Annotated in this window: 677 protein-coding genes, 7 tRNA genes and 3 pseudogenes (1 of these 687 cut by a window edge); 306 read left to right on the top strand and 381 right to left on the bottom strand. The window is 44.2% G+C overall.

What is annotated here, in order from left to right:
* The 9 genes from KHS38_RS13345 to KHS38_RS13305 form a co-directional block, all read right to left on the bottom strand.
* The coding region (locus KHS38_RS13345; RefSeq protein WP_249665396.1) for a DUF6443 domain-containing protein at positions 1 to 2,306 on the bottom strand (2,306 nt) is incomplete at its 3' end.
* Positions 2,307 to 2,338: 32 nt separating this feature from the next.
* Positions 2,339 to 5,989 carry an RHS repeat protein gene (locus KHS38_RS13340; protein WP_213489036.1) on the bottom strand — a complete coding sequence of 1,217 codons (3,651 nt, stop codon included), beginning with the start codon at positions 5,987 to 5,989 and terminating at the stop codon, positions 2,339 to 2,341.
* 167 nt (positions 5,990 to 6,156) lie between these two features.
* Entirely contained in the window at positions 6,157 to 7,101 is a 945-nt protein-coding gene (locus KHS38_RS13335) for a hypothetical protein (RefSeq protein WP_213489035.1), read from the bottom strand.
* A 125-nt stretch (positions 7,102 to 7,226) separates the two neighbouring features.
* Positions 7,227 to 7,757, bottom strand: coding sequence for a hypothetical protein (locus KHS38_RS13330; RefSeq protein WP_213489034.1), 531 nt, complete (start codon positions 7,755 to 7,757; stop codon positions 7,227 to 7,229).
* A gap of 1 nt (position 7,758) precedes the next feature.
* Positions 7,759 to 8,976, bottom strand: a complete 1,218-nt coding sequence (locus KHS38_RS13325) for a PilN family protein (protein ID WP_213489033.1) — start codon at positions 8,974 to 8,976, stop codon at positions 7,759 to 7,761.
* A gap of 12 nt (positions 8,977 to 8,988) precedes the next feature.
* On the bottom strand, positions 8,989 to 10,923 hold the full coding sequence (locus tag KHS38_RS13320) for a type II secretion system protein GspD (RefSeq protein WP_213489032.1): 1,935 nt from the start codon (positions 10,921 to 10,923) through the stop codon (positions 8,989 to 8,991).
* A 10-nt stretch (positions 10,924 to 10,933) separates the two neighbouring features.
* Positions 10,934 to 12,367: a GspE/PulE family protein gene (locus KHS38_RS13315; protein ID WP_213489031.1), complete on the bottom strand. Its 1,434-nt coding sequence runs from the start codon at positions 12,365 to 12,367 to the stop codon at positions 10,934 to 10,936.
* Positions 12,364 to 12,858 carry a hypothetical protein gene (locus tag KHS38_RS13310; RefSeq protein ID WP_213489030.1) on the bottom strand — a complete coding sequence of 165 codons (495 nt, stop codon included), beginning with the start codon at positions 12,856 to 12,858 and terminating at the stop codon, positions 12,364 to 12,366. Before KHS38_RS13310 ends, KHS38_RS13315 begins: the two co-directional genes overlap by 4 nt.
* A 32-nt stretch (positions 12,859 to 12,890) precedes the next feature.
* Positions 12,891 to 13,316: a type IV pilin protein gene (locus KHS38_RS13305; protein WP_213489029.1), complete on the bottom strand. Its 426-nt coding sequence runs from the start codon at positions 13,314 to 13,316 to the stop codon at positions 12,891 to 12,893.
* A 1,746-nt stretch (positions 13,317 to 15,062) separates the two neighbouring features.
* Between KHS38_RS13305 and KHS38_RS13300 the strand changes: the two genes are divergently transcribed.
* Positions 15,063 to 15,995: a bifunctional helix-turn-helix transcriptional regulator/GNAT family N-acetyltransferase gene (locus KHS38_RS13300; RefSeq protein WP_213489028.1), complete on the top strand. Its 933-nt coding sequence runs from the start codon at positions 15,063 to 15,065 to the stop codon at positions 15,993 to 15,995.
* Positions 15,996 to 16,150: 155 nt separating this feature from the next.
* Complete coding sequence (locus tag KHS38_RS22460) at positions 16,151 to 16,945, top strand: ketopantoate reductase family protein (protein WP_349627931.1); 795 nt, start codon at positions 16,151 to 16,153, stop codon at positions 16,943 to 16,945.
* A gap of 66 nt (positions 16,946 to 17,011) precedes the next feature.
* On the opposite strand, the gene KHS38_RS13290 is transcribed toward KHS38_RS22460, so the two are convergent.
* Positions 17,012 to 17,536 (bottom strand): 2,4'-dihydroxyacetophenone dioxygenase family protein, encoded by a 525-nt coding sequence (locus tag KHS38_RS13290; RefSeq protein ID WP_213489026.1) that lies wholly within the window; start codon positions 17,534 to 17,536, stop codon positions 17,012 to 17,014.
* 18 nt (positions 17,537 to 17,554) lie between these two features.
* A complete protein-coding gene (locus KHS38_RS13285) occupies positions 17,555 to 18,229 on the bottom strand; it encodes a peroxiredoxin family protein (RefSeq protein WP_213489025.1) in 675 nt (224 codons plus the stop codon).
* Positions 18,230 to 18,349: 120 nt separating this feature from the next.
* Between KHS38_RS13285 and KHS38_RS22455 the strand changes: the two genes are divergently transcribed.
* The 6 genes from KHS38_RS22455 to KHS38_RS13255 all read left to right on the top strand — a co-directional run bounded on the left by KHS38_RS22455 (position 18,350) and on the right by KHS38_RS13255 (position 23,865).
* Positions 18,350 to 19,696: a sensor histidine kinase gene (locus KHS38_RS22455; RefSeq protein ID WP_213489024.1), complete on the top strand. Its 1,347-nt coding sequence runs from the start codon at positions 18,350 to 18,352 to the stop codon at positions 19,694 to 19,696.
* Positions 19,693 to 20,388 carry a response regulator transcription factor gene (locus KHS38_RS13275; protein ID WP_213489023.1) on the top strand — a complete coding sequence of 232 codons (696 nt, stop codon included), beginning with the start codon at positions 19,693 to 19,695 and terminating at the stop codon, positions 20,386 to 20,388. The genes KHS38_RS22455 and KHS38_RS13275 overlap by 4 nt, the downstream gene beginning before the upstream one ends.
* Positions 20,389 to 20,659: 271 nt before the next feature.
* On the top strand, positions 20,660 to 21,589 hold the full coding sequence (locus tag KHS38_RS13270; RefSeq protein WP_213489022.1) for a heme-binding domain-containing protein: 930 nt from the start codon (positions 20,660 to 20,662) through the stop codon (positions 21,587 to 21,589).
* A gap of 2 nt (positions 21,590 to 21,591) precedes the next feature.
* Positions 21,592 to 22,071 (top strand): hypothetical protein, encoded by a 480-nt coding sequence (locus KHS38_RS13265; RefSeq protein ID WP_213489021.1) that lies wholly within the window; start codon positions 21,592 to 21,594, stop codon positions 22,069 to 22,071.
* Positions 22,068 to 23,111 (top strand): sensor histidine kinase, encoded by a 1,044-nt coding sequence (locus KHS38_RS13260; RefSeq protein WP_213489020.1) that lies wholly within the window; start codon positions 22,068 to 22,070, stop codon positions 23,109 to 23,111. The genes KHS38_RS13265 and KHS38_RS13260 overlap by 4 nt, the downstream gene beginning before the upstream one ends.
* Positions 23,092 to 23,865 (top strand): LytR/AlgR family response regulator transcription factor, encoded by a 774-nt coding sequence (locus tag KHS38_RS13255; protein WP_213489019.1) that lies wholly within the window; start codon positions 23,092 to 23,094, stop codon positions 23,863 to 23,865. The genes KHS38_RS13260 and KHS38_RS13255 overlap by 20 nt, the downstream gene beginning before the upstream one ends.
* Positions 23,866 to 24,463: 598 nt before the next feature.
* Here the strand turns inward: KHS38_RS13255 and KHS38_RS13250 are convergent.
* The 5 genes from KHS38_RS13250 to KHS38_RS13230 all read right to left on the bottom strand — a co-directional run bounded on the left by KHS38_RS13250 (position 24,464) and on the right by KHS38_RS13230 (position 31,168).
* Positions 24,464 to 25,546, bottom strand: a complete 1,083-nt coding sequence (locus KHS38_RS13250; RefSeq protein ID WP_213489018.1) for an efflux RND transporter periplasmic adaptor subunit — start codon at positions 25,544 to 25,546, stop codon at positions 24,464 to 24,466.
* 5 nt (positions 25,547 to 25,551) lie between these two features.
* Positions 25,552 to 28,791 (bottom strand): efflux RND transporter permease subunit, encoded by a 3,240-nt coding sequence (locus tag KHS38_RS13245; protein WP_349627928.1) that lies wholly within the window; start codon positions 28,789 to 28,791, stop codon positions 25,552 to 25,554.
* Between the two features lie 13 nt (positions 28,792 to 28,804).
* On the bottom strand, positions 28,805 to 30,196 hold the full coding sequence (locus KHS38_RS13240; RefSeq protein ID WP_213489016.1) for a TolC family protein: 1,392 nt from the start codon (positions 30,194 to 30,196) through the stop codon (positions 28,805 to 28,807).
* Between the two features lie 106 nt (positions 30,197 to 30,302).
* Positions 30,303 to 30,674, bottom strand: coding sequence for a hypothetical protein (locus KHS38_RS13235; protein WP_213489015.1), 372 nt, complete (start codon positions 30,672 to 30,674; stop codon positions 30,303 to 30,305).
* A gap of 104 nt (positions 30,675 to 30,778) precedes the next feature.
* Positions 30,779 to 31,168 carry a YidH family protein gene (locus KHS38_RS13230; protein ID WP_213489014.1) on the bottom strand — a complete coding sequence of 130 codons (390 nt, stop codon included), beginning with the start codon at positions 31,166 to 31,168 and terminating at the stop codon, positions 30,779 to 30,781.
* Positions 31,169 to 31,382: 214 nt separating this feature from the next.
* Here KHS38_RS13230 and KHS38_RS13225 point away from each other — a divergent pair, with 214 nt between their 5' ends.
* A complete protein-coding gene (locus tag KHS38_RS13225) occupies positions 31,383 to 32,279 on the top strand; it encodes a LysR family transcriptional regulator (protein ID WP_213489013.1) in 897 nt (298 codons plus the stop codon).
* 76 nt (positions 32,280 to 32,355) lie between these two features.
* Complete coding sequence (locus tag KHS38_RS13220) at positions 32,356 to 33,336, top strand: YeiH family protein (protein ID WP_213489012.1); 981 nt, start codon at positions 32,356 to 32,358, stop codon at positions 33,334 to 33,336.
* A gap of 668 nt (positions 33,337 to 34,004) precedes the next feature.
* On the opposite strand, the gene KHS38_RS13215 is transcribed toward KHS38_RS13220, so the two are convergent.
* Complete coding sequence (locus tag KHS38_RS13215; RefSeq protein WP_213489011.1) at positions 34,005 to 34,733, bottom strand: hypothetical protein; 729 nt, start codon at positions 34,731 to 34,733, stop codon at positions 34,005 to 34,007.
* Between the two features lie 209 nt (positions 34,734 to 34,942).
* On the bottom strand, positions 34,943 to 35,575 hold the full coding sequence (locus tag KHS38_RS13210; protein ID WP_213489010.1) for a TetR/AcrR family transcriptional regulator: 633 nt from the start codon (positions 35,573 to 35,575) through the stop codon (positions 34,943 to 34,945).
* Between the two features lie 104 nt (positions 35,576 to 35,679).
* Here KHS38_RS13210 and KHS38_RS13205 point away from each other — a divergent pair, with 104 nt between their 5' ends.
* The 4 genes from KHS38_RS13205 to KHS38_RS13190 all read left to right on the top strand — a co-directional run bounded on the left by KHS38_RS13205 (position 35,680) and on the right by KHS38_RS13190 (position 38,323).
* Complete coding sequence (locus tag KHS38_RS13205) at positions 35,680 to 36,384, top strand: hypothetical protein (RefSeq protein WP_213489009.1); 705 nt, start codon at positions 35,680 to 35,682, stop codon at positions 36,382 to 36,384.
* 115 nt (positions 36,385 to 36,499) lie between these two features.
* The gene (locus KHS38_RS13200) at positions 36,500 to 37,306 is read left to right on the top strand and encodes an XAC2610-related protein (protein WP_213489008.1); all 807 of its coding nucleotides are present in this window, start codon (positions 36,500 to 36,502) and stop codon (positions 37,304 to 37,306) included.
* 296 nt (positions 37,307 to 37,602) lie between these two features.
* The gene (locus KHS38_RS13195; protein ID WP_249665395.1) at positions 37,603 to 37,740 is read left to right on the top strand and encodes a helix-turn-helix domain-containing protein; all 138 of its coding nucleotides are present in this window, start codon (positions 37,603 to 37,605) and stop codon (positions 37,738 to 37,740) included.
* Between the two features lie 184 nt (positions 37,741 to 37,924).
* A complete protein-coding gene (locus KHS38_RS13190) occupies positions 37,925 to 38,323 on the top strand; it encodes a hypothetical protein (RefSeq protein ID WP_249665394.1) in 399 nt (132 codons plus the stop codon).
* A gap of 273 nt (positions 38,324 to 38,596) precedes the next feature.
* Here the strand turns inward: KHS38_RS13190 and KHS38_RS13185 are convergent, their stop codons facing one another.
* Positions 38,597 to 39,505: a helix-turn-helix domain-containing protein gene (locus KHS38_RS13185; RefSeq protein ID WP_213489007.1), complete on the bottom strand. Its 909-nt coding sequence runs from the start codon at positions 39,503 to 39,505 to the stop codon at positions 38,597 to 38,599.
* A 10-nt stretch (positions 39,506 to 39,515) separates the two neighbouring features.
* Positions 39,516 to 40,556 (bottom strand): NAD(P)-dependent alcohol dehydrogenase, encoded by a 1,041-nt coding sequence (locus KHS38_RS13180; protein ID WP_213489006.1) that lies wholly within the window; start codon positions 40,554 to 40,556, stop codon positions 39,516 to 39,518.
* Positions 40,557 to 41,327: 771 nt separating this feature from the next.
* On the opposite strand from KHS38_RS13180, the gene KHS38_RS22530 reads away from it, so the two are divergent.
* Together KHS38_RS22530 and KHS38_RS13170 are read left to right on the top strand one after the other, a co-directional pair.
* On the top strand, positions 41,328 to 41,597 hold the full coding sequence (locus KHS38_RS22530) for an acyltransferase family protein (RefSeq protein WP_213489005.1): 270 nt from the start codon (positions 41,328 to 41,330) through the stop codon (positions 41,595 to 41,597).
* A gap of 191 nt (positions 41,598 to 41,788) precedes the next feature.
* A complete protein-coding gene (locus KHS38_RS13170; RefSeq protein ID WP_213489004.1) occupies positions 41,789 to 42,427 on the top strand; it encodes a hypothetical protein in 639 nt (212 codons plus the stop codon).
* A gap of 408 nt (positions 42,428 to 42,835) precedes the next feature.
* Here KHS38_RS13170 and KHS38_RS13165 read toward each other — a convergent pair whose 3' ends face one another.
* The gene (locus tag KHS38_RS13165) at positions 42,836 to 43,186 is read right to left on the bottom strand and encodes a winged helix-turn-helix transcriptional regulator (RefSeq protein ID WP_213489003.1); all 351 of its coding nucleotides are present in this window, start codon (positions 43,184 to 43,186) and stop codon (positions 42,836 to 42,838) included.
* Positions 43,187 to 43,285: 99 nt separating this feature from the next.
* Here KHS38_RS13165 and KHS38_RS13160 point away from each other — a divergent pair, with 99 nt between their 5' ends.
* Complete coding sequence (locus KHS38_RS13160) at positions 43,286 to 43,624, top strand: EthD domain-containing protein (RefSeq protein WP_213489002.1); 339 nt, start codon at positions 43,286 to 43,288, stop codon at positions 43,622 to 43,624.
* 342 nt (positions 43,625 to 43,966) lie between these two features.
* Here the strand turns inward: KHS38_RS13160 and KHS38_RS13155 are convergent, their stop codons facing one another.
* From KHS38_RS13155 to KHS38_RS13095, 13 genes are all read right to left on the bottom strand, one after another.
* Positions 43,967 to 44,554, bottom strand: coding sequence for a phage integrase SAM-like domain-containing protein (locus tag KHS38_RS13155; protein WP_213489001.1), 588 nt, complete (start codon positions 44,552 to 44,554; stop codon positions 43,967 to 43,969).
* A gap of 660 nt (positions 44,555 to 45,214) precedes the next feature.
* The gene (locus tag KHS38_RS13150) at positions 45,215 to 45,397 is read right to left on the bottom strand and encodes a hypothetical protein (protein ID WP_213489000.1); all 183 of its coding nucleotides are present in this window, start codon (positions 45,395 to 45,397) and stop codon (positions 45,215 to 45,217) included.
* Between the two features lie 29 nt (positions 45,398 to 45,426).
* Positions 45,427 to 45,714: a hypothetical protein gene (locus KHS38_RS13145; protein WP_213488999.1), complete on the bottom strand. Its 288-nt coding sequence runs from the start codon at positions 45,712 to 45,714 to the stop codon at positions 45,427 to 45,429.
* Positions 45,715 to 45,780: 66 nt separating this feature from the next.
* Positions 45,781 to 46,833, bottom strand: coding sequence for an NAD(P)-dependent alcohol dehydrogenase (locus KHS38_RS13140; protein ID WP_213488998.1), 1,053 nt, complete (start codon positions 46,831 to 46,833; stop codon positions 45,781 to 45,783).
* A 19-nt stretch (positions 46,834 to 46,852) separates the two neighbouring features.
* Entirely contained in the window at positions 46,853 to 47,428 is a 576-nt protein-coding gene (locus tag KHS38_RS13135; protein WP_213488997.1) for an NAD(P)H-binding protein, read from the bottom strand.
* A gap of 22 nt (positions 47,429 to 47,450) precedes the next feature.
* Complete coding sequence (locus KHS38_RS13130; protein WP_213488996.1) at positions 47,451 to 48,038, bottom strand: flavodoxin family protein; 588 nt, start codon at positions 48,036 to 48,038, stop codon at positions 47,451 to 47,453.
* Between the two features lie 13 nt (positions 48,039 to 48,051).
* Entirely contained in the window at positions 48,052 to 48,420 is a 369-nt protein-coding gene (locus KHS38_RS13125) for a nuclear transport factor 2 family protein (protein WP_213488995.1), read from the bottom strand.
* Positions 48,421 to 48,422: 2 nt separating this feature from the next.
* The gene (locus KHS38_RS13120) at positions 48,423 to 49,553 is read right to left on the bottom strand and encodes an aldo/keto reductase (protein WP_249665393.1); all 1,131 of its coding nucleotides are present in this window, start codon (positions 49,551 to 49,553) and stop codon (positions 48,423 to 48,425) included.
* Between the two features lie 10 nt (positions 49,554 to 49,563).
* Positions 49,564 to 50,415: an aldo/keto reductase gene (locus KHS38_RS13115; RefSeq protein WP_213488994.1), complete on the bottom strand. Its 852-nt coding sequence runs from the start codon at positions 50,413 to 50,415 to the stop codon at positions 49,564 to 49,566.
* A 15-nt stretch (positions 50,416 to 50,430) separates the two neighbouring features.
* Positions 50,431 to 50,889, bottom strand: coding sequence for a nuclear transport factor 2 family protein (locus KHS38_RS13110; RefSeq protein WP_213488993.1), 459 nt, complete (start codon positions 50,887 to 50,889; stop codon positions 50,431 to 50,433).
* A 26-nt stretch (positions 50,890 to 50,915) separates the two neighbouring features.
* Positions 50,916 to 51,905 carry an aldo/keto reductase gene (locus KHS38_RS13105; RefSeq protein ID WP_213488992.1) on the bottom strand — a complete coding sequence of 330 codons (990 nt, stop codon included), beginning with the start codon at positions 51,903 to 51,905 and terminating at the stop codon, positions 50,916 to 50,918.
* Between the two features lie 40 nt (positions 51,906 to 51,945).
* On the bottom strand, positions 51,946 to 52,788 hold the full coding sequence (locus KHS38_RS13100; protein WP_213488991.1) for an SDR family oxidoreductase: 843 nt from the start codon (positions 52,786 to 52,788) through the stop codon (positions 51,946 to 51,948).
* A 2-nt stretch (positions 52,789 to 52,790) separates the two neighbouring features.
* A complete protein-coding gene (locus KHS38_RS13095; RefSeq protein ID WP_213488990.1) occupies positions 52,791 to 53,774 on the bottom strand; it encodes an aldo/keto reductase in 984 nt (327 codons plus the stop codon).
* Between the two features lie 172 nt (positions 53,775 to 53,946).
* On the opposite strand from KHS38_RS13095, the gene KHS38_RS13090 reads away from it, so the two are divergent.
* Positions 53,947 to 54,843 carry a helix-turn-helix domain-containing protein gene (locus KHS38_RS13090; RefSeq protein WP_213488989.1) on the top strand — a complete coding sequence of 299 codons (897 nt, stop codon included), beginning with the start codon at positions 53,947 to 53,949 and terminating at the stop codon, positions 54,841 to 54,843.
* A 232-nt stretch (positions 54,844 to 55,075) separates the two neighbouring features.
* Here KHS38_RS13090 and KHS38_RS13085 read toward each other — a convergent pair whose 3' ends face one another.
* The 7 genes from KHS38_RS13085 to KHS38_RS13060 form a co-directional block, all read right to left on the bottom strand.
* Positions 55,076 to 55,546, bottom strand: coding sequence for a DUF5677 domain-containing protein (locus KHS38_RS13085; protein ID WP_349627930.1), 471 nt, complete (start codon positions 55,544 to 55,546; stop codon positions 55,076 to 55,078).
* Positions 55,547 to 56,084: 538 nt separating this feature from the next.
* Positions 56,085 to 57,134, bottom strand: a complete 1,050-nt coding sequence (locus tag KHS38_RS13080) for a restriction endonuclease (protein WP_213488987.1) — start codon at positions 57,132 to 57,134, stop codon at positions 56,085 to 56,087.
* A 196-nt stretch (positions 57,135 to 57,330) separates the two neighbouring features.
* Positions 57,331 to 58,386 carry a DUF932 domain-containing protein gene (locus KHS38_RS13075; protein ID WP_249665392.1) on the bottom strand — a complete coding sequence of 352 codons (1,056 nt, stop codon included), beginning with the start codon at positions 58,384 to 58,386 and terminating at the stop codon, positions 57,331 to 57,333.
* 4 nt (positions 58,387 to 58,390) lie between these two features.
* Entirely contained in the window at positions 58,391 to 58,564 is a 174-nt protein-coding gene (locus KHS38_RS13070; protein ID WP_213488986.1) for a hypothetical protein, read from the bottom strand.
* Between the two features lie 4 nt (positions 58,565 to 58,568).
* Positions 58,569 to 58,697, bottom strand: coding sequence for a hypothetical protein (locus KHS38_RS22370; RefSeq protein ID WP_283770004.1), 129 nt, complete (start codon positions 58,695 to 58,697; stop codon positions 58,569 to 58,571).
* 63 nt (positions 58,698 to 58,760) lie between these two features.
* Complete coding sequence (locus tag KHS38_RS13065; protein WP_213488985.1) at positions 58,761 to 59,378, bottom strand: hypothetical protein; 618 nt, start codon at positions 59,376 to 59,378, stop codon at positions 58,761 to 58,763.
* A 266-nt stretch (positions 59,379 to 59,644) separates the two neighbouring features.
* Complete coding sequence (locus tag KHS38_RS13060; RefSeq protein ID WP_213488984.1) at positions 59,645 to 59,791, bottom strand: hypothetical protein; 147 nt, start codon at positions 59,789 to 59,791, stop codon at positions 59,645 to 59,647.
* Between the two features lie 181 nt (positions 59,792 to 59,972).
* Between KHS38_RS13060 and KHS38_RS13055 the strand changes: the two genes are divergently transcribed.
* The 3 genes from KHS38_RS13055 to KHS38_RS13045 all read left to right on the top strand — a co-directional run bounded on the left by KHS38_RS13055 (position 59,973) and on the right by KHS38_RS13045 (position 61,861).
* Positions 59,973 to 61,076: a hypothetical protein gene (locus tag KHS38_RS13055; RefSeq protein ID WP_213488983.1), complete on the top strand. Its 1,104-nt coding sequence runs from the start codon at positions 59,973 to 59,975 to the stop codon at positions 61,074 to 61,076.
* 50 nt (positions 61,077 to 61,126) lie between these two features.
* The gene (locus KHS38_RS13050; protein WP_213488982.1) at positions 61,127 to 61,420 is read left to right on the top strand and encodes a type II toxin-antitoxin system HigB family toxin; all 294 of its coding nucleotides are present in this window, start codon (positions 61,127 to 61,129) and stop codon (positions 61,418 to 61,420) included.
* A gap of 75 nt (positions 61,421 to 61,495) precedes the next feature.
* Positions 61,496 to 61,861: a helix-turn-helix domain-containing protein gene (locus KHS38_RS13045; RefSeq protein WP_213488981.1), complete on the top strand. Its 366-nt coding sequence runs from the start codon at positions 61,496 to 61,498 to the stop codon at positions 61,859 to 61,861.
* A gap of 48 nt (positions 61,862 to 61,909) precedes the next feature.
* Here the strand turns inward: KHS38_RS13045 and KHS38_RS13040 are convergent, their stop codons facing one another.
* Positions 61,910 to 63,427, bottom strand: a complete 1,518-nt coding sequence (locus KHS38_RS13040) for a HEPN domain-containing protein (RefSeq protein ID WP_213488980.1) — start codon at positions 63,425 to 63,427, stop codon at positions 61,910 to 61,912.
* Between the two features lie 161 nt (positions 63,428 to 63,588).
* Here KHS38_RS13040 and KHS38_RS13035 point away from each other — a divergent pair, with 161 nt between their 5' ends.
* Positions 63,589 to 64,017 (top strand): helix-turn-helix transcriptional regulator, encoded by a 429-nt coding sequence (locus tag KHS38_RS13035; RefSeq protein WP_213488979.1) that lies wholly within the window; start codon positions 63,589 to 63,591, stop codon positions 64,015 to 64,017.
* A gap of 557 nt (positions 64,018 to 64,574) precedes the next feature.
* Here the strand turns inward: KHS38_RS13035 and KHS38_RS13030 are convergent.
* The 3 genes from KHS38_RS13030 to KHS38_RS13020 form a co-directional block, all read right to left on the bottom strand.
* Entirely contained in the window at positions 64,575 to 64,796 is a 222-nt protein-coding gene (locus KHS38_RS13030) for a hypothetical protein (RefSeq protein ID WP_213488978.1), read from the bottom strand.
* 95 nt (positions 64,797 to 64,891) lie between these two features.
* Entirely contained in the window at positions 64,892 to 65,221 is a 330-nt protein-coding gene (locus KHS38_RS13025; protein ID WP_213488977.1) for a helix-turn-helix domain-containing protein, read from the bottom strand.
* Between the two features lie 585 nt (positions 65,222 to 65,806).
* Positions 65,807 to 66,148 carry a hypothetical protein gene (locus tag KHS38_RS13020; RefSeq protein ID WP_213488976.1) on the bottom strand — a complete coding sequence of 114 codons (342 nt, stop codon included), beginning with the start codon at positions 66,146 to 66,148 and terminating at the stop codon, positions 65,807 to 65,809.
* A 119-nt stretch (positions 66,149 to 66,267) separates the two neighbouring features.
* On the opposite strand from KHS38_RS13020, the gene KHS38_RS13015 reads away from it, so the two are divergent.
* Both KHS38_RS13015 and KHS38_RS13010 read left to right on the top strand, forming a co-directional pair.
* Complete coding sequence (locus KHS38_RS13015) at positions 66,268 to 66,807, top strand: CHC2 zinc finger domain-containing protein (protein ID WP_349627927.1); 540 nt, start codon at positions 66,268 to 66,270, stop codon at positions 66,805 to 66,807.
* A gap of 43 nt (positions 66,808 to 66,850) precedes the next feature.
* A complete protein-coding gene (locus KHS38_RS13010; protein ID WP_213488974.1) occupies positions 66,851 to 67,726 on the top strand; it encodes a nucleotidyltransferase family protein in 876 nt (291 codons plus the stop codon).
* Here the strand turns inward: KHS38_RS13010 and KHS38_RS13005 are convergent.
* From KHS38_RS13005 to KHS38_RS12995, 3 genes are read right to left on the bottom strand one after another with little or no spacing between them, the layout of a single operon-like run.
* Positions 67,720 to 68,640 carry an S-4TM family putative pore-forming effector gene (locus KHS38_RS13005; protein ID WP_213488973.1) on the bottom strand — a complete coding sequence of 307 codons (921 nt, stop codon included), beginning with the start codon at positions 68,638 to 68,640 and terminating at the stop codon, positions 67,720 to 67,722. The genes KHS38_RS13010 and KHS38_RS13005 overlap by 7 nt on opposite strands.
* A 22-nt stretch (positions 68,641 to 68,662) precedes the next feature.
* Positions 68,663 to 69,082 carry a type II CBASS E2 protein gene (locus tag KHS38_RS13000; protein ID WP_213488972.1) on the bottom strand — a complete coding sequence of 140 codons (420 nt, stop codon included), beginning with the start codon at positions 69,080 to 69,082 and terminating at the stop codon, positions 68,663 to 68,665.
* Positions 69,060 to 70,034, bottom strand: coding sequence for a nucleotidyltransferase domain-containing protein (locus KHS38_RS12995; protein ID WP_213488971.1), 975 nt, complete (start codon positions 70,032 to 70,034; stop codon positions 69,060 to 69,062). The genes KHS38_RS13000 and KHS38_RS12995 overlap by 23 nt, the downstream gene beginning before the upstream one ends.
* Positions 70,035 to 70,148: 114 nt before the next feature.
* On the opposite strand from KHS38_RS12995, the gene KHS38_RS12990 reads away from it, so the two are divergent.
* From KHS38_RS12990 to KHS38_RS12975, 4 genes are read left to right on the top strand one after another with little or no spacing between them, the layout of a single operon-like run.
* Entirely contained in the window at positions 70,149 to 70,811 is a 663-nt protein-coding gene (locus KHS38_RS12990) for a sigma-70 RNA polymerase sigma factor region 4 domain-containing protein (RefSeq protein WP_213488970.1), read from the top strand.
* 13 nt (positions 70,812 to 70,824) lie between these two features.
* Complete coding sequence (locus tag KHS38_RS12985; protein ID WP_213488969.1) at positions 70,825 to 71,151, top strand: hypothetical protein; 327 nt, start codon at positions 70,825 to 70,827, stop codon at positions 71,149 to 71,151.
* A complete protein-coding gene (locus tag KHS38_RS12980; RefSeq protein WP_213488968.1) occupies positions 71,102 to 71,926 on the top strand; it encodes an ImmA/IrrE family metallo-endopeptidase in 825 nt (274 codons plus the stop codon). The genes KHS38_RS12985 and KHS38_RS12980 overlap by 50 nt, the downstream gene beginning before the upstream one ends.
* Positions 71,926 to 72,906, top strand: a complete 981-nt coding sequence (locus KHS38_RS12975) for a hypothetical protein (protein ID WP_213488967.1) — start codon at positions 71,926 to 71,928, stop codon at positions 72,904 to 72,906. Before KHS38_RS12980 ends, KHS38_RS12975 begins: the two co-directional genes overlap by 1 nt.
* Here the strand turns inward: KHS38_RS12975 and KHS38_RS12970 are convergent.
* The 4 genes from KHS38_RS12970 to KHS38_RS12955 are packed head-to-tail and all read right to left on the bottom strand — an operon-like array spanning position 72,903 to position 77,257.
* The gene (locus KHS38_RS12970) at positions 72,903 to 75,461 is read right to left on the bottom strand and encodes a hypothetical protein (RefSeq protein ID WP_213488966.1); all 2,559 of its coding nucleotides are present in this window, start codon (positions 75,459 to 75,461) and stop codon (positions 72,903 to 72,905) included. The two genes, KHS38_RS12975 and KHS38_RS12970, sit on opposite strands and share 4 nt — an antisense overlap.
* Entirely contained in the window at positions 75,458 to 76,660 is a 1,203-nt protein-coding gene (locus tag KHS38_RS12965; protein WP_213488965.1) for a hypothetical protein, read from the bottom strand. The genes KHS38_RS12970 and KHS38_RS12965 overlap by 4 nt, the downstream gene beginning before the upstream one ends.
* A gap of 7 nt (positions 76,661 to 76,667) precedes the next feature.
* Positions 76,668 to 77,060 carry a hypothetical protein gene (locus tag KHS38_RS12960; RefSeq protein ID WP_213488964.1) on the bottom strand — a complete coding sequence of 131 codons (393 nt, stop codon included), beginning with the start codon at positions 77,058 to 77,060 and terminating at the stop codon, positions 76,668 to 76,670.
* The gene (locus KHS38_RS12955; RefSeq protein WP_213488963.1) at positions 77,057 to 77,257 is read right to left on the bottom strand and encodes a hypothetical protein; all 201 of its coding nucleotides are present in this window, start codon (positions 77,255 to 77,257) and stop codon (positions 77,057 to 77,059) included. Before KHS38_RS12955 ends, KHS38_RS12960 begins: the two co-directional genes overlap by 4 nt.
* Positions 77,258 to 77,403: 146 nt before the next feature.
* On the opposite strand from KHS38_RS12955, the gene KHS38_RS12950 reads away from it, so the two are divergent.
* Complete coding sequence (locus KHS38_RS12950) at positions 77,404 to 78,543, top strand: restriction endonuclease (protein WP_213488962.1); 1,140 nt, start codon at positions 77,404 to 77,406, stop codon at positions 78,541 to 78,543.
* Position 78,544: 1 nt separating this feature from the next.
* Here the strand turns inward: KHS38_RS12950 and KHS38_RS12945 are convergent, their stop codons facing one another.
* Positions 78,545 to 78,898, bottom strand: a complete 354-nt coding sequence (locus KHS38_RS12945; RefSeq protein ID WP_213488961.1) for a hypothetical protein — start codon at positions 78,896 to 78,898, stop codon at positions 78,545 to 78,547.
* Positions 78,899 to 78,958: 60 nt separating this feature from the next.
* On the opposite strand from KHS38_RS12945, the gene KHS38_RS12940 reads away from it, so the two are divergent.
* Entirely contained in the window at positions 78,959 to 79,135 is a 177-nt protein-coding gene (locus tag KHS38_RS12940; RefSeq protein WP_213488960.1) for a hypothetical protein, read from the top strand.
* On the opposite strand, the gene KHS38_RS12935 is transcribed toward KHS38_RS12940, so the two are convergent.
* Positions 79,129 to 79,923, bottom strand: coding sequence for a DUF2971 domain-containing protein (locus KHS38_RS12935; protein ID WP_213488959.1), 795 nt, complete (start codon positions 79,921 to 79,923; stop codon positions 79,129 to 79,131). The genes KHS38_RS12940 and KHS38_RS12935 overlap by 7 nt on opposite strands.
* A 58-nt stretch (positions 79,924 to 79,981) precedes the next feature.
* Between KHS38_RS12935 and KHS38_RS12930 the strand changes: the two genes are divergently transcribed.
* Genes KHS38_RS12930 through KHS38_RS12920 form a run of 3 tightly spaced genes read left to right on the top strand, consistent with a single transcriptional unit; the run spans position 79,982 to position 82,568 of the window.
* Positions 79,982 to 80,917 (top strand): hypothetical protein, encoded by a 936-nt coding sequence (locus tag KHS38_RS12930; RefSeq protein ID WP_213488958.1) that lies wholly within the window; start codon positions 79,982 to 79,984, stop codon positions 80,915 to 80,917.
* 34 nt (positions 80,918 to 80,951) lie between these two features.
* Positions 80,952 to 81,920: a hypothetical protein gene (locus KHS38_RS12925; RefSeq protein ID WP_213488957.1), complete on the top strand. Its 969-nt coding sequence runs from the start codon at positions 80,952 to 80,954 to the stop codon at positions 81,918 to 81,920.
* A gap of 21 nt (positions 81,921 to 81,941) precedes the next feature.
* Positions 81,942 to 82,568 carry a hypothetical protein gene (locus tag KHS38_RS12920; protein WP_213488956.1) on the top strand — a complete coding sequence of 209 codons (627 nt, stop codon included), beginning with the start codon at positions 81,942 to 81,944 and terminating at the stop codon, positions 82,566 to 82,568.
* A 291-nt stretch (positions 82,569 to 82,859) separates the two neighbouring features.
* Here KHS38_RS12920 and KHS38_RS12915 read toward each other — a convergent pair whose 3' ends face one another.
* Positions 82,860 to 84,362 (bottom strand): ATP-binding protein, encoded by a 1,503-nt coding sequence (locus tag KHS38_RS12915; RefSeq protein WP_213488955.1) that lies wholly within the window; start codon positions 84,360 to 84,362, stop codon positions 82,860 to 82,862.
* Between the two features lie 153 nt (positions 84,363 to 84,515).
* On the opposite strand from KHS38_RS12915, the gene KHS38_RS12910 reads away from it, so the two are divergent.
* Positions 84,516 to 84,788: a hypothetical protein gene (locus KHS38_RS12910; RefSeq protein WP_213488954.1), complete on the top strand. Its 273-nt coding sequence runs from the start codon at positions 84,516 to 84,518 to the stop codon at positions 84,786 to 84,788.
* A gap of 208 nt (positions 84,789 to 84,996) precedes the next feature.
* On the opposite strand, the gene KHS38_RS12905 is transcribed toward KHS38_RS12910, so the two are convergent.
* Positions 84,997 to 86,220 (bottom strand): site-specific integrase, encoded by a 1,224-nt coding sequence (locus KHS38_RS12905; protein ID WP_213488953.1) that lies wholly within the window; start codon positions 86,218 to 86,220, stop codon positions 84,997 to 84,999.
* A 295-nt stretch (positions 86,221 to 86,515) separates the two neighbouring features.
* A tRNA-Ile gene (locus KHS38_RS12900) sits at positions 86,516 to 86,589 on the bottom strand.
* Positions 86,590 to 86,658: 69 nt separating this feature from the next.
* On the opposite strand from KHS38_RS12900, the gene KHS38_RS12895 reads away from it, so the two are divergent.
* Positions 86,659 to 87,291, top strand: a complete 633-nt coding sequence (locus KHS38_RS12895) for an HAD family hydrolase (RefSeq protein ID WP_213488952.1) — start codon at positions 86,659 to 86,661, stop codon at positions 87,289 to 87,291.
* Positions 87,292 to 87,363: 72 nt separating this feature from the next.
* On the opposite strand, the gene KHS38_RS12890 is transcribed toward KHS38_RS12895, so the two are convergent.
* Together KHS38_RS12890 and KHS38_RS12885 are read right to left on the bottom strand one after the other, a co-directional pair.
* Positions 87,364 to 88,476 (bottom strand): SGNH/GDSL hydrolase family protein, encoded by a 1,113-nt coding sequence (locus KHS38_RS12890; protein ID WP_213488951.1) that lies wholly within the window; start codon positions 88,474 to 88,476, stop codon positions 87,364 to 87,366.
* Positions 88,477 to 88,636: 160 nt separating this feature from the next.
* Entirely contained in the window at positions 88,637 to 89,842 is a 1,206-nt protein-coding gene (locus KHS38_RS12885; protein ID WP_213488950.1) for a proline dehydrogenase family protein, read from the bottom strand.
* Between the two features lie 68 nt (positions 89,843 to 89,910).
* Here KHS38_RS12885 and KHS38_RS12880 point away from each other — a divergent pair, with 68 nt between their 5' ends.
* The 6 genes from KHS38_RS12880 to aroA all read left to right on the top strand — a co-directional run bounded on the left by KHS38_RS12880 (position 89,911) and on the right by aroA (position 95,703).
* Positions 89,911 to 90,117 (top strand): RNA-binding S4 domain-containing protein, encoded by a 207-nt coding sequence (locus KHS38_RS12880; RefSeq protein WP_213488949.1) that lies wholly within the window; start codon positions 89,911 to 89,913, stop codon positions 90,115 to 90,117.
* Between the two features lie 2 nt (positions 90,118 to 90,119).
* Positions 90,120 to 91,187, top strand: coding sequence for a 3-dehydroquinate synthase (aroB, locus tag KHS38_RS12875; protein ID WP_213488948.1), 1,068 nt, complete (start codon positions 90,120 to 90,122; stop codon positions 91,185 to 91,187).
* A 62-nt stretch (positions 91,188 to 91,249) separates the two neighbouring features.
* The gene (locus KHS38_RS12870; RefSeq protein WP_213488947.1) at positions 91,250 to 92,104 is read left to right on the top strand and encodes a PH domain-containing protein; all 855 of its coding nucleotides are present in this window, start codon (positions 91,250 to 91,252) and stop codon (positions 92,102 to 92,104) included.
* Between the two features lie 215 nt (positions 92,105 to 92,319).
* A complete protein-coding gene (locus KHS38_RS12865; RefSeq protein ID WP_213488946.1) occupies positions 92,320 to 93,156 on the top strand; it encodes a prephenate dehydratase in 837 nt (278 codons plus the stop codon).
* Positions 93,157 to 93,261: 105 nt separating this feature from the next.
* Entirely contained in the window at positions 93,262 to 94,392 is a 1,131-nt protein-coding gene (locus KHS38_RS12860; protein ID WP_213488945.1) for a chorismate mutase, read from the top strand.
* Between the two features lie 6 nt (positions 94,393 to 94,398).
* Entirely contained in the window at positions 94,399 to 95,703 is a 1,305-nt protein-coding gene (gene aroA / locus KHS38_RS12855) for a 3-phosphoshikimate 1-carboxyvinyltransferase (RefSeq protein ID WP_213488944.1), read from the top strand.
* Between the two features lie 59 nt (positions 95,704 to 95,762).
* Here aroA and KHS38_RS12850 read toward each other — a convergent pair whose 3' ends face one another.
* Both KHS38_RS12850 and KHS38_RS12845 read right to left on the bottom strand, forming a co-directional pair.
* Entirely contained in the window at positions 95,763 to 96,236 is a 474-nt protein-coding gene (locus tag KHS38_RS12850; protein ID WP_213488943.1) for an SRPBCC family protein, read from the bottom strand.
* A 14-nt stretch (positions 96,237 to 96,250) separates the two neighbouring features.
* Entirely contained in the window at positions 96,251 to 97,804 is a 1,554-nt protein-coding gene (locus KHS38_RS12845) for an ArnT family glycosyltransferase (RefSeq protein ID WP_213488942.1), read from the bottom strand.
* Positions 97,805 to 97,853: 49 nt separating this feature from the next.
* Here KHS38_RS12845 and KHS38_RS12840 point away from each other — a divergent pair, with 49 nt between their 5' ends.
* A complete protein-coding gene (locus KHS38_RS12840; protein ID WP_213488941.1) occupies positions 97,854 to 98,414 on the top strand; it encodes a helix-turn-helix domain-containing protein in 561 nt (186 codons plus the stop codon).
* An 80-nt stretch (positions 98,415 to 98,494) separates the two neighbouring features.
* Positions 98,495 to 99,241, top strand: a complete 747-nt coding sequence (locus KHS38_RS12835; RefSeq protein WP_213488940.1) for a heavy-metal-associated domain-containing protein — start codon at positions 98,495 to 98,497, stop codon at positions 99,239 to 99,241.
* A 112-nt stretch (positions 99,242 to 99,353) separates the two neighbouring features.
* On the opposite strand, the gene aroC is transcribed toward KHS38_RS12835, so the two are convergent.
* From aroC to tig, 6 genes are all read right to left on the bottom strand, one after another.
* Positions 99,354 to 100,457: a chorismate synthase gene (aroC, locus tag KHS38_RS12830; protein ID WP_213488939.1), complete on the bottom strand. Its 1,104-nt coding sequence runs from the start codon at positions 100,455 to 100,457 to the stop codon at positions 99,354 to 99,356.
* Between the two features lie 130 nt (positions 100,458 to 100,587).
* Positions 100,588 to 101,949 (bottom strand): pyridoxal-phosphate dependent enzyme, encoded by a 1,362-nt coding sequence (locus KHS38_RS12825; RefSeq protein ID WP_213488938.1) that lies wholly within the window; start codon positions 101,947 to 101,949, stop codon positions 100,588 to 100,590.
* 88 nt (positions 101,950 to 102,037) lie between these two features.
* A complete protein-coding gene (locus tag KHS38_RS12820; RefSeq protein ID WP_213488937.1) occupies positions 102,038 to 102,901 on the bottom strand; it encodes an AMP nucleosidase in 864 nt (287 codons plus the stop codon).
* Between the two features lie 225 nt (positions 102,902 to 103,126).
* Positions 103,127 to 104,365, bottom strand: coding sequence for an ATP-dependent Clp protease ATP-binding subunit ClpX (clpX, locus tag KHS38_RS12815; RefSeq protein ID WP_213488936.1), 1,239 nt, complete (start codon positions 104,363 to 104,365; stop codon positions 103,127 to 103,129).
* Between the two features lie 97 nt (positions 104,366 to 104,462).
* Positions 104,463 to 105,182, bottom strand: coding sequence for an ATP-dependent Clp endopeptidase proteolytic subunit ClpP (gene clpP, locus KHS38_RS12810; RefSeq protein ID WP_249665390.1), 720 nt, complete (start codon positions 105,180 to 105,182; stop codon positions 104,463 to 104,465).
* Positions 105,183 to 105,430: 248 nt separating this feature from the next.
* Positions 105,431 to 106,783 (bottom strand): trigger factor, encoded by a 1,353-nt coding sequence (tig, locus tag KHS38_RS12805; RefSeq protein WP_213488935.1) that lies wholly within the window; start codon positions 106,781 to 106,783, stop codon positions 105,431 to 105,433.
* Between the two features lie 377 nt (positions 106,784 to 107,160).
* Here tig and KHS38_RS12800 point away from each other — a divergent pair, with 377 nt between their 5' ends.
* Positions 107,161 to 107,403 (top strand): hypothetical protein, encoded by a 243-nt coding sequence (locus tag KHS38_RS12800; RefSeq protein WP_213488934.1) that lies wholly within the window; start codon positions 107,161 to 107,163, stop codon positions 107,401 to 107,403.
* 8 nt (positions 107,404 to 107,411) lie between these two features.
* Here the strand turns inward: KHS38_RS12800 and KHS38_RS12795 are convergent, their stop codons facing one another.
* The 4 genes from KHS38_RS12795 to tyrS all read right to left on the bottom strand — a co-directional run bounded on the left by KHS38_RS12795 (position 107,412) and on the right by tyrS (position 110,496).
* On the bottom strand, positions 107,412 to 108,137 hold the full coding sequence (locus KHS38_RS12795) for a head GIN domain-containing protein (RefSeq protein WP_213488933.1): 726 nt from the start codon (positions 108,135 to 108,137) through the stop codon (positions 107,412 to 107,414).
* Between the two features lie 85 nt (positions 108,138 to 108,222).
* Positions 108,223 to 108,675, bottom strand: a complete 453-nt coding sequence (locus KHS38_RS12790; RefSeq protein WP_213488932.1) for an RES family NAD+ phosphorylase — start codon at positions 108,673 to 108,675, stop codon at positions 108,223 to 108,225.
* Positions 108,675 to 109,121 carry an Xre family toxin-antitoxin system antitoxin gene (locus tag KHS38_RS12785; RefSeq protein ID WP_249665389.1) on the bottom strand — a complete coding sequence of 149 codons (447 nt, stop codon included), beginning with the start codon at positions 109,119 to 109,121 and terminating at the stop codon, positions 108,675 to 108,677. Before KHS38_RS12785 ends, KHS38_RS12790 begins: the two co-directional genes overlap by 1 nt.
* An 88-nt stretch (positions 109,122 to 109,209) precedes the next feature.
* Positions 109,210 to 110,496 carry a tyrosine--tRNA ligase gene (gene tyrS / locus KHS38_RS12780; RefSeq protein WP_213488930.1) on the bottom strand — a complete coding sequence of 429 codons (1,287 nt, stop codon included), beginning with the start codon at positions 110,494 to 110,496 and terminating at the stop codon, positions 109,210 to 109,212.
* A gap of 129 nt (positions 110,497 to 110,625) precedes the next feature.
* On the opposite strand from tyrS, the gene KHS38_RS12775 reads away from it, so the two are divergent.
* From KHS38_RS12775 to KHS38_RS12760, 4 genes are all read left to right on the top strand, one after another.
* Complete coding sequence (locus tag KHS38_RS12775) at positions 110,626 to 111,297, top strand: hypothetical protein (protein WP_213488929.1); 672 nt, start codon at positions 110,626 to 110,628, stop codon at positions 111,295 to 111,297.
* Between the two features lie 98 nt (positions 111,298 to 111,395).
* Positions 111,396 to 112,418, top strand: a complete 1,023-nt coding sequence (gene ruvB / locus KHS38_RS12770) for a Holliday junction branch migration DNA helicase RuvB (protein WP_213488928.1) — start codon at positions 111,396 to 111,398, stop codon at positions 112,416 to 112,418.
* A 132-nt stretch (positions 112,419 to 112,550) separates the two neighbouring features.
* A complete protein-coding gene (locus KHS38_RS12765; RefSeq protein ID WP_213488927.1) occupies positions 112,551 to 113,030 on the top strand; it encodes a CinA family protein in 480 nt (159 codons plus the stop codon).
* A gap of 89 nt (positions 113,031 to 113,119) precedes the next feature.
* Complete coding sequence (locus KHS38_RS12760; RefSeq protein ID WP_249665388.1) at positions 113,120 to 113,992, top strand: polysaccharide deacetylase family protein; 873 nt, start codon at positions 113,120 to 113,122, stop codon at positions 113,990 to 113,992.
* Between the two features lie 39 nt (positions 113,993 to 114,031).
* On the opposite strand, the gene KHS38_RS12755 is transcribed toward KHS38_RS12760, so the two are convergent.
* Both KHS38_RS12755 and KHS38_RS12750 read right to left on the bottom strand, forming a co-directional pair.
* On the bottom strand, positions 114,032 to 114,295 hold the full coding sequence (locus KHS38_RS12755) for a hypothetical protein (protein WP_213488926.1): 264 nt from the start codon (positions 114,293 to 114,295) through the stop codon (positions 114,032 to 114,034).
* Positions 114,296 to 114,322: 27 nt separating this feature from the next.
* Positions 114,323 to 114,694: a SpoIIAA family protein gene (locus KHS38_RS12750; RefSeq protein ID WP_213488925.1), complete on the bottom strand. Its 372-nt coding sequence runs from the start codon at positions 114,692 to 114,694 to the stop codon at positions 114,323 to 114,325.
* 141 nt (positions 114,695 to 114,835) lie between these two features.
* Between KHS38_RS12750 and queG the strand changes: the two genes are divergently transcribed.
* Positions 114,836 to 115,762: a tRNA epoxyqueuosine(34) reductase QueG gene (gene queG / locus KHS38_RS12745; RefSeq protein ID WP_213488924.1), complete on the top strand. Its 927-nt coding sequence runs from the start codon at positions 114,836 to 114,838 to the stop codon at positions 115,760 to 115,762.
* A gap of 27 nt (positions 115,763 to 115,789) precedes the next feature.
* Here queG and KHS38_RS12740 read toward each other — a convergent pair whose 3' ends face one another.
* Positions 115,790 to 116,818: a 3'-5' exonuclease gene (locus KHS38_RS12740; protein WP_213488923.1), complete on the bottom strand. Its 1,029-nt coding sequence runs from the start codon at positions 116,816 to 116,818 to the stop codon at positions 115,790 to 115,792.
* On the opposite strand from KHS38_RS12740, the gene KHS38_RS12735 reads away from it, so the two are divergent.
* Together KHS38_RS12735 and KHS38_RS12730 are read left to right on the top strand one after the other, a co-directional pair.
* Positions 116,817 to 118,892 (top strand): DUF3858 domain-containing protein, encoded by a 2,076-nt coding sequence (locus KHS38_RS12735; RefSeq protein ID WP_249665387.1) that lies wholly within the window; start codon positions 116,817 to 116,819, stop codon positions 118,890 to 118,892. The two genes, KHS38_RS12740 and KHS38_RS12735, sit on opposite strands and share 2 nt — an antisense overlap.
* Complete coding sequence (locus tag KHS38_RS12730; RefSeq protein WP_213488922.1) at positions 118,892 to 120,802, top strand: DUF3857 domain-containing protein; 1,911 nt, start codon at positions 118,892 to 118,894, stop codon at positions 120,800 to 120,802. Before KHS38_RS12735 ends, KHS38_RS12730 begins: the two co-directional genes overlap by 1 nt.
* On the opposite strand, the gene KHS38_RS22365 is transcribed toward KHS38_RS12730, so the two are convergent.
* From KHS38_RS22365 to KHS38_RS12710, 5 genes are all read right to left on the bottom strand, one after another.
* On the bottom strand, positions 120,795 to 120,917 hold the full coding sequence (locus KHS38_RS22365; RefSeq protein WP_283770003.1) for a hypothetical protein: 123 nt from the start codon (positions 120,915 to 120,917) through the stop codon (positions 120,795 to 120,797). The two genes, KHS38_RS12730 and KHS38_RS22365, sit on opposite strands and share 8 nt — an antisense overlap.
* A gap of 85 nt (positions 120,918 to 121,002) precedes the next feature.
* On the bottom strand, positions 121,003 to 121,575 hold the full coding sequence (locus KHS38_RS12725) for a C40 family peptidase (RefSeq protein WP_249665386.1): 573 nt from the start codon (positions 121,573 to 121,575) through the stop codon (positions 121,003 to 121,005).
* Positions 121,576 to 121,625: 50 nt separating this feature from the next.
* Positions 121,626 to 121,904: a hypothetical protein gene (locus KHS38_RS12720; RefSeq protein WP_213488921.1), complete on the bottom strand. Its 279-nt coding sequence runs from the start codon at positions 121,902 to 121,904 to the stop codon at positions 121,626 to 121,628.
* A 12-nt stretch (positions 121,905 to 121,916) separates the two neighbouring features.
* Positions 121,917 to 122,699 (bottom strand): oxygenase MpaB family protein, encoded by a 783-nt coding sequence (locus tag KHS38_RS12715; RefSeq protein ID WP_213488920.1) that lies wholly within the window; start codon positions 122,697 to 122,699, stop codon positions 121,917 to 121,919.
* Between the two features lie 79 nt (positions 122,700 to 122,778).
* A complete protein-coding gene (locus KHS38_RS12710; protein WP_213488919.1) occupies positions 122,779 to 123,204 on the bottom strand; it encodes a hypothetical protein in 426 nt (141 codons plus the stop codon).
* A gap of 203 nt (positions 123,205 to 123,407) precedes the next feature.
* Here KHS38_RS12710 and KHS38_RS12705 point away from each other — a divergent pair, with 203 nt between their 5' ends.
* The gene (locus KHS38_RS12705) at positions 123,408 to 124,061 is read left to right on the top strand and encodes an OmpA family protein (protein WP_213488918.1); all 654 of its coding nucleotides are present in this window, start codon (positions 123,408 to 123,410) and stop codon (positions 124,059 to 124,061) included.
* Between the two features lie 37 nt (positions 124,062 to 124,098).
* Positions 124,099 to 124,674: a PRC-barrel domain-containing protein gene (locus KHS38_RS12700; RefSeq protein WP_213488917.1), complete on the top strand. Its 576-nt coding sequence runs from the start codon at positions 124,099 to 124,101 to the stop codon at positions 124,672 to 124,674.
* Positions 124,675 to 124,730: 56 nt separating this feature from the next.
* On the opposite strand, the gene KHS38_RS12695 is transcribed toward KHS38_RS12700, so the two are convergent.
* Entirely contained in the window at positions 124,731 to 127,031 is a 2,301-nt protein-coding gene (locus KHS38_RS12695; protein ID WP_213488916.1) for a TonB-dependent receptor, read from the bottom strand.
* Positions 127,032 to 127,101: 70 nt separating this feature from the next.
* A complete protein-coding gene (locus KHS38_RS12690) occupies positions 127,102 to 127,431 on the bottom strand; it encodes a hypothetical protein (RefSeq protein WP_213488915.1) in 330 nt (109 codons plus the stop codon).
* A gap of 232 nt (positions 127,432 to 127,663) precedes the next feature.
* On the opposite strand from KHS38_RS12690, the gene KHS38_RS12685 reads away from it, so the two are divergent.
* From KHS38_RS12685 to KHS38_RS12675, 3 genes are all read left to right on the top strand, one after another.
* Positions 127,664 to 128,611, top strand: a complete 948-nt coding sequence (locus tag KHS38_RS12685) for an MBL fold metallo-hydrolase (protein ID WP_213488914.1) — start codon at positions 127,664 to 127,666, stop codon at positions 128,609 to 128,611.
* A 20-nt stretch (positions 128,612 to 128,631) separates the two neighbouring features.
* On the top strand, positions 128,632 to 129,162 hold the full coding sequence (locus tag KHS38_RS12680) for a hypothetical protein (protein WP_213488913.1): 531 nt from the start codon (positions 128,632 to 128,634) through the stop codon (positions 129,160 to 129,162).
* A 67-nt stretch (positions 129,163 to 129,229) separates the two neighbouring features.
* Positions 129,230 to 130,468, top strand: a complete 1,239-nt coding sequence (locus KHS38_RS12675) for a dicarboxylate/amino acid:cation symporter (RefSeq protein ID WP_213488912.1) — start codon at positions 129,230 to 129,232, stop codon at positions 130,466 to 130,468.
* 5 nt (positions 130,469 to 130,473) lie between these two features.
* Here the strand turns inward: KHS38_RS12675 and KHS38_RS12670 are convergent, their stop codons facing one another.
* Complete coding sequence (locus KHS38_RS12670) at positions 130,474 to 131,001, bottom strand: 2'-5' RNA ligase family protein (protein WP_213488911.1); 528 nt, start codon at positions 130,999 to 131,001, stop codon at positions 130,474 to 130,476.
* 548 nt (positions 131,002 to 131,549) lie between these two features.
* On the opposite strand from KHS38_RS12670, the gene KHS38_RS12665 reads away from it, so the two are divergent.
* The 6 genes from KHS38_RS12665 to KHS38_RS12640 all read left to right on the top strand — a co-directional run bounded on the left by KHS38_RS12665 (position 131,550) and on the right by KHS38_RS12640 (position 137,346).
* Positions 131,550 to 132,227: a GNAT family N-acetyltransferase gene (locus KHS38_RS12665; protein ID WP_213488910.1), complete on the top strand. Its 678-nt coding sequence runs from the start codon at positions 131,550 to 131,552 to the stop codon at positions 132,225 to 132,227.
* Between the two features lie 9 nt (positions 132,228 to 132,236).
* Positions 132,237 to 133,424: an argininosuccinate synthase gene (argG, locus tag KHS38_RS12660; RefSeq protein WP_213488909.1), complete on the top strand. Its 1,188-nt coding sequence runs from the start codon at positions 132,237 to 132,239 to the stop codon at positions 133,422 to 133,424.
* A 79-nt stretch (positions 133,425 to 133,503) separates the two neighbouring features.
* The gene (argC, locus tag KHS38_RS12655) at positions 133,504 to 134,547 is read left to right on the top strand and encodes an N-acetyl-gamma-glutamyl-phosphate reductase (protein WP_349627926.1); all 1,044 of its coding nucleotides are present in this window, start codon (positions 133,504 to 133,506) and stop codon (positions 134,545 to 134,547) included.
* 37 nt (positions 134,548 to 134,584) lie between these two features.
* Positions 134,585 to 135,730, top strand: coding sequence for an aspartate aminotransferase family protein (locus KHS38_RS12650; protein WP_213488908.1), 1,146 nt, complete (start codon positions 134,585 to 134,587; stop codon positions 135,728 to 135,730).
* 53 nt (positions 135,731 to 135,783) lie between these two features.
* Entirely contained in the window at positions 135,784 to 136,731 is a 948-nt protein-coding gene (locus KHS38_RS12645; RefSeq protein WP_213488907.1) for an N-acetylornithine carbamoyltransferase, read from the top strand.
* A gap of 9 nt (positions 136,732 to 136,740) precedes the next feature.
* Positions 136,741 to 137,346 (top strand): FMN-binding negative transcriptional regulator, encoded by a 606-nt coding sequence (locus KHS38_RS12640; protein WP_213488906.1) that lies wholly within the window; start codon positions 136,741 to 136,743, stop codon positions 137,344 to 137,346.
* A gap of 59 nt (positions 137,347 to 137,405) precedes the next feature.
* Here the strand turns inward: KHS38_RS12640 and KHS38_RS12635 are convergent, their stop codons facing one another.
* Together KHS38_RS12635 and KHS38_RS12630 are read right to left on the bottom strand one after the other, a co-directional pair.
* Positions 137,406 to 137,645, bottom strand: coding sequence for a hypothetical protein (locus KHS38_RS12635; RefSeq protein WP_213488905.1), 240 nt, complete (start codon positions 137,643 to 137,645; stop codon positions 137,406 to 137,408).
* Positions 137,646 to 137,790: 145 nt separating this feature from the next.
* Positions 137,791 to 139,092: an NAD(P)/FAD-dependent oxidoreductase gene (locus KHS38_RS12630; protein WP_213488904.1), complete on the bottom strand. Its 1,302-nt coding sequence runs from the start codon at positions 139,090 to 139,092 to the stop codon at positions 137,791 to 137,793.
* A gap of 135 nt (positions 139,093 to 139,227) precedes the next feature.
* On the opposite strand from KHS38_RS12630, the gene KHS38_RS12625 reads away from it, so the two are divergent.
* From KHS38_RS12625 to KHS38_RS12605, 5 genes are all read left to right on the top strand, one after another.
* Positions 139,228 to 140,187, top strand: a complete 960-nt coding sequence (locus tag KHS38_RS12625) for an alpha/beta fold hydrolase (RefSeq protein ID WP_213488903.1) — start codon at positions 139,228 to 139,230, stop codon at positions 140,185 to 140,187.
* 10 nt (positions 140,188 to 140,197) lie between these two features.
* Positions 140,198 to 140,998, top strand: a complete 801-nt coding sequence (gene argB / locus KHS38_RS12620; protein WP_213488902.1) for an acetylglutamate kinase — start codon at positions 140,198 to 140,200, stop codon at positions 140,996 to 140,998.
* Positions 140,999 to 141,002: 4 nt separating this feature from the next.
* On the top strand, positions 141,003 to 141,818 hold the full coding sequence (gene proC / locus KHS38_RS12615) for a pyrroline-5-carboxylate reductase (protein ID WP_213488901.1): 816 nt from the start codon (positions 141,003 to 141,005) through the stop codon (positions 141,816 to 141,818).
* 95 nt (positions 141,819 to 141,913) lie between these two features.
* Positions 141,914 to 143,293 (top strand): aspartate kinase, encoded by a 1,380-nt coding sequence (locus KHS38_RS12610; protein ID WP_213488900.1) that lies wholly within the window; start codon positions 141,914 to 141,916, stop codon positions 143,291 to 143,293.
* A 183-nt stretch (positions 143,294 to 143,476) separates the two neighbouring features.
* Positions 143,477 to 146,329, top strand: a complete 2,853-nt coding sequence (locus tag KHS38_RS12605) for a S9 family peptidase (RefSeq protein WP_213488899.1) — start codon at positions 143,477 to 143,479, stop codon at positions 146,327 to 146,329.
* 84 nt (positions 146,330 to 146,413) lie between these two features.
* Here KHS38_RS12605 and gpmA read toward each other — a convergent pair whose 3' ends face one another.
* Positions 146,414 to 147,103, bottom strand: coding sequence for a 2,3-diphosphoglycerate-dependent phosphoglycerate mutase (gene gpmA, locus KHS38_RS12600; RefSeq protein ID WP_213488898.1), 690 nt, complete (start codon positions 147,101 to 147,103; stop codon positions 146,414 to 146,416).
* 101 nt (positions 147,104 to 147,204) lie between these two features.
* Here gpmA and KHS38_RS12595 point away from each other — a divergent pair, with 101 nt between their 5' ends.
* Both KHS38_RS12595 and KHS38_RS12590 read left to right on the top strand, forming a co-directional pair.
* Positions 147,205 to 147,804 (top strand): acetate uptake transporter, encoded by a 600-nt coding sequence (locus tag KHS38_RS12595; RefSeq protein ID WP_213488897.1) that lies wholly within the window; start codon positions 147,205 to 147,207, stop codon positions 147,802 to 147,804.
* A gap of 25 nt (positions 147,805 to 147,829) precedes the next feature.
* The gene (locus KHS38_RS12590; RefSeq protein ID WP_213488896.1) at positions 147,830 to 148,213 is read left to right on the top strand and encodes an SRPBCC domain-containing protein; all 384 of its coding nucleotides are present in this window, start codon (positions 147,830 to 147,832) and stop codon (positions 148,211 to 148,213) included.
* An 86-nt stretch (positions 148,214 to 148,299) separates the two neighbouring features.
* Here KHS38_RS12590 and KHS38_RS12585 read toward each other — a convergent pair whose 3' ends face one another.
* The 3 genes from KHS38_RS12585 to KHS38_RS12575 form a co-directional block, all read right to left on the bottom strand.
* The gene (locus tag KHS38_RS12585; protein ID WP_213488895.1) at positions 148,300 to 149,649 is read right to left on the bottom strand and encodes an OmpA family protein; all 1,350 of its coding nucleotides are present in this window, start codon (positions 149,647 to 149,649) and stop codon (positions 148,300 to 148,302) included.
* 367 nt (positions 149,650 to 150,016) lie between these two features.
* A complete protein-coding gene (locus KHS38_RS12580) occupies positions 150,017 to 151,198 on the bottom strand; it encodes a trans-sulfuration enzyme family protein (protein ID WP_213488894.1) in 1,182 nt (393 codons plus the stop codon).
* Between the two features lie 9 nt (positions 151,199 to 151,207).
* A complete protein-coding gene (locus tag KHS38_RS12575; RefSeq protein ID WP_213488893.1) occupies positions 151,208 to 151,642 on the bottom strand; it encodes an OsmC family protein in 435 nt (144 codons plus the stop codon).
* 81 nt (positions 151,643 to 151,723) lie between these two features.
* Here KHS38_RS12575 and KHS38_RS12570 point away from each other — a divergent pair, with 81 nt between their 5' ends.
* From KHS38_RS12570 to KHS38_RS12545, 6 genes are all read left to right on the top strand, one after another.
* Positions 151,724 to 152,197, top strand: coding sequence for a hypothetical protein (locus KHS38_RS12570; protein ID WP_213488892.1), 474 nt, complete (start codon positions 151,724 to 151,726; stop codon positions 152,195 to 152,197).
* A 29-nt stretch (positions 152,198 to 152,226) separates the two neighbouring features.
* The gene (locus tag KHS38_RS12565) at positions 152,227 to 153,471 is read left to right on the top strand and encodes a spore maturation protein (RefSeq protein WP_213488891.1); all 1,245 of its coding nucleotides are present in this window, start codon (positions 152,227 to 152,229) and stop codon (positions 153,469 to 153,471) included.
* A 178-nt stretch (positions 153,472 to 153,649) separates the two neighbouring features.
* Positions 153,650 to 158,980 (top strand): PKD-like domain-containing protein, encoded by a 5,331-nt coding sequence (locus KHS38_RS12560; protein ID WP_213488890.1) that lies wholly within the window; start codon positions 153,650 to 153,652, stop codon positions 158,978 to 158,980.
* Positions 158,981 to 158,986: 6 nt separating this feature from the next.
* Positions 158,987 to 160,018, top strand: a complete 1,032-nt coding sequence (locus KHS38_RS12555; RefSeq protein WP_213488889.1) for a PorP/SprF family type IX secretion system membrane protein — start codon at positions 158,987 to 158,989, stop codon at positions 160,016 to 160,018.
* 88 nt (positions 160,019 to 160,106) lie between these two features.
* Positions 160,107 to 160,514, top strand: coding sequence for an OsmC family protein (locus KHS38_RS12550; RefSeq protein WP_213488888.1), 408 nt, complete (start codon positions 160,107 to 160,109; stop codon positions 160,512 to 160,514).
* 370 nt (positions 160,515 to 160,884) lie between these two features.
* Complete coding sequence (locus KHS38_RS12545; protein WP_213488887.1) at positions 160,885 to 162,000, top strand: mechanosensitive ion channel family protein; 1,116 nt, start codon at positions 160,885 to 160,887, stop codon at positions 161,998 to 162,000.
* Here the strand turns inward: KHS38_RS12545 and KHS38_RS12540 are convergent.
* A complete protein-coding gene (locus KHS38_RS12540; RefSeq protein WP_213488886.1) occupies positions 161,997 to 162,482 on the bottom strand; it encodes a DUF4126 family protein in 486 nt (161 codons plus the stop codon). The two genes, KHS38_RS12545 and KHS38_RS12540, sit on opposite strands and share 4 nt — an antisense overlap.
* Positions 162,483 to 162,594: 112 nt before the next feature.
* On the opposite strand from KHS38_RS12540, the gene KHS38_RS12535 reads away from it, so the two are divergent.
* The 3 genes from KHS38_RS12535 to KHS38_RS12525 all read left to right on the top strand — a co-directional run bounded on the left by KHS38_RS12535 (position 162,595) and on the right by KHS38_RS12525 (position 165,257).
* Positions 162,595 to 163,140: a hypothetical protein gene (locus KHS38_RS12535; RefSeq protein WP_213488885.1), complete on the top strand. Its 546-nt coding sequence runs from the start codon at positions 162,595 to 162,597 to the stop codon at positions 163,138 to 163,140.
* A 137-nt stretch (positions 163,141 to 163,277) separates the two neighbouring features.
* Positions 163,278 to 164,621 carry an adenylosuccinate lyase gene (gene purB, locus KHS38_RS12530; RefSeq protein WP_213488884.1) on the top strand — a complete coding sequence of 448 codons (1,344 nt, stop codon included), beginning with the start codon at positions 163,278 to 163,280 and terminating at the stop codon, positions 164,619 to 164,621.
* 84 nt (positions 164,622 to 164,705) lie between these two features.
* Positions 164,706 to 165,257: a NifU family protein gene (locus KHS38_RS12525; protein WP_213488883.1), complete on the top strand. Its 552-nt coding sequence runs from the start codon at positions 164,706 to 164,708 to the stop codon at positions 165,255 to 165,257.
* A gap of 82 nt (positions 165,258 to 165,339) precedes the next feature.
* Here the strand turns inward: KHS38_RS12525 and KHS38_RS12520 are convergent, their stop codons facing one another.
* From KHS38_RS12520 to mtaB, 4 genes are read right to left on the bottom strand one after another with little or no spacing between them, the layout of a single operon-like run.
* Entirely contained in the window at positions 165,340 to 166,128 is a 789-nt protein-coding gene (locus tag KHS38_RS12520) for an inositol monophosphatase family protein (RefSeq protein WP_249665385.1), read from the bottom strand.
* Positions 166,109 to 166,579: a GtrA family protein gene (locus KHS38_RS12515; RefSeq protein WP_213488882.1), complete on the bottom strand. Its 471-nt coding sequence runs from the start codon at positions 166,577 to 166,579 to the stop codon at positions 166,109 to 166,111. The genes KHS38_RS12520 and KHS38_RS12515 overlap by 20 nt, the downstream gene beginning before the upstream one ends.
* Complete coding sequence (locus tag KHS38_RS12510) at positions 166,572 to 167,738, bottom strand: prolipoprotein diacylglyceryl transferase (protein ID WP_213488881.1); 1,167 nt, start codon at positions 167,736 to 167,738, stop codon at positions 166,572 to 166,574. The genes KHS38_RS12515 and KHS38_RS12510 overlap by 8 nt, the downstream gene beginning before the upstream one ends.
* 28 nt (positions 167,739 to 167,766) lie before the next feature.
* Positions 167,767 to 169,086 carry a tRNA (N(6)-L-threonylcarbamoyladenosine(37)-C(2))-methylthiotransferase MtaB gene (gene mtaB / locus KHS38_RS12505; RefSeq protein WP_213488880.1) on the bottom strand — a complete coding sequence of 440 codons (1,320 nt, stop codon included), beginning with the start codon at positions 169,084 to 169,086 and terminating at the stop codon, positions 167,767 to 167,769.
* 161 nt (positions 169,087 to 169,247) lie between these two features.
* On the opposite strand from mtaB, the gene lepB reads away from it, so the two are divergent.
* Complete coding sequence (gene lepB, locus KHS38_RS12500) at positions 169,248 to 170,366, top strand: signal peptidase I (RefSeq protein WP_213488879.1); 1,119 nt, start codon at positions 169,248 to 169,250, stop codon at positions 170,364 to 170,366.
* 64 nt (positions 170,367 to 170,430) lie between these two features.
* Here lepB and KHS38_RS12495 read toward each other — a convergent pair whose 3' ends face one another.
* From KHS38_RS12495 to ppk1, 3 genes are all read right to left on the bottom strand, one after another.
* Complete coding sequence (locus KHS38_RS12495) at positions 170,431 to 170,994, bottom strand: UbiX family flavin prenyltransferase (RefSeq protein ID WP_213488878.1); 564 nt, start codon at positions 170,992 to 170,994, stop codon at positions 170,431 to 170,433.
* Positions 170,995 to 171,155: 161 nt separating this feature from the next.
* Positions 171,156 to 172,037, bottom strand: coding sequence for a Ppx/GppA phosphatase family protein (locus tag KHS38_RS12490; protein WP_213488877.1), 882 nt, complete (start codon positions 172,035 to 172,037; stop codon positions 171,156 to 171,158).
* A 5-nt stretch (positions 172,038 to 172,042) separates the two neighbouring features.
* Entirely contained in the window at positions 172,043 to 174,091 is a 2,049-nt protein-coding gene (gene ppk1 / locus KHS38_RS12485) for a polyphosphate kinase 1 (RefSeq protein ID WP_213488876.1), read from the bottom strand.
* Positions 174,092 to 174,245: 154 nt separating this feature from the next.
* Between ppk1 and KHS38_RS12480 the strand changes: the two genes are divergently transcribed.
* Positions 174,246 to 174,737, top strand: a complete 492-nt coding sequence (locus tag KHS38_RS12480; protein WP_213488875.1) for a YajQ family cyclic di-GMP-binding protein — start codon at positions 174,246 to 174,248, stop codon at positions 174,735 to 174,737.
* Positions 174,738 to 174,833: 96 nt separating this feature from the next.
* On the opposite strand, the gene KHS38_RS12475 is transcribed toward KHS38_RS12480, so the two are convergent.
* Complete coding sequence (locus tag KHS38_RS12475) at positions 174,834 to 175,277, bottom strand: Hsp20/alpha crystallin family protein (protein ID WP_213488874.1); 444 nt, start codon at positions 175,275 to 175,277, stop codon at positions 174,834 to 174,836.
* 134 nt (positions 175,278 to 175,411) lie between these two features.
* Between KHS38_RS12475 and KHS38_RS12470 the strand changes: the two genes are divergently transcribed.
* Complete coding sequence (locus KHS38_RS12470) at positions 175,412 to 175,858, top strand: acyl-CoA thioesterase (RefSeq protein WP_213488873.1); 447 nt, start codon at positions 175,412 to 175,414, stop codon at positions 175,856 to 175,858.
* Here KHS38_RS12470 and folB read toward each other — a convergent pair.
* The 4 genes from folB to KHS38_RS12450 form a co-directional block, all read right to left on the bottom strand.
* Complete coding sequence (folB, locus tag KHS38_RS12465; RefSeq protein ID WP_249665384.1) at positions 175,855 to 176,232, bottom strand: dihydroneopterin aldolase; 378 nt, start codon at positions 176,230 to 176,232, stop codon at positions 175,855 to 175,857. The genes KHS38_RS12470 and folB overlap by 4 nt on opposite strands.
* Positions 176,233 to 176,319: 87 nt before the next feature.
* On the bottom strand, positions 176,320 to 177,675 hold the full coding sequence (locus KHS38_RS12460; protein WP_213488872.1) for a GH1 family beta-glucosidase: 1,356 nt from the start codon (positions 177,673 to 177,675) through the stop codon (positions 176,320 to 176,322).
* A gap of 238 nt (positions 177,676 to 177,913) precedes the next feature.
* Complete coding sequence (gene lysA, locus KHS38_RS12455) at positions 177,914 to 179,065, bottom strand: diaminopimelate decarboxylase (protein WP_213488871.1); 1,152 nt, start codon at positions 179,063 to 179,065, stop codon at positions 177,914 to 177,916.
* Positions 179,066 to 179,193: 128 nt separating this feature from the next.
* Entirely contained in the window at positions 179,194 to 179,685 is a 492-nt protein-coding gene (locus KHS38_RS12450) for an FUSC family protein (protein ID WP_213488870.1), read from the bottom strand.
* A 31-nt stretch (positions 179,686 to 179,716) separates the two neighbouring features.
* On the opposite strand from KHS38_RS12450, the gene KHS38_RS12445 reads away from it, so the two are divergent.
* From KHS38_RS12445 to KHS38_RS12430, 4 genes are read left to right on the top strand one after another with little or no spacing between them, the layout of a single operon-like run.
* Entirely contained in the window at positions 179,717 to 180,181 is a 465-nt protein-coding gene (locus KHS38_RS12445; protein ID WP_213488869.1) for a DinB family protein, read from the top strand.
* Positions 180,178 to 180,585: a hypothetical protein gene (locus KHS38_RS12440; protein ID WP_213488868.1), complete on the top strand. Its 408-nt coding sequence runs from the start codon at positions 180,178 to 180,180 to the stop codon at positions 180,583 to 180,585. Before KHS38_RS12445 ends, KHS38_RS12440 begins: the two co-directional genes overlap by 4 nt.
* Positions 180,582 to 181,238: an SCO family protein gene (locus KHS38_RS12435; RefSeq protein WP_213488867.1), complete on the top strand. Its 657-nt coding sequence runs from the start codon at positions 180,582 to 180,584 to the stop codon at positions 181,236 to 181,238. The genes KHS38_RS12440 and KHS38_RS12435 overlap by 4 nt, the downstream gene beginning before the upstream one ends.
* On the top strand, positions 181,238 to 181,654 hold the full coding sequence (locus KHS38_RS12430; protein WP_213488866.1) for a c-type cytochrome: 417 nt from the start codon (positions 181,238 to 181,240) through the stop codon (positions 181,652 to 181,654). Before KHS38_RS12435 ends, KHS38_RS12430 begins: the two co-directional genes overlap by 1 nt.
* Positions 181,655 to 181,752: 98 nt before the next feature.
* Here KHS38_RS12430 and KHS38_RS12425 read toward each other — a convergent pair whose 3' ends face one another.
* Both KHS38_RS12425 and KHS38_RS12420 read right to left on the bottom strand, forming a co-directional pair.
* Positions 181,753 to 182,625, bottom strand: coding sequence for a universal stress protein (locus KHS38_RS12425; protein ID WP_213488865.1), 873 nt, complete (start codon positions 182,623 to 182,625; stop codon positions 181,753 to 181,755).
* Between the two features lie 29 nt (positions 182,626 to 182,654).
* A complete protein-coding gene (locus KHS38_RS12420) occupies positions 182,655 to 184,136 on the bottom strand; it encodes a L,D-transpeptidase scaffold domain-containing protein (RefSeq protein ID WP_213488864.1) in 1,482 nt (493 codons plus the stop codon).
* Positions 184,137 to 184,417: 281 nt separating this feature from the next.
* On the opposite strand from KHS38_RS12420, the gene KHS38_RS12415 reads away from it, so the two are divergent.
* Positions 184,418 to 185,005 carry a CDP-alcohol phosphatidyltransferase family protein gene (locus KHS38_RS12415; RefSeq protein ID WP_283770001.1) on the top strand — a complete coding sequence of 196 codons (588 nt, stop codon included), beginning with the start codon at positions 184,418 to 184,420 and terminating at the stop codon, positions 185,003 to 185,005.
* 64 nt (positions 185,006 to 185,069) lie between these two features.
* Here KHS38_RS12415 and KHS38_RS12410 read toward each other — a convergent pair whose 3' ends face one another.
* A complete protein-coding gene (locus KHS38_RS12410) occupies positions 185,070 to 185,615 on the bottom strand; it encodes a DUF2892 domain-containing protein (RefSeq protein ID WP_213488863.1) in 546 nt (181 codons plus the stop codon).
* Positions 185,616 to 185,688: 73 nt separating this feature from the next.
* Between KHS38_RS12410 and ung the strand changes: the two genes are divergently transcribed.
* Positions 185,689 to 186,366 (top strand): uracil-DNA glycosylase, encoded by a 678-nt coding sequence (ung, locus tag KHS38_RS12405; RefSeq protein WP_213488862.1) that lies wholly within the window; start codon positions 185,689 to 185,691, stop codon positions 186,364 to 186,366.
* 84 nt (positions 186,367 to 186,450) lie between these two features.
* Here ung and KHS38_RS12400 read toward each other — a convergent pair whose 3' ends face one another.
* Entirely contained in the window at positions 186,451 to 186,921 is a 471-nt protein-coding gene (locus tag KHS38_RS12400) for an Lrp/AsnC family transcriptional regulator (protein ID WP_213488861.1), read from the bottom strand.
* A 121-nt stretch (positions 186,922 to 187,042) separates the two neighbouring features.
* Here KHS38_RS12400 and KHS38_RS12395 point away from each other — a divergent pair, with 121 nt between their 5' ends.
* Genes KHS38_RS12395 through smpB form a run of 3 tightly spaced genes read left to right on the top strand, consistent with a single transcriptional unit; the run spans position 187,043 to position 190,052 of the window.
* Complete coding sequence (locus tag KHS38_RS12395; RefSeq protein WP_213488860.1) at positions 187,043 to 187,693, top strand: metal-dependent transcriptional regulator; 651 nt, start codon at positions 187,043 to 187,045, stop codon at positions 187,691 to 187,693.
* Entirely contained in the window at positions 187,690 to 189,576 is a 1,887-nt protein-coding gene (locus KHS38_RS12390) for an Nramp family divalent metal transporter (protein WP_213488859.1), read from the top strand. Before KHS38_RS12395 ends, KHS38_RS12390 begins: the two co-directional genes overlap by 4 nt.
* A 26-nt stretch (positions 189,577 to 189,602) precedes the next feature.
* The gene (gene smpB, locus KHS38_RS12385) at positions 189,603 to 190,052 is read left to right on the top strand and encodes an SsrA-binding protein SmpB (protein WP_213488858.1); all 450 of its coding nucleotides are present in this window, start codon (positions 189,603 to 189,605) and stop codon (positions 190,050 to 190,052) included.
* An 88-nt stretch (positions 190,053 to 190,140) separates the two neighbouring features.
* On the opposite strand, the gene KHS38_RS12380 is transcribed toward smpB, so the two are convergent.
* The gene (locus tag KHS38_RS12380) at positions 190,141 to 190,797 is read right to left on the bottom strand and encodes a protein-L-isoaspartate(D-aspartate) O-methyltransferase (protein WP_213488857.1); all 657 of its coding nucleotides are present in this window, start codon (positions 190,795 to 190,797) and stop codon (positions 190,141 to 190,143) included.
* 208 nt (positions 190,798 to 191,005) lie between these two features.
* Here KHS38_RS12380 and KHS38_RS12375 point away from each other — a divergent pair, with 208 nt between their 5' ends.
* The gene (locus KHS38_RS12375; RefSeq protein WP_213488856.1) at positions 191,006 to 191,335 is read left to right on the top strand and encodes a hypothetical protein; all 330 of its coding nucleotides are present in this window, start codon (positions 191,006 to 191,008) and stop codon (positions 191,333 to 191,335) included.
* Positions 191,336 to 191,337: 2 nt separating this feature from the next.
* Here KHS38_RS12375 and priA read toward each other — a convergent pair whose 3' ends face one another.
* Together priA and KHS38_RS12365 are read right to left on the bottom strand one after the other, a co-directional pair.
* Complete coding sequence (gene priA, locus KHS38_RS12370; RefSeq protein WP_213488855.1) at positions 191,338 to 193,827, bottom strand: replication restart helicase PriA; 2,490 nt, start codon at positions 193,825 to 193,827, stop codon at positions 191,338 to 191,340.
* A 4-nt stretch (positions 193,828 to 193,831) separates the two neighbouring features.
* A complete protein-coding gene (locus KHS38_RS12365; protein ID WP_213488854.1) occupies positions 193,832 to 194,218 on the bottom strand; it encodes a DUF423 domain-containing protein in 387 nt (128 codons plus the stop codon).
* A gap of 93 nt (positions 194,219 to 194,311) precedes the next feature.
* Between KHS38_RS12365 and KHS38_RS12360 the strand changes: the two genes are divergently transcribed.
* Together KHS38_RS12360 and KHS38_RS12355 are read left to right on the top strand one after the other, a co-directional pair.
* Positions 194,312 to 195,886: a hypothetical protein gene (locus KHS38_RS12360; protein ID WP_213488853.1), complete on the top strand. Its 1,575-nt coding sequence runs from the start codon at positions 194,312 to 194,314 to the stop codon at positions 195,884 to 195,886.
* Positions 195,887 to 195,965: 79 nt separating this feature from the next.
* On the top strand, positions 195,966 to 197,393 hold the full coding sequence (locus KHS38_RS12355) for a DUF5723 family protein (protein ID WP_213488852.1): 1,428 nt from the start codon (positions 195,966 to 195,968) through the stop codon (positions 197,391 to 197,393).
* A 22-nt stretch (positions 197,394 to 197,415) separates the two neighbouring features.
* Here KHS38_RS12355 and tsaB read toward each other — a convergent pair whose 3' ends face one another.
* The 4 genes from tsaB to rpmH form a co-directional block, all read right to left on the bottom strand.
* The gene (gene tsaB, locus KHS38_RS12350) at positions 197,416 to 198,102 is read right to left on the bottom strand and encodes a tRNA (adenosine(37)-N6)-threonylcarbamoyltransferase complex dimerization subunit type 1 TsaB (RefSeq protein ID WP_213488851.1); all 687 of its coding nucleotides are present in this window, start codon (positions 198,100 to 198,102) and stop codon (positions 197,416 to 197,418) included.
* A 6-nt stretch (positions 198,103 to 198,108) separates the two neighbouring features.
* A complete protein-coding gene (gene yidD, locus KHS38_RS12345; protein ID WP_213488850.1) occupies positions 198,109 to 198,351 on the bottom strand; it encodes a membrane protein insertion efficiency factor YidD in 243 nt (80 codons plus the stop codon).
* On the bottom strand, positions 198,326 to 198,727 hold the full coding sequence (gene rnpA / locus KHS38_RS12340; protein WP_213488849.1) for a ribonuclease P protein component: 402 nt from the start codon (positions 198,725 to 198,727) through the stop codon (positions 198,326 to 198,328). The genes yidD and rnpA overlap by 26 nt, the downstream gene beginning before the upstream one ends.
* A gap of 80 nt (positions 198,728 to 198,807) precedes the next feature.
* Positions 198,808 to 198,966 (bottom strand): 50S ribosomal protein L34, encoded by a 159-nt coding sequence (gene rpmH / locus KHS38_RS12335; RefSeq protein WP_118193172.1) that lies wholly within the window; start codon positions 198,964 to 198,966, stop codon positions 198,808 to 198,810.
* A 136-nt stretch (positions 198,967 to 199,102) separates the two neighbouring features.
* Here rpmH and KHS38_RS12330 point away from each other — a divergent pair, with 136 nt between their 5' ends.
* A complete protein-coding gene (locus KHS38_RS12330; RefSeq protein WP_213488848.1) occupies positions 199,103 to 199,966 on the top strand; it encodes a ChaN family lipoprotein in 864 nt (287 codons plus the stop codon).
* Here the strand turns inward: KHS38_RS12330 and mscL are convergent.
* On the bottom strand, positions 199,963 to 200,358 hold the full coding sequence (gene mscL / locus KHS38_RS12325) for a large-conductance mechanosensitive channel protein MscL (RefSeq protein WP_213488847.1): 396 nt from the start codon (positions 200,356 to 200,358) through the stop codon (positions 199,963 to 199,965). The two genes, KHS38_RS12330 and mscL, sit on opposite strands and share 4 nt — an antisense overlap.
* A gap of 166 nt (positions 200,359 to 200,524) precedes the next feature.
* Between mscL and rpoN the strand changes: the two genes are divergently transcribed.
* The gene (gene rpoN, locus KHS38_RS12320; RefSeq protein ID WP_213488846.1) at positions 200,525 to 202,000 is read left to right on the top strand and encodes an RNA polymerase factor sigma-54; all 1,476 of its coding nucleotides are present in this window, start codon (positions 200,525 to 200,527) and stop codon (positions 201,998 to 202,000) included.
* A 77-nt stretch (positions 202,001 to 202,077) separates the two neighbouring features.
* On the opposite strand, the gene KHS38_RS12315 is transcribed toward rpoN, so the two are convergent.
* A complete protein-coding gene (locus KHS38_RS12315; RefSeq protein ID WP_213488845.1) occupies positions 202,078 to 202,386 on the bottom strand; it encodes a hypothetical protein in 309 nt (102 codons plus the stop codon).
* Between the two features lie 120 nt (positions 202,387 to 202,506).
* Between KHS38_RS12315 and KHS38_RS12310 the strand changes: the two genes are divergently transcribed.
* Both KHS38_RS12310 and KHS38_RS12305 read left to right on the top strand, forming a co-directional pair.
* Positions 202,507 to 203,013 (top strand): DUF892 family protein, encoded by a 507-nt coding sequence (locus KHS38_RS12310; protein ID WP_213488844.1) that lies wholly within the window; start codon positions 202,507 to 202,509, stop codon positions 203,011 to 203,013.
* Positions 203,014 to 203,036: 23 nt separating this feature from the next.
* The gene (locus tag KHS38_RS12305) at positions 203,037 to 204,914 is read left to right on the top strand and encodes a M1 family metallopeptidase (protein ID WP_213488843.1); all 1,878 of its coding nucleotides are present in this window, start codon (positions 203,037 to 203,039) and stop codon (positions 204,912 to 204,914) included.
* A gap of 87 nt (positions 204,915 to 205,001) precedes the next feature.
* Here the strand turns inward: KHS38_RS12305 and KHS38_RS12300 are convergent, their stop codons facing one another.
* From KHS38_RS12300 to KHS38_RS12290, 3 genes are all read right to left on the bottom strand, one after another.
* Positions 205,002 to 205,355 (bottom strand): YtxH domain-containing protein, encoded by a 354-nt coding sequence (locus KHS38_RS12300; protein ID WP_213488842.1) that lies wholly within the window; start codon positions 205,353 to 205,355, stop codon positions 205,002 to 205,004.
* A 92-nt stretch (positions 205,356 to 205,447) separates the two neighbouring features.
* Entirely contained in the window at positions 205,448 to 207,271 is a 1,824-nt protein-coding gene (locus tag KHS38_RS12295; RefSeq protein ID WP_213488841.1) for a hypothetical protein, read from the bottom strand.
* Positions 207,272 to 207,421: 150 nt separating this feature from the next.
* Entirely contained in the window at positions 207,422 to 209,293 is a 1,872-nt protein-coding gene (locus tag KHS38_RS12290) for a PAS domain-containing sensor histidine kinase (RefSeq protein WP_213488840.1), read from the bottom strand.
* A gap of 195 nt (positions 209,294 to 209,488) precedes the next feature.
* Between KHS38_RS12290 and KHS38_RS12285 the strand changes: the two genes are divergently transcribed.
* Complete coding sequence (locus KHS38_RS12285; protein ID WP_213488839.1) at positions 209,489 to 209,806, top strand: hypothetical protein; 318 nt, start codon at positions 209,489 to 209,491, stop codon at positions 209,804 to 209,806.
* Between the two features lies 1 nt (position 209,807).
* Here KHS38_RS12285 and KHS38_RS12280 read toward each other — a convergent pair whose 3' ends face one another.
* Positions 209,808 to 210,257, bottom strand: coding sequence for a hypothetical protein (locus KHS38_RS12280; protein WP_213488838.1), 450 nt, complete (start codon positions 210,255 to 210,257; stop codon positions 209,808 to 209,810).
* Between the two features lie 155 nt (positions 210,258 to 210,412).
* Here KHS38_RS12280 and KHS38_RS12275 point away from each other — a divergent pair, with 155 nt between their 5' ends.
* Positions 210,413 to 211,465 carry a spore photoproduct lyase family protein gene (locus KHS38_RS12275; RefSeq protein ID WP_213488837.1) on the top strand — a complete coding sequence of 351 codons (1,053 nt, stop codon included), beginning with the start codon at positions 210,413 to 210,415 and terminating at the stop codon, positions 211,463 to 211,465.
* On the opposite strand, the gene KHS38_RS12270 is transcribed toward KHS38_RS12275, so the two are convergent.
* From KHS38_RS12270 to KHS38_RS12260, 3 genes are all read right to left on the bottom strand, one after another.
* A complete protein-coding gene (locus tag KHS38_RS12270; protein WP_213488836.1) occupies positions 211,462 to 212,598 on the bottom strand; it encodes a GAF domain-containing protein in 1,137 nt (378 codons plus the stop codon). The two genes, KHS38_RS12275 and KHS38_RS12270, sit on opposite strands and share 4 nt — an antisense overlap.
* A gap of 159 nt (positions 212,599 to 212,757) precedes the next feature.
* Positions 212,758 to 212,988 carry a hypothetical protein gene (locus KHS38_RS12265; protein ID WP_213488835.1) on the bottom strand — a complete coding sequence of 77 codons (231 nt, stop codon included), beginning with the start codon at positions 212,986 to 212,988 and terminating at the stop codon, positions 212,758 to 212,760.
* 66 nt (positions 212,989 to 213,054) lie between these two features.
* Positions 213,055 to 213,891 (bottom strand): MOSC domain-containing protein, encoded by an 837-nt coding sequence (locus KHS38_RS12260; protein WP_213488834.1) that lies wholly within the window; start codon positions 213,889 to 213,891, stop codon positions 213,055 to 213,057.
* 124 nt (positions 213,892 to 214,015) lie between these two features.
* Here KHS38_RS12260 and KHS38_RS12255 point away from each other — a divergent pair.
* Positions 214,016 to 214,554, top strand: a pseudogene (locus KHS38_RS12255) (DUF4269 domain-containing protein).
* Positions 214,555 to 214,609: 55 nt separating this feature from the next.
* Here the strand turns inward: KHS38_RS12255 and KHS38_RS12250 are convergent.
* The 5 genes from KHS38_RS12250 to KHS38_RS12230 all read right to left on the bottom strand — a co-directional run bounded on the left by KHS38_RS12250 (position 214,610) and on the right by KHS38_RS12230 (position 224,209).
* The gene (locus KHS38_RS12250) at positions 214,610 to 217,150 is read right to left on the bottom strand and encodes a zinc-dependent metalloprotease (protein WP_213488833.1); all 2,541 of its coding nucleotides are present in this window, start codon (positions 217,148 to 217,150) and stop codon (positions 214,610 to 214,612) included.
* 9 nt (positions 217,151 to 217,159) lie between these two features.
* A complete protein-coding gene (locus tag KHS38_RS12245; RefSeq protein WP_213488832.1) occupies positions 217,160 to 218,521 on the bottom strand; it encodes a RagB/SusD family nutrient uptake outer membrane protein in 1,362 nt (453 codons plus the stop codon).
* A 13-nt stretch (positions 218,522 to 218,534) separates the two neighbouring features.
* On the bottom strand, positions 218,535 to 222,044 hold the full coding sequence (locus tag KHS38_RS12240) for a SusC/RagA family TonB-linked outer membrane protein (RefSeq protein ID WP_249665380.1): 3,510 nt from the start codon (positions 222,042 to 222,044) through the stop codon (positions 218,535 to 218,537).
* A 209-nt stretch (positions 222,045 to 222,253) separates the two neighbouring features.
* Positions 222,254 to 223,459: a FecR family protein gene (locus KHS38_RS12235; protein WP_249665379.1), complete on the bottom strand. Its 1,206-nt coding sequence runs from the start codon at positions 223,457 to 223,459 to the stop codon at positions 222,254 to 222,256.
* A gap of 111 nt (positions 223,460 to 223,570) precedes the next feature.
* Entirely contained in the window at positions 223,571 to 224,209 is a 639-nt protein-coding gene (locus KHS38_RS12230; protein WP_213488830.1) for an RNA polymerase sigma-70 factor, read from the bottom strand.
* 500 nt (positions 224,210 to 224,709) lie between these two features.
* On the opposite strand from KHS38_RS12230, the gene KHS38_RS12225 reads away from it, so the two are divergent.
* Together KHS38_RS12225 and KHS38_RS12220 are read left to right on the top strand one after the other, a co-directional pair.
* Positions 224,710 to 224,783: transfer RNA gene (locus KHS38_RS12225), tRNA-Arg, on the top strand.
* Between the two features lie 131 nt (positions 224,784 to 224,914).
* Positions 224,915 to 226,141 carry a site-specific integrase gene (locus tag KHS38_RS12220; RefSeq protein WP_213488829.1) on the top strand — a complete coding sequence of 409 codons (1,227 nt, stop codon included), beginning with the start codon at positions 224,915 to 224,917 and terminating at the stop codon, positions 226,139 to 226,141.
* A gap of 4 nt (positions 226,142 to 226,145) precedes the next feature.
* On the opposite strand, the gene KHS38_RS12215 is transcribed toward KHS38_RS12220, so the two are convergent.
* The 39 genes from KHS38_RS12215 to KHS38_RS12025 form a co-directional block, all read right to left on the bottom strand.
* Positions 226,146 to 229,655, bottom strand: coding sequence for a hypothetical protein (locus tag KHS38_RS12215; protein ID WP_213488828.1), 3,510 nt, complete (start codon positions 229,653 to 229,655; stop codon positions 226,146 to 226,148).
* Position 229,656: 1 nt separating this feature from the next.
* The gene (locus tag KHS38_RS12210; RefSeq protein ID WP_213488827.1) at positions 229,657 to 230,109 is read right to left on the bottom strand and encodes a hypothetical protein; all 453 of its coding nucleotides are present in this window, start codon (positions 230,107 to 230,109) and stop codon (positions 229,657 to 229,659) included.
* Positions 230,109 to 232,178 (bottom strand): hypothetical protein, encoded by a 2,070-nt coding sequence (locus tag KHS38_RS12205; protein ID WP_213488826.1) that lies wholly within the window; start codon positions 232,176 to 232,178, stop codon positions 230,109 to 230,111. Before KHS38_RS12205 ends, KHS38_RS12210 begins: the two co-directional genes overlap by 1 nt.
* A 1,126-nt stretch (positions 232,179 to 233,304) precedes the next feature.
* Positions 233,305 to 233,490 carry a hypothetical protein gene (locus tag KHS38_RS12200; protein WP_213488825.1) on the bottom strand — a complete coding sequence of 62 codons (186 nt, stop codon included), beginning with the start codon at positions 233,488 to 233,490 and terminating at the stop codon, positions 233,305 to 233,307.
* Positions 233,483 to 234,856: a hypothetical protein gene (locus KHS38_RS12195; RefSeq protein ID WP_213488824.1), complete on the bottom strand. Its 1,374-nt coding sequence runs from the start codon at positions 234,854 to 234,856 to the stop codon at positions 233,483 to 233,485. The genes KHS38_RS12200 and KHS38_RS12195 overlap by 8 nt, the downstream gene beginning before the upstream one ends.
* Complete coding sequence (locus KHS38_RS12190; protein ID WP_213488823.1) at positions 234,849 to 235,133, bottom strand: hypothetical protein; 285 nt, start codon at positions 235,131 to 235,133, stop codon at positions 234,849 to 234,851. Before KHS38_RS12190 ends, KHS38_RS12195 begins: the two co-directional genes overlap by 8 nt.
* Positions 235,134 to 235,135: 2 nt before the next feature.
* On the bottom strand, positions 235,136 to 235,990 hold the full coding sequence (locus KHS38_RS12185; RefSeq protein ID WP_213488822.1) for a hypothetical protein: 855 nt from the start codon (positions 235,988 to 235,990) through the stop codon (positions 235,136 to 235,138).
* Between the two features lie 2 nt (positions 235,991 to 235,992).
* Entirely contained in the window at positions 235,993 to 238,710 is a 2,718-nt protein-coding gene (locus KHS38_RS12180) for a hypothetical protein (RefSeq protein WP_213488821.1), read from the bottom strand.
* Complete coding sequence (locus tag KHS38_RS12175; protein ID WP_213488820.1) at positions 238,710 to 239,225, bottom strand: hypothetical protein; 516 nt, start codon at positions 239,223 to 239,225, stop codon at positions 238,710 to 238,712. The genes KHS38_RS12180 and KHS38_RS12175 overlap by 1 nt, the downstream gene beginning before the upstream one ends.
* Positions 239,222 to 239,974 carry a hypothetical protein gene (locus KHS38_RS12170; RefSeq protein WP_213488819.1) on the bottom strand — a complete coding sequence of 251 codons (753 nt, stop codon included), beginning with the start codon at positions 239,972 to 239,974 and terminating at the stop codon, positions 239,222 to 239,224. The genes KHS38_RS12175 and KHS38_RS12170 overlap by 4 nt, the downstream gene beginning before the upstream one ends.
* A gap of 653 nt (positions 239,975 to 240,627) precedes the next feature.
* Positions 240,628 to 241,167, bottom strand: a complete 540-nt coding sequence (locus KHS38_RS12165) for a hypothetical protein (protein WP_213488818.1) — start codon at positions 241,165 to 241,167, stop codon at positions 240,628 to 240,630.
* The gene (locus KHS38_RS12160) at positions 241,164 to 241,694 is read right to left on the bottom strand and encodes a peptidoglycan-binding protein (protein ID WP_249665378.1); all 531 of its coding nucleotides are present in this window, start codon (positions 241,692 to 241,694) and stop codon (positions 241,164 to 241,166) included. Before KHS38_RS12160 ends, KHS38_RS12165 begins: the two co-directional genes overlap by 4 nt.
* Positions 241,616 to 241,978, bottom strand: a complete 363-nt coding sequence (locus KHS38_RS12155) for a hypothetical protein (protein ID WP_213488817.1) — start codon at positions 241,976 to 241,978, stop codon at positions 241,616 to 241,618. The genes KHS38_RS12160 and KHS38_RS12155 overlap by 79 nt, the downstream gene beginning before the upstream one ends.
* 4 nt (positions 241,979 to 241,982) lie before the next feature.
* Positions 241,983 to 242,309, bottom strand: a complete 327-nt coding sequence (locus KHS38_RS12150; protein ID WP_213488816.1) for a hypothetical protein — start codon at positions 242,307 to 242,309, stop codon at positions 241,983 to 241,985.
* 9 nt (positions 242,310 to 242,318) lie between these two features.
* Positions 242,319 to 243,278, bottom strand: a complete 960-nt coding sequence (locus tag KHS38_RS12145) for a DUF6712 family protein (RefSeq protein ID WP_213488815.1) — start codon at positions 243,276 to 243,278, stop codon at positions 242,319 to 242,321.
* Positions 243,271 to 244,491 carry a hypothetical protein gene (locus tag KHS38_RS12140; protein WP_213488814.1) on the bottom strand — a complete coding sequence of 407 codons (1,221 nt, stop codon included), beginning with the start codon at positions 244,489 to 244,491 and terminating at the stop codon, positions 243,271 to 243,273. Before KHS38_RS12140 ends, KHS38_RS12145 begins: the two co-directional genes overlap by 8 nt.
* Positions 244,492 to 244,624: 133 nt before the next feature.
* A complete protein-coding gene (locus KHS38_RS12135; RefSeq protein ID WP_213488813.1) occupies positions 244,625 to 244,909 on the bottom strand; it encodes a hypothetical protein in 285 nt (94 codons plus the stop codon).
* A gap of 132 nt (positions 244,910 to 245,041) precedes the next feature.
* Complete coding sequence (locus KHS38_RS12130; RefSeq protein WP_213488812.1) at positions 245,042 to 245,242, bottom strand: hypothetical protein; 201 nt, start codon at positions 245,240 to 245,242, stop codon at positions 245,042 to 245,044.
* Positions 245,243 to 245,576: 334 nt separating this feature from the next.
* Complete coding sequence (locus KHS38_RS12125) at positions 245,577 to 245,852, bottom strand: hypothetical protein (RefSeq protein ID WP_213488811.1); 276 nt, start codon at positions 245,850 to 245,852, stop codon at positions 245,577 to 245,579.
* A gap of 162 nt (positions 245,853 to 246,014) precedes the next feature.
* A complete protein-coding gene (locus KHS38_RS12120; RefSeq protein WP_213488810.1) occupies positions 246,015 to 246,287 on the bottom strand; it encodes a hypothetical protein in 273 nt (90 codons plus the stop codon).
* A gap of 573 nt (positions 246,288 to 246,860) precedes the next feature.
* Positions 246,861 to 248,591: a hypothetical protein gene (locus KHS38_RS12115; RefSeq protein WP_213488809.1), complete on the bottom strand. Its 1,731-nt coding sequence runs from the start codon at positions 248,589 to 248,591 to the stop codon at positions 246,861 to 246,863.
* Positions 248,584 to 249,234 carry a hypothetical protein gene (locus KHS38_RS12110; RefSeq protein ID WP_213488808.1) on the bottom strand — a complete coding sequence of 217 codons (651 nt, stop codon included), beginning with the start codon at positions 249,232 to 249,234 and terminating at the stop codon, positions 248,584 to 248,586. The genes KHS38_RS12115 and KHS38_RS12110 overlap by 8 nt, the downstream gene beginning before the upstream one ends.
* Entirely contained in the window at positions 249,227 to 249,913 is a 687-nt protein-coding gene (locus KHS38_RS12105; RefSeq protein ID WP_213488807.1) for a hypothetical protein, read from the bottom strand. The genes KHS38_RS12110 and KHS38_RS12105 overlap by 8 nt, the downstream gene beginning before the upstream one ends.
* A 92-nt stretch (positions 249,914 to 250,005) precedes the next feature.
* Positions 250,006 to 250,347, bottom strand: coding sequence for a hypothetical protein (locus KHS38_RS12100; protein ID WP_213488806.1), 342 nt, complete (start codon positions 250,345 to 250,347; stop codon positions 250,006 to 250,008).
* A 272-nt stretch (positions 250,348 to 250,619) separates the two neighbouring features.
* A complete protein-coding gene (locus KHS38_RS12095) occupies positions 250,620 to 250,811 on the bottom strand; it encodes a hypothetical protein (protein ID WP_213488805.1) in 192 nt (63 codons plus the stop codon).
* Between the two features lies 1 nt (position 250,812).
* Positions 250,813 to 251,367 carry a hypothetical protein gene (locus KHS38_RS12090; RefSeq protein ID WP_213488804.1) on the bottom strand — a complete coding sequence of 185 codons (555 nt, stop codon included), beginning with the start codon at positions 251,365 to 251,367 and terminating at the stop codon, positions 250,813 to 250,815.
* 12 nt (positions 251,368 to 251,379) lie between these two features.
* Complete coding sequence (locus KHS38_RS12085) at positions 251,380 to 251,823, bottom strand: hypothetical protein (protein ID WP_213488803.1); 444 nt, start codon at positions 251,821 to 251,823, stop codon at positions 251,380 to 251,382.
* 5 nt (positions 251,824 to 251,828) lie between these two features.
* The gene (locus tag KHS38_RS12080; RefSeq protein ID WP_213488802.1) at positions 251,829 to 252,797 is read right to left on the bottom strand and encodes a hypothetical protein; all 969 of its coding nucleotides are present in this window, start codon (positions 252,795 to 252,797) and stop codon (positions 251,829 to 251,831) included.
* Positions 252,797 to 254,251, bottom strand: a complete 1,455-nt coding sequence (locus KHS38_RS12075) for a S49 family peptidase (protein ID WP_213488801.1) — start codon at positions 254,249 to 254,251, stop codon at positions 252,797 to 252,799. Before KHS38_RS12075 ends, KHS38_RS12080 begins: the two co-directional genes overlap by 1 nt.
* A 91-nt stretch (positions 254,252 to 254,342) precedes the next feature.
* Complete coding sequence (locus KHS38_RS12070) at positions 254,343 to 254,819, bottom strand: hypothetical protein (protein ID WP_213488800.1); 477 nt, start codon at positions 254,817 to 254,819, stop codon at positions 254,343 to 254,345.
* Positions 254,820 to 254,986: 167 nt separating this feature from the next.
* On the bottom strand, positions 254,987 to 255,523 hold the full coding sequence (locus KHS38_RS12065; RefSeq protein ID WP_213488799.1) for a hypothetical protein: 537 nt from the start codon (positions 255,521 to 255,523) through the stop codon (positions 254,987 to 254,989).
* Positions 255,524 to 256,190: 667 nt separating this feature from the next.
* Complete coding sequence (locus KHS38_RS12060) at positions 256,191 to 256,514, bottom strand: hypothetical protein (RefSeq protein WP_213488798.1); 324 nt, start codon at positions 256,512 to 256,514, stop codon at positions 256,191 to 256,193.
* Between the two features lie 68 nt (positions 256,515 to 256,582).
* Complete coding sequence (locus KHS38_RS12055) at positions 256,583 to 256,861, bottom strand: hypothetical protein (RefSeq protein ID WP_213488797.1); 279 nt, start codon at positions 256,859 to 256,861, stop codon at positions 256,583 to 256,585.
* A gap of 11 nt (positions 256,862 to 256,872) precedes the next feature.
* The gene (locus KHS38_RS12050) at positions 256,873 to 259,836 is read right to left on the bottom strand and encodes a primase-helicase family protein (RefSeq protein WP_213488796.1); all 2,964 of its coding nucleotides are present in this window, start codon (positions 259,834 to 259,836) and stop codon (positions 256,873 to 256,875) included.
* 38 nt (positions 259,837 to 259,874) lie between these two features.
* Positions 259,875 to 260,021: a hypothetical protein gene (locus KHS38_RS12045; RefSeq protein ID WP_213488795.1), complete on the bottom strand. Its 147-nt coding sequence runs from the start codon at positions 260,019 to 260,021 to the stop codon at positions 259,875 to 259,877.
* A gap of 13 nt (positions 260,022 to 260,034) precedes the next feature.
* Entirely contained in the window at positions 260,035 to 260,298 is a 264-nt protein-coding gene (locus KHS38_RS12040) for a hypothetical protein (RefSeq protein WP_213488794.1), read from the bottom strand.
* 133 nt (positions 260,299 to 260,431) lie between these two features.
* Positions 260,432 to 260,833 (bottom strand): hypothetical protein, encoded by a 402-nt coding sequence (locus KHS38_RS12035; RefSeq protein WP_213488793.1) that lies wholly within the window; start codon positions 260,831 to 260,833, stop codon positions 260,432 to 260,434.
* On the bottom strand, positions 260,830 to 261,387 hold the full coding sequence (locus tag KHS38_RS12030) for a response regulator transcription factor (protein ID WP_213488792.1): 558 nt from the start codon (positions 261,385 to 261,387) through the stop codon (positions 260,830 to 260,832). The genes KHS38_RS12035 and KHS38_RS12030 overlap by 4 nt, the downstream gene beginning before the upstream one ends.
* Positions 261,384 to 261,620, bottom strand: a complete 237-nt coding sequence (locus tag KHS38_RS12025; RefSeq protein ID WP_213488791.1) for a hypothetical protein — start codon at positions 261,618 to 261,620, stop codon at positions 261,384 to 261,386. The genes KHS38_RS12030 and KHS38_RS12025 overlap by 4 nt, the downstream gene beginning before the upstream one ends.
* 160 nt (positions 261,621 to 261,780) lie before the next feature.
* On the opposite strand from KHS38_RS12025, the gene KHS38_RS12020 reads away from it, so the two are divergent.
* The 4 genes from KHS38_RS12020 (at position 261,781) to KHS38_RS12005 (ending at position 264,705) form a co-directional block, all read left to right on the top strand.
* Complete coding sequence (locus tag KHS38_RS12020) at positions 261,781 to 262,143, top strand: helix-turn-helix domain-containing protein (protein WP_213488790.1); 363 nt, start codon at positions 261,781 to 261,783, stop codon at positions 262,141 to 262,143.
* Positions 262,144 to 262,145: 2 nt separating this feature from the next.
* Positions 262,146 to 262,355: a hypothetical protein gene (locus KHS38_RS12015; protein WP_213488789.1), complete on the top strand. Its 210-nt coding sequence runs from the start codon at positions 262,146 to 262,148 to the stop codon at positions 262,353 to 262,355.
* A 25-nt stretch (positions 262,356 to 262,380) separates the two neighbouring features.
* A complete protein-coding gene (locus tag KHS38_RS12010) occupies positions 262,381 to 263,526 on the top strand; it encodes a DUF8426 domain-containing protein (RefSeq protein WP_213488788.1) in 1,146 nt (381 codons plus the stop codon).
* Positions 263,527 to 263,922: 396 nt separating this feature from the next.
* A complete protein-coding gene (locus KHS38_RS12005; protein ID WP_213488787.1) occupies positions 263,923 to 264,705 on the top strand; it encodes a hypothetical protein in 783 nt (260 codons plus the stop codon).
* A 580-nt stretch (positions 264,706 to 265,285) separates the two neighbouring features.
* On the opposite strand, the gene KHS38_RS12000 is transcribed toward KHS38_RS12005, so the two are convergent.
* Both KHS38_RS12000 and KHS38_RS11995 read right to left on the bottom strand, forming a co-directional pair.
* Positions 265,286 to 265,399, bottom strand: coding sequence for an ATP-binding protein (locus KHS38_RS12000; protein WP_502887933.1), 114 nt, complete (start codon positions 265,397 to 265,399; stop codon positions 265,286 to 265,288).
* A 359-nt stretch (positions 265,400 to 265,758) separates the two neighbouring features.
* Complete coding sequence (locus KHS38_RS11995) at positions 265,759 to 265,977, bottom strand: hypothetical protein (protein WP_213488786.1); 219 nt, start codon at positions 265,975 to 265,977, stop codon at positions 265,759 to 265,761.
* 280 nt (positions 265,978 to 266,257) lie between these two features.
* Between KHS38_RS11995 and KHS38_RS11990 the strand changes: the two genes are divergently transcribed.
* Complete coding sequence (locus tag KHS38_RS11990) at positions 266,258 to 266,776, top strand: hypothetical protein (protein WP_213488785.1); 519 nt, start codon at positions 266,258 to 266,260, stop codon at positions 266,774 to 266,776.
* A 36-nt stretch (positions 266,777 to 266,812) separates the two neighbouring features.
* On the opposite strand, the gene KHS38_RS22525 is transcribed toward KHS38_RS11990, so the two are convergent.
* From KHS38_RS22525 to KHS38_RS11975, 3 genes are all read right to left on the bottom strand, one after another.
* Positions 266,813 to 266,986 carry a hypothetical protein gene (locus KHS38_RS22525; protein WP_502887932.1) on the bottom strand — a complete coding sequence of 58 codons (174 nt, stop codon included), beginning with the start codon at positions 266,984 to 266,986 and terminating at the stop codon, positions 266,813 to 266,815.
* Between the two features lie 26 nt (positions 266,987 to 267,012).
* Entirely contained in the window at positions 267,013 to 268,044 is a 1,032-nt protein-coding gene (locus KHS38_RS11980) for a phage integrase SAM-like domain-containing protein (protein WP_213488784.1), read from the bottom strand.
* A gap of 197 nt (positions 268,045 to 268,241) precedes the next feature.
* Complete coding sequence (locus tag KHS38_RS11975; RefSeq protein ID WP_213488783.1) at positions 268,242 to 268,607, bottom strand: hypothetical protein; 366 nt, start codon at positions 268,605 to 268,607, stop codon at positions 268,242 to 268,244.
* A gap of 130 nt (positions 268,608 to 268,737) precedes the next feature.
* On the opposite strand from KHS38_RS11975, the gene KHS38_RS11970 reads away from it, so the two are divergent.
* The 14 genes from KHS38_RS11970 to KHS38_RS11905 all read left to right on the top strand — a co-directional run bounded on the left by KHS38_RS11970 (position 268,738) and on the right by KHS38_RS11905 (position 276,278).
* The gene (locus tag KHS38_RS11970; protein ID WP_213488782.1) at positions 268,738 to 268,977 is read left to right on the top strand and encodes a hypothetical protein; all 240 of its coding nucleotides are present in this window, start codon (positions 268,738 to 268,740) and stop codon (positions 268,975 to 268,977) included.
* A complete protein-coding gene (locus tag KHS38_RS22520; protein WP_502887931.1) occupies positions 268,974 to 269,516 on the top strand; it encodes a helix-turn-helix transcriptional regulator in 543 nt (180 codons plus the stop codon). The genes KHS38_RS11970 and KHS38_RS22520 overlap by 4 nt, the downstream gene beginning before the upstream one ends.
* Entirely contained in the window at positions 269,513 to 269,938 is a 426-nt protein-coding gene (locus tag KHS38_RS11960) for a hypothetical protein (protein WP_213488780.1), read from the top strand. The genes KHS38_RS22520 and KHS38_RS11960 overlap by 4 nt, the downstream gene beginning before the upstream one ends.
* A 244-nt stretch (positions 269,939 to 270,182) precedes the next feature.
* Positions 270,183 to 270,458: a hypothetical protein gene (locus KHS38_RS11955; protein WP_213488779.1), complete on the top strand. Its 276-nt coding sequence runs from the start codon at positions 270,183 to 270,185 to the stop codon at positions 270,456 to 270,458.
* A gap of 234 nt (positions 270,459 to 270,692) precedes the next feature.
* Positions 270,693 to 271,346, top strand: coding sequence for a hypothetical protein (locus KHS38_RS11950; protein WP_213488778.1), 654 nt, complete (start codon positions 270,693 to 270,695; stop codon positions 271,344 to 271,346).
* Positions 271,347 to 271,367: 21 nt separating this feature from the next.
* On the top strand, positions 271,368 to 273,704 hold the full coding sequence (locus tag KHS38_RS11945; protein WP_213488777.1) for a primase-helicase family protein: 2,337 nt from the start codon (positions 271,368 to 271,370) through the stop codon (positions 273,702 to 273,704).
* Between the two features lie 7 nt (positions 273,705 to 273,711).
* Positions 273,712 to 273,993, top strand: coding sequence for a hypothetical protein (locus tag KHS38_RS11940; RefSeq protein ID WP_213488776.1), 282 nt, complete (start codon positions 273,712 to 273,714; stop codon positions 273,991 to 273,993).
* A gap of 1 nt (position 273,994) precedes the next feature.
* Positions 273,995 to 274,234: a hypothetical protein gene (locus KHS38_RS11935; RefSeq protein WP_213488775.1), complete on the top strand. Its 240-nt coding sequence runs from the start codon at positions 273,995 to 273,997 to the stop codon at positions 274,232 to 274,234.
* A gap of 34 nt (positions 274,235 to 274,268) precedes the next feature.
* Positions 274,269 to 274,451, top strand: a complete 183-nt coding sequence (locus tag KHS38_RS11930) for a hypothetical protein (protein WP_213488774.1) — start codon at positions 274,269 to 274,271, stop codon at positions 274,449 to 274,451.
* Positions 274,448 to 274,792 carry a hypothetical protein gene (locus KHS38_RS11925; protein ID WP_213488773.1) on the top strand — a complete coding sequence of 115 codons (345 nt, stop codon included), beginning with the start codon at positions 274,448 to 274,450 and terminating at the stop codon, positions 274,790 to 274,792. The genes KHS38_RS11930 and KHS38_RS11925 overlap by 4 nt, the downstream gene beginning before the upstream one ends.
* Positions 274,785 to 275,021 (top strand): hypothetical protein, encoded by a 237-nt coding sequence (locus KHS38_RS11920; protein ID WP_213488772.1) that lies wholly within the window; start codon positions 274,785 to 274,787, stop codon positions 275,019 to 275,021. The genes KHS38_RS11925 and KHS38_RS11920 overlap by 8 nt, the downstream gene beginning before the upstream one ends.
* Complete coding sequence (locus KHS38_RS11915) at positions 275,018 to 275,431, top strand: hypothetical protein (protein ID WP_213488771.1); 414 nt, start codon at positions 275,018 to 275,020, stop codon at positions 275,429 to 275,431. The genes KHS38_RS11920 and KHS38_RS11915 overlap by 4 nt, the downstream gene beginning before the upstream one ends.
* Positions 275,428 to 275,679, top strand: a complete 252-nt coding sequence (locus tag KHS38_RS11910; protein ID WP_213488770.1) for a hypothetical protein — start codon at positions 275,428 to 275,430, stop codon at positions 275,677 to 275,679. Before KHS38_RS11915 ends, KHS38_RS11910 begins: the two co-directional genes overlap by 4 nt.
* A 104-nt stretch (positions 275,680 to 275,783) precedes the next feature.
* Positions 275,784 to 276,278 carry a J domain-containing protein gene (locus KHS38_RS11905; RefSeq protein ID WP_213488769.1) on the top strand — a complete coding sequence of 165 codons (495 nt, stop codon included), beginning with the start codon at positions 275,784 to 275,786 and terminating at the stop codon, positions 276,276 to 276,278.
* A gap of 48 nt (positions 276,279 to 276,326) precedes the next feature.
* On the opposite strand, the gene KHS38_RS11900 is transcribed toward KHS38_RS11905, so the two are convergent.
* Genes KHS38_RS11900 through KHS38_RS11885 form a run of 4 tightly spaced genes read right to left on the bottom strand, consistent with a single transcriptional unit; the run spans position 276,327 to position 277,916 of the window.
* A complete protein-coding gene (locus KHS38_RS11900; RefSeq protein WP_213488768.1) occupies positions 276,327 to 276,731 on the bottom strand; it encodes a hypothetical protein in 405 nt (134 codons plus the stop codon).
* A 6-nt stretch (positions 276,732 to 276,737) separates the two neighbouring features.
* Positions 276,738 to 276,884: a hypothetical protein gene (locus tag KHS38_RS11895; RefSeq protein ID WP_213488767.1), complete on the bottom strand. Its 147-nt coding sequence runs from the start codon at positions 276,882 to 276,884 to the stop codon at positions 276,738 to 276,740.
* A 55-nt stretch (positions 276,885 to 276,939) separates the two neighbouring features.
* On the bottom strand, positions 276,940 to 277,665 hold the full coding sequence (locus KHS38_RS11890) for an SOS response-associated peptidase (RefSeq protein ID WP_213488766.1): 726 nt from the start codon (positions 277,663 to 277,665) through the stop codon (positions 276,940 to 276,942).
* A 2-nt stretch (positions 277,666 to 277,667) separates the two neighbouring features.
* Positions 277,668 to 277,916 (bottom strand): hypothetical protein, encoded by a 249-nt coding sequence (locus KHS38_RS11885; protein ID WP_213488765.1) that lies wholly within the window; start codon positions 277,914 to 277,916, stop codon positions 277,668 to 277,670.
* A 608-nt stretch (positions 277,917 to 278,524) separates the two neighbouring features.
* On the opposite strand from KHS38_RS11885, the gene KHS38_RS11880 reads away from it, so the two are divergent.
* The 8 genes from KHS38_RS11880 (at position 278,525) to KHS38_RS11845 (ending at position 283,917) form a co-directional block, all read left to right on the top strand.
* On the top strand, positions 278,525 to 278,824 hold the full coding sequence (locus KHS38_RS11880) for a hypothetical protein (protein ID WP_213488764.1): 300 nt from the start codon (positions 278,525 to 278,527) through the stop codon (positions 278,822 to 278,824).
* 89 nt (positions 278,825 to 278,913) lie between these two features.
* Positions 278,914 to 279,375, top strand: coding sequence for a hypothetical protein (locus KHS38_RS11875; protein ID WP_213488763.1), 462 nt, complete (start codon positions 278,914 to 278,916; stop codon positions 279,373 to 279,375).
* Positions 279,376 to 279,530: 155 nt separating this feature from the next.
* Positions 279,531 to 280,010: a hypothetical protein gene (locus tag KHS38_RS11870; protein WP_213488762.1), complete on the top strand. Its 480-nt coding sequence runs from the start codon at positions 279,531 to 279,533 to the stop codon at positions 280,008 to 280,010.
* 46 nt (positions 280,011 to 280,056) lie between these two features.
* Positions 280,057 to 281,379, top strand: a complete 1,323-nt coding sequence (locus tag KHS38_RS11865; RefSeq protein ID WP_213488761.1) for a S49 family peptidase — start codon at positions 280,057 to 280,059, stop codon at positions 281,377 to 281,379.
* A 2-nt stretch (positions 281,380 to 281,381) separates the two neighbouring features.
* Positions 281,382 to 282,353 (top strand): hypothetical protein, encoded by a 972-nt coding sequence (locus tag KHS38_RS11860; RefSeq protein ID WP_213488760.1) that lies wholly within the window; start codon positions 281,382 to 281,384, stop codon positions 282,351 to 282,353.
* Between the two features lie 77 nt (positions 282,354 to 282,430).
* Positions 282,431 to 282,850, top strand: a complete 420-nt coding sequence (locus KHS38_RS11855; RefSeq protein ID WP_213488759.1) for a hypothetical protein — start codon at positions 282,431 to 282,433, stop codon at positions 282,848 to 282,850.
* A 62-nt stretch (positions 282,851 to 282,912) separates the two neighbouring features.
* Positions 282,913 to 283,680 carry a hypothetical protein gene (locus KHS38_RS11850; protein ID WP_213488758.1) on the top strand — a complete coding sequence of 256 codons (768 nt, stop codon included), beginning with the start codon at positions 282,913 to 282,915 and terminating at the stop codon, positions 283,678 to 283,680.
* Between the two features lie 27 nt (positions 283,681 to 283,707).
* Positions 283,708 to 283,917, top strand: a complete 210-nt coding sequence (locus KHS38_RS11845) for a hypothetical protein (RefSeq protein WP_213488757.1) — start codon at positions 283,708 to 283,710, stop codon at positions 283,915 to 283,917.
* 43 nt (positions 283,918 to 283,960) lie between these two features.
* Here the strand turns inward: KHS38_RS11845 and KHS38_RS11840 are convergent, their stop codons facing one another.
* A complete protein-coding gene (locus KHS38_RS11840; RefSeq protein ID WP_213488756.1) occupies positions 283,961 to 284,947 on the bottom strand; it encodes a hypothetical protein in 987 nt (328 codons plus the stop codon).
* 368 nt (positions 284,948 to 285,315) lie between these two features.
* Here KHS38_RS11840 and KHS38_RS11835 point away from each other — a divergent pair, with 368 nt between their 5' ends.
* The 10 genes from KHS38_RS11835 to KHS38_RS22360 all read left to right on the top strand — a co-directional run bounded on the left by KHS38_RS11835 (position 285,316) and on the right by KHS38_RS22360 (position 292,290).
* A complete protein-coding gene (locus KHS38_RS11835; RefSeq protein WP_213488755.1) occupies positions 285,316 to 286,881 on the top strand; it encodes a P-loop NTPase fold protein in 1,566 nt (521 codons plus the stop codon).
* Positions 286,882 to 287,056: 175 nt separating this feature from the next.
* Positions 287,057 to 287,311 carry a hypothetical protein gene (locus KHS38_RS11830; RefSeq protein WP_213488754.1) on the top strand — a complete coding sequence of 85 codons (255 nt, stop codon included), beginning with the start codon at positions 287,057 to 287,059 and terminating at the stop codon, positions 287,309 to 287,311.
* Between the two features lie 40 nt (positions 287,312 to 287,351).
* On the top strand, positions 287,352 to 288,062 hold the full coding sequence (locus KHS38_RS11825) for a hypothetical protein (RefSeq protein ID WP_213488753.1): 711 nt from the start codon (positions 287,352 to 287,354) through the stop codon (positions 288,060 to 288,062).
* Positions 288,055 to 288,240, top strand: coding sequence for a hypothetical protein (locus KHS38_RS11820; RefSeq protein ID WP_213488752.1), 186 nt, complete (start codon positions 288,055 to 288,057; stop codon positions 288,238 to 288,240). The genes KHS38_RS11825 and KHS38_RS11820 overlap by 8 nt, the downstream gene beginning before the upstream one ends.
* On the top strand, positions 288,237 to 288,830 hold the full coding sequence (locus KHS38_RS11815) for a phospholipase D-like domain-containing protein (RefSeq protein ID WP_213488751.1): 594 nt from the start codon (positions 288,237 to 288,239) through the stop codon (positions 288,828 to 288,830). Before KHS38_RS11820 ends, KHS38_RS11815 begins: the two co-directional genes overlap by 4 nt.
* Complete coding sequence (locus KHS38_RS11810) at positions 288,817 to 289,101, top strand: hypothetical protein (RefSeq protein ID WP_213488750.1); 285 nt, start codon at positions 288,817 to 288,819, stop codon at positions 289,099 to 289,101. Before KHS38_RS11815 ends, KHS38_RS11810 begins: the two co-directional genes overlap by 14 nt.
* Positions 289,098 to 289,682 carry a hypothetical protein gene (locus tag KHS38_RS11805; RefSeq protein WP_213488749.1) on the top strand — a complete coding sequence of 195 codons (585 nt, stop codon included), beginning with the start codon at positions 289,098 to 289,100 and terminating at the stop codon, positions 289,680 to 289,682. The genes KHS38_RS11810 and KHS38_RS11805 overlap by 4 nt, the downstream gene beginning before the upstream one ends.
* Positions 289,669 to 291,189: a hypothetical protein gene (locus tag KHS38_RS11800; protein WP_213488748.1), complete on the top strand. Its 1,521-nt coding sequence runs from the start codon at positions 289,669 to 289,671 to the stop codon at positions 291,187 to 291,189. Before KHS38_RS11805 ends, KHS38_RS11800 begins: the two co-directional genes overlap by 14 nt.
* Before the next feature lie 460 nt (positions 291,190 to 291,649).
* Positions 291,650 to 292,084: a hypothetical protein gene (locus tag KHS38_RS11795; RefSeq protein ID WP_213488747.1), complete on the top strand. Its 435-nt coding sequence runs from the start codon at positions 291,650 to 291,652 to the stop codon at positions 292,082 to 292,084.
* 71 nt (positions 292,085 to 292,155) lie between these two features.
* Positions 292,156 to 292,290: a hypothetical protein gene (locus tag KHS38_RS22360; RefSeq protein ID WP_283770000.1), complete on the top strand. Its 135-nt coding sequence runs from the start codon at positions 292,156 to 292,158 to the stop codon at positions 292,288 to 292,290.
* Between the two features lie 190 nt (positions 292,291 to 292,480).
* On the opposite strand, the gene KHS38_RS11790 is transcribed toward KHS38_RS22360, so the two are convergent.
* The 3 genes from KHS38_RS11790 to KHS38_RS11780 are packed head-to-tail and all read right to left on the bottom strand — an operon-like array spanning position 292,481 to position 294,644.
* Positions 292,481 to 293,299 (bottom strand): HEPN domain-containing protein, encoded by an 819-nt coding sequence (locus KHS38_RS11790; RefSeq protein WP_213488746.1) that lies wholly within the window; start codon positions 293,297 to 293,299, stop codon positions 292,481 to 292,483.
* On the bottom strand, positions 293,296 to 294,417 hold the full coding sequence (locus KHS38_RS11785) for a DUF262 domain-containing protein (protein WP_213488745.1): 1,122 nt from the start codon (positions 294,415 to 294,417) through the stop codon (positions 293,296 to 293,298). The genes KHS38_RS11790 and KHS38_RS11785 overlap by 4 nt, the downstream gene beginning before the upstream one ends.
* Before the next feature lie 23 nt (positions 294,418 to 294,440).
* Complete coding sequence (locus KHS38_RS11780; protein WP_213488744.1) at positions 294,441 to 294,644, bottom strand: hypothetical protein; 204 nt, start codon at positions 294,642 to 294,644, stop codon at positions 294,441 to 294,443.
* A 98-nt stretch (positions 294,645 to 294,742) separates the two neighbouring features.
* On the opposite strand from KHS38_RS11780, the gene KHS38_RS11775 reads away from it, so the two are divergent.
* The 18 genes from KHS38_RS11775 (at position 294,743) to KHS38_RS11690 (ending at position 313,376) form a co-directional block, all read left to right on the top strand.
* Positions 294,743 to 295,015, top strand: coding sequence for a hypothetical protein (locus tag KHS38_RS11775; protein WP_213488743.1), 273 nt, complete (start codon positions 294,743 to 294,745; stop codon positions 295,013 to 295,015).
* Positions 295,012 to 296,370: a hypothetical protein gene (locus KHS38_RS11770; RefSeq protein ID WP_213488742.1), complete on the top strand. Its 1,359-nt coding sequence runs from the start codon at positions 295,012 to 295,014 to the stop codon at positions 296,368 to 296,370. The genes KHS38_RS11775 and KHS38_RS11770 overlap by 4 nt, the downstream gene beginning before the upstream one ends.
* Positions 296,370 to 297,350 (top strand): DUF6712 family protein, encoded by a 981-nt coding sequence (locus tag KHS38_RS11765; protein WP_213488741.1) that lies wholly within the window; start codon positions 296,370 to 296,372, stop codon positions 297,348 to 297,350. The genes KHS38_RS11770 and KHS38_RS11765 overlap by 1 nt, the downstream gene beginning before the upstream one ends.
* Positions 297,347 to 297,799 carry a CHAP domain-containing protein gene (locus KHS38_RS11760; protein WP_213488740.1) on the top strand — a complete coding sequence of 151 codons (453 nt, stop codon included), beginning with the start codon at positions 297,347 to 297,349 and terminating at the stop codon, positions 297,797 to 297,799. The genes KHS38_RS11765 and KHS38_RS11760 overlap by 4 nt, the downstream gene beginning before the upstream one ends.
* Before the next feature lie 2 nt (positions 297,800 to 297,801).
* On the top strand, positions 297,802 to 298,083 hold the full coding sequence (locus KHS38_RS11755; protein WP_213488739.1) for a hypothetical protein: 282 nt from the start codon (positions 297,802 to 297,804) through the stop codon (positions 298,081 to 298,083).
* A complete protein-coding gene (locus KHS38_RS11750; RefSeq protein WP_213488738.1) occupies positions 298,080 to 298,268 on the top strand; it encodes a hypothetical protein in 189 nt (62 codons plus the stop codon). The genes KHS38_RS11755 and KHS38_RS11750 overlap by 4 nt, the downstream gene beginning before the upstream one ends.
* Positions 298,269 to 298,270: 2 nt before the next feature.
* On the top strand, positions 298,271 to 298,801 hold the full coding sequence (locus tag KHS38_RS11745; protein ID WP_213488737.1) for a hypothetical protein: 531 nt from the start codon (positions 298,271 to 298,273) through the stop codon (positions 298,799 to 298,801).
* Positions 298,798 to 299,622 (top strand): hypothetical protein, encoded by an 825-nt coding sequence (locus tag KHS38_RS11740; RefSeq protein ID WP_213488736.1) that lies wholly within the window; start codon positions 298,798 to 298,800, stop codon positions 299,620 to 299,622. The genes KHS38_RS11745 and KHS38_RS11740 overlap by 4 nt, the downstream gene beginning before the upstream one ends.
* Positions 299,619 to 300,113 carry a hypothetical protein gene (locus KHS38_RS11735; RefSeq protein WP_213488735.1) on the top strand — a complete coding sequence of 165 codons (495 nt, stop codon included), beginning with the start codon at positions 299,619 to 299,621 and terminating at the stop codon, positions 300,111 to 300,113. Before KHS38_RS11740 ends, KHS38_RS11735 begins: the two co-directional genes overlap by 4 nt.
* Positions 300,114 to 300,158: 45 nt before the next feature.
* A complete protein-coding gene (locus KHS38_RS11730; protein ID WP_213488734.1) occupies positions 300,159 to 302,882 on the top strand; it encodes a hypothetical protein in 2,724 nt (907 codons plus the stop codon).
* Between the two features lie 2 nt (positions 302,883 to 302,884).
* A complete protein-coding gene (locus tag KHS38_RS11725; protein ID WP_213488733.1) occupies positions 302,885 to 304,171 on the top strand; it encodes a hypothetical protein in 1,287 nt (428 codons plus the stop codon).
* Positions 304,171 to 304,455, top strand: a complete 285-nt coding sequence (locus KHS38_RS11720) for a hypothetical protein (protein ID WP_213488732.1) — start codon at positions 304,171 to 304,173, stop codon at positions 304,453 to 304,455. The genes KHS38_RS11725 and KHS38_RS11720 overlap by 1 nt, the downstream gene beginning before the upstream one ends.
* Positions 304,448 to 305,821 (top strand): hypothetical protein, encoded by a 1,374-nt coding sequence (locus KHS38_RS11715; protein ID WP_213488731.1) that lies wholly within the window; start codon positions 304,448 to 304,450, stop codon positions 305,819 to 305,821. Before KHS38_RS11720 ends, KHS38_RS11715 begins: the two co-directional genes overlap by 8 nt.
* Positions 305,814 to 305,999 (top strand): hypothetical protein, encoded by a 186-nt coding sequence (locus KHS38_RS11710; protein WP_213488730.1) that lies wholly within the window; start codon positions 305,814 to 305,816, stop codon positions 305,997 to 305,999. The genes KHS38_RS11715 and KHS38_RS11710 overlap by 8 nt, the downstream gene beginning before the upstream one ends.
* A gap of 287 nt (positions 306,000 to 306,286) precedes the next feature.
* Positions 306,287 to 308,353: a hypothetical protein gene (locus KHS38_RS11705; RefSeq protein ID WP_213488729.1), complete on the top strand. Its 2,067-nt coding sequence runs from the start codon at positions 306,287 to 306,289 to the stop codon at positions 308,351 to 308,353.
* A 48-nt stretch (positions 308,354 to 308,401) separates the two neighbouring features.
* Positions 308,402 to 312,268: a phage tail tape measure protein gene (locus KHS38_RS11700; RefSeq protein ID WP_213488728.1), complete on the top strand. Its 3,867-nt coding sequence runs from the start codon at positions 308,402 to 308,404 to the stop codon at positions 312,266 to 312,268.
* Positions 312,255 to 312,695: a hypothetical protein gene (locus KHS38_RS11695; protein ID WP_213488727.1), complete on the top strand. Its 441-nt coding sequence runs from the start codon at positions 312,255 to 312,257 to the stop codon at positions 312,693 to 312,695. Before KHS38_RS11700 ends, KHS38_RS11695 begins: the two co-directional genes overlap by 14 nt.
* Positions 312,696 to 312,830: 135 nt before the next feature.
* Complete coding sequence (locus KHS38_RS11690) at positions 312,831 to 313,376, top strand: hypothetical protein (RefSeq protein ID WP_213488726.1); 546 nt, start codon at positions 312,831 to 312,833, stop codon at positions 313,374 to 313,376.
* A 155-nt stretch (positions 313,377 to 313,531) separates the two neighbouring features.
* Here KHS38_RS11690 and KHS38_RS11685 read toward each other — a convergent pair whose 3' ends face one another.
* The 3 genes from KHS38_RS11685 to hscB all read right to left on the bottom strand — a co-directional run bounded on the left by KHS38_RS11685 (position 313,532) and on the right by hscB (position 315,486).
* Positions 313,532 to 314,716, bottom strand: coding sequence for a site-specific integrase (locus tag KHS38_RS11685; protein WP_249665408.1), 1,185 nt, complete (start codon positions 314,714 to 314,716; stop codon positions 313,532 to 313,534).
* Positions 314,717 to 314,855: 139 nt separating this feature from the next.
* Positions 314,856 to 314,939 (bottom strand) — tRNA-Leu (locus KHS38_RS11680).
* Between the two features lie 19 nt (positions 314,940 to 314,958).
* Positions 314,959 to 315,486: a Fe-S protein assembly co-chaperone HscB gene (gene hscB, locus KHS38_RS11675; RefSeq protein WP_213488724.1), complete on the bottom strand. Its 528-nt coding sequence runs from the start codon at positions 315,484 to 315,486 to the stop codon at positions 314,959 to 314,961.
* 187 nt (positions 315,487 to 315,673) lie between these two features.
* Here hscB and kdsA point away from each other — a divergent pair, with 187 nt between their 5' ends.
* The 7 genes from kdsA (at position 315,674) to KHS38_RS11640 (ending at position 323,935) form a co-directional block, all read left to right on the top strand.
* Positions 315,674 to 316,450: a 3-deoxy-8-phosphooctulonate synthase gene (gene kdsA / locus KHS38_RS11670; RefSeq protein ID WP_213488723.1), complete on the top strand. Its 777-nt coding sequence runs from the start codon at positions 315,674 to 315,676 to the stop codon at positions 316,448 to 316,450.
* A 127-nt stretch (positions 316,451 to 316,577) separates the two neighbouring features.
* On the top strand, positions 316,578 to 317,513 hold the full coding sequence (locus KHS38_RS11665; RefSeq protein WP_213488722.1) for a KpsF/GutQ family sugar-phosphate isomerase: 936 nt from the start codon (positions 316,578 to 316,580) through the stop codon (positions 317,511 to 317,513).
* Positions 317,514 to 317,582: 69 nt separating this feature from the next.
* Positions 317,583 to 317,936 carry a DUF3140 domain-containing protein gene (locus tag KHS38_RS11660; RefSeq protein WP_213488721.1) on the top strand — a complete coding sequence of 118 codons (354 nt, stop codon included), beginning with the start codon at positions 317,583 to 317,585 and terminating at the stop codon, positions 317,934 to 317,936.
* 401 nt (positions 317,937 to 318,337) lie between these two features.
* Complete coding sequence (locus tag KHS38_RS11655; protein ID WP_213488720.1) at positions 318,338 to 319,705, top strand: NAD-dependent succinate-semialdehyde dehydrogenase; 1,368 nt, start codon at positions 318,338 to 318,340, stop codon at positions 319,703 to 319,705.
* Positions 319,706 to 319,884: 179 nt separating this feature from the next.
* Positions 319,885 to 320,973 carry a tRNA 2-thiouridine(34) synthase MnmA gene (gene mnmA / locus KHS38_RS11650; protein WP_213488719.1) on the top strand — a complete coding sequence of 363 codons (1,089 nt, stop codon included), beginning with the start codon at positions 319,885 to 319,887 and terminating at the stop codon, positions 320,971 to 320,973.
* Positions 320,974 to 321,105: 132 nt separating this feature from the next.
* Positions 321,106 to 323,487, top strand: coding sequence for a type I DNA topoisomerase (topA, locus tag KHS38_RS11645; protein ID WP_213488718.1), 2,382 nt, complete (start codon positions 321,106 to 321,108; stop codon positions 323,485 to 323,487).
* 43 nt (positions 323,488 to 323,530) lie between these two features.
* Complete coding sequence (locus KHS38_RS11640; protein ID WP_213488717.1) at positions 323,531 to 323,935, top strand: hypothetical protein; 405 nt, start codon at positions 323,531 to 323,533, stop codon at positions 323,933 to 323,935.
* A 119-nt stretch (positions 323,936 to 324,054) separates the two neighbouring features.
* Here the strand turns inward: KHS38_RS11640 and KHS38_RS11635 are convergent, their stop codons facing one another.
* A complete protein-coding gene (locus KHS38_RS11635) occupies positions 324,055 to 324,780 on the bottom strand; it encodes a glycosyltransferase family 2 protein (protein WP_249665377.1) in 726 nt (241 codons plus the stop codon).
* 232 nt (positions 324,781 to 325,012) lie between these two features.
* On the opposite strand from KHS38_RS11635, the gene KHS38_RS11630 reads away from it, so the two are divergent.
* The 3 genes from KHS38_RS11630 to KHS38_RS11620 all read left to right on the top strand — a co-directional run bounded on the left by KHS38_RS11630 (position 325,013) and on the right by KHS38_RS11620 (position 329,021).
* Positions 325,013 to 325,720, top strand: coding sequence for a 3'-5' exonuclease (locus KHS38_RS11630; protein ID WP_213488716.1), 708 nt, complete (start codon positions 325,013 to 325,015; stop codon positions 325,718 to 325,720).
* A gap of 160 nt (positions 325,721 to 325,880) precedes the next feature.
* The gene (gene rnr, locus KHS38_RS11625; RefSeq protein WP_213488715.1) at positions 325,881 to 328,019 is read left to right on the top strand and encodes a ribonuclease R; all 2,139 of its coding nucleotides are present in this window, start codon (positions 325,881 to 325,883) and stop codon (positions 328,017 to 328,019) included.
* Positions 328,020 to 328,046: 27 nt separating this feature from the next.
* Positions 328,047 to 329,021, top strand: a complete 975-nt coding sequence (locus tag KHS38_RS11620) for a polyprenyl synthetase family protein (RefSeq protein WP_213488714.1) — start codon at positions 328,047 to 328,049, stop codon at positions 329,019 to 329,021.
* A gap of 131 nt (positions 329,022 to 329,152) precedes the next feature.
* Here the strand turns inward: KHS38_RS11620 and rpmA are convergent, their stop codons facing one another.
* The 4 genes from rpmA to KHS38_RS11600 form a co-directional block, all read right to left on the bottom strand.
* A complete protein-coding gene (gene rpmA / locus KHS38_RS11615) occupies positions 329,153 to 329,551 on the bottom strand; it encodes a 50S ribosomal protein L27 (protein WP_213488713.1) in 399 nt (132 codons plus the stop codon).
* A gap of 51 nt (positions 329,552 to 329,602) precedes the next feature.
* On the bottom strand, positions 329,603 to 329,911 hold the full coding sequence (gene rplU, locus KHS38_RS11610) for a 50S ribosomal protein L21 (RefSeq protein WP_213488712.1): 309 nt from the start codon (positions 329,909 to 329,911) through the stop codon (positions 329,603 to 329,605).
* Between the two features lie 125 nt (positions 329,912 to 330,036).
* Positions 330,037 to 330,549, bottom strand: a complete 513-nt coding sequence (locus tag KHS38_RS11605) for a hypothetical protein (RefSeq protein WP_213488711.1) — start codon at positions 330,547 to 330,549, stop codon at positions 330,037 to 330,039.
* Positions 330,550 to 330,642: 93 nt separating this feature from the next.
* Positions 330,643 to 332,016 (bottom strand): dicarboxylate/amino acid:cation symporter, encoded by a 1,374-nt coding sequence (locus KHS38_RS11600; RefSeq protein WP_213488710.1) that lies wholly within the window; start codon positions 332,014 to 332,016, stop codon positions 330,643 to 330,645.
* A gap of 62 nt (positions 332,017 to 332,078) precedes the next feature.
* On the opposite strand from KHS38_RS11600, the gene KHS38_RS11595 reads away from it, so the two are divergent.
* Genes KHS38_RS11595 through KHS38_RS11585 form a run of 3 tightly spaced genes read left to right on the top strand, consistent with a single transcriptional unit; the run spans position 332,079 to position 333,722 of the window.
* The gene (locus KHS38_RS11595) at positions 332,079 to 332,603 is read left to right on the top strand and encodes a hypothetical protein (protein ID WP_213488709.1); all 525 of its coding nucleotides are present in this window, start codon (positions 332,079 to 332,081) and stop codon (positions 332,601 to 332,603) included.
* A gap of 44 nt (positions 332,604 to 332,647) precedes the next feature.
* Positions 332,648 to 333,145, top strand: a complete 498-nt coding sequence (locus tag KHS38_RS11590; protein WP_213488708.1) for an RNA polymerase sigma factor — start codon at positions 332,648 to 332,650, stop codon at positions 333,143 to 333,145.
* Positions 333,132 to 333,722, top strand: coding sequence for a hypothetical protein (locus KHS38_RS11585; RefSeq protein WP_213488707.1), 591 nt, complete (start codon positions 333,132 to 333,134; stop codon positions 333,720 to 333,722). The genes KHS38_RS11590 and KHS38_RS11585 overlap by 14 nt, the downstream gene beginning before the upstream one ends.
* Positions 333,723 to 333,770: 48 nt before the next feature.
* Here KHS38_RS11585 and KHS38_RS11580 read toward each other — a convergent pair whose 3' ends face one another.
* The 7 genes from KHS38_RS11580 to KHS38_RS11550 all read right to left on the bottom strand — a co-directional run bounded on the left by KHS38_RS11580 (position 333,771) and on the right by KHS38_RS11550 (position 339,977).
* Entirely contained in the window at positions 333,771 to 334,472 is a 702-nt protein-coding gene (locus tag KHS38_RS11580) for a DUF1345 domain-containing protein (protein WP_213488706.1), read from the bottom strand.
* Positions 334,473 to 334,487: 15 nt separating this feature from the next.
* A complete protein-coding gene (locus KHS38_RS11575) occupies positions 334,488 to 334,694 on the bottom strand; it encodes a YwbE family protein (RefSeq protein WP_213488705.1) in 207 nt (68 codons plus the stop codon).
* Positions 334,695 to 334,710: 16 nt separating this feature from the next.
* Complete coding sequence (argH, locus tag KHS38_RS11570; RefSeq protein WP_213488704.1) at positions 334,711 to 336,048, bottom strand: argininosuccinate lyase; 1,338 nt, start codon at positions 336,046 to 336,048, stop codon at positions 334,711 to 334,713.
* A gap of 122 nt (positions 336,049 to 336,170) precedes the next feature.
* A complete protein-coding gene (locus KHS38_RS11565) occupies positions 336,171 to 336,935 on the bottom strand; it encodes an SDR family oxidoreductase (RefSeq protein WP_213488703.1) in 765 nt (254 codons plus the stop codon).
* 68 nt (positions 336,936 to 337,003) lie between these two features.
* On the bottom strand, positions 337,004 to 337,429 hold the full coding sequence (locus KHS38_RS11560) for a helix-turn-helix domain-containing protein (RefSeq protein ID WP_213488702.1): 426 nt from the start codon (positions 337,427 to 337,429) through the stop codon (positions 337,004 to 337,006).
* 53 nt (positions 337,430 to 337,482) lie between these two features.
* The gene (locus KHS38_RS11555) at positions 337,483 to 338,787 is read right to left on the bottom strand and encodes an MFS transporter (RefSeq protein ID WP_213488701.1); all 1,305 of its coding nucleotides are present in this window, start codon (positions 338,785 to 338,787) and stop codon (positions 337,483 to 337,485) included.
* Between the two features lie 65 nt (positions 338,788 to 338,852).
* Entirely contained in the window at positions 338,853 to 339,977 is a 1,125-nt protein-coding gene (locus KHS38_RS11550) for a GAF domain-containing protein (protein ID WP_213488700.1), read from the bottom strand.
* Positions 339,978 to 340,258: 281 nt separating this feature from the next.
* Here KHS38_RS11550 and KHS38_RS11545 point away from each other — a divergent pair, with 281 nt between their 5' ends.
* A complete protein-coding gene (locus KHS38_RS11545; RefSeq protein WP_213488699.1) occupies positions 340,259 to 341,545 on the top strand; it encodes a DUF2851 family protein in 1,287 nt (428 codons plus the stop codon).
* A 1-nt stretch (position 341,546) separates the two neighbouring features.
* Positions 341,547 to 341,768: a PspC domain-containing protein gene (locus tag KHS38_RS11540; protein WP_213488698.1), complete on the top strand. Its 222-nt coding sequence runs from the start codon at positions 341,547 to 341,549 to the stop codon at positions 341,766 to 341,768.
* Positions 341,769 to 341,788: 20 nt separating this feature from the next.
* On the opposite strand, the gene KHS38_RS11535 is transcribed toward KHS38_RS11540, so the two are convergent.
* Entirely contained in the window at positions 341,789 to 342,139 is a 351-nt protein-coding gene (locus KHS38_RS11535) for a response regulator (protein WP_213488697.1), read from the bottom strand.
* Between the two features lie 118 nt (positions 342,140 to 342,257).
* Complete coding sequence (locus KHS38_RS11530) at positions 342,258 to 342,407, bottom strand: hypothetical protein (protein WP_213488696.1); 150 nt, start codon at positions 342,405 to 342,407, stop codon at positions 342,258 to 342,260.
* A gap of 424 nt (positions 342,408 to 342,831) precedes the next feature.
* Between KHS38_RS11530 and KHS38_RS11525 the strand changes: the two genes are divergently transcribed.
* From KHS38_RS11525 to KHS38_RS11510, 4 genes are all read left to right on the top strand, one after another.
* Positions 342,832 to 343,488: a response regulator transcription factor gene (locus tag KHS38_RS11525; protein WP_213488695.1), complete on the top strand. Its 657-nt coding sequence runs from the start codon at positions 342,832 to 342,834 to the stop codon at positions 343,486 to 343,488.
* 292 nt (positions 343,489 to 343,780) lie between these two features.
* Positions 343,781 to 344,164, top strand: a complete 384-nt coding sequence (locus KHS38_RS11520; protein ID WP_213488694.1) for a response regulator — start codon at positions 343,781 to 343,783, stop codon at positions 344,162 to 344,164.
* Between the two features lie 154 nt (positions 344,165 to 344,318).
* Positions 344,319 to 344,693 (top strand): single-stranded DNA-binding protein, encoded by a 375-nt coding sequence (locus tag KHS38_RS11515; protein WP_213488693.1) that lies wholly within the window; start codon positions 344,319 to 344,321, stop codon positions 344,691 to 344,693.
* Positions 344,694 to 344,870: 177 nt separating this feature from the next.
* Positions 344,871 to 345,569 (top strand): pseudouridine synthase, encoded by a 699-nt coding sequence (locus tag KHS38_RS11510; RefSeq protein WP_213488692.1) that lies wholly within the window; start codon positions 344,871 to 344,873, stop codon positions 345,567 to 345,569.
* Position 345,570: 1 nt separating this feature from the next.
* Here KHS38_RS11510 and KHS38_RS11505 read toward each other — a convergent pair whose 3' ends face one another.
* The 3 genes from KHS38_RS11505 to KHS38_RS11495 are packed head-to-tail and all read right to left on the bottom strand — an operon-like array spanning position 345,571 to position 347,283.
* Positions 345,571 to 346,140 (bottom strand): NUDIX hydrolase, encoded by a 570-nt coding sequence (locus KHS38_RS11505; RefSeq protein ID WP_213488691.1) that lies wholly within the window; start codon positions 346,138 to 346,140, stop codon positions 345,571 to 345,573.
* 20 nt (positions 346,141 to 346,160) lie between these two features.
* Positions 346,161 to 346,661, bottom strand: coding sequence for a DinB family protein (locus KHS38_RS11500; RefSeq protein WP_213488690.1), 501 nt, complete (start codon positions 346,659 to 346,661; stop codon positions 346,161 to 346,163).
* A 58-nt stretch (positions 346,662 to 346,719) separates the two neighbouring features.
* A complete protein-coding gene (locus tag KHS38_RS11495) occupies positions 346,720 to 347,283 on the bottom strand; it encodes an acyl-CoA thioesterase (RefSeq protein WP_213488689.1) in 564 nt (187 codons plus the stop codon).
* A gap of 206 nt (positions 347,284 to 347,489) precedes the next feature.
* Between KHS38_RS11495 and epsC the strand changes: the two genes are divergently transcribed.
* The 3 genes from epsC to KHS38_RS11480 all read left to right on the top strand — a co-directional run bounded on the left by epsC (position 347,490) and on the right by KHS38_RS11480 (position 351,408).
* A complete protein-coding gene (gene epsC / locus KHS38_RS11490; protein ID WP_213488688.1) occupies positions 347,490 to 348,302 on the top strand; it encodes a serine O-acetyltransferase EpsC in 813 nt (270 codons plus the stop codon).
* 7 nt (positions 348,303 to 348,309) lie between these two features.
* Positions 348,310 to 349,182 carry a cysteine synthase CysM gene (gene cysM / locus KHS38_RS11485; RefSeq protein WP_213488687.1) on the top strand — a complete coding sequence of 291 codons (873 nt, stop codon included), beginning with the start codon at positions 348,310 to 348,312 and terminating at the stop codon, positions 349,180 to 349,182.
* A gap of 132 nt (positions 349,183 to 349,314) precedes the next feature.
* Positions 349,315 to 351,408: a PAS domain-containing sensor histidine kinase gene (locus tag KHS38_RS11480; protein WP_213488686.1), complete on the top strand. Its 2,094-nt coding sequence runs from the start codon at positions 349,315 to 349,317 to the stop codon at positions 351,406 to 351,408.
* On the opposite strand, the gene KHS38_RS11475 is transcribed toward KHS38_RS11480, so the two are convergent.
* From KHS38_RS11475 to KHS38_RS11465, 3 genes are all read right to left on the bottom strand, one after another.
* Positions 351,409 to 351,816: a group III truncated hemoglobin gene (locus KHS38_RS11475; protein ID WP_213488685.1), complete on the bottom strand. Its 408-nt coding sequence runs from the start codon at positions 351,814 to 351,816 to the stop codon at positions 351,409 to 351,411.
* Positions 351,817 to 351,891: 75 nt separating this feature from the next.
* Positions 351,892 to 352,584: an SIR2 family NAD-dependent protein deacylase gene (locus KHS38_RS11470; RefSeq protein WP_213488684.1), complete on the bottom strand. Its 693-nt coding sequence runs from the start codon at positions 352,582 to 352,584 to the stop codon at positions 351,892 to 351,894.
* Between the two features lie 12 nt (positions 352,585 to 352,596).
* A complete protein-coding gene (locus KHS38_RS11465) occupies positions 352,597 to 353,025 on the bottom strand; it encodes a VOC family protein (protein WP_213488683.1) in 429 nt (142 codons plus the stop codon).
* Positions 353,026 to 353,159: 134 nt separating this feature from the next.
* Here KHS38_RS11465 and KHS38_RS11460 point away from each other — a divergent pair, with 134 nt between their 5' ends.
* The 3 genes from KHS38_RS11460 to KHS38_RS11450 all read left to right on the top strand — a co-directional run bounded on the left by KHS38_RS11460 (position 353,160) and on the right by KHS38_RS11450 (position 355,349).
* The gene (locus tag KHS38_RS11460) at positions 353,160 to 354,071 is read left to right on the top strand and encodes a glycoside hydrolase family 25 protein (RefSeq protein ID WP_349627925.1); all 912 of its coding nucleotides are present in this window, start codon (positions 353,160 to 353,162) and stop codon (positions 354,069 to 354,071) included.
* A 191-nt stretch (positions 354,072 to 354,262) separates the two neighbouring features.
* Positions 354,263 to 354,703 carry an Hsp20/alpha crystallin family protein gene (locus KHS38_RS11455; protein WP_213488682.1) on the top strand — a complete coding sequence of 147 codons (441 nt, stop codon included), beginning with the start codon at positions 354,263 to 354,265 and terminating at the stop codon, positions 354,701 to 354,703.
* A gap of 262 nt (positions 354,704 to 354,965) precedes the next feature.
* Positions 354,966 to 355,349: a response regulator gene (locus KHS38_RS11450; protein WP_213488681.1), complete on the top strand. Its 384-nt coding sequence runs from the start codon at positions 354,966 to 354,968 to the stop codon at positions 355,347 to 355,349.
* A gap of 54 nt (positions 355,350 to 355,403) precedes the next feature.
* Here the strand turns inward: KHS38_RS11450 and KHS38_RS11445 are convergent, their stop codons facing one another.
* Positions 355,404 to 355,520, bottom strand: coding sequence for a 30S ribosomal protein THX (locus KHS38_RS11445; protein WP_213488680.1), 117 nt, complete (start codon positions 355,518 to 355,520; stop codon positions 355,404 to 355,406).
* Between the two features lie 119 nt (positions 355,521 to 355,639).
* Positions 355,640 to 356,461: an SDR family oxidoreductase gene (locus tag KHS38_RS11440; RefSeq protein ID WP_213488679.1), complete on the bottom strand. Its 822-nt coding sequence runs from the start codon at positions 356,459 to 356,461 to the stop codon at positions 355,640 to 355,642.
* 473 nt (positions 356,462 to 356,934) lie between these two features.
* Between KHS38_RS11440 and KHS38_RS11435 the strand changes: the two genes are divergently transcribed.
* Both KHS38_RS11435 and KHS38_RS11430 read left to right on the top strand, forming a co-directional pair.
* Positions 356,935 to 357,837 (top strand): polysaccharide lyase, encoded by a 903-nt coding sequence (locus tag KHS38_RS11435; RefSeq protein ID WP_213488678.1) that lies wholly within the window; start codon positions 356,935 to 356,937, stop codon positions 357,835 to 357,837.
* 89 nt (positions 357,838 to 357,926) lie between these two features.
* Positions 357,927 to 358,442: a 5' nucleotidase, NT5C type gene (locus tag KHS38_RS11430; protein WP_213488677.1), complete on the top strand. Its 516-nt coding sequence runs from the start codon at positions 357,927 to 357,929 to the stop codon at positions 358,440 to 358,442.
* 89 nt (positions 358,443 to 358,531) lie between these two features.
* On the opposite strand, the gene KHS38_RS11425 is transcribed toward KHS38_RS11430, so the two are convergent.
* Positions 358,532 to 359,206: a hypothetical protein gene (locus KHS38_RS11425; protein WP_213488676.1), complete on the bottom strand. Its 675-nt coding sequence runs from the start codon at positions 359,204 to 359,206 to the stop codon at positions 358,532 to 358,534.
* Between the two features lie 246 nt (positions 359,207 to 359,452).
* Between KHS38_RS11425 and KHS38_RS11420 the strand changes: the two genes are divergently transcribed.
* Positions 359,453 to 361,171 (top strand): carbamoyltransferase family protein, encoded by a 1,719-nt coding sequence (locus KHS38_RS11420; protein ID WP_213488675.1) that lies wholly within the window; start codon positions 359,453 to 359,455, stop codon positions 361,169 to 361,171.
* Entirely contained in the window at positions 361,171 to 362,136 is a 966-nt protein-coding gene (locus KHS38_RS11415; RefSeq protein WP_213488674.1) for a glycosyltransferase family 2 protein, read from the top strand. Before KHS38_RS11420 ends, KHS38_RS11415 begins: the two co-directional genes overlap by 1 nt.
* 146 nt (positions 362,137 to 362,282) lie before the next feature.
* Here KHS38_RS11415 and KHS38_RS11410 read toward each other — a convergent pair whose 3' ends face one another.
* The 3 genes from KHS38_RS11410 to KHS38_RS11400 form a co-directional block, all read right to left on the bottom strand.
* The gene (locus KHS38_RS11410) at positions 362,283 to 363,008 is read right to left on the bottom strand and encodes a hypothetical protein (RefSeq protein WP_213488673.1); all 726 of its coding nucleotides are present in this window, start codon (positions 363,006 to 363,008) and stop codon (positions 362,283 to 362,285) included.
* Positions 363,009 to 363,198: 190 nt separating this feature from the next.
* Complete coding sequence (locus tag KHS38_RS11405) at positions 363,199 to 363,396, bottom strand: hypothetical protein (protein ID WP_213488672.1); 198 nt, start codon at positions 363,394 to 363,396, stop codon at positions 363,199 to 363,201.
* A gap of 66 nt (positions 363,397 to 363,462) precedes the next feature.
* Positions 363,463 to 364,017 (bottom strand): DUF1003 domain-containing protein, encoded by a 555-nt coding sequence (locus KHS38_RS11400; protein ID WP_213488671.1) that lies wholly within the window; start codon positions 364,015 to 364,017, stop codon positions 363,463 to 363,465.
* 198 nt (positions 364,018 to 364,215) lie between these two features.
* Here KHS38_RS11400 and KHS38_RS11395 point away from each other — a divergent pair, with 198 nt between their 5' ends.
* On the top strand, positions 364,216 to 364,704 hold the full coding sequence (locus KHS38_RS11395; RefSeq protein WP_213488670.1) for an ankyrin repeat domain-containing protein: 489 nt from the start codon (positions 364,216 to 364,218) through the stop codon (positions 364,702 to 364,704).
* A 60-nt stretch (positions 364,705 to 364,764) separates the two neighbouring features.
* Here KHS38_RS11395 and KHS38_RS11390 read toward each other — a convergent pair whose 3' ends face one another.
* Positions 364,765 to 366,027 (bottom strand): cation:proton antiporter, encoded by a 1,263-nt coding sequence (locus tag KHS38_RS11390; RefSeq protein ID WP_213488669.1) that lies wholly within the window; start codon positions 366,025 to 366,027, stop codon positions 364,765 to 364,767.
* A 149-nt stretch (positions 366,028 to 366,176) separates the two neighbouring features.
* On the opposite strand from KHS38_RS11390, the gene KHS38_RS11385 reads away from it, so the two are divergent.
* Complete coding sequence (locus KHS38_RS11385) at positions 366,177 to 366,416, top strand: hypothetical protein (protein WP_213488668.1); 240 nt, start codon at positions 366,177 to 366,179, stop codon at positions 366,414 to 366,416.
* On the opposite strand, the gene map is transcribed toward KHS38_RS11385, so the two are convergent.
* Together map and KHS38_RS11375 are read right to left on the bottom strand one after the other, a co-directional pair.
* A complete protein-coding gene (gene map, locus KHS38_RS11380; protein WP_213488667.1) occupies positions 366,413 to 367,177 on the bottom strand; it encodes a type I methionyl aminopeptidase in 765 nt (254 codons plus the stop codon). The two genes, KHS38_RS11385 and map, sit on opposite strands and share 4 nt — an antisense overlap.
* 115 nt (positions 367,178 to 367,292) lie before the next feature.
* The gene (locus KHS38_RS11375) at positions 367,293 to 368,399 is read right to left on the bottom strand and encodes a glycosyltransferase family 9 protein (protein ID WP_213488666.1); all 1,107 of its coding nucleotides are present in this window, start codon (positions 368,397 to 368,399) and stop codon (positions 367,293 to 367,295) included.
* A 327-nt stretch (positions 368,400 to 368,726) separates the two neighbouring features.
* On the opposite strand from KHS38_RS11375, the gene hisG reads away from it, so the two are divergent.
* The 9 genes from hisG to KHS38_RS11330 all read left to right on the top strand — a co-directional run bounded on the left by hisG (position 368,727) and on the right by KHS38_RS11330 (position 377,187).
* Positions 368,727 to 369,578 (top strand): ATP phosphoribosyltransferase, encoded by an 852-nt coding sequence (gene hisG / locus KHS38_RS11370; RefSeq protein ID WP_213488665.1) that lies wholly within the window; start codon positions 368,727 to 368,729, stop codon positions 369,576 to 369,578.
* Positions 369,579 to 369,629: 51 nt separating this feature from the next.
* Positions 369,630 to 370,922 carry a histidinol dehydrogenase gene (gene hisD / locus KHS38_RS11365; RefSeq protein WP_213488664.1) on the top strand — a complete coding sequence of 431 codons (1,293 nt, stop codon included), beginning with the start codon at positions 369,630 to 369,632 and terminating at the stop codon, positions 370,920 to 370,922.
* Between the two features lie 114 nt (positions 370,923 to 371,036).
* Positions 371,037 to 372,080 carry a histidinol-phosphate transaminase gene (hisC, locus tag KHS38_RS11360; protein WP_213488663.1) on the top strand — a complete coding sequence of 348 codons (1,044 nt, stop codon included), beginning with the start codon at positions 371,037 to 371,039 and terminating at the stop codon, positions 372,078 to 372,080.
* The gene (gene hisB / locus KHS38_RS11355) at positions 372,081 to 373,229 is read left to right on the top strand and encodes a bifunctional histidinol-phosphatase/imidazoleglycerol-phosphate dehydratase HisB (RefSeq protein ID WP_213488662.1); all 1,149 of its coding nucleotides are present in this window, start codon (positions 372,081 to 372,083) and stop codon (positions 373,227 to 373,229) included.
* Between the two features lie 24 nt (positions 373,230 to 373,253).
* Complete coding sequence (hisH, locus tag KHS38_RS11350; RefSeq protein ID WP_213488661.1) at positions 373,254 to 373,907, top strand: imidazole glycerol phosphate synthase subunit HisH; 654 nt, start codon at positions 373,254 to 373,256, stop codon at positions 373,905 to 373,907.
* A 4-nt stretch (positions 373,908 to 373,911) separates the two neighbouring features.
* Entirely contained in the window at positions 373,912 to 374,661 is a 750-nt protein-coding gene (locus KHS38_RS11345; RefSeq protein ID WP_213488660.1) for a 1-(5-phosphoribosyl)-5-[(5-phosphoribosylamino)methylideneamino]imidazole-4-carboxamide isomerase, read from the top strand.
* A gap of 140 nt (positions 374,662 to 374,801) precedes the next feature.
* On the top strand, positions 374,802 to 375,578 hold the full coding sequence (hisF, locus tag KHS38_RS11340; RefSeq protein WP_213488659.1) for an imidazole glycerol phosphate synthase subunit HisF: 777 nt from the start codon (positions 374,802 to 374,804) through the stop codon (positions 375,576 to 375,578).
* 7 nt (positions 375,579 to 375,585) lie between these two features.
* Positions 375,586 to 376,200 carry a bifunctional phosphoribosyl-AMP cyclohydrolase/phosphoribosyl-ATP diphosphatase HisIE gene (hisIE, locus tag KHS38_RS11335; RefSeq protein ID WP_213488658.1) on the top strand — a complete coding sequence of 205 codons (615 nt, stop codon included), beginning with the start codon at positions 375,586 to 375,588 and terminating at the stop codon, positions 376,198 to 376,200.
* Between the two features lie 81 nt (positions 376,201 to 376,281).
* The gene (locus tag KHS38_RS11330; RefSeq protein ID WP_213488657.1) at positions 376,282 to 377,187 is read left to right on the top strand and encodes a WD40 repeat domain-containing protein; all 906 of its coding nucleotides are present in this window, start codon (positions 376,282 to 376,284) and stop codon (positions 377,185 to 377,187) included.
* A gap of 102 nt (positions 377,188 to 377,289) precedes the next feature.
* Here the strand turns inward: KHS38_RS11330 and KHS38_RS11325 are convergent, their stop codons facing one another.
* Both KHS38_RS11325 and KHS38_RS11320 read right to left on the bottom strand, forming a co-directional pair.
* On the bottom strand, positions 377,290 to 378,087 hold the full coding sequence (locus tag KHS38_RS11325; RefSeq protein ID WP_213488656.1) for a C40 family peptidase: 798 nt from the start codon (positions 378,085 to 378,087) through the stop codon (positions 377,290 to 377,292).
* Positions 378,088 to 378,169: 82 nt separating this feature from the next.
* Positions 378,170 to 378,523 (bottom strand): 4Fe-4S dicluster domain-containing protein, encoded by a 354-nt coding sequence (locus KHS38_RS11320; protein WP_213488655.1) that lies wholly within the window; start codon positions 378,521 to 378,523, stop codon positions 378,170 to 378,172.
* A gap of 101 nt (positions 378,524 to 378,624) precedes the next feature.
* Here KHS38_RS11320 and KHS38_RS11315 point away from each other — a divergent pair, with 101 nt between their 5' ends.
* The 13 genes from KHS38_RS11315 to yidC all read left to right on the top strand — a co-directional run bounded on the left by KHS38_RS11315 (position 378,625) and on the right by yidC (position 390,899).
* Positions 378,625 to 379,647, top strand: coding sequence for an acyl-CoA reductase (locus KHS38_RS11315; protein WP_213488654.1), 1,023 nt, complete (start codon positions 378,625 to 378,627; stop codon positions 379,645 to 379,647).
* Positions 379,648 to 379,669: 22 nt separating this feature from the next.
* Positions 379,670 to 379,873 (top strand): fructose-6-phosphate aldolase, encoded by a 204-nt coding sequence (locus KHS38_RS11310; RefSeq protein ID WP_213488653.1) that lies wholly within the window; start codon positions 379,670 to 379,672, stop codon positions 379,871 to 379,873.
* A gap of 6 nt (positions 379,874 to 379,879) precedes the next feature.
* Entirely contained in the window at positions 379,880 to 380,563 is a 684-nt protein-coding gene (locus tag KHS38_RS11305; RefSeq protein WP_213488652.1) for a cell division ATP-binding protein FtsE, read from the top strand.
* A gap of 217 nt (positions 380,564 to 380,780) precedes the next feature.
* Complete coding sequence (locus KHS38_RS11300; protein ID WP_502887930.1) at positions 380,781 to 381,395, top strand: nucleotide exchange factor GrpE; 615 nt, start codon at positions 380,781 to 380,783, stop codon at positions 381,393 to 381,395.
* A gap of 105 nt (positions 381,396 to 381,500) precedes the next feature.
* Positions 381,501 to 382,667, top strand: coding sequence for a molecular chaperone DnaJ (gene dnaJ, locus KHS38_RS11295; protein ID WP_213488651.1), 1,167 nt, complete (start codon positions 381,501 to 381,503; stop codon positions 382,665 to 382,667).
* A 98-nt stretch (positions 382,668 to 382,765) separates the two neighbouring features.
* Entirely contained in the window at positions 382,766 to 383,371 is a 606-nt protein-coding gene (locus tag KHS38_RS11290; protein WP_213488650.1) for a hypothetical protein, read from the top strand.
* Between the two features lie 67 nt (positions 383,372 to 383,438).
* Positions 383,439 to 384,344 carry an ABC transporter ATP-binding protein gene (locus KHS38_RS11285; RefSeq protein WP_213488649.1) on the top strand — a complete coding sequence of 302 codons (906 nt, stop codon included), beginning with the start codon at positions 383,439 to 383,441 and terminating at the stop codon, positions 384,342 to 384,344.
* Positions 384,345 to 384,348: 4 nt separating this feature from the next.
* Entirely contained in the window at positions 384,349 to 385,599 is a 1,251-nt protein-coding gene (locus tag KHS38_RS11280; RefSeq protein WP_213488648.1) for an ABC transporter permease, read from the top strand.
* 78 nt (positions 385,600 to 385,677) lie between these two features.
* Complete coding sequence (locus KHS38_RS11275) at positions 385,678 to 386,613, top strand: Ppx/GppA phosphatase family protein (RefSeq protein WP_213488647.1); 936 nt, start codon at positions 385,678 to 385,680, stop codon at positions 386,611 to 386,613.
* A gap of 69 nt (positions 386,614 to 386,682) precedes the next feature.
* Positions 386,683 to 386,892 carry a hypothetical protein gene (locus KHS38_RS11270; protein WP_213488646.1) on the top strand — a complete coding sequence of 70 codons (210 nt, stop codon included), beginning with the start codon at positions 386,683 to 386,685 and terminating at the stop codon, positions 386,890 to 386,892.
* A gap of 99 nt (positions 386,893 to 386,991) precedes the next feature.
* Positions 386,992 to 387,177: a hypothetical protein gene (locus tag KHS38_RS11265; RefSeq protein WP_213488645.1), complete on the top strand. Its 186-nt coding sequence runs from the start codon at positions 386,992 to 386,994 to the stop codon at positions 387,175 to 387,177.
* Positions 387,178 to 387,440: 263 nt separating this feature from the next.
* Positions 387,441 to 389,051 carry a CTP synthase gene (gene pyrG, locus KHS38_RS11260; protein WP_213488644.1) on the top strand — a complete coding sequence of 537 codons (1,611 nt, stop codon included), beginning with the start codon at positions 387,441 to 387,443 and terminating at the stop codon, positions 389,049 to 389,051.
* Positions 389,052 to 389,072: 21 nt separating this feature from the next.
* A complete protein-coding gene (gene yidC, locus KHS38_RS11255; RefSeq protein ID WP_213488643.1) occupies positions 389,073 to 390,899 on the top strand; it encodes a membrane protein insertase YidC in 1,827 nt (608 codons plus the stop codon).
* A gap of 427 nt (positions 390,900 to 391,326) precedes the next feature.
* Here yidC and KHS38_RS11250 read toward each other — a convergent pair whose 3' ends face one another.
* The 9 genes from KHS38_RS11250 to KHS38_RS11210 form a co-directional block, all read right to left on the bottom strand.
* On the bottom strand, positions 391,327 to 392,136 hold the full coding sequence (locus tag KHS38_RS11250) for a TerC family protein (protein WP_213488642.1): 810 nt from the start codon (positions 392,134 to 392,136) through the stop codon (positions 391,327 to 391,329).
* 33 nt (positions 392,137 to 392,169) lie between these two features.
* Positions 392,170 to 393,132 carry a hypothetical protein gene (locus KHS38_RS11245; protein WP_213488641.1) on the bottom strand — a complete coding sequence of 321 codons (963 nt, stop codon included), beginning with the start codon at positions 393,130 to 393,132 and terminating at the stop codon, positions 392,170 to 392,172.
* Between the two features lie 9 nt (positions 393,133 to 393,141).
* On the bottom strand, positions 393,142 to 394,245 hold the full coding sequence (locus KHS38_RS11240) for a toxic anion resistance protein (protein WP_249665376.1): 1,104 nt from the start codon (positions 394,243 to 394,245) through the stop codon (positions 393,142 to 393,144).
* Between the two features lie 146 nt (positions 394,246 to 394,391).
* Entirely contained in the window at positions 394,392 to 395,006 is a 615-nt protein-coding gene (locus KHS38_RS11235) for a TerD family protein (RefSeq protein ID WP_213488640.1), read from the bottom strand.
* A 6-nt stretch (positions 395,007 to 395,012) separates the two neighbouring features.
* A complete protein-coding gene (locus tag KHS38_RS11230; protein ID WP_213488639.1) occupies positions 395,013 to 395,567 on the bottom strand; it encodes a TerD family protein in 555 nt (184 codons plus the stop codon).
* Positions 395,557 to 396,402 (bottom strand): phosphoribosyltransferase family protein, encoded by an 846-nt coding sequence (locus tag KHS38_RS11225; protein WP_213488638.1) that lies wholly within the window; start codon positions 396,400 to 396,402, stop codon positions 395,557 to 395,559. Before KHS38_RS11225 ends, KHS38_RS11230 begins: the two co-directional genes overlap by 11 nt.
* The gene (locus tag KHS38_RS11220; RefSeq protein WP_213488637.1) at positions 396,399 to 397,094 is read right to left on the bottom strand and encodes an HAD family hydrolase; all 696 of its coding nucleotides are present in this window, start codon (positions 397,092 to 397,094) and stop codon (positions 396,399 to 396,401) included. Before KHS38_RS11220 ends, KHS38_RS11225 begins: the two co-directional genes overlap by 4 nt.
* A 249-nt stretch (positions 397,095 to 397,343) precedes the next feature.
* Positions 397,344 to 397,793 carry a DUF1569 domain-containing protein gene (locus tag KHS38_RS11215; RefSeq protein ID WP_213488636.1) on the bottom strand — a complete coding sequence of 150 codons (450 nt, stop codon included), beginning with the start codon at positions 397,791 to 397,793 and terminating at the stop codon, positions 397,344 to 397,346.
* Between the two features lie 24 nt (positions 397,794 to 397,817).
* Entirely contained in the window at positions 397,818 to 398,324 is a 507-nt protein-coding gene (locus KHS38_RS11210; protein ID WP_213488635.1) for a DinB family protein, read from the bottom strand.
* A gap of 186 nt (positions 398,325 to 398,510) precedes the next feature.
* Here KHS38_RS11210 and KHS38_RS11205 point away from each other — a divergent pair, with 186 nt between their 5' ends.
* The gene (locus KHS38_RS11205; protein ID WP_213488634.1) at positions 398,511 to 398,861 is read left to right on the top strand and encodes a nuclear transport factor 2 family protein; all 351 of its coding nucleotides are present in this window, start codon (positions 398,511 to 398,513) and stop codon (positions 398,859 to 398,861) included.
* Positions 398,862 to 398,946: 85 nt separating this feature from the next.
* Here KHS38_RS11205 and KHS38_RS11200 read toward each other — a convergent pair whose 3' ends face one another.
* The gene (locus KHS38_RS11200) at positions 398,947 to 399,690 is read right to left on the bottom strand and encodes an SDR family oxidoreductase (RefSeq protein ID WP_213488633.1); all 744 of its coding nucleotides are present in this window, start codon (positions 399,688 to 399,690) and stop codon (positions 398,947 to 398,949) included.
* Between the two features lie 104 nt (positions 399,691 to 399,794).
* On the opposite strand from KHS38_RS11200, the gene KHS38_RS11195 reads away from it, so the two are divergent.
* Positions 399,795 to 400,145, top strand: coding sequence for a winged helix-turn-helix transcriptional regulator (locus KHS38_RS11195; RefSeq protein ID WP_213488632.1), 351 nt, complete (start codon positions 399,795 to 399,797; stop codon positions 400,143 to 400,145).
* Positions 400,146 to 400,219: 74 nt separating this feature from the next.
* On the opposite strand, the gene KHS38_RS11190 is transcribed toward KHS38_RS11195, so the two are convergent.
* Complete coding sequence (locus KHS38_RS11190) at positions 400,220 to 401,161, bottom strand: helix-turn-helix transcriptional regulator (RefSeq protein WP_213488631.1); 942 nt, start codon at positions 401,159 to 401,161, stop codon at positions 400,220 to 400,222.
* Between the two features lie 109 nt (positions 401,162 to 401,270).
* Here KHS38_RS11190 and KHS38_RS11185 point away from each other — a divergent pair, with 109 nt between their 5' ends.
* The 3 genes from KHS38_RS11185 (at position 401,271) to KHS38_RS11175 (ending at position 403,882) form a co-directional block, all read left to right on the top strand.
* Positions 401,271 to 402,050, top strand: a complete 780-nt coding sequence (locus tag KHS38_RS11185; protein WP_213488630.1) for a Rieske (2Fe-2S) protein — start codon at positions 401,271 to 401,273, stop codon at positions 402,048 to 402,050.
* 229 nt (positions 402,051 to 402,279) lie between these two features.
* Entirely contained in the window at positions 402,280 to 403,119 is an 840-nt protein-coding gene (locus KHS38_RS11180) for a universal stress protein (protein WP_213488629.1), read from the top strand.
* A 43-nt stretch (positions 403,120 to 403,162) separates the two neighbouring features.
* Positions 403,163 to 403,882 (top strand): DUF72 domain-containing protein, encoded by a 720-nt coding sequence (locus KHS38_RS11175; protein ID WP_213488628.1) that lies wholly within the window; start codon positions 403,163 to 403,165, stop codon positions 403,880 to 403,882.
* 8 nt (positions 403,883 to 403,890) lie between these two features.
* On the opposite strand, the gene KHS38_RS11170 is transcribed toward KHS38_RS11175, so the two are convergent.
* From KHS38_RS11170 to KHS38_RS11130, 9 genes are all read right to left on the bottom strand, one after another.
* Positions 403,891 to 404,298 (bottom strand): VOC family protein, encoded by a 408-nt coding sequence (locus tag KHS38_RS11170; protein ID WP_213488627.1) that lies wholly within the window; start codon positions 404,296 to 404,298, stop codon positions 403,891 to 403,893.
* Between the two features lie 115 nt (positions 404,299 to 404,413).
* Complete coding sequence (locus tag KHS38_RS11165; protein WP_213488626.1) at positions 404,414 to 405,142, bottom strand: FRG domain-containing protein; 729 nt, start codon at positions 405,140 to 405,142, stop codon at positions 404,414 to 404,416.
* 46 nt (positions 405,143 to 405,188) lie between these two features.
* A complete protein-coding gene (gene pncB, locus KHS38_RS11160) occupies positions 405,189 to 406,379 on the bottom strand; it encodes a nicotinate phosphoribosyltransferase (protein ID WP_213488625.1) in 1,191 nt (396 codons plus the stop codon).
* A gap of 421 nt (positions 406,380 to 406,800) precedes the next feature.
* Positions 406,801 to 408,261: a serine/threonine protein kinase gene (locus KHS38_RS11155; RefSeq protein ID WP_213488624.1), complete on the bottom strand. Its 1,461-nt coding sequence runs from the start codon at positions 408,259 to 408,261 to the stop codon at positions 406,801 to 406,803.
* A 7-nt stretch (positions 408,262 to 408,268) separates the two neighbouring features.
* Positions 408,269 to 409,057 (bottom strand): FHA domain-containing protein, encoded by a 789-nt coding sequence (locus KHS38_RS11150; RefSeq protein ID WP_249665375.1) that lies wholly within the window; start codon positions 409,055 to 409,057, stop codon positions 408,269 to 408,271.
* A gap of 100 nt (positions 409,058 to 409,157) precedes the next feature.
* Entirely contained in the window at positions 409,158 to 413,237 is a 4,080-nt protein-coding gene (locus KHS38_RS11145) for an FtsW/RodA/SpoVE family cell cycle protein (RefSeq protein ID WP_213488623.1), read from the bottom strand.
* Positions 413,224 to 414,759, bottom strand: a complete 1,536-nt coding sequence (locus KHS38_RS11140) for a PP2C family protein-serine/threonine phosphatase (protein WP_213488622.1) — start codon at positions 414,757 to 414,759, stop codon at positions 413,224 to 413,226. Before KHS38_RS11140 ends, KHS38_RS11145 begins: the two co-directional genes overlap by 14 nt.
* Positions 414,760 to 414,862: 103 nt before the next feature.
* A complete protein-coding gene (locus KHS38_RS11135) occupies positions 414,863 to 415,828 on the bottom strand; it encodes a hypothetical protein (RefSeq protein ID WP_213488621.1) in 966 nt (321 codons plus the stop codon).
* Positions 415,829 to 415,962: 134 nt separating this feature from the next.
* A complete protein-coding gene (locus KHS38_RS11130) occupies positions 415,963 to 417,348 on the bottom strand; it encodes a serine/threonine protein kinase (protein ID WP_213488620.1) in 1,386 nt (461 codons plus the stop codon).
* Between the two features lie 302 nt (positions 417,349 to 417,650).
* On the opposite strand from KHS38_RS11130, the gene KHS38_RS11125 reads away from it, so the two are divergent.
* Entirely contained in the window at positions 417,651 to 418,631 is a 981-nt protein-coding gene (locus tag KHS38_RS11125) for an aldo/keto reductase (RefSeq protein WP_213488619.1), read from the top strand.
* Positions 418,632 to 418,723: 92 nt separating this feature from the next.
* Here KHS38_RS11125 and KHS38_RS11120 read toward each other — a convergent pair whose 3' ends face one another.
* Positions 418,724 to 422,320, bottom strand: coding sequence for a BamA/TamA family outer membrane protein (locus tag KHS38_RS11120; RefSeq protein WP_213488618.1), 3,597 nt, complete (start codon positions 422,318 to 422,320; stop codon positions 418,724 to 418,726).
* Positions 422,321 to 422,605: 285 nt separating this feature from the next.
* Between KHS38_RS11120 and KHS38_RS11115 the strand changes: the two genes are divergently transcribed.
* Together KHS38_RS11115 and KHS38_RS11110 are read left to right on the top strand one after the other, a co-directional pair.
* The gene (locus tag KHS38_RS11115; protein WP_213488617.1) at positions 422,606 to 423,463 is read left to right on the top strand and encodes an OmpA/MotB family protein; all 858 of its coding nucleotides are present in this window, start codon (positions 422,606 to 422,608) and stop codon (positions 423,461 to 423,463) included.
* Between the two features lie 145 nt (positions 423,464 to 423,608).
* A complete protein-coding gene (locus tag KHS38_RS11110) occupies positions 423,609 to 424,652 on the top strand; it encodes an NAD(P)-dependent alcohol dehydrogenase (RefSeq protein ID WP_213488616.1) in 1,044 nt (347 codons plus the stop codon).
* Positions 424,653 to 424,731: 79 nt separating this feature from the next.
* Here the strand turns inward: KHS38_RS11110 and KHS38_RS11105 are convergent, their stop codons facing one another.
* The 13 genes from KHS38_RS11105 to KHS38_RS11045 form a co-directional block, all read right to left on the bottom strand.
* Positions 424,732 to 426,012: a BamA/TamA family outer membrane protein gene (locus tag KHS38_RS11105; RefSeq protein WP_213488615.1), complete on the bottom strand. Its 1,281-nt coding sequence runs from the start codon at positions 426,010 to 426,012 to the stop codon at positions 424,732 to 424,734.
* 199 nt (positions 426,013 to 426,211) lie between these two features.
* The gene (locus KHS38_RS11100; protein WP_249665374.1) at positions 426,212 to 427,321 is read right to left on the bottom strand and encodes a phytase; all 1,110 of its coding nucleotides are present in this window, start codon (positions 427,319 to 427,321) and stop codon (positions 426,212 to 426,214) included.
* A 66-nt stretch (positions 427,322 to 427,387) separates the two neighbouring features.
* Positions 427,388 to 428,644, bottom strand: a complete 1,257-nt coding sequence (locus KHS38_RS11095) for a beta-helix domain-containing protein (RefSeq protein ID WP_249665373.1) — start codon at positions 428,642 to 428,644, stop codon at positions 427,388 to 427,390.
* A gap of 35 nt (positions 428,645 to 428,679) precedes the next feature.
* Positions 428,680 to 431,460 (bottom strand): TonB-dependent receptor, encoded by a 2,781-nt coding sequence (locus KHS38_RS11090; protein ID WP_213488614.1) that lies wholly within the window; start codon positions 431,458 to 431,460, stop codon positions 428,680 to 428,682.
* A 240-nt stretch (positions 431,461 to 431,700) separates the two neighbouring features.
* Entirely contained in the window at positions 431,701 to 433,182 is a 1,482-nt protein-coding gene (locus KHS38_RS11085; RefSeq protein WP_249665372.1) for a tetratricopeptide repeat protein, read from the bottom strand.
* A 304-nt stretch (positions 433,183 to 433,486) separates the two neighbouring features.
* A complete protein-coding gene (locus KHS38_RS11080) occupies positions 433,487 to 435,460 on the bottom strand; it encodes a PAS domain S-box protein (RefSeq protein ID WP_213488613.1) in 1,974 nt (657 codons plus the stop codon).
* A gap of 162 nt (positions 435,461 to 435,622) precedes the next feature.
* Positions 435,623 to 435,695: transfer RNA gene (locus KHS38_RS11075), tRNA-Gly, on the bottom strand.
* A gap of 208 nt (positions 435,696 to 435,903) precedes the next feature.
* Positions 435,904 to 436,356, bottom strand: a complete 453-nt coding sequence (locus KHS38_RS11070; protein WP_213488612.1) for a MarR family winged helix-turn-helix transcriptional regulator — start codon at positions 436,354 to 436,356, stop codon at positions 435,904 to 435,906.
* A 97-nt stretch (positions 436,357 to 436,453) separates the two neighbouring features.
* The gene (locus tag KHS38_RS11065; protein WP_213488611.1) at positions 436,454 to 439,018 is read right to left on the bottom strand and encodes a DUF5686 and carboxypeptidase-like regulatory domain-containing protein; all 2,565 of its coding nucleotides are present in this window, start codon (positions 439,016 to 439,018) and stop codon (positions 436,454 to 436,456) included.
* A gap of 14 nt (positions 439,019 to 439,032) precedes the next feature.
* Positions 439,033 to 439,371 carry a hypothetical protein gene (locus KHS38_RS11060; RefSeq protein ID WP_213488610.1) on the bottom strand — a complete coding sequence of 113 codons (339 nt, stop codon included), beginning with the start codon at positions 439,369 to 439,371 and terminating at the stop codon, positions 439,033 to 439,035.
* 319 nt (positions 439,372 to 439,690) lie between these two features.
* Positions 439,691 to 440,581, bottom strand: a complete 891-nt coding sequence (locus tag KHS38_RS11055) for a glycerophosphodiester phosphodiesterase family protein (protein ID WP_213488609.1) — start codon at positions 440,579 to 440,581, stop codon at positions 439,691 to 439,693.
* Between the two features lie 55 nt (positions 440,582 to 440,636).
* Positions 440,637 to 441,773: an alpha/beta hydrolase-fold protein gene (locus tag KHS38_RS11050; protein ID WP_213488608.1), complete on the bottom strand. Its 1,137-nt coding sequence runs from the start codon at positions 441,771 to 441,773 to the stop codon at positions 440,637 to 440,639.
* Between the two features lie 21 nt (positions 441,774 to 441,794).
* The gene (locus KHS38_RS11045) at positions 441,795 to 444,980 is read right to left on the bottom strand and encodes a TonB-dependent receptor (protein WP_213488607.1); all 3,186 of its coding nucleotides are present in this window, start codon (positions 444,978 to 444,980) and stop codon (positions 441,795 to 441,797) included.
* Positions 444,981 to 445,310: 330 nt separating this feature from the next.
* On the opposite strand from KHS38_RS11045, the gene KHS38_RS11040 reads away from it, so the two are divergent.
* Positions 445,311 to 446,600, top strand: coding sequence for an esterase-like activity of phytase family protein (locus KHS38_RS11040; protein ID WP_213488606.1), 1,290 nt, complete (start codon positions 445,311 to 445,313; stop codon positions 446,598 to 446,600).
* Positions 446,601 to 446,712: 112 nt separating this feature from the next.
* On the opposite strand, the gene KHS38_RS11035 is transcribed toward KHS38_RS11040, so the two are convergent.
* From KHS38_RS11035 to KHS38_RS11025, 3 genes are all read right to left on the bottom strand, one after another.
* Positions 446,713 to 446,798 (bottom strand) — tRNA-Leu (locus KHS38_RS11035).
* A 55-nt stretch (positions 446,799 to 446,853) separates the two neighbouring features.
* Positions 446,854 to 446,926, bottom strand: a tRNA-Gly gene (locus KHS38_RS11030).
* Between the two features lie 220 nt (positions 446,927 to 447,146).
* Positions 447,147 to 447,791: a DUF47 domain-containing protein gene (locus tag KHS38_RS11025; protein WP_213488605.1), complete on the bottom strand. Its 645-nt coding sequence runs from the start codon at positions 447,789 to 447,791 to the stop codon at positions 447,147 to 447,149.
* A gap of 171 nt (positions 447,792 to 447,962) precedes the next feature.
* Here KHS38_RS11025 and KHS38_RS11020 point away from each other — a divergent pair, with 171 nt between their 5' ends.
* Positions 447,963 to 448,190 (top strand): hypothetical protein, encoded by a 228-nt coding sequence (locus KHS38_RS11020; protein ID WP_213488604.1) that lies wholly within the window; start codon positions 447,963 to 447,965, stop codon positions 448,188 to 448,190.
* Between the two features lie 81 nt (positions 448,191 to 448,271).
* Here the strand turns inward: KHS38_RS11020 and KHS38_RS11015 are convergent, their stop codons facing one another.
* The 16 genes from KHS38_RS11015 to KHS38_RS10935 form a co-directional block, all read right to left on the bottom strand.
* Entirely contained in the window at positions 448,272 to 449,396 is a 1,125-nt protein-coding gene (locus KHS38_RS11015; protein WP_213488603.1) for a metallophosphoesterase family protein, read from the bottom strand.
* Between the two features lie 164 nt (positions 449,397 to 449,560).
* Positions 449,561 to 450,487 (bottom strand): sterol desaturase family protein, encoded by a 927-nt coding sequence (locus KHS38_RS11010; protein ID WP_213488602.1) that lies wholly within the window; start codon positions 450,485 to 450,487, stop codon positions 449,561 to 449,563.
* 8 nt (positions 450,488 to 450,495) lie between these two features.
* A complete protein-coding gene (locus KHS38_RS22250) occupies positions 450,496 to 451,932 on the bottom strand; it encodes an N-acetylneuraminate synthase family protein (protein ID WP_249665371.1) in 1,437 nt (478 codons plus the stop codon).
* An 11-nt stretch (positions 451,933 to 451,943) separates the two neighbouring features.
* Positions 451,944 to 452,753, bottom strand: a complete 810-nt coding sequence (locus tag KHS38_RS10995) for an SDR family oxidoreductase (protein ID WP_213488601.1) — start codon at positions 452,751 to 452,753, stop codon at positions 451,944 to 451,946.
* Positions 452,750 to 454,099, bottom strand: coding sequence for an aminotransferase class III-fold pyridoxal phosphate-dependent enzyme (locus tag KHS38_RS10990; protein WP_213488600.1), 1,350 nt, complete (start codon positions 454,097 to 454,099; stop codon positions 452,750 to 452,752). The genes KHS38_RS10995 and KHS38_RS10990 overlap by 4 nt, the downstream gene beginning before the upstream one ends.
* Before the next feature lie 13 nt (positions 454,100 to 454,112).
* A complete protein-coding gene (locus tag KHS38_RS10985; RefSeq protein ID WP_213488599.1) occupies positions 454,113 to 455,051 on the bottom strand; it encodes a transketolase family protein in 939 nt (312 codons plus the stop codon).
* A 1-nt stretch (position 455,052) separates the two neighbouring features.
* The gene (locus KHS38_RS10980) at positions 455,053 to 455,904 is read right to left on the bottom strand and encodes a transketolase (RefSeq protein ID WP_213488598.1); all 852 of its coding nucleotides are present in this window, start codon (positions 455,902 to 455,904) and stop codon (positions 455,053 to 455,055) included.
* Between the two features lie 16 nt (positions 455,905 to 455,920).
* On the bottom strand, positions 455,921 to 456,760 hold the full coding sequence (locus KHS38_RS10975) for a cytidylyltransferase domain-containing protein (protein WP_213488597.1): 840 nt from the start codon (positions 456,758 to 456,760) through the stop codon (positions 455,921 to 455,923).
* 11 nt (positions 456,761 to 456,771) lie between these two features.
* Positions 456,772 to 457,812, bottom strand: a complete 1,041-nt coding sequence (locus KHS38_RS10970) for a hypothetical protein (RefSeq protein ID WP_213488596.1) — start codon at positions 457,810 to 457,812, stop codon at positions 456,772 to 456,774.
* Positions 457,813 to 458,138: 326 nt separating this feature from the next.
* The gene (locus KHS38_RS10965) at positions 458,139 to 458,927 is read right to left on the bottom strand and encodes a phosphatidylinositol-specific phospholipase C/glycerophosphodiester phosphodiesterase family protein (RefSeq protein ID WP_249665370.1); all 789 of its coding nucleotides are present in this window, start codon (positions 458,925 to 458,927) and stop codon (positions 458,139 to 458,141) included.
* A 239-nt stretch (positions 458,928 to 459,166) separates the two neighbouring features.
* Complete coding sequence (locus tag KHS38_RS10960) at positions 459,167 to 459,931, bottom strand: SDR family NAD(P)-dependent oxidoreductase (protein ID WP_213488594.1); 765 nt, start codon at positions 459,929 to 459,931, stop codon at positions 459,167 to 459,169.
* 91 nt (positions 459,932 to 460,022) lie between these two features.
* On the bottom strand, positions 460,023 to 461,606 hold the full coding sequence (locus KHS38_RS10955; RefSeq protein ID WP_213488593.1) for a sodium:solute symporter family protein: 1,584 nt from the start codon (positions 461,604 to 461,606) through the stop codon (positions 460,023 to 460,025).
* 31 nt (positions 461,607 to 461,637) lie between these two features.
* Positions 461,638 to 462,792 carry a four-carbon acid sugar kinase family protein gene (locus KHS38_RS10950; protein ID WP_213488592.1) on the bottom strand — a complete coding sequence of 385 codons (1,155 nt, stop codon included), beginning with the start codon at positions 462,790 to 462,792 and terminating at the stop codon, positions 461,638 to 461,640.
* Positions 462,789 to 463,832, bottom strand: a complete 1,044-nt coding sequence (pdxA, locus tag KHS38_RS10945) for a 4-hydroxythreonine-4-phosphate dehydrogenase PdxA (RefSeq protein ID WP_213488591.1) — start codon at positions 463,830 to 463,832, stop codon at positions 462,789 to 462,791. The genes KHS38_RS10950 and pdxA overlap by 4 nt, the downstream gene beginning before the upstream one ends.
* On the bottom strand, positions 463,825 to 464,763 hold the full coding sequence (locus tag KHS38_RS10940) for a dihydrodipicolinate synthase family protein (protein WP_213488590.1): 939 nt from the start codon (positions 464,761 to 464,763) through the stop codon (positions 463,825 to 463,827). The genes pdxA and KHS38_RS10940 overlap by 8 nt, the downstream gene beginning before the upstream one ends.
* Positions 464,764 to 464,795: 32 nt before the next feature.
* Positions 464,796 to 465,950 (bottom strand): iron-containing alcohol dehydrogenase, encoded by a 1,155-nt coding sequence (locus KHS38_RS10935; RefSeq protein WP_213488589.1) that lies wholly within the window; start codon positions 465,948 to 465,950, stop codon positions 464,796 to 464,798.
* 272 nt (positions 465,951 to 466,222) lie between these two features.
* Here KHS38_RS10935 and KHS38_RS10930 point away from each other — a divergent pair, with 272 nt between their 5' ends.
* From KHS38_RS10930 to KHS38_RS10915, 4 genes are all read left to right on the top strand, one after another.
* Positions 466,223 to 467,095, top strand: a complete 873-nt coding sequence (locus KHS38_RS10930; protein WP_213488588.1) for an AraC family transcriptional regulator — start codon at positions 466,223 to 466,225, stop codon at positions 467,093 to 467,095.
* Positions 467,096 to 467,401: 306 nt separating this feature from the next.
* Positions 467,402 to 468,451, top strand: coding sequence for a class 1 fructose-bisphosphatase (gene fbp, locus KHS38_RS10925; RefSeq protein ID WP_213488587.1), 1,050 nt, complete (start codon positions 467,402 to 467,404; stop codon positions 468,449 to 468,451).
* Positions 468,452 to 468,482: 31 nt separating this feature from the next.
* Positions 468,483 to 469,919, top strand: coding sequence for a sialate O-acetylesterase (locus KHS38_RS10920; RefSeq protein ID WP_213488586.1), 1,437 nt, complete (start codon positions 468,483 to 468,485; stop codon positions 469,917 to 469,919).
* Between the two features lie 13 nt (positions 469,920 to 469,932).
* Positions 469,933 to 472,245 (top strand): DUF5703 domain-containing protein, encoded by a 2,313-nt coding sequence (locus tag KHS38_RS10915; RefSeq protein ID WP_213488585.1) that lies wholly within the window; start codon positions 469,933 to 469,935, stop codon positions 472,243 to 472,245.
* Positions 472,246 to 472,335: 90 nt separating this feature from the next.
* Here the strand turns inward: KHS38_RS10915 and KHS38_RS10910 are convergent, their stop codons facing one another.
* The 35 genes from KHS38_RS10910 to KHS38_RS10740 form a co-directional block, all read right to left on the bottom strand.
* A complete protein-coding gene (locus KHS38_RS10910; RefSeq protein ID WP_249665369.1) occupies positions 472,336 to 474,381 on the bottom strand; it encodes an aceric acid hydrolase in 2,046 nt (681 codons plus the stop codon).
* Positions 474,382 to 474,399: 18 nt separating this feature from the next.
* A complete protein-coding gene (locus KHS38_RS10905) occupies positions 474,400 to 477,759 on the bottom strand; it encodes a glycosyl hydrolase (RefSeq protein ID WP_213488584.1) in 3,360 nt (1,119 codons plus the stop codon).
* 3 nt (positions 477,760 to 477,762) lie between these two features.
* The gene (locus KHS38_RS10900; RefSeq protein WP_249665368.1) at positions 477,763 to 481,026 is read right to left on the bottom strand and encodes a glycoside hydrolase family 2 TIM barrel-domain containing protein; all 3,264 of its coding nucleotides are present in this window, start codon (positions 481,024 to 481,026) and stop codon (positions 477,763 to 477,765) included.
* Positions 481,027 to 481,068: 42 nt separating this feature from the next.
* On the bottom strand, positions 481,069 to 483,261 hold the full coding sequence (locus KHS38_RS10895; protein ID WP_213488582.1) for an alpha-L-rhamnosidase-related protein: 2,193 nt from the start codon (positions 483,259 to 483,261) through the stop codon (positions 481,069 to 481,071).
* A 3-nt stretch (positions 483,262 to 483,264) separates the two neighbouring features.
* Positions 483,265 to 484,854, bottom strand: a complete 1,590-nt coding sequence (locus tag KHS38_RS10890) for a sodium:solute symporter family transporter (RefSeq protein ID WP_213488581.1) — start codon at positions 484,852 to 484,854, stop codon at positions 483,265 to 483,267.
* A gap of 8 nt (positions 484,855 to 484,862) precedes the next feature.
* Positions 484,863 to 485,945 carry a Gfo/Idh/MocA family protein gene (locus KHS38_RS10885; RefSeq protein WP_213488580.1) on the bottom strand — a complete coding sequence of 361 codons (1,083 nt, stop codon included), beginning with the start codon at positions 485,943 to 485,945 and terminating at the stop codon, positions 484,863 to 484,865.
* Between the two features lie 26 nt (positions 485,946 to 485,971).
* Positions 485,972 to 488,530, bottom strand: coding sequence for an L-rhamnose mutarotase (locus KHS38_RS10880; protein WP_213488579.1), 2,559 nt, complete (start codon positions 488,528 to 488,530; stop codon positions 485,972 to 485,974).
* A 15-nt stretch (positions 488,531 to 488,545) separates the two neighbouring features.
* A complete protein-coding gene (locus tag KHS38_RS10875; protein WP_213488578.1) occupies positions 488,546 to 489,478 on the bottom strand; it encodes a sugar phosphate isomerase/epimerase family protein in 933 nt (310 codons plus the stop codon).
* Positions 489,479 to 489,489: 11 nt separating this feature from the next.
* Positions 489,490 to 490,911: an alpha/beta hydrolase family protein gene (locus tag KHS38_RS10870; RefSeq protein ID WP_213488577.1), complete on the bottom strand. Its 1,422-nt coding sequence runs from the start codon at positions 490,909 to 490,911 to the stop codon at positions 489,490 to 489,492.
* 1 nt (position 490,912) lies between these two features.
* A complete protein-coding gene (locus KHS38_RS10865; protein ID WP_213488576.1) occupies positions 490,913 to 492,055 on the bottom strand; it encodes a sialidase family protein in 1,143 nt (380 codons plus the stop codon).
* A gap of 21 nt (positions 492,056 to 492,076) precedes the next feature.
* Complete coding sequence (locus KHS38_RS10860) at positions 492,077 to 492,811, bottom strand: DUF3826 domain-containing protein (protein WP_249665367.1); 735 nt, start codon at positions 492,809 to 492,811, stop codon at positions 492,077 to 492,079.
* 17 nt (positions 492,812 to 492,828) lie between these two features.
* Positions 492,829 to 495,597: an alpha-L-rhamnosidase gene (locus tag KHS38_RS10855; protein ID WP_213488575.1), complete on the bottom strand. Its 2,769-nt coding sequence runs from the start codon at positions 495,595 to 495,597 to the stop codon at positions 492,829 to 492,831.
* Position 495,598: 1 nt separating this feature from the next.
* Positions 495,599 to 498,391 (bottom strand): glycoside hydrolase family 2 protein, encoded by a 2,793-nt coding sequence (locus tag KHS38_RS10850; protein ID WP_213488574.1) that lies wholly within the window; start codon positions 498,389 to 498,391, stop codon positions 495,599 to 495,601.
* Between the two features lie 8 nt (positions 498,392 to 498,399).
* Positions 498,400 to 499,857, bottom strand: coding sequence for a sialate O-acetylesterase (locus tag KHS38_RS10845; protein WP_249665366.1), 1,458 nt, complete (start codon positions 499,855 to 499,857; stop codon positions 498,400 to 498,402).
* Positions 499,858 to 499,861: 4 nt separating this feature from the next.
* Entirely contained in the window at positions 499,862 to 501,709 is a 1,848-nt protein-coding gene (locus KHS38_RS10840) for an exo-alpha-sialidase (protein WP_213488573.1), read from the bottom strand.
* A 4-nt stretch (positions 501,710 to 501,713) separates the two neighbouring features.
* On the bottom strand, positions 501,714 to 502,670 hold the full coding sequence (locus KHS38_RS10835) for a glycoside hydrolase family 43 protein (protein WP_213488572.1): 957 nt from the start codon (positions 502,668 to 502,670) through the stop codon (positions 501,714 to 501,716).
* Positions 502,671 to 502,679: 9 nt separating this feature from the next.
* Positions 502,680 to 504,080, bottom strand: coding sequence for a glycoside hydrolase family 140 protein (locus tag KHS38_RS10830; protein WP_249665365.1), 1,401 nt, complete (start codon positions 504,078 to 504,080; stop codon positions 502,680 to 502,682).
* Between the two features lies 1 nt (position 504,081).
* Positions 504,082 to 507,180: a DUF6298 domain-containing protein gene (locus tag KHS38_RS10825; RefSeq protein ID WP_249665364.1), complete on the bottom strand. Its 3,099-nt coding sequence runs from the start codon at positions 507,178 to 507,180 to the stop codon at positions 504,082 to 504,084.
* A gap of 75 nt (positions 507,181 to 507,255) precedes the next feature.
* Positions 507,256 to 508,917, bottom strand: a complete 1,662-nt coding sequence (locus KHS38_RS10820; protein ID WP_213488571.1) for a pectate lyase family protein — start codon at positions 508,915 to 508,917, stop codon at positions 507,256 to 507,258.
* Between the two features lie 395 nt (positions 508,918 to 509,312).
* Positions 509,313 to 511,118, bottom strand: coding sequence for a RagB/SusD family nutrient uptake outer membrane protein (locus KHS38_RS10815; RefSeq protein WP_213488570.1), 1,806 nt, complete (start codon positions 511,116 to 511,118; stop codon positions 509,313 to 509,315).
* An 11-nt stretch (positions 511,119 to 511,129) separates the two neighbouring features.
* Positions 511,130 to 514,351 carry a SusC/RagA family TonB-linked outer membrane protein gene (locus KHS38_RS10810; protein WP_213488569.1) on the bottom strand — a complete coding sequence of 1,074 codons (3,222 nt, stop codon included), beginning with the start codon at positions 514,349 to 514,351 and terminating at the stop codon, positions 511,130 to 511,132.
* A gap of 177 nt (positions 514,352 to 514,528) precedes the next feature.
* The gene (locus KHS38_RS10805; RefSeq protein WP_249665363.1) at positions 514,529 to 515,203 is read right to left on the bottom strand and encodes a DUF3826 domain-containing protein; all 675 of its coding nucleotides are present in this window, start codon (positions 515,201 to 515,203) and stop codon (positions 514,529 to 514,531) included.
* Positions 515,187 to 516,860 carry a fucose isomerase gene (locus KHS38_RS10800; protein ID WP_213488568.1) on the bottom strand — a complete coding sequence of 558 codons (1,674 nt, stop codon included), beginning with the start codon at positions 516,858 to 516,860 and terminating at the stop codon, positions 515,187 to 515,189. The genes KHS38_RS10805 and KHS38_RS10800 overlap by 17 nt, the downstream gene beginning before the upstream one ends.
* Before the next feature lie 475 nt (positions 516,861 to 517,335).
* Positions 517,336 to 518,280 carry a dihydrodipicolinate synthase family protein gene (locus tag KHS38_RS10795; protein WP_249665362.1) on the bottom strand — a complete coding sequence of 315 codons (945 nt, stop codon included), beginning with the start codon at positions 518,278 to 518,280 and terminating at the stop codon, positions 517,336 to 517,338.
* Positions 518,281 to 518,308: 28 nt separating this feature from the next.
* Positions 518,309 to 519,895, bottom strand: a complete 1,587-nt coding sequence (locus KHS38_RS10790; RefSeq protein WP_213488567.1) for a sodium:solute symporter family protein — start codon at positions 519,893 to 519,895, stop codon at positions 518,309 to 518,311.
* 193 nt (positions 519,896 to 520,088) lie between these two features.
* Positions 520,089 to 522,497 carry a beta-galactosidase GalB gene (gene galB, locus KHS38_RS10785; protein WP_213488566.1) on the bottom strand — a complete coding sequence of 803 codons (2,409 nt, stop codon included), beginning with the start codon at positions 522,495 to 522,497 and terminating at the stop codon, positions 520,089 to 520,091.
* 55 nt (positions 522,498 to 522,552) lie between these two features.
* Complete coding sequence (locus KHS38_RS10780; protein WP_213488565.1) at positions 522,553 to 523,677, bottom strand: glycoside hydrolase family protein; 1,125 nt, start codon at positions 523,675 to 523,677, stop codon at positions 522,553 to 522,555.
* Between the two features lie 8 nt (positions 523,678 to 523,685).
* Positions 523,686 to 526,457, bottom strand: coding sequence for a family 78 glycoside hydrolase catalytic domain (locus tag KHS38_RS10775; protein WP_213488564.1), 2,772 nt, complete (start codon positions 526,455 to 526,457; stop codon positions 523,686 to 523,688).
* A gap of 25 nt (positions 526,458 to 526,482) precedes the next feature.
* Complete coding sequence (locus tag KHS38_RS10770) at positions 526,483 to 530,016, bottom strand: malectin domain-containing carbohydrate-binding protein (protein WP_213488563.1); 3,534 nt, start codon at positions 530,014 to 530,016, stop codon at positions 526,483 to 526,485.
* Positions 530,016 to 532,781, bottom strand: coding sequence for a glycoside hydrolase family 95 protein (locus tag KHS38_RS10765; RefSeq protein WP_249665361.1), 2,766 nt, complete (start codon positions 532,779 to 532,781; stop codon positions 530,016 to 530,018). Before KHS38_RS10765 ends, KHS38_RS10770 begins: the two co-directional genes overlap by 1 nt.
* Positions 532,782 to 532,884: 103 nt before the next feature.
* Positions 532,885 to 535,650: an alpha-d-galacturonidase gene (locus KHS38_RS10760; RefSeq protein WP_213488561.1), complete on the bottom strand. Its 2,766-nt coding sequence runs from the start codon at positions 535,648 to 535,650 to the stop codon at positions 532,885 to 532,887.
* 204 nt (positions 535,651 to 535,854) lie between these two features.
* Positions 535,855 to 537,432, bottom strand: coding sequence for an MGH1-like glycoside hydrolase domain-containing protein (locus tag KHS38_RS10755; RefSeq protein ID WP_249665360.1), 1,578 nt, complete (start codon positions 537,430 to 537,432; stop codon positions 535,855 to 535,857).
* Positions 537,422 to 538,441, bottom strand: coding sequence for a zinc-binding alcohol dehydrogenase family protein (locus KHS38_RS10750; protein WP_213488560.1), 1,020 nt, complete (start codon positions 538,439 to 538,441; stop codon positions 537,422 to 537,424). The genes KHS38_RS10755 and KHS38_RS10750 overlap by 11 nt, the downstream gene beginning before the upstream one ends.
* 3 nt (positions 538,442 to 538,444) lie before the next feature.
* On the bottom strand, positions 538,445 to 539,284 hold the full coding sequence (locus tag KHS38_RS10745) for an amidohydrolase family protein (RefSeq protein WP_213488559.1): 840 nt from the start codon (positions 539,282 to 539,284) through the stop codon (positions 538,445 to 538,447).
* Positions 539,284 to 540,303 carry an aldo/keto reductase gene (locus KHS38_RS10740; protein WP_213488558.1) on the bottom strand — a complete coding sequence of 340 codons (1,020 nt, stop codon included), beginning with the start codon at positions 540,301 to 540,303 and terminating at the stop codon, positions 539,284 to 539,286. The genes KHS38_RS10745 and KHS38_RS10740 overlap by 1 nt, the downstream gene beginning before the upstream one ends.
* A gap of 294 nt (positions 540,304 to 540,597) precedes the next feature.
* Here KHS38_RS10740 and KHS38_RS10735 point away from each other — a divergent pair, with 294 nt between their 5' ends.
* Entirely contained in the window at positions 540,598 to 541,620 is a 1,023-nt protein-coding gene (locus tag KHS38_RS10735; RefSeq protein ID WP_213488557.1) for a serine hydrolase domain-containing protein, read from the top strand.
* Positions 541,621 to 541,654: 34 nt separating this feature from the next.
* Here the strand turns inward: KHS38_RS10735 and KHS38_RS10730 are convergent, their stop codons facing one another.
* On the bottom strand, positions 541,655 to 542,452 hold the full coding sequence (locus KHS38_RS10730; protein ID WP_213488556.1) for a DnaJ domain-containing protein: 798 nt from the start codon (positions 542,450 to 542,452) through the stop codon (positions 541,655 to 541,657).
* Between the two features lie 99 nt (positions 542,453 to 542,551).
* Positions 542,552 to 543,229, bottom strand: a complete 678-nt coding sequence (locus tag KHS38_RS10725) for a hypothetical protein (RefSeq protein WP_213488555.1) — start codon at positions 543,227 to 543,229, stop codon at positions 542,552 to 542,554.
* Between the two features lie 83 nt (positions 543,230 to 543,312).
* Between KHS38_RS10725 and KHS38_RS10720 the strand changes: the two genes are divergently transcribed.
* Both KHS38_RS10720 and KHS38_RS10715 read left to right on the top strand, forming a co-directional pair.
* A complete protein-coding gene (locus tag KHS38_RS10720) occupies positions 543,313 to 543,945 on the top strand; it encodes a TetR/AcrR family transcriptional regulator (RefSeq protein WP_213488554.1) in 633 nt (210 codons plus the stop codon).
* A gap of 32 nt (positions 543,946 to 543,977) precedes the next feature.
* The gene (locus KHS38_RS10715) at positions 543,978 to 544,883 is read left to right on the top strand and encodes an NAD(P)/FAD-dependent oxidoreductase (protein ID WP_213488553.1); all 906 of its coding nucleotides are present in this window, start codon (positions 543,978 to 543,980) and stop codon (positions 544,881 to 544,883) included.
* Positions 544,884 to 544,967: 84 nt separating this feature from the next.
* Here the strand turns inward: KHS38_RS10715 and KHS38_RS10710 are convergent, their stop codons facing one another.
* The 13 genes from KHS38_RS10710 to KHS38_RS10650 all read right to left on the bottom strand — a co-directional run bounded on the left by KHS38_RS10710 (position 544,968) and on the right by KHS38_RS10650 (position 568,464).
* Positions 544,968 to 547,547 carry a family 20 glycosylhydrolase gene (locus KHS38_RS10710; RefSeq protein WP_249665359.1) on the bottom strand — a complete coding sequence of 860 codons (2,580 nt, stop codon included), beginning with the start codon at positions 547,545 to 547,547 and terminating at the stop codon, positions 544,968 to 544,970.
* Positions 547,548 to 547,584: 37 nt separating this feature from the next.
* Positions 547,585 to 549,876 carry a GH92 family glycosyl hydrolase gene (locus KHS38_RS10705; protein WP_249665358.1) on the bottom strand — a complete coding sequence of 764 codons (2,292 nt, stop codon included), beginning with the start codon at positions 549,874 to 549,876 and terminating at the stop codon, positions 547,585 to 547,587.
* A 34-nt stretch (positions 549,877 to 549,910) separates the two neighbouring features.
* Positions 549,911 to 551,044 carry an exo-alpha-sialidase gene (locus tag KHS38_RS10700; protein ID WP_213488552.1) on the bottom strand — a complete coding sequence of 378 codons (1,134 nt, stop codon included), beginning with the start codon at positions 551,042 to 551,044 and terminating at the stop codon, positions 549,911 to 549,913.
* A gap of 1 nt (position 551,045) precedes the next feature.
* Positions 551,046 to 552,134 carry a family 10 glycosylhydrolase gene (locus tag KHS38_RS10695; protein WP_213488551.1) on the bottom strand — a complete coding sequence of 363 codons (1,089 nt, stop codon included), beginning with the start codon at positions 552,132 to 552,134 and terminating at the stop codon, positions 551,046 to 551,048.
* Positions 552,131 to 553,240 carry a carbohydrate-binding family 9-like protein gene (locus tag KHS38_RS10690; RefSeq protein WP_213488550.1) on the bottom strand — a complete coding sequence of 370 codons (1,110 nt, stop codon included), beginning with the start codon at positions 553,238 to 553,240 and terminating at the stop codon, positions 552,131 to 552,133. Before KHS38_RS10690 ends, KHS38_RS10695 begins: the two co-directional genes overlap by 4 nt.
* 38 nt (positions 553,241 to 553,278) lie before the next feature.
* The gene (locus KHS38_RS10685) at positions 553,279 to 555,408 is read right to left on the bottom strand and encodes a discoidin domain-containing protein (protein ID WP_249665357.1); all 2,130 of its coding nucleotides are present in this window, start codon (positions 555,406 to 555,408) and stop codon (positions 553,279 to 553,281) included.
* Positions 555,401 to 557,713 carry a family 20 glycosylhydrolase gene (locus KHS38_RS10680; protein ID WP_213488549.1) on the bottom strand — a complete coding sequence of 771 codons (2,313 nt, stop codon included), beginning with the start codon at positions 557,711 to 557,713 and terminating at the stop codon, positions 555,401 to 555,403. The genes KHS38_RS10685 and KHS38_RS10680 overlap by 8 nt, the downstream gene beginning before the upstream one ends.
* A gap of 14 nt (positions 557,714 to 557,727) precedes the next feature.
* Positions 557,728 to 559,569, bottom strand: a complete 1,842-nt coding sequence (locus KHS38_RS10675) for a glycoside hydrolase family 35 protein (RefSeq protein WP_349627924.1) — start codon at positions 559,567 to 559,569, stop codon at positions 557,728 to 557,730.
* A gap of 9 nt (positions 559,570 to 559,578) precedes the next feature.
* On the bottom strand, positions 559,579 to 561,000 hold the full coding sequence (locus KHS38_RS10670) for a glycoside hydrolase family 125 protein (protein ID WP_213488548.1): 1,422 nt from the start codon (positions 560,998 to 561,000) through the stop codon (positions 559,579 to 559,581).
* Between the two features lie 95 nt (positions 561,001 to 561,095).
* Positions 561,096 to 563,015, bottom strand: a complete 1,920-nt coding sequence (gene nagB, locus KHS38_RS10665) for a glucosamine-6-phosphate deaminase (protein ID WP_213488547.1) — start codon at positions 563,013 to 563,015, stop codon at positions 561,096 to 561,098.
* Between the two features lie 31 nt (positions 563,016 to 563,046).
* Complete coding sequence (locus KHS38_RS10660; RefSeq protein WP_213488546.1) at positions 563,047 to 565,701, bottom strand: glycoside hydrolase family 2 protein; 2,655 nt, start codon at positions 565,699 to 565,701, stop codon at positions 563,047 to 563,049.
* 78 nt (positions 565,702 to 565,779) lie between these two features.
* Entirely contained in the window at positions 565,780 to 567,243 is a 1,464-nt protein-coding gene (locus tag KHS38_RS10655) for an alpha-L-fucosidase (protein WP_213488545.1), read from the bottom strand.
* Between the two features lie 12 nt (positions 567,244 to 567,255).
* Positions 567,256 to 568,464 carry an ROK family protein gene (locus KHS38_RS10650; protein WP_213488544.1) on the bottom strand — a complete coding sequence of 403 codons (1,209 nt, stop codon included), beginning with the start codon at positions 568,462 to 568,464 and terminating at the stop codon, positions 567,256 to 567,258.
* Between the two features lie 472 nt (positions 568,465 to 568,936).
* Here KHS38_RS10650 and KHS38_RS10645 point away from each other — a divergent pair, with 472 nt between their 5' ends.
* The 3 genes from KHS38_RS10645 (at position 568,937) to KHS38_RS10635 (ending at position 576,322) form a co-directional block, all read left to right on the top strand.
* Entirely contained in the window at positions 568,937 to 572,332 is a 3,396-nt protein-coding gene (locus tag KHS38_RS10645) for a SusC/RagA family TonB-linked outer membrane protein (protein WP_249665356.1), read from the top strand.
* Between the two features lie 26 nt (positions 572,333 to 572,358).
* Positions 572,359 to 573,954, top strand: a complete 1,596-nt coding sequence (locus tag KHS38_RS10640) for a SusD/RagB family nutrient-binding outer membrane lipoprotein (RefSeq protein WP_213488543.1) — start codon at positions 572,359 to 572,361, stop codon at positions 573,952 to 573,954.
* 178 nt (positions 573,955 to 574,132) lie between these two features.
* The gene (locus KHS38_RS10635; protein WP_213488542.1) at positions 574,133 to 576,322 is read left to right on the top strand and encodes a glycoside hydrolase family 3 N-terminal domain-containing protein; all 2,190 of its coding nucleotides are present in this window, start codon (positions 574,133 to 574,135) and stop codon (positions 576,320 to 576,322) included.
* A gap of 65 nt (positions 576,323 to 576,387) precedes the next feature.
* Here KHS38_RS10635 and KHS38_RS10630 read toward each other — a convergent pair whose 3' ends face one another.
* The 8 genes from KHS38_RS10630 to KHS38_RS10595 form a co-directional block, all read right to left on the bottom strand.
* Entirely contained in the window at positions 576,388 to 577,122 is a 735-nt protein-coding gene (locus tag KHS38_RS10630; RefSeq protein ID WP_213488541.1) for a copper homeostasis protein CutC, read from the bottom strand.
* Between the two features lie 8 nt (positions 577,123 to 577,130).
* Entirely contained in the window at positions 577,131 to 578,159 is a 1,029-nt protein-coding gene (locus KHS38_RS10625) for a glycosylasparaginase (protein ID WP_213488540.1), read from the bottom strand.
* Positions 578,160 to 578,323: 164 nt separating this feature from the next.
* On the bottom strand, positions 578,324 to 579,664 hold the full coding sequence (locus KHS38_RS10620; protein ID WP_213488539.1) for a TolC family protein: 1,341 nt from the start codon (positions 579,662 to 579,664) through the stop codon (positions 578,324 to 578,326).
* Positions 579,665 to 579,682: 18 nt separating this feature from the next.
* A complete protein-coding gene (locus KHS38_RS10615) occupies positions 579,683 to 582,826 on the bottom strand; it encodes an efflux RND transporter permease subunit (protein ID WP_213488538.1) in 3,144 nt (1,047 codons plus the stop codon).
* Positions 582,827 to 582,858: 32 nt separating this feature from the next.
* Positions 582,859 to 583,896: an efflux RND transporter periplasmic adaptor subunit gene (locus tag KHS38_RS10610; protein WP_213488537.1), complete on the bottom strand. Its 1,038-nt coding sequence runs from the start codon at positions 583,894 to 583,896 to the stop codon at positions 582,859 to 582,861.
* Positions 583,880 to 584,494 carry a TetR/AcrR family transcriptional regulator gene (locus KHS38_RS10605; RefSeq protein ID WP_213488536.1) on the bottom strand — a complete coding sequence of 205 codons (615 nt, stop codon included), beginning with the start codon at positions 584,492 to 584,494 and terminating at the stop codon, positions 583,880 to 583,882. The genes KHS38_RS10610 and KHS38_RS10605 overlap by 17 nt, the downstream gene beginning before the upstream one ends.
* Positions 584,495 to 584,644: 150 nt before the next feature.
* Positions 584,645 to 585,901: a PQQ-dependent sugar dehydrogenase gene (locus KHS38_RS10600; protein WP_213488535.1), complete on the bottom strand. Its 1,257-nt coding sequence runs from the start codon at positions 585,899 to 585,901 to the stop codon at positions 584,645 to 584,647.
* 95 nt (positions 585,902 to 585,996) lie between these two features.
* The gene (locus KHS38_RS10595) at positions 585,997 to 586,410 is read right to left on the bottom strand and encodes a DUF1810 domain-containing protein (protein WP_213488534.1); all 414 of its coding nucleotides are present in this window, start codon (positions 586,408 to 586,410) and stop codon (positions 585,997 to 585,999) included.
* 137 nt (positions 586,411 to 586,547) lie between these two features.
* Between KHS38_RS10595 and KHS38_RS10590 the strand changes: the two genes are divergently transcribed.
* Positions 586,548 to 587,999 (top strand): cation:proton antiporter, encoded by a 1,452-nt coding sequence (locus KHS38_RS10590; RefSeq protein WP_213488533.1) that lies wholly within the window; start codon positions 586,548 to 586,550, stop codon positions 587,997 to 587,999.
* Positions 588,000 to 588,005: 6 nt separating this feature from the next.
* On the opposite strand, the gene KHS38_RS10585 is transcribed toward KHS38_RS10590, so the two are convergent.
* The gene (locus KHS38_RS10585; RefSeq protein ID WP_213488532.1) at positions 588,006 to 588,245 is read right to left on the bottom strand and encodes a hypothetical protein; all 240 of its coding nucleotides are present in this window, start codon (positions 588,243 to 588,245) and stop codon (positions 588,006 to 588,008) included.
* Between the two features lie 146 nt (positions 588,246 to 588,391).
* Positions 588,392 to 589,846, bottom strand: a complete 1,455-nt coding sequence (locus KHS38_RS10580; protein ID WP_213488531.1) for an amino acid permease — start codon at positions 589,844 to 589,846, stop codon at positions 588,392 to 588,394.
* Between the two features lie 321 nt (positions 589,847 to 590,167).
* On the opposite strand from KHS38_RS10580, the gene KHS38_RS10575 reads away from it, so the two are divergent.
* The 4 genes from KHS38_RS10575 (at position 590,168) to KHS38_RS10560 (ending at position 594,568) form a co-directional block, all read left to right on the top strand.
* Positions 590,168 to 590,368 (top strand): hypothetical protein, encoded by a 201-nt coding sequence (locus KHS38_RS10575; RefSeq protein WP_213488530.1) that lies wholly within the window; start codon positions 590,168 to 590,170, stop codon positions 590,366 to 590,368.
* Positions 590,369 to 590,533: 165 nt separating this feature from the next.
* On the top strand, positions 590,534 to 592,870 hold the full coding sequence (locus KHS38_RS10570; RefSeq protein ID WP_213488529.1) for a TonB-dependent receptor: 2,337 nt from the start codon (positions 590,534 to 590,536) through the stop codon (positions 592,868 to 592,870).
* Positions 592,871 to 592,874: 4 nt separating this feature from the next.
* Positions 592,875 to 594,350, top strand: a complete 1,476-nt coding sequence (locus KHS38_RS10565; RefSeq protein ID WP_213488528.1) for a PepSY domain-containing protein — start codon at positions 592,875 to 592,877, stop codon at positions 594,348 to 594,350.
* Between the two features lie 2 nt (positions 594,351 to 594,352).
* The gene (locus KHS38_RS10560; protein ID WP_213488527.1) at positions 594,353 to 594,568 is read left to right on the top strand and encodes a heavy metal-binding domain-containing protein; all 216 of its coding nucleotides are present in this window, start codon (positions 594,353 to 594,355) and stop codon (positions 594,566 to 594,568) included.
* Positions 594,569 to 594,725: 157 nt separating this feature from the next.
* On the opposite strand, the gene KHS38_RS10555 is transcribed toward KHS38_RS10560, so the two are convergent.
* From KHS38_RS10555 to KHS38_RS10545, 3 genes are all read right to left on the bottom strand, one after another.
* Positions 594,726 to 595,118 carry a DoxX family protein gene (locus KHS38_RS10555; protein WP_213488526.1) on the bottom strand — a complete coding sequence of 131 codons (393 nt, stop codon included), beginning with the start codon at positions 595,116 to 595,118 and terminating at the stop codon, positions 594,726 to 594,728.
* A gap of 132 nt (positions 595,119 to 595,250) precedes the next feature.
* Positions 595,251 to 595,454 carry a hypothetical protein gene (locus KHS38_RS10550; RefSeq protein WP_213488525.1) on the bottom strand — a complete coding sequence of 68 codons (204 nt, stop codon included), beginning with the start codon at positions 595,452 to 595,454 and terminating at the stop codon, positions 595,251 to 595,253.
* 59 nt (positions 595,455 to 595,513) lie between these two features.
* On the bottom strand, positions 595,514 to 597,046 hold the full coding sequence (locus tag KHS38_RS10545) for a PAS domain-containing sensor histidine kinase (protein ID WP_213488524.1): 1,533 nt from the start codon (positions 597,044 to 597,046) through the stop codon (positions 595,514 to 595,516).
* Between the two features lie 243 nt (positions 597,047 to 597,289).
* Here KHS38_RS10545 and KHS38_RS10540 point away from each other — a divergent pair, with 243 nt between their 5' ends.
* The 8 genes from KHS38_RS10540 (at position 597,290) to KHS38_RS10505 (ending at position 608,295) form a co-directional block, all read left to right on the top strand.
* Complete coding sequence (locus KHS38_RS10540) at positions 597,290 to 599,521, top strand: ATP-binding protein (protein ID WP_213488523.1); 2,232 nt, start codon at positions 597,290 to 597,292, stop codon at positions 599,519 to 599,521.
* A gap of 388 nt (positions 599,522 to 599,909) precedes the next feature.
* Positions 599,910 to 599,983: transfer RNA gene (locus tag KHS38_RS10535), tRNA-Pro, on the top strand.
* Positions 599,984 to 600,102: 119 nt separating this feature from the next.
* Positions 600,103 to 601,053 (top strand): hypothetical protein, encoded by a 951-nt coding sequence (locus tag KHS38_RS10530; RefSeq protein ID WP_213488522.1) that lies wholly within the window; start codon positions 600,103 to 600,105, stop codon positions 601,051 to 601,053.
* A 21-nt stretch (positions 601,054 to 601,074) separates the two neighbouring features.
* Entirely contained in the window at positions 601,075 to 602,064 is a 990-nt protein-coding gene (locus tag KHS38_RS10525) for a glycosyltransferase family 2 protein (protein ID WP_283769999.1), read from the top strand.
* Between the two features lie 872 nt (positions 602,065 to 602,936).
* The gene (locus tag KHS38_RS10520) at positions 602,937 to 603,560 is read left to right on the top strand and encodes a chloramphenicol acetyltransferase (RefSeq protein ID WP_213488520.1); all 624 of its coding nucleotides are present in this window, start codon (positions 602,937 to 602,939) and stop codon (positions 603,558 to 603,560) included.
* Between the two features lie 117 nt (positions 603,561 to 603,677).
* Complete coding sequence (locus tag KHS38_RS10515; RefSeq protein ID WP_213488519.1) at positions 603,678 to 604,403, top strand: DUF4397 domain-containing protein; 726 nt, start codon at positions 603,678 to 603,680, stop codon at positions 604,401 to 604,403.
* A gap of 174 nt (positions 604,404 to 604,577) precedes the next feature.
* The gene (locus tag KHS38_RS10510; protein WP_213488518.1) at positions 604,578 to 605,642 is read left to right on the top strand and encodes a hypothetical protein; all 1,065 of its coding nucleotides are present in this window, start codon (positions 604,578 to 604,580) and stop codon (positions 605,640 to 605,642) included.
* On the top strand, positions 605,605 to 608,295 hold the full coding sequence (locus tag KHS38_RS10505) for a flagellar basal body-associated FliL family protein (protein WP_213488517.1): 2,691 nt from the start codon (positions 605,605 to 605,607) through the stop codon (positions 608,293 to 608,295). Before KHS38_RS10510 ends, KHS38_RS10505 begins: the two co-directional genes overlap by 38 nt.
* 92 nt (positions 608,296 to 608,387) lie before the next feature.
* Here KHS38_RS10505 and KHS38_RS10500 read toward each other — a convergent pair whose 3' ends face one another.
* Complete coding sequence (locus tag KHS38_RS10500; RefSeq protein WP_213488516.1) at positions 608,388 to 609,590, bottom strand: GAF domain-containing sensor histidine kinase; 1,203 nt, start codon at positions 609,588 to 609,590, stop codon at positions 608,388 to 608,390.
* 483 nt (positions 609,591 to 610,073) lie between these two features.
* On the opposite strand from KHS38_RS10500, the gene KHS38_RS10495 reads away from it, so the two are divergent.
* From KHS38_RS10495 to KHS38_RS10460, 8 genes are all read left to right on the top strand, one after another.
* Positions 610,074 to 611,999, top strand: coding sequence for a 7TM diverse intracellular signaling domain-containing protein (locus tag KHS38_RS10495; RefSeq protein ID WP_213488515.1), 1,926 nt, complete (start codon positions 610,074 to 610,076; stop codon positions 611,997 to 611,999).
* Between the two features lie 741 nt (positions 612,000 to 612,740).
* Complete coding sequence (locus KHS38_RS10490) at positions 612,741 to 615,914, top strand: SusC/RagA family TonB-linked outer membrane protein (RefSeq protein ID WP_213488514.1); 3,174 nt, start codon at positions 612,741 to 612,743, stop codon at positions 615,912 to 615,914.
* 23 nt (positions 615,915 to 615,937) lie between these two features.
* Positions 615,938 to 617,818: a RagB/SusD family nutrient uptake outer membrane protein gene (locus KHS38_RS10485; RefSeq protein WP_213488513.1), complete on the top strand. Its 1,881-nt coding sequence runs from the start codon at positions 615,938 to 615,940 to the stop codon at positions 617,816 to 617,818.
* A 142-nt stretch (positions 617,819 to 617,960) separates the two neighbouring features.
* Positions 617,961 to 620,681 carry a glycoside hydrolase family 2 TIM barrel-domain containing protein gene (locus KHS38_RS10480; RefSeq protein WP_213488512.1) on the top strand — a complete coding sequence of 907 codons (2,721 nt, stop codon included), beginning with the start codon at positions 617,961 to 617,963 and terminating at the stop codon, positions 620,679 to 620,681.
* Between the two features lie 10 nt (positions 620,682 to 620,691).
* On the top strand, positions 620,692 to 623,157 hold the full coding sequence (locus tag KHS38_RS10475; RefSeq protein ID WP_213488511.1) for a glycoside hydrolase family 2 TIM barrel-domain containing protein: 2,466 nt from the start codon (positions 620,692 to 620,694) through the stop codon (positions 623,155 to 623,157).
* Between the two features lie 4 nt (positions 623,158 to 623,161).
* Positions 623,162 to 624,328: an alginate lyase family protein gene (locus KHS38_RS10470; protein WP_213488510.1), complete on the top strand. Its 1,167-nt coding sequence runs from the start codon at positions 623,162 to 623,164 to the stop codon at positions 624,326 to 624,328.
* Between the two features lie 10 nt (positions 624,329 to 624,338).
* Complete coding sequence (locus tag KHS38_RS10465; protein ID WP_213488509.1) at positions 624,339 to 625,511, top strand: glycoside hydrolase family 88 protein; 1,173 nt, start codon at positions 624,339 to 624,341, stop codon at positions 625,509 to 625,511.
* 71 nt (positions 625,512 to 625,582) lie between these two features.
* Positions 625,583 to 625,972 (top strand): DoxX family protein, encoded by a 390-nt coding sequence (locus KHS38_RS10460; protein ID WP_213488508.1) that lies wholly within the window; start codon positions 625,583 to 625,585, stop codon positions 625,970 to 625,972.
* An 83-nt stretch (positions 625,973 to 626,055) separates the two neighbouring features.
* Here the strand turns inward: KHS38_RS10460 and KHS38_RS10455 are convergent, their stop codons facing one another.
* The 3 genes from KHS38_RS10455 to KHS38_RS10445 all read right to left on the bottom strand — a co-directional run bounded on the left by KHS38_RS10455 (position 626,056) and on the right by KHS38_RS10445 (position 631,851).
* A complete protein-coding gene (locus tag KHS38_RS10455; RefSeq protein WP_213488507.1) occupies positions 626,056 to 629,622 on the bottom strand; it encodes a PAS domain-containing protein in 3,567 nt (1,188 codons plus the stop codon).
* 199 nt (positions 629,623 to 629,821) lie between these two features.
* Positions 629,822 to 630,535 carry a basic secretory protein-like protein gene (locus KHS38_RS10450; RefSeq protein ID WP_213488506.1) on the bottom strand — a complete coding sequence of 238 codons (714 nt, stop codon included), beginning with the start codon at positions 630,533 to 630,535 and terminating at the stop codon, positions 629,822 to 629,824.
* A 287-nt stretch (positions 630,536 to 630,822) separates the two neighbouring features.
* Entirely contained in the window at positions 630,823 to 631,851 is a 1,029-nt protein-coding gene (locus tag KHS38_RS10445) for a LacI family DNA-binding transcriptional regulator (RefSeq protein WP_249665355.1), read from the bottom strand.
* Positions 631,852 to 632,140: 289 nt separating this feature from the next.
* On the opposite strand from KHS38_RS10445, the gene KHS38_RS10440 reads away from it, so the two are divergent.
* Entirely contained in the window at positions 632,141 to 633,466 is a 1,326-nt protein-coding gene (locus KHS38_RS10440; RefSeq protein ID WP_213488505.1) for an APC family permease, read from the top strand.
* A gap of 12 nt (positions 633,467 to 633,478) precedes the next feature.
* Complete coding sequence (locus KHS38_RS10435) at positions 633,479 to 634,645, top strand: trans-sulfuration enzyme family protein (RefSeq protein WP_213488504.1); 1,167 nt, start codon at positions 633,479 to 633,481, stop codon at positions 634,643 to 634,645.
* Positions 634,646 to 634,650: 5 nt separating this feature from the next.
* On the opposite strand, the gene KHS38_RS10430 is transcribed toward KHS38_RS10435, so the two are convergent.
* Both KHS38_RS10430 and KHS38_RS10425 read right to left on the bottom strand, forming a co-directional pair.
* Positions 634,651 to 635,109 carry a BLUF domain-containing protein gene (locus tag KHS38_RS10430; RefSeq protein WP_283769998.1) on the bottom strand — a complete coding sequence of 153 codons (459 nt, stop codon included), beginning with the start codon at positions 635,107 to 635,109 and terminating at the stop codon, positions 634,651 to 634,653.
* A gap of 310 nt (positions 635,110 to 635,419) precedes the next feature.
* Positions 635,420 to 636,658 carry a cation:proton antiporter gene (locus KHS38_RS10425; RefSeq protein ID WP_213488502.1) on the bottom strand — a complete coding sequence of 413 codons (1,239 nt, stop codon included), beginning with the start codon at positions 636,656 to 636,658 and terminating at the stop codon, positions 635,420 to 635,422.
* A 284-nt stretch (positions 636,659 to 636,942) separates the two neighbouring features.
* Here KHS38_RS10425 and KHS38_RS10420 point away from each other — a divergent pair, with 284 nt between their 5' ends.
* The 7 genes from KHS38_RS10420 (at position 636,943) to KHS38_RS10390 (ending at position 648,175) form a co-directional block, all read left to right on the top strand.
* Positions 636,943 to 638,280, top strand: coding sequence for a TolC family protein (locus KHS38_RS10420; RefSeq protein WP_213488501.1), 1,338 nt, complete (start codon positions 636,943 to 636,945; stop codon positions 638,278 to 638,280).
* Between the two features lie 8 nt (positions 638,281 to 638,288).
* Complete coding sequence (locus KHS38_RS10415) at positions 638,289 to 639,347, top strand: efflux RND transporter periplasmic adaptor subunit (protein ID WP_213488500.1); 1,059 nt, start codon at positions 638,289 to 638,291, stop codon at positions 639,345 to 639,347.
* Between the two features lie 13 nt (positions 639,348 to 639,360).
* Positions 639,361 to 642,477, top strand: a complete 3,117-nt coding sequence (locus tag KHS38_RS10410) for an efflux RND transporter permease subunit (protein ID WP_213488499.1) — start codon at positions 639,361 to 639,363, stop codon at positions 642,475 to 642,477.
* Positions 642,478 to 642,614: 137 nt separating this feature from the next.
* On the top strand, positions 642,615 to 643,628 hold the full coding sequence (locus KHS38_RS10405; RefSeq protein WP_213488498.1) for a hypothetical protein: 1,014 nt from the start codon (positions 642,615 to 642,617) through the stop codon (positions 643,626 to 643,628).
* Positions 643,629 to 643,719: 91 nt separating this feature from the next.
* Positions 643,720 to 644,748: a sensor histidine kinase gene (locus tag KHS38_RS10400; RefSeq protein ID WP_213488497.1), complete on the top strand. Its 1,029-nt coding sequence runs from the start codon at positions 643,720 to 643,722 to the stop codon at positions 644,746 to 644,748.
* Positions 644,729 to 645,487, top strand: a complete 759-nt coding sequence (locus KHS38_RS10395) for a LytR/AlgR family response regulator transcription factor (RefSeq protein WP_213488496.1) — start codon at positions 644,729 to 644,731, stop codon at positions 645,485 to 645,487. The genes KHS38_RS10400 and KHS38_RS10395 overlap by 20 nt, the downstream gene beginning before the upstream one ends.
* 309 nt (positions 645,488 to 645,796) lie before the next feature.
* Positions 645,797 to 648,175 (top strand): ABC transporter permease, encoded by a 2,379-nt coding sequence (locus KHS38_RS10390; RefSeq protein ID WP_213488495.1) that lies wholly within the window; start codon positions 645,797 to 645,799, stop codon positions 648,173 to 648,175.
* 403 nt (positions 648,176 to 648,578) lie between these two features.
* On the opposite strand, the pseudogene KHS38_RS10385 reads toward KHS38_RS10390, so the two are convergent.
* Both KHS38_RS10385 and KHS38_RS10375 read right to left on the bottom strand, forming a co-directional pair.
* Positions 648,579 to 648,818 (bottom strand): annotated as a pseudogene (locus KHS38_RS10385) (hexameric tyrosine-coordinated heme protein).
* Between the two features lie 36 nt (positions 648,819 to 648,854).
* Positions 648,855 to 649,121: pseudogene (locus KHS38_RS10375) on the bottom strand (NAD(P)/FAD-dependent oxidoreductase); the annotation flags it as partial.
* 337 nt (positions 649,122 to 649,458) lie between these two features.
* Here KHS38_RS10375 and KHS38_RS10370 point away from each other — a divergent pair.
* On the top strand, positions 649,459 to 649,758 hold the full coding sequence (locus KHS38_RS10370) for a hypothetical protein (protein ID WP_213488493.1): 300 nt from the start codon (positions 649,459 to 649,461) through the stop codon (positions 649,756 to 649,758).
* Positions 649,759 to 650,147: 389 nt separating this feature from the next.
* Here the strand turns inward: KHS38_RS10370 and KHS38_RS10365 are convergent, their stop codons facing one another.
* Positions 650,148 to 650,966 (bottom strand): SDR family oxidoreductase, encoded by an 819-nt coding sequence (locus tag KHS38_RS10365; protein ID WP_213489048.1) that lies wholly within the window; start codon positions 650,964 to 650,966, stop codon positions 650,148 to 650,150.
* Between the two features lie 154 nt (positions 650,967 to 651,120).
* Between KHS38_RS10365 and KHS38_RS10360 the strand changes: the two genes are divergently transcribed.
* Complete coding sequence (locus KHS38_RS10360) at positions 651,121 to 651,450, top strand: winged helix-turn-helix transcriptional regulator (RefSeq protein ID WP_213488492.1); 330 nt, start codon at positions 651,121 to 651,123, stop codon at positions 651,448 to 651,450.
* A gap of 123 nt (positions 651,451 to 651,573) precedes the next feature.
* Here KHS38_RS10360 and KHS38_RS10355 read toward each other — a convergent pair whose 3' ends face one another.
* From KHS38_RS10355 to KHS38_RS10335, 5 genes are all read right to left on the bottom strand, one after another.
* Positions 651,574 to 652,317: a LytR/AlgR family response regulator transcription factor gene (locus KHS38_RS10355; protein WP_213488491.1), complete on the bottom strand. Its 744-nt coding sequence runs from the start codon at positions 652,315 to 652,317 to the stop codon at positions 651,574 to 651,576.
* 69 nt (positions 652,318 to 652,386) lie between these two features.
* Positions 652,387 to 653,712 carry a RagB/SusD family nutrient uptake outer membrane protein gene (locus KHS38_RS10350; protein ID WP_213488490.1) on the bottom strand — a complete coding sequence of 442 codons (1,326 nt, stop codon included), beginning with the start codon at positions 653,710 to 653,712 and terminating at the stop codon, positions 652,387 to 652,389.
* A gap of 11 nt (positions 653,713 to 653,723) precedes the next feature.
* Positions 653,724 to 657,074, bottom strand: a complete 3,351-nt coding sequence (locus KHS38_RS10345; RefSeq protein WP_213488489.1) for a SusC/RagA family TonB-linked outer membrane protein — start codon at positions 657,072 to 657,074, stop codon at positions 653,724 to 653,726.
* A 30-nt stretch (positions 657,075 to 657,104) separates the two neighbouring features.
* A complete protein-coding gene (locus tag KHS38_RS10340) occupies positions 657,105 to 659,642 on the bottom strand; it encodes a zinc-dependent metalloprotease (RefSeq protein WP_249665354.1) in 2,538 nt (845 codons plus the stop codon).
* Between the two features lie 149 nt (positions 659,643 to 659,791).
* A complete protein-coding gene (locus KHS38_RS10335) occupies positions 659,792 to 661,354 on the bottom strand; it encodes a histidine kinase (RefSeq protein WP_213488487.1) in 1,563 nt (520 codons plus the stop codon).
* A gap of 865 nt (positions 661,355 to 662,219) precedes the next feature.
* Between KHS38_RS10335 and KHS38_RS10330 the strand changes: the two genes are divergently transcribed.
* From KHS38_RS10330 to KHS38_RS10315, 4 genes are all read left to right on the top strand, one after another.
* On the top strand, positions 662,220 to 665,444 hold the full coding sequence (locus tag KHS38_RS10330; RefSeq protein ID WP_213488486.1) for a SusC/RagA family TonB-linked outer membrane protein: 3,225 nt from the start codon (positions 662,220 to 662,222) through the stop codon (positions 665,442 to 665,444).
* A 13-nt stretch (positions 665,445 to 665,457) separates the two neighbouring features.
* Positions 665,458 to 667,203, top strand: coding sequence for a RagB/SusD family nutrient uptake outer membrane protein (locus tag KHS38_RS10325; RefSeq protein WP_213488485.1), 1,746 nt, complete (start codon positions 665,458 to 665,460; stop codon positions 667,201 to 667,203).
* A 264-nt stretch (positions 667,204 to 667,467) separates the two neighbouring features.
* Complete coding sequence (locus tag KHS38_RS10320; protein WP_213488484.1) at positions 667,468 to 670,644, top strand: glycoside hydrolase family 2 TIM barrel-domain containing protein; 3,177 nt, start codon at positions 667,468 to 667,470, stop codon at positions 670,642 to 670,644.
* Positions 670,645 to 670,741: 97 nt separating this feature from the next.
* On the top strand, positions 670,742 to 672,865 hold the full coding sequence (locus tag KHS38_RS10315; protein ID WP_213488483.1) for a GH92 family glycosyl hydrolase: 2,124 nt from the start codon (positions 670,742 to 670,744) through the stop codon (positions 672,863 to 672,865).
* 100 nt (positions 672,866 to 672,965) lie between these two features.
* On the opposite strand, the gene KHS38_RS10310 is transcribed toward KHS38_RS10315, so the two are convergent.
* A complete protein-coding gene (locus tag KHS38_RS10310; protein WP_213488482.1) occupies positions 672,966 to 674,558 on the bottom strand; it encodes a glycoside hydrolase family 76 protein in 1,593 nt (530 codons plus the stop codon).
* 382 nt (positions 674,559 to 674,940) lie between these two features.
* Positions 674,941 to 679,104 carry a hybrid sensor histidine kinase/response regulator transcription factor gene (locus tag KHS38_RS10305; RefSeq protein ID WP_213488481.1) on the bottom strand — a complete coding sequence of 1,388 codons (4,164 nt, stop codon included), beginning with the start codon at positions 679,102 to 679,104 and terminating at the stop codon, positions 674,941 to 674,943.
* Between the two features lie 455 nt (positions 679,105 to 679,559).
* Here KHS38_RS10305 and KHS38_RS10300 point away from each other — a divergent pair, with 455 nt between their 5' ends.
* The 4 genes from KHS38_RS10300 (at position 679,560) to KHS38_RS10285 (ending at position 683,351) form a co-directional block, all read left to right on the top strand.
* A complete protein-coding gene (locus tag KHS38_RS10300; RefSeq protein WP_213488480.1) occupies positions 679,560 to 680,297 on the top strand; it encodes a helix-turn-helix domain-containing protein in 738 nt (245 codons plus the stop codon).
* A 278-nt stretch (positions 680,298 to 680,575) separates the two neighbouring features.
* Entirely contained in the window at positions 680,576 to 681,520 is a 945-nt protein-coding gene (locus KHS38_RS10295) for an NAD(P)-dependent alcohol dehydrogenase (RefSeq protein WP_213488479.1), read from the top strand.
* 75 nt (positions 681,521 to 681,595) lie between these two features.
* The gene (locus tag KHS38_RS10290; protein WP_213488478.1) at positions 681,596 to 682,348 is read left to right on the top strand and encodes a pirin family protein; all 753 of its coding nucleotides are present in this window, start codon (positions 681,596 to 681,598) and stop codon (positions 682,346 to 682,348) included.
* A gap of 106 nt (positions 682,349 to 682,454) precedes the next feature.
* Positions 682,455 to 683,351 carry an NmrA family NAD(P)-binding protein gene (locus KHS38_RS10285; protein ID WP_213488477.1) on the top strand — a complete coding sequence of 299 codons (897 nt, stop codon included), beginning with the start codon at positions 682,455 to 682,457 and terminating at the stop codon, positions 683,349 to 683,351.
* A 223-nt stretch (positions 683,352 to 683,574) separates the two neighbouring features.
* On the opposite strand, the gene KHS38_RS10280 is transcribed toward KHS38_RS10285, so the two are convergent.
* From KHS38_RS10280 to KHS38_RS10270, 3 genes are all read right to left on the bottom strand, one after another.
* Complete coding sequence (locus KHS38_RS10280; RefSeq protein ID WP_213488476.1) at positions 683,575 to 683,925, bottom strand: DUF1330 domain-containing protein; 351 nt, start codon at positions 683,923 to 683,925, stop codon at positions 683,575 to 683,577.
* Between the two features lie 10 nt (positions 683,926 to 683,935).
* Positions 683,936 to 684,331 (bottom strand): isomerase, encoded by a 396-nt coding sequence (locus tag KHS38_RS10275; protein WP_213488475.1) that lies wholly within the window; start codon positions 684,329 to 684,331, stop codon positions 683,936 to 683,938.
* Between the two features lie 62 nt (positions 684,332 to 684,393).
* Positions 684,394 to 685,491, bottom strand: a complete 1,098-nt coding sequence (locus KHS38_RS10270; protein ID WP_349627923.1) for an FAD-dependent monooxygenase — start codon at positions 685,489 to 685,491, stop codon at positions 684,394 to 684,396.
* 113 nt (positions 685,492 to 685,604) lie between these two features.
* Between KHS38_RS10270 and KHS38_RS10265 the strand changes: the two genes are divergently transcribed.
* Positions 685,605 to 686,594, top strand: coding sequence for a helix-turn-helix transcriptional regulator (locus KHS38_RS10265; RefSeq protein ID WP_213488473.1), 990 nt, complete (start codon positions 685,605 to 685,607; stop codon positions 686,592 to 686,594).
* 765 nt (positions 686,595 to 687,359) lie between these two features.
* Here the strand turns inward: KHS38_RS10265 and KHS38_RS10260 are convergent.
* From KHS38_RS10260 to KHS38_RS10240, 5 genes are all read right to left on the bottom strand, one after another.
* Positions 687,360 to 687,746 (bottom strand): DUF4260 domain-containing protein, encoded by a 387-nt coding sequence (locus KHS38_RS10260; protein ID WP_213488472.1) that lies wholly within the window; start codon positions 687,744 to 687,746, stop codon positions 687,360 to 687,362.
* A gap of 62 nt (positions 687,747 to 687,808) precedes the next feature.
* The gene (locus KHS38_RS10255; protein ID WP_213488471.1) at positions 687,809 to 688,378 is read right to left on the bottom strand and encodes a Crp/Fnr family transcriptional regulator; all 570 of its coding nucleotides are present in this window, start codon (positions 688,376 to 688,378) and stop codon (positions 687,809 to 687,811) included.
* A 123-nt stretch (positions 688,379 to 688,501) separates the two neighbouring features.
* On the bottom strand, positions 688,502 to 689,416 hold the full coding sequence (locus KHS38_RS10250; RefSeq protein ID WP_213488470.1) for a helix-turn-helix domain-containing protein: 915 nt from the start codon (positions 689,414 to 689,416) through the stop codon (positions 688,502 to 688,504).
* Positions 689,417 to 689,427: 11 nt separating this feature from the next.
* Entirely contained in the window at positions 689,428 to 689,826 is a 399-nt protein-coding gene (locus tag KHS38_RS10245; RefSeq protein WP_283770007.1) for a zinc-binding dehydrogenase, read from the bottom strand.
* A gap of 9 nt (positions 689,827 to 689,835) precedes the next feature.
* Complete coding sequence (locus KHS38_RS10240; RefSeq protein ID WP_213488468.1) at positions 689,836 to 690,387, bottom strand: NADP-dependent oxidoreductase; 552 nt, start codon at positions 690,385 to 690,387, stop codon at positions 689,836 to 689,838.
* 275 nt (positions 690,388 to 690,662) lie between these two features.
* On the opposite strand from KHS38_RS10240, the gene KHS38_RS10235 reads away from it, so the two are divergent.
* Both KHS38_RS10235 and KHS38_RS10230 read left to right on the top strand, forming a co-directional pair.
* Positions 690,663 to 691,472 (top strand): SDR family NAD(P)-dependent oxidoreductase, encoded by an 810-nt coding sequence (locus KHS38_RS10235; RefSeq protein ID WP_213488467.1) that lies wholly within the window; start codon positions 690,663 to 690,665, stop codon positions 691,470 to 691,472.
* A gap of 8 nt (positions 691,473 to 691,480) precedes the next feature.
* The gene (locus KHS38_RS10230) at positions 691,481 to 692,389 is read left to right on the top strand and encodes a helix-turn-helix domain-containing protein (RefSeq protein WP_213488466.1); all 909 of its coding nucleotides are present in this window, start codon (positions 691,481 to 691,483) and stop codon (positions 692,387 to 692,389) included.
* Here the strand turns inward: KHS38_RS10230 and KHS38_RS10225 are convergent.
* Together KHS38_RS10225 and KHS38_RS10220 are read right to left on the bottom strand one after the other, a co-directional pair.
* Entirely contained in the window at positions 692,386 to 694,020 is a 1,635-nt protein-coding gene (locus KHS38_RS10225; RefSeq protein ID WP_213488465.1) for an ABC-F family ATP-binding cassette domain-containing protein, read from the bottom strand. The genes KHS38_RS10230 and KHS38_RS10225 overlap by 4 nt on opposite strands.
* Before the next feature lie 568 nt (positions 694,021 to 694,588).
* Positions 694,589 to 695,494 (bottom strand): helix-turn-helix domain-containing protein, encoded by a 906-nt coding sequence (locus KHS38_RS10220; RefSeq protein WP_213488464.1) that lies wholly within the window; start codon positions 695,492 to 695,494, stop codon positions 694,589 to 694,591.
* Between the two features lie 140 nt (positions 695,495 to 695,634).
* On the opposite strand from KHS38_RS10220, the gene KHS38_RS10215 reads away from it, so the two are divergent.
* The 3 genes from KHS38_RS10215 to KHS38_RS10205 all read left to right on the top strand — a co-directional run bounded on the left by KHS38_RS10215 (position 695,635) and on the right by KHS38_RS10205 (position 698,954).
* Positions 695,635 to 697,194 carry a DHA2 family efflux MFS transporter permease subunit gene (locus KHS38_RS10215; protein ID WP_213488463.1) on the top strand — a complete coding sequence of 520 codons (1,560 nt, stop codon included), beginning with the start codon at positions 695,635 to 695,637 and terminating at the stop codon, positions 697,192 to 697,194.
* Between the two features lie 204 nt (positions 697,195 to 697,398).
* A complete protein-coding gene (locus KHS38_RS10210; protein WP_213488462.1) occupies positions 697,399 to 698,301 on the top strand; it encodes a helix-turn-helix domain-containing protein in 903 nt (300 codons plus the stop codon).
* A gap of 194 nt (positions 698,302 to 698,495) precedes the next feature.
* A complete protein-coding gene (locus KHS38_RS10205; protein WP_213488461.1) occupies positions 698,496 to 698,954 on the top strand; it encodes an ester cyclase in 459 nt (152 codons plus the stop codon).
* A gap of 1,016 nt (positions 698,955 to 699,970) precedes the next feature.
* On the opposite strand, the gene KHS38_RS10200 is transcribed toward KHS38_RS10205, so the two are convergent.
* The 4 genes from KHS38_RS10200 to KHS38_RS10185 all read right to left on the bottom strand — a co-directional run bounded on the left by KHS38_RS10200 (position 699,971) and on the right by KHS38_RS10185 (position 702,978).
* Positions 699,971 to 700,666 carry a response regulator transcription factor gene (locus tag KHS38_RS10200; protein WP_213488460.1) on the bottom strand — a complete coding sequence of 232 codons (696 nt, stop codon included), beginning with the start codon at positions 700,664 to 700,666 and terminating at the stop codon, positions 699,971 to 699,973.
* Positions 700,644 to 701,450, bottom strand: coding sequence for a sensor histidine kinase (locus KHS38_RS10195; protein WP_213488459.1), 807 nt, complete (start codon positions 701,448 to 701,450; stop codon positions 700,644 to 700,646). The genes KHS38_RS10200 and KHS38_RS10195 overlap by 23 nt, the downstream gene beginning before the upstream one ends.
* Complete coding sequence (locus tag KHS38_RS10190; RefSeq protein ID WP_213488458.1) at positions 701,414 to 702,070, bottom strand: hypothetical protein; 657 nt, start codon at positions 702,068 to 702,070, stop codon at positions 701,414 to 701,416. The genes KHS38_RS10195 and KHS38_RS10190 overlap by 37 nt, the downstream gene beginning before the upstream one ends.
* 101 nt (positions 702,071 to 702,171) lie before the next feature.
* Entirely contained in the window at positions 702,172 to 702,978 is an 807-nt protein-coding gene (locus KHS38_RS10185) for a hypothetical protein (RefSeq protein ID WP_213488457.1), read from the bottom strand.
* A 352-nt stretch (positions 702,979 to 703,330) separates the two neighbouring features.
* On the opposite strand from KHS38_RS10185, the gene KHS38_RS10180 reads away from it, so the two are divergent.
* From KHS38_RS10180 to KHS38_RS10090, 19 genes are all read left to right on the top strand, one after another.
* Positions 703,331 to 704,200 (top strand): helix-turn-helix domain-containing protein, encoded by an 870-nt coding sequence (locus KHS38_RS10180; RefSeq protein ID WP_213488456.1) that lies wholly within the window; start codon positions 703,331 to 703,333, stop codon positions 704,198 to 704,200.
* A 62-nt stretch (positions 704,201 to 704,262) separates the two neighbouring features.
* Complete coding sequence (locus KHS38_RS22515) at positions 704,263 to 704,418, top strand: RebB family R body protein (RefSeq protein WP_213488455.1); 156 nt, start codon at positions 704,263 to 704,265, stop codon at positions 704,416 to 704,418.
* Positions 704,419 to 704,492: 74 nt separating this feature from the next.
* Positions 704,493 to 704,819: a RebB family R body protein gene (locus KHS38_RS10170; protein WP_213488454.1), complete on the top strand. Its 327-nt coding sequence runs from the start codon at positions 704,493 to 704,495 to the stop codon at positions 704,817 to 704,819.
* Positions 704,820 to 704,849: 30 nt separating this feature from the next.
* Complete coding sequence (locus tag KHS38_RS10165) at positions 704,850 to 705,875, top strand: hypothetical protein (protein WP_213488453.1); 1,026 nt, start codon at positions 704,850 to 704,852, stop codon at positions 705,873 to 705,875.
* Between the two features lie 12 nt (positions 705,876 to 705,887).
* Positions 705,888 to 706,307, top strand: a complete 420-nt coding sequence (locus tag KHS38_RS10160; RefSeq protein WP_213488452.1) for a RebB family R body protein — start codon at positions 705,888 to 705,890, stop codon at positions 706,305 to 706,307.
* A gap of 30 nt (positions 706,308 to 706,337) precedes the next feature.
* Positions 706,338 to 706,562 carry a RebB family R body protein gene (locus KHS38_RS10155; RefSeq protein ID WP_213488451.1) on the top strand — a complete coding sequence of 75 codons (225 nt, stop codon included), beginning with the start codon at positions 706,338 to 706,340 and terminating at the stop codon, positions 706,560 to 706,562.
* A gap of 26 nt (positions 706,563 to 706,588) precedes the next feature.
* Positions 706,589 to 706,855: a RebB family R body protein gene (locus tag KHS38_RS10150; RefSeq protein ID WP_213488450.1), complete on the top strand. Its 267-nt coding sequence runs from the start codon at positions 706,589 to 706,591 to the stop codon at positions 706,853 to 706,855.
* Positions 706,856 to 706,893: 38 nt separating this feature from the next.
* Complete coding sequence (locus KHS38_RS10145) at positions 706,894 to 707,160, top strand: RebB family R body protein (protein WP_213488449.1); 267 nt, start codon at positions 706,894 to 706,896, stop codon at positions 707,158 to 707,160.
* Between the two features lie 37 nt (positions 707,161 to 707,197).
* Positions 707,198 to 707,464, top strand: a complete 267-nt coding sequence (locus KHS38_RS10140) for a RebB family R body protein (RefSeq protein ID WP_213488448.1) — start codon at positions 707,198 to 707,200, stop codon at positions 707,462 to 707,464.
* A 27-nt stretch (positions 707,465 to 707,491) separates the two neighbouring features.
* Entirely contained in the window at positions 707,492 to 707,779 is a 288-nt protein-coding gene (locus KHS38_RS10135; RefSeq protein WP_213488447.1) for a RebB family R body protein, read from the top strand.
* 36 nt (positions 707,780 to 707,815) lie between these two features.
* Positions 707,816 to 708,085: a RebB family R body protein gene (locus KHS38_RS10130; RefSeq protein WP_213488446.1), complete on the top strand. Its 270-nt coding sequence runs from the start codon at positions 707,816 to 707,818 to the stop codon at positions 708,083 to 708,085.
* A 95-nt stretch (positions 708,086 to 708,180) separates the two neighbouring features.
* On the top strand, positions 708,181 to 708,594 hold the full coding sequence (locus KHS38_RS10125) for a hypothetical protein (RefSeq protein WP_213488445.1): 414 nt from the start codon (positions 708,181 to 708,183) through the stop codon (positions 708,592 to 708,594).
* A 30-nt stretch (positions 708,595 to 708,624) separates the two neighbouring features.
* The gene (locus KHS38_RS10120) at positions 708,625 to 708,852 is read left to right on the top strand and encodes a YodC family protein (protein ID WP_213488444.1); all 228 of its coding nucleotides are present in this window, start codon (positions 708,625 to 708,627) and stop codon (positions 708,850 to 708,852) included.
* An 8-nt stretch (positions 708,853 to 708,860) separates the two neighbouring features.
* A complete protein-coding gene (locus tag KHS38_RS10115) occupies positions 708,861 to 709,532 on the top strand; it encodes a hypothetical protein (RefSeq protein ID WP_213488443.1) in 672 nt (223 codons plus the stop codon).
* Between the two features lie 128 nt (positions 709,533 to 709,660).
* Positions 709,661 to 710,368 carry a hypothetical protein gene (locus KHS38_RS10110; RefSeq protein ID WP_213488442.1) on the top strand — a complete coding sequence of 236 codons (708 nt, stop codon included), beginning with the start codon at positions 709,661 to 709,663 and terminating at the stop codon, positions 710,366 to 710,368.
* Positions 710,369 to 710,459: 91 nt separating this feature from the next.
* Positions 710,460 to 711,413, top strand: coding sequence for a hypothetical protein (locus KHS38_RS10105; RefSeq protein WP_213488441.1), 954 nt, complete (start codon positions 710,460 to 710,462; stop codon positions 711,411 to 711,413).
* 45 nt (positions 711,414 to 711,458) lie between these two features.
* Positions 711,459 to 712,310 carry a GH25 family lysozyme gene (locus tag KHS38_RS10100; RefSeq protein WP_213488440.1) on the top strand — a complete coding sequence of 284 codons (852 nt, stop codon included), beginning with the start codon at positions 711,459 to 711,461 and terminating at the stop codon, positions 712,308 to 712,310.
* A gap of 56 nt (positions 712,311 to 712,366) precedes the next feature.
* Positions 712,367 to 712,807: a hypothetical protein gene (locus tag KHS38_RS10095; RefSeq protein WP_213488439.1), complete on the top strand. Its 441-nt coding sequence runs from the start codon at positions 712,367 to 712,369 to the stop codon at positions 712,805 to 712,807.
* Between the two features lie 12 nt (positions 712,808 to 712,819).
* The gene (locus KHS38_RS10090; RefSeq protein WP_213488438.1) at positions 712,820 to 713,152 is read left to right on the top strand and encodes a hypothetical protein; all 333 of its coding nucleotides are present in this window, start codon (positions 712,820 to 712,822) and stop codon (positions 713,150 to 713,152) included.
* 357 nt (positions 713,153 to 713,509) lie between these two features.
* Here KHS38_RS10090 and KHS38_RS10085 read toward each other — a convergent pair whose 3' ends face one another.
* The gene (locus tag KHS38_RS10085) at positions 713,510 to 714,490 is read right to left on the bottom strand and encodes an alpha/beta hydrolase family protein (RefSeq protein ID WP_213488437.1); all 981 of its coding nucleotides are present in this window, start codon (positions 714,488 to 714,490) and stop codon (positions 713,510 to 713,512) included.
* A gap of 98 nt (positions 714,491 to 714,588) precedes the next feature.
* Between KHS38_RS10085 and KHS38_RS10080 the strand changes: the two genes are divergently transcribed.
* Entirely contained in the window at positions 714,589 to 714,957 is a 369-nt protein-coding gene (locus KHS38_RS10080; RefSeq protein WP_213488436.1) for a winged helix-turn-helix transcriptional regulator, read from the top strand.
* Positions 714,958 to 715,289: 332 nt separating this feature from the next.
* On the opposite strand, the gene KHS38_RS10075 is transcribed toward KHS38_RS10080, so the two are convergent.
* Positions 715,290 to 715,619: a winged helix-turn-helix transcriptional regulator gene (locus tag KHS38_RS10075; protein WP_213488435.1), complete on the bottom strand. Its 330-nt coding sequence runs from the start codon at positions 715,617 to 715,619 to the stop codon at positions 715,290 to 715,292.
* A 111-nt stretch (positions 715,620 to 715,730) separates the two neighbouring features.
* On the opposite strand from KHS38_RS10075, the gene KHS38_RS10070 reads away from it, so the two are divergent.
* The 4 genes from KHS38_RS10070 to KHS38_RS10055 all read left to right on the top strand — a co-directional run bounded on the left by KHS38_RS10070 (position 715,731) and on the right by KHS38_RS10055 (position 718,691).
* Positions 715,731 to 716,162 (top strand): ester cyclase, encoded by a 432-nt coding sequence (locus KHS38_RS10070; RefSeq protein WP_213488434.1) that lies wholly within the window; start codon positions 715,731 to 715,733, stop codon positions 716,160 to 716,162.
* 211 nt (positions 716,163 to 716,373) lie between these two features.
* On the top strand, positions 716,374 to 717,315 hold the full coding sequence (locus tag KHS38_RS10065; RefSeq protein ID WP_213488433.1) for an AraC family transcriptional regulator: 942 nt from the start codon (positions 716,374 to 716,376) through the stop codon (positions 717,313 to 717,315).
* 80 nt (positions 717,316 to 717,395) lie between these two features.
* The gene (locus KHS38_RS10060) at positions 717,396 to 718,238 is read left to right on the top strand and encodes an oxidoreductase (protein WP_213488432.1); all 843 of its coding nucleotides are present in this window, start codon (positions 717,396 to 717,398) and stop codon (positions 718,236 to 718,238) included.
* 18 nt (positions 718,239 to 718,256) lie between these two features.
* Positions 718,257 to 718,691, top strand: coding sequence for a tautomerase family protein (locus KHS38_RS10055; protein ID WP_213488431.1), 435 nt, complete (start codon positions 718,257 to 718,259; stop codon positions 718,689 to 718,691).
* 123 nt (positions 718,692 to 718,814) lie between these two features.
* On the opposite strand, the gene KHS38_RS10050 is transcribed toward KHS38_RS10055, so the two are convergent.
* Positions 718,815 to 719,162 (bottom strand): winged helix-turn-helix transcriptional regulator, encoded by a 348-nt coding sequence (locus KHS38_RS10050; RefSeq protein WP_213488430.1) that lies wholly within the window; start codon positions 719,160 to 719,162, stop codon positions 718,815 to 718,817.
* Between the two features lie 118 nt (positions 719,163 to 719,280).
* Here KHS38_RS10050 and KHS38_RS10045 point away from each other — a divergent pair, with 118 nt between their 5' ends.
* From KHS38_RS10045 to KHS38_RS10035, 3 genes are all read left to right on the top strand, one after another.
* A complete protein-coding gene (locus KHS38_RS10045; protein ID WP_213488429.1) occupies positions 719,281 to 719,940 on the top strand; it encodes an NAD(P)-dependent oxidoreductase in 660 nt (219 codons plus the stop codon).
* A 96-nt stretch (positions 719,941 to 720,036) separates the two neighbouring features.
* On the top strand, positions 720,037 to 720,201 hold the full coding sequence (locus KHS38_RS10040) for an SDR family oxidoreductase (RefSeq protein ID WP_213488428.1): 165 nt from the start codon (positions 720,037 to 720,039) through the stop codon (positions 720,199 to 720,201).
* Positions 720,202 to 720,245: 44 nt separating this feature from the next.
* Positions 720,246 to 720,407, top strand: a complete 162-nt coding sequence (locus KHS38_RS10035; RefSeq protein ID WP_213488427.1) for a hypothetical protein — start codon at positions 720,246 to 720,248, stop codon at positions 720,405 to 720,407.
* Between the two features lie 78 nt (positions 720,408 to 720,485).
* On the opposite strand, the gene KHS38_RS10030 is transcribed toward KHS38_RS10035, so the two are convergent.
* The 13 genes from KHS38_RS10030 to KHS38_RS09970 form a co-directional block, all read right to left on the bottom strand.
* Entirely contained in the window at positions 720,486 to 721,295 is an 810-nt protein-coding gene (locus KHS38_RS10030; protein ID WP_213488426.1) for a class I SAM-dependent methyltransferase, read from the bottom strand.
* Between the two features lie 531 nt (positions 721,296 to 721,826).
* Complete coding sequence (locus tag KHS38_RS10025; RefSeq protein WP_213488425.1) at positions 721,827 to 722,942, bottom strand: LacI family DNA-binding transcriptional regulator; 1,116 nt, start codon at positions 722,940 to 722,942, stop codon at positions 721,827 to 721,829.
* A gap of 160 nt (positions 722,943 to 723,102) precedes the next feature.
* Positions 723,103 to 724,308, bottom strand: a complete 1,206-nt coding sequence (locus tag KHS38_RS10020) for a DUF5005 domain-containing protein (protein ID WP_213488424.1) — start codon at positions 724,306 to 724,308, stop codon at positions 723,103 to 723,105.
* A 24-nt stretch (positions 724,309 to 724,332) separates the two neighbouring features.
* Positions 724,333 to 725,505 carry a prolipoprotein diacylglyceryl transferase gene (locus KHS38_RS10015; RefSeq protein WP_213488423.1) on the bottom strand — a complete coding sequence of 391 codons (1,173 nt, stop codon included), beginning with the start codon at positions 725,503 to 725,505 and terminating at the stop codon, positions 724,333 to 724,335.
* 101 nt (positions 725,506 to 725,606) lie between these two features.
* On the bottom strand, positions 725,607 to 728,726 hold the full coding sequence (locus KHS38_RS10010) for a SusC/RagA family TonB-linked outer membrane protein (protein WP_213488422.1): 3,120 nt from the start codon (positions 728,724 to 728,726) through the stop codon (positions 725,607 to 725,609).
* A 37-nt stretch (positions 728,727 to 728,763) separates the two neighbouring features.
* Positions 728,764 to 730,473, bottom strand: coding sequence for a RagB/SusD family nutrient uptake outer membrane protein (locus KHS38_RS10005; RefSeq protein ID WP_213488421.1), 1,710 nt, complete (start codon positions 730,471 to 730,473; stop codon positions 728,764 to 728,766).
* Positions 730,474 to 730,502: 29 nt separating this feature from the next.
* A complete protein-coding gene (locus KHS38_RS10000) occupies positions 730,503 to 733,532 on the bottom strand; it encodes a SusC/RagA family TonB-linked outer membrane protein (protein WP_213488420.1) in 3,030 nt (1,009 codons plus the stop codon).
* 157 nt (positions 733,533 to 733,689) lie between these two features.
* Positions 733,690 to 734,694, bottom strand: coding sequence for a DUF4961 domain-containing protein (locus KHS38_RS09995; protein ID WP_213488419.1), 1,005 nt, complete (start codon positions 734,692 to 734,694; stop codon positions 733,690 to 733,692).
* Between the two features lie 22 nt (positions 734,695 to 734,716).
* Complete coding sequence (locus KHS38_RS09990) at positions 734,717 to 735,166, bottom strand: DUF5004 domain-containing protein (protein WP_249665353.1); 450 nt, start codon at positions 735,164 to 735,166, stop codon at positions 734,717 to 734,719.
* Positions 735,167 to 735,183: 17 nt separating this feature from the next.
* Positions 735,184 to 736,920, bottom strand: coding sequence for a RagB/SusD family nutrient uptake outer membrane protein (locus tag KHS38_RS09985; RefSeq protein WP_213488418.1), 1,737 nt, complete (start codon positions 736,918 to 736,920; stop codon positions 735,184 to 735,186).
* Between the two features lie 265 nt (positions 736,921 to 737,185).
* Positions 737,186 to 738,019 carry an alpha/beta hydrolase gene (locus KHS38_RS09980; RefSeq protein ID WP_213488417.1) on the bottom strand — a complete coding sequence of 278 codons (834 nt, stop codon included), beginning with the start codon at positions 738,017 to 738,019 and terminating at the stop codon, positions 737,186 to 737,188.
* A 44-nt stretch (positions 738,020 to 738,063) separates the two neighbouring features.
* Positions 738,064 to 740,388 carry a GH92 family glycosyl hydrolase gene (locus KHS38_RS09975; protein ID WP_213488416.1) on the bottom strand — a complete coding sequence of 775 codons (2,325 nt, stop codon included), beginning with the start codon at positions 740,386 to 740,388 and terminating at the stop codon, positions 738,064 to 738,066.
* A 173-nt stretch (positions 740,389 to 740,561) separates the two neighbouring features.
* On the bottom strand, positions 740,562 to 743,231 hold the full coding sequence (locus KHS38_RS09970) for a glycoside hydrolase family 2 protein (protein ID WP_213488415.1): 2,670 nt from the start codon (positions 743,229 to 743,231) through the stop codon (positions 740,562 to 740,564).
* Between the two features lie 310 nt (positions 743,232 to 743,541).
* Here KHS38_RS09970 and KHS38_RS09965 point away from each other — a divergent pair, with 310 nt between their 5' ends.
* A complete protein-coding gene (locus tag KHS38_RS09965) occupies positions 743,542 to 744,681 on the top strand; it encodes a DUF5005 domain-containing protein (RefSeq protein ID WP_213488414.1) in 1,140 nt (379 codons plus the stop codon).
* Between the two features lie 193 nt (positions 744,682 to 744,874).
* On the opposite strand, the gene KHS38_RS09960 is transcribed toward KHS38_RS09965, so the two are convergent.
* The 6 genes from KHS38_RS09960 to KHS38_RS09935 all read right to left on the bottom strand — a co-directional run bounded on the left by KHS38_RS09960 (position 744,875) and on the right by KHS38_RS09935 (position 754,853).
* A complete protein-coding gene (locus KHS38_RS09960; RefSeq protein WP_213488413.1) occupies positions 744,875 to 746,272 on the bottom strand; it encodes an SGNH/GDSL hydrolase family protein in 1,398 nt (465 codons plus the stop codon).
* A gap of 290 nt (positions 746,273 to 746,562) precedes the next feature.
* Positions 746,563 to 747,924, bottom strand: a complete 1,362-nt coding sequence (gene fucP, locus KHS38_RS09955; RefSeq protein ID WP_349627922.1) for an L-fucose:H+ symporter permease — start codon at positions 747,922 to 747,924, stop codon at positions 746,563 to 746,565.
* A gap of 20 nt (positions 747,925 to 747,944) precedes the next feature.
* Positions 747,945 to 749,084, bottom strand: a complete 1,140-nt coding sequence (locus KHS38_RS09950) for a beta-1,2-mannosidase (protein WP_249665351.1) — start codon at positions 749,082 to 749,084, stop codon at positions 747,945 to 747,947.
* Between the two features lies 1 nt (position 749,085).
* Complete coding sequence (locus KHS38_RS09945) at positions 749,086 to 751,281, bottom strand: GH92 family glycosyl hydrolase (RefSeq protein ID WP_213488412.1); 2,196 nt, start codon at positions 751,279 to 751,281, stop codon at positions 749,086 to 749,088.
* A 429-nt stretch (positions 751,282 to 751,710) separates the two neighbouring features.
* Positions 751,711 to 754,068 carry an alpha-L-rhamnosidase-related protein gene (locus tag KHS38_RS09940; RefSeq protein WP_213488411.1) on the bottom strand — a complete coding sequence of 786 codons (2,358 nt, stop codon included), beginning with the start codon at positions 754,066 to 754,068 and terminating at the stop codon, positions 751,711 to 751,713.
* A 359-nt stretch (positions 754,069 to 754,427) separates the two neighbouring features.
* Entirely contained in the window at positions 754,428 to 754,853 is a 426-nt protein-coding gene (locus KHS38_RS09935; protein WP_213488410.1) for a winged helix-turn-helix transcriptional regulator, read from the bottom strand.
* Positions 754,854 to 754,873: 20 nt separating this feature from the next.
* On the opposite strand from KHS38_RS09935, the gene KHS38_RS09930 reads away from it, so the two are divergent.
* Together KHS38_RS09930 and KHS38_RS09925 are read left to right on the top strand one after the other, a co-directional pair.
* Positions 754,874 to 755,881: an SDR family oxidoreductase gene (locus KHS38_RS09930; RefSeq protein WP_213488409.1), complete on the top strand. Its 1,008-nt coding sequence runs from the start codon at positions 754,874 to 754,876 to the stop codon at positions 755,879 to 755,881.
* 191 nt (positions 755,882 to 756,072) lie between these two features.
* Positions 756,073 to 757,068 (top strand): zinc-binding alcohol dehydrogenase family protein, encoded by a 996-nt coding sequence (locus KHS38_RS09925; RefSeq protein ID WP_213488408.1) that lies wholly within the window; start codon positions 756,073 to 756,075, stop codon positions 757,066 to 757,068.
* Between the two features lie 239 nt (positions 757,069 to 757,307).
* On the opposite strand, the gene KHS38_RS09920 is transcribed toward KHS38_RS09925, so the two are convergent.
* Positions 757,308 to 758,522, bottom strand: partial view of a GH92 family glycosyl hydrolase gene (locus KHS38_RS09920; RefSeq protein WP_213488407.1) — the 3' portion only. 1,113 nt of this gene lie beyond the right edge of the window; only the last 1,215 of its 2,328 coding nucleotides appear in the window; the start codon falls outside the window, past its right edge; it ends in the stop codon at positions 757,308 to 757,310.

The following is a 758,522-nucleotide window of genomic DNA, read 5'->3' as shown; positions in this document are numbered from 1 at the left end:
TGGTTACCGCTGTAGGTATAATCCAGCATGCCCTGACTCGTGCCGATGCCACCTCTGGTAAGCTTGGTGATATTGCCCATTACGTCGTAGCTGATTGCCTCATCCAAAGCGTTAGCTGTCGATACGGCATTAGTCAGCCGGTTCACCTTGTCATACGTATAGGCAAAGCTCTTCGTGCCCGGCGCACTGACTTTCGTGGTGAGGTAGTTCATCTGCGCAATATTCCCGTTCCACTGTGCGTTTGCCAATACATCCGGCGTGTTGTACCTCAGGTCCAGCGAGAACAGGTTGCCGCTCGTTGTCATCGTGCGCATCCAGCCCCGCTCGTTGTAGCCGTAGCTCAGTGTCTGCAGCCCATCACCCAGCGCCTTGTCCTTCAGTTGCCCCACTTCATTGTACGTCAGTTTCGATAATGACGTTGGTGCTGCATCATTGATGCTTTCCGTAGTTTCTACCTTTCTGCCCATATGGTCGTAGCTGTAGTTCATGGCAATCGTTGTGGTCGTACCATTCGCAATATGCGTACGCTTGCTACTCAGCAGCTCATCGGTAAAGCTGTAGGTGTTGTCTACCTGATCCGTGCCTAAAAGATGGTTCTCGCTCTTGCTTTGCACTACTCTTCCTTCCTCGTCATAGTAGTTCACCGTCAGCAGCATCTTCGTTGTGCCCAATACGTTCACTTTCGTGCCGGTGAGTAACCCTGTTACATTCTCAGACTGGCCCAGATCCTTATTGGGCGCTGCCATGCCCGAAGCCCCTGACCCCGGAAAGGCATAACTACCATAATAATTCATCGTCAAATACTGGCCAACACTTCCCTGCGGAATCGCATTGTTGCTGTAACCTGTGGTGGTATTATTCGCATCGGCGGTCTCCCACTGCCCAGGGGCTGAATAGGCTCTGCCTTGGAAGTCTTGCCGGTAATTATCATAAGCTAGATTACTGTGCAGATTATCATTATACACACCTGTCAATATAACCCTGCCCAAAGCATCATACTTGGTAAACGTCCACTGCTGCGGTGACCTGCTGCGCTGCACGGCATCCTGGCTCATCACCAGCTGGTCCAGTCTGTTATATACCATCAGTTCCCAGCCTTTACCCGGCACTTTCTTCTCGATCAGCCGATTCCGCTCATCATAACGGTACTGGTAACAAAACGCCGTCTGTTTGGTCGCATCCGGCAGCCCCCCGTCCGCACCAGCTCCCGGCGGCAATACAAACGAGAGGTTGCCCAGATCGTCATATACATAGTAGGTGCTCAACTTTTCAATGGTGGTTGTGCCGTTCACCACTTTGCGGTTGAACGTGCGCTTCAGCACTACGTGCCCTTCCTTATCCTTGTACTCGTGCACCTGGCCGGCTAAGCCGTCCGCTTCCACGTAGTTCTCGTCTTTCAGCACCGTCAGGTACAGCTCCCCTGCCGCATAGTAAGGCGTCTGGGAGGTGAGGTGATTGGGGTTGGCAAGCGAACGCTCGTATTCCTTGCCCGCTACGGTGCTGGCAACTGCCGTGTACAGCCGCACCGAGTAATCGCCCGTTACCTGATTGGTGCCGTATTCCGTTTTTACCGTATGCCCGGTCGTAGCGCCGGCAACCGGCTGCCAGGGCTCGCCGGGTGCACCCTGCTCCATGATCCGGTTAAGCGGCGAGGGCTCGAACACCGTCTGGGCAAAGGGCTTGGTAGTACCTGTCACCCCCGGCGCATTCCAGGCAGTGCCCGTAGGTGCAGCATAGAACGAAAGCTGATCGGCTATCGCCGCAGCCTTGTAGCTGCCGTCGCTCGCGGCTGAGGGCTGCACGGCATAAGGCTGGTATTTAAGCGTCTCCCTGCCAAACTCATCATAGGCTACGGGCTGCACCACATCGCGCTGCGTGGGGCTACCTTTGACCTGCACCGTCTGCAAGGGCCTCCCCAGACCATCAAAGTACTGGATATTCGCCATCAAACTGCGGCTTGTGGTGGTGTCTGCAATCAGCTGCGCCGAGGTAGCGAAGCCTGCTATGCGGGGCGTATAGGTGACAATGTAGTTCTGGTCTGCGCCCGGGCGCGCCTTTAAAGGAACGCCGGGGATCACTGACTGCAAGGGTACATACACCCGAAGGCTTCTGCCCGCAGCTGCCGTGAAGCTGAAAGGTGCCTTTAAAGTAATGCCCGAGCTATTGTAGTACTCGCCCGATGCAGGCGTACCCGTCAGCTGGCCCGTGGTCACCTGCGTCTGAGCCCTGGAGAGCAAGGCCGTGGACAGTAGCAGCGCGGTGAAACCTGCCGCTGCTTTATAAGATTTGCAAAGTGCTTGCAACATAAGATTTGAGGTTAAATGGTAAGTGATTAAGGTTACTGGTTCTGGTAGTGGTAGTCCATCTGCTTAATGATCTGCCCCTTGCTGTCGCGGACTGCCTTTAGCCGCTGGAACTCATCGTACTCGTACGTCGTCGTCTCGCCTCGCGCATTCGTCTGTGAGGTCATGCCCACTAACGGATCGTAGGTATAAGTCGTCATTTCCGCATCTTTGGGATACAAGCGCAACTCGTCGATCCGGCCTTTACCACTTACTTCGGCAGCACTTTGGCCGCTCAGCACGTGCTCATAGTACGTCCACCCGTTAACAGTAGCCCCTTTCGTGTAGGCACTGCCGTTAACCGTGTAAGCACCTCCCTGACTCCAATACGATATAATATAAGTTTTAGCCGGTGTTAGTCCGGATGCTTTAACGGATGACCAGCTCAGGTCAAATGTAGCAGTACCTGTTTTAGCAGTGATTCCAAACGAGCCGTTACCCACATAACTCCAACCTCGGTTGTCGTTATATTCAAAGCTCGTATAAGCTACATCTTCCACCCTGGCGTTTTTGATCTGCGCAATCAGATAACTATTCGTTTCATCCCACAGCAACACATTGGGCAATAAACCTTTCAAGCTCACCTGTGTAAGGGTCATATTAGGACCATAATGATCAAAGGTAGCTTCACGGGATAAGGACTGCTGGTTATTTGACTGATCTATCGCAGTGCGCACCAACTGGTTGTCTACTATACCATAAGAAATCTTGGTTAATGATGTTTCTTTATTGTTATTTAAGCTCCGCTGCTCCAGCAAATGATTATAAAAACTCAAATTAACAAGAGATTGTTCTATAGCCGTACGTGAGGCTTTATCATAAGGATATATATACTTGCTTCCCAGATTTTCGCCTTTACTATTGAGCATTGCATTTTCGGCAAGTTGACCAAGATCATTATAGGCATATGTGGTGGTAGTTTTAACCGGGCTGGCCGTGCGATAATCTGTCGTTATGCTGCTTTTTAACCTGTACCACTTTGAGTTGATTGGGTACTCTTGTATTAGATAAGTATTCGATGGGTACTGGTAAAGTTTTAGAGGAGGCAAACATTCAAAATTTACTATAATGTTTTTGGTTGCTTTGAAGCCCATTATTGTACTATCCCTTAAGCTGATGTATTCATTAAACACATCTTTAAGCTTGTTGCCCGAACGGTCGTAAAATTCTTCGCTCCGGACCATACCGTTAAGCAGATTAGGGTTATCAGGAACACTAACGCCAACTGAACTCTCCTGGTTATGATATATATATACATGCCTTCCATTCGTTTCTCCATTACCGGCTAGCTCCAGTTCTTCCACCCGGGAGTACCCCACCAGGTTACCACCTGCCGCATTAGAGAAGGGAGTGAAGCTTTCCGAACTTACGAACCAAACCTCTTTGTCACCCCGCGAAATCTCATTATAGCGTATATTTGCTGGATCATCTGGCGGAAGACCGGGATCCGGTGGTAGACCGATAAGTCTTAACACTTCGGCATGCAGGTTATGACGCGTCACATACTGAACAGGCGACATCAGTTTGCCACTGGAGGTCTGATCCTCGTTTCTATAAATAAGCTTTTTATGGCTGATAAGGTTACCAGATACGCCAAAAAGTTTGATAGCAGCAACCCGAACACCGGCACCAAAGCTTAAATTAGAGGTACTTACCGGGATATCATAATAAGTAAACCAAGCGCCCACAGATCCCTGCCGATTATAAGCACTTTGATCTCCTAGGCGATCGGGAAGGTCCACTTGTAATTTAAATTGCGCACCGGATTTTACCTGCGCACTCGAAAACTCGTAAGTTGGGGTATATGTTACCGCTCCGCTTTGTTCATAAGCTGTACGATCGGCAATATTCAGTACCCAAGTCTTCAATACGGTCTCCGTTCCGTTAGCAACTTGATATAAGTTAATTCTTGCATCCAGCATATCAGTAAATGATATCGGCGCACCTCCCGGTCCAGGATAGCCCCGGTTGAACGTCAATGTAAACTTAACGGTTGCCTGAAGAGGGATCTTGAAAGATGCAGACGTTACCGAATTAGTGGTATTTTTGTCATCTAAGTTGATGTTCCGTTGATTGGACTGAACCTTATCTACATCCGGCAAATTGAAGTTACTGAAGTCGTTCGACTCATAACTGAACTGCGCAAATCCACCCGAAGGGTACTTCACCTGCGTGAGCATACCCACCGTCATCTTACTTTTGTCTGGGGAGCGGTTTGCACCTTTCACCCAATCTATGATCCAGTAAGGCATACTGGCAGCTTCTAAGCCAGAGTAGTAAAAGTAATTTAAATCAGGGATGAGCTTTTTATTATTTTTACCATTATAATAACCCCAAAAATCGCGAGCGTAGGAAGTTTTAAGCGGTAAGGCCTCGCTTTCCTCATAGTTAAACTCATAAGCTGGATTTACTTTTGCATCACCAGCGACAGTATAACCTGTTTCCTGAACGGACACCAGTTTCAGCCGTTTTTTTAAATTATCCGGCCTCGGGCTGGTGTCGACCATCGGGTCATAGTTTGGATTGGTGAAGTCTCCTCCCAAAACCGACCCATTAAAATAGTCATAATTGAATTTGACTGTTTTCAAAACCTTCCCGCTCCGTTTACTGGAAATATTGACTAAACCAACGCGCTTAAGCGAAATATCGTCCCTGCTTTCTAATTTGAAGTCAACAACAACGTCTCCACAGGTTATCTTGTTAAGTTGCATAACATGATGTTCAGTTGGCGAGATGTTTACCTTTACCCAGTAATCCGTTGATCCGGGCAATGGCCCTGCAGTTTCCGAACCTTTTTCTTCAAGAGGATATTCACTATGAAAGTTTTCGTTATAACTTTGAGACCAGTACGTCCCTTTTTCATACTCGAAATTTATCGTCTTGTTGTTATTAAGAACAAGTTTAGTAAGTTTCCATGTCTCACTAGTTTGCCAAAAATCGCCGCCGGGTATCACCTCTTCCGCTGTTTCAAAATAATACCGGTGGCCGTCTATCGTCGTAGCCATCCAGCCATTTTGAGTTGCCTGAAACCAAATTTGATCCTTTTTGTCAATTAAAATAATTTGGTGGCTTTCCGGATCAATATAGAATTTACCAGAGTACCCGCCAGGAAAGTTATAAATGTAAATATCCGGTTGTCCATAACCTTGTACTAAACTTTCCATTGAATTATAAGAGTCGCCCTCGCTAGGGGTTGAACAAAGAAAAGAGTTCCTCCCATTTTGCGTACGGGACTGAATTACCCCCTGAACTGCTACATGGCTCTTTAAATAGGCGTAATCTGACGAAGAAGTTACGGCAAAATTATCTTTCCTGTCAGGCAGGCCGTTAACAACGTGTATAATTGCCCCTCCCGGTTCAAGCAGCCAGCCCAAACCTACTGTACTAGCTTCATCTTCAACTCTGATACCGGAGCTATGATATTGTAATTGTATTGGCAGTTCCAGCCCGGCCTCTTTAATTGTATAAATAGGTACTGAGATATTTGCCGTACCTGTATAATATCCGATCGGGATATCACCGAAACGGCCCAGCAAGGCAGCCTCCGGAGAGGTAGGCACCATCTGCTTCAAGTTGAAAAAACTTTGCGGATTAGCATTCTGCGCCTGTACTAAGCTGCTTCCTGCCAGCAGTATCGCCAACATCATTAGGCAGGAAAAAAAGATGGTAGATAAGAATTTCGTCGGTATCACTCTAAACGATATTTTATTTAAATGGTAATTTGAACTTTGCTTGATATGGTTGATTTCTGTGAGTATTCAGAAAAGCACTGTTCACCGCTTAATATAAGCGCTGAAAGTATTGGAGCTTCAGGCTATTTCTTTATTGATTGAGACCTTGCCAGGGACCCTATTACCCTGCGGATTTTCATGTTCTGTTTTTGTAAATCTTCGATTCGCTTATTCTGCTCTATCATATATAGCGTCATCTCCTCCATCTTCTTCACCAACAACTTATTCATCTCACCCAAGCTAATACCTTCTTTAGCCACTTCTTGCTCTGACGGCATATCCGGCAGGTGTTTGTTTTTATCAATGTATTCTTTGACCTCTGCGAGGGAAGGCAGTTTATAGGTAGGCTTAAACACATAATCCGGCCATGGTAACGCCTCTACTTTGATTTCAGTTGCGCGGATATTGCCGGCGACGGCCAGCTTATAGCCTTTCGCATCTGTGGTGCCAATGCTCAAGTTACCATTCATAAAGGCAGAGTTACCATTTATTGCAATACCGCCGGAACCAACTTTAACGGCATAAGTTGTACCCGCGGCTGGATCGGCATAGGTTCCGGATGAAAAGCGAGATTCGGCTCCTGAAGCGAATATGCCGCCAGCTACCTCTAATTTGGCTTTTGGATCAGTGGTCCCTATACCAATATTGCCAGATAACCCTTGTATAAACAAACGGGTGTTTAATCCGGCTGTTGTACTGTTGCCTTTTGTATCAAAAAAGAAGTTGCCTCCCCAGGCATCATTGTCACCTACCTTTATTCTGGCTGAGGGGTTATTTGTACCGCGGGCATAAGTTGTAAAAAATATTTCTGAAGTGGCACCTGGATTGCCTAACCCATTGGTTAGCTCCAAAACCGGCCCCTGCCCCCCCTGTACATCTTTTCTGATTTCTAGGCTTGTCTTGGGGCTCGGGGTACCGATTCCAACTTTGTCTGATGTATAGGTCGTTCCTGTAACCTCGTTTTTGAACTGTGCATAAGAAGCGCTGCTGGCTGATATACCGGCTAATAAGATAATAAGATTTTTCATTGTTAAATTGTGATACTTTGATGAATAGATTTGATATATGTATATAATTGAAATTGTAAGCAAATTATCCTGCAGATGATATCATACCTTGTAACATCATAACAGGAATACGCAGACCTACTTCGCTATCTGATTATTTCCAGATAAACCAGCAGTGTAAGTCTTTTTTCAGCACCGGATGCTTTGGCGACGGTAGCCGAGCGATAAACTGCGGACCGAACCCTGCCTATTCCCATCTGGTGCTCTGCATTATGCAAGAAGCGGGTCAAAGCGAAGAAGCTTCCTTCGAGCGTTAAGTTTTGTATATGATAAGGTAAAGCATCTACTGCTTCCGTTTCTTTTCCCTGTGGTACGTCAATGATTTTAACGCTTTCAGTCTCAGCTATCGCCGATAATTTCTCTAAAATAATGCTACGGTAATTTGCCGTGTCTCCCCTGAACAGGTTCAATGTCTGATCCAGGTTGTGGTTTTTCCGTTCCAGAAAAGCTGGTTGATAGCTTACGTCTGAGGATTTCGTTAACTGAACCGAAAGCTGCCGGTTAATCTGCCAAGCCTCGAAGGTTCGCCAGAAAGCGAAACGTATACTCAACAGAAGCAATACAACAACAAGCGCGGCTAATAAATAACTTCTGCGGATTGGTTTAGGTAAATTCATATTAAAAATCAATGGTCACTGTGAATTGCCCGGTATCCTGTTCATTTTTATAATTATACCCCTCAAGCTGTACATTTTTAACCCATTTTAAGCTTCTCACCCTGCCAATCCATTCATTTACCAACACAATGCGTTGTGTCTGGCCTTTAATCTTAATTTTTCTGCTTTCAAAACGCATACGCTTACTTTCACCTCCAACGGTTTGCACCTGCGGATCTATCGCGACTTCTTCCCAAGTAACTTCTGGTGGCAGCATCTGTGCTATTGCGTCAATCAATAAGCTTTTCTTTATACCGTCTTCCCAACCTAAAGAGTCCAGCCGGGCTTCCTTCACTTTTATCTGCGCATTCAAATCTTCAACATCAGTTATGCTGCGGCTGCTTCTGCCCACCTGTTCGGCCAACTGGTTATTCTGTGTGTTATAGTTAGAGAATATCAAGAAATTTGCAAGCAATAAAATGAACATTATACCCAAGGCCGCAAAACTGAACACTTGAATCTTCCGGTCTTTAAGTGCATTATTCAGGCTTATTTCCAGTACAGGAACTTCCGCCTTAATTACCGGTAATCCGGCGGCCAACACAAGCTGAAACGCCGCAGCATAGGGAAGTATCAGTCTTTCATCCAGCTTTTCGGCTTCCAGCTTAACCGGAAAAGGTGCCAGCCCATCAGCAACATAACGATAGCTTACCCAGTCCTTCTTTTCGTTTCGGGTGGCATGGTGGCCATCAAATAGCACTTCCTCACCATAAAAGTTCAGTTGAGGCAATACCTGTTCTGCTACAAAGGGGCCCAAGCTCACCGTTAATACAGAAAGGCCCAGTGCTGCAATCTTTTCCAGCCATTGATCCGCTTCTGTACGGCGAATAAGTGCTACAAATGATTGATCACCGGATATAAAATTCTGCAGATAAAAGTCCTCGGGATTACCATTAGGTAATACCCTGGCGAAGTTTCCAGCATCAATGTCATCCAAACGCCCAACCTTTTTAATGAGTATGCCTTTACCGGAAAGGTTTATTGCAACAGGTACTTTGACATCGCAATGCTTGGCAAGCTCCTGCAAAGACGATGCGCCGGTTACTTTTTTGGTTATCTCCAGCTTATTACCCGTAGCTTTTACATTACATAAGCTGATATGCAGTTCACCATTGTTTCCAGCATGAATATGAACACCTGTTGTTTCTGATATCCTGAAATAAGGTTCTAATAGTCGCACAGTAATCTCGGGTTAACGGATGATGGTGGGCTTGATGAATACGACGGTGACCACCTTGCCACGGGTCTTGGTGCGGCTGCTAAACAGCCACTTCAGTACCGGGATACGCGACAGCAATGGTACGCCTGATGCGTTCTCGCTATTTTCGGTACGTTCGATGCCACCCAGCACAATCATGTCTTCATTATGCGCCCGTAGTATCGACTCAAACTTGCTGTTCGATGTGGGCGGTGGTGCATTGTCTGGCGGAATACCGATAAAGTCGGATATATCCACTTTTATATTAAGTGTCACCTGATCATCACCGGAAACCATAGGGCGGATGGTGATAGCCAGGTTAGCATCCACCTTGTTGAACTGGCTTGTAAAAATACTGGTTGGAGATGAAAGCGAGGGAATAACATTCTGGGTTTTGATCTCATAATACCGTGTGGTACCAATGCTTAATGTTGCCGGATGACCGTTTAACGTAGATAATTTAGGCACAGATCTGACCTCTACATTGTTGCTAGCCTCCAAAGCCGAAATGGTAGCATAAAAATTTGGCGTCACATGCCCGAGGTTTACTGAAGTGATTTTGCCGACTTTATTCAGGAAATCATTGATAGAGCGTGAACCAAAAGTATAATCAATTCCCGGCAAAACCTTTCCACCTGTTTTGATGCTGTCACTGATGCCTGCGGTTATACCGGTACTTACGGTACGGTTTTTACGGATATCTAACAAGGTAACCTCAATCAGTACCATGGGTACGAGCAGGTCTATCTGCTTAACAAGCGACTCAATCTCGGCAATCTGTGGCTTAGAGCCGGACAGTAATAAGGTATTTTGCTCCCGGAATTCTTTAATTTCCACTCCCCTTTTCCATTCGTTCGGAATCATGGCGAGAACGGTATCGATGGCCCGGTTCTGCAACTGAATGACTTTGTTGGTACGCAGCCCTTCCAATTTACGGTCGCCAATCATATAGATACCGTTTTCCTGGGTAAAGGTATAGTCAGTACCTTGAAATAGCGCTGAAAGGAAATGCTCGTAAGTAACGCCTGCCACATGCAGCGTGATGTTTCCCCTGATTTCGGAATATAAAAAGTAACTCTTATTGGTTTCAAAGGAGGCTGACTTTACCAAATCAAGAATCGACGCATTCGTGGCGTCTGCAGAGATAAGCTTCTGCCCGGCAACCGTCGTTACATACAATCCAGTCTGGCTGCCTGCATTGCTGCCAGCTGGTTTAAATGCCTTTCGTACCGCAGTGTTTTTATCGCTATTTACGTAAAGCTGCTCGCCATCCTCCAGACCTTGGAATAAGTAAAAATTATCACTGGTGCGGGTCAGCTTCAGATCGTTGGCATATGCCAGTTTTTCCAATGCTGTTTCAAACGGTGCATTACTGATAAAAGAGGTTACCAAACGATTCTGTAAAGCGATAGGAACTACTACATTCTTATTAGACAGCTGGGTAATACGTTTAGCAACAGAAGAGAGTGTATCATTATTCAGCTCCAGGCTTAAAGTGTTCTCTAACTGATTATAACGGGCATTTACCTGATGCACAGGCGGCGGTACATTTGCTGCCGGGTCCTGATACTGGGTGATATAAAGAATTGAGCCAATGGGCGTAATGTCAAGATTGTATTGCTTAGCCAGAAATATCAGAATATTAATGGCCGTGACGTTGTTAAAGTTGTTATAAACTTTAAACGTAAGTTTGGGGTCTACACTCAAACTAAGCCCGTTAGATTTACTTAAGGCATTCAAAAAGTCGGGCAAAGATACGCCGGTAACCGCCAACTGAACGCCATCATTCAGGCCGGGCACGGTAACCGCCAGCTTCTCCAGCTTTTGTTGCAAGGCCTGTATCCGGTCCTGCTGCTGCGCGTGCAGCCGGTCGGGAAGCAATCCTATAAACACCCATATCCATAAAAGCACTAAAAATCGTCTCACCATAGGTTTTTTATCAATAATTAAATAATAAGGGGAAAATTTCTTCAAGCGAGGTTTTACCTTCACTGAAAAGACCGAAAGCATTCTCGGCCAGGGTTTGTATATTTCTTTCTTTCAGGAAATCCTGAACGTACATGTTCTCGTTCTTGATCTCTACAGCCAGATCCTGATCAATCGGTATCACTTCATAAACGGCTTTCCGCCCTTTATAGCCGGTATAATAACACTGCTCGCATCCGTTCGGTATGTAATGCTCCTCAACAACATGGTAGGGTTTAAACTGCCGGGGATATAAAGCAGCGGTAAATGGCTCCACTTTTTTACAATGCGGGCAAAGCAAGCGCACCAGGCGCTGGGCCACTGTTGTATTCAAGGTACTGGCCACCAAAAACGGCGGAATCTTCATGTCAATCAACCTGGATACCGTTCCCCATGCAGAGTTAGTGTGAATAGTTGATAAAACTAAGTGTCCTGTTAAGGCAGCCCTAATAGCCATATTAGCTGTTTCCGTATCCCGGATCTCTCCTACCATGATAACGTCCGGGTCCTGGCGTAAGAAGGTGCGCAGCGCAGAAGCGAAACCCAAACCGATTGATTCTTTTAGCTGTACCTGGTTAATGCCTTCTAGCGTGTACTCAATAGGATCTTCAATGGTCAGGATATTGCGGGTTTCCTTATTGAGCAGTTTAAGCGTTGCATACAACGTAGTCGTTTTTCCGGAGCCTGTAGGGCCGCTGATGAGCAGAATTCCGTTAGGGCGTTTTACACCCTGCAAGTAATTAGAAAGATCGAATTCTGAAAAGCCAAGTTTATTCAGATCTATGTCTGTTGCGTCATTATTCAGTAAACGCAAAACGACCTTCTCACCGTGCAAAGTCGGGAGCACAGACACACGGATATCAAATTGGTGGTCCTGGTGTTTGAAGTTGATTCGGCCGTCTTGAGGCAGGCGCTTTTCTGCAATATCTAGATTAGAAAGGATTTTGATCTTATTGATAAGTGCCGGATATTCATCCCGTTTGAGGAGATAACGCTCCACCATCATACCATCTATCCGGATACGAACCCGGCATTTGCTTTCATAAACCTCGATATGAATATCACTGCTTTTCAGGCTTTTTGCTTCGCTGATAAGCGTCGACAGAAAATCGTCGGCACCGGAATGCCCCTGCAGTTGCATGGCTCCCTGTGCGGCATTATCTTTAAGGTAATACCGGGAAAGTAAACGGGCTACAGCTTCTGCTGGCAACGGCTCCAAACGAATAGTTAAACCGGTTAAAATCTCCAGTTCTGATGCCAGCTCCGTTTCGTTCACGGAATGATCATAATACAACTCCAACGAATCACCAGATTTGGTTTTAGGCAAGATACGATAATGCCAGGCCTGCTCTTTCGTTAGCCAATGCACCTGATCGGGAGTTAAGACGATATCTTCTGTCAGATTCATAACATTAACAGGTGAATAAGTGCCTCATCATTTGTAAGATCACAGGCCGGTAGCAGCCAACTGCATATAAGCAGTAATGCAAATAAAATTGCTTGCCCTCCAGCGAGCGGTATAGCCAACTGCTTTTTACCAGAAATCTGCATATAAATAAAGCTGGCCAATAGCACGATTATTAAGCTAATTATATAGAAAGCCATATAATGGAGGATGGGCATATAAAATGCAACAGAAAGGAGAAAAAGGATATCCCCCCAGCCCAGCATACCATTGGCAATATTAACCAACTGCCTGTGCTTTACCGAAAAGTAGGCAGTTACGAGTAGTAGTTGTACGGCCAAAAACGAGAAAGTTATAGCTAGCGAACTTCCAATTTCTTTAATTGATTGCCCTTGTTGACCCCGTAAAGCAGCAAGGCCAATGGCTAGTGCCGGGAACCAAAACCAGTGAACGGACCTGCTACGCATATCCTCGATCGTAATCATCAAAAGCACACATATACATGACAGCTTTAATAACAGTAGCATTAGTCTGGCGTTACCTCATGTAAGGTTTTGTCCTGATTTATTTCCCAAACGTTAAATGTCCCGTTGCCATTAAAATCTACTACAGACGTGGCTTTAGCTGTAAAGCCCGTAAGCGTAGCACTGGTAATTTCGATGCGGTAATTGGCCCTGCCATCTTTACCATCAGTTGTTAACTTTTCTTGTATAAAGCCCAACTCCTTCAAATCTGTTGAATACTTAGAGTATTCATAGAAGTAATTTTTCTCCAGCATTTGCACATGTGCCAGTTGTTCTTTGGCCTCCATGCTTTTGGCTTTGGTAATAAGCGGTAAAAGGTTGGGTAAGGCGAGTAAAATGATAATCCCAATGATGACCAACACAACCAAAATCTCCGTAAGAGTGTAGGCTGCCAGGCGTTTTTTTAATAAGGTTTTCGGCGGTTGCATCTTCAACTAAACAATGCACTAAAATACGGAAAAATCCAGTGCTATCAAGATAAAGTTTTAACTATCATTCAAAACAGTGATAGCAACCGAAAAGCACTAAGCAAAGTTGACTAATAAAAGACTCCCTTAGCGAGCCCTAAAGTTAATATACTAGCATTTAGGTCGGCACTCAGTTTACTTTCGAACGGCATGCTTAGTAAGCCGTCGCTGTATCGTTGAGGTTAACTACTAATCAACAATTTCGTCTCAGTACTTTGCTTGAGAATGCTTTCAATCGTAAAAGTAGGAAATGCCATTATAAGAAAGCGCATTTCCTTCACGCATCCTAATCATAACTCGGGAAAAATGAACTAAAAACCCTATCTGTCTTATGCTAAGTAACCGCTAAGTATCGTTTTGCCAGTATAGATTATAGGTATGCTTTTGATTGCTATATACTACTGTTTAGATAAATAATAGTTTTAAGCAACTAAGCTGACAGCTCTTTTAATAAACCCACCAAGTAAATATCACAGACTTAGAAGACGATGAATAGCTGGACAGTTATGCCTTTAACCGCTCTATAGCTGCCACCAGTCGATAACAAATACAAAAAGATACTTATGATAGCCAACACCATCATACATGAATTTAAGGCAATAGTGGATAAAACATTTCACCTTAGATCTAAAAGTGGCACTATCATTCGTCAAAGTTACTCACGGAGGCCGGTACAATCTTTAAGTCTCATTTCCGCTATCTCGGATTTACGCTTGAATGCAACGGCCGGATGCTTCTGCATATACCTGATCAATTCTGCTGCAGCTTTAACCATCTACGGCGTGCCGCTTACACGGTCATTAAAGGTTACGGAGAGCATTCTGCACCAAGTTGCTGCCTCTGGATAAAGCTGATCGAACTCCATCTTTGCCTGCGTAATATACTGATTGAAAAAAAATTCCTTGATTCAATCATGCCCAAGTCATTATTACATATGATGTATGGCACTACCACAAAATCTTTTTCATTAACTTTAATAATGAACGACTCGAAACGGCTCTGACCATCAATTTGATAAATGCCCCGAGCTCCTTTAATATTTTCGGTTTATTTTCACTACAGCGCAAAGGTTGGCTTTGTATGTTTACGCGTGAACATTTAAATGATTTTTGCTTTAGGCGATATGCTTATAAGTCGAGTTACGGCGACTTTCTTACTTCTGATGAAAAGATCGCTACTAATATTCTTGCCGACCTGCTTAAGTTGCTCGAGGCAAACGGGTCTATGAAGTCTACGCTATCGCCGGAAAAAAATAAGTTTATTTATGGTATTAAGGAAAAGGTATTGACTTGGTTTCTATAATTGTTGAGCTGATGATCTACGGTTCCAAATACGGCTCTTCTGACGCGAAAGATGTGATTCAAAAATTGGAGAAAATATAGAAGCCACTATACGAAAGCCCAAGGAGCAACTACTACAGCGCCTTACAGATAAAGCTGAAGTTAATGGATAGACTATCGTGAACCTACAGGGACACTGTTATCCAAGCATTGGCTACAAACTGTTCGATACCTATTTTAAGGGATATGAGTTCTATAAAATCTAGACTACAATTTACCTTATCTCTTTTCATCCCGTAATCATATTAAATATTGGCTATTAAAAAATCAAATCCCCGAAAATTTGACTAACTATACTTAAAATTAAAGTTGACTATTATCAACATTTTATCGTTGACAATAATCAACTAAATATTATATTTGCCCTATGAGAAGAGAAACAGAGCAGATCAGAAGTTTTAACAGGTTCTACACCAATCATCTCGGATTGCTGAACGAACATATTTTAAATGGCCCTTATTCATTAGCTGAGGCTCGCATATTATACGAAATTGGTTTGCGCCAACCGGTAACAGCCCAGAAGCTGGCAGCCTTACTTGACCTTGATAAAGGATATCTTAGTAAGATCATCAAGATGTTTGTAAACGATGGTGTAATTGAGCGTACATCTTCTGAGAAAGATTCCAGAGTATATCAAATTAGTCTTACCTCTCAAGGTTCAAATGTATTGAGTGAGCTTCAAGGCAAATCTGGTGAGCAGATAGAGGGATTTCTAAATAGACTTTCTAAAGATGAAGCAGACATGTTGGTAAGCTCCATGAGAACAGTGGAGAGTTTGTTGTCTACAGATTACAATAATCAAGTGCTGTCCCGTCAAGTGGTATATCAGGAAGGATTGCGGCCAGGCGATATAGGTTATCTGATCTATCTACATGGCGTGCTCTATGCGCGCGAATCGGGATATTCTCAAGAGTTTGAAGGCTACGTGGTGAAAACCTTCTATGAGTTTTTAGAACACTACGACATAGGTAAGGACAAGATCTGGCTGGCAAGTTATAACCAGCAGATCATAGGCTGCATCGCAATACTTTCGAAACCAAATAACGAAGCCCAACTCCGATGGTTTCTCGTTCATCCCGTATTCCGCGGCACAGGCGTGGGCAAACATTTGTTAACAACTGCGCTGGAGCACTGCCGCGAACAACAGTTCAGGAATGTCTACCTGCTAACTACGGACGTACAACAAAAGGCTATCGCTATGTACAAAAAAGCAGGTTTCCAGCCTACAGCATCGATAGAGATGGAACAGTGGGGTAAAACACTTCATGAGGAACGCTACGATCTTAGTTTAATAAACTGAGATAATTTATCATTATGAAATATTTGGTGATTGGCGCTGGTGGAGTCGGTGGCCTTATAGGTGGCTATTTAGTCAAAAACCAACTTTGATGTAAACTTTATAGCGTGTGGAAAGCACCTGGAGGCTATCCAAACTAAGGGGCTTATTATTAAAACATATGGAGAGGAGCCGGTTTATATATAACTAACATAAAAGCGCTTTCGGAGCATGAAGTCGGAGATCAGACGTATGATGTAATATTTCTTTGTGTAAAAGCTTATCACCTGAGCAGTATTTTGCCTATCTTAAAAAGTGCAGCTAACAATCAAACCCTAGTTGTTCCAATACTTAATTCGCTTTGCGCAGGTCATTACCTCCGCAAGCAGCTGCCTCACCTCAACATTTATGACGGTTGTATTTATATCACAGGTTTTCTTTCAGGTCATGGTGAAGTGAGTCAATACAATCAAATCTTTAGAATTTTCTATGGGCTGGATGAGGGTGAGTCCAGATATGATCCACATAGGACAAGAATTGAACGAGAGGTGTTGGAAAGCAAAATTGACATTCACTACAGTTCAAGTATCACCAATGAAATATTCAGAAAATCAACATTTACCTCTGCTTTTGCATCAGGTGCGGCCTACTATAATAAACAAGCGTCCGATCTTCAATCAGACGCACCTTACCGACAGTTATTCATCAGTTTACTTAAGGAGTTAAAGCAAATTTCAGTTTTTGCTAATTTAGGATTGAAAGAAAGCTTTTTTGAAGGAAATTTGCGAATACTTGATAGCCTTTCAGCTGACTTCACCGCTTCTTTACAAAAAGACTTGCTGCAACAAAAGCCAGACGAAAGAAATGAGCTTGTTTATGATATTGTCCGCCTTGCCGAAAAGCATCAGGTGCATATTCCCTGCCATACCCTTGTAGCAAATCATTTTGGGTATTCACAACCTTTGGATTTGTAAAAAATGATGGAGTACTACGCTAGGTAGTAACACCTTGACAATTTATATATCAAGGTGTTGCTATAACTATCGGATCATGGCATCTAGTAAGGCGGGGTCCAATCCTACCGTTTGGTAATGCTTACGCGCAATTTCCAGTATAGTAAAACCGTCATCATACGCCAGCATATTGCCATCAATTATCTTGTCGATATAAATAAAGCCGCCCCTCACTACAAAAAGAATCATTGCTGGCTCCGGTTCACTGGCTTCTACCACAAGCGTGTGCGCCTCGCCGGCAGGTTCATAAATAAAGGTACCGGGCTTGGCCTTCCAGTCATGTTCAAGATACCGCCAGTTTCCCCTGAGGGTGTGGCCGATAACAGAAGTTGAATGAAAGTGCGGCGCCATTTGAGCTCCTGGCTGGGCGCGCAGTATCACAATGAATCCCCCGCCGCTGAGATTGAACTGGCAAGGCTGAAAAGCAACACCTGGTCCGAACGGAATCCATAGGCGCTCGTCATCTAAATTGGTGTCAACGGTATAGTCCGCTGTTTGACGCTGACCGGGCATTAAACCATCTGTAAAAAAATTAAACTGTTGAACTGGCATAAATGATTTTATTAAATGTTAATTGTTGCTGATTTGACTAATAGCGTTGGAGACCTGCTGGCGGATGTTTTGCCTCCCTACCTGAATGAATCGAATAACCCCTTTTGGGTCGATCACGATTGAGGTCGGATACGAGTTCACCCGGTAAAGTTTACCGGCCGTATCAGCGTTCTGGAGAACTGTGTAATTAAAGGGATGTTTTTTTAAAAAGCGTTTGATAACTGCAGCGTCATCAAGGCCTAGCCCTAAAAATATGACCCGACTACCCTGGTGATTTTTCGTTAGTTCATTTAGTTGAGGCACTTCTTGTATACATGCCGGACAGGTGGTGAACCAAAAGTTAAGAACGACAGTCTTGCCTTTCAGTGCAGACAGGTTCCATTTTTTACCTGTAAGATCCGTCAACGTAAAATCAGGTGCGGGCTGGTTGAGCAAGGCATTCAAATTCGCCTTGTCTTCAGCTTGCTTTCTTAAAAATTCATCTGTCATAGGGGAAATAATTGTTACGCCCGAGTCTGACTCATCATGTTTCATTAGATAGCCACGTCCTCCCCATGCTTTGTTAATGCTGTCCAGCTGGTCAAAACGAACAATCTTGCCATCAGGCAGTTTATATTTAGGTTGCTCTGTCTGCTGAGCATATGCAGATATCGGAATGACTATTAACAGCACTCCGCTTAAAGAATTTTTCATACTATTTTTATGACAAAACTATCGGGTGTTGATTGAACAAGTGTTAAAGACACCGGGCTTAGTGTTAACAAGTGTTAACTGAATGATGGATGCTTTCAATAAACTTTATCTTTGTTTATAGTGAAGCAAAGACTACAACTTACTTTTATAATCGCTACCATTACAGTGAGCGGTATAGTACTGTTCCAGCTTTACTGGTTGTATTATAATTTTAGTAATGCACAAAAAAGCTTCCATATAACGGCGGTACGTGCGCTGGAAAAAAGTATAGATCAGTATCAATCACAACAAGTTGAACTTCCGACCTCACTCAATTATAGAAGTCCTTCGCTAACCGTATTCATGCGTACCAAGCCCAGTGTGCAAGCCTTTGACCTGGATACGCCCAAACGTAAAAAAGTATTTAAAGCGGAGTTTAACACAGTTGCAATTGATAAGCAGCATGAGCCATACGTCAGAGCCCTCATCGCAAGATTGATGATACAGCAGATGCATAAGCCGCTTGATCTGAAAACGTTGACAGGCGTTTACAAAAAAGAGCTGGCTAAGGATGGTATCGTTATGCCGGTGATCTTAGCATTGCGGAAAAAGCCATTAAGTATATCACCAGATGAAGTAGCTTCGGTAATTGCTTTTTACAAATCGCCGGTAGTAGTAACAGCAAAACTAAATAGCAGCGGATGGATGCTTCGGCATAATTTGTTACCGGCTATTGTTTCATTCGCATTGATCCTTCTTTCAGCCGGGAGTTTATGGTACATGGGCGTCATCATCCGCAGGCAATTAAAACTTGACCGGTTAAAAAACGACTTCATCAGTAATATTACCCACGAACTAAGAACGCCATTAACTATCCTTCGTTCAACGAATGAGGCTATTGCCAGATTTAATGTGGCGACTGATCCTGAAAAGCTGGCCCGCTATACTGGCATTAACGCAGACATTATCAATAAACTGGATGGTCATGTTGAACGCATTATGGATATAAGCATGATTGACCGTGACCTGAATACCAAGGAAACCCAAGCGGTGGATTTAAATACGCTGCTTGAAAATTTATTCAGGCACTTTCAAGCTATTGAAAACAACCAAATTACGCTGAATTTTAGAGGCCCTAAACAGCTGGTTAACACAGACCCTTATAAACTTGAAACGATTTTAAGTAATCTGCTTGATAACGCATTAAAGTATGCCGGTCCTGAAGCAAGTATTTTTCTTGAAGCCGTAATCGGGCACCGTAGCTGGCAACTCATCGTAAGCGACACTGGCGTTGGCATTAGCGCCGAGGATCTTCCTTATATTTTCGATAGATTTTTTCGGGTAAACAACGGTGACCTGCATGATGTAAAGGGCTACGGCTTGGGGTTGAGCCAGGTAAAAAGCATGGTAGAAGCTTTAAACGGAAACATAAAAGCGAACAGCAAAATTGGACGGGGCACCACTTTTATAATCACATTTCCTTTATGACCAGTAAACCTCAGATATTATTGGTTGAAGATGAGCCGGTACTGGCATCTATCATCAAAGAATCGTTGGAAAGCCGGGGTTTTGGGGTGGCTTTGGCCGCTAACGGAGTGGAGGGTTGGAGTTCATTCAATTCATTAAAACCTCAACTATGCGTGGTGGATGTTATGTTGCCCAAAAAAGACGGGTTCACTTTAGTGAGAGACATACGCACGGTGGATAAACGGATACCGCTTATCTTTCTGACCGCAAGAACACAAACGGAAGACGTATTGAAAGGGCTTGAATTAGGTGCTGACGACTACATGAAAAAGCCATTTAGCATCGAGGAGTTGATACTGCGTATTAAGGCACTGTTTCGACGAAACGAAGATCAGGAGGCTAATGAGGCGCAAACATCGGTCTATCAACTGGGACAATTACAATTTAACCACCAGCGGATGCTGATTACCGGCCCAACGGATAATGCATATTTATCGCAGCGAGAAGCTGATCTATTACTGCTGTTATTACAAAGCAAAAATAAATTATTAGACCGTAAATCTGCTTTATTACAACTTTGGGGAGAGGACAATCGTTTCAATGCCCGAAGCATGGATGTCTACATTACCCGCCTACGCAAGTTCCTTAAGCCCGAACCCTCATTTGTTATTCAAAGCATCAGGGGGCAAGGCTATAAATTAGCTGAAATTTGAATGAAGCCAAGCGTACAAAAACGGGCTGAATTAAAACCATTAACTTGGCCAATCTTTCGCTCTGCTGCCTTACCTCTTAAATGGAAATCACGCCTCAATTACAAGCAGAGCTTGAAGGACTTCGGTAAGCTACGCAAGTATTGAAAAATTGCAGGATACGAATTAGCCTCATTTTTGTCGGCTTCACCTCCCAATATGCCGCTTACACGGTTTTTCATTTGTCTTTACTCCAGTTAGCCAGGTACTTTGCAACAGAAGATTAAATCACCACATGAAAAAGTATTTTTTAATTCCAGCGCTGGCAGTAACCATTATCCTGATTTGCTTACAGTTCATCAGGCCCAAGGTTGATAATCCACCCGTAACCGGAGATTTGCAGGCGCCTGAACAGGTAAAAGCGATATTAGTAAGAGCCTGTTATGACTGCCACTCAAACCAAACTAATCTGCGCTGGTACGATAAAATACAACCCGTTTACTGGCAGGTGGCCAATCATGTTCGTGAGGGACGCAAGGGATTGAATTTTTCTAACTGGGACAAGTTAGCACCGGCAGACAGAAAAGGTAAACTGTGGGAGGCCATCAATCAGCTAGAAGAAGGGGCCATGCCTATAAAAAGCTATACGTTTGTGCATTCAAATGCCAAGGTATCCAAACAGGACCTGGCTGTTCTAAAAAACTATCTTGCCGGAATGGTACATGACATGCCTAACGATACTTCAAAGATCCATGCACTTGATAAACAATTGCAGGCAAAGGCGGCTCAAGAACGACAAAAGTTGCCCGAAAGCCCAAACGGAATCACGTACCTGCCGGATTACAAAAGCTGGCAAGTGATCAGCACTTCAGATAGGTTTGATAATGAAACCATGCGGGTAATTTATGGTAATGAAATTGCGGTGAAGGCAGTAAAAGAGCATCACATAAATCCATGGCCAAACGGTACCATCTTAGCAAAATCGGCCTGGGATAAAATAGAAGACACTAATGGTAACGTAACCACCGGTGCCTTCAAACAGGTAGAGTTTATGATTAAAGACAACGAAAAATATAAATCGACCAAAGGCTGGGGCTTTGCCAGGTTTAAAACGCCAAAGTTGACGCCTTACGGCAAAGATGCAATGTTCACTACCGAGTGTATCAACTGCCACAAACCCATGCACGAAAACGATTTTGTATTCACCTTCCCAATCAAAAATTGATCATGAAACGCATATCCACATTCATTATAAGCGCCTTTGCTATTTTCATTAGTTGTAAACAGGCTAGTAATCCAGATCAATTGATCAACCAGAAAGCATCATTGCCGGATCACTTTAAACTTTCAGAACTGCATCAAAAGGTCATCACTTCTTTTATCAGCAAAAAAGACAGTACCATGAGCATCCTTTATGGTAACCACGAGGCATACAACGCCTTAGACTCAAACGTACCGTCAAGTTTATCCGGTGTATCTGCTACCTTAGTTACCTGGCGGCAGCAGGATGACCCGCACTGGTTTGGCGCCCGCATACCCGGCGATTTGCTTGCAGTAGAAACCATTAAGGCAGCCGGAACTGGAAAAAACACCGTGCTGAATTACCAAAGGTATACCGGCAAACAATTAGTTAAATTAGCCGACACTACCGGCCGGGCCGGCCGGATTAAATTTATTATGTCGCAGCAAGCATCTATTCTTCCATGATTTTCGAAAAATACATACATGCCGGCAATACCCGTGTCTTTTCGATTTCTCCGAGAATTGTTTGGGTATCTGCTGCTTTTATGGGCGTTTTGGCATCCATTCCAAAAATACTGCAACTGCAGATGAGCGCAATTGAGGTAACAGCAGATTGTATGATTGCCTTTATGTATTCCCTGTATGTATGGTTTTACAACTTGTACACATTGCCCAAATTTTCCAGTCAGGCCATTACAACCAGCTTTTTTGGAGCAAGGCTCGTCAGGAGTTTGCTGTTAGGCGTTGTGGTTATGGGCATATTGGTTGTTCTTAATCAACTTGCTTTTCAGGACCGTTTGATTGGTTCTATGATATTGATGTACCAGTTCAGAGGCGTCCTGATTAATTTAACCATCTATATGTTTTTGTATCTGCTTTACCAAAGCTACATTAACCGGGTGATTGCCATTGAGTTGGAACGAACAAAGGCAGACCATTTGAAGGCTCAGTACGAACTGTTGAAACAGCAGGTAAATCCGCATTTTCTGTTTAACAGTTTGAACACACTAAAGTCGATGGTAGAAATAGGCGATGAGCATTCGGCAGATTTTATTGTAAAGCTTTCCGACTTTTACCGGTATTCTTTAGAAAGCCGCCAAAAAGATGCGGTGCCGATGCCGGAAGAATTGAAAATGCTCCGGGCATACTTTTTCCTGATTCAGGCCAGGTTTGAGGACGGTGTCTCATTGGACATTAATCTTTCACTCGACCATCAAAAAGTAACGGTGCCTTCTTTCACGCTTCAGTTATTGGTAGAAAACGCTGTGAAACATAATATCATTTCTATCGATCAGCCATTACATATCAGGATAATATCATCGGGAGACTGGATAACTGTTCAGAACAATTTGCAGCCAAAAAACATCCCGGAACCGTCTACAAAAATTGGCTTGGAAAACATTAATCAACGTTATTTGCACCTAAAGGGTCAAGGCATAAATGTTATAACAGATCATGACTTTTATATCGTAAAACTTCCGGCTCATGAATATACTGGTCATTGAAGATGAATTAAAGACGGCAAGGGCGCTCATCAAGCTGATTACCGCAATCCGTCCGGATAGCAGCGTTGCCGGCCCTTTGCAGCGGGTATCAGCCACAGTTGAATACCTTCTATCCCATCCTCCACCGGATTTGATTTTTATGGATATCCAACTGGCTGACGGGTTATCTTTTGAAATTTTTGAACAAACCAAAGTAGAGGCACCGGTAGTTTTTTGTACGGCTTTTGATGAGTATGCGCTCGAGGCCTTTAAGGCCAATGGGGTTGATTATATTTTAAAACCGTTTTCGGAAGAGTCTTTAAAAGCGACGTTTGGCAAGCTTGACCGGATCTCAAACACATTTAAAAAAGAGAACGCCGCTTTACCTGCGGACCTGATTACCCAACTGCTTCAGTTTAACCGGCAAAAGCCAGGAAAGCAAAGTTTTTTGGTGTACAAAAATGGAAAATATACAACCGTACCCACCCGTGATATTGCCTATTTTTTTGTCCGCAATGAACAGACTACCCTGGTCACTTATGCAAATGAAATGTTTGCGATTGACCAGTCACTGGACGAAACAACCAGCCAGTTAGCGGAAAAGGACTTCTTCAAACTGAACAGACAGTACCTTATCGCCTTTGAAGCCATCAAAGAGGTGGAGCATTACTTTGCCCGCAAATTATTAATACGCCTTTCCCAACCAACTGAGGAAAAGCTGCTGGTAGGAAAAGACAAGACAACACAGTTTCTTAAGTGGTTAGAGGAAAGATAACAAATTAAATTGGGGATCTTCATTTAGTTGCTTAAGTATCAAATCAACAACTCCTATAACCATAAGAATAGAAAACCACCTGCTGTTTTAGCATAAACAAACCTGCCAGAAGGCATACTTCTGGCAGGTTTTGAATATCTTATACAATCAAAAGATGAAGATGAAGCACCGTTTGTCTCTTTCGATAAGGCATCAAAGTTTATGAGTAGCCGTTTGTATAATCTTATTTATCTTAATTAATCTGGTCTACAACTGGAATAGCCGGTGTTCAATGACAGTACAACAGGCTACCAGAGCTTAATCAGCTGAATTTTTATTGTGCTTATTATGTTTCTTTTCCTTAACCTAACCTTTCTGTTAACATTTAAAAAAGCAGTATAGTCAACTCACCTGCTTTAAGATATTTTACCAAATCAGTTTGCGTAACTACTCCCCTTCATGCTAATTAATACGAACAGCAGCTGGTAATATTGAGCTGGTTCTGCCTTATTTAAAAACTGGCTAAAAAGGTGGTGTAATGACCGGTGGATCATCATCAATTGCAGAATCAGATCCCCTGCAAACTCCGTGTTTGTTCTTTAGCTGACATCATAAAAACTTATTGTAGAACCTGTCCCTCTTTGATCTCATCACCGGCATGTAACACAATGCGGTCACCCGACTTTAAATTGCCGAACACCTCGGTCGCTTCTTCACCGGTGACTCCTTCTTTGATGTCTGCAAAAACCGCTTTGCCATCTACCACTTTGATCACATATTCCCTTTCGGTAGACCGGACGATAGCATTGTTAGGCACGGAAAGTGATTTGGCACCTAAAATCAGTGGAATCTTCACTTCACCATACATTCCGGGTTTAAGTCTTTGATCCTTGTTGATCACATCTACCTCAATGGCTTCTGACCGCTGCATGCCTAAAGCGTTAGCCGAACGGCTGATAAAAGCCCTATTTTCTTTTCCGGGCAGCGCATTGAAAACAAACGAAACCTGCTTTTTGAGATCCACCTTGTCTACATAATTTTCCGGAATCATCACTTCTAAACGCAGTTTCCGGGTATCCTGTAGCACCAGCATCGGCTGATCTGCAGATTTGCCCGGACCGACAAGTGCACCGGCAGAGACATTACGCTGTACGATCATGCCGTCAAAAGGTGCGCGTATGTTCAGGTAACTTTGAATGTCTTTAACCGATGCCGCATTTGACCGTTCAGATAGCACTACGGCCTCATCGGCTTTCATTTTAGAAAGTGCATTATCCAGGTCAAGCGGTGATACAGCACCTTCTTCTTTGGCCGCTTCTTTCAATCTGCGGTATTTTTCGCGGCTGGCACTGGCCGATTCCTGGGCCTGTAAAAAACGTGCATTGGCCGATTGTACCTGTGATACCATTTCCGGCGCTTCAAGTACGGCCAATAGCTGACCTTTGTGCACCACCGAGCCACGGTCAACATAGATCTGCTTTACAAAGCTGTTTATCTTGGCAAAGATGTTCACTTCATTAAAGGGCTTCAATTGCCCGGGCAACCGCACATAGCTGGATAACGCTTGCTCTGAAACCGTACCGGTCTCTAATTTATTTCCGGCTGTCTTTTTTTCTGCAGTCATATCTACCGGTTTTTCGGGACCGGAGCAACTATATAAGGAAGCAGCCAGGGCTGCGGCAATAACTATTTTAAGTTTCATAATCCTTATTGATGATTTAAGATAAGGTCTTCTTCTGTTGTTTTTTCGGGCATGAGGGATGGTGAGTTATAGGTGGTTTTGCCTTGTACCCAGGCAAACACCAATGGCAAAATAAATAGTGCGGCAATGGTGGATGCGAATAAGCCGCCGATAACCGCACGGCCCAGTGGTGCCGATTGCTCACCAGCCTCGCCCATGCCTGATGCCATAGGGATCATTCCGGCAATCATGGCCAAACTGGTCATTAATATCGGGCGCAAACGAATGGAAGCGCTCATTACGGCTGCCTTGGTCGCATTCTTGTGTTCGAGCCGCAAGCCTTCGGCATTGGTAACAATCAGGATGGCATTGGCTACGGATACACCTACCGACATGATCATGCCCATGTAGCTTTGCAGGTTCAGTGTTGAACCAGTTAGCAACAAAGCTGCTATTGATCCCAGTACAACCGCCGGAACGGTTGAAAGCACCGTGAGCGATAGTTTAACGGATTGGTAATTTGCGGCCAATAGCAAGAAAATCACGAGGATGGCGAAAATCAAGCCGTTTTGAAGGCTGGATAGCGTGTCGGTGAGTAAGCTCGACATACCCTGTACCTGGGTTACAATGCCCTTAGGCGGTGTGCCCAACGAGTTTACGGCAGCCTGAACAGCGGTAGTGGCTGTACCCAGATCTTTGTGGTGAATATTGGCGCTCACCGTCAGGTAACGTCTCGGGCCCATGCGATCATATTCGCCGGGTACATATACGGTTTTAAATTCGGCTACATCACCCAGTACCGGGCTGCTTTGCCCTTTTACCAACGGTATTTCCCGTATCTCGTCCATATTATTCATCACATATTCGGGTATCTGCACCTGTACCTGGTAGGTGTTGGATGCCTTTTCATCCAGCCATTGGTTTTTTTCGGAGAAACGGCTTGATGAGGTGCTGGCGGTTACGGAGCGTGATATTTCGCTTACGCTTAAACCCATCTGCGCCAGTTTGAGGCGATCGAGTGTGATCTTGACCACCGGGAATTTCAACGGTTGGTTGATCTGTATATCGCGCAGATAATCCACCTGTTTAAGTTTAGCAACCAGTTTGTTGCTGTACGCTTCGATCTGCGCCATGTCCTTACCGGCAACAGTCACCTCGATAGGGGTAGCTGCACCCTGGCTCATGATCTTTTCGGTCATGTCTATCGGCTCAAAAGTTACGCGCAGCTCGGGTATCGCGTAAGCAATGTTCTTCCGTAGGGCCTCCTTAAAGTCATCCATATTCACATGATAATCTGCATCCAGGTTTACCTGTAAGATAGCCTCATGGGTACCGATGTTAAACACATACAGGTTACTTACCCCGTAACTGCTTGGGATTAGCCCGACATAGCCTGAACTGATAGCCACATGATGGTTGGAGGTGCTGTCAACAATCTTTAATACCTGCTTCAGCTTATCTTCCGTTCTTTCCAGTCGGGTACCGTCCGGCTCTTTGATCCTGATTTGGAACTGCCCGTTGTTGAGTTTAGGCATCATATCTTTCCCGATGATAAGAAAGCCGCCCAGAGCCAGTGCCAATACAACCAGTAGATATACCGGTACGATCAGGCGCTTCCCTGGCATCCAGCGTTGAATGATATTCATGAAGCGAAGCTTTATCCGCTCAAACAGGTCGTTATTTTCAGGGTGATCTTGTTCTGCCCGAAGGTGATTGTTTACCTGTTTTTCCTCCCGTTCGTCCAATGCTTCGCCGGCATGTGCATGCAGCTGGCCATGATGCCCATGCTGGTATTGCTCGGCCCTGATCATCCAGTTACTTAATATCGGCACCAATGTTTGCGCAATGATATAAGAAACAATCATCGTTAAACCAATAGCCAGTGACAAGGGCAGGAACATGGCCTTGGGGACGCCCGACATCATAAAAGATGGCGCAAACACGGCCAGTATACACAGCAATATCAGCAGCAATGGAAAAGAAATCTCCTGGCAGGCATCGTAAATGGCCTGCTTTTTGGATTTTCCCATCTCCAGATGCTGGTGAATGTTTTCGATGGTCACCGTGGCTTGATCGACGAGGATACCGATAGCCAGGGCTAATCCGCTTAGTGTCATGATATTAATAGTCTGACCAAAGAACCCTAACAGCATTACACCAATAATGATCGATACAGGAATGGTAATAACCACAATTAAACTGCTCCGCCAGTCGCGCAGAAAAAGCAGTACCATCAAACCGGTTAACAAAGCACCCAGTCCGCCTTCGGTCAATAAACTTTCTACAGCATTGATCACGAAAACGGACTGATCAAATTCATAAGATACCTTTACATCATCCGGCAATAAGCTCTGGATGTCCGGCAGTTTGCTTTTCAAGGCTTGTACCACCGCCCAGGTCGAGGCATCAGCCGTTTTTACAGCCGGGATATAGACGGAACGCTTACCGTTAATAAGCGCATAGCTCACGGTCACATCGGCGCCGTCTGCTACTTTCGCAATATCCCTCACAAATACCGGGTTCCCGTTTTTACTGACTACCGGAATGTTACCGAAGTCTTCAACCTGCCCAATCAGCGAGTTCATGGTCGTCACATACATTGTATTATCCATACGCAGGTTACCCGATGGCGACATGACGTTGTATTTGGCCAGCGCACCAACTACTTCATCGGGCGTAAGGCTGTAGCTGCGCATTTTGTTCGGGTCAACATTGATGATAACCGACCGGGAATTCGCGCCAAAAGGTGGTGGTGCCGAAAGCCCGGCTACTGAGGAGAACATCGGCCGCACCCGTGTGGTGGCCAAATCATAAATATCTTTCAGGCTTTGCGTTTTAGATGACATCACCAGCTGGCCTACGGGCAAAGATGAGGCATCAAAACGAAGTACCTGCGGCGGCAAGGCTCCCGGAGGGAAAAATTTCATGGCCCGGTTTACCTGCAGGGCTACCTGGGCCGAAGCCTCGCCCATATCCGTGCCTTCATAAAAGCTAAGCTTTAACAAGGTAAGACCTTGTATATTTTTACTGGTGATGCTTTTAATGCCGTTTACATACAGGAACTGATCCTGTAAACGGGTAGAAAAGAAACCCTCCATTTGCTGTGGGGACATACCGCCGTAGGACTCAATTACATACATGGTGGGCATGTTGAGCTGCGGAAAGATATCGATCGGGATTTTAATGGCACTGAGCACGGCAAAGATCAACAGGCTGATCGTAATGATCACCGTTGTAACCGGCCGTTTCAGGGCTGAAGTAACCATAGACATAGCTTAATTAGTTTAGAAGGTTAATCACTGTATTGACTTGATTTTCGGTTACCGCCTTCTGAAAGAGCGCCTGGGTATAACTAAACTTCGCCGATATGAAGTCTATTTCAGCCCGGTATAGCAGGGCTAAAGCGGCATTAAGTTCAATGATATCGGTTAGGCCGCTTTTGTATAAAGAGAACTTTTGCCGGTAAGCCGCATTGGCCGCTTTGAGCTGTTTCGGTATTTCCTGTAAACGTTCCATAGCAGTGGACACATTGGCATCAGCCTGTGTGGCACTTGCCGCCAGCAGAACTTTCTGCTCATTCAGCTTCGTTCGTGTGTATTGCGAGGTGATCTTTTGCGTATTCAGTTTAAGCTGCCTGCGCTTCAGGTCGAACAGGTTGTATGTGATGCCCAAGCCGACCAGGTAATTTTCGCGCTGAAAGCCCCAGCCATTACGAAGGCTGGTGAAATTGTTATTGGCATCCAAACTGGCCGCCCGGCCCCAGGCAGCAGCCTGTAAGGATATTTTTGGATTGTAACTCTTTTTAACCAGTTCTTCGCGTTGCAAGCTGTTTTCGTATAACGACTGATAGTAGCGGATAACCGGATGATTGGTGGTATCGGCATAGAACAGCCGGCTCTCTGCTGATTGATTGAATAGCTTATTTTCTGCTGCGGTATCTGCAATGATAGCCTGGCTGGGCATGCCGCTGATCGCCGAGAGTTTGAGCCGGATCTGCTCAGCCTGGTTTTTCAGTTCAATATAATTGAGCCGGGATTTAGAGAGTTCAGCCTCGGCTATACTGGTATCCACACCTGCCCGGATACCGCTTTTTGCCAGGGCTCTGATAGAGCGCCTGATTTCCTGGTTGCGCTCAATATTACGCATTTGAACGGTAAGGTATTCCTGCAGGCGCATTAGCTGCAAGTAGTTGTCAATAGTGTAAGCTTGCAGGTTGTATTTGGAAGTCTCAAACTGTCTTTGCTGAACGGCAACCTCAGCATCGGCCACCTTGTTTTGCGCCTTGTAGGCGCCAAAATTATAAATTTCCATATCAAAGGCAGCTATACCCAAATTGGCCAGTACGGCAGTGGTATTGCTTTCGTCACGTACGCCCCGGTTATTTGAGGGTACCATACCAAAACCGAAGTAGGGGCCGCCCACGTTGTTGTTGGTTCCCAGGTTAACCTGGTAGTTCAGCTTTAGGTTAGGAAGCCAGTTATAACCGGTTTCGCGCGCCTGAGCTTCCCTGATCAGGACGGCCGAGGAATCAGAAAGCAGGGTTGGCGCATTTTGAGAAACCTGTTTTAAAAGGTCTTTAAGGGTAATGCTTTTATCGGGTGTTTGCGCGTAAAGCGAGCCGGTTGCCAGTAGCAATATTGCCAGGCACCAGCTATGTTTAAAACGTAGCATTGAAATTAAAAAACTAAATGATGTGAAATAATAGCAGGATCACAGCACTGGGCTGTAATGAACTGATGACGTTAAGCTATCCGCGGAGAACGGACAAACGACAAGATCAAATAGTAAGGGTGCGGGTGAGCAGATAAATGGAATCGATACGATGCAGCGGCGGGCAACCGGGATCACACTTCCTGCGACGAGTTAATACAAAAAATGCCGATAACGGAAATAACGCAATTAACAGGGCATTGATTGTAAGAATGAATTGATGACCTTTTTCTTTAATCAATGCTTGGAAAGCTATGTTTTGGGTTATAGCTTCTTCCAAAAATTCAGGTTTGCGCTGAGTAAAGATTTTGACAATCAGGCTGTTTTCCTGACTGTTATTCTGCAACTGCTCATACAAATTAAAACCCAGGAATGGCTTGGCGATGAAGATCATCGCTGCTATACACAAGATTAATTTATACGTTTGCATCCGTTTCATGGTGATCAGTACCAGATAAACGTTTAAAGTTGGGAACTTTTTACTTTTATTACGCTTTGTAACATCAATATTGCAATTATATATATACAACAATAGCCGACTTGCTACAAACCAGGTAACAAATAAACAATCAGGAGCGCGCTGATCACAACAATGGTGATAGTGACCAGCAGCGTAAGCATATAGGAAGGCGCGTAGGTTTTGTCAGCCAGCTGGCGTTCGGTAATTCTGTATCTGATATAGGAGAACAGTGCGATGAGTGCACCCAGGGCAACCAACAGAACCCCGATCACGGAGGAATATCCTTTACCGGGCAGAATAATTTTATCCGTTAAGGCCAGCGATAATTGCTTAATAAACAAAGTAAACTTAACCACCACAAATCCGAAACCCATCATGGCAATGCTCGTTCTGATCCAGGCTAAGAAAGTTCGTTCATTGGCTAAATGATCACCCGGGGCGGCTTTGGGATTTTTTGGCTCATCGATTTCCATTATCATTAAAGGTAAGCTTGTCTTAAATTGTTTTTGATGTATGAAGTGCTATAGTTGAAGTACAACGCCGTTTCGATAAACCTTACATTTTTCCAATTCTTAAATTTATTAAAAGGCTATACTCCCCAATAGAAATGGAATGACCAGCAGATCGTGATTATTTGACACCAGCACGTCAGATGCTTATTTGACAAAATAAACATAGCTTTACGCCATGCTTGATTTCCGGTTAAAGGTTTTTTATACCGTTGCTAAAAGGTTGAACTTTACGAAAGCATCCCAGGAGCTTTTTATCAGCCAACCGGCAGTCACCAAACACATTCGCGAACTGGAAGCTTATTTTAAAACAACACTGCTGCAACGAAGCGGGAACAGCAAAGTCAGACTTACATCTGCAGGTGAAAGATTATTACAGTACACGGAGAAGATGAACGCGATGTACACCGACCTGGAATTTGATATGAACATGCTGGTTAACCAGCACACTGGGATGCTTCGCATCGGTGGCAGCAATACAGTCTCTCAGTATGTTATACCGGCAATTTTGGCTCAATTTCATGAACGGTTTAAAGATGTTAAGGTAAAACTGATTACCGGCAATACAGAACAAATTGAACAAGCTGTCATAAACAGCGAAATTGAACTGGGCATTGTTGAAGGTGTAAGGCGGAATGCTGAATTAAAGTATGAGGAGTTCTTAAAAGACGAACTGGTTCTGGTTTGTGCTGCACGAAACCGGTTGGTAAAAAAGGAAACTATCCTGCCATCGGAATTAAAAGGCCTGCCTTTTCTGCTCAGGGAGCCTGGATCAGGTACACTGGATGTCATCACGCATGCGCTTGAACCGGTGGGCATGGTTATCTCTGATCTTAAAGTCGAAATGCAGCTAAGCGGTGCCGAGAGTATTAAGGCTTACCTTTTAAACAGTAACTGTTTCGCTTTTTTGTCCGTACAATCCATTTTAAATGAGCTCAAATCAGGCTCGCTCAAAATTATTGACGTGAAAGGTTTGGCCATTGAACGGACTTTCTATTTTATTCAACCTCATGGACATCTTCCTGGCTTAGCCCAGTTATTCAGGCGCTTCAGCGAAAGTTACCTCGATATATAGCTTTCAATAACCCAGGGTTATTAATCATTACTTTTTTCGATGAAAACTGCCTGAAACTTTAATTGACTTTTGCTGCATGAATACGCAAGCAAGTCAAATAAAAACTAATAAGAAACAAACTGCTCTACACTTAAGTGATCCGGTACGAAAAGCTATTTTTATACTAACACTGGCTTTATGTCTTACTCCTGTAATAAGTCCGGCTACGGCTTTAATAATCGGCCTCTTCACCGCGCAGGTCATCGGTCATCCTTATTTACATCTTAATCAAAAAGCGACGCACCGGCTCTTGCAGATTTCTGTGGTCGGACTTGGATTTGGCATGAATGTTCATCAGGCTTTACAAGCGGGAAGAGAAGGGCTTATCTTTACCATAGCGTCTATCAGCGGCACCTTGATACTGGGGTATTTTACAGGTAAATGGTTCAAAATTGAAGGGAAAGTTTCCTATCTTATTTCCTGCGGCACGGCCATCTGTGGGGGGAGTGCAATTGCTGCTATTTCACCGGTTATTAAAGCCGAAGAAAGGCAGATATCCGTTGCGCTCGGTTGTATATTTATCCTTAACTCGGTTGCCTTGTTTATTTTTCCTAAAATAGGTCATTATTACCATCTTTCGCAAACGCAGTTTGGCTTGTGGTGTGCACTTGCTATACATGATACCAGTTCAGTAGTTGGCGCAGCCAGTAAATACGGTGCTCAGGCACTGGAGATTGCAACAACCGTAAAGCTGGCCAGGGCGCTGTGGATTATTCCGATGGCTTTCCTGTCTACGTTTATCTTTAAAACTGAAACCCGTAAGATCAGTATACCCTATTTTATCGGGTTATTTATCTTGGCCATGGTAGCAAACACTTATATACCAGCTGTCAGAACGGTAAGTACATCCCTTATTACAGTAGCAAAAGCCGGGCTTACCCTGACCTTGTTTCTAATAGGTGCTGGATTATCACGAAATGTACTTGCATCTGTGGGCATTAAGCCGCTGCTGCAGGGAGTCGTACTTTGGGTGCTAATTTCAACTACAGCATTGTATGCCATTATGCACTGGGCCTGAACAGGCAGAACTAGTGAGGCAGCATTTGTGTAATATCATTATGATGACTCCCGATTTCACCTCATTTTACCTTCGATATGCTGCTTAAATCGTTTTGCTGTTGCCAGTCCTTAAATGGGCGGGCGATTGCCACCGTCTGATTGTTCTGCCTAGAAGTGTTTATTCTGTTTATCGTAGCTGTTCCTAAACCTTAGAGACAAGATCGTTGTGCTACAGACATATAGTATTAAAAAGATCAAAAGCCTTGTCATGACACTACCGTTATATAGGTACCGGTCTGTCAATAAACTGATGATAAGAAAAACTATCAATAGTATTGGTGCGCCAGAGAAGCTAAGCCATGAAAGGAGGTAATTATCCCTTATCTTCCTTACCAAATTCAAAAAAACGGTAAACGAGCAAAGCAGCGCAGCGGTAAGGTAAAGCAATGAAAATCCTAGGTTTAAAATGATGTCAAGAATATATAAAACAGTTGCCGCTAAACCATCGCCTTTAACAGTCGTATCCAAAATGGTAATTCTGTAAGCAACATATAGAACTACATCTAGCAGTAAATTAATTATCCAGTATTTAAAAATGATATTTTTCATTGTTAACCAGTTGTTTCAGGCTGAGTAATTGTAGGCACCTTATGATATAACAATCCGGCTTGCGTAAGAAATGCTGTATTACTGAAACAGTACCAGTTTATCCTCCGGAAGATCATACTCATATATATGATCATCCTCCTCGCCAACGTAAAGCCATTGAACAATTTGACTACCATTTGGCCCTACCGGCGCAATACCAATTACTTTGTAGCTGTGATTATTCCGCTCTCTTGACTCGATTGAATAAGTCAACTCATCACGATTTTTAATGGCAGCCTGCAATAAGGGATTTTTTGTTTTAGTCAGATAATATTCGGCTATTAAATAAACTTTGTCGAGATAAGACGATGTAAATTCCTCATCGGGAGACCAGGTATATTTCAGCTTTTTACCATACGTTCTTCTAAACATAGATACGGAACCGTCGCCGGTTTTCTTAACAGCAAGTAGTAACTGCGCTGGCATTTCGGCATCATTATCGCCAGGAATGGTGATCGTCCCATCCTTCCAGGTAACTTGTACCCTATCTCCGCGATTTAAGTTCCTGCTGGTGTCGGTTTCATTGATAAAACTAAACGTGCTGTCACCTTTACGTGCTAACAGTTGAAAATAATCACCATCATCAAGATACTTTACAAAGGTCATCTGGGCAACATACTCATGCTGCTCATTTTTATTTTGCTTAACAACTGGTAGTTTCGGAGCAGCGTTTGGCTTTGCCACCTTCTGTTCCTCAGTTGTTTTTAATCGGCAGGCCGACATCACGCACAACGTTAAAATTATGATCTTATTTATTAGTCTTTTCATTCAACATACTCTTTTTCAAACGATGGCAACTATATAATAACTTCGATCTTTGTAAGGCCTTCCATGTTTAAAAGATCAGCACAATGATGAACTTTATTCAACCAGATAAAGCTTTTCATCATTATTACTAAACAAAGCATACTACAGTTGCTGGTTGGTCTAATCGTCACAATTGGGTATTTTATAATAACATGATCAAGGTAATACTGTTATTGATAGATCTTATTGAGCAACTGCCTGAGCGCTTTTTTGATCTCCTCCTGCCCTTCTGGTTGTTGAATGTCAATACCGCAGAAAGTATTTTCCTGCATTTTGGCATGTAACGTTAAATAATAAACGCCCCCCATCATTAAGGCATACATCGCCCTAAACTCTTTATCAGTTTGCACGAAATGCTTATCGAATACTTCTCGCAGTACCAATTCGCCTATGTTCTCGCGCTTCAGATCAAGTTCTTTTAAGATCGGCGACTTTTCGCTAAGTCCCCAGGTAATGATCCGGCGCATCTCTTCATTGCTTATTAAACTATCGAACTGATCTTCCAGTACGCCATAAGCAAGTGCTTTTCCTGCATCTTCACTGGCGCTTCGTATAATTTCCTCAACATCGTCTGACTGTATCTTCCAGTAGTCTTTATTATTCAGGTATTCCTTTACGAGACCTTCAAGGCCGCCAAAGTAATCATAGCTCAGCCGCCTGTCTACCTTGGCTTCTTCGGCAACGCTTCTGGTCCTGAGCCCCGTAAAATCATTCTTTTTTAGTACTTTTCCGAGTGCTGTTATCAGGTTCGCCTTCGTTCGCTCCTTGTTCCTAACCGGACCATCGGTGATTTTCCTTGCCATTTAACTCAACTTTAGTGCAGGTACTGCATTCACTAAACCTTTTTCTCAGAGAAACGTTTTACATATATCACAATATCGTGATATAAATTTAATAGCGATTAAAAATGCGCGACACTTTCTTTTCTTGGAATATATCATTTAATAGGAACCACCGAGTAACGTTACTGGTAGTACTGTTTTCATTTTATATAATCCTTTGTACGCTGTTATCCTCATGTGGCAGCCGCACCGATCCATCTTCAAAAGCGGCGGTACCGACACGCGTTAAATCAAAAGAGATCAAAAATGAAAACTCCACAAGCCAAACAGAAGCAGATACAGCCATAGAAGTGATGGACGAAAAGGAAATTCGCTTTAACGGGCAGCTAAAGCGTTACTTTTCTTTTAAGGAATTCCAGTTGGTACTTGGCAAGCCCGATAGCACTAAGTTATTGAGCGAAATAGAACCCTGCACTACCATTTTTCAGGAAGCCGATGGTTCGGTAGATCCCGAAGCCAGGTATTTATACAAAAATGGCTCGCGCTTTGAATGTTCCCGAGGTAAAGTAGCTATTGATCAGGTAAGATTTAGCGATGGCGATTTCCTAATTTTTCATCATCAATCCCTTAACAAGAACACGACTGTATCCGCTTTAAAGAAACTTTTTCCAAATGCGGCTAAGTACATAGCTGATATAGATGTAGCTGATGAAGGAAAACTGCAAGTAATGCTACTTAGAGAAGATAAGGACAACGTTTCTGACGGGCATATTAAAATTTTCATCAAGAACGGAAAGCTTTATTCTATGCACTGGTGGTTTCCCTGTTAGGAACATAATAGAACGGCAACAAAGTGCTGAACTTATTAAAGTAGAAAATAACGTTACCTAAAAAAAAAGCCTTGTAATGAACAGAATATTTGCTAACCTTCTATTATGCTTTACTATGCTCGCTGCAACAGTGAGCGCCAAAACGTACCAGCTAAGCTTTGCAGGTCAGGCTATGGCTTTCAGCCTACGCATTTACTGTAACACTGAAGGAAAAGGTGCGTTTGTGCGATACAATGGCCAAAAAGATTTTATGGCGCTCCGGCTAAGAAAGTTTACTACCAGCGTTCTAACCAATACGAATAAGCAGCCCGAAGGTTATTATTACGAATGGAATGAACTTTTGAACGGAAAAGTTTCGGGCCGTTATGCGGTTGTTGAACAGTCGGGCAAAGTAACTGATGCCTGGTATGTTCGCAATAAAGATGGCCGGCGGTTTAATTTTACAGGCGTTGTTAATGATGCCTCGATTGATGATGTGCAAAAATACCTGCTACATGGCGTGCTCATCACGTTTGCATGGAACAGCTTAGAAGACCAGTTTATGTTTACTTATCCGGATGGAAAAGTTACCACCCCAAACTTCATATCATTAGATGCACCTGACAAAACAAGATCATGCTATATCAAAGATTACAATTTTGACGGCTACGATGACCTGGGCTTTTCGCTTCCGGATGCGGGTATGGGTGTTTATCAGACTTTCAATATTTGGTTGTATAACCCAGCCACCAAACGGTTTCAGCGATTACAGGAAAGCCAGGACACGCACGCTAAATGCTCCTGCCTTTGCGACGTTACTGTGAACGCAAAACGGAAGCTGCTCTATACGGCTTGCCGGGGCGGCGCACACTGGTGGCAGGACGTTTACCGTATAGACAAAAACAACCGGCTGGTTTGGTTGCGATCCGCAGAAAGAGAATAAGGCATATCTGATCAAAATTTTTTAATAACTACAAATATAAATAGGCAATTGAAAATAAATGATTTGGAAAACAGATTTCTTGTGCTGATAGTGACCTCGTTTATGAATCTCAGTTGCACGCAGGGGCATGACAGAAAAAAGGATGACACAATCAGAGTTATAACAAAAAGCGAGACGGCATCATGAATAACCGCAACAGTGGACTCATCTGTAACCAGAACTTGTGACAGCGCAGATTTCGCGCAATGGTAACAGCGGATGCCGGTTAAAGTACCGGTAAATGATGTTGATGTGGCTTGATTGAAAAAAACAACCACAGTTTAACAGAGATCGGTTACCTGGCAGGCTTTTCTGATCAAAGCCACTTCAACCGGGTATTTAAAAAGTTCACAGGTGAAAGTCCATCAACTTATAAGAAGTCGCTCAAAAAGTAAAATTCAGACCAATAGTTAAAAGGATACAATTTGCCGCTAAAATCTTAAATTACCTTGCATTATTAAATACAAGGTTTTATGAAATTTTTTTACTCTTAGTATTCTCGTATTAATCTCATTAAGCGGCTATGCACAAACTGCCCCGGCACAGCCCTATCTAAAAGTTGCTGGTTATGTTGGTATCTTGCACCCCATTGTCACTTTTAGCAGCACAGGTACCGATAAGAACTTTGGTGACCATTATGTAGTGAGCATACCGGTCGGCATCAATATCTGGAAAAGTCAAAAAATTGGCTTTTCAGCCGAATTCCAACCTTCCATCCGGGCGGAGAATGGTACCAGCAAAATGGCAAACTTCACCTTTCATCCCGGCGTACTCGTTGCTTTAGGTAAGGGCTGGACATTTGCCGGGCGTGCGGCATTTGAAACTTCGGGCCGCTATGGTGTCACGCCGGCATTGAACAAAACGGTGATCAGAGGCAAAAACAGCAGTCTGTTTGCTGTCATACCGCTGCCAGTTCGCTTTGGCAGTGATAAACCTACTTCGTTTACCATCGGTTTTCAATTTGGTATCGCATTCTGATTGGTTTACTATTCTTTGGGGAGCATTGCTATCGCGAAGATAGCGAAGAACACCAGTATCAAGGCTTTTACAGATGGCATCACCGCAGCGGTGGCAGGCGCGTTGGCAGGTTCGGTGATCATTATTGCCAGGCGTTCCATCATCGATCAGCCAACAGTCCTTACAGCAGTGACCGCCGGACTGGCACTGATCTACCCAAAGAAGCTACAGGAATCGCATGTTATAGCAGCAGCAGTGATCATCGACATCTCATCAAAAGCATTTGACGTAGCTTTAATTAAAGCTGGAACGAAATTCCGAAGGAGACATTTGGGTTTTGTTCTTAAACAGTTTGTTGAACGATTGCGGATACTCAAATCCAAGGTAATAAGCAACCTCGCTTACCTGCATTGTAGTGGTCGTTAACAGTTCTTTTGCTTTATCGATCAACCTGGCATGAATATGCTGCTGTGCCGTCTGGTCGGTAATGGCGCGCAGCATATCGCTCAGGTAATCAGGCGATACATTTAGTTCTGCAGCAATGAATTGAACGGTAGGTAAGCCATTTTTTAGCAATTCCTGATCGTTGAAATACAGGTTTAACAAGTTTTCCAGGCGGATCAGTATCTCATCATTAGCAACTTTACGAGTGATGAATTGCCTGGCGTAAAAACGATTGCTATATTGCAGCAAAAGTTCGATTTGAGCGATCAGTACCTCCTGGCTGAACTTGTCGATATTATGTTGATACTCATGCTCGATATTGGCGAATAAGGCCTCAATGACCGCTTCCTCATCTGCCGATAAATGCAACGCTTCATAAAGCTCGTAGGAGAAAAAATGACAGCTCTTGATCTTAGCTGCGAGTGGCGTATTTGCAATAAAATCGGGATGAAACATGAGCGTCATGCCACCGGGCGGTTTGGAACCGGAGTCCAGTTTCATCAGTAATTGATTAGGTGAGATAAAAGCCATCATACCTTCATCAAAATCGTAATGCCGCTGGCCATACTTCAGTTTACCATCATAATCTTTTTTGAGGGAGATACAATAAAAATTCAATGTAAAATGTCTCAGTTCTACCAGGTTCTCATAATTGGTATGCTCATGACGGAAAATACTGATCAATGGATGCTTAGGCTTGGGCAAACCGAGCAACCGATGCTGCTCGGATATAGAATTGATAACATGCGGCGGTTTCACAATCTTAAAATTACAAGGTTTTCATATCAATGACAAACCTGTACTTGACATCTCCTTTTTGCATGCGGTCATAAGCAACATGGATGTCCTTGATGTCAATCAGTTCAATGTCCGATACGATGTTATGTTCGGCACAAAAATCCAGCATCTCCTGGGTTTCCGGTAAGCCACCTGCACCTGAACCTGCAATAGTTTTATTACCAACAGCCAGCGAAAATGAAGTCACTTCCCATGGCTTTGATGGCAGGCCCACATTAATGTAAACACCATTTGTCTTCAACGTATTGAGGTAAGGATTAATGTCAGTGTTACTCGCTACTGTGTCCAGTATAAAGTCAAAGCTCTTAAACGCTGCTTTCATTTGTTCTTCATCCTTGGAGATGATAAAATGCTGCGCACCAAGTTCTTTTGCCGCCGCTTTCTTATTGGGTGATGTACTGATCACGGTAACATCAGCACCGAACGCACAACCAAATTTTACGGCCATGTGCCCTAAGCCGCCCAGGCCCACAATGGCCAGTTTATGCCCTTTTCCAACATTCCACTTCCTTAGTGGTGAATAAGTGGTGATGCCGGCACATAATAAAGGCGCTACTGCCGCCAGGTTCAACTTTTCTGATATATGATGCACAAAGTCCTCATTCACCACAATGGCATCAGAGTAACCGCCATAGGCCGGCAACCCGTCGTGGCCCATGTTATTATAGGTTTGTACTGGCGCTACGGTACAAAATTGTTCATGCCCATTACGGCAGTCGTCGCATTCACGGCAGGAATCAACCATTACGCCAACGCCACCCAGATCGCCCAAACCGAACTTCTTTACGTAGGCGCCGACTGCGCTGATCCGCCCGACAATTTCATGACCGGGTACCATCGGAAAAATACCAGGAAACCATTCGTTACGGGTCAAATGAATATCGGTGTGGCAAACACCACAGTACAGGATCTCGATCTGTACATCGTATGCGCCTAATTCACGCCTCTCAAATTGCCACGGCGCTAACGGGCTTTCGGCCGTTTGTGCTGCATATCCTTTTACTGGTATCATATCTGCCTTGTTGTTAGTAATCCAAAAATAGGCAGCTGCTATAATTGGCGCTTATCCAAAACCGGGAAAGGTGTATCCAGTATTCCTCATCATTCTTTTTGCTTTCCGCCTGCCCTTCTGCCCATTAGGCGCCTCTAGTCGGAAACCAAAATTGAACAAGGTCTAAACATTATGCAATAACGCTATTCGATTATCTGATCAAAAGCATTTATAATTCCAATGGATGACGTTTCGGAAAGACGCGCAGAAGTTTCATAGAATCAACTGCTAAGTTTGGTATAATCATCTATAGTGAAGATATCATTGATCTTCGCTATGGTACCCAACGTCATTTACAGCATTAAACAACCAATCATGCGCTCACATTCCGCAGTTTTACGGTAGATGTTAGTGGATTGCGGCTATCGTACACTATTACTGATCTTCGCGTTAATAATACATACATCAGTATGTATTATTAACGCGAACTCTATTTCAATTCGATAATTTATTTGTGCGTATATAAGCGAACTATTGCTTAATTTCACCGCCCAATCACATATGCAACCTTTACCTAACGCCACTCAACAGGAAACATTCTTTTCTCATTTGCAAGAAGCCGAGTCTTTAAAGTTGAAATCACTTCTGCTACCAACTCCTATGCTATTTATTATTCGGCTTATAGTCCTACTTCTGTCCCTTCTAAGTGCGATTAAATAAATCGCAAAAATTCTCGCAATACCGCACATACATGCCTATTTACTAAATATTTGATTCAAAAATTAGCTTATTATGAACGAAATAAATGCTAACGAGCAAGGTTTCCATCAAAAAGAACTAAGTAAAACCAGGGATTACTTATTTGACAATATTAAATTCTTTCTGATAACATTGGTTGTGTTCGGCCATTTCATTGAAAGTTATATTACTCAGAATATCTACCAAAAAGTAATTTTTATATGTATCTATAGCTTTCACATTCCATTATTTGTATTCCTGTCCGGCTATTTCTCGAAGTCTGCCAACAGTTTAAGCATCAGAAATAATATAAAAACTTATTAATACCCTATTTTATATTTACAATACTCTGGCGAGTGATACAAAGCCGCCATAGTCATGAATTTAGTTTTAGCCTGCTTATCCCGCCGTTTCATTTATGGTATCTGTTCGGCCTTTTTTGGTGGAGATCCCTTCTACCAATTGTTAAAAACTTCAAATATCCCTTGATAATTTGTATAATTTCATCCCTAACAGTGGGCTTTGATTCCACTGTGCATGATTACTTGTCATTATCCAGAATCATCAGCCTGTTTCCGTTCTTTTTATTAGGTACGATGTGTACGGACGGAATGTTTCGCTCAATCTACAATAAAAAACTATTGATTTTACCAGGTGCATTTACGCTCGGCACACTGATATGGTTTATTTTAAGATACGACCCCGCTAAATGGAATATTTTATTTTGGAATTCTCCTTATTTGGAAATGGGACCTGATCTATTAACCTCTCTGATGACGAGAGCTTTGTTAATGATTACTTCTGTGGCCATTTCAATTGCATTTATTGTTTATATTCCAGAACGAAAAATGTTGATTTCAAAACCAGGCGCCAGAACCATGTGTGTATTTCTGCTTCATGCATTCTTTCTAGGAGCCTTTAAAAAGTTGTTTCCCACGTGGCACATATCTGTATTCAGAGATATACTTATTTTAACATTCCCTATTGCTTTAGTGATCATATTATCTTTGCCGTTTGTTCAAAAAATTTATGATAAAACTTTGAATTTGATCTCTTCAATCTTATTAGTGAAAGTAAAGCCGATAGATTTTAACGAAAGACAACCTGAAATAGAATACTCGCCGTCTAAGAAAAAGGCATTAAACATTACATAAGTCGTTCAATGGCACTGTCCGTTATACCATGATATCCATATATCTGGACAATCCGGATTACTGCCTCTAGATGCCCTGTAGTTTCGTAAAATTTCAACAGCGTATTGGAGGGATTTATCAGGCAGAAATTTTGTTGTTTAGTAAAGCTGTTAACACTGCCGAGGTGTGATACCTTACATATTTTATAAAGTATATTCAATTCGGTGATTATTTATAAAGCCGAATACTTGGAGTCTTCCCCGGAAAGATGCCGATCTCAAATAGATGTTATCGAACCACTTCGTGAATGATTGGAGATTAGCAGCCTTAACTATTGCTTGACATAAAAAACAGCTAAGAGTTGAGTACAGTTTGAAAATGAAAAATGCCAACGCAGATTATGGCAACCTTTTCGTTAAAGGTTTTAACTCACACCGGAAGAGCTTTTTCCAGCACGTCCCTGTTGCTTTCACCCCATGCTTCTAAATTTAAAATGACAGGAAGTAAACTTTTCCCTAAATCTGTGAGTTCGTACTCTACTTTAGGAACTTTAGTATCGTAAATGACTTTACTGACAAAACCGTGCAATACCAATTCACTCAGCTGATTGGCCAAAACACGCCTATCCGCGGTACCAATTTTTCGTTGTAATTCCCCCGGTCTTTTAAGTCCTGTTGATATATAGTAAATCAACATGAGCTTCCATTTTCCGTTCAATAATTCTTTAAATAAATGAAGCCCGCAGTCTTTCCGAAGCGGAATTTTCTTCTCATATGTCATATTCGATAGATATAGTACCTCAACCCTTATAGGGATTAATTTATGCGTACTTGCCCTAAGGCATGATTTGAAATAGTTTTGATGCAAATAAATAAAGATATGATTAAGTTTTCATTTTTAATTAAAAGACTTCCTGAGTTGAGCTTTGAACAATTTGTGGATTATCACAAAAATAAACATGCTCCTTTATTCGCTTCCATACCCGAGACGGAGCAGTACGTACGCAGGTACGTTGTAAGTCATCCGGTAGAAGCACCGGGTTTTCCCGCACCTATATATGATGCTATAACAGATATATATTTCGATTCATTTGAAGATTATCAACAATTCTTTTCAAGCGAAAACTTTTTGAACAAAGTAAACCCCGACCATATAAACTTTTTTGATACGGACAATATTGTAACAATGGTAACTAATGAGACGATAATTAAAGCCTAAAAAACGGAACTACAAATTGTTAAGGCAACAAATTCAAACGTTAAAGCCTCTAAGGAGGCCTTTAACGTTCTTTGTTTTCTAACCTACTATTTAAGAATCTTATCGGAATACCTATTTTGACAACGAAGATTCACTAAACTTTACTTTATCCTTTTTTCATTGAACGGTGGATATAAAGATTCATCCAGCGGGCTGCGGGTTCTTAATACAGCTATATCGAGATAATATCAGGAATTTTCTCCTTCCTTATTTGCTACTGTATCGACCTCATAGACAAAAAGCAAGCCATTAAACTTATCACGTTCTACCATAGTATTGAAAGTCTCCACGCCATGTTTTGGCTCATAAAAACAACCAAACAGTTACCTGCAAACTTATCCCAAAACGTTCAAAATCAATTATGAATTTATAATTGATCTCTTGCAGGAGAATAGAGCGCTTACGCAGCTTCGCTTCAATAAATTTTTGGAGATAGCGCTGAGTAACATAATAATGCTTTAAGGTGCTCCATGCTGAAGTTTGCGTAGCTTGCTCGTTATGATATTCAAAAAGTCGGCTAAGCGTGTTAGGCACATCCCCATCGTTGCTAAAAAACGCGTCTTTAACGGCACTGGCTGTAACTTGCTTACCCTTCAGCAAAATCTGCCGGTAACAGCTCCCAAGGCTGAGCCTGATTTGATCTAAGCCACCATTAATAATTTTAACATCATCCTTATTGCCTTTTCCAGCACCTTTACGTTGATCCCAATACTTCGGATCGATCCACTGCTTAACCGCAAAGTGAATAATCTCTCCATTTATGGTAATACGCGCATAAATCGGCGCTTTTTCGTTTTTTGATTTGTCCATTCGCAGGATAATCTGGACGCCGAATGTGTTCATCGCTTTCATAACCTTCATTTTTTCTGCTTTTTTGGGTGTAATTTTCATTCAAAAACAACAGCTTTTTTGGTATGAAAATGGCTCAAAATCACGCATTTTAACATCAATTTTATGATAGTTAAATACTGATATACAGATTTTTAAACCACTTTTCTGTACCTCAAAGCTAAAAAATCAAACAGGTTACGGAATAGGTATTGAGAACCTTGCGTTTCTTTGAGATAAAATGGGGGCTTTAAAAGCAAAAAACCCCGTAAATCATTAAATTTACAGGGTTTTATACCTTTTTAAGGTAAGATTAGTGCGCCCACCTGGGCTCGAACCTATTTCTTAAATTCGCTGATTATCAGCTGCTTGTAATGACTTTCTCGTTTAAGGTAGTTACATGGGTAACGCGCCCTATTGACTAATTCAAAGATAGAAAAATTGGTTATAAATCAGCGTAATTTCTCGACAACATCAAATACGTCTTCTGTATAGAATTTAATATCAAGGTATTTATATTCACCATAAACGAGTCTTAGTAATGTAGCTCACTAGTCAAGCACCCATCGTTACTTTGATTAATTAACGGGATTTCGTTACTCTCATTTACAGCTAAATTTAGGACTTAGTTATAAGATCTTAAGGAGTAACAAAAAAGAACGTTTTCGTTACTTTTTAAATTATAAATGACACGCCTGAAAAGGTTCTTGCTTTTGGTGAGGGTCAGCTTGAGGCTTGATAAAAAGGCTTTCTTGCCCGCACACTCATCTGGTGTTCGAGCCGTTCTGCCAGCCACTGGAAATATTCGGCCAGATAGGGGTCTTCTGTTTTTGTTCTCATATCCAACATTGCCGGTTTGTACTTTTTCCAGGTGGTGGTAACAAATGATCCCAGGGTTTTATCCACAAGATCGATATCTATCAGCCTTTCTGCTACTAAAGGCCCAGCGATTCCATTTCCTGAGAAAGCTGAATAAAGCGAACTTGATCGCTGTCCGACCGTTGCTGCCATGCACCATAATCTGCCGGAAAGTCTAGTGTATGCATAAAATGAAGCGTTTCAGCAAACTCACGTGTCTGGAAATGCTTCAATGTTTCTACCGTCAGTCTTTCCTTCCGGTCCTTACTTGAAGCTTTGACTTGTGCAATTCCAAAGATTACCGCTACAATTACCGATAAGGTCAGCGCTATATTGGCAATCAGGCTTACTAATTCGCTATTCATGGTACGGGGAAATTTAATAAAAAAAGCAGCTTCCTTTTGTCAAAGAAGCTGCTCTTAGTGGAGAAATTAATTTTTAAGGCTCGCCATGTCGATCACAAAGCGATAATGCACGTCACCTTTGAGCAACCGATCATAGGCTTCATTGATCTCCTGAATATTGATCATCTCGATATCAGCCGTAATGTTATGCTGCGCGCAAAAGTCAAGCATTTCCTGTGTTTCGCCGATGCCGCCGATATTAGACCCGGAAAAGCTACGTCTTCCCTTAACCACATTAAAAGGATTAATCGGCAGGTTTTCCGGCGGCAGACCTACCAATACAACGCTGCCATCCGCCCGAAGCAGATTAAGGTAGACATTGATGTCATGTTTGGCAGAGACCGTATCTAAAATAAGATCAAGCGTATCAGTGTGTTGCTTCATTTGTTCCGGGTCTGTTGACAGCACCGCTTCATCAGCGCCTAAGCGCTGTGTATCGGCCACTTTAGCATCAGAAGTCGTAAATACCACTACATAGGCGCCAAAAGCTTTGGCGATCTTGATGGCCACGTGACCTAAGCCGCCAATGCCTAAGATACCCACCTTTTTTCCGGGACCGATGTTCCAGTGCTTGAAAGGGGAATACACGGTAATACCCGCACAAAGCAAGGGTGCGGTTGCAGCCAGGTCTACGTTTTCGGAGATACGCAGCACGTAATTTTCATCGCATACATACGTTTCGGAATAACCGCCATAGTTGGAGCCGCCCAGGTATTTGTCAGGCGAGTTGAAGGACAACACTTCACCCTTGCAGAACATCTGTTCATCCTGCTTACAGTATTCACATTCCCGGCAGCTGTCGATGATACATCCAACGCCGACCAAATCACCAACTTTAAATTTGGTTACATGGGTACCAATGGCGGTAACGCGGCCTACCATTTCGTGCCCCGGCACCATCGGGAAGTTGGAACCACCGAAGTCGTTATGAGCCTGGTGAAGATCAGAGTGGCAAATGCCGCAGTACAGGATTTCAAACTCCACGTCGTGAGGCATTAAGCCCCGGCGCTGAATGGTCATCTCTTTTAAAGGTTCGCTTGCACCGGTGGTTCCGAATGCTTTGATATTTTTTGTTTCCATTTTTATTGTTGTAAATAGATTAATCCGGCTTACTGATGCCTAAGTTCTCCCTGTTATGCAGTTCGGGGCTTTCAATAAGTGTGGCCACGAATGCGGCAATGCTTCTCCTGGAAATGGCCGTGCCGGTTTTCGGCTCGCCCTTTACGGTCAAAATGTAGTCCACCTCGTTGCCGCTGGTGAACCAATCCGGTCTGAGAATAGTGTAGTCCAAACCTGAACCTTCGATGATATCCGCTAATTTCCGGTAAGGGATGAGGATAGAACGCAGCGGCTTTTCATAGATGCCGATGGAACTGATCGCAATGATCCTTTTGACACCGGTTTCCTGCATCGCCTTCACGATGTTGCCAGTCATCACCTCCAGGTTGCCCGCAAGGTTTACGTAAACAACATCCTGACCTGCAACGGCCACTTTTACCGCAGGATAATTGGTGGCATCGCCTTCAATTACGTGGTGCTTAGCTGCAGCATTTTCCGGCAAACGTTTTTTGCTCCGGGCAAATAGGGTAAGTTCCACGTCTTTTACTTGCTCGATGGCGTTGATAACGTATGGGGCAAGGCTTCCGCTGGCCCCGATGATAATTACTTTTTTCATTTGAACGTCTTTTAGTTGATAATTACAGCATCCTAATCTTTCGGAGCCAATTAGTTACTTCGGCTTCGGCCTGCTGCGCTTTTTCGCCCTTCATGACGAAGAGAACACCGTCCCGTTCAATTCCTCCCCGGATGGAGAAGCCTTCCAGCACTTTGCTTTTCGGGCATAAGGCTTTCACCGTTTCAAAGCTGCTGCCCACACCGTAGCCTGCGTTCGTATTAAAAGGAATAACGATTTTACCGCTTAGGTTATGCTGCTTTAAAAAGCTTTTCATGGGTGGCGGTAACTGCATTCCCCAAGTCGGAAAGCCTAAAAAGATGGCATCGTATTTCTCAAGGTCTGCAATGCTGGTTTTCAGCGGTGGCAGGTAACCGGATTCGCTTTCTTTTTGCACCTGCGCTACCGTCGTTTGGTAATCAGCCGGATAAGGCTTTTCCAGTTCCAGGGCAACCAAGGTTCCGCCTACTTTTTGCTGAATCATTTGTGCGACCGCCTTCGTGTTGTTGGTACGCGAGAGGTAAACGATCAAAATCTTCTTATCCGCTGGTTGCGCACTACACTTTGAAGAAATAAGGCCGATGCTAAGCATGATCAATAAGATTTTTTTCATTTCTTAGGCTGTGTTAAAATGTAGTTGCTACAGATCTCAGGATTACCCACTCGCCGTTGCGTTTCTCCAATTCCATCGTTTGTTGCAGACGCCAGGTGTTCCGGGTACCCCAAATCCGGGCATCCAACATTTGCCGGCCAACGAACGTAGCTTTATCTCGGTCAATTGTCACTGAAGTTTTTACTTCCTTTGCCGAATAATATTTCATTCGCTCCGTTACGATCTCGTTGAACCATTCATTTTTCGCCTGTACATACCCTGTGATATGTGTTAGCGTGAAGTCTGCCGCTAAAAGCTTGTTCATTTTTGCGGTATCCCTTTCAATCATCAGTTGTGTCAACTGATGTGTTGTAGCAATGATTTGCGCTTGATCAGTTTCCATGTTCATTTTTTTAGTGGCGCTTCTACTCCGGAATAAGCCAGGACTTCTGGCGGTAACCTTTGTCCTGAAATTTTGATGGCATCCAGTTGTTTGTTAAGCGAATGGAATTCCTCAGCGGTAAATTTAATTGGGGCTGCGCCGATGTTTTCGAGCAAGTGCGACATCTGGGTGGTGCCTGGAATAGGAACGATCCAAAGCTTCTGGTGAAGCAGCCATGCCAGCGAGATTTGCGCAGGCGTTGCTTCCTTCTTTTCGCTCCAGTTTTTTAATAGATCCACCAATGCGAGATTACCAGGTAAATTCTCCGGTGAAAACCGGGATTCGATGGCCCGGATATCACCAGGTGCAAAACGAGTTTTTGCATCAATGGCGCCCGTTAAAAAGCCAACGCCAAGCGGGCTCCATGGAACAAAGCCTATCCCGAGTTCCTCACAAAGCGGGATAATTGTCTGCTCGGGGCCGCGCCATAACATGGAGTATTCGTTTTGAATAGCCGTAACCGGATGAATCTGATGTGCTCGCCTAACGGTTTGCACACCCGGTTCGGAAAGTCCGTAATGCAAAACTTTCCCAGCTTTGATCAGGTCTTTAATGGTTCCGACAACATCTTCTATCGGAACGTTTGGGTCAACCCGATGCTGGTACAACAGATCGATGTGGTCCGTCCGCAGCCGTTTGAGCATTCCGTCAACAACTACTTTAATGTGTTCCGGACGGCTGTTCAAACCGGGATTGCGTTTACCGGTTTCCTGATCGATGTTCCACCCGAATTTCGTTTCAATAACAACCTTATCCCGGAAAGGAAAAATGGCTTCCCCTAGGATACGTTCTACTTCAAAAGGTCCGTACGCTTCCGCGGCATCAAATAAAGTTACCCCATGGTCGAAAGCACTACGGATGATCCTTAACATTTCTGGGCGTGAAGGAACAGTAGTTTGGTACGTCCTGCTCATATTCTGGACGCCTAAACCAATGCTGGAAACTTCAAGTGTATTGCCCAACATTCTTTTGCCGGAAAGCACCTGGCTTTCAGGTACGGGACTTTTAGTTTGTGCAAAATTGACCGAAGGCAATATTGCAGTTCCCGCCATAGCAAGTCCGGCGGTTTTGATCAGGCTTCTGCGGTTCATCATGTAGTATCAATTAAAGATCGATCTTTCTTTCACCCAGCCACTTCACCATTGCTGGGTCGCGGTGGTCAAAAAATAAGCTTTTGCTGGTGTCCAGGTTGGCTATCGCTGACATATCCTCATCGCTCAGTTCGAAATCGAATACGTCAATATTTTCTGCCATCCGTTCTTTTTTTACCGATTTAGGTATAACCACCACATCCCTTTGAACCAACCAGCGCAAAGTAACCTGGGCAACAGATTTTCCATATTGGTCACCGATCCGCTGGAGTACTTCATTGGTGAACAAGTTATTTTTTCCTTCGGCAAAAGGTCCCCAGGATTCGATTTGCACCTTATTCTCGATCATGAACTTTTGGGCCTCGAGTTGTTGGTGGAAGGGGTGCGTTTCTACCTGGTTCACCGCAGGGACTATGTCGTTGTGGATCACGAAATCCACCAGTCGGTCGGGCGCAAAATTGCTGACCCCAATGGCCTTGATCTGACCGTCCCTGTATAATTCCCCCATGGCACGCCATGCACCGTAAACGTCGCCGAACGGTTGGTGGATCAGGTACAGGTCCAGGTAATCCAGTTGCAGTTTTTTCAACGATTTTTGAAAGGCTGGTTTTGCTTTTTCATAGCTGGCATCCTGAACCCATAATTTCGTCGTAATAAATAATTCATCCCGGCGGATACCGCTCTTCCTGATCGCCTGGCCAACGGCTTCTTCATTACCGTAAGCAGCCGCGGTATCGATTAACCGGTAGCCGGCTTCGAGGGCATCTAACACACTACGTTCGCATTCTCCTGCATCGGATATTTGATAAACGCCGAAACCTAAGATGGGCATTTCGACGCCGTTATTTAATGTTACGTTTTTCATAAGTTGATGTAATTTTTAATGATTGATTTCTTGTCTTTCTTCCCACGCAACAGTGGCGATCCTTTTGCCAATCAGCCACCGGTCATCTTCTTTGACATACTCATCCTGATAATTGGCCCAGATCGTTCTGATGTAGGACCGACCGTCTTCCTTTCCGATCAGCGTCGCGAGGCAATAGGAATACCCAGTTGCAAAATGACCATTCACGGTGGTGAGCAGTTGTCCATTGTGATGATAAACGGTTTCCAGCGGCTCTAAAATGGCAGCGAATCCCTCTTCTATTCCTTTTCTTCCCTGGAATGTTGTGGTGGTTTCGCCCATGATTGAGATCAATGTTCCATTTTCCGTAAAAAATGAGGCCTGCGCCACATTATCTTTCCGGTCTGAAACCAGCGAAAAGGTGTCTACCAGTTCTTTCAGTGCCATCTTGTCTTCGAGCATCTGTACACGGTCAGCTAAGCTGTTTTCTTGCATGATATGATATCTTGTCTGTTAATCGGTTATTCCTCTGACATGCTCAGTAATCCGGCGTCGAGACGGTCACCCTGAATGTTGATCTTTGATAACTGTTCATCGATTTCTTTCAGATCTTCTGCTGTCAGTTCCAAATCAACTGATTTGATGTTATCATCGATGTAAGCGATTTTATCCATGCCAGGAATTGGCACCACCCACGGCTTTTGAGCCAATAGCCAGCCTAAAGCAATCTGTACAGGGTTGGTATTTTTCTTAGCAGCAAATGCACGAAGCATTTCCACCACCGGCATGTTGGCTCTGATGTTTTCCTGACTAAAGCGCGGGAAGTTGGCCCTTAAATCTGTACCTTCGTCGAATTTCGAATTGGTGTCAATTGTACCAGTCAGAAAGCCTGTTCCCAGCGGTCCCCAAGGCACAAAGCCGATGCCTAATTCCTCACAGGTGGGCAGCACTTCTGCTTCGGGCTCCCGGGTCCAGATAGAATACTGGTTTTGCACGGCGGCTACCGGATGCACGGCATGCGCTTTACGAATGGTATTAGCGCCGGCTTCTGACAAACCATAGTGCCTGATCTTACCTTCCTGTATCAGGTCTTTTAAAGCTCCGGCCACATCTTCTATCGGCACATTCGGATCAACACGGTGCTGGTAGAACAGGTCGATATAGTCTGTCCTTAATCTTTTTAAAGAAGCTTCGGCAACAGCCCTGATATTCTCCGGGCGGCTGTCTACGCCGGTAATCTGGTTGTTTTCCAGTTTAAAGCCAAATTTGGTGGCAATCACGACATCCTTTCGGAAGGGCTCCAGCGCTTCACCTACCAGTTTTTCGTTGGTATAAGGGCCATAGCCTTCTGCGGTATCAAAGAAGGTAATACCTCTTTCTACCGCCGCGCGGATCGTAGCCACGCCATCATTAATATCGGCAGCCGGTCCGGTACCGAAACTTAAGTTCATACAACCCATACCCAAGGCTGATACTTCCAGCCCGCTGTTTCCTAATTTTCTCGTTTTCATAATTTTAGTTTGCGCAAAGGCGCTTTAAATCCAATATATTTTATTCAGTTGCCGGTTGAAGCGGACCATAGAAGTAGGATGCAGTTGCACCGCCATCGATCAGAAAGTCGGAGCCTGTTATAAAAGCCCCTGCGTGGGACAACAGCAATTCGGCGACATTGGCAACCTCGTCTGCAATTCCGGGGCGTCCTGCCGGGCTTTTAGCAAACATATTCTTATAAAAATCACCTCTCGGCCCGTTGATCTCATCAAGTGCAAGCGGGGTAATAATTATACCAGGTGATATTGCATTGATCCGTGCACCACGTTCGCCCCATTTCACCGCTTCTGCCATCACGCGCTTACCATTGGCTCGTTTTGCCATTTGATATGCATGAAGGGTATCCTTGATATTTTCCGTCTTTAGTAGTTCCAATTGCAGGAGTTCTTCTGTCGGCGTGGTGGCAAGCAACCTATCCTCCTCAGCAGTTAAAGCAGGCATTCGGAAGCCGGATTGGCTGGAAATCACAACACCTGTACCACCAGGTTTAATTACCTTGCCGAACTCTTCCAGCAAAATCGAAGTTCCGTATAGGTCAACCTTTAATATTTGCTCAATGGAAGCCTGACTTGGCGAAACACCTGCCGCATTAATGAACATGGCGATCTCACCTTCTTGTTGCGCTGCGTTAATCAGCTTAAGGACTGATTCTCTTGATGAAATGTCTACTTCATGCTGAATTACGTCGAAACCTGCTTCTGTCAGCGTTTTAGAGATCGCCTGTGCATTTTCTATTTTCCAGTCAGCTACAATTGTTTTATTGCCATAACCCATTCGTCGGACAATGGCCATACCCAATTGACCGGCTCCGGTCAGTACGATTACATTGCTTGCCGTTTTCATAATTAACGTCCGTGGTTATAAGCCAAATGTTGCGGGTACCGTTCGCCGACAACCTCAATATTGCCCAATGCTGTTTGTATATCTGTCAGGTCCTGGTCGCTTAACTTCACGTTTACAGCTGACATATTTTCTTCGAGTCTGTTGATCTTCGTAGTCCCGGGGATCGGTACGATGTAAGGTTTTTGTGCAAGCAGCCAGGCGATAGCCACCTGTGCGTTTGTCACACCTTTTTCCTTTGCGATTTGCGTTAGCGCATCGACCAAGCCCTGGTTAGCCTGACGGTTCTCTTCAGAGAAACGTGGCACCACGTTACGAAAATCGGTTTTATCAAAACTGGTCTTGTCGTTGATGGCTCCGGTTAGGAAACCTTTACCCAGGGGACTAAACGGCACAAACCCGATATTCAGTTCTTCCAATAACGGGAGAATCTCTTTTTCCGGTTCGCGCCACCATAAAGAGTACTCGCTTTGAAGTGCGGTTACGGATAAAACGGCGTGCGCTTTGCGGATGCTCGCTACACCAGCTTCCGACATGCCGAAATGCTTCACCTTGCCTTCTTCGATCAATTCTTTTACGGTTCCGGCAACATCTTCCATCGGTACATTCGGATCAACTCGGTGCTGATATAGCAAATCTATTCGGTCAGTTCTTAGGCGCTTTAAGGCAGCTTCCGTATGTGCACGGATATTTTCCGGACGGCTATCAACGCCGTCACTGGTCTTGCCGTTCTTGAAGCCGAACTTGGTGGCGATCACGACTTCATTGCGGAATGGCGCTAATGCTTCGCCCACCACTTCCTCGTTCAGATAAGGTCCGTAAGCTTCGGCCGTGTCAAAAAAGGTAACACCCACCTCAAAGGCATGACGGATCAGTTTAATCGCTTCGCCTTTTTCTGTTGCAGGACCATAGCCGTAGCTCAGGCCCATGCAACCCAGCCCCAATGCTGATACTTCTAAACCACTGTTTCCTAATGTTCGCTTTTCCATAGTGATGATTTCTAATTTTTATTGTTATCAGAATGAATGATACAAAGGTCAGCTCTGCCGATGACTAAAAAGTTATACGGATTACGGTAATGCATACCATTTTTACTGATGCGCCTGGGCGGCTGCTTTAAACCCAAATGGAAGCGATAACTTTGAGGAAAGAATAATGGTTATGGAAGAGATAGTCAGGTTTGATACCGTAGGTCAGTACTCGGCTTACAACAACAATGAAACGCGGCACCCCCTGGTGAACATAGTGGATTTGTCCAAAGCGCCGCGCCGGTTTCACAAGCGTATGCATATGGGCGTCTATACCATACTGCTAAAAGAAGTAAAATGCGGTGATCTGCGTTATGGCTGCAACTACTATGATTATGAAGAAGGCACGCTGGTGTTTTTAGCGCCGGGACAGGTGATCGGCGTAGAAAATGATGGCGAGCTTTACCAGCCGCAGGGCACAGCGCTGGTCTTTCATCCCGACTTTATTCATGGCACGACTTTGGGCCGCCATATTCAGGAATACTCGTTTTTCTCGTATGAGGTACATGAGGCCCTGCACTTATCGGAAGCAGAACGAAAAGTAATCCTGGACTGCATTGATAAAATTCGGACGGAATTGCAGCATGCCATTGATAAGCATACCCGCAAGCTGATTGTCGCGAATATTGAACTTTTGCTTGGCTATTGTACCCGGTTTTACGACCGGCAGTTTATTACCCGCGAGATGGTTAATAAGGGAATTTTGGAACGCTTTGAAAGCCTTCTCAATGAATACTTTCAGTCCGATAAACCGCAGACAGTCGGTTTGCCCTCGGTTGCTTATTGTGCCGAACAACTGAACCTCTCGGCCAATTACTTTGGTGACCTGATTAAAAAGGATACCGGTAAATCAGCACAGGATTATATCCATACTAAAATTATGAACCTGGCTAAAGAACGGATTTTTGATCCGAATAAATCAGTACGCGAGATTGCTTATGAGCTGGGGTTTAAATATCCGCAGCACTTTACCCGTTTGTTCAAACAACAGGTCGGCCTATCACCAAACGAGTATCGGACACTGAATTGATATTAGCTACGCTTGTACTTTACATAAAGTACTTTATTGGGTGGCTTGGCTTAAAAAGTAATGCAAATCAACAATTTCGTAACTTTTTGCCATGTTAAGGTAACTAACCTTCATTTTTGTTTTTAAGGGCAAATCATAAGCCTTCTTTTTCTCTTTTTTCTTTTGAAAATGCCAATTCAACTAATATAATTCTGTTAAACCTTTTTGATGTTTGGCTCCTTAGCTTCATCATTTAGGGATTAAGCTTTAATAATTCTTTTAAGAAATTCATAAAAAGGTCGCTTGGCCGCTTTATATTCAATTCTTCGAATGTGACCAGTTCAGGGTAAAATGCGTCATTGAGCAATAATTTTTTAATCTCTTTAAACTCTTTCAAGATGTCATTTTCAAAACCCATCTGCTTTTTGAATGAGTTACAGAATTCTAATAGCAAATAAGTACTATAGAACTTATTGAACTGATCGTAGTATTTGTAGAAGTTTTGTGTAGAAAAAACTGTCGGCCCTGCCTTTTTATACCAACCCATTCTAAGAAGTATGTTTGGACTAAAATGAACCATTCGTGACGTTGCATGATATAGGAAGTCATAAAGGTGTTTGAGTTGTGCATCAATGGCCATATGCTCTACACTTGGGAACAGTCGATCTTTATTTAAGCCGTTATTTTTCATCAAATCTTTCAACTCGGCCTCGCGAGTTGTAATTAATGCGTCCAGATTTTTGAATAGAGGAAACTACCGAAAAGGAACCGTCTTCTGCAAAAAAGATTTTTGAGCAAGCATTGAGTGAAGTAGTAGGTAAAACATGTAGCTTTCGATTAGTTGCTCTTTATCATTTGAGAAATGTTTACCAATAAATTTTAGGGTAATCAGGTCTTCACATAAACCACGAAGGAATGGTGAGTGAAAGAAACTATTCTTAGGTGATCGATTCTTATATAAAAATAAATTGAATTCTAATGCCTTTGCAAAAGAAGCAATGAGCACAGACTGGTAAACGTTGGTCTTCAAATCAAGAGAAGGAACCGAATTATAGTTTTGAAAATGCTTTTGAATAATCAGCAGATGATTCTTTATAGACGTATTATCAATCATAATTTAATGATTTAAGGTTTTATAAAAAATAATAAAAGTCCCTTTGCACTCGCTGCAAGGGACTTTTAACCTAAACCTTATCACAATAGTCAGACGTTCGCCTGACTGTAGGGGGCAAATTAATATTTTTATTTATTTGGACAGCGAATTATTTGAAGACGGTTCTTTTGGATTTGTCACAATCCCAGTCAAAGCGGCCTATCGCTTTTCCATGCGATTTAAAGTATATTTCCTCATACGGCATGCCGTCGTAATCAAAACGGCAAATAATATGAGGCTCGGTGTACCGGTTGTCTCCTTCAGGTTTTAATTCAATAATGTCTTTGTAGGCGATTCTTCCAATTTGCTTTGCTTGTATCACTGTGAAGTTCGGGTCGCTCAGTCGTTCATCCCTGCTGTTTAAAATAGGTTCCCAAAAACCATCCTTGTCCATGATCACATCCGCGCCTAATGCTGCGCCAAGCCAGAACTCTATGCCAGTCTCATAAAGGTCATAGAAGTATGTGCGGTAGTAAGGGTTGAACTGTCCTGGAAGTAATTCTGGAATGTTAGGGTAACTGGTGTCATCAATAGAACGGATTAATACCCTATCAGAAATGAACTTTGACGAAGGATCGTTCATCAGTTGCTCACGATTTTGCGGATCTTTAATGAATTCCAGGTCAAGAAGCTCCTTTTTAACCCGCTTTTCCATTTTTAGCCCAGCTTTGAGATTTTTGATATTAAATTGTCGCTGAACATGGATGCCCTGACCAAAATAAATCAGTAACAAGTCCTGGTACTTCTCATATAGTTTCGCTTCCAGCGTTTGTCCTGTCCAGAGTTCTACACTGCTAATACCTTTTGAAATTGCGTAAGATTTAAGATACTCAAAATTAGTGCGACTGATATCACAGGCTATGATCACCCAGAGCACATCAGGCTTTGTTGCATTAGCTGCCACTTTATCGACAAGTAGGGTAATATCTCGTTTCACAATAGTAGCATAGCGTTTACATTGAATGTAATAAGTGATCAATTGATCATTATCTTTTCTTACTCCAATGATGTCTACTCCGCCATCCGTTCCTTTTCTTCCAACAGGAACTAATTCTTTCCACGAGTAATGTCTTGAAATGATATTTAAGCACAGGTCCTCAAACCGCAACGGATCGAGGTCATTGAAATGTAGTCTATTGGTCGTATGTGAAGGGTTCATCAAATTGTTTAAATCGGGTTCAAACAAATTTAAACAACGTGATGGAAATAATAAGTCTTCATCCGCCCCCTGTTTTCACCAAAAATCATCAGCAATCAGGGAAACAGGGGGCGTCTTCAAAAGGGCGGGCTGTCGCCCGCCGTCCGGCAATTTTAAAAAAGGGGGATTCTTCCCCCTTGAAAACTTTAATTATAATTCAGCGCTTCACCACCTTGCACCGCAAAATCCCGGCAAAGGTTAAAGGCGGTCTGTGCGCGTTGTTTGACTGTACCGTCCATAATCGATTTAAATTTCGCTTCCTCACTTTTGAAGCTACGCACATTTTGGAATAGCCTGTTACGGCGTTGTAGGCACCAAACACCGTTCCTGCGGTGGTTTCAATTTGCTGCGTCGGACTTCCTAAAGCGTATTCATAAACGCTGTCTACCATGTTGGTGTAATGCGTAGATAACTGGTCCAATTTGCCTTCGGCTAAGTTGTCCAATACTTCCTTGTTCGGTGCCATCGCAATTTGTATCAGTTTTTTCACCTCGGTATCCCTAATACGCACCTTCGCCCACTGGTTAAACAAGCCTTCCATTTCGTGGCCTAAATCCCTGCTGATGCCCATGAGCGTGTGCGCCTGTTTCAGCCGTTCGGCTGCGGAGGCGGTATGGCGTATTTTAATCGCGCCTGAGTGGTTACGCATGGCAGCGTTAAGCGTATTGTTGCAAACGATCCTGATCGGCGTAAATGCTGCGGTAATACTGCCTAATCCAGCGTGCGAGGTGGTCAAAAACAGATACTGCTCTATCCAGTCCTTAACACCAACCCGGATATAATCGGGCAACTTAGCAGTGATAAAAACCCGTTCGCCGTTGCCTAATGCGCCTGCGGTCTCATATTGGATGCCATCGCCACCGCCAACAATGGCATCAAAGAAGGAAAAAGCATCACGGTTTTGTACTACTTCATAGTCATTGCCAACAACCCCTAAAACCTGGTCGGTGTCTGCCCTGACGGTGGCAAAGAAATTAGGTACTGATATTTCATGTATGATAATATCGTCGCTGCCCTCGCCTAAATGGTTAGCCGTATCATAAGTGAACAAGAGGCGTTTCTCTACAATGTAATCCAAACCCGCGTGTTGTATTGCTTCGCTGCTGGTGGGGTAACGGTCAATAATCTGCCCTAAACCGTGCCAGGCCTTTTCCTTAACGCTCATAAAGCTGTGTTTGCCTGTCTTCTGATTGAAATTGATCTGATGTGCCATGATGTTAATTTTTAGTAGTTTTTGTATTGAGTGGAATGATCTCGGTACGCAGCACCTGTACATTTTCGGTGCTGGTAATTTTTACGTCGCTGTTTTGCAGTTCTGCAATAGCGTCATATATGATAGGGTGCGTGGTCTCGATGGTAACCTTGACCAGTAAAAAAATCCTGTCTTCCATTGCCTTAGTTTTGATAGGTGTTCAAAAAATCGCTGAGTTCCATTTGAAACTGTGCGGGGTTCTCCTGTGCCAGTTGTTCGGCATAACCTTCCCAGAATATCTGGTCGGTCAGTTCTATAAATTGCTCGTACATGGGAATTGCTGTTTTAATGAAACTTGGAAAACACCCCCGACTTAAGCCGGGGGTGTTTATTGGTCAGGCATTTGGGAAAACGATGTTCGCCTCAATATTCGCCAGTTTTTCATGGCAGGCATCAAAGATAAATTGGGCTACCATGCGGATCAGGTTAGGCGTATTGGTTACGAACTCCCGGCGTTTATCGTCCTGAATGATCAGTTTACAGCCTTGGTAGGGGTTACTTTCCAGTTCGTCGTTTTCTTCCTGTAACTGTACTTCAAAATCCTCTAAGGTCTTGATACGGGCAATCAGCGCTAACCGCTGGATAGACAGGCGGTGCAAGTCGTTCACCGATTTTAAAGTCTGCTCTAAATTGAGCGCGAACTTTTTAGGCTCAAATTTTACTTCTTCGGTTTTTGCTGGCTCCGCTGCCTGCCCTGCTTTTACTTCTTCGGCGGCGGTTGTATTTGCAGCGTTAACGGGTTGGTGATCCACTGTAGCGCGGCTATCGGTCTTAGCCTGGGCAGGCGCAGTTTCCGCGGCTTCTGCTGTTTGGGCGGGCTTTTCATCTGTAGTGTTTCCATCTTGTTTAGCTTCTTTGCCGGTTAAACTCGGGCGGTTCTGTGTTCTGTTCGCTTCGTTCGCTTTTGCTGCTGTACCTTGTACACCGTTTACATTTTTTTCTGCAGTTTTCATCTTAAATGAATTTCTAAAGGGTTAAAAAACTTTTGTTTAGCTTCCCTCTTTTCCCGAAGACTTCCTTAAAAAGCTATTTTTCGAAAGAAAAAACGGTAAAAAAGAAAGTCAAAAGAGCGGTCGTGAGCCAGAGCGGGAGAACTATAAGTCCCGGAGGGTGGCCGAAGCAAAGCGCAGGACATTATGCGTTCGTACGTGAAGGCTGACCGAGATTGACGCCGCTTTTGTCCGTTTTCGTTGGAAAATAGCACCTTAAAAGTCGAACCTTAACTCATCAGCAAATGCAGGAATGCAGGCAAGGGAAGGTTTTCCCGGCGGAGGGTAACGGAGCGGGTAAACGAAGCGAAGTCCGGCATGATGCGTTTGCAGCATTTTCCTGAATCATCTTTGGTCAGCGGATGCTTTTGCAGCATAGCAAAAATGCAGGAGCCTTATGTTCCAAACTCAAAACCTGTCAGTGATCGCAATGGCATCCTTTGAAAAAGATATAATGAAGAGCCCGTCCGAAGGGACAGCCAAATCAACCAACATAAAAATTGATGCTATATGCACTTTTGATTATTTTTAATCAGATAATCAAAAAACCCGATGCGAATGGCTGCAATGAGTAATAAACAGGAGCTTTATTTATCGTATTTGCTTAAGACCATTGGCTTCCAGTCAAACGATGATATAAGAGAATATATAAAACTCCTGATCAATCATTATGTCAGAAGAGATTATCATCTATCTGGCAAACCGTTTTGGAACTACTCGGATTGCATAAGCATAGTCAAACAAGAGGTCGACATCAAAAGATTTAAGTCTATCAATGAGAAAAAGCTAACAAATGCATTAACTGCCAGTGATCTTTCCGCTTTTGGTTTTTGTCCGGTATCATATGTGCTCAACCGAAGTTTCGAAATTGAACATCCGACAAATCAGAATGAACTTGAACTTGGTACAGAATTTCACGGACGGCTAATAACTGCCAAAAGGAAATATGTCAGGGACACGGATAATGAAGATCTTTCTTCAGTGGAAACCTACAATAAGCGCATTCTTACTGTGATCAGTTCCAGCACCCTTATCTATGCAGGCCACAAGGAGAAGAAGCCTTTCTATAACCTTCAGGAGAACTTTTGGGGCGATCCGGATTATATTTTTATGGATAAGACCGGTACCAGGTTCGTTGTTGAAGAGAAATTCTCCTATAAACATGACCCTGCCAGGCTTTCGGAGGATGAAAAGAGCTATGACCGGTATCATCAGAACGACCGCGATCATGAAGCGGACAAAAAACGAATGGACTGGAAATATAAGAAAGTGCATTTTTATGAAAATCACATTCTTCAAATCTATTCTTATATTCGAAATCACCCCGATGGTGTGAGGTATGGTTATCTCATCTATTGGTACTATGATTTTGACGAGTCGGGGCCTTATATACATAAATACGACGTCAAAGATATCTTACCAACTGACAGTTACGAACAAAAATATCAGGAGGTAAAATCGGGTATTGAAGCTCTGAGCGAAACTAAAGCTTGTCGTATAGAGGCGTTAGCTATAAATCATAAAAAATGTGTGAGGTGTTCCGTAAACAAGTATTGTGGTCACAAAAGCAAACGATACAATGATCTCACGTTTCCTTATCATCGTGGTTTCTTAAGGTTATACTTAGCTGATTTCCCAGCCGAATTAGTTAGTCGAAGTTAATTTTTAGAATTTCTAAATTTTTTTTAGATTTGTGAAACAAGAAAAGGTCTATGGTTGTCATCAGCTACGGTACTTTACGGGACTTCTTTGAAATTCACGCGGATGCTAAAGACGCTTTGAATAACTGGTACCGATTGGTGAGCCAGGCGGATTGGGCTAATTACCATGAAGTGAAGTCCATGTTTAACACAGTGGATGCCGTAGGTAATGACCGCTTTGTATTTGATATCCGGGGAAATCATTATCGCATCGTGGCAATGATATTTTTCGATATCAGAACGGTTTACATCCGGTTTGTGGGAACCCACAAGGAGTATGACCGGATCGATTGCTCGACGATCTGAGAGAACGGGCACCATAAACCGCCTATGGAGAAAGGCGGCAGAACATTCAACGAATCTTTTTGATCAAAGGGACTGATGAAAGAGATAAAAAACGAAGCCGATTACAAAGCTGTAATGGCGAAAATCGACGGCCTGATGGCCAAGGGAAGCGATAAGGTTTCCAAAGAAGAACTTACAGAGATCCGTTCGCTGGCGCAAGCTGCACAAGGCTACGAGCAAGCAAAGTATGTGATCGAAGCACCTACCACTATTGTAGGCATGATCGAAATGCGCATGTTTGAAATGAAGCTCAAACAACGCGAGCTGGCTCAAAAACTGGACGTCAGCGATGCGAAGCTTTCCCTGATCATGAACGGCAAACAAAAGCCTGACGTTCCTTTTTTAAAAGCAGTTCACACTCAACTGAATATTGACGCCAACTTTTTATTAGAGCATGCTTGATCATCGAATGCAATCACTTAATAGCAGCCAGCAAGGCGGCGTGGAAATTCACCGCCGCCTGCTGTCGCTGCCTGCTGGCGGTACCTCGGGAACAATTTTATTTTTGATGAACTGGTGATACACTTGTTCGATCTTGTTGATCAGCTGTTGAACCTTATCTTTCAATAACTTCACCGACTCTTCATCGAGATTGAATTCAGGTTGGTAGCGGGCTTCAGAATAGCCCCTCTGTAAAAGATTGAATAACTGCACACCTTCCGTAGTGTTGAGTTCCAGTGCGCGTTTGATCTCGTCCGTAAACAATAAAGTAAGTTTGATCATTCTAGGAAGGTTATGACCAGATGTTCGGTAGCCCAAGATGGCATGAATGATACCGATTAGGCTGCTCTCAGCAGCCTGATGCAATGAGAAAAGCGCCAAGGCATAATGATGCTCACCTAAATATTGGATTGCGCCTTTCATAAACGCTTTGCCTTGTGCCCCCCACCTGTTCCAATCTTTCTCCGCTTCCGCTGCCCACACCTGGTCATCAACAGCCTGTGTGCTTAACAAAGCGGTTTCCGGCGCGCTGAACACGGTCAAACTATTCGAAAGAATAATATGCAAGAAGCGATCGCCTTGCTTTATAGCCTCAGTGGCAGCACCCAATTTTTGGACGAAAGCGAATATCCTTCCCAAAAACCTGCAGTGATCCTCGATCTTATTAGCTATTTCATGCTCAGGCAGTTTTACGCTATCATCCATAATGACGAACAAGAAATATATGGAAGGCTTTTCGCTTTTTCCGACCAGGTAGATCAGGCTCACGCCGGGTAAACGCTTAACAATTAGACTCCTTATTTTCTGCATTGCCATCTTGTGCCCACCTTTTAATTGCGGCATGTTAACTTTCAAGGACGCCAGCAGCTCATCATCAATGTTAGGCGTCAATTGCTCGGTCTTTCCACCACCGCCCCACGATTGATGGGTAAAGGTGCGATCCGTTTCCCGCTGATGGATGAGCCATGTGGCGGAATATAGCTTACGGATATTATGATAAACATTGATAATTTCAGCTGCCCGGATCGTTTCGTCAGCGGCATGCTTATCCAGTGCTGCCTCCAGCCAATATTTTAAGTGGTCACGGTATACCTGCGGACTAATCTTCTTGAAGCATTTTTTAATTGCGCTATAAGGGTTGGCCAGTTCCTTTGCGGTCAAATTCTCTGGGAAATAGACCCAATCTTTCTTTTCCAATACAATCTGCTCCTCTCCTGCCTTCTCTAATGGCGGCCACTTATCTTGATGATGAAGCAATAAGAGATAGGCCGCTTCTGTGAGCCGCACATGCTGTTCATAGATGAATAGTAAATTACTAGGACCTTGACGGTGCTTGTAACATTTAGCGTTCATGACATAGTGCCGCCATTCTTTCAAATCCTGCCTATGATCATTCGGCCATCCAGAACCAAAGAAAACCCTGATGACAAGTAATGGATCCATAATCTCATTAAAGCGCAAATGTTTGGGATAGTGGTCCCACGGTGTGATATTGCCTGCATATATACTCATGGTGTCGTGCCGCATGGTTGCCAACAAGACAAAGGACGGAACAAGCCAGCTTCTAACCTATTCCTGTAGTTTCTAAGCAAGAACTAAAGGAGGATAAATTATGCCTGTAACAGCCTGTAAAATTAGATACCCTCAAACTTAAAATTTTATACATTTGCTTAATCAACCATTTTGTCATGAGCACCGCTACCGATACACCAAAAAACATACATCAGGGCCGTAACGTCAAACGCTTTCGCGAAATGCTGGGGTTAAAGCAAGAAGCGCTGGCTGTCGCTTTAGGTGGCGACTGGAGCCAGAAGCGGGTGTCTTTGCTGGAAGGAAAAGAGACCATTGAAGAAGATATTCTAGCTCAAGTGGCGGCTATACTAAAGGTACCTGTTGAAGCGATCAAGAATTTGGATGAGGACAAAGCAGTAAACATCATCGCCAATACTTTTACTGACTTCAAGGACAACGCGTCCGCAATAAACAATAATTGTTCGCTTAATTTCAATCCGATTGACAAGGTATTGGAGCTCTTTGAAGAAAACAAGAAACTGTATGAGCAACTTCTCTCCAGCGAGCGAGAAAAAGTTGCAATACTGAAGAGAAAAAGGGAATAAAATTCTTATTAAGAGATCGTCACCTAGTTATTAGTTCGCTAATGTAGTCTTGACTTTGAGATCATAAACTGATAGCTGTACAAATTAATAATCCTCCCTTACTTGAGGTAGATTTTAAAATGGTAGCCTGAAACGTCAACTCAATCTCCTAACTCTACAACCAAAAAAAGTAATCGCATAGATTACAATTTTGGCCCCATTCTAACATGCTATAGAAGGACAAGTCACGTAACTTTACCTTGATCAAATTGACCACGTAGGCCCACATGAATACCCTTTCAATTTTCTTGCGCGTGCCTGAAGCGCCGGTTGATGACTGAATGGTCGCAAGGTTCAGACCGCAAGCGGCTCTATTCCTTATAATTTGACTTGCATCTATCAAAGCCATTTCTGAAAAAAATTCGACTTCGGAGGATTTCTTTTTATCCCCCCGGGCTGACCTCAGAAGGAAGGGCAAGATTCCGTTGTCGGACAACGGTTTATCTTGCTGATTGCTCAAAAATGCAATCTCGTCCTTTTGCAAAGTCCTCGATTCGGATCTGTTTAACATCAATGACTTAAAACGACTCGCTGTAAAATGGGGACTGCCTCAACCTACGTTTCAGTTCTTGTCGATGATTATAGATCCATTCAGCTGCACATACTTTCCAGTTGTAAATTTTGCCGCCGGTTGGGGTCTTCCACCCGCGGGCATTCTGCTCATTGAAGAACCTCTCAGCCGATTCGCCTTCGCCTTTTTGATCAAAATAGATCGCCAAAACCTCCTTATTAGGCGGCATGGTAGTTCCCAAGCCGTCATGGACAGATGCAGGATTTCTACCGCTTTTCCTGACATCTCTTGGCAGCTTGGGAACCGTGCGTTTAGCCTTGCGTTTCATGCCATCTTCATCTGATCGTTCAACTTACCGGAAGCCATCAGCTTTTCAATTTCTTCCGAATTGTAGTAGGTGATACCTCCTAATTTTGTGAAAGGAATCAGTCCCTTATCCCGCAGATATTGCAGTTTACTTTCGGACAGCCGAAGCATCTTTTTGATCTCAAAAGCTTTCAGCCACTGGTGGCCCGGCTGGCCGGATTGTTCTTTGAGCAGCTTTTTAATGTCAATGATAAGCTGCTGTTTAAAGTCGAGCAAGTCTTGAACTGTGATGAGCTGATCACGGTTTACTTTAGGAAAGTCATGCCCCTTTTCATTTTTATTTGCCATAGCTTAAAATTTAGCAACAGCAAATGTGAAGAAGTCAAAAATAAATTTATCACACCTCATGTACGAGGTAGGATGTTTTATAGCTGAAATACAGGATGGAATTCAATGGTGAAAGCTAGATAATGTTCAGTTATCCTGTGTTGACCAAACCAAATCATGTTTAATATTAAGAATAAGCATTCCGTACGTCGCCAAACGATTAGTCAGGCACTAAACGATATCAACAATGGCACCGAATGACAGATACATACATTTCCAAAGATTGCGGATTGTTGATGAAGTGCAGGAGCATGTTGTCGAAGTATTACGGAAAACTTCGCTAAAACGGTGCAAATAGAGACCGATCCTCTTAAACAGCGAGGGGAAATGAAACTGGTGCATGCATAGCTTCATGACACTCCAATTCAAAACGAAACGGGGTGTATATAATTCAAGTTTTATTTATTTCGTTCTTGATAATAATGGCAGGTGCAACTGTTATAGCCATTACATCGCACTCAAATAAAATGAGCACCAAAAATTCGTTGACAGTTTAGATATCAGCGATCACTTATCTTCGAAACAAATCTCGAAATCATAACTATTTTAATTTTTAATAAAATCTAATAAGCCTGTTTCCTCAGCGATATCGTGTTGGAGTTTAGCCAGCGGGCGGCGATGAAAATCTTCGACGTCCATATAATTTCCGACAAAATGCCGGTAAAGCTGCTCTTTAGTGTCAAACAGTTTACTTCCATGAGTAGATTCCACTTTTGCCCTTCGAAGATACTTTTTTGAGTTGTTGGTCATTTTTTTGAAAATCTCCCGCGCGGTCTCCGAATCTATTTGATAATTTTGGGCCACTTTGAAAACCTTCATCGTTTCTTCGGCGCGAGTAAGTTGTTGCGAGGGTTTACCGACGACTTTCATGTCTACCGGTATGTCCATGTTGAAATCTTTTAAGAAATCCCTCAAATCGATTCCGGTCCTGAAACGGATTAGGTCATGATAACCTCCTAAGTAAGGATGAATATGCTCTGTGAGATTAAGTACTTTTTGCCCTTTCAATGAGGAATTATAGACCTTACAGCTGGGTACCAGATTGTAAAATGAAAGTGCGAGGTAAGGATATCGCCCGCAAACATTTAGTAATGAAAGATAGTCTATGCAGATGCCCTTTTCACAAAGGCCCGAAACCTACAATGACATTAAATCCCGAAAAAGGCACCTATAAATGCAGCGTCTGCGGAGAATGCGGCGATACGTTCAGCCTGACCATGAAACTGGAAAGCTGGACCTATTTCGAAGCCTATCAAAAACTCGCCGGTCGGCTGCGCCACGTCGAAAAAGGCATTGTGTATGTCTTAGAACTGGCAGATGATTGCTATTACATCGGATACACCCTCGACCTGCCCAACCGCCTCAACCTGCATTTTAACGGCAAAGGCGCGTATTGGACCAAACTACACCCGCCTGTAAAACTGGTGGATGTGTACTACGACGTCACCATGGCCGAAGAAGACCAGGTCACCGAACAATACTTTGAATGGTTCGGCCGCGAAAAAGTCCGCGGCGGGTGGTATGTGGGTGCGGATATGGATAGTTAACTTTTAATAAAAAGACATTAAATTGCATGACTAAACAATCACGATGCCTAAAACCGTAGCCCAGGCGTTTCAGCTGTTTCTTTCGACCTTGCATCCGACAAGCGGTGAGCATTTAAAGGGAATTTCGCATCGTGGTTCAGTTACGAAGTGTCTGGAGAATAATTGGGCACGAACAAAGCTTTTTGAAACAGGTTCGTTTGGTAATGGTACGGGTGTAAGACATTTTAGTGATACGGATTATTTTGCTATTTGCCCTGAAGAAGCTTTTTATGATAATTCAGCGACTACTTTGCGTTATATGAAGGAGACGCTGCAGCGCACTTTTACACAAACGGTGATTGAAGTCCGGACATCGGGGGTGAGGATTTCTTTTGGAAGGCATGCATCTGAAATTTTGGAAATTACACCGGCTTGTTATGATCGATTAGTGTCTACGCGGGATGTAAAGAGGAGAAGTTATTTTATACCGGATTATGAGGGTGGCTGGATGGTGTCTTGCCCGTCTGCCCACAATGCTTATGTAGAAAAGCAGAATAAGCGCTTAGGGGGTAAATTAAAGCCACTAATCAGGTTAGTTAAAGCCTGGAAGTTTTATAACAATGTACCGATTACTTCTTTTTATTTGGAGTTGAGGGTGACAAAGTATGCGGAGAAAAGATCGGCGATTGTTTATGATATTGATATACGCAACATATTTAAATTGCTTTGTGAGCAAGAACTGCCGAGGTTACAGGATCCAATGGGATTTTCAGGATATGTGTGGCCATGTAAAACAGATCCGAAGTGGCAAAGCGCTTATTCAAAATTAACGACCGGTTTTAGCCGCGCCATTCATGCTTGCCAATATAGGACGTCCAGGCCGGATGTTGCTATTGCTTATTGGCAAAAGTTCTTTAATGGTGATTTTCCTGCTTATTGATTTCTGTTAGCAATCGCTTCGTTGTATTCGTCAACTAATTTTTGTGCAGCTTCGTTCATCGTGAGTTCGTTGTCGGTGCGGGATTTTTTGTAAAAGAAATCAAAAATCAGTGGTGATAATGTGCGGTTATCGTAGATGCCGTCCTGGATACGACGGGATTCGCTTTTAAGTTCAGGGTCGGCCACGGTGCCGTTAAGGATGTCGCGCCAGACCTGTTCGATATAATTAGATAGCTGCTGCAGGCGGCAGTTCATGTCAATGTTATCGTTGTACTGTTTAATGGCGAACTGGAAAAAGGGTACTAAGGCGCTAAGAATTAATATGAGGTGAACAGTTTCAGTTTTGGCAAAGAAGCAGCCTGATAAAATGAGCACAAAGATGCCCATGATGATATATTTTATGCGCTGGCAGTATTCCTCGCGGAGCTTTTTATCCCACCAGCAGCTGGAACGCTGGCAGATGATGCGGGCGATAGGCAGGCCGACTTCGCTTATGGCCGAGGGATACCAGTCTTTTATTTTTTCAATATTAGTGGCAATTTTTTCATGTGCTTTGTAGTACCGAAGCACGGTTTCCACAGTGATCTCACTTACAGTTTTTAATTCAGAGTAACTTAATTGCAGTACGCCGCAATCAAACATTTCCTGGATTTTAGCGGCTTTTGTCTTTAGTTTTTTGATTTGTGGATCGATCGCCAGCAAGTCTATGGCAAAAATAATAAAACCGTACCAGGCGATATAAGGTGCCCAGCTTTCAAAGGCAATAGCAAAACAGGCTAAAACGACCGGCAATATAACTGTCAGTAATGCCTGCCAGGCAAAAATGCCTTTAGCTGCGCTGTATAGTTCGCGCTGCGCGGCCAGGCGTTGTAAGGCGTCTGGTTTGTTTTGCCGGGTTAGAATATCATTTTTCATTGCGAGGCTTAAAGTTAAGTAATTATTGCAGCATTGGACCGTGGGGTACTTCCGGGCCGATCCAGACGTGGCCGTTTTGCAGCCAGTATTCATAAAAATAGATCCAGCCGGCCGTCCAGCCCATGATATCATGGGCAATAAGTTTACTTTCGGTCCATTTAAAATTGTCGCTGTGGTATAAACATAACGAGCCGCTACCTGGAAAAATATGCGGTGCGCCTTCGACCGGTAAAGGGTCAAGGATAAATATTCGCGGCCGGTTATCGCCGCGGTAAACCACTTGTACGGTATACACCGGCAGTTCAGGTTTGACCTGTAACTGACCGGTGAATACAATGTCGCCCTCTTTATTTTTCTTTGCGGTAAACTGGGGATACCTGGCACGCATGGCCTGAACCTGAATGGCCGGATTGTAGGGTTTAATCTTCTGATAGGCCGCCATGGTATCCTTTTGATGCGCCGATGGCAAAACCGGCAGTTGTTGATAACGCACCCGAGCCAGCAACTTTAAGTGTACCCTCGCTAATTGAGCGAGCAAAGTTTTTTGCTTCCTCTGGGTCTATGGTCGGAAACTCCTTGCCAAAAATGTCTTTCCACAGTAGTAAAGCGTCGGTCTCTTTGTTATCTGCACATTTTGCCGAAGCTTCGTCTAATTTTTTTATTACGGCTTTGATGTGGTCAATAGCGCTGAGGTAATCATTATTAGATTTCAATTTGGTTGATAGCAGGTAGTATTCTGCATTTTTGAACCAAAGCTCAATGCCTTCACGGTAGTTTTTAAAGTCGTTCAATATAAAAATATTGATGGCCACTTCTTCGATATGGTAAGAAGGAATGAGTTTATCCAGCCCACGGTTCCAGTGTTTAACAGCTTTAATGATTTGCTTGACTTTGTAATTGCGCTGTTTATGCACGGCTTCGAGATTATCATACAATTGCTCGGGATACGTATAGGTCCAGCCACTCAGGTCAAAATTGGGTATTAGATAACCACCACCCAATTGCTCAAAGCTGGGCATGATATCAAAGTTCTTATCGGATAACCTGATGGTCACACAGGGCCTGTCCTGTTTCACTTTGCTCTCGTAAATGCTAATACCATCGAGGTATTTTTTGAATTTGCTTAGTACGGCCTGCGGCTTTGGTAATTGTTGATATTCATCCTCCCAATCAGCGCGTTTGAGCACGCTAAAAATATCAATATCGTCCAGTGGACGAATGATGGTGTCGCGGTCGTAGGAGCCATTGGTAAAGTTGCGTTCCACAAAAAGACCGCTTTCCTTATCCATGAGGTAACCATACATATTATCTAACGAGGTTTTAATACCTTCCTCTTGGCGGTCAGTCACGCAGATATTTTCAACGAACTGATTAATAGCTTGTAATAATGTCATGAGCTGAATATTTTTTGTATGTTTAAATATTATTGCGCAGGATCAACCGCCCTGCATAATGACTAGCAAAAGCATTACCAATGGTTTTTGGTATGTCATTATGACTGCCTTATTATGAGCTGGAAAGAATTGGAGCATGAATCGACGGCCGACCTGATTGAGTATATCAGGTGGTATAACGACCCGGAGTTAAAAGAGACTGCCGAGGACGCTTTCCGTGCATTTTGTTTTCGGTTTCAGTTAGACTTGGCTAAAAAATGCGAAGTTATTTGTACCAATCTGGGATTCGGGAAGGATATCGCCCATGATCTTGCTTATCGGACTTTCGAACGTTTTCTTAAATACCCCAGATTTGATTTTGCAAAGTCCCGGTCAAAAGATTTTGATACGGGAGTGCGGATATATCTTTATGGTATCGCGCAACGGCTGTTACTTAACCTGGCCAAAGAGCAGGATCAATTTTCGCCGTATAGCGGTGATGAAGGTATTATCTATGAATTAATTCCTGTAGAAGATCTGCCGGTTAAAGCAGAACAGCGAAAAGAAGTGACGGCGCGCTATGAGCTGATCAAAAAAGCGCTGGACCGACTGGGTCCGAAACATAAAATCATTTATCTGACCTATCAGCGTTATCAGGAGAAGGGCTTTAAATTACCACGGCATTTGACCGAAAAGCTCCGAACGGAATTGGGTTTAACCCAAGCCACGATTCAATTCTACAAAAAGGAAGCTTACGATAAAATTCAAGAATATTTAGAAATATATGCCTCAAAATAAAACACATATGACCATGGAATTGATGTCGGAGTGGCTGGCCTCGACCGGTTTTCTGTTCCCGACGAATGAGTTGGAACTTGCTCGTTTTGAAAAGCTCTATGGGGATGAAGCATCTGTTATGAGCAACTTTGAGGTGGATTGTGATCGGATATTCGGAAAAACGCTGACCGCAAAGGTTGTTAGCTTTGAACCGGAAGCTAAACCGGAAGACATTGTACCATTAAAAATGGTCGCCCGTAAAGGCAGTAACCTGCCTAAACATATCCAAGACAAGATCAAAAAGAACCAGGATGAGCGGAACAGTGGCGCTAACAGCGGTCCGGAAAAAGGAGCTGAATAAATTGGCGGATTTTGTATCGGGAATGTTTTCAAAAGGCAATGTGACGCTGCTAAAGGAAATCACCGAATATGAAGCGCTAAATGTATATGTCGACCATTATGAGGATTGCTTTGATGGCATGCTGGTGTATGATGAAGATCAGTTTCATATTCACCTGAATGTTGACCGACGAAATGATTGGGATACGAATCGGGGACGCTATAGCCTGAGCCATGAGCTTGGCCATTATTATATTAATGAACATCGGATAGGATTACAGACCGGTGTATTGGAACCCCATACCTCATTTGCTGAAGCGGATAAAAATGATCTGATCGAACTGGAGGCCGATTATTTTGCGGGCTGCCTGCTCATGCCTTTCTCAAAAATCTATTATTTTGATGGTGTCCGGAAGTTCAGTCTGGATAAGATCAAATCCACAGCGGCGAGTTTCCAGGTTAGTTTGCTGGCCGCGGCTATTCGTTATTGTGAAGTTTGTCCGCATGAATTGATGATCGTCGTTTCAGAAAACAACCGGGTGAAATGGTATGAGCGCAATGAACACTTCCCGCAATGGCCTTTTCGTTTTAAAGTGCATGGTAATTTGCCGCCAACTACTGTGGCTGGGGAATATTTCACCAAAGCCAATAGCCGCTTTGAAAGTATCGAAACTGTTAAACCCGATGATTGGTTCTATCCTTTTACGGGTGATTACCGTGCCAATCGAGAAATGAATGAACAATGTTTTTATTCAGATGGCTTCGGCTATGTGATCAGTTTATTATGGTTTAAATAATGCAGGTCGTTAGAATCATTTATCAGGGTTTTAATAAAACCACCAATCAATACGCTAATTGCTTCATGTTGGTACGGCGCGAAGATTTTTCGGTCAGCTATGTCTATGAAATATCGGTTGCGGAATGCTATCCGATCTGCTCTGATATGCATCTGGATATTCTGATCGAACAGGCTTGCCGCCAGGAAGGAGGAGAATTTTGGGCAGCTTATCAGAAAGCGGTTCATGAAGGCTATTCGCTGACTTATTTTGCACATCCTTCAGGTAATAGGATGCCAGCCATGATGCCACGCTTTTCCGAGGCTGACTTTAACACATTGCTGGAAAAGATTCCTGAATGCAACATAGAAACACCAGACTTCAGAATGGGCAGTGTAATTATGGAATTAAAGGATTTGCAGCACGAATCGCTGAAAAATAAGGACAGGCAAGCGAATATTGCAGCCCTTTTCAAACCACTTTCCAAAAATTGTATCAATTTAGATCCGCTTGCTGATTATGGTGAGCTGACTAATGCCTATCATCGACTTATTCAAAACTCTATTCACAACCACCTGAAAAAAGCGTCCTCACAAATTAAAACCTATCGGAAAACAGAAACGATCACGGCTGGTGGTATGATCTTTTTAAATACCGGGATGTTCAGCCTGCCTCACGAGTTATTCAAAACGCTCACGATTGACCTCTTAAACCGGCGAACCAAAACTATAGAATTTGCGTTTGTCTTTTCGCAAATCATGCAAGGCAACGGCTTCGACCAATATGCAATTTTTCAAGGCGAATTTGTCGGAAATGTCCCAGAATCCGTCAAAAGTCTCCAGCAAAAAATCAACGCCCTCATTAACGAGAAAATGACCCAAATGATGTTCGACCCTGGCCAATCGCTGACGCTCGCCGAACAGCAACCGATCTCATTCGAAGAAAATGGCCAGATCTTTTACTGGAATCCTGGACCAGTGCCTGATTCGCGATTTCACTAAAACTCATCCTGTCTGTCGCGCTTATTCATAAAATCAATCCAGTGTTGTTTCGACAGGGCAATGTCGTTGATGATTCTAGCGGTCACCGGGTATTTTGAGCCTAGGTTTTGAGACAAAGCTTTTAAATGAACAACCTCACTGGAATCACTGTCATAAGAAGCAGTAGCGGGTCGTATTCTTACTTCGCCAGCATGACGATTATAGTATCCTGAAAAGAAACCCTCGTTCAAATCTGGATAATCATAAGACTCGATAATCTCGCAAATTTCTGGATGTGGCCAATCACTGCCCGGCACTTCAGCACGACCAAGTAACTTACCGATTTCACGCGTACCATGCTTTTTCCTTTTTAAAATGGAACATTGCTCAAGTGCATCAGTAATGTATTGCTTTAGTACTTCAAAATCTGCAGTGCCGTCTTTGGTCAAACCAGGTAATTCAATCCAACCATTCAGCACCGCATCGGCATTTTGAGCGCGGCCTTGTACATTTTCAGCCGACATCCCTTTTATTTCTTCTTCAGGCGTACCCTCTTCTGGTATGTAAAGAAATTGCACCAAACGCGCGAAAAAGTCCGGATGTTTGTTTAAGTTATCATAGAGATAAGTTATCAAACTTTTCTCATGGCCGTCTTTTTTAAGCAATTTGAAATAATACCATTCCATTAAATGCATTTGATCTGGATCATAATCTGCAGCCAGGAGGTATTTGTATAGCTTACGAATTTGATATTCTTGTGATCTTAGGGGCTTATCGGTTTCTGTATTATCGGCCACATAACCAATTAATGTGGCTGCAACGGTTTCCGGTTTGAGCCGTTTCTCATCATAAATGCAATTCAAACTTGTCGAATATCGTTTATAACTATTCAAGTGCTGAATGACCGCATCGTTGTTCTCTGCCGAAAACCAAGGATGATAGAAGCCGGTAAAAATGACCTGCCAATAAAGATCATATAGTGCCGTATTTTGTTTTTTAACGGATTCCCAAATCACAGGACAGGCTTCTGTCGCCAAATAAAAAGCAATTAAATGCTGATCAGCTAATTTACCAGTGAAATGTTTAACCTGTTTTTCAATCCAAGTAGTGCCATGTTCTTCGGCAAAGCCAGATATATAGCCGATGACCGCTCTTTGAAAGTTCTCTCCATCCTCAATTTTTAGTATAACGTCAGTGTTCAATTTCTTATGGACTTTTGATAAGGCACGACCCAGCCAAAACGGATATTTCACCTTAGGAATCATCTCATATACGCTTTCCAGCCCACCATCTTTAATGATCAATCCTATTGCTTCAGTCCTTTTTTTTGCTGTTAATTTTTGCTGCTTTTCCCAATCATCGCCAGTAGACCTGCTTTCAATATACTCGGCATTGAAATAACTGATGTATCGATCAGCGGCGGACCGATTTATTTTGTCATAAACTTGCTTTAGTGCTGCTTGGTGTTCGCTACTCAAACGCCAGCTACTATCTTTTTTTGTAGCAGCGGCGTGAGAACGCATGAGCGTGTATAATCTTTCTCGTAAATTATCACTTTTGGCGGTGTCGAAGTCAATAGTAAGGATCTTTTCAATGATTTTGTCCCGCAAAAAGCCTTGATGATCGTCAGCCAGTTCTATGACCCGAACCCATTTTTGCGGGTCGCTGCCAGCCAACTCCAGTAGCTTATCGCAATTGAAAGTTAAGCCCTCTATATATTCTGCCTGAGATACCTTGATTTGATAGCGCTCTCGCATACGCCAAACAGGTTTATGGGTATCCATGGCTACTTCGCTTAATTGAGGTGTGAGGCTGATGATTAAAGACAACGCCACGTCGGGAAAACGTTTAGCCAAAGTGTTGAGCAATTCCTTACGATCTTGGTAAGTGGCAAAGGTTTGCGGGTACCACCAACGGAAAATACTACTGAGCGTATGGGCGGGGCGATTGGCATAGGCAGTACCTTTGTCCAAACGTATTATTTTTGCAAGTAAAAAAGTCACCCGGGGCAGTAATGATGCATCCCATGCTAATACTTCCAAGGCCCACAAAATATGTGTATGATAAGGATGGCTCCATAACCCCGACTCCTGGTCATTAAAAAGTTCGGCGATCAATTCGGGGTGTTTTTGCACCAAATCCTCCATCTTGCCAAGAAAGGCCTGCGGAGCCGCTTCGGCAAGAATATCAATTTTACTTTCTATGGTCTGCCAGAAGCGCAATTCTTGAGCATTCAGTAATTTTCGTACGATTTGATTGATCCAGGCATGAAGGTCGATAGAAGTGTTAATGCCACTGTCCTCGCCAAAAATGCTGAGCAGCGCTAGTGTTTGCGATATTCCGGTCTTGAGCCATTTCGAATACTGATCTTCTTTTTTATACAAACTGGCGGCTACTCGTAAATGTGGCTCTAGATCTAAGGTCGGGTCATGAGCTGACATGACGGTCAGGAACAAAGATTCAAACAGTCGCAAATCTTCTTCTGTGATATATTTACCGACAATATACAAAAGGTCATAAGGTGATACCGCTTCCCATTTATTAGCGATTTGAGTTACTGGAGAACCGGTAATCAAGGTCCATTTTTTAATTTGGATTTGTAAGCGGAATAATCATTTCCTGAAAGCGCAGTAATCGCATCATGGTCACCTTTTTTCTCGTCATCAAATTTCTGGACAAAAAATAAAGGAATTAGCTCATTCTCGTCGAAGCCGGCCGGCCAAATTACCCTGCCGGCCTGATCGGATAGCAACCGACGGAGCACATCATAACTTCGGCCGCAGATTTTTGACAAATTATAAGCTTCCGGATGTGGGACGCCAATGGCGATCAATCCTTGTGAAAAATAGCCACTATCTGGAATTTGCAAAATGATATCACGTGACCTGACTTTCGCCCGGTTACTGACGATGGATATAATGTGATTAGCAATATCGCCGAGCATTGTAATGGTTTCATCATTTACCGGCATATAAATGATGACTAAGCCTTCCTGTAAATCATTAAGTTGCTTCAGTACCGAAGGCTCACTAACGATCACGCATTTACTGTATACAAGTATTTCTTTGTCAGCGTTTGCCGAAAGCAGGGCAGCCAAAACGAATGCTGCACCCTCTTCCTTCGATGCAGCTTTTAATTCCAGCGCATCGAAATCATCGGTCAAAAAACCAGCCAAACGTTCCGCGTTTCCGGTTCTTCCACCCAAGACAAATTCGGGTGTGAACACGTATTCTGCATGTCGCGTATAACTTTTCCAAAATTCTTCCGCCCCGATGACTTGTTCGGTCATTATCTGTAATTCGAGGCATAGCCATCGCGCTACAGCCGGAGAATGTTCAAGCCACATTTCCAGGTCATCCGCATCATAGATCAAGATGCCTTTCCAATGAGATGATGACTGACATTCCTTAATAATGCTTTCACGATCCCCTGACCATCGACGAGGTGTCACAAATACAAAAATCTCATTTAACTGCTTTTCCCGAGGCGTTTCTAACGTCCGTTTGGTAAAGTCTTTTTTAAATTTCTTTTTGTAATCACTATTTCTGCCCCATTCCCAGCGCGATACGCCAGCAGGGAGCAAACGATTTTTTTCAGTTGAATGGCATACTCCATCCCAGCCCGGTTTAAAAATACTGTCACCCGCCGCTATATAAAGGTCGGGCCATTGTTTGACCGAGGCAACGATTAATTTACGGATCAATAAAGGCAAATCACCTTCAGCGGTCCTGGTATCGGCCCATCGTTCTAAGTGTGTCGCAGTAATCCAACGCATCCGATAATTATAGATTTGTCGGATCGAAGCGAACCCTGATGGTTCCATTCCAAATCTCATTAGCGCTGCAACCGCCAGCTTTGATGGTCCGGGCATGTTCTTCGGTGAGGCGACGAACGGTTTCCAGTGATAGATGCCTCACGCTAAAATCAAAATAAGAATCCGGGGCAGCCGTATCAAGCTTTTCTTTAAAGGAGCGCATCTCCGCTTCGCCGGCAGGCCAGCCAACTGATAACTCTACTGAATCACTACCGGAAATAGGCTTCAGATAAACAGTGTAGCCGTTATCTAAGGTGAAACCACAAATGATTAACGGATCGTTTTCACGCCACACATCTGTTTCCAACAGGTCTTCAATCTTGACGTTTTTCAATAATTGTAATATTTCGGTTCTGGTCATATAGCTGCATCGTAAATTTTAGTAATCACATATTTTTTGTCAGGTTTCATATTATCTGCAAGCCAGGCTTTTGCCGACTGCTTGTCTGGATGCGATGGCCCGTAAGGTACAATGCTTTGCAAAGGAAAATTTCCCGATTCCTTTTTTACCTCGTCCAATTCAAGCTCAAAAATTTTATACCAGGTATTCAACTTCATCTGTTAAATTTAGAAAATATTAAACCATCACATGAAAAAAATAATCTCGGTATTACTTCATAAACAAAAGAATGATTCCTGGTTGGTCTATATGACTCACCAACCACAATTCGATAAATTTCTGGACGAATAATTAATCAGTAATCATGGCGCCGGACATTATTAACAGTACAGAATTTAAAGAACTGATCAAAATTTCCCGTTCGCGGGAGCTTCATGAGTTGTCTCAGCAGCGCTTTTACGGGCATGTGATCGTTTATGGCGATCCTGGTATCGGCAAGACGGCTTTATTGGAAGCTTTTAAGGAAACAAACCCGGTGGGCTATCTCTCGATAACGATGTTGCGGGGTTATGAAATCGAAGGAGACGAATCATTATTGTCGCCGTGGTTATTATCGCAATTAAGGAGACCTAACATCAATGCTTTTCCAGAGCTACTCATTATTGATGATTTTGATCAGATCCTTTCAAAATCCATTCGGGAGAAAGTCGCAACGCTGCTTAAGGAAGGTCGCAAATGGGGTTTTCGAGTGATTCTATCCGCGAGAAAGCAGATCAATGAAAAAGTATTTGAAGCGAACGCGCACAGGCTACGGCTGCGTGGTTTGAATGAAACGGACGTTCGCCGACTGGCCGACTTTTTTGGGGAACGGTCCGACAAACATCCGGACTTGATCATGACCGTACGGGATATGCTGAGTGAACATCAAGGTAACCCAGCTTTGATCATATCCCATTTAATGATGCTGGTTACTCCGGATGAATTTGCCTATCGTAACCCGCAAATCATCGAAGAATTGGAGCGTCCGAAACTTACAGTTGAGGAAACGCCACAAATCATTACAGATTTAAGGTTTGTTAACCGACGCATATTGGACCACATCGGGCGCAGAGCAACAGAAGTTTACAACCTAACTCCGCGACAGTTTGAAGAATTGGTTGCTGAACTATTTGATGAACGGGGTTACAAAGTGCAGATCACCCAACAGACCCGCGATGGCGGAAAAGAATTAATAATACTCGATCACCGTGAAGTTGGCAATTTTATGATCTATGCCGAATGTAAACGCTATGCACCGGACCGGCCTGTTGGCGTTAGTGTTGTCAGTGATCTGATCGGCCGCATGAATGCTGATCGTGCAACTGCTGGCATGGTCGTAACTAGTTCGTATTTTTCACCGGATGCCCAGGTATTTCAATCTAAATTCGAACACCAAATGAGCCTGATCGACTTTGTAAAATTAAGCACCATGATCGAGACAGCACCCCCGAAAATCATCACTTAGACTAATACACCTTTTTGATGACTGACATTGCTTTGTCGTGTGCGGCTTTAACTGTTTCAAATTCCTCGTTGAAGAAGTAGAACAAAGCGATTGGGTATTGGGGTAATTCAAGAAAGATGAAGTCGTCTAAAGTGTGAAAGAAATGAAAGCCTTTGTTTGTCGTTTTGAATACGACCAATGAGTTCAGGTGCTGGTATTTCTTCGCTATTGATAAACGACGAAGAGAACGTCTGATCGCTGATAGAACTTGAAATGGAGAGTAATCTTTGTTGGGTAGTAACATATATAGCGGAAAGTAGATATCGAAACCAGCCGTGTCGACATTAAAGCGCTGACCCATGACGGCGACTGGCATTACTTTGAGATTAAAACGGCCAGTCCGAAACGCAATATCCGCGACGCACTCGGGCAAGTCATGGAATACGCCTACTACCCCGGAAAGGAAAGAGCCAAACAACTCATCATCGTCGGTGACCGCCAACCCGAACCCGATGCCTTAACCTATCTGGCCTACCTGCGTGACCGCTTCGACATCCCGGTTACTTACCGCTATTTTGATTGGGATACCTTAGAACTTTCCGAAGATCAATAAGATATTTTAGTGTACGGATAAATGTTCAATTCGAATCTTTCGAGGCTAGTATGGGCGGTTAAGATTTTCGCACCCGGCGCATGCTTTTCAACCGCATCGCAAATTGCGGCTTGCTGATCTACCGGCATATTGCAACCGATAATCACTTCTTTGATTGCCTCTTTGGGTATCGTCCAGGCCTTATTGGCCGAATTGGCTTTCGTTAACCGATACTCATCTTCATAGCCCCAATGCTTAGACTTCGTGTTCATATGACGTATAAGCGCAGGGACATCGCCTTCAAAAAGCGGAATAAAAGGGAAAACATCATCGTAAATCACCGGCCCAAGCGTACCACCAATAGCCTGATATAACATTTCAGTATCCAGCCCAATGCAAAAGCCTTTGTGGCAATTCGCATAATGTGCCCACATTAATAAATTATCCCGTTTCGTGGTTAAAGACAAAATACCGAAGGTAGTGTGTAAATTCTTCTTAGTTTCTTCATGTACCTCTTTCCAATAATCGCCGCTGGCAAACACACCCGAGGATTGACGTTGAAAGGCCATTTGATGCAATTCAGTATCCGTCTTATCCGGGTATTCTCGTTTACCAACTTCCATCATTTTCAAAAAGATGTTGTCTTCTGTTAATTCTGCCGGGTCATAGCGAAAAGGCAAGGATGCATCGAACGGATCATTCAAATTAGCAGGCGAAGCTAAAAACACCTGTTGCTCGGTGATTATTTTTTGGTGATAAGGCTCAGACCATATCCGGTACTTATAGAGCGTGGCAGGCATTTCAGACATGTCGATAAAGTTTAGACAAAAATACATTGAAGTCATCTAATTTTACGGAATGAATTTAATGAGCTGGAAACAAACCTATCACCCCGTTTATACTGAAGCCAACTGGAAAGAGCAATTGCGCCCATTGACCATTTTTTCACATATTGCCCATATCCATACCGCCATCCGCATCTTGCAAGATGGCAAATGCAAAGCCGGGTTGGTGTTTGATGACGAAAGCCGGTTATACAGCAGCCGCACACTCGTGAATTGGCTTTCACCCAATCGCTGGCATAATGGCTCCCGCTATGGCAATGTTGTCTTTGAAGTTTCTTTTGAAAAAATAAGCAATGTTCAATATTACTATTGGGTTGAAACCCGCGACTACAATGCGGTCGCGCACCGCTTTTTGCTGACAGATCTGGAACATCCCGAATTAAAGCTTTATGACCCGGCGGTCGATAATGGCCCCTGGCGCTATGATGCAATGACAAAAACTCATTATTGGGATAGTCAGACTACAGTAGAATTTATGCTGGAAGCGGATATCCCCGTAGCGACATTTGACCGCATCGATACCTGCCATCATCATAAAGATCAATGCTGCATAGATACGGCCAATTGTGACGACAAAAACACCGATAGCCAGGATGCTGCCGCGCAATTCATTGCCAAGGTCATCGCATCTGATGCACCGATACTCAGCAGGCATTTCACCACCCAGTTGGCTGAAGGCCAATATCCGGCTAATATATTAGTCAGTGCTACGGGTAGATTTAAGGCGGTGATTGATTGTGCGCCCCCGGCGGCATTTGCTTGGCTGTCCGGTTTAGATGATAGGGCGCACTGGTATGTCAAAGCGGCATTGCACGCTTTGGAACCTTATAAATCTGACGGGTTTAACACATTTTCGCAGGCGTTTAATACCCCGGCCGATGCCATTAATGCTTTTGCTTTGACCATGGCTAAGAAATTTGAGTTAACTGATGCCAGATCGCTTGGCTATAAAGATTAACATTTCCTTAAGAATTTAGGTTATTTTTAAATTTATGAAAAGCTATTTCGGTGCCGGTAAAGTTTGCTTGTATATTGATCAGTTCGCGGCCAGTAATTTATTTGACGAACAACCGAATGCATTATGGGCGGAAATAGCGACGCTAATTGAAGCCCGGTTTGCCGAAGGTAAGCTTATTTGCCCGGTGCCGACCGAACACTTTTTAGAATCCGCAAATAAGACCCAGGAACGCGCGGCTAAAGTAGATCGTAAGCTGCATGAACTCGGCCAGGGCCTGGCTTTCCTGCCGGAAGCAGCCATTACTGCTAATTACATGATCGCGCTATTGCGCCATCAGCCAATCAACCAGGATACCTTTTGTATACCATTGAAACATCAAGCAACGATCAGCCGCGATGGGGCTTTCGCGGGCTTCAAAGCGCAGCATCAAGACCTGAATGCTAAAGTGACCGAAGCCGCTGCCGGCGCCAATGACCTGCGGACGATCCTCGCCGAAAAGCGCTTTCCCCGGTCGGTAATGGAACCGATGTATCTGGCCAGTCGCTGGATGCAGGTATTGCCTTTCAAAGACCGATTGACTGAATTATTGACCGTAGGCCACCTCATCAGCCGTGGCGTTGAATTTGAAAGCGGACCTGTGATCGATTGGGTGGACCTGGTTTTTCAACTCTTGCTCTGGCAGCATAAAATGAACACGGCCGAAGCCGTGGAGCTTTTAAAGATCGTTACGGAAACCGGGTTTGATCAGATACCGCCCTTGGATATCCGCATCAGCCTAACTGCCAACCTGGCCATCGAGCATAAAAAAGAAACGATCAACGACCAGATCGATATTATGCGCCTGGCGACTGGCTTACCTGCCGCTGACTTGGTATTTACAGATAAACAGCGAAAATTCGAACTTGAACAAACGGGTTTAGCAAAGAAATATCAAGCCGAAATATTTTCCGGTACGACGGTTGATCTTCAATTACTTATAGAACGTTTACGTACTTTTTCTTAAAGATTTAGGTTATTTTTGCATATGGGCAGAAGCGGTACCGGCGCGGCGACTACCAAAGGCAGTCACCGCATCGAATTAACTTATTTATTGAAGCAAGGGCTGATCCAAAAAGGCAAGCAGATCAATGGCTCCTTGAGTTGGGAAAGCCGCGGAGAAAAAACCGGTGAGATACGAATAGACAGCGACTACCGGCCCGGTGAAGGCGGGCATTTGCGCCTGCGCTATCGCCTGACTACTGGTGGCCAGGATTATGATTATGACTACAGTATTGAATTAGTAGAACAAGCCAGCAACTTAGGTAAGGGCGCCGTGCTCTATATGGTTTGCCCGGAAAGCGGCAAACGTTGCCGCATCCTTTACCGCGCTTATAGCAGCCACCGCTGGAAAGCCCGCGACGCCTATCAGAACCGTATTTATTATCCTATCCAACTCAGTTCCAAAATGAACCGCTATAATGATCGCTATTGGGAACTGGAAAAGCAACTGGAAGCCGAATACAGCAAAAGACTCAACAGCGGTTATAAAGGCAAACCCACCAAACGTATGATCCGGCGCGGCGAACTGGAAGACCGGCAACAATTGATGGACCTTTTGCGCTGGGGGCCGATGGCCATGCCGCTTAATCTGCGCCGCGCGGTGTTCAAATAAAAGTAATTGTTCATGAAACATGAACAGCGCAATTACTTGAACACTCGGTTCGCGACACGTTGTCGCGAATCCTGTCGCGAATGCCGATTTTTTTGCGCGCGCGATGCGCATTCGCGACAAAAACCGATGCGCGTTGTCGCGAATAGCATTTTTTTTATTATTTGCGCGCGCATTCGCGACAAGCTGTCGCGAATCTTGTCGCGAATGGTATTTTTTCAATGATTTGCGCGCTCATTCGCGACACGCTGTCGCGAATGTTTCTTATTGAAATGCGCCAAAACTCGCGAACTTTTACTTTTGTTCGTCAGATTTAATCGGAACTGCTTTGTAAACCGTATTCTTACTACCACCTTCTTTAACGATAAGACTCAAGTCTACTAATCGTTTTATTTGTCGTTCAGCCGACTTGCGCAGAAGTCCAAATTCTTTTTCGTAATCTGAACGGCTCACACTACCCGAAGCTTTTATAAATTCATAGCCCTTAATTTCTTCCTCAGTTAATGACTTAATACCCGGCGCTGCAGAAACCGATTTAACAGCCTCCATATTACGTGGGAAGGTTAACGTCAAAAAAGGATCATTGTAAGTATATTCTGGTAACGGAAGATCGTAGGTGCTGTTTAAAGATTTCAGCGACTGCATACCAAAACCTTTTTCTTCGACATAATCCATTTTACCAAAAACATAAGTAATAATTGGGTTTCGGGAAATAGATGGTGCGCTAAATGTATTGAGTTGATCCAACGTAATCACCGGCAGAGGGCCACCAGGGCTTTTCACTACAATTTTTTCAGAATCAATTTCCAAATAAGCTTTAGCACCTTCTATATTATAATCACGATGCACGATAGCATTGATCACCGCTTCACGCAATACCTCAATCGGAAAATCCATAATATCGGCACGCTTAAAGCTGCTGGTGTCTTTATAAACCGGTAACACTTTTTTCAACCAGGCTTCTATTTGCTCGGGGATCAAAACTAATGGGCCATCGAAGTCGGTTTGTTCTACTCGGCCATCTGGGTATTTGATATGAGCGTGTAGGGAAGCTTGCTTATATAATAAGCGCGGTTCGAAACCAAAAAGCAAGATACCTGCCATGGTCGCACGCGGCTCATCTGTACCAGAGTCTTTAACTAATGCGCCTAAATCTATCAGATATTGCTGAAAAGACTGATCTTCAATTCGATAGTTTAATCTGGCATCGATAATAAATCGCTGCAACGCTTCCGCCGATAAATCACCGAAACCCTTATTGGCACTTTGCTCCATAGGGCGGCTTTTTTCAGCTGGCGCCGGCGCCGATTTGCGTTCAACAGCCTGATCAAGAAATTCTTTATTGGCTTCACGGATCTGTTTTTGAAGGTCACTGTCAAACATAACTACAGTTGCGCCGCTCTCAATTAAATGTTCGATACCTTTGCCATCAACTGTAGGATCTGGGTCTTCTATTCCAACGTAAACAGTTTTGATTCGTGCCTTCGAAGTGCGTTTGCAACAGGCTACTTTTGGATTACTTCGTTTTACACATGGTTCCAGCGTCGTAAATAAAATGCCCTCATCGAGCTTCATGTGTGCTAATTTTCGTTCTAGCAAAGTGTATTCTGCATGGTCGCCGTCACGAAGTTCTCCACGATAAGCGCGATGGACATCACCATTAGGCATGACCAAAATTGCCCCCACTTGTGGTGGAACCTTACCGTCATCACGGGGTTCATTTTGAGATTTACGCATTTCTTCAATGGCCAGTTCCATGTACGGGCGGGGATTAAATTCTGCTAATGTCTTTGCCATGGTGATGAGTCGTATGGTTTAAAGAATGCAAATGTCGCAAATTTTGGCACAAAAAGCATTAGGCTGTATCAAAGCAGTTTAAAGCAGCGCCCCCTTATACACACAACCAATTTAAAACCGCAGCCTACAATATTTGAATTTGAGAATACTATTATGCACAAAACTTCAAAGATTAGTGCCGATGCTGGAGATATTTTGATGGCAAGAGTTGGTAAAGGTTGTGTTGGGCGAATAGGTCGTGTAAATAAAGGCTCCATTCTATTAACTGATTGCGTATATCGTATAAGAGTGGCTAATGATTATCAAGATATTGTTTGGAATTCACTCAAATCCGAAGATGGGCAGAAATGGCTTGATGCGAATATTCATGGGGTTTGTTCAAAAGTTATCAGATGTCATGCCCAAAGGGTTATCAGCGACAAGTAGAACCGCTATTATAGCGTCCAAGCTGCTAATAATTAATCCTTCGTTCGGCAGCGGTCGAGTTAATTGCTGTTGAAGCACAACTATAATATAAAAATGGCTAACAATTGATAACTATTTATTATCTACATACTTTTACTTGTATAAAAAGGCTTTGCAAACCCAAAGCCTTTTTAGAACTGATTGACAGATGGAATTGTTGTATCTCTGATTATTGTAATAATTTGCTTTGAAGCATTTTCATATCTTCTTTCAACTTTCGTTCGACCACCTTAGCGTAGATTTGCGTAGTTGTAATTTTGGTATGCCCCAAAATCTTGCTTACCGTTTCGATAGGTACACCGTTAGATAAGGTGACAGTAGTTGCAAAAGTATGCCTTGCTATATGAAAGGTTACATTCTTTATAATGTCACACCGGTCGGCTATCTCTTTAAGATAGCTATTTACTTTTTGATTAGATATTCTGGGGAATACTCGGCCGTCATATAAAGCGCGCTCATTGTCTTTGTATTTATCTAAAATGGCTAAAGCTTTTGGCAGCAATGGTACTATTACGGGTATCAGTGTCTTTTCCCTGCATGTCCTGATCCATCGGTCACCATCAGCGCCGGTCACTATATGTTCTGGTTCGAGGTTGCTGACATCAACATAGGAAAGACCTGTATAGCAGCAAAAGACAAACATATCCCTAACCATATCCAAACGCTCAATACCAAACTTTTTTTCCTCAATAGCTTTGAGTTCCAGTTCCGATAGTTGCTCGCGGTTCACCTTTTGAATCTTCAATTTGTAAGTAGCAAAGGGATCATTATTGATCCACTGTAAATTGAGCGCAAGATTTACCATTTTCTTCAGGCGGATGATGTGCTTCATTACGCCATTATTATTAAGCGGCTTTTGGTGATCTTTCGGTTTATGATTACGCAGGAAAACTTCGAAATCTTTGACAAATTTATAGTCCAGTTGATGCAGGTAAATATCACTGGCGTTATACTGTTGCTTCAGAAACTTTATTAGGTAACGCTGAGTCACATAATAATGCTTTAAGGTGCTCCACTTTAGATCAGTGGTAGATGATTCATTATGGTAAGCAAAAAGGTGGCTCATAGTGTAGACTTCCTGTTCTGCTCCGAGGTATAGATCTTTAACCGCCTTTGCGGAAAGCATTTTCCTTTTTAACTGTAACTCCTTATAGCTGCTACCGATGGCCAGGCGAACTTCCTCCAGGTAATTATTAATGGATTTAATTTCATCCTTATTCCCCTTTGCAGCCCCTTTGCCGCTGTCCCAATTTTTGGGATCAACATTTTGTTTCAAGGCGATGTAGGCACGCTGACGGTTTACAGTAACGCATGCGTAGATAGGTTCTTTTCCGTCTTTGGCTTTATCCGGACGGGTGGTAAAATGGATACCGAACGACTGTGATGTTTGCATAAAATTTAACTTTTGAGTTTTAATGTTTCATACTTCATCCTATTTTTTGAGGTAACACACAGGTAACACAAACACCATTAAAAACAACTGGCTTGAACAACTTTTTTTACTGTAACTAAATGACATTCAACCGCTTGAAGCGGTTTGTGTTACCTAAGTTAAAAACAAAAAACAGGTAGTCGGATAGGTAACGAGAAAGGCGGTTTTACAAAGGGCTACAAAGGGGATAATTAATGAAAAAACCCCTTAAACCAGCGGTTTAAGGGGTTCTGGCAGTTGTTACTACCTTGATTTGTGCGCCCACCTGGGCTCGAACCAGGGACCAAAAGATTATGAGTCTTCTACTCTAACCGACTGAGCTATAGGCGCAGCTCTGTGTTTGTGGATTTGCTTTCCGTGTGCAAATTTAGATATTTGCCGCAAATAGGCAAATACAATATGCAAAATATTAAAAATATCATCTTCGATTATGGCAATGTGATTTTCCAAATCGATTTTGAACGTGTGCAGCAGTCATTTAAACAATTGGGCATCAGCAATGTGGAGAAATTCTTCGGGCATCGTCAGCAAGATCCGGTTTTTGATGCTTTTGACCGCGGGCAGATTAGTTCTGCTGAATTCAGGGACAAGATTCGCGAAAAAGCCGGTAATCCTGCACTTACTGATGACCAGATTGACCATGCGTGGAATAGTATCCTGGTAGGTATTGCGGAAGGCACGCATGAGCTGTTATTGCAACTCAAGCATAAATACCGGACTTTCTTACTCAGCAACATTAACGATATCCATTATAATTTTATCCTGAAGTATCTAAAATCCGAATTCGGTTTTGATAACAATGATCATCTGTTTGAAAAGCTTTATTACTCACATTTAACTGGCAAACGCAAGCCAGAGATTGCCATATTTGAGCAAGTGCTGAATGAAAATAAACTAAATGCCTCAGAAACACTGTTTATTGATGACAGTCCGCAACATTTGGCGGCAGCCCAAAGTTTAGGTATACAGACTTTTTTGATGAAGACACCTGATACTATTCAGACCTTTGTAGAACGTGAAGGCTTGTTGTAAAATAATTTATCAATAGAAAAGCTATGTTCCTTAATCACAAACATGGCTTTCTTAAACTCAAATCAGGCTTGACTATTTTGTAAGTAACTTTCTAAAAAATGGTTTAAGCTGCTGTGCAAGTATCTCATGGTCTTCAACACTGGGATGCCCAGCACAGCCATGTGGTTCCATCGGCTCAAAAAAGAAGGTAGCAACCGGATGGGCTAACGGATATTGCGCTTCTACCCTACGCTTAATGGAAATAAGGCAGTCCTGCAGTAACGTGCGATCATGTCCTTTCACCATAGGGCTGCTTAACAACGCAATGCGCGCATTAGGGTATTTAGCTTTTATTTGCTGAATAAATTTCACATAGCTATTAATAAACATCGTGGAATCAAAAGGCTTGCGAGGATTTTTTCCATCACCCGTGCTAAGGTCATTAGTCCCCAAGGCTATGCTAACTACTTTTGGGGTAAACGTTTTGAAATCCCATAGCCTTGTGCCTTTGTTCTGAAAGTCTGTTTTTTCATATACCTGCGGCATCGATGGCCCGTCCAGGTTCCAGGTGCGGTAAACACCAATGCCACTTACACTGCTCAGCACGTAGTTGGCACCAAGCAAACGGGCCACCCGTGGGCCGTAAGCCATATAGGCATTGTGATGGTCCTGATAGTCGCCCTGACCGCAAGGTATCTCGGAGTCATCCGCCGCAGCTCCGCAGGTAATGCTGTTACCTATAAATTCTATCAGCGGTGCTTTACTAACTGGTATAGCTTTTAAATTATGCCCTTTGATACTTGCGATATAAATCGGGCCTGTATGTGCCTCGGTGGCCTTATATACCCAAACCTTATGGTTTTCTGCCGAAGCCCCTTCAATCACTATTGGCACCGTGGCTTTATTGTCTATCTTGACACGTTTCTGGTAAACACCATCCAGCTCATATTGTAAATAACCATGGCTATATGATGCAGGTACAGATGCCATTACGGTACAGCTTTTTTCGGTAAACTTAAACCCAAAATGCGCTGCCGAACTGATAAGTTCCAGTTCTTTCTTGTCATTTAATGCATACCGGCCGAGCGGCTTAAGTTCGGCTCCCGTTAGCTTGCCATCCGCTGATTTTCTACTATGCTGGCAAACGCCAACCGATGAAATTCCGATTAGTAACCACGAAAAGTAAAATTTAAGTTTGGTATTCATAATTGGTAATAGAATCATCAAACATAGTAAACAATAAACCACCAAGTTTAAAGGGTTGAATATTCAGTATACTTTGCAAAAAAAGTATCATAGTTTAGAAAAGCCCGTGTAATAAAACAAAAAATCCCCGGCTTTACAGCCGGGGATCAAACAACATCTTTTATATCTTCCTTCTCTTCTTTTCTTTTAAAATCAAGCTCAGCTCGCGGCTCATTTGCCCTGCTATTGCGGTATTTTCTTGCGCCCTGCGGAACAGGTACGGAAGCACTGCTTTTACCGGACCATAAGGCACATACTTAACCACATTATAACCAGCATTAGCCAGGTTGAAGCTCAGGTTATCGCTCATGCCCAACAACTGCGAAAAATAAACATGGGGGTGGTTATGTGGTATATTCAGCTGGTTCAATAAATCAGCTAATAGCTGGCAGCTATTTTCGTTGTGTGTACCAGCCACCAGCGCAATACGTTCAGTATGCTGAACGCAAAAGCGCAAACCTTCGTTATAATCTCGATCGCTCGATTGCTTATCGGGTTGTATTGGCGACGGATAACCCATTTCCTGCGCACGCTTGCGTTCTTTTTCCATGTAGGCACCGCGTACCAGTTTAGCGCCTAAAATAAAGCCCTTAGCTGTAGCTACTTCAAAGTCCTGCTTTAAATCGGCCAGCTTGTCATGGCGGTATATCTGGTACGTGTTATATACAATACCTTTGTATTGATTAAAACGTTCCATCATATCCAGCGCCAGCTTATCCAAAGTTTTCTGTATCCAGCTTTCTTCCGCATCAATCATTACCGGTACACCTACCTGGTAGGCTTTCTGGCAAATATCAAGCACACGGGCTTGTACTTTCTGCCACTCCTGCTCTTCAGCTGCGGTTAAGGGCATGCCTGCATCCAGCTTTTCGAGCAGACCGAAACGGCCAACGCCCGTTACTTTAAACACCGTGATCGGCACTGCAGCATCCCCGGTGGCACGCTCAATGGTGCGGATGATTTCATCGCGGGTATCATCAAACACTTTTTCGTCTTCTTCGCCTTCTACCGAATAGTCCAGAATAGTACCTACGCCGGCCGACGCCAGGTTTTTGATAGTAGCATCGCACTCGGCAATACTTTCACCACCGCAAAACTGTTTAAAAATGGTGGCTTTAATTATGCCTTTAATAGGCAGGCCTATATTCATGGCAAAGTTGGTCATACCCGGACCTATCTTTACCAGAAAATTATTGTTGATAGCTTTAAATAACCAGTAAGCACGCTGCAAATCGGCGTTGGATGCATGACGAAATGCTACTTCGGTATTTTCAAATGATAGTACTCCCCTTTCGGGAGCAGGAGCAGAATTCTCGTTGGATAACATACTGCAAATTTAGAAAATGCAATCTATATACCCCATTTTTAATACAATAGTTTATTTTTGCCAGCACCATGATTGAATTTAAACTCGAAGGCGAATATATTCCGCTTATACAGCTGCTTAAAGCTACCAACCTGGTACAAACTGGAGGCGAGGCACAGATCGTTGTATCTGAAGGCGACGTGAAGTATAACGGCCAGGTTGACTACCGCAAACGCCTTAAAGTAAAAAAAGGTGATGTAGTAGAGTTTAACAACCAGAAGATTGTGGTGATATGAATATGGATACTTTACATTGCATCGATTACCCTGTATACTTTAACGACACGCTTACCGAATTAGTTAACTTCATTGAGCAGGGTAAATATTCGCGTTTCTTTATATTAACGGATGAGCATACCAGCGAGCATTGCTTGCCGCTGCTGCAAAGCCGGTTACAGCATTTAGACGGCAAATACGACATCATTGAAGTAAACGCCGGTGAAGAAAGCAAAAATATTGATTTTTGCTGCGGCATCTGGAAGATGCTGATCGACTTTTCGGCCGACCGCCACAGTTTACTTATTAACCTTGGTGGCGGCGTTATTGGCGATATGGGCGGCTTTGCTGCCTCTACCTTTAAACGCGGTATTGATTTTGTACAGGTACCCACTACCCTGTTATCACAAGTAGATGCGTCTGTAGGTGGTAAAACAGGTATCGATTTTGATAACCTGAAAAATATCATAGGTACCTTTACCTCACCGAAAGCGGTATTTATTGAGCACGGATTTTTAACTACACTTCCTGAAAGGCAGATACTCTCAGGCTATGCAGAAATGCTGAAACATGGCCTTATTGCAGATGCTGAGTACTGGAATGCTTTAAAAGCTCAGGGAAGCCATTTAACTTTGCCTTCAGCCGAACTGATTTACCGTTCGGTAGCCATTAAAAATAAAGTGGTGCTGGCCGATCCGTTTGAGAAAGGCTACCGCAAATGCCTGAACTTTGGCCACACTATTGGACATGCCGTAGAAACCTACTCCCTTCAAAATGATGAAAACCATTTGACACACGGCGAGGCCGTGGCCATAGGTATGATTTGCGAGGCTTGGTTATCACACAAAAAATCGGGCTTGAGTGCCGAAGAATTGGATGAGATTGCTACCGTATTAAATAATCTTTACCCTAAATACCACCTGGACGACTCGTGCCACACCGTACTGCACAGCCTTATGAAGGCCGACAAGAAAAATAATGGCAGCGACATTAACTGTACCCTGCTTCACAAAATAGGCGAATGCAGCATTGACCACATTTGCACCGAAGAAGAGTTGTGCGATAGTTTAAGCTATTACAGTAAGTTATAATGCGCTTAGGCCTTCTATGCTCCCTTTAGCATAGAAGGCCATACTAAAAGCACCATGTTGCGATGAAGAAACTGATAACCAAACTGCAATACAAAAACTTTGAACGCGGAGAATTTATCAGTGAACAGTACCGTACACTTGAGGAGACACACGAGCTGATTAAGCAATACCCTTGGGATACGCAGAGGCATTTTACGGATATCGAACCGACCGGGCCATCGGTAACCATTGATCGTGGCCGTGGTGAATACTTGAAAATTGGACTTTACTTCAACCAAAAATTTTGTTTATATCTGTTTAACAGGCATAATAGCTTGTATGAATACCACACTGCTTCCCAACAGGAAGTGTACGACATAGTAACAAAGTTTTTTAGTGATGCTAACCTCGAACCCTCGTTCGAGAAACACTTGATTAGTATTGGCAGTGAAAGCCACTTTAAGAATAAAAACTTTTTATACAGCCTTAATACCGGTCAAATAATAGCCAAGTATATATTACTTTTACTACTTACAGCTTGCATATTATGCTCATTGACGATTGCTACGATTATATTTTTCCCGGCTGGTACTTTACTTTTATTAGCAGGTTATGGTCTCTTTAAGTTCCATAGTCTTTACCTTTCCCATTACCAAAAATCAAAAAATGTAGGTTTGAAATTATCCAGGGGAATTAATGAGTTTACTTATAGTAAGAACGGCGTATCAAAAACGTACAATAAGACTGATATTAAACAGATTGACGTATTCTCGTCAGCAAGTAACACCAAAAATTCAGACTTAATATTCTACCAAATCATTTTCAACGATAGTACTGAGATACGAATATCGGGCCAAGTAATAGCACAGCAAGTGTTTGTACAAAAATTTCCGGGAATGTTATTTCATTATCGTGATAATCTGTTTAAGAAATTTTAACAAAATAACAATTTTTCATTTTTCCTCTTGACAAATTAATTTTAACTCGTAGATTTACCACCGAAGATAAACAATGAAACATAACAGCACTTTTGGTTTTGGTTTTTACTACTTTTACTTTAACAGTAAGAGCCGGGACTGATATGCTTAAACAAGACATATAAACAACAAAAAGTCCCGGCCCAACAGCCGGGACTTTTTTCTTTAACAGGGTTATGGAAAACAAAAAGCCAAGAGTTGCCATACAGGGCATACGCGCCTCTTTTCATGAAGAGGCCGCCTTTAAGTATTTCGGTACAGATATAGAAACCGTTGAGTGCAACTCATTTAAGCAAACTTTTGAGGCCTTGAAAAACAAGCAGGCTGATTATGTGGTAATGGCTATCGAAAATAGTATTGCCGGTAGCATCCTGCCTAATTACTCGCTGCTCATGAGCTACAACTTCCCGATTGTAGGCGAGGTATACCTGCCCATTCAGCTTCATTTCTTAACCCTGCCGGGCGTAAAGTTTGAGGATATTAAATATGTTATCTCCCACCCTATCGCATTGCGCCAGTGTGTGGATTTTATTGATGAGTATCCACAGCTTAAAGTGGTTGAAAGCAACGATACCGCCGCCTGTGCCAAACGTATCCGCGAAGAGCAATTGACCGATACCGCGGCCATAGCCAACTCACTGGCTGCCAAGCTATATGAATTAGATGTTATGGAACGCCGCATCGAATCGAACAAAAAGAATTTTACCCGTTTTCTGATCTTCACTCATCATGAAAACGCTAAAAATCAGCAAAGCAACAAAGCCTCGCTTTGCTTCCAGGTTACTAACGAGGTAGGCTCGTTGGCTAAAGTGCTCAACATATTGGCTGAACAGGAAGTGAATATGAGTAAAATACAGTCAATGCCGGTACTGGGCAAGCGCAACGAGTATAACTTTTATGTTGACATAGAATGGAATAAAGCAGAGCAATATGACAAAGCCATTCGCCAGATACTCAACTATACGCAAAACTTCAACATTTTGGGCGAATATCAACGCAATATTGAAGATTGATTAGTAAGCATTGAATCAATCACAACAATCACCAAACAGCAACTAACTAACAAAAAATAAATATTAACGGGATGTTTAACACCATCCAAACTAACTAAAAACGCTATGAAACTGGATCTTAAAATACAACCGCTGAGCTCTTGGATTACCGCTAAAAAAGAGCCCTTATTAATTGCCGGCCCTTGCAGTGCCGAAACTGAAGAACAACTGGTAGCTACCGCACACCTGCTGGCTAATACCGGCCGCGTAACCGCCCTGCGTGCAGGTATCTGGAAACCGCGTACCCGTCCGGGTGAGTTTGAAGGTATTGGCAGCATTGGCCTTGAATGGTTAAAACGCGCTAAAGCCGAAACAGGCTTACCAACCGCAGTTGAGGTTGCTACCGGCAAACACGTAGAGGAAGCTTTGAAAGCTGGTGTTGATATTTTTTGGGTTGGTGCCCGCTCAACCGTTAACCCTTTTACCGTACAGGAAATTGCCGATGCTTTGCAAGGTGTTGATATTCCGGTGATGGTAAAAAACCCGGTTAACCCTGATTTATCATTATGGATTGGTGCTTTAGAGCGCATTAACCGTGCCGGTATCACCAAACTGGCAGCTATTCATCGTGGTTTCTCTTCATTCGAAAAAACGGCATTCCGTAATGAACCAATGTGGGATCTGGCCATTAACCTGAAAACTCATGCGCCTGAATTACCGATTATTTGCGACCCAAGCCACATTTCGGGTAACCGCGAACTAATTCCTTACGTATCGCAAAAAGCGATGGATTTGGATATGCAAGGCTTAATGATCGAATCGCACATCGATCCGTCAGTTGCTTGGACAGATGCCAAACAACAACTAACCCCTGCCGCATTAAGCGATTTGATTGACCGCTTAACCCTGCGCAAACCGGAAGTTGTAAACAATGAGGTAAAAGATAAACTGGCCGACCTGCGCAGCAATATTGACAAAATTGATGACCTGGTTATCCAAAAGATGGCAGAGCGCATGAAGATTGTTGAGCAGATTGGCAACTACAAAAAAGACAATGGCATCACCATTTTACAGGTAAACCGTTGGGACGAGATTTTGCAAAAACGTACCGATTATGCAAAGGCTTTGAATTTGAGTCCGGAGTTTACCGAAAAACTTTTAGAGCTTATTCACAGCGAATCTATCCGTAAACAAACCGAGATTATGAACCAAGGGCAAGGTGGCGCGCCAGTACAGGAAAAACTGACTCACGCTTAATTGCTCATGTCCGATAATTTAATAATAAGCAGAGCCGGTAAAACTGTTAACGCCACCATACAGCTAACCGGCTCAAAAAGCGAGTGCAACCGGGCGTTGGTTATCGAGGCCCTGAGCCAAGGTAAGGTGCAGGTACAGAATGTGTCCGATGCGGCTGATGCGGTAACATTAGCTGGTATTTTGCGCCATTCATCTGTTGATGAGGTGCAAAATGCCAGCACACTGTCTGCCATAACCAATTCACCTTTTATGGTGACGTCAAACACTGACCGGGAAGTAAATATCGGCCCTGCAGGTACGGCCATGCGTTTCCTGACAGCGTATTTTACGTTACAGCCAGGCGAAGTAATACTAACAGGTACCGAACGCATGAAACAGCGGCCCATAGGCACCCTGGTTGATGCACTGCGCCAGCTTGGCGCCAACATTGGCTACGTAGAAAACGACGGATACCCGCCTCTACTTATCAAAGGCGGCTTTGAACAAGCTACTGATACCATCAACATTAAGGGCGATATCAGCAGCCAATACATAACTGCACTATTGTTGATAGCCGCACGTTTGCCGCAAGGCTTGAACTTGCAAATTGAAGGTGATCTCACTTCGAGACCTTATGTAGAGATGACCTTGAGCATGCTACAGCAGGCCGGTATACAACACACCTGGACGGACAATACTATCAGTATTGCGCCGCAAGAGTTTCGGGAAACCAGTATATGGGTGGAACCTGATTGGAGTGCAGCATCTTACTGGTACGCCGTGGCAGCTTTGGCTGATGAAGCTGAGCTGTTTTTACCGGGACTTACCTCCTACAGTTTGCAGGGCGACAGTGTGATTACCGAGATTATGGCCAATTTTGGCATCACCTCGCAATTTCGCGATGGCGGCGTTTACCTGAAAAAAGAGGTTAAGCCCGTGATCCGCAAAATATTCGATTTGAAATCGTGCCCGGATTTAGCGCAAACCGTCATTGTAGTGTGTGCAGCATTGGGTCATGAAGCTACGTTTACCGGACTTGAAACTTTAAAAATTAAAGAAACAGACCGTATCAAAGCGCTGCAAAATGAACTGGCAAAAATGGGCGTAAAGCTGATTGAAAAAGGACAGGTATACAAAGTAGATTGCAGCGAGCGGTTTATCCCTGAGCGAATCACGATCGCCACTTACGAGGATCACCGCATGGCGATGGCCTTTGCACCACTGGCCTTGCTTATACCCGAGGTAGAGATTGAAGAAGCTCGCGTGGTCGACAAATCATACCCTGCATTTTGGGAAGATTTTAAGAAAGCCGGCTTTGAAGTGAAGGCATAAGCAGAATTAAGAATAGCAACAACTTTTGTCATTGCGGGTTAACCCCTGCAATGACATTTTTATTTAAGCACCAACCGCCACTTATCCGATTCGGCATAAGCCTTAATTACCTCGTTCCGCTCAATCAAGAGCTTTTGCATATAACGTTGTAAAAACAACGCATCTGCAAGTCTGCCAAGCCAGCCCAAAGGCGAGGTATAAGTAAATATATCGGTCATCACAGTTACACCATTCTCCACATCAAACCGGTGCTGATGTTCAAAAGATTTGAAGGCGCCTTTTACCATCTCATCCACAAAATGGCTGGACGCTTCCAGGGCGGTAATTTTCACGGTTAGCTTTTGCCATATACCAAAATGCCTTGCCCGCCACGTTACCGTTTCGCCAAGCTGTATTAAACCGCTGGTACGCCCGGCAATAGCTTTTTCACCTGTGCTTTGAGTTGATATGGTATGCAGGTCAATACTTCTTGCCAAGTCAAAGCAACGCGCGGCAGGCGCTTGTATAAATGTTTGTATCTTAATTACTGGCATAGCTGGCAATATAACTATTCGCCCAGGGCTTCTTTTAAATGTTGTTGATATATACCACCCAGCACTTTTGACGGATGCTGAACTAAATAAATACCAGTACCCTGTTCGCGAGCCAACATATTTTCAACTCCACCTGTACGTTTATAACTTGCTACTACAGGTTTTAAATCGCTTACATCGTCATCATCGCTTACATAAATAATATAATCTGCTTCCAGATTTGCAGGAGCCCACAGGGCAAAACTGCTGTTTAAACAAACTACATCAGGTAAATTATATTGGTGCCTGTATACATGAATGGCACCGGCCTCACCATAATTGTCGGTAAATATCACCGTGCGCTTTTGCTGCTCGGGTGATAGCTTATGATAAGTAGCGGATACCTTTGCTACCAGCTCTTCCCAGCCCAGCATGTCGGCATAATCTTGTGTAATGGGATGCTTTTTCTGATCTTCCCAAGTTATGGCAAAGTTTAACGCCAGTAGGTGCCTGGTGGTGTATTTAAAAAACTGCTGCACCTGGTGGATTGTCAGCACAGGCATCAATACAGGTACCAATAGTAAATTCGGTACAATAAGAAGAATTGTACTTATTAATCTGGCTGTAGCGTTTTTGATGATGAAAGCCCAGGCACAGCCACCGGCAGCTAATAACATGGGATAAGCAGCCAACAAATAATAGGCTTTACCATTCATTACCAACAAAAAAGTAAACACAAAGAGATAAGCCAGCCCAACAAAGCGGTAGCGTCTCATACTTTTATGAAACAGTAAGAAAAGCAGACCAGCCAACCATACCAATACTGTTGTTGCATGCAACATAAACTGCGCGGCTACAAAATCAGTTGGCTTTACATAATTCAGCTGTTCTACTTTCAGTTTTTGCATATGGGTAAGCAAGGGCCAGTGGTGATGGTATTGCCAAAGTATATTGGGGAGAAAAATGATGATAGCCAGTAAAACCGCAATGCCAGTTTCTTTACGCCATAGCCATTTGCGGCTAGGAGTAAGCAACAGGCCCAAAAGCAACGCACCTGTAAAAAAAGCCATTGTATACTTGGTAAGTAACCCTACTCCCACCACCACGCCCAGCCAGTAAAGATAAGGTGCCTGTTGCTTGTTAGCGTATTTAACCAGCAGCCATGCAGCAATAAGCCACCACAACTGATCGAACACAACGGGCTGGAAAAGGTAGCTGCTTGCAGCCATCCCCGGCGAAAAGATGAGACTTAGACATGCTAATGAAATAGCAAACCGCTTTCCGCCAAATTCTGTAACGAGCAAACCGGTAAACCAAACCATCAGGGCACTGGCAATAGCTGTAAAAACACGCAGGCCGGCAACCGATGTTGGACCGAATAGAAGCAGCGATATTTTAGACAGCAGTGCAATAAACGGCGGTACTTCCATGTACCCCCAAGCCAGGTGATCGCCCATGGTAAGATACAGCATTTCGTCACGATGGAAGCCGTAATTGTCCCCAACCAATAGGTTAAGAAGCAGCTTTATGACTACAAACACTAAAATAAAAGAGTGATAACTGGCCGTGATACTTTGTGACTTAGGCATAGTATGCTTTTGTTGACGATTTGACTAACTTACCGCCTGTAAGTTACACATGAAAATTCACATCAAAAATATGGTATGCCACCGCTGTAAGCTGGCGGTTGAGGCCGAACTGAAAAGCAGCGGTTACCATCCAACCCATGTGGAACTGGGCGAAGTAACCGTTAGCGAGGAGCTGTCGCACCAGCAATTGGCGGAACTGAATACCAAACTAAAACACCTGGGTTTCGAATTGATTGACGACCGCAAAAGCCGGACGGTAGAGAAGATCAAGAACTTAGTTATCAAATTAGTACATCATACTGATACTACGTTAGCCATTAACCTATCCGAGTACCTTGCTGAACACCTGCACTATGAATACAAGTACCTGAGCAACCTCTTTTCAGAGACAGAAGGTACTACCATTGAAAAGTATTACATCAGCCAAAAAATAGAAAAAGTAAAGGAACTGCTGATTTATGACGAGCTGACTTTGAGCCAGATTGCCTACCGCATGGGCTACAGCAGCGTAGCTTACTTATCGAACCAGTTTAAAAAAGAAACAGGCCTTACTCCTACCCACTTTAAAACCATAAAAGATAATAAGCGACGTAACATCGAGGAACTGTAAATTTTATAACGTTAAACGTAAATAGTATAAAGGTTTGGAGCACGCCAACCGTAACTTTGTATTATTTAGATTTAAACGTTATGAAACACACCTATTCCGTAACCGGCATGACATGCGACGGTTGTCGATATAAAGTAGAACATTTGCTCTCCGAAATAGACCACGTTAAAGCGGCTACTGTTGATTTGGACAAGGGCCAGGTAAATGTTGAGATGGATGAGCATATACCTACATCCACCCTACAAAATGCGCTAAAGAGCTATCCCAAATATCAGCTAACTGATGCTGCCCCGGTTGCCAGTGCAATAAGCGGTGATTATGTAGCCGAAACGATAGAAGCGCCACGCAGCTGGTTTGAAACCTACAAGCCAATTGTATTGATATTTGCTTACATCCTTACGGTATCAGTCATTGCCGGATCAACCGTGATTGGCTTTGACGAATTACTGGCCATGCGCGTATTTATGGCAGGGTTCTTTTTGGTATTCTCCTTTTTTAAGATGCTGAACCTGGACGGCTTTGCTGATAGCTATGCGATGTACGATGTGGTTGCCCGCCGCTTCAAAAGCTGGGGTTACCTATATGCCTTGCTGGAACTGGCTTTAGGGATTGCTTACGCCACAAACTTTAACCCGGTACTTACTAATATCGTAACTTTGGTTGTAATGTCTGTAAGCATATTAGGCGTACTGCAAACCGTACTTAACAAAAAGGTGATTCAATGTGCTTGCCTGGGCGCGGTATTTAACCTGCCCATGAGTACCGTTACCATTGTTGAAGATGGTTTGATGATAATTATGAGTGCCCTTATGCTGGCAGCAATGTAAGCCCTGGCCCCTAAAGGGGAATATTTAAAGTGTATATTCTGAAAATGGTTTATAAACAAAAGAGCCGGACTAAGTGTCCGGCTCTTTTGTTTATATGTGTAATCCTCCACCTTTAGTGAGCTGAGGGACTTATAACCGTCATATTCCGTAATACATGGTCGGCCAGTACTAAAGCAGCCATAGCCTCAACAATAGGCACCGCCCTTGGTACTACACATGGATCATGGCGGCCTTTGCCTTGTATCTGGGCTGTGTTACCTTCGGCATCAACCGTGTTTTGATTTTGCATAATGGTAGCTACCGGCTTAAAAGCAACCTTAAATTCAATTGGCATACCATTACTGATACCACCTTGTATACCGCCCGAAAAATTAGTGAGGGTTTTTACTTTCCCATCGTCGGTCTTTATAAAAATATCGTTATGCTCGGAACCCAGCATTTCGCTGCCGGTAAAGCCCGAGCCATATTCAAAGCCATGTACGGCGTTGATGCTCAGCATAGCCTTACCTAAATCGGCGTGCAGTTTGTCAAAAACCGGCTCGCCTAAACCCACCGGGCAGTTGATAATGGTACAGCTGATTTTACCACCAATGGTATCACCTTGCTTGCGTATCTCGTCAATCCGGGCAATCATCTCTTCGGCTGTTGCCGGATCGGCACAGCGTACTATGTTGGCTTCGCGGGTCTCAATAAATTCGCTGGCACTCGTAATGCTAATGTTCGGTGCATTGATGATGCCCACGCTGCTAACGTGCGCTAACACCTCAATACCATAAGCTTTAAGCAATAGTTTGGCCAGTGCACCTGCTGCAACACGTGCGGCAGTTTCCCGGGCTGATGAACGGCCGCCACCACGATGATCGCGTATACCATACTTGGTAAAGTAAGTATAATCGGCATGGGACGGGCGAAACACATCTGTATTATGGCTATAATCTTTAGAACGCTGATCCTCATTCGGTATCAGCATAGCAATCGGCGTGCCGGTAGTCTTTCCCTCAAATACGCCGGATAGAATTTTTACGGTATCGCTTTCTTTACGTTGGGTGGTGATCTTGGACTGGCCCGGTTTCCGTCTATCCAGCTCCAATTGAATGAACTCCAGATCAACAGGTACCTGTGACGGGCAACCATCTATGATAACGCCAATAGCTTCGCCATGCGATTCACCAAAAGTTGTGATTCTGAAAAGCTGCCCAAACGAATTTCCCGCCATAATTTTATATTAAAAAGTAAAAAGTATACAGATTGGCAAATATGTGATTTTTTGCATGAATACCTAACATAAAGGGCCGGTAAATACTTACCAGCCCTTTCATTTTAAAGTATTTTATTGGCTATTTTACCTATGCAGAGATAGCATTAATAATATCGTATTGAGTTATAATCTCAATCTTTCCCTGTTCGTCTTCTACCAACACAGCTATATTCTCTTTATTAATCATCGACGAGATTTTATCAATTGAAGTATTCAGATCAACAAATGGGAATGGTGCTGTAGTAATTGCCTGCAGCGGTTGTGATTTGAGTGATGGGTTTTCGAGCAAAGCATCCAGAATATTACTTTCAGTTACTTTGCCAATCACCATGCCTTTTTGGGTAACCGGTATCTGCGATATATTTAGTGACTTGATGGTATTGATAGCCTCCAAAACAGTCTGCTCACTGTCGATCATTATTAGCTCCGGGTTATCTTTTTTACGAATGATGTCGCGTGCAGTCAGTTTCTCATCTTTCAGGAAACCACGTTCGCGCAGCCAATCTTCGTTATACATTTTGCCCAGGTAGCGTGTACCATGATCCGGGAAGATAATGACTACAACATCGCCTTCTTTAAAACGGTCCTTCATTTGCAAGGTACCAGCCACGGCTGAGCCGGTTGAGTTGCCTGCGAAAATGCCTTCTTTCAAGGCAATTTCGCGGGTCATCAAGGCTGCATCTTTATCAGTTACTTTCTCGAAATGGTCGATGAGAGTAAAATCGACATTCTGCGGCAGGAAGTCTTCGCCGATACCTTCGGTGATGTAGGGATAAATTTCATTCTTGTCAAAAATGCCAGTTTCCTTATACTTCTTAAATACAGAACCGTAAGTGTCTATACCCAACACCTGTATGTCAGGATTCTTTTCTTTCAGGTAACGGGCAGTACCGGATATAGTTCCGCCGGTGCCTACGCCCACTACCAGGTGCGTAATCTTACCCTCGGTTTGCTCCCAAATTTCAGGGCCCGTTTGCTCATAATGAGCCTGTGAGTTCGACAGGTTATCATATTGGTTTGGTTTCCAGGAATTGGGCACTTCGCGCTCCAAACGAGATGAAACCGAGTAGTACGACCGTGGATCCTCCGGCTCAACGTTAGTTGGGCACACAATTACCTCCGCACCAAACGCACGCAGCGCATCAAACTTTTCTTTGGACTGTTTATCGGTACTGGTGAAAATACATTTGTAACCCTTTATAACAGCAGCTATAGCCAAACCCATACCAGTGTTACCAGATGTACCTTCAATAATGGTACCGCCAGGTTTTAACCGGCCATCGCGCTCGGCATCTTCTATCATTTTAAGCGCCATACGGTCTTTAATAGAATTACCGGGATTGGTGGTTTCTATTTTGGCCAGCACTGTCGCTTTAATATCTTTAGTTACTTTGTTTAATTTAACCAATGGCGTATCGCCAATGGTTTCGAGTATATTATTGTACCACATAACTGGAGGCAAATTTGAGCATTATAAATAAAAAATCCACTATATCTGTAGATAATAGTGGATTATGCTTTTAAGTTTTGATGTCGTATTAAAACTTAAGATGTTTAACAGTTAAACCATTATTAATTAACTGCTTTAATGATTCGATCCCTACTTTCAAATGTGTTTCCACGTATTGCTCGGTAACTTTGGAATCGCTTTCGGCAGTCTTAACCCCCTCCGGTACCATAGGCTGATCGGATACCAGCAATAATGCACCTGTAGGAATTTTATTGGCGAAACCAGTAGTGAAAATAGTGGCAGTTTCCATGTCTACGGCCATAGCACGCAGTGTTTTCAAATATTTCTTAAACTCCTTATCGTGTTCCCAAACACGGCGGTTGGTAGTATAGCAGGTTCCTGTCCAGTAATCGCGCGAAAAGTCCCGAATGGTGGTTGATATTGCCTTTTGCAAAGCAAATGATGGCAGTGCCGGCACTTCAGGCGGCAGGTAATCGTTGGATGTACCTTCTCCTCTAATAGCGGCAATAGGCAAAATCAAATCGCCTACATTATTCTTCTTTTTCAGGCCACCACATTTACCTAAAAATATTACGGCTTTTGGCTGAATGGCAGTCAGCAGGTCCATTACGGTAGCAGCAACCGAACTGCCCATACCAAAGTTAATCATCGTAATACCACCTGCAGTTACGCTTTGCATAGGTTTGTCCAACCCCATAATTGGTGCATCATCATTCCATTGCGAAAACAGTTGCAGGTATTTTGAAAAGTTGGTAAGGATAATATAGCTACCAAAAGCATCTAACGGTCTGCCTGTGTAGCGCGGCAGCCAATTTGCAACAATGGCTTCTTTCGTTTTTAAACCGTTTTTGATGGGCGATTGTACTTCTTTTACTTGTTTGGCATTTTCCACTATGCCGGCATCTTTCTTAATTTCTTTTTCTTCGTTCATATATACGCCTCCTACTCCCTCTCGCCGGAGAGGGCAATCTTATTTTTTGATCTACAGACCAACCAACCTAATTAAGTAATGTATCCAGGGTTCTGACCATACCTAATTTGAGTATAGATGGCCGTTTATATATACAACAAACCCCGGTATAAAACCAGGGTTTGCTTTCGTTGTATAACAAATATAAGCAATTAAGTGCTTACTTTCATTAAAATAGCTTTAAATTTAAGCTACTTTCAATTTCTTAAGGTCCGATTTTTCGAACTTTTCGCGGGCATAATCCAACGTTACTGTCAGGCGTTTCACATCCTTTTTGGACGGGAACTCAAACATGGCATCAATCATGATAGCCTCACAAATTGAACGTAAACCACGTGCGCCTAATTTAAACTCCATGGCTTTATCCACAATGAAGTCAAGCACATCATCATCAAACTCCAATTTTACACCCTCATAATCAAACAGCTTTTTATACTGCTTCAACAATGAGTTTTTAGGCTCAACCAGGATATTGTATAAGGCCTCCCTGTCTAACGGGTTTAAGTGCGTTAATACAGGCAAACGGCCAATCAATTCCGGAATTAAACCAAATGATTTCAAATCCTGCGGTGTAATATATTTGTACAGATTTTTTAGATCTATCTCGCCTTCATCGCGGTTTAGTTTATAACCTACGGTTTGGGTGCGCAAGCGGCTGGCAATCTTTCTGTCAATACCGTCAAAGGCGCCACCGCAAATAAACAGGATGTTGCTGGTGTTTACACTGATCATTTTCTGATCCGGGTGTTTACGACCTCCCTGCGGTGGTACGTTTACCATAGTACCTTCCAGTATTTTAAGTAAAGCTTGCTGTACACCTTCGCCTGACACATCGCGAGTGATGGACGCATTATCGCTTTTACGCGCAATTTTATCCACCTCGTCAATGTACACAATACCTTTTTCGGCAGCAGCTACGTCATAATCGGCAGCCTGCAGCAAACGAGTTAAAATACTTTCCACATCCTCCCCCACATAACCGGCCTCGGTAAGTACCGTAGCATCGGATATACAGAAAGGAACATTTAATATTTTGGCAATAGTTTTAGCTAAAAGTGTTTTACCGGTACCGGTTTCGCCCACCATCATGATATTGGATTTTTCAATCTCAACTTCATCCTTGTCAACACGCTGGTTTAAGCGCTTGTAGTGGTTATAAACGGCTACGGCTAAAACTTTCTTGGCATCATCCTGACCTATTACGTACTGATCGAGGTGACCCTTGATTTCAGACGGTTTAAGTACAGTAGGTGCAGAAGGTGATGTTTTTACTTTTCTAACCTTCAGTTCTTCTGCCAGTATCTCGTTAGCCTGGTTAACGCACTTATCACAAATATGTGCGTCTAATCCTGCAATCAGCATCAGGGAATCCTGTTTTCCGGCTCCACAAAACGAACACCTGATTTCCTTGCTGTTCTTGTTCATCTGTTAAAGATTTAATATCTTAGAAATAAGAGTTAATCACCGATTTGGTTTTTGAAAATCGCAAAAATCAAATCGGTGATTTTTATACGGCTACGAATTACTTTTCGTTGCTGCCGCGTAATACTTCATCAACCATGCCAAACTCTTTTGCTTCTTCAGCAATCATCCAGTGGTCACGGTCTGATGCTTCCCATACTTTCTCGTACGGCGTGCCGCTGTGTTTTGAAATGATTTCGTAAAGCTCTTTTTTCAGCTTCATGATTTCACGCGCGGTGATCTCAATATCTGAAGCCTGGCCTTGCGCACCACCCAGCGGTTGGTGAATCATTACGCGTGAATGTGGTAATGCAGCACGTTTGCCTTCAGCACCTGCACACAGTAATACAGCAGCCATTGAAGCGGCCATACCTGTACAAATAGTAGCTACATCATTACTTACAAACTGCATGGTGTCATAAATGCCTAAACCAGCATATACCGAACCACCCGGTGAGTTGATATAAATCTGGATGTCGCGTTTAGCATCGGCTGATTGTAAGAACAACAGCTGCGCCTGAATGATATTAGCAATGTTTTCATAAATAGCATCACCCAAAAAGATGATACGATCCATCATCAAACGTGAAAACACGTCCATCTGTGCTACATTAAGCTGGCGCTCTTCAATGATGTAAGGCGTCATACCCACAGGGTAAGCAATACCCGAAGGCATCATTTTATGCTCAACGCTTGATATAAATTTATCTACATGAAGACTGTTAATGCGGTGATGCTTAACAGCATATTTTCTGAACTCGTTTTTATCTATGTTATTCATTTTGTATTAAGATTTCTAAAGTGAATGCGGCTGGCTGCCGGGGGTAAATATAGTTTTTAGTTGCATTTATTAGTAGCGAAGTAAAAAATTATGACATCGGCTTAAAGCTTAACTAATCAACTACCAATTACTGCCAGCTTTTCAAATCGAATAGCTAACAAATATCAGTGAGCTTGGTTTTTATAAAACAGAAAAAGCAACCCGATTAATGGGTTGCTTTTACAAGAGTGTTATATATTTATTTAAAATTAGGCTTGCACTAATTTGCTGAACTCATCGAAGGTAATTTCCTGCTCGTTCAGCGTAACGATACCTTTTAGGTAATCGAACACTTTTTCTGATTTTGCTTCCTCAAAAATGCGGTTGGCGTTTTCTTTGTCCTGTAAAAACTGAACAGCGTACTGGTTTAATTGATCCTCGCTGATTGATTGCGGGCTATACATGCGGAACTGAGCATCAATACGTTGTTTTGCCAAATCAAGCACGTCTTCGTATTTAACTTCCAGCTCGTTTTCTTTAACCACTTTATTACCAATAAGGGTCCATTTTAAGTTTTTAGCAAACTCATCATAGCCACCGTTCAATTCTTCATCGCTCAGCTTTTCGTTAGTAGCTTTTAACCAACGTTTCAGGAATTCGTCCGGTAATTCAAAATTAATTTTCTCCAAAGCCAGCGTATACATATCAGCCTGCAGTTTACGATCTGCATCCTGCTCCATCATACCTTCCAGCTCTTCAGTAATTTTAGCTTTGAATTCTTCTTCGGTAGTTACAGTACCTTCGCCTAAAATTTTATCAAAGAACGCCTGGTCCAGATCGCTTTCCTCTAAACGGTTAATATTTTTAACAGTAAAGCGGAATTTAGATTGAAGATCAGCTGCTGCTGCCTCTTCAATCTTTAACACTGCAGCTACACGGGCAGCCTCATTGTTAAATGCTTTCTGGATATCCAGTTCAATTACATCGTCTTTTTTCAAACCAATCAATGATGCTTTGATAGCCTCATCCTGAACTTGATCTAAACGAATAGTAGATGTATTGGTAATACCACCTTCAAAAACAGAACCATCTTCCGAAAGCTGTACTAATTCACCAAATAACACGTCATCATCTGCCGATACGTCAGGGTTTGTCATCTTTCCGTAGCTGCGACGCAGGTTTTTGATGCGTGATGCTAACGTTTCGTCATCAACTTTGATTTTATATTTGGTCAGTGTATCTTCTGCAGAGAAGTTCACAGCAAACTCAGGAGCTAAACCAACTTCGTAGTTAAACTCAAAGTTGTCATTAAAATCCCAGTTGTATTCTTTAGTCTCATCTACTTTAGGTAGCGGCTGGCCTAATACTTCCAGTTGCTGCTCATTCAGGTAGTTGTTCAGGGTATCAGATAACAGATTGTTGATCTCGTCAACCAAAATGCTTTTGCCATACATTTTCTTGATGTGGCCTGCTGGAACCATACCTTTACGGAAACCCGGTAATTGTGCTTTTTTAGCCTGGTCCTTAATAGCCTTATCAACACGTGCCTGATAGTCCTGGGCATCAATGTTTATCTTGATAACGGCATTCAGATTATCTGTTTTTTCCTGTGATATATTCATCGTTTATACCTTATTATAATCGTTAACCTAAACAAAACGAGCTAATACATTGTACAGCATCATTTGTTTTTAGAGGCGCAAAAGTAAGTAATTATTTTTTTATTTTAACTATTCATGAACAGGAGTTTTATAATGCCCTCCTGTCGCAATCTTAAAAAAGAACTGTTGATAACACAGCTTCCGGTATAAAAGACTTACTGTTCATTATATATATGCAGTACTTATAAAGCAGTAAAATGAATAGTACGATACGGGTGGTTTGTTATAAAAACCTGTAGCCATAAAAAAATATAGGCAACAACAATTGTTATTGCCTATATTAACTACCGCAGCTTAAACTAATACATTGTTTAAGCGTTATGTACTTAAATTTATTTATGAAAAGTTCCGTTGTAAGATTAGCTATCGCCGCTTTTAGCTTAAGTATAATAGTAGCCTGCAGTTCACAAAAGCCATCAGGTTCAAAGCAAAACCGCAGCAAAAGCATGCCTGTACCAGCCAGAACAACCAACTACGATTCTACCGGCACTACGCCAACCCCTAAGCTTACGCCAACACCGGTACCTAACGTACGTCCCGAACCACGCCCCTCGCCTATGCCGCCTAACCCGCCTATGTAAAATAGGGCTTAATTTGCTTTATTAATTGAGGATGCCCCCGATTTGTGATTGCTCACGTTGGATGGATTACCTTTATAGCTAACCTCGGACGCGCCACGGCTATCTACCGCCAAATTTTTAAGCACGTTAATTTCGCAATGTGTTGCACCGGCTGTATTGATTTTATAATCGCCTACTACAAAATCGTAAGCAAATAATTTACCAGCACCTGTCAGTTTTACTTTGTGTGATGCAGCCTGACCAGACATATAAATTTCGGTAGCGCCGCGTGCCTCAGTACTTACATCTGCCGCACTTAAGTCAAGTTTTACTTTGCTGGCACCCGATATGTTAAGGCTAAAGTTAGTGGTATTTATGCGACCAAGGCCTTCAATATCAACCGCGCCAGATACTTTGACCTCATTAAGGCTTTTTACACCAATAACCAATACCATCGGCTTTACACTCGATAAGCTCCGTTTACTGAAAATATGCAATTTGCCGCCAGACACATTTGTACGAATATGTTTCATCAGGTTATCATCTGCAGTAACAGATATGGATAGGGTGCTATCCTGCTTTAACTTTACCTCGTAAGCACCCGAAACCTCTATACGGTCAAAGCTTTCCACCTTACGGTTCTCGGTGATTTGATGCCCGGAACCTTTTACTTTACCAAAGCGGCAGGATGATAAACTTGCTAAACCTATAAAGGCGAATAATACGAAGAAATACTTGCGGGTAATGTTGCTCATTGTACTTTTTTATGGTAAGACCGCTTACATGGGGTCTTGGTTACACCAAATATAGAAAAAGCCGCCATATATAATAAGACAGCTTCTATTCAAGTAGTCTTTTATCAAAACTAAAAGGCTCTTTCTTTTTAATTTTTACTTTCAGAAAGCGGGTATGCGCCGGGTTGAGCAGGTAATTAAATTCTTCTTTAACAACTGCCGACGGCACCTTGCACAACAGATGTTTATTATCAAGCAGAAACTGATCGCCTATAGTTTTTAGAATACTTGGTTCAGGATATTCCTGCCAGTTGGGCGGCAGTACATTCAAATCAATCTGCTGCGCATCGTCTGGCACTTCCAGTGTTACGATACAATAGTTGGACGGGATTAAAGTGGGTGGTAAATGCACCAGTACCTCTAATACAACTAATGCGCGCGACGACGCCAGGTATACCACCGGCTTGCCTATATTATTCCAGCGGCCGCCATACAGGCGTGCACCGGTACCGCTTAAATCGTCGGCATACATGCATTTGGCTATCCGGTATAGTAGCATCAGGCAAATATACCATGTTCTATACGGCCCAGCTCGCGTAACACTAAATCAAAACCCACCGAGGTATCCAGCAAAGAAACAGGCATTTCGCTTTGAAAAACATGAGAGGGGGTTTTCATCCACTGTTTAAACTTATCCATTGAGCCGAATACTTCCTGCCCGCGGGTGTATAAACGAGCCAGCTCGATGGCCTTTTCTGCATATTCTGTTTTTACAACCGTATCATCTTCGTAGCGCTGCAAGGTACGCTCCGAGATATGCATAATGCCGGCAAGTTCCTGCAATGTGAGTGATATTTTGCCGGCTAAAGACAACAATACTTTTTTAGGCAAGCCCTGACGGGTAAGTTTGATCACATCATAGTCTGATGCATATTTTACAGTACTTACCCCGCTGAGTAAACCAAAAAACGAAGTTAATGAATCTGTGGTAACATAAGCTGCCATAGGTTCATTAACCTCGTTTTCAGTATTGTGTTTCTTCTTATACGACATTTATCCAAAAATATGCACAAAATGTCGCAAAAGCAAATCCTTATTCTGCGATAATCAGGAAGTAATTTTTCTTGCCTTTCTGCGCTACTAAAAACTTACCGTTAATCAGCGCATCTGCTGTGTATACTTCTTCTGCAGATGCGATCTTACTTTTGTTAATAGCCGCACCACCGCCTTGTATCATCTTTTTCGCCTCGCCCTTTGATGGGAACACCGCGGTTTTTGCGGCCAGCAGATCCAGTACGGCAATGCCTTCTTTCAATTCATCTTTGCTGATGGTGTAGTTTGGTACGCCTTCAAATATGCCAACAACCTCAGCATCATTCAATTCGTTTAAAAACTCGATACCTGTGTTGCCAAACAAAAACTCGGATGATTTGATGGCTTTCTCATAAGCTGCTTCGCCATGTACGCGGATGGTAATATCCTTAGCTAAGGCTTTTTGCAGCGCACGTTGATGCGGCGCGGCATTATGCTCAACCTCTAAGGCTTCGATCGTTTCACGATCAAGCAGGGTAAATATGCGAATGAATTTTTTCACATCCTCGTCGCTGGCATTCAACCAAAACTGGTAGAATTGGTAAGGCGACGTGCGGGCCGGATCAAGCCATACTGCACCACTCTCGGTTTTACCAAACTTGGTACCGTCGGCTTTTTTAATAAGCTGGGTAGTTAGGGCAAATGCCTCGCCGGCATCTTTACGGCGTATCAGCTCAGTACCGGTAACAATGTTACCCCACTGATCCGAACCCCCCATTTGCAAAGCACAGTTATGGTTTTTCCATAGGTAGTAAAAGTCATATCCCTGCACCAGTTGGTAAGTAAATTCGGTAAACGACATACCAGTTTCGCCGCTCAAACGATTTTTAACCGAATCTTTGGCCATCATATAATTAACGGTAATGTGCTTACCCACGTCCCGAATAAAGTTCAAGAAAGTGAACTCCTTAAACCAATCGTAATTATTTACCATTTGGGCGCTATTGGCAGCGCCACTGTTAAAATCTAAAAACCGTTGCAGCTGTGCCTGTATGCTCTGTAAATTATGCTGCAAAGCATCTTCTGAGAGGAGATTACGCTCCTGCGATTTTCCGGATGGATCGCCCACCATACCGGTAGCACCGCCAACCAGCGCATACGGCTTATGCCCCGCCTTTTGGAAATGAATCAGGGTCATGATCTGAGTTAGGTGACCAACGTGTAATGAATCGGCTGTAGGGTCAAAACCGATATAGCCGGAAGTGATGCCTTTATTAAGCAGTTCTTCGGTTCCGGGCATTATATCGTGCAGCATGCCCCGCCAGCGTAATTCTTCAACAAAATTCATCAGTAAAAATATTTATAGCTGGCAAAGATAATAGATTACTGCAAAATCCATTTCCACACGTGTGCATAATCAACCGCCCCTTGAATTTTAAGGTTCGGGATTAAATCCGTATTTTGCAGTACATCTATTATGAATTTTTTATCTCATTATTATTTTGACCAGCATACTACCGATTGTTACCATGTATTAGGCACCGTATTACCCGACTTGCTTAAAAACGCGGACAAAAGCATTGTGCTGCACCCCGAAAAGCTTCCGCCGCATACCGACCCAGCCATCAATTCGATGATTGAAGGCTGGAAGAAACACCTGGAGGTTGACCGGTATTTTCACAGCTCAGATTTTTTCACCACCCATTCACATGAGCTAAAATTACAAATGCGGCCAGTAATTGAAGGCTCGCCGGTAAAGCCATTTTTTTTGGGCCATATCGCTTTGGAACTAATCCTGGACAATCTGCTGCTTACCACGGAAAAAGTTTTGGCTGATGATTTTTATGACCATCTGCAAAGCTGCGAAGACCGCTTGATACGCGAATTTTTAGTCATGAACGGTATGGAAGATCCCGAGGTATTTATCCGCTTTCATGACGACTTTAAGAAAAGCCGGTACCTGCATACCTACGCTCAAACGCAACAAGTAGCTTATGCACTTAAGCGCATTTGTATGCGAATATGGAACAACCCTTTTACGCAACAGCAGGAAGCCGGTTTAACCGAAGTTATAACCTCCTACAGATTGCTACTGGAAAATCAATTTATGAGCATTTTTAATAATATTGAAAACAAACTCACAGCATAAAAACATCGTCGCTCCTAACCTAAATCACCTACTATTGATATTAAGTTTACGAACTTTTCATTTCCACAATTCAGCAAAAATTGCTAAATTCGTTGGCAATGAACGAGAATTTAGATCCTAACCGGGAACGTTTAACCAGCACCGAGCGCGATATAGAAAAAGTGTTGCGCCCGCAGGCTTTTGAAGACTTTACCGGTCAGCATAAAATACTGGCTAACTTAAGAATATTTGTACAAGCGGCCCGTCAGCGTGGCGAGTCGCTGGATCATGTGTTGCTGCACGGCCCGCCGGGACTGGGCAAAACCACCCTCTCCAACATTATCGCAAATGAGATGGGTGTAGGCATCAAAATTACTTCTGGCCCGGTATTAGATAAGCCCGGCGATTTGGCCGGTCTGTTAACTAATTTGGAGCCTGGCGATATTTTATTTATTGACGAGATACACCGTCTGAGTCCACTGGTTGAGGAATATTTGTACTCGGCCATGGAAGATTTCAAGATCGATATAATGCTCGAAAGCGGCCCAAATGCCCGATCCGTGCAAATCTCATTGAATCCGTTTACCCTAGTAGGTGCTACTACCCGCTCAGGTTTGTTAACTGCACCTTTACGTGCGCGTTTTGGTATCAATGCACGATTGGAGTACTACGATGCCAAACTGCTTACCACCATTATTCTGCGCTCGGCATCGATATTAAGTACACCAATATCAGACGAGGGCGCCTATGAAATTGCCCGCCGCAGCCGGGGCACCCCACGTATTGCCAATGCGCTGTTGCGCCGTACGCGCGACTTTGCCCAGATTAAAGGCAACGGCAGCATCGATACCGAAATTGCCAAGTATGCATTGAACGCATTAAACGTGGATGAACATGGCCTGGATGAGATGGACAACAAGATATTGCACACCATTATTGAAAAGTTTAAAGGCGGCCCTGTAGGTGTAAAAACAATCGCTACCGCTGTTGGCGAAGATGAAGGCACGATAGAGGAAGTATACGAACCCTTCCTGATACAAGAAGGTTACTTAATGCGCACCTCACGCGGGCGCGAGGCTACAGATAACGCTTATCGCCACCTGGGTATTATGCGCCCCGGTCAGGCCCAAACGTTGTTTTAGCAATTAAATAAAAAACGAAAACGCCAGCTTGCAAGCGGGCGTTTTCGTTTAATCCCAACCTGGAATTTAAGGGCAAACAGTTAAGCCGGATAAGCGTTGCTTTAAAAGCAAACCAATTATACAAAAGAATTTATGCCATCTGATATTGTTATAAACTGCAGCCATGCACTAAAAGATAAAGATCTTACCATCTCTTTTGCCGAAAGTGTAACTGCCGGAAAAGTAATTTCGGAATTTGCTTTGATACCTAATTGCGGATCGGTACTAAAGGGAAGCATAGTATGTTACGATGTAAGCGTTAAAACTTCGCTGCTGGGTGTACCACAGGAAATGTTGGATGAATTTACGCCCGAATCGGCAGAGGTAACCGAAAAGCTGGCTGAAGGATTGAAAAAGCTTATTCCGGCTGACATTATTGTTGCCGTAACCGGCCTTGCCGCACCCGGGGGCAGCGAGTCTGACGAAAAGCCGGTAGGTACCATGTTTGTAAACGGCCTTATTAAAGATGTACCATTTGGATTAAGGCTATACTTCGATGCCGAGCCCGAACAGGTAATGCTTAAAACTATTGATGCGATAGCCGACTATCTGCTAAAGCATCTGCCGCAATAAAAAAGAAAAAGCCGAACCCGTAAGTTAATTTAGGTTCGGCTTTTTCTTTTTATTTATACTATTTTCGCTGCAGCTACTTTATATTAAACATGACTAACTTTTTTACTGCTGCTGTTTTATCTGCATGTACATTGGGTATGGTTGCCTGCAACCAGGGAAAGGCTAACAAGGTTACCTCCACAACCGATTCATCCAGTACTACTACCGTAACCACAACTACTACAACAAGTGCCGAGCCGGCAAAAGCCACTGGCAAAATGGCATCAAATGCCGAGATAATGGCCCGCAAACAGGTGCCTGTTCTGTGTTATCACCAAATACGCGACTGGCGCGCCAGCGACTCTAAAAGCGCTAAGGATTACATAGTACAAATAGCTGCATTTAAAGAGCATATGAAAATGCTGGCCGATAGTGGTTATCATACCATACTGCCCGATCAGTTATATAATTACCTAACTACCGGTGCAGCGTTACCCGCCAAACCTATCATGCTTACTTTTGATGATACCGATTTGGATCAGTTCACAATTGCGAACCCGGAATTAAAAAAATATGGTTTCAAAGGCGTATATTTTGTAATGACTGTCTCTATCGGTCGCCCGCATTACATGAACAAAGAGCAGATCAAGCAACTAGCTGACGAGGGTAATGTGATTGGCAGCCATACCTGGGATCACCACAATTTCAAAAAGTTCCAGGGCAAGGATTGGGAAACCCAAATTGATAAACCAACCAAGAAGCTGGAAGAAATTAACGGCAAAAAGATCGAATACTTCGCCTACCCTTTTGGCTTATGGAACGAGCAAGGATTACCTGAGCTGCACAAACGCGGTTTTAAAGCTGCTTTCCAACTGGCTGAAAAACGCGATGCAAACGATCCATTGATGACAATCCGCCGTATTTTGGATAGCGGTTACTGGAGCGCAAAAACACTGAGCAACAGTATCAGAAATAGCTTTTAATAAGAAAGGCCCTTCAAATTTGAAGGGCCTTTCTTATTGTTACAAATTTTCGTTAGCCGGACCGCCATCACTCGGTTTGTTCGAGGTTTCGTCGGTTGACGGGCCCGGAGTTCCGCTATCGTTGTCTGGCGTAACGGTATCTACACGAGTATCATCAGGCTTGTTTTGTACATTAGGTGTATTGCCTTTTGACAGCTCGCTGTCGCCTGCATTCTCACCTATATCATCATTACCTGGATTATCTGTTTGCGCTCTTGTTTGTTCCTCATTCGGGTCTTGCGCATTATTGTTTTCTGCTGACATAGTTATAGATGTTTGGGTTAAAAAATATTATTCGCTTGCTGCAACCCACTGAACGGCCTCATCCAGCTTGTCCAGTGAAAAACCTTTTGATGTTCCCGGAATCATAAACCGGAATATATTGCTGGTAAACCACTCTACGCTGTGCTGGTCGGTTACTATAGCTATCTTTTTCCATTTTGTGAAATGCTTAAGGCCGGCTTTCAGGTCGTTAAACCAAGCACCCATGGTAAAATTTTGCACATCGGTTTCGAGCACCAGCAGGTAGTTAATTTCACCCTGGCGCTGGGCTAGCTCGTCCAGTCGGGGTGTTAATACATTATCTACATCCTCTTTAGTTACCTCGCCTATAGCATGTATACCTACTACATTTTCGGGTAAATCATTTATGAATTGAAGCATATTACGTTTTACTATTTAATTAATAGTTATACAACACCATTTGGGTTGATGTGTTTGATAGCTACACCAGTTTTGCAATCAGAAACCAGAAATGACATTGAGAAAAAATGAAAACGGGCGGTGTTATGTATCTTTGTAACAATGAAAAACCTGCAACTATACAGCGATCAAATTAAAGCCGAGGCCAAACGCCTGGGGTTTATGTTTTGTGGTATAGCCAAAGCAATTTTTTTAGAAGCAGAAGCGCCAAGGCTTGAAAAATGGTTAAAAGATGGGCACCACGGCGAAATGCAGTACATGGAAAACTACTTTGACAAACGCCTGGACCCGCGGTTGTTGGTAGATGATGCCAAATCGGTTATCTCCCTGGCATTAAACTATTACACTGACAAACAGCAAACAGACCCATTAGCGCCCAAAATATCCAAATATGCCTACGGCATGGATTACCATGATGTGATCAAAGGCAAGCTTAGGGAACTGCTTCATTTTATCCAGGAAAACATTGGCGATGTGGGCGGCCGTGCGTTCGTTGATTCAGCACCGGTACTTGACCGGGCTTGGGCCCAACGGGCCGGCATAGGCTGGATTGGCAAGAACGCCAACCTGATCAACAAAAAAGGAGGTTCGTTCTTTTTTCTGGCCGAGCTGATTGTGGATATGGAACTGGCTTATGACATAGCCCCTACCACCGACCATTGCGGAACCTGCACCCGGTGCATTGATGCCTGCCCTACGGATGCCATCATCGCACCTTATGTAGTGGATGGCAGCCGCTGTATTTCCTATCTCACCATCGAACTTAAGAATAATATACCCGAAGAATTTAAGGGTAAAACAGACGACTGGATGTTTGGCTGCGACGTGTGCCAGAATGTATGCCCGTGGAATCGCTTCTCGGTGACACACCAGGAGACAGCATTTGAACCCCATCCCGATTTACTGGGCATGACACGGCAAGACTGGCAGGACATAACCCAGGAAACCTTCCAGCAGGTATTTAAAAAATCAGCCGTTAAACGTACTAAGTTTAACGGCTTGAAAAGAAATATCGAATTTTTAGGATGAAGATTTAGGCAGTAAAACCTATACTACTTATCCTTTCTTGAACTTATTAGCCAGCATTTGCAGCATATCTTCATTTACCGGAGCGGCCGGCTCTTCTTTCTTTTTGAAAGGTTTGTTGTGTTGCGGCTGCTGGTTATGCGGCCTGAAGTTTTGCTTTTGAAAATCTTTCTTTGGCTTGTTGAATTCGGGCTTTGGCTTTTGCTGGTCATTCTGCGTAGCGCCATCAGCAGGCTTGGCCGGTTTTGCCGGACGGTTTTGCTGCCAGCGTCTGTATATTTCCTCTGCCTTACGTTTGGTGTATAATGGAAAGTCTCCATTCATAATCCAGGCAAAGTAGCTTGGCTCCGCGTCATATACATCCTCAACCCGCTTACCTTTATGTTTACCAAAGTTAAACACCTCGTGCCCTTCATCATTGTAAACCATGCGGCCTACAAAATCAACCGCACGATGCAAGTTAGTAAACTCGTGAAGTGCAGCAACATCATTCACTACCGGAATTGATTTGTTCCCTTTTTTATCTTCCCATTCTGTATTCGCATACCGCTCAACCTGTGCAAGCAACACCTCCATCGTAGCACGGGTATCCGCTTCGGCCGTGTGGGCGTTTATAATATCTTTATCGCAGTAAAAGCGATAGGCCGCCTTTAATGTACGTTGCTCCATCTGGTGAAAAATATTCTGTACATCCACAAAATGCCTTCCGTCCATATCAAAAGCTACTCCGGCTCTTAAAAACTCTTCCATAAGCATCGGTATGTCGAACTTATTAGAATTATATCCGGCCAAATCTGCATCTATTATAAACGCAGCGATCTCATCAGCTACATCCTTAAATACAGGCGCATCTTTAACATCATCGTCGTAAAAGCCGTGTATCAGTGAAGTTTCCAGCGGAATTGGCATTTGTGGGTTAATTAACCAGGTTTTGCTTTCTTCCGTGCCGTCCGGCAGTAACTTGATAAAAGCTATCTCGATCACACGATCGGTACCTATACTGGTGCCAGTAGTTTCAAGATCAAAAAAAGCAAGCGGACGTTTTAAGTTTAATTTCATGCGCAACGTTTTGGCAAAGGTCGTAAAAAGTTTTCACCATGCCTTTATTATTATCAAACATTTGCTCAACTTTGCGCTGCCTAAACGTTACACGATGGTAAAAAAACTATTTATATTAGCCCTTTCTGCGCTTACTATGACCGGCATCTGCAAAGCCGGCGATTTTCCTTACGGACAGTTTACCCACGAGGAACTGGGAATGAAATCATACGCCAAGGATGCTTCGGCACATGCTGTTGTATTGCAGGAGTTCGGCAAAAGCTGGATCAGTACTGCTGGTGATGAAATTAACCTGATACATGAATACCATGTAAAGATCAAAATTTTTGACAGCAAAGGCTTCGACGAAGGTAACATACAGATTCCGTTGTATAAGATTGACGGGAACCGCTTTGAAACCATTACCAACCTAGAAGGAGTTACTTACTATACAGCTGAAGGCGGTAATGTACAGAAAGCCGAGCTGGACCCGAAACAAGTATTTATTGAGAACACAAACAAGTACTGGAGCCAGAAAAAGTTTGCGATGCCCAACCTGCGCCCGGGCTGCGTAATTGAGTTTAAGTACACGTTGCAATCGCCACGCCTGTTCAATTTCAAATCATGGAATTTTCAGTCAGACATTCCGAAAATAGCCACTGAATACGAGGCGCACATACCAGCCGTTTACAATTATAACGCTACGCTCAGAGGCTTTTACAAATTAGCCAACAACAAAGCGGAGCTGGAACGCGATTGCTTTTCCATTGGCGGCAATAGATGTGATTGTTCCAAAATCGTTTATGCAATGACCGATGTGCCTGCCTTCGTTGAAGAAAAGTACATGACCGCACGTAAGAACTACCTGTCGGCCGTTTACTTTGAACTAAACGACTATGTAAGCTTATTTAATGGCTCAAAAGTAAAGGTGACACAAGATTGGGCTACCATCGACCGTGACTTAAAGCAAGACGAGGATTTTGGGTCGCAAATGCGCAAAACCAACTTATTCAAAGATCGGTTACCAGCAGTTATTGCCGGTAAGACAACCGAGCTGGATAAGGCGAAAGCGATATATGCTTATATTCAAAAAAATATTAAGCCAAACCAGTTTTATGGTTTCAGCTGTGATAACGGCATCCGGAAAGCTTTAGATACACATAGCGGTAATGTTGCCGATGTTAACCTGGCGCTCATCGCTGCCCTCAATGCGGCCGGCTTAAATGCAGAGGCCGTATTACTCTCCACCCGCGACCACGGTTTAGTGAATAAATTATACCCCGTGGTTAGTGAATTCAATTACGTGATTGCCAAAGTAAACATAGGCGAGAAGTCGTATTTGCTGGATGCTACGGACAATATGCTGCCTTTTGGCCTGTTACCAATGCACTGTATTAACGATCAGGGCCGTGTAGTAAGTTTAAGCAAGCCATCATACTGGATAGATCTGAAAGCATCACAAAAGAAAACCAGCACCTTTATATTGGAGTTAACTTTACAGGATAATGGCAAGCTAAAAGGTACCTTATCGCGCTATGCAAGCGGCTACGAAGCTTACGAACACCGGAAAGAGATCAAAAAATTCAACACGGTAAACGAATATGTTGAAAACCTGGATGAAAAGCTGCCTAAGATAAAAATCCTGAATTCGGACATTCAAAACTTAGACAGCCTGGAAACACCATTAGCTGAGGTTTATGATGTACAGATTGATGCGTACGATAACACCGACCACCAGAAGCTTTCGTTTAACCCCTATATATTAAGCCGCATTACCGAAAATCCGTTCAAGCTATCTGAAAGAGATTACCCGGTTGACTGGGGCGCTCCTACCGAGACCCGTTTTATGCTGACCCTACATATGCCAAACCAGTACACGGTTGAAACGCCGTTACAGCCTACCGGCTTATCATTACCCAATAAAGGCGGCATGTTTGTAACCAATTTTACTGCGCAGGATAATGTATACACATTTTCGAATGTATTGCAGCTCAACAACTCCATTTATACTGCAGAGGAGTATCCATATTTAAAAGAACTGTTCAGTAAAATTATCCAGACGGAACAGACCGATATTATTTTTAAGAAGAAGTAATGAAATTAATCTTATCGCTTTTATTACTGGCAGCGCTGATAACGCCGGCTGCTGCACAGAATAATTACGAAATAGCTGCCATTCCAAAAGACTTGTTGCCTTATGCCAGTGCGGTAGTGCGTAAAATGGATGAGCGTACGGAAGTAAAATCTTTAGATAATACCGTATACCATCTTAAAGTAGCCATTACAATCCTTAATGACAACGGAGACGATCACGCGGAAATTGTAGTGCCTTATGATAAGAGTAACCGCATCCGTTATATAAAAGGCGTGGTTTATGATGAGTTTGGCAAGCCGGTAACTAAATTTACAGACCGCAATTTCAGCGATGAAAGTTATGCCGACGGCTTCTCACTGTTTACTGATAACCGGCTGAAACATTTCCGCGCCACCAGCATCAGTTATCCCTTTACTATTGAGTACGAAGTTGAAACCACTTCGAAACAGTCTCTCAATCTGGGTAACTGGCACCCAAATCCATACACCGGTACGGCAGTTCAAAGCAGCACCTGCCAGTTTGTATGCAAGCCCGATTTTAACCTGCACTACAAGGAATTGAACTATCCGGGTAAAGTAGCTATCAGCACAGATGCGTCCGGAATGAAGGTATATACGTGGTCGGTAAGTAACCTAAAGGCCATACGTAGCGAACCGTACAGTCCAGACTATGAAAGGTATAAAACACTGGTGAAATTTGCTCCCGAGAAATTCTATTATGAAGGATATAACGGATCCTATACCAATTGGAACGAGTTGGGAAAATGGCAATATGAAAACTTGCTGCGTTCCAGAATGGCACTGCCTACGGAAACTGAAGCGTACATCAAACGCCTTACCGACACCATCAAAACCCCTAAAGACAAGGCTAAGGCTATTTATGAATACATGCAGCACAAAACCCGCTACATCAGTGTACAGGTTGGCATAGGAGGCTTTCAGCCGTTTTTAGCTGCCGATGTAGACCGCCTGAGCTACGGCGATTGCAAGGCCTTGGTTAATTATACGCAAGCTTTACTCAAAGTGGCCAACATTGAGTCCTATTACTGCATAGTACAGGCCGGTAGCCACAAGAAAAGTTTATTGACAGATTTCGCCAGTATGGAACAGGGTAATCACATTATTTTGTGCCTGCCCTTTAAAAGTGATACCACCTGGCTTGAGTGCACCAGCCAGCGTATACCGTTTGGCTTTTTGGGCGACTTTACGGACGACCGTTGGGTGCTGGCTTGCACACCAAGCGGCGGTAAGCTGATGCACACCCCGCGTTATACAGCCGAACAAAACAGGCAAGTATGCATTGCAAATTTAACGCTCAAAGAAACCGGTGAAATTGATGGCAGCATGAATACAACTTTTGAAGGCACACAATACGAAAACCGTAACGACGATGATCGCGATGATACCGAACGTGTCAAAAAGCTGAAAGAGATTTATGCCATCAATAACCTGGAAATCGAAACTTTAAATTACAAGCGCGATAAAAAAACAGAACCGGTAAACCAGGAAAATATCCGCCTTAATGCACGCGACTATGCCAGTTTATCATCAGGCAAGTACTTTGTTACGGTGAACCTGGCCAACCGGATGCGCAGACCACCACGCGAGGTGCGAAACCGAACTACCGACGTATATATTAACCGGGGATATACCGACATTGATGAGATTACTTATAATGTACCTGCCGGCTTAAAAATGGAAAGCAGACCACTGCTGGTAAGTATTACCAAACCTTTCGGTAAGTTTACAGCCACGGCAGTATTGAACGAAAAAAATCAGCTTGTTTACAAACGCAAACTGCAGATGATTGACGGCCACTACCCTAAAGAAAGCTACCAGGAACTGGTTGACTTTTTCCAAGCTGTGGTTGATGCTGACGACTACAGCGCTATTTTAGCGAAAGCTAACTAAATATAATTATGCCCAGAATGATGCCGATAACCATCACCACGTAAAGCAAAATTTCGTTACCGGCAAAGCGCTTGTATTTAGTCCAAAATGAATAATCTTCTTTCTCTTTATTCATAGCACAAAAGTACACAATCCATAACAGAAAAGCCTGCGTTCATTCATTAACGCAGGCTTTCTTATTTAAGAAATCTTTATCCAAGTTACTCGTCATTCATCGCCACATCTGCGGTGCCGACAATCGATCCCGCTCTTGAAAAGTACCGGTACATAGCCGGATCGCGCAGGCGCACTACCATTACGCCTTTGCGGGTGCTTGCGTGTACAATGTAACCGTTTTGCAGGTACACGCCAACGTGGCTGAACTTTTTGCCGTCGAAATCAAAAAACACTAAATCGCCTTCCTGCAGTTGCTCTTCGTACTTACGCTTAATACTATTTATCTGCTGGCCGGTCATGCGTGGCAAGCTAACGCCATACACCTCTTGTTCCAGTAATTGTACCAGGCCCGAACAATCTACGCCATCCCTGTTTTGTCCGCCAAACTTATAGGGCGTACCGTACCACATGTCAATAAAGTTATATAAGCGGCCGTTGCTAATGTCCGTACTGTTCACATTCATTAAAGCTGCATATTTATCGGCAATAAAAGCCTGCGGCTTCACCACCTCTCCTGGCGATCCCTTCAACACAGCTTTCTTTGATTTACATGAGGTAAGCAACAAACCTAACATCAGGCACATTAAAAACGCACGGGTACAATAGCTCAAATTCATTGCCTAAATATAGGCACAAAATGAGGTGGTTAACCAAAGGAAAATAAAATTTACGCAGCCTCAAGAATGGAGGCTCCGTTGTGTTTCTTGTAATCAGCAAATTGCGATTGATATGCACGCGTCACCACAGGTATATACTGCATAGCCTGCCAGGTACCCACAATTTTGAGTAAACTGATCATAGCGGTTGGCAGGCTTCCGGCAGGCAAACCTAATAAATCAGCCACATCATCGCCCAGCAAATAACGCATCAGCTGAACGGTTTCTGAGCCTGTAAATGGTCCGTCTGTGTTTGCAGTACTTAAGAAACTGGTAAGTGCTTGTGTCAAAGCCCTACCCTGTTAAGATGCACTAAATTGGCGTTGCCTGATAACCTGCTCCAGATCAAAAGCCTGCTTACCATTTTGCGGAAGTAAATCGGGCGCAATGCCCGACAAGTATCCGATCACATTCCAAATGTGCATAAAAGCCTGCTGCTCCTGATAGCTTATCGCTATGCCCAACTTACGCAGCCCACGTATTACTATAAGTGAAAATGAAAGATTTGTGCCGGCCATATCGTCCTGGTTTACAGGTAAACCCCAGGTTTTATCCCATTTACCGCTTTGCAGAGTGTAATACCTTACAGCGGCATGCATCAACCGTACTTTTAGCAGTGTTACCAACCCTTTGCCATCAGGCTCAAAAGCATCAGGTGCCATTACGTTCCACACAAAGTCGCCCGTTTCCTGCAAACGCCTGGCGGTATCAGTTCGCATTCGTTCAGATAGATATAAAACACGCGCACCATCTGCCGCTGCGTAACAATAGGGTAAGGATAGCAAACCCAGCATGTTCATAATGAGTGAAGCATAACGGGCAAAAAATGCGGTTCCTTCCTGTATCAGCTTTCTGTCGGCCCATACCGGTAATTGCTGAATACTTGCAAATAGCGGCTCATCAGCATAATCAGCTGGCAGGCTATTGAGTTGATGGTTGAAGGTAAGATCAGACAGCAAAGTCTGCAAGCTTTGTTTACCCTGGCTGCCGGCGAATATGTGGGCGATAAAGCGGTCGGCCAAATCATCGCCAACGCCTCTTTTTGCGGAAAGAACATCGAAGGAGTAATTATATCTAACCGGCATCACACATAAAGTTTAAAGTAAAATACAAAAGGCAAGCCATTGTAACGACTTGCCTTTTCTACAATTTGCTTATTATTCGTTAAAATAAGTTTCCTAAAGCTCCGCCAAGGCCCTTACCTCCGGTTATTGATCCGAGTATGCTATCGGGCGTTAAGCTCGAATCATTAGGATCATTGGTTTTGTGGGCAAACTTTTGCAGTATACCCGGTATCGCAGCGGCGATAGCACCGGTAGCTGCCGGTGGTAAACCAAGTTTGCTGGTTAAAGTACCTACCAAACCACCGGTAATAGCACTTGAAATAGGACTACCAGAACCGGCCCCTGCCAATGAAGACAATAAGCCGCCGATACCACCTTCGCTGGTTGCCTGGCTTTTAACGCCATTCTCAATTGAACTTGCCACTTCGTGATGCACTGCATCAGCTTTATCTGCCGGGATTGCGGACGCTACCTGCGGATCATTCCCTAAATGATCCTTAACCATGTTTAATATCTGATCGAACATAACTTTAAAAATATATTTAATAAAATGATTAGTTGACGAATAAGTTTTAACCAATAGTATAAACCAAACAACTTATAGTAATAATGGATATTGACTTTCGAAAAACTTTTATTTATCCGTGCGGGTTATAATACCGGTTAAAATAATTTTCAACCGAGTAAATATTTTAAGGAAAACTAAATCACTCTAAACAAATTTCGATTATGGCCGAATTAGATGTAAAACCCAAAAGCAGAACACCATGGTGGCTTTGGCTACTGTTGTTATTAATTGTGTTGGGCGTATTGTTCTATTTTTTAAGAATGCGTAACGACAGCGCTAAACAGGTAAGCACTACTACAGTTGTTGATTCAACTACAACCGTTGATAGTTCAAGCACAGCACAGGTAGCAACCACAACTGCCAGCTTTGACAATGTTGATTTCAACTCGCCTACTACCCGTTACGATGAAATATCGGATACAACAATTACGGTTCAGGGCGGCGACAAATATGCCATTTACAGCCTTGGCGGGAATGTGCTTTTTGCTAAAGGCCAAAGCACTTTACAAGGCACTGCTGCAGAGCACCTGAAACAGGTTGCGGCATCCTTACAAAAAAGGTTTAGCAATGCAGTTATCGGTGTGTATGGCCACACAGATGCATCGGGCGATGCTGCTCAGAATAAAGAATTAGGCGCCAAGCGGGCACAGGCAGTATGCGACTGGCTAGTGAGCAACGGGAACTTAAGTGCAGACCGTATTGCTGTAAGATCTTACGGCGAATCTGAACCATTGGCCAGCAATGCTACCAACAAGGGACAGCAGTTGAACCGCAGCGTAGAGATTGTTGCCATACCAGACAGCCTGGCTCATTAAACATAAGAACTAGTTACACTAAATTAAAGATCAAAAAATGGCTTTAGAAGATAACACCACTGATTATAACCACCTGGAAAAATTAGGTGGCAGTGACTATGAAATAGTTGACGGACAGCCTAACATCAAAGGCTGGGATGTGAAAGACGAACGCGGCATGCAGTTTGGCGATGTAGAAGAATTGCTGTTCAATCCGGCAAGCCGCAAAGTGCGCTATATTGTATTGGATACGGATGCTAATGATTTTCGGCTGAATGCCCGTAAAGTTTTAGTACCCATAGGTATTGCTGAGTTACATGAAAATGATGATGATGTAATACTGCCACATGTAACGGCCTCACAGCTGGAAGCCCTGCCCGACTATGATGGATATGGCCTGACACTGGAAACAGAAAACCGCATCCGTACAGTTTTTACCCCATTGCCTACTACTACGGTAGTAACTGAAACCGTAGTACCGACTACACAAGATGAGGCTTATTACAGCCACGAACAGTTTAATCAGAACAAGTTGTACAACCGGCGTAAGCTGCTGCCAGAGCACGAGCAAAAGCGAATCACCGAACGCAGTACCAAATATTCGGATAACGATCCAAACACTGACTTACCATAAGCTATGATTCACTGTTAAAACAAAAAGCGCCGGTTAATAAACCGGCGCTTTTTGTTTTACTTAATATTTAGTGGCAGCAAAAAGCCGAAGCTGATATTACGTCCGAGATCGTAAATGCCCAGTGTTGGATTGGTCTGATCCAGTCGGCCCGGTTTTAAACGGCTCAATGCGCTGTAGTAGCGTTTGTTGGTTAGGTTGGTAGCAGCAATATATACTTTCAGTTGTTGTTTTTTGCCAATTTTGAAAGTAGTACCGGCACCTGCATTAATTAGCGTATACGAATCAGTTGGTGTTTCAAACGTTTCGTCTACACGGCCTTGTTTAAAGAAATTATCCAAGCCGGCATATACATACAAGCTATTCAAACCTTTAACCTTAGGTTCAAACCGCAAGGTATTGTGTAAAGTACCAGCAGGAATGAATGGCAGCGCCCTATCGAACGAACGGTTTTGCGCGTGCGTATAATTGAACGTATTTTCGAAATGGATAAATGTTACCGGGTGCAGGGTAATATTGGCCTCAGCACCATATAGGTTGGCATTTACCTGTCCGTAACGGTATATAGGATAAGTATTGGCCGAACCATCTTCTTCTGTTACATCAGTAGTTTCGCCATTACGGTTTGAAGCATAGATGTAATTGTGAATATAGTTTTCGTAGATACCCAAACTACCTGTTAATATGTTCGCACCAAACTCCAATGTGGCATCGGCCTGATAGCTACGCTCGGCTTTCAGATCAGGATTCCCAACTTCGTAACGGTACGTTCCTTCATGAACACCGTTTGAACCCAGTTCGGCGGGGTTTGGTGCACGGAAAGCAGCACCTGCATTAGCTTTAAAGTTCAGGTTTTCGTTAAACACGTGAGTATACCCCAAGGCACCGCTCAGGCTGTTGAACGTATTTTTGAAGCCCGAAAATTGCTCCTCCTCTTCAATAAATAACTGCTTACCTACGTTGTAAATATAATCGTAGCGTAAACCTGCGCTATAAGTATCCTTGTTTACGGTCTTCTTTAAAAAGCCAAACACACCGGTAGAATAGCTGTCATAATTTGGGATGAGGTATTCTTCGGTCGCCTTATTTACACTATGGCTCCAGGCGCCGCTTAAACCAATAACAGGCTCCCAACCGTTGCTAGTTGGCAGATAATACTTAGCATCTAATGAGTAAGTATTCAAATCAAAAAACAGCGATGGATCGGTACCATCTTCCAGCTCACGACGCTGGTTTTTCTGATAACCTAAATCCAGTTTTAATGAACCTTCGCCTATCACGAAGTTATTGTTTAACGCTATTTTGTAATGGCGAATATCCTGTCTCGGAAAATCAAGCGTTCTGCTTTTCTCAGTTGTATACAACTCGTCAGCCGATTCGGGATCATAAAACCCTATGTTGTTTTTATAATAAGAAAAATTCAGGTGCGAGTAGCCCCACTGCTTATTTAAGCCCAGCATACCACTAAAGTTAGTATTGTTATAACCGCTGTTAGGGAAATAACCATCGGGTGTTTTAAATGAGTAAGCATTTTGGTAGGAACCGCGTGCGCGCCATACAAACCCATTCTCGTTACCGGTTAACATAGCCGACGTTCCGGTTAAGCCGTTGTTGGTAGCATAGTTAGACAGCAATTCGCCTTTGATTTGGCCAGATGTTGGTGTGGCTGGCTCCAAAATATTGATTACACCGCCAATGGCATCCGAGCCATATAGTAATGATGCAGCCCCGCGCAACACCTCCACGCGGTCGGCCTGGTACTGGTCAATCTCAATACCGTGCTCATCGCCCCATTGCTGGCCCTGTTGTTTAACACCATCTGTAAGTGTAACCACACGGTTGTAACTTAAGCCACGAATAACCGGCTTAGAAATAGCCGGACCGGTACTGATCTGGCTTACGCCAGGCACAGACCTGGCCAAGGCATCAATCAGGTTGGTTGATGCGTTTAGCAGCTGCTCTTTTTGCACTACTGTAGCCGATGTACTGTTGTACCGGCTATTGGCCGTAACGGCAGTACCGGTAATTACCACCTCGTTGGTTTCGGTAATGCTTGGTTGCAAAGCAAAATCAAAAGAAGACTGGGCGGTTAAATCAACCGTACGTACTATTGATCGATAACCGATAAACCTTACCTCTATCACAAACTTACCTTTGGGCGGCAGGGAGTGAAGGGTATACTGACCATTAACATCTGTAATGGTATTGATACGTAATTGAGGCACGCTAACGATAGCGCCTGCTATGGGCTGATTGCTTTTACCATCGAGTACTTTACCGGTAATATCGCTTAAAGGCAGAGCAAAGATATAAGCAGGCAGAATAAGCAGCATGAAGCTGAATATGAACTTTAATTTCATGATTATTTTTTTGACAAGGGGACATAAAAGAAGTTTACGTAGGCTTTTAAAAAATCTACGTTTAAATTAACTAAGCAAATAAATGCTCAGCAGGTGGCCCCCTGTTGCCAGATAACAGCAGTTCAATACTCTGGTAAATTTCCGTGTAGGTTACATACTGATGAGTGATGCTTGCCGTAAAGAAAAACAGCTGCTGGGTTTGCAGCATCATCTGCACGTGACTGCTTTGCGCACAAATCTGACATTTGGTATCAACCGCATTTGATTTGTGCTTGTTTATCGTATAATGTATATACGATGTTTCAGATTGGTGGTTATGCGCAAAAACAATTACCTGGCCTGTTACAAATATCAGTAACAGCCAAATTGATGATAATATGTTTTTACTACGCTTTTTCAAATCTGAACAGCAGCAAAAATAGGCATAATATGTTGCCACACTACCAAACCATTATGAATATATCTTAAATATTACATTTTTACGAATACCTAATACATATCTGTATTATTCACTCAATAGTTATTAAACTAAGTTAATCTGTTGCCCGAAGTAGAAAGATCAAGTAGTAATATTTAAAACTCTAACCTACACAAAGCTGTTGCTATAAACATAGCCAATTGAAAATGCAACTATGAAAAAGAGAAACGAGGTAACCACCACTTACGAAGATTATTTTGATGTTGCCCCCGGCGTATGGGGTATGCGCATTGTGTTTGCCAACATATATATGATTGCCACCCAGAATAAGGAATGGGTTTTGGTTGATGCCGGCCTGAATGGCTTTGCCGGCCGTATTGAAAGAATGGCTGCTGACTTGTTTGGCGAAAACAACCCGCCCGCTGCCATTATACTTACCCATGGCCACTTCGACCATGTGGGCGCGTTGAAAAAACTACTTGAAAAATGGGACGTGCCGGTGTATGCGCACCCGCTTGAAATACCTTACCTAATTGGCCAATCAGCCTATCCACCGCCCGACCCTACCGTCGGGGGCGGCATGATGAGTACGCTTTCAGTATTATACCCTAAAAAACCGATTGACATTGGTGATAAGGCTTTTATTTTAAACGAAAACGGCAGCCTGCCTCACCTACCCGAGTGGAATTATATTCATACGCCGGGGCATGCCCCGGGACATATCTCCTTGTTTCGCAATCGTGACAAAGTTTTGATAGCAGGTGATGCATTTGTAACCACCCAGCAGGAATCGGCATTTTCGGTTGCCAAGCAAAAAAAACTGGTATCCGGTCCCCCAAAGTATTTCACTGTGGATTGGAAAGCAGCGGCGGAGTCGGTTAAAAAGCTGCGCGACCTGCACCCTGCCATTGCAGCTACCGGACACGGCAAGCCTATGTCGGGCCAAGAATTACGTGACGGACTGGATTACCTGGTGAGCCACTTTAAAGAGGTTGCCGTGCCCGAACAAGGCCGCTATGTGAAAGAGTCGGCTAAAACTAATCGCCGTGGTGTACTTTATGTTCCGCCACGTCCGTTTAGCCCGGTGCTGGCAGCCTCAGCAGCAGGCTTAGTTGCCCTGGGCTTATATACATTGGTAAAAAGTTATCAGAAAAAGAAGTAGCTAACCAAATAACCATCACTATGCAACAGCGCAAAATTGCTTTAGCTAACATTGCCGGCACCACCTTAATGACCGCTTTTAGTCACCTGATGTCATCTGTCAGGAATAAAAATTTCAGTGAACCCGTTTTGCTGAGCAAATTCTTAGAGAAAGCACCTGTAAATGTTGATTCCAAATATGCAAAGCCAGCCGGCTGGGTAGGCCACTACCTGGTCGGGCACGCTTTTGCCGGCGTTTACCAATTAATTTTAGATAAGCAAAATGCTAAACCATCCTTTAAAAAAGGTTTGGCTATGGGTATACTAAGCGGCGTGGCAGGCATAGGCATATGGAAAGCGGCCTTTAAGCTTCATCCCAACCCGCCTAAAACGCCGGCCAAAGAATTCTTTACCCAGTTACTACTGGCGCATGTGGTTTTTGGCTTAGTTACAGATGGTGTATTACAACTTTTGGAAAAAGCAAAAGAAACGACTGTTGATGTAAAAATAGATCAGGCAGACGATACTTATTACCCGCTGCAAGATGAACAAGCCATTGTATCACCATCCTGATATTTACAAATGACTGATTGTTCATATAACCAATATAAATGTATTTTTAGCCGGTAAAATTCACTTAATGGGAAACTGGTTTAAAAATTACAGCGGCATAATCTGGCTGTTACTGGGCATTATTGCAGGCAGTATAGGCGGCCTTATTTTCGGCAAACAGGTGGAGGTGTTGAAGCCGGTTGGCGACATCTTTTTAAACCTGTTGTTTACCGCCGTAATACCACTGGTTTTCTTTGCCATATCTTCGGCTATTGCCAACTTAGGTACCGGCGGCAAAATAAGCCGCATTATGGGTGTAATGTGCATGGTGTTTTTAGTTACGGTATTGATATCAGCATGCCTCACCATTGTTGCCGTTTGGATATTCCCTGTACATGAGCAACTCACAGCCGCCCGCCTTACCGAAACTATTGTGAAAAAGCCGTTTGGCGACCAGCTCACCCAACTTTTTACCACCAGCGAATTCTATGAATTGCTATCTCGCAAGAGCATGCTGGCTATGATTATTTTTTCGATACTCATTGGCTTTGCAGCTTTACGCTCGGGCGAAAAGGGTGCAGCCTTTGGTCGTTTTCTATTGGCCGGGAATGAGATATTTAAGCAGGTGTTTATCCTCATCATGAAGTTGGCCCCCATCGGGCTGGGCGCTTACTTTGCCTACCAGGTGGGCGTGTTCGGTCCGCAACTGTTTGGTGCCTATGCGCGTTCATTAGGCATATACTATGGCGTAGGTGCGTTTTATTACGTGGCCGGTTTTAGCTTATACGCTTTCATAGCCGGCGGCGTTAAAGGATTTAAAAAGTACTGGAAAAACAACCTCATACCGTCGGCAACGGCAGTAGGCACTTGCAGCAGTATAGCTACAATCCCTGCTAATATGGATGCAGCAAAAAAGATTGGCATACCTGATGTAATTGCCAACGTAACTATTCCGCTGGGTGGCACATTGCATAAAGATGGATCTAGTATATCCTCCATCATTAAAATGGCCGTGGTATTTGCCCTGTTTGGCAAAGGCTTTAACAGTGCGGATGTAATTGTATTAGCGCTTGCCATGACGGTATTGGTTAGCCTGGTTGAGGGCGGCATACCCAATGGCGGTTATGTTGGCGAACTGCTTTTCATATCTGCCTACGGCTTTCCGCCCGAAGCATTACCGCCTGCCATGATTATCGGCACATTGGTTGACCCGATGGCTACCCTGCTCAACTCAACCGGCGATACGGCGGCCGCGATGCTGGTAGCTCGCTTTACCGAAGGCCGTAATTGGATGGAAACTGAGCCGCAGGCTACTGATAGTATTTAAGTAAATTACTGATTAGTCCCACCTCCATTTCCTGTAAACTCAAAATACTTTACAAACTCCCAGGGCCCTCCCTTATATGCCCAAAGGCTTAAACCAAAACCCTGTGCAACGAAAGGCACAAACTCTTGCTTAATTTGTGCCTGCAAACTTTTGGCTTGGTCGGGCGACACCTTGTTTTGAATGGTTATATGTGGCCAAAGCTTTTGCCTATCTTGTGGAATAAGCCATTGTTGCCATTGCTGTTGCAAGCGTTTATGCCGGGTCATTAAAGGCATGTTTTCCAGTTTGTAAGCTACGCCATTACCAATACTCACTACATCGGTTACTTGCAACGCTAACGGAGCAGTTTGTTTACCGCATTCTTTTATATCGTTTATAATTTGCTGCTCATGAGCCGGCAAGTGATGGAAGAGCGTTAAGTGTGCATCTAAATAGTTGCGTTCTGGCGGAAAGTATTGCTTTCGCAGCGCATTGAAAAAACTTTGCGATTCCTTATCTAAAACTAAGGTAAGTATCAATGGAGCATCAGTCATAGCATGTAAACGATGTCACCTCAAATAATGTTTATAGGCGGTATTTAGATATTGAAATTCTACTTATATCAACGCCAGTTTTCTTTTACCAGGCAAACCTCCGTTTGCGTTCAAAAACTGGCAATATTTATGTCGTTTCTGGAGTTTTACTCTAAAACAATTTCCAGTAAGTGATTTATCAATATTAATACCCTTATAACCCTCTGAATGTTAAGTTTATATCATAATGAAATTTTTACTTGCATAAATAAAAATTATTGCGATACTTTGCACAAAATTTAAAAGCAAAAGCAACGTCAAAAAACAATGAAGATTCAAAGCATATACAGGTCTAAAACTGCAGCAGTAATTGCTCGGTTTACCATGGCTTTGACTACTACTGTTTTTGCAGCTCCTTCCCTGCGACGACGATTGTATATTCCACGGGTTTAATTGACAGGTCAAGTCAATTCCGCTATCAATTTGAAGTTTTATTAAACTTCATCCCCCAAAAACCATTTAATTACTTAAGGCGCAAGCCATTAATTTAACGGTATTCTTATATACTAATGACCATAAGAGATTTTAATATACAGGAAGCATCTGCACAGTATGTTGATTATGCACAACAAATTTGTGATGAAATGGCTTCATCAGCAAAGGCACGCGGTACCGGTATAGCTCAGCGCTCGCCCGAATATGTGGCCAACAAAATGCTGGAAGGCAAAGCCGTGATAGCTTTGCACAAAGATGGTACCTGGGCCGGCTTTTGTTATATTGAAACCTGGAGCCACGGCGAGTTTGTGGCTAACTCAGGCTTAATTGTAAACCCCGAGTTCCGGAAAGTTGGTTTAGCAAAAGCGATTAAAGAGGCGGTCTTCAATCTTTCGCGAAAAAAATATCCCGATGCTAAGATATTCGGCTTAACCACAGGTTTGGCGGTAATGAAAATCAATTCTGAACTAGGCTACGAACCGGTTACCTACTCTGAACTTACCCAGGATGAGGACTTTTGGAAAGGTTGCCGCAGCTGCGTAAATTATGATATTTTAACTGCTAAGGGTCGTAAAAATTGCCTGTGCACCGCCATGCTGTGGGACCCTGTAGATAAGCAAAAGCAGGAAGAAGAACGCATGAAAAAAATTACGCATAAAGCTACACTGCTTGAGCGTATTGAGAACGCATTAAAAGGAACAGTAAAAGTATTTGCACTGGCTATTACCAGTTTAATAACATTGATAGGCTAACACATAAACATGAAGAAAAAAGTAGTACTGGCATACAGCGGTGGTTTAGATACCTCTTTTTGCTGTATTTATTTAACTCAGGATTTAGGTTTAGAAGTACATTCGGTAATTGTAAATACCGGTGGCTTTAGCGACGAAGAACTTAAACAGGTGGAAGAGCGTGCCTATAAAATGGGCGTTACTTCACACCATGTGGTTGATGAAACCGAGAACTTCTATAATACCTGCGTTCGCTTTTTAACTTATGGTAATGTGTTAAAAAATAACACCTATCCGCTTTCGGTAAGCGCCGAGCGGGTTAGCCAGGCTACTGCTATTGCCAACTATGCCAATGAAATCGGTGCCGAATACGTAGCTCACGGCAGCACCGGTGCCGGGAATGATCAGGTTCGTTTCGATATGATCTTTAACATCCTGGTACCAAACGTACAGATACTTACTCCTATCCGCGACTTAAAACTAAGCCGCGAAGAAGAGATTGAATACCTGAAAAAGCACGGTGTAGAGATGAACTTCGAAAAGGCCAAATACTCGATTAATAAAGGTATTTGGGGCACATCCGTTGGTGGTAAAGAAACTTTAACCTCTAACCTGGGCTTACCGGAGGATGCATGGCCAACTCAGGTTACATCAACCGAGCAACGTAACCTGGAGCTGGAGTTTGAAAAAGGCGAGCTTGTAGCGATTGACGGCACCCGATACGAACATCCAACCAAAGCTATTCAGTCTTTACAGGCTATTGCACAACCTTACGGCATTGGCCGCGATATCCATGTGGGTGACACGATCATCGGTATTAAAGGCCGTGTAGGTTTTGAGGCAGCTGCGCCAATGGTAATCATCAAAGCGCACCATACGCTGGAAAAACACGTGTTAACCAAATGGCAGCTTTCATGGAAAGATCAGTTATCATCTTTTTATGGCAACTGGCTGCATGAAGGCCAGTTCCATGACCCGATCATGCGCAACATTGAGGCTTTCCTGACGGATACACAGCAAAATGTAAGCGGTAAAGTATTTGTGGAATTACACCCTTACCGTTTCCAGGTTACCGGTATCGAATCGGCTCACGATTTAATGTCGAACAAATTTGGCAGCTACGGCGAAATGAACAACGCATGGAGCGGCGAAGACGTTAAAGGCTTCTCTAAAATTTTCGGTAACCAGGTAATGATTTATCACAAAGTAAATCAATAAGCTTTTCGTTAGCATCAGGTGCAGTTAATATCGCACCTGATATTTGTTTTTTTCCATTTATAAAGCAACAGGATCAATTGTGAATAGCGTTCCAACAATATTAGTTCCCATTTCGGGCGGTTCAAAAATCAAGGCAGGCATTGTAGGCGGTGCAGGTTATACCGGTGGCGAGCTGCTGCGTATATTGATCAATCACCCTGAGGTGGAGATCGAGTTCATACACAGTAACAGCAATGCCGGTAACTTTGTATATGAGGTACATACCGACCTGTTTGGGGATACGGAACTGAAATTCACCAACGACCTATCCAACCATATTGACGTACTGTTTTTGTGCGTTGGGCACGGTGATGCACGCAAGTTTTTACAGGCCAACCCTTTTCCTGAAAAAGTTAAGGTAATTGATTTGAGTCAGGATTTTAGATTGACGGATAAATCAGGCATCGAATACGAAACTACCGACCATGCCGGTCGCGCCTTCGTTTATGGCTTACCTGAATTAAACCGTGATGCCATCAAGCAGGCCAGCAATATTGCCAACCCGGGTTGCTTTGCTACCTGCCTGCAGTTGGGCTTATTGCCTTTGGCTGCCAGCAACAACCTGAATGCCGAGGTACACATTACAGCCACAACCGGCTCAACCGGGGCGGGACAAAGTTTATCAGCTACATCGCACTTTACCTGGCGCAATGATAACCTTTCTGTATACAAAGCTTTTGAGCATCAGCATTTGAAAGAAATTAGTCAGTCGTTAAAACAACTTCAAGGTAGTTTTGATAAACCAATCAATTTCATCCCCTACCGTGGCGATTTTACCCGTGGCATTATTGCATCCATGTATTTAGATAGTGATTTGACTGAAGACGAAGCCCTGAAGTTATATGCTGACTTTTACAGTGCGCATCCTTTTACTCACGTTACTACCCGCAATATTGATTTAAAGCAGATTGTAAACACGAACAAGTGCTTTATACAAGTACAGAAAAAAGGCAATAAATTATTCATCATCAGCATTATGGACAACTTGCTGAAAGGCGCTTCAGGTCAGGCTGTACAAAACATGAATTTATTATTTGGCCTGGACGAAAAGTTGGGCTTGAACTTAAAAGCAACAGCTTTTTAATTAATTATATTTTTAACATTTAAACTTTAGTTGCAAAATGAAACTATTTGATGTTTACCCGATTAATCCGATCGAGATCGTAAAGGGTGTTGGTAGTTTGGTTTATGATGCTCAAGGCACTGAGTATCTGGATCTGTATGGCGGCCATGCCGTAATTTCTATTGGTCATACCAACCCCCGATACGTTAAACGATTGGAAGATCAATTGCATCAAATTGGTTTCTACTCCAACTCAATTGAAATACCCCTGCAAAAACAGCTGGCCGAAAAGCTGGGTAAAGTTTCAGGGAAGGAAGATTATCAACTGTTTTTGTGCAACTCCGGTGCCGAAGCTAATGAGAACGCGCTTAAACTGGCGTCATTCTATAACGGTAAAAAGAAAGTGATTGCTTTCCGCAAAGCTTTCCACGGCCGTACCTCGCTGGCTGTTGCCGCTACGGATAATCCAAAGATTGTAGCGCCGGTAAACGAAACGGACAATGTGATCTTTTTGCCTTGGTGTGATGAAGCCGCTTTAGAAAAGGCATTTGCAGAAAACGAAATTTCCTCAGTAATTATTGAGGGCATACAAGGCGTAGGTGGTATACAAGTAGCTACCGAAAGCTTTTTACAAAAAATAAGAACGCTTTGCGACCAGTACAACGCCGTATTTATTGCCGATTCGGTGCAATGTGGCTACGGACGTACCGGTAAATTCTTTTCTCATGATTTTGCCGGTGTAAATGCCGACATCTACAGCATGGCTAAGGGCATGGGTAACGGTTTCCCAATTGGCGGTATCATTATCTCTCCAAAAATTCAACCATCTTACGGTATGCTGGGTACCACCTTTGGTGGCAACCACCTGGCCTGTGCAGCTGCATTAGCCGTACTGGAAGAAATGGCAGAAAACAACCTGATGCATAACGCTGCTGAAGTTGGTGCTTACCTGATGGAAGAGCTGAAAAAGTTTGAGCAGGTAAAAGAAGTAAGAGGCCGCGGCCTGATGATTGGCATTGAATTACCCGAAGAACTGGCGCACGTACGCAAAGAACTTCTGTACAAACACCACATTTTTACCGGCGAAGCCAAGCCAAACGTAGTAAGGCTGTTACCGGCACTAAACTTGTCCAAAGCACATGCCAACCGCTTTTTACAAGCGTTTGCCCAGGTGCTCGAATCATCAAAAGAAACTGTAGCTTAATCTTTCATCTCATATAAAAATGCCTCCGTTTAAACAGAGGCCGTGAAGAATTCATGAAACAATTCACTTCCGTACACGACGTTACTGACATTAACGCTTTAGTTAGCGAGGCATTACAGCATAAAGAAAATCCTTATGCTCACCAGCACCTGGGTAAAAATAAAACCATCGGACTGGTGTTTTTAAACCCAAGTCTGCGTACCCGCATGAGCACTCAAAAAGCGGCCTTGAACCTGGGTATGAATGTAATGGTGCTCAATATTGATAAGGAAGGCTGGGCGCTTGAATTGCAAGACGGCGCTGTAATGAATGGCACCACGGTAGAGCATGTTCGCGAAGCTGCGGCAGTATTAGGTCAGTATGTTGATATCATCGGTGTACGCTCGTTCCCCGGACTTCAAGATCGTGAGGAGGATTACAGCGAACAAGTGTTCAACAAGTTTGTGGAGCATTGCGGCGTACCCATCGTAAGTTTAGAATCGGCAACCCGGCACCCGCTGCAAAGCCTGGCCGATTTAATTACGATTGAGGAACTTAAAACCAAGGCCCGCCCGAAAGTTGTACTTAGCTGGGCACCGCACATTAAACCATTGCCACAAGCCGTACCTAACTCGTTTGCCGAGTGGATGTGTAAAGCTGATGTGGAATTTGTGATCACCCACCCCGAGGGTTACGAGCTGAATACCAATTACACCCTAGGCGCTACCATCATCCATAACCAGGACAAAGCGTTACAAGGTGCCGATTTTATTTATGTTAAAAACTGGTCAGCCTATGAGCCTTACGGAAAAGTTATTAAAGGTTTTGATGATTGGATGCTAACCAACGAAAAACTGCAGGTAACAGACAATGCCAAGGTAATGCACTGCTTGCCAGTACGCCGTAACCTGGAGCTATCTGATGAAATTTTGGACGGACCAAATTCTGTTGTAATACATGAGGCGGGTAACCGTGTTTGGGCTGCACAAGCTGTATTGAAACAACTGCTGGAAAGCCTGTAATAGCTTGCCATGTATACGCCTAAACATTTTCAGATAACGGATACCAGCGAAGCTGTAGCATTTATGCAGCGCTACAGCTTCGCTACCTTGATCTCCATAAATGATAACCTGCCGATCGCAGCACACCTCCCTTTTGTTGTAAAAGAACAGGAAGGCAAAGTTATCTTATCATCACATCTCGCAAAACCCAATCCGCAATCAGATGATCTGACGCACGGCACAGCGTTAGTAATTTTTGCGGAACCACATGCCTATATAGCACCCAAGCATTACGAAAAAGAGCTTAATGTGCCTACCTGGAATTATCTGGCGGTACACGCTTATGGAAAACCGGTAAGTGTTAACGATGAGCACCAGCAGTTAAAAGCGCTGGAAGAAATGATAAGCTATTATGATGCCGACTACCTGCAACAATGGGCTGGACTGCCAATTGAATATAAGTTGAAGCTTTGCAAGGGAATTACTGTTTTTGAAATGGAGGTTACCGATTTGCAAGGCAAGAAAAAGTTAAGCCAAAACAGATCTGCTATAGATAAGCAAAGTATTACTACAGCATTAAGCAACAGCAGCAACGATAATGAAAAAATAATTGCCGAATATATGCGAAAGGAATAAAAAAATAAGCCGATGGTTAACTCAACCATCGGCTTATTTATCTTTAGCAAGTGCTATAATTATTCACTGCCTTCTAATTTCACTAATTTGTTATACAAGCCCAGCAATAAGAATGGTGCTGGCCACTGACCTACAAATAAAGCCAGTTTGTCTTTTTGCATAAGTTTAAGCGTTAATGATACGCCGATTGCGCCTACAGCAGCCCACAGAAATAAATCGGATGGTAACTTAGCTGTTTGCTGCTCGATAGCTTTAGCCACTGGGCCTTCGCTATGTTCAGGATTGAAGTTTGTTGCCATAATGGTAGTTGTTAAATAATTCTCTTTATTTAGTAACACCATTTTTTACTTATTGTTAAGTTTTTTATTAAAAAACTTTATTTACATACACAACAAGCAAATACATTAACTATCACAACAGCAAAATCTAATCAAACAGTACCTGCTATTTAGCAATAGGGTCTGTTTTCATTGTTTCCGTATCAAAGTAGTGTATCACCATACGGTTATCCGTGTTTTTACTAAAATAGTTAACAACCCAGCTAAAAAACACGATAAGCTTGTTACTGAAACCAGCCAGCGTCATGATGTGTACAAACAACCACAATATCCAGGCAAAAAAGCCCTGAAAACGTAGCTTACCTAAATCGGCCACAGCTTTATTACGACCTATGGTTGCCAGCGTACCCTTATCACGATACTTGAACGGAACGGTTGCTTCACCCTTAATTAAACGTATCAGGTTTTTACCCAACTGATCACCCTGTTGTATGGCTACAGGTGCTACGCCCGGATGGCCGTTAGGCGTTTCGTCGGTTACAATTGCTGCTACATCACCTATAGCGAATATATTTTCGGATCCCTTAACCCGGTTAATTACATCTGTTTGTATACGGGATCCTCTGACAACCAGCTCCGGCGGAATACCATCAAGCACCTCTCCCCTTACACCCGCTGCCCAAAATACGGCGCGCGTTTGTACATGCACACCGTTATCAATTTGCAGATCGATACCGTTGTAACTTTGCACATGTACACCGTTGTAAATAATCACGCCCATATCGGTCAGGAAATCCTTGGCTTTGGTTGATGCCGGTTCAGACATGGCAGCTATCAGCCTCGGTTTACCCTCAACCAGATAAACTTTCATTTCTTCTTCCTTTAGGGAAGGGTAATCTTTAGTAAGCATGTGTAACCGCATTTCGGCCAATGCACCCGACATTTCAACACCGGTTGGTCCGCCGCCAACTACCACGAATGTAAGCAGTGCTGCCCGTTCAACCGGATCAGTGGTCAGCACCGCTTTTTCCAGGTTTTGCACCATAAGGCTACGAAAGTTCAGCGCTTCCGGAATGTTTTTCATGGGCATGGTAAAGTGTTCCATCTCCTTGTTACCAAAGTAATTGGTATTGGAGCCGGTAGCTATTACCAGATAATCATACCAGATATCGCCAACTGTTGTAGTAACCGTATTACTTTCAGGGTTTATCTTTTGAACCTCGGTAAGATGAAAGGTAAAGTTTTTTTGACCTGCAAAAATTCGGCGGAGTGGGAAGCCAATAGCATCACCCTCAATGGCGCCAATGGCAATTTGATAGAGCAGCGGCTGAAATGTGTGGTAATTGTGCTTATCAAGCATTATAATTTCAACATCCTGGCTTCTTAATGTTCTGCCTAAATTAATGCCGGCAAAGCCCCCGCCTATAATAACAATACGCGGCTTACCGGTAGTACGGTTTACATTCATAGAAAATTCTGATAAGCTGATCAGCTTGTATAAGTCTAAATTTTAAACCCCATTATAAGGTTTATGTTTCGGCAACACCAAATTCGCTTCCTTATTTGACACATAAATAACTATTTTAGGCCATTTAACAGCAAAATGAAGCATATATATCTTGTCTTATTAATTATATTTTGTATCAGACCGGCAATTGGTCAGGTTAAACCTGTTGACAGCTGGACAGACGGTAAGTACGTTAATGTAAATGGCGCCAAACTATACGTGGTAACCGTTGGCGAAGGCGATCCCATTATTTTTATATCGGGCGGCCCAGGCGGGGCGCACGTTGGTTTACGCAGCTTTGACGCACTTGCGCAAAACCATCATCAATTAATTTATTTTGATGCCTTCGGTCGCGGTAAATCAGACACCGCTAAGGTAGTCAGTGAATATACCTTAGCCCGCGACATTGAAGATATTGAAGGCTTGCGCAAGGCTTTAAAACTGGATAAAGTTACATTATTAGGCCACTCGTATGGCGGCCTGGTAGCACAAGGCTACGCTTTAAAGTATGCTTCGCATTTAAGTCATCTAATACTCGCTAATACTTTCCACAGCTATGTAATGTGGCAGGAAAACGATGACAATTCCAACCACGAAATTAAAACCAACTACCCCGAAGTTTGGGCAGATTTAATGAAAATAAGGGAGCAGGGTGCCGTGTCAAGTGATGCCAATCATCAAGATATTTATGGTAAGGTTCCTTATGGGTTTTTATATGCCTATAACCCGTCCAAATTTGAAGGCAGTGGCCGCAAACTCTACCCTAACGCTATGAATACCAAATTGTATTATCAAATGGTGGGCCGCGATGGCGATTTTTATGTAGGCAGCGATATCGGCACGTTCGATTTCCGCAAACAACTCAAAAATTTAAAAATGCCGGTGCTCATTATTGGTGGCCGTTATGATCGTGTTGCGGTGCCGTCGATGATGGTAAAGTATAAAGAATACTGCCCGCAAGCACAGTTTGTAATGTTCGAAAAGTCGGGCCACAACCCGCAGGTGGAAGAACCCGAAAAAGAGTTTGCCATAATTAATGAATTTTTAGCCAAATAAGCATATTCAGATGGACGCAAAAAAGCCTTTATATATTATAAAAATTGGTGGTAACGTAATTGATAACTCCGAGAACCTATACCACTTTTTAAAAGATTTTACGGCCATTGACGGTTACAAGATACTGGTGCACGGTGGCGGCAAAGTAGCAACTCAGCTATCCGAAAAAATGGGCGTGCAAGCGCAGATGGTTGACGGCCGCCGCATTACTGATATTGAAACGCTCCGCGTGGTTACTATGGTTTATGCAGGGCTAATCAACAAAAATATCGTAGCTCAACTACAGCGCTTTGGTACCAACGCCATTGGCTTAACCGGTGCCGACGGTAACTTTATCCGCGCTAAAAAGCGTCCGGTAAAAACGATAGACTATGGTTTTGTGGGCGACCTGGACGAAGCTTCTGTAAACGCGCAGAACATCAGCAACCTGATAGCGGCCGGTTTTACACCAGCTTTTTGCGCCCTGACGCATGACGGCGACGGCCAGATGCTGAATACTAATGCCGATACCATCGCTTCGGCTTTAGCAGTTGCACTATCTGAATTGTATGAAACCACGCTGATCTATTGTTTTGAAAAGAAGGGTGTGCTGCAAAATATTGACGATGAAGATTCATTAATCCGTGATATTGACCCCGTCCGCTACGAAGAATTAAAGAAGCAACAAATTATACACAGCGGTATGTTGCCTAAGCTGGATAACGCTTTTGCAGCGATAGGAAACGGCGTAAAAGCGGTTATCATCGGCAAGTCTGACGACTTGAAACAGTTTAGCAAGAATGAGTCTTTCGGTACACGTTTAAGTAAATAAAGCCATGAGTACACAACAAATTGCCATATTGGGCAGCGGCAATATCGGATTATCATTAGCCAAAGGACTGGCAAAAGCCGGCCGGTACCAGCCGCAGCAAATCACGTTAACCCGCCGTAATGTAGCAGCCCTCTCCCCTTTGGCGGCAGAAGGCTATCAAACTACTGCAAACAATCTCGAAGCAGTAAGCAATGCGCAGATAGTGGTGCTTGCTGTTTTGCCGCAACAACTCAATAAGTTGCTGGATGAAATAAAACCGGCGTTGCAGCCCGATAAGCAATTGTTTATCTCCGTAATCTCAGGCGTATTTTGCCAGGACATACGCCAGCATACAGGCTTGGATTTGCAGGTGGTTAGAGCTATGCCCAATACGGCTATTGCCATTGGCCACTCCATGACCTGTTTAGCTACGGATAAAGCCAATGCCGAAAATATGGAGCTGGTTAAGTCACTGTTTGATACCGTAGGTATCAGCATACAAATCAATGAAGAGCTCATGACATCGGCAACAGCTTTGTGTGCCTGTGGCATTGCCTTCTTCTTACGGTCTATCAGGGCAGCATCACAAGGTGGTACCGAAATTGGGTTTCATGCACATGATGCTTTGAAAATGGCGGCTCAAACGGCCAAAGGCGCTGCCGATTTACTGCTGCAACTGGCTTCGCATCCCGAACAGGAAATAGATAAGGTAACTTCGCCAAAGGGCTGTACCATTGCCGGACTAAACGAGATGGAGCATCATGGCTTCAGCTCGGCTATGATTAAAGGCATTCGCATGTCGGCCGATAAAGCTGGGGTACTTTACAAAAAGGAAGACTAAACCGCCTGAACGCAAATTATTTAATATTGCAATAATCTTTTGTTTACTTAGCCAATCCCGCGTACATTCGCAGGTTTTAATAGAAGAATACACCCATGTTAACAGTCGAAAAAATCGGCGGCACTTCAATGAGTGCTTTGTCTGATGTGATAAAAAACATAATCCTATACAAACGTACCGGCAACGAACTTTACAACCGCATCTTTGTCGTTTCAGCATTCTCGGGCGTAACCAACATTTTGCTGGAAAACAAGAAAACCGGCGAGCCCGGTGTTTACCACCTGATTGCCAAGCAGCAGGAATTTGAAGGCCCGCTAAACAGCTTGATCGCTCAGCTTAAAGAAATCAATAAAAAGTATGTACCGCTTGGTCTTGACTTAACTGTTGCCGACAAATTTATTGAAGACCATGTGCGCCATGCAGAAGGTTTTTTGAAACACCTTACTGGCATTCTGGCTTCCGGATACGTAAGTAACGAAGGTATTTTGCAGGCCGCTCGCGAAATATTGGCTTCTATTGGCGAAACCCATTCGGCTTTTGTATTTACCAACATCCTGCAAAATATGGGTGTCAATGCCACCCTGGTTGACCTGAGCGGCTTTTATGATCATGAGCCTTATACTATTGATCAGCGTATCCGCCAGGCATTTAAGGATATTGATTTTGCCAGCACTATCTGTATCGCTACTGGTTACACCAAAGGCACCGAGGGTATTATGCGCGAATTCGACCGTGGCTACTCTGAAGTTACTTTCAGTAAAATTGCCGTGGCGGTAAACCCTGTTGAAGCTATTATTCACAAAGAATATCACCTTTGCTCGGCCGACCCGGTTCTGGTTGGGCAAGACCAGTGCATACCTGTTGGGTTTACCAACTATGATGTGGCCGATCAACTGGCCGACGTTGGTATGGAAGCCATCCACCCGAAGGCATCCAAGCCGCTGGAAATAAACAACATCAACCTGCGCATTAAAAATACCTTTGAGCCGGAGCATCCGGGCACTTTAATTACCCGCGAGTATATATCGCCAGAAAGAAAAGTTGAAGTGATTACCGGTACCAACAAGCTGGTGATGATTGATATTTACGATCCGCTGATGGTAGGCAACGTTGGTACCGACTTGCAGATTATGCAAATTTTTGCCAACCACGGTGTGAGTTATAACTTTAAAGCCACCAGCGCCAACAGCATATCAATCGTTATCTGGCAAAAAGATTTTAAGCAGGCACTAACCGACGAGCTGGAAAGCACATTTGAAAAGATAACAGTAGAAAAAGTAGCTATGGTATGCCTCATCGGCTCAAACATGGATAAGCTAGGTTTACTGGCACAATCATCAAAAGCCCTAGCCGAAGCTGATATTAATATTGTGAGTGCAGGTTTTGCGCTACGTAAAGTGAACATTCAATTTATTGTAGCCCGGGAAGACTTTGACAATGCCGTAATTGCTTTAAATAAAGAGATGGGTAAATAATTTAAGATCCCCTTAAAGCCTTCCAGTTATGGAAGGCTTTTTTTATGCCTGTATAATTTCAGGATAATGAAATTTGTTCATTGCACCTGTATCAGAACGCCACCTCTGTAACTTTTCCATCACCAACTTTAATCCTACTTGTTTTTTATGCATTTTAGTTTGATTAAACTAAACCATTCTTTAATGCGTAAATTTTTACTTCTGGGTTTATTTTCAACCGCTTGGATAAGCATATATGCGCAGAAAGCAGCTAAAAAACCAATCGATCATTCTGTTTACGATGGCTGGCAAAGCGTAGCTAATGAAAGTATCAGCAATGATGGCAAATGGGTTTCATATGTAGTAAAGCCCCAACAGGGCGATGCTATGATGGTAATTACCAGTGCAAAAAACACCGGTAAGCTGCAAATACCCCGCGCAGATACTTCGCGTTTTACCAACGATTCCAAATATGCGATATTTTTAATCAGGCCTTTTTATGCGGCAACCCGGATGGCGCGTATCAAAAAGAAAAAGCCCGATGAGTTTCCTAAAGACACTTTAGGACTGGTAGTTTTGGGCAATCCGGCTATTACCAAAATACCGGGTGTACGTTCATTTAAGGTTGCTGATAAAGCAGCGGTGATAGCCTACCTTGCGCCAGCAGATACGTTGAAGAAACCGGCAGCCAATGATACTTCGCGCCGGGCTGTTGCTGCAACAATTGCTCCTGCTACCCGTGAAGGCGCCGATCTTACCATTAAGCAATTAGCCAACGCCAAACAGCGTACGTTTAAATATGTAACTGATTATCAGCTCAGCAAAAATGGTAAAGTTGTTGCTTTTGCGGTAACCGCGCCACGTAAAAGTCAAGATGTAAAATCAGGTTTGTACTGGTATGACATTAGCAAAGACGAAGTTAAACTGATTAGTACCGGAAGGGGCACTTACAAAAACTTATCATTTGATGAATCGGGCAACCAGATAGCCTTTACGGCAGAAAAGAACCCTGAAAAGGCACAGGTTAAACCTTACAAACTTTATTACTACACAGCTACTAAAGACAGTGCACAGGTAATAGCCGGTGCAGGCACAACTGGCATGATGCCGCAATGGGCAGTAAGCGGTGATGGCAAAGTTTTGTTCAGCAAAAGCGGTAACAAAATCTTTTTCGGCACTGCGCCTATTCCTAAACCTATTGATACCACGCTGGTTGATTTCGAAACAGCCCGTTTGGATATATGGAATTACAAAGATGATTACCTGCAACCACAACAGCTTAAAAATCTGCAACGCGAATTACGCCGCAGTTACCTGGCTGTTATCAATCTTAATGAGGGCAATAAGGTGGTGCAGTTAGCCGATAAAGGCATTCAGGATGTATCGTTACCCACTGTAAATAATGATAACCGTTACCTGTTAGGCGTTACAGACACCGGCGCACGTGTACAAGCCAGTTGGGGCAGCCAGTTACAGGAAGCTTATCTGATTGATACCCGTAACGGCCAGCGCCGCCGTATCAATGCCCGTGCAAAAGCGCGGTACATGCTTTCGCCCGGTGGTAACTACGTTGTTTGGTTCGATGCCGGTAATCAAAACTGGTACAGCTATGCCATAGCAACCGGTAAAACTCTAAATCTTACAAAGCAGGCTGGCGTTAAATTTGGTGATGAAGATAATGATGTACCGGACGATCCGAATGCATATGGCGTTGCCGGCTGGACCAGCGGCGACAAGCACCTGCTGGTGTATGATCGTTACGATATATGGAGCCTTAACCCGGCTACCGGCGACGCTGTAAATATTACGCAAGGCTACGGACGCAAAAACAAACTGATATTCCGTTACCCGCAACCAGGCGGCCGTTCTGCAACAATGGTAACAGCTTCATCAGGAGATGACGATGATAAATATATTCAAACGCAGAAACCATTATTGCTATTCACGCAAAATGATATAAATAAGCAATGGGGTTATTATAAAATAAACTTTGGCAGCGCTAAAGCACCTGAAAAAATGGCTATGGGCCCATACAGCTTCGCCAATTTCCAAAAAGCAAAACAAGCCGATGTGTATGTATACACCAAGCAAAGCTATGTACAATCGCCCGACCTGTATGTAACTACCGATCTGAAAAGAGAAATAAAGTTAAGTGCCATCAATCCGCAGCAATCCCAATACAACTGGGGTACCGCCGAGCTGGTGTCATGGACCACGCCTAAAGGCTACGCATCTAAAGGCATTTTATACAAACCCGAAGATTTTGACCCAACCAAGAAGTATCCTATGTTGGTTTACTTTTATGAAAAGCTGAGCGAAGGTTTCTATGGTTACATACCGCCCGCCCCAACGCCATCACGCCTGCCCATCTCCTACTTTGTGAGCAACGGCTACCTCGTGTTTGCACCTGATATTAGTTATGAACGTGGCCAACCAGGTGCATCAGCTGTTGAATTTATTAATTCGGGAGTTGAAGCCTTGAAGAAAAACGCTTGGGTGGATGGCCAGCATATTGGTATTCAAGGCCAGAGCTGGGGCGGTTACCAGGTGGCTTACCTCATTACTCAAACCAACATGTATGCCGCAGCCTGGGCAGGTGCGCCGGTTGCCAACATGACCTCAGCTTACGGCGGTATCCGTTGGGAAAGCGGCATTACTCGTGAGGGCCAGTATGAGCATGGGCAAAGCCGCATTGGTGATAACCTGTGGGATAATACCAACCTATATATCCAAAACTCACCGTTGTTTCAATTTCCGAAAGTACAAACGCCGGTGGTTATCATGTCTAACGATGCAGATGGTGCCGTGCCATGGTACCAGGGCATTGAAATGTTTACGGCTTTACGCCGTTTGGGAAAACCTGTTTGGCTGCTGCAGTATAATGACGAAGCCCATAACCTGGTTCAACGTAAAAACCGCAAAGACATCAGCATCCGCGAAGCGCAGTTTTTTGACCATTACCTGAAAGGTGCACCTATGCCGGTATGGATGGCCAAAGGTGTACCAGCTGTTGACAAAGGCCGCGACTGGGGCTTAGCTCTTACGGATGAAAAATAATAAATCAGCATAATCGCTACCTTAAAACAAAAGCCCTTGCGTATTACTTATGCAAGGGCTTTTATTTTGGGTTTAGATATAATCTTACTCAAGATAGTAGTGACGTATCTGATTCAATCTTTCGTCCAGTTCATAAACCCACGGCGTGGCAGTTGGTATGTCTAGCTGACTTACCTCTTCGTCCGATAAGTTATCAATATATTGTACTAATGCCCTGATGCTGTTACCGTGTGCACAGATAATCACTTTCTGATTTTGACGCAAGGCAGGTATAATACTTTCGTGCCAGAACGGCAAAGCACGGTTCATCGTTTCGCTTAAATTTTCGGTAAGCGGAATTTCGCGGTAAGTTAAATCGTTGTAGCGCAGATAATGCCCTGGAAAGCGCTCATCATCTTCGGTAATAGCTGGCGGGTGCTCATGCGGGTCACGTCGCCATTTGTGTACCTGCTCTTCACCATATTTTTCAATGGTTTCCTGCTTATTTAATCCCTGCAGTGCACCGTAAAAACGTTCATTGAGTCGCCATGACTTTTGTACGGGTATCCACAGCATATCCATTTCGTCCAGTACGATGTGCAGGGTTTTGATAGATCGTTTAAGTACGGAGGTAAAGGCCATATCAAAAGTATAACCATGCTTTTTGAGCAAAGCACCGGCCCTTTGTGCCTGATTGCGGCCTTCTTCTGATAAATCGACGTCAGTCCAGCCGGTAAAGCGGTTTTCCTGGTTCCATATACTTTCGCCGTGGCGTAATAATACTAACTTTTGCATATACAAATCAATAACCTGATTTTACTAAATGGGTTTCCTAATTAATTGTGTATTGCAAATGAATGACTTATATTGTGATAACCAATAACAATCCTAAATTTATGACGATTCCAGAAACAACCACAACAGTGGTGGTTAAAGACGGCCATGCTAACCCGGCACCTCTTGGGTTATGCGCGTTTGGGCTAACTACTGTTTTATTAAACATTCACAATGCCGGCATTACCGAAATGAGTTCCATGATATTAGCCATGGGAATATTTTACGGCGGGCTGGCCCAAGTAGTTGCAGGAATAATTGAAGCTCGCAAAAACAACACTTTCGGTTTAACCGCTTTCACATCCTACGGCTTTTTCTGGCTTACATTAGTTTGTTTAATTGTAATGCCTAAACTCGGATGGGCCCCGGCTGCAAGTAACGAATCAATGACCGCTTATTTGAGCATTTGGGGTGTATTTACCTTATTTTTATTTTTTGGCACGCTTCGTTTAAGCCGTGCACTGCAGTTTATATTTGCATCGCTTGCGCTACTTTTTTTCTTGTTGGCTATAAGCCATGCAACACAAAACGAATACATTGAACATATTGCCGGTTATGAAGGTATCATATGCGGAGCCTCTGCCATATATACCGGGATGGCTGGTGTGTTAAATGAAGTTTATGGCAAAACAGTACTACCCGTTGGTATTGTAAAAACCTGATAACTTTATTTCGTAGCTTTGTATTGTGAAAGATTACAAAAAGTATTACATCATTCCGGCAACGCCAGAGGAGATTTACCCGGCGCTAACCAACCCGTTTACTATTGAGCTGTGGACAGGCGAACCTGCGGAGATGTCGACCATACCCGATACGGAGTTCAGCATGTGGGACGGCAGTATTGTGGGCAAAAACCTGGAATTTGAAGAGAACAAGAAAGTTGTACAGCAATGGTACTTTGACGGACAGGCCGAGCCATCCATTGTTACGATCAAATTACATGCTGATAAAAAACACACCTCGGTAGAGTTACGCCACACCAACATACCAGATGAAGCTTATGAAGATATGGTTGATGGATGGAACAGCGCTTATATGGGTGGGTTAATGGAATTTTTCGAGAGCATATAATTCATTCCTAAACGAATAGAAAATAAAAAAAGCCGCTTATATAAAGCGGCTTTTTTACTTATTAAAAGATTCTAATTATTTATAGACTAGAATAAAGTAAACTCAACACGACGGTTCTTCTGACGACCGGCATCGGTTTTGTTTGATGCAATTGGTTGTGTTTTACCATAACCTACAGCTTCGATACGTGATGGGTTAGCACCTTTGCTTACTAAGTAAGCTTTAACAGATTCAGCACGATCTTTTGATAATTTCAGGTTAGCATCAGCAGAACCTACGTTATCAGTATGGCCTGCTAATTTCAAGCTAAAGTTTTTGTTAACCAAAATATCAGCAACACGGTCTAAGCTTGATAATGAACGCTCTTTGATATCGGCTTTACCAAATTCAAATTCCAGGTTTTTGATCGCTTCTCTAACCACGCGGCGGTCTTCTTCAGTTACGATAACTTTGGTAACCGGAGTTGGAAGCGGACAGCCTGAACCGTCTACTTTAGTACCAGAAGGTGTATTTGGACATTTATCGTTTAAGTCGAATACACCATCACCGTCGCTATCAGTAGTTAAACGGGCTAAGTTCGAGTTAGTAGTATTTAAATCATTACGTAATTGTTCGTTTTGTGCTTTTTGCTGATCTAATTGGATCTGCAGTGCACGTTCAGACATTAAGTATTCGGTACGCATTGATGATACCGGGTTGTGACGGGCCAACTGTGGTTTTGAACGTTTGCCTAAAGCAAATTCTAAACCAGCGTGTGCATAAGCAAACTTATCGTTAGTGCTGCCATAGTTGTAGCCATCTAGGTTATCACCTTGTACAAAGTTAACTTGGTAACCTAAGTCTAAATTGATACCAGGAGCTAAACCTACTTTTACACCAGCACCCAGTGGGATATAAAACTGGTGGAAATCATCAGTACGTGCAGTGTAATTTTCGGCACCGTTAGCATATAAAGAAGTGCTATAAGCCATTGAACCACCACCTACAGAAACGTATGGTGAAATTACGCTACGGTTTTTTAACCAGTTGATGTTGGCAATAGTGATGTTGGCACTGATGTCAACAGCATACTTGATTTTGCTTTCAAAACGTTGGTAAGGGTAAGATGCATCAGCAGGGTTAGTACCTTGTACGTGACCTCTGAAGAAATTAGCTTGTAAGCCTAATGAATGCCAGATTTGCTTTTTAACGTAAGCACCGTATCCCCATCTTTCGTTAGGTGTTCTGTAATCGTTTTCTTTACCACGGAAAATAGTGTAAGGAGTCATCATACCACCATGCACACCGATTGACCAGGTACGGAAATTATTCGCACCGGAAAATGGTTGAACATAATCTTTAGACATTGCAGTAGTATCAGGAGTTTGTGCAAAAAGTTTGCTGCTCATTACTACTCCTGTCAGTAAAAGGCCAGCTTTTTTAAAATTGTGTTTCATATAGTTCAATGTTAAAATATGAGCCCAGATGCGAGTAATTGTATCGATGGGCATGCACTCCCAAAGTCAAGTATAATGCCATTGAACAGTTAACGCCCTTACAGTACTACTAATAAATCCAACCTATTGTAACAAGAATGATACATTAAAAGCACGTTAACACACTGTAAACAAAGGTTATGCACAAGCACTTATTAGAAATATATTATAGATAAAGTAAATTTTCTTTCAAACACACACAACTTAAAGCTATAAAAAACACTGTAGCCAATACTGTACACCTTTACTAATCCATAAACAAAAACGCCCTGAACAAGGGCCAACATTAATACTCTCGTTCAGGGCGTTTTTGTTTTATAAAGTAGCTTTAAACTGTGCTCTTGTTTAAAGCCTGAGTAATATCAGCAATTATATCATCAATTTTTTCCAAGCCGCACGATATACGGATTAATCCCGGCGTAATACCTACGGCGGCGCGTTGCTCATCGGTAAGTTTGGAGTGTGTGGTGCTGGCCGGGTGCGATGCAATACTACGGCTATCGCCCAGGTTGGCTGTTACCGACAGCATTTGCAAATTATCCAGGAATTTGCGACCGGCTTCTAATCCACCTTTTATTTCAAAACAAATAATACCCCCCCCGGCAGTCATCTGCTTTTTAGCGATTTCATACTGCGGGTGGGTAGCTAAAAACGGATATTTTACCCAAGCTACATTAGCATTGGTTTGTAACGTTTCGGCGAGTTGTAAGGCATTTTTGCAATGGCGCTCCAAACGTACATCCAGTGTTTCCAAACTTTTGCTTAACACCCAGGCATTAAACGGAGACAATGCCGGACCTGTATTGCGGCAGAACATATAAATCTCTTTCACTAAATCCTCGCGGCCTACAATTATACCGCCCATTACCCTGCCCTGTCCGTCAATCCACTTGGTTGCTGAATGTACTACGATATGTGCACCATAATCAATAGGGCGCTGCAGTAATGGCGTTGCAAAACAGTTATCTACGTTCAGAATCAGATTATGCTTTTTGGCAAATTCACCTGCCCACTCTAAATCGATCACCTCAAGCTGCGGGTTGGTTGGCGTTTCCAGGTATACCATTTTGGTGTTAGGCTGCACCGCTGCGTCCCATGCTTCCGCATCATTAGCTGGTACTAAAGTGCAGGTAATGCCGTAACGTGGTAGAAATTTGTTTACCACAGTGAAAGTACTTCCAAAAACTGAACTACAGCATAATAAATGATCGCCTTGCTGAAGCAGCGCCATCATAGACGAAAATACTGCACTCATGCCGGTTGATGTGGCAAATCCTGCATCGGCATTTTCCAGCATGCACATTTTACCTATCAACTCATCTACGTTAGGATTACTGAAACGGCTATAAATATTATCATCCGTTTCATCAGCAAAAGCAGCACGCATGGCTTCGGCCTCATCAAAGGTAAAGCTGCTGGTTAAATACAGCGGCGTTGAATGCTCGTTTTGGTGAGTTTTTGGCATCCGCAAGCGGATGGCCTGGGTTATAGGATCCAGTTTTTCTGACATTATAAGTAATTATTTAGCTTCGGAAGGATGCACAAACACCTCCGATTTAATGGCAGCACCCGCTTTTTCAAGCGTGGCCGATACGGAACAATATTTATTTAAGGATAATTCAACAGCGCGTTTGGCTTTATCAGGGTCAACGTTGCCGTAAAGGTGAAACTCAATCGTTACATCTTTCCATAAGGAAGGTTCTACACCGGCTTCACGGTCGCCCCTGATCTGCATACGGTAATCCGTCACCTCCTGACGCTGCTTTTTCAATATACTTAGCACGTCAATGGCCGAGCAGCCGCCCAGGCCCATCAGTAACATTTGCATTGGGCGCACGCCAAAATTTTGGCCGCCACTTTCCGGACTGCTATCCATTTTTATGGTGTGTCCGTTTTCATCTCTGGCCTCAAAGCCATAGTCGCCGCTTACACGTTCAAGTTCTATAACAGGCATATGATCTTATTAATGTGGCTAAAATAGAATTTTAGCCCATATATTTTGTAGGGATTGCGTAAAATGATAGCTTTAAACTTCATGAAGATCTCTATCATTGCCATACTTCTAATTATCACAAGCGCATGTACGGCACAACAGCTTCTATCATACGATGATTTTACTTTTATCCTCACGAATAACCTGCAAAGAGACGACGCTTTTATACAATCAAAAGGTTATGTGCCCATAGTAACTAAAAAGCAACGCGAGGGCCACAAAAAGTACACTCTACAACTGCCGAATGGGTATAGCTCCGAAGTAGAGATACGGGCAGACGGTAAACGATTAAATATTAATATTTTTACCGACTATCCCGATCAATACAATCTTGTAACAAATTCTATAGCACCATACGTTTTGAGCAAAGAAAGCAACGAAGATATTTTGAGCTACCGGGTAAAAGACCTGGGGAATATTTATGTAGTGGTGACAGACAAAGCGCCATACAATCCGCTAAGAAAAGATTATGCTATTCGCATCGTGGCCGACAAGGATATAACGGCCAACAATTAATACTTAAACTTATAACACGCACTACCTGAATGGCACTTAATTATATCTGGATCGCCTTTTTTTTAATCGCTTTTTTTATTGCCCTCGTCAAGTTAGTTTTATTAGGTGATGTAACCGCCTTTGAAACGCTGGTGCAAGGCCTGTTCGATTCTACCAAATCATCCGTAGTTGATATAGCGCTTCCATTTATTGGGACGATCGCTTTCTGGTTGGGCATCATGAATATCGGCGAAAAGGCTGGGGCCATTCGCTTTTTATCGCGCATTGTTGGTCCTTTCTTCAACAGGCTTTTTCCGGAAGTACCTAAAGATCATCCCGCTACGGGCCAGATGATGATGAATTTTTCGGCTAATTTACTCGGGCTGGATAATGCTGCAACACCACTGGGCCTTAAAGCCATGGCAAGTTTACAGGATTTAAATCCTGATAAAGAGACGGCATCAAACGCGCAGATTATGTTCTTGGTGCTGCATACCTCCGGCTTAACGCTGCTGCCTATAAGTATTATTGCCCAACGCGCCATCATGAAAGCGCATGATCCTACTGATATTTTCATTCCGTGTATTATTGGCACTTATGTAGCTACGGTGGTAGGCCTGTTAGCGGTAGCAGTGAGGCAGCGCATCAACCTGCTGGACCGGGTTGTTTTATTGTGGCTTGGTGGACTGACGACATTTATAGCCCTGCTGGTGTGGTGCTTCTCCGCTTATTTAAACCACGATCAGATTAGCATCGTGTCAAAAGTGGCAAGCAATTTACTGCTGTATCTGATACCTGTATTGTTTATATGCGGTGGTCTGTATAAAAAAGTTAATGTTTTCGAGGCCTTCGTTGAAGGTGCTAAAGGCGGGTTTGACACCGCTGTACGCATTATCCCCTATTTGGTGGCTATGCTGGCGGCCATCAGTGTGTTCCGAAACTCCGGCGCATTGGGTTATATAGTTGATTGCTTTAAGTGGCTTTTTGGTTTATTTAACGTTGATACCCGCTTTACCGATGCCCTACCAGTAGCTTTTATGAAGCCCCTAAGTGGTTCGGGTGCCCGTGCGATGATGCTGGATATCATGAAACCCGAAAACTTTGGCCCGGACAGCTTTGTGGGCAGGCTTGCTTGTATATTCAATGGTTCGGCCGATACTACGTTTTACATAGTGGCGCTTTACTTTGGCTCGGTAGGTATCAAGAAAACGCGGTATGCAATACCCGCCGGTTTAATTGCCGATTTAGCCGGGGTTATAGCCGCAATATTTATTGCTTACTTGTTCTTCGGCTAATGCAATGCAAAAATTTTTAACGATAAAAAAATGGATTGCTGGAGTCAACATCTGAAAGATAAAAATCTTTTACCAAAGATTAATTTTTTTAAGAAACACTAACCTTATATGCTATAGGTCGTATAAGTGACTGTTGATCAATTCGTGGTTAACAGTCACTTATACGATTAAGTAGCTGATGGATAGAGCATTTACCCGTTTTTTTTCGAAGATATTTACGTTACTTTTATTTCTGGTTTGTGCATCGGCCGCCTACGCACAAACGATCGGCATCCGCCACGTGGATCCGGGGCCGTATGGGCAGGGCTCCAGTATCTCAGCTGAGATTGCAGTTGATGACAACAGTGGTTGCATCAGCATCAACAACACCTATAACCTTTACCTGTCTGATGCGAATGGTAATTTCACTTCGACAACACCTATAGGCAGCTTTGACGGCTTTTTTACAGGCTTTGTGAATGGTATAATCCCTGCCAATACGCCTGCGGGTACCGGCTATCGCTTGCGGGTACAAAGCACTAATCCGGCTAAAACGAGTGATCCATCGCAACCTTTTACGATTAACGCTACGCCGGGTATAACTGCAGCTTTAACCTCATCAAGCACATTAGCTACCTCAAATGAGGTATTTGGTTCATGCCAGGGAGCGAGTGGTAGCTATACATTCACGAGCCCTAATGGTAACAATAACACTGTCACTGCGAATTTTTATAATGAAAATGCGCAACAGCAGGAAATTACCAATCAGACCATTATGCCGAGCTATCGATTTGGAACGCCAAAAGCTGCAACCTATACGATAACTGTTAAAACGGCGACCTCTGATAATATCATCGGCACGAAATCGTACCTGCTCATCAACAACCAAAGCATCAGCGGGCTTAACTCAGTTGACCCCGGACCAAAGTGTTTGGGATCAGGTGGTGCAGACGTATCAGTTAGCACTAAATACCGCACCCCCGACGGTGGCATAGAGCTCAATTATCCGGGAACCGTTTACAACGTAGATTGGGGTGATGGCAGAACCGATAAATACACCTTCTGTCAGCTTAAAGCTACCGGAGGTAGATTTAAGCATAATTTTATCAATTCATCTTGCGGCGCAAGAGATCCCCAAGGGAATGTGACCAATCAATTTTCAATTAGATTATCATTAATAAATCGATGGTGTCCGACACCCGCAGGTAGCACCCCGCCTTATTTCTCATCTACTCAGGCAGTTTTTTTACCTCCTACAAACAACATCAATGGCCCTGATCGCGGTTGTGTTAATACGGATATTATATTTAATAATGCATCAGATCCGGGTGAAAGCAGCAATAGTGTTGGCGATTGTAAGTTTTCGGACGCACGATACTCTTGGTATGTAGACAATGACCCGAATCCTAAAGCTACTAATTATACAGCTACACAACCTTTTAAATGGAAGTTTACAACTCCGGGCCAGCATACCGTGAGATTACAGATGGAGAATAACCAAACCTCCTGCCCGCCTAATGATGCTATCTTCCCAATTTGTATTGAAAATCCATCAAAAGCAGATTTCACCATACCGGCAACCTACTGTATAACTCAGGGCTCTCTTATTCCGGTAGATAAGTCGGATGTTTACAGGGGATGTAATACCGCCACATTTAAATACGTTTGGAAAGTTACGCCATCAGCAGGTGTTAGCTTCGCCAATAATACAACAGCCAACAGCGTACAGCCACAGTTTGTATTTGCTAATCCGGGCAAGTATCAGGTTGACCTGACGATTGACGGACCAGCTTGCGGACCGGCAGTTGCCGCGCCTAAAACAATAATTGTAAACGGAGCACCTACGGCCACACTCTCGGCCGATTTTTCAATGTGCGGAAAAGACCACACGCTTACTTTTAACAATGCAAACGGCAGCCAAACAAAAACTACATTAATCGGCACCGTAGAGCCAGATGGTAACACCTACCTTTGGTCGGTAAGGCCGCTTGACGGACAGGCAGCTGCAACTTTTGCAAACAACACATCGGCCAGCAGCCAGTATCCGCAAATCAACTTCCCGGCATTTGGACGTTACGAGGTGAGCGTTAAGCATAGCAATGCATGTGGCACTGCTGCAACTGATAAACAGATCATTACCTTTTTAGAGGCAGCTACTGTAAATGCCGGCGCAGACCAAACCGTTTGCCCCAGTGATGTAATTGCTCTTACCGGTACTATATCTCAAACCTATCCGGTTAGGTGGACTGGCGGCGCAGGTACTTTCTCAAACCCTACATCGCTTACAACTACTTACACCCCCACCGCTGCCGAAAGAACATCAGGGCAGGTATTATTGAAACTAACAGCTACTACCAATTTACCCGGCGACTGTGCGAATATATCTGACGAAGTAATAATTACCATAAACCCGGCTAATCCCGTAACCAGTGCAGCAAGCAAAGCAATTTGTACAGGCACAGCGGTTGAGTATACACCAACATCAACTGTTGCCGGTAGTACTTTTACCTGGACTGCCACCGGCTCTGCAGGTGCAGGCGGTTTTTCCGCAACCGGTACCGGAACTATTGATGATGTATTAACCAACTCATCGGGCACGGCAAATGCTACGGTAACTTACGTAATTACGCCGCGTGCCAATAACTGCGCAGGCACACCATTTACCCTGACCGTTACGGTTAAACCAAAGCCGCAAATTACACCTACTGGTCCTGCTAATAATACGATATGTAGTGGCAGCCCGGCAGGTATTACTCTGCAAACAAACGTTGCAGGTACTCAGTTTACCTGGACAGTTGCTACAACCGGAACAGTAAACGGGGCTACTGCCCAAAACACACCGGTAACAGCTACCGCCATTAACCAGGTATTAACTAATACCGGTACCGCCGCAGCAACGGTAACTTACACCATTATCCCGGTAAGTTCTGGCACTGCCGAAGAATGTGCTGGTCAGCCGAAACAAATTACGATAACCGTACAACCGGCTACACCGCAAGCCACTGCCGGGGCAGACAAAACCTTGTGTAACCAATCTACCTACCAATTGGAGGGTAACAACCCCGCTCCTTTTACCGGTGTATGGACATCGAACCAGCCGGGCGTTACCTTCAGTAACCCCAACCAGTATAATGCTACGGTGAGCGGCTTGCAACCAGGCAAAACCTACATTTTTACCTGGACTATTAATGGCCAATCACCTTGTGGCATTAAATCGGATCAGGTAACTATTATTAACAATGCACCTGTTACCAACTTTGATATTGTTGCACCGGTACCAACCTTAACCTGTTCGGGCAATACGATCAGCATTGTGGGTAAAGCTGCTTTGGGCGGAGATAACAACCCCAAATACCAGTGGGAAAGCAGTGTTGACGGTGGCGCTAACTGGGCTGCAATAGGTAGCCAGACGGGCCGCGATTTACAAAATTTCCAGGTATTTGATAATATCCGCTTCCGCCGTGTGGTTACGGCCGGCGCCTGCTCCGAAACAAGTAATGTAGTAAGCATTACTGTACAACCACCGCTTACCAACAACACCATTACCGTTGCCAATACAAAAATTTGCACCGGTACGGTCGCCCAGCTTACCGGATCAGTTCCGCAAGGCGCCGATGGTAATGCCAGCAATTATACTTACCAATGGCAAACCCGTGCCAACGGCAGCGCTACCTGGCAAAATATACCCGGCGCTACAAGCCAAAACTACACAACACCAGCCTTAACTGCCGGCGCGCAGTACCGCCGCCTGGTAGGCTCTACTTATTGCCAAATGAGCGAGAGTGCACCGGTTACGTTAACAATAGTACAAAACCCTATCGCCAAAATATTATTTAATACAGATGTTGACTGTGTACCTTTTGATATTCAGGCCAGCAACAACATACGCGCCGAGCAACATCCTGACCGTAACCTGGAATACCGCTGGTATATTGATGGTAATTTGGTGGGTACAGGGGTAAACTTCCCGGTAAGTTATGCCATTACGGCGCCGGGCCAATCAGTAACAGTACGTTTGGTAACCACCAGCCTTAACCAGTGCCAGCCCGACGGCGTAGATGAGAAAACATTCAGAGCTAACGATCAGTTTACACTTGATTTTACGGCCAACTACCCTATCGTAAACAATACTATTACAGTTTGTGGTAGTACTGCCATTACATTCACCAACAAATCAACGCCGATAGGCAGTGCAACCTATTTATGGAATTTCGGCGGTGCATCGCCAGGCACATCAACTGTTGCGCAGCCAGGAGCAATTACCTTTGCTGCCAATGCGCCAGGCGCGGGCGACAGAGTATATACAGTAACCCTGAATGGCACGCCTAATTGCGGTGTTGCCGTGCCCAAAACTATCCGTGTTGTGGTAACATCTGGCTCGCCGCTTCCGGTTCTGGAGGTTACGCCGGCATCACAATGTGGTGTGTTGAATGCGCAGGTGTTTAACAGAACCAGCGGAACCAACCAGGATTACCAGGTTTACGTTGAGGACGCCAACACAGGTCAGCGTGTTTTAACCCTGCCGGTAGTAACCGACACCCGCATCCAAAACATCATGCTTGACAGAGAAGGCGACTTTAACGTTTTCTTAAAAGTTACCTCACTTTGCGGAACACCGGTTACCAGTGCCGGTTATCCGGTAAAGGTATTGCCTAATAACCTTAACTCCGTTTTAGCTGTAGCCAGCGGACAACAAACGCAGGACTGCGTACCTTTTACCGTAACTTTTGAAAACCGCAGCGCTAATGCAACCACTTACTGGTACGATTGGGGTGATGGATCGCGCTCACAGGTTTATACCACAAATGGTGGCTCCATACCTAACATTGAGCATGAGTATAAAACAGCAGGCACCTACTTCCCGGTTTTACATACCGGTAATGATTGCCGGCCCGACCTGCCATCAACTAACGTTATCAAAATTGTAGGCATTGGCCGTCCGGAACCCGATTTTGCATCGAGCAATACGGAATCGCCATCGTGCTATACCTGTACACTGGTGCGTTTTACCAACAACACGCCTGATCCGGATAATAACATCACCTACACCTGGGACTTTGGCGATGGCAGTACATCAAACGATAAGAGCCCGAGCCACACGTATGATTTCAATAAAGGCTCATCTTACGTGGTGAAGCTTACAGCAGTGAATGTAAATGGCTGTGATGCCTACATCAGGCACAATGTTACCATCATTGAACCGAGCACTGCTTTGTTTTTGCCAAATGCCTTTATGCCAACCGGCAACAATCTGGAGCTACGTACCTTCATCGCCAAAGGTTCGGGCATGAGTGCATGGCACATGCGCATATTTAACAACTATGGTCAGCTGATTTGGGAAACCGACAAGCTGGACAGCAGAGGCGCGCCAACCGAAGGCTGGGACGGCTCTTTCAGAGGCACACCAGCACCACAAGGCGTATACATCTGGCAAATTGACGCCACATTTTTTAACGGCCAGCAATGGAAAGGTATGAGCTACAACAACTCTACCCCATCCAGAACCGGCGCTATACACTTAATCAGATAATTTATAATGAAGCAGATCAGAATATATTTTTTTAGTGTGGCCATGTTACTGTGTACAATGAGTGCCTGGGCTCAGGATCATATGTACTCGCAATTCTTCAATTCCCCGGTATACCTTAACCCGGCACTGAACGGCCAGTTCGAGGGCGATTTCAGGATGAACATGATCTATCGCAATCAGTGGGCTTCTGTACCGGGTTCGTTATCTTACATCACCGCATCTGCCGACTATAATATACCCAAGTTTGGTGCCGGTGTGGGCGTAATGTTCACCCGCAGTAATGAAGGTACAGCTTACTTTTTACGAAATAACTTAGCCGGTATATATTCATATAGTGTTGGTTCTGATGACTTTGTACTATCATTTGGCTTACAGGCCGGTATAGGCAACCGTACAATCGACCGGAGCAAACTGGTATTCGGCGACCAGATAGATCCTCAGTATGGTTACATTCCCGGCTCACAATCGGCTGCCGACTTAGGATCGCTTACCAATAAGTTTTACTTTGACGCCGGTGCAGGTGTAAACCTGGTTGTGGGTGAATTCATGGTCGGATCGGCCTTGCAACACATCAACCGGCCCGACCAATCGTTTACCGGTGCGCCAGCAAAACTACCTATGCGGGCTACGGCTCACGTTAGTTACCGTTGGGACCTGAATCCTTATGATAATATAGATGAGGATGAAAAATCATATGTCATCCCTTCGGTTGTACTTTATAAACAGGCAGCATCATCGTCACTGAATGTTGGTTTGCAGTATAAGCGCCGTAGCGTTAACGCCGGTGTTTGGTACCGCAGTGGCGGCAACACCGGTCCGAGTGCCTTTGTGGTTTCCTTCATCTTCGACCTCTTTATCAATCGCGAAGGTGGCGAGAAACTGCGTTTCGGTCTTAGTCATGATGCGCCAACATCCAAGTTGAATTATAGTGCAACAAGCGGTACTACTGAGGGTAGCATTGGTTACGAAACCACCATACCGTCGCGCAACAGTTATCATAAGTTTGAAGGCTCGCGCCGGTGTTACGACTTTTATTAATCGTTTAAATTGTTTTAGCATTAAAACACGATGCAATATTTATAAGTTAGCTGCTTAAGCGAAGCTGTTAAAGCCGATACAACAACTTATGGATTTGCACAAAAAAAGCGTAGCGCGGGCCTATGCACACATTGCCCGCACACAATATCAAACTATAGCCGGCAGCGGCAAGCATGCTATTGTAGTTGATGAGCCCGAGAGCTATAACGGAACTGATACGGCCATGTCGCCTTTCCCGCTCCTGCTTTCCAGCTTAGGCAGCTGCACTATTATTACGCTACGCATGTATGCCGACCGTAAAATGTGGGTAGTTGACGAGATAAGAGTAGACCTGGAACTTTTTGCCGTTGACGGCGGCCACCTCATTGAACGCAACCTGAGCATTAAAGGCGCACTTACAGACGAACAATTAAAACGGCTGGAAGAAATTGCCGACGCCTGCCCTGTACACAAAATGCTAACCGGCAACATTATGATTGAAACTAACCTGGTATAAAAAAAAGCAGGACGGAAAATTTCCCCGTCCTGCTTCAATCACTCTAAAACAATCACCTCTAACTTTAAGAAGTATTTTTAAATAGAACCGGGCTAATCACCTACCCGATCTTATTAATATTCAAATTTATTAATTTATTGTTAATTTACATCAACACCATCACTGGTTTTACCTGTTGATGACAGTTGCTATTTAACGTATTATGATTTGATTTATTGGTTATTACCTTAAACCGAATTCGCCGTACTTTATTGTACGATAATTTAAATTTTAACCAAAAAATCACATTGCTGTAAGTGTGGAAAGATGCTGCCAAACAATTTATATGAAAACATGCTTTTAACGCGAGAAACTTGTTACAAGACAATTCATGAAAACTGTTAGCTCATTACCACCTGATATATTAGAAGTAGCCCAGCAATTACCACCTTTTATCTGGAATATTATTGTTGCTGTTATTGCCATACTCATAGGCTTAATAATCAAAGTTATCATCACCCGGTTACTCAAGCATTACTCCAAAAAAGAAGAGTCTTATTCTTTTTTCCGGTCAATGATTGTGCGGGTAGGCTTGCCTATCACTTACTTTATTCAATTGTTCTTATTAGGTCTTTCCCTTCCATATATGCGGATGGATCTGCACTACCAGCACCCCCTTAGGCATACCGTTGCTATTTTAGTAACCATTGCTTTTGCCAGCTTGCTCATCAGTGCCATACGGGTGCTGGAAGATTATGTGTATTACAAATACGACCTTACTAAAACCGACAATTTAAAAGAACGGAAAATACGCACACAACTACAATTTTTGCGTAAGCTGATTATTGTTCTCATCGTTTTTGTAACGGTTGCACTTATTTTATTGAGCTTTGAAAGCTTGCGAAAAATAGGCACGGGTTTATTAACAGGCGTAGGTATAGGCGGCATTATTGTGGGCTTTGCCGCTCAAAATTCGTTAGGTAACCTGTTAGCTGGGTTCCAGATTGCTTTTACCCAACCGATGCGTATTGATGACGTATTGATTGTGGAGAATGAATGGGGCCGGGTTGAAGATATAACACTTACTTATGTAGTGATGCGACTATGGGACCAGCGCCGTTTGATTTTACCGATCAACTATTTTATTCAGAAACCCTTCCAAAACTGGACGCGCATTTCGGCCGAGATAGTGGGATCAGTGTTTATTTATATGGACTACTCGATACCAATGAACGCCTTGCGTACCGAATATGAACGGTTGGTTACCAACTCTCCTTTTTGGGATGGCCGTGTAAAAGCCTTGCAAATGACGGATGCCAAGGAACGTACGGTTGAGATACGCATGCTGGTGAGTGCAAAAAATTCATCAGATGCATTTGATCTGCGTTGCTACATTCGTGAAAACATGGTTACTTACATTCAAACCAATTATCCGGATAGTTTGCCTAAGGTACGTGCCGAATTTAGCAGTGACGCTAAGCAAACTATGCCGGAGTTTATCAATTAAGCTGCTTTAGCCAAACCATAACCGCTGCCTATTACCAGCGCATCTTCTATTGAACCGATAATAGGGTCAACTAAATGCGTGCTTTTAACAGTGGCTTTACGCAGGTAAAAAGCGCCGAATGACGATAAGATTGCTGCACTGCCGCCCAGCAAGGCACCCAGATAGGCATTACCGCCATGGGCCTTATAAATACTGGCACCCGCCAATGCGCCGGACAAACAGCGAGTTGTTAAAACCGGTGCCTTGATGCGATTAGGCGTACTGGGTAACTTATCAGCTACCAATTCGGTTAGTGCCAACAACGTTAATGCATGTGCCACTTTTTGGGACTGAATAAAGTTAAGCGGCGAATTTTCCAATTCTTTTGAGTGATGATTGCTCAGTATCTGGCTGGTAACAGCCGGTGCCGACATAGATCTTAGTCCGGCGAGGGTACCCAGACCCAGTGCCTGCCAAAATGGTTTTGTTATTTTAAGTGCCATATTATTTCTTTATTTAATGGTATTATTTCTACACACGAAAATGCTTAGTGTTTGATTGTATAAATTTAAATCAATATGATGGCAATGATGTTATGCTATTAAATGCCTGACAATGAATATTAAACAAGAAAATACATGGGGTGAACTGGGCAGTGCATTAGGCAAAGGCCTTTTAGCGGGTTTAGCCGGCACAGCAGCTATTACCCTATCGCAGATGATAGAAATGAGCATTACCAAACGCAAGCCAAGTGATGCACCTGCAAAAGTTGCTTCCGAGATTACAGACGTACAACCTACCAGTGAAGAAACCAAAGCTAAAGTAAACCAGGAAATACATTGGGCCTACGGTACATCATGGGGTGTAGCGCGTGGCCTGATTGGCCTTACCGGCCTTAAAGGGCTACCGGCTAGCCTGCTGCACTTTGGCGCTATTTGGGGCACAGCACTGGTTATGCTGCCAAAGTATGATGCAGCACCACCCGTTACCGAAGAGCCGCCCAAAACCGTAGCAATTGATGCTTTACACCATGCCGTTTATGCACTGGCTGCTGGTTTAGTTTATGATGCTTTGGATGCGGGCAATAAACATCAGCGCAAATTTGATCACTTAATTGAGCAACTACACCTTAAAGGCATTTTATCGAAACTTAAACCTTAATTTCTGTTATACTTTAGTTTTGTAACCGCTGCCCTTTGTTAAGCAAAAGGCAGCGGTTTCTGTTTAATAGCAAGAGGTGCATGCCGCATAGGCACAATTTGGCTGAGTTTGTTAACTTTGCCAAAACTTTTCCTTGTATGACACTTACCCCGCTTTCGGCCATTTCGCCTATTGATGGCAGATATAGAAATGTAACCGCATCACTGGCCGCATACTTTTCGGAATTTGCACTGATCAAATACCGTGTTTATGTCGAGGTTGAATATTTCATTGCCTTATGCGAGCATCCGCTACCACAGTTACAGCAATTCAATAGTGCATTGTTCCCTGATCTGCGCCGCGTTTACCAAAACTTTACTGAGGCTGATGCGGAAAGCATCAAGACCATAGAAAAAACAACTAACCATGATGTTAAAGCGGTGGAGTACTTTATCAAGCAAAAGTTTGATGATTTAGGCTTACAGGAATATAAAGAGTTTATCCACTTCGGTTTAACCTCACAGGATATCAACAACACAGCTATTCCATACTCTTTCAAACTGGCTTTACAGGAAGTTTACTACCCTGCACTTACCGAACTGGTTGATACACTGAAAGGCTATGCACAAGATTGGAAATCGGTACCTCTATTAGCACATACGCATGGCCAGCCTGCTTCGCCAACACGTTTGGGCAAAGAGATAGAGGTATTTATTGAACGCATTGAGAACCAGTTGCAGCTACTGCAAACAGTGCCTTACTCAGCAAAGTTTGGCGGTGCTACCGGCAACTTCAATGCACATAATGTAGCCTACCCTACAATTGACTGGACAAGCTTTGGCAACAACTTTGTAAACAATATACTGGGTTTAACCCGTTCGCAACGCACTACGCAGATTGAGCACTATGATAACTTCGCGGCTCATTGCGATGCGCTGAAACGCATTAACAATATCATCATGGATCTGGACCGCGATATGTGGTCGTACATTTCCATGAATTATTTTAAGCAAAAAATAAAAGCCGGTGAGGTCGGATCATCTGCCATGCCGCACAAAGTGAACCCTATTGATTTTGAAAATTCAGAAGGCAACGTGGGCTTGGCTAATGCATTATTTGAACACTTGGCAGCCAAACTTCCAATATCACGCTTACAGCGCGACTTGACTGACTCAACGGTGTTACGCAATATTGGCGTGCCGGTTGCGCATACGCTTATTGCGATTAAATCAACCATCAAGGGTCTGAATAAATTACTGCTGAACGAAGCCGCCATACAGCAGGATCTTGAAGATAACTGGGCCGTAGTTGCCGAAGCAATTCAAACTGTTCTGCGTCGCGAAAACTATCCTAACCCTTACGAGGCATTAAAGGATTTAACCCGTACCAACCAGCAGATTAATGCACAAACAATGGCAAACTTTATCGACACCCTGCAAGTAAGTAATGAAGTTAAGGTGGAGTTGAAGCAAATAACACCATCATCATACACCGGTGTATAAGTCATGTTGAGGTCAAAACTATTTTAGCCGCGCTAATAAATCAAATTGCTGCTTAAATTTGTTTATACACAAAAACGCATATCCATGAATATCAACGTATATACCGAATCAACACCGAACCCTGCAACCATGAAGTTTATTGTAAATAAACTGCTGATTAACGGAAGTGTAGATTACCCAACTAAAGAAAGCGCCGAGAAATCGCCTTTTGCCAATGAGCTTTTTAAGTTCTCGTTTGTAAACGGTGTGTTTTTTGCGAGCAACTTTGTTACCGTTACCAAAACCGAAGGTGCAGAGTGGGATGATATTGAAGCCATTTTAAAAGACTTTGTAAAAGGCGCTGTTGAATCGGATTTGAAAGTGCAGGACGATGTGCAGGAAGAGGCGGCTGCCTTTGAAGGCACCGAAGCAGAGATTAAAATTCAGCAAATATTACACGATTATGTACGCCCTGCTGTTGAGCAAGATGGTGGCGCTATCAGCTACAAATCATTTAATGAAGGTGTGGTTACCGTTGAATTGCGCGGATCATGCAGTGGTTGCCCATCATCAACAATTACGTTAAAAGCAGGTATCGAAAACTTATTGAAACGCATGGTTCCTGAAGTACAGGAAGTAGTTTCAGAAGCTTTATAATTCCTTTGATTTAATACAACATAAAAAGGGCTTACATATCACTATGTAAGCCCTTTTCGCTTAAAGATTATTTAAAAATTTACTATTTAAAATACTTTTGAATCACCTGCAGCATCTCTTCAGTAAGCTTACCATTGGTAGCCAGCAGTTCGCGGGTATTCAGGCACTCATCGCCACCGCTAAAGTTTACTGCATGTCCGCCAGCCTGGCGCAAAATCACAATACCACCCGCCACATCCCAAGGGTTCAGGTTATATTCATAATAAGCATCAAAGCGGCCACAGGCAGTGTAAACTAAATCTACCGCGGCTGATCCTAACCGGCGTAAACCGTGGCAGCTACGCATCAACTCGCTAAACAAGCCAATATATTGCGATTGCTTTTCAAAGTTGTAATACGGAAAACCGGTTGCCAGTAAACTATCGCCAATAGTTGGCGCTTTACTAACTTTTATTTCTTTACCGTTTAAATAAGCAGGGGTATCGGCGCAGGCATAAAAGCACTCATCCTGATTCACCTCGTAAACCACGCCGGCAACCAGTTTATCATCTTCCTGCAAACCAATGCTCACTGAAAATACCGGCAAACCGTGAATAAAATTGGTAGTGCCATCCAACGGGTCAATAATCCAGTTGTAACGCTCCCCCACCTTTGTAGTTGTTTTTTCTTCGGTGATGAAACCTGCTTCGGGCAAAATTTTTTGCAGAGAAGCTACGATTTGCTGCTCGGCCGTTTTATCAACATACGATACCAAATCATTCAGACCCTTGTATTCGATACGGTCCGGGTCAAAGTTTTGACGTTCCTGCCGGATAAAGCTACCCGCCTCCCGGGCTACTTCGGTTACCTGATTAGTGATTTCTTGAAGCATTATTTTTTAGCGATAGATTGAATGAAAAAAACTTATGAATAAAAAAGCTGGCAAAGAACAAGCTCAGCGCAGCTGTGATACGTGCAACCGGCGGTGCCAGATGCACATATTTAATAAACAGTTTTAACACCTCAAGGTTGGCGAAGTAACCCACAAAAGCAACCAGGCCAAAACGCATAAACTGCTGCATAAACGGTAAACGTGATTCGGAAAATACCAGGTAGCGGGTAATCAAAAAATTGACCAGTACACCCAGAAAGAAAGACACACTCAACGCCAAGGCATGATTACCGGTTGAATGGCCAAGAATCATGTAGCTTTGTTCGGTGAACATGAAGCGGTCTAATATATAAAAGGCACTAATATCAACCACAAAGCCTGATCCTGCTGAAAACAAGAACCGAACGAACTTATTTTGCAGCAACTGGTTGCCTGCGCCATTGTTAGCCATGGGCAACAGGAGTTTGACTCGGCCTGCGTTGCACAGCAACTATTATGGCTATACCCGATAATACCATAATTGATGAGATCAGTTCAGCTTGAGTAAAAGAAATGCCAGCCACGTGATATTTCGTATTTACACGGATCAGCTCCACAAAGAAACGCTCAACACCGTTCAAGATCAAGTAAATGCCAAACATGATACCCGGCGTTTTGATGCGGTCGCGTATACTCCATAAAAAGGCAAAAAGAATCAGGCATACTATAGTTTCGTAAAAAGGCGTTGGATAAACCGGCAAGCGAAGCTCATAGCAATATTTACCTACACAGCCCGGAATAGGCGTATCAACCATATTTACGTTATGAGGGTATTTGAAAGACCACATCCAATCAGGTGCCCAGCTCAGCCAGCTTGGTTTAGATGCCAGGTTCGGAATGCCCCAATCGCCATCGCCAGCCATCTGGCAGCCAATACGGCCTACAGCGTAGGCAAGCATCATGCCCGGTGCGCCTATATCCAGCATATTCCAAGGCTTAATACCATGGTTGTTGGCAATGTAAAGCACTGCTGCACCTCCGCAAATCAGTCCGCCGTAAAATGTTAAGCCACTAAACCCGATCAGCATTCCAACCGGATCATTCATAAAATCATTCCAGTTCTCCAGCGCATTAAAAAGCTTTGCACCTGCAAAGCCCCATATAGCGGCCCATATCAAAATACTGCCCATCAGCTCATGGGTATGCACAGTAACTTGTTTGGTAACCGGCTCGGCCAGTTGCTGTTTCTTTTTCTCGTAATAAGCCCAGTAGGCAATAGCAGCTGCACCAATGATGCCGCCTATCCAACTGCCGCGGGTAGACAAAATAAAATCTTGCGGACTGTTTACCAATTCCTGATAATGCAAAGCAGCATCTACCAGTTTATAACCTAATATAAAGCCAAAGATGGCATTACTGGCCAACTCTACAACGGTTATCCGTTCGCCAATGGTAACTGTTTGCTGGAATGGATGAATATATCCTAATTGCTCTTTCCGTTTAAACTCTTGTGCAAATGCCCAGTAGGCGGCCATAAAGGCCAAAGCCACAAAAAAGCCGAAGGTTTGTATAGGCAATGGAATGTTTATTCCGAAAAGATAGTTCAGAAGGTCGGATATGCTTGGAAACATCAGGTCGTATTTTGAAGCGAATATAATATTAATGTACTAATATCTCTTCGCCTTCGGTAATTTCAACATCGCCATCGGCACCTATGGCAGTTAGCTTAACTGCTTTCAGCTCATTCACCAACACCGGGTCAAACTTGGCTTTCACCTTTACGTAATTGCGTGTAAAGCCGTGCATAAAGCCTTCTTTGTTGTCGCCTTCAAACAAAACTTCATCCGTTTTACCTATCTGCGATTCATAAAAAGCACGACGCTTTTTGTCAGATAAGATGTGTAGCATCTTGCTCCTGTCGGCACGCGTTGAGCCGGGTACCGAACCGGCCATTTCGGCCGCAGGGGTGTTTTCACGCTCCGAGTAGGTGAATACGTGCAGGTAGGAAATATCCAGATCGTTCAGGAAATTGTAAGTATCGATAAAATCTTCGCGGGTTTCGCCTGGAAAGCCTACTATCACATCCACACCTATGCAACAATCAGGCATAAGCTGCTTAATTTTTGCCACCCTGTCGGCATATAGTTCCCGGCGGTAGCGACGACGCATTAAAGATAAGATTTTGTTGCAGCCAGACTGCAGCGGGATGTGGAAATGCGGCACAAAGCGTTTGGATGTGGCTACAAATTCAATGATATCATCAGTAAGCAGGTTAGGTTCAATAGATGAAATGCGGAACCGGTCAATACCTTCTACCTCATCCAACGCCTTAACCAAATCAAAAAAGCGATCCTCTCGCTGCCCGTTGCGAATGCCGAAATCGCCCAGGTTTACACCAGTGAGCACTATCTCTTTTACACCGGACGCGGCAATTTCGCGGGCTTGTGCCACAGCGCTTTCAATGGTATCGCTACGGCTGGCACCACGCGCCAACGGAATGGTACAGAAAGAGCAAGAATAATCGCAGCCGTCCTGCACTTTCAGAAAAGTGCGGGTACGATCGCCAAACGAATAGGAAGACACAAACTGATTTGCTTCGGATACGGGCTGGTTATAAACCAGCGTTTTCGGCTGCTTGGTTAAATCGGTAATAAAATCAACCAGCTGGAATTTCTCAGCTGCGCCCAGCACCATATCAACCCCAGGTATTTCGGCAATTTCCTGCGGCTTTAATTGCGCATAGCAACCCACAATGGTTACATAGGCGTTAGGTGATATTTTAAGCGCTTCTTTAACAATCTTTTTACATTTCTTATCAGCATTTTCGGTTACCGAGCAGGTGTTAATAACATATACATCAGGATTATCGGTAAACTCAACCGTTTGATATCCGGCATTGGTAAACATGCGGCCAATAGCCGAGGTTTCTGAATAATTCAGTTTGCAACCCAGTGTGTAAAAAGCGACTTTCTTGTTCATTATCAATCTGCAAAGATAAAAATTTTACTGTATTGGCAGGGCAACTAACAACTTCTGCTCTGGATATGATATTAGCATGATTTTATGGCTTTAAATTATTTCTAATTAAATTGTAACATTCTACTCTATTCATAATCAAACTCATAACCAATCTTTGTATCATGAACTGGAAATTAAAGAGAGAGCTATCACCAAATAACGAAGCTACGCCAAAGGCAAAAAAATCAACTGCGAGAGAATGGTTTGATGCCTTGTTATTTGCCCTGGTGGTATCCACGCTTGTTAAAGGTTTGTTATTTTCTGCCTACGCCATACCGTCAGGGTCAATGGAAGGCACTTTATTAACCGGCGATTATCTATTTGTAAGCAAAATCAGTTATGGCGCACGTATGCCTTTTACGCCGATACAGGTTCCGTTTATGGAGCCAACAATTGCAGAGGGAAGTGTTAAAACATACTGGGACGGCATCAAGCTCCCCTACTTTCGGCTCCCCGGCGTGTCTGAGCTCAAGAAAGGCGATATTGTAGTGTTTAACAAACCCGAAGAAGCTGACCCCGCCTACAACCGCCCTGTAGACATGCGCACTGCTTTGATTAAGCGCTGCCAAGCCGCACCCGGCGATTTATTAGAAATAATTAATGGCCAGGTTTACATCAATCGCGAAGCAGCCGCTACTGCACCCAAAGCACAAACATCCTACAAGGTAATAACCGATGGTAATGGAATAAACCCACAAGTACTGAAAGATTTACAGATTGAGGTTTTGCAGCAGCCAGACGACCATACTTTTGAGATGATTATCCCCAATGATAAGCTTGCAACATTTAAGAGCTATTCCAATATCAAAAGTGTTACACCTGTGGTGGAGCCGGCCGGCGTATACGATGCCAGCATTTTTCCGCATCAGGAAAAATTTAAATGGAATCTGGATAACTATGGGCCATTGGTAATGCCCAAAACAGGGATGACAATTACGCTTAACGATTCGACACTTACCTTATATCGCAGAGCTATTGAGTTATATGAACACAATCAGCTCAAAACAGAAGGTAGTGATGTTTATATTAACGGCAAGAAAGCCAACACCTACACCTTTAAAATGAATTATTACTGGATGATGGGCGACAACCGTCACAACTCGCTCGATTCCCGCTTTTGGGGCTATGTACCCGAAGATCATATTGTAGGTAAAGCGATGATTACTTTTATGAGTACAGATTCAAGCGGTACTTTTTTAGATAAGATCAGGTGGAATCGAATTTTAAAGCCTATTAAATAAACCCGTAAAGCGAAAGCCCACCTGTGCAGGTGGGCTTTCGCTTTATATGATGTGCTTAATTGTGCTAATCTTCATTCCAGCGGTAGCTTTCATGCTCTAACCCTATCAAGTCAACAACGCGGCTAACTACGGTCATGGCTACATCTTCAATGGTTTGTGGCAAGCTATAGAACGATGGTACAGCCGGACATATAATGCCACCGGCTTCGGTAACCGTTTGCATGTTGCGGATGTGTATCAGGTTCAACGGCGTATCGCGAGCTACCAAAATCAGTTTGCGCCGCTCTTTTAAAATCACATCGGCAGCACGGGTTACTAAATCGTCAGATACGCCACCGGCAATACGACCAAGCGTTCCCATTGAACAGGGAATAACTACCATGGTATCGTAACGTGCAGAACCGGATGCAAAGGGCGCATTAAAATCATGCTTATCATAGTAAGCGAACGGAAAATCCTGATAATCCTGGTTTCCTAGCTCATACTCCCAAACCTGCATAGCGTTTTTTGACATAACAATCCCAACTTCGGCTATTTGGCTATGGAGCTTTTGCAGCTGCGATAATAACAGGCGGGCATAAATGGCGCCACTGGCCCCGGTAATGGCAACTACAATTTTCTTTTTCATAACGTTTGCGATTTAACAACGCAAAGCTAAAAAAGTTACGGGCACAAAAAAGGGTCGAATAACTCGTACTCGACCCTACATCTACCTATGAAAAACATGCCCTTTGAGAGGGCATTACAAATGTAGAAAAGATATTTTAATTATTAAAATAATTTTAAATTTTATTTCAACAAATTTTTCTCGATGAGTGTTTGTATGATTCCATCCACCATACCCACGCTCGGAACATAGATTTGTTTGATGTTTGCCCACTTCATTACCGTAGTATAAATTTCGCAGGCAGGTATAATCACATCGGCCCGGTCCTGGTTCAGTTTCAATACATTAATGCGATCTTTAAGCGAATATGAGCCCAGGTAATTGTACAATGATTTCAGCTTATTGTAGCTCAACGGCTCGCCGTTCTTCTCTTCCGACATTTTGAAAAGCTTGTTGATATTACCGCCGGTACCCACGCCATACAGTGTTTTAAAACTTTTGGTGTGCTTGCGTACAAACTCGTTCATTTCTTTCCAGGTTTCATCCTTGTCCTGGTTATCCAAAATACGAATGGTACCGATATTGAATGATTGAGATGCAACAAGCTCCCCTTCCGAAAATATGGACAACTCAGTACTACCGCCACCTACATCAATATACAGGTAGTTTTTATCTTCATCCAGTTCAATACCTACGTGGCTGGCATATATAATGCTGGCTTCGCGCTCGCCGTGAATAATTTCTAGATCAAGGTTGGCTTCCTTTTTTATACGGGCTACAATTTCCTGTCCGTTATCTGCCTCGCGCATGGCCGAGGTAGCACAGGCCATATAGTCGGTCACCTTGTATACATCCATCAAATTTTTGAAGGCCTGCATGGTTTTCACCATATCATCCCCTTTTTTATCGGATATATGCTGGTTTAGAAACGCATCATCGCCCAAACGCAGCGGTACGCGTATCAATGTATTTTTCTTGAAGGTAACCGAACCATCGTTTTCAATTATGTCGGCTATCAGCAGCCTTACTGCATTCGAGCCTGTATCAATTGCGCCGTATCTCAATGTAATTATGTTTTAAATTGTTTCAGGTAATCGTATATCTCTATTTGTGCCCGGTGCGCTACACCGGTTTTAGTTCTATGGTATTTATTGCTGTTGGTATTGTTAATTACTCGGGCTTTTGTGTTATCCTGTAATTGTATATTAACTATATCACGTATCTGCTGTTTTAATTCTTCATCATAAATCGGAAAACCGGCCTCTACTCTGTTATCGATATTACGGGTCATAAAATCAGCCGAAGTTAAATAAATCAATTCTTTGCCGCCGTTACAAAATATTTGCACACGGGCATGTTCCAGGTATTTATCAACGATACTAATTACCTTGATGTTTTTGCTGTAATCTTTCAGTCCCGGAATCAGGCAGCACATCCCGCGTATAATCAGTTGAATTTTAACACCGGCATTGCTCGCTTCGTATAATTTAGCAATCAGGCTCTCATCGGCCAGGCTATTCATCTTCAAAATCATGTAGGCCGACTTGCCTGCTTTAGCGTTTCTGATCTCGTTATCAATCATTTTGTAAATAGCCGGACGCGAGTCAACCGGCGAGATAATGAGATGTTTGAGCCCTTTAGGCAGCGTGTTTTTATGAAGCGATCTAAACACCTCCACCAAGTCGCCGGTAATTTTTTTATTGGCGGTAAGCAGTGTATGATCGGCATAAATCTGCGCCGTTTTTTCGTTATAGTTACCGGTTGATAAACAGGCATAGTAAGCCGGCTTGCCTTTTTCCATGCGGGTTACCAAGCATATTTTGGCATGCACCTTATACCCCGGGATACCATATAGCACGTTAATGCCTTCCTCTTCCAGCTTACGGCTCCATTGTATATTGTTTTGCTCATCAAAGCGGGCACGCAATTCAATCAGGCAATTTACTTTTTTACCGTTTTTGGCGGCGTTGATTAAGGCATGCATCACCCTCGAATTTTCGGCCAAGCGATAAATGGCTATGCTGATTTCCTGTACCCTTGGGTCTATAGCCGCCTCACGCAAAAAATGAAGAATGTAATCGAAAGACTGGTAAGGGGTGCTTACCAGATAATCTTTGGTGGCAATCAGGCTGATCAGGCTTTTACCGAACGACAGTCCCTCTACCTTTAAGCTTGGTGAACGTGGGTACTCCAGCTCCGGTCCGCCTACGTTAGGGAAACCAATAAAATCCTTGAAGTTTTGGTATCGGCTGCCGGGTATCAGGCTCTCTGTGCCTATGCCAATTTTGGTAGTCAAGTAATTTACCATATCGGCTGGCATATCGGCATCATACAATAAACGCATAGGTTTACCCTTTTTGCGCTTTTGTAAACTTTTGGCTACGGCATCTATAAACTTCTCGCTCACTCCTCTATCCAGATCCAACTCCGCATCGCGGGTTAGCTGGAACGAGTAAGCCTCAATGCTGTCATGTTCAAAAATAAAGAAGATATCTTCAAGGCTGTAACGAATAATATCATCAAGCAGAATGATAAACTTTAACTGATTAGTTTCGGGCAGAACCAAAAACCGAGACACAGTACGCGGCAATTCAATTAAAGCAAAGCGGTTTCTGCGACCTTTAGTCAGCTTTACAAAAAAATAAATGGCCCTGTCGCGCAGCTCAGGGAATGGCCCCTGCTGATCAAGCATTACCGGCACCAGTGTAGATAACACCTTTTCGCGAAAGTATTGTTTTACGAAAGTACCACGGCTTACGTTCAATTGCCGCTCATTCAAAATGAATATCTTATTTTCAGCTAATTGCTTAACAATAATATTTTCATACAGGTTGTTAAACTTCTTATCCAGCTTAACCACCAGCTGCTTAATTTGCGCCAGCACTTTTTTAGGATTGTAACCTAAAACCGCCTTGGCTTTATCATTTAAGTTAGCCAAACGGTTCAAGGTAGCCACCCTTACCCGGTAAAACTCATCAAGGTTAGATGAATATATGGCCAAAAACTTAATACGGTCAATTAACGGCACGGTCGGGTCGGCCGCTTCCTGCAACACACGATCGTTGAAGTATAACCAGCTTATCTCTCTGTTAATTAACGGTATCTTTTTCGGGGTCATATATATAATTTCAGTACAAGGCGATGATAGTGGCAAAACTGCCTATTTTCGTGTTAATATAATATTAACTTAAATATTTTAGGTGTGTTTTACTAATTGTGTGCAGCAACGTATACCTTTGCACGGGACACTTAATTTTTAAATACACTTACCTATGCCATCTTTTGATATTGTTAGTAAGATTGACGGCCAGACATTAGATAATGCCATCAATAACGCCAAAAAAGAAATTTTAAACCGCTACGATTTTAACGACTCAAAAAGTGCGGTTGAACTGGATAAGAAAACCAACCAGATTACTATTGTAACCGAGAATGATATGCGCCTGAAAGCCATTCAGGATTCGATCATCAGCCGCATGCTGAAGCAACAACTTGACCCCAAAGCGCTTGACTTTGGCGATGAGCATTACGCCTCGGGCAACATGATACGCAAGGAAATCAGCATTAAAGAAGGCGTTGATAAAGAGGTAGCCAAAAAGATCGTAAAAAAGATTAAAGACAGCGGCCTGAAAGTACAGGCATCCATTATGGATGATCAGGTACGTGTACAAGGCAAAAAGCTTGACGATCTGCAAGCCGTAATAAGCCTGTGCCGCGGTGAGGATTTTGGCCAACCGCTACAGTACATCAACATGAGAAACTAACGGGCTGCCCGGTATAGCAAAAAAAAGGCCGCTCCGGTTACGGAACGGCCTTAATCAAACTAAACCAACAACCTATTATGAAGACAAATCTTTATCTTATTTAACTGCGATTTCGCGGGTTTGCACTTTGGCTTCTTCTTTTTTAGCCAAGGTCAGGGTCAGGATGCCATCAACGTAGGCAGCTTCAATATTGGCCTGATCTACGATTTCAGGTAAGGTGAAAGAACGGGTGAATGAAGCGTAGCTGAATTCTTTTTTGTTGTATTTTTTAGTTTCAGCAGTTTCGTCTTTCTTCACATCAGCGGCAACGCTCAACACGTTTTTATCCAGGCTGATTTTGAAGTCTTCTTTTTTCATACCAGGTACTGCAAGTTCAATTGAGAAGCTGTTTTCAGTTTCTGCAATGTTTACAGCTGGTACTTTAGTTAACTGAGGTGTGTTTTTGATGAAAGAATCGTTAAAGATTGAATCAAATACATCGTTAAAGCGTGGAGCTACTACCTGATTTCTTTGGCCGTTATTAAATTTTACTAATGTCATTTTTATATCCTCCTAAAAAGTTTCTTTTTATATTTTCGTTGTTAGTTATACAACTGTTGTACCAACGGTTATTTTGAGGCTTTTACAGACATTGTGTCGTAAAAATATTTTTTCACAAGACAAAACGTCATAAAATGACTGAAGATTTATCCAATTACAAGTTCAAAACGGTAGTTCCTATCCGTTTTTCAGATATAGACGCTTATGGTAACGTAAGCAACACCATCTATTTAACCTTTTTTGAAATTGCCCGCTTAAAGTATTGGCGCGAAATTGTGGAATGGGACTATGAGCGTACCGGCGTAATATTAGGCCGTTCGGAAGTGAATTATCTGAAACCAATTACCATAGACGATCAGATAGCTTGCTACCTGCGCACATCGCGCATAGGCAACAGCAGCTTTGATGTAATTTATGTGGTGGTTAAAATTACGCCCGAAGGCGAAGAGATATGCACCACAGGTAAATCGGTATGCATAAGTTATGACTATAAAGCTAACAAATCCATTCCGATTCCTGAACGCGAGCGCCAGCGCATGATTGAGTATGATGAACCGGGGCTAATTACCAATACTAATTAACTTTTATTATCCTGATTGATCAGGATCGTAACGGCGGTAGCAGCAACCATTCCTTTTAGCGGTGGATTTACTTTTTTAACACTTACCTTAAGGTGTAACACATAAGGAAATTGCTGCATAATTTGGTCGGCTATATTTTGAGCAACCGTTTCCAGCAATTGCCGGGGATGTTTCATCTCCTCTTCGGCAATGAGGTTTAGCTGCTCATAATTGAGGGTGTTATTTATTTGGTCATCGCCTAAATTGGCGAATGGCGCAAACTGTGCATCTATGTCAACCAGAAAGCGATTTCCTAAAATCTGTTCTTCGGGGTAATAGCCATGTCGTGCAAAAAAATCAGCGCCTATTAAACTTACTTGTATCAGCTGTGGCATAGCAGGTATTTGTTTATGCCGCAAAGCTAATGATAAGCCAGTTTAACACAACATTTGTAAAGAATTAAGCCTGGTAACCTTACAATCTTACGATAAGAAATCTTTATACCAATGGCCCGACTGCTTAACAATACGCTGCTGGGTTTCAAAATCAATTCGGATTAACCCGAAACGTGGCCGGTAACCTTCGGCCCATTCAAAGTTATCGGTAAGGGTCCACACGAAGTAACCGTTCACATTCACGCCCTCCTGCTTTGCCTTCAGCACTTGCTCTAAATTAGCTTGCAGGTAGGCTATGCGTTTTTCATCGTGCACATGGCCATTTACTACTTCATCTTTAAAGGCAGCTCCGTTTTCGGTAATCATCAAATTCTTGATCTGCGGATAAGCTCCATACTTTTTCAAAATATGATACATGGACTGTGGGTAAACCTCCCACCCCATTTCCGTGAGCGGCACCTTACGCTTTTTAGCCTCAATGAGCTTGGCGCTGATGTAAGGTGTAAAGAACGAGTAGGCAACAATTTCACGGGTATAGTTTTGCAGACCAATAAAGTCAAAGTCGAAAGCCAGCTTGTCTTCATCTCCCGGATAAAAGTACCGTTCCAGCTTACGCAAAACGGGCAGATCGGCCATTGGGTAGCCTAAACCTAAAACCGGCTCAATAAACAGGCGGTTAATTAACGCATCGGCACGCTTGGCAGCGCCCATATCACTGGGCTTATTACTTACAGGTTCAATGTGGGAGCAAGAATAAGTGGTTCCGATAACAGCATTAGGCAGCAACTTACGCAATACTTTAGCACCGGCAGCTATACTCAAACTAACGTGGTGCACAGCAGGCAAAAAATTATTCAATCCACGCCTGCCCGGAGCATGCAAACCCAAAAAGTACCCAGCTCCGGTAAATACAGATGGCTCGTTCATTACCATCCAGTGCTTAACACGGTCGCCGAAGTTTTTGGCGCATATTTCAACAAAACGCGTAAACCACTCGATGATGTTACGGTTGGTCCACCCACCATGCAATTCGAGCGCCTGAGGCAAATCCCAATGGTAAACGGTAACCCAGGGTTCAACGCCTTGCTGTAAACAATAATTGATTACGCGATTATAAAAATCGATACCTGCCTGGTTAATTTGCCCGTTACCATCAGGAATAATACGGGTCCAGGCTATGGAGAAACGAAAGTTGGGTATACCGAGGCTTTTAACAAGCTCTATATCTTCCTGATAGCGGTTGTAAAAATCGCAGGCTACACGTGCATGCTGGTTGTTATGCACTTTGCCCTTTTTTTGGGTAAAAGTATCCCAAACTGATTCGCCTTTGCCATCATCGGCCCAGGCCCCTTCGGTTTGAAAAGCAGCGGCAGATACGCCCCAGGAAAAATTATCGCCAAAAAGATGCTTATTAAAAGCAGAGTTACCGCTGTTATTATTCATATGTAAGCAGACCTATATCCGGCCGAAATTGTTTAGACTAAAATCGGATATAGCGAGAATAGTATGTTAAAATCGTGCCTAGTGTATAAAAGACGATTTTATGCTTCTTAACATGATCCATTCCCGGATGTTATTTAAGAACTGGGCTAAATTCATCAGCGTTTTCATACTTAACAGCGTTTACCGCTAAAGTAGTACCTCTGTATTAGCCCAGTATTAAGCCTTAATGATATTTAAGTTACTCAGCGTAAACGCTTTGTACCCTATCACGCAGATTATAGCCGGATGCCATTACCTCACCGTACGCACCAGCTGTGCGGATGGCAATTAAATCGCCCCGCTGCGATTCGGGCAGTTGCACATCTGTTCTGAAACAGTCGGTGCTTTCACATATCGGCCCAACCACATCGTACGTTGCGGTTAGCTGTTCGCCTTTACTCAGGTTTTGTATGTGATGATAAGCTTGGTATAGCATAGGCCGTATCAACTCGGTCATACCTGCATCCAGTATCAGGAAGTTCTTTTTTTGCCCATTTTTCACATACAACACGCGCGATACTAATGTAGCACACTGCGCCACAAGCGCCCGGCCCAGTTCAAAATGCACCTCCTGCCCTTGTTTAACTTTCAGAAAGTCTCTGAATATTTTGAAATAAGTTTTGAAGTCGCAAACCGCGTTCGTATCCGGGTGATAATAATCAACCCCCAAACCGCCGCCAACATTCAGCACTTTGATGGCAAATCCATGCTCTTCAAACCAATCCTGCAATTCGTTTACACGCAAGCACAGGTTTTTAAATACATCCATGTTTAAAATTTGGGAACCTACATGGAAGTGTACGCCTATGAACTCCAAGTTGTTGCTGCCCTTTAAAGTTTCGAGCACATCTTCTAACTGCCAGGTATTGATACCAAACTTATTTTCTTCCAGTCCAGTAGTGATGTAGTGATGCGTATGCGCATCCACATTGGGGTTGATACGAATGGCTACACGCGCCGTTTTACCTTTTGCGACAGCCAATTCGTTAATAACCTGCAGCTCCTGTACCGACTCGCAGTTGAAACAAAAGATGTCCGCATCAAGCGCAGCATTGATTTCCTTGTCCGATTTGCCTACACCGGCAAAAACAACTTTGCTATTGGCGAAACCATGTGCAATAGCAGCTTTCACTTCGTTGCCGCTCACACAATCGGCACCAAAGCCAACCTTTTGCATGGCCTCCAGCACCTTAGTGTTAAAATTGGCCTTCAGCGCATAATGAACATGGTAATTATACTGTACAGCCGCCTCATAACACTCGTTAAGCGTTTGCTGCAGCAGGTTTAAATCATAAAAATAAAATGGGGTTTCCAGTTGTTGAAACCTATCAACTTGAGTTTGGGTAAACATGCTGTATTTGTATGATTGCGTTAGTGGCCCTGATCCAAGGCCAAGCGCATATGTTGAGGGTTAAAGGTAATACTTATACCATGATAAAGCCAAAAAGTGGCATAAATAAAGTGTAACGTGTTGTTTACCTAAAACCTTGAACGATGTATTGTTTTTTTGGACTTTACAACCAGTAAATGAAATACATAAGTAATAATTACGCCAATTACACATCCGCTCACTACACCGCCGGCTCGTTCTAAAGCTATATCCCATAAATACTTACCGGGCTCGTGCATGGTAATGATAATCACCGACACAGCGGCAGTACGAGCGGCTACCTGTATTTTAAGCAGCTCGCAAATAGCGATAGCCAATGCTATACCCAGGCAAATCATAAATAAATTTATGGGGTGAATGTAAAATAATGTTAATCCTACTACCGATCCTACCAGATTGGCTTTTATACGATTAACAGCCAGCCCCATCGCATCCTTACGATCGGGAGCCAGCACCAGGATGATGGAAATTAAACTCCAGCTACCTAATGTTGGTTGCAAACGATACAGAAAGAAGCCTATCACTGTACCTATCAAACACTTTATAATATATAATAAAAAATCGGCTTGTTTACTTTTCACGTGTTATCAATTAGTTCAATACCTTTGCAGCATGAATGATTATTTCATCAGGTTGTTCGATTATGATCGTTTTGCAAATCTGCAAATTTTAGAAACGATTGTTGCTGCAAATCATCCCGAAAAACCACTTCAATTATTATCACACATGCTGGGTGCCCAGCAAATATGGCTCAAGCGCTGCAAACAAGTCCAAGCTCCCGGCGGGCCGGTATGGCCTAACTGGTCGGCCGAAGAGATACGCGCTACGATTGAAGAAAACTATGAAGCCTGCATAACGTTCGTGAACGAACAAACCGATGAGAGCTGGCAGCAAATAATCAGTTACACTAATACTTCCGGGCAATCATTCCACAATAAACTGGTTGATATCATCACCCATGTAATTAACCACGGCACACACCATCGTGCACAGGCCGGCATTTATATGAAACAGATAGGCATAGAAAAACTGCCTGCCACAGATTATATTCTTTACATACGCGAACACTCTTTATGAAAAATAAAATTATCGCTTTGGCAATTACTGGCATGGCCTTTAGCGCCTGCTCGGATAACAAGAAACAGGAAAAAGACCTGCTGAATCAGGTTATTAAACTACACGACGAGGTAATGGCTAAGGATGAGCAGGCTGTTAAAAACAAAATGCAGCTGGATAGCCTTATCAAAACCAACCGGGTAACCAATAAGGATTCGGCCACGGTTATTGTAAACAATTTAAGCAATGCAGATAAGGCCATGGAAGACTGGATGCACCAGTTTACCGTCGATAATTCAGGTAAGCCGCACGATGAAGTAATGCGTTATCTTAACAACCAGAAAAAGAAATTAACCACGGTTGACAGCCAGGTGAATCAAGCAGTTAATCAGTCCAATACCTATATCTCAACTCTAAAAAAATGAGAATCATTATACCTGCGTTTGCAGCAATGCTATTGTGGAGCGCCTGCTCATTTAACAAAAACGATCAGAAACGCTTACCTATTTATGGCAACCGAGAGGCTGTTACCAAAACCTTAAACGGCAAAACGGTTACTGATACGGTTTACCAAACCATACCTAAGTTTGAGTATGTAAACCAGTACGGTAAAACCATCACTAACAAATCATTAGATGGCAGCATTTACGTAGCCGATTTCTTTTTCACCAGCTGTCCTTCTATTTGCCCTATTATGCACCGCAACATGCTTAACGTGTACAATGAGTTTAAAAACGGTGGCAATGTAAAAATCCTTTCTTACAGTATTGACCCTTCACATGACAGCGTTGCGGTATTAAAAACCTATGCCGATAAACTGGGCATAGCCGGAGATACATGGTGGTTGCTGCAAGGCAAAAAAGAGGAAACCTACAAACTTGCCGAAAGCTATCTGGTGGCTGTAAAAGAAGATAAGGGTGCAGAAGGCGGCTATGTGCACTCAGGCTATTTTGTTTTGATTGATAAGCAAAAGCGCATACGGGGTACTTATAATGGTACCGACGAAAAAGAGGTGAGCAAACTCATTACCGATATTAAAACCCTGCAGGCCGATCCAGAGCAAAGCATCGTACAATAATGAGATACTTTGTTGTAATTGCGCTACTCCTTACAGGCCTATGCGCTTTATACGCCTGCCAGAATGAGCAGGAAATTGAATTTAAACGCTACTTTTCGGCCGGGCAGCTGGTTTACCAAACCCGTTGCCAAAACTGCCACGGCAACGAGGGCCAGGGACTGGCGGCACTTATACCGCCGCTTAATGATGCCGAGTTTTTAAGAAACAACCATTCGCAGTTGGTCTGTTACTTGCAAAACGGACTGAAAGGTGATATTATAATTCATAACAGCACTTACAATGGGCACATGCCGGCAAGCGGCCTTTCACCTATTGAAACGGCGCAGGTAATTACCTATGTGCAAAACTCGTTTGGCAACCAAATAGGTTTATACGACCTGAAACAAGCCGAAGCCGACCTCAAAAAATGTAAATAAACTTTAAGCGCCAACAGTCAAACAAAAAGCTCCCTTTACCAAATATGGTTGGGAGCTTTTCTGATTTTAAACAATATAAGGTATAGGTTGTGAAGCGCTTAAAAATATGACGTTTTGTTTACCGGATATACCAGTAAAGGCAAAGTTGTGTGTCGCACCAGCTTAAAGGTATGGCTGCCATTAATTAGCCTTTCTATAAAATCGTGCTGGCGGTGAACCATAGCCAGCATATCAATTTGCCCGTTTTCAATAATCCAGGCCAGCCCTTCATCAACATTGGCGCTATGCAGGTGCCTGTAATAAATATGCGGATAATTGGCTTTGTTAGTAACATCCGCCATGAGCGTTTTTATCTTTTGCTGCTCATTTAGATCGTCATTATCGACCACGTGCACTAATAACAGTTCGGCATCAAAGTGCCTTGCCAAGCTGGCCAGCGAATGCACTACATGAACATCACTCTCGCTCATATCGGTAGCGAAAGCAATACGTTGCAATCCGCTGAACGTAGCAGAACCAGGTACCAGTAATACCGGGAAAGCTGCCCGATGAATCAGATCCCGACTACTGCTGCCCAAAAAGAACCTGTTGACTGCGCCGGCTCCTGACATACCTGTTACAACAAGTGGTGCTTTATTCTGTGCCACAAAATCAGACACAACCTCGGTTACATTGCCCACCTGGCAGCAAAATTCAATAGCCGGATGATATGAGTTAACGCTGCTTGTAGCCTCTTCTTCCAAACGCAGCTGGTCGGCCAAGCGGCCCAGACTGGCGGTGGTATCATCCATTGCCGTATCATAATCAAGCAACGGCCACGCAACCTGCGCTGCCATAATTGTATCTGCAGGTATCTTAACAACGTTGCACAACTTTACATTGCCTTTAATACCTTTGGCTAATTGTACTGCATAACGGGCTGCATTGTCAGCCTGTGCAGAAAAATCGGTGGGTACTAAAATAGTTTTCATGATTACTGGTATTTGAGGTGATTTGATAACTATTGGTTGCTCATAGTAAACTGCTTATCGGTACCATACAAAGCCATTTCGAGCTGATTGTCCAGCTTATAAATGTCATTGTATTTGATCAGTTCGCCGTTCTTTACCTCACAGGTAAGGTAAGTGATAATAACAGGTACCGGCTTTTTCAAAGTAAACGTTTGTGTTTGGTATGCTGCAAAGGCCTTTTGCAACGCAGGTATGCGGCTGGCGGTGCCATCACGGCTAAGTAACAGTTCGGCCAGCTTACCGGCATGTTCCACACGGACGCAACCATGACTAAATGCCCGTTCAGTCCGGCTAAACAACTGTTGCTGGGGCGTGTCATGCAGGTAAACGTTGTAAACATTCGGGAAACGGAAAACAATCTTCCCCAATGCATTATCACATCCGGATGACTGCCTGGCCACGTAGTTGTTCGGATTTTGCTTTACCCTAGCCAAGCCGGCTGCATCAGTCACAACATATTGATTACTTTTAGTATATATGGCTAAATGATTACTTTCCAGGTAATCTGCATTTTTTAACGCTTTAGGTAAAATCTCTTTCTGGAATATACGGGCCGGTACATGCCACTCCGGTGCGGTGGTAAAGTACTGCACCTTACTTTGTAAAGTCGGCGTGCGATGGTCTGGTTTACCAACAATAACATTGAACAGATAGGTGGTATCGGGCTGGTAAAACCTCAGTGCATAAGCTGGGATATTTACCTGAAGATAGGCCACACCATTATTACCAGCCCAACGCAGGCGCTCCATATTGATGGCTACTTTACGGGCGGTACTTTCGGGTATTTCATAACAATCACCGGTATACTGGTTGGTTATCAACCGCAATTGGTCTTGCAAAAGGCAGTACTGTGGTGTGGTTGGTTGTACAGAGATAATAGCACTTGCAAAATCATTGCTCTTTAGCGCCTGTTCCAATACCTCATCAGCACGTAAATCACCTCCTCGAGCAGCATCCACTCTACTTGACGAAAAATCCGGATTCAACTTCCCGTAGTGCACGTTATTAATAAATGCGATCAATGCATCCGTTAGCATAATTTCAAAACGCACCTTTTCTGCATTACTAATTCCAGCCGGTTTATCCAACAACTGCTGTGATTGAGCCTTGGCTATTTCCTTAGGGTGATAGTCTGCATAACTGAGCCCGTATTGGCGTACGCAATTAAGCAGTAATATAGCATCCCACGTTTTACGGTTGTCAGCCACTTGTTTTGTCCATACGGGCTCATTATTTATTTTAGCATAAAACCTTTTTACGGTGAGCGGAAAAATAAGCTCCGCCGTTAGCATGGGATCATTAAGCTGCTGATTAAGCTGGCTTCTAACGGAGGTATCTTTTTGTAAATAGCTTGATTGGCCTGCTGCAACAGAAACTTTTCCTGTAAATGAAATTACAATTATGGCAAGCGTAATGCACAATTGTTTAACATTTGCACCGTGAATTAATACAGGTAACGAATTGGATTTCATGTTGCTTATTTTCACAATGCTAAGGTGAGTATAAAAGCTGTAGTGAATAGTGACGCCAATCACACAAAAGGCTGATTAATAACAAAGCGTTAACACAGATATCAGTAAGGCGTCTTTGAAACGTTTTAGATAATAGAAGTAGCACATTGTAAACAACAAGCATATATTTACTGCGGACTAACAACTGATTACAGTAAAATTTGTTAATAAGCTACTACCGCTATTGGAAAGCTGTTTTACCTAAATCAGCCAATGATTGATTGACGATACATTCAATACCTATGCGCAAACGATATTATTATATAGTAAACTTTATAACGTTTTACCGGATGCTAATGGCGCCGGTACTGCTGTACCTCATATTCAATCATCAGCCCGAACCGTTTAAATGGCTGTTAGCCGTTAGTTTCTTCACCGATTCAATTGATGGTTATCTGGCTCGTAAATACAAAGTAGTAAGCGCAATGGGATCCACCATCGATTCCATCGCCGACGACTTGACCGTGCTGGCTGCCATTGTTGGTATTTATGTTTTTAAACCTGAGTTTATTAAGCAAGAAGCTATTTTGGCAGGTTCGCTAGTGGTGCTTTATCTGGTGCAAAATGCTTATGCCTGGTTAAAGTATGGCAAAATGAGCTCGTTCCATACCTACACAGCCAAAATAGCTGCTGTATTACAGGGCATATTCCTTATACTGTTCCACTTTTTTACCAGCCCTATCGATCTGCTGTTTTACGCAGCGGCCATCGCTACGTTAGTTGATTTGATTGAGGAGATTGTATTAATTTACCTGTTACCCGTTTGGAAAACAGATGTAAAAGGCCTGTATTGGGTAATTAAAAACAAAGTATACAGACAGCTAAAGTAGGAAGGAAACAATAAAGGGGCTTAAGTAAAACTTAAGCCCCTTTATTGTTATATATATTAAATGATTAATAGTTACGGAAACCGCGTTGCACTTGCTTATCCATTTGCGACATCTGCCCTTTCATCATCTTAATCTGTTCGGCCAGCAGTTTGTTCTTATCATCCTTAGCTGCCTCCTGTAAATATCGTTGCGCTTCAAGCTTGTTACGCTTAGCCATGGCAATACCAGCCAGGCTTAATTTAGCCAGGGCGGTGTTGTGTGACATGGACATGCCTAATGATAATGCCTTCTTAAAATACTTTTCGGATTTTAAAGGTGTTTTGCGCGATTCAATTAAGCCTAATAACAGGTTATAATAGCCGTGCTGACCTTTATACAACTGCTTTTCGTAATCGGTAATTTTGGCAAGCCATTTTTCCGACTCGTCTGTATTTTCTTTGCGCAGGTAGTACTGGGCCACCAGCATGTTCTCGTTAAAGAAATAAGTAAGCAACACTAAGCCGCCTATCAGGAATACTAAAATTCCCCAGCCCCAAAAACCAAAACCTGCTAATGTAACGCCCGCACCTAAAATTACACAGGCTATAATTAACCGAACAATATTTGACATCGTTTGTACTTTTGTAATAAAGTGCAAATATCCGTTTATTTATACGTTTAATCAATTACCTGCACAAATATTTATGGCTATCGATTTAGAACCCTCCTGGCTGCAAGTTTTGCATAACGAGTTTGAGAAAGATTACATGCTTAAACTTAAAGCATTTTTAAAATCTGAAAAAGACGCCGGCGAAACCGTATACCCAAAAAGCAGCAACATTTTCAATGCTTTTAAGCACACGCCTTTTGATAAATTAAAAGTGGTTATCCTGGGGCAAGACCCTTACCACGGCGCTAACCAAGCTTTCGGCTTATCGTTCGCCGTGCAAAAAGGCATTACTGTACCACCATCACTCAAAAACATTTATAAGGAGTTGCAATCTGATATTCCCGGCTTTACTATACCCGGCCATGGCGATTTGACCGAATGGGCCGACCAGGGGATACTGCTACTCAATGCTACGCTCACCGTGCGCGCAGGCAAACCGGGCTCGCACCAGAAAAAAGGCTGGGAAATTTTTACCGATACCGTTATCCGCACGATATCTGAGCAAAAGGAAGGTGTTGTATTTTTGTTGTGGGGCAAGTTTGCACAAGCCAAAGCAGAACTGATAGATAAGCAAAAGCATCACATCCTGACAGCGGCACACCCCTCGCCCTACTCGGCCGACAGTGGCTTTTTTGGCTGCCACCATTTCTCGAAGACTAATGCTATTTTGCAACAAGAAGGCAAAGACCCGATTGACTGGCAAATACGGTAAGCGAAAGAGCCAGGAAACAACAGCTAAGACGTAATCAGACAATGCCACGCTCTTGTTTCATGGCTCTTAGCCTTATGCTATAAATTAATATTCCAGCGGCAAAGTCGCTTCGTGTTTACTGGTAGACATGATCATCATGGTCTGGAAAGTTTTAACCACCGGTATGCGGCTGATTTTTTCCATAATCAGCTGCTCATATAACTTAATGTTGCGCACATAAACCTTCAGCAAAAAATCGCACTGACCGGTTACGTGATGACATTCCGTTACTTCTTTTATCTGTTTGATAGCCTCCAGAAAAACGTCAACGGTGTTGCTTTTATGAAAATCGAGCGATACCTGTATAAACGTTTTAATTCCTAAGCCCAGCTTCTCTTCGTCTACAACGGCATGGTAGCTTTTAATATACTCCGCATTTTCCAGCTTACGTACACGTTCTAACGTTGGTGCTGGCGATAAACCAATTTCTGTAGACAGTTGCAGATTGGTAATCCTTCCGTTTTCCTGTAAAATTTTGAGTATCTGTAAATCGATCTTATCTAAATCAGCGGCCATAGCGCAAATATAGTAGCCGCATTTACAAAATAAAATTTTTGATTGAATAAGGTAAACAAAACCTAATTCTATGAGTTTGTAAATTTTAGATTAGTCTAAAAATTTTATTAGGTTTGGTAAAATGCATACTTATACCGAAGAGAACTACCTAAAAAGCATATATCACCTGCTGGAGCAAAATGAGCAGGCCAGCACAAATGATATTGCTGCATCCCTGAAAACCCGGGCTGCTTCGGTGACTGATATGCTGAAAAAGCTGGCGGAGAAAAAGCTGATCAACTATGCACGTTACCAGGGTGTAAGCCTTACGCCTGCCGGTCAGAAAGTAGCTTTGGGCATTATACGCAAGCACCGTTTATGGGAGCACTTTCTGGTTGATAAGCTAAAGTTTAAATGGGATGAGGTGCATGATATGGCTGAGGAACTTGAGCATATATCATCGGTAGAATTAATAAACCGGCTGGAACAATTTATGGACTATCCTCAATTTGATCCGCATGGTGATCCAATACCCAACAGCAATGGCGAAATTAAAGCGCAGCTACTTCAACCGGCTTTGGCATTAACACAACACCAAACGGGTGTCATAGCAGCGGTGAGTGATCACTCCGCTTCATTTTTACAGTATCTTGAAAAAATACAGCTTACCATAGGTAAAGAAATAAAGGTTACGGAGATAACCGACTATGACCTTTGCCTGGAGGTAACTACAGATAATAAAGTATTAAACATCAGCCGCGAAGTGGCAAAAAACTTATTAATCGCACTATGAATTTCAGTAACGGCGAATCGCTGGGCAACGCACATGGCTCCGTACAAACGGAAAGCAAAACGGGCTGGCGCAAAATATGGGCTTTTATCGGGCCGGCGTATCTGATTAGCGTTGGCTATATGGATCCGGGCAACTGGGCAACCGACCTGCAGGCTGGCAGCCAGTTTGGTTACCGGCTTATTTGGGTGCTGCTGCTTTCAAATTTGATAGCCTTGCTGTTACAGTCCCTCAGTGCGCGCTTAGGTATCGTACGCGGACTCGACATTGCTCAGGCATCAAAAAACGCTTACCCGCGCTTCATAAACTTTTGCTTATACATCCTGGCCCAAATTGCCATTATAGCCTGTGATTTAGCGGAGGTGATTGGTATGGCCATCGGCTTGCAATTGTTATTTAAGCTTCCGCTGATATGGGGTGTATCTATCACCTTGCTTGATACTTTACTTCTCTTATTTCTGCTTAACAAAGGAATGCGCAAACTGGAAGGATTTATTGTATCGCTTATATTTATTGTAGGGCTTTCCTTTTTGATACAAATGGTGATTGTTAAACCCGATGTGCCGGAAATTATGAAAGGCTTCGTGCCATCGGCATTAAATCACAGCTCGCTGTACATTGCAATTGGCATCATTGGCGCAACGGTAATGCCGCACAACTTATATCTCCATTCATCTTTAGTGCAAACCCGCAAAATTGACCGTAGCGATGAAGGTATTCGTAACGCTATAAAGTTCAATTTTATTGATACGACGGTTGCTTTAAACTTAGCTTTTTTTGTGAATGCCGCTATTTTGATATTAGCCGCAAGCGCTTTTTTTAAAAACGGCTACCATGAAGTTGCCGAGATTGAGGATGCACATAAATTGCTTAACAATATTTTTGGATCGATGGCTCCGGCACTGTTTGCCATAGCATTAATTGCCTCCGGCCAAAGTTCAACCATCACCGGCACACTGGCAGGGCAAATAGTAATGGAGGGCCACCTCAACTTGCGTATAGCCCCCTGGCTCAGACGGCTGATTACGCGCCTTCTGGCTATTGTACCAGCATTTTTAACTGTATTATACGCCGGCAGCGAGGGATTGAGCCGCTTGCTGGTGTTAAGCCAGGTAGTACTGAGTTTGCAGTTGGGTTTTGCCGTTATACCGCTTATTCATTTTACTTCGGATAAGAAGCTGATGGGCAAATTTGCCATCCCAATGTGGATGAAAGTAATGGCATGGATATTTACCGTACTTATAGTTGCACTGAATGGTAAATTAGTGGTTGAAGAGATTGGCAACTGGGCTAATGCTAACCCAACTACTGCACCGATAATTCACTATGTAGTTATACCAATTGCCATCGCTATAGCGGCACTTATGCTGTATATCCTTGTTAAACCATTTATCCACCACTCCGACCATAAGCCTGCCGCCATACCGCATGGCATAGCAAAAGCCATTCAGGATTTAAAAACCATACAGTATAAGCACATAGGCATAACCATCGATTTTTCAGATAACGATCAGGACACCATCAGTCATGCTCTGATGCAGGGCGGTAAGGATGCCAATTATACACTGATACATGTGGTTGAAACAGCCGGAGCACGCTACCACGGCACACAGGTTAATGATTATGAAACGCAAAGCGACCAAAGCAACCTGCAACAGTATGTAACCGCGCTGAACAATCTTGGGTACACCTCACAGGCGCATATTGGCTATGGTCACCGCGCACAAGCTATTGCCAAAACAGTTAAAGAAGGAAAAATCGAGTTTCTGGTAATGGGCTCGCATGGCCACAAAGCGCTCAAAGATTTGATTTATGGCACTACAGTTGATACGGTAAGGCACCTGGTAAATGTACCTGTACTGGTAGTAAAGCCACAGAATAAATAATTTACCTACTTTTGCACGCTCAAACGATGAACGATCTATTATACATTAAAAATAAAAAGGCCTACTTTGAGTACCATATACTGGATGAATACACAGCCGGTATAAAACTTTTAGGCACCGAAATAAAATCAATACGTGAAGGTAAAGCCAACCTGAACGATGCTTTTTGCACATTTATAAGCGAGCAGTTATATGTTCGTAACCTGCATATTTCCGAATATTCGCATGGCTCCTTTTATAACCATGAAGCCAAGCGCGACCGCGTTTTACTGCTAAATAAAAAAGAACTGAAAAAGCTGAAAACCCGCGGCGAAGAAAAAGGATTTACGATAGTTCCGCTAGCTATGTTTATCAGTGAGCGTGGATTTGCAAAGTTAAAGATTGGTTTAGCACAAGGTAAAAAGGCATTCGACAAGCGCGAAACCATGAAAGAGCGTGATGTTAAAATAGAACTAAGCCGGGTAATGAAACGGTAAATCACCATTCTAAATTCAATAAACAAAAAAGGCAAGGTTATTACAACCTTGCCTTTTTTGTATTTGCCGATGCTGACCGCCGGTGCAGTCACCAGGCCTTATCGCCTACCAGCGGCACAAATCTGAATGTATCCAACACAACTTTCTCATAATCATTTTCCGCTACTTTAAGGATGGTAACCATTTTCTGTTCCTGCTCATTACCTACCGGTATCACCAATAAGCCGCCAATTTTAAGTTGACGTAATAAAACATCGGGTACGGTGGGGGCGCCGGCTGTTACGATGATCTTATCATACGGTGCATGATTTTCTATTCCTCTTGAACCATCGCCTAAGTAAAAGTTAGGCTTGTAACCCATGTAGGGTAAAACCTGAACGGTACGTTCAAAAAGTTTTTCCTGCCTTTCAATAGTGTATACTTCGGCGCCAAGTTCCAGCAGCACACAGGTCTGATAACCAGAACCGGTACCAATTTCAAGCACCTTATCGCCTTTACGTATATGTAATAGTTGAGTTTGGTATGCAACGGTATACGGTTGGGAAATGGTTTGACCTTCGCCTATAGGAAATGCGATATCCTTATATGCCTGGCTCCAGAACGTTTCATCAAAAAAGTAATGACGTGGCACCTTTCCCATGGCCAGGAGTACATGTTCGTCTTCAATTCCCTTTTTTTGAAGTAAATCAACCAATCTTTTTCGCGCACCTTTTTCGCGGTAATTATCAACAAACTTGTAAGCCATCCGATCACAAATTTAGTCAAAAAAAGACCTCTTTCAGTGGTATCATTCATCCACCTGTTAAGATTAGGTTTAAGATATTGATAGTTAGGTTATATAATTTTATGACCAGTCCTCACACCTCTATTGAGATAATTTAACGAATTCTTAACAATACATTCTGTATCACCGGTTATTCGAATTGCGTAATGAAACTAAAATAAAACGTATTATGAAACGCAAAACCTTATTACCATTACTATGCTTTACATTGGTTTTATCATTGGTTGCTTACTCCTGTAAGAAAGATAATTGCGAAGAAAAACACAAGTATGACAATGCCGAAACTACGGCCACTATTATAGATACCGGTTCACCTGCTTTAGACGGCTGTGGTTGGTTAATTAAGATTGGAGATACTACGTATGCGCCCGACAACCTTCCCGAAAACTTTCAGTTAGACAATATTCAGGTTAAAATCACATATAAAGAATCTGATGCAACGTTTAGGTGCGGTGCAGGCGCTATCAAATACATTCACCTGTATGACATTCGCCGATAACATCAATACGGATCAACATCGGGCTGCACAATGCAGCCCTTACTAAGCTTCGTGGTTTGAAACTGTAAAATCACCTCACGAATAACCGTTTTAACCTTGGCTATGGATATGGTATCGCGCTCAAACTTGAGCATGATAGATTTGATATAGAAATTGCGGATACGGTTTATAAGTGGAAATTCCGGTCCTATTACCCTATCGCCAAAGTGCCTGCGCAGTTCATTAGCCAAATGCTCTGCCTGATAATAAAGCTGCTCGGCATCCTTGTGTTTAACATCCATTTGAATGATCCGGTAAAAAGGCGGGTATTTAAAGCTTTTGCGCTCTTCAATCTCGGTAATGTATAAGTCTTTATAATCATTTTTGATTACCTGATCAATCACGCGGTGATGCGGATTGTAAGTTTGTATCACTACCTTACCCTGCTTGCCCCTGCGCCCTGCACGGCCGCTTACCTGGGCCAGCATCTGGAAACTGCGCTCGTTAGCACGATAGTCTGGATATTTGAGCAAGCTATCGGCATTGATGATACCAATTACCGTTACATCCGAAAAGTCGAGGCCTTTGGCCACCATTTGGGTACCCACTAAAATATCAATACGCTTTTCTTCCAGATCATTTAATAAAGTTTGGTAAGCGTTTTTGGCCCGTGTAGTATCCAAATCCATACGGGCTATGCGGGCTTCGGGCAATAGCACACTCAATTCGTCTTCAATCTTTTCGGTACCAAAGCCTTTATATTCCAAATGCGTTGACCCACAAGCCGGACAAATAGTTAGGGTTTCTTCTTTATAACCACAATAATGGCAGTGCAAATTGCTGCTACTTTTATGGTAGGTCAGGCTCACATCACAGTTAATGCAACGCGGCGTGAACGCACACACCCTGCATATCAGTACCGGTGCATACCCCCTACGGTTTTGAAACAATATAACCTGCTCCTTATTGGCAAGTGCCTGCTCCATATCACGCATTAATACGCTGGTAAAGTGCGACTGCATGGTTTTGCGCTTTGTTTCCTCAGTGATGCTCACTACTTCAATTTCAGGTAAGCTTACGCCACCAAACCGTTCGGTAAGTTCGGCAAAACCATACTTGCCTGTACGGGCGTTAAAATAAGACTCAAAAGATGGCGTGGCCGAGCCCAGCAGCACCTTGGCATGATAACGACTGGCTAAGAAAATAGCTGCGTCGCGCGCATTGTAGCGCGGTGCCGGGTCGAATTGCTTGTAAGAGGTTTCGTGTTCTTCATCAATGATTACCAGGCCGAGATTGTCGAATGGCAAAAACACTGACGAGCGTGCGCCTAACACTACCTTATATTCGTGCTTTAAAACCTTTTGCCATACCTCTACCCTCTCATTATCGTTGAAGCGGGAATGATACACGCCAATATCATTACCAAAATATTTGCGCAAACGCTCAATTACATGCGTAGTTAGGGCTATTTCTGGCAGCAGGTAAAGCACCTGCTTGCCGGCTTGTATCGCTTCTTCAACTAATCGAATGTATATCTGCGTTTTGCCCGATGAGGTGACCCCGTGCAAAAGTGCTACATCCTTTTCCTTGAACTGTTGCTGTAATTGCTCCAAAGCCTGCTGCTGTGCAGGGTTCAATGTAAAGCTGGCGGCCGACTCAAAAGAGTCATAAAACAAGCGGCTAACATTCTTATCTTCTGCAACTAATATCTGTTTTTCTATCAGTGATTTAACAATGCTTGATGTGGCGCCGCTGGCTTCCATCAAATCATTTTTAGATACCAACGGTTGCTCACGCGATAGTTTTATGTAAGCCAGCACAGCATCGGCCTGCTTAGGCGCACGGCGCTCCAGCTGGGTAAAAAGTGCCCTCAGGTTATCCTGATCCTGGTAAAATTCATGCAGTTTAATATAAGTACGTTTTCGGGGCTTGTAGCGCTCGCTTACTTCTTCAGATATGAAGATAATGTTTTTATCAAACATCGATTTAAGCACCGGCATCACCACTTTCTGCCCCAGCAGCTTTACAATATCGCTTACCGTAAGTACGGGTTGCAGGTCAAGGGCATCAACTATCAGAAACTCCTTATCGTGCAGTATTGACCGGTCAACCGCTTCATCCGGATTAAGCATAATGCGGGTTTCACTGGCCAGCTTGAAAGCTGCGGGTAGCGCCGCATTCATTACATCGCCGGTATTACACAGATAGTACTCAGCCATCCAGTGCCAAAACTGTAGTTGTTGTTCAGTAACAACCGCATTATCATCCAGCACTTCCATTAGGTACTTGGCTTCGTACTTTTCAGGGGCCTGCTCGGTGATACTATGAATAATGGCCGTATACAGCTTGCTTTTACCGAACTGCACCACCACCCTTTTGCCTACTGCCACTACCTCGTTCATTTCAAATGGCACACGGTAAGTGTAGTTTTTGGCTATAGCCAATGGCAATATAACCTCAACAAACAGGGTTTTGCGGTTAGCACTATAACGGGATTCAGCAAACTCTAACATGTATTTATTTATTTCTGATAGCAGCCAACGCCAGGGTAATCCAGCCGGAGATAAACAATAATCCGCCTACCGGTGTAATTGGCCCCAAGATATGTAGCCAGTTCCAATGCAACACGCCACTGAACGAAAGCAGATATAGCGAGCCTGAAAAGAATAAGATACCCAGCAAAAACAGCCAATAGCTGGCAAATACCAGGTTGTTTTTATCGCGCGCAAAGGTTGACAAAAACAGTAACGCAAAAACATGATAAAAATGATATTGTACTGCCGTACCCCAAATTTGTATTTGCTGCGGAGATAAAATTGCCTTCAAAGCGTGTGCGCCAAAAGCGCCTGCTATTACGGCTACAGCGCCTAATATAGCAGCTGTTATAATGATTGTTCTGTTCATGCGTATGGTTGGCAAACAGCTAAATTAGCCAATTGTAATAATTACTTTATGGCCGCAAAGTAAAAAATATAACTTTGCTTTACACTCGTGCTTATGAAAAGACTGATTATCATTACCATGCTCCTACTAGCGGCTACCGCTGTGATAACAGTTACTTATTTCAAAAACCTGAGCTTGCCAGGCTTACGTGGTAGCCAGGTAATCAATACCATACCCTCTACCGCTGCCCTGATTTTTGAGTTTAATAATGATGACAGCTTTTACGATATATACGACAGCAGTGCATTATTCTCATCCATAACCGGCCGTTCAAAGCAACAGGAACTTGCTGTATTACATAACACTGTATTGAATAATGTGGTTATAAAACCGGCGCTTAATGGTCAAAACCTCTACATATCACTACATCCGCAAAGTGATCATAGCACCGAACTTTTGTATACCATAGCCACTAATACCGGCGGTTTAAAGGTGCAGGATTTGTTAGCCATACGCGATACCGGCTTTTCCATAAAACAAGAGCAGCTTGCGAATAAACCGGGCTTTGCCATTCACTTCAACGTTATCAATAAAGACTTTTATATAAGCCAGCTTATCAACAACGTGTACGCCGGAAGTTTTTCCAGAAACCTGGTAGAGCAATGTATTCAGTATAAAGCACCATCCGTCTCCAATTTCAAAGTACTATCCGATCAGCAAGCCAGTAATACCTTAGGCACGTTGTATATCAACACACAACAACTTACGCCCTTGTTCAGCCAGTTGTTCAGGCAAGCCAATACCGATATTTTGCAACCGTTACGCATCACAACTGCCACGTCAACGCTTAGCTTGAACTACAAAACAGATGCACTGATGTTTAACGGATATACCAGTATCAACGCCCACAAAGCAAGTTACCTTTCACTCTTCAGCCACTTTAAGCCTGTTGATACGCACTTAAAAGATGTATTTCCAATCACAACAGCTTACAGCTGTAGCTTTGCAGTAAATGATATAGGCCGTTTTGTAAAGCTTCTTGACAAGTGGCAACAAAAAGCAGGCTTAAAGAAAGAAAAAAACGCACTACTAAGTAAAATAAAAGCAGAAACAGGTATTGCTTTACAAAATGAATTAAACAAACTGCTAAGCAACGAATTTGCAATCGTGACTACGCGTTTCGACGAAAAGCTCGCTATTATCCAGGTAAAAAATGGCTCAGCACTCCGTCCATTCATGAATAATATCAGCACAATGCTTGATGAAGAGACCGGGCAGCTGAATTATAACCGTATACCTTATCTTCTATTAGGGGATGCTTTTACGGAATTTCGCAGACCCTACTTTATAATTTTGGATAACTATCTGGTACTGGCCAATACACCAAGGGAACTTAACAATTACAAGGAAAATTACTTAAACAGCAGTTTTTTAAATAAAACGGAAAACTTTGCCGCATTTGAAAATCTGCAAGCCAAACAATGTAACGTAGCTTTTTACGTTAACTTTAAAAACCTTAGTCCGGTGCTAAAACGTAACTTGAAAGCGGACAGCTATAAGATTTACCAACAAGAGCCGGGTCTAAAAAACTTTTATGGAGCATCCTATCAGCTAAGTGCAGCTGATAATGAATTTTATACTAACTTTTGCCTGCAAAGCACCAAACAAGACAGCGTTGCAGTTAAATAAAATCACAAGTTGACAGTTAGTAAAGTACTTTTTTATAATCCCTAAGCCACAAACGTTTAATAGCATCTTATATAATTTGATGAATAAGTTTTTTCTTTGTTTGTTGCTTACAGCCTGCAGTATAACAGCATTTGCTCAAAAGTTTTCCCAATACAACACGGGAACGTTATACGAATCTTTTGAAAACCCGTCGCAAGCGGTTTTTAAACAAGATACTACACGCACTATTGCATTTAACTTTTTTGTACCCAACGTTAATACCTTCGTATATCTGAAAGGGAATGCCCAAACCACGCTCAAATCCCGACTTTTTTTAAGCGGATATGACACTCAAAATTTGCAGATAGGGCAAACACAACCCAACCACATTTTAGCAAACGCTAATATTTATCTTTTTATGTTCAAGTTTTTGAGTAACCAGAACGGCGATCAGGAACTGGGAGCATCGATGCAGATTAAGGGCAATGGCCGTGGTAATTTCACAGACGAAACATTTGCACTTTTTAACGGCTCTGAAGCATTTGAAACAGATAGACCTTATAACAATATATTCAATAGCAACGGCTATTATGAGAGCTATATGCAACTAAGCTTAACCTATCGTGAAAAGGTAACCAAAGACCTATCCTTAGGCTTTAAATTAAGCGGACTTATGGGCATTGCATACGATAGGATCAGCGTGAATGAATCCAGTATACAATTCGACCCGTCGGGTAACAATGCGGACTGGTATATGCGGGGAAGTTATTCCAGCTCGTACGAACTGGGACAGTTTAACCGGCGTCTTATTTCCAATGCATATAAAAACCCCGGAGCTGCAATAAGTATCGGCGCTAACTACACTGCGCCGGGTAATATTCAAATTCAAGCTAACCTTAAAGATTTTGGATTTATACACTGGAGCAACCAGTTCAGAACATACCGGTTTGGTACCTTTGGAAACAGTACGCTGCTTACCGGCCTCCTAACTAATAGCAGAGAGAGTAATGTATTTACCGGCTTAGCCAACCTGGTTCAGGAAATGCCTGAGCAGCATGCCCGCACACTCCCTATTGAAGGCCGTGCAGAGTTGGCCGTGAGCCGAAAGTTTGCCGGCGAAAAGTTAAGTTATACACCCACTGCTATCATTTCAAAAAATGTGTACCATCCTGGTGCTACAGCGGCATTGGTAAATCATATACAGTTTGGCCCGATGGTATTAACCGCTACCGGCGCTATGGATAATTATGTTACCAGCATTGGCGGACAACTGATGTATCAGGCACCAAATGTTGAGTTTTATATAGGTAGCGAGCAGCTAACCCAAACTGGTAACCTATACCGGTCTAACAATGGGAACGCAGCAGCCGTTGAAAAAAACATGCCTTACTCGGGCGGAAGTATATTTGTAGGATTTTCGGTTAAGTTTGGTAAGCGTTTTGAAAGATGGCGCAACAGCAGCTATACCCCTACCGGCGGTGGTTCCGGCCCGTTAGGGCGCTTATGGACAAAAATGTTTGCTAATTAAACTAACTCTCGCGAACCCAGAATTACTGCGCAGCTTTTTTGCCGGCTATAAAGTCTTTCAGGTAAAAGGGTTCAAAATAAGCTACATCTTCAAACTCCGCATTAGCAAATTTTTCAGATGCTCTCTTGGTAAGATATTGTGCCGAATTGATAAAGTCGGCGGCAAAGCGGGCGTTGGTATTACCTTCAAATGTTGAGCGGCATTTATCGGCACCATCACCAAAAAACAGAATTGGCTGCTGTTGTAGCAGGTCGTTAAAACTGTTGGCGTCTATAATTTCGGCTGACGTAGGCCGGATGCGATTAGCCTGATGGTCGAAAATCGCGGTATAAACCTCCATACGGCGCGCGTCTATCATGGGGCATAACAACACATTACTATCAGTTGGATTGGCCAACATTCCATCAGCCATAGCCTGTAAAGTTTCTACAGCGATCAAAGGCTTGTCCATCGCAAAGCATAACCCTTTGGCTGTTGATACACCAATACGCAAACCTGTATATGACCCTGGCCCACTACTTACAGCTACGGCATCCAGTTCAGCATAGCTTTTACCGGCAGCGGCCATTACTTCTTCAATAAAAACGGTAATTACCTCTGCATGTATATTACGCTCATTGCGTTCTTTCAATGCCAGTATTTTACCATCTTGTGCTAAAGCAACAGAACAAGCGGTGGTAGCAGTTTCTATCTGTAAAATAAGTGCCATATCTTTTTAAGGTACAGGATCGGGGCCATGCCCGCCCCAAGGGTGGCACCGGCCAATGCGTTTTAAGGTTAACCAGCCTCCTTTAAAAGGCCCATGTTTTTTTATAGCCTCAATACCGTAGCGCGAACAGGTAGGCGTAAACCGGCACGAAGCGCCCAGTATAGGTGATAACACGATTTGATAAACGCGTATCAGCGCGATGAAAACCGCGGCAATGGCAGCCTTAAGCCGTTGTAACAACATCTGCATTTACTAACTCGTTAAGCTGCTGCAAAAGTTTCTGCATTTTTTTTTCCATAAACTTATAATCGGTAATTTCTTTACCAACATAGCCTACCGATAAAATGATTTGCTTTTGCTGCTGTTGCAAATATTGATACAGGCACTCCTGCTTATGCAAACGATAAGCCTCGCGTATACGCCGTTTAACCAGATTACGGTCAACCGCATGCTTGTAGCGCTTTTTGGCTACTGCAAACAATACCTGTACGGGTACATTTTGAGGCAAAACAGCCGGCTGCCAGGATACGCGAAACGGATAACACAAAAAGGAAGACCCGCTACGAAAAAGCCCTTCAATAAGCTTTTTATTACATAGCCGTTCTTCCTTTTTAAAAGTGTACATTGATTGCTTTATATTGGTAAACCGAATTAGTGATCAAACGGCTCCAATCCTCAACTTAATAATGAGGAAAGCAACCGGTATTATGCTTTGTGACGACGCTCGTCAGAAACTGATAATCTTTTTCTTCCTTTAGCTCTTCTTGCAGCTAATACTCGTCTGCCGTTAGCTGTTGACATGCGCTCACGGAAACCATGCTTGTTTCTTCTTTTACGTTGAGACGGCTGAAACGTTCTTTTCATGATTGTATGATATTATATTCTTTATTCTTAAAAAAGGGAGTGCAAATGTAGCAATTATACTTTAGTAATCAAATATAATTATTACAATTTGCCGATGTTGTTTTTTGCCTGTATTTTGCCGCTATAGCAATACCGTATGAAACGTCTGATTTTTATCTTAATAGCCTTACCGCTACTGGCATCGGCTCAAAGTTATAAAATATATAGTACGAGCAAGCAAAAACAGGTAACCATTAATCATATAATTGATGATATGGCTAAGGCTGATGTATTATTTTTTGGTGAAGAGCATAATGATTCCGTTGGCCACTCGCTCGAACTGTTGCTATTTCAGCAACTTGCCGAAAAGTACCCGCAGAAAGCAGCACTATCTTTAGAGATGTTCGAGACAGATACGCAGCCCATATTGAATGAATACCTTGGTGGCCTGATCCGCGAAAAAAATTTCGTAACCGAAGCCCGCGCATGGCCTAACTATAAGGATTACCGCCCGCTAATAGAACTGGCTAAAGAGAAGCACCTGCCGGTTATAGCGGCTAACGCACCGGCGCGTTATACTAACCGTGTTACGCGGCTTGGCTTAAGCAGTCTGCAACAGTTGGATGTGAATGCCAAAAGCTGGTTACCTCCCCTGCCTGTTGATACCGCATCAGGCGCTTATCATGAAAAGTTTGCTGCCATAATGGGTGGGCATGGCAGTATGCCGGGCATGCAATTATATCAGTCGCAATCTTTATGGGATGCTACCATGGCCTGGTCTGTTGCCCGCTTTCTGAAAACACATCCCGGTTACAAAGTATTACAGATCAATGGCGGCTTTCACAGTGAGGACAAACTGGGTGCCCCTGCACAGCTTAAAAACTATGCACCCAACACACGCATACTCAACATCGCGGCTTTTGCCACCGATAATTTTGAGCAAATTGACTGGAGCAAATACAATTCGGCCAACGACTACGTAATTGTAACCGATGGCCGCCTCATTAAGGCTGATAATTAAATATCTTTTTTAGCAGCCAAAAGGTCGCGTATTTCGGTAAGCAGCTGTTCTTCTTTGGATGGTGCAGGCGCTACAGTTGGTGCAACGGCCTCTTTCTTTTTGAACCGGTTGATCGCTTTAATGAAAAGGAACAATGCAAAAGCTACTATCACGAAAGAGATAATCTGCGACAAAAAATTCCCGTACTTGATAGCCGTACCGGGCACTACAAGCTGGCTCAAATTGCTCAGATTGGCGGCCTTTAATGCAGGTGTAAGTATAGCTGGCGTAATAATATCCTCCACCAGCGAACTAACAATTTTACCAAATGCTGCACCTATTACCACAGCTACAGCTAAATCTAAAACGTTACCTTTAATGGCAAATTCCTTAAATTCTTTAATGATCGACATAAGCGATTAGTTTACTTTCAGGCTAATCTAACGTTAAAAACATAACTGTGAAAAATTTTGTTACAGCAAACAAAAAAACACCATAATACATTTTACATTAGAGTCAATCCGCTTTACATTTTGATTAATACGGCAGATTAGTGTATTTTTGGCACAGTCTATATTTATGTTAAAACAGAATCTTCAACAAAAACTTTTACAAAAGCTTTCGCCGCAGCAAATACAATTTATTAAGCTGTTACAAGTTCCTACGGTATCGTTAGATGCACGTATAAAAGAGGAGCTGGAAGAAAACCCTGCGCTTGAAGATTTGAGTTTAACCAACATGAGCGAGCCGGAGGAGCAGTATCCTGACCGCGACCCGGATGAGGACACCTATAACGGCGATGATGACAATGGCGAGCATGACGAGTTTAATATAGACGATTACCTGCAAGACGATAACTTAAACGATTACGGCTCACGCTACGACCAGAACGGCGATGACGAGGAAGACCGTAAGGAAATGCCTATCGCTATTCAAAGTTCTTTCTTTGAAAACCTTCAGGCCCAGCTGGATCTGGTTCCGCTATCGGATAAAGACTTTCGTATCGGACAGCAAATTATCGGCAGTTTGGATGATGACGGTTATTTGCGCCGTCCTATCATGTCACTAACAGACGACCTGGCCTTTTCACAAAACGTTATGGCCGAGGATGAGGAAGTGGAGGAAATGCTGAAAGTAATTCAAAGCTTCGATCCACCCGGTGTTGGTGCACGTAGCTTGCAGGAATGTTTACTGATTCAACTGCGCCGCAAAGACGTAAACGACCCGATTATAAAGAAAGCCATTTTGGTGGTTGAAAATTACCTGGAAGAGTTTACCCGCAAGCATTACGATAAACTAGAAAAATCTTTGAACATGAATTCCAACGAGCTTCGCGCCGTTGTGAACGAGATTTTGAAGCTGAATCCGAAACCAGGTGATTCGAATGAGGTAAATACCAAGCAGCAGCAGGTTATTCCCGATTTCCATATCACTAACAATGATGGCACACTGATATTAACGCTGAATGCCAAAAACGCGCCCGAACTGCGGGTAAGCCGCTCCTACCAGGAAATGTTTGAGCATTACGATAAGGCATCGCAACGTGATAAAAAGCTGAAAGAAGCGGTACAGTTTGTAAAGCAAAAGCTCGATTCGGCTAAGTGGTTCATTGATGCTATTAAACAGCGCCAGCAAACGTTGCTTAAAACCATGAATGCCATTATGCAATATCAGTATGAGTTTTTCCTGACAGGTGATGAAAGGAACCTGCGCCCGATGATCCTGAAAGATATAGCCGACCGTATAGGTATGGATATTTCTACCGTATCGCGTGTGGCTAACTCTAAATATGTACAAACGGAGTATGGTACTTTCTTACTTAAATCTTTCTTCTCTGAAGCTATCCAGACAGAAAGCGGCGAAGAGGTATCTAACAAAGAGGTAAAAAAGATTCTGGAAGACTGCATCGGTAATGAAGACAAACGTCATCCCCTAGCTGATGAGAAGCTTACCGAGATATTAAAAGAGCGAGGTTACAACATTGCCCGCCGTACGGTAGCCAAATACCGTGAGCAAATGAATATTCCGGTAGCACGGCTACGTAAGGAACTTTAACAGGTAAAGAGAGCGGAGTGCGAAGAAGTTAACTCTTTCCACTTCGCACTCCGCTCTCCTTACATTATACCGCACTTTTAATCCTCACTTCCCGTCTCTTCGTTATAAAAATCTTCCGGGCGTGCGCCTTGTATGGCTACGCCAAGCTTTTCTACCAATTCTTCGTCTAAAGTACCATCCTGTTGTTCCCAGCATTCAATTTCTTTGCAGGTACGCACCAGTGTACATAAATGCTCATCGTTTGATACTACGATATAGGTATCATTGCATGGCACAACCAACATGCGGCTTAAATCGCCGGTATCATAAAAGTCTACCTCAATATGAAACGATTCTTCGTTTTGCTGATGGCCAAAATCCAGATCATCAAAATTTTCTTCTTGCATAGTTAATTTACAATTGGCAGATGATATGGTTTGTAAAACCTTAGTATGCCAACCAAACATATAACCGGATATTTATTTAAATTCCTTATTTTGCAGAACACCATAATATCACTTTAACCTATGGAAGCCCAAACAACACTTGTTACAGATCCGGCTGCACTTCAGCAGCACTTTGTACACCATTTAAACAGGATATATTATGGTAAAAGCTACCTGCAACAGCACTTTCCCTCTTTAATAGCGCTCTGTTCACTAAAAAAACTGAAGCAAGGCATACAGGAATTAGTTGAAGATGTAAGCAGACAGGTGGAAAGGCTACATGAAATCTATCGTTTGATAGATATGCAGCCCGCTACTGAGCAGAACATACCTATCATTGCAGTTTTCAAAGATGCTTTTGAACCTAAGGACGATGTGGTAAGCAACCCACTGCTTACCGATATAGACATTTTGCTTTATCTGCAGCTAATTGAGCATATTAACGTTACCTCCTATCGTATGCTTAAAGTGCTGGCGGCAAAACTTGGCTATAAAGAAGTGGAGCAGCTATTGCTCGAAAGCTTTGACGAAGCATCGGACGATTATAAGTTACTTTCGGTTATTGCCGATGAGTATATTAGCAAATAATGATACAATCCCCTATTAATAAAATGAATAAACTATTTGCTGCTGCCTTACTTTGTGTAAGCGCACTATCAGTAAAGGCCCAGAACCCAAGCCTGTACATGCCCCGCGATATACAAAAAGCATTCGCTAAAGGCACCCGCTCTGCCGATGGACGGCCGGGTAAAAACTACTGGCAAAACCATGCCCGGTATAATATTACGGTTACTACCATGCCGCCCGACCGTAATGTAAAAGGCACGGAGCAGATTACTTACATCAACAACAGCCCGGATACCTTGCGCAGGTTGAACATGAAACTGATCATGAACATACACCGGCCGGGCGCTGCACGTATGGGCGCCGCAAGTCCCGATTACTTAACACCGGGTATGCAGATTGATACATTTACGGTGGATGGCCGGCAAGTTAAATGGAACAACGAAGCTGCTTTGGGAACTAATCAACTGGTAAGCCTTACCAAGCCCTTACTACCGCACGATTCAGTTAAATTAAATATCAACTGGCACTACCAGCTTTCGCTGCAAAGCGGCCGCGAGGGTGTTATTGACGAAACCACCTTCTACCTGGCTTACTTTTATCCGCGTATCTCTGTTTATGATGATTACAACGGCTGGGACCGCCTTACTTTTACCGACGCACAGGAGTTTTACAACGATTTTAACGACTATACCCTACATGTTAAAGTACCTAAGAACTACATTGTATGGGCTACCGGAACGCTGCAAAACCCTACCGAGGTTTTACAGCCTACCTTTGCCAAGCGTCTGCAACAATCATTCACCAGCGATTCAACCATTCACGTAGCCACTGCTGCAGATTTGGCTAAAAAAAATATAACAGCACAAAAGGACCTGAACACCTGGACCTGGACTGCCGATAACATCAGCGATATGGCCGTTGGCATCAGCAATCATTACGTATGGGATGCGGCAAGCGTTGTTGTAGATGATGCTACAAAGCGCAGAGCAAGCATGCAGGCAGCATTCAGCGATTCTGCTGCCGATTTCCATCATTCGGTGCAGTTTGGCCGCAACTCATTAGGTTGGTTGTCGCACAACTGGCCGGGCGTACCCTACCCCTTCCCAAAGATGACGGCATTTCAGGGCTTTGCCGATATGGAATACCCTATGATGGTGAACGACAGTCGCCAGGACGATTTGCACTTTGCCCAGTTTGTGCAGGATCATGAAATTGCCCATACCTATTTCCCTTTTTACATGGGTATAAATGAAACACGCTACGCTTTTATGGACGAAGGCTGGGCTACCACCTTTGAGCTGCTGATTGGCACCGCAGAAGTGGGCAAAGAGAAGGCAGAAGAACTATACAAAATGTTCCGTGTAAACCGTTGGATCAACGATCCATCCACGACCGAAGACTTACCCGTTATTACCCCAACGAGCGAACTCAGCAGCGGATACGGCAATAATGCCTATGGCAAACCATCGCTGAGCTATCTGGCGCTGAAAGATATGCTGGGTGACGTGCTATTTAAAAAATGCCTGCATGAGTATATGAACCGCTGGCATGGCAAACACCCTATTCCATGGGATTATTTTAACTCCATGAGCAGTGCATCCGGCCAAAACCTTAACTGGTTTTTTAACAACTGGTTTTTCAGTAACTATTATATCGACCTTGCTTTGAACCTGAATAAGGCCGCGGGCGGCTATACAGCTCAGGTGAAAAATATAGGAGGCTTTGCGGTGCCTTTTGATATAAAACTTACCTATACCGATGGCAGCACACAAACACTGCATCAAACACCCGCTGTTTGGGCCGCAAATCAGCGACAAGCATCGGTAAGTATCAAAACAGGCAAAACCATTAAATCGGCCGTGATAGATGGCGGTATTTTTATGGATGCCAACGTAAAAGACAATAGTTGGATAGCGAAGTAAAAGGACGGCAATTCATTCTATAAAAAGAAAGCCCTGCTTAATTAAGCAGGGCTTTCTTTTTAATATGTATAGTATAACTGTTTATGCTTATGCATTTTGAACTGAAGAGTTCACATCATTAGCAGTGCTTTTAACACTTGCTTTAGCACTGTCAACAGCGTCAGATGCTGCAGCTTCTGCTTCGTTTTTGTAATCGCTAACTGCACCTACAACGCCATTTAATTTAGTTTTTGCTCTGTCAACTAAAGTATTGCCATATTCTTTGATGTCATCGGCAGTAATTTGCGCTTTGTCTTTAGTTTTTTCAAGCAAATCGTTTACGTAATCGGCAATGTCTTCTCTCAGTTCAGAGCCGCTTTCTGGTGCTAATAATAATCCTACAGCTGCACCGGCAGCAGCGCCCACCAACAGGGCTGCAATAATTTTAGTTTGATCTTTCATGTTTAATCCTTTTTAGTAGATGATTCTATTGCTTAACAGTTTATGATGTGTTAGTGTTTTACGAAAATTTGCAAAAATCTTCACAACTGCCTTTATTGCTTACGCTTTTTATCCTGATTAACGCCATTTTTCACATTATCTGCTTTCCGGCCTGGGCCGGATATCATTTTGCCTACCTTAAGAATAATATTATGATCGGCTTTTTTGCCGTTTTGGTACATCCCCATCATAGCCGATGACATACCATCAGCCATACCCTTCCATAAAAACCCAAAGAAAGAATCATGTGGATCGCGAACTACGTTGATAGGCCCTTTCTTAAAGTTGCCGTTTTTGCGCGGATTATCATTTGGTGTTACCATATTGGTTACGAATGACAGGAAGCCCCGGCGTTTTAAAGTATCTGTATCATCATCCCTTTTTAATAGTGACACCTTTACGCCGGTGTAATACATATCAGTGTTACCGGTTGCCCGGTATTCGTTTACACGCATAAAAGTTTCGGAATGATTGATACGGCCTTCTTTAACTTCCATCATACCCAACGGACGCGAAAGCTCATTAAATGCACGGGCATCCATTGAGCCTATAGTGGAAGATACGGTGTAACCGCCCGCCTTATCAGTCAAATTAAAAACATAACGTGTTTTCATTAAGCCGGCATTCATCAGCAACGTTTTGCTAACAACTGTAAGGTATGGATTACGCTTTTTTTGGAGCGTGTTGTTGGTGATATTATACAATGTAGTTTTAGAATCGGTTAAAGCCAGTGTAGCTACTTTATCCGATTTGCCGGCGAGTATTTTGAAGTACACATCACCGTGTAATATATCCATTTGCTTGATGGTGATATCAAATGCCAGTGTTTGTAATTGCCTATGAAAATAAGTATTACGCCGTAGTTCCTTTTTGAGCGGGTAGTTGTAATTGGTGTACACTTCCACCCACGAATTGGCCACGGTATAGTTGCTTACATATATCTGCTGCTTACGCATAAAACGTTCAATATCAATTCCAGAAAGTGAAATTTTATCATACTCTAAATGGATCCTGTCGCGTGCAAAGCCATAGGTTTTGTGAAACGTCGCCTTGCTTTGCCGTGGCAATAATGACATATGAGCCATGCTTAACTGATGCTTGGCGGGTAACAACTTTATATTTTTACAATCCAGATAATAGGTACTATCGGGCGTAGCCAGCCTGAATTTAGCCACACCGACATCAGTCCAGCTTTTACCACTATCAGCTTCAGCAGCCGGACTTGTGGTAAAGTCAGTAATGTCTATATTCAAGTTATGCAGGCGATCATATTTTTCGACTGCTTCATTTCTGTTTACATAAACAATATCGGCATTTTTGACGGATGTATGCTGCACATGCATACGCTTAAAAAAGCTCATGAACGTTTTATACAACAGCGACTCCTTATCTTGATTGGCCTGACTACCCTCCTGCCGCTTATTGCTGATCCAAACTTTTGGGCGAACAACTACCGCCCGCTCAATGCCAAAGCGATTGCCCTCGGGTGTATCCATAAAGCCAAACTTATTCAGCCTTACATCGGCAGCGCTCATGCGCATCAGATTATCTGGTGCTTTATGGGCAGCAACCAGCCGGTTGTAAACAGCAGAGTCGGGTATCAATTTAAAATCGGAGATGATTGCGTAGCCCGAGTCAACGTTCAAATCAAATTTAGAAAAGGTGATATGATAAAGGCTGTCGCTGGCGGCAATTACCATGTCTTTAAGCTTATTCTCTATCAACGGTTTTAATACAGACCCTTTGCCATTGCCCTTATTGGGTTTAGATAGATCACGCTTGATGAAATACCACCCACCTGCTAAAACAACGCCAATTACTGCAATTACAATCAGCACCCTGCTTAATATCTTTGTACCCTTATTTTGCTCTGCCATACCTATTTTACGTAAAGCTGTTTTAAGGGAACTAATTGTAAGTAAAATATATAGTACGGCTAATATGTGCTTTACCTAAACATAATTTAACTTATAGTAAATTGTTTAGATAAAAGGAAACTTTTGATTGCTAAGTAGTTGTGCTTACGATCAAGCGACTGTTGAATGCACAGGTAAAGAGAAGTAAAAAACAGAGCCGGTACCGGGATGGCTTTCCACCCAGGTATTTCCGTTGTGCCTTTTAATGATTTCGGCAGCTACGTACAGGCCAATTCCAAAGCCCGAAAAAGTTTGCTCATTACGCCCCTCAACGCGGTAAAAGCGGTTAAATATCTTATTCTGCTCTTCGGCGCTGATGCCTATACCATAATCTTTTACGGCAATGATGGCTTCATTTTGCTTGCAGGTAACGTTAACATCTACCCTATCAGCCTCGGGTGAGTATTTAATGGCATTCGTAAGAAAATTTATCAGCACCTGTGCAATGCGGTCGCGGTCGGCCAGTACGGTAATGGTGTCCGAACAGGCTGTGTAAACAATATCATGATGCGCGGCCGTATGCTGTACTTCCTCTATAGTTTCTTTCAGCACATCGTTCAAAACAAACGGTTCACTGTTCAGGCTTAAACGGCCGCTTTCCATTTTAGAAACATCCAGCAAATCGGATATCAGACGGGTAAGCTTGTTGATTTGTTTATTAACCGTGGTGAGTGATTTTTTAAGAAACTCATCGTCGGCATCTTTATAAATCGAAAGCAACAGCTGTACATAAGCTTTGATAGATGTAATGGGCGTTTTCAGTTCATGGCTGGCCATACCAATAAAGTCGTTCTTTACCTGCTCATGCTCTTTCATTTCGGTAATATCCATACCCGAGCCTATGTAGCCAACTAAAGTACCATCATTAGCCAGCCGGGGTACGCCTTTCATACCGATCCAGCGATAGTTGCCGTCATTGCGCAGCATACGGTACTCGAGGTAAAATTCACGTTGACGATCAAACGCCCGACGGTATTGCTCCACCACCATCTCAACGTCCGACTTATGAATCAAGTCACTTTGCATAAGGCCCTTATCAGACAACAAGCTCGACTCGTCTGCAAATTGGGTCCAGCTTTTATTTAAGAATGTCGTCTTCTTGTTAGGTCCGGACATCCAGATGAGTACAGGTGCCGAATCGGCAATAGTTCTGAAGCGTTGCTCGCTATCCAGTAGTATCTGTTCCCACTTCTTACGTTCGGTAATATCCATGCAAGAACCCACATAGCCCGCGAATTCACCATCGGGCAGGTAGCGCGGCTTGCCGGTAGCGGCCACCCATTGTATTTTACCATCGCCCCGCAATATCCTGAAATCAACATGGTATTGCCACTTGCGGGTTACTTCACGTATATAGCTGCTGATAACACGCTCCCTGTCTTCGTGCGCTACAAAGTCAACCCAGCCACGCCCCAGCAGGGCTTCTTTGGGATGCCCTGTCCAATCGGCCCAGGTTTGGTTTACAAAGGTTATATTACCATGTTTATCCACCATCCAAAGCGCCGTTGCCGCAGCATCAGTAATATCTTTGAAAAGCAGTTGCTGCTCGGCCAGTTGTTTGCGTGCCTGTACCCGGGCAGTTACATCCATACCAAATATCATTACACCATCAATCACCCCTTCCTGATTGCGGTATGGTGAGTAAACAAAATCAAAAAAAGCTTCTGCTGTTTTACCGGTATGATGCCAATCGGCACGGGCAGGATATTCATAGCCATATTCTGCATTGCCGGTATCAAATACCCGTTCTACAATTTCGAAAAATCCCTGCCCATCTAATTCAGGCCATGCTTGGCGCATTGGCTTATTTAACACATCACGATTACCCCAAACTTTACTGAATAGCTCATTAAATAGCTCACATACGCCTTCCCGCCGTCGTAAAATGGCTATGAGGCCTGGTGCCTGCATAAAAAGGTGCCGGTACTGGCTATCGGCATCATGAAGACTTGCGTCCGGTTGGCCGGTGGGGTTTTCTGGCATAAAAGAGATGTTATAAACTAATCTCTAAATTATTATAGAGAATAGCAAACATTCACCGTAATAATTCACAACCAAGAGAACTATAATTAAATAAAAATCAGGCATTTTGGCCTGATTTATCACTATATTAGACAATAAAGACCGTGCGTTATGATTAAACAAATTCCTGTTCTTGCTTTTCTTTTATCAGTTTCGATGAGCGCATTTAGCCAAAAAGTAGTTCCAGCTAAAGAAGCAGCTAATCACAAGAATGAAACCGTTATGATTACCGATACCGTTGCAGGTGGCAAATACCTGGCCGGGTCAAATATTACGCTTTTAGATGTTGGAGCCCCGCATCCCAAAGAAGTTTTAACGTTACTGATTAAAGGTGACGATCGCAAAAAGTTTACGACAGCGCCCGAGGCATTATATAAAGGTAAAAAGGTAACCATTACCGGTACCGTAATTGATTATAAAGGCAAACCGGAAATTATTATTACCGAGCCGGAGCAAATCAAAATTGTAGAATAAGCTACAAAAGCTGATGATCGTACATGATCAGAAATATCCAAACCGCCAGGAACAGCAAGGCTGTTACAACAGGCGATATGCGCTGCATAACCCTATCCATGATATTGCCATGAAGTAAGGGAAAATTAAGTTCCTGTTCATGGTTGCTATTGGCATTTTTGTAATTACGTGTCAGCTTATTCATTTGAATAATGCTGGTAATAATATCAAACAAGGTAACTAAGGTTGTTGCAAATCCGAGGAAAGGAATTGCCATAGCCAGCATCAGTTCTTTGCCAGCCAAGAATGGCGTTGGGGCCTTCATGATTGTGCAAACAGAGTAAACACCAAACATAAACGCCTGACTGTTATTGAGCCAGATAAGCCGCAAGCCGATAGACATATCGTAATGCTCGATCTGCATCCGGCTTACACTGTATAGTTCTGAAACGGGTTTATTTTCGGTCGGCATGCTGCTGATTGCTTTGTTATACAACACTACTTTACAGATAATAGTTTTCTTTTTTCAGAGCTTAAAGCTCTGCTTTTATCTAACATATTAGTACTGACAAAACAGCCGTTTGGCATAGTTATTAAGCTTAAATAGCAACCAAGAGCTTCTAAATTATGCCGGATTTTAAACCCAATAAGATATTATATACACCAGATGCGCTAAACCCAAATGGCCTGCGTATTGCAGACCAGTACCCGGATGCCGGCCGTACGCCAATAAAACAGCATAACCGCTTACCGGAAGTTGACCTGCCGCATTACAAGGCCAAGTCGGACCTACTGGTGCTGGGCCGTTTAAAATCCAAGGAGATTAAATACAGCGGCCGAAGCTCTGATTTTATTGCGCCCAGTTTAGCCAATGGTTGTTTTGGCGGTTGTGCCTACTGTTATGTTGACCGGCACAAGAAACTGAACCCAATAACTGTGTTTACCAATACAGACGAAATTATGGCCGCGGTTGATAAGCACGTGATGGCCTTACCCTGGCCACGAACGCCGAACCAGACGGATCCGATATACTATACTTATGACATTGGTTGCAATTCGGATATTGCGGTTGACTACGCAATATCTCCGGGCATACATGATGTGTTTCAGTTCTATAAAGATCATGAACGAGCCAAAGCAACTTTTGCTACCAAGTTTATAAACTCCGAAATGCTGGAGTTTGATCCCGCACGCAAAATCAGGATCCGTTTCAGCTTAATGCCTGCAGAAATCAGCCGGCTGGTTGATGTACGTACCGATAGTATAGAAAAGCGCCTGCAAGCGATCAATGATTTTTACGCGGCTGGTTACGAGGTGCATGTCAACTTCTCGCCGGTAATTGTTTATGATCGTGTGCGTGGTATTGAACGGGATTGGGAGGAAGATTATCGCGAGCTTTTTCAACAGTTAAACGCAGCTGTAAGCCCAGAAGTAAAGAAACAAATGCAATGTGAAGTAATATTTTTGACACACAACGAGTGGCAGCACGTAGCTAACCTTCAAATCAATCCCAAGGCCGAGGAGTTACTGTGGCTGCCGGCCATACAAGAAACTAAGCGCAGCAGTTATGGAGGTATTAATATCAGGTACCAGCATCAGCTTAAGGCGCAGATGATCAATACGTTCATCAACTTGCTTACAGAAGAAATTCCTTGGTGCGGTATCAGGTATATTTTTTAATTTTCTTTACCATCAGTACCGATGGTGATTTCAGATTCTTTGACAATTTCGCGTATCTTACTATCCAGTTCATGAACGGTAGATTGCAGCATTTCAAAATAATCCGTTATCTTAAAATTATCCAGTCTGATCACTTCAATCAGTCCCATAAGTGAGGCCACTGGTCTTCGTAGCTCGTGTGATTGAATGATGGCTATACGCTGCAACGCCGCATTTTGCAATGCAATATACTCCTCATTAAGCTTTTGCAGGGTAATGTCGGCCGAATTGAAAGCTACGCCTATTTTGTTACCCAGGTTATCAATTACCGGTGTAAATGACACCTCGAACCAGCCGGCTGTTACTTGCCCCGGGCGCACCAGCCATACGGCCTTAACAGGCTCGCCACTCAAAGCGATGTTAAAGTATTGATTAAACCGCTCGTGCATCCGTATATCAACGATATTTAACAGGTAATCACCTATCCGCAACGAATGGGCATAGTTGGTTTGAATATAATTGGCGGCTTCTTTATTAAATGCCAGAACCTGCTTATGACGGCTCAGTAAAAAATGCAAGTCTTTAGAGCTATCGAAAACCGCTCTTAATTTCAGCTCAGAATCTTCTATCCTTCTTTTTTGCTGCTCGGTATGTTCCTGCTGGTTGGCCAGCGTTTGCAGGCTCCAATTTAGCTCAATGAGATTAAGCACCTGTTTACCCAGCACCTTAAGCGTATTTTTCTGCTGATCGTCCAGTTCGCGGGTTTGTACGTCCAATATACACAGCGTACCTATAGCATAACCATCATAGGTAATGAGCGGCACTCCCGCGTAAAAACGGATATTGGGCGAGTTAATAACAATGGGTAACGATGCGGTGCGCTGGTCCAGTGTAACATCAGGTATGATCAGTAAATCATCCTGCATAATGGTAAACTGGCAAAAAGAATGCTCGCGCTGATTGCAATCCATATCGCCCGTCCCTACACTGGCTTTAAACCATTGCATATTGGCATCAATGAGGCTTACCAGCGCTACAGGTACATTGCAAACCTGCGCCACCAGCTTTACCAGGTCATCCAGATCTTTGTGAATACCGGCGTCCAGCTGTTTAAATCTGTCAACCGCATCCAGACGATCCAATTCGTTACGCATAAAATGTACTTAAATCAATAATTGTTATACTAAAACCAGGGCTGTTTTGTGGTTTTAAATATAAGCTTAATATTTAATTTAAAAATCAAAAATATTACAAGAATATGCGCAATTATTGGCTCAGGCTAACGAATGCAAAGCAGCGAGCACAACGAATTATTAATGCTTATCTATTTCCTGACCAAGATGCTGTAATTGTTCAGCATTTAAAAGCAAGGCCGCATGGGCATGTGGTTCGTAGATCCAAACGCTGTGTTCATTTTTAAAAAAGCAGCCGCACAATTCGTCGCAATAAAACAAATCGTAACTATTGCTCTCGCTGCGGGGTTTAACCATAATCACCATTGGGTGATCTTTCATCGGGATATCAATTTCAAATGTATTTTCCATAATATAGTTATCTCATTAACCTTACAAACCCGCACTTGGTTCTTGTACTTAATATGTTTTTATTTCTTAAACGCTGGCAATTGGGTTAAACGACTGATCTTCAGCCCAAACCTCAACACTTAACTTATCCCCTATTTGCAGGGGACCGCTGCCCTGATATACCAGATTTTGCCCAAAGTATATCTTATTGTTACGCTTTCGGTAAGTAGCTAAGGTTTTCAGTGGCTCGGTACCGGTTGCTGCGTTATCCTGATTTACACCGATCATTACACAGCGGGCGCAAAGTTTAACGCCTTGAAAGCGGATGCTGTTGATAGTAAACTCTTTCAGCCTGTCTTCCATATAAGCGTCGCCTCCGGTAAAAACAATATTTGGCCTGAACCGGTTCATTGGTAACTTTTCGGTAAGGCGGCTGTTCAAATCATCTAACGATTCCTGACTCACTATGAGAATAGGATATGCATCCGAAAATGAAGTAACTTGCCCTGGTGCTGCATACCTTAAATCCACCTGCCTATGCGTATCATCGGGCATATAAACCAAACGACAGTCGATCCCTGTACACGCAGTAAACCACTCGTCGGCATCAGCGCTTGCAAACTGCGCTGTACAAACATCATCCCATATGTGTACCTGTGCATATTCACTGGTTTGCGGCTGGAATGGAATAATGAATCGCTGCTTATTTTGTTGGTGATGTACTTCAATACCATCTGGTAACAAGGCCAACTTAAAATGCGCCAGTTGCGGTACGCTGCGCTGCGATAAAAATTTGTTATCTGCATCCACCAGCATCCAGCGCCTGTCATGCTCAAGCCCCCGGCTGGTTACCCAGGCTTGGTTTACGGCTATGCCACCTAAAGATTTTACTGGATAAATGAAAAGCTGACTGATGTTAAGCATAAGAAGGAACTATTAACTCAACAAATATAAATGCCACCAATTAAAATATAAAACTGCGATTACGTTTCAATTAAATATAAGGTCATCTTTACCCCAATACCACAAAATAACTTATGCTTACCACATGTTTTTAAAAATAGATTACTTAACCAATGGTACACTCAGGCAACAACAAGCTTATCAAACACTCAGCACCTATAAAATTCTTGAAGGGCTTAGCTATTACTCCCCTATTTTAACGGGTACAATCCCGTTAAATATTGATATAGAGAGCAGCGATCTGGACATTATTTGTTGCTACGATGATGCAGAACAATTCATGCAAACACTAAGGCAACTCTTTTCAGGTTATTCTTCTTTTAAAACAGAACAAACTACAATTAACGGAGAAAATACAGTAACTGCCATTTTGTACTGGATAGTTTTGAGATTGAAGTATTTGGGCAACAGTTGCCCTCGCAGCAGCAAAGCGCATACAGGCATTTACTTATTGAACATTACCTGTTACAGCTTCACGGCGAATCTTTACGAAAACAAGTTATCAGCCTGAAGAATCAGGGTTACAAAACGGAACCAGCATTTGCCATGGCTTTGAATTTAGAGGGCGACCCTTACCTGGCCTTACTCCAACTTGCTGATGAACTGTTGAAGCCCAAAGCTTAAAACACGAAAGCCTGATCTCTATGATCAGGCTTTCGTGTTTTATATATAAAAATTTTTACCTGTCTAACAGGCCACTTTTATCGGCTAAAAACTTACGGGTAATCATGTTGTCCATTTCCTCGAAGTGCATGCGGGTCAGCTTATTGAGCGACGCGTTCTTTGCACCTGTCCTGAACATCGCCTGCAGGTTTCGTAATTCACTTTTAAGGATGGTGTTCAGATCGGTAATGGTAAAATGATAGGTATTGCCCATAAAGATGTTACTCATCTCGTTAGGTAAAAACGCCTGCTGCGTTAAGCGGTAAATGTACAGCTTTTGCAGGGTACGACGGTATACATCCACGTTGCCTTTGGCATACAACTCGGTGAAAATACCATGGTTCATGTCACTAAACAGCTCATTAACGCTGTAGGCTTTTTGCTTGTGGTTAATCTGGTCGGTGTACATGTGGCTTAACCGAGTGCGTGTAATAACACCGTTGATGACCATTTCCTGTAACTGACTTAGCTCTAACGGAAAACTTACGGCAAGCTTCGATTCCAGATCAGATGTATTTAACCACATCGGCGTTTTAAACACTTGTTCGTTCAGGAAAGCTACAGCTTGTTTTTGGTGCTGGTAAGGCACCAGTTCATAAACCGGCTTGTTTTCGCTATTTACCCTCACGGTATGGTAAGTACCACCAATGTTTTTAATAACGTGGCCGATGTACAACGATAATTGATCCCAAAGGCCGGTATAACCAGTCAGGATTCTTTCCTGCCCATCATCAGGTTTGCTTAGCCATTTACCCAGTTGCGGCGCTATGCGTTTCAGGTTTTTGATACCGTACTGGCTGGCCAGTACCGAGTTATTACCCAAATCCTCGTTTTGCGAACGCGGATCGAATTGTTCCATTTCAGAGCCAAACCATAAACGGTTATTACGACGGATTGAATCGGTAACCATTTTCACCAAAGCTTTTTGCTCTTCTTCAGCCGATTTAAATTCAGGATGCCATTTGTAGCCCCAGATAACTGCCCATTTATCGTAATCATTAATACGTGGGAACAAACCAGCTTCCGAGATATGATCTTCGGGCTGCGCTACATAGTTAAAGCGGGCATAATCCATAATGGATGGTGTATGACCATGCGCCTCTACCCAAGCTTTATCACGTAGTTTCTCAACCGGAACTGTTGAGCTGGAACCGAAGTTGTGCAGCAGGCCCAGGGTATGCCCAACCTCGTGCGATGACACGAAACGGATCAGGCTTCCCATTAATTCATCATCAAACTCCGGCTTGCGGGCACGTGCATCAACAGCGCCGGTTTGCAGCATGTACCAGCGTTGCAGTACCGACATTACATTGTGATACCAAAAAATATGGCTTTCAATAATTTCGCCGCTTCGCGGGTCGGATATACTTGGGCCCATTGCGTTTGCTATAGCAGATGGGCGGTATATAATGGCCGAATGGTTGGCATCATCAATACTCCAGGTACTATCCTGTTCCTTGGTTGGAGCCTCCTTGGCCATTACGGCATTTTTAAAACCGGCTGCTTCGAAAGCTTTTTGCCAATCGTTTACACCCTGCATCAGGTAAGGCACCCATTTTTTGGGTGTAACCGGGTCAATATAAAACACAATCGGCTTTTCGGGCTCTACGAGTTCGCCGCGTTTGTATTTTTCTACATCCTCGGGCTTAGGGTTAAGTCGCCAGCGCTTTACATAAACGGTAGTACCTACCCCTTGCGGATTTACGTCAAAATCGCGGAATGAAGTGGTAAAGTACCCCACACGCTCATCGGCCAGCCGCGGGCGCATTGGTTTAAGCGGCAGTAACACCAGTGAGGCATTGAGCTCTACGGTATAGCTGCTGTTGGTTGGGTTCATGCCGGCACTGTAGGTTTTTACCGCATGTATTTCCACATTAGTGGGGTAAGTATGGATGTAGTCGATATAACTTTTATCGTTTTGCTGGCCGCCCATACCAGCCCTGTCTTTAAATACTTTTTTCTGGAAGTAAATCACATCGTTATCGCTGTTCAAAAACTCGGTGGCATCCACTACCATAGCCGTTGAATCGGGCTTGTAAGCTATTACCGGAAACGAGCTTACAATTGTGCTAACGTTGTTTTTTACCACGCTTGCAAACATGGTGGAGGTACTATCCTTTGCATATTCGCCGAAAGATATTCGGCGAATAAACAGTTTATTGTCCGGCCCTTTTTCGAAGTTATAGATCGATTCACCTATTTGATCGCCAGCATAGCCCTGGCTTCCGTTCCGCATATCAGACGATGCTTTAGAAACACGGCTTACTGCCAGTATATCGCGCAGCAAAATATTTTTAGGCACTTCGAAATAGTACTTTTCTCCCACCTTATGCACAGTAAAGAAGCCGCGCTGTGTTTTAGCATCCTTTGTGATTACAGAAGCATAAGGTTTTAAGCCCGATGCTTTCTTCAAACTATCGGCCCGGCGCTGAGCCGGATCAACCACCGCAGCATGCGGTGGTTGTGTTTTCTTTTTGTGCAGTAACGAACAGGCTGGTGCCAGCGCTACCATGCCCATAGAAAGGTTCAAGAGAAATCTCTTTTTGTTCAGAATCATTGTAGTGTATTATCTGGGGTTTTGTTTTATTTCCGGATTTTGAATTATGTACTTATCGGCTATCGGGAAAACGTAACGGTTATCGCCGGGTTTCAGCGTATAGGTCTGGCCCTTGAAGGTGCGGGTAACAGTGCCGATTAAGCCTTCGTCTTTTGCTAGGCGCCGCTGATCGAACCAGCGGAAACCACGGCCAATAAATTCCCGGCTACGTTCATCAATCACGGTGCGTAGCGCATCGTTAGCAGTAGCGGCAGTCAGGTCATAATAATCAGCTTGGGTGAAGCGCTTTTTGCGCAGTAAGTTTACTTGGCTTAAAGCGGCAGTTACATTTCCTGCACGTGCTTCGCATTCAGCTTTAATCAGCATCATCTCAGGTACGTTAGGGCCAATGTAAATACCGTCAGATATTATATTCTGCCGGTTATAACCTCTGCCGGTAAAGTTTGAATATGAAATTTTGGTACCGTCAGTGGTATAAATAGCATACCGCAGGTCTTTCTGGTCATACAAGCTCAGTACCTTTGCCGTAAGTGGTATCGAGCTAGCAAATTGAGAAGCTTTTTTGAAAAATATTTCCTCGGGGTTACGCAGCTTTAACGGCATAGTATTCGGCGCGGCGATGTAAGCGTTTAAATCAAGCAGCGTATTTTGCAAGCTAAGCGCCAGATCTGCATACCGCTCAGCATCGGCAAAATGTCGCATCTGTAAATGCGTGCGGGCCAGCAACGCATAAGCAGCCACCTTTGATGGATTTGTATTAAAATCCGGAAGGTCGGTTAAATCGGGCAGGGCCTGGTTCAAATCAGCTAAAATCTGGTCATAAACTTTTTGCACGCTGGCACGGGTCAAATCGGCAAACAGGTAGGTTGTTACCAGTAGCGGCACGCCGGGGTCGGTAGCTGCCGTGGCGGCATCATACTGCTTAGCATATATGTTTACCAACGTATAGTAGGCAAAGGCCCGGTGCACCAGCGCCGATGCTAATGCACTTCGCTTCTGCAAATCTGTACCCTCCTCACTACCCATTACACCGGTTACAACTGTATTGCATATATAAATTTGCTTATAAAGTGACGACCAATCGTTATCTTCCTGAGTGCTGGTGAAAAAACTTTCTGACCACGTGTATACATTGGCATTGGTAAGAAATAAGTTGTTTTGCCAGGTAGCCTGATCTGAGCCAACTTCATCAGCCGCATATATCGGGTAAAAATAACCCGGCTCAATGTTAGTTGTAGAATAGAGCAGCGACTGATAATCGGACGTGCGTTTTAACACCCGCTCCTGCTGCGACGGAATTTCCACATATTTTCGGCAGGCCGATGCCAGCAGCACCAGGCAACCTGCCAGTATAATTTTTACTTTATGCATTACAGTTTGCGAATTAAAGTGAGATATTCATATTGAAAAGAAAAGTGCGCGAAGGCGGCAGGTTATTGAAAGAGTTGGTCATTTGATAATCGGGATCAACACCTTCTTTGTTGGATACCCACAACAGGCCCAAGTTAGTGGCCGTAACACCGAAATTTACCCCCTTCACAAATGATAATGCCCTCAAAGCCGAAGCAGGCAGCGCGTAATTAAGTGTAAGCTGCTGCAAACGTATATTGCCGGCATTGCGTATATTAATGTCCGACCCGCTATACCAATCGATACTATTGAAATTTATACCAGACAGACCAGGCACGTTAGTTATGGCCTCATCGCCCGGATTGCGCCAACGCTGGGCTAACACCTGGCTGTTACTGATATAGCCAGAAAAACTACCGCCGCTTGGATAGGTGGACTGGTCTATTTGCCGCAGCCTGAACTTATGCCCCAGTGCATAACTGGCCCTTGCTATTAAGCTCAGGTTACGGTATCTTACGGTATTCGTCCAGCCACCAAAGTAAGGCGGTGTGCTTCGGCCCATGTAAACCAAGTCTTCAGGTTTTACCTGTGGAAAGCTTTGCGAAGTTAAAATAGTACCGTTAGCCGAATAAATTTGTGATTGACCCGTAGCATCCAAACCTGCCCAGCGGTAAGCTAACACATTATCAACCGGGTATCCCTTAACCAAAATGGATGTAAATGGAGAACTATTGGTGTTTACAAAACGACTTTCTGTGATTTCATTCTTATTATAAGCCCCGTTGAATGCGGAGATAAAGCCCCAGTTTTTGCCGCGAACAATTTGACCGCTAATACTAAGCTCCGCTCCCCTACCTTTCATGCTTCCGCCGTTGAATGTTAAGATATTCCAGCCATAAGTTGAATTATAGGGCAGGTTTACCAGTAAACCGGTTGTCTTTTTCTGATAGACATCCAAACTAATGGTTAAGCGGCTGTTAAACAGGTCAGCATCCAAACCTTCGTTAATAGTACGGGTAGTTTCCCAGCCTAATTCCGTATTGCCCGGCGTTCCGATTGTAGCAGTAGGCAATAATGTGTAAGAATCAAACAACCCGGTGTTTATAACAGTGTATGGGCGACCCTGTGTTGGGATGTTACCACCAGTACCCAACGTAGTTCTAATATTCAGGCTGCCTATCCAACCTACTTTTTCCAGGAAAGATTCGCGCTTAATATTCCAGCGTAAACCAGCCGAATACAAAGGTACGGCCCTGTTACGGCGGTCAACACCCTGCATTGTGTAATCATCTAACCTAACGCTACCACTTACAAAGTACTTGTCGCGGTAAGCATAAGAGGCGTTGTTGTAATAAGATAAATAGCGTTTGGTATCATTAAACACTTTACCGTCGCTAAAGCCCAGTGTTGTAGAATAACCGAATATAGTACGATAAGGCGTGGTTGGATTTACCACTGCGCCTAAGCCTAACTCTTCATCATAGCCATAAAGTGTTTGTGTACTACCGTTAAACTTAATTTGGCGTATTTCGGTACCGGCTATTGCATCAAAGTGATGGTCGCCGATGGTTTTGTCAACATTGAACTGGCCGCGCATAGCATATTCATCGCTACCGGTACTGCTGGTTTTGTAAACGCCGCCTACAGGTACGCCATAAATAGCAGTACGGCCGGAAAAGGTGGTTCCGATATTGATCAGGTTGCGGGAATCATAACTGTTTTTGTTTTGCAAAAACGTTTGCTTTCCGATTAGCTTTTGCAACTGGCCCGATAAAGTTAAGTTTAACCACGAGGTAATGGTTCCTTTAATGGCCGTATTGATGCGGATATTGTTTTTGTTTAAAACAGTGTTGTTGTAGTTCAGCTCATCAAGCGGGTTGTAGGTCCAGGGCATGTAGCCTATGCGCTGCAAACTGTCAGACACGCGCTGCGTAAATGCAATAGGTTTGCTAATGCCATTGCCATTCTGGTCAACCAGCATTTCGTAGGGCCGGTAACCAAATGCGCCAAAGCCCAGTGATTGCAGGGATGTATTATTCACCTGGCTTTTTGAATAAGTGTAATTGATACCGGTAGCTACCGAAATACGCTTGTTCAGAAAATCATTGTTGAGGTTTGAGGTAAGCGAGTAAGTTTCACCATAGTTACTTTTAAATACCGGCACATCCTTGCTATAATTGGCAGCAATGTAATAGGTGTTATTTTCGCCACCGCCTGATAATGATAAGTTGTGCTGCTGGGTAGTAGCCCGTTGAAGCAGGTATTTGCGCAACTGACTCTGATTAGAGCGGCCAGCTAATGTATTAAGGGCCGAATCGCGCTGGGCCGCAGTGGCTGTTCTGCGGTTTACCCTAAACATCCACTCCTGAGCCTCGCTGATAGGCCCGTAACGATAGCTGCCAATCGGGTCGGTTAGGAAACCTTTATCAAACATCTCCTGCTCCAGGTCAATATACTCACGGCTGCTCATAGAGGTGAGGTTTGATAAACTGGCCGGTGATGACACGCTGAAAGTGGTGTTGTAGTTGATACTTGCGTTGCCCTTTCTGCCACGCTTAGTGGTGATTACAATCACACCGTTAGCCGCTTTAGCGCCCCAAATGGCAGATGCAGCAGCGTCTTTCAAGAAAGTGATGCTCTCAATATCATTCGGGTTAATAGTACTCAGCACCGCATTACCTGATGTAGCCGGCTGGTTCAGATTATTGGGATTGCCATCAATAGTACGGGTGGTAACGGTAGTTAGGTTTTGGTTGATAGCCGGAAAGCCATCTATAACGATAAGTGGCGGCGTATTGCCATTTAAACCATTAGCGCTGCGAATTTGTATGGTATTGTTGCGCACATCAAAATATACACCGGGAACTTTAGCGGCTGTGCGTTCCATCAAGTTTAAAGTGGGCGTTCTTTCAATTTCCTTTGCGTCAATAACAGAATACGCTCCGGTTGCACTGCTCTTTTTAAGTTGCTGGTAACCGGTTGATATCACCACCTCATCCAACTTTTGCATACCCAGCGTCAGCTTTACAATCATGCTTTCAAGCGCGGTAGCTTCTTGCGTATTGTAACCTACGTAAGAGAAAACCAATACCCCATTATCCGGAACGTCGGCAAAGGTGAATGTACCGTTTTCATTAGTAAAAACACGCCGGCTGCTACCTTTCAAAGTTACAGTGGCATTGGGTATAGGCTTTCCACTTTCGGCATCCAATACCTTACCCACAATGGTTACATTCATAAACAGGCTGGTTACTTTTTCAACCAGGCTCTTTTCTTTTTTCTTTACCACCACTGTGTGGTTTACTATGGCATAAGTTAAGGCCTGTGGACTAAGCACCTCGTTTAAAACGTCTTCAAGCGCTTCATTTCTGAAATTAGCTTCAAACTTTAGCTTGTCATTAACCTTGGCATCCTGCCAAAAAACATTGTACCCGGTTTGTTTTCTAATTTCAGAAAACAATTGCCTTAATGAAGCGTTATGCTGTACATACGTGACCTTTTGAGCTAATCCGCGGGCGCTAACCTGGATTAAAAAGGCGGTCATTAAAAAAACAGTGAGTTTCACGATACGAAAAACTGATTTGTTATTGCAGGCGGAATGCCCAGATCCGATCAGATCCTGAAATTTCATTACATTTGTTGTTAGTGATTTAGTTGAATGTGTGAATACGTCTCGGCTAAACACTGCATTATAGCCGGGGATGTTGCCGCATTCCCGGTTCTTTTTAAGTGCTTATTAAAGGTAGGGTAAGTTTATTTCATAGCTGTAACTCTCCTCCCTTCAATTTTAAAGTGTACTGATCCGGTAGTTTCTAATACCTCGAGTAATTCAGATATATTTTTAAATCGCGATAAAGAACCGCTAAAAACCTGGTTTTTCAGATCATCATCTTCATATACAACATCTACATCGTACCATCTCGACACCTGCTTCATGATAATATCAAGAGTTTGATTGTTGTACAGGAATAGCCCGTTTTTCCAAGCCAGCACTTCTTCCGTATCCGCCGGGCGGACAGACAGGCGGATATTATTTGAAACCGCCTGCTGGCCCGGTTTTATGATGAGGCTTTGGTTTGATTTCACGTTTGCATTTCCGGCCAACAATGACACCTTAACAGATCCCTCAATTAAGGTTGTATTTATGTTTTGCTCATCGGTATAGCCATGTATATTGAAGTGAGTGCCCAGCACTTCTACCACCTGCCGGTTATCAACCACACGGAATGGCCTCCGCACATCTTTAGCCACTTCAAAATAAGCCTCGCCGGCTAACTGAACGCGGCGTTCATGAGCATTAAACTTTACCGGAAATTTAAGAGAGGATGCTGTATTTAACCATACCTTACTACCATCGGGCAGTATAACCTGGTACTGTCCACCTTTTGGAGTAGTGATGGTATTGACTATAGATGCATTAGTTGGGCTATCGGCATTGCCTTTAAATTCATAGACTAACTGCCCGGTATGTGTTTTTATAATATGGATGCCGCTTTGTTCAGCCAGATCACCATTTGTAATATTAGTCAGGTTAATACTCCGACCGTCTGCCAGAGTAAGGGTTGCTTTATCAGTTCCCGGGCGCACATCATTTTCATAGCGGATAGCTATAGAAGCTGGCTGTTTGGACGCTATATAAAAATACGCCCCGATACCAATACCTATAAGCGCCACCGCTGCTGCTACCGCTTTGTACCAAGGTTTAAGCGGACGTATATTTGATGGTTCTTTATGAAAAAGATCCTTAGCAAGCAGCTTTTGATAAGCTTCATTTACAGCAGAAGAATCAACATTCGCATTGGTATAATTAATACTATCCCATACCTTATCCATTCCAGGCATGATATCTTTATCATTTCCGGGTAGCTTTAAGTAAGCCATCAGCTCTTGGAAATCATCCTTGCTGATTGTGTTATCCGCAAGTTGCTGGATTAAACTGGATAAGCGGTTGTTCGTCATGTATGTAATACCCCTTAATACAGGGTTAATAATTACATTACACATCAAACCACACAAGAGTACTAATTGAAATTAAAAAAATGTTACTTTTTATCGAAGATTAGCGATCAATCATTGAAGATTAAGCGGATTTATTTCACTACGCAGCGTTTTTAGCGCCAATGCCATATGATTTCTAACCGTATTTTTAGAAATGTTTAGCTTTTCCGCTATTTGTTCATAATTTAAACCTTCATTCCTGCTTAATCTAAAGATTTGCTGTTGCTGTGGAGGCAAAACACTTATTTTACTATCAGCAAATTTCTGCAAATCCTTCAAAAACACTAAGTCTTCCGTTTCATTACTTTGTTGCTCAATAGTTTTCCAAAGGTCATCAATGGCTTTTTGTGAATTAGCTATTTGCCTAAGTACATTTAAAGCCAACCGCTTGGTTACGGTATACAAATACGGGGCAATAGGTAATTGTGGATCAATCTTTTCCCTGTTGATCCAGACATTAAGAAAGGCATCATTTACCACTTCTTCCGCTTGCTCTTTATTCTTCAAAAATTTAAAGGAAAAGATATACAGTTTTTTGAAGTTTTCTTCGTAAACAATTCTAAAAGCCGTTTCATCACCAGCTATGAAGGCAGCAAGTACATCTGCATTAACTGCAGGCCGATAAACACTGGTTTTACGAATAACCGGCCAATTAAACTTGTTACTGACTAAGTTTAAAATGTTCCACCATGATGCCCCTGTAATAACCATACAACTCGTAAAATAATCAAATAAAATATATTCCTTATGGAATTGTATCTAATAGGCAGTGTAGGAATGGCTAAATATAGCAATTTCTTAAAATTTTGTACAATACTTAGATACACTGTTAATATTTACATTCGTTAAATGTTTTTTTTTGAAAGCCTTCTCCTATTCAATAATTACATAATAGATTTAATATAAGCACATACTTAAACGTATATAATACCTTAGTAAATATAAAAAGATTAGCATGGCAACATAGGCGAAGACTTTCCAACATCGCAATTAATGCAATATGCATTATAATTACACGTTTAAAAGCCGTAAGCATCTCGCTTACTATTGTGATAAGGTTTAGGTTGAAGCCCCCAAACAGCAAGTGTAAGGGGGCTTTTTATTTATAAATGACTAATTTTAAGGTTCTTCGAATAAATTGCAAACTAACGCCATTAATACTTGGCATATTAAATTAAAAACCGCATATTTGCACCGCAAAACACTTGCGGGGTTCCGTAGCTCAGCTGGATAGAGCAACTGCCTTCTAAGCAGTAGGTCTTTGGTTCGAATCCAAACGGAATCACTTTTTAACTCCCCAAAACAGTTCAAATTACTCACAAAGTGCCCATACACAACGTACGGGCACTTTCTTGATTTCGATTTTGGTATGCATTTCGGGCATTTGTTCCAACATTGCTACAACATAAAAAAATCATGTCAGGAAAATTAATCAAGAGTCATATGAACTCCTGCACTGTTCAGCTGTGGTGGAATAAGCAGCGAATTAAGAAATCTGGCAACGTTTCATTGTACATTCAACTGGTATCAAAGCGACAAAGCGTACAGATCCCATTAAAAATTGAATGGCCACTGGATAAGATTGATCCTAAGAAAAAAGAAATTACGAAAAGAATGGCGGACGATCCGGATCTGCTGAGCTTTCAAAGTATCATTGAACGTGAAAAAGCGAAATACTGGAACATCATCAGGCGATTCCTGATCAACAATACCGATTTTAAATTAACGGACGTGATTCGGGAGGCCAGGCTATACCAGGGCGGGACCATGCTTATCGAATTTATGGAAAATGCGATTCGCTCCAGGCAAAAGGCCCCAAAGATGAAAGATCGTATTAAGGCTTCAACGGCCGAAGTGCACCGGGCATCGCTAAACTGGGTGAAAAAATATTTAAACGACATAGATGTGCCCATACAGCAGGTTGATGGCGATTGGCTGGAGCAATTTGCAGATTACTTACGCGACTCTATGGGTGAGCCAGGCGTTTGGGTGAAGATTAAGGACGTCAAAGCCTATCTGGGATATGCATTCAGCAAGCGCGTTCAGGTCAATCTGGATTACAAGCGCTATAAGGTTACTTTGCCTGAACCTGATACCATTGCGCTCGACGAAAGCCAGGTGGCAACTTTATTGGAGCTATATGATAATGTAGAGCGCATCGGAGCCCTACGCCCCTACTTAAGAGGGTTTTTGTTTGCTTGTTTAACTGGCCTGCGTATATCTGACCTGCAGCGCTGGCACAAAAGCTGGCTGAGGGACGGTGGGTTTGAATTCGTTCCGCATAAACGTAGGCTCAGTAAGATCCAGCCGAAGCCGTTGTTCATTCCACTAATTCCTATGGCGCAAAAGTTCATCAGAAATCTGCCTGATGAAAAATTAGGACTGCCGAGCGATCAGGAATTCAACCGGGGATTGAAGGCCATTGCCGCTATGGCTGGTATTAATGTAAAGCTAACATCGCACGTAGCAAGGCACACCTTCGGAACCAGTCTGGCCATTAAAGGTGTGCCTATTGCCGTAATTGCCAAATTGATGGGGCACAAAAACCTGGAAACAACCATGCGTTACATTAATGTTGCTGAACAAACGAAGTTCAAAGCAATGATGCAATTACAGAACTACTTTGAAACTGCTGAAAAATGAGACGTTAGGCAGTTGCATCAAATCTAATCTTATCAATTTTCTTTTTTCGCTCCTCAAAAAGCCGATAAGAAAGAACCACCTTTTGGTTACCGATTGCGCTGGCCATTACTTGCATTTGTGACATCATCAATGCCATGTTAGTGGCCAGCTCGTTGTAGCCACCTGGTTGCCCGGCGCTTGCCGGCTCGTGTTCCTCTCGAACATTGCCTGCCGGCATCACTACCCCACCCAAACCGAAACGACTATAACTAATACCGGAGCTGATGCCGCTCAGGTCAACTGCCGCACCGTTCCGGTACATACTATTAAACAGCAACTGATTGATCAGCGCCCCGTTATTTTTTCGGGTTTCCTTACTGAGTACCATCCAAGGCTCATCACCTTCCACATTAACTACCGTTTCACCGGTACGCGGATCTACAACGTCCAAGCCGCCATTATCATGAGACGGTCCCTGGAAGTAGCCGCCTTTCGCTGCTTTGGAAGTCGAGCCGCCCTTTCCGCCCACGCCATCAACCGTTTGCTTCGCGATCATAGCCAGAGACAGTCCCTCGCTTATCCGTGCCATAATTTTATAAGCAGTTAACAAGCCAACGCCAGTAGGCCCCATTGGAGCAACTGCTAAGGCAAAAGCCGCAATGGACGCTTCTGTATTGAGTACAATCCTAGCAGCAGCAACTGCTTTTTCAACGATGAACGCAGCTTTGTAAGCAACGGTATTTTTACCGAGTATTTCCTGCAAAAACTTCGCACCCTGCTCGAGCGTGTCTAATTCCAGTTCCTGAAGCTGCTTTTTGGCCTCTTTATACTTCTTATCTTCAGCCAGCTTTTTAGTTGCTGCACGCTCATTTTCTTTAATGGAATTGTCAGCTATCTTTTTTTCCAGTGCGCCAGTGTCTTTTCCATAGGTTTGGTTTAGTTCAATGAGCGACTGCAGGTGCTGCTGCTCCAACTCATAAGTCTTTTGTGCATAAAGTTCTTTAATGGCCAGGCGTTGCGCTTCGATAGCAGCCGGATCCCCGGACATATCGATATTGTTCAAGTCTTCATTTTGCTGGTCCTGAAGCTGACCACCGAACTGCGCGTAAACGTCGTCGATCCTACCGGTGCCTGCCTTCAGCTCGTCATCCGACTGCTTTTCGTCGGCCGCTTGCTGCTTCTGACTGTACTCATCCGTCTTTTGCGCCTTAGCCTGGTCCTTTAAACCACCTTTCCTGGTGATGTTATTGATGTCTTTTTTAAGCTCATCAGTTATGCCGAGCTTTTTGGCATTGGGATCATTTGCCAGCTTCTGCAATTTTCTGACAATGCCTTCGTATTTGCTGTTGATGACCTGGAGCTGCGCGTCCAGATCCTCAACCGTACCCTTTTTAGCAGCTTCCGCAATGCTCAGGTAGTCGGCTCTTACCTGCTCAAGTTGCCCGTTGTAAGACTCGAGCTCTTTGCGTGCCTTTTCTGCAGCCGATTCCCTGGCTTTTATAGTTGCCTTGGACGGACCGGTCTGCGGTTTTAGCAGCTCATCAATCTTTTCCAGTTCTGCCGGTATGTTTTTCACCAGCGCCGGCGTTTTCGTACTATCGGCAACCAATTTATTCGCCTCGGCTATGGTTTGCGCCATATCCTTATAGTTCTTTGCCGTTTTAGGTGTATCCCTCATCACGTTACTAAGAATCTTGATCCGGGCGATCAGCGTGTTGATCTGCTCAGGCGCCTCCACTTTCTCGGCATAACCGCTGGTGTTTTTAAAGTTGGTCAGGTCCTTTTCAAGATGTTTGCGCTCTTTACGATTTTCGTTCAGTTTTTCGGTGGATGCAGCAATGGCATTGCCGTAAACGTTTAACCCGGACACCAGGTAATCATATTTGTTCGAGGCCAGTACCTGGTTGAGGTCAGTATTGGACTTCGCCTGCTTTTGTATCTCAGCTAGTAAGTTCTTATAAACATAAGTTGCCTTTTCCTGCTCATTACGGCCCTTAATCGTAAAGTTGATCACATCTTCGCCGAGCTGCTCCTGGATCTTGGCCAGCTGCAGCATCAGGCTTTGACGATTGGTGTACACCTCGTTGATGGCTTTAGCCTCATTTTTTACTGCTTTATCCAAGCCTTCAGCACGCTGCTGGTAAGCAATACGCAAAATGAAGGCTTCGTTGATCTTATCCAAAATAGGCAGTAATTCGCTGTTTTTAACCTTGTCCTCGTTCACCTGGTTCAGGTAAGCTGGGTATTGTTCCTTTAGTTGCTTGATAATCTCTTTGCGCCGCTCGGCCGACGTATTGTTGCTATCCAGTTCGATTTGCAGCGCTTGCAGGCTCAATTTATCCTGTTCCAAAGCTTCCGAGAGCGGCCGGCTGGTCACTTCGTCTATCCATTCAATAAATGGACTGAGTACCTGCGCTGATAGTGCCTTGCCATTCACGAGCCACGCACCGATACGGTCCTGAATATCATCGATGCTCAGCTGATATTTTTTGTTGGCGCCTACCGCCGTATCGCCTACTGCCTTGGCAACACCGCCGAATTCTTTCTGCAGCTCATCCAATACGATCGCCTGGGCATCCATCAGCCGGTTACTCTCTACCAGGTCCTTGATCTGCTCCTTTTGCTCTTCGCTGAAGACAACGCCGGCTTTTGACAAAGCAGTAATACCCTTGATCGGATCATTCAGCGCTTTACCGAACAACGTGGCCGCTCCCTGCATACTTTCCATGGTTACATTGCCCTGGTTCAAGGCGGCAGCATAGTCCACGATCGCCGGGATGGCCCGGTCATAGATGTGGCCACGAATATTGGTAAACGTCAAAAGGATGGATTCACCTTTTCCAATGAATTCATCATCGACACCGGTATTTTCACGGATCTGCATGGCCAGGTCGTTCAGCGCCTCCTTAGTTTCGCCGGCAACGCCACCGGTGCTTTGTATCGCCTGAGCGAGCTGGGCCTGATTTTGCACCGATTCCATATAACCCTCTTCAGATCCGGAGACAAATTCCTGCAGCTTTGATAAGGCGTTACTGAATAAGTTGCCGAGAAAGCTGCCGGCTGCGAAAGCCTTGACCTTACTGAAAAACCCATCCTGCTTTTCCGTAACCTCTTCGATTTTATTGCCCAGCTCGTCGTATCCTTCCCTGCCGATATTACCCAGGCGGGTGATCTGTGCCTGGGTTTCCTGAATCTTTTTGTTGTACTTTTCCAACAATGCCGGATCCGTGGCGTTGCGCATCACATCGTTGTAACGCGCGATCTTTTGCTGCAGGTCAGTGATGCTGCCGGCATGTACCGTATTGGTCCTGGTACTATTGACCAGCTCGTTGCGCATTGAGCGCTGCGCGTCATTAAGGCGCTGTAGTTGCCTGACCCGCTGCTCGTATAACACCGGATCATCGGCCCGGTGCATTCGTGACACCTCCGACCGGAGCGCGTTGTAAGCGCCGGTTACTTCCCTTAATGATGTTTGTGCCTGCTGGCCGTTGATGACCAGGTTGACAACGGCCTGTTCTGCTTGTCCGAATGCCATGTTATGTAGTTAAAGTGATTGAATCTGTTAATCCGCTTTCGAGTAGGCCGGCGATCTGCTGACCATACTGCCTTTGGTACAGGTCCCGGAACTTGGCAACCTCCCTGTAAAAGGTTTTGGTGTACCAGGGCTTTTTTCGCCGGGCCTGCCGGCCAGCCGTCCGGCCGTTCATATCGGTGTACCGGTCAAATCTACGGTTGAGTACCCTGCCATTAAGGGACATGCCACGGCCGACACCCATGTCCGGAAAGCGGCCATATTTGTAAAACCTAAAAATGACCTTATCCACGTCGCCACCGGCTTTGTGCAGTTCTTTTAGAAAAGAGCGCTGCAGCTCGCCGGTGGCGCCGATCCTTTGTTTCTGGAGTGCCTGCATCCAGCGGTCAACCACGATCTCAGCCCACTTCTGAGCGAGTTCTTCGTTACTTAAATTGAGTGTAGTTTCTTCAGCCATTATTTGACGATATAATCAGGTCCACCGGCAGGATCCAAGTCATAGCCTTTTGCCCAATAGTCACTGCTGCTTTTGTAGTAAATAGTTTGAGAGATACCGATATCCTGCACGATCTTATGCGATGAGCCGTTTGCTATTACTGTAAATGGAGCGTACACGTAGTTGCGCGGGTTCTTACCCCTATAGCTGTACCGCATATTTACCGGCAGGTTTGCCACCGTTTTTGGCTTGGTGCAGGCTTCATCACTAAAAAAGTCGAGGTAGCCGCTTTGATACCGGCTAAGCAATATTTTGTAGGGCTTATCAGGGTATTTATACTCCTCACTGTCGGTAACCATCCGGAACTTGACATAGATCTTGCCTGGATTTTCGATTTCACCAGGCTGCACCCTGGTAAATTCTTTGACATCAACCGCGGCCTGGTTATAGATCGGGTATACTTGGATCCTAGCCGATATCCTTTCCGGATCGTAGCTGGATTGCTCGAACTCGACCTGGTGGATAAGCGCCGGCATGAGGGCCCTGGTAGGCGTTCGCCAAACGATTTTCTTCAGTGGCGAAAGCTGCAGCAGCAGGTTGGCCGGCAGATGAGCGGTCAGCTCAACCTGCTCGGTACGGAGGTAATAAAGCAACCAGGGCTTAATGAACCGGTTGATCAGGCCATCGGTGCCACCGAGCCAGCAGGATAAAGCGCCAGGCTCCTCCTGGCCATTGATCTCCAGACCATCCGACGAGGCGTAATAGAATAACCGGTAATTGGAATCCATGCGCCGGCCACGGTAGTTCAGAATCCGGAACTCGAACTCATTTTTTGTGTAGCCCTGTTCATTATAAGCTTCGGTACCCTTAGCGGCCGGGCAATACAGGTTACCGGTTTGCCGCTTCCGGGGTACCCGCCAAACGCCACCATCGACCGGCCTGGGCTCGTTCACATCGGTCATGAACGTGGTACCGACAAAGCTGCTCAGCGGCTGCGGATCGGTCATGTCACCGATAAAGTAGTTTTTTACATATTCAAAGGTTTTGAATAACGCGTCATCGTTATCCGCTTTTTGCTCCAGGGTGTAACCGGTCGGAACATAGCTTTGGATAGTGAGCCCTTTTTCCGTATAGCCGGAAATATCAACCGCATCCGGTGAGGCCACGATGGCCGGTGCGTAATTAAAATAGGCTTTCCGCTCGTTGCCATCAAAGTACATGGCCAGTTTAAAGCTACTGCGAATAATTTTAAAGAAATCAGCGATTTTGATGTTTGGGAGGTGCCTTGCCGGCGCTATGTTACCACCACCCCTTGAAAAAAGCGTATCTCCGTCGATCATACCAGTGTTATCAATCACCAATGATAGCGTAGCGTCATCGGTAAAGAAATCACCGGTGGCCTCAAAGCCCAGGAACCGGCATACCTGACGGATAACCCATCGTAAATAATAGCTGGGATTGAAAAACAGCGAACGGCGCCCGGACGGCGTAAGAACCGCTGACAGGTAATCCGCCTCGTTATTGTACACATTGATGCGGTAATTCTTATCGTATGGCAGGCTGTTGTCATCACCATCAAAGCTGCCGAATAGGGCATCGTTCTTTTGCGAAAAGAACACACAACTGCCTTTACCCGGATTGGATGCCCGGTCAAGCATGTTGGCTAGCACATCCAGGCTCCCCTCGCCTAACCGGTCATACACAAAATCACTAAGCGTACCATTATCATTCAGCAAAAACACTTGTGGCAGTGTTTTTTCCTTAATCAGCTTGGCAAACTCAGCGTTATCGATCAGGCAGTCCATTTCATAACCGTCCGGCGTCACATCAAAGTTTAGCTGTGCCTGCTTCCAGGTGCTACCGAAGACTTCAATGTAAACCGTCGTGGCGTACCTGGAGGAACGGTTCTCAATAAGCTGCGCATTTTTAAGCAGCATGTTGTTTCTTGGAGTGAACGGTGCCATGACCGGCTTAGAGATGCTTCCTTTAATTTCGGAATCATCATTAAAAACCGTGGATACCCATTCAATAGGCAGTACCTCGCCTGGTTCGATGTCAAAATACTGCCCGTCTTTTTTTAGTTTAATCATAATTTATCTACGCCTTTTAAGAATATTAACCTAATTTTATAGTAACCCGCTTCTTAACAGCTCAGATAGAGCTTATAGTAGTTTTTTGAACCAACCCGGAACATTCAGCAAGTGAAGGTTCCGGGTTACTTTCACCAGACTACTCCTCTCTCAAAACTTATTGAAGTAATCCGTGTTTAATGATTAACCTTTTTCTCTGGAGATAAGAAGACACTTCAGATAGAATTTCAAAGCGACAAAAAACCTGCAGCGAGTGCGGGTTTTTGTTTTTTATACCGATCCATTTTATTTGAATACATCTTTCGGGAAACCTAATCAAGTACTTGGTGTTAATAATATGAGAGTACCAAATGGTGGCTTATATATAAGCCGTTAGTTAGTTTTATGAGCCGATCCAACCCCCGCAGCCACTGCGGGGATTTTTTATTATTTACTATCTTCTTATAAAGATGATTCAATCATACACTCACATTAGACGACTTATAACTCATTCAAGCTGTTTATGAGAATATTATTTAAATCTTTAGAAAAGATTTTTATACCTTTAGTTTATTCAATAGTGATCGGCTTATTCAGAGCCTGGTAGAAAACTTAAAACTATCTAAAAGCCCGCAGCGAGTGTGGGCTTTTGATTTTAATCATCAGCTGATGGCTTACTACTAATGATTAACTCTAAAACTTTTTTAAATAACTGACGTTATCATTTTGTAAAACATAATTAGTAAAGTGGCTTTTATAGGAGCCGTTCGAGTTAATTTGATTAAGATGGAACCCGCAAGAAATTGCGGGTTTTTTTAATGACTGTAACTTCCCTTTTGAACAACATCCAATCGTCAGCTCACTTTTAAAATAAAAAACTTGACCATATTATAAATCTCAAAACTTATAAGAATATTTAATGTTATTGACATATGCTCTCTTATATAGTGGCTCCTATAGAGCCCATCGTTATTTTAGAAGACTAATGTTGAAGGCTGGCAGCGAGTGCCAGCCTTTATTTTGCCAAAACAACTGCAATCAACGTTTATCCTTGATATCGACATTAGCCGTCACTTGGCGGTTAAGTAAATGCCGATCCAATGTTTTAGCCGATAGAAAGCCCGCATAGTCTGCGGGCTTTTATGTTTTAGCGATAATGCACAATTTTGATAGCGCTGCCGGTTTGTACCGATGGCAGTGCCACACTGATTCCTTTGAAGCCGATCAGCGGCTCCATCGTCTGCTTTTTATTGGTTGTTATGGTGATGCCCTTAAAACCCTTCAGCGACTCAAGGACCTGTGCGGGTTTGGCTACAACGGTTATACTAAACATAGTTGTTCGTTAAGGTTACCCGAATTTGGATCCAAACGGCCGATACCGGAGAAGGGCTGGCATTCTTGTTGAACGATGCACTGCCGTTTCCAAAGCCCATCGTATCGAACAGCGGCTGCGTGTTCCACTCAAAACGAAGGAAACTACCTGGTGCTACAATGGGCGTTACCGTCCAATCTACATCCGAACCCGGCATAGTATCATTATCCGTCCAGCGCATTTCGTAAGATAAACGGTCCGGGTTACCGCCGCCATTGGCAGCGCTGCCGGCATACACATTTGCATCAGGCACGTTGTTATTGGTGGCCGAACCGCCTGCCTGACTTTTATTGAATCCCAAAAAGCCGTTGTACTGCATCTGCTGAATTGCTACCGGGTTTAATGAAATACGCATCGGTGCCGAAGTAATAGCACCGACCTGCTTACCGGGTGCCAATATCAAATCAGTACCGCTCATCACCAGGTCAGGGTTTTGGCCATCGCTACGACTGATCACCGCGTTCGGCTCTAACCATTGCGGAGCCACACCGGCTACATAAGGCACCCCGTAACTCGTACCGCCTATATTGAACGTTCCGTCACTATTGCCTGCACCGATGTGCGGACTATCTGCTTGCAGGGTGAAATCATACTTCGCCGGGTTATTGAACTTTGGCGGCAAGTTGATGCAATTCAGGAAGTAGCCGGGATAATCCGCTTTAAAATCAGCGAGGGACTTGTAGTTGCCGGTCGTACCGTTTCGCAGCATACCCATAATGTTATTGTAGTCCACGTTTCCCACACTGGTCACGGTTTCCATAGCCATCGTTATGGTACAGTTCCCGTTGAAGTACGAAGACTTAAAATTGTTTAACCCACCTGGGAAACTACAATCAAGAAAAACTGAGTTTATCAAGGTCGGCCTGCCGGCAATGGCTGCGCCGATAATCTGGCAACTATCAATGCTTGCTCCTACAATGCCAGGAGAGACATTCGGGCAATTCCGGATCAAACAATTTGTTAACGAGTTCCTAAACCCGGCAGTAGCATAGTTTTCAATGATGAATCCAACTACCCCACAACCAGGCGAAGCGCCTAAAGAGATGGTGTTCGTTCCATTACCGCGAAGCACTACCTGTCCGTCTGCTACCATCTGTGAACCAATTCCCAACTTGCTACCGGAGGAAATGGCCTCCTCATACACACCGGCACCTACAATTATATGAACTTTGGTAGTTGCCGCCAAAGCAGCAATGGCTGCCATGACGCCCGAAATAGTTGCTTTAGGTGTATCAGGTGTCAGCCCGTCATTGCTGTCGCTGCCTGCCTTGCTTACGTAATAGGCTGTAGAGCCAGCCGGTACAATTACTCTGAATGTATTAGCCATTGATCGTTGTTGTTAGAGTGTATAAGACGTTTTCAAGCCCGGCCCATTCTTTTGAAGTGGGTAGCTCATTGTACAAATACTGTACATTTAAAAAGTAATTGCCCATAGCATACACCTGGGTTAACGTACGGTGGTAGCCGTTAAGCGTTGGTTCGGTAGTTTCGTTAATTGGATTTTTCCACATGGCCGTGTAGGCCAGTTCCTGCGCTTCGGGCTGTTGTGCGTAAAGTGGTTGTTCGGTATCCCAAATGATACCTTCTGCTAATTCGTAAATCATGATTATTGTAATTTGATATAAGCTGACACTCTGGCCATGTTTGGCGCGTAAGTAATAAGCCACCTGACCCATGTGCCTGCCTTTATCGTGATAGGCTGGCTTAAAGGCAAAGTTGGCGTAATGAAACTGGTACCGTCATCAATACTATATTGTATTTTTGTTGCACCTTTAAGTAAAATACTGGTGATTACCCCCTGAGTTTCAAAAAAGTCGTCCCAGTCTGCTTTTGGGTAACCGAAAGACAAGGTATACCCCTTCACACCGCTGTTGATATCCGAAAGGTTCCGTAAAGTACCGGTACCGTCAAAGAACTGTGCACTGGTACCAGTACCCACCGGCACCGTTTTGCCACGGTGCTGCAAACCGTTCTGCATGATTTTAAAAATGTCCTGATAGCGCCCGTTGTCATTTTTACGGAACAGCCAGCTGGTACCGTCGTTCAGGTCGTTCAGCCACTCAAAAACGTACTGCCCATCTTCCTCACCAGTACCAGTAGCGAACTGATCATGCCGGTCTCCGGTGTTCGGATCTGCTGACCATTTGGGTGTAGTGTTGGTACCATTGTTCAAATAAACCTGGCCGCGAATGGTACCACCAGACGAACTGATCACATCGAACTTCTTAGTTAAACCGGAATCGCTCAAATCGGAAGGGTGCCAGATGTACTCGACGATTTTGTTATTTTCAAGTATTCCAAGTGTTTGACCTGAGCGCCTCCAGAGCGGCACACCGGCAATGGCCGAGGCTTTGTCGATCCAGGCGATATCGCCACCGCCATAATACCAGTCAATGTTACCGGCTACTGTTCTTTTATATGCGCCAGCGTTCTGTACCGCTGCTGCTGCGTTATCTGCCATTGTTAATTATTGTTAAGGGTAAATACATGATCGTGTGAGCTGTCATAGGTACCGGACTGCGACTTTACGTAAAGCTTGTAGCCAAATACCAGGTTGCCACCGGCATCATTGACGCTGAAGTTGCTGTCGAGCAGCTGGTACTCGGTCGTGATGTCGTTGTTGGTGGTCGTGTCCATCACTTTGGCTACTTTCTTACCTGGTGCGATGAGGACCGCCCATCGGGTGAGCGTAATGCCGGTGGACACGGTAAAGGTGTTAGCGGTACTCCAGGCAGAGTTACCGAGGCGACCTTCGGCAGCTGTAGCCGGGTTAACTGCGACCGCTGACCAGAAATGTTTATAAAGGCCGGTAAACGAGGTGCTGACTTTATCAGAAATACCTGCCGGCATGGCTCCACCGAAGTTATTGCCCTTGCTGTCTTTCGGCTGCGGCCCTGCATTGTAGATCACGTCCGCTTTAAAGCTGTTAGCCCCCGGCAGTGCCACATAGTTTTGCTTTTGATAAGTATTGCCGCCAACGAGCTGGAAGCCGGATTCGTCGGCATTCCAGAAACGGTAACCGGTGGCCTCGCCAACGATCGGCATATCTACGCCGCCCGGCCACGTGGCCTGGATCTTACCGCGATCGAAATTGAACACCAGGTCAACCGTCAGGACGGTACCCACTTCGATCTGCGCCGGTTCCTGATGGGATAGCGAAAACTTCGGTAAATTCAGAATCGGATAGTAAACCTTGAAGGCGATTGCTTTGATCACCTCCGTTAAATTTGTCCCTTTAGTAAGCGTCACGCCCTGGTTGACGGCACCGACCTGTATGTCGAAGGTGATGTCTTCAGCCAGAGCGCTGCCGTTGTCGATCACATCCTGCATTTGAATGATTAGGTCCTGCAGATCTGCTTTGAGAATATACCGCTCATCATGATCGTGAAGAGTATCGGCCTTACCCTGCAGCTTGAGCAGTAGATCCTGAATATCCTTCGCCTCTTTAATACCAAGCGTATCCAGGCTGTCTCTTACCGCTTTAATCAGATCATTGATCTGGCCGGTGGTCAGCGTCTCGCTCTTCAGGTAATACCGGTAATCCAGGCTGCCATCCGGAAGGGGCGCTGCCGGTCCTGATTGAACCATACGCAACGGCAAGAAAAGCGGCGTGTCCTGATCATCGCGGTCATCCAGCGTGAAAAGCTCCTCGTCATACCGGAAGCCGATCTCGAAGCTGATGGCATGCATGTTTTCGCCATCTTTAAATTCTTTTACAGATTTGGAAGCGAATGCAACCGCATAGGTCCGTTTCTTCCGGTACAATAATATGTCACGGCTCAGGGCAATATCTTTAAATATCCGAATCTGTGCTTTTTCCATATAGCCGGATGCTATGGTTTCTTTATTATTCAGGCTGGTTGCGTAGTTGATCCTCTCACCTTCAGCCAGCACAAAGCCGCGATCGGTATTGATCTCGGCAGTATTGTTCAGGATATCATACTGGCTGCTCCCCTTTCCGTAGCTTACCAGCGTATCATAGGTACCCCAACTGCTCAGGTAAACAAACATCCGGGCATACGGCAAAAAAGAATAATCTATCCAGTAAGTTTTCGTCTCGCTCACCTCATCACCGGCGCCATTGACCAGCACTACATCGTACTTGATCACGGCATGATCAGCCTTTACCAGGTTAAGCGCATTTTGTACAAAACCCACCGGATAGGTAAGCTTAGTGAATTGCCCCTGGGTGCCCATGGCATACTTGTAGATGGTGGCCGTACTGTCGTCGTCAAAGTGAACAGTGAATTTTAGCTGTAGGCCCTGGTGGTCACCATTAAAAAGCACTACGCTTAAAAATTCCGGCTGCTCGGGCAGCAAATACTTTTCGAGCGGTTCTTGCTTCAGGAAACGGAGCTTATCGCCGGCAATGAAGCTGCCCGGAAAATTGAACTCAGCAAGCTTTTCTTTGCTTATACCGCCTAACAGGGCAAAGAAAGTACCGGTCGTGCTGATCCGTCTCACTACCTGACTGTCGCCATACACCTCGGCATAGCGCAAAAAGTAGCGGACGACCGTCTGCAGGTTGACTAGAGCTATCGGATCGGTAAACACCGGCCGCTCGTAGCCATCCGCTAACATCACATCGGTCAACTGGCCGCTGATATCCAATGTTGCCACGCCATCATCATCCACTTCCAGGAAGGGATCACTCACTTTGTAAGGCTCGGAAGTGGCCGTTTTTTGAATCCACAACTCGCATAAGAGCTTGAAGTTAGGGTTCAATACCGGCGCTGTGCCATACCTGGATGTTTGCAGGCCGATGTAAGCTGAATTCGATACCGAAAGATTATAGATGGTCCCGGCTTTCCTGGCCGACACCGATATCCAGTAGTTGGCGCCATCGCCTGCCGGCTCGAAAACAAAGTCGCCGCTTAAATAAAAGTTGCCGTTCAATGCGTCGGCCAATTCCTGCGTATAGTCGGCTAAGGTGTCACCATTCCAGTAAGATGGCAGCTGCAAACCACTATCATCAGGCGATTGGGTAACAGTAAAGTTTTGCGAAATATCCCCATAGGACAGCGTAAAGCCGTAACTCTCCGGGGCGTTGTAATCGAAAGTAAGCCGACCGATATACGTAAAACCCCGCACCGCATACCGGGCGTCGGTTTTAAACTGAAAAACGATCGAGTTCCGGCTGAATGAGATCAGGCCGGGCTGTTGTAAAGTCTGAATTGCCATTAGAGCCAGTCGTTAGGGTTATACTCCATGCTTTCGATGGAGCTCAGGTTTATGTATAGGCTTTTGCCGAACCAATTTTCATCAGCTTCCATATCATCATACTTGCCGGCATTGTCAAAAAGAATATTAGCCACCCGGAGCGGACCGTCCTGCCCATCGTCACGCAAACCGGCTTCCTCCCTGTCATATCGCATACGGGTGAGTATAGATTTCAAAAGAGCCTTTGCCCGGTCACGGGCAGCTTCCTGATTTTCGAAAAGCTCATCGGTTTTGATTAAAAGATGCAGGCCGACCTGAGCGGAATCTTTTGGACTGTCCCAGCTACCAAAGCCACCAGAGCCCAGCTCCAGGAGCAGGCAGATATCGCTGGTCATGTTCCGGAGCGAGGTATCAAACTCGGTCAGGTCATACCGGTTGCGGATCCGGCAGAACGCTACCTTTTCATCTGAGTGACCGATATGGCGGTTACACCTGGCTAAGCTTTCGAAGTAAGTTTTTAAGAATTGTTCCGTCATTTGCGAGCGGCCTCCAGTTCCGCGATTTTTTTTGCGTTCTTATCGAGATCCTTAATGAGCAGCCACACGTTGTATTTTAAAGTGTGGTTAAACTCACCGAACCTTCCGCTCTCAGCCAGGTCAAGAAAAATATCCGTCCAGCTGGTGATGGCGAGCGCCTGATCATCAGCTGCAGGCGCTGACTTTTTCCAGACGTGCGGGTGCAGGTCGATCATCACATTCCGACAACCGGCATAATTGAGCGCTATAGCTTCATGGTACCAGCTCGGCAACGTTTGCAGGCGATTCAGGCGGTCAGCTATTTCATCCGGATCAAAATCAACCTTTCGATTTCGGTAAAGTATGGCAGTAAGTTTATGCAGGTGGCTGATGTTTCCATCAAACAGCCACTTTTGATAACTCAGCTCGGCATAAATAAACTCGTTACCAGTAAGGTCGGACAGGTGATCGGCTGGTCCGTCATATGAACGGCGGCGGCACTTGAGTGTTGGAATCAGCCACCTCGCCAGGTTATTCCGCTCAAACTGCCAGTCCAGGCAATCGGTCAGCTGAATCAGTTGGTAACCCTTCAATTTGATGGCAATAGATGAAGGAATATTGAAAAGCTGGAGCACCAGCATTTTTGCGGTATCTGCCTGGTCATGAAAAAGGCTCCGGATCCTGGTGATGTGGAGCAACTGCGCGGCAGTTAGCTCGTTCCAGGATGACGGAGCCTTGAATATTTCGTTGTCTATGCTGATTTGATGCATAGACCAAAGTTGCCGGGCGGCAGCATGGTAATAAAGGACAGTGTTTGAGCGATTTCACCAATCGCTCAAACTTATAATTTTTATAAAACCTGATCTAATGATTTACTAAGCGGGCGATTAATCGACGATTTTAATGATCATCCATGAGCCGTCCTAGATGAGAAATGTTGATATCAATCTGAACACTTAACAACTTACCCTGAAGTTCAATCAGCGTTTTCAATAATGAAAGGCGATCTAGGGAATCTTTTGGCAACGCTACTATTTTACCACTAGTGGTTGCAATATCATCATTCAGTAGCTTTTTTCGCTCTTCCAACTATTTCATCTGTACCTTCTTACATCAAACGCTCAAAGATAAATATTGACAAGTAATTGTTCAATAATCCAGATCATTCCAACCGCCTAGCTTTTCAATAATTTGGATCAATCGGGACTGTAAGGGAATAAGAGTTCTAATAATTTCGACTCGCTCTTCTGAGTCTTCTGGCAAGACATACGCTTGTTTTCGGATTTCATCGACCTGCTGCTGTAGCTGATCACGTTCAAGTTAATACTTCATGATAATGTTAGGGGATCAATGAGTAAACTTTGAAAGATGCGGAAAAGTTTGCAGATCGCCACGTCGATGAATCGTTAGTCAAAAAAACGGCTTACAATCTTCGAAATACGAAAATCAACAATGCTATGCAAACGATCCCGATTCCAATAGTAATCCCAGGATCAATGCCCTTACGCTCGGTTTCCTTATCCTTCCGCTTTTCAGTCGAATGCTTACTCACATCGACCTTAGCTTTGTTGCTGCTTACCTCTGTGATTCCCTTTTTAGTTTCGAGGCTATTTGTGGATCCAGCTTGCTTCTTGTGTCGCCGTTTCGTTTTGGCGCTGTCAGCCTTGCCTGTGTAACTTCCATCAGGGCCAAACTGGATAGCAGTGCCAGGTGTGAAGTACCATGTAGTTTGATCTTCGATGTCTTCATTTGAGAATTGAGTAGTTAAGGACACCTGCTTTGAGGTGTCCTGATGATTAAAATTTGATTTTAACTTTGCGCTGGAGTCCGATTCGGACGCCTTGCTTTCGATTCGAACAGCTGCTTTGCGGCCGCTGCATCCCGAATTCAGCAGCAGGTTTGCCACCAAGCCAGCCAGGATGATCACCATGGCGATCACTCCTGCAGGAACGAGGCCTTTCATGGTATGTACCGGCTTACGGCATAAATCTGCCTGGTTAAACGCTTCTTTCGATAGACGCCATCACCTTCACGACTGCCGGCATCATTCGTGTTACCTTCAACGGTGATCGTGACCGAGGGTCCCCACTCATCAACAAAGCCGACGTGGGCAATGCGGCCTTTCTCCGGAAAGTACAGACCAAACACGTCGCCGGTGAGCGGTTCCTGGTTGCCCTTGGCGTTTCGTTTCCATACGACATGCTTTTTTCCGAACAGGTCCGGGCAATATCCGCTCCTCGGATTGGTTATCTGGTTCTGACCGAGCGCCCAGCAAACGAACGCGGCACACCAGGGATTACCTTTTTTCAGGTGCACGTAAGCCAGGAAGGCCTCCACTTGCTTACCGTCGTTGTTCCCGGTAAGCTCCCGGACACCGATCTGTGAGCTGTACGTTTGCTGAACCTTTGATTTTAGATTGCCCTGCTGAGAATAACCAGGGAGAACATTAAAAAGAAGTACACAAATAAGGATACACACATTTTTTGCCATGGTGATAGATTTTTGAAGTGGTTAGCAAATTCGTTTTCGAAATAATCCCGGAGCGGAAGCCAGTTGACCTTCAAGGCCATCCAGACCACGGCCTGCACAATGCAGAAATAGATCACGGCCAGCAACTCGACCTGCAGTACGCCCACGTCATAAGTGCCGGCAGTTGGATCCAACATCCGGAGCGCGTAGGGTGAGAAGTAAAACAGCAGTACCGCGATCAGGAGCGGCAGGTATTCATTGTGCTTCTTAAGCCAATGAATAAGGGTTGTTTTGAATTTAAACATATGATTATAGGGTTTTTTCTTGCTTAATGCGGACCTGCTGCCGGAGGTCGGCGACATCCATTTGCAGGTGCACAAATTCGGTCCGGTCACTATTGCGCCGTTCATCCTGCACATCGTTGCGCTTGATCTGCTCGGCATTGTTCACCAGGATAGTTTTCTCGAGGTCGTTGATCCTGGTCATAAAGGTGATGACGATCGTTGCCGCCGTCAGAACCAGGCCGGCAATGAACTGCAGCATGTTTAAGGTGATCGGCTGTGCTAAAAAGTTGCCTGTGTTATCCGGAGCCGGCGGGTAACGTTCAGAGGGTGTCGTGGGTGTTGTTGGTAACATGGTAAAATCTTAAAAGATGAAAAGTCCGCTGTCTTTTGAGTTAACCTCCACGTCCGGAGCAGCGGTAAACTGAAAGTCCGGATATGCAGTTGCATTATCTATCAGATGTGTGCGAAGCTCGTTCAGCTTCCGCATTCCTTTATCGCGCAAATCATCCAGCTGATACTGGATCCGCGCCTGGTCGGCCGGATCGCGCTGCTCGAAATCCATGCTGCTATTCAGCCGGCTTACGAAAATGCCATCGGCCGTGAACTGGAGCGGCAAGTCACCGGATCCTGCAATGGTGAGGAAAGCGACCGCCTTGCGGATCATAGGCAGCAGCACCTTTTCGGGCTGGCTCAGGTCGTCATCCAGGAAGCGCTCTTTATACACCGGGTAATAAGCGCCCATGGCAACCGGCAGATAATGGTCCTCGACATCCAGCATGGTTTCGCGCATGGCCAGGAAGGTTACCCGGCTGTTACGAATGTTCTTTTGAGCGGAAAATTCAATGGCCGTCCGGATAAAGTTTTTCATTTGTTCCTGGCGAACACCCGAATCGGCATAAGATGGAAACAAGACGAGGTTGCGTTCCATCAGGTCGATGGCCTTATCTAAAAAGTTGTAGCCGGCTGTTTCGCAATGGCTGCGAAAATCTCTTAACTTTTTGTCGGAGATGACAACGCCGTCGTTGCCTTTGGAGATATACAGCGCCTGATCCGTAATCCGGAAGGTACTCGTCTGGCTCCAGTTCAAAACGGTCAGATAAGCGGCGCTACGCTGAAGCAGCTCGAGCGCCTGAAGCTTCACGCCGTCCAATGTACCGGCATTACCGGTCAACACGTCAATGGTGTCCTGGCCTATAGCCGGTTCAATCACATCACGCTCGGCATCCTCTTCAAAACTTTTGAATGAGGGCCACTTGATATTGCCATCAACCGTGGCAAAATGCGCTTTAAGTTCTTCGGTTGAGTTTAATAGTCTATTCATTTTTAGGGGAAGGGGCTGTATTTGAGGTGGAATGGTTAACGTCAAGTGTGTCGAGTACAAATTGCTCGACCTGGAAACGGAAGCCCGGCATACGCGCACGCCATCCATTGTATTCAGCTATGAAGTTTAGCGGCTCCAGTAAGCGCTCACGCCTTGAGGTTAACCGGTTATTGAAAATATTCTCGTGAACACGGGCATCAGAGCCGGATCCGCCGCCCATGTCGCCCGATGAGATCGGACCGATCAACGGCACCGGGATGCCGAAACCACGTATGAAGTGGCCACCGGCTTCTTTACCGTCTTCGATCCATTTACCATCCTTGATCTTGTCATCCAGTGCGGTCACGGTGACACCTGGAATCTTAACTCCCTTTTGCACATCAAAGCCAAACGTGGTCACGAACGATTTGCCGGCATTGTCAGCACCGGTGAGGAAGTCGTTCATTTCCTTGTTCACCTCCCGCTTGAGTGATTTCTTTTCGCCAGGCAGCATGTCGCTCCATTTCTTGCCGCGATCTTCCGCCTGACGCTCCCAGAACTGTTGCGGTACCTCAATGACGTATTTGATCGTCATCGTGAATTGCATCAGCGCTTTTTTCAGGATCGGGATCAGCCTGGATATATCGAACCAGCCGGATGGAAAGATTGAATGCCACATGGCATCCTGGTAAAGTACCTTGCCGGGTGTTGGGAAGTTTATCGGGTAAATAAACTTACTGTCTTTCAAGCTGGAGACAAATTGTACCTGGTACAAATTGTAGGGATCCACGGCCGTTACTGGTATGGTAAGCGGATCATCAGCCGTGGCGTTCGGCCAGTTGGCATTGATATAGATCTTGTCGCTATAACCTTGCTTATTTTGAAAGCCAAACCGGCAAAAAGACGCTTCCTGTGCGGTGATTTGTGCAATCTTATCGCCGCGCTTGTTTTTGATCAGCTCCGGAAACGAATGATAGAACCAGGCGAAGTCAATAACGCTTTCCAGGAAGTAAGTATTCAATTTATTGAAGGCGATCCAGTCTTCAACTTCCGGATCGAAGCCACGCTTCCAAGTGTGTTTACCCTTGCTATCTAGGCCGTCATACACCTCATAATACAATCCTTTGCCGTAAAGCGAAGTATGATAAAAATCTATGAGTGCAAGTATCTCCGGCGATTGATTGGCCAGTGATATGATCTGCTGCGGGTTCGCATTGCTAGGTCCCCACTTCATCACGCCGGCGCTACCGCCACCGGCCGTCGTTTTTAACAGTGGCGTTGATGAAGGACCGGCAGGCTCGTCGGTTGATACTAATAAAATCTTCGCACCTGGTAGGAAGTCGGCGCTGCCGTCTACCTCGACTACATCAGAGGGTGATTGTTTTGCCATTTACTTTCTTGATTAGGATGGGATGGATAGAACGGACCTCCTTATTGCCGACTGCGCGAATGTTGATCACGCCGTTATATTGCCGGTACTGCCGTCTGGAGCCTGGGTTAGTTAATACGGCTTTTTCATAGATGAGCCTTGTGCCTCCACGCTTCCGGTTCAGGTCACAAGTCGGCACTTCAATACTGAACGGGACCGGTTTACCTTTACGGTCAACCTGGTTCATCATGGCCAGCGCCTCGTCAAGTGTGATACTATCCATTGATCCAAAGTTGCCGTGGATCGGGACCGTATTAAAGGACAGGAAAATTAAAGAAAAGAATGCGCGAAAGGTTAATCGAAATGAACCAAATGGTCTAGCTCAAAATTTAAAGTTGTAAAGATAAATCTAGCCTTAAATTTTGTGATGTATATATTGCTCTAAGTAGCGTTTGTTAAGGTCTTTCTGTACCTGGATGAGTTCACCTTGTAATTTTACAAGGCTTTGGATATGTTCCATGCGATGTGGTGATGAGAAAGGGATGTCTTGAATCTGTTTTCTAACACCGGATATTTGATTCATTATAACCGCAGCCTGCTTTTCAAGTTGTTTCATTGCAATTTTAAACTTCTATGTGTCGTTTAACCTTGATACTTAATAATGCAAATACAACTTTTTAGAGTAAAGAGTTTTAAAAACTTTAACTTCCAATTAATCCAAAAGGCAACTTTTACCTGCGAAGCTTCATTTTTGAGCTCGCGATCCGTTTTCGGTTATTTACTTATTTTCCAGCAATTTAATGCCTAAAAATTCTTGAGTTTGAACCGATGACAAAGAGTTGACCCCGTGACGCACTGTCGGCAACGGCAACTTTTAGGTGTAAAAAAAGGGATATATGAAAAAAGGCCGGGTGGATGCCCGGCCTTTAAAAATTGCAAAATTATGTTTCTTAACCTTCACCCTCGTAGATTACCCTCAAACCATTCGTGAACAAGACGTGATTAACATAACGAGAAGAGGCTTCTTCAGCCAGGTAACGAGCTGTCAACTTCATGTCTATTCGATAAGATTCTTCGGCAGTTGCCATCCAGCGTTCTTTCGAAAATTTTCTACAAATATTTATTGCGGTAGCAATGATGTTAACACTGTGCCCATCATTACTTCTGACTTTCGGGTGCAAGTGTTCGGACGCAATGTGCCACGCTTCTTCAACTGCTTTATTCATTTTGATAGATTTTTTTTACAATGCAAAAGGTGCAGTCGTCTAAGCTACATAATTGAAACGATATTTATCCTGTAGCTATTCTAAATGTTATCAAACTAACTATCTGTAAATGAACACTCAAATACCAATGTGCCGTAATTAATCCAGAAGCGGTTCTAACAATCAATCAATAATGTAGATAACACGGATGCCTCGTGTGTTCAGTATAAAGTTGATGTATATTGACGATGTCTCCTCTGCCAGGTTCCTAACTGAGTCCCATTCCTGGCTATTGATAAGTCCGATGGCAATGTACCTCCAGGTGACCTCATCGAGCCGTTGCGATATTTGTTGCGCTGTTTTTAGAATATCATTCACAAACCTGGTTTCACTTATTATCTGCGGCCGCACATTTATTTTAGTGATGCGCCATGCCTCATTCAGCAATTCATCCATTATTACTCTCTTTAATAGTCTGAATAAGCATATAGTCACCACGGCACTATATCAATATAAAGACAAGTTAACGCCAAGCAGAATCGATATAAACATTCTTAAACGTCTGCAACGCTATTTCGACCCGTACCATACTCGTATACCACGGGTAGACAATATTTTGTTTACGTACTTAGACGTTGCGTCTTCTGCAAGCACCCTTGGAATGTAGGTTGGATTCAGAAGAATCAAACTGTCAGCATATTCAAACCACTTTGATTTAGAAAGACGGCTTATTATGTTATACGCGGTTGCAATTACATCAGGGGTATGATCTTCTAAACCCGTCACTTTTGGACGTTTTTGCTTAGTTACGAAAGCCCAAGCTTTTTCGATTGTAACATTCATGTATTTAGAAACTTTAAGGAAATCGAAATATTATACAGGATGTAAAATTGAATGAATGATGGAAATTCTAGCAAGATCTACCAAATTGAATGCCAAGTTCGAACCGCTTAAAAGCAATCCCATTAATTTAATCCCTCTCCACTTAATCATACAAGTTGCATAGCATCCTACACAATATAGGAATAATCAAGTAACGAAGTCTGGTTCATAAATGGAATTGCCGGACATCTCGTACATGACGCCACCAATCAGGGTATCGAAAGCATCCGTGAAGTGAGGAGCATGCTGCGGTGGCACCGACTTTCGATTCTCCGGTCGCTTATCTTTCTCGGCGCCAAGCTTACCCGATTTGGTACCGCAACCTTTTAGGGCGGTGATCATGTCCGGGCAGTTCATCCGGTTGATCCTGACAATGGGCGTGTTCGGATCATCTTCTGCAAACACCCGACGAAAGAACTTCTCTCTAAGGTCGTGCCGGTCAGTCTGGCCAATGTACACCTCGTCTACCCGCCAGCCGAGAGCGCTCAGCTCGTCGCGCATTTCATCCGCATAGGACTTTTCCATTAGCGCATTTTGCCCGGTTGCGGTATGATCATAGAAATGCGTAACACGCTTATTCGGATAGGTAGCATAGTAATCATTAAATGCCTTGGCAACATGCTTGATCCGGAGCGGATCCAGAACGTGAAAGCTATTCAGTACTTTGACCGCGTGACTGAATGGCTGACCAACCACCATCGATGTGATCTTCTTATTCCAGTCACAACCAATGGCCAGTCCCCTCTTCGTATCGATATCGCCATCCTTCTTCCAGGGTTCATCTGCATCCTGGTAGTTCTTAAACATATCCAGGTAGTTGTATTCGATATCATCATACGTATGTCGGTCCTCATCAAACGTTGAATAGAACATCTCCTCAGCAGAATCATCTTCCAGGTTAAGGATAGAGGTATTGAACTGCTTAGGGGTAAGCACCCGGCTCATTTGACGGATATACCGCTCGGTTACCACATCGATATTATCCAGGGTTGATGCATATAACGTATAGACGCACTCCCGTCGTAACTCGAACAGTGCATTGTCCAGCCTGGCCAGCTCGGTACGAAAGCGTTTATTCAGCGCCTCGGTAAGTTGCCCTTTGAGAACCAGGTCGCGCATTGTTTCCAGCAGCTTATCCCGGTCATATTTGATCTGGATAGAAACGCCGTTATGATCACGCAGTAAGTGATCAGCCATGTCTTTTATCAGCTCACGGTGTGCCTGGTCATAAGACACGATCAGGTCGATCTGTTCCTGGTCGTGAAACTGTTTAAAGTTAAGTATCCATTTGCCTTCCGCGTTGGTAGGCTGATCCGAAGTAATCAGGATCCCATGGTGGTAGTGTAATTTAGCGAAATGCGGCAGGTCCTCGTTGCCACGGTTAGTGGGTACGACACGTGACTTATAATCCGCTTCTTTAACAAACCGTGCCTCATTGAGCAGCACGTAATCATTCGACTGACCGTTGGCTGAATCTTTACGATCCAGGCCGATGAGCCGGTTTATATGGCCATTGGTCCAGAATATAGAATATTGCGGATCCCTGGGACACTCAAAAGGCTTTACGCTTTTGACTTTTTTAGGGATAAATTGCCCGATCCAATAATCTACCTCTTCATAAAACCCGAACTTTTCCAGCGCCTTAGTTAGCGATGGCAACAGGTCACCCTTAATCTTCACATAGGTAGGTCCGATAAAACCGGTAGCGCCGCGCGGCATTTCTTTCGCATTACGCAAAGTAATTGGCGTAACGATGCCATGATCCTTACCGGTACCACGGCCCAAAATTGCTATGGTCGTGTTGGCGTTAACGATCCAGGCCCGTTGCTGCGGGTAGTTGAAGTGGGTTATCTTTTGTTGGATATCCTCATCATTCATACTTAGCCTCCTCCGCATCTTTATTCATGGCATCCGATATTGAAGCCTTCTTTTTCATCCAGCGAGCAAATACCTCGTCCTTGTTTTCAATGGTTTTAAGGCCGACCGCTTCAGGATTGTATTCGATTATAAATTGCAGCGCCTGCAGCTTTTCATTGTCCTCCTCTTCTGGCTGCTCGGTAAACAGGCCACGCAGGTTAGCAGCAAGCTCCAGGTACTTGTACGCTGCTTTATGATCGCCACTGGCAGCGGCCTCTTCCGCGCGTTGCTCAGCCTGCTCAATGTAGACGGCCCGGTGGTACTCCCGGTCATCTGCTCGTGAACTAAATAGCTTTTGTGTATTACGGATGTCACGCTCGGCGGTATCCCATGATACATTATAGGTGCTTATGATCAGGTTGCGTATAAACCGTTGGTTGGGTATCAGCTGCAGGCCGAGCTTTCCATCACCGCCTATGCCCTGATATCGCCTGCTCCTGATCCAGTCATCCACCTGCTTCCAGCGCTCGAGCTGCCGGAACTCCGGCTCAGTCAGTTCGTTCATCCGGTTATTGATCATGGCAAACCGAATACGGTCAACCGCCCCGATATCGTTGGCAGGATCATATGCCGGCATCGTTCTTTTTGCTGGGCGTTTATACATGCCTTAGAGATTGAAGGTGTTGAACTTTTTTATTGAACTCATCGAAGCGCCCCTGATGGTAGTTGCGCTCGGCAACCGGCAGCGGCCGGTTCAGCTCACGTGCAGCCTTGCTACGATTGGACATAGCGTTTTTAATTTCACGGTGCAGCTGGTCAGGACCTTTGGGATCAAAAGTTGCAGGCCCGTTGCCACGGACTTCATCAAACCACACGCCCTTAGTTTCGAAATAATGCAGCTGGTCATAAAGGTCCTTTCGCTTGAGGTCCTTGAGTAGCAGATCCCTGGCACATTCATATAATTGATCACCTTCCGGCAGGACAGAAAGCTGACCATGCAAATGGCATATCTCCTTCCATAGTTGCTTGATCTGCTTATCCACCTGCAGCTTTTTTTCAAGATTATGAGCATCCTTACTCTGTTGGTCGGGAGGTGAAGGAATAACCGGCTTTTGCACTTCCAGCAGTGGCACCTGAGCAGACGCTGCCGTTTCCAATTCTGTATTAGAGAGCTTTGATCTTAGCTTCTCAAGCTCAGCAAGTAGTTTCGGGGTATTGAATGCATCCGGACCAGACTTAAGGATGTTGATCAACAGGCCGGAGGCGCCACCAGCTTTGAGTAGCTCGTAGCCGGCCTCATAATCTCGCTCACTATTTAACCAGGTATCAATCTTTTCGATCATACCCAAAGTTGCCATAGCAACCGATGGCAATAAAGGACAAGAACGATTGAAAGATCAAAACAGCATAATCTTTTCATACAGTCGAAGACTGTTTATTCATCCCTTAAGTAGGGATTCTTCGGAAACGGATACCCTAATACAGCGAAGGTGGCAGTATACTTCTGCTCTAACTCTTCATATTTTTCTCTAAGTAAAGTAGGCGAATCTATATGCTGATGTAATTCATAAAACATCACGTAGGTCAGATAATCTCGAGCCTCAGTTTTCTTATTCGCTGTTAGATTGACGAAATAATTTGCCCATGCATCCTTAATTCTTTGCTCATCCAAGGTTTTACGGATCTTACTTACATTGGCCGCCTGTTTAAGATAAACGTATAAGAATAAGAGACCAAGGGCGATCTCACATAGGTCCAAAAAAGAAAAATCATTCATTGTAATAGAATTTTGGTGGTCCAATATATAAAAATCCCCAAGCATCGCGCCCAGGGATTTTAACCTAAACCTTATCACAATATTTAAGCCGCAAATATATTTAAAATCCCTGACTGTAGGGCCAAGGATTTCAAGATTAAACTTATCTAAGTTTTGAAAGGTCGTATATTAAAAAATCCCCAGCCTCGCGCTAGGGACCTTCTTCTAACCAAACATTGTTTACTTCATGCTAAAATTACAACAAAACATAAAGGTTGTATAATTAAATACTTTTAAATTAATGTACGTGGTTGCTTTTTAGCTATCAGATAAGGGAAGCCCTGTTTCACCAAGCTCGTCGCCTGGTCTAGGGTAATGGTCTGCAGGTCTACCCGGTGTCCGCTCCAGTGGTACTCGCCAACACCATGGCCGGCAAGCATCTTATACTTGCCGGCCACATCAGCCGGTAATTTTGGAGCTGCCATGTTATACTACAGCTGCAGGTGTAAAGTTTAAACCCGGTGTATAGATCACGGCCTGACCGTATGCGGTAATCTCCAGCTTATACCCACGGTACCCTTCATTGTTACCGGTATCGTAGGTTACTTTTACGCTGGCTGGAAACTCAGGTGATCCGTACTGACGAACTATACTGTCCGCTTCTTTGATGAACACCAGGCCGTTCCATGAGCTGAACACTTTGGCCAGGCCATCGGCCACCGGCTTTGATCCAGGGTGTGACAGCTCAGCGCTGGCCTTGTATCCCATCGAATCTTTCTCGCCTACCGGCGCGTAACCGCCTTTACCTTTATTTTCGGTGCCGTAAAGCTTAGACATACATTTACCTACGTTGAAAACGTGCGCCTCTGTAATCGTTGCAATGTTCTCTAACGAGGCACCAACATCCCCCGGATTTTTGGGAGTTTTTACGGTTTTGATGTCTTCTAAGTTTGCGTAGCCATGTAAGGTGGCCAGGCCTGAAGGATTGTTTGATCCGTTCGCATGAAGCAGATCTACTATTGAAATGATTGGTTCTGCCATTGAAAGCCCTCCTTATAATTTGGTTAATGCCTGCTGCCCCTTAATCTTCAGGATCGCTTTTGCGATGCCTGGATCAGCCGCAATTTCTTTAGCTGAATAAGGGTGAGCGCCATGGTTAACAACGAATTTCTGGCCATCGACCGTAACGACCCGTTTACTGCTGCTTTGCTCTTTGATGGTCAACGCATCATTAAGCTGCAACTTCAGCTCAGCAATGGTCGGTTCAGCCACTTCCTTGTACTCATCAAACTCTTCCTGCAGGTCAGCAAAGTTGCTTTTCCAGGTCTCAAGTTCAGCAGTTAAATCAACCGTTGCCGGCTGATCTAAGAATTCTTTCAACTGGCCTTCAAATTCGACCAGCTGCACGTGCACTTCCGAACCTTCCGTTTTGGCCAGGATTGCAGCCAGCGCTCCCACCAGGGAGTCGCCGACTATTACTACTTTTTTTCCGCTCACTTTGATTATAACTGGTCATTTACGGCCAGCGCGTTTTTATGAATTTCATTAAAGTTAACGCCTGCTTTGAAGTCAATCAGCAGGTTAAGGGCACGCTTGTCGCGCTGCACCTCGATGTTTGCATCGTCACCGGTTGAATCCACGCCGTAAGACATGTTTTCTTTCTGACAGGTGATCACGCGCTGAGAGGTACCTAAACCCGTTTCGCGAACCAGCGTACAGTTGGTACCAGGTAAAGCCATGAAGTTTACCTTTTTAGCTTGGCCGTTTGCCAAATCCTGGGTAGCTACCAGTGTGTTGTTGATCAACGGATTAGTTTTACGGTACACCCAGTCAAAGATGGTAGAGTTCACTTTTTGCTGAACGCCTTCCTCTTTGTATTCTTCGCCTAAAGCATCGTAAACGCTGATCAGCGCATCAACACAATTAGCCTGGGTAATAGCGCCGGTTACTACCGGTACGATATTATCGGCAGCGATCTCATCCGCGATCAGCTTCAGGTAACCATCCATTGTGGTAGCAGTGGTAGAACCAGCCGCATTGTAGACGCCGCGATACAGCGCTTTGTTAAGCATAGCCCGGCGAGCTTTCAGGATAATCACCTGGAAAATGAATTGCTCAAAAGGAATGTCCTGGCCACGGCTGCCTTGCTTTTTATATTTACCTAACCAAACCTTCTCAAAGTCAGCCGGGAATATCTGCAAATCAACTTTACAATCACGCACCTTTAAAATACGCGCATCAAATTCGATGGCATTTTCAACCGGTTCGAATTTGCGGTCGTTACCTGGTTTCACCAGCTCATCGCTAACGGTCAGGAATGGCAACGGATATTCATCCTTAATGTCATCCAGAACGGCAAAACGTTGATCCAGTTTAGGATCCATTACCAGTTCGCTGATCAGTACATCCGTATTTTCACGGCAAAAGTCGCCCAGCGTGGCGCTTAGCTTATCTAATTTAATAGAACTCATTATTCGTCGTCCTCCACTTTAAAGTTCATTTTGGCTTTCTTATCGTTGATGAGCTTACGCTGATGCGCTTTTTTCTCCAGCTCATTCATATCCGCGTACTTTTTGGCTTTAGCGTCGCCACCTTCAGATTCCGCCTTAGTTTTGGGTTTCGAAGGTTTATTGCCTGGCTGATCGCCATACTCTTCAGCGATCGCCTTTTCTGCATCACGGTCAGCGATCAGGGCATCAATGGCTTCCGCGATTGATGTGTGTTCAGCGCCGTCCAGAGCTGCATTGATTGCGCTCAAGCCTTCGCTCACCGCATCCGCGTTTGCATTGGCCTCTTGCACGTGCGCGGCCGAGATAATTGAAATATTATCAATTCCCTCGGCGGTTAATTCTTCGTTAACGGCAACGATTTCAGCATCAGTGATATCGGCCGCTTTTTTGCCCTTCAGGGCATTCAGCTTTTTAAATTTGTTTCCGAATAAAGACATATCTTGATTATTAGAATGTGCGAATAATTGATCGTTCGGCACCCTGGATCGGATGCTGGTAAAGACCGTTTCCATCGTTCCGATGTTGTCGATCAAACCGATCTCCATAGCTTTTTTTGCCAGGTACATTTTACCGGTGAGCGGCTCCTGCCCCTTAACACCTTCAGCCGACTCGACATCGGTCAGCTTCAGTTTATCGCCACGAGCGGCTTTAACGGCGGCATGGAACACTTCATTAGTAGGATTGAGAATGGCATCTTTGATCGGCTTGAAGTTGCCGGCAATCGCCTGGATGGTATCCTGATTCTTATCGAAGGACGGATCCGCATTGATGTAGATCTGCTTGATACCCTGATTGGCGTAATATTGTGAATAGTCAGTAAAGCGAACAGCTGTGCCTATACTTCCGACCTCCACGGTCTCGGAGCTTGCTGTAATCGTTAAACCGCAACCAATCCAGTAAGCAGCGGAAGCGATCATTCCATCAACATAAACTTCCAGGTCAACTTCTTTTGCTACTTCTAAAATAAGCGAAGCGAATTCAGCGGTACCCTCAACGGATCCGCCACCGGAGTTGATGTGTATTACACCACCGATGATATTGCCCAGGTTACGCTTCGCATCACGAGCGTCAATTAACCAGGAAGACAGCGTATCCGTACCCGGAGCGCCGCAATTATCATCCTTCATGATGGTACCCTGAACCGGCAAAACGAAAATGGATCCCTCCGGAGCATCTTCGAAAATATTCGCCCTGGTACCAGACTGATCAGCTTTGATCCGGCCGCGTGCGCCTTCAGGTGAAATGATGTAAGTATCCAGGTACTTCTCTTTCGCCGAATCTTCGCTGGCATCAAACCAGCTGACCTTCTCGCCCTGGACATAGCGGTCAGCCAGCTGGAGTAATCCAGCTGCCTGCCGCGGTTCAAGCAAAAAGCTGCCACGCAAAATGGCGGATGCTAACCTGTCTAATCTCATGTTTAGTTCATAGCCTTTCTTTCCGTTAAGTATTGGCCCTTGTTATAGTGACACAATATTCGGTCGAGGCCAGACCGTACAAAAGGACAGGCTAGGCCTGGTAGATCAGCGCCCGGCCGGCAGAAGTAGCTGCAAACACCAGGGAAGTGCCGAGCTGGCCGGCATAGGTGTTAGAAGTAGCGGACTTCAGGTCAAAGTCCAATGGGTATCGGGGTGAGCCGACTATCTTGACAGTTCCGTTGGCCTGGGTGATCCGGACCACATAACGCAACCGGCTCATATCAGCAAGCGGATCCTCAATCGCCTGCTCGTCGCCTGGTATGTACCCGACCACCTGGTGCGCCCAGCTTTCGCCATTGTCATTTGCTGACATATCCTGCTGGTGCCCCATCGTATCCTGGCTGCAGTTGATCGCCTCCCATCCATATCCCGGCCGGAAGTCAATGCCGGTACTTTTGATTGTAGTAATGGAAGTGGGAATGAACCTGATGAAGGCAAATGTAGGTGCGTACTCAATTTTGATAATTGAGCCGACATTCTGTTTTTTGAAACGTGGTATCCTGGCCATAAATCAAAGATCCTGCGAGCGGCCGTGGTATTAAAGGACAGCCCGGATCCAACGAACCGAATCGGCTGCTTTGCAAATAAAAAAGGCCTCCATTGGAGGCCTAAAAAGTTGCAATTTCTTGGTATTAGGGGACAAATCTGTTACAAATCGTATAACCTCCATCATTATCAATTACTTAACATCGGCAACTTTAACCGGCGAAGCTGTTTTTTGATATTTTCATAGGGATAATCATCCTCGGTGATGTCATACTGCTTAAAAATATCGTGAATGATCTCCTTGGTTTCGAAGTACTGCTTTACATCCGGATTGATGATCGCCCGGGTTCTGGATCTGCCATAGGCCGAAGTTTGATTTATGTAAAGCTCATCATACTTTTTAATGCCGACATGGTTTTGGAGGCGATTCGCATAAAGCGCGATCTCTTCGATCAGCTCCTGTTGGATCTGTTCATTGAATTCCATGATCGACCGGTTACTGATATACACCCCCTTGTTTTGGGCGTATTGATAAATAATTCGGACCGGCAGCTGGGCGCCCAGCTCCGGCGGCGGTTGCAAAGGTCCCCTCGGGACACGCTCCAGCATATTAAACATGATCTTACCTATACGGTCCTTTCTATCGATCTGCCAAACGTTTTGGCGATAACGCGCATAGATGTACTTTGCCACGAAGGGTTTAACGGGTATAGTTATCTGATACATAAATTATTAGGGTAGTGCTAATTTACTTATTTAATTAATGTTTTACAATGTATTAACTAAGAAGATTAGCACAGAGGACAGGGTAAATAGCAAGCAGAAAACTCGACTTATTAGACCTTACTATTATATCTCCCAAATTTATGACGCCCGCAACCGTCCAGATTTTTTTAACTTTTTAACAAAGGCCTTTCGGACTATAACCGCCTGATTATCAATATCTATTTTTCTTAACAGATCCAATTTTATTTTTTAACAAGCCAAGCCAGTTTTTTTAACACGTAAAATTGTTAAAGAATTTTTTTAACAATTAGAATTAGTTAAGAAATTAATTTTAACTCTTTAACAGCACTTTTCGTTGATTTTGAACGGTTTAAAGTCGAATTTCTCAATTCTGTTAAGAAGTTAAAAAAAACTATACCTAGATAAACTATAAAGGGAACGGGGAAATCAAGGCGCTCCGCGCAATGCTGACGATAAGGTGTTCGCCGGCAAAGCCGACTCACGAATTATACAGTACCACATTACGCCGGCGCCACTAAGATCATTCAGCTTAGAAGCATGATGACTAAGCATAAAAAAAGGCTTAACCTGGTATGGTTGAGCCTCGCTAAAATTTATATCGCTTAACTAATCCTTAAGCTTGATTTGAATCCGTCTTTGCAATGAGTTAATTTATGATACGACCACTTGATTCCTTGCGTGGATCGATCAATGTAAGCTGCATATGCGGCCAAAGTTTTCGGTCGGCATACCAGTGCAGCGCCGGAGAAATTAAATGTTCCTGATGCTCTTGTACGCCCCAGGTCTCGAAGGCATACCAAAGCGTAAAAAGCTGGCCATAAAAGTGCAGTTCGTCAGGATTAGGCTCAAATCGGTAGATTATAAGCGGATAAATCATGATTCTAAGGCCACTTTCCTTGTGGTAAATGTATTCCAGAGAAGCAAGGTGCGTACGTGGCAATGGAACGAGTTGAAATTGTGTTGAGGCCATGTACAAAAATATAAAAGCCGGCTTACAACCGGCTTTTATATTTCGTTATTGCAGACACAAATGCTGCTTCAATTAATTTTCACCATCTCCCCCGTCACCACCAGCTGCACAAACTTCGTCCAAAGTTCAGTGAGCGGCTCGGTCTTGCCAACCTCCAGAATAACCACATGCGTCGGCAAGGTGGAGGTTTTACAGGCCTCGTCCGGAAAGTCGTGCCGGATCCGGACGATGACGAACTTACGAGCGCCCGTTCTACTGGTCCACCAACTGTACTCCGTAATATAGGCCTGGTAATTAATTGGCTCAAGTCCCTCCCCTTTTTGCCCTGTCAAAGTTTGTGTGCTCATGGGTACCATATTTAGAATGGCAGATTATCTTTCTCTTCCGGCCAGCCTATTCGCGGATCTGCCGGCAGCGTTGGGCGGGTTTGAATAAAGATGACTTCCTTGGAATCATTACTAGAGCCAGGAACAACCTCCCAGGTGTTGTTTTTGAATACCCTTGTTTCCATCCTTTGAACAATATTGCATTGTTTGTTTTGGTACTCTTTTGGATTAAAGATGTAGCTGTAGAATTTACAGAAAGCTATCAATTTCTTCTTAAATAGCTGTGCAGATACGTCCGACTTGTTGGCCCGGTTAAACATATGATGAGCCTCTTCTTTTACAATAAACTTATCCAGACGGCCGCTATCCTGGTTAAAGTAGGCTTTGGCCCACTCGTGGAAGTTTTCGCCCATGGTGTTAAGCAGGTTCCTTCTGTTCACATTATCCATGGCCGGCTTAACGATATCTTCAGTGCTTAAGAAAAAGCGTAGCGCCTGGAGCATAGTGTTGTAGAAAAGGTTCCATTGCTCCTGGTCGAAGTCGGTGAATAGCGATAAGCCGAGGTCCGTTTTTGGCGTGCGCTTCTCCAGGTAATCATCCGACTCCCCTTTGTTATGGTAATAATCACTCACTACGTAGTACAGGATACGGCGCTCGGTAGATGGACTCAGATCACGCGGCATAAAGTTGCTGGTAAAGGCAAACTTAGGCGCCTGGGCAAAGGGGATATTAAACTTAGTTTTGCCCTTTGGGTTCACCTCCACATCACCGGTGGTGTCCACGTAAAACATTTCCACTTTAAAGTATTCATGACAATCATCAAACAGAACGTACCTGGTGTGCTCATTCATACCATCGTACTTGAACTCGCTCTCCACGTTTTTAGGGTTACGTGCATTGATGAAAAGGTTTTGCGGCAGCATGTGGCGAAGCGCCCGGTCAAACAACAGCGACTTACCCGAACCACCATGGCTCCGACCGTCCTCGCTCATTTTACCGTCCATACCCCAGGAAAACCAGCCTTTAGTTGGATCCTTATAGCGGTGCAGGTGCCAGCCAATCACAAACAGCTTATTGAGCAAGTGTTGTTTCTGCTCCGCAATCTCCTCGGCGGTCAAGTTAGGGCCATCAATGCAGCAATGGTACTTGATCTTATACTCGTCACGCTGTATAGGTGTAAGCGCGTTTAAACGCTCACCCTCCAGCTCTTTACGCCAATGGATGCGGCTGGTCTGGATCAGGTATTTGAAAAACGGGCAGGTGGTATCTTTAATCTCGATATCAAAAACACCAAGATCATCTTTGGTGATGATGAACGGCGGTTCGTCTAACTTATAGATCCCATGCTTGTGAACATCACGCTCCCATACACAACGGTCAACTGCATTGGGCTGGTGATACTTAATTTCTGTAGGCGTCACCTCAACCGTCTTATTTTTAAAGAATATAAACTGGGTATTGGTAGTGTAATCACTAAAGTCTATATCAACCATTTTAAGGCGCGACAAGGAGGTTTCGTTTAGCTTGCTGGTACCGAGCATGGCCTCACGCAGCTCGATATCATGATACCCTTTTTCCAGAAACTCGTGCAGGTAATCCTGGATCATGCCGGCATCCACCTGGCGAACGATGTTATCTTTCCGGTGCACATAGATCCAGTCGCTCTCCTTGTTACCGATCTTCAAGCGGCCGAAGCCATTCTTTTGCAAAAAGTTGTTGGCCTGCAGCGTACGATAAATGTACTTCCAGCCAACAAATACCTGTTTATCACCACGGCCTTCGTAGTTTGGTTTACGCTCCCAAAACCGGTATGGCAGGGCCGATTTTACTACCCTTTCAAAATCGGCTGCCGTATAATGGTTCAAATAATCACGTACATCCTTACATGGGTTACGGCGACTGTCTCGTTTTTCTTTAAGCTCTTCCGGAAGCTCAATGGTATACACGTCCAGATATTCCAGTGCCAGCTTATGCGCTGCCGCTTTGCCGGTGGCATCAATATCCTGCAGCTGGTAGATCTTGTCAACCTTGGAGGCCAGGCCCTTTTCGCCACGGTATTGCCAAGGCTGTAATATCTCTGTTTCACTGTTGAGCCATAGTACCTGGTAGCCGAGCAAGGCCACGTTGATGGCGTCCGAGCCACCGCTGCAGATGATCACCTCCTCCAGTTTCGGGTCCTTCTTTTTCTTATCGGTATCATCCGAATCGTAATCTTCATCAAAATCCTGGTTTTCCTTACGCTCGTTGTATAGTTTCTCCAGCTGCTGCAGGCCATGTATAAAATGCTTAGGCTTCTCGCCCAGGTACATGAAGCGCTTGCTTTTATCCGGGTGTTTGGGCTGATAAAGCTTCTGGTGACTACCCTCGTTAATTAAATAAATGGGATACTCGTCAGTTGCGGCAAATGTCATTTTCTTACCGTTCTTAACCAATGAGTAGCTGAGCAGTGAATGCCACCGGTAGTAGCGAAATTTGCCGGCGATGGATGTATAAGCCTCTTTGGCCTCCTCTTCAATGGCGCTTTTCCAGCGCTTGGATTTGAGAACATGTTTACTGACGATGGTCTCGATCTCAAAGTCGGTAAAGCTGCCGCGCGTTTCCCAGGTCCATTTATTTTCTTCAGCATCCGGATCAGCCGGCTGCTCGGAGTATTCTGCCCTGATCTTTTCTTCCTGCTTTTCCTGACCAAGAATACCGAACCTGGCAGCTATCTCGCGCATGGCCGTAACATAGTCAACGCTACGCTCCAGTTGCCAGCATAAAATACCATTGCGTGGCTGTGAATCACCGCCAAAATCCGTCACCAGCCAAACGCCGTCTTCTTTAGTTTGGTAAAGATTTGCCGAAGCGGATTTCTCTTCGCGAAGCTTGAACTTCTTTTTGCGCTCGAGCACGCTGGCCTGTGCTTGAGGGTACAGGTACAATATAATGTCCAGGCCTCCATTGGTTGCCTCCAGAACGTCCTTAGCTTCGATATAATTAGTATTAGTTTGCACTTATGTGGTTTAGTATAAAAGTTGAATAATGATGCGGATTAAGGTTTGATCGTTTTGTTACGCTGGCGGTTGTAGTCGCGGAACCGCTGCTGATCACGGCGCCGGTCTGATACGCGCCGGCGCCGGTTTAAAAAGGAAAGTGCGCATAGCGCTATCAGAATTAATATTACAATATCTGGTCTCATGGCACTTGAAGGTTTAGCGCTGCATGCTTGGAAACAGCATATCGAATACCACCTTATCCAGATTATCGGTACTGCCAATACTTACATGGCATTCAGCCAGGCGTCGCAATTCCTGCAGCTCGTAGGCCTGGGTAACGTCCAGCTCGTCAAATTCTACCAGGATGCCATCGGCACCGGTGTTCGGCTCGTAGTTGCTTACCACTACGTTAGGTTCCGGAAATTGTCTTTTAGCCCAATTAAGGATCATGGCCACATTGGGCGGCGAAATCTTGCTCATATAATTAATGATTTGTTGGTTGTTGTGAAGCCGATACGCTCGGCTAAGCGATAATGCCGGCAGGGCTGGCCGGTCCCAAAACAGTTGCTGTTTTTGTGCTGTGAAGCAATAAAGAACGAACGCCCAATCTCTTCTATTCGACCTCTGCACAGAACTGCAGGATCGGTTTTATGACTTTGTTGTAGTAGTTGTAATGCATACCGCTATCCGGCGCAATGGCCTCTATCAGGTGTCGATGCTCTTTGATTTTGATGCAAACCTGGCGGAGTGAATTTTCCCGGTAATAGCTCAACAGTACCTGCAGCTGTGCAACCGTAAGCACTTTCGATTTATCGGGCGATAGCTTAACCGCCTTTTTGCGCTGGTTGAGCCAGCTGTTCAGCTTGTCGGTAATGTATTTGCGGTTATGGTAGTAAAGCAGGCGCTCCGCCTCTCCTAACCCACCCGGAACGTTCACGAACTGAGTACCATGCGGATAATTAATCTGTAAGGCTGTATAGCCATTATGCTCAGTGTAATTGGCGGTAATGATCATATCAGGTTTTTTTGGTAAGCGAGTTTGATAAGTTCCTTTTTGTTATCGAGGCCGGATTTTTGGCGGATGCGGCGCAAGTGGATCTTGACCGTTTCTTCACTGATCTTGAGTTCGTCAGCAATCTCTTTATCCAGCATGGCCACACGTTGAAACACTTCCGTTTCACGGGTTGAAAGCGTGCCGTAGGCCAGTACGAGCGGACTACATAATACGCCTGCAGCCGGGCAGGATCCACGCTTAGGGCATGGCCAGTATTCGGTATGGTGCAGCACACCATCCGTAGCATCAGCTTCGCCGTCAAAGGCACCAAAGCAACAGCTCACATACTTCTCCATTTGCTGCTCCAGGCTGCTATAACCCAGATTATACAGCGCCAGTACTTTACCAGGATGCTTGTCCATGTCGCGCTGTATAATAGTTCGTACTCTGGCCGATGCATCGCGCACACGGGTTACTTTGCCCTCGGTAAGGCAGTAGGACACTTCGAGGTTGACCGGATCGTTAAAAAACTCGATCCGATTGTCGATAAGGCCGGCTGGAAGGGTGCGTATCATAATGATTTGATAGCCTCCTTACTTTCCAATATGTTGTTCTTGTGGCTTTTAGCCAATTCAACGGCCGACAGTACCACATCATCATTTTTGGAGGTACCGTAGATGATGTTTTCAATTGTACCGGTAGACAGTTCATGTTTATCGGCAAGGGTTTCCTTCCAGTTGGAAGGCAGTGATTTGCGGAGCTTGGTCAGCTCACTTTTCGACCAGTTGCTGTTTTTGCTTTTTGCCATAACACTAAAAGGGTATTGTTTAAGTGGTATATAAATGGAAGTTTTGTTTACCAAAAATGGAAACTAATTTCATTTACTTCAAATTATTTTCCATTTAACTTCATACTTATTACATAAAGCTTTGATTATCAACCCGTAAATTTTTTCCAGTTTTGTAGAAATGAACTTCCAAATAGGTCAAATAATTAGAGAAAAACTGGAACAGAAGGATATTACCTTCCGGAAATTTGCCGACCATATGGGAATGAGCGAACGGAACCTTCAAAATTTTTTCAAGCGAAAGGATATTTCCGCATTGCAATTGCAACGCGCATCGGAGTATTTAAAAGAAGACCTAACTACCTATTACAAGCCAAAAAACTTAATGAGTATAGCTCAAGATGTTAATGAAACATTAACGGATAGTAAGCTAATTAAGGTCAATATTGAGATTGCTGGAGAACTTGAGGCGATGAAGAATTTTCATGAGCTTTTAAAGGAGTTCAAGACCTCTGCAAAGAAACTAGGCTTTCAACTAACATAGATATGAGTGAACCAATAGATCCAAGGGAAAAGTACGGCTTTTCGGATGATGACATTAAAGCAATATTTGAAAATTCTGGAATTGATCCAGAAAAGCACACAATTCAACTAAAATTCAAATATCCAGCTGACCAGGCGCTGCCTATAAATTATAAAAAATTCATACAAGCTATTATTCCCATTGCCAAGGATTTAGGCTTCGAAAAATTATAAAATTTACTTATCGCAATACAACAAAATGGACTTTTCAGTAGAGAAAGTACTAGATAATGTTCGAGTAATAGATGTAGACCGAAAATACCGGTTCATCCGAAGTTATTCGGGACAGCTGTACAATGATTATTATGAGAGAAATTACATTGGGTTGGGCCTTAACAAAGTGCCTTATTCTATCATAAAACAAGCATCAAAGACAGATGAACCTACTTTTAATCAGTTAAGATTATCAATTAAAAGCATTTATGATTTTAAAGAAGGAACAGTAACGGGATGGGCTAATCAACTAATAAACTTTGAGCATATTTTGAAACCGGGTGACATGGTAATAATGCCTAATCAAAATTCCTCTGAGTATGCATTCGGAATTGTTGAAAGTGAAACTTATCTAGCTAAAGAAGACAAGACTTTCTTATTCGAGGGTAAATATGAGGTTGTCCCGGAAAAACGCAAAAAGGTTAAGTGGTTAAAACAAATTGCCAAAGATGATTTGAATGGAGATCTGCGCGGATTAAGTGCTACCCATGCTGCAATTACAGCTGCCGATGATTATAGCGATGCTATTGAAGGACATTTATCCTCTCTATTTATCAGAGACAACAGAATTTTCTTCACTATAAAGATCAATCAGGACGAAGACATAAATGCCTTTGCATTCAATGACTTCCTTTCTGGTTTGACATACTTTTATAAGGAATATTGCGAGGTGCATGGTTTTGCAGATAACGAGCAACTTTATCTCAAGATAAAAATGCAGTCAAGAGGCAAAATGGCACTTACAGCCCTGATCGCTGGTGGTGTTGTTTTTGTTGCAACCCTATTCGCTTTATCTGACAATCCGGAATTGAAAGCAGAACTTGGACCATACAAGTTCGATTTCAAGGCGGATGGATTCTTAAAGACATTATCGCATCACAAAAATGAGGATGCAGATAAGGAACTTGAACGAAGAATTAAGTACGAAAAATTTCGTGACAGTATTGATAGATTAAAAGCCAATTCAATACATAATCCAGTTAAGGCTAGCGACGAAAAAGAAATTCACCGGGAAATTAAACGTATACACATTCAAAAAAACACAGTGAATAACATCCAAGTAATCGAAGACAAGTCTACAGATAAGGATTCAACAGCTAATGACTCGGACCCTAAAATTAAAGAGGACTAATACGCTAATCTATAGTAGAGACCAGCAGCTAAAGGGAACAATAACAGAGATACAATGAATGACGTTACCAATAAAATTACCATCAATCTTGTATCTCCAATTTTCTTGTCAATCTTAAAAACAGCATAGCATAGGTAATAGAGTGGGCTATAGATAGCCAGCATCTCTATACCAATAATGCAGATGCAGAAGATTAAGAATATCAGTGACATTTCAATTCAAATATAAATAAAACCAATAGAACGGCGAAAAGTTGAGCGCAACAGCAATGTAAATATTTAAAGAGCCGCTATGGCAGTCATTTACAATAATTCTTTAAAACGAATTAATCGCCTAATTATGATAATTAGGGCAGCATCCAAAGAGCCCGATTAAAAACCAATTATATCAAACCTTATGAAAGTATTTTTAAGCTGGTCTAAACCACGCAGTCAAAAAGTTGCTGCCTTATTAAATGCTTGGATACCATGTGTAATCCAATCTGTTGAGACCTGGTTCTCTCCTCAAAATATTGAAGACGGAGAACTATGGTTTAACTCTATTCAAAGCCAGGTTTCCGAAATCATTAACGGTATTATCTGCCTAACCCGAGAAAACAAAGATCAGCCTTGGATTTTGTTTGAAGCTGGCGGCTTAGCTAGAGGATTGGAAAAAAATCGAGTTTATGTTTTAATGATAGATCTGACCGGTGACGAAATTATACTAAGCCCCTTATCAGCATTCAATCACACCAAGCCTACTGAAGATGGAATTAGAAAATTAATGCACGTCATAAATGGGCGTACTTTGAAACCAGTTAATCCTGTGGTATTGGACCAAGTGTTTGATAAATTTTGGCCCGACTTCGAAGAAAAGTTCAAGAAAATTTTAGAAGATACAGAGGCCGAAAGTAGCAGTACTATAACGAAACTTAGTGAGAACAATGACAGTGAATCTAACCAATCTGTGGCACTATTAAGGGAGGCAATAAAAGGAATTAGGAATCTCGAGAAAGCTGTAAATAAGTTTCAATCTAAATCTGCAACAACAAATGAAGAGGTTTTGACTGCTATAAACAGAAAAATGCATACAGGAAAAGATGTATCACAAGCAATTACGGAAATATCCTTATTTGATTACTACGATTTAGTGGTTAAAAACAAAGAGAACCTTTCAGAAAAAGGGCTTGGGCTATTCTAAGATCACCTATAACATAACTTACAGCAATAGTGTAGTTTTTCAACACTTGCTATAACATTTCAAATTAACTATTTGAGCAACAAAGCCAAATGTTCACCAAACGGAATCACTTGTAAAAGCCTTCTCATGATGATTGAGAGGGCTTTTTTGGTTGAGAAAAGCGTTTAGTAATACCTGCAAAGTCTCATATCTGATAGTACACTGTCAGCACATCAACTAGCCATAACCAACAGATTTATGGTTTACTTTAAAAATCCTTCTTAACCTCAAACGCACAAAAGCAGATAACATTTATCCGGTAGCAGTTAGAGAACTAATTCGCTCTTTGGCCATTACGTCACGTTTTATTCTAACGATAGGTGTATAACCTCTAAGTATATTTATTTTTATAATTTCTCTATTTTCATCAAAATATTCTTCGAACTCTTCTATAAGCACAAAAAGTGTAAGGAAACCGTTTTCACATCTAATTGTATATTCCGGAGGAGTTAACTAGGTGATTCCGTGTCAAAGTAACGCCTATTTATCTGGCAAGAGTGCTAAAGCGTGTATGCGGTAGCTGGTATTGAAAGTAATGATTTTAAATGTATTTTTTGATAGTTGGTTCCGACTTTCGTTTCTTTCTCATCGAGTCGCATTTGGGTTCAATGCGGTGCACATTGTGAACGATCCGGTCTGGAATAGCATCAGCGATTGTTTTCTCACCAAGAACTTCATGCCACTTACTGACCGGAAGCTGTGAGGTGATGATCAGTGGGTTTTACCATGCCGGTCTTCGATGATTTTCATCAGGGCAACCCTGCTTTGCATATCAATAGGCTGAATGCCAAGTTATCCAGAATAAGCGATTGTTGCCTTTCTATTTTGGCTATTTCCTTGACATAAGAACCATCAGCGCCTATTCCCCAACCGGTTGACCTGACGCCACTGCTCGACAAAATGCGTCTGAACCGTCAGGCAATGGCCAACATGAAGCTGACGTTCAGCAACCGGATATTCAAAAAGAATGACGAAACAGTGCAGGAGATTTCAGAAAATGTCAACGCCTGATAATTAACAGCCCAAAACGAGGCGGTCAAAGGATGGTTTGGAACCACCTACCGCAAAATCAAAAGCCGGTACATGCGCCTTGTCACCAGTCCGAACAGAAGTAGTGACAGCCTTGACCGGCTGAAATATAAAACCAAATCCAAATATGGCGAAGTTGACCAGGGCGGTTTCATCTTTTATCGTCACCTGGTGTTCGTGCACAAGGGTGCCGGCAAGGGTCATGGCGGAACCAAGGGCTCCAGCTGGATTGGCCCAGATGGCCAGCGTAAGCGAACTAACCCGGTTTCCTTTGGCAAAATGAATACCGGTGAACGGCAGGCTGAGGAATGGTTGAACCCGGTACTGAGGCAGAGGTGCCTAAGCTGGCCGATATCGTGGCCGGCTTCAAGGCTAATGCAGCGGTAAAGCAGGTGCAGATCAAATAACTACAAGGTAAATTGGATAAAACTCTTCTGTGTTGGTGGTTAATTATTACCTTTCTGTTGTAAACTCAATTAACTACATGAAGCGATATTTATTCTTTGCTGTCTGGCTACTCCCGTTTGCGGGGATTGGCCAAACGAAGCCTGGGCGGCTTATTCAACTTATGAGCAAACAAAATACACCAATCAGTAAAAAGTATGATTCTTTGGGCAGCCTTGATGGCAAAGTCAAACTGGACATAATTAGAGCGACAGATATGACAACTGACAGCATCTGGGGGGGACTGCAGTTTCAAGTAGAACGTGGTGACCAGGCAATAATAAATATAATCGATAAGGCAGAAATTCAGTTGTTTATCAAAACCCTTCTGAAACTGAAGGATGATACTGAAATAAGGCAACACGGCAAAGTCCGAATTACTTCTTCCAACCGATTTCAATTTAACGTCACCGAAAACAACCTGTTGCACTTATGGAACTACCAAATCGTCATCGATACTTTCTACCCAGATTCCGACTTTAACTTCGGAAAAGAGGGTCTGGTTGAAATACTTGACAAATTGGACAAGGCGTCAAAAGCACTCACAAGTACTAATTAAATAGAAAGCTACCGGCAGATACCCGGTAGCTTTTTATCATCTAAGCCGTGCATTGCTGGTCACTTGGAAATTCTTCAGAAAGTGATTCTGCAAAATCTTAACCGATTCTAATTTATAGTCATCATCCAAATGTGCATATCGTTCAGTCGTCTGGACCTTGCTGTGACCTAATATTTCTTTTAAACCTTGTATGTTGCCGATTGATGTCATGTATAAGTAACCAAACGTGTGCCGGCCTACGTGGCTGGTAAGGTAAGGCGCTTACCAATATTAACCTTCTCAGCAATTTCTTTTAGCGTACGGTTGTACTCCTGTTCCGACGGGAGGTTAAAATACATTCCTTGACTATCTATTACAAATTGGTTGGCCATCGGCATAATCGGTACAATCAACCGCTTCTTTTTCTTCTCATTCTTTTTCGGAATGAAGTCAATATAATTTTCATCAACCCGCCAGTCGGAGTTTATCCTGTATACATCCGATATACGAAGGGAAGTGAAGCAGGTAAATAAAAAGGCTCTTAGTACCTGGTTCCAGTGAGAACTCATGTACTCTTCGGCGTAAAACTTCACAAGGCGTCCAAGTTCATCCCTGTTCAGGTAGGTGGTACGCCATTTGGGTTGAGGATTCGGAAACTTCAAAACATCCGGTTCTATAAAGATCATTGGCTCTTTAGCGGCTATGGTGAGGTGAGCCTTTACATCTCTGATCTTAGTCCATACCTGGCCAGGTTCATAGTCTTGCTCCATCAGGTACCGTTTAAACTTAGCAACGAATTTTTGGTTCAAAGTGTCATAACGCCAACTGGGATCGAACTTGGCCATCAGGGTAATGGTGCTTTTGATGTTACGGAAAGTTTTATGCTCAATGACCTTATCTCTGTACCGCGCTTTGTTTTCAGTAATCATAAAACCTAAAAAGCTTTCGCGGTTATCAAAAGTCTGTACCTCCCTGCGAAATATATCCAGATCAATATAAGCTTTCTTAAGTCGGTAGCTACGCAGGATCTCGGTGTGCTTGCCCTGCTCGGTGGCGATGAGGAGATTATAGTCGTCAACATCCGGGTCACGCTTTCGCTTTGGCAAAAGTTCACCCTTGACCACATCAACCTTGTCGGCAGGCCATCTTAATTTTAGAGGAATTTCTGTGTGAGCGCCATTTATTACGACTTGTAAATAAATGGATACTTCACCGGTTTTAGACACACGTCTTTTGTTAAACCACAGGTTTGAACTGAAGCTGTACATTTCTTCTGCTGTTTTTTTCATGTCGGAGCAATGTCGGAGCACGAAATACTTTAGCTTACCGGATAAAGCCATAGAAACGCCTTTTACAGCGTTTAAAAGCAATAACCGCTACATTTTATTGTAGCGGTTATCTGCTTGAGTACCCAGAGCCGAAGTTCTTTCAGCATTTTAATTATTTATAAATTAATTAGTTAAAAAAATCATCGGAGCAGAATCGGTTAAACAGTTGATTTCTGTCTATCAAATCCCCTCACTTCATTGAGCAATTGTATATGCGCCTCCTGCAACGAAATATATTTTCTCTGGAGGTCCAAAAGCTCATTCTTTAATTCTGATTTATTGAAAGTGTCGTAATGAACTTCTTCTTCCTGGAAGACATACTTATTCATTTCCGGCAACTGATCAGTAAAATCATGCCTTATAGACTTCCCAATTTTAAGCACATAGTCAAGTTCCATGTACTCTTCGTCCAAGATGTTGTTTAAGAGCGTACGACTACGGCCGATGTCCTTCGCGATCTGAGTTTTGTTTTTCCCAGATCGGGTCACCTCATTTTTTACAATATCGCCAACCCAAACTTTCATAGTTGACAAAATTCTTTACACAACTGGCAATATTTATTTACAATATCTCTTGCATATATGTACATATACTTTCATATTTGTACACAAAGTTTACACATTCGTACACTTTATTCAATCACACATTAGTGCTATGGATAAAAAAGAAATTAAAAAAAGCTTGCTAGGTCATTTACCTAGAGGCTTTTCTTCTGTAATCGCAAAAAAGATTTATGAGAAGACTGGCAAAAAGCCGAGCGCTTCTTACATCTCTCGGGTTGTCAATTCCGAAACTGAATTTTGGAACGATGACATAATTGAAGAGGCACTGGGCATTGCGGCAGAACAGAAGAAAAAAACACAGACGTTCACAACAAAAGCGGCTGCATTATGATACCGGCTGGACTTCAATTAGGGGAAACGGAATTCGGTAGAATTGGAGCGGAGCTCGTGGCAATCCACGAAGGACATAAAACTACTCTGGAGCACTTGCCTAAACATCTACTTGTCGTAATAGACAATTCTATGAATCAAATACATCATGAAGCGCTCAATGAACTGAAGATTTCAGATCCAATGCACAGACGACACAAATTTTTAATGTGCAATAACAGCAATTTTGACCTTACTGCAGATATAAAAGCAGGGCGTGAAACATTGCAGATGGAGTACGTCACATGTGAACATAGGGGTAAGTGTTTTGTCGAAGGTCGCCTTTGTCAGAGCCTAATTATCAACGAACACAAAATCCGGCTTTCTGAACTGCGGGTCATTTCCCAGATAAGAAAAGGCTTCTCGGACAAAGAGATCTGCTCTAATCTGAATATAGCACTCGACACGCTTCGCTCACACAAGAAGAGCATTCAACTAAAACTCAACGCGCCTAGAAAGGCCGATATCGCAATGCAATCTATTAAATACGGAATATCATGATTACAGCACAGGCAAGACATTACCCAACTTTTATGACACTGGAAATTATTTTCCCAGATCGAAAAGAACGTGAATTTGCAAAAGCGGACAACGCTATTGAGGCTCAAAAGCTTCTGAATTACAAAAACCAACAGTACATTGTTAAGAAGCTGAAGTCATGGCTAAACCAACGTCAGATCGCAATTAGATATGGCATGACACCCAAAGACCCAACAACGTCCGCCAGGCTATACGTACTACTTGGTTTTTATGAGCGACAGAGAGCTTTCCACGGACTCTGTTCTTTCATAGCCGAGCACAAGTCTTTTTTCGTGGATATCGCGCCGCCCGAGACATCCAATCAATTCAACTACTATAACACCATCATCAGGCCAATCCTGACATTTTGCGAGGAAATGTGCAACACAAATATTAAAAAGTGAGCGATCGTTCTTAAATCTTTCGGATTGCCTTGGAAACGAAACACCCAGCATCCGGATAAAGCCATAGTTTATGAGAGTAGCCGGTTATTCACTTCCGGAAGTATTGGGCATGAGTTCTTTATACAGTAGTTAAAATCATCAATGTTGAGTTTTACACCGGCCAGCCCTGCCGGCATTTGCTGAGGATACCCCCAGCCGCCCCGCCGAGCGTATCGGCTTTCACAAAAACCAATCCATCAAGTATATGAGCAAAGCACTTTCCCCCGAACAAGTGGACATTATTCAAGCCTGGGCAAATTCACAAATTCCCAAGCCGACATTAACACTAACTGATTTTGAACCTGCTTCCGGCGCAAATGGCGTTTTGGTTGAGTTCAATGAACTGACCATTGACCAAGCACAGCAGCTTCACGAGCTGCGCAGGAAGATCCATTGCCACGTAAGTATTGGCAATAGCAAAAACCTAGATCATGTTGTTTTTGACAAACTGTTCCTGGCCGATAAACCAATGAGTTATTGAACGCCATGATCTTCTATATCATACTTCTTGTAATCGTCCTGTTCATTATTGCTAATGCATGAAAAGACAATGAAATGCCTATAGGATATGTCATACTCGGACTGATAGTGCTATGCGCATTGTCTTTCCTTAACCGGCGCCGGCGAACTAACCACCGGCGCCGCGATCAGCAGAGTTTCCGGGAATACAACCGGCAGCGAAATAAAATGGTCAAACATTAACCAATTAAAATTCATGGAGAATAAACACCTATGGCCTACTATTGAGGCCTTCCTACAACACACTTTTAAATCATCTAACGCCAATGAGTCTGGCCCGAGCCGTTATGAGCTCTTCTTAGATTGCTTAACCATTAAGCTTAGAAACCCGATACAGAAACTTCCAATATTGTGCTTGGTAAGTAACGGCCGCCCCACCGGTAAATCTACTTTGTTATGGATGATCGATACGCTTTTTGAGCTTGATTGTATCAATGCTGACAGCGAAATGCTAGCCCACAGAGGCAACGGATGGGCTGAAAGTGGGGTGGTATGTATTGATGGCGGTTTCTTATCCCCTAGTATGATTAGAGTTATGGTGACGAACCTAACAAGCCAAGTTATAAGGGTACGTAATCCCTACGAACATGCTCGTTATATTAAAAGCAGAACATGGTTTATCTGCGCGACAAACGAGCAAGACCGTGTTTACGATGACTACACGGAGGGCCGGTTCTGGATCCAGCATTTGCACCCAGTGGTTAAGGACGATCATTTCCTTTACCAAAAGCTTTGCGTAGAACTACCGGAGTTTAAATCATTTTTAAAAGGCCGGCAGCCGGTAAATCCGCCCGATTTCATGTATGGGTTTAACCCGGACTTGTACTCACCGAAAACAACAACTGTCTAACCTTTCCTAACTATATACTACATGGCTCCACGTCAACATAAACAAACTACCACGATTAATCCAGAACACCAGGAAACGTACTTCGAAAAACGCATGTACGAGATTGGCATAACTAACACCGCTGATCACTTTTTCAAGGTAGATGTTGAGTTTCCGGGTACCAGCTACAAACAGCCGATCTTTGCGCCAACTGAGAACGGCGACATCAAGATACACTACCCTTGCCTGTATGGTGGCGCTGAACCCATTGCTGATTCTGAAAACGCCTTTTGGCGGATACGTATTCACCCGGACAATCAGCATGATCCAAGGCACAAGTATTTCCAGCAGCCTAATTCGGGCGTTCATATTTTCCACCCGCCAAGCATCCTGAAAAAATTCAAGGATAAAGCTGAGATCAAAACCCTTTACGTTGTAGAGGGTGAGTTTAAAGCTTTCGCCGGCTCTCTCGCCGGACTTGACATTGTAGGCCTGGGCGGTAAAGATTTGTTTAAAGATCCGGAAGGTGGTCTGCATGGCGATATACAAGCGCTCATCAAGGCTTGTAAGGTTGAAAACCTCGTTTTGTTACTTGATGGCGACCTGTTCGAATTGAACTGGAACATCGTTGATGAACCGCAGAAAGACCTGGCTAAACGCCTTAATTCTTTTTACAGCTCAGTGAAAAACTTCAGAGAGCTGGCGAAAGAAAAAGTGAAAGATGTTTACTTCTCCCATGTAAAACAGGCCTATATCCGAGAAGCGAAAGGCCTTGACGATCTTTTATTCTTATTACGCGGCCAAGAAGACAAGATCCTGACCGATATCGCAAAGCTAGCCGACTCCAGGGTTTATTTTAAAACACTCAATCTGAAGACGGAAAGCGTCAACAAGATTAAGTCCTATTTTCTGCTTACCTACAATAAAAACCTGCCGGCATTATTTTATGCCTGGCATGAAGATACAATCAAAGAGCAGGTATTCAATTTCAATGGAGCTTTATTCCAGTTCAGCAAAGACATCGGCTTGGAGATGGTTAAGCACGAGGACAGCGCGCAGTATATCCGCGTGGCCTGTGATTACTTTAAAGAGATCAAAGTACCTAACTCAAAAGGTGTGCTGGAAAAACGCCGCATTCCCTGGAGTAAGGGTGAGATCACCATGGACTATGTAAAAAAAGGATTCGAAAATTTCTTCGATCAGATTCCGAAGTACGATGCATTCTGCAACGTACCCAATAACACTAAAGAATACGAGCAGGTCATCAACAAATGCTACAATATGTACTACCAGCTGGATCATGACCCCGAAGCTGGTGACTGGAGCTCAATCAGAAGTTACTTAACGCACGTTTTCGGTGAGCATCCGATCGGTGACGGCAGCACAACAAGTTTAGACCTTGGTTTGGACTGTATACAACTTAAATACCTCAGACCAACGCAAAAGCTACCAATCCTTTGCCTGGTTAACCGCGAGCGTAATACCGGTAAATCAACTTTCTTATGGTTGATGCGTGAAATATTTGGCGAAAACGCAACGGTAATTGGCAACCAGGAGATCAATGACCAGTACAATGATGACTGGGCATCCAAAGCTATCATCGGCATTGATGAGGGCTTTATTGATAAAAAGATCGTACTGGAGAAAATTAAGTCTCAGTCTACTAATGACAAGATCAAGCTGAGGGGCATGTATGCCGGGCGTCAGGATGTAAGCTTCTTTGGCTGGTTCATTCTGACCTCTAACGATGAAGAAAACTTTATCGTGATCGATAAAGAAGAGATTCGCTTTTGGGTAGTGAAGGTGCCTGTATACAAGAAAGAAGATCCGCACTTACTGGAGAAAATGATCGAAGAACTCCCCTACTTTTTGCATTACCTGCAGAACAGAAAGATCGTTCACCCGGAGAGCGGCCGCTTCTGGTTTCATAAAGACCTGCTGGAGACCGATGCCCTTCGCAAGATCAAGGAAAAATCAAAAGGTTGGTTTGTCCAGGAACTGAACGAGGCTTTAAAAGAGCACTTCTTCGATTACCGGTACCATACCCTTTACTATAGCCTTAAAGAAATTTATGATTTACTGAACGGGCCAAGTTCCGGCGTTCGGTTTAGAAAGGGTGATATTAAAGAGCAGCTCCAGGCAAAGCTGGGCCTTACCCCACGTATGGGCCGCTACCAATTCCCTAACGATCCGTACGGCAATAAAAATACGCGCACGGATGATAAAGTTGGCAGGTGCTACGAATTCCGAATTGAAGACTTCCTGAGCGAAGACGAGATCCGCAATGAACTGGGCGATTATATGGACTACGACCAGGTTCTGGAAATGCGGAAGACCGGTAAGCTAATAGACGACGAAGACAATATCAAATTTAACTAACCGCGTTATGGCCGCAGAAAACAAACCCCTGACACCCATCAACTACGTGCCTTACATCACCGAGTACAGCTGGTGGCGAAGTAAAAGCGGCCAGCGCATTTTTGTAATCGTCCGCATCGTGCACGAGTTTGCGGATGAGGCCTGCAAAGAGCCGCCAATACCAACGCTCCTGCATGTGCTGGAACGATTTACACAAGACCCGGAGATAACAACCTGGGAAACATTCGTCCGACATATTGAAGCTGGTGAAATGATCAAACTCAAATCCGAAACTAATCAATCTACATAAAATGGAAAATCAATTTGCAAAATTATTTGAATTCGAAACGGGTCAGCTCCTGGTTATTATGGACTATGATGCTCAGGAAGACAGAGACCAGATTTGTGTGAGAACCTTCAGAAATGGAATTACCATGGAAACGAAGGTCAGTTTTCCGGAAGGAGAATCCTGTCAGAAAGACTTCGATGCCTTCGATGCCTTAAAGGCGCGAGAGTCTTTTGATGGAATGCAAAGAATGTTACGCAAATAATTCTATGTGTCCAATGAGAAAAAAAGAAGACTGGATGCGATACGGAGCTGAGGTTTTAGCATTAGGCAAGCCAGGTAAGATCACATTCTTTCAAGTTAGCTCCGTCAGCGGAATGGAGTACGTCTATTACATCCATGTTAAATTGGATGGAGAAAAGAAAAGCGAAGTGTACCACCCGTCTGATGTAGAGCAACACCCATTACAGCCAGCATCATGAAAATAGAGTTTAGAAAATTTGGTAACGAATGGGAAAGAAACCTTTTCCTTACCGAAGTGGAAGGTGTCAGCCGTTTCCTGGCCAAAATAACTTTCACCTACGAAGATCACCAGTACTGGCTTGTGGTAACCACCCCCGATCTGATTATCGACCAACCAAATATTTTCGTTGATGGCTATGGCCCAAGCTGCGCAGCCCTAAGCTGGATACTGAGAAAAAAGTACTGGCAAAAGATCAAGGAGGCATTCAGCTTCTATCAGCAACAAATAGATTTTTTAGAAACCGGTCAAAGGCCCATCGACTTTGATGGCCTGGAGACACAAACTTTTCCAAGTGAATAACCAAACAGACCTGCAAAAATTCGTCCGCCTGTTCCAGGAGGATAAATACAAAATTTTTACCGGTAAAATAGAATACCGCGTATCAAACCTTGACACCGGTATAGCTGAAGCTAAACGGCTTATCTCGGTTCACAAATTAAAACTGGCCGTTAGATCAAGCGGCCAGCTTGCAACTTATAAAGCATTTGAAGTTCACGAGTCGGCTGATCAGGAGGCAGCAGCTGCATGACGCTAATTAAAAAGCAATTGGCCGGCCCTGTGGAAGCTGCACAGTTGAAAGCGTTGGGCTGTCTTCAGATCGGTACCTGGTTCTATGAGAACGACCAAGATAAACCCTATCAGTGGCATCCTAAAATTACGCCAATCACTGAAGGTAGAGCGATAGCTTACACTGCTACTGAGCTTGGCATCATGCTACCACTCGCCTTTTACACCGGTAGGTTTATGACGAAAGCTGTCGCTGGAAATGAACCCCACGAGATTTGGGTGTGCTACTCATACAATACACCCGCGGGAAGTATAGAAGTTGCGGCTCACTCAGAAGCTGCAGCTCGTGCCGGAGTCATCGTCCTAATGCTAAGTCACAACATTATTAACGTTAACGAAGTAAATATCCGGCTGGAGGCGGCTTTCGTATGAATACAGATTTAACCCAGCGTACTGCCTTGGCGCACGAATTTGCCAAAATCTGCCCAATGATCTTTCCGGAAGTGTTTGTTAAAACTACGCTTACGGTCGAGCGTGCGCAGTACCTGGTTGACTATTATGGTGCAATTAAACGCAAAGATTTTGCTACAGCGTATGCGATCGGACTGGAATCCCCACGCGATCTGGAAACACTTGAAATAGAAAAAAAAGCAGCTGAGCAGGAGGCGGCAGTAGCATGATTGAGGCATTTCCACTACAATGGCCAGTTGGGTACGCCCGGACGAGATCACATAAAAGATCCCCTTTTAAAGTAGCTTCTCTTGACCTGGTTCGTAAGGCTGTAATGAACGAGATCAAATTGCTCGGCGGTACCCGGCCAGTTATTTCTACGAATATACCTGTACGGCTGGATGGCCAGTTATATGCTACGCTGCGCCCAGTAAATAAGGATCACGGTGTGGCGGTATATTTCATCTGGAACAATAAGCAAAGGGTGATTGCATGCGATAGCTATCCAAAAATTGAAGACAATTTACGCGCGATTGAGCTGACTATTGAGGGGATCCGCCGTCCCGAACGCTACGGCATTGCGGACGCAATCAACAGCGCTTTTGAGCGTTTTAAATTGATTGGCTCTGGAGATCACACTCCGGCACCGGTTGAAACTTGGTGGAGAACACTTGAAGTGAGCCCCGATGCAAGCCTGGAGACAATAACAAAAGCGTTTCATGCGCTTGCCAAGTTATATCACCCGGACATGCGGCCATTAGGCAATAAGGAGAAATTTCAGAGGATTAAAGCTGCTTATGACGAAGCTATCAAAAGTAAATTGAATTAAGAGCCGGCGTAAAGCCGGCTTTGATTGTTCATGGCCATTGACTTAAACTCAAAATGGTTTTTGAAATGGGTTGTACATCGGATCGTCCTGATGAGAATTGCCATATTTGTAGAAGTAATCTGTAGTTAATTCAATGGCCTGCAAATAATAAGATGGATGGTTAAGCATCCTTCGTCTAAGTTCCCGGTGAATCACGATATTGTCCCTAAAGTCTAAACCGCTTTCAGGCCAATTATTAGCCTCGAAGATGATATCCAGCAAAATTTGAATATCATCAAGTGTTAGATGTTCGCCTATATAACGCCAACCAAAAGCTGTGGTCGGAACTAATGAACCGAGTTTTTTGCCCATGCAAGCAATTGCATAGCCCCCACCGCCAAATTCGTTGGAATTTAGTGTTACAGGAAAGCGCTTATCGCCAAGGGCATAAACGCTATTGATAAACGTAACCACGAATGATTAGTTTATTTTGTTTTCCCGTAGCTTATGCTCCTGGTCAATCCGTTTGGCTTCATCAACGTCTACTTTACCATTAAGAAGTAGAAGAGTGCCCGGCATACAGTTAGTTTCATCTAATTCGTCAAACATTATTTCTTTGCTGTCCATATCTTTGTTTTTAACAAAGATATACTAAATTTATTAGCAATGTCAAGTACTAATATTATCCCCATAGTGCCAACTCTGGGTACTCTACAACACACTGAATATCCGGCACATCGGTAATAGCCTTTTTGCTTGAGAATGCTTTGGTGATCGTATGCGCTTCCATTAACTCGTCATCATAGGGCAGCATCAGGTCGTTAATCTCTTCTTTAAGTAGCGTTTGATCTAGCCACTTTCTTTCCAGCTCCGGGCGGAGGATCACCGGCATGCGCTGTTTCGTGTTGTGAATCTTTGACATCAGCTTATTGGCCGCCGTAGTGATGATCGAATAGGTTTTGATCACCTCACCCGTTTGCTCATCCTTCCAGTGCGAGTAAATGCCGGCAAAGGCGAACGGCTTACGCTCCTTCAGGTAAACGAAGTGCGGATACGTTTCTTTACCCGCGTGCATCCATTCATACAACCCATCTGCTAGCACCAGGCAACGCTTTTTGGTAATGTATTGCTTATAAGATGGCTTCTGGTGTATCTCTTCACCAATAGCATTCAACGTTAGGTTACTTATCTTGATAGCATCCTCACGCGTTTTCATGAAGTGCGGGATTAATCCCCACCGGTAGAGCTGTATGGTTTTCGGCTCATCAGCCGTGATCACCGGCATGGCGCGGTGCTGAAAGCCGTTATTATGGTATACCGGCTCAATTTTAGTTCCTTCTTCCAGTTCAGCTTTAAAACGCTCTTTTAGCGCTTGCTTGCTGCGGGTCTGTGAGTAATGGTAACACATAGCTATTCGAAGTGATCATTAATTTTTAAGCCGATGCTGTAAACTGTATCTTCATCCAGGGTACCGGAATTTTGTTCCCACTCGTTAGATTCGTTCATAGCCAATTCTGCAACTAACCGGCCATCAAACTTTACGCCATAGCCGCTTTCACCAGGTTCAATCCGGCAGCTTACCATATTGCCCTCGTAGTAAAGCGGGTACTCGAATGAAAGATCATCCCACTCGCCATTAAACTTTTTTCTTGACTCCATATTTAAGCTTCAATAATTAATGAACCTGTATTACCCATGCGCGTTCGTGACTTTGCGAAGCATAGGAACAACGCACACAATTCAGCTGATCACATCAGCTGAATACCTTTATCTTCTTCCCACCACCGCAAAATCCGCTTTTTCACATTTTTACGAGAGAGAGGGGTACTTCGAAAATTTTTTGAGCGAGCAACAAAATTATATTCTGTAAAAATACATTTTTTAAATTTCCCTAAAAAAGCGTTACAACTGTTACAACACTATAACTTTTCTTTATGTAGAAAAAATAATAAACCTGAAAGTGAGGAGAATAGAAGAAAACAAAAAAGTGTAACAATTTGTAACAACAGGATTTTAAACGTTACAATGTGTTACAAAGTGTTACAGCTGTTACAACAACGTTACAAACTCAAAAAGCTAACAATCAATAGGTTACATAGACATGTAACACTGTAACAGTTGTAACAGTTAAAATGACTTTTATTTCAGTTTTTGAATTTGATACAATTTAAGCACGTGATGCCTCCAGAGAAACGACAACACAAAATACTACCTGCGGACTACCATCGTTATTTACTTGTCGGCGTTTTAGCGCTATCTTTGTAAATATGTCAGCTGCTTTTTACCTGGTACACCACGAAACTGAAACGCTAATCGCAAGCCCAGCCCTGGGCATCCGGATTCGGGTTTATGACTTGGCTTCAGAAGACTATCAGCCAACTCCGGGAAAGATGGATTTCTACGGTAAGAGCGAAAATGCATCGTTTGCATTTGAAACACAGTATAGTGATGGGTACCAACTGGAATCGATCACCGAGGCTCTGCAATGGTACGCTGCATACAGGCAATGCATCGACATGACATTCTCGTTAATGGATCCGCGCAAAAATTTACCGTTAAGTGTTTAACCACCTGTTAAGAAGTTCTGTCGTATAGCGCTCGGTACCAGTTGTCTATCTTCGGGGAAATAAGTAATTTTATACACCCCTAATTGATTATGATTCTGGAGATTAAGATACCTGTCCTGCCGGTGGTCAAAGCCTATTTACGTCATAAATATCCGGTGGAGCCGTTTGAGCTTTATCGTAACAATAAATACGGTATCTTCTTATTTAACTCACTTACGTTACTTCGACCAGTGGTTGGCAAGGTAGAATTTCATGAAAAGTATTCTGAAACGCTCCGTTTGCAGATTACTGAAAGGATATGGGGGCGCCAGGGCCTGCACATCCACCCAAAGAAAGTTATCGACTTCAACAATTTGGTGCTTTATACCCTGGATGAAGATTTTTGCAACTGGATGGATGTGTGCAGCACTATGGTTGGCGGCAAAATTCAGGATCATTACTTTGCCTTCCGCGAAAACTATGGACTGCATGAAGACTTGTTTACCTTAAAATGTATGGAGAAGAAGTACGAGCGTTACCGCAAGCGGGTAAAAATGGCGCTATCAGCATGATTTAAAAAAAAGTTCTGACTTTTCAGTCGGAAACTTTTTAGCCTGATTTTAAAAAAACTTTTGACTTTTCGGTCGGAAATTTTTCAGCCCCATTTTTACGGGCTAATACGCCCATTTTCATTTTAAACTTTCGCGCCTCATCTCAGCTTTACAACATGATTACCGACTTTCCATCCATTGAACGCGCTTACCTGCCCGGCCTGGTTAGCTTTGCTTTTATTCCCTCACAATATATCCAGACGCTGCCACCGGTTAGCCAGGGCACCATCACCCAGTTGGTAAAGCTCCGGAGCGCTGACCGCTTTTTAAACGGCCTTTCGGTTATCAGGAAGCTAAGTTTCGACGAAGAAGGCGCAACGGATGATAACGGTACCATCTACAATTGGAAGGTCACCGGCTTCTACCCTGGCGATGATCCGGCAGCGGCTGCGCTGTTTGCCGAGATGGAAGCTGATCACATTCGGCACCTGGTGATAGCAAAAGATCATGCTGGCCGTCGCCGGCTTATTGGCTACAATGCTCCGCTCACTTTCACTGCTGTTTTCAACTCCGGTATCGAACCAGGTGATGCCATTGGCTACACTTTCACATTTACAGGTCGCGGAAAACAGCGCGCACCGCTGTACAAGGCCTGATTTCTGTCGTTTCCGGGGCTAATGCGCTGCTGTATCATTGCAGCAAATGAATAGTGAGTTTCACTTAATATCCGCCATTCTTCGTAACGCCTGGTTGCTTGATGCACAGTGGGCAAAGGACAATATTTCCATCTGGGCGAATGTACTGGAAGGAAAATCTGTCAATTTCGGGCAGGCTCCAAAGCCATCCCCCGATTACCGTGTCAGTGTGATCACTGCCGGTACGCTCTTCGCTCCTTCTTATTTTTCCGGTTTCGAAAAAGCGCCCAAGGGCAGTTTTGCTAAGATCGATCTGATCGGCCCGCTAATGAAATATGGCTATTGTAGCTCCGGATCATACGAGCTAACGCAACTTGTTCAGGAGGCGAAAGCGAATGACAACATTCGCGGTCTTTTTATCGAAATGGATTGCCCTGGTGGTCAGGTATCCGGTACCTCTTCCCTGGCCGACGCCATAAATGATTTCGGTAAACCCTCATTGGCTTTTGTAAATGACGGCCTGATGTGCAGCGGTGGTGTTTGGACCGGCTTGGCAGCTGACGAGGTATATGCTTCACATGAGCTGAATACGATCGGTGGTATTGGTGTATATCAAACCATTCAGGATCACTCCGAGCGCCTGAAAGCAATGGGCATCAAAGTCATTGACCGTTACGCACCGGAAAGCACCGAGAAAAATAAAACTTATCGTGATGCTATGAAAGGCAATTACGACTTGCTTGATGAGAGCCTGAGCGCTGTTGCCCAAACATTTATCCAAAAAGTAACCGACTACCGTGGCGACCGGCTCCAGGGAAAACCGTCCGCATGGAACAAAGGGCAGGACGGTTCGGCCAGCTGGGCGCAAGAGATAGGCCTCATTGACGGTATTCTCTCCTACAGCGCAGCCTTTGCGCGACTGGAGGAAATGGCTGATGGCGCCGACAGCAAACGCAAATCATCTTCTTCATCATTTTCCGCACATAACCCTGATTTAAATATAAACATGAAATTTCCAAAACTATTTGCCCTGGCTGGCAAGACTGCAGCGAGCCAGGATGAGTTAGCAGCTGTTAACGCAGAGCTGACAGAGGCAGGCATCACGGCATTTGGCGTGCATCCGGAATCAGTTGTAACCGATGCAGCCGAAGCTACACAGGCTAACGCTAAATTAACAACTGACCTTGCTACAGCTAACAGCACCATCGGCACATTGACAGCAGAAAATACTGCTTTAAAAGCTAAGGTCGCTGAAGCGCCGGCAGCGGCAGCGCCGGTGGTACCTCCTGCCGATCCAAAGGTTGAAAAGACCGAGGCGGAGAAAGAGCAGGCTACCATTGCCGGCTTTGCGCATAACCAATTCATTAATTCATTTTTCGGAGGACGATAAAAATGGCATATCCTAAAATAAATATTGACCAAATTATTGCTGAGTTCGGCGCCCAATACCGTCAGGGCGGCATCGGCCAGCAGAACCTGCAAACTGCTATCTTCCAGCCGGAAGAAACCCGCAGCCTATTTACACCGTGGCCTACAGAGGATACGATAGTTTACAAAGCAACCGCAAGCATCAAGCGTGTGTTACAAGCTTTCCAGAAAAGCTTCACGCCAATTGGTGATGTGAAGTTCGAACTGGAGTCAATCGCTCTCGACCGCGTGAAAATTGACGAATACATCGAACCCGATGATATCATGCCAACCTTCCTGGGCTTTTTGGCCGGCATGGGGCCGGTTGACCGTACCCAGTGGGGCATCGTGCGTTACATGATCGAAGAGCTGATCGTGAAGCAGTACAAACAAGATCTCGAAATTTCCGAAATCTTCAAGGGTGTTAAAGGTCCGATAATAGAAGGTACGCCTAACCTGGAAGGTACCTCGATTAACGGTGTCCGTAAAAAATTACGTGATGGCCATACTGCCGGCAAGACCAACATGATCACAATGGGTACGCCTCCAGTTGATCCGGTTGAATTTGTGGAGTACGTGGAAGACTTCATAAAGCAAATTCCTGAGCTGTATCGCTTCCGGATGGACGGCTTGACCATGAATAAAACGTTGCGTGCACGCTTCAAGGAAGGTATGCGTTTGAAATACAACGTCAACTATGCCCAGGTATCATCCCTGTTGACCGTATTGGATGCTGAAAACATTGCCATCAATGGCGTTGCTTCAATGGCCGGCAGCAACATGATGTACGCCACATTCAAGGCCAACACCGCTGCGCCTGAGAAATGGGGTGCTAACCAGCAAACGTTTGATATGCAAAAGTTTGATCGTGGTGTTAAGCTGCTTAGCGACTGGTGGGTAGGTATCGGCTTCTGGTACCTTGGCTGGGTATGGCATAACGATCAGGACTTAGTTTAATCGTAATCCTTCACAACAATCTACAATTCATAAATATCAATCGTCCCGGGAGACCGGGACATTTCTAATATCAAAAAATGGCAACTGAAGAAACTTTAGAACAAAAAATAGCGCGACTGGAGCAAGAGAAACAGGCGCTTACTACGACCAACGCTACCTTAAAGAACCAGGTAACTAACCTTAGCAGCGACAAAGTCGCCTTACAAGCCGAAAATTCGGTTTTAAAAACAAAGTTCGATGACCTGATGACATCCTCCCAGGAAGAAATAGGAAACCTAAGCATTGAACTGAGCAAGGCAAAAACCATTGCTGATAAAGCCGAGCCGACTATCACCGTTGATAAAAAAGAATATGCGGTGATCGGTCAAAAGTTCATCTATCGCCGCAAAGGTGAAGTTGAATCCAAAGAAATCACCGTAGCGGAGCTGTTAAAAGACAAACCGCTGCAGGCCGAGCTGGTCAAAGCCGGTGTTGGCTTCCTGATACCGAAAAAGTAAATGACCCCTATCCCCTAATTAAATAACTAACCGAGTTTTTAAAAGCATTGATTAACACTCACATGAAATTTCAAAGCATTCTATTTTTTCTGGCCAGTGTAGCACTGGCACTATTTGCGGGTGCATTCGTCGGCAACATATGCTTAAACGTAATGGCGCTTTCGCAGATCACTACCAACGCCGTAACCGCCCTGGTGATGTTCGTTGTATTTATCTCTGGCTATGCAAGTGATAACTTGCCACAAGGCCTTTTCTTCATGGCGCTTTCGGCAAAGAATATCAAGCGGAACGCTAACCCAAAAAACTTAGGCGGCCTCGCACAGGAGCATTACTACGCGTTTGTTGAAGATATCAAAACTTGGCCTGCAGGTTTGAATCCGGACTTTCTTACTGCCGAAAGCTTTGCCGATCTCGTTACCATTGCAGCTGACGATCTATTCGTGATGCAGCCCGGAAAATTCTTTCACACTTTCCCTTGTTTATTGGAAGGTGGTCAGGTTAAGTCAACCCGTGTCGGCCCGATCGGCTCGGCAGGATACGAGCAAGGCGCTACCTTTTCCAATCCGGATAATGAAGACGACTTGAAAGGGCACATCGTTTACATTGGCAACAAACCTGTAATCATCATTGCTCGTGAACTGAAAGGTACGCTTAAGGTAATTGGCAACAAAGAATGCCCGGCTTATGTTGAAATGCACGAGATCCAAAACGGCGAGAAAGTAGCAGACGGTAACAGCCAGAAGCACGGGTTCAAAGCTTATGGCAGCATTCCATCACCAACTTATTTGGGTGCTATACCGGTAGAGCCGCCGCCAGCGGCTGGTGCTTAACTGATGGTTTTACCTTAACTGTTTAACATGGCTAACACACCCGATCAGCAACTGCCTAAAGCGGTTGCTGATAAATATGACCTGAAGATACTGAGCGTTGGCACCTATGATCTGCCGGGTATCGGCGTGGTTGACCTGAGCAAGGTTGATCTCAAGACTGCCGGCAAGATTGCTAAAAAGACCCCTTACTTGGTGGCTAAACCTGCCCCCATTAAAAGCAAGACAACCGCAGCATAATTCGTATCTTAGCTGTATAATTCTAAAAAACTTGTGATAAGGTTTAAGTTGAAATAAATCCCTGGCGCAAGGCCGGGGATTTTTGTTTAACAGAATCGACACGAGTTTTGGGTTTCGGAAGCACTTTGCGTTTCACTTTTGCTGTGTCAACCTTTTTAATTATGTTTTCGATCTTGAATTTATTCTCAAAATATTCAAGCTTTTCCTCCTTCAAGATTACGGGTTTTGTTAACGAGAATTTATAAATGGCTAGTGTCGAATCTAACGTATGGTTCACGGTATCGACTCTCTTACAGATCATAAAATCTCCATAAACCCTTATTAAAGCATATTTCACAGAATCTTTAAAAACTGGAAAGGTCGTCTTTTTTGCAGCTTCTCCATCACCTAATACAATGCAAAATACAACAGGTAAAATAAATACGAATCCAAGGAATAAATAATCGTCTATTGTGAGACGTGAATTAGTGTCTTTTGGGGCTTCTGCTTGTACATTTTTGTCACGTTCACCTGTTTGTTGGTTTTCAAGTCCCCCAGAGCCTAATTCTTCCACAACTTGACCATCGTCTTTAATATTGTTGTTTTCAATTGTTCGGATATTCAGCCTTTTGCTTTTCTTTTTTACAACAATTAAAACGATCAAGATAACTATCGTGAGCACAATAACTGCGTAGGTAATTATTCTTGCAATAAAGTTGGGTACTGGAAAGGTTGTGTACGACAGCGCTGCAACTACCCAAAAAGCTGCAATCAAATAAGTAAGATAATTGGTTACTGGAGATATTTTCGTCCACCTTCTAAGCGCAATTCGAATATATTTGAATAGAAAAATTGAAATCACCAAAACACCCAACGTTCTTGAACTATCTGTAATGACCGTGTTCAAATCAATCTTTATAAATTCCGTTGGCACATCGAGCGTCTTTAGATAAGCGGCTTCATACTCATACGTACCGATATATACGTAAGCAGAAAATATTGCCAGCAAGAGCGAAGTATGATCTTTAATAAAATTCAGTATTCTATTCATGCTTAAAAATAATGATATTAGACCATTCAGTATAACAAACTTGGCCTTTTGTTCTAAGAAAAATACTTTCTATCTTTCATCTCCAAAACAATTCAACTTATAATGAAAGCCCTTATCGCAATGGTGGCCTTGGCTGCTACCACCTTTATTTCGCATGGCCCGGAGCGGCCAGCTAGTAAGCTCATGTTTGCTACCTGTAGCGGTACTAAAAGCTGCAAAGCCTGTAAAAATTGTAAATACTGTAAGAACTGCACCAAGAATGGCGGTACTTGTGGCGTTTGTAAAAAATAAACGCAAACAGCATGCTTCTTCCTAAAGCCATCCTATTCGATAAATTATATCTAACTTCCTAAGCACACAATTTATATATGGAAAATAGTCCATGGATTGATAATAATTCAATCATAATTAGCTTCTACAACCACCTTAAGAATCCTTTAAATAATCGCATTCTATTTTCGGCCCCTTTTGGCAGTGGAAAGTCAACTTTCCTTGACGAATTTTTTAACCACCAATCTAACACCTTTCTGGTACTTAAATTGAATCCAGTAAATTATTCAGTCGCCACAAATGAAGACATATTCGAGCTAATCAAATTCGATATTATAACACAAATTTTGGAGCAATGGGGCAATGAGCTTGATTTGCGGAGGAATGATTTCTCAGCATTATGGGTCATAAAAAGTTTTGCAACATCGAAGTTGGACTACCTTAGAATTGCTAAGGCCGCCTTAAAAGCAATAGTACCAAACGGAGAAAATCTAGTAGACTTTTTTGAAACACTCGAAGCAACCGGTGATGACTTTTTAAAGTTTAAGAAGGAAATCAACGATACAGACGCATCCAAGTTCAAAGAGTATCTAAAATCGTTTCAAAACAACCAAGGATCTATCTATGAACGTGATGAGTTCACAATCTTAATAAATAAATTTGTCGCTGAATTAAAAGAGCAACATCCAACTAAGCAATTTGTACTCGTGGTGGATGATTTAGATAGACTAGATCCTGAGCATCTCTTCCGTCTTTTTAACATTTTCTCCTCGCACTACAATAACGACTATAGCCAAAATAAATTTGGCTTAGATAAGGTTGTTTTTGTATGCGACATCAATAATATACATAACATTTTCCATAATCGCTATGGACAAAACGTTGAATTTTCAGGCTATATAGATAAATTTTACTCAACAGAGATCTATCACTTTGATAACAAATTGTTTCTTCAGAACCTCCTATACGGTTTTGTGAAAGAAAAGTACAGAGGTATGCCAAGGCCATATCATAAAGAATATGCGCTTGCATCAAGGTCTGAATTTTATCTAGCTTTTGAATTTTTTATTGTTAATTTAATTGATCTTGGCCTCATAAAAGTCCGAAGCTTTAACCATCTCTTGTTTTATGGTTTACCGAACTACACATTCACAGTTGCGGAACGAAAACTCCATCATGCTGGTGACTATGAATTTCTGGTCTTAATATACTTATTAAAACAGCTATTCGGCAGCCTGATTCTTTTAGAGAGTGCTTTAAAAGTCATTCAAGAAAGATTTGACCATCGGAGAACTATCGACTATTACCAATCTAGAGGACAAGAAGAATTTACTGAAAGGTATATTTTGTCAATCTCTCTACCTTTCGTCGTAGAAGAATCTCGAATTTCAGACACCCGAGGCGTCACCTTAGAGCAACAGAATTTTCCATATGAATCGCTTAATGGACGGAGCCTCGAACTCAAATATTTCATTGACCGACCAAAAATGAACAGTGAAATTTTGAAGTTTCACTTCGAAGATGCCTATGGTGGCGCACCACCTTACAAAAAGACCAGAGTGAATCCTTTTGAGATTTTCTATATTGGGTATCTTCGATGCAAACGTCTTAATTATTTAAGAGAATCTGCCTCTCCTTTCCCGGAGGAACATTTGATTGAATAGTTTTTGAATTCCAAAAACTTTTAGGACCTTCGCATCGCTCACATCCTTTTTTACCTTACCCGCGCTGGCTCAGCTATGACTCAACTCATGGCAAGGGGCTGGCGGAAATATATTGAATACTGCCAACCAGCGCGGGTAAAACTGTGATGTGAGCAATCCCTTGCTTAATTATACAATGGAAGAGTCACTCACCCCGGAGCAAATCAAACTGATAAACATTTTCGAGAAATTCTACCAAAAGCCGGTAAGCACTGAAACGGAGCTACTTTATACAACCGCACAGATATTTACGCGCCTACAATCACTATATGCATCCGACAAATACACGACTGAAGATGTGTACCAGGTATTAACTTACCTCAAATACGAATGGATAGATTCTGTTACACATCAGTGCATCATTTGGTGCATTCAGGAACGGCAAATTTAGTGTCGTTTTTCTAGCAATTGCCATGCGTCATTTTTGACCTATGGCAATTGCAACTATTACCCAATGGTTAGCCGCCCCGGTCAAAAATTATACAATTGGCCTGGCGCTCTACAACCAACATGGGGACAATCCCCTACTTAAAACCGTACTCCAGCACGGTGATTCTGAATATCACCTCAACCGCCTCACCGAGGCGCTCGAACAGCTTAACCATAAGCTGCAGCCTGAACCGGTTGAACAACCGGAGGCCAGAGCAGCAGCCGTATTTATCCCGGCACTGGAAACCATACCGGTACCTCCTCAGCGCCATGCCCTGGCTGATTCCGAATTTTCCAGATCACCCGAACCCATAAAGCAACTGTACACCCAAAACAGCCGTCTAAAAACCCGTGCCGACTTTTTGTACCTGCAGGTGCGCAGCGCCCCCACGCCTGCCGCTCGGTTGGAGCTTGCCCTAGCTCAGCTCGATGACCGGTCACAGATCAACGAGAACTGGAAGGAGATCAAAGAGTATCACGTTACCGGTAAGATTAAGGATGACATCAAGGAAGAGCAAGAAAAGCAAGTAAGCGATCTATCGGTCACGGAACTGATTGCACTCAATAAGAACCTGCCTACCTACATCACCAAGGATAAAAAAAAGCTGACCGCGCTTAAATCCGGTACCACGAAGTACGATAAGACTTTCATGCGCCTCCAGGAAAACACCATCAAACTCAAATTAGTAAAAGAAAGGTTAGCCCATGTCTAAGCGAAATTCACGCCCGGTTAAAATACCGGCAAGCTGGTTCAATGATTATAAGCGAATGAAAAGCCAGCTCGATTATGAACGGGAATACATGCAAGTCCCGATAGCTGAAGAACAAATCGTCTACATTGACCCGGCTACCAACGAAATGACCATCTTTCGGAAAGGGGGTAAACCGTGAAGGCTTTATTTTCCACAGCCGATCTAATCACACCGCAAAAGGCCGAGCAGCTGCAACCGAAAAAGGAAGCAGAGGCAATTGCCTTTTCTACTGAGCCGGTATTTGAGAGAGGCCCTGATCTGGAGGCGATCCGCGCCACCATTGGCGAGCTGCAGCCCGGCCAGTCCGTCTGCTTTAAAACCGATGGGGCATGGAGCAACTATTATTTACTTGAGTATATCCTGCAACTCACCGGGCCTGCCGAGGTCTGCTTCACCACCTGGGCAATCAGTGAAATTGCGATAACTAAGTTTTTGTCGTGGCAGGCCTCCGGACTCATTACCGAGCTGCATGCGGTAATTGACGTGGGCCTGCGCAATAAAAAGCCGGCAATATATCACCGTGCAGCGGCTACGTTTACCAATCTCAAGTTTGCCCATTGCCATGCCAAGGCAACCGTCATTACCAACGGGAGCCACCACATTACGCTGATCGGGTCGGCCAACTACACCAAGAACCCGCGTAAAGAGGTGGGCGTGATCATCTGGGATAAAAACATTGCCCTGGCTAACCAGCGCTGGATAAAGGAGGTAACCAATGGAGCAGCCTAACCTGTCGGCTGAGCAGCTGGCCGAGATTGAGAATTTCGCCTACCTGTATATGTCCAAAAGAGAAATTGCCCTGGTGATTGGCCTGTCCGATCCTACGGTATTAGGCGATGATGATCATGAAGCCGGCATTGCATTCTTAAAGGGGCGCATCAGGCGCAAGGCCCAGTACCACCGCAACATCACTTCCCTATCCGATCAGCTCTCCTCACCGGCACAGGCCATTGAAGCTAAGCTGGCGGAACAAACCTTTTTAAATGATTCCAAATCATGAACCTGATTGAAAAAGACACCAACAAAGACGCGATCATCGCTTATCTACGCACGGAAGATGAGGATATGGACGCGCTTACAACAAAGCAGAAATCACTGCTGAAATACTACATGCGGGCGTATGATCTTATCCGCTCCTACAACTCCACGCCTGACGTAATTAAGATCCTGGTTAAACTTTCCGTTGAACTGGAGGAGCCGATCAGCAAATCTACAGCCAGGCGCTACGTAAATGACGCGCAGGATGTATTCGGCTTCATTTCCAAAACTAAAGCCGAGGCTATTACGCATTACTGCTCCGAGGTACTGAAAGATGCCATCGGCATGGCCTGGCGCCAGAACAATCCGGACAGCATGACCAAAGCAGCCAAAGAGCTGCATGCTATTGCCGGTAAGGACGTAGAGCAGCCGTTCAATGCCGAGATGATTGAACAGCACATCATCGAAATGAACCTGGATGATACGGCTCAAAATGCGGTGAAGCAGCTGGCCGCGCATGGCAATATTGATCTGGATGCGATCACCGGCAACCTCATGAACGCAATGGCTGAAGACGCACAAATAGTACATGATGAAGAATAGAGCCAGCCTGCCAAGAAAGAAAATTACCCGAAACCTGATGCAGTACCTAGTACGGACTGCGAAGCAACCTGTTAAAGTTGTAGAGGGAGGCCGTGGTGTTGGAAAGTCTACCGTTTTGGCTGATGAGATTGTAGATGTGGTGCATGATATGCCACAGTCTACCAACTTCTTACAAGGTGCCACCTTCCAACAAATATTAACCCGTACCCTGCCGTCAACTATCGAATCCCTGCGCACGTTGGGGTACGAAAAAGACATCCATTACAAGGTGTGCTGCAAGCCGGATAAGAAGCTGAGATGGAAAGAAGCTTTCGAGCCGCCGCTGGATTATGGCCGGGCTATTCCCTTTTACAATGGCTCCGTTTACCTGCTATTGAGCCAGGATACCAACTCCCGCGGTTTGAACACCTGCTCCGGTATTGCCGATGAGTTTGCCCTGCTCGACCCGGTACAGTTCCAGGCGGAAACGCTGGCCACCATCCGAGGCCAGAAGCATCGGTTTGAAAAATGTCGCCGGTACCGGAACCAAACCTACACCTCATCCATCCCGCGCACACAGCTGGGCAAGTTCATGTACAAGTACCAGGAAGAAGCGCAGGTCAGCCCGGAGAAAGTGTTCTACGTCCGTGCCAGCTCCCATATAAACAAGGCTAATCTGCCGGCAGGCTGGTTCGAGGACCAGAAGCGGATCATGACCAAGTATGAGTACGATATCGAGATCAACAACATACGGCCTAAAGCTTTGGGTGGTGGTTTCTATCCGCTGTTCAACGAACAGATGCATACCTATACGGCCTACAACAATGATTACCTGGCAGGCCTGTTGGATAATGACGGTACCTACAACGTCAACACCTTCAATAACCTCGATTGCAGGCAGGATAAAGACTGGTACCCGAATGCACCACTGGACATCGCGCTGGACTACGGTAAGTTCAATTGTATCGTGACCGGGCAGGAAACAATGAACATCTTCAGATTTATTTCTGCCTTTTCGGTCGAAAGCCCAAAGCTTACGGAAGACCTGGTTAATCAGTGGTGTGATTACTATGAATTCCACGTGGATAAGACGGTTACCTACTGGTATGATCAGACCGCTGTTGGCCGTGATGGCCGTACCCCGAAGACTTATGCCGAGATCGTGGTGGAGACACTGGATAAGCGGGGATGGACGGTGTATGAGGAGTACTATGGTGCAGCACCAACGCACGTGGATAAGTACAACTTTTGGAACATCGCACTGCGTAACAATGATCCATCGCTGCCACACTTTGCATGGAACAAGAACAATGCGAAGTACCTGATCGAATCCATCAACAACGCCGCCGCTAAGGATGGCCTGAAGGGTATCGAAAAGGTGAAGACGGACGAGAAGAACCCGCACCTCGATCAGCGCTACACCACCCACTTCTCCGATGCCGGTGACATGCTGGCTTACTTCAAATACGCACACAATCTCTCCAGCTCCGGCCTCTGGCTACCCAGCCATTTACTCAAATCCAAATAAGCAATTGCCTCTTTTCACGAAGGGGCATTTTCATTTGCAAGGGCACCACCTTAGCATGAGGGGCACACCTGCAACCCATTAGAAGCGTTTTAAGCCCCTATAAGCGACCCTGCTCTATACCTATCGCCCAACCCCTCCGCGCGGAGATCGCCTTGCCTGCGTCGGCTTTGCCTCGTCAGGCGCCCCCTCCGGCCCCGTCGCTGTCATATTCCGGCGCCCCGAAAAACGGCAAATGCCCTTTTTTGACAGGGCACGGCGGGGTCTCAAGAGACATATTTGGAACATTTTGAAAAACGATTATGCATTAAACTGCTGTTTTCCAAAGCGTTCCAAAGTTTGCACGGTTATTTTTTGGAACATATTTTATTAAAAAAAAGTGCATATAAACATCTAAAAACGTTGTATATATACAACGTTTTTATTATTTTTAAGTATTGAAAGAAACAAAAACAGTTACAAAATGGATTTCCAAAACAACGAAAACAGCTCATTGCAAGGCAATGAAGGCGCTAAGCAAGAATCTAAACCTGTGCAGGCAGTAGTTAAGGCACTTGAAACACCTAAGAAAAAAAAGATTGATGTAAAGCCAGCTTTGAATCTGGACGAGACAATTAAAATTGTTGAGGAACTGCATCGCAAGAAAGAGAAGCGAAACCTATTAGCCAACACTCTTTTAAAGTTGGACAACTTCGTTATTAATTATGAGCGCGAAGATGATTTAGAAGATACTAATAGTAATTACTTTACCGGGTGCATCCTGACTATCAAAGACGAGAACCGAAAAGAGTTTGCAACGAAAAACCCCGTGTTAATAGCGGAGATTGTTGATTTCTTAAAGGAAAAGACGCTTGCAAAAATCACGGAGGTAGAAGCAGAAATTGTAATCAACCTTTAAGTAAAAAAGCCCGGTTAAGGCTGCCACCTTGCCGGGCTTGCATGAATGAAACTTATTCCAATCATTACAAAATGGACGCAATTATAACCCTATTTATAGAACTCACCAATCAAATATTTTGGGAAGGTTATGCCGAGCAATTATCAGCCAGCGACCCAAAGAAGTTTAAACGTGAATTAGCTGATTTCACCGATAGCATACAATAGTTAATAATATCCCTTTATACTGAATTTTGAAGGGGTGCTTTTGAGAATGGTTTAGGGATTAAACAAAACCCCTGAAAACGCACCAGCGCAGCCACCGCTTAATCAAGTGAGTGGCCTTCGCATGGCCGCTTTACTTTTCTTTTTCGTCAAGCGCCCGAAAGAAAAGTAACAAAAGAAAAACGGCTCAACACTACTGGGCCTCTGCTAAAAAGAACATAGGACTAGCTGAAGAACAAAGGTTGATAATAAAGGCATAGATTAATATCTCCATTTTTATCTTTGACTTTTGAAGTGATTCATTATCGTTTGGATTGCTTAAAGTATTTCCATGAATAATATTATGACGTTCAAGTAAAAAATTATTTAGGAAATCTTCCCAAAGTGTATTACTTTTTTTGTCGGTTATCTTATCTGTCGGATGATAGAAACTAGTATCTACGGTATAAGGGTAACTATAAGTCCCACGATTTACATAGTTTTTTAATCTGTCCCGAAGCCTCCTTATCATCGTTTTTTGATTTTCAAAAACTAAATCTAAGTCAGAGCCCTCTAGAGATTTAAAAAAGTTTTTTGTACCGAATTTACCCAATAAAGTTTCGATTATGTTAGGAGCAGGGTTTTTATTATCAACCCATAGAAAAGGTTCAGCTTTAAGTTTTGACGGATAGTCCTTGAATGCTTCGTATAATTTTATTCTAATATTATTTGCCTCTTTGCTGTTAAGGTTTAACTCCGTCCCATTCAAAAAGTAGTTACAATGTGTATTAAAAATATTTCTTTTTACTTGATGAAAGTTTATATTTCGATTAATATCGTCAATCACATCTTTAACTATCTCCTTATAAAGACCTTCAAAGTGACTTACAAGAAGAACATGAGCTGACCGGCATAGAGCTTGATACAGATCAGAATCATGGCGACTTTTTACTGCAAAATCTAATAATACTTGGATTTCGTTGAATCGTTTATCTATTTGCTCAAACCGAAGGTTTAGGTAAGATTGGGTCATTGCAATACTACTTTTGCTTGTTCAATCCTATACTTGAGTTTACTGGTATCAAGGTAACTGCCGGATATTGATTCATAAAAATCTGCATTTCTGAAAAGATCTTGAAAAGCTAAAGCTTTGTCATAAAAGTGATCAATATTTTCATGAAATATCAAATCGTGGCAACTGATTGCGAGTGAATCAAATACTGCAACATTAAATGTCGATTGCAATTTCAAATCACCAGTTTCTAGGAGTTTATATTTCGCAAACGCATTAGGACCAAAGTCTCTTAGTATTATTGCCATCGATTGATTGAACTCAAATTCCATTATTTCCAATTGCAAGGAGCCTACATCTTCATAGGCTTCCATGGTATCTGAAAGAAAGTCTATAAAGCCTTTATCCTTTGTTTTCTTATAATTCGCATACTTGCCATCAATCAAACTAAAGAACCTCAACACTATCTCTACATCCTCCATCTTTCTTACCCTATTACTTTTTTCAGGAAGATCGTTATCGATTTGTAATAATGTCCGATAATTAGAATTGGTACTCAACTTCTTACATAAAGTATTGAATTTTCCACCGTAAACAGCGTTTCTTAACTCTTGCGCTTCTAACTTGATAGATCCTGAATTCAAGCGTTCGAAAATGTCAATTTTTACCTGCGCATCCAAAGTTGAGTCAATACGCAAGCACTTGACTGTTCTTTCTTCGAGTCTTCTAATTAAAAACGGTGGAAGATCTCGATGAAAACAACCATTCAACTCCTCCAGTGTGTCTAAACCTGCTAAAGGATATTTGTCCTTTAAGAAGTTGTAAATTGAAGTCAGCCTTTGCTGTCCGTCAATAACTGAATACCTGTATTCCTCATCATGTGTTTCTGCATCGACATCGATATCTTGCGATATATATATCGTAGGTATTGGTATATTTAATATTAAACTTTCAATTAGTCTAGAAGAGGTCTTATCATCCCACCGATGCCTTCTTTGATATTCAGGATCAAGCTTTATTATATTTTTTTCAATCTTTTTGACCAATGTTTCAAGATCATACTCAATACTTTGAGTTTTGACTGTTCTTTCCTTCGCTTTTTCTTGTAGCGAAGTGAGATTATATTTTAAACTACTCATATGTACTATAATTATTGCTTTTATTAATTACCCCAAAGTTTTTCCTGTATCACATTAAACCCAGCTTTTAGAAGTATTTCTTCCATCCGATCAATAGTAATTTTTCCGTCATTAAAGTATTTTCTTAAAGAACGGCCGGTCGACTCGGATAAGCCTGGTATCTTTTTATGGAAGCCTCTTTCGTCAATTAACTTTTTGAAAGCTTCCTTCGTGGTTAGTCCATCCATATTCAAATATAGTATAAACGTTGTATTTACACAACGGTAAAAACACCTGAATTGCCTGTCGTTTTTATCCACTCTCTCCTGCTGCAATTTCGCAGTAAATGACAACCATCTTTTATAGTGACCTGCTCAAACTGATCGATGCTGCAGACCATAAGGGCGGCGCTGTGATCGGCTCGCTCGTCTACCTCAAGTGTAACCGCACCAAAAAAACCGGTGGTGAATGGGTAAAGCTGGAGAACGTGCAAAAGTGTGGCCTGCCCTTCCATTGCAAGGACCACGAGATGCGCGGCTTTAAAGATGCGACCGGCAAGGTGACACCGGTACACCTGCGCCTGATCTACGAGATCAATAACATGCAAGTAACCCCATGAGTACCCTAATTAAATACAATAACGAAGGCCTGCCGGTATCTGGTTATATCAAAGGCAGTCCGCTCGTGATGAGCGCCTCCAGCTTCGGTGCGCCAGCTGATCAGCCGAAACAACCTGCAGGCCATGTGGCGCCCAATGTGGTTGAAGCCAGAGCGGCGACCCGTTGGGTGCCGTGGGGCCCGACAAACAACTACCCGGTAGAAGCTGCTGCTGATTTCCGTTTGAACGGTATCGCATCCCGAGGCCTGAAGCTCAAAGGTGACATGCTTTATGGCAAACGTGTCGTAGCTTGCAAGGTCAAAGGCTTTGATGATGGTGCCCAGAAGGAAGTGGTCGAGATTGTCAGTGATCCGGAAATCAACCAGTTTTTAACACGTAGTAACATCAACGCTTTCCGTAGCCGGGCGATTACCGATTTCGTGTGGCTCAGCATGATCTTCCCGATATTCCTGCTTAATCCGGACCGCAGCAAGATCTCAATGGTGGTACATGACAAGGCCTCCAAATTCCGCTTTGCGCCTTTCGATGAACAAAAAGGCCGCATTGATAAGGTTTTCCGTTCCGCCAACTGGCCGAATCCGAGCGAAGGGCAATATGAAGAGCTGGCGGCCATTGACAGCTACCTGTATGCGCTGGAGGTTGACCGCATCCGCTACGACAACCAGTACAAATACGTTTACCCCATCCAGAGCTATGATATCCTGAACGATTACTATGCGGTAACCATACAGGAGGCATTACGCAAAAACGGTACCCTCGCGAACTCCAACAGCATACCGGCCATCGTAAAATCGATGATCAAAAATGTGATGTCCATCAAATATCACATCCGTATTCCGCTGAGCTACTGGGAAACTTTGTATCCGAATTTTAAAAAGCTTTCAGATAAAGAACGGGATAAGATCGTAGGAGATAAGCTGCAAGAAATCAACGATTTCCTTAGCGGTCAGGATAACCAGATGAAAGCATTCATCAGCCATTATACCGTTGACCGCATAACCGGCAAGGAGACCGGCTGGGAGATCGTTCCGCTGGATGACAAAATGAAGTACGATTCCTGGACAGGCGTTGATACGGCTGCTGCTGCCCAGATCCTTTTTGCCATCGGCATCAACCCGGCCATCTTCGGCCTGGACTCTCCGAGCGGCGGCATGGGTAACAATGGCGGCTCCAATATCCGCGAAGCCTGGCTAACGCTGATCGCTTCTTCCCAGGGTGAACGGGACACCATTTACAGCTGGTGGCCATTCGTGCGCGAATACAACGGGTACGACCCGGATATCGAGCTGCGCACCATCGACCAGGTACTCACCACACTGGATCAGGGCAAAGGAACATCTAAAACCGTAAGCTAATGAAGATCATCCGTAATACCGCTGACCTCGCCAAATACATCGAGATTAACCCGACCGCGAAATTCAGTTACTTCTCTCCTTCTATCCGTACAGCAGAACGCCGGTACCTCCTGGCCGTTTTAGGCGGTGCGCAATACGCCCGGCTTGCAGCTGCAATTGCTGACCCGTCGCAAATGACGGAAGACCTGCAGGCGCTGGCTGATATTACGCAGGAAGCGCTGGCCAATCTGGCTATGTCGATGGCCGTAACACGTACCGCGCTAACTATTGATGAAAATGGCGCCCGCAGGAACGAAACGGAAAAGATCAAGTCGGCTTTCCAGTACCAGGAGATTGCTTTAAAGGATAGCTATGTACGTGCCGGCTTTGATGCGCTGGATGACCTGCTCGCCCTGATGGAAAGTAAGCCGGAAGCTTACCCGGAATGGTACGGCAGCACCGCCTACCAAACTTACAAGAAGTACTTTATCAGCTCCGGCGTCGAGTTTTCGCAGTATTTCAACATCCGTAATTCCAGGTACACTTTCCTGTCTGTGCTGTATATCCTGCAGCGCGTGGAGCGCTTTGACCTGAAGCCGGCACTTGGCGTTGACCTGTTCCGGAAGATCAAAGCGCAGCTGCTTACCGGTAACGTGGACGAAAACTACCAGGTGTTGCTGGATGAATATATCCGGCCAGCGCTGGCGCTCCTGACCATTTCCTACGCCGTGATAGAAAAAGCAGTTGACGTGAGTGACTTCGGCGTCACCGTCAACGCCATCCAGGATAACAGTAACAGTCAGCAAAAACAGGCCGCGCCACTCGACAAGCTCCGCGAAGTAGCCCAGCAATTACGGGAGCAGGGCTCCAAGTACCTGAAGGAGCTGGCCGACGAGCTGGCACGCAACCCAACTGAATATCCGGACTTCCAGGCGCCGGATACCGACTCGCCCCTATTCAAAATCCAAAATAGTCAAGACAAATCATTTGTAGCAGTATGAGTAAATTAAGTATGGCAACTATTGCAGTTGCTTTAACCCAATTGGGTGTCCATGAGAAAACCGGTAACAATGACGGGCCGGAGGTTGAAAAATACCTGAAAGCCGTAGGCCTGAACAAAGGTAACCCCTGGTGCATGGCCTTCGTGGTTTGGTGCGTGAACACTGCCGGCACGCAGCTGGGTGTACGCAATCCGCTTTTAAAAACCGGTGGCGTGCTGAAGCAGTGGAACGGAACCTTATGTAAACGCACGAAAACGCCCGCACCGGGTTCCATCTTTATCATGGATTTCGGCAAAGGCACCGGCCATACCGGTTTTGTGGAGCGCGTGGAAGGTAACATCATCCACACCATCGAAGGTAACACCAACGATGACGGCAGCCGCGAAGGGATCAAGGTTTGCCGCAGAACACGGAAGGCCGGAACCATTTTAGGCTACATCGAAGTTTAATTATGGCAGCATCACCCAATGAAAAAGAGCTGGCCACCTTCGGTTTCGTGACCGCAAGGATGCGTTCCGGGTTGATTACCGCCATTTTGGGTATGCTGATCATTTCCAACATCTACTTATTAAGAAAGGTATTTGAACTGGAGGATGAAAAGCAGTCGCTGCAACGCGAGCTGTACGACAAGCTGATCAATTACCTGAAGCCGCCCGTAGACCACCTTAACCAGGTCGCAACCAAAGTGGACTCCGTGGCCACTACCATTCAACAGAAAGGAACCCAACCATGAAGAAGTTTTGTATTGCCGCTTTGCTGCTTGTTGCAGCAAGCGGCTCAGGTACTACCCGTAAACACAAGGAATCAACGCAGGATGCCATTTTCCGCAACTCCGTTGCCGAGCTGGCCAGCGCTGCCGATCGTTTGAACCGTAGCGCTGATTCATTGGGAAAAGCTATCACCCATAAAACCCGATAACTATGCAGTTCAGAATAGCGTTGATATTGATTGTTGTACTTTCCAGCTGCAGCCTGTTCAGGAACAAGGTCAAAACAAAGGAGAAAGTAAAAACAGATTCCATAAGTGAAACCCGGTCCGCGTTTCACCTGGTGGATACCGGTTACACACTTACGCGCGAAATGGCCGACAGTGTGCTGCACCAGCCCGAGCAGGTGGTAGAGCGGCTCATGCAAATGGACCAATACCGCCCCTTTTCGGTAGTGGTTGATTCCGGCCGTGTGCGCCTGGAGCTGGATTACAACCCGGCCACCAAAACGCTCCGGGCAAAAGCGACGGCCAAAGCCACTGAGCAGCATCTGAAGGTCGATAAAACCGTACTGGAGAAAAAAGGCCTGACCGTCACCGGTAGCAAGGAAGCCAAAACGGAACTGAAGAAAACAGCAATTAATACCACCACAGATACGAAGCCGAACAGCGGTTTCCTATGGATCGTAGCCGTTATTAGCTGTCTAATAATCGGCAGACTCCTTTTTCTACATTTGAGGAAATGAAGAACCTGGTTATCAAATTAGAGATCAACGGTAAGCTGGAGATTGCCGACATCCACCTGCCTGAAAGCTGGAACGAAGTGCCGGCAGCCGATTATCCGCATTTAGCGAGCCTGTACATGGCCACGGATAAAAAAATGTCCGAACATGATAAGTTTGTCCGGGCGTTCGTGCTTTTGACCTGGCATCACTGGCGCGTGATCGAGCAGCTGCTTCCGGAGGAAATGTACGAGCTGGTGAAACTGGTCGAGTGGGTGTTCAATCAGCTTGATCTGACGGTTAACCATCAACCGGAAATCAAGATTGGTAAACAGGTGCTGATCGGCCCTGCTGATGGTATGGAAAACCTGCGTTTTGCAGAATGGTGTACGGCAAATACCTATGCGCAAAACGTACCGGAAGATGAAACCCTCGAAAGTATGCGCGGTTTAGCCGCCTGTTTGTACCGGCCTGCAGGTGAAGGTAACGAGTATAAGCCCGGTCATGCCACTTACCGCGGCGACCGGCGCGAAAAATTTAACGAGCAGCTGGTAGATAGCCGCATGGCCATGCTGGAAAAGTTGGACGCACCAACGCTCCAGGGCATTTATGTCTGGTTCTGCTCCTGCCGGTATCAGCTGTTCGCGCCTTACGAAAAGCTAAAGCAGCCGGCTGATGGTGGCGAGGCGAACGGCAGCTGGCTGGATGTGTACGATGATCTGCGCGGTGATCCCAAATTCGGAGGCCCGGAGAAACTGGAAGATGACTGGCTGACCTACATTCTATTTTCGCTGGACCGCAACAAAGACAAAATGGACCAGCTCAAATCCCAATACGACATATGACGCTGTTTGAAATTTTTACCTATTTCGAAAATTACGCTATCCGCCATCACGAGCTGCAGCACGTTCCGGATGATGACAGTCAATCCTGTTTTACCGCTGCTAACACCGAAGAAGACAGCGCCGAGAACCTCATCAAGGCCTGCGAGCGTGAACTGGTGATGGTGCTGCTGCCTTACGAGAAAACCATGCTGCCGGTGAAGCAGGAAAGCTTTATCTGGGGTAAAACCATCGTATTCCTGGTATTGAAAAAAGTTAGCCGGTCATCACCAAAGGAAGTAATCCAAGGACAAAGCCAGTGCGAAGAAATCGCAAATGATTTTATTAGCCAGGTCATTGCCGACCGGATGACGAAGCTTTGCATGGTTGATCTCGACAGTTTCCATATGGCGCCGGTCGGCCCCATTGCGGATGACCGTTACGGCTACATCTGTATGTTCAACCTGCAGGATTACTTTGAACACTGGGTAAAACCGGAGCGCTGGAGCGCATAAATCGCTGTCGTTTTTTTGTTGCGGCTATCGCTGCAATTTCGTGCTATGGCAATACGGTTAATCAGCACGCCCAAGGAAATTTCCTTTTCCCGCAATCCAAACATATTTCGCTTTAAAAGCGATGCCCAGCGCTCCTATAATGGCGCTGTTTGCCTCGCTTATTTATACCTGAACATCACCGATGATCAGGATATTCCCTTTACGCTTACCTACGGCAATCAGAAGCTGCCGATGCGCGTCACTACCGTTCCGGATGACAGCGGTTACCAGATCACCAAGATATCAGGCAACGAAAACCATGACGCGCTGATCATCCAGGCCGCTAAGGACCTCAACGCTAACTTTTACCTGAACCGCGATTTTGATATTACCACAGATACGGTGGGCGGTGGTACCCGTTACGTAAAGTTTACGGCCAAGTCGCCCGGTACCGCGTTCAACCTCCAGTCCGACCGGTCTGATTATAACTGTTATGTTTATACAATGCAGTCCGGCGCTGATGAGGTGCTGAATAAAAACTTCCGGCTGTATTATGAGCTATGGGTAGAGAACGCAACCGGTAGCGGTTACGACAAGAAGTCCGAGGCCTACCTGGAGCCGGGCATAACAGGTGAAGCAGCTATCGACCTGAGCCTGCACCTAACCGGCGCTTTACTGGCCGATGGCTATGACCGGCCAAGCTTGAAAAACGCCATCGCGAAGCGTGACATACTTTCCCTCCGGAAATACTACCTGCAGTATGCCGAGGTGTATGGCGATACGCAGGTGATCCGTAAGCTTAACAAAACGGAAACTTTCTATTCCCTGTTGGGCGGTATCAGCAACGAGCTGCTGGAAGAGTTCGCTTTTCCGGAATCATTCACTTCCCAGGGCAAACTCCGTTTCTTAAAGCAGGAACCGCAGGAAAAATACATTCGCCCGGAGCAGCCGGAATTCCTATCGGTGGTTACCTTCAGCCAGGGCTACGCCCAGCTGCAGCTGGCCACCAAAATGTATTTCACTGATGATAGTACGCTGAACCTGCCGGGCGCTGCCTTTCCTGCCGTACCGAAATACACCAAGCTGACCTTTCCGGTAGGTTACGCGCAGAATAACCTGAACCTGGTTGCCGGCGATAAGCAGTTGTACAAATATGAAGTCTACCTGGTGGACGAGCAGGGCGCGACGGTATCGGAAATTAAAACTTACTGGCTGGATGGCGACTATAAGCCCTACACCCGGTATTACCTGTACCTGAGCAGCTGGGGCACTTACGATACGCAAATAACGTATGGCAAAGCCAGCGCTGCCTATGAACTGGTGAAGCAGCAGGCCAACGTGACCCGTGTAGGCGCGTTTCAGCTCATGAACGGTGAGCAGGTCGATTATTCCAACTCGCTGACCAACACGGAAACCATTACCACAGGCTATCGTACCAAACGCGATATCCGACAGTTTAAGGATCTGTTTTTGAGCCGCGACAAGTTCCTGATCCGCAAGGGCCGGGCCTACCCCGTTACCCTGGCATCCAAAGAGATCAGCGAGTTCAAGGATGGTGATGATCTGACCGCGCTCACTTTTGAAATGGGATTTCTGTTCAAAGAGCAGATGTACACCTTCGATGATAAGGACGATGCACCGGCAGCGCTGTACTTCCCGATCATAGTAGGTGGCGGGCCGCCTGCCGATGATGAGCCGGCTGATAAATACGATAGCCGGTATTACCGCAAAACGGAAACCTACAACATCACGCAGGTTGATGATTTCATTGCCCTGATCAATTCCCAGCTGAGCGCCATGAGTATCCAGGAGCGCGAAGATATTCAGGAAGTCATTTTGCAGCTCAAGCAGAAAGCTGATGTAAATCATAACCATGATGACCGGTATATGCCCATTGCAGAAATGCAGGATTTGCTCATCCAGTTGCAGCAGGCGATTGATACCGGTGGCGTTCTGGCCGAAGACATCACCTTTGATATACAGGTCGGTGCCGTAACACAAGGTGCAACGCTGGCCAAGGGCACCAACTTCACACAGGCCATGAAAGCTTTCGCCTACAAGGTTTATTACCCGATTTTGAATTTGCCTAAGTTTTCGCTATCCCATCAGGAACCGGCACAGATTGAAGTGGGCACCGTACTAACCGTTGACCTGGTATTCAATTTCGACCGTGGAAAAATACAGGCCACATGGCCGGGCGGCGTAGATATGCCGATAGTTGGTGAGGCCACCGGCTACCGTTTCTGGAATGCAGATGAATCCGGCTTCCAGATTGTTGGCGGAACTAACTATCAAAAGCAAAACTATATGGTACTGCCGGGCGCTAACAGCTTTAAGGCCGATGTGATTTACAATGCCGGGCCGCAGCCGAAAGACAGCAAGGGCAATAATTTCGGTGGCGCTATGCAGGCCGGTATCTCGGATAAGGTCAGCGCATCGTTTACCGGTCTGTATAAACATTTCTGGTCAGCGGTCGGCGCTAACCCGGCAACCGCAGCCGAAGGTCGCCTCGGTAACTCGGCCTGGAGTACCGCTAACACCTTTACCGTAGCTACCGGCATCACGCTCACCCGATGGGCGGTAATTATCGCACCAGGTAAAAAGGTTGCCAAAGTGATGGACACCACCACCAATAACGATATCACGACCGAGTACCAGCTGCTCGATAGCAATTTCAGCGTCAATGATGCCGGTGGTAGCCCGGTATTCGGCTTTAAACTTTATGTGAAGTCACAATCCGGTACTTATGACAGCTCACACGATCATGTATTTACCCTTACGAATAATTAACAATGGCAGATAACGCAGCAGCAGTACAAAACGCTGGCGCATATAAAAGAACAGTAGCCGGTAACATTGACTGGTATTATGGCGGTGGCGATATCGCCTGGATCGACAAAGCCTCGGCCATTGCCGGTGTGCCGCTCTGGAGGCGCTCAGGCCAAACAATCGGAATACTCGAAAACAATAAAGTAGTTGAATACATTTGGCACCCTTCTGATCTAAGCGACAGTGCACTTACCAAAAAGTTCGATGTGATCAGCTCGTCTGGTGGTACCATTCGAGGCCAGGTATATCTGAACAACGGTACCAATACTACGCCCAAATGGTCAGCTGACCCAAACACCGGTGACCGGCATGATCAGTTTGCGCAAGGTACCAATGAAGAAGACAATCTTTACATCTTTGAGTGGCTCAATGATCTGAACGACGGTAACGGCTGGCTATTTCGCAAAAACGATAACGGCCGTTATCAGGATATCTTCAAGATCTTGCAGAATGGTTTGCAGCATAAAGGCAAAACCGTACCCATCGGTACCGGAACTAACCTGCAGTTTATTGATGGTACCGGAACTATCCGTAACCTTACTGATCTGAGTAACTATGTGGTGTTAACCTATAACGCCACGACGAACGTCTATTCCGGTACGCTTACGCCCGCCATAACCGGTTACACGGTTGGCCAACCTGTTATTGTCCGTGTGCAAAACGCTAATAACGCCGTTAACACGCAGATCACATTGAACGGCCTGGCATCGGTTCAGATTTACAAGAATAACGGCACAAGCCTATCAGCCGGTGATTTGCAGCCCGGCATATATACGTTGGTGTATGGCCCGAATGCCGCCTTCTACCTGCAAGGTGCGGCCGCTCAGTCTTCAACCTTTGCCCAGGTAACTGGCCAGCCTGCCGATAACCCGGCGCTGAAAACAGCATTTGACGATGCGAAGAACCGGGCAAACCATACCGGTACGCAGGCAGCCAGTACCATCAGTGACTTCAAACAAGCGGTTCAGCAATCATTAAACAAGAGTTATACTATAGGATATAGTTTCCCGAATAAAGAATGGCCGGAACTTTATGAAGAGCAAGGCATTATCAGCGCAATTAACCTGTTCAATGTCTCTTCATTTCAATATAGCATAGATAATGGTACCAGTTACATCACGCCAACCTTGCCATTGCCTGTTGATGGATCAAAAAATATTAAAATACCGGCTGGTACCTGGGTGCGCTGGCGTATTACTTATGCGCCGAATATGGCCCTTGCAGGTGTTAACATCAAACTTTTACCCTAATGATTTACGAATTAGCAAAAGGTATCATCTGGGATACCGACTTACCGCTTTACGCACAACAACCCGAAGCGCAGGAACTGGCTTACACGGCCATGTGGGAAAATCCCATTAACGAAAGTACTGAACCAACGCTCAACGGCTATCACCGTACATTGACGCAGGTGTATGCTATGGGCAATTACTTTTTAAATGTGCAGTATGTGTACAATGAGCTGCCCACTTCTAAAGAATGGGCCGGGCTTGACAATATCTTTTACACTTTAACAACAACTATCGATGGCTAATACTTTCAGAGCAATTGTACCGGCTGGCCTCTTAGCCTATTACGTAAGTAAAGCAGGCAGTGACAGCAATGATGGCTTAACACCTGATACACCCAAAGCAACTATCTCCGGCGTTATGGCTGCTATTGCCGCTTTATCAGCAGCTACAGCTGTATATATTATTATTGGTGCCGGTGTTTATGAAGAAGCGGTAAATTCCAGTAATAAAATGGCACAGGGTTCACAAATGGTTGCTGACGGGCAGGTAACCTTTCGCGGTAACGGTGTTAACACTTTTTCTTTGAGCGTTTCTCCCGGCTGTACGGTCTACGGCTGCAACTTTGAAAATTATGCTGCCATTGCATTTAGAAACGGGATAAATAACTGTATAATCCGAAATTGCCCTAATGTTTCGCCTGGCATCGTTGGTGCAAGCATTAGTAATTGCCTGATAATTGGCGCAACGATTGCCAGCAGGCCGACCTCAATAAGCTCAATTTTTCTTGATTGCAGTTTTCCGGGTGGGTTAAACAACTTCAAAGCTACCTACTTCAATGGGAACTGTACAATAACGATGGCAATGGAAACCGTGACCAGCGTGGGAAACGTGGACTACAACAACATTATGGGTATGCTGCGAAACGGTACGAACGGCACTTACAAGTCCCTCGCTGATTTCAAAGCTGATTATCCAGGCTACTTCCTGAATTGCATTAACCTGCCGCCAAAGTTCAATAACCCGGCTAAATATGATTTTACCCTGCAAGCTGATAGTCCGCACATAGGTGCCGGCAATAGTGACGGAACGCTCAATATAGGCGGCACGAGTTACGGTGTGCCCTTCGTGGCCGGGGTTGCGCCGCAATGGCTGGAGCCAAACGCCGTGATCAGCCGGAGTGATGGACAGAACCCCGACCTAGTGATGAGCGGTACAGATTTGGTTTTAGCACAGGGAAAGGCATCCGGCACTATAACTTCCGCACCGATGCGTATTTCATTAAACCCCGCAGCCATTCAGCTGATGCAGTACAACGGCTTTTTAGGGTTTAATAAAAGCCAGCCAGGCGGTTCGGCCACCAATAACAACGTACCTGATGCGAATATCTATGCCGGCAGCGCTGCCAATGGCGGCGGCAATCCCGACCGGTTATCATATGAAATGCGCTGGACTGATAATGATACGATGCCTGGTTCAGATGTTGACTGGACAGTAACGCCGATTGTAGCACCGGGTAGTTTCCTTCGTTTTGAATGGAACACGCAGCCGCTGTTTGATACGATGGGCTTTGGTAACGGCAGCGCATCATTCAACAAGAATGCCAGCCTTTCACCGGTATCAGCCGTTTGGATCCAAATTCGGGTAACCTTAACTAACAACTATGTTTAGTATAACCGTCGTAGCCAAACCCGCACAGTTCCTTGAGCCGCTGAAGGGTTTTAAGGGACTTACCATAACCACCAATAAGAAGCAAACGATGGAGCCGCTGATCGGCTTCAAAGGAATAAGTGTGGCGCTGCCATCAATTCAAACAGGCAGCGCCATCAAAATTGTGCATTACCGCTAAACAAAAAAAACCCGCAGACTATGCGGGTTTTGTATCGGCTAAAATAAACTTGAACGGCTCTTACATAATGTCCATTTGTTAAACTACTCGTAGTAATCAACCTGTTAAGGCACATTAAGTTTAGATTATTTTCTGTAAAAAATAATAGTGATAACATAACATGCAAAAGCCCGCGCTCGCCGCAGGCTTTTGTGAGGTTCAAAAAATACTATGACGAAAGCCCTATTTGAGCTTATAAGTGGGATTAAATGAAGTTAAAAAATATTCTTATAAGTTTTATATCATAAATGATAAAATTAATAAAAGACGGCCAGTACCTGGAGTTGGAAAACGGTGAAGCCATCACCATTGAATACATTTCAACTATCTTTAACGATGAAGCCGAATTCAACGGCTCGTACTCCTACCCTGTCCGGGCACCATTTAGCGAGAAAAACAACGACCTCTTAAAAAATGCGTGCCTGGTAGAGAACCGCTCGGCCAGAGGTGAGTCGATGGTTACTATCGAGATATTCGGCCAGCCCTGGAAGCAGGCCAAACTTTCCTTTGACGTAACGCCGGAAGGTTATAGTTTTTACTGCAAGATCGACAACGCGGAATTCGCCAAGATCATCAAAGAAAAGTTGCTGACCGATATTTTTATTAATACGAATGCCGGCAGCTTTGTGGATCACGTGTATGACCTGCTCGGCAGCAGCCGCCTGGAGGTACTGAACACCCTGAACGACCGGGCGCAAAATCCGGGAAAAGGCAGCTGCGTGTTTTTTCCTTTTAAAAATGACCTGATGCTGGGCGGTACTTCGCCCGATTCGGGTAGCCTGGACTATGACTCCAGTGTTGACCTGTTCAACTATCACACGCCTGACCGTGGCTTTGCGCCTATGGCCTACGATGGTGCGAACGCCCGGACACACTTTTATGTGCCGTTCTACTACCTGCACTGGGTGATTAAAAAACTTTGCCTTTACCTGGGCTTTGAGCCCACCGGTGATTTCTTTCTTGATCCTCGTACCGCTAACCTCGTTATCTTCAATACCGGCTTTATCGGAATGAACGACATTTTTGCCACCGATGGCTGCAAGCTGGCACCTGCCCGGCACCTGCCAAGCATCAAGATTGCGGATTTCATCAAGAAACTGCGCTCCACTTTTAAGCTGGGTATATATTTTGATGGCAAGGAGCGCAAAGCAATCTTTACCTATTCGCCCCGTATTGCCGCTTCGCCTGAAGCCGTGGATATAACCGGTTACACGGAACCAGGTTATACCATCAAACAATATGTGGCCACCGGTTACGAGCTCGTGCAGCCGATCGATGAAAAGGATGACCTATTCAGCGCCTTCAGCTATGTGAACAGCTACTTCATCGGAGACAATACCGAACCGCAGAAACTCGAAAGTTTTATCGGTACCACCTTTATGTCCAGCACACAGGAACCGAGGCGGGAAACCAACAATACCTGGCGCATCCCGCGCGTGCGCATGCTCGGTAACGGCTTCACTGCGCAAGCCGCCTCCAGCGAGGCCTACAATGAGCAGGGCTATTATAAAAATGCGTTTGACCTCCGCTTACTGGCCTACCACGGTATGCAGTACGATTCGGCCTACCAGCAATACCCCTATGCCTCCAGCGACAACCTGAACAGTTTCGGACAGGAAACGGAAAACCAGATTTCCCTTTGGCTGGGTACCCGGCGCGGCATGATCAACGAGTTTTTAAAAGAATGGATCTTGTTCTACCTGCGCACGGAGCAGGTGGAGCTGACCGCCTTTTTGCCTCCGGAGCTGCTGTTCAAGCTTTCGCCATTGCGCAAACTAACCTGGACAACGCCTACACAGGCGCTCATGCCGGCCATGCTCAGTCAGATCAGCTTCGAGACGGTTGACCTTTATGATGACCGCATTGGCGCCAAGCTGCTGGTGTACCCGATCTACAACCAGGCGGCATCTGATGTAAAACAGTTTGTTGAGTTCCAGCCGGGCGAGATTGAGAACCCGGGCGAAATCTATGTGAAGCTTCGCATGGACGTGTACAAGGAAGAGAAGATCCGGGTCATTAACCAGATCATCATACTGTCCAGGTACGTGAACGGTTACCTTGACTTTTTCAGTGACCCGGAATGCACCAAGCCCCGCAACGTCAGCAACCTGCCCATCAATATGTTTTATAAATACCGTGGCGCTAATTCGCGGAACTACGTGGATAAGCCGTTTACGGTGTACGCCAGCGGCACCAGTCACCAGGTGATGGAAGACTTAGGCATTGACCAAACTGTATACTACAAAAGCTCCAAAGACTACTGGAACAAGTATTACGAACTGCATCCGGGTCCTGATTACCACGTGATTTCCTGAAAGTACCTGTCGTTTTTTTCGGCCTGATCCGGTGGCAATTTCGGGTCAATGGCATCAAGAGAAGAAGTAAGGCGAGTCTCCATTTTCATCAATGGCAGTGAGGCCGACATGACCTTAAAGAACCTGGAAGCAGGTTCGCGAAAACTACGTAACCAGCTGGCCCAACTCATTCCGGGCACCGAAGAGTTTAAGCGGAAAATGATGGAACTCCGGCAGGTCAACCGCGTGCTGCAGGACGTTCAGAACGATATACGCGGCGTTGGCGGCGCCTTTGGCTGGCTGAAAACCGAGATCGGTAAACTGGGTGTACTGGCTACCGGCTTTCTCGGCTTTCAGTTCGTTACCGACCAGTTCCGCAACATCATCAGCCAGAATGCAAAGCTGGCCGATAGCATTGCCGATATCCAGAAAACCACCGGCATGAGCGAAGCAGCTGTCAAAAGGCTGCAATCTTCATTTAAACAGATCGACACCCGCTCGTCCCGGGCGGAACTCAGCAGTTTGGCCGAAGTGGCCGGTAAACTCGGTATTACCGGTGAGGAAAACGTCCTGGGATTTGTTAAAGCAGCTGACCAGATCAACGTTGCCCTGGGCAAAGATTTGGGCAATGCCGAAGGCGCTATCAATGACCTGGGTAAACTGACAGAAATCTTTAAGATCAAAGATGCCTACGGACTGGAGCAGGCCCTGCTTAAAACCGGTTCGGCCATCAATGACCTGGGCGCAGCCGGTACGGCCAATGAGGGTTACATAGTAGAATTTACCAAACGGCTCGGTGGTATCGCACCGCAGGCCAAAATCAGCATTCAGGATATTCTCGGTTTAGCGGCGACCATGGACGAGCTGGGCCAACCGGCTGAAGCCGCGTCCACCGCCATCAGCCAGTTCGTAATGGGGCTGGGTAAGGATATTCCGAAGTTTGCCAAGGTTGCGGGTTTGAGTGTTGCTGAGTTCAGCAAGCTACTGGCCACGGATGGCAACCAGGCGCTGATCGCGGTACTGAAGAATTTAAAATCATCCGGTGAAGGTATCGGCGCTATGGCCGAAAGCATGGGCATGATCGGTGAAGAGGGTGCCAGGGCGACGGCAGCGCTGGGCCTTTTGACTAATAACCTGGAGCTTTTGCAGGAACGGCAAAAGATGGCTAAAAGCTCGTTTGATGAGGGTATCTCACTGACGAACGAATACAACGTTAAGAACAACAACTTTGCGGCTACGCTGGAAAAGCTCGGTAAGAAGTTCAACGCGCTTACTTCAAACTCCAATCTGACCACCTTCCTGATCGCCCTGGTTAAAGCTACTTCCGCCTTTATTGACGGACTGAACAAAGCTATGGGCTTTATTTCGGCCGTTACTAAACTGGTCATCGTGGGTGCCGTGGCGTATGGCGCTTACAATGCCGTACTCGGTATCACGATACTGCTGCAAAAAGACTGGATCGCCACGCTCAAGGCAACCGAGGCCTATACAAAATTGGTCACGCTGGCCACGGCTGCGCAGAAAGTAGTAGTCGCCCTGATGCGTGGTGAATGGGCACTGGCCAAAACCGAGATGGCCGCGTTCAACGTGGTAGCCGGCGCCAACCCGATCGGGTTAATTGTGGCCAGTATTGCCGCTGTGATCACTGCCCTGGTATTGTTTAAATCCGAGGTCAACAATGCAGTCAAGGTTCAGGAAATGATGAACAAGGTTCACCAGGAAGGAGCCGATAAGATCATCGATGAAAAGACCAAAGTTGAGCAGTTGCAGGCTATCCTCAAAAGTGAAACAGCAACAAGGTATGAAAAGCTTCAGGCAGTGGCAAGGCTTCGGGAGATAATGCCGGAACATTTAAAATCCTATTCAGATGAACAGGTGCTTGCCTTAAAAGCAACGGACGCTATCGCAGGATATATACGCCAGTTGGAACGACGGGCCAACGCGGAAGCAGCCTTTGAGCAGATGAAGGAACTTCAGAAGCAACGCCAAACCGTCATGCGGGAGGGTAAAGACCTGAATGTTGCACAATGGGTAGGTGTAATAGCCAGGGATATTACTTTTCAGGATGGCCAGGGATATTTGGATAGAACTAAAAATTTCAATAAGGAAGAAGCGCTCCAATTGATAGACCAGCAGATGGAGGCGCTCAAGGCCAACTTTGGTGAAGACATCAAAAAGAATTTAATCACAGATACCGAAAATGGTGGTAGTGCCGGCTTCGATCTGAAGAATTCAACCAAAGATCAGCTGGAAGAGCAGCTAGCCAAAGACACGAAAGCCATCGCTCAGTTAAAGCGTGGTACCGAGGAATATAACAAGGTAGCTACTGAGATGGTGGCTATCCGCAAACGCTTAAAGGAGATTAGTATCGATACCGGTATAGGTGGCGGTGGTAAAGAAGAAGATCCTGTTAAAAAAGCGAAACGGCAGTTTAACCAGCTTCAGAAAGAAGTAAAGGAGCTGTATGGTAAATCGAGCGAAGAGGCGATGGCCGCTAATTCCCGTGAGATCAAGGCCGCTTCTGATAAGTACCAAAAGCTGATTGATAAGGAAAAAGCGTTCCTGCTGCAAAAAGGTGTTAGCAAGGCACAGGCTGCAACGACTAATGAGAACATTGAAAAGCTGGAAGCCGATCAGGCGCAGGCCGTTAACAACATCATTTTTCGGCAGGAAAAAGAGCTGACCGATAAAGTGCTGGCGCTTCGCCGGTCGCTGGCTAACGCCCACGAAACCGAACTACAGAAAGAAAGCGTCCGCATCAATGCCTTTTATGATGAACAGCAGGAAAACGCCCTCGACTTGGAGGAGTGGATGTACTTGGAAGAAAACCGCGCAAAAGAAATTGCCGACGCGAAGATTCGGGAAGAAAAACGCCTGCAGGATACGATTGAAGAGCTGAAGCAGCAAGGGGTGGTGTCCGCCTCCGACAAGGATAAGATTGAGCTTGCCCGGATCAATAAAAAGTATGATGATCAGATTGACGCTCTTAAGAGGAACTTTGAAAAGCGGAAAGACTTAGAGGAAAAGTTTCAAGAGGCTCTTGGCGTAATAGAAAAGAACCGAAAAAATGAAACGGCACAATATGAAAAGGAAAAGGACAAGGAAGTAAAACAGGCTATCGAACAGGCAGCTTATGAAACGACCCGTGCTATATCAGATGCTTTCTTTGAAGTTGGAGCGAATAACCGCCGAGCCGAAACAGATGCACAGCTCGCCTCGCTCGACAAGCGTAAAGAAAAAGAACTGCAAAATAAAAACCTGACCGAAGCGCAAAAGCAGGCCATTGAAGATAAGTACGATAAGCAGGCCGCCCAGATCAAGCTCAAAGCCTGGAAAGCGGATCAGGCGGCAAAGCGTACACAGGCTATTATCAACGGAGCGCTAGCCGTTACTATGGCACTGGCCTCTTCGCCCTGGCCGTTCAACCTCATAAATGCCGCTGCCGTTGCAGCAGCTACCGCTGTTCAGGTGGTAAAGATTGGCAAAGAGAAACCGCCGCAGTATGAGGACGGTGGTTATTCGTCCGTTGATTATAAGAAGCCACAAGGCTGGGTGCGCAGCCCTACCCTGTTTAAAAACAGCGCGAGCGGCCGTGAGTATACTGCAGGTGAGAAATTCAAAACCGAATACATTGTGAGCAGTGAGCAGCTGAAGGACCCGGTGATCTCCGATTTCGTTGGGGCAATGGAAGCTAACCGCGGTGTGCGCCGCTTCGAAGCCGGTGGCTTTAGCAATGCGGTAAAAAAGGTTCAACAGCCGGTAACCGTTCAAACGCCGGCAGCGCCAGCTCCTCCACCCGTTGACCTCTCGCCATTAGTTGACGAGATGCGCATGACCCGCCATGCAGTGGCCAACATGAAGCTGACGTTCAGCAACAGGATATTCAAAAAGAACGAAGAAAAAATGCAGGAGATTTTAGATAATGTCAACGCCTGATAACTTAAACGCCCAGAACAATGCGGTCAAGGGGTGGTTTGGAACCACCTACCGTAAAATTAAAGGCCGGTATATGCGCCTTGTCACCAGTGCCAACCGAAGTGGTGACAGCCTTGACCGGCTGAAGTATAAAACTAAATCCAAATACGGTGAGGTTGACCAGGGCGGTTTCATCTTTGACCGCCACTTGGTATTCGTGCACAAAGGTGCGGGTAAAGGACATGGCGGTACGAAAGGCTCCAGCTGGATCGGGCCCAACGGTGAGCGTAAACGAACCAATCCCAACTCATTCGGCAAAATGAATACTGGTGAGCGGCAAGCCGAAGAGTGGCTGAACCCGGTACTGGAGGAAGAGGTACCAAAGCTGGCGGATATTGTTGCCGGCTTTAAAGCTGATGCTGCTGTAAAGCAAATACAGATTAAGTAGATGGATAATGCTGGCTAAGTTGATATAAGCGCTTGGATAATATTTATTAACAATCAGTGATTTAACCCGATTTGATTGGCTATTATCCATTATCCATCCACTTATTTTACCTTTATAACCTAATTAATATTCTATATGAAGAAAACCTTACTAATTGGTCTACTTTTGGCCAGCGCTACACTTACTTATGCACAGGTTAAAAAAGCAACGCCTGAAGCAGCAAAATCTAACATCGAAACTATCTCTGAGCAGGCTGGAACATTTTCTAAAAAAGACTTCGTCGAGATTGGCAAGGCCAAGGAGGTAACAGTAGAGGTAATCAAAATCACTGATCTGTTATCTAACAAAATCGTTTCCGGGATCAAATTAAGTGCGAATTATCACGCGAGTTATGGTTCCGATACTAAGAGCGCTATGCTAGATGCCGATGAAATTGACGCTTTTTTGAAAGTTATTGATTATATAAACAATAAAGTTTTTACGTCAGAAGTCCCTGAAAATAGTGTCGAGTACAATTTTCACTCAAGGGGGGGGTTCTCTGGAGGCGCTTATAACTACAGTAAGAAATGGAAAGGTTATGTGAAACTCGAAAAGTATGATAGCAATTCTTACTTCTTTTTAGATCAAGAAGCCTTCAAGGCACTAGGGGCCTTAGTTTCTGAAGCTAAAACGAAGCTCTAACAAGTCACGTCTAAAACATTAAGTGTGCGCTACTACGCGAACATTTCTGTGTTTATGATTATATAAGACCAATGGTAAAAAGAAAACCCCGAAGCATCGCGCTCGGGGTTTTTCAACCTAAACCTTATCACATAAGTCGCGAATATAGTTATTTCCTACAATCTGAGGTTATCGAAGCCCTCCTGCATTCGCATAACAGATAAATATTTGTACTCATCATCAAGATGAGCATACCGCTCTGTGGTTTTTGAATTGGTGTGACCGAGAATTTCTTGCAAGGCTTTCATATTGCCTACCGTAGTCATAAAAAGATAACCGAAGGTATGACGACCAACGTGACTGGTTAGTCTTTTCTTTATCCCAGCCTTGCTGGCCATTAGCTTCAAGGTTCTGTTATACTCCTGCTCGGTTGGCAGGTCAAAGTATTGGCCTGCTTCATTCTGGATAAACATAGTCGCCATACCCATTATTGGCACTTTTAGCCGCTTACGCTTCTTTTGATTTTTCTTGGGGATGAAGTCAATAAAGTTTTCGTCTATTCGCCAGTCTGCATTCACACGATATACATCAGAGATTCGTAATGAGGTGAAACAGGTGAAAAGAAACGCGCGCAAGACATTTCTGTCCATAGCCTTTAACTCCTCTTCGCGATATACCTTGATTAACAAATTTACCTCCTCACGGTTGAGGTAAGTAGTGCGCCACTGTGGTTGGGGATTTGAAAATGCAATCACCTCCGGATCGACGTGTATCAATGGTTCAGTGGATGCCATTTTCAGATGAGATTTCACATCCCTTATTTTTGACCATATATGACCGGGTTCATAATCCTTACCCTGCAGGTAAATTTTAAACTGCTTCAAAAATTTTACGGTTAACATCTCATAGCGCCAACTTAGATTGAAATCCATCATCAGCATTATTGTGGACCGAACATTTTTATATGTACGGTTTTCAATTTCTTTACTATCATACCGGCGCCGGTTATGTCCCAGCATAAAAGCGATAAAGCTGTCTTTGTTGTCAAATGTATTCAGTTCACGTATGAACTTCTGCATGTCGATAGGCGCACGCCTGATACGGTAACTCCGTAAAATTTCGATATGCTTCGCCTGCTCACTAAGTAGCAAGAGATTGTAATCGTCGACGTCTTTATCGCCGCGCTGGCGAGGCAATAGCAATCCTTTGGCTAAATCAATCTTGTGGACTGGCCATTTAAGTTTTAGCGGAAATTCTTTGTGAGACCTATTTATGACTACCTGAAGGTAGATAGATGCTTCACCGGTTTTAAAGGCAATAGCCCTCTTATTAAACCACAGTTTTGAACTGAAGCTGTACATTTCTGATGTATTATTCATACTCGGAGCAAACTCGGAGCAGAAAGCACAACAGCTATCCGGATAAAGCCATAGAAAACGCCTTATAAAGCGTTTAAAAGCAATAACCGCTACGTTTTACTGTAGCGGTTATTTGCTTTAGTACCCAGAGCCGGGGTCGAACCGGCACGGCCTTGCAGCCACAGGTGTTTGAGACCAGCGCGTCTACCGATTCCGCCATCTGGGCCTGTCCTCACTTCTTTCCTTCAGAAGCGGGATGCAAATGTATTTAAACTCTCTCTAATTCGCAACAAATATTTTTGTCTGTAGTAAATATTTGCGATCGAAATCAACCTTTCTTCTCTCGCCGTATCATTTAATTGCTCATAATCAGCAGTTAAGGCTGCTATCTCATCTTGTAAATTATTTTCAACGGCCAGCACTTCTGCGGTAATATCAGCCAGTTGTTCGGCATCATCTACCTCCATTAAGCGCTCGTTGATATCCATCATCTCCATTAAAAAGTCGGCAGGTAGCTGTGGCTTCGCCCCTTCTGATACCAATTCATGCTGACGTAAAATATACTCCAACCGCTTAGCCGGATCAGATAAAGTTTGAAAGGCTTTATTGTTCAGCGTTGATATTTCCAAAATCTCCTGCTGGCGCTCATCACCTTCATTGGCAAAAAAATCGGGGTGGTATTCCTTACTCAGTGCATAAAACTTCTTTTTCAAAGCTGCCTGATCAAGGTTAAACGACTCTGGTATGCCGTAAAATTCAAAATAGTTTATCATGTAATATGATGGTTTCTTTGTTTACAAATGCAAATATAGTTTTGCGACCGAGCTTCGTATCACACCAATGTTAAGATAAAACCTAGGGGCTTTGTTTTACCTCTGTCATCACCCGGCCATCATTAAACAGGTGCTACCGGCAATTTAAAAAAGTTCTACCTTTGCATGCATAAATACTCCAGCCAATATGTCGCTTTTTGAACAAATGCAAAGCAAGCCCTTTTTTATTTTGGGCCCGTGTGTAATGGAAAATCAGGAATTGTTGTACCAGGTGGCCGAACAGGTGGCCCGCGTTGGTCAGCAATACCAGGTGCCGGTAGTTTTCAAATCCTCTTTCGACAAAGCTAACCGCACCTCCATCCACTCCTACCGCGGACCTGGCTTAGAAAAAGGCTTAGAGATGCTGCAAAAAGTAAAAGAGCGCTTCGACCTGCCGGTAACTACAGATATACACGAGAGCTACCAGGCGGCTATTGCCGGCGAGGTGGTTGATATTTTACAGATACCGGCCTTTTTATGCCGCCAAACCGATTTACTGGTTGCTGCAGCCAAAACAGGTAAAATTGTAAATGTTAAAAAAGCGCAGTTTTTGTCGGGACAGGATATGTTTTATCCTGCACAAAAAGTAATTGAAGCTGGCAACAACCAGGTAATATTAACCGAGCGCGGCAACATGTACGGCTATAATAACTTGGCGGTTGATTTCAGAAACATTCATGATATGAAAGCATTCGGTCATCCGGTTTGTATGGATTGTACGCACTCGGTACAACGCCCCGGCGGAGCTGGCGGCAAAACCGGTGGCGACCGCACCTTCGTTCCCATGATGGCTTTAGCCGCTAAAGCCTTCGGTGCCAATGGCTACTTCATGGAAATCCATCCTGACCCGGACAACGCTTTGAGCGACGGCCCTAACATGGTTAAGCTACAAGATCTGGATAAAGTGATACAACCGCTTATTTAATTCTTCAAATAGTAGCCCGCTGGCATTCTTTGGTTGTTGATGTATAGCAATTTTGCTTAGCTAACAAGTTTCGCAACTATAAGCGTTCAACAATCATTTTAAGGTTACTAACCGGCACCTGATAAAAATGCAAGAAATAGCTAAAAGAGTTTTTAAAGACGAGATAGATTCGTTACAGGAAGTTTGCAATCTTATTGACGAACAGTTTACCCAATGCGTTCAAGCAATATTGCAATGCCGGGGTAAGCTGGTTATATCCGGCGCAGGCAAATCTGGGCTTATCGGTAAAAAAATTGCAGCTACCTTATCCAGTACCGGTACTTCGAGCTTTTTTATGCACCCGGGCGAAGCCTTCCATGGCGACTTAGGCATGATTGGCCCGGGTGATCTGGTTGTACTTATCTCCTACTCAGGCGAAACTGATGAACTTTTAAAAATCATTCCGTTCCTGAAATGGAATAAGAACGTAGTTATAAGCATTACAGGCAATCCGCAGTCAACCATTGCTAAAAACACCGATTATCATTTAAACGTACATATAACCCACGAGGCATGTCCGCTTAAACTGGCACCAACATCGTCTACCACAGCAACCCTGGTAATGGGCGATGCATTGGCTGTTGCCTTGATGGAGGCGCGTGAATTCCAGTCGGAAGACTTTGCCCGTTTTCACCCTGGCGGAAGCCTGGGCCGCAAACTGCTGGTTAAGGTGAAGGATCTGATGCGTACCGATGGCCTGCCCTTTATTAGTGAAGATGCCTCTTTTACGGAGCTATTACTTTGTATGTCCGAAGGTCGGTTAGGTATGGTCATCATCGGCGAACCATCCAACATCAAGGGAATTATTACAGATGGCGACCTGCGCCGGGCACTTATACGCAATCCCGACCCTATATCACTTAAGCCTTTAGACATGATGACTGCGGACCCAATTATTATTGCCGAAGACGAATACATAAGCAATGCGGAACAATTAATGATTGACCGTAAAATTGCCACTATACTGGTTGGTTCTCCGGAACACCGGAGCGTGACGGGCACTTACCAAATATACAATCGCTAAACATACTGGTTGTTAGTTACCTTTAACAAACTTGGGGCAACGATGTTAATGTAACTAAACATCATTGCTATGGCTGCACATAAAAACTTTGACTCAGACGAACAGAAGAGTATTTACCAGGAATTTAAAGAGCTGGTGAACATGACACCTTCGGTACTTGAAAAGTGGCTGAAAACGGACGAGTCAAAGGCAGTTGGTTGGGATAGTGGCGATGGTGAGTCCGTCGGTCATAAATCGGGCAAAAAAATAATCGGCATCCTTAGCAAAAACAAAAGTGATTTACATGATGCCGATTATCAACATATGCAAAAAGTTGTTGGCTATATTAAACGCCACCTGGCTCAAAAGCCGCACGGCGATATTTCAGATACCAACTGGAACTATTCGCTCAAAAACTGGGGACACGACTATTCAAAGAAATAGCCTTCGCCCTATAAAGCTTAATTACAGTACGTAATTAATTGCTGCTACACAGCATATAATAAGCAGTATAACGCCTTGCAGCTTCTGTTCTAAGGTTAAATTCTTTACGCTCATTTTAATTAGGGATTACTATAACAAAAATAGCAGGCCCTAAAAATCGTGCAATACCTCAAATCACTTTTGCAAAATAATTATTGAATGCTCGTTTACACTAATTAATCTGCATTAACCAAATATTTTTATTGTTAAAATAACGTAATCATCACAGTTTTTTAACTCCTTTTTCAAAATTAATTGTTAGCATTTTATTCGATAAAGCTCTGCGAAAGCTGCTTTAAATGCGCATAAATGCCAATTAAGCATTGCCTTTCGGTGAGAGTAGGATTTTTAAAACTATTTATATGAGCATTACATCTGTTAATCCGGCTAATGGCCAAAGCATCAAAAATTATACGACACATACCAGCGCCCAGGTAAGCGAAAAAATAAATCAAACACACCAAGCTTGGCTACAATGGAAACTTACCAGCGCTAACGAAAGGTCGGCATTACTGAACCGCATGGCCGCAATACTACGCGAACGCCAGGATGAACTTGCCGAACTGATGGCACTTGAAATGGGCAAGCCAGTAAACCAGGGCGTAAGCGAGGTGGAAAAATGCGCCGCTGTTTGTGAATACTACGCCGCAAATGCAGCCGGCTTTTTAAAGGAGCAGATAATTGATAGCGATGCGCGGAAAAGTTACGTAACTTTCCTGCCCATTGGTGTTGTGCTGGCCATTATGCCCTGGAACTTTCCTTTTTGGCAGGTATTCCGTTTTTTGGCACCAGCGTTGGCAGCAGGCAATTGCGGCGTACTTAAGCACGCATCTAATGTTCCGGGTTGTGCATTAGCAATTGAAGATATAGTAAAGCAGGCAGGCTTTCCCGATTATGTTTTTCAGACACTTTTAGTTGGCAGTAGCGAGGTAGATGGCATTATTGAAAATCCACTCATCAGGGCGGTTACATTAACAGGTAGTACCCAGGCAGGCCAAAAAGTAGCAGCCAAAGCCGGATCATTAATCAAAAAAACCGTTTTGGAACTAGGTGGCAGTGATGCTTATCTGATTTTGGAAGATGCCGATTTGGAACATGCCTCACGCACCTGTGTAGACAGCCGCTTAATAAACAGTGGCCAAAGCTGCATTGCCGCCAAACGTTTTGTAGTAGTTAAAGAAGTAGCAGAACAGTTCACAGAATTGATGCTGGAAAAGATGCGAGGTAAGCGGATGGGCGACCCGCTCAGCAAAGATACAGAAGTAGGCCCGCAGGCCCGGCCTGATCTACGAGACGGCTTGCACGAGCAGGTACAAAAGTCAATAGATGCCGGTGCGCAATGCCTGTTGGGTGGTAAGATACCCGAAGGTAATCATGCCTTTTATCCGCCTACTCTTCTTACGCAGGTAAAAAAAGGCATGCCTGCGTTTGATGAAGAGTTGTTTGGTCCGGTTGCTTCCATCATCATTGCCAAAGATGAAGCCGAAGCTTTGGCGATTGCCAATGACAGCCAATTTGGTTTAGGAGGTGCTGTGTTTACACAAGATTTAGAACGCGGCGAACGCATTGCGGCAACCCAACTTGAAGCAGGTTCATGCTTCGTAAACTCACTTGTAAAATCAGATCCGCGCCTACCTTTCGGCGGCATCAAGGAGTCGGGCTACGGGCGGGAACTGGGCATGTTTGGCATTCATGAATTTGTAAATATCAAGACAGTCTACATCAAATAACATTTTCTATAGCCGCCTCCTTATCTAAATAGATAAAAGAGGTGACTAACACAAGTAACTGATTAACAATAGAAGTTAACCTATAATTAATACCGAAACCAACATACTAAGTATCTTTTACCTAAGTCTGACTGTACATTTTTTTACAGCCGCAGGCAAAAGCTTATCTTTGCATTACAATGAGTAAGCACGGTAGAATATTAGTAGCCATGAGTGGTGGTGTAGACAGTTCGGTAGCAGCAATTATGTTGCATGAGCAGGGCTATGAAGTAATCGGCCTTACTATGAAAACCTGGGACTATGCCTCATCGGGCGGAAGCTCGAAAGAGACCGGCTGTTGCAGCCTGGATAGCATCAATGATGCACGGGCGTTGGCAGTAGGTTATGGTTTCCCCCACTACATTCTGGACATCCGCAATGAGTTCGGCAATTTTGTGATCGATAACTTTGTTGATGAGTACTTGGCTGGCCGCACGCCTAATCCTTGCGTATTGTGCAACACCCATATCAAGTGGGAGGCGCTGCTAAAACGTGCAGATAAATTGGATTGTGAGTTTATAGCTACCGGCCATTACGCTAACATTCGCTTGCAGGATAATGGTCGTTATGTAGTTTCCAAAGGTAGGGACGAGAACAAAGATCAATCTTATGTACTTTGGGGCGTATCGCAGCAAAACCTTGCACGTACCAAATTCCCTTTAGGCAGCTTTACAAAAGCCGAAATAAGGCAAATGGCGCTTGAAATGGGCCAAGCCGAACTTGCTGGCAAAAGCGAAAGCTATGAGATATGCTTTGTGCCGGATAATGATTACCGCTCTTTCCTGCGCCATAAGGTAGAGGATTTGGACCAGCGTGTTGGTCCGGGTAATTTTGTGCTTACTAATGGCACCGTGGTGGGCAAACACCAAGGCTATCCTTTTTATACTATTGGCCAGCGTAAAGGCTTGGGCATTGCATTGGGGCACCCAATGTTTGTAACCCGTATAGATGCCGCTACCAACACCGTGGTGCTGGGCACTGCCGATGAACTGGAACAAAAAGAGGCTTGGGTACGCAACCTCAACCTGGTTAAATACGAAAACATAAACGAACCTATACAAGCCGTAACCAAAATCCGTTATAAAGATGCGGGTGCTGAAAGTACCATTGTGCAAATGGGCGAACACATGAAAGTAGATTTTGATCACCATGTATCAGGCATTGCACCGGGCCAGTCGGCCGTGTTTTATGAAGGCAGTGATTTGCTGGGCGGTGGCTTCCTGATGTAATCCGGTTATCTGCTACCCCGCTTCCTAGGGTGAACAATTCCTGAATTTTGGTGTTGAAAAGATAAAAAATATAAAGGGTGTGAATTTGTGATTCACATTCTTTGTGTTTTATTTGCAAAAAATTGAGCGTTAATGGCTAAAAATTTACTCATAGTAGAGTCACCGGCGAAAGCCAAAACCATCGAGGGATACTTAGGAAAAGACTTCACGGTAAAGTCAAGTTACGGCCATATCCGCGATTTGGTTAAATCTGAAGATGCTATAGATTTGGCAAATAACTTTGCACAAAAATATGAGGTACCTTCAGATAAGAAACAGATAGTAAGCGAGTTAAAGAAGTTAGCTAAAGAAGCAGAAACCGTATGGCTCGCCTCCGATGAGGACCGGGAGGGTGAAGCGATCTCCTGGCACCTGTTTGATACTTTAGGACTAAAAGAAGATAAAACCAAGCGCATCGTTTTTCATGAGATTACGAAACCGGCTATTATGCGGGCCATCGAAAATCCAAGAAAGATCGATTATAATCTGGTAAACGCACAGCAAGCCCGCCGGGTGCTGGACAGGCTGGTAGGCTTTGAGCTTTCTCCAGTACTCTGGAAAAAAGTAAAACCATCCTTATCTGCCGGCCGTGTGCAATCCGTTGCTGTACGCCTTATTGTGGAGCGCGAGCGTGAAATAAATAAATTCAAGGCCGAAGCTGCTTTTCGTATCGTAGCCATTTTCGGCAAAGGACGTGAAGCTTTCAAAGCGGAACTACCCGAACGCTTTACCAAGCAGGAAGATGCTGAAAAGTTTCTGCAAGACTGCATTGCTGCAGCGTTCACCGTAAGGTCATTAGAAACACGCCCTACCAAACGCTCGCCGGCGGCACCATTTACCACCTCCACCCTGCAGCAGGAAGCCAGCCGTAAGCTTGGTTTCTCGGTATCGCGCACCATGTCGGTTGCGCAGAAGCTGTATGAGTCCGGTAAAATAACCTATATGCGTACCGATAGTGTTAATTTATCTGAAGTTGCTTTACAAGCTGCCGCTCAGGAAATTATGTCGGCTTACGGCGAGCAATATCATCAGCATCGTAAATACAAAACCAAGTCGGCCAATGCACAGGAGGCGCATGAGGCTATTCGTCCAACCTATTTTGACCAGCATACGGTTGATGGTGACAATGCAGAGAGACGTTTGTATGAGCTGATCTGGAAACGCGCCATTGCATCGCAAATGAGTGAAGCCCGGTTTGAAAAAACCACGGCTAAAATAGATATTTCAACCCGCCAGGAAGACTTGGTAGCCAACGGCGAGGTAATGAAATTTGACGGCTTTTTGAAGGTTTACCTCGAATCGAATGATGACGAGGACGAGAATACGCAAGATGGTGACAATGCCATACTGCCGCCTTTAGCCAAAGGGCAGCAGCTTGTATTGCAGGAAATGACCGCCACCGAACGTTACTCCCGCCCCCCTGCCCGTTATACCGAGGCTAGCTTAGTTAAAAAGCTGGAAGAGTTAGGTATCGGCCGCCCGTCTACCTACGCCCCTACTATCTCCACTGTGCAAAACCGTGGATATGTTGTTAAAGAAGATCGGGAAGGCAAAAGCCGCAACTTTCAGGTGCTAACGCTAAAAAGCGGCGAAATCAAGCAAGAGCAAAAGTCTGAAAACACCGGTGCCGAACGGGGTAAGTTATTCCCTACTGATATTGGCGCTGTAGTGAACGACTTTTTAGTTCAGCACTTTGAGGGTATTGTAGACTACCATTTTACCGCTAACGTAGAAAAGGAGTTTGACGAGATAGCACAAGGCATGAAGGAGTGGACGCAAATGATTCGCAGCTTTTACCAGCCATTCCATGAAGGTGTTGAAAGCACCATTCAAACTGCAGACAAAGCTCGTGGCGAACGCGAACTGGGTGCACATCCCGAAACCGGAAAGAAAATATCTGTTAGAATTGGGCGGTTTGGCCCTTTTGTACAAATTGGCGACGCTGAAGGCGAAGAGAAGCCCTTGTATGCCAGTTTACGTGCAGGACAAATGATAGAGACCATTTCACTTGAAGAAGCCTTAGAACTCTTCAAACTGCCTAAAAAAGTAGGTATGTATGAGGATAAGGATATGACGGTTGCCATTGGTAAGTTCGGCCCTTATATTCGCCACAACAGCAGTTTCTATTCCTTACCTAAAGGTGTTGACCCAATGAGTGTGACGGAAGAGCAGTGTGTCGAAATCATTGAGGAGAAGCGCAAAAAAGATGCGGAGAAGTTGATTAAGAGTTTTGACCAAGATCCGGAAGTTAAAATTTTAAACGGACGCTGGGGACCGTATATTGAATTTGGCAAACAGAACGTTAAAATACCTAAAGATGTTGCCGATCCCACAACCCTTACTTACGACCAGTGCAAGGCTTTAGCTGATGCCGCACCGAAAGACACCAAAAAAGGTTTTGGGCGAGGTGCAAAATCGGCACCAGCTGCAAAGGCAGCTAAGCCAGCTGCTAAGAAAGCAACCAAAAAGAAATAACACGATAACGCGCCTGCACATGCAGGCGCTTTTGATTTACGCCATGAAAAAAGATTTGCCTGATAATATTGTTGAAGATATTGCCATCGCCGTTGCCCTCGAGAATGAAACAGTGGAAACCAAGCTGTGGTATGTTTATGTGATAAACTTAAAAGACCACCCTATTGAAAATGTGCTGATCACGTCAAAAGGTTATGGTGAAAAAGAGGGCAAACAGGTTAAAACTTCTACCTTGCGCCATATGATTCCATTGCTTGAAGGTAAAGCATCAGCACTGATTGAGCCTATTGATGAACAAACCTTCGGCCTTAATAATGAATACTGGCTGAGCTACTACATTGGTCGTGATATTTATGATAAGAAGTTCATCTTTTTGCCCGAAAGCATTATTGATTCCAACTTCATTCATATACCGATAGTGAACAAGCCAGGCGTAATGATTCGTTAATCATAATTTATAGCACCGGAGGTTTAATCGGAAAATATCTATAAAAGAAAAGATCCATTGTCTGATAAACAATGGATCTTTTCTTTTATAGAAGAACTACTTATAGTATTTTTATAAACTTATTTTGCCTTAAACAACCCGTATTTCAAAATGCAAAAAATTGCCCGGAAGCCGTCTTTCCAGCCTATTTTTTTGCCTTCTTCATAGGTACGCCCGTAGTAAGATATACCTACTTCATATATTCTTATACGAGGTATGCGCGCCACTTTTTGTGTAACCTCCGGCTCAAAGCCAAAGCGCTTTTCAGTTAGATGTATCCCTTGAATCATCCGGGTATTGAAAAGCTTATAACAGGTTTCCATATCGGTTAAGTTGAGATTGGAAAACATATTGGATGCGAAGGTAAGCCAGCGGTTACCGATAGTATGCCAAAAGAAAAGTATACGGTGAGGGTTGCTGCCCATAAAACGCGATCCATAAACCACATCAGCAAACCCGTCTACAACCGGCTTCAGCAAGTCATTGTACTCCTGTGGATCATATTCTAAGTCAGCATCCTGAATAATGAGATACTCGCCGGTTGCTTTCGAAATGCCGGTATGTAGTGCAGCACCTTTACCTTTGTTTACCTCGTGCTTATAATACTGAAGATTTATATCCGGATTGGCCAACTGATAGCGGGTAACCGCCTCTTCTGTATCATCTTTTGAGCAGTCGTTTACAATAATGATCTCTTTTTGAATATCATTAATCAGATTCACTGCCTTTACTTTGTCTAAAATCAGGTGGATGGTTCTTCCCTCATTATAAGCCGGGATAACAACGGATAGCTTAGTAATAATCATTTAAACAACAGGTATCTTACTTAATAATTTGCGAAGGTAACGTTTATTGTAAATTATCACTAGCTACCTTCAACAAAACCACACCCTTCTATAACGCTTATAAAGCCATTTGCTTATAACAAGCAGTGTATTGGGGTAAAAAAAGCATACTAATAGTCTTAATTACGTTGTAGCGCTACGTTGCATGAGGTAAAATTTGTTACTTTGCAGATTAATATACTTAAACAGGCTAATGCTGGAGACCCTTGATTTACATAACGTAATGGTGATTGATATAGAAACTGTACCACAGTACAGCAGCTACGATCAGTTGCCCGGGCATATGCAAAAGCTATGGGCCGACAAAACCAAACGCCAGCGCGGGGTTGATGAAACGCCCGAAGAGTTTTATAAGTGCGCAGGCATCCTGGCTGAGTTTGGTAAAATTATCTGTATATCGGCCGGTATATTTACTAATGGTAAAGGTTTCAGAGTAAAATCATTCGCATCTCATGATGAGGCCGCTTTGCTTGGCAAGTTTGCCGACCTGTTGAACGGCATGTCCGAGAAATTGATATTATGCGGCCATAATGCTAAAGAGTTCGATTTTCCGTACATCTGCCGCCGCATGCTCATCAACCGCATTAAGCTGCCTAAACAACTGGATATTTCCTGTAAAAAGCCCTGGGAAATTTGCCATCTGGATACCATGGAAATGTGGAAATTCGGTGATTTTAAAAACTTCACCTCACTTAACCTGCTAGCTGCCATATTTGGCATCCCTACCCCTAAGGATGATATTGACGGCAGCATGGTAGCCGATGTTTACTGGATAGATAACGAGCTGGACCGTATTTGCACTTACTGCCAAAAAGATGTGGTTACAACAGCACAGCTACTTAAACGCTTCAGGGGGGATGACCTGATTGCCGACGGAGATATTGCCATCGTAAGCGAATAAACTGCGAACATATCTCCGTTGGAACTTCACTTCACAAAAGCTGACAACTTTATAATATTTAAAATAATATTGACTTTTAGTTGTTATGCCATTACACCATCGCTGATATCCCAGCCTGATTTACACGGGTTGTGTATATTAGCATAATCACGATTACTTTATGTCTAAAAAGAACAACACGCCACCTTCAATAAAACATGTACTTACACAACTTGTACTCAATGTTTTTGAAAAAAATGGCAAGGAAATATTAAATTATAAGCAGGTTTCAGGAAGGCTGAATATAGATGATACTGAATCGCGCAGAACCATACTGGAAATTCTGAAGGAAGAAGCCCAGAAGGAAACGCTGAAAGAAGTAGCGCCTGGCAAATTCCAGTTATTGGAACTGAAAACATTTGTTGAGGGCCGCGTGGATATGACCACTGATGGCTCTGCATTTATCGTAACCGACGATGAGTTTGAGAACGACATTTATGTAGCGCCGCGAAAACTGCGCACAGCCCTGCACGGCGACCGTGTAAGGATTTACGTTTACGCCAAGAGCAAAGGCAAGCGCAAAGAGGGCGAGGTGATAGAAATATTACAACGGGCCAAAATGGAGTTTACCGGTATTGTGAAACTTTCTGAACGTTTTGCATTCCTGGTACCCGACGACCGCAAGATGTTGCAGGATATTTTTATTCCGCTAAGTGACCTGAATGATGCCAAGAATGGCATGAAAGCCGTTGCCGAAATCACTGAATGGCCGGCCGGGGCGAAAAACCCTGTAGGTCGTATCAAGAGCGTGTTAGGTGTACAGGGCGAGAACAACACCGAAATGAACGCCATCCTGGCCGAGTATGGCTTCCCGCTATCCTTCCCGGATGAGGTGGAACGCGAATCGGAAGAAATACCAGAGGAAATTACTCAGGAGGAAATTGCCAAACGCCGGGATTTCAGAGAGGTGCTTACCTTTACCATTGACCCGGTTGATGCCAAAGACTTTGATGATGCTATATCTTTCAAATCATTGGAAGATGGCAACTATGAAATTGGTGTGCACATTGCTGATGTGGCTCATTACATCATTCCGGATTCGGCCTTGGATAAAGAAGCTTACGAGCGCGGCACCTCCGTTTACCTGGTTGACCGTGTAATACCGATGCTGCCAGAGCGATTGTCGAACGGGTTGTGTTCTCTACGCCCGCATGAGGACAAATTGTGCTTCTCCGCCGTATTTGAAATGGATGCCGAAGGCCGGGTACTGAGCGAATGGTTTGGTAAAACCATCATCCACTCCGATCGCCGCTTTGCCTATGAAGATGTGCAGCAGATCATTGAAACCGGCGAAGGTGATTACGCACAGGAAATTAAGCAGCTAAATGAAATAGCCTATAAGCTGCGGGAGCAGAAGTTTAAACATGGCGCTATCAGCTTTGAAACCACCGAGGTTAAATTTAAGCTGGACGAACAGGGCAAACCTGTTGGTGTATACGTAAAAGAACGTAAAGATGCACATAAACTGATTGAAGATTTTATGCTGCTGGCCAACCGAAAAGTGGCTGAATTTGTAAGCAAAAAAGGCAAGGGTAAAAAGAAATACACCTTTGTATACCGGGCGCACGATGCACCTAACCCCGAAACGCTAGGCAATTTCGCGCAGTTTGCCGCTCGCTTCGGCTATCGCATCAACATGAAATCGGACAGAGAGATTGCGAAATCACTGAACCACCTGATGCACGATGTGGAAGGCAAAAAGGAGCAGAACGTTTTAACACAGCTGGCTATACGTTCTATGGCTAAAGCTATTTATACAACCAAAAGCAGCAGCCACTATGGCCTGGCATTTGATCATTATACGCACTTCACCTCCCCTATACGCCGGTACCCGGATGTGATGGTACACCGCTTATTGCTGCATTACCTGGAAGGCGGTCAATCGGCCAATGCAGACCACTATGAGGTACTGTGCAAGCACAGTTCGGAAATGGAGAAAAAAGCGGCAGATGCCGAACGTGCTTCGGTTAAATACAAACAGGCTGAATATCTGCAGGATAATATCGGCTCCGTATATAACGGCGTTATATCAGGCGTGACCGAATGGGGTATGTATGTTCAGATCATTGAAAATAACTGTGAAGGTATGATACGCCTGCGTGATATATCAGACGACTTTTATACCTTAGACGAGAAAAACTATGCCATTATAGGCCAACGCAAAAAGAAGGCTTACCAGTTGGGTGATGAAGTCCAAATCAAAGTAAAAAACGTAGATCTGGTTAAAAAACAGATTGACTTTTCGCTGATACTGGACTAACCTTCTGCAGCGCACGCGCTAATATTTATGAATACACTGAAAGACTTGCAGCTACTGATCGAGAAAGGCGTAACTGACCTCTCGTTTCCTTTACGTCCCATCGAACTTTACGAGCCGATAACTTATATACTGGCATTAGGCGGTAAGCGCCTGCGCCCCGCACTGCTGCTGATGGCCTGCGACATGTTTGGCGGTGACGCCAGAGCCGCAGTGCCACCGGCATTGGCCATTGAGGTGTTCCACAACTTTACACTGGTACACGACGATATTATGGACAACGCCCCACTGCGCCGTGGCAAAGCTACCGTGCACGAAAAGTGGAATCCAAACGTGGCCATACTTTCGGGCGATGTAATGCTGGTAGAAGCTTACAAGCTGATTATGCAGGTTGATGACCGCATATTACGTTCTGTGCTCGAAATTTTTAACAATACAGCTGTAGGCGTTTGCGAAGGCCAGCAGTATGACATGAATTTTGAACAGCAACAACGGGTTGAAATTGCCGATTACTTGGAGATGATACGCCTGAAAACTGCAGTGTTATTAGGTGGAGCGCTTAAAATTGGGGCATTAATAGGCGGTGCCAGTAATCAAGATGCTGACCTGCTTTGCCAGTTTGGCGAACAGCTGGGTATCGCTTTTCAACTGCAGGATGATATTTTGGATGTATACGGCGACCCCGATAAATTTGGTAAACAGGTAGGTGGCGACATCATATCCAACAAAAAAACTTTTTTATTGATCAAGGCGCTTGAACTTGCGGCAGACGAACAAGCTGCTGAACTACAACGCTGGCTTGATGCTACATCATTTGACCCTGCAGAGAAAGTTGCTGCCGTTACAGCCATCTATGACCGTTTAGAAGTACGCAAACATGCCGAACGTGCTATGCACACCTACACAAAACAAGCGTTTGAAGCCTTGGCACAGGTTAGCCTAACAGACGACCGAAAACAATATCTTCGCGATTTTGCTGATGGATTAATGGTGCGGGAAAAGTAATAGATCTTGAAAGGTAAAAAGGGTATTATCAATGGACAATACCCTTTTTACCTTTATTAGTTACTATAAAGCCAAACAAAAAGGCCCGAATCAAATGATTCGGGCCTTTTTGTTATATATCTTAAAAAAGATTACTCAGCTACAACTTCGTCGCTTTCTGAAGCAGTTTCAGCTTGAGGTGCTTTTTTAGCTTTACCGTTAGTTGGTGCAGCAACTGCAGCAGCTTCGGTGTTTACGTTTACTACCGGTTTGGTTTCAGCAGCAACTTCAGCAGTTTCGAAAGGTAATACTGATACGTATGAACGGTTATCAGCTTTCTTTTTAAATACTACCTGACCATCGATCAAAGCAAATAAAGTATGATCACGGCCAATACCTACGTTTTGACCTGGGTTGTGTCTGGTACCACGCTGACGAACGATGATATTACCAGCAATAGCAGGCTGACCACCGAAAATTTTGATACCTAAACGTTTACTATGCGATTCGCGGCCGTTTTTGGAACTACCCGCTCCTTTTTTATGTGCCATGTTTTTTATTGTTATGAAGCTGCAAAAACAGCCTCGGCGTTAAACCTTAAATTATAATGTGATACCAGTAATTGCTATCTTGGTGAATTGCTGACGGTGACCGTTTTTCTTTTTGTAACCTTTTCTTCTTTTCTTTTTGAAAACAAGAACTTTTTCACCTTTAACATGAGACACGATTGTGGCCGATACTTTGGCACCTTGCAGTGCACTGCCTAAGGTGAATTTACCTTCGTTTTCAGCTAACAATACTTTGTCAAATTCAATACTAGCGCCCTCATCTCCTTGTAGGCGGTGTACAAAGAGCTGCTGGTCTTTAGCAACTTTAAATTGCTGTCCGGCTATATCTACTATTGCGTACATTGTTTATTATTTAATTGTTTAAAAATTCGAGGTGCAAATATAGAAAGAGTTATTTATAAAAACAACGGGCTGCCTCAATATTTTATGAAGCAGCCCGTTGTTTTTTATAAATTTTAAAGGCTATGCTATTGCGATCTTTTAGTACGCAGCTCAGCCTGATTCAACACTTTTTGTATTTCTTTAATCAGGCGCTCGTTGGCATCTTTCAATGAACGGTCGCCATCATAAGCGGCATCAAACAGTACCTTTTTGGTTTTATTCTTGTAAACATATTCCATCATAAAGTGCGGTGTTTTTTGGCCGCTTTCTTTTAACGATGTATTTTCTTCAACCGCCGGAAAATTCCAAAAACCCAAGTCGGCGGCTTTACGGTGCAGGTAAAGCAGCTCATCTTTGTTAAGTTTTACATTGGTAACTTTTAATTCGTTACGCTTGGTTACAAACTGGTAAGCACCGGTTTTAGAATTATACTTATTGATCAGGCTATCGCCCTCACCATACTCAAAACGGATATACTGTAAGTCGGAAAAGCGGTATGGTGCATTTTTAATCATTACGCCATAGTAGTACACACAATACAATAAGAGTGGCACCACTACACTGGCAATCAGGAACATCTTTTTAGTTTTATCAGACATGAAGTTTGATTGAATAGGATTTAAGCTGCAAATATAAAATTGTAAAACGAGCCTTGAGAGCCGCAAGCACGATTAATTGTCAACCCGAAGTAATTAGCTGTCCAGCTCCCCTTCCCATTTACTTACTACAGCTGTAGCCATTGCGTTACCTAATACGTTGGTTGCAGAGCGGCCCATGTCCAGTAGCGGGTCAATGCCGATAAGCAGAGCCAAACCAGCCTCCGGTATATTGAACATGGCAATGGTACCGGCAATAACCACTAACGATGCACGCGGCACACCGGCTACACCTTTACTGGTAAGCATAAGCACCAGCAACATAGAAATTTGTTGTTGAAATGATAAATGCACACCGTATGACTGCGCCAGGAACAACGAGGCAAAGGTCATGTACATCATAGAACCATCCAGGTTAAACGAATAGCCCAACGGCAATACAAAACTTACAATTTTATTGTTGCAGCCAAAACGTTCCAACTCCATTAATATGCGTGGATAGGCGGCCTCGCTGGTTGAGGTACTGAACGCAATGAGCATGGCATCTTTAATACGGCTTATCAGCGTAAATGCCCGGCGGCCCAATACGGTAAAAGCCGCAAACAAGATAACCAGCCACAACACTACCAATGAGAAATAGAACTCGCCAATGAATACGGCATAGGTCGACAAAATACCTAATCCCTGCTTGGCAACCACTGCAGTAATGGCGCCAAATACAGCAAGCGGTGCCAGCTGCATTACATAGCCTGTAATTTTTAATATTACATGCGCTATAGCATCCATAGCCTTGATTACAATTTCGCCCTTTTCGCCAATGGCAGCTGTGGCTACGCCAAAAAACATGGCAAATACCACGATCTGCAATATCTCGTTGTTAGCCATTGATTCAATAAAGCTCTTCGGTACAACATGGCTTATAAAATCGCGAAGAGATAAAGCTGTTTTTTGGATACCAGTACTTAAATGACTATCAGGCAACGGGATATGCATATTTTCACCCGGCTTAAAGAAATTGACCAGCACCATACCCAACAGCAAGGAAACGAGTGTTGCACTTAAAAACCACAACATCGTTTTACCGCCAATACGGCCAACCGCTTTGATATCGCCTACTTTGGCCACACCTACCACCAGCGTGGTAAATACCAGCGGAGCTACAATCATTTTAATGAGCCGTAAAAAAATATCACTCAGCACACTAAACCCAACCAGTTTATCTTCCCGAATGGTATCACTTTCTTTACGCGATTTGGATAATGTATTGCGTTCTGTTTTTAACGACTGATAAGAAACTGATGTAGTGTCCTGTATCTTTACCAATTGATTATCGATAGTTTTGATGCGGGCATCGGCAGTGGCTATGGTATTATTGTAAACATTAATAACCTGTTGGTTGTAGATATAGCCGGCCACAACACCTAAAATCAGCGCAATAAATATATAAAGCGTAAGTTTGTTTTTCTTCATGTAACAGTTTGGAAAGGCTAAAACTACAACTATTTACTATTTTGATAAAATTTTAATAACGTATGGGTATTAATACCTACAATTTACAATCTATTAAAAAAGAACTGCAACACCTGAGCGCAACGCAGATTAGTGACCTGTGCCTGCGCCTGGCTAAGTATAAAAAAGAGAATAAGGAGTTGCTGGCCTACCTGCTGTTTGAGGCCGATGATGATAATGCCTATACAGGGAATGTAAAACAGGAAATAGACGATATGTTTGCTGCCCTGCTAAGCCATAGCTACTACGCCGCAAAAGGTCTACGCAAAATATTGAAGGTGATTGGCAAGCATGTAAAGTTCATGGCTTCCAAGCCTGCTGAGATAGAGCTTTTGCTGCATTATTGCGAGAATTATCTTGCCCATATTGACCGCCGAACCGGCTACAAACCACTACGGCAGTTGCTGCTTAAGCCGCTCGAAAAAACAAGTAAGCTGATTGGCAGCTTGCATGAAGACCTGCAGTTTGACTACCAACAGGATTATGAGCATTTACTGCAACAGGCTGATGAAAAACTAAGCTGGCTAAATAAGCGCGATTTCATGTAACAATTATTAGCTGCATACATCTAACAATAAAACTTAATCACAAAGTGGCGGCTAAGGATGATGCCTTCAGGCAGATTTTTGAATCAAATTCTAAAAAGATATACCGTTTATGCTACGGTTATACCGGAGACGAAGACTCGGCTAACGACCTGTTGCAGGAAACTTTCGTAAAGGTTTGGCAAAACCTCGACAAGTTCAGGAACAACGCCATGATCTCGACCTGGATTTATCGTATTGCAGTAAATACGTGTTTAACTTACCTGCGGTCCGAAAAGCGGCAGGCTAAGGAAGAGTTGACCCCGCAACTGGCCGAAACGCGCCGCGAAGAATTATCAGAAAAAAACGAACAGGTAGCTTTGCTTTACAAATGTATAGCCAAGCTCGAAGAATCAGAAAGAATCATTATTACCATGGTGCTGGATGAGTTGCCCTATCCGGAGATTGCCGATATATCGGGTATATCAGAAGGTAACCTTCGGGTTAAGATTCATCGTATAAAACAAAAGCTAACCGATCTATATAACCAGTATGAAAAACTTTGATGATTTGCTATCGGTTTGGCAGGCACAACCCAAGCCCGATAAGTTAGAGGTAGATAATGTATTAAAGCAGGTAAAAAAAGGTATTAGCGGCTTAAGCCGTAAACTGATGTGGAATATTGTTAGCATGGCAGCAGCTACCGCATGGGTATTTGCGGTTTTGCTTTTCTTTGCTTTTAAATATTGGACTACCTACGCCGGCATTTTCATGGTATTATTAATTATGGCAATTTATACGATGGTGCTGGTACGGGACTACCGTTTACTAAATAAACGAGATGCTACTATAAGCCCCAACGAATATTTGCAAAGCTTAAAAGAATACCAACGCAGACGGGCAAACATGTTTGGTTGGATGTATTACACTTATGTGCTTTTGCTGAGTGCAGGCTTATGTTTATACATGTTTGAAGTAGCCAGCATATTCTCAACCAGTATTAGATTTTTGGTATATGGTATTAATGTTGCATGGCTCCTATTCATAACTTTTTACCTGAAAGACCGTATTTTTAAACGAGAGCAGGAAAAACTTAATTTGATGATAGACCGGTTAGAACGTTTACAAAGCCAGTTTGAATAGCAAGCTTAAAAAACTAAAAGCCCTTCACAAAATGAGGGGCTTTTAGTTTTAGTGTTGAGATACCAAACCTGAAATAATATTGATACTTAACGCTACAATGGCCGTATTGAATGCAAAGGAAATTAACCCGTGTACCCAGGCCAGCCGGCGCATTTTGCGCGAGGCTATCTCAACGTCGGATACTTGGAACGTCATCCCGATGACAAAAGAAAAATATACGAAATCCAAATAATCCGGTTCCGGCTCATCCGGGAACTGGAGTCCGCCTGCTGGTTTGGTACCGCCATCATCGGTAGTGGTGTCATAATATAAATGAGCATACCTTAGGGTAAAAACGGTATGCACCAGCCACCAGGACGTAATTACCGATCCGGTGGTAATAATCACATGCCTTGTAATATCATCGGCCGAAGCATCCTTACCCGATTTAAGTAAAAAGACGATAGCCAGCAAGCTGATTAGCGATGCTGCGACAACAAACAGAAAAATGAATGTCCGGCTTGAATCTTCCAGCCCGGCTAGGTGCCGCATATCCCGCGGGTGCGAGCTGAGTATAACAATCCATTGCAGCACAATAAGGCTGAATGCAAAGCACATCCAGGTTATCAGCACTACCTCGGTAACTGGTAGCCGGTTTTGAGCAACCAAAAAACCGATAATACTGATGATAAATGACACAACCAGCCGATGGTGTGCATCCAAATAAGTAACTAAATTTTTGAAGCTCCTGCGGCTGGTTGTATCTGGCATTTTATGATTACTTAACTAATCCTCTTCTTCGCCCACAATGTAAGCAACCCGGCCAATTTGGCCATCTTCCAAACGCACTTTAATACCTCGTGAGTGATAAGTGGCACTGGTAAGTAAATTTTTAACGATGCCGCGGGTAAGCGTGCCAGAGCGCTGATCTTTTTTCAGAATGATATCAACTTCCAGGCCCGGGTATATATCTTTTCGGTTTTGTCCGTTCATAAGTATTTCTCTTTGCTTATTCAGCAACCAAACTGCTAATAGCAGCTTCTGTTTTACTGAAATTGAATTGTTGCAATACACTGTTCATCCCCACCACAATCTGTGGATTACACAAGTTGCCAATGCTACCCTCGTGCGTATGACGCACCTCTTTAGCCGGGTTAAAATCACCCTGTTCAATAGCCATACCTACCTGCTTATATGCATCGCGAAACGGCACGCCGTTCAGTACTTGTTTGTTTACCTCTTCAACACTAAACAGGTAAGCGTATTTAGGATCATCCAGTATATTGGTTTTTACCTCAATGTGCTGCAACATAAAGTGAGCCATGTGCAGGCAGCTTTTCAGTTCGGTAAAGGCAGGGAACAGCAATTCTTTAAGCAATTGCATTTCACGGTGATAGCCCGATGGCAAATTAGTGGTCATAATCGCAACGTCATTGGGCAACGCCTGCAGGCGGTTACACTTGCCACGCATAATTTCCCAAACATCGGGGTTCTTTTTATGCGGCATAATGCTACTGCCGGTAGTCAGATTTTCCGGATAGCTCACAAAAGCGAAATTTTGGCTTAGGTACAGGCACTGATCCATAGCCATTCTACTCAAGGTAGCCGCAATTGATGATAAAGCCTGAGCTATGATGCGCTCTGTTTTACCACGTCCCATTTGCGCATAAACCACATTGTAGTTCAAATTTTCGAAACCAAGCAGCTGCGTAGTTAAAGTACGGTTTAACGGGAACGATGAGCCGTAACCCGCTGCCGAACCTAATGGGTTTTTGTTGGTGATTTTATAAGCCGCCAACAGCAACTCCAGGTCATCGGTCAGGCTTTCGGCATAAGCGCCGAACCATAACCCGAACGATGAAGGCATGGCCACCTGTAAGTGCGTGTAACCGGGCAGTAAAACGTTCTTATGTTTTTCGCTCAACTCAATAAGCAAATTAAACAGTTGCTGAACCTCTTCCACAACCTGTTGCAGCTCGTGCCGAAAAAACAGTTTTAGATCAACCAAAACCTGGTCGTTACGTGAACGGCCACTGTGAATTTTTTTACCAGCCTCGCCAATGCGGCGGGTAAGCAGCACCTCCACCTGCGAATGCACATCCTCTACCCCTTCTTCAATCTCAAAATTATCACTTTCAATTTCGCGATATAGGATTTTTAGTTCGCGCTGTACCAGTTGCAAATCTTCCTTACTTAACAAACCTATGGTTTGCAGCATTTGTGTATGCGCCAGCGATCCCAGCACATCAAATGCCGCCATTTGGCGATCCAGTTCGCGGTCGCGCCCTACGGTAAAGCTTTCAACCAGTTCGTTAACATTCGTAGTTTTTTGCCACAATTTGCTCATGGCTGCAAAAGTGAGAAAAAATGTATAAAATATACAGTTATATACGACGATTAGTTGGCATAGGCACTAAACAAACAATGCCGGTATTTGCCCGGCATTGTTTGTTTCATTGAATGAAAAAACTATAAGAACATACCACCTGATGCTTCTATGCGCTGTGCATTGATCCATCGGGCTTCTTCGGTACATAAAAAGGCTACTACACCGCCAATATCGTCGGGCAAGCCTACACGGCCCAGTGCAGTTTGGGAAGCAATACCTTTGTTTACGGCCTCGTTATCACGTACTACACCGCCGCCAAAATCAGTTTCGATAGCGCCTGGTGCAACTACATTAACTGCAATGCCACGTGCACCCAGTTCTTTTGCCTGGTATTTGGTCAGGGTTTCGATAGCGCCTTTCATGCTGGCATAGGCTGCATAGCCCGGTGTGCTGAAACGAGCCAGGCCGGTCGAAATATTAATAATTCGTCCGCCATCAGCAATTACCGGTAAAGCTTTTTGCGTTAAAAAGAAGGTTCCCTTAAAGTGGATATTCATCAAGGTATCAAACTGCTCCTCGGTTGTTTCGGCAAACGATGCGTGAATGCCAACACCTGCATTATTGATCAGGAAATGGAAATGCCCGGTATTGAAAGTATTTTTAAGCACCTCGGTTAAAGAAGCAACAAAGACATCAAATCCTTTAACATCACCTGTATTTAACTGCAGGGATGCTGCTTTTTGGCCAAGCTGCTCAATTTCGGCTACCACAGCATCGGCCTCGTCTTTTTGGCTGTTATAGGTAATGATAACATCAATGCCTTTTTTGGCAATGCTTAGGGCCATGTTTTTACCCAATCCGCGGCTGCCGCCGGTAACGAGGGCTATTTTGTTTGTTGTACTCATACGCTTGTTTATTAATATGATACAAATTTATGGCTACCCTGTTCCGGATTTATGGTGAGAGCTTCAGTTTAAATGGTGACAGTTTCAGTTTTTGCAGGTAGCAAGCTTGCAGACAATACCTGTTCACGATACTGTTTGGGTGTAATGCCCTGAAAACGCTTAAAGAACCTAACAAAGTTAGACGGATCATAAGTGAGTTTTGTTGCAATGGCCGTTATTGGCAAATCGGTTTCTGTTAATTGCTGCCGGGCAATGTTCATAATCTTTTCTTCGAAAAAGAAACAGGGTGCTTTACCGGTTACCAGCTTAATGGTGTTACTCAGATGACGGGCATCAATATGCATCTGGTCTGCAAAATCTCTTATCTCCAGCATATCCGAAACCTTACCGTTTACCACATCTTCCAAATGCTTATCAAGCGCCAGCAGGTAATCGGCCGTAATTTCGCGCTGGCGTAACATTATTTTTTTGGGTAGTTTGATTTCGGTATTCATAACGATGCTGGTTGATCAAATATAGCGCTAATTATAATTAAGTTGCCGACGGCTCAATCCTCAATTTTAGAGTGCTTATGCGTATCGTTCATAAACACATAAATAATGAGAGAAATAAAAATACAGCCGGTTACATACCAATTGAACCAAGCAGCATGACCAGCCTGCTTAAACCAAAGCGCAATGTATTCGGCCGTACCACCAAAAATGGAAACCGCGATAGCATATGGAAAGCCAACGCCCAAAGCACGCACCTCGGCCGGGAAAAGCTCGGCTTTAACCACAGCGTTAATAGAAGTATAACCGCTTACTACAATCAAGGCAGCAAATATGAGGGCAATAGCCGTCCATAAATCATGATTGTTGCTCAAAGCGCTCATGATAGGGATGGTTGTTAAGGTACCCAGTATGCCAAAGCCAATAAGCAATGGCCGACGCCCTATCTTATCTGACAGTAACCCAAACAATGGCTGCAACAACATAAAAGCGACGGAAGTAATGGTAGATATGGTTGTGGCATCTGTTTTGGAAAAGCCTGCCGTGTTTACCAAAAACTTTTGCATATAGGTGGTGTAGGTATAAAATGCTACCGTGCCTCCTACCGTTAAACCAATTACGGTTAGTACCGCTTTTGGATGCCGGGCCAGTTCGCGCAGTGTGCCGCGCTCGGGGTGATCTTCCTTTTTCAGGATCGTGGCCGACTCATGCAGGCTACGCCGCAGGTACATTACCGAGATGGCCAGCACTGCCCCAATTACGAATGGAATACGCCAGCCCCAGCTGTGCAACTGCTGTTCGGTTAAAAACAAGCGTTGCAATAACACCAAAACGCCCAATGCAACCAATTGCCCCATAATCAAGGTCACATACTGAAAGCTTGAGTAAAAGCCACGATGCTTACGGGCCGCCATCTCGCTCAGGTAAGTAGCACTGGTACCGTATTCGCCACCCACACTTAACCCCTGAATGATGCGTGCCAGCACCAGCAAAATGGGTGCAGCAATACCTATTTGCTTGTAGCCGGGCACAAAGGCAATAAGAAGTGAGCCCAGGCTCATGAGCAGTATTGACATGGTGAGCGCTTTTTTCCGGCCATGCCTGTCTGCATAGGTACCCATTAGCCAACCGCCCACAGGACGCATTAAAAAACCAATAGCAAATATGCCTGCCGTGTTGAGCAGTTGCGCTGTAGCATTATCGGATGGGAAAAAGTACCCGGCGAAGTACAATGAAAAGGCCGAATAGATATACCAATCGTACCATTCAACCAAATTACCCAGCGAGCCGCCTATGATTGATCTGACACGCTCGGCTACATTGGGCTGGTAGCCGGTGTTATTGTTGTTATCGTTCGTCATTAACTAAAGCTTATTGTGACTTAACAAATATAGGTCGCAATGCTTTTAATTTTTAACGGTTTCAATTAATCGTTTAGAGTGGGAAAAATTGCCTCATTTATTGATAACGGAATGGTATTGTTTACAATGCGATGTATCACATCATCCAACTCCTGCACCGCCTCTTCCATCATCGTCAAAGCTTCCTGGTTATGGCCGTAACCATCCAGCTTTACCACATTCATTAAGCCTAATATGGATGCTACCGGCTTACGCAGCTCGTGCGACTGGAAATATGCAATCCTACGGAGCGCTTTGTTTTGCTCTATTATCTGCTGCTCATTTCGCTTTAGCTCCGTTATGTTATTTACATTGAATGATATGCCAACAATATCGCCATCCCGATCAAAAGCCGGATCATAACAGAACTGGCACCACAACGTTTTTTTGCTACCAAACTCCAATAGCCGCTCCGTTTTAACACTTTGGCCGGTAAGAGCATGATTGAAGTTTGCTATGAAATCGGGTATATACATTTGCTCTATATAGTCGGTTGCTTTCATGCGCAGTTCAACTTCTATACCATACATAGCATGAATAAACTGGCTGAATGCTTTATTAAAGGCCAGTACCTGCATATCACGGTCAATAAGTACATGACAGGATTGCGTACTTTCAAAAAATGAGCGAAGGGTAATTTCAGCTTGTTTGGCTTCTATAAATTGTTGTTTTAAAATATTGATGCTCAGCTCAAACTCCAGCAAATGAATTACCTGCCTTGACAGCACAGACAACATTTGCTTTTGATGCTTACTCAAGCATTTCGGTTGCCGATCGAGCACGCAGATTGTTCCGATATTAACACCATCGTGCCGGGTAAGGGGCGCCCCGGCGTAAAACCGTATGGCATCGTCACCAATAACCGCAGCATGCTTGTTAAACTGTTCATCAAGTATAGCATCGGTTATTTCCAGAATATCATTTAGCTTAACAGCATACTGGCAAAATACAGGATCGGGATAGCTCAGCTCCACCCCTGTTTTGTAAAGCAGGTGCGCCAGCTCTTCATCCAAAAATGTGATACGGGCTGCCGGGGTTCCGCAAATATCGGCAGCCAGTTCTACTATTTTTTCCAGCTCATTTTCCTGGCCAACTTCGAGTGTCAAAAAGCGATTGATAGCCTGTAAGCGGCTGAGTTCCTTTAAAGGCATTATTTATAATGATAAATAAACAACTTGCTGATCAAATCCTTTATGAAACCCAGCAAGTGAAGAGTCAGGTGGAAGGTTAATGCGTAACCGGATACAAATTTAAGCTAACAGCGGCCCCGTTAAGTGTGTTAATATGCTTATTGACACACCAGACACATTTGTAAATTTTTAATTAATTTATTACAGGTTCTCTTAACAGATTAAAGGCTCAATTAAGAATTACTCATCCCCGTCATCAATAAGAATTCGCAAAATCTGGCAGCTTATTTTTATCTTGCACCATGCTTTTCACAGAGGATTTTTTGCACTACATCTGGAAGTTCAGATTATTTGAACATGCCGGATTGCAAACAACCGATGGAGAACCGTTACAAATATTATTGCCGGGGTTACACAACACGCACTCAGGTCCCGATTTTTCAAATGCCCGTATCAAAATTGGTGACACCGTTTGGGCAGGCAATGTGGAGATTCATATCACATCGGCCGATTGGCATAAGCATCAGCACACCAATGATGGCGCTTACAACAACGTGATACTCCATGTAACCTACCGTAACGACGAATCTATTATACTGCCCGACGGTCGCAAGCTACCAACCTTGCTGCTTGACGGGCGCATAGGCACCGACCTGCACAGCCGCTATCATCAGCTAATATATGGCAAGCAGCAATTTATACCCTGCGAGGGCAGCATTAAAGCCATTAATAGCTTGAGCTTGCATAACTGGCTCACACGTACGCTGGTTCAAAGGCTGGAGAAAAAATCGGAAGCGGTACTTGCAAGCTTAGCATATAACCGGGGCGATTGGGAAGAAACATTTTACCAGCACCTGGCAGCAAACTTTGGGTTCAAGGTTAATGCGCTGCCTTTTGAGCTACTGGCCAAATCGTTGCCGCAGCAGATACTGGGTAAACATAAAAACAACACCTTGCAAATTGAAGCCCTAATATTTGGACAAGCCGGCTTTTTGGAAGATGAATTTACGGATGAGTATCCAAACAGGTTGAGAACTGAATACCAGTTTTTACGCAAAAAATTTCAGCTTACCCCTATCGAGAAGCATTTATGGAAATTTATGCGGCTAAGGCCACAAAACTTTCCAACAATAAGGTTAGCACAGTTTGCAGCCTTGATTGCACAGACAAGCCATCTTTTTTCTAAAATTTTAGAAGCCACAGAAATTAATGAGCTCCGAAAACTTCTTAGCGACATTTACGTTAACGAGTATTGGGATAATCATTACCGGTTCGATGCTGAGTCGAAACCAGCTAAAAAAAGATTTGGTCAAACGTCGGTAGACTTGCTTTTGTTAAATACCGTTGCAGTATTCTTGTTCAGTTACGGCAGCAGGCAAAAGCAGCAGCACTACATAGACCGAAGTTTACAATTGCTGGATGATTTACCGGTTGAAGACAACCACATTGTGGCCGATTTTGATACGATAGGAATAAAAACAAAAACCGCCTTTGAATCACAGGCATTACTGGAACTGAAAAACAGTTACTGCAACCATAAACGTTGCCTGGAATGCGGGGTGGGTAACCAGATATTAAACTTAACCTGATATGCTACAGCGAATTCTGACTTTCTTTGAGCGGTACTCTTTTGGCGTATGCACTTATCTGGGCGAGCGCTTTAATATTTCAATAGCCAAAATACGGCTGTTTTTCATTTATTCTTCTTTCCTGGCAGTAGGCTTTCCGTTGGTGTTTTACTTTTTTGCAGGCATTGTGCTGGATATCAGGCATTACGTAAAACGCATGCGCACACGTATGCTTGACTGGTAAGTATAGCTCGCCCTTCACCGTCAGGCAGCTAACTGATGCTCTATCTCGTTCACAAGCGCATCAATATCGGGCACTGCACTACTTCTCCCTATTATGGTATTAACGTTAGTATAAGACCTGCCAGAAATAACCATTACCGGTATATTACTTACTGTATCTATAGCCTTTAACGCACGGCTCAGCACACCGCTATCAATGGTCTTTAACCCTTTATCCAATAAGATCAGATCCGGGTGGCATTTCGGAATTTCATTAAACAGCTTATCGCTGCGTGACAAGGTGCATACTTCGTACCCCTTACAGGTAAGCAGTTGCGAAAGCATATTAAGCTCTATCAAGTCTTCTTCAACTAATAATATCCGCTTGCTCATAGGCTTAAGAAATTAGTGATAATTATGGTTGGATCGGGTTAAATACTTTTGAACAAAAAAGAGTTTTCGCAGTGCAAAAACTCTTTATTTTCATAGGGTAGATAAATGTATATGATAGTTAGGCAGCCTGTTTACCAGTGCCTTGGTCAATGCCTTTTTTCTTTAACTGTGCTACATAGTAAGCCTGTAACTCCCTTTGCAACAATGCCTTCAATTCAAAATCAATTGCTTTAAGCAGTACTTTGGTTGATGTATTTAAAGTTTCCATAGGTCTGTTCTATTTAGTTGTATAAGCTATTACCAATAGCGTGCCATTTTACTTTTATGGCAAGAAAAATTTGGCATGGCTAGCAAATAGTAGCGGGTTTTATGCAAATACAGGCAATAGTCTGTATGCTTAAATATACAAACCCGCATCAGCGAACTAAACAACTGCTCATTCAATGCAACAATTTTCCTGTAGCAGGTAATGATAGCAGAGTTAGGCGCCTTGAGGCACTGTAATCTACACCAAACACTATAGCATAACCGCTGTTCCAATAAAACGAACTAAACAGAATACTTAGCCCACAGTTAAAAGAATAAAGCATTTTATGTTAATTTGCCTTATAAAAACTGTTGTTGTTGTAAGACTGTTTTTTCAATCGACAACTATTTAGTAATAGTAACACTACCTGTATTAAAGCGTAATAATGATTAAAATCATACTCACCGAAGATCACAATATTGTACGCAACGGTATCAAATCACTACTGGAACGTGAAGACGATATCCAGGTTATTGCCGAAGCAACCAATGGTTTGCAGGTTATTGACCTGCTCAAGACCAGTGAGGTGATGCCTGACATTGTATTAACCGATATTAACATGCCCGAGATGAATGGCATGGAATTGATTGAACGCATAAAAACGGAATATCCCAACATTAAAGTTATTGTGCTATCGATGCTCGATCATGAGCGCTATATGATTCAGGCGTTTAAATATGGCGCATGGGGCTACGTGTTGAAAAACGTAAGCGCGATGGAACTCCTGTTTTCCATCAGGCACATTTGCCAAACCAATGAGCGCTATGTATGTAATGAGCTTGCTTTACGCATGCTGGACCGCGCCATTAACATGCCCGAACCTCAAATGCCCGACCATTTGCCGGAGATAGACCTGTCTAAGCGTGAAATTGAGGTTTTGGCCTTGATTGCCGAAGGTTTTACCAACAGCGAAATTGCCGAGAAGCTGTTCACCAGCCGGCGCACTATTGAGGGGCATCGTCAAAACTTAATTGATAAAACCGGCGCGCGTAATACCGCTGCATTGATTCGCTTCGCTATACAGAATAATATTATTAGTTAAATTGTAGAGCTTACAGCGTATCATTTACTCCAATATTTATGGCCGGATTCTCCGGCCTTTTTCATTGCCCACCTATCTTATCCAGATACATAATTACCTAAAAGTAAAAACAGGTATTATTTATTAATTAATTCGGGTATTTATACCCGGATGTTAAAAATTGCTCGCCTTACCTTTGAGTATTCATTTCAGCGGAAGTATACTGGTTTGCTTAACTAAGTACTCCCGTATAATTGAATGCCTAACTATAAACCTCAACCATCATGGTTACCTATTGTAACACTAAAATAATATGAGTAAGCGAATACTGATTTTAGAAAACGATCCGGATATTTTAGATATCATGCAAGAGATATTAAACTATGAAGGATTTGATGTGAAGCCGATGAGTGAAAATGATGACGTTTTCAAACGGATAGAAGAATATGATCCCGACCTGGTGATGATAGACTATCTGCTGAACGGTATTAACGGTGGGGAGATTTGCGCACAGATAAAAAAGCACCCGTCAACCAGCGAGTTGCCTGTCGTGCTAATTTCAGCTTACTCACGTGTGCTGCTATCATTAGGCACCTATGGATGCGATGACTTTATAGCCAAGCCATTTGAGCTTTCCGACTTGATAAATCGTATCCGTACACTTGTTGAAAAGCCCCAAATTTGCACAGTTAACTAACCAATACACAAAACAGGTATTTACCACACGTAAAACGCAAGTATTTATACGGAACGTGAATTTTGCAAATCACTATAATTGCCTAACGAGGCTTATTAAATAATTTACACAACGATATCCTCATTTATCATCACACCTATTTAAAACGAAATTTATGTTTAATAACGCTGGAATTAACAAGGTTTTTTTAGTTGGCCATGTAGGCAAAACGCCGCGCATGCACAGCCAACCCGATGGTCAGAGCTTTTTCTGTTTCCCACTGGTAACTACTGAATTTATTAAGAAAGACGGGCAGAACACCGAACACATTGAGTGGCATCAAATAAAAGTGCCAACCAATTTTGATGCGGTGGAATCACTTGACAAAGGCCAGTTGATTTACCTGGAAGGCAAAATCAAAACACGTTCTTTTGTAGACGAGGCAGGCATTAAACGCTATAAAGCCGAAATTGTAGTGCTAAGTTTCAAAGTATTGAGTGCACAAGCTACTACCATTCCGGTTTATCAGCCATTGGGCCAGGCAGTATAACGCCCGTTTGGTAAAACGATACAACATAAAGACTGTTAAAAACAATCGCACATTTTATAATTGCCATTAATACCGTAAAGTATTAATGGCAATTGCTTTTAATGCCAAGTTGTAACGCCCTTTACAACTCGCTGCGGGTACTTTAGCGAAACCGCCAATTAACCGTATCTTTGCGCAATGCTGGAAATATTGTTTGCTGATGAGTATTTAGTTGCTATTAATAAACCTCACGGATTGCTGGTACATCGCTCATCGATAGCTGCGGATGCTGAGGAATTTGCTTTGCAATTATTGCGCGACCAGCTTAACCGGCATGTTTACCCAACCCACCGGCTCGACCGCAAAACCGGCGGCGTATTGCTTTTTGCGCTGGATAAAAATGCTGAAACGGCCATGCAGCAACAGTTCATGAACAACCAGGTAAGCAAGAGTTACCTGGCCGTAGTACGCGGCTACACACCAGATAGCGGCGAAATTGATTATCCATTAAAAAAAGAGAACGGCACCTTGCAGGAGGCGTTTACAGCTTATACCACGTTGGCCCGGGCAGAACTACCCGTTGCCTTCGGCAAACATGCTACCTCCCGCTATTCGCTTATTGAGGCCCGGCCGGCTACCGGACGCATGCACCAGCTGCGCAGGCATTTCAGCCACATCTTTCACCCTATCATCGGCGACCGCACACATGGCTGCAACAAGCAAAACAAGCTATTTGCCGAGCAATGGCAAATGAACACCATGCTGCTCCATGCGTCGCAATTAAGTTTTATGCACCCTATAACGCAACAGCCTATTAGCATCAAAGCTTCCATTCAGCCGGAGTTTAGCAGGGTAATGCAATTGATGGGCTGGCAGGAAAGTGTTGCAGATGTTTAGATTACAAATCAAAAATCTGCGGATACTGCAATGCCGCTTTTAGTATAAAGTTTACCGAATCGGTTACCCAAATATCGCCCTGCTTAACCATTTGCAGCACCTTGGGTGCCGGCATGGTTGTCACTTCAATATTTTCAGTTACATCGGGCTTTTGCACCGAATTAAATTGGGCGTCAAATAAAATAAAGCCGTAGGTAATTTGCCGGGTTTTGGTGGGATTGTTAGCTATCTTACCTAATGATATAAGCTGATCTGCTTCGGCCTTAATACCAGCTTCCTCTTCCAGTTCGTTCAGGGCCGATTGAATGATGCTTTTATCTTTCTGCTGCATACCGCCGGGGAGTTCCAGCAGTATTTCGCCTAATGCATGTTTGTATTGCCTTACCAGTACCACTTCATATTCGGGCGTTAGCGCCAGCACCATCACTACATCACCCAAAGGCGAAAAATAATAATCATCAACCACGTGCCCGTTAGCCAACTGCACAGTATGTTGCAACAACGGAAACCAAGGACTTGGCGATACGTCCTGCTCGTTTAAAACGGTCCACTTCTTAATTTTATCGGCCATTGAAATCTGTTTTACTTAGATTATTCCATTGCAGGTAAACCCATTTGTTCCCATTCTTCTTTAGATGGACCAAATATACCGGGAACAGGCAAATCAACCATGCGCATAATAACCGTCATCTGGCTGCGATGATGCGACTCATGGCCTATCAGAACAGATAATACAGTTCCTTTGCTCCACTCCTCTCCGTACATATTCACCTTTTCGTTCAACGCTGCATCATTCCAACGGGTTTGAACTGCTGTGATCAACCTGTCACTGTTAGCCTTGTAAACGGCGGCAATATCGGCCATGGTTGCAGGTACTAGCTGGTGCTCGGTTTCGTCGGCATCAAACAAACCGGCACGGGTGCCCATTTCTGTAATTGTTTGGGTAATGTGCCACGCCAGTCGCTCCAAAGTGCGAACGTTTTCATGTATCTTGATTTGCTTGGTATCTTCTGTAATTAATTCAAATACCCGTACTGTGTAACCGGTCAGGGCTTGCCAGTCTTCAATAAAATGTGCGATGTGATGATACATAAGGATGAGATTTGATGCTGCTAATATGTAAACTTTATGGCAATTAACCGAACCTTAATTAACGCAATTCTGGTAATTCTATCCGGCATCGTTCGTTACGTATCACTTCAATAGATTCGGCAATTTCTGTTGGTGTTTTGATCCGGTCGGCTTCCTGCTTGTAATACCGGTTAAGCTCCTTACGATGGTAAGCCTGGTAAAAACGCTGCACCTCAAGATGTGATTGTAAGATCAAGCCGGGTACAGAGGCCGGCTTATGATCATCGCCTATGGCCACCATAGTAAAGTAGCTGGAGTTGGTGTGCTTAATGTGTTGCGTTTTTACGTTTTCGGACTGTACCCGTATACCCACCACCATAGATGACTTACCCACATAATTAACAGAAGCCAATAAAGACACCAGTTCGCCCACCTCTACGGGTGCAACAAAGTTTACCGTATCAATAGATACCGTTACGCAATAGTTACCGGCGTGCTTGGCAGCACAGGCATAAGCCACTTTATCCATCAATCCTAAAATAATACCGCCGTGAATTTTACCACCAAAATTAGAGTACGAAGGGATCATCAATTCGGTAAGGGTTGTTTGCGAACTGGCTACGGTTTTATAAAGTTCTGTCATGAGTTTAAGCTAAATTGTGGGAAAGATAATGGTATTGCATTAATTTCAAATCACTTTATTGCACCACATTTTCTATAAAAAAGGTAGGATAAGTCATGTTGCACTCATCTTATTAAACTTATTTCTCGTTCTTTAAAAAAAAGCAGGTTACTTTGCAGTAAATACGCCTTTGAGTAACACGGGCGGTATAACGAGCGACTGCGCTTATGGACAATAACTTTTACGAGCAACTATTTCAGAAACAACAATATACAGAGGCTATTCCGCCCAATACGGTTATTGCTAACTGGGCGCTACAGGTAATTTACCTGCTTTTCCCCGAGCAATCACACCAAACCCATGCATCGGTTGAAGCTTTGAAGCAAGAAGCAGCGCAACTACAGCTGGAACTATCTAAAATCATCAGCGTAAGCAGCAATTGCCGTAACTGCGACTGCAACAAACTGGCCGAACAGTTTTTTGCCGAACTACCCGAACTTTACCGCCTGCTAAACACCGACATACAAGCCATTTTTAAAGGCGACCCGGCTGCGCAAACCGAGTTTGAGGTTATACGTACCTACCCCGGCTTTTATGCTATTTCATTTTATCGCATTGCTCATTTGCTGTACGCCTATGGTGTTCCACTGTTGCCGCGTATTTTAACAGAGCATGCACACTCTACCACCGGCATTGATATACACCCCGCAGCACAAATTGGCGAGTATTTTCATATAGACCACGGTACGGGCATTGTAATTGGTGAAACCAGCGTAATAGGTAACTATGTTAAGTTATATCAAGGCGTAACCTTAGGTGCTTTAAGCGTAAGCAAAAACATGGCCGGTAGCAAGCGCCACCCTACCGTGCAAGACAGGGTAGTAATCTACTCGGGTGCTACGGTGCTTGGCGGCGAAACCATTATAGGGCATGATAGCGTTATTGGGGGCAACGTATGGCTGATTCATAGTGTTGATCCCTACTCAACCGTTTATCACACCCCGATGATTACTGTAAACAAGCTGAAAGAAAAATTGTAATTTGAACATGGCAGGTATTATAGATTTGATAGGCAACACGCCCCTGGTTGAAATAACCAAACTGAATCCCAACCCAAACGTGAAAATTTTCGCGAAGCTGGAGGGCAACAATCCCGGCGGCAGTGTAAAAGACCGCGCATCACTGAATATGATACGCAGCGCTGTTGAACGCGGCGAAATAAAACCTGGCATTACGCTTATTGAGGCAACCAGCGGCAATACAGGTATAGCCCTGGCCATGATTGCGCGCTTGTTTAACCTGGAGATTGAACTGGTAATGCCGGCTAACTCCACCCGTGAACGCACGCTTACCATGGAGGCTTTTGGTGCCAAAGTGACGCTGCTGGAAAGTATTGAAGCCTGCCGGGACTATGCCGAGGAAAAAGCAAAATCAGCCGATTACTACCTGCTGAACCAGTTTGCCAACAGCGACAACTATATGGCGCATTATAAAACAACCGGCCCTGAGATATGGCGCGACACCAACGGCCAGATTACGCACTTTGTGAGTGCCATGGGCACCACCGGTACTATCATGGGCACCTCGCGCTTTTTAAAAGAGCAAAACGCCAATGTGCAAATTGTAGGCTGTCAGCCCTCTGAAGGTTCATCCATTCCGGGCATACGCCGCTGGCCCGAGGCCTACCTGCCCAAAATATTTGACCCCAGCCGGGTTGACCGCACCATGGATGTAAGTGAAGCCGATGCTACTGAAATGTCGCGCCAGTTGGCTAAAGTTGAAGGCATATTTGCTGGTATGAGTACCGGCGGGGCTTGTACTGCTGCCATCCGCCTGGCGAGTGAACTGCAGCAAGGCACCATCGTGTTCATTGCATGTGACCGGGGCGACCGCTATTTGAGCAGCGAATTGTTTGGCTAATGACCAACAATTTCTGTTATACATTAGATAGTCTAATTTCGGTGCTTGTAATAAGATACGGAACTTTTGTTTTACTTTGCAGGCTGGTCAGCACTAAATAACTATAGCTGAATCTACCTTGAATATACCTGAATGACTAAACAGTTGTCGTACGGCCAGAGCTTAATGGCCGGAAAAATACTTTCACATAATTGGTCGGATACGCCTGTGGGCGATATTACCCAATGGCCGCCTAACCTGCATACGGCCGTAAGCATTATGCTGGAAGCTAAAATTCCGATGTACATTGCCTGGGGTAACTCGTTTACGCAATTCTACAACGATGCCTACCGTCCTATTTTAGGTGTGAAAATGGAGCCCGAACCGCTTGGCAAAAGCACATTTGAAACCTGGGACGAGATTTGGCCGGTGATAGGCCCCATGTTTAAGCAGGTATTAGACGGCGAAACTTTTGGATTTCCGGGCTTTAACTTATTTTTGGAGCGTAAGGGTTACCTCGAAGAAGCTTATTTTGACTTTTCTTATAGCCCCATTCGTAACGAAGACGGCAGCGTAGGCGGCGTATTTTTAAGCTGTATCGAAACCACAGACCGGGTATTAAACGAGCGCCGTATGGAAACACTGGCTAACTTAGCCGGCCATGTGGTGGATTCGAAAGAAGATGTACTGCTGGTTCATCATCAAAAACTGGCTGCCAACAGTAAAGACATCCCCTTTTCCTTTCTCTATTTGTTTGATAAAGAAAGCAATACGTACAAGCTACACTCGCATTTTGGCATTGGTAACACGGATTTGATACCGCAAGAGCTATCGTGCCTGAACGAAGAAAAGCTGGAAGAACTCATCAGCAAAAAAAGCATGGTGGTTAAAACTACCGACTTTTTTGCCCAAGTACCCACGTTTATCAACAAAAGCTGGGAAGAAGACCCGCACCAGATGTGCCTTTTTCCGCTGAGTTTGGCAGGCAGCCGCAAGCCTGACTTGATTATTATTTATGGTATAAGCCCACGGCTGCTGCTTGATGAAAGTTATACCCGTTTCCATACCTTATGTGGCAACTACCTGCTTAACAGTTATTCTATGCAAAAAACGCTCGATAATGAACGTATGCGCATCGGCTACATGCAGGAGTTACTTACGCAGAAAGATGAGTTTATAAGCGTAGCAAGTCATGAACTAAAAACACCGCTCACCAGCCTTAAAGCTTATATGCAGGTGCTTGAGCGCAGCCTCGATCCACAAAACAAAGCATCGCAATTTATTCAGAAAGCATCGTTACAGTTCAACAAACTGCAGGGATTGATATCTGATTTGCTGGACGTGTCTAAAATTAACGCGGGAAAGTTAGTTTACAACTTCTCTGAATTCAATTTTGCAGATGTAGTGAACGAAAGCTGGGATGTGGTTGCGCTGATATCCGACAAGCATGCCATACTGATTGAACGAAATGATCCGGCGGTAATTAAAGGCGACAAATTCCGTTTGGAGCAGGTTATGACCAATTTCCTGACTAATGCTATTAAATACTCGGATGGTTCCAAGCCCATCATCATCCGTTCGGAAGTGGAACAGGATAACATAGTTGTATCCGTACAGGACTTTGGCATTGGTATAGCTTTGGAAAACATAGCCAGGCTGTTTGACCGGTTTTACCGGGTTGATAATACCTCGATGCAGTACCAAGGCTTGGGATTAGGATTGTACATAGCTTCAAGTATTATTAAAGCACATAATGGTAGCTTTTGGGTGGAGAGTGAACCGGGCAAGGGCTCAACATTTTCATTCCTGCTGCCTATAAACGGCACACGCGAATTTCGGGATATCGAAACTGATAACCAAACTTACTATATCGGCAACTTTATCACCATACGCTACAACGCCGAAAAGCACTGGATGGAAGCCGACTGGCAGGGCTACCAAAATCTGGAATCGGTACAAAAAGGCTGCATGATTTTGCTTGATCTGATGAAAAAGAATAACTGCAGTAAAGTATTAAACGACAACAGTTATGTAAAAGGCAACTGGTCCGAAGCATCGGACTGGGGTTCGGAGTTCTGGTTCCCGGCCATGCAAGATAGTGGATTGAAAGAATTTGCGTGGATTTATTCGCCCAGTACCTTTAGCAGGCTTGCTGCACATAAAAGCGTGGACATATTTTTTGACCGGATCAAAACCCAATTCTTTACAAGTAAGGATGAGGCTATTGAATGGCTGTCCAATACCTAATTAATGAATATTTAACGGGTTACTACGCAGATAGGCTATTTTGTGCATAAACATCTGGGCCATTTTGCCTGCCCGCCATTTGGCTTCGGTTGCTTTGTCGCCGATAAAAAGTTCGTCAATGGCCTGCGTAAACAAAGCCAGCCACTCATTGAAATGCTCGGCATCAACCGGTAGTTGAGCATGAGGCGGAAACGGCCGGCCAAAGTAAGTATACTCTTCCAACAGCACGGTTTGCCAAAAGGTATACATCTTTTCGAGATGCGGCTGCCAGTTATCGCCAATACGTGCTTTAAACACCGGGCCTAAAAGCTCATTATGAGCTACCCTGCTGTAAAAGGTATCTACCAGCATTTTAATATCTTCCAGCGTTAGTATATCGTGGTTATTTTCTGCGCTGTCGTCATTCATTATAAAACAAAGTTAGGATTAATAACTTCAAGGCCGACCACTTGATGGTTTCTTTACACTCAAGCTACGTACCGGCTAATCGGGCTGATTCATTAGCTCGCTAACCACCTGCGGCACCCCTGTTGTAGCTTTTTGTTCTATTTTAATTACTGAGTTGGCACCACGAACGTAAGGTATATTCGGATCGATGATGTATTTGGGCACGCCATCCGGAATAAAATCAACCAAACCCGCAGCCGGATAAACAGCCAGCGAAGTACCAATTAATATAAAAACGTCGGCAGTAGCACAAATAGCTGCAGCTTTTTCAATCATGGGTACCGGTTCGCCAAACCAAACCACATGAGGCCTTAAGGGAGAGCCTAATTCGCACACCTCGTTCATACCCAGTTCCCAGCCCTCCATCGGGTAAGTAAGCTCGGGGTTTAAACTTGATTGTGAGCGGGTAATGATACCGTGTAAATGCACCACATTAGTGGAACCGGCACGTTCATGCAGGTCGTCAATATTTTGGGTGATGATGGTAACATCAAATTTATCCTGCAATTGCGCCAAAGCATAATGGGCTGCATTAGGTTGCGCCTCTATTACCGACTTGCGCCGCATGTTGTAAAATTCCTGCACCAGGGCCGGGTTACGCTGCCATGCTTGCGGTGTGGCTACTTCTTCAATATCGTAACCTTCCCAAAGCCCATCGCTATCGCGAAATGTTTTTAAACCACTTTCAGCACTAATGCCTGCGCCTGTTAATACAACTACTCGTTTCATACTTGCAGATAATTATTTGGCAAATAACTGCCCCATGTCCTTAAACGCTTTAAACTCCAACGCATTGCCCGATGGGTCAAGGAAAAACAAGGTAGCCTGTTCGCCGGGCTGCCCAACAAACCGAATTCCTGGTTCAACAATAAATTTGACCTGGTGTTGCTTTAAACGATCAACCAATGCATGCCATTCTTCCCACTCCAGCACCACGCCATAATGCGGTATGGGCACATCATGACCATCAACCGGATTGTAATGCGGCTGCTCTTGCATTTGCGGGCGGGGCTTATAATGTATCACAACCTGATGGCCATACAGGTTAAAATCAGTCCATATATCACTACTGCGACCTTCGCTGCAGCCAAGCACTTCGCGGTAAAAGCGGCGGGCTTCTTCCAGATCATATACCGGAACTGCAACATGGAACGGGGTTAACTTACTCATTGTTGGTATTGCCTGTTTAAAACGCTAATTTAAATAGTTGAATGATAAAAAGTGTGTCTTCAGTAATTGGTTCGAACAAAATGGTTTTTAAATTTCGCTGTTACTTATAGCTAACGGCTTTGTATTTTTGCAGCGTGAGTGCCGAAACCCCTAAAATCCCCAAGTTAACCACCACCCCCAAAAAGCCACAGCCGGCCCGCAAGCCCGCTGTGCGGAAGAAAGCGCCTGCCAAAAAGAAAAAAGCAGCGAACAATAGCTGGCCCATGAGTTTAAAAATAGCTATTGCCGGCCTGTTACTTGTTTTACTTTCGCCCTTTTACTATGGGTATGTGGTTAAGCTGTTTGCCTCTACCTGGCGCTGGGTACGGGATATCGGTACGGATCCAAATTACCGCACTTACAAAAGCTTTGCTATTGATATTCCGCGTAAGTATAACATACATGGTATTGATGTATCCTACGCGCAGGGTAAAATTGATTGGCACAAGGTGAAATCCATGCAGGAAGACAGCGTTCATATTACTTTCGCTTTTATAAAAGCAACCGAAGGTTTGTTAACGGTAGATCCATACTTCAAACGTAACTGGCGCGAAGCTGCTAAAACCGGCATTACCTGTGGCGCTTATCACTATTTCAGACCTTATAAAAGCGGTTTATGGCAAGCACGCTTCTTTTTACAAAATGTAGACGTGGAGCAAGGCGACTTACCCCTGGTGGTGGATATTGAACAATTGGATAACACCCAACCAGCCAAAATGCGACAGGAGCTGCAAACGTTTTTGAATCACATACAGAAAAAAACGCATGTGAAGCCCATTATTTACTCGGGCCTGAGCTTTTACCGCGATTACTTGCAAGGGTATTTTGACGAGTATCCGCTTTGGATTGCACATTATTACAAAGAAGAACTTAAAGCAGGAAAGAACACCAACTGGTGGTTTTGGCAACACTCGGACAAGGCCCACGTAAACGGCATTAATCATGCTGTTGATTTTAATGCCTTTAAAGGCGATAGCCTCACTTTTAGAGGTATGCTGATTCCGTAAACTGCTGTACATTTTGGCATTACAACTGAAAATTTTTCATTTTAAGACCATAAGAGAAATGAAAATTTGTCCGCGATTGCCAAGGTAAATCATTTGGCATTGAGCTTGTTATTGTACACATGAACACGTGTTCATAGAATTCTAATCAATTGTAGTCAATTCATTTTTAAAACTTTTAAGGAGAAAAAACTATGAGCTTGGTTAAATGGAATAATGAGAAAAAGAACCATGGCCTGATGCCTGAATTTACTGACATTTTTGAATCATTCTTCAACGATTCGTTTATGGCCGACCGCCTGATTACACGCGTTCCGGCGGTTAACATCAGTGAAACTCCGGAAGAATATCATGTAGAGCTGGCCGCCCCCGGCTTAAACAAACAGGATTTTAAAATATCAACCGAACGCAATATGCTAACCGTAGCTGTAGAGCAGCGTTCAGAAAATGCCGAAAGCAGCAAGAAATACAATAAACGCGAGTTTAGTTACAGCTCTTTCGTGCGCTCCTTCACCCTGCCTGAAAGTGCCGATGACAGTCGTATTGAAGCTACTTATACCGATGGTGTGCTACAACTAAGTATTCCCAAAAAAGAAGAAGCTAAAAGCATAAGCCGCCAAATTGAAATTAAATAAGTTGTTTTATATCTTTTTTTATAAAAGGGGCTTGCTATGGCAAGCCCCTCTTTATTTTGTAAACATAACACCAATAACTGGCTATCAGCCAATTACTAAATCTCAAAACAATAACCCGGCAATGCAGTTATGATCCTAAACTACAAAATTGAACAAAGAAAAATCTTTATATCTGGTTAACAATAAGTTATCTTTTAAAGGCAATCTTTGCCAAACTAATGCAAAATCAACTTGTTATAAAAGGTACCAATTATAAGTTTTCATGTTACATAAAATATTAATCCTGGATGATAATCAGGACATCCTTACTGTATTGGAGGAGGCCTTGACTGGGGAAGGTTATGAGGTAGTTACGCTGAATTATTGCGAGGATATAATAAAAAGCGTACAACAACACCAACCCGATTTAGTAATGCTCGACTTTTTACTGGCCGGCATTAACGGCGGCGAATTATGCCACCAAGTAAAAACCAATCCCCTTACCTCGGGTATACCGGTAGTTATCTTATCGGCCTACCCGCGTGTATTGGAATCGTTAGGCGATTACGGCTCAGACGCATTTGTGCAGAAACCATTTGATCTGGACAAGCTATTCTCGACCGTAAAACATTGCCTGGACGAAAAAGAGCACTTACAACTGCACTAACTTTTTAGTGCGCCTAAAAGAAAAAGCCACATGCTTAACATGTGGCTTTTTCTTTTAGGCGCTGGCTTGTTGCTCGGCCTGTTTCTTTTGCACGGTTTTGTGCGGACGGGTTTTACCAAACGACTTTTTGGTGATTTTCCCTTTTCTGGTCTTTCTATCTCCTTTTCCCATGTTAACTTTACTATAATTGAAATGATTAATACAGTTTGTTATATAACAGACAAGTTATAATCAGATAATGTTTAGTTTATGTGAAAAGCTTTTATATAGGCCTATATATCAATACTTTCCTATGCACTAAGCCATTCATCCCAATTATCAATTTGATAGTTGTAGTTAAGCACCTGGGTGGCCTTTATACTGGCAACGGTTTTCCACTGCTTTAATTCATCAATAAATTGCGGCATAGCCAAACCGGCTTTTTGAGCTGCAAGGGTATAAAAATGTGCCTTGCCAGGGTGATGCGGTGCTGAGGCATTGTAAGTTTGCCCGAAGGCTTGCTGCTTTATGATGGCAATGCTTAGTCCGATACAATCATGCAAATGAATGAGGTTTACAGGTGCCTGCCCGTTTGGGATATCCTTTTTGCCTGCAAAAAAGCGCCCCGGCTCCCGTCCCGGTCCTGCCAAGCCGGCAAAGCGAATAATCGTCGACGTAAAATCAGTTTGTTCCTGTAAATAGCTTTCAACACTTAACAGCACCCGGCCCGATTCTGTATCCGGTAATGGCGTATCTGCTTCGGTTACTTCGGAATTAACATCACCATAAACACCCGTTGAACTTATAAATACCACTTGCTTTACCTGGTATTGAACCGCAGCCTGAATAATACGCTTTATTTTCTCGTGATAACTGCCAGACTCGCCCTGCCTGCTGCGCGGCGGTATACTGATCCATAACACATCACAATCAAAAAATGCAGCATCATAGCCGGCAGCTTCGGATGTTACATCAATCAGGTAGGGCTGTATACCTGCTTTGTTAATCACAGGCAGTTTATCTTTGGTGGTTGTTGATCCTTTTACCTGATACCCTGCGGCCACAAGCGCCTCACCCAAAGGCAACCCATACCACCCGCACCCCAAAATACTGATTTTATTAATTGAAGTCATCAGAAACAAAGGTACACAACCTTTAATAGGCTTAACTGAATAACTAAAGAAAGAAGTCAGCTGCTTTCCGAAAACCTTTTCGCATTTTTTCATAAAGCGTATTGGCAAAAAAAGCATTTTAAACTATCAATGCCTCTGCATTAACCAGCTAACTTCCCTTAACACAATAATCGTTCATTAAGCGTATTAAATTGGTAAGTGACAACCGTTATACGCTAATTTCTCGCTTGTTTTTACCTGCGAAAGTGCTTTAACTTTACTGACATAAACCAATTATAATATCCCTATAGCTTATTATTTTCCAGCTAATTACCAGACGCTTAATATGCCGAGCTGGTTTGCCGATCCTATAGCATAATGTGTGGTCAGCCAGCATTGGTGCATTTTACTTTCAATTGAGTTTTCTTTCCATCTTATAGCTGCAGCAACGATGAGGATCACTATACCAATTATTAACCTTAAAAAATTAAAAGATGACGCTTTTTAAAACTACCGGTTTACTGGTATGCCTGCTTAGTGCGGCAAGTATTTCCTGCAAAAAGGAAAATCTGGTTACCGTTGCAGCTAATACAGATGAGGCAACCACTACACCAAAGTACAATACATCGGCCATTAATAGCAGCTGGACGGTTAACTGGAACAATCGTGCTAATGGTGCCACTTACACCACAGCGCAGGCCCAGGCCGATTTTGGCAATGTTACGGGCTGGAACGAATCGCGCGCTTACACCACTAATGGCAAGGATGGCAGCGTGGGCAGCCGTGTTACTTTATTACCCAACCAGCTATCCGGTGCGGGAGGTTTGGTAGCCAACGTAGATATATCAGATGGCTCAGCTTATGAAATGGATTATGATATTAAATTTCACAGCCAGTTTAACTGGGGCCGCGGCGGCAAGGTAGGCTTCGGCTTTTCGGTAGGCGAAGGCAATACCGGTGGCGATGCGGCCTGGGATGGCAACGGCGGTAGCTTACGCCTCATGTGGTACTCCCCTAACTCCAATCCCGACCGGGTGTACTTTCAGCCTTATTTGTACTACAAAGACATGAACGGCGGACCATCATCGGGCAACAATTATGGCGATAGTTTTGGAAGAAGTTACCCGTCATCGGGCGCGTTGGTTAAAGGTCAGTGGTATCATGTACACCTGTATATTAAAAGCAATACCGGCAGCAATACCGACGGCCACGTTCAAATTGTGATCAACGGAACGGTGGTGCTGGACCAGGATATCCGGTGGACAACCAATGATAGCCAGCGATTAATCAGAGGGCTAACCTTCCACACATTCCGCGGCGGTAGCCAGGATTACTGGAAAACATCAACCACCGATTATATTTATTATGACAACCTGGTGGTGCATAAAATAAGTTAAGCCACACAAATCGGAAAAGAAAACACCCGCTGCAATTTGCCAGCGGGTGTTTCTTTTTGTAGACTTGCTTTTTAACACTACAATAAACTATGAAAAAAATAGCGGTTGACATGGACGGCGTACTGGCCAACGTGTATGAATTATATCACCAGTTTCACGAACGTGATTTTGGTAAGCGCAAGCTACCCGAAGAAATAATGGGCATACCGGAAGGCGAGGCATTCCCTACCATACGGCAATTTATATATGAAACCGGCTTTTTCTTAAATGTTCCGGTAATAGAAGGCAGCCAGGAGGTGATGCGCAAGTTAAACCAGCAATATGAGCTATACATCGTATCGGCAGCTACTGAGTTTCCGAAAAGCTTACCGGAAAAACAAACCTGGCTGGGGCAGCATTTTCCGTTTATTAGCTGGCAGCAAATGGTATTTTGCGGAAGCAAAAAGGTAATCAAGGCAGACATTATGATTGATGATCATTTTAAGAATCTTGATTATTTTGAGGGCCAAACCTTACTATTCACCCAGCCGCACAACTGCCGTAATAACGATCATCAACATACCCGTGTGGATTCTTGGAGTGCGATTGAAAAGCTGTTGTTGTAAGCCATACAACCGGACTAAGGCATGCAGGCTCATATATAAAAACAGGGCTGATGGAACATAAGAACCAACAGCCCTATTTACTAACAAATTTATTTACCTAATGCATAAACCAATGAGAGGGTTATGCCATTGGTGAAAAAATTCAACCCTACTCCATCATTCTTGTCTACAATAGTAGCTTGCTCTCTTTTACTTGAGTTATACACCAATGACCCCATAGATGCTGTTAATCCAAGCTTTGAAGTTGGGAAATATACAAAATCAAGGCCTAAACCTGCGTAGAAGTTCTTCATCTTGAAGTCGTTATATAAACCATTTCCATTATAAGTTTTTCCTCGTTGCTTCTGATATTGCACAAATGGACCAGTACGAAATCCGACTTTGTTGTTATACAAAAGATATTTTCTTAAGTATAATCCTCCTGAAAAAGCAGTATACTTACTTTTATCAGCCGATGAATAATAACTGTCATTAGGTGCGAGATCATTGTATGAGTCTTTTTGCCAAGAATAAGCGCCATTAATTCCCAAATCTAAATTATCACTGATGAAATAGCTATAAGCCGGACCAATACCAAACGTAGTTGTTTTCACTGTGTACTTGTAGTAATTTTCATCTCCAATAGTTCCCTGACTAGTGGTTCTTTTGTTGTAATTGGCATTTAAACCACCGCCTAACAAGTGGTTACCTTTTTGTGTTTGTGCTTTAACGGTTAATGTAAAAGCTGCCAGAACAGGCAGCAGTACGAAAAGTTTTTTGTTCATAAATGATTTAAGTTGAATAATCCATTAACCGGCTATTCGACCTTTTAGTATGTACAAATGATTAAATATTTCTTGACCGGTTGATTTCAATGCAGGATAAGCTCATATTGAAGCAAATATTCACCTCCGCGATTATAAGTTAACCACCGGTTAAACTTGGCTACAATCTACAATCTTTGCAAACCTTTCGGCAATTTCTGCCTTTTTATGGTGCAAAACATTTAACTATAAAAACATCTACACTCCATGTACACCTTAGGCATCAACGCTGTTTTTCATGACTCGGCAGCGTGCATTATTAAAGACGGCCAGCTGCTTGCCGCTACAGAAGAAGAACGTTTTACCCACATTAAGCATGGCAAACGCCCAGTACCTTTCAGTACCTGGGAACTGCCTTTTCATGCAATTGACTACTGCCTGAAAATAGCCGGCATCCACATCAATGACGTGGACCATATTGCTTATTCTTTTGATCCTTATCAGCTCATCAGCGAGCAACACAAAGGCAAAGGCACTATCGATATTCCGTTCGAGCCATCAATTGATCCGGTTAATCAGGATTGGCTGAACGTTTGGGATCCGCTGTTTCTGTCGTCTATCATCAACGCTGTAGGACAGCTGAATGATGGCTGGCCGCACCATTTGCAAAAACGATTTGTTGGCGCTAACGTTCCGCGCGAAAAATGGCACTTTGTTGATCACCACGTAGCTCACGCTGCCAGCGCTTTCAACTGTTCACCATTTGAGCGTGCTGCCGTTATGACGGTTGACGGTCGCGGCGAAAACGCTACCACTACCTATAGCGTTGGTAACGGCCATGACCTGAAACGTATTGGCCAGGTTAACTTCCCTAACTCATTGGGTTTATTGTATGAAGAAGTAACCACCCACCTGGGTTTCTTGCATTCGTCAGACGAGTACAAAGTAATGGCCTTGGCCAGCTACGGAAAACCGGAGTTTGTAAAAGATTTTCGTGAGATTATCAAAGTTGGGCCTAACGGACAGTACACTATCGAAAATAAAAACTTTGTAGAGCGCTTTGGCCCTATGCGCCTGCGCCATGAAGAGTTCACCGCACACCATTTCAATATTGCGCATTCACTGCAACTGGTGCTGGAAGAAACGTTACTCGAAATTACCGACTGGCTGCAAAAAGAAACCGGCGAACAAAACCTGTGTATGGCTGGCGGTGTGGCGCTTAACTGCGTTGCCAATGCCCGCATACGCGATAAAGGTGCATTCCAGAACATTTGGGTACAGCCTGCATCTGGCGACGATGGTACCGCTTTAGGCGCAGCCCTTTGGGTTGATGCACAGCAGCGCAAAGCCACCAAGCGCGATTTCGTTATGGAGCATTGCTACTGGGGCCCTGAATATACCGACGAAGAGATTGAGAAATTCATGAAATGGTGCAAAGTGCCATACCGTAAACTAAATAACATCGCCGAAGAAACTGCTGATATATTGGCACAAGATAAAATCATCGGCTGGTATCAGGGTCGTATGGAGTTTGGTCCGCGGGCATTGGGCAGCCGTTCAATACTGGCATCGCCCATTAGTCCGGCTATGCAGCAACGCTTAAATGAGGTGAAAGACCGCGAAGATTTTCGCCCGGTTGCACCTGTAGTATTGGAGGAAGAAGCTGGTAACTGGTTCGAGAACGCCAGCTACTCGCCTTTTATGCTGTTTATTTATGATGTGAAGCCAGAAAAGGCTGATCAGATTCCGGCTGTACGCCATACTGACGGTACCGCCCGTATACAAACTGTGAATGAACGCCAGCACAAGAACTATTACGATTTGCTGAAAGCATTTCAACGTAAAACCGGCGTACCGGTATTGGTGAACACCTCATTCAATACCCTGGGTAAGCCAATTGTATGTACCCCACGCGATGCCATTGAGTGCTTCTGGTCATCCCCTTTTGACGCTTTGGTTATCGGTTCATTTGTGATTGAAAAATAATGCTTCGCATTTCTGTTGTTATTCCAACTTATCGTCGCCCCGATTTGCTTTTAAAATGCATCGGGGCGCTTGGTAATCAGGATATACCTGCTTCTGACTTTGAAATTATTGTGGTGAGCGATGGGCCTGATGATGCTACTGCCGCCGCTTTAGCCAACTTGCCTTACCAACCGGCCAACCTGCGCTTTTTGCCTATGCCCAAAAAAGGCGGGCCGGCTGCTGCGCGCAATTACGGTTGGCAACATGCCCAGGCAGCTTTGATTGCCTTTACAGATGATGATACCATACCATCGCCCCTGTGGCTTTCCGGTTATTTGCAGGCTTGGGATGGGTCGGCATTGGCTGCATTTACAGGTAAGGTAGTGGTACCGCTCCCCCCTCACCCAACCGACTTTGCACAAAACACCGCCGGATTGGAAACGGCCGACTTTGTAACGGCTAACTGCGCCTGCACCAAACAAGCGCTTTTAAAGGTAGGCGGTTTTGACGAACGCTTTGCCATGGCCTGGCGCGAAGACAGCGACCTACACTTTAAATTACTGCAAGCCAACATACCGCTACGCAAAATAGAGGAAGCTATGATTGTGCACCCCGTTCGCGAGGCGCCTTGGGGAGTAAGCATCAAAGAGCAAAAGAAGACGCTGTTTAATGCCCTGCTTTACAAAAAGTTTCCGGAATTATATCAGCAGCAAATACAGGCCAGGCCGCCGGTAACTTATTATGTGATGGTAGTTAGCTTTTTTGCAGCAATAATTACTTTGCTTGCCGGGCATACTATTACTGCACTGATATTATTTACCATATGGCTGATGTTTACACTTCAATTTACATTGAAACGTTTAGCGCATACCTCGCATTCAGCCCCCCATATTTATGAGATGCTCTACACCTCGGCCGTGATACCATTTGCATCGGTTTACTGGCATTTTTATGGATGCTGGAAGTATGGCGTTTGGTTCGGGTAAAAGATATATAGCTAAAATTGATTTGATTAAAAATTGTTCAAGGTTCGTTTATATAAAATAAACGAACCTTTTTTGCAAAGAGCCTGCCGATTAACGTTTTCGTCATATTCCAATGCGGGCACAAAAGATGCACCAAGAAGGCTAATCTATCTATTTCTAAAATAGGTTGTTTTAGTGTACGATGAATGGACAGTTCTTCCCCCTTCTCCTTTCTCTCCTTTTAGCCAGCTTATAAACCAAGTTACTAATCCAGCTAATAACACAAGCCCCAACAGGCAAAATATAAATAAATGCCGGTGCCACCAGTCTTTCCAATATTCACTGCTGGCACTATCTTTCTCTTGAGGCGTGCTGGTAATGGAGGTTACATAATAGTTATTAAAATAAGACTTTCCTATTTTTACTTTAATGAGGCGCTTGTTTCTAATTAAAAAATATGTTTCGCGTCCTGTTTTAAGATCTAAAGGCATATTATTCAAATAAGCTTCGGCTCTGCCGCCTGTAAACTTGCTTTTACTTGTGCGTGTCTTTTCAACACTTTCTAATCTTAAAAAATCTTCGTGTGTCCCTTTAAATACTGCGCTTAATAACATGTCAGCATCCGTACACGCCATTAGTAGAATCGCAAAAGAAAGGGCTGTTCCTAATGTTAGATTAAAAGCAAAATGGTACCATTTGTAATCGCTATTTGTAACCATTAATCGAATACAAATGTACAGGGCAACCAAAAAACAACCTATGCCAATTATCCATTTGAGCAACGCCGGTATGGTAACCTCAGTATACATATGCAACACAAACCCCGATAATGTAAATACGGTAACAAGAATGCCTACCAAAATCATCGACAGCATTAACTCTAAACGTTTCATTTAATAAAGTAAAGGTGTATACTCCATTGAATAAATAATAGAGCAATTTGTTTAGATCAAACTGAAAGTCATTCACTTACTATACTTTATTAGGTTTCTTTAGAAGCGATGGAAGTTAAAAGGCCCTTAGCAATTCGCGTTAAAATCAAAATGGCCTCTGTTTTACAACAGAGGCCATTTTGTTATTTAGTTAAATACTATTTTGCTGCTTTTTCGTCGTGTTCTTTTTCGATCCGCCGCCCGATTCATCTTTTAGATGCTTGCCGGCTGTTTTGTTGCTTACGCTTGGTGCACCTTTCTGGTGACTTTGCTGGCTTTCTCCTTTGTGTTTGGTTTTTGTACCATCAATGCCCTGGTCACTGATGTTGGTGTTGTTCTTGGTACTCATAGTTAGATAGTTTTAATTTAATTATTAATTAATAAATATCATGCCATACCTATTATTGCAGATCAATTACTTGCTTGATTTAGTATTATCAGCCTGCTCTTTATGTTTATCCATCACATCCATCACGTTTTCGGGCTTAATATCTTGAGCCAGTTCATTTAGTTCGGGGTGATGCGCATCATCGATGTCCATTTTTTTAGCTATGGCTGTAACCAACGAAACGATACGGGTTATCTCATGTTCGGCCAGCAAGCTCACTTGCAAGTCAAGATCAGCCCGACGGTCAGCCTGGGCGTTGGCCCTGTTCTGACTGATCAAAACAAACGTCGAAAGAAATATAGCTTCAACCGAAGCGAACATTGCTAATACCACGAAGGAAGGATCAAACGGTTTTAACCCAATCCATCCCAAATTCCAGATTACCCACAGCCCAAACAAGGTTAAATGTATATAAACAAACAGCATACTACCGGCAAAGCCCGTTATGCCATCGGCCAATTTCTGCTCTTTCGTGTTCTTTGATTCCTCCGCTTTACGGCGTTCCAGTAACGCCGTAATATTACGTTCCACAATTTGCGCCATGCCCGGCATTTGTGCACCTGTATTTTGATTTGCTTCCATAATAATTGGTGCATACTTTAATATGCCATTCAGTTAATACACTATAACATTAATAGATAGTGGCTACCATTGGTTTTAGATATATCACATTCATTATCAATATTTATCACCCATCAATTATTTAGATAACATTTCATTTAAATTTCGAAAACTGCTACTTTGCTCAAACATTCTACACCCGATAACTTTTTATTGAATATGACTACACAACCTGCAGATATATTTGAGCTGGCCCGTTTAAACAAGGCGGATGAGCTTAAACAAGCCCTGACCGATGCAGATGTAAATGCTACTGACGGCCGCGGATCCACAGCATTAATTATTGCCGCTTACCATAACAATGCCGAAGCGGTGGAAGCACTGCTGCAAGCCGGCGCTAACCCCGACCTGCAGGATGCCATGGGCAATTCGGCACTGATGGGCGTTTGCTTTAAAGGGTACACCGAAATTGGCCAACAGCTGCTGCAACATAATGCCACTGTAGATTTACCGAATGGCAACGGCGCAACGGCGCTTACCTTCGCCGCTACTTTTGGCCATATTGGTTTAATTGAACTTTTACTGAAACACGGCGCTGACAGGCACTTGCGCGACCGGTTTGGTAAAAGCCCGGTTGACTATGCACGTGTACAGGAAAACATTCCGGCACTGGAAATACTGGCCCCTGAACTGCTGGAAGACGAATAGGCTTTGCTGTTTAGGTATAAATACAAAAGCCCTGCTTATTAATATGAGCAGGGCTTTTTGTTAAGCGTTATGGTATTCACCTTTTTTAATTTCATGTGCAAAGCGCTCCTCCATGCGCCTCATTACCCGTGTGGCAGTAAGGCCATGCACTACAATAGATAATAGGATGGTGAAAGTCACGGTTGCCCAAAGCTCATCCGCGTACGGAAATTTGGCCTCCTTAAAAGCATAGCACAGGTAGTAAATTGACCCCATACCACGTATACCATAAAAGCTGATTACCCACTTTTCGCGACTATGGATCTCGCAGGGCATCAAACTCAGGTAACTGGTTAAGGGTCTTATAAAGAATACAAACAGAATAGAAAACATCACCATTTTCCAACTCAATACATCCAATACACCGCTAAATAAGCTACCCCCAAACAATAGCAGCACAATAGCCAGCATAATGCGCTCGGTTTGATCGGTAAAGGCATGCAAACGACTGTGATAGTGATGGCCGCTTTCGTAATTACGCAAGGTAATTGCCGATATAAACACGGCCACAAAGCCATAACCATGCAACAGTTCGGTTACGCCGTAAACCAGTAAGGTAAGCGATAACCCCACAAAGCCATCGCGTGTTTCAAGCATTTTATGCTGGTCTGAAACACGGAACACAATATAACCTAATAAGCGCCCTATCAAATGGCCAATGAGCAAGCCTATGCCCATGCGCAGCAAAAAATCATAACCCAACCAATGCCAAAGGTTGCCCGGGCCTGGATCAGCAATTTTATCTAAAGCAACAGCAAGCAATACAAAGGGAAGAGCCAGCCCATCGTTCATACCGGCCTCGGCCGTAAGAGCAAATTTGGTTTCAAAGCGCATCTTTTCATTAGGCGGGCCCACCTGCACATCCGATGCCAGTACCGGATCTGTTGGCGCCAGTGCGGCCGCCAGCAGCAGTGCCGATGCCAAACTGGGGCTAAGTAAGGCATAACCCAATACACCGGCTATGCCAATGCAGGCTACCATACCAATGGTTACCAGGCGCAACGGGCTTTGCCATTTTTTGAATGATAAAGGCCTGTCTATCTTAATGCCGGTGCCCATAAGCGATATAATAATCACCAGTTCGGACAGGTGCATGGCATAAGTAGAATTTTTACGGGGATCGGGAACAGGCAGGTCGTCTTTAAATATCGCATATACCAATGCCCCTAACAGCATGTATATTAAGGCATAGGATATGCCGGTCTTTTTTGTAAATGCAGGCATCCAGGCCATTCCCAGCGCAGCTATCCCTATAACAGCAATTATAACTTTGTAGTGATCCATAAAATATAGTTAGCCACGCTAAACACTATAGGTTACAAACAACTGTGGAAAAAGTTGACCATCAGGCTACCGCATTGTAAGCCGCATATCATACATTTGTAAATCAGCAGAAGGCCGTTTTAAGGATTGATGTTGGCAAATAGCTATCTATGGAAAGAAAAAAATCATTGGCGGGTACAGCAGCCAGTTTACGCAGACGCTTTCGGGAGCGTGTAACGGATTTCAAAAACGAACCCAGCGCTGAAGAAAAGCCAACGCTGGGCAAGTTTTTGCTATTTATTCTGCTGTTTTTAATATTAGGACTATTAGGCTTTTACATGATTGGCATTGATAATCTGTTCCAATTCCCTACCAACATGAGTTTAAGCCCGCAGGGGCCCTCTAATTAATTCCAGATCTGGTTATCACGCGTCAGTATCACCGGTTCTTTATCGGTTACCAGTATGGTATGCTCATGTTGTGCTACAAAGCTGCCATCTTTGGTAATATACGTCCAGCCATCGCCTTTATCGTGCGTGTAGGTGGCTTTGGTGGATATGAATGTTTCGATTGCCACTACCGAATTTTTGCGGAAGCGCGAAAGGTTAAGCCTGTCGTGATAGTTGGCAATGTAATGCGGCGCTTCGTGCAAGCTACGGCCCACACCGTGCCCGCATAGGTTTTTGATAACCGTAAAGCCACGTTTTTTAGCTTCCGTTTCAATCAGCCTTCCTATCTCGTTGATCTTTACGCCGCCTTTGATCTGATAAATGGCTTTATATAAAATATCTTTCGAAGCCTCAACCAGCGGACTCAAATTTTGCGTGTCCTCACCTAATATAAATGAGCCGCCATTGTCGGCATAATAACCATCCAATTCTGCAGAAACATCAATATTAATTAAGTCGCCTTCCTTTAAGATAGTTTGTTTGGATGGGATACCATGCGCTACCTCGGTATTTACGCTGATACAGGCACAGCCCGGAAAGTTGTAAACTAATTGCGGCGCAGGGCGCGCACCAAACTGCTGTAGTATAGCAGCACCATATAGATCCAATTCATAGGTATTCATGCCTGGTTTAGCATACTCACGCATGGCTCTTAATGTTTGTGCCACCGCCTCACTAACCCGGCTCATCCCCAAAAGGTCATTTTCTGATTCTATAGACATAGACTTTTACTTTTGTTCAAAGTTAGCAAAAGTAACGTGATAAGCCTTATTGCAAGTAATCGGCCTTGCTTTTACGGGGCACAAGTTACGCTGCCATTATGAAATGTGTGATTCTTTACAAACCAACTAATTCTTCGTTAAGCTCCATTGGATTGTTGAGCAAATTTCTAATAGCTGCAACAATATCATTGGCGCTTGGCATAGCAGTAGATTGCTGATTAAAAAGCTTGTTTACATGCACAATAACTTCATTTTTACTCTGCGCCTCAGCCGGAATACTAAAGGGCAACACTTTGCAGGCCACCCGCCACGGCGTATGCTGCGGATTGGTAAGCGCATATAGTACTACAGTAGGCGTACCTGTAGCCGCAGCTATGTGGATTGTACCGGTATTCACCGAAACCAGCATAGGTGCCTGCTTAATGAGAGCAGCAAACTCGTCCAGTTTGAATTGACCTGCAACGCTATATACACCTTGCCCAGCCATGTGCTGTATATTTTGCGCAAGCGCCTGCTCTGAGGCTGCACCGGTTAACAGCACCTGGTATCCTAATTCGTCAACCACCTGCCGGGCAGCCTTTGCCCACTTGTCCGCCGGATACTCGCGCTTAGGTTCACTTACGCCTGGGTGCATCAACAGCCAAGGTTTGTGCGTATCAACTTCTAAGGCCTGTAGTTTTTGCGCTACCTGCGGCCAAACACCAGGTACATCAAGGCTCAAACGCTCACTATTGGTAACGGCCCCCACGGCGGTTACCAGGTCCAGATCCCGGCGCACCTGATGGCGAATTAGATCGTAAGGCTCCTTATCGGGAACCCAGTTGGTAAGCAGTTGGTAAGGGTTTTCGCGGCAATAAGCCAACCGTAAAGGAATACCAGCCAGATAGGCCAGCATTACCGTAGGCATCGGGTTTTGACTATAAACGGTAAATATAACAGCGGCATCAAACGCTTTTTCCTTCAATTGTGCCACAACATCCAGTACGGCCGCTTCGCCGTTCACTTGCGTGGTTTTTATCCACGGAACATCGAATGTAATTACATCGTCTATCTCGGGAATCTGGCGGGCTATACCGGCCGCCATGGCCGAGGTAAGCACCGTGATTTTTGCATCGAAGGTTTCTTTAAGGGCTCGAATAGCAGGCGTGGTCATCAGCAAATCGCCCATATTATCGGGACGTATCACCAGGATATTCTTACAGGCCGACCAGTTATTTATCATGTATAAAGCAGGAGTTGATTGCTAACGGTTAAGCAGAAACAAGGCTTTTTTGTTTGCGAAAATATTGCTGCGTTATGCAATAACAACCGCATGGTGTAACAAAATACTGTTCAAAATTCAAACACAGGCACTTAAATTTTGTATTGTTAAATAAGTATTTATATTTGCAACGCTCATCCACAAGATAGCTATAAAAATGAACGGTTACACTTTACATCATCTTCATCTGCACCATCGCCCCCTGTGGCGATAATTGATGATGTATGTTTCTACGTGAAATAACAACCCCCGTTTCTTATATTTTTTATAGCACCAAATTCCCAATACGTGAAAACACTTAAAATAGCTATCCAGAAATCTGGAAGGCTCAACGAAAAATCTGTAGAGCTGCTTAAAAACTGTGGCCTTAACTTTGAAAATTACAAAAGCTCGTTAATATCGCCGGTATCTAATTTTCCGCTCGAAATTCTGTTTCTGCGCGATGATGATATTCCTGAATACGTACAGGATGGCATTGCCGATTTAGGCATTGTTGGCGAAAACGTTATACAGGAAACCGAAGTGGATGTAGCCTACCTGCAACGCTTAGGCTTTGGCAGATGCTCGCTCAAAATTGCGGTGCAAAATACCAGTAATATGGAGAGTATCTCCGAACTGGATGGTAAATCAATTGCTACCTCCTACCCTAACATTCTAAGCAAATACTTACAGCAAAATAACGTACAGGCCGATATCCGCACTATTTCCGGTTCTGTTGAAATATCGCCGGGCTTGGGCTTGGCCGATGCCATTTGCGATTTGGTATCAACCGGTGGTACGTTAAAAAGCAACGGACTGAAACCTTTTGCCGATGTGATGTCATCCGAAGCGGTGCTGATTGGCCGCAAGGGCAGCGAAAATGAGGATCTGATACAGGAACTGATTGCCCGAGTGCAGTCGGTACTACGCGCTAAAGAAACCAAATATGTGGTACTTAATGTGGAGCGCAAAAATTTAGAAGCCGTTGTTAAACTGCTGCCAGGCGTAAAAAGCCCGTCGGTAGTGCCGTTGGCCGAGGCCGAATGGGTTGCGGTGCACACGGTAATTCCTGAACGCGATTTCTGGGATCGGATTAGCCAACTGAAACAGGCCGGCGCACAAGGCATTGTAGTAATGCCAATCGAGAAAATCATTCTGTAAATCAAGCTCAGGCCCCATAACATAGGGGCATGAACTTAAATAGCTATATAAATGCTTAAAGTTTATAATTACGCCAATTTAAGTAAGTCTGAAGTACATGAGCTGGTGCAACGCAACGTTGACCCGGCCAATGAGATACGCAGTGTAGTAGAACAGATTATTGACACGGTGCATCAGCAAGGTGACCGTGCCTTATTTGATTACGCTTTACGTTTTGACAAGGTAACACTCAGTAAGCTGTATTTGGATAAAGATGAGCTGGCCGAAATTGCTTCGGCCCTATTGCCTGAGCAAAAATCGGCACTTGAAGTGGCTTATCAGAACATCTATAAATTTCACGAAAGCCAGCTGAAAGTTGAGGACAAGATAGAAACCATGCCGGGGGTAACTTGCTGGCGTGAATTACGGCCTATTGAAAAAGTAGGTTTGTACATTCCGGGCGGTACAGCTGTTTTACCGAGCACTTTCCTAATGCTGGGCATACCGGCCCGCATAGCTGGCTGCCACGAAATTGTGGTTTGTTCGCCGCCGCAAAATCACGGTAAGGTGAATGCTTTTATTGCTTACGTTGCTCAGTTGTTAAATATTGACCGCATTTACCTGATTGGTGGTGCGCAGGCTATTGCCGCAATGGCCTATGGTACGGAGAGCGTAACCAAGGTGGATAAGATATTTGGCCCCGGCAACCAGTTTGTCACCAAGGCAAAAACCATTATCCAGTCTACCACCGTTACCGCTATTGATATGCCCGCGGGCCCGTCAGAAGTGTTGGTGATTGCGGATGAAACATCTAATCCGGCATACATAGCGGCCGATCTGCTGGCTCAGGCCGAGCATGGTGTGGATAGCCAAAGCATTTTGGTAGCTACATCGGCTGATATTATACAGGCTACCATTGCGGAGCTTGAAAAGCAATTACCTGTGCTGCCCCGGGCCGAAATAGCCGGGCAAGCCATAGCCAATTCATACGCTGTTATTGTAAACAGCCTGGATGAGGCCATGCAATTTAGCAATCAGTACGCACCAGAGCATTTAATTTTAGCTACCGATAACTGGCAGCAAATTACAAGTAAAATCATCAACGCCGGTTCCGTATTTTTAGGTAACCAAACGCCCGAAAGCGTGGGCGATTATGCCTCGGGCACTAATCATACCCTGCCTACCAGCGCTTATGCCAAGGCCTATTCGGGTGTGTCGGTCGATTCGTTTGTGAAGAAAATTACTTTCCAGCATTTAACGCCGGAAGGCATACAAAACATTGGTCCGCATGTAGAGATACTGGCTGATTTGGAGGGATTGCATGCGCACCGCAATGCGGTAAGTGTAAGAACTCATCAGCAGTAATCAAACACTTATATATTGTGAGCGATAGCAGGGCAATCTTATCATTAAGACTATAGAAGTGACAGAATTGCTTTGCTTTCGCAATGACATTCCATCATTTAAACCTTACAATTAATGTTCGATATCAACAATATCCTTCGGGAAAATATAAAGAACCTAAAGCCCTACTCATCTGCACGGGATGAGTTTCAGGGCGAAGCCAGCGTGTATCTGGATGCCAATGAGAATGCATTTGGCTCGCCGCTTGAACAGGCCTACAACCGCTACCCCGACCCGCTGCAAATGCAGGTCAAAAAACGCCTGAGCGAAATTAAAAGCATTGCTCCGCAGAACATTTTCTTGGGCAACGGCAGCGATGAGGCCATAGACATCTTGTTCCGCAGCTTCTGCAACCCCGGTGCCAACAATGTGATATTGGTACCGCCCACCTATGGCATGTACGAGGTATCGGCCAATATCAATGATGTACAAACTAAAAAAGTAAACCTTACGCCTGATTATCAATTAAATGTAGCAGGCATATTGGCAGCAGTTGATAAGTATACTAAAATCATCTTTGTATGCTCGCCTAATAACCCCACCGGCAACGCAATAAACCGCAAGGATATTGAAACCCTTTTAACCGGCTTTAATGGCTTAGTGGTGGTTGACGAAGCTTATATCGACTTTAGCAGTGAACCAAGCTTTGTACAGGAGCTGGAAAAATATTCTAACCTTGTGATATTGCAAACCCTATCCAAAGCGTGGGGACTGGCGGGTTTACGTATGGGTATGGCCTTTGCCGGTGTGGATGTAATTAATGTGATGAACAAGGTAAAACCACCTTACAACATCAACGAAGCATCGCAACAGCTGGTTTTGCAGGCTTTGCAAAATACAGACCAGGTAAATGCCTGGGTACAGCAAACCCTTAGCGAACGCGAAAAGCTGGTGCAGGAGCTGAAAGAATTTGCTTTTGTGCAGCACATATACCCCTCGGATGCTAACTTTATTTTGGCAAAAACAACTGATGCAAAAGGCATTTATAACTACCTTGTTCAGCATGGCATCATCGTTCGCGATCGATCTAAGGTTGAACTTTGTGAAGGTGCACTGCGCATCACCATTGGTACGCCGCAAGAAAATGCAACCTTGGTTGAAAGGTTAAAGAATTTTTAAATGAGTACACCTAAAAAGATATTATTCATCGACCGCGATGGTACCCTGATTAAAGAACCGGCCGACCAGCAGATCGATTCGTTTCATAAGCTGGAGTTTTATCCGCATGCCTTGCAATACCTGCCCCGCATAGCTAAGGAGCTGGATTATGAACTGATTATGGTGAGCAACCAGGACGGCCTGGGCACCGTATCGCACCCCGATGAGAACTTTTGGCCGGTGCATAACCTCATCGTGCAAACCTTTGCCGGCGAGGGCGCCGTATTTGCCGAAACCTATATTGACCGTACTTTTGCAGCTGATAACGCCCCTACCCGTAAACCGGGAACCGGTATGCTGACTGCTTTTTTTGATACAGATAAGTATGATCTGGCCAACTCATTCGTAATAGGCGACCGCATGAACGATGTATTGCTGGCAAAAAACTTAGGCGCTAAAGCCATCTGGCTCAATAACCATTCTGGCTTGGGTATCCAGGAGTTTACCGAATCCGAAACGGCTGCTATTCAAAATACGGTAGCGCTCGAAACCACCGAGTGGCAAAAGGTGTACGAGTTTTTGAAAGTAGGCGAACGCGTAGTTGAACACCGCCGCACCACTAAAGAAACTGATATATACATTAACATCAACTTGGATGGTACAGGTGAGGCCAAAGTACAAACCGGCCTGCATTTTTTTGACCACATGTTGGATCAAATTGCCCGTCACGGCAGCATCGACCTGGAAATTATAGCCAAAGGCGATTTGCATATTGACGAACACCATACCATTGAGGATACCGGTATTGCCTTGGGCGAAGCCTTTGCCACTGCTTTAGGCAACAAACGCGGCATTGAACGCTATGGCTTTTGCCTGCCCATGGATGATTGCCTGGCCCAGGCGGCTATTGATTTCGGCGGCCGTAACTGGATTGTTTGGGAGGCCGAATTTAACCGCGAAAAAGTGGGTGACATGCCAACGGAGATGTTCTACCATTTCTTTAAATCGTTTACCGATGCGGCCAGGTGCAACCTCAACATCAAAGCAGAAGGCCACAACGAGCATCATAAAATTGAGGCTATCTTTAAAGCCTTTGCTAAAGCCATTAAAATGGCCGTTCGCCGTGATGTAAACAATATGGTTTTACCAAGTACTAAAGGAGTACTGTAAGTCACCCCGGAGGGGAAAAGAAACATGGAAATAAATGAACGCCCGGATTCAGAAATAGTATCCTCCTCTCCCTTTAGGGAGCCGGGGGGCATCGGCATTGTACGCTACGGTGCTGGTAATATCTTTTCGCTCACCTCTGCACTTGATCGCTTGGGACTGAGTTATGGCATGATACATACCAAGGCCGACTTTGATCAGTACGACCGGTATATTATTCCCGGTGTCGGTCACGCTGGTACGGCTATGAATAAGTTACAGCAAACCGGACTGGTACCTGCTATTAAAGCCTTGCAAAAACCTACCTTAGGCATTTGTGTGGGCATGCAACTGATGACGGCTTACTCAGAAGAAGGGGACGCGGATCTGCTGAACATTTTCCCGAATAAAACCCTGAAGTTTAAAGATAGCGACACCTACAAAGTACCGCACACAGGATGGAACCAGGTGTTTCAGGAAACCGAAAACCCGCTGTTTGCAGATATACCTACAGGCGCACACTTTTATTATGTGCATTCTTACTATATTGAGTACAACGATTTATACACTTTAGCATCAACTGATTATAGCCTAAAGTATTCGGCATCAATTTGGCATAACAATTTTTACGGCGTACAATTTCACCCCGAAAAATCGGGCGTGTACGGCGAAACCTTATTAAAAAACTTTTCAAACCTATAACGTCATGTATATTATCCCGGCCATCGACATTCTGAACAAAAAAGTAGTACGCCTGCGCGAGGGCGATTACCAGCAGGTAACGCAGTATGACGTAAGTTTAGAAGAAATGATTGAGCGTTACCAATCCAACGGTACTGAGCTCATTCACATTATCGACCTGAACGGTGCTAAGAGCGATTTTAGCAACCAGCAGTACTTGTTTGATGTGATCAAGAAAACGGACATGAAAATACAGTACGGCGGAGGTATACGCAGCATTGATAAAGTAAAAGAACTGACCGATGCTGGTATTTTCCGGGTAATTGTTGGCACCCAGGCTATCACCAATCCTACTTTTTTAGATGAGCTGAGCAAAACCATGTGCGGCGCTAACAAATGTTCTGACCAGATTGTGGTAGCCATTGATGTGCTCGACGAAGTGATCAAATACTCCGGCTGGATGGAAAGCTCCCCTATCAAATTAATGGATTATGTAGACAGGTGCCTGCAACTGGGCTTTTACCGCTTTTTGTGTACGGATATTAATAAAGATGGAAAAATGGGCGGCGCAGGTATCGACCTGTATAAAAAGCTGCTTGAGCATTCGCCATTCATCAAACTTATTGCCTCAGGTGGTGTAAGCTCTATGCAAGACATCGAGCAGTTAAGCAAAATTAAGGTAGAAAGCTGCGTAGTAGGTAAAGCCATATACGAAAACCGCATCACCATTGAAGATGTGAAGAACTGGAACTTGAACGCATTGACTACAATGTAAAAACTTGACAGTTGTCATTTCGAGTGCTAACGAGAAATCTTATACATGATACCTGCAATCAGCTAGGATCTCTCACTATCGTTCGAGATGACAATGATAATTGAATATTCGCTTTGCAAGAACAATTACAACATACAGATATGAATTTCCTCGCACGCGGGGGCCTTGCCAAACGCATTGTTCCGTGCCTGGACGTTAAAGACGGGCGCACGGTTAAAGGCGTTAACTTTGTGGACCTGCGCGATGCCGGCGACCCGGTTGAACTGGCCTGGAACTACTCGCAACAAGGTGCAGACGAACTGGTTTTCCTGGATATTACAGCCACGCATGAACGTCGTAAAACCATGGTGGAGCTGGTAAAATCGGTAGCCCGGCAAATCAACATACCATTCACCATTGGCGGCGGCATTAATGAAATTGCCGATGCCGATGCCTTGCTTAACGCCGGTGCTGACAAGATATCCATCAACTCCGCAGCCGTACGCAACCCCGCGCTGATTGATGAGCTGGCCAAAGCGTTCGGCGTTCAGTTTGTAATTGTAGCAGTTGATACCCGACAGGTAAATAACACCAATATTGTACACCTGAATGGTGGCCGTATTGCAACCGATAAAGAAACACTAAGCTGGATCAAAGAAGCTGAAAGCAGAGGAGCCGGCGAAATTTTGCTAACCTCGATGGATCATGACGGTACCAAAGCTGGCTTTGATAACCGCTTGTTAAAAACCGTGAATGATGCCGTACATATCCCTGTCATTGCATCGGGAGGTGCGGGCAACAGGCAACACTTTGTGGATGTATTTGAGCAAACCAATGTGGATGCTGCCCTGGCAGCTTCGGTATTCCACTACGGCGAAATACTGATACCGGATTTAAAAAGAACGTTGAAAGAGAACCACATAGAAGTGAGAATATAAAATTTAAATGGAAATAGATTTCACCAAATCGCCGGACGGACTTGTTCCGGTTGTGATACAGGACGAACAGACCCTGGAAGTTTTGATGCTGGGTTACATGAACCAGGAGGCATTTGATAAAACTATACAGGATAATATAGTTACCTTTTACTCGCGCTCCAAGAACCGCTTGTGGACCAAAGGCGAAACCAGCAACAACTTTTTGCATGTAAAAAGCATACATATAGATTGTGATAAGGATACCATTCTGATTAAAGCCAAGGCCGACGGCCCTACCTGTCACACCGGCGCGCGCAGCTGTTTTGAAACTACCTACAATCAGAACTTTATTTTAGAGCTGGAGAACGTTATTCAGGATCGATTTGATAATCCGCAAGAAGGATCTTACATCAATAAGCTTCGCCAGAAGGGTTTAAATAAGATTGCGCAAAAGGTTGGCGAAGAAGGCGTGGAAACCGTTATTGCTGCCCTTGCCGAAACAGAAACTGATCTCATCAATGAGGCTTCCGATCTGGTTTTTCACTTACTGGTATTATTACGCGCTAAAGGATTGAGCTTAGAAACTATTGCTAAAAATCTGGAGGGAAGACATGCCCCCCAGCCCCCTAAAGAGGGAGCTTAAAAAAGCAAGCCGTCTGTATGATGAATATCGTATATATTAAATTAACGAATAACACTCCCCCTTTAGGGGGCCGGGGGGCCTATGATTGTTGATAAAGCTTATGAACTAACCGGCCACGGCAACCCCATATTTTCGCTCGAGCTTTCTCAAAAGCCGGGCATCCTGTTTAGTGGTGGTAATGATAAAGGTTTGGTAGAATGGAGCCTTACCGAGCAGGCTTTTATTAAGGTGATGTTTCCGGTAAATACATCCATTTATGCAATACATTGCCCGGCCGGTTTTCCGCTAATGTTTGCAGGGCTGCGTAGCGGCGCCGTGCTGGTATATGATTTTATTCAGCAAAAGGTGATCAAAACGCTCGCGCATCACCGCAAGCCGATATTTGATATCAAGTCTGTTTCGGGTAAGCAAGAACTGCTGGTAGCAGCGGAAGACGGCACAGTAAGTATCTGGGGCCTGAACAGTTTAGAATTATTGCATAGCATCCATGTATCTTCTGATACGATCCGCAGTATCGGCATATCCCCTGATGAAAAGCAGGTTGCTTTTGGCTGCCGGGATAATAGTGTAAAGATTTACAGCCTGGAAGACTACTTGTTTATTCAGACACTGAGCGGACATACCATGGCAGTATTTACGGTGCAATATTCGCCCGATGGCAGCTACCTCGTATCAGGTGCCCGTGATGCACAGATAAAAGTATGGAATGCACATACACACGAACTAATACACCAGATACCGGCGCACATGTTTGCCGTTAATCATATCCTATTCCACCCTACCCTGCCTTACTTTGCATCGGCTAGTATGGATAAAAGCATTAAAATATGGGGAGCCGACGATTTTAAACTCTACAAGATTATCAGCAGAGAGAAAGGATATGCCAGTCACCAGCTGTCGGTTAATAAACTGGCATGGAATGGCAATCAGCTGCTTTCAACAGGTGATGATAAACGGATAATTGCCTGGGATATCAGCCCCGTCTAAACCTCTCCTGGTTTACGAGATTTTGAATTTCGTTTTACATAAGAAAAGCAGACTACTAAAAGCCTGCTTTTCTTATGCTTTCGCTCCTCGTCACAACAACATTTATTCGAAAGCCCTCCCTTCCGGGGAGGGTTGGGTGGGGCTTAAACGTTTAATAATCCGCAATTTATGTGTATGCTTCTTCATCTCCTCCGAGTAGATACCCTGATCGTCTATCCTGTCAATTTTCACGCGGCCAGATGCATGGATAATTTCCTCGTTGCTCAGCATAATGCCCACATGCACAATACAGCCTTCATCATTATCAAAAAAAGCTAAATCGCCAGGCTGCGCTGCGGTTAAAAAATCAACTGTTTTACCCTGCTCGGCCTGCATGCTGGCATCGCGCTTTAAAAACTGCCCATGCAGTTTAAACACCGCCTGGGTAAAGCCAGAACAATCAATACCAAAATGCGTACGCCCACCCCACAGGTATGGGCTGTTCAAATAACTACGGGCTGTTGTTATTAAATCATCTATAGTTTCTAAAGTATTGGTAAGCTGGTACGTTTCGCCGTTTATCTGGGCTTCATTTCCCTCCAGAAACGGCAACGTACTGCTCGCTGGCAAATACAACAAGCTTCCATCCGACTTTTTGATTACAGGAGTAGCAAACCAGCTAGCTAAGCTAACAGCCGATTGCTGCAGGGCAAGGTAGTCTTCATAATTCAACACGCTAACCTGCACGCGGCTTATCCAGCCTTCATAAGCATCATAAACAGTGATTACTTTTACCCATTTTTCCTGCCATTCAGTAATCTCATACGTTTCACCGAACAACAATTGTGATACCTGCTCGCTACGTTCGCTGGGTTCGGCCCGCATTGGGATAATAGCTAACTGACTGATACCGTAATTCATGTTGCTAAGTTATATTTTGTTTGGCTTAAACAAAAAAGGGATACAGCAGCTGTATCCCTTTTCAATATTATTTAACAGAAGCTTAACCTTCCATGTGCAGCCATTCTTTTTTGGCTATCAATTCTTCTTTACTTTCACGGATATCCTCATCGTCCACACAGCAGTCAACCGGACATACTGCAGCACACTGTGGCTCATCATGGAAACCTACACACTCTGTACACTTATCAGGTACAATGTAATATATATCGTCAGACAGGGCAGCTTGTGCTTCCTCAGCGTTCAGCGTGTTGCCATCGCCAAAATCAATAACACCTTTCAGCTCCGTACCATCCGAAAAACGCCATGAAGCGCCGGCATCGTAAATGGCATTGTTTGGGCATTCAGGTTCACAAGCTCCGCAGTTTATACATTCATCGGTGATTTTAATCGCCATAGCTCAATATCTTATATTCTGATTAACTTTGTCTTTTAATAATAAGGACTGCAAAGATAACAAAAAAATGCTTTGCAGGTTTATAATTACTTATACATACAATGTCAGTTCAAAGTAAATCATCTATAATAAATACGCTGGTACAGTTAGGCCATCAACTAACATCGCCCGATGAAACCCTGGCACGGCTTATCCAGACCGAAAGCCACCACAATGCCTGGTTTACGCCCGAAAGCGTTGAGCAAGCCGTAACAGCCGCCGGTGCAGCGCTAAATGAAAATACGCTGACCCAGTGGCTGGACAAATACCACTTTACAGATTCAGAACCTAAAAAAATTGGTTTGATACTTGCGGGCAACATTCCATTAGTAGGCTTTCATGACGTTTTGTGTGTGCTGATATCGGGCAATATAGCGCTCATCAAAGCATCATCACAAGATGCCCGCCTTATTAAATATGTGCTGCAGTTGTTGGTTAATTTAGATGGCAGTTTTGCCGACAAATTCCAATTTGTAGAACGGCTGCAGGGCTTTGATGCCGTAATAGCAACCGGCAGCAATAATACTTCCCGGTATTTCGAGTACTATTTTGGCAAAGTACCCCACATTATCCGTAAAAACCGCAATAGCATTGCCCTGCTTACGGGTAACGAAACCACTGAGCAGCTGCACGAATTGGGTAAAGATATTTTTGCTTATTACGGCTTGGGCTGCCGTAATGTGTCCAAAGCATTTGTACCCAAAGGATACAATTTTGTATCGCTGTTTGAAGCAATTGAAAGCTACAATGAAGTGGCCAACCACCATAAGTACCATAACAATTACGATTATAACAAGTCAATTTACCTGGTAAACAGCGACAAGCATTATGACAACGGCTTTTTATTGGTAAAACAGGACGAGCGGCTGGCCTCGCCACTGGCCGTGTTGTTTTACGAGGAATATGACAACCTGCAGGCCGTACAGGCCAAACTGACAGAGCAAAGCGACCAGATACAATGTATTGTGAGCGCGGCCGATTTGAAGGTGCCTAACCAGGTAGTAAGCTTTGGCCAAAGCCAACAGCCTGCCCTGTGGGATTATGCCGACGGTGTAGATACGATGCAATTTTTGTCAAATCTTTAAATTAACGCTACTTTTGAACGGCATGTATATTATCAAAGTAAAAGGCGTTGCCAAAATACCCGACTACGTACAGCTGCGCGATGATAAATTCACGCTGCTGGCTTATTTCAGGGTTGATCGTCCGGATAAATCACTGGATAAAGTTGGCCTGGGCGACAAAGCCGATTACATTATGGGATTGGTTAAAGACCTGCCCTTCGGACAAATATTAAAACTTGAACTGTAAACTGAAATGATCGGAAACTCCATTATAAAACTGCAAAGCGTTGATATTTTTCAGCAAAAGCACCTGGTACTGTCGGATGTTAATCTGCATATCGATAAGGGCGATTTTGTGTGGCTCATCGGCCAAACCGGATCGGGCAAGAGTAGCTTGCTGAAAGTGATTTATGGAGATTTAAATATTACAACGGGTGAGGGCCATGCAGGCGGCTATGATTTAAAAAAATTGGCCACCAAAGATATCCCTTACCTACGCAGAAAACTCGGCATTGTATTTCAGGATTTTCAGTTGCTTACCGATCGCACCATTGAACAAAACCTACTGTTTGTAATGCGGGCCACCGGCTGGAAAGACAAAAAGCTGATGGACGAAAAGGTGCGTGATGTGCTCGAAAAAGTAGGTTTACGCTCTAAAATCAAAAAAATGCCGCATGAAATATCCGGTGGTGAGCAGCAACGTGTGGTTATAGCCCGTGCCTTGATCAACGACCCGGAAATTATCCTGGCCGATGAACCAACCGGTAACCTTGATCCTGACACTTCGGAAGAGATTGTGATGCTGCTGAAACAGATCAGCCTATCGGGCACGGCGGTAGTTGTGGCTACACACGATTATCATATAATCCGTGCATTCCCTTCGCGTATCATCAAATGCGAATCGGGCAAGGTATTGGAAGATGTGCAGATAGGATAATGAGTTGTGTGTTGTCAGTTGTATGTTGTTGGTATTGTGATGATACAATTTAAACTAAACAAATCACAGCAACTGACAATCCTTGTAAAGCCTTCTTTTCTGACAACTGACAACACATAACTGACAACTCAAAGACAAATCTACCAGTTTTATTAGAACTCACTGACAGCCTGACTGCTTTGCAGCCGTGGCAAGGAACTTGATTTGCACTATTATCATGAACTTTAAAGACATGTTTAACAATAAGAAGAAACAAGACGCGCAATCATCAGAAGATTTGAACGACGTGAATACAGAAAATACAAACAACGCTCCTGAGCAGGAAGAAAACCCATTGGCCGACGAGCTGAACGCCAATGAGCCGGTTGAATCAGCAGAACTATCAACCGAAAGCAAATTAAAAGAAGATTTAGCGCAGGCTAATGATAAATATTTGCGCTTATACGCTGAGTTTGATAACTTTAAGCGTCGTACCACCAAAGAGCGTGTTGAATTACTGCAAACTGCAGGTAAAGAAGTAATTGTATCCTTGTTGCCGGTTCTGGACGATTTTGAGCGTGCCATTAAAGCCATGGAAAACGCCGCTGATGTTACTGCTGTGAAAGAAGGTGTTACGCTGGTGCAAAATAAACTGAAAGGCATCCTGAAACAAAAAGGCTTAAAGGAAATGGAATCTAAAGGAACTACCTTTGATGCCGATATTCATGAAGCGATTACCAACATACCCGCTCCGACCGATGATTTGAAAGGAAAAGTGGTAGATGAACTGGAAAAAGGTTATTACCTGAATGACAAAGTAGTACGCTTTGCTAAGGTGGTAGTAGGCGCGTAAGTTAGAGAATAAGTAATTAGGTTATTTAGTTATCGGTGTTTGATTGACAGCAGAATGTGCTTCCTTATTAACCTGATAGCTCAATAATATAATAACCAAAATATTATGGCAAAAAGAGATTATTACGATATACTGGGTGTGTCGCGCGGCGCCAGTGAAGATGAGATAAAGAAGGCATACCGTAAAATGGCCATCAAATATCACCCGGATAAAAACCCAGGCGATAAGGCTGCTGAGGAGTCTTTCAAAGAAGCAGCCGAAGCTTACGAGGTATTAAGCAAGCCCGACAAGCGCCAACGGTATGACCAGTTTGGTCATGCGGCCAACGCGCAATCGGCCAACGGTGGCGGCTATGGCGGCGGCGGCATGAATATGGACGACATATTCAGCCAGTTTGGCGATATATTTGGCGGCGGCGGCAGTCCGTTCGAAAGCTTTTTTGGCGGCGGTGGTGGCCGTCAGCAAGGTGGCCGCAGGGTGGCACGCGGCAGCAACCTGCGTATCAAAGTGCGCTTAACGTTAGAGGAGATTGCCAACGGCGTTGAGAAAAAAATAAAAGTAAACAAACAGGTACTATGTAAAACCTGCGATGGTACCGGTGCAAAAGATCAATCATCTTTCTCTACCTGTAAAACCTGTGGTGGCTCGGGTGCAGTGCGCCGGGTAACCAATACCATTTTGGGCCAGATGCAAACTACCAGCACCTGCCCTACCTGTAACGGCGAAGGCTCAACCATTACCTCAAAATGTAATGTGTGCCATGGCGATGGCGTAGTGCGTGGCGAAGAGACCATCAGCATCAACATCCCTGCCGGTGTAAGCGAAGGCATGCAACTGAGCATGAGCGGTAAAGGTAATGCAGCCCCACGTGGCGGCGTACCGGGCGATCTGATTATTCTGATTGAGGAAGTACCGCACGAAACGCTGAAACGCGATGGCAACAACGTGATTTACGATCTGCATATCAACTTTGTGGATGCAGCTTTAGGTACCAGCATCGAAGTGCCTACTATTGATGGCAAGGCTAAAATTAAAATTGAGCCGGGCACCCAAGGTGGTAAAGTATTGCGCTTAAAAGGCAAAGGTGTGCCCGAGGTGAACTCCTACCACCGTGGCGACCAATTGGTGCACATCAACATCTGGACACCAAAGGCACTGAGCCGCGAGGAACGCGAAACACTAGAGAAATTACAAAACTCGCCTAACTTTAAACCCAACCCGGGCAAAAATGAAAAAAGCTTTTTTGAACGGATGAAGGAGTATTTTGAGTAAGCGTTTTTGAATCTATTTAAAGCCCGAAGTTATTACCTTCGGGCTTTTTCATTTTTATATTAGTACATTCACGCTTATAACCACAAACCTATTTACTTATGAAATCATGGTCCGTAGCAGCACTGATTTTTTTGATACTAACCTGCATTCATGCACTATCTATAGTTGTTGTTAGTGCCTGGAGTATTCTGCATTTAAATTATTTTGATGAGTTAGAAAACTTTGGTTTTAATCTCATTGCGCCGATTACATATATTACAAGCACCCTATTTATAGCAGCAGTTCTTTACCACATAAAAGAAAGTATCTGGCGTGTAGTTGCTTTTGTAATGCCGGCATTATTATTAATACTGTATCTGGCTATAACAAAAGCTGGCATAACTGATTATACCATATGGAACGTTGTGGGCTATATTAACTTAGTAACCGTTATTTATTTAACTATACAAAGCTTTTTGATCAAGAATCAGCAACTATCTGCAGGCTTCCGGCTGTTTGCTATTTTAACATTGGCAGAAAGTTTTGTTAACATGATTATCCCTTATGTAACGGCCAAACTCGCATTACCAATAGAATATGTGAGATATATGGTGCTCATCTCTTTATTTCCGATTGCAGCTGAAATTTACTTACTAACGCTCATTTATCAGTACTTCGAGCGGAACTCTTATCAGGAAAAATTTAATTACAAAGAGCCACTGTAACATTATACCATAATCTGTATCTATTACACATAACTTATTTTAACCGTATCTATTCAGCAAATACCACATGTTAAGCATACGCAATATCGTAAAGCAATACGCCGGGCATACGGCGCTGAGCGGCGTGAGTTTGGAAATTGCCGACGGGCAAATATTTGGCCTATTAGGACCAAACGGCGCCGGTAAAACCTCCCTCATCCGCATCATCAACCAAATTACCGCACCCGATTCAGGCGAAATCTATTTCGCTGGCGAAAAATTAAACCAATCGCACATAGAGCGTATTGGTTACATGCCCGAAGAACGTGGTTTGTACAAAAAGATGGAAATCGGCGAGCAGATCGTTTACCTGGCGCGCCTTAAGGGCCTGAGCCATGCCGAAGCTACACGCCGTATTAAATACTGGTTCGAAAAATTACAGATCGAAAACTGGTGGAACAAAAAGGTAGAGGAACTATCAAAAGGTATGCAGCAAAAGGCCCAATTCATAGCTACCGTATTACACGAGCCAGACTTAATTATTTTAGATGAGCCATTCAGTGGCTTTGACCCGGTAAATGCCGACTTGATTAAGAACGAAATACTGGAGTTGAACAGCAAGGGGGCTACCATACTGTTTTCAACCCACCGTATGGAATCGGTTGAGGAACTGTGCGATTCAATTGCGCTGATCAACAAATCCAAGAAAATATTAGATGGCCGCATACGCGATATACGCAATTCCTACCGCAGCAATACTTATCTAATTGAGTACACCGGCCAAAAAATTGACTTTACCGGGCAGCAACCTTTTACCCTGCTCGATGAAATTGCCACCGAGAACAGCTATACCATTCGCATTAAACTTAATGAAGGCATCACCTCAAACGATGTGCTGCAATACCTGATTCCGCAAGTACATATCAATTTGCTGCAAGAGGTTATCCCGAGTGTTAATGAAATTTTTATTCAGAAAGTAAACCAAATCAGCTAATACTATGAACAAAGTTTTCCTCATCATACAACGAGAGTATATTTCGCGCGTTCGCAAAAAAGCTTTTTTGGTAACGGTATTTTTGGTACCCGCCCTGGTGTTGGCAATGTACGCCGTAATGTACCTCATCTACAAAAACACCAGCGACCTAAATACGGCCCGCACCGTAAAGGTAATTGACGAAACAGGTAGCTTTATCCAAAAGTTTAAGGATAAAAAGGATATCAAGTTCCAAAATATTAAACAACCATTGGCCGCAGCCAGGAAGGATTTAAAACAACACCCGGACGATCTGATACTTTACATCCCTGCCAATTATGGCGCTAAGGATACTGTTCAGGTATTATCAACCAAAAAGCCGAGCATGCGGGTAAACATCGAGATTGAGCGGCAGATGAACGATATTGCTACCAACAACAACATGATAGCAAAAGGCATAGATACAGCCACCTTACGCAACATTCAAAGCGATATCAGCATTAACGCCAAAGAAGTGACAGACAAGGGCGACAAGGATTCGGACATTACCACACTTTATTATGTAGGCGTGGCAGGTGCTATACTCATTTACCTTTCACTTATTATTTATGGCGGCCAGGTAATGCGCGGCGTTGCCGAAGAGAAGAGCAACCGCATTATTGAGGTAATTGTATCGTCGGTAAAACCGTTTCAACTAATGCTGGGCAAAATTATTGGGGTAGCGCTGGTAAGCTTAACACAGTTTATTCTGTGGATTATCCTTTCCATCGCTGTAAGCTTTATTGCCAATAAATATTTCAATGCGCCGCAAAGCCCCATGTTGGGTTTCCTGAGCACTATGAAAACTATTCCGTTGGGGCAAATTGTGGGCTACTTCCTGTTCTACTTCCTAAGCGGCTTTTTGCTGTATAGTGCCCTGTTTGCAGCTGTAGGCTCGGCAGTGGATAGTGAAACTGAAACGCAGCAATTTATGTTCCCGATTACTTTGCCCCTGCTGTTTACCTACCTTATATCGGTAACCTTTTTGGCTCAAAACCCGGATAGTAGTTTGGCTTTCTGGCTGTCGGTTATACCATTCACTGCACCGGTAGCCATGATGGTGCGTATGCCGTTCGATCCGCCGGGATGGCAATTGGCCATATCCATGAGCATGATGGTGATCGGCTTTATATTCACCACCTGGATTGCAGCACGCATTTACCGTGTTGGTATTTTAATGTATGGCAAAAAAGCAAGTTTTGGTGAGCTGGTTAAATGGTTCTTTTATAAAGAGTAAGCAGATTCACGTCTACACATAACAACATAATCGTTGCAGATGCACCAAACATTTGCAACGATTTTTTATTTTAGAGGCATGAATAACCCTGTTGCCGTTATGGACCTCGGCACCAATACATTTCATTTACTGATTGCCCAACCCAATGCTCAAAACTTTTTCACGGAGGTTTTGCACGATTATGTGGCTGTAAAGCTGGGCGAAGGCGGTATTCAGGAAGGTGTTATTAAACCCGAAGCTTACCAGCGCGGGTTGGATGCCATGCAACGGTTTCATATACAAATGCAACAGCATGGCGTAACTAGTATGCGTGCCATTGCTACATCCGCCATGCGCAATGCCGCCAACGGACCACAGTTTATGGAAGATGTTGCCTCCCGAACAGGTATCCATATCGAAACGATAACTGGTGATACCGAGGCCGGCTACATTTATCAGGGGGTTAAATCCTCGGGCTGTATGCCTGCTGATGATACCAGCTTAATAATGGATATAGGCGGCGGTAGCGTAGAATTTATCTTAGGCAATCAGCAACAGGTTATCTGGAAGCAAAGCTTTGAAATTGGTGCGGCGCGTTTAATGCACCGCTTTCATCAAACAGATCCGATGCCGCAAAGCGCCGTTCAGGAATTGTACGATTACCTGGATAGTGCTTTGCGTGATCTTTTTATAGCAGTGGCGGCGTACCCCACCACCTGCCTTATCGGCTCGTCGGGTGCGTTCGAAACCTTTGCCTGTTTAGTTGAATTGCAAAAGGGTAATCCATTCGATTTGAAAGCTTTTCAATCCTACCGGTTTAATAGCACCGAGCTACTTACCATTACGCAACAACTCATTCAATCTTCACATGCTGAACGTGCGGCTATGCCGGGCATAATTCCGGTGCGGGTAGATATGATTGTGGTAGCATCTGTTATCACCCAGTTTATTATTGATAGATTGAATATTAAGAATGTGGTAATGAGCACTTACGCGCTAAAAGAAGGCGTGCTGGCCGAGCTGTTTAAACAATAGCAGCGGCAATTAAATAGCAGTATTTATTATTGGTAACAACCTTTTGCCAGCAAAGCTTGTTACCATTACATGAACACATTCATTGAAGTTACTGACAGAAACGGCCGTCCGGCTTTGATCAATCCGCGCAATATTACATCGGTAGTAATTTATACCGAGCCCGAGGAGGAAGTACATATCTACGTTATCGGCGACCGTGACTCGTTTGTAAGGGTAAAGGAAACTTACGAAGAAGTAAAACGCAAAATTGCTGCAGTTACCGGCGGCATGATAGGCTGATATACTATAATTACAAAGTGCTTGTCATGTTAAGTGATAGCGGGGGAAACTTGTGCGAACGACAGATTGGGCGTATAATATATCCCGCTATCGTTCGAGATGAAAAGACCTGCCGGGTGTACCACTTTTAAAGTGGTACAAAGCGGAACAAACCGGTACACGCCGGTACAGGTGGTACACTTTGGTACACCCAAAATACCTCTTGCAGCACGCAGAGGCCGTTCAAAAAAAGTGGTACACCTTGGAACACCCGGAACACTTTGGTACAGGTATTTATACTCGTGAGACAATCTTGTCAGTACCAGTAACAGGTTTTAAATACTGTACTTCAACTATTTAAAAACAGTCGTACAACCCTTACTTCCTTCCCCCATCTCACCGCTCTCTACTTCTTATCATCGCTCCTCACACCTCATTCCCGCTCTCCTTCTCAAAATCACATTTTATAAACAAATCCGTCGTGGGCCGATTTTTTTCTTATTTTTGCATCCCGTACACATACAATTGGTTTCGGCATATTTAGCCGCGACCGGATGCAGCAAAATCATATGACTAAGTATATATTTGTTACGGGCGGCGTTACCTCGTCGTTAGGGAAAGGTATTATTTCAGCCTCACTGGCTAAACTTCTTCAGGCTCGCGGTTACCGCGTTACCATCCAAAAGTTCGACCCTTATATCAACATCGATCCGGGAACCCTGAATCCATACGAACATGGCGAATGCTATGTTACCGAGGATGGTGCCGAAACCGATTTGGATTTGGGCCACTACGAGCGTTTCCTGAACACACCCACATCGCAGGCTAATAACATCACTACCGGCCGTGTGTACCAAAACGTAATTAACAAAGAGCGCGAAGGTGCATTTTTGGGCAAAACCGTACAGGTAGTACCGCATATTACCGACGAGATTAAACACAATTTCAAAATTTTGGGCGAGAGCGGCAATTACGACATCGTAATCACCGAAATTGGCGGTACTGTAGGCGATATCGAATCATTACCGTTTGTGGAAGCTGTAAGGCAGTTCCGTTGGGAAGTGGGTTCAAACAACTCGCTGGTTATTCACTTAACTTTGGTTCCGTTCCTGGCTGCAGCCGGCGAATTAAAAACCAAGCCAACCCAACACTCGGTGAAAATGTTGCTGGAATACGGTATACAGCCTGATATTCTGGTTTGCCGCACTGAGCACCACTTAAGCCAGGAAATCCGCAAAAAGGTAGCACAATTCTGTAACGTAAATATCAATGCCGTTATTGAATCAATTGATGCCCCTACCATTTATGATGTACCCCTGCTGATGCTGAAAGAGCAGCTGGATAAAACCGTGCTGACCAAGCTAAAGCTGCCAAACAAAAATGAACCGGATCTGGAAAGCTGGAAAGACTTTTTAGGCCGTTTAAAAAACCCTACTGCCGAAGTGCGCATTGGCCTGGTAGGTAAATATGTAGAGCTACCGGATGCTTATAAATCCATCACCGAAGCCTTTATACATGCCGGTGCTAAAAACGAGTGTAAAGTACGTGTAGAGTACATTCACTCCGAGCAGTTAACGCCCGAAAATGCAATTGACCGCCTGCGCGGCTTACATGGCGTACTGGTAGCACCAGGCTTTGGCCAGCGTGGCTTTGAGGGTAAAATTGAAGCCATCCGCTACGTTCGCGAAAATAATATTCCATTCTTCGGCATCTGTTTAGGCATGCAATGTGCCGTGGTTGAATATGGCCGTCATGTACTGCACCTTGATGCAGCCAATAGCGTGGAGATGGATGGCCATACCACCTACCCGGTAATCAGCATGATGGAAGAGCAGAAAAACATTACTACCAAGGGCGGTACAATGCGCCTGGGTGCTTATCCGTGCGATTTGAAAAAAGGCAGCAAAGCTTTTTCTATTTATGGTAAAACCCACATCACCGAGCGCCACCGCCACCGCTATGAGTTTAACAACGAGTACTTAAAGCAATATGAAGAGGCCGGCATGATTCCATCGGGCATCAACCCCGAGAATGGTTTGGTTGAGATTGTAGAGCTAAAGAATCACCCGTTCTTTGTCGGTTCGCAATTCCACCCCGAATTAAAATCAACAGTTGATAATCCGCATCCACTTTTTGTTAACTTTGTTGCTGCTTCGCTGGCGTATGCCCGCAAAAACTAATTTTTGTACGATAAATAAATAATGGATAAGAACACATTCACGGGGTTATTCCTGATTTTGGTGATTCTGGTTGGCTCATTCTTTTTGATGAAACCATCGGCCGATGAGTTGAAGAAAGAGCAGCAAAAACAACATCAGGATTCCCTGAAAAGAGCAGGCATTAAGCCTGCCCCTGCTGCCGCCAAGGCAGACACTGTAAACAAAGCACCTGTTGTAGATTCGGCTGCATTGAAAGGGCCGTTCGGCGCTGCAACCACAGGCAGCGAAAACCTGGTTACACTTGAAAACAAAGATATCCGCGTAAAGCTGAGCTCTCGTGGCGGCCGTGTATATTCGGTAGAACTGAAAGAGTTTAAAACTTTCGACAAAAAGCCGCTGCTGTTGTTTGACGGTACCAACAACCACTTTGGCTTTAAATTTAACGTTGGCAACAAACCATTTGATACCAACAACCTGTACTTTACCCAGGCAACGCCCGATGTAAAAGTAACTGGTACCGACTCAAGCGCAGTAACTTTGCGCCTGAGCTACAGCCCTACCCAATACATCGATTATACCTATACCTTAGGTGCTGCCGGTTACAAACTGGGCTTTACCGTTAAAACAACCGGTTTGGATAATGTTATCGGTACAGGTAATGCAATCAACATCAACTGGGCTGCTACCCTGCGTAAACAGGAAAAAGATATGGCTCAGGAACGTCAGTATTCATCGGTATACTACAAAAACCTGGATGATGATGTAGACAACCTGAATGCAACCAAAGATGACAGCAAGCAAATTGCCGATCAAAAGCTGCAATGGGTATCATTCAAGCAGCACTTTTTCTCGAACGTACTGATTGCTAAACAGGGTTTTGAAAAAGCAAGCATGGCTGTAAGCACTGATGTGAATTCACAAACAGACATTAAGCAAATGCGTGCCGACCTTACCCTGCTACGCGATGCAAACGGCACTTACCCAATGGAGTTTTACTTTGGTCCGAACCGTTTCAGCACACTGAAGAAACAAGGTTACAGCTTAGAAAAACAAATTGATTTGGGCTGGGGTCCGTTAAAGTTCATTAACCGTTTTGCAGTAATTCCGGTATTCAACTTTTTACAGCAATTTGGCTGGAACATGGGTTTAATTATCCTGGTGCTTACTATTTTGCTTAAACTGGTATTATCTCCGCTTACCTACAAATCATACCTCAGCATGGCTAAAATGCGGGTACTGAAGCCGGAGATGGATGAGATTAAGACAAAAGTAGGCGAAGAGAATCCTACCCTGCTGCAACAGGAATACATGAAATTGTATCGCCAGGCTGGTGTGAATCCGTTAGGCGGTTGTTTGCCATTATTGCTGCAAATGCCTATCGTAATTGCCTTCCTGCGCTTTTTCCCAAGCTTGTTTGAGCTGCGTGGCCAAAGCTTTTTGTGGATGAAGGATTTATCGACTTACGATGCCTTTATCAATTTTGGCTTTACGTTGCCTTTCCTGGGCGATCACCTGAGCTTAATGTGTGTACTGATGACTATTTCAACCATCATTTACACTTATTTTAACAACCAGGTTTCGGGTGCTACTGGCCAAATGAAATATATCGGTTATATTACACCGATCATGTTCCTGGGTTATCTGAACAGCTACCCTGCCGGTTTGAACTATTATTACTTTTTGGCCAACATGTTAACCTTTGCCCAGCAGTTCCTGATCCGTCAGCTGGTGGACGACTCGAAGATACATGCCAAAATACAAGAGAATAAAAAGAAACCTGAAGATCCTAAAAAGAAAAAATCAGGTTTCCAGGCTAAGCTTGAAGAAATGATGCGCCAGCAACAAGTGCAGCAACAAAAGAAAAAGTAAGCCTCAATATTTTACAAAAAAGCCTCTTTGCATATCTATGCAAAGAGGCTTTTTTGTTTAGAAGCAATTTTAGTACCCGAACACATTGTCTTTTTGGGCGGTAGCGAAGCAATCATTCCATGCGATGAGATTGCCACGTCGCTATTGCTCCTTGCAAGGACATGTACATCCATATATTAAACTTGTTGTTATTGCGAGCGGCAGCGAAGCAATCTCCTCGGTATACTTAGATTCGATGCGGTTGCCACGTCGCTGTCGATCCTCACAATGACAAACGTTTGTATTGTAATCCCATTATTCAGTTAGGGGCATTGCACATCTAATCAACACTCCCAACAGAGGCATAAACCACGGCGCATAAAAAAGTGCAATGTTGTATCAACCTAAAGTCGCTACAATATTGCACTTCAAATATAATCAGAACCGATTAAAGAACGTCGTCTGCTCTCTTAGCAACTTCCGGTTCAGCAATGTGCTTTTTAGGGAAGTTGAAAAGTAAGGAGCTTAATACCGGTAACACAAATATGGCTACGGTGAATATGGATACGAACAGGTCTGTTTTCTCCCCTTCTATTGCTTCAGCAATGGGTGTACCCGGATAAAAATGCGTATAAAGTGATGAGGCCAGCTTGATACCTAACACGCCGATCACAATAAATGCGATGCTTTCCAGAAATGTAAATTTCTCCATTAGCTTTACAAAGCCCTGCGCTACGAAACGCATAGCCAGGATACCGATAAAAACGCCGGTATAGATCAGAAAAACGTGATCGGTAAAGGCAACAGCTGCAAATACGTTATCGATAGAGAAAGCCAGGTCCATTACTTCAACCAAAGCCACGGTGGCCCAAAAGTTACCAATTAAGCCAACGGTTGATTTGTAGAACCAACTTTGGCTTTTATCAACGCTTTCTTCTTCCTCTTCTTTGTCCGACGATTTCTTTTTGAGGAAATAGCTTGCCGCTAAGTAAATCAGGTATAAGCCGCCCAGTGGTTTTAACCACCAAACTTTTACCAGCCATGAGGCCAGGAACAAACAAATACCTCTGAATACATAAGCGCCGATGATACCATAACGCAGCGCCTTGTTGCGTTGCTCTTTAGGTAGATCCAAAACCATGGTTGCCAGTACGGCAGCATTATCAACCGATAGCAAACTTTCGATGACAATCAAGTTAAGGATAATGAGCAGGCCGGCCTGAATGTCGTCGCCTAATAAGGTGTGTAAAAAATCCATTGTGTAATAAAGTTACTTTGGTTGTGAAATTACTTAAATGATGTCGGTGTTCAACATCGTTTTTAAAATATTGGTTTGCGCGTCAAAAGCGCTTAGGTTCTGTAAGAAGTTAATGTCTGATATCTTTTTGTAGTGTTCGCCAAGTAACACCCTGATATCATTGGGCATACTGGTTTTGATGGCTTGTATGCTGGCCTGTAAATGGTCGTTCTTATTTTGCAGCTCTTCTACAATGGTTTGGTCGCCCGTTTCGGGCCGGGCCTCGCCAATGGCCTGCACCTCTGCTTCATCACACAACAAAAACAAACTGCGCGATGGGTAGTAGATAAAATAGCGGTCGGTGTCCAAAAACTTATAAATTTCAATTACAACGGTACCGCTTTTCAAACCACAATAAAACGCAGTTTTAAATTCATGCTTACAAAGCAGCCCCATCAGCTTGCGCTGAATAACCGCATGCGCATGGCTATAAACCTCGCTAACCACATACTGTGTTAAACGTGCCAGCAGATCGGCATCTATGTTCAAGAAAAAATCGGCCGCAAAACGTGCGCTAAAAAAATTGATATTTTTGGAAAAAGGATAATCGGAAGTACCATCGCTCAGGGTTTGGTACAGGTGCCTTAATGAATTGTTTATCTTTAACGACTGCTTTTGCTTACCCAGCTCAAAAGCCTCGCGGGTAAGGTGTACATCTTTAATTTGGGCAATTAACTGGTTATTGAGCTCAATTTCTTCATAAAGCAAGGTCACGTTCCGCTCGTTACCTTTTTTGATTTTTTGCAGCAGCTCAATCATGGTAGCTGTAAACTGCAAATGGAAAAGCTCCAGCTTGTTGATGTCCAGATCCTCGCTTTTTTCAAAAAGCTGATGGATGACTTGTGTACGCAGGTAAATACGGTATATAATATCCTCGCCAAAATAAGCAGAAAGCAACTGCAGCTTGCTGATTATTCTGTTTGATTCTTGTAATATGCCTGCCCTATTCTCATCCATCAGTTTGTATTAGCGCGTGTTGGTCACGTTCTTTTTCAGCTCTGTTTCCAGGTTTTGCAGCTCGGTGTTCAGCACCTTGCGGTTTTGTGTGCCTTGCTCGTGAATTTGCTTTACCTCATTTAACGTTTCAATAAGCGATTGTGTTGTACGCTTCAGCGTATCGATTGATACCACTGTTTTTTCGTTTTCGCGTGCTACGTCGATACTGTTCTGTTTCAGCAACTCGGCATTTTTTTGCAGTATGGTATTGGTGGTATCCGATACCTTTTTCTGCATTTCCACATTCTCTTTCTGGCGGTGCAAAGCTACGGCCAAAGTTAACTGGTTTTTCCAAACCGGAATGGTCGTAGTTACAATCGACTGTGCTTTTTCGGCTATCGACGTGTTGTTGTTTTGCACCACTCTGATCTGCGCCAGCGATTGCAGCATGATAAAGCGAACCACCTTCATATCGGCAAGGCGCTTATCCAAACGGTTCACAAAATCGCGCAGGTCGGCAATTTCGTAATCCTGGTAGGCAGCGGGGTTGGCATCCATTTGGGCCAGTTTATCATTCAGCTCATTGTATTTTACCTGGCCGGCGATAATCAGCTCTTCCATTTGTTTGATGTAATTCACATTATTATCAAACATAGTTTGCAGGGCTGCATTATCTTTAATAGAATTTACCCGGCCGGCTTTAATTTTATTGGTAATTTTATCAATATTGTTTACCACCGTATCGTATTTCTGAAAAAGCTTTTTGGCATCAAATACCATTTTTTTCAAGAACGGGATACCGGCAATAAAGCGGCTTAAAGCATTCTGGTTTAGCTCGTCAACATCGATATAATTCAGCTCGGTAAGCAGGTCGTTAATCAGCAGGCCTACCTCGCCCGAATTGTAAGTACGCACCGATGCTAGGAACTGGTTGCTGTACTTCTCCATCGAGTTTTGCACATCAACGCCGTAATTAAGGATGGAATTCACATCAGCCGGATTCAGATCCTTATTAATGGCTTCATATTTTTTTACATCTTCGGGCGTTACCTTTGATATATCTACGTTACCTTCTTTATCAATTTTTCCGCCCGGCGCATTCATATCGGGCATGCTTGGCACAATGGTATCCATGTGATCTCTGTTTTTAGGTTAGATTACAGCATCCGGCTTGTTGTTACAAAGCCATATGCCGTATTACAAAGTATTTAAGCTTTGAATGGGCATTGCATAATATACATTCCCATTCAAAGCTTAAAAGTTTTTTATTTAATTTTTGCTTACAGGTAACGCTGCATTACAGTGTTAACAGTTTCCTGCAACTTTTTATCTTTAGTAGGCTCGCCAATGGCATTGAACTTCCACTCGCCGTTGCGTTTGTAGAACACGCCCATTACCATAGATACGTGGCCGGCAAAGCCAGGGCCGTTGGCAATATCATACTTGGCAAAAACCTCGTTTACGCGCTTTGTTGTACCTTCATAAATACGGATCGACGCAAAAGGAATGGTGCCAAAGTCATGCCCGCGGAAACTGTTAAGCACAAATGCCGCATAAGTGGTAGTTGGCGGCAGTTGGGCCAGGTCAAGCGTAATTACTTCGTTATCCAAGCCGTCATCGCCACCCATATCGCCGGTCAGGTCGTCACCACTATGACGTACGGCGCCGTTTTTCGATTTCAGATTACCAAAATATACAACCTCCTGCAACTGCTTGTTTTCATCAAACAAAGCACAGCTGCCATCCAAATCTACAGCCTCTTTTGAACCACCAAAGCCAAAAAGGCCCTTCTTTTCAATAGCGCCCCAGTTAATACCTACGCAAACATTCTGCAGCTTGGCACCATTGCTTTTTTCGAGGTTGATGCGCTGACCTTTTTCCAGATTTATTGCCATAATGGTTTAGTTGTATTTGTTTAAGTAATCCTGTAATCCGCCTTTCATACCTGCGCCAACGGCTTCAAACTTCCACTCGTTGTTACGCTTGTAAATACGGCCGAACTCTACAGCTGTCTCAATCGAAAAATCCTCTTCCAGCTCGTATTTCAGCAGTTCGGTATTGTTTGATGCATCAACAATGCGAACAAATGAGTTACGGATCTGGCCAAAGTTCTGGCGGCGGCTTTCAGCCTCGTGGATGGTTACCACAACGCAAATCTCGCTCACGCGCGAATCGATTTTTGACAGGTCAACAATGATCTGCTCATCGTCGCCATCGCCATCGCCGGTCAGGTTATCGCCAGTGTGCTCAACGGCACCATCAGGCGATACGAGGTTATTATAAAATACAAAAAAATCGTCGGCAACCAGTTTACGGTTTTCGCCCATAATAAAGATAGAGGCGTCCATATCAAAGGCGGTTCCGGTTGATGAGCTGTTGGTATCCCAGCCCAGGCCAATCACAAACTTAGGTGCATTGATAGCCTGACGCTGTCCTTTTTGCAAGTTAATTGCCATATTGTGCTAATAGTTTATTATTCGTAAATAGTTGATCCTTAATATATTTCAAGTTTGGGCGATAGCTATCCATGGTGTGGTAACCATTACCCAAAGCCATATTGTACAAGTTTAATATAAATTGACGGCTTTGTGCTTGTATAAACACACAAAACGCCTCGTAGTTGTAGTTTAACAGATATTTTACCAAGCGGGTATTGATACAGAAGCTGCCGCTCTTTACAATATCATCCAGATCAAAAATATTGCTCACCTGGTGATAATTCAGGTAATTCTCGATGTTTGGATGTATGCTATCGTTCACCAGTTCGGCAAAGTAGAGCATATAAATGGTATTGTGCAAATCGTAATCGCGCACCATTTTCATGATCATGCGCTCATGGCTGCCGGTAATTTTTATATCATCTAAAAACAGCAATGTTTTGCCGGCAATAAATGCCTTATCTATATGGAAAGAATCGTTACCAATTAAGCGCATGCGCTCCTCGGCGTTCAGTTCGCCGTAATCTTCCTTGTAAGTTATGGTACGGTGTACTTTTGCTTCCTGCACTACGGGCAAATCATTCTCGGCCAGCCAATGGTTTATGCGAAAGAGAAAATAGTTTTTCATGGCATAGGTGGCAGTGGGTATGAACGAGTACGGGCTTGAGATTACCACCATTTGCCCGCTGATGTGACCTTGCTCAAGGTGCGCTTTAATAAACCCGTCGGCCAGAGCCGTGCCGAATGCCTCGGCTACGGTATCGTCACCAAACTTAAAACGGCTATACTGCGCGGGCGAAAAGCCAAAGTTTTCGGTATCGCTTATTTTGTGTAAGGACCAGGTAGTGTTCATGAGTTGATAAGGCTGTATATAGATACGTTGTTGGAATTTATAAGTAAGCTTTGAATACCTACCGACTGTGCCCCGCCTACATCGGCGCGCGGATTATCGCCGATGTGAATTACACGGTTGGGCACTATACCGCCGCCGGTAAGCGGAATATTGATGAGCATGAGCTTGAAAAACTCTTTGTTGGGTTTTGACATGCCCGTTTCATCCGAGTAAAGCTGGAAATCAAAATAGGTATCCAAGTGAAGTTGCTGCAATATGCCGCGCAATGTTTGGCCTTTAATAAAGCCTGTATTGCTTAAAATGCTGATGGTGCTGCCACCGTTTTGCTTGATGTGCTCCAGCACTTTAGGCGTTTTATCACAATAAACCACCGGCAAGTGTTTACTGAGCAGGTGTGTCATTTCATCATAAAGGCCATCGGTATCGAAATCGTGCAGCTGCACATGACCATCGTTCATCATGCTGATCACCATCAGGTACATCTCGTCGGCATCAATATTTTTGCCGGTAACTTCGTTGATGGTATTGCACATCACATCCACCTGCCTGAAAACGGCCGTAACTTCCTCAAGCGATTTATTGCGGTAATTAAAGTTTTGATGGAAAAAGCGTGCACGCTCCTGCTTAAACGCCGGATTGGAACGGATAAGGGTAAGCCACAGATCAAACGAGTAATGCTGGTACTTATTCATGGGCAAACGGCTATTCTCTGTTCCTCATGCCGGGTTAACAGCAGCGTTAACTTGACTTAACATGAGGCAGAACTGCTAATTATTTTAAGGTTTTAGTTGTTGAAGGTAACAGATTTTTTTGTGAATACAATAATTGCGCAGCAACAATATTTACCGGTAGTTAGGTTAATTTAGGCAAGCCTATAAAAAGCAAACCTCCTGAATATTGATATTCAGGAGGTTTCGCTACGGCTGTAGTGGCGTTGCGCTTTACAAGCCGAATTGCCTTAAATGATGATCGAGATGTTTATACATACCCGTACCCCATTCGGCTGGCGTAACACTGCCAAAAAACGGGTGCGGATGCGAGGTACACCTGGTTTCGCCACCTTCATGAAACTGGGTGATAACCTGTAACAGTTTTTTCTTTTCCATTTCAAAACTACGCTGGTCGTTAACTAGAAAGCTTTTATCGGTAGCTGTATTTTTGAAAAATGGCTTCTCGTTCGAGAATATGGGCCGCAAAAACGGTCCCAATATATACCCTACAAACATGCGGGGCGGAAACTTATGTGCGGTAGCCACCTGCAGTGCTGCCGTACAGTGCGCCATCATTTGGGCTGCATTCATTTTACCCCACTGGCGCTGGCTATCAGGCCGCAGGCTTTGCAGTCGCTGGCTTATTTCCTGTAAGGTTGCGGGTTGGTACAAGCTTTTCATCAGAAAAAATTATCAATAATAAATTTAGAAAGCCATCTCCAACTCGTCGGCGCTTGGGCCGTAACTGCCGGGGATAGGAATATTAAGCAAGCGCAAGTAAACGCCCAACTGCGCACGGTGATGAACAATTTGGCTAAAGGTAATGCGTATCATCTCGCCCTTGGTAACCGCAAGGTGAATCTGATCACCGGTGCGCATGGTCCAGATGGGTTGCAGTTGTTCGTCGGTAGCTGCAGCCAGTGTGTTGCGGCCCTCCGCCAGTGATTTTTCAAAATACGCTAACAGTTCGGCGGTGTTGTTTACCGAAGCTGGCTGGTACGGTGCAGAGGCAAAATCAAGCTCGTCCGTAAACAAAGTCATGCCTATCCAGGTGGGCAGTTCGGCAATGTGTACGGCCAACTGGCGAATCGTCATGCTTTTAGCGTGCGGTTTCCAGTCATAACTATCATCCGGAATACGGGATAGCATTTTGCGGGTGGTGTTGGCTTCGTTGTCAAACTCTTTCAGTAATGTTTCAATCATGGTGTTCATCGTTCTATCGGTTTTGTTTATGCTGCAAAGCAACAACCCGGTAGTGACAACCCTATGTCAGCAGTATTAAAGTAACTTGAAAATAATTTGAGCGATGCCAGAAAAGGAAGAGACAATCATATACGCATCATCTAAGCTCCGATAAGTCAGCCAAACCAATTTATTTTGAAATTTGTTATTAGCTGTATGGATAACAAAGCTGTACTTTTAAACGCCAATGATTTGATTACGCAGGGCGATAATGAAGGATTTTTATCCTTTTGCACCGAAGATACCGAGTGGGAGTTTGTGGGCGATAAAACCTTGAAAGGTAAACAAGCCGTTCGTGAGTATATGGAAACCGCTTACCTCGAACCACCAAAATTTGATGTGGAAAAATTAATTGCCGGAGAAGACTTTGTTACTGCAATTGGCAAAATCAGTTTGAAGAATGAGAGCGGAAAAGTAGTTGATTACGCCTATTGTGATGTATGGCAATTTCGCGATGGGAAGCTGGACAAGCTAAAGGCTTTTGTTGTGGAGACGGGATCAAGGTAATTTGTGATTAAAGCCGAATGCCTCAGCATCAAAGCATAAAAGCGGCTTGATGCCGCTTTTATGTCGGATAAGGTTTCTTTCAATCTTACTTCAATCCATAAGTAATATAGCCGCCATCCACCAGTAGCTCGGTGCCTGTAATGAAACTTGCGGAATCAGAAGCCAGAAACAATACTGTTTTGGCAATTTCGTCGGGATCGCCCAATCTTTGCATGGCTGTAGCAGCGGCCAAATGAGGCTTCGCTTCTGCAGGCACAGCATTTTCTAATCCGGGTGTTTGCACCGGGCCCGGACTAACAATATTGACGCGAATTTTTCTGTCGGCCAGTTCATTTGCCGCAATCTGGGCTATTTTGTTTAGCGCGCCTTTAGTTGCAGAGTACACACTGGTTCCCAAATTTGAAGCAGTAGCTACTGTTGATGAGGTAAACACCACGGCTGCCCCTTCTGCCAAATGCGGAATCAGTTTTTGCAGGGTAAAATAGTGCCCTTTCACATTGGTGTTAAACTGAGCATCAAAATCAGCTTCTGTAGCTTGCTCAATTGGGGTAAATACCGCTATACCTGCATTCAGAAAGAGCACATCCAGCTTATTCCCGCTTTCGGCAACGGCATTTTCCAGGATGGTGATATCTGCAAGTTTAGAAGTATCCGAAACTACGGTTCTCAACTTCGGGCTATTGACTTCTGCGGCTGCTTTTTGCAGATTGTCGGCATTTCTGCCTGTAATCCAAACGTTTGCCCCCTCATTGATAAATGCTTTCGCAGTGGCTAAGCCAATTCCTGTTGTCCCGCCGGTTATAACTACATTTTTGTTTGTAAAATTCATGACTTAATTTTTTAAAGTTGACGATGCAAACTTAGGGCAGATAAATTTATTTTAGTTACTTTGTAACGAAAAGTAACAGTAACGTTTGAGTAACCAAGTAACTTATGGCTGACTATGTATGTGTGCCAGGGCACAAAAAAGAAATTATGGCCGTACATGATGCGATGGACGTGCTGAACGGCAAATGGAAAATATCTATAATCTCCTCGATATGCTATTACAGCGAAAGGAGATTTTCGGATATACTGAACGATGTGCCGGGCATATCAAACAAAATGCTGAGCAAGGAATTAAAGGAGCTGGAGCTAAATAAACTGATATCCCGAACTGTATTAGACACACAACCCATCACCGTTCAATATAAACTAACGGAGTATGGAAAAACACTTCAAACCATCATCAATAATCTTGCTGACTGGGGCATGGAACACCGAAAAATGATTACAGGAAAATAATAGTAAATGGAGACAGCTTTAATAATTAAATGGTTATAATAAGGAAAGCATTAAAGGCGGTTGTATAACCTAAGTTAACTCAAGTTGATGTTTTCGATGATGCTTTTAACCTGTTCTTTGAGCGCAATGGGCTTAATGATAGAAGCACAATCGGCAAACATGAGGTACCAGCGGGCAAAGCCCATGAGCGACATGGTCATGAATGACATTTCCACCTCATCGCCTTTATCCACCTCATCAATATAACCGTGATAGTATTTTTGCTCACCCAAACGTAGCGCAGCCTTTTTGTTGACGCGCAGCACTACCGATTCCAGCTTGCGATCTACATAGACCTGATCGAGGTACTCCTTCAGCGTGGGATGGTGGCTGTCAAAGCAATCCTGCGTAATGGCAAGGTCCGTCATGCGGTCGAACCGAAAATCGCGGTAGTCTTGCCGGGTGCGGCAATAGGCAATGAAGTGCCAAAAATTATCCAGGTAAAAAGTGCCAACCGGTTCTACATGGCGCTCAGTATGCTGCTGCCGGTAGTAGGTAAAATACTTCAGCTTCAAAACTTTTCTTTCGGCAATAGCCGTAAGTATAATTTGCATCGGGTTCACCTCGGGTTCAGCGTGTTTGTTGGAGCGGGACTTTAAAACGCTGATGCGATCATCAACACTGGCCAGATAATCTTTTTCGGCATTGCGCAGTACCGATTTAATTTTGAACATAGCCGATTGGTAATGCGTGCCGTTTACCTTATCCGTAAGGCTTTCCACCAGCTTTTCGGCCGTTACAAAGGCCATAGCCTCCTCGCGCGTGAACATTACCGGCGGCAGGCGGTAGCCATCAGCTAATGAATAACCCGCACCAGCTTCGCCTATAACCGGTATACCCGCCTCTTCAAGCGCTTTCACATCACGGTAAACGGTGCGCAAACTGATAGCAAACCGATCGGCAATATCCTGCGCCTTCACAACCCGGCGCGATTGTAACTGGATAAGGATAGCTGAAAGTCGGTCAATACGGTTCATGGCTTAATAGTATGCAGCGCAGCTAAGGTACAAAAGCTACCCGGCATAGCCTTAATCCATTCAAACATTACATTAAACGCCCTGTTAATCCATGCAAATACAACGTGTTATGAAAAGCAGAGCTAACCTGAAAGGCCATCCAATCCACCCCTTATTAATTCCGTTCCCGATAGCCTTTTTTATAGGCACCCTGTTTTTTGATGTATTATCTGCTATTTATAACAACCCCGGCTTTTGGCAAACCGGCAAATACCTAAACATTGCCGGGATAGTGACCGCATTGGCAGCTGCTATACCGGGCATTATCGATTATATTTATACCGTGCCACCACAAAGCTCGGCTAAAAAGCGCGGCGCTACACATGGCATTTTAAATACAGTGGTGGTAGTGTTATACGCTGTAGCTTATTATCTGAAAGAGGATCATAGTACCATCCTGATCTTAGCAATCGAGGCAATTGGCTCTGTTCTGCTTTTTATTTCCGGCTGGCTGGGCGGTACCCTATCCTACCGCAACCAAATAGGTGTTGACCCGCGTTATGCTGACGCCGGTAAATGGAAAGAGGCTTACCTGGATGAAACAAATGGCATCATTGAGGTAGCTGCAACCGACGAGTTAAAAACCGACCAGATGAAGTTATTGCACGTAGCCGGCAAGCGCATTGTGCTGGGTAAAACAGAAGACGGATATGTGGCTTTTGATGACCGCTGCTCGCATAAAGGCGGATCATTGGCGGGCGGCATGATGATTTGCGGCACTGTGCAATGCCCCTGGCACGGATCGCAGTTTGACTGCAAAACCGGGGCGGTAAAAGCCGGCCCCGCAAAGGAGAAGATAGCCGTTTATACAGTGTCCGAAAAAAGCGGCATAGTGTATTTACAACTATAGTTTTTAAGACACTTGCACTGCCGCGTGTACGCCTTTTTAAACAACTTTTAACAGATGTTTAAACGCCTATATAGTCAATTGTCATATTCATATCTGAAAGTGCATCTTGTTAAGGATATTTTAACTTTAACGAACAGTTGGCACACTTGTTGGTCACATAATAGCATAATCCATCCGGCGTATTCAAATCTTTCTCAGAATCAGTAAGCCGGATACCCATTATCTATTTATGAATAACATCTTAATCATCAATGATTACTCCGCCGGAGTTAAAAACGCTATCGCGTACGGTATATCTTTGGCAAAAAAAATGCAATCGAAACTGCTGATCTGGAATATTGCCAGAACTGCAGATACAAAAGTAAAGGTGTTGGCCAACTCAAAAGCCGGTGCTGTAAATGAAACCGAGACCCAAACTACATTATCGGACAGCCAGTTGTTGGACGAGACTTTATTAAAGCATTTTCAAAATGCAGATATGCCGGTTGTAAATGTAATTGAAGAAAATTACATCACTAAACAAGGCATTTTGAATGTGATCGGCCAACACAACATTCAACTGGTGGTTAAAGGCGTGGCTACCGAGCAGCCTATACACCAGGTTGTTGATGCGCAAATGAACACGGTATTGAGCAAAACTAACTGCCCGGTTGTACTGGTGCCCCAGCATTTTGATTCTGCCGAAATTCAGAACATGGTTTACATGGCCGACCAGCGCTTTAGCCAGGTTAAAATTATGTGGCAATTAAAGCATTTGGCTGATGCCTATGGCGCCGATTTGACACTGGCCAACTTAGCAGCTGATGGTATTCCGCAAATGGAAGAGACTTATGCTAACGAATTTTTCAACGATGTTATCCAGGGCCATGTTCCTTTTGACCGCATGTCATTGAACCACATTCGCGAACGTGATGTTAAAAAAGTAACTGACGTTATGGTGAATGTGCTTAAAACAGATTTGCTGGTGATGTCATACCGCAGATACCATTTTGCTGAGCTAACTAACAAAAACAAAGCTGCTCAGGATCCGGCTTACCTGCAAGTTCCTTTATTACTGTTCCCTTACTAAAAGATATTCGCCTACACGCTAACTTCAGGTTTTAACACCAAAAATGATTTGGCACATTGGCTGCTCCGGCTTTTACTACCGCCACTGGAAAGAAGTATTTTATCCGGTTGGCGTGCCGCAGCGCAAATGGTTTGATTTTTACTGCCAGCATTTCAATACCGTTGAACTGAACGGAACTTTTTACAAATCACCAACCGTCACTGGTTTAAAAAAGTGGTACGATGATAGTCCGCAGGGCTTTACCTTTGCTGTTAAAGCCCCGCGACTTATCACCCATTACCGGCAGTTCAATAACACTGCCGATCTCATTAACGAATTTTATGATACGATAACTAATGGCTTGCAGCACAAGTTGGGTACCGTATTGTTCCAAATGCCGCCCCGGTTTGCCTATACCGAGGAGCGCTTACATAAACTACTCAACAGCTTACAGCCACCTTTCAACAATGTAATTGAGCTACGCCACAGCAGCTGGTGGCAGCAGCCAGTTTACGATCAACTAAGCCGCCACAACATTACCTTTTGCGGCATGAGCCACCCCACCCTGCCCGATACAGTAATACAAAATACAGATGTGCTATACTACCGTTTTCACGGTGTGGAGCAACTATATGCATCGCTTTACACTACACAAGAATTGATAACCTTTGCGGAGCAGGTTAAAAGCACATCAGCCCAACAGGCATATATTTACTTTAATAACGATATCGGAGCCTCGGCCATTAGAAACGCAAAAGAGCTGATAGAAATTGTTGGTTTGTAAGCGGGTAACTATGCGGGCTGCACATGAGTTGGATCCATATAGAAGTATTCCCACAGATGCCCGTCCAGGTCTTTAAAGCCATGCCCGTACATAAAGCCATGATCTTGCGGCGCATTGGGCGTGGTAGCACCCGCTTCAACAGCTTTTCTTACCATATCATCAACAGCTTCGCGGTTTTCTACTGATAACGAGATTATAGATTCGTTATAACTTGTAGTATCACAAATTTCAGTTTTGGTAAAGCTTTTAAAATACGGTTCTACCAGGAGCATTACATAAATACTGTCACTGATAATCATGGAGGTGGCGTTCTCGTTGGTAAACTGTGCATTGAACGTATAGCCCAGCTTGGTGAAGAACTCTACCGACCGGTTCAAATCTTTAACCGGTATATTCACAAAAATTTGGTTTGCCATAATGGTTTGTGGTTTAATTGTTTACTACAAACATACAGGCATTCCTTGAAAGTTTTACTGGCTGATAGCGACAATAACGGGGGCAATTACGACACTACAATTTACTGGCAATCTTTTACTCAAAATAACGCCATTGCAAATAAGTGCACAAGCCCTCTAATTCCGGGAAGATCGTGAAAGCGTTAACGCCCAAAACATTCAGATCATCGCGTATATCGGCCCACTTGCTGCAGGGTATTTTCACTTTGATGAGCTTTTGGTTAAAGCTATCGGTATCTTGCAGGGAACGCTTGTCCAGCAAATCCTGCGATGAGGTTACACTGAACACGCCCGACTGATTATTGATTCGCTGCTTGATAATACGCGGACGAATGATCCTGGTTTCCGGGACTTCAAACGGATGCGTAGCTTCCAGGTTCAGGTCAAAATCCTTACTGGTAGGCATCAATATCCATATTACCGAGTAAGCGCTGGCAGGCTCCCGTTCGGGAGCAATATTGCCGGTGGCAAACCACAAGGCTGTTAATGCATTGTTCGACCAATCCAGCAAACGTGTAGGCAAGCCAAAGTGCTGGCCCAGGGTAAGGTAGTCCCAATCATCCATCGGGCGGTGCTGCTCAATAAGCAATGGGTTGGTGCGTTTAAACTCTTGCAGTAAAAGCCGCTCTACTTCCAGCAGTTCTCCCCTGGCTTTCAGGCGGCCCAGTTTCGGTATAAGCGGACTATCAACCGTTTGTCCGCGAAACAGAAAGTCACTATCATTTACATCGCCCGAACGTTCGGCCTTGCTTTCTTTTATCAGGTTTAGATATTCTTCGATCGTGCTTATTTCAAGCTCTCTCATGCTGGTTCTTCTCTTGTCAATTATGGGTATGATACGGAACTGCTACTCATTTAATTTCCAGAATGGTTTTAGCCAGGTTAATCATCTGCTCGCTGCCGGTATATTTGCCGTGCTCGTCTGATAGTTTAACCACTTCAGTCCATTCGCCATCCTGCGGGTGCGCCTCGGTCATTTTAATTACAATATTCATTGCCTTCGGCCCTGCATCATTGGTAAAGTTGGTGCCGATGCCAAACGACATACCAATACGGTTGTGGCAATGCGCTGCTATGCGTGCCACACGATCATAGTTCAGGGCGTCCGAAAAAATGATAGTCTTACTCATCGGGTCGATGCCTAAACGCTGGTAATGTGCAATCACCTTATCAGCAAACTGCAGCGGGTCGCCACTATCATGCCTAACGCCGTCAAACAGCTTGGAAAACATTTTATCAAACTGCTTAAAAAACACATCGGTTGTGTAGGTGTCCGACAAAGCTATACCTAAATCGCCACGATAAACGCGAACCCAGTTTTCGAGGCCCATAGCATTTGACATTTTAAAACCGTAGCGCGCTGCATGAAACATAAACCACTCATGGGCATGCGTACCAATCGGCTTGGTTTGATTTACCATAGCCATGTGTACATTGCTTGTACCTACAAATGAACCTGTACCGTACTGACGCAAAGCCTGTACCACCAGGCGGTGTACCTGGTACGAGTAGCGCCTGCGTGTACCAAACTCGGCTATGTTTACACCTAAGCTATGGTACTTCTCAATTTTTTCGCGTGTATTATCTACCACCTCATCGTTACTGATGCGATGCTCGTGCTGCATCACATAAAACAACTCGCAAATAAGCGACATGAGTGGTACTTCCCACAAAATAGTACGATACCACAAACCATCAATATGCACCTGCAACTGATCGCCGTGCTGCTCAATATGTACCTCTTCGGGATTATACCGGTAGCCTTCCAAAAAATCTAGGTAAACCGGATCCAGATAAGGGCAGGTAACCTGTAAGTATCTTTTTTCTTCGCGGGTAAGCTGTAGCTGGGCCATGGCATCAACCGACTGACGCAAAGCCTGCCCAAACCCGGGCGGAAAACTGTGCTTACCACGATTAATAAACTGGTAACGCGCCCTGGCCCCCTGAAAAAGCCTGACAACGCCCTGCTGCATGGTAAACTTATAAAAGTCGTTATCCAGCATGGAGGGTAACGTTACGATAGATTGTTGAAACATGTTCATGTATATTTACAAACACACTTTTTAGGGAGATGGTTTAGGTACAGGCGATATTGTTCGGCGCCGAGTTGCCTTTGTGCTTGGGTGTGTACCTGGCCTATGTGCTCTAATTATGTTGATACTTTGGAACTTTCGTCGTCTGCTCAACGCCGCAGGATTTTTTTCATAGACACAAAAGGGCCAAGCTTTCGCAATTCTTGCCAAAGCTGCAATATCATACGTCCGCTTAGATGCAAGAGCACCCATTACTCCCTTACCGGAGCAATGTTTAAGGTGCGAAGGGATGTACCTATTTACCGAATACAACTCTAATGGCTCTTCACCCTAATCCATATCATAAAGAAAAAGTAATTAGCCCCGGTTGCAATGAACAAGCTAAAAAGATTCAATATCCATTGTAGCAGGTTAAAATCTGAACAGCGTACTAAAAGAAAATACTAAACCACCCTTTATTCTTTTTAGGCTTTGGCGGCACGGGTTGGTAATAATACCGCCTATGCCTTCTGGCGTCGGCTGCGTGGCGTAACGCCTCCAGCCGGGCTTCATATTCTTCCAAATCTGCGCTTACGCTATCACGCGTGTAGGGCTTTGGAGTTACGGCTTTAGCTACTGGTGACGTAACCGGTAAACTGATGTACGGCGTATAGGTTTTGTACTCATTATTGCTGCCATCACCATCACTTTTATTCAGGAATGAAAATATGAACAGCAGCAAAAAAATCGCAGCCACGGAGATCAAGCCATAAAACATCCGCCTCGAAATATGAACGGTTGATTTGGTGAGTTCAACCATGCCTTTTTGGGCATTGAAAGTACCGCCGGCTTGTAAAAGCATGGTTTGCAGAGCATCAATCTTTTTATCCTTCTCCGTATCGGCCTGCTGGTATTGGAAAAGCATTTTTTCCAGACGCTGGTTCTCGTCCTGCAATTCGGTAATTTGCTGCACGGCCTGATGCTCGTTACCCTGCATGGTAGCCGACACCATACCCGTAGTAATTGCCTGGTGCAGTTCCACGCCAGTTAGGTAACGCTCATGCGGCTTTTTTTGCAGGCATTTATCTATCACATCCAGCAACCATTGCGGCACCTGCATTTCCAACTGCTGCTTATCGGCCGTCCAGCTACCCGGCAAATTTTTACTGCGCACTATCCGTAAATCGGGCACGGGCGATTCCATGTGCGATACCAGCACAGCGTTACGGGCCGTTTCGCCACTATCCTGTAGCGGGAAAGGCACCTGCCCGGCCAGCAATTCATATAACACCACGCCATAGCTGTATACATCTGTTTGCGGTAGCATAACGCCTTCATGCTGCTCGGGCGCCATAAACTCAATGGCACCTGCATGCCGCACACTGCTTCTGCGCTGCTCGTCTGACATTACGGCCAAACCAAAGTCCAGCAGCACATAGTTACCCGTGTGCACGTTGTACTTTACGTTATTACTCTTGATATCGCCATGCTTTACCCCTACCCCATGGCAATGCGCTAATGCGGAGGCCAGCTGATCGGCTACCTTAATGGTTTCTTTGATGGTGAATACCTTTTCGCCTTTAGGCGGATCCAGTAATTCGCATAAGTCGGGGCCTTCAATGTGTTCCATTTCGATGAACGGAAAAGAGCCGCTTTCGGTAAGGCCCGAACTCAGGATTTTTACCACATGCGGACTCGGCTGCTCGTTTACCTTGCGCAGCTTATCCACCTCGTTCTGGAAACGGCGGTAGTTGGCATCGTCCTGGCTTTCGTGATGGATGGGTGTAGGCAGCAGTTTTACGGCCGTTAATATCGTACCCGTTCTTCTGCCTTTATATACCGAGCCCTGCCCACCTGTGCGCATGGCACCCAGGTTTTCCAAGCCCTCTACTATAGTAAATACTCTGCTCATCCGTTACTTACCCCTCCGCTTTAAAGCTAAATTCAATAACGGCCGATTCGCCCAAAACAATCTGGTCTCCTTCTTTTAAATGATGGCCTATGTGTGTAGAATGCAATTTGATCGGGTCTTCGCTGTTTTCAGATCTGATTTTGATCTTGTTACGCGGAGGCACGCCACCTTCATCGGCAAATAATACGAAGCAACCGGCATCGTTGTTCCACTCCACGTGAGCGTGCTGCCTGCTGATATACTTATTTGCATCATTAGCTGAATCGGATGGAAAAGCGATGTGATTGGTACGGAAAAAACCATCATTGGCCTGCGCCTTACGGTCGCGCCCTATGTTAAGCTTGCCACTTTCGGAGCTGATGTTATATTCCTGCTTTTCGGCCTCGCCATTTAAAACCCTGATGTACGCAGATGCTGTTTGACGGATGGTATGCTTACTGGTTTTTATGAACAAAGCGGCATCCAAGGTAGGCGATTTTACCGCCTCGGGCGGGTACTGCTCGTCAAAAATAAACTCCAGCGTCCATGCATCCGGCAAGCCTATGGCGTAGTCATCAGCAATACGTTGTATCTCTTCTTTAAAACGGTCCTCTTCATCAACATATACTGCCGCCTCATACACATGTTTCTCTTCCTCGTTGCAAGCCATAAAAAGACACAGGCCTTTAATGTTAGCGCCCTCGCCACCTTCCGACTTTTGCAGTACATCCTTTATAAAACGCAGCAAAGCCTGACGTATGCCTTTCACATCGTCAGGACGCTCTTCCGTATCACTCTTGAATAAATTAAATATCATCCCTGATTCTTATCTTTTACTGTATTGTACACCACCTACAATAATATTATACCTTTTGGGTGATTATAGCAGACGCTAAAAAGACCCGATAGTTTAAACCTTACTGTTGGGCGGTTGTTTGCCCATCTAAACTTTTGATATAACCTTTTTTGAGCAGGTAAGGCACCACATGCTGCCCGGCCAGTTTTACGGCATCAGATGATCCTTTAGTAGCCTCGATGCGTACACAAACCACCATATTACCGCTGCCATCAGCCTTTGGGGCAAAAAACGTATACCAGCCATCATTAATTTGCTGGCGTTTCCAGATACGCTCGGGCGTACCGGTTTTACCGCCAACAGCTATGCCCAAAGTGTATTTTTTAGGTGCGCTTTGCTCAATCATATAACGCTGTATAAGCTGGGCATACTGCGCATTGTTGGCTAAAGTAATACTGCCTTTGGTAGATAACGTAGAATCACTGATTTTTAATACATAGCGATTGCTCATTAGCTTTCCATTGTTTGCTACGCCCGATACCAGCCGGGCAACGGCTGCCGGTGTGGCAATCAACTCGCCCTGCCCCCAGGCCATACCCGATATCCCTTTGGCACGTGTACGGCGAATATTGTTCGGATCGTACTTTGGCCGGGTATTAAATTCGGTTTTGCGCCACAGGCTACGCCACTTTTCTTCCTGCGCGGCATTTTCAGTTTGGCGACCGTAATAGTAACCACCTACACCATGCAAAAACATACCTGTTTTCATGTAAAGCGTAGCCATATCATCCTGCAAATGCTCCTGGTTGGCCAGCTTAATAAAATATACGTTGTTGGATTTCACAATAGCACGCTCCATGCTGATCATACCGGTTTCGTCGGGTTCCAGCCCTTTGGTACGGATACGCTCGGCTGCACTAACCGGGAAGCGCTTATCAGCAGCGGCCATACCCAGTTTATTGAACGCAGCGAGCGAGGTAAGCACTTTTGCTGTTGACCCTGGCTGTGTAGCGTAGGTAAACCCTAAATCCTGCGTGGTCATCCACCCGGACAGCTGGTTCTGTTCGGCATAGCTCATGGTAAGCTGCTCCCAGTTGTGTACTGGCGGCAGCGGGTACATGGCCGAAGTAAGTACATCCCCTTTGGCTGCATCCATAATCACTATAGATACGCGATTATCATGTAAAGCCGTATCACCAGCAATTGACTTTTGTATGGTAGCCTGTAAACCGGCATCGATGGTTAACTGCACATCGCGGTTGCGCTTTTTAAAAGCTTCTACCTGCTGGCTGTTGATACCGGCTAATAACAACGGTGCTAAAGCGCTGTAATCTTTTTTCACCACCGTCATTTCCTTTACTCCCTTGGGTAAAAATCGGTCTTCGCGGAAACGGGTGGCCGTTACGTTGAAGTTGGTGGTTGGCATCTGGAAGCCCCGCAACTCGGCAGCATGCTCATATTCGGCAAAGTAACCGTTGCTACTGCCATTGAATACGCCTGTATTGGCATCGCCAATCCAGAAGAATGTTTGCTCCTCGAAAGGATAATAACGATCAAGACGCTTATGCATGGCCGAATCCAGATCATAACCCGACATACCGGCGCCTGCCAGTTTAGCCCGCTGCTTTTTAATCAGTTCAGGTTTGCTTGTGGCCAGGATGATACCATTACGATCATACAGTGAACCAGCCTGCAAACGATTCATTAATATAGCAATACGCGGATTGTAGCTAAACATGCGCGCGCCGCTCTTATCGGCCACCAAAGCCGGTTGTACCACCCATTTTTTGTTACTGAACAGGTAGCGGGAAACGTTAACGGTTAAAAGCAGCAAACCCACACAGGCAGCCAGCAACGCAGGCACCAGGTTTTTATCCTGCTGTTTGGTTATATAACCCATTTGCAAAGCGGTACCCCGCACCAAAGATGCGGACAAAAGGAAACCCGATGCCAGCAAATTGGCCACCAGCGAAGAGCCGCCATAACTTTGAAACGGCAGTGATACGCCCGATAAAGGCAACGCCCCTGTTGAACCACCCGCAATGAGCAAGAACTGCACAAAAGTAGATATGCCTATACCAGCACACAAGTAAAACAAAAATGGCGTACCCGTTTGCCGGCCAATAAGTATGGCCCGGTGCAGGTACAGCAAAAACATCACAAAAATACACACAATGCCTGTCCACCCGAACTCCTCGCCCATGGAAGGCAGTATCATATCGGTATGCGCCTCGGGTATAGTTTTGGCAAAGCCCTCGCCTATGCCTTGCCCCGAAACACCACCACTGGCCATGGCCCATAGACCGTTGGCTACCTGGTCGCCGCCATACACCTCGTTGTTCCAGGCATCCAGCCAAATGGCTTTACGGTCAACTAAACGCTGTACCGGGCCGGGGATGAGTTTATCAAGGTAAGGGATCTTATCGATAGTTAAAAAGCCGGCCATGATAACCAGCACCATCACAGCCGATTCACTCAATTGCTTGCGTTTTAGCAGCATCACCAAGCCCACGGTTGCAGCGGTAACCAGTATAGACAACCATACGTTTTTCAATATCCATGATGCCAGCACGTAAACTACTACCGAGCCGGCCATGAACATAAAATCGCCACGCGAAAATGAGAACAACGCTATAAAGGTAAAACACACCACCATAGCCGGCCCCAAATCGCCCAGCAACAAGAATAGCAGCAGGGTTGCTACAATACCTACCAGTGCAATGTAAAAAAACGACCAGCGCTTGGTCCAGCTGGTATACTCGCTGATAAGCGTTTCGTTTGCGGCAAAAAAGCCGGCCAAAAACAGGATGATGAGATATTTTACAAACTCGCTCGGCTGAAAGCCGAACAGGTTCACCTTTACCCCGCTTCCTTCGGGCCCGGTACCAAATAAGATGGTTAATGATAATAAACCTATGGCAATAACCACCCATGGCCAGCCATTAGATGCGTTACGATTATTTTTAAATACAAACAGCCTGTACAATCCCGAATCGGCAGTAAAACGGCGAACATTGAAGAACAGCAATACGCACATGCCCAGCAAACCAATACCCAGGTAAATCAACGTATCTTTTGCCAGAAAGCGGTCGCGCAATGGGTCTTGCAAACTTAGCAGCGTAAGGAACGACATGCCCACCAGGATCATTACCAACGGCAGCAGCAGCTGATCGGCCGTACGGAAGCGCCATGACAGCAACAGGTGCACGATCAGAAAACCGCCGAAAAAGCAGCCCACAATGATCCAGTACCAGTGGTTAAATTCCTGTGGTGTGCGCACAATGAGCGACTTTTCCTTTTTCAGGATATTGAAATCGCGGGTGGATAAAAGTCTGATGGTGTGCGGCGATTGCACAAAGCTTACCTGCTCATCATCATCCAGATTTTGCACCCCCTGCGAGGTTCCAAATTGATAACCCGGCTGCAAAGGCAGCACCCGGAATGCCTTGCCATCGGGCAGGTGGGTAAAAGCAAAGCTACCCTGCGCATCGGTGCGGGCATAGGCCGTTAGGGTTTGTAGGCGGTGTTTACCTGCGCTGTCAGGCAAAAATTCTTTTTTAAACCCTGTACCATTTTCAGTGATGACCTTTAAGTCATCAACTTCTTCATCATTAAAAATACTATCCTGTGGCAGCACCATTTGTAATCTTACCAGCACGCCGCCTACCGCTTGTTGTTCTTTGTTTTGTATACGGCCCGATAAACCATACTTTCCCATACCAACATCTGTAGCTGATGGCAACTGCGGCGGTGCGGTACGTTCTTGTGCAAAGCGCAACGAATCCTCTCCCGTATAACCCAGCAACGAGCGGGAGGCAATTACCCGTCTTTTAAACGATTCGCCGCCTTTGGTAAAAGCCTCGTCAGCATCAATAAAGTATTTGCGCTTATTCAGTTCACCTATATTATCGGTTTGCTGTGCGGCGGTTGACTTATCGGCCACAGTAGCTTCAATTAAGGCTACATCGCGCTTATCTTCAAAATAGTAGCCTTTTTGCAGCATGGTACGGATATGGCTGGCCGGATCTTTATCGTTCAGGTTTACCATAGTGCCATCCTGCAAACGGCGGCTCACATCCTCAAAACGGTGTTGCAGTACGCTATGTAACTGATAAAATAACAGGCCAAGCACAATGGCAGTCAATAATAAAAAAATACGCTCCTTGCCCCTCCCGGCAGGCTTTATATTATCTGGTTGCATGTTGTTGCGCAGTAGATGATTGTGCTAAAGAATCGGATGTGAAGTTACCGGATGGTGATTTACCGCTGATGGGCTTGCCTGCCGGTAACAGATAACCTACCTGTACAGACACCTGGCAGTTAGTAAATTGCACGCTTTTTAAAAAAAGCGCATTATGGTAAGCAATTACGCCTGTTTTAAACCCGTTTAAATGCAGGTTATCCAACACTACGTGCCTGCAGCTCGGTGCCAACTGTATGGCCGGGCCGGTATAAGCAGAATCACTTTTGAACTCAATATTCCCCTGCGCTTTCAGGTAAAGATTATCGCGCTGTACTTTAATGGTATCGGTAATTAAAATGGCTTGCTTAAATGCAGTATCTGACAGTACTACGGTATCACCTTTGGTTTGATTGATAAGTTGCTGCAGCTTTAACTCATCCGCATTTTTATTTTTGTTAACAGGTTTTACCGCTTGCACAACCGGTTGTTGCTGCTTTTGGCTTTGCAAATAAAACCATACGGCAGCTCCAAGAAATGCAAGGCACAGAACAGCGAGCAAAATGGTGAGGCCATTGCCCGGCTTCTTTTCGTCGCGAGCAGTAGGTGTGCGCTCATAAATTACCGGCTTACTTTCCGGCTGTTTTGGTTGGATCGGCGGCACTTGTTGCTTTTGAACCGGCGGCTGCTGTTGAACCAGCGGTTGCTGCTCCACCGGCTTTGCCTCTGGTTTTACCTCATCGCTTTTTTTGGCAACCGATGCCGGTTTGGTGGCTTCCTGTACCTGAGGTGTTTTAGGATTTTGTACCAAAACCACGGTTACGTTATCACGCCCACCATTTTGATTGGCAGCATCAATGAGGTTAGCTGCCTTTTGCTCTATAGATTGGTTAGGCGCTGTAATAATATGAGTAATGGTTTCTTTATCAACCATGTCAGTTAATCCGTCACTGCAAAGCAGCAGCATATCGCCCGGCAAAAATGGTGAATGGCCGGTTTCAATATAATCGCCCTGGGTATCTATCGGGCTGGCAAAACCCAGCGCTTTGTTGATTTCATTACGTTTGGGATGCTTCATGGCAGCCTCTTCCGTTAACCGGCCCGAGTCTTCCAAAAAGCCCACAAAAGAGTGATCTTTGGTGATTTTAACCAATGAGGTATCGCGCAGCAGATACAAGCGGGTATCACCCAGGTGGGCATAATAAAACTGATTGTTTTCCACATCAACCAGCGCCAGGGTAGCCACACAGGCCATGCTGTCCATCTCTTTTACGCGCTGGCGTTCCGTATATATGTTCTCGTTGGCCTGTTTAAAGGCTTCTAACATACTGGTTTTAACATTAATGGGCGTTACGGCAAACTGGTATAATATCTGTTCGCGCGCAATCTCGGCCGCAACCTCGCCCCCATGATAACCACCAACACCATCTATTACACAAGCCAGTAAATACCTGCTACTGAGCACAGGTTGTGCAATAAAATTATCCTCGTTATTATCCCGAACCCGTCCGGTATCGGTTATTCCGTATATGTGATCAGCCATTGCGTTTACCCGATTGTTTAATGTCTATAAAATGCGTTGCCAGCAGCAGCGCGCCAATTGCCAGCAGGCTCATTGATAATATCTGCGACATCAATTTATTGGTTTATGATTTAAAAATATTAACTCCTATAATGCCGTTAAGCAGCATGCGCGAATTAACGGGTACCTCCACCCACTTGGGCGCAGCAACAGTGCTGCGTTCAACCGGTGTTTCATTCAATGAAGTAATTTCGCCAAACGAGGCCAGGTAAAATTTATCCTCAGCCTTATCATATCTGATCTGTAAATGCGGCGCATCTACCCAATCAGTAGGTATACGGAATATGTTACTTTCCTTTCTTGTCTCGTCATTACCCGAAACTTCGATGACTTCATCCTTCATTAAAAACTCCACTTTTTTACCGGCAAACTGCTGGTTCGGAAAGATAGTTTCCAGGCGGGCCAGCACGGCATCTGTCTTGGTTTTACCACCGCTGGTTTGCGCTGTTTCGGGTTCCAAACCTTCATCGTAGGGTATTTCGTAATAGCCCTCGCTGTAGTAAGTAAAGCCTTTAAGCACATCCTGATTCACGTCAAAAGTCTGGGCAATACCGGTTTGGCGGGGTATAAAGGTAACGCGCAGGTTCTCTTCTTTTTGCGGACTATCACTATCAGGTAGCAGCTTACCAATAAAGCCCTTGTCGCCGCGCGCATACTCGGGGTGCGATACCAGCCTGAACACCCACTTAGATGCGGATGGAGCCACCGTTTTACCTTGTGCACGGTACTCTTTCAGTATTTCGTAAAACTGGTTTACCGACTCATGCACAATGATGCCGAAAATGCCTTTCTTGTTTTGCATAAACTCATGGTAATCATCAGGATTAAAGCTGATGATGAATTCATGATAAAACACCACCCGGTGTGCAAAAGAAAGTTCGGCAATCGAATCCTTGAATTTTTCGATAATGTATTTATAAACGCTATCGGGCGTAAGGGCCTGGGGCTGTGCTGCCTGCTGGCTTTGCTGCTCGGTCAAAAACCAGTCTTGTATACCAATGCGTTGCCAAAAGTTAGGTTTAGATTCCATAAGCGGATAATCTCCTCAAAATATTAGAGCGGCAGGTTACCCTGCCGTTGTGCTATAAATGTTTATTGTATGCGTAACTGAACAGCAAAACACCTGCTGATGTTTGCCGGCAGGCTTTCCATTCGTAAACCGGTTTAAAACTGTTCAACGTCCGTACTATCTGTTTTAGGCGTTTCTGTACTGTCCTGTGCCGGCTTTGGCTTTTTAACAGGCGGCTGTTGCACTACAGGTGTGTCAACCTGTGGTGTAGTCGTCGGCTGCGTATTTACCGGTGTTTGTGGTTCTGGCTGGAAGCTGCCTGCTGTATCCGCCCGCATAGGTTCGTTGTTGCTAACGCTATCCTGATACTGTGAATTTGCAGCGTTGTAAGGCGACGACTTTTTGAAGAACAGCGTATACATGGAAAACGCCATTGACGAGACCAGTATAAATAGAATAGCTGCAAATAACGGTTTTGATATGGATACGTTAGATCCATCATTTTCCTTCACGGGGCTACCGGCATCAGCCTGCTGGTATTGTAATAGCAGGTCTTCCAACCGCTTATTTTCACTTTGCAATGCCGTGATGCGGGCTACGGCTGTGCCTTCATTACCGCTACTTACACTGGCCGATAAGGTACCCTGCACTACTGCCTGGTGCAACTCCACCCCACTGGCATAACGCTGTTCGGGCTTTTTGCTCAGGCAATTCATAATCAGGCTTATCAGCCATTCGGGCACCTGCATTTCCTGCAGTTGTTTTTCGTAGGTCCAGGTTGATGGCAGGTTCTTGCTGCGCAGCTCCATCAGGTTAGGAATGGGCGATTCCATGTGCGATACCAGCACCGTATTGCGCGATGTTTCGCCGCTATCGTGCAATGGGAAAGGCACCTGCCCCGCCAGCAGTTCATACAACACCACGCCATAACTGTATACATCCGTTTGCGGCAGCATTACGCCTTCGTGCTGCTCGGGCGCCATAAACTCGATGGCGCCTGCATGCCGCACACTGCTTCTGCGCTGCTCGTCTGACATTACGGCCAAGCCAAAATCCAGCAGCACATAGTTACCCGTGTGCACGTTGTACTTTACGTTGTTACTCTTGATATCGCCATGCTTTACCCCTACCCCATGGCAATGCGCTAATGCGGAGGCTAACTGCTCGGCTACCTTGATAGTTTCTTTTATGGTAAATACCTTTTCACCTTTGGGCGGTTCCAAAAGGTCTCCCAAATCAGGCCCTTCTATAAATTCCATTTCGATGAATGGGAAGGAACCGCTTTCGGTAAGGCCCGAACTCAGGATTTTAACCACATGCGGGCTCGGCTGCTCGTTTACCTTGCGCAGCTTATCCACCTCGTTCTGGAAACGGCGGTAGTTGGCATCGTCCTGGCTTTCATGATGGATGGGTGTAGGCAGCAGTTTTACGGCCGTTAATATCGTGCCCGTTCTTCTGCCTTTGTATACCGAGCCCTGGCCACCTGTGCGCATGGCACCCAGGTTTTCCAAGCCCTCTACTATAGTAAATACTCTGCTCATCAGCTACTATTTATGTAATGTGTGATTTTGACACTAAAAAAGTGCCAGTGTTACTGTATAACCGAACATTAAAAGCAATAAGCTACTACAATGTTTGCAATTTGCTGTTAGGCTGCTTTTTACCAATAATAAGAATTTTCGGCTATCAATTATCCATCCACCCGGCATTTTCAATGCCGTTGTCGAGAATACATGACAAACACCGTTTGCCCTGTTAAGTTTTGCCATTCATTTGTAACTGTTGCATTACAGGCAAACTTAACCGTGATGACATTTGTAACTTTTAGTTAAAATGAATAATTATGGATTATGTGAGATTTGGAAATACGGGCATGAAGGTATCGCGCATTTGCCTGGGTACCATGACCTACGGCCGCCCTACCGAGCGCTGGCCCTGGGCATTGGATGAAGAGCAAAGCCGTCCTTTTATACAAAAAGCACTGGAATTGGGCATTAACTTTTTTGATACGGCCGACGTGTATTCGGCAGGTGCCAGTGAAGAAGTAGTGGGCCGCGCCCTTAAAGATTTTGCGAGGCGCGATGATGTAGTACTGGCTACCAAGGTATTTAACCCTATGGGGCCGGGACCAAACGATAAGGGTTTATCACGCAAGCATATCATGAGCGCTATTGACGCCAGCTTGAAACGCCTGGGTACCGATTATGTGGATTTATACCAGATACACCGATGGGATTACGAAACCCCGATTGAAGAAACCATGGAAGCTTTGCACGATGTGGTAAAAGCCGGTAAAGCACGTTACATCGGCGCATCATCCATGTACAGCTGGCAATTTGCCCAGGCGCAGTTTGCAGCCGAGCGTAACGGGTGGACTAAATTTGTTTCCATGCAACCGCATTACAACCTGATTTACCGGGAAGAGGAGCGTGAAATGATACCGTTTTGTACAGACCAGAAAATTGCTGTTATACCATGGTCGCCGCTGGCGCGCGGACTGCTAACCGGCCGCCGCAGTAAAGAACGTACCGAAACAGAACGTGCAAAAACAGATGCCTTCGGCAAATCCCTATACAGCCAGGATGCCGATTTTGAAATCGTGAACCTGGTATCAGAACTGGCGGAGCAAAAGGGTGTGCCCAACGCACAAATAGCGCTGGCCTGGATGTTAAGCAAACCCTACATCACCGCTCCTATTGTAGGGGCCAGCAAACCGGGCCATCTGGAAGATGCCGTTGCTGCCTTACAGGTTAAACTGCCGGATGAAGAGATTAAGCGGTTGGAAGAACTGTATGTACCGCACCCGGTACTGGGTTTTCAGTAAGCCTCTCCCAAACCGTCCCCGGTAGGGAGGGCTTTTAATAATAATCCTTGTAGAAGTCTCCCCCCTTCCGGGGGAGATTTAGAGGGGGCCTCCTAAAAACTTAGCGTAAACGATACGAACGGGTACCAGCCTTCGTGCGAATAAGCCGCCTGCACTTTAAGCAAAGCCAGATCGGCCGGTGAGAAGTACATGCCTCCACCTACACTGTTGTGCCATGTGCTCGAACTCATTTTGTTTTCCCATACGCGGCCTATGCCGTGAAAGGCGGTGATGCCATACTGCCCCGGCAGTATATAGGTAGCCATGCGATTTAGTCTTATACGCGCTTCGAGGTTATTGTAAACCATTTGTTGCCCGGCAAAACGGTATTGACGATAGCCGGGTAAATTATCCGGCCCGCCTAAAAAGAGTGATTGATAATAAGCGGCTTTACCCAACGTAATACCACCACCCAATTTGTCAATAATCACAAAACTAGAATTTGTAGTTACACTTCGGTAAAACTCAACAGCAGGCGTAACCTGTACATAAGTGCCTGAGTATTGATTAAGCCCCGCCATAGCCTGCAGCTTTACACCAAAATAAATACCCCATGATGGCAGAACCGCGTTGTTGCGCTTATCATTAATATAAGTAACGGATAAGCCGGCATGGGCTTTATCCTGCACAACCGTTGCGCTGTCATAACTATGTATCAGGTTTGAATTATAGATGAGCCTGTTTTTATCATCCTGTAAAAAATGATAGTATTGGAAAGCCGGACCGATGCGCACGCTGGTTACCCCGCTTGCGTTCTGCCAGCGTAATGCAGCATTCACCTCGTATAGGTTAAAACGGGCACGGTAGTAAGATTTAAAATCATCAACCTTATTGAACCCGGTGTTATTACCGCGACCGAAAAAATTGATCACATTTGGCAAGCTTACTTTCCCTTGTAATATAATATCGGCTTTGTCTATAGCATCGGTCCACTCGCCTTGGTAAGTTAGCTTATTAGCCTTATTGTCAAACCCATGCTGCACGGTAAATTCCTGCACATTGCCAGGCATTTTGCGGAAGCCTTGCGTAATAAAACGGATACCTGCACTGAGCCATACGCCGTCATCCGGATTATAACCGGCCATCAGAACCGGTGCCCGTACATTATACAAATTAGTGGGAATGAAGCCCACATTTACAGAATCCTTACTGATATGTTTATCCAAACCACTTTGTACCTTGCCTATAAACGAGGCATTGCTGCCTTTTTCATAAACGTTGATTTCTTTATCTATCTGTTGTGCATTGTAAGTTTTATTACCGGCACCGCCCACAAGCCTAAGTTTAACAGATGACCGTTTAATATTCACCACAATGCTGTCATCACCTTTAGCAGCATACACCCTAAGCTCACGTGTAATAGCCGGATCATATATACGACTAAACAAAACTTGCTTTTCGGCACCGTTCCGCACCTTTTTACGGATGGTTACGTACAGGTTGCCATTCAATGTATCTTGTATGGTAATTAATTCGTGTTTGTCGGTTGCCCTAATATCCACAATACGGTTAAAAAAGCGGTAGTAGTTTTCGGAAGCTATCATGAGTTGATTGCGCCGTTGCTGCATTTGTTTAAACAGCAACTGGTGCCTTATGCGGTAGGCTTCTGCCGGTAGCTTGCGCAGTGCGGCTTGTAATACCGAATCGGTAAGGCTGGCAGCAACATATTGGGTAAGCCGCATCCAGTTATCATGATCCAGCCCGGCTAAGTACCGGCTGTTGAGTGTACGCCCACTGAAATAAAAGAAGTTTACGTCATCAGCCCCCGATGCATAGCCTTTCAAATAAGGCGCAACCCACATGCGCGAATTGATCTTGGGTATAATGCCCTCATTCACATAAAAAGCCTGATCGCGGTTGCGGGGTACGGCAAAGTAATATTTATGACCGTCCGCACTGCGGTTTTGCCAGCGCCATTGGTCGGCCTGCTGGTCCCAATCGCCCATAAACCAATCCAGTAAACGGGCTTTAAAAAACTCAGCCGTATCTACCAGGTTATCATTATCCCGGTCAAGCTGTTTCAGCATATTACCAGTATTTACTGAGCGGTTGCCGGGGTTATACTCTTCCAATATGCAAATCTTGCCTGCAAATATCTTTTCATAATAGCCCAGTTTGCCATCGGGCGATACCCAGCCAATAACAGGATTGGTATGCGGCACTTTAACCGCATTGGCTAGTACCGGCGCCATTAGCGTAGCATACGGGTGCTGGGCCGACATGGCATCGCGCAACCACGACTTAGCCAGTGTTTCGCGCTGCGACTGCGTTAAAATCACTTCGGGATATTTTTCAATACTACTCAATACCCACTGCTTGCCCTGGCTATCTTTCAATATCAAGGATTTGGTTTGATGAATGCCGCCCAACTGCACCGGCGTTAGTCCACCCTTTGCTTCACTAATGCGAATTACCGGCAGCTTTACAGGTGCAGCCCATTCCTTGCGGTAATTTTCACCGTATAGCTTACGGTGTATTTTGCTCACCTGATCAAATTCCGGGCGTGCCTTTACCACCACACTATCCTGCATAACCGGTGTGCCCGCTGGTTGCAGTGCTATATTAACCGGATCATAGGGTTTGGTATAAGTGAACACCTGCCGAATTACACTATCGCTGCTGGCATAGTAAGTAAAGCGGATGCTTTTATTGGTGAGCAAATCTGCCGTAACATAGCCGCCTGTTGATGCTGCATAAAGCGCGTTTTTCCCTTTCTTAACAAAGGCCTGCTTAGCACCCGATCCGCTTACTACCTGCATTTGCCGCCCTTTAATAAACTGCAGACCATGCTCATGGCCTGATACATGCACCACATTGGGAAAGCCATCAAACACGGCATCTATTTTTTGCACCATACGCCGGTAAAGCGGGTGCCCCTGATCTTCGGCTGTGGCAAAGTTGGCCCGCAAAAACGGATACAAAGCACCTAAGCCTGGCAAGGGGATATAAAGGGACCGCTTTACAGAGGTCAGCGGAAAAAAGTAATCCAAAATATCATAAGCCCCGCCATGATGCCCGTAAGATTGGAACGGATGGTGATCGCTCAGCAAAATAACTTTATTACGATTTTTATAAAGCAGTTCTTTTAAACGGTCTATAACCTCATCCTGCGTTTTACAGTCGCAATCCGCATTCGGATTATCTTTACTAAAAAGGTAAAGCCACCATTCGGAGTCAAAAGCGATGATGGTAAGATCTTTGTTAATACTGATTTCATACGGGCCGGGGCAGCCATCCTCGGGCACAACCTTTAATAGCGAATCTTTCTGCTCGCTGATATATTCCCACTGCCGCTTTACCTTGGCCATGCCTTTTGGGCCCATGCGGTCCCAATCGTGGTTTCCGGGGATGAAATAGACCGGTGCACCTTTTTGTCGCATAGGCTGGTATTGTGATTGGAGTATCTTTTTTGTTCCCTCCTCCTCACGGCTACCGGGCAACCCCATGCCGGTGGGATAAATATTATCACCTAAGTAAACTACCGAGGTTTTACCCGAAATGATATTATTGGCCGCATGGGTAAGCACGCCGCTTTGCTGCGGGTCCAGCTCGCCGGCATCCCCAATGTAAACAATACGATAAACAACAGAATCCTGCGCCAGCAGCGCCAAAGGAAAGCTTAATAAAAGGCAGAGCAGAATTTTCTTCATTCAGGCAGATAAGATTATAGTTTGAAGACCTTGTATTAACAAGTAAGGCAAAATATCGAAAAAGTATCCGAAACAACAAGCCAACATTTTTACGGAAGTGAATGTTTGACAATCGCATTACGCGATGCAGCATAATAAACTTTTTATTTGCCTGCAAGTCTTATCTCATACTTGTAAAGTTTGTTAGCAACGCGGCTGAAGCGTTTTGCTGTGTAAAACAAACTTTATAGGCGCAAATGAGTTAAAATAATGTTGTAATTTTTTTTCAACCCTTAAATATTCGCTATGAAAATTCAACTATTAATACCAGTTATGCTCGTTGTAGCAGCCGTGACTGCAACAAGTTGTGTTAGTACAAAAAAATACCAGGCCCTGCAAACCAGCTACAACACGCTGGACAGCAATCACCGCGAACTGCGCACTCGCTTTTTGACCGATGAACGTAACTTGGCAGTTTTAAACGGACGTGTAAAAAGCCTGGATGAGCAGATCGCTGCAGAACGCTCCAACAACAAAACACTGCAAAACGCGCTTGATAAATGTTTAAGCTCCAGCAGCCAGGGCAACGTGAACATCTCTAAACTGGTTGACGAGATCAACAGTTCTAACAGATACATTCAGCAACTGGTGAATGCTAAAAACAAAAGCGACTCGCTTAACATGGTACTTACCAATAACCTGACCCGCTCACTGAGCCAGCAGGAAATGAAAGATGTTGACGTACAGGTACTGAAAGGTGTAGTTTACATTTCGCTTGCCGATAATATGCTGTACAAATCGGGCAGCTTTGAAATTTCAGACCGTGCAAATGAAACACTGAGCAAAATATCCAAAATCATTAAGGATTACAATAATTACGATGTACTGATTGAGGGTAACACCGATAATGTGCCTATCGCACAGAAAAGCATCCGCAACAACTGGGACCTGAGTGCCCTGCGGGCATCATCAGTAGTATTGGCGCTGCAAACCAATTACGGGGTTGACCCAAAACGCCTGACTGCTGGCGGCCGTGGCGAGTATAACCCGATAGCCGATAACAGCACGGAGGCCGGGCGGGCCAAAAACCGCCGCACGCAAATTATCATAACGCCAAAACTGGATCAGTTTATGGATCTGATTGGTAAAGCACCAGAAAAATAAAATTTAAAAGGCTGCCTGATTGTCAGGCAGCCTTTTTTGTATGCTACTTATCAATGCTTTAGCTGCTCCTTTAGTCAAAATTGCTTTTGGCTAACAAAACATTAGTAATCACTAACCATCTTTGTAACAAAACAAACAACTACAAATGACTTCAGTAAAAGCTTATGCTGCACAAGCTGCAGACAAACCTTTAGCTCCGTTTAGCATTGACCGCCGTGAACCGGGACCGGACGATGTGGAGATCAAAATTTTATATTGCGGCGTTTGCCACTCAGATATTCATACCGCGCGTGGTGAATGGGGCGGTACAGTGTACCCTGCGGTACCCGGACATGAAATTGTGGGTAAAGTAACCCGCGTTGGCGAAAATGTAACCCGCTTTAAAGAAGGCGATACCGTAGGTGTAGGCTGCTTTGTTGACTCCTGCATGCACTGCGTTAACTGCGAGGCTGATTTAGAGCAATACTGCCTTAACGGACACACCCAAACGTACAACTCTTTAACGCAGGATAAGCAATCGATCACCTTAGGCGGTTACTCCAGCCATATTGTGGTTACCCAGCACTTTGTACTGTCGGTATCAGACAAATTACCGCTTGAGAAAGTTGCACCATTGCTGTGTGCCGGTATCACTACCTACTCGCCGCTGCGCCACTGGAATGTAAAAGCAGGTGATAAACTGGCTGTTGTTGGTTTAGGCGGGCTGGGCCACATGGCTGTAAAACTGGCTGCATCAATGGGTGCAGAGGTGACCATGCTGAGCCGCTCAAAAAGCAAAGAAAAAGATGCTTCTGAACTGGGCGCTCACCACTTTAAATTAACTACAGACAAAGATACCATGGCCGAACTGGCTGGCAGCTTTGACATCATCATCAATACCGTTTCGGCACAACATGATTATAATGAGTATTTGAATCTGTTAAAAACCGATGGTGTGATGGTATTATTAGGCGCGCCACCACAGCCAACTCCAGTTGGTGCTTTCCCATTAATTATGGGTCGACGCACATTGGCCGGATCCTTAGTAGGCGGCATTAAAGAAACACAGGAAATGCTTGATTACTGTGCCGAGCACAACATTACCTCGGATGTAGAAGTAATCAGTATTGATAAAATCAACGAAGCCTATGAGCGCACTTTAGCCGGTGATGTGCATTACCGCTTTGTGATTGATATGGCTACTTTGTAAGCAATTAGCCAAAATAGTCTCGCAAAAACAGGCATCAGTAATTGATGCCTGTTTTAGTTTATAATAGATTAATTTTTATTTAGAAAACTTCGCCTACATCAATAAACAATCCTTTTGAGCCTTGGCGGCCAAAGCCGTAATCAATGGCAATATTGGTGCGCGATTTTTTGTTCAGCTTAAGGCGCAAACCCGGGCCAAAAGCCGGTTGTACCCGCTGCATGGCGGTACCCGGTTCGGCCGATAAACTTTGTGCGTTGGCAAACAACACCCCACCTACTAACCCGTTGCGGGTAATTTTGAAACGGTATTCGCTCTCCAGATACACCATTTGTGCGCCACGGAACCTGCCCTGAATGTATCCCCTACCCGTAGCTGAGTTAGGATCCCACGAGCTGCTGGGCAAACTTAAATAAGGCGGCCTGCCATGTAAGGTAAGCCAGTTGTATGACCAGAAAGCCAGTACGTTTTGCGAGGATGCCGGGAAAGGCACATATTTACGTAAATCAATAATTACCGATTGCCAGCTGGTGGTGCTGCCCATCCAGGTTGGGTTGGTACGATACTGCACGCTGCCAAACCAACCTTTGTACGGGTTGATGGAATTATCGCGCGAATCCTGAATAACTTCAAAGTTTACGCCTGATGCCAGTGAGTGTGGAGTGGTTCCATAATTTTCAAAATCAGATATGGCGCCGTTTTTTGGGCCATCGTGCGATATGTTCCAGTAGGCATCTACAGCATAGCCCAATCCCGCATACCAGTTGCCGCTGATATGCCTGAGCGCTGTTTCATAAAAACGGGCAAATGCAAATTTCATTGGGTCCTCGTTTTTGATATTGGAGCTGCTACCCAAGCCGTAGGTGTTTTGCGGATAATTATAAAAGCGGTAATCGCCCACAAACTCATACTCGTTGTTGCGGGTCCATATATTAGACAACACAGGCATCAGGAACTGCTTGTTTTGCGTATAGGATGCGCTGGCCACAATGGTTGATATGCGCGACTTGGGCCCTGTACGGAACGCCGCATTGCCCGATAGCACAATGGCCAGCCTTGATACCAGGGTATACCCGATAGCAGGCACAACAGAAAATTCCGGCTTGGAAGTTACCGAATCGTTCTCGAGTGCGCTACGTACATGAAATATGCTTTTGATCACATCCGGCAAATCTTTTTGGCGCGTAGTATCGGCGGCTAACCGCACGGTATCGGCAACGCCTTTTTTACCGGATACCAGCTGTGGTATAGATACGCTTTTATCGGTTTGCGCATATGCACTTTGGGCTTCAATCAATAGCCAGAAAATGATCGATACTATGGTAAACGAAAATCTGCTGATATAAAAGCGCTGTAGTATCATGTAAGGATTATAAGGCAATTAGTACGATGACACAATTCATTATGTCATTAGTAGTAGTTTAATTAATCACAAATGTAATCACTAAGTTACAATGTTCTCTTACATCTTCCTATGCCAAAATTCATTGCAGCAAAAAAGCTGCCTTGAGCAAGGCAGCTTTTTTGGTTTCTATTATTAGAACAGCAACTGGGCAAGGATGCTACCTGCCTTCTTTCAATTGCAAATCTTTTCCGGCAATATCTTCCCAACGGTAATAGTGAAAAGTTTTGTTGTTACTCATCACCACAAAAAGACCATGTTTAAAAGTGTTATTTAGTGGTACAGCCACAACATCAGAACCGTCACTTTCATGGGCATCAACGTTGGCTATCTTGAGCAGGCGATGTTCAAACGGATTTGTTTTTGTACCCTCCCGGCTAAATATCTGAAAACGGTTAGCACCCTGGTCTGACACGAGTATGTACCCCGTAGTATCGCTTAGCTTGTAAATGGAAATACCTTCATGATCTACAGCAAAACCGCTCGTACCGAAAATGGCCAGTTGCTTATCCCCTTTTTCGGGATCGGCATAGTACTGCCGAACGCCGGTTTGCTCGTCCGAATAATATACATACCCCAGCTCATTATCAACCGCAATGGATTCGATCTCTTTTTTACCGCTATACTCGCCAAATTTACGTACCAGCTCGGCTTTTACATGGCCGACACCGTCATCGCTAAGCAGGTATTGCCATAAATACCCGCCGTTTTGCGGGCCACTTTTACGGCCTACAATGGCGTACATTTTACCGCTTTTGGTAGTGTAAACAGCAATACCCATCAAATCGCGATACTCCATACCGGTTTCGCCCACAAATACATCAATGCCATCATTATCAATAGGCTGCATATCGGGTAATGAAAAGATACGCAGCTTGTGCGTCATGCGCTCAGTGGTGATAGCTATGTCTGTTGGTTTACCATTCAGATTCAGGCCATAGGCTATATCCACATTGTTAGGACGCTTTAAGCCTTTCACTACTTTACCCGGCACAATTTTGCCATTCAAATCAAACACATACAACCCACCTTCGGCATTTTTATCAGTGCCTATAACCAGGCTTTGCGCCGGGTTTTGCGGGTTAACCCAAATTGCCGGATCATCGCTATCAAACTGTACGGGTTCGGTTACAATCACCGGCTTAATAGCCGGCGCAGCAAAACCGGCTACCTTCATCAGTTTTGGGTCCTTAACAGCGGTTTGCCCACATGCCGACTGCATGGTGGCTACCGCAAATAAGCCCGGAATTATTAATTTATAATTACGCATTTATCAACTACAATACAGCGCAGCAGGTAAATACTGCTGCGCGTTTAAAAAACCAAATAACAATAATTAACGTGTACCGAACGCACCAACGTAGGTTGATGGTGCCGGCGATTGGTAAGTTATACCGTTTGCCATAATACCAGCCGCATAATGACGGGTAAAGTTGGTAATACCTTTGCCTAATGCAGGCGAATTGCCTTGTAAATGAAAATCCCATGAGGTATTAAATACAGCGTTATCAACAGGCGTATTTAAAGGATAATTAACCAGCATCGGATTGTTTTCGCCAGCGGTTTTACCAATTACATCGTTAGTGCCGCCAACAACATCGGACGTGGGCTGAAACTGGTTTACCGTAGTTTGATCATAACCACAATACCAGTTGTTGGTGTATACCGAGCGGCTATCTTCCGGCTTTTTAGTATCGCGCTTAATACCGAAGCGGGTATTGACGAACAAATTGTTATGCAGCTCGGCCCGCACAGTGCTTTCTACCCAAACGGAGCCGCCTTTGGCGGTTGGCCTGCGCCAGCCGGTATTAACCATGGTATTGTTATAAGCTACAATATAAGCTTGTGGCGTGCGGTCGCCAGAGTTGGAAAGTTTCAGTGCATTGGTATTGGTGCTATAAACCAGATTGTAGGCTACGTCTGCCACGCAACCTGATTTGAAATTCATAGCTTCGCCACCAGTTACGCCGGTAGTGTAAAAGGTATTGTTGGCGAAAATAATTTTACCGCCATCAATATAAGTACAATCTTCCTGAAAGTTACGGAAGGTACTGTTTACAACTACTAACTTTCCGTTCACGTTAGAGAACCACAGCGCAGGCAGATTTTCCCCTGCTTTTGCTTTATATAAGCCTTGCTTAACCGAGGTAGAAGCATCAGAAGTAGTTGAACCACCATACTCGAGTATGGTATGATCCAGTACCAGTTCGGCACACGTTGGCCCAGCCAGTATACCACCCCACATTTTACCGAATTTTTTGGCATCGGTTTTATAAAAGTCATTCACGGTAAATTTCACGGGGTTTTGCGCGGTACCTAAGGCGTACAAGTTCCCCTTCACAATAATTTCGGGTTTGGCAACAGTATCCATTAACACCGTAACTCCTTCTTCAATAGTAAGCGTTTTACCTTCGGGGATAACAACGTCGCCTTTAATGATTTGCGTACTGCCTTTTGGCCAAACACCGGATACCTCGCCTGTTGCTGCTCCATCAATCGGGGAGGTATCTACATCTTTGTTTGCTTTTTCACAAGCGGTAAACAGGATGCATGAAAGGGCTAATCCTGTAAAAATTCGTTTTAAGTTCATCATGTGCTGATTTAAAAAATCTATTGTATTTAACTTACTTACATTTTATAGCGGATACCAATCAGGTAGCTTTGCTTGTAGTAATCACTACGGAACAAAGTTTGGCCGTTTGAAACCACGTTTTCTTTAATCAGGTCATTAACCGGGTTAGTGCCTTTGATAAATAGCTTGGCGGGTGTGTTAAGCAGGTTGCCGGCTTTAACAAATAACGAGATATGATGCTTAAAGCGTTTTTCGGCCGAGGCATCCATCTGGATAAAAGCTTTTTGCCAAAAATCATTGTTTACAAACTGTGATATGGTATTGATACGCTCGCCGGTGTAAGATGCTGCTACCTGCGCATCCCATCCTCTTTTTGCATCTCTATACAATAAAGACAGGTTACCCACATGAGCGGCCTGACCATACAGCGGGCGGCTTTGCTCTACCGATATCGTTTCAATATCACCGGTGGTGCTGTTGATAATGCGCGAAGATTTTGGAGTTTTGATGCGGGAGTGTGTATAGGTATAGTTAGCCTTGATACCAAACTTGTTGAAATACTTGATATAATCAACCTCGGCACCATAATTATGCGCCGTACCAAAATTGCCCGGGCTATAATATATGTCCTGTCCGCGTGTAGCATCGGCTTGGAAAGTGTATTCTATCGGATCTTTTATCTTTTTATAAAAGCCGCCTACCAATAATTGCTCGGATGCATTCGGAGCAAACTCATAACGTAAATCGTAGTTATCGGCCAGGGCGCGTTTCACATTGGGGTTACCCCGGTCCTGGTAATCTTCATTCACTACCTTGCTGGGTACAATCTCATAGAATCCCGGCCGGTTTAACGCCTTATAATAAACTGCATGCAGCTGGTTACCTTCGGCCAGTTTGTATTTTAAGGTTAAGCTGGGCAATACATCTGTATAAATCTGGCTGCCTTTCGGGTTAGATTCGCCTGCAGGAAACAACAAGTTATAGCCTTGATTAGTGTGCTCTACACGTACCCCTCCTATTGCTTCCAAACGGTTAACTATCAGCTTAAACATACCATAACCTGCACTCGTTTTTTCAGATGCATCATAAGTCAGCGAATTGCTTACTGCACCGCCAGGGTTAGCTACGCTTAAAGGGATATCAGCATAGTTATTAAAATCTACACCATATGCAGCTTGTGGAGTGGTGGTAAACAGATTATAATTATTATAAAAGCCGCTGCGCTGCTTATCGCGATATAAACCGCCGGCGCTGATATCCACTTTTCCGCCAAAAACGGGTAAAGTGTAGGTCAGGTCCAGGTACCCGGCTTTGTCTTCGTCGGTATTACGTTCCCAGCGATGCGTAACAGGGTTGGTGTTGACCAGTACCGTAGGTTTTTCAACGAAATTCTGGCGAATACCATTCAGGCTGATAGTGGTATTATCAGGCACGTCATTCATGGCTGATGAGTATACGCCTGCCCAATGAATCTTGAACTTATCACTAAAAAGCTTATGATCGCCCTGCAGCGTTGTATTATATATTTGCTGCTGAGTAAAGCGGCTACGGGTGCTGTATACCAGTTCGGCATTGCCAGCATCCGGATTGTAAACACCGTTGTAGGTGGTTGTCAGCTCGTCCCGTACCTGTATATTATCCAGTTTTAAATAAACATTATACAGGCTGATTTTATTGCGGCTGTTAAAAGCATAATCAGCTTTCAAATTTACGCCGTAGCGCTTTTGCTGGTCAGAATTGGTCCGGTCGTTTTTAGCTGTAATGGTAGCATAGGCATTGGTGCCGCTAACGGCCCAATCATACAAGGTGCTGTTGCTGCCGCGATAGGTGTTTTGATAACTGCCCGCTACTAAAATGCCCAGCTTATTATTCAAAAAACGCTGACTGATGGCTAAGCTACCTACCACGTTGGGTGCAGGGTGCTGGTTTTTATATGTTAAGGTGCTTTTTGGAAAATCGTTAGCGGTGGCCTGGTAACTGCGGCCATTAATTTCGTAAGGCGATTTATGGTTCACGGAACCATAATCGTAACTGGTAAACTTACGATCAAAAAACAGCTGGTTGTAGCCGGTAGAAATATTGCCGGAAATCAAAAGCCGATTTGGCGCCTCGCGCATTACGATGTTGGTTACGCCGCCTATCGCGTCGCCTTCCATATTGGGTGTAAGCGATTTAGAAACTTCAAGCCGGTCTAAAAGATCAGCCGGAAAAATATCTAACGGAACATAACGGTACTGGTTATCCGGACTTGGGATTTTTACGCCGTTTACCAAGGTATAATTATAACGCTTATCCATACCGCGGATAATAGCAAACTGCGCATCGCCGTTGCTGTTACGCTCAACCGATACACCCGACACACGCTGGATTACGTTGGCTACGGTTAGGTCTGGCGATATTTCAATGGCACGGCCAGAAACTACGTTCATGATCTGCGGCGATTGCAATTCCAGGCGGCGGGCCTCCCGCTCGGTATTGCCGTCTTTTTTGGCTATCACCGCTACTTCCTGCAAATCTTTACCGGCCTGCTCCAGATAAATTTTGATGTGGTGATGGTCTTCATCATCCTTTTCTTTAGTAACATCCAGTTCCTTAACGGTTGTTTTGTACATTACATAACTGATGCGCAAAGTGTAAGTTCCGGCCTGCACCTCTTTTATCTGGAAAGATCCATCCAAACCGGTTACTGCAGATTTTGTTGTTTTTTCTAATACAATCGTCGCCCCGGCAAGAGGCTCACCGGTTTTTTGATCGTATACATGTCCTTTGATGGTTGCTGCCTGTACAGAGATTACGCTCAGCAGCACGAACAGAAAGGTTTGTAATAGTTTATTCATGTTAGGGAAGTTTGATGCTTTTAGATTTGCATGTAATTTTTTGACGGTGCAAATGTGTGAATGCATCAAATGGAAAGGAAACTTTAGGTGTTACAAAAAGGAAACTCCGTTACAAAGGCCGTTAACAGGAAGGCAACGGTTACATATAACTAACTTAAATACAGCAATTTAAGAATAACACAAACCTCCATTACCATTACATTAGCGTTACATTAAGCCAATATTAAGCCTATTAAGATATTATAACGCTTGTATAAAAGCCGACAGGTTATCACCCTGATCAATATTGAGCTTGCGTCTTAAACGGTGACGGGCAACGCGTAAGCTATCCATAGAAATGCCCAATAAGGTGGCAATATCTTTTGAATCCAGGTTGATCTTCATGAGCGTTACCAAACGTACATCGGCAGAGGTGAGATCACTACTGTATGTTTTTAAATTATCAAAAAAGCTTTGATGCACTTGTGCAAAAGCAGTAGTAAATTCTTTCCAATGCTGCTCGTGATTAAAACTTTGGTTGATCTGTTGAATCAGTTGCTGCATTTGTCTTTTCTGGTCGCGCTTATCATCCTTGACCATCTCCTGCAGCGTATTGCGCATATCTTCCAGCAATTGGTTGTTTTTAATAAGGTTTAGGGTATGGTTTGATAATTCTTTGCTTTTAAGCTCCAACTGCTGTTTCAAGCCTACTTCCTGTAGCTGTTTATTCTGCAGTTCGAGTTGCATTAGGTCATGCTCAGCTTTAACCCTGGCATCTCTTTGGGCCGCCAATATTTTTTGATCCTGAATTTTTAGTCGTTGCCGGCTAAATATAACTACGCCCAAAACAACGAGAAGGATAATTACCGTACCTATGGCAACACCAATAATGCGGTTGGTTTTGCGTATGCTGTTGAGGTGCGCAATCTCGTCACTCTTTTTGTTCATATCGTACAACACCTGTAAAAAAGCTGTTTGGCTTACCCCATCTTTAGAATACACATCCAAAGAGTACTTGCGGCTAAGCTCCAGATATTGATAGGCACTATCCAACTGATGCAATAACTGGTAAGCCTTACCCAAATCCCGGCAGGATGATGCCAATTGATAGGTATTGTCGGCCTGCAAGGCCATGTTATAAGCATTTTTGGAATGCGCTATACTCTCCTTATAGTGGCCGGTTTTACGGTAAATATCACCAATATTATTAATCACTTCGATGCTGGCAGTTGTGTTGCCACTTAATTTATATAGCTGTAAAGATTGATTGAAATAATAACGGGCCGAATCATACCGGGCCAGATCCTCGTGGATGCTCCCTAAATTTTCATAAATTTTGGCTTCGCCTGCCCGGTCGTTTATTTTACTGTATTGTGCCAACGCCAAACGCTGGTAAAAAAAGGCGCTATCATACTGTTTGTGCTTTTCATACAGGTGCCCAACGTTACCTAAAACCTCCGCCTGCCCTTTTATATTACCGTCCTGCTTATAAATAGTTAACGCCTTGTTGTATAGCGAGCGGGATTTATCAAGTTGCTTATTGTAATAACACAGCACCCCCATATCGTTCATGTTAGCTGCTAAGTATGATTTGTTGCCCACCGCATCAAACAACTTGTCGGCATGCAGATAGAAATCGAGCGCCTGGGCATAGTGGCCCTGGTTAAAGCAAATCTGTCCCATTTGCTGCAGGCATTGACCTTCGGCCAATGCATTATTTTTATCAGCTGCTTCGGCATGCATTCTTTTAAGGATAATCAGTGCAGAATCGGGATGTTTTTGACCGAGCTTGCGAACGTGATCAAACCGGCTTTGCTGGCCGGAGGCTGGAAAAGAGAACCACGAAAGGAAGGCAAACACACCAAAGAACCAGCAGGTGACTTTACAAGTCAGGATAAATCTTTTACAACAATGCATCATTATAGAGCTAACACAACCTATAGTGTAATCACAAGGCAAACCCAGTGCGATAATTACATCAAAGTAATTAAATCAATGTTAGCTCAATGTTAAGCGACCGCGAAAAGTTATGCGATTTTACTGGCAGTTAATTTAACGACTGGGCATAGATACTACTTAGCTTCGTAATTCTTTTGATAATATCATCCAGATCGTTGCATGATATTTCCATATAAGACAATATCTCTTCCCGGTCCGCATCATTTTTTGCGCATTTAAGTATAGACGATAAAGACATGATACGAGCCAGCGGCGCTCTTACCAAGTGCGACTGCGTCCAGGATATTTCGGCCAGAGACTTGTTTTGAGCCTCGATAGTTTGAATGTAATTTTTAAGCACTGTAACATCCCTTCCGGATATACTAACGCCTGCCACAACACCATCTTCAAAAACCGGCGACAGGGTGTAATGTATCCAATTGGTTAATCCATCAGAACGGGTATAATCTTTATCATACTCCATCACCTGTCCTTTTTTCACAAGTTTCAGCAGCTCACTGAAAACCTCGTACCGTTCGGCTTCCACGTAGTTAAAAATACTGCGACCAACCTCACAAGGCAGGTGATCATTGTCCAGTTTCAAAAATTCGATTGATTGCCTGTTAAAAGCTTTAATAATACCTTCAGTGTTTACCAACACAAAGCCCTCAACCGAACTTTCCAGAATAGCACGCAGGTTAAGTGCCGATTCTCTTATCTTAAGTTCTGAGAGCTTCCGCTCAGTAACATCTTGTATAATACCTTCTATGTTGACAAGCTCACCCTTTGCATTATAATGATAGAGCGTAGATTGCTTAATATAATGAACAGCCTGATCAAGGCAAACTACACGATATTCAATTTCGCTGGTTGCAGTATGGGTAGTATCGGGCGATAATACAGAGAAGAACACCTTCCAATCATCCGGATGTATATACTGGTAGAACCCGCTTAAAGAAATAATAGAATCACTTTTTTCCAATCCAAAAAGGCTGTAGATCTCATCAGACCAAAAAAGAGCCCTTGTTATGCAATCATACTTCCAGTAACCAATTTTGCCCATGCGCTGTGCGGTTTGCAACCTGTTATTGGTTTCGAGTATCTCCTGTTCCGATTTAATCTGCGCAGTAACATCTGCAGCCAGGGTTAAGCCGGCCCTTTTACCATTATAATCAATCAGGTTACACTCAACATGCACATCTATCGGCTCTTCTTCTATTTTTTTGTGCCGCATTAAGCCAGAAAAATGAGTACTATTATGGAGCATACTGTGAACCGCACTTTCCACAAGCGGTATACCTTCAGCTGGTCTGATATCCCGAATGTTCATCGTCAAAAACTCGTTCCTATTATAGCCATAATGATTTATAGCAGCTTTGTTCACATCCAGAAACTGCAATGTTTCCGCATCGAACAGCCACATGGGCAAGGGGCTTAGCTCAAATACATTTTTATAATTTTGCTGATGCTGCTCTTTTTTAGCTATAACCGATTTTAGTCCGTTAAAAATAAGCCCGATCAGGCTTACCATTAAAACATCTATAAACACCAGGTTGGCACATTTGGTTAACCATAACAAAACGGTATAATGAACAATAAGCGGGCTGGAAAACGCTTTAAACTCAATGACTCCCGCAAAAGCAAATATGATCAGAACATTAACTACTATACACCAGCCAGCAAAAGATAGCGGCAAAATCAAAGCCGCCAAAATGGGGATAACAAACAGATAAAACTCCCCGGTACCACCATAGCCTAAAGAAGCGGTAAGGTATATGGCCAGCACATACCCAACGAGCAAAATAAGTATCTTTTTTACTTTGCCCGATAGCTTACCCGAAAAAGCTGTAAAGGTGATAAAAAACAGGGCAAGAAAATCAACTATGGCTAAGGACCAAATCCTGTTTTTTATAGTGAAGATGATAGCGGGTATTAACGCAATTAAGCTTGCCGGTAAGCAATATTTAATAAAATTAATAAACAACCGGTCCTTCCAGTCGTCAATATCACGCTGCTCGTCGGATGGTGATGAGCAGGTTTTATCTTCTATCAAGCGCACGTACATCGCCCACAAGTTCCTCATAACTAAATTGATGTATTATTACAGCCTTTGATAGACGGGCCTGAGGCGTTGTACGGAAAAAGCTTAAAATAGATTTATGAAAGCACTAACTTTTCTAATTATAACGACAAACAACTATTAGCTAATGATTGAAAGAAAAAAGAAGAGATTGAAATTTAAGAGAGCGAAAGACGAGATTCGAACTCGCGACCCCGACCTTGGCAAGGTCGTGCTCTACCAACTGAGCTACTTTCGCTTTTGATTGACTGCTTATTTAGCCGTCTTAACTTTTGGGAGTGCAAATATAGCAAGCACTTCTACTTTTTCAAATTAAAAATTACATTTCCGTCTTAGCAATTGATTGTCAAAGTCTTATTTTGAAAAACAAGCTAATTAATAGGTTTAAAAGCAAAAATGCACATCTTTCAGATGTGCATTTTTGCTTTAATTATTCTATAAAAAAGTTAGTTGCTGCATTTTTGCTGCTCGTGAAATTCAATAAGCTTCAGCATGGTATCAATAGTAGTTTCGTAATTCTTAGCGCCTACTACCTTTTTATATTGTTCTTCCAGATCTAAAACCTGCGATTTGATATGCTCTGATAACTCCCGGCCTTGTTGCGTAAGGTATATTTTAACCGCCCGGGCATCGTTGTTATCTTTTTCACTTTTAACCAGGTTAATCGATTCCAGCGCTTTAATGGTTTTGCTGCTGGCCTGTTTGGAGATATTCAGCTTCTCGGCCAGTTCATTATTGGTAATGCCTTGCTCATCAATACTCATTAGCAAAGGTAAGTGCGCATTGTTAAACTCATGGTGACAACCACAATTCAGCATTTTACTCACCCACTCATCGGTGTAGCGTTTTAACAGGTATATCAGTTTTGCTGTAATTCTGGTGTATTTTAAGTCTTTCATGTTTTGACTATGCTTAGCATTTACGCTCCTACCCTTTCACAAGGCGTTACTAACTCTGTTAACCAATATGCGGTACGCTAAGTTTACGAACATAGCATTAAAAATCGAATTTAACCATGGTTCTTATACCCCATTTCGGCGCATCCGGGTGGTCCAGATAGCTAAAGCGGCGTACCATATCTACGCGTAGCAGTTTAAAGATGTTACCGATACCAAAGCTGCCTTCCATATAAGGGCCGCTGTTAAGTGTATAGGTAGTAGCCACGCCCTGGCTATTTACCGGGAACCGCAGCAGCGAGTTGTTGTACATTGGGTTATTTTCATTACGTACGCCACCCCACAATGCTTTAAAATCTACTATCTCACGCCATTTCAGCTTTTTGAATAATGGTATTTTGTTAAACAGAAAACCGTTGAAATTATGATCGATATTAATGCTGGCATAATGGTCGCTCACAAATTCCAGGAAGTTCATCATGTTGTATGATTGCAACTGAAATGCATAGCTCTGGTTAGCACGGTGTATATCCAATAATGGGAACGGTGCCTGACCAAAGATGTAATTACCCTCGGCCGTAACGTCGGTATAACCTAACTGTGATAGGTAAAAGCGCTTGTTGATATTACCGGTAAGGCTTTGATAGTTGTAATCGCCGCCAAACAGTCCTTTTATACCCTGATTGTAACGCAGGGTAAAAATCGGATAACGGTCAATGATGGGCGTACGATACAGTTTGCCCTGGTAAAAACGTTCGTGTGGTGCATAACGCAGTTCCATTGATACTTCGGAGGTGTGCAGCTTGTTTACGCTATTCAACTGGTTATCTACAATGTTGTTAAACAACAGCGCACCTGCCGGGCTTTGGTTCCACTTTTTGTATCCCACTTTATAAGAGAAGTGGTTGGTGTACTCATGCACATAATCTAACCGGAAAATGTCATTGTACAACCAAGTATCATTTTCGCCACGTTTGAAGGACAGCAGGAAGTTATCCTCCTGCACAAACTGTAACTCCTGTCCCGGAATTTTGGTATCGTGCTGATAACTGGCCCGTACATAATGCTGCGGGAAAGAGTAAATCGACTTGTTGTTGATTGAATAAGTGGTGCTTAAAAAATATTTAAACTCCTTATCTTTTGTACCGTAAGCACCATAGGTTTCAAAATAGTAACGCTTGCTAAAGGTAGGCGTACTACGACCGCCTAAACGGCCTCTGAAACCTTCAACCGGGTTAAAGCTGTAAAAAGTATTTACCGGGCCAACCTCAAACGGTCCCAGGTTCTTGTAACCGGCTACCAATAAAGTAACCAGATCGGCAGTGCGTTTGAATGAAGGAATAGTTTGCAAACTGTCAATATGCTTATAAACACTCGCCTGAGCCTGACTTAAAGTGTCCGGACGGCTCATGGTCCAATAATTATCATCCTTTTTATCAGAATTTAAAGCAATCACCTGCGCCGGGCCATCATAGGTTTGTTTAGGCCGAGGTGTGTTGATGGTAAAGTTGGTGAGGATTACCTTACGTTCGCCATAAATACCGCCGCCTTTATTTTTGTTGATACCAAACTCCATTTTCAGGTCGCTTTGACTCAGGTGATACTTGCCATCGGCATTTTTATCAAATGCCAGCAGTATCTGCGTTTGGCGCACAAAGTTCAGGTTAATGTTTTTGTTGGTAGTTAACTCTGCACCTTGCACAGCGTAGTTACCATCCATCGTAACATACAGCTTACCTTCAAATAATAAATCGGTGGTGTTGCGCGGTGTAAAGCTCAGCTCAATCAGTTGCGGCGACTGGTCTTTCAGCGTATCGGTAATAAAGAATTTATAAAAGTCTGGAGAATGGTCGGCAATAGGGCTTAACAACTGGTTGGTTACCAACGATACGTTATTGTCATAAATATTGATATCCTGATAAAGGCGGTTAAAGTAAGCAGCCAAACCTTGATTATCAATAAAGTTCTCGTCGTATTTTACCTGTTTGTTACCCTCAATAATTTGCTTTTTAGCATAAGGTGCCTTACGGAAATAATTCTCTGACAGCTTTTCTTCCATGTAAATGGGCAGCATATTCTTACCGCCAATAGCAGTCGAGTCCTGCTCCTGGAACATGAACTGGTAGTTTTTGAAAATGCGCTTGTTTTTGAACTTTTCTGAAAGGTTGCTCAGGTAGAAATTCATGCGCTCATATTGCTTGTACTCGGCATAGTCATAGCTTTCTAACCGGTTTTGATTTTTGTGCTCGATAACTTTACGAATCAGTTCAACAGCCGGGTTACCTTTATTACGGTATTTAGCTTTTTTGTTTGATTTTACCACCACGGCGTTCAGTACGTGGCTATCCTCACTCATTACAATATTTACGGTTTGCTCTTTACCCGGCTCAATAGTTTTAACAGCTGTTCGGTAACCTACAAACGAAGCTTTGATTTGCGTATAGCTATCCGGAGCTGATAAGGTAAACTTACCCTGCTCGTTAGAACTTACACCGCGGGTGCTGCCAGCAAACACAACCGTTACGTACGGCAATGGCTGTTTGGTTTTGGCATCGGTAATAATACCCCTCACAATGGTGCTTTGCGCCTGAGCATCAACAGTAAATGCCAGTGTTAAAAGCAGTATGATGGTTTGAAAAATTCGACTCGATAATAACTTTTTCATTACAATTATGATAATTAGCTCAGACAAGGCTGGATTGATGATTTGTGCCGGAATGCAGACACCCTTGCTTTGAATGGGCACAGCCATTGGTCTGCACGCTGAACTATGCGTTTAACTATCGCTGTATTGATGAGCATGTAAATGCGCAGCATCAACACCAGATATTCCATGTTGATGTCTGACCCAAGAAAGTTTTGCTTAAAGCCCTCGCTTAAGGCGCCTACCAGATAACTACGATAAGTATTCAGCTTCTGTGCGGATAACTCCTGAGGATGAAATGCAATGCGTTTTGAAAAGCCAAAAAGGCTTTTGAAAGTGGGTGCTGTAACATTGATCCTGTGAAAAGTTTGCATGACTTTGAATTCCGACAGGACAAAGGTAAACCAAGTTGACTATTTTAGTCAACCCAGTTTACCATTATTGCATAAACATGACAGAAAAGCACCTTTTGTTAGAGCTATGTAAAAAGCTTAAAATCAGAGTTATCCATTAGGAAAAGCAACTTTTTAATTAAAGTTAAAAAGCAACCGATTACATAAATAGAAAAGAAAAAACATTACCTATTTATTAAATAAAAAGATTCCATGCATGTATTTCCCTTATGCGCCATAAAAACAAAAGGCATTCAGCTTTAGCAGCTGAATGCCTTTTTACCTATAGAAAGCGCTGGGCTTACTTTTGGTAAGAACCAAATAATTTGATCAATCTATCCGGATAGTCCGAAATAATTCCGTCTACCTGCAGTTCAGCCATCTTTTTCATCGATGGTTCATCATTCACTGTCCAGGGTAGTACTTTTACATGATGATCGTGTGCATCTTTAACCAAAGTCGGGGTAACGTTGCTAAAGTACGGGCTGATGATTTGAGGCTCAAAACCCAGCTTCGCTATACTGGCTTCAAAACTATCCTGGTTGAAGGTTAGCAGCGAAAGTGTTTGTTTCGTATACTTTTTATGCAAAATTTGCAGCGGCCTGATATCGAACGATTGTATACATACCCGCTTAGCAACTTTCTTGTCATTAAGCACAGCCATTACCGATCCAACAAAGCTCTCCGACTCCGGATGAGCCACGTTATCGCCAGTCGGTGAACTTTTAATTTCGAGGTTATAATAAACCGGTTTTAAGTGTTTGGCTTTTATATAATGCTCCACACTATCAATCAAATCGGCAAGCAAAGGCTTATAAGTTTTTACTTTTTTCTGGTCAGGAAACTGAGCATGCGGCTTAGTGCCACCATCATATTGCCTGATGCTATCATAAGGCATTTTGTAAAGCAACAGCTGCTTTTCTTCGCCTTTAGTAATTTCGCTGCCATCCGGCTTACGCATAAAATCGGCCGACATATATACATCGTGCGAAACCACCACTTTACCGTCTTGCGATATAACACAGTCGAGCTCCAGTGTTTTTACGCCCAGATCAACAGCGTGCAACATGGCAGGTATAGAATTTTCAGGCATTAGTCCGCGGCCACCACGATGGCCCTGCACATCCAGCTTTTGCTGGGCAGAAACCTTAAATACAGACAGACATAAGCCTAAGCCAAAAAGATATTTCATATTCATTACTATTTCAATTTAATAAAGCAGCAGTTATTTAGCCACTTGAATTCTGTTATTTATCTTTAAAAAGCAAAGGTGCAAATTCGGTTAAATACCTGCGCCATACATTGTAGCTGTGCACACCTTCGGTTTCCTTGTAAAAAAACTTAATGTTTTTCGATTCCAACCAGGCCTTGTATTTCCTGTTCGATTCAATTAAAAAGTCATCTTTACCGATGGCTATCCAAATCAGTTTCAATTTTTTATTGATAGATTCATCGAGCTGAGGAAAAGCTTTGGTATAATCGGGATTTAGCAATATAACAGCCGAACTGAAACCGCCCACGTAATCGAACAAATCAGGATTATTCAAGCCGGCATCTAATGACTGCCCCCCTCCCATGGATAATCCTGCTACTGCACGGTACTTTTTAGTTTTACCCGTATTGTAAAGTTTATCAACCATCGGTATTACCTCCTGTATGAACGAAGAAACGAACAGTTCTTCATTCTTTTTTAGCAGCTCTTTAGTCGTTCCGCCCGAACCGGGATCAAACATTTCGGGAGCGCCATACCCCAGCGTGTTCACAATAATCATGGGCTTGGCTTTGCCCTGTGCAATCAGGTTATCTAATATGATGTTTTCGCGGCCGGCGGTAACCCAGGCACTGGTTTCATCAGTAATGCCATGAAACAGGTACAATACCGGGTAAGGCTCCTTACGATTGGGATTGTAACCCGGTGGCGTGTACACCCTGATGTCGCGCTGATCGCCAACAATGCCGGATTTATAAAAATGCTGGCGCAATTCGCCATGCGGCACATCGTTCAATTCCCAACTCAAGGTTTTTGGCCCCGGTACATGAGCCAGGCTTTGCCCCAAAGCACGTTTAAACAAAGGTTTGATGTATGGATTATTAGGATCGGGCAGTACATTACCATCTACCGAAAAGGTGTAACGGTACACATCGGGTGATAATGTCTCGGTAAAGCTCCACACGCCTGCCGTATCTTTTTGCATTGACCTTGGCTTGGCATCATCCATAATGAGCATTACCTTTTTTGCGTTAGGCGCCAAAAAGCGAAAGGTGGTCTGGCCATCGGCCTTTACCTCGGGCGATTGCTGGTACTTTTGCGCAGGTTTAGGTAAACTTTGTGCAGTTGCCCCATACAGGGCAACGCACAATGCTACAGTTAGTATTACTTTCATAGTCTGTTATTACTACTTCAATTAAAAACCATAACGCAAACCAAACTGGAACTGGTAAGGATTACCGGTTGGGTTAACTACTCCAGCGTTGGCATTTACATTATATACATAGTTGGTAGTAGCAGGGTTGAATGAAGTGATGGTATACAGGTTTTGGTTGCCCAGGTTTTTGATTACACCTTTGTTTTTGTTGAACAAGTTAACTACGTTAAACAAATCGGCCGAAAACTCAACGTATTGTTTATTGAAGGTTTTGAAACGCTTGGCTATACGAACATCCCACTGACCGTAAAAGCCGTTTACGCCACCATTTCTTTCAGCTACTTTACCTATGCTTTTGCGTACATAGTCTTTCAGGCTTTCACTTGCATTTGGGTTGTCAAGTATGGCTTGCACACCGGTACGCAGGTTAGCTGCCACGTTAGCATCATTAGGATTGTAAACGTAAGCCAGATCGTTTGATGACACAAAATCGCCGTTTACGTTTCCGTTCACAACTAATGAGTAGCGTGTACCGCCAATACCTGAATAACGCAAACCTACAACAAAGCCATAAAAACTTGGTGATGTACCGTAAACCACAATCTTGTTTCTGAACTGGTTATCAGAATAGCTCATTTTGCTTAAGTCGCGCGGATCGTCTTTTACCGGTAATGACAGCGTTGCTGTATTAGCCACGTTACCATTGTATGAGGTGTTATCTTTGGTATCGTTCCAGGTATAGCTTGCAGTTACCTCACCATCTCTGAAGTATTTGTAAGTACCGTCAACCACGAAAGCATATTGGTTGATTTTACCATCACTGTTCAGTGCCAGTACACGGCCTACACGATTAGTTTTACGGCCCAAAGTCCAGTCGGCAGCGCCGGTAGTAGTACTGATGGTATTAGCGGGTACATACACGCCGCGGTTATCCTCAGCAGCAATTCTGAAATAAGGCTGATCTACGATATTGGCGTCAGTGTACATATAGTTGTTACGTGTCCAGCTTGCAAATACGCTCACACCCAAACGCAGACGATCGGTAACAAAACGGTTGTAAGATGCATTGGCTTTATATACTACCGGGATGCGTACATCTTCGCGGTTTAAGTTGATAGTAGATAAACGCGCAACACCGGGTACATTAAACAGTTCAACACCCGGAGCTGTTGCCGGATTAGCGCGGTAAGCCGGGAAGTTTGGCGTTGGCACCAGGTTAGGGCCAGTATTTGAACGCAAAATATCAACCGAAGCCAGTTTGGTACCATCAAACACCATGTTATTAATCATGGTATAGTTCAGGATATCGGTACCGAACATACCACCGCCAAAACGAATAATGTCACGCTGACGCTCGCCAATATCCCAGGTAAACTGCACACGCGGCTGTAACTGGAAAGTAGTTAACGAATGATCTGTTTTTAAACCCAAATCTTCATAAACCGCCTGGTTAAAGGTTGGCTTGTTGAAATAATTAGTGTAATCGGCACGTATACCCGCCATCATTTCTAAACCAGGTGCAAGTTTGGTTTGCATTTGCGCATACACACCGGTGTTGATATAATTCTGATTTACGCTCGGATCATCAACCAATGGAATTTCACGGGCATAGCGGTATGGGTTCAGGTTGTTAAAGTCGTCCATGTTTCTGAAGTAAAAACGACCGTTCACCTCACTGCCATAGCGTGATCGCATGTGTGTATACATCAGATCTGCACCGAAGGTGTAGTTGATTTTATCTGTATTGTAATACAAGTTATCGATCAGTTGTGCTACGTTGCTGAAAAAATATTCAGGCGCGTAACGCTGACCACCTAACTGGATCGAGGTAAAAACGTCTTTACCGCCAACACTTGATTGCGCGCGGTCAACAATAGCGCGCGGAATGTTGCTGGCAGGTACCTGGCTGCTGGTAATACTTTCAACCGATGCCGACTGGTGCTGCACTTTCAATTCATTCGTCATGCGTGGGCTCAGGTTTGAACGCAGCATGGCCATGGTGTTGTTGCTCTTGTTACGGCTGGTGCCATAAACCTCGTATAAGTTTATAGCACTGTTATCGCCAATGTTTTGATTATTGAGGTCATAGATATAATTGTTGCTCAAGGTAAGCAAGTTTTTATCGTTGATCTGAAAATCGATACGGCCAAAAATGGCGTCCGTGTTCTGTTTTTTATCGAACGAACCAAACTGCGGGCTGTTAGCCACACCATATTTGCTGCGTGCAATATTCAAGTAAGTATTCAACGTTGACTGCGTTACGTTATAACGAACCTCGTCGGCAGGACCTTGTATATCGGCAATTTGCAACGGGCGGGCATCACGCTGATGATCCCAGGTAACAAAGAAATGAGCTTTGTCTTTAATAATTGGGCCACCTAACGAGAAACCATATTGATAAGTTGAAAAGGGCGCATTACGTCTGTTACCGCGGGTATCGTATTTTGACGATAACCAATCGGCACGCATAAACCCGAATGCACTACCGCTTAAAGTATTAGTACCCGATTTGGTAGCTGTATTGATGGTACCACCGCCGCTACGGCCGTAGGTTACGTCGTACTGGTTGGTTACTACTTTAAATTCGCGTACTGCTTCCATTGATATAGAATATGGCGAGCCTGTACTTGCCGTACCACCAAAGGTTGGGTTTTTGGCAGTCATACCATCAACGGTAAAGTTGGTTGAGGTGGCAAGCTGTCCGGCAATGTTGGTACCCCGGCTTAAAGGCGACAAATCAGTTAATGAAATGTAGTTACGACCGTTTACGGGTAAGCGGGCAATATCCTTAGCCGTTACCGAAGTGGCAGCACCTAAATTAGGAATAATTGATTTAGAGTTGGTGCCCTTAATTTCTACCGCGTTTAACGCAACCGATGATGATTGCATAAGTACGTTGATCTTAACTATATCGCCTAAGTTAAGCATTAAGCCTGTACGGGTTGGCGCTGTATAACCCATATAAGTTGCGGTAAGCGTATAAGGGCCGCCAAGCGGAAGCTGCCTGAAGGTATACTCGCCACTTACACCGGTTGTGGTACTGGAGGTAAAACCGGTAGACTCGTTGCGTATCCGCACGGTGGCTCCCGGAACTGGTAATTTTTTATCGTCAACAATGGTACCTGTGATACCGGCCTGCGACGTTTGTGCAAAAAGAGATTCCTGTTTCAAGAAAGCCAACAGGAATAATAAGAGAACTGATAGCTTACGTAAAGATTGTAGCATAAATAGTGGATTGAATTTTGGGCGAAGCTATACCGCCCGTATTAAATCAAACCGCTATGTTTATTACCAATTTGATAATATAACAGGAAAATAACTAAGCATTATTAACGATATTTTTAAATTGAATAACATTTTATCAATCAATCAACTTTATATAAGTACTTACAGTCCCGGTGCCACGCTGTTAATTTTGAAGCTGAAATTATTCGTTACCAGTAACATAGTATCCAAAACAACCCCGTAAATAGGCCTCTTGGGAATGTTATTCTTATTTTAACAATTACTTTACAGCCCTCTCCTTGCTTTGCACCCGAGCTAAACACCCAACACATGAAAAAACAATTATTGGTTACCCTTGCAGTTGCTGCAGTATCTGTTACCGCTTGTAAAAAGAACAACCCTGATACCAGTTTTAACTACCCTGATATGGCCGAAGCATCAGACCCGGCTGTGTTATACACCACCGCTAATGGTGTAAAAGTTTACAATGGAGGCTTCGGCTCCTCTGTAGTGCCCGATCCTCAATCGCCCGATGTATTTTATATGCTAACGGACCGGGGGCCCAATGTGACCGGGCAAGCCAGCAATTCTATTATTATTGGCCGTCCTGACTTTACGCCGCAGATCGGAAAATTCCGGTTAAAAGATGGCAAACTGGTTTTAGAGCAAATCATTGAATTGAAAAATGCAACCGGCCAAAAGTTGAACGGCTTGCCCAACCCTGCCGGCATGGGCGCTTCCGGCGAAACAGCTTACGGCCTGAACGGCCAGGTGATAGCTCCAAGCGCCGATGGTATCGATTCTGAAGGCTTGGCTATGGCTGCTGATGGTTCTTTCTGGATCAGTGACGAGTACGGCCCACATATTGTACACGTTGATGCAACAGGCCGCACCATTGAACGCATTAATCCGTTTGGTGCTGGTACCGGCGGCCGTAAAATTCCGGCGGTGTTTGCAACCCGCCGTGCCAACCGTGGCATGGAAGGTTTGGCTATAACACCTGATGGTAAAACACTGGTAGGCATTATGCAATCGCCAATGTACAACCCATCAAAAGCTGCAGTAAACAATTCAACCATATTGCGCATACTTACTTTTGATATAGCATCGGGCAGTACCAAACAGTATGCATATGTGATGGACAATGCATCATTAACCGGCGTGAGTGAAATTACAGCTGTTAACAGCACTACCTTTTTAACAATTGAGCGCGATGGCAATTACGGCGGTGCGGCAAGCAACCCGGCTACCTTCAAAAAAGTATTTAAGATTGATCTGGCCGGCGCAACCGATATATCCGACCCGGCAAACGGCACGAACGGTAAGCTCTATGATGGCAAAACGGTAGAACAATTACTGAATACCGACGGACTAAAATCGGCCGGCATTGCGCCTGTAAGCAAGGTACAGGTACTTGACCTGTTAAAAGATTTACCATCCGTTTACCCGCATGATAAAGCCGAGGGCATTGCCCTGCTACCGGGCAACATCCTGGTTATATCAAACGATGATGATTTTGGCGTGGTTGATAACGGCAACAACAATTTTGCCGCAAAGATTTTACCGGCTACCAATTCGGTTGACCACAACCGCTTGTACTTTGTAAAGCTAAAACTGTAATTATGCAGGCTGAAAATAGACGAAGAGCCAGCTATAAGATGGCTTTTCGTCTGTCTTTTTGCTTAAACCCTATAAAACAACAAAGCCCTCCTGATTTTTCAGGAGGGCTTTGTACTCGGGGCGGGAATCGAACCCGCACGATCTTTAAGGATCACAGGATTTTAAGTCCTGCGTGTCTACCAGTTCCACCACCCGAGCAGGTGATTCACCTTTTCAAAAACAAATCCCTCCTGATATTTCGGAAGGGATTGGGAGCGAAAGACGAGATTCGAACTCGCGACCCCGACCTTGGCAAGGTCGTGCTCTACCAACTGAGCTACTTTCGCATTTTAACGTTCAGGATACTTTAACATACCCCTTTCGTTTTGGTGACGCAAATATAGTAACTTCTGTTGGTTTTTAAAAAATTCTGGTAAAATATTTAACATTCATAATGTGCTGATCCATATAAATAATTTAACGCATCTTGATAAATATTAAGAATCAAGCAATTACAAGTGAAATGTTAGAGACAAACTAAATCAACACACAAAGAGATTAAGTGACTTACTTATTTTTAACGATAATACTTTCTATCACCGGAATCGCATCTTCGCACTTATCAGTAGCGGTTTCAAGCGCTGCCAATATTTCTGTGTATTTGATCATCTCGATGGATTGCGTTTCTTGCGGCCACTTGCCGGTGAGCGCCTTATCGTAAACCTGATCGGCATAGCGTTCAAGCTGCTTTATTTTGTTGCAGCACGCGGATATATCATCAACGTTATCTAAATCTTCCAGATACTTGACGCAGTTACTCAGCTCCATACTGGTTTCAATAATCAGGCCGGCCAGCTCTTTTACGGCCGGAGCCAGATCATTCAGTTTATACAGATTGACGCGCCTTGCCGAAACATGGATACTATCGCACACCTCATTAATGGCAGATGCCAAAGCGTACATATCGTCACGCTCAAATGGAGTGATCAGTGATTTTGAAGATACAGCATATACCTGATGCTTTAAATCATTTCCCTTCATCTTCAACCGGTTAATATGATTAAACTGCAAAGCTATTTCCTGATCCGAGTCACTGCTTACGGCCTTATATAGCAGTTTGGCCATCTCAACATTGTTGGCTGCCGATTGGTTAAAAAGGCCGAAGAAAACATTATTTTTTGACCGGAAGAATTTAAGCAACGATACGGACATAGCTAAGTATTTAAGGGAGCAAAGCTATGCAGGCTCTGTTAAGTACTTGTAATGATACTTTTAAATATTTCGCTTTATGACCTGTGGGCGATTAAATATTTCATAACACAAATTTTTCATCATTTTATTATAATGTGCGTATCTTGAAACAAAACAAATACACTTATGGAAATGATGACCAACACCTTAAACGAGTTGCAAGATGTACTGTATTTTGCAGCTGACGATGATGCTTTTCCGGGCGAAGAGTATGCTGCCGATGATGAAGATTTAGACGACACGGAAGATTTTGATGACGAAGACTTAGATAATGATGATTTTGACGATGAAGATGACTTAGACACCGAAGACTTTGATGATGAAGATGAAGACGACGGACTAACAGACGATCGTTTGTAATTATACCTTACAAACATACCAACACTAAACAAACAAGCCGGATATTGATACCCGGCTTGTTTGTTTAGTATAAAATGCTGCTTATATAATGTTAATAGTAAACCTGTCGGCCAAAACGGCCTCTTCCGTTTCGTTCCCTTCGGGCAGTTCATGTGGCAGGGTATAATATTCGCCGGTTAGCGTAAGCTCGGTATTTTCCTTTTCGATTGTTATCTTCAAAAAGCCATGCCGGTTGTCTACGTATTGTTCCAGCTTCACGTCGTTCAATAGTGGACTATCGTTGGTAAAACGTTCATCATCTGTAGCAGCTATGGCATGCAGTTCATCATAGCCACCTCCTCCTGCTACAATAAATGGAACGCTTACCCCATCAGCATAGGTTTTGCATAGCCGCTGGTAATTATGTACATGGCCGCTTAAAACCAGGTTCGGCCTTACACCGGCTTCTTCAAAGGCATCTTCCAGGAATGAGATCATGGGCTGACTTGAGCCATGATTTATATCAGCTGTGTAAGGCGCATGGTGCAGGCACACTAATAACGCTTTGTCAGGGCGCTCCGCATCGGCAGCTTTCAATTCATTGATGAACCATTCGCGCTGTTCGGAGGTAATTATACCGTACTTAGGCACATTACTGCATAAGCCGATGATATTGGCCAGGGATGTTTGCAGCGTCCAGTAAACGTTTGGCTGAACTATGCTTAACCGGTTACTGTTGTTACTAAATGGTACCTGACGCCGCTGCGTATCGCAAAACACAGTCTTAAAAGCCTCTAAACTGTGGTATGGCACTTGGCTTTCGGGGTTTACATCGCTATCATGGTTGCCGGGTATGGCAAATATCTCGCCCGGATAAGTTTGATAGGGCGTAAAAAACTGATCGTCATACCGGATGGCCTCACCATGGTTATATACCACATCGCCCAAATGGTACAGAAACTGCGGCTTGTTCTCTACCCCATCAGCCTCGGTATATTGCAGCCGCATGGCATTGGCCACCAGTCGCTGATAGTCGGGATTGCGTATGCTCCCGGTGTCGCCTACCATATGAAAAACCAGCTTTTGTTCGCTTATGCCCGGCATTACCTCTTGTATTGGCAAACGGAATGGATATTGCCCGGTAGGCTTAGGTAAGGGTTGAAATTTATAGGAATCATCCGGCTGATCTTTTTTAAAAACCGGGGTAGTATATTTGGAAGAAGCCATACGTATAGAATAGATACGCGCCAAATATACCCATCGCCTTATTAAATCAACATTAAAACGGGGCTTATTTAAGGTTATTACCCTTGCTCAACATTTACCACATTATGCTTGAGCATAATAATACCTATCAAAATCTAACGGCAGGGCATTGATAGCTTTGAAGCTTACCACACGGTTTCTTCTTGCTGTTTTAACACAGATGCCTTAGGCTTAGAACCCATCTTATGGGTAATACCTGAAAGCTTTTTAATTATGGCCGGACGTAAGTGATAATATTGAGTAAACAGCTTGTACCGGAGTAACTTCTGCTCATCAAAGCGTTTAAATGAGAAAGCATGCTGCAGAAAATAATCTTTTGGAAAGGCATAGCCCAGGCCCCAGTTTTCGGGCTGGTTGCCGGGCGCATGGCCGGGGTCATAAGCCGTTCCGAACAGGTAATCCCAAAAAGAGAATTTGGTTGAAAAATTGGCATGAAACACTTCCTGATAGTTGGCATGGTGCCACAAGTGCAGTTCGGGTGTGTTGATGAAGTATTTGAGCCTGCCTAAATTAACGCGGATGTTGGCATGGATAAACATCCCGAACATAGCATCAACCAGCGCCTTGATGGGAATCACGGCCGGATCGGCACCTAACAGGATGATAGGCGCAAACTCGATGGTTTGGTTAATCACAATCTCGAGCACATGCGAGCGTGAGCCGGCCAAAAAATCAACCTGCTTGCCTGAATGATGTGCCTCGTGTATGCGCCAAAAATATTTGTTACTGTGCTGAAAGCGATGAAACAGATAAATGTATAAATCATGCGTCAGCACAAAAAACAGCACCTGTACAGCCAATGGCCAGCTTTGCAGCAGGTGCCAGTCAGCCCAATGTACGTGTTGCCGTACAGGTGCTATGATATAATCAAAGATGAGTATCTTTAAAAAATAGCTCTGAATCAGTGTATACCATACCAAATCCACCCAAAAACCTTCCCTAAAAAATGGCAGGCCCTTGCGGTAAGGGGCAATCCGTTCCCAGGCAATAATGATAATAACCCAGCAAACCAGTATGCCGGTAGTTATGGTAAGCAGCTGATTTTGTGCCATAGTTTGGATTACATCACCGGTTTTTCTTTATACTCATCGCTAATGTTTACACGTAGCCTTTTCATGGGTGCCAGTTCCGAATCGTACACTTTTTTGATACCATCACCGGCTGCGGTCTCGGCATCGCGAATATCACGCACCAGGCGCTGTAAGCCCTGTGGTTCTACAGATGCGGCATGATCAGATCCCCACATGGCCCTATCCAGCGTAAAGTGGCGCTCCACAAAAGTTGCACCCATAGCTACGGCAGCTACAGTGGTTGCCAGCCCTGTTTCATGACCGGAGTACCCCACCGGAATACCGGGATATTTAGCCCCTAAAGTCTGAATCATTTTCAGGTTCAGCTCCTGTGGCGGACAAGGGTACGCTGAAGTAGAATGCGCGATACACAACGGATAATTCTCATCATAATCGCGTATGTAAACCATGGTACGCTCAATTTCAGCAATGGTTGACATACCGGTAGACAGCATTAACGGCTTACCTGTTTCGAGTATGCGTTGTATCAGGGCAAAGTCGGTGAGCGATGCTGAAGCCAGTTTATAAATAACGGTATCAAACTGCTCCATAAAATCAACCGCATTGGTATCCCACGGCGATACAAACCAATCGATGCCCAGCTTTTTGCAATACTGGTCAATAGCAGCGTACTCGACTATACCGAACTCTGTTTTGCGCTTGTACTCGATGTAAGATATACGGCCCCAGGGCGTATCGCGCATAATGTCCCACTGGTCTTTCGGTACGCATATTTCGGGCGTACGTTTCTGAAATTTCACCGCATCTGCTTTCGCTGCCACCGCTTCGTCGATCAGCTTTTTGGCAATCTCGAGCGAACCGTTGTGGTTAATACCAATTTCGGCTATGATGTATGCGGGCTGTTCCTTGCCTATCTTGCGGCCGTTAGACAAGGTGATATATCCCTGCCCTAACGGGCTCATCAATGCTTCATTTTTAGCTTCTATAATCCACTCCGCTAACTCGCGGAAACATCCTGCACCGCCGGGAAGTTCGCAAACAAAATCTACCATCTTTTTTACCTGCGGCAAGGCATCGGCCGGGCATGCACTTATGCCCACCATCTGCATTATGTCCAGGTCATTATAATCATCACCAATGTAGGCAACCTCATGCGGCTGCAAGCCCAGGCGGTTAATAATTTCGGTAAAAGCGGCAGCTTTGTTTTTCACCCCCAAATGCAGTTCGGTGATCTGCAGCTTTTCGGCCCGCATAGCAACCGATGGCGAGCGTTCGCCGGTGATGATGCCGGTTTGTATACCTGCATACTTGCGCAGACGCTCCACCCCCATACCATCACGCAAACTAAATTTTTTCAAATGCTCGCCCTGCTCGCCGTAATACACGCCGGCATCGGTTAAAACCCCATCACAATCGGTAAGTAAAAGCTGAATTAAAGTTGCTTTTTGTTTCAATATCTCGTTCATAATTTAAGGATTTAGATTGCTGTCCAGCCGCCGTCAACCACCAGATTAGCGCCCGTCATGTAAGCGGATGCATCACTGGCCAGAAAGATTAGCGCTCCCTGATAGTCGGTAGCCTGAGCCATACGGCCTAAAAGTGTTTTGGCTGCGTAGTTTTGTATGAATATTTCATTTTGATTATTTTCCACCCCTCCCGGCGAAAGGGTGTTTACCCGTATGCCTTTTTCGCCCCAGTAAGCGGCCAAAAAGCGGGTAAAGTTGATAACTGCACCTTTAGTAACCGGGTAAGCAGCCGATTTATAAAAAGTCTGCTCCCCTTCTTCATTACGGTAAATACTTTGATCGGGGCCAACCATACCGTAAGTGGATGCTATGTTGATGATACTGCCGCTGCCCTGCCCGGCCATTACAGAGCCAAACACCTGCGCGCATAGAAACACGCCGGTAATGTTCACATCAAGCGATTGCCGAAAGGCATCAAGCGGATAGTTTTCAAACGCCGATAATTCCTTCGCCATGGCGGGGTTCTCGAACATATCGTTAATGGCCGCATTGTTTACCAATATATCTATAGTGGCATAATGCGTAAGGATGGTATCACGAACAGTTATAACCGAGGCCTTATTAGTTACATCAATAGCCAACCCTAAATGTGGACCGCCAGGCAATTGTTGAGCAAACGCTTTGGCCAGCATCTCATCCCTGTCGGCCACCACTACATGCGCACCGGCCGCAGCCAGTGCTTCACAATGCTTTTTACCAATAAGGCCAAGCGCACCGGTTACGATTGCAGTTTTACCCTGCAATGAAAACAAATCTGTCATGACAAGGCAACTGCTGTTTTGGGCTTGATGTTGTAGTTGCTCACCTTGCGGAATACCGCTTCCAGCACCTCGCCTTTCAGGTAGCTTTTAATATCGCCACTTTCGATGGCTTCTTTTACGATTGATAACACATCGCGGTATGCTTGCAGTGTATAATCCACCTCCTCATCAGTGTGGCTGTAGCTCAGATTGTGAAAACCGGCCCATAATATACCGCGCTTGATCATTTCCTGCTGCATGAGGGTTTTTACCTCCAGGCCATTACCGGCTTGGGGTGTAAAGGTTACCATGGTACGGCAGTTAAAACCTATGCAACGAGTGTATTGGTCCATACCCAGTTCAATAGCCAATTGATTGTAGCCGTCTTTTAACCGGCCACCCAACTGGTCAAGATATTTCGGCACGTTTTTACTAATCAACTCCTGTATAGTTGCTATACATGCTGCAAGTGAAAGCGCTTCTCCGCCGAATGTTGTATAGCTAAACACTTCGGAATTGAAGAGCTCCATAACATCGGCACGGCCGGTTAGTAACGCTATGGGCATCCCGTTGGCACAGGCTTTTGAATATACTGCCAGGTCTGGCTTCACCCCGAAATACTCTTGGGCTCCGCCGATAGCTATTCTGAAACCGGTCCACATTTCATCAAAAATCAGTAACGTACCATTTTCTTTACAAGCTTCGGCCAATTGTTGCAGGAAACCCGGTGCCGGTGCTTCAAAAATAAAGGGCTCCAGTATAATAGCTGCTACGGTATCATCCAAAGCGGCTTTGATGGATTCAATATCATTATACTCGAAAGTATAGGTCATATCCTGAATGGCTTCCGGAATGCCCGCGTTACGACTGGTAATACCGATGTACCAATCGTGCCAGCCATGATACCCGCAGCAAAAAACTTTATCGCGACCGGTAAATGCACGGGCCACACGTATAGCTGCCGAACACACATCAGCGCCGGTTTTGGCTATCTTAACCGCTTCCGCATTTGGAATAATTTCTTGTATCAGTTCCGATAGCTCCACCTCAAGCGGGTGCATCAGCGAAAAGGTAATCCCGTCTTCGAGCTGCCGCTTAATGGCTTCATCTACCGCGGGGTAGGCATACCCTAATGACAACGGACCGATAGCTGCATTAAAATCAATATACTCGTTGCCATCCGCATCCCACACATGCGAACCTTTACCTTTAACCAGGTACTTGGGCGCTATGCTTTTAGTGAATTGCCCAGGGCCTTTGGCCAGGGTTTGCGTAATTGGCTTTTGCACTTTAAGCGCCCGGTCATACAATTTGTCTGATTCGGTAATGTCGGGGTAGTTGGTATTAAATCCTATGTTATTAGGCATATACATTAAGTATTTATTCTGCGAATTGAGGTTTCAGGATATCGGGTTGTTGATATTGGGTTTGGTAACCCAGTATTGTTTCGGCTATTTGTTTGCCAGTGAAACCTTCGTACTGCAATACATCGGGCAACAGGGCCGGCTTAAACCAACGCTCATTTAATGCCATTGGCAATACGCGGGCTGTGGTTTGATGCTTGAGCAGCACTTCGGCTACAATGGAGTACAAGCCGCCGGTTAGAAAATGATCTTCGACGGTTACCAGCAGTTCGCTACCGGCGGCAGCCTGCAAAATGGCTTGTTCATCTACCGGTTTAAGGCTACGCATATTAATCAGCCCAACGGATAAGCCTTCTCTTTGCAGCATGTGCATGGCAATCAGCGCCTGCTCAAAAAGCAAACCGTAGGTAAGCAGCGTTACATCGTGGCCAGAGCTAATCACCTCGGCTTTGCCAAGCTCAAACGGTGCATGGCTGTAACCGCTTTTACGGGTATTGATACGCACATAAGCTGGCTGCGGGCTTTCCCATATTTGCTGCAGCATTTGAATCAGATCATCTTCATCAGCCGGGGCAAATACGGTCATGTTGGGGATGTCGCGCATAATGGCTACATCCTCAATGGCCTGATGGGTTGGCCCGTTAGCATCCGATAAAAAGCCGGGAATGAATCCGCTCAATTTTACAGGCAGCGCCGGGATGCCTACATCAGTACGTACAAACTCGAACGCACGCATGGTTAAAAAAGCTGCCAGTGCATGCACAATGGGCCTTCGGCCTCGCAACGCCAAACCGGCTGCTGCGCCTATCATGGTTTGCTCGGTAATACCGGTATCAATAAAACGCTTGCCCAGCAATGGCGGCAGGTTGCGAACCAAAGCGCGGTTCTCGGCTGTCATTACAATGACCTGCTCGTTGGTGAGCGCTATATTAGTCAGTAATTCTTCGTAGGTCATGTTATCTTACTATAAGCGTTTCAGATGTTAATTCAGTAGGATGCTGGCCATGCAGCTCAAGCAGAAGCTGCTCAACCTCATCAGCCGAAAAGTTGCAGAACCACCGGTCTGCCCGTTCCTGAATGCTGGGCAAACCTTTACCACGCATGGTATCGGCTATGACCACGTTCACTTTACCCTCCTGGAAAGGATAAGTCGCAAACGCTTCTTCCAACGCTGTGTAGCTGTGTCCGTTAATTCGTTTAACTGCCGCCCCGAAGGCTTCGAACTTATCTGCAAGCGGCTCAAGCGGTATCAGTTCTTCGGTGCGTACATTGGCCTGGAAATGGTTGCGGTCTATTACAAAAATCAGGTTATCCAGATGATAAGCATTGGCAACCAGCAGGGCTTCCCAGCAGGTACCTTCGTTCAGTTCGCCATCGCCCAGTATGCAAACCACCTTATTGCTGCCACCGGATATTTTGATATCCATAGCTACCCCAACGGCAACCGAGGGCAAATGCCCTAATGAGCCTGAATGAAATTCAATACCGGGAACGCGGGTGTTGGGATGCCAGTAAATATGATCGTTTACAGACAGGTGATTTTGTAAACGCTCTTTTTCCAGTATGCCCAGTTCGGCCAGCGTACCGTACAAGGCAGGCACATCATGTCCTTTTGAAAGAAAAAGGTAATCACGGTCCGGATGATCCAGATTATTTGGCGATATGTTCAGAAAGCTGGTATACAGGTAAACAATTATATCCACTGCCGATAAGGATGCGCCTGTAAAGCAACCCCCATCGGTTGACATGCGCACAATATGCTCACGAACGTTTAAGGCAATGTGCTGCAATTGTTGTTCTTTATTCATGTAGGGTGAAGTAAGTTTAATATCGGTAAGTATGTTGCTGAACCTTCGGCGCAGGTACCTCCCGGGTTTGCGTTGCCCGAATGGTTCTTAACTCGTGCAAATGGTTACGGTACCAGTTAACCCCGGCGTACTGCGCATTGATCTCATAAATATCAGGGCGCTGTTCCAGAAGGCTAAGGATATCGGTACAGGAAAAATTGGGGTTTTGCGGATACAATGCCTCATATACCTGTTTGATAAATTCATAATCTTTCTGATAATCGATAGTGAACCGGTGCGACATGGAATAGTCCAAACCCGTTTCCCATTTCACATTGCCGATACGAAACAGGTGCGGATTTTCCCAGATGAATGGGGTTGTATGCTCCATCTCCATAGGGCGCATGGCTTCCTTCCAGGCTAATTTGAGGCAAGGCACCGTCATAATCTCCACATCGTTACCATCGGGATAGGTTGCCGGGTGCAGGTTGCTCACGTAATCATACTTGCCCTCGTTTAGGAAAAAGAAGTGCAGCATATGGTCAATAATACGAGGATCAATCAGCGGACAATCAGACGGTATTTTTAACACCACATCGGCATCGTAAAGGCGGGCAGCTTGGTAATGCCGATCGAGCAAATTGTTCTGGCTACCACGGTAGCAGGGTATATTTAGCGCCTCTGCTTCTTGTGCTATCACGTCATCTTCGGCATTAACCGATGTAGCTATCACTATTGTAACCGGATGTGTTAACGCAGCCAAACGTTCTGCCATCAGCGCCAGCAAACTTTTACCTAATACCGGCAGCATTACCTTGCCCGGTAAGCGGGTGGATGCCATGCGTGCCTGAACTACAATAACTACTTTGCTTGTCATAAGATTTAGGGTTATACATATACATCTTCCGCAACAGGCGCTTTTTGCCATACTACCTGCTGTGGGTTAAAATCATTTTTAGCACCGCTATGCTGTGCATAGGCCCGGCACAACTGCGCAATATTACCTGCAGATGCACCGCCGTTTTGTATAGGGGAAAGCTTTTTCAACTCATCCACATCAAACCAGGAATGCACTTTTTTACCCAGTGCTATACCGGTGTATACTACGGTTGAATATTGCGTGATGAGCTCACAGCAATTGGCTATCATGTGGTTGGTGTTACCGCTATCATATATCAAGGTGCCCGCCGGTGCAAAACGCATGATCTCGGCCGTGGCGCGGGTAACATCTTCATTCGGGTGGAGCTTAAATAGCAACTGCCTGCCGTTGGCTATCTCAACAGCCTTTGTAATAAAGGCCGGCCGGTTTTCGTAACGATAGGTTTCCCGCATATCCGTTGTAGCTACCATCACATAGCCCTGGTACAGGAAATCATTATCCAGATGCTGTTCCAAATTATCATAGTTGGGCATACCGGTAACCACAATTTTGCCAGCATACGTTCCTTTTGAAGTTAAGTATGTTTTATAGCCCTCTGATGCAACACAATATACATCACAGTTATTTGAAGAGCCGTTTAAAGAGGTATCGCCACACCAATACGGGGGCAAATTCAGTTTTTTTACAATCTGGCTTTTAACCGTGTATTTGTCAATCATCCCCTCCTGTACCCAAATACTTTTGCAATGGCGCAGACTTTCGGGCATAATCATGTCCGAGCAGTACACAACCAAATCATATTGGTTTAACCGGGCTTTGTAGTCGATTTGTAAGCCATGGTTGGTTAGATATTCTTCGGACGCAAGCCGGAAGCGGTGGGCTAAAATGGTGGCATTTAGAAAAGACGAACGGTCTAACAGGTTATTCAGCAGTTTTGAATCCGAAAACAGCTGGCTAAACCAGCAATCAAAATCAGGCAAGTGGCTGGCAATGCCCTGCATTTGTATAGTTTGGTTCATTGAACCGGTCATGAATAGTATTTTCTGCATACTTACTCCGGCAAAATGTAGCTGTTATTATGGCTTTTTTTCGATAAGACCTTAGTGATGCGAGCGGCAAACCGCTGATTAATGACATTGCTTATCAACCGCCGTTGTGCAAATTGCGACTGGTTACAAGCAACGCCTGGCGCAAGGTTATACCTTAATGATGAATTGAAAATTTCGTATTGACTCAGCACCACATCATTATAAGTCATAATCATGACTTAAAAGTAGAGCGGCAATCTTTACACAAGGCTAAAAAGAGGTTATGTTATAATTAAAGAGATATGAAACAAAGTTTAAGTTAATGTTTAAAAATCAGGCAATTACACTTAGTTAACATTAGCAGATAAGATACCGGGCCTGGATAAGAAATTTTTAAGCTCGAGTAGTTTATCTGTGTTAATTAAATCTACACCGCATTGCAGCAAGGCATTCCAAACAGCCGGGTTTTCGGGTGATGACCACAACCTTACTTTTTTACCGAACCGGTGGGCCATACTTACATACTGGCACAAACGCTGCTTTTCTATTTCAGGAAAGCTACCCTGCCCTTTCCATCTAATTAATGAAGAATATTTACAACTGGCCGTCTGGTAAAAGTTCTTTGCTGTGGTATCCTGATCTACTTTTTTCAAATCTTCGTCTATAAATGCAAAACGGGTTGACTGAGATTTTAATAACTGGAAAGGCTTATGCCCGCTGATAACTATGGTAACCTGCCGCTGCGTGTAATGCCCCTGCTCCACTGAAGATAATATAGCCTTGTATTTTTGCAATAATATATCCAGTTCACGGTACGTCTTTTCCGCATCTGATTTAATGTCAATCAGCAACGTTAATGGATAGCTGGGACAATCAGCTCGCTTGCCGGTACCGTCAATACATTCCTGTAAGGGTTTTAAATATAGCTTTTCAAGCGTGCGCTTCTTTTTTAATACAGGAAGTATGTGTGCTACAATGATATTATTCCCTCTCAGGTAAACATCGGCCTCTATGTGTACATACCCATTATCCAGGGCATCATACAAGGGGCGTTTATGCCAGTAATCATTATGGGCGAAGGCATTGGCTAAGGGGAGCGACTGAGAAAAGCCAAGCGACTGCTTGATGAAGAACATTAGGAATAGCAACAATCTGCCTGATCTTAAACTAAAGATAGTTCGCATCAACAATTAGTTTTTGTTGATGCGAAACTATACTATGCAGATTGGCAAATCATTAGCCGCAGGTAAAGCTTTGGGAACCTTTTTGTTAAGTAAATATTGTCATAGTACGGTCATACACAAGAGATACTTAATACTTTGCAGATTTGAAAGACAGAAATCCTTTTAAGTAATTTCAAGGGCTTTAACCTGTATTAATTGTTTAATTTGATAAAGCCGCCGTCAATAGGGTAATCGCAACCGGTTATAAAGCCTGCCTCATCCGAACAAAGATACAGGGCCAGTGCAGCTACTTCTTCAGGTTTGGCCATTCGTCCAATAGGCTGACTTTGTGATAATCTATCAAAAACTTCGGCTTCCTGCCCCGGATAATTTTTGGCGATAAACCCGTCTACAAACGGCGTATGTACACGGGCCGGCGATATACTGTTACAGCGAATGCCATGATGCAGGTAATCGCGCGCTATGGATAGCGACATGGCGTAGATTGCCCCCTTGCTCATGGAGTAAGCAAACCTGTCGGTAATACCCACATGCGAAGCAATGGATGCCATGTTAAGAATTACGCCACTGCCAGCGGCTTTCATTAAAGGTATGGCTGCAAACAGGCAGTTATAAGCCCCCTTTACATTTACATTGTACACACGCTCAAAATCAGCTTCGCTGGTATTCTCTACATTGCCTACATGGGCTATGCCGGCGTTGTTAACCAAAATATGTATCCGCCCAATTGCATTGAAAGCCTCGACAATGCTTTGCTGGCTGCTCACATTAACCGCATGTGCCTGCCCTTGCCCACCATCGGCTTCAATTTCCTGAACTACCTGAGTAGCTGCATCAGCGTTTAATTCCAGTATATGCACAGTGGCTCCCTGCCTGGCAAATAATTTAGAAATAGCTTTACCGATGCCGCTACCACCACCTGTAATTACGGCTGCTTTATTTTGTAAGCTAAACATAGTTTATATTTAGTGCTGGTTTATAATTACAAAGATTGTTGACCGCAAATTATAATTCTACCGGTAACAATCATTATTAAAAGGATGGTAGTTATGAATTAACCATCTGTTTAACCTCTTGCCGCTCTTCCCTTACAGATTGTCGCCAGCCGCTGTACAGTAAGCGTTTGTCAAGCACCGGTTTCGGGAAAAACAAGCTGGCTACATACCCTACACCTATCACTACCAAATGACTGTATACGCCTAACATCAGCTTGTTATGCGTAAAGTTGTAGTTACCCATATCCAGCAAGAGTGCTTTGCTTTCACCAAGGCCTATAGGGGTTGATGTCAAAAAGGCATAAGAGGTAAACAGGATGCACACAATGATGGCGATATTAACCCCCTGCCTATTGGCACGAGCACTAAAAACGCCCAACAGGAAGATACCAACTATACCTCCCGAAAATATAGCATATAAGGTGAAAATTATACCTAAAATACCCTCGTTACCTATCAAAGTATAGATACCGCCAATACTGATGGCTATTAACCCTGAGGCTACAATAAGCCATTTGCCTGCTTTCAAATATTCTTTGTCTGACCGGTTGGGCCGTAATTTTTTGTAATAATCTTCTACACCTACCGCAGCTAATGAATTCAGGTCGGCACTCAAGCTACAGATAGCGGCCGATATCATGGCAGCGAGGATGAACCCAATTACGCCGGTTGGCAGTTGGGTCATGATAAAATATGGAAATACCGCATTGGCATTGGTACCCGCAGGTAATGGATGCTGTTTATAATAAACAAACAAGCAGGTACCAATAAACATAAACAGTGCCCATACTGGTACAGTAAGCGATATTCCCAATAGGGATGCGCGTATGGCGGCTTTATCGGTTTTAGCAGTCAGGTAGCGTTGCACTACGGTTTGATCGGTTCCGTACTTTTGAATGGCATAAAACATACCGTTTATGGCCATTACAATAAAAGTTAATTGGGTGAAGTTGATATCATAAGGTCCAAAACCCGTCCGGCTGTTGGCCGATGCTACTTTCCAAACCTCAGCCGGGCCACCATCAACCGAAAACAGCAGCACACCAAGGCAAACTATGCCGCTTGCAAACAGCATAAAGCCCTGAAAAACATCCAGCCAGATTACAGCTTCGATCCCTCCCATAAGGTTAACGGCAATAATAATAGCTCCTACAATAATAATAATGGCAAATGTATTGCCGCCAATCATGTTGGTTAGCGCTACGGCCAGCAGAAAGAACACGGTTCCCATGCCCGAAAACTGCCTGAGCACAAATGCTATAGAACTATAATAACGTGCAAACAGGCCAAAGCGCTTTTCAAAGTACTCGTAAGTACTTAAACCGATCACTTTGCGAAACAGCGGCACAATAAACCAAATAGCACCCATGAGTACAATGGGAACCATAAGCCCCTGTACCAGCAATATCCAGTTGGATGAGTAACCCTCGCCGGGATAGCCTAAAAAAGTAACACTGCTAATTAACGTAGCCAGCAACGACATGCCAATAGCCCATGCCGGCACCCTGCCCTTTGCTGCAAAGTATGATTGGGTTGTACTTTGGTTTCGGGCATATCTCAACCCGAAGTATATGGTTGTTAACAGTACTGCAATGATAATGAGGTAATCGATTACACTCAATACAGGTTTAGTCATCGGTTTATTGGTTAGTAAACACTAATGGCAGCTAAAAATTCCAGATCTTCTCACTCCAGGTATAGCTGCCCGGCTTTAAAGTAACATATAAATTTTGAGGATGCAGCACCGCATTTCGAATTACGCCGGCGGCCAGTTCCTGTACCGGTAACAACGTATCCAGCGCCAGCGATTTAAGAATGCTGGCAGCAGTTGAACCGCCTTCAATCACCAGTTCTTTAACGGCAACCTGGTCAAACACATGTTTAACGACGGCGGCCATCAGGTTTCTTAAATGTACGGCTTGCGCAACTCCGCCCTGCGGCAGTTGCTGATTGATTGCTATTACCGCTTTGCCGGTTAATTGGAGCAGATTGCTTATCTCACTACTCCATTTGGTGATAAGCTCATTATCATTGACACTACTTTCCAGCAATGCCGAAGGCATGTAGCTTACCGGGCCGCCTGAGTTATAGAGGTCTTTAATTAAGCCGGCATTTTTTTGAAAGGTGGTTCCGCTTACATATAGCGCCGGTTTACCCACAGGCGGGGACGCTGCTACCGGTTGTGCATTCCTAACATTCAGCACATTTAACAATGCGTTGAAAAAACCGGATGCGCCTACCATGTATTTTTTGCGGGCCGCTTTTTGTGCCCAATGTTGTAAATCGTCCACGCTTGCTACCTCGCCTATTACCATACCCTTATCAGTAAATACTTCATGATGCTTTTTAAAAGTGCAAGCCCTGCGCGTTGCTTTAAGCATATGCAATACATTGGCGCTGGTTACCGGAAATTCTGGATCGGCAGCGAAGGAGGTTTCATGTACCGGTACGCCGTGCACCCAATAGGTACCACTCACCAGCGTGCGACCAAGCGCCGGGTTGGCTGGTAAAATATAGGTACCGGCCAGTTCAAGCACTTTCAGTTCCGCTTCTACTTCGGCCAGCACATGCCCGCGCAATACAGAATCTACTTTTTTGTAGATAAGTATAGGGTTTAGCTGCTTTATGTCTTCGCAGGCTTTTGTAACCACTGCAACGGCTTCTTCTTCGTTCCTGGAACGCGAGTCGGTGTTGATGATAAGCAGATCGGCTGTAGTTGCCGGATTCACCTGCGTGCAGATCTCAACAGACAGATTATACTGCAATCCAATCCCGCCAATTTCGGCTGCACCTGTTAAATCATCTGCAATTACGGCTATCATGCTTTAGCAACGGTTCTGTTTTTAGACAATTGTATAGCTGATTCGATAGCTAAAACCATTGCATCGGCGCTGGCTATACCTTTCCCGGCTATTTCAAATGCGGTTCCATGATCAACCGAGGTACGGATAATGGGCAAGCCCATCGTGATGTTCACACCTTTTACGCTATCCATCTGTTTCTTTTCCGGGTTCCATTTAAAGCCCGATAATTTGAACGGGATATGACCTTGATCATGGTACATGGCAACAACACCGCCGTAATAACCGGTAGCTGCTTTTGAGAACATGGTATCAGCCGGTACAGGGCCTTCCACATCGTAACCTAAGCTTCGGGCAGCTTCAACTGCAGGTAAAATCTCTTCGTCATCTTCCGTACCAAACAAACCAGAATCGCCGGCATGCGGGTTTAAACCGGCTATCCCTATTTTCAGATTGGTTTCACCTAAACTGATCAAACCATTGTGCAACAGCTCAACTACTTCTACAATACGATCTTTCTTTACCAGATCGCAAGCTTGGCGAAGTGATACGTGGGTAGATACGTGAATCACTTTCATGTGATCTTCTACCAGTAGCATAGCATACTTTTTGGTACCGGTATAGTGCGCATATATTTCGGTATGCCCGGCAAAGTGGTGCCCGGCCTCGTTCATTGACTTTTTATTGAGCGGACCGGTAACGGTTGCGTCTATCTGCCCGGCCATGGCCAGTTCAATCACCTTTACTACCGATTCAAACGCGGCATTACCAGCCATTGCCGATACTACGCCAAACTCAAGTGCATTCAGGTCGACGTTTTTCAGGTCGAACACATCTATATTGCCATACACAAACTGCGCCTGGCTTACCTCTGTGATTGCGTTTACGGTGGCTTGCAGACCCAGCTTTGCAATGATATGCTCAAAAACACCGGCATCGCCTACCAGTAAGGGACGGCAATGCGTATAAATGTGCTGATCCAGCAATGCTTTTATGGCAATTTCGGAACCGATGCTGGCCGGATCGCCCATGGTGATGCCTAAGATCGGTTTTTCAGACATGGTTATAATTTTTGAATTTAATTCCTTCTTCGTTTACTAACTGGTGGAATGCCTGTTGCAGGCTTTGCTTTTCGCTGCCGGATAGCTCTTGCAGTGGCGACATCATTACCGATTGGCACAGGCCATTCTCTTGCATCAGCACCTTAAGCGCCGCTAATGATTCGCCCAGCAGGCGGTCGGCCTGATACAGGTTACCTAATATGTCAGACTGACGCTGGTGAAAATAAGCACGCTCCTCATCGCCGTTCAGTACAGCGTCTTCCATTTCACAATACACCTCGGGTGCCAGGTTGCCGGTACTTGGTACCAAACCATCCGTATAGTTAAACAGTGCATAGGCCGACTGTGCCGCCCATCCTAAAAAGTGGCTAAAATCGGGGCGTGCAGCCCACAACGACAATGATTCGTCTAAACGCTCCTTGCTACGTTCAGAATCTTTGGTACCTACTATATGCTCATGATGGCTCAACTCATCAAGCAGCGCCAGCGGGATAGACATGTGTGTAGTTGCAGGTATATTATACGCGATGAGCGGCCCGCCAACCTGATCGGCCAGGTCAATAAAGTATCGCTTCATCTGGTCGGGCGTGAGGTTGTAATAGGTTGGCAAAGTTGCCACTACCACATCAGCACCCACATCAAAGCTGCGCTTGGCCATCTCAACCGAATCCTCCAGGCAATTGCCTGATATACCGGCATATAACATGGTGCCCGGTTTTTTTAACCGGCCGGCTACCTGCAGGTAGTTGATTTTTATTTCGGCCGATAGCGAGGCACACTCACCCGTGGTACCCAGTATAAATGGCAGCGCCTTGTTTTGATATAGATTGGTAAATATCTTTTCTACCGCATTTGTATCTAACCGGTATTGCGGGGTAAGCGGCGTGATAACCGGTATCACATTACCCTGAAACTTTTTGTTAATTTTCATTCAAACTTCAATCTCAAAATGATTAACTGTTTTTAATAGGCTGCCTTAAATATGGCTATGGCATCGTCCAGCGTAACCGGTCGGGGGTTATTGTTCAGTAATCGGGTAATTTTCATGGCATCTTCGGCCATTTGTGGTATAGCATCCTCGGGGATACCTACATCGCGCAAACGGGCAGGCACACCGCATTCCTGCATAAACTGTTTAATCTTTTCAATACCTTTCAGGGCGGTATCCCAATCATCAATCTGCCTTTCGCAACCCAATGCTATGGCAACACTGGCATATCGTTCCGGTGCCGCTTCCATATTGAACTGCATTACGTGAGGCAGCAACAAAGCATTGGATAAACCATGTGCCAAATGGAACATGCTACCCAACGGATAGGCAAGCGCATGTACTGCAGCAGTATTCACGGGGCCTAAGCAAAATCCGCCCAGTAAACTACCCATAGCTACCTGTGTGCGGGCTTCTTCATCGTTGCCTTGTTTAACCGCCTTTACCAGATTAGCAGCAATTAACCGCATGCCTTCATAGGCATACATATCTATAAATGGCTGGGCAAATTTGTTGGTATAAGCCTCCAAACAGTGCGTAAGTGCATCAAGCCCGGTTGCAGCGGTCATGGATGGCGGCACACTCATGGTAAGCAGCGGATCAACATATACCGCATCGGGAACTAAAAACGGACTAATGATGCCTTTTTTCTGGTTGTCAGCGTCATCTACCAAAATAGCATTAGGCGACACCTCGCTGCCTGTACCTGCGGTTGCTGGGGCACAAATAAGTTTAATATTGCGTTGTTTTAAATTCCCGATACCAACTATCTCGGCCAACGTTTGGGTATTATCCAGTTGTGCAGCTACCAGCTTGGCCACATCCAGCACACTGCCGCCGCCTATCCCCAGTACCAGATCAATGTTGTTGGATCCCAGTTTTTGCAACAGGGCATTAAAATCGGCAAAGGTAGGCTCGCGCACTATACTGGTATCAATGCTTACGCGGATGCTGGCTTGTTCTAACTGCGCTATTAAACTTTGTAACTGTGCTAACAGCGGCTCAATGGTCACAATCAAAACATCCTGGCATTGTAATGCCTGTATTTCGCCGGTTAAATTTTGCAGGCATCCGTTACCGAATATGAGCTTACCTGGAAAAATGATTTTAAAGTGTTGCGCTAAAGCCATAAAATGCCATGTCAGTACTGTACCCGTGCAATAAAGCTTACAAAGCAAGCTTCACGGCAAAGCCAATACATCCTTAGTAATTATTTAATTGGGTGATTACTGGTTTATTTAATACAAACATAGCCAAGGTTATAAGCCATTTTTTGTATCATTTTTTCCATAAATAATAGCATCTTATCATTAAGTGAGGTATGTCGGCACATTTGTGTGGATAGATGATATACAATTACGCATCTTTTTGCTACCTTGAACAACCAATTATAAAACACGTTATGAAGCCCCTTTATCGTAAGCTGTCCGGCGAAGCGGAAAGCTCGTTTACTATCCGGCATGACATTAAGCCCAATTTCGGCAATATATGGCACTATCATCCGGAGCTTGAGCTGCATTATAATGTAAAAGGTGAAGGCGTGCGTTTTATAGGCGATAACATTGGTAACTTCTCGTCGGACGAACTTATTCTGCTTGGCCCCAACCTGCCCCACGCCTGGCGCTGCCGCGAGGAGTATTACCAGCCAAACAGTAACCTGAACATTGAGGCTATCGTTTTTCAGTTTTTACCAACTTGCCTGGGCCGCGACATCTTGTCCTTACCGGAAGCTTACCTGATTAATAAACTTTACGAACGCTCTAAAAGCGGCATGATCATCACCGGCGAAACTAAGGAGAAGGTGATAACCCTGATGCAAAGCGGCGTAGAGGCCGGCAGCCTTGACCGCTTGATTATTATGCTGAGCATCCTGAAACACCTGGCCGAAACGCGCGACTACAAGCCTATTGTAAGCAACATCAACGCCTTTCAACAACCTGGTGAAATGGACGATGCACGTTTGAGCCAGATTTACACTTATACACTGTCTAATTATAAAAGAGACATTACACTGAATGAGATTTCGGCCCTAAGTAATTTGAGCGTTACTTCTTTTTGCAGGTATTTTAAGCTGATGACCAATAAAACATATTACGACTTTTTGATTGAAATACGCATAAGTCACGCCTGCCGACTGCTGGTCGAAAACAAACTGATTACGGAAGTAATTTGCTTTGAATGCGGCTTTAATAACGTATCTAACTTTTACCGGCACTTCAAAAAGGTAAAAGGAGTTACCCCTGCCGAATACAAAAAGCGCTATCTTAAAAATTAACTATAAAACCCTGCTTATATACTAAGCAGGGTTTTCTTTTTATAGTTATCAGCGCTTTATTTTTATCTCTACTATAGCCTTTTCACTCAACCGTACTTCCTACCCTTAATTCTTGGCAATATTGTACACTGATTTGTTAAAATCAGCAATAGCCTGCTTTTGCATACCTGTACTTTTGTATGTAACCCGCTTATAAATCAATTACATAATTATTAATAGCCCAAGCCAAACCGGCTTTGCTGATGACCGGCCAGCTATTGAATACGAGTTATTGTAATATCAAAGTATTTTAAATCTACATCATCTATGAAAGCAGTAAAAACATTAGGACAGTTCATCATCGAGAAACAGGCTGATTTCCCATACGCCAAGGGCGAGCTATCGAGATTATTGCGTGATATTGGCATAGCTGCAAAAGTGGTGAACCGTGAAGTAAACAAAGCTGGCCTGGCCGACATTATTGGCGATGCGGGATCGGTAAACGTGCAGGGCGAAGGTCAGAAAAAGCTGGATGTATATGCCAACGAGCAGTTTATTTCGGCCCTTAAAAGCGGGGGCGAATGCTGCATCGTCGTATCCGAAGAAAACGATGAATGTATTTTTATTGATTCGGAAATAGCAAAGAATGCCAAATACATCATAGCGATGGATCCTTTGGACGGATCATCCAACATTGATGTTAATGTTGCTGTAGGTACTATTTTTTCTATCTATCGCCGTAAAAGTATCGAAGGAAAAGCAACGCTGGAAGATGCGCTGCAAAAAGGCACCGAACAGGTGGCCGCAGGATATGTAATTTACGGCTCATCAACCATGCTGGTGTATACCACGGGCAAAGGTGTAAACGGGTTTACACTCGACCCATCCATCGGTGAGTTCTGCCTTTCGCACCCCGATATGCAGATACCTAAGGATGGCTATATATACTCTATTAATGAAGGTTACTATAGCCATTTTCCGGATGGCATCAAAAAATACATTAAGTACTGCCAGGTGGAGGATGAAAAAACACGCCGCCCGTATACTTCGCGCTATACCGGGTCAATGGTGGCCGATTTGCACCGCAGTTTAATTAAGGGCGGTGTGTTTATTTACCCGATGACCGCCCAGGCACCTAAAGGCAAACTACGGTTGGTATATGAATGTAACCCAATGGCCTTTATAGTAGAACAAGCAGGCGGCCTGGCCAGCAATGGATACAGCCGCATATTAGAACTGGAGGTGAACGACTTACACCAGCGCACAGCTATTGTAATTGGTTCAGAAAATATGGTGGGCAAAGTGGAAGAAATGCTGGCTTGCTTTTCGCCACAGATAACAAAAAGAACTTTTGAAGGGCTGGTGCAGATACAATAACTTAGCACCACATTTTGCATCACAACTATTAATGAAACTACACTTATTCAAAGCTGGTATTATGCTTACGCTTTGCAACTTTTCGGTTAACGTTTCGGCTCAGGTAAAACTGGCCTCAATATTTACCGATGATATGGTTTTGCAACAGCAATCGCAAGTACCTGTATGGGGATGGGACGCTGCCGGGAAGAGCATTAACGTGCGTACTTCCTGGAACAACAAACAATATAAAACCAAGGCCGATGCCAGTGGCCGTTGGAAGGTAAAGGTAGCTACGCCAACCGCAGGCGGGCCGTACATGCTAACTATTGATGACGGTAAAACCATCAAGCTGAACAATGTCATGATTGGCGAAGTATGGCTGTGCACCGGTCAATCGAACATGGAAATGCCCATGAAAGGTTTTAAAGGGCAACCCATTGCCGGATCAACTGAGGCTATACTGCACTCACAAAATAACAATATCCGCATCTATACCGTTCCACGATCATCTAAAACGGAGCAGCAGGATAACAGTAAGCCTTCGGTATGGCATGTGGCCAGTCCGGAGTATGTGAGCAACTTTAGTGCTACAGGTTATTATTTTGGCCGCCAGCTTAACCAGGTGCTGAATGTACCGGTGGGATTGATTAACGTTAGTTATGGCGGATCGACCATCGAAGCATGGATGGACCCGGATGTGCTGAAAGCATTTCCTGAAATTAAAATCCCGGCTAAGACTGATTCTATCAAAGTAGTAAACCGTACGCCTACTACGCTATATAACGGCATGCTAAACCCGGTAATTGGTTATGGCATAAAAGGCTGCATCTGGTACCAGGGCGAATCCAATTACGACCGGCCCGACCAGTACGAAAAGCTGTTCCCTGCCATGGTTAATCGCTGGCGCGAACTATGGGGCGAAGGCGAGTTCCCGTTTTACTACGCCCAAATCGCACCGTATGATTATGCGCAGCTACCGCCATACAGATCGGGAGGCAAATACAATTCCGCTTATATTCGTGAAGCACAACGCAAATCGTTAAATGTAATACCCAACAGCGGCATGGCCGTTTTAATGGATATAGGCGAACAGGCTACCATCCACCCATCGCATAAAGAAGCTGGAGGCACACGCCTGGCTTTACTGGCGCTGGGTAAAACTTACGGCATCAAAGGCGGCTTCGGCTTTGCCAGTCCGCAGTACGAATCAATCACTATTAACGGAAATATCGCGGTCATCAAATTCCAAAATGCACCTAATGGCCTTACTACTTTTGGCAAAGAATTAAACAATTTCGAAATTGCCGGTAAAGACCAAGTCTTTCATCAGGCAAAGGCGGTTATTTCCGGTAGTTCTGTGTCGGTATCCGCATCAGATGTGAAAGAGCCGGTTGCCGTGCGCTATGCGTTTCGCGATTTTATTGTGGGTGAGTTGTTCGGTACCGACGGCTTACCGGTATCTTCGTTCCGTACCGATTCATGGTAAGTAAATCATCTAAATGAAAGCTTTTGTACTTGCCCTGCTCTTATTCATAACCGGTGGTGCTACCTTGCTTGCCCAGCCTGCGGAGTTGCAGCAAAGCCATGTGGTATGGACCAGCCAAAGCAAAAATGCAGGCGAATCGATGCCCTGCGGTGGTGGCGATATTGGTTTGAATGTTTGGGTGGAAAATGGCGAGCTGCTATTCTATATATCGCGTAGCGGCACTTTTGATGAGAACAACAGCTTTTTAAAACTGGGGCGCGTACGGTTAAAGATGATGCCTAACCCTTTTGCGGGGCAAAACTTCCGACAAGAGCTTTCATTAAAGAATGGGGATATAATTATTGAAGGCAAAAGTGGCAACCTGAATGCGAAGTTGAATATTTGGGTGGACGTTCACCGCCCGGTGATTCATATTGAACTACAAAGTAACAAACCGGTTATTGCCGAAGCCGGTTACGAAAACTGGCGTTTTGCAGACCGTCCTCTTAAGGTAAAAGAAAGCAACCAAAGCTCCTGGAAGTGGGCACCCAGGCCCGACACCAAAACCTATCATGACGAGGTGGCTTTCCAGGATAATGGCGTACAGTTTTATCATCGCAATCGCGATACCACGGTGTTTGATGCTACCGTTAGGCACGAGGGAATGGAAAGTGTAAAGACACAGCTTTTTAATCCTTTAAAAAATCTCACTTTCGGCGGCTATATGGTAGCTGCCGGAATGAAAGCAGCCGGTAACTACTCGGGGCGCTATTTAAGCACCGATTTTAAGGGCTGGCGCTTGCAGAACACCCAGCCTGTTAAAAAGCAAAACATCGAAATTTATTTACATACCGGGCAGGCACCATCTTTAGCAGTGTGGCAAAACGGCTTAAAAAATATTATTACCGAAGCTTTAAAAAACAAGCAACAGGCCAGGCAAAACACATACAATTGGTGGAAACAGTACTGGAACCAGAGCTTTGTTTTTATTAACACCAATCAGCCTAACACAACCGAGTGGCAGGTTGGCCGCAATTACCAGCTGTTTCGCTATATGCTGGGGTGTAATGCATACGGGCAATATCCTACTAAATTTAACGGCGGCTTGTTTACGTACGATTCACAACTCACGGATTCGACACTTAAATTTACACCTGATTTCCGGAATTGGGGCGGCGGCTTAATGACGGCGCAGAACCAGCGGCTGGTGTACTTCCCAATGCTTAAGAACGGCGATTGGGATATGATGAAACCGCAGTTTGATTTTTACCTGCGCTCACTGCACAATGCCGAGCTGCGCTCAAAAATATACTGGAACCATAAGGGAGCCAGTTTTACCGAGCAACTGGAAAACTTTGGCTTACCCAACATTGCCGAATATGGCCTAAAACGCCCACCTGCTTATGATAAAGGGATGGAATACAATGCCTGGCTGGAGTATGAATGGGATACCGTACTGGAGTTTTGCCTGATGATGCTGGAGACGGAACGATATACCGGTAAAGATATATCCGAATACCTGCCCTTTATTGAAAGCTGCCTTACCTTTTTCAACGAACATTACCAGTACCTGGCCCGCAACCGGGGCAGCAAAGCTTTTGATGCTGCTGGTCATCTAATTTTATATCCCGGTTCGGGAGGTGAAACCTACAAAATGGCTTACAACGCCAGCTCTACCATTGCCGCTTTACAAACGGTGCTTACCCGCCTGTTGCAATTACCGGGTACTTATCTAAGTACAGAACAACGCAACAACTGGGAAGCTATGCTTAAGCGTATCCCACCAATTAGCTTTCGCGATTTTAACGGGCATAAAACTATCGCCCCAGCTATAACTTGGGAACGGGTTAATAACACGGAAAGTACGCAATTATACCCGGTTTACCCGTGGGGAATTTATGGCATAGGTAAGCCGGATCGAGATGTTGCGGTAAACACCTGGAAATATGATACGCTGGCTGTCAAATTCAGGAGCGGCGTGGGCTGGAAACAGGATAACCTTTTTGCAGCACGACTGGGTTTAACCGATGAAGCAGCCAGGCTGACCACTTTTAAACTAAAAGATTCCGGCCGCCGCTTCCCTGCTTTTTGGGGTCCGGGGTTTGATTGGACGCCCGACCATAACTGGGGCGGCTCGGGCATGATAGGCCTGCAGGAAATGCTGCTGCAAACCGACGGCAAAAAGATATACCTTTTCCCTGCCTGGCCTAAAGCATGGGATGTGCACTTTAAACTGCACGCCCCTTACAATACAACGGTTGAAGCTACGGTTAAGAATGGAAAGATTGAACAGTTAAAAGTACTTCCCGAATCGCGCCGGCAGGATGTGGTTAATATGCTTAATTAATTATACCGTCATTTCGAACAATAGCGAAATACGCACGCGGCATACCATACCTATCGCTTATTGTTCGAAATTGCAGTGTAAGAGCTTGAATTACCGGTTTAGCGGCAACCAGGTTTCCATATCCACATGGCCGCGGTTGCCCCAGGCAAAATATGGAATCAAACGAATGTTTACCTGTTTCTTGTCGGCATTGGATACTTCGCGGTAAAGCGTATTGTTCCAGTTTGTTTTGTTGTTCACATCAGCTTTAGCTGTTAAACTCATTATCTCAGTATTTTCAATGCGGATGGATTCAGTAGTGAAATTAGCCTGCGCTGGTATAGCAATATTGAATATCTTTTGATTCTGTGGCAAATCAGCTGATTCGATACAGTAAACAACCGGTCCGCGTTTTACAGCCACCTGGTTGCGAATCTCTTCAACCAGCGGATTAGCCTCCATAAGCTTTACGGGCATGGGCAAGTTCAGTTCTACGCGGTCACCGGTTTTCCATTTGCGGTTTACCTCTGCATAACTTCCTGCAGCAAGCGTAACGCTCATTGGCTTACCATTCACCAGCAAGGTTGCCCCTGCGCACCAGCCTGGAATGCGCAGGAATAATGAATAGCTTTTCGCCGGAGCTTTTTCAAAACGGATGCTTACCCTGCCATCCCAGGGATACGCTGTTTCCTGAGCTAACTTTAGTGTTGAGCCATCTTCTAATGTTGTATTTAGTACATTACCGCCATACAAATTGAAGTACAGACCCTGGTCGGACACGCTGTAGGCATAATCGCTTACCTCGGCTATGGTGCGTACCACATTAGGCGGACAACAGTTGGATAGCTTGATGTACCCTACCCTATCCTTTGACCACCGCTGCTGAAAAGGCAGCTCGTCCGAAAAACTTAGTGGGTTTGTATACAAAAAGTTCTTGCCATTTAAACTGATGCCCGAAAGCACGCTGTTGTATAAGGCCAGCTCCATTACGTCGGCATACTTGGCATCGGCAGTGGCCTGCAACATGCGCCAGTTCCAAAGCACATTGCCAATATTGGCGCAAGTTTCGTTATGCGCAGTAAAGTTGGGCAACTGGTAATCGCGCCCGTATGCCTGGTGAACTTTCTGCACTTCATTCGGATCATACGAAGTACCGTCTGGCGATACACCATCGTATAAGGCACCGCAACCACCAGTAATGTACATTTTACGGTTTACCACGTCATTCCACATCAGGTTCAGCGTATGCAGCAGTGTAGTATCGCCGGTTTCGGCATATACATCGGCTGCTCCGGCAAACAAATAGTTAGCCCTAACGGCATGCCCCATTGCTTTTGTTTGTTTACGGAACGGTATACGGTCCTGGTTATCGTCCGTCCCATTCTGCATTAGTCCGCGTATATCAATTAAGTTTTTGGAAAGCTCCAGGTACTTAGGATTCCGTGTGGTGCGATACATCTCCACCACGCCCATATAGTGCGAAGGGCAAATGGCATTTCGAGCCAATTCGGGCGATGCAGTTTTGTAAAAGTTATACAGATAATCGGTAGCCCGGATGGCGATGTTGAGCAATGTTCTTTTACCTGTGGCACGATAATGAACGCAGCCGGCCGTCATCAAATGGCCCAGGTTATAGGTTTCAAAATTCAGTCGGTCGGCAAAGGCTTTAGCCTTTTTGGGATCCTGGCGCTCGGCAATAATGGTAGGTGTATGGATGTAACCATCAGCCCGCTGCGCTTTGGCAATAACAGCGATGGTACGACCCATTAAGGCATCCAGTTTAGGATCATGGTTGATGCTGTACATACTGGCCACTGCCTCAAACAACTTATAAAAGTCACCATCATGAAACGGCGGACCAGCATGCGAACCGGTGTCCAAGCCGGCTGCAATTTCAAAGTTTTTGTAGGAATGGCTCACGTTGGCATCGGTGTAAACCTTCCATAAGTTGGGTATCATGGAATCGCGGCAAACCTGAAACCTGTCGGCCCAAAAACCTTCGGTCCAGGTTACGTTGCCCATATCTATGCTGCTTAGCTTAGCATAAGGGCTGGCAGATGTATTTACCAATGCCTTGTTCTGGGCAATAGCCTGCCCGCAAAGACCTGCGATAGTAAGCATTATACCGAGTCCGGTTTGCATCACATTTTTCATCATATCTTTACTTAATTACGTTCACCATTTGAGCTGCTCTATCACGACAGGTCCAATTAAGCCAGCCGGTAGCAGTGATTTCCCATCCAAACGATAAGGAGCATTTGTCCAGGTTACCTGCTTTTCAATTGGCAAGCCATGGTCTCCCATCAGGCGGTTAGCCCATGTATTGGTCACTTCAATCCTGATCGTATTTGTTCCCAGCTTTAAAGCTTTGCTAATGTTGACCCGGTAAGGGGCTGTCCACGCCACACCACACGGGATGTTGTTTACATATACCTCTGCAAGGTTATATACAGTGCCTACATTTAACCAAACATCTCCCTTCACTGTATTTTTCCAACTAAACTGTTGCCGGTAAATAGCCGTACCCGAGTAATATTTGATGGCAGAATCAGTCGCGGTGCTCCAATCATGCAAGGAGGTGAACTTTACCGGGGCTTTTGGCCCGCCCATTTTAGCATCAAAGGTTACGTCCCAATTCGGTTTAGGCGTCAACAGCGTTTGTACAGCAGGGACATTGTTTGTCTGCAGTGATTGGTTTTTGAGAGTTTGAACAAGCCTTTTAAACACAATAAAAACTGACCCGTTCTCGGATAATTGTACGGGCACTATTGTTCGTCCGTTTACCTGTTGCCAGCTTTTGGCCTGCCTGGTTAACCCGGTAACGGGATCAAACAATTCGGGTATACGGCCGGTGGTACGTAGCGATAAATTAACGGCACGCTGCTTATCTGCCTGATTTGATATAAAGTAGATATCAAAGCTACCTGATGTATGGTGCGACCAGGCTATGCCTTCAGCAATGGTGCCTGAACTACCTTTACAGATCACATCCGGAGCTAAGCCAACCTCATCAAACGTTGCAGGTTGATAAGGCACATTTAGCACCCTGCCTTTACCCGACTGCTTTACTTGCATCTCATTACCTATAACGATAGTTGCCCCGGCATTAACCAACTCCTGTAGGCGCTGCGTTACCTGTGCAGACAATACATTACCGTTAGGCGACATGCGCGTTGCACCGGGCACTACCAGCACCTTGTAGCTGGCGCCGCCCGGCAGTTCAATTCGGCCATTACTTACCTTGGCTAAGCGCATCAATGCGTCCATGTTAAAAGAATCATAAGCATACCCATGTAAAGGGTTAACCCATTGCCCGGCATCCGTCATGTTGGCGCTGCTGGTTACGCCGATGGGCATAGTACGTAACGGAACGCCGGCATTGGCCAGGCGCACTTGTTCGGCCTGTACCCTTTCTTTACCGAACAACCCCGGCAATACAGGTACCAGCCTATCGGGTAGTACAGCCCGGCGCGGTATATCCTCGCCTGTAAACACAGCGATATCTACCACCGGGCGGCCTTGCTGCAACAGGGCCTGGCAGCGTTGCATGTATTCAATCCAAGCCCTGCCAGGTTTCCACCAGGTTTGATCACGCTGCATAAACAAACCAATGCCATCCAGCGTAAAACCAGGTTTCCTATCCATCCAGGGGTTGTGGGTGTTTACGTGAAATACAAAACGGTTTACACCCAAGGCCAGGTTGCGGTCGGCCGCGGCCTTAAGCATAGCGGGGTGCTCGTCCCACATGGTGCGTAATTCTGTAAAAGATTCAGCTCCAATGATTTTTTTACCATAAATATGGCCACCTGATATAGCATCCAGCATATCATTCGGTTTATCGTGCGTGGGGCTGCGCAGCCAGAATTCGCCCATGGGCAAATCAACCTGGCTATAGTGCAACATACCATCACTCGTCATGGTTGGGGCCACGCTTTCACCGCTGAAGGTACAGCCCTGCTCATGAGCCAATTTAGCCATAGTACCATAAAAATTATCAACCAGTAGCTCCGCTATGGTTTGCCTCACATCGCTCAAAACTTTTTCTGATTGCTCGGCACTCTCAACCGGTATACCGGCCATTACCGGCAAGTACGGCAACAAATCATACCCACGGCGTTTTTGAAACTCCTGTCTGAATACCGGCGACCAGTTTTGGCTGCCGCATTCCCAGCTATCCACATGAAATATTTTGAGTATGCGTTTGGCCATATCCGGGCCAACTTGTTTAATGGCCTCGCCAAACCAGTTTTTAAATTGTATACGGGCCGCTTCGGGGTTAAATTTATCGCACTCCAATCCCATGCCGCCGCCGGCTGTTGCATTGGTGTGCCCTGTTGAGGTGTGCCCCATACGCAGAATAGTCCAGTTACCGGCAGGTGCCTGCCAGTGTAAATGGCCTTGTGCATCCAGCTTATCGGTGAGGTTAACGATTTGATTTTGTGGGATACACAGGTCGTTGCATAATTGCAGTGATGTGGTATGTTTGCTGATGCGCCAAACGGCACCGCTTTTACCCTCAAATTGATGAATTCTGGGTTCGGCAGACAATTCGATGCCGGTTAGTTTGAGCGAGGGTTTCCATTTGGCAAAATCCAAATCATCTGCGCCTGGCTCGGAGCCTTCTTTATTATATACAAATCTGAAATAGCGTGCGGTGGTTGGTGTAATGCTATGGGTAATTTCCGCATCGCCATCCTGCCAACCGTGGCGTGGCGGCTCTAAGCGGCCCAATGAGCGGAAAACTTTGCCATCATCGCTCACCTCAAGCAACAAACGCTCTGCCTGATAGTTGCTGGAATTGGTATGGATAACCAACGACCGGCAGGTGAACGGCTTATCAAATGCCAGTTGTATCCAGCACGAATCGGCAGTACTGAAATTCTTTTTATTACCCGGCACGGCCAAGTATTGTGCATCGACGCCCGGCAAGCTGGTTGTTATTTTAGGGATGACAGTATTTGTAGATACGCCTGCTCCCTGTACCGATGGATAAGCCATCACAGCAATGTCCTTATAATATCCTTTGTAGTTTTCGGGCCGTTGCAGAGTGTCATTAAACAATTTGCCGCCTGTAATCTGTGTTTTAGTCCAAACTACTTTTTGCATGGACAATTCCGGCGTAATCCAGGGGCCGCCGGCCAGCGCAAAGCCGTCGCAATCGTGCAGGGCCAGCTTCAGCCCCAGTCGGTCGGCCTCGCGAAAAGTATAGCGTATCATATCCCACCACTCCGGTGTTAGTTGTACTATGGGCGGATTGATGAAAGGCGGATTAGCCGCGCCTTTGATAGGCATCAGGTACGCACCGCCTAAACCGGCCTGCTTCATCGCTTCCAGATCGGCAGTAATGCCCACTTTGCTTACACTCGCCTGCATCCAGTACCAAAATACCCAGGGCTTTGCCGACTCGGGCGGATGCTTAAATAACCGGGCAAGATCATCCTTAGCAGGAGCTTTGCCCCGAAACTGAGCAAAGCCCTGCATAGCTGCCAGGGTGCAGCTTAAGTAAACCGATACTATAAGGATGTTTTTCTTCATTCGTTATAAAGTACTTTTAATCTTTTTATACAATGTGCTAATACCCGCTGAATTGGCGTTGCAAGGCAGCAGGTAAAAACTATATTGATAAGGCCTGGCCGGAATCATATACTGGCTCAACGGTGCCGCCACTTCCGACCAGCTATCATTACCACCTACGCCCATCTGTATCAGATCAATATTTAGGGTAAGATAACCGGCATCTTTTAACTTATTTGTATGACGGGCATTTTCTATATTTTGCTCGGTGTATGGCCAGGCGCTCATACTCAGCAAGCTGTCGGCAACAACCAGTAATCCATTCGCAGATTTATCGGCCAGAAACATCCAGCGCACATCCGTACGATTTCCATTCTCCTGTGGCACTACATAGGGCTCCATAAATTCATTTATGTGCTGAATATAAATTCCTACCGGAAATGCTGTTTGCCGGTCAATATAATTTTCAAGCAATCCACGGCCATACCAGCTCACTTGCTCGTAATTGCGTTTGATACCACCCTGCATACCTACTTTAGGCAAATCCGGCAAGCCTGCTTTAGGCAACAAACTGTAATCTACCCTAATTGCACCATTGCCGCTCACGGTATAAACCACTTTAACGTTGGCACTATCATTAACTAGGCTGTAGTTGCTGGTTACGGCAACCTGCCCCCTGCCCAACTGCCGGGCTGAAACATTTTGCAACCTAAGATCAGCATTATACCAGGACTTTAACTTTTTATTTGATTTCCATCCCCGGCGGTCATTATCAGTAAGCGGACGGGTAAAGTGCGGCAAGAAAGGCGCAAATACCTGCTCCTGCCCATTTTTGATGTAAGAGCTTAAAGCGCCGTTATTTTTGCTGATGGTGACTTTAAAGCCCTCCCCGCTGATTTCAACCCCGTTTTGGTTTTGCAGAAAATTAACCTGCGCAAACTTCCCATCCACCTTTTTGAATGCCGGTAAGCTCGTCAGCACAAACTGATCCGAAGCAATTTCAAAACCTTTACCGGCCCATGCCTCATCCTGCGAAAGCAGAAAATGAATATCGGCCAGGTATTCACTGCCGGGTTTTATCTGGGGCAGATAAGACTTGATGCTGATGGTGGTATCATGCCCGGCAGGCAGATCAATGCGCGGTAACAATTTACTGCTAATCAACCGGCCATCCTCCCGCACTTGCAACATCACAGTGTACTTGCCCAATGATTCGGCAGCATGGCGGTTTTGAATGCGGATGAGGCATTTGCGGGCATCCACCAGTTCACTTGCTACTGGTTGAAACACATGCTTGCACTCATAAATGGCAGCTTTAGGCCGGCCATCGGATGCGACAACGCCTTTAATCGTAAAATCATCAAAATATTTTTCGCCATAATCACCGCCGTAGGCATAAAACGGCGTGCCTGATGAATCTCTTTTGAGCAGGCCTTGATCTTTAAACTCCCAGATACAGCCACCTATTACCCGCTTGGTTGTCCGCCACTGGTCCCAAAAATCTTTTAAATTGCCTACCGAATTACCCATGGCGTGTGCGTACTCCACAAAAAAGATGGGCCGGTTGTCGCCGTTTTGCTGATTGGCCAGCATAGGCGCCGTATACAGCGCCGGGTACATGCGGCTCACAATATCCACATAAGGCTGATCAATTGGGTTCTGCAAACGGTGCGAGTGGTCGTTAGGTTTCAGGTAGCGTGCATCGGTTACATCAATGTAGCCATCAGCCTGCGGGGTACCTTGTGCGGGTTCATAATGCACGGGGCGTGTGATGTCAAAATCGTGTATCCACTCGGCCATGGCAGCATGATTGGGGCCGCGGCCAGCCTCGTTACCCAAGCTCCAGATAATTATGCTGGGATGATTTTTATCGCGCATCACCATGCGGTTACTGCGCTCCAGATAGGCGGCGCTCCAGGTGGGGTCGTTGCTTAATTTTGAACCCAGGCCATGTGTTTCGAGGTTAGCTTCATCAATCACCAAAATGCCGTACTCGTCGCACAAATCATACAGGAAGGGATCCATCGGGTAATGGCTGGTGCGAATGCAGTTAAAGTTGAACTGCTTAATGGTTCGCACATCGTTCAAAATATCTTCACGCGACAGGGCCTTACCTTTTATTGGATGATGGTCGGGCCGGTTAATACCATACAGATAGGTAACCTTACCGTTGATAAGCAGTTTGCTATCAACTTTTGAAAACTCGATGCTGCGAAAACCCACCTTACAGCTTTTCACTTCCAGCACATGCCCGGTACTATCTTCGAGTGAAAGTGCAAGCGTGTATAAGTTCGGCGATTCATCGCTCCATTTAAGCGGGTTTTTAACGATGGTTTCCAGCAGGCCAAATTTAACGTTGTCCAGCCTGGGATATATTTCGTTGATAATACTTTCGGCACTGCACGTTAAAGGTTGGTCCAATACCTCGCGGTTTTGCTTATCAAACAGCCGGGCTTTTAACTGGTAGCCCGAAAGCTGCTTACCTGTAAGGTTTTCTATACGCGGACGAATGCTGAAAACTGCATCTTTATACTGCTTATCCAGCTTACACTGCCACTGAAAATCGGCAATGCGCAGCTTAGGCTCGGCCAGCAACATTACCTCCCGGTGTATACCGCTTAAACGCCACTGATCCTGATCTTCCAGAAAAGCGCCATCGCTCCAGCGAATTACCTGAACCGACAACACGTTTTCGCCGGTTTGCAGATACGGCGTAATATTGAACTCCGAAGGTAAAAAGCTATCCTCGCCATAACCCAAAAACTTACCGTTTAGCCATACTTTAAAACCTGAACTTACGCCGCCAAAGTGCAGGGTAATATTCATATCCTGCCAGTTGGCTGGTAGCGTAAACGTACGCTGATAACTGCCCACACCGTTATAATCAAGCGGTACGTGCGGCGGGTTTACCGGACGAAACGGGTAAACTGCACTTTTATAGATAGGCAGGCCATAACCTTGCATTTCCATACTGGATGGTACGGGTATCTTTTTCCAGTTGGTTACCTTAGCCTTATAAAAATCTTTCGACGCATCAGCAGGCTTTTCGGCAAATTGAAAATCCCATTGCCCATTGAGTGACAGCATTCGGCCGGACTTTTCCCGGTTGTTAGCTAATGCATCTTTAATACTGCTATAAGAGTAAGTCGTTGCACGGGCTGGCTCACGGTTAATGCCGCTTACCGTTTGATCCTCCCAAGGCTCAGCCTGGTAAACTTCGGGCGCATTAGGTATTGCAGCTGGCGTTTTATCTACCAGTTGTGCATACGCACCTGTGCTCAGCAACAAGCCTGTGCAAGTATATATTAGGTTTTTGGTCAACATCAATCTTTACAGCGCACTATAGTTTACCGTATAGTTTTTGCCCGGTTGCACTGTCATTTCATAATACCCGTTAGCAAAGTTGAAGGTAGCACCTTTACATACCGGCTTCGCTTTGCTTTTAAAGCGCAACGTACCCATACCATTGGCTGCATTTACTTTAATTTGTTTACGATTGCAGTATACCTGAATATCGCCGGCTGGCGTAGGCACGGCACCCTGCACCCATTGCAGGCCGCCCAATTGCGGTTCAATAAGATAGTGCGCATAGCCCGGCGCTGTTGGTTTTACGCCCAGGTAATACTTGCCTAACAAATAAATAGGACTGGCGCCCCAGGCATGGCACAAGCTTTTACCAAACGGCCGGCCATACATGGCATAATGCTCCGCTCCTTTTTTATCCGGATTATACTCTTCCCAAAATGACGTAGCACCCAAGTTGAGCATGCCGCCCCAGTAGTCTTTCATCTGCTGCAGCACATAATTTTGCTCACCCATGGCACAAAGGGCTTCCAGCTCGTAGAATCGCATATAGGGGGTAGTAATTTTGGGGATGCTGTTATTCAATAGCACATACTTTTTCACATCCTGCTTCTGCACCTTTGTAAAGTAGTTGAAAAAGATAGAGAACATGTTGGCATAACGGGTTACGTTATCTGTAGGCTTACCATTGATGCGGCTGTGTACCAATGCATGCTTTTGCGGGTTCCAGTAGTAGGCAAACAGCTTCGCCTTTAAATCTTTCGCAGCAGCATTATACAGTATTGCACCTTTACCGTCGTGCATAATATTGGCGCATAAAGCCATAGTTTCGAGGCTACGAGCCAACAGCAACTGTTCAAAGCTTACTTCGCCCTGCTTGCTCAGGCCGTCAGCCCAGTCAATAAACACCCAGTCGCCGGTAAGGCCTTCCATCATGCCATCTTTATTGCGGCGCGACAGGCAGTAGTTCATCAAGCTTTGCATGCGCGGATAAAACTGCTGGATGAAAGTTTTATCGCCGGTATACTGGTAATAATCGTAAATACCGATAAACCAGTAAAAGGTATAATCCATAATGGTATTCACGTGACTCGTAACCGGATCTTTGCCACGTAATGCCGCCAGCGTGCGGGTTACCGTTGGCGAATCAAAATACAGATAGTAATTCATCAGGTAACTCTGGTAAGCATCACCCGACCATACCCAGCGATCGCGCTTAATACCATCTATAAAAAATTCGCGGGTGTTGAGCTGCATGGTATAAGCTGATACCTGCCATATCTTATTGATTTGATCATCGGAACAGCTAAAACTGCCACGTTGCTGAACAGGTGCATACTCATACAGCATCGATACTTTGTCGATGTCTACCGCGTCATCATATTGCACATTCACATAACGAAATGCACGTGATCCATCCAGCGTAATATCACCGATTTGTGGCTGGTCAACATCTATCCTATCCAGCAGTTCGCCGCCTTGGGTATCCAGCGCTTCTTCTTTCGATTCGCCGTAGTAAAGCGTAACTCTACCTTTACCCTTAACGCCTTGCAGCTTAATGTAACCGAACGTTTCCTTACCAAAATCTACCAAAATGAAATGCTTTTGCTTATCCTGGCTAACCGCTTGTTGCGCCACCGTAGGCAGGCGAAAGGTGGATGGCTGCGCCGATGCCTCGTTAAAGTTCCAGGCACCGGCCGACAAATACTGCGTGGCCGATATATCGGATGTTTTACCCGAGGCATCAATCCACTCTTTATCCTCGAAGGTTACCCGCCAGGAGGTATCAGATACCAAATGCGCACTCTTAACAAATACGGCCGGTACACTGCCCTGGTTGTATACCTTTAAACTAATGCGGTGCTTACCTGCCGGTAAAGTTATTTGTTTTGGATAACCGGATATAGCCTTACCATCCAGCTTTAAGTTATACTGTCCCTCAACCGCTATCTCCGCCTCTTCGGGCGCTGCCAATTCAAAATCTTTATGAAAATCAATGAGCACATAATGGCTGTCCAGCTTCCAGAATGGCGGAAAGAATGAGCCGCGTTCGGTACGGCGGTTTTGCATTTTGTTGCTCAGCCATATCTCATAATCGCCTGGGTACCATATCCAGGTGGCTTTGCTTTGGGCCTGTGCCACATCAGCACCAAAGGCCAGCCACAGTGTAACCAAGGCAATTAAATATTTTTTTAATGATATAGGTAGCTTCACAGTCATAAATCAATGTCTGCTAAAAAAGATATAAAGGCCAATCATAACCACCGTTAATAGCGTCCAAGCTAATTTTACGAGTGCTGTGGGTTTAGCAAAATGTTGCACCTCATCCACCTGCGGCTGGTATATTTCGGGTGATGGATCAAACACCGATATTAATGCGGCAACAATCATCAGGAAAGAAAAAATCAAGAATGATAGCATGAGATAGTGCGGCCAGAAATGATATTTATCGGGCGGCAAAACCCACAGATAAACAACGCCCGTAAGTAAACTAAACGCAGACCCGGCAGACAATATCGTATTCACCGCTTTGCGGGTGGTTCTTTTCCAAAACACGGTCAGCAAAAAAACAACAGCTAAAGGCGGTGCAATAAACCCTAATACCGACTGAAATACATCAAACAAGTTCAGCCCTTTAATACTATCAATAGCCAACGCCATGATAACGGCAAACACACAACCGGCAGCTACCGTTAAACGGCCTGTGCGGATAATATCCTGATTAGTAGCCGCGGGGTTAATTTTCTTTACATATACATCCATGGTAAATACGGTGCTCAGCGAATTGAGTGATGAGCCGATGGTACCCACCAGCACAGCAATAAGTACTACGATAACCAAACCGTTCATACCTGGCGGAAACAAATTGGTAACCATTGTCATGTACGCTTCGGCAGGGTCTTTCAGATTAGGGAACAGGATGTAGCAAAGTATACCGGTAAGAATAAACAAGGGCAGCGACAGGATTTTTAGCCAGCCAATAAAGTTGACACCCAATTGCCCCTGCTCCAGGTTTTTTGCGCCCAATACCGACTGTACCATAGCCTGGTCAGTACAGAAAAACGCGATGGCCGATACCGGGTAGCCCAGCAGTATCGCATACCAGGGGTACTTTACATCGCTGGCCGGATGAATTAAATTCCAGTATCCGGCAGGCGCACGGTGATATAGCTCAGATAAGCCACCTGCTTTGTTTATACCTAAGATGGTTAAGGTAAGCGATACGCCAATAAGCAAAATCATCTGGAAAACGTTCACCCTGGCAATAGCTTTCAGGCCGCCGGCAAAGGTGAACAACCCGGCAAATGATACCAGCGCTATGACAGATTGCCACATAGGTATACCCAGTATTTGCCGTACCAAAAAGCCGCCGGCAAACAAGCCCAGCGATAACCAGGAAATAAGAATTTTGATGAGTGCATACCAGGCCAGTATGTTTTGTGTAGAACTGCCATAACGCTTACCCATAAACTCGGGCATGGTAGTAACGCCCGATGCCAGGTAACGTGGTGCAAATACCAGCGCCAGCAGCATCAAAAAAACAAAGGCATACCAATCGAAGTTAACGGCCACAATACCTGTGCTGTACCCTATGCTGGCAAATGCCAGCAGCATCGATGGCCCCACATTGGTACCCCACATATTGAAACCGATACTGGCCCAGCCCAGGCTTTTACTGGCTAAGAACAAGCTTTCGTCGGGCTTTTTACGGCTGGCAAAGCTTGCCCGGTAGCCAATAAAAATGAGTATGGCCAGGTAAGCAGCTACAATTGCGTAGTCTAAAGTGGTAAGTCGTTCTACAATGTTTCCCATTAATTCGGTCAGGCTTTCAGCGCCTCGCGGGTTAAGTTATATTCACTCAAAATATCGTCAACCTTTACCGGAGCGCCGGTTTGCAGTGAGCGGTCCATGGCCTGTAATAAAGCAATTGTGCCTACCCCCTCTTTTACGTTAGGGTAAGCAGTCTGCCCACTTTCCAAGCAATCGGCAAAGTACTCCAGATAATTCTGGTACTCGCCGGCGTGGTGGCTTTTGCCCTCAAAACGGAAATAATGTTTCAGTTTATGCTCCCAGGTGATGATTTGCTCTTCTCCGGTATTGGTTGTTATGGCGTAGCGCAGGTCCATGTAATCGCCCTGACTACAGCCTTCGGTACCCCGCAATATACAGCTCATTTCACTATCGCGCGTCACGGGCTGTACTGGTCCGGTGTAGGCGCCGCTTACGCGGGCAATACGTCCGTCTTTAGCCTTAAATATGAAGTGCATGGTATCTGCATTCTTCAAACCGCCTTTAGCACCGTTGGCGCTCAGCATGCCGTAGCCCATCACCTCTTCAATATCGGGCATGTACCAGCGTATAAAATCGGTGGGGTGGCTTAACCCGCCATACAGCCATTTAAACGCCTGTTGTAACGACCAGGGTTTATCCAGAAACCAGCGATGATCAGCGTGGTAGTACGCTTCGATAGTGATCAGTTCGCCAATTAAACCCGCCTCGTAATCTTTACGCTGGCGTTTCATGGGTTCAAAAAAACGGGAGCTTTGGCCTATAAATACTTTTTTGCCGGTGCTTTCAGATAGCTCAATTAGCTCCTGTGCTTTGCTCAAATCATCAATAAAGGGTTTGGTACATACCACATGCTTACCCGCCTGCAACGCCTCTTTCACATGCCCGGCGTGCAGATGGTCGGGCGTGTAAATGGCAATTGCATCAATCTCGGCATTATTCAGCATGTCCTGGTACTCGGTCGTGTACTGATGAAAATCGAATTCCTTGGCACGCTGCTTACATAGGTCGATATTACGGTCGCACACCATTTTAAGCTCCCATTTGGGGCTTTGCAAGGCTGCCGACATGGTACTGCGGCCTTCTCCTAATCCTAAAATTCCTAATCTGAGCATAATATATTCGGTTTGTTGGGGTTGTTTTAGTTAACAGGCAGCGGTTTAAAGAACACCCACACCTCGCCCGGCTTGGTACCCGGCACGCCTTCCTGATAATTTTTCATGATGTTGTTCCACTCCACCACGCGCGGGTTGTTCAAGGTAGTTTTGGGGTTCAATTCGTCCAGGTTGCTGCCTTTGGGTATGCTGATGACCAGCATCAGCTGGCGGCCTTGCCGGTAAACCAGCAGTTGCTGAAAGTCAGCATTACAAAATCCCTGCGCTACTTCGGGCCATTTTTGAAACTGGGTTTGATGATAGTTTAAATACTCCTGCTGCAACCCAGGGTTGGAAACAAGGTTAGCAGTAAGGATAATGTTATCCCATTCCACAGCAGGTGCTTTACCGGCACAATGCATTTGATTGCTGAAGGTGTAGAATGGCTTATTGTAACCTTTTATCTGTGTGGTTGGATAAGCCTCTTTCAGCACCTTTTGAATATGATCCGGTGTTGGGATATAACCAAAAATCACCAGCCGGTTTTGCCACTTGTAAACAGACGATACAGGGATGCCATTACGCATGCAAATAGCCTTTACTTTATCGGCATCAAGCGCCTGGCCAAGGGTATCCACTAACTCTATCACCTGCGGTTTATCAGCAGTAACATCAAAGCTTACATGGTTTATAGCTGCATGCGAAGGTTTAATAGATTGATAATTCAACAGGTGGCGATATTCGGGCTGCAAGCCGGCGCGCTGTTTTATTGCCGGGGCTACCTGTGGGCCGTTATTGATCCAGGTGTTATTGGGTCCATTGGCATTTTGTAGGAATTTATCGGCCGGGCACCAGTTATCCTTCACCGTAAACCCGGATGACCCTTCATCGCAATACAAGTAAAACCAGTGATGCACATCATGTGCATAAGGTGCCTTATACAAGCTATCTACATAGTTTTCGGTGATAATGGAATTTGGCTGTGCTGATAAGGTATAGATGCCGGACACATCATACAAATGCTTACCATAATGATGGATTTTATTACCCGCTATCCTGTTGCCCGACATAGCGTTGGGCAGTTTGGTCCACCCCCAGCCCAGACTAATGCCGCTGTAGGAAATTTCGGAAATATCATTGTGTTCAATGACGATGTTTTTCACATAGCCTGCCCCTATGCCCACACAGTCCCAATCCTCATTGGTAACGTCGGTAATCAAGTTATTTTCAACGCACTCGTTTGTACATACCTCGCGCGGGTCGGAAGGGTTGTAAGGCAAATGTACCTCCTGTGCTTCATCAGAAAACACGCCCAGCAACAAGCCTGTACCACCAATGTCTTTAAAAAAATTACCTTTCACCACATCATTAGCTGTGCCACGCTGGAAGTCCAGCCCGGTTGAGGCTAAGTGTTCGAAACGGCAGTCTTCAATAACGGTATGGTTAGTATAAGCCAACTCAACCGCCGCTGCCGGGCGGCCTACCCAAGCCTGGTTTTCCAGCCCCTTTTTTTCGGGCGTACCGGGTACTTTAAGTTTATAAGCATCTACCATGTACATACCCGCCTGGTGCGGCACGTGCCCTTGCTGCGAGGGCCGCATCCAGGTAGTATACTGAAAGCTGATGCCTTTGAAGTGCAGATTAAGTACGGGCTTATCAACAGTCCCCACCACCTGCACCAGCTTTTCTAACGCAGGTACTACCACTTTGGCATTTAACAAGTTTTCGCCTTGCCTTGGCCAGTAGTACAACTTGCCCGCTTTAAAATCGGCATACCACTCGCCATGGCTATCTAAAAAGGCAATATGATTCACCAGATAAAAAGCGGAATTGCCGTTCATTTTATGCTCTTTATCAATCACGGCTGCCGGCCAGGGGTGTTCAAACTGAATGCGGCTTTCGGGTTGATGAAAGGTAAGCTTCAGCTTATCGCCCTCGGGCGTTACCGTTTTTACACGCAGGTTGGCAATGGCCCACATTTGGTGTATCACCATTTCCAGCTGACCAACATTTTGTGGCACCTTCATGGCCGAAGCCGGAATCCACATTTCCTGCTTTTGCTTGTCTATAGCCAGTATGCGCTGCATTTGGTTATCATCATCAACCTTGCGTGCACGGTTAGCTTTTTGGCCATTTACCCAAAGCTGCCTGAATTGCAATGACATGCCGTTGAACGACGGAATATCTGTCACCCAAATTTTGCCCTTAGCCTGTAACGGCAAGCCAGAAACATTTGTCTGCAGCTTTTTCCACCCGGTAACATTTACGCCGCCACTAATAATAGGCTGCGCCTGCGGAGCGGCCTCGATAAAGGTTGGCGATGTTTCGGTTCCAGAATCTTCGGGCCGAATAAATACCGGTTCGGTAAGCTGATATTCGCCTCCTATTAAAATAATATGGATACCGCCCTGCACCGATGCATCATTAAGCCGGCGCAACTCGCGTGCCTGGCGCAAGGCTGCAGCCAGGGTAGCTTTTGGGCTGGCCTTTGTACCAGGATTACTGTCTGCCCCGAACGGCGACACCCAGATGTTGGCAGCCTGTACACGCACGCTCAGGCACACAGCCAGTAATATCCATACTATCTTCAACGTAATTTTGGTCATAAGCGGCTATAGCATTCAGGATTGAAAGATTGATTTCAAATAAGCCGCATTAGCGCCAAAATTCCACTTCACATTACGCGGGTCCTTGGCATCGCGCGAGCGCCCGATCACCAGCCAACCGCTCCATTTCATTTTATCGAGCGTCTTTTTTATTTTCTTCAAATCTACTTTAGGGTCGTTTTGCAACCAAACCCCGTCGGTATTGGTACAATGTATCTGGCAGATTCGTTTTTTGCCAAGTATCTTCAACTCTTCGCATATATCGCGGCCATTATCCCAGGCGTTCGCAAAGTTGAAATAGCTTTGTATAGCCGGCGAGCCAACTTCATTCAACAGCTTTGCTTCGTCGGTTGCACTTAAAGATGTTTCGATACCGATGATTACGTCCGCAGCTTCTGCCTTTGGTCCAATCAGTTTTAATCGCTCCACAACGGCAGGACACAGTTCGGGATTCTTGGTCAAGTCGCTGTTTACGCCTAAAGGCAAAAAGGCCACTTTTACGTTCATGGCTTTCATGGTATCAATGCAATCCTGCACCATACGGTCAACTCCATCACGCTTGGCAAACGACTGGGCAAAGAAGCCCGTCATGGCCAATGAGCAGATCTCCAGGTTCAGTTCTTTTGCTTTGTCCAAAAACTGCTGCCTAATTTCGGGCTGCGCCAGCTGGTTATCGAACGTAACGCGGTTACCTAAGCCGCCCATATCTACTTCAACACCATCGGCGCCAATATCTTTGGTTAATTGAAATGCCCCTAACTTTTGCCGTTTCAAAATCATCAAATCTACCACCGCTACTTTATACTGCTGGCCTTTAGCTAATTCAGTAAATGCAGCAGCCCAGCTTTGCTGCTTTGCTAAAAGCAAACCGCCGGTTAGTATAGCACTACTACCTAAAAACTTGCGGCGCGTGTAGTTGATATTTGATGAGGTTTTGACAGTTTTCATAAGCCGGTTAATTAATGGGTTGATGCTGTGTTGTTTTGGGCAGCTGCGGCAAATATTTTCTCCAATTGCTCGAAGCCATGAATGGCGTTGGATGGTAAACGCTCACCTTTTTCGCCAAACACATACATAGCCGGATACTTTTCAATAGTCACTTTGGATTCATCCACCTTGCCATCTGTACCTTTCACCGTATTGATGTTTAAGTTCAGGTGTTGAGCCATGAAATCATACATCGCCATCCGCTTGGACTTGCCGTAGTCGTGCCCTTCGGTCGGAAAATGGGCGTTTTGCACTAATTCTGTTTTGCCATAATAACCATATATATTTTTCAGGTAAGGCAAATCAGTATCCGGTACATTGGCCGACCAGTCTTTACCATCTGATATAACCAGTTGCGGCCTGGGTGCAGCCATGGCGGCCAGTTCATCATTATTGGTACCACCGCCGCAAAGGTGTACCGGCATACCGCTTTCACAAGGGCAGCCGCCCGAAAAATAGCTGGACAGCATCACCACCGGTACGCTTACTTTGATGCGATCATCCAATGCCGTCATCAGCATGGTATGGCTGCCACCGCCGGAGGCACCGGTTATAGCTACCCGTTTAGAATCGGCATTTTTCAAGGTCAATAAGTAGTCGAGAATACGGAAGCTATTCAGCGCCTGTATGGTCATGGCCAAACTGCGCCGATGGTCTTCATCTTTAAATTGCAGCAACGACTCCCCCCAGGCAAACAGATCATAGCTGATGGCCATTGCCCCCATGCGAGCCAGCGTGGCGCAACGGTACTGCTCATCGGCACGATAACGGCCGTCGCCAAAGTGCCCGTCGGGGCATAGCACAACGGGTATCTTTCCTTTTGCTTTTAAGGGCTGATACAGCGATCCGCATATATACAGCCCCGGCAGGGTTTCAATTGCAATGTTTTCAATAGTGTAACCATCCATCACCCGTTTATTGGTGATAATCGGTTTAGAAGCAGGTTTGGCAGGCATAGGCGATAACTTCAACGCCTCATACATACAAGGCTTCAATTCGGCCTTACGCTTTTCCCACCCTGCCAAGTCATGATACTGCGATGCCAGGTAGGCCAGTTTTTCTCGGCCCTCTTCGGGTGTAATGCGCGAATATTCAAAATACTTAAGCTTAAATGCATTGGGGCCTTCCTCGTTCACCTTCATATCCAACGGCGCCAAAACCGCAGCCAGCGTTTTAGCGGCCGTGGGCTTGTAACGCCAGTCGGCATAAGGCACCCAGCGGTCTTTCACCATGTCTTCCGAGTACTTAACCCGCACATGGAAACGATCCTGAATCTCGGTAAGCACTTGTTTCAGGGGCTTTTTGTATTCATGATCCGAATCATTGTACTGGGCCAAAGCAACTCCGCTTAACAACAAGCCTAATAATGTTGAACTTATTTTTTTGAACCGCATCTTATAAATCTTTTGTTTCGCCTTTTACTTCGGGCAGGGTGTAACCTTCTACTTTAGGCCATTCCCCGTTCTTAATCTCAACCAGCTTAAGCTTTTTGGGATTGACTACTACATGCTTGATCCGCTCGCGCCGCCAGGTGTACACGAAATGCACTAAGCCATCATCGGTCTGTATAACGGCGGGGTACGAATACTGGCTGATGGGCGAATCTTCCAGAATGAGCGCGGCATACCACTTGATACCATCCTTAGAAACTGCCACGTTAAGGGGTGTACGAGCCCCCTTGGCCAGTTTGCCGGGAGGCAGCACGTGATTGTATACCAGCAACTGGCGGCCATCTTTTAAAGTCACTGCATCGGTTCCCGAATTATTGTTTGGCAGGTTGGTCTTTTCGAGCGGCGACCAGGTTTTGCCATTGTCGGCCGACCAGGTTTGCAGTATGGTCCTGTTCTGGCTGCGGCACAGCGCCTGCAAGCGGCCATCTTTATGGAACAGAATGCTGGGCTGAATTGCTTTCAAGGTTTTGTCTCCTTCGGGAACATGGGTCATCGTCCAGGTTTTGCCAAAATCAGCACTCATTTCAAAATGTACACGCCAGCCGCCCTCACCTTCGGTACTTGTAGGGCTAATCAGTGTTCCATTTTTAAGCAACACAGGCTTGTTCTTGATAGGTCCCAAATAGCCTTCGGGCAAAGCCTCTTGTGCCGACCAGGTAACGCCACCATCTTTAGATGTTTTGTAATAACCCTTCCAATTAGATGGCTTAGGACCTATTTTGTAAAACAGTATCAATTCACCCTTAGGCACCTGGTACAGTACGGGATTCCAGCAAGGGTAACGCAGGCTATCATTTTGGATGCCGTTGGCCACATTAACGCCTTCCGTCCACTTACCGTTCTCATACCGGCTTACCCAAATACATACGTCCGGGTTGCGCTCCTTGGTACCGCCAAACCATGATGCTACCAAGCCGGCAGGCGTTTGTGCAATAGTTGCCGCATGGCATTCTTTGTAAGGTGCTTTTTCGTAAATAAATTCATCGGTGATGATGCCTTTACGCCACGGGGTGGCACTTTGTGCATAGATACTGCCCATACCCAACGTGCACGAGAGCACCAAGACAGCTATATATTTTTTCAACATGTTAAATGCTTTGATTGATACTTATTGCGCCGATTTTTCAGCTTGCTTAGCCGCTGCTTTTTTAGCTTTCACCGCATCGGTATAAGCCTTAAACATCTGGTGCCAGTTGCGGCCATGTGTATTGAGGTACTGTTCGTTTTTGGTTTTGTAGATCTCAAAAATGGCCGAGATCTGCTTCATGCTCTTAAAATCCACCGCCTGCTCGCGCGCCTGTTTCAGGTTATCAGTAATCACTTTTTCTTCTTCTGGTTTAAGGTTGGGCACAATGGACTTGTATCCGTTCAGGGTAAAAGCTACTTTACCGATAGTATACTTATCCAATACTGCTTCTACCTGGCTTTCAGTTAAGTTTTGGCGCAAACCTGTCATCAAACTTTCGTGAACGGATTTGGGCATGGCCGAAACGGCAATGATCTGCCTGTCAAGCGTAGTTAATGGGGTGCCCGTAGCAGGGTTAATACCTGCCGGTACGGTGGTATAGGGGTGCTCATTGTTCCAATCGCGTATGGTTTTCAGGTGGGTAGCAATGATGGAGGTTAAAGCCTGCTCCTTTTTGCTGTCATTCAAACTCAATGATGCCACCCACTCGACAGCCCGCTTATCAGCGTCTTCGTCAGACTTTGCTTTGGCTTCGGCATTCATAGCCGGTGCTGCCTCGGCTGTGTTGGTTGTTGCCTGCTGTGCATATCCAGCAGAAGCTGTCGCTAACAGCAATGCCGTAAATAACATACCCGGTAATTTTTTCATCCTTCTCATATCGCTAATCAGTTGGTTCAATTGGTTTTTGGGGCAGCAAAGCTGTAGTTGCCCGACCCGGCTTCAAACACAGCCATACCCTTATCCATTTTCAAAAATTTTACGCCGTTGGCCTGGGCCGCTTTTTTACCGCCTTCCGTCACCACATCGGCAGATGATGCCGGGATGGAGATCAAAGCCGTGCAGTTGGCAGGAATAGTAACCTGCCAGTTAAAATTTTTCTCCTTATGCCATTCGCTTTTTACCTGCCCATAAGGCGTTCGGTAAGATGCCTTTACATAAGTAAGCCCTTCTGGGATGTTGGGTTTCATAATTACCTGTTTAAAGCCCGGATTATTAACACCCACTTTTATACCCGCTAAGTTTTGATAATACCAGGTAATCAAATCGCCCAGCAACATAATGTGGTTACCGGAGTTCATGCTCGGGTTGGCGGTATCGCCGTTCCAAAGCTCCCAAATGGTGGTGGCACCATGCTTGGCCATGTACCCCCAGCTGGGGTAATCGGTATTGGTAGCGATGCGGTAAGCCAAATCGGACCGGCCATTTTCAGTCAGGCCACGCATTAGCCATTGCGTACCGATAACGCCTGTACCAATGTGACCGTTATCGGTAGTGAGCACCCGGTTTACTATGTTTTCAAATACGGCTTCCTTATCTGCATCCTGCCTAATATCAAAGTACAACGGCAATAAGTTTGCGGTTACCGTTCCGTTATCATACTGGTGGGTTTGTTGAATAAAAAATCTGGTATTAAAGGCTTCTCTTATTTTGGCAGACAGCGCCGAAAACTCTTGCGCATCCTGCTGCTTGCCCAACATTTTGGCAAAGCGCTTCATCAAAAACAGCATACGGAAATGATAGGCCGTAGCAATAAGCTGCCCGTTGGTATTGCGTGATGAATCGCGCGAGTGGATCAACTCCGGCGACTCGGGCGGCACGCACCAGTCGCCATATTTATCCTTCGTCATGATATAATCCTTCATGTATTTGGCTTGCATATAGCTCAACCATTTCTTCATGGACGGATAATGTTTTTCGACAGGCCGAATATCGCCATATTGCTTGTATAGCATGTCGGCAATCAGCAGGTAGGTGCCGGGCCAGGTCATGTTATCACTATAGTAATTCCAGTAAGCCGGGGCTACATCAGGTATGGCGCCTTCAGGCGTTTGGGCATCCTCAATATCGTCCAGCCATTTGGCGTACAGCTTATGGTTATCAAACACAAAGCTTTCGCCCAAACATCCTGTAGCACGATCACCCAGCCAGGGCATACGCTCATTACGTTGCGGACAATCAACCGGCATACCTTTGTAGTTGCTTAGTATACCCCAGTAAGCATTTCTACAAATTTGGTTGATGATGGGGTTGGATGTCTCAAACTGGCCGGTGTTGGCTAAAGCATCATAAACCACGTGCCCTTCAAAATCGCTCTTATCGGGCTTGCGATAGCCCGTAATTTCTACATAACGGAAACCATGGTACACAAACACGGGATGCCAGATTTCGGTTGCCCCTCCTTTCAGTGTATAAACATCGGTTACTTTCGCATCGCGCAGATTAGCCGTGTATAACTCGCCATTCGTCTGCAATGTTTCAGCAAAGCGGAGCGTTACTTTGTCGCCGCGCTTGCCTTTCACTTTCATTTGCACCCAGCCCGAAAAGTTCTGGCCCATATCCATAATACAGGTACCGGGTTTGAGCTCAGTAAGGCTCACCGGCTTAATAATTTGCATCACTTTGATATGCTCACTCATCTGGGCGGCAAGCCGTCCGGCTGGTGCAGGTACTATTTCTGGTTTCAACCATTTGCTATCATTATAGCCAACATGGGTCCAGCCGGTAAGCTCTTTGGTGGCATCGTATTCTTCACCGTCATATTCGTTATTACTGCGAATAGGGCCATCGGCGGTCATCTTCCAGCTACCATCACTCACTACCAGTTTTTTTGTACCGTCGGTGTACTCAACTTCCAGTTGCAGCAGCATTTTCGGGAAACCAAACTCCTTGATCTTTTTCGGCTTATACTTGGGTCGCATAGTAAAGTAGCGCCCGTTGCCCAGCACCGCGGCAATGGCATTGCTGCCTTTTTTGAGCAGCGGTGTTACATCAAACGTATTGTATAAAACAGATTTATTATAGTCGGTAGGCATTTGTGCCAGCACTTGGTCGCCAACTTTATTGCCGTTTATATACAGTTCATAATGCCCTAACCCAACCACATAAACCATAGCCCGTTTAACGGCTGCTGCCGAGCGGAACTCCTTGCGGAAATATCTTGCTGACAACCGCGAGAACTTTGAAACACTATCCCAAGCAAAGCCGTGTTCGGCACCTACCCAGCATGCTTTCCAGTCGGCGGGTTTAAGCAGCCCCGTGCTCCAGTTGGCGGGTTTGCTCCAGTTGCTTTCGCCAGTGGAGGTCCATACCTTTACCTTCCAGTAGCAGGGCATGCGGCTACCCAGCGCCTTGCCAGCGTAAGGAACCATAATCGACTCTTCGGAACTAACCTTATGCGAATCCCATAAATCGCCCTGATTGGCAGCGAGCCTTTGTGGCGATGAAGCTACCAGTATATGGTAAGCAGTTTGCATTACGCCACGCTCCTCGCTCAATATCTGCCAGCTCAGGCGGGGCTGTGCCGCATCAATTCCCTGCGGGTTAACCAACATTTCGCAACGCAGGTTTTGCAATTGGATATTAGCAGCACGGGCCAACTTTGCCGCAAACAGCAGGCATATCAGCAATGCAAAGGCGGTATGTTTTATTATTCGCTTTATCATGTTATCTACCCGAAAAATCAAAATATAAATTTAGTTCTTTAGCGCGCCAACGGTCTTTGTCGTAGTCATAATAACCGTGTTTCATACCCATTGGCCCGGTGGTTTCTGCCCGCTGGGTCTTGGTACCAATGGCGGCTATGCCCTGCATAAATGATATATCGCCAGAAGGGAACTTAAGCATATAATTATGCCAGGCATCATCCTTAAACGCCGGGGTAAACAGTCGCAAAAAGGTATCCTCATCTTCGGCAACTACGGTAAAGGGCTGGCCTTGGGTATGAAACTTACACCAGTACAGGTTGGCATAATAGCCCTTGAATTCGGGGTACACCCAGGCCTCACCTGTTTCAGTATTGTTGTAATTCTTTTTCCATACACCCAGGCGGGTTCCTTTCATACGGTTTTTCCAAACCCGGTAAGGGCCGCTACCCATATACTCCACCGATTTCATCTGGCTTTCGGGAAACGAGAAGTTAACACCTACAAACTCCGTGAAATAATCACCCGGAAAATAGCGTACCTGCATTTTTACCCAGCCAGATGGATAAATGGTCCACTGCAGGGTATTGTAGCTGCTCTTTTTATCGTAAGTAGATTCGATAATTAGGTTTTTGCCTTCCATGCGCTGAATAAAACCTGCAAAGTTATTTACGCCCTGCTGCATAATAGGCCCATTTGTAAAAGGTATAGCGCCTTTTGCATTCTCGACACGTTGCAGTAAACCTGTATTTTTGTTGATAGCGAGCTTAATGCCATTAGCAGAAACCAGGTACAAAGAATCGACTATAGTAACATTCACCGTGCTTTGCGCATCTTTAACCACCAACGTGCGGGCGGCCCGTTCGGGACGGGTAATGGGCCAGCTCCAGGTAAACAGTTCGCGGTGGTAGAGGTCGGTTACCGTGATATACAAAAAGTCATAGCTTTTCCAGTTATTGGGCAGACTTAGTTGCAGATCGCCTTTCTCAAACGGCTGAATGTTGGGCGATACGATGGCAAAGCTTTGCTCGGCTGCTTTATTTTTTCCGTAAGTATCAGCCGCACGCACCAGCTTACCGCTAAAAGTACATTGGTTGAGATTGGTAAAATTATATCGGTTTTCGAGATGAAATACACCATCGAACGAAGAGGTCAGCTCGCGACGCTCAAAGTATACCGGCGACCATACTTCTTTAATTGTAAAAAAGCTGCCTTCCTTTTCGCGGTAAGGGCCCACAATACCATCGGAACCATGATCGCCATCAGTATCAATTTTGCCGTTTTTGTCGGTACGCACTACGCCCTGGTCGGCGAAATCCCACAGAAAGCCTCCGGCCGATAGCGGATTGCGCCACATGGCTTCCCAGTAATCCTGCAGACCGGCACCATGACCGCCATCATACAAACCATGTAAAAACTCTGTGGGCATAACAATGCTGTGGCCGTTATCATAGTTACCTATACCGTAATTATAGTCGCGGTAATGTTGGGTATCAAATCCGCCGAAATCCTGCCAGGCATGCAGCAACGGCCGCTTTTGTATATCGCCCTGGCGTAGCACCGGGTCCAGCTCTGGATTGGAGCCGCCCTCGTTACCGTTCACCCAAAAAACGATTGATGGATGATTTTCATCATGGGCCAGCATTTCATTAGCCAGTTTGGTACCGGTAACTTTATCGTAATTGCCGTGCCAACCGGCCAGTTCATCAAGCACAAACAGCCCTAGCGAATCGCATACGTCCAAAAAATGATCATCGGGCGGGTAATGCGACATACGCACGGCATTCATATTCATATCCTTAATCAGGTTCACATCGGCAATGCTAATTTCCTTATTTAAAGCTCTACCTGTAGACGGCCAGAACGAATGGCGGTTTACACCCTTGAATTTCATTTTGGTGCCGTTCACATAAACGCCATCGCGCGATTTTACTTCGATGGTACGAAATCCGAAATGCTGTTTTACCGTATGCACCGCTTTACCATTTTGCGATAAGGTTAATACCGCCTGATAAAGGTTAGGAAACTCGGACGACCATAGTTTAGGCGAAGCTAATTTAGTTTGCAGATTAACGATAGTATCACCTGCTTTAACAGAAGTCCTTACTGCCTCGCCTGCTTTACTACCATCTGCGTTATACAGCTGTGCAGATAAAGTTCCATCAGCTTGAATTGAATTAAGGTGAACGTTACTTTTAAATACGCCGCTGGCCTGTGCATCTAAAGAAATTCGGCTTATGTGCTGAACCGGCAAGGCTTCCAAGTAAACCGGCCGGAATATGCCGCCAAAAATCCAGAAATCGCCTTTGCGTTCGGCTGCATTAACCGATTCATTGGCGGAGTGCTTGGCTACCTTAACCTCAAGCAGGTTGCTGCCGTTTGGGTTCAGCAATTGGGTAACATCGTATTTAAAAGCATAATAAGCGCCCTGGTGTACAGGGCCGGCCAGTTTGCCGTTCACTTTCACCTCCGCATCGGTCATTACCCCTTCAAAAACCAGGTTAATGGTTTGCCCCTTAAAGTTGGCGGGTGTTTTAAATTTGTACCGATACAAGCCTACTTCCTTACCGCGTGAACTATCCTTGTTAAAACCATAATTGTACTTGCCAAACCCTTGTAGTTCCCAGTTGGAGGGCACCGGTATGGTGGTCCACTTACCTGAATTGTGGCCGGCGGTACAGAAAAACTGCCATTTTACGGTCTGATTACTACCCGTGCCTGATAAGTACAGCCGTTGCGTTTGCTGTGCAAAGGCGGTTACCACGCAAGTGGTAAACCAAAACAAGACGAGTACTTTCAGGCAAGCGGCTTTCATGCAAAATGTTACGGTTGATAAGTATAATGTAATGGGTTATCGGTACGGAAAGGAGCCGCAGGCATGCCATCTTTGTTATAAAAATTGGGCTGTGCATCTTCTACCCATCCAAACCGTACGTTGGTAGGATTGGAAACAGAAGATGAGGAAACAATAACTTTGTTACCTTTAATTATCGCATCGGCAGCTACGAATTTGCCATCAGCACCGGCAAGGGTGAAATAAGTCAGTGGCTTACCATCATGGCTTGCCAAGCCGCTACCAATGTGATCAAACTCCAGTTCCACCAGGTTGCCTTTTGTTTTCATACGCTTAAACGTTGGACCTGAGTAAACCAGCTTTTTGTAACCGTAGGTTTTGGCTAAGGCCAGCAAAGCCAATCTGCGGCCAACCTCCCATTTAAAAGGCGGATGCAGGTTGTTGACGTCATCATTCAAGTCGGTGGTGATGATCATACCAGTATGCGGTATCTGCAAAGCCGCGGTTTGCGCTTCGCGGAATTCGGGTAGTGTTTGCGGTGTATAGGTTACCTGCCCCTTACTCTTGGAGTAATAGAACGGCGCTATTTGCACGTAATAAAATGGCAGTTTATCATTTTGCCACAGTTTGCGCCAACTGTTAACCAAAGCCTGCATTTTGTAAGTGTAGCTGATGGTTTCACCCAAAAAACAGTTGCTCTCGCCCTGGTACCAAAGCCATCCCTTAATGGCAAACGGAGCCAGCGGGGCAATCATTTTTTGATAGAACTTTCCCGGATCGCCTTCTGCCTTTGTGCTTTTTAAATAAGGTTCTTGTGTAAAAGCATCTGCGGGTATCCAAGGCTCTATGCGGCTACCACTTACTGAAGAGCAGATTACCCCCACGGGCACCTGTAACCGGGCCTGCAAGTTTTTAGCAAAGAAATAACCTGCGGCTGAGAATGCACGCAGAGCCGAATCTTGCGCTATGCTCCAGCCCTGGTGGGTAGTATCTGGTTTCAACAAATTCTTTTGCGTGGCCATGAAGATACGGATGGCAGGGTTATGCGCGCGCTCCAGTTCATCAACCGGCGAATTCACGGTGCTGGTGTCGGACTTGTGTACCTTGCTGTTTTTACGCATTTCATACTGCATGTTCGACTGGCCCGAACACAGCCAAACCTCACCCACCAGAATATCGTTTAGCCGGATGGTATTAGTGCCGGAAATAAGTAGCGTTTGGCCCTGTGGTGATGCTGGCATGGCGTTTAACCATACCTTCCAATTACCGGCCGCATCAGTTGTAGTTTTTTTGAGCTGGCTGCCAAATTGCACAGTAACAACCTCGCCCGCAGCAGCCTTTCCCCAAACGGGTACCGGCTGGTTACGCTGTAACACCATGCTGTGACCCAGAATTTTAGGCAGCACCACCTCTGCCCTTCCGCTCAGGGAAACGAGCAGTAGCGCCAGCAGTAAACAAACCAAAATCCGAACCTTTAAGCAATGCATGAAATTAGTATTTACCGGTTTTAAATGAATGAATATAAAAGGCTGCCACTTTAACTGGCTCTCCGGCATTTTTCAGATCAAAATCCTGGTCGGTAGGCGTATCGGCATCTGGAAAATGCTTCATATCACCAGTACGGAACATCACCCGGTTAATGCTGGTTACCGGCGCAAAAAACAGCGAGGGCGACATATCCTTGCCATTAATGTTCATGGTATAAAAACGGGTATCCGCATTCAGCCGCATTTTAATGGTGTACGTTGTATTCGCCTCATACTTCATCAGCGTTTTGTTGCGATAACCAGCTTTGGTTCTGAACACTCCTGCTGAATCAAAAGTAAGACGGATGCAGGGCTGCCCCTTGGCATCCTGAAACTCGATATCCAGTTGCCCGTTGCTCATTTGTGCCGGGGTTATAGTAAAATCAACCGCAAGCTTTTTCGATTGCGGCACTACCCGCTCCGCTTTGGCATAATCAAAACGATCCCAATCTTTTAAAGCCAGAGCTCTGCTGCCATCGGGCGCTTTATCGATACCTACTGGTGCCCATTGCAGGCTATAGGTATTCCATTGGTCCAGCTCCTTACCCGAAGGCATTTTGGCAAAATCCTCGTCGGCATGGGTGGCAACCATATCAGTAACAGGCACCGGGATGGATGACACCCAAATGTCTTCCTTGTTCATGCTATAAGTAACCCACAGCTTACCGTCGGGCGGTGTACCGTTCCCTTCTTCGATACCCCTTACATACTGCGGCCCATAAGATTTGTAGTTGCCGCCGTAGCGCATGGTCGATATTTCGCCGTTTACCAGCAGCAAGTTGGTATAATTTAATCCATCCTTACTTACCGACAACGCCAGCGGCCACCTGAATTCCGAAGGGTTGTACACCGTGGCATATTGGCCATCGCTGGTACGCTGGCCCCATATTTTAGCATTGCTATTTACAAAGCGCGGCGCACGTACGGCATTGGCCGGCCAGGTTTTACCATTATCGGAACTGATGGCGGTAAGCGCGCTTTTCCAAAGCCCCACCACACGGCCATCCGGCAGGTGATAAAAACTGAAAGCCTTGTATTGCTTTTTTAAGGGTATCAACGGGTCTTTACGGTCGGTTTCCTCTACCCACTGCATCATCATCAGCGGGTTGGACATCAGCTCATCGCAAGCCTGCACAAAAGCTTTCTTTTTGCTTTTTTTATAGAAAGGATAAGACGTGTTGCTTTCGTTCCACTTGGGGTTATAATGGATAAAATAAATAGGTCCATATTTTCCATTTGGCAGTACTTCGCGCACCACTCGGCCAATGCCCTGACCATCGTTCGGATCGTCATGTGCGTCCAAGCAAATGCCGTAAAAGCCCAACACCAGCAACTTGTTTGATTTTGACCGGTAAAAGCCCATGCGCTGGTGCATCACCGAATACAAATCCTTAGCTACGCCCGCCACGCCTTCCTTGGTAGTACCATCCGGTACTTTGTACTGCGGGAATACTACTACCGGCTTTGTCCAGGTCTCACCATCTTTAGAGGTCATGACCAGCGTTTGCCCTGGTGGGACGCTCTCGCCAATCTTATCGCTCAGATATTCTACATAAAACGTATTGTTCCAGTAAGCCAGCATGGGAGCATGATTATAGGTAAAACCAAAGCCCTCGGCCTGATCGGGATGCTCTCTGTTGGCTCTGAAAATCTGTTTGCTGTGCACGCCCAACACCGGAGCCAGCCGGCCATCGTGATAATCAACATTTACCACGGTGTTACCTGTGTAGCGCACCGTATCCTGTGCGTACACTGCAAAGTGGCATCCTATACTGGCTGTGAGAGATAGCAATATGGCTTTTAAATTCAGCATATATTTATTTAGATAAAGCAGCTGCCTGCTTTTGCCCTATTTCCTTTTTAATGTTGTTCAGCGTTTGTTTTGATACTTTGAATATCGTACCGTGCTTATGACCTTCAGGTACACTTACCTGATTTGATACGTCGGTAAACGTTTTAAAATTAGTTGTACTCATGGCGCCGTACCTTTTCAACCGGTATGAATCATAATAAATTAACCACTTATTGCCTGCCTTGGTAGCATTTGGCCCTTCAGAAAACAGCTCGGTGAAGCGCTTGCTGTAATTGCTGTACGGCCCTAAAGGATTAGTGGCCGATGCAACCAGTATATTTCTGTTGGGACGGGTGTTATCCTTCATTACCAACACATAGTTCTTTTTAGCCACTTTCACTATCTGGGCATCTATCACACTGAAACCCGGATCCAGAAAAAGCTTGGCCGGTGTAAAAGCCACAAAATCTTTGGTAGTGGTATAATATAACCGGTGATTGTTATTCTCATCTTCCTGCCCTTTCGGAAACCTGAATGGAATAGTTGAGGCCCAGACAATGATGAACTGCTTTTGCTCATCATCATAAAATATTTCCGGCGCCCACACATTCACGGTGGTCGGCTCATTAGCCATAATACGGATATGCTGTTGCGGCGACCAGTGGATCAGATCTTTTGAACTGGAATAGCCAAAGCCCTTATCGTTTTTCCAGCCGGTTGTCCACACCAAATGATAGGTACCATCCGGCCCCCGGGCAATAGACGGGTCGCGCATAATTTTGGCATCGCCTGCTTCGGGTTTTAAAAAGGTATAGTTTAAGTCGGTCCAATGGTAGGCATCATAGCTATAAAGCAGGCGCAAGCCTTCGGATGCAGGTTCATGAAAGGAAGTGAACATGTATACCTCCTTTTTAGCTGCACATGATGCCAGCACCACCGCCATAAACAAGCCCATAAACCATTTTTTACCCTCCGCCATCATTGCTTTATATTAAACGGCATCCAGTACCAGCACCCAATCGTTGCCATTGGCAACTTCTCCGGGCGGGTCAAAATTCATTATGCTGGTCTTGGTGCGTACGGTGGTGGCTGTGTAAGTGCCTGTACGCGGGTTAAACCAGCTGACTTTTATTTTTGAGCCCGGCAACGTAGCTGTGCTGATGCTCATATTGCGGCCGTTATAAGTATACACAAAGGCATACTTTTCACCCCGGGTAGCAACCAGATAGTTATACCGCTTACCTTGCCCACCCGCAATCAGCGACTGGTCGGGCACGCGATCAAAGTATGAGCGCGATAACATCAGTTTTTTAATGTGCTTCATTTGCAGCGCGCCGGGATCATTAATAGATTTATACCAATAGTTTTTAGAGCCGTAAGCGCTTTTCTTGTCGGTAGGTTTATGCATTTGCATCACATCATTGTTGCCGTAAGTGTAGCCGCAACCTCCTGCAAAAACAGACCAGTAGGCATAACGGCGTACATCAGCAGCTGTCCACCGGGGTTGCTTAATGTCGTGTAAACCGTGCGGAATTCTTTCATAAGATGGCTCCACATCCAGCGTTGGCTTGATAGGCTGCTTGTTATAATCATCCTGCACATAACGCCAGTTATCTTCACCATACTTTAAATCTTTGGCTGAAGTATCCTGCTTATAAGTGCGATGGCCTGATTGGAAACAATTAAAATCCAGCCAGTCTTCGTTATGAAACCACTTGGATGATTGTGTACGGCCACGCGGATGATAGGTGATAAGATGGTTACCGTCTTCGGCACGCAGTACATTGCCAATGGTTTTCCATACCTGCATAGAATCACTGCCTGCTATATCGCCACCATTCATCCAAATTATGTTCGATCTGTTTTTATATCGGTTCACCAGAAAACTGGCGTATGCCTTTGCTTTTTCAGAGGTAACTCCCGCTTTAGATTTTACTACCGATCCCCACACGGGCACCAGTGCCATGTACAATCCTTTTGCTGCTGCACGGTCAACAATCCAATCCACGTGATCCCAATAATCATACTGTGCGGCATTGGCAGCATCGCTCCCTTCGGTTACTTTAGGGCGGGAGATGTCAACATTGGTAAGAGCGGAATCGCCATAAGCATTGGTTTCTTTAATATCGTGGATTACCATTACCTGTATCACATTGAAGCCCTGCTGGCGGCGTATCTCGAGGTATTTTTCGGCATCCTCACGATTAAGTTTGGAAAGCAACAACCAGCCGGTATCGCCCAGCCAAAAGAAAGGCTTCTGATCAGCAGTTACGAAATAGCGGTGATTTGCCGATATCGATAACTTCTCTACCCCGGCATGGCGCATCCATCCAAAAGCGAAGCATATAGCAGCCGCTGCAACGATGATATAATTAAGCTTTTTTAGCATCATTTTAAATACGTTTTAACCATAATACCGCCGGGCCGCTTTTGGGGCTGGTGAGGTTACTTATACTGTTACCTTTTACCGAGCTGCCTTTGGTCAGATACTTTCCTGTTTCCGGATCTATCCAGCGGGCAGTGTATCGGGCAGCAGGGTCTGTTTTTAACTCAACGGTGTTACCTGTATTAGTGTAGACAATGAAACCTTTTGCCGGATCACCTAATGCCCATTGACCTTGTACTGATAACTCAATTGGTTTCATACCGGCAGCTGCCGATAAAAGCTGCGCGTCTGTACCGGCCGGCAAATTAGGTAACGAGCCACCTGCTATAAAGGCTGCCCAACCATAACGGTCGTACCCATCGCTGGAGTAGATTACCGCCTTATCGGGGTATTGGGTACGATACTCGTGCACCGCACGGTATACCTGCTCAAAAGAGGTGGCTTTTGGCTTAAACTGACGAGCCTGCTGACGGGGTGCCAAATTTTGGCCGCCTGCCGGTGCATAGGCTTTGCCATCGGCCTGGTAATGCCAGTATCGAATATCAATTACGCTGATGGCTACGGCACGGGCCGGATCGGCCAGCACAGCATCCTGCACATCTTTAGTGGTACTTAACCCAATGAGTTCCTTTTTGCCCTTCTCCTGCTCCCACTGTTGTATGGTTTCAATCCAGAATTGTACAAAGTGCAGCGGACCGGTAAACTCGGCTCCTATAAATTGTATCACGCCATTGTTGGCAGCAAAATTATCGAGGCACTGGCGTATATAAGCCTGGTGAAGTTTACGGCGTACCGGGTGGGTAACATCATAAAACTGCTCGGCCATAAAAATCCGCTTATCACCGGCGTAAGGCGGCGGTTCGGGGAAGCCAGTGTTGTTGATATTGTTAGCCGGTCGCCACGGAAAATCGGCGTAATGTGCGCCCGCTTCTATAATATTATGCTGAAAATAATTTTGGTGGATGAGTACCAAACCTTTCTGGTCGGCCAAATCGGCAAACTGTTTTAGGCGGTTCCAGTACCAGTAATTGTACTTGGTCAGGTCATATTTACTTAAGCCATCATAAGCAGTGCCTTGCCCGCTTCGGGCAAACGGCAGTTCGTAAAACGGCGGCCATACATCGCCATCCAGACGGCGGATGCGCTCGTGATCATCGCGACGGCGCTCATACCATAGTCCATAGTTATGTTCTAATGCAACGATATGTTTGTCGAGCATCCAGTTACTTACTGAATTTATATCATCCGTAAGCCCGGTACCTACCCTGCCGGGTACCCAACGGGTGATATGAGGTTTAGCAGTTTTTTGAAGATAATTCGGATCGACAGAACCGTTCCACCAAGGCACTTCATGGCGCATGCCGGTTAAAACGGTGTTACCACGCACCAGCCAGCCGTTAGTTACCTGCATGGCCGGGGCCCTAACCGGTTGTACAGGTTGCGGTGTTTTGATCTGATCGATAGTTTTTATAGCAGTGGCATTTGCTGCAATTGGATTGCGAGAAGCTGCCTGGTTTACCCAATCCAAAATCGTGACTGCCGGCTTAACAGAATTAGCAGTTAACAGTGCGGCCTGTTGTACCGTCGGGCTACTGGATGCCTCGGTTTCAACCGGCAAAATCTGCGCTTGCTGGGCCACATCAGTATTTAAGCGGGCGGCCAGTTGCGCGTAGTATAAGCTGCGCGGGTTGATGCTGTTGTTGGATTCGCCCCAGTAGCCGTTACCGGCAAATTGCGCCCAGGTACCAAAGGCCCAGTTTTGCGCTGTTGGCGGCTGATAGCAATCTACCCGTGCGGCACTGCAATTCCAGAAAACGCTATTGGCAGCACTCCAGCCTGCACCCTGCCCGTCCTGTCCACGATTCATGTAGCTTAGCGCTTGCCCGTCAATGTTAATTACATCAAACAAAACGCCTGATGCCCAGCTATCAATAGCGCCGCTAAAGCTATGCGGCTGCCACGACTGGCACTGTACGAATACATTCGGACCCGGAGCCATGTAACCTACAGCAAAATCATGGAAACCGTTTTCAGCATACAACCGCTGAAACAAAGTTTGCTGACCCATGGTCCAAAATGTATTACGACGTTGTCCACCAATTTCTGATACCGGGGCCAACGATTTACAATCTTCTACCGTTACACGTTTGGCGGTTTCTAGCACAAACACTGCCGAACCTGCAAAGTGCTCAAAAGTTACCTGGCGCACCCATACATCAGCTGCGTTGGCAATGGTAATGGCCATCCAGCGATGGGCTTCGTCTTTGAGGTTTTGGATATCATAAGCCGATTGCAAACGCAGGTTCTCAATACCGGATTGCCGGATGCGTCCGTTCCACTGGTACGTGCTGATTGTACCGCCGCCAAAAGCCGAGTCGAGCGCGGTGGTTAGAGGTGCATCAAGCGTAAGGTTGGTACCATTAACAGCAACCACTTTACGATCCCAGTAAATGTCCTGCTGACCGGGTTTCCAACCCAAACTGGTAAGGCCACCGCCGAAATGCTCGGTACCTAACTGATTGATCCAGGCTTGCGTGCTTGGGCGATGAATGATAACCTGATCGCCCACTTTATATTTACCTTGTACTACCTGTGCTGTGGTGGCATTTACCGGCACATAAGCATCGGCAATTTTTACCGGCTCGGTTACCTGTTTATCGTTTTTACCTTCAATGCGAATAAAAGTTTCGCGGTCTTTACCGGCGGCAATCAATGTGGTACCGTCCTCTCCCATTCCATTACCACGCAGTATTACGCCCGATGCATTGAGCTTAAGACTCCCCTGTACCTCATAAATTCCTTTTTGCAGCAATACCGCACCTTTAATGCCATTTTTATCTGCAGGCAGGCCAGCTACATAATTGATAGCAGCCTGTATACGCCAGGTTGCATCGCCCGGTTTAACAGGCACTACAACACGCACCGGCACATTAGGTATGGCCTGCTCAGAAGCCATGTAACCGCAGTAAGAAAAATCGGGCACACGGTTGCCTTTGGCATCAGTAGTATAAACTAATTTACCACTCTTATCCTGCGCAATGGGCGGCTGGGGCTTGGGCGCATTCTTTTTACCCTGGCTCAATGCAACGGGTGCATGCAGCAGCATACACCCGGCAATAACACCAACATGAAGAAGAACTTTAATATTTGAAATTCGAATCGTCACTATAATAAAATAGCATTATTTAACTCCTGCTACAGGTTTCTCACCTTTCGTGGCTAACGTGTTCAGGTATACTTCTATGTTGCTATAACCACCACCATTTTTAGCTAACTGTGCTGAGTCTTTCCCGTTTTTAGGATTCAGACCATGTTTCGTTTCATAATCATCTGGCAAGCCGTCATTGTCGCTGTCTTTGTATTGCGCACCTGCATAGTTAGGGTACCCACCTACCTGGCTTATATCGGTAATGATGCCAATTTTATAAGAATCTATTGGTAAACGACGATGTTTAAATTGCGTTTCGGGAAGCTTAACGCCTTCCTTATAATCAATTTTACCGGTAGCCACCTGCTTAATGATACGTGTATCCACCTCATCCCTAAGCGGCAAGGTTGCACCAACGTTAGCAATTACAAAAGTTTTGGCCTGTTGTGCCGGTAATATCCTAACCGAAGGCATTGGAAAAGGCTTATTCCATTTCATGTAATCTTTATACTGACCAGCATCGGCCATTTCTTTACCGCCTTCACCCTCTACCTGCACACCGCCATCCCAGTTATCGGCAGTAACTTTTGTGTTGCCTTCCATGATGTTGCCATTCACGTAAGCCATACCGAATACTTTTTCTTTTAGCTTGCTCCTGCCAGATTCGGGCTTCAGTATACGGTGACCAACCGGCTCATTGGTTGGTGTGGCCGGACCTGGTTTGAAGTAGTTGTTGATGATGTTGAATTTCGCTGTATAATCGCCGCCATCCATAGAGCGATGCACCCAGTTAAATACAACGTTGTTAACAAAGTTGTAGATACCATTCCAGCCGATTGATGGGTTACGACCTGTATTATCAGCCCAAAGGTTGCGTACCAGCATGCAGTTTTCGCCGCCTGTGGTACTGCCAAAAGCGTGGTTCCAGGTATCTAAGCTTTCTGAATAAATACAGTTGGATATCGTAACGTTAACAGTACCGTGCTTTTCTTCCTTATTGCCATCGCCCGGATCGAACATATGGCGGTAGATGGACATATTTTCGTCTAATCCCCAACTGGTTGAACAATGGTCGATAATGATATTACCTACCGGATTACCTCCTAATGCATCGTCGCGACGACCAACGTTGGTTTCGCCTCTGCGGAAACGCATGTAGCGGATTACCACATCGTGCGTATTGATCCAAACTGATTCACCAGCTACACACACACCGCTGCCCGGTGCTGATTGACCTTGGATGGTAACATACGGTGCACGGATAATCAGCGGTGTTTTCAGACGGATAATGCCCGCTACGTTGAACACGATAATACGCGCCCCGCCTTGCTCACAGGCATAACGAAGCGTACCCGGACCGCTATCTTCCAAACTGGTAACCACAAATACTTTGCCGCCCTGGCCACCAAATGAATGCGCGCCTCCGCCTTCCGCTCCGGGGAAAGCCAACCGTTCCGATTGGGGAAGATCATTCGGACGGGCAGCCCATGGAATATAGGGTTTGCCGTGTCTCATATCGTAATCAACCACAGGAAAGGCCACTTTCCAGGCCGAGTCTGACTTGCGTTGATTTTCGGCCATCATGGCCTCGGTTTGCGCTTTGATATCAGCCGGTATTTGTGGGTATTGAGCCATCGCCGGTTTTACGGCAAAAGCTACCATGCATAACGACAGCAAGGAGAATGTTCTTTTCATTATCAGCGATTTACAATTACGTTTAGCTCATATAAACCAATACCACATGAGGCAAAACGACCATGCAGGTATATGGTTTATAAATTGGTTACTGAGAAACTTAGGTAATAATAGGTTTTCTAATTCTATTAAGCCAAATATGCAATGCCTTTAGTGCTCATTTATGTATAATCTTAACATAGTGTTGTAAAATATTACCAAAGGGCTCTTAATCGTAGTTAATACCAGCACTATAGCAAACATGTTACAAAGACGCTTAGGGCATCGTTTGAACAGTATTAATCTATGATACAAATGCTAATAGCTTTTTAATATGCAATAGTGAGCATTGTTAAAATCATACAATAAAAAAAGGGAGACCACAGCCTCCCTTCTTTATTGTATGATTAACTGCTTTATTTAAATGGGTCAAATGTTCCGCCCCATGTGTTGGTTTGCACAATAGCAGGATCACTATTAATCGTAGCTGTTGGTATACCAAAAAAATAAATTCCGGGCTGATAACCTATTTTATATTTTGTGTCTAAAGGCACAACTGTAATTGTGAAATAGGTATACGCTGCGTCTGCACTCAATGCATCGCGGCCCGGAAAGCCTGATGCTGTGAGATTGGTTGGCGCATCAGCTGTTGCTGATATTTTTATACCGGATCGTTGCTTTCCATTTAATGCAGTCAACAGTCTTCTTCTCCTTAAATCCCAAAAACGTTTACCCTCAAAGGCAAACTCGATCTGCCTTTCCAACATGATGGCATTAATCATCTGCAGGCGGTCACCTTTTATAACCTCATCCAAACCATAATTTCCGTCGCCAGGCTCAATACCAGCCCTTTGTCTAATTGTTTTTAGCTTTTCAAAAGCTTCGTCCATTCGTCCTGTTTCCGCGGCACACTCCGCTAAGTTAAGTACAACTTCTGCAAACCTGATTTCAATCCAATCAGCACCTGCGTATGGTACATTATTTAAAGCAAGTGTCGGATCAATAGCTTTACGTAAATAAAAGCCTGTGGTGGTTGCCCCAACAGGCTCTACTGACTTTGTACCAATAATATAAGTCCACAGCCTATAATTAGGATTGTTATTAATGGACCAAGTACTTCCGTTATAAGCAATAGTTTTATCAAACCGGGGATCTCTGTTTTTATAAAAGTTCTGCACTGAATACGTATATTTAGATGACGGGCTACCCGGAGCTTTGCCATCCTTCATTGGGTAGGACTGAACAAGATCCCACGTTGGCTGATTTGAGCTACTGCTGTTACCAGAACTTAAATAAGCTGGCCTGGTTGATGATTCGTAACCATTATTGTTACTGGTTTGCTGGCCCTGTGATGTATTAAATCCCGTAATCATTACCGCTTCAGGATTAGCATAGCCCTCCGTAAACCACAAGCCATCATATGAAGAATTAAGGCCGTAGCCGGCACTAATTAAATAATTATAGGCTAATGTATTGGCTTCATAGGCGGTTTGCCAACGGGATTGGTCAGTTGCGGTATTATCTCCGCTTAAAAACTGCGGACTCGCATATGTTAACAGGACTCTGCCTTTGAATGCCATTGCACCACCTGCTGTTATACGCCCATAATCTGCTGTAAGCCATTTTTTGGGTAAATATTTTATAGCTGTATCTAAATCGGCAACGATTTGTTTTATGCATTCCGACGTTGAATTTCGAGGCAGCTTGGCGGCATCCTTTGCGTCAGGCCCTACGCCTTCCAACGGAGTAAGTATTAACGGTACACCACCGTACAATCGTACTAAATCAAAATAACGGAAAGCACGAAAAAAAATGGCTTGTGCAGCGAAGCGCTTTTTTTGATCATTAGGCAATGGACTAGTCTTTAAGCCATCTATAAATGTATTGATGATGCGGAGCTTGTTGTAGTTGCCCGAAGTATTTGTGCTGCCGATATCAACAACATCATTAATAGTTAATGAGCCCTGCACATACTTGTTGTCGCTATAACCGTCGTCTGCCAAGCCATTTGTTGAGCCTAAACTTCCGCCGGTATTTCCAAACCAAGTAGGTAAATTTTGATTATAGATATAATCAAGCTGCTGCTTTACCAATATAGAATCACTAAATACAAGCTCTGGCGAGGCTTTATTCAAATCCTGCTTATCTAATACTTTTTTGCAACTTGATAATATTATAGTCCCAAACAACACAAATAACAAACTGATATATATATTTTTCATTATTTTCTTATTTAAAATCCGACATTCAATCCAAACGAGTAGGTTTTTAACGCAGGATACAGGTTGTACGCAGTCGTATTATCGCGGTATTCACTGAAAGGGTTAGAAAAATTAAACAAGTTTGTACCATTAAAGTAGGCCCTAATGCTACCAACACCTAATTTATTAGCAATTTTAGATGGTACAGCATAAGATAAGTTCAAATTAGATACTCTAAAGGTGAACGAACTTCTAAACCAAAACTCCGAACTTACATTGTTCACCATACTATAATATGGATTTGGATATTTTGCATCCGGATTGGTTGGTGTCCAGTGATCAGACCAGAAAGCGGGACGATTGGAGGTTGCTGTTGCTGTGGACATAGCGTCACTTTCAACAGTTGCAATACCACCAAAAGACATTCCCATAATAACATTGAGACTTAATGATTTGTAAGAACCTCCAAAATTTAATCCTAAGTTATAGTGGTTACTTGCTTTATGGGTAAGATAATCCTGATCTTCATCATTGATCTTACCGTCTGGAGCTGCGTACTGTCCGTTTGCATCTCTGGGCCCACGAACGTCTTGATAGTACAGCATACCCGGAGCTGGTATTTGACCCAGTATACGTACATCCTCAGGCTTAATACCTGCAGCTGCAGCCATTGAATTTTTTATTGCGTCAGCCTGCTCCGTTGTGCGGATCATACCCAGATAATGGTACCCAAGCTTTCCGGGGTCATCAGACCTACCATTGAGGTCCAAATAAGTTCCATTTAAACCCAGCGGCTGGTCAATAATAATGTTTTTAGCGTCCGACCAAGAGAAGAACGGATTAAAGTTATAGGTAAAATCTTTACCAATTTTATCCTTCCAACCCAATGATATCTCATAACCGAAAGTATTGATAGAAAGATAGTTCTCGGTTGGCAACCTTGCTCCAATTAAAAAAGGAACAGATCCACTTAAACTAGTCAAAAGATTATATCTGTGCTCAAAATACCCATCAATAGTTGCTGACAGACGATTGTTCAAGAACTGAAAATCAAAACCAAGGTTAGTTTTCAAGTTATTATCCCAGCGTGCCTTTTCATTCGCAAGCAAAATATTGGGTTCTACGGTTGTTCCTCTGTCGCCAGTTGGTTGACCAAAAACAGCCGCATGCCCTATAGCAAAACTATAATTCCTTTGATACTGGAATGGAGAGGTATTGTCATTACCTAACAGACCAACTGAGCCTCTTACTTTGAAGTAATCAATAAACTTTACACCTCGCTTAAAAAAACTTTCCTCAGAAACTATCCAGCCCAATGAGCCAGATGGAAAATATCCCCATTCTTTTCCGGGCGCAAAATTAGTATTGGCATCTGCTCTAAAAGCAAACTCAAGTAAATACTTATTAGCGTAGTTATAATTAATTCTGGTAGCATAAGCTAAACGGCCATATTCCCTTAGTAAACCGACCTGATTTACTTCCTTGTTGCCATAAGCAAAGTTGAAGTTATCTAACCCGCCTACATAAATATTATCTTGTAATGCAGATAAACCTTCTGAATAAGACTCAGACTGTTCATATAAAGCGAGTATAGACAATTCATGTTTACCAAACTTTCGATTGTAATTGATAATACCATCTAATTGGTAATTATTAGCAAAAGTTGGATTGAGCCGGATGCGGTCACCATTGGATATTCTTTGAACATTTACTAAATCACCGCCCGGAATATGCCTGTTGGTTCCTTGCCCGCTGTATTGATAAAAGTTAAAATAAGTACCAAATTGCTTCCCAAAAAAGTTATTGTAATTTTTATTATAAGTACCTGTCAAACTTAAGCCCTTGATAAACGGCACATCATATTTGACATTAGCATTTATATTTAAAACATATGTTCTGGAAAGGTTATAGTTATTTGATTTCTGAATTTCGAAAAAGTTGATATTATCCTTAGCTGCAGAAAATGTTGGCGTTAATAATACGGGATTACCGTTGATATAAAACTGTTGCCACTGTGGTACTTTTGATAACGTATTAACATCATCATCTGCGCTTTCACCACTTTGTTTGAAAAAATACTTAGTGTTCTCATTAACTGCACCGCTTACCGATAATCCAACCTTTAAACCATTTGCAACTCGAGCATCTGTACTTGCCCGAAAAGTCCACCTGTCCGCGTCAACACCTTCAAAGTTTGAATTTTGCTTCACATAGCTGGCTCCGGCAAAATAAGTAGCCTTATCTGAGCCACCGCTTACATCTACAGCATGTCTTTGAACTGTTGAAACCTGCCACGCCTTTCTTAGCCAATTTGTGTTGTTATTAGGATCTGCAAAATAAGCTAATTCATCAGGTGTATAATAATTTGGAATTTTTGCACCTGTGACTTTATTTATACCAAACTCATCTAATTGATAATTATTCTGAGCTTGATATAGATCATTCAGGTAAGTAGCTTGCTGTATACCCGTCATCATATTAGGTAACATGGTAGCATCAGAGAAACCTATGGAACCTGAGTAGTTAACTTTTGGTGTGCCTGCTTTACCTCTTTTGGTTTTTACAATAATTACACCATTTGCTCCCTGAATACCATAGATTGCTGCTGCCGCATCTTTTAAAACAGAAATACTTTCAACTTCAGTTTGATCTAAAAGATTAAAATCAGCAGCGGTACGGAATGCATCGTCTATAATATACAAAGGCTGAGTAGATGATGTTACGCCCGTACCAAATTTTGGATTTCTTATACTTATGGATGCATCATCACCTGGCCTGCCTTGTCCACCGCTAACTGTAACGTTTGGCAATTGCCCTCTTAATGCAGATGACAGATTGGTTGTCGGAATATCTTGTAGCGTTTGCAAATTAACCGTTGCTACAGCACCGGTAAGGTGAGCCTTCTTTTGAGTGCCATACCCTACAACTACCACATCACTCAAGTTGCTTTCATTGCTGGGCTGCATTTTAATATTCAATGTGGTTTCGCCCGGTTTAAGCGAGTGTTCCTGGAAAGCAAAACCTACGTAACGGATACTCAGTACCACGTTTTGTAAGTTGGTTACCTTGATAGAGAACTTTCCGTTCACGTCGGTTTGGGTACCTACGCTACTGCCTTTTACCTGAACGGTTACCCCAATCAGCGGCTCGTTTTTATCAGCGCTGGTTACGGTACCGGTTATGGTTCTATTTTGCGCGAATGCCGAGTAGGTTAAAAACGGCAACAGCAAAATAAGAAAGTAAATTTTCTTCATCTCTTAATTTTATTGGTTCAATAATTGGTCTTTGTATTGGTTTAATCGGAGGTTTGGGCTTTCTTTAATCCATAGCGTAAGGTGGTTTGAGTAAATGTGGGTTTAATCAGCAGTTATAAAACAGGAATAAGAGCCAACAGCGGTCTATGACATTACCATTGGCTCTTAAATAGAAATTTACTTGTTTTTTTCAGCCTTGATACGCTCCATCCAGCCGGCTTCTTCCTTCTTCATGTCATAACCTGCGGCAGACAGGTAGTTGTTGATGCGACCTTTGTACTTACCAAACCAGGCATGTTTCTTTTGCGATGATTCAGCATCCATAGATTGCTCGCGGGCCTCGGTAAGCCATGTTAAAATTTGCGCTTTTTGCTCTTGGGTTAGTGTGGGTATCATGCTGTTGTAAGCAGTGTATGTAACGTTACGCACATTGTAAGTCATGCCGTCTTTCACTTTATCTACCTGCTCGGCGGTAAGATATTGTGATAAGCTGGCTAAGTACTGTGTATGCAATGGCTGTAGTTTGGAGGTTGCTTCCATCTCAGTAGCTTTTATAGCTGCTGCCAAATCTTCTTTATTATCTGCATTGCGCTCTTTGATTTCTTTTATCTTATTATCCCGAGCGGTGTATACCTCGTTTAGGTCTTGATATTGTCTGGCAATAATCTCTGTTACTTTCGATGCTTTACCAGCATCCGTCAGGCCCAAAGTTGCGGTAATTTTAGCAGCACGTTCGGTTACTACTTTTACATATTCTGCTTTTTTATCGGCCGTTTGTACATCCTGGGCAAATGCAGGTATAGTACAGGCAAACAATAATAATGCGGCACAATACTTAAATAACATTTTCATACGCTTTCTCCTCTTTTAATTCACTTTCACTATTTGCTGTTAAATTCACTTCTCCACAAAAATGCACCTGGATGCCCAATTCTGCCAAAGCAGCTGCCTTGATACGGCAAGCTTGCATAGCCTTGGCAGCATCGGTAGCATATACCACCTGGATGTGATTTGCCTTATGGCGGGCCATCATTTGATTTTGGTTTACGCCTTTTAAGCTGGCGTGCATAATTGGCCATTGCGGCGTGGTAAGTTCCCAGCGGCGTTGAGTTTCAGCTTCCGGTAAATACACAGCCTCGCCTACTCCTAAATCGCAATGCAACTCATTATTCATTACGTAAACACGGCTCCATACAATATGGCCGGGTTTACTTACGCCTTTTAAACTACCGCCACCCAATCTGAAATACATTGCAGGCTGCCGTTCACTTACAGCGCCGGCATAACCATTAATAAAGTGCTCAGGCGGTGCAGCTCCCGAAATCAGGAAAAGCCAAACAAAATCGTCAATTCCTTCACCTTTGAAATGCTGCCCCCAGCGTAAATCATGCAGCGTGGTTTCGCCCTGCATGCCGAGTTCTTTCCATAAATGATAGGTAACCAAGGCATCAATACCGGCACATTCATCAACCTCATTAAAGTGAGGCAACGCCTGACCGGCATACAGTTCTTCGCCGGTTTCTGAATACACCGGCGGGCGGTCCTGATTATTTAGCAAACCTTCAACCAGATCACTTGCCGGAACAAGGTCTTTTAACCCCTGCTGGTATTGTATACCGATGGTGTCGCACCCAAAATCATGTGCTATACGAACAGCGGCAATGTACATTTTACATTGCAGCAGCGTTTGGTTACGGGTAAGCTCGGTAGCCTCGTCGGTTCCCCAGTTAAAACGCATACCTTTTTCTAAAAGCCAGGTTAATACTTTTTCAGCTTCTTCATCCTGTACGTTCAACATAGCTGCATATAGCGACGACTGGCTTAATCTTTCTTTAAAAATACCGGTTGTGTGTAAAAGCTCATCAGGTACAATGGCGTTATACATACCCATGCAGCCTTCATCAAACACCCCCATAATGGCTTTATTTTGCTTCAAGCGGCGGCCAAAATCCCGTCCGGTCAATTCATCTTCGAGCGGAATATTTACTAAATCGAAGCTTTTTACATGACTTTGATCGTGCCTGATCTTGCCTGTCTGCAGCCACTCATTAAGCTTTTGCGTAAAAAATTCGTCGCTAAAATCTTCGCTCCACAAGGTGCTGTAGTTTACGCCGGCTTTTGTCAGCGAGCCATTTAGGTTAAGCATACCTACCAGGCCAGGCCAGGTTCCATCCCAGTTGGCAACGGTAAGTATCGGTCCTTTATGGGTGGTTAACCCAGGAAGTACGTGATGGGTATATTGCCAAACGCTTTCGGCAACGATGAGCGGTTGCTTCGGATCAATAATTTTAAATACTTCGATACCCATTTTTTGGGAATCTATAAATCCATGTTGTTTAACCGTGTTGTAAGCATGGGCGCGTTTTAATGTATGGCCTGCTTTTTCAATGGCAGCTGTTAACTTAGCTTCCATGGTTTGCTGTACCTCCCAGCAGGTTTGATTGGCCGAGAGACGCAAATCACCACTGGCCACTAATAATACTTGCTGAGTACCTTGGTTCTTTAACATCGTTTTGCAAAATGTAAGAGCATAAATGTGTATCGATGCCCGGTTTATAATCAGCTTACAGCCTTTTATCTAATTGGTTAAATATCTATGCAAACAAGAGCACATGGAACGCCTTATAAAAAGCTGCTTTGAAAGTATGGATATTAATTATTTATAATTTGGTTTAATCCTGACAAACAGGTTAGTATCACAAATATCATGTAACGTCCAGGTCATTTTTTGCAGCTTTTTATCCTTTTATTATAGGATATTAGCATAACGACGGCAACAATAGGCATCTTTTTCGTTACAAGCAAATTAAGTTAGCAATAGAAAATCAAAGTGATGCGATTTTAATAAGCCCTTAGTTTAAGGTTTCCAGGGCGGCAGATCCATATCTATCACCAATAAACAAGATATTTGTGATTACTTATTGCACTTCACAAAGTGATGGGTAAGGTGATAAGATTTTAAAATGTTTTAAAATCATCGTAAATTATCCGATCACCGTACCTATTTCATATTGGTGTTGCAAACGGGTATAAGCGTCGTATAATTTATCCACATCCTGACGTATTGCGGAAGTAAACGCACCTACGTTACGGCGCGTAAAGGTGGAAATATCAACTCCTCTTTTTTGCAGAAAATACTTCGATACTACCGGATACACATTGTGCATTACCTCCATGTTTTCAATCAAGAATTGCTGTACATGGTTAACTTGTTCGGTTAGTGATGAATTATTATAATTTTCGCACAACCATACAATCAATTCTGGAAAGTAATTGCCTTGTATGCATGATAAACCTGCCGAACCGGCTTTTAATGATTCAACCGCATGCCCCATATAAGCATCGTACAAGCCAAAATTTGCATTTTGTGTTCCTGCAAGTTTAGCTTTAATCTGCTCAATATCAATGCAGGTATCTTTATGGTAAATAATACGGCCGGTTGCTACAAACCCGGCTAACTGCTGTGGGGATAATAATCTTTTGTAAGGCACCGGACATTCATAAAATCCCAGCGGCACTCCAGGCGTTAAATCAAGCAGCTGTGCCGTACGGTCATTGAACACCTCGTCCGTCTCCGGCTGTTCGGCCAGCAGGCCGGTAATAACGATTACCGCCTGTACGCCTTCATAGTATACCTGCTTTACAAACTCCGCTTGGGTGGCAACAGGCCCGCCAAAGGTACCCGTGGCCACAACCGGAACAGTACCGCGGGCAACATTTACAACGTGTTTGATGATTTGCAACCGTTCGGCATCACTCAGTTCAAACATCTCGCTCGACAAGCAATTGGCAAACAAACCTGCGGCACCTGCATTTAGGTAAAACTCGGTAAGGCGGGTTAGCTGGTCATAGTCAATCTGCCCGTTATCTTTAAAAGGCGTAAGCATTACAGGAATAAAACCTTTTTTAGATGGGTTGATGCTGGTCATAGATATTTGATTTTATTGGCCGTTAAGGTTAGACAGTTTTTGAAGTTAGTTGCACTTCTGATTTATTTTTTTGCCTGAGTTTAGTGAGAATGACCCCGGCAAGGAATATGGTAAGCGTACCTACCACAATAATCATATTTTGATGTAGCGGATTGCGCAACATAGCATACTCCTGGGGTAGCAAGTCAGACAGTGTCATCCATAAGATGACCAGTATACCAATTACCACAGCCAGTATGGCTTCCCGGTTACGTGTTTGCCGGCTAATCATGCCCAGCAAAAACAAACCTAGCATACCTCCGGCAAATATGCCCGATAGCTGCCACCACATATCCAAAACACTTTTCACACCAATCATGGCGATGCCAGCAATTAGTCCGGCTATACCGGCCACTACAGTTGCCGTATGTAAAAGCCATAAAGTTTGCTTGTCGTTCATATCAGGTTTAAAGTAGCGCTTATAAATATCCACTGAAAAGACGGTGGCTGAGGCATTCATGCCTGAACTGATGGTACTCATGGCTGCAGATAGTATAGCCGACACAATTAACCCTACCAAGCCTGCCGGTATTTTGGAAACCATGAAATTTGGCATCACCTTATCGCCGTAATCGGCCGGTGTAAGCTGTGCTGCGGCTTGTGCAATCTGAGCAGTGGTAGCATTCGTCGGTAAATGCTCTGTGGCCGCTTGTTGGCGTATAGCTTCCGTCAATTCGGGGTGTACCTGATAAAAGGCATATAACCCCGAACCGATAACACAAAACAGCAACGATGCAGGCAGGTAAAGTACTACACACAACCAGATGGATTTAACCGCCTGGCGGGACGAGGAAGCGGTATGATACCGCTGCACATAATTTTGGTCCATACCAAAATTATTGAGATTAATAAAGAACCCGTACAACAGCACAACCCAAAAAGTAGGTTCCTTAAAACTCAAAGCAAAGCTGCCAAGGCTAAACTTACTATCATGCAGGCCAATCGCTGTAATCTTGCCTATTCCCCCCGGTACATTTGTAACGATGATATAAATGATTAAAAAAGCGCCTAATGTTTTTACGATCCCCTGTCCTACCTCTGTCCATATCACAGCCTCAATACCACCCAGCACCGTGTAAATGATGATGCATATACCCATGCTGATAATGATCATTTTCATGCTAAAGCCGGTAAGGGCTTGCAGGGTAAGCGCTACGCCAAAAAAGATAGAACCCATACGGGCAAGCTGTGTGAGTAAAAAGCACACCACGGCATAGGTACGTGCCCAAGCACCAAAGCGATGCTCCAGATGCGTGTAGGCTGATATTTGGCCGGTGCTGCGGTAAAATGGCACAAAGTATTTTGATGCTACCCAGGCAGCCAGCGGCATACTGATACTGAACACAAAAGCGCTCCAGTTACCACCAAAAGTTTTTCCCGGTACACCTAAAAACGTATTACTGCTCAAAAAAGTAGCGTAGATGGAAATACCAATTGCCCAGCCCGGAATTTGTCCCGAAGCTTTAGTGAATTGCTCCGCATTTTTATTTTTCCGTGAAAAGTACCAGCCCACCAGTAGCATAGCGCCCAGATACACAACAATCACAGCAAGATCAAGCGTTGGCAGGTTTTTCATCCGGTTAATAAATTGGTTAATTGGCTGCAGAATAATTTGATAACATCATGCACAGAAAAACAAATGTATCGGATGGTAAAGGTTTAAATTTATAATATTTTGGCCTGATCGTGTAGTATCTTATCATTACAGCTACCTGTAAAACGTAAAGGCTCCTACAATGCAGGAGCCTTTCGTAAATTGATATGATATTTTACTTCGCTACGAGAGATATTGTAGTTGCAGGCAATCCTTGCACAGTGGCGGTTAATACAATTTTACCCGGATTTACACTTCCTTGTACAATCGCTAAACACATACCATGAAAAGCCTTGCGCTGATTGGCTTGGAACGGCTCCATACTAACCTGCGAGCCATTATCAACCCCGGCAATTCGGCCGCCTTTCACAGCAAATTTAATCAGGTTATCCGCATCTGGCACCAGGTTGCCATCTTTATCCAGTACCTTTACGGTTACAAAGGAGAGGTCTTTGCCATCGGCTTTGATCTGTGAGCGGTCGGCCACGAGTTCAATTCGTGCCGGTTTGCCAGCGGTGTGTACTTCGCGCGTCAGCACCGTTTTACCTTTTTTACGGGATACAGCTTTGATGGTGCCTGGTTCATATTTTACGCGCCACATTACGTGCAGGTTATCGCCCTCTTTCTTTTTAACACCTAATGATTTGCCGTTCAGGTATAGCTCTACCTCATCCGCATTATTGTAATAGGCCCATACATCTACCGTTTTACCGGGTTGCCAGTTCCAGTGCGGTAAAATATGCAGTACATTTTTGTTTGTCCATTCGCTTTGGTACATATAATAGGCGTCTTTAGGAAAACCAGCCAGATCAACTATACCATAATAGGAACTGCGTGCCGGCCATGCATAGGGTACCGGCTCACCAATATAATCAAACCCCGTCCACACGAACAGCCCCGACAGGTAATCATGCTTTTTGATAATTTTCCAGGTTTCTTCATGCGTGGAACCCCAGTAGGCCGCTACGTTATCATAAGCTGTAACCGCCATTTCGGGGTTACCCTTGGTATATTTTTCTTTCGAACTGGCAGGCCACAAACGCGTAGTATCTGCAGGCTGATCGTAGAAGCCCCGCGTTGCTAATGCCGACATGGTTTCGGCAGCTATAAACTTTTCGCCGGGATAGTTTTTAGGAAAATCAGCATACACTTCCTGGTGGTAATTTAATCCTACCAGATCTAAAGCGCCTGATTGGTAAACAAAATTCTTTTTCGGATTAGCTTCGCTTAATGCTGACGTAACCGGGCGTGTGGGGTCCAGCTTTTTCACTATGTTCACCAACTCACGTCCTATGGTGATACCGGTACTATCGAACTGCTCACGGATCTCGTTACCTATACTCCAAATAAATACCGACGGGTGATTGCGGTCGCGGCGTACCTGATCTTCTAGATCAATTTGATGCCAGGCATCCCAGTATTCGTGGTAATCGTGCTTGCTCTTCTTTTTCTTCCACATATCAAAAGCCTCATCCATCACCAAAAAACCCATTTGATCACACAGGTCCAAAAACTCCGGGGCTGGCGGGTTATGCGATGTTCTGATGGCATTGCAACCCATATTTTTCAGTATTTGCAGCTGGCGCTCCATTGCACGTACATTAACCGCTGCACCCAACGCGCCCAGATCGTGGTGCATACAAACGCCTTTAATTTTCATGCGTTCGCCGTTTAATAAGAACCCTTGTTGCGGGTCAAAGTTAAAAGTTCGGATACCTGTATTGACAATATAAGTATCTAACACTTTTTCGCCCGACAATAGCTGCAACTCAACTTTATACAAATCAGGGTGATTTACAGACCATAACTTCGGTTGAGGCACACTCAAACCTTGTTCTGCAAAACGCACCAATGTATCATCCGAACTTTGTACCGCTGATATTTGAGAAGCCACCAGCTTACGCTGATTATCGTAAACAAGTGTTTTGAGTTTCAAGTTTGCAGCTCCCGGCACAACGGTAGTCTGCACATGTATAGTTGCTGATTTTGCATCAACCTTCGGTGTGCTAACAAATGTGCCGCCATAAGTAAAATAGGCTTTGCCGGTGGTAACCAGCCAAACATTCCGATAAATGCCCGACCCTGTATACCAACGCGAGTTGGGTTGCCCGGAATTATCAACTTTAACAGCTATTACATTTTTAGCGGCACCATACTTCAGATAAGGTGTTAAATCATATCGAAACGAGATATAACCATTGGGCCTTTTGCCCAGGTAGCGCCCGTTAATCCAAACCTCGCTGTTACGGTGCACACCGTCAAAATCAATGAATACTTTTTGCCCTTTTGCCGAGGCAGGTAAATTAAACGTTTTCCGGTACCAGCCAATACCCGTCGGCAAGCCACCCTCAGCCTGGGTAGATGTGCTCTTCCCGTCAAAGGCGCCTTCGATACTCCAGTCGTGCGGTAAGTTAAGTTGTCGCCAGTGGCTGTCATTATAGTTAGCCTGACTGGCCAATGTGTCGTTACCCAAATAAAAACGCCAGCCAGCATTAAAGCTTTCAATTTTACGACCTACTTGTTGTGCCTGCGCACTAAGTACAGTTATAAAGAAAATTATAATTGAAAGATATCTTAACCGCATAGCTGCTTTTCTATAATGAAATACTTTACTCTTTTTAATACTAGGTTCACCACCGTTATTTCTTCTTTTTAGATGGCGGCGGTTCAACAAAGCTTACTGAGCTTTTGCCCAAATCTTTAGAGGTAGCTACCGCAATACCACGCTGATCGGCTTTGTTTACCGCACAATAAAAATGGTAGACTACGCCTTTATATTTAACCACGAATGATTTATGCGCAAACATGTTATCATAAGGTTCGGAAGGCTCAACTAAATTTTCGCCGTTCCACTCCGTCCAGTTTACCAAGTCGTATGAGCAGGCAAAACGGTTAAAGGCCCCGCCCCTGTCTTTCCAGAAAGCACCAAAGTAAAACATCACCCACAGGTCGCCCATTTTTTGCAGATACGGATCGCCGGTTATACCTACATGATGATTTAGTATCGGATCTTTTTTATAGCGTATCCAATTTACCATATCGTTAGATACGGCCATACCAATACGCTCCGCACCGCGCTTTTTGTTCACACTGTCGCCATTGGCATTATAATACATTATGAACGGATAGCCGGTTAACCGGGCTCTGTCTTCAATCACGGTTTCTTTATACAAGGTATGATTTTCCCACCACCGAACGTTGCTATCGGTAGCCATTAAAACAGGATGATTCAATCGCTGCCACTCGTGCGCCGTAGCCGGATCTTTTTGGGTATAAGCCATGCCAATAGATAACAGACCCTTCTCATACCCCCTTTGCTGCCCACCAAAGTACGACATCCAATATTTATCCTGGAATTTATTTAACTGATAGTTGCCACCCCACTTGGTATCCTGCAATGCTACATACCCTGCCTTTTGATTGTTATCCCAATCCGTAGTATCCGAAAATGACAGGATACGCCCTTTGGTTTCCCAATGCAACAAGTCTTTGCTTTGCGCCAGCCAGGTTTCATAGCCCCTGCCGGTAAAGGTAAGGTAAGTCATGATCCATTGGTTGCCTTTACGGAACACGCTTGGGCAGTCCAGCTTTTTGCTGTTATCTGCAGGCACCATTACCAGTCCGTATTTATAAGGCGTTTTAATTTTCTGGTATACATCCTGCATCACCTTTTCGGGTACCGTTGTTATGGACGATTGCGCCAGCGCACTCGCACCTAACAGCAGGGCTGCCAGTAACAGGTGTATATATTTTGTTCCTTGCATATGTCTTATCATAATTGTTGTGCGCTGAAATGGTAATATCCCGATCCAACCTGAATTAATGCCTTGCCATTTTTATAACCTAAGTATTTTATACTTTTAGCCAGACTAAGCGGCTTGTTCGCTTCCTTAATTTTGGCCGACTGGCTTACAGGCAGATAAACCGTTGCCATAGTACCAACAGGAATCTGTACATCAAGATCAAAACTACTATCATCCTGTATTTTCCATTTAGTGCTGAGTGTACCGTAAGGCGTTTGGGTAGTAGCTTCGGCATGGGTAACATCGCCAACTGGTTCGGGCCTTATCTCAACACGATTGTAAGCTACAGCATCAGGAGCCGGACGAATACCGGCCAGGCCGCTAAAAAACCACTCCATAATATGCCCCAGCATAAAATGGTTATTGGACACACCACCCAAGGCCTGCCAGGATTCGGTTAACGCCGTTGCACCTTTGGCCAGCTGGTAACCATAGCCCGGCACGTCGGACCGGTTGTTCATGTCAAATATCACATCCGACCGACCCTCATCATCCAAAACGCGCAGCAGATACCGATAACCAATATCGCCAGCGGTAAGGCTATTGTTGCGGTTGCGAATATCCTGAACCAGGTTAACCAATACGGCTGCTTTGTATTGCAGCTCCACTAGCCCAGCGTATAAAGCCATGGCGTTGGCGGTTTGGCTGCCGGTACCATATTGCTTAGTAGCCATGTTAAAGAAAGCCGCATTAAAAGCCTGCTTTACCTGCTGTGCCTGCTTGTGGTATTGCGTAGCATCATCTGGCTTGCCTAAAACAGTTGCTACCTTGGCGGCTATATTTAAATCATAATAGTAAATAGCCGTAGCTGTAATTCCTTTAGGGGTGTTTTGTGATAAGCCGGGTGGTTTGGGGCCGATGTCATACCAATCGCCTAAGCCCTGGTCAAGGATGTGGTTATCTGCCTTGCCAGCCAAATAATCCAAGTAGCGCTGCATCATACTGTAGCTATCTACCAGCAATTGCTTATCGCCATACCATTGGTATATGTACCACGGATAGATTACGGCATTACTTCCCCACTCCGGCGAATCACGGAAAGGTTCGCCAAATTGGGTAAACTCAGGTGCTATCTCGGGCACCAGGCCTTCAGCAGTTTGCGCCACGCGCATATCGCTGATGCACTTGCGGCTTAAGTTGGCAATATCATAACTGTAATGGATGGAACTGCCTACCAAATGCGCTTCTTCCAGCCAGCCTAACTTTTCGCGGTGCGGGCAATCTGTAAACACGCTGGCCATATTGCTTTTCACGGCCCAGTCTATCAGCGTATAAGTTTTGTTGAACAATTCATTAGAACAGGCAAAGCTCCCGATAACCGGTGCAGCATTACGGGTATGCAATCCTTTTACACCTATAATCAGCGGTGAATTTTGCGGGTTATCCTTCCCCTGCGGCACGCCGCCCTCTAACTGTACGTACCTGAAACCGTAATAGGTAAAACGCGGCTGCCATGTTTCGGCACCGCCACCTTTAAGTACGTAGGCAAAGTAATACGGACCGCCCGAGCCTTTTTGATTGGCAGAACCATCGGCATTGATCAGTTCGGCCGGATAAATTTTTACGGTATCGCCTTTTTTGCCCTTCACCGTAATTTGCGGTATACCCGATGCATTCTGCCCCAAATCAAAAACCCACTTACCGGGAGCTACCTGGGTAATTTTTTGCGGACTAAAGCTTTCGAAAATCTTTAACGGTTCGGCCAGTTGGGCATTCAGCTGCGGAGAGCCATCTACCAGCATGGCGCTTTTCCACTTGGTATCATCAAAACCGGGCTTATTCCAGCCGTCTTGTTCTATATTAGCATTGTAATCTTCGCCGCCGTAAATGCTGGTAAACGTAATTGGCCCCGGTGCCGTTTTCCAGCTGGCATCACTTACTACGTTATCTACAGAGCCGTCTTTATACTCAGTTACTAAACGGCATATCATTTTAGGATACCCATAAGCGCCGGTAAGCTTGCGATAGCGCTTATCGCGCGGGATGTAATAAAATCCGTTGCCCAGCGTTACACCGATGGTATTACTGCCCTGCTTTAAATGCGCTGTTACATCAAAAGGCACATACAACGCCTGCTTATCATAGTTGGTCCACCCCGGATCCAGAAAGTGATCGCCCACCTTATTACCGTTCATGCTCAACTCAAAGTGGCCAAGACCACATATATAAAGAGTAGCTTTTTTGACGGGTTTATTTACCTTAAAGTCTTTTCTTAAAAGCGGCAATACATCGTTAGCCAAGCCCAGCTTTTTAGGACCACGGCCATGCAGCAACGGCACAATGCGTGACGTATCAGGCAGTTTGTCATAGGCTATCCAACGGGCATTTTTCCAGTCGGCTGGTGTAAGCAGGCCCATTTGCCATTTTGCCGGCGTACTCCATGCAGTAACATGATTTTGGTTATCCCAAACCTTTAACTTCCAGTAATAGGTTTTATTGCTTTGTAACGGCTTACCGTGATAAGCTATTTGAATAGACGCTACAGAACTTACTTTTTTTGAATCCCAAACATTGCCTGCGTTTTTATTCAATAAAGCAGCATCGTCGGCAACGAGTATATGATATGCGGTTTGCTTCACATTACGGCCAGTACTTTCCGATATCCAGCTTAAATGCGGCACGGCAGATTCTATCCCTAAAGGATTGTTTTTGTACTCACATTTTAATGCACTTACTTTCAGGTCTTGTGCAAAAACCTGAAAAGGCAATAAAAACAATACTATATAAAAACTTTTAAACATTTTTATTTTCCAATACAAATACCTGTCACTGCATTTCTACACCTGATATACTCAATCCTTCTGCATTTTTGGCTGAAATGATAAGCCGATAGTTACCTGCATTGATGCTGGTACCTGTTGTTGTTGCTATTGTACCTGATTTGCCTTTAGCTACAGGTTTAAATTGCAGGACTTCAGTTTTCATAACCGTGCCATCAGCCGCCTGTAGTTCCATTTTACCGGTAAATGTGTTACCGGTTTGATTATAGTACTTAATGCGCAGGGCATACAAATCGCCCACACCGGGCGTAATGGTAAATATAGCGTCACCGGCTGACGCATTGGTAAAGCGAAGCACTTGCCTGCTATTTAAGGTATCAGGCACAGCGCTACCCTGAGCCACAGCCTGATCGGCCTTATAGCTCACCGATTGCCGCAGATCGGTAGCAGGCTCCAATGTTACTGCGGGCAATACGGCTACCATATAGGTACCGGTGCCTAATGTCACGGTTTCACCCTTTTTTAAAGTTTTGCGGTAGAGAGATAATCGGGCGGCATTATCAGCATCGGATTGTATAGTTAGTCCGGTTACTTCATAATCGTTCAGCCATATTTCTTTTTTATCTGTGGCAACGTACACGCTACCATCATTACCCATATTAAACTGCACAGCAGATTTTGCACCTCTGGTAGTTTGTATCCAATTGGCCCCATATAAGGCCGATGGTAATTGATTGATTACCGATTTCTGGTCATCTGCAAATAGCTTATCACCAATATCCAGCCAGCTTTTCAGCAACCATGTTTGCGGTGCTTTGAGGTTTTGGATGATACCATTTGCTGCTTTAGACGGTATTGCTTTTTGATTACGTGTACTGATGGCAATAGCTGAAATAATGGCCTCGCCAGCCGCAACCTGCGGAAACGATATGGTCAAACGCCCACCAGTTACATGGGCTGTTACCGTTTTTTTGAGTGCGGTATTTACGCCGGTCTCTTTCCATATATCGAGGTTACGAATAACGGTTTGCTTGTTGATCGTTACATCAAACAACCGCCAGCCTGTACAATTCAGGCCACCGCCTATTCCATACCAGGGCTCGGTAAAAAATAGCTCCACCTGATAATCGCCATCAGGCACCGGGAAAGTGTATTGCAGCTTTTCCATACCATACCTAAAGGTTTGGAACAGCGAGCCATCCTGAGTGCCTTTAATCACATCGAAAGTACGCTGCTGACTGGCAAAAAAAGCTGGCATACCGGGATAATCATCCGTCCATGAGCGGGAGCCCCAGGTGTTGGCAGCGGTTTGGTGAACATCAGCCTGCCATAAGTTACCGTTGGTATCTTTATATGCTGGGCCGCCGCAATTTACCCGGTACATATAATTGTATCCGGCTACCGGTTTAAGTAAATCGCTTACCTTGCCGGTTAATTGAGCTACATTCGGCGCTGCTGGCAAGTGTTTCAATACAACGTAATCTTGTGAAACGGCTTTACCGTTTACATAGCCAACCGCATAAAGTACATTATACTTAATATTCACACCGTCCCACTGAAAGTGCGTGCCGATGCCCTGTTTTTTCTTTTTACCGAGCGAAATCGTTTTCACATCATTAAACAACTCCACTTCATCACAGTTGGAGTAAACGGTGATGCTGTCTTTGATACCGGGCTTAATCCAGCGGTTGGGCCAGGTGTGCGATACGATGTAAACCATCGGTTCTTTATCCTTAGGTGCATAATTGGCCCTGAACATATAAAATACATCCAGCGGCTGGCCCCATGGGGTAAATAACCCTTTGTAATTAACAGGCCCCACCCTATCCAACTCCCGCAAACCCTCGCCGCCTTGTATACGGCCGGGGTTTTCATGAGAGTAGAGCAACCAATGGAATTGCCCTGCTGCTTTATCTTTCGCAGCTTCGGCAAGGCGCACTTTGGTTTCCATCAATTGCGTCATGCGGTCTTCGCTTAGCGGGCCAACTGCCGTAAACGGACCTTCGGTATGCAGCTCCAGGCTGCGCCATGCGCCGTATTCGCCTATCAGAATCTGCTTTTGCAAATCTTCGGCATAAGTGAGCGGGTTACCACCATAGGTGCCGGTCCAGTTTTGCGGCACATTCCAATCGGTACCCTTGCCACCATTACAGGTGGTTACCTTGCGCTGTGAGGATGCCGTAGGATCCAGTTTGCGAATTAGTTCGGTGCACTCACGGGCAAAATCCTCCGGCAACTTGCTTTCATTCTCAAGTCCCCATAAAACTGCCGACGGACTGTTACGCCGTTCTTTTACCCATTCCACTATCAACACTTTATAATTTTCCCTAAACTCGGGGGTATTACACCAGATGTGTGCCGAGAACTGCGGCCACCAAAGCAGCCCCTGCTCATCCCAGTACTTTTGATATTCCAAATTATGCGGCTGATGCGCATCACGGAAAGCATTGAAACCAGCTGCACGGGTTTGTTGTACACGGGCTTTTATTTCCTGGCTGGTAAACGCATGGCTGCGCCCCATCAGGTGCTCATACTCACCTATACCGTTTATAAATACCGGCTTACCGTTCAGGTAAAAACGGTTATCGCCGTTATTACGACCAATGGGCCAGCTTATCCAACGAATGCCGTAAGGTGTTTTTATCTCATCTATCACCTTACCGTTTTGCATCACTTGCGTGTGTAAGGTATAGAGGTACGGATTTTCGAGCGACCACAAATGCACATTGCCATTCAGGCTGATGTTTTGCTTGGCAATGTAAGTGCTGCCAGCCTTAACCTGCTGTATTTGCTTAGCAATCTGTACGGTTATCCCTTTGGCATCTAACAGTTTGTTGATGATAGTAACAGACTTAGGCTGACTGCCATAATTTTTGATCTCTGTTTCTAGATTCAATTGGGCCGATCTTTCAGACACGGTGGTGTCATTCCAGATGTGTATGCCGAATGGTTGAACCCGCACTGCATCAGTTATCACCAAATGCACCGGCCTGTAAATACCCATCGGCTGTGACCCTTCCGAGAAACCGGTTTCGTCTGAGCAGCCGCCACATACCCAGGGCAGATTTGTAATACTAGCCGGATGATCGGCACGAACGCAAAGCAGGTTATTACCATTAAGGCGAATGGCATTGGTTACATCTAAAGTGAATGAGGTACGACCACCGGCATGGTAACCCACTTTTTTGCCATTAAGCCAAACGGTGGCATATGAACTAACGCCTTCGAACCACAAAAAGTAACGCTTATTGGCGCCCGCGTATTTAGCATTGAACGATTTACGATACCAGGCATAGCCATGCCGGTTGCCATGTTTTAGCCTGCGGTACCCCTCGTACGTATCCCAGTTGTGCGGCACGGTTACGCTATTCCAGGCCCGGTCGTTAAAACTATTCTGCTCAAAACCAGCATATGCATTAGGATTAGTGTCATCTGCAACGGATTGCCAGCCGGTGTTTAAGGCTATATCCTGACGCAACTGTGCGAAACCTGTGGCAGAAACCATTAAAAGCATTATCAAAAACAGCAACCTGCTGGGATAATGCTTAATAAAATCTATATCTCCGGTTAGTACCTTCATTAGCCTTTAATCAGTTTCAAATCGGCATTCAGTTTGTAGGTTTGCCCTTTTTGTGTAAACATGCTGATGGTCTTGTCTTTATACTTAACTGTACATACCTTGCCTACGGTTGAGGTAATAGCTACCTGCTGTAACTGTCCGTCTTTCCAGCTAAAGTTCAGCACAAAGCCTCCCCGTGCACAAATACCTTTTACCTCGCCATTTGGCAGGGCTGATGGTAGTGCAGGCAGTAGTTCCAAATTGCCGGACTGGCTTTGTAGCAGCATTTCGGCAATACCAGCGGCACCGCCAAAGTTGCCATCAATTTGAAACGGTGGGTGTGCATCGAATAAATTATGATATACACCGCCTTTTTCATGATTTGGTACAGCGTCTGCCGGTGAGAGTAGCTTGGTAAGCATCAGATAGGCATGATCACCCTGGCGCATACGGGCCCAAATGTTTACTTTCCAGGCAATGCTCCAGCCCGTACCCTCATCGCCACGATACAGCATCGACTTTTCGGCAGCCTTCATCAGCTCTGGTGTGTTCGAACCAATCTCCGTTCCCGGATAAACGCCCCACATATGCGACACATGGCGATGTGTATCCGTGCTATCGTCCTTATCCTGCAGCCACTCCTGCAACTGGCCGAACTTACCAATCTGGTTTGGTGCTATCTGCCTGTATTTAGTTTGTATAGTGCGACTGAACGCCTCATCAACCCCTAAAATTTTAGCGGCGGCTACATAGTTCTTGAACAAGTCGCGGATAATCTGGTGATCCATAGTTGGGCCGGCTACCAAGCCGCCATGCTCGGGCGAGTTGGATGGTGTGCTGATCAGATAACCTGTTTTTGGATCTGTAATCAGAAAAGCGTTAAAAAACGCAGCCGCACTTTTCATGGCCGGATAAGCCTGGTTCTTTAAAAACTCTTTATCCTGCGTAAATTCATAATGCTCCCACAAATGATGGCACAACCAGGCAGCACCGGTTACCCAAATACCGTGATTAGCCGCGTTTACCGGCGCCGTTCCACGCCACACATCGGTATTATGATGCAGCACCCAGCCAGGAGCACCATAGTGAGCACGCGCCGTAAGACTACCCGTTTGCTGCAAATCATTAATCACCTTAAACAACGGTGTATTACATGCCGATAAATTGAGCATTTCGGCAGGCCAGTAATTCATCTCCAGATTGATGTTTGTTGTGAATTTACTCCCCCAGGGCGGTGTCAGTAAATCGTTCCACAAGCCTTGCAGGTTGGCAGGGCCGCCACCCGGCCGTGATGAGGAGATAAGCAGATACCGCGCATACTGCATATACAAGGTAATTAGCGACGGATCATCAATGCTGTTGAACTTTAAAATTCTTTGATCGGTAGGTAATGCGCCGTTTTTACCTTCAAAAAGATTAATAGAAAAGGTATTAAAATACCGCTGATAATCGGCCACGTGAACAGCTTTGATGCCTGAATACGTCTTCGCTCCCAAATTTTGCATGGCTTGCCTGCAAATCGCTTCGGGATTGCCCGATACATCTTTATAAGATTTGAAACTGGTAGCCGCTGCTAAATAAAACGTTGCCTCGTTAGCACCGTTAACGGTTATTCCGTCTGCGGAGGTAGTTACACTACCGCCTTTAGTTTGCACGGTGAGATAACTAACGCCTTTTAATACGCCGTTACGTACCTGTAATGACAGAGCCAGTGTGTGATCATTAACCTTACGTACCGACATATTTTTGTGCAGTGTACTTAGCAAGGCCGTTAGTGAAACTTTACAGGGTTGGCTGGCGGTTAAATGCATGGCAACTACCTTATCGGTTGCGCTTGCAAAATACTCACGGGTATAAGTAACACCATTGGCAATGTACGATACATGGGCGGTAGCATTCGTAATATCCAGATCGCGTTTATAGTTGGTAACGGTACCTTGCTTTGAAAACTGCAGCAACACATCACCAAATGGCTGATAATCGGCATTGTAACGTGGGTACGCCGGTGGGTTAAAGTCCTGTATCCAGTATTTCCATGCGCCACTTAACTTAATCCCATTTTCCGGGCTTTCGCCCTCGGGATAAATAACCATTTCTTTAGCTGCACTGGTCAGACCGCCTTTATCCCAGTAATTGAATACTTGTATGGCAATATAATTTTCGCCCTGATGAAGCCCTTTGGCAGGAATGGTATATTTACGGTAATTGGTACCATCGGTAGTTCCAACCTGTTGGCCGTTTACATAAGTAAAATCCATGTCACGGATACGACCCAAACTTAACACCAGGCTTTTACCCATCCAGGAAGCTGGCAAACTGAAACTTTTACGAAACCATACGGCCCCGTCCAGCCCCTCAAAGCCAGGCGTAGTTTCCCATCCTTTTTCTGTTGGCAGGTTGATAGCTTTCCAATTAGCATCTTTAAAATCAGCCGACTTGGCATCAGTTTTATTATGCACCTGTTTAAACCAGGTTACCTTCTGCGCATTATAAGTATCTTCGTTATCCTTTTTACCCATAAAATGAGCTTCGGCCAATGAGTCGGCTTCTTTCTGCTTGCCCTGGAACAGCAATTGCCGGATGGGTTGCAGATATTGCGCGGCTCTCTCCCGGTGATAGGCACGCGGACGACCAGTCCACAGCGTTTGCTCATTAAACTGAATACGCTCGGTATCAATACCACCATAAATCATAGCCCCCATTCGGCCGTTGCCAATAGGCAGGGCATCAGTCCACTTTTGCGAGGGCTGGTTATACCACAGCTTAAGGTTTGGATGTTGTGCCAACGTATGCCAGGAAGTAAATAATAGGGCGATAACGGCTAAACCCAATTTAGCGCTACTGCTACTTCCCTGAACTCTATTTTTAAACCAATTGAGCATCACCAATCTAATTGAATAACCAACGTAAATCTTTGATATTACCAGAAGTGCTTAAACCTGCATCATAAACCGGTACGGACTGGTTGTCATCAATGATGCCCAGCACCAGGCAAGCGCCCTTTCCCAAACTTAGGGTATTGGTACCGGCTTTGAAAGTGTAGGTGTGTATATTAACCGGCGGCAAGTCTGGCATTAAAACAGCATTGGCTATCTTACTATCCGCCTGACCAAAATCATTAGCGCTTGCATCGGTTTCGAGCTGCGGCGGCTGTAGGTATTGGGGTGCAGTTTCGTTAAAGAAACCCACCAATACCTTTACCGGGCGACTGTTATTGAATTTAATAGTTGTGCCTTCTTTTAGCTGCTTGGCTTTAGAAAGCTTTATACCCTTCAAACCGGTTAGTTCTTTGCCAAAGTCCTGGATGGCAACTGCTGTGTCGGCAAAGGGTTGCGCACCGGCGCTCCAGTTGTAAAAGCCGTCAGCTCCGCTGATTACTTTTACATCGGCGTTGGTAAAGTGTATTTTCTGCGCCTGTTTAGCCCGTGCTTCAGGCGACTTGAGCGAATCGATGTTCTTTTTAAAATTGTTCAGTTCCTGTTGGTAAACCGGCAGTAGCTCTACCCATGTTTTCATGGTAGCTTCGTGGCCACGCATGGGTATTTTGCGCTGCTTGGTTTGCATACTATTTGCATACAGGTAGCTATCTTTGGTCAGATTAACCAACTGCTTAAAGTAAGCCAAACTGCTCTCCATCTCGGGCACGGCTTTTTCCAAATCCGCAATATCATTTGAATACTTGTAGCGAAGAATATGTACTGCCCCTCTTATCTTAGCTGCATAGCTATTGGCCATAGCATTATAGCAATACATATCATTTTTAAGGCGGTTAAATTCATCCTGGTTTCGGGTTACGCCCGGTGCAGCAGCATTGATAGCTGCCACAGCTTTTTTACCATATACGGGCACATCAGTGGCTACTTGTACAGGCGTTTCGCCAACGTGAGGCTGGTGTTTCCATTCTTTTTCGGCATACTCACTTAATATCTCTCCCTCGGGTGCTTCTGAATTGTACAACAAACTGAATAAACCGAACTTTTCGGGATTAACGAACTGGCTCATCAGCATACCTAACGTCATGGTTTGACGGTTACCGTCGGTAATGCCTACCCTGCGCAATATCTGCGGAGAAATTTCACCGGCCTGCTCATAAGCTTCCAGTATGGCTTTGCCCTGCTGTGCAGTGCAGCCATAGCGTGCTGCAAGTTGCTGACCCCAGTAATTGATTTCACTGTTTCGGTCGCGGTGGCAGTTCCAGGCATAGCGCGACCATTCCTTGTACCAAATCCAATCGCGGTCTAACTGGTATAGCCGCTTACCTGCATTATCTGCCGAGTATGGCCAGTCCCAGTAAGATGCCTGCGGGTACAGGTGCAAGCCATTGGCCTCGTACACATTATGCATAGCCTGCACACATTTCTGTATAAAATCGGCCGATCCATAACGAAATGGCTCAAGGTTAGCCAGAATGTGCACGTTTTCGATCTGGACGGTACCAATGCGGCTTAAGGTGCGATGCAGATCAGCCCAGGGGCCGCGTGGTGTATAGGTGGTTAATGCTTCGCCATTGTACTTAGCTTCGGTATATAAGTTTTTGTACAGGGGCAGCGCATGTTTCATTACCGTAGGCGCATCGGTATCATGTCCGCGCAATACAATAGGCGGCTCATCTGTACGGCCTAATGCTTTTAAGCCATCCTTCACACCGGGAATGATAGTTTTGGTAAACCAGTCAATGTCATCCTGCCCCACCCCTTCCATTGCTTCACCGAGTGTAATCAGCAAACCAACGTTGGGGTATTTTTGTACAAAGGCGGCGATGGATTTACGTGTGTAATCGGCAATTACCGGAATAATGGGACGGTTGCGATCTTGCGTGGCCAGATTATGCTTCTCGGCAAAAGGCTTGGATACGATGATATTGTAGAACCCCTGAACCAGCCAGATACCTCGTCTATCAGCCTCCTGAGCTAAAAAGCGGTAAATCTCTTCGTTTTTTTTGAAGGTGGCATCATCCACCTCAACCGCGTACGGGTAATCTTTTACTTTAACCAATGAGGCAAACGGGTGACCGTTCCATAAGTAAAGGGAGTTCATGCGGTTTTGAGCCAGGGAGTCCAGGCAACGGATCCATAAGGCTTTGTCATAAAACCATGGAAAAGTTTGGGGCGTGTACGGGTACTCATAGGTACCACGGCCAGGCAACAAATAGGGCTTTTGCAAACCAATGCAGGCACCGCGCATTACCATTTCGGGCTGATCGGTAACGCTGATATTTGTTGGCAACTTACCAGTAGCCTGCAAACTGTCAATAAGTTCCAGGCAGCCATATAACGCACCGGAGTTATCTGCACCAGCAATAACAATTTTGTTTTTTGCCGACTGTATGGTAAACCCCTCTTTGCCGGGCTGCTTGGTTATATTATTTTGGATTTTTAATAAACTGCTTTTGATGATGGCGTCTGATAACGTACCTATTAAAATGGAACTTTTAGTACCACCACCCGCCTGCCTGGTTGAAATACTTACTGTATAGCCACGCTTTTTGAGTGCAACAGCCAGTTGGCTGGCACCATACTTTATACGGGCATGGCTTGATGAGGATAGTACAATGTTTACCTGCGTTCCGTTTACGGAATTTGCCCATGTATGGGCAATAGGTATACATAAAAGCAACAGGCACAGTATAAGCCAGCCTTTGGTAGATTTAGCCATATAAGATTATTCATGACCTCAATCATTCATCCGGCTTTTGTAAATGCAGGTATACATCTTTAAAGAAGCGAAGCCAATGAAATGACGTGAAGGTTTAACTGTATAATTGGTAACTATATGGTTTCAAAACTACTTGTACAAGGCTATCAATCTTTATAACATTTTTTCATGCTATTGTAGCATCTTGCCATCAATAGGCCCTTGTTAGGGTAATTTAGCGAAAAGATGTTTTAGTTCTTTAGCCTGTGCTATCTCTTTACCATCGGCAAAAATATGCAAGCCTTTACCGCGGTTATAGCGGGTTCCGGCTTTATCCCACAATATGGTAAGCGTATGCCCATGATAGGCAATATTATCCAGGCAAAACCAATCCCACTGGTTGTCAGGAATCAGGGGATATAATTCCAGTTTATTATCAGCACGCGGTTTCAGGCCAACCAAGCCGCTGATCACCAGATCACAAAAAGTAGAATGATTGTAGTAGCTGCTACGCGGATTATCGCCCTTTAACCAGAAGCCCGTTTTTTCGTCCTGATACTCGCCCAGGTAGGGCAAACCACGCCTTTGGTGCGATGCGGCATACTTGTGTAACTCGTTGTAATATACCGTTGCCGACATACCGTCCTGATGCTTGTACCGGGTAAGCAGATTTGCCAAACCCGTTAATGTTTGCGAAGTGGCAAAAGGCCATACCGCACCGTCCCACTCACAGCCATGCCCGGTACCATGCGTTCTGAACTGCGGGTGACGCCTTTCGGCGGTGGTGATGCCCCACGGGGCGTTAAAGCCCTTTTCATCTTTTAACTGATCCCACTGTTCGGCATACTTTGCTTTATCATCGGGCAGGTTAAAATACCAGGGAATAAAACCCAGCTCCTCCCGTGCGTCGCACAACTTACCATCTGGATACTGCACTTTAAAGAAGGATGCTGTATCATCCCAAAGCCTTTTTTGCACCATACTTTTCAGTTCTGTGGCTTTGGTAGCGTAGCGTTTTTGTAGCGTATCGTTACCTGTAATGCGGGCCATCTGCGTTAAAGCTACAGCATTACCATACATATAACTGTTGATAGTTGGCCGTACATTTTTGAGCTTGCGCGATCCGCTGATGGACTCTTCCATTGCATCTTTTACATCAAATTGCCAAAAAGAATGATCGGGCAACTGCCGTTCGGTTTCCCACAGGCGATAGTCGGCATCCAAAGCCGGGATAACTTTTTGAACAAAGGATTGATTAAGATTGACGAGGTAGTAATTGTAAACCGCATCATCTACCCAGCTGCTGAAACCGTGCAGGTGCGGCTTTTTCTGTTTGGCATCGGTATACAGCCAAAAGGAAATATATTGTTGTATGTATTGCGGGTTGCGCAACCACCGGCCCTCATAAACGTGGTGACCGAGTGCGCTGCTTACCGTATTATAAATACCCGCATGCTTTACCGGCGTAATAAACTCGGTAAACACAAACCCGTCGGGCGTTTGCTTCAGGTGCTTACGGAATGTCCACCAGCGATAATAATAAGTCTTTTCGATGGTAGTGTCGGGACATTCAAACACCGGCACGTTCTTCGACATCCATTCAGCAGCCAGCTCATTGGGTACCAGGTTTTTTACCGTTTCGGTATCTGCACGGTTAAAGTAAGACACGTAATTATTCAGCTTGTCAAAACTCAGCACTTGCTTTGATTGCGCCTTTGCAGTACAAACGGTTGCAACCACCATAAATCCAAAGGCAATACACTTCAATACTTTCATCAGCAAAATCTGTTTATCAATCAGCATGACTGATCATGGCCTTAATTACTTTATTTTCGGGATTGAGCCAGCTTTCGAACCGGCTGCTTACCTCGTCAAAGTTCACCCGGTGGGTAATATATGTTTTAGGATCAACCAAGCCTTGTTTCATGCTGGTAATCACATGCTCAAAATCTTCGCGGGTAGCGTTACGGCTGCTCATCAGCGTACTCTCTCGTTTATGAAACTCCGGGTGACTAAAGCTGAATGCTTCTTTTTGCAACCCGATTAACACGTACCGGCCGCCATGCGCCAGGTAATTAATGCCACCTTCTATAGCTTTTAAGTTGCCGGTTGCATCAATTACTACAGTTGCCATGTCGCCATTGGTAATTGCACTCACAGCTTCCGCAGCGTCCGTTTCGGCAGGGTTGATGGTATGGGTAACCTTAAGCTTTTCACGGCAGAAAGCCAGTCTGTCATTGCTTACATCCATTGCAATTACGTTGGCCCCGGCAATACGGGCAAATTCCATTGTACCTAAACCTATTGGCCCGGCCCCGATAACCAGCACAAATTCGCCGCTTTGAATGCCAGCGCGGCGTACGCCGTGTGCACCTATGGCCAACGGCTCAACAAGCGCCAATTCATCATACGTAAGTCCCTCGCCATGTACCAGCAAGCGGGATGGTACGGATAGATACTCTACCATACCGCCATCGGCATGCACGCCGCATACCTGTATATTTACGCAGCAGTTAGATTTACCCGAACGGCAGGCAATACAAACACCGCAATTAAAATACGGAATAAAGGTAACAGCCTCGCCCACTTCAAAACCAGGTGCATTGTCAAACTCCACTAACTCGCCCGATAGCTCATGGCCTAATATACGCGGATAACTGAAATAAGGCTGCGTACCCCTAAAAGCATGCAGGTCGGTACCGCAAACGCCGATACGCTTTATTTTAATGATGGCATGATCTTTTGCGGGTACAGGCTTTTCCATTTCCTGATAGGCAAAGCTGCCGGGTATGGTACAAACTAACGATTTCATATTTTAAGCAATAGCTATCTGGTATAAGCGCGCGGCATTATCGCCCCAGAACAAAGTTTGCTCATGTGCTGATAATTGCGCCGAGTAATTTTTTACAATATCTATCATGCGGTCATAGCCGCCTGCCACCTGGCACACCGGCCAGTCCGATCCATAAAGCACACGATTAGTTCCGAATGCTTCGAACACAACATCCAGATAAGGTTCAAAATCACGCTCGTTCCATCCATTCCAATCCGCTTCGGTAACCATGCCCGATACCTTGCAACTTACATTTGGAAACTGCGCTACGGTTTGAATATCGCGTTTCCAATCATCAATATGTTGCTGTTTAATATCTGGTTTGGCAATATGATCGATGATAAAGACCTGGTTAGGGTACTGGGCTATCAACTCGGCTGTGTATTTGAGCTGATCGGCAAAGATGAGCACATCGTAAGTAAAATCATACTTACCCAACAACCCTATACCGTGCTTAAAAGCATCAGTAAGCATCAAATCGCGCTGTGGCTCACCTTGCAGCACGTGCCGGAAACCTTTTATTTTTTCAAACTGACGGTAGTGTATCAAACGATCCTCTACATCGGCGGCCTGCAAATCCACCCACCCTACTATGCCCTTTATAAAATCATTATCCGCAGCCAAACCAAGTAAAAATTCATTGTCTTTTTCAGACTGGTCGGATTGCACAGCGATGCAACCCTGAATATCATGATGCTGCAATAAGGGCCACAAATCGGCAGGTAAGCAATCACGCCTGATAGCCGACATCTCACCTGTTATCCAGCTGTCTCTCACCGGGTCAAATTGCCAAAAATGCTGATGTGAATCAATTTTATACATTATACGTAGTTATAACTGCTATCCATTAATCCCCCGGCTTTCATATCCTGCCAAAAGGTATTGGGCACTTTGGTGTGGCCCATAGCTACATTTTGTTTGACCCGGCCAGCATTGGTAGTGCTTAATGCAATACTTACAACGCCGGGCGCACTCAAACCAAATTGCACACAGGCCTCGGCCGGTTTAATGGCATGCTTATCGCACAAAGCAAAAAACCTTTCGCGCCACTTTAGCAAAGCTTGGTCATGATCACTTTCGGGGTCTATTTCCTTGTAGTTGTAATAGTTACCACCTATTAAAAAGCCAGCATTAAACACTGCCGAATTGATAATCATAATACCCCGTTCTTGTAAAGACTGCATGTATTTCAGCAAATCTTTGGGGTGGCTGTGCAAGGTCATGCTGTTGGCTATCATCACCCAATCTAAATGTATATCGTCAGTTATTTTACGGATGATGGTCCAGTCTTTAGCCCCAACGCCAATCGCTTTTACCCTGCCTTGTTGCTTTAATTCAGCAAGTGCACGGTATGCATCCAGCACATCCTGATATCTTTTCTCACGCTCGGCTTCATTTTCAGCAGCGGCCAGGTATTCGTCGGGATCATGCACAGACACTAACTGGGCATTGTAACCATGCAATAGTTGGTTGCCCTGCTCGTAGCAAGCCAATATACCTTCATAACTTATTTTTTGCACAGCATCATATTTCAAATCGCGCCATACGCCGGGTTCAAAAGTGGGCTCGGGTGTTTTAAGTTCGGTACGATACCAACCCAATTTATTACTGATTAATACATCCTCTGGTTTGATCTGTAACTCATGTAGCGCTTTGCCTAATGATTCGAGGGCCAGGCCCGCACCATATTTACCGGCCGAATCAAAAACAGCCGGCTTCGGCGAATGCTGGATGATCTGTTTAACAATTTCGAGCTTTATACTATCGTCTAAAGCGGTATATAAATTACCCAGGCTGCTGGTACCAAAAATTATTTTTGAAATGCTGATATCACTTGTCATAAACCTTTTTTTGCTGTATGGCAAAATAATTATGCCAGCAGTGCAATGGCTACCTTAAATTAATTTACTAAAAATTACAACAGGTGGTTATAATTGGTTACCAAAGGGATAAAAAAACTACAATTTAAAATTATACTTTTTTATCATAGTTCTATAACAAGTTATCTTACAAGGTGGCCAGTTGTATGGTTACAGACGACTCCGCTGATTTAAATAATAGAACAGCCTTAGTTTAATTTATGCCTGCTTAGTTAATAAGTTTATGTATCTTGTACCAACACCAATTAATACCTTATGCACATTTTTAAAAAGTGTTATGCAGCTTTTTGCGTACTGCTGCTCGTTTCCCATCTTTCGTTGGGTCAAACTAAGCAAGCCTTAGCTATCGACTCCTGTTTGAGACAGGCTAATAAGTCAGGACTATTCAATGGCAATGCTCTGATTGTTGAACATGGCAAGATTATATACAAGGCGGCTATAGGCTATGCCGATGCTTCCAAGCAAATACCCTTGACGGTAAAACACCGATTTTTCATCGGTTCTATAGCAAAAGAGTTTGATGCAGTAGCTATTATGATGTTGCAAGAACAGAAAAAGCTGGCCATAGATGATAAAGTAGACAAATATTTCCCTGAATTACCTGCATGGGCTTCAAGAATCAGCATCAAAAACCTTTTGCAGTATGCCAGCGGCTTGCCAGATATTAAATGGAAAACCATACACAATGATGATGACAATTGGAAGGACTTACAGGCCCTGCAAAAACTTGACTTTGAGCCTGGCAGCAGCTACGCCTATAACAATAACAACACCTTTTTACGGAGGCGCATTATTGAAAAGGTAAGCGGTATACCCTTTAATCAGTTTGTAATAGAAAAGCTAGTGCGCCCGATCGGCATCAGGCATGCTGTAATGGATCCAACAGAAAGCGAGCCGTTAATGGCTAAAGCTTTTAATAATGATTTTAAGCAGGATCCTTTAATTATACCCATATCCGGATGGACGTGCCTTAACCTGGATGATTTTTATAAATGGTCGGAATGCATTAATCGCTTTTGTATTATCAACCCTGTATCCACTAAGCAAATTCTGATACCTATTGAAAGTGGTAAACAGAGTGGACTGGGAGGCGGTGAAATGAATAACAACAAAATGATTTCACATATACACGATGGCACAACCTTACATTATCAGGCAATTTTGAGTAGCCACACTGCTAAAGGCAGAACCATCATTTTACTAACCAACCAAAAGCAGAATAATTTACACGAGCTAACCGACAAAATAGAAGCTATATTAGATGCAAACGCGCAATAAGACGGTATGTAAGTATAAAAATCTCTTACGATCGCTATTTCACAACTGTCCAAGCCGGAACATAACCAACTGTATTATCAAACCGTACTTTATAATAATTGCCGTCATCTTCTATCACCCATACTTTTGACCTGGTTGGAATCACCTTAACAATCTGTGCGTTAAAATATCTATCATCGCGCATATTGATTACACCGGTCTCGTTTCCTTTTAAGTAGGTGGTATAAAGATAGTCAGCAACTTCTGACCGGGTTGCAGGCACAACTGGTTGCGGCTTTATGCTCACAGGTTCTGTTACATTAGCCGGCAAAACTTTAACAGCTTGCCTGGCCACCGTATTTGCAGGTTTGTGAAAGTTGGCGGTATTTACCACCTGGTTATGCTTTACTTTGTATCGACGCTTCTTTTTAATGTGCTTTGCGGGCAAAGTTGCAACCTGCTGATTGGCGCTTTGCTTAACTACGACAGCTTCTTTTTTTGAACCGCCGATTGCCTTAAAAACGTAAGACCCGAAAATAGCTGTAATGGCTATCAGCATGATGGTAAATAGTATATTTACTATTGTTGTACCAGAAACGCTTCGCCGCTTTCGCTGCCCTTTACTTGTACGGTATAATCCAGCGGCTCTCAGCTTTTTATCATAATGGGAACGCTTGGCAGGATCACTCAATACATCATAGGCCTCGCGTACATCCTGAAACCGGTTAATAAAATATGGATCATCAGGATTATGGTCGGGATGAAACTTTTGAGATAACTTATCATAAGCCTCCTTTAGCTGAAAAGCGGAGCAATCGGCATCCACACCCAAGATGTAGTAAAAGTCCTTCATAATCCATTACATTATAAGCGTTTGCTGGATAATTGGATTGAAGTTTGGGCACTTAGTTTAACAAGTGTAACACTAAACGAGCAATATTTTTAACGGATACTATATGGGCCCATAACCAAACATTACCTCCACAGCATAGCGTTGTTCGCTCAACCGCTGTATGCGATTAACGCTTACAAACTGACGCGGATCGGGTCCGATGTAAACGATCTCATCTTCCAATTGTAAACCATTCTCCTTGGAAGATCCGCTTTTTTGAACTTTGCTGATTAAAGCATGTATACCGGTGCCTATCTCAAGCGGACAATCAATTGCTTTCTTATCGTCCAGTTCACGCATCAGCACAGCGGCCTTGTCAAACCAGTAGGGCAAATTGGTGGTATCGGCAGAGAAACGTGAAGTTTCGAAACGGAAAGTAAGCATATAGTACTCACACCCCGATCCCTGCACGGTTAATTTATCGCCATTGCTCATCTGAACGGTTTCAATACCGCTCCTGCGGTCGGTATCTAATTTAAATACGGCATCAGGAAATAGTTTTTTACTCAACACCGGTTCGGCTACACCTTTGGGGCACTCATCTTCCTCGGCAAAATCAGCGGAGTTTGTTTCCGAAGCTGCATTTTGCTGAACAACTGTTTTTACGCTTGAATCTTTTTTAGATGTAATGGTGATGCTACTCTTCTTTTTAGCTGGTTGCTGGCAGGAGAAGAGAAGGAAAATTGCTGTAATGAAAACTAACGTTAAGGTTGCGTAGCGTTGTTTAATGTTTAACATAGTAGTTGGTAGTTTGATGGCCGAATATAAATCGAATCATTGAAAAAGCAGCATTACTGATTTCTCTCCTGTAGTTCAAAAATGTGACGATAAAGTCAAGACATAACAAAAATGTCCCATTTTTGAGAAATAGTACATATGTTTGCGTCATGGAAACTACAGCGCAAAATATAGTTAACACGGCTATTGCTGTTTTTAATGATGATTTATCAGCAAACTTAGAAACTGTTGCCTTAAGGGCGGGCGTTACACGCCGTACCTTGCATCGTTATTTCAAGGATCGGCTGGCATTGTTAGATAACTGCAAACAGGAAATGATGAGCAAATGCAAAGTAACAATTCTTGCCGCCCACGATAGCAGTACCGACCCACTTAAGCAATTAGAAAACATGCTATATGCCGCTATTGATTGCGGCAGCAAATATGCTTTTCTGAATAAGTTATACCAGCGTGAAGGTATTCAGCAAGTACCTGATAACACCAACGCGCAGGACATGGAAACAATCACCAACAAGTGGCTTGCACTTATTATGCAATTACAAAAGCAGGGGCAAATTAGTGATCAGCTTACACCGGCCTGGATTTTAGAATTACTAAGCGGCATGACAAACACTACTATAAACGCCTTCAATTCCGGGAACGTTGCTCCCAATGATATCAAAAAGTTTGCTTGGTTTTCTTTTAGCCGGAGTATAGGTATCGAACTTAAATCTTAATCAACAGCCTTAAAACTTTCATTTAAAGAGTTATGGAAAATACATTTGACGTTATAATTATTGGCGGCAGCAGCGCGGGTTTGTCAGCCGGAATGAGCCTGGGCCGGGCCATGAAAAATGTGCTGATTATTGATAGTGGCAATCCATGCAACAAGCCAACACCGCATTCGCATAATTTTTTAACTCATGATGGCTGGAAACCTGCGGAGATCATGGAAGTGGCATTAAACGAAGTATTAGCCTATCCAACCGTAAAATTCATGACAGGATGGGTGAGCCACGTTGTAGGCAGCAACAACCATTTTGAAGTTACGGTAGATGAACAATCCCAAACCTACCATGCAAAAAAACTACTGTTTGCAACCGGCATTAAAGATATCATGCCTAACATTGACGGCTTTACTAAATGCTGGGGAAAATCGGTTATTCACTGCCCGTACTGCCATGGTTACGAGTACCGCAATCAGGCAACGGGTATATTAATGAACGGCGACGTTGGTGCCGATTTTAGTGAATTTATTCGTAACTGGAGCAAGGATATCACTTTGTTCACTAACGGACCGGCTACTTTATCGGCCGAAAAACGCCAGGCTACTTTAAACCGCAAAATCCGCATTGTTGAACACCCAATTAAAGCTTTAAAGCACGAAAACGGGTATTTGAAAGCCATTGTATTTGCTGATGGTACTACGCAAAAGCTTGATGCTTTATATGCACGCCTGCGGTTTGAGCAGCATAGCCAGTTACCGGCACTATTAGGCTGTGAGCTTAACGAACAAGGCTACCTTAAGGTAGATGAGGTTAAACGAACTACCGTTGCCGGCATATATGCGGCAGGTGATAATAGTACGCCCATGCGAGCGGTTGCTGCCGCGGTTGCAGCAGGTGGTATGGCAGGTGCCATGATTAACCATGAAATAATCAATGAAGCTGATTAGCTTATATAATCCATATATATATAAAAGAAGCCGGCTCAATTGAATCGGCTTCTTTTATATAGCTACTTTCTACTTAAAAGGTTATTATAAGGTATTGCCGTTATTAACTGTTACCGTACGGCCTCCCCTGCCTGCAGTATTAAATACTTTAAAGTTCAACACACCATTCGTCTTTAAAGGTTCATGATATACGGGGCTTGTGGCTGTAGGCTCGCTGCCATCAGTTGTGTAACGGATAGTAAAGCCTGGCAACTGTACATTTGCTTTCACCATTCCACCATCAACCACAACACCAGCGGTAGGTATACGGTATTGGTAGCCCTTATTCATGTAACTCAATTTAGGCAACTCTTTTTTACCCATTACATTGCAGAACTGAGCCCAGCTGGCTTGATAAAAGGCATTACTTTGAGCGCTATCAGTTTGGCTAGCCCATTCTGGATCAGGTGCCCAAGCCCTCTCTGCCAGGCCAAGCAGTTTGGGTAACAGCATATATTCCATACGGGCCGGGCCGCGTGCTGTTTCGCTCCATAGCTGCGCCTGTATTCCTACAATATTGGTTTTGCCCTGTTCTGTCAAAGCCTCTTTTTTATTAAGTGCCGATGCAGGCATTACACTGCCTAAAACATTTTCATTAGCGTTTTTTAGATAGTTATACGGAATGAACTTGAACGGCTTATCTACATCTAAAAAGCCACCCCAGTAAAAGCCTGGCTCCAGGTAATCTTTCTGATAAGCCAAATCAAAATACAGGTTACTTACACAGGATAAAATTACCGGGAAACCGTTATTGGCTAAGCGGTAAGCCAAATCCTCTGCTCCCCAGCCTATCACGTTGTTCCATACATACAGGTGCATATTTTCGCGGGCGAAATCCGGATTAGGCACTTGTTTTTTAGTAGCGCCTTCTGCTACCTTTTTCATCCCGGCTTCTTCCCAGGCCGACACATACAGGTTACGCTCCTTGAGTATGCGATTTACATTGGTATAATAGTAAACCCACAGGTCGTCGGCATTTTTAATATTTGCATTGCTGGCGTAAAGTTTTTGTACCGATGGCGATTTTTCCCACACGCCGGCCGGCACCTCGTCGCCACCAAAGTGAATGGTTTGCAAAGGTGCGCCTGCTTCGCGGTACATCTTAACTACTTCATCGGCCACGGTGCTGATAAAGTTATAGGTTGATGGCAGAGATACATCCATTACGTTATCGTTCCAGTGTTGCACCGAACTGTAAGCCGAACGATCATTCAAATCGCGCAGCAGATATTTTTCTGCCTCAGCCTTTTGCCCGGCTTTAAGCAAGCGATTGTAACGGGCATCCATCGATTTAATAGCTGCACGGGCATGACCCGGCGTTTCAATTTCAGGTATAACCGTAACATGACGCTCGGTAGCATATTTCAATATCTCTACATAATCGGCTTTGGTATAGTAACCACTTCCATAGAGGTTACGCACACTCGGACCAGAACCGTAAGCCGGCTGCAAATGATCCGTATTGGTTTGTGTGTGCCCACGCTGCGAACCTACCTGTGTTAGTTCCGGCAGGGCAGGTATCTCCAAACGCCAGCCTTCATCATCAACCAAATGAAAATGCAGGGCATTGAGTTTGTAGTATGCCATCAGGTCGATAACCTTTAGCACCTGTTGTTTGCTATGAAAGTTGCGTGCTACATCCAGCATTAAACCGCGGTAACCAAAACGTGGCTGATCGGTAACTGACACACCGGCAACGGTTATGGCTTTCAGACTACCCGACCAGGCTTTTGCCGGCAACAGGCTTTTTAAAGATTGAATTCCATAGAACGCACCAGCCCCTGTACTTGCCTGAATAGTTATCTTATTTTGGCTTATCTCCAGCTTGTAGCCTTCTGCGGGTAAATCGGCATCCTTTTGCAAGCTGATAGTGCTTGTTTGGGTCGCAGTACCCGAAGCCGAAGCCTTGAACATAGCAGCCAGTTCTTTTTTTAGATAAGCTGTTTCTTTTGCAAAAGCGGCATCGCCTGTTACCTGTGTATGGGCAGTTAAGCTAAACGCTTGTCCGTTTTTTTGATAGCTGGCCGGTGTAGGGAAAATTGGCGGCAGCGAGCTTTCGGGCATATCCTTAATTTGCTCGTTTTGGCGATAAACCAATTCGGGTGTTGCAATAGGCACCTTATCGGTAGCCAGGCGCTGCAGTTGTTCCGGTTTGGTTGGCGGCACCAGTTTTACCTGGCTAATTACCGTTTGCACCTCGGGACGTTTATCATCTACAAAATAAAAACCGTCGGGGCTGTCGGTAAAGTTCACCGCCCAGGCACCAGCCAGAAAATCAACTTTTACCGACTCATTTGCCTTTAGCCCTTTAAAGCTTGTTAGCGGCGACAAACAAAAGAAATCGCCGTTTACATGCTCAATTTTTACCGGGCCGTTAACTGATTGCGGTACGATCTGCCTCGGAAAGTTAAAATATATTTTCCACCCGCCGGCTGGCAGGGCTTGCTGACCATTGTTGGTAAACGTAAGCATCGATTTAAACTGCTGTTTGCCCTGGTAATTATTTTGCAACCATTCCCACTGCACCTGCAAATTTTTCGCATCATAAGTATCAGCTTTTTGCTGCGCATTAGTGCTTACACAGGCTGCCATCATTATGGTAAACAGTACAATTAGTTTTTTCATGCGGATGGATATTATTTCAGTTAATTAATCAATGTCATTACGGTTTGGCTGAGTACGGGCGGTCTTGTTGTAACTTACCCCAATTCAAGTTAGGCTTACTTCCCATCTCAAACACCAGTTCTCCACCCTTTACTAAATCAGCATGGGTGATGTATGATTTGGTATAGCTTTTACCGTTTAATGTAACACGCTGAATATAGATATTTTTATCGCTGTTATTACGGGCTACCAGGCGCATATTTTTACCTCCAGGCAATTGGATTGTCGCCTCATCAAACAATGGGCTGCCAAATACATAATTGCCGTTGGCCGGATTTACCGGGTAAAAGCCCAAAGCCGACAACACATACCATGACGACATCTGGCCTACATCTTCATTACCAATAATACCATCCGTTTTGTTGGTATAAAAATTATTTAAAATGAACCGTACCTTTTCAGCAGTTTTCCAGGGCTGCCCGGCGTAAGCATAAAGGTAAGTAATGTGGTGGCTTGGCTCATTACCATGCGCGTACTGGCCAATCAAACCAGAAATATCCGGTGACTTTTCCTTACCCATATCACCTTCAGCAATAAATAAGGAATCCAGCTTTTGCGTGAAGCGCTTTTCGCCACCCAAAAGTTTAATCAAGCCCTCCACATCCTGCGGTACCAGCCAGGTGTATTGCCAGCCGTTACCCTCGGTAAAGTCACCATGCTCGTGTATGGAAATGAACGGGCTGTAAGGTGTACGCCATGCATTGGCCGACAGGCGTCCGCGCATAAACCCGGCCTTAGGATCGTAATAATTTTTATAGTTCTGCCCTCTTTTATTGAAATAAGTATAATCTGCTTGCTTGCCCATCTTTTTGGCAACCTGCGCCAGGCACCAGTCATCAACCGCATACTCCATACCCATAGATACAGATTGCGCAATGCTATCAGCCGGGATATATCCTAATTGTTTTACATAGTTTATACCTAATGTATCGCGCATGGCTGTTTTTTTCATGGCTTCGTAAGCCAGGTTCAGGTCAAAGCCTTTGTAGCTTTTTAATATTGCATCGGCTATTACCGGTACAGCGCTATAACCCACCATACAATAATTATCATTACCCATCAGGTGCCACATAGGCAAGCTGCCCTGTTGCTGATAAACGGCCAGCATGGTATTGATCATATCATTCACACGCTCCGGTTGCAGCAGGGTATACATGGGGTGTGCAGCCCGGTAAGTATCCCACAATGAGAAAGTAGTTAAATTGGTAAAATTAGCGTTGAGATGTACTTTCTTATCAGTTCCCCAATAATCGCCGTTATGATCATTAAACACCGATGGGGCGATCATGGTATGATACATTGCTGTATAAAAGATCGTCTTCTTTGTCTCGTCAGATGCTTTCAACTGCACTTTCTGCAACTCTTTGTTCCAGGCTGCATCAGCGGCAGCAGCAGTACTATCAAAGTTCCAGCCCGGTAGCTCTGCCTGTATATTGCCCATAGCATTGGCTTCGCTTACCGGCGATATACCAACTTTTACAAATACCTTTTCACCTGCAGTAGTTGCAAAGCTGATTACCCCTTTTGCTTTTCGAGCTTCTAAAGCCGTTCCGGGTTTTACGGCTGTGGTATCATACACGGCAAAGCTTTTGATGGATTTGGAAAACACCGCAGTAAAATAAATGCGCTGATCGGGTGCCCAGCCTTTTGAAAAACGGTATCCGGCTACGGTATGATCATCCACCTGGTGCAGGTATGTTTTGGCCGGTGCATCCCAGCCTAAACCTTCCTGTAAATCAATCACCACATGCGCTTGATCAGTTTTAGGGAAAGTATATTCATGCAAGCCCACGCGCTGCGTTGTGGTTAGCCGTACGCCGATATCATACCTTTTCAGTTTTACCGAATAAAAGCCCGGCCGGGCAACTTCTTCCCGGTGGCTGAATTTTGATACGTAGCCGCTCTCCATATTTTTGAGGCTACCCTTCATAGTTTTAACCGGGCCGGTGGTTGGCATCAAGGATATATCGCCCAGGTCACCGATACCGGTTCCACTCAGGTGCGTGTGTTGAAAGCCTACAATGGTAGAGTCTGAAATATGGTAGCCCGAGCACCAGTCCCATCCTTCTGATATGTTGCTTGGCCCCAGTTGTACCGCCCCAAAAGGCACATTGGCACCCATAAATACGTGGCCATGAAAGCCGGTACCAATAAATGGGTTTACATATTTGGTAAGGCTTGCCGCCGGGCGCTGCTGGCTGTAACCCGTTTTGGGCAACGACAAACCAACCACCGAAGCCGCCGTTACCGACAGCATAGCTAATTTACTTTGTATAGATTTCAAGGTCATGATAATTGATTCGATAAAAATATAAAATACAGACTTACAAAAGCTGCTTTAGCTTAAAACGTAAAACTTCAACAGATTCTTTTTGCCGGGAAATAATAATGTACATATAGCCCTTATGGATGATGGTATGCGGGTAGCCGTACTGACCACCTTTCCATAAACCCTCTTTTTTAAGCTGGTAAAGCTCATTTGCTATAACGTAATGGTGATTGAATAGCTTGCCATCATCTGTTGTACTTATAATCAACGGATTACGATCATAGTGATGTAACGTATCGGGTATACCCACATAGTAAGCTTTGCCGTTGGGTAGGTAGCCGAAATGGAACTTGCTGTCGTTATCGCTAAACAAGGTTTCAATAGGTTTTGACCAGCTTTGGGCGTTGTTGTGACTTTCGGTAAGCCAGAGCCGGCCCTTCCACCCTTTGCCGGTTACCCGTAGCAACATGTGTATCACACTATCCGGCGTTTGATAAAACGAACCTTCACATAATGGCGGAAAGCCACTTTTTTCGGCCGGCGCATAAAAGGTGGCCGGGTTATCCTGCGTGTACAGGGCAGCATCATAAAAGCTGTTCATTTTCCAGCCAGATAAGCCGGTTGGATCATCCGTGTATGGGAATGAAAAGTTACCGCTAATCAGCAAACGCCCGCTTTTTAGCCGTTGCGGGCCGTGGTTGGGCACCAGCGGCAAATGCAAATCTACCGGATTGCTCCAGTGTTCGCCATCGGTTGTAGTACGGGCCCATAGTTTTGTTTGGGTACGATGATGGGTATATTCGCCGTAGTAAGCTACCAAAGTACCTTTGTATTGGTATAAGCCAGCCGCTGTGAGTACGTTCGAAGTATCGTTAGTTTTGGACGGATTGGCCAGCACTGCCGGTGCCGACCAGTGCTTAAAATCAGTTGAAACGGCATACACCACCCGCTGCCCCGGCGAATCCTCACCCACCAACCCGTTTGACCATAGTGCAATCAGCTTACCTTTAAAACTGATAATGGATGGATGATGTGAGTAGAGCCAATTGGTTTGCGGACTAAACACCATGCTCCTTTCTATCTGCAAACGCGGCAAGCCCGCTTCCGTAGTATAATTATTGCGAATGCCTGGTTGCTGGGCAAAAGCAACTGCCGATAGTAAGCTGAATGCGAGTAGGTATTTTATCATACTAAATCATTTTTACAGCGCTTGCTAACTTCAAAGTACTCAACACCTCGGGCGATGGATTACCGAATATAGAAACCCCGGCCGCACCGTGCTGTAGTGCCTGTTTTATCCCCTCTCCAAACTCCTCCATATTTTTAAAATCAGGTAAATATAAACCGGCATACAACGGAAAGCGGCTGTTCAAAAAGTGTACGCCTTCGGTAACCGCATCGCCTATCCAACTAACCGACTCCTTATAAAATCCGTGGTATATCATGGGGCATATGCCGTCCAGATTCCAGTTTGTCCAGTCCTGCCGCACGTTACGGCGGGCAATTTCGGGCGTAGGGAACACCGCAGCCGTAATTGGCTTTTTGTACCCATGAGCCACCTTAGCCAGGTTGTTCACTATATTATTCACTGCATTATACCTAAACAACCGCCAGGATAGGCTGGCCTCCGGGTATTGTATGCTGCTTAAATCAGTTCCCCGCCAGGCTTTGAACTTACTTCGGCAGGTATCGCAGTAGCAATAATCATACTCGGGCAGTTCGCGGGTTTGCTCAATATGATAGTTATCCCACAGGTTGACTGGTAAAACAACATCACAAAATCGGATGTAATCCAGATGTATACCATCAATATAATCTTTCTTCAGTATATCATGCACCTGGCTTTCCAAGTAAGCCTGTACTTCCGGTTTCGAAGGGCATAGCCAGCGGTAATAATTTACATAAGGCGGCTTATCAGCACATGATTCGCCTTTGCGGTTGATAGCATACCATTCAGGGTGTGCTTCCAGCAACGTCTTTTCGCCACGGTTCATGGTCCACATCCAGCGGTGTGCTTCCAGTCCCTGTGCTTTGGCCGCACGGAAATGTTTTTCGCTGTCGTTTTCAAAGAAGATTCCGCGTACACCGGCCTGATAATACTGTTTGTATCGCTCAGCTAACAGTTCGTCGGTATCTCGCAAGTCGGGGTTGGTCCATACCCAATGCTTGTAGCTCTTCTTTTTTAGCAATGTTATATCTTTACTTTCCCCGCTGAAAGGAACAGCGGTTGCTGCTAAACCCAGCAAGCTGGTTGCAACAAATTTACGTCTGCTGGTCATGGCGTTTTGCTTTTAGTTACAATTAAACCTTCATCGTTGATAGTGATGGCAGGATGCCCTTCGGCCTTAATATCGGCCATAAACTGGCGGCTTGTACTCTCAAGCGTCAGCTTATTTTTAATACTATCAATTAAGGGCGATGAATTGATACCCAATTCTGTTAAAGTTGCGGCGTAACGGTTATGTTTTTGCTGGTACTGCTTTTGGCGGTAATACACCAGCCACAGCCATCGCTTTTGCTGTTCGGCGTAGGGTAATTTAAAAACGGCATCTTGCTTACGGGTAAACTGCAGATACCCCCAGCGCTCAGGATAATGCATATTAATAACACCCTGCGGCGACCATACCCAGTTCTCCTCCGGCAAATCACGCCCATCGGTAGCCTTTAGTTTAATATTTTTGCTGCCTGACGCTTTGGTATGCCACTCTACTCTCGAAAAGTTAATTCTCCAGAGGGAACCTTCCTGGGGCTTTATGAACGGGAAACCGATACGCAACGCTTTTAATGGGATGGCTATCTCGGCAGTCCAGCCTTCATCTGTATCGGCAGGGTTATTGATTGTACCCTGCACTTGTACTGCCGTTTTTAAACCGGCTACATCCCAGCCTATCAAAGCATCGGAACCATTGCGGTAAGGCTTGGACAAGAAAAGGTCGAATATCTTGTTGATGGCATTAATCTCCAACTCATAATACTGATGCGTGTTATTATCCGGATCGATAAATACCTCAAAATCGTTATCCTTGAAAATAATATCATCATGGTTGGTCTGCGTAGCCCATACCTGCGGCTCGTGCATTTTGGCAGCTATAAAAAGCGTACTGTCATTCCATAACATTTTAACCTGTGTGCGATAGGTTGGTAGTGGCTTCAACGCGCCTTCAATATCCACAAAATCGGTAGTCCACGCTGCTTTCTGCCAGGCATTGTCATCTAAGGCACCGTCTATTTTTAATTCTTCGGTGGTATGCTGTACCACGTAACTCTTTGGAAGCATAAATAAATGTTCAAGTCCTTTAAAATCCCGCTGGGCAAAACCAGGGTTGCCTAAGAGCAGAAGAGCATATAAAAGTTTCTTTTTAGGTATGGTAAATCGTTTGAGCATAATGTTGTGAGAGGCACTCTATGCCTCTGATAAATAGTTTAATTTACAATAACGCCTATTTCGGCTGCGGTTGCACCGTTGCCAGCCACCACATGCAGGGCTTTAAAACGAATGTAACGGGCAGTAACCGGTTGTTTGAAAGTTACAACTTGCTCAACCGGATTGGCTTTAATGTTTGAAAATTCGCCTTGTACCGCCAGCTCCCACTTTTCGCCATCCATGCTGGTTTGAATAAGATATTGATCTACCAGCCCCCCGGTTCTTTTATCCTGCCGGGGCAGGTAGGTAAAGGCTTTTATGATTTGCCTGCTACCCATATCCACAGTAAGCTCGGCCGGTGTAAAGGCTTGTGCGGTATCTGGCTGCAACGTGCTCCAGATGGTGTTTGGGTTATCGTCAATGGCGTAAGCCGGTTTATTTCTTTCGCTTAAGCCTTGTAGTGTTGTTGCCTTCCAGGTTGCTTTGCTTAGGCCTAATTGTACGGCGGCCACTTCTCCCTGCTTGTTACCGTCTGCAGCTATAGCTTTAACTAATCCGCCTTTGGGAAGAATGAACGGTTTATTATAAACGGCCGAGCTTTTGGTTGGCGTACTGCCATCGAGCGTGTAATGAATTGCAGAAACAGGTGCTGTAGTCTGAATGCTTACCTCGCCTTGCAGGCTGCGACCGACGATGGGTTTCTCGAGATGTACCGGCTCTTTATATAACCCGAAATCACTCAATGCAATGCAAACCGGCGACTGGCTGATGTTCAATCGCACTTTGGTAGTTGTAATATTTCGCGGCAGGCGGATTAACCGATTGGCGCCGATGCTGGTGGCCGATGCAATTTGTTCCCACTTACCATTAAACCAGGCATCAACAGTAAATGCCTCTATACGCTGACCAAGCTTAATATTTTCGCGCAGGCGAATTACATTGAATGTTTTTTGACCGGCCAGATTCAGCACCAACTGAGGCGTTGTTTTGCCATCGTCAGTTGCCCAGTAGGAGTACCTGTCGTTATCAACCAAAAGTTGCGGGCTATATTTCACAGAACTTTTGCCACGTACATTGCTGGCTGTTAACTTTGCCCCTTTGGCTAAGTTAACGGCAAAGGTTTGTTTTAGTAGTTGTCCAAATTCTTTTAACGAAGTCACATCCTCATTGTTGAGCAGCCCCTGCGGATTGGGTGATAAGCCTAAATCCAGATTAGCACCACGGCCAACGCTTTTGTAATACAAATCGAGCAGCTCATAAGGTGTTTTCACCTGGCTGTTCTGACTGGCATGGTAAAACCATCCCGGCCGCAGGGATACGTCGCACTCGGCGGGCATCCAGTGCTGACCGTTACGGGTACCTTCAACACCCAATTCGTATTTTGTGTAACCATTAGCGGGTTGCCGGCCTGCATCAGGTGCCTGCGGATCATAAGTTGCCCAGCTGGTTTCACCGGCGTGGCCTTCTTCGTTGCCTACCCAACGCACATCGGGACCAACGTCGCCAAACAAAACTGCCGAGGGTTGCAGGGCGCGGGTAATAGTCCAGGTGGTATCCCACCCGTAATAAGTGGTACGGTCTATTTTACGTACTTCACGACTGCCGCCGTAGTAGCCATCGCCCCCATTGGCACCATCATGCCAGGATATGAACAGCTTACCGTAGTTGCCGTATAACTCTTTTAATTGCTTGCGGTAAATATCCACATAAGCAGGTGTGCCATAGTAAGCACTGTTACGATCCCACGGCGAACAGTAAAGCCCCAGCTGCATACCCAATTTCTGGCAGGCCAGCTGGTACTCTTTCACCATATCGCCTTTGCCATTTTTCCAGTTGCTTTTGCTGATGTTGTGCGCTGTGGTTTGGGTAGGCCACAGGCAAAGCCCATCGTGATGTTTTGCCACCACTATTATGCCTTTAAAACCACCGGCCTTTGCAGCACCCACAATCTGGGCGGCATTGAAGTTTAACGGATCAACCAGCTTGGGGTCTTCGTCGCCAAAGCCCCACTCCTTGTTGGTATACGTATCTACCCCGAAATGGATGATACAGTACATCTCCATTTCGTGCCAGTTGAGTTGCGCTTTGGTTGGCAGGGCGCCATAAGGGGCAGGCGCATTTTGCGCATAGCCGCATATACCTTTGGCTGCTAATGCTGCCAATACAATCCACTTCCTCATCTTAATCATGCTTTAGCCAACTTGCTGGTACGGCAACCGGCTGCGATCCGTTTTTACTGTATTTAAGCTTTAAGGTATAACCACCGCCACCTTCCACAAAGTTCAGCTCAATAGGCTGCAAACCTTTTTTCAAAGCGACTTGTCCGCTTTTTTCAATCGGGCCGTGCCAGCCATCATTGTCTACCGTATTACGACCGGCTACTTTTAAAATACCGCCATCATCGCAGGTGAGGTAAAAACTGTATATACCATCTTCGGGCACATCAAAATAGCCTTGGTAACGCAAGCCAAAGCTCGCTGCGGTAGCTTCTTTGGGTACAACCAGGCTATCAACTGCAACGGTTGCCTGCGGTTTGGCATCAGCCAGCAAGGTTGATTTTTTGTAGGAACCGGGATAGTAGCTGCACAGCAACCCGTTTTTAACACCGGTTTTAATAACCGGCTCGGCTAGCGTTTGCCGGGTGTAATTCAGGTTATACAAATCGCCCGCTGTACCATTGGCTTTGAAGGCAGCCAGCCTGATGTAGGCCGATTGACTGATGCTTAATGGCGCGGTAAGTTCCGGTGAGTTTTTAGTGGGCACGGTGCCATCCATAGTATAGCGAATGGTGGTGTTGGGCAACGGCTTTTTCACATCCAGCACAGCCTTGTTGGTAAATACGCTTTGTTCTACCAATCCATCCAGGTCGGGCAAACGGTAGTTCACATGCAGGTTATCTAACCGCTGGTATTGCGCCAGCAAACGTTGCTGATAAGAAGTATAATTATGATCGCGTGTCCACAGGTTTTCGGCCAGTGCCGTCATGCGGGGCATGTACATGTAATCAGCCCGGTTTTCGGTGGATACATATTCGGTCCACAAGTTTGCCTGCGCACCTATAATGCCTTTAGCCTCGGTATCGGTAAGCCCTTTCGGGATAGGATTAAAATGATAAACGTTGTCTATCGAGTTACGGTCGGGCGCTGTATCAAAATATAACGGGCTACCCGGCGACATGATCACTTGATTACCATTCTTGGCAGCCTCAACCGGTGCTTTGGGTACCCAGGTGCGCCAGTACATTACCAACGCCGTCGGACTGATACCCCCTTCCAGCACCTCATCCCACCCAATCAGTTTACGACCTTTGGAATTGAAATATTTTTCCATCCGGTTGATGAAGTAGCTTTGCAGGGCAGCCAGGTCTTTGATGCCTTCGCGCTGCATAAAAGCCTTACAGGCTTCTGATTTACCCCAGTCAGTACGGTCAACCTCATCACCGCCAATGTGTATGTACTTGGACGGAAAGATGTCCATAATCTCGTCAAAGATATTCTGGGCAAACTCGAAGGTAGTTTCGTTACATGGGCAAATAGGCTTAGTAAATAACTCGCCCCATTTATTTTCGCCGTTGCAAGTCAAATACGGATACGAATTTATAGCGGCCATCATGTGACCGGGCATATCAATTTCGGGGATGATGTCTATATGGCGGGCCGTTGCATACGCAACTACATCTTTCATCTGCGCCTGGGTATAAAAACCGCCGTATAGCGTTTTACCATTCTTGTGAATGATATGCTGCGGATCTATAACAAAGTCGGGATTATCGACTGCTTTTTTCATGCAAACTGAATCCTGATTATTGAAAGTACGCCACGCCCCTTCTTCAGTCAGTTTTGGGTACTTTTTAATTTCAATGCGCCAGCCCTGGTCATCAGTTAAATGCAGGTGAAACTTGTTGAATTTATAAAGTGCCAGCAAATCGATAAATTTCTTTAAGTAGGCAATGGAAAAGAAGTGGCGCGACACATCCAGGTGCATACCCCGCCATGCATAGTTAGGCGCATCTTCAATCGTCATTACCTGTAAGGAAAGCTGGCCGGGCACCTGTTGTTGTTTATTTTCGACACCTGCCGGCAATAACTGGCGGATGGTTTCAACTGCATGTATCATGCCTGCGCCATCCTTAGCGGCAATGGTTACCTGCTGCGGCGTTATTTGCAGGCGGTAACCTTCAGGGGCTGTAACAGTGGCATCTTCAACAAATTGAATGCTATTTTTGCCTATTGCCTTGCTCCCGCTTTTTACTATGAGCTTGTTGTGCAGCAATTCATTTAATAAACCTGCCTCCTGTTTATATTTGTTACTTGCAGGTGTTATAATAGCTGTTTGTGAATTAATTACGAACAGCCCTTGCCCTGCCGTAAGCTTTTGCGGATACGGTACTAGCGGAAACCGCGAGGACAAATCCTGACCAAAAGCTATACCTGAACCGGTGAGCACAAACAACGAGCCCAACAGTGCTATTTTACGGCTTAATTTCTTTTTCATCTAATGTGATGCAGTTAATTGGTTGAAGAATTCTGATCTAATATGGGAAGATCAATAGTGGAAAGATTTTGATGATCAGCTTTTAATTCATCAAAAACCACCACTTCATTTCTACCTTTTTTTAGCCAGCCTGCCGGTACGTAAAGTGTTTGCTGCGGCCCTATCTGCCAGTACTTACCCAGGTTATGACCATTTAAAAATACAAAGCCCTTGCCGAAAGCATGCATATCCAAATACGTATCAGCCACCTGTGTTAAAGTAAATGTCCCTTTAAAAAGACCGGGATGATTTGCCGAGGTATTAGCGTTACGTTTGAATGTAAAACCGCTTAAACTATTGAAAGGTAAACGATACATTTTCCAGCTCAACACCTCTGCATTATTAAGCATAACGGATTGGGTAATACCATGTCGGTTATCAGCCAGGAAAGGGCCATAATTGATACGCCCGTTGTTTTCAACCCAAATATCCAATGTTGCATTGGAGGAGATGTTGGTAAGGGCAACCGAATCCTGCTTTAAACGGCGGTCGAGCGTGGCAACTTGTTTGCCGTTAACATACACCAAAGCATAATCTCGAAGTTCTTTTAGCTTCAGCACCCCGCCGTTTTTGATTTGCGCTCGGTACAGCACAAAACCATAAGCCTGATCCAGGTCCTCAAAGCACAAAGGCTTTACAGATTCAGTTGGTTTAGGTAAATTGTTAAATACATCGGCGTAAGCATCCAGTTTTATATTGCTGATTGCCATGGTTGGCTTTTTAGCCGGTACTTGGGGCAGTACCTGCCCGGCAGGTAAATGCTTGGCAATAATCTCCCTAAACTTGTAATATTTTTCAGTTGCGTTACCCGCTTCATCCAACGGTGCATCATAATCATAGCTGGACACCTGCGGCGAATAAGGATCTCTTTTGTTCATGTTGGCACCATTCATAAAACCGCGTGTGGTACCACCATGAAACATATACATGTTAATAGAGATACCTGCAGCCAGAATGTTATCCAACGTTTTAGCAGCCTGCGCTGCTGGCACGTTGGCATGTTTTTTACCCCAGTCATCAAACCAGCCGGGGTACCATTCGGCCACATAATACGGCCCTTTACCGTTATGGTATTTATTAATTAATTCTTTCAACTTAACCGGGTCTTCCAAACCGTTTACAGCCGGCAGGTAACCGGGCAGGTAACCTTTAGGCATCTGGTCAGCACCATCGCAGGTAAACAGCACACCATCAAAACCGGCATTACGGAATATTTTACGGTTAATGTCGAGATAGTTTTTATCATCACTGTAAGAGCCGTATTCATTCTCGATCTGAATCATGAGAATGTTGCCGCCGTGTGTTACCTGCAACGGCACCAACTGCTTAGCCAGTTGGTTGATGTAGTTGGTATAGGCCTGTAAAAAACGCGGATCGGTGCTGCGAACCTTTAAGGTACTATCCTTAAGCAGCCACCAAGGATAACCGCCAAACTCCCACTCGGCACAAACATAAGGGCTTGGGCGCATTACCACCCATAGTCCCTCCTCCTGCGCAATTTTCACAAATGCAGCAATATCGTTATTACCGCTAAAATCGTATTTACCTTTTACCGCCTCATGGGCGTTCCAGAACACGTAAGTACCAATGGTATTCAGGCCCATCGCTTTAGCCATCTTCATGCGGTCGCGCCAGTACTCACGGGGTACGCGGGTACAGTGCATTTCGCCCGAAATCATTTGCAGTGGCTTGCCGTCCAATACAAAAGTAGAATCGCCCAGGCCAAACGTGTGTTTAGTTTGAGCAAACGACGGCATGGCGGCACTAAGCAATACCGCACCTCCAAGCGCCGAAAGAAGTCTATTGATAATTTTCACCTAAAAAGATTAACTGTTTAATAGTTTGGGACTTTGCTGGAAGGTTTTCCACAGGAACTCGCCAAAAATCGTATTTAGCCAGGCAAACCATGCCCGGGTAAAATCAGCCGGATTATTTTTGTTGAATGATTCGTGCATGAAACCGGTACCGGCATGTGTTGCCAGCAGCATTTGTATACAATGCTTTATTTCCTGTTCATCGGTACTGGTAAGCCCGCGCGCTATAATGCTCAGGGGCCAAATCATATCAGGCTTGCCTACGTGCGGGCCACCTATGCCTTCGGCCAGGTTACTTTTATAGAAGTACGGATTATATTCGGACAACACGAACCTACGCGTGTTTTGGTATACAGGATCGGTTAATGGCACGGCATCCAGGTAAGGCAGCGCCAGTAGGCTTGGAATGTTGGCATCGTCCATAAAATTAGCATTACCCATGCCATCTACCTCAAATGCATAAATTTTACCGGCATAAGGGTGGTTTACCACACCATGCTTTTGAATGGCCTGTTCAACTTCGGTAGCTAAACTTTGCAGCTCGGTAGCCAGTTGAGGTTCTTTAAGAGCCTGCATCATTTCGGCCGCCTGCTTTAAACTTACTACTGCAAAAAAGTTTGATGGTATTAGATAGGGATAAATAGTAGCATCATCACTCGGGCGGAACATGGAACAGATCATCCCGGTTGATTTTACCGGAAAGCCGTAACCATTCATGGGCAAGGTATCAGTTGGCTTGGCGGTTTCGCGCTGAAAGTGATAACTGCCATTACCGTTTTTACGTTGCTGTTCTTTAAAAGTATTCAGGATCGTTCTGACCGCATTTTTCCACTGCGCATCAAACGGCTTTGTATCGCCGGAATTTTTCCAGTAATGGTATGATAGGCGTATGGGGTAACACAACGAATCGATCTCCCATTTACGTTCGTGAATACCGGGTTTCATGTCTGTAAGATCGGTTTTCCACTCGCTTACCTGGCTGGCATCTTTATAAAATGCATTGGCGTATGGATCCAATAATACGCATTGCATCTGCCGGTTAATTAAACCGGCTACCATTTGCTGCAGCTTTTTGTCTTTTTTGATGAATGCAAGGTACGGCCAAACCTGAGCCGAACTATCACGCAACCACATGGCATCAATATCGCCTGTGATTACATAGGTATCCGGCTTGCCATTATTTATTGCGTAAAAAACTGTGGTATCTAAAGTATTCGGGAAACAGTTTTCGAACATCCAGGTAAGCTCCTTGTTGCTTACTTTGGCCTTAAATTGTTTAATCGCATCCTCAATGGCCTGGCTGGTAAAGTTGCGCTTGCCCAAGGCCGGGCGATGGCTTACACGTTCATCGGCCAGGGCGGCAAATACACTTTTATTAACAAATAAACCGGCGGTTAGTAAACCGGCTTGTTGTAAAAAAACACTTCTCTTCATGGGGTAGTATATTAGGTTAAGCGCTTATTAAACTAACTATCCCGCCCTATCATCAGGAGCGGGATAATTAACTCAATTATACGCCTGAATAGGTATTAAAATCGGTAACGAACGAAAGCTTCGATAGCTTCATACTCTGCAAGGCCCAGCTGGTCGTAGCAGCGCGCGGTTTCTTTGGTACGATCTTCTGCACGTACCCAGAACTCCCTTGCATCATCGCCCGGAAACACCGGCACATCTTTTTGCGACTGGTGCTTGAAGATGGCGTAGCGTTTTCTCAAAACCTCCTGCGGTGAAAGCGGAACGGCCATCTCAATTTCATGGATTTCAAACTCGTGCCATGCACCGCGGTACAGCCACAGCCAGCAGTCCTTCACCCACTCGTCGGTTTCTTTAAGGCGTTGCATTGCCTGCAACACAATATCAAAACATACTTTGTGCGTACCATGCGGATCGGCAAAATCACCTGCTGCAAATATCTGGTGCGGCATTACCGAACGCAACAGCTCCATGGTTTCCAGTATATCTTCCTCGTAGCTTACGTTCTTTTGCGTTTTGGATTTATCGTAGAAAGGCAAATCCATAAAATGGATGCACTCATCCGGTAAGCCGGCAAAACGGGCACCCGCAATAGCCTCGCCTTTACGGATCTGACCTTTTACAGTTAATAGTTCTTGCGTATCTTTTTGGTTAGGCTGCTTATCCTTAATAAAGCTGCGCATGTTGCTGTACAGCGTTTCTAACTCTGTGGTATTCAGGTTTTGTGAGCGGTTAAAATCAATCGCAAACTCAATAAAGCGCAGGGCATCATCATCCCATACAGCGGTGTTGCCTGATGTTTGATAGGCCACGTGCACCTCATGACCCTGATCGGCCAGGCGGATGAAGGTACCACCCATCGAAATCACATCATCATCAGGATGCGGTGAAAAGATGATAGAGCGCTTTTTGGCCGGCTCTGCCCTTTCTGGCCGCTGTGAATCATCGGCGTTGGGCTTACCACCCGGCCAACCGGTAATGGTATGCTGTAACTTGTTGAATATATGAATATTGATATTGTAAACCGGCCCTTTTTCGGTGGCCAGCTGTGCCATACCGTGCGTATTGTAATCCTCCTCAGTGAGTTTAAGGATGGGTTTATCTAACGTTTTGGCCAGCCAGGTAACAGCTTTCTTAATGGTTTGCTCATCCCATTGGCAGTCTTTTACCAGCCAAGGGGTATCAAAGCGGGTTAATTCCAATGAAGCATCACGATCAATCACAAACTCCACATTATCTGACAATTGCAGGTAAGTGGCAGGTACATCGCCCGAAATTTCGCCTTCAACCGCTTTTTTGATAATTGGCGCTTTCTTTTGGCTCCAGGCCATCAAAATAATTTCGCGGGCTTTGAAAATGGTACCAATACCCATGGTAATAGCCTTAGTTGGTACATTTTCTTTACCGCCAAAATCGCGTGCGGCATCACTACGGGTTAGGTCATCTAAGGTAACCAAACGGGTACCTGAGTTTGGGGCCGAACCGGGCTCATTGAAACCAATGTGACCGGTACGACCAATACCCAAAATTTGCAGATCCAGACCGCCGAAGCTGGTAATTTTACGCTCGTATTCCAGACAGAAAGCGGCAATCTCTTCCTGCGGCAAAGTACCGTCCGGAATGTGCACATTGTTCTGATCAATATCAATGTGTTTGAAAAGATTTTCCTGCATAAAGGTTACATAGCTTTGTGCAGCGTCGGGCTTCATTGGATAGTACTCATCCAGATTAAAGGTAACTACGTCACGAAAGCTCAGCCCTTCCTCGCGGTGCATGCGCACCAGCTCAGCATAAACCCTGATTGGGGTTACACCGGTTGCAAGGCCCAGTACCGTACGCTCGCCTTTAGCCTGCTTGCTTTTAATCAGGTCGGCTATGCGGTGTGCTACCGAAATGCTGGCTTCGGCGGCATTATCATAAATACTTACCGGCAGCTTTTCATAACGCGTTTCTTCCAATAAATTTAATCTTGGCATATGTATTTCGAGTTAGTTGAATGCTATATTATTATTCAGTTATTTCCAGAAATTGTTCTTGCATGTTCCATCCGCTTACGGCTACTAAAACCTTTTGCGCGGCATTGCCCGGGTTGTAATCCAACACTACCTTTTTCTGTGCACCTGGTAGTACAGAGATATAATTATCGCTATAAAATACTGGCAACACCCGCTTATGCGTGGCGGCGTCAACCAATGAAATCCGGTTGAAGAATGCTACAGGCGCTTTACCCGGGTTGGTTAAGGTAACTTCTACCTTACCTTTACTTATTCTTTTACTTTGTACTTTAACCTGTGATGCATCCATACGTTTAAGGCCTGAGTAATTGCCTTCGGCATCGGGCAGCCAGTATAAGTTATCGTTCACTATATTTTTATTAATGTCCAGCAGTTGCAGCGACAGGAAAGTACCTTCATTTTTGCTTAGCTGATCAATTGTGGTTTTGATGGGCAGATAAGCTTTGCTTGAAGATGGTTGCGCTTCCACAAACACCTGCGTAAGCAAGCTGTCTTTCCCTTTCATATTAACAGCTTTAACTACCAGCATTAAATCACGGCGGGTACTAAACGTGTTATTAACGATGGAAACCATCCCCGAAACCGGGTTGTACATAGCATGCAATGGTTCGCTGCCGCTGTGCAATCCGTATAAACAGGCATTCGGATCCAGGTAATAATCGTACATCTGTCCGCGCAGGGCTGTCCACGGGTTTTGCGTTTTCCAAATCATTACGCCGGTATACCAATCCCACATATGCGAACTGAAACCTTCCATCAAGGCACGATATTGATCGTAGTTGACCAGCTGTGCTTTATTAGCAAAATCTTCTGCATTTTTAGGTTTGCCGTAAGTCTCTATAGCGCCATCGTAGCCGATGTATTTATGATAATCCCAAACAGAATCAACCTGCGATTTTTTGGATGATACCGAATATTGGGGCGCTACCAGGTTTTGTTCCGGAATAAAACGCTTCAACGATTCATAATCACCCACGCCTACCGAACCAATTTCTGAATTGAACGGGAAAGTGCGTGTTTCCCAAAATGTAGACAGCTGTTGAATCCCGTAAGGGCCATCGCCGTTACCACCCAGGGTATTGAGCGACATCTCGTCGGAGTTTGAAAAATCGACAAACCAGCGAGTACCATCAAGCTTAGGCATGATCGAATCGCGCAGGGGTAACAAAATATCTTCGGGCGGGGTAATCTCGTTACCGCCACACCACATAGCTAACGACGGGTGATTACGCACCAGTTTGATCTGATCGGCTGCCGACTGCAAAAACAATTGGTGATTATCCGGATATTTACGCCTTGTCCACTGATCTTCTGCTTTCAACGGGTCAACCCATCTGCCGTTGGCATCACCCGAGATCCAAAAATCCTGAAACACCAGCATGCCGTCCTTGTCGCAGGCGTTATAAAATTCAGGGCGCTCAACCAGGGCACCGCCCCATATACGTATCAGGTTGAGGTTCATATCACGATGAAAGCGAACCTCAGCATCGTAACGCGCATCCGAAAAGCGCAGCATGGCGTCGGATATAATCCAGTTACCGCCTTTTATAAATACTTTCTGGCCGTTTACTGCAATCTGGCGGCTACGCGTCCAGCTGTTCCAACTGGTTTGAATTTCACGAACGCCCACATTAAGCTTCTCCTGATCTGACACTTGATTAGCAGCGGTAATGAACTGCATTTGTGCCGGATACAAATAATGCTCGCCATAACCGTTGGGCCACCAAAGCTTAGGGTTTTTAAGCATCAGGTCGGCAAGATTAACCTGCGTTGTTGATTTGGGTTGTAATACAACTTTCTGAGTAACCTTTGTTCCGTTGATGGTAAACACAAGGGTACCACTTACAGATTTATTTAAGGCATTCTGTAATTCGGCCGAGGCTTTAATGACAGCCGGTTGCTGCTGCCCCTCCGGCTTACGTACACCCGGAACCTGTGTAACAACATGCGGATTCAGGATATTTACACTGCCTGTTGTTTCGATGGTAACTTTATCCCAGATGCCGGTATTACGGTCGCGCATGGGCTGTATCCAGTCCCACCCTGCGGTGTACTGTATGCCTACATTTTTGGCAATGCGCCCGTCACCTCCCTGACCGCCGTTCGGGTTACCCACCGGGTCGGGCGGATATACAATAACCGCAAGCCGGTTGTTACCATTTTTATTTAACAGCGAAGTAATGTTATACGACTGGCGCAAAAACATACCCTGATGAGTTTGGGCATTAAGTTTATGCCCATTCAAATAAATATTGCAGCTATAGTTAACGCCACGAAAATTTAAATACACCTGCCCGTCATTACCTGCCTGGGGTGATTTAAAGTCATCTACAAACCAATAGGTGTAATAGTCGCGCCCGGTAAAATAAATATCCTTGATACGCTGATTATTCATTCCGTAAAAAGGATCGGGTACTTTATGGTTTGCCAATAAAGTAGTTAGAACCGTACCGGGAACCACGGCCGGTTGCCAATTGCTTAATGAATAGGCTGGTGATGAAATAGTTTCACCATTGGCTTTTATGTCACTAATGGAGGCGCATTTCCAGCCGGCGTTTAATTCTACTTTAGTTTGAGCATGTGCCAGCAAACCGAAACCGGAGCTTAGCAAAAGCACTGCTGTTTTTTTGAGCAGGTTATTTTTCAAGAAAGAGGTATATGTTGTTATTCGTTGCAAAACGGCCTAAATTTAGTTTTCAGTTATGTACTTATCAATAAGTTGTTGCTATTTATAAGACACCTTAAATACAGCCGCCTCGGTTAAACCGCTGTTCTGTTGCAAAGCAGCAGGTACATTGACCGTAATGCCATCAGTTGTTTTTTGCCATTTAATGGACTGCCCTGCGCCCAGCAAGCTAACTTTTTTTATACCTTTTGTATTAGGCAATTTTATAGATAGCGACGATGGTAAGTTCACTGTGCTATTATTGCCCAACACAAAAGCATAAACGGCTGCTTTACTTTTAGACTGCGTATAGTATATATTATTGTCCGAATAAGGTGCAATTGCCCGAGAGTTATAAATGCCTTCTCCGTTAATTTTTATCCACCGGCCAATGCCTTCCAGGCGCTTATACGCTTCGGGATCCCAGTCACCATCCGGGCCGGGGCCGATATTCATCAATAGATTACCGCCCCGGGATACGATTTTGATCAGTAACTGCACAATATCATACGTTGATTTATAATGATCGCCAGGTACGTAGCTCCAGGAATTGCCCATGGTAATACAGCTTTCCCAAGGATAGCTCAAAGGCTTGTCGGGCACTTGTTGCTCAGGGGTGGTATAGTTTTCATACTGACCGGGCACTGTACGGTCAACCACAATTAACCCCGGCTGGTGCTGCCTTGCCATTGTAGCTATTTTAGGCATATCAATATCCTGGTTGAATTTGATGCCGCGCTGCCAGTCAATAGCCGTATCAATGGTAGCTTTGGGGCGTACCCAGCCACCATCCAACCATAAAATATCTACACTTCCATAGCCGGTCATCAGCTCCTGAATCTGCTTGTAAGTAAAGTTTTTAAACTGATTCCATTTTTCGGGATACTTGGCCGGATCATAATTTACATTCCGATTTTTTGGCGGGAAGTAAGGCCACCAATAATCAGGCGAGTGCCAGTCGGGCTTTGAAAAATAAGCACCTATCATAAAGTTATCTTTACGGAAGGCGTTAAAAATCTCTTCAGTAACGTTCGCTCTCGGGTTTGATGAGAACGGCGATTTCGGATCGGTAATTTTATAGTCGCTTTGCTTGGTATCAAACATGGCAAAACCATCGTGATGCTTGGTTGTGAAGATCATATACTTCATACCTGCATCTTTGGCTGCCTTAACCCATTTTTCGGGATTGAACTTTTGCGGATTAAAGCTTTTCTGCAGGTTTTCGTAAGCCTGTTTGTACTGGTTATAATCGGCGCTGTATGGGCCTTTTCGCTGTGTCCAACCCTCATCTTCGGGGCAAATGCTCCAGCTTTCAACCACGCCCCACTGGCTATAAGTACCCCAGTGCATAAAAAGACCAAATTTCAGATCCTGCCAATCAGCCAGTTTTTTCTGCACCGCAGGGTCGGTTGGCGCCTGGTAATTTTTAGATATTTCGTGAACCTGAGCCTCAACGTTTACGGTTCCTAATAATGCAGAGGCTAAAAGCAGCGGTTTACACCAGCTATAAAATTTACAGGTCATGCGTTATATATATTATATGGATACTTCCTTTTTCAGTTCATTTAGTTTTTTACTTAGAGGTTCTCCTATGTTTTCCACTACCAGTACCGCACCACCTATAAGTTGCGCTTTATCGTTTAAATCAGATATCAGCAATTCTGTTCCATGCGCCAGGCGTGGAATACAATGTTCGTTAATAGCCTGTTGAATGGGCGAAAGCCATAACCTGCCCACTACACTTGCTTTACCGCTTAATACAATAACAGCGGGGTTTAAAATATGAATTAGAATGGCAATACCTTGCCCTACAGTATAAGCCGCTTCCGAAATCAGCTTTACAGATAAGGTATCACCTTTTATGGCTTCTTTAATTATCGCATCAGCATCAATCTGCTCATATTTAACCAAGCTGCTTGTCTGGCCCTGTTCAATCTCGGCATTCGCTTTTGCGGCAATTGCAATCAGCGAAGATTCGGTTTCCAGGCATCCGTGCTTGCCGCACAAACAAAGCTTACCATTCTTTACTATGGGGATATGGCTAAACTCGCCGGCCAAACCGCTATGACCTCTGAATATTTTCCCATCTACAATCATTCCGAGACCTATACCCCACCCTAAGTTTACAATCAAGGCATCATTTTGCTGCCGGGCTACGCCAAACTTTTGTTCGCCTAGGGCAATGGCTGTAGAGTCGTTCTCAATAAATACAGGCAAGCCTATATTCTGCTGCATGTACTCAACCAAACTCTGATTTGGTATTTCTAAGAATGAATAATTAATACCTTTATCAGGATCAATGAATCCAGGCATTGTAATGCCTACCCCCAATACATTATTTTTATTTAACCCGGCTTCCTGAATAAACGTATTGATATAATGAATCAATTCATCTGCCTGCAGATGATGAATATCGAAGTAATGCTCTGTACCTTCATTGATAAAGCGGTTGTTCATATCCAATGCGGCAATACGCATATTGAACTGACTCATGGCTACAGATATAATAAAATGATCATCTGCAACAAGCGAGTACTTCATCGGTCGTCTTCCACCGCTTGAACTGGCATACCCCCGCAGCTCTATACAACCATCCTTTACCAATTCATTTAATACCTTAATAGTATGCGGTATGCTCTTACCTATAAAAACACTTATATCAGTGCTGGATAAGGATTCATTGTAATAGAGCGCCTGAACAATTCTTGAATGCTCGTTAAATAACGAGACTTGACTGACTGACATCACTTAGAGTTTATAATTACATATATAGGGCCTTTTAAAGAAAAACCCAAACATTTTTTAAAATTTTAAAAAGTTTTTGGTTTTAACATTTATTTTATTTTTCTTAGGAGAACATTTTAAACCCAAATAATCAATCATATTTATATAAAATTTAAAGAAACGAGCTGTTAAGAGCTAATTCTTTTAAATTTTGAGGCATTTTGTTAACAATTACAACAAAAATGGCTTTATTTAGTGCCATATTTACAACAAACTAGGTAAAATCCATAGATATCAAGAGATAAATAAAACAAAACTCATCTATAAGATTAGTAAAAGCAACACAAACTCCTTAAAATCCTGATTAAAATGAAAACAGAGAATAAAACTTAAAAATCAAAATCAATTTTCGGGTTGATGTCTATAAGCATCGGCCTGCTATCAAGAACTTCCATGCATCCTTATTTAACATTCACACAATTAATGCATTCGTATGAAAATAAACTTATACTCAAAAAGTATAACAAGTAAGCGCAACTTATCCATGTTATCCGTAACAAAAGGATTAGTGCTAACCGGCATGATAGCCATGCAGCTTGATGCCGCGGCCGCTACCAATAGTAAAAAGCACTTTTTGGCCAATAAAGCTTATGAAGCTGTAGCTTCAAATAAAAGCCTTTTTGCAGACATCACTGTATCAGGTACAGTACTGGACGAAAACGGCCAGCCACTAACTGGTGTTTCTGTTAAGGTAAAAGGCGGATCGGCCGGCGTTGCTACCGATATTAACGGTAAATTCAAACTTACCGCTCCTGAGAATGGTACGCTGGTTTTATCTTATATTGGTTATGAACCTAAAGAAGTATCTGTTGCGGGTAAAACAACCCTTAGCATCAGCCTTGCGCCATCAAGTAAAAGCCTGAATACGGTAGTTGTAACCTCATTAGGTATCAAGCGTGAGAGTAAAGCATTAGGTTATGCGGTGAGCACCGTAACAGCGAAAGAGATTACACAAGCAGGAAACACCAACTTTGCATCGGCCTTGTATGGTAAAGCAGCAGGTGTAAAAGTAACCACCGCACCTGGCGGTGCAAGTGGTGCTGTAAACGTTCAAATACGTGGCATTAACTCTATCAACTACAATCAGCAACCGTTATATGTAGTTGATGGTGTAATGATTAGAAATGATAACCAAAATGGCGGAGCCGGAGCAAACAACAACAACTATTGGGATGATCAACGCATCAGAGGAAATGGTATTTTAGATATCAACCCAGCTGATATTGAAAGCTTAACTGTATTGAAAGGTGCCAGTGCAACCGCTCTATACGGTTCAGATGCTGCAAGTGGTGTGATTGTAATTACTACAAAGAAGGGATCAAAAGCACGTGGCTTAGGTGTTGACTTCAACTACAGCGGAACCGTAGAGAATGTCGCATTCTTGCCTAAATTCCAAAATATATATGGCCCTGGTTATGATAAAACTACCAACTTGCAGAATGATGCTACCGAAGAAGGCTGGATTCCAGAACCTTCATCTCCGTCAGGATTTCGTCCATATTTTAGGGCTTATGGACAGTTTGGACCTAAAATGGAAGGCCAGCAGGTAAAATGGTGGGATGGATCAATCAGATCGTATTCTCCACAACCTAATAACTACCGTGACGTGTATGAAACAGGTTATAGCTCTCAAGCCAACCTTGCAATATCCAATCAAACTGATAAAGTCAATTATCGCTTGTCGGCTAACCGGATGGATTATAAAGGCACACAACCTGGAAGCAAGCAGCAACGTAACTCCTTTAACTTAAATACAACGCTAAAACTGAACGACAAACTAAGCACAGATGTTGTTGTAAATTACGTAAATACGTTAACCCATAACCGCCCATACCAATTAGGCCAGGTTTTGGGTTCTTTTGGTGGCTATTTTAGCCGTGCTGAAGATATGGACTTGCTAAAGCAAAAATCCATCACATCTGACGGTTATAAATACGTTCCATATGGCAACCGGGAAAGGTCAAGTGAAGCATTTATTTATAACATCAGGCCAACACAGCTAATGGACTTTTTCTGGCAGCAATTACGCAACAGTTATGATGAAACCGAAAACAGGTTATTATCAAGTGCCACAATTAACTGGAGCATAGCAAACCATTTAAAATTCAGAGGTAGAATTGGTAATGACTTTACAGGACAAACCATTGAAAATAAGCAATATAATGAATACCCTATAGCTTTTAATACTTCATCAGGTAGCACAGGTGCTTATGCAACGTCAAAAGGCAACTACTCCATTCTGTACGGAGATGCGTTATTAACCTATAATAACAAAGTAGGTAAAGATTTCGATTTTACAGCAAGTGCAGGTTATCAAGGCCGGGGCGAGCATTACAAAGATCAGATGTCAAGCACCAACAATGGCTTAGTATCTGCAAACTGGTTCAGCTTAAATAACTCATATGGTATTCTTTCTACTACATCAAGTAGAAAAGAACTATTAAAGTACGCTTTCCTGGGTATCTTAAACATGAGTTATAAAAACTATTGGTTTATCGAGGGTACGGCTCGCCAGGAGTATGCTTCTTCATTACCGGTAAAAAACAACTCTTACTTTTATCCATCAGTGAATACCAGCTTTGTATTTACAGATGCTTTTCAGCTACCTACGTTTTTAAGCTACGGTAAGGTACGGGCTTCGTATGGCGTAGTAGGTAATGCGCCGCCGCTTTTTGAATCAAACATTCTTTATAATCAAAGTTCTTTGCAAACCATAAATGGTTCTGTACCACAGCTTACAATGGGCGGCCAGTACGGTAACAACAACCTAAAGCCGGAGATGAAACACGAAGCTGAATTTGGTTTAGAAGCGCGTATGTTTGACAACCGTTTTGGATTTGACTTTAGCTATTATAACAACCGAATTAAAGACCAAATTTTAGGTTTACAAACCGCTGCATCGGTTGGTGCTACCAGCCAGATTGTTAACGTTGGTGAAATTGGAAGCCATGGCGTAGAGTTAGCATTAAATGGTACGCCAATAAAAGGCCGTTTCCGTTGGGATACTCGTTTTAACTTTTCAATCAACCGCACTAAGGTATACGCCTTACAACCTGGAGTAGATCAAATAACAACTTACGAAGCTGAGCAGGCAACTGTAAAAATTGTTGCAGGCGTAGGTGAGTTACTGGGCAATATATATGTAAACCCACGCTTGAAAGATGATAAAGGCAATTATGTAATCAATAACGACGGACTTTATGTAATGGATAAAGCTAATTATGTAAAAGCCGGTAACATTATGCCTAAAGCCATTGGCGGTTTTTCAAACACATTCAGTTATAAAAATTTCTCATTCGATTTCACTATCGATTATCGCTTAGGCGGGCAGATGGTATCAGCACCAACTAAGTATATGATGGGTGCAGGTATGTTTGAGAACACATTACAATATCGTGATGCAGAACATGGTGGCTTAACTTATACTGAAAACAAGAAAACGTACAATGATGGTGTGTTACTGCAAGGTGTAAATCAAACCACCGGTCAGCCTAACACAAAGGTAATTGACGCAGCTACCTATTACATGAACACCTTTAACTGGGGCAATGATTCCTGGAGCGAGAAAGGATCTGTATATGACAATAGCTATATCAAAATGCGCGAAATGGTTATAGGGTATAACTTACCTAAAAGCTTTAGCAGCAAATTACATCTTAATAACCTGAGATTTTCTTTGATAGGCCGTAACCTATTTTATATCTGGAAAACGTTGGAAAACGTAGACCCGGAAGCTCCGCTTGGTACAAGATGGTGGTCACAAGGCGTGGACGTAGGCTCAACAGCTCCTACACGTAGCTTTGGTTTCTCACTAAACGCCAATTTTTAATTTAAAAAAACTTATCAACTTATAAGATGAAAAAGCTTTTTATCATAATGAGTGTCTTGGTTACTGTCACTATAACGATCAGTGGTTGCAAGAAAGAACTCGAAGAGAAATACAACAATCCGGAAAAGACTTCAGACGCTAATATTCCCGGTTTTTTTACAGCTATTTTAAACAATAACCGGGTGCGCCCGGCTTATTGGAACGTTCGTACGTTTTTACTGCAACAACCAGCCGTATATAGCCAAACCGCTTTCTTTTCTAACAGTAATACGGCATACCAGCAAAGTGATGGCTATAGCCAAAATTACTGGGAAGATTTTTACGCGCCAAGTGGTAACGGCAGTGGCAGCATGGCATTATACAGAGCTATGCAAGTGGTTAATAATTCAGCTTCAACAGCAGACCAAACATCAAACGAGCTTTTTATGCAGGCAGCTAAAGTTGCTTTAATTGAACAGGCCGCTAAGATGGTTGATATGTGGGGTGACATTCCCTACAATGAAACCGGTAGTCTGTTAACCAACAACATTATTAAGAATCCAAAGTTTGACGATCAGGTTCAGCTTTATACCTCATTCATCGCAGATTTAGATGCGGCTGCTACCTACTTCAGTAAAGCAACTACAAGCCCTGCATTTGCAAAGTATGATATACTTTTAAGTGGCAATGTGGATAAATGGAGACGTTATGCCAATTCATTACGCCTGCGACTACTTATGCGCATTTCAAATGTTAATGAAGCAACAGCTAAAACTGCTGTGTTAAACATGCTTAATAACAGTGCACAATATCCATTGATAGATGGCGGAAGCTCTTACTCGCCAGCCACAACTGATGTGTTATTAAAACCATTAACTACAAACATCGAAGTTTTAAATTCTGCACTAACGGAATTACCAAGCCATTATGCATCTGATTATTTATTAAATAAAGTGATGCTCCCTTCTAATGACCCACGGATTCCGGTTATGTTTGATAAATACGGCAGAACTGTAAATATTGACAAAAAAGACGTATTTGTTCCTAACAAAGAATACAGAGCTATGCCTATCACTTTTACGTCAAACGAGCAGGAAGCAAGCTTTCCAGACTATGCTATATTGGATTCTGCAACATTTCTTCAAAACCCCGGATTACCAGGTATAGTAATTACCGCTCCAGAGGTTAACTTCTTAAAAGCGGAAGCTTTTGAGCGTTGGGGCGGCGATGCAAAAACAGCTTATGAAACTGCAGTTAAGCAATCAGTAACATTTTATTATTACTTAAATAGCTTAAACACTACAGGCCTAACTGTTTTACCTGCACCCGCAAGCACCGTTGTTAACGATTTTGTTACTAGCAGCACTATTGCCTATACTGGTAGTAGTACTGAAAAGTTGGCGAAAGTATGGACCGAAAAATGGGTACATTTAGGCTTTTTGCAATCAATTGAGGCATGGTCTGAATATCGCCGAACCAACTATCCGCAGCTTACCTTCCCAGCCGCAGGTTTGTCCGGTTACCAAACCCCTCCTACTCGCTTAATTTATCCAACAAGCGAAAAAACCAGAAACAGTACTAATTACCAAGCTGTTTCTGGTAAAGACACCCGCAATACCAAAATATTCTGGGATGTAAACTAAACTCCCCGAAGCAACTTAAGCCAGTCTGAAATTCAGACTGGCTTTTTTGTATCATCAAAATTCTGCCTTATTATTGAATTGCTGTTACATGCGTGGTTTTAAGTTAAAATTGCATTAGCTCTGCAAAACAATCGATTTAAAACAGCAGTATTCGAATTAAAATGTACTTTTACTTATAATGACTTCTATTACTCCATCTATTAAAAAAGCAGGGCAACGGGCTATTCTTACTGCTGCGCTTTCTGCTATTAGTTACTCAGGCTTTGCACAAAGTAAACCGGTTTACAAAGACGAGCAGCAACCTTTGGATAAACGTGTTCAGTCTCTGATCAATACTCTTACTCTTGAAGAAAAAGCTTCGCTGATGGGTTACCGCAGCAAGGAAGTGCCACGCTTGGGTATACCGGCCTACAACTGGTGGAACGAGGGCTTACATGGCGTTGCCCGGGCCGGGCAAGCGACCGTATTTCCGCAGGCTATTGCACTGGCCGCTACATTTAACGAAGACTTGGTTCATCAAGTTGCCAGCACCATATCTACCGAAGCCCGCGCAAAGTACAACCTGGGGGTACAGAAAGACCGCCATTTGCAATACATGGGCCTAACATTTTGGTCGCCCAATATTAATATGTTCCGTGATCCACGCTGGGGTCGCGGGCAGGAAACTTATGGAGAAGATCCGTACCTGACCGCACACATGGGCGTAGCTTATGTAAAGGGTATGCAGGGTAACGATCCGTTGCATTTAAAAACCAGCGCCACCGCTAAACACTTTGTGGCCCATAGTGGCCCCGAAGCCACACGCGATGAGTTTAACGCCATTGTAGATGAAAAAGACCTGCGAGAAACTTACTTACCCGCCTTCAAAGCTTTGGTTGATAACAACGTTGAATCCGTAATGACGGCCTACAACCGGGTAAACGGCGAACCCAATTCAACCAGCCGTTCCTACCTGAATGCCATACTCATGAAAGAATGGCGCTTTAAAGGCCATGTGGTTACGGATTGTGGTGCATTAGACGACGTATTTTTACGCCACAAAGTATTAAAGAGCGGTGTTGAAACTGCAGCCGCTGCTATAAAGGCCGGCATTAGTTTGGACTGTTCCTCTATTTTGCAGAATGATGTAGTAACCGCCATTAAACGGGGTTTGATTACCGAAGCAGATTTGAACAAAGCTCTGGCACCTGTATTAAAAACAGAGTTCAAATTGGGTTTTTTTGACGATCCAAAGAACAGTCCATACTTTTCCTACGGTGCCGATAGTATAAATAACGCAGGTCATATAGCTTTAACCCGAAAAGCTGCACAACAAAGCATGGTACTGCTTAAAAACAAAAACAACCTGCTGCCGCTAAAACAAACTGATTTTAGCAGTATAATGGTGCTGGGCACTAATGCCTCCTCGTTAGATGTGCTGGCAGGTAGCTATCATGGTGTAAACAGCAAAATGGTTGATTTTGTAGAAGGCATTACCGGCGCTGTTGGCCTGGATACCCGTGCTGAATACGACCTGGGGTCCAGTTATACCGACACGACACATTTTGGCGGTATCTGGGGTGCTGGCAACGCTGATGTTACGGTTGCTGTAATTGGCCTGTCGCCAGTATTGGAAGGCGAAGCCGGGGATGCATTTTTATCTACCACCGGGGGCGACAAAGCTAACCTAAGTTTACCTGAAGGCAATATCGCTTTTATGAAAGCCCTGCGCAAAGGAGTACCTAATAAACCAATTATTGCAGTAATTACCGGTGGCAGCGCTGTTGATATTGCAGCCATTGAGCCTTATGCCGACGCTATTATAATGGCTTGGTATCCGGGCGAACAGGGTGGCAATGCGTTTGCCGATCTGCTTTTAGGTAAAGTATCGCCATCGGGCCACTTGCCGCTTACATTTTACCGCTCAACCAACGATTTGCCCGAATATCATAGCTACTCTATGCAGGGAAGAACTTACCGCTACTTTAAAGGAGCCGTTCAGTATCCGTTTGGCTTTGGCTTGAGCTATACTACATTTGATTACAGCTGGAAAACTCAACCGCAAAAAAGCTACGCATCAAAGGATAGTATCACCTTTGCCGTAACCGTAAAAAACACCGGCAAAATGAACGGCGACGAAGTAGTTCAGGCTTATATTCAATATCCCAATCTGGAACGCATGCCGATTAAGGAACTAAAAGGCTTTAAACGCGTAACCGTACAACAGGGACAGGAACAGGTAGTAAACATTACCATCCCGGTAAAAGAATTACAGAAATGGAATGTAAAAAAGCACAACTGGCAACTATACAAAGGTACCTATCAGCTGCAAGTTGGCGATAACTCTGCTTCCGTTAAACTGCAATCTTCATTTAACGTTTCTCCTTAAGCAAGGATAAAGCCTGATAAAACAAGAAAGCCGGTTAAAAATAACCGGCTTTCTTGTTTTTGTTATTAACTGAAGCTCTGTGCAATCTGTACCAAACTCTTTACAACATTAATATCAGTTTGCTCGATAACAAACTCCTCCTGCGGGCTACCTGTTCTTACATCGCGGAAGTGCATTTCGCTTTCAACAGTGCCTTTAGCCGTAGTGTGGTACTCATTTGCACCGGTAATACCTATCAGTTCTTTTAAAGTCTCGGGGCGCACACCTGCGCCAGGCATAATGCTGATGCGGCCTGCGGCTTGGTCAACCAGTTTAGCTATCAGCGGAGCGCCTTTCAGCGCATTTTCTTCCAGTCCAGAGCTAAGTATGCGCTCAAAGCCGAGTGCAATAATATCCTCCAAAGCCTGGAACGGATTCCGGCAGCGGTCAAACGCGCGGTGAAATGTGAGTCCCATGTTACCGGCTGCATGTTTGAGTTCCAGACAACGTTCTTTATCCACATCGCCATCGGCTGTTAAAATTCCGAAAACCACACCGTCGCAGCCCAACTCGCGGCAATGCTCAATATCCGCTTTCATAATAGCAAGCTCCAATTCCGAATACAGAAAATCGCCGCCACGCGGACGAATGATGGGATAAAGCTTGATATTCAATAGTTTTCGTGCAATGGCAATCTGTCCGTAAGATGGCGTGGTGCCGCCCTCTTTCAGATTATCACAAAACTCAATACGGTAGGCACCGGCTTCCTGAGCTATCAGCGAAGAGCTTACCGAATTGGCACATATTTCTATCCTGATCATACCTGCGATTAAAATATGCTCTTGCCTTTTATAATTAAATCCTGCTTTTCGGCATTGCAAACGGCATACGAAAAACCCTTTTGCAGTGCATAAGCGCCGTACTCCCCTTTTTTATTGATAGCTAGAAATCCAACCTGCAGGGTTTTAGCCAACTCAGGCTTCTTTTTCACAATACGGTTAACGGCCTCGCGGCACGCATCTTCGGGTTTGTAACCCTGGCGCATCAGCTCCACTACCAGAAAGCTGCCCACATTACGAATCACCTCTTCGCCTACACCTGTTGAAGTAGCGCCGCCCACTTCGTTATCCACAAATAAACCGGCACCAATAATCGGGCTATCCCCTACACGGCCATGCAATTTGAACGCCATGCCGCTAGTGGTACAAGCCCCGGATATATTACCGGCAGCATCCAGCGCCAGCATACCGATGGTGTCGTGATTATACTGGTTACCTGGCATTTTGTTAGGCACCGGGGTAAAGTGTTTATTTTCGATATTCATTTCTGGCTGATATTTGGAAGTTTTCAGCCATTCTTTCCATGCCTTTTCAGATTCGGCATTAAGCAGTTGTTTCTTTTTGAAGCCATTAGCCACCGCAAACTGCGTTGCCCCATCGCCTACCAGCAGTACGTGCGGTGTTTTTTCCATCACCAACCGGGCTACCGATATTGGGTGATCAATATATTCCATACCTGCTACACCGCCGCAGTTGCCGTTCTCGTCCATAATGCATGCATCCAGCGTAACGTGGCCGTCTCGGTCAGGGTAACCGGCAGCACCTACACTATGGTTGTTCGGATCGGCTTCAGGTATACGGGCACCTGCTTCGACAGCATCTAAAGCACGCCCACCTGACGAAAGCACTTTCCATGCTGCCTGGTTGGCTGCCACACCAAAATCCCAGGTTGAAATAACAATCGGATAATTTCCGGCTATCTTTTCTTCACGAAACGGTGTTGCAAAAACTTTAGATTGTAAAGCCACTCCGGTAGCGGCCAGCGTACTGTTCAATAAAAATTTACGGCGATTAAGCATCTGTTAGCGTTATTAATTGAACCGTGAAGATAAGTGTTGCAACCCAAAACACGAACGCACGTAAATGATTATTTACAATCCATTTCATTCTTATTTAATACCATAAAATAATTACTCACTTTCGCAGCAATGCATGTAGTATAATAATGTTAAAACTGACTTAACTACTCTAATTCGCCTATCGCCTTTTTAAACTGGGTAGTGTAAATATTGTAATCGACACGGGCAGTAATAGCTTGTGTTTTGCTTTGCTGCCACAAGGTTTGCGCCTGTAGCCAGTCCGTAGCTGTAATGGTGCCTGCTTTTAAACGATCATTAGCCAAACGCAGGTTCTCGCTGGCTTGCTGAACCGACAGATTGGATAAAGCCACATTCTTTTCGGCTTCGGTTAAGCTGTTATACTTTTGGCGAATATCCAGCACCAATTTTTGGCGACCATCCTGCAATTGATAGCGTTGAGCCTGCGTTCTGATTTGCTGCTGCTTAACGGCTTTATGATAGTTACCCCAATGAAACACCGGCACGCGCACGCTTAACATAGCTAACCAACTGGTAGAGTTGGAACCTACGCTGATAGGCACATTGCCGTTACCAATAAATGATCCCAACAAATTTACCGCGCCCGGCGTACTTGAATTGGCATAAAAGCCATAAGCCACAGCTGCAATTTGCGGCAGCATATTAGCTGTTGCCAGGCGGGTTTGCAGTTCACCCGCATCAACGGAGCGCTGCAATAGCTGCGCTTCGGGGCGCTTATCCACATTCACATCAAAAGCCGAATCGGGCGGCAGGGCAACGGGGGTATAAGGAACAGTATCCAATACATCAAACTGGTATTTCATGCTCATACCGGTTACCTGCAATAAGTTAAGTTTGGCCAGCTTTAGTCCGTTTTGGGCTCGTAGCAACTGTAGCTCGTTTTGGTTATACTGTACCTGCACCTGTAATACATCATTTTTATATTTCAGGCCAGCCTCGTAAGCATTGGTTACATCCTTAAGCGCATTAGTTAAATATTGTTGCGATTTTTTGAGTAAAGCCAACTGCTCTTTAGCCGAAACTACCTGCCAGTAGGCAGTATCGGTTTTCAAAATCACATCAGCGCGGCTGCGAACTTGTTGCAGTTGCTGTACCTCGGCATTTAGCTGAGCGGCTTTAACACCGTTGCGTACCTTACCACCGGCATAAATTACCTGCGTAACCGTGCCGGTAACAGAAGCAGTTCTTTCAGGCAGGTAATCGCTCAGCGGCTTACCCACATACAGGCCAGTGGCCGATGCATCAACCGAAGGCAAGGCATTGGTTTTGGCCCGCTCAACGCCCAGCTTAGCTATCGCAATGGAATCGCTAATGATACGGATGCGATTATTTTGCTGCAGTGCCATTTCGCGGCTTTGCGCTAAGGTGAATTGCTTTTGCGCCTGGGCCGTCTGGCTTAGCCAGACAAGAAAAAGTACTGCGCCAAGCGTTTTAATGTATATATATAGTTTTTTATTGAGATGCATAGGGTTTATTGAATAAGGTTATATAGCAGGATCTGCTTGGGCAACTTCCACTTGTTCATCTTCATCGTGCTCTTCGGGCTTATCTTTTTCCGGCTTAATCCATTTAAAGTACAATATCGGGATGATGAATAAGGTAAAGAACATGGACACGATCAAGCCAAAAGCCAGTACGCTACCTAATGGCCCCCACAATGGCGAGCCGCCAACAACCATAGGCGTTACCCCTACAGCAGCGGCCGCAGTTGTTAAAAAGATAGGGCGCATACGTCGCTTAGCTGCGTGCATTGCCGATTCGCGAATATCCAGCCCTTCATCGCGCCCCATCTCGTCGGCAAAATCAACCAGGATGATACCGTTACGAACCACAATACCAATTAAACTGATAATACCCATAAATGCCGTAAAGCTGAAAGCATTGCCCGTTACCAGCAAACCAATTGATGCACCCAGCAAACTAAGTGGGAAGGTGCACAGGATAATGAATGTTTTTTTAAGGCTACGGAACTGGATTAGCATCGTTAAAAAGATGAGAATGATACTGGCCAGCAATGCCATGGATAACCCCGGAACGTTTTCTTCGGTTGCTTCCTGATCGCCGCCATACTGGATGCGCACGCCGTACGGCAAATGCATTTTTTCAATCCTGGGTTTGATCTGTTTTAGCATATCGGCAGCAACTACGCCATTTTGCGCTTCGGACATTACAGTGAGCATACGCAAACCATTGCGGTGCATAATATTGCCCATGTGCCACTCGGGTGTAAAGTCGGCCACATCGCGCAGCTGTATCTTTTTGCCCTGCTGGTTGGTGATGTGCACACCACGCAACCGGTCAAAACTTTTCCGGTACTTTTCGTCATAGCGCAACACAATAGATATCGGCGTTTTGCCCTCGTATAAGGTGGACACCGGCACGCCCTGCAAACCGCCGCCCAGTGTTTGCGTAATCTGGCTATTGGTAAGGCCTAACCGACGTGCTTTATCTTGCTGTACATGGCCGCCAACAGCTACATAATCCTCTTCAAAATCATCCCGTACCCAGTTGGTTCCTTTTAGCTGACTTACCATCGTTTTTACAGAATCGCCCACTTTGCGCAGATCGTCAAAGTTTTCGCTGATAACACGAATTTCAAGCGGTGCTTTAGCGTTCAGGAAAGATAACCTGTGCACACGCACAAATCCTTCGGGTAAATAGTTGTGAAACTTTTCGATATACTCGGCAGATAGTTCGTCTGTAGCCTCATTATCGGTAGTATTGATAAAAATCTGTGCATAGTTCTCGCGCGGATTTTCGGGCGCATAAGTCACATAAAACCTTGGCGAACTGGTGCCGATAAAGCTGGCTACACGGGTAATGCGCTTATCGCCTTTGATGGCAGCCTCCACCTTTCTAACAGCCGCTTCGGTTTCCTTATATGGTGTGCCTGGCGGCAACCACAGTTCCAGGTTAAACTGGTTACGTTCGGCGTTGGATAGAAACTGTTGTTTTACTTTGGTCATCAAAAACCCACCTAAAAATACAGAAGCTACACCAATCCATACAATCAGGGTACTATGTGCAAATGCCCATTCAACTGCCTTGTCATACTTTTCCTGCACACGGTCAAGAATTGATTTTTTGTGCTCGTTACCTTCCTTTTCCTCATCCTGCTTCAATCCCTTTTTAATAGTTAAAAAGGCAATGGCGGGCACAATAAGCATGGATACCACAAAGGAGGTGCTTAATGCTATACCTACAATAACCGGCAGCGAACCGGCAAACTCTTTTTGCTGACCAGGCAAGAACATAGCCAACGGTGCAAATGCAAAAATGATGGATATGGTAGCCGTAAGTACGGGAATAAATAACTGAGTAGCGCTTTTCCAGGCCGCTTCCCAAGGTTTGGTGCCGTGATCTAAACGCTCTACGTAGTTATCTACCACCACAATGGCATCATCAACCACCATACCAAGCACCACAATTAAACCGGCTAAGGTTACCTGATGCAGTTGCAGACCAATCATGTTGCTGATGGCAAACGTAATCATGATAGATAGCGGACAGGCAATAGCCGAAATTAGCGCAATGCGGAACGGCAGTAGCAGTATCACCACAACAATTACGGATCCTATGGCAATGGCAAATTCTACCAGAAAGTGCTTAATACTTTCGGCTACTACCTCGGGCTGATTTACAATCGTATCTACCTTAACATCGGGCGGCAATTGCTTTTTGGCCAGGGCCAACTGCTTGTCTATCTCTTTGCCAAACTCCGTCATGTTGTTGCCCTTCTGCATTTCCACGCTGAGCATCATCACAGGCTGGCCGCCCATCTCAATCATCTGTGTGGTATCCTCGTAAGTACGTTTAATGTTGGCAACATCGCGCAAGCGAACAATATTGGCAGATGAATCGGTGTATATAATCTGATCTTCTATATCGGCAATGCTCCTGAACTGGTTATTACCAAATATTGGCACGTTGCTTTGCGGCAATTTCACCTCGCCGCCTCCGGTGGTTTGGTTCTGATTTTTCAGCACATCGGCAACACGGTTAAAATCGATACCATACTGGCTCAACTTATCATCATCCACCTGTACCAGCACCTGCTCGGGTAAGCCCCCTACGCGGGTAATGCGCGATACTTTCTTGTTTACTTTTACATTATCTTCTACCCTATCCAGTAGTTTATCCAAATCTTGGTAGCTACGCTGAGGTGACGATACCGCAATCAGCAATGCAACAGTTTCGCCAAAGTTGCTGTTCACCAAAGGACCTTGTACATTTTGCGGCAGGTTTTGCGCCTTGAAACTATTGAGCCCGTGCTGTATAGTGGACCAAACCCGGTCGGCATCCTTTACCCACTCGTTTAGTTCCAGGTTGATGTAAACAACACCTTCTTTAGTAGTTGAATACGTTTTTTCTTTACGTACCTCTTTGAACGAGAACAGGTACTGCTCCATAGGCTTGGTTACCTCGTTTTCGACCTGCTTTTCGCTGGCGCCAGGGTAAACAGCATATACTAATGCTTGCCTGATGGTAAATTCCGGGTTTTCACTACGTGACATGCCCAGCAACGAGTAGACACCCACCAGTACCAGCATGGCTGCTATGGTAAATGAAACATTACGATAGCGCATGGAGAGCTCAATCAGGTTGAAGCTTTTCTTTTTGTTTGCCATAATCTAATAATTAGCTGATAAACCTGATGGCTTTATTTGATCTGTACGTGCTGACCGTCCCTTAAGCGTGTTTGGCCTTCTATCACAAGCTTGTCGCCCGTTTTAAGTCCTTCGCTTACGCTGATTTGATCACCTACCGCCTGACCAATGGTTATTCTGCGGCGGATTGCCCGGTTAGATGCCGAATCGACCAGGAAGACGTAAGATATATCATCCTGATCGTGCACCACTGCTTTGGGCGGTATGGTAATGTAATTTGATTTATGATTGGTGTTAACCTTTATCTCGGCTATCATGCCCGGCAATAACCGGTGCTGCGGGTTGCTGAGCAGAATTTTGGTACGGAAGGTATTGCTGGTGCGCTCGGCCTGCGGGTTAACGCTGGTTACTTTGCCGCTGAAAGCCTCGTTCAATGTTGGAATATTTACTTCGGCTGTATTGTTGCGCATTACGTTACCTATCTCGGTTTCGGGTATGGTCATCACAGCATTTACCTTATCAATCGAAGCGATGGTAAAAGCCTGGGCGCTGGGAGCGGCCTGCACGCCTACCTCGGTTGCCTTTTGCGTTACCGTGCCCGAAATGGGTGCATAAAGCCGGGTATCGCCAACACGTTTAGCAGCTGTTTTGCGGTTGGCCTGCGCTGTAAGATATTGTGATTCGGATCTTACAAATTCGGCCGGTGTAAGGCTGCCCTTTTCATAAAGCTGTTTGTTGCGCATATAGGTATCTTTTGCCTGAAGCAAACTGGCATCGGCCTGTTCCAACTGATATTGATAATCGCGCGGATCAATGGTAGCCAGTAACTGGCCCTTTTTTATTGCCTGCCCTTCATCTACTAATACAGATGTTACCCTGCCCTGCACAGAAAATGCCACCTGAGCTGTTTTTTCGGCTTGTATGGTTCCACTAAAGTTCAGCACCTGGTTTTGCGCTGTCATGTTAAGGGTAGAAATAGCTACGGCTGCGGTTCCTGAAGCTTCGGCATCCGAGCGGTCATCTTCTTTTTTATGCCCGCAAGCCGTTAGCATCAGCAGTGCAAACAGCCATGCGTTATTCTGTAATTTCATGAGATGAAGTTTTATTTAAGGTTTTAAGCAGAATGAGTTCAACAATTTCTTTTACAGGCTCAATATCACAGGATGGGTTTTGCAGGCAAAAATCATCTACAATACCATGCATAGCGCTTGATAGTACAGATGCCAGCATCTGCGCGTTGCCATTGGGAAGTGGTGCAAATTCCTTATTTTGTATACCAAGCTCAATAATATTTTGAAGCAGATCAATTTCCTGAGTATCGCAAATGCCGCGCACTTTCCTTAACAGGTTAGCATGCTGTAGTATCTCCTGACTCAGGATAAGATATTCATTGATTTTGCTGTGTATGAAGCTAAACTTAACATTACAGTAAGCTTTAATCTGATCTTGTGCGGAGTGGTGATTGGCAAGTTCCTTGCGCATCATTTCCATATGGCTATCTGCTTCTTTTTGCAGGATGACGTTAAAAATCTCTTCCTTATTCTTGAAATAGATATAAAGCGTACTGCGCCCCTTTTTTACGGCTTGCGCAATATCTTCCATTACGATTTTATTATAGCCATATTTTTGAAAAAGCTTTCGGGCCTCTTCCAATATAGCATCCTGAAATGAGCTTTCTTTAGAATCCAAAATGATCACCAATTTTTACTACTGACAAAAGAATAAAAAATGTCATTTTGTTTTCAAATAACTAAAGATGTTAACAATCCTGTGACAAATGGCAATAAAAAAGGTGCAGGAAACGCTTCCTGCACCTTTAGTTATAACACTCACAAATACTTATTTTTTACCTATACGGTAAAGCTTGCCACCATCGGTAACGGTATAGAGAGCACCGTCTTTACCCTGAGTAATGGCACGAAAGCGTTCGCCTTTATCAGCCAGCAAACGCTCCTCGCCAGTTACTTTGTTGTCTTTTATTACTAACCGAATAACATGATTACCGCTTAAGGCTCCTATAAACAGGTTGCCCTTCCATTCAGGGATTACATCACTGTTATAAAAAGTGGTACCGGCAGGTGATATCACCGGGTCCCAGTAATAGATAGGCTGTTCCATACCCGACTTTTGTTGTATGCCTTCACCTACCTTTTCGCCACTATACTCGATACCGTAGGTAATTACTGGCCAGCCATAATTTTTACCGGCACGTATAATATTTACCTCATCACCGCCACGCGGGCCAAATTCAACCTCCCATAGTTCATGCGTTTCTGGGTTCCAGGTCATGCCTTCGGGGTTGCGCAAACCGTAAGCAAATATTTCCGGCCGCGCGTTGGGCGTATTAGCAAAAGGCCCATTAGGAACCGGCTTACCATCCTTGGTAATATGTACAACTTTACCGATGGCTGCACTTAAATCTTGGGCCTTTACCCGGATGTCATTGGCACCACGCTCACCGGTGCTCACAAATAGATTACCTTCATCGTCAAACAATATACGGGAACCAAATTGCAAACTACCGTTATAAGCAGGTGTAGCCCGGTATATTACCTGTGGGTTTTCTATGCGGGTTTCATCGTCAGACAATTTACCTTTGGCCACAGCCAGTAAAGATCCGCCGGTAGCTTTTTCGGCATAATCCCAATACACCATGCGGTTACTGGCAAATTGCGGATCGATGTTCACATCCAGTAAACCACCCTGCCCTTCATCAACTACGGCCGGCAGATTGCTTATCTCTTTACTTACCTGACCATTTGGTGTTAAAATCACCATCTTGCCACCTTTTTGTGTGACCAAAAACCGACCGTCCGGCAGGTTGCAGATGGCCCAGGGCCGTTGCAGGTTACTGTTAAGCACCGTGATAGATAAAGGTGTTTTGGTACGAACACCACCTATACGGGTTTGCCCCGCAAATGCAGGTTTATAGTTGCTATTAGGTGCATTGGTTTCAACCGGTGGTAATGAAGCCGAATCGGTAGTGGTACCTTTACCGGGCTGATCTTCAGACGGTGCAGATTTGTTACGACAAGCCGTTAATACGGCGACGAGAGATAAACCAATCAAAAAGGGCTTGTATGTAATGGTTTGCATAAATTGGCGTGTTTAATACAACTACCCGCATTTAGCAGATTATGTTTCATATTGATGTTGGCTAAAATCTCCATAAATTTTGGCCGAAGTTTGCATCAGATTAACTGGAGCGTTTTAGGGTCTTTATCACCATCGAAAAACTTATTCAATACAGCCTCAAATACCGGATCGGCCCCGGGTACTGAAGCAAACAACGTCATGCTTGATCGCAATTTAATATCATCGGGGTTCCCGAAAATTTGGGTTGCGTTATTACCGGATAAGCTTAATAAAGCTTTGGCTATCTCAATCAGCCGGGCTCCTAATACCGGATGGGCAAGATAAGCTTCGGCTTCTGCTATATCATGAATAGCATAGTACCTCGAAGTTTCGCTAAAACCTAATCCTTGTATCTGCGGAAAGATATACCACATCCAGTGACTGCGTTTGCGCCCGCTTTTAATTTCTGCAAGAGCCGTAGCATAATCCTGCTCCTGGGCTTTTAAAAATCTATCTAACTGATTCGACATAAGCTTTAGTTAAAAAATATAACATAGTAACAGGTTTACTATAAATTTGTCTTTATACCGACGGCATTTATGTTATCCCTGCTGTATCTAACATTTATTCTCGTAAACTTGCAGATAAGTGCCCATACGTGTACCCCATGAAAAGATATAAAGACCTACTTTTTTACATTGTTTATATTGGTGGCTTTTCGCTGCTTATTTATTTTTTGTTGACCCAGGGGCAACATCTTGAACTGGCACATGGTATAAATACACAAACGGGATCGGCATCAGCCCCGGCATGGAACAGCTTTACCAAAGCTATTCAGCACAGTTTTGCGTCGCCGCTTAGTTTGCTGCTGCTGCAAATCATAACCATATTGATAACTGCACGCCTGCTGGCTTCATTATGTAAAAAGATTGGACAGCCAGGCGTGATGGGCGAAATCATTGCCGGTATACTACTCGGACCTTCACTATTAGGCACCTACTTCCCGGAAGTTTCCCATACCTTATTCCCGGCAACATCCTTGGGCAACCTGGGAATTATGAGTCAGATTGGCCTTATTCTCTTCATGTTTGTAGTGGGTATGGAACTGGATTTGAGCGTTTTAAAAAACAAGGCACACGAGGCCGTCGTAATTAGTCACGCCAGTATTATATGCCCGTTTGCCTTAGGCATTGGCTTAGCTTATTTTATATACCAGCACACAGCGCCTGAGCATGTCAATTTCCTGTCTTACGCGCTTTTCATAGGTGTTTCCATGAGCATTACGGCATTCCCGGTACTGGCCAGAATTTTACAGGAACGGGGCATGTCCAGAACCAGGCTGGGTGCCTTAACCATTACCTGTGCCGCTGCTGATGATATTACGGCATGGTGTATTTTGGCGGCCGTAGTAGCCATTGTAAAAGCAGGCTCACTTACCAGCGCTATGTATACCATTTTACTATCGGCTGCTTATGTGCTGACAATGGTAAAAGTTGTGCGCCCCTTGCTTACCCGCATGGGTAAAGCGCAACAAAGCAAGCTTTATCTGAATCAGGCCATCATTGCAATATCATTCCTCACCTTATTGGTATCGGCCTGGTGCACGGAGGTAATTGGCATACATGCGCTCTTTGGTGCATTTATGGCTGGCGTAATTATGCCGGATAGCCTGAACTTCCGACGCTTATTCAGAGAAAAGGTCGAGGATTTGGCAATGACCCTGCTGTTGCCGCTCTTTTTTGTATTTACAGGATTGCGTACCCAAATAGGTTTATTGAATACGGCCGAGCACTGGGCTTATTGCCTGCTGTTTATTACCATTGCTGTAACCGGCAAATTTGCGGGCAGTGCACTGGCAGCACGGTTTGTGGGACAGAACTGGAAAAATAGCCTTACTATTGGCGCGCTCATGAATACCCGCGGACTCATGGAGCTGGTGGCCCTCAACATTGGCTATGATTTGGGGGTATTATCGCCACAGGTATTTACCATGCTGGTTATTATGGCACTGATAACCACGTTTATGACCGGCCCATCGCTAACCCTCATTAATCGATTTTTTAAAGAAAAAGATTCAGACGAACAGATGATGCCTATCGTGATTGAGGAAAACAGATAAGCTGCCTTATACTTTGTTTCGAATCCGGTTAAACGATTTTTTTAGCAAGTACCTTACCTTCTTTCTCACCTCGGCAGGACAATTCTGCATAAAGGTTAGTTTAGGCACAATGCTTTGGGTAGATGACACTACCGGAAAACCAGGGTGCTGAACGGTAAAATATGAAGCAATATCCTTTTCTTCCTGTTGGCTCACATTGCCTATCAGTTCTCCAAAATGTGATAGCCTTTCATAAAATGCATTCATAGTATCGGCTTTTAATGTTCTACTTAAAACAACTTTTAAGCCATTTACTATTATGGAGAATATAAATTATCCACATGTTATCAACATACCGCCGCCTTCTTCCTTGACATTACCAAAGCACAAGAGCTTTATGCTTTGGTAATAAATCAGATCTTCTTGCTTATCAATCCGGCTCTTACTTTACTATTTTTAATACCGTAAGCAAAATAGATGGCCAGCCCTATGGCTAGCCAAATTATTAAACGCAGCCAGGTATCGCCGGGCAAAAACGTCATCATGGCAAAGCAGGTAATAATGCCCAAAACAGGCACCAAGGGAACAAGTGGCGTCTTAAAAGGCCTGTGTATATTGGGCTGTTGCTTACGCAGAACCAACACCCCGGCGCATACCAGTACAAAGGCCAGCAGTGTACCTATGCTCGTCATCTCACCCACCACACGGATAGGTACAAAGGCAGCAAACAGCGCAATGAAAGCACATAAAACGATGTTAGATTTCCAGGGCGTACGGAACTTCGGATGCACCTCCGAAAATACTTTAGGTAACAAGCCATCGCGCGACATGGAGAAAAATACACGGGATTGGCCTAACAAATCAACCAAAATCACCGAAGTATAACCGATTAATATAGCTAATACAATAGCCTTGCTTAACCACTCATAATGTGTTTTGGCAATGGCAATAGCAACCGGCGCGCCCGAGCCGATAAACTCTTTGTAGTTGGCCATACCGGTCATTACGTGTGCAAAAAGCACGAACAAGATAGTACATATTACCAGTGAACCAATAATACCGATGGGCATGTTTCGTTGCGGATTTTTAGCTTCCTGCGCAGCGGTTGACACGGCATCAAACCCGATGAATACAAAGAAAACCAGGCCGGCGCCACGCAACACGCCCGACCAGCCGTAATTACCCCACACACCGGTATTTTGAGGTATATACGGATGGTAATTTTGCGGATTGATGAATGACCAGCCTACGGCTATAAACACCAGTACCACACCTACCTTCAAACTTACAATGATGGCATTCACTATAGCCGATCCTTTAATACCGCGGATAATAATGCTGGTAACTAAAATTACAATTAAAGTTGCCGGTAGGTTGATAATGCCGTGCACCAGCTCGCCATTAGCACCTTTAGCCGTTTCGAACGGCGACAGGGTGAGTTGCGGTGGCAGATACAGATCAAACCAAGACAAAAACTTGGTAAGGTACTGCGACCAGCTGATGGCCACCGTTGCGGCACCTACCGAATACTCGAGCACCAAATCCCAACCAATAATCCAGGCAAACAGCTCGCCCATGGTGGCATAAGAGTAAGTGTAGGCGCTACCTGCTACAGGTATCATTGCAGAAAACTCGGCGTAGCACAGGGCGGCAAAGGTGCATCCTAAAGCTGCTATTAAAAAAGATATAGTTACGGCCGGGCCTGAGTGCTGCCCCGCTGCAATACCGGTTAACGAAAACAAACCGGCGCCGATAATAATACCAATACCGATGAGTATAAGATTTACCGGTCCTAATGAACGTTTCAGCGCGTGCTCGCCTTCCTCGGTCGACTCCTTCAGTAAAACGTCGATGGGTTTCTTAATCATAGTCGACAAAATTAGTATATTTTATTACCGAGTAATATTCTTTTTAGCATGTTGTACCTGTCTAATAATACAAGCCAGCTTCAATTGGTTGTGGAAATCTCAAAAAACATTTTTTTGAATTTCCACTTATAATATTCGTTACTTTGCCACCAAATGTTAAACCGGTTTATTGCTATAACGCTGATGATTGCGCTGATAGGTTCAAGCTTATCACGCTTTGTAGTTTATGCCGGTTTTGAGGTTAATCAAAAGTACATTGCCGAAAATCTTTGTGTAAATAAAGCACGCCCGTGGATGCATTGCGACGGTAAGTGTTATTTCATGAAGAAAATTAAGCAGGCAGCCGAGAAAGAAAAGAAGCAGGAAAGAGAAGATCAGAAAAACAGCTTTCAGGTTGCCGTATGTACGCCATTACAACTTCCAAAGTTAAAACCTCAAATCGGCAAACAACTCTTTGTGCCGGAAGCTTCCTTCTCACTTCCGCAAGGTTTTACTTCTATTTTCCAGCCTCCCAAGGTATAAAAGCATTCTTATTTCTTGTTAATTCACCCGGTTAGGCAGGCATTGCTATGCGCTGTTTGCATATGGTATGCTGATATGTATTCAGCAGCCACTTACCGGTATTTGTTCAGATTCTTGTTATCTGCACGCAATAGCCACAGATAACATAATGCTTTATACCATTTCATGAAACGTTATTACCTCGTATTAATACTTTTTATATCACTATTTTCTAAAGCCTATAGCCAGCACATAAGCGGCACAGTTACCGACGCCTTAACTCATGAACCCTTGCCAGGCGTAACCATAACTGGTACCGATAGTACCCAAAGCATCAAATGCACGGCCATAACCGACCGCAGGGGTGTGTTTTCTATCAAACCGGCTACCACACTCAAGTTTGCCATGGTGGGCTACGAAAGCAAGCAGATCAAAGTAAGCAACAACAATATCTACGTTGCTTTACAACCTTCTTCGCTCGATTTGCAGCAGGTTGTTGTATCTGCCAGCCGCGAGGGCCAGGCACGGGAGGACGCCCCCATCGCCATCAGCAAAACAGGTTCTGTTCAAATACAGGACACCAAGGCAACAGCCATATACCAGTTGCTGAATAAAGTACCAGGTGTAAACATGGTAAACCTGAACAGCGAGCAACATATGATGCAGATTCGCCAACCCATTACTACCAAAGCGTTGTACCTGTACCTGGAGGATGGCTTGCCTATACGCCCAACAGGCATATTTCAGCACAATGCCTTGTATGAAATTAACATGGCGGGCGTAAAGGATATTGAGGTGATCAAAGGCCCGGCATCATCATTATATGGCAGCAATGCGATTGGTGGCGCGGTTAACTTTATTACACAGGGGCCGCCACAGGGTTATTCCGGCTATGTGGCTTTGCAAGGCGACAACTACCACTACCGCCGTGCCGATGCCAGCGGTGGTTTTACCGCAGGCAAATTTGGTTTGTTTGTTGGCGGCTATATTGCCGATCAGAAAAACGGCTGGCAGGATTATTCTGATTTCAGAAAACGCTCTATCACACTAAATACCACTTATGATTTCAATGCCAGCACACGACTAACTACGCAGGCATCTTACAATTATTTGCATACCGAAACGCCAGGCAGTTTGGACAGTATCCGCTTTTACAACAAAAGCTACAGCAGCAATCAGGAATTCGCTTACCGGGAGGTAAAAGCAACCCGGGCCAGTACCAAACTGGAACACCGCTGGAACGAGCGCAATTTCACCTTTTTAACTGCCTTTTTTCGCAGCAATACAACCGGGCAATTGCCAAGCTACTATCTATCTGACGTGCGCAACAGCAGCGGCCAGTATGTAAGTTCAAACGGGCAGATCAATGAGTTGAATTTGCACAGTTACGGCTTGCTGGCACAGCACCGCAGCGATTTCTCGTTCCTGCAATCTAAACTGATTGTAGGCGCTTATGTGGATAACAGTCCGAGTAAGTACTTTGCTAAGTACCTGAAGATTCAAAAAGATCTGGCCAATAACTACTATACCGGCTATACCAATACCGATTCGCTGATTGACAACTACAAGATTAAACTGTTTAACACTGCGGTTTATGCACAATATGAGTTTAAACCTACCGATGCCTTACGCATTGTTACCGGCTTACGGTACGACCGCGTATATTATAACTTCAACAACAGCCTCCCTCCTAACCGCACCAAGTACAAGCAACAGCAAAAAAACAGCTTCAACATTGTAGCTCCTAAAGTTGGCTTAACTTATGATTTAGGTAACAACAACGGCTTTTACGGTAACTTTAGCGTAGGTTTCCAGCCACCAGAAACCGGCGATTTGTATAGCTCACGGCAAACACGCCCGGTAGATCAAGCTACCTTTTACAATTATGAGGCAGGCGGATGGTTAACCGCGTTAAACAAACGAATGCGCTTTGAACTAAGTGTTTACGACATGGAAGGCCGAAACGAAATTATCAGCGTTTTACAAGCCGACAATACTACCCAAAACGAGAACGCAGGTGCTACAAGGCACCGCGGTATTGAGTATGGTTTAACTTATGTTCCGGTTAACCAACTTGCTTTCCGCTTTAGTGGTACCAACGCCTGGCATACTTATGTAAACTTTAGCACCATACAAACCGTTGGCGGCAAAAGCACCACCATTAGTTACGACGGCAACCGCATGGTAAACGCACCGGTCTGGATTGCCAACTCCGAAATTACTTACAAGCCATCTTATTTGGATGGATTCCGCAGCTCGTTTGAATGGCAGCACATTGGCCCTTATTATAAAGATAATGCCAACGCCCGCCGTTATGATCGTTACGATGTATTTAACCTGCGCTTAGGTTACGATCTGCATCAAACTGCGTTAAAAGGCATTGGCGTATGGTTCAATGTAATTAACCTAACCAACCGTTTGTATGCAACCAACGTAACCAGCAGTACCTACTCAGATACTTATTATGCAGCGCCGCCGCGCACTTATACGCTGGGCATCAGTTACTCATTTGCAAAACACTAAACCTATGGAATTAACCACTACGCCTGTTCGCGAACAACAACCAGTAAAAAGCAAATCGGCCAAAAGCCGGTTTTACAAATGGCACCGCATCATCGGGCTTATTGCTTTGATTCCGGTTATCAGCTGGTCATTAAGCGGCCTTTCGCACCCGTTTATGTCAAATTGGTTCAGGCCTTTTATACCTAAAGAGGTATTTAAGCCTTCAACCCAGCAACAAATGCACCCTGCCTTAACAATTAAGCAGGTGCTGGATAAGAATGGCATCACCGAAATACGCAACTTTAGCCTGGTAAGCCTGGGCACCCAACCCTGGTACCAGGTACTCGGGCGAGATAGTGCTTACCACTACTTTTCGGCTATTGATGGCGAATTTATACCCGATGGCGACCGCCGCTATGCACTGTACCTGGCCCGTTACTTTACGCAGGACCAAAAACACGGCGTGAAGGATATGACGCTGCAAACCAGCTTTGATAGTGAGTACCAACCCATTAACCGCTTATTGCCGGTTTGGAAGGTTTCTTTTAACCGGCCAGATGGCATGGATGTGTATATAGAAACCGGGCAAAGCCGTATGGGCACTTTTAATAATAATACACGCAAGGCCTTTCTGGTTTTTTTTCAGCAATGCCATACCTGGCGTTTTCTGGAAAGCATTGGTGGCGAAGGGTTCCGCATTGCCATATTAATGATTGTAGTGGTGGCGATGTTGCTATCCTTAATCAGTGGGTTGGTTGTTTATGGCCTGTACTGGAACCGGTTTAAGGAAATCACTCAGAAGCGTAAAGCAAAGAACGGTAAAGACCAGCGTTTTGTACATCGTTTTCATCGCCAGCTTGGTTTAATTGTATCCTTCGTGATGCTGGCTTTTGCGGTGAGTGGCGGCTTCCACCTCCTGGTAAAGCTGCACAACCTCAGCCCGGATAAAAAGCAGTATGCTCAGTTAATCAATACAGCAGCCTTGGTCCAATCAAACCTTAACTTCCCTGTTGCCGATAGTACAATTAAGCGGGTGAGTTTAATCTCGTTCAACAACCGGCATTATTATCAGGTACTGAACGCCAAAAAGCAGTTGCGGTACTTTGATACGCAAACCAGTAGCGAACTGGAAAACGGCGATATGCTGTACGCGCAGTACCTGGCCAACTATTACCGCAACTCTCCGGCGGCCAAAGCCGACAGCATTATTATAATTAAAAGCTTCAACAACGAGTATGGCTTCATCAACAAGCGCTTACCTGTTGAAAAAGTAAGTTACGCAGGTAACGAAAATTGGTATATCGAAACCTCATCGGCTAAACTGGCTACCAAGGTAGCTGGTATTGACCGGGCCGAAGGCTTGTCGTTTATCTTTTTGCACAAATACTTTGGCATGGCCTGGGCCGGTAAAGATGCCCGCGATATTGTAAGTATGCTATCAGCTTTGGGTGTATTAGTGGTTTCCGTATTTGGCTTTGCTGCCTTTATAAAAAATAAATAGTTATGAATATCAGAAGTTACTTAATGGCCTTGTGCCTGGTTGTTACCCTGGCAGGTTGCTCGTCCTCCGCATCAAAACAAAACAGTTCAACTACCGGAGATGCCGGTACAGAAAATACGGCTAACTGCAAATATACCTGCACCATGCACCCAAAGGTATGCAGCGACAAACCGGGCTTATGCCCTAAGTGCGGTATGGATTTGGTGGAAAAAGAATAATAGGCTAAAGGACATCATATCAACCCATCGCAAAGAGGTGTTTTTAGCGATGAGTTGATATGATGTCCTTTCTATTGCCTTACTATCGGCCTTAGCCTCAATTAACATCAGCGCTTTATGCAGCGTTGCGGAGGAAACTTAACGATTGCCGTGCCTGTCACTTCGCCATTAATTGATCTATTGATCGTGTATTGCTTTCAACAAATTGCAATAAAACAACAAGTATAGCAGCATGCAACAACTGTGAAGGGATAGCTTCCCAGTTCTCAATCATACAGCACCCAAACGTAAGCGCCATCATGACTAATGAACCGGCAATAAGGGCTGCACGAGTAAATAAACCTATTATCAACAATAAACCAATTGTAAATTCGGCCACCGGCAATACATAGCTAAAGGGCGTAACCAGCGCCTGTGGCAATATTGATTTTTCGAAGCTGGCAACCATCCAATGGCTAAATGCAGCCAGCTTAGGCAACCTTACCAAGCCGTGGCCAAACAGACTAACGCCTACAGCTAACCGGAGTAACAAATAAGGTAATGTATTCATGCGCTCTTCATTTATACTACAAAATTGCATCGTTGATGATGCTTTTCTATTGTACTTTTATGCTATGATTCTGTACATGTTAACCGCATGCACAGAGATTTCACTTAAATACTATTACGCCAGCTCCAATCATTAACCGATTGCTGTAACTACAGCGGCTATCAGGCCATCAACCATTTGCAGCGGGTTGCTTAAATCATTGGCCCACTTGCCGTCTTTACTAACAAAAACGTAGGTGGCCTTGTACATTTCGATGATGATTTTATTGGGCGCACGCTCAAAAACGGTGAAATAATAAATACGGTCGTCGTAATGTGCTTCTAAACGGGTTGACATAGGCTGCGAAGATAAACATTCCGCAAAACCTATGTCAAGCTAATTGCTGTGGATATCTATTATTTTGCCTGCTGCCGTATGGGTATTGTAAAACTGAATATAGCTCCCTTATCCTTTTCACTCTCCACCCAAAGGCGGCCCTGATGCTCGTCAATAATTTGCTTGCAGATATACAAGCCTATCCCCATACCCTGAAAAGCGTAGTGCAAATTATCAGCCCGGTAAAAACGATCAAAGATGAGTTCCTGTTCTTCTTTGCTTATGCCCATACCATAATCAGTAATACTAACCGTTACATTTTCAGAGTCACTGTGCAACTTCACGCTTATTTGGCTGGCTTGAGGCGAGTATTTTATAGCATTACTCAGCAAATTAATCAGCACCTGCTCCAATCGTGAAAAATCGGCCTCTACAGTTTGGCCGGTTTGCCCTTCAATACTGATGTGGTGCGTTTGGGTAGCGCTTTGAATAACGGTCACGGCTTCATTAACCAGCTCATCAAAGTCAAATTTAGTATAATGGAAAGCAATATCGCCCGATTGCAGGCGCGCCACTTCCAGCAAATCATTCACCAACCCATCCAACCGGTTAGCTGACCGTACGGCGGCAGAAAGCGGCTCCTGGTATGCATCGTCCTGATTGCGCTTTGCTTTGAGCTGCAACACTTGCAAATGCCCTTTAATGCTGGTGAGCGGCGTTTTCATTTCATGGCTGGCAATGGTGATAAAGTCTTCTTTGCGTTGCTCCATCCGGCGCATATCAGTAATATCCTCTATAGCCAGCAATATGCGATCCTGATATTTGCTTTTATGCATAATTTGCCGGGCGTTGAGCAGTAGCGTTTTTTTACCAATACCTTGAAAACTATAGGTCATTTCAAAACCCTCGAACGGGTTATTGGCAGGCAATACGTTTAAGAGCAGATTCTTTAACTCCGATATATTCCAACTGCTTTCAAAATCGAAAAGCACTTTTCCGATGATCTTGTCCTCCTCTATTTCGAAAAACTTTTTGAAATGCTCGTTAACCGATAGCACACGCATATCCGGATCCAACACCAGCAGGCTTTCGCGTATGGTTTCTACAATACTGGAAAGGTATATTTCACTTTCCTGCAAATCTCTGGTGCGTTCCTCTACACGATCTTCGAGATGTTCTTTTTCATCCTGCAGGGCACCCTCAGCTTCCTTGCGCCGGGTAATGTCATTTTGTATACCGATGAAATGGGTTACGCGCCCCTGCTCATCAGTTACCGGCGAAACGGATAACTGATTCCAGAACGGTGTGCCGTCTTTTTTATAATTCCGTATCTCTACACTTACGTGCTGATTATTTTGCAAGCCGTTTCGTATAATTTCTCGTACAGGTTGCTCCCTTTCCGGCCCTTGTAAAAACCTGCAGTTGTGCCCTATTATCTCCTCATAGGTATATCCTGTAAGCCGCATAAAAGCTTCATTACAATAAATTATAGGATTATCGGGCTGCTGGTTATCAGTTATTACAATACCATCAACAGAAGCATTCAGCGCCTGTTCATACAAATTAAAGGCAGCATTAGAAAAAGGGGTTAGGTTATTGTATTGATCATCCATATCTCTTGTTAATATATCAACGTACCGGCTATTACATATTTCGGTTATATACGTTGGTATAAATATTGCAAACATCAAACCAACACATCTCAGATGATGTAGTTTTTGATATTTTTGAAAAATCAGCTGAAAAGTAAATACCTTGCTAATGCATTATTGAACTACATAAGTTACAATAATTATGTACTGTAAATGCATCATCAAAAAAGTATTGCCGATAGCTATCTTATATTTTAATATTACATGTTTCAAGCCGACCTCACCAACTGCGATCGTGAACCAATTCACATCCCGGGGAAAATACAGCCACACGGTTTTTTAGTAGCTGTAAACCATGACTGCAAAATATTGTACTGCAGTGAAAACGTAACAAGCTTCCTGAATACCAGTGCTGCTTATTTGCTGGGGAAAGAAATTGAGGCTATGGAACACCTGCTTGATGGTACACCAAGCGGTTTTATTCGCCAGGCAATCGGTTTTGCCCGCAGGCGTAAAGATTTCAGGCCTACCAACCCGTATCCGATTGAGATTGCAGATAGCGAGTTCAACATGATTATGAGTGCTATGGACGACTACTTTTTGCTGGAATTTGAACCTGAGGCTTCTGATTTGCAAAGCAATATACAGCAAGCAGTCGGCCGTTCATTATCGGAAATACTGGTTGATAAAAGCTTGTCATTACTGCTTACCAATGCAGCGAAGCAAATTCGCGATATCATTCATTACGACCGCGTAATGGTTTACCAGTTTCATCAGGACGGGCACGGCGAGGTAGTTGCCGAAGCCAGGGATGAAAAGCTGGAAAGCTGGTTGGGCCTGCACTACCCTGCATCGGATATTCCTAAACAGGCACGTGAGCTTTACAAGCTCAATTTAATCCGGCTTATTGCTGATGTGAACCAAGAACCGTCGTCTATATTAACCCTGCCCGAACAGGCCAATGAACCATTGGACATGACCTGTAGCGCATTGCGGGCCGTATCGCCCCTGCACATTCAGTATTTGAAAAATATGGGGGTTGCATCAAGCTTTAGTGTATCCATTTTACACCAGGGAGAGCTTTGGGGACTGGTAGCCTGCCATAATTACACCCCACGTTTTATCAACTATCAGCAACGCGAATCGGCACGTTTGGTTGGGCAGGTACTGTCATCGGCATTAAGCTTCAGGCAGCAAGAGGTTGACCAGCAACGCTCCTTTGAGCTACGCCAAGCTATTGAGCGCATTACCCGCCTGCTTTTAAGAAATATACCGGTTGAAGAAGCCCTGTTTAATCATGATACTACTTTGCAGGATGCTGTTCCATCGGCAGGCGCTGCTTTGCTTTATGAAAACCGGATCAGCACGGTTGGGCAAGTACCCGATAAGAAGTGCCTGGAACAACTGATTGCTTGGATAGGTGAACAGACTTACGACGACATTTTTGAAACCGACCGCTTACCTGAACTGTTCCCGCCGGCAGAAAAATACAGAGACGTAGCCAGCGGCCTGTTGGTATGCCGGCTATCCAAAGAGCTGAAAGAATACCTGATCTGGTTCAGGCCCGAAGTGCTTGCCACCGTAAACTGGGCCGGGAACCCTAACAAACCGGTACAGTACGACGCTAATAACGTAATGCATATTTCGCCCCGAACTTCTTTTGAAGTTTGGAAAGAACAGGTAAACGGAACCGCGCCGGTATGGAGTATGGAAGATATTAAAGCGGCCATGCAATTACGCGACGAGGTGAATTATGCCATTAGCCGTAAGGCAACAGAGCTACGTGTGCTTAACGAGAAGCTGCGCGAGGCTTACGCCGAACTGGACTCGTTTAGCTACACCATATCGCACGACCTTAAAAACCCGTTGACCACCATTAAAAGCTATTCTCAATTAATCGCCCGGCAGGCCGACCTTGAACCGAAGGTGCGTAACATGGCAGACCGGATACAGCAAGGTGCATCAAAAATGCAGGCAATGATTGAGGAGGTACTGCAATACTCGAAAGTTGGGCAGGCCAAACTGCAGATCAAAAACATTGATATGCACAAAATGCTTGACGACCTGCGGGACGGTTTGATGGTAAGTGCACAAAATCCCAATTTGGTATTTAATATAGAAAGCGCCCCTGATATACAAGGCGAAGAAACAATGGTATTCCAGGTTTTCTCAAACCTGCTTAGTAACGCTGTTAAATATTCACAAAAAAGCGAGCTACCTGTGGTGAATGTTAAAGGCTACCAAACCGATACAGATGTTGTTTACGAAATAAACGACAATGGTATTGGCATACCCGAGCAGGAGCATGAGCGGATCTTTGAATTATTTTCAAGAGCCAATGATGTGGAAGGTTTTGAAGGAACTGGTGTGGGCCTCTCTATCGTAAGGCGAATTATGGAAAAGCATCACGGGCGTATCTGGCTGGAAAGCGCTCCGGGGAGCGGCAGTACCTTTTTTGTAAGCTTCCGTCATGAGGTACCGGCACAATTGGTTTAAGATAATCCTGTATACAGTAATATAAAACCTATTTCAAAAGGCGACATTCATTGAGAATGTCGCCTTTTTTGCTTAAAACCGCATTCAGGCTTACCTTACCTAACACAAGCTTAATGCTTTTTTAATTTTATACTACTGATATACAATGCACTACCACTATCGCATCATTTTTATTGCATAAAGGTATTTGAAATGTGTTCTGATTTTGTACTTTTGCTCACGGTTTAAACGAAACGACTTCTAAACCAAGTCAAACAAGTTTTAATTTAATCGGCAATTCATTGACATATAGCAACTTAGTAACAGTTTTACTCTACTAAATAGGCAATAGAAAAAATGAAAAAAAATTTTGCAATTGTAAATAAATAATTATCTTTGCAAACCCTTACGGGATGTAGCGTAGCCCGGTATCGCGCCACATTTGGGATGTGGAGGCCGCAGGTTCGAATCCTGCCATCCCGACGATACCAAAAGCCCTTAAATCATATGATTTAAGGGCTTTTTTGTTTTAGCATATTCTATTCAAGTATTACTATTTTCAGCGTTTATTTGAAAACAGAATTAAAGCGTTTTTACAGGAAATGTTTAAAAAGAGAAATACCATTAGTAAGCTTTGGCTGAAATACACGAATCGCCATCAGTATAAAATTTACAAATGGGAGCTGGATAATTATAAAAACGAACAGATTACCCAATTTTTTACTGGTATAGATATCTTAGACACATCCGAAAAGATAATTAAGCAAGCACAACAAGATGGCTGCCTAAATGTAATGCACAGCGGCAATGCCGGAGACGTAATATATGCGCTTCCAACGGTTAAGAAATTACATGAAATCACAAAAGTACCAATCAACTTGTACTTGAGAACGAATCAGCCGCTGGTATTATCCGGTTACGCCTCTCACTCCATGGGTGCAGTTATGCTGAATGAGAAGACAGTTTCGTTACTGACCCCTTTGCTTAACAGTCAGGAATATATAACTAGTTGTACCATTTACAACGACCAAAAAATTCACATTAACTTCGACATTGTACGGTCAAAAACTATTTCGCTTGGCAGCGGTAATATTGCACGTTGGTACAGTTATTTTACAGGCGTTACGCCCGAACTTTGGAAACAGTGGCTCAAAGTTGAACCTGACACCACCTATGCAAACACTATTGTTTTAGCCAGAAGCGAACGATACCGGAATTCAGCAATCAATTATTCTTTTTTAAAAGAATATAAAAATCTAATTTTCATCGGCGTTAAATCGGAATATGAGGATATGAAGAAACAAATTCCTGATTTAATCTGGACGGAGGTTAATGATTTTCTTATACTTGCCCGGATATTGGCAGGCTGTAAATTATTTATCGGCAACCAATCGTTTCCCTACTCTGTTGCAGAAGCGTTAAAAGTCCCTCGTATTTTAGAAGTATATGCTAAAATAGCTAATGTTGTGCCGGAAGGAGAAAACGCCCACGATTTTTATTTTCAACATCACTTAGAGGGCTTGGTCAAAGAACTCTATTTTCGTCAAGCATAACGTTGATCAGGCCATAATAAAATGTACACGCACACTAAGACAATATCCATCGTTATACCGAACTACAATGGCAGGCATTTGCTGGAACTGTATCTGCCGTTTACTCTCAAGGCTATAAATAATAGCGGCACCCTGTATGAGATTATAATTGTTGATGATTGTTCAAAGGACGATTCAGTTTTCTTTCTACGTGAAAATTATCCTGATATAAGAGTGATAGTAAACGAAAAGAACAGCGGATTTTCTTTTACATGCAATCAGGGTATAAAGGCTGCGCAGATGGAGCTGATTATGCTACTGAATTCGGACATTAAGCTGGCGGCTGATTATTTCGACCATCAATGGAAATATTTCGAAAAGGACGATACATTCGGCGTTATGGGGCGTATCACTGATATGAATGGCCCATCCATTCAAGATGCGGCCAGAATGCCGAAGTTTAATGGCTTTAAGCTTAAAACCGCCTACTTTTATTACCAACCCGAAAATGCGCAAACCTTAACGCTGTACCTATCTGGCGCAAACGCACTTGTAAACGCAAAAAAATTAAAAGAACTGGGTGGATTCAATGAGTTGTTCTCCCCTTTTTATGGTGAAGATTTTGAGCTTAGCCTACGGGCATGGCGATTGAATTGGCGATGCTACTATGAACATCAGTCCGTTTGCGGACATGAGTTATCAGCCAGCACAAAAAACTACAAAACGGCACGTTGGGTTAAAATGATCTACTTCCGTAACAGATATTACTTACACGCGCTTCATTTGCATAAAATGGCGCTCGTTTTATGGTTTTTACAAATTACCCTGATAGATCTGATTCCCAAGATTTTTACAGGCAAGTTCTGGATGCTCAAGAGTTATACTGAATTCTTAAAAAAGTTACCATATATTATTCAACAGAAAAGAGCTTTCAAAGTTCAGATGCGTCAACACCATAGCACCACTTCGGTTAGTGAAATCTTCAAAGAGATTGAAAGTGCTGTTAAAGACAAAAACATGGTTCGTCTTTAAACAAAACCTACTACTTTAATATTGAACACATTGTTTCTAACTATTCTGCTTTTCAAATTTAACCTCACCTATTTTGCCTGATTTCGATAGATAAGCAAACGTAATAGTAAAGCTATACACCCAATATACAGTGTGCTACTTACAAGCGGAAACAATTGAAGGATTTTAGCATTTGCCTGATTATTGGCGTATAGGAATATAATCCAGCCCAATATTATAATGCCATTTAAAGCCCTAAGCTTTATTCGTATAGTATGCAATCTTTTCTCTATACTCTGCTGCGAGTTTATAACATATGGTACAGGCATTGCCACTATAATTTTCCTTTTTATGTTATACCAATAAATACCAACATACAACACCAACATCAGTAGCATACACATAAGCGAAATTGCTTCTCCCCCACTTCCTTGTACAGAAAATAAACCGTTACTTTTTACAACGCTGAAAATAAAGAGCATGTAAGTGCTGAGTATACTGAGATCGCATTGCGCCAGTAATAGATCACATTTAATGTGTTGAAATCGTAAACAAACAGTGGCTTGGTGCGGCTTTTCGGTGAGTTTGCACTTAAAGCCAAAAGGGTCAGCATTCATAATGTTAGATTATTTATAGGATTTCACTTTATTAAGCAGCACCACCGCTAAACGCATACCTAAATCACACAAGATCACGACCCAACTGACAATCAGCCATTTATAGATAGTAGATATTTAAAGCATTGACAATTAATAATCAATTTGAAAACCCTTCTTATCAAAACGGAATGGTATATTTCATATCTACACCCTATTATTTTGGAGGCTAACGTTACCTTTGCTTCACTTAAACATCAACTGATTCTTTATCAGTGCCTGCTATTTATATCAGCCATGAAGCATAAAATAAATATTGAAAGCTGGAACCGCAAAGAGCATTTTAACTTTTTTAAACAGTTTGAAAACCCCTACTATGGCGTTACGGCCAAAGTAGATTGCACCCAGGCCTACCTGCAAGCCAGGCAAGCCGGCGTATCTTTTTTCAATTACTACCTGCATAAAACCATGCTGGCGGTAAACTCGGTGGAGTATTTCCGGTATCGAATTGAGGGCGACGAGGTATATAGCTATGACAGCATCGATGTATCGGCCACTATACTGCGGGATGATCATACCTTCGGTTTCTCAAACATTAAATTCCACGAAGATTTTGATTTGTTTGATGAAGGCCTTAAAGCCGAAATTGAACGGATAAAAAACGCCACCGGCCTGTTTACAACAGGATACCAAGAAAATATTATACATTTTTCGGCCCTGCCCTGGATCGACTTTTCATCCATATCTCAGCCTTTCAGCTTAAAAGCGGCTGATAGCTGCCCTAAAATATCGGTTGGTAAGTTAGTAGATAGTGACGGTAAAAAAGAAATGTCCTTTACCGTATATGTAAATCATGCGCTGGTAGATGGGTACCACTTGGGGCAGTTCTACACTAATCTTCAGGAATTTCTTAATCAGTAATGAGTATTTCACAGAATTTGCGCTTTATGCTGAATAGTTGTACAAATTTTTCATTAACAGTAGTAGCATATCATTAACCATTTGCGTAATGGTATTACTAATGCTAAGAAACTTGTTATGAAAACAACTAAACTATTTGTAACTGCAAAAAGGCCGGCAATGATAATGATGGTGTGCATGCTGGCTGTGTTCTTCTCATCCTGTCTGAAAAACAATGACAATGACTACGCTGCGGCTCCTGCACGGGCGCTTGTATCGGTAGTTAATGCATCACCTGGTTCGCAGGCACTTGATTTTTATCTTGACCAGAACAAGGCGAATAACCAGGCGATGATTTATGGTGACGGCATTGACTACATACAAGCCTATACCGGTAAAAGAACTGCTACCTTTTATTTATCAGGCACGCAGCAAAAAATCAAATCAGACACCCTAACCTTACAGCAAAATCAGTTTTATACGCTTTACCTAACCAACATGCCTGCGCAAGCCGAATACTTTTTAGTGCGCGATTCTATTAACCGCCCGGCTGCTGGTAAAGCTACTATCCGCTTGGTAAATGTAAGCCCTAATGCACCTGCGGTTGATTTGGCTATTAAGAATGGTGCTGTATTAGCCACCAACAAATCGTACAAAAGCGCTTCGGCCTTTATACCGGTAAATGGTAACAGTACTTATACCTTTGAAATCAGGCAAGCCGGCACCAATAATGTATTGGTTACCCTAACAGATGTAAAAATAAAAGGCGATGCAATTTATACCGTATGGCTGCAAGGCCTGAATAACGGTTCGGAGCAGACCAAACTGAACGCCAATATTCAGAACAATGTTCTGTACTATTGATACTGTTAAGATAACACAGAAATGCAAACAGCCCGGGCATATAAACCCGGGCTGTTTGCATATAACATTATAATTTTGCCAGACAGTTTATTTATTTTGTAAGCAAATGCAACCGGCATAACCGGTTATTATTTTACAGCAAACATTAGCTTACCTATTGAGTTAAATATCTGCATGACCTTAAAATCACAACCTAACGCCTGCTTTAACCGGATGCATATACCATGGGCATTGGTTTTGAGTCTGATGGTTATTTTTACCTCATGCGGCCATAACACCAAGGTTAACACTTCATTTTATTTCTGGAAAACGAAATATAAACCGACCGGTACAGAAAATAGCTACTTTAATAAGTTGCATTGCCAAAAGCTATATGTGCGCATTATGGATGTGCATCAGGGTGAGCATGGCGAGCCCGAACCTGTTTCTCCTATAAATTTTCAGTCCCCCGTTGCCGACTCGGTTGAACTCATCCCTGTTGTGTTTATTGTAAATAGCGTACTCTCCCGTCGCACCCAACAGCAGTTGGATGATTTAGCCGGTAAAATTGTAACCTTTGTACAGGGTAAAACCAAGCAGGCCGGTAAATCGCAGTTCAATGAATTGCAAATAGATTGCGACTGGACAAAATCAACCCGTAATAACTATTTTTACTTACTGCAACGTATCAGGCAAAATGCTGCTATGCACCAAAGGGCTTTATCTGTAACCCTCCGGTTGCACCAACTTAAAAATCAGCAAAGCAGCGGCATACCACCGGCCAACCGGGTAATGTTAATGTGCTACAACATGGGTAATTTACGCCAATACGGTTTGCACAACTCCATACTGGAACAAAGTGAGCTCGAAAAATACGCCGGTAGTAACTTGGGCAACTATGCCCTTCCTATCGACGTAGGTCTACCCTTGTTTAGCTGGGCGGTAGTGTTTCAAGACAAGCAATATAAAGGCATTGCTAAAAGAGTAAATCAAGAGGTATTAAAGCAACACCAATGGTTTAATTATACAGGCAACAGCTGCTATAAGGCCAAAACCGACCTGCCTAATTACGGCATAAAAGCAAACGACGAGATACGATGGGAAAACATACCAGCCGCACAATTGCAACAAGCGGCAAAACACTTATCAAAACATCTCCACTCAGACACCATTAACGTAATATACTTTCACTTAGACGAACCTACACTTAAACAACATACTTATGAATCGCTGGAAAAAACTGCTGCTCTATTCCGTTAGCATAATCGGTACTTTTTTCGCCGGGCTTGCAATTATACAAGCCTGTTCTGATGAACCCGATCCTTATGATTATTATACCTCTTTTTTTAACCCAAACATACAGGGTAAAAAAGATTTCGGCTCGTTTTATTTTACCAACTACAGCTTTTTGTACGATGATACTGCACCTGCAAGCGAAGCTACAATTAATGCCAAAGAATGGGCTGCCTATTTAGGTTCATCCGTTAAGCCTGCCGATGCCGAAAAGGTATTGTATCATTTAGATAGTGTAAGCAACGTTCGGTTAGATCAGCATCTGGCGGGTGAAGGAACACCGCTGGCTGATAGCATTGCCGGTAATACGTTTGTAAACGCATTAACTCAACCCAACAACCAACCGGCATTGCAGTATTACCAGTTTGCCCGCTCGGTTGAACCGCTTGCTAATACAAGGTTCGATTTGTGGGATCCGGAACCTATTGACACGGCAGCTCTGGACACTGCCGGCCAACAGGCGCTTACCTATGCGCAAACAGCTAACAACGATTTTTTAAAGCTCCGTTACTTTTATCAGGCTCAACGCCTGATGCATTATGCCAAGAACTTTGAAGGCGCCAATGGCGTTTACGAACAGCATATAGCCAAGCTGCCTTCGCAAAGCCATGTAAAAGGCTGGGCTCTGGCACTCAAAGCCGGCGAAGAGCGTAAACTGGGCGATACGGTAAAAGCAGCTTACCTGTTTTCAAAGGTGTTTGCCAATTACCCCGAGCGCCGTATACAGGCCTATAAAGATTACCAGTTTACCAATGCAGAATTTAATGATATCCTGAAACTGGCTCAAAACAACCAGGATAAGGCTACGTTGCACGCCATTAACGGCTTTGGTAATTCCGAAATTGGAACCGAGGATATGGAAGAAGTTTACAGCAATGATCCGCGCTCGGTAATGACCGGTGTTTTGCTGGTTCGCGAGATCAATAAACTGGAAGAATATTACCTGACGCCCGCCTTAGAAAATAATAACGATGCTACTTATAGCGCAAAAAGCACCATGTTTAAAGCGGCGCAAAGCGGGCAGTCCAAGACAGCTATATGGCCTTTAGCTATAGGCATAGTGCTTATTGCAGCAGGTATAGGTATATACTTTATTATGCGCAAAAAGCAGCAATCAACGGCTAAAAGCAATACACCTTTATGGAGCGCTGCGGCTTTAATTGTAATAGGTGTGATGGGTCTTGGCTGGTACGCTTTTGCCCGAAGCAAAAATCACCAACCCAATACAGCACAGGCTATGCCGCAGGGCAGCTTTTTTGTAAGCCTGCCGGATAGTGTTAAGGCTAAATACGATGCCCATATTGAAAAGCTAAGAAGCTTTTGCACCAAGCTTGCCGGCGATGACCAATACCCCGAACCACAAATAGGCACATTAGCCAATGCTTACCTGTATTTTATCCAGAATAAACCGGATGATGGTATGCAGGAAATTGAAAAACTGGACAAGCAACAGTTGAACGAGGGTATGGACAGTCAGAAACAAATTATTAAACTGCTGTTAACCTCTCAGCAATTAAAAAAGCTTGACAACGTAAATGAGCAGTCGCTTTTGCCGGCTTTGCAGTGGCTGAATAAAAAAGCTACGGCCAATTCTAAAAAGAAAGGTGACTACTATGCAGAATCGGCTGATGATGTGAAAACCTACGCCATTACGCAGCGCAACTTTTATGACCATGTACTGGCTCCGGCCTATTTAAGGCAGGGTGATACCGCCAAAGCTGCGATAGCGTTACTCAAAAGCCAAAACAGTAACCAGATTGCTGGCTCATATAGTTATTATTCTGTAATGAGTCTGCCCGATTTTTGGTATAAGTTTTTACACTCCTCACACCTTACCCAAATTGTAAGCTGGAAACAACATAAGCCGGCAGATGCCTATACGGCCTTTTTAACCAGCGCACTGCAACCAGTAAAAAATGACGACTTGTACGAATTACTCGGTACCAACTATCTTCGCGAACACCGGTACGATCAGGCTGTGCAGACCTTTAAACAGGTTAAAAACAAAAAGCTGTTGGCTACAGCCGTGAGTGACTACTATAACGATAACGCTGTACAGGGTAACCCGTTTGCTTCCCAGGTTAATGATTATCCTAAAAACTTTTCGGGCGAAAAGTATGATAAGCTAAAGTTTGCACAAAAAATGGCTGCGTTGCAAAATCAGCTTAAAGCCAATCCAAAAGATGCGGCAGCATGCTTTCAGTTTGCTAACGGCTTATACAGCACCTCCAACTACGGTAATTCCTGGCCTATGATTTCATACGAGTGGTCGTCGATGGATTACGGACGCAAAAGCATATATGATTACGACGCTGATTATGTCCAGGCATCGTTAGCGGAGCAGTATTACTTAAAAGCGCGTGAAGCAAGCAGCGATCCTGAAATGAAAGCTAAATGTACCTTTATGGCAGCCAAATGCGCCCAAAAGCAATATGTACAACCAGGCTACTCCGACTATGCGGATTATAAAGCTTACGATAAGAAACAGAAAGAATACAATGAGCAGCTAAAAGAGAATAAATATTTCGACGAGCTAAAAGCTTACAAGAATACCAAATTCTATGCCCAAGCAGTAGGAGAATGTACTTACCTGTACGATTTTATGAATAAAAGAAAATAGTGGAATAAAAGAAAGGAGCTAGCGCAATATGCTATTAACCTACAAGTTATAGCAGTATTGTGATAGCTCCTAATATCTAAATAAATAAAACGTTAATTAACCGGCATAGGCAAGGTTACCTTGAATGCCGATCCGGAACCCTGCAGCGAGGTAAGCGCGAAATGCCCGCCATACTCGGCTACCAGTTGCTTTACCAGGCCTAAACCAAGCCCATACCCTATTTCACCGCTTGTGCCGGTAGTTGATTGTAATCCACCATTCAGTATCTCATTCACCTTTTCGGCACTCATACCTACTCCTGTGTCTATAACCGAAAGTTCAAGTAAGGGATGCGGTTCGGCATATTTGTAATCCATATTCAGCGTTACGCGTCCGCCAACCGGTGTAAACTTAATGGCGTTTGAAACCAGGTTGCCGATAATTTGCTGCAGCTTACCCTTGGCAAAAGGCACCAGATTTGTATCCGGCGACAGGTTGATCTGAAAATCTATTCCCTTGTCTTTAACGCGCGGGGTAAACAAATGAGCCACTTTATCTTTTAGCCCTATAAGATTGGTAAGGTGCTCAGGTGCTACATTTGCCGGTGTAGCTTGCGAGTCGCTGTTCAAGATATCACTGGCCAGTTCCAGTACCGAGTTGCCGCTTTGCTCTATCAGCTTCATAAACTCCAGCACCTCCTCCATATCGTTATCCTCGCCCTGCTCGGTTACTACCTTAGCCAAGCCTATAATACCTGATACCGGTCCGCGTATATCATGAGCAACCATGCGCTTTTCATTTTCCAGCTTTCTGTTCTTAGTTTTCAGCAGCTCAATTTGCTTGATACTTTCCAAACGATATACAATAGTTTCGCCCAGCGTTTTAAGCATACTTTTCTGATCAACAGATAAGTGCCGCATCTGACTGTCAAAAATGCAAAGTGAGCCGATAGCATGCCCTTCGGGTGTAATAAGCGGAACGCCGAAATAATATCTCAGTCCGCCGTTGGTTACATATCCGCGCTGACTAAAGCGCGGATCATCGGCCAGGTTTTCCACCTCCAAGCTTTCCGGCTCCTGAATAGTATACTGGCAAACCGTTTCTTCACGATCTGTTATCGATAAATCTATACCCTGTGCACCAATGGTCCATAAATTATAGGCATCAATAAGGTTCACCAAAGATATGGGTGTTGCGGCAATCTGGCTGGCCAGCAATGTAAGATCGTTAAACTGACTTTTCAGTTCATCGTAACTTAAATTGTAATCGGCCAGGGCCTTAATACGTTCCATTTCTGTTTGAGCAGACAGATTCATATTGGTTTTGTGATAGTTTATAATTCGGCAGATGTAACGTTTACGATTCAGCCTTTTCTCTTGTTGATCTTCTTACAGATCATACTCGTTAGCACCCGCTTGCCAGTACGGCTAAAGGAACGCTATAGTTAATTTATAATTAACCCAGCAAACACTTAATTGTTGCAGCAGGACATGGCAACGCTTGGAAATGCATACAAGTAAATGTGTGCTTTAAAAGATCATTGATAACACTTAACATCAAGAGCGCTGCGGTAATATTCTTATTGATTGCCCTGTTTACGCAGATTAGCTGCAAAACGTTGTTATAGGTTATCATATCTTTTCAGTGATTGAAGATCCAACCGTAAGCAGCAGTTATTAATTTTCACCAATAATTTTTTAACCGGCAACAGTATAATATATTTGCTATACCAATTATTAAAGGCCCATGCCTGCGCTTGTTAGCCAATTAGTTTATAAATCCTAATACATTATTTATTGATGCACTTTTACCTGAAAAAGCAGTTGCTGCTTTGCGGCATATTTTTGTTCTGTTGGGTTGCTCCTGTATTGGCGCAAAAAGCCATTACAATTACCGGGGATATGCCCGAACACATCTGTACACGTACAGAAATTGATTACCTGGAAGATGCATCGGGTAAACTATCTGCTCATGAAGCTACATCGGCAAATTATACTGATGCCTACAAACCTAATCCCGATTATTTCCCTAAGAACTTTCATCGTCAGTCGGTCTACTGGTTTCGTATAAAAGTAAATTACACAGAACCATTAGCACCTAACCAAAGCCTGTTCGAATTTTTTGATCAAACCACCCAGCATATTGAGGCTTATATACCTGATACAAAAGGGACGTACCAGAAGGCAAAAACAGGCGCCGGTGAAAGTTTCACAAACCGCCTTTTTCAGCATAAAAACTTTGAGTTTGTAATACCTGAGCGCAACCGGGGGGAACATACCTATTACTTTAGGGTAAGCTCAACCGAACGGGTAAATATTATCATCGTTTATCGCACTATTAGCCATTTTATTCACTATGCCTTAGTTGAGTATATTACCTACGGCCTGTTTTATGGTATGGTTCTGATTTTCTGTCTGCACAACCTGCTTATGTTTTTGGCGGTAAAACTAAAGCAGTATTTATATTATGTATTGTATATTTTGAGTGTAGGCCTTTATGAAATGTGTACCGATGGCATTGCTTTCCAGTTTTTATGGCCACAAGCCCCTCACTGGAACGCTTATGCTTATGGTATTGCCCTGTACTGCGTAAGCCTTTTTGCACTGGTGTTTACCAAAACACTCTTGCAGGTAAAGCAGCGTAATAAGTTGCTATATCAAATTATCAACTACACCATCGCTGCCCGTACATTGTATTTTCTGGTTTGCCTTTTTGCAAACAATAGCTTATTTACCTTCCGGTCTATTGAACTGCTTCCGCTATCTGTAGCCTTTGTTACGGGCATTATCATCTGGAAACAAGGTTTTAAGCCGGCACGTTTCTTTGTGCTGGCCTACTTTTTCCTTTTCATAGGCTTTGTTATTAAAGGATTTTATGTAATGGGTTATGCACGTTTGCTGCCCGGTGCAGTGGGCCATTATAGTATCAGCTTCGGTTTTGTGCTGGAAATGATCTGGCTCTCCTTTTCAATTGGTGACCAGGTGCGGATATTCAGGAAAGATAAGGACCTGGCGCAACAGGAAACCATACGCCAAATGGATCTGAATGCACAGTTGCAGAATTCCATCAACCAGAAACTGGAATTGCAGGTAGCCGAACGAACTAAAGAACTGGTAAAAAAATCCGCCGAAATTGAGCACCAGGCCAGGGTAATTGAATGTCAGAACATTGATCTGATTAATACCAATAAGCAACTCCAAAAGCAAGCCGAAGAAATATCGCGCATGAATGTGCTGTTAGAAAAAGATAACTTTCAACTCAAAACCAGCATCGAAAAAGTTACTGAAGCCCGCATTGATGCCAGAGAACTTACTTTTGAAGAATTTAGCCAGAAGTATCCTGACCGCGAGCACTGCAATGAATTTTTGGCCGGACTGAAATGGGCCAATGGCTATAAGTGCTCCAAATGTGGCAATGCCAACTACAGTACAGGCAGAGCGCCCTACAGCCGGAGGTGCACCAAGTGTTCTTATGAAGAATCGGTAATGTGCAATACCATTTTTGAGAACAACCGTATACCCATCAACAAAGCTTTCTACATAGTTTACCTGATTTATACTACCAAAGGCAACATCTCATCGTATCAGCTGGCCGAAAAATTAGATATACGGCAAAGCACTTGCTGGGCTTACGCCATACGGGTAAAAGGTATTATGGATGATCGTAAAATATTGTCAAAAAGATCAAAGAAGTCAGGCTGGAGCGATCTTATTCTCAAAGGTTAACTACTAATTTATATAGGTTTTACAAAGGCTTTCCGCACATGCAGGAAGGCCTTTTTTATGTTATTCGCAACCAGATTATAAATTGACCATAATGCACTAAGGTAGATAGTGCAGGCGGCAGACCTATTTGCCGAGTTTTACACCGCATATTCGGGTACTGCAACAAAAATCTTCTACTTTTTTACCGTGAACAAAGCGTATTACGCCAGGGTATGCTGCTTTTATCAACCATCGTTTTCGCTATATAAATCAGTTTGTTTTTGATTTACGCCACCGTGCATAAAGCGTATTAACAATCAATACAATTAACTATAAATCAACATTTTACATACTAAATGCCTTGATTTATACATCATCATTACTATATCTTTACATCACCAATTAAACATACCAATTCTTAAAACCAGTAATTATTATGAGACAACGTATCTATGGGCCTACCTATGTACTAACGATTTGATAGGCCTATTAAACAACCACACTAAAGGCAGCAACTAACTGCGTCAACCACTTATTATTAAACCACTAATTCCGAAGATGAGAGAAATTTACTTATCCGTTTAACACTCCGCCACCTACAGCCTTACCCTTATCCCGGTAACGCTGCAGCAAGAGTTTACGCCAATAAACTCACTATCAAACCCCCGATTAAAGCCTGCATCACCAACGGCTGCGTGCCCTGCACACTGCCGCCTGGCTACTGCTATGCTTTAAAAACACACTAAACCAATTTATGCAATTATGAAAAAAAGAGTTACGCTCCTGATTGTAATGATTATTGCCAGCTACAATTTAGTACTGGCCCAAAATATAGCCATTAAAGGCACTGTAAAAGACAACAAAGGCGAGCCTTTGCCCGGTGCCACCGTAAAGGTAAAAGGTACCACCCGGGGCATAGCTACCGGCCTGAATGGCGAGTACACTATCAGTGCACCCGCAAATGCCATTCTGATATTTTCGAGCGTAAGCTTCGCTTCGCAAGAAGTGCCTGTGGATGGCCGTACGGTAATTGATATTGCCTTAAAGCCCGATGAAAAAACATTGAGCGATGTAGTGGTAATTGGTTACGGCACACGTTCCGTTAAAGATGTCACCGGCGCCATATCGAGCGTTAAAGCGGAAAAGCTTGAGAACGAAAATCCGGCCAGTGTTACTGATATTATCCGGGGTAATATTCCGGGCATTACCGTTGGCTTAAACACATCGGCAAAAGGTGGTAACTCCGGCGACTTGCAGGTACGCGGCCGGTCGTCACTATCAGCCAGCACCGCTCCGCTCATTGTTTTGGATGGGGTTATTTACTTCGGTCAGTTAGCCGATATCAATCCCAACGATATTGAGCGGGTTGACGTATTGCGCGACCCGAGTGCACTGGCCGTTTATGGTGCGCAGGCAGCCGGTGGCGTGGTAGCCGTTACTACCAAAAAAGGCCGCAGTGGCGCTATGCAGGTTACGTTGAATGCCAATACCGGCATTTCGCAATTGCAAAAAAATCAAAAGTATTATCAGGGCGAAGACTTTTTGGCCTGGCGTGCTGATGGTGCGCGCAGTTCCAATACATCAAACCCTTATTATTACTACAGCGATCCGCGTGCTTTACCGGCCGGCGTTACGCTGGATCAGTTTATGAATGGCGCCACTGGCGATCCGGTTAACGTTTGGTTGAGCAGGTTGGGCCTTTTTGCTAATGAGATTGCCAATTACAAGGCAGGCAAGGTAACCGACTGGTCAAGACTAATTTTCCGCAATGGATTAAGACAGGATTATACCGCCAGCTTATCGGGCAAAAGCGAAACGGTTAGTTACTACTTTTCAGCCAATTACACCAAAAATCAAAACATGATTCAGGGCGGCGATTACAACAACGCCCGTTTCCGGGTAAATTTAGAGGGCAAGGCGGCTAAGTTTTTGACCGTAGGTGTAAACGCACAATTTGCCAGCCGCGATGAAAGTAATGCGGGTACCTTGGGGTCTCTCGGCAACATTGACAGTCATGAGGCCGACTGGAACCAGATCATCAATTCATCACCCTACGGTGATGTATATAATGCGGATGGGACCCTGCGCCGTATCGCGACGGATGATAGCGGACTGAACCAGCGCAACCCTTTCCTGGGCAGTGCTTACAACCAGAATGTGGACAGGCAGAATGTGCTGTTCGCGAATTTGTTCGTACGGGTTGATTTACCGTTTGGCATCAAATACAACCTTAACTTTTCGCCACAGATAGAGGCTTACCGCAGCTTTTTCTTCCGCCCGGTAGCTAACCCTAATGAACTGGCAGGGGGTACGGGTATACGCAATATGGAAAACCGTTATCGGTACAATTTGGACAATATCCTGAGCTGGAACAAAACTTTTGGTATCCATAACTTTGATGCCACCTTTGTACTAAACAAAGAAAAATATCAAACCTGGTGGACCAGCGCAACCAACACGCAATTTAGCCCGAGCGACATACTGGGCTACCATAACATCGGCGCCGGTACCCTGCCGGTAATCAGCAGCGACGACCGCGTTTTTAATGGTGATGCCATTATGGGCAGGTTAAATTATACCCTGATGGGCAAATACATCCTGACCGGAACTTTCCGCCGTGATGGCTTCTCTCCTTTCGGTTTGCAAAACCCACGTCAAAACTATACATCAGGCGCCCTGGCCTGGGTATTTTCTGATGAGAAGTTCTTCAAAACAGATTTCTTTAGATGGCTGAATTATGGTAAGCTACGCGTAAGCTATGGCGCCAACGGTAACCGTACCTCAACCGATACGGCCGATCCAACCATCGCTTTGGCACTTATCAATACCACCAAGTACCCATCGGTAACACCGGCTGGTACTGTTGTCAACAATACAGGCATTTATTCGTTCAGGCTTCAAAACCCAGAACTTACCTGGGAGCGCACTACGGGCACCAACCTGGGTTTGGATTTCACCTTGCTAAATAACCGCCTGAGCGGATCAATAGACGTGTACCCCAACCGTAAAACCACTAACCTGATTGTAAACCGTGAAATACCCTGGGTGCAAGGGCTTAATACCGGCAACGGTATTCAAATTGGCGGCGGAAACAACTCCCGCTCTTATACCAACGTAGGTCAGGTTAGCAACAAGGGCTTTGAGGTATCATTAGATGGCAAAATTTACCAGAGCAAAAACTTCAACTGGAATGCATCAGGCACGTTTTTCCTAAACCGCAATAAATTGATACACCTGTACGGCGAATATGCGGTTAAAGATGCCAGCGGCAATGTTACCATGGTTGAAAACAACGACATTGGTAACGGCTGGTTTATTGGTCGGGATATTAACGTTGTTTGGGATTACAAAATATTAGGCGTTTGGCAAACGCCCGAAGCTGCCGAAGCTGCTAAATATGGCGCCCGCCCCGGTGATTTCAAATTACAGGACTTAGATGGCGACTTTAAATTTACCAATGCCGACAAGCAGTTCTTAGGCTCACGAAGTGCCAAATTCAACTGGTCTTTACGTAACGATTTCAATCTTCTGAAGCACTTTGATCTTTCGTTCCTGCTGGTATCCAGTATGGGTCAGTTACGGCAATACAACCAGGCACTCAACAACCCGGGCAGCGTAGGCTTTACCCGCATGAACTCTTACGTGCAACCTTACTGGACACCAGAAAACCCGATCAACGATTATGCGCGCCTTAATTCTGGCTCATCGGGTACCACCATCAACGTTTGGCGTAAGGCATCCTTTGTTCGTTTGCAAACCGCATCATTAGGCTACACATTCGACAATAGTTTGATTAAGCGCTTAGGTATGAAAAGCGCTAAAATATATGTAAATGCAACTAACGCCTACGTACTTACCGGCTGGCAGTTCTGGGATCCGCAGAATGACGGCCCTACACCGAGGTTCCTGTCTGCAGGTATCAATGCAACATTTTAATGGGATTTAGAGCACACTGTATCATGAAAAAGATGAATAAAAATATTATAGCAAGTATAGCCATAGCCGCCGTTTTTATTGCCGGGGGCTGTACCAAGCGAAGCGAACTTTTCCCGGAAGCACCATCCAAGTTTCCGGCCGATCTTACCTTAACCACGCCAGCGGCTTTCAGGAGCGCAGCGCTGGCATTGAACCCGAGCGTGCGGTTCGAGTTTTTTGGAGATGCCGCTCCTATGCTTACCGAATCTATTTTTACGGACGCTGCTGTTGAAGGAACAACGGATAAAACCACCCCCGCACAGGATTTGAATGCACGTATTACGCCTACCGCAAATCTGGATAGCGACGATTACAATAAAATTGCACGTTACTGGTACGCCTGGTATGCTGGCATACACGACGCCAATGTGATTATCTCGCGCATTGACAATGTACAATGGACCTCGGCCAATGAAAAAAACCAGATACTGGCCACAGCGTATTTTCACCGTGCCTATCGCTACTACCGCCTGGTGCACGAGTTTGGCGATGTGCCGCTTATTCTGAAAGAAGAAACCCAGGTAAACACCGGCTATTTCAGCACCCAGCGCATGGTTATTTTGAAGCAGATGAAAACCGACCTGGAATTTGCTGTATCCAGCTTAACCGATGCCAACAATAAAGGCGAGGTATCAAAAGGTGCTGCGGCTCACCTGCTGGCTAAAGTTGACTTGGCATTGGGCTTGTTTGATGAAGCCATTGCCGCAGCCAATTTGGCAATCAACGGTCCATACCATTTGATGACTGGTCGCTTTGGGGTAGTAGCAAACGACGTCAGTAAAAACGTAATATGGGATTTACACCGCCCGGAAAACAAATCGTTAGCCAGCAATTCAGAGGCACTATATGTAGTGATTGACCGCGAAACGCTGGAAGGTGCCACACCAAATGGCTCGCAGGTAATGCGCAACTGTGTACCCATGTGGCACAACGGTACCATTTTAAGCCCCGGCGCCCGTAAGTCAGGTATCTCAGATAAAGTAACGGAAGAATTTCCACTTACGCTATGGTATGGCCGGGGTATTGGCCGCCTGCGTGGCACACCTTACGCTACCAAATACATCTGGACCGATACCACCGACCTGCGCCATGCGCCAGGCAACTGGATGAACATGACCGACTTGGTTTACAATAACCCCAACCTGAAAAAAACCGATGGTACTGGAGACCCAACCTGGTATGGTAAAAAACTGCAGCCCTATACTGCAGCCAATGTAGGCCAGATGTTTTTGAATGGTGCCAGAGATACCATACGTGCATGGTTTGGCTGGCCGCACTATAAAGTGTTCATCGGCTCGGGGCCTGTAGCGATTGATAAGTGGTGGAGCCCGCCGCGGGGCACCAATACCGACTGGTATGTGTTCCGCCTGGCCGAAACTTACCTGTTGCGTGCCGAGGCTTATATTTGGAAAGGCCAGTACTCACAAGCTATGGCCGATATAAACATGATAAGAACCCGTGCCAAGGCGCAGCCTTTAATTGATGCAAGCCGCGTAAACATCGGCACCATACTGGATGAGCGCCAGCGGGAATTATATTGGGAAGAGCCCCGCAAAACGGAGCTCACCCGCATAGCTTACATTTTTGCACAAACCAGTATACCGGCTTACAATGGCCAAACCTACAACATGGCCAGCTTCCCGACCAAAAACTTTTTCTATGACCGTATTATGGAGAAAAATGATTTTTACAAGAATCCTAACGTAATTACCAATTCGGGCAACCATTATACGATTTCGCCATACCACGTGTTGTGGCCTGTTCCCCAGCGCGAGATTGACTTAAACATTAATGGCCGCATCAACCAAAATAAAGGTTATGCCGGTGCCGAGATGAACGTAGCACCACTGGATAAGATACAATAACAATACCCGCCCCTAGCTGATAATGCGCATGTACAATTTACGAATTGTACATGCCATTTTTACATTTACAGAAACTACGTTGTTGTGTACGTTTAGTATACTTGGCTTTCTTAACTGAACATCTGTTTTACTCAAATCTCCTATGCTTAATCTTTCTACCGGCAGCCGTTACTTTATACTTTTATGCCTGGTTCTTTCGTGTTATACCTCGTTAGCTCAACAGCCGGCATCGGCTACTTCGGAGAGCCGTACCCTTACCAGCATTAATAACCGGTGGCAGTTCGCTATCGATTCGGCGCAGCACAGTTATGGCAGCTTAAAGCAGCTAACCGGTTGGCAAAACATCAATCTGCCCCATACCTGGAATGCAACGGATGTATTGGATGATGAGCATACCTATTACCGGGGCAACACCTGGTACAAAAAGCAGTTACGCATCAATCCCGCTGATAAAGGCAAGCAATTTTGGCTCGTGTTTGATGGTGTGAACCAAGAGGCTACCATTTTTGTGAATGGCAAAAAAGCCGGCGAGCACATAGGCGGCTATACCGGCTTCAGTATTTCAATATCCGGTCTACTCCGTTACGAGGTTAATGCCGGCAATGAGATTGCTGTAAGGGTAAGCAACCGTTATAATGAGAACATTCCGCCGCTTACGGCCGACTTTACCTTTTTTGGCGGCATTTACCGCAACGCTTACCTCGTCACCACATCGCCAATACACTTCAATCTGGCCGATTTTGGCAGCAATGGCATACAGATCACTACGCCTTTGGTTAATGAGAAACAGGCCAGTATTCGCATCAAAAGCCAGGTTACCAACAGCAGCGGTGAACTGCAAAAAGTTAATGTAATCACCAAGCTGTTTAACCGGGAGGGTGTGCTGGTTGCACAGGTAAACAAGCAAGTATCTTTAAAGCCGAATTCGACCGACACGCTGCTACAGCAAATACCTGCCGTTAAGCAGGTACATTTATGGTCGCCGCAGGATCCGTATCTGTATCATATAACCACAAGCATACAGGATAAGGCCAGCGGTAAAACAACAGACGAGGTTACGAATCCGCTTGGTTTCCGATGGTTTAAGTTTGACCCCGATCAAGGCTTTTTTTTAAACGGCAAACCCTGTAAACTGATAGGTGCCAGCCGGCATCAGGATTATAAGAACCTGGGTAATGCGGTACCTCAGGATTTGCAACGCCACGACGTAGAATTGTTGAAAGCCATGGGCGGCAACTTTTTACGTGTAGCCCATTACCCGCAAGACCCTGTTATTCTGGAAATGTGCGATAAGCTGGGCATTATTGCTTCGGTTGAAATTCCGGTTGTAAATGGCATTACGGAAACGGATGCCTTTACTAAAAATTGCAGCAACATGCTTCGGGAAATGATACGACAAAACTTTAATCATCCGAGTGTGGTGATGTGGGCTTATATGAACGAAGTTTTACTAAGGCCTAAGTATGGTAAAAACCAGCTCGAACAGCAACAGCAGTACTTTGCGCAGGTTACCCGTTTGGCCAAGCATCTGGAAAATATTTGCCATACCGAAGACCCTTACCGTTATACGCTGATGTCAAACCACGGCGATTTTAACCTATACAACAGAACCGGACTTACTGCCATTCCACAAGTTGTAGGCTGGAACCTTTACCAGGGCTGGTATGGTGGTGACATAAACGGCTTTGCCAAGTTTTTGGATATGCACCATGCACAATTGCCGCAAAAACCGGTAATGGTTACCGAATATGGCGCTGATGCCGACGACCGCATACATGCCCTGCAACCTGTACGCTTTGATAAAAGCATTGAGTATGCCGAATACTACCATGAAGTTTACCTGCAAGCCATACAACAACGCCCGTTTGTGGCAGGGGCCGCTGCCTGGAACCTGGCCGATTTTGGTTCGGAAAGCCGGGAAGAAACGATGCCGCACATCAACAACAAGGGCTTGCTTACTTATGACCGTAAACCAAAAGCAACATATTACTTATACCAGGCGGCTTTACAAAACAAACCATTCATTAAAATAAGCTCGCAAACGCCGCGCATGGCATCAGTTGTCAATCAAGATACAACGTGCTTGCAGCCGGTTACCATCTATAGTAACTTAAAAGAAGTAAGCCTGCTAGTAAATGGCAACCCTATTACAACCAGCAAAAAAACCGCTTACGGTTACATTTTCGATGTTCCGTTTAAAAATGGGGCAAACCAGATAGAAGCCATAGGTAAAGAAGGTACCAAAGAATATAAAGATTACCAAACCATCGGCTTTATGCTGCAAAGCACAGATCTGAAACAGGTTTCGGACGGCTCATCATCAATCAACATTTTACTGGGTGCCAGCCGCTATTTTTATGATGAGCTAACGCAACAGCTGTGGCAGCCTGATCAAACTTATACACCGGGCAGTTGGGGTTCGGTTGGGGGCCAGCCGCTTCAGGTAAATAACGGCCGTCAAAAATACGGATCGGACAAGGCGATTGCCGGTACGGATAACGATCCCATTTATCAAACCCAACAAGTTGGCATCGATAGCTACCGCTTTGACGTAGCCGATGGCCGATATGAATTGAACCTGCATTTCGCCGAACTTGCAGGCGGCAAAGTAAAAGATCCCCTACCCTACAACCTCAATAATTCCGTGCAAAACCAAAATTATCAGGAACGCATCTTTGATGTATACATCAACAATAAACTGGTTCTAAAAAACTTTAACATAGCCGCCGAAGCCGGTTTTGCCTGGGCAATTTCAAAAAGCATTCCGGTTATGGCAACCGGTGGGCAAGGTGTGCAGATCACTTTCAAATCTATAAAAGGGCAGGCTATGCTCAATGCCTTGCAGTTAAGGCGCATTTACTAAAATTCAATGCATGAAAAAGTTTTCAGGCTATATACTCATTATACTTTTTTTGTTTTTCGGCCGCTCATTTGCACAGCAAAGCAGTCGCCTAAGCAACAACTGGGAATTTTTGAAGCAGGATTTAGGCGGCATTTGGGAAGCAGTACGCCCGGTAACCAAAGGCAACCCCGAGAGCGTGCCCCTTTGGCAAAACGTAACCCTGCCGCACTGTTTCAACGCACGTGATGCCGTAGAACCTGATGTAAATTACTACCAGGGGCCGGGTTGGTATCGTACACATCTATCCATATCCAACCCTTACCGCAACGGCCGCACCCTGTTGTATTTTGAGGGCGCGGGGCAAAAAACTGATGTATTTATATACACCACCAAAGTTGGCAGCCATGCAGGCGGCTATGACGAGTGGACAATTGATATTACGGATGCAGTAGAAGCATTTAAAAAGACAGACGCCTACCAAAATCAATTCAAAGGCACTATCCCGCTGTCTGTACGTTGTGATAACTCGCGTGATCTGGAAAGCATTCCATCACGCTTGTCGGACTTTAATGTATATGGGGGCTTATACCGGCACGTCAATTTGGTTTATGCACCCGCACTCAGTATCGATAAGATATTTGCACAACCTGTTTTAAACCCCAACTTAAAAAAGGGACAAATCGAGATCCGGGCATCATTCTATAATCCTGACCAGGTTCCTAATGGTGAGTGCACTTTGACTTTAAAAGACGCACGGGGCAAAATTGTATTCAGCAAAACTTGTTCATTACATGAGCTTAACGACAGTTTGCATACAGCAGGCAAACAGCTACAAATAAACAAACCGCATTTGTGGACGCCTGCCGACCCTTACTTGTACACCGTTGAACTGACTGTGCAAAACGGCAACCAATCAGCTAAAAAGATCGAGAAGATTGGGTTCAGGAACTTTAAGTTTGCCGATAACGGCCCATTTTATCTGAACGGAAAACGCCTGTTGCTGCGTGGCACACACCGCCACGAGGATCACGCTGGTGTGGCCGCAGCCATGACAGATAGTATGATGCGGCAGGAAATGCAGCTCATTAAAGATATGGGTGCCAACTTCATCCGCCTGGGGCATTACCAGCAGTCCAGAACTATATTGAATTTGTGCGACAGCCTGGGCATACTGGTTTGGGAAGAAGCACCCTGGTGCCGGGGCGGCCTGGGAGGACTTGTTTATCAGCAACAAGCCAAGCAAATGCTAACCAATATGATAGAGCAGCATTACAACCATCCAGCTATCATTTTATGGGGCTTGGGTAATGAGAACGATTGGGAAGGCGACTTTCCGGAGTTCAACAAACAGAAGATACGCGATTTTATGAGCCGGCAAAATGCCTTGGCCCATCAGCTGGACCCGTCGCGCAAAACCACCATCAGGCGTTGTGATTTTTGCAAGGATATTGTTGATGTATATTCCCCTTCTATTTGGGCGGGCTGGTACCGTGGCAGTTACACCGAATACAAGCAGGTAAGCGAGGAAGAATTCAAAAAAGTAAAGCACTTCTTTCATGCGGAGTGGGGTGGCGACAGCCATGCTCTGCGACATTCTGAAACTCCGGACAAAGCATTAGCCAGAATAAAAACCGGTAACGGTGCCGATGAACGCTCGGGTGACGCGTCTTTATATGGCGGCGGTTCGCGGATTTCAAAAGATGGCGACTGGAGCGAGAGTTACATCTGCAACCTGTTCGACTGGCACCTGAAAGAGCAGGAAACCATGCCTTGGTTAACCGGATCTGCTTTTTGGGTATTTAAGGATTTTTCGACGCCGGTAAGGCCAGATAACCCGCTGCCCTATATGAATCAAAAAGGCGTAGTGGAGCGGGATCTGACCAAGAAAGAATCGTACTATGTTTTCCAATCGTACTGGTCGGCCAAGCCTATGGCACATATTTACGGGCATACCTGGCCGGTTAGGTGGGGGACCGATGGCGAACTGAAAATGGTTAAAGTATATTCTAATTGCGACGAAGCAGAGCTGGTTGTAAATGGAAAAAGCTACGGCATCAGAAAACGGAACAGCCAGGATTTCCCGGCGGCCGGCTTGCGCTGGCAGGTACCTTATCAAAAAGGCATTAACCAGATCAAAGTAATTGCCCGGAAAGGAAAAGTTGTGGTTACAGATTCGATTACGCAACAATACCAAACCGAAGCCTGGGGTAAACCCGCTAAACTGGTAATTGAGAAGATGAGCAACCAGGGTGATACAACTACCATACAAGTGAAACTGTTAGACGCCAACAATATACTCTGCCTTGACGCGGCCAATGTGGTCAGTTTCTCCTTAGCGGGCGACGGTACTTTGCTCGACGATTTGGGCACCTCGCGCGGTTCCCGAAAGTTGCAGGTTTACAACGGGCGGGCAATTATCAGTATAAAAAACAATGGCGGTAAATCAGTAGTAAGTGTGCAATCCGCCGGTTTACCTACTGCCTTCATCAACCTGTAGTAATATGAAAAGGATTTCGGCAGTATGGTTACTTATGTTAGTACTGGTAAGCTTTAAGCCTGTACCGGGTGATTATTATAAGGATGCAGTGAGCACCTTGCGTACAAGCGTTTTAAAAGAAGCGGCTTGGGCTTTAAACCAATCGCCCGTTACTATTACGGCCACCTCCTGCCCCAGAAGCGCCGGAGGCCTGCATGATTTTTATTCAGAAGGCGATTACTGGTGGCCTGATTCTAAAAATCCATTAGGCCCATACCTGCAGCGCGACGGACTAACCAATCCGCAAAACTTTACCGCTCATCGCCTGGCCATGATCCGGTTCAGCCGCATAATTGGCGCACTCGCTTCTGCCTATAAAATTACGCATGACAAGAAGTACGCCCGGCAAGCCGTAATACACATTAAAGCATGGTTTATTGATACGGCAACCTTAATGAGCCCAAACCTGCAGTATGCACAAGCTATTAAAGGTATTGCCACCGGCCGCGGTATCGGTATTATTGATACCATTCAATTAATGGAGGTAATTAAAGGTATAGAGGCAATGCTAAGTAGTGGTGTAATAGATACCGATACATTAAACGGTGCTAAAAACTGGTTTGCGCAATACTTAACCTGGCTTACCACCCATCCCTATGGCATAGATGAGATGAATGCCAAAAACAATCATGGCAGTTGCTGGGTAATGCAGGTGGCTTGCTTTGCACAATTTACCGAAAACCAAGAAATGCTGAACTTTTGTAGAAACCGCTATAAACAAGTACTGTTACCCGAACAAATGGCTGCTGATGGTAGTTTTCCGTTGGAACTAAAACGAACCAAGCCTTATGGGTATTCCATTTTTAACCTGGATGCGATGGCCACTATATGCCAGCTGTTAAGTACACCCGATGACAACCTGTGGCTTTACAAAACGCCAGATGGCCGTTCCATTCAAAAAGGCATCGAATTTTTGTATCCTTATCTGGCAGATAAAGGCAAGTGGCCCTATGCACATGATGTGATGTACTGGAACAATTGGCCCGTTGCCCAGCCTGCACTTGTTTTTGGTACAATAGCATACAGGAACAACACTTGGTTAAACACCTGGAAAGAACTGGAACACCAGCCCCGGAATGAAGAAGTAATCAGAAACCTGCCCGTAAGGCACCCGATAATATGGATCAATTAATACATTAAATATGAATAAGAAGTTATCCCTGCTTATTGCCACTACATTTTTAAACTGCTTTTTACTGCATGCGCAAAAAAGCAAAAAGCAGAACATTGCCTTTGCTGAACAACAAACCAAAGTAATGCTGCAATCGGTTAATGAAGCTAAGGCAAATAGTAAAAACACCAATGCCGTAGTGCCCCGGTCTATTAAAGAAGATGGCAGTTTGGCGCTAATTTCATCGCGCGATTGGTGCAGCGGCTTTTTTCCCGGCGAGTTGTGGTATTTGTATGAGCGAACGCATAATTCACAATGGCTAAGCGAGGCCCGCAAATATACCGCCCTTATTGAGCAGGAACAGTTTGACAAAGGCACTCACGATCTTGGCTTTAAAATATATTGCAGCGTTGGCAATGCTTATCGCCTAACGCACGACCCGCATTATAAAGACGTGATCATCACTGCTGCCAAAACTTTAAGCCAGCGATTTAACCCGCAGGTGGGTTGCATTAAATCATGGGACAACCGTAAGGAATGGCAGTTTCCGGTAATTATCGATAACATGATGAACCTGGAATTACTTTTTGCTGCCACCCGTCTATCCGGCGATTCAAGCTTTTACAAAATTGCTGTAACACATGCCAATACTACGCTTAAAAACCATTTCAGAGCTGATAACAGCTCTTACCATGTAATTGATTATGATCCGCAAAGCGGACAGGTACTGCACAAACAAACCCACCAGGGCTATGCAGATGAATCGGCATGGGCACGGGGGCAGGCTTGGGGGCTTTACGGCTATACTATGTGCTACCGTGAAACCAAAAATCCGGTTTACCTGCAACAGGCTGAACGTATTGCTACGTTTATCCTGAACAACCCTACCCTACCGGCTGACAAGGTACCTTACTGGGACTTTAATGCGCCTAATATTCCCAACGCTCCGCGCGATGCATCTGCCGCCGCCATTATGGCCTCTGCCTTTTATGAGCTTAGCCATTATAGCAAGTCGGGCAAGCTTTATAAAGCTACTGCAAATAAAATTATGAGCAGTTTAAGCACAGCTTATCAAGTTAAACCGGGCGGCAGTAAGGGCTTTATATTATTGCACAGCACGGGGCACCTCCCGGCTAAAAGCGAAATTGATGTACCTATTATTTATGCTGATTACTACTATTTGGAAGCGCTGCTAAGGCAATAAGGCTCGCAGCTATCCATCAAACGGCAACCTGTGGAATAGTATTTGTAACTGAAAGCAGTAAACATCAAACCGTGAAAAAAGAAACTATAAAAGATGCTGCGAGAATTCTGCTGGGTGCAGGATTGATATTTGCTGGTGTAAGCCACCTAACTTTTGCACGAAAAGACTTTCAAGCCCAGGTACCCGACTGGGTTCCGCTGAATGAGGACGATACCGTGATCTATTCAGGCATTGCCGAAATTACGCTTGGAAGTGCCCTGGTATTAGCCAACAACAAACAGAAAGAGACTGTAGGAAAGATAGCCGCCGCATTTTTTACAGCCATATTTCCGGGGAATATATCACAATATGTGAATCGGCGCAGCGCTTTTGGTTTGGATACGGATCGTAAAAGATTTGTCCGCTTATTTTTTCAGCCTGCTTTGGTATACTGGGCTTTAAAGAGTACCAGCAAATTGTAATTGCACTGTCTTACCATAAAGTAAAACACCCTGTGCATAAACCATTATGCACAGGGTGTTTTGTTTTTAGATGCAACGTTCAATTAAGCGTTTCCATCGCCTAAAGGCAGCGTAAACCAGAAAGTACTACCTTCATTCAATTTACTATCTACACCGATCTGGCCGTTGTGCCGTTCAATGATTTCGGCAGAAATGTACAATCCGAGACCTAAGCCCGAAAACTGAATACCCGATTCGTGCACGCGATAGTAGCGATCGAACAGATGTGGCTGCTTATCTGCCGGTATACCCGGACCAAAATCCTGAACGGAAACTTTGGCATATCCACCTTCATGCACTATCTGCAGCACAATCTCTTTAGAGTCGGGTGCGTACTTCACTGCATTGTTCACAAAGTTGACCACAACCTGCGATATGCGCTGCTGATCGGCAAACACCTCCAAATCGGTATCTCCATTCAGCAATAAATTATGCGTACCGTTTGTTTTAACATGTTCGCAGCATTCGTTAATTAAATCGGCCAACTTAAAGCGCGATTTATGTAACGGCAGCTTACCCTGCTGCAACCTCGAAACATTCATCAAATCCTCAATCAGGTGCATTAAGCGGGTAAGGTTGAAGTTAGCTTTCTGTATCAGCTCCGGAATTTTAGGCGCCGCCGGATTTACCCTGTACAAACGCGTTAACAACTGCATGGATGCATTTAAGGTAGTAAGCGGCGTTTTAAGCTCGTGGCTGGCTACGCTGATAAAGTCGTCCTTACGTTGCTCGCGTTCTTTACGGTCGGTAATATCCAACAGGGTACCCGAAAACAGTGCCGCACGACCTGCCTCCGAAGCATAAAGCTTACCGGTTGCGCGTACCCAGCGTACTACTCTGTCATGATAACCCACTATAGGATATTCCATATCATAGCTTTCGTTGTTAGCTATAGAAGCCTCAATAGCATTAATTACGTCCTCGCGGTGATCTTCGGCTATCTGATCTAAAGCATCCTGTAATGACATTGGCTCATCCGTATAAAAACCAAAAAGCTCTTTGGTGCGTGCCGAAGCCATCAACTCACCTTTGCCAGTATCGATATACCAGGTGCCCAACTCGGCTGATTCTATAGCCAGTTTGAGCTGCTCCTGCGCCTGCTCGGTTTGCTTGCGTTCAATCACCCGGTCCGTTACTTCATCAATTATGATGAGAATGCCGGTTACCTTACCATTACTATCAAGCAGTGGCTGATAGATAGAATTAACATAGGCTTCGCGCGTTTTACGAGGGCCTACATACAGATGCACCTTAAATTCGCGGTTGATACGTTGTTCGCCGGAAGCGTAAGCTTCGTCGAGCCAGTCAAAAACCGACTGGCCTTGCAGCTCGGGCCGGGCAACTCGGTGTGGTTTACCGATTACCTCGTGGCGTGTGCGCCCCCATATATGCAGCATGTTATCATTGGCTTGGTCAATGACGTGTTCCGGTCCTCTCAACACCGCCATGCCCAATGGTGCCTGCTCAAACAAACCACGGAAAAGATTTTCACTTTTCTCCAACTGCTCATTGATGAGGGCTAATATTTGCTGCGTTTCAGTAAGCTCCTCGTTAGTTGCCGTTAGTTCCTCATTGGTATCAGCAAGTTCTTCGTTACCAGCTAATATCTCCTCGTTCATGGACTCAAGTTCTTCCTGGCGCTCCTGCAGCAATTTGCGGTTATGCACCAATTCGGAAATATCGCTTACGCTTACCAGTATAGATTCGACATTGCCATTCAGATCAAATAAAGGATCGTAACTGAATTTGACATAATATTGTTTGGTACCACCTTCCGGAAGTGCTATATCCAATATCATTTCGGGCACATCCACTCTTTCACCTGTATCGAATACACGCTTCAGTAATTCCGGAAACGGCTGACCTTCCAGTTCAGGAAATACATCCATGAGTTTGTGTTCCAATATCTGATCCTTGCGGCGGTTCCAAATGGCCAGAATTGGCAGGTTGGCCCGTTCAATGATCAGATCTCTGCTTCGCAGAATAGCCATACCATAAGGCGTGGTGGCAATCATATTACGCAGACGGTGCTCACTGGCTTCCACCTTTCTGCGGGCCACTACTTGCTGGGTTACTTCTACCGCTACCTCAAGCACACCGGTAACCTTACCATTTTCGGTAAGCGGCGTATAGGTAAAATCAAAATAACCGGTTTCCAGCACGCCATTACGTTGTAACTGAACGGCTATTTCATTACCAGATACTGATTCACCAGTACGGTAAACTTTATATAAAATATCTACAATGGGCTGCCCATTCAACTCAGGCATTGCTTTGAGCAACGGCATTCCCATTACCTGTTTTGATTTACCCAAAAGCGAAAGCATGGGGGCATTGGCTGTAGATATAACAAAACTATCGCCCTGAAACACTAACATAGCCACCGTAGCCTGCTCCACCATGCTTCTGAAGCGCGCCTCGCTGGCAGCCAACTCCCTGGTACGTGTTTCCACGCGTTCTTCCAGTTCTTCATTTAGCTGGTGCAAGCTTTGCTCGGTTTGCTGCAGCTCCTCATTTATAGCAACCATTTCTTCATTTGCCGAGGCAAGTTCTTCGTTAGCGGCTGCCATCTCTTCGTTGGCTGCGGCAAGCTCTTCGTTAGCGGCGGCCAATTCCTCGTTCAACGCCTGCTCAATCAGGAAGGCCTCGCCAATTTCGTAAGCATGCGCATTATTGAGGATGGTGCCGGCATGATTACCAACGCTTTCTAAAAATTGCCTGTAGTCATCATCCAGTCGTTTGCGTGCAGATACCCCTAATACCAGGTAGCCTTTTACTACTGCTTTGCCTTTGCTCAGTGGAACAATCAGCGCCTCGGTAACTGCCTCGGGCCAAATGCTGCGGGCCGGACTTGGCAGGTACCCGTTTAAGTTATCGATATAAACGGTTTTGTCTGAATCAATTATTTCCTCGCACGGCCACGTTACCTCACCGGCTTGTTCGGCAGTAAGACCTGTATATGCGGTTTGTATGATATGACGGGCTGTTTCATTTTTACAGGAGTACAACATTGCAAACGGAATATCCTGCCGTGCATTGTCAATGATATCTATTACTTCCTGTACGCCTTCATCAATAGTTTTTGCAGAATTGGATTTGGCCATGAGATGCTGCAGCACCTTATTGCGGCGATCATGAATTACCTTATAAGTAGTTTCAATAGCAGCATTGAATACCCCACCTACCATGCCATCTTTAGCGGTTATAGGCGATAAGGTATAATCGAAATAGCACTCCTCGGTATAGCCGTAACGGTGCATAAAAAGCGGTGCATCAGGCCGGCGGTAAGAAGCGCCTTGTGCAAGCACGCTTTCAAATTCCTCCTGTAACCCCTCCCATATCTCGGGCCATACTACAGCGCCCGGTTTACCCAGCGCCCAGGGATGTTTATTGCCGGGAATACTGCTCCATGCATCATTATAAATCAGGGTAAAATCATTCCCCCAGTAAATACCAATCGGAAAGCCGGAGTTTAAGGCTATGCTTACGGCGCCCTGCAGGCTTTCAGGCCAGCTATCAGGCGTTCCTAATGAGGTTGCAGCCCAGTCGGCAGCGCGCATGAGTTCTCCCATTTTGCCGCCACCCTTTAAAAAGGTATAAATATCGGACACGTTTTCTTTAACAGCGTTAGATGAATAACTACAACATAGTTACTTACGCAAAATAAACGATTTAGCGCCGCTTTCAGAAATATGACCGACGGTTAAAATGTGTTTTTGTATAGAATGTTACAAAAAAAGGCGTGTATAAGTTACACGCCTTTTTTTGTGAATTGACAAATACGGCAATACGTACCGTTAGAGCCACCAATTAAATAAACGGATTAGCTGTATAAGCACTCCAAAGCTCATCCAGCGTTTTGCCGGTTAAGTTTTTCCAGCTTTCGGCTGTATAGGTATGCGCCCTGAGCTGGCTATCCAGTTCTTTAACCAGATTTTTATGGATATTTTTTTCAACCCACACAAAGAAGCGTGCTGTAATGCGATAGCTATTGGTATAGCTTTGACTTGCTTTGTAATCAGGTAAGCTCCATTTGGCACCCGGGTTATCAACACCAAATTTATAACGAACATAGTCGGCTATACCTTCTGTTAACCAAACCGGACCTGCGCTGTAACCGTATCCCTGTACAATATGCATTACCTCATGGGTTACCACATCAATATCGGTTGGCGTGCGTAACATCCAGCCTGGATTATAACGGATTATACTGCCGCTTGTAGCTGCTACACCTTTATAATTCGGATCGATGATGAAGATAACTGTTTTAAGTGTTTTCTTGTTATAGGTTTTAGCCAGTTTAGGGTATACTTCAAAAAAGGTTTCTTGCATACGCTGCTTTATGGCATCACCGCTTTTAGCAAAAGTAGAATCATTGTTAATAAAAATTAGCGTATAGCCTTTTTTCGTAATGGAATCGCGGCTAAGGTATTTGCCAATTGTATCCCAGGAATCGTCCTGTGATTTGGCAATGCCGGCCTGAATCATAATAAACAGAAAAACAAAAAATTTAAAAAGCTTCATGTTGAGAGGTTATATATAAATTTTGAAATTAATTTAATCATCTACAGGAATGAAAACGGGCGTTACCAATCGGTTAAATAAGGCAACAACGCATGTGTATAACCTTAAAAATCTATTTGGCACATCAGCTCACCTACCTTTTAGTCGTCTGCGAGATAAATATATAAAGTTTAATAATATTAGTAAAACGTTTTACCTTTTTGTATACAGATATGCGGGCACTTAGCCTTACAACGGCTCCTAAATGCTAATTCCAAGGCATTCTATGCTGAAATGTAGTACAGAAGTTACGATGTACGGCGTTTTGTAGAACCCCGTTCAATGAAGTTAGATGGTATTTGGTGTTGTATGGCAGCAATGTCAGTATCGCTGTTGTTTAATTGTAGTAACAGCGCATCTATTGCCGATTTAGCAATGTCATAAGTTGGTTGTTTAATTGCAGTGATACCTGGAGGGAATAGCTCGAACAGTTCATTATCATCAAAGCTGATAACGGCTAAATCTGAAGGTATTTCCAGTTTAAGTTCGCTGATGCTTTGCAAGCCTATTGTGCCAAGATAGTTTGTGGCAAAAAATATAGCATCTATCTTTTTATGCTGTGTTATAAAAGTTTTGACAGCATCCACCGCTTCCTTTTTTTCTGTGTCAAATGGCAGCTTAAAAATAAGCTTGCTATCGGCCTTCAATCCGTTGTTTTTTATAGCATCTTTATACCCCTTCATCCGGTCATGCAATTGGATCAGGTCTAAATCAGGCGTTATGAACGCAATGTTTTTGTAATCAGAACGCACCAGGTGCTCTGTAGCATTATAAACACTGCTATAATTATCAACCAGCACATGCGCAATATCCAACCCCGGAAAGTAGCCATCAATGAGCACTACCGGCTTGTTATTATCTATCAATTTCTGGATATCTTTCTCAAGCCCCTTTATTGGGGTAATAATATAACCATCCACTAATTGATTGGAGAGCATTTTTATAATGTCTTTTCCTTTTTGAATGTTATTATTGGTGCTGCCATATATAATTCCGTAACCTGCCTGCTCGGCTTCATGTTCAATTACTTTGGCCATAGCCCCAAAGAAAGGGCCACCAATGGATTCGACGATTAAGCCGATTACCTTAGATACACCGGTACGTAAACCAACTGCCATACGATTAGGTTCATACCCATTTTTTGATGCAACGTCCAATATCCGCTTTTTTACCTCATCGCTTATCCTGCCTTTTCCGTTAAGCACCAGGGATACGGTAGTAATGGAAGTGTTGGTCAGTTTAGCAATATCCCGGATAGACAATTTCTTTTGCATCATATAATTTATAAACAACCGCGGTCAGTTTGGTTTAACAGCAACCAATTTACTTTTTAATTGCCTAATTACCGCCTAAAGCAAGGGCAAAAGTAATGTCTTTCTGCATCTGCTATAACAAGTAGTTAAATTAATATCAAAAATTAACAACTTAATACCAAAATTGCACAATTATAAGGTATACATTATCTATTTTCTACACGCTAAACTGTGATTGGCAAAAGAATATCTAAAAGCATTAAAATATCATTCTCTTAAACTATCTTGTCAATCCATACTGGCTAAGTTCAACATGAGTATTTTTCCGAAACTGAACCGTTTTGATTTGTCGATGATTGTTATTAGCCTGGTAGTAGGAATGGGGATTTTTGCTACGCCGGCTAAAGTTTCGGTTAGTTTAGATACACCTACCCTTTACTTTGGTGCCTGGATATTTGGTGGTATCATCAGCCTGTTTGGGGCACTTACGTTTGCCGAAATAGGCGCACGCTATCCGGCTGCCGGCGGATTTTACAAGGCATTTTCTTACTGTTTTCACCCGGCCCTGGCCTTCATGATTAATTGGGTATTGGTTATCAGCAATGCAGCATCAGTAGCTGCTGTTGCTATTATTGGTGCGCAATACATTCAACCGGTATTACTGCCACTATCACTTCAGGGCGACATTGGCATACGCATTATTTCCATATCTGCGGTAATAGGCTTATATATTATCAACCTGTTAGGAATCAGGATGAGTGCACAAACGCAAAATTTACTTACGCTACTTAAAATTGCCATTATATTAGTGATCTGCACGGCTATTTTCAAAACCAATATACCTATTGTTCGGCACCTACCGATTGCCGGAAATACTCATCATAGCAACGTGTTTTATTTTGGTGAGGCGCTCATTGCTGTTTTTTTTACGTATGGTGGTTACCAGCAAACTATAAATTTTGGTGGCGACAGCATCAATGCCAAAGTAAACATTCCCAAAGCCATTTGGGTAGGCATGCTTACTGTAATTGGTCTGTACCTGCTTATTAATTATGCTTACTATGCCTGTTTAGGATTGGGGGGTATGCAAAATGAGCCAGCGCTGGCAGCCGTTTTGGCCGGTTTTATTTTTGGCGCAACGGGTTACAAAATTGTATCATTTCTGATGTTTATTTCTGTACTGGCATTTATAAACGTAAACATACTGGCCAACCCCCGGATTTACTATGCCATGGCCGAAGACGGCATGCTGCCGGCAAAATTTAAACACATTAATGCCCGAACACAGACACAAGAATTTGGACTGAGCTTTTTTGTTGCTGCTGTTTTGATCATTTTGTGCTTTGTAACGTCATTTGAACATATTCTTAACTATGTAATGTTTTTTGATACGATCGGACTATCCACCGCTGCCCTGTCCATTTTTATGCTCCGAAAAAAAACAAAGCATCTGGATGCAACCGGTATCTACCGTATAAAATGGTATCCTCTGGTTCCGATAGTATTTATTGCCACCTATTGGCTGGTTACCATTTTCATATTTATTAAAAACCCGATGGCTGCACTAACTTGCATGAGTACCTTTGCGGCCGGTCTTATTATTTATTTTATCACGAAGTTTCGGAGGACGTCAAGTTAATCATCATCAACCATGGATATTTCTTATATTTTAAATGAGCTCGGCGAAAACAGGGAAGATTACTTTAATGCTGTTTCGCCCCCAATTATGCAAACCAGCAACTTTGCATTCAAAAAGGTGTCAGAACTCAGAGAAGCCATGTCTGATGAGTACAATGCAGACATATATTCCAGAGGGCAAAATCCTACACTCAATATATTAAGAAAAAAGCTGGCCGCTTTAGACGGTGCAGAGGATGCATTAATGTTTAGCAGCGGCGTATCAGCCATCAGCATTCCCATACTGGCATTGCTTAAAGCTGGCGATCATATCATTGCTATCGACAACCATTACAGCTGGACAAATAAGCTATTCCACACCCTGCTGCCCAAGTTTGGCATCACAACCACCTTTGTAAGCGGTACTGTAACAAGCGAGTTTGAAGAAGCTATACAAGCTAACACCCGACTTATCTTTTTAGAAAGCCCCAGCACATTCACTTATCAGTTACAGGATTTGAGAAAAGTTGCAGCTTTAGCAAAACGGCTTGCAATCATTACGATGATTGACAATAGTTACTGTACGCCAATTTATCAGCGCCCTGCAGAAATGGGTATAGATTTGGTAGCCCAATCGGCTACTAAATACATTGGAGGCCATTCTGATGTGGTTGCCGGTGTGGTTACCGGCCGCAAAGAGGTTATCAAAACCATTTTTGAAAATGAATTTATGAACTTGGGCGCTGCTCTTTCACCCCATTCTGCATGGCTCTTATTAAGAGGCTTGCGTACGCTGCCTTTACGTTTGGGACGCAGCTTTGAAAGCACCCAAATTATAACCGAGTGGCTAAGCCGCCACGAAGCGGTAAAAAGCGTGCTATGGCCATTCAGCTCAGATTTTAAACAAGCTAACCTCGCCCGTGAGCAAATGCAGGGTTGCGGAGGCTTATTTAGTTTTTCATTAAAAAACTCATCTGCTGAAAAAATTGAAGCTTTTTGCAACAGCCTGCAGCATTTCCTGATAGCCGTTTCATGGGGAGGGCACGAAAGCCTGGTTTGCCCGGCTATAGCTTCAATACCGGCTAATGAATACAATGCCGATAATGAACAGCATCAATACATTCGTGTTTACATTGGGTTAGAGGACCCGGCCTATTTAATGCGCGACCTAGAGCAGGCATTGCTTAAGGCTGATCAATAATTCTTTTATTGAAAGTTCTGTTCTTTGTTGATGGAATAAAATGTTTTCAGAAAAGTTAACGCTGTACCCGACTCCTGAAAATCATTACTATTTAAAAAGTCATCGTCCAGTTCAAAAAAGCCAGGCGTGTTTTGGTATTCATCCAGCTCAATAGATTTAAAGCCCATTGTCCAGGTTGTGAAATTCCTTTTTGTGATAGGCTGATGTTTAAATACAATAAGCTGATGATGCCTCGAGTCAGTTTTTATTTTATTGAAAGTAGACTTTACTTCCTCTTCCGGCCCCTCAAGCACCTGCATAAAACGGCCTTCAAGGTTAAGTAAAAACCGCCCTTCAATATACAACAACATCCCTGTCAGTTCGTGCGATTCATTCCAGGACCGGGACTCGTTTAACAATTGCTGCAGTTCGCTTTCGCTCATCAATTTCACTGCTTTACTGATATAAATTACACAAAACAACATATTCAATTATCTTAATTTACAAAGGCTTGTTAACCCAAGTCCCGTTTAAAGCCATACTGTTCTTTTAACATCAATTAGAATTTTAGTCTGCTAATTAACACGACCTTATTAATGTGAAAGATACACTATTTAAATTTTCAGAACGTATGGCGTGTAAATATCAAAACAAAAGCCAATCCTTTCAACAAATATTAGTCTGGTACTTTGAAACAACATTATTACACTTTGAAGTAGTAGATCCGGAGCATTGTATCAAATTATCGCAGCTTATATCCGGATAGCTTTCTGCTTACTATTAACTATTATTAAGTTAACCTATCAAGCGGTTAACTACTTTATTGAGCGTAAGACCCTGGCAAATCACCGAAAAAACAACGATGAAAAAACTTGCCGTGATAATAAGTTCGCGATAAGGCGTATCGGGTAGAGATAGGGCCAGCGCAACCGAAATACCGCCACGTAAGCCTCCCCAGGTTAATATAAACAAATTATTGAGATGGATATGCAAGGTACGGCGCAACAAAATAACAGGCAGTAAAATACTGAGCAGCCGGGCAAGCAACAGTACAAAAACTGCTATAAACCCTATCCATAAATAATCCGCAGTAAAAGATACCGTTACCATTTGCAACCCGATCAAAACAAATAAAAGTGTGTTCAGCAGATCGTCGATCAGTTTCCAGATACGACCAAGATATTCACCCGTTTTTGGATCGGCGGCCGACTGATCAAAGCAACGGCTGCCCACCAGCAACCCTGCTGCCACCGCCGCCAGCGGAATAGAAACATGCAATAAGCCAGATAATAAACAGATGGCCATAACCAAGGTAATAGAAATAAGTACAATGGTTTGAAAATCGTTTACTACACGCATCATGCGGTAGGCCACCCAGCCCAGTACGCCGCCAAGCAGCAAGCCACCAAACACTTCCTGCGCAAACAATAATGCGGCTCCGCCAAAAGAAAAACTTTTACCCGGAATGGTAGCAATATCCAGAAAACTGATAAACAACACAATACCAATACCATCGTTAAAAAGTGACTCGCCTGATATGATAGTTTCCAGTCGCGATGGCATTTTTGACTCTTTTAACAGAGCAGATACGGCAACAGCATCTGTTGGGGCTATAAGGGCGCCAAAAATCATACAATAAATAGCCGGCAGCTGCACGTCAAACCAACCTGTTACATAATACAACATACCAGCAAAAAGCATTGCCGAAATGATTACGCCAATGGTGCTGATCGTTAAAACGCTCCGCATATTTTCACGCAGCTTATTTACATCAAAATGTAATGCGCTGGCAAAAAGCAAAAAGCCTAACAGGATATCAAGTACCGTTTTAGAAAAATCGATATCATCAGAAAGTGTTAAAACCAAGTTGGTGAATAACGGAAAAGCTTTACCGGCAACCAGCGTAATAATGGCTGCCACAATAGCCAGCAGCATAACCCCTATCACGCCGGGCAACTTGATCCAGCGGGCATTGATAAAACTAAACAAGGTACTTATCCCGAATAAGAGCGTAACAATTTCAAATACTTCCATCAAATAATCAGTAATCAGGTAAAACCATACCTATATATAACGCCCTGTAGCATTTTTGATTTACAAAATTCAATTACTTACCCTATTAGGCTTATGCTGAACCTGTTACATCCGGTAATCTGCAGTTGGGTTTATCACTGCCTGTTTTATTCCATTTATATTGCTGGCAACTCATTGCCCTTTTTGTGCACTTCAATGCTTAAGTTGATCCGTTCATGCAGATAAAGTTGGAACGCACTAAAGGTTACAGTAATTTAGTACCATCGGTTTAGTGCCGTTATGTTATGAATAAAAAGATTTTATTTGTTTTAGTTGCCCTTCTCCCCTTCAGGCTGTCGGCCCAGTCGCCCTGGTCGTTAAAATCCTGTATTGAATATGGCCTGAAGAACAACCGCAGCAACGTAGTTTATGAAAACGAAAAGCGCGCTGCTGATGCCAAGGCCAAAGAAGCATTAGCGGCTTACCTGCCCAGCATCAGCATGACCGGTACACTCGACGATAACCTGAAAGTACAGGAAACTGTCATTCCGGCCGGCGTTTTCAGTCCTACCGATATCCGGGTAGCGTTTACCAAAAAGTTCAACGCCAACGGCTATGCACAGCTTGATCAGGCTATTTACGACCAATCGTTAATAACCGGACTGAAAGCCAATAAGTATAACACGCAGCAGGCCGATCTGAACAAGCAGCAAAATGAGGAAACAATCATTTACAACATCAGTACGGCTTATTACCAGATCAAGGTATACCGCGAACAGTTAGATTTATTAAATTCCAACCTGGAAACCTATCGCAAGCAGATGGAAATATCTGCCTTACAGGTAAACAAAGGCGTGGCCTTGCAAAAAGATCTGGACAAAGTAACGGTTGATTATAACAACGCCGTATCGCAGATCAGGGTAGCGGAAAGCAACTTAACATTAAGTGAAAATCAATTAAAATACGCCATGGGTTATCCTATCAATAACCCGATTGTTGTTGACAGCACTGCCGCGGCTAAAGATGTACAAACAGTTGCCCCTGCGCTTACCGAAAGCAATATGTTCTCGGCAGCCAACCGTACCGACTTCCGCATATCAGAGATCAATGCCAAGCTGCTTGAAATTGATGAACAACGCCTTAAAGCAGGTGCGCTGCCTAAACTGAACGGTTACGCCAAATACGGTGCAATTGGTTTTGGTGATAACCTGGGGCCGGCTTTTTCAAGCGTGTCCAGCTACTCCTCTATCGGTTTAAGATTGAATATACCCGTGTTTGATGTTTTTAAGCGGAGTGCACAGGTTAGCCAGGCTAAATACAAGCGTCTGAATGCGATTGAAAATCTTAAGCTTGATGAAGGCAAATACCAGTTAGAGTACGAGAATGCCCGCACCAAAATGCTTAAAGAACAAAGCAACGTTGAAAATAACCGGCGCAATATTGAACTGGCGCAGTCGGTATTCAGTACTACCAATCTGCAGTACCAGAAAGGCACTACCGATTTAACCGATTGGCTGAACGCGCAAAACTCCCTCAAGGAAGCACAAAACAACTATCTTAACTCCCTTTACCAATTCTTTTTAGCACGCATAGAACTGGAGAAAGCAGGCGGAACCTTAAAAACCTTTTACACGGCCCTATAAATCAGCAAATGAAAACTAAATATATTGTAAGTATTGTTGTTGTAGTGATCATTGCACTGATCGTTTACAAACTATCAGTCAACAAAAAAAAACTCGACGAAAAAAACAAACCGGTACAGGTTACCAACGTTCGCATACCGGTTAAGGTAGCTTCGGTAAAAGAACAATTGCTTGAGATCAGCATCCTGAAAACCGGTAACCTGGCCCCTTTTAAAGAAGCAAAAGCTCTTGCCGTAACCGGGGGCATATTGCAGCAGCTGCGTTTTGATCTGGGCGACCAGGTAAAGCAAGGCCAGGTACTAGCTATTACCGATACCCGTGCCATGCAGCTGGAGCTGCAAAAAGCACAAAGCAATGCAGCCAAACTACGCAACGATTTAAATACTTACACCGAACTTTTACAAGGCAAAGCTGCTACCCAGGAAAAAGTAAACGACCTGCGCCAGCAATATCTGGATGCTGTGAATCAGGTAAATCAATCGCGCAAAAACCTGGGCGACGCAGCTATAAAAGCGCCTACCAGCGGTATTATTTCGGCCAAGGCGGTTGAGCAAGGCGTATTTGTGAATGCAGGAGCCGAGATAGCAACTATTGTAAACTTGTCGAGAGCTAAGGTACAAGTGAACCTTACGGAGGCCGAGGTTTACCAGATCAATCAGGGTCAGAAAGTAAAAATCACTACAGATGTATATCCCGGTAAGGTATTTAACGGCACAGTAAGCTTCATCAGCCCGCAGGCGGATCAAACCCACAACTATATGGTGGAGATTATGGTTGACAATACACAGAAATCTATCCTGCGTTCAGGCACCTTCGTTTATGCCGATTTTTCTAAGAAAACACATCAGCAGGTTATTGTTATTCCGCGTGAGGCATTAACAGAAAGTGTTAAGAGCGCCAGCGTATACGTAGTACAAAATGACGTAGTTCATCAGAAAACCATCCAAACCGGCGCCGAAATGAGCGGCATGATTCAGGTGATCAGCGGCCTGAACGTGGGCGACGTGGTAGTAACGTCCGGCCAGATCAATTTGAAGGACGGCAGTCAGGTTAGCATATCTAAATAAGATTTTTCCGTTTATGTCAATAGCAGAAGTTGCCGTTAAGCGGCCATTATTAATTATTGTAATATTTACCGTATTACTCTTGTTCGGGGCATTGAGCTACTCTAAGCTCAATTATAAATTACTGCCCAACATTGAGGTAGCTACGGTATCGGTAAGTACCGTTTATCCGGGTGCTTCGGCCTCTGAGGTTGAAACCTCGGTAACCAAAAAGCTGGAAGATGCCTTTGCATCGGTTGAAGGTTTGGACAAGATCAGCTCCACTTCGCAAGAAGGTGTATCACAAATCACGGTTCAGCTTAAAAGCGGCACGAATGTAGACAAGGCCGAACGTGATATACAGCGCAAGGCCGATCAGGCACAAAATGATTTGCCTGATAATATAGACCGCCCGGTGGTCAACAAAATTAACCTGGAAGAGGTGCCGGTTATCCGTGCCGGTGTAACATCAAACCTTGCGCCTAAGGCTTTATATGACATGGTTGATAAAGAGCTTCGCCCTGTGTTGCAAAACGTAGGTGGCGTAGGCCAGGTAAATATCATTGGCGGTGATGAGCGCCAGATACAGGTAAACATTGACCAGGGCAAGTTACGCGCTTACGGTATGAGCATTACCCAGGTGGCTGATGCCATTAACAACGCCAACCAGTCGTTCCCGGCAGGTAGTATTGAAACCCAAAATCAGCAGGTATCTATTCAATATGATGCCAATGTAGCATCGATTGACCAATTGCGCGAACTGATTGTGCAGCAACGCCCCGGTGGCGGTAGTGTTTACCTGAAAGATATTGCCGAGGTAGTAGATGCCACAGCCAAAGAAACAGCTATAAACCATATTAACGGTTTACCTTCCATCGGTATACAGATCATTAAGCAAACAGATGCCAACGCCGTGAATGTGAGCGAGGGTGTTAAAGCAAGCTTTGCCCGTATTGAGCAGCAGTATAAATCAAAAGCACTGAAATTCACCGTATCGAGCGACCAGTCTACCTACACCCTGCGTTCGGCCGATGCTGTGATGGAAGATTTAATAATGGCGGTGGTGATTGTAGGTGTGGTGATGCTGGCATTTTTGCACAGTTTCCGCAGCTCCATGTTTGTGATGGTGGCACTACCGTCATCTATCATACCAACGTTTATTGCCATGTATATGATGGGGTTTTCCCTGAACCTGATGACGCTGATGGCAATGTCGCTGGTGGTAGGTATTTTGGTGGATGACTCCATTGTGGTATTGGAAAACATTTACCGCCACCTGGAAATGGGTGCCGACCGGATGAAAGCAGCAATTGAAGGCCGTAGCGAGATCGGCTTCACCGCAATGGCCATTACTTTGGTTGACGTTGTGGTGTTCCTTCCGCTGGCTTTATCCGGTGGTATCATCGGTTCCATTCTGAGAGAATTCTCTTTGGTAGTGGTATTTTCTACCCTGATGAGTTTGTTTGTATCGTTTACAGTAACTCCCATGCTGGCAAGCCGCTTTGGCCGCCTGGAACATTTGGATAAAAGCACCCTTTGGGGTAGGCTAAACCTCGGCTTTGAGCACATCATTGATGTTATTAAAGAGAATTATGGCAGAATGCTGCAAGCTACTCTGCATAAAAAGCGCTACCTGTTATCCGGTGTTATTATCCTGATCATTGGCTCACTGATGCTGGTTGGCAAGGGTTTTATCGGTGCATCGTTCATTCCATCCGGCGACCAGGGCGAGCTGGTAATTAACCTGGAGCTGGAACCGGCAGCATCTATTTACCAAACTAACATGGTTACCCAGCAGGTAGAAAAAATGATTATGGACCGACCCGAGGTTGACAAGGTTTTCTCGAGCATTGGTTTTGTGAGCGGTGGTGTAGTAGGTACCGGCAATAATGCCAACCGTGCCGAGCTTACCATTACCCTGGTTGATGCCAAGCAACGCAACGTAACCGCCGAAGAATTTGGCGTGCAGATGCAGCAGCGGCTGAGTGTGGTTATTCCGGGGGTTAAGGTTACCGCATCGCCAACCTCTATCACAGGTAACGCCAGCCAGGCTCCCATCCAGATTGCCATCAAAGGCGTAGATCTGAAAGCGGTGCGCAGTGTAGCCGAGCAATATCAGAAAATGGTAGCCACCGTGCCCGGAGCTCAATTTGTACAGCTATCTGTTAAAGACCAGAAACCACAGGTAGAAGTGAAATTGAACCGCGAGAAAATGACCTTGCTGGGCATTAATGCCGGCCAGGTGGGTGCTGCTTTACAAAACGCATTTAGCGGTAATGATAACAGCAAGTTCAAGCAAGCGGGCAATGAGTACGATATTTTGGTGAGCTTGGATCGCTCAAACCGGTCAAACATCAATGATGTACGTAATCTATCATTCACAAACAGCGACGGCGAAAGCTTTGTATTGAGCCAGTTTGCCGACGTGAAAGAAGGCATGGGCGAAAGCGTGCTGCAGCGCAGCGACCGTATGGGATCAATCACCGTAAATGCCAACGTAGCAGGCCGCCCAACCGGTACCGTAGCTAATGACATTAGGGCCAAAGCCACCCAAATAAAAGTACCCGAAGGTATAACCATTGAATATTTAGGCGATGTAAAAAACCAGGGCGACGCCTTTGCCAGTTTAGGCTTAGCATTAATTATCGGTATTTTATTGGTATACCTTATTATGGTGGCTTTGTATGAAAGTGCCATCTACCCTTTCGTGGTTTTATTTTCCATACCGGTTGCGCTTATTGGGGCCTTGCTTGCCTTAGCCTTATCAATGGAAACACTTAACATCTTCTCCATTATTGGTATGATTATGCTTTTAGGCTTGGTATCTAAAAACGCAATTTTGATTGTGGACTTTACCAACCAGCTGAAAGAAGAAGGCCGTTCGGTTGATGAGGCCTTAATTGAGGCTGGTAAAGAACGTTTACGTCCAATTTTGATGACTACCCTGGCCATGATTTTAGGTATGTTGCCGATAGCAATCGCAAGCGGGGCCGGATCGGAAGTGAAGAATGGTATGGCTTGGGTCATCATCGGTGGCTTAACCAGCTCCATGATTTTGACCCTATTTGTAGTACCAGCCATGTACCTGATTATTGAACGGTTAAAAAACCGGTTCAGTAAAAAGCAGCCGGAATCAAAACTAAGCACCACTTAGGCTTTTAGCCTAAATATATACAAAGCCGGACGATGGCAGAACGGTAGTATTACCGGTAACAGATATACCTACTGCGGGTCACAGTGGTAAATCTGTTACCTGCCCGTCCGCGCTTTAACCTTTCAAACCACACTATCATGAAACTTATTTCTCCCTGTATCGGGCTATTATTCGTAATGGCCAGCGCAAGCTATGCCCAAAACAACGCTGCAGCGTACCGCAAGCGCATGATGGACTCCATTAAAAACGTTTACCTTACAGAAGCCGCTATCCGAAATCCGGCATTACGGCAAATCACGGTTTCAACCGATGTTATAGCAAGCACCAATATCAAAAGCCAGCTGTACGGAAACGAATTGTTTAAGGGCAAAGTAAGCCAAGTACGTACCACTGCGCTGTTTACTATGCCGGTAAAATCATGGGGGCGCAACTCAGTATCGGCCACGGCCGGCATATTTCAGCAACACATCAGTTTAAGCGATATTACACCCTACCAAGCCACGGCAGCACAGCTTGAAGGGTATACTACCAATAAAGTTACGGTGGGCATTACCGCCAATTACATCAGGTTAGATTCGCTTTTCGGTCGTCCGGTTGTGTACATGGCAACCGTGTCTGGATTAACCAGTCAGTCGAATTCTATTCAAAAGCTAAGCTATCTGGCCGGCGCCATCTTTACGCTCAAACAAACACCAAGTGTAAGGAGTAGCCTTGGTTTTCTGATCAATATAGACCCATCTATAAATGTACCCTTTGTGCCTATTTTTACTTATTGGCGTAAGTTCAATAATGGATTAGAACTTAATGTAAACCCGCCCCAACAGGTTAATGTCAGAAAAACTTTATCTAAAAACTTATGGGCCAGCTTTGGTACATCTTTGGCCGGCTCGGTTGCTTTCTTCAAATTTACACAACCGGGCATACCCCAGGATGCCAATTACAGCACCATTGAGCTAAAAACCGGCCCCGGCGTTGAATACCGTTTTGCGAAGAAGTTTATTTTTGGCCTGAATGCCGGGATGTTATCCCCTATCCAGTCCCGCATATTTGAACGCAGCCAAAAAACCAGCGAGTACTTTATCAATAACAAAGTAAGCAGCACGCCTTTTGTTAATTTTACGCTGGCTGTACTGCCGTTTATCCATAATTAGCGGCTAATAAACCAGAGGCATTTCAGCGGTAAAATTGTACATTTCGGGTTTAAATACAGCACCGGGCAGCTACTTATAGTTACCTTTGTGTATGTTCCGTAAATACCAACTTAAGTGGTGCTTTATCATGATCGGTATCCTGGCGTTTGGCTCGCTGGTATTACGGCCGGGAACCTTTTCATTGCTAAACGCCGGACAGTATATTGTACATGCTGCATCAATAACCACCACTCTGCTCTGCTGCTGGTTTATACATACCTATTTAAAACAATCCCCCCTGCCTAACCTGAGTGGCTTTGCCAACGCCATGTTTAGTATTGCATGCGGAACTGTTGCCGTGATGGTGTTAGCTTGCATAACAGCCCTGCTTATACCCCACCAATACATGTTTCCTGAAAACAGGTTCCGTTTTAACTATACAGATTTGCCACGGCGTATTATTACCTCGTTCTTTGCGAGCTCTATTTGCTATGTGGTTTACAATAACATAGATACAAGCGAAAGATTACAGCATGCACAGCTGGAAAACGAACAGATTAAGCAAGCCCACCTGAGGGCGCAACTGCTTTCGCTGCAACAACAAATTAGTCCGCATTTTCTTTTCAATTCCCTAAGCACCCTCAAAACCATTGCTACCGACAGCGATACGAAAAACTTTGTGGTGCAGCTGTCGCACGTATATCGCTACCTGCTAAGCTTTAACGAACGACAGGTATCCAAGCTGTCCGAAGAGCTGGCCTTTATTCGCTCTTACCTGTACATTTTACATCAGCGCTTTGAAACAGCCCTGAATGTGAGTATTGAGGTACCTGAGCAGTATCTGAACTATCTGATTCCGCCTCTATCCATACAGCTGTTAATTGAGAATGCTATAAAGCATAATGCGCTTTCATCCGAGCAGCCATTGGATATCAGCATCTGTGTAAACAATAAAGAAATGCTGGTTGTTAGCAATACTTCGCGCCCTAAAAAAGTGCCGGCCGAAAGCACGGGCCTCGGTTTACAAAACATTAACGATCGCTTTCGCCTGCTTTTTAACGAAGGAATTGACATTAACCGCACGCCGGAGAGCTTTACCGTTACGTTGCCACTAAAGCCTTATGAACGTTATTATCATTGAAGATGAACCCAGAACAGCCAAGGATTTGAATGGCATTCTGACAGGATTGGACAGTACGATCAATGTGCAGGCTATGCTCTCGTCGGTTACTGCTGCTATAACCTGGCTTAAGGCGAACCCTGCCCCCGATCTCATTTTTTCTGATATACAACTGGGCGATGGGTTAAGCTTCGAAATTTTCAAAGAAGTACCCATCAATGTTCCGGTAATATTTTGTACGGCATTTGATCAGTACGCCATTAATGCTTTTGAATCGAACAGTGTTGATTACCTGCTAAAACCTATTGAAGAGGATATGGTGGAGCGCAGCTTGCAAAAGTACCACCGCATAAAAGAACATTATGCGGGCAGCACTTACGCCAGTAATCTGAGCAATGTAATTACGCAGATGGATGTTACCTACCGGCAATCCATATTGGTACACTATCGCGAAAAAATCATACCCGTTAAGGTTGCAGACTTGTGCTTTGTACACGCCAGCAATGGCATAGTAATGCTCCATACGGTTAACAACCAGGACTTTGCCGTTCAGTACACGATTGACCAGTTGGAAACCATGCTTAATCCCATACAGTTTTTCAGGGCCAATCGGCAGTTCATCATCAACCGGGATATGATACAAGACATCGAACATTTTTTTAACCGTCGCCTCATCTTGAGAACGCATTGCCAAACGCCAGAAAAAATTATTGTAAGCCGGTTAAAAGCGCAGGAGCTTTTAAGATGGCTGGAGCATTGATAGTAATAGACACCATTCTCCAGACTTAGATTATTCCTATAGTTTTATATTTAGCATATCGTTTAAAAGACTCTTACTTTCCTGATAATTAGTTAAATACGAATATTGATCTCACTTCCGAAGAGTATTGAGCAACATATACAATGCCCATGCTGCTGTTCGTAGCCGACCAATCGCTGTCCGTTTTTGATACAGCCACAGATTATAAATATACACAAGCACCTTATTTACAGTATCTTATCCACAAGGAACAGTTCTTGGAACGTTTACTTATATATTAGTTCTGTCTTCCGATAAAAGCTATCCACCATGTTTAAAAATTATATCACAATTGCCTGGCGAAACCTGATGAAAAGCAAGGTATTCTCTTTCATCAATATTTTTGGACTAACGATCGGCATTACTGTCTGCATGATGATTTTCCTGCTGGTGGAAAATGAGTTCAGTATGGACCGCTTCCATCATAACGGTGATCAGATTTACCGCGTAATGCGGCATTTTAATACCGATGGCAAGCAAAGCGATGTGGCTTATCTATCTGGTTTATATGCACCTGCGCTGCTGAACGACTATAAAGGTGAAGTTGAAAAAGCTATTCGGGTAAACCCTACAGACAATCTGATCACGATTGGCACTAATTCTTTTCATGAAAAAAAGGTATTGGATACGGACCCTGAGTTTTTTAGCTTTTTTTCTTTTCCGCTGATCACAGGGAATAAAGCAACAGCACTGGCCAATCCACAGAGTGTTGTGTTGACAGAAACAACTGCCAAGAAGTACTTCGGTAGCGTTAGCAACGCCCTGGGAAAGACAATTACGGTCGATAAGGCGCTTCCTTTGACGGTAACTGCTGTGGCAAAGGATGTACCCGGCAATTCCCATTTAGATTTCAACCTCGTTATACCACTTGAAAATTACAAAGACAGAAGCTGGATGACCAGCTGGATTAATAATGGAATTTATACCTACGTTCAGCTCGCTCCTGCTACGACGAAGGCACAACTTGAAAAGCAGCTTCCCCAATTTATGGATAAATACATGGGGGCGTTACTTAAAGAAACCGGCTTTCATTTTGGACTTAGCTTAATCCCGCTCAAAAAAATATATTTTGAAAACGCCAGCTTTGACAGTGCCAAACATGGTGATAAGACCATGGTGTATGTTTTCCTCTCTATAGCTATACTCATTTTGCTCATTGCCTGTATCAATTTCATGAACTTATCTACCATCCGGGCTACAGAAAGATCTAAAGAAGTAGGCATACGTAAGGTGATGGGGGCTTTACGAAATAATTTGATCAGACAGTTCATTGGTGAATCCCTACTACTAACGGCTATATCATGCCTGATTGCAGTTGGATTGTTAGAATTGGCACTGCCCTGGTACAACCAGTTACTTGACTACTCATTAGAAGTATCATGGAACAGGTGGCCTATTTACACCTTTCTTTTTGCAGTCATGATCATTGTAGGCGTACTTGCCGGATGTTACCCGGCCCTGTTTCTCTCTGCATTTTCACCCATACAAGCGCTGAAAGGCAAATTGAACTTAGGGAAAAGTGGCTCAATGTTAAGGCAGGTTTTGGTAGTTATACAATTCAGTGTTTCTGTTTTCCTTATTATAGGCGTTATGGTCATCACCAAACAAATGCGCTATGTAAAAAACAAACAGCTTGGTTATAATCAGGAGCAAACAGTGATTGTGCCGGTATACAACGACGAAATATACAATCATCTGGAATTATTTAAGAATGAACTACAAAATGATCGCCATGTACAATCGGTATCGGTGATGTCTGGCGTACCTGGCGGTTATTTTGATCGCCATAACTTTGATGTGCAGGGCCACCAGGAAAGGTTACAAGCGCGTACTGAATTTGCTGATTTTGAATTTGTGAAAACCCTTGGGCTTAAAGTAATTGCCGGACGAAACTTCTCAGCCCAATTCCCTACCGATTCAACGGATGCAGTTCTGATTAACCAAACCGCTGCGGCCAAGTTTGGTTGGACTCCCGGACAGGCTGTTGGCAAATGGATAAAAAACACTATTCGAGATGGTAAAAGCCGCAGGATAGTGGGCGTTGTATCAGACTTTAATTACCTCTCCCTTAAAGAAAACATAGATGCACTGGTTATATCGCCAGCTAAAGATCCACGGGTTATATTGATCAAGCTGCAAGCCGGAAATATAAAATCCAGCCTTACCATGATCAAAAACGAGTATAGCAAACTAGCACCAGCTTACCCGCTGGAGTACCATTTTTTAGATCAGCAGTTTAATGAGTTATATCAGAAAGACTTGCGTCAGCAAACTGTGTTGACACTATTTGCCGGGCTGGCTATTTTTGTGGCTTGCTTGGGCCTGTTTGGTTTGGCCTCATTTACAGCCACCAAACGATTTAAAGAAATTGGCATCCGAAAAGTGCTTGGCTCATCTGTTTCCGGCATCGTAATTCTTTTATCCAAGAACCTGTTAAAACCAGTATTGATTTCTATGGCAGTTGCTATACCAATCGGCTATTTGGTGATGGACAACTGGCTTCAAAATTTTGCTTACCGCACCAGCCTCCCCTGGTGGGTTTTCTTCTTATCAGCAGTTATAACTTTGAGTATTGCACTCCTCACCATCAGCTTTAAGGCAGCCGAAGCTGCGTTAACCAATCCAGTAAAGAGTTTAAGGGGCGAATAAACCTGAGTACGAAAAAGCTAAGCAAGCTCATAATTAAGTTCTGAACGGAATAGACTTCATCAGACCTAACGATTTTTATTAATGGCACACGCTATGCAGTGCTGATAATATACGACCAAATTGAAAAACTTTATTAAAAAATAGTAATGATTTCTAACCCCAATTAATAGAACACTTTGCATCTCTCCAATAACTTCAAGGCAGTATTGTGTTAGCTCTAAATATTAGGTTAGGTGGCATAATTTTCAGTAACCAAAGTCCTCGGTTGCCGGCGCATGTGCAACTGCATGCTATTTTTAAAGATAGTTGTGAAACAAACACGAGATGAAACCGAAAAGTTCATAAACGATAACGATGAAACCGGCTGATAATATTTGCATATCACCAGCCGGGCCATTTATTATTATTTCCAGAAATTGTTCGCCTGCGCAATGGTGGCAAATTCGGTTGCTACAGTTTGCCCGATAGCGATCAGCATCATCGGATCGGATGCATAAACCTCCCTGAGTTTTGCCCGAACCTCCGCATCAGGCTACGTAGTTTTGATGATCAAACGCGCCATTTTAATGGCCAATGCACGGCCCTCTTCCGGGGTTGAAGTGATGAGTGAGTTATCCGGTACTAATATGATTTCTTCTGCCATGGTGGAGTTAATTAAAATATTTCTAATAAATGGAAATCAGGTTGCCTGTACGCTGCAATAGCACCGCACCGCCAGATAACGCTCTGCATCTAACGCTGCCATACAGCCACTTCCGACTGCTGTAATCGCCTGGCGGTAAATGTGGTCTTGCGCATCGCCACAGCAAAATACACCTTCAATATTGGTGGCGGTTGAACCAGGTTGCGTAACGATATAGCCTGTTTCATCCATCGTAATCCAATCATGGAATATCTCTGTGTTCGGGCGGTGACCAATCGCTACAAAGAAACCGGTAACAGCCAATTCATTTACAGCTAAAGTTTCACTTATATTTAATAATTACTAACAAGGAACGTTTTTAGCAGATTTTTCGGGACATTATACCGGGCCTGCTCTGGAAAGCAGGTCTGCAGGTTATATTAGCAAGAGGAAGGCTTGATTACTTAGTGATATAGCATTGTAGAGCTACATTATTAATTTACTTTGAAACTGCTTTTCTCGCTTATAACGAGCTAAGCAATGCCAAACACTTCAACAATTACAGGTGGCGTCAACAATGTAAATACAAAAGTTTAAAACTTTCAGCAAAATCAAAGGTTTCGAAACTGAAAGGTTTTTTATCCACGATTTGATTAACAGCATGATAGAGACGACCAGTACTACTGCAGCTATAAGATTTATGTTTGTATGTGAAGAAGAAATCGTCTTTTGCACTTCTGATTTAAACGCTTATAAAGCCTATATCCATCCACATGACATTGGCCAAATCTCCAGCGGAGATCAGTTGGAAGTTTCAGATAAACCTTTTAATATTGATAGTATTCAGATAGAGCATTACTCCTGGCCGATGGAGGGACATGTATTAAATCAGGTCGGCGTTCTGTATCCTTATACCATCAACATTACCTTAAATTTATCAAGGCTTTTCGATGAGTGGTAGCAAGTAAGACGGAATTTGGAACAGCGGCATTGATGAAGTAGCCGCATGGATTAGGATTACTACCCTATAAATTCAGCTAACCTTATATGGCTAAACCGGCCCTTCTGTATGATGTTTTCGCAGTGATAGTTGGATATTTAAGCTATTTAAAATATCCCGAATAAATTGCGCTTTGATTTTCAAAGGTAAACAGGGATTCACAGCAATAATTTTTTCTACAATACATTCAGTTTTATGAGCCCCTGCAAATCTATGGGCACTTGTCGTCTCCCCCGGAAAAGATGCTGCCCGCCTTTTATCTATGCAGAATCAAGTCAGTGAAGATATTGCAAAGTCTGGCGAGTTTCCAATATCCTCACAGTATAACAACTTTAATAATACTTTGGAAATTACGCTTTGTAAATTCCCTGCAAAAATGTTTTAAGCGGAGTCAACGTTCTCCCGATCAGTTTTTCTATATCTCCACTTGTTATATCGGCATCTCCTTGTGCCTGTGCCAGCACAATGCCCATAAATTCTTCCGGAATACCTTGACCGGTTTTCCTTAAGCTGTCTCTAAATTCCTCTTCTGTAGGCGAAATGTAGCTGATGGCCTTGCCGGTTATTTCTGAAATGTAACCAGCAACGTCTTCATAACCGTAAGCCTCAGTGCCAACAAAGTGGTAAGTTTTGTTTGTATGTCCTTCCGAGGTCAGAACCGTTGCAGTAGACTCCGCCATCTCGGCGCGCAAAGCCAGGCTTATCTTTCCATTGCCCGCCGGCAAATAAATTGTTTCCGTTTCCAATACATTACCGATAAAGTAAGGGAGATAATCCATGTACAATCCGTTTTTCAATAGCGTGTAGTTTAAGCCGCTTTCTTTTAGCCATTGTTCCGTTCTGATATGTGCTTCTGCAAATAGCCAAAATGGGGAACTGGGTGTAACGGTTTTAAAAGCACCACTGGTATAAGTAACATGTTTCACGCCTGCTTCCTTGGCCGCATTCAGAACTCTTTCATGCTGCGACGTACGATTAGGCAGATCTGTTCCCGAAACGAACAAAAGCTTGTCTATTCCGCTGAATGCTTTAACCAGCGAAGGATAATCGTTATAATCTCCCAGGATAATATTCATGCCTTTTGCTTTGAGCCCTTCGGCTTTTTTTTCGCTTCGCACCAGTGCTGAGATTTGACTGGCATCGATGCCTTTTTCAAGTAAAAAATCAATAACTAAACCCCAAAGTGTCCGTTTGCTCCTGTAACTAAAATCATTGTTTTAAATTTTTATATGAATAAATTTATCTTTGTTTCACAAAGAAACTCTTTTAGTTTCTTAAAGTAACCTGTTACCAAAAGGTAACCGGCTAAATAGTGGTAACGACATGGTAACTAAGGAAGAGGTCTGCAGGGACTTTACGGCATGCCCAATAACGGCAACAATGGAAGTGATTGGCGGAAAATGGAAGCCGATCATCTTGTACAATCTAACTTTCGGAACCAGGAGGTTTGGCGAAATTCTGGTGCGGATTCCGAGCATTTCCCGCAAAGTATTAACTGAGCAATTGAAAGAACTGGAAAAAGACGGATTGGTTATCCGCAAACAATATGAAGAAATGCCGCCACGGGTTGAGTACTCGCTTACCGAAAGAAGCAGAGGCTTGGTAGCTGTGTTTAAGGAAATTTCGGACTGGGGAATAAAAAACCTTCTATAAGACTCCTGCTTATGTTGAGTGGGCTTATTGCCATCAACCATCCGGACTTATATACTTATATAAAGAGATTATTCGGAAAATAGAGACTACCTCTTTTGATATACAGTTTATGACCGAAGTACCTTACTGATCAAGCCATCTCTTAAAAAAATCAGCTCGTTCTTCAGTTACAATCACATCTACCCCTTCAGGAGCCGCTGGCTGCAATATGATTCTAACCCGGTTTCTTGATAGCATATACATCTTATTAATGGATGTTATATGAAGAATGAATTTACGACTGATACGGCAAAAATCTTTTACATCTAATTGTGGTTCCAAACTGGAAAGGGTTTCATCAATTATAAATTGCTGCCCCTCACGTGTAACCAGAAAAAGATACTTATCTTCTGCCATAAAATAAGCAACCTCCGATACATGAATGGATTTAATCAGCTTTCCTGATTTGATCATAAAACGGTTGCGGTACTGGCCAGGGGGAATAAAAGCAGGCTGGGGCGAGGCACCGGACACATTGCGGATAAGATTGAGTTTATCTAAGGCGTTTTCCAGTTCCGCTTTGTCATAGGGTTTCAGGAGGTAGTCGATGCCCTGATTTTTAAATGCCTTCAGTGTATACTGATCATAAGCGGTTGTAAAGATCACAGGTACGGTGACCTTTACTTGTTTAAAGATGGAGAAACTTTCGCCGTCGCCAAGGTGAATATCCATAAAGATAAGTTCAACCTGGTTTCTTTGTAACCAGTGTACCGTAGCATCAATGGTTTCTAACACTGCCGATACATGTATTGCAGGATCGATTTCCAGCAACATCGCCTGCAGCATGTTCGCTGCCAGTTCCTCATCTTCAACAATTAAAACATTCATACGCTGCAATAACGCAGCTAATGTAAGAAGAAGTTGTTAATTACAACTTCTTCTTACTATCACTATAATTTAAAGATTAGGGTTATTAGCTCGTGCTTCGGCCGGAAAGCGAAGGGTATAGCGCGGGTCATTTTTTTGTAGGGTAAAGGTACGGCCATCATCAAAGCTGTGTTCCAGTTCCGGTTGTCCGTACCGGCGCAAATCATACCATCTGTGTCCTTCCAGGGCCAGTTCCCGTTCGCGTTCTTTTACAATTTCCTGCAGTAAAGCGGTTTTGTCTAACGCAGAAAGGCGGGCAACTTCTGCCTGGTAATACACTGGTTTTAAACGTTTGGCTTTTAAAGCCAGCAAACTGCTAAGCGCCACAGGCTTGTTGTCTGATTGTAAAGCCGCTTCTGCCTGGATCAAATACAATTCCCCGTTTCTGAAAGAGATCTTCTTTTCATTGGATCCTCCTTTTAACGATACAGTACTTCCGAAAGACCTACCGAAATAAAGCGGATATCTCAAGTCATCCTGTTGATTGTATATGCCGAGTAAGTGGGACGAGATCATAGATGCTGAGGTGATGCCCGCATCAAAGGCATTTTCCATAGACATAATGTTTTCTTTAGACCGAAAGTTATTCGGCAATAGCGCTCCCGATGCATTCAAATCTTCCAGGTCGCCGTTTACAGACAGTACTTGTTGGCAAGAAGCCAGCGCTTTGTTCCAGTCGCCCATAAATTCATAAACACGTGCAGCAAATGCTGTTGCGGCCCGTGTTGTGAACCGGTAATTAAGTCCTGCATCAAACTTTGAAACGTTCAGTAGTTGCTGACCTGTACTGATATCGGCCAAAACCTGTGCATACACCTCCGCTACTGTTGATGGCTTGTAGTTCTGCTCCAGGTCAATCTTCAGCGACAGTACAATACCTTTGTCGGTAGCCGCTGTGGCAGCATTGTAAGGTTTAGCATAAAGGTTCAATAGTTCAAAATGAGCATAGGCTCGTAACAAATAAGCTTCTCCTTTAATCTGTGCTACTTCGGGCCCGTTACCGGCCTCTTTTTCAATCTCGGCAATGATGTGGTTGGCATTAAAGATAACGGTGTAGAAGGAAACATACTGCATTGGCGCTGTCAGGCCGTCGGCAGAGTTATCGTTCCAGGTATAAATATCTTTATAGGCCGGGAAGTTAGTTCCGTATTCATCCAGCGTCAGTTCGTCCGTACGCACAGCCAGTAATGATTTATGTGCCGGGAAACTACCATAAGCCGCTGTCAGCATTCCCCTGAAGTCTTCGGTGGTTTTAGGAATAACCCGACCAACCGGCTCAATATCTAAATATTTATTACAGCTGCTTACCAGTGCAACAACAACCAGGGCAGCAGCAAATTTTATAATCTTATTCATCTTTGTTCAAATTAAAATGAGGCGTTTAAACCGAAGGAAATACTTTTGGTAATAGGTTGGGCATAGATGTTACCATAGGTTTCCGGATCGAAATACCCTTTGTAGTTAGAGCCGAATACGAATGGATTCCGGGCTTCAACACTAAACCTGATGCTGTTGGCCTTGATGCGCTTGGCTATACCAGTTGGCAGTGTGTAGCCCAAACGCATCGTGTTAATGCGCACGTAGCTCATCTTTTTGGCATAAATATCCAAACTTCTGAAGGTAGATACCGGGTCGCCGTTGTTAAGCCAGTAATAAGCCATCCAACGGTTCTCATAGGTATCTTTGCCAAAAATAGCGGGAAGCTGGCTGCCACTGTTTGGACTGATAACGGAAAGCAGATCTTTTGAATAATTCTGACCGCGATCCAGCGTTGCCGGATTGTAGGCCGGTTGAGCCGTTACCCATTGATTAAGGTTGAAGATGGCTGTTGCTGCAAAATCGAAATTACCCAAGCGTATACGGTTGGTCAATCCTCCTGTAAATTTCGGGTCTCTGTCGCCAATGTAAGTGTATAGCCCTTTGTATCCGTCGGCAGTAAGTTTTGACTCTGCTGCTTCGCCAGGAAAGAAATCAGCATAAGGGTCATATAACTGATAGAAGTCTTCCAGGCTAAGTACCTGTCCGTCTTTTTGGAACAACGGCAATCCGTTGGCATCCAAACCGGAGGTTTTTAAAACAAACAGTGCATTTACCGGAAGCCCCTCACGGGTTGGTACCCGCTGACTGGCAAAGGCCTTCTCCCTTAAAACCTTGCTTTTGTTATGGCTTATGTTGAAATCAGTTGACCAGCTAAATTTCTTGGTATTAACATTTCGGGTAGAGATGTTCACTTCCACACCTCTGTTTCTGATTCTTGCAAAATTGGAGTTGGTAAACTCAAAACCGTTTTCCAGTTGCAAAGCTTCAGAGCCGATTAGGTCTTTACCGTATCGGTTATAATAATCTACAGTTACCTGCAGTGCATTTCTAAACAAACCTAATTCCAGACCGGCGTTGAAGGTCGATGTTTTTTCCCATCTCAATTTGTTATTTGGCGGGCTGGTAACAATCACACCAGTTTCGGTACCACCTGGTAAAATGGTCAAATCATCATAACGGCCTATAATTTTTGGCGAGGTGTTTTTATCAACGTTTCCCTGCAAGCCATAAGAAGCGCGGATACGCAGGTTAGAGATGGCGTTAATATCTTTGATGAAAGACTCTTCTATAGCGTTCCATGCTCCTGATATAGAGTAGATGGGCAGATACCTGTATTTAGGATCTACACCAAACAAATCCGAGCCATCGTAACGTATACTTCCGTATACGGTATACCTGCGGTCATAAGTATAAGAGAGGGTACCATACGCTGATGCAAACGCATTTTCAACATATCCTTTTCTGTAAGCACGGAAGTTTTGGTTGCTTGCAAAGTCAGCATTAGGAAATACGATATTGGTGTTGGTTAACGTGCGCTCGTTGAAACCAAATCCCCTCGTAGTCAGATCCGTGTTCTTATTTTTCCGTAGCTCTGTTCCTGCAACGGCCTCTATTTCATGCTTTTTTGCAATGGTCTTGCTATATTCTGCAAGCATTTTCCAGTTGTATTGGAATAAGGAGGTTTGATCATTTTGTATGGCAGCACCTACCGGCAGAAAATACTCATACTTTTTAGTCGCTGAGTTATAGTACCTGGTAGACTCTTTCAGTTTACGACCAGCGTATGAGTTAGCGCCCATATAGCGTTCGCTTCCGGTTTCTTCAAACTGCAAGCCTAACTGTGAGCTGAGCTTTAAATTGTTGTTCAATTTATAGCGCACATCAAAGATGCCTTTCAGGCTGCTATTGTTTAAGCCGTAGCGTGTGTTCTGCCTTTCTTCAACCGCATTGAATGGAAGGTAAACATCGCCACTGAAATTACTGGTTCCAAAGATGTCCTGATCATACGCATAATTTCCATTCGCGTCATAAACCGTTTGATACGGATTCACATTTCTGGAATAATTTGAAGGATTGGTACGTGCGTCAACTTCAGTCAAGTAGCTTTTGCGGATAGTTCTCGACCCGAACAAGGCTGCACCTGCGGTGAATTTTGAAGAGATATTAAAGTCGGTTTTTAACGTAACGTTATACCTTTCAAGTCCTGTGCCTTTAGTAGCTCCCTTTTCGTTGTAATACCCTGTAGACAGGTAATAATTAGCAGCATCGCTGCCACCCGACAGGCTTAAACCATATTGCTGGTTCACGGGTGCCTGGTAAAGCTCGCGTCCCCAGTCAGTATTATTCTGCCTAAGGGCATTGATTTGATTTTGAGTTGCTGAATTTAGTGCGGAGAAGCCGTTAGCCCGGTAATTGGCCAGTTCATTATTGGCACCCAGAATCCTGGCAATGGCGCCTTGCTTGTCCCTATAGTTCAAATCCGCACGGCTTGCCAATGCTAATTCAAAATCAACCTTTTCTGACGCATTCATTAAATTGAGCTTACCAAGATCAGGACGTTGAGCCACAAACGTGCTTGCGTTAAAGTTGATTGCAATCGGGCCTTTCTTACCTTTCTTGGTGGTAATTACTATTACACCATTAGAGGCTCTTGCACCATAAATGGCTGTTGCAGCAGCATCCTTTAATATTGTTATATCTGCAATATCATCAGGATTTAACCCGGCTATAGGCAAATTGCGTAAGGCATCGATATTATCCTTGTCATAGATATTCGGCAAATTGGTTCCCTCAAGAGGTATACCGTCAAGTACCCATAAAGGGTCCTGCCCGCCGTTCAATGATGCCGTACCACGAATCCGGATTTTTGGTGCTGAACCCGGACCACCGCTGATGTTAGTTACATTCACGCCGGCTACCTGCCCTTGCAGCATTTGATCCACACCAGAAACGCCCGTTTGCCGTATCTTATCGTATTCTACCAGGCTGGTTGCAACTGTACTTTTACGCTTTGAAACGCTGGTGTAACCGTTAACTACAATATCATTTAAAGCGTTATCACTGTTAGACATTTTGATATCCAACGAGCTTTTGTTACGGATATCAACCAGTATGGTATTATACCCTAAGTAACTTACACGTACAGCAGTGGTACCTTCTGGTACACTTAATTTAAACTTTCCTTCCGTGTCGGTAATTGTACCGATCACCGAATTGCGAATTATGCCGGGCATATCGGTTTGCTCGCCAATTAAGGCTTTATCGACGAAGACCGAAGCTCCAACGATCGGTAAGCCTTGGGGCCCCGATACTTTTCCGGTGATGGCCTTGAGTTTCTGGCTGTATGCAGCAGAACTGATGGCCAACATTAACAGTAATAGTTGTATTGGTTTAATCATATTTAAAAATTAGGAGGTTGAATTACTATTTTATTTAATCTGCAAACTTTGTTTGATGCGTAGGATCAGGTCCTGATAGTGTCCTTTATTGGTGTTATCTACTTTTTGCTGGCGGCTTTCCAGCAAATCAAGTATGGTTAGCAGTTCTGATCGCTTCAAAGCCGCAGCTTCCGATGTACGGCCCATAGCGCTTACATAAATATTTCTAAGCTCGGGCAGGCTCATCAGGCTGCAAAAGTCTGTCGAATCATTTTGTCTTAAATCGATCAGGCTTCTTTTCGTTACCTTATCCAACAACTTGTCGGTGCTTACCAATAATACATCCACATAATTTTGCTGTAGCATGCGGTCCAATATATCCAAAGGTTTTCCGGTAACCGTCTTGTCAAAAACCGAAGTACGGATATCATTTAAAAGCTGGGCCGCTGTGTAAACATTTGCGTTACCATACAGCATTTCCATTTCCAGCATACGCAGCAAGCGTTCGTCGCTGCTCAGGCTATATAAAATACTATATTGAAATTCCCGTCTCAAACTATATGGCGCATACTCAAAAGGGCCAAGTGGCGTATCCTTAACCGGGAAGGTCTTGCTCAACAACTCTTTATTGAACAACCATTCCGGCATACGGAAAACTTCGGATTTAAGGTAAGCAAGTGCTTCCTGCTGCACTTTGACAGGAACCGGTGTATAGGCGTTTTTCTGGTCGCCGGCTACAGGGTTTTCCAAGTAGTAACCGCCAATGTTCGCGGTTACATGTTCGGCGTAGGTTTGCCATTGCCCAAGGGCGGCCATATATAATTTACCGGCCTGGTAGTAATCCTCCCCCTCATTGGCCGACCATACAGCAATTTGCGGGATAAGGCGCTTTAAATTGGCCAGTCCGTAACGGCTTGCTTTAACTGCATCATCGCCCAAATCTTCGGATTGCGAACGGGGGTCTATAATATTGGTGCTGGCCTGTTGCTCCCCATAACGGTAAAGCGGATCATGAGCATGCTGGTCTATCCACTTCCTTAATACAGGCACCTCTTCATGTGCATCCTCAACAGGTAACCAACGGTATCCCCAGGCTATGGCATATTTATCATAAACGCCTATTTTGGGTGTGATGTTGGTTACGCCATCGCCAGGTTGGGCTACATAATTGAACCGGGCATAATCCATAATGGATGGTGCCGTTCCGCCCATGCGTTTGGTAAAAGAAGGCGATCTCAAAGAATCGACAGGAAAAGCGGCAGAAGCACCCATATTATGCTTCAACCCGAGCGTGTGACCTATTTCATGGGAAGACACAAAGCGGATCGCATTACCCATCTTTTCATCCGGTATGTTATTTCCTCTTACCTTCGGATCAATGATTCCGGTTTGGATGCGCATCCAGTACTGTACAGAGGTCATTACGTTGTGCCACCAAATTACGTCCGACTCAAGGATTTCTCCTGAACGGGGGTCAATCACGGCTGGCCCCATCGCGTTTGACTTGGGTGAGGCCGCATAAGTAATTTCCGAATAACGCACATCGTCACCATCAAAGTTTGCTGTGTCGGTTACTTCTTTGGCTTGTATGGCATTCTTGAAACCTGCTTGTTCAAAGGCTTTTTGCCAGTCATGAACGCCGGCTATGATATACTTCCGCCATTGCCGTGGCGTAGATGGGTCAATATAGAAAATAATGGGTTTAACCGGTTCCACCAGTTCGCCTTTCAGGTACTTCTTCCTGTCTTCCGGCTTGGGTTCCATACGCCAGCGGGTAATCAGTTGCCTGCTTTCCATTTTATGCTGCTTGTCTGAAAAGTACCAGCGCGGAGAACTAAAAAATCCCACTCTTGGATCAGCAAAACGGGGGTGCATCGGCTTTTTAGGAAGTAATAACAGGTTGGTGGTCACATTCACACTGATTGGAATGCTGTTTTGCCCTTCTGTAACCCGTGTACTCATCAGCGAACGTACAACAATGTTTTGAGGAAAGGTTTTGATTCGCTCGATACCTGACAGGGCCGTTTTTGGAGAGGTTCCTAAACCGATATCGGTAAATACATCGTTGAAGCTTTTCTCCGTACCATCAAACACCTTATTCACTTTTATAACTACCGCTGTAGAATCTGGATTATAAGACTCTATTTTGAATGACTCGATGACAGAGCCGATAAAGTTATCGCGTACGGATTGGGTAATGGCATCGCCGGAAGCCGACTCGACCTGCGGAACAATGGTTTTTACCCATACCGTTTTTGTCAGCGGATTGTGGGTGAAACGAATTACCTTATTTTCAAAATTCATACCCTTGTTGAGGCCCGATTCATTAAGGGCAAGCGGTACGGAAGACAGTTTATTCACCAGCAAAAAGTCGGCTTCCATCAAACTCAGCGGAATTTCAAAATAATAATCTGCCTCTACCTGGTGCACCTTGAACATGCCGCTCCAGCTTTTGGCTTTTTTGAGCAGCTCATTATAATTTTTTAACTCCTTTTTTTTAGTTGTATCTGTTTTGGTTTTAGATGTGTCTTTCCCAAGCGACTTGGAAGACGGGTTGACCTTATTTTTTGTTACTTGACCGTTCGCCAAAGTTACTGCGAATGTTAAGGAAAGGAAAATATAGAAGACTTTGTTGGAAAACATCTTCTAATATGTTTTAACATTAAGAATTTACGTAAGGCTTTGGAGTGAAATTGCTGATTTGAATATTGAATGCGTAAAAAAAGCGAGTGAACTATTCAGGGCAACACCGGCAGATAACAAACATATTCATTATTTTCAATTCCGTAACGTAAATTTTGCTCGTTAAAGAAAGAATAGGTTTTCTCGAGGTATTGAAGCCCCTGGCCGGATGAATTTGCAGCTTCCGCACGGAGTTGTAAGTTATTTCTCACAATAATATACCGTCCCTTACCCTCAATATTGATTTTTAACGGCTTTTCTTTTGAAACTATATTGTGTTTTACCGCATTTTCGATGAGTAGTTGCAAACTCATGAAAATTATTCTTCCGTTTTCAATATTCGGATCCAGCTGTAACTGCAAAGGTTCCAATGCATTTCCAAAACGTATTTTTAACAGGAAGAAATATTCCTTCACAAAATCGATCTCATCCTGTAACGAAGACAACCCGCTGGGGTGAGATTCGAGCACATAACGGTACACTTTAGAAAGCTTCAGCACAAAAGCTTTTGCAAGCTCCCGGTCCTGCTCAATCAATGCATTTAAAGAGCTTAATGTGTTGAAAAGGAAATGGGGGTTAATCTTATCTTTAAGCACATTAAGTTGCAGAAACGCATTGTCTCTTTGTTGTCGTTCTGCAAGCAGACTCAGTTCTTTTTTCTCCGTAAATTCCCTCCTCCATTTCACCTGCGCCCAGGCTACCAGGCATATGATAAGGATGGTGGTAAATATGAAAAACAGTTTTACATAGCTATCAATTGCCTTCGTTCCTTCATCTACAGCCAGCAAAGGCGTATCAATTACCATCGTCCAATTCACGCCATTACCTATGTTTAGCGGTGTATAATAACGTACCACCGGGATTTTTAAGTAATCAGATACTGTAAACTCGTAGGTACTCAGGCTATCAGAAAGTTTAAATAAACCTTTCTTTTTTAATCCGCTGATCTGCCTGTCAATCAGTTGTTCCTCCGGACCGGTAATGTATTTGTTATGTTCATCTATCACAAATACAGACGCCCTGCTCAGAGAATCGACGTGCTGCAAATAACGTTGAAGATCCTTTAAATCGATGTCGATTCCCAAAGATACGGTAGATGCATCAGGCATAGAGCGTTTAGAAAATAGAAGCCAATGTTTTGAACCTGCCAGATTGATGATTTTTGTTTGTACACCTGTACCAGCATTTTCTGACATGATGGTGCTGATCACGGCTTTTAATTCAATATCAGGCGCACTATGATTGAATTGATTATGATCTTTCTGCACCATTGTAAACACGCTGCCGGACGGCCCCTTCACTGCGTACCAGCCTTTATTAAAACGCACATCGCTCAGTAGCTGCGTTTCAATTTGCTTTTTATGGGCCAGCACTTCCTTCGCAGAGCCATAAGTGTGAACAGCCATATCGGCATGGCGCATACTTTCGCTGAAAGACTGGAATTCGTTTCGAATGATTGCTGCCTTCAACCTGAAAATCCCGGAAGCTGCGTCTGTGCTCAGCATTTTAGTCTGTGCGCTGAGCTGCTTTGAAATATACCATGCAATCCCCGAAAAGCAAAGCAACATCAGCAAGCCTATTCCAACAAAGTATCTGGAATTATAAAATGCAGATTTCATGATGCTAAAATAGGTGTAATAAAAGCAAATTGACACGAAGTATTATTTTTCAAAAAACCGGTTTTTAAACGCGGCATGCAGGCAGTGGCCGGGCTCGTATGTAAACAAACTATGGCTTGTGAGGTCTTTGGGATTTATAGTATTCACAATAAGACTAAGATAAATGAAACCATAGTTTAAGTTGAATATCGATTTATAAACTATATAAATTTACCAGTAAACTTCATCCTTAGTTCAATCCAGATAAATATTAGTTAGACACAAGAAAAATGTATGCAAGTGTTTCTCCTCATCATTTTGTTTTCCTCTATCCTACTATTAGCTTTTTATATCTATTGGAATAATGATGTCTCAACAGTCATTAAATACAAAACTGGGAAATCATGAATCGACACGGAGCGATTCCTTAGTTTATGACGGAAAACATTTACCACTTAAAACTCAAAAAGGGACTACATAAAACCGTTTGGATTATAATCGGAAAAGAAAACAGCAGGATTACTGGTACTATATCCAGCTTTTAAGCATAATGGAAACCTATTAAAGACCAACCATGTAACCATCTCAAAATTGGTCGATATTTAAGAAAAGTTTTAAAAACTACACCTGCCTCACCTCAAAATGAACTGTCGGTTAAGAAAAATGTATATGCTGACAAACCTCCCAAGTGCCTAATAAAGGTTCTTTGTGCTACCAGTTGAACCAATTTCATCTTTTCTGCGGCGCTGAATTTTCATACGTGCATACCGGCTATAGCTTAGGATAGCCGGAATAAAGAGCCGCTGCGAAATTTTAACAGTAATCCCAATTATTAAATGAGAAAAATCTCCTTGTCCAATTATTAACTAATTATTGAAACCTAATTATGAAGAAAACTTTACCTGAGTATCGGTTGGGACACCGAAAGATAGGCTTGCTTTTACTTTTAACAACCCTGTTTTGTATTCCCATTACCAGTTTAGCTATCCCGTTAAATTTAAATGCTGGGAGTAAGTCCAATGAAAAGTATCCCCTTAAGGTTCATCAGGATATCCTTGTTAAAGGTAAAGCAACGGATGCCTCAACCGGGCAAACATTGCCTGGTGTAACCGTGCAGATCAAAGGATCAAAAACCGGCACAGTCACCGACGTTAATGGTAACTTTTCGATCAGCGCTCCGGATGACGGCACCCTCGTTTTTACATTCGTTGGTTATGACGTGGCCGAAGTAGCGGTTAAAGGAAAAAACTTTTTGAATGTAACACTCCGTGCAAAATCCAACAGCCTCAACGAGGTTGTAGTTGTCGGCTATGGTACACAGCGAAAGACTTCTACCACGGCAGCCGTATCAACTATACCGATTACCGAGATTGCACAAAAGCCGATAGTGAACATTACCAACGGCCTTGTTGGAAGGGCAGCCGGACTTATTGCCACTCAAAGTGGCGGCGAGCCGGGCTTTGATGGTTCGGGCCTTTTGATCCGCGGTCCGGCAACTACAGGGCGTACATCTCCACTCACCGTAGTTGACGGTGTGCCGCGCGATTTTAGCCGACTTGATCCAAACTCTATTGAAACCATTACTATATTAAAAGATGCCGCTGCGGTAGCCCCCTACGGTGTGGCCGGTGCTAATGGGGTAATCCTGATCACCACAAAATCCGGAAAAACCGGAAAGCCGACCTTAACATACAACGGCTATTATGGCATCCAGAATCCGACCTATGTGCCCCGTTTTGTAAATAGCTACCAGTATGCCCTTTTACGTAATGAGGCCGCGGCGAATGATGGTACTACCAAACCTTACACCCAAACGGATATCGATCTGTTTCAGAACCACCTTGATCCGGACGGGCATGCGGATGGGCATCCATTGGAAGATATTATTCTTAAAAACCGGCCAATTCAGTACCATAACATCTCCATGTCGGGCGGTACCGATGATATTAAATACTTTGCTTCCATCGGCTATAACCGGCAGGACGGTATGTGGCGTACCACTTTTTTAAATAAATACAACGGCTCCCTGGGGGTAACCGCTAATGCAACCAAAACTACAACCGTAAACCTGAGGGTGAATGCCTACCAGGAAGACCAACACTTCCCATCGGTTGGTGCCGGCTCCATCATTGACCAGGCACAACGTCAAAACCCAACCTATCCGGTACGGTACTCCAACGGGCTTGCTGCCGGTTATATTGGGCAGTCGTTATGGTCGCAGATATATGACAGTGGTTACACGCTGAATAAGAACACCGCCTGGCTGACACAACTGTCCATCGACCAAAAGTTACCTTTAAAAGGATTAAGCCTGAAAGGAATTGTTAGCTACGATATCGGGCCCGACCCGCTGGGATTCAGCGGTAACAGTAACTCTCTGACCCGCACATGGCAAACACCGATGCCTTTTACCAATCCCGTATCGCCAAATGGCGTTTATGCTCCCGGCACAGTGTACAGCTTCCCGGTTTCAACGGCTGGTGTTAACAAACCCAGGCTCAGCCAAACGTCTAACGAAAATAAAATGATGACCTTCCAGGGGCTATTGAACTATGCCAATACCTTTGGAAAAAGTCAGGTAAGCGGAACGTTGGTGGCAGAGTACCGTAAGGTGCGCTGGCAAAACTTTAATGCTTCAAGGATAAATTATAACCTGAATATCGATGAGCTTGATTTCGGCGGTCCGTTACCTACAGATGTTACCGTATCGGGCAGATCGGGAGGTCAAAAGCAGTTAGGCTATGTATACCGCTTAACCTACGCCTACAACAATCGATATCTGTTTGAAACGGCCGGACGGTATGACGGAAGCTACATTTTTTCACCAGGCAATCGCTTTGGGTTTTTCCCTTCATTCTCGGCCGGATGGCGTATTTCGGAAGAGAGTTTCATGAAACCCATCAAGTGGATCAACAATTTAAAATTGCGGGGGTCTTATGGGGAATCGGGTAACTATCCGAGTGGCGGCCAGTACCAATACCTTAGCCAGTTTGGTATCAATAACAATTCGGCGGTTATTGGCGGCAATGCTACACAAAGCATATCCGAGAATTTGCAGGGTAATCCCAACATCACCTGGGAGCGGGCAAAAAAATCAGATATTGCGTTGGAAGGAACATTGTTCAACGGCTTGTTGGGCTTTGAAACCGACTTTTTTTATGAAAAGCGATCCAATTTCCTGGTAACGATCGGGGCTGTTTTACCGGGAGAATACGGGGTAAATACCGGACAGGTTAATGGTGGCGTTCTTAGCAACCACGGTGTAGAGTTAACCTTAACTTCCTATAAAAATTTTGCTAATGGGTTGCGTCTTGATATCCGTGGAACGTTCACCTACGCGAAAAGCAAAATCCTTCAGGCTTTTGAAAATGCCGCCACCTTCAACAATCCGAACCGGCGGATTACCGGGCGCCCCCTGGGCGAGCAGTTTGGGTTGAAAGCATTAGGTTATTACACACCGGATGATTTTGACAATCCGACCGCCCAAAATCCAACCTTAAAAGCCGGTGTTCCGGTTCCGAACTTTGGCCAGGTTCGGGTTGGAGACTTAAAATATGCAGACTTAAGCGGACCCAATGGCGTACCTGATGGTAAGGTAAACTCGGATGATATTACGGACATCGGTCATTCGCAAACCCCACAGATCCAGTTTGGCCTGGAACCGCGTTTGTCTTTCAAAAATTTTGACCTTGATCTTTTGTTCCAGGGCGCTGCCAGATCAAATATCCAATTGTACAACTATTATGTTTTCCCGTTTCTGGGTTCAGGCTCGGCTACCGAAGCCGTGTTTCTTGATCACTGGAAACCTGAAAATGTGAATGCAACCTATCCGCGTATATCACCAACACCTTCGTCGAACAACACACAAACCTCAAGCTGGTTTATCCGGAATGTCTCTTACGTAAGGCTGAAAAGCGCGGAACTAGGTTATACCATCCCAAGAAAAGTCTTAGGAAAAAGCATCAGTTCGGTAAGGGTTTTTGCATCCGGACAGAACCTGTTCACCATAACACCAAACATGAAAGAGGCGATTGATCCGGAGAACAGCGGAAGTAACCAAAATTATTATCAGCAAAGAGTGATATCGTTCGGTTTAAACGTAACCTTCTAATCTTTTAAAGAAAATGAAATTCAAAAATATTCAAAAAGCGAATACTGTACTATTTGCGATATTCATGCTCAGCATCGGCGCTTGTAAGAAGGATGATTTTTTATCTGTTCCACCCAAAGGTGTACTGACAGACGCCTCTACCTTCAGCAGCCAAACAAATGCGGATCTCTTTGTTAATGATATCTATAATTCGCTGCCCGACTATAATAACGGCAACCAGGTAGACCGCATTCTGGATGCCTGGACCGACAACAGCAACAGCGGCGCAACAAATCATGAAGGCCAGGCCGTTATCCGAAGCAATGCTTTAAGTGCCAATAACGCTACCAACGGTGTTGGTGGCTTTTTCGGCTGGTCATCGCTCTATTCCAATGTCAGAAAATGTAATGTTTTCCTGAAGAATGCTGCTTTAAACTCTTCTGCGTATGATGCAGCCTGGTATGCGCAACGCGTAGCGGAAGTAAAATTTCTGCGTGCATTCTTTTACATGCTATTATTCAAAAATTATGGCGGCGTTCCATTAATTACGCAGCCATTAAGTAATACCGATGGTTCGGACATTTTTACCGAAAGGGCAACAACAGACGCAACCCTGGCATTTATTGAAGCGGATTGTGATGCTGCCGCGAACACGCTGCCTTTAACGCAAACATCTGCAAACTTGGGCAGGGCTACCAAAGGCGCAGCGCTGGCGCTAAAAGGCGACATAGAACTATTTGCTGCCAGTCCGTTGGTGAACACGGCCAATGACCAGGGCAGGTGGGCTAAAGCTGCAGCAACTTATCAATCCATCATTGCGTTGAATACGTACAGTCTTTTCACCACGTCGTCTTCAACCCCCATCCTATCCACAACAGGCTCAGGAACAAATTCCACAGCGTATCGCGACCAGTTTTTGGCAGCCAATAACTGGAATAAAGAAACCATTTTTGCCCGCGCCTATGCTTTACCCAACAAAGGGCACAAACGCGAGGGTTATATGGGGCCGGTGATTGTGCGGGGCGGTGCGCAAACTTGGGGAGGCGCATCACCAACACAAGGCTTGATTGACGATTACCAGATGGATAATGGCAAACCAATCACCGATCCAACATCCGGCTACGATCCGGCCCACCCCTACCTTCACCGGGAATCCCGTTTTGAGCAATCGATCGTTTATGACGGGTCATACTGGCAAGGCGAGGTATTCAAATCAAGGATAGGCGGCACAAACCAGATCGATTTGGGATCAACCAGCGATATTTCAAACACCGGGTATTGCATCCGTAAAACGCTGGACGAATCAATTTTAGGTCAAACAAGCCTGGGTACAGCGCCGGGAACATCCAATTATCAGTTTTATCGCTATGCAGAAGTATTGTTGAGCTACGCAGAAGCCCAGAATGAAGCTACCGGCCCTGATGCAAGTGTATTTGATGCCGTAAATAAAGTACGCGCCCGGGTATTGCTACCAGCTGTTCCGCCGGGAACCAGCCAGGCAGACATGCACACGATCATTCGTCGCGAGCGCCGTTTAGAATTTGCCTTTGAGGACAAACGCTGGTATGATATGAGGCGCTGGGACATCACAGTGAAAGGACCGGCAGTTATCAACTCGCCGGAATACGGCATGAAGATCACGCCTGACGCTGCTGGAAATCTCACTTATGAGCGTGTGGTGGTATTTCAAAACCGCTTTTCGGAGCATATGAACTGGTTGCCTATTCCGCAGGGAATCATTAATCAAAATCCAAAACTTAAACAAAATCCCGGCTATTAAAAGTTTGATCAGTACACTTAAAGTTAAAACCCCGAAATGCCGGGGTTTTGCTTATTATAAATTGTCGCTTATCGCTTTGGTTATTCGAACAGAGCAAGCCTTGTTGGGGTAAGTGCCATTACTGTATAATCGTTGGCAATCACGACAGATTAAGGGCGATTGGCACCCTGTGACAATTAAAAAGTATACCATGGAAAATACTGTCTAACAAAAAGAAAGTTCTTTGTAACTTACTTCACCTATTTACTATATCTAATTTTAAACATGACCGAAGCTATTTGCAAAAAACTTCACCTACCAGTACTGCTATTTATTTGCTTTACAGCAGTGTTCAATGCGAACGGGCAGGACAATCACTTATTCACCGTCCAGGACACTGCCACAGTACCGAAAGAAATCGAAGATCCTGAATGTATTGGGATCAATAAAGAGCCTGACCATGCGACTTTGATGCCTTACGCTACCCTAAAAGAAGCGTTAACGGCTAAAAGACATGCATCTACATTCAGCATGACGTTAAATGGCGACTGGAAATTTAACTGGGTAGACTGGCCCCAGAAACGCCCCGTAAACTTTTATAAAGTTGATTATGATATGAGCAGCTGGAAAACCATCAGGGTACCATCTTCATGGCAAATAGAAGGTTACGGAACTCCTGCCTACAGTAATTATGATTACATCTTTAAAAAGGATTTCCCTAAGGTGATGAGTACGCCGCCGGTTAGTTTCACCACTTACCAGGAGCGTAACGCCGTAGGAAGTTACCGAAGAACTTTCAACGTTCCTTCCAATTGGGATAAAAGGCAAGTGTTTATCACTTTTGATGGCGTTGATGCAGGCTTCTTTCTTTGGATAAACGGCAGAAAGGTTGGCTATAGCGTGAACTCCCGTAACGCTGCGGAATTCGATATAACTAAATACTTGCATACCGGTGAAAATGTTATCGCTGTTGAGGTTTATCGCTTTACAACCGGTAGCTACCTGGAAGATCAGGATATGTTTAAATTGAGTGGCATTTTCCGAAACGTTACGCTTTGGAGTGCACCGGTAGAGCATATCAGAGACTTTTTTATCAAGACAACGTTTGACAAGCAATGGGAAAACGCAGATCTTACCATACAAACCAAAATCAAAAACTATTCTGACGCTCCGGTACCGGCCCGTATTTTAGATATACAGTTATATAACGGAGAGACGCCTTTGACCGGGGTTACTGCCAGGAAAAATATACCTGCGCTACAACCGGGACAAGAAGTTACGCTTGATGTATCAATAAAAATTAATAAGCCTCAAAAATGGACTGCAGAGACCCCGAAACTTTATACAACCGTTCTCTCCATCAGGGAAAATTCGGAAACTGTTGAGACAATTTCTGCCCGTACGGGCTTCCGCCAAATCGAGATCAGGGGTCGCCAGTTTTTGGTCAATAATGTGCCCATTAAATTAAAAGGCGTAAACAGGCATGAGAACTGGCCTGCGGATGGGCATGCGATCACGGAACAAGAAATGGTTAAAGATATCTTGCTGATCAAACAGGGAAACTGTAATCACGTACGTACCAGCCATTATTCTGACGATCCACGCTGGTATGAACTCTGCGATGAATATGGGCTTTATCTTGTAGCGGAAGCCAATCTGGAAACCCATGGCGCATGGGACGAATTCAATGAAGAGCCCCGCATCAAAGCAGCACTGATTCAACGAAATGTTGCTAACGTGGAGAACTTTAAGAACCACCCCTCCGTAATCATTTGGTCATTGGGCAACGAATGCGGATCGGGAGGGTCAAATTTTCTGGCAATACTTGACGCCATTAAGCGCATCGATATAACCCGGCCAACCCATTACCAGGGCTTTGGAATCGGCACGAAGAATCCCGCTGATCTAGATAGCGAAATGTATACCCAAACAGAAGACCTGGAAAGGAAAGCCAAAAACAATGCCTTAACCAAACCCTTCTACTTATGTGAATATGCCCATGCTATGTTCAACTCCATGGGGTCGTTAGATATTTATAATGAGCTGTTTGACAAGTACCCCTCGCTGCTTGGCGGAGCTATCTGGGAATGGCAGGATCAGGGTCTTTATAACGATCGGGACCCCAACCATCATATTACCGCATATGGCGGTGGGTTTGGGGAATACCCGAATGATCATTACTTCATCCACAAAGGCGTAGTTTTTTCGGACCGTGCCGAAAAACCACACTATCCGGAAATGAAACACGCTTACCAATGGATCACAATTACGGGTAAAGATGCTGTTAACGGGAAGTTTTTGATTAAAAACAGGTACCAGTTCACCGACCTGAAGCAATTTAGGGGCAAGTGGATGATTACCGAAAACGGTGACAAGTTTAAAACAGGCAACTTTACCGTTGGGTCCGTATTGCCCGGCCAGGAAAAATTAATACAGATACCTTATCACATCCAGCCAAAAGCCGGTGCGGAGTACCATATCAGAGTATCGTTTGAACTGGCAGATGCAGAGCAGTGGGCACCAAAGGGCTTTGAGGTTGCCTGGCAGCAAATACCAGTACCGGTTAAAACGCCATTATTGTCTGCAAAAAGCCTTGATAAAGGAACATTAACCCTCAAGGAGAATAACGATGTGATTGATATTACCGGTAAAACTTTTGCGCTCTCCTTTAGCCGCAAAGACGGCACCTTTACGAAGATGGTAAAGAACGGCAAAAACGTACTGCTCCCAGGTGGAGGGCCCCGGCTGCATCTCTGGCGGGCACCTCATCAACAAGATGATGGCTGGGCATCTGAGGAATGGGACAGAAAAGGTTTGAAAAAGCTAAACTGGTCTGCCTCCGGCGTTATTGTGAAACAAGTGAAACCAGGCATCATCGAGATCTCCGCCGATTTGAAAGGCACTGGCCGGCAAAATTTCGTCGTAAATCACCGGGTGGTGTATACGGTTTATGGAGATGGCGCGATCAGGGCGAGGAATGCCATCAGCTCCAATGATCCTAATTTAGCGGTAGCACGTTTGGGCGTACGGTTTTTATTGGATACCACCCTTAACCGGTTTGACTATTTTGGACGCGGGCCGATGGAAAACTATGCCGACCGGAAACAGGGCTTTGACATAGGACACTATACCAGTACCATAGCCGAACAAATGACACCGTATGAAAAGCCGATGGACTGCGGCAACCACGAGGATGTCCGCTGGGCCAACTTGATTTCAGATACGGGTGTTAAACTAAATTTTCGTTCTGATTCGTTGATGCAGGTTGCAGCACTTCCCTATACCGATGAGGAAATGGAGCCTGTGGAATACAAGATTGACCTACCGAAAAGAAGAACCACCTCATTAGTGATCAGCCACCAAACACTTGGAGTTGGCTCTCACAGTTGCGGGCCAAGGCCATTGAAACAGTACCAGGTTTATATAAAGCCAACCGTTTTCAGCTACGAGATCAGGCTTTAATTCCTGTCCTTCCCTCCTTTCTCTTTCGAGAATATAATTGGTTTGGCCCCGGAATATCCGGGGCTTTTTTTAGACATTTGAGAGCCAATCAAAACCTATGAAAAATACATTAATGTTTGCGGCACTGTTGTCTTTAACGGGATTTAAAGCAGCAGCACAAAAATTGCCTGTGGATTATGTGAACCCGCTCCTGGGTACAGCTACTGTATGGACCAAAGAAGACGCCGGGTTTCAACCAACACATCGCGTATGGGGCGCAGAGGTGTTTCCGGGCTCTTCGCTGCCAAATGCCATGGTTCAGTTAACCCCGGTTACGCAGTTCCGTAGCGGGTCTGGTTATCAGTATGAAGATACTACGATATATGGCTTTGCCCATACCAGTAAAGGGCATTGGAATCTGTGCAATATTCCTATTTTGCCCGCCACCGGCGATTTTAGCGCGGACGATTACGCGTCACGCTTCCGCCATGACCGGGAGGTTGCTCATCCGGGTTATTACAGCGTGGTTTTAGACCGGTACGGAATCAAGGCCGAACTAAGCTCTACATTACGCAGTGCTTTTCACAGGTATCAATACCAGCCGAATGCGAACAAAAGATTAATCGTAAACCTGCCCAGGGCTAATGAGCGGGTGAAAAGCTGGGATATTAAAAAAACCGGCACCTACTCGTTTACAGGTTTTCAGCAGTGTGGCGAAACCATGTATTTTTATGCTGTTACCAATCAAAAGATCCGGGTAATTGATACCCTTAAAAAAGGCACAGCAATGCTGCCTGTTGTGGAGTTTCTGGATGGAAGCCCAACGCTGGAAATTAAGATCGGTTTTTCTTTTGTCAGTATAGCTAATGCCAAAGAGAATCTGGAAAAAGAAATGCTGAACAAGCAATTTATACAGGTTAAAAATGAAGCTGCAACAACGTGGAACACCCTCTTATCTAAAATAAAGGTTAGCGGCGGAACCGAACGCCATAAAGGGTTATTTTATTCGTGCCTGTACCGTTCCTTTCTTTGGCCGGCGTTACGCAGCGATGTGAATGGAGAATTTACTGACCCCAGCGGAAAGGTGGTTAAGAAAGACTTCAATTACTATACAGAACCATCGTTGTGGGATGATTACCGTAATAAACTGGTTCTTTTGGGCCTTCTCTCCCCAAAGGTGACTGCCGATGTCATTCAGTCATTGATTGAAAAAGGCAGACCAACCGGGTTTATGCCGACTTTTTTCCATGGCGACCATGCTTCAGCATTCATCACCGGCTCTTACTTAAGAGGAATCAAAGGCTTTGATGTTAATGAGGCTTATAAAATGATGCTTAAAAATGCGAATACCGAAGGTACCCGCAAGTACGTGGAAGAGTATAAGCAAAAAGGTTATATTTCAGAGCAGGATATTGCTGATCCGAAATTAGAAACGGTTGCCAAGGCTGCCGTTACCAAAACGTTGGAATACGCTTACGATGATTATGCAGTGGCACTACTGGCCAAAGCGCTAAACGATAACGGCAGTTACACTGATCTGATGAAACGGACAGGGAATTATAAAAACCTGTTCGACCCGCAAACCAAGCTTATGCGCGGCAAACTGGAAGATGGTTCATGGGTTAAAAATTTTGACCCGTACTTTCCCTATTATGAATACTTATACCGCGAGGCCAACGCCTGGCAATCTTCTTTTTTTGCGCCGCATGATGTGCAGGGCCTGATTGGCTTATACCCAAGCAAAACAGCTTTTGAGCAAAAACTGGATTCTCTTTTTACCATTCCATGGAAAGGCTACGAAGCTGCTAACCTATCTGGTTTCATAGGCCAGTACTGCCACGGCAATCAGCCCGATCATAGCTACCCTTACTTGTACTACTTCGTGGGCAAGCAAAAGAAATCACAGGTTTTGCTGGATAGCATTATGAACCGCTTTTATGATATGGGCAAAGAGCACCTGGCTTATGCAGGTATGGATGATGCCGGTGAAATGTCTTCCTGGTTCGTATTTAACGCGATGGGCTTTTATCCGTTTTCGCCGGCTGATCCTGAATATATCGTATCTGCCCCCCTATTCAACCAGGTAGACATACAGTTGAACCAACACCATTTCTCTATTAAAAAGAAGGGCAAAGGCCAGGAGATTATAAAGAAAAGTTTAGACGGACGACCTTTAAACAGATTCTTCCTTACAGATCAGCAACTGAAGAACGGACAGGAACTTATTATCGAAACCCACTAAACTCAAGATTCTTATTAAAGGAAACGGCCATATTTTGTATGGCCGTTTCCTTTTATGTAAACGAGACCTTTAACCTCAAGTCAAATTATTCTTACTTCAGTTACTGCAACTGCATCAGCCATCGCTCATTATCAACAAAACTTTCCTGCCATAACACGCATTTGGTTCCGTTGGCAGTACCGGCGCCTTTTACATTAACACAACTGCTTGGTGCGCAACGCGGCTTCAATTTATAATAGCCGTCATAATCGTACACTAATTTAAAATATTGCGATGAGTTATTGTTGGCCGTATATATCTGGATGGGCGTATCATTCGCATTACTGTTACCGGCAACATCCAATGACATGGTGGTAGCACTTTGCGGAACCAAACGATAATAGCCATAATTCAGGGGTACAATCTTAAATTTTTGATTGCTACCGCCACCCCATACCCAAATATCAGCCAGTTTGCTGGTCATGTCTATATCGAGTGCGCTTCCGCTTGCCATTTTGGGTGTTAACCGGTAAATGCCGTTATCGGTTAGGCCAGGTTGAGTTGCCGGCGTAACCTGCTGCATTACAACTGCGCTTATACACTCATTTGCCCGAGTTGTATCATCTACAGGACTGTTGACCAGCCAGTTATTCCAAGTGATGTTATAGTCTGTACGGCGCTTAGCCCAGGCGGCATCCGCATTTTGTTTCATCCAAGCATAATAAGTACTCCAAAGGTTATTGTCTCTTACAAATTCACCCAGCCCCCGGGCAAATTCAGAAGCCCAGGTTCCATTACGGGTACTTCCGCTTAAAATCCCGCCGGTTGTTTTGTTGTTTCTTACATAATCCACAGAACGTTTAGCATCGTCATAAATGGATGTTAAACCGGTAATGCGATGAAGGTGATTAGCCGCACTGATGAATGCCCCCACATTATAAACATTGGCATCCATAGCAATGCTACCATCTTTTCGCATTTCTTCCCATACGGCGCCGGTAGTATGATCATAAATATGGCTCCATATCCAATCATAAATAGCCTGCGCCTTTGTTAGGTACGCTGTCTCTTTAGTAGATTCATAAATGTAACAGCCCAATATTACTGCCGTATTGTTGCTTAGTCCTGATTTCTGGCCACGTCTGATATCCCACCAGATTCCCCCACCGAGTGTGCCATCCCAGCCACGGTCATAAGCTCTGTTAAACGCGTATTTGGCTTGGGTAAGATAAATAGGATTCTGTGTGATTTGATAGCCACGGGCGAAAGCGATCCCCGCCCATAGGATATCATCATTGAATTCATTCCAATTCCAGTCATACAAACCGCCGTTTCCCTGGTTCTGCTGAAGAAAAGTATTCAGCAGGTTGGTGATCAGTGTTTTGTGCGCCGCACTCTTTGTACGAAGATAAGTATCTTCCACCCCCTGGATATCCAGGGCCTGTTGCCAGAAATAATCTTTAGTGGCATCGTTCAGCCGTGCTTTGAAAAACTGCGTGTTGCCTTGTGTTATTAAAAACGCATTGGTATAAGCGTTGAACGCCGCATCTGCCTGTGAATTAATCTCGTTGACTCTCCGGTCTGGTGGAGTTGCGCTGTGCGTTTTAGCCAAATCTGCGATAGACTCTGACTTTTTACAACCGGTGACCCAAAGCGATGCAACCGTCAGCATCAATCCAAAGATGCATTGTTTGAAGATGTTTGTTTTTCTCATAACATTTATTTTTAGGTTTTAAATTGGTGTATTTGCGAGAAAAAAGCAGTGCACGCGAAACAGATGAAGCTAACCCTGTATCTGTTTATGATCTAAAAAAATCGGGGAGATAGCATTTATTATAAAGCCAAGTACTGGAAGAAAAATGAAACTTTTAAGCGAGGATAAAGGATATGTACGCCAGGTTAACTAATATGTACATTGTATTATAATTTGCTTAAAAGCAGCAAATAACTATTAATAATGACTTAATCAATTCATGATTAAAACAGGAAATCATGATAACAGGAAACAAATGCCAACTCCTGAAAAGTACGCATACCTTTGTATCTATTACCTGGTAAAGGGCAGGCGAAAGTTGCTTGATCTACAACGGTAAGAGCTATACGTTTTTTAGGGACTGCATAAATTGCATAGGCGATTTGCCATATTCCTTTTTGAATGCACGGGAAAAATTTGAGCTGCTTTGCAGGCCCACCCGGTCCGCTACTTCGCTCATGGTAATATCCTCATGCGTCATGATGAAAATAGAACGCTTGAGGCGTACCGTGCGGATAAACTCGGCAACGGATTGGTCTGATATGCTTTTTATTTTCTGGTAAAGCTTGGTGCGGCTCACATACAGATGTTTACACAGAAAGTCGACATCCAGATCCGTATTCTCAATATTTTCCTCAATGGTGTTTAAAAGCTTATTCATAAATTCTTTGTCTTTCTCCGAGCTGACAAGCTCAGTAGCTTCCGACAAATAATTATTGGTGTAGGTTTCTTTCAGTATAGCATGCTGATGAAAGATATTTTGAATGGTTAGCAACAACAGATCAACACTTAGTGGTTTGGCAAAGTAAAAATCCGCTCCCGACTCCAGGCCGGCTATTTTGGTATCCAGTGCATCCTTTGCGGATAAAAGAATAATCGGTATGTGCCGCGTCTCAAATCTTTCCTTAATTGATCGGCTAAATTCAATACCGTCCATTAGCGGCATCATAATGTCACTAATAATCAGGTTAGGTATATTTTCCAAGGTAATTTCAATTGCCTTTTGGCCATCTTCGGCCTCAATTATCTTATAGTCCTTTTCTAAAACCTGCCGCAGGAATAAGCGAAGTTCAGCGTTATCGTCTACAATCAGTATCGACTTTCCGGCTCTTGGAATGGGCGGATGTGGTTTTTCGTCCGTTACTGCAGGGACCAGCACCGAGTTATCAACCAGTTCCAGCTGTGCAGACTGCGCTGGTACGGAATTTATTCTTTCCTGCAAGGTATAATTGCTTTCTCCCCATGGAATGGCGATAATAATTTCTGTTCCCTGGTTGCGCTCGCTAAATACATTAATATCGCCTTTATGCAGCTGTGTAAGACTTTTAACCAGTGCCAATCCAATACCCGAGCCTAAATGGTTGTTACTGATCCGGTAATAGCGGTCAAATATCCGGGTAATCGACTCCTCAGAGATACCGATACCGGTATCGGCCACCCTAAAGTAAATATACTTTTCTGCACGGTATTCTTCATTTTTCAACTGGAACCGGGTGTTATATTTAGGTTGGAAAAGTGCCGGATCTGTATACACTTCAAAAACTACGGATCCTTTTACATTGGTATATTTAAAAGCATTATTCAGTAGGTTATAAATAATCTTTTCAAGCACCTGAACATCGAACCAGCCTTTTAATTCCTGCTCCGGTGGCGTTTGGGTGGTATCTTTGAATTGAAAATCGATCAGCCTGGATACGGCGATATCATCAAATTCAGCTGCTATTCCTTTACAAAATTCCCTTACATCCAGCTGCTGCACCTGTAACCGGATCACACTGTCAGCTATCTTTTTAAAGTTCATTAGTTCCGTAATCAGGTTAATAAGCCTTTTGGCATTCCTGAGCATCATATGGTAAGAGCTCTGCAGCAGGGAGTCTTCGTTTTCCTTAAGCAGTGCCTCCAATGGGCCAATAATCAGCGTCAACGGTGTACGGAACTCATGGGAAATGTTGGTAAAAAACAGAAGTTGCTGCTGATACAGTTCTTCACGGTGCTGGTGCATTTCTTCCCTTTTAGCCTCATTAACCGCGCGTACAGCCATGTCCTTCTTAAGCCTGTACCATCTGGCTTGATAAATATAGATACCAGCTAAGATGGTCAGGAGTAAAATGGTATATCCTGCTTTAGCCGGAACGCTCTTCCACCAGGGCGGTGTGATCGTCAGCAAAAGCACAGCTTCATCCCGGCTCCAAAGCCCGTCATTATTTGTTGCCTGAACAATAAATCTATAATCATTATAGTCGAGGTTGCTGTAAAAAGCAGACGGTTTTGAGCCGTCAGTGTAAATCCAGCTCTTATCATAGCCGACCAGTTTATACCTGTACCGGGATTTCAACGCATTCGGAAAATGCATTGCAGAGAAGGAAATGACGAAATTATTCTGCTGGTAATTGAAAGTCAGGGGGCTCCCATTCATTAATGCTTCCGTTGAAGCGCTGTTGTTTTGATGGCCTTGAGTGTAAACTGGATGTTGGTTATTAATGAGTATGTCTGTAATAACAGGTTTGGCAGGGATGCTATTCGTGACGATCTCTTTTGGATCAAAGAACGTCAGACCGTCAATTCCGCCAAAGTATAGCTTACCATCAGGTCCCTTAAAAGAAGATCCGACCTTAAAACTATTTCCCTGTAAGCCATCATCTTTATTAAACTTAACCAGTGTTCGCTTACTTAAATTAAGAAATTCCAGGCCGTTTCCCCCCATCCAAACATTCCCTTGCTGGTCGGTTTCCATAGCCTCAACATCTTTAAAAATATCAAAGTATTTATTATACTGTTCGATATGATACCGGTTATTTGATTGAAGCGTAAGTCTGTTTAGTCCGCCACCTATTGTTCCGACCCAGTAAATACTATCATTCTGTTTGCTAACCGGATAAATATAATTCGAACTTAATGAATTTCCGGTACCGTTAGCTTGGTAACTGACGCTTTGCAGGATTTGACCGAAGCGGTCTATTTGATAACGATTCAGGCCATGGGTACTTGAAACAAGCATTTCCGGCTTTTTCTTATCAGGCAAAATAAAATAGCCTTCCCCAAAAAAACGTACATGGTAAGCGTTATCATCATCTTTCCAGATAACTCCGAACCTGTTAGTGTGATTGCCAAACCACATATTGCCAAAGCAGTCTTCGGCAAGGTTTTCAATCATAAAATGTGGAAATTCCTTTTCACCGATTAAGGAACAATTCCGAAGGGTAACCGGATTAATGACCTGTATCCCGGCATGGCTGCCAATCCATAATCGTTTGTTTTTATCCATCGCAAGCGAAAGCACATTATCATTTTTTAGTTTTAACAGTGGCCCTGCTGAACTGAAATGACGAAATGTTTGACTTGCGATATCATAGCGATTGAGCCCTTTTTCCATCGTTCCAACCCATAGTGTATTCTGTTGGGCCAGTATGGACCGAACATAATTACCAGATAGTGAGTTAGCGTTCTCCGGATCATGCTGAAAGGTATGGAACTGTTTTTGATTGAGATCGCAATAATTTACGCCTCTACCGAATGTTGCTATCCAAAGGCACTGCGAACGGTCTATCAGCATATCAGAGAGCGACGCCGAATTGAGGTCATGGTTTCCTGGACCAGCTTTGATAGTTTGTATTAGTTTTAATTTGCTATCAAGCCTCAAAACATTGGGCGAAGCTTTGACCCAAAAATCTCCGGTGGCATCGCGAACTATCTGTGTTACGGGATTACCTCCAGGAACTAAAACGCTATCTTTGATCTGGTACGAGCGTCCGCCTGCTTGCCGCACCGCCGAATAAATATAGTTCATGCCGGCAAGTACAAGATTGTTTTGATGATCAATAAACAAGCATTTAATAGTGACAGGTAACAACCTATCAAGCGAAACTTTCAGAACTGCTCCCTGCGAATCTAACGTTATCAAACCATTTGCTGTTGCCACCAGCAACTCTTTTGCAGAGAGCGAAGTAAAATCGTAAACTATGGTGCTTTCCGGTATGCCAGTGGGCCTGCAAACAAGGGAATGGCCATTGATCTGGAACTTTAGCAGACGGCCGCCTGCCAGCACATACATCGTTCTACTATCAGGCATCCAGATCTTTTCGGCGGTAAACCCTGTAGTGCCAGTCACACGGTAATCTATGTAAGTTTCAGTACCGGGATCAAAGCGCTGTATACCACCTTCTGTTCCCAACCATATCTGGTTGCGGTGGCTTGCAAAAAGGCACCGGATACGGTTCTTAAATGCATTGTTAACCGGCTTGTTGTTGTTATAAAACTTCTTTACGGTATAACCGTCATACCTGTTTAACCCAAAGTACGTTGCGATCCAGATAAATCCCCTTAAATCCTGTGTGATATAATTTGCATCAGTGTGCGAAAGACCTTCGTCAACCGTCAGGTGCTTAAAGCGAAACTGACTGGGTTGTGCTTTCGCTACTCCGAAGCTGAAAATTATAGTAAAGATCACCGCACAAATAACTACGCAGCTTTCGCCTTTATGCAGCGAGGTGATTTTCGATAATGACATCTTTAAGAATATAACTGGCAAATAAGAAACGGGCTGCAAAATGGTTAGGAAAATAAAATTAGCCTTTAAGTGGCTTAAATGCTAACGAAAGCCCATAAAAAGACCGTTTTGTCAAATTAAGTGAACGTATTGACAAAATGCAGAGTCCCTTTTTAAGGTAATTTGGAGTGTAACTGATGTAGAAGTTTCTCAAATAGAGCACCCTAAATTACAAATGTTACCGGAGCCGGATTACAATGATCTGGTTTTACAAAAAGAAACATGAACAATGCTGATTAAAAAAAATGGCAGTATCAGCCTTATCTGCTAATTTCGATTAAATAAAAAGGAGTCCGGATTCAGCTATTGTTATATGTTGTCATAAACTGTAACCACTTAGCCCTAATCCGAATATAGAACAGCTTGCTTTTAAAGTTGTAAATTCCCAACAATTAGCGTCGCCATATTTAAGTTGAATGAAAAGTCAGATCAATAATCCATTTATTCTTGCTCTTAAAGCATATAATCTAACTGTAGAAATTCACCACCATTCTGCATATCAAATTGTATTATCGAACGATACTCCCTTTACATCAACTATTAGTGGACAACTATATGAACGTATTCATGGCTTCTTAATAAAACCGCATGTTAAACATTTTTGCGTTGCTGAAAAGGGTACACTGAATGTTTTGAATATAGAACCCTATTCAAATGTTGGCTTGGAACTGGCAGGCAGATTTAAAGAAAATCAAGAGCATATAGTTTTCTACTCGCCCCCAGAAACAAACGCTTTCTTTCAGACACCAAATAATAGTTTAAATATTATCAAGATAGTTGATGCCTTGCTTTCTAAATTACCATCTGTTGAGTATGATGAAAGAGTCACAAAAATTGTTGAATATATTAAGGCTAACTACTTTCAATCAGACATAACGCCACAAACCTTCACCGATATAGTTTTCCTTTCTCCATCCCGCTTAGCATCACTATTTAAGGAACAAACCGGAAGCAGTTTATCTAAGTATATATTATGGACACGGTTACGCCAGGCAATCTATCTCACACTTACTGACAAAGACAGAAGCCTTACTGATATTGCCTATGAAACCGGGTTTTATGACCTTCCGCAACTAAATAAGTATATGTACGAAATGCTTGGGATGCCGCCCAAAGCGCTGAAGCATAACAGTGATCTGATTGAAGTTTATTAGTGCTGCTCAGACTACTTCTGCGTTACCATTTTGCAATAGAAAAATAAAAGATACAGGCACCTGCTAAACACATGTGCCTGTATCTTCTATAACCAATTCCATCTTAAAAAGAGTATGGGTACCCACCCATAATAGTTCTCTTTTGCTTCTTCTATCCCTTTTTAGTTGTCTTTCATCCAGGCAGTGTCGCCTTGAGCAGAATAGTGATTTGATACAAGTTTGACTATGTGCATGTAAGCACCTTTGTGATATCAATTTAAACAATTAGAAATTATATCATGAAAGCAATAGTATATCAAAAATTCGGAAACGCAGATGTTTTGCAAACTGTAGAACAATCAAAGCCTGGTATTCAACCTAATCAGGTACTGGTCAGAGTAAAAGCATTTTCTATCAATCCAATGGATTGGAAAATCAGAAAAGGTGAAATGACATTAATGTCAGGCTCAAATTTCCCAAAGCATACAGGCACCGATTTCGCTGGAATTATTGAAGAAACAGGATCTTCTGTAATTGGCTTAAAAAGAGGCGATGAAGTTTTTGGGGTAGTGAAAAACTTAATGAAAGAAGGTGTTTCAGCCGAATATGTTGCCGTACCAGCCTCCCTGATCTGGAAAAAGCCTTCTGATATCAGCTTTCCTCAAGCTGCCTCTATTGCGGTAGCTGGTACTGCAGCAGCTACCACAATACAAAAAATGGGGAATATCAATCCACAAACCACCATTTTGGTAAATGGTGCAACAGGTGGTTTCGGCATGTTTTTACTTCAATTATTGAAACAATACGGAGCTAACGTAACAGCTGTTACAAGCACAAAGGGGGCAGACTATGCAAAAGATTGGGGAGCAAAGCTGGTGATCGATTATACAAAAGAAGATGTGCTTACTAAAAAAGCCACCTATGATATTGTTATTGATCTATCAGGTAAAATGAGTTACAAAAAAGCTAAACAAATACTGAAGCCTAATGCCAGGTTTCTGAATCCAACACCTAAGCCAATCGAAATCCCTACAGCATTATTAAGTAACTTTTTTACATCGCAAAAGCACATTGTGATACTCTCGAGCCCATCAACCAAATACACGGACATTTTGCTAAACGCCCTGAAAAACGGATTACAGATCGAAGTTAACAAAGTATTTCCCTTTGACGCATATAAACAAGCCTACGAATATGCCGAACGAGGTGGCTACATCGGCAAGGTAGTTATAGAACTTGATTAAAATCTTTACTGAGGATTACTTGATCTTTTGCTAATCCTCGGGCCTGTTAGATAATCACTAATAATAGTCAGACAGATGTTAACAAAAATAGATAATTCATTAAAGTATGGCAAACAGCATGGCGGCTTTGGCATACGGATATTATACCCCGGGCTTATCCGCCCGGAATTGCACGATACCGGATTTTTTACCATTGGGAGAATAGACCATGCACGGATAACTCCAGGCACGTTGATTCCAATGCACCCGCACCAAGACGATGAGATTGTTACTTATTTGAGAAGCGGCAAAGTACAACATCTTGACTCTGAAAAACGCACCGGCTATATCTCAAATCAGCAATTGATGGTAATGAACGCAGGTGCGAATTTTTATCATGAAGAAAAAGTGATGGAAGAAGGTGGTGCTTTAGAAGGACTGCAAATATTTATCAGACCAGAAACTTCCGGCTTACAACCCCAAGTTCAGTTTTACGAGTTACATGAAACTTACAGCACTAATCACTGGCGAAAAATAGCCGGTAAAGGCGACGATTACCCACTGCAAATAAGAGGCAATACATGGTTAATGGACATGCGATTAGAAAACGGGGCAAAAACTATCCTACCCAAAGTACCATCCAAAAATACAGCCTTCCTGCTTTATGTATTTGACGGAAAAATAAAAGTCAATGACACTATGGTTCTTACTGCCGGCGAAAGTGTACTGGTTGAAATGGAAAACCCAACATTCCAGGCAACTGAAACAAGTGATGCCCTACTGTTAATCACCCAGACAGACGCAGTTCATTTTGACGGTGGAATGTATAGTGGCAATCTCCATCAATAGACTACTAACAATCACATTTAGAATAGTGATTTGATACAAGTTTTACTTTACCAATCACGCCATCTTTACATGGTAATTATTCGATAACAATTAAAAAACAACAAAGATGAAAAAGAAAATTGTAATACTCGGAGCCACTGGAACGGTAGGTTCCAAAATTTCGTCAATCCTTTTAAACGAAGGGCATCACGTAATCTTAATTGCAAGACACACCGAAAAGATAGAGGAATACCGAAGCCTGGGTGCCGAAATTATTGCAGGCGATATTACCGATGTGGAAACACTGACAAATACTTTTAAAGGTGCCGATAGTGCTTTTGTGCTACTACCCGACAATGTACAGGCCGAAAATACAAGGGATTACCAAAGGCAAGTTACAAGCAACCTCATTGAAGCCATTGAACAGTCGGGCATCAAATACATTGTAAATATGAGTAGCGTAGGCTCACACATGCATGAAGGAAATGGCATGATGGCAGGAACTGGTGAACAGGAAGTAAGATTGAACCAGTTGAAGGATGTAAACGTACTGCACATTCGTTCTGCATACTTTATGGAAAATTTTCTGCGAACAATTGGTTTGGTTAAAAAAATGGGATTCAACGGTACAGTTGCAGATGGTGACCATGCAATACCGATGGTGGCCACACAAGATGTAGCCAAAATAACAGCCATGCATTTAGCAAACCTTGATTTTAATGGAAAAAGTGTTCATGCAGTAATGGGCCCCAGAGACTATACCTACAGAGAGTTTACTAACATTATAGGTAAGGCTATTGGCAATCCTGAGTTGCCATATGTACAGGTTCCGGCAGACCAGGCCAAACAGGCATTTTTGAGCAATGGTTTTACAGAAGACTTTGCTGACAACTTAATTGGGATGGGAACAGCAATTAGAACAGGGTTTATGAACTATCAGAAAAGGGATGATTCGACAACCACCCCAACAACGGCAGAGGATTTTGTAAATGAGGTTTATTTCCCTGCCTACAGTAAGCAATAAGCGTAAATACTGGCCGTTCGGATGATTGCACCGTCCTGAAATAAGTTATCAAAGGTTTTTAAACATAATTAGCTGCCGCTCGGTTTAGCCCTGTTGTACCATAAGCTACCATTTGGAAACGGCTTTTTGCAGTAGAGAAGTACCTGCTCCTACTCTCAGGAGCAGGTACAATTATGCAACCAAAATTAGCCAGACTCAATTCTTAAATGGGACAATTTAGCGTTTAAAGCTTAAACTCGCGCGTCATGATCAGTTTCAGCTTTTCGGTAGCCGCTAAGCGGAGCGGGTTTGCCAGGGTTTGATAAGCTTCACTTTCTGCGATGGCTTTAAATGCTTCGGCGCTAGGGTATTCAACCAGCATCACCTCATCCCACTCATCGCTTTCTTCAGCGATGATGTTGGCCAGCACATCACTCACCACCTTAACGTTAACGCCCTGGATACCTAACTGCTTCACAACTTCGCCAAAAGCCGGCACATATTGCTCAAAGTAAATTTTGCGGTCTTTGAACTTTACCAGATTCAGCATCAGGACGGGACCTTGGCCCAGTTCTATTTCAGGTAATTGTATCATATTATATAGTTTAAAAGAAGCCTACAATCCTGGTTATCTGGTTCTGGTCATTAAATTCAAAGTAATCCATTCCTTCTACAGGGTAACCCTCCAGACGAACAGCCAGCCAGCTGAAACGGCCACTGTTGTGATGCACTTGCGGTTCTGCCAGCACCGTAAACTTTCTCGCCCCCATCTGCTCATAAGAACTGATGATGAGGTTGGTGATCGCTTCCCTCCCGCTTATAGTATCCGTTAACCTATCAGTATAAGTGGCCTCCTGCGCCCAGCATTTGCTGATCTTTGCTGCAATGGATTCGCGTTCTGTCTCATTCCATGCGCTGGTGTAAAGCAGCATGGTCTCTTCTATATTTTTGATGTTTTCCATAAAGCGAAAATCGCCGGTTGTATCCGTAAAAAAGTTCAAGTAGTTGAAGAGTTTTAAAAACAGAATAAATCATATATAATTAGATTCACGATCAATGAAGATTACTGTTGATTACTCCAAGCCGCAAAAGAAGCCTGTAATTCTTCCTCCGTTTCTGGTAACTGAACTTTAAGCGAGTGATCCACACGCGCCTGTACGCTCTCTACAAAAGGCTTGAACCGTTCGTTATAGTTTGCAAAGGCAATTTGGTAGTCTTCATTAGCGTAAAGTTCTTTAGCTAAAAGGGTTGCACCTTGCATAGCCAGGCTGGTACCCATGCCTGTAAAAAAGCTCGGCGCGTATGCGGCATCACCTATTAAGGCGACGCGCCCTTTTGTCCAAGTTGGCATACAGATCTGACAGGCTTCATCAAAATAAAGATCGTCAGCAACAAGCATCGCATCTAAAATTTGCGGTATCTTCCAATTAGTATTACCAGCAAAGTATTCTCTTAGAATTTGCTTTGGTTGTTCCCGATCCCGGTAGTTCCAGTTTAGTTTAGGTGCCCGAAACACGAGGATTGAGTTCACCCCGTTTAGAAATTCATAGCTCACCGCTTGTTTGCCCAACTCGCGATAAACAATACCAGAAGATCCGGGTCTGCCAGTTTGTATGTGATTTGTGGCCGCAAATGCGAAGTAAACACCCAGAAACTTCTTAAATTCTTCCTCTGGCCCGAAATCAATTTTCCTTACCATAGAATGGGTACCGTCTGCTCCGAACACTAAATCATAAGTTCTGCGTTCCCCTTTTTCGAAAGACACTTCCACATGATCTTCATGCTGTACCAATGCGGCTATGCTATTGCCAAAAATGATCTTCACTTCGTCTTTCGGAATGGCGCCGTAAATAATTTCCACCAAATTACCACGGTGAATCTCGATATCGCCCAGATATTCAGGCAAAGTATTGATGGCAAACTTGACTAACGTTTGATCGTCTGCATCCACAATCTCATCCGTATGAACAAACTCATTGGCTTTGATCTGGTCATAGATACCCATTTCCCTGGCTACATCCAATGCTTCTCCACGTACATCTATAGGTGAGCCGCCCGTTCTCAAATCCTTGCCCAATTCTATTACGGTTACCCCGAAACCAAACTTATTTAGCCAGTAGGCCAGCGTTAACCCTGCAAAGCTGGCACCAGATATTAGCACTTGTTTTTTCATCACTTAGTTTTACTTAATCGTAATACATTTATTTATATCACAAAACTATCTATAGCTTTACAAGTAAAATATTCGATAAGAAACTATTTTTAGTCGAAAAAATGAACTATCAAGGTAAAGGATATGCAGACAACAATATTCAGCGGTTCACGAACAAGCTGGGGGTAATTTTAGAGGATATACTGCAATATTTTCAGGTCATCTTTTTTAAAGGCTTTACGTTTCTGCCTGACATGGCCATGCACTTCGGCTCATTTTTGGTAACGGATGATTTCACCCGCGTGACCGGCCAATCTGATATAGCAGACGGTATCGGTTTTGTGTTTTACAACATCTTTGAAAGTAACGTGCAAGACGGAACGGGTAAGGGTAAAAACAACGGCCCCATGGAGCCGCCTTACGTGCGTATTTTCCCGTATGCAATCAGCCAAACGTTGCATTTTAAAAAGAACACCCGGGTGTCACATGTTTCCATCAGCATTAGTGCAGCGTATCTGAAAGACTTCTTAAAGGAAGAGGCAGAACACTTCGAGTACCTTTTTGATAGCGCAAATAATTTCTGGATAGAGGAACTAATGACCGATGACATTTTGCGAACAGTAAATGATATCGTAAAAAAGGAAGAGCCAGGCACGATGAAAAGCTTTTATTACAAGATGAAAGCGATGGAACTACTTTTCTACCTCTTTGAGAGTATGAAAAAGCGCGAAAATGCTAGCGGTTTAAAACTCAATGGAAAGGACATTCAAGCTGTTTACCAAGTTCGCGACAAAATCGTTTCTTCATTAAGCAGGCCCAGTACCATAACTGAATTAAAGCAAATTGCAGGCATGAACGAACTAAAGCTGCGCAAAATTTTTACGCAGGTATTTGGCATGGGTATTTACGATTATTATCAACATTTACGGATGCAAGAAGCCGCCCGATTACTGCGTGAGGAGCATTTATCGGTATCGGAAGCAGGTTACCAAATGGGTTTCGAGAACCTGGGTCACTTTACGAGAGTATTTGAAAAGCACATTGGTAAGAAGCCTAAAAAATACATGCAAAGTTTTAACATTACGAGGCTTAGTACTAAGTTAAAGCGATAGTAAAGCAGGAAATTGACTTCGAGCAATACCGCGCAAAACTACATTGTACCTTTATCTTTTGAGAGTTTTTTTCTAAAATCTCGCGAAATAATCCCTTTAAAATAAAGCCATCACCTTTTTCTGCTAAGTGTTCAAAAACATTGAAAACAACTCCTGTAGGAGTACCTGATCAATAAACGAAACTCTTCTGGTCTAAGGAATGAGTTGATTACGCTTTTTACAACAACATATCTTAAATCTGAATTGACCATAAGAAAGGTGTTATTATTAATTTACCAAAGGTGTATACGGCTCATAAAAGATTTTATGCAAGTTGACAAAGCTTTCGAATAAATATAGGTAATTAGTTTGAAGCAATTGGGAGTTCACAAAAAAATGCCTGCGGAGATTTCCGCAGGCATCTTGCTCTCTTATATGCACATGCTAATGCATGACACATAAATAATTTTTTAGCAGGTTAGATTAATTATTGAATTGATTAAGGAACTAAAACGCTATCAGTTCGAATTTCCAATCTCCATAATCTTTATTGTCGATAGTATAGTAATGGTCCATTTTAAAACTGTTTAAAAAGCTATAAAAAGGTACAGGAGCAAGCTTTACTAGTCTGCCGTTAATATATTTTTCAACAGCTGCTTTAGCCTGCGCTTTTTGGATAGGATCTGCTATTAAATAATATAAATCTGCTCATGTCAACAACTGGTGCATCAGATATGCTGATGAATCCTGTGAGATATCGGGGCATACTGTAGGTTATAGAACCACTTAGTTGATTTTCTCTTTCCCCATCCAGCCGGAGCTGGTATGTTTGAATTCATCCGGGAACTTCAAGCCATACCCCAGCATACGGTCGAACGAGGAATGTGCTAGCAGCAACAAGCCTACAGAAAACAGTATATTCAACTGTAAAATGAAACCAGCAGCAATCAGAAATATAGCTAACCCGCGGTGATGAAATAAATTGTAGGTAAAGGCACCTATACGGGTATTCACGAGGTAGCCCAGCATGGAAAGGTCGGGGCTGAAAAACAGCAACACCCACAGCCAGACAGGCAAACCTAAATTATATTTAGATAAAAAATAAATTGCAATTGCTGTGATGGCCGCCTCTTCGATTTTAATGGTGATACCCATGGCTTTTTCCTGATTCATGACACTAAATTTTGGTTAGCTCAAACGTAGGCGTGAAATTGAAGGTTTGCTCTTGACAAAAATCAAGAAACCATTTTTCTGCGAATACGGCTAAAGGTTTCGGGTGTCATGCCCAGCATGGAGGCCAGGTATTGCAGTGGTACCTGGTTAAAAAGCTCGCGGTTTTGATCAAACAGTTTTTGGTAACGCTCTTCGGCGGTCATGGAGATGAAGTCGAAAATTCGGCTTTCCAGCATCACAAAACATTTACCCATGAATAGTTTCTCAAACTCGTGCCATTTGGGTACCAGCTTTCCCATAGTAAGGTAACCTTCATAATCAATGGTAAACAAGCGAATGTCGGTTAATGCCTGCATATTAAACCGCGAAGTACCGCGGAACATAAAACCCTGAAGGTCCGTCACAAAATAGCCGGCTGTGCCTATCCACTGGGTAACCTCTTTTTCGGGCAAGTTGACGTATACTCTTAATATGCCGCTTTCTATAAAACTAAGCTTGTCGCAATACTTACCAGCCCGTAACCAGTAATCTCCCTTTTCCAAGGTTTCTGTCTTAAACAATCCGCTTACGCGCTGGCAATCATCCGGACTGATACCGAAATGGTGATGTATATAGGTTTCAAGTTCGTTCATTCGATACTTTATTAATTAGCGGGAGGGAGTAGACGGTATCAATTTAGTTATAAAAGGAGGATTACCGTTGGTTTCTATTAATTTATTCAAGGTTAAAGCGTGACTTCTTTCAATATATTGTAGTTAATATCGATTAAATGACGCCCGGAACGCCAATGGCGATTTGCTGGTTTTGGCCTTAAATAGTTTGCTGAATGAAGGCAAATGCTCAAACCCTAATCCGTAAGCGATCTCGCTGATCGACAATTCCGTAGTTGACAATTTCTCCTTCGCCTTTTCGATCAGCTTCTCATGTATATGTTGCTGTGTATTTTGGCCTGTAAGTACTTTGAGCAGACTGCTTAAATACTTCGGCGAAAGATTCAACGATTCTGCAAGATAAGCTACAGTGGGTAATCCCTTTGATAACATATCTTCAGTATTAAAGTACTCGGTGAGTAAGGTTTCCACCTGCTCCAGTATTTGATGATTTGACTTTTCGCGGGTGATGAACTGGCGATGATAAAATCGGTCTGCATAGTTCAGCAATGCTTCTATATGCGAGATGATAATGCTTTTACTAAACCGGTCTATATTGGCTTGATACTCTTCAAAAATGCATTGAATAAGGCTGCTGATCGTCGCTTCTTCTTTTTCAGAAAGGAACAGCGCTTCATTTAATGAATAGTCCCAGAAATCATATCGTCTGATCGTTTTAGCTAACGCCGTGTTCCATATAAAATCAGGATGAATGTAGATTACCCATCCCGATTTTTCTGTCTTTTTGCGTTTGTCATCAACATTAATGTTCAGCACCTGATTGGGCGACATAAAAGACATGATGCCATTGTTAAAATCAAAAGGGCGTTGCCCGTAATGCACTTTAAAATTGATCATCCGCTTCACAGAAATGGCATAAAATTCCATTGCTATGTTCAGCGATTCCGTTTTATCTGAATGCGGCACGTTGGCTACGTTTACCACGCTGATGAGCGGATGAAGCGGTGCAGGTAGGCCTACAAAATGATGGAACTCCGCTATCGTTTTAAAATGCCTCATACAGGTAACGCTTATTTTTTGATGTTTAAAACCAGTCTGCCGCGAACATGCCAGGTTTGGCTTGCACCATGGGCCTGGGCCACCTCATTCAAAGGAAACACTTTATTGATTAAAACCTGTACTTGACCTGCATCGATTAACTCAGCGATTTCTTTTAGCCATTCTTGCCTGGGTTGGTTAACTGCCGATGCAGCCTTTGCTTTTTTAGCATTAACTGCATTCATTAAATCGTTATCGAACGGAAAGTCGGTATTTACACTGACAAAGGTACCTCCTTCTTTCAATACGCTAACAGCTTTTATGCGCTCGCTGTTGTTACGTGTTGGCGAAGCTTCGAGCACTACATCTATATCATGCAGCAGCTCTTCAAACTGCTGCGTTTTATAATCAATCACTTCATCAGCGCCCAGATGCTTTACCTATTCTACGTTGTTGGCTGAGGCCATGCCAATCACATAAGCCCCTTTGGCTTTGGCAAACTGCACAGCAAAACTACCCACACCACCAGATGCACCCTGGATCAAAATGCGCTGACCTGGTTTAAGATCGCCATAGGCGAACATACCCGTCCACGCCGTTAAGGCTGCTAACGGCACGCCGGCGGCCTGCGTAAAGTCAAGGCTTTGTGGCTTAATGGCAAACTGCGTTGCTTTGCCAACACAATACTCTGCATAACTTCCATCGCCCGGAAAATTAGGAACACCATAAACCTGATCACCTTGTTTTAAGGAAGTTACCTCACTACCGATTTCTACAACTATTCCGGCCGCATCCCATCCCAAAGTCAAGGGCAGTGTCAGGAATGATCGCAGGCTTTCATTTTCGCCACTTCTGATCACCCAGTCTACCGGATTTACACCGCTTGCATACACTTCGACCAAAACTTCGTCAGACGCCGGAACCGGCCGTTCGACATCTTCCATCTTCAGGACCTCCGGTCCACCGAACTCATTAATTCTTACTGCTTTCATGGTTTGTTGATTCTATTAACCAAAGGTGAGCATTGGTGTTGATGAGAATTTAGCCACAATACGCTTTTTGTTAGTCAAAATTCCGCATCGCTGATGGGTAGTGAACATGGCATGCTAAAAACAACCAAGCTGTCTGATTGCAACATCAACTTTAATTTCTTAATGCTATTTCGTTAAGTCTTGAAACTGATATTCAGACACAACTTACCGCCTTTAGCACACAAATACCAGCCGTAACTTCCGGAGCTTTGTCCATGAATTAAAAAGGCAATCAAATGGAATATACATTGATAACAGGCGCATCCGGCGGGATCGGTGAGGCGTTAGCTCATGGGCTGGCTGCAAGAAAACACAATCTGGTGCTGGTAGCACGCAGCGCTGATAAATTAAGAGAGCTGCATCGAATACTCACAGATAAATACAAAACAGATGTAAAATTTATTGCAGCAGATCTTTCAAAGCCGGATGCTCCGCGTCAGCTATTTGACGAAACGCAAAAGCAGGGGTTAGAGATCAGCATGCTCATCAATAATGCCGGCATCGGTTCAAGCGGCGAGTTTACCGACATTGACCTTAACGCAGAGCTTAGCCTTCTGCAACTCAATATCACCTCAATGGTTCATTTATCACACCTGTATCTGGCGAAGATGAAGAAAAAGCGAAAAGGCACATTGATTAATATCGCGTCTATGACGGCATTTATGCCGGTTCCTTATATGGCCACCTACGCCGCAAGCAAAGTATTTGTCCGCTCCTTTACCGAAGCGCTTACCCAGGAATACAAACCTTACGGCATACAGGTGATGCTGCTCAGCCCCGGGCTTACCCGTACCAATTTTAATGAAGCAGCAGGTTTGAACAGTGAAAAAGGGAATGCATTGAGTTCAGATTATAGTAATGCTCCTACGCAAACACCTGAGGAGGTTGCAACCGAAACATTAAGCGCGCTGGACAAGAAGAAGCATTTCCATATCTCGGGTAGTAAGAACCGATGGGGAATGCGCTTACTGGCCTTATTGCCCAACCGCATGATCACTGGATTCATGGCTGATTCTTATCGCAAAAAGATAAACCAGAACTTGTAAATTTGATAATGCCGGAAACTGTAAGTATACATATCGAAACGATTGCACAAATGCACCAGATGCTGGACGTGGCCAAGCCCCGTCACCCGCTGTTTAGCATCCTGCGTTTTGAAGACTTTCCTGAAATTGAGATTGAACAAAGGACACGCTTGATTACTAACTTTTACCAGGTTACATTAAAAACGGCGCATCCCTGCAAGATACAATACGGACAGAATATTTTTGATTTTGATGAGGGCATTATATCCTGTTTTGCACCCAAACAGGTGACTTTTATTGATCAGGATTTCAGGTTCGCTACCTCCGGCTGGCAAGTGTCCATTCACCCTGACTTTCTCCGCTTACATCCGCTGGGCAAAAAAATAAAGGAATACGGCTTTTTCGAGTATGCGGTAAACGAAGCTTTGATTTTATCGGACGAAGAACAACAGAGCATCGAAGCCATCTTTCTGCAAATCGAGAAAGAATATCACCGCCCTATTGATGCCTTTAGCCAGGATGTGATCGTTTCCAATATCGATCTGCTGCTCACTTATTGTAACCGCTACTACAACCGCCAGTTCATCACCCGGAAAGCACTAAGCCATGAATTACTGATCAGTTTCGAGGCCATTCTGGAAAAACAGATTGGCAACGCTGCTGAAAGCGGGTTGCCAACCGTTACTGACCTGGCGGCGCAAATGAACCTGTCACCAAAATATTTAAGTGATTGCTTGAAACAGCTAACTGGCCAAACCACCCAGCAGCTCATTCATGATAGGATAGTGGAACATGCCAAAGGCGTGCTTGCCACAACAGGATTGACCATTAATGAGATTGCCTTTCAACTGGGATTTGAACAGTCGCAGTCTTTTAGCAAGTTGTTTAAAAGCAAAACCAGTCTTACACCTTTGGCATTCAGGCAATCATTCCATTAACTCTGCTCAATCTGCTTTAGGCTATCCATTTTTTTATAGGCCAAAAATCCTTTGATATCCTCAAAGTGCTCGCGAACCCGTTTATTGCCGAACTCAAATACTTTGGTCACCAGCCCGTCCAGAAAGTCCCGGTCGTGAGAAACCAGTATCAGCGTGCCGTCAAAGTCTTTCAGCGCATCTTTAATAATATCTTTGGTCTTCATGTCCAGGTGGTTGGTAGGCTCATCCAAAATCAGCAGGTTCACCGGCTCTAATAATAGCTTGATCATGGCCAGACGGGTCTTCTCCCCGCCGGAAAGCACCTTCACTTTTTTCGTGGTATCATCGCCGCTGAACATGAACGCGCCCAATAGGTCCCTGATCTTAAGCGTACCATCGGTTAAAGGAATTTGGTCGATCGTATCAAATACGGTTATATTCTCATCCAGCAGGGCTGCCTGATTTTGTGCAAAGTAGCCGATCTTGGCATTGTGGCCAATCTTTAAGCTACCCTCAAAATCAATTTCGTTCATTAAAGCTTTGATCATGGTAGATTTACCTTCCCCGTTCTTACCAACAAACGCTACCTTTTCGCCGCGTTCTATCACCATAGAGGCATTTTTAAATACCACGTGGTCGCCATAACTTTTGCTCAGGTCTTCTACCATAACCGGGTACTGCCCCGAGCGCGGCGATGGCGGGAATTTTAATCGTAAGGCCGAGGTATCTACTTCATCAATCTCGATGATATCCAGCTTTTCCAGCATTTTTACCCGCGATTGCACCTGCAGGGTTTTGGAATAAGTTCCCTTGAAGCGTTCTATGAATTCCATGTTATCGGCAATAAAACGCTGCTGCTCCTCATAGGCTTTTAATTGATGTACACGGCGGTCGGCCCGTAACTGCAGGTAATGGCTGTACTTGGCTTTGTAATCATATATCCGGCCCATGGTCACTTCAATGGTGCGGTTGGTAATGTTGTCTACAAAAGCCCGGTCATGCGAGATGACCATTACCGCTTTGGCCGAATTAACCAGGAAATCTTCCAGCCACTGGATACTCTCAATATCCATGTGGTTGGTTGGCTCGTCCAGCAGGATCAGATCGGGCTTTTTTAATAATATCTTAGCCAGCTCGATACGCATGCGCCAGCCACCCGAAAATTCGGAAGTTAGCCGGTTAAAGTCCTGGCGTTCAAACCCCAGTCCTTTAAGTACTTTTTCTGCCTCGGCATCATAGTTGGTATCTTCAACACTATAAACTTTCTCGCTAAGTTCCGATACCCTTTCAATCAGCTTCATGTAGTCATCGCTGTCATAGTCGGTACGGATAGTCAGCTGCTCGTTCAATTCATCCAGTTCCTTTTGCATTTGGCCGGCCTCGGCAAACGCTTTCATGGTCTCTTCAAAAACGGTAGCCTTGTCTTCAGTCAGTAAATGCTGCGGCAAATAAGCAATAACCGCCTCTTTTGGGCCGGTCACATTTCCGGTCGTCGGCTTGGCTGCACCGGCGATAATTTTGAGGATGGTAGATTTGCCCGCGCCGTTCTTGCCCATCAGAGCTATTTTATCATTCTCATTGATCGAGAACGTTACATCGCTGAATAGTGTGGTTCCGCCAAATGAAACGGAAATGTTATTGACATTGATCATGGTACGCAAAGATAAACACTAACAAGCTACTTCACGTACTTACATGCTTAAACATAATGCGATAGTAGATTTATCGCCGGCTTTCGATGGATATGTTAGCATGACCTAAACAAAAAGCCACAATCATACGATTTCGCTGCTTTTGAACCTTTTGGTAATGTTTACTGAAGTGAAATAGGATCGAACCTACTTTCTTACTGTTATCATCGACAGCAACTTACAGATAATCAATATTCAGTAACCACGAATATCCCACTGACTTCCTATCCGTAAATTCTACATGGAATTTAGCTAAAAAAATATTCTTTACAGGTCAGGGATAAAAATCCCTATTGTAAAACAGCTTCCAGCTTAACTCCATCTTTCTGATCCATAAGGTTTACCCTTCGCAAACTGCCGATAGTAAGGCAAGCCATTACCCTCGTCGTAGCAATTCAAGAATACTTGACAGCGTTGCTGATTAAATGATTGATTATCTGACGGATCTTATTAATATCAGCAAGCTTGATCCTTCCAGAATCATTAACAAACGGTAACAAGCCTTTTCTCTTCAATCGCTTTGTTAACATTATGCCACTACCCGTGTATGCGCTGGTGACACACCTGTATATTTTTTAAAAAAATTCGTGAAGTAAGCGGGTTCATCAAAGCCCAAACCGCCTGCGATCTGCGCAATGCTCCAGTCGGTGTGTTTAAGCAGGGCTTGCGCTTCTTTAATGATGCGGTCCGATATCACCCTGCTGGTGGTACGGCCTGTTGTCAATTTTACAGAACGGTTTAAATGATTGATATGTACAGCGAGCTCATCTGCAAATTCGGCCGGTGTTCTGATGTTAAGGGGTTGGTATGGAGAGTCAATAGGAAATTGCTGTTCCAGCAAGGCCAAAAACTGTGAAGTAACTCTGGCCGCAGCCCCTGCATGAGTTTCCACCATAAGTACCGGCGAAATCATTAATGCTTCATGCATTAGCACGCGCAAGTAACTGCGCAGCATATCATATTTAACGCGGTAATCAGATATCATAATGTCTCTCATGCGGTCCAAAATTCCGGAAATCAGCGCGAACTGGTCATCATCCAATTCAAGTACATGACGCTCGCCGGGCTGAAAGAGTGGAAAATCAGGCAGGCGGCCTTTGTACTCTCCAGCTTCAATAAAGCCCTGTGTAAAAAGACAAAAGCACCCGGTCTGGGGTCCCTCACCCGATTCCCATGCGGCAGGTATATTCGGGCTTGAGAACACAAGCGATGGGCGATTTACCGGTACTTCCTGATCTTCATAAATCATTTTACCCTTACCAACTATCAAGGTTACTTTGTAAAAGTCGCGACGGCCGAATGGAGACCGCTGCGAACAAGGCTGCCGCAGAAAAACATTGAAATGCCCCTGGCCGGTGTTATTCTCTGCAAACTCCGTCTGATTATTTACGGGGTGACGGCGATAAAAATCCGCTAGCGTCTCGATAGGTTCCATATTTTAAATGTAGGCACATTTGATTATTATAACCATTTTTGACAAAAATATGATTTTTAAATTACCCATTGTTTGAATATTATAAAATCTTGCTTGATTTCTATAAAGTGAGCAGTTTTGGTTGCGTCTAATTTTGCGGCATGGAAACCGGATTTAGAAAGTGGATTATTGTTATTACAATTATCACTTCAACCATTATCGAGCTAATCGATACTACAATTGTTAACGTATCGATCAACACCATGAGCGGAAACCTGGGCGCTTCACTGGAAGATACGGCTTGGGTCATCACTTCTTACGCGATTGCCAATGTGATCATTATTCCCATGACAAGCTTTCTGGCAGAGAAAATCGGGCGAAAGCAATATTATATCGGTTCAATTTTACTATTCACCCTTTCCTCTGCCCTATGCGGATTCTCGACCAACTTATGGGAGCTTGTTGCATTTCGTTTTTTGCAAGGCGTAGGCGGCGGCGCATTATTATCCACCTCTCAAGCAATACTGTTTGAGACTTTCCCCCCTAAAGAACGGGGGCTGGCGAGCGGGATCTTTAGCTTGGGCATCATCATCGGACCATCCATCGGGCCGGTGATGGGTGGCTATATCGTGGACAACCTCAGTTGGCAGTGGATCTTTTACGTAAACATTCCGATTGGCTTAATGGCTGCCTTATTATCATTCATGTATTTGCGGCCAACACAAGGCTCGAAAGATGACCGCAGGATAGACTGGCTTGGAATTGCCCTACTGGCCATAGGTGTCGGCGCCTTGCAGGTTGTTCTCGAAAGAGGTGAAACTGACGACTGGTTCGCGGCAAATTATATTGTTGCGCTTAGCATTATATCGGCCCTGGCATTATCCGTTCTGATTTGGTGGGAACTCACCACCGAGCATCCGGTGATAAACTTAAGGGTGCTAAAAAGTGCTACGTTATCCATTTCTGCAGTTATGACCTTTGTGCTGGGCTTTGGTCTTTTCAGCGCAGTGTTTGTGTTTCCGCTTTACGCACAGCGGATTATCGGATATTCGGCCTTCCAGACAGGTACGATGTTATTGCCAGGAACGCTGATGGCGGCACTCATTTCGCCGTTTCTCGGGCGAATGCTGCAGAGCGGGTTGCGCCCGCAGTATCTTATTATCATTGGGTTTCTGTTCTCGGCTATATTTGGTTTTTTTATGTCAAAATCAAATTTGGAAACAGGCGACGCTTATTTTTTCATACCATTAATCTTCAGAGGACTTGGCGCAGCGCTGCTTATAGTGCCGCTTACTGCTTTGGCCGTATCGGAACTTAAGCCACAAGATATTCCTCAGGGAGCTGCTTTAAATAACATGATGCGGCAAATGGGTGGCTCCTTCGGCATAGCTCTGATTAACACTTATATAGCCAACCGTGCTGCCGTAAACCGCATTTCGCTAATTTCGCATGTTACAACCACTGAACCAGCCACACAAATCCGGATGGACGGATTTGTCCGCAATCTGATGACGCACGGTGCCAGCTATCTTCGGGCAGCTCAACAGGCAGTTGGTGCCCTGGAAAACACTGTCGTAAAACAAACCTATCTTCTCAGCTATATGGATGCTTTCCTGTTATTAGCCATAATGAATGCGTTGTGTATCCCACTGGTATTGATTACTTTAAAGAGGCGGCCAGCCAATAGCGCTCCGCAAAAAGTTGTAATTTCTGATCATTAACATGATTTGAATTATAGGCCAATTTTGCAAGGCTATCACATAACAGGAATTAGCATGGCTTGGTTTTTAGCATGTAACTTATTAAGTTAGCATGAGCCGCTTGAGAGGTGAATTGGTTACTGCATTTAGTTCCGTTGATTTAAAAGGATTTTAAAGCGCTATATGCTAAGAGAATATTTATACCCCGCTCAATTAATTTAAAAAATGGACAAAACTGTATCGCTGGAAGCATTTTACCGGGAGAAGATAGGTATTCTTCCCAGTGAAATCTTCCGCAAAACGGGACATTTTAATGTTTTTAAGATGGAAGACTACCTGGGCCCTAAGTCTGCGTACCCTATGCCCTACAGCCGCAAAGACTATTACAAGATTGCGCTGATACAAGGTGCCCACTTAGTTGAATATGCAGATCACACTTACGAAGTTAAGCATAACATGCTGATGTTTGCCAATCCGCTGATTCCCTATAAATGGACGCCGGAAAACCTACAGCCCACCGGTGCCTTTTGCGTATTTACGGAGGATTATATGAAGGGTTTTGGCCATATCAAAGATTACCCACTTTACCAGCCCGGCGGAACCCCTATTCTGGATATTACAGACGAAGAGGCCAATGGCGTAATGGGATTGTTCAACCGCATGTTCCGGGAGATTGCCTCAGAATATACCTATAAGTATGATCTGCTGCGCAGCCAGGTGTTTGAACTGATTCATACGGGCCTCAAATTACGTCCGGCGCATACAAAAATAGATGTGCCGGGATTCAGTGCCGGGCAACGTATCGCCTCCTTGTTTAATGAATTACTTGACCGGCAGTTTCCCATCGAATCAACCGTTCAGAAGATACAATTGAAAACACCCGCTGAGTTTGCAGACCAGCTCAACGTACACATCAATCACCTGAACCGGGTTTTGAAGGAAACCACCGGCAAAACCACTACTCAACTTATTGCCGGCCGGGTAGCATCCGAGGCCAGGGCTCTACTGAAGCATACGGACTGGAATATCTCGGAAATTGCCTGGTGCCTGGGTTTCGAAGATACCTCTAACTTTGTCAAGTTCTTTAAAAAGCAAAGCGAAACGACTCCTCACCGGTTCCGCTCATAAACAACCTCCGGTATACTTGCACTTGGTTTGATTTGCACCACTTTCGGTTTGAATCCGCCTTTCACACCGCTTAAGTAGCTTCTACTTTTGCTTTCAATAACCAGTTGCCTGATGCACAAGCGGCCATAGAAGTGGGCAGGGCTACCGGCAAGATAGCAGTTAACGTAAATTAATACATTGAAGAGCATACAAATATGAATAAAGAGCAAAACGAGCTGGGCTTGGTGAAAGCCCTGACCCCAGAAGAAATTGACACACTATACGCCTTTTATGGCGTATTCAGCAAGCGTGACTACAGCGTAGCAGACAACATTCTGGCCCCTGACTGGCAAGATATTCCGCTGGCGCCCGGACAGAAAGACGGACCGGAAGGCTACAAAGAACTAGTACAGGGCTTTGCCCAGGCGTTTCCGGACGTCAGCATTACAATACACGAGATATTCGGTACACATGAACGGGCATCGGTACGCGCAGAAATCTCTTTTACTCACAGCAGCGAATTTATGGGCATTGCGCCAACCCACCAGAAAGTAACTATTGCACTGCACGAGTTCCATCACCTGAAGGACGGCAAGGTGACAAAAACCTGGCATTTGGAAGATTGGTTGAGCATGCTGTTGCAAACCGGCGCCTGGCCATTGAAATCTAATTAAATAAACGCGATATTCTTTGTACTACGTATCCTGAACTCAAAGGAAGGATGGCACCGATTACCGGCATATCCAAAGGTATCGGGCGGGGAATCGCTGAGAAATAGCTGTCGAAGGCTTACAACCGGTGCTCAATTACAGCGCGGATAAAGGATACTACCAACTCACAATCCCGAGATATTGCAGTTAATATAAAAGGCGGATATTAGAAATCCACCGGATACATTAGTATTATCAGCTTCAACGAAAAATATTGGCCCAAAACTTCTTTGGGCCAATATTCACCTATGATTTAGGTCACCGCTTACTAGAGTACCTGTTTTTTGGCCAAGCTCTTACTTACAATTCTCAAGGGCTTGAATATGTGTTTGAGAAGCCAGGAACTTAACTCTGGTAACCGCATGACACTTTCAAAAATGTAAGGAACTAGCTTCTCATAACCTTCTAGCTCCTCCGTGATGGCTACAAACATCAATTATAAGCTTTTCGGACTTTTTGATACTCGAACGGTTTCGGGCTATCAGCTCATTATCTTATCCAGTTTTTTGGTGTTCGAAATGGGGCAGCTTTCAACAATAAGAGTTTTAGCTGATAAAGTTATGAAGTAAATTCGGTTACCAGCTGTAGCCGTTCTTTCACCTTTACTACATTGACTCTCGGCAAGAATAATTTTTTGAATAGTGCCATACCCGCTACCTAAGAAGGAAAAACCTCTTAAAGATATCTTAGAGATTTTTTTGTTTATGTTTGATACCAACTCAAGTTAGAGTGCTAAGCACACAAAAGCTCTCTTAAGCCTACCTAATATCTCTTCATGAAAGAATGTTTAACAATACAAAATTAGCCTATGTGCTAAAAGGTAGCGAAACAACAAGGCAATTTGATTTGCCTGTTTTTCCTTTTACAAAAGCCGGACTGTTTACATAATTGCCTACCTCAGCTTCTAAAAGTCTATCTGCTGCCTTGTAAACAAAAATTTCGCCGTCATCTGACGGCTGCAAGTTTAGTTCATCCTTATATTACTGTTCGTCGAGAATTCCGCTTTTAACAGCATATACTGCCAAACTAACTGAATTGGACGTATCAGTTTTTTCCAACAAATTTTTCCGGTGACCTTCAACAGTCTTTGTGCTTAAGAACAATTTTTCTGCTATTTCCATTGTGGTTAAGCCGTTACAAATAAGTACCAATACTTCGAGTTCTCTTTTGGTAAGAGGGTTTTCACCATATCTTGTAGCTGATTTGCGGTTATAATTACCTTTAACGCCGTTTAACATGGCCGCTGCAACCGTATCGGTAAAATAAAAGCCGTTGGAATATACTGTTTCAATTGCTTTTTGTAAGGTTTCTTTATCTATATCTTTCGGTAAATAACTTCGTGCACCGGCTTTCATCATATAAAAAATATAATTATCGGCCGTATGCATTGTCAAGGCAATAATTTTCACTTCCGGAAATTTTTGTAAAATTTGTTTGCAGCCGTCTATTCCGTCCGTGCCTGGAATCTCAATATCCATTAATATAACATCAGGCGTTTGCAGTTCCAGTTCTTTCAGCAATTGTGGGTAACTTTCTGCTTCAAAAACAGGTTTAAAATGCTTAATCCGTCCTAAAATTTGCAATACTCCCTGTCTGAACAATTTATGATCATCTACGATAGCTATTTTAATTCGTGCAACTTGGCTAACTGCATTATTTCCGGCCTTCTCCACCATGTAAAGGAATATTTATTTCGATAACTGTGCCCTTGTTTTTTTCGGATGCTATTTTTAAAACAGCCTGCATGGCCGCTATTCGTGTTTGTACGCTCTTAATACCTATTCCTGCCTGTTTAAGATCGGCAATTCTAGTAGTGTCAAAGCCGCAGCCATCATCTTTAACGGTAACGAATATGCTTTCATCTGTTTGATTTAGCCTTATAAATAGGCTTTTTGCATTTGCATGTTTTATTACATTGTTGATCAGTTCCTGTAAAATTCGATATATGGCAAGTTCATAATCAAAATTAAGCTTAAACTTTGCGTCACAAATCATATCAATTGCTAAGATATTTCCTGCAGAAAGCAGGTTTACCTGGTATTGCAATGCATCTGCCAATCCGAATTTTGTTAACACAGACGGAAAAAGATTATTTGCAATAGTTCTAACATCGCTTATAGTATTACTTAAGCCATCTTTAATACCCGAAATTAGCTGATCGCTTTCTGGATCATTTTCCGGAAGTTGGTTAACCAGCATTTTAATTGCTGAAAGAGAGGAGCCAATTTCATCATGCATATCCTGCCCAATACGTATTCTTTCTTTCTCCTGAACGGTGATGCTTAAGTTAAGCAACTGTCTTTGATAATCGTCTTTGGCTTTTTGTAAACGGCGTTGCTCTTTAAGCAGCCTCTTTTGGTATATAACAAAAAATGTAACAATAGCAATTGCCAGCAACAGCATGACAACAATACTTCCGAAAATTAAACTTTGTAATTCAGTTTCTTTGGGATAAGGCACACTGTTAAGGTATAAAAGATGTATAAAAGTACATTAAATATAGAATGAGTAAACCAAATCAGGTTAAAGAAATGCAGCGAAAAAGATTGAATATAGTTGCTGAAAATAAAGATCACTGAATTTGCTGAAAAATAAATAAACAGACCGGTAGATAACCAAAACATTGGTTGACGTTCCAAGTGTGTTTCTATGAGTGTGCTTAGGTTTTTATAGTAATAGCACATTACCAATAGCAATATCAGCACACCTTCTGTAAAATGAGGAAGTGCACTCAGGTCACCTTTAGGTGCCATCAGCCAATCAACAAATACATAAATGGTAAACAAAAGCGTTACAAACGGCATTAACCGGGCAACAGTCATTTTTTTAAGTTCGAATTTATATATCCAGGTAAGCAAAGCAAATTCTACCGGTATAAAAATGGGCCATAAAAAATGATTGCTGATTTTAAGAAAATACAAAATATGGCCAATGGCCTCCGTAAAAAAATCAAAGAAAATCAATATAGCCAAAGAGCGCCATGCTTGTTCCATTTTTTTGTATTGTATGATAGCTGCTGAAAATGGCACTACCACAACCACTGATGAATAAATTAAAAAGGTTTGCCAAACACCATTCATAATAACGGATCATTTAATCTTCATTTACACTGCAGAAGTTTGTATATTCATCTATATCAGTTAGCGACATATTAAAACATGTCGATCTAAAATCACTGTTGTTAATTGTTTGAGGGTGGCGTTGGAAGAGAAAGATCATAAAAAGAATTAACTTCTTCATCGTCTTCTACAGTAGAAGTTTTATGTTTAGTAACAAGTTCTACACCAGCCAAAACTAATCCGAATGTGCGGCTCCAGGCTGGCTGGTCAAACACATTATGTATAATGTGTTTGTGTACCGCAGGTAATATAACTACATCATAATTTTCTGTGCGCGTACCCGGGGGGAATAACGAATACATAAAATCAGACATTAAGTAGTTATATCCGGTAAGGTATCCATAGTTTGTTAAAAATAATTCGCTCAAATATTCCGGCTCTTTTGGAGAATGATCACATATAATTTTCCACTCACCTATCCATTCTTTGGCAAGACGGCTTGAAATGAAGTTGCCAATGCCTTGTATCGGCTTCTTGCGCGGCAAAATGATGGTATCATTGTACTGTGGCTTACCTATGTGATAGGCCGAGCATCTTTTACCAAGGCTATCAATGGCATATAATATTATCGTAAAAGTTGGAGAGGTTATTTCATATGGCTGATATTGGTCAACTATAGCAAACCTCGCATTAATATTTTTAACCCCAACACATGACAATAAATTTTGAACGGTTGCACCATTATAATAAATCTGTGCCAGCATCAGGAAACAGTTGCCGTCATTATTATTGAAAAAGTCCCAAGGCATTTCACTGCTCGCAACCTGTTTGGCCCATTCAAGTGTATATTTTTGAAATTCAAACTCTGAGATGATGTGAAAGTCTTTCAAACCAGGGAGTTCGGCAACTGAATGATTGTGATTGTTCATGATGATAAAGCGAATAAATAAGTTGATTAAAAATTTTCGTGTTAACTATAAGGATAATACAACCTTGTAAGCAGATTTACAGACGTTCATTGAACCGCCTTTTCTTACAATTAAACACCGAAAAGATAAAAAATAGTAGTTGTAAATTCACGTTCCAGTTAATAGAAATTTATTCTTTAGTTACAATATTACCATATAGGTAATCTTTTTACTTCCTCACATCCTTTAAATTTCCATGCAAGGGTTTACCCTTAGCACTTTAGGGGGTTGCCCTTATTTATGTAAACCCGTGTTTACGCTCTGAAAACGAGTTTTTGTAAATCCTTCCTTTGATATATAAAATATCAGCTAAATGAATTCATCGGTAGTAACATATAAACTTAAACCTTACACAGTTATTGAGTTTATTGCGTCCAATAGTGACTGCGGCGCCTATAGCAATGCAGGAGAAAATGCCTTTGTTACTTTACTAAAGGTTAATATAGAATCAAATTATCGTGACGCTAATTTCGGCGTAGTTGAACTGGCCGGATTAATGCAGATGAGTACATCAAGCCTAGCCCGTAAAGTTTCTGAAATTACAGGGTGTGCGCCTGCTAAACTTATACTTGAACACCGTTTGCAAATGGCCTGTTACCTACTGTCAAAGAGCGATGAACCAGTGAAAAACATTGCATGGCTTACCGGCTTTCACGCCCATGCAAGCTTTTCACGCTGTTTTACAAAAGCGTATAACATGAGCCCGTCCGAATACAGGGAAGCGCAAGATATTAATAAGCACTGGGCGGTGTATTGGAGGGTACCTATCAGTATGCCCGAAGCTATAGTTTTATTAAATCATGCCAGGCAATACAGTTGGTTGCATAAACTTTTGATCTTTGCTTTATCTGAAAAACATAATCACACAGAGTCAATACCTCAGTTGTGTAAATTGTTAAATACAACTCCATCTACCTTAAACCGCAAATTAAAAGGGCTTTATCCCATTACTTCGGCTAAGCTGATACGGGACCTGAGATTACAATATGCTTCTGAATTACTTTGCAGTTCGGCTACCATTACAGAGGCGGCTGTAACTGCCGGTTTTTTTGACCATTCGCACTTTTGCCATAGTTTTAAAAATGCTTTCGGAACATTTCCGTCACTATACAAATTGAAAGATAAAGGCGAAATGCCGGTATCGTGGCTTAAAAATAATCTGTTGGAGGAAATGGTAAAATGATTGCCTGTTTTATACAAGGCATGGGTAGCAACATACATTAAATTTGTATTAAACAACAGTATATGAACTCTTTACAGGTTACATTTCAAAGCATGGCCGTATCTATAGGGATAGCAATGCATAATGCGAGTACAAACCAACGCAACGGACAATTGGTAGCTAATGCCTGCCTGTCTGTTTGCTGCAAAAGAATACTCGAAAGCCAAATCAAAACATAGCCCTCCGCATAAAGAGCCACAATTAGCTTGATAGAGACAGTATAAAACAAATTGCTCAACTAAACGAATTTATCATGCCATATACAAGTTTAACAGCATCAGACAGCAGCATTACCCCACAAATTATGCAGGACGAAGGTACAATGAAAGCGTACCAGTCTATAGCGCAATCAACAGCGTTAGCTGTTCAGGATGCGGTTGATAATTTAAGAAATATAAACACCATCAGTTCAACAGCGATTGGCGTTGCTATGGCTCAAATGCTGGCAGTGCCCGAAAAGGCGGGAGAATACACCACAATTGTAACAAGTGCACAAGAGATAGCTACAGCTGCAGCTGCAAATTTCTTGCTCATTGGTCAAAATGCCTCAACCGTGCTTAGTGGGTTCCCATCTAAATAAAACCAGGTTTTAACCATAATATCAAATAAGATGATATACATCAGCGGCCAACAGCTTAATTCGGTAGAAGCACTAAGTGCAAGAGCTCAATCGGTGCTTTCCATGATTTCGGGGGGGCAAAAATGGCTTACCTGGAGCATGTCAAATGCAACCGGAACAGCTATAAATACGATGAATGAAAATGAATTGCTACAAATGATACAGCAGGGTTTGTATGCAGATGAATACATACGCTTCAATACCTTCAGGGCCAGTATTAATAAGATCCTGTCAATGCCGGATAACGATATTGCACAGCTTGCAGCAATACGTCTAACCAACAACGATAATGAAAATGACTTGGCTCCGCTCCTGCAGAGAAACAGTTTGCTGACCTATACAGATATTATGTTAGCCGATGGATTGGTAAAGTCGCTGATGACCGGTCGCCCCGATCTTTTCCAGGCCTTAGGTTTTGATGAAATGCTACAGCTTGCTGCATATGTAAAAGATCAGCAAAATGCAGACGCCGATTTACAGTCAAGATCACACTCGTTTGCACAGGAGAAGGCAGCTACTATATCAGATTTTATTAATTTATCCCTTTATTACCAATATAGCCAGCAAAACATTGTTAGCAGCAATTTAATTGAACAAACCCAAAACGGCGAAATTGCTTTAATATACGCACAGCTTGAAGAGGTGATTGAACCTTATTTATTTACGCCCAGCCTGGGTGTTGCAGCAAGTGGCAATACATTGATACAAGCTGTTACTACCTTAGCCAATGAGCCGGGCTTTATTGGTTACATTACCCCTACTTCGGCAATACTTAATTTAACCAGAAACATTACTGTTAACGGCTCGGCAGGTGCAGATTTAGCTGTCAGTATTAACAACTATCTAACCACAGTAAAAAACCAGATCAGAGGAGCGCAGACATCCACAATAACACTTTCTCAAAACGGCCGGATATTAACCCTCACGTTTGTGTCGGGGCAATCGCAGGTAGTGTTGGGGGCAGATCAGAACGGAGTAATATATCTGTTACCAGAAACCAAGGTTTATTCCAATTAACATAATAATCATATGTCAAACGATTTTATATTATCATCAATAACCGACGTTCAGCAACTTTTGCGCGGAACTGCAAATTCACAATCTGTTGCCATGTTGAACAATGTGATGGCCGAAACTATAGGCATGTCAATGCATAATGCAGTAACGGCACAGCATAATGCACAAATGTTAAACTCGGCCACAACCACCTCAACATGTGCCCGCATACTTTCGGTAATGGGCATACAGTCGCCACCACCAAAGCCCGCGCCACCTGCTCCTGCTGATCTTTCGGGCAGCACAACAACGTCAGGTACAAGTAATACTACTCCCTCAACTACTGTTCAGACAGTAACAACGCCCACGGCAACCGTAGTTACCAGTACAACACCCGGCAATACGTCTGATCAGGCAGGCAGCACAAGCAGCGGTGTACCGGCTAACAACTAATTCATTTTGGAAACATAAGTAGTACGCACAATGGCATCAACTGTAAATAGCCAAATTACCGATTCAATTACAGAAGCAGGTTTGGAGGTAATTGGCAACGCGCCTGCCATATCTATAGGCAACTTTTACCAGGCCACGGCCCAGGCGCTGGCCAACGCCGCACACAATGCCACCGTTGCCCAGCAGCAGGCCAATATCTTAGGGCAAGCAGTAACTGCCCAGGGTGTGGCACTTATTTATTCGATAAAAATCTAAATACATAAACTTAAAATTAAACAACTATGGCTTTTCCAACCGCAGTAAACAGTCAAATCACCGATTCGGTAACACAAGCAAACACACAGGTACTGGGCCTGGCACCGGCAACAGCAATGGGCAATTTGCTCCAGGCAACGGCACAGGCTTTAGCCAACGCAGCCCACAATGCTACCACCAGTCAGCAACAAAGCAACATTACGGCACAAGCAGCCACTACGATGGGCGTAACTACATTGTATTCTATAGATACATCGTCTGATGCCGTAGGCACCAAACAAATTTACGCTTAACAATTAACACCATTTTATAACCTTAAAAGAAAACAATTATGGCTTTTCCAACATCAGTAAATGATCAAATTACCGACTCAGTTTCACAAGTAAACACCAAAGTATTGGGCGACTCGCCCGCTATGGCAATGGGTAACCTTTTCATGGCAACCTCACAAGCCCTGGCTAATGCCGCTCATAATGCAACTGCTGCACAACAGCAAACCAACATTACTGCACAGGCAGCTACAACCTCGGGTATAACCACGTTGTACTCTATAGACACGTCGTCTGACGCGGTGGGTACAAAAAAGATTTTCGCATAATAACTAACCGGATTAATTAACCACAACAGTAAAAATCATGGCTTTTCCAACCGCAGTAAACAGTCAGATCACCGATTCGGTATCAGAAGTAAACACCAAAGTATTAGGCGACTCGCCCGCTATGGCAATGGGTAACTTTTTTATGGCTACCTCGCAAGCGTTATCCAATGCGGCCCATAATGCCACGGCCTCGCAGCAACAAACTAACATGACCGGGCAGGCGGCCACCACCACGGGTGTAACCACCTTATACTCAATTGATACAGCTTCTGATGCTGTAGGCACCACGAACATCTATCAATAACAATATTAACGTAAAACATAAAATTTTATGGCTTTTCCAACCGCAGTAAACAGCCAGATCACCGATTCGGTGACACAGGCAAACACCAAGGTACTAGGCGATGCGCCTGCAATAGCCATGGGCAACCTTTTTCAGGCAACAGCCCAGGCTTTAGCCAATGCAGCACATAATGCCACCACCAGCCAGCAACAAAGCAATATAACCGCACAAGCAGCAACTACGATGGGTGTAACCACACTGTACTCCATTGATACAGCTTCTGATGCTGTAGGCACCAAGCAGATTTACACACCGGGTAAAGTACTAGGGCAATAATAATACAATCATTTAAACATTAAATAAAATCTTATCATGGCTTTTCCAACTTCAGTAAACGATCAGATTACCGATTCGGTAACCCAGGCAAACACCAAGGTACTGGGTGATGCACCTGCTATTGCAATGGGCAATTTATTCCAGGCCACGGCCCAGGCGCTGGCCAATGCGGCACACAATGCCACCACCAGCCAGCAGCAAAGCAATATAACCGCACAGGCTGCCACCACTATGGGCGTAACTATGCTGTATTCTATCGATACCGCATCTGATGCGGTTGGCACTAAACAAATCTTCGGTTCATAAGATTTCAACAAGCAGATATGCGTCTTTAATGCCGTTAATGAGCAATACCGCAAAGCGGTATTGCTCTATTCAGGAAATTTTAATAATTACATTTCATGACACAGCAAGTAGATACGCCCGGCATGGATGCAGGGAATTCCGTGCCCCAACAACTAACCCCGGCCCAGCAGGCCCGGCAAAATATGCAGCAGCAGATAAGCGATTTGAAACAGCAGATTCTGACCATTCAACAACAGGCGCTGCAAACCATGCAGGCGCAGGTGGATAATGCCTTTAAATCATTAACGGCCGATAGTTTACAAATTATGAGTGAACAGACACAGCCTGCGCAACCAACTGCTGCACCTGCTACAGGTACGCCTACTTTTCCAACAACACCATCGTTGGCAAATGTACAGCAAACCATGGCATCCACCATTGAGGCCGCAATGCAAACGGCCCAGCAAACGGTGCAAAACACTGATAATGCCATGAATGACATCAGCCGCATAAATACGCAGCAGGCATAACTAATTACTCACCCAAAATGAAACAACGAAATGGCACAGGTTATTTTTAATCCAGGAGACGTGGTAAAGCTGGTTTCTGGCGGGCCGGCAATGTCTGTATCCAGGCCAGCTAATGGCCTTGTTGTATGTGTTTGGTACGATGAACAAGCAAAAAAATTTGATCACATTACCCTGTCGCCGTCAGTGCTCATCAAAACAACCGCACCAATACCGAGCGGACTGGTTAGCCAGTCGCAATTTGGAAACCAATCTAAATAAAAACGGCTATGAATTATTACAACTTCTATGATATTGTCACCAGATGGTGTGACGCTAAAGGCGGCGATTTTACCTTACTTTCTGACCTTAGAGGTGGTTGGGAATCTTGGGCCCAAACGGATCTATCTATGTTTATAAAGAAAATGGCGTTCCAGCCGAGAGGCTTTTCACGTGAGGCGGTATCTGGTACTGTAACGGCCAATTTATTACAGAATAATAATAAAACAATGCTAAGTCCGGGTTTTGCAAAGTTGAATCAAAAAGCAGATCTGATTTTTGACAGCGGCACGCCGGAGATACTCCTGGTAGAGTTGAAGTGCGAATCGACAGGAAACCGGTGGAAATTTAATCCAGGCTTACGCAATGACGTTGAAAAACTAAAAGGATGCGGTGTTATGGGCCGTAGAATTGCCGTTGGCATATGTGTTTCTCAAGAATATGTTCAAGAGGCTACCAGGGACGGGTTTCAGATTCTATGGCAAAAATCGGGTGCTACCTGTTTGGTTTATCCTTTTCCATATGGTAACGAAAGCACGAGTACTAACGGATTCAAACAGAGCACCTTGCCTCCGTTATTACCAATAAATATTTTTGGCAATCAAAACCCCTGGCCCGCCAATTTTCAGTATGTTACGCCCATGTTCGGGTCTCCGCAAGGGCCAATCAACCCGTTTAACTGATCAACTTTTGAACTGCATGCCTATTCACAACATGTTTTAATTTAACGACGGTTGTAGTAATAATAAACATAAACACAAGTGCTGAGGCCGATGCAGCAAAACATACAAATGCCTTAAAAATTAACCTTATGCCACAGCTAACCCAAGCTATTATAAATGTCTTAAATAACTATGTCCAGGCAAGCCCTGGGGCTACCATACAGGTAGCTACTTTACCTGATGGGTATATGCCTGACAATGTTTCCTGTTGGAAATGGGCGCTTTTTGGTTTACTGGATAATATCAATTATAACCAGCAAAACACATCTACTATCATTCACAGGCCCGCAAACGCTTTTGACACCATATTGCTGGGTATCAATCCAGATCCGGCTTCTTATTGGTCGCAAGAGGAAATTTTACAAACCTTAATGCAGGCACATCAATACGTAAATCAGTTTCAACCTTATGCCCTACATAGCCAGGATGACTGGGTTAACTGGAGGCAGTTCCGGGAACAAGCCATGACTTGGGTATGTAATAACATTTGCACTGGACTAGGGTATATACAACCAAACCAGCCACCTAACTATAAGCTGGTTATGCATTATGACGATGCCGGTGAAGACGGAATACCATACGGCCCTAATGAAACGCATTGGTGGATAGAAGTGCCCCTTCAAAACGGTAACTATGTTTGTATCGAAACATTTCCGCAACCTTCCGACGTGAAGCCAACTTTGCAGTTCAGGTTCAATCAGCGTTATGCGGACTTCGGAAATATTACTACGCTATTAAGTGATCTTAATGAAGCGCATGTTGATCTGCTTAGTTACTTCGTAAATAACGGGCAGTAACGTATTTCATCCAGCAGTTTAACTGAAAATCTTTTCAACGTAAACCTGCTATTATCAATAATAACAAGGAGTTTAGCAAATTTAATGTTTCTTGAAAATGCTGTTCATAGGTTTTGCCAATCCAGAATCATTACTGGCAATGGCAGGTATAGTCGCCATTCTCTTGTCGTTTTTCCTACTGGGCAAATGGACGCTTTTACTTCGCGATGATGTTAGCGGCGATCCAAAAATTATCAATGCCGCCAATATTAGTTTAATTAAAATTAAAACAAACATAACGTCTCCTTACAGTTTATCCAAAGTACAATTGGGGTTGTGGACGGTGGTTATTTCCTGCTCGTACCTATACCTTTCCCTGTTTGAAGGGGATTGCTCCGAAGCGAAGATAAACCAAACGGCACTTGTTGTTCTTGGGATATTCTCAGGCACGGCTGCTATCACAAAGATCATAGATAAACGCGAAATAGGCGATGATAGACCCAGGCATCAGAATTCGCCGTCTGGTGGCTTTTTTTACGATATTCTATCAGATGATAGTGGCATTAGTATTCATCGTTTTCAGCACGTAATCTGGACTATTGTTGGCATGGCTGTTTATCTTTATAAAGTAGCACAGATTACTAAAGGCTGTATTTTACCTGAGTTAAGCGACACGTTACTTACCTTAATGGGTATCAGTAGCGCTACATTTGTAACCATGCGATCTCAGGAAAACGATGAAAAAAACCAACAGCCTGTTGTTAACACAGTAACAAATTATAAAAGTCATCAACCGGCAGATGGTAATAATAGCATACCGGAAGTCAACAGTACGATTAAGCCTGTACCAGATGCAAAAGCCTCACCAACTGATAATACGTCTACAGGTGCTGACTTGCAAGCCGGCGGTAATTCACCGATAAAAGATTATAAGCAAATGAAAATCAATTCTGTAGCTAAAACTCAGGAGACGTCTACAAACGTTCCCGTTCCTGATAATTTAAAAGCACAAACTGATTATTCATCAAAAGCAAACTTCGGCGGTTCATCTGATTTTTACGGCTAGTTCTTGAACTATCGTATCATTAAAAAACATAATGCACAACGTATCATGCAAACACTTAACCTTAACTCAACCGGCAGCGAGGTACAACTGCTTCAGCGCGCACTTTCATTTTTAAATTACCCGCTTACTATTGATGGTAATTTCGGGCCAGGTACGGAGGCCGCTGTAAAACGATTCCAGTCAGACAAGGGCTTAACACCTGATGGTATTGCAGGACCTAAGACATGGGCTATACTTGACCACCTTGCACCACAAGGCATGGATATAAGTCATTTTAACAGTGACATTGAGTGGGAAAAGCTTTCGCCGCATATACAGTTTGTTCATTGCAAAGCCAGTCAGGGTGCCGGTTTCAAAGATCCGACGCTGAAAGGCAATATGGCTGCCATAAAGCAACAAGGACTGATTTTTGGTGCATACCATTTTTTAACGTTTCAGGATGCGGCAAGCGCGCAGATGGCTAATTTCGAATCATGTGGTATAGATTTTTCAGCTGCCGGTAACCTCCCGCCGGTACTTGATATCGAGTGGCAGGTTGGCAGCAACACGTCCGAATCTCAGTCGCTCAATCAATATATATTAAACAATAAAACTGCCTGTGTTGAATTGATACAGGATTGCCTTACGCAACTCGCTAAACAAACCGGACGTACACCAATGATTTATACATCGAAGGAGTTTTGGTTCGAGTATTTCAACGGCGTTACAGATTTTTCGGTCTATCCTTTATGGGTATCTGCTTACCAATCTGCTTTGCCAGGGCTTTTTGCACGCTGGAACAATTTTACCATATGGCAATATTCGGGCGGAAGCATTACTACGGGTACTGCTAATAAAGTAGACCTGGATATTTTTAATGGGAACTCAACAGCGCTAAAAACTTTTGCGTTGCTGTAACCAATTAAGGTGGAGACATGAGAACAAACCAGCTTGTGTTTAAGCATACAAAATTATTGACGTTGATTTTTTCTGCAGTTGTCTCTCTTGCCCTTAGTTGCAGTGTTACGCTGATCGGCCCCTATGACGAGGTAACAGATTATGGTATTCAGGAAGTTCAGGGCGAAATATTTGTGGTACTGGTTACTATCAAAAAAAATCTCATCAATAACCAGGGACAGGATAATGCTTACCTAAATTTCAAAGCCACTTATAATTTAATAGAAGGCAGAATAGAAAATTTGAGTATACGTTCCAGCACTCTACCTAAATATTCGTTAATTGTGCAACAATTAACCGCACTGCAAAACAGTGTAGAAGATTTGGAACGGATACACCAAATTGGCCTCAATACCAAAGCAGATACCAGCGTTATAAATACTATTGAAAATGCATTCAGTGTGCAGTTCCGCAGCATGATTGTATTGCAAAATGGTTTAAAGCGCAAAATAAGATAATTACCCAACGTAATGGCATTGTTAGACGCTCAGGCACTTCTCGAAAAAATGATTCCGGCTGCAAAAGATAGCTTAGGACATGAATGGGACATGGTTAGCGAGCTTGCTGTTAGTTCACTAACCACGCTATCACAAAACATAACCAACATTAGTGAAATGGCGGCTCACGGAACCATTTCGGTGGAAAAAGCGCAATTGATGACGGACATGCAGAAATCAGCCTTCAAAACTTTACTACTGAGCGAGGAAGGCTTGGGTTTACTTGCTGTTGAAGCTGCGCTCAATGCAGTGATTAAAGTTATCCGGAGTATTGTAAATACCACTATTGGTATTGCCATATTGTGATTTATTTAATGCAGATGTTTACACGAGCAACATATAATTCGAGTTTTTTATCGAAAGCCCTTTCAGTTAATTATGCCCATGTACTGATAAATTCTAAGCTCCAGAAGGCTCACTCGAATCAACTAACAGCTGTTATTTATTCAAAAACAACAGCGGCATCATAAACAATTCTTACTCCTAAATTTACTTTAAAGCATATTAGAGGCGAAATTAACCAGTAATTTAGTGCATTCAGCAAAGTTCAACCACCTCTTCTGTAGCCTTGTAAACACCCCGTCACCTGCTTTTCTCCTAGCACTTTGCATAGTATTTGTGGTGGAGTAGAACCCCGGCCCAGCCGCGAAAGTCCATTAGGACTTATTTAGTGTCAATCCGGCCGATCGGATGATCATGATCGCTAAACCTCTTGCTTAGCGCTTCCCAAGCGGTTGATTGCTCATCGAATATACTTTTCAGATAAGCCCAGGAAAGCGACCGTACCGCGTCAACCCGATCCGGATCCTCATCCGTTGTTTCCCTGACCAGATACCCGGAAATGCCGCCCAACATGTGTTCACCACCAAACAATGTGATTAATGTATCTGCCCCGGATGCAAGTTGATAAACCTCAGTAAACCACTCCGGCCCGCGAACCGTTAACGGGGAATGGTCCTGATCTCCAGCAACTACCATTATTGGCTTGGTCAATCCTGTAAAAGTTTGCTCAAGATACGGAAAATGGTTCTTGCCGAACTGGCTTAAGGCATCGCCGCCGCTTCCGCCTGCACTTAACAGGATACCAGCTTTGATACGCACGTCTGACATGTCATCGTCCAATGATCCGTCAGGTTTTATCACTCTGGCACCTAACAGCATCCCAACAGTATGTGCACCGAAAGAATGACCGGCGGCAGCGATACAACTACGATCCAGGCGGCCTACCAGACCAGGTACAGCACTTTCAATATAATTGAGTTGATCCAGAATGCACTTCATATCGGCTACCCGTTGTCGCCAAGCCGTAGCTGACCTTGGATTGGCCAGGTAAGCTTTTACGGCTTCTTGGTGGTCTGTATGGTGGTAGCTCGCTAAGGTTCTGGAATCGAGAAACGTAGGCTGGATAACCACAAAACCACGTGCTGCCCAATAGTGGACGAGTGGTGCATAAGCATCCATTGAAGAAGCAAAACCATGTGCGAAAAGGACGATGGGAAGATTATCCCCAATGACTGGCGCAGATACCCGCACTTGCAGATCATGTTCCCGCCCAGCTGTCGATAATCTGATAGGTGCAACAGAGATAATCGGACTTTGGGCTATAATATCGCTACGTTCAAGGCATTTTTTTTCTGAAGACATAATATCTATTTTTTTTATGCAGACAAATTTATTACCGGTCTGGTATATATTTGTAATGGGTTTACTAAAGGAAACCAGTTAACTAGAGGAAACTATTTATGCAAAAAGATAAAGAAGATCGCTCCCAAGATGCATGCGCGCATCATCACCTCGCAATCCGTGACACGATGGAATTGCTAAGCGGAAAATGGAAAATTAGGATCATCGGTTCACTCAGTTTCGGGCCAAAAAGGTTTATGGAGTTAAAGGGTTACATCGATGGTATTGCCGCCAAAATGCTGTCCAAAGAATTACAGGATCTGGAAACGAATGGCTTGGTTAACAGAACAGTATTGCAGACCAAACCCATCACTGTAGAATACAAGCTTACGCCGTATGGCTATTCGCTCCAGCCCGTCATAGACGCGATTTCGGATTGGGGGATGCAGCACCGTAATAAAATGATAGCGCACCTAAAAAAGGCCTGATCAGTTAATAAATTGCTTATCAATCCGAATTACACTTACAATTTTTTATGCTGAATCCGTCAACTGGTTTTAAGAGTTAAAACTGTCATTATTAGTCAATGTAATGATTCTGCCAATCCTTCACCATTACGCCTGCTCTACTGACATAATCATAAACCAGAGTGTACGCAGGCGTCACCAGCCTGCTTCTTTACTTGTCTCCCCCTTCTGGTTCAGATTGACGTTTTATAAACTTAGTGCCTTAAAATAGAATTGTTGTTTTTTTGTAACAGTAAAAGGCCGTTTAAAGCTGTATTGGATCTGTTAAACGGTAATACTTTTAGCAGTACAAGCTACTTCTGCTGCATTTCAAATTGAACATACCAGTCTTGAATTTGATCCACAATGGGGAGCAGTGCCATACCCTTTGTGGTCAATGCGTATTCAACCCTGGGCGGTAATTCTTTGTAAGCCGTCCGGTTGACGATGCCATCCTCCTCCAACTCCTTTAACTGTTCGGTTAAAACTTTTCGGGTAATTAGAGGAATGTGCGCGCTGATCTGACCAAACCTGATCGTTCTCCGCCTGATTACGTGAACAATCAGCGGTTTCCATTTATTCCCGATGGAGCCAATAGCTCTTGTAAGCGGACACTGAGAATTGCAAAAATTTTGGTCTTTCATACAGAGATTTAAATACCAGTTACCAAATGGTTACTGTAAAATACAATGATAGTATATTTCAGTAACTAATGGCTAATAACTTTGCTGCACATATTTTAAATTTTCATAAAAATGAACAGCTTAGAAAACAATTCAACCGCACCTGATCAATCCTCAAGTAATGACTTGTCTGCTTTTTACCAGCGTTATATCGCAGCACTAAACGAACGTAATTTTGATTTGGTGGCTACGTTGGTCTCTGATGAGGTTAAAATAAACGGTCAGTCTTCTAAACCTGCAGATGTACTTGCTGGTCTTCAATGGCTAACCGATATTGTGCCAGATTATATATGGCAGATAGAAGACCTTTTTGTGGATGGCGAACGTATAGCCGCCCGATTGCAAGACAGAGGAACTCCCGCAAAAACTTTTTTTGGCGCAGAACCCACCGGTTCGTCGATCGCCTTTACGGAGTTTGCCTCGTATAGGGTACAAAACAGCCTTTTCACCGAAATGTGGTACTTGCTGGATACTGCATCAATTGTGGAACAACTTAAAAAGTAATTCATATACAGGGTTTAAGCTTTTAGACGTAGCTATAGAACATGCAAATCGAGCTGTAGGCATCTCATCTGGAAATTGCTAAAGTTTGATATTTCACTTCAATTTATCTTTAAATCATGCCCCGGTTAAACCGGGGTCTTTCTGGTTAAAACAGCGTTTCTTCTTTCTTTTTTCCAATAACTAAGTAACAGGAAAATTGTAATTTCGATACATGGAGAAATCAGCCATTCCACGATTAGATTTAGAAGCATTTGTACAAGACGGCTACAAAATTCCCTTTCTCAGCGTAGAGCATTACGCCCTTGGTGGTAACAGTTTAATTATTCAAAACCGGGACAACTACCCGGTAAAAGACTACATTTCGCCCAATCGTAGGCAGTTCTATAAAATTTTCCATATCACTTCCGGCACAGGAGTGCTTACCGTTGGTTTGCATCAGTATTTCATGAATTCTGGGGACATCGCCTTTTTGCACCCTGATGAGATCATGTCGTGGCAAAACACTTCTGTTGATACGGGCGGACACTTTTGCCTCATTCACCCGGCCTATTTCGAAAGCGCCGCGCATGTACTGCAGCTATTTAGAACCTATCCCTATTTTAAAGCATCAAATGCAGTAATTCAACTGCCTGAAAGTTCTTCGACACGGGTTAACCGGCACTTTGAATTAATACTTGAAGAAGAAAACAGCAGCCATAAAGATAAGCAACAGGCCATATTGCTGCACCTGCAAATGCTACTGCTGGAAGCGCAGAGAGCAGGAAAAAAGCTGGCCGATACCCCTGTTCCGGAAAGTTACCGCTACATTCACAGCTTTCTCCATCTGTTAGAATCAGCCTTTTTGGTGCATGGACCCGATACCGTTGTGAAAATTAAAACAGCAACAGAGTTTGCCGGTCAGCTTAACGTTCATCCAAATTATTTAAATACCCTGGTTAAAGGCCAAACCGGCAAGACACTGCGGGAACATATCCAGGAGAGGCTGCTGTATGAGGCCAAAACATTATTGGTGCAGACCGATTGGGATATCCGAACCATTAGCCATGTGCTGGGCTTTTCTGAACAGGCTGCTTTTACGTCTTTCTTTCATAAAAAAGAAAAAACGTCCCCTTCTGCTTTCCGCGAAGGCACCGTATCGGTGGCGCATCTTTGAAACTCACAAATATCCCTGTGGTTTGATTAAATGCTGATCGGTCGCGTGTGCATAAGTTTGTATTATTAAGTTTTATGATAATGGACAAGCAAACAAAAACATGGTTTATTACAGGCGCATCGCAGGGAATTGGCCTTATACTGGTTAAACAATTACTGGCACTGGGCTATAACGTGGCAGCAACTGCCCGTAACCTGCAAGCGCTTCAAAGCGCTGTCGGTACCTCGTCATCCGGCTTTTTACCTTTACAGGTCGATCTGGTAAATGAAGAAAGTGTCCGTTCAGCTGTAAACGCAGCTGTAACCCGCTTTGGTGGTATTGATGTACTGGTAAATAATGCCGGCTACGGCTTAATTGGCGGTATAGAAGAATCTTCAAATGAAGAAGTACGGGCTAGTTTTGATGTCAATGTATTTGGCTTGCTTAACGTAATTCGGGCTGTATTACCGCATATGCGCGCCGCTCAATCCGGGCACATTTTCAATCTTTCCTCTGTTTTCGGCCTTATTGCCGGAGCCGGTTGGGGTATTTACTGCGGAACCAAGTTTGCCGTTGAAGGTATATCCGAAGCTTTGGCTCAGGAAGTTCAGCCTTTCAGGATAAAGGTTACCATCATCGAACCTGGTTATGTGCGTACCAATTTTTTGAACAGCGGATCTATCGCTACGCCTAAAAACCCCGTTGCTGCTTACACGGCCCTTGCGGAAGAGCGTCGCAAGCATCAGGAAGATGTACCGGGTACGCAAATTGGCAATCCTGAGAAAGTAGCCGAAGTGATTATTAATGTGGCTCAGTTGAGCGAAGCGCCTCTTCGTTTACTATTAGGATCAGATTCATTACAGTTTGCTAACTATAAGTTACAGATGTTGAAAGACGGCATTGAGGCGCATAAAGAAATTACCCTTTCGACCGACTTCCGGTAATCTCCCCAATCATATATTATGCCTTTAATGTATCTGCATTTCCCGGCCGAAACTTTTTCGGCAGCAGCTAAAAACGAACTGGCAGCCGAATTAACTACGTTGGCCTTGCGAGTGGAGGGCTTACCGGATACCCCCTTTGTTCGCAGCACGTGCTGGATTTATATACAGGAATATGCAATGGCCAATGTTTACCAAGGCGGTAGTTCTACAGAAACCAAGGTTATTAGCCTGGAGGTTAATGCGTTTGCAGGTGGGCTAGATGTGGCAGCCAAGCAACTGCTTATTGAAAACCTTACGGCCTGTATTCACAAACATGCAGCAGTAGTGCCTGATGCCCCTGCCCCTGTATATATCATTATCAGAGACGTTCCAGACACCAACTGGGGTGTGTCCGGTAAAACAATTAAGCTTCAAGACATGCGCCTTCCTTCCGTAGATGTAAAACCAATGTAAAACAAGTAAGGCACCCATTTCACTTTGGGTGCCTTACTTATCTAAAAGCAAACAGCTTATATCAAATACTACAAGCGGAGCAACGAGAGATTGCTTGATTAGCCTACAACTTGCTGAGCTTTCTTATTTCCCCGTAATCACGCGCCTGTGTACACGCCCCCAATCCTTAAGCGCTGTGATCACGTTATCAAGGGATTCGGTATGTTTCGTTACCTCATACTCTACTTTTGGAGGAAACGTGTCATGCACTGTTCGTTTTACCAGCGAGTTCTCTTCCAGATCCTTTAACTCTTTCGATAGCATCTTATCACTGATACCCTCAATTTCTCTGGTGATTTCCTTGAAGCGTTTGGGGCCGCTAAACAAAACGATCAAAATCTGCAGTTTCCAATGACCGCTAAGCACTTGTAATGCATCTTTAACTGCCAGTAAATCTGCCGGGGTACAAATGTTTCCTTCCTTTTTGCTCATGTTTAAGTAAATGTTTGCTAACGGAAAAGTTAGTGCTAACCTTTAGGTTAGTAATAACCATTGGTTAGCAAATATACATAGGTTTGCATACACCTAAATATAATAAAAAGGTGATTACATGAGAAAGATATTACTGTTTGGTGCAACCGGTAGAACCGGCGGCCTCGTCATAAATTATGCCTTGGAAAAAGGTTATTCGGTAGTGGCTTTGGTTAGAAGCCCGGACAAGATAAAGGTACAATCTCCGCAATTGACCGTCATTAAAGGGTCTCCTACGGACGCTAACGACGTTCGGCTTGCGATGAAAGGTTGCGATGCCGTAATCAGCGCATTGAGCGCCCTGTCAGAAAAAGAAAGTTTCAGCTTCAAAAAAATCGAGCCGCCGCATGTGTTGGAAACTACCATCCGTAACGCGATAGATAGCATGAAGGCGAATCATGTCAGAAGAATCATCACGCTTTCATCTATCGGGGCTGGCAACTCGTTTAATCTTGCACCCTGGTACATGCGGCTGATAATCCGGATTACTAATTTTAAAATCGTATTTGCCGATCACACCCGTCAGGAAACTTTATTACAGCAGTCGGACCTGGACTGGACCATAGCCAGGCCGGTAGCATTAACCAACGGAACCGAACTTAAAAAGTTGGTCGTCTCTTATCATAAAACACCTTCGCCGTTTCATATCAGCCGCTCACTGCTTGCCAAATTTCTGGTAGACTGTATTGATGACGCTTCTTTAATCGGTAAAACCCCTATCCTATCGGAACATGCTTAAAGCACAACCTTTAAATAGCTAACACAAAGCTTTAATCGGCTAATCCACACATCAGCATATCAGTGACCTTTTATCAAACATTAAACATAAGATACCATGAAGGTTGTATTAACAGATTCTTTAGGAAATATTGGCAAACCACTTGCGCAAATATTAGTTCAGCAGGGCCACGCAGTTACGGTAATCAGCAGCAAGCCAGCAAGGGCAAAAGACATTGAAGTGCTGGGCGTGAAGGCAGCCATCGGCGCCCTGGAAACGTAAATTTTCTTACCAACACTTTCACTAATGCAGATGCCGTTTACTGCATGCGACCACAGTTTAACTACTTTGATCCTGAAATACGCTCAATGGTTGAAGCACATAAGTTCGCTGGTAATTATGCAGAAGCTGTTCTTAAAAAAGTAGTACACTTAAGCAGTATTGACGCCAATCTGGAGAGCGGTACCGATGTACTGGCCTTTCATTAACTCGTAGAAAAGATCCTAAAAGAATATTTAGATAAGCGCAAACTTTGATATGTATCCAAAGTCTTGAATTTAATATTGTTAGCTGTTGTTTTTCTTTTTTGCTACTATCGAATAAACCATCGGAATCTTATTTTCCAGATGCTCAATTCGATATTTTTTAGGCTCAAATTCTATGGTCTTGTTAAAACAGTTATAAGGTGAATAATCATATTCATCGAGACTTTGTATTTCAAGTCCGCTTTTAATCAGGTTATTAATTACTTCGCTCAGTCCGTGATTCCACACTACATATTCTTGTGTTATATCGGCACTTTTGTCTGCATACGTTCCACTTTCAGATTCCACAATTGCACCAGAATTAAAATATCTATAACCGATTTTTTCAAAGACATCGTCAAACATCCAAACTACTGGATGAAATTCTACAAAAACAAACTGCCCATTAGGTTTTAAATATTCGGAAACAATTTTCGCCCATTTTTCTAAGTCAGGTAACCACCCAATTGTTCCATAACTTGTAAAAACTAAGTCAAATTTTTTGTCCAAATAGTTTGGCAAGTCATAAATGTCGCAACAAATGAAGGTCGCATTTGACTTTGTATCTTCTGCAATCTTTTTTGCGTTTTCGATGGCTTTGTCAGAAAAATCCACCCCGGTGGTTTCTGCCCCAAGTCTGCTCAATGAAATTGTATCTTGCCCGAAATGACACTGTAAATGCAAAATTTCTTTCCCAGTTACATCCCCAAGTAAGTCTAGTTCGATGTTATTTAGTGACGTTTTCCCTTTTAAAAAATTGTTATGGTCATAAAATTCCGACTTCAAATGAGCGTCGGTTTTATTGTTCCAGGACTGTCGGTTAATTTCTATATAATTCTTCTCTTTGTTCATTTTCCTTCAATTGTTTCTTTAAATAACAGCTAAACTACACCTATGCATACGCCGCTCTAATATGCACATCTTGAAGGTAAGTAAGCTTTAAGCGTCAAATTCAATATACCCTTTTATCATATGATAGAACAGGCCGCCTATCAATGCTATTCCGCATGCACCAAATATTTTTTGTAATGTAGAACATATAACCGGATGCATTGCCAACCATATCATTGCTGATCCTTTTAATGTAATGTTGGCAAAAGAAGGTACAACTAGAGCCACGCTACAACGATGGGCAATCCTTACTAAGTAGCGTATGAAGTTACGTATCCAAAATGAAATAAAGCTAATTGTATAGTTAATACCAAAATGATCAATACAATCCTCAAATAAAAAACAGATAGAGTTATCAATTTTTTACTCACAATGAGAATTAACCTTTAACAAGTATTCTAATTGACTATTGCGGTCTCTACACTAAAATTCTATCTGGCAGTTATAATGAATAAAATAAAGATTTTTGATAAATAAGCATCCTTCCGTAATTTACAACTCACTGCCTTTATTATCCTTACCAGTGCTAACTGTGGTAATGCTGCCGTTATCCTTTTGATGAATGGCAGCCTTTGATTGCTTTTTGGCTATACCAACATTTGTAAAAGGTGCAGACTCTCTTTCTGCAAGGTAAGTAGACAGCGTCATTTTTTGGGTAGAGGACGATTGCGTTTTGTTCAGCTTTTTTAATAAAAGGGTAATGATATGATCGGCAATCTCTACTATAGGCTGACCGATAGCCGTTACCGAATACAATTCGAACAAAGAATAATCATCAAACGATATTACGGCAAGGTCGTCTGGAATCTTTAGCCCCAGCTTTTTTATCATCTTCAGGCCGCAGGTGCCAATATGGTCTGTACCGAATAATACAGCGTCAAGCGCGCGGTTCTTTTTTAAATAAGAAAAAAGCGGTTCATTAATCAACTCCTCATTTCTGTGAAATTTTATTTCTTTAAGATTCGGCTTCAGTTTAAACTCTTTAATTGCCGTTTCATATCCTAAACGCCGCTCCTGCATCTGCGTTTGCTCAGACAAAAAAGTAATGAAAGCTATCTTTTTGTGTCCACTTTCAATCAGTTTACGGGTGGCGTTGTAAGTGCTGTAGTAATTATCCACTACTACATAATCGGTATTCACCTTGGGCAGGTATCTATCAAAAAGCACAACCGGAAAACCTTGCTTAATTAGCTGTTCTATATCTGCCTCTATATCGGGCGGTGGGGCAATAATATAACCGTCTACATGCCTGTCCTGAAATATTTTAAGCTGCTCACGGGCACGCTCGGTGTCGTTGTCGGTGCTGCAATAAACTATTTTATACCCGTTTTCATAAGCTCTGTCCTCAATTAAGCGGGCAATGGTGGCAAAAAAAGGATTGGAAATATCTTCAACCATCAGCCCTATAATGTTGGATTTTCCGGTGGCCAGGCTTTGGGCCAGTGCATTGGGTTTATAACCAACCTCTGCAATGTAATCTGTTACCTGCTTAACCAGTTTTTCGCTGATCCGCTTTTCTTGCGCACGTCCATTTAAAATGAAGGATACCGTCGTTTTTGAAATGTTTAGCCGACTGGCTATATCTGCAATGGACAACTTTTTACTCACGAAGGGACTATTTTTGATTTTAATGAAAGTAACAATTTAATTTAGATAATCCGCTTTAGCAAGCTTTATTTAGTGCTTAAGTGAATGAAAGCGGATACAAAACTAGCATCAATATATCAACTTTTCGCCGTTATCCCTCAAATCATTGCGAGCTAGTATGTTATTTTATTCTCAACCTGATAAACCGGGGGCGATACAAGTGTGGGTCTTTATTTAAATCCTTAATAAATTCCACGGAGTTGATATTGTAGCTGATAAGCAATTCGCCGGGAGCAGATAAACTGGGGTGTGCCTTTGCATTGTATACTACATGCGTTTTCTGTTGCAAATCGTTACTACAGTCCCATATTCGTATGATGGGGCCAAATGGACCGGCCGGGCTGGCACCTATACGCATGGCCACATACTTACCCATTCCGCCTTCCTGAAAAATCAGTGCGTAACGCCCATCGGGTAGTGCAGTAACGCTCAGCTCGTTTGATACACTGTCGGTAAGCACCACAGCTTTATGCATATCGGCTACCCAATTGCGGCCATCCCAAAACTTCCATTTGGCAAAACGCTCAAAATCTGCAGGTTTTACACGTGCTACCAACAGCTGCTTTGCCATGCCTTTTACACCATAAACATAAATGTAACCGTCTGGAGCCGGAGCACCGGCTTTAACCGTATTTATATATACCCCAGCCCCGAATGAACCTATCTCACCGTTATTATCTAAATAAAACGGGGTGTCCATTTCTTTGTAGCCGGCAAAAGGCGCACGTTCATTTGCAGCTATTTTAATCAGGGTATTACCAACCTCTCGAAAACCGAAAGCCTCGTTACTTACATTATGTACCCGGTAGCCAAAAATGTAAATGGCATTATTCATTTCGGTATTAACAAAACCATCTCCCAGCCAGTAATAATCGCCCGATACCGTTTTGGGCGTACGGGGCGTAAAAACCGGCTCCGGCGCTTTATGCTTATCCAGGTTCCAGTAAAACTTCATTTTTGAAGCCAGAGGTTTATTGCCGGTAAGGTAAGCTACTGAATTATGAATCATTTTATAGCCCGGCAGCATGACACTGTCGGTTACCTGCCCTACCATACTGTCGCTAAAAATAAAAAGCGTTTGCTGCTGATTACCGGCAGTAACGTGCTCGCGACCATTGAGCGGAATGGTGTAAATACCATCGCCACCAAACCAACCCTCATACCGCCTAAACAAGTCAGACCAATCGGGAGCCCTTTCAACCGTAAAATTAATGTAGGTTAAATCTGCGGTTTTTGAGGTTTGAGCTTTAAGAACTGGTGGGCTTAAACATATTATTCCTATACTGGCCCATGCAATTAAAGCCGCCCTCTTTATCAAAATAGCCATATTAAAAATCAATAGTTATCAAATTTATGATAGCTTTTTACTGTTTTGCAAAACTTTATACTTTAAAATTAAGCTGCTAAATCCTACCAATCCGCCTGCTATCATGAGCATACCAATAAACTGTGCTTGCGTTAGGCTAATATTGGCCATTGTGTATTTGTGGTTGATACGGATAATTTCTATCAAAAAGCGCTCGGCACCGTTTAAAACAAGATAAATGAAAAACATGAGGCCTGGCGTAATAATGCTTTTTCTAAATACCCACATCAGCACAAAAAAACCGATGCACAATACAGCTTCATAAAAAGAAGTTGGATACACGCCTTGCACCAACTGGTTGCAATAGTTGCCATTACACACCATAATGGGCACACCTGCATTGATAGCATTATGCGGAAAGCGAAAAGACCACATCCAATCGGGCAGCAACTGAAAGAGAATCGGCTTAGGCCAATTGTTTATAATTCCCCAATCCCCATCGCCCGCAAGCTGGCAGCCAATGCGACCAACACCATAGGCCAGCATCATACCCGGCGAGCCAATATCGGCCAGGTGAACCAGTTTCATGCCATGTACATGCCCAATATACAAATAGGTTAACGCACCAAAAATCAGTCCGCCGTAATAAGCAAAGCCGGTGCTGTTAAACAAGGTATTTAACGGGTTGTAAGCAAATAGTTCCCAATGCTCAATGATGTCAAACAACTTTGAGCCTAAAACGCCGGCAACGCCTACGGCCAGTACAATTCGGCCCATTAACTGGTAAGGATGTACCGTTTTCTGAATCAGCTCGGGTACAGGCAATATTTTCTTTTTATGATCGATATACACCCAAAGCGCAAACAAGCAGCCTACCACCATACCAACCGGCCAGTAACCCTGCCATGAAAGAACATAATTACGCGGATTGTATTGAAATGCTGCATACTGCCATATTGCGCCGCCCGCTTTGTATCCTAATAAAAATCCCAGCAAAAAGTTAACTACAATATCGGCTACCGAGGCTGGCGTACCTACAAGCTCTTGTTTTGTAAAAGCATGTATCTTACCTACAGCTTCGTATCTTTTAAACTCGGCTGTAAACACTTGGTATGCGGCCCAAAAAGCAACGGCTACAAAAAAACCAAACGTTTGCACCGGAAACGGCACCCGGAAATCAAATAAATACGCCAGCAAATCATTGATGGTAGGAAACATTTACAAAGGCATCATATACAGTGAATATAAAATATCGCTGCAAAGTAACAAAGGCTCACACTGGTTAGTATATCAGCCTTTGTACAATCAGGCTTAATACATCAAAGACCAATTTGTATACCCACGTTAACCACCCGCTGGTTAATGTAAGCATCACCGGCCGTATTGGTTGAAACTTCAGGGTCTTGCTGATACTTACGATAGTTATCAAAAGTAAACAAATTGTAACCGCTAAAATAAAGACGGGCGTTGTGCATATGGAAAGGCAGCCATTTCGTTGGCAACTGGTAGCCAATATCTACCGTTTTAATACGGATGTAATAGGCGTTGATAAGCCAAAAATCAGACATATAAAAACTTGGGCTGTTAATTGAGTTTTTATCCATTGTAAGCCTCGGAAAAGTTGCATTTACGCTGTTTTCAGGAGTCCACCTTTCCAGGTGAATAGGCTGAAACTGGCTCTGGAAGGGCTCGATACCTGTACCTACTACAGCAAAGCTGTAATTAAATGCACCTTGCAATAACAAACTTACGCTAAATCCTTTATAGCCAGCCTGCAGATTTAAGCCCAGCGTGGTATTGGTTAAATTGGGATGTCCAATCGGCTTTTGGTCAAAAGCATCAATAATACCATCGCCGTTCAAATCTTCATATCTTAAATCGCCAGGTTGCAGAGGTGTGCTGGTAATGGGTGTAGCAATAGAGTTACCTGTGTTTGAGCCTCCGTGTGCAGCCTGGTAAGCCTTAATGGCGGCAATATCCTGTGCCGTATAAAAGCCCAAGTAATGATAACCAAACGGCTGGTTGATAGACTGCCCTGTTCTGGCCAGATTAGCGTAAGCCGGTGTAGGTTCATCAAAGTATAAAATTTTGTTTTTGGCGTAAGAAAACACAAACGAGGTGTTAAACTGCAGTTTACCAATATTATCATGGTAACTGATTTGCCCGTCGATACCTTGGTTAAGCGTGCGGCCGATATTTACAGCCGGCAGACCTACGCCTAAAATCTGGGGTACACTACCAGGTGTGATGAGCTGGTCGAACCGGATATCATGAAAATAGTCAATAGTGGCAGAAACTTTATCATGCAGCAGGTTCACATCTAAACCAATGTCCAGCTTTTTTGCACGCTCCCACACTACATTACTGTTGCTTAATGATCCTTCCGCAAAGCTGTTGTAATTCTGAACCGTTTCACCAAAATTATACCCGAATCCGGGCGTGTAAACCTGGTTATAAACATAACGGTTGCCCGGTGCGGCATCGGAACCTACTATCCCGTAGCTTCCTCTTAATTTAAACAGGCTGAAAGTTGGAAACATTTTGGAAAAGAAAGATTCTTTAGCCAGGTTGTAACCTATACTTAATGCAGGGAAGGTACCGAAGCGATGATTTTCGGCAAAACGATCGGTGCCGTTGCGAGCTATGTTAAACTCAAACAGGTATTTCTGCTTGTAATCATACCCCAGTTTGCCCGAAAAGCCACGAAACTTTTGCGGTACGGCTACCAGTGAGCCATCGAGAAATACGTTGGCAAAGTAAGTTTGCGATTGCTGGTTGAACAGCACCAACCCATTAAAATGGTGCGCATTGTTAAAAGTACGATCATAGTTGGCATACAACTGCACATTGTAATTATTGGTGTTGATATCGGTATTACCTGTTAAGGCATAAGTATCATACACATAAGTGGCTCCCGGGCGCAAAGTATAGCGATTATTGGCCGCATCGTAATGATAAGCCGGAATTCCGCCGTTAAAAATTTGCTTGGTAAACTGCTCCACGCTTGAGTAAGCTACACGCGCTGTTGCCGATAACCCGGGGATTAAATCGTCGAGCTTTTCAGTTGTGCCGAACAGCACGTTAAAATCCGTTCTTCTTGCGTGCTGGTACCCACCGGTAGCCAGCCTGGCATTCAGCGTAGGCAAGTGTTCGGGGTTGAAAGAAGAATAGGCGTACGAATACGTACCGTTAGGATTAATGTAAGGTGCCGTAAACGGTGTTATTTTTCCGAAGTTGTACACCTCTCCTACCGCATTCTGGTTAAATGGCTGATTTAGATCTGAAAAGCGCGTACTAACATCTAAACGAAAATCGAGGTTCTTATTGGCTTTTAAATCCAGGTTCGACCGGAAATTGTATCTTCTGAAATAATAATTGGTATTGACCAAACTTTGCGGATCTGCAAAATCTTTTACCAAACCGTTCTGACTTAATGCACCACCCGATATAAAGTATTTAAGCGCATTGGTGCCGCCCGAGATATCCAGGTTTGCGTTAGCCTGATAAGAAAACTTTTTGAAAATAGCATCGTACCAGTTTACATTCGGGTGCCCGTAAGGGTCTGTCCCGTTTTTAAAGGCTTCTAAATCAGCTTGGGTAAAAGTTTCCGGCGTACCGTCGTTACGTTCTGCTTCGTTGATAAGCAGTGCGGAGTTATAAGAGTCTAAAAACTTAGGTACTTTAGTTGGTGCCTGTATACCGTTTTCTACACGTAGATTAACCTGTGGAGCGCCACCTTTGCCACGGCGGGTAGCAACTACCAGTACGCCATTGGCGCCTTTAATACCATAAATAGCCGTACTGGAAGCATCTTTCAGGATGGAAATACTTTCAATCTCATTCACGTTAATTTGCTGCAACTGTTCGTAAGTATACTCTATGTCATCCACAATAATTAACGGACGGTTACCGCCGGGATTAAGCGAACTAACGCCACGAATGAAAAAGTCGGAAGCATCACGACCTGGCTGACCCGAGCTTTGCTGTGAAAAGAATCCGGGCAATTTACCAGTAAGGGCATTTTGCACGTTGGCTGTAGGTACGGTACGAATATCGGCTGCTGATATGGAGCTAACTGAACCGGTATTGGTAATACGCTTTTTGGTACCATAAGCTACCACCGATACCTCATCCAGGCCATTGCTGTTGATTTGCAGAATAACATCCAGCGGCTTGCCCGTTTTTACCGGAACCTCCTGCGCTACATAGCCCACAAACCGCACCACCAACACGTTTGACCGGCCTTTTAACGTAATGGTGAATTTACCATTGGTATTAGTTACTGTGCCGTTGCCGGGCACACCTTTCTCCACGATGGATGCGCCGGGCAATACACCGCCCACATCTCTGATGGTACCGGTAACCGTTCGGTTTTGCGCATATAATGCCACCGGTAGCAGCAGCCCTATGTATAGAACGAAAAGTAATATTCTTCTCATTGTTTCTTGGTTATAAAATGTTTCAACTGTAAAAAAACTACCAACCGGGGTTTTGCTTCATGTTTGGGTTTTTCAATACCTCATCGTACGGAATGGGATACAAATACATTTTGGGCGCCTGAAACTTAGTGGCCAAAACAGTATTATAATTGTAAGTAAGGCTGGATCCCGCCTTGGAAATAGATACGCCTGTGCGGGGCTGGTTCATTACGGTTTGGGCAATTTTCCAACGTCTGATGTCCCAGTAGCGGCTTTCCTCAAAAGCCAGTTCTACACGCCGCTCATTTTGAATAGCCATGCGCATCTCGTCCTGGGTTATGCCAGCTTTAAGACCATATAAGTTATTGGTGCCTGCCTGGATACCGGCTCGTTTCCTGATGCTGATCAAAGCATTATAAACATCGCTGGTAGGGCCAGTGGCTTCGTTTTGGGCCTCTGCATAAGCCAATAAAATATCGGCATACCGCAAAATTATCCAGTCTTCGTTATGGGTACTGTAATTACTGGTGTTTTCGAAATTGCCCATAAATTTGCGCATATAATACCCGGTGCGGGTTTGCTGCAAACTGCCATTGGGCTTGCTTTGGCCGCCCTCGTAAATTTGCAACTGCGTATTAAGCCACGGGGCGCCGTTGTATAGCAGGTTATAAGTAAAGCGAGGGTCGCGGTTGTTGTAAGGATTATTGATATCGTACCCCGATGCCGGATCGGTGATAGCCAAACCATTGTTCATCGGGAAGGCATTAGCCAAATCCTGCGAAGGGCTGGTTTGCCCTCTTCCCCCTGCATTGTTAAAGCCTATCGGCCCATTCACGTTTTCAATGGCCGATCCAAAATCGCCCTGTCTGAAAAAGATAATTTCAGGATTATTCTGTGTCAGGAAGATATCTTTATAATTATCAAGCAGTTTGTACGCCTGTAAGTCTATTACAGCCTTAGCAGCAGCAGCAGCCTGCGTCCAGCGGGCGGCACTAAAATCAGTATAACCCGTTAGGGGGTTGCCGGCATCAATATTACCGCCATTAAAAAGTGGGCTGGCTGCATATAACAGCACACGGGCTTTTAAAGCCATGGCGGCACCCTGGGTAGCGCGATGACTATCCGCATTCGGAAACTGAACCGGATAGGTTAGTAAGGTATCTTTAATAGCATCGCACTCACCAGCAATGTAATTAATGCAATCGGCAAATGAATTACGGGGCAGGGCCACATTATCATTAAGTGCAAATACCTTATTGCCCAGCAGCGGCACCCCGCCGTAACGCTTAACCAGTTCAAAATAAAACATTGCCCTTAAAAAGCGGGCTTCGCTTTTCCATAAGTATTTTATCGAGTAGCCTTTGTATTTGGCTAACACCGGCACCACATCTATATTCGTAATAAATTCATTAGCGCTGCGGATGCCCTGGTAATAATAACCCCATACATTCTCATCACCCGGCACGGTGTATGAATTGAATGCCGCTGTAGAAAGTACGGTTACGTTAGCCGTTGCGCTTATGGACGATGATACAGCATCATCAGAAGCGGCATCCAGATAATCGTTGCCTACACGATTATGCCCGTTTTTAAGCTTTGCGTAAACGCCGTACAAAAAGGCTTGTGCATTTACACCTGCCGAATCTTTAGGATCGAATACATAATTAATGGTTACCTTATCTACCGGAAACTGTTCATATTTTTTGCAACCGCTAATAAGTATTAGGATACCTACCAGGGCAATTATTGCGCTTCTATATCTTTTCATGTTATAGGCTTTTAAATCAGGCATGAGGGTTATAACTTGATGTTGACACCTGCATTGAAAACTCGTTGAATAGGATATGCCACACCGTATACTTCGGGATCCATCCCCTTATAGCCGTACAGTGTAAGCAGGTTTTCGCCGTTGGCAAATAGCCGCACGCCGGAGATTCTGAGCTTACGCACCCACTGAGAAGGCAAATTGTAACCTACTTCGGCGTTTTTAAGGCGGAAGTAATTTCCAGAGCGTATGTACAGTGATGACCAGGCGGTATTATTGGGGTTACCTAAAGATAAACGTGGCTGTGTAGCTGTGGTGGCTGTTTCGGGCGTCCAGCGGGCATTGAGTAAATCGTAACCCTGTCCGCTATAAGTTAAACCCGAAAAGTCTGAAAAACCGTTGGCCAACGCATTGTTAAATAAAATATCGTGGTTGGTTACACCTTGTAAAATCACACTCAAGCTAAAACCCTTATAGTTGAACCCTAACGTAGTTCCATAAAAAATTAAAGGTTTGGTATTACCGATAGGTGTTTGGTCAAATTGGTTAATCACACCATCGCTGTTCAAATCTGCATATCTTACATCACCGGCTTGTGGCGTATAACCTACTGTGGTAGGGCTCGAAGGAGCCTCTTGCGCACTCTGGAAAAACCCGAGAGCTTTATAGCCGAAAATTACATCGGTACGCTGACCGGTATAACGTGTCCAAGGATATGGATTGACCGGTTCATCCCTGAAAACCGCTTTGGTACTTTGCACAGATCCGTTGCCTGTAATAAAATAGTTAAAGTTGCCAGCGTTGTTCTGATAAGTTAACGAAAGTTCGCCACCCTCGTGCAGGTTAACGCCAATGTTTTCAAAAGCATAGTTAGTGCCCATCAAAGCAATGCTTGCACCGCGAATTTGTAATAGGTTATAGTAACGGTCGCGATAATAATCTCCAGTTATTTTAAGATGCTCTTTAAACAATGCGATATCGACGCCTATATCCAACTTATGCCCTTTTTCCCAGCTTATATTAGGATTGGCCAGCGCATCTTCTATATAACTTTGCACACCGCTTCGGTTTGTACCTGTGGTATAGGGGTAGCCTATAGGGCGCGAATAGGTTTGGAGAAAGTTATAGTAGCCATAGTTATCTACGTTGGCATTACCTGTTTGGCCGTAGCTTACCCGCCACTTCCAGCTGTTAATCCAACTGAAATTATCTTTAATAAAGTTTTCGCGAGCCATTTGCCAGCCAAGGCCACCGGCGTAAAAAATCCCAAACTGTTGACCGGGAGGATAGCGGCTATACCCGCTGTTATTTACAGCCGCCTCGATAAAGTACTTACCATCGTAGTTGTAGGCGCCTTTTAACGCACGATTGGTTGTACCTTGTGATAAATCATAGTTTAATACAACCGAGCGGTAGTCGTATAAAAGCAATCCGCTTACGTTATGCTTACCAAAACTCCGATCGTAATTAACGGTACCTTGCGCATAGGCATAGCGGGCGCTTGATATGGTATTAAAAGTATTAAACTGCGTAAAAGGCGAACCTACAGGCGAGTAAGCAATACCACCGGCAAACAGATAAGTATTGTTTCGGAGTGAGCGGTTGGTAAGCCCTTGAGAAGAGAACGCCAGGTTGCCTTTGGCTTTAACCGACAAACCGGGGGTAACGCCGCTTAAATCATAATTTAAATCCAGGTTAGCCAGCACATCATTACTGTTGGTGCGCTGGTAACCCGAAAACTGTGTTTGTGATAAAAGGTTGTTGGTATAAACCGCTGTTCCGCCAAATGAATTGTTGGGATTGTAAACGGGATATGCGTTATTAGGCGTAGTATACAGATCGCGTAATATAGCGCCATATGTGGGGCCCGGCTGAGTGAATTGCTGGATACGGCCAAATAACTGTAAATCAACGTTTAGGTTTTTGGTTACGTTTACACTCAGGTCTGAGTTAATCATGTAACGGCTTAAATCATTATTGGTGTTGTAGGGTGAGGATGAAGCCGTTTTGAACATGCCGGCCTGGTCCAGGTAATTTAAGGAAATGGTATAACGCGCCACTTGCGTGCCGCCGTTCACGTTTAGCCGGTAACTGGTTAATGGCGAATAATCGCGCAATAAGGTTTTAAACCAGTTTACATCAGGATGGCGAGACGGATTAGACTGATCGCGATAAGCATTGAAATCGGTGCTGCTGTATATAGTCTGCCGGCCATCGTTTTGCAGCGCCTCGTTATACAGATATGCATATTGATAAGCCGGTAGCGGCTTAGGCAAACCAAGCGGCTGTTGCAATGCAGTTTGGGCTGTGAAAGATATGCGCGGCTTACCCATTTCAGGGCGCTTGGTGGTTACCAGCAATACGCCCCTTGAGCTGTTGTTGCCCAGCAGAATGGTAGATAGCGCATCTTTAAGAACAGATATGGATTCAATACTTTCCGGGTCGATAGAAGATATTTCGCGCTGTACATTATCAATTACCGTAATAGGTGTATTTCCGCGTAGATAAAGGTTAAATTCGCTATTATCATTAGCCGAGTAGTTGTTGTGCTGCACAACATTGCCAATTAAGTCGGCTTTGGTTTGGCTGGCAATGCTTGGCGAGGTAAAGCCGCTATACTGCTGTGTATACAAGCCAGCCAATTGCCCGGGCAAAGCATAAGTATACAAGGTAGCAGGTGTAGTGGTTAACTGATTGGTGTAAACGGTAGAAATAGAACCCAATGAGCTTTTAGCATCAGCCGTTCCGTAAAGTACATTAATGCGGTCGGGCGATTTCAGGTAGGTTGGCGTCAATCGTACCCGTAATGTATCTTGCCTTTTTAATTTGATTTGCTGCACATAAAAGTTGCGATGTGCAAATACAAGTATATCGCCTGCTACAGCATTAATGGCAAATCTGCCTCCATCATCTGTAGTTACAACATCCGGCTTTGCTTTTACGGTTACTTTAACGCCCTTTAAGGGCACCCCATACTCGTCTACCACCCCCCCCCTTCGGCTGTTGGTGTAAGGCGTTGCTCTGGCGGTTGTATCCTGCATGGCTGCGTACCCGTTTGTCATCACAAAAACCATGAAGACACAAACTGTGGTAATACATTTTTTAAAGTAGCAGTAGGCCATATAATCGGAGATTTTATTTTTATTAAACAATAAGGTCCTTCAGCAAACTCATTTTCAGCGCTTGCCCATAATTGGTTATCAACTCGCTATCAGCAGGTTAAGTACACTTAAAAGTATACACAAACGGGCTCGAGGTATTACCATACCCAACTTTGGTAGCACCATCTGCGCTGTTAATAAAGTATTCCATCTTTACAATCGTCTGTGCGTCAGTAACGCCGAAGAAAGATTTTGGCCAGAATGTAATCTGATATTTTTTTGAGCCTGCGGGTAATTGCACCATCCTGGTTTTATCGGTTTGTTCGCATACAGTTACCGTTTTACCGTCATTGGTGTAGGCAGTAGCGCACAGGTATACGTTTTGTGCGCCTGATAACTGCGTAGCCGCTACCGTTCCATCAAATGTTAAAGTCACAAAATCATTATCCAGCGATTTGGGCGGGTTTACCGTAGTTAACTGCGGATTACAGAAATCCACCATATCTCCTGTTCCACCGGTTAGTTCAAAGCAATCTGTCATTAATTTTACGCTGTAATAGGTACCAAACTCATTACTGGTAAAACCGTTTCCGGTATCGCTGATGCAGTAGCCCAGCTTTACAAGCGTGTTATTATTATCGGCACCTACTTTGATCTGGATGTTTAATTTACCGGTAATAGTTTCGTTACCACCATGCGTAAATGATTTGTCGGATTGATAAGCCACCCACTCCATATCATCAATGAGGTTAGCGCCGATGCCAAAAGTTTTCTTCATATAATCGGGCCAGTTCAGGCCACCGCCGTTTTTAGCTAAAGTGGTGGTTGGAATTAGCGTCATATTGCCGCTTCCACGAGGGCCGCTATAGGTAATAGTTGCATTTTTTGAAGTTTGCCATCCTTTGGGCACCAAAAAGCCAAAAATCAGGTAATCAGGTCCACCGTCGCCCTGGGTTGGAATGTTAATGTTTACTGTAATAGGAACTGTTGATCCTACTTTAGCAGTTGAAGGCTGATCAACACTGGCAATTTCTTCGCCGCAACAGGCTAAAATGATGGCTAAGATGATGAAAGCGCAAACCTTCCATAATTTTTCGCCCTTTATATGTAGAGGTATTCTCATCGTTTCTGGTTATAAGCGTTCTTTATTTAGTTGCTTTTTCCAATGTGTATATGTAGGTGTTGTTAGGACATCCCGGACTGAATGTAAGGCTGAGTTGCCTAACGCCATTCACTATCGGGTAATTGAAAGCAGTTGGAATGGGTTGCGTCCCGTTGGCCCTGAATACAATTTGAAAAGGATACTGCGGATTATCCAGTGAGTAAGTACCGTCTTGGTTTACCAGGAAAGGTAACTTGTTGATCAGGGTGTATTTACCCTCATTGAAAGCAACTTGAAACTTGCTAAAATCAACCAGATTGGTTATGTCGGTACCGTTTCGTGTGGCTTTAATTACTTTCCAGTTGCCGCTGATATCTTTAGGCATTTCTTGCGAAGGCACTATTTGTTCGGTTTTACATGAGCTGAAGCACATCATCGCACAAATGATGGCCAACAGGAAGGTTCGCCCCAGTACTATTTGAATTTTCATCATCTTGTTATTGTGATTTTTTAATAACCGGGGTTTTGAATAAGTTCAGGTGATTTTGCCACTTCGGCCTGCGGAAAAGGCCACAAATACATGGCTGTACGGAAGTTGCGCTGGCGTACGGCAAACGGTTTGTATGATACAGCAGCACCATTACGGTTTACCTCCATCCCCATGCTAAGTATATTATCGGTTTGCTCGGCTATCTTCCATCGGCGCACATCCCAAAAGCGGTGCTCTTCAAATGCCAGTTCAATACGCCGTTCATTTTGAATTACTTGTCGCATGACATTTTGGCTTAAACCGGCAGGCAACTGGTAGGGGTTTAAGCCGGCGCGTTGTCTTATTTTTTCCACCGCCTCGTATACTTGCGATGTTGGACCATCATATTCATTTGCGGCCTCGGCGTAGTTTAACAATATTTCGGCGTACCGCATTAATGGCCAGCAACGTTTAGAAACGTGCGTAATATCGCTGGCTACAGCACCTGGATCAAGCATTTTATTGGTGTAATAACCTGTACGTGTTCCAACCCTTACGGCATCCGGCCCTTCACCAACGCCGTTAAAGTTGCCGGTGTAAATATTTACAGGCGAAAAGCCTGCCGCCAAGCGGTTTGCCAAGGGTGTTTGATCGTGAATAACGGAATACTCCAAACGCGGGTCGCGGCCGGTGTAAGGGTTGTTTGGATCGTAATTGGAAGCTGGGTCAGTTATAGGCAAGCCATTGCGCATTGGAAATGCATCAACCAGGCCCTGTAACGGAAAGGCACCATTTTTACCCGTACGTGAAGGCGGATCCCAAAGGCTTTCAAAATCGGAATTGGAGCCGCGCATCAGGGCAAAAATATATTCGGTGTTGTACCGCATGGTAAACAGCTGCTGAAAGCCGATTCCTGGCGTGCTGTTATCCATGTTTAAACTGTAGGCCGATGAAGCAATAATGGCCTCCGCCGCATTCTTCGCCAGCTTCCATCGTTCTTTATCATAAGCTGGATAGCCAACCAAAGCACCAACTTCGCCCGAGGCCAGGGTGTTTCCATTGAACAAAGGGCTGGCCGCGTAAAGCAACACTCTGGATTTAAGCGCCATACAGGCCCCTCTTGATGCACGCCCATAACTAAGCCCCACCTGAACCAGAGGTAAATCTTGCGCAGCGGCATCACATTCAGAAACAATGTAGTTTACACATTCGGCATAAGTGTTACGCTTGGCCGGAATATGGTCGGTATAATTGTAAATGGTGTCTCCAACTAAATGAATACCGCCATAGTGTTTTAGTAATATAGCATAATACCAGGCCCGTAAAAAACGCGCTTCGGCTTTGTACTGCGTCTTCACAAAATCGCGTATAGGCGATTGGGGAACATTTTTCAGAAACTGGTTAACAGCGCGAATATTGCTATAGCAGGCCGAATAAGCATCATCAGTAACCACCGCAGCATTGATGGTGCCTGTTTCAAAGGCCAGCGCTGTTGTACCGTTTGATGAAGCCACCTCTGCTTCGTCAGAAGCGGCATCCAAGCCACCATTCGGGGTTTGGCCTCCTGCCGATGTATACGTAAACCGCCCGGGATTAAAACTGAAACCTGCATTACTATATATGTTCGACAAAAATGCTACTGTGTTAGCACTATCAGCAAACACCGTAGACTCTGACAGATTGGTGGTTTGTGTTTGGGCCAAAAAGCCTTCTTTTTTACACGAAGCTGCAAAAAAGAGACATAGCGCTCCCAGAAAATAAACGTAAAGTTTTCTCATATTATAAGGTTTATAATATCATTTACTGTTTTCAAAATAAGCGTAAACATAGCGCAACCTTAGCCGAAGCCATATGTGTGTTACACTTTTATATAATTGGTTATTTCTGCCTTTTCAGCAGCATTGAAATCTCTTGCTAATTTAGACTATAAAACCGGTTTAGCAAATGTTTTCTGAGCTTTTGTATATCTTTTTTGAATTTACTTACAAAACATGGCTGTTTTTAATTTTTTGTTGATTTACAACTCTCACAGCTATCATTTTGTTAAGGACGCGCCTGGTTAAAATAGCGGTTAAAGAATAAAGCCTGATACACTATCGAGTTTCCCCAGTACTCCCATGAATGGCCGCCATTACGGGCAATAAAATCGTGAGGTATATGTTTTTCTACCATCTTTTGATGCATCACTAGGTTGGATGCGTAAAAATCATCACTGTAACCGCAGTCGAATATTATGGTCAGCGCATTGGGCTGCAGATTTTCGATAATGTAGGCCACACTGTTATCTTTCCAGCGCTGCGGGTTGCTGTCATAATCGCCCAAAACCTGACTTATACCGTACTTTTTTGAAAACGGTGGCAAATCTACACAACCACTCATGCTACCTGCAGCGCCAAATGTATTTTGATGCCGTATGGCTAAGTACAATGCCCCGTGTCCGCCCATGCTTAGTCCTGTTATGGCCCTGCCAGCCCGGTTTGCGATGGTGGCATAGTGCGTATCTATATAGTTCACTAATTCGTTTGCTACATAGGTTTCATAATTCATTTCTTTATTCACAGGGCTGTCAAAGTACCAGCCGGCATAGTTACCGTCCGGGCATACAATAATGATGTGATATTCACTTGCTAAGTGCAAAATAGACGGCACCTTGCTAATCCAGTCGGCATAGTTGCCGCTAAATCCGTGCAGCAGATACACTACCGGGTATTTATTATGCTTTTTATAACCATCCGGCGTAATTACCACCGCTTTTATGTCTTTATGCATGCTGTTGCTGTGCGTAACTACGGTATCTATCCTGGCTGCTTTTGCGCTAAAGCAAAACAGCAACAATACTATAAAAAGCAGCTTTGCCGGTATGAAAAACTTGAACATGATTTAGGTGTATTACTGTAAATTTCTTTTTTGCGTATGATGAATTAATTGGTGGTGCCCCAATTTTTACTGGGCGTATTACCCATTACCAGTTCAAGCTTGCCACCAATAGCTATATCTTTAAAATCCAGGTAGCATTTGCTGTATGGCTTACCGTTGAGCAAAGCGCTTTGGATGTAAATATTAGCGGCGGCGTTATTGCGGGCAACAATGGTAAAAGTTTTCCCTTTAGCATAAGCATTATCTAACTGAAATGTGATCTGATCAAACACCGGACTGGTGATTTCCTGCCTGGTGTCACCAGGGCAAACCGGATGCAGACCGCTTGCTGCCAAAATATACCAGGCCGACATCTGCCCTACGTCCTCGTTTCCAACCAAACCTTCAACAGAATTATGGTAAGCTCGGCGGCATATTTCTCTTGTCCATTTTTGGGTGAGCCACGGCCTGTTAAGCCGGTTAAATAAGAAAGGCACATGATGCACCGGCTCGTTGGCGTGGTTGTAATAATCATTCCACATCATGTTGTCGGGCGTTTTGGCAAACAGATTATCTAAGTCGGCTAATACTTTGGCTTCGCCGCCCATCAGCTGTACCATTCCGCCAATATCATGCGGTACAAACCATCCTTGCTGGTAGGGATTGGTTTCAAAGGTACCGTACCATTGTGTAAGCCTTCCCGAATCGGGCCAGGCTACCCAGTTGCCTGTACTATCGCGGGGGCGAAACCAGCCCTTATCTGCATCATAAATATTTTTGTAGCTCAAGCTGCGTTTTGCATACTTTTCAACATCTTCCGGATGGTTTAGCCATTTGGCCATTTGCGATACGCACCATTCGGTATAGCCGTACTCAAGTGTGTAAGCAATACTTTGAGGCGTATACCCCCGGTTGCCGTTGCCAAACCGCTCTACCGACCCTTTTGATAACTGATAAGCTTTGCTAATATCATAATTGCGGATGCCTTTAGCATAAGCATCAGCAATCATGGAAACAGCAGGGTTACCAAACATGCAACCGCTATAGGCATTCAGTAACTCCCACCGCTCCAGATAATCTTTATGTTTTTCATCAGCCAAAGTAACCAGCGAATTAATCATATCATTTACCAACGACGGATTGATGATGGTTTGTAAAGGCATCTGGCTTCTGAACACATCCCAACCACTAAAAATGGTTCGTTTTTTAAATTCCGAACTGGTTTTAATAGTACCATCACCAGCGGTATACCGTCCGTCCACATCGTTTACAATCCGCGGATCGATCATGCTATGGTACATAGCCGTATAGAATACTGCCTTTTGCTCGGCATTACCGCCCTGAACTTTAACTTTAGCTAATGCCTTATCCCACAAGGCTACCGCCCGCTGGCGAGTGGCATCGAAATTCCAATCCTTAATTTCGGCATTCAAGTTTTTCCGGGCACCGGCCATATCTACGAATGAGATACCTACCTTCATCAAGACCGTCTCATTTTTGGTTGTGGCAAACGTGGTATAAAAGCCAAGGTGCTTACCTTGCTTTTCTTTTGTATTTTTCAATATGGCTGCGTTAGCAATCTGGGTTTGATAGCGGTCGCTTTCAATATCTTCGCGCTTACGGCTCCAGCTATCCGGTATATCAGCGCTCCAAACGCCATAATTTTTTAGCGGTTTGCTAAATTGGGCATAAAAGTATATGGTATAATTGGCTTTGCCATCGCCGTTACCCCAGCCACCACCGTCGGGCGTACATTTCATCCAGCCGGCAATGGTATGCTCATTCAGCACCTTTACGTATTGCAAAGTGGAGGTACCTCCTACCCTACGGGCCAAATCAATTTGTATGCTCGATTCTTTATTTTCAGGAAAAGTAAAGCGCAGCATGCCACTATGCGGTGCAGCTGTCATTTCGGCCTTAGTGTGATATTTGTTAAGAAACACACTGTAATAACCAGCCGATGCTTTTTCACTTTTTTTATCATAAGCCGACCTGTAACCATCCGTAGTACCATCCAGTTTACCGGCCGAAGTTTTAAGCGGGCCGTTTGTTGGCATCACCAAAAAGTTACCCAAATCGCCAAACCAGCCAATACCGCTCATTTGGGTAAAAGCAAACCCCTCGATACTGGTATGCTCATAGCTGTAACCCGAGCCGTTATCGCCACCGGTAATAGTATTGGGGCTTACCTGCACCATTCCGTAAGGCGTAGTAGCCCCTGGAAAAGTTTTGCCCAAACCATGATATATACCTGCTGCCGATGCACTACTGCTGGCCCCAATTAGCGGGTTAACATAAGCAGACAGTTGCTGAGCCTGCCCATGCATTGCCGTAAGCAACATAAGTATTGCCATTACAGGCAAACGCAATAAACCTGAGCGATAACGCATTTTGTTTTTAGACTATGATTTTAGAGAACCTGTTTACAGACAATGCCTAATAGGCTTTACCCAGATGATTGGCATTGCAAAATAATTAATAAAACCGGTTTAGCAAATGGTATAACAAATTTTTGTTAACGATACGCTTTAACAACTGACTCCTATCTGCAATATAGATTGCATTACATATTATATGGTGTTAGGGCCAGCTTATACCCGCTGCTTAGTGCTTTAGCACTAACTTCAACCTGCAAGGTCTTTTTTTCGCCTTGCATCAGTGCAAAATAACCATCGTTAAATATTGCCGGCAGTATCTGTTCGCCTTTACTGTTTAGCAACTGCGCCCGGATACCAAAAGCCGCTGTTTGTTTGGAGTTGTTGGTGATTATATAAGTGAGCACCTTATCAACACCGTTAGTCGCCGTTTTAATTACCGGATTGCTCACCTGAAGGCTACCGTTGACTGACGGCAATTGGTTTAATGCCTGATAATTAAGATAGGTGCCGCCAATCCAGTAAAAATTCTCGGAAAGCAAGGCTCCACTTCTGTTATAAAGCTTCAGTTTCAAATAGCAAACACCCGATTGAGGCAGCTTTTTATCTTCACCATTGAAAACCACAAATGCTTCTTTGACAGCCGTTGCGTTTACATTAAGCGTTTTCTTTAAAGTATATGCAGGTAGTATCTTGCCGTTACTGGCGTACACCTCTGCCTTTGCAGTAACGCTATTGATAGCATAATTTTTATTGTTGATGACTTTAATGGAGTTGGTTGCCGCATTCCATTGAATATGAATAGGCTCACAGGCGGCTTTTACGCCAAAATAAGCGCCGGTTAAATCGTAATAATAATCATAGGTTTGCCAAATCATGGTTGGATAGGCCGACTGGCTCATCCACATCAGTAGTCCCGAGGCATCTTTCCACATATGGTCATTCCAGGCTTCATACATGGCTTTAGTAGTTTCAACGTTGAACAACTGCGCTTTGCGACAAAAATCCTCAATAGAAGTAGCTTTGCCATAACGCTGGTTGATATCATTGATATAGCGTACCGGCTCGGCGCCACCGCCTAAGGCTGGATCGGTGCTAAAGAAGTGGCGCGCCCACATATTAGTTTTACTATTTACAGCGCCTGGAGTTGGCGGCACCCAATAATCTTTGGGCATAAACCTTTTAAAGCTTTCGATATTTACAAAGGTAGCAGCACCCAATTCACTGCGCATCCCATAGCTATCTGCCGAAAACAAATAGCTGTTATGCGGATCGGTAAAATAAGTTTTAGGATCGACATTACCCCAAATACCGCTGCCCGACAGGTTTTTGCTGCCGCCATGAATAGAAAAGCTAGGATTGGTTACCCCGGCGTTTGAACGGGGAAGGTATATGCGGGTGTCCTGTTCATTTTCTGCAATGGCGGTTTTGATAGCGTTGCTGAGCCGGCCGTCTGGGTTCCCCTCAGGTACGCCTTCATTGGCGCCGCACCAAATAACAACGGATGGATGATTACGGAACTTTTTTACCTTTTCGATAGCATTCGCCCTGAACATATCCAAGCTATCTATCCCGCCCAGATTATTCAGCCAAAAATCGTCCCAAACCATAATGCCATATTTGTCGCAATACTGATAAAAAGCTTCGTCAGTAACCTCCCCTGTCCAGTTACGGATGATGTTAAAGTTCATTTCTTTATGAAACCTGATACGGGTATCATAATGCTTACCTCTAACTTTTAGCATATAGTCTGACATCCCCCAGTTACCGCCTTTTACAAACACCGGAACATCATTAATATAAAGGCGCATAGGCCCGTTTAGTGTAGTGGTATCCGATGCAATTTTGCGTATACCAAATTGTTTGGTTACTGCATCAGAAGTTTCGGCGCCGTTTACGGCAAATTGTATGTTCGCAGTATACAAATGCTGCGTACCGTCGGCTTTTCCGCCATAGCCATTAGGCCACCACAATTTTGGATCTTTCACCTTTAGCTGCGGGTATTCTGCCGGGGTTAACTTTATCACCCGACTGCTTTTTGCATCAATTGTTACTCTTTTACTTATTAAATTTATATTACCTGGGGTGATCTCAACTTTAATTATACCGCTAACCGGTTTGGAGCCGGCATTGCTTAACCTTACATCTACTGAAAGACGTGCTATATGAAGGTTGGGCAAGTCTGTATGTATATAAGAGTCTTCTATGCTTATCGGGCCGGTAGTACTTAGAATAACCGTATCGGTAATACCGCTGTTTAAGCCAGGTACGGCGGGCATCCAGTCCCAACTGCCACTGCTAAGGTAAGTAGGGCTTTCCCAATTGGCCAAGGGGTGATTATGCTCCGGGTCATGGCGTGGCGGTATAACTAATACAGCTACAGCGTTAGGCTTACCCATTAGCAATTTATCGGTAATATCATATGTACCACGCTGCATCAGTCCTTTCAGGGTGCCTAAGTGATAGCCGTTGATATAAATCTCCGCTCGTTTGTTGACACCATTAAATTTAAGCCATAGCCTTTTGCTGTGCGGTAAGCGGTGCGTTGTAAATTCGGTGCGGTACCAAAATGGCCGGTTATATTTTGCCTGATCTACACGATAAATATTATCGCCGTAATCAGGGTTTTGTTCTTTGCCGGCGGCAACATAAGCATGAAATACTGTTCCGGGTACAATAGCAGGTATCCAGTTACTGGTGTTCAATCCGGGAGATGAAACTTTTACTGCGTTGGCAAAGGCCTCATCTTGCGACGCTAATTTCCATTTTAAAATATATGACTGGTTTTGCGCGTGAGTTTGCTGCGATGTGCATAGAACAGCTACAAGAAAAACATAGAATTTCCATTTGTACAGCATAGATGAAGAGATATAATTGGATAGTTTGCAATTATGCTAAATCGGTTTATTATAATCAAGCAAAAATTTTTAATTATATTTTTGATTACAAATAATTGTTAAGATATTTACTGTATACCAATTATAAGGAAGCCCTTTTCTCTACATATCTATTAGAAGATACTTCTTAATTTAAAATTACTGCGCGGTTTTCATCAGTTATAGCCTTAGATAGACCATTTATACCATTTTTCGATTTACTCTTTAGCTAAACCGATTTACTTTATTATATAGTATCTTTTATTTATAAACCAATATTCAAACCTTTATTATGAAAAAACACCTTTTTATTAGTGCAGCAGCTGTAATGCTGCTGATGCTGGGCTGTCAGAAAAACAAAAGCCTCAGTACATCAAATGATGAAAATCCAGAATTAAAAAAGCAAACTACCGCAGTTGCTGCCTATCAAGACAACACAGTAACCAACTTTTTTAAGCGAACATCGGGCGCTAATGCCTTTGATGGCGCTTTTTCGATCCGCATGGCCGATGGGCGCGATGTGTGGTTAAATAACGACTCGTTTTACAACCAGCTAAATACTTCTAATAATACGCTGCCCTGTATTTTTAACAACCACAACACCACATTGCTGCAACCCGCCAGCCACAACTGGGCCCCAGCCAATACACCAACCCTTACTTACTTGGGCAGCCCTACGTTATTTACGCCGCTGAACAGCAGCCACTGGTACTGGACCACTACCGGCGTAGAAATTAATGGCGCAGCTTACGTATACTGTAACGAAATAGCAGCAGCGTCGGGCGGGTTAGGATTTACTGGCGTAGGTCAGATACTTGGCCGACTGGACCTATCAACAAATGCAGTAACTTACACTACGTTACCTGCACTTAATGGTATCAACTTCGGCGTAGGAATGATAAAGCGTACAGATGGTTATGTTTATGTATACGGCTATAAACCACAAGGATCACCAAGTGTAGCCGTTAATATTTATGTGGCCAGATTCCCTACCAGCAATCCAGGTTCATGGACTTTTTGGAATGGCTCATCTTATGTAAGCGCGGCTACTTCGGCATCAATAATAGGCAGTGCGCCTTCAAGTGGCGTATTCGTGAGCTGGGTTAATAATAAAGCGGTGATGGTTAGCACGCAATTTAACCTGCAATGCGACCAGGGTACGGCCATTTATGGCTGCACAAGCACCAACTTAACCGGACCATTTACATCTCAACAGGTAATTTATAACATTCCCGACCGTAACCAAGGGCACACACCATTCTTTTACACACCTGTAATTCACCCGCAGTTTACAGCTAACAGTGAGTTTTTGATGACTTATTGCATCAACACTTACAAACCCTGTGTACCCGAATGTGTAAACGGACAGTTTGATCCGGATAGCTACCGCCCAAGGGGCGTAAGAGTTCCCTTCACCGTTTTGGGACTATAACTAACAACTACTATTAAAATAAGAAAAGCGGCTTAAAAAACCGCTTTTCTTATTTTAAACCTGTTCTTATTTTGTGAAGGTTATAAATTATACAAGTAATGCGGCATGCTCATCGAGGCTGGCCGATGTGTTATTTGCCGGATCAAAAATAAAGTTTTTTGCAGACAGCGAAGTAACGCCATTGCATCCGTGCTTACGGCATACGCACTAACTCCACCCGATGCACTTTTGGCTGATTGGCCGCATAAACAGCATCAATAAGCGCATCCTGTTCGTGCTGCCATCCATCGCGTACAGCTTTATATTGCCCTTTGATGTAAGTATCCCGGTTGCCGCGCACAAATGGGTTAGTTTTGGCTTCATTCTCGACAACATCCATAGCAGCCTTATTATCGGCATATAGCAATCCTTTAGGCTTTAATACATTGTACTCAACAAAAGAATAACCTCTGGCTTTATTTTCAATAGTCCAGCGCTCTTCATTCAGATGCATAACGGCCAGTGCCTGCTGATATTCGGGTGTATAAACCTGTTCGGCCAGGTTTACACCTGCATCCAGCTGCTTTTCGTTCCACACATTAACGTCCTGCCCATCCATCAACAGCTTGTAGTTGCCCGGCTTTAAGCCTTTTATAGTGAGCAGCTCTTTATTAAACTCCTGCATAAACGGCACATAGCGCATCCCCTCTGCCTGAGTTTTACGCTGAAAAGGGCCACGTGGCACAGTATCCAACGGATAAGGCAAAGCCCCGGCCAGGTAATCAAAACGAACGCCGTTATTAGTGGTTGCAACTTTGCTGATGGTACAATTCTCGGCTTTGATGACTTTTCCTGATGACGCATTTACACTAAAATTGGCTACAGGTTTGCCGGCAAAACCTTGTGCTTTTAAAAACAGGTAGGCCATTACCATGTGGCCGTCATTATCAGGATGAATACGATCATTAGGCGTTAAGCTAAACAGCGAGTCTTTCGTTTGCCACTGTTTGTTAATGCCCATCATGGGATGATCAAAATCCACATATGACCAGCCGTTGGTTTGGGCGGTATTTTTCTGAAAATCGATCAGCTGTTGAAAAGCGGCTATTTTGCCCGGATAGTAGTTTTGCTTGTTGCTTTTGGTAGTGGCATCATAGGGCGAGCCGAGGATGAATATTTTCTTTATTTCGGGGTGCCGCTTTAAATCCTTATCCAATCTGCCATAACGCGCTTTGGCCGAATCGACAGCCCATACGGCGTAATGATCGGCATCTTTCCCGAACCATTCAAAGTATCCCGAATCGTTCATTCCCCAGGTAAGCGTCATAATCGTTGGGCTTTTAGCAACCACTTCGTTCTCAAAACGATCGTGCATCTGTTTCACATTATCGCCTCCCACCCCAACGTTGTAGCAAGTGATGCGCATACCTGGAAAACGGGTCATGTAGTATAGCCAGATATACGAATGGTAATGCCCGCCATCGGTAATGCTGTTCCCTAAAAAAGCAACCCGTTCGCCGGCACGAAATGCCGGGATGTTCTGTGCATTAACCGTTGCCATAGTAGCTAATCCGGTAGCCAGCGCTAATAATCGTTTGAATTTTGATTTCATTATGTGTAATGGTTAGTGTTTAATTATCTGTTTCAAATCTTAATTATACCGTGCGCTACAAATCACCACTTTGCGCACATGCGGGTAGCGATTTAATACTCTGCGTTTAATCCCGTCAGAGCTTTGCGCAGCGTTGGCAACAGCCTTAATGTTAGATTAACGAATGATATCATTAAAAAAACCTTATCATTTCATTAAATACTAAAGCGCTTTAGCTTTTTGATCCGGCAATTTAATATAGGTTTTACTTTCATCTCAAATCCTGCTTGTTTATTGGCGCTTTCTTCTGCTTAATTACTTTCAGAAATTAATGGCTTAAGGTCCCCTCTTTTGTCTTTCTTAAAGCTCAGCCCGAAAAGGAGAATTACCACATAGCAGATAATGGGCAGGTAATACGCCTGGGCAACATCACTATTGGCAATCTGTCCCATTAGAACAGGAAACACAGCGGCACCTACAACGCCCATCACAATGTATGACGATCCCTGTTCGGTATAGTTACCTAAATTCTTTAACCCTAGACTGAATATAGTGGGGAACATAATACTGAAAAAGAAGTTGATCATGATTAAGGCTCCGAAAGATACCCAGCCCAGTTTTTGGGCAACCAGCACACACATCACTATATTACATAACGCAAAAATGGCAAGTAGCCTGCTGGGCGCTATATAACGCATCAGGAACGTACCCAGAAAGCGCCCGATCATCATCATAAAAATACTTAATGAAAAGAAATGTGCAGCGCGCTCATCAGTCAGCTGCATCACTTCGTGGCCGTAATTAATAAAGTAAGCCCAGGTACCGCCCTGTGCTGCCGTATTAAAAAATTGTGCAATAACCGCAAAAACAAAGTGCCTGTGCTGAAACAGCTTTTTATTAGTTGTAAATGTTTCGCCACTGGCATAACTGTCGGTTGCCACCACATGGCGGTTGGCAAGTACAGGTATTGTAACAAATGAAAATGCGATACCTACCAAAGCGATCAATACGCCAATACCCGTATAAAGATATTTTACAGAAGTTAGCTCAGCAGCGCCTTCCTGGCTTGTACGAAGTAAAAAGTAACTGCCGATTAAAGGCGCTATTACACCACCCAGCCCGTTGAATGATTGCGCAAAGTTAATGCGCTGATCGCTGGTGCGCTGATCGCCGAGGGCGGCAATAAAAGGATGGGCAACAGTTTCCAGAGTAGCCAAACCACAAGCCAAAACAAACAGGGCAACCCTAAAAAATGTAAAAGATTGTTGGTTAGCCGCCGGCACAAATAAGAAAGCCCCAACAGCATATAAAAACAAGCCTAACTGCACGCCGCGTTTGTAACCAAAGCTTTTCATAAACAGACCTGCAGGAATACCCATTACGGCATAAGCGCCAAAAATTGATAACTGCACCAACCCCGAGCTGGATTTGGATATTTGCAACACATTCTGAAAATGACGGTTCAGTACATCACCAATAGTAATGGCCACGCCCCACAAAAAGAACAAGGAGATTACAAATGCAAAAACAATAAGATACTTACGTTCGGTAAGCTTAGCTTTTACCTGCATGAATGTTTGGTTGGTTAACTGGTTTACGTGAGTAAAATAGTTAGTATTGGGTACATTAATGCATTTAAATATGGAATATTTTAAATAAGCGCTGCTATACATATAATAAACGTTGATCTTCACTATCTTGTATCAGCACCGGGTTCATAAACGGCTACTGCCACACGCGAGTCGGCACAACCATAATATAGGTACCATTTGCGGTTAAAATAAGCCATACCCTCCGCAAATACCGTCCCGGCAGGGTACTGGCCGCTTTTCTCAAAACTGGCTTCAGGAACCAGAAAAGGCCGATCCAACCGACCGACTACCTTCAGCGGATCATTCTTATCGAACAGTACCTGCCCGGCGCAATAAGCGTTGGCTGCATACCGGCTATCGCCGTTCTGGCTGCTGTTTTTGCCGTTGTAAATTAACACAATACCGGCATCCGTTAGAATTGCAGGTGGCCCACACTCGGTAAAAATGCTGTCGAAGTAGCCATCGCGAGGTGATATGATTTTTTTGAGATTACCATCCTGATCAACCACTGGTGTCCAGTTCACCAAATCGGTAGACGTTGCCGCATATACATTTTCTTCGCCCCAGTACATCCAATACTTCCCGTTCAGTTTGGTTATTACCTGCCGGCCACTGGCCAACCGGGTTATTATAGACGCCGATTTACTTGCCCTGTCAAAAAAACGACCGCCATAAGCTTTTTGAAAAACAGGCCCATGCTTATGCCAATGCACTAAATCGGTTGATGTAGCTGCTGCAAGCCGCGGTAGTTTGTGGTTCCACTGCGTGTACAGTACCACATAGGTACCGCTTTCAGTTACCGCTACGCGCGGGTCTTCGCAACCACCGGTCCACTCAAACTCCTTCTGAGCATCATCGGCAGGGAAAAGCACCGGCTGCGGCCTTTTTTTCATATGCAAACCATCCCGGCTCTCGGCCAGGCCCAGGCGGGATGTACGCTGACTGATGCCCTTACCCGAGCGGTCTTCGGCGCGGTACAATAAGTAAATCTTATGGTTATATACAGCAGCAGCCGGGTTAAAAGTGTCGTTAGCTTCCCATTGTACGGCTTGCTTGTGCATCGGGTCTGGAAACACGGTAGCCGAATCCGGGCTGATAACAGAATTTACCTCTGCCGGACGTATAAACGGCCCCATTGCCCAGGCCGGTAGCTTATCAGGCTTGCTTTGGGCAAGCGCCCGTCCCATTACCAGACTCAATAAAATTGCAGCAAATATGCCGCTGTATCTGTTCTTCCCCATATCAATTATAAGATGGAGGACCTATTTGCGTACCCCAGGCTTTGTTGGGTTTGGATGACAATTCAAACTTGAGCGTGCCGCCATTTTTAATTAAGCTGTAAGGCAGCCAGGTGGTATTTAACGTTTTACTATTGAAAGAAAGCTTGTTGATATATGGCTTTGTTGCTGATCCGCCGGTGATGGTTAGCACACGATTACCCGGCAAATGAATTTTGATATTTGTAAACGACGGGCTGTTCACCGAAAATCCACCAACGCCCGGAATCATGGGATAAAGCCCGATGTTGGCAAAAACGTACCAGGCACCCATCGCGCCTAAATCATCATTTCCAGGCAAACCGTTCTTCCGGTTAGTATATTGCTCGGCTATAATACGACGGATTACAGCCTGCGTTTTGTAAGGCGCACTTGTCCAGTTGTATATCCAGGGCACCTCAAAATCCGGCTCATTACCGGCAGCATACCATTCCTGGTTGTAACTGGCATTTAACTTTGAAAAGAACTCATCCAACCGGCGCTCTGCCGCCTGTTTACCGCCAATGGTATCTATCAGGCCTTTAAGGTTAAAAGGCACCATCCAGAAATAGTTTTTATAGCTTGCTTCGCGCCAGTCTTCGTCATAATTTTTCCAGCCGCCATCCGCCCGGCGCGATTGCAGCCAGCCCCTTTCAGGGTTGTACAAGTTTTTCCAGTATTGAGCCCTTTGAATATAAGGTTTATACACAGTTTTATTGCCTGTGGCTTGCAACCCCATTTGCCCAATGGCAAAATCAGCAGAGTTATATTCCAAACTCATGGATGCTGGTGCATAGCCTTTGGTTAGGTATTGATCTAAGTAAGGCCTCGTCAGTTCTTTTTGTGAACGGGTACCTGGCTCATCAGCACCCTTGCGCATAATGGCCAGAGCCGCCCTGGCGTCAAAGTTACGTACGCCAAAACCATAAGCATTGGCAATAACAATACTGGTAGGATCGCCCTGCATAATACCCGTTTCTACGTGCGCCAGCACCCAGCGCGGTAGTCCACCGCCCGATTGCCCGGCAAAACGGAGGGTAGATGTCATGACATCACCGGTTTCTTTTGGTGCCAGCAGGCTCATAAGGGGTATTTGTGTACGGTAAGTATCCCAGTTGCTAAATGAGGTATAATTATCATAACCTTTGGCTTGGTGCACCACGCTATCGGCGCCCATATATTCGCCATTGCTATCGTTAGATATATTGGGATGTGCCAAAGCATGGTACAAATGCGTGTAAAACTGCGTGGTTTGATCGGCACCGGCACCCGAAGCCTCGATTTTGCCAAGGTATTTATTCCAGGCAGCCACTGCCTGCTGTCTCACGCCATCAAAGTTCCAGTCCGGACTCTCGGCCTTTAGGTTAGCCTTGGCATTGGCTAAGGAAACATAAGAAATGGCAAATTTGTAAACGAGCGTTTTTTGCTTACTGACATCGAAAGTAAAAAAAGCACCGGAATGCGGTCCATCGGCACTTGTAGCGCCTGTGTTCAGTTGCTCGCCAGACCAGGTACCTTTAGTAATCGGCTTATGGTTAAAACGTGCTACAAAATAAACTTTGTAATTGGTACGAATGCCGCAGAATGACCCGCCATCGGCATAACCTTCGCAAGAAGTTGAATCGGTAAACTGGATATGCGCATTGGTAATTTGCGTAGCGTTAACACCAGAACCGATGATAACGGTTGCCGTGTTTTCGGCTGCCGGGTAGGTGTAGCGCGCCATACCGGTTCTTTTAGTTACACTGAGTTCGCAGCGGACACCGTTTTTCAGGCTCAACCTATAATTGCCAGCTGAGGCATTTTCAATGTGGTACCCCGGCTGCATACCTGTCATATCATTAGGTGATGTATTTAAATCGCCGGTAAGCGGCAGCGTAGGAAAGTTACCCATGTGTTCGCACCCTGCCCCGCTAAGCTGGTTAACCACAAAACCTTTGTTGGCCGCAAAAAAGGTAGGCGTAAATTGCACCATGCCAAAAGGGTACATAGCGCCAGGAAAAGTATAACCCGCTTCCAAGTAAGATTCATTAGCGTTGGCACCCTTACCTTTGGTTCCGATCAATGTATTTACCTTGGCTGCATAATTAACGGGCGCAGGTAGTTTTTGTGCACAAATAGCTCCGGAATATAACAGTATTATAGTGCCGCAAATGATACGTTTAATTAAGAATGAATGCATATAGTAATTAGGCTACTTGATAAACAATTAAAATTAGTGATTCCTGATGGCTGTTAACGTCTGTTTGCGGCGCCCAACTGTTTATCCCGAAGGATAGCGCCACCAACGGGTAAGTATTACCGCGCGATAACGCAAAATCGGAATTGGTTCCCTGTCGGGTGTTTACGTATTGAACCAGACCTGTATTTTGTGCATACAGCCTGCTGCTGAACAGAACAAAAGAAACATTCACATAAAATACAAACAGCCTGCACCGCATATAAAAGCTCAACGGGAATTAAAAGACGTAAGTAAGATACTCAGGTTTACATCGCAAAAATATAATTTAAACCGGTTTAGCAAAAACAAATACTTTAATTTTATTGGGAATGAAAATACACGACTAACAATTCAGTTATAACACTACCTGGCGTCTTACTATATATGTGTTTAAATCACTAAAGAATTGTTGCCCGCATGTAATGGATATTGCTTTGCCTTCCATACAAATATGCCTGTAGCTTTTTGCGGAAGGCGGATACTGATATTCCACTTTCCGCTTTGTAAAGCGTAAGCAACGACAACTTTACCGTTTGGATGAGGTATTTCTCCGCTGATCGTTTTTAATGCGCCCAAATGAGGTTCAATTTTAATTTTACTAAAACCGGGCGCATAGCTATCTATACCCAAAACGGTTCTGAAAAATTCGATATTAGGACTTGCGCCCCAGGCATGGCAATCGGACCGGGAAGTATTGATATCGGAATATTCGGCCCAAGTTGTAAGCCCCATAGTCATGTTTTCACGGTAAATGCCCAGCCAGTTCATATAATTGTTGCCCAAACCGGCTTTAACCAGTGCCTGGTTCAGATAATATTTAAAGTAAACCGAGCATTGGGTTAAACTTTTATCGTTTAGCAAGCCAGTTGCTACAGCCGGCATATCGGCTGCGCTTACCATACCGGTAAGTATAGCCAGCGAGTTGGTATGCTGTGAATAACCTGTTTTTTCCTTTGTATCGGCATACAGCTTTTTAGCCGGATTCCAGTATTTATACTTGATTGTAGCTTTTAGCTGCGCAGCTTTTTTATCATACAAACTGGCATACTCCTGCAAACCAATACTGGCTTCCATTTGAGCTACCCACTGGTATGCCCATAGCAGCTGCAAATCGTAAATAGCGGCGCACCCGTCTCTGCCATTAACACCGCCTGCCATGTTGCCGGCCCAGTCAACAAAGGCCCAGTATGGGGTATTTTTTAGTGAACCATCTGACTGTTGGTACTTGCTGAAAAAATCCAGGATGCCTCTTACACCATGTAGCTTTTCTTTAATAAAATAATTATTGCCACGGTACATCCAATAATCGTGCACCATGCCAATGTACCACAAAGAGAACGGAGATATGATTTGGGTACCCTTGGTAGGATAACAACTTTTAGTTATGCCTTCAGGTAGGCGAGAATGATCTATTTGAGTGATAGCATTGCGTGCCAACAGGTCATCACTGGTATTGTAGTAAGATACCATGGCCTGTATGCGCGTATCGCCAATGTATTGTAATTGCTCGTAATACGGGCAATCGGTGTACGTTTCCCACGCATTAAGCCTTGCGGTACGCCAGCCAATGTCCAACATTTGCTTTATTTCGGTATTGTCGGTATTAATTATTGCCGTCCGTTTAAAAGGATAACCTGTAAAAGTGCCATACAGGTCGTCAATAACCAGTGGATCTTTTTTAGTTTGCACAAACAGTCTCAGGTAACGAAAGGTTCGAAAGTTTAAAGTGGTGAAAGATTGTCCCTTGCTCCCATCTCCAATCAGGCTGTCTGTTCGTCCCACAAACTCTTTGCCCTCAACATAGTTCCGGTTACCTTTTATAACGCCTTTGCTCCCCTTTTCGTAAAATGATTCGGCGTAGCCGAGTGATATACCGGCATCTTTACCCCCGCTAAAGTTTAACGTAACATAAGCATTGGTTTCAAAAGTTTGATCGAGCAGCACCATAGCAGTAGTATGGGCCGGAATGGTAATCGGTGCTTTTTCTGCCGGAAAGGCGGGCGGCACATCAACACCAACTGCGCTGCGCAATTTAAGCAGGCGTTGATATGTCATTTCTCGTGCCGGTAGTGTAGAGGGCACTAAAGCCCAATCTATTCCCCAGGCTGTGCCTTTAAGCTTTCCGTCAAGCAGTGTTGTAGCTTTGGGCCATTGGCTGTCGTTGTAACCGGTGGCTGTCCAGTCGCCTTTAACTGCTTGATTCATGTTTACCATTTCCCCTTTGGTAGCAGCGAAAAAATAACCCGGAATTGGTTGATGGCCTGCATCACGTATCCCCTTCCAGGTGGCGTTGGTGTTTAGAATCTCTTCTTTTTCGGAACTGCCCTGCATGATAAACCCGGTACGTACGCTAATTTGTGCCTCCGGGCGATATTCGGCCTCGTTCCAAACAAGCGCAGCCACAGTATTTTTTCCCGCCGATAGGTATGGTGCCAAATCAACTGTTTCATAGTTCCAATAATAGGTATCGCCACGCGCAGGCCCCAATGATACCAACGTGCCATTAACATATAGTTTATACCGGTTATCGGCCGAAACATTCACCGTAAATGTTGACGGTTTAGCAGCTAAATCAATGCTTTTGCGGAAGTAAAAAACACCGTAACTGTTTCCGTTATCGCCAGATGCAGCAATCCATTGTGAGTTCCATTGTCTTTGTGAAGCTTTTGAATTTTTAGTTTGCGCACAAGCATACTTAGCCGAACCTAAACCGTATAGGAATAGCAGTATTATAGAACAAAATCTCATCAGGTTATAATTTACGGGAGAAATATAAAGAAATTAAACCGGTTTAGCAAAAGTTTTTAAATGCTTCCTTATTGGTTGTTGATTCGCTTCAACAAAGTAACTTAAAACCCAAACCGGTAATGCATATCCTGAGGCAAAACGTTTCGCTGGTTAAACTGGAATGGCAGCAAATGCAGATCAATAGGTTGTTGCAGTTGAACAACTGCAGGTAGGCTGGACAGCCGTGTATAACAATTCTAATCCCTCACATGGATGAAAGTCTTGATGGCTTCATACAGAAAGGACTTAATGTAACTACCAAACGGAAGAGGCAGTCAAACAAAAATCAGATAGCTTCTTTCCGCTTGATAGATCCCGATTTAATTGGGGGCATCATCGTTTGCCGATAGCTTATCCATAATGTTTTTCAGAAATTTCGTCTTGTTCTTTTTCACTTCTTTCAGGAAAGGCGAAGATTCTTCTGTATTGGATACATATCTGTCACCCCAAAGGGCTATTTCAATCAAAGCAGGTATTAAATCAACCCCTTTTTGGCTCAACTGATAGAGCCCCTTCACCTTATTATCCGGATAGGGTAATTTTATGATTATGCCATTATCCTCCAGTACCTGTAATCTGTTCGCTAGAATATTCGTTGCTATCTTTTCTGCCGACTTTGCAAAATCTCCGTAAGTACGCGTTTTATGAAGCATCAGATCTCTTACAATCAACAGCGACCATCTATCTCCGAAAATATCCAGTGATGAACTAATAGGACAATCGGAGCGCTTTTCAGTTGATTTCATAATTTTTTTAATTTTATTACTTGCAAATTAAAAGTAGTTATATAGATTTGTGCTTGCAAACTGCAATCAATAATACATATTTGCACTTGCAAAGTAAAAGCAAATTTAATCATTTTAGTATAAAAGAAAAGATGACAGACTATTCAAAAGAATTACAAGGTAAAAAAGTCCTTGTAACAGGAGTTACCGGTTTGATCGGAAAAGCTACCGTTGAACATTTGTTAAAGAAAGGGATTCCCGCTAACCAAATTATCGGGCTTTCGCGGAAAAAAGAACCAATGGAAGACTTGGCTGCCAGGGGGATTGAAGTGCGTTTTGGTGATTATTTTGATTATGATTCGTTAGTGCGTGCCTTTGAGGGTATTGACAAAATAATGCTGACAAGTACAGTCGCTTTCACCGACCGATCTACCCAACATTATAATGCGATCACGGCCGCACGCCAGGCTGGTGTTAAGCACGTGGTGTATATGGCAATTATGCGCAAAGAAGGTTCCCAACGCATTATGCCCGAAGTTACCGAGTCAGACCTTTATACGGAACAAGTACTTAAATCTTCAGGGCTTACCTACACCATTGTATACCACCCGCCTTTCACAGACGCTTTATCCTTCTTCTTGGATCCCAATTCGTATGAAAATGGGATAAAAGTTCCGGCAAATAACGGAAAAATGGCACCAGCAACCAGGGATGAATTGGCAGAAGCGCACGCTGAAATACTCTCTACGCCGGGACACGAAAATAAAACCTATTCATTGGGCGGCAGCAATCTAATTTCGTTTGCTGACATTGCCAAAATTCTCGCAGAAGTAAAAGGCCAACCTGTACCTTTTACCACCATTACATCAGAAGAATATATTGATGGGATAGTTGCAAAAGGAGCTCCCCGTCATGTAGCCGAATTTATAACGAGTTGGGTTTTGGCAATCGAAGGAAACGAATTCGAGCATCAATCAGGCGATTTAGAGCGGCTATTAGGTAGAAAGACCAAAACTTTCAGGGAGTACGTAGAATCAACTTTGGCTTAGAACATTGCCCGGTACCTAAATGAAGTGGCTGAGAATTTGCCCTTCCGGCCACTTCGCTTCAATTTTATCAAGTAAAAATTAAAAGTAACACATGTGGTTGACCGGCAATTTGGAACAGATGGATCGGGCAAACGGTATTGGAACAGCCTTTCCGAACTGAACTTAGTCAACTACCCTACTTAATTATAATCATGAAAGCATTAGTTTATCGTCAAAAAAATACCCTGAATGACTTTGGAATCAGGTTAGAAGAAGTTGCGGACCCGGAGATCAGAGAAACAGACATTTTAGTCCGTGTCAAAGCATTCGGGGTCAATCCGGGCGAGGCCTTTTTTAGAAGGGTTTTAGACGCCCCTGAAGGTGAGTACCGTATTTTGGGATATGAATTTAGCGGTATGGTAGAACAAGTAGGAACGAAAGTAACAGGGTTCAACACAGGCGACCGTGTGTTCGGTTTAGGCGATACGACAAGACAAGGGGCTTATGCCGAGTTTGTAGCAGCAGATTACCGATCCGTAGCGAAGATACCTGACTTTGCGCCTTTTGACCACGCAGCGGCAGCTCCGGTAGCAACGATGACTGCTTATCAATCTTTATTCCGCTTTAACAATGCCCTACCCCCTGATGTTAAGACCGTTTTAGTTTTGGGTGCCGCTGGAGGTGTTGGCTCAATGGCCATACAGCTATTAAAAGCAAAGACAGACGTAACCGTAATCGCAACGGCTTCCAAACCCGACTCTCAAAACTGGGTGAAAGAACTTGGAGCAGATATTATTATCGATCACCATGCTGATGTGGTAAAGCAACTGAAAGACGAAGGAATTAACCAGGTTGATTTTGTCTTTGCCGTCAATGGGCTAAAAAGCGCGATATCCTGGCTGCCGGAGGTGATCAGACCATATGGCTATCTTGCGACAATCGAGGGCGTTAACGGAATAGATCTTTCGCAGTTGATGAACAAATCTGTGACGGTTCTCCTGGAGATGGTTTTTTCCAAGTCGCTTTTCGGGGTAGATCAGGAAAGCCAGGGAGATATACTTCGGGAATTGATCGAATTTGTAATTGAAGGCAAAGTCAAATCGCCTATCAAACAAACACTTACCGGTTTAAGCGAAGATAATATTCGTGAGGCACATATCCTGCTTGAACAGGGCAACACCATAGGAAAGATTGTTGTAAATGTTTAAAACGAATCATAACCAAAAATAACATACCTCACTGAAGAATAACGATTGGGAATATTCAAAACCTGATTGATATACCAATACGTTTACGGTTAAGCTGAAAATAGTCATGATTTAATCTCCTTACATTATTTACTTACTTGTATCTGTAAGATTGAATCGTGACTATATTTAATTAATGCATATCAACTTTTTATCAAATAGCTGACCGAGTAACATGAGTATGTTAACTAACCTGTTCATTATTGACTAACATCAGAGCGAGAAGGCGGGAGATCTTTTGTACCCCAATCAGAGGGCTTGTCGCTCATAACCAACTTCAAAACACCACCTTTCTTGATATCAGCATGCTTAAACCAAGCCTTATTCCATCGTTTACCATTTAATTCGGCAGACTTTATGAAAGTTGCCTGAGGAGAAAAATTTTCTGCAACTATATCCAGTTTCGTTTTGCTATCCAAGGAAAAGCTAACTTTTTTAAACCCGGGAGCCGTGATTAGATAGACATCTTGACCTGCGTTAGGGAAAATTCCGGTTTTGTTGAACACATACCAAGACGACATGGCTCCGGAATCATCGTTTCCCGGAAGGCCGTCAGCTTTTTCCGAGTAATACTTTTTCAATAGTTTGTTTAACAGGAGTACGGTTTTGTGGTGTTGCCCGGCATAGATATACAAGTGAGGGGTCAGAAATCCGGGTTCGTTAGCAATGTTATAGTAGTTTTTTACGAAAAAAGTATCCAGTCGATTAACGAACGCTTCCTTTCCTCCGGACTTTTCGATAAGCCGGCTCACATCATGTGGTACGTAAAATGAATATTCCCAAGAATGGCTTTCATAAAAGAAATCGGACCAGTTTCCGGCAGAGAGCACGGTAAAATTCTTATTATCTAAATATTTACCAGATAGTTGCTTGTAGGGGATGATGCCTATTTGGCTTGGTACAAAATCGAGATAATACTGCCATGTTCGGTTGCGGAAGGTTTCATCCCATGTTCCATCAGCTTTTCGAGGCATGATAAATCCTCTTGCGCCTTCCGAATCAATCGGTTTCCATAAGTTCTCCCAGTTGCCGGCTCGTTTGGCATATTTTTTATAATCCTCATTTCTTCCCAATTTAAGTGCAGTTTGAGCTATCGCCCAGTCGTTGGCAGCGTATTCAACCGTCCGTGTACCGGCACGCTCATAATCTGTTGATACATAGCCTATAGTATTATAATCTGACAGACCTCCCCGCCCTTCTTTACGCTCATCGCCCCCCGGGGGCACTTCTGCATCTTTCAGCATAGCTTCAAAGGCATCTGCATAATTAATTCCTTTCAAATCTTTTAAGACAGCTTCGGCCAAAACCATATCTGCATTACTTCCGCCCTGCGTACGGCCGTTACTGTTACCCGATCTTCCATCCGGCAGGTAACCTTCATTTTTGTAGGTATTGATTAAAGAATTTACAATCTG

The organism is Mucilaginibacter sp. Bleaf8, from assembly GCF_018390515.1.
Taxonomy (GTDB): Bacteria; Bacteroidota; Bacteroidia; order Sphingobacteriales; family Sphingobacteriaceae; genus Mucilaginibacter.
Note: the sequence above shows the minus strand (reverse complement) of the source record. Positions and strands in the feature narration are given on the sequence as shown.

Coding starts and splice junctions, on each gene's coding strand:
- KHS38_RS13340 (WP_213489036.1), bottom strand. CDS start 5,989: ATGATGTTGGCGATACTGCTGGCAGGAAGCAGCTTAGTACAGGCGCAG.
- KHS38_RS13335 (WP_213489035.1), bottom strand. CDS start 7,101: ATGAAAAATCTTATTATCTTATTAGCCGGTATATCAGCCAGCAGCGCT.
- KHS38_RS13330 (WP_213489034.1), bottom strand. CDS start 7,757: ATGAATTTACCTAAACCAATCCGCAGAAGTTATTTATTAGCCGCGCTT.
- KHS38_RS13320 (WP_213489032.1), bottom strand. CDS start 10,923: ATGGTGAGACGATTTTTAGTGCTTTTATGGATATGGGTGTTTATAGGA.
- KHS38_RS13315 (WP_213489031.1), bottom strand. CDS start 12,367: ATGAATCTGACAGAAGATATCGTCTTAACTCCCGATCAGGTGCATTGG.
- KHS38_RS13305 (WP_213489029.1), bottom strand. CDS start 13,316: ATGCAACCGCCGAAAACCTTATTAAAAAAACGCCTGGCAGCCTACACT.
- KHS38_RS13300 (WP_213489028.1), top strand. CDS start 15,063: ATGAGAAGAGAAACAGAGCAGATCAGAAGTTTTAACAGGTTCTACACC.
- KHS38_RS13290 (WP_213489026.1), bottom strand. CDS start 17,536: ATGCCAGTTCAACAGTTTAATTTTTTTACAGATGGTTTAATGCCCGGT.
- KHS38_RS13285 (WP_213489025.1), bottom strand. CDS start 18,229: ATGAAAAATTCTTTAAGCGGAGTGCTGTTAATAGTCATTCCGATATCT.
- KHS38_RS13275 (WP_213489023.1), top strand. CDS start 19,693: ATGACCAGTAAACCTCAGATATTATTGGTTGAAGATGAGCCGGTACTG.
- KHS38_RS13270 (WP_213489022.1), top strand. CDS start 20,660: ATGAAAAAGTATTTTTTAATTCCAGCGCTGGCAGTAACCATTATCCTG.
- KHS38_RS13265 (WP_213489021.1), top strand. CDS start 21,592: ATGAAACGCATATCCACATTCATTATAAGCGCCTTTGCTATTTTCATT.
- KHS38_RS13260 (WP_213489020.1), top strand. CDS start 22,068: ATGATTTTCGAAAAATACATACATGCCGGCAATACCCGTGTCTTTTCG.
- KHS38_RS13255 (WP_213489019.1), top strand. CDS start 23,092: ATGAATATACTGGTCATTGAAGATGAATTAAAGACGGCAAGGGCGCTC.
- KHS38_RS13250 (WP_213489018.1), bottom strand. CDS start 25,546: ATGAAACTTAAAATAGTTATTGCCGCAGCCCTGGCTGCTTCCTTATAT.
- KHS38_RS13245 (WP_349627928.1), bottom strand. CDS start 28,791: ATGGTTACTTCAGCCCTGAAACGGCCGGTTACAACGGTGATCATTACG.
- KHS38_RS13240 (WP_213489016.1), bottom strand. CDS start 30,196: ATGCTACGTTTTAAACATAGCTGGTGCCTGGCAATATTGCTACTGGCA.
- KHS38_RS13235 (WP_213489015.1), bottom strand. CDS start 30,674: ATGAAACGGATGCAAACGTATAAATTAATCTTGTGTATAGCAGCGATG.
- KHS38_RS13230 (WP_213489014.1), bottom strand. CDS start 31,168: ATGGAAATCGATGAGCCAAAAAATCCCAAAGCCGCCCCGGGTGATCAT.
- KHS38_RS13225 (WP_213489013.1), top strand. CDS start 31,383: ATGCTTGATTTCCGGTTAAAGGTTTTTTATACCGTTGCTAAAAGGTTG.
- KHS38_RS13220 (WP_213489012.1), top strand. CDS start 32,356: ATGAATACGCAAGCAAGTCAAATAAAAACTAATAAGAAACAAACTGCT.
- KHS38_RS13215 (WP_213489011.1), bottom strand. CDS start 34,733: ATGAAAAGACTAATAAATAAGATCATAATTTTAACGTTGTGCGTGATG.
- KHS38_RS13210 (WP_213489010.1), bottom strand. CDS start 35,575: ATGGCAAGGAAAATCACCGATGGTCCGGTTAGGAACAAGGAGCGAACG.
- KHS38_RS13205 (WP_213489009.1), top strand. CDS start 35,680: ATGCGCGACACTTTCTTTTCTTGGAATATATCATTTAATAGGAACCAC.
- KHS38_RS13200 (WP_213489008.1), top strand. CDS start 36,500: ATGCTCGCTGCAACAGTGAGCGCCAAAACGTACCAGCTAAGCTTTGCA.
- KHS38_RS13180 (WP_213489006.1), bottom strand. CDS start 40,556: ATGATACCAGTAAAAGGATATGCAGCACAAACGGCCGAAAGCCCGTTA.
- KHS38_RS22530 (WP_213489005.1), top strand. CDS start 41,328: ATGAACGAAATAAATGCTAACGAGCAAGGTTTCCATCAAAAAGAACTA.
- KHS38_RS13165 (WP_213489003.1), bottom strand. CDS start 43,186: ATGACATATGAGAAGAAAATTCCGCTTCGGAAAGACTGCGGGCTTCAT.
- KHS38_RS13160 (WP_213489002.1), top strand. CDS start 43,286: ATGATTAAGTTTTCATTTTTAATTAAAAGACTTCCTGAGTTGAGCTTT.
- KHS38_RS13155 (WP_213489001.1), bottom strand. CDS start 44,554: ATGAAAATTACACCCAAAAAAGCAGAAAAAATGAAGGTTATGAAAGCG.
- KHS38_RS13145 (WP_213488999.1), bottom strand. CDS start 45,714: ATGAATAGCGAATTAGTAAGCCTGATTGCCAATATAGCGCTGACCTTA.
- KHS38_RS13140 (WP_213488998.1), bottom strand. CDS start 46,833: ATGGAAACAAAAAATATCAAAGCATTCGGAACCACCGGTGCAAGCGAA.
- KHS38_RS13135 (WP_213488997.1), bottom strand. CDS start 47,428: ATGAAAAAAGTAATTATCATCGGGGCCAGCGGAAGCCTTGCCCCATAC.
- KHS38_RS13130 (WP_213488996.1), bottom strand. CDS start 48,038: ATGAAAAAAATCTTATTGATCATGCTTAGCATCGGCCTTATTTCTTCA.
- KHS38_RS13125 (WP_213488995.1), bottom strand. CDS start 48,420: ATGGAAACTGATCAAGCGCAAATCATTGCTACAACACATCAGTTGACA.
- KHS38_RS13120 (WP_249665393.1), bottom strand. CDS start 49,553: ATGATGAACCGCAGAAGCCTGATCAAAACCGCCGGACTTGCTATGGCG.
- KHS38_RS13115 (WP_213488994.1), bottom strand. CDS start 50,415: ATGAAAAACGTAACATTAAATAACGGCGTCGAAATGCCCATCTTAGGT.
- KHS38_RS13110 (WP_213488993.1), bottom strand. CDS start 50,889: ATGCAAGAAAACAGCTTAGCTGACCGTGTACAGATGCTCGAAGACAAG.
- KHS38_RS13105 (WP_213488992.1), bottom strand. CDS start 51,905: ATGAAAACGAGAAAATTAGGAAACAGCGGGCTGGAAGTATCAGCCTTG.
- KHS38_RS13100 (WP_213488991.1), bottom strand. CDS start 52,788: ATGAAAACGGCAAGCAATGTAATCGTACTGACCGGAGCCGGTCAATTG.
- KHS38_RS13095 (WP_213488990.1), bottom strand. CDS start 53,774: ATGGAAAAGCGAACATTAGGAAACAGTGGTTTAGAAGTATCAGCATTG.
- KHS38_RS13090 (WP_213488989.1), top strand. CDS start 53,947: ATGGAAGAGATAGTCAGGTTTGATACCGTAGGTCAGTACTCGGCTTAC.
- KHS38_RS13080 (WP_213488987.1), bottom strand. CDS start 57,134: ATGAACCCTTCACATACGACCAATAGACTACATTTCAATGACCTCGAT.
- KHS38_RS13075 (WP_249665392.1), bottom strand. CDS start 58,386: ATGGCACATCAGATCAATTTCAATCAGAAGACAGGCAAACACAGCTTT.
- KHS38_RS13070 (WP_213488986.1), bottom strand. CDS start 58,564: ATGGAAGACAGGATTTTTTTACTGGTCAAGGTTACCATCGAGACCACG.
- KHS38_RS22370 (WP_283770004.1), bottom strand. CDS start 58,697: ATGTACGAGCAATTTATAGAACTGACCGACCAGATATTCTGGGAAGGT.
- KHS38_RS13065 (WP_213488985.1), bottom strand. CDS start 59,378: ATGAAAACTGCAGAAAAAAATGTAAACGGTGTACAAGGTACAGCAGCA.
- KHS38_RS13060 (WP_213488984.1), bottom strand. CDS start 59,791: ATGCTGCAAAAGCATCCGCTGACCAAAGATGATTCAGGAAAATGCTGC.
- KHS38_RS13055 (WP_213488983.1), top strand. CDS start 59,973: ATGGCTGCAATGAGTAATAAACAGGAGCTTTATTTATCGTATTTGCTT.
- KHS38_RS13050 (WP_213488982.1), top strand. CDS start 61,127: ATGGTTGTCATCAGCTACGGTACTTTACGGGACTTCTTTGAAATTCAC.
- KHS38_RS13045 (WP_213488981.1), top strand. CDS start 61,496: ATGAAAGAGATAAAAAACGAAGCCGATTACAAAGCTGTAATGGCGAAA.
- KHS38_RS13040 (WP_213488980.1), bottom strand. CDS start 63,427: ATGCGGCACGACACCATGAGTATATATGCAGGCAATATCACACCGTGG.
- KHS38_RS13035 (WP_213488979.1), top strand. CDS start 63,589: ATGAGCACCGCTACCGATACACCAAAAAACATACATCAGGGCCGTAAC.
- KHS38_RS13030 (WP_213488978.1), bottom strand. CDS start 64,796: ATGCCGCCTAATAAGGAGGTTTTGGCGATCTATTTTGATCAAAAAGGC.
- KHS38_RS13025 (WP_213488977.1), bottom strand. CDS start 65,221: ATGGCAAATAAAAATGAAAAGGGGCATGACTTTCCTAAAGTAAACCGT.
- KHS38_RS13020 (WP_213488976.1), bottom strand. CDS start 66,148: ATGGACATACCGGTAGACATGAAAGTCGTCGGTAAACCCTCGCAACAA.
- KHS38_RS13015 (WP_349627927.1), top strand. CDS start 66,268: ATGAGGAATTATAGACCTTACAGCTGGGTACCAGATTGTAAAATGAAA.
- KHS38_RS13010 (WP_213488974.1), top strand. CDS start 66,851: ATGCCTAAAACCGTAGCCCAGGCGTTTCAGCTGTTTCTTTCGACCTTG.
- KHS38_RS13005 (WP_213488973.1), bottom strand. CDS start 68,640: ATGAAAAATGATATTCTAACCCGGCAAAACAAACCAGACGCCTTACAA.
- KHS38_RS13000 (WP_213488972.1), bottom strand. CDS start 69,082: ATGGCGGCCTATCAGAAGATTAAACCCTACAATCCGGCCATTCAGGTT.
- KHS38_RS12995 (WP_213488971.1), bottom strand. CDS start 70,034: ATGACATTATTACAAGCTATTAATCAGTTCGTTGAAAATATCTGCGTG.
- KHS38_RS12990 (WP_213488970.1), top strand. CDS start 70,149: ATGAGCTGGAAAGAATTGGAGCATGAATCGACGGCCGACCTGATTGAG.
- KHS38_RS12985 (WP_213488969.1), top strand. CDS start 70,825: ATGGAATTGATGTCGGAGTGGCTGGCCTCGACCGGTTTTCTGTTCCCG.
- KHS38_RS12980 (WP_213488968.1), top strand. CDS start 71,102: ATGAGCGGAACAGTGGCGCTAACAGCGGTCCGGAAAAAGGAGCTGAAT.
- KHS38_RS12975 (WP_213488967.1), top strand. CDS start 71,926: ATGCAGGTCGTTAGAATCATTTATCAGGGTTTTAATAAAACCACCAAT.
- KHS38_RS12965 (WP_213488965.1), bottom strand. CDS start 76,660: ATGCGTTGGATTACTGCGACACACTTAGAACGATGGGCCGATACCAGG.
- KHS38_RS12960 (WP_213488964.1), bottom strand. CDS start 77,060: ATGACCAGAACCGAAATATTACAATTATTGAAAAACGTCAAGATTGAA.
- KHS38_RS12955 (WP_213488963.1), bottom strand. CDS start 77,257: ATGAAGTTGAATACCTGGTATAAAATTTTTGAGCTTGAATTGGACGAG.
- KHS38_RS12950 (WP_213488962.1), top strand. CDS start 77,404: ATGGCGCCGGACATTATTAACAGTACAGAATTTAAAGAACTGATCAAA.
- KHS38_RS12945 (WP_213488961.1), bottom strand. CDS start 78,898: ATGCCAGTCGCCGTCATGGGTCAGCGCTTTAATGTCGACACGGCTGGT.
- KHS38_RS12940 (WP_213488960.1), top strand. CDS start 78,959: ATGGAATACGCCTACTACCCCGGAAAGGAAAGAGCCAAACAACTCATC.
- KHS38_RS12935 (WP_213488959.1), bottom strand. CDS start 79,923: ATGTCTGAAATGCCTGCCACGCTCTATAAGTACCGGATATGGTCTGAG.
- KHS38_RS12930 (WP_213488958.1), top strand. CDS start 79,982: ATGAGCTGGAAACAAACCTATCACCCCGTTTATACTGAAGCCAACTGG.
- KHS38_RS12925 (WP_213488957.1), top strand. CDS start 80,952: ATGAAAAGCTATTTCGGTGCCGGTAAAGTTTGCTTGTATATTGATCAG.
- KHS38_RS12920 (WP_213488956.1), top strand. CDS start 81,942: ATGGGCAGAAGCGGTACCGGCGCGGCGACTACCAAAGGCAGTCACCGC.
- KHS38_RS12915 (WP_213488955.1), bottom strand. CDS start 84,362: ATGGCAAAGACATTAGCAGAATTTAATCCCCGCCCGTACATGGAACTG.
- KHS38_RS12910 (WP_213488954.1), top strand. CDS start 84,516: ATGCACAAAACTTCAAAGATTAGTGCCGATGCTGGAGATATTTTGATG.
- KHS38_RS12905 (WP_213488953.1), bottom strand. CDS start 86,220: ATGCAAACATCACAGTCGTTCGGTATCCATTTTACCACCCGTCCGGAT.
- KHS38_RS12895 (WP_213488952.1), top strand. CDS start 86,659: ATGCAAAATATTAAAAATATCATCTTCGATTATGGCAATGTGATTTTC.
- KHS38_RS12890 (WP_213488951.1), bottom strand. CDS start 88,476: ATGAATACCAAACTTAAATTTTACTTTTCGTGGTTACTAATCGGAATT.
- KHS38_RS12885 (WP_213488950.1), bottom strand. CDS start 89,842: ATGTTATCCAACGAGAATTCTGCTCCTGCTCCCGAAAGGGGAGTACTA.
- KHS38_RS12880 (WP_213488949.1), top strand. CDS start 89,911: ATGATTGAATTTAAACTCGAAGGCGAATATATTCCGCTTATACAGCTG.
- aroB (WP_213488948.1), top strand. CDS start 90,120: ATGGATACTTTACATTGCATCGATTACCCTGTATACTTTAACGACACG.
- KHS38_RS12870 (WP_213488947.1), top strand. CDS start 91,250: ATGAAGAAACTGATAACCAAACTGCAATACAAAAACTTTGAACGCGGA.
- KHS38_RS12865 (WP_213488946.1), top strand. CDS start 92,320: ATGGAAAACAAAAAGCCAAGAGTTGCCATACAGGGCATACGCGCCTCT.
- KHS38_RS12860 (WP_213488945.1), top strand. CDS start 93,262: ATGAAACTGGATCTTAAAATACAACCGCTGAGCTCTTGGATTACCGCT.
- aroA (WP_213488944.1), top strand. CDS start 94,399: ATGTCCGATAATTTAATAATAAGCAGAGCCGGTAAAACTGTTAACGCC.
- KHS38_RS12850 (WP_213488943.1), bottom strand. CDS start 96,236: ATGCCAGTAATTAAGATACAAACATTTATACAAGCGCCTGCCGCGCGT.
- KHS38_RS12845 (WP_213488942.1), bottom strand. CDS start 97,804: ATGCCTAAGTCACAAAGTATCACGGCCAGTTATCACTCTTTTATTTTA.
- KHS38_RS12840 (WP_213488941.1), top strand. CDS start 97,854: ATGAAAATTCACATCAAAAATATGGTATGCCACCGCTGTAAGCTGGCG.
- KHS38_RS12835 (WP_213488940.1), top strand. CDS start 98,495: ATGAAACACACCTATTCCGTAACCGGCATGACATGCGACGGTTGTCGA.
- aroC (WP_213488939.1), bottom strand. CDS start 100,457: ATGGCGGGAAATTCGTTTGGGCAGCTTTTCAGAATCACAACTTTTGGT.
- KHS38_RS12825 (WP_213488938.1), bottom strand. CDS start 101,949: ATGTGGTACAATAATATACTCGAAACCATTGGCGATACGCCATTGGTT.
- KHS38_RS12820 (WP_213488937.1), bottom strand. CDS start 102,901: ATGAACGAAGAAAAAGAAATTAAGAAAGATGCCGGCATAGTGGAAAAT.
- clpX (WP_213488936.1), bottom strand. CDS start 104,365: ATGAACAAGAACAGCAAGGAAATCAGGTGTTCGTTTTGTGGAGCCGGA.
- clpP (WP_249665390.1), bottom strand. CDS start 105,182: ATGAATAACATAGATAAAAACGAGTTCAGAAAATATGCTGTTAAGCAT.
- tig (WP_213488935.1), bottom strand. CDS start 106,783: ATGAATATATCACAGGAAAAAACAGATAATCTGAATGCCGTTATCAAG.
- KHS38_RS12800 (WP_213488934.1), top strand. CDS start 107,161: ATGAAAAGTTCCGTTGTAAGATTAGCTATCGCCGCTTTTAGCTTAAGT.
- KHS38_RS12795 (WP_213488933.1), bottom strand. CDS start 108,137: ATGAGCAACATTACCCGCAAGTATTTCTTCGTATTATTCGCCTTTATA.
- KHS38_RS12790 (WP_213488932.1), bottom strand. CDS start 108,675: ATGCTACTATACCGGATAGCCAAATGCATGTATGCCGACGATTTAAGC.
- KHS38_RS12785 (WP_249665389.1), bottom strand. CDS start 109,121: ATGGCAGCTTATGTTACCACAGATTCATTAACTTCGTTTTTTGGTTTA.
- tyrS (WP_213488930.1), bottom strand. CDS start 110,496: ATGAATTTTGTTGAAGAATTACGCTGGCGGGGCATGCTGCACGATATA.
- KHS38_RS12775 (WP_213488929.1), top strand. CDS start 110,626: ATGAATTTTTTATCTCATTATTATTTTGACCAGCATACTACCGATTGT.
- ruvB (WP_213488928.1), top strand. CDS start 111,396: ATGAACGAGAATTTAGATCCTAACCGGGAACGTTTAACCAGCACCGAG.
- KHS38_RS12765 (WP_213488927.1), top strand. CDS start 112,551: ATGCCATCTGATATTGTTATAAACTGCAGCCATGCACTAAAAGATAAA.
- KHS38_RS12760 (WP_249665388.1), top strand. CDS start 113,120: ATGACTAACTTTTTTACTGCTGCTGTTTTATCTGCATGTACATTGGGT.
- KHS38_RS12755 (WP_213488926.1), bottom strand. CDS start 114,295: ATGTCAGCAGAAAACAATAATGCGCAAGACCCGAATGAGGAACAAACA.
- KHS38_RS12750 (WP_213488925.1), bottom strand. CDS start 114,694: ATGCTTCAATTCATAAATGATTTACCCGAAAATGTAGTAGGTATACAT.
- queG (WP_213488924.1), top strand. CDS start 114,836: ATGAAAAACCTGCAACTATACAGCGATCAAATTAAAGCCGAGGCCAAA.
- KHS38_RS12735 (WP_249665387.1), top strand. CDS start 116,817: ATGCGCAACGTTTTGGCAAAGGTCGTAAAAAGTTTTCACCATGCCTTT.
- KHS38_RS12740 (WP_213488923.1), bottom strand. CDS start 116,818: ATGAAATTAAACTTAAAACGTCCGCTTGCTTTTTTTGATCTTGAAACT.
- KHS38_RS12730 (WP_213488922.1), top strand. CDS start 118,892: ATGAAATTAATCTTATCGCTTTTATTACTGGCAGCGCTGATAACGCCG.
- KHS38_RS22365 (WP_283770003.1), bottom strand. CDS start 120,917: ATGAATAAAGAGAAAGAAGATTATTCATTTTGGACTAAATACAAGCGC.
- KHS38_RS12725 (WP_249665386.1), bottom strand. CDS start 121,575: ATGAATTTGAGCTATTGTACCCGTGCGTTTTTAATGTGCCTGATGTTA.
- KHS38_RS12715 (WP_213488920.1), bottom strand. CDS start 122,699: ATGCCGGTTAGATATAATTACTCCTTCGATGTTCTTTCCGCAAAAAGA.
- KHS38_RS12710 (WP_213488919.1), bottom strand. CDS start 123,204: ATGTTCGATCAGATATTAAACATGGTTAAGGATCATTTAGGGAATGAT.
- KHS38_RS12705 (WP_213488918.1), top strand. CDS start 123,408: ATGGCCGAATTAGATGTAAAACCCAAAAGCAGAACACCATGGTGGCTT.
- KHS38_RS12700 (WP_213488917.1), top strand. CDS start 124,099: ATGGCTTTAGAAGATAACACCACTGATTATAACCACCTGGAAAAATTA.
- KHS38_RS12695 (WP_213488916.1), bottom strand. CDS start 127,031: ATGAAATTAAAGTTCATATTCAGCTTCATGCTGCTTATTCTGCCTGCT.
- KHS38_RS12685 (WP_213488914.1), top strand. CDS start 127,664: ATGAAAAAGAGAAACGAGGTAACCACCACTTACGAAGATTATTTTGAT.
- KHS38_RS12680 (WP_213488913.1), top strand. CDS start 128,632: ATGCAACAGCGCAAAATTGCTTTAGCTAACATTGCCGGCACCACCTTA.
- KHS38_RS12675 (WP_213488912.1), top strand. CDS start 129,230: ATGGGAAACTGGTTTAAAAATTACAGCGGCATAATCTGGCTGTTACTG.
- KHS38_RS12670 (WP_213488911.1), bottom strand. CDS start 131,001: ATGACTGATGCTCCATTGATACTTACCTTAGTTTTAGATAAGGAATCG.
- KHS38_RS12665 (WP_213488910.1), top strand. CDS start 131,550: ATGACCATAAGAGATTTTAATATACAGGAAGCATCTGCACAGTATGTT.
- argG (WP_213488909.1), top strand. CDS start 132,237: ATGAAGAAAAAAGTAGTACTGGCATACAGCGGTGGTTTAGATACCTCT.
- KHS38_RS12650 (WP_213488908.1), top strand. CDS start 134,585: ATGAAACTATTTGATGTTTACCCGATTAATCCGATCGAGATCGTAAAG.
- KHS38_RS12645 (WP_213488907.1), top strand. CDS start 135,784: ATGAAACAATTCACTTCCGTACACGACGTTACTGACATTAACGCTTTA.
- KHS38_RS12640 (WP_213488906.1), top strand. CDS start 136,741: ATGTATACGCCTAAACATTTTCAGATAACGGATACCAGCGAAGCTGTA.
- KHS38_RS12635 (WP_213488905.1), bottom strand. CDS start 137,645: ATGGCAACAAACTTCAATCCTGAACATAGCGAAGGCCCAGTGGCTAAA.
- KHS38_RS12630 (WP_213488904.1), bottom strand. CDS start 139,092: ATGAATGTAAACCGTACTACCGGTAAGCCGCGTATTGTTATTATAGGC.
- KHS38_RS12625 (WP_213488903.1), top strand. CDS start 139,228: ATGAAGCATATATATCTTGTCTTATTAATTATATTTTGTATCAGACCG.
- argB (WP_213488902.1), top strand. CDS start 140,198: ATGGACGCAAAAAAGCCTTTATATATTATAAAAATTGGTGGTAACGTA.
- proC (WP_213488901.1), top strand. CDS start 141,003: ATGAGTACACAACAAATTGCCATATTGGGCAGCGGCAATATCGGATTA.
- KHS38_RS12610 (WP_213488900.1), top strand. CDS start 141,914: ATGTTAACAGTCGAAAAAATCGGCGGCACTTCAATGAGTGCTTTGTCT.
- KHS38_RS12605 (WP_213488899.1), top strand. CDS start 143,477: ATGCGTAAATTTTTACTTCTGGGTTTATTTTCAACCGCTTGGATAAGC.
- gpmA (WP_213488898.1), bottom strand. CDS start 147,103: ATGCAAAAGTTAGTATTATTACGCCACGGCGAAAGTATATGGAACCAG.
- KHS38_RS12595 (WP_213488897.1), top strand. CDS start 147,205: ATGACGATTCCAGAAACAACCACAACAGTGGTGGTTAAAGACGGCCAT.
- KHS38_RS12585 (WP_213488895.1), bottom strand. CDS start 149,649: ATGAAACACAATTTTAAAAAAGCTGGCCTTTTACTGACAGGAGTAGTA.
- KHS38_RS12580 (WP_213488894.1), bottom strand. CDS start 151,198: ATGTCAGAAAAACTGGATCCTATAACCCAGGCCATCCGCTTGCGGATG.
- KHS38_RS12575 (WP_213488893.1), bottom strand. CDS start 151,642: ATGCCTGTTATAGAACTTGAACGTGTAAGCGGCGACTATGGCTTTGAG.
- KHS38_RS12570 (WP_213488892.1), top strand. CDS start 151,724: ATGAAGATCTCTATCATTGCCATACTTCTAATTATCACAAGCGCATGT.
- KHS38_RS12565 (WP_213488891.1), top strand. CDS start 152,227: ATGGCACTTAATTATATCTGGATCGCCTTTTTTTTAATCGCTTTTTTT.
- KHS38_RS12560 (WP_213488890.1), top strand. CDS start 153,650: ATGGATAGAGCATTTACCCGTTTTTTTTCGAAGATATTTACGTTACTT.
- KHS38_RS12555 (WP_213488889.1), top strand. CDS start 158,987: ATGAAGCAGATCAGAATATATTTTTTTAGTGTGGCCATGTTACTGTGT.
- KHS38_RS12550 (WP_213488888.1), top strand. CDS start 160,107: ATGGATTTGCACAAAAAAAGCGTAGCGCGGGCCTATGCACACATTGCC.
- KHS38_RS12545 (WP_213488887.1), top strand. CDS start 160,885: ATGAAAACTGTTAGCTCATTACCACCTGATATATTAGAAGTAGCCCAG.
- KHS38_RS12540 (WP_213488886.1), bottom strand. CDS start 162,482: ATGGCACTTAAAATAACAAAACCATTTTGGCAGGCACTGGGTCTGGGT.
- KHS38_RS12535 (WP_213488885.1), top strand. CDS start 162,595: ATGAATATTAAACAAGAAAATACATGGGGTGAACTGGGCAGTGCATTA.
- purB (WP_213488884.1), top strand. CDS start 163,278: ATGACACTTACCCCGCTTTCGGCCATTTCGCCTATTGATGGCAGATAT.
- KHS38_RS12525 (WP_213488883.1), top strand. CDS start 164,706: ATGAATATCAACGTATATACCGAATCAACACCGAACCCTGCAACCATG.
- KHS38_RS12520 (WP_249665385.1), bottom strand. CDS start 166,128: ATGCTTCAAGAAATCACTAATCAGGTAACCGAAGTAGCCCGGGAGGCG.
- KHS38_RS12515 (WP_213488882.1), bottom strand. CDS start 166,579: ATGGCTAACAATGGCGCAGGCAACCAGTTGCTGCAAAATAAGTTCGTT.
- KHS38_RS12510 (WP_213488881.1), bottom strand. CDS start 167,738: ATGTTTCCAAGCATATCCGACCTTCTGAACTATCTTTTCGGAATAAAC.
- mtaB (WP_213488880.1), bottom strand. CDS start 169,086: ATGAACAAGAAAGTCGCTTTTTACACACTGGGTTGCAAACTGAATTAT.
- lepB (WP_213488879.1), top strand. CDS start 169,248: ATGAACTGGAAATTAAAGAGAGAGCTATCACCAAATAACGAAGCTACG.
- KHS38_RS12495 (WP_213488878.1), bottom strand. CDS start 170,994: ATGAAAAAGAAAATTGTAGTTGCCATTACCGGGGCCAGTGGCGCCATT.
- ppk1 (WP_213488876.1), bottom strand. CDS start 174,091: ATGACCCCGAAAAAGATACCGTTAATTAACAGAGAGATAAGCTGGTTA.
- KHS38_RS12480 (WP_213488875.1), top strand. CDS start 174,246: ATGCCATCTTTTGATATTGTTAGTAAGATTGACGGCCAGACATTAGAT.
- KHS38_RS12475 (WP_213488874.1), bottom strand. CDS start 175,277: ATGACATTAGTAAAATTTAATAACGGCCAAAGAAATCAGGTAGTAGCT.
- KHS38_RS12470 (WP_213488873.1), top strand. CDS start 175,412: ATGACTGAAGATTTATCCAATTACAAGTTCAAAACGGTAGTTCCTATC.
- folB (WP_249665384.1), bottom strand. CDS start 176,232: ATGCCACAGCTGATACAAGTAAGTTTAATAGGCGCTGATTTTTTTGCA.
- KHS38_RS12460 (WP_213488872.1), bottom strand. CDS start 177,675: ATGAATAATAACAGCGGTAACTCTGCTTTTAATAAGCATCTTTTTGGC.
- lysA (WP_213488871.1), bottom strand. CDS start 179,065: ATGTTTACCCAAACTCAAGTTGATAGGTTTCAACAACTGGAAACCCCA.
- KHS38_RS12445 (WP_213488869.1), top strand. CDS start 179,717: ATGAATGATTATTTCATCAGGTTGTTCGATTATGATCGTTTTGCAAAT.
- KHS38_RS12440 (WP_213488868.1), top strand. CDS start 180,178: ATGAAAAATAAAATTATCGCTTTGGCAATTACTGGCATGGCCTTTAGC.
- KHS38_RS12435 (WP_213488867.1), top strand. CDS start 180,582: ATGAGAATCATTATACCTGCGTTTGCAGCAATGCTATTGTGGAGCGCC.
- KHS38_RS12430 (WP_213488866.1), top strand. CDS start 181,238: ATGAGATACTTTGTTGTAATTGCGCTACTCCTTACAGGCCTATGCGCT.
- KHS38_RS12425 (WP_213488865.1), bottom strand. CDS start 182,625: ATGAAAACTATTTTAGTACCCACCGATTTTTCTGCACAGGCTGACAAT.
- KHS38_RS12420 (WP_213488864.1), bottom strand. CDS start 184,136: ATGAAATCCAATTCGTTACCTGTATTAATTCACGGTGCAAATGTTAAA.
- KHS38_RS12415 (WP_283770001.1), top strand. CDS start 184,418: ATGCGCAAACGATATTATTATATAGTAAACTTTATAACGTTTTACCGG.
- KHS38_RS12410 (WP_213488863.1), bottom strand. CDS start 185,615: ATGTCAAATATTGTTCGGTTAATTATAGCCTGTGTAATTTTAGGTGCG.
- ung (WP_213488862.1), top strand. CDS start 185,689: ATGGCTATCGATTTAGAACCCTCCTGGCTGCAAGTTTTGCATAACGAG.
- KHS38_RS12400 (WP_213488861.1), bottom strand. CDS start 186,921: ATGGCCGCTGATTTAGATAAGATCGATTTACAGATACTCAAAATTTTA.
- KHS38_RS12395 (WP_213488860.1), top strand. CDS start 187,043: ATGCATACTTATACCGAAGAGAACTACCTAAAAAGCATATATCACCTG.
- KHS38_RS12390 (WP_213488859.1), top strand. CDS start 187,690: ATGAATTTCAGTAACGGCGAATCGCTGGGCAACGCACATGGCTCCGTA.
- smpB (WP_213488858.1), top strand. CDS start 189,603: ATGAACGATCTATTATACATTAAAAATAAAAAGGCCTACTTTGAGTAC.
- KHS38_RS12380 (WP_213488857.1), bottom strand. CDS start 190,797: ATGGCTTACAAGTTTGTTGATAATTACCGCGAAAAAGGTGCGCGAAAA.
- KHS38_RS12375 (WP_213488856.1), top strand. CDS start 191,006: ATGAAACGCAAAACCTTATTACCATTACTATGCTTTACATTGGTTTTA.
- priA (WP_213488855.1), bottom strand. CDS start 193,827: ATGTTAGAGTTTGCTGAATCCCGTTATAGTGCTAACCGCAAAACCCTG.
- KHS38_RS12365 (WP_213488854.1), bottom strand. CDS start 194,218: ATGAACAGAACAATCATTATAACAGCTGCTATATTAGGCGCTGTAGCC.
- KHS38_RS12360 (WP_213488853.1), top strand. CDS start 194,312: ATGAAAAGACTGATTATCATTACCATGCTCCTACTAGCGGCTACCGCT.
- KHS38_RS12355 (WP_213488852.1), top strand. CDS start 195,966: ATGAATAAGTTTTTTCTTTGTTTGTTGCTTACAGCCTGCAGTATAACA.
- tsaB (WP_213488851.1), bottom strand. CDS start 198,102: ATGGCACTTATTTTACAGATAGAAACTGCTACCACCGCTTGTTCTGTT.
- yidD (WP_213488850.1), bottom strand. CDS start 198,351: ATGCAGATGTTGTTACAACGGCTTAAGGCTGCCATTGCCGCGGTTTTC.
- rnpA (WP_213488849.1), bottom strand. CDS start 198,727: ATGTACACTTTTAAAAAGGAAGAACGGCTATGTAATAAAAAGCTTATT.
- rpmH (WP_118193172.1), bottom strand. CDS start 198,966: ATGAAAAGAACGTTTCAGCCGTCTCAACGTAAAAGAAGAAACAAGCAT.
- KHS38_RS12330 (WP_213488848.1), top strand. CDS start 199,103: ATGAAACGTCTGATTTTTATCTTAATAGCCTTACCGCTACTGGCATCG.
- mscL (WP_213488847.1), bottom strand. CDS start 200,358: ATGTCGATCATTAAAGAATTTAAGGAATTTGCCATTAAAGGTAACGTT.
- rpoN (WP_213488846.1), top strand. CDS start 200,525: ATGTTAAAACAGAATCTTCAACAAAAACTTTTACAAAAGCTTTCGCCG.
- KHS38_RS12315 (WP_213488845.1), bottom strand. CDS start 202,386: ATGCAAGAAGAAAATTTTGATGATCTGGATTTTGGCCATCAGCAAAAC.
- KHS38_RS12310 (WP_213488844.1), top strand. CDS start 202,507: ATGGAAGCCCAAACAACACTTGTTACAGATCCGGCTGCACTTCAGCAG.
- KHS38_RS12305 (WP_213488843.1), top strand. CDS start 203,037: ATGAATAAACTATTTGCTGCTGCCTTACTTTGTGTAAGCGCACTATCA.
- KHS38_RS12300 (WP_213488842.1), bottom strand. CDS start 205,355: ATGAAAGATCAAACTAAAATTATTGCAGCCCTGTTGGTGGGCGCTGCT.
- KHS38_RS12295 (WP_213488841.1), bottom strand. CDS start 207,271: ATGGCAGAGCAAAATAAGGGTACAAAGATATTAAGCAGGGTGCTGATT.
- KHS38_RS12290 (WP_213488840.1), bottom strand. CDS start 209,293: ATGCCAGAAAACCCCACCGGCCAACCGGACGCAAGTCTTCATGATGCC.
- KHS38_RS12285 (WP_213488839.1), top strand. CDS start 209,489: ATGAGCGCATTTAGCCAAAAAGTAGTTCCAGCTAAAGAAGCAGCTAAT.
- KHS38_RS12280 (WP_213488838.1), bottom strand. CDS start 210,257: ATGCCGACCGAAAATAAACCCGTTTCAGAACTATACAGTGTAAGCCGG.
- KHS38_RS12275 (WP_213488837.1), top strand. CDS start 210,413: ATGCCGGATTTTAAACCCAATAAGATATTATATACACCAGATGCGCTA.
- KHS38_RS12270 (WP_213488836.1), bottom strand. CDS start 212,598: ATGCGTAACGAATTGGATCGTCTGGATGCGGTTGACAGATTTAAACAG.
- KHS38_RS12265 (WP_213488835.1), bottom strand. CDS start 212,988: ATGGAAAATACATTTGAAATTGATATCCCGATGAAAGATCACCCAATG.
- KHS38_RS12260 (WP_213488834.1), bottom strand. CDS start 213,891: ATGCTTAACATCAGTCAGCTTTTCATTTATCCAGTAAAATCTTTAGGT.
- KHS38_RS12250 (WP_213488833.1), bottom strand. CDS start 217,150: ATGATTCTGAACAAAAAGAGATTTCTCTTGAACCTTTCTATGGGCATG.
- KHS38_RS12245 (WP_213488832.1), bottom strand. CDS start 218,521: ATGCATAAAGTAAAAATTATACTGGCAGGTTGCCTGGTGCTGCTGGCA.
- KHS38_RS12240 (WP_249665380.1), bottom strand. CDS start 222,044: ATGACCGCCTTTTTAATCCAGGTTAGCGCCCGCGGATTAGCTCAAAAG.
- KHS38_RS12235 (WP_249665379.1), bottom strand. CDS start 223,459: ATGACGAACAACCGCTTATCCAGTTTAATCCAGCAACTTGCGGATAAC.
- KHS38_RS12230 (WP_213488830.1), bottom strand. CDS start 224,209: ATGGTTATTACAGGGGCATCATGGTGGAACATTTTAAACTTAGTCAGT.
- KHS38_RS12220 (WP_213488829.1), top strand. CDS start 224,915: ATGTCAGGAAAATTAATCAAGAGTCATATGAACTCCTGCACTGTTCAG.
- KHS38_RS12215 (WP_213488828.1), bottom strand. CDS start 229,655: ATGGCATTCGGACAAGCAGAACAGGCCGTTGTCAACCTGGTCATCAAC.
- KHS38_RS12210 (WP_213488827.1), bottom strand. CDS start 230,109: ATGGCTGAAGAAACTACACTCAATTTAAGTAACGAAGAACTCGCTCAG.
- KHS38_RS12205 (WP_213488826.1), bottom strand. CDS start 232,178: ATGATTAAACTAAAAAAAGACGGGCAGTATTTTGACATCGAACCAGGC.
- KHS38_RS12200 (WP_213488825.1), bottom strand. CDS start 233,490: ATGTTTAGTATAACCGTTGTAGCCAAACCCGCACAGGTCCTTGAGTCG.
- KHS38_RS12195 (WP_213488824.1), bottom strand. CDS start 234,856: ATGGCTAATACATTCAGAGTAATTGTACCGGCTGGCTCTACAGCCTAT.
- KHS38_RS12190 (WP_213488823.1), bottom strand. CDS start 235,133: ATGATTTACGAATTAGCAGAAGGTATCATTTGGGATACCGAACAACCA.
- KHS38_RS12185 (WP_213488822.1), bottom strand. CDS start 235,990: ATGGCAGATAACGCAGCAGCAGCGGTACAGAACGCTGGCGCATATAAA.
- KHS38_RS12180 (WP_213488821.1), bottom strand. CDS start 238,710: ATGGCAATTCAGACTTTACAACAGCCCGGCCTGATCTCATTCAGCCGG.
- KHS38_RS12175 (WP_213488820.1), bottom strand. CDS start 239,225: ATGACGGAACAATTCTTAAAAACTTACTTCGAAAGCTTAGCCAGGTGT.
- KHS38_RS12170 (WP_213488819.1), bottom strand. CDS start 239,974: ATGCATCAAATCAGCATAGACAACGAAATATTCAAGGCTCCGTCATCC.
- KHS38_RS12165 (WP_213488818.1), bottom strand. CDS start 241,167: ATGAAAGGCCTCGTTCCTGCAGGAGTGATCGCCATGGTGATCATCCTG.
- KHS38_RS12160 (WP_249665378.1), bottom strand. CDS start 241,694: ATGGCAAAAAATGTGTGTATCCTTATTTGTGTACTTCTTTTTAATGTT.
- KHS38_RS12155 (WP_213488817.1), bottom strand. CDS start 241,978: ATGTTTAAATTCAAAACAACCCTTATTCATTGGCTTAAGAAGCACAAT.
- KHS38_RS12150 (WP_213488816.1), bottom strand. CDS start 242,309: ATGTTACCAACAACACCCACGACACCCTCTGAACGTTACCCGCCGGCT.
- KHS38_RS12145 (WP_213488815.1), bottom strand. CDS start 243,278: ATGAATAGACTATTAAACTCAACCGAAGAACTTAAAGCGCATTTTGCC.
- KHS38_RS12140 (WP_213488814.1), bottom strand. CDS start 244,491: ATGAAGTGGGGACCTAGCAATGCGAACCCGCAGCAGATCATATCACTG.
- KHS38_RS12135 (WP_213488813.1), bottom strand. CDS start 244,909: ATGGATAGTATCACACTTGACGAGGCGCTGGCCATGATGAACCAGGTT.
- KHS38_RS12130 (WP_213488812.1), bottom strand. CDS start 245,242: ATGAAACAACTTGAAAAGCAGGCTGCGGTTATAATGAATCAAATATCC.
- KHS38_RS12125 (WP_213488811.1), bottom strand. CDS start 245,852: ATGAATAAAGCAGTTGAAGAAGCGTGGCACATTGCGTCCGAACACTTG.
- KHS38_RS12120 (WP_213488810.1), bottom strand. CDS start 246,287: ATGGATGAATTGCTGAATGAGGCATGGCGCATCACTAAAATAAATGTG.
- KHS38_RS12115 (WP_213488809.1), bottom strand. CDS start 248,591: ATGAATGATGAGGATATCCAACAAAAGATAACCCACTTCAACTACCCG.
- KHS38_RS12110 (WP_213488808.1), bottom strand. CDS start 249,234: ATGTATAAACGCCCAGCAAAAAGAACGATGCCGGCATATGATCCTGCC.
- KHS38_RS12105 (WP_213488807.1), bottom strand. CDS start 249,913: ATGATCGAAAAGATTGATACCTGGTTAAATAGTGAGCGAGATTATGAG.
- KHS38_RS12100 (WP_213488806.1), bottom strand. CDS start 250,347: ATGAATGATTTTTCTTTTTTGGACCTATGTGAGATCGCCCTTGGTCTC.
- KHS38_RS12095 (WP_213488805.1), bottom strand. CDS start 250,811: ATGGCAGCTCCAAAATTACCGGCTGATGTGGCCGGCAAGTATAAGATG.
- KHS38_RS12090 (WP_213488804.1), bottom strand. CDS start 251,367: ATGGCAGAACCAATCATTTCAATAGTAGATCTGCTTCATGCGAACGGA.
- KHS38_RS12080 (WP_213488802.1), bottom strand. CDS start 252,797: ATGAGTTCTATTAAATTAGATAAGCTAAGCGCCACGCTGGGCGACTTT.
- KHS38_RS12075 (WP_213488801.1), bottom strand. CDS start 254,251: ATGAGATTAGACAGGTTAGCATCCGCCATTTTGCGTGGCAGCTTTTTG.
- KHS38_RS12070 (WP_213488800.1), bottom strand. CDS start 254,819: ATGGCCAGGATACCACGTTTCAAAAAACAGAATGTCGGCTCAATTATC.
- KHS38_RS12065 (WP_213488799.1), bottom strand. CDS start 255,523: ATGTATCAGATAACTATACCCGTTAAACCCTTCGTGGCAAAGTACATC.
- KHS38_RS12060 (WP_213488798.1), bottom strand. CDS start 256,514: ATGGCCTCAACACAATTTCAACTCGTTCCATTGCCACGTACGCACCTT.
- KHS38_RS12055 (WP_213488797.1), bottom strand. CDS start 256,861: ATGAGCACACAAACTTTGACAGGGCAAAAAGGGGAGGGACTTGAGCCA.
- KHS38_RS12045 (WP_213488795.1), bottom strand. CDS start 260,021: ATGAGACCAGATATTGTAATATTAATTCTGATAGCGCTATGCGCACTT.
- KHS38_RS12040 (WP_213488794.1), bottom strand. CDS start 260,298: ATGAGCAAGATTTCGCCGCCCAATGTGGCCATGATCCTTAATTGGGCT.
- KHS38_RS12035 (WP_213488793.1), bottom strand. CDS start 260,833: ATGATCATTACCGCCAATTACACTGAGCATAATGGCTATACAGCCTTA.
- KHS38_RS12030 (WP_213488792.1), bottom strand. CDS start 261,387: ATGATACGCACCCTTCCAGCCGGCCTTATCGACAATCGGATCGAGTTT.
- KHS38_RS12025 (WP_213488791.1), bottom strand. CDS start 261,620: ATGGCAAAAAGCAAAAACAGCAACTGGTCGAAAAGTGAGCTGACCAAG.
- KHS38_RS12020 (WP_213488790.1), top strand. CDS start 261,781: ATGAACTTCCAAATAGGTCAAATAATTAGAGAAAAACTGGAACAGAAG.
- KHS38_RS12015 (WP_213488789.1), top strand. CDS start 262,146: ATGAGTGAACCAATAGATCCAAGGGAAAAGTACGGCTTTTCGGATGAT.
- KHS38_RS12010 (WP_213488788.1), top strand. CDS start 262,381: ATGGACTTTTCAGTAGAGAAAGTACTAGATAATGTTCGAGTAATAGAT.
- KHS38_RS12005 (WP_213488787.1), top strand. CDS start 263,923: ATGAAAGTATTTTTAAGCTGGTCTAAACCACGCAGTCAAAAAGTTGCT.
- KHS38_RS11995 (WP_213488786.1), bottom strand. CDS start 265,977: ATGACCCTTGCCGGCACCCTTGTGCACGAACACCAGGTGACGATAAAA.
- KHS38_RS11990 (WP_213488785.1), top strand. CDS start 266,258: ATGAAGCGATATTTATTCTTTGCTGTCTGGCTACTCCCGTTTGCGGGG.
- KHS38_RS22525 (WP_502887932.1), bottom strand. CDS start 266,986: ATGACATCAATCGGCAACATACAAGGTTTAAAAGAAATATTAGGTCAC.
- KHS38_RS11980 (WP_213488784.1), bottom strand. CDS start 268,044: ATGAAAAAAACAGCAGAAGAAATGTACAGCTTCAGTTCAAACCTGTGG.
- KHS38_RS11975 (WP_213488783.1), bottom strand. CDS start 268,607: ATGAAAGTTTGGGTTGGCGATATTGTAAAAAATGAGGTGACCCGATCT.
- KHS38_RS11970 (WP_213488782.1), top strand. CDS start 268,738: ATGGATAAAAAAGAAATTAAAAAAAGCTTGCTAGGTCATTTACCTAGA.
- KHS38_RS22520 (WP_502887931.1), top strand. CDS start 268,974: ATGATACCGGCTGGACTTCAATTAGGGGAAACGGAATTCGGTAGAATT.
- KHS38_RS11960 (WP_213488780.1), top strand. CDS start 269,513: ATGATTACAGCACAGGCAAGACATTACCCAACTTTTATGACACTGGAA.
- KHS38_RS11955 (WP_213488779.1), top strand. CDS start 270,183: ATGAGCAAAGCACTTTCCCCCGAACAAGTGGACATTATTCAAGCCTGG.
- KHS38_RS11950 (WP_213488778.1), top strand. CDS start 270,693: ATGGAGAATAAACACCTATGGCCTACTATTGAGGCCTTCCTACAACAC.
- KHS38_RS11945 (WP_213488777.1), top strand. CDS start 271,368: ATGGCTCCACGTCAACATAAACAAACTACCACGATTAATCCAGAACAC.
- KHS38_RS11940 (WP_213488776.1), top strand. CDS start 273,712: ATGGCCGCAGAAAACAAACCCCTGACACCCATCAACTACGTGCCTTAC.
- KHS38_RS11935 (WP_213488775.1), top strand. CDS start 273,995: ATGGAAAATCAATTTGCAAAATTATTTGAATTCGAAACGGGTCAGCTC.
- KHS38_RS11930 (WP_213488774.1), top strand. CDS start 274,269: ATGCGATACGGAGCTGAGGTTTTAGCATTAGGCAAGCCAGGTAAGATC.
- KHS38_RS11925 (WP_213488773.1), top strand. CDS start 274,448: ATGAAAATAGAGTTTAGAAAATTTGGTAACGAATGGGAAAGAAACCTT.
- KHS38_RS11915 (WP_213488771.1), top strand. CDS start 275,018: ATGACGCTAATTAAAAAGCAATTGGCCGGCCCTGTGGAAGCTGCACAG.
- KHS38_RS11910 (WP_213488770.1), top strand. CDS start 275,428: ATGAATACAGATTTAACCCAGCGTACTGCCTTGGCGCACGAATTTGCC.
- KHS38_RS11905 (WP_213488769.1), top strand. CDS start 275,784: ATGAACGAGATCAAATTGCTCGGCGGTACCCGGCCAGTTATTTCTACG.
- KHS38_RS11895 (WP_213488767.1), bottom strand. CDS start 276,884: ATGGACAGCAAAGAAATAATGTTTGACGAATTAGATGAAACTAACTGT.
- KHS38_RS11890 (WP_213488766.1), bottom strand. CDS start 277,665: ATGTGTTACCATTACTCACAGACCCGCAGCAAGCAAGCGCTAAAAGAG.
- KHS38_RS11885 (WP_213488765.1), bottom strand. CDS start 277,916: ATGGAGTCAAGAAAAAAGTTTAATGGCGAGTGGGATGATCTTTCATTC.
- KHS38_RS11880 (WP_213488764.1), top strand. CDS start 278,525: ATGTCAGCTGCTTTTTACCTGGTACACCACGAAACTGAAACGCTAATC.
- KHS38_RS11875 (WP_213488763.1), top strand. CDS start 278,914: ATGATTCTGGAGATTAAGATACCTGTCCTGCCGGTGGTCAAAGCCTAT.
- KHS38_RS11870 (WP_213488762.1), top strand. CDS start 279,531: ATGATTACCGACTTTCCATCCATTGAACGCGCTTACCTGCCCGGCCTG.
- KHS38_RS11865 (WP_213488761.1), top strand. CDS start 280,057: ATGAATAGTGAGTTTCACTTAATATCCGCCATTCTTCGTAACGCCTGG.
- KHS38_RS11860 (WP_213488760.1), top strand. CDS start 281,382: ATGGCATATCCTAAAATAAATATTGACCAAATTATTGCTGAGTTCGGC.
- KHS38_RS11855 (WP_213488759.1), top strand. CDS start 282,431: ATGGCAACTGAAGAAACTTTAGAACAAAAAATAGCGCGACTGGAGCAA.
- KHS38_RS11850 (WP_213488758.1), top strand. CDS start 282,913: ATGAAATTTCAAAGCATTCTATTTTTTCTGGCCAGTGTAGCACTGGCA.
- KHS38_RS11845 (WP_213488757.1), top strand. CDS start 283,708: ATGGCTAACACACCCGATCAGCAACTGCCTAAAGCGGTTGCTGATAAA.
- KHS38_RS11840 (WP_213488756.1), bottom strand. CDS start 284,947: ATGAATAGAATACTGAATTTTATTAAAGATCATACTTCGCTCTTGCTG.
- KHS38_RS11835 (WP_213488755.1), top strand. CDS start 285,316: ATGGAAAATAGTCCATGGATTGATAATAATTCAATCATAATTAGCTTC.
- KHS38_RS11830 (WP_213488754.1), top strand. CDS start 287,057: ATGGAAGAGTCACTCACCCCGGAGCAAATCAAACTGATAAACATTTTC.
- KHS38_RS11825 (WP_213488753.1), top strand. CDS start 287,352: ATGGCAATTGCAACTATTACCCAATGGTTAGCCGCCCCGGTCAAAAAT.
- KHS38_RS11820 (WP_213488752.1), top strand. CDS start 288,055: ATGTCTAAGCGAAATTCACGCCCGGTTAAAATACCGGCAAGCTGGTTC.
- KHS38_RS11810 (WP_213488750.1), top strand. CDS start 288,817: ATGGAGCAGCCTAACCTGTCGGCTGAGCAGCTGGCCGAGATTGAGAAT.
- KHS38_RS11805 (WP_213488749.1), top strand. CDS start 289,098: ATGAACCTGATTGAAAAAGACACCAACAAAGACGCGATCATCGCTTAT.
- KHS38_RS11800 (WP_213488748.1), top strand. CDS start 289,669: ATGATGAAGAATAGAGCCAGCCTGCCAAGAAAGAAAATTACCCGAAAC.
- KHS38_RS11795 (WP_213488747.1), top strand. CDS start 291,650: ATGGATTTCCAAAACAACGAAAACAGCTCATTGCAAGGCAATGAAGGC.
- KHS38_RS22360 (WP_283770000.1), top strand. CDS start 292,156: ATGGACGCAATTATAACCCTATTTATAGAACTCACCAATCAAATATTT.
- KHS38_RS11790 (WP_213488746.1), bottom strand. CDS start 293,299: ATGACCCAATCTTACCTAAACCTTCGGTTTGAGCAAATAGATAAACGA.
- KHS38_RS11785 (WP_213488745.1), bottom strand. CDS start 294,417: ATGAGTAGTTTAAAATATAATCTCACTTCGCTACAAGAAAAAGCGAAG.
- KHS38_RS11780 (WP_213488744.1), bottom strand. CDS start 294,644: ATGGATGGACTAACCACGAAGGAAGCTTTCAAAAAGTTAATTGACGAA.
- KHS38_RS11775 (WP_213488743.1), top strand. CDS start 294,743: ATGACAACCATCTTTTATAGTGACCTGCTCAAACTGATCGATGCTGCA.
- KHS38_RS11770 (WP_213488742.1), top strand. CDS start 295,012: ATGAGTACCCTAATTAAATACAATAACGAAGGCCTGCCGGTATCTGGT.
- KHS38_RS11765 (WP_213488741.1), top strand. CDS start 296,370: ATGAAGATCATCCGTAATACCGCTGACCTCGCCAAATACATCGAGATT.
- KHS38_RS11760 (WP_213488740.1), top strand. CDS start 297,347: ATGAGTAAATTAAGTATGGCAACTATTGCAGTTGCTTTAACCCAATTG.
- KHS38_RS11755 (WP_213488739.1), top strand. CDS start 297,802: ATGGCAGCATCACCCAATGAAAAAGAGCTGGCCACCTTCGGTTTCGTG.
- KHS38_RS11750 (WP_213488738.1), top strand. CDS start 298,080: ATGAAGAAGTTTTGTATTGCCGCTTTGCTGCTTGTTGCAGCAAGCGGC.
- KHS38_RS11745 (WP_213488737.1), top strand. CDS start 298,271: ATGCAGTTCAGAATAGCGTTGATATTGATTGTTGTACTTTCCAGCTGC.
- KHS38_RS11740 (WP_213488736.1), top strand. CDS start 298,798: ATGAAGAACCTGGTTATCAAATTAGAGATCAACGGTAAGCTGGAGATT.
- KHS38_RS11735 (WP_213488735.1), top strand. CDS start 299,619: ATGACGCTGTTTGAAATTTTTACCTATTTCGAAAATTACGCTATCCGC.
- KHS38_RS11730 (WP_213488734.1), top strand. CDS start 300,159: ATGGCAATACGGTTAATCAGCACGCCCAAGGAAATTTCCTTTTCCCGC.
- KHS38_RS11725 (WP_213488733.1), top strand. CDS start 302,885: ATGGCAGATAACGCAGCAGCAGTACAAAACGCTGGCGCATATAAAAGA.
- KHS38_RS11720 (WP_213488732.1), top strand. CDS start 304,171: ATGATTTACGAATTAGCAAAAGGTATCATCTGGGATACCGACTTACCG.
- KHS38_RS11715 (WP_213488731.1), top strand. CDS start 304,448: ATGGCTAATACTTTCAGAGCAATTGTACCGGCTGGCCTCTTAGCCTAT.
- KHS38_RS11710 (WP_213488730.1), top strand. CDS start 305,814: ATGTTTAGTATAACCGTCGTAGCCAAACCCGCACAGTTCCTTGAGCCG.
- KHS38_RS11705 (WP_213488729.1), top strand. CDS start 306,287: ATGATAAAATTAATAAAAGACGGCCAGTACCTGGAGTTGGAAAACGGT.
- KHS38_RS11700 (WP_213488728.1), top strand. CDS start 308,402: ATGGCATCAAGAGAAGAAGTAAGGCGAGTCTCCATTTTCATCAATGGC.
- KHS38_RS11695 (WP_213488727.1), top strand. CDS start 312,255: ATGTCAACGCCTGATAACTTAAACGCCCAGAACAATGCGGTCAAGGGG.
- KHS38_RS11690 (WP_213488726.1), top strand. CDS start 312,831: ATGAAGAAAACCTTACTAATTGGTCTACTTTTGGCCAGCGCTACACTT.
- KHS38_RS11685 (WP_249665408.1), bottom strand. CDS start 314,716: ATGTACAGCTTCAGTTCAAAACTGTGGTTTAATAAGAGGGCTATTGCC.
- hscB (WP_213488724.1), bottom strand. CDS start 315,486: ATGATAAACTATTTTGAATTTTACGGCATACCAGAGTCGTTTAACCTT.
- kdsA (WP_213488723.1), top strand. CDS start 315,674: ATGTCGCTTTTTGAACAAATGCAAAGCAAGCCCTTTTTTATTTTGGGC.
- KHS38_RS11665 (WP_213488722.1), top strand. CDS start 316,578: ATGCAAGAAATAGCTAAAAGAGTTTTTAAAGACGAGATAGATTCGTTA.
- KHS38_RS11660 (WP_213488721.1), top strand. CDS start 317,583: ATGGCTGCACATAAAAACTTTGACTCAGACGAACAGAAGAGTATTTAC.
- KHS38_RS11655 (WP_213488720.1), top strand. CDS start 318,338: ATGAGCATTACATCTGTTAATCCGGCTAATGGCCAAAGCATCAAAAAT.
- mnmA (WP_213488719.1), top strand. CDS start 319,885: ATGAGTAAGCACGGTAGAATATTAGTAGCCATGAGTGGTGGTGTAGAC.
- topA (WP_213488718.1), top strand. CDS start 321,106: ATGGCTAAAAATTTACTCATAGTAGAGTCACCGGCGAAAGCCAAAACC.
- KHS38_RS11640 (WP_213488717.1), top strand. CDS start 323,531: ATGAAAAAAGATTTGCCTGATAATATTGTTGAAGATATTGCCATCGCC.
- KHS38_RS11635 (WP_249665377.1), bottom strand. CDS start 324,780: ATGATTATTACTAAGCTATCCGTTGTTATCCCGGCTTATAATGAGGGA.
- KHS38_RS11630 (WP_213488716.1), top strand. CDS start 325,013: ATGCTGGAGACCCTTGATTTACATAACGTAATGGTGATTGATATAGAA.
- rnr (WP_213488715.1), top strand. CDS start 325,881: ATGTCTAAAAAGAACAACACGCCACCTTCAATAAAACATGTACTTACA.
- KHS38_RS11620 (WP_213488714.1), top strand. CDS start 328,047: ATGAATACACTGAAAGACTTGCAGCTACTGATCGAGAAAGGCGTAACT.
- rpmA (WP_213488713.1), bottom strand. CDS start 329,551: ATGGCACATAAAAAAGGAGCGGGTAGTTCCAAAAACGGCCGCGAATCG.
- rplU (WP_213488712.1), bottom strand. CDS start 329,911: ATGTACGCAATAGTAGATATAGCCGGACAGCAATTTAAAGTTGCTAAA.
- KHS38_RS11605 (WP_213488711.1), bottom strand. CDS start 330,549: ATGTCTGATAAAACTAAAAAGATGTTCCTGATTGCCAGTGTAGTGGTG.
- KHS38_RS11600 (WP_213488710.1), bottom strand. CDS start 332,016: ATGAAGAAAAACAAACTTACGCTTTATATATTTATTGCGCTGATTTTA.
- KHS38_RS11595 (WP_213488709.1), top strand. CDS start 332,079: ATGGGTATTAATACCTACAATTTACAATCTATTAAAAAAGAACTGCAA.
- KHS38_RS11585 (WP_213488707.1), top strand. CDS start 333,132: ATGAAAAACTTTGATGATTTGCTATCGGTTTGGCAGGCACAACCCAAG.
- KHS38_RS11580 (WP_213488706.1), bottom strand. CDS start 334,472: ATGCCAGATACAACCAGCCGCAGGAGCTTCAAAAATTTAGTTACTTAT.
- KHS38_RS11575 (WP_213488705.1), bottom strand. CDS start 334,694: ATGAACGGACAAAACCGAAAAGATATATACCCGGGCCTGGAAGTTGAT.
- argH (WP_213488704.1), bottom strand. CDS start 336,048: ATGAGCAAATTGTGGCAAAAAACTACGAATGTTAACGAACTGGTTGAA.
- KHS38_RS11565 (WP_213488703.1), bottom strand. CDS start 336,935: ATGAGTACAACAAACAAAATAGCCCTCGTTACCGGCGGCAGCCGCGGA.
- KHS38_RS11560 (WP_213488702.1), bottom strand. CDS start 337,429: ATGAATACCGAAATCAAACTACCCAAAAAAATAATGTTACGCCAGCGC.
- KHS38_RS11555 (WP_213488701.1), bottom strand. CDS start 338,787: ATGACGAACGATAACAACAATAACACCGGCTACCAGCCCAATGTAGCC.
- KHS38_RS11550 (WP_213488700.1), bottom strand. CDS start 339,977: ATGCCTTTAAAGGAACTCAGCCGCTTACAGGCTATCAATCGCTTTTTG.
- KHS38_RS11545 (WP_213488699.1), top strand. CDS start 340,259: ATGCTTTTCACAGAGGATTTTTTGCACTACATCTGGAAGTTCAGATTA.
- KHS38_RS11540 (WP_213488698.1), top strand. CDS start 341,547: ATGCTACAGCGAATTCTGACTTTCTTTGAGCGGTACTCTTTTGGCGTA.
- KHS38_RS11535 (WP_213488697.1), bottom strand. CDS start 342,139: ATGAGCAAGCGGATATTATTAGTTGAAGAAGACTTGATAGAGCTTAAT.
- KHS38_RS11530 (WP_213488696.1), bottom strand. CDS start 342,407: ATGGAAACTTTAAATACATCAACCAAAGTACTGCTTAAAGCAATTGAT.
- KHS38_RS11525 (WP_213488695.1), top strand. CDS start 342,832: ATGATTAAAATCATACTCACCGAAGATCACAATATTGTACGCAACGGT.
- KHS38_RS11520 (WP_213488694.1), top strand. CDS start 343,781: ATGAGTAAGCGAATACTGATTTTAGAAAACGATCCGGATATTTTAGAT.
- KHS38_RS11515 (WP_213488693.1), top strand. CDS start 344,319: ATGTTTAATAACGCTGGAATTAACAAGGTTTTTTTAGTTGGCCATGTA.
- KHS38_RS11510 (WP_213488692.1), top strand. CDS start 344,871: ATGCTGGAAATATTGTTTGCTGATGAGTATTTAGTTGCTATTAATAAA.
- KHS38_RS11505 (WP_213488691.1), bottom strand. CDS start 346,140: ATGGCCGATAAAATTAAGAAGTGGACCGTTTTAAACGAGCAGGACGTA.
- KHS38_RS11500 (WP_213488690.1), bottom strand. CDS start 346,661: ATGTATCATCACATCGCACATTTTATTGAAGACTGGCAAGCCCTGACC.
- KHS38_RS11495 (WP_213488689.1), bottom strand. CDS start 347,283: ATGACAGAACTTTATAAAACCGTAGCCAGTTCGCAAACAACCCTTACC.
- epsC (WP_213488688.1), top strand. CDS start 347,490: ATGGACAATAACTTTTACGAGCAACTATTTCAGAAACAACAATATACA.
- cysM (WP_213488687.1), top strand. CDS start 348,310: ATGGCAGGTATTATAGATTTGATAGGCAACACGCCCCTGGTTGAAATA.
- KHS38_RS11480 (WP_213488686.1), top strand. CDS start 349,315: ATGACTAAACAGTTGTCGTACGGCCAGAGCTTAATGGCCGGAAAAATA.
- KHS38_RS11475 (WP_213488685.1), bottom strand. CDS start 351,816: ATGAATGACGACAGCGCAGAAAATAACCACGATATACTAACGCTGGAA.
- KHS38_RS11470 (WP_213488684.1), bottom strand. CDS start 352,584: ATGAAACGAGTAGTTGTATTAACAGGCGCAGGCATTAGTGCTGAAAGT.
- KHS38_RS11465 (WP_213488683.1), bottom strand. CDS start 353,025: ATGAGTAAGTTAACCCCGTTCCATGTTGCAGTTCCGGTATATGATCTG.
- KHS38_RS11455 (WP_213488682.1), top strand. CDS start 354,263: ATGAGCTTGGTTAAATGGAATAATGAGAAAAAGAACCATGGCCTGATG.
- KHS38_RS11450 (WP_213488681.1), top strand. CDS start 354,966: ATGTTACATAAAATATTAATCCTGGATGATAATCAGGACATCCTTACT.
- KHS38_RS11445 (WP_213488680.1), bottom strand. CDS start 355,520: ATGGGAAAAGGAGATAGAAAGACCAGAAAAGGGAAAATCACCAAAAAG.
- KHS38_RS11440 (WP_213488679.1), bottom strand. CDS start 356,461: ATGACTTCAATTAATAAAATCAGTATTTTGGGGTGCGGGTGGTATGGG.
- KHS38_RS11435 (WP_213488678.1), top strand. CDS start 356,935: ATGACGCTTTTTAAAACTACCGGTTTACTGGTATGCCTGCTTAGTGCG.
- KHS38_RS11430 (WP_213488677.1), top strand. CDS start 357,927: ATGAAAAAAATAGCGGTTGACATGGACGGCGTACTGGCCAACGTGTAT.
- KHS38_RS11425 (WP_213488676.1), bottom strand. CDS start 359,206: ATGAACAAAAAACTTTTCGTACTGCTGCCTGTTCTGGCAGCTTTTACA.
- KHS38_RS11420 (WP_213488675.1), top strand. CDS start 359,453: ATGTACACCTTAGGCATCAACGCTGTTTTTCATGACTCGGCAGCGTGC.
- KHS38_RS11415 (WP_213488674.1), top strand. CDS start 361,171: ATGCTTCGCATTTCTGTTGTTATTCCAACTTATCGTCGCCCCGATTTG.
- KHS38_RS11410 (WP_213488673.1), bottom strand. CDS start 363,008: ATGAAACGTTTAGAGTTAATGCTGTCGATGATTTTGGTAGGCATTCTT.
- KHS38_RS11405 (WP_213488672.1), bottom strand. CDS start 363,396: ATGAGTACCAAGAACAACACCAACATCAGTGACCAGGGCATTGATGGT.
- KHS38_RS11400 (WP_213488671.1), bottom strand. CDS start 364,017: ATGGAAGCAAATCAAAATACAGGTGCACAAATGCCGGGCATGGCGCAA.
- KHS38_RS11395 (WP_213488670.1), top strand. CDS start 364,216: ATGACTACACAACCTGCAGATATATTTGAGCTGGCCCGTTTAAACAAG.
- KHS38_RS11390 (WP_213488669.1), bottom strand. CDS start 366,027: ATGGATCACTACAAAGTTATAATTGCTGTTATAGGGATAGCTGCGCTG.
- KHS38_RS11385 (WP_213488668.1), top strand. CDS start 366,177: ATGGAAAGAAAAAAATCATTGGCGGGTACAGCAGCCAGTTTACGCAGA.
- map (WP_213488667.1), bottom strand. CDS start 367,177: ATGTCTATAGAATCAGAAAATGACCTTTTGGGGATGAGCCGGGTTAGT.
- KHS38_RS11375 (WP_213488666.1), bottom strand. CDS start 368,399: ATGATAAATAACTGGTCGGCCTGTAAGAATATCCTGGTGATACGTCCC.
- hisD (WP_213488664.1), top strand. CDS start 369,630: ATGCTTAAAGTTTATAATTACGCCAATTTAAGTAAGTCTGAAGTACAT.
- hisC (WP_213488663.1), top strand. CDS start 371,037: ATGTTCGATATCAACAATATCCTTCGGGAAAATATAAAGAACCTAAAG.
- hisB (WP_213488662.1), top strand. CDS start 372,081: ATGAGTACACCTAAAAAGATATTATTCATCGACCGCGATGGTACCCTG.
- hisH (WP_213488661.1), top strand. CDS start 373,254: ATGGAAATAAATGAACGCCCGGATTCAGAAATAGTATCCTCCTCTCCC.
- KHS38_RS11345 (WP_213488660.1), top strand. CDS start 373,912: ATGTATATTATCCCGGCCATCGACATTCTGAACAAAAAAGTAGTACGC.
- hisF (WP_213488659.1), top strand. CDS start 374,802: ATGAATTTCCTCGCACGCGGGGGCCTTGCCAAACGCATTGTTCCGTGC.
- hisIE (WP_213488658.1), top strand. CDS start 375,586: ATGGAAATAGATTTCACCAAATCGCCGGACGGACTTGTTCCGGTTGTG.
- KHS38_RS11330 (WP_213488657.1), top strand. CDS start 376,282: ATGATTGTTGATAAAGCTTATGAACTAACCGGCCACGGCAACCCCATA.
- KHS38_RS11325 (WP_213488656.1), bottom strand. CDS start 378,087: ATGAATTACGGTATCAGTCAGTTAGCTATTATCCCAATGCGGGCCGAA.
- KHS38_RS11320 (WP_213488655.1), bottom strand. CDS start 378,523: ATGGCGATTAAAATCACCGATGAATGTATAAACTGCGGAGCTTGTGAA.
- KHS38_RS11315 (WP_213488654.1), top strand. CDS start 378,625: ATGTCAGTTCAAAGTAAATCATCTATAATAAATACGCTGGTACAGTTA.
- KHS38_RS11310 (WP_213488653.1), top strand. CDS start 379,670: ATGTATATTATCAAAGTAAAAGGCGTTGCCAAAATACCCGACTACGTA.
- KHS38_RS11305 (WP_213488652.1), top strand. CDS start 379,880: ATGATCGGAAACTCCATTATAAAACTGCAAAGCGTTGATATTTTTCAG.
- KHS38_RS11300 (WP_502887930.1), top strand. CDS start 380,781: ATGAACTTTAAAGACATGTTTAACAATAAGAAGAAACAAGACGCGCAA.
- dnaJ (WP_213488651.1), top strand. CDS start 381,501: ATGGCAAAAAGAGATTATTACGATATACTGGGTGTGTCGCGCGGCGCC.
- KHS38_RS11290 (WP_213488650.1), top strand. CDS start 382,766: ATGAAATCATGGTCCGTAGCAGCACTGATTTTTTTGATACTAACCTGC.
- KHS38_RS11285 (WP_213488649.1), top strand. CDS start 383,439: ATGTTAAGCATACGCAATATCGTAAAGCAATACGCCGGGCATACGGCG.
- KHS38_RS11280 (WP_213488648.1), top strand. CDS start 384,349: ATGAACAAAGTTTTCCTCATCATACAACGAGAGTATATTTCGCGCGTT.
- KHS38_RS11275 (WP_213488647.1), top strand. CDS start 385,678: ATGAATAACCCTGTTGCCGTTATGGACCTCGGCACCAATACATTTCAT.
- KHS38_RS11270 (WP_213488646.1), top strand. CDS start 386,683: ATGAACACATTCATTGAAGTTACTGACAGAAACGGCCGTCCGGCTTTG.
- KHS38_RS11265 (WP_213488645.1), top strand. CDS start 386,992: ATGAAAAGACCTGCCGGGTGTACCACTTTTAAAGTGGTACAAAGCGGA.
- pyrG (WP_213488644.1), top strand. CDS start 387,441: ATGACTAAGTATATATTTGTTACGGGCGGCGTTACCTCGTCGTTAGGG.
- yidC (WP_213488643.1), top strand. CDS start 389,073: ATGGATAAGAACACATTCACGGGGTTATTCCTGATTTTGGTGATTCTG.
- KHS38_RS11250 (WP_213488642.1), bottom strand. CDS start 392,136: ATGGATTTTTTACACACCTTATTAGGCGACGACATTCAGGCCGGCCTG.
- KHS38_RS11245 (WP_213488641.1), bottom strand. CDS start 393,132: ATGGATGAGAATAGGGCAGGCATATTACAAGAATCAAACAGAATAATC.
- KHS38_RS11240 (WP_249665376.1), bottom strand. CDS start 394,245: ATGGATACCATTGTGCCAAGCATGCCCGATATGAATGCGCCGGGCGGA.
- KHS38_RS11235 (WP_213488640.1), bottom strand. CDS start 395,006: ATGGCAATAAATCTGGAAAAAGGTCAGCGCATCAACCTCGAAAAAAGC.
- KHS38_RS11230 (WP_213488639.1), bottom strand. CDS start 395,567: ATGGCAATTAACTTGCAAAAAGGACAGCGTCAGGCTATCAATGCACCT.
- KHS38_RS11225 (WP_213488638.1), bottom strand. CDS start 396,402: ATGAACACTACCTGGTCCTTACACAAAATAAGCGATACCGAAAACTTT.
- KHS38_RS11220 (WP_213488637.1), bottom strand. CDS start 397,094: ATGAATAAGTACCAGCATTACTCGTTTGATCTGTGGCTTACCCTTATC.
- KHS38_RS11215 (WP_213488636.1), bottom strand. CDS start 397,793: ATGAAAAGCTTGTACCAACCCGCAACCTTACAGGAAATAAGCCAGCGA.
- KHS38_RS11210 (WP_213488635.1), bottom strand. CDS start 398,324: ATGAACACCATGATTGAAACATTACTGAAAGAGTTTGACAACGAAGCC.
- KHS38_RS11205 (WP_213488634.1), top strand. CDS start 398,511: ATGGATAACAAAGCTGTACTTTTAAACGCCAATGATTTGATTACGCAG.
- KHS38_RS11200 (WP_213488633.1), bottom strand. CDS start 399,690: ATGAATTTTACAAACAAAAATGTAGTTATAACCGGCGGGACAACAGGA.
- KHS38_RS11195 (WP_213488632.1), top strand. CDS start 399,795: ATGGCTGACTATGTATGTGTGCCAGGGCACAAAAAAGAAATTATGGCC.
- KHS38_RS11190 (WP_213488631.1), bottom strand. CDS start 401,161: ATGAACCGTATTGACCGACTTTCAGCTATCCTTATCCAGTTACAATCG.
- KHS38_RS11185 (WP_213488630.1), top strand. CDS start 401,271: ATGAAAAGCAGAGCTAACCTGAAAGGCCATCCAATCCACCCCTTATTA.
- KHS38_RS11180 (WP_213488629.1), top strand. CDS start 402,280: ATGAATAACATCTTAATCATCAATGATTACTCCGCCGGAGTTAAAAAC.
- KHS38_RS11175 (WP_213488628.1), top strand. CDS start 403,163: ATGATTTGGCACATTGGCTGCTCCGGCTTTTACTACCGCCACTGGAAA.
- KHS38_RS11170 (WP_213488627.1), bottom strand. CDS start 404,298: ATGGCAAACCAAATTTTTGTGAATATACCGGTTAAAGATTTGAACCGG.
- KHS38_RS11165 (WP_213488626.1), bottom strand. CDS start 405,142: ATGAGAGAGCTTGAAATAAGCACGATCGAAGAATATCTAAACCTGATA.
- pncB (WP_213488625.1), bottom strand. CDS start 406,379: ATGAACATGTTTCAACAATCTATCGTAACGTTACCCTCCATGCTGGAT.
- KHS38_RS11155 (WP_213488624.1), bottom strand. CDS start 408,261: ATGAGCAGAGTATTTACTATAGTAGAGGGCTTGGAAAACCTGGGTGCC.
- KHS38_RS11150 (WP_249665375.1), bottom strand. CDS start 409,057: ATGATATTTAATTTATTCAAGAGTGATACGGAAGAGCGTCCTGACGAT.
- KHS38_RS11145 (WP_213488623.1), bottom strand. CDS start 413,237: ATGCAACCAGATAATATAAAGCCTGCCGGGAGGGGCAAGGAGCGTATT.
- KHS38_RS11140 (WP_213488622.1), bottom strand. CDS start 414,759: ATGGCTGATCACATATACGGAATAACCGATACCGGACGGGTTCGGGAT.
- KHS38_RS11135 (WP_213488621.1), bottom strand. CDS start 415,828: ATGGAATCTAAACCTAACTTTTGGCAACGCATTGGTATACAAGACTGG.
- KHS38_RS11130 (WP_213488620.1), bottom strand. CDS start 417,348: ATGAGCAGAGTATTTACTATAGTAGAGGGCTTGGAAAACCTGGGTGCC.
- KHS38_RS11125 (WP_213488619.1), top strand. CDS start 417,651: ATGGATTATGTGAGATTTGGAAATACGGGCATGAAGGTATCGCGCATT.
- KHS38_RS11120 (WP_213488618.1), bottom strand. CDS start 422,320: ATGAAGAAAATTCTGCTCTGCCTTTTATTAAGCTTTCCTTTGGCGCTG.
- KHS38_RS11115 (WP_213488617.1), top strand. CDS start 422,606: ATGAAAATTCAACTATTAATACCAGTTATGCTCGTTGTAGCAGCCGTG.
- KHS38_RS11110 (WP_213488616.1), top strand. CDS start 423,609: ATGACTTCAGTAAAAGCTTATGCTGCACAAGCTGCAGACAAACCTTTA.
- KHS38_RS11105 (WP_213488615.1), bottom strand. CDS start 426,012: ATGATACTACAGCGCTTTTATATCAGCAGATTTTCGTTTACCATAGTA.
- KHS38_RS11100 (WP_249665374.1), bottom strand. CDS start 427,321: ATGCGTAATTATAAATTAATAATTCCGGGCTTATTTGCGGTAGCCACC.
- KHS38_RS11095 (WP_249665373.1), bottom strand. CDS start 428,644: ATGATGAACTTAAAACGAATTTTTACAGGATTAGCCCTTTCATGCATC.
- KHS38_RS11090 (WP_213488614.1), bottom strand. CDS start 431,460: ATGAATAAACTATTACAAACCTTTCTGTTCGTGCTGCTGAGCGTAATC.
- KHS38_RS11085 (WP_249665372.1), bottom strand. CDS start 433,182: ATGCATGCCGAAGCAGCTGATAAAAATAATGCATTGGCCGAAGGTCAA.
- KHS38_RS11080 (WP_213488613.1), bottom strand. CDS start 435,460: ATGAGGAACTTGTGGGCGATGTACGTGCGCTTGATAGAAGATAAAACC.
- KHS38_RS11070 (WP_213488612.1), bottom strand. CDS start 436,356: ATGAAAGACTTAAAATACACCAGAATTACAGCAAAACTGATATACCTG.
- KHS38_RS11065 (WP_213488611.1), bottom strand. CDS start 439,018: ATGAAAAAGTTATTATCGAGTCGAATTTTTCAAACCATCATACTGCTT.
- KHS38_RS11060 (WP_213488610.1), bottom strand. CDS start 439,371: ATGCAAACTTTTCACAGGATCAATGTTACAGCACCCACTTTCAAAAGC.
- KHS38_RS11055 (WP_213488609.1), bottom strand. CDS start 440,581: ATGAAATATCTTTTTGGCTTAGGCTTATGTCTGTCTGTATTTAAGGTT.
- KHS38_RS11050 (WP_213488608.1), bottom strand. CDS start 441,773: ATGAAAGTAATACTAACTGTAGCATTGTGCGTTGCCCTGTATGGGGCA.
- KHS38_RS11045 (WP_213488607.1), bottom strand. CDS start 444,980: ATGCTACAATCTTTACGTAAGCTATCAGTTCTCTTATTATTCCTGTTG.
- KHS38_RS11040 (WP_213488606.1), top strand. CDS start 445,311: ATGAAAAAACAATTATTGGTTACCCTTGCAGTTGCTGCAGTATCTGTT.
- KHS38_RS11025 (WP_213488605.1), bottom strand. CDS start 447,791: ATGTCCGTATCGTTGCTTAAATTCTTCCGGTCAAAAAATAATGTTTTC.
- KHS38_RS11020 (WP_213488604.1), top strand. CDS start 447,963: ATGATGACCAACACCTTAAACGAGTTGCAAGATGTACTGTATTTTGCA.
- KHS38_RS11015 (WP_213488603.1), bottom strand. CDS start 449,396: ATGGCTTCTTCCAAATATACTACCCCGGTTTTTAAAAAAGATCAGCCG.
- KHS38_RS11010 (WP_213488602.1), bottom strand. CDS start 450,487: ATGGCACAAAATCAGCTGCTTACCATAACTACCGGCATACTGGTTTGC.
- KHS38_RS22250 (WP_249665371.1), bottom strand. CDS start 451,932: ATGAACGAGATATTGAAACAAAAAGCAACTTTAATTCAGCTTTTACTT.
- KHS38_RS10995 (WP_213488601.1), bottom strand. CDS start 452,753: ATGACAGATTTGTTTTCATTGCAGGGTAAAACTGCAATCGTAACCGGT.
- KHS38_RS10990 (WP_213488600.1), bottom strand. CDS start 454,099: ATGCCTAATAACATAGGATTTAATACCAACTACCCCGACATTACCGAA.
- KHS38_RS10985 (WP_213488599.1), bottom strand. CDS start 455,051: ATGACCTACGAAGAATTACTGACTAATATAGCGCTCACCAACGAGCAG.
- KHS38_RS10980 (WP_213488598.1), bottom strand. CDS start 455,904: ATGAATAAAGAACAACAATTGCAGCACATTGCCTTAAACGTTCGTGAG.
- KHS38_RS10975 (WP_213488597.1), bottom strand. CDS start 456,760: ATGACAAGCAAAGTAGTTATTGTAGTTCAGGCACGCATGGCATCCACC.
- KHS38_RS10970 (WP_213488596.1), bottom strand. CDS start 457,812: ATGCAGAAAATACTATTCATGACCGGTTCAATGAACCAAACTATACAA.
- KHS38_RS10965 (WP_249665370.1), bottom strand. CDS start 458,927: ATGTTCTTCATCAAGCAGTCGCTTGGCTTTTCTCAGTCGCTCCCCTTA.
- KHS38_RS10960 (WP_213488594.1), bottom strand. CDS start 459,931: ATGTTTAGCTTACAAAATAAAGCAGCCGTAATTACAGGTGGTGGTAGC.
- KHS38_RS10955 (WP_213488593.1), bottom strand. CDS start 461,606: ATGACTAAACCTGTATTGAGTGTAATCGATTACCTCATTATCATTGCA.
- KHS38_RS10950 (WP_213488592.1), bottom strand. CDS start 462,792: ATGATAGCCGTAATTGCAGATGATTTAACAGGTGCAGCCGAAATTGGC.
- pdxA (WP_213488591.1), bottom strand. CDS start 463,832: ATGTCTGAAAAACCGATCTTAGGCATCACCATGGGCGATCCGGCCAGC.
- KHS38_RS10940 (WP_213488590.1), bottom strand. CDS start 464,763: ATGAAAATTAACAAAAAGTTTCAGGGTAATGTGATACCGGTTATCACG.
- KHS38_RS10935 (WP_213488589.1), bottom strand. CDS start 465,950: ATGGCTTTAGCGCAACACTTTAAAATCATTTTTCCAGGTAAGCTCATA.
- KHS38_RS10930 (WP_213488588.1), top strand. CDS start 466,223: ATGAAGCCCCTTTATCGTAAGCTGTCCGGCGAAGCGGAAAGCTCGTTT.
- fbp (WP_213488587.1), top strand. CDS start 467,402: ATGAAAGCAGTAAAAACATTAGGACAGTTCATCATCGAGAAACAGGCT.
- KHS38_RS10920 (WP_213488586.1), top strand. CDS start 468,483: ATGAAACTACACTTATTCAAAGCTGGTATTATGCTTACGCTTTGCAAC.
- KHS38_RS10915 (WP_213488585.1), top strand. CDS start 469,933: ATGAAAGCTTTTGTACTTGCCCTGCTCTTATTCATAACCGGTGGTGCT.
- KHS38_RS10910 (WP_249665369.1), bottom strand. CDS start 474,381: ATGATGAAAAATGTGATGCAAACCGGACTCGGTATAATGCTTACTATC.
- KHS38_RS10905 (WP_213488584.1), bottom strand. CDS start 477,759: ATGAAGAAAAACATCCTTATAGTATCGGTTTACTTAAGCTGCACCCTG.
- KHS38_RS10895 (WP_213488582.1), bottom strand. CDS start 483,261: ATGACTGTGAAGCTACCTATATCATTAAAAAAATATTTAATTGCCTTG.
- KHS38_RS10890 (WP_213488581.1), bottom strand. CDS start 484,854: ATGGGAAACATTGTAGAACGACTTACCACTTTAGACTACGCAATTGTA.
- KHS38_RS10885 (WP_213488580.1), bottom strand. CDS start 485,945: ATGCTCAGATTAGGAATTTTAGGATTAGGAGAAGGCCGCAGTACCATG.
- KHS38_RS10880 (WP_213488579.1), bottom strand. CDS start 488,530: ATGACCAAAATTACGTTGAAGATAGTATGGATATTACTGGCTGTGTGC.
- KHS38_RS10875 (WP_213488578.1), bottom strand. CDS start 489,478: ATGAAAACTGTCAAAACCTCATCAAATATCAACTACACGCGCCGCAAG.
- KHS38_RS10870 (WP_213488577.1), bottom strand. CDS start 490,911: ATGCGGTTCAAAAAAATAAGTTCAACATTATTAGGCTTGTTGTTAAGC.
- KHS38_RS10865 (WP_213488576.1), bottom strand. CDS start 492,055: ATGTTGAAAAAATATATAGCTGTCTTGGTGCTCTCGTGCACGTTGGGT.
- KHS38_RS10860 (WP_249665367.1), bottom strand. CDS start 492,811: ATGAGAAGGATGAAAAAATTACCGGGTATGTTATTTACGGCATTGCTG.
- KHS38_RS10855 (WP_213488575.1), bottom strand. CDS start 495,597: ATGATAAAGCGAATAATAAAACATACCGCCTTTGCATTGCTGATATGC.
- KHS38_RS10850 (WP_213488574.1), bottom strand. CDS start 498,391: ATGAAAGCCGCTTGCCTGAAAGTACTCGTCTTGTTTTGGTTTACCACT.
- KHS38_RS10845 (WP_249665366.1), bottom strand. CDS start 499,857: ATGCATTGCTTAAAGGTTCGGATTTTGGTTTGTTTACTGCTGGCGCTA.
- KHS38_RS10840 (WP_213488573.1), bottom strand. CDS start 501,709: ATGCTGAATTTAAAAGCCATATTGCTATCTCTCACAGCCAGTATAGGA.
- KHS38_RS10835 (WP_213488572.1), bottom strand. CDS start 502,670: ATGATGGCGGAGGGTAAAAAATGGTTTATGGGCTTGTTTATGGCGGTG.
- KHS38_RS10830 (WP_249665365.1), bottom strand. CDS start 504,080: ATGATGCTAAAAAAGCTTAATTATATCATCGTTGCAGCGGCTGCTATA.
- KHS38_RS10825 (WP_249665364.1), bottom strand. CDS start 507,180: ATGCTGCTGCATGCACCCGTTGCATTGAGCCAGGGTAAAAAGAATGCG.
- KHS38_RS10820 (WP_213488571.1), bottom strand. CDS start 508,917: ATGAAAAGAACATTCTCCTTGCTGTCGTTATGCATGGTAGCTTTTGCC.
- KHS38_RS10815 (WP_213488570.1), bottom strand. CDS start 511,118: ATGAAAAATATATATATCAGTTTGTTATTTGTGTTGTTTGGGACTATA.
- KHS38_RS10810 (WP_213488569.1), bottom strand. CDS start 514,351: ATGAAGAAAATTTACTTTCTTATTTTGCTGTTGCCGTTTTTAACCTAC.
- KHS38_RS10805 (WP_249665363.1), bottom strand. CDS start 515,203: ATGAAAATGTTATTTAAGTATTGTGCCGCATTATTATTGTTTGCCTGT.
- KHS38_RS10800 (WP_213488568.1), bottom strand. CDS start 516,860: ATGTTAAAGAACCAAGGTACTCAGCAAGTATTATTAGTGGCCAGTGGT.
- KHS38_RS10795 (WP_249665362.1), bottom strand. CDS start 518,280: ATGACCAGCATCAACCCATCTAAAAAAGGTTTTATTCCTGTAATGCTT.
- KHS38_RS10790 (WP_213488567.1), bottom strand. CDS start 519,895: ATGAAAAACCTGCCAACGCTTGATCTTGCTGTGATTGTTGTGTATCTG.
- galB (WP_213488566.1), bottom strand. CDS start 522,497: ATGCGGTTAAGATATCTTTCAATTATAATTTTCTTTATAACTGTACTT.
- KHS38_RS10780 (WP_213488565.1), bottom strand. CDS start 523,677: ATGCAAGGAACAAAATATATACACCTGTTACTGGCAGCCCTGCTGTTA.
- KHS38_RS10775 (WP_213488564.1), bottom strand. CDS start 526,457: ATGTTTAAAAGTTTTTATATAGTATTGTTTTTATTGCCTTTTCAGGTT.
- KHS38_RS10770 (WP_213488563.1), bottom strand. CDS start 530,016: ATGAAGGTACTAACCGGAGATATAGATTTTATTAAGCATTATCCCAGC.
- KHS38_RS10760 (WP_213488561.1), bottom strand. CDS start 535,650: ATGGCTAAATCTACCAAAGGCTGGCTTATACTGTGCCTGTTGCTTTTA.
- KHS38_RS10755 (WP_249665360.1), bottom strand. CDS start 537,432: ATGCTGATTGATAAACAGATTTTGCTGATGAAAGTATTGAAGTGTATT.
- KHS38_RS10750 (WP_213488560.1), bottom strand. CDS start 538,441: ATGAAATCGTTAGTTTGTACCATACCCGGCAGCTTTGCCTATCAGGAA.
- KHS38_RS10745 (WP_213488559.1), bottom strand. CDS start 539,284: ATGTATAAAATTGATTCACATCAGCATTTTTGGCAATTTGACCCGGTG.
- KHS38_RS10740 (WP_213488558.1), bottom strand. CDS start 540,303: ATGACAAGTGATATCAGCATTTCAAAAATAATTTTTGGTACCAGCAGC.
- KHS38_RS10735 (WP_213488557.1), top strand. CDS start 540,598: ATGCACATTTTTAAAAAGTGTTATGCAGCTTTTTGCGTACTGCTGCTC.
- KHS38_RS10730 (WP_213488556.1), bottom strand. CDS start 542,452: ATGAAGGACTTTTACTACATCTTGGGTGTGGATGCCGATTGCTCCGCT.
- KHS38_RS10725 (WP_213488555.1), bottom strand. CDS start 543,229: ATGTTAAACATTAAACAACGCTACGCAACCTTAACGTTAGTTTTCATT.
- KHS38_RS10715 (WP_213488553.1), top strand. CDS start 543,978: ATGGAAAATACATTTGACGTTATAATTATTGGCGGCAGCAGCGCGGGT.
- KHS38_RS10710 (WP_249665359.1), bottom strand. CDS start 547,547: ATGAAAAAACTAATTGTACTGTTTACCATAATGATGGCAGCCTGTGTA.
- KHS38_RS10705 (WP_249665358.1), bottom strand. CDS start 549,876: ATGACCTTGAAATCTATACAAAGTAAATTAGCTATGCTGTCGGTAACG.
- KHS38_RS10700 (WP_213488552.1), bottom strand. CDS start 551,044: ATGATAAAATACCTACTCGCATTCAGCTTACTATCGGCAGTTGCTTTT.
- KHS38_RS10695 (WP_213488551.1), bottom strand. CDS start 552,134: ATGACCAGCAGACGTAAATTTGTTGCAACCAGCTTGCTGGGTTTAGCA.
- KHS38_RS10690 (WP_213488550.1), bottom strand. CDS start 553,240: ATGCTCAAACGATTTACCATACCTAAAAAGAAACTTTTATATGCTCTT.
- KHS38_RS10685 (WP_249665357.1), bottom strand. CDS start 555,408: ATGATTAAGATGAGGAAGTGGATTGTATTGGCAGCATTAGCAGCCAAA.
- KHS38_RS10680 (WP_213488549.1), bottom strand. CDS start 557,713: ATGAAAAAGAAATTAAGCCGTAAAATAGCACTGTTGGGCTCGTTGTTT.
- KHS38_RS10670 (WP_213488548.1), bottom strand. CDS start 561,000: ATGAAGAGAAGTGTTTTTTTACAACAAGCCGGTTTACTAACCGCCGGT.
- nagB (WP_213488547.1), bottom strand. CDS start 563,015: ATGCCAAGATTAAATTTATTGGAAGAAACGCGTTATGAAAAGCTGCCG.
- KHS38_RS10655 (WP_213488545.1), bottom strand. CDS start 567,243: ATGACCTGTAAATTTTATAGCTGGTGTAAACCGCTGCTTTTAGCCTCT.
- KHS38_RS10650 (WP_213488544.1), bottom strand. CDS start 568,464: ATGTCAGTCAGTCAAGTCTCGTTATTTAACGAGCATTCAAGAATTGTT.
- KHS38_RS10645 (WP_249665356.1), top strand. CDS start 568,937: ATGAAAATAAACTTATACTCAAAAAGTATAACAAGTAAGCGCAACTTA.
- KHS38_RS10640 (WP_213488543.1), top strand. CDS start 572,359: ATGAAAAAGCTTTTTATCATAATGAGTGTCTTGGTTACTGTCACTATA.
- KHS38_RS10635 (WP_213488542.1), top strand. CDS start 574,133: ATGACTTCTATTACTCCATCTATTAAAAAAGCAGGGCAACGGGCTATT.
- KHS38_RS10630 (WP_213488541.1), bottom strand. CDS start 577,122: ATGATCAGGATAGAAATATGTGCCAATTCGGTAAGCTCTTCGCTGATA.
- KHS38_RS10625 (WP_213488540.1), bottom strand. CDS start 578,159: ATGCTTAATCGCCGTAAATTTTTATTGAACAGTACGCTGGCCGCTACC.
- KHS38_RS10620 (WP_213488539.1), bottom strand. CDS start 579,664: ATGCATCTCAATAAAAAACTATATATATACATTAAAACGCTTGGCGCA.
- KHS38_RS10615 (WP_213488538.1), bottom strand. CDS start 582,826: ATGGCAAACAAAAAGAAAAGCTTCAACCTGATTGAGCTCTCCATGCGC.
- KHS38_RS10610 (WP_213488537.1), bottom strand. CDS start 583,896: ATGAAATTACAGAATAACGCATGGCTGTTTGCACTGCTGATGCTAACG.
- KHS38_RS10600 (WP_213488535.1), bottom strand. CDS start 585,901: ATGCAAACCATTACATACAAGCCCTTTTTGATTGGTTTATCTCTCGTC.
- KHS38_RS10595 (WP_213488534.1), bottom strand. CDS start 586,410: ATGTCGAATCAGTTAGATAGATTTTTAAAAGCCCAGGAGCAGGATTAT.
- KHS38_RS10590 (WP_213488533.1), top strand. CDS start 586,548: ATGAAAAGATATAAAGACCTACTTTTTTACATTGTTTATATTGGTGGC.
- KHS38_RS10585 (WP_213488532.1), bottom strand. CDS start 588,245: ATGAATGCATTTTATGAAAGGCTATCACATTTTGGAGAACTGATAGGC.
- KHS38_RS10580 (WP_213488531.1), bottom strand. CDS start 589,846: ATGATTAAGAAACCCATCGACGTTTTACTGAAGGAGTCGACCGAGGAA.
- KHS38_RS10575 (WP_213488530.1), top strand. CDS start 590,168: ATGAAGAAAATTAAGCAGGCAGCCGAGAAAGAAAAGAAGCAGGAAAGA.
- KHS38_RS10570 (WP_213488529.1), top strand. CDS start 590,534: ATGAAACGTTATTACCTCGTATTAATACTTTTTATATCACTATTTTCT.
- KHS38_RS10565 (WP_213488528.1), top strand. CDS start 592,875: ATGGAATTAACCACTACGCCTGTTCGCGAACAACAACCAGTAAAAAGC.
- KHS38_RS10560 (WP_213488527.1), top strand. CDS start 594,353: ATGAATATCAGAAGTTACTTAATGGCCTTGTGCCTGGTTGTTACCCTG.
- KHS38_RS10555 (WP_213488526.1), bottom strand. CDS start 595,118: ATGAATACATTACCTTATTTGTTACTCCGGTTAGCTGTAGGCGTTAGT.
- KHS38_RS10550 (WP_213488525.1), bottom strand. CDS start 595,454: ATGTCAACCCGTTTAGAAGCACATTACGACGACCGTATTTATTATTTC.
- KHS38_RS10545 (WP_213488524.1), bottom strand. CDS start 597,046: ATGGATGATCAATACAATAACCTAACCCCTTTTTCTAATGCTGCCTTT.
- KHS38_RS10540 (WP_213488523.1), top strand. CDS start 597,290: ATGTTTCAAGCCGACCTCACCAACTGCGATCGTGAACCAATTCACATC.
- KHS38_RS10530 (WP_213488522.1), top strand. CDS start 600,103: ATGTTTAAAAAGAGAAATACCATTAGTAAGCTTTGGCTGAAATACACG.
- KHS38_RS10525 (WP_283769999.1), top strand. CDS start 601,075: ATGTACACGCACACTAAGACAATATCCATCGTTATACCGAACTACAAT.
- KHS38_RS10520 (WP_213488520.1), top strand. CDS start 602,937: ATGAAGCATAAAATAAATATTGAAAGCTGGAACCGCAAAGAGCATTTT.
- KHS38_RS10515 (WP_213488519.1), top strand. CDS start 603,678: ATGAAAACAACTAAACTATTTGTAACTGCAAAAAGGCCGGCAATGATA.
- KHS38_RS10510 (WP_213488518.1), top strand. CDS start 604,578: ATGACCTTAAAATCACAACCTAACGCCTGCTTTAACCGGATGCATATA.
- KHS38_RS10505 (WP_213488517.1), top strand. CDS start 605,605: ATGAATCGCTGGAAAAAACTGCTGCTCTATTCCGTTAGCATAATCGGT.
- KHS38_RS10500 (WP_213488516.1), bottom strand. CDS start 609,590: ATGAATCTGTCTGCTCAAACAGAAATGGAACGTATTAAGGCCCTGGCC.
- KHS38_RS10495 (WP_213488515.1), top strand. CDS start 610,074: ATGCACTTTTACCTGAAAAAGCAGTTGCTGCTTTGCGGCATATTTTTG.
- KHS38_RS10490 (WP_213488514.1), top strand. CDS start 612,741: ATGAAAAAAAGAGTTACGCTCCTGATTGTAATGATTATTGCCAGCTAC.
- KHS38_RS10485 (WP_213488513.1), top strand. CDS start 615,938: ATGAAAAAGATGAATAAAAATATTATAGCAAGTATAGCCATAGCCGCC.
- KHS38_RS10480 (WP_213488512.1), top strand. CDS start 617,961: ATGCTTAATCTTTCTACCGGCAGCCGTTACTTTATACTTTTATGCCTG.
- KHS38_RS10475 (WP_213488511.1), top strand. CDS start 620,692: ATGAAAAAGTTTTCAGGCTATATACTCATTATACTTTTTTTGTTTTTC.
- KHS38_RS10470 (WP_213488510.1), top strand. CDS start 623,162: ATGAAAAGGATTTCGGCAGTATGGTTACTTATGTTAGTACTGGTAAGC.
- KHS38_RS10465 (WP_213488509.1), top strand. CDS start 624,339: ATGAATAAGAAGTTATCCCTGCTTATTGCCACTACATTTTTAAACTGC.
- KHS38_RS10450 (WP_213488506.1), bottom strand. CDS start 630,535: ATGAAGCTTTTTAAATTTTTTGTTTTTCTGTTTATTATGATTCAGGCC.
- KHS38_RS10445 (WP_249665355.1), bottom strand. CDS start 631,851: ATGATGCAAAAGAAATTGTCTATCCGGGATATTGCTAAACTGACCAAC.
- KHS38_RS10440 (WP_213488505.1), top strand. CDS start 632,141: ATGAGTATTTTTCCGAAACTGAACCGTTTTGATTTGTCGATGATTGTT.
- KHS38_RS10435 (WP_213488504.1), top strand. CDS start 633,479: ATGGATATTTCTTATATTTTAAATGAGCTCGGCGAAAACAGGGAAGAT.
- KHS38_RS10430 (WP_283769998.1), bottom strand. CDS start 635,109: ATGTTGTTTTGTGTAATTTATATCAGTAAAGCAGTGAAATTGATGAGC.
- KHS38_RS10425 (WP_213488502.1), bottom strand. CDS start 636,658: ATGGAAGTATTTGAAATTGTTACGCTCTTATTCGGGATAAGTACCTTG.
- KHS38_RS10420 (WP_213488501.1), top strand. CDS start 636,943: ATGAATAAAAAGATTTTATTTGTTTTAGTTGCCCTTCTCCCCTTCAGG.
- KHS38_RS10415 (WP_213488500.1), top strand. CDS start 638,289: ATGAAAACTAAATATATTGTAAGTATTGTTGTTGTAGTGATCATTGCA.
- KHS38_RS10410 (WP_213488499.1), top strand. CDS start 639,361: ATGTCAATAGCAGAAGTTGCCGTTAAGCGGCCATTATTAATTATTGTA.
- KHS38_RS10405 (WP_213488498.1), top strand. CDS start 642,615: ATGAAACTTATTTCTCCCTGTATCGGGCTATTATTCGTAATGGCCAGC.
- KHS38_RS10400 (WP_213488497.1), top strand. CDS start 643,720: ATGTTCCGTAAATACCAACTTAAGTGGTGCTTTATCATGATCGGTATC.
- KHS38_RS10395 (WP_213488496.1), top strand. CDS start 644,729: ATGAACGTTATTATCATTGAAGATGAACCCAGAACAGCCAAGGATTTG.
- KHS38_RS10390 (WP_213488495.1), top strand. CDS start 645,797: ATGTTTAAAAATTATATCACAATTGCCTGGCGAAACCTGATGAAAAGC.
- KHS38_RS10370 (WP_213488493.1), top strand. CDS start 649,459: ATGATAGAGACGACCAGTACTACTGCAGCTATAAGATTTATGTTTGTA.
- KHS38_RS10360 (WP_213488492.1), top strand. CDS start 651,121: ATGGTAACTAAGGAAGAGGTCTGCAGGGACTTTACGGCATGCCCAATA.
- KHS38_RS10355 (WP_213488491.1), bottom strand. CDS start 652,317: ATGAATGTTTTAATTGTTGAAGATGAGGAACTGGCAGCGAACATGCTG.
- KHS38_RS10350 (WP_213488490.1), bottom strand. CDS start 653,712: ATGAATAAGATTATAAAATTTGCTGCTGCCCTGGTTGTTGTTGCACTG.
- KHS38_RS10345 (WP_213488489.1), bottom strand. CDS start 657,074: ATGATTAAACCAATACAACTATTACTGTTAATGTTGGCCATCAGTTCT.
- KHS38_RS10335 (WP_213488487.1), bottom strand. CDS start 661,354: ATGAAATCTGCATTTTATAATTCCAGATACTTTGTTGGAATAGGCTTG.
- KHS38_RS10330 (WP_213488486.1), top strand. CDS start 662,220: ATGAAGAAAACTTTACCTGAGTATCGGTTGGGACACCGAAAGATAGGC.
- KHS38_RS10325 (WP_213488485.1), top strand. CDS start 665,458: ATGAAATTCAAAAATATTCAAAAAGCGAATACTGTACTATTTGCGATA.
- KHS38_RS10320 (WP_213488484.1), top strand. CDS start 667,468: ATGACCGAAGCTATTTGCAAAAAACTTCACCTACCAGTACTGCTATTT.
- KHS38_RS10315 (WP_213488483.1), top strand. CDS start 670,742: ATGAAAAATACATTAATGTTTGCGGCACTGTTGTCTTTAACGGGATTT.
- KHS38_RS10310 (WP_213488482.1), bottom strand. CDS start 674,558: ATGAGAAAAACAAACATCTTCAAACAATGCATCTTTGGATTGATGCTG.
- KHS38_RS10305 (WP_213488481.1), bottom strand. CDS start 679,104: ATGTCATTATCGAAAATCACCTCGCTGCATAAAGGCGAAAGCTGCGTA.
- KHS38_RS10300 (WP_213488480.1), top strand. CDS start 679,560: ATGAAAAGTCAGATCAATAATCCATTTATTCTTGCTCTTAAAGCATAT.
- KHS38_RS10295 (WP_213488479.1), top strand. CDS start 680,576: ATGAAAGCAATAGTATATCAAAAATTCGGAAACGCAGATGTTTTGCAA.
- KHS38_RS10290 (WP_213488478.1), top strand. CDS start 681,596: ATGTTAACAAAAATAGATAATTCATTAAAGTATGGCAAACAGCATGGC.
- KHS38_RS10285 (WP_213488477.1), top strand. CDS start 682,455: ATGAAAAAGAAAATTGTAATACTCGGAGCCACTGGAACGGTAGGTTCC.
- KHS38_RS10280 (WP_213488476.1), bottom strand. CDS start 683,925: ATGATACAATTACCTGAAATAGAACTGGGCCAAGGTCCCGTCCTGATG.
- KHS38_RS10265 (WP_213488473.1), top strand. CDS start 685,605: ATGAACTATCAAGGTAAAGGATATGCAGACAACAATATTCAGCGGTTC.
- KHS38_RS10260 (WP_213488472.1), bottom strand. CDS start 687,746: ATGAATCAGGAAAAAGCCATGGGTATCACCATTAAAATCGAAGAGGCG.
- KHS38_RS10255 (WP_213488471.1), bottom strand. CDS start 688,378: ATGAACGAACTTGAAACCTATATACATCACCATTTCGGTATCAGTCCG.
- KHS38_RS10250 (WP_213488470.1), bottom strand. CDS start 689,416: ATGAGGCATTTTAAAACGATAGCGGAGTTCCATCATTTTGTAGGCCTA.
- KHS38_RS10240 (WP_213488468.1), bottom strand. CDS start 690,387: ATGAAAGCAGTAAGAATTAATGAGTTCGGTGGACCGGAGGTCCTGAAG.
- KHS38_RS10235 (WP_213488467.1), top strand. CDS start 690,663: ATGGAATATACATTGATAACAGGCGCATCCGGCGGGATCGGTGAGGCG.
- KHS38_RS10230 (WP_213488466.1), top strand. CDS start 691,481: ATGCCGGAAACTGTAAGTATACATATCGAAACGATTGCACAAATGCAC.
- KHS38_RS10225 (WP_213488465.1), bottom strand. CDS start 694,020: ATGATCAATGTCAATAACATTTCCGTTTCATTTGGCGGAACCACACTA.
- KHS38_RS10220 (WP_213488464.1), bottom strand. CDS start 695,494: ATGGAACCTATCGAGACGCTAGCGGATTTTTATCGCCGTCACCCCGTA.
- KHS38_RS10215 (WP_213488463.1), top strand. CDS start 695,635: ATGGAAACCGGATTTAGAAAGTGGATTATTGTTATTACAATTATCACT.
- KHS38_RS10210 (WP_213488462.1), top strand. CDS start 697,399: ATGGACAAAACTGTATCGCTGGAAGCATTTTACCGGGAGAAGATAGGT.
- KHS38_RS10205 (WP_213488461.1), top strand. CDS start 698,496: ATGAATAAAGAGCAAAACGAGCTGGGCTTGGTGAAAGCCCTGACCCCA.
- KHS38_RS10200 (WP_213488460.1), bottom strand. CDS start 700,666: ATGGTGGAGAAGGCCGGAAATAATGCAGTTAGCCAAGTTGCACGAATT.
- KHS38_RS10190 (WP_213488458.1), bottom strand. CDS start 702,070: ATGAATGGTGTTTGGCAAACCTTTTTAATTTATTCATCAGTGGTTGTG.
- KHS38_RS10185 (WP_213488457.1), bottom strand. CDS start 702,978: ATGAACAATCACAATCATTCAGTTGCCGAACTCCCTGGTTTGAAAGAC.
- KHS38_RS10180 (WP_213488456.1), top strand. CDS start 703,331: ATGAATTCATCGGTAGTAACATATAAACTTAAACCTTACACAGTTATT.
- KHS38_RS22515 (WP_213488455.1), top strand. CDS start 704,263: ATGAACTCTTTACAGGTTACATTTCAAAGCATGGCCGTATCTATAGGG.
- KHS38_RS10170 (WP_213488454.1), top strand. CDS start 704,493: ATGCCATATACAAGTTTAACAGCATCAGACAGCAGCATTACCCCACAA.
- KHS38_RS10165 (WP_213488453.1), top strand. CDS start 704,850: ATGATATACATCAGCGGCCAACAGCTTAATTCGGTAGAAGCACTAAGT.
- KHS38_RS10160 (WP_213488452.1), top strand. CDS start 705,888: ATGTCAAACGATTTTATATTATCATCAATAACCGACGTTCAGCAACTT.
- KHS38_RS10155 (WP_213488451.1), top strand. CDS start 706,338: ATGGCATCAACTGTAAATAGCCAAATTACCGATTCAATTACAGAAGCA.
- KHS38_RS10150 (WP_213488450.1), top strand. CDS start 706,589: ATGGCTTTTCCAACCGCAGTAAACAGTCAAATCACCGATTCGGTAACA.
- KHS38_RS10145 (WP_213488449.1), top strand. CDS start 706,894: ATGGCTTTTCCAACATCAGTAAATGATCAAATTACCGACTCAGTTTCA.
- KHS38_RS10140 (WP_213488448.1), top strand. CDS start 707,198: ATGGCTTTTCCAACCGCAGTAAACAGTCAGATCACCGATTCGGTATCA.
- KHS38_RS10135 (WP_213488447.1), top strand. CDS start 707,492: ATGGCTTTTCCAACCGCAGTAAACAGCCAGATCACCGATTCGGTGACA.
- KHS38_RS10130 (WP_213488446.1), top strand. CDS start 707,816: ATGGCTTTTCCAACTTCAGTAAACGATCAGATTACCGATTCGGTAACC.
- KHS38_RS10125 (WP_213488445.1), top strand. CDS start 708,181: ATGACACAGCAAGTAGATACGCCCGGCATGGATGCAGGGAATTCCGTG.
- KHS38_RS10120 (WP_213488444.1), top strand. CDS start 708,625: ATGGCACAGGTTATTTTTAATCCAGGAGACGTGGTAAAGCTGGTTTCT.
- KHS38_RS10115 (WP_213488443.1), top strand. CDS start 708,861: ATGAATTATTACAACTTCTATGATATTGTCACCAGATGGTGTGACGCT.
- KHS38_RS10110 (WP_213488442.1), top strand. CDS start 709,661: ATGCCACAGCTAACCCAAGCTATTATAAATGTCTTAAATAACTATGTC.
- KHS38_RS10100 (WP_213488440.1), top strand. CDS start 711,459: ATGCAAACACTTAACCTTAACTCAACCGGCAGCGAGGTACAACTGCTT.
- KHS38_RS10090 (WP_213488438.1), top strand. CDS start 712,820: ATGGCATTGTTAGACGCTCAGGCACTTCTCGAAAAAATGATTCCGGCT.
- KHS38_RS10085 (WP_213488437.1), bottom strand. CDS start 714,490: ATGTCTTCAGAAAAAAAATGCCTTGAACGTAGCGATATTATAGCCCAA.
- KHS38_RS10080 (WP_213488436.1), top strand. CDS start 714,589: ATGCAAAAAGATAAAGAAGATCGCTCCCAAGATGCATGCGCGCATCAT.
- KHS38_RS10075 (WP_213488435.1), bottom strand. CDS start 715,619: ATGAAAGACCAAAATTTTTGCAATTCTCAGTGTCCGCTTACAAGAGCT.
- KHS38_RS10070 (WP_213488434.1), top strand. CDS start 715,731: ATGAACAGCTTAGAAAACAATTCAACCGCACCTGATCAATCCTCAAGT.
- KHS38_RS10065 (WP_213488433.1), top strand. CDS start 716,374: ATGGAGAAATCAGCCATTCCACGATTAGATTTAGAAGCATTTGTACAA.
- KHS38_RS10060 (WP_213488432.1), top strand. CDS start 717,396: ATGGACAAGCAAACAAAAACATGGTTTATTACAGGCGCATCGCAGGGA.
- KHS38_RS10055 (WP_213488431.1), top strand. CDS start 718,257: ATGCCTTTAATGTATCTGCATTTCCCGGCCGAAACTTTTTCGGCAGCA.
- KHS38_RS10050 (WP_213488430.1), bottom strand. CDS start 719,162: ATGAGCAAAAAGGAAGGAAACATTTGTACCCCGGCAGATTTACTGGCA.
- KHS38_RS10045 (WP_213488429.1), top strand. CDS start 719,281: ATGAGAAAGATATTACTGTTTGGTGCAACCGGTAGAACCGGCGGCCTC.
- KHS38_RS10040 (WP_213488428.1), top strand. CDS start 720,037: ATGAAGGTTGTATTAACAGATTCTTTAGGAAATATTGGCAAACCACTT.
- KHS38_RS10035 (WP_213488427.1), top strand. CDS start 720,246: ATGCGACCACAGTTTAACTACTTTGATCCTGAAATACGCTCAATGGTT.
- KHS38_RS10030 (WP_213488426.1), bottom strand. CDS start 721,295: ATGAACAAAGAGAAGAATTATATAGAAATTAACCGACAGTCCTGGAAC.
- KHS38_RS10020 (WP_213488424.1), bottom strand. CDS start 724,308: ATGGCTATTTTGATAAAGAGGGCGGCTTTAATTGCATGGGCCAGTATA.
- KHS38_RS10015 (WP_213488423.1), bottom strand. CDS start 725,505: ATGTTTCCTACCATCAATGATTTGCTGGCGTATTTATTTGATTTCCGG.
- KHS38_RS10010 (WP_213488422.1), bottom strand. CDS start 728,726: ATGAGAAGAATATTACTTTTCGTTCTATACATAGGGCTGCTGCTACCG.
- KHS38_RS10005 (WP_213488421.1), bottom strand. CDS start 730,473: ATGAAAAGATATAGAAGCGCAATAATTGCCCTGGTAGGTATCCTAATA.
- KHS38_RS10000 (WP_213488420.1), bottom strand. CDS start 733,532: ATGACAAACGGGTACGCAGCCATGCAGGATACAACCGCCAGAGCAACG.
- KHS38_RS09995 (WP_213488419.1), bottom strand. CDS start 734,694: ATGAGAATACCTCTACATATAAAGGGCGAAAAATTATGGAAGGTTTGC.
- KHS38_RS09990 (WP_249665353.1), bottom strand. CDS start 735,166: ATGATGAAAATTCAAATAGTACTGGGGCGAACCTTCCTGTTGGCCATC.
- KHS38_RS09985 (WP_213488418.1), bottom strand. CDS start 736,920: ATGAGAAAACTTTACGTTTATTTTCTGGGAGCGCTATGTCTCTTTTTT.
- KHS38_RS09980 (WP_213488417.1), bottom strand. CDS start 738,019: ATGTTCAAGTTTTTCATACCGGCAAAGCTGCTTTTTATAGTATTGTTG.
- KHS38_RS09975 (WP_213488416.1), bottom strand. CDS start 740,388: ATGCGTTATCGCTCAGGTTTATTGCGTTTGCCTGTAATGGCAATACTT.
- KHS38_RS09970 (WP_213488415.1), bottom strand. CDS start 743,231: ATGCTGTACAAATGGAAATTCTATGTTTTTCTTGTAGCTGTTCTATGC.
- KHS38_RS09965 (WP_213488414.1), top strand. CDS start 743,542: ATGAAAAAACACCTTTTTATTAGTGCAGCAGCTGTAATGCTGCTGATG.
- KHS38_RS09960 (WP_213488413.1), bottom strand. CDS start 746,272: ATGAAATCAAAATTCAAACGATTATTAGCGCTGGCTACCGGATTAGCT.
- fucP (WP_349627922.1), bottom strand. CDS start 747,924: ATGTATAGCAGCGCTTATTTAAAATATTCCATATTTAAATGCATTAAT.
- KHS38_RS09950 (WP_249665351.1), bottom strand. CDS start 749,084: ATGGGGAAGAACAGATACAGCGGCATATTTGCTGCAATTTTATTGAGT.
- KHS38_RS09945 (WP_213488412.1), bottom strand. CDS start 751,281: ATGCATTCATTCTTAATTAAACGTATCATTTGCGGCACTATAATACTG.
- KHS38_RS09940 (WP_213488411.1), bottom strand. CDS start 754,068: ATGAGATTTTGTTCTATAATACTGCTATTCCTATACGGTTTAGGTTCG.
- KHS38_RS09935 (WP_213488410.1), bottom strand. CDS start 754,853: ATGAAATCAACTGAAAAGCGCTCCGATTGTCCTATTAGTTCATCACTG.
- KHS38_RS09925 (WP_213488408.1), top strand. CDS start 756,073: ATGAAAGCATTAGTTTATCGTCAAAAAAATACCCTGAATGACTTTGGA.